This is a genomic window from Paracoccus sp. AK26, assembly GCF_011801365.1.
In the GTDB taxonomy this organism is placed as follows: Bacteria; Pseudomonadota; Alphaproteobacteria; order Rhodobacterales; family Rhodobacteraceae; genus Paracoccus; species Paracoccus aerius.
In genome coordinates this window covers 1,757,601-2,654,477 of record NZ_CP041041.1, presented here as the reverse complement: position 1 = coordinate 2,654,477, position 896,877 = coordinate 1,757,601, and the positions used below count along the sequence as shown (strand labels likewise).

Sequence of the window (896,877 nt, the reverse complement as noted above, 5' to 3'; positions counted from 1 at the left end):
CCCAGGGTCACGTGGCGGGGCACGACCAGGCGTTCGGGCAAAAGCTGCATGATCCGGTCGGGCGGCACGGCGCCATGCATGGTCCCCACCGTCGCCAGCACCAGGGCGCGCGCCGTATCAACCGCCAGCCGGGTTTCCGTGGCGATGTCGCGGCGCGCGCCTTCCAGGCTGGCCGCGGCAAGCGCCGCGAACAGCGCCGCCTGCACGGCCAGGATCACCAGAAGAATGCGCTGCGTCAGGGAAAGCCTGTTCATGGCGCGCAGATTGGCCGAGCGGCCCGGTCGCGTAAATGCCGCAATCGCCGCTTTTCGCGCCCGCGCGCCCGGCATAGAAGGAAGCCATGACCGACTACGACACCCTTTCCGCCCGAATCCGCGCCCTGACCGAAGGCGAGACCGACGAGGTCGCGCTGATGGCCACGCTGGCCTGCGAAATCCACCAGTCCGACGACCGCTTCGACTGGACCGGCTTCTATCGCGTGGTCGCGCCCGGGTTGCTGAAGATTGGTCCCTACCAGGGCGGCCACGGCTGCCTGGTGATCCCCTTCTCGCGCGGGGTCTGCGGGGCTGCGGCGCGCACGGGTCAGGTGCAGCTTGTGCCCGACGTGGACGCCTTTCCCGGTCATATCGCCTGCGCCAGTTCCACCCGATCCGAAATCGTGCTGCCCTTCTGGGGCAAGGACGAGCGGCTGATCGGCGTGCTGGACATCGACAGCGACCAGCCAGGCGCCTTCACCGACGAAGACGCCACCCGTCTGGCCGCCATCCTGGAGGAGGTCTTTGCCCATGTCTGACTTCACCGGGCGCTGCCTGTGCGGCGCCGTCACCTTTGCGGGCCGCTGGGGCGGCGATGACCTGCGCGCCTGCCATTGCAGCCAGTGCCGCCGCTGGTCGGGCCATGTCTGGGCCGCGGCCGAGACCGCCGACCTGACGATCCGGGGCGAGGTGAAGTGGTTCCGATCCTCGGAGGAGGCCGAGCGCGGCTTCTGCCCCGAATGCGGCAGCAGCCTGTTCTGGCGCAGGCGGGACCGCGAGGGGATCGAGGTCGCGCCGGGCGCCGTGGACAGCCCCACCGGCCTGCGGATGGCGGGGCATATCTTCGTGGCCGACAAGGGCGACTACTACGACATTGCCGACGGATTGCCGCAGGATCCGCAGGGATGATCTGGGACACCGTCGCGAACATCCCCTTGGCGCAACTGGCGACCTTTGTCGCGGGCGGGCTGATGCTGAACGTGGCGCCGGGGCAGGACGTGTTCTTCGCCAGTGCCTGCGGCATCCAGGGCGGGCCGCGGGCGGGCGCTCTTGCGGGCTTTGGCGTGGGCCTGGGCGTCCTGATGCATGTGACGCTGGCGACCGTGGGCCTGGGCGCGGTCGTCGCCGCCCATCCCGAGGCGCTGCTGGCAGTCAAGTATGCAGGCGCGGCCTATCTGCTGTGGCTGGGCTGGAAAAGCTGGCGGGCGGGTCCGGCGGATCCCTCGGCGCGGGGCAGCGTCCGGCCCTGGACCATCATCCGGCGCGGCTTCCTGTCCAATGCGCTGAACCCCAAGCCGGTGCTGTTCCTGCTGGCCTTCCTGCCGCAGTTCACCAATCCCGCCTGGGGCCCGGTCTGGCAGCAGATCCTGGGGCTGGGGCTGATCTTCACCTTTACCGGCACCCTGGTCACGATGGGCTATGGCATCGTCGCGGGCTATGCGGGCCACGTGATCGGCAAGCGCCTGGGGCTGATCAACAAGATCGCCGCGGTGATGTTCGCGGGCCTGGCGTTCCGGCTGGTCGCGAAGTGAGCGATTTTCCCTATGCCCCGCCGTCCGAGGCACCGAAGGTCCTGCACGCCGACCACGAGATCCTGGTGGTCGACAAGCCCGCCGGCCTTCTGTCCGTGCCGGGCCGGGGCGAGGGCAAGGACGACTGCCTGATCAACCGGTTGCGCGGCGCCTTCCCGACCGTGCTGCTGGTCCATCGGCTGGACCAGGACACCTCGGGCGTGATGGTCTTCGGGCTGACGCCCCATGCGCAGCGGACCCTGTCCCGGCAGTTCGAGGAACGCCGCGTCAAGAAGGCCTATCTCGCCCGGTTGGCCGGACGCCTGGAACCCAAGGCCGGCACCGTCGATCTGCCGCTGATCGTCGATTGGCCGAATCGGCCGCGCCAGAAGGTCGACCACGAGCAGGGCCGCCCGGCGCAGACCGACTGGCGGGTGATCCGCGCCACGGACGCCGAAACGCGCGTCCGGCTGTTCCCGCTGACCGGCCGCAGCCACCAGTTGCGCGTCCACATGGCCGAAACCGGCCATCCGATCCTGGGCGATCCGCTTTACGCGACCGGCGCCGCCGCCGATCATCCGCGCCTGATGCTGCACGCAGAAAGCCTGCGCCTGCGCCATCCCGACAGCGGCGTGCAGGTCACCTTCAGCCAGCCCGCGCCGTTCTAGGCGCCGATCACCTGTTCGGCGACCTGTTCGGACCGCAGCATGTCCTCGAGCGTCAGCGATTCGATCAGGATGAGGTAGGACCAGAAGATTTCGGCGAAGACCTTGCGGATGCGGCAGGACGCCTCGTCCCGGCAGTCCTCGCAGCGTTGATAGGCGCGGCGCGACAGGCAGGGCAGGGGGGCAATCGGGCCGTCGATCAGACGCAGCAGTTCCGATATGGAGATGTCGCTGGGCCGCTTGATCAGCAGATAGCCGCCCGACCGGCCGCGGATGGAACTGACCATTCCCGCGTTGCGGATCTCCAGAAGGATCTGTTCCAGAAAGCGTTTCGGCGTGTCCGACCGCCGGGCGATCTTTTCGATGGTCAAGGCCTCGGGGTTGGGCTGGGCAGCCTCGTCCCCCAGCACCAGCATCGCTTTCAGCGCGTATTTCATCTTCTGCGTGATCATGGCCCACCCTATGCCGGTAAAATACCCACATCAAGGTCGAGATTTAAAGGCAAGCCGGCCGTTCCAATAAATACGACTAAGACGGTGGACATTTGCTGTTTATCTGTCACTCTGAATGCGGGAACTGCTTTCGAGGACATGCATGACCACCCTGGACCTGATCGACCGAAAGATCGTCGCCGCCCTGATGCAGGATGCGACCCAGCCGATCGCGCAGATCGCGGACCGCGTGGGCCTGTCGCAGACCCCGTGCTGGAAACGCATCCAGAAGCTGGAAGCGGCGGGCGTTCTGACCGGGCGCGTGGCCCTGGCCGATCCCGCCAAGCTGGGATTCGGCCTGACCGTCTTCGTGGGGATCGAGGCTGCGGATCACGGCGCGACCTGGCGCGACGCCTTCATGGCCGCGATCCGCAGCTTTCCCGAGATCATGGAAGCCTATCGCATGGCCGGAGAGATGGATTACCTGCTGCACGTCGCGGTGCCCGACATGGCAGCCTATGACGACTTCTACCGCCGCCTGACCGACGCCGTGCCGATCAAGAACCTGACCTCGCATTTCGCGATGGAGCGGCTGCGCCACACCACGGCCTATCCCATCAATACCCGTGACCGCTGAGAGATGGATCTTCTCCTGCAACGGGGATCTTTGGGAACTAAATCACGACTAACCTAGTAGTGTTATCGGAACAGAAGGAAAAGGAATCGCGCCATGTCGAAGACCCTGATCGTTCCCGGCCTGGACGGATCCCCCGCGCCCCACTGGCAGGACTGGTGGGCGCGGACCGATCCCGAGGCCATGCTGGTCGACCTGCCCGATCCGCGCCGCCCTGTCCGCGAGGCATGGGAGGCCGCCCTGGCGGTGATGATCCTGCGCCATCCGAACAGCATCCTTGTGGGCCATTCGCTGGGCGCGGTTCTGATCGCGCAGATGCTGACCCATTGGACCGGCCTGCGGGTGCGCGGTGCCGTTCTGGTGGCCCCGGCCGATCCCCAAGCCTCGACCGGCGACTGCCACCGCATCCGGCGGTTCGGCCGCCTGCCGGACCGGCCCCTGGATGTGCCGGCAGTGCTTGTAGCCAGCCGGAATGACCCCTGGATGTCCTTTGACCGCAGCCAGATCCTGGCCGAGGATCTGGGTGCCGACCTGATCGACATGGGCCGTGCGGGCCATATCAACGTCGCCTCGGGCTTCGGGCCCTGGCCCGGCGGCAAGGTCATTCGCGACCGGCTGATGGACCAGACAGCGCGCCCGTCGATCCTGCGCAGGCTGTTGGGGCAGACCCCGGCCGCGCGGCGGCCAGGCGCGTGATGCCCGCCCCCGGCTTTGGGCGCGGATCCGGCCGCAGCGCCGATCAGCGTGCCGAACCCTGCCCGATCATCGATTTCGGAGTGCCCTGCATGTTCGATCTTCAGACTGAAATGCACTTGCGTCGCGCGGGCCGGGACGACGAGGCTTGCGGCGCCCGGCCCGGCCACGGCCGGATGCTGCTGGTCCTGGCCAATGTCACGGGCCTGGCCCTGCTTGCCGCCGCGCTGGCCTGACGATCAAGGCTGGCCTGACCGTCAAAGCTGGTCAAGAAAGCCGCGCAGCACCAGAAGCCGCGCGGTTGTCACGTCCACGATGCTGTCGGGCGCCATGGCGTCGTCATTGGCCCAGATGCGGAACGTGTCCGCCAAGGCGTGCGAGATCGCCTCGGCCAGCAGATCCGCGTCGGCGCGGGCGTCCTGGCCCAAGCGCAGCACGGCCAGGTCCGACAACTGATCCGACAGCCGCTTCAGCGAACCATAGAAGATCGGCACCAGTTCGGGCGCCTTGTTCAGCAGCCGGTCGATCAGTTGCGACATCCCCCGGTCCAGGTCGCTGCTGCACAACAGCCTGCGCAGCGCCTGCAGAAGGTCCGGGACAAGCGGTCCCGACGATTCGCGGAACCAGGCCACGGTTTCCTCGTCGAAGGATACCGTCTCGCCGATGATCGCGGCTTCCTTGTTCAGGAAATAGTTGAAGAAGGTCCGCTGGCTGATCCCGGCCTCGGCCGCGATCATCTCGGTCGTCAAGCCCTCGTAGCCTTGGCTCAGCGCCAGAGACAGGGCAGCCCGCTGGATCTCTCGCGAGGTTTGCAGTCGCCTGCGGTCACGAAGCGTTGATTTCAAAGCCATGTCAGCCCTCGCAATTCATTACAAGCAAATATTGCACAGAATGCATTATTGTGCAACAAGCCTGCCAAGCACCGTCGTCCCGGCGGCCATCTTTGTAGGAATCTCTGATGTATCGTATTCGCCCGGTGGTGTGCCTGTCTTTTCTGGCGCTCTGGTTCCTGTCCTTGCCTGCCCTGTCCCAGAACGCGCAGATGCCGCCGCCCAAGGTGGGCGTCGTCACGCTGCAGCCGCAGTCCGTCCCGCGCATCGTGACCTTGCCCGGACGCGCCATTGCGCAGTCCGAAGCCGCGATCAGGCCCCGCGTGACCGGCCTGGTGACCGAGATCCTCTATGAACCCGGTGCGGCGCTTGATGTCGGTGCGCCGATGTTCCGCATCGATCCCACCACCTACGAGGCGAACCTGAAAAGCGCCCAAGCCCAGGTCACTTCGGCCCAGGCGGCCCTGACCCAGGCGCGCACCTCGTTCGGCCGGACGGAACGGCTGCTGGGATCGGGGACCACCCAGGCGCAGGTCGACGAATCGCGCGCCGCCCTTGAACAGGCCGAGGCGGCCCTGCAATCGGCCGAGGCCGCGCTGACCCTGGCGCAATCCGAACTGGACTGGACCACCGTGACCAGCCCCATCAACGGCCTGGCCAGCGTGGCGGCCGTGTCGATAGGCGATCTGGTGACGGCGGGGCAGGCCGACCCGTTGGCGACCGTGACGCAACTGGATCCCATCGACGTGGACATGTACGAGCCTTCGGCCCGCCTGCTGTCCCTGCGCGACGACATCAGCGAGGGCCGGTTGCAGTTGAAGGAAACCCTGCAGGCCACGCTGACGCTGGAAACCGGCGAAACTTATGCCGCCACGGGCGAACTGGTGGCGCCCGGCTTCACCGTCTCGACCTCGACCGGGGCGGTGGACACGCGCTTCCGCTTTGACAACCCGCGCCGCCTGATCCTGCCCGGAATGTTCCTGCGCGGCCAGATCGACCTGGGCACGACCGAGGCTTTCCTGGTCACGCAGAACGCCGCGACCCGAAGCAAGACCGGCCAGTTGACGGCCTGGGTGATCCGCGACGGCAAGGCCACGCAGGTGGATCTGGTCGATGACGGCACCTATCAGAACCACTGGATCGTGACCGACGGGCTGGAACCGGGCGAGCTGCTGGCGGTGGACAACCTTGCGGCGCTGTCCGACGGCGCGACGGTGACAACCGTGCCCGTCACGCTGGACGAGAACGGCGTGGTGCGCGAACAGCCCGCCGAAACTGCCGCCGAAACTGCCGCCGGACCGGACGCCGAACCAGACGCCGCAACCGGGGCCGATCCGGCCCCCGCCGACGCCGCCCCGGCCGAGTAAGCGCATGGCCCGTTTCTTCATCCACCGCCCCGTCTTCGCCTGGGTTCTGGCCTTCGTGACCATGCTGGTCGGCGGCCTTGGCCTGCAGACCCTGGCGATCGAGCAATATCCCCAGATCGCCCCCACCACCGTCCGCATCAGCGCGACCTATACCGGCGCCTCGGCCGAGATCGTCGAGAACTCGGTCACCACCGTCATCGAGGACGCGATGACCGGGATCGACGGGCTGATCTACATGACCTCGAACTCGACGCCGGGTTCGGCCTCGATCTCGCTGACCTTCGATGACACGGTGGATGCCGACATCGCGCAGGTGCAGGTGCAGAACAAGCTGCAACTGGTGACCAGCCAATTGCCCAACATCGTGCAGCAGCAGGGCGTGAACGTCTCGCGGTCCACGTCGTCGATCCTGCTGGTGGGGGCGCTCACCAGCAGCGACGGCAGCCATTCGACCGTGGAACTGGGCGACCTGGTGTCCCAGATGATCGAGGATCCGGTCAAGCGGACGCCCGGCGTGGGATCCATCAACACCTTCGGGTCGGGCTATGCGATGCGCATCTGGCTGGATCCGATGAAGATGGCGCAATATCAGGTCACGCCCGCCGACGTGACCGCTGCCGTGTCCGAACAGAACACCAACGTCACGGTGGGCGATCTGGGTGCCGAACCCAGTGCCGAAGGCCAGCGGCTGACCCTGACCCTGTCGGCGCAGTCGCAGTTCTCCTCGGTCCCCGAGTTCGAGCGGATCCTGCTGCGCGTGGACCCGGACGGATCGACGGTCTTCCTGGGCGATGTCGCCCGCATCGAGATCGGGCAGGAATCCTATGGCGGGGCCGCTCGCTATAACGGCAATCCGGCGGCGGGCTTTGGCGTGAACCTGGCGACGGGGGCCAATGCCGTCGATACCGCCCATGCCGTGCGCGAGGTCATCGACGGCATCGCGCCCTCGCTGCCTGCGGGCGTCGAGGTTGTCTATCCCTATGACACGGCCCCCTTTGTCGAGGAATCGATCAACCAGGTTTACCACACCCTGGCCGAGGCCGTGGTGCTGGTCTTCCTGGTGATCCTGGCCTTCCTGCAAAGCTGGCGTGCGACCATCATCCCGGTCGTCGCCATCCCGGTCGTGCTGCTGGGCACCTTTGGCGTGCTGGCGGCGGCGGGCTTTTCCATCAACACGCTGACCATGTTCGCCCTGGTCTTGGCCATCGGCCTGCTGGTCGATGACGCCATCGTCGTGGTCGAAAACGTGGAACGCGTGATGGAGGAGGAGGGCCTTGGCCCTGTCGAGGCGACCGAGAAGAGCATGGGGGAAATCACCTCGGCTCTGGTGGGCATCGTCATGGTGCTGTCGGCGGTGTTCTTGCCCATGGCCTTCATGTCAGGCGCGACGGGGGTGATCTATCGACAGTTCTCGCTGACGATCATCACGGCGATGGTCCTGTCGCTGGGCGTGGCCGTGATCCTGACACCCGCCATGTGCGCAAGCCTTCTGCGGCCGCGCAAGCATGGCGACGGGATCGCGCCCGCCCGCTGGTTCAACCGCAACCTGGACCGCGCCACCAACGGCTATGGCAATGCGGTGGCCCGGCTGGTGCGCCGTCCGTTCCGCATGCTGATCGTGCTGGCGGTCATCGGCTTCGGCGCCGCCGCGCTTTACGAACGCCTGCCCGGATCCTTTCTGCCCGACGAGGATCAGGGCGTGATGCTGGTGATGATCGAAACCCCCGAGGGATCGACCACCGCCCAGACCCAGGCCCTGGTCGAGAAGGTCGAGGAATACCTGCGCGTCCAGGAAGCCGAGACGGTGGAATCGACCTTCTCGGTCCTGGGCTTCAGCTTCGGCGGCTCGGGCCAGAACCAGGCCATGTTGTTTGCCAAGCTGCGCGAATATGACGAACGGCCGGACCTGGACGTGGCGTCCCTGGTCACGCGCGCCAACGGCTATTTCTTCATGAACAATCGGGCGGGCCAGGCCTATTTCCTGCAACCGCCGGCCATTCCCGGCATGGGCGCGTCCTCGGGCTTCTCGATGTATCTCGTGGACCAGTCGGGCCGCGGGCAAGAGGCGCTGACGGCCGCAGCCGACCAGCTTGTCGCCACCGCGCAGGAAGACGGCCGCGTCACCAACCTGCGCGGCAACGATGCGCCCTTCGAGACCTCGTTGCGGCTGGACATCGACCAGCAGAAGGCAGCGGCCTTCGGCCTGTCGATATCCGAGGTGAACGCGATGCTGTCGGTGATCTTCTCTGGGCGCGACGTGAACGACTTTGCGCTTGGCACGGAACTGCGTCCTGTGATCGTCCAGGGCGAGGCCGATGCCCGCTCCCAGCCCGAGGATATCGACCGCTGGTTTGCCCGCAATGCCGAAGGCGACATGGTCAATTTCGGCGCCTTCACCACCCGCGTCTGGGACCAGGAGCCGCAGGCCCTGGCCCGCTATGGCGGCACCCGCGCGCTGGAACTGTCGGGCGCCGCGGCCCAGGGCCTGTCGTCGGGTGCCGGCATGGACGCGATGGAGGAGATGGTGGCCGAACTGCCGGGCGGCTATGGCAGCGCCTGGACGGGCCTGTCATATCAGGAACGGCTGTCGGGCAACCAGGCGCCCCTGCTGTTCGCGCTGTCGGCCCTGGTCGTGTTCCTGGCCCTTGCCGCGCTTTACGAAAGCTGGACCGTTCCCCTGGCGGTCATGATGACCGTGCCGGTGGGCATTCTGGGGGCCTTGGCTGCCGCGCTGTTCTTCGAGCAGACGAACGACGTCTATTTCAAGGTGGGCCTGCTGACGACCATCGGCCTGGCCGCGCGGAACGCCATCCTGATCGTGGAATTCGCGCAATCGCTGGTGGCGCAGGGCCGTCCGCTTCTGGAAGCCGCAATCGAGGCCTCCAAGATGCGCCTGCGCCCGATCCTGATGACCACCTTCGCCTTCATGCTGGGCGTGCTGCCCCTGGCCATTGCCAGCGGCGCGGGGGCGGGGGCGCAGAACTCGATCGGGATCGGGGTTCTGGGCGGCATGGCCTCGTCGGCGGTGATCGGGATCTTCCTGGTGCCGGTCTTCTATGTGGTCGTGCTGAAGGCGGTCGAGCTGGTCAAGAAAAGAAGGGGAAAACCCGCATGAGTTTCCGATTGCACCGCCGCGCGATGCTTGGTTCCGTTCTGGCGCTTGGGGCCTGCGCGGCGGTCGGACCTGATCCGAACGCCCTGCCGACCCCCGCCGTCCCTGCCGGTTTCGACGAGGGCGAGGGGGCGGCGACGCCTGCGCAAACCGCCTTCTGGTCGGGCTACAACGACGCCACCCTGAACCGCCTGATCGGCCAGGGCATGGGCCAGAGCTTCGACATCATGGCCGCCAACGAACGCATCCGCGCGGCCCAGGCCGATGTGCGGGCCGCCCAGCCCTGGGCGTCCCAGATCGGCGGCACGACCACGGCGGGGCGGGAACGGGCGGGCGGCGACGGCATCGCCGCCGGCACCGCCAACACCGCCGCCCTGTCGGCCAGTTTCGTCTTCGACCTGTTTGGCGGCGCGCGGCGCGCCCGGGAAGGCGCAGCGGCCGCCTTGCAATCGGCCCAGGCCCAAGCCCAGACCGTCCGCCTGGCCTGGCTGGCCGAGGTGATCGCCGCCTATGCCGACGCGCGCTTCTTCCAGCAGGCCCTGGCCCTGACCCGCGACACGATCCGCACGCGCGAAGGCACGCTGGACGTGACGCGCAACAGCCAGTCGGTGGGCATCGCCACCGAATACGACGTGGCCCAGACCGAGGCGCTGCTGCAAACGGCCCGCGCAGACCTTCCGAATTACGAGGCGCAGTTCAATGCCCAGGTTTATCGACTGTCCACGCTGCTGAACCTGCAGGCCGCGCCGCTGATGGGGCAGATGCGCGGTGGATCGGCCCAGTTGCGCACGCCCCCTGGTCCCGGCACCGGCGTTCCCGCCGACCTGCTGCGCTCGCGCCCCGACATCCGCGCGGCGCAGGCCGACTATGCGGCCGCGCTTGCTGCAGTGGGGGTGGCCACGGCCGACCTGCTGCCCGCGATCTCGCTGACCGGGCGGGTCACTGACCAGGGCGGGGCCACCGCCTGGGGTTTCGGCCCCGGCCTGTCGCTGCCGGTCCTGAACCAGGGCGCGCTGCAGGCCACCCGGTCCCGCCGCCTGTCCGAAGCGCGCGGGGCCGAGATCGCCTGGAAATCCGCCATCGCCGCGGCGGTCGAGGATGTGCAGACCGCCCAGTCGAACCTGCGCCGCTTCCGCCAGCGGGCCGCGACCCTGGAAGGGGCTGCGGCGTCGTATGACCGCGCCTATGCCTTAGCCCGCCAGAACTTCGAGGAAGGAGCCCTGGCATTGGTTGATTTGCTGGAGGCTGACCGGTCCCGTGCAAGCGCCCGGCTTGCCGCCGCCCAGGCCCGGAATGCTGCCGCCAAGGAATGGGCGACGCTGCAGATCGCCACGGGGGCAGGATCGCGGTAAGGCATGGTGCGTGTGAACACGCACCCTACGCCGCCACGACCGTAGGATGCGTGCTTGCACGCACCTTGCGCCCGCCCGTCAGACGATCCGCGTCACCAGCGGCGTCAGCCCCTCGATCTCGACCGTCACGGCCTGCCCGCGTGTGACCGCGCCAACCCCTGCCGGGGTGCCAGTGAAGATCAGGTCGCCCGGCTGAAGCCGCACCGATTGCGACAGATGGGCGATGACATCGGCCACAGGCCAGATCATCTGCGACAGATCCGCTTCCTGGCGCAACGCGCCGTCGACCGACAGCGCGATCCGGCCTGCGTTCAGCGGGCCGGTCTGGCCGACCGGATCCAGCAGCCCGCAGGCCGCCGACAGGTCGAAGCCCTTGGCCAGATCCCAGGGCCGCCCGGCCTTCTTCGCCGCGGCTTGCAAGTCGCGCCGGGTGAAGTCGTTGCCGGTGGCATAGCCCCAGATCAGTCCCTGCGCGTCGTCAGGCGCGATGTCCGTGCCGCCTGCGCCAAGCGCCACGACCAGTTCGGCCTCGAAATGCAGATCCCCCGTCTGCGGCGGATAGGGCAGGTCGGCGTCCCCCGCCAGCAGCGTGTCGGCTGGCTTTGAAAAGAAGAAGGGCGGTTCGCGGTCGGGGTCATGCCCCATCTCTCGCGCGTGGTCGGCATAGTTGCGGCCGACGCAATAGATCCGCCGCACCGGGAAGCGGCGGCTGTCGCCTGCCACGGGCAGGGACGGAAGGGCAGCGGGCGGGATGACGAAGTCGGACATGGGAGGGGGCTTTCGCTGGGGTGCGGCGGACTGTCCCGCGCCCGCAATGCCCCGTCAAGGCCAGCTTCGCCCCATCGAGGCCGGTTCCAGCACCACCACGGTCGGCCGGTCCGGCAGCCCCCGCAAGGACGCCAGGTATTCGCTGCCACCCGGCCGCTGGATGTCGAACTGGCCCGCCATGCCGGTCAGGAAGGCCTCCAGCCGGGCGGGGCCGAACCAGTGCATGGGGATCACCACCGAACTGTTCAGGCGGCTGACCACCCGCATCATCGCCGCCTGCTCCATCGTGTAGCTGCCGTCGACCGGGACCAGCAGCACGTCCACGCGGCCCAGGCGGGCGTAATCCTCGTCGGTGGGTTCGTGGTGCAGATGGCCCAGATGCGCGATGCAAAGGCCGCCCGCCTCGAAGACGAAGATGGAATTGCCGCCTTCCTCGACCGTGCCGAAGGACCGGATGTCGGTCGGCACGTTGCGGATCAGCGCGTCGCCCAGCGTCAGGTAGTGGTCGGCAGCAACCCCGAACTGTTCAGACCAGCCGCGCAGGACATGGGGGATCCCGTCCACCCGGTCGGTCCAGTGGCTGGAATGGGCGCGGTTCATGGTCACCACGTCCGGCACCGGCGCGTCGGGATGCAGGTTGCCGTTGAAGTCGGTGACGATGTCCAGGCCCCCCGGCGTCTGGATCAGGAACATGGCATGTCCCAGAAAGGACAGCCTGACCGACCGTTCCGGCACCGGGTCGGACCAAGCGGCCTGCTGGATGCGTTCGGGTCCGCCCGCGATGGCGATACAATGGCTGGGCCTGCGTTCCTGGCCCTGCGCGGCCAGCGGCAGAACGGCGATCACGGCGGTGGCAAGGGCAAGGCGCATGGTCGTCCCCCGGAAAGATCGGCGGAAGCGTAACCCGGAACGCCCGGAACCCCCGTCACAAGCGCGTGACAGGGGGCGGGCCGGGGCTTATCCATGGCGGCAGGATCGGCAGGATCGCCGGCAAAGAGGAGTTGCGCCATGTTCATCGCCATGAACCGTTTCACCGTTCCCGTCGAAAACGCCGCCGAGTTCGAGGCCCTGTGGCTGTCGCGCGACAGCAAGCTGGACAGCCTGCCGGGCTTTGTCGAGTTCCACATGCTGAAGGGCCCCGAGGAGGACGGGCGGCGGCTTTATGCCTCGCACACGGTCTGGGAGTCCGAGGATCACTTCATCGGCTGGACCCGCAGCCAGCAGTTCCGCGACGCCCATGCGCGGGCGGGCGAGACGAAGAAGCTGTATGAAGGCGGCCCCCGCTTCGAAGGCTTCACCGCGATCCAGCATATCGGCCGGGCCGGCTGATCGCAAAAAAGGGGAGGGGGACATGACGAACACGATCTACGACCAGGGCCTTGACGCCTGCGCGGCCAATTTCGCGCAATTGACGCCCTTGGACTTCCTGGCCCGCACGGCGGCGATCCATCCCGACCGGCTGGCCCTGGTCCATGGCCCGGTCCGCCGGACCTGGGCGGAAACCCAGGACCGCTGCCGCCGGCTGGCAAGCGCGCTGTCGGCGCGCGGGATCGGGCGGGGCGACACGGTGGCGGTGATCGCCCCCAACATCCCCGAGCTTTACGAGGCCCATTTCGGCATCCCCATGCTGGGGGCGGTGCTGAACGCGATCAACACGCGGCTGGACGCGGACACCGTGCGCTTCATCCTGCAGCATGGAGAGGCCAAGGCGCTGCTGGTGGACAGCGAATTCGCCCCCCTTGCGCGAGAGGCGCTGAAGGGATGCGACATCGGATTGGTCGTGGACATCCTGGACCCCACGATCACCCATGGCGATCCCATAGGCCACCTGGATTACGAGGCCCTGCTGGACGAAGGCGATCCCGCATTCGATTGGCAGTTGCCTGCCGACGAATGGGACGCGATCGCGCTGAACTATACCTCGGGGACGACCGGCAGTCCCAAGGGCGTGGTCTATCACCACCGGGGGGCGGCGCTGAACGCGATCTCTCAGCTGCAGGACTGGGGGATGCCCGCGCATTCGGTCTATCTGTGGACGCTGCCGATGTTTCACTGCAACGGCTGGTGCTTCCCCTGGGCGATGGCCGCGAATGCCGGCACCTCGGTCTGCCTGCGCGCAGTGCGGGCCGAGCCGATCTTCGACCTGATCGCGGGCGAAGGCGTCACGCATTTCTGCGGCGCGCCCATCGTGCTGAACATGCTGGCCCAGAACGCGCATCTGAAACGCTTCGACCACCCGGTGAAGGTGATGACCGCCGGCGCCTCGCCCCCTGCCGCCGTGATCCAGGCGATGGAGGACATGGGCGTCGAGGTCACCCATGTCTATGGCCTGACCGAGGTCTATGGCCCCTCGGTCGTCTGCGTCTGGAAGCCGGAATGGAACGAACTGCCGCCCGACCAACGCGCGCGGCTGAAGGCCCGGCAGGGGGTGCGCAACGCGGCCTTGGGCGGGCTGATGGTGGCCGATCCCCAGACGCTGGCCCCCGTCCCCCATGACGGGCAGACGCTGGGCGAGATCTTCATGCGCGGCAACAACGTGATGCGCGGCTACCTCAAGAACCCCGAGGCCACGGCCAAGGCCTTTCGCGGCGGCTGGTTCGCCACGGGCGATCTGGGCGTGATGCATCCCGACGGCTATGTCGAGATCAAGGACCGCAGCAAGGACATCATCATCTCGGGCGGCGAGAACATCTCGTCGGTGGAGATCGAGGACGTGCTGTACCGCCACCCGGCGGTGAACGAGGCGGCGGTGGTCGCGCGTCCCGATGCCAAGTGGGGCGAAACCCCCTGCGCCTTCGTGGACCTGCGGCCCGGCAAGGACGCGTCCGAGGCCGATATCATTGCCTTCTGCCGCGACCACATGGCCCATTACAAGGCGCCGAAGACGGTGGTCTTCGGGCCGCTGCCCAAGACCTCGACCGGGAAGATCCAGAAGTTCGTGCTGCGCGATCAGGCCCGCAGCCTGCCCGGCTGAGGGGCGGGCAGGACCGTCCCGGCAAAGCCGTCATCGGCGATGTCGCGGCACAGGCCGGACCATTCGCAACCCGTGCAGGCCGTCCGGATCACGCCGCCCGCGAAGGCGCGGCGCATCCGGGCCAGCGTGGCGGGGTCCAGCACCAGCCGCTGCCCCGGCGCCAGCGGGCGGCCCAGCAGCGCGGCCACGTCGCGCGCTGCCTGCGCGTCGCGACGCGCGACGCTGCCGCCCCGGCAATGGCAGCCGGGATCGGCCAGCATCGGCACGCAGACATCGTCGGGGCCTTCGACCAGCACCACCGCCTCGCCCGCCGCGATACGGCCCGCGATGGCGGTGAACCCCGCCGTGAAGGCGGGGCTGTAGCCCTTGCCTGCCCAGGTCAGCAGGCAAAGCAGGTGATGCGCGCGAAGGCGGATCGTCATGCCCGGCGCGGGCGGCCCAGCTGGCGCAGCGCCAGCGCGCCCACGGCGGATTTCAGAACCGCGCCGATCAGGAAGGGGGTGACGCCGTGGACGATCGCCGCATCCCAGCCGATGCCGCGCGACAGCCAGGCCGCGCCCATGGCCAGGCAGATCAGGTTGCCCGCCAGCATCGACAGGAAGGCCAGACCCGCACGGTTGCCGTTCCAGCCGCGTTCGGCCAGCCAGCCGATCTGCGCGGCCATGACCGCGAAAGCTACCAGGTAGCCGCCGGTCGGTCCCGCGAAATGCGCAAGGCCCCCTGCGCCGCCTGCCAGCACCGGCAGGCCCAAGGCCGCCTGTCCCAGCCAGGCCAGCACCGTCAGCGTCCCCAGCCGCCAGCCGTAAAGCGCGCCGATCATCGCCACGGTGAAGGTCTGCATGGTCACCGGCACCGGCACCATCGGCACCTCGATCCGCGAGGAAATGGCCAGCAGGACCGTGCCGAAAGCGACCGCCAGCAGGCGGACGGGCAGGGACAGGCTGTGCGGGTTCACGGGGCTGAAGGCTGGAGTCGGCATCATTGATCGTCCCTATCTTGAATTATAGATAATTATGGATTCGTCGTGCGAGGATAGTTCACGAATTATCTATCGGATCAAGAGGGGATTGTTTAGCGCCGCGTCCGGGGTCGTTGGCCGCTGAACTGGACATGCCGGGCCAGCACGGCGGAGGCGCGGTCCAGATTGCCCGACCGCAGCGCGTGCAGGATCGCGCGGTGGTCGCGGTCGGTCGGCGCCTCCCATTCCGCGCGCCAGCCCGAAAACAGGAAGCGGGCGCTTGCGGTGTGCAGATCGGCGATGGATTTCAGCAGGCGCGGCATCCCGCAGGGGTCTAGGAGCAGGCGGTGGAACTGGCGGTTTGCCTCCTCCCAGGTTTCCACATCGGCTGCGCGGTCGCCCGCCCGCGTCGCGTCCTCGGCCCGGTCCAGGATCGCAGGCGTCAGGTGGGACGCAGCATGGCGCAGGGCCAGCACCTCCAGCGCGGCGCGCATCTCGGCCACCTCGCGCACCTCGGCCAGCGAGAATCCCGCGACGCGGAAACCGCGCCGGGGCTCGCTGATGGCAAGGCCGCGGCTTTCCAGGTGGCGAAACGCCTCGCGCACGGGAACATGGCTTGCGCCGAATTCGGCGGCGATGTGATCCTGCCGCAGCCGCTCGCCCGGCGCGATCCGGCCGGAAACGATGCGCGCGGCAAGTTCGCGGCTGATGCGATGGGCAAGGGGTTCGGGCGGCATGGATTGTAGATAATCCGGCCGCCCCCCAAGGTCCAGCGTTCAGAAACCCTTGTGCGTCTTCAGGAACTCGGCCTCGTCCGGCGTATTGGGCCGGTCCAGGGCCGCGTTGCGGTGCGGAAATCGGCCGAACCGCTGGATGATGTCGCGATGCGCGATCGCGAAGCGCAGGCTGTTGTCGTTGCCCAGGGCCTCGTAAAGCTCGACCGAGCGGGTCTGGTCGGGCAGATCCTCGCTGTGCATGAAAGGCAGATAGAAGAACTGCCGCCGCTGCGGATCGACCTGGATGTCGAAACCGGCGTCCAACGAGGCCCGGGCGTGCTCCAAGGCCAGATCATTCGATTCGAAGGCCCGGCCGCTGCCGCGGAACAGGTTGCGCGGGAACTGGTCCAGCACGATCACCAGGGCAAGCGCGCCTTCGGCGGTTTCGGCCCAATTGTCCAACTCGCGACGGTGCGCGGCCTCGTAGGTGGCGGCAAACTGGTCACGGATTTGGGCATCCACGTCGTCGGATTTGGCGAACCACATCGGCTCCATCTGCGGCGAGAACCAGAAGTCCAGCACGTCCTGCGCGGTCTTGATCGTCATGGGTCAGTTCCTTTCGGGCAAGGGGATGTGTTCGGCCCGGTCCGTGGGCGGCAGGTCGAACAACCCCTGGCCCCAACGTTCCGCCTGCCATTGGCGTTTCGCCTCTTCGATGCGCTCGCGCGAGGAGGCGACGAAGTTCCACCAGATATGGCGCGGCCCGTTCAGGGTCTCGCCCCCCAGGGCCATCAGCCGCGCGCCCCGGTCGCCCGCCTGCACGGTGATCGCGTCGCCGGGGCGGAAGACCATCATCTGCCCGGCCTCGAAGTCCTGGCCCGCGATGCGGATGGAGCCTTCGGTGACATAGATGCCGCGATCCTCGTGATCGGCGGGCAGGGGAAAGCGGGCGCGGGGGTCCAGCGTCACGTCCAGGTAGAAGGTGTCCGAATACATCGTCGCGGGCGCGGTTTCGCCATAGGCGCGGCCCAGAATCAGCCGGGCCTCGATGCCTGTGTCGCGGATCACGGGCAGCGCATCCTTGCCGTGATGCTCAAAGGCCGGGGCCATGTCCTCGTGGCTGTCGGGCAGGGCGATCCAGGTCTGGATGCCCAGAAGGCTGCTAGGCCCCTGGCGCACCGCCTCGGGGCTGCGCTCGGAATGGGTGACGCCGCGTCCGGCGACCATCCAGTTCAGCGCGCCGGGCGTGATGATCTGGTCGGCGCCGGTGCTGTCACGATGCTGGAAGCTGCCGCGATACAGATAGGTGACCGTGCCCAGCCCGATATGGGGATGGGGACGCACGTCGATCCCCTGGTTCGTCAGGAACTCGGCCGGGCCCATCTGGTCGAAGAAGATGAAGGGTCCGACCATCTGGCGCTTGGGCGCGGGCAGGGCGCGGCGCACCTCGAACCCGCCAAGGTCGCGGGCGCGGGGGATGATCAGCGTCTCGATCGCGTCCGGGCCGATCTCGTCGGGGCAGCCGGGCGCAAGGGCGGGGTTCCAACTCATGGCGTTCCTCCTGTTGCTGGCTGAAAGGGTATGTCTGCCCGGGCCGAACACAAAGACAAAAGGCGTTCTGGAATTGCGAACGCCGGATTGACTGGCCGCCGGCTGGCGCAGGCGGTGCAGGAACCGCATCTTCCAGCCAGATGTTTCACGACCCAGAGGTGCGCGATGACCAGCGGAATCCATCATGTGACGGCGATCACCCGCGACGTGCAGGCCAATGTCGACTTCTGGATGGGCTTTTTGGGCCTGTCCCTGGTCAAGCAGACAGCGGGCTTCGAGGATGCCGAGCAACTGCACCTGTTCTATGGCGACCCGCAGGGCAGCCCCGGCAGCCTTGTCAGCTTCCTTGTGTGGCAGGACGGTGCGCCGGGACGGGTCGGCCATGGCCGTGTGGCTGAAATTGCCCTGGCCGTGCCGCGTGCCCGGATCGGCGACTGGCTGACCCGCGCCATGCAGCGCGGCTTGCGGGTCGAGGGGCCGGTGCGCGAATGGGCCGAGCCGGTGCTGCGGCTGAAGGATCCCGACGGCATCATCGTCAAGCTGGTGGGCGCGGACGCGCCCGATACCGGCTGGCCCGCCGCGCCCGCCCGCCTGCGCGCCGTGACGATCTGGTCCGCGGTGCCCGAACAGACCGCGGCCTTCCTTATCCCCTTCGGCTATCGGCACGGCGGGACCGAGGGGGGCCTGACGCGGCTCGTGTCGGACACGGACGCCGTCGATATCCGCGACGCATCGGGCTTCGTGCCGGGCATTTCGGGGACGGGGGTCATCGACCATGTGGCGCTGCGGCTGCCCGATCTTGCGGCACTGCAGGACCATCACCAGTCCCTGGCGCGGCGAAATGCGGGCGATGTGACGGTTCACGACCGCACGTATTTCGCCTCGCTTTACGTGCGCGAGCCGGGCGATACGCTGATCGAACTGGCGACGGATGGCCCCGGCATGGCCATTGACGAACCCGCCGATGCCCTGGGCCGGGTGCTGATGTTTCCCCCGCATGTCGCGGAGACCGGGGACCTGCCCCTGCTTCTGCCGCAATTCGCCCGGCCGGGCGAGGAAAGGACCGTGATGAGAGATCTGCCCTTCGTTCACCGCCTGCGCCAGCCCGACGAACCCGACGGCCAGACCATGCTGCTGCTGCACGGCACCGGCGGCAACGAAGCCGACCTGATGCCCCTGGCCCATCGCATCGCGCCCCATGCGACGCTTCTGGGCCTGCGCGGCCGGTCGACCGAGGAAGGCGTGGCGCGGTTCTTCCGCCGCACCTCGATGACCAGCTTCGACCAGGACGACATCCGGGCCGAGGCCGGGGCCTTTGCGGCCTTCTGGCAGGGCGCGGTTGCCGCCTATGGGCTGGACCCGGCGCGGATCACGGTGATGGGCTACAGCAACGGCGCGAACTTCGCCGCCGCCGTGATGGGCCTGCATCCCGGGCTGATCCGGCGCGCGATCCTGATGCGGCCGATGGCCGTGCTGGAGGATCTGCCCGCACCTGACATGACCGGCCTGTCGGTGCTGACGCTGACCGGCGCGCGCGATCCATACGGCCCTCATGCGCCGCGCCTGAACGACTGGCTGGCCCGCCAGGGGGCGGACTTGGATGCGCGGGTCGTGCAGGCGGGACATGACCTGACCGCCGACGACCTGGCGGCCGCGATCGACTGGATGAAGGAGAAGACCAATGGCTGAGATCACCATCACAAGGGAACAGGCCGACCCGCGCCACGGCCGCTATGTGGCGCGGATCGCGGGCATCGACGCCGAGGCCGAACTGACCTTCACCCGCCGGGGCAATGACCGGGTCAGCGCCGACCATACCGGCGCCCCCCATGCCCTGCGCGGCACCGGCGCGGCGGCCGCCCTGGTCGAGGCGATGGTGGCGGATGCGCGCAAGGAAGGCTTCCGGATCATCCCGGCCTGTTCCTATGTCGCGGACCGGCTGGCGAAGAACCCCGACTGGGCGGATGCCTTTGCGGTCGAACGCCCGTGGGGTGCGTGCTTGCACGCATCTTGGTAGGCGGCTTGGTGCGTGCAAGCACGCACCCTACAGGAACCGGAACGGTGTTCCCCACGGGTCGGTTATGGTCTGGCTTGCCCGGCCAAGGTCCCGGATCACCACCTCGGCCAAGCCCGTCATTCCTTTGTCGCGCATCCCCGCCCCGTGGCTGTTCCAGGTGTTCCCGGCCAGGTGGTGGTGATAGCCGTTCCAGCCGTACCAGGCCCCGCCAGGGGCGTCGAAGGTCCGGGTCAGGCCCAACTCGGCCACAAGGAAGGCATCGGCCTGATCCAGGTCGCCCACCTGCAGGTGGACATGGCCCAGGCTGCTGCCATCGGGCGCGCCCTGCCACGGGCCATCGGCCACCGACAGCAGGTCATCCAGGTTCAGGCGGCGGGTGAACATCTCGATCCGGTCGCCGTTGCGGGTCCACCGGTCTGGCGCACGGTCCCAATAGATCTCGATGCCGTTTCCTTCGGGATCGTCCAGATACAGGGCCTCGCTGACGCCGTGGTCGCTGGCGCCGGTCAAGCGCGTGCCCGTGTCGGCGGCGTGGCGCAGCCAGCGGGCCAGGTCGGCGCGGCGGGGCAACAGGAAGGCGGTGTGGAACAGCCCGGCCTGGCGCGGATCGCGCGGGCGGGCGGCACCGTCGCGGCGCAGTTCCAGAAGGGTGCGGTTCCCCGCGCCAAGGCGCGCGGTCTCGCCGTCGCCGCCCAGGTGGTCCAGCCCGATCGCGTCACGGTAAAAGCCGGTCATGCCGGGCAGGTCGCGCACCGTCAGCGCGACATGGTCGATGGTCTTGTCGGTCACGGGGCCGGTCCTTTCCTTCAGGGTCGGGCGTGCCGCCCCCCTTTGGGCTCAAGATGGACCCCCGCCCGCCTTGCGAAAAGCCCCGCCGGCGCAGGGGCTCTGTGCGCAGATGCACGATCGTCAAAGGCTGGCTGCAAATCCTGACATGAAATCGGCCACCGCCTGCCGGGTCTTGTTGTCGGTCAGGTTGCCGTCCCTGTCGAACAGCCCGCCCGCGCGCGACACCATCAGCCGCCCGTCCCACCAGGGGCGCATCTTCAGCGTCCGCAGGACGGGCCACCAATGGCTTTGCGCCTGGGTCGTCCCGAAGCCGCCGGGGGAAGCGCCCATGACCGCGACCGGCTTGCCGACAAACAGCCCCAGGCCTTCGCCCCGCGACATCCAGTCGATGGCATTCTTGAAGACGCCGGGGATGCCGTTGTTGTATTCGGGCGTCACCAGCAGCAGCCCGTCGGCCGCGGCCAGTTGCTGGTTCAGCTGCGCGACGGCGGGCGGCGTGCCGTGCGCGGCCTCGTCATCCCCATTATACAGCGGCACGTCCGCGATATCGCCGATCACGACCGTCACGCCTTGGGGCGCGGTGTCGCGGGCGGCGCGCAGCAGGCCGCCGTTGATCGAGGCGCGGCGCAGGCTGCCCGACAGGCCGAGGATGGTGGTCATGCGCATCTCCGTGGAAGAACCGGGGGCAGGGTGCCCCCGGCGTGTCGCCTAGTCCAGAGGTTTCAGCCCGGCCTCGATCGCGGCGCGGCGGGGTTCCAGGAAGGGCGGCAGCGACAGGCCTTGGCCCATCGTGTCGCGCGGTTCGTCCACGTCGAAGCCGGGACCGTCGGTCGCCAGTTCGAACAGGTTGCCGCCCGGTTCGCGGAAGTAAAGCGAGCGGAAGTAGAAGCGCTCCACCTCGCCCGAGTTCGGGACGCGGAAGCCCCGCACGCGGTTTGTCCATTCCGTCAGCGCGGCGGGGTCGGGCACGCGGAAGGCCACGTGATGGACCCCGCCCGCGCCCTGCTGGGCGGCGGGCAGGCCGGGCTGGACCGCGACATGCAGTTCGGCCGCCGCCCCGCCTTCGCCCATCTGGAAGACATGGACCTGGCCCTGCCCGTCTGGGCTGGCATAGTCGCGCACCTTCGCCATGTTCATGACCTGCGTCAGCACGGCCTGGGTCGGGGCCAGTTCGGGGACCGAGATCGTGATCGGGCCAAGGCCGTGGATCTGGTGCGGCGCGGGAACCGGGCTTTGATCCCAGGGCTGGCCCGCGGGTTCGGGTGCCGCGACCAGGCGCAGGCGCTGCCCTTCGGGATCCTCGAGATCGAGGCTGGCGCGGCCGTCCAGCGTTTCGATCCGCCCGGACGACACCCCCAGGTCGGAGAGGCGCGCGGCCCACCAGTCAAGGCTGTCCGCGGACACCCGCAGCCCGGTGCGGCTGATGGAATGGGTGCCGCGACGTTCACGCGGGGCGGGCCAGTCGAAGAAGGTGATGTCGGTGCCGGGCGTGCCCGCGCCATCGGCGAAGAACAGGTGATAGGCCGAGGTGTCGTCCTGGTTCACGGTCTTCTTCACGCGGCGAAGGCCCAGCGTGTCGGTGTAGAAGCGGTTGTTGCCTGCCGCGTCGGCGGTGATCGCGGTCAGGTGGTGAATGCCGGTCAGTTGCATGGGTGCCGATCCTTTCCTTGCTTGCCGACAATATGGCCCAAGGCGACCGTTCGTGGCACCCGCCGTGCGGGCAATGCGGCGTTCGGTTCTTGCGAACGGCCGGCCCTTGGCTATGGTCGCGGAATGGATTGGTCGATCAGCGACATTCGGACATTTCTGGCGGTGCTGGATGCGGGCAGCATCTCCGGTGCGGCGGCGCGGGCGGATTTGTCGAAATCCGTGGTCAGCAAGCGGATCAGCGATTTCGAGGCCGCCTTGGGCGTGGCCCTGTTCACCCGTCACGCGGGCCGCATCGCCCCCACGGACAACGCCCTGGCCCTGGCCGACCGCGTGCGGCCCGCCCTGGCCGAACTGGTGGCCGCGACCGAAAGCCTGGGCGGGCAGGCCGATCTGCGCGGGCGGCTGGCCATCGCCGCGCCGATGAGCTTTGGCATCCGCCACCTGGGCCCGGTGATCGCAGGCTTTGCCCGCGCCCATCCGGGACTGGAGGTGGTGCTGGACTACGACGACCAACTGACCGACCTGGGCCGGGCGGGTTTCGACGTGGGGTTGCGGATCGGGCAGATGCGCGACAGCAGCCTGATGGCCCGCCGGGTCTGCGCCGATCCGCGCGCCCTTGTGGCGAGCCCGGATTATCTGGCGGTGCATGGAGGCATTGACGACCCGGCCGACTTGGCGCGCCACAGCGCCATCGGCTATCTGAACGCGCGGCTTGGCGACATCTGGCCCTTTGCGGGGGTGGCGCAGCCGCCCCTGGGCCGCATCACCGCCAACAATGGCGAGGCGATGCGCGACATGGCGATCGGCGGGCTGGGGCTGGCGCTGCTGCCGATGTTCATCGTCCATGACGCGCTGCGCGACGGGCGGCTGGTGCGGCTGCTGCCCCACTTGCCGCAGGATCCGCTGCCGGTCAGCCTGGTCTGGCCGCCGATCCGCCCGATGCCGCGCAAGACCCGCGCCTTCATCGACCATGTCGCCGCCGCCTTCGCCGGAGAGCCGCCCTGGCTTGCGGGGTTGTAGGCAAGGCCGGGGCGCTGCCCCGGACCCCGGGACATTTGGACCAAAGCGAAAGACACGAGGCAGGACATGCTGGTTGACCCGAACGCCCCCTTCTTCCGCCACCTTTGGGTGCGGATCCTGTGCGTGATCGTTCCCTTGGCCTGGGCCGGGGTCGAGCTTTACACCGGCAGCCCCTTCTGGGCGGCGATCTCGGGGGCTGCCGGGCTTTACCTGGCCTTCGAGCTGTTCCTGCGCCGCAAGCCGGACTGATCAGGCCAGCAGGTCCACGGCGCGGTCCAGCCAGGCAAAGCCGTTGGGCGGCAGGTCCAGCACCTTGTCCGAAAGCGATGCCCGCGACGGCCCGGCAAGCGCCGCGTCGTCCGACAGGGTCAGCCGCGCGGGTTTGGGCGATAGGTTGAAGACGCAGGTCAGCGCCTCGCCCCCGATGCCGCGATGAAAGGCCAGGATCGGCTCAGGCAGGTCCAGGAACGAGGTCTCGCCCCGCCGCAGCGGCATCTGCGCCTTGCGAAAGGCCAGAGTGGCGCGATAGGCCGACAGCACGCTGTCATTGTCGCCCTGCTGGCCCGCGACATGGCGGGCGGCCTGGGGTTCCTTGACCGGCAGCCAGGGCTTCGCCGCGGAAAAGCCCGCGTTTGGGCTGTCGTCCCAGACCATCGGCGTGCGGCAGCCGTCGCGGCCCTTGATCTGGGGCCAGAAGCGCAGCGCCGGGGGGTCGGTCAGTTCGTCATAGACCAGTTCGGTTTCCGTCTGACCCAGTTCCTCGCCCTGGTAAAGGCAGATGGTGCCGGGAAAGGACAGAAGCATCGCCGCCGCCTGCCGGGCAAGGGCTTCGGGCGATTCGGCATGAGGCATCCACCGGGTCACGTGCCGGAACACGTCGTGGTTGGAAAAGGACCAGCAGGCATGGGCGTCGGGTGCGCCCTTGTGGACGCCCTCGATCGTGTGGCGGAAATGCCGGGCGGTGAAATCGTGGCTCAGCATCTCGAAGCTGTAGCACATGTGCAGCCGGTCGCTGCCCGCCGTGTATTCGGCCATGATCCGGATCGAGGTGTCGCCGCTTTCGCCCACCTCGCCCACCATCATGCGGGCGTCGTATTCGTCGGTCAGCCTGCGCATCCGTTTCAGGAAGGCGATGTTTTCGGGACGGTTCTTGGAATAGACATGACGTTGCATGTTGTAGGTGTCGGGGGCGGTGCTGTCGGGATTGGGCGGGTTGTCCCGCAGCCGGGCGTCGTGGAAATAGAAGTTGACGGTGTCCAGCCGGAAGCCGTCCACGCCGCGTTCCAGCCAGAAGCGCATGGTGCCCAGAAGCGCGTCCTGCACCTCGCGGTTCCACAGGTTCAGGTCGGGCTGCTCGATCAGGAAGTTGTGCAGGTAATATTGCCGCCGCTGCGGCTCCCATTCCCAAGCCGGGCCGCCAAAGACGGAGGGCCAGTTGTTGGGGGGCGTGCCGTCGGGATTCGGGTCGGCCCAGACATACCAGTCGGCCTTGTCGTTGTCGCGGCTGGCGCGGCTTTCGGCGAACCAGGGGTGGCGGTCGCTGGAATGGCTGATGACCTGGTCGATGATGACCTTCAGCCCCAACTCATGCGCGCGCGCCACCATCGCGTCGAAATCGTCCAGCGTGCCGAACAGCGGGTCGATGTCGCAATAGTCGCTGACGTCATAGCCCATGTCCTTCATGGGCGAGGTGAAGATGGGCGACAGCCAGATCGCGTCCACCCCCAGCGAGGCCACATGGTCCAGCCGCCGGGTGATGCCCGGCAGGTCGCCGATCCCGTCGCCGTTGCTGTCCTGAAAGCTGCGGGGATAGATCTGATAGATCACCGCGTCGCGCCACCATTCCGTCATGAGACTCTCCTGCTTGGTCGGGCTTCGGGGCGATAGAACACATCCGGGCGGGCAACATAAAGGCGGTTCGGGCGTTAAGTGATGGATTGCCCTGATCAAACGGCGGGCTAGAGTGGGATCATGGGACAGGTGCCTGATGTGTCATCACTGACGAATGACGAAATCCCGGCCCTGGTCGGGGGACGAGGCAGCGGGCCGGGCATTCCGCATTTCAATGACAGCTGGATGACCGTCCGCGTCGGCGGTGGCGCCGCGGGGGCCAGGAGGCGGTTGGCGCGGTGCATCAATCCGTTGCGCAAGTCGGCGGTGATCCTTGTCGCAGGCGATGGTGATATGGGGGAGGATGGTTGATGAGCGAACTGAGATTGACCCGGCGCGCGATGGCCTTTGTTCTGGCCGGAGGACGCGGAAGCCGATTGAGGGAACTGACCGACCGCCGGGTGAAGCCGGCGGTCTATTTCGGTGGCAAGACCCGCATCATCGACTTTGCCCTGTCGAATGCGATGAATTCGGGCATCCGCAAGATCGCGGTCGCCACGCAATACAAGGCCCACAGCCTGATCCGCCACGTCCAGCGGGGCTGGAACTTCTTTCGCGCCGAGCGCAACGAGTTCATGGACATCCTGCCCGCCAGCCAGCGGATGTCGGAAGACCACTGGTATCGCGGCACGGCAGATGCGGTGACCCAGAACATCGACATCGTGGACAGCTATGACGTGGATTACATCGTGATCCTGGCGGGCGACCACATCTACAAGATGGATTACGAGATCATGCTGCGCGAGCATTGCGAAAGCCGCGCCGACGTGACCATCGGCTGCCTGACCGTGCCCCGGATGGACGCAACCGCCTTTGGCGTGATGGCGGTCGATGAAACCGGGCGCATCACCTCGTTCCTGGAAAAGCCCGCCGATCCGCCGGGAATGCCCGATGATCCCGACAGCGCGCTGGCATCCATGGGGATCTATGTCTTCAGCTGGCCCTTCCTGCGCGATCTGCTGCTGCGGGATGCCCAGGATCCCAATTCCAGCCATGACTTCGGCCATGACCTGATCCCCGAGATCGTTCGCAACGGCAAGGCGATGGCGCACCGCTTCGACGTGTCCTGCGTGCGGGACGCGGGCGCCCCCGCCTATTGGAAGGACGTGGGAACGGTGGATGCCTTCTGGAAGGCCAATATCGACCTGACCGATTTCACCCCGGAATTGAACCTGTGGGACCAGGAATGGCCGATCTGGACCTATTCCGAAAGCGCCCCGCCCGCCAAGTTCATCCATGACGAGAAGGACCGGCGCGGGATCGCGATATCCTCGATGGTGTCGGGGGGATGCATCATCTCGGGGACGGAAATCCGCAATTCGCTGCTGTTCACGCAGGTCCATACGAACAGCTATGCATCGCTGGATCATGTCGTGGCGCTGCCTTATGTGACGGTGAACCGGAGGGCGCGGCTGACCCGCGCGGTCATCGACCGGGGCGTGGTCATTCCCGATGGCCTTGTCGTGGGCGAGGATCCGCAGGAAGACGCCAAGTGGTTCCGCGTCAGCGAAGGAGGCATCACCTTGATCACCCAGGACATGCTTGACAGGCGGGCGGCAAGCCTTTGACGCGGGTTCTGTCGATCGCATCCGAATGCGCGCCGCTGGTCAAGACCGGCGGGCTGGCCGATGTGGCGGGCGCGCTGCCCGCCGCGCTTGGGGCCCAGGGGGTGCAGATGCGGACCCTGCTGCCCGGCTATCCGGCGGTGATGGATGCGCTGCATGACCGGGCCGAAGTCGCGCATTTCCATGACCTGTTCGGCGGCCAGGCATGGATCCTGTCGGGGCGGGCCGCGGGCCTGGACCTGGTTGTGATCGACGCGCCGCATCTTTATGCGCGGGCAGGGTCGCCCTACATGGCGCCGGACGGGCGCGACTGGCCGGACAATCCCGAACGCTTCGCCGCGCTGTCCTGGATCGGCGCGCATCTGGGCATCCACGGCGTGGCGGGCTGGCATCCGCAGGTGCTGCATGGCCATGACTGGCAGGCGGGCTTCGTGCCGCAATACCTGCGCCAGATGGGCGGTGGCCCGGCCACGGTGCTGACCATCCACAACATCGCCTTTACCGGATCCACGGATCCAGGGCGGGTGCAGTCACTGCGCCTGGATCCCTGGCATTTCCACCCCGAAGGCTATGAATTCTATGGCGGCATCTCGGCCCTGAAGTCCGGGCTGATGGGGGCGGATGCGCTGACCACCGTGTCACCCACCTATGCCGCGGAACTGATGACGCCCGAATATGGCATGGGTCTGGACGGGGTCATCCGCCATCGGCGCGAGGCGCTGACGGGGATCCTGAACGGCATCGACGCGGATGCCTGGGATCCCGGCGCGGATCCGGCCATCCGGCCTTATCGCGATCTTGACGGGAAGGCCGCGAACAAGGCCGCACTGCGGGCGGAGATGGGCCTGCCCGACACCGATGGCCCGCTTTGCGTGATCGTGTCCCGGATGAGCCACCAGAAGGGGCTGGATCTGGTGCTGGAGGCCTTGCCCGCGCTTCTGGATCGCGGCGGGCAACTGGCGGTGCTGGGATCGGGCGATCCGGGGCTGGAACAGGCCTTCCGCCAGGCGGCCGACCAGAACCCCAATGTTGCCGTCCGCATCGGCTATGACGAGGGGCTGTCGCACCGGATGATCGCCGGGGGCGACGCCATCCTGGTGCCGTCGCGGTTCGAACCCTGCGGGCTGACGCAGATGTATGGGCTTCGCTATGGCACGGTGCCGGTGGTGGCGCTGACCGGGGGACTGGCCGACACGGTCATCAACGCCTCGCCCGCGGCGCTTGCGCGCGGGGCGGCGACGGGGGTGCAGTTCTCGCCCGTGACGGCCGAGGCCTTGCGCGGCGCGCTGACGCGCCTCTGCCAGCTTTACCGGGACGGGGACACATGGTCGCGCCTTGTGGCGAACGGGATGTCCCACCCGGTCGGCTGGGACCAGTCGGCTAGGGCCTATGCCGCGCTTTACGCAAGGCTTTCGACGGGCCGATGACCTATCCGCTGTCGGCCGGGCATCCTTTTCCCCTGGGCGCCAGTGTCGCCGGGGACGGCGTCAACTTCGCCCTCTTTTCCCGGCACGCCGAACAGGTGCTGCTGTGCCTGTTCGACGAGGCGGGCCGCGAGACGCGGATCCCCCTGCCCGAACGCGAAGGCTATGTCTGGCACGGCCACATCGCCGGACTTGGGCCGGGGCAGCGGTACGGCTACCGCGTGCAGGGTCCCTATCGCCCCCGCGACGGGCACCGCTTCAACACCAACAAGCTTCTGGTCGACCCCTATGCCCGCAGCCTGACCGGCAGCCCCCGCATCCATGACGCGCTGCTGGGATACCGGGCGGGCCATGCCGATGCGGACCTGTCCTTCGACCGCCGCGACAGCGCCCCCTTCATGCCGCGCTGCGTGGTGGCGGCGGACCCTGCCTTCGACTGGGGCGATGACCGCCCCCTGCGTCGCCCCCTGACGGATACCGTCATCTACGAGGCGCATGTGAAGGGCCTGACCATGCTGCATCCGGGGGTGGACCGGCCCGGCAGCTTTCTTGCGATGGCTTCGGACCCGATCCTGGACCACCTGAACCGGCTGGGCGTCACCGCCGTGGAACTGCTGCCCGTCCATGCCTTTGCCGACGACCGCTTCCTGGCGCGGCGGGGGTTGTCGAATTACTGGGGCTACATGTCCTATGGCTTTTTCGCGCCCGACCCGCGCTATCTGCAAGGGGGCGACATCGCCGAGTTCCAGCAGATGGTCGCCCGCTTCCACAAGGCCGGGATCGAGGTGATCCTGGACGTGGTCTACAACCACACCGCCGAGGGGGACGAATTGGGGCCGACACTGTCCCTGCGCGGCATCGACAACGCCTCCTATTACCGCCTGGCCGAGGATCGCCGCTTCTATGTGAACGACGCGGGCACGGGCAATGTGCTGGACCTGGACAGCCCCTTTGCCCTTCGGCTGGTGATGGACAGCCTGCGATACTGGGTCGAGGCGATGCATGTGGACGGCTTCCGCTTCGACCTGTGTTCCGTCCTGGGCCGAACGCGCGGGGTCTTCGACCGCAACGGGCCGTTCTTCCGCGCGGTCCAGCAGGATCCGGTGCTGAACCGCGTCAAGCTGATTGCCGAGCCCTGGGATCTGGGCCGGGGCGGCTATCAGCTGGGTGCCTATCCCGCGCCCTTCTGCGAATGGAACGACCGCTTCCGCGACGGGGTGCGCGGCTTCTGGCGGGGGGATGCGGGCCATGTCGGCCGCCTGGCCAAGCGCATCGCCGGATCGGCGGCGCGGTTCGACCACGACGGCCGGGCCGCAACGTCCAGCGTCAATTTCGTCGCGGCCCATGACGGCTTCACGCTGATGGACAGCGTCAGCTTCGACCACAAGCACAACGAGGCGAATGGCGAAGGCAACCGCGACGGTCATGACCACAACATTTCGGACAACATGGGCGTCGAGGGGCCGACGGATGATCCGGCCATCACCGCCCGCCGCGACCGCCGCCGCCGCAACCTGATCGCCACCCTGATGCTGAGCCAGGGCACGCCCATGCTGCTGGCGGGGGATGAACTTGGCAATTCGCAGGACGGCAACAACAATGCCTATTGCCAGGACAATCCCATCGGCTGGGTGCGATGGGACGGCGCGGATCCCGGTTTCCTGGATTTCTGCCGCCGGGTAATCGCCTTCCGCAAGGCCCATCCGATCCTGAGGCAGCGCCGGTTCCTGCACAGCCAGCCGCGGGACGAGGACGGGCTGCCCGACCTGTTCTGGCGCCGCGCCGACGGCCGGCCGATGGAGCCCGAGGATTGGTCCGATCCCCATCTGCGCCTTCTTGCGGCCGAAATGCGCATGGCCTCGGGGACGCCCCCCTACGCGGCGCTGCCGGGGGCGGTCTTTCTGGTCTTCAACAATGGCGCGGACAGCACCGTGGCCCTGCCGCAGCCGACACAGGGCGGGCACTGGCGCAGGCGACTTGACAGCGCGCAGGATCGGACGCCCGACCGTCCCGCCGCGGCGGTCGAACCGATCGCGGCCGAAAGCGTCGTGGCCTTCGTGCTTTGCTGTCACGCGAAAGGCTGATCCCGCGCCTGCCGGGTGGGCATCGCGGCATCATTGCCTGCCAGCACGGGGGGCCAGCCCTTTTCAACCCCCTTGAAAGCTGGCAACAGAAATCAACCGCGGGCGGTATTCCTGCAGCCCGAGGGTGATTCCCATTTCTCACAGCCCCAAGAGGCTCGACGTTGCAGAACATTCCCTCGGCCCAAGACTTGCATGACCAGATTCTTCACCACCTGACCCACAGCCAGGGACGCGGCCCGGAATTCGCCACGCCCTTCGACTGGCGGATGGCCATAAGCTATGCCGTGCGCGACCTGATGGCGGGCACCTGGGTGGATGCCTTCCGCGCGGCCCGCGACCAGGGGGCCAAGCGGGTCTGCTATCTGTCGATGGAGTTCCTGATCGGGCGGATGCTGGGCGACGCGATCATCAACCTGCGCCTGGAACAGCCGATGGACCAGGCGCTGCAGATGCTGGGCTTGGACAAGCAGCAGATCCTGGACAACGAACCCGATGCCGCCCTTGGCAATGGCGGGCTGGGGCGTCTGGCGGCCTGTTTCATGGAATCGCTGTCCTCGCTGAGCTGCCCAGCCTTCGGCTATGGCATCCGCTACGAGCACGGGCTGTTCCGCCAGCGGTTCGAAGGCGGCCAGCAGGTCGAAACCCCAGAGGACTGGCTGAACCAGCCCCATCCCTGGGAGTTCGTGAAGGTCGATTACAGCTATACGATCGGTTTCAAGGGCCATGTCGAGACCGTGGACGGCAAGGCCGTCTGGCGCCCCGGCGAAAGCGTGATCGCGCGGGCCTATGACACGCCGGTGATCGGCTGGGGCGGCAACTGGGCCAATACCCTGCGCTTGTGGGGCGCGCATCCGACGACGCTTCTGGACCTGCACCGCTTCAACGCAGGCGACCACACCGCCGCGGCCGAGCCCGAGGCCCTGGCCCGGACCCTGTCGCGCGTCCTTTATCCCGACGATACGACCGATGCCGGCAAGGAACTGCGGCTGAAGCAGGAATATTTCCTGACCTCGGCATCGCTTCAGGACATCCTGCGCCGGTTCCTCCAGGAACATGGCGACCTGCGGCTGCTGCCGGAAAAGGTGGCGATGCAGTTGAACGACACCCATCCCGCCATCGCCGGGCCGGAACTGATCCGCCTGCTGATGGACGACCACGGCCTGCCCTTCGAGGAGGCGCGCGACCTGGCACGGGGGACGCTGAACTATACCAACCACACCCTCATGCCCGAGGCCTTGGAACGCTGGTCCACCTGGCTGATGGGCGGCGTGCTGCCGCGCCACATGCAGATCATCCAGATGATCGACGAAGATCACCGCAGGGCCACGGGCCGCCCGCCCCATGTGGGGATCGTGCAGCACGACCAGGTCCAGATGGGGGAACTGGCCTTCATCATGGCCAGCAAGGTTAACGGCGTGTCGGCGTTGCACACCGACCTTGTCAAGGACACGGTCTTCGCCGACCTGCACCGGCTGCACCCGGACCGGATCGTGAACCAGACAAACGGGGTGACGCCGCGCCGCTGGCTGCGCATGTCGAACCCCGGCCTGGCGCAGCTTCTGGACGACAGCATCGGCGAGGGCTGGACCACGGATCTGGAACAGCTTCGCCGGCTGGAACCCCATGCCGGTGACGCGGCCTTCCGCGAGAAGCTGGGCGAGGTCAAGCGCGCGAACAAGGTCTGGCTGGCCGACGGGCTTCTGGCCGATCTGGGGGTGAAGGCCGATCCCGACGCGATCTTCGACATCCAGGTCAAGCGGATCCACGAATACAAGCGCCAGCTTCTGAACATCCTGGAAGCCATCGCACTGTGGCAGCGCATCCACGACGATCCGAACGGCGACTGGACCCCGCGCGTCAAGATCTTCGGCGGCAAGGCCGCGCCGGGATACTGGCTGGCGAAATCGGTGGTCCACCTGATCAACGACGTCGCGGCCACGATCAACAACGACCCGGTGACCCGGCGCTTTCTGCAGATTGCCTATCCGCCCAACTACAACGTCTCGATGGCCGAGGATCTGATCCCCGCCGCGGATCTGTCCGAGCAGATCAGCACGGCCGGCAAGGAAGCCTCGGGCACCGGCAACATGAAGTTCACCATGAACGGCGCCTTGACCATCGGCACGCTGGACGGGGCCAATGTCGAAATCCGCGACCTGGTCGGCCCCGAGAACTTCTTCCTGTTCGGCCTGACCGCCGGCCGCGCCGCGACCGAGGCCGCGACCCCCGGCCATGCCCGCCGCGCGATCGAGGCAAGCCAGGATCTGAAGAACGCGCTGCACCTGATCTCGGAAGGGCGCTTCGGGCGGGCCGAGTCCTATTACGCGCTGCTGGACCGGACCTGGAACGACGACCCCTTCCTGGTCGCCAGCGATTTCGACGATTACTTCGCCACGCAGCGGCGTATCGACGCGGCCTATCGCGACAGCGCGACCTGGGACCGGATGGCGGCGCTCAACATCGCGCGGTCGGGCTTCTTTTCGTCCGACCGGACGATCCGGGGCTATATGAACGACATCTGGCAGGTGCGGCCCGTGGCGATCTGAGGGTAGGGCCTAAACGCTAGACCAGGCCCATCCGCCCGCGGATGCGCCGTTCCAAGGCCTGGAAGCCCTGGTGGATCAGCACCGCAAGGATGCCGACCACCAGCCCGCCCTGCAGGACAAAGGCGGTGTTCGATGACAGCAGCCCCGCGATGATCACCTCGCCCAGGGTGCGGGCGGCCACGGTCGAGCCGATGGTGGCCGTCCCCAGCGAGATCACGGCCGTCAGCCGCATTCCCGCCAGCAGCAGCGGCAGGGACAGCGGCAGGTCGATCTGCCACAGCCGCTGCCGGGGCGTCAGGCCCATGCCGCGCGCGGCCTCGGTGACCTGCGCGGTCTGGCCGGTCAGGCCCGCAAGCGCGTTTTCGAAGACCGGCAGCAGGCCGTAAAGGAACAGCGCCACCAGTGTCGGGCCGGTGCCGAAGCCCATCACCGGCACGGCAAGCGCCAGCACGGCGACCGGCGGAAAGGTCTGGCCCACGGCAGTCACCGTGCGCGCCAGGGGCAGGAACTCGCGCCCCGCACCGCGCGTGACCAGGACCGCCAGCACCAGCCCCACCAGGGTCGAGGCCGCGACCGCCACCGCCACGATCGCCAGATGCGACAGGGTCAGCGACAGAAGGCTGGTCTGGGTATAGATCGCGGGCGCATTGTTGCGGGTGAAGGGCTGGAACAGCGGCGCAAAGGCAGAAGGCGCGGCCAGGAAGGCCAGCAGGACCAGCCCTGCCAGCCCCAGAAGGATGCGGCCGGTCATCGCGGCCGGGCCTTTGCCCGCAGCGCGTCCAGCGTGACGACGCCTCCGCCCTCGACCGGCAGGGCATCACGCCCGCTCCACAGGCATTCGGCCAACGCGTCGCGCAGGGATGCGCCGGGGGCGATGGCGGGGCCCTCGGCCTGGCCAGGGGCGGCGATGTCGCCGACGCGGGCCAGTGACAGCAGCCGCAGCGCCCGGTCCGTGGTGCCGATCAGGTCGCGCACGAAGGGCGTCGCAGGGTCGGTCAGGATGCGGGCGGGCGCGTCGTATTGCAGCAGCTTGCCCCCGTCCATGACCGCGATGCGGTCGCCCAGGTCCACGGCCTCGGTCATGTCATGGGTGACAAGGATCAGCGTGGTGCCAAGCTGCCGCTGGATCTGGCGCAGGTCGTCCTGCGCCTTGGCCCGGATCAGCGGGTCAAGCGCGCCAAAGGGTTCGTCCATCAGCAGCAGGTCGGGCTTGGCGGCAAGGGCGCGTGCCACGCCCACCCGCTGCGCCTGCCCGCCCGACAGCTGGTGGGGCATCCGGCCGCGAAAGGCGGCGGGATCAAGCTGGAACAGGGCCAGCAGCTCGTCCACGCGCGCGTCGATCTGGCGGCGCGGCCAGCCCAGCAGGCGTGGCACGGTGGCGATGTTCTGCGCCACGGTCCGGTGCGGGAACAGGCCATGGCCTTGGATCGCGTATCCGATCCGGCGGCGCAGCAGATGCGCGGGCAGGGTCGCCGTGTCCACGCCGTCGATCAGCACCTGCCCGGATGACGGCTGCACCAGCCGGTTGATCATCCGCAGCAGCGTCGTCTTGCCCGACCCCGAGGTGCCGACCAGCACGGCCAGTTGCCCGGTCTCGACCGTCAGGCTGACGTCATCGACCACGGCCAGGCCGTCGTAAAGGCGGGACAGGTTGCGGATCTCGATCACGGGGTTCCCCTGCGCGCCGCCTGGATCAGCAGGTCAAGCGCGATGCCCGCGACAAGCGCCAGGGCGATGGTGGGCAGCGCGCCCAGAAGCACCAGATCCATCGCAGTCTGATTCAGGCCCTGGAAGACGAAGGTGCCGAAGCCGCCGCCGCCGATCAGCCCGGCGATCACTGCCAGGCCGATGTTCTGGACCAGCACGATCCGCACCGCCGCCAGCAGCACCGGCAGGGCCAGCGGCACCAGGACCTGCGCAAGCACCTGCGGCCGGGTCATGCCCAGGCCCAGGGCCGCGTCGCGGGTGGCGGCGGGCACGCCCGACAGGCCCGCCAGCGTGTTCGACACCACCGGCAGCAGCGAATACAGAAACAGCGCCACAAGCGCCGGAAAGACGCCGATCCCCGCCACCCCCAGCCTTGCCGCGCCGGGCAGGCTGGCCGCGACCCAGCCAAAGACCGGGATCATGATCCCGAACAGCGCGAGCGACGGGATGGTCTGCAGGATGTTCAGCACGCCCAGCACCGGCCCCCGCCAGCGGGGCGCCTGGAAGATCGCGATGCCCGCCGGGATGCCCACCAGCAGCGCCGCGCCCAGCGACCCGAAGGCCAGCATCAGATGCGCCTGCGCCTCGCGCCCGAACAGGTCGCGGCGGCTGGCGTATTCGCGCATCACCGACACCCCGTCCAGCAGCCCAGACCCCAGGATCGCGGCCACCAGGCCCAGGGCCGCGGCCAGCATCAGCCACCGCAGCGCCAGCGACGGGCGCAGGCGGCCGACCGCATCGGCCAGCATAAGCCCGAAGGCCAGCAGCAGCAGCCAGAAGCCCGAGGCCGGGGACACGCGCGCAATGGTGTTCCCTTCCGGCGTCAGATGGGACGCGGCCAAGCCCAGCGACAGGATCACTGTGACAAACCCTGACACCGCAGCCGCCAGACGCAATGCGGCAGGCCACCGGCCAACGCAGGCGGCAAGCAGAAGGCCGCAAAGGGCCGCCGCCAAGGGAATGCCAAGGGGAAGAACGTGCAGCCCGATCCCCTCGCCCGCGACGATCCGGTTGGGCTTGAACTGCACCAGGGGCAGGGCCAGCCCCGCCGTGCCGATCAGCGCGAACAGAACCCCTGGGGGCGACAGCCGCACTGCTGGGTCAGTCCAGGAAGCCCGCCTGCGTCAGATAGTCCTGCGCCACGGCCGAGGCCGGCTCGCCGCCGATCTGGATGCGGCCGTTCAGCGTCTGGAGCGTCTGCAGCGTCAGCGAGGCGAAGATCGGCTCCAGCACCTCGGCGATCTGGGGATGGGCCTCCAGCACCTCGGCACGGACGATGGGGGCGGGCTGGTAGACGGGCTGGACGGCCTTGTCGTCCTCCATCACCAGAAGTCCCGCCTCGGCGATGGCGCCGTCGGTGCCATAGACCATGGCCGCGTTCACGCCCGATGTCTGCTGCGCCGCCGCCGCGATGGTCGCCGCCGTGTCGCCGCCCGCAAGCTGCACAAGCTGGTCAGGCGTCAGCGCGAAGCCGTAGGTTTCCTGGAAGGCCGGCAGCGCCGCCGGAGAGGTCACGAATTCGGTCGAGGCCGCCAGCTTCACCTGGCCGCCGCCCGCGATCCATTCGCCCATCTGGCTCATGGTGGCCAGGCCGTTTTCCTCGGCCACCTCCTGGCGCAGGGCGATGGCCCAGGTATTGTTGGCAGGCGAGGGCGTCAGCCAGACGATGTTGTTCTGTTCGCGGTCCAGTTCCGCCACGCGGGCATAGCCTTGGGCCGCGTCCTTCCAGACCGGGCTGTCGGCCTCGTTGAAGAAGAAGGCGCCGTTGGCGGTGTATTCGGGATAGATGTCGATCTGGCCTGCCACGATGGCGTCGCGCATGATCGGCGTGCCGCCCAGTTGCAGGCGGTCCTGCACCGGCAGACCCGCGTCCTGCAGCGCCAGCAGGATCATGTTGCCCAGCAGTCCGCCTTCGGTGTCGATCTTCGAGGATACGACGATGTCCTGCGCGGCAAGGGGTGTGGCCGCCATCAGAAGGGTGGCGGCAAGCGGGGCAAGGCGGGGCATGGCAAACTCCTGACGGGACAAGGCAAGACGCTGTGGCCCGGCCAAGGTTCACTCAAATCCGCGAGGGGTCAACCGCCAAAGCTGCGGCTGCCCGCGCTTGAACCAAAGCCCCCGCGCGACGCGGCGGTTGCCCGCGACATCGGCGGCTGGCCAGCGGTCGCCGCAGGCCGGGCGAACTGGCTGCTGTTCAGCGCCGCGCGGCCGGTATTGCTGGAGAATGTGCTGGTGCGCGCGGCGTTGGTGTAGCCCCCCTGGGCGTTGCGATACATCGGCTGGGACCGCGACAATCCGCCGCCCCCCAGCATCGACCCGATCAGGTATCCGGCCAGCAGCGGCATGAAGATGCTGCCCGACCCGCCGTTCGAGACCTGCTGGTCCTCGGACCCGCAATTGCCGACGCCATGCTGTTCCTCGCAGACCTGAAGGCTGTCGTATCGGGGCGCGGATTCGACATGAAGCTGTTCGGCCTCGGCGAAGGATTGCTGGCATTCGGCCTCGGTGAACAACCCGCCCTGGGCCGCGGCGGCCTGGCAACTGGCCAGATCGGGAAAGGCCTGCGCGTCCACCTGTTCCTCGCGGCAGCCGGCGATGGCGAAGCTGGCGGCGCCAAGGATGGTCAGGGCAACGGCTCTGGAACGTTTCCTCATGTCTTTCCCCCTTTAGTCCGCGATGAAATGCGGCTTGAAGCGCGACAGGTCCTGCGTGATGCGGGCCCGGTCCTCTCGCAGGCCCATGCCCACGCAGGCGTCCCCCACGATCCAGGCGCCGACGATCGGCTTGAAGCCGTCGAAGTCGGGCAAGGGCGCATAGGCCTGAACGATGCGCGGATGCTGGTCATAGTCGGTATTTGGGGACGCCTCGGTCACATCGCCAGCCTCGACGATGCTGACGCCCGCGCCCTCGCGCGAAAAGATCGGCTTGACCACATGGCCGCGCTTGAACTGGTCGGCAACCTTGTCAAAGGCCGCCGCAACACCGGGGACGGGACGACCGCCCGCCACAAGCGCATCGGCCACGTCATCGGCGAAGAAGGCGGGCAGCAGGTTCGGATGGCCTTCGAACATCTGCCACAGCACGGGCAGGATGCCCTTGTTCGACACAAGCGCCTTCCAGGCCGGTTCCAGGAACAGGCAGCCCGAGCCCTTGATGTGGCGCGCGTAATCGTCGCGCAGCAGGTCTTCCCACGGATACAGCTTGAACAGCGTGCCGATCACCCGGTCCTCGGCATCGACGAACTGGCCCTGCTTGGTCACGCCCAGCTTGTCGAGATCGGTGTAATGCGCGCCCATCCCGGCTTCGCGTGCGGCCCAGGCCATGGCCTCGACAGTGGCGTAATCCTCGGGGTTGTCGGCCATCGCGGTGAAGTGGATGTCGGTGTTGCGGTCGAAAAGCGCGCGGAAGCGTTCCACAAGCGCCTCGTGGATGCCGTTGAACTGGTCCGCCCCGCGCGGCAGGACGCCCGCCGCCAATTGGTCCTCCAGCCATTGCCACTGGAAGGCCGCGCTTTCGTAAAGCGAGGTCGGCGTGTCGGCATTGTATTCCAGCAGCTTTGCCGGGCCCTTGCCGTCATAGGCCAGGTCCAGCCGGCCATAAATCTCGGGCTCGTTGCGGCGCCAGCTGTCGGCCACCAGGTCGCGGTGGGGGTCGGGGATGCCCAGACGCTCCATCATTTCCTGGCTGGTCACGATCTCGGCCACGGCGTCGCGGCACATGGCGTGCAGGTCGGTCGAGGGTTCCTCGATATCGTCCTCGATCTGGCGCAGCGTGAACTGGTATGCCGAGCTTTCGTCCCAATAGGGCTCGCCATGCATGTCGGCGAAGGTGAAGCCCACCTCTTTCGCGGTGTCGCGCCAGTCGGGCCGTTCGGGAAGGGTGATCTTTTGCATGAGCGGATCTGTAGCGCGGGACAAGGGACGGGGCCAGACGAAACGCGCCTCAGGCGCCAAGGGGTCCCGGTCTGCGTTCCTCGGACAGCATCACATTCGCCTCGACTTGGCCCACGCCGGGCAGGGTCATGATCCGGCGGCGCAGGATGCGTTCGAAATCGCTGATGTCGCGGGCAGTGATGCGCAGGCGGTAGTCGAACTGGCCCAGGACGTGCTGGACAAGCTGCACCTCGGGGATGGCGGTGACGGCGCGCTCGAAGTCCTCCAGGCCGGCGCGGCCCTTGGCGGCCAGCTTGATGCCCAGAAAGACCGTCACGCCAAAGCCAAGCGCGGCCTGGTCCAGAACCACACGGCGCCCAGCAATCACGCCCTCATCGGTCAGCCGCTTGATGCGCCGCCAAGCGGCAGGCTGGCCGATGCCGACCGCGCGCCCCACATCGGCGGCGCTGCGGGTGGCGTCCGCGGCCAAGACGCGCAGGATTGCCAGGTCGGTCGCATCCACATCGGTCACAGCGCCAGTTCCCCGCTGTCCTTGATGGTGGCGACCAGCATCAGGGCGTCCAGTTCGGCGATATGGGGCAGGGTCAGGATGCGGTCGCGATAGACCTGCTGCCAATGGGCCATGTCCCGCGCGATGACGGACGCCCGCCAGTCCACGCTGCCCAGGAAGGACTGGATTTCGATCACCTCGGGCACCTGGCGCAGGGCGGCCAGGAATTCATCAAAGGCACGGGGGTTGGTCTTGTCCAAGGTGAAGCGCAAGGACACCTCGACCGCCCAACCCATTGCCCGCCAGTCGATGCGCGCCTGCACGCCTTTCACGACGCCAGCCTCGCGCATCCGTTCCAGCCGCCGCCACAGCGCGGCGGATGTCACGCCCGCGCGTTCGGCCAGGGTGGCATTCGCGGCCTCGGGCTCGGCCAGAAGCTGGCGCAGGATGCGGCGGTCGGTGCTGTCGGGCATGAAAATCATAAAAAATGCCATATCACGGCATGATCTTTTCGCAAGATCGGCCTGATCCTGCATCCGCTCCGCAGGCATCATCGCATTGGGGGCGCTAGAACGGCAGCAGCAGAATGAAAGGACCATCCCCATGCGCGTTTACTATGATCGCGATTGCGACGTTAACCTGATCAAGGACAAGAAGGTCGCGATCCTGGGCTATGGCAGCCAAGGCCATGCCCATGCGCTGAACCTGCGCGATTCGGGCGCCAAGAACCTCGTCGTCGCCCTGCGCGAGGGTTCCCCCTCGGCCAAGAAGGCCGAAGGCGAGGGGCTGAAGGTCATGGGCATCGCCGAGGCAGCCGCCTGGGCCGACCTGATCATGTTCACCATGCCGGACGAGTTGCAGGCCGAAACCTACAGGAAATATGTCCACGACAACCTGCGCGAAGGCGCGGCGATCGCCTTTGCCCACGGCCTGAACGTGCATTTCGGCCTGATCGAGCCGAAGCCGGGCGTCGATGTCATCATGATGGCCCCCAAGGGCCCCGGCCACACGGTGCGCGGCGAATATACCAAGGGCGGCGGCGTTCCCTGCCTGGTGGCGGTCCACAACGACGCGACAGGCAAGGCGCTTGACGTGGCGCTGTCCTATTGCTCGGCCATCGGCGGCGGCCGTTCGGGCATCATCGAGACCAACTTCCGCGAGGAATGCGAAACCGACCTGTTCGGCGAACAGGCGGTCTTGTGCGGCGGCCTGGTGGAGCTGATCCGCTGCGGCTTCGAAACCCTGGTCGAGGCGGGCTATGAACCCGAGATGGCCTATTTCGAATGCCTGCACGAGGTGAAGCTGATCGTGGACCTGATCTATGAAGGCGGCATCGCCAACATGGACTACTCGATCTCGAACACGGCGGAATACGGTCAGTATGTCACCGGCCCGCGCATCCTGCCCTACGAGGAAACAAAGGCCCGCATGAAGGCGGTTCTGCAGGACATCCAGCAGGGCAAGTTCGTGCGCGACTTCATGCTGGAGAACGCCGTGGGCCAGCCGACGCTGAAGGCCTCGCGCCGCGCCAATGACGAACACCAGATCGAACAGGTCGGCGCCAAGCTGCGCGAGATGATGCCCTGGATCTCCAAGGGCAAGATGGTGGACCGCGCGCGGAACTGACGATAGCGTTTCTGTCTAGAAAGCCCGCCTTATGGCGGGCTTTTATGAGATCTTAAACTTCAAGAGGATAGAGCCAGAGCGCACGCTCTGCTAAGTTCTCCCAGGTCTCTCCGCGCTGATGACCGCTGACGATATAATCTAGACGGGCGGCAAAGCGAAAATTCGGCTCCGAACCAATCTCGCCCTGCTGTGACCAATAATCATTTGTCTGTTTGAACTTTTCATTCCGCCCTTTGAGAGAGAAATGGTGTAGTTTGGAATACAGGCTTTCATCCATGGCCTTACTTTCCAGATAATTAACCATATTCAAGACATCTTTCCGTTGAAGGCTTTTCAGCTTCTCCTGCGTGCGGGTCTGGAAGTCGCTGGCATCGTGGCGTTCCCACAATTGCTGCGACGGATCACCCGAGGTCTTGTTGACCATGATCCCGCGCTGCACGGCGGGACGGGCCGCGATCTCGTCATGCCAGCGGCGGACGTTGGCATAGATGTCCGCATCCAGAAAGGTCGCCGCATCGCCATACAGCTTGCCTGCCACGACCTGCCCATACCAGGGCCAGATCGCCATGTCGGCGATGGAGTATTCGTCGCCTGCCATGAAGCGGTTGTCGGCCAGATGGCGGTTCAGCACGTCAAGCTGGCGCTTGGCCTCCATCGTATAGCGGTCGATGGCGTATTCGATCTTGACCGGCGCATAGGCGTAGAAATGCCCGAAGCCGCCGCCCAGGAAAGGGGCGGATCCCATCTGCCAGAACAGCCAGTTCATCGCCTCGGTCCGTGCGGTGGGATCGGCGGGCAGGAAGGCCCCGAACTTTTCCCCCAGGTAGACCAGGATCGAGCCGGATTCGAAGACCCGGCGCGGCGGCGTCACCGAATGGTCCATCATCGCCGGGATCTTGGAATTGGGGTTGGCGGCGACGAAGCCGCTGCCGAACTGATCGCCGTCGCCGATGCGGATCAGCCAGGCGTCGTATTCGGCGTCATGGCCCGCCTCCAGCAACTCCTCGAGCATGATCGTGACCTTCTGCCCGTTGGGCGTGGCCAGCGAATAAAGCTGCAGGAGATGACGGCCCACGGGCAGGTCGCGGTCGAACTGCGCCCCGGCGGTCGGTTTGTTGATGCTGGCGAACTGGCCTCCGTTCTGGCCCTTCTGGCTCCACACCTTTGGCGGGGTGTAATCGTCGGTCATGACGGCCTCCTGTCTGTGATGGGCGCAGGATGGCGGTGGTCGGATGGAACATCAACCATCAAAAATGCTGGCAGATGTTCGTGAAATGTTCTAAAACCGGGCCATGCTGCCGCCCCGCGATCCCGACAAGCGCCTGAAGGCCCGAGGCACCGATACCCGACCAGACGGGCGGTTCGAGCCGCACCAGCGGCTGCGCGAATCCGACGGCTGGGACATCCCCGAGGACAGCCACTTGCTGCGCACCCAGGTCACGGTGGAACGGCCGCGCAGCATCATCACGCGCAACACCTCGCCCGACATTTCCTTCGACCGCTCGGTCAATCCCTATCGCGGCTGCGAACATGGCTGCATCTATTGCTACGCCCGGCCGACCCATGCGTATCTTGGCCTGTCGCCGGGCCTGGATTTCGAGACGCGCATCACCGCCAAGCCGGATGCCGCCGAATTGCTGGCCCGCGAACTGGCGCGGCCCAGCTATCGGCCTGCGCCAATCGCGCTTGGCACGAATACCGACCCCTACCAGCCGGTCGAATCCCGGCTGGCGATCATGCCGGGGATCCTGCGGGTTCTGTCGGACTGGAACCATCCGGTGACGCTGGTCACGCGGGGTCAGACGGTTCTGCGCGACCTGGACCTGTGGGCGGAACTGGCGGCCAAGCGGATGGCGGCGGTCGGCGTCAGCATCACGACGCTGGATGGCGGCCTCGCCCGGACCATGGAGCCGCGCGCCCCCGCACCCGCCACGCGCCTTCGGATGATCCGCGAGTTGTCGTCCGCCGGTGTCCCGGTGCGCGTGATGGTGGCCCCCGTCATCCCTGTCCTGACCGAGCCCGAGATCGAGGCGATCCTGGCTGCCGCGCGCGAGGCAGGGGCCACCACCGCCAGCATGATCCCCCTGCGCCTGCCGCATGAGGTCGCGCCCCTGTTCCGCGACTGGCTGGACCGCCACCATTCCGGCATGGCCGCCCATGTGATGAACCGCGTGGCGGCCATGCGCGGCGGGCGGGACAACGATCCGCGCTTCGGCCATCGTTTCCGGGGCGAGGGCGTCGAGGCGGATCTGGCCCTGCAGCGGTTCCGGCTGGCGCGCCGGCGGCTGGGCTATCACAAGGACGCCGCGACGCTGGATTGCAGCCGCTTCGGGCCGCCCCAGCGGGCGGGGGACCAGTTGTCGCTGTTCTAGGCGCCCCCTTAGGCGCCCCGGTCCTGTTCGTTCTTGGCCCAGAGATAGCCGATGAAGGCGCCCTTGACGAAGCGCAGCAGGATCAGCGTCACGACCGTCGTGATGCCCCCGGTGATCAGCAGCAGCATCACGGGCGAGGGGCGGAACAGCACCCAGGTAAAGCCGATCAGCGGGATCAGCAGCAAAAGCATGATGGTCATCGCAAAGAAGGCCGGGCCGTCCGCCGCCGGATATCGGCCCAAGGGTGCATGGCACACCTCGCATTCCGGCGGCACGCCCAGATAGCCCCGCAGCAGCTTGCCCTTGCCGCAATTGGGGCATCTGTTCATCAATCCGCGAAGGACTGCTGTCTGGGCGTCGCGTTCCTCGGTCATGGTCGTGGTCCTTCTGGCTTTGCGGCCGGTCCCCTGCGTGTCAACGGCCCGGGCGAAAGGCCGGGTGCCGCAAGCGCCAGCAGCAGAACCGCCAGCGGCAGCGAGAAATAGAAACCGACCATTGCATACCCCATGGCCCCAACGATCCCGCCCAGTACATAGGTTCCGACGATCGACAGCAGGATGCGCAGTTTCCGCAGGTCCGCGCTGGCCCCGCGTCCCGGTTGAACCAGCCGGTATATCGCCCGACCTCCCTCGATCCCGATATCGGTGATCATCCCCGTGGCATGGGTGGTCCGGATGCGCGCGCCCGAGATCTTGGTGATCGTGGCGTTCTGCATCCCCATGATGAAGCACAGGCAGGCAAGCGCGAACAGCCGCCCCGGCGTGGTGGTGAAGATGCCGCCGAAGGCAAAGCAGCCCAGGCAGACGCCCTGGACCGCAAGCGGCAGGGCAAATTGCTGCCGGCCCATCCGGTGCCGCGCCCAGTGGACCAGAAAAGCGCAAAAGGCCGCCCCTGCGGTAAAGGCGCCGATCGCCAGCAGCGCCGTGCCCGTCACCAGCAGGTTGCCGACGGCCAGGCTGTCGGCGATCTGCGACAGATAGCCTGTCATATGTGACGTGTATTGCCCCAGGGCGAAGAAGCCGCCCGCATTCGACGCGCCCGCGATGCCTGCCAGGAACAGCGCCAGGACATAATCGCTGCCCCGGCTGCGGCGGTGGCTGACCAGCACCTTTGCCGAAGTCAGGGGGCGAAGAAAGCGGGTGCGGCGTGCCATAGGGCCAATCTAGCCAATGGCTTGCCGCCTGTCAGCAGAGCAGGCGGTTCTAGACCCCGCCGACCGAGGAAAAGCCGCCAAGCCGGGCGGCGATTTCCTCAAGCGAGGGGCGCGGGCCTGCGGGGCGGGTTTCCAGGGCCTCGCGCATGGCGCGCAGATGGGCAGACGTGGTGCCGCAGCAGCCGCCGATGATGCGCACGCCCAGGTCGCGGGCCAGGCAGGCGTAATCGGCCATGATCTCGGGCGTGCCGTCGTAATGCAGGTGCCCGGCCTCCAGATGCGGGATACCGGCATTGCCCTTGGCGATGATGGGGCGTTCATTGCCCGATGCCACGAAATCGCGCACCGTCCGCAGCAGATCCGCCGCGCCAACGCCGCAATTGGCGCCATAGGCGACGGGCGGGTTCGGCAGGCGTTCCACGAGGGCCGCAAGCTGGGCCGAGGTCACGCCCATGATCGTGCGGCCCGCGGTGTCAAAGCTCATCATGCCGCACCAGGGCAGGTCCGCCAGGCGCGCGGCCTCGGCCGCGGCGCGGAACTCTCGTTCGCAGCTGATGGTCTCGACCCACAGGATGTCGACCCCGCCTTCCTTCAGCGCCTCGGCCTGTTCATGGAACATCTCGACCGCGCGGGTCTGGGACAGGCTGCCGATGGGGGCCATGATCTCGCCCGTGGGTCCGATATTGCCTGCCACGATGACCTTGCGGCCGCTGGCATCCGCGATGTCGCGGGCCATTGCGGCGCCTGCGAGGTTCAACTCGCGAACCCGGTGGGCGGCGCCTTGCAGCCGCAGTCGGCTGGCATTGCCGCCAAAGGTGTTGGTCAGGAAAAGATCGGCGCCCGCATCGACCGAATCCTTGTAAAGGCGACGGACTTTTTCGGGGTGATCGGCATTCCAGAATTCCGGGGCGACATTTGAAGCCAGGCCCATGTTGAACAGGTTCGTGCCCGTTGCGCCGTCGGCCATCAGCCAGTCGCGGCTGGCAAGAAGCTGGCTGAGAGGGTCGGGCATCACCTGTCCTGCGGTAAAATGCGAAATATCCGTCCAGGGACGGCTACCAATCATCAAGTCCATGATACGTCTGGTTCCGGTGGGAAACAATTTGCACATGAACGAAAATGGGCTGCGACGGTTTCCCGGCGCAGCCCTGACGTTTGCGTGTGCGGCCGGATCAGTTCCGGTCGTCGTCCCCGTCGTCCGAGGCACCGCCGATATCGTCGAACAGTTCGGCGATCTCGAATTCGGCCTCGGCATCGGCCTCGGCGGCCAGATCCTGGATCGACTTGCCCTGCGCCTGAAGCTCGGCTTCCTCGGGCGAACGGGCGACGTTCAGCACGATGGTTGCGTCAACCTCGGGGTGCAGCACGATGCTGACCTGGTGCAGGCCCAGATCCTTGATCGGCTGGTTCAGCACGACCTGCTTGCGGTCCAGCGTGAAGCCGGCCTCGGTCGCGGCTTCGGCCGCATCGCGGGTGGTCACGGAACCATAAAGCGCGCCGGCATCCGAGGCGGAACGAATGACCACGAAGGTCTGGCCGTCCAGCTTGTCGGCGATCTTCTGCGCTTCGGCCTTCGATTCGGCGTTTTGCGCTTCCAGTTGCACCTTGCGGCCTTCGAACGCCTTGATGTTGGCGTCCGATGCGCGCAGCGCCTTGCCTTGCGGCAAGAGGAAGTTGCGGGCAAAGCCCTCTTTCACGTTGACGACTTCGCCCATCTGGCCAAGTTTCGCCACGCGTTCCAGCAGGATGACTTGCATGTCCTTGTCCCCTTACTTCACGACATAGGGCAGCAGGGCCAGGAAGCGGGCGCGCTTGATGGCGCGGGCCAGCTCGCGCTGCTTCTTGGCGGACACGGCGGTGATGCGCGAAGGCACGATCTTGCCGCGTTCGGAAATGTAACGCTGCAGCAGGCGCGTGTCCTTGTAGTCGATCGCCGGAGCGTTTTCACCCGAGAAGGGGCAAACCTTGCGGCGGCGGAAGAACGGTTTGTTCGCCATGTTCAGATCCTTTCAGTCCGCTCGCGGCGGTCGCCGCGATCACCACGGTCGCCACTACGATCACCGCGGTCGCCACGATCACGGTCGCCGCGGTCGCCGCGCGGGCGGTCGCCACGGTCGCCGCGGTCACCACGCTCGCCGCGCTCTTCGCGCTTCTGCATCTGGACCGAGGGGCCTTCCTCGTGCTTGTCGACGCGCACGGTCATGACGCGCATCACGTCGTCATGCAGGCGGGCCAGACGCTCCATTTCCTGCACGGCGGCCGAGGGCGCGTCCGAACGCAGGAAGGCATAGTGGCCCTTGCGGTTCTTGTTGATCTTGTAGGCGAGGGTGCGGACACCCCAGTATTCGTTTTCGACCACCTTGCCGCCGTTGTCGGCCAGCACGGTCGAGAAATGTTCGATCAGCCCTTCGGCCTGCGTGTTCGACAGGTCCTGGCGGGCGATCAGCACATGCTCGTACAGAGGCATGGCATCCCTTTCAGATTCGGACGCATTTCATCGACGGGCAATCCTTCCGCACCCGTCACGAGAGGCTGCGCCGGTTGCAAGGTCTCGGCGGAAGGATGGGGTCTTATAGCGGCGAATGCTGGGGATGCAAGGTGATTCGCGGCTGCCCGGCCTGGCAGGACCAGGCCGGGTGGGGCCTCATTGCACCATCGGCTGGGGCAGCGGCGTGTCCATGTTGCGCACCGGCAGGATGGGGTGGACCACCTGCGGCTGCTTGCCCGTCAGCGTGCCCAGAAAGGCCACGATCTCGTCGACCTGCGTTTCGGCCAGTTCGGTGCCAAGCTGGGACGAGGACATGATCTGCACCGCCTCGCGCAGGTCCCAGACGGCGCCGGAATGGAAATAGGGCGCGGTCAGCGCGACGTTGCGAAGGGGTGCGGCCCGGAAGACATAGTCGTCGCTAGCCGTCTGCGTCACGGTGAAGCGGCCCCGGTCGCCTTCGGGCAGGACCGATCCGCCCGGCCGCTCGACCACGCCGAAGGGATAATAGTCCTGGCCACCCACGTTGACGCCGGAATGGCAGGCGGTGCAGCCCGTGTCCATGAAGGCTGCAAGGCCGCGCTTTTCCTGTTCCGTCATCGCCGCGTCATCGCCTTTCAGATAGCGGTCGAAGGCGCTGTCGGGGGTGATGAGGGTCGCCTCGAAAGCCTCGATCGCGCGGGCGAAGTTGTCGAAGCTGACGGGCGTCGCCTCGTCGGGAAAGGCCGCCTCGAAGCCCTCGACATAGCCGGGCATCGAGTTCAGCGTGCCGATCAGGTATTCTGGGGTGTTGTTCATCTCGACCCCGGCCTGGACGGGGCCTTTCGCCTGTTCGGCAAGGTCCGGCGCGCGGCCGTCCCAGAACTGCGCGATGTTGAAGATCGCGTTCAGCATGGTGGGCGAATTGCGCGGCCCCTGCTGCCAGCCGTGCCCGATCGAGGTGGTCAGCCCGTCCACGCCGCCCAGGCCCACGTTGTGGCAGGTCTGGCAGGAAAACAGGCCCGACAGCGACATGCGCGGATCGAAGAACAGCATCGCGCCAAGATCCACCCGTTCCGGGGTCAGCACGTTGTTGGCCGGGGCCTGGGGCGTCTGGGGAATGGGCTCGAACCATTCCAGGGCGGCGGCTCGCAGGTCGGCATCCGGCGGAAGCGCGGTCTGGGCCAGCAGGGGCTGCGCAAGCGCGCCCAGTGCCGCGATGGCAAGAAGGGATGTCTTCATGGCTGTCTCTCGTTTCATGTCTCGCGCGCCCGGGATGGATGATGCCGCCCATTCGCGACCGCCGCCCTGATGCAGATCAAACCGGGACGCTTGCGATGCGCGCGGCGCTGCGCCACGATGCCGCATGGCAGCAGGGCGGGATGGCTTGGATGGCGCTTGAGGATGCAAAGAACCAGGTCGATCAGGCCTTTACCCGGGAAGATCCGCGCGGCCTGTCCTTCGAGAGCGCCTTCGGCGGGGCCACCAGCTTCCTGCGGCGACGATATACGAAGGATCTGGCGGGCGTCGATGTTGCGGTGACGGGCATCCCCTTCGACCAGGCGGTGACGCACCGCCCCGGCACGCGCTTCGGCCCGCGCGCCATCCGCGAGGCGTCCGCCCTGCAAGCCTTCGATGCGCCCTATGGCTGGGGCTATGACCCGCTGTCCCTGCTGACGGTGGTGGATTACGGCGACATGGCCTTCGATTACGCCAACACGCGAGAGGTGCCCGCGCGGATCGAGGCGCATGTCGGCGCGATCCTGGACGCGGGCGCGGCGCCGGTGACGCTGGGGGGCGATCATTCGATCACCCTGCCGATCCTGCGCGCTGTGGCCGCCCGGCGCGGTCCGGTGGCGCTGATCCAGTTCGATGCCCATTCCGATACCTGGGCGGATGACGACCCCGACCGGATCGACCACGGGACGTTCCTCTACAAGGCGATCCGCGAAGGGGTCGTGAATCCTGAGGCCAGCGTCAGCGTGGGGATCCGCACGGATAATCCCGATACGCTGGGCGTGACCATCCTGGACGCACCTTCCGTCCATCGCGACGGGGTGGACACCGCGCTGGACCGTATCCGCGCGCTGGTGGGGGGCGGTCCCGTCTATGTGACCTTCGACATCGATGCCCTGGACCCCGCCTTCGCGCCCGGCACCGGAACACCGGTCTGGGGCGGGCTGGCAAGCTGGCAGGCGGCGGCGCTGCTGCGCGGGCTTGCGGGGATCGACCTGATCGGCGGCGACGTGGTCGAGGTTTCTCCCCCTTACGACACGACCGGGGCCACGGCGATCGCAGGGGCGCATGTGGCGATGGAACTGATCGCGCTTTACGGCTGGACCCGGCGCTGACCTTGGTCCCGCGGCAGCGGGGGCTGTCTGCCCCCGGACCCCCGAGGGTATTTCGGCAACGAAGAAGTCCTTGTTTGCCTGATCGGGCGCGGGTAATCCCCCGCCATGTTGCCCGAAGATCGCCTGTCCCAGATCGTCCAGCGGTTCGAGTTTCTCGAAGCGCAGTTGAATGCCGGCGCGGCCCCCGACCAGATCGCCCGGATCAGCCGCGAATATGCCGAGTTGAAGCCCGTGGTCGAGCAGATCGCCCGCTGGCGCGATGCCCGCGCCGGCCTGGCCGATGCCGAGGCGATGCTGGCCGATCCCGAGATGCGCGACCTGGCTGCAGATGAACTGGCCCGGCTGCGCGAGGAAATGCCCGCACTGGAGCAGGCCTTGCGCATCGCCCTGCTGCCCAAGGACGCGGCGGACGCCCGCCCTGCCATGATCGAGATCCGCCCCGGCACCGGGGGCGACGAGGCTGCGTTGTTCGCGGGCGATCTGCTGTCCATGTATCGCCGCCATGCCGAACAGCAGGGCTGGAGCTTCCAGATGCTGGATCTGACGGAAACCGAACTGGGCGGCGTCAAGGAAGCCGTGGCAAGGATCGAGGGCGAGGGGGTCTTTGCCCGGCTGAAATACGAATCCGGCGTCCACCGCGTCCAGCGGGTCCCTGAAACCGAATCGGGCGGGCGCATCCACACCAGTGCCGCCACCGTGGCGGTCCTGCCCGAGGCCGAGGAGGTCGATATCGACATCCCCGCCGGCGACATCCGCATCGACACCATGCGGGCCAGCGGGGCGGGCGGACAGCATGTGAACACCACCGATTCGGCGGTGCGGATCACCCATCTTCCCACCGGCATCGTCGTCACCAGCAGCGAGAAATCCCAGCACCAGAACCGGGCCAATGCCATGGCCGTGCTGCGCGCGCGGCTTTACGACATGGAGCGCTCGCGCGCCGATGCGGAACGAGCGGCGGATCGCAAGTCCCAGGTCGGCTCGGGCGACCGCAGCGAACGGATCCGCACCTACAACTTCCCGCAGGGGCGGATGACGGACCATCGCATCAACCTGACGCTTTACGCCCTCGACCGGATCATGGCGGGCGATCTGACCGAGATCATCGACGCGCTGACCGCGCATGACCAGGCCGCCCGCCTGGCCGCCGAGGGATGAGGCTTTCCGAGGCCCGCGCTGATGCTGCCCGCCGGTTGGCTGCGGCCGGGATCGAGGGGGCGGGCCGCGATGCCGACCGCATCCTTGCGGCCGTGCTGGAAACCGAGCCCGCCCGGCTGCGCATCCTTGACGACCGTGACCTGACGGCCGACGAAGCGGTCAGGCTGCACAGCGGGATTGCCGCCCGCGCCGCCCGCCAGCCCGTCGCGCAGATCGTGGGGTTCCGTGATTTCTATGCCCATCGCTTTGCCGTCACCCCCGACACGCTGGACCCGCGCCCGGAAACCGAGGTGCTGGTGCAGGCCGCCCTTGATCTTCCGTGGACCAGCGTCCTGGACCTGGGGACGGGGACAGGGGCCATTCTGTTGTCGCTTCTGGCGGCGCGGCCGGGAACAAGCGGGCTGGGGACCGACATCTCGGCTGCCGCCCTTGACGTGGCGCGACGCAATGCCCAGATCATCGGCGTGACGGCAGGCTTTGCGCAGGCCGACTGGTTTGACGGGATAACGGGCCGCTTTGACCTGATCGTCTCGAACCCGCCCTATATCGCCCTGGACGAGATGGCATCCCTTGCGCCCGATGTCCGCGCGTGGGAGCCGCATGGCGCCCTGACCGACGGGGCCGACGGGCTGACGGCCTATCGCGCCATCGCGGCGGGGGCGGCGGGCCATCTGTCGCCGGGGGGTCATGTCCTGGTCGAGATCGGGCCGACACAGGCCGGGGCCGTGGCGGCCTTGTTTGCGCAAGCAGGGGCAAGGACGCAGGTGATCCGCGATCTGGATGGTCGCGATCGTGTCGTTCTGGCCTGTTTCGGGGCGTGAAACCCGGGAAACGCCGCCGAAATGCAAGTTTTCGCTTGTCACCCTGCGCCGGGCATGGTTAGTCGCCCTTGTGCAGGGGGCAGCGATGCCACCGCACGGGTCAGCCTGAAAAAGCCGATTCCCTTATGGACGCCTGCCGCGTTCGTTCGGGCGAAGGCCGGGTTGAACGGCAAAGTCATTCATCTGCGATGCCCGTGCCGCCCGCGATGCCGTCCAGATCACTGGATCCCGGATTTACTGGAATCACGACAGACAAACTGATGAGATCATCGAAATCCCGTTCGCGCAACAAGTCGAACCGCCAGCGTTCGCTGGGCAATGTCGTCAACCGCGTCTTCGACAGCTCTGGCCCCGAAGGCAAGGTGCGCGGCACGCCCCAGCAGATCATCGAGAAATACCTGACGCTGGCGCGTGACGCGCAGCTGTCGGGCGACCGGGTGGCCGAGCAATCCTTCCTGCAACATGCCGAGCATTACACGCGGATGCTGGGCGAGGCGCAAAAGGAAATGGCTGAACGCCAGCAATTTCACCAGCCCCGCCAAGACGACGATGGGCGCGAGGCCCAGCCGAACGGCAATGGCGGCCAGCAGCACCGCGACCAAGGCGGGCGCGAGCAGGGCAGTCGCGACGACGGCGGACGCGATCATGGCAACGGCCGCGACCAAGCCCGGCGCGAGCATGGCGGCCGCGACAATGGTGGCCGCGACAATATCGGACGCGACAATGGCCATCAGGGCCAGCAGCGCGACCACGTGTCCCGCGACCAGGGCGGCAACCGCGATCAAGGCCATCGCGAACAGCCGCGCCTCGAGCCGCTGGTCGAGGAACAGCCCGAGTTCCAGCCGGAAGCCCCTGCTGCCCGGCCCGTTCCTGCGCCGCAGGAACCGTCGCAGCCCGATCCTGTCATGGACCCCGATGCCAAGGGCTTGCCCGATCCTGTGACCACCTCGGACGATGAGGGTGCAGGCCTGGTCGAGACGCCCGAGGCGGCCGCAAGGCCCGCCCGCGCCCGCGCGCCCCGCGCCCCCCGTGGCGACAAGCCCGCGGCGCCCCGCCCCCGGGCCCGCCGCAAGCCGGCCGAGGATGGGGGCGAGAACAAGCCCCAGGCGAGCGAGGAATAAGAAAAGGGCCGCGGCGATCAGCCAGCGGCCCTTTCTTCATGCGCCTTGGCGGGCGGCCTGCAAGGCCCGCGCAAGGGCGCAGAACCGTTCAAGGTCGATCTCCTCGGCCCGTGCGGTGGGGGGGATTCCGGCATCCTGCAGCAGCGATTCGATCTGCGGATGCAGGCCGCGCAGGGACGCGCGCAGCATCTTGCGCCGCTGGTTGAAGGCCGCCGCCGTCACCTGCGACAGGACCGCCGGATCCGCCGGATAGCGCGGCTGGGGCAGGGCGGTCAGGTGGACCACTGCCGAATGGACCTTGGGGGCGGGCACGAAAGCCTCGGGCGGAAGCATCATCACGATCCGCGCATCGGCCCGCCATTGGGCCAGCAGGGCAAGGCGGCCATAAGCCTTGCTGCCGGGGGTGGCGACGATCCGCTCGGCCACTTCCTTCTGGAACATCAGCGTCAGCGACTGCCAGAAGGGCGGCCAGTCGGGCGGGGTCAGCCAGCGGATCAGCAATTCCGTTCCGACATTGTAGGGCAGGTTTGCAGCGATGCGGATCGGCGGGGTCAGGTGCGCCAGCGGATCGACCTGCAGCGCGTCGCCATGGATCACGGTCAGGCGGCCGGGATATCGGTCGGCGATTTCCTGCAGGGCTGGCAGGGCGCGCGCGTCCTTTTCGATGGCAAGGACGTGGCGCGCGCCTTCGGCCAGAAGGCCACGCGTCAGGCCGCCGGGGCCGGGGCCGATTTCCAGCACGTCGCATTGCGTCATGTCGCCCGCCTGGCGCGCGATCTTGGCCGTCAGGTTCAGGTCCAAAAGGAAGTTCTGGCCCAGTTGCTTTTTCGCGCGCAGGTCGTGGCGGGCGATCACCTCGCGCAGGGGCGGCAGGTTGTCGATGGCAGTCATCGTGGAAAAGCCGGGGGTTTCACACCCCCGGACCCCCGTGGGACATCTGTGTGAAGAAGAGGCATCACGCCCGCGCCGCCGCCATGTCGCGGGCCATGCGCAGGGCAGCGATGGTCGAGGCGGCGTCCGCAATGCCCTTGCCCGCGATGTCGAAGGCCGTGCCGTGGTCCGGCGAGGTGCGGATAAAGGGCAGGCCCAGCGTCACGTTCACGCCCCCCGCGAAGTCCAGCGTCTTGATCGGGATCAGCGCCTGGTCGTGATAGGCGCAGACGGCGGCGTCATACCGAGCGCGGGCCGGGGCATGGAACATCGTGTCGGCGGGCAGGGGGCCGGCCAGATCAAGCCCCTCGGCCCGCAGTCGGTCAAGCAGGGGGATCATCCAGCTGGCTTCCTGCCTGCCGATCGTGCCGCCTTCGCCTGCGTGGGGGTTGAGGCCCGCCACGGCCAGGCGCGGCGCCCTGATGCCGAAGTCGCGGATCAGCGCCGCATGGGTCATGCGGATCGCCTGTTCCAGCAGATCGCCCGTCAGAGCGGCGGGGACGTCCTGCAGCGGGATGTGGATGGTCGCGGGCACCACCCGGCACGGCGGCGTCACCGTGGTCGAGGCCAGCATCATCGCGACCGGCACGTCCTGTCCCAGGCGGGCGGCCGCCAGATGGGCCAGATATTCTGTATGGCCGGGAAAGGCGAAGCCAGCGCCTTCCTTCAGCGCTTGCTTGCTGATGGGAAGGGTGCAGATGGCCGCGGCCTCGTCCCGCATGACCAGGTCGGCGGCCCGGGCAATCACGGCGATCACGCTTGCCGCATTCGCAGGGTCGGGCTGGCCGGGCACCGCGGCTGCTGCGAAGTCATGGCTCAGGACCGGAAGCCTGCCCGGCGGCACCGGATCGCCCGGCGCAGCAATTTCGGTGAAGGCGGTGCCGGCCGGCAGATGGCGCGGGTCGCCCATCCAGGCGAAGTCGACGCCCGAGGCCAGGGCCAGCGGCGCAAGTTCGGGACCGATGCCTGCGGGTTCGCCGCAGGTCAGGATGATGCGGCCTGGGCTCACGGGCGGCGGATCAGGGCTTCGGCGCGCAGCTCGGCCAGATAGGCATCGGCGGCGGCATTGGCCTTGCGGTTGAAGATCTGGTCGCGGACGGCGTCGCGCGTGGGCAGGGCATCGCCGCTAGGCACCGCATCCTCGACCCCGTCATCGGGCAGGGCAGTGGTGGCCACGTCGTTTTCCATCTGCGCGACCAGGGCAGGCTGGCGCGAGCAGAGCATCACCAGATCGGCCGCATTGCCGTAATCGACCACGCCTGTCTCGTCTGCGTCCAGCGTCGCAAGGCGTTGCGCGACCAGGGTCGGGATCGCCCCCTGCGGCAGGGTCTGGCGCTGCACCTGGCCCGCCTGGGCGCCTGCCTGGACGTAAAGGTCGTCGCAGCTGCGCGTCCTGGCCCCTAGGGTCGCGGCATCCGCGGCCGTCGGCAGCCGCAGGGTCGCAAAGTCGACCACCTGTTCCGTGGCGCCGGGGCGCAGCATTCCCTGGCTGTCGCGCAGGTGGAACAAGACCACCGCGCCCTCGACTGTCAGGGGCTGGGTCGTCTGGCCGGGTTGCAGGGCGGTGATGACCGGGCGAAGGCTTGGCGGCAGGTTGTCGATGTTCACCCAGGCCAGCCGTCCGCCGGCCTGCGCCGAATCGGCGGCAGAGTATTGACGGGCCGCAGCCTCGAATTCGTCGGAGGACAGGCCCGCGCCTGCGATCTGTCGTGCCAGGTTCAGGGCCTGCTGTTCCTGGCCCGGAGGGGCGGGGATGATCAGTTCCGAGATCAGCACCCGCGACAGGATAGGGGTTTCGACCACGCGGCGCAGTTCCTGGTCGACCTCGGCGTCGGACACCTTGATCCGGGGCACCACGCGTTCGCGGATGACCGAGCGCCAGACAAGGCCCGCGCTGACGAAATCGCGATAGGCCTGCGGCTCGACTCCCGCATTTTCCAGGGCTGCGGTGAACTCCGCCGCCGACAGACCGGCACGGCTGGCAAATTCCTCAAGCCCGTTCTGAAGCCCTTCCTCGGTCGGCACGATGCCAAGCTGGCGGGCGGCATGGTTGCGAAGGCGGTCGTCGATCAGCGCCTGCTGGGCCTCCTCGGCCGTTGTGCCGGGGGCGCCCAGGATCTGCATGAACCGCTGGCGTTGGTCGACCTCGTAGCGGGTGATGGCGGCGTTGTTGATATAGATCACCGGCTCGAACAGGTTCTGCGCCAGGATCGGCGCGGGCGCCGCAGCCAGGGCCGCTGCCAAGGCAAGGCGTGAAAGGAATTGCCGCATCTGCTGGCCCCCGTGTCTTTTATGGCGTGTCTTTTGTTGGCGTATCATGTGCTGGCGAAGATTAGCGCATGCAGGACCGGCGCGCCACCGTGCCCGGCAAGTCTTCCGAGGCGCCGAAGCCGCCCAGCCGGACCGACAGCCCGATGCTGGTTTCCGGCCGCACGCTGTCCGAACTGGTAAAGCGCCGCGACACGCCCATGTCCACCGTCAGGCATTCGTTGCGATAGGTCAGGTCCAGGGACGCGCGCTGCGCCTGGTCGGCGTTGAAGTCATAGCGGGTTTCAGCCGTGCCCCACCAGCCCTCGCGGATCTGCCAGCCGACATTGGCGACCAGTTCGCTGATATCGGCACGCTCGGTTTCGGCCACGTCGCCGTCCAGCCACAAATGCCCCGCCGAGAGTTGCAGGTCATTGCGCAGCCAGCCCAACCGCAACTCGTTGCGCGAGATGTCGAAGCCGTCGTCGAACAGCGCCCGGTTGGCGATGGCAAGCCCGTTGCCGCTGTCGTATTGCGCCGCCACCAGCCAATCGGAACTTGTTCCCGACAAGGACGAGCCATCGGGGAAGGCGCGTTCCGGATCGGCCCTCAGCACGCGGCCACCGGTCAGGGCCAGCGACCAGCCGGTCGGGTCCAGCCTGGTCCAGGTCACCCCCAGATTGGCGCGCAGGCCACCTTCGCGGGCGTCCCAACCGGGAAAACGGCTTTCCGAGAACAGGTTGCCTTCGTCGAACTCGATCAGGCGGCTGTCCTCGTTCGGGATATCGTCGTCGTCGCCCGCAGGGGAATAAAGGATGTGGGCCACGGGCTCGACCAGGTGGGTCACGCCGCCCTTGCCGCCGATCAGCGGCCAGCGCAGCTCGACACCAACCATCGGGTCCGCGCGCGTCACCACGTCGTCGAAGCGGCTGTCCTGCGCGATGCGATAGATGTCGGCGTCGATCCCGGCAAGGGCCGCGCCCACCACGCCGCCCGGCAGGATCTCGCTGCGCCGCCAGTTGAGGCCAACCGAGGCGCGGGCCATGTCGCGGCCCAGTTCGTCCTGGTCGGACGGACGGCGATGGGCATGGATCGACCATTCCAGAAGCCCCTGCCCGCCGATGTAATCGGGGGTGAAGCGCCGCTGCCAGATCACGTCGGCCACCTGCGCGGGAGAGGTGCTGTTGTCCTCGTCGTCGCGCAGCGAGTGATAGTTGCCGACCCGCCCGAAGAACAGCTTGTCGCGTGTGATGCGTTCAAGCGTGAAGCCGCTCCACAGCCGGTCGGCCTCGGTGATGTCGTAGTCCAGCAGATAGCCCCGGTCGGAAGCCGCCTGAAGCTGCACGCCCAGCCGATAGCCGCGAGGCAGGTCCACAAGGGCATTGCCGAAGACATAGCCCCGCGTCTCGCCGGGGCGGATGTCGTCGCGGGTGATGGCGCCGTTCCATTCCGTCACGGCGTTTGACCAGGCCTGCCGATAGCGCAGTTCCAGCGTCCGCGTCCGGCTGGCCGAAACATAGGGCGTCACCGTCACGTCGGCATGATCGCCCAGCGTCACGAAATACGGCAGCTTCACCCCGAATCCTAGGCCCGAGGTGGTCCGGAACTCGGGCCGCAGAAAGCCGGTGCGCCGTTCCACAGTGGGATCGGGCGCTGTCAGGGCGAATGGTGCTGCGGCCAGCGGGATGCCCAGGGCGCGGAACTGCGGGTGGTCAAAGGTGATCAGCCGGGTTTCGGCGTCATGGGTGATGGCGCGGGCGCGGATTTCCCAAAGGGGCGTGGGGTCGCTGGCGCAAATCTGGCAGGAGGACGCGACCACGTTGCGCAGGTTCGTCATCCGGCCGTTGCCGGTCCGCGTCAGTTTGGTCGCGGCAAGCTGCAATTCGCGGGCCAAGACCAGCCGTGCACCGCGGATGATGCCGTCCTGCAATTCGCGGTCAAGCTGGCCCGAATCGGCCACCAACACGGCCTCCTCCTCGGGATTGGCGGCGCCGGGGCGGGACAGGTGGATCGGCCCCTCGATCGTCAGGTTGCCCGAGGCGCCGTCGACGACGATGCGCGACGCGACCAGCCGGGCGCCCTGGTACCAGACCACCACGCCGCCCGCCGCGATCAGCGTGCGGTCGCCCTGCAGGACCATGCTGTCGGCCAGCACCGTCGCCGCATCGTCCTGTGTCCCGCCGGGATCGCGGCCGGGCAGGGTCACGTCGGCATCGGGATCCACCGCCTTCAAGGCAGCGGCGCCGGGCGTCCGGTCGCCCAGGACCTCATTGCCCAGCGGAGTGGCGGTGGGGGCAAGGGCTGCCTCGTCGCTCCACAAGGGGCTGGTTCCGCCCATGCCGCCCGCGCCCAGGCCCGGATCCTGCGGCAGCATGGTCTGCGCAAGGGCCAGGCCGGGCAGAATGGCCAATCCCAGTCCCAGTCTACAGGCTTTCAGCACGCGCCGTGTCATCCGTCCTCCCGCGCAAGGATCAGCGCCATGGCCAGAAGCCCGCCGACCAGGGGGGGCGTCCATCCGGCCAGAAGCGGCGGCACCTGGCCGTTGTCGCCCAGAACCTGCGCGAGATTGCGCAGAAAGAACAGCCCGATCCCCGCGCCGAAGGCCAGCAGCACCGCGGTTCCGGTACTGCGGCCGCGGACATGCTGCATGGTGAAGGCCGCGGCGACCAGCACCATCGCCCCCATCAGGAAGGGCCGGGCCAGTTCCATCTGCAGCCAGACCTTGTGGCGCGCGGCCGAGAAGCCCGCGCGTTCCAGCCCCGCGATGAAGCCGGGAAGTTGCCAGACCGGCACCGCCTCGGGGCGGCCGAAGCCTTCGCGGATGCGCTGCGCGGTCAGGTCCGAGGCCAGTTCCATCTGCGGGGCCGAGATTGCGGCAGCCTGGGGATTGAGCTCGGTCAGGGGATAGTCGCGCAGGTCGCGCAGTTCCCATTTGCCGGGCAGCAGCCGGGCCTCGCGCGCCTCGATCCGGCGGACGGGGCCGCGGGCAGCGTCGAAGACCATGAAGGTCGCGTCGTAAAGCGTGGTGGCGTCGGGGCTGGCGCGGCGGGCGCGGATGACGATCTGGCCCGATTCCTCGGACCCCTCGATGACGGCCTGGCGCAGCCAGACCGCACTGTCGCCCACCGAAACTGTCTGGCGGCTGTCGCTTTCGATCCGGGCGACCGCCTCGTCAAAGCGCGCGCCTGTCACGGCCACCAAGGGGTTCAGCAGCGCGACGCTCAGGCCGCCGGCCAGAGCGGCGGTCACGGCAGGGGCGGTCACGACCTTCAGGGCAGACCGGCCGGATGCACGGATCGCAACCATTTCGGACGTGCGGGCCAGGTTCAGGAACAGCGCGATCCCGGCCAGCACGGTGAGAAGCGGAAGGATCGAATAAAAGCTGGAAGCGATGTTCAGCGCCGCCAGCCCCAGGGCACCCGCCAGGCCGATATTGTCGTCGGAAAAGCGGCGGATCATCTCGATCATGTCGATCAGCAGCAGGATCAGCAGGAACACCCCTGCCACCGTCAGGAAGGACCGCAGAAAGCGCCGTGCGACATAGCTGGCCAGGATCATGCCGCAGCCCCCGTTCGGTGCTTCAACCGCCGCGGCTTGCCCGCCCACCACAAAAGCCCGCAGCACAGCATCGCGCCGATCAGCGCGGGCAGGTAAACGAGCGGCCAGAGCGACGGGTCGCGCCCGGCCTGGTTGGCGGCGGCATTGGACAGGAACTGCACGACAAGCAGTCCCAGGATCGCCCAGAAGACCTGGCGCCAGACGCCGAAGCGCGAATAGCCGCCGATCAGCAGCGTCGCAAAGCCGATCATCGCCGCAACCGGGGACAAGAGCGGCTGGGCAATGCGCTCATGCGCCTCGCGCCGGGCGTCGGGGGCGGTGGCGCCGGTCGCGGACAGCAAGTCCGCGTCCGGGTCCAGCAGCCGCAGCGTGCCGTAATCGCGCAGGTCGCGCCCCCTTCGCCCCCCGCCCGTCAGCATGGCCCCGATGTCATAGCTGAATTCCTGGAAGCGCGTGACGGCAAGGGCCTGTCGGTCGCCGTTCTGCCGCAGGTTCTGCGACATGCCGCGCAGCAGGATCAGCACCGGGCCGTTTTCTGCGCGGATCACAAGCGCCTCCTCGGAGGTGTAGATGGTCTGGTTGGCGGGGTCGCGCGCATCTTCGATGAACAGATCCAGCAGGCGGCCGTCGGTGGCGATGTCGCGGATGAACAGGGTGATCCCGTCGGCGGGATACTGGAAGCTGCCGGGGCGCAGGAACTGCTCGGTCACGTCCTGGGCCAGTTCCGCCTGGCGGTCGGCAAGGCGCGCGCGTGCCAGGGGCACTAGCCCATGGACCAGCACGGCGACCATCAGCCCCACGAAGACCCCGAAGACCAAGACCGGCCGCGCCAGCCGCCAGGGCGACAGGCCCGCCGCCTGCATCGCCACCAGCTCGGATTCGCCGGCCATGCGGTTCGTGCCATAGGCCGTGGCCGCGAAGGCCGCGACAGGCAGCACGACCGAGATCACCAGGGGCAGGGTCAGCGCGGTGAATTCCAGCACTACCAGGGCCGTCTGCCCGTCGCTCAGAAGGTCGTCGAACAGGCTGACGGCGCGGTTGATCCAGTAGACCGACACCAGCACCAGTGCGAAGAACCCGAACAGGGTCAGCATCTGGCCAAGGATGTATCGGTCGATCCGGGGCATGGGGCGGGGGATGTCCTTGGGCGGGCGGCTTCGGTCACGTCTTGCTTAGCGGCAAGGGCGGCTCTGGAAAAGGGTGCGCGGCGGGTCTAGGCTGCCCTCCGCGAAAGATGAGGAGCGCGCGATGACCCAGCCTGTCGAGATCACTTTCACCGAAATCGCCACCGGCCGGCTGGCCAGCCACGAGGGGCGGGTGGCGATGATCGTGACACCGGGGGCCGACCTGCCGTCCGGCCTGCCCGATCCCGCGCAACAGGCCGTGCGTCGCGCGATGGAATCGAAGGCCGGCAAGGGGCTGAAGCCCGGCGCCGCCCTGGAACTGGCCTTCCCCGCGGGCATGGAGGCCGAAGCGCTGACCCTGGTGGCGCTGCCTGATGATGCCAGCGTGGCCCAGGCCCGCAAGGCAGGCGCGGCCATCGGTGCAAAGCTTGGCAAGACACATACGCTGGTCCTGGCGGGCGGGCATCCGCTCGCCAACGAGATCGCGCTTGGCATCGCGCTGCGCGGCTATGACTTCTCGGTCTACCAGACCAAGCCGGTCGAGGGCGACGGAGAGGCAGGCGCCGACCCGACCCCGCAAAGCGTTACGCATGAACCTGAAAACGCCGTGCTGGCCGATGCCCAGGCCGACAGCGCGCCCGAATCCCCCGACGCGCCGGTCAGCGAAAAGGCGCGCGTGACCTTCATGGCGGACAATCCCGAGGTCCTGGCCAAGACCGCGCAGGCCGCCGCCGCCGTGGCCGAGGGCGTCTTCTTCACCCGTGATCTGGTCAACGAACCGGCCAATGTCCTGACCACCAGCAATTTCGCAGACCGCCTGAAGGCGATGGAGGAGATCGGCCTGACCGTCGAGGTGCTGGAGGAAGACCAGCTTGCCGAACTGGGCATGCGCGCGCTGCTGGGCGTGGGGCAGGGGTCGGAAAGCCCGTCCAAGGTCGTGGTGATGCACTGGAACGGCGGCGGGGACCAGGCGCCCCTGGCCCTGGTCGGCAAGGGCGTGGTCTTCGACACCGGCGGCATCTCGATCAAGCCCGCGGCGGGCATGGAGGAGATGACGATGGACATGGGCGGCGCTGGCGTCGTCGCGGGCGTGATGCGCACCCTGGCCCTGCGCCGGGCCAAGGCGAATGTCGTGGGGCTGGTGGGCCTTGTGGAAAACATGCCCGACGGCAAGGCCCAGCGTCCCGGCGACATCGTGCGGTCGATGAAGGGCGACACGATCGAGGTCATCAATACCGACGCCGAAGGGCGCCTGGTCCTGGCCGATGTCATGTGGTACGCGCAGACCCGCTTCGACCCGTCCGCCGTGATCGACCTCGCGACGCTGACCGGCGCCGTCATCATCGCGCTTGGGCATGACAATGCGGGCGTCTTTTCGAACGACGACGCGCTTGCCGACAACATCCTGGCCGCCGCGCGGGCCGAGGGAGAGGGCGCGTGGCGCCTGCCCCTGGGCCAGCCCTATGACAACCTCATCAAGTCGCGCCTGGCGGACATGAAGAACACGGGCGGCCGCGCGGCGGGATCGATCACCGCAGCGCAGTTCCTGCAGCGCTTCATCCGCAAGGGCACGCCCTGGGCGCATATCGACATCGCGGGCGTGGCCCTGCCGCCGGGGGCGACGGACCTTGCCCCGAAGGGCGCGACGGGCTGGGGGGTCATGACGCTGGACCGCCTGATCCGCGACACCTACGAGGCGAAGTAGGCCCGATGGGCAACGCGCTGTTCTATCACCTGACCCGCTCGCCCGCCGAAAGCCTGTTGCCGGTGCTGATCGGCAAGTCCCTGGCGGCGGGCTGGCAGGTGGAACTGCGCGGCACCGATCCCGCCCGGATGGAGCGGCTGGATCTGCACCTGTGGCAGGGCGACGGTTTCCTGCCGCACGGGCTGGCGGGCGGGCCACATGACGCGCGCCAGCCTGTCCTGCTGACGGTGGCGGGGCAGGCGGCCGCGAACGGCCCCGCCTGCCTGATGGCGCTTGACGGGTCCGAGGTCGCGCCCGCCGAATGCCAGGCCCTGACCCGCACCTGCATCATCTTCGACGGAGGCGACGCGGCGGCCACGGCGCGCGCCCGCGACCAGTGGCGCAGCCTGACCGGCGCCGGGGTCGAGGCCGAATATTGGTCCGAGGAATCCGGCCGCTGGGAACGCAAGCGATAAGGCTTGCGGCAACTTGACCCTTGCGCGGCGGGCGCGGGATCTGGCATCGCCCGGTCATGCGGCGCAAGCGTTCACCCCGGATCCTCGGCCTGGCCTTTCTGGCCTTGCTGGCGCTTGCCATGGCCACAGGCATGACGGCACGCCCCGTCCCGACCGAGATGGACCTGCGGCTTCAGGCCTGGGTGATGGCCGGCGTCGGCCTGGAAGACATCCTGTGCGAGGATCACGGTGCGGGCCATGGTGACCATGGCGACGGGCATTGCCCGCTGTGCAACCTGACGGCACCGACCGGGCTGCACGAGGTGACGGCTTCCTTGACGGATGCCGACCAGCAAATCATGGCCCGCATCGTCCTGCCCCAGATCCGCCGGGCCGAGGGGCGCGCCCGTGATCCCGCCATCCCCAAGCGCGGACCTCCGGCGCTGACCTGAACAAAGCCGCCGCCCGTCGACGGGTGGCATCGTCTTGTCCACATCAGGTTCATCCATGACACATCTGACCGAAACCCCGCGGGCCGACGGCGCCCGCGCCGCGCTGCGTCCCTTTCTGCTGCGGATGCATTTCCACATCGGGCTGTTCGTTGGCCCCTTCATCTTCGTCGCGGCCCTGACCGGGCTGCTTTATGTCCTGACGCCGCAGATCGAGACCTGGCTTTACCGCGACGCGCTGTTCACCGACAGCACCGGAACGCCCCGCAGCCTGGCTGATCAGGCACAAGCCGCGCGCGATGCCCTGGGGGCGGATCTGGCAGTGTCCGCCGTCCGCCCGGCGACCGGGCCGGGCAGGACCACGCGGATCATGTTCTCCGACCCCTCGGTTGGCGATTCGGAAAACCGGACGCTGTTCATCGACCCCGTCACGCTGGCGGTACGGGGCGACCTGACCACCTATGGCACCACCGGCCTCCTGCCGTTCCGCACCCGGCTGGATTACCTGCACCGGAACCTGCTGCTGGGCAATGTGGGCCGATACTACAGCGAACTCGCCGCAAGTTGGCTGTGGGTGGCGGTTCTGGGCGGTCTTGCGCTTTGGGCCACGGGCCCGCGCCGCCGCCGCAAGATCGCGGAGATGCCGCCCCCGCAACGCCGCCGCTGGCTGCATTCCACCATCGGCGTCATCTTGTCGGCGGTCCTGCTGTTCGTGTCGGTGACCGGGCTGACCTGGTCGCAGCAGGCCGGCGCGCGGATCGACGCGCTGCGCAGCGAACTGGGCTGGGTGACGCCCTCGGCCAGTGCGGCCCTTCATGGCCCCGCAGCATCTGCGGGCGATCACGCGGGACATGACGACCATGCGAACCACCACGATCCCGCCGCGCGAGAGGATCGCCTGGACCAGCTGGACGCCGTGGCCGCCGCGGCCCGGGCAGGGGGCATCGATTCCCCCCTGGTCGAGATCCGCCTGCCCAGGCCCGATCAGGCCTGGGTCGTGCGCGAATACGACCGCCGCTGGCCCACCCGGGTGGATACCGTGGCAATCCATCCCGACACGTTGCAGATCACCAGCCGCGCCGACTTCGCCACCTTCACCCTGATCCCCAAGCTGATCCGCTGGGGCATCGACGCGCATATGGGCGTGCTGTTCGGCGTGGCGAACCAGATCCTGATGGCGGGTCTGGCAATCGGGCTGATGGTGATGATCGTTTACGGCTATCGCATGTGGTGGACGCGCCGTCCTGTGGCGGACGAGCCGCTGTGGAAAAGCTGGCGGCGCCTGTCTGCAGGTCAGCGGGTGCTGTGGGCGGTGCTGGCGGTGGCCGTCGGCTGGGCGCTGCCGGTTCTGGGGGTAAGCCTGGCGCTGTTTGTGGCACGTGATCTGCTGCAGGGGCGGGCAGCGGGCTGATCACGCCGCCGCGTGGCCGGCCAGCCGGGCGTGCAGGTCGGTGCGCCGCAGGCTGGCCTTGGCGCCTTGCATCACCGCGCGACCCCGTTCCAGCACCAGGAAGTCGTCGCCCAGATCCCAGGCGAAGTCGAAGAACTGTTCGACCAGCACGATTGCCATGTCGCCTCGGTCGCGCAAGGCGGCAATGACGCGGCCGATCTGTGCGATGATGTTGGGCTGGATGCCCTCGGTCGGCTCGTCCAGCAGCAGGACGCGCGGCCGGGTGATCAGCGCGCGGGCGATGGCAAGCTGCTGCTGCTGGCCGCCGGACAGGTCGCCGCCGCGCCTGTGCGCCATCTCGGCCAGGACGGGGAAGCTGTCGAAGATCTCGTCCGGGATGCGGCGGTCGGCGCGGGGCAGGCAGGCAAAGCCCGTCTCCATGTTCTCGCGCACGGTCAGCATGGGAAAGATCGCGCGGCCCTGCGGGACATAGCCCACGCCGAGGCGAGCCATTTGCTGGGCGGTGATGCGGCCCAGGGGCTTGCCGTCGAAGGCGATGTCGCCGCCGGACCGCGGATGCCGCCCGGCCAGCAGGTTCATCAGCGAGGTCTTGCCCACGCCGTTGTTGCCCATCACGCAGGTGACCGATCCGGGCCGCGCTGCGATGTCGATCCCGTGCAGGATTTGGCTGGTGCCGTAATGCAGGGTCAGGTTGGTGGCTTCCAGCATGTCCTATCGCCCCAGATAGACTTCGATGACGTCGGGATTGCGGGTCACGTGGTCCAGCGAGCCCTCGGCCAGGACGGAGCCCTGGTGCAGCACGGTGACCTTGCAGTTCAGGCGGCGCACGAAGTCCATGTCATGTTCCACGACCACCACGGCCCGCGTCTGCGCCAGACGCACCAGCAGCGCAGTGGTCTGCTCGCGTTCGGCCAGGGTCATGCCGGCGGCGGGTTCGTCGACCAGCAGCAGGCGCGGTTCCTGGGCCAGCAGCATCCCGATCTCCAGCCATTGCTTCTGGCCGTGCGACAACTCGCCCGCCTTGCGTGTGATCTGGGCCGCCAATCCGACTTCGGAGGCCAGTTCGGCCACCTTGCCCGCCGAGTCCACCGACGGCCGCCAGCCAAGCACCGCGAAGGGGTTGCGATTGGCCTTAAGCGCCATGGTCAGGTTGTCGGCCACGGTCTGGTCCTCGAACACGGTGGGCCGCTGGAACTTGCGGCCGATGCCGGCGCGGGCGATCTGCGCCTCGTTCATCTTCAGAAGCGATTTCGGCGGCGTGCCCCATTTCACGTCGCCCGCGTCGGGCCGGGTCTTGCCGGTCACGATGTCCATGAAGGTGGTCTTGCCGGCGCCGTTGGGGCCGATCACCGCGCGCAGCTCCGCCTCGCCGATGTTGAAGGACAGGTTGTTGATGGCCCGGAACCCGTCGAAGCTGACCGAGATGCTGTCCACTTCCAGAAGCGCGCTCATGCCTTGGCCTCCTGTGCCGGTTGGGGAACCTCGCCCGTGGCGCGACGCGGCGGGCGGATGCCCCCCAAGTGGTCCACGATCCCTGCGATGCCCTTGGGCGCGAACAGCGTGACCAGCACGAAGCCGATGCCAAGCGCCACCTGCCACCAATCCACCCAGTTGACGGTATAGCCCGGCAGGTGGATAGCGGGTGCGCGCCCGCCGGTGAACCAGCTTGACAACAGCGACACCAACGCCGCCCCGATGATCGCGCCGTAAAGCCTGCCCCGCCCGCCGATGGCGACCCAGACGGCCAGGTAGATGGAGGCGATGGGCATCAGTTCCGCCGGGTTGATGATCCCGGCCTGCGGATAATACAGCGCGCCCGCCACGGCCGTGATCATCGCGGCAAGGGTGAAGACCACCAGCTTGAAACCCTCGACCGGGTAGCCGAGGAACCGCACGCGGGTTTCGTCGTCGCGGATGGCCCGGACCACGCTGCCGAACTTGCCGCTGACCAGCCAGGCCGCCAGCACGTAAGCCAAGCCCAGGGCCAGGGCAGAGGCCCAAAGGAACCAGACCGACAGGGTGGCCTGATCGACCGCGTCCAGGCCGGGGATGTTCTGCAATCCCGACAGCCCGTTGTTGCCCCGGAACCCGCTGTCGTTCTGGAACAGCCACAGGGCCAAGGCCAGCGTCATCGCCTGGGTCAGGATCGACAGATAGACCCCGTTCACGCGGCTGCGGAAGGCCAGCCAGCCGAAGACCAGGGCCAGCAGGCCGGGCACTGCGACGACCAGCAGAAGCTGGATCGGCAGCGAATGTGCAAAAGCCCAGACCAGCGGCAGGTCGGACGATCCCACCACGCCGAAGATCTGGTTGGCGACGCCTTCCTGCAATTCGGCAGGCGTAGGCGGGATCGGGTTTCCGGCCAGCGAAGCTGCGACGATGCTTTCGGTCCGGGCATACATCAGCCACTGCCCGATCAGGTATCCGCCAAGCGCGAAGAAGGCCATCTGGCCCAGCGACAGGATGCCCAGGTATCCCCAGACCAGGTCCATCGCCACCGCCGCAAGCGCCAGGCACAGCGTCTTGCCCAGAACCTTCACGGTCGAGGTCGGGACGGTGCCGTTGCCATAGGCCTGGCTCAGCAGGGTGACGGCGACGGTAAAGACCGCCAGAACCGCCAGCACGACCAGGATGGACGGATTGCGCAGGATGAAGGGTTGCCGGGTCAGCTTTTCGGTCATGGGGTCACGCCTCCGCCGCGCGGCCGCGCTGCGGGATGATGCCGCGCGGCCTGAACTGGATGAAGATGATGATGAACAGGATCATGAAGGTCTGCGCGGCAAGCGTGTTCGCGGGGTTCATGAACTCGATCACCTTGGACAGCCCGCCGATCAGCGCGGCGCCCGCCAGCGTGCCCCAGATGTTGCCCACGCCGCCCACGACCACCGTCATGAAGCTTTGTACGATGTATTGCTGTCCCAGTTCCGACGTGACCTGCGCGAACAGCCCGATGGCCACGCCCGCGATGCCCGCGATGCCCGACCCCAGGCCGAAGGTCATCATGGCGATGCGGTCGGGGTTGATTCCCATGGACGCCGCCATGCCGGGGTTCTGGGTCACGGCGCGGACCTCCAGTCCCAGGCGGGTGCGCTTCATGATGAACAAGAACAGGCCCAGGAACAGCAGCGCCAGAACGAAGATCGCCACCCGGATCGAACTGATCGAGATCACGTCGTTGATCGTGATGGCGCCTTCCAGCCAGGCGGGGGCGGTCAGCGGGCGGGCCTGGGTGCCGAAGATGTTCTTGGCAAGCTGCTGAAGCGCGATGGACACGCCAAAGGTCGCCAGCAGCGTTTCCAGCGGACGGTTCGCCAGATGCCGGATCACCAGCCGGTAAAGGATCACCCCTGCGCCGAAGGTCACGGCAAAGGCCAGCGGCAGGGCCACAACCAGGGACAGGGTGCGGTTGGCGACCAGGGTCTGGACGACATAGCCCGTATAGGCGCCCATCATGATGAACTCGCCATGCGCCATGTTGATGACGCGCATCACCCCGAAGGTGACCGCCAGCCCGATGGCCGCCAGGAAGTAGATCGAGGCTAAGGACAGCGCGTCCAGCCCCAGGTCGATCCCGGTCATCGCCGCCAGACGCACCTGCGCGCCGGTCTGCGCCGCGCGGGCGGCGTCGGTCACGTCGCTGTTCGGTTCAGCGTAGATTTCGAAGAAACGGTGGGCGTCAATGGCTGCCTCGACCTCGGCCTCGGTCGCGGCGGGGGCAACGGCGCCTGCGGCCTCGAGCGCCTCGTAGGCGCGGTCGCGGGCGGCGGGATCCGAGAGGTCGGCTACAGGGATGCCGCCCACGCGGCCGTCCACGATGTTGGCGGCAAGCGCGTTGCGCTGATCGGCGGGGGTCAGGCGGGGTTGTAGGACGCCCTGGCTGGTCAGCAGGGCGATGGCGGCCTCTCTCGGGAAGTCGGCCTCGCCCACCGATAATGCGCGGACGATGTTGGCCTCCGGCTCGGCGGGGGCGGCGACGCGGGTCGTCGCCAGCAGCGGGTTCAGCGCGGCCCGGAAGTCCAGGCCGACATCGCCAGACATCGCCTCGATCGCCGCGACGCGGGCGGCGGGGTCGGGATCGAAGCGGATCGCGAGAAGGGCCGTCACCCGGTCCCGCTGCGCGGCCAGGGCAGGATCGGCCTCGGCCGGGGCGGCGCGCAGGGCCGCAAGGTGTTCGGCAGTGCCGTCTCGGGCAATGCTGGCTAGGGCGGCGGCGCGGCGGGCCGGATCGGGGCTAGAAATCTCGCCTGCGACAAGGGCGGATTCGATGACGCCGCGCACGCCGGAATTGGGGCGCAGCATCTTTGGATCGGCGCCGGGAACGGGCTGGCCGGTCACGGCATCGGTGGCGGCGTCGCCGTCCACGATCAGCAGCCGCCCGTCATCCGTCACCCCCAGCGAACGGTCGGCCCAGGCGGACAGCAGGGCCAGCCCCTCGGGTCCGGTGGCGGCGATCTGCGCCACCAGCGGCTCGACCGTGCGGCGCGACGGTTTCTCGATCTGGTCGAGGTTGCCGGCAATGACCGCCTCAAGCGCGGGGTTCGCGGCGGCGGGCAGCGCCAGCAGCAGCGCCAGGGCAAGAACGATCAGGGGGCGGATCATGGGCGCGTTCCTTGAGCGAGGGGGGCGGCAGCGCCGCCCCCGCAAGGGTCAATAGTTCGACTGGACCTGCACGCAGGTGTTCGTCTCGGTGTTGAACATGCCGCAGTCCTTGCCCGGCCAGTCGGCTTCCAGCTTGGCGGATTCGGGCAGGAAGTCGGTCCAGGCATCGCCCGGCACGGGTTCGGTCTGGCTGACGATGTCGAACTGGCCGTCCTCGCGGATCTCTCCGATCAGGACCGGCTTGGTCAGGTGGTGGTTCGGAAGGACCGTGGCAGTGCCGCCGGTCAGGTTCGGAACCTCGACGCCGACGATGGCATCCAGCACCGGATCGACATCGGTGGTGCCGGCCTTTTCGACGGCGGCGACCCAGGCGTTGAAGCCGATCACCGTGGCTTCCATCGGGTCGTTGGTCACGCGGTCGTCGTCGCCGATGAAGGCCTTCCATTCCTCGATGAAGGCGGTGTTGGCGTCGGATTCGGCGGTCTGGAAATAGTTCCAGGCGGCGAGGTGACCGACCAGGTTGGTCGTATCAAGTCCTGCAAGCTCCTCCTCGCCGACCGAGAAGGCCATGACCGGGATGTCGTCGGCCGACACGCCCGCCGCCGCCAGTTCCTTGTAGAAGCCCACATTGGCGTCGCCGTTGATGGTGGAAACCACGCCGACCTTCTTGCCGTCCGCGCCAAGCGCCACGACATCCGCCACGATCTTGGACCAGTCCGAATGGCCGAAGGGGGTGTAGTTGACGAAGATGTCGCCTTCCGCCACGCCCTTGCCCTTGAGATAGGCGTCCAGGATGTTGTTCGTGGTGCGCGGATAAACGTAATCCGTGCCAAGCAGCGCCCATTTCTCGACGCCCAGTTCCTCGGCCATGTAATCCACCGCCGGGATCGCCTGCTGGTTCGGCGCGGCGCCGGTATAGATCACGTTCTTCGAGGATTCCTCGCCTTCGTACTGGACGGGATAGAACAGCAGGCCGTTCAGTTCCTCGATCACCGGCAGGACCGACTTGCGCGACACGCTGGTCCAGCAGCCGAAGATCGCGTCCACCTCGCTGACGGTCAGCAGCTCGCGCGCCTTTTCGGCGAACAGCGGCCAGTCGGATGCCGGATCCACGACCACGGCTTCCAGCGGGCGGCCCAGAAGGCCGCCCTTGGCGTTCTGCTGTTCCACCATCATCAGGACGGTGTCCTTCAGCGTCGTTTCCGAAATCGCCATGGTGCCCGACAGCGAATGCAGCACGCCGATCTTGATCGGTTCGCCTTCCTGCGCCATCGCCCCCGTCGCCAGCACCATGGCGGTGGTCAGCGTCAGCATCGCGGACAGTTTACTCATCATCACCTTCCCCAGCCGTTCGGCCCATGTCCCTGTTGTTTTCCGTGAAAGCACAGTGGCCTTCGCAGGTGCAGCAAGCCGGGATTTGCGGGGGCTGAACAGGCTTTGGGCAGGTTTCGGGCCGGCGATGCGGCAACTGGGCGAACAACGGGCAGCCGCGCAGGCGGTTGCTCGCGCCGCAGGCAGGCTCAGGCTGCGCGAGGCTGCAATCCGCCCTGGTCGATCAGGAAATCGACGATCTGGTCCACGCCCCGGCCGTGGCGCAGTTGCGCCATGACCACCGGGCGGGCACCGCGCGCATTCCGCGCATCGGATTCAAGCAGTCCGGCGTCGACCCCGACATGGGGCGCAAGGTCGGTCTTGTTCACCACCAGCAGGTCGGACCGCGCCAGGCCCGGCCCGCGCTTGCGAGGGATGTCCTGGCCTGCCGCCGTATCGATGACATAGATGGTCAGATCCGCCAGTTCCGGCGAGAAGGTCGCGGCCAGATTGTCGCCGCCCGATTCGATCAGCACCAGATCCAGGTCCGGAAAGGCCGCGTTCAGGTCCGCGATGGCGGCCAGGTTGATGCTGGCATCCTCGCGGATCGCGGTATGGGGGCAGCCGCCGGTTTCCACGCCCCGGATGCGTTCGGCGGGCAGGACCTGGGCGCGCATCAGGGCCTCGGCGTCCTCGCGGGTATAGATGTCGTTGGTGACAACCGCCATCGACAGGCGCGGCGCAAGCGCGCGGGCCAGTTGCTCGGTCAGCGTGGTCTTGCCGGCGCCGACGGGGCCGCCGATGCCGACGCGCAAGGGTCCATGGCGGGGGCCGGTGTTGCTCATGATCTGAATATCCTGACGGGCATGGTTTCGTGGCGCATGGCGGCGATGTCGGCGCCCCAGCTTGCAGAGGCAAGGTCGTCCTCGGTCGCCGTGGCGGCACGCGCGGCGGCGGCAAGGATCGCGGGCTGAAGCGCCGCCAGCATCTTCTGGCCTTCGAGGGGGCCCAGCGGCATGAAGCGGACGGCGGCGCTGATCAAGGCAGCAGCCTGGGCCTGCAGGAAGGCCGCGATGATCTCCGGGTGCGGCAGCGGCATGGCGGCGCAAGCGCGGCCAAACCCCACCGCCAGGGCGGCGGCGGGCTGCTGCTGGCCTGTCAGCGCGGCTATGTTGGCGGCGAAGGCGGTGCCCTGTTCGACCGTCTCGGCCAGGCGCTGCGAGGAAAGGCAGGCGGCGCGGGCCAGATCGTCCAGGGCCGCGTGATCCGTGGCGCGCAGCGACAGCGCGACCAGCACCGCATCGGTCCAGCCCGCCCCATGGTCCAGCCAGTCGGCCAGCCATTGCGGCAAGGTGGCGCGGGTGACGACACCGCCGTCCATCGCCCATTCCAATCCCTGCGACCAGGCGAAGCCGCCCACCGGAAAGGCGGGCGACAGGACCTGGGCCAGATGCAGGCGCGCGGCCTCAGGCGTGGTGATGGGCGTGGCTGTGGTCATGCGCGTGATGGTGCGAAGATCCGTGGTCATGGCCGAAGGTCCGGCCATGTCCATAGGCGCCGCCTTCCGGACGGAAAGGCAGGTCCGCGTGCTGGATCTCTGCCCCAAGCTGGCGCAGCATGGCTTCCAGGACATGATCCTGGCGGATGATCAGGCGGTCGGCCTCGATCCGGCAGGGGGTGTGGCGGTTGCCGATATGCCAGGCAAGGCGCGCCAGGTGGCCGCGGATGACCAGCACCGGTTCGGGCCTGGCGCGCATCACGATGCGGCGGCCGTCCGACAGTTCGAAGGCATCGCCGTCCTCGACGCTCGTCACCTCGGGCAGGTCGACCAGGAAGTCGCCCGTGCCGCTGGCCAGCTTCTTGCGTCGCAGAAGGCGGCCTTCGTAGTCCAGCGCGATTTCGCCGTCAAAGGGGGCGGGGGCGTTGCGGATGATGCGGGTGGCGGTGATCATGAGGTCCCTCAGAACAGGAAATAGCGTTGGGCCATGGGCAATTCCGTAGCCGGTTCGCAGGTCAGCAACTGCCCGTCGGCGCGGACTTCATAGGTTTCCGGGTCCACCTCGATGGCGGGCATGGCGGCGTTCAGGACCATGTCGGCCTTGCCGATGCCTCGGGTGTTTTCCACCGCGATCAGGGTCTTGTGCAAGTTGTCCCCCGCGCCGCTTTCCAGGCCCGCCTTCGACACGAACAGCGCGGACGCCCGGCCCGTATGCCCCCACATCGGGCGGCTGAAGATCGGCTGCACGGGGATCGAGCCGTTCGGATCGCCCATCTGCGCCACGCTGATCTGCCCGCCGACCAGAACCATTTCCGGCTTCACGCCGAAGAAGGCGGGCGACCACAGCACCAGGTCGGCCCGCTTGCCCGGCGTGATGCTGCCGATATGGGCGGAAACGCCATGCGCGATGGCCGGGTTGATCGTGTATTTGGCGATATAGCGGCGGGCGCGCAGGTTGTCGTTCTGGCCCGTCTCCTCTGGCAACCGGCCCCGCTGGCGGCGCATCTTGTCGGCGGTCTGCCAGGTGCGGATGATGACTTCGCCGATCCGGCCCATGGCCTGGCTGTCGGACGAGATGACGCTGAACGCGCCCAGGTCGTGCAGGATGTCCTCGGCCGCGATGGTTTCGCGCCGGATGCGGGATTCGGCGAAGGCCACGTCCTCGGGCACGCGGCGGTCGAGGTGGTGGCAGACCATCAGCATGTCGAGATGTTCCTCGACCGTGTTGGCGGTATAGGGCCGCGTCGGGTTGGTGGACGAGGGCAGGACATTGCCCATGCCGACCATGCGGATGATGTCGGGGGCGTGGCCGCCGCCCGCGCCCTCGGTGTGATAGGCGTGGATGGTGCGGCCGGCGATGGCGGCCATCGTATCCTCGACGAAACCGGATTCGTTCAGCGTGTCGGTGTGGATCATCACCTGAACGTCCATGGCATCCGCCACCGTCAGGCAGTTGTCGATGGCGGCGGGGGTGGTGCCCCAGTCCTCGTGCAGCTTCAGCGCGCAGGCGCCGGCGCGGATCTGTTCCTCCAAGGGCGCGGGGACGCTGGCGTTGCCCTTGCCGGCGATGCCGATGTTGACCGGCAGGTCGGCGCAGGCCTCCATCATCCGGGCGATGTGCCAGGGGCCGGGGGTGCAGGTTGTGGCAAGCGTGCCATGCGCGGGCCCGGTGCCGCCGCCCAGCAGCGTCGTGACGCCGGAATGCAGCGCATGGTCCACCTGCTGCGGGCAGATGTAGTGGATGTGGCAGTCGAAGCCGCCGGGCGTCAGGATGCGCCCCTCGCCCGCGATGATTTCCGTGCCCGGCCCGATGACCAGCGTCACGCCGGGCTGGGTGTCGGGATTGCCCGCCTTGCCGATGCCCGCGATGCGGCCGTCGCGCAGGCCCACATCGGCCTTGGTGATGCCCCCATGGTCGAAGACCACGACGCCGGTGATGACCGTGTCCATCGCGCCGCCTTCGCGCGTGACCTGGGACTGGCCCATGCCGTCGCGGACGACCTTGCCGCCGCCGAACTTGACCTCCTCTCCGGGGATGGTCAGGTCGCGCTCGACCTCGATCAGCAACTCGGTATCGGCCAGGCGGATACGGTCGCCGGTGGTGGGGCCGTAAAGCGCCGCGTAATCGGCGCGGGACAGGCGGGTCATAGCGGCCCCATGACGTCTTTGCGGAAACCCTGCACGATGCGTTCGCCCGCGAAGGGGATCAGGCGCACCTCGCGCGACTGGCCGGGTTCGAACCGGACGGCGGTGCCAGCGGGGATCGACAGGCGCATCCCGCGCGCGGCGGCGCGGTCGAAGCGCAGGGCGGGGTTGGTTTCGGCGAAATGGTAATGGCTGCCGACCTGGATCGGGCGGTCGCCGGTATTGGCGACCATGACGGTGACCTGATCGCGCCCCTGGTTCAGGACGATCTCGCCGGGTGCGGGCAGGATTTCTCCCGGAACAATCCTGCGGGTCATTCAGCCCACCATCGCCAAGGCCAAGCCCGCCGCCGCCGTGCCGCCGCCCAGGGCGCGCAGGGCCGTGCCGCGTTCCAGTATCCGCGCCGCGCCGATGCCCACCCCATGCAGCGCAAGTGTTGCCACCGCAAAGCCCGCAGCATAGGCGGCCAGCCCCGCCGCGGGGCCTTCCGCCCCATGCGCCCAGCCATGCGCCATGCCGAACAGCGCCACGCCGGGGACCATCGCCGCCAGCGGCAGGCGCGCGGCCATCGCGACAAGCGCGCCCAGGATCACGACCGAGGCAAGGATCATCGGCTCGACCCCCGGAAAGGGCAGCCCGGCAAAGCCCGCGGATCCGCCCGCGATCATGGTGCCAACGAAGGCCAGGGGCAGCGCCCAAAGCGCCCGGCCGCCGGCCTGCGCGGCCAGCAGGCCAAGCGCCACCATCGCCAGCAGGTGATCGGCGCCCCCCAGCGGATGCGACAAGCCCGACAGGAACTGGCCTTCGTCATGATGGCCGACATGGGCCAGGGCGGCCTGCGGCAGCAGAAGGGCGGCGGCAATGGAAATCTTTTTCATTCAAGCCTCGTGGCGGATCGGGTGGTGGACGGTGACCAGCTTGGTCCCGTCGGGGAAGGTGGCCTCGACCTGGACGGATTCGATCATGGCGGGAACGCCCTCCATGCATTGATCAGCGGTGATGACATGCGCGCCTGCCTGCATCAGGTCGGCTACGCTGCGCCCGTCGCGCGCGCCCTCGACCACGAAATCGGTGATGAGCGCGATCGCCTCCGGGTGGTTCAGCTTGACGCCGCGGGCCAGCCGGCCGCGCGCTACCATTGCGGCAACCGAGACCAGCAGCTTTTCGCGTTCGCGCGGGGAAAGGTTCATCGTCAGACCTGCCAGATGCGGGGAAGGGGATCGGGCCGCAGCGCGGCCAGAAGGCGGATGACCTGCCGGCGCAGCGGCCAGTCGTCGCGGGCCAGGCAGCGGACCACCAGCCGTCCCGGCGGGGCGCTTGCCGCGCCGGCGACGCCGGGTTCGTCTAGGACGGCGCGGGCGCGCGCCAGAAGGTCGGGTGCATGGGGCGCGACCACCGCCAGCGTCGCAAGGGCGCGGGCATCGCCCAGCAGGGCGGGGCCGTTCCGCCGAAGCAGCGCGGCGTCGTCCAGGGCCAGGGCGTCGTGGTGGATCAGCCGCCCGTCCCGGCGCACGGTGCGGCAGTCGCGAAAGCGGATGCGGGCTGGCTCCTCGCCCATGGCCAGGCGGCCCAGCACGATCATTTCCAGCAGCAGGCAGCCGGCGTCGGGGGCCAGATCCACCTGCGTGTCGCGGCAAAGCGCGCTGCCATCGAACAGGATGGTTTCCTGCGGCAGCCAGTCAAGCCAGCCGCCCGCGCCCACGGCAAGCCGAACCTCGGCCCGCGCAGGGGCCGCCTTGGCGCGATAGGCGCGCTCGGCGGTCTGGGTGGTTGCCAGCACCCGGGCGCCGGGCTGCAGGGTCACGGCAAAGGACAGCCGGTCGCCCGAGGCCAGCCCGCCCGAGGTGTTTAGAAAGGCGATCTCGGGCAGGCCCGCGGTCATGCGCGGCAGCATGGCCTTGGCGGACCCCGACTGCGCCAGATCGACAAGCCCTCGCGGGCCCATGACCACATGCGCAGCGCCGGTACTGCGCTGAAGACGGGGGGCTGGGGCGGAGGCATCGAACATGCCCTGAAGGGGCGGCGGGGCCCGGCAAAGGTCAATCGCGCGTCATTCGGCCGATGCCCGGTTGCTGCGCAGGGCAAGGCAGATTGCCAGTAAAGCGTGCAATATGCCCGCCAAACGATCAGTCGGGGAATGCTTGGCTGGCAGAGGCCAGCAGCCTCTGCCGCCGGGCAGGAGGGATCGCCGCCGTTTCGACCGCAGTAAAGACGTGCATGGTCCCAAGGCTGGCATCCACCACCGCGTGGTCGCTGACCCAGCCGCCGAGCGCCAGATAGCTTCGCAGCAGCGGCGGCATCCCGGCCATGGCCCGCCGCGGATCGTGGGGACCGGCCAGCGGGGCGCGGGCAAGCCGGAAGACATGGGGCGCCTTGATCCGCGGCCACCAGCGGCGGGGCGCCAGGTGGCGGGCCTGCAGCAGGGCGAAGGCCTGGGCGTGATCCGCGGGATCGGTTCCCCGGAAGCTGGAGCAGCCGAACAGCATCCGCGCGCCTGTCGCCTCGACCACGCGCGTCAGCGCGGCCCAGGCCAGGCGGATCACGTCCGGATCCTGGACATGGGGGTGGACGCAGAAGCGGCCCACCTCGACCAGGGGGCTGTCGAATGCCTCGAAGGCGCCGAGGTCGTAGAACTGGGCAGAGTAGCTGGCCCCGATGTCCCGCCCGCCCGGCAGCGGCAGGAAGCGGAAGCAGCAGACCAGCCGGCCGCTTGCCGCGTCGCTGATCAGCATATGGCCGCAGCGGTCATCATGGGCGTCGGACTCGATCTCGTCGCCGCTGGCGGCATCGCCGTCCCGTGCGACGAAGCACAGCCAGCGAAGGCGCTGCGCCCTGCGCAGGTCGTCGGCCGAGGCGGCCAGCCGCGCCAGATAGCGGCCCTTGCGGAATGGTGTCATGCGGCGGCCCCTTCAGGCTTCGACAGGCTGTTCCGACCCATGCCGTGACAGAACTGCGCCGCGTCAGTCGCCCATGCGGTCGCCCAGCACATCCTCGACATAGATCCGCTTGACCAGGATGATCGTCACCAGAAGCAAGGGCGTCGCCAGGATGATCCCGCCGAAGCCGAACAAGCCGCCGAAGGCCAGGATCGCCAGCACGGTCAGCGCGGGCGGCAGGTCGGCGGCATAGCGCTGGATCAGGGGCATCAGCAGGTTTCCCTCGACCTGCTGGATGACCACGAACAGCAGCGCGACATAGATGGCCAGATCGACCCCCTGGGTCAAGGCAAACAGCACCGCGGGGATCCCCGACAGGAACGGGCCGACGACCGGGATGATGTTGGTCAGCCCTGCGATCAGCCCCAGGACAAGAGCCAGGGGCACGTCCAGCAGCCACAAACCCAGGCCGGTGGCGACCGCGACCAGCAGCATGTCGGCCGCCTGCCCGCCCATCCAGCGGGCCAGCGCGCGGCCAAGCTCGTCCGCGATCTGCGCGGCGCGGGGGCGATAGGACAGCGCCACCAGCCGCAGCGCCCCGCCCCGGTACAAGGGTGCGTCAAGCGCCAGGAAGATCGCCACCGTCACCAGCAGCACAAGGTTCGCCACGCTGCCGAAGACCGTGGTCAGCGTCCCCGTGACATAGCCGAACAGCGATGGCAGAGTGCCTTCGGGCGCGGGGCTGCCGCCGCCGCTCTGGGCGTTCTCCATCCGCTGTTCAAGGAACTGCCCGACCGAACTGCCGGACAGCCAGTCGCTGACCTGGTCCCAGGCGGCGGGCAGGCTGCCCAGCAGTTGCTGGAACTGTTCCGAAATCGACGGCCCCGCCCAGACCACCACCCCCGCGATCACCAGTGCCGCCGCCAGGGCCGACAGCAGCACGCCGGGCTTGAAGCCCAGCCCTGTCCGGCGGTTCAGCAGGCTGGCCCCCGCCCGCAGCGCGATGGCGATCAGGATCGCGCCAAAGCCCATCAGCAGCACGTTCGACCATTGCCACATGGCGCCCAGCAGCAGCGCCAGGGCAAAGGCCAGAACGATCCCGCCGGGGCGCAGGCGCGGTTGTGGGGCGTCGGGGCGGTCGGTCATGGCCTTGGCCTTTCGTCTGTTTCGCCCGCATCATGCCTGCCTTGCCCGCAGATACCATCCCTGATAACCGGGCGCGGATGTCTTGACCGGGTGGGACTGTCCCGCCTGCCACAGCAAAAGGGACGCCCCATGGCCATCGAACGCACGCTTTCCATCATCAAGCCCGACGCCACCCGCCGCAACCTGACCGGCAAGATCAACGCCAAGTTCGAGGATGCGGGCCTGCGCATCGTCGCGCAAAAGCGCATCAAGCTGTCGGCCGAGCAGGCGGGCAAGTTCTACGAGGTCCACAAGGACCGCCCCTTCTATGGCGAACTGGTCGAGTTCATGGCATCCGAACCCGTCGTCGTGCAGGTTCTGGAAGGCGAGAACGCGATTGCCAAGAACCGCGAAGTGATGGGCGCGACCAACCCCGCCCAGGCCGACGAGGGCACCATCCGCAAGGAATTCGCGCTGTCCGTCGGCGAAAACTCGGTCCACGGGTCCGACGCGCCGGAAACGGCCAAGGAGGAGATCGCGTTCTTCTTCTCGGGGCTTGAACTGGTCGGCTGATCGGTTCGACGAGTGGTGAGATGGAAAGGGGCCGCAAGGCCCCTTTTCTTGTAGAGGCGGCCGCACCCTGCGGAACTATCCCCCCGTTGCACCCCCACCCCCATCCGCGCTATCCCCTTTTGAACCCAGACCAGCAGGAGACCCCACATGCGCGCGTTCGTCTTTCCAGGCCAGGGGGCGCAGACCATCGGCATGGGGCGCGAGCTGGCCGAGGTCTATCCCGCCGCGCGCGAGGTCTTTGACCGGGTGGACGAGGCGCTTGGGGAAAAGCTGTCGGAGCTGATCTGGACCGGCGATATCGAGACCCTGACGCTGACGCAGAACGCGCAGCCGGCCTTGATGGCGACCTCGATGGCGGCGTTCCGGGCGATGGAGACCGAGGGGATCACCATCCGGGACGCCAATTTCGTGGCGGGGCATTCGCTGGGCGAATACTCGGCCCTTTGCGCGGCGGGGGCCCTGACGCTGGAGGATACGGCGCGGCTGCTGCGCCTGCGCGGCCAGGCCATGCAAGAGGCCGTGCCCGTGGGGCAGGGCGCGATGGCCGCGATCCTGGGGCTGGATTTCGCGACCGTCGATCGCATCGCGCGAGAGGCCGGGGGCGAGGGGGTGGTGCAGGCCGCCAACGACAACGATCCTGGGCAGGTCGTGATCTCGGGCAACAAGGACGCCGTGGAGCGCGCCGCCGCCGCGATGAAGGAGGCGGGGGCCAAGCGGGCGCTGATGCTGCCGGTTTCCGCGCCCTTCCATTCGGTGCTGATGCAGCCCGCCGCGGCGGTCATGGCCAACGCGCTTGCGGGCGTGGACATCCAGCCCCCGGCCGTGCCGCTGGTCGCCAATGTCCGCGCCGAGGCGGTGACGGAGCCCGGCGCGATCCGGCGGCTGCTGGTCGAGCAGGTGACCGGCACCGTCCGCTGGCGCGAATCCATCGCCAACATGGCCGCCGCCAGCGTGACCGAGTTCTGGGAGATCGGCGCGGGCAAGGCCTTGTCCGGCATGATCAAGCGCATCGCCAAGGATGCGGTCGTGCGCAACGTGGGCGCCCCCGCGGACATCGCGGCGCTGAAGGGCTGAGCCCCGGGGGCTTTCTGCCCCCGGACCCCCGAGGATATTTGGATGAAGAAGAAGGATCAGCCATGTTCGATCTGACAGGCAAGACGGCCCTGGTGACGGGCGCATCGGGCGGCATCGGCGGCGCCATTGCCCAGGCCCTCCACGGGGCGGGCGCAACGGTCGCCCTGTCCGGCACGCGCGAGGGGCCGCTGAACGAACTGGCTTCGACCCTGGGGGACCGGGCGCATGTGGTGCCTGCAAACCTGTCGGACCCCGAGGCTGCGGCCGGGCTGGTCAAGGAGGCGGCGGGGGCCATGGGATCGGTCGACATCCTGGTCAACAATGCCGGGATCACGCGCGACAACCTGTTCATGCGCATGTCCGACGAGGAATGGAGCCAGGTCATGGACGTGAACCTGACCGGCGTCTTCCGCCTGTCGCGGGCGGCGCTGCGCGGCATGATGAAGGCCCGCTGGGGGCGGATCGTCAACATCACCTCGGTCGTGGGGGCTACGGGCAATCCGGGGCAGGGCAACTATGCCGCGGCCAAGGCGGGCCTTGTGGGGATGTCGAAGTCGCTGGCCTACGAGGTCGCAAGCCGGGGCATCACGGTGAACTGCGTGGCGCCGGGCTTTATCGCGACGCCCATGACCGACAGCCTGACCGACGACCAGAAGGGCAAGATCCTGTCCCAGATCCCCGCCGGCCGCATGGGCACGCCCGAGGAGATCGCGGCGGCGGTCCTGTATCTTGCCAGTCCCGAGGCGGCCTATGTCACCGGCGCCACGCTGCATGTGAACGGCGGCATGGCCATGGTCTGAGGCAACCCTTTCAATCGAAAGCGGTTGCAAGAGGGTTCACGGGTGCTATATCCCCCGCTTTAGCAGCAGGGGAACCGCCCTGGGCTGAACCGGGCCTGTTGTGCCCGCGGAAAACTGGGCGGATGCCCGCGAGAATGAGGATGTGACATGAGCGATATCGCTGATCGCGTGAAGAAGATCGTGGTCGAGCATCTGGGCGTCGAGGAAGACAAGGTGGTCGAATCCGCCTCGTTCATCGACGACCTGGGGGCCGACAGCCTCGACACCGTCGAGCTGGTCATGGCGTTCGAGGAAGAATTCGGGATCGAGATCCCGGACGACGCCGCCGAAACCATCCAGACCGTCGGCGATGCGGTGACCTTCATCAAGGGCGCGGTCTGATCCGCATTCTTGCCACGAACGGCATTCCGAAACGGCGTCCTTGCACAGGCAGGGGCGCCGTTTTCCTTTGAAGTTGCTGCTTCGGAACCGGCTGCGCCGGGCCGCCGTTGGTCCGCGAACCAAAGGATGAAGGAGACGATCATGGCCGTCGCATTGAAGGGGCTTTCCGACAACGCCCGCAAGACCTCGATCTCGGAACTGAACGGGCGGCTGGCCGATTCCATCGCCTTGGCGCTTGCGGTCAAGCAGGCGCATTGGAACGTGAAGGGGCGCAACTTCATCGCCGTGCATGAACTGTTCGACACCGTTCACACCAACCTGCGCGAACAGATCGACGTCATGGCCGAACGGGTGCAGCAATTGGACGGCGTGGCCATCGGCACGGCCGAAAAGGTGTCGGGCGCGACCACGCTGCCGGAATACCCCACCGACCTGACCCGGGCCGAGGATCATATCCGCGCGCTTTGCGACCGCTTCCGCGACCATGGCGAAAGGCTGCGGATCGCCATCGATGCCACGGACGAGGCGGGCGATGCCGATACCGCCGACATCTTCACCGCCGCGTCCCGCAGCGTGGACAAGGACCTGTGGTTCATGGAAAGCCATCTGGAGGAGTGACGGCCCGGGCCGCGTCCTAGCGGCCCAGTTTGGCGTGAACCTCGTCCAGGTCGATCTCGCCCAGCGGCATCTTGTTGTCGGGGTTGTCGAAGTCGTACCGGAACAGCTGGAAGTCGTCCTTGTATATCTCCCAGGTCAGGTGGCGCGCCAGGTCGTCGAAGTAGTCGCTGACCTTGTGTGCCCGCTTGGGGCCGTGTCCCTCGGATTCGTTGAAGCGGGGCACGGCGGCCAGATCGACGGGCACGGGGGTGCTTGCGCCCGACAGGACGCCGGCCATCCCGTCGTTGAAGGTTTCGGTGAAGAAGATCCGGTCGTAGCGGCCGCCGTTGGCGATGAAGGTGCCGACATGGCCCGACATGGCGGACCAGTGGATGTCGGGTTCCATGGGGCGGCGGAAGCGGATGGTGTCGCGCGCGAACAGCAGGAAGCGGCGGAAGCTGGCGATCTGGTCGAAGTCGAAGCCGTTTTCCGGGCTGCCCACCTCGATCCCGTAACGCTGGGCCAGTTGCGGCACCAGGTTGCCCCGATAGCGCCGGCCGTTCCGCTGGATGCCGGCGATCTTGTCGAAGAAGGACGACAGGATGCGGGCATATGGGTTGCGCACGCAAGTGAAGGTCAGGGCATCGGCCCGGACGACAGCCTGTTCGATCAAGGGCTTGCTGCGGTCCTGTGACCATTTGTGCAGCCCGTCGGTCGAATCATGGATGTCGCCGTCGAAGAACCGGCCGTGATCGGAATAGAACATGATCTGCCCGATGGTCGAGCAGGCGCATTTCGGCACCACCCGATAGATCAGGCTTTCGCTTTCGGTCATCCAGACGCCGGGAAAACCCATCGCCATTCTCCTTATTGGGGTGCCCGGCTTGCTCCTTCGCGTCAAACGCGGCTAGACACAAAAACCAAATGCTGGCGGAAGATTCAACGCCTTCAATGGAATTGTGACCAGAACCGAAAGCACGCTGCCGATGGCCCGTATCGCCTTCATTCTGCTGACCCACAAGGATCCGCAAGGTGTGGTTGATCAGGCGCGCCGGCTGACGGCCGCGGGCGACTATGTCTCGATCCACTATGACCGCGGCGCGCCGGCCGATGGCTATCGCCTGATCCGCGAGGCGCTTGCGGGCCATCCGGGCGTCACCTTTGCGCCGGTTCGCATCCGCTGCGGCTGGGGCGAATGGTCGCTGGTCGCCGCCACACTGGCCGCCCTGCGCGCGGCCGAACGCGCTTTTCCGGAAGCCACGCATTTCTACATGCTGTCGGGCGACTGCATGCCGATCAAGTCGGCGGAATATGCGCGCGATTTCCTGGACCGCGACGATTGCGACTATGTCGAATCCTTCGATTTCTTCGACAGCGACTGGATCAAGACCGGCATCAAGGGCGAGCGGCTGGCCTATCGGCACTGGTTCAACGAGCGCAGGAACAAGCGCCTGTTCTATGCCAGCATGAGGGTGCAGAAATGGCTGCGGCTGGACCGTCCCCTGCCGCGCGGCATCCAGGTGATGATCGGGTCGCAATGGTGGTGCCTGCGCCGCCAGACGGTCGAAGCTGTGCTGGGCCTGATCGCCGACCGGCCGGATCTGGTCCGCTTCTTCCGCACCACCTGGATCCCGGACGAGACCTTCTTCCAGACGCTTGTCGCCCATCTGGTTCCAAAGGCCGAGATCCGCCGCCGGTCCCCCACCTGCCTGATGTTCACCGACTACGGGATGCCGGTGACATTCTACAACGACCATTACGACCTGCTGATCCGCCAGGACTATCTGTTCGCCCGCAAGATCAGCGCCGAGGCGCAGGATCTGCGCGCAAGGCTGGGCGCCCTGTGGCAGGCCAAGGATGTCAGCTTCGCTATCTCGAACGAGGCGCCGCGCCTGTTCCGCTTCCTGACCGGGCGGGGCCGGGTCGGCCGGCGCTTCGCTCCCCGCTTCTGGGAGGACGACGGGGCGGGGCGCGACCGGGTGATCTGCCTGGTGGTCGCAAAGAAATGGCACTGGGCCAAGCGGCTGACGGCGGCAATCCGCGCGCGGACCGAGGTTCCGGCGGTGGATTACATCTTCAACGAACGCGAGGCCGCCTTGCCCGACCTGGGCGGGATCGCCTCCACCGTCGCCAAGCGGGAACGGCATCGCCGCGCCCTGGTCCGGCTGCTGCTCGAGGATTTCGGCGCGAACCGGCTTGTGCTGTGCCTCGACCCCTCGGCCCTGACCTTGATCGCCGATTTCATGAATGACCGGGCCCAGACGCGGATCCTGTTCATCGATGGCCAGTTCGACGAGGATTACCTGCGGGGCCATATGCGCCGGATCGGCCTGTCCGGTCCCGCCACGCCGGATCCGGTGGTCCGGCAGCTGCTGCCGATCCTTGCCAGCGACCTGGCCCACGAGGCCGAGCGTCTGCGCGACATGGCCGGTGCGCGTCTGGCAGTGCTTTCACCCTCGGCCCCCTTGCCTGCCAATGCCGATGCCATCGCGCGGTTTCTGGACCTGCCCGCCGACGTCGCGCATGATCTGGCGCAGACGCCGCATCTGTTTGCCGATTGATTAAAGGAACGCCCATGGCCCTTGCTTATGACGACACCAACATCTTCGCCCGCATCCTGCGCGGCGAGATCCCCTGCGACAAGGTGGCCGAGAACGACCACGCCCTGGCCTTCCGCGACATCCGTCCGCAGGCGCCGGTGCATGTTCTGGTGATCCCGAAGGGCGCCTATGTCAGCTTCGACGATTTCGCGGCCAATGCCTCGGACGCCGAGATCCTGGGCTTTACCCGGCTGTGCGCACAGGTCTGCATGTCCGAGGGCGTGGACCTGGCCGGGGGGAACCAGGGCTTCCGCGCCGTCGCCAACACCGGCCACCACGGCGTGCAAGAGGTGCCGCATTACCACCTGCACATCATGGGCGGGCGGGTGATGGGGCCGATGCTGTCCCGCCAAGGCTAGGGGCGCGTCATTTCCACAAACACGTCCTCAAGGTCGGGCTGCTCGGTCGCGACATCCAGGATGGGGACACCTGCGCCGCGCAGCGCGTCCAGCAACTGATCGGCACGGATCCGTGACGGGGGATAGCTGATCGCCAGCCGCCCGTCGCCCCGCCATTCGGGATGCGCGCCGTCCGGCAGCGGGGGCAGGGCTGTGGGCCCGCCCGTGTCCAGCACCAGCGTCTTGCCGTCGGCCCGCGACAACAGGCTGCGCGTGTCCTGCCGCACCACGAGGGTGCCATGGTTGATGATGGCGATCTCGTCGCACATCTGCTCGGCTTCCTCCAGGTAATGGGTGGTCAGGATGATGGTCATGCCCTGGCGGTTCAACTCGCGGACGTTGTTCCACAGCATCTCGCGCAGGGTGATGTCCACGCCCGCCGTGGGTTCGTCCAGCACCAGGATCTGCGGGCGATGCACCAGGGCCTTGGCCAGCAGAAGCCGCCGCCGCATCCCGCCGGACAGGTTGCGGGCATAGGCATTGGCCTGGTCGGTCAGGCCCACCAGTTCCAGCAGCTCGTCCGTCCAGCGTTCGGATTTCGGCACGCCGTAAAGCCCCGCCTGCACCTCCAGGCTGGCGCGGGGGGTGAAGAACGGGTCCATGTTCAGTTCCTGCGGCATCACCCCGATGGCCGCGCGCGACTGGCGCGGGTTCACGTCCTGGTCGAAGCCCCAGATCGTCACCTTGCCCGCCGTCTTGTTGACCAGCCCCGCCAGGATGTTGATCATCGTGGACTTGCCCGCCCCGTTCGGCCCCAGCAGCCCGAAGATGCTGCCTGACGGGATGGTCAGGTCGATCCCCTTCAGCGCCTGCTTGGCGGGCGCGTTGCCTTGGGCGGCATAGGTCTTTTGCAACCCTGCGATCTCGATGGCGTTGGGCATTTCACTGATCCCCCTTGACGGGTTGCGACGGCTTGCGAAGGCAGGCTGCGCTGCGGTATGGGGCCTTAGACCAGATGCCGCCCGCCGCCACAAGAAGGCCAGCCATGACCCAACACATTCCGCCTGAAAACTCGCTGTCGACCGAACAGACGGATCTGTCCGAACTGCGCCTGCCCCCGCCCGCGATCCAGACCGTGACCACCTGGAAGGTCGCCTGCGACGGCGACGATGCCGGGGGCCTGGGCCATCCGCGCGTCTGGCTGGCGATTTCCCCGGAAACGGGCTTCGTCGATTGCGGCTATTGCGACAAGCGCTTCGTGATCGACCGCGGCCACGCCCACGACGACCACTAGGTCTTGACGGGCCCGGGCGCCTTGGTGCCCCGGCACCGATCCGAACAATAGCGAACCTGGTCCCAGTCCCGCGCCCATTTCTTGCGCCAGGTGAAGGGCCGCCCGCAGCAGGCGCAGATCTTGCTGGGCAGGTCGCCCTTGCGAACCATTCTGGGCATTGCCACCTTCTGCATTTCGCCGGAACCAAGGCGCGTCTGGAAACCACGGCGCGATCATGCCAGAACCGGGTCCGGAATCGGAAAGGAACATGGCGATGAGCGACGGCTTCGGCAAGGGCTGCCACCTGCACCTGATCGACGGATCGGCCTTCATCTTCCGGGCCTATCACGCCCTGCCGCCGCTGACGCGCAAGTCCGACGGCCTGCCGGTCGGCGCGGTCGCCGGTTTCTGCAACATGCTGTGGAAATACGTCACTGACGAACGCGGGTCGGACGCGCCGACCCATGCGGCGGTGATCTTCGACCATTCGTCCAAGACCTTCCGCAACGACATCTACAACGCCTACAAGGCCAACCGCCCCGAGCCGCCCGAGGATCTGCGCCCGCAGTTCCCGCTGACCCGCGACGCCACCCGCGCCTTCAACATCGCCTGCATCGAGACCCAGGGCTACGAGGCCGACGACATCATCGCCGCCCTGTCCTGCAAGGCACGCGATGCGGGCGGGGCGGTCACGATCATCAGCAGCGACAAGGATCTGATGCAGCTTGTGGGCGACGGCGTGCAGATGCTGGACCCGATCAAGGGCAAGCCCATCGACCGCGACGAGGTGTTCGAGAAGTTCGGCGTCTGGCCCGACCGGGTGGTGGACGTGCAGGCGCTTGCGGGGGACGCCGTGGACAACGTGCCGGGCGCGCCGGGCATCGGCATCAAGACGGCCGCGCAACTGATCACCGAATACGGCGACCTGGAAACCCTGCTGGCGCGGGCAGGCGAGATCAAGCAGCCCAAGCGCCGCCAGACCCTGATCGACCATGCTGAACAGATCCGCATCTCCAAGCGGTTGGTCGAACTGGACTGCAACACGCCGCTGGATTTCACGCTGGACAGCCTTGAGGTGAAGGCCCCCGATGCAGCCCAGTTGCTGGGTTTCCTGTCCGAGATGGAGTTTCGGACCCTGACCGTCCGCGTGGCGGAAAAGCTGGGGGCAAAGGCGCCGCCGGTCGTGTCCGCCCCGGTGCGCGATGCGCCCGCTGTCCCCGACCTGCCGCCGATCGACCGGGCGGCTTATGAAACGATCACCGACGGCGCAGGTCTGGACCGCTGGATCCAGATGATCCGCGACGCCGGCCAGGTGGCTATCGACACGGAAACCACGGGTCTTGATGAAATGCAGGCCGATCTGGCGGGCATCTGCCTGGCCGTGGCGCCGGGCCGGGCCTGCTATATCCCTGTGGGCCATGTGGCAGGCGGCGACGACCTGTTCGGGCAGTCTGCCCCCGTCGCGGGCCAGTTGCCGCTGGCCGATGTGCTGGCCGCGCTGAAGCCGCTGCTGGAGGATCCGGCGATCCTGAAGATCGGCCAGAACCTGAAATACGACTGGAAGATGCTGGCCCGCCACGGAGTCCGCATGGCCCCCCTGGCCGATACCATGCTGATGTCATACGCGCTGAACGCGGGCACCCATAACCACGGCATGGACGAACTGGCCGAACGCTACCTGGGCCACAAGTGCATCGCCATCAAGGAATTGATCGGCAGCGGCAAGTCGCAGATCAACTTTGCCCAGGTGCCCATCGACAAGGCCGCGCCCTATGCGGCGGAAGACGCTGATGTCACCCTGCGCCTGTTCCAGCATTTCGCGCCGCTTCTGCCGGTGGAACGCGTGACCACTGTCTATGAGACGACCGAACGTCCCATCGTCCCCGTCCTGGCGGAGATGGAGATGGCCGGCATCCGCATCGACGCCGAGGTGCTGCGCCGCATGTCGGGCGCCTTTGCGCAGAAGATGGCGGCGCTGGAGGACGAGATCTACGCTCTCGCGGGCCAGAAATTCACCATCGGCAGCCCCAAGCAGCTGGGCGAGATCCTGTTCGACAAGATGGGCATGACCGGCGGCAAGACCGGCAAGACCGGCGCCTTTTCCACAAGCGCCGACGTGCTGGAGGATCTGGCCGCCGAGGGTCATGACCTGCCCGCGCGCATCTTGGACTGGCGCCAGATCTCCAAGCTGAAATCCACCTATACCGACGCCTTGCCAACCTTCGTGAATCCGGACACGGGGCGCGTCCATACCAGCTATTCCATTGCGGGGGCGCAGACCGGGCGGCTGGCATCCACCGACCCGAACCTGCAGAACATCCCCGTCAGGACCGAGGAAGGCCGCCGCATCCGCGAGGCCTTCATCGCCGCCGAAGGGCATCGCCTCGTCAGCCTGGATTACAGCCAGATCGAGTTGCGGATCCTGGCCCATGTCGCCGACATTCCGGCGCTGAAGCAGGCCTTCCGCGAGGGCATCGACATCCACGCCATGACCGCCAGCCAGATGTTCGGCGTGCCGGTGGAAGGGATGGACCCGATGATCCGCCGCCGCGCCAAGGCGATCAACTTCGGCGTGATCTATGGCATCTCGTCCTTCGGGCTTTCGCGCAACCTGCGCATCCCGCGGGCCGAGGCGCAGGACTTCATCGACACCTATTTCCAGCGTTTCCCCGAAATCCGCGCCTACATGGACCGCACCATCGCCGACGCAAAATCCGACGGCAGCGTGCGCACCCTGTTCGGGCGGCGCATCAACACGCCGGGCATCAACCAGTCCGGACCTGCGGCGGGGGGCGCGCGGCGGGCGGCGATCAACGCCCCGATCCAGGGGGCGGCCGCCGACATCATCCGCCGCGCCATGATCCGGATGCCCGCCGCCATTGCCCATCTGCCCGCGCGAATGCTGCTGCAGGTCCATGACGAACTGGTCTTCGAGGTGCGAGAGGATGCCGTGGACGACCTGATCACGGTCGCCCGCGGGGTGATGGAAAACGCCGCCGAGCCTGCCGTGAAGCTGTCGGTGCCGCTGGTCGTCGATGCGGGCACCGGAATGAACTGGGCCGAGGCGCATTGATGGGCCACGGCCATTCGCACGCGCACGGCCATTCCCATGGCCATCACCACGGCCACGGCGATGCGGCGATCGGCTGGGCCGTTGTCGTCAACCTGGCGCTGACGGCGGCGCAGATCGTCGGCGGATATGCCGCCGATTCGACCGCCCTGATCGCGGACGGGATCCACAACCTTTCCGACGCCCTGGCGCTTGTGCTGGCCTTCGGTGCGCGCAGGCTGGCCCGCCGGGCTGCCACGCCCGACTGGTCCTATGGCTGGGGCCGGGCGGAAATCGTTGCGGCCTTCGTCAACTATCTGGCGCTGATCGCGATTTCCATCTGGCTGGCGGTCGAGGCGCTTGCCCGCCTGACCGATCCGCCGCAGGTGGCGGGCGGGCTGGTGATGGGGCTGGCGGCCTTCGCCCTGGTCGTCGATCTGGCGACGGCGGCGCTTGTCTGGCGCGCGGCCAAGGACAGCGCCAATATCCGCGCCGCCTTCCTGCACAACCTGGCGGATGCGGGCGTGTCGGTGGCCGTCATCGGGGGCGGGGCGCTGATCTGGGCCTTTGGCTGGAACCTTGCCGACCCGATCCTGACGCTGGCGATCTCGGCCGTGATCCTTTGGCATATCGGGATGGAAATCGGCCCGGTCTTCCGGATGCTGATGCTGGCCGCCCCGCCGGGCAGCGATCCCGGCGCGGTGCTGTCAGCCCTGCGCGGCCTGCCGGGCGTCACGGATGCCCATCACCTGCACCTGTGGCAGATCGACGAAAAACGCGCGGCGGCATCCGTCCATTTGGTCGTCGGGGCCGATGATCCCTTTGCCATCACGCGCGCGGCAAAGGAAATGTTGGCCCATGACCACGGCATAGCCCATGCCACCATCGAGATCGAGCCGCCGGAAGCCTGCGCCGACCACAAGGGCCATCGCCACGCCTGAGATGCGGTGCCTGTGAACCGCCCCCTATACCGCCGACGAATGACTGGTCGGCGCGGCCGTATAGGCGTCCAGCATATTGGCGACCATGCGCGCAAGCGGCCGGCCTTCTGGCGTGATCCTCAATCCCCAGGGGCCAAGCTGGACCATGTTGCCGAATTGCGCGACAAGGGGATCGAAGGCCTGCTGCAACTGGGCGGGCGTCAGGCCGTAGTCGCGGGCCATTTCCGCCGCATCCACCCGGAAATCGCACATCACCTGCTCGATCATCCGGCCGCGCCACAGATCCTCGGGCGTGAAGGCATGGCCCCTGGCATGGGGCAGGCGACCCTCGCGGATATGGGCGGTATAGGCGCCGGTCGCGGGGGCATTCTGCGCGTAACCCTGCGGGAAGCGGGAGATTGAGGATGCGCCAAGGCCCAGCAGAACCTGCGCCCCGTCGTCGGTATAGCCCTGGAAGTTGCGCCGCAACCGCCCCGCCTTTTGCGCAACCGCCAGCCCGTCGCCAGGGCGCGCGAAATGGTCGATGCCGATCTCGGCGTAACCATCGGCCACGAATAGGTCGCGGGCGGTGTTGAACAGGGTCAGCCGATCCTCGTTGCCGGGCAGGGCGTCCTCGGGGATCATCACCTGGCGCTTGGACATCCAGGGCACATGGGCATAGCCATACAGCGCCACCCTGTCGGGCGACAGGGCCAAGAGCTTCTGCACGGTTTCCGAAATGCGGTTCCGGTCCTGATGCGGCAGGCCATAGAGGATGTCGGCATTCAGGCTGGCGATGTCATGGCTGCGGATCAGGTCCACTGCCTGGCCCGTCAGATCGAACGATTGCTGGCGGCCGATGGCGTCCTGGATCCTGGGATCGAAGTCCTGCACCCCGATCGAGGCGCGGTTCATCCCCGAGGCCGCAAGCGCGGCCATGCGGGCGGCGTCGATTTCCGACGGGTCGATCTCGACCGAGAACTCGGCCCCTTCGGCCATCGGCACCACGTCGAAGATCGCATCCGCCAGGCGCCGCATCTGGTCGGGCGGCAGCAGCGTGGGCGTGCCCCCGCCCCAGTGCAGCCGCGACAGGCGTATCCCGCGCGGCAGGTGGCGGCGCAGCAGATCCAGTTCCGCCAGGACCGTGTCGACATAGGCCATGACCGGGTCCAGCGTCTTTGTGCCCTGCGTGCGGCAGGCGCAGAACCAGCACAGCCTGCGGCAAAACGGCACGTGAAGGTACAGCGAGATCGCCGTGCGCTGGGGCATGGACTCCAGCCAACCCGTGACCATATTGGCGTTCATGCCTGGTTTGAATTGTGTCGCGGGGGGATAGCTCGTGTAGCGCGGAACGCGCGAATCAAACAGGCCCAGCCGCTTCAGTTGCGAAACATTGCTCATGGGATTAGCATTAGGTGACAACGCGCGAGAATGCCTTGACCCAGATCAACCAGAAATCCCCCGGCCACGAGACCGGGGAACGCTGTGGCGAATGCCCGATCCGGTACCGCGCCGTTTGCGCCCATTGCGAGACCGACGAGCTGGCGCTGCTTGAGACCATGAAGTTCTATCGCAGCTTCGAGCCCGGCCAGCCGATCGTCTGGGGGGGCGAGCAGATGGATTTCGTGGGCTCGGTCATCTCGGGGGTGGCGGCCTTGACCCAGACGCTCGAGGACGGGCGGACGCAGATGGTGGGCCTTTTGCTGCCCAGCGACTTCCTGGGCCGCCCCAGCCGCGACGTCGCCGCGTATAACGCGACCGCCGCGACAAGGGTCGTGATGTGCTGTTTCCGCCGCAAGCCGTTCGAGCAGATGATGCGGCAGACCCCCCATGTCGCGCATCGGCTGCTGGAGATGACGCTGGACGAACTGGACGCGGCGCGTGAATGGATGCTGCTTCTGGGCCGCAAGACCGCGCGGGAGAAGATCGCATCCTTCATCGCCATCATCGCCCGGCGCGAGGCTGCGCTGCTGAAGCGCAATCCCGGCGGGCGGATGCGGATCGAGCTGCCGCTGACGCGCGAGGCGATGGCGGATTACCTGGGCCTGACCCTTGAAACCGTCAGCCGCCAGATCAGCGCCCTGAAACGCGACGGCGTGATCGAACTGGAAGGCAAGCGCACCATCGTCCTGCCCGATTTCGGCCGGCTGGTCGAGGAATCGGGCGACGACGCCGACGGCGGCTACTTCAGCTAGGACCAGTCGATCGGGATCGCGGGAATGGCTGCGACCAGCGATCGGCTGTGGTCGTTCCGGGGCGCGTCCAGGATCTGTTGGGTCGGCCCCTCCTCGACGATGCGGCCCGCCTTCATGACCAGGACGCGGTCAGTGATGCCGCGCACGACCGACAGGTCGTGGCTGATGAACAGGTAGGACAGCCTGTGATCCCTTTGCAGCCGGGCCAGCAGGTCCAGCACCTGGGCGCGGACACGCACGTCAAGCGCGCTGACGGCTTCGTCCAGGACGATCAGGGCAGGGCGAATGATCAGCGCGCGCGCGATGGCAAGGCGCTGGCGCTGGCCGCCGCTGAACTGGTGGATGAACTTGCGGGCGTCCGTGGGCTGCAGCCCGACCTCGGCCAGGGCTTCGGCAACGCGTTTGCGCCAGTCGGGCGGGCGGCCGGTCAGGTGGAAGGGCTCGGCCAGCAGGCGGTCCACCCGCCAGCGGGGATCGAAGCTGCCGAAGGGATCCTGGAACACCACCTGCATCCGCGCGCGCAGGCCGCGCGGCATGAGCCGTCCCGCATCCACGACCTGCCCGTCAAGCGTGATGCGCCCGGCTTGCAACGGTTCCAGCCCCAGGATCGCGCGGGCTAGGGTGGACTTGCCGCAGCCCGATTCCCCCACCAGCCCGACGCTTTCGCCGCGCCCGATGGTCATGCTGATTCCGTCCAGGGCGCGAAGGCCGCCATCCGCGGTGCGGTAGTCGCGGACCGCCCCCTCCACCTGCACAAGGGGTGTCGGGAAATCGCTCGCAGGCCGTGCCGGCGCAGGGCGCGAGGCGTCGAGAAGCTGGCGGGTATAAGGGTTGCGGGGGTCGCGGAACAGCGATCCGGTCGGGCCTTCCTCGGCGATCCGTCCGTTTTGCATCACGGCCACCCGGTCGGCCATTCCCGCCACGACTGCCAGGTCATGCGTGATCAGCAGCAGGGCCATCCCCTCGTCCCGCCCCAGGTCCTTCAGCAGATCCAGGATCCGCGCCTGGGTGGTCACATCAAGCGCGGTCGTGGGTTCGTCGGCGATCAGCAGGTCGGGGCGAAGCGCGATGGCAAGGGCGATTGCCACCCGCTGGCGTTGCCCGCCCGACAGTTCATGCGGGTATAGGCCCAGCGGAAACCGGGGTGCGGGCAGGCCCACGCGATCCAGCCGTTCCCGCGCCTGCCCCAGGGCGGCGCGGCGGTTAAGGCCTTGGTGCAGGCGCAGCACCTCGGCCACCTGGTCGCCGATGGTCATCAGCGGGTTCAGCGCGGTCATCGGTTCCTGGAAGATCATGCCGATGCGCGCGCCCCTGATCCGGCACAGTTCGCGTTCCGGCAGGGCCAGCAGGTTCCGCCCGTCAAGCGCGACCTGCCCCAAGGCCCGCGCCCGCTGCGGCAGAAGGCCCATCACCGCAAGCGCGGTCATCGACTTGCCGCTGCCCGATTCGCCCACCAGGCCGGTCACTTGGCCCGGCACCAGATCCAGCGACACGCGGTCCAGCACCCTCCGCCCGTCAAGGACCACGGACAGATCCGCGACCCGAATCACCGCAGCACCCGCAGCCGGGGGTCAAGCCTGTCGCGCAAGCCGTCGCCCAGCAGGTTCAGCCCCAGCACGGTCAGCACGATGCAAAGGCCGGGAATGATCGCCGCATGCGGGGCCAGCGACACCATGGTCTGCGCCTCGGCCAGCATCCGCCCCCAGCTTGGCGTGGGGGGCTGGGCGCCAAGGCCCACATAGGACAGCCCGGCCTCGGCCAGGATGGCAAGGCTGAACTGGATGGTGGCCTGCACGATCAGCAGGCTGGCGATGTTGGGCAGGACATGCTGGACGCTGATCAGGACCGCGCCCTTGCCCGCCACCCGCGCCGCGCGAATATAGTCCAGCACCCAGATCGGCAGCGCCGCGCCGCGCGTCACGCGGGCAAAGACCGGGATGTTGAAGATGCCGATGGCGATCATCGCATTTGTGGCAGACGGTCCCAGAACGGCCGTCATCAGGATCGCGATCACCAGCGACGGAAAGGCGAAGACCAGGTCGTTGCCCCGCATCACGATCTCGTCCACCCAGCCGCCGCGTCGGGCCGCCGCCAGCAGTCCCAGCGGCACGCCAGCGGCCATGCCGACCGCCACCGCGACAAGCGCCACCGCCAGCGAGGTCTGCGCCCCCAGCATCGCCATGGACAGGATGTCGCGGCCCAACTGGTCGGTGCCGAACCAATGCACGCCCGAGGGCGGCATCAGCTTCTGCGCGATGGCCAGCCGGGCGACGTCGTGCGGCGTCCAGAAGGACGAGACGACGGCCGCCAGCAACGCAAGCCCCGCAAGGGCGCAGCCCAGGACCAGGCCGATCCTCATGCGCGGCGCAGCCGGGGGTCCACGGCGGCATAGGCCAGGTCCACCAGAAAGGTCACGGCCATGACCGCCGCGACCAGGACCAGCACCGCCGACTGCACCACGATCAGGTCGCGCTGCGTGATGGCCTGGAAGATCATCCGCCCCAGGCCCGGCAAGTAGAAGACATTCTCTATGATGATCGCGCCCGCCAGCAGAAAGCTGAACTGCATTCCCAGGATCGTCAGGACCGGGATCAGCGCGTTGCGCAAGGCGTGGCGGCGCAGGGCCTGCGACGCGCTCAGACCCTTGGCGCGGGCGGTGCGGACATAGTCCTGGCCCATCGTCTCGATCAGCGCGGACCGCAGGACGCGGGCCAGGATCGCGGCCTGGGGCAGGGCCAGGGCCACGGCGGGCAGGATCAGCGACCGCAGCGCGGGGACGGGGTCGGACCAGCCCGGAAAGCCGCCGGCGGGCAGCCATTGCAGGTTCACGGCAAAGACCAGGACCAGCAGCATCGCCAGCCAGAAGTTGGGCAGCGCCACGCCCAGATGCGCCGCGCCCATCGCCAGCGCATCGCCGGTCCGGCGGTGGCGGCCCGCTGCAAACAGCCCGACCGGCAGCGCGACCGCCGCCGCCAGCAGCAGCGCCAGCACCGCCAGGGGCAGCGACACCTGCAAGCGGTCCAGGATCATGCCTGCGACCGGCGTCTTGTAGGTGAAGCTGGTGCCGAAATCCCCCTGAAGGATCGCCCCCGCCCATGCCGCGTATCGCAGCGGCAGGGGCTGGTCCAAGCCAAGCTGGGTGCGCAGGGCCGCAAGGGTTTCGGGCTGGGCGCCGGTGCCCAGCATGAAGCTGGCCGGATCGCCCGGCACCAGTTCAACAACCGAAAAGATCAGGACCGAGGCCGCCAGAAGGCTTGCCCCCATCACGAACATCTGGCGCAGAAGGTATCGCAGCATCCCGCCTTGCTACCTTGCCGCGCGGGGCCGGTAAAGCAGTCAGCCGGCTTCGCCCTGCGGATACCAGTTGGCGATCACGACCAGGCTGCCGGCGTCGGATGCCTCGACCAGGCGGGCGAATTCCTGCACGTCGCTGCCCCGGTGGTGATAGGGAAAGACCGAAACCGGCCGGAAATCCCCCACCGCATCCGCCGCCTGCTGCACGGTCATCGTGTAGGGCAGGTTCATCGGCAGGAAGGCGACCTCGATGTTTTCCAGGGCGCGCATCTCGGGCGTGTCCTCGGTGTCGCCCGCGATGTAGAATCGCTTGTCGCCGATGGTCAGGACATAGCCGTTGTCGCGGCCCTGGGGGTGATACTGCTGCTTGTCCGCGCTTGTGTTATAGGCGGGCACGGCCTCGATCAGCATCCCGATGGCCTGGGCCTGGTCGCCATTCGCCATCGCGGTTGCGCGCGACTGCATCTCGGCGGGCAGCATCGCGTGGACGGCCGGGTTGGCGATGATCGCCACGGCGGGCAGGGCCTGCAGGGTGGGCAGGTCGAAATGGTCGCCATGTTCATGCGTGATCAGGATCAGCGACGGCTGCGGCTTGCCTTGATACGCGTCCGCGCCGCCCACCGGATCGACATAGATCACGCCGCCCGGCGTCTCGACCACCATCGAGGCGTGATCGACCGGGTGAAAGACGACCTGGCCCCCCTCGACCGGAAAGGAAAACGAGGTCGGCGTCTGGGTCTGGGCCAGGGACAGGCGCGGCATGATGGTGGCGGCGCTTGCGGCAAGGCCCAGGATCAGGCTGGTGCGGCGGCTGAGGATCATGAGGATTCTCCGGAACACGAAAAGGGGAACGCGGGTTGAACACCACCGTCGCCGGGGCGGTTCCCTTGCCGCCCCTGTCGGGTGCAGGCAGGATGGCGGAGTAATCCGGAATCGGGGGAACTATGACACATCTGTGGGTGCGGGCCGAAAGCCGCGCGAACGAGGATCGGGTGGGCATCACCCCCGAAGGCGTGGCCGCGCTGATCGCCCGGGGCATGACCGTCACGGTCGAGGACAGCCCCCGCCGCGTGTTGCCCACCGATGCCTATGTCAGGGCCGGCGCCACCATCGTGCCCGAGGGAAGCTGGCCCACCGCCCCCGACGACGCGATCATCTTCGGCCTGAAGGAACTGCCCGAGGACGGCACCCCCCTGCGCCACCGCCACGTCATGTTCGGCCATGCCTATAAGGGACAGCCAGCGGGCCAGGCGCTGCTGCGCCGCTTTCTTGCCGGGGGCGGGCGCTTGTATGACCTGGAATACCTGACGGATGATACGGGCCGCCGCCTTGCGGCCTTTGGCTATTGGGCGGGCTATGCGGGGGCGGCGGTTTCGCTGAAGGCATGGGCGGCCCAGCAGCGGGGCGGCCTTTGCGGGCCGGTCCATGCCTATCCCGACAAGACCCTGCTGCAGGATGAGTTGCGCGCCCAACTGGACGCGACCGGCCAGCCGCGCCCCCATGCCCTGGTCATCGGCGCAATGGGCCGGGTCGGTACCGGCGCGGCCGACCTGCTTGTCGCGATGGGCGTGCCCGTCACCCGCTGGGACATGGCCGAAACCGCGCATGGCGGCCCCTTCCCCGAGGTTCTGGCGCATGACCTGTTCATCAACGCGATCCTGGCCCAGCCCGGCGCGCCGGTCTTTGTCCCGGCAAGTGCCGTGGCCCCAGGACGGCGGCTGACGGTGATCGGGGACGTGGCCTGCGATCCCAGCAGCGACTTTTCCCCCATCAAGGTTTATGACCGCACGACGACTTGGGACCAGCCCGCCCTGCGCGTGGCGGACAATCCGCCCCTGGACGTGGTGGCCATCGACAACCTTCCCTCGATGCTGCCGCGCGAAAGTTCCGAGGATTATGCCGGGCAACTGCTGCCGGTGCTGTCGGATCTGGATCGCATCGATGATGGCGCATGGGGCCGCGCGGGCGGGCTTTTCGACAAGCATGCCAAGGGTCTGACACAGACGTGATGCGGCTGTGATGGGACCGGGCGGAACGCGGGCGGGCGGGGCGATGTTCCGCCCGCGATCCATTCCATCAATCGAGAGGCACCGATGACCCCGACCCGTTCCGCCATCCGTCCCGCCACCCGACTGACCTGCCTGACCGCCGCCGCCAGCCTGCTGGCCGGCACGGCCCTGGCGCAGGATTTCAATGCCGCGCCGCCCAATGCACCCGATCAGCAGCCCGCCTTCGAAAACCAGACCCGCGCCCCGGTGCTGGCCGATGACGTAAGCCTGAACCAGACCGTTCTTGCCGATGGGCTGGACCATCCCTGGGGGCTGGCAGAACTGCCCGACGGCGCCTGGCTTGTGACCGAGCGCGGTGGCAATCTGCGGATGGTCGGTGCGGACGGGTCGCTGTCGGACCCGATCAGTGGCCTGCCCGAGATCGACACCCGCGACCAGGGCGGGCTTCTGGACGTGACGGTGGCGGATGATTTCGCCGACACCCGCCGCGTCTGGGTCAGCTTCGCCCAACCGCGCGAGGACGGCAAGACGGCCACCGCCGTCGCCACCGGCACCCTGTCGGCCGACGGCAGCAGCCTGGAAGGGACCGAGGTCATCTGGCAGCAGCAGCCCGCCTGGGATTCGACCAAGCATTACGGATCCGTCCTGATCCATGACGGGCAGGGCGGCTTGTTCGTGACAACCGGCGAACGCTCGGTCCCCGATGCGCGCGTCTATTCCCAGAACGTTACCACGACGCTGGGCAAGGTTGTCCGCATCGACCCCGAGACGGGCGCACCGATGGGCGATCCGGGCGTGGCCGAGGCCCTGCCCGAGATCTGGTCCTGGGGCCATCGCAACATCCAGGGCGCTGCGCTTGACGACCAGGGCAGGCTCTGGACCATCGAGCATGGTCCCAAGGGCGGGGATGAATTGAACCTGCCTCAGGCGGGCCGCAACTATGGCTGGCCGCGCGTGACCTATGGCGTCGAATACAGCGGCGACCCGGTCGGGCAGGGCGTGACCCAGATGGAGGGCACCGAGCAGCCCGTCTATTACTGGGATCCGGTGATCGCGCCCGGCCAGATGACCTTCTATGACGGCGAAATGTTCCCCGACTGGCAGGGCGACCTGCTGATCGGCGGATTGAAGTCGAACGACCTCGTGCGCCTGGAACTGGATGGCGACCGCGTGACGGGCGAGGCGCGCCATCTGCAAGGCATCGGCCGCGTGCGAGAGGTCGAGGTCGCCAGCGACGGCGCCCTGATGCTGCTGACGGACGAAGACAACGGCCGCCTGATCCGCGTGACCCCCGCGCAGAGCGATTCGTGAGCCGGTTCTAGACCGGGCGGATCACATCGTCCTCGGCATCCTCGGGAGAGATGCCGAGGGCTTCAAGCCCGGCTTCCAGCATGTCGGCCAAACGTGGCTCGCCCAGCAGGTAATCCTCGGTGGGCGTGGTCCGTTCGATCCGGGCGGTCTCGATGGCTTCCTCAAGTTCCTCGGGCTCGAAGCTGTCGCGGCCGATCCACATCACGGCGACCAAGGATGCCTGCTCGTCCTCGTTCAGGTTGGCGATGAAGTCGTGCAGTTCAGACCGGATGCCGTGCTGGACCCTGCCGCCCGAATGCGCCCAAGGGTCCAGGCCGCTTCCGTATTCGCGGACCCGGATGATGATATGGGCGATCTTGTCGGGGTTGATCTGCAGCATGGCGGGCTCCTGGGTTGACGCGACTGTCGCGCCGTTCAGGGTGCCGGTCAATCCTTGCGTCCGAACAGCCGCTCGATGTCGGACAGCCGCAGCTTCACCCAGGTCGGGCGGCCATGGTTGCACTGCCCGGACCTGGGGGTGCGTTCCATGTCGCGCAGCAGGGCGTTCATTTCGTCAGCGCTCATGCGCCGTCCCGACCGCACCGATCCATGGCAGGCCATGGACGACAGGACCGCATCCAGCCGGCCCCGCAGGCGGTCGGACACGCCTTGGTCGGACAGGTCGTCCAGGATGTCGCGGATCAGCGCGCGAAGGTCCAGCTTCACCAGCATGGCCGGGACTTCGCGCACGGCGACTGCGCCGCCGCCGAACGGCTCGATGACCAGGCCCAGGTCGGCCAGGTCATTCGCGACGGACAGGATCCGGGCGGCATCCGCTTCGGGCAGGTCCAGGATCTCGGGGATCAGCAGGGCCTGGCGCGCGATGCCGGTCGCCGCGGCCTGCGCCTTCAGCCGTTCATAGACCAGCCGTTCATGCGCTGCGTGCTGATCGACGATCACCAGCCCGTCCGCAGTCTGGGCGATGATGTAGTTTTCATGGATCTGCGCCCGCGCGGCACCCAAGGGGGCCTCGGCAGGGGCGTCCGCCGGTTCCTCGGCCCGGGCCGAAGGCGCTTCGGCAAAGCCCGGAACAGGGGCCTGCAGATCCAGGCTGGCGCGGATGGCAGCCCCCGAGGGGCGATAGTCCATCTGGTAGGCAGGCGAGGCAACGACGGGCGCGGCGGGTTCGGCGCGGAAGGCCGCCATCGTGGCATCGCCCAGGGTCGATGACGCGCGATGTCCCGCCCCTGCCAGACCGTGCCGCAGCGCGCTGACCACCAGCCCGCGCGCCCCCTGCGGATCGCGGAAGCGGACCTCGGCCTTGGCGGGATGGACGTTCACATCGACAAGCTGCGGGTCGCAGGACAGATACAGGACCGCCGCCGGATGGCGCCCGGATGCCAGCACGTCCATGTAGCCCGCCCGCAGCGCGCCGGTCAGCAGCTTGTCCCGGACCGGGCGGCCATTGACATAGACATGCTGCGCCACCGCAGTTCCGCGCGAATAGGTGGGAAGGGCGGCAAAGCCTGCCAGCCCCAGCCCGTCGCGTTCCGCATCGAGGGGAATGCAGTTGTCGATGAAGTCGCGGCCCATCACGCGGGACAGGCGGATCTGCAGGGCATCGAACAGTTCGCCCTGTTCGGCATCGGCCCGGAAGATTTCCTTGCCGTCGGCACTCAGGGTGAAGCCCACGAAGGGTTCGGCCATCGCCAGGCGGCGGACGCATTCCGCCACGGCCATCGTCTCGGCCCGGTCGCCGCGCAGGAATTTAAGACGCGCGGGGGTGGCGAAGAACAGGTCGCGCAGCTCCACCACCGTGCCGGGATTGGAAGCGGACGGCCGCACCGGCGCCAGCTTGCCGCCCGCCACCGCGATCACCGCGCCCTCGCCCCCCCGCATCCGCGAGGTGATCGTCAGCCGCCCGACCGCGCCCAACGACGGCAACGCCTCGCCCCGGAACCCGAAGGAGCGGATCGCCAGCAGGTCGGTCCCGTCGATCTTGCTGGTGGCATGGCGCGACAGGGCCAAGGGCAGATCCTCGGGCGCCATGCCGCAGCCGTCGTCGCAGACCCGGATCAGCCGCCTGCCGCCGTCCTGGATGGCGATGTCGATGCGCGTGGCCCCGGCATCAAGCGCGTTTTCCACCAGTTCCTTGACGGCGGATGCCGGGCGCTCGACCACCTCGCCCGCCGCGATGCGGTTTGCCGTGGCCTCGTCCAGTTGGCGGATCACGGGCCGGATATTGGGGGCATGGCTGTTCATGCACCCAAATCTAGCATCCGCAGTCCTGCCTCGCCAGCGATTCTAGTTGGTGGGGGCGGGCTCGGTCGCGGTGATTCCTTCCGGGCGGCCGACCAGCACGAAGCGCAGGTCGTCCGCATCCAGCAAGCGTTCTGCGACGCGCTTCACGTCCTCGGCGGTGACGGCCTCGACCTTGGCGTTGCGGGTGTTCACATAGTCGATGGGAAAGCCGATCAACTGCATCCCCGCCAGGATGCCCGCGATGCTGCCGTTGCCGTCGAAGCGCAGCGGGTATTCGCCCGTCAGATAGGTCTTAGCATCGTTCAATTCCTGGTCCGTGACGCCGCCTTGGGCCATGCGGTCCCATTCGGCCCGGATCAGGTCCACCGCCTGGCCGGTCGTGGCGTTCGATCCCGCCATGCCGCCTTGCCAGGTCTGGCCATAGACACCCGTCGCCAGCGAGGTGCCGACGCCATAGGTCAGCCCGCGCTTTTCGCGGATCTCCTCCATCAGGCGCGAACTGAAGCCGCCGCCGCCCAGGATGTGGTTGGCGACAAAGGCCGCGAAGTAATCGGGATCGTCAATCGCGATGCCCGGTCCGGCAAAGCTGACCACGGTCTGCGGGCTGTCCCAGTCGATCACGGTGACGCCGCCGGTCAGCTGCAGGTCCGCCGGTTCCGGCAGGGGCGCGGTGCCCTGTTCCGGCAGGCCCCCCAGCACGGCGTCCAGAAGCAGGCCCAGTTCCTCGGGCGTGATGTCGCCCGCGGCACCCACCACCACCCGGTCGCGGGCCAGAACGCGGTTCTTGGCCGCGACCAGATCCTGCCGCGTCAGACCGGCCACCGATTCCTGCGTTCCGTTAATCGAGGTCGCATAAGGATGGTCGCCCCAGGCCTGGCGCGACATTTCCTTGGCGGCGATGGCTTGCGGATCGGTTGCCTCGGCCCGGATGATAGACTGGACCTGCGCGCGGACGCGTTCGATGGCGGCGTCGTCGAAACGGGGCTTGGTCAGCGCCTCGGCCAGAAGGGCCGCGGCCTCGTCGCGGTTCTCGGTCAGCGCGCGCATCCCGACGGTCAGGGAATCGTCGCCCACATCAAAGGAATACTGCGCCCCCAGATTCTCGACCGCTTGGGCGAAGGCCACCGAATCGCGGCTGCCTGCGCCTTCCTCCAGCGTGGCCGTCATCAGGTTGATCGCGCCGCGCTTGCCTTCGGGATCCAGGCTGGCGCCGCCCTTGAAGGAAAACTGGACGGCGACAAAGGGGATCGTCTCGTCCTCGACCAGCCAGGCCTTGATCCCGCCGGGCGAGGTGACCTCCTGGATGTCGATGGCATGGGCGGGAACGGCCAGGGCGGCCAGGAAGAGGGCGATGGCGGCGCGGATCATCCTTGCACCTCGGGGTTGGGGGCTTCGGCAGGGGCGGGCGCGGCATCGTCCGCCGGAATGGGCGCCGGAATGGGCGCGGGAACGGGCGCGGGCGTCGGCTGCGCCTCGGCGGCGGCCGGGGTGGGCGCGGCCGCCTCGCCTTCGGTCGGGGGCGGGGGCAGCAGCCAGCCGGTGACCGAGGCCTCGTTGCCCAGCACCTTGCGCGCGGCGGCCATTACGTCCTCGGCCGTGACTGCCGCCAGGATGTCGGGCCATGCCGCCACATCCTCGACCGACAGCCCGGTCGCCAGGCCCTGCCCATAGTCATAGGCCCGCCCATGCGCGGAATCGAGTGCATAAACCCGCGCGGCCTCGATCTGGGTCTTCACGCGGTCCAGATCGGCGGCGTCGGGACCGGTTTCCAGGAAGCGGGCCAGGACCTTGTCCAGTTCGGCCTCGGCCTCCTCTGGATCCATGTCGGCCGCCGGGACAAGCGAGATCGCGAAGCTGGTCGGATCGACGGAAAAGCCGTCATAGCCCGCATTGACCCACAAGGCCTTGCCCTTCATCGCCAGTTCGCGCCCCAAGACCGAGGTCTGCATGGACCCGCCCAGCAGTTCCGCCAGCACCGTCAGGGCGGCGGCATCCTTCTGGTCGCCGGGGTTGCGTTCGGGCGCGATGTAGCTGCGCGTCATCACCGGCTGGGGCACGCGGGGATCGGTCATCTCCATCCGCCGGGCGGACCGCTGGACGGGTTCCTGGGGACGGATGCGCGGCTCGGCCTCTCCCTTCGCGGGGATCGGGCCATAATATTGCTCGGCCAGTTCGCGGGCCTGTTCGGGGGTCACGTCGCCCGCAAGGATCAGCACGGCCTCGTTCGGGGAATAATGGTTGTCATACCATTCCAGGGCATCGGCGCGGGTCAGCCCCTCCATCTCGGCGCGCCAGCCGATCACGGGGCGGCCATAGGGGTGGTTGTAGAACAGCGTGGCGTTGCGTTCCTCGGCGAACAAGGATCCCGGGTCGCTGTCCACCCGCTGGGCCCGTTCCTCCAGCACGACCTGGCGTTCGGCCTGCCAGTCATCCTCGCCGATGTGCAGGTTGGCCATGCGGTCGGCCTCCATCTCCATCACCAGGGGCAGGCGGTCGGATGCGATCCGCTGGAAATAGGCGGTGAAGTCATAGGAGGTGAAGGCGTTGTCCATGCCGCCATTGGCGGTGACGGTCTTGGACAGTTCGCCCGGCTCCAGCTTTTCGGTGCCCTTGAACATCAAGTGTTCAAGGTAATGGGCGATCCCCGACTTGCCCGGCGGCTCGTCCGCCGATCCGATGCGATACCAGACCATCTGCACCACGACCGGGGCGCGGTGGTCCTGGATCACCACGGTCTCCAGCCCGTTGGGCAGCGTGAAATGGGTGACGCCTTCGGGCAGGTCGGCCCAAACGGGAACCGCGCTGACCGTCAGGGCCAGAAATGCGGGCAGGGTCTGTCGCAGCATGGGGGCGAAACCTCCTTGGTCCTGGCGGAAATCTGGCCCGATCCCAAGGCTTGCGCAACCGGCCTGACGCTATTGTGTCGCAAGGGTGATGGGCAGCGTTTCCGGGCCATGCGCCTGAAGCCCGATGCGCCAGGCGACGGGGCCGTCCAGCCCGATCGAGGGCGCGCGCGCAATCAGGCGGGCAAACAGCACCTCCATGTTCAGCCGGGCCAGGTTGTTGCCCAGGCAGACATGCGGTCCCGCCCCGAAGGCCAGGTGGACGTTCGGCCTGCGCGCAATGTCGAAGCGGTCGGGATCGGCAAAGGCCGCGGGGTCGCGGTTGGCGCTGGCGTAAAGCAGTCCAAAGCGCGTGCCGCGCGGCCAGTCCTGGCCTGCAACGGACAGATCCTCGGACGCATAGCGGTGGAAGAAGACCAGCGGCGGGGCGAAGCGGAACATCTCCTGCACGGCCAAGGGCATCAATCCGGGTTCGGCGCGCAGCCGGGCCATCTGCCCCGGATGGGTCAGCAGCGCATAAAGCCCGCTGCCCATTACGTCGATGGTCGATCCGTGCCCGGCATGGAGGATCTGCATGATGGTCGCGATCAGTTCGTCATGGGCCAGAAGGCCCGCGCCTTCGGCCCCGATCATCGCCGACATCAGGTCGTCGCGCGGCCGGGCCTTTCGTTCCGCATAGAGATCCTGCAGAGCGTCGTGGAACAGGCGCACCGCTTCCTCGGCCCGGGCCTTGCGGTCGGCGGTGCGGCGGCTGACATCGAAATAGCCGACGGTATCCTCGGTCCAGCGTGTCATCTGCGGGGCAAGCGCGGGATCGGTCCCGATCAGGTGCCCGATCACCTGGCCGGGCAGGTCTGCGGCCAGATCGGCGATGAAGTCGAAGCGCCCCTGCGGGATCAGGCGGTCAAGCGCCTTGTCCACCCACTGCGTGACGAAGGGCCGCAGGCCTTCCAGCCGGGTCTTGGTGAAGAACGGAAAGACCGCCCGCCGCAGCCGGTCATGGTCCGGCCCGTCCAGTTCCAGCATCGAGGTCTGCACGAAGCGTTCATGGAACGGCATGTCGTGGAAATTCTCGGCACGCTGCATCCGGCGCTGTTCATCCGCCCCGAACAGCGCGGTGCCGCGCACCATCCGCCGGTCGAGGGCAATGGCCTGCACATCCTGGAAACGCGAGGCCAGCCGGAAGCCCTGCCAGTCGGGCAGGCCGGGCGTCGCGCGCAGCCTTGCGTATTGTGGCCAGGGATCGCTTCCGAAACCGGGCTGCGACGGGTCAAAGCCCGCCGTCATTCCTCGATCGGGGCCGGGGATGTCTGGGTGATCGCGCCCGCGCGTTGCCACCGCTGCTGTTCGGCCCGCGAATCAAGCGCCAGCGGGCGATAGGCGCGCTGATAGACGGTCGAGCCGAACAGCGCCTCGAGCGGGCGGCGCTTGTTGCGCGATCGCCAGTCAGCATCCGATTCGGCCAGCCGCTCGCGGATCGCGGGATCGGTGCCCCGCCGCGTGGCATGGGCCACAAGCGCCCCGTCGGCCGCGGCGATGCCCTGGTCCTGCAGCCGCGCCGGATTGCCGCCAAGGGCTGCGACCGCATCGGCATTCGGATTGGGATCGGTGATATTTGCCCCGCCCGGTGTGGGCGCGGGCAGCAGGGCCAGATCCGCCGGCATGGACAGGGGCCGGGTCGGCAGGATGGCGAATTCATCCGGGCTGTTCTGGCCCGTCTCGATATTCATCAGCTGGTTGCTGCCGCAGGCCGAAAGCCCCATGACGGCCGCTGCCGCGATGCCCTTGACGAAACCCTGCATGAACCTGCCCCTTGTCTTGTTGCGCCCGTTCTAGCCGGATTTGCCCGTCCCGTCACGGGTCTTGTCGGCCCCCTTGGCGCGCGGCTTGCGCCCGGGCTTTTCCGGTTCCTTCTTCTGCGGGACCAGGACCAGCCCGATTGCGCCCGCGAAGATGGCAATGTCGGCCACGTTGAAGCTGTAGGGGTTTTGCCAGCCCGGCAGCGACATGTTCAGGAAATCCGCGACCGCCCCGTAAAGTAGCCGGTCGATCACGTTGCCGATCGCCCCGCCGATCAACAGCCCGCCCGCAATGCGCGCCATCACGCCCGCGTTAGACCGCCAGATCCAGACCCAGACCCAGGCCACGATGCCAAGCGCCACCGCGATCAGGATCCATTTCGTGACGTCTGTGTCCGAGGCCATCAGCCCGAAGTTCACGCCCTGGTTCCAGGCCATGCGCAGGTTCAGCCAGGGCGGCAGCACGTCGATTTCCCGCACGCGGTCCAGTTGCAGCACATGAACCACCCAGTATTTCAGCACCTGGTCCAGCACGAAGATCGTCGTCGCGACCCAGATCAGCAGCCGCATGTCGCTGCGGGGCGGAGGCGCGGGCTTCTTCGGCGCACGCGGGGTGCGCGGCTTCGGCGCCGGTCTGGATGGCGCGGGCGGCGGCGGATCGAGGGGCAGTTCCTGCTGCATCAGTGCCGGAAGTGCCGCTGGCCGGTGAAGACCATCGCCAGGCCCAGGCGGTTGGCCGCCGCGATCACCTCGTCGTCGCGCATGGATCCTCCGGGCTGGATGACGGCGCGGGCGCCGGCCTCGGCCAGGGCCTCGATCCCGTCGGCAAAGGGGAAGAAGGCGTCGGATGCGACAGCCGCGCCAATGGTCAGGGGCTGGCCCAGGCCAAGCGCCTCGGCCATGTCCTCGGACTTGCGGCGACCGATGCGGGTGCTGTCCACGCGGCTCATCTGGCCGGCGCCGATGCCGACGGTGGCCATATCCTTCGCATAGACGATGGCGTTCGACTTGACGTGCTTGGCAACGGTCCAGGCGAACAGCATGTCGCGCAGTTCGGCGTCATCCGGCTGGCGGTCGCTGACGACCTTCAGGTCGGACAGGCCCACATGGCCGTTGTCGCGCCCCTGCACCAGGAAACCGCCCGCGACCTGGCGGAAGGACAGGCCGGGCGCCTGCGGATCGGGCAGCCCGCCGGTGGTCAGCAGGCGCAGGTTCTTCTTGGCGGCGAAGACGCGCTTGGCGTCCTCGTCCGCATCGGGTGCGATGACGACCTCGGTGAAGATCCTGGCAATCTCCTCGGCGGTGGGGCCGTCCAGCACCTGGTTCAGCGCGATGATCCCCCCGAAGGCCGAGGTCCGGTCGCAGTCGAAGGCCCGCTTGTAGGCTTCCAGCGCCGTTTCGCCCCGTGCCACGCCGCAGGGATTGGCGTGCTTGATGATCGCGCAGGCCGGGCCTTCGGCGGGGTCGAACTCGGCGACCAGTTCAAAGGCCGCGTCGGTGTCGTTGATGTTGTTGTAGGACAGTTCCTTGCCCTGCCACTGCTTCGCGGTGGCGACGCCGGGGCGGTTCTCGCCCGTCACATAGAAAGCCGCAGACTGGTGCGGGTTCTCGCCATAGCGCAGGGGCTGGGCCAGCGTGCCCGCGAATGCGCGGCGGCGGGGCGTCTCCTCGCCGATGGCATCGGCTAGCCAAGTGCTGACGGCTGCGTCATAGGCGGCGGTGCGGGCATAGGCGATCTGCGCCTGGCGCTGGCGGAAGGCCAGCGTGGTGCGGTCGTCGTTGGCGTCCAGTTCCGCCAGCAGCGCGTCGTAATCCTGGACATCCACGATCACCGTGACGAAGCCGTGGTTCTTGGCCGCCGCGCGGATCATCGCCGGGCCGCCGATGTCGATATTCTCGATGCAGTCGGCATGGTCCGCGCCCTTCGCGACGGTTTCCTCGAAGGGGTAAAGGTTCACCACCAGCAGGTCGATGGGCCCGATGCCATGGGCCTCCATCGCGGCCTGGTGTTCGGCGTTGTCGCGCAGGGCCAGCAGGCCACCATGGACCACCGGATGCAGCGTCTTGACCCGGCCGTCCATCATTTCCGGAAAGCCGGTCACGTCGGCCACGTCCACCACCGTCAGCCCCGCCTCGCGCAGCGACTTGGCGCTGCCGCCTGTGGACAGGATCTCGATCCCTCGCGCCTCCAGCTTGCGGGCAAAGTCGATCAGCCCGGTCTTGTCGGAAACGGAAATCAGCGCGCGTCGGATCGGCACGGGACGGGACATGGGGGCCTCGCATCTGGTTTGCGCCCAACTACCCGCCCCGCGGCCCAAGGTCCAGAACCACCTGCGCTTCGTCGTTGTGCGAACAATCCTGCCGTCATTCCGCCTTGCACAGGCGGGCCATGAAGAAGCCGTCCATTCCGCCCCGATCCGCCCAGAAGTCCGGCCGCGTGCGCAACCCGCCTTCCGCCGTGATCCAGCCTGGCGTAACCCCGGGCAGATCCGGGGTCTCGACCGCCAAGCCCGGATGCCGGGCCAGGGCGGCGGCGACCTGCGCCTCGCCCTCGTCCGGCAGCAGCGAACAGACGGCATAAACCAGCCGCCCGCCGGGCCGGATCAGCGACAGCGCGTGGTCGATCAGCCGCGCCTGGAGATCGACAAGACCAGGAATCCCCGACCCGTCGCGCAGGAAGGGCAGGTCCGGGTGGCGGCGGATCGTGCCGGTGGCGGAACAGGGCGCATCCAGCAGCACCGCATCCAGCGCCGTATCGGGCCGCCATTCAAGCGCATCCGCCGCGACAAGATCGGCCGACAGAGCGCAGCGGTTCAGGTTCTCGGCCACGCGCCTGAGGCGGGCGGGGCTGATATCCACCGCCGTCACCTGCGCGCCGGCCGCGGCCAGTTGCAGCGTCTTGCCGCCCGGCGCGGCACAGAGATCCGCGATTCGTTCCCCCGCCTGCGGGTCCAGCAGCCGCACCGGCAGGGCGGCGGCCGCATCCTGCACCCACCAGTCGCCCGCGGCAAAGCCCGGCAGGGCCGACACCTGCGCGGGCCCATGGACGCGCAGCGATCCGGTGGGCAGCGTCTCGGCCCCCTCGACCGCAGCGCCGGGCTTCAGGGTCAGATCCAGCGGTGCCCCGGCCTGATGCGCGGCCTCGATGGCGCGTGCGGCCTCTTCTCCATAGGCGGTGACGACAGGACCGCGCAGCCAGTCGGGCATCGACTGGGGCGGAAGGTCCGTCCAGCCCCGATGCGCGGCGACCTTGCGCAGCACCGCGTTGACCATGCCCGCGGCGGCCTGGCCCTTCTGACCCAGGCCACGGGTCAGCGTGACGGCGGCATCGACAACGCCATGGGCAGCCCCGTCAAGCTGCAGCAGTTCGACCGTGGCCAGGCGCAGGATGTCGGCGACCTGCGGGCTTGGCCTGCGGCTGACATAGGCCCCGATCACCGCATCGGCGCGCGACTGGTGTCGCAGCACCTCGGCCGCAAGGCGCGCGGCGCGGGCCTGGTCGGGCGGTGCCAGGGCCTTCAGCGCGCCGGCCTGATCCGACAGGGACAGCCCGTCCCGCACCCCCACCAGCAGGCGCAACGCGCCCCCACGTGCCATATCCATGCCCCGCTTTGCCAAATCGCTTTCCTTCACCTAAGTCTTGTTGGAAGACTGATCCCGACCCCTTACGCCCAGATGGGAGATCTTTCCATGAGCGAACAGCCCCCGATGGAACCGGCAGACCTGCCGCCCGAAGCCCAACGCGCCCTGGCCGAGGCCGCCGAGCGTCGCAAGGCCGCGGCAGAGGCCGAAGCCCTGCCCAAGGAATACGGCGGCCGCGACGGCCCGGAACCCGTGCGTTACGGCGATTACGAAAAGAACGGCCTCGCGGTGGATTTCTGAATGGATTGGCTGCGCGCGTCCGCCGCCCAGCAGGGCCGTGCGATCATGGCCGGGCTTCTGGACCCGCTGGACCAGACCGAGGCTTACCTGGCCGCGATCAGGAACCATCCCGACGCACGGCGCATCTATGCCCGCGTCAGCGAAACCCGCGCCCGGTCCGAGGCGGTGGCCGCCCATGATCGGGCCAAGCTGGAACTGCGGCGCGGTCTTCTGGACGGCGTGGCGATCAGCTGGAAGGACAATATCGACAGCGGCGGCACCGTGACCGAGGCCGGGTCGAAGCTGCTGGAAGGCCGGGTGCCGCGCAAGGACGCGATCGTGCTGGCCCGCGCGGCGCGGCAGGGCACGATCTGCCTGGGCAAGACCCATATGACGGAACTGGCCTTTTCCGGGCTGGGCCTGAACCCGCGCACCGCGACGCCGCCCAACGCGCTTGACCCCGACCTTGCGCCCGGCGGGTCTTCCTCGGGGGCTGCGGTGTCGGTGGCGCTGGGGCTGGCTGCGGCGGCGATCGGCACGGATACCGGCGGGTCGGTGCGGGTGCCTGCGGCCTGGAACGACCTCGTGGGCTTTATCCCCACCCGTGATTCGGTGCCGGAAAAGGGCGTCGTGCCCCTGTGCCGCCGCTTCGACGTCCCTGGTCCCATTGCCCGCACGGTCGAGGATTGCGCCGAGCTGTTCGCGTTGATGGCCTGCCAGAAGACCGCCGACCTGCGCGGCGCCAACCTGGCCGGGCGTCGCCTGATGGTGCTGGAAGGCCTGCCCTTCGCCGATGCCGAGGAAGGCCCCGTCACCGCCTTCGAGGATGCGGTGGACCGGCTGGCCCGCGCGGGGGCGCAGATCGTGCGGCAATCTTCGGACTGGATCGCAAAGGCCATGCCGCTGTCGGCCGCACTGTTCGCCCCCGAGGCCTATGGCATCTGGCGCGCGCAGATCGAGGATGCGCCGGAATTGATGTGGGGCCCGATCCTGGACCGCTTCCGCAGCGGCGCGGCGGTCAGCGCGCCTGACTATATCGCCGCGTGGGAAAGCCTTGTGCGGATTCGGCGCAAGTGGATCAAGGAGGTCGCGTCGGGCTTCGATGCCATCCTGCTGCCGACCGTGCCGATCATGCCCCCCAATGCCCAGACCCTGCTGGATGACGAGGCAGAGTTCGTGCGTGCCAACCTGCTGACACTGCGCAACACCCGCATCGGCAACCTGCTGGGCCTGCCGGTCTGCACCCTGCCCACGGGCCACGGTGCCTGCGGGATCTCGGTCATGGGCCATGCCGGGCGCGACTGCCATCTGCTGCATGTGGCGGCGGGGGTCGAGGCTGCCTTGGCGGTTGCCTGACCCACCTGCGCCCTTTTTCAAGGGCGCAGAAACCAAGGCCGGCCCGGGACACCCGCGCGGGTTGTGTTTGTCACGGCCGGACGGGCCGCCCTTTCGCTGGACGCAAGCGGCCGATCACGCTAATGTTTCCTGTAATAAACGGGGCCAAAGACCCTGAAAGCGAGGCAGAGATGGCAATCCCCGAGCGGTTCTCGAACCTGCCGGAATACGCATTCCCGCGTCTGCGGGCGTTGCTGTCCGGCATCCAGCCGGGCTTGGCCGCAGGTGAAGCGCCGGTGGTTCTGACGATCGGAGAGCCGCGCCACCCCATGCCGGATTTCTTGGCCGAGGTGATGGCCGCGAATATGGGCGGATTCGCGAAATATCCCGCGAACGAGGGCACGCCCGGGCTTTTGTCGGCCATCGGCGACTGGCTGGGCAGCCGCTATGGCCTGGATGTCGCGCCCGACCGGATCATGGCGCTGAACGGGACGCGCGAGGGGCTGTTCAACGCCGCCCTGGCGCTGTGCCCGGAACGGAAGAAGGGGCAGCGTCCGGCGATCCTGATTCCCAACCCCTTCTACCAGGTCTATGCCGTGGCCGCCGCCGCCGTGCAGGCCGAACCCATCTTCGTGCCGGCCACGCCGGAAACCGGCAACCTGCCCGACTACACGGCCCTGCCGCCCGACCTGCTGGACCGAACGGCCATCGCTTACCTTTGTTCGCCCGCGAACCCGCAGGGCGCCATTGCGGACCGCGACTATCTGGAACAGCTGATCGCGCTTGCCGACCGGCACGACTTCGTGATCTTCGCCGATGAATGCTATTCCGAAATATGGCGCGACGCCCCGCCGCCCGGCGCCCTGGCCGTGGCGACCGAGATGGGCCTGGCCAACCGGGTGGTAATCTTCAATTCGCTGTCGAAACGCTCGAACCTGCCGGGCCTGAGGTCGGGCTTTGTGGCGGGATCTGCCGCAAGCATGGCCCAGATCCGCCGCCTGCGCGCCTATGCCGGCGCCCCCCTTTCGCTGCCCGCCCAGGCCGTCAGCGAGGCTGCCTGGCGCGACGAATCGCATGTGGCGGCAAGCCGCGCGCTGTATCAGCAGAAATACCGGATCGCCGACCGGGTGCTGGGCAACGTGCCCGGATACCGGCCGATCCAGGGCGGCTTCTTCCTGTGGCTGCCCGTAGAGGATGGCGAGGAAGCGGCGCGGACGCTGTGGGCGCGGGCCGGGATCCAGGTCCTGCCCGGCGCCTATCTGTCGCGAGAGGTGGACGGCCACAATCCCGGCCGTGGCTTCATCCGGGTGGCCCTGGTCGCCGACGCCGATGCGACCGAACCCGCGCTGCAACGGCTGCGTGCGGTGCTTTATGACGAAACGACGGGCGGGGAAGGTTAGGACCGATGGCAAGCTGGCAGGCAAAACACCGCGATCCGCTGTTCGACCAGTCCACGCAGGCCGCGCTTGAACGGCGCGGCAAGGAACTGCTGGGGGCGCTGCTGGTCTTTGCCGGCATCATCATCGCCCTGATGCTGTCCAGCTGGTCCCCCGAGGATCCCAGCTTCCTGTCGGCCACCGATGAACCCGCGCAGAACATCCTGGGCAGCTTTGGCGCCTATGTCGCCTCTCCGCTGATGATGATCGCGGGCTATGGCGCCTGGATGCTGGTCGTGGCAGCCGCCGTCTGGGGCTTGCGCTTCATGCTGCACCGGGGCGAGGACCGCTTCATGCGCGCGCTGTTCACCCCCATCGCGGTGGCGCTTGCATCCGTTTATTGCAGCACGCTTGTTCCGGGCGAGGGCTGGGAGCAGACCTATGGCCTGGGCGGCCATTTCGGCGACATGGTGATGGGCGCGATGCTGAACCTGCTGCCGGTCAAGGCGCAGATCGGCATCCGGCTTGCCGGGCTGCTGGTCGCCGCTGCCGTTCTGGCGATGACCGCCTTTTCCCTGGGATTCGAGCGGTCGGAACTGCGCGACCTGTGGCGCCGCTTCGTCACCGGCCTTTTGACCGCCTTCGACCTGTCGATGCGCGCGGCAGGGCAGGGGGCGGCTGCGTCGGCGGGGCTGAAGTCGCGGCTGGCCTCCCGGCGCGAGGCAAGGGCGGAAGGTCCGGCCCCGCGCGCTCCGGTCGTGTCGCGCCGCAGGCAAGCGCAGCCCGATTTCCTCGAGCTTGAGGAAGACCTGCCCGAACCCGAACTGATCGAGCGGGATGCCGATTACGACGGCGACGCCCCTTCGGCCGAGGAGGTCAGCGGCCGGATCAACGACGCGATCCGCACCCGGTCGGGCAAATCCTCGGTCCTGGCGGTGGTCGCCGCGCGCCTGACCCGCGAAGGCCTGCGAGAGGGGCGTGCTGATCCCACCCCTGCCGTGACCGGACTTGATGCGGACGACGCCCTTCCCCTCGTGCCGGCGCCTTCCCGCAAGCCCGCGCCCGCGCGTGCCCCGGTCGCCGCGCCGGACCTGCAATTCGAAGACGTGCTGAACAGTTATGAACGCCCGCCGCTGAACCTTCTGACCGCGCCCTCGGCCAGCGACCAGCAGACCGTGTCCGAAGAGGTGTTGACCGAAAACGCCCGGATGCTGGAAGCGGTGCTGGACGACTACGGCGTCAAGGGCCAGATCACCGAGGTTCGTCCCGGCCCGGTTGTCACGCTTTACGAACTGGAACCCGCGCCGGGCCTGAAGGCATCCCGCGTGATCGGCCTGTCCGACGACATCGCCCGGTCGATGTCGGCCTTATCCGCCCGCGTCAGCACGGTCCCTGGCCGCACCGTGATCGGGATCGAACTGCCCAACGCGCGCCGCGAAAAGGTGCTGTTGCGCGAAATCCTGGCATCCCGCGCCTTTGGCGATGGCACCCAGCCCTTGCCGCTGGCGCTTGGCAAGGACATCGGCGGCGATCCGGTCGTGGCGAACCTGGCCAAGATGCCCCATCTGCTGATCGCGGGGACCACCGGGTCGGGCAAGTCGGTGGCGATCAACACCATGATCCTGTCGCTGCTCTACAAGCTGACGCCGGACGAATGCCGGCTGATCATGATCGACCCCAAGATGCTGGAGCTGTCGGTCTATGACGGCATCCCGCACCTGCTGTCCCCCGTCGTCACAGATCCCAAGAAGGCCGTCGTGGCCCTGAAATGGGTCGTGGGCGAGATGGAGGAGCGTTACCGCAAGATGTCCAAGATGGGCGTCAGGAACATCGAGGGCTATAACGGCCGCGTCCGCGAGGCCCTGTCCCGCAACGAGATGTTCAAGCGCACCGTCCAGACCGGCTTTGACGAGGACACCGGAGAGCCGATCTTCGAGACCGAGGAGTTCAAGCCCGAGACCTTCCCCTATATCGTCGTCATCGTCGATGAGATGGCCGACCTGATGATGGTCGCGGGCAAGGAAATCGAGGCCTGCATCCAGCGCCTGGCGCAGATGGCCCGCGCATCGGGCATCCACCTGATCATGGCGACGCAGCGCCCGTCCGTCGATGTCATCACCGGCACGATCAAGGCGAACTTCCCGACCCGGATCAGCTTCCAGGTCACCTCGAAGATCGACAGCCGCACCATCCTGGGCGAACAGGGCGCCGAACAGCTGCTGGGCCAGGGCGACATGCTGTATATGGGCAACGGCGCCCGCATCACCCGCATCCACGGCCCCTTCGTGTCCGACGAGGAAGTCGAGGAGGTCGTGACGCATCTGAAATCCTTCGGCCCGCCGTCCTACAAGTCGGGCGTGGTCGAAGGCCCCGAGGACGAGGTCGCATCCGATATCGACGCGGTTCTGGGTCTGGGCGGCGGCGAAGGCGGGGATGATGCGCTGTATGACCAGGCGGTGATGATCGTCGCCAAGGATCGCAAATGTTCCACCAGCTATATCCAGCGCAAGCTTGCCATCGGCTATAACAAGGCCGCCCGCCTGGTCGAGCAGATGGAGGAGCAGGGCGTGGTGTCGGCAGCCAACCACGTCGGCAAGCGCGAGGTGCTGGTGCCCGAGGTATAGGCGGCGGACGCAAAGGCCCCCTTGGTCACCCGCCGCGCCGGAACCGCCCCCGGCCCTTTGTCCTGACCGTCAGCCAAGCGCCTTGCGGAAGGTGATCTTGTGGTCGCCTTCGGCCCAGAAATCCCGGATCCTCGCTTCTTCCCTGTATCCGTTGCGGGCATAGAAGGCGCGGGCCATTTCATATGGCCCGGTGCTCGAGGTATCGACGATGACGATGCGTGCGCCCCTGGCGCGCAACTGTTCCTCGAGCGCCGCCACAAGTGCCGCGCCGATCCCCCGCCCCTGAAAGCCGGCATCCACGCCGAGGGCGAGCATGTTCCATGTCCCTTGCGTCAGCCTTTCGGCGCGGGCAAAGCAAAGCGCGGCGAGGGTTTCCTCCGACAGGCAGGTCAGCCAGAGATCGGCCGGATCGCCGCCAAGAAACGGGGACATCAGTTCGGGCAGCATCTCGGCCGGGAACAGGTCGATGCTGTCCAGAACCTTTCCCAGCCCCTCCAGGTCGCTGGCAGAGCAGAGCCGGATATCAAGCGCGGTCATGGAAAAACCTGTCAGGTTGCATGGGTGATCGGAAAGGCATGGCCGGGCATGGTCAACAGCAGACGCCCTTCGCCGCCAGGTTCTGGCCGTTGCTTCCGCCCGCTGGCAGGCGCCCTTGCGACCGGATATACCCGGACCATGACCACTTGTCACATCCATCTTCTGAATGCGCGCCACAACCTGACGCCGGTCCTGTCCGAGATCCGGCAGGCCAGCCGGGATGCGGTGGCGCGGGCTTCGATCCATGCCGATCTGCCGGATTTCGATCTGGTCCTTCGCGCGCAGTCGGATCGTTCGGCCGACGGGGCGGTTCAGGGCCATTGCCCCTCCCCCGGCGTGGTCGAGGTTGCGGTGAATCCCGCCCGGTTCGCCCCGGACGCCTTTGGTCGCGCCCTTGTGCGCCAGTTGGCCCATCTGCTTCGGTGGAGCGGCCCCGGCTATGGCCGTTCGCTGGGCGAGGCCTTGGTCAGCGAAGGGCTAGCGGGGCATTTCGTGCTGCAGGTGCTGGGCGGGCAGCCGGATGCCACGGATGCGGTCCGGCCCGCGCAGGGGGCCATGCGGCAGGCGATGAACGAATGGGCGCGGCAGGATTACGATCATGGCCGCTGGTTCGGGGGCAAGGGCGACCTGCGGCGGGGGACCGGCAACAGCCTGGGCCATCGACTGGTCGCCGAACATCTGGCCCATCATCCGAACGACAATGCGGCCCTTCTGGCGCTTGCGCCCGCCGACCCGTTCCGCCAGGCCCTGCGCCGGCTTGCGGCGTCGGAAGGACAGGCCGAGGGGCCGGCCCCGGACGCGCCGCCGTCAGAGGCCTGAAAATCGGCGGGGGCTGCGCGACATCGCCATCCAGCCGCCCATCAGCAGGCCCGCCAGCGCGCCGCCCAGATGCGCCTCCCATGCGATCGAGGGCATCAGAACGGTCAGCGCCACGTTCAGCACCACCATCACCGCAACGCCTCGCCAAAGCTGCCCCAGCGGGCGCCGGCGGCGCCAGCCGGTGACGGCGGCAAAGCCCACAAGCGCGCCGGCAAGGCCGAAGATCGCGCCCGACGCGCCGATCATCGGCCCTCCATCGGGCGTCATCACCGCGAACAGCAAGGCCGCCGCGACCTGCGACAGGGCATAGACAAGCGCCATGCGGGCCGGACCGATCAACCGGTTCAGTTCGCGCGCAAGGGCCACCAGCGACAGCATGTTCATGCCCAGGTGCAAAAGCCCCGCGTGCAGGAACCCATAGGTCACGAAGATCGTCAGCACATGGCCGGGAAAGATTCCGTGGCCCGCCCAGACCACCGGCGACCAGAAGCCGCCAAAGATCACCAGGGCCTGCTGCACGATGGGATAGCCCAGCAGGTCGGCGCCCATGGTCAGGACCTGGATCGCGCAGCACAGGGCGATCACGATCTTGACCCACATCGGCAGGCGCGGGCGCAGGCTGTCCTGCATGGCGACAAAGGGGTCGCTGTGGGCCACCATCAGTCCGCCTTGATCTGGCGGGCTTCGGACAGCAGCATGATCGGAATGCCCGCGCGGATCGGGAAGGCCAGGCCGGCCGCCTGCGAAACCAGTTCCTGCCGCGCCGCGTCATAGGACAGGGTGGCATGGGTGACGGGGCAGACAAGCGCCTCGAGCATGTGGCGGTCGAAGCCGGGATGGGGGCTTTGGGTCATTGCAAACGGTCCTCGGTATCGCCGCCATGCAGCGCGAATTCGATCAGGCCTTGCAGCAGTTCGCGACGATCGGCCAGGGTTGGGCTTTCCAGAAGCGCCTGCCGGTCGCCCGAGGAAAAGGGCAGGACCATCGACAGCGAATTGATCAGCGCTTCGTCCTGGGCCTCGGCGGCGGCGTCCCAGTCGGTCGACAGTTCATGCGAGTCCATGTAGCGGCGCAGCAGCGGAAACAGCGCGTCGCGGTCCATGCCCTTGTCTTCCTCGGGGCCCTTCAGATCGCGGGCAAAGCTGGACCAGTCGACCTCGGCCATCAGATAGGGGGTGAATCCCTCCTGCACCTCGGTCAGGCGGAAGCGCGACACCGCCAGAAGCGAAATCATCTGCCGGCCGTCGTCGGTTTCCGAAAAGGCCACGACCCGGCCCGCGCAGCCGATCGTGGCCAGGCCCTCGCCCTCGGGCTGGATCAGGCCGATCAGCCGGTGCTCGGTCTTCAGTGCGTCGTCCAGCATCTGCAGGTAGCGCGGCTCGAAGACATGCAGCGGGATCCGCGCCCGGGGCATCAGCACGGCCCCCTCCAGGGGGAACAGCGGGATTCGCGAGGGCAGATCGAAGCGGAACCGCATCGGATCAGGCGAAGATCATCGAGGACAGGCGCCGGCGGCCCTTCTGGACCAGCGGGTCGTTGGGCTTGAGGCTGTCGAAGATGGTCAGAAGCTGGGCCTTGGCAGCCCCTTCATTCCAGTCGCGGTCGCGGCGGAAGCTGTCCAGCAGGATGTCGATGGCCTCGTCGACCCGGCCGGCGGCGTGCAGGGCCTGAGCGTATTCCAGTCGTGCCTGCTGGTCGTCGGGATCGGCGTCCACCCTGGATTGCAGGGCATCCAGCGGCCCGGCCTTCGCGGCCTGGCGGGCCAGGTGCAACTGGGCACGCGCGGCCTCGACCGGGGCACTGGTCGCGGCGGGGGCGGGGATTGCGTCCAGTGCCGCTTGCGCGGCATCCGCGTCGCCCGCGGCCAGATGGGCGCGGACCAGGCCTGCCCAGGCATCGTTGCTGGCGGGATCTTCCGCCGCGATGGCAGCAAAGGTTTCGGCGGCATCGGCAAAGGCGCCTTCCTCGAGCATCTGCTCGGCCGCGGCAAGGGCGTCAGCCAGCCCGCCGTCATCGCCCGACAGCGCCGCCAGCTTGTCCACGAACTGCTTGATCTGGCTTTGCGGGATGGCGCCCTGGAAGGCATCGACCGGCTGGCCCTGGAAGAAGGCGTAAACCGTCGGGATCGACTGCACCCGCAGTTGCGCGGCGATCATCTGGTTTTCGTCCACATTGACCTTGGCCATGCGCACCCGGCCCTTGTGGCGCGCGACCTCGGCTTCCAGTTGCGGGCCAAGCGTCTTGCAGGGGCCGCACCAGGGCGCCCAGAAATCCACGATCACCGGCACCTGCATCGAGGCCTGCACGACTTCCGCCATGAAGTTCGCCTCGGTCACGTCCTTGATGAAGTCGCTGGGCTTGGGTGCGTCGGTGGCGCCGTCAAAGAGCATGGTCATGAAGATCCCCAGAAGGTTCGGGTCTGAACTGTTGGGCGCAATATGGGGGCTGGGGCCGTGAAGGGGAAGGGTTGTTTCGGGCGGCGAAGCTGGGGGACTTCACGTCCCCCAGACCCCCTGTGGGATATTTGCGCCAAGGTAAAGGGGCGTCAAAGATCGAAGGAGGCCAGCACGGGCACATGGTCGCTGGGCTGTTCCCAGCCCCGGCAGGGACGCAGGACGCGGCTGCCATGGGCGGCATTGGCGATGTCGCGGCTGGCCCAGATGTGGTCCAGGCGGCGGCCCTTGTCGGCGGTGTGCCAGTCCTTGGCGCGATAGCTCCACCAGGAATAGAGCAGCCCGGACGGGATATCCTGGCGCGTCACGTCCACCCAGTCGCCCGCATCCTGGGCCGACAGCAGGTGATCGACCTCGACGGGCGTGTGGCTGACGATCTTGAGCATCTGCTTGTGGGACCACACGTCATCCTCGCGCGGGGCGATGTTCAGGTCGCCCACCAGGATCGCCTTTTCGGGCTTGTCGGCATGGAAGACGTCGCGCATTTCGGCCACGAAATCCAGCTTCTGGCCGAACTTGAGGTTCTGTTCGCGGTCGGGGATGTCGCCGCCTGCGGGCACGTAGATGTTGTGGATCGTCACGCCGTTTTCCAGCCGCGCCGCGACATGGCGGGCATGGCCGAGGCTGGCATAGTCGCGGTCGCCCGCATCCGTGATGGGCAGGCGCGACAGGATCGCCACGCCGTTATAGCCCTTTTGCCCGCGCGCGACGATGTGGTGGTAGCCAAGCGCCCGGAACTGGTCGAGCGGGATCTTGTCCACCGGGGACTTGCATTCCTGCAGGCACAGCACGTCCGGCGCTTCCTCGGTCAGGAACCGCGCGACCAGCCCTTCGCGCAGTCGGACCGAGTTGATGTTCCAGGTGGCAATGGTGAACATGGCAGTCTCCTTTGGCGGGCGGACACTAGCCGCGCCGATCCGCCCTGTCGAGTTGACGCAACGGCAGGAAAATGCTGCACCGGCACAATCACGGCTTGGTGATGTCGGCGACTGCCGTTAAGCAATGCCATCGGGCAAAGGGGGGCGAGATGCAGTTGACGGTGGACGAGGCCTTGGCGCGCGGCGGGGCCGGGCGGTTCCAATGGCGGCTTCTGGGGATCTTTGGACTGGTCTGGGCGGCGGACGCGATGCAGGTCATCGCGGTGGGCTTTGCGGCACCGTCCGTCGCTGCGACCTTCGGGATCGACCGCGTGACGGCCTTCCAGATCGGCACGGTGTTCTTTGCGGGCATGTTCCTGGGCGCCTTCGCCTTTGGCCGGATCGCGGACCGGATCGGGCGCCGCAACATCCTGGTGCTGACCGTGGGCATGGACGCGATCTTCGGGCTGGCGTCCGTGTTTGCGCAGGATTTCACGCTGCTTCTGGTGCTGCGCTTCCTGACCGGCGTTGCCGTGGGCGGCACGCTGCCCGTGGACTATGCCATGATGGCCGAGTTCCTGCCGCCCCGGAACCGCGGCCGCTGGCTGGTCTGGCTGGAGGGTTTCTGGGCCGTGGGAACGATCGTCGTTGCCCTGACCGCCTGGGTCGCGGTGGCGCAGGGGGCGGTGGCGCCCTGGCGGTGGATCTTCGCGGTGGCGGCGATTCCGGCCCTGATCGGCATCTTCCTGCGGCTCTGGGTGCCCGAATCGCCCATGTTCCTGATCCGCAAGGGCGACAAGGCGGGGGCCAAGGCGGTGGTCGACCGGGTGCTGGTCACGAACGGGATGCAGGCGCTGCCGCGCGATGCGGAACTGGTTCCCGCACAGGTTCCCACGGGGGCCGAGACCTCGATCTTTTCCGACATGCTGCGGTCGCGGACCATCGGCGTGCTGGCGGTGTGGTTCCTGGTGTCGCTGTCCTATTACGGCGTCTTTGTCTGGGTGCCGGGACAACTGGCGACGGAAGGCTTCGGCTTCGTGCGCGGATACGAATTCCTGGTCGTGCTGGCCCTGGCGCAGGTGCCGGGCTATGCCCTGGCCGCCTGGGGGGTCGAGGCGGTGGGTCGCCGGGCGACGCTGCTGTGCTTCCTGCTGCTCAGCGCCGCGGGCTGCGCGCTGTTCACGGTGGCGACGGGAACTGCCATGATCGCTGCTGCCCTGATCCTGATGAGCTTTGCGCTGCTGGGCACCTGGGGCGCGCTTTACGCCTTCACGCCCGAACTTTACCCCACCCACCTGCGCGGCACCGGCATGGGCACCGCCAGTGCGGTGGCGCGGTTGGGCGGGATCCTGGCCCCCAGCCTGCTGGCCTTCGTCTTTGCCAAGGGCTTCGGTTTCGCCATCGGCGTCTTTGCCGCGCTGCTGCTGCTGGGCGCGTTGGCCCTGCTGCTGGTCAAGACCGAGACGCGCGATCAGGCCATTGCCTGAAACCGCATCCCCTTTTGCCCCGTTCCCCTGTCAATCAGCAGGAGGACGGGGAACATGGGCCAACTGGTCAACGGGGTCTGGAAGGACGAATGGTATGACACCGAGGCAAGCGGCGGCGAGTTTGTCCGCGACACGGCCAAGCACCGCAACTGGGTGACCGCCGATGGCAGTCCCGGCCCGACCGGAGGAGGGGGCTTCAAGGCGGAAAGCGGGCGCTATCACCTTTACGTCTCGTATGCCTGCCCCTGGGCGCATCGTGCGCTGATCTTCCGCGCGCTGAAGGGGCTTGGGGATCACATCGACGTCTCGGCCGTGCATCCCGACATGCTGTGGAACGGGTGGGAGTTCCGCACCGACTTCGACGGCGCCACCGGCGACCGGCTGTTCGGCGAGCCATATCTGTACAAGCTGTACCTGCGCGCGGATCCCAAGGCATCGGGCCGGGTCACGGTGCCGGTGCTGTGGGACCGCGACGGGGATCGGATCGTGTCGAACGAAAGCAGCGACATCATCCGCATGTTCAACAGCGCCTTTGACGGCATCACCGGAAACACCGACGACTATTGGCCCGAAGACCTGCGAGAACAGGTCGAGCATCTGAACGACCGCATCTATGACACGGTCAACAACGGCGTCTACAAGGCGGGCTTCGCCACGTCGCAGGAAGCCTATGACAAGGCGGTCCACCCCTTGTTCGACAGCCTCGACTGGATCGAGGGGATCCTGTCCGAGAACCGATATCTTGCCGGAGACCGCCTGACCGAGGCCGACTGGCGCCTGTTCACCACGGTTGTCCGCTTCGATGCGGTCTATCACACGCATTTCAAGTGCAACCGCCGCCGGATCGTCGATTACCCGAACCTGTGGGCCTGGGCACGCGAGTTGTACCAGATGCCCGGCGTGGCCCAGACCGTCCGGCCGGATCATTTCATGCGCCACTACTACTTCAGCCACGACACCGTGAACCCGCACCGCATCATCCCCATCGGTCCCGATGCGGATTGGACCGCGCCACATGGCCGCGGATGAACGAAGCCCCGGCGCGGGAAAACGCCGGGGCATCAGAGAGGGGAGGGAGAGTGTGGCCGCATCCTCCGGCCACTGGGCTTCGGACGGATAACGCGTTTCCAGGCCGCGGGTTCCAGAACCGGACCGCCTGAACGCATTCCGTCTTTCGCGTTCACTCCTTCGCCGCGGTTCTGGACATTTTTGTCAGAAGATCCGTTGTTTCAGCTCATCGGGACTGCTGACATGGGCGTGCCAAAACTCGCGGGCTTCTTGTGGAAGACGCGCCAGGACCCGCTCCAGATCGGCCGCGTTCACGTATCTGCGAAGGGTCCAGGCTGTTGCCTCGATAGCATTGGAAGGGGTCAGGTTGTGGTGCGGCCTGACCTGTTTCGCCTCCAGGGTCAGCGCCTCTCGATCGGCGAAGGGAAGTGGGGGGTTATCCACTTTCCACCCTGCCACGAAAATGGCTCGGGGAACGGACGGCAGCACGGATGCAAAATCTATTCCTTCCTGGGCCGTAAGGCGGCGTCGGAAGACTTGAAGAACAGCATCCAAGGCGGTGTAGGCGCTGTTGTCAGACACCAAATCCATCCTGTCCTTCAGGTCATCCAGAATTGCCCGCCACTCCTTGGACGAATGCCGATAAGTCCATGGCATAGGCATTTTCAGGGGCCGCCCAGTTGTTTCCCTCGACACCAGCAAGGTTAACCTGTCACGGCAGATTTGTCCGCATCTTTGCCAGAACCAAAAAGGTCCGGCATGGCCGGACCTTTTCTTGTGTCGCAGTTTCTTGTGTCGCAGTGGCGTGTCACGCCACCAGCCGGTATCCGCCCGATTCCGTCACCAGCAGGCGCGCATTGCTGGGATCGGGTTCGATCTTCTGGCGCAGGCGATAGATGTGGGTTTCCAGCGTATGCGTGGTGACGCCCGCATTGTATCCCCAGACCTCGTGCAGCAGCACGTCGCGGGCCACCACCCCGTCCTGTGCGCGATACAGGAACTTGAGGATATTGGTTTCCTTCTCGGTCAGGCGGATCTTGCGGTCCTTCCCGTCGATCAGCATCTTCATCGCCGGCTTGAAGGTATAGGGCCCAAGCTGGAAGATCGCGTCCTCGGACTGTTCATGCGTGCGCAGTTGCGCGCGCAGGCGGGCCAGCAGGACCGGGAACTTGAAGGGCTTGGTGATATAGTCGTTGGCGCCCGCGTCCAGGCCCAGGATCGTGTCGGCATCGGTGTCATGGCCGGTCAGCATCACGATGGGGCATTTCACGTTCAGCTTGCGCAGCTTCTTGCACAATTCGCGGCCGTCGGTGTCGGGCAGGCCCACGTCCAGGATCACCAGGTCGAAGATCGCGCCCTTGGCGGCGTCCACGGCGCCCGCGCCGGTGCCGGCCTCGGTCACGTCGAAATCGTCGGTGGCGATCAACTGTTCGGCCAGGGCCTCGCGCAGGTCTTCCTCGTCATCGACAAGCAGGATCTTTTTCAGTCCGGGCATGTTGCCTCCTCAATCTTGTTGGGCGAGTAGGTGGCGTGCGTCCGGCCATGCGTCCAGCATCATGTCGAAAATCTCACATGGAGTTGTCGGTCAGGGCGCTTATGTTTCACTTTGTTTCAATTCCGCAGGATCGCCGATGAGCCTGATCCCCACCCTGGCCGAAACCGTATCCCGCGCGCGCAGCGACCTGCGCACCGGATTGCCGGTGATGATCGGCCATCATCTGGTCGCGGCGGTGGAAACCCTGGCGCCCGCGCGGCTTGACGCGATTCGCGCCCTGGGCCGTCCGGTCCTTGCGCTGACCGGACGGCGGGCCGAGACGCTGAAGGCCCGGGCCTATGACCAGGGGCTGGCCCGCGTCATCGTGCCGGGCGATGCGGACCATGCCTGGCTGCGGGCCTTGGCCGATCCTTCGGGCGATCTGATGACCCCGATGAAGGGACCGCTGTTCACGGAACGCGAAGGGGATGCGACGGCGCATATGGCCGGGCTGGCGCTTGCGAAGTCCGCGCAGTTGCTGCCCGCCGTGCTGGTGGTGGCGGCCGAGCCGCTGCCCGGCCTGACCCAGGTCGCGCCCGGCCCCCTTCTGGCGCAGCTTGCGCACGAGGCGGCCCTGGCCCCGGTTGCCGCCGCAAACCTGCCGCTGCTGGCGGCGGAACGGTCGCGGCTGCATATCTTCCGTCCCGACGATGGCGGGGCCGAGCACTACGCCATCGAGATCGGCGATCCGCCCCGCGACGCGCCGGTGCTGGCGCGGCTGCATTCGGCCTGCTTCACCGGCGACGTGCTGGGCAGCCTGAAATGCGACTGCGGCCCGCAGCTGCACGCCGCGCTGACCGCGATGGGGCAGGCGGGACAGGGGGTGCTGCTGTATCTGAACCAGGAAGGGCGCGGCATCGGGCTTGCCAACAAGATGCGCGCCTATGCCCTGCAGAACCAGGGCTTCGACACCGTGCAGGCCAATCACCGCCTGGGATTCGAGGATGACGAGCGCGACTTCCGCATTGGCGCGGCCCTGCTGCGGCGGATGGGGTTCACGCAGGCCCGGCTGATGACCAACAACCCGCGCAAGGTGGCGATGATGGAAAGCCACGGCATCACCGTGACCGAACGCGTGCCGCTGGTCGTCGGCCGCAACCGCTTCAACGAGGCTTATCTGGACACCAAGGCCGAAAAGTCGGGGCATCTGCTGTGAGGCCCGACGATCTGGTCCTGACGCCGCAAGGGGTGCGCTTTCGCGGGCGGGTCTTTCCGTGCAGCATCGGCAAGCGCGGCGTCACCCGCGACAAGCGCGAGGGCGACAAGGCCACGCCTGCCGGGATGATGCGGATCACGGGGCTGTGGTATCGTCCCGACCGGCTGGCGCGGCCCGCCCCCTGGGCGCGGGTCATCGGGCCGGGCGATCTGTGGTGCGACGCGCCGGACCATCCGGGTTACAACCACCATGCCCGCGCACCTTTGAAAGCCAGCCATGAAAAGCTGCGCCGGGCCGATCCGCTTTACGATCTGATCCTGACGACCGACTGGAACTGGCCGGATGCCGTGCCGGGCCGGGGGTCGGCGATCTTCCTGCATCAATGGCGCCGGCCGGGATACGGGACCGAGGGCTGCATTGCCTTTGCGCGTCCGCACCTGATCTGGATCGCGCGCCATGCGCGGCCGGGCACGCGGGTGATCGTGCCCTAAAGGGCGTTCCTGGGCATCGGCAGATCGCCCCGGTTATAGGGGCCCCAGTCCGTCACCTCGGGATAGAACTGCCTGCGCCAGGCGCGGACGCGCGGGTTCATGCGCCGCCGCCACCAGGGCGGCACCATGGCCACAAAGGTCATCGCCGGATAGCCCATGGGCAGTTGCGGCGCTTCGTCCTGCCCATAGGTCTGCAGCAGGGGGAACCGCCGGTCGGGCTTGTAGTGGTGATCCGAATGGCGCTGCAGGTTGATCAGCAGCCAGTTCGACACCCTGTGGCTGGCGTTCCAGCTGTGGCGCGGCAGGATATGTTCATACCGCCCCTCGCCCAGATGCTTGCGCGTCAGGCCGTAATGTTCGACGTAATTCGTCAACTCCAACTGCCAGATCGCCACGAAGGCCTGGAAGACGAACAAACCCAGTCCCTGCAGGCCGCCCAGGGCCAGGGCCAGCAGGACCATCGCCCCTTGCAGCATCCCATAGCGCCAGAACGGACTGCGCCGGTCCCACGGCCTGCGTCCGGCCCGCGCCAGCAGCCGGGCTTCGGCCCGCCATGCGCTGCGCGGCCCTTGCCTCAAGACCCGCCAGAAAAACCTGTAGAAGCCTTCGTTGTAGCGCGCCGACACGGCATCGCGGGGGGTGGATACCCAGGCGTGATGGACCAGCAGATGCTCGGTCCGGAAATGGGAATACAGCGTCGAGGCCAGCAGCAGGTCGCCCATCCAGCGTTCCACGGCCGTCTTCTGGTGCAGAAGCTCGTGGGCATAGACCATGCCGATGGTGCCGGACAGAACGCCCAGGCCGAAGAACAGGCCCAGCTTTTCCGGCCCCGACAAGTGCCCCGCACGGCTAGCATACCAGATGCAGCCGAAGATCGCGGCGAATTGCAGCGGGAACCAGACAACCGTGACGGCGCGGTGCCAGAACAGGGCGCGCGTTTCGGTCTGGGGATCAGGGTTTGCCTCGTTCAGCCCCAGCACGCCGTCAAGGGCCGTCGTCAGATACCAGGCATAGGCGGGCAGCAGCATCCACCAGAAGCCCCCCCTGCCTGCCGCCAGCACGACCAGCGGCAGCATGACCACGGACATCCAGAACGGCGCGGCGGGCGGCAATCTGCCTGGGGTTGAATCGCTCATGCCCGTGATCTTATGCGGCGATCTCGGCCCGCGCCATATCCCAGACCTTGCGCATCAGGCCCGGCAGCGCCTCGCGGTCGACATGCCGCAGGGGCACCAGGTGGCCGCGCGCCGGGGCCGCGTCCAGATCGCCCAGCATCACCTGCAGGGACAGGGTGAAATGGGTGAAGACATGGCGGACATGGCCGATCTCTCTCCAGTTCGCCTTTCCCGGCGGTGGCATGTCGCGGCCGTCCCAATGGGCCGAGGGGAAGGCCAGCGTGCCGCCCAGAAGGCCCTTGGCCGGGCGTTCCTCGAACAGCACCGCGTCGCCCTGGCGGGCGACCCAGGCGATGCCGGTGCGGTCGGGCTTGGCGGCTTTCGGCGCCTTGCGCGGCAGGCTGGCGGCGATGCCCTGGGCGCGGGCGTCGCAGTCGTGGATCAGCGGGCAGATGCCGCAGGCGGGGCTGCGCGGCGTGCAGATGGTCGCGCCCAGGTCCATCATCGCCTGCGCATAGTCACCCGGCCGCTGCTGCGGGGTCAGTGTTTCGGCAAGTGCCAACAGTTCCGGTTTGGCGGCGGGCAGGGGCGTTTCCACCGCGAACAGCCGCGCCACGACGCGTTCGACGTTGCCATCAACCACAGTCTCTGGCGCGTCATAGGCGATCGCCGCGATCGCGGCCGAGGTATAGGCCCCGATCCCCGGCAGCGCCTGCAGCCCGTCGCGCGTCGTCGGAAACCCGCCCGCTGCCGCCACCGCGCGGGCGCAGGCCAGCAGGTTGCGGGCGCGGGCGTAATAGCCAAGCCCGGCCCATTCGGCCATGACCTGCGCGTCGGGCGCCGCCGCCAGATCCTGCACCGTCGGCCACAGCGTCGTGAAACGCTCGAAATAGGCCTTCACTGCCGCGACGGTGGTCTGTTGCAGCATCACCTCGGACAGCCAGATGCGGTAGGGGTCGGGCGCGTCCCCACCGGGCGGCACGCGCCAGGGCAGGACGCGCGCGTGGCGGTCGTACCAATCCAGAAGCTGCGGGGCGATCACCCGGATGTCACGCAATTATCAATCCCTTGTCCTGTCGCCGCGCTTTCATCCCGGCGCGGGCCTGATTAAGGATATGGGCGTGACATCGCATCAGGCAAAGATGGGCAACAGGCAATGAAGGCGCAGCCGCCCGACCGTACCCGCAACCCCATGGCACGCCGCAGGCGCGGCTTCCAGCAGGCTTCGATCCTGCTGGCCGACCGGGTGCAGAAGGCGGCCGAGGGGCGGGGCTTCGCCGTGGCCCGCCTGCTGACCCACTGGCCCGAGATCGCCGGCCCCCAGCTTTCCGCGATGACCCGCCCGGTCCGCATCAGCCATCAGCGGGGCGGCTTTGGCGCGACGCTGACGCTGCTGACCACCGGCCCCGCCGCGCCGCTGGTGGAAATGCAGCTTCCGCAGCTGCGCGAACGGGTGAACGCCTGCTATGGCTACAATGCCGTGCAACGCATCATGCTGACCCAGACCGCCGCCACGGGCTTTGCCGAAGGCCGTGCCGTCTTTGCCGCGGCCCCTGCCCAGCCCGCCACGCCCGATCCGCAGGTCCGCCAGCAGGCCGACCAGATCGCCAGCCAGTTCGACGATCCCGCCCTGGCCGAGGCCATTGCCCGGCTGGCCCTGAACATCGCAACCAAACGACACCGGAACCACCGAAAGGATTTTCCATGCTGATCCGTTCTGCCGCCGCCGCACTGGCGATCGCCATCGCCGCCCCGGCCGCGATGGCCCAGGATGCCGCCCCCGCGGCCCAGGCGGAAGCCCTGCCCGACATCGCGCTTGGCGCCGATGACGCGCCGCTGACCATCGTGGAATATGCCAGCTTCACCTGCGGGCATTGCGCCAACTTCCACGAAGAAAACTGGCCCCGGCTAAAGGCCGAATATGTCGATACCGGCAAGGTCAAGTTCATCCAGCGCGACGTGTATTTCGACCAGCCCGGCCTGTGGGCCGGAGTGCTTGCGCGCTGCGGCGGCGACGACAAGTATTATGCCGTGTCCGACATGCTCTTTGACGAACAGGAGCAATGGCTGGCCGGCGGCACGGGCGAGGAGATCGCCGCGAACCTGCGCAAGATCGGCCTGAAGGCCGGCATGACCGAGGAACAGATGACCGCCTGCTGGGAAGACACCGCCAAGGCCGAACAGCTGATCGCGACCTTCCAGCAGAATGCCAGCGCCGATGGGATCGAGGCCACGCCGACCTTCATCATCGGCGGCGAAAAGGTCATGAACCAGCCCTGGGACGACATGAAGCAGGTGATCGAGGGCAAGCTGGCCGAGGCTGCCCAGTAAGCCCTGGACGCATGGCTCGCCGGACGGGCGGGCCATGATCCCGGTTCATCTGGGAATTGCTTTTTGTCAAATCGGGCCGCATCCTTCGCCTGCGCCAAAGCGGCGCATGGCACAAGGGATGCTTGCCCATGATCAAAGAGTTCCGTGAATTCATCGCCCGAGGCAACGTGATCGACCTGGCGGTCGGGATCATCATCGGCGCGGCCTTTACATCCATCGTGAATTCCGTCGTCGAGGACCTGATCAACCCGATCCTGGGCCTGCTGACCGGCGGCATCGATTTCACGAACAAGTACATTGTCCTGTCCGGCACCGTCCCCGACGGCGCAAGCCTTGCGGCGGCGCGCAATTCCGGGGCGGCCATCTTTGCCTATGGATCCTTCCTGATGGCGGTGCTGAACTTCCTCATCATCGCCTGGGCGGTGTTTCTGCTGGTCAAGGTGGTGAACCGCCTGCAACGCGCGGCGCTTCGGCAGAAAGTGGAAGAACCCGCCCCAGCCGGTCCCACCCAGGAAGAACTGCTGGCCCAGATCCGCGACCTGCTGGCCGACCGTGCCACGATGGCGGATTATCCGCTGCCAAGGCCGTGACAGGTGCCGGCGCGAGGCATCGCGCCGGGCCGTTCCTTATCCCGCCAGAAGCTGGTCGGGCGTGATCGCCTCAAGCCCCAGGGCCTCGCCCACGGGGGGCGAGGTCAGGCGCCCGCCATGCGTCGACAGGCCCGCGCGCAGATGCGGGTCTTCCAGCACCGCCTGCCGCCAGCCCTTGTCCGCCAAGGCCAGCAGGAAGGGCAGGGTGGCATTGCCAAGCGCCTGGGTTGAGGTGCGCGCCACCGCCCCCGGCATGTTCGCCACGCAGTAATGGACCACGCCGTCGACCTCGTAGATCGGATCCTGGTGCGTCGTCGCGCGCGATGTCTCGAAGCAGCCGCCCTGGTCGATGGCCACGTCCACCAGGACCGATCCCGGCTGCATGGTCGACAACTGGTCCCGCGTCACCAGCTTGGGGGCCGCGGCGCCGGGGATCAGCACCGCGCCGATCACCATGTCTGCCGTGCGGATCAGATCGGCCGTTGCCGCCGCGCTGGAATATTGCGTGGTCAGGCGCCCCATGAAGATGTCGTCCAGATAGGAAAGCCGCGTGACCGACCGATCGGTGACGGTGACATTGGCGCCCATGCCGACCGCCACGCGGGCCGCCGCCGTGCCCACCACGCCGCCGCCGATGATGACGACATTGGCGGGCCTGACGCCCGGCACACCGCCCAGCAGCACGCCGCGCCCGCCATTGGCCTTCTGCAGCGCCCAGGATCCGACCTGCGGGGCCAGACGCCCCGCCACCTCTGACATGGGCGCCAGCAGGGGCAGACCGCCGCGCGCATCGGTCACCGTCTCATAGGCGATGGCGGTGACCCCCGATCCCAGCAAGTCGCGGGTCTGGTCGGGGTCGGGCGCAAGGTGCAGATAGGTGAACAACACCTGGCCCTCGCGCAGCATCGCGCGTTCGGCGGGCTGGGGTTCCTTGACCTTCACGATCATCTCGGCCCCGTCGAAGACCGACTTTGCATCCGGCGCGATGCTGGCCCCGGCAGCGGCATAGTCTTCGTCCGTGAAGCCCGCCCCAAGCCCCGCACCGCTTTCCACCAGCACGCCGTGGCCGCGTCCCACCGCCTCGGTGACGGCGGCAGGGGTCATGCCCACGCGGAACTCCTGCGGCTTGATTTCCTTCGGGCAACCGATCTTCATGCATTCCTCCCATGCTTTGGGAAAGTGTCGCACCGATCCGCTGCAAGATGCTGCGAAGCTGGAGCCGTTTCGGCATTGGTCGCGAAACAAACCACTGGCTATCGGCGCTTCTGGCGAAGAATATCCGGCCATGTCGGACCTTGATGCAATAGACCGCCGAATCCTTGCCCTTCTTCAGAAAGAGGGGCGAATCAGCAATGCCGAACTGGCGCTGCGCGTCCACCTGTCGCCCTCGGCCTGCCATCGCCGGGTTCAGCGGCTTGAGGAGACGGGCGTGATCCACGGCTATGTCGCGCTGCTGGACGCGCGCAAGCTGCGCCGCCAGACCACCGTCTTCGTGGAAATCACCCTGTCGGGCCAGGCGGACGAGGTGCTGGAGGCCTTCGAGAAGGGCGTGCGCGCGATTCCCGACGTGCTGGAATGCCACCTGATGGCGGGAACGGCCGATTACCTGCTGAAGATCGTGGTCGAGGATACCGACGACTTCGCCCGCATCCACCGCCAGCACCTGGCCCGCCTGCCCGGCGTGGCGCAGATGCATTCCTCCTTCGCGCTGCGCACGGTGTTCCGCACCACTGCGATCCCGGTGTGAGGATGCTGCGCCGTCATCTGCTGTCGCTGCTGGCCACGTCGCTGGCGACACCCGCACTGGCGCAACCCCGGCGCGAACCGCCGCCTGCAATCGACGATCCTCGCGCCAGCCACTTCGCCTTTGGCCCGCCAGGCGACCAGTGGCGTATCTTCGTGGGCCTGCCGAAGGTTCCGCCGCCGCGCGAGGGCTATTCGGTGGTCCTTTCGCTGGACGGCGGCACGACCTTTCCGCATCTGTGGCATCATCGCGAAACCCGGGCGCGCGATGCGCCGGTGATCCTGGTCGGCATCAGCTATGAAAACGCGAACCGCCGCTGGCGCGACCTGACCTCGCGCGCGATGGCGCCGGTGGCGCCGATCCTGTTCTATCGCGCCCCGCCCGCGGACCGGCCGACCGGCGGGCGCGAAGCCTTTCTGTCCATGATCGCAGAGGAACTGCTGCCGGAACTTTCCCGACGTCACCCGCTGGACCTGCGCGACATGACGATCTACGGCCATTCGCTGGGCGGGCTGTTCGTGCTGCACGCGCTGTTCACCCGCCCCCGCCTGTTCGCGCGCTACGTCGCGGCCGATCCCTCGGTCTGGTGGAACGCAGGCGAATCGCAGCGCGAGGCGGCGGCCTTCGCCGGCGGCGTCGCGGCAGCGGGCGGGACGGTCGATCCGGCGATCCAGGTGATGATCGCCCAGGCCGGGCGTCCGCGGCAGAACCATCCGCATGATCCCACATTGCTGGTGCGGATCCTGTCGGGCGTTCCGGGGGTGGAGGTTCTTTACCGCCCCTATCCGCAGGAAGACCACGGATCGCTGATGGGGCCGTCGACGGCGGATGCGTTGGATCTGCACCTGTGGCGGTAAACGCAAACCCCCGCGGCTTGCGCTGCGGGGGTTTGACGGAAACGCGGATCGCGTCGCCTTACAGTGCGCCTTCGCGCTGTGCCTTTTTACGGGCCAGCTTGCGGGCGCGGCGGACGGCCTCGGCCTGTTCCCGGGCCTTCTTGACCGACGGCTTCTCGAAATGCTGCCGAAGCTTCATTTCGCGGAACACACCCTCGCGCTGAAGTTTTTTCTTCAGGGCACGGAGCGCCTGTTCGACGTTGTTGTCGCGAACATTGACCTGCATGTGGTTGTCACCACCTTCCTAGGTTAGAGTTGCAAGATTGCAGGATGCGCCCCCCTATCAGGCCGGGGCGCACTTGTCCAGACAGGAGGCCGCCTATGACCCGAACCGACCGCGATGCCTTGCTTGACGCCGCCCTGACCCATGTCCCGTTCGAGGGGATGAACGATCGCGCCCTGATGGCAGGGGCGCGTGACCTGACCATGTCGCCCGACCTGGCGCGGGTTCATTTTCCCCAGGGCGGGGCAAGTCTGGCCGCGGCCTATCACCGCCGCGCCGATGCGATGCTGCGCGACAGCCTGGCCCAGACGCCCCCGGGGGGCCGCTTCCGCGACCGCGTGGCCGAGGCGATCTGGCGCCGCCTGATGCTGGTCGATGCCGAACTGGTGCGCGCGGGCGCGGCCACGCTGTCGCTGCCGCAGAACGCTGCCCTTGCGGCGCGGCTGGTCTGGGAAACGGCTGATGTGATCTGGACCGGCTTGGGCGACGGGTCGCGCGACGTGAACTGGTATTCCAAGCGCGCCACCCTGTCCGCCGTGGTCAGCGCCACGGTCCTGTTCTGGCTGGGCGACGATTCGCCCGACCACAGGGAAACCCGCGCCTTCATCGACCGGCGCATCGACGGCGTGATGCGGTTCGAGCAGGTGAAATCGACCTTGCGCAAGCTGCCGGGGGCGGAAAAGCTGGCGCAGATGGCGTTCGGCTGGATCCGGGCGCCCGGCTCGCGCGATCTGCCCGGTCGCACCCGCCCGTAAGGAGAAACGATGTTCCCCGACGCCATGAAGGCCATCGAGATCGCCGGCCCCGGCGGTCCCGACATGCTGAGGCCCGCCAGCCGCCCTGTTCCGGTGCCCCGCCACGACCAGATTCTGATCCGCGTGGCTTATGCCGGGGTGAACCGCCCCGATGTCCTGCAACGCCAGGGCAGCTATGCGCCGCCGCCCGACGCATCGGACCTGCCGGGGCTTGAAGCCTCGGGCGAGATTGTGGGCATGGGCGCGGGCGTGACCCGCTGGAGAAAGGGCGAACAGGTCTGCGCGCTGCTGCCGGGCGGCGGCTATGCGGAATATGCCGTCTGCCATGCCGACCATGCGCTGCGCATCCCCTATGGCCTGGGCTTGCGCGAAGGCGCCTGCCTGCCCGAAACGGCCTTCACGGTCTGGTCCAATGTCGTGACCCGCGGCGGGCTGACGGGGGGCGAGAAGTTCCTGGTCCACGGCGGCAGCTCGGGGATCGGGATGATGGCGATCCAGATCGCCCGCGCCCTGGGCGCCCGGGTTTTCGCGACCGCCGGCAGCGCCGAGAAATGCGCGGCGATCGCGGCGCTTGGGGCGACCCCGATCAACTACCGCGCCGAGGATTTCACCAAGGTCATGGCGGCCGAGGACGGCGCCGACCTGATTCTGGACATGGTGGGCGGCAGCTATATCGCCAGGAACATCAAGGCGCTGGCGCCGGACGGCAGGCTGGTCATGATCGCCTTCCTTGAAGGCCCCAAGGTCGAACTGAACTTCGCCCCCATCATGACCAAGCGGCTGACCGTGACCGGCTCGACCCTGCGCCCGCAATCGGACGCCGCCAAGGCCGAGATCGCCGAGGCCCTGCGCAAGCAACTGTGGCCGCTGATCTCGGCCGGGTCGGTCCGGGTCAGCATCGACAGCGAATTCGACCTGGACGACGCGGCCGAGGCCCATCGCCGCATGGAAAGCAGCCAGCATATCGGCAAGATCGTCCTGAAAGTGGCGGGTAATGGCCCCTGAGGCGTGGGCAGGTGCCTCGGGCGGGGATATTTGACGCATAGAAGATGAGACAGGCACACAGACCTTGCGGGCACCCGTCCCCAAGGTCTGTGGCATATGCGGTGGCGGTCATCGGCGTCCCCGCCTGTTCGGCGTGTTCAATGTCGCATTGGGATCCTAAGAAAAAGTTGAGACCGCATCTCCTGTGGGAAATATCCCGGGGGAGGCCCGCAGGCCCGGGGGCGGCGCCCCTTCTTCAGCGGATCTTTTCCATCAGCAGGCGGGGACGGGAACAATCCTGGCGCGCGTCGGGGGCGCAGTCGCGGGGCCGCAGGTCGCGGGTCAGGCAGATGCGCACCTCGGCCAGGGCTTCGGCCTTGCAGGTGACGGTGATGCCATCAGGTGACAGCCGGGGATTGACCTCGAGAAAGGCTTCCTCGACCACCTGGGGCGGCAGGGTGATGTCGCGGGGCAGGTCGTCGAAGGGGGCGGGGATGCGGACCATCTCGGCCGCTTCCCGCGTCGTGGCATAGTATTGGCCTGCCGAAAGGCCGGAACAACGGCCGTGCTTCTGCCACTGGTACAAAGCCAGCCCCGGCGACATCAGGTCGTCCATTGCCTGGGTCTGGCGCCGTGACGGATCTCGTTCATTCGTATCGCAGTGATCGGGCCAGCCCCGTTCGTATTGCGGCCAAAGACCATGAACCGTGAAATCCAGCCCGCTGCCTTGGTCGCATTCGCTGGCGTCGCGATCATCACCCGTCGCGCGGCACCAGCTTGGCTGCCAACTGAGCGCGAGAACATAATAGTCGAATTCGCCCGCGACATCCTGCGCAGGGGCAGGCAGGGGGCAAAGCGTCAGCGCAAGGGCGGCAAGCAGGGCATGTTTCATGCCGCCACCATGCCCCGGCAGGCAGGCGCCGTCCACGACCCTTGCGAATCCTCTTTTCCCCAGTCGTCAGAATCGCTATATGACCGGTCAATTCCCCCCGAAAACGAGGAATGGCACCCCGCCAAAAGCCGTTTTACCGGTCTGAGACCTGCTGTTCGGGGCAGACATGCGAAGGAGATTGACATGAGCAAGCCGCTGATGGCCAAGGCGACCGCCGTCTGGCTGGTGGACAATACCACGCTGAGCTTCAAGCAGATCGGAGACTTTTGCGGCCTGCACGAGTTGGAAGTGCAGGGCATCGCCGACGGCGACGTCGCGGCGGGCGTCAAGGGCTATGACCCTGTCGCGTCCCACCAGCTTGACCCCGAGGAGATCCGCAAGGGCGAGGCCAGCCCGACCTACAAGCTGCGCCTGAAGCACAACCCCGCCGCCGAGGGCGAGGAAAAGCGCCGCGGCCCGCGTTACACGCCCCTGTCCAAGCGCCAGGACCGGCCGAACGCCATCCTGTGGCTGGTGAAGTTCCATCCCGAGCTGCCGGACGCGGCCATTGCCAAGCTGGTGGGCACCACGAAGCCAACGATCGCGTCGATCCGCGAGCGGACCCACTGGAACATCCAGAACATGCAGCCGATCGACCCGGTCGCCCTGGGCCTGTGCCGCCAGACCGAATTGGACGCCGCCGTCCAGAAAGCCGCCAAGAAGGCCGCCGCCAATGGCGAGGTGATGACCGACGACGAACGCCGCAAGCTGGTCAGCACCGAAACCTCGCTGTCGATGAGCGACGAGCCGCGCCTGCCCTCGTCGATGGCTGGGCTCGAGAACTTCTCGCTGACGCGGGACGAGCCGAAGGAGGCCGAGCCCGACCTGGATGCCGACAGCTTCTTCAACCTGCCCGATCGGGACGAGGACGATGACGAAAACGGCGGCCGTTGAACGCCAGGTCCTTCCCATGACAAAGGCCGGTGCGTCGATGCGCACCGGCCTTTTCTTCTTTCGTCCGGACCGGGTTCAGGTCTTGCGGCGGATGAAGCGCCCGATCGCGATCAGGATGCAGGCACCGATCACGGCGATGACCAACTGGCCGATCGCGCCGCCGGCGGTGGTGCCGAAGATGGCGCGGGCCAACCAGTTGCCCAGAAGTGCGCCAACGATGCCCAGGATGATGTTCATCAGAAGACCATGGTCGCTCTTCATGATCTTTTCGGCGATCCAGCCTGCGATCGCGCCCAGGATGATCGACAGAATCCAGCCAAAACCTTCCATGACTTTCCCTTTCCATGATGACCCGGCACATCACGACGACCAGGGTCTTGCCCATTCAATGCCGGCAGGACGCATTGCGTTCCGCAAGCCTTGGAACTTGTGTGGAAAATGTCACACCGACAGGCAGATGTATTTCAGCTCGAGATAATCGTCCATGCCGTGCCGGCTGCCTTCGCGGCCCAGGCCCGACTGCTTGACCCCGCCAAACGGCGCCACTTCGGTCGAGATGATCCCGGTGTTCACGCCCACGATGCCGTATTCCAGGGCTTCCTGGACGCGGGTGATGCGGCCGATGTCGCGCGCATAGAAGTAGGAGGCCAGTCCGAAGATCGTGTCGTTGGCCTTGGCGATGACTTCCTCCTCGGTCTCGAACCGGAACAGGGGGGCCAGGGGGCCGAAGGTTTCCTCGGTCGCGACCTTCATGCGGTCTGTGACGCCGGTCACGACCGTGGGCTTGAAGAACAGCCCTTCCATCCGCTCGCCTCCGGTGATGACCTGTCCGCCGCCGTCCAAGACGTCGCGGATGTGTTCCTCGACCTTTTCGACCGCATCCTCGTTGATCAGCGGGCCGGTGGTCACGCCGTCCTCCAGCCCGTCGCCCACCCGCAACTTGTCCACCGCCGCCGCCAGCTTCTGCGCGAAGGTGTCATAGACGCCCGCCTGGACATAGATGCGGTTGGCGCAAACGCAGGTCTGGCCGTTGTTGCGGAACTTGGACGCCATCGCGCCTTCCACCGCCGCATCCAGGTCGGCATCGTCGAAGACGATGAAGGGCGCGTTTCCGCCCAATTCCATGCTGCATTTCATCACCTGGTCGGCGGCCTGGCGCAAAAGGATCCGCCCCACCTCGGTCGAGCCGGTGAAGGTCAGCTTGCGCACCAGCGGGTTCTCGCAGAACTCCTTGCCGATGTCGGAGGACCGTGACGAGGTGACCACCGACAGGATCCCCTTGGGCAGGCCCGCGCGTTCGCCAAGCACCGCCATGGCAAGCGCAGACAGCGGGGTTTCCGCCGCCGGGCGGGCGACGAAGCCGCAGCCTGCGGCCAGGGCAGGGGCGACCTTGCGGGCGATCATGGCGTTGGGAAAGTTCCAGGGCGTGATGCTGCCCACCACGCCGATCGGCTGGCGCAGCACGGTCAGGCGCTTGTCGGGCATGTGGCCGGGGATGGTTTCGCCATAGACGCGCTTGGCTTCCTCGCCGAACCATTCGATGAAGCTGGCGCCATAGGCGATCTCGCCCTTGGCCTCGGGGAAGGGCTTGCCCATCTCGGCGGTCAGGATGCGGGCCAGGTCGTCCTGGTTCTGCATCATCAGGTCGAACCACTTGCGCATCACGCCTGCGCGGTCCTTGGCCGTGCGCGCGGCCCAGTCCTTCATCGCCCCGGCCGCGGCCTCGATGGCGCGGGCTGCGTCCTGGCGGTCCATGTCGGCCACCTTGGCGATCACGTCGCCGCGGGCGGGGTTCGTCACGTCGAAGGTGGCGCCGTCCCGCGCCTCGACCCATTCGCCGGCGACAAAGGCGCGGGTTTCCAGCAGCGACGGATCGCGCAACAGGGTCTTCAGGTCGGTGGAATGCTTGGTCATGGGGCTGGCTCCGTATCGGTTGCCCAAGATCAGCACGTGGGCATGGGGATGTCAAAGCGGGGGCGGCGCACTGCAGAGCATCGGAAAAAAGTCGCGCCCAGGGCGAAACCCGTGAACCAAATGCGCGTGGCCGCGTTGGAATGGTATCGCTAAGCCTTCCCTCTTGGCGACCCTCTCTCTGACATGGGGCGGTGCGCCGGTCGCGCACCGCCCTTTTTCATGCCCGAAGGCTGCTCCAGCAGGGTTGCAGGTCGCCCGGTGCGGGTGTGGCGGCATGAACGCCCCGCGCTATGGCACGGGCCAGGCAGGACGCGGCGGCGTGCCCCAGCAGGAAGGGATCGGCCACCGGATCGGCCAGCGGCTTCGCCCCGGTCGAGACGGCAAAGACCAGATCCCCATCGAATGGCGTGTGGCTGGGCACAAGCGCACGGGCCATGCCGTCATGGGCGGCAATCGCCAGCCGCTGCAGGCCCGCCTTGTCCAGGGCCGCGTCGGTGGCGACGATGGCGATGGTGGTCGCCTCGCCCAGGCGTTTCACCGGCGCAGGTTCATCGGCGGCGGGAAATGCCGACGGCAGGCCGAGGCCGCCGAATTCGCCGTCCAGTTCCCAGGGCGCGGCCCAGAAGTTTCGGGTTTCCCCCACCGTCGCCTGCCCAAGCGCGTTGACCACCACAAGCGCGCCTACCGTCACCCCGTTCGACAGCCGCGCCGAGGCGGAGCCCAGCCCGCCCTCCAGGTTGCCCGTGCTGGCCCCGGTTCCCGCCCCCGCCGTGCCGATGGCAAAATCCGCCGCCGCCTGGTCATAAGCCTGCCTGCCAAGCGCAGGATAGGGGTTGCCGGCCCACGCCTTGTCCCCGCCGTTCAGCAGGTCGAAGATGATCGCGCCCGGCACGACCGGCACCCGCGCCGCGCCGACGGCAAAGCCACGCCCCGCAGCAGCCAGGCCCGCCATCACCCCGTCGCAGGCGGCCAGACCGAAACCCGACCCGCCCGATAGCACAAGCGCATCGACCCGGGACACCAGCTTGTCCGGGGCCAGAAGGTCGGTTTCACGCGTGCCGGGCGCGCCGCCCATGACATGAACCGCCGCCGCGAAGGGTTCATCTGCGGTCAGCACCGTGACGCCCGATTTCAGGCGCGGATCGGCGGCGTTGCCGACGCGCAGGCCAGGAATGTCGGTCACAAGGTTGCGGGGCGCGGGGATCATGGCGGTCCTTTCGGTTGCCGCCATTGGTAAGGCTGACGTCTGCCTTGGGGCAACGGCGATTTCCCGACCTTTACACGCCCCCTGCCGCCGCCTATCTATCCCCGTCATGGCCCAGGATCCCGACAAGAACTACAAGATCATCGCCGAGAACCGGCGGGCGCGCTTCGATTACTTCATCGAAAGCGATCTCGAGGTCGGCATCGTCCTGACCGGGTCCGAGGTGAAGTCGCTGCGCACCGGCCAGTCCAATATCGCCGAAAGCTATGCCTCGGTCGAGGACGGAGAGCTTTGGCTGATCAACGGCTATATCGCCGCCTACAAGCAGGCCGGAGTCTTCGGGCACGAGGAACGCCGCAAGCGCAAGCTGCTGGTCAGCCGCAAGGAACTGGCGCGGCTGTGGCAGGCCATCGGCCGCGAGGGGATGACGCTGGTCCCGCTGGTGATGTATTTCAACAACCGCGGCATCGTGAAGCTGAAGATCGGCGTGGCCAAGGGCAAGAAGAACCACGACAAGCGCGAAACCGACGCCAAGCGCGACTGGAACCGGCAAAAGCAGCGGCTGCTGAAGCAGGGCTGACAAGGCATTGCAAGGGGGACCGGCCCCTTGTAGATCAGGCCCGCACCAAGGCGGAGGGGGCCATGCAGGACGATCCGAAAACGCTGGTCTCGACCGAATGGCTGGCGGCGCATCTGAACGATCCCGACCTGCGCATCCTGGATGCAAGCTGGCACATGCCGGCCACGGGCCGCGACGCGCGGGCGGAATATGATGCCGCCCATATCCCTGGCGCGCGCTTTTTCGACATCGATGCGATCAGCGACAAGCGCAGCGCCCTGCCGCACATGGCCCCGCCGGTCGAGATGTTCATTTCCCGGATGCGGGCGATGGGCGTGGGCGACGGGCACCAGGTCGTGGTCTATGACAATTCCGACGTGCGCAGCGCCGCGCGGGTCTGGTGGACCTTCCGCCTGATGGGCAAGACAGACGTGGCGGTGCTGGACGGCGGCTTTGCCAAGTGGCAGGCCGAGGGCCGCCCGGTCGAGGACATGGCCCCGATCCTGCGCGACCGCCACATCACCGTGCAGCGCCAGGCGGGGTTGGTGCGCGACGTGACGCAGGTGGCCTTGGCCAGCAAGCTGGGCGATCACCAGATCGTCGATGCCCGTGCGCCCGAACGGTTCCGCGGCGAGGCGCCCGAGCCGCGCCCCGGCCTGCGGTCCGGCCATATCCCCGGCGCGCGCAACGTCCCCTTCGGGCGGCTGCTGAACGCGGACGGCACCATGATGTCGCCCGAGGCCCTGCGGGCCGAATTCGAAGCCGCCGGCGTCGATCTGAAGCAGCCCGTCATCACCAGTTGCGGCAGCGGCATCACTGCCGCCGTCCTGGCGCTTGCGCTGGAACGGATCGGGCACCGCAACCACTCGCTTTACGACGGAAGCTGGACCGAATGGGGCAGCTTCCCGGACCTGCCCCTCGCAACCGGAGACGCCTGAATGCTGTCGAACCTGAAACCCCAAGCCCCCGATTCGATCCTGAAGCTGATCGAGGAGTTCAAGGCCGACACCCGCCAGGGCAAGATCGACCTGGGCGTCGGCGTCTACAAGGATCCCCAGGGGGTGACGCCGGTCATGCGGGCGGTCAAGGCGGCGGAACAGCGGATCTGGGAAACACAGACCACCAAGGCCTATACGGGGCTTGCGGGCGAACCCGAATACCGCAACGCCATGGCGCGGATGGTGCTGAAGGACGTGCCGGGCGACCGGCTGGCGTCCCTTGCGACCGTCGGCGGCACCGGCGCGATCCGGCAGGCGCTGGAACTGGCGCGGCTCGCCAATCCGGGGGCGACGGTCTATGTGTCCAATCCGACTTGGCCCAATCACCTGTCGATCATGAAGTTCATGGGCCTGCCCTTCGTCGAATACCGCTATTTCGACGCGGAAACGCGGGGCGTGGATTTCGACGGGCTGAAAGCCGACATTGCCCGTGCAGGCAAGGGAGACATCGTTCTGCTGCACGGCTGCTGTCACAACCCGACCGGGGCGAACCTGTCCATGGAACAGTGGGACGAGGTCGCGGCGATTCTGGAAAAATCCGGCGCGATCCCGCTGATCGACCTGGCCTATCAGGGCTTCGGCGACGGGCTGGAGGAAGACGCGGCCGCCACCCGCATGATCGCGCAGCGCCTGCCCGAGGTCTTGATCGCGGCCTCCTGTTCCAAGAACTTCGGCATCTACCGCGAACGCACCGGCATCCTGTTCGCCCTGGCAGAGAACACCGCCGCCCGCGATCTGGCGCAGGGGTCGATGGCCTTCCTGAACCGGCAGAACTATTCCTTCCCGCCGGACCATGGCGCGCGCGTCGTCAGCACCATCCTGACCGACGACGCCCTGCGCGCCGACTGGGCGGCCGAACTTGAGGAGGTCCGCAACACCATGCTGGGTCTGCGGTCGCAACTGGCATCCGAACTGCGGGATCTCTCCGGCAGCGACCGCTTCGATTTCATCGGCCAGCACCGGGGCATGTTCTCGCGTCTGGGGGCCACGCCGGAACAGGTGGCCAGGCTGAAATCCGACGCGGCGATCTACATGGTGGGCGATTCGCGGCTGAACATCGCGGGGCTGAACCAGCACACGGTGCCGGTCCTAGCCCGCGCGATCATCGACGCCGGGATCTGAGGCCCGGCGTCACCCCGGACTGCGCAGCATGTCGTTCACGCCGCGCAGGACGGGGCCGTCGTCGCCCATTTCCACCGTCACGGCGCCTGTGGCACGCAGGCGTCCCAGATCCAGCATGATGCAGGGCCAGTCCGCAGGCGCGGGCAGCTTTTCCGACAGCACCACGATCCGCCGCGGCTGACATGCGGCGGGCGCGCGATCCGCAGCGCCCTTGCCGGTGAGATGCCAGATGTCCCAGCCCTGCGGCAGCGCAGCCATGCGGTCGCGCTTGTCGCCTTGCCAAGCCGGGCGGGCGGCGGAGGCTTCCTGCGTGGCCGTGTCGCCATCCTCTTGCAGCCAGGTGCTGACAATGAAGGCCCCGCCCGAGGGCTTGGAGACTGCCCTTCCCAGCGGGGTCATCAGCCCCACTGCCTCGCCCTCGGGCGCGATCAGCAGCAGGGGGCGGCTGGCCGTCAACCAGATCGCCGTTGACGCCGCCAGCATCGCCATGCCCGCCAGAAAGCCCCCGCCCATCAGGCTGGGCCGCCGAGCCGTCAGTCCCTGACGCCAGCAGAGCACGGCAAGGGTCGCGCCAAAGCACATCAACGGGATCACCGGCGCGGGCGGCAGCGGCAGCGCCACCACCGCACCCCCCAGGCCCGCCACCCATTCCGCGACCCGCAGCATCCAGCGGGTGCCCAGTCCCATGACCCAAAGCGCCGGTCCTGCCAGCCCCACGGGCGCCAGAAGCGCGCCGATCACGCCCGCGGGCATCACCAGGGCACCCATGACCGGCACAACCAGAAGATTCGCCAGAAGCCCGTATTGAGCCATCCTGTTGAAATGCGCCGCCGCCAGCGGCGAGGTCGCGACCGAGGCCACAAGCGAGGACACCAGAAGCATGGCCACCGGCCGCAGCCAGAAGGGCAGGTGGGGTGAAACCTTTGACCAGGGACCGGCGGACAGGATCAGGGCGACGGTTGCCGCGAAGCTCATCTGGAAGCCGGGATGGGTCACGGCCTCGGGCGAATAGACCAGGATGATGGTCGCCGCCAAGGCGATGGTGCGCAACGATATCGCGCGCCGGTCGGCCATGATCGCCAGCAGCATCACGGCCACCATGACAAAGGCGCGTTCGGTGGCGACCCCGCCGCCCGACAGCCACAGATAGGCGGCCGAGGCCAGCAGCGCGCCCAACGCCGCGATCTTGTGGACAGCCTGGGGCAGGGGCGCGCCCAGGCCCTGCGCCAGCACCAGGGCCATGCGCAGCGCGGTGTAGACGAAGCCCGCCAGCATCGACATGTGCAGGCCGGAAATCGAGATGATGTGATACAGGTTCGAGGCCCGCATCACCTCGTTCGTCGCCTCCTCGATCCCCGAACGGTCGCCGGTCATCAGGGCGGATGCGACCGCGCCTTCCTGTCCGCCGAGCCCGTCCTGGATCGCCCGGCTGATCGCCATGCGGGCCTGGTGCATGGCCCATAAACCGCCCGATGCCGGCTCCACGGCCATGATCGGGGTGCGGGTGTAACCGACAGCGCCCAGGCCTTCGAACCAGGCCAGCCAGCGGAAATCGAAGCTGCCGGGCGAGGCCGGGGCCGGGGGCGGGCCAAGATGGCCGGTCAGCATCACCCGCTGGCCCAGGGGCGGCAGCGGGTCTGTCTGGTCCATCAGCGACAGGCGGACCTTGGCGGGCGTGCGGCCGGGCGCGGTGTCGCGCAGGACCACCCGGTCCAGTGTCAGACGGATGCGGTCGCGGGCGGAACGGTCGATCTCGACCAAACGCCCCTCGACCGGGCCATAATAGCGCCATTCCATGACCGGCGCGGCGACCATGGCCGACCGCAGCCCGATCAGGCCAAGGCCCGAGATCACCAGCAGAGCCGCAGTTGATCCGATCCGCATCGCATCCGCCAAGGCCCAGCCGATGCGGCCCCGTTCCGCCCAGGGCAGGGCCAGCCGCCCGACTGCCAGCAGCGCGACCGCCGAAAGGGCCAGCATGATCCATGCCACGCGCCCTGGCGCCACCGGCAGGACGAACCACAGCACGATCCCGGCGGCCAGGCAGACCGGCACCCAGGCGAACAACCCCGCGCGCAGCGCAGCCGCCATCCGCGCGGGCCGCACGCTCGCGTGGCGCAAGGCCGGACGCGCGCTGGCAAAGCCCGGCAATGCCGTGATCTCGCCCCCGGCGGCCATTCTTGTCCTTTCGCAACGGCTTCTCTATTCCTGCGGGCCAAGGATGGCATGGACTGCTTACCAAAGCGTTAATGCCCGCATCGACCCAAGGAAGCCGCCGCCATGTCCGACCCTGCCGCCCCGACGAACATCGTCACCCGCTTTGCCCCGTCCCCCACCGGATACCTGCATATCGGCGGGGCGCGCACCGCGCTGTTCAACTGGCTTTATGCGCGCGGCCGGGGCGGCAAGTTCCTGCTGCGGATCGAGGATACCGACCGCGCCCGCTCTACCCCAGAGGCGACCGAGGCGATCCTGAAGGGCCTGACCTGGCTCGGCCTCGACTGGGACGGCGAGCCGATCAGCCAGTTCGAGCGCAAGGACCGCCATGCCGAGGTGGCGCGCCAGATGCTGGCCAGCGGCACGGCCTACAAGTGCTTCTCGACCCCCGAGGAGATCGCCCAATGGCGCGAGGCAAACCCGCGCGAGCCGTTCCAGAGCCCCTGGCGTGATGCCACCGACCTGCCCGATGCGCCCTTCGTCATCCGCATGCGCGCGCCGCGCGACGGCGAGACGGTGATCGAGGACGCGGTCCAGGGCACGGTCCGCGTGGGCAATGACCAGCTGGACGACATGATCATCCTGCGGTCGGACGGGACGCCCACCTATATGCTGGCGGTGGTGGTGGATGACCACGACATGGGCGTCACCCATGTTATCCGGGGCGACGACCACCTGACAAACAGCTTCCGCCAAGTGCAGATCTTCGACGCGATGGGCTGGCCGCGCCCGGTCTTCGCCCATATCCCCCTGATTCACGGCGAGGACGGCAAGAAGCTGTCAAAACGCCACGGCGCGGTGGGCCTGCACGAATTCGCGGCACTCGGCTATCCGGCGGTGGCGATGCGCAATTATCTGGCACGTCTGGGCTGGAGCCATGGCGATGACGAGCTGTTCGACGATGCCCAGGCCCGCGAATGGTTCGACCTGTCGGGCATCAACCGCGCCCCCGCCCGGCTGGACTTCAAGAAGCTGGAACATGTCAGCGGCCACCATATCGGCGCTATGTCCGATGACGACCTGATGGCCGCCCTGGACCTGTTCCTGGCCGAGACCGGGGCACCCGCCCTGACGCAGCGTCAAAGGGACCGGATCGTCCCTGCGCTGCCTGCCCTGAAGGAAAAGGCGAAAACGCTGCCGCAATTGCTGGACCAGGCCCGTTTCGCGCTGATCGAGCGCCCGGTCGAGATTGACGACAAGGCCGCCAAGGCGCTTGATACGGTATCCCGTGGTATGCTGACCACATTGACTGCCGCACTGCAGCATGGTAGCTGGTCGCGAGACGAGCTGGAGCAGGCGGCCAAGCGGGTTGCCGAGGAAAACGGCGTCGGGTTGGGCAAATTGGCGGCTCCCCTGAGAGCCGCGCTGGCCGGCCGGACGACGTCTCCCAGTGTGTTTGACATGATGACGGCGCTAGGCCGCGAGGAATCGCTGGCCCGGCTTCAGGACCAGACGGATTTGGCAGGCTGACGGCCTGCCCTCACTTGCCAGGGTCGCCCCGCGCGCAGTCGCACCGCGAACGCAGAGGTCGGCCCGGCCCAGCCGGAAAGGACGCTTTGGATGGCCGACGGAAAGAACGCCACTCTCAAGATCAACGACGCCGAATACGAGCTGCCGATCCTCAGCCCCACGCAGGGACCGGATGTCCTGGACATCCGCAAGCTCTACGGGCAGGCGGACGTCTTCACCTATGACCCCGGCTTCACCTCGACCGCAAGCTGCGATTCGACCATCACCTTTATCGATGGCGACAAGGGAGAGCTGTGGTATCGCGGCTATCCGATCGAGCAGCTGGCGGCCAAGTCGCATTACCTGGAAGTCTGCTACCTGCTGCTTTACGGCGAACTGCCAACTGCCGAGCAGATGGAGGATTTCGAGCATCGCGTGACCCGTCACACGATGGTGCACGAGCAGATGCACAACTTCTTCCGGGGCTTCCGCCGCGACGCGCATCCGATGGCCACCATGGTGGGCGTGATCGGCGCGATGTCGGCCTTCTACCACGATTCGACCGACATCAACGATCCCTGGCAGCGCGAGGTCGCCGCGATCCGGCTGATCGCCAAGGTGCCGACCATTGCGGCGATGGCCTATAAGTACTCGATCGGCCAGCCTTTCGTGTATCCGCAGAACGAACTGGATTACGCCAGCAACTTCCTGCACATGTGCTTCTCGGTCCCGGCCGAGAAATACAACGTCGATCCGGCCCTGGCCCGTGCGATGGACCGCATCTTCACGCTGCACGCGGATCACGAACAGAACGCCTCGACCTCGACCGTGCGCCTGGCCGGGTCGTCGGGCGCCAATCCCTTTGCCTGCATCGCGGCGGGCATCGCCTGCCTGTGGGGTCCGGCCCATGGCGGCGCCAACCAGGCCTGCCTGGAGATGCTGCGCGAGATCGGCACCGTCGACCGCATCCCCGAGTTCATCGCCCGCGCCAAGGACAAGTCAGATCCCTTCAAGCTGATGGGCTTCGGCCACCGGGTCTACAAGAACTTCGACCCGCGCGCGAAGGTCATGAAGGAATCCGCCGACGAGGTGCTGGAGCTGCTGGGCATCCACAACAACCCCACGCTGCAGGTCGCCAAGGAGCTTGAGAAGATCGCGCTCGAGGACGAGTACTTCATCGAGAAGAAGCTGTATCCGAACGTCGATTTCTATTCGGGCATCATCCTTGAAGCGATGGGCTTCCCGACGTCCATGTTCACGCCGATCTTCGCGCTGTCCCGCACGGTGGGCTGGATCGCGCAGTGGAAGGAAATGATCGGCGACCCGCAGAACAAGATCGGCCGCCCGCGCCAGCTTTACGTGGGTGCGGACAAGCGCGACTATGTCGAGGTCAAGGCGCGCTGATCTGCCGCGACAGTTCGCAGGGGCCCCTTCGGGGGCCCTTTTGCATGGCGGGCCTTGCAGATGCGCGGGGCCGGTGGCAAGGGATCAGCCATGACAGAGACACAGAAAATCGCATTGGTGACGGGCGCCTCGCGCGGTCTTGGCGCGGCCCTGGCCGAGGATCTGGCAGGCCGTGGTTATCATGTCCTGGCGGTGGCCCGGACGGTCGGCGCGCTGGAGGAACTGGACGACCGCATCCGCCAAGCGGGCGGCAGCGCGACGCTGGCGCCCATGGACGTGGCCGAAGCCCCGGCGATGCAGCAACTGGCCGGGGCTGTCTTGGGTCGCTGGGGCGGGCTGGATCTGTGGGCCCATGCGGCGATCCACGCTGCCCCGCTGGCCCCCGCGCCGCATGTGGACGGCAAGGACTGGGCCAAGTCGGTGCTTGTCAACATGGACGTGACGCGCGGGCTGATCGCCCTGCTGGAGCCGCTGCTGCGCACCCGGGCAGGCACCGCGCTGTTCTTTGACGATGCGCGCGCGGGGCAGAAGTTCTTTGGCGCCTATGGCGCGACCAAGGCAGGCCAGATCGCGCTTGCCCGCAGCTGGCAGGCCGAAGCCGCCTCGGTTGGACCGCGCGTGGTCATCGCTGAACCCGCGCCCATGCCCACCGCAGTCCGCGCCCGGTTCTTCCCGGGCGAGGATCGGGCGGCGCTGACCCCCTGCAGGGACGAGGCGGCGCGGATCCTGGGCGCGCTTTAGGTTCGCGTCCCGCGGCGGCCGGGGGCGCTTCGCCCCCCGACCCCCCGAGGATGTTTTCACACAGAAGATGAACCAAGCGGCTGCGTGGCCCCGTGCAGCCAATGGCGGGCGTCGTGGTCCAGATGCGGCGACAGCGCGTCGCGCACCCTTGCGTGATAGGTGTCGAGCCAGGCGATTTCGTCGCGCGACATTGCCCCCGGGTCGATCAGGCGGGTGTCGATGGGGCAAAGGGTCAGTGTTTCGAAGCCCATCATGGTGCGGCCGGGTTCGGCTTCGACCGGTGACACCACGATCAGGTTCTCGATGCGGATGCCGAACGCGCCTTCGCGGTAGTAGCCCGGTTCGTTGGACAGGATCATGCCGGCGTCCAGCGGCAAGGTGCTGACGCGGCTGATCCGGACCGGGCCTTCATGGACACAAAGCGCCGCCCCGACGCCGTGGCCGGTGCCGTGGTCGTAATCCATACCCTGCGACCAGAGGAACTGGCGCGCCAAGGCGTCGATATGGCCGCCAGCCACCCCTTGCGGAAAGCGCGCCCGGCTGATCGCGATCATGCCGCGCAAGACGGCGGTATAGGGGGCCACGACATCGGGCGACGGATCGCCCAGGGGCAAGGTGCGGGTGATGTCGGTGGTGCCGTCCGGGTATTGCCCACCGGAATCGATCAGCAGCACCTCGCCCGCCGCGAGGCGGCGGTTGGTGGCGCGGGTGACGCGATAATGGGGCAGCGCGGCGTTCGGCCCGGCGCCGCAGATCGTGTCGAAGCTGATGTCTGTTACACCCGCCTCGCGGCGAAGGGTCTCCAGCTTCTCGACCACGTCGATCTCGGTCAGGGTGGCTGGATCCTGGGAATCCAGCCAGGCCAGCAGCCGCACCATGGCCACGCCGTCGCGCAGATGGGCCGCGCGCATCCCATTCAGTTCGGCCGGGTTCTTGCGGGCCTTGGGGTTGATGGCCGGGTCGGGCGCGCGGGCGATCTGCGTGTTGGCGCTTTCCAGCAGGCGGAAGGCGGCCTCGGGGGCCGAGGCGGGATCGATGCGGACGGGGCCTTCCAGATCCAGAAGCGCGGGGGCCAGTCCCTCGGGGTGCAGGATCGCGACCTGGTTGCCCAGATGCGCGCGCAGATCGTCGTCGAACTTGGCGGGATCGGCGAACAGGGCCAGGTGGCCGTCGTCAGACAGGACCGCGAAGGACTGCACGATGGGGTTCTTGGGAACGTCGCTGCCCCGGATGTTGAGCAGCCACGAGATCGAATCGGGCAGCGTCAGCAGCGCCGCCGCCTGGCCTTCCTTGCGCAGTTCTGCGGCAAGGCGATCACGCTTTTCGGCGGAGGTCTCGCCCGCCACCGTGTCGTCATGTGGGCGTGCCCGGCCGACGGGTGGGGCGGGGCGGTCGGCCCAGACCACATCCACCGGGTTGCGGTCCACCGCGATCAGCCCGATGCCGCTGTCTGACAGCGCCTTTTCCAGAGTCTCTATTTCCTGGCGCGTGTGCAGCCAGGGGTCGAAGCCCAGGCGTCCGCCCGCGGGCAAGGCCTCGCGCAGCCAGTCCGAGGGCCGGGTCTCGGGCCAGGGCACCGGCGTGAAGTGGTGGGGGTCCACCTGCACCTTGACCTGCACGCGATAGCGCCCGTCGATGAACACGCCTGCCCGGTCGGGGGTCACGATGGCAAAGCCCGCGCTGCCGGTGAAGCCCGTCAGCCAGGCCAGCCGGGCATCCGCATCGGCCACGTATTCGCCCTGATGGACATCGGCGCGGGGCACGATGAAGCCGTCCAGCCCATCCGCCGCAAGCCGCGCGCGCAGTTGCGCCAGGCGCGCGGGATGATCGGCCGCAACTGCCGGGTCTTCAAAGGACTGAAAGCTCACAGCTCGATTGCCTTCATCACCTGGGGCTCGATCACCTGCACGCCGGGCAGGCCGTCGATCAGGGCCTGGGCCGACTGTTCCAGCAGGGGGAAGGTCTTGTAGTGGCAGGGGATGACCGTCTTGAAGTCGAAATACTTGCGGGCCGCCCAGGCCGCGCGCTTCATGTCCATGGTAAAATGCCCGCCCGCGCACAGGATGCCGATGTCGGGCTGGTGGTATTCGCCCATCCAGGCCATGTCGGCCATGATGTCGGTATCGCCCGAGACATAGATCACATGGCCCTCGCCCGCGATCATGTAGCCCGATTCATGGCCTGCATAGATCGGACCATCCGCCCCGTCGAGCGAACTGGAATGGGACGCATTCACCATCGTGACCTTGGCCCCGCCCAGGTCGACCGTGCCGCCCTTGTTGAAGCCGATGCCGTTGATGTCCTGGTGGGTCGACCAACTGTTGATCAGGTCATAGATGCCCGCGACGGGGATTTTCAGTTCCTTGGCGATGGCCAGCGTGTCGCCGGAATGATCGCCGTGGCCGTGCGTCAGAAGAATATGGGTCGCGCCCCCGATGGCGTCGCCGCGTCGATCCTCGGGGAAGACGGGATTGCCGGACAGCCAGGGGTCGATCAGGATGACGGCATCCTCGATTTCCAGGCGAAAGCCGGAATGTCCAAGCCAGGTCAGTTTCATCGCGTTCTCCTGCCAGTGTCGCGGGCAGGTTAGCGGCGGTGCCGGGCGGTGACCAGACAGGTCAGACGGGCGCCGCGTCTTCCAGGCGCAGGCGCAGCCTTTCGCGCCCGCCCCAGGTGGACAGATCCAGCTTGCCCGCCAGATGAAACCGCCGGCCCCGCGCGCCGATCAGCGCCGGCCCCAGCGGGCCGGTCATCGCGCCCCAGGCCACGGCTTCCAGGGCCGGGCCGCCCGCGCTGCGGAAGGACAGGCGCAGGTGGCTGTCGCCCATGGTGCTGGCGCTGTCGATCAACTGGTCGGCAAAGGCAAAGCGCGGCGCAGGGGCCGCCTGGCCGTAGGGGCCTGCGTCTTCCAACTGGCGATAGATCTGCGGGGTCGCGCCCACGCATTCCATCAGGCCCGAGATGCGCAGGTCGCGCGCCCCGGTCCGCTGCACAAGATCCTTCTGGATCAGGTCGGCAAGGCGGGCCATGGCGGCGGGGATCATCTCCTCGGCCACGGTCAGGCCCGCGGCCATCATATGCCCGCCGCCCTTGAGCAGCAGGCCTTCCTCGGCCAGCCGGTGGATCGCGCGGCCCAAGTCCACGCCCGGGACTGACCGGGCGCTGCCCTTGCCGATGCCGCCTTCCACCCCGATCACGACCGAGGGCAGGTCGGTGGCCTCCTTCACCCGGGCGGCAACGATGCCCACGACGCCAGGATGCCAGCCGGGACCAGCGGCCCAGGACAGGCGGGCATCGCCCCGCGCCTCGACTTGTGCCAGTGCCTCGTCACGGACGGCCGCCTCGATGGCGCGCCGGTCGCGGTTAAGCCCGTCCAGTTCGGCCGCCAGACGCCCCGCCTCTCGCGGGTCGCGGCAGGACAGGCACAGCGCGCCCAGATCGGCGCGACCAACACGACCGCCGGCATTGATCCGCGGACCCAGCAGGAAGCCCAGGTGGAACGCGCCCGGCGGACCGTCGAGGCGCGCCACATCGGACAGCGCCACAAGGCCGGGACGACGGCGGCGCGACATGATCGCCAGCCCCTGCCGCACAAAGGCGCGGTTGACGCCGACCAGGGGCGCGACATCTGCCACCGTTGCAAGCGCCACCAGATCCAGCATCGCCATCAGGTCAGGCTCGGGCAAGCCCTTGGCGCGCAGAACCCGGCCCGCCTGGACCAGGGTCAGGAAGACCACGCCAGCCGCGCAAAGATGGCCCAGCGTCCCGACCTCGTCCGCACGGTTGGGGTTCACCACCGCAAGCGCGGGGGGCAGGGTTTCCCCGCCGAGGTGATGGTCCAGAACGATGATGTCGGTGCCTGAGGCGGCGGCCAGGGCGTCATGGCTCAGCGTGCCGCAATCGACGCAGACGATCAGGTCGTGGTCGCGTGCAAGCGCAGCCATCGCCGGGGCGTTCGGGCCATAGCCTTCGTCGATGCGGTCGGGAATATACAGCGTGGCGTCCCGGCCCTGGGCCCGCAGCCAGTCCAGCAGCAGCGCGGCGGAAGCACCGCCATCCACGTCGTAATCGGCAAAGACCGCAATTCGTTCGCCGCCGGTTGCCGCCGCGACCAGCCGGTCGGCGGCCACCTCCATGTCCCGCAGCGACAAGGGATCGGGCAGCAGGTCGCGAAGCCGGGGCGTCAGGAAGCCCTCGGCGCCATCCGCCTCGACTCCCCGTTCGGCCAGGACGCGCGCGACGGCCAGGGGCAGCCCGGTGCGTTGGGCAAGGCCTTCGGCCGCGCGGTCTGCCGCGCCGTCCGGGCCGACCCACCGCCGATTCGTCAGCGATTGCTCGATTCCCAGGAACGTCACGGCAGCACCTTCTTCTTCATCCAAATATCCTGGGGGAGTTCCGCAGGAACGGGGGCGAAGCCCCTTACTTGATCGGGTTGCGATAGATCATCCGGCGAAGCGATCCGGTCTTCGACCGCATCAGGATCGTCTCGGTCTGAAGATAGTGCGGCTCGCGCTTCACGCCAGCCACGATCGATCCGTTGGTGACGCCTGTCGCCGCGAAGATCACGTCGCCGGTCACGAGTTCGTCGCGCGCATAGATGCGGTCAAGGTCGGTGATGCCCGCCTTGCGCGCGCGGCCGCGTTCATCGTCATTGCGGAACAGCAGCTTGCCCCACATCTGCCCGCCCATGCATTTCAACGCGGATGCCGCAAGCACCCCTTCAGGCGCCCCGCCTGATCCCATGTACATGTCGATGCCGGTCAGTTCGGCCTCGGCGCAGTGGATCACCCCAGCCACGTCGCCATCGGTGATCAGCCGGATCGCCGCGCCGGTCGACCGGACCTCGGCCACCAGATCCTCGTGGCGGGGGCGTTCCAGGATGCAGACGGTGATGTCGCTGTCCTCGACACCGCGCGCGCGCGCCAGGGCACGCACGCGTTCAGAGGGGGTCATGTCAAGGCTGACCACGTCGGTCGGATAGCCCGGCCCGATGGCCAGCTTCTCCATATAGACGTCGGGCGCGTGCAGCAGCGTGCCGCGCGGGGCCATGGCGATCACGGTAAGGGCGTTGGGCATGTCCTTGGCCGTCAGGGTCGTGCCTTCCAGCGGGTCCAGCGCGATATCCACCTCGGGGCCGTCGCCGGTGCCGACTTCCTCGCCGATATAGAGCATCGGGGCTTCGTCGCGTTCGCCTTCTCCGATGACGACCACGCCCTTGATGTCCAGCATGTTCAGCTGATCGCGCATCGCGTTGACGGCGGCCTGATCCGCGGCCTTCTCGTCGCCGCGCCCGATCAGCCGGGCCGAGGCATGGGCTGCCGCCTCGCTGACGCGGGCCAGGCCCAGCGAAAGCATCCTGTCATTGAAATCCTTGGGCGCGGTCATGTCCATCCCTTTTTGACGCAGGTCGCGCCGGTCTTACGCGCCCCCCAGGGCGGCGGCAAGCCTGACGGCGCTAACGCCTAGGCTTCGGCCAGATCAAGCGCCAGGGCGTGGATGCGCGGCACGATGTCGCCCAGCGTTTTGTGGACCAGCCGGTGGCGCTCGACCCTGCCCAGGCCGGTGAAGGCGGGGCTGGCCATGCGGATGCGGAAATGGCTCTGGCCGCCATCTCGATAGCCCCCATGGCCACGATGGCTTTCGCTTTCGTCGATGACCTCGATCCGGCTGGGATTGAGCGCGGCCAGCCTTTGGCGCATTTCGTCGGCAATCATTCGTCAAGACCTTTCATGTCGCGTCAGAACCTCTAAACTGCCGCCTCCGAGTCGCAAAGGTGCCCCAGGATGAGCAGTAACGACCCGTTCGGCTTCGACATTTCGGCCGCGAAGGACAAGAAGCGCAAGAACAAGGGCCGTCGCGGCATGTCCGGCGCCTTCGAGACCTCGACCCGCGTCTGCGAAAAGCAGGGCTGCAACGAGCCGGGCCAGTATCGCGCGCCCAAGAACCCGCGCAACCTCGATGACTATTTCTGGTTCTGCAAGGAACACGTTCGCGAATACAACGCGAACTGGAATTACTTCCAGGGCCAGTCCGAGGAAGAGTTCCAGCAGTTCATCGACAACGCGACCGTCTGGGAACGCCCGACCAAGCCCTTTGGCCGCGCCGCAGCCGAGGACAAATGGGCGCGCCACGGCGTCAGCGACCCGCTGGAGATCCTGGGCGCCAATGGCACCGCCCCCGAGGCCCGGGCCAAGGCCAGCCGCAAGCTCCCGCCCACCGAGCGCAAGGCCCTGGACATCCTCGAGGCCAAGGACAGCTGGACCCGGGCCGAGATCCGCAAGCAGTACAAGTCGCTGGTCAAGGATCTGCATCCCGACATGAATGGCGGCGACCGGTCGGACGAGGATCGCCTGGCCGAGGTGGTCTGGGCCTGGGACCAGGTCAAGGACAGCCGTTTCATCAAGGACTGAGCGGGCAGGGGGCTGCCGCCCCCGTCCCCTTGGCGGGGATTCCCCCGCGGATATTTGCGTGAAGAAGACGCGTTCAGGAACGCTTGCGGACAAGAAGGGCCGCGGCGAGCGCGAGCAGCGCGAGCAAGACGACGGGGGTGTCGCCCCATTTCATCCAGACGGTCTCGGGCAGGGCGGCGGGCAGGGCCGCGTCGATCTTGCCTTCGACCCCCAAGCCCAGCGACTGGCGGACATCACCGTGCGGGTCGATCACTGCGCTGACGCCGGTATTGGCGGCGCGGATCAGCGGCAGGCCGGATTCGATGGCGCGCAGCCGGGCCTGGGCGAGGTGCTGGTAGGGCCCCGAAAACTGGCCGAACCAGGCATCGTTGGTGGCCTGCAGCAGCCATGAAGGGCGGCCGTCCAGCCCGCGCAGGTGCTGGGGAAAGATCGCCTCATAGCAGATCAGCGGCTGGAAATCGGGAATGCCGGGCGCGGACATGATCGCCGGACCTGCGCCTGCGGAATAGCCGTTGCCCTGCTGCGCGGCGAAGGCCGTGATGCCAATCCGCGCCAGGGCGTCGCCCCATGGGATGTATTCACCAAAGGGCACCAGGTGGAACTTGTCATAGACCGCGCCGACGGTGGCGTCCGTGTTCAGCGTCGCAAGGCTGTTGAAGAACCGGCTGCCGTCGCGCCGCTGGATGCCCATGACCAGGGGTGCGCCCGCCGCCTGCGACATCGCGGGCAGGACCGGATCGGCATCGTTCAGCAGGAAGTTCACCGCCGTTTCCGGCCAGATCACCAGGTCGCGGCGTCCCGGCGCAGCCGAAAGATCCAGCAGGCGCTGATAGAACACCACGGCCCATTCCGGATCCCATTTCAGATCCTGCTGGGCATTGGGCTGGACGATGCGCAGGATGGTATCGGCATCCGGGGGCAGCGGCCGGGCCAGGCGCGCTGCGCCGCCTGCCCACAGGCCGCCCAACACAGCCAGCGCGGCAACGATGCCGGGCAGCGGGCGAAAAACTGCCAGCAGCGTCGCCAGCGTCATCGTCACCAGGCTGAGGCCGATGGCCCCGGTCCAGGCCGAGATCTGGGCAAGCGGCGTATCGATCCAGGCATGACCGATCAGCGCCCAGGGAAGGCCGGTGAAGATCCAGCCTCGCAGCCAGTCGGACAGCACCAAGGCTGCGCCGATGGCCAGGGCGCGGCGTCCGCCAGCAGGCGCAAGGCGCGCGGCGAGGCTGGCGGGCATGGCCCAGAACAAGGCCCCGCCCAGCGCCAGCAGCACAAGGGCAAAGGGAGCCATCCAGCCATAGATCTCGGGCTCGACCAGGAAAGGCTCGACGATCCAGGACATCGACAGGGCGAACCAGCCGAAGCCCGCGGCCAGCATTGGCCAGAAGACCGGCCTGCCGGATGCGACCTGCCGCAGCAGGACCGCAAGCGCCAGGGGCGTTGCAGGCCACAGCCCGAAAGGGGCCAGGCCAAGCGCAGCGATCAGGCCAAGCGCCAGCGGGATCCCAATCTGCCGCAGGGGCGGACGGCGGGACATGGGCCTGGATCAGGCCTCGGCGTCGGCGCTGTCGGCGGGGGCCGTCGGTGCTGCTGCCTCGTCGGTCTTCTTGCGGCGGGTGCGCTTGGGCTTTGGCGCGGCTTCGGCTTCGGCCGCCTGGGCTTCGGCCGGGGCGTCCGCAGCAGGCTCGGCCTTCTTGCGGCGGGTGCGCTTGGGCTTTTCAGCAGGCTGCGGCGCGGTTTCGGCCGCTTCGGCAGGCGCCTCGGCCTGGGCTTCGGTGGCTTCTGCCTTCTTGCGGCGGGTCCGCTTGGGCTTCGGCGCTTCCTCGGCCACAGGGGCGGGAGCATTGGCGGGAACAGGGGCGGGGGCTTCGGCGACAGGCTGTGCCACCGTCTCGGCCACCGGGGCAGCGGTTTCCCCAACGGCGGCGTCCTGCGTCATGGTTGCCTCGGCCGGCAGCGGCGCCGCGGCATCGGCGGACCCTTCAACCTCGAGCGCCTCGGGCAGGGCGGGCGCATCGGCCTTCTTGCGGCGATTGCGGCCGCGGCGGGGCTTTTCGGTCTGCGCCTCGGCAGATTCGCGCGCGGGTTCGGGCGCCTTGCGGGGCCGGTCGTCGCTTTCCTGCGAGGTCGAGGCAAGCGCGCGGCGCAGTTCGACCAGCATGAATTCCGGCACATGATCGCCCATGCCCATCACGGCCGGGCCGCGGTCGCCGTCGCGGCGGTTGCGACGGTCGCGCGACTGGTCGCGGCGGTCGTCGCGCCGATCATCCCTGCGATCCTCGCGCCGATCTTCACGCCGGTCCTCGCGGAGGGCACGTTCGGCCACACGCTCGTCGTGCCGTTCCTCGTGCACGGGTTCGCGGCGCGCTTCCTCGCGCGGGGCTTCGGCCCTGTCTTCGCGCGGGCTGCGCCGTTCGTCGTCACGGCCACGGCCCTTGTCGCGCCCACGGCCCTTGTCGCGGCCGTTGCGGCGGTCGTCACGGCCGCCGTTGCGGTCGCCTTCGGCCAGGGTGAAACCCTCGGGCAGGGGGGCGCGCGGCAGGGTCTGCTTCACGAGGTTCTCGATTGCGGCCAAGTATTTTTCATCCGATGGGGTAGAGATGCTGAAGGCGCTGCCCAGGCGGCCGGCGCGGCCGGTGCGACCGATGCGGTGGACGTAATCCTCGGCATGGCTGGGCAGGTCATAGTTGAAGACATGGCTGACGGCCGGGATATCCAGGCCACGCGCCGCCACGTCCGAGGCGATCAGGAACTTGAGCTTGCCTTCGCGGAAGCTTTCCAGCGTGCGGGTGCGGTGGCTCTGGTCCAGGTCGCCGTGAATCGGCGCCGCGTCATAGCCATGCTTGGCCAGCGACTTTGCGACGATGTCCACGTCGGTCTTGCGGTTGCAGAAGATGATGGCGTTCTTCAGCCCGCCGCCTTCGGTTTCGGGCCCTTCGGCGTCGATCAGGGCGCGCAGCAGGTCGCGCTTCTGCTTGGCCGCCATGTCGCGGCGCGAGGGGACCAGTTCCACCAGCTTCTGGGTGATGGTTTCGCTTGTGGTGGCCTGGCGCGCGACCTCGATCCGCTCGGGGGCGTGCAGGAAGGTGTTGGTGATCCGCTCGATCTCGGGGGCCATGGTGGCGCTGAAGAACAGCGTCTGGCGGGTGAAGGGGGTCAGCTGGAAGATCCGCTCGATATCCGGGATGAAGCCCATGTCGAGCATCCGGTCGGCCTCGTCCACGACCATGATCTGCACGCCGGTCAGCAGCAGCTTGCCGCGTTCGAAATGGTCCAGCAGGCGTCCGGGCGTCGCGATCAGCACGTCCACGCCCCGGTCGATCAGCTTGTCCTGTTCGCCAAAGCTGACGCCGCCGATCAGCAGCGCCTTGGTCAGCTTGGTATGCTTGGCATAGGTGTCGAAGTTCTCGGCAACCTGGGCGGCCAGTTCGCGGGTCGGGCACAGGACCAGGCTGCGCGGCATCCGGGCGCGGGCGCGGCCGCGGCCCAGCAGCGTGATCATGGGCAGCGTGAAGCTGGCGGTCTTGCCGGTGCCGGTCTGCGCGATCCCCAAAACGTCGCGGCCGTCCAGGGCCGGAGGAATGGCGCCCGCCTGAATCGGGGTGGGCGCGTCATAGCCGGCCTCGGCAATGGCTTTCAGCACATTGGGGTCAAGCTTGAGATCAGAGAACTTCGTCATTGGGGGCTTTCCAAGGCTTGCGCGCCGGATGGCGGCAGGTCGCGTTCCATCGCCGCGTCGCCCGAACGGCTGCTGCGGCCTGCAATGGGACGCAAGACTCGCACGCCCCTTCAGTTGGCCCGCCGGATGCGGACTGCCGCGAGATAAGCCAAGTGGACCGCCACGTCAATGTTTAGGCCCGGAAACCTTGCGAAAAATGCCGCTTTTCGGGCTTTGTGTTGACCAGGCCCCGCCCCAGGCGGTAACCGGCAGGCGACAGTCAGGAAAGCGATGATGAACCTATTCACCGATCTGCGCGGCGTCGTTCTTGCCGCGTTGGAGCAAATGACGCAGGCGGGCGAGCTGCCCCCAGGGCTGGATTTCGCCAATGTCGCGGTCGAGCCGCCGCGCGATCCGGCCCATGGCGACATGGCCACCAATGCCGCGATGGTGCTGGCCAAGCCCGCCGGGATGAAGCCGCGCGAGATCGCAGACAAGCTGGCCGCCCGCCTGACCGACCCGCGCATCGCGGCGGCCGAGGTCGCGGGACCGGGCTTTCTGAACCTGCGCCTGTCGCCTGCCGTCTGGCAGGGCGTGGTCGCCGCCGCATTGCGCGAAGGCGAGGATTTCGGCCGCTCCGACATCGGCGCGGGCCAGAAGGTCAACGTCGAATTCGTCAGCGCCAACCCGACCGGGCCGATGCATGTGGGCCATGTGCGCGGCGCGGTGTTCGGCGACGCGCTGGCGAACCTGCTGGCCTTTTCCGGCCATGACGTGACGCGCGAATACTACATCAACGACGGCGGCGCGCAGGTCGATGTGCTTGCCCGCTCTGCCTATGAGCGCTACCGCGAGGCCAACGGGCTCGAGCCGGAAATTCGCGAGGGGCTTTATCCCGGCGACTACCTGATTCCGGTGGGCGAGGCGCTGAAGCAAAAATACGGCGCCAGCCTGCTGGAAAAGCCCGAAGCCGACTGGCTGGCCGAGGTGCGCGATTTCGCCACTGACGCCATGATGGCCATGATCCGCGATGATCTGGCGGCCCTGGGCGTGCGCATGGATGTCTATTCCAGCGAAAAGGCGCTGTATGGCACAGGCCAGATCGAAGCCGCGATCGAACGCCTCCGGTCGCTGGACCTGATCTACCGCGGCGTGCTGGAGCCGCCAAAGGGCAAGCTGCCCGAGGATTGGGAGGAGCGCGAACAACTGCTGTTCCGGTCCACCGCGCATGGCGACGACGTCGACCGCCCGATCCAGAAGTCCGACGGTGCCTGGACCTATTTCGCGCCCGACATTGCCTATCACTGGTCCAAGATCGACCGGGGTTTCGACCAGTTGATCGACGTCTTCGGCGCGGATCACGGCGGCTATGTCAAGCGCATGAACGCGGCGGTCGCGGCCTTGTCGAACGGGCGGGTGCCCCTGGACATCAAGTTGATCCAGCTGGTCAAGCTGTTCAAGAACGGCGAGCCCTTCAAGATGTCCAAGCGCGCGGGCACCTTTGTCACCCTGCGCGACGTGGTCGAGGAAGCGGGCGCGGATGTCACCCGCTTCATCATGCTGACGCGCAAGAACGACGCCGCGCTTGATTTCGACTTTGCCAAGGTGCTGGAACAGTCCAAGGACAACCCGGTCTGGTATGTCCAGTATGCCAGCGCGCGGGTCCATTCGGTGCTGCGCCGTGCAACTGATTCGGGCATTGACGTCGGTGATTCGGCCTTGGCGGGTGCCGATCTTGCCCAGTTGTCCCACCCGGCCGAGCTGGATCTGGCGCGGAAAGTTGCCGAATGGCCGCGCCTTGTCGAACATGCCGCGCGCGCCCACGAACCGCACCGGATCGCATTTTTCCTTTATGACATTGCCTCGGATCTGCATTCGCTGTGGAATCGCGGCAACGACGATACCTCCCTGCGTTTCGTGCAGGATGGCAATCCGGACACGTCGCAAGCAAAAATCGCGTTGGTGCGTGCAGTTGGCGTTGTTATTTCATGTGGTCTCGCTATCCTTGGGGTCACGCCGGCAAAGGAAATGCGCTGAGTTACAAGGCGACCCTGCCGGGCGGAACGGGCAGCAAAGTTCAGGTCGGATCAACCGGCAGGCAGGCAGGCTATGGCAGTGATGGATTTTCGCGAAGGCGGCTACGTGTTCTCGCGTCACAAGGTGAAGCGAGAGTTTTCCTATGACCAGGGTGGCTGGGACGACCAGCCGCAGAGGGGTGCGGGCCGTCCCGCCGCGGACGCCCCTGGCAATGACGGCCTGACCGCCCGATTCGCGCGGGTGACGCATTACCTGGGCGCGGTCGCCTCGGTTGCGCTGATGGTGGGGCTGATGGTCTGGGGCTGGCAACTGGTGTCGCGCGACGTGTCGGGCGTGCCGGTGATCCGCGCCATTACCGGCGACGCGCGCACCGCTCCCGCCGAGCCCGGCGGGGAACTGACGAACTATACCGGCTACGCGGTCAATACCGTGGCCGAGGGTGTGGACCACCAGCCGACGCAGCAGGTGGCCATCGCGCCCGCGCCGGTCGGCCTGTCGGACGAGGACGTGGCGATGGGCCAACTGGGCGCTACCCCGCGCCAGCCCTCGGTCGTGTCGGAAACCCCGCTCAGCTTCGACGGGGAGGCGGTCCTGCCCTTGTCCGACAGCGAAGCCCGTGCCCTGGCGGAAGCCCAGGCCGAGGCGCAGCGTCTGGCCCTGGCCGACAGCGCGGTGCAGGAAGCCTCGATCATCGATGCGCCGGCCAGCGAAGGTCCCGTCAACGAGGCCCTGACCGACGAGAACGGTGCGCCGGCCCAGGCGGCCGCCATCACCGAAGCCCTGGTCCAGGCTCAGGCCGAAGCAAATCCCGGTGTTCTGACCGCCTCGACCCGGCCCGCGCCGCGTCCGCGCAGCACCCGCGTTGCCTCGGCCGGCACCACCGCGACCGACGCCCGGCCCGTCGCAGCCGAAGCGCGGCCGGCGGAAGCGCCCGCCGCGACCCGTGCGCCGGTGGCCTCGGCCAGCGGGCCGCAGGTGCAGCTTGGTGCCTTCGACAGCGATGCGATCGCGGCCAGCGAATGGAACCGGCTATCGGGCAAACATGTCGTCTTCGGCGGCAAGCAGCAGGTGATCCAGCAGCACCAGTCCAACGGCCGCACCTTCTGGCGGCTGCGCGTCGCAGGCTTTGATTCGCTGTCCGAGGCACGCCAGTTCTGCGCCGCGCTGAAATCGGCGGGCACCGACTGCCTTGCCCTGAACTGATGGCCGCCAATGCCACGATCCTCGGCGGCATCGCCGGGACCGACCTGACGGCGGCCGAGCGGGACTTCTTCCGCGCGGCCGATCCCTGGGGCTTCATCCTGTTCGGCCGCAATGTCGAAAGCCCCGACCAGATGCGCCGCCTGACGGACGCCCTGCGCGACGCCGTAGGCCGCGATGCGGTCATCACCGTCGATCAGGAAGGCGGCCGGGTGCAGCGCCTGCGTGGCCCGCACTGGACCGAATGGCCCGCGCCGCTGGACCAGGCGGCAGCCGGCCTGCGTGCCATGTGGCTGCGCTATCACCTGATCGGCCGGGAATTGCGCGCGGTGGGGATCGACAGCAACTGCGCGCCCACGCTGGACGTGGCGCAGGCCGATACGCATCCCTTCCTGCGCAACCGCTGCCTGGGGTCCGATCCGACAACGGTCGCGACACTTGGCCGGGCTGCCGCCGACGGAATGTTGGCCGCGGGCGTGCTGCCGGTGATGAAGCACATGCCGGGCCACGGCCGCGCCATCGCCGACAGCCACCACGGCCTGCCCACCGTGACAGCTGGCTTTGACGACCTCGACGCGATGGACTTCGCCCCCTTCCGGGCCCTGCGCGACCTGCCGATGGGCATGACCGCGCATATCCGCTTTACCGCCCTGGACGACGCGCCGGCCACTGCATCCGTGAAGATGATCGCCCTGATCCGCGACCGCATCGGCTTCGACGGGCTGCTGATGACCGACGACATCACCATGAACGCGCTGTCCGGAACCCAGGCCGACCGTGCAGCCGCCTCGATCGCCGCAGGCTGCGACCTGGTCCTGCATTGCAACGGCACGATTGCCGACATGGAACCCGTCGTGGCCGCCGCCGGCGCAATGTCGCCGGACGCGCAGCGCCGGGCTGACGCAGCCTTGCTCCAACGCCGCGCCCCTCAGGATACCGACCCGGCGGCCCTGATGGCGGAATGGCGCGGCCTGACGGCCGCCACCGCCTGAACCATCTTCTGTGAACAAACATCCTCCGGGGGACTCCCGCAGGGACGGGGGCGGAATGCCCCGGCGACGCAGGCCCTTCTTGACTTGGGCCGGGGCAGGGCCGACGTTGGCGATCCCTGACAGAAAGGACGACCGTGCCCCCCGCCGGTGATATCCGCCATCTCAGACCCCTGCCCGAGGCCGACACTGTCGCGCAGCGGCGCGCCGACGAATTGCTCGTCGTGGACGTGGACGGCTACGAAGGCCCGCTGGACCTGCTGCTGACGCTGGCCCGGACGCAGAAGGTGGACCTGATGACGATCTCGGTCCTGGATCTGGCCGAACAGTATCTTGCCTTCGTGGAACAGGCCCGCGCGCTGCGGATCGAACTGGCCGCCGATTACCTTGTCATGGCGGCCTGGCTGGCCTTTCTGAAATCCCGCCTGCTGCTGCCCCCCGACCCCCAGGCCGAGGGTCCCTCGGCCGAGGACATGGCCGCGCATCTGGCCTTCCAGCTTGAACGGCTGGCGGCGATGCGGCGGGCGGCGGCGCAATTGATGGCGCGCGACCGTCTGGGCATCACCCGCTTTGCCCGTGGCACGCCCGAGGTGGTGGCGCGGACCCGGCGCACCGAATGGCAGGCCGGACTGATCGACCTGATGCGCGCCTATGCCCGGCTGAAAACGCGCGAGGAGTTCCGCCCCTATGCCTTCGACCGGCGCGACGTCTTCACGATGGAACAGGCGCTTGACCGGATGCGCGGCCTGATCGGCTATGCGGGGGACTGGACCAATCTGTCGGATTTCCTGCCCGAGGGCTGGGACAACCACGGCCCGCGCCGCCGCTCGGCCACGGCCGCGACCTTTGCCGCCTCGCTGGAGCTTGCGCGCCAGGGCCGGATCGAGATACGGCAGGCCGACCCTTTCGCGCCGATCCGCTTTCGCCGCCGGCCCCCGACAACGGACATGCCGTGACCCAGCCCGATCCCCGACCCGATCCGTCGCTGCCCGCCATGGCGGAACAGGAACGCATGGTCGAGGCGATCCTGTTCGCCTCCGCCAGACCCTTGACCGTGCGCGATCTGGCCGACCGGCTGCCCCAGGGCTGCGACCCGGCCGAGGCCCTGGCCGGCCTGCGCCGGTCCTATGCCGGGCGGGGCGTGGTCCTTGAACGGATCGGCGACGGTTATGCCTTTCGCACCGCGCCGGACCTGTCCTTCCTGATGCAGACCGAAACGGTGGAACAGCGTCGCCTGTCGCGCGCCGCGATCGAGACGCTGGCCATCATCGCTTATCACCAGCCGGTCACCCGCGCCGAGATCGAGGAGATCCGTGGCGTGGCCGTGTCGCGCGGCACGCTGGATCAGTTGATCGAGATGGAATGGGTCCGCATCGGCCGCCGCCGGATGACCCCAGGCCGCCCCGCGACCTTTGTTGTCACGGAAACCTTCCTGGACCATTTCGGCCTGGAATCGGCGCGGGATCTGCCCGGTCTGGCCGAATTGCGGGCGGCCGGATTGCTGGAAGCGCGTCCGCCGGCCGAAGGCATGATCCTGCCCCTTGCGCCGCAAGAGGCCGATGCCAATATCGGCGCAACCCCGCCCCCTGGCGATTTCCTCAAGGACGACTAGACCCCATGAGCCTTAATTCCATCATCAACATGCTGACCCGCATGGTCACCCGGCGCGCCGTCAACTGGGGCATCAACAAGGGCATCGACAGGATGGCGAAATCCGGCGGCAAGCCGGCGGCCGTTTCGGCCAAGCAGGCCAAGACCATGCGTACCGCCGTCAAGCGCGCCCGTCAGGCCGCGCGGCTGACCCGCCGCATCGGGCGCTGACCCTCGCCTTTGTCGGGCAGCCGGGATAGGGCTGCCGGATGGATGACAGATTCGAAATCTTCCTGGTGGCGACGCCGGGACTGGAAGCGCCGCTGGCCGCCGAGGCAGCGGCCCTGGGATGGCAGCCGGTCGTGCAGCCGGGCGGCGTGACGATCACCGGCGGCTGGACGGATGTCTGGCGTGCGAACCTGTGGCTGCGGGGGGCCACGCGCGTGCTGGCGCGCGTGGGCCAGTTCCGCGCCCTGCACCTGGCGCAGCTGGACAAGCGGGCCCGCAAGTTCCCCTGGGCCGATGTCCTGCGCCGCGACGTGCCGGTGCGGGTGGAAACCACCTGCAAGGCCAGCCGCATCTATCACGCTGGCGCCGCCACCCAGCGGATCGAGCGCGCCATTGCCGAGGAACTGGGCACGCCCCTGGCACCCGACGCGGCCTTGGTGATCAAGGTGCGGATCGAGGACGACCTTGTCACCATCAGCCTGGATACGACCGGCGAATCGCTGCACAAGCGCGGCCACAAGGAGGCCGTCGCCAAGGCTCCCATGCGGGAAACCATGGCCGCCATGTTCCTGCGCGAGATGGGGTTCGACGGCAGCCAGCCCGTGCTGGATCCGATGTGCGGGTCGGGCACCTTCGTGATCGAGGCGGCCGAGATCGCGGCAGGCCTTGCCCCGGGTCGCAGCCGCGGCTTCGGCTTTCAGCAGCTTGCCAGTTTCGATCCCGCTGCCTGGGACGCGATGCGCGGGTCTGCCGCGCCCCGTTCCGCCCCCCCGCATTTTTTCGGCAGCGACCGCGACGCAGGCGCCATCCGGATGAGCCAGGCCAATGCCCAGCGGGCCGGGGTCGCGGCCCTGACCCGCTTTAATTGTCGCGCCATAGGCGACCTGGAACGTCCCGACTGCTCGCCCGGCATCGTGATCGTGAACCCGCCTTATGGCGCCCGGATCGGCAACAAGGGGCCGCTGTTCGGGCTGCACGCGGCGATGGGGCAGGTGTTCAAGGAACGGCTGGGGGGCTGGCGCGTGGGGATCGTGACCAGCGAGGGCGCGCTTGCCAAGGCCACGGGCCTGCCGCTGGAGTCAGGGCCGGTGGTCGCGCATGGCGGGCTGAAGGTCCGGCTGTGGCGGACGGGGGTGCTGTAGGCCGGGGGCCAGCCTCCGATCCCCCGGGATATTTGCGCCAAGGTGAAAGGGACTAGCGGAACTGCTTGGCGAGCTTCAGGCCCTGCCCCTGGTAGTTCGACTTGATCCCCGCGCCGTAAAGCCGATCCGGGCGCCCCGCCATCCGTTCATAGACCAGCCGGCCCACGACTTGCCCATGTTCAAGGACAAAGGGCGCTTCGTGGCATCGCACCTCTAGCACGCCGCGGGCGCCGGTGCCCGCGTCGCCGATGCCGAAGCCGGGGTCGAAGAAGCCCGCGTAATGGACGCGAAATTCACCCACCATCGCCAGATAGGGCGCCATCTCGGCCGCGTAATCCGCCGGGATGGCCACCGATTCGCGGCTGACGAGGATATAGAAGGCGCCGGGATCCAGGATCAGGCGACCCTCGGTCGTGTGCAGTTCGTCCCAGAAGTCGCGGCTGTCATAGGCGCCGATCCGGTCAAGGTCGATCACCCCGCTGTGGGGGCGGGCGCGGTAACCGACCAGATCGCCGCCGGCGGGCCTCAGGTCGACCGAAAAGCCCAGGCCGCTGTCGATCAGCGCCGGACCGGCCACCAGCGGTTCGCGGTCGTTCAGGTCGCGCAGTTCGGCATCCGACAGGACCGCCTGACCCCGCCGCAGCCGAAGCTGATTAAGGCGCATCCCCGGACGCACCAGGACCGAAAAGCTGCGCGGGCAGATTTCGGCATAAAGCGGGCCGTCATAGCCTTCGGGCAGCCGGTCGAATTCGGTGCCGCCATCGGCCACCAGCCGGGTCAGCAGATCCAGCCGTCCGGTCGACGACTTGGCATTCGCCACGGCCGTCAGGCCTGCGGGCAGGCGCAAACGCTCCATCAACGGGACAAGATAAACACAGCCGCGTTCCAGAACCGCCCCGTTCGTCAGGTCCATCTGGTGCATCTGCAGGTCGGGAAGCCGGGCCATCACGCGCTGTCCGCGCCCTGCCAAAAAACTGGCGCGCAGGCGATAGGCGACGCTGCCCAGCCGAAGGTCCAGCGAGGCGGGCTGGATCTGGTCCGGGGTGATGTCCGGCTCAGCCGTGATCCTGTCGGACTGGATCAGGCTGCGGATGTCGCTGTCGGGAAGAACGCCGTTCATGCAGGTTCCTTTCATGCGAAAACGCCCACCCCCGCAAAGGGATGGGCGTTTTCGAAATGGTCGGGCCGGCGAGATTCGAACTCGCGGCCTTCCGCCCCCCAGACGGACGCGCTAACCAGACTGCGCCACGGCCCGACGCGCACCGTATAGAGCGATCCGAAGCCCCTGCACAAGGGCCGGCGAGCGGAAATCTTCGCCTTTACAACCGTTGCTGTCAGCAAATCCGTGCAAGGGCGTCGCGGAGCCGCGACAGGCTGGCCCGGTGATGCGGTCCCGCCATCTGCGACGGATGCAGGTCGTGCAGCCGCGCCCGCAGCAAAGCCACCTCGGCCAGCCAGTTCTGCTGTGACCTGCCGGCGGTGGAACGGCGGCGGCGATGGCGGGCGCGGGGACCATGCGGCGGCTCGATTGCCTCGGGCTCGTCGTCCAAACCCTCGAAGATTTCGGGATCGGGCAGGGGCGCCATGTCATCTTCGGCCAAGCCCTCGAGCCGGGCAAGTCCGCGTTCGCGGACGGCGGCACCCCGGTCGCGGGCCAGAAGCTTCTTCGCCCCGCGGATGGTCAGGCCTTCGTCCCGCAGAACGGTGCAAAGGCCTGCTGCCAGCCGAACGTCATCGGGGCGGTAATAGCGCCTGCCGTCGGGCCGCTTCATCGGCCGCAGCAGGGGAAACTGGGTTTCCCAATAGCGCAGCACATGGGGTGCGACGCCCAGAAGCCTTGCAACTTCGCCGATCGACCGGAATGCGTCTGCGCCTTTTGTCATTCAGCCCGAAGGTCCCTATCCCTTGTTCCCGGCCGCCACGCGGTCCTTCATCAGGTGCGAGGGGCGGAACGACAGGACGCGCCGGGGCGTGATCGGCACTTCCTCGCCCGTCTTGGGGTTGCGGCCGATGCGTTCGTTCTTGTCGCGCAGGCTGAAGGTGCCGAAGGACGAGATCTTGACCTGTTCGCCCCTGACAAGCGCGTTCGAGATATGTTCGAGGACCGATTCGACAAGCTGGGCAGACTCGTGTCGTGACAGGCCGACGTCCCGAAAGACGGCCTCTGCGAGATCCATCCGAGTCAGCGTCTTGTCACTCATGACTTTTCCCCTTTGATTTCACAAGGATGGTTGGATTTCTTCCGCCTGTCAACGAGAAGCGCGGTCTTTCGTTCCGACAAAAACCGCCTGATCGGCCGCGGACCAGCGGCCAGGCGCCCCCGGCGGCGGTCCCTGCATTGCATCGGCGGGCCGCGATCCTATCTTTTCAAGGCAGCAAGGAGCGAGACGATGGCCGGAGGATGGGCCCGCGACGACGCGGTGAACGACCAGATCGAGATCAGCACGGCCGAGGCCGTGGCCCGTGCCAGAATGCGCGCGGCGCGCGGAACGGCCGCGGCGGACAGCGCCAGCCACTGCACGGATTGCGACGAGCCGATCCCCGAGGCGCGTCGCCGCGCCATCCCTGGGGTCCAGCTTTGCGTCGAATGCCAATCGGGGCGCGACCGCAGTTTCCGCCCCGCGGGCGGCATCAACCGGCGCGGCAGCAAGGATTCGCAGTTGAAATAGCGTCCTACCAGCGAAGGACGACGGAACCCCAGCTGAGGCCGCCGCCGATCGCCTCGGTCACGATCACGTCACCGGGGGCAAAGCGACCCTCGCCATCGGCAACAGACAGCGCGAGCGGGATCGACGCGGCCGAGGTGTTGCCGTGGTCGGCCACCGTCAGGACCACCTTGTCCATCGGCAGGCCCATCTTCTGCGCCGTCGCCGTGATGATCCGCGCATTGGCTTGGTGGGGGACCAGCCAATCCACATGGTCTGCGGTCAGCCCCGCCTTGTCCAGCGCGATATGGGCCGTCTTTGCCAGCTTCTCGACCGCGTGGCGGAAGACCAGGTTGCCCTGCATCCGCAACTGGCCTGCCGTGCCCGTGGTGGACACGCCGCCATCGACGTAAAGCAGTTCGCGATACTGGCCGTCGCTGTTCAGGTCGGCGGAAAGGATGCCGCGGTCGTTTGAACTGCCTGTCCCTTCCTGCGCCTCGAGGATCAAGGCCCCGGCGCCGTCGCCGAACAGGACGCAGGTGCCGCGGTCGGTCCAGTCCAGGATGCGCGAGAAGGTTTCCGACCCGATCACCAGCACGCGTTTCGCCAGGCCGCCGCGGATCATGGCGTCGGCATTGGCAAGCGCGAAGACAAAGCCCGCGCAGACTGCCTGGACGTCATAGGCAAAGCCGTGGGTCATCCCCAGCCCGTACTGGATCATCGTGGCCGAGGCCGGGAAGGTGTGGTCGGGGGTCGAGGTCGCAAGCACGATCCCGTCGATGTCGTCGGGCGTCAGGCCCGCCTTGTCCAGGGCCGCACGGGCCGCGCGCAGGCCCATGTCGCTGGTGGCCTGGCCTTCGGCCGCGAAATGGCGGCGTTCGATCCCGGTGCGGGTGCGGATCCATTCGTCGCTGGTGTCCAGCCGTTCCGCGAACCAGCTGTTCGGGACCACCCGGTCGGGCAGATAGTGGCCGGTGCCGCGGACGACGGATCGCAGGGTCATTGTGATGCAGCCTCGGTGCCGGGGGCAGCGGTGACGGCGGCCTGCGCGACACGCGCGGCCAGCCGGTCCTGGAAGCCCGATTGGGCCAGCGTGAAGGCCAGCTTGATCGCCGCCGACACGCCCATCGCATCGGCCGAGCCGTGCGATTTGACCACGGTGCCGTTCAGGCCCAGGAAGATCCCGCCGTTCACGCGACGCGGGTCGATGCGCTTTTGGAGGCGCTTGAGCGAGGTCATCGCCAGCACGGCGGCAAACTTGGACATGATGGAATTCGCGAAGGCGTCCTTCAGAAGCGTGCCGACCAACTTGGCCGTGCCTTCGCCGGTCTTCAAGGCGATGTTGCCGGTGAAGCCGTCGGTGACGATCACATCCACGCGCGCCGAGGGAAGGTCACCGCCTTCGACAAAGCCCACATAGCGGAACTTGCCCGTCTCGGCCGCGGCGACGATCATGTCCTGGGCCTGCTTCAGCTCGGCCCGGCCCTTGTGTTCCTCGGTGCCCACGTTCAGCAGGCCCACGCGCGGTTCCGAAAGGCCAAGCCCGTTGCGGGCATAGGAGGCGCCCATCAGCGCATATTGCAGCAGGTCATGCGCGTCGGCGCGAATATCGGCGCCCACGTCCAGCATGATGTTGAAGCCCTGCGGGTTCAGCGAGGGCCAGAGGCAGGCGATGGCGGGGCGGTTGACCCCCGGCAGCTTTCGCAGGCGCAGCATCGACAGCGCCATCAGCGCGCCGGTGTTTCCGCAACTGACGGCGGCCCCGGCCTCGCCGGTCTTGACCGATTCGATGGCCGACCACATCGACGTGCCGTCGCCCTTGCGCACGATCTGGCTGGGCTTGTCGTCCATCGTGACGACGCCCTCGGCGTGGCGGATGTCGCAGCGCCCGGCAAGCGATTTCCGACGTGCGACAAGGCGGCGAAGCTGGGCTTCGTCGCCATGCACGATGAACCGGATGTCCGGATTTTTATCCGCGCTTTCGGCCATGCCAGCGACAACTGCCGCAGGACCGCGATCGCCGCCCATCGCATCGACCGATATGACCACGCTGCCCCCGGGGCCGGGGGCGGGCGTGGCAGTCTGGGTCACGTCAAGGTCGGTCATCTGGCGCGGATGCCAAGCCCGATCAGGCCGCGTCGTCGTCCAGGTCGATCTCGTTGGCCTGGGCCACGACTTCGCGGTCAGCGTAATGGCCGCAGGACGGGCAGACGTGGTGCGGGCGCTTCAGCTCGCCGCAGTTCGAGCATTCGTTGGGGTTGCCGGCGACCAGGGCATCGTGGGCGCGGCGCATGTTCCGGCGGGACCGGGTAACGCGATTCTGAGGGACAGCCATGTCACAACCTCGGGTTTGTAGGGGGTGCAACGCGCAGGCGTCCTTGCGCACCCTTTGGGGATTGAATTCGTAAATGAACCGCGCAGATACGCCATGACGGCCCCGCCCGCAACCCCTTGCAACAGGGCAGGCAGGGGTTATTGCGCCGGAACCGCCCGCTTGCGCCAGGGCCATGCGGCAATCGCGCCCTGTTTCCGCCGCGATGTGGCCCCCGGGCAACGGCCTGCCGGGAATCACCCCTTGTCCGGGTCGCGGCTGCCCAGCAGCTTGTCCAGGCCCGCGAAGGGGCGGCGGGTGTCGGGGGCGTCGTCGGCCGGAGGGGCGGCAAGCTCGGCCCCGTCGGCGCGGGGATAGTCGGGCAGGGCCAGGGCCAGTTCCTCGATCATCACGGCGCCCAGGTCGATGAACTGGCCCAGGGGTTCCAGCGTGTCGTCGGGCATCTCGATCTCGTCGCCCTCGGGCGCGGTGACATGGGGGGAATAGTGACGCTCGACCTGCTCGTCCAGGTCGGTCTTCACGGGCTTCAGCGTCACGACGCAGGGCTGGGTCACGCGGGCGCGCAGTCGGCCGGTCAGGGCCCAGGCTTCGCCGCCCTCGGCCCGAATCTCTCCGGCAAAGGTCAGGCGCGACAGGGCGGGGATGCCCAGGTCGGCGGCGATGGCAGCGCAGCGGTCGGCGTCGGGCGTCAGGGAAAAGCTTGTCGGCGCGCGCGGGTTCAGATGCGCCACGCGCAGGCGTTCGGGCTGGTTCGCAGGGGCGGTCATGGCGGGCCTTTGTCTTTTTGGCGATCGGGGCGGCGTGCCAAGGGGGCGGCGCCAAATCCCCGACAGGATTGTCATTCTTGAGCGCGGTCCCCGAGTTTGCTAAGCCGGGCGGGCCGCGTCAACAGCGCCTTTGCAAAGGAAAGACGGAATGACAGCCATCCGGCATCTAGTGGTCCTGGCTTTCGTGGCCGTTCTTGGCCTTGCCGCCTGCGCGCCGGTGTATCGCAACCACGGCTTCATCCCCGCGCCCGAGGATCTGTCCCAGGTCGTCGTGGGCCAGACTACCGTGGACGAATTGCAGGGCCTGATCGGCCGTCCGTCGGCGCAGGGGCTGCTGACGGGGTCGGGCTGGTATTACGTGGGATCCCGCTGGCGCCATTTCGGCGCGCTCGAGCCGCGCGAGATCAACCGCGAGGTCGTGGCCGTGTCCTTTTCCCCCAATGGCGTCGTCACCAATGTCGAACGCTTCGGGCTGGAACGGGGCCGCGTCGTCACCCTGTCGCGCCGCGTGACCGAGGGCAGCGTGACCGAGATTTCCTTGATCGGGCAGCTTCTGGGCAACCTGGGCAATTTCCAGGCGGGCGATTTCATCGACTGACGGCTGCGGGTGCGGTGCGTGCCAGCACGCACACTACAGCGTCTGGACGATCCGGTCGGCCAGCACGTGCAGGTCGTTCCGGTATCCCGTGCGCGCCGACGGCTGGTCGGGATCCGAGGTCATGGCAATGGCCGCCGCGGGCCGCCCGCGCGAGGCCGGGAAGACATAGATCATCTGCCCGCCATAGCCCCAGCCATAGCGCACCGGGCGCCCGCTTGCCTGGCCGATGAACCAGCCATAGCCATAGCCCTGGCCGCTGAAGATCGACGAGGTGCGCGACTGCCAGCTTTCCTCGACCCAGGCTTCCGGCACGACCTGCTGTCCGCCCGCGCGCCCGCCTTGGGCATACATCGCACCAAAGGCCAGCAGGGACCGCGTGCTCATCGCCATCTGGTTGCCTCCCAGATAGATGCCCTGCGGATCGCGTTCCCAGTCGGTGATCCGAAAGCCCGGCACCGGGTCCAGCCAGTCCCGTGCCAGATCCAGCGTGGATCGCCCCGTCACCCGCGTCAGGATGGCGGACACCAGATGCGTCGAGGCGGTCGAATACTGCATCCGCCCGCCGGGGTTCTGCGTGAAGGGCGCGGCAAGGGCGGCGCGGACCCAGTTGCGGCTGCTGACCCAGGCGCCGTAATTTGCGCCCGACTGCCGCTCCAGCCCCGCCTGCATGGACAGAAGATTGCCCAGCGTCACGGTTGCCAGTCGCGGATCGGGATCGGCGGGCAGGTCGTCCCGCAGGATCGGCGCGATGGGCTGGCCAGGACCCTCCAACTCGCCCCGCTGGATCGCGATGCCGGCAAGGGCCGAGACGATCGACTTCGAGGCCGACTTGATGTTGGTCGGGCTGTCGGGCGTGAAGCGGCCATAGCCGCGGGCCGCGATCTCGGACCCGTTCGACCAGACGGCGATGGCGCGCAGGTTTTCCAGCCGCGCCGCATCGTCAAGGATCGGCGTCAGGCTGGCTTGCGCCAATGCAGGCGCGGCAAGCAGCGGGGACAGGCTGGCGGTCAGCAGAAGGGTGCGTCGGTTCATGGCATCCTATATGTGCCGGTTGACGGCTTTGGCGGAATCACGCTTGCGTCAGCTTGGGCTTGTCCGGGGGGCACCGGGCCATTACGGCAGGGTTGATGCCCCCATGCAGGAAGCCCAGCCATGACCGCGCTTGATGACCTGGCCCCGGTGCCCTTTCACGATGCCGCCGCCCCGCAGCGCGCGCGGATGCTGTCGCGGCTGGCCGACACGGAACTGGCCGTGGCCCTTGTGGCCGAACCGTCCGGCGATCAGGTGGAACTGCGCATCTTTCCGCTGGAAGGGGGCCCCGTCGCCCTTGCCTGCGATACCGAGGACCGGCTGGCAGGCTTTTTCGGGGGGCCGGTGGCCTATGCGGCGATGCCCGGCCGGGTGCTGGCGGGGCTGCTGAAGGCCGAGGGGGCGGGCCTCTTGGTCAATCCGGGCCTGCCGTCGGAAATGCTGCTGGACGCGGCCATGCTGGACTGGCTGACCGGCGCCCTGTCCGCCACGCCCGAGGCGACGGATGCCCGCCTGCGCCTGACAGCGCCGGCCTCGGACACGGTCGAGGCCCTGGCGCAGCCCCTGGCCGAACGGCTGGGCGACATGCGCGGGCTGATCGCGGGGGCCGCGCTTGCCGGCGCGGGCAAGGGCCACGTCGTCCTGGTCGCGGGTGCCGATCCCGCCCACCAGCCCGCCATCGCCAAGGCCCTGGCCGAGGCACTGGCCTTTCTGCCAGAACAGCCGGGCGGGGTGGATGTCAGCTTTACCGACGCCACGCTGCCCCCGCAGGTCCTGCGCTTCGACCTTTCCCCGCCCGAGGCACCCGCCGCGCCGCCGCGTCCCAAGGGCCCGCCGATCCTGCGCTGACGTCCAAGCACGGTTGCGTGATCGCCCTCAAGCTGCCAGAACCGGACCATGAAGACGCAACACAAAGCCCTGTCCGTCCACCTGCTGACCGCCACGGGCGCCGTTCTTTCGATGCTGGCCATGCTGGCCGCGGTCGAGGGGAAATGGTCCCTGATGTTCCTGTGGCTGGTCGTGGCCCTGGTCGTCGATGGCATCGACGGCCCCCTGGCGCGGCGATACGACGTGAAGATCCATTCGCCGAACTACGACGGCGTGCTGATGGATCTGATCATCGACTATCTGACCTATGTCTTCATCCCGGCCTATGCGCTGTTCAAGTCGGGGCTCTTGTCGGGCTGGACCGGCTGGTTCGCGATCATCGTGATCGTCTATGGCAGCGTGATCTATTTCGCGGACACGCGGATGAAGACCAAGGACAACTCGTTCTCGGGCTTTCCGGGCTGCTGGAACATGGTGGTGCTGGTGGTCTTCGCGACCGATCCGCATTGGTCGGTGATCCTGCTGATCGTGGTCGCCCTGACGGTCGCGATGTTCCTGCCCATCAAGTTCATCCACCCGGTCCGCACCGAACGCTGGCGCGGGATCTCGCTGCCGGTATCGGTGCTGTGGTGCGTCTTTGCCGCGCGCGCCGCCTGGGTCGACTTCCACCCCGACAGTTGGGCCAACTGGGGACTTGTCGTCACTTCGCTGTGGCTGCTGCTGGCAGGGCCGGCCCAGCAACTGATGCCCAAACGCGCCTGAACCCCCGGGGATGCCCATGATCCATGCCCTGAAACCCCTGGCCGCGCTGATCCTGCTGGCGCTGCCCGCCGCCGCGCAGGACGCCATCACCCTGGGCATGGTGCTGGAGCCCCCGAACCTTGACCCGACCGGCGGCGCTGCGGCGGCAACCGACGAGGTCGTCTACGCCAATGTCTTCGAGGGCCTGACCCGCTTTGGCCCCAACGGCAGCATCGAGCCGGGTCTGGCCGAACGCTGGGATGTCCAGGACGAGGGCCGCACCTATGTCTTCCACCTGCGGCAGGGCGTGACCTTCCACGACGGTGCGGCTTTCGACGCCGGCGACGTGGTCTTCACCCTGGACCGGGCGCGGGCGCCCGATTCGACCAATGCCCAGAAGGTGCTGTTCCAGGGCATTGCCTCGGTCGAGGCGGTGGACACGGCCACCGTCCGTGTGAGCCTGACGGCGCCCGACGGCAACTTTCCCTTCAAGATGGCCTGGGGCGATGCGGTGATGCTGGATCCGGCAAGTGCCGACAGCCTTGCCACGAACCCGGTCGGCACGGGCCCCTTCCGGCTGGAACAGTGGGTGCAGGGCGACCGGATCGTGCTGTCTGCCTTTGACGGATATTGGGGCGACAAGCCCGCGCTGCAAACCGCGACCTTCCGCTTCATCCCCGATCCTTCGGCCGCCTTCGCCGCGATGATGGCGGGCGACGTGGACGCCTTCCCGAACTTCCCCGCGCCCGAGACGCTGCCCCAGTTGCAGGCCGATCCCCGCTTCAAGGTGATGGTCGGCACGACCGAGGGCGAGACGATCCTGGCCATGAACAACGCCCGTGCCCCCCTGGACGACATTCGGGTCCGCCAGGCCATTGCCCATGCGATCAACCGCCAGGACATCATCGACGGCGCGATGTTCGGATATGGCACCCCCATCGGCAGCCATTTTGCGCCCCATCATCCGGATTACGTCGATCTGACCGGGCTTTCGGCCCATGACCCCGAAAAGGCCAGGGCCCTGCTGGCCGAGGCAAGCACCGGGCCGATGACCCTGCGGCTTGCCCTGCCGCCCACGCCCTATGCCCGCCGCGGCGGCGAGATCGTGCAGGCGCAACTGGCCGAGGTCGGAATACAGACGCAGATCGCCAACATGGAATGGGCGCAGTGGCTGGAAACCGTCTTCAAGGGCGGCGATTTCGACCTGACCATCATCAGCCATACCGAGCCGCTGGACATCGATATCTATGCCCGGCCCGATTACTACTTCCGCTACGCCAAGCTTGATTTCGTGGCCCTGATGGACCAGTTGCAGACGGCGGTCACGCCGCAGCAGCGCAGCGAACTCTATCGGCAGGCGCAGGAGATGATCGCGGGCGATTACGTCAACGCCTTCCTGTTCCAGCTTGCCAAGACCGGCGTGGCCAATGCCCGGATCGAGGGCCTTTGGGAAAACGCGCCCACCCAGGCCAATGACCTGACGCGGGTGCGGTGGACACCATAGCATGTCGCGGCTGCGGTGGATCCTGTCGCGGCTGCGACGGACATTGTGGATCCGCGTGTCTCTTTATGCGTTGCTTGGCGTTGCGGCGGCGGTCGCCGCGACGCTGGCCAACTGGCTGCCCTGGCCGCTGCCCATCGACATCAGCGCCGAGGCCATCGACAGCCTGCTGAACGTCATTGCCTCGTCCATGCTGGCGGTCACGACCTTTTCGGTGACGGCGCTGACCTCGGCCTATGGCTCGGCCACGTCGAACGCCACGCCGCGGGCCACCCGCCTGCTGACCGAGGATGACTTCATCCAGTCGGTCCTGGCGACCTTCATCGGATCCTTCCTGTTCAGCATCGTGGGCCTGGTGACGCTGCGGGTCAGCGTCTATGGCCCGCAGGGCCGGGCGCTGTTGTTCGTGACCACGGTCCTGGTCATCATCCTGATCGTGCTGGCCCTGCTGCGGTGGATCCACCAACTGACCAAGCTGGGCCGCGTGGGCGACACCATCGACCGGCTTGAGGACGCGACCCTCCGGTCGATGAAGGCGCGGCTGGACCTGCCCTTTCTGGGCGGCCGCCCCTTGCCGGACGACGCGCCGGGGGGGCCTGCCATCCTGTCGGACCAGGTGGGCTATGTCCAGTTCATCGACACCGCCACCCTGTCCAGCCTGTGCGAGGATCGCGGCATCCACCTGGACATCCGCGTCCTGCCCGGCACCTTCCTGTATCACGGCAGCCCCCTGGCCGTCGTGCAGGGCGAGCCGCTGGGCGAGGATCTGGCGCGCAAGGTCCGCGGCGCATTCACCGTCGCCAATGTGCGATCCTTCGACCAGGATCCCCGCTTCGGCGTCATCGCCTTGTCCGAGGTGGCGTTGCGCGCCCTGTCCCCCGCCGTCAACGACCCGGGCACCGCCATCGACGTGATCGGGCGGCAGGTTCGCCTGCTGACCCTTTGGTCCGAAGGCTGGCACAAGGCCGAACTGCACAAGGCGGAATATCCCCGCCTGCGCGTCCCGCCGCTGCGCTATGACGACATCTGCGACGACGCCTTCCACCTGATCGCGCGGGATGCGGCGGGTCAGATCGACGTGCTGATCCGGCTGGTCAAGGCCTTGGACGCCCTGCGCCGGATTGGCCCCGAGGCTGCCCGCCAGGCGGCCGACCGGCAGTTGCGCCTGGCCTGCGACCGGGGCCTGGCCGGCTTGCCCGCAGATCATGATCGGGACCGGCTGCATCAGGTGCTGGACGAACTGGACCGCCTCTGGCGGGCGGCGTGATTTCCGCTTTTCATTTGCCAAGTCGCGCGGCATAGTCCGCGCCATGACCCGGATGCTGGACATTCCTGCCGCCCCGACCGCGCCATCTGGTGCGCGCGTGGTCGTGAACCTCCGCGGTCTGCTGCTTCTTACGCTGCGCTGAGCGGGTCTCCGGGCCGCCGCTCAGCCAGGAAGTGCCCGGTCACCTTCCGCGACAGACCTGTAAGAAAGCATCTCCAATGACCAACAAGAACCGCGTCGTCATCTTCGACACCACCCTCCGCGATGGCGAACAATCGCCCGGCGCCACCATGTCCCACGAAGAAAAGCTGGAAATCGCGTCCATGCTGGACGAGATGGGCGTGGACATCATCGAGGCGGGCTTCCCCATCGCGTCCGAAGGCGACTTCGCCGCCGTCAGCGAGATTGCCCGGCAGTCCAGGAACGCCGTCATCTGCGGCCTGGCCCGCGCGCAGATCCCCGATATCGACCGCTGCTGGGATGCCGTGCGTCACGCCCGCCGCCCGCGCATTCACACCTTCATCGGCACCTCGCCGCTGCACCGGGCGATCCCGAACCTGGACATGGACCAGATGGCGGAACGGATCGAGCAGACCGTGACGCACGCCCGCAACCTGTGCGACAACGTGCAATGGTCGCCTATGGACGCGACGCGGACCGAACACGACTACCTGTGCCGCGTGGTGGAAATCGCCATCAAGGCGGGGGCAACGACCATCAACATCCCCGACACCGTGGGCTACACCGCGCCCCGCGAATCGGCCGACCTGATCCGGATGCTGCTGGAACGCGTGCCGGGGTCGGAAAACGTGGTCTTCGCCACCCATTGCCACAACGACCTGGGCATGGCGACCGCCAATGCCCTGGCCGCGGTGGAAGCCGGGGCGCGCCAGATCGAATGCACCATCAACGGCCTTGGCGAACGCGCCGGCAACACCGCGCTGGAAGAGGTCGTGATGGCGCTGAAGGTGCGCCACGACATCATGCCTTACGATACCGGCATCGACACCACCAAGATCATCGGCATCTCGCGCCGCGTGGCCCAGGTCTCGGGCTTTCCGGTGCAGTTCAACAAGGCGATCGTCGGCAAGAACGCCTTCCTGCACGAATCCGGCATTCACCAGGACGGCGTGCTGAAGAATGTCGAAACCTTCGAGATCATGCGCCCCGCCGACATCGGGTTGAACGAAACCAACATCGCCATGGGCAAGCATTCGGGCCGCGCGGCCCTGCGCGCCAAGCTTGCCGACCTGGGCTATGACGTGGGCGATAACCAGTTGAAGGACATCTTCGTGCGGTTCAAGGCCTTGGCCGACCGCAATAAAGAGGTCTATGACGAGGATATCGTGGCCCTGGTCCAGGACGCCTCGGCCAATACCGGCGACGATTTCCTGCAGGTCAAGCACCTGCGCGTGGTCTGCGGCAGCGACGGGCAGTCGGCCGACCTGACCATGATCGTGGACGGGCAGGAAAAGACCGTCCACGCCACCGGCGACGGCCCGGTCGACGCCTGCTTCAATGCGGTCAAGCAGATCTTCCCGCACAGTGCGACGCTGAAGCTGTATCAGGTCCATGCCGTGACCGAGGGCACCGACGCCCAGGCCACCGTCAGCGTCCGGATGGAGGAAGAGGGCCGCATCGTAAACGGCCAGGCCGCCGATACCGACACGATCCTTGCATCGGTCAAGGCCTATGTCGGCGCGCTGAACCACCTGATCGTGCGCCGCACCCGCGCCGGCAAGGACGCGCCCGAGATCAGCATGTATTCGCACTGACAGTCAGGGGGCCGCGCCTGTCGCGGCCCTATGCCGTCACCCCCGCCAGTTGCGACCAGTCCATCCCGGCCAGGAATGGAAAATCGGCGGCCAGGGCCTCGCGGAACTCCTCGGGCAGAAGGGGGTCATAACCCCAGGGGATGCCGGGAAAGCCGCGCCGCGCGGAATCGGCCACGTCCCAGCGGGTCACGAAATGGCCCGCGGTCCCAGGCTCGGTGATGGCCAGCATCTTGCGCGGCAGGTCGAAATGGTTGTGCGCGAAGATCGACTGGCCGGGATCGGCCAGCCGCACCGCCAGGGCCGCGCCGGTAAAGGGGCGCCAGGTCTTCCAGAAGCTGGGCGGGTTGTCCCCATAGCACATCACGCTGAGACCGCGCGGAAAGCTGATCGCGTGTTCGGGCAGGGCCGCGGTTGCCGTCCCGATCCGGCGCAGATCCGCGACAAAGCCGGGCCCGACCGCGTCGTCGTCGTCCAGGCGGAACTGCAGCGCGGCCCGCCCCGTCTGCCGGGCGGACCGCATCAGGATCGGGCGCAGCACCCCGGCAAGGTCGGGACTGTCTGACAGGATCAACTCGGCCTGCGGAAGGCCCGCGCAAAGCTGCGACAGGCGATCGCGCCAGACCTGCGGCAGGCGGGCCGATGTCACCACCAGGAAGCGGAAGTCTGGATCCGTCTGCGCCGCGAGCGAGGCCAGGCAGATCCGTTCCAGGGTGAACAGGCGCCGGGCCATCCGGTCGGGATCGAACAGCCATTCCGCCTGCTCCTTCAGCCGCGGCGCGTCATGGGCATCCGCCCCGCGCATCCCGATCCAATCCCCCCGGCCCAGGAAGGCGAACCGGCAGATGCCGATAATCTGGCTTGCTTCCAAGGGCTTCGTCCCGGTCCTGCTTTGTCGCGGCGGGGAACTGCTTTCCCCAAGCCTTTGCGAAGGATCGGGGCTTTCGTGATGGGGTCAACCCTTTTATATGAGGGGCCGCGGTCAGGCGGACGATTCCGGCGGGCGGCGATGCTCATGGGGCGACAGAAACGGGCTAAGGCCGGGACAAACCGGCGCGAAAGGAAAACGGGCATGGCATTCGGCGGGTTGTTTTCGACCGACATCGCAATCGACCTGGGGACGGCGAACACGCTGATCTATGTCAAGGGCAAGGGCATCATCCTGAACGAGCCCTCGGTCGTGGCTTATCACGTCAAGGACGGCAAGCGGCAGGTCCTGGCCGTGGGCGAGGACGCGAAACTGATGCTGGGCCGCACGCCCGGCAGCATCGAGGCGATCCGGCCCATGCGCGAAGGCGTCATCGCCGATTTCGACAGCGCCGAGCAGATGATCAAGCACTTCATCAAGAAGGTCTTCAAGCGCAGCGGCTTTTCCAAGCCCAAGGTCATCGTCTGCGTGCCTCATGGCGCGACGCCGGTTGAAAAGCGCGCGATCCGCCAGTCGGTCCTGTCCGCAGGTGCCCGCAAGGCCGGGCTGATCGCCGAACCCATCGCGGCGGCCATCGGCGCGGGGATGCCCATCACCGAACCCACTGGCAGCATGGTCGTCGACATCGGCGGCGGCACGACCGAGGTCGCGGTGCTGTCCCTGGGCGACGTGGTCTATGCGCGGTCCGTCCGCATCGGCGGGGATCGCATGGACGAGGCGATCATCAACTATCTGCGCCGCAACCAGAACATGCTGATCGGCGAAAGCACGGCCGAACGCGTCAAGACCAGCATCGGCACGGCCCGGATGCCCGACGACGGGCGCGGCGCCACGATCATGGTGCGCGGACGCGACCTTCTGAACGGCATCCCCAAGGAAATCGAGATCAGCCAGGCCATGGTGGCCGAGGCCCTGGCCGAACCCATGCAGGCCATCTGCGAGGCCGTGATGGTCGCCCTTGAGGCCACGCCCCCGGATCTGGCCGCCGACATCGTGGACCGCGGCGTGATCCTGACCGGCGGCGGCGCGATGCTGGGCGACCTGGATCTGGCGCTGCGCGAGCAGACCGGCCTGTCGATCACCCTGGCCGACCAGCCGATGAACTGCGTCGCATTGGGCACCGGCAAGGCGCTTGAATACGAAAAGCAGCTGCGCCACGTCATCGACTACGACAGCTGAGGGCGCGGCCCGGCATCCGTCCAGTCAGGGGCTGCCTGAATGGCACGCAAGGGACCAGATTTCACCACACCCGTCCGGCGCGTCCTGATCGCGCTGATGGCGCTTGTCCTGATCGCGCTGTTCCTGTTCTGGCGCATCGACAGCCCGCGCGCCGAGGCGATGCGCATCGCGATCATCGACCGGGTGGTGCCCGGCTTCGAATGGGCGCTGGCCCCGGTCACGCAGGTCAGCCAGATGATCGGCGGGTTCCAGTCCTATGCCCGGATCTATCAGCAGAACCAGGAACTGCGCCGCGAATTGCAGGCAATGCAGGCCTGGAAGGAAGCGGCGGTCCAGCTTGAACAGGAAAACTCCAAGCTGATGGCGCTGAACAATGTCCGCATCGACCCCGCGCTGACCAGCGTCACGGGCATGGTGATGGTGGACAGCGGATCGGCCTTCCGCCAGTCGGTGCTGCTGAATGTCGGCGCCGACGACGGCATTGTCGAGGGCTGGGCCACGATGGATGGGCTGGGCCTTGTGGGCCGCATTTCCGGCGTGGGCAAGCGGACCAGCCGCGTGGTGCTGCTGACCGATCCGTCGTCGCGCATCCCGGTCGCGGTCCAGCCTTCGGGCGAACGGGCGCTGCTGACCGGCGACAACACCCCGCTGCCGATCCTCGACTTCATCGAGACGCCGGACAATGTGCGGCCGGGCGACCGGGTCGTCACCTCGGGCGATGGCGGGGTTTTCCCACCCGGCCTTCTGGCGGGGCAGGTCGTGCAGGGCAGCGACGGGCGGATGCGGCTGCGCCCGGCCGCCGATTACGGCCGGCTGGAGTTCCTGCGCGTCCTTCGGTCCCACCCGGCGGAAACCGTGGTGGACAGCGGCGCGGTCATCACGCCGGGCGACCGCGGCTTCATCGGCCCGCAGGTGCCCAGTTCCCCGGTCGAGGCGGCGGCGGGCTCGGACCCGCTGGCGACGGGCACCGAATGAAACGGCCGGTGCTGATCGGCACGGTGCTGTTCTGCCTGGCCATGGCGGTGCTGCTGTTCCTGCGCCTTCTGCCCCTGTCGGCAGGGGCCGCGCGGCTGCCCGGCCCGGATGTCGCGCTGTGCCTGGCCCTGGCCTGGGTGCTGCGTCGTCCCGACCAACTGGCCGCGCCGGTGATCGCCCTGGCCTTCGCCTTCCAGGACATCATCCTGTTCCATCCCCTGGGGCTTTGGCCCGCCATCGTCCTGGTCGGGACCGAGGCCGCACGCTTGCGTGAGAACCGTTGGCGCGATCAGCCATTCATGGTTGAATGGCTGCGCACAGCCGCCCTGATCGGGATGATGATGCTGGGCTATCGGATCATACAGGTGCTGTTCATGTTGCCGATTCCGGCTTTGGGTCAGGCGATCCTGCATTTCATCGCCACGGTCGCGGCCTATCCGCTTGTCGTGCTGGCGGCGCGGCTGTTGTTCGGATTGCGCCGCATCACCCCCGTCGAGGCCGAGCAGATGAGGTTCGCCTGATGACCAAGCCCGTCAATCCCGCCGATGCCGCCGGCCGCAGCATCACCCGTCGCGGACTGATGCTGGCGGGCATCCAGTTGGGCGTGGTCACGACCCTGGCGCTGAAGCTGAGGTCGATGCAGGTCGAACATGCCGAGCAGTATCGGATGCTGGCCGACGGCAATTCCATCAAGATTCGCCTGTTGGTGCCAGCGCGGGGCCTGATCCACGACCGCAACGGCATCGTCATCGCCGGCAACGAACAGAATTACCGCGTCACCCTGACGCGAGAGGAGGCGGGCGGCGACGTGGAACCCGTCCTGCGGCGCCTGGCCCGGCTGATCCCCATCAGCGACGCCCGCATGGCCGAGCTTCTGGACGAATTCGCCAAGCGCAGCGCGATCACCCCCATCGTGCTGGCCGACCGGCTGACATGGGAACAGTTCAGTTCCATCGCCGTGAACGCGCCCTCGCTTGCGGGCGTGACGCCGGAATCGGGCCTGTCGCGCGTCTATCCTCGGGCGGGGGACATGGCGCATGTGCTGGGCTATGTGGGTCCGGTTTCCGATTACGACCTGTCCAAGATCGAGGATCCCGATCCCGTGCTGATGCTGCCCGAGTTCCAGTTGGGCAAGGTCGGCTTCGAGGCGCGGATGGAGGAGCATCTGCGCGGCAAGGCCGGTCAGCGCCGGGTCGAGGTGAACAGCGCCGGGCGCGAGATGCGGCAACTGTCCCGCCAGGAGGGCGAGCAGGGCGCGACCGTGCAGATGTCGCTGGATGCCAGGCTTCAGAACTATGCCGCGCAGCGCATGGGCACCGAAAGCGCCGCCGCCGTGGTGATCGACGTGCAGACGGGCGACATCCTGACCATCTGCTCGTCGCCCTCCTTCGATCCGAACAAGTTCGTGCGGGGGATTTCCTCGCCCGACTACAAGGCGCTGATGAACCACGACCACCGCCCGCTGGCCGACAAGACCGTGCAGGGCGTCTATCCACCGGGATCGACCTTCAAGATGGTCACCCTGCTGGCCGGCCTGGAGGCCGGGGTCATCAACGCGGGCTCTCGCTTCTACTGCCCCGGCCATACCGAGGTGGGCGGCCGCCGCTTCCATTGCTGGAGCAGGGGCGGGCATGGCAGCGTCGATGCCGTCACCAGCCTGTCGCACAGTTGCGACGTGTATTATTACGAACTGGCCCAGAAGGTCGGCATCGACCGGATCGCCGCGATGGCCCGCAGACTGGGCCTGGGGCAGCGCCACGACCTGCCCATGTCCGCCGTGGCCGAAGGCATCGCCCCGGATCGCGCCTGGAAGCAGGCCCGCTATGGCCAGTCCTGGCAGGTGGGCGACAGCCTGAACGCCTCGATCGGGCAGGGCTACGTGCTCGCCTCGCCCTTGCACCTGGCGGTGATGACCGCGCGGCTGGCCACGGGGCTGGAGGTGAAGCCCCGGCTGGTCCGCGCGATCGACGGCGTGCCCCAGCCGGCGGAGGATTTCCCTGATCTGGGCCTGAACCCGGCCTTCCTGCGCGTGGCCCGGCTGGGCATGGACGAGGTGATGAACTCGGCCACCGGCACGGCGCGGCGGTCGCGCATCGTGCGCGAGGATTGGCGCATGGCGGGCAAGACCGGCACCAGCCAGGTCCGCAACATCACCGCGGCCGAACGGGCGCGGGGGGTGGTGTCGAACGACCAATTGCCCTGGAACCGGCGCGACCATGCGCTGTTCGTCTGCTATGCGCCCTATCAGGCGCCGCGCTATGCGGTGTCGGTCGTGGTGGAACATGGCGGCGGCGGATCGGCGGTGGCCGCGCCCATCGCCCGCGACATCCTGCTGTTCGCCCTGGCGGACGGGCTGCCGCCCCTGGATGCCGTGCCCGGCGACCAGCAGGAGGCGATGGAGGAACGCCACAACGCCATGCGCCTGTTCACGCCCGAAGCGCCCCGGCTGACGCGAGCCTGAGCGATGTCTTACCTCGACTACAAGGTCGCCCAGACCCCGACCGGCATCCGCAAGATCCTGTATCTGAACTGGCCGCTGGTCTTCCTGATCGCGGCCGTGGCCTCGATCGGCTTCCTGATGCTGGTCTCGGTCGCCGGGGGCCGGGTGGATACCTGGGCCGAGCCGCAGATGTACCGCTTTGCCGCCGGCATGGTCATCATGATCGCCCTGGCCTTCGTGCCGATGTGGTTCTGGCGGGGGATCTCCGTTCCCGCCTATGTCTGCTGCTTCCTTTTGCTGATCGCGGTGGAACTGGTTGGCGAGATCGGGATGGGCGCGCAACGCTGGATCGACATCGGCCCGATCCGCCTGCAACCCTCCGAGCTGATGAAGATTTCGCTCGTGCTTCTGCTGGCGGCCTATTACGACTGGCTGCCCGCGCGGCGTGTGTCGCGGCCCTTGTGGGTGCTGATCCCGGTGGTGCTGATCCTGGCGCCCACGGGGCTGGTGCTGATCCAGCCGGACCTGGGCACCTCGATCATGCTGGTGGCCGGGGGCGGCATCGTGATGTTCGCGGCTGGCGTGTCCTTGTGGTATTTCGGCGTGGTGATCGCGGCGGCCGTGGGGCTGGTCGCGGCGGTGCTGGAAAGCCGCGGCACGGACTGGCAGTTGCTCAAGGATTACCAGTTCCGGCGCATCGACACCTTCCTGGACCCGACCGCCGATCCGCTGGGCGCGGGCTACAACATCATCCAGAGCCAGATCGCCCTGGGTTCGGGCGGCTGGTCGGGCCGCGGCTTCATGCAGGGCACCCAGTCGCGGCTGAACTTCCTGCCCGAAAAGCACACCGACTTCATCTTCACCGTCCTGGCCGAGGAGTTCGGCTTTATCGGCGCGATGTCCCTGCTGGCGCTTTACACGCTGATCATCGGCTTCTGCCTTTACTCGGCGCTGTCGAACCGCGACCGCTTCGCGTCCCTGATCACCGTGGGCATCAGCGGGACGTTCTTTCTGTATTTCGCGATCAACATGGCGACCGTGATGGGGATGCTGCCCGCCAAGGGGTCGCCCCTGCCGCTGGTCAGCTATGGGGGCACCTCGCTGATGATCCTGCTGCTGGGTTTCGGGCTGGTGCAATCCGCCCATGTCCACAGGCCGCGATGAGGATGCGCGTCCTGTTCGCCGCCCGCGACGGGCTGTGGCCGGAATGGTCGCCTGTCCTGGCCCGCCTTGCCCCCGAGATGGTGCTGGTCCGCGCCGAGGACGCCGCCGCCGATCCGGCCGGGATCGACGCGATCCTCTATGCCCCCGGCGGCCCGGTCGAGGATCTGTCGCCCTTCGTGAACGCGCGCCTGGTGCAAAGCCTCTGGGCCGGGGTCGAACGCATCGTGACGAACCCCACGCTGACCCAGCCCCTGGCGCGGATGGTCGATCCCGGCCTGGCGCGGGGCATGGCGGAATACTGCACCGGCTGGGCCTTGCGGGCACATCTGGGCATGGACGGCTATGCCCAAGACGGGGTGTGGCGACATGGCCTGACGCCGCCGCTGGCAGGGGACCGGCAGGTGACGATCCTGGGCATGGGCGAGTTGGGCCGTGCCGTCGCGGCCATGCTGGGCGGCATCGGCTTCCGGCTGGCCGGGTTCAGCGCGTCGGGGCGGCCGGTTCCGGGGGTGCAGGTCTTTGGTCCGGACGGCCTGGACCAGGCCCTTGCACGGGCCGAGATCCTGATCTCGCTGCTGCCCGACACCCCCGGAACCCGGAACCTTCTGGATGCGCGGCGGCTGTCGCGGCTGCCGAAGGGGGCATGGCTCATCAATCCGGGGCGCGGAACGGTGCTGGACGACCAGGCGCTTCTGGCGCTGCTGGACAGCAGCCATCTGGGCCATGCGGTGCTGGACGTCTTCCGAACCGAGCCGCTGCCCCCGGCCCACCCCTTCTGGTCCCATCCCCGTGTTACGGTCACGCCCCATATCGCAGCCGAGACGCGGCCCGAAACCGCGGCCCCCGTCGCGGTCGAGAACCTGCGCCGCGCGATGGGGAACCGGCCGGTTCTCTACCTCGTGGACCGGAAACGGGGCTATTAGGGCGGAATCGCAAGGTTCCTTGGCGCAATCCGACGTCATCAGCCCTTGCGGGCCTTCCGGCGGGGCCGCTATGTCTGGGCGAAATCGAGTCGTAATTTGGCGCGCATTCATGAAAGACGGCTCACTGCGTCGCGTTCTGATGTCGGAAACGCGAGATCTGCACGATCGCCTTGACCAGGCGATCGGCGTCTTTGCCGATGCCGGCGCCTATCGCGGCTTCCTGACCGGCAGCTATCGCTTTCGCGCCGCTCTTGAGCCCAGGCTGACGGACGGTGCCTGGCAGGTGCAGCGCCTTTCCCGGTTGCTGGAACAGGACATGGCCGACCTGGACCAGCCCCGTCCCGCGCTTCCCGCGGCCCCCGCGCTTGAGGGGCGCGCGGCGCAGGCGGCCGCCTGCTATGTCCTGGAAGGTTCCGCCCTGGGGGCGCGGCTGCTGGCGCGGCGCGCGGCGGACCAGGGCTTTACCGCCAGCTTCGGCGCGCGTCACCTGGCCGCGCAGACGGCCCAACCGGATCGCTGGCGGCGGTTCCTGGACTGGCTGGAACACGCAGATGTTCCCCAGTCCCAGGCCGTGGACGGCGCACGCGACGTGTTTGGACTTGCACTAAGTGCATATGGCGTGAAAGCTACGGCATGAACGAAAATGCTGCCTTTGACGCATCATTGGTCGGCAAGTCGATCGACCTGACGAATTGCGATCGTGAGCCGATCCACATCCCCGGCAGCATTCAGCCGCATGGCTGCCTGCTGGCCTGCGACAATTCGGCCCGAACCGTTCTTTATTGCTCGGACAATGCTGTCGAGATGCTGGGCTTGCCCGGCCATCCGCTGGGTCAGCGGCTGACCGAGGTCATCGAGGCCGAAACCGCGCATCGGCTGCTGAACGCCTTGGCGGTGTCCGGCAACAAGCCGCGCCCGGCCCTGGTCTTCGGGGTCGAGGTCAACGGCCGCGGGTTCGATGCCACCATCCACCGCTTCAAGGGCCACACGATCATCGAGTTCGAGCCCGCCTCGGACCGCGTCGGCACCATCATCAGCCTGTCGCGCACCGTCATCGAACGCCTGCGCGCGACGGATGACGTGGAAACGCTGATTGCCCAGGCCGCGATGCTGGCCCAGGCCCAGTTGGGCTATGACCGGGTGATGATCTATCAGCTGGGCGAGGATGGGGCAGGCAAGGTCGTGGCCGAGGCCAAGCTGGACGAACAGGAAAGCTTCCGCGGCCAGTATTTTCCCGCCGGCGACATTCCCCAGCAGGCCCGCGCCCTTTACCTGCGCAATCCGATCCGCGTGATCGGCGACGCCTCGTTCGTGCCGGTGCCGATCCTGGCGCAGGGCGACGGGGTCGATCCTCTGGACCTGTCCTATGCGCATCTGCGCAGCGTCTCGCCCATCCATTGCGAATACCTGCGCAACATGGGGGTCGCGGCCTCGATGTCGGTGTCGATCATCATCGACGGCGCACTGTGGGGGCTGATCGCCTGCCACCATTATGCGCCCAAGGTCCTGACGATGGCGGACCGCGCGGCGGCCGAGATGGTGGGCGAGTTCTTCTCGATGCACCTGGACGCGCTGACCCGCCGCCAGACCCGCGAGGCGGAAATGGCCGCCCGGCGTGCGCTTGACGACCTGATGGTCGATGCCCGCAAGGACGAGGATGCGGGTGCCGCCCTTCGGGAACGCCTGCCAGAACTGGCAGGGCTGATCGAGGCCGACGGCATCTCCATGTGGCTGGACGGTTGCTGGACCGGGCTGGGACATGCCCCGGGCGAGTTCGAGGCCGCGCCCATCATGGCCCTGGCCGAGGGCCTGTCCGACGGGCAGGTCTTCTGCACCGATGGCCTTGCGGATCTGCTGCCTCTGGCGGGCGGCCTGACGGACAAGGTCGCCGGGGTGATGATCGTCCCGCTGTCCCGGCGGCCGCGCGATTTCCTGTTCTATTTCCGCAAGGAGGCCGTTCAGACGCTGGACTGGGCGGGCGATCCGAACAAGACCTATGCCACGGGCAAGTTCGGCGACCGCCTGACACCCCGCAAAAGCTTCGCGATCTGGAAGGAAACCGTTCGCGGCAAAAGCCATCCCTGGTCCGAAGGCGACCGCCGCTTCGCCGAGGCGCTGCGCATCGCCGTGGTCGAGGTTCTGTTGTTCAACAACGAACTGCTGGCCGATGAACGCAGCCGCGCCGCCGTCCGCCAGCGGGTGCTGAACCAGGAACTGAACCACCGCATCAAGAACATCCTGGCCGTCATCCAGTCGCTGGTCAGCCGCAAGCCCAAGGACGGCGAAACGCTGGCCGATTACGCCGATGCCCTGCGCGGGCGCATCCAGGCCCTGGCCTATGCCCATGACCAGGTGATCCGCGACGACCAGGGCGGGCTCTTGGGCGACCTGCTGGGGGCCGAGCTTGGGCCCTATGCAGGCGACGGCAAGCCCATCCGCCTGGAAGGCCCTGCCGTGACGCTGGACGCCCGCGCATTCTCGGTCATGGCGCTGATCTTTCACGAGATGGCGACAAACGCGGCCAAGTATGGCGCCCTGTCGCGGCCGGGCGGTCGGCTGGCGGTCGAATGGCATCTGGACACCGACGGCCATTGCCAGATCCGCTGGACCGAGGACGGGCTGCACGGCCTGACACCGCCGCGGCGGTCGGGCTTCGGCTCGGCCCTGATCGAACAGTCGCTGCCCTTCGACCTGGGCGGGGAAAGCCGCGTGACCTATCGCCCCACGGGGATCGAGGCAGCCTTCATGCTGCCCGGCGATTTCATCCGCCTGTCCGAGGCGGCCCCGGCCATCAGCGCAAGGTCGCTTGCCCCGGCCCAAACCAATCCGCTGGCCGGTCGCCGGGTTCTGCTGGTCGAGGACCAGGCCCTGATTGCCATGGCCCTTGAGGCCGAGCTTGAGGATGAAGGCCTGCACGTCACCGGCCGGGCCGGCGCCGTCGTTACCGCCCTTGCGCTGATTGCCAGCGATCCGCCCGACCTTGCCGTGCTGGACGTCAACCTGGCCGAGGGCGATTCGCTGCCCGTGGCCGAGGCCCTGCGTGCCCGCGCCATCCCCTTCGTCTTCGCGACCGGCTATGGGGCGGGAATGACCCTGCCCGACGGTTTTGCCGACACCCCCATCGTCAGCAAGCCTTATCAGATCGCTGACATCATGCAGAAACTGGCCGAGGCCGAGGCCAAGGCACGATAAGCCGCGCCGGTAATCCCTGGGGTCAAAGCCGGTATGCGCGCGCAATTTCCGGTGCCTCCGGCATTCTCTTTGCGCAGTTTTTGCGATAGCGCGGGTCGCTGTCCCGCCTCATCCGCGAAGCGGGTTTCCCATTTTCTGACAAGCGGATCAAAAACCATGACTGATCAGACGATCTCGGCGCCCGCAGCGGCGCGTGGCACGCCCGTCAATTCCCCGGCGCGCGTGCTGCTGGCCAGCCTGATCGGCACGACGATCGAGTTCTTCGACTTCTACGTCTATGCAACGGCCGCAGTGCTGGTCTTCCCGACCCTGTTCTTCCCGGCCTCGGACGCGACCACGGCGCTGCTGGCCTCCTTTGCGACCTTCTCGATCGCCTTCTTCGCCCGGCCCTTCGGCGCCATCGTCTTCGGCCATTTCGGCGACCGGATCGGGCGCAAGGCCACGCTGGTCGCGGCCCTGCTGACGATGGGCATTTCCACCGTCATCATCGGCCTGCTGCCGACCTATGCGCAGATCGGCGTCGCGGCGCCCGCGCTGCTGGCGCTGTGCCGGTTCGGGCAGGGCTTCGGCCTGGGCGGCGAGTGGGGCGGGGCGGTCCTGCTGGCGACCGAGAACGCGCCCGAGGGCAAGCGAAGCTGGTACGGGATGTTCCCGCAGCTTGGCGCCCCGGTCGGGCTGTTCCTGTCGTCGGGCTTCTTCTGGGTGCTTCTGCATTTCATGAGCCAGGACGACCTGCTGGCCTGGGGCTGGCGGCTGCCCTTCCTGGCTTCTATCATCCTGATCGTGCTGGGCCTCTGGGTGCGGCTGTCGATCACCGAAACCCCCGAATTTGCCGAGGCCGTCAAGCACGACCAGCGTGTGTCCGTTCCGGTCGTGGAGCTGTTCCGCAACCACAAGCGCAGCCTGTTCCTGGGCACCTTTGTGGCGCTTGTGACCTTTGTGCTGTTCTACATCTGCTCGGCCTGGCTTCTGTCCTACAACGTCAAGGTGCGCCAGGTCGCCTTCATGGACGCGCTGCTGATGCAGATCTATGGCTCGGTCATCTTCGGAATCGCGATCCCCTTCGCGGGCAAGATCGCCGATGCGACGGGCCGCCGGCCGTTCCTGGTGGTGGTGACGATCATGATCGGCATCTTCTCGTTCTTCCTGGCGCCGCTGATGGGCGCGGGCGAGGGCAGCCTTTACCTGTTCGTGACCATCGGCATGTTCCTGATGGGCCTGACCTATGGCGTGATCGGCGCAGCCCTGGCCGCGCCCTTCCCGACGCGCGTGCGCTATACCGGGTCGTCGATCACCTTCAACTTCGCGGGGATCTTCGGGGCTTCGCTGGCGCCATACGCCGCGACCTGGCTGCAGCAAAGCTATGGCCTGGCGCATGTGGGCTATTACATGCTGGCGGCATCGGTGATCACGCTGGCCTGCATCCTTGCGTCCGGCCGCGACGAGGTCTGACGGACGATCATGGCGGCGGGGGCGGCGTTCAGGCAACAAGCGCAGACGGTGCTGATCGGCATCGTCGGGGTCGGGCTGTTCCTGGTGCTGCACCTGCCCTTGCCCTTCCTGTTCGGGCCGATGATGGCCTCGCTGGTCGCGGCGCTGATGGGTGTGCGGCTGGCGGGGCTGGGCCAGATCTCGGTCGCGGCGCGGTCGGTGCTGGGCGTGGCCATCGGCGCCTCGGTCACGCCGGCGCTTGTGGCGCAGCTTCCCTCGATGCTGGCCTCCGTCGCGATCATCCCCCTCTACATCGCGGCCATCGGCCTGGTCGGCGTGCCGTTCTTCCGCCGCTTCTGCGGGTTCGACCTGGTGACGGCCTTCTATGCCGCCATGCCGGGCGGGGCCGCCGACATGACCGTCTTTGCCGGGGAAGCCGGGGCCAATATCCGCCAGGTGTCGCTGGTCCATGTGACGCGGCTGCTGGTCATCATGATCGTGGGGCCGCTGGTTCTGGTCTGGCTTTACGGGGTCCCGCTGACCCATCCGGTGGGCCAGCCGGCAGCCCAGATCCCCTGGACCGAACTTGTGGTGATGGCCCTTGCCGCCATTGTCGGGTGGAAGGCCGCGGCCCGGATCGGGCTGTTCGGCGCGGCGATCCTGGGGCCGCTGATCGTGGCGGCGGGACTGTCGCTGGCAGGCGTCCTGCACATGCGCCCCCCGCGCGAGGCGCTGCTGGCCGCGCAGTTCCTGATCGGCATCGGCATCGGCACCAGCTACGTGGGCGTCACGCTGCGCGAGTTGCGCGAAACCGTCGCGGGCGGGGCCATCTTCGTGCTGATCCTGGCGGTGCTGGCAGGCGCCGTGACCGAGTTCGTCACCCTGACCGGCCTTGCCCCGCCGGTCGAGGGTTTCCTGGCCTTCATGCCGGGCGGACAGGCCGAGATGTCGATGCTGGCGCTAATCGCGGGGGCCGACCTGGGCTTTGTCGTGGCCCATCACATCGCCCGCGTGATCCTGGTCCTGACCGGCGCGCCGATCCTGTTTGCGTTGATCCGGCGGCGGCGCCCTTAGGCGGCGTCAGGCCAGCGTCTGGCGCATGGCCGCGATCAGGTCGTGGAAACGGTCGCCCTGAACGATCACGTGGTCATGCAGCGCCCGCGCCGCGGCCTCGGCGTCCCCGCCGCGGATTGCAGCGACGATGGCGTCATGTTCCGCGAAGGACCGGGTCATGCGGTTCCTGACCTGCAACTGCATCCGGCGGTAAGGTTGCAGCATCGCGTGCAGACGCGCGGCTTCCTGGGTCAGGAAGGCGTTGTGGGTGGCGCGATAGATGCAGTGGTGGAATTCCGAATTGCGCGCGTAGTAGGCCTCGACCTCGCCCGCCTCGGCCAGGCGGCGGCAGTCCTCGTGGACCTCGTGGAAGATGTCCAGCTCGGCATGGCTGATGCGGCGGGCGGCAAGGCGGCCGCAGCTTGCCTCGATCTCGGCCATGACCTCGAAGCGCTCGGCCAGTTCCTCGGGCGACCAGTGGGTGACGAAGGTGCCGCGCTTTGGCATGACGCGGACCAGCCCCGAGGCTTCAAGCTGCTGGAACGCCTCGCGGATGGGGGTGCGCGAGCAGTCGAACTCTTGCGCAAGGGCCTCGGGGTCCAGCCGCGTTCCGGGCAGGAAGCGGCCCCGGACGATCGAATCTTCCAGGGCGCGGCGGATGCGCAAGGTGTTCGGGATGCTGGTCACTTATTCTCCTCCACAGGCGCAGCCTAACGGAAACCTGCTCAAACATCCATCGTTAGCGATGATATATACATCATCCCTTTCCGGGCGTATAACATCTGTGGGAGGAGGATTCGTGTGGAGGCGGATCCCCGACGCCGTTCATGCAGGAAAAGGGGAGAGCCGCATGACACCACATCTGATTTCCATCTATGCCTTGGTGCTGATGTTCGTGATCGCGACCATCTGGCCTATCAACATGGGCGTCCTGGCCTTTGTCGGCGCCTTCCTGGTGGGCACGCTTCTGGCGGCGCAGACCACCAGCGAGATCATCGACGGCTTTCCGGGCGGGCTGTTCCTGACGCTGGTGGGCATCACCTGGCTGTTCGCCCTGGCGCAGAACAACGGTACCATCGACTGGCTGGTCCGCATGGCCGTTCGCGCGGTCAAGGGCCGCATCGCCGCGATCCCGTGGATCATGTTCGGCATTTCCGCCCTGCTGACGGCGGTGGGCGCGGTCAGCCCCGGCGCGGTCGCCATTGTCGCGCCCATCGCGCTTGGCTTCGCCTTCCGTTATCACATCAGCCCGCTGCTGATGGGCCTGATGGTGGTCCATGGCGCGCAGGCCGGGGGCTTCTCTCCCATCAGCATCTATGGCGGGATCACCAATGGCGTGGTCCAGCAGGCCGGGCTGCCGCTGTCGGCCATGACCACCTTCGCCGCCAGCTTCTTCGTGAACGCGGCGGTGGCGGGCATCCTGTTCATGGTGCTGGGTGGGCGCAGCCTGATGTCCGCCCGTCTGGACGGCATCGAGCCCGTCAACGTGCCCCATGTGGAAATCGCCCGCGCCGCCACCGGCCCGCAGATCTTCGGCGACAGCGAGGCGCAGGCCCTGACCAAGCGCGTCAGCCGCGAGGGCGGTGGCGATTCCAACCGCCTCGTGGCCGAGGTCGAGGAAGGGCGCGAACCCGACGGCACGCCTTACCAGATCTTCACGCTGGCGGGCCTTGTGCTGCTGGCGGTGCTGGTCCTGGCCTTCAACCTGGACATCGGCTTCGTGGCGCTGACCATCGGCCTGGCCTTGGCGCTGTGGAACCCGACCATGCAGAAGCGCGCGATGGCGCAGGTCGCCTGGCCGGAAATCATGCTGATCACCGGCGTGTCCACCTATGTCGCGGTGCTGCAGGCGATGGGCACCATCGACTTCGTGGGCGATTCGGTGGCGGGCATGGCCTCGCCTTTGCTGGCGGCCCTGATGCTGTTCTTCATCGGCGCGGTGGTGTCGGCCTTTGCATCATCCACGGCGGTGCTGGGGTCGCTGATCCCGCTGGCGGTGCCCTTCCTGCAGGGCGAAAGCGGCGTCGGCGCGATCGGCTTCATTGCCGGGATGGCCGTCGCCTCGACCATCGTGGATGTCAGCCCGTTTTCCACCAACGGCGCCCTGGTCCTGGCCAACGCGCATGGCATCGACCGCCAGGCCTTCTTCCGCAAGCTGCTGAACTATGGTGCCATCGTGACGATCGTGGCGCCCGTGGTGCTGTGGCTGATCTTCGTCGTGCTGCCGGGTTGATCCCGGCCGCACCCATCCCGCAAAGGAGAGTGCCGTGACAAGGATCGTGCAGACCCCCAGACAGACCCGCTTCGGCGACCTGTTCGACATGCTGACCGACCGGGGCCGCGCCCTGCTGCGATGGCGCGATCCTGCGGGGCGGGTGACCGCGCCCCCCGGCCTGCCCGACATGGGAGAGTTGCTGCTGTCCCGCCGGGGCGAGGCTTCGGGCGTGGCCCTGGCCCGCGCCCTGGTCGCCGCCTTCGAGGAGGCGGACGAGGCCCGGCGGCTGGCATTCCTTGAAACGCTCGCCGACCGCTTCGGCCCCGACCCCGAGGCCGTGTCCCGCGCCATGCAGGCCGTCGCCCGCGATCCCGCATCGGTCGAGGCGGTCGAGGCGCTGCATGTCGCGGCCGAACCGCGCCGGCAGGAACTGTTCCGACGCCTGAACCTAGCCCCCGGCGGCACAGCAGCCTTGGTCCGGATGCGCGAGGAACTGCTGCGCCACCTCAAGGACAGCCCGGCGCTGCGGCGGGTGGACAGCGATTTCGCGCATCTGTTTGCGTCCTGGTTCAACCGGGGCTTTCTGGTCCTGCGCCATATCGACTGGAACACGCCCGCCGCGATCCTGGAAAAGATCATCCGCTACGAGGCCGTCCACGCCATCCAGAACTGGGACGACCTGCGCAACCGCCTGCAGCCGACCGACCGGCGCTGCTATGGCTTCTTCCATCCGCAACTGGTGGACGAGCCCCTGATCTTCGTCGAGGTCGCCCTCACCCGCGAGATCCCCGACACCGTCGCCCCCCTGCTGGACCTGGACCGCAAGCCCATCGACGCGGCCGAGGCCACGACCGCGGTCTTCTATTCCATCTCGAACACGCAGAAGGGACTGGCCGGGGTGTCCTTCGGCAACTTCCTGATCAAGCAGGTGGTCGAGGAGCTGAAATCCGAACTGCCCCAGATCCAGACCTTCGTGACCCTGTCGCCCGTCCCCGGCTTCGCCGCCTGGCTGGCCCGCGAACGGGAAGGGGGCAAGATGCTGCCCGCCGAGCTGCTGGCAGCCCTGACCCCGCTGGACCAGCCCGGCTGGCATGTGGACAAGGACGCGGCGCAGGCGCTGCGCGAGCCTTTGTTGGCAGCCGCTGCGATCTATTTCCTGCGCGCCCGCGATGGCAAGGGCCGCGCGGTCGATCCCGTTGCCCGCTTCCACCTGGGCAACGGCGCCTGCCTTGAACGGCTGAACGTCCTGGGCGATGTCTCGGCTAATGGATTGAAGCAATCGCACGGGCTGATGGTGAACTATCTTTACGATCCCGACCGGATCGAGGCCAATCACGAGGCCTTTGCCGAACGCACCGAGATCGCGGCATCCGACGCGGTGCGCCGTCACCTGCCCGCGACCACCGCCATGAAGGAAATGCCATGACCGCCAACCTGTTCGACATCCTGCAATCCGGCATCGCCGATCCAGATGCCACCGCGATCGAGACGGCCGCGGGCGAACGCATCAGCTATGGCGACCTGGTCGCGCTGGCCGGCCGGATGGCCAATGCGCTTGTGTCGCTGGGCGTCGGACCGGGCGACCGGGTGGCGGCCCAGGTCGAAAAGTCGGTCGAAGCGATCATCCTTTATCTGGCGACCGTCAGGGCGGGGGCGGTCTTCCTGCCGCTGAACACCGGCTATACCCCTGCCGAAATGGACTATTTCATCGGCGATGCGACGCCCGCGGTCCTTGTCTGCGACCCGGCCAGGGCGGATGCGCTTGCCAAGGGGGCGGGCAGCGCGGGGGCGCGGATCTTGACGCTGGATGCGGGCGGGCAGGGCAGCCTGACCGATGCCGTTGCAAGCCAGCCCGTCGATTTCGCCACCGTCGCGCGCGATGCGGACGACCTGGCTGCGCTGCTTTACACCTCGGGGACGACGGGGCGGTCGAAGGGGGCGATGCTGACTCATGGCAACCTGGTGTCGAACACCCAGGCCCTTCGCGAGGCATGGCGTTACGACGCAAGCGATGTGCTGATCCACGCATTGCCGATCTTTCATACGCATGGCCTGTTCGTGGCGACCAATGTGACGCTGTTTTCCGGCGCATCCATGATCTTCCTGCCGAAATTCGACCCGGACCGGATCATGGGCCTGATGGACCGCGCCACCGTGCTGATGGGCGTGCCGACCTTCTATGTCCGGCTGCTGCAGGACGACCGGCTGGATCGCGCCACCACGGCGCATATGCGGCTGTTCATTTCCGGGTCCGCCCCGCTGCTGGCGGAAACGCATCGCGACTGGCAGGCCCGGACCGGCCACGCGATCCTGGAACGATACGGCATGACGGAAACGAACATGAATGCCTCGAACCCCTATGACGGCGACCGGATCGCGGGCACCGTGGGGATGCCGCTTCCGGGGACCGAGATCATCGTGACCGATCCCGAGACCGGCGCCGAACTGCCCCGGGGCGAGATCGGCATGATCGAGGTGCGGGGCCCCAATGTCTTCAAGGGCTATTGGCAGATGCCGGAAAAGACCGCGGCCGAGCTGCGCCCGAACGGCTTTTTCATCACCGGCGACCTGGGGAAATTCGATGACCGGGGCTATCTGCACATTGTCGGGCGCGGCAAGGATCTGATCATCACCGGCGGCTTCAACGTCTATCCAAAGGAAATCGAGACCGAGATCGACGCTCTTCCCGGCGTGGTCGAATCCGCCGTGATCGGCCTGCCGCACGGCGATTTCGGCGAAGGCGTGACGGCGGTTGTCGTGCCCTCGGGGCCGGACGCCATTTCCGAAAAGGATGTTTTGGCGGCGCTTGACGGGCGGCTTGCCCGGTTCAAGCAGCCCAAGCGCGTGCTGTTTATGGACGAACTGCCGCGCAACACGATGGGCAAGGTCCAGAAGAACCTGCTGCGCGACCGCTTCGCTGATCTTTATCGCTGAAGCTGTTCCGACAGGACGATAGGGCGGGCCTTGGCCCGCCTTTTTCGTTCTTGAACAGCCTGACACCTCCTGATAGTCGAACGTAATAACATATCAATTATGGAGATGTCGGATGGCAAGGTTTCAAGCAATGGCGGCGGTTTTGGCCGTGGCAATGGCAGCAGGATCGCCGGTTCTGGCGCAAAGTCATGACCACAGCCACGACCACGATCATGCCCAGGGTCATGGCCATGACCATGCCCATGACCACGCACCTTCCGACAAGTCGGTCCATGACGGCTATTTCGACGATGCGCAGGTCCAGGACCGACCCTTGTCGGACTGGCAGGGCGACTGGCAGTCGGTTTACCCGCTGCTGACGGACGGCACGCTGGATCCGGTCATGGCCAGGAAGGCCGAGAAGGGCGACAAGACCGCCGAGCAATACCGCGCCTATTACGAGACCGGCTACAAGACCGACGTGAACCGCATCACCATCGACGGCGACCAGGTCACCTTTCATCGCGGCGACCAATCGGTCCAGGGACGCTATGCCTCGGACGGGTTCGAGATCCTGACCTATGCCAAGGGCAATCGCGGCGTTCGCTTCATCTTCCAGAAAACCGAAGGTGACGAGGCCGCGCCGCAGTTCATCCAGTTTAGCGACCACCGCATCGCGCCCGAGGCCTCGGACCATTACCACCTTTATTGGGGCGACGACCGCGCGGCCCTGCTGGAGGAGGTGACGAACTGGCCGACCTTCTATCCGGCCTCGCTGGACAAGGATGGCGTGCTGGCCGAGATGCTGGCCCACTGACCCGTCAGGGGGTGCGCGCCAGCAGCGTGCGAAGCTGCGACGGGAACAGTTGAAGGATCAGCGTTTCCGTCATGGCCATGCCCTTGTGGTCCACATAGGCGCGCAGGTCGATGGGGGCTTGATCGTTCTCGGCAAAGCTCAGGTCGAACAGCGTGCGCCAGTAATCGGTGCCCACGACCGGATAGACGGCGGTGTTGGACACCTGCGCCTGCCCGGTCGTCACCTTGATCGTCAGCCCGTCCTCGCGCGACAGGCCGGCGAGGTTCGGCCCCGCAAAGTCGCAGACGACCTTGACCACGCCCTTGGGACGCGGCTGGCCCGGAACGCCGCCCGCGCCAAGGCGGGTGGCGGTGAAATGGGCAATGGGACTGGCGGCCGGATTGTCGCGCACCCAGTCCAGCCGATAGGCGAAGTCGTGGCTCTGGCCCTGGGCGGTCGGTTCGGCCGGCTGCCAGAAGGCCACGATATTGTCATGGATCTCGTCATCCGTGCGCAATTCGGTCAGCACCACCGCGCCATCGCCCCAGTCGCCCTGAGGTGTGATCCAAGCGCTGGCGCGGCGTTCGTAGAAGACGCCGTCGTCCTGGTATTGCGCGAAGTCGCGTTCCCGCTGCATCAGCCCGAAGCCCTTGACCCCCGGCGAGGCGAAGCTGTTCACCATCGTGCCGGGCGGGTTGTTCAGCGGCCGCCAGATCCGTTCGCCATTGGCGGCAAGGATCTCCAGCCCGTCTGAATCATGCACCTCGGGCCGCCAGTCGGGCGAGACATGGGGCGTGTTCTTGCCGAACCAGAACATCGAGGTCAGCGGCGCGATGCCCAGCCGGTCCACCGCCTCGCGCAGGAAGACGGTCGCGCTGATGTCCTGGCTGACGCCGTCGCCGCGCCGCGATTCGATGCGATAGGCGCCGGTCGCGCGCGGGCTGTCCAGCAACGCATAGGTGGTCAGGTCGCCGTTGTCCGCGGGCTCCAGCCAGAAATGGGTGAACAGCGGAAACTCCTCGGGACCGTCGGGGATGGCGGTGTCGATGGCAAGCCCGCGCGCCGAAAGCCCGAACTGCCCGCTGTAACCCGAGGTGCGCCAGTAGGACGCGCCCAGGAAGGCCATCCAGTCCACCTCGGTCCGCGCGTCCTGCACGCGAAAGCCCGCAAAGCCCGTGGTGCGGGTCAACTGCCGCGCGGGATTGCCTTCGGGAATGTCGAACAGGTCCAGCGAGAAGGGCAGCTCGGTCGCGATTCCGTCGCTGACGGTATGAAGGCGCACCGGGTTGCGGAAATACATGCCGGGGAAGAAGGCCTGCACCGGGGACCGCTCGCCCTCGCCGCGCCACAGGCTGCGGTCGGCGCGAAAACGGACCTGGTTATGGTTGTCGTAATCCACCTGGTCCAGGATGTCCGGGTCCGCGACCTGCGGCGGAACATGGGGCTTGGCAGCCATGTCGCGCGCCATGTCCCGCAGCCGGTCGAACGAGAAAGGCTGACCCTCGCCCGTTGCCGTGGCCTGAGCGCGGGCCAGATGCGGCAGCAGGAAGAAAGCCCCGCTGCCCAGGGCGGCTTGCAACAGGTGGCGGCGGCTGAAACGGTCGCTGAACATGGAAACCCGGATGGCTGACATTTCCGGGCATCACATGTTCGCTTCCGGCGCGAATGCAAGGCCGGGCCTTTGCTTCGGCGGTCCCTTGCCGCCGAATTGCCCGCCACTGTCGCAGCCTTGCACCCAAAGGTGCCGGGCCGCGACATGCAGCCCGGCACCTGGCCTGTTTTGCCGATCACCAGATGAAGTCGTCGCCGCCCAGCTGGTTCAGGCGCGTATCCTCGATCACAAGGCGATGGGCGCCCGCCTTGATGATGACGTCCGAGCCGCTCTGGCTGGCGGCAGCGCGGATGCTGGCAAAGCTGTTGAAGCCGGCAAAGGACGACAGGTCGATTTCGTCATCGCCGTTCTCGAAGTCGCGGATGCGGTCGGTGCCGCCGTTGAAGACGAAGCGGTCCGACCCCTCGCCGCCGATCAGCGTGTCGTTGCCAGTGCCGCCGTTCAGCACGTCATTGCCCTCGCCGCCGCTGAGGAAATCGTTGCCCGCCTCGGCCAGCAGCACGTCGTCGCCCTCGTGGCCCAGCAGGCGGTCGTTGCCGCCGCCGGAACGAACGCGGTCATTGCCTTCGCCCGCGCTGATCGTGTCGTTGCCCCCCAGCGAGACCGAGACATCGTTGCCTTCGCCCAGGGTGATGGTGTTGTGGCCCGCGCCCGCGTTGACGGTGTCGTTTCCCTCGCCTGCGTTGATGATGTCGTTGCCGCCATCGGCCCAGATCCGGTCGTTGCCCTCGCCGCCGATCAGGCGGTTGTGACCCGCGCCGCCGCGGATGTCGTCATTGCCTTCGCCGCCGTCGATGGTGTCGTTGCCGCCGCCGCCCGACAGGGTATCGTCGCCCGACCGGCCATAGATCAGGTCGGCCACGCTGGTGCCGTTGTAACGGTTGTCGCCGTCATTTCCGCGATAGGTCGCCATCTTCGTTTCTCCTGCAAGGGCGGTGTCGGAAGGACGCGCCGCCCCGCCCGTGGCAGCCGCGCCCGTCCCGGCTGGCGCCGGGTTTCTTGGCAGGGGCCGGGGACTGTCCCGCATCCGCCTGATGCAAGGGTTACGGGCGTGGCCCCGGACCTATTCCCGGCGCGACGACATTTTTTTGGGGCGGACAGAAAAAAGCCCCCTGCGACGGGGGCTTTGGCGGGACACGGCGACGGGCGCGGCCTAGTCGGCCAGGGCCGCGGCCTCGTCTTCCGGGGTCAGTGGGTCGCCCGCACCGGTTTCGGCCAGCCAGTCGTCAAGCGCCGCAATGTCGCCCGATGCGGGGACATAGCCATCGGTGGCAGTCATGTCGCTGGCAAACTGCCGCTGCCATGTATCGCCCTGCCGACAGGCCACGCTGACCGTCAGGCCGGCATCCTGCGCGGTCTCATATTCACGGCAAAAGGCCCCCTCTGCCGTGCGATAGGATGCGATCATGGTCAGGTCGCGCCCGTCCTCCAGTTCGGTCACCTGGCCTGATGGCAGGCTGTCCAGAGCCGCGACCTCTGCCTCCGGCAGGCCTGCGGGGGTGCCGCCCATCTGCCACCAGGCAAGCCCCACCACCGCCGCGGTCACGGCTGCGGCAAGCGCAGCCCAGGGCGCGCGGTTGGTATTGGCCGGCACAGGCGGCGTCGCGGACAAGGGGGGCGCGGTCGGGGCCACGGTGCCCGAGGCCTGCACCGCGCTGCTGGCCGCGCGGATGCGGGCGATCAGGTCCTTGTCGGAAGGCGCCGGGGCGGCCGAGGCCAGGATCTTCAGCCGCGCCCGTGTTTCGGTGAACAGCCGCAGCCGGGCCTGGGCCTCGGGGTCGCGGGCCACGGCTGCGGAAACGCGCGCGGCCTCGGCCTGATCCAGTTCGCCGTCCGCCAGGGCCATCAGGGTTTCGTCGTCAATCTGCAAGGCCGGCTCCTTTCGAACGGGTGTTCCTGGAATACGGGTTGGGCGTCATTTTATTCCCAGCCTTTCGGCCAAGGCCAGCCTGGCGCGGGACAGGCGGCTCATGACCGTGCCCTTGGGGATGTCCAGCACCTCGGCGGCCTCGGCATAGCTGAGTTCCTCGATGCAGATCAGATGCAGGATCTCGGCCTGTTCCGGGGGCAGGGTCTTCATCGCCTGTTGGGTGGCCTGCAGCATCAGCCGGGCCTCGACCGCGCGGTCGCCGTCATCGGGCAGGGCCTCGGGCATGTCGAAGACATCGACCTGCACGCCCTCGGTCCGCTGGCGGCGGGTCAGGTCGATAAAGGCATTGCGGGTGATGCGGAACAGCCAGGGCTCCAGCCGGGCTGCGGGATCATAGCTGCCTGCGGCCCGGATCGCGCGTTCCACCGTGGTCTGGACCAGGTCGTCGGCCAGATCGGCCCGCCGGGCCAGCGACAGCGCATAGCGGCGAAGATTGGGCAGAAGCCTGATTAAAGCCTCGCCGAATGCTGGGTCCATGCCGCCCTCTTGGATCTTTTTCCCGACCGGGGGAATATTTGCGGGTCTGTCGCGTCATTGTCCAGAAACGAACTGTCCAAAGGGGCCACGATGCCAAACCCGCTGCTGTTTCTGATGATCGCCCTGCTGGTCCTTTCGGGCCAGCCGCAGCGTCATGCCGACGGCTGGTCGCTGGTCGCGACCGCTCTGGCAGATGATGACGACGACGATGACGATGATGACGACGATGATGATGATGATGATGATGATGACGACCGGGTGGTCCGCCGTGCGCGTCCCGCCGCCCCTGCGCCCCTGCCTACCCGGGCCGAGAACGAGGTCCTGGCGCGCGGTCTGGCCGAAGCCGACCTTGCCACCCTTCAGGCCGAGGGGTTCCAGATCCTGCAGCAGCGCGAACTGTCCGAAGGCGGCAACCTGACCCGGCTTCTGAAGCCAGGGGCATTGACCATGGACCAGGCCCGCGACCGCGTCCGTGCCCTGGCCGCCGCGGCAGAAGCCGATTTCAACCACTTCTACCGCAGCGAGCAGGCAGGGCAGGGCACGCCATGCACGGGCGCCGATTGCCTTGCCCGCGACATGATCGGCTGGCCCGCGGGGCTGGCGGGCTGCGCCACGCTGCCGCGAATCGGCATGGTTGATACGGGGCTGAACGCCGATCACGCGGCGCTGTCGGATGCCCGCATCCGGGTCCACCGGATCGACACCGGGGCCGCGCCTTCGGATCTGGTGCATGGAACGGCGGTGGCCGCGCTTTTGGTGGGCGACCGCGACAGCCGCAGCCCCGGCCTTGTCCCGGGGGCCGAACTGATCGCCGTGGATGCCTTCCAGAAGGTCGCCCGCGATCAGCGCGCCGATGCCTTCGGCCTGATCGAGGCCCTGGATTACCTGGCCTCGCAACAGGTGCGCATCGTCAACTTGTCGCTGGCGGGACCGCCGAACGACGCCCTTGCCCGCCAGGTCGAGGAGATGGCGGCAGACGGCATCCTGCTGATCGCCGCCGCCGGCAATGGCGGGCCACGCGCGGCGCCGGCCTTTCCGGCGGCCTATGACCAGGTGCTGGCGGTGACGGCGGTGGACCGGCGCGGCCAGGTTTATCGCCGCGCGAACCGGGGCGACCATATCGATCTGGCCGCGCCGGGGGTGAATGTCTGGACGGCGGCCTCGATCAGCGGGGCGCGGACCAAGACCGGCACCTCCTATGCCGCGCCCTTCGTAACGGCTGCGGCGGCGCTGATCTGGCAGCGCGACCCCTCGCTTCCGGCGGCGCGGCTGCGCGACATGCTGCGCGACGGGGCCCGCGACCTGGGGCCCGACGGCCGCGACGCGATCTTCGGCTTTGGCCTTCTGGCGCCGCCGCCCCCCTGCTGAGGGCTTGGCAGCCGCAGGGCGCCATGCCACACCTGCGCCATGTGGCGTCCTGTCTGCACGATCTGCCTTTGCCTTTCCGGTCCTGCCGGGGCCGAGACCCTGCGCATCGCCACCTATGATCCCGGCCTGACGCGCGCGGGGCCGGGCCTTCTGCTGCGCGACATCCGCCGCGACGACCCCCAGGTGCTGGCCGCGGCACAGGTGATCGCGGCGGCCGCGCCGGATGCGATCCTGCTGACCGGGATCGACTGGGATCATGACGGGCTTGCGCTTGCAGCCTTTGCCGCGCTGCTGGACAAGGCGGGCCATCCGATGCCGCACCGGTTCGCGGCCCGTCCGAACAGCGGGATGCAGACGGGGTTGGATCTGGATGGCGACGGGCGGGCCGGAGGGGCCGAAGACGCCCAGGGCTTCGGGCAGTTCAGCGGGCAGAACGCCATGGCGATCCTGTCGCGCCTGCCGCTGGGTCCGGCGACCGATCATTCCGCGACCCTGTGGCACGACCTGCCCGGCGCGCTGATGCCGCCCGCCACGCCTGGGGGGCAGCGCCTGTCCTCGACCGCGCATTGGGACGTGCCGGTCATGACCGATGCAGGGCCGCTGCACCTGCTGGCCTGGTCCGCCACGCCCCCGGTCTTCGACGGCCCCGAGGATCGCAACGGCCGCCGAAACCACGATGAGGCCGCCTTTTGGCTGCACCACCTGCCCGATGCGCCCTTCGTGCTGCTGGGCAATCCCAACCTGGATCTTGCGGACGGCGACGGGCGCGCGCAAGCGATGGCCGCGCTGCTGGATCACGCGCAGGATCCGCAGCCTCGTGGGGCGTTCCAGCCCGACCAGGCCGGTGCCAATGCTGGGCACAAGGGCGACCCCGCCCTTGATACGGCGGTCTTTGATCCAAACGGGCCGGGCAATCTGCGGGTCGATTATGTCCTTCCCGACATGGATCTGGCTGTCGCCGCCAGCGGCGTCCTCTGGCCCGATCCAGGCGATCCGCTGGCACCCGCGGTCGAGGCCGCGTCGAACCACCGGCTTGTCTGGGTGGACATCGAGCTGGATTCGCTTTCGGCGAGCCAGGGGCGGTGAACAGCGCCGCTCTGGCAGGCCAAAGGCAATCGCCGCCCTGCCGCATCGATAGCGCCGGTTCGCCCAAGCCCGATGCAGCACCTTGAGAGGGTGAGGACGCCACACACGCCTGAACGATGACAGGGTCGACGGCCCTCCCCGTCCGGCGTTCCTGTCACCGGAGGAGGCTACCTCCCAAATCCCTGCGATAACTCAATAGCGCGGCGCCTTCTCCTCGGCGCGGCTTTGGGCTGACAGGTTCAGCAGCACCTCGGCCCGGCCGAATTCGCGGGCGGCGTCGCGCCGGGCGGCCTCGAAGCGGGGCTGCATCCGGGCAAGCTCGGTTTCGGCCTGGTGCAGTTCACGGGCGCTGCGGCCGGCCTGGGCATTGGCGATCCGCGCCTCGGCGACCGAAAGGGGGGCGGTGCTGCGATAGCTTTGGTCCAGGGCGGTGCGCATGGCGGCGGCATGGGTTTGGGCCTGCTTCATGTGAAGGTTGAAGGCCGCAAACCGCTTCAACTCGCGTTCCGCCTTGAGGCGCGCAATGCGTTCCAGTTGCGCCAGCTTGTCGCTTTGCCTGCTCATCGGGTGCTTACCATCCGGCCCGCGCCTTTTCTTTCATCTTCTCGGCGAAGCGGATCGCGGCGGCAACGGCGGCGAACTGTTCGCGGCGGATTTCCTGGCCGATCTCGACCGTGGCATGGATCGCGCGGGCGCAGGGCGGGTCGGACCAGATCGGCACGCGGTTGTCCTTGGCGCGTTCGCGGATCCGGGCCGCGACCTCGTCGGTGCCCTTGGCCAGGCAAACGGGCGCCCGGCCGCTGCCGCGCTTCCATTCCAGGGCCACGGCGTAGTGGGTCGGGTTCACGATCACCACGTCGGCCTTCGCGACATCGGCCAGCATCTGGCTGGTGGCGATCTCGATGGCCCGCTGGCGGCGGGCGGCTTTGAAATGCGGGTCGCCCTCGGAATCCTTGTATTCGTCCTCCATCTCCTTGCGGGACATGCGGTTCTTGCGGCGGTGGTCGAACCATTGCCAGCCCATGTCCAGCCCCGCGATCAGGACGGAAACCGCAAGCGCCAGCCCCAGCACCCGGCCCAGCATCACCCCCAGATCGGCGATCCAGCGGTCCCCGGCCAGCGGACTTGCCATCAGGTGGCCCAGCAGGCTGCGGAACAGCAGCCAGCCGCCCGCGCAAACCAGGGCCGCCTTGGCGAGCGAGATGCCAAAGGTGACCAGCCCGGACTTGCCGAACTTCTGCGCGGCGGTCTTGACCGGGTTGATCCGGTTCAGGTCGAAGGCCAGCTTCTGCGGCGCAAAGACCAGCCCGCGACCGGCGATCAGCGCCACCAGGATCACCAGGCTTGGCACCGCCGCCAGGGCCAAGGCCGCCCAGCCGGCATATTGGCCAAGCGCCGCGGCGATGGCCCCCGTCGAACCCGGCGCCCAGCCTTCCGAGCCAAGGGCGCGGGTGGCCATCGCCAGCCAGGCCTTGACAGCAAGGCCCGCGCCGACCGCGAAGGCCAGCCAGGCGCCCAGATACATCGCGGCGACGTTCAGTTCCGGGGATCGCGGGATGTCGCCCTTTTCGCGGGCGCGGCGCAGCTTCTGCTCGGACGCCTCGAAGGGCTTGTCGTCGTTCTCCTCGCTCATGGGGCCCCCGGCAGCATGTGGCCCAGCACGGCATCGGCCCAAAGCGCGACCAGCACCGGCGCCAGCAGCGCAAGCGCCCCAAGCGCCAGCATGATCGCGGCGGGCGATCCGATGAAGATCACCGGCAGGGCGGGCATGACCCGGTTGATGACGCCCGACAGCGCCTGGAACATGAAGCCGCCCAGCGTGAAGGGCGCGGCCAGGAGCATGGCGATCCAGAAGCTGCGGGCGACAAGCCGGATCGCTTCGGACGCGAGCCCTTGTGCATCGGGCCATCCGCCCGGCGGCCAGACGCCGAAGCTGTCGGCCATCAGGTGGACCAGCATCACCGGCAGGCCCATGGCCATCAGCACGGCGATCCCGGCCAGGTGGATCATGTTGCCGATGGGATGGGGCGCGGCCTCGTTCTGGCCGCCGATCAGCTGCGACAAGGACGCGGTCGCCGCAATGGCCGAGGTGGCGATGTCCAGCGACAGCGCCAGAAGCCGCAGGCCCATGCCGGCGGCAAGGCCGATCAGCGTCTCGCCCGCGGCCTGAGCCACCGTTGCCACGACATCCCCGGGTGCCGCGGCGGGCGGTGCAAGGCCCGCCAGCATCGGCGTGACCGCCAGGGCCGCCGCGGCGCGGACGCGGATCGGCAGGACCCGTTCGCCCAGTCCCGGCAGGACCAGCACCAGGGCCTGCACCCGCAGATAGACCAGCACCCATGTCCAGTTGAACCCCGGCAGCAACTGGCCCAGCTCGTCCCACATCATCCGACCTCGATCGTGCCGACCAGACGCAGTTCGGCCCCGGGATCGATCTCCTCGAGGCCCAGGACCGGGATGGCGATGCCGTTCGATCCCAGAACCGCGCGCAGCATCCGGCGGCGGTGGTCGGGGGCCACCAGCACGGTCTGCAACGCGGGCTCGACCGTGGCCATTGCCCGGCGCGCGGCCTCGAGCAGCTTGCGCGACAGGGCCGGGGTCAGGGCGCCGCCGCCCGCGCGGCCGGTTTCGCTGTCGGCGCGGACGAACTCGGCCTCCCATGCGGGATGCAGTTGCAGGGCGGAAATGCCGCCCGAGGGGTCGCTGTATTGCTGCGTGATCTGCCCGCGCAACCGCTTGCGGACCAGCTCGTAGACGGTTTCGATCGACTCGATGCCCCGGAACTCGGCCATGGCATCGACGATCAGCGGCAGGTTGCGGATCGAGACCTTCTCGTCCAGAAGCGCGCGCAAGACCGCCAGCAGGGTCTCGGGCGAAACCTTGTCGGGGATCATGCCGTCGAAATAGCGTCGGTTGCGGTCTGCGCGCCCCGTGTCGGAAAGGGACTTCAACTCCTCGATCTGGCGCTGCATCGCGCCAAGGGTCAGCAGGGACGACAGGTTGGCCTTCACGACCTCCATCAGGTGGGTGGAGAGAACCTCCATCGGGGTCACCACGGTCGCGCCCTGGGTCGCGGCATCGTCCTGATCCTCGCGGTCGATCCAGCGGGCGGGGCTGAGATAGACGGGTTCGCGCACCGCATCGCCAGGAAGGCCCTGCAGGACATGGTCCGGCCCAAGTGCCAGGACCCTGCCAGGACGCAGGCTGCCGCGGCCGCGCACCACGCCATGGATGCGGATCTGGTAGTCGCCGGGATAAAGCTCGTCCGTGTCGGTGATGCGGACATCGGGCAGGATCAGGCCATAAGCGCGCGCGATATGGATGCGCAGGTTGGTGATCCGGCTGCCCAGCCCCCGCGCCTGGTCAAGCGCGATCAGCACCAGGTCGGTGCCGATCTCGACGCTGATCTCGTCGGTATCCAGCACGTCGCCGATGCGGGCGGCGGGCCGGGAAGCGGCGGTCTCTGCCGGCAGGTCGGGCAGGGCGATCGCGGCCGCCTGTGCCTTGCGGTGCAGGTGCCAGCCGCCAAGGGCCAGGGCCGCGGCGATGGCCAGAAACAGCACGCGCGGCATCCCCGGGACGAAGGACATGAGCAGCATCGCCGCCGCGACAACCGCGGCGGGCTGCCAGCTGCGGATCAACTGGCTGGACAGAAGCCGGGTGGTCGTGTCGGTCACCCCGCCCCGCGACAGCAGCAGCGCCGCCGCCATGGACGTGATGACGGCAGGGATCTGGCCCACCAGGCCGTCGCCGATCGTCAGATGCGAATAGGTCGCCATCGCCTGGCCCACCGGCATCTTGTGGGCGACGATGCCGATGCCCAGGCCCACCAGCAGGTTGACCAGCGTGATGACGATGCCCGCGACCGCATCGCCCTTGACGAATTTCGACGCCCCGTCCAGCGAGCCGAAGAAATTGATCTCCTGCTGGTCGCGAAGACGGCGGTTCTTGGCTTCCTGGTGGTCAATCGCGCCCGAGTTCAGGTCGGCGTCGATTGCCATCTGCTTGCCGGGCAGCGAATCCAGGGCAAAACGGGCGGCCACCTCGGCCATGCGGCCCGAGCCCTTCGTGATGACCATGAAGTTCACGATGGAAATGACGGCAAAGACCGTCAGCCCGACCATCAGCGATCCTCCGGCCACGAAGCTGGCGAAGCCGTTGATGATATGTCCTGCGGCGTCCGTGCCGGTGTGGCCCTGCGTCAGGATCAGCCGGGTCGAGGACACGTTCAGCGACAGCCGGATCACCAGCGTCATCAGCAGCAGCATCGGAAAAGCCTGGAAGTCGGTGGGCCGGTCCACCAGCGATGCCATGACAAGGACCAGCACGGCCGCCGCGATGGACAGGGCGAAGCCGAGGTCCAGCACCGACGGGGGCAGCGGGATTACCATCGAGATGACGATCAGCACCAGCCCGCCCGTGACCAGGACCGAGGCGTCGATCTGCCGGCGGGGCCTTGCGCGGATGGCGGCGGTCATTCGGCCTCCTTCTCGGGGGCGGCGGGCGCGGGGTTCAGGATGTCGGCGAGGGGCCAGGCATCGGCGGTCAGCAGCCCCGCCCGGCGCAGGAAGACCAGGGCTTGCAGGCGCGCCTCGGGCGGCATGGCGAGCAGGCGGAGGCGATAGTCGGGGGGCAGCGGCTCTCCGTCCAGAAGCCAGCCCGTGGCATCCTCGGCCAGGGCGGCGGCGGGGGGCAGCATCGGCATCTCGGCCGAAGCCGCGCCGGAAACCCCAAGGGCGATGACCAGGGCGCCCAGCATCACGCGGCCTTCTTCAGGTCGCGCAGCGCGGCCTCCAGCGTGTCGAAGCTGGGGCGGACATGGTCGGGCACGGTCTGGCGCCCCACCTCGACGCAAAGATTGGTTGCGTGTTGGTGCAGGCCCGCGATCAGGACCGACTTGATGACATCGAAGAAGGCCAGGTCCTGCTTGATGACGCCGCCCAGCCGGGCAGCCAGGGGCGCCACGAAGCCATAGGCCAGGAACACGCCCAGGAAGGTGCCGACCAGGGCGCCGCCGATCATTCCGCCCAGCACGGCGGGCGGCTGGTCGATCGCGCTCATGGTCTTGATGACGCCCAGGACGGCCGCGACGATGCCAAGCGCGGGCAAGGCATCGGCCATGCTTTGCAGGGCATGGGGCACATGCATCGAATCCTCGCGCAGGCCAGCCAGGCGGCGGGCCAGCATCTCCTCGACCTGGTAGGGATCGTCATAGTTCAGGCTGGCCGAACGCAGCGTGTCCGCGATCAGCGAGACCACGTCGTGATCCGCCAGAAGCCGCGGATAGGCCGCGAAGACCGATGAGTCCTTTGGGTTCTCGATATGCTGCTCCAGGGCGACCGGGTTCTCGCGCGCGATCTTGAGCAGCTGGAACATCAGGCACAGCACGTCCTGATGATCGGCCTCGGTCCATTTCGACCCCTTGAAGGCCTGGATGATCCCTTTCGGCGTGTGCTTCAGCGTATGGCTGTCGTTGGACAGCAGATAGGAACCGATGGCCGCGCCGCCGATCATCATCATCTCGAAGGGCAGCGAATGGGTGATGACGCCCATCTTGCCCCCGGCGAGGATATAGCCCCCGAAGACCATCGCGAAGGTGACGGCGATTCCAACGATCCCGAACATGGGCTATCTCCTAGTCGTTGCGGACGCTGCGCGCGCCCATCTGGGCGGTCAGCAGGGCGGCCTGGCGCGGCTCGACCGAGGCGATGATGCGGGCGCCGTTTTCTGGCTGGACGCGCATCAGGATTTCGGCGGCGAAGTCGGGGGGCAGGTTGGTCAGGACTGCCGCCGCCTCGGCAGGCTTCATCTGGTCATAGACCGCGACAAGGCGGTCGATATCCTCGCGCACCGCCTGCGAGGCGCCGTCGCGGCGCGACTGGATGCCGGATTTCTGCTGGCGTAGCTCGGTCGCGCGGGCCTTCAGCGCCGCCTCGGCGGTGGCGATCTCGGCCTTGCGGGTATCAAGCGCCTCCATGTAGCGCTCGATCCGCAGGGCGCGGTCGCGCAGCTCGGTGGCAAGGGCCACGGCTTCGGGGACGTCGGTGCAGCCTTGCAGCAGGTCGCCCGAACTGGCCGAAGCCGCGAAAAAGCGCGACAGATCCTGCGCCTGCCACAGCGCGGCCCCGGCGGGGACGGCAAAGGCCAGCGTCAGCATCGTCAGGATCGACCTACGCATCGGCATTCACCACCCGCTTGCGCAACCGCCGCATCGGGATGACGGGGGCGGGCGCGGCGACGGGCGCCTGGGCCTGGGTGATCTTCTGGCGCAGATCCCACAGCGCGCGTTCCTTGCGCGCCGCCGTGATTTCCGCCGACAGGGCCTGGCCCGCCGCCGTGGCCTCGTCCTTGGCCTCGCGGATGGCGCGGTCCAGGCGGTCCACTTCCGAAGCCATGACGGCGATCGCGCCGCCCAGGCCCGTTTCCAGGTCGTTGAGCCGCCGCAGCCTGCGCGACAGGGTCAGGCAAAAGGCGCCAAGGCCCAGCGACGCCGCCAGCAGCGCGGCCTGAAAGACATGTTCGAGGGTCATCATTTGAAGCGAAACTCCGTGATCAGCAGGTCCTTGACGGCTGTTTCGCCCAGGACATAGCGGGTGCGCGCCAGAAGCTCGGCCCGGATGATTTCAAGAACGCCGCGCTTGTCATAGGCGGCGGGATCGATGCCCGACAGGAAGCCCGTGAAGCTGTCCAGGATGCGCGGCATCAGGTGCGTGACCTCGGCCTGGTGGGTGCCGTCGGTTTCCAGGCTGGCGGCGAGGACCAGGCTGCGGCCCGACCCGCCGGGGATGTTCAGCTCGATCACGGGCACCGTCACGAAGACGACCGAGGGAAGAACCGGCGTTTCCTCTTTCGGGGCCAGAAGGGCCGCGGGCGACCACAGCCCCAGATAGGTCGAGGCAAAGCCGCCCCCGGCCAGCAGCAGCGCCGCCAGGATCGGGATCAGCTTCTTCTTGGCCGATGCCTTGGGCGGATCGGCTGCCAGGTTCGCGGTCGCATCGGTCATGGTGATTCTCCGTCGTGACAAGACGGAATTAGCACCCCGCGACTAACCAATTCTTAATGACGCCCGTGTCATCAACGGCGGGACAAAGGAACCTGACGCTGATTCGAAAGGGCCGGTTTTGCAAAAACTGCAGGACTATTGGACAGAGCGAAGCTCTCAGCAGAAAGCCGTCCTGGTGGCGGCGTTTCTGACCACATTCCTTGCCATCGCGGGCTTTGCCTGGCTGGCGAACCGGCCTTCGATGAGCCTGCTTTACGGCGGCCTCGATGCGGCCCAGGCGGGCGAGGTGGTGGCGGGGATCGAACGTGCGGGTGTCCCCTATGAGGTGCGGGGCGATGCGATCTGGGTCGATGCTGCCAGCCGCGACAAGCTGCGCATGGATCTGGCATCACAGGGCCTGCCTGCCGCGGGTGGCGCGGGCTATGAACTGCTGGACGGGATGTCGGGCTTTGGCACCACCTCGCAGATGTTCGACGCCGCCTATTGGCGCGCGAAGGAGGGCGAGCTGGCCCGCACCATCCTGGCGCTGCCCAACGTCAAGACCGCGCGCGTCCACCTGGCGATCGCGACCGGGCGCGGATACCGCCGCGACGGGCAGGGCAGCGCGTCGGTCACCATCGGCACGAACGGCCAGTCCATCAGCCGCGACCAGGCGGCGGCGCTGAAATACCTGATCTCCTCGGGGGTGCCGGGCATGACACCTGAAGCTGTCACGGTGATCGATACCAAGAACGGCATCGTCGCCTCGGGCGAGGATGAGCCCGGCGCCGACCGCGCCGCCGAGATCAAGCGCAATGTCGAGCGGATCCTGGAACCCCATGTCGGCATCGGCAACGCCATCGTCGAGCTGAACCTGGACGTGGTCACGGAAACCGAGATGCTGACCGAGCAGCGCTTCGATCCCGACAGCCGCGCTCTGATTTCCCAGGTGACCGAGGAAACCACCGACCAGAGCAATTCAACGGGGACCGGGGCGGTCACAGCGGCCTCGAACCTGCCCGATGCAGACCAGGCCCAGGGCGACCGGTCCGAGGCGAATCGGCAGGAAACCCGGCAGCAGGCCAATTATGAAGTGACCCGCGTCACCCGCGAAGTGTCGCGCCAGCCCGGGTCGACCCGGCGGCTGACCGTCGCGGTGCTGGTCAACGGCGTGGCCGCCGAAAACGCCCAGGGCGAGATGCAGATGGTGCCGCGCAGCGAAGGCGAGTTGGACGTGCTGCGCGAACTGGTGGCATCTGCCGTGGGCTATGACGAGGCGCGCGGCGACCAGATCACCGTCAAGTCGCTGCCCTTCGCGGGCCTGGGCGAGGGCGGGACCGCCGCCGCGCCCGGCTGGATCGACCGGCTGGAACTGAACGGTCTGGCGCGGATCGGGCTGATCGGGATCTTCGCCTTGGCAGTCGTGTTCCTGGTCCTGCGCCCGGTTCTGAAGGCTCGCGCCCGGCCCGCGCTGGATGACAGCCTTCCCCCGCTGGAGGCGCCGGCCCTGACCGGGACGATCATGCCCGCGGCCGAGATCCTGCCCGAACCTGCGCTGGCCCAGCCCGCCCCGGCCCCGCGCGCCCCCGAACATCTGGCGCTTCCCCCGGGCGATCCGGTGGCCCGGCTGCGCAGCATGATGAAGGAACGCCATGACGAAAGCGTCAAGATCCTGACCGGCTGGATCGACAACAAGGAGAACGCGCATTGACCCTTGCGGCATTCAAACTCGAATCCTTCAGCGCCGCGGTGGCGGCCCAGGGCGCGGCCCTGACCTTCAGCCGCGAGGCGCTGGACCAGGCCTTTGCCGACGGGCTGGCCGAAGGCATGGCGCGCCAGCAGGACGAACAGGCGCGGACGCTGAATGCGGGGCTGGAACGCCTGGCCCGCGCGCTGACCGATGAGGACGCCCGCCGGGCCGAGTTGCGCTGCGAGGCCGTGACGGCCTTGGCGCCGATCCTGTCGCAGATCCTCGACTGCCTGGTGCCAGCCGCCGACTCGCGCCGCCTCGAAGCCGCGCTGACCGAGGAACTGCTGCGCCTGTCCCGCCAGGGCCAGCCGTTGCGCGCCAGCATCGCCTGCAGTCCTGCCCTGCGCGCGATGGTGGATCGATGCCTGGCCGATTGTGGCCTTGGGGGGATCGAGGTCACCGACAGCGACGGCGACCGCATCTCCTTGTCGCTGCAGGGCGGCAGGATCGACCTTGATCCCGCGCGCGTGGCCAATGACATCCGCGCGCTGCTGTCCGAGATCACCGGACCCAAACCCGACGGAGACGAGACATCATGGACGCATTGAACCACCTGATCGACACCGACGCCATCCAGGTCGAGGTGACGGTGCGCCTGGGTCGCACCCGCCAGACCGTCGCGCAACTGGCGGCGCTGCGGCCCGACGACATCCTGCTGCTGGACCAGTCCATCGACGAGGGGGTCGAGATCTGTGTGGGCGACAAGGTCATCGCACGGGGCGAGTTGACCGCCGACGGCTCGACCGAGGACCGGCTTTGCGTGCGCATCCTGCCCGCGCCCGGCGCGGCATGATCCGTCGCGCCGCCCTTGCCGCATTCCTAGCGGCGCTGCCGGCGGCTGCCTTGGCGCAGGATGCCTTTGGACCCCTGGCCCAGCAGGTGGGGCAGGGGCTGGGGCAGAACGCCGTGCTGCTGGTGGGGGCGCTGACGGCGCTGTCGCTGGCGCCCGGCATCGCGATCATGGTCACCTGCTTTCCCTTCATCGTCACGGTCCTGTCGATCCTGCGCCAGTCGATCGGGCTGCAATCCTCGCCGCCGAACATGCTGATCGTCGCCCTGGCCATGTTCCTGACCTGGTTCATCATGGACCCGGTGTTCCGCGAAGCCTGGTCCGTCGCCGGCGCCCCCCTGCAGGAAGGCGCGATCACCCTGGGCGAGGCCATCCGCCGCGGCATCGTTCCCTTTCAGGACTTCATGGCCGCCCGCACCGACCCCGACACCTTGGCGGGGCTGGCCGAGATCGCGCCCGGCAGCGGCGACCGCAGCACGCAGCTTTCGGTGCTGATCCCGTCCTTCATGCTGTCGGAAATCCAGCGGGCCTTCGAGATCGGCTTCCTGGTCGCGCTGCCCTTCCTGATCATCGACCTGGTGGTCTCGGCCGTGCTGATGTCGATGGGGATGATGATGGTGCCGCCGGTGGTGGTGTCGCTGCCCTTCAAGCTGGCCTTCTTCGTGGCCGTGGACGGCTGGACGATGATCGCCGGGGCACTGGTCCGAAGCTATCAATAGGTGCCGTGCCCGTTGCGTCGGACGCCCATCCGGGGCAGATGCGAGCCAAGCTTCAGGAGGCTTGGGAGATGGCATCACGATCAGCCGGGCGGCACGCCGGGACCGGCGCGCCATGAGCGTGGAACTGCGCGCGGTGGGCGTCAGCCTGTCGGGCCGGCGGATCCTGCACGGGATCTCGGCCCGGCTGTCCGAGCCGCGGGTGGGCATCGTCGGGCGCAACGGGTCCGGCAAGACCACGCTGGCGCGGGTCATGGCCGGACTGATCGAGCCGAACGACGGCGAGGCGCGGATCGGCGGGCTGGACATGGCGCGCGACCGCCGCGCGGCCCTGGCCGCTGTCGGAATCATTTTCCAGAACCCTGACCACCAGATCATTTTCCCCACCGTCCTGGAGGAAGTCGCCTTCGGCCTGACCCAGCAGGGCCATCCCCCGCGCGAGGCCGATGCCGGGGCGCAGGCGATCCTGCAGCGGTTCGGCAAGGCCCATTGGGCGGGGGCCGCAACGCACAGCCTGTCGCAGGGCCAGAAGCAGCTTCTTTGCCTGATGTCCGTTCTGGCGATGCGGCCGGGGGTGATCGTGATGGACGAGCCGTTTTCGGGCCTCGACATCCCGACGCGGATGCAACTGATGCGCTATCTGGATGGCATTGACGCGCAGGTGGTGATGGTCACCCATGATCCGGCGCAACTGCGCGGCTTCGACCGGTTCCTGTGGCTTGAACAGGGGCAGCTTGTGGCGGACGGCCCGCCTGCCGACGTGCTGCCCGATTTCGAGGCGCGGATGCTGGAATGGGGAGGGATGGATGATCTCGCTCACCTCTCCGGTTGAGACATGGGCGCATCGGATCCCGGCAGGCGCCAAGCTGCTGGCATTGTCGATCGCGACCCTGGCCCTGTTCCTGCTGGAGCCCTTCATGCTTGCAATGGCGACGCTTGCGGTTGCCGTGCTGTACCTGTCGGCCGGTCTGACCTTTGCCGCACAGGGGCTGCGCCATCTGCGGATGCTCTGGCCCTTCTTGCTGCTGATCGCCGTCTGGCATGGAGTGACCGGGCAGGCGCAGGCGGGCGCCGCCATTGCCCTGCGGCTGCTGGCCGCGCTGGCGCTGGCGAATTTCGTGACCATGACCACGCGGCTGACCGACATGATCGCGATCATGACATGGCTGCTTGCGCCGCTGCGCCGGCTTGGCCTGTCCACCTGCGCGGTGGAACTGGCCATTGCCATGGTCTTGCGCTTCACGCCGATGCTGGTCGAAAACGGCCAGCGGCTGGCGATGTCCTGGCGGGCGCGGTCGCGGCGGCGTCCGGGCTGGCGGATCGTGATGCCGATGGCCGCCTTGGCACTGGACGACGCGGACCATGTCGCAGAAGCTTTGCGCGCGCGGGGCGGGATTCTGCCCGACATCCATCGGAGGAACTGAAATGGAACGCAACATGACCCGGATCGCGCTGTTTGCCGCGCTGATCGCGGCCCTGGGGCTGATTCCCAGCCTGACGCTGGCCTTCGGCGTGCCCATCACCGCGCAAAGCATGGGCGTCATGCTTGCAGGTGCAATCCTGGGTGCGCGGCGCGGGGCGCTTGCAGTGCTGCTGTTCATGGCGCTTGTGGCTTTGGGCTTGCCGCTGTTGGCTGGCGGGCGCGGCGGGCTGGGGGCCTTTGTCGCGCCCACCTCGGGCTTTTTCCTGGGCTGGCCGGTGGCGGCCTTCGTGATCGGGCTGATCGTGGAACGCTGGCGGACAGGTCCGCTGGCGGTGACGGTGGCGATGGCCTCGATCATCGGCGGGATCGTGGTGATGTATGGCTTCGGCATCGTCGGCATGTCGATCGCGCTGAACAAGACCCTGGCGGAATGCGCGGCCCTGGTCACGGCCTTCCTCCCCGGCGACCTGATCAAGGCGGTGCTGACCGGGCTGATCACCCAGGCCCTGGCGCGGTCGCGTCCGGCCAGCCTGCTGTCGCGCCCGTAGGGGGGGGCGGATTTTTTCAAGCAACATCAGATCAGTCTTTGACCTGTCATGCCGCGCGGCTATGCTTTCGCCGATGGATCATGCCGCCTGCGGGCAAGGCCCGGAAGGCGGCGCAACCGGGGGACGAATTATGAACAGACTTGATCGCCGCAGGCTTCTGAAGGGCGCGGGTGCCGCCGCGGGGCTGGCACTGGCCGCGCCGTTGGTGGCACGTCCGGGCTTTGCCCAAGGGTCGGGCACGCTGAACATCTTTGCCTGGGCAGGCTATCTCAACGACGAGATCCTGGGCGCCTTCAAGGACGCCACCGGCATTACGCCGAACTTCACGCCCTATGGCACCAACGACGAACTGCTGAACCAGCTGCGCGCCAACAACGGCGGCGGCTTCGACCTGATCTGGCCGACCGTGGACCGGGTGCCGAACTATGTCGAGTTTGGCCTGATCCAGCCCCTAGACGAAGCCAAGATCGAGGTGGCGAAGGTGCTGCCCTCGGCCTGGGAAAACTCGACCAAGCTGGGTGCGGTGGTGGATGGCAAGCGTTACCAGGTGCCGACCGACTGGGGGACCGAGGCCGTGGCCTTCGACCGCGACCAGATGCCGCTGGAATATGGCAGCGCCTCCTATGGCGACATCTGGGGCGAGGCGGCGGCAGGCAAGGCCACCGTGCGCGCCCATTCCGCCCTGGTGGGGCTGGGCCTGTGGCTGGAAGCCGAGGGCAAGCTGCCCCGCCCGCTTCTGGATGCCTTCACCAGCCCCGAAGCCCAGACCGAGATCTTCGACGTGATCCTGGCCGAGGCCGTGGCCCGCAAGGGCAACATCATCCAGTTCTGGAACAACGAGAACGAGGCCCAGGGCGCCTTCCGCGTCAACGGCGCGGCCGTGGGCCAGACCTGGGATTCGACCGCTGCGGCCCTGGCCAAGGAAGGCCTGCCCGTGGGCTTCATCGCGCCCAAGGAAGGCGCGCTGGCCTGGATGGAAGGCCTGTCGATCCCGGCAGGGGCCGAGAACCTGGATAACGCCTATGCCTTCATCAACTGGTTCCTGACGCCGGAGGCGGGCGCGATGTATACCAACGCGACCTCGATCAACTCGACCGCGGTGGGGTCTGCGGACCTGCTGTCGGACGAGGCCAAGGCATTCTTCGCTGCGGCCTATCCGGGCGACGCGTTGGACAAGCTGTGGTGGTGGCCGATCCAGGAAAGCTGGTACATCACAAAGCGCAACGAATATCAGGACCGCTTCCTGTCGGCCTGACAATCGCGGGACAGGGGTCATCCCCCTGTCCCCAACAAGACGAGGGATGGATGTCGCATTCGGTAGAGCTTGACGGGATCGGGATGAGCTTCGGGACCACGCGCGCGGTCAGCGACGTGTCCTTCACGGTCCAGCCGGGCGAGTTCTTTTCGATCCTGGGGCCCTCGGGCTGCGGCAAGACCACCATCCTGCGGATGATCGCCGGCTTTCTGGAGCCGACCGAGGGGCGCGTCCTGATCGGCGGCAAGGACATGCGCGGGCTGGGTCCGAACCAGCGGCCGACCGCGATGATCTTCCAGTCGCTGGCGCTGTTCCCGCTGATGCCGGTCTGGGAAAACATCGCCTTCGGGTTGGAAGCGCGCGGCCTGGGCAAGGCCGAGCGGCGCAAGCGCGCCGATGACCTGCTGCGGCTGATCGCGCTTGAGGGATACGGCGACAGGATGCCGGGCGAACTGTCGGGCGGGCAGCGCCAGCGTGTCGCCATTGCCCGCGCGCTTGCGGTGGAACCGGGCGTCCTGCTGCTGGACGAGCCGCTGTCGGCCCTGGATCTGAAGCTGCGCCAGCACATGCGGGCGGAACTGCGCGCGCTGCAGAAACGCACCGGCGTCACCTTCATCTATATCACCCATGACCAGTCCGAGGCGCTTGCCATGTCGGACCGCGTGGCGGTCATGTCGGCGGGCCTGCTGCAACAGGTCGCCACCCCGCGCCAGCTTTACGACAACCCCGCGACCCCCTTCGTCGCCCGCTTCGTGGGCGAGACGAACGCGATCACGGGCCGGGTCAGCGCCATCGGCGACGGCATCGCCCGCGTCGACACCGCGCTTGGTCCGCTGCATGGCCGCGCCGACGGCCAACTGGCCATCGGGCAGGGCGCGACACTCTATGTCCGGCCCGAGGCGCTGATGCCCGGTGTCGGCGCCAATACCCTGCGCGCCCGTGTCAGCCGCATGGATTTCGAGGGCGCCTTCGCCCTGATCCACGGCCAGTTCGCGGATGGGGCCGCGCTGACGGCGGCTGTGCCTTCGACCCGGCTGGCGGATGCCCCCGCGCCGGGCAGCGATTCCAGCTTCTTCTTCGCCCCCGAACATGCGGTGGTTCTGGCCGATGCGTGATCTTTACGCGCGCTTCGGGGGCGGGCTTGCGACGATCTTCCTGTCGCTGGTGCTGATCTGGCTGGCGGCCATGGTGCTGGCGCCGAACCTGATGATGATCGACTATGCCCTGCGCCCGAACCTGCCCCCCGCCCAGATCGGGACCGAGGCCGATGCCTGGTCGCTGGACAATTTCCTTTATCTGGCAAACGAAGGGGTGCATCGCGCGATCTTCTTCAAGACCATCTGGGCAAGCGCCCTGGTCGCGGCGGTGACGCTGGTCGTCTGCTATCCCATCGCCTTCTGGATGGCGCAGCGCGCGACTCCGGGGCAGTTGTCCGTCGCGCTGATGCTGGTCATCATCCCCTTCTTCATCAACGAGGTGTTGCGCACGCTGGCCTGGTTCATCCTGCTGGCCTATCGCGGGCCGCTGAACGCGGCGCTGCAGGGGATCGGGCTGATCGACGCGCCGATCCGCTGGCAGGGCGATGGCGGCGTGCTGGCGGGGATGGTCTATGCCTATATCCTGTTCATGCTGCTGCCGATCTATAACGCCATCGAAAGCCTTGACCGGTCGCAGCTTGAAGCCGCGCGCGATCTGGGATCGCCCACCTGGCGGACCCATTGGCGGGTCGTCATTCCGCATGCCAAGGCGGGCATCGCCACGGGCTGCGTCTTCACCTTCATGCTGGCCGCCGGATCCTATGTCGCGCCCGCGCTGCTGGGCAGCCCCGGCAGCCGCTGGTTCACCGAGATCATCTACAACTGGTTCTTCGAAGGGGGCGACTGGAACCGCGGCGCGGCCTATGCGCTGACGCTGCTGGTCCTGTGCCTGGCCGTGGTCCTGGTCACGCTGCGCATCGCGCGGGTCAACCTGACGGATGTGGCGAAATGACGGCGGACCGGATCTTTCGGGGACTGTTCGTCCTCTATCTGCTGGCTTTCGTGGCCTATCTGTTCGCGCCGCTGCTGATCATGGGGATCGCGGCCTTCAACGAAAGCCGCTTTCCGACGGTGATCCCCTGGCAGGGCACGACGCTGGACTGGTTCTCCGCGATGTGGGCGGACGCGGCGATGTGGAAGGCGCTGTGGACCTCGGCCATCGTGGCGGTGCTGGTGGTGGTCGTGGCGCTGCCGGTGGGCACGGCTGCCGCCCTGGTGCTGACGACGCTGCATTCGCGGGCGCGCAGCGTGGCCTATGCGGTGATGGTTTCGCCCCTGCTGACGCCGGGGGTGGTGATCGGGATCTCGACCCTGATCCTGTGGCGGCAGGTGGGCGTCGGCGGCGGGATCGCGCTGATCGTGGTGGCGCAGACGACCTTCATCATCTGCTATGTGATGCTGATGGTCATGGCCCGGCTGCAACGCTTCGACCGCACGCAGGAAGAAGCGGCCCTTGGCCTTGGCGCGTCGCGGGTGATGGTCTTCCGCCGGGTGCTGCTGCCCTTCCTGCGGCCTGCGCTGCTGGCATCCGGGGGACTTGCGATCCTGCAATCGGTGGAAAACTACAACACCACGCTGTTCGTGCGCGGGTTCGAGACGCCCCTGACCGTCTTCATCGCCACCAAGGTCCGCACGGGCCTGACGCCGGCCGTCAACGCCCTGGCCCTGGTCATCATTGCCGCCACGATCATCGGCGCCATCGCATACGAGATCGCCCGGCGCCGGCAGGTCACAGCGCGGCCGCGTCCCTGATCGGGCTGCGCGACATCTGCGCCACCGCGTCGCGCAGGCGCTTGGCCAGGGGCGACAAGGGGCGTCGCTTCAGGTCCAGCAGGAAATAGGGCGACACGCGAATGGGCCGGGGCGTCGGGATGATGGTGAAGCCCGCCCCCACGGGCGGCTGGATCAGAAGCTCTGCCACCTCGTGCGAGACCGGCGTGATCGCGTTGGTCTGCGCAAGATAGGCAATGGTCAGCAACAGCGAGGGGCTGTTGACGATGTTGGCGGGCTCGGACAGGCCCACGCCCGCAAAGGCCGCCAGCGTCGCCTCGCGGATGGGGGCGCCCCGCTGCTGCATGATCCATTCCTGGCCTGCCAGTTCGGTCAGCGTGACCAGTTGCGCCCGGGCAAGCGGGTGATCCGCGCGGGCCATAAGGGCCACCTTTTCGTCCGACATGGGCAGGATGTTGAAGCTGTCGCTGTCGAAATCCGGCAGGATGCGACCCAGCACGAAGTCCATCTCGCCGGCCGCCAGCTGCATCAGCAACTCTCGCGAAGGCATCACGTCCACGGTGATGTCGGCGCCGGGGCTTTCTTCCTTGATGCTGCGGATCGCGCTGACAAGATAGCTGATCGCAGGACCCGTCACCGCGCCGACCCGCACCGACCCGGCATAGCCGCCGCGCAGGGCATTCACGTCGGCCTCGATGCTGGCCATCTCGCGCAGGATGACGCGGGCGCGCCGCAGGACGGCGGTGCCGATCTCGGTCGGCTCCATCCCCTTGGGCTGGCGGGTGAACAAGGCGGCGCCGACCTGGCGTTCGGCATCGGCCAGCATCCGGGATGCGGCAGGTTGGGTCATGGCCAACTGGTCGGCCGCCATCTGCAACTGGCCATGCAGGGCGATTTCATGGACCAAACGAAGCTGGGCGGGTTTGAGCGCGCGAAATGACATATCTATTTGGGTATGCAGGGTGTCTATTTTCTCATTTTACCGTCATGCCACCTTTGCGCTACATCTTTCTGACCTTTGGAGGATGCGCGGCCACCGATGTCGCGCGCAGGGAGGATAAAGATGACGTTCAGAACCGCTGCGGTCGCATTGGCGATCGGGGTATCGTGGCTTGCGACCGGTGCCATGGCCGAAACCATCGGCATCGCCATGCCGACGAAATCCTCGGCCCGCTGGATCGACGACGGCAACAACATGGTCAAGCAGTTGCAGGAAGCAGGCTACGAGACCGACCTGCAATATGCCGAGGACGACATCCCGAACCAGTTGGCCCAGGTCGAGAACATGATCACCAAGGGCGTGGACGTCCTGGTGATCGCCGCCATCGACGGCACGACCCTGTCGAACGCCCTGGAGAACGCCGCCGCCGCCGACATCAAGGTCATCGCCTATGACCGCCTGATCCGCGGGTCCGAGCATGTCGACTATTACGCGACCTTCGACAACTTCAAGGTCGGCGTCCAGCAGGCGACCACGCTGGTTGACGGGTTGAAAGAGCGTTTCCCGGACGTGAAGCCCTGGAACGTGGAACTGTTCGGCGGCAGCCCCGACGACAACAACGCCTTCTTCTTCTATGACGGCGCGATGTCCGTGATCCAGCCGCTGATCGACGACGGATCCATCGTGATCGGATCCGGCCAGACCGGGATGGAGACCGTGGGCACGCTGCGCTGGGATCCGGCCGTGGCGCAGGCGCGCATGGACAACCTTCTGTCGTCGAACTATGCCGACAAGCAGGTCCATGGCGTGCTGTCGCCCTATGACGGGCTGTCCATCGGCATCCTGTCTTCGCTGAAGGGCGTGGGCTATGGTTCGGGGGACATGCAGATGCCGATCGTGACCGGCCAGGACGCCGAGGTCCAATCGGTCAAGTCCATCCAGGCGGACGAGCAGTATTCGACCATCTTCAAGGACACCCGCGAACTGGCCCGCGTCACCGTGGGGATGGTCGACGCCGTCCTGAAGGGCAGCGAGCCCGAGATCAACGACACCGAGACCTATGACAACGGCGTCAAGGTCGTGCCGTCCTATCTGCTGGAGCCGGTGCCGGTGACGAAGGCCAACATCAAGGAGGCTCTGGTCGATTCCGGTTACTACACCGAAGACCAGCTGAAGTGACCCTTGCGGGGCGGGCCGAAGCGTCCGCCCCCCGATCGACCGGCACCTTGGGAGGGGATGCGAATGACGAAGCTGAGACATATGCTGACCGTTGCCGCGATGGCGATGGCGGTTCCGCTGGCTGCGGTGGCGGCCGACGAGAAGGTGGGCATCTCGATGCCCGAGAAGGTCACCGCGCGCTGGGTCGCGGACGGTGAGAACATGGTCAAGCAGTTCCAGGAAGCCGGCTATCAGCCCGATCTGCAATATGCCAATGACGACATCCCGACGCAGCTGAGCCAGATCGAGAACATGATCACGACCGGCTCGAAGGTGCTGGTGATCGCGGCCCTTGACGGCACGACGCTGTCGAACGCGCTGGAAAACGCCGCCGCGTCCGACATCAAGGTCATCGCCTATGACCGCCTGATCCGGGACACGCCGAACGTCGACTATTACGCCACCTTCGACAACTTCAAGGTCGGCGTGATGCAGGGCACTTCGCTGGTGGAAGGCTTGAAGGAACGCTTCCCGGACCAGAAGCCCTGGAACGTGGAACTGTTCGGCGGCAGCCCGGACGACAACAACGCCTATTTCTTCTATGACGGCGCCATGAGCGTGCTGCAGCCGCTGATCGATTCGGGCGATATCGTGATCCCCTCAGGGCAGATGGGGCTGGACACGGTCGGCACGCTGCGGTGGGACGCGGCCACGGCGCAGGCGCGCATGGACAACATCCTGTCCGCGAACTACGGCGACAAGGAGGTTCATGGCGTCCTGTCGGCGAATGACGGGCTTGCGCGCGGGATCATCTCGTCCGTGAAGGGCGTGGGCTATGGCTCGGCCGACCTGCAGATGCCGATCATCACCGGCCAGGACGCCGAAATCCCCGGCATCAAGGCGATCATCGACGGCGAACAGTATTCGACGGTCTTCAAGGACACGCGCGAACTGGCCAAGGTTACAGTCGGCATGGTCAACGCCATGCTGGAGGGCACCGAGCCCGAGGTGAACGACACCGAGACCTATGACAACGGCGTCAAGGTCGTGCCGTCCTATCTGCTGGAGCCTGTCGCGGTCACGGCGGCGAACTGGAAAGAGGTTCTGGTCGATTCGGGCTATTACACCGAAGACCAGCTGAAGTAAGTCCCGGCGGTCCCGGCCCGCGCCGGGACCACCTCACGATGGGAGAAACACGATGACGGCCATCCTCGAGATGCAGGGCATCACCAAGACCTTTCCGGGCGTCAAGGCGCTGAGCAACGTGAACCTGTCGGTCCGCGAAGGCGAAATCCACGCGATCTGCGGCGAAAACGGTGCAGGCAAGTCTACGCTGATGAAGGTGCTGTCGGGTGTCTATCCCCACGGAAGCTATGACGGCGAGATCCTGTATGACGCCAAGCCCGCGCGCTTCCGCGACATCCGCGACAGCGAACATGCAGGCATCGTCATCATCCACCAGGAACTGGCCCTGGTCCCGCTGCTGTCGGTGGCCGAGAACCTGTTTCTGGGCAACGAGGTCGCCACGGGCGGCGTGATCAACTGGCCGCTGGCCTACCAGAAGACCGAAACGCTGCTGCGCAAGGTCGGCCTGACCGAGGCGCCGACCACAAAGGTGGAGAAGCTGGGTGTCGGCAAGCAGCAGCTTGTCGAAATCGCCAAGGCGCTTGCCAAGAACGTGCGCCTTCTGATCCTGGACGAACCGACCGCCGCGCTTCAGGAAAACGACAGCCAGAAGCTTCTGGACCTGATGCTGGAACTCAAGGCGCAGGGCGTCACGCAGATCATCATCAGCCACAAGCTGAACGAAATCCGCCGCGTCGCCGACCGCGTGACCGTGATCCGCGACGGCTCGACCGTATCCACGCTCGACCGGTCCGAGATCAACGAGGACCGCATCATCCGCGACATGGTCGGCCGCGACATGGCCAACCGTTATCCCGACCGCACGCCCCAGATCGGCGAAATGCTGATGGAGGTGCGGAACTGGTCGGTCATGCATCCCGAACAGCCCCGCCAGGTGATCCGCGACGTGTCCCTGTCCGTCCGCAAGGGCGAGATCGTGGGCATCGCGGGACTGATGGGATCGGGCCGCACCGAATTCGCCATGAGCCTGTTCGGCCGAAGCTATGGCCGCGACATCAAGGGCGAGGTGACCTTGGCGGGCGGCAAGCCCGACTTGTCCACCGTGTCCCGCGCCATCGAGGCCGGGCTGGCCTATGTGACCGAGGATCGCAAGGTCCTGGGCCTGATCCTGGACGAGCCGATCCTGCGCAACATCTCGCTGGCGAACCTGGAAGGGATCTCCAAGGGCTCGGTCCTGTCGCGGGGCCGCGAACAGCAGGTGGCCGAGAAATACCGCAAGGTCATGAACATCCGCACGCCCAGCGTGTTCCAGCGGGTCGTGAACCTGTCGGGCGGCAACCAGCAGAAGGTGGTGCTGTCCAAGTGGCTGTTCACCGACCCCAAGGTGCTGATCCTTGACGAACCCACCCGCGGCATCGACGTGGGCGCCAAGTTCGAAATCTACAACATCATGAACGAGCTTGCGGCCCAGGGCCACGGCGTCGTCATGATCAGCTCGGAGATGCCCGAGCTTCTGGGCATGTGCGATCGCATCTATGTCATGAACGAGGGCCGGATCGCCGGCGAGCTGGCCCGCGAACAGGCCAGCCAGGAACGGATCATGGCCCTGATCCTGCAAGACGGAATGAAGGGGGAGGCTGCATGAGCACCGCCGAAACGAACAAGCCTGCAACGTCAGGCATCGGCGCCCATCTGGGCAGCCATCTGCGCGAGAACGGGATGATGCTGGCGCTTGTCGCCATCGTGCTGTTCTTCTTCGTGATCGTGCGCGCGACCCAGGGGGTGGACTTCCTGTCGGCGCAGAACATCACCAACCTGTTCCTGCAGAACTCCTATGTCATCATCATGGCCCTGGGGATGCTGCTGGTGATCGTGGCGGGCCATATCGACCTGTCGGTCGGGTCGGTCGCGGCCTTCACAGGGGCGGTGGCATCGGTGCTGATGGTGCGGATGGGCCTGCCGGTGCTGGTGGTGATCCCGATCGTGCTGGTCGTGGGCGGGCTGATCGGTGCCGCGCAAGGATACTGGATCGCCTATTGGCGCATCCCGTCCTTCATCGTGACGCTGGCCGGGATGCTGGTCTTCCGCGGCCTGACCCTGTGGCTGCTGGGCGGCCAGAACATCGGTCCGTTCGAGCGGTCCTTCCAGTCGCTGTCCACCGGCTTCATCCCCGACCTGTTCGGCCCGGACAAGCCCAACTTCACCGCCCTGATCCTGGTCGCGGTGGCCGCCGCCGCGATCGTCTGGACCGGTATCCGTGGCCGCGCCCGCGAGGCCGAGTTCGGCATCACCCCCGAACCCGCGGGCTTCTTCTGGGCACGCAATGCCGTCGTGGTGGTCGCGCTTCTGTTCGTGGGCTGGAAGCTGGCCAGCTTCCGGGGCCTTCCGAACGTGCTGCTGGTCATGTCGGTCCTGATCGTCCTTTACGCCTTCTTCACCGAGTCTACGACCACAGGGCGGCGTATCTATGCCCTTGGCGGGAACGAGAAGGCAGCGAAGCTGTCGGGCATCAAGACTGAACGCCTGGTCTTCTTCACCTTTGTCAACATGGGCGTGCTGGCGTCGCTGGCCGGGATGATCGTCACGGCCCGGTTGAACAGCGCCACTCCCAAGGCCGGCGTCGGGTTCGAGCTTGACGTGATCGCTGCGGTCTTCATCGGCGGCGCGTCGATGTCGGGCGGGGTGGGGCGCATCATCGGGGTCGTGGTCGGCGCGCTGATCATGGGCGTGATGAACAACGGCATGTCGATCATGGGCATCGGCATCGACTACCAGCAGGTCATCAAGGGCCTGGTTCTGCTCGCCGCCGTGATCTTCGACGTCTACAACAAGAACAAGCAAGGCTAGAACCATGTTTCTGTCGCAACTGAAAAGCCCCGGCGGCGACCGGGTTGTCGCCGCACGCGAAAATGACAGCGCCTGGATCGTGCCTGGCGCGCGTTCCACCCGCGATCTGGCCCTGGCCGCCATCGCCGCAGGGCATGGCCTTGGGGCCGAGGTAAGGGCGCGCGGTCAGGGCGAGGCCGTCGATCTGGCCGCCGCCCTGGCCGAAGGCCGGGTGCTGCTGCCCCTGGACCACGATGATCCGGCGCACCTGCACCTGACCGGCACCGGGCTGACGCATCTGGGCAGCGCCGCAACGCGCAACTCGATGCACGCCAAGACGGACGCCGAGGCGCTGACCGACAGCATGAAGATGTTCCGCATGGGGCTGGAAGGGGGCAAGCCGCAGAACGGGGCCGCCGGCGTTCAGCCCGAATGGTTCTACAAGGGCAATGGCGTGAACGCGATCGCCCCCGGCGCGCCCCTGGTCTCGCCGGGCTTCGCCCTGGACGCAGGCGAGGAGCCGGAAATCGCTGGCCTTTACCTGATCGGTCCGGACGGGACGCCCTTCCGCCTGGGCTTTGCGCTGGCGAACGAGTTTTCCGACCATGTGACCGAACGCGGCAATTACCTGTGGCTGGCCCATTCCAAGCTGCGCCCGGCCAGCTATGGCCCCGAGATGCTGGTAGGCGATCTGCCGCAGCATGTGGAAGGCACCAGCCGCATCCTGCGCGACGGCCAGGCGATCTGGGAAAAGCCCTTCCTGTCGGGCGAATCCAACATGTCGCATTCGCTGGCGAACCTGGAACACCACCACTTCAAATATGCGCTGTTCCGCCAGCCGGGCGACGTGCATGTGCATTTCTTCGGCACCGCGACGCTGTCCTTCGCGGATGGCGTCAAGGCGCAGTCGGGCGATGTCTTCCAGATCGAGGCGCCCGCCTTCGGCCTGCCCCTGTCAAACCCGCTGGACCAGCAGCAGAACGGCGAAATCCCTGTCGCCGTCGCCACTCTCTAGAGGCTCAAGATGACGTTCAAACCCGCCCCCTGGCCCCGCCAGCTTCGTTCCCAGCACTGGTATGGCGGCACCTCGCGCGACACGATCTATCACCGCGGCTGGATGAAGAACCAGGGCTGGCCCCATGACCTGTTCGACGGGCGCCCCGTCATCGGCATCATGAACACCTGGTCCGACATGACCCCCTGCAACGGCCATCTGCGCGAACTGGCCGAGAAGGTGAAGGCGGGCGTCTGGGAGGCCGGCGGCTTCCCGGTCGAGGTTCCGGTCTTTTCCGCATCTGAAAACACCTTCCGCCCGACCGCGATGATGTTCCGCAACCTGGCCGCCCTTGCGGTCGAGGAAACGATGCGCGGCCAGCCCATCGACGGCGCGGTCCTGCTGGTCGGCTGCGACAAGACCACGCCGTCCCTGCTGATGGGCGCGGCGTCCACCGACATCCCGTCGATCGTCGTCACCGGCGGGCCGATGCTGAACGGATATTTCCGGGGCGAACGCGTCGGATCGGGCACGCATCTGTGGAAGTTTTCCGAGGCCGTGAAGGCCGGCGAGATGACGCAGGAGGAGTTCCTGGAGGCCGAGGCCTCCATGTCGCGGTCCACCGGCACCTGCAACACGATGGGCACGGCGTCCACAATGGCATCCATGGCCGAGGCGCTTGGCATGGCGTTGTCGGGCAATGCCGCGATCCCCGCCGTGGACAGCCGCCGCCGCGTGATGGCGCAACTGTCGGGCCGTCGGATCGTGCAGATGGTCAAGGACGACCTGAAGCCTTCCGACATCATGACGCGGCAGGCCTTCGAGAACGCCATCCGCACCAACGGCGCCATCGGCGGGTCCACCAATGCGGTGATCCACCTGCTGGCCATCGCGGGCCGGGTGGGCGTGGACATCACGCTGGATGACTGGGACCGCTGCGGGCGGGACGTCGCGACCATCGTGAACCTGATGCCATCGGGCCAATACCTGATGGAGGAGTTCTTCTATGCCGGCGGCCTGCCCGTCGTGCTGAAACGGCTGGGCGAGGCCGGGCTGCTGCACAAGGACGCGCTGACCGTCAGCGGCTCCTCGATCTGGGACGAGGTCAAGGATGTCGTCAACTGGAACGAGGACGTGATCCTGCCCGCCGACCGCCCGCTGATGGCCCAGGGCGGCATCGCCGTGCTGCGCGGCAACCTGGCGCCCAAGGGCGCGGTGCTGAAACCGTCCGCCGCCAGCCCGCATCTGCTGGTCCATCGCGGCCGCGCGGTCGTGTTCGAGGATATCGACGACTACAAGGCCCGGATCGAGGACGAGTCGCTTGATATCGACGAGACCTGCGTGATGGTGATGAAGAACTGCGGCCCCAAGGGCTATCCCGGCATGGCCGAGGTCGGCAACATGGGCCTGCCGCCCAAGGTGCTGCGCAAGGGCATAACCGACATGGTGCGGATTTCCGACGCGCGCATGTCGGGCACGGCCTACGGCACGGTTGTCCTGCACACTAGCCCCGAAGCCGCGGCAGGCGGCCCCTTGGCCGTGGTCCGAAACGGCGACATGATCGAACTGGACGTGCCGAACCGCCGCCTGCACCTGGACATTTCGGACGAGGAACTGGCCCTGCGCCTGGCCGAGTGGCGGCCCAGCCACGACCTGCCGGCCAGCGGCTATGCCTGGCTGCACCAGGCGCATGTGGAAGGGGCCGATACCGGGGCGGATCTGGACTTCCTCAAGGGCTGCCGCGGCAACCCGGTCGGACGGGACAGCCACTGATGAAGATCGCGTTGGTCGGCATCGGGAAGATCGCGCTGGACCAGCATGTGCCGGCGCTGAATGCCAGCCCGGACTGGGATCTGGCCGCGACCGTCAGCCGGAACGGCACGGTCGATGGCGTCGAGGCCTTCACGGACATCGACGCCATGCTGGAGGCGCGGCCCGACATCCCGGTGGTCAGCCTGTGCCTGCCGCCCGTGCCGCGGTTCGAGGCGGCGCAGGCGGTGCTGCGTGCGGGCCGCCACCTGATGCTGGAAAAGCCCCCCGGCGCCACCTTGGCCGAGGTCCACGCGCTGTGCGACTTGGCTGAACGGCAGGGTGTCACGATCTATGCCACCTGGCATTCGCGCATGGCGATGGCCGTGGCTGCCGCGCGCGACTGGCTGGCGGGCAAGACCGTCCACGAAGGCCGGATCACCTGGCGGGAAGACGTGCGCAAGTGGCATCCCGGCCAGGACTGGATTTTCGAGGCGGGCGGCATGGGCGTCTTCGATCCGGGGATCAACGCCTTGTCGATCCTGACCGCCATCCTGCCCCAGCCGGTGCGCCTGCTGTCCGCCGACCTGGACTTCCCGGCCAACCGGCAGGCACCAATCGCCGCGCGGTTGCAGTTCAGCCAGGGGATCGGCGCCGACTTCGACTTCCGCCAGGAAGGCCCGCAGACCTGGGACATGGAGTTCCAAACGGATGCCGGGCAGATGGCGCTGCGCATGGGCGGCAACCGGCTGGAAATCGACGGCCGGCATGTGCAGGGCGCCGACGACATCATGGGCGAATACCCCGCGCTTTATGCACGGATGGCAAAGCTGGTAGGCGAAGGAAAATCGGACGCGGACCTTGCGCCCATGGTCCTTGTGGCCGATGCCTTCACCCTCGGGCGGCGGAATACCGTCGCGGACTTCCAATTCTGAGGATAATGCAATGACCTTCACCCCCCACGGCAAACATCTGATCGCAGGCGAATGGCTGACGGGAGAGGGAACCTTCCGATCCTCGCCCGCCCACGGCCCTGTTCATGAATTCAGCGCGGGAACCGTGGATCTGGTCGACCGCGCCGTTCAGGCGGCCGAGGAAGCCTTTCTCGCCTATTCGGCGACCAGCCGCGAGGATCGGGCGCGCTTTCTTGAAGCCATCGCCGACCAGATCGAGGCGCGGGCCGAGGCCATGACCGCCATCGGCACGGCGGAAACCGGCCTCCCCGAGGGGCGGCTTCAGGGCGAACGCGGCCGCACGACCGGCCAGTTGCGGCTGTTCGCGGACCATATCCGCAAGGGCGACTACCTCGACCGCCGCGTCGACCCGGCGCTGCCCGACCGCCAGCCCCTGCCGCGTCCCGACCTGCGCCTGATGCAGCGGCCCATCGGCCCGGTCGCGGTCTTCGGCGCGTCGAACTTCCCGCTGGCCTTCTCGACCGCGGGCGGCGACACGGCCTCGGCGCTGGCCGCGGGCTGTCCGGTCGTCGTCAAGGGGCATCCCGCCCATCCCGGCACCGGGGAAATCGTGGCCGACGCCATCCATGCCGCGATCCAGGCGACCGGAATGCCGGCAGGCGTGTTCAGCTTCATCCACGGCGACAGCCATGCGGTCGGCGCGGCACTTGTGCAGCACCCGCTGATCAAGGCCGTGGGCTTCACCGGCAGCCTGCGCGGCGGCCGCGCCCTGTTCGACCTCTGCGCCGCCCGGCACGAGCCGATCCCCTTCTTCGGCGAATTGGGCAGCATCAACCCCGGCTTCGTCCTGCCCCATGCGCTTGCCGCGCGCGGCGCCAAGCTGGCCGAGGGCTGGTCGGGCAGCCTGACCATGGGTGCCGGCCAGTTCTGCACCAATCCCGGCCTGCTTGTGATGCCCAAGGGCGTGCTGGCCGACGCCTTTGCCAAGGCGGCAGGCGACATCGTGGCCAAGTCGGCACCGCAGATCATGCTGACCGACGGCATCGCCGAGGCCTATCGTGCGGGCGCCAATCGCGCCGCCGGGATCGCCACGCCGATCTTCGAGGGGGTCAGCGAGGGCCGCAACGCCCTGCCGTCGATCTACAAGACCACGGCCGAGGAATTCCTGCGCGACAACACCCTGGCAGAGGAGGTGTTCGGCCCGCTGGGAATCATCGTCACCGTGTCCGACGACCAGCAGATGCTGGACGTGGCCCTGGCGATGGAAGGTCAGTTGACCGCCACGCTGCACATGGATGACGGCGACACCGACCTGGCGCGGCGGCTGATGCCGATCCTGGAACAGAAGGCGGGCCGGATCCTGGCCAATGGCTGGCCCACCGGGGTCGAGGTCGCGGACGCGATGGTCCACGGCGGCCCTTATCCGGCATCGACCAATTTCGGCGCGACCAGCGTGGGGACCATGGCAATCCGCCGTTTCCTGCGCCCGGTCAGCTACCAGAACATCCCCGAGGCGCTGTTGCCCGAGGATTTGCGGGGCCTCTAGGCCCCGTAACCATTGCCCGGCAGGAGACCGGGCGATTTCAAGAGGGAGGAAAACCATGACCATCAAGACCCTGCTGGGCACAGCAGCATTCCTGGCCGTCTCGGCCACCGGCGCCTTTGCCGAAGGCGAGACGGTCGGCTTCTCGCAGATCGGATCGGAATCCGGCTGGCGGGCGGCCGAAACCACGCTGACCCGGCAGCAGGCCGAGGAACGCGGCATCCAGCTGCAATTCTCGGATGCGCAGCAGAAGCAGGAAAACCAGATCGCCGCGATCCGGTCCTTCGTGGCCCAGGGCGTGGACGCCATCCTGCTGGCCCCGGTCGTGGCCACCGGCTGGGATTCGGTCCTGCAGGAAGCCAAGGAGGCCGAGATCCCGGTGGTCCTGCTGGACCGTCAGGTGGACAGCTCCGAGGACCTCTACCTGACCGCCGTGGGCTCGAACCTGGTCCATGAGGGCGAAGTCGCCGGCGAATGGCTGGTGAACGAGGTCGGCGACCGCGAATGCCGCATCGTCGAATTGCAGGGCACCACCGGCTCCAGCCCCGCCATCGACCGCAAGACCGGCTTCGAAAACGCTATCAAGGACCACGCCAACCTGTCCATCGTCCGCAGCCAGACCGGCGACTTTACCCGCGCCCTGGGCAAGGAAGTGATGGAAAGCTTCATCCAGGCCGAAAACGGCGGCCGCGACATCTGCGCGCTTTACGCCCATAACGACGACATGGCGGTGGGCGCGATCCAGGCCATCAAGGAAGCCGGACTGAAGCCCGGCGAGGACATCCTTGTCGTGTCCATCGACGCCGTTCCGGACATCTTCAAGGCCATGGCCGACGGAGAGGCCAATGCCACGGTCGAACTGACGCCCAACATGGCCGGTCCCGCCTTCGACGCGCTTGAAGCCTATTGGGCCGATGGCACGATGCCGCCGAAGTTCATCCAGACCGAATCGAAGCTGTTCACCCAGGCTGACGATCCGGCGGGCGAATACGAACGCCGCAAGGGCCTGGGCTACTGACGCCCTTTCGCCGGGCCGCCCCCGTGGCCCGGCATCCATCCCGAAGGGAGGCGTCATGCTGCTGACCATCCGGTCCCTGACCAAGACCTTTCCCGGCACGCTTGCGCTTGACGAGGTCGATTTCGACCTCCGCGCGGGCGAGGTTCATGCCCTTCTGGGCGAAAACGGCGCCGGCAAGTCCACGCTGATCAAGTGCCTGACCGGCGCCTATCGCCGCGATGGGGGCACCGTCCTGCTGGACGAGGCCGAGATCGATCCCCGGTCCACCGCCCATGCGCAGGAACTGGGCATCGGCACCGTCTATCAGGAAGTGAACCTGCTGGCGAACCTGACCGTTGCGCAGAACCTGATGTTCGGCCGCGAGCCGCGTCGCTTCGGCCTGATCGACGGCCGGGCGATGCGCAGGCAGGCCCGCGCGATGCTGGCGCAATACGGCCTGGATCTGGACGTGGACCGCGACCTGGGCACCTATTCGGTGGCGATCCAGCAGATCATCGCCATTGCCCGCGCCGTCGCCCTGTCGGGCAAGGTGCTGATCCTGGACGAACCCACCGCCAGCCTTGACGCGGCCGAGGTGCGGATGGTCTTCGACGTGGTGCGGTCCTTGCGCGAACGCGGCCTCGGGATCGTCTTCGTGTCGCATTTCTTGGATCAGGTCTTCGAGCTGACCGATCGGGTGACCGTGCTGCGCAACGGCCGCAAGATCGTGACCGCCGACACCGCCAGCCTGGACCGCGTGCGCCTGATCGAACACATGCTGGGCCGGGAACTGGAGGATGCCACCGCGCACGAGGCGATCGCGCGCGGTCCCCGCCCGCCGATGCTGGATTTCAGCGGCCTGGGGCGGCGCGGCACCATCGAACCCTTCGACCTGGCAGTCGGTCAGGGCGAGGTCGTGGGCCTGGCGGGCCTTCTGGGGTCGGGGCGCACCGAATCCGCCGAACTGCTGTTCGGGTTGCGCAACGCCCATTCCGGCACCGCAACCGACCAGCAGGGGCCGCTGGACCTGCGCAGCCCCCGCAGCGCCATCGCGGCAGGCTTCGGCTTCGTCCCCGAGGAACGAAAGACCGACGGCATCGTGGCCGACCTGTCCATCCGAGAGAACATCATCCTGGGCCTTCAAGCCAGGCGCGGTTGGGCGCGGCCCATCCCGCGCGCCGAACAGAACCGGCTGGCCGACGACTATATCAAGCGGCTGGACATCCGCACCTCGGGCCGGGAAAAGCGCATCGGCGAACTGTCGGGGGGCAACCAGCAAAAGGTCGTGCTGGCCCGCTGGCTGGCGATGAACCCGCGCTTCCTGATCCTGGACGAACCGACCCGCGGCATCGACGTGGGCGCCCATGCCGAGATCGTCCGCCTGATCCATCAGCTGGTCGATCAGGGCATGTCGCTTTTGGTCATCAGCAGCGAGATCGATGAACTGATCGCCGTGTCCGACCGCGTGATCGTGCTGCGCGACCGCCGCCATGTCGCCGAACTGACAGGCGACGAGATCGCCCCCGGCCGCATCATGCAGGCCATTGCCGCCACGGAGGCCGCATGACGGAGCTGCTGAAACGCCTTGCCCCGCAACTGATGGCCCTGGCCGCCCTGGTGGCGGTGGTGACGGCCTTCTATCCGGGCTTTCTCGACATCCAGATGAACGACGGGCGGCTGGTCGGGCCGGTCATCGACGTGCTGAAGCGCGCAGCCCCCGTGGCCCTGCTGGCGGTCGGCATGACGCTGGTGATCGCCACGCGCGGGATCGACCTGTCGGTCGGCACGATCATGGCGATCTGCGGCGCGGTCGCGGCATCCGCCGTGGCCTCGGGCTGGGGGCTGCCGGCCGCGCTGCTGCTGGCCCTGGGCGCCGGCGCGCTTGCCGGGCTTTGGAACGGCACGCTTGTGGCGGTGGTGGGCATCCAGCCCTTCGTCGCCACGCTGATCCTGATGACCATGGGGCGCGGCGTCGCCCAGTTGATCACCGAAGGGCGCATCCTGACCTTCACCGATCCGGGCTTCGGCTGGATCGGGTCGGGGGTGGTGCTGGGCCTGCCGGTGCCCACGGGGATCTGGATCGCCACCGCGATTGCCGCCGCAGCCCTGATGCGCCGCACCGCCCTTGGCCTGCTGGTCGAGGCGATCGGCGTCAACCGCCGCGCCAGCACCCTGGCCGGGGTGAATGCGACCGTCCTGCTGATCGCGGTCTATGTGGCATCCGGCCTTTGCGCGGCCTTGGCGGGGCTGATCGTGACAGCCGACATCCGCGGCGCGGATGCCAACAATGCCGGGCTGTGGCTGGAACTGGACGCGATCCTGGCCGTGGTGATCGGGGGCAATTCGCTGCTGGGCGGGCGCTTCTCCATCGCGGCCTCGATCATCGGGGCGCTGATCATCACCACCATCAGCATCGGCATCCGGCTGATCGGCTTTCCGTCGGAATACAACCTCATCATCAAGGCCGGGCTGGTGCTGGTGATCCTGGTCCTGCAATCGCCCCGCATCAGCGCCGAATGGCGCCTGTGGCGCGACAGCCACCGCGCAAGCCGCGACGCCACACTTCGGAGGCAGGCATGAACACCCGCGCGCTGCCGCTTTACGTCACCATCGGGATCTTCCTGCTGGCCTATCTGGTCTTCTGGCTGCAATTCCCGAACATCCTGTCCACGCGGGTCGTCGGAAACCTGCTGACCGACAACGCCTATCTGGGCATCGTCGCGGTCGGCATGACGCTGGTGATCCTGTCCGGCGGCATCGACCTGTCCGTCGGATCGGTCATCGCCTTTTCCGGGGTCTTCATCGCGGTCCTGCTGCGCGATACCGGGCTGCATCCGCTGGCCGTCTTTGCCCTGCTGCTGATGCTGACCACCGCCTTCGGCGCGGGCATGGGATTCCTGATCGACCGGCTGGCCATGCCCGCCTTCATCGTCACGCTTGCGGGCATGTTCCTGGCACGAGGCGCGGCCTATATCCTGTCCATCGATTCCGTGCCGATCCAGCATCCTTTCTATCAGGCGCTGCAGGGGGCGTACTGGCTGATGCCCGGCAAGGGGCGGCTGACGCTGATCGGCGTGCTGATGGTCCTGACCTTCGTTCTTGGCATGATCGTCGCCCACAAGACCCGCTTCGGCGCCTCCGTCTATGCCCTGGGCGGGGGCGAGGCCGCGGCGCGGCTGATGGGCGTCCGGCAAGGGCGCACGACCGTGCTGGTCTATGCCTTTTCGGGGGCGATGGCGGGACTGTCGGGCATCGTCTTCTCGGTCTATACCGGATCGGGCTATTCGCTGGCGACGGTGGGGACGGAACTGACGGCCATTGCCGCCGTGGTCATTGGCGGGACGCTGCTGACGGGGGGCGCGGGCTATATGTTCGGGACCTTCGTGGGCGTGCTGACGATGGGCCTGATCCAGACCTATATCGTCTTCGACGGCAGCCTGTCGTCCTGGTGGACCAAGATCGTCATCGGGATCCTTCTGCTGGCCTTCATCCTGCTGCAAAAGGGCCTGCTGAAACTGTCGCAGATGCGGCTGGCCCAGGAAGCCACAAGGGGAACATGATGATCCACGACAACCGCCAATGCCAGTTGGGCGAGGGGGCCTTCTGGCACCCCGAGCGCCAGCAGTTCTTCTGGTTCGACATCAAGGGCAAGCGGCTCTTGTCGCAGCAGGCGGACGGATCGCCGCTGGAATGGCGCTTTGACCGCATGGCCTCGGCCGCGGGCTGGATCGACCGGGACCGGCTGCTGATCGCCACGGAAACGGGTCTGGCGATCCTGTCGCTGGCCGACGGAGCCTTGACTGATGTCGCGGCGGTCGAGGCGGACAATCCCGCCACACGGTCGAACGACGGCCGCGCGGACCCGCAAGGCGGCTTCTGGTTCAGCACGATGGGCCGGAACGGCGAGCCGGGCCTTGGCGCGATCTATCGCTTCTACCGGGGCGAGGTGCGCAGGCTGGTGGACCCCATCACCATCCCGAACGCGATCTGCTTCTCGCCCGATGGGGCGACCGTGCATTATTCGGACACCGACCGCAGCATTGTCTGGCGGCAGGGGCTGGACGGGGATGGCTGGCCTGTGGGCGAGCCGCGGGTGTTCCTTGACCTGTCCGCGCAGGACTGGTCGCCCGATGGCGCGGTCACGGACGCGGATGGCGGTTTCTGCTGCGCGATCTGGGGGCAGGGGGCGGTGGTCCGCTTTGACGCCCAAGGGCAGCAAACCCATCGTTTCGACGTGGACGGGCGGCAATCATCCTGTCCTTCCTTCGGCGGCGCGGACCTGTCCGACCTGCTGGTGACGACCGCCTTTGACGGGATCGAGGATCCCGACCCGGCCCAGGGCAAGACCTATCTGGTGCAGACCGGCCTGACCGGCCGTCCGGAACCCCGGGTGATCCTGTGAGCGGCTGGACCCTGCCCGACGGGCGCAAGGTCGACCGCCTGACGCTGACCGGGGGCGGGCTGACGGCGCAGGTGCTGACGCTGGGCGCGACGGTGCAGGATCTGCGGATGGACGGCGTCGATCATTCTCTGGTCCTGGGTTGCCCGGATCCGGCGGATTACCTGGGCGACGGGATCTACATGGGCGCGATCGTCGGGCGCTTCGCCAACCGCATCGGTGGTGCGCGCTTTACCCTGGACGGGCAGGAATACCGGACCGACCCCAACTTCAAGGAACGCCACACGCTGCACGGCGGATCGCGCGGGACCAACTGGCATCTGTGGCAGGTCGAGGAGGCCCGCGACGACAATGCCATCCTGTCGCTGGCCCTGCCGGACGGGGACATGGGCTTTCCCGGCGCCATGACCATCCGCGTCCGGATCACCCTGCGCGACGGCGGACTGGTCTTCGACATCGAAGCCCAGGCCGACGCGCCGACGCCATGCAACCTGGCGCATCATGGCTACTTCAACCTCGACGGCGGGGGCGATGTGCGCAACCACCTCCTGCGCGTCGCGGCAGACCGCTATCTGCCCGTCGACGACGACCTGATCCCGCTGCCGGGCACGGCACCCGTCCAGGGCACGCGCTTCGATTTCCGCCAGGCCCGAGAGATCGTGCCGGGGGAATACGACCACAACTTCTGCCTGTCCGATGGCCCGGCCGCCCCGCGCGTGGTCGCGGACCTGACCGGGCAAAGCGGCATCCGGATGCAGATCGAGACGGACCAGCCGGGATTGCAGGTCTATGATGGCGTGCATTTCGGCGGGCTTTCGGGGCTGGACGGCCGCAGCTATGACCGGTTCGCAGGCGTGGCCCTGGAAACGCAGGGCTGGCCCGACGCGCCGAACCGCCCCGACTATCCGGGTGCGATCCTGCGGCCCGGCCAGGTTTATCGCCACCACGCGGCCTACCGGTTCAGCCGATGACGGCGCTGATCGGCATCGACTGGGGCACCACCTCGTTCCGCGCCTGGCGGATGGGCGCGGGTGGCGAGGTGCTGGACCGCGTGGACGACGGTCCGGGCATTCTTGCCGCGGCCGGTTTGCCAGGCGGATTCCGCCAAGCCATGCAGGACCGGATCGGCAGTTGGCTGGGAACGGCTCCGGTCATCGCCTCGGGGATGATCACCAGCCGCAACGGCTGGATCGAGACGCCCTATCTGCCGCTGCCCCTTGATGCTGCGGCCCTGGCCGCGAACCTGACCCTGCACGAGGGCATCCACTTCGTGACCGGCGCGGTCAGCGACCCCGACGGCCCCGCCCCCGACGTGATGCGCGGCGAGGAAACCGAGATCATCGGTCATCTGTCGGGCGGAGGCGGGGACGGGCTGTTCGTCCTGCCCGGCACCCACAGCAAATGGGCACGGGCCGAGGGTGGCGCGCTGACCGGCTTTCGCACGGTCATGACAGGTGAGGTCTTCGGGGCGCTGCGCGACCATACCATCCTGGGCCGGCTGATCCAGCCGGGGCCTGGCAGCGAGGATGCCTTCCGCCGGGGGGTCGAGGCGGGACGGCAGGACGGGGCGCTGCTGGGGCGCATCTTCTCGGCCCGGACGCTGGCCTTGATGGACCGGCTGGCCCCGGACCAGGTCGCGGATTACCTGTCCGGCCTGCTGATCGGGGACGAGGTCGCGCAAGGCACGCGGGACGCCGGTGGCCCGGTCACGATCATCGGGCGGGGCGATCTGGCGCTGCGCTATCAGACGGCCTTCGCGGTGCTGGGCATCGCGGCGCGGATCACGCCGCCGGGCATGGCGCAGCGGGGGCTTTGGGAAATCGCCCGAATGGGGAAACTTGCATGACCGACCTCGACACAGCCTTTGCCGCGAACCCGATGATCGCGATCCTGCGGGGTCTGCGCCCGGATGAGGCCGCGGAAACCGCAAGCGCCCTGACCGGGGCGGGCTTCACGATCCTTGAAGTGCCGCTGAACTCGCCCGATCCGCTGGACAGCATCGCCCGCATGGTTGCCGCCGCCCCCGATGCGGTCGTCGGCGCGGGCACGGTTCTGACGGCCGAACAGGTGCGCGCCGTGGCGGATGCCGGGGGGCGCATCATCATCGCCCCCAATTTCGACCCGCGCGTCGCCGCCGAGGCGCGGCGGCTGAACCTCGCCTATTGCCCCGGCGTCGGCACCGTCAGCGAAGCCTTTGGCGCCCTCGAAGCCGGTGCCGCCGCCCTGAAGCTGTTCCCGGCCGAGATGATCCCCCCTGCTGCCGTCAAGGCCATGCGGGCGGTGCTGCCGCGCGAGGCGCGGCTGCTGCCCGTGGGCGGGATCGCGCCCGACACGATGGCGGTCTATCTGCGCGCGGGGGCGAACGGCTTCGGGTTGGGATCGGCGCTTTACAAGCCGGGGCAGGCGGCGGCCGAGACAGGCGAAAAGGCCCGCGCCTTCATGGACGCCTGGTCGGCCTTGCAGGACTGACCGCGCAAGGGACATCTACGACTTAAGTGATGCCTTCCCGGTTTTCTGGAACATCGGGCGGATGGGGGCGTTCCGGGCCATGCGCCCCAGGCAGGCGCGTCATGTTCCGGGAGGATGAAATGAAGACCACTTTGACTTGGGTGGCGGGCAGCGCATTCCTTGCGATGACCGCCATGTCGGCCCAGGCTGACTGCGCGGCGGAACTTGCCCGACTGACCGGGGGAGAGACTGCCTCGGAAGGAATCTCAAAGGACGGATCGCTGGCGCCGCTGGAAGGATCATCGGATGGGGCGGCCGCTGCGGGTGCGTCGGCCACGGACAGCGCAACGGAAACCGCCGCCGATGCCGGAATGAACAGCGCGGCACCGGCTGCCTCGGGCGAGGCCTCGGCGGATGCCGAAGGCATTGCCAAGGATGGATCGCACGCCCCGCTTGAGGGGGATTCGGGCCAGCAGGCAGGCATTGCCATGTCGGGCGCGGATGCGCAGGCCCAGCAGGAGGGCCAGCCCACGGCGACCGAGCAGGCGACGGCAGCCGCCACCAACGGCGGAAGCACCGAGGCTTCCAGCGATGCCTCGACCCGCGAAGCGCATATCCAGGCGGCACGGGACGCGCTTGCCGCAGGGGATGAGGACACCTGCATGAAGGCCGTCCAGGCCGCCGGGTCAGCCTGACAAGCGGGCTGGCCGGCGGTCCTGCGCCCCGGCCAGCCTTCCCGCATCGCCGGTCGCGCGAATAAGGCTGGAATGCCGCGCCGCTTTCTGATGAGAGGGGCGCCATCACAGCCTTGGCCCGGACGGACGACGCGATGAGCATACATCTTTACCCCAACGACCTTCCCGATGACCTGACGCTTGGCCCAGTGGTGGCCATCGACACCGAGACAATGGGCCTTGATCCCCGGCGCGACCGGCTGTGCCTGGTGCAGCTGTCGTCGGGCGACGGGGACGCGCATCTGGTCCAGATCGAGCGCGGCCAGACCGAGGCGCCGAACCTGTGCCGGATGCTGACCGATCCCAAGGTCCTGAAGCTGTTCCATTTCGGCCGCTTCGACATCGCCGCCCTGGAAAACGCCTTTGGCGTCGTCACGGCGCCGGTCTGGTGCACCAAGATCGCGTCCAAGCTGGTGCGCACCTATACCGACCGGCACGGACTGAAATACTTGCTGAGCGAGTTGGTGGGCGTCGATGTCAGCAAGCAGCAGCAGACGAGCGACTGGGGCGCGCCGGATCTGACGGATGCGCAACTGGAATATGCGGCCTCCGACGTGCTGCACCTGCACAAGCTGAAGGAAGCCTTGGAAGAACGGCTGCGGCGCGAGAACCGGATCGGTCTTGCGCAGGCCTGCTTCGATTTCCTCCCCGCCCGCGCCCATCTGGACCTGCTGGGCTGGGGGGATGAAAACGACATCTTCCGGCATTAGATGGGCAAGGCCGGGGGTTTTCCGCCCCCGGACCCCCGAGGATATTTCCGTGAAGAAGAAGGCGGCGGATTGAGCGATTATCTGGAAACGGCGCGGCGCGTGATCCTGACCGAGGCTCAGGGGCTGGCCGTGCTGGCCGAGGGGCTGAACGGCGATTTCGCCCGCGCGGTCGATCTGATCCTGGGCGCGCGGGGGCGGGTGATCGTGTCGGGCATGGGCAAGTCGGGCCATGTCGGGCGCAAGATCGCGGCCACGCTGGCATCCACCGGCACGCCCGCGCAATTCGTCCATCCGGCCGAGGCGAGCCATGGCGATCTGGGCATGGTCACGCAGGACGATGTGGCCCTTGTCCTGTCCAACAGCGGCGAGACGCCAGAGCTTGCCGACCTGATTGCCCATACCCGGCGCTTCCGGATCCCGCTGATCGGGGTCGCTTCGCGTGCCCAGTCGACCTTGCTGCGGCAGGCGGATGTGGCGCTTGTGCTGCCCCTGGCGCCCGAGGCCTGCGGCAACGGCATCGTGCCCACCACGTCCACCACCATGACGCTGGCCCTGGGCGATGCCCTGGCGGTGGCACTGATGGAGCACCGCGAGTTCACCCCCGAGCATTTCCGCACCTTCCATCCCGGCGGAAAGCTGGGTGCGCGGCTGGCCAAGGTCGGCGACCTGATGCATCGCGACATGCCCTTGGTGCCACAGGATGCGCCGATGTCGGACGCGCTTCTGGTCATCAGCCAGAAGGGCTATGGCGTGACCGGCGTGACGGATGAGGCTGGGCGTCTGGTGGGCATCATCACCGACGGCGACCTGCGCCGCCACATGCAGGGCCTGCTGGATCACCGGGCATCCGAGGTGATGACGCCCGGTCCCCGGGTCATCGCGCCCGATGCCTTGGCCGAAGCCGCCCTTGCGCAGATGCAGGACCGCAAGATCACCTGCCTGTTCGCGGTGGCGGATGGGATGCCGCAGGGCATCCTGCATATCCATGACTGCCTTCGTGCGGGGATCGTCTAGCCGATGAACCGGACCCGCCCATGAACCGCACCCGTGTCGTTCGCTGGTTGCGCGTGCTGCTGCCTTTGGCGGCGCTTGCGATGCTGTCCACGCTGTTCCTGTTCTCGCGCGGGGGGGACAGCGAATCGCAGATCCCCTATGCCGATGTGGATGCCCAGGCGATGGCCCGCGATCCTCGGCTGGTGTCGCCCGAATATGCCGGCGTGACCGATGACGGCGCCCAGTTGACCCTGCGCGCGACCGAGGCAATGCCGGGGCAGGGAGGTGGGCAGGCGCAGGATCTGCGGCTGGATTGGCAGCGCCCCGACGGACTGCGTGCCGACCTGACGGCACCGCAGGCGGGCTTGGCCGATGGCGCGATCCGGCTTGATGGCGGGGTGCGCATGACGACATCCACCGGCTGGACGCTGGATGCGGCCAGCATCGATGCCGCAACCGACCGGTCCCGCATTGCCGCCGATGAAGGCGTCAAGGCCGAGGCGCCCTTCGGCACCCTTTCGGCCCGGCGGATGGAGCTTGCGCCCGCCCCGGGCGAGGATGCTTCGATCTTGAATTTCTCGGGCGATGTCCGTCTGATATACCAGCCCTGACCCATCAAAGGACACGCCGATGCTGCGCCCCCTGCTGACAGCCCTGATCCTTGCCGCCCCGCCTGCTGTCGCGCAGGAGGTGGCCTTTGGCGGGATGCGCGCCGACATCCAGGCCCCGGTCGAGGTCGCGGCCGACAACCTGTCGGTCAACCAGGCCGACGGCAGCGCGGTGTTCACCGGCAATGTCGTGATCGGCCAGGGCGAGATGCGGCTGTCGGCGGACAGCGTGACGGTGATTTATGCCGAGGGCGGGCAAAGCCGCATCCGGTCGCTGGACGCCAAGGGCAATGTGACGCTTGTATCCGGACCCGACGCGGCCGAAGCCGAGGCTGCCACCTATGACGTGGACTCGGGCAATGTCACGCTGACGGGCGATGTGGTGCTGACCCAAGGGCAGAACGTGCTGACGGGCGACAGGATGCTGGTGAACCTCGAATCCGGGACTGCGCAGGTCCAGGGGCGGGTGCGGTCGGTCCTGCAGCCGGGCGGCAACTGATGCGGGGTTCGGCCGCACGGACGGGGGAGGGGTTGCGGGTCCGGGGCTTGCGCAAGTCCTATCGCAACCGCCCGGTGATCCGCGACGTCTCGGTCGATCTTGCACGCGGAGAGGTCGTGGCCCTGTTGGGACCGAACGGATCGGGCAAGACCACCTGCTTTTACTGCATTGCGGGCCTTGTGCCGCCCGACGCGGGGCAGGTGCTGATCGACGGGCAGGATGCCACGCGCCTGCCGATGTTCCGCCGCGCGCGGATGGGCATCGGCTATCTGCCGCAGGAAATGTCGATCTTTCGCGGGCTTTCGGTCGAACAGAACATCATGGCCGTCCTTGAGGTTGTCCACGAGGATCCCCGCCACCGCCGCGACCGGCTGGAGGAGTTGCTGGGCGATTTTTCAATCGAGCACCTGCGTGCCGCGCCCGCGCTGGCCCTGTCCGGAGGCGAGCGCCGCCGGGCCGAGATCGCGCGCTGCCTGGCCTCGGATCCCAGCTTCCTGCTGCTGGACGAACCTTTCGCGGGCGTCGATCCCATCGCGGTGGGCGAGATTCGCGGCTTGGTCCATGATCTCAAGTCGCGGGGCATCGGCGTGCTGATCACCGACCACAACGTGCGCGAGACGCTGGGCATCGTCGACCGGGCCTATATCCTCCATGACGGGACGGTCCTCATGTCCGGATCGACCGAGGACATTGTCGCGGACGCGCGGGTCCGCGAGGTCTATCTGGGCGAGAGTTTCCGCATGGCCTGACAGGCGCCCGCGCGAAATTGTCCGGCCGGGGCCCGCGCCCCGTTGACAGAGGACGCGGCCTGTCACCAGATTGACTCATGCGGGTGCGGCAGGAACCGTATCCCGCCACCCCCGTTTCCGCCCTGTGCCGGCAGACGGGCCGGCGCATACGGTAACGGGCAACCGAGAGGAATGACGATGCGCTATACCATCAGCGGAAAACAGATCGACATCGGCGATGCGCTTTCGACGCATGTGAAGACGGAACTGGGCGGAACGATCGACAAGTATTCGCAGCGCCCCACGGATGCCACGGTGACCTTCTCGAAGGATGCCCACCAGTTCCTGTGCGACGCCGTGGTGCACCTGTCCACCGGGCTGAACGTGACGGCCCGTGGCAGCGCCACCGAGATCTATGCTGCCTTCGAGGCCTGCCGCGAGAAGATGGACAAGCAGCTTCGCCGCTACAAGCGCCGCCTGAAGGACCATCACAAGGACAGGTCCGAGCCGGTTGAATTCGGGCAGGCGGGCATGTATGTGCTGGCCGCCGACGAGGATGAATGGGAATCGCAGGACAGCGGCCTGCAACCGATCATCATCGCCGAGATGGAGACCCGCGTGCCGACCCTGTCGGTTGGAGATGCGGTGATGCAGATGGAGTTGTCGGGCACGCCGCTTCTGGTGTTCCGCAACGAGAAACACGGGGGCGTCAATGTCGTCCACCGCCGTGAAGACGGCAATGTGGGCTGGATTGACCCGCGCGGCAATGGTTGACGCCGCGCAGGACGCCTGACGAAAGAGTTGACGCGCCCCCGGCATCCTGCGCGGGGGCGCTTGAGCCTTGGGAAAGACGCAAGCGATGCAGTTGACCGAAATCCTGAAACCCGGCGCCGTCCGGTCCCTGGGACAATGCACCTCGAAGAAGCGCCTGTTCCAGGAGCTTGCGGAACTGGCCCATGCCGAATACGGGCTGAACGCGACCGAGGTTCTGGATGCGCTGCAGGAACGCGAAAGCCTGGGGCCCACGGGCGTGGGACAGGGCGTCGCGCTGCCCCATGCGCGGCTGCACGGGCTGGACCGGGTGGTTGGCCTGTTCGTCCGCCTGGACAAGCCGCTGGATTTCGACGCCGTGGACCGCCAGCCCGTCGACCTGATCTTCGGCCTGCTGGCGCCCGAGACCAGCGGCGTCGACCACCTCAAGGCGCTTGCGCTTGTGTCCCGAACCCTTCGCGACACCGACCTGCGCGCCAAGCTGCGGGCCAATGACGATCCGGTGGCGCTGCACGCCGTTCTGGCGGCCCAGGGCGTGAAGGCCGCCTGAATCGTTTTGAATTGGACCGATTCGGTCCTATACAGGGGCTTCCATCTTTCCAGGAGGCCGAAGATGACCAAGCCTGTCAGGGACATCCCTCACGAGAAGGACATGATCCGCTTGCGCGAGTTCACCCGGCACGAGCGGGAATCGGGTATCCATCCTGCCGTCGTGGCGCTGTGGTCGCGTCCCCAGACGCGGGGCGAGACAAACCGGAAGGCCGTGGAATATGCGCGCATCGAGCGTGGCCGGTTGAGCTAGCGGAAAAGGACGGTGCCGCCGGGCGCCCGGCAGCCTCCGCGTCCAGCCGGATAAGGCAAAAGGCTGCCCGACAAGGGCAGCCTTTTCGGTTGAAGCAGGGGAACGCGGTTCAGGCCCGCACCAGCCGTTCGTAATCCTCGGCGACCTTGCGGGTTGTCTGGCCCACCTGGAAGTGCCAGTCGCCGATCTGGCCCACCGGGGTGACCTCGGCTGCGGTGCCGGTCAGGAAGCATTCCTGGAAGCCTTCCAGTTCCTCGGGAAGGATGCGGCGTTCGTGGACGGTGGTGCCGTTGTCCTTGAGCATCTGGATGATCGTCTGGCGCGTGATCCCGTTCAGGAAGCGGTCGGCCAGGGGAGTGTGGACCTCTCCGTCCTTGATAAAGAAGATGTTGGCGCCGGTCGCCTCGGCTACATAGCCTTCCCAGTCCATGAACAGCGCGTCCGAACATCCCTTGGCCTCGGCCGCGTGCTTGGACATGGTGCAGATCATGTAAAGGCCCGCGGCCTTGGCGGCGGTCGGGATGGTTTCGGGGGACGGACGCTTCCACTTGGCCACGTCCAGCTTCGCCCCCTGCCATTTGGCGTCGCCGTAATAGCTGCCCCATTCCCAGACGGCGACTGCCATGCGAACCGGATTGCGCGCCGCCGACACGCCCATGTCGGGGCCCGAGCCGCGCCACATCACCGCGCGGACATAGGCGTTGGTCAGCCCGTTGGCCTTCAGCACGGCCTCCTTGGCCGCGTCGATGTCCTCGGCGGAATAGGGGGATTCCATGTCCAGCAGGCGGGCCGATTCGATCAGCCGCAGCGAGTGTTCGTGGCCCTTGAAGATCTTGCCGTCATAGCACCGCTCGCCCTCGAAGACCGAGCTTGCATAATGCAGGGCGTGGGTCAGGATATGTACATTCGCGTCGCGCCAATCGACCAGTTCGCCGTCCATCCAGATCTTGCCGTCGCGATCGTCATATGCGCCCGTCATCATTCTCTCCAAAACCAGTCCGGGATTTTGCGGATCTTGCGCGGGTCCGCCCGGTATCGGCCCTTTTGTTGCGCGAAGCCCTTGACGCCTAGCAATCGAATCTTGGAAAGTCAACAAGACTGCCCTATCAGGGCGGCATTGGGAAAGGACGGACCATGGTCGAGACGCTTCGCGTTCACAGCATGATGGGCGATGATCTGCTGTTCCTGACGGACGAGAAGCTGCGTCGCGGGATCGAGGCGATGTTCTTTGCCTATCGGGCCTTTACGGCCGATCCCGACCTGATCCTGGCCGACATGGACTATGGCCGCGCCCATCACCGGGCGCTGCATTTCATCCATCGCAATCCGGGGCTGACGGTGACGTCGCTGCTGGCCGTGCTGGGGGTGACAAAGCAATCGCTGAACCGCGTGCTGCGCACCCTGATCGAGGACGGGCTGGTCGAAAGCCGCGTCGGCCGCCGCGACCGGCGCGAACGTCATCTGTTCCTGACCGAGGACGGCACGGCGCTGGAACGCCGCCTGTCCGAGGCGCAGCGGGCGCGGATGCGCCAAGCCTATCGCGCCGCCGGGCCGCAGGCGGTGGCGGGCTTCCGGCAGGTGCTGGAAGCGATGATGGACCCCGAGACGCGGGCGCAGTATCAGTCGATGAAGGATCTGCCCGAATAAAGGCCCGCCATGAGCCAGACCGACGCCCATCTGCTGATCGTCGACGACGATGAACGCATCCGTGCGCTGCTGGGACGATTCCTGCGCAAGAACGGCTTCCTGGTGACGCTGGCCCGCGACGCGGCCCAAGCCCGGCGGCTGCTGGCGGGGCTGGACTTCGACATGATCGTGCTGGACGTGATGATGCCCGGCGAGGACGGCTTTGCCCTGACCCGGTCCCTGCGCGAGACGCTGACCACGCCCATCCTGCTGCTGACCGCGCGGGGCGAGACCGAGGACCGGATCACCGGGCTGGAGGTGGGCGCCGACGATTATCTGGCAAAGCCCTTCGAGCCGCGCGAGCTGCTACTGCGCATCAGCGCCATCCTGCGCCGCATCCCCGCGCCCGAGGTTCGCCAGCCCAAGTTCCTGACGCTGGGCGCGCTGCGATACGACATCGACAAGGGCGAATTGTGGCAGGGCGAGAACCACCTGCGCCTGACCGGCACCGAACAGGCGCTGCTGCGCCGCCTTGCCGCCAGCAAGGGCGAACCCGTCAGCCGGGCCGACCTGATCGACGACCTGGGCCGCGGCACCGGCGACGAGGCCGAGAACAGCGAACGCGCCATCGACGTGCAGATCACCCGCCTGCGCCGCAAGATCGAGCCCGACCCCCGAGAGCCGCGCTTTTTGCAGACCGTGCGGGGCACGGGCTATATGCTGGTCGTGGACTGACCCGTGGACCGGCTGACCTATCAGGGGATCGAACTGGACGCCGAGACGGCCTTGGCGCTGCTGGAATGGCAGGCCGAGATGGGCGTGGACGAGGCGATGGGCGACGTGCCCGCGGACCGCTTCCAGGTCCCTGCCGCCCCGCCCCCGCCGCCGCCCATCGCGATGACGCCCCCTGCCGCGCCCGCCTTGACCCTGACGGCGGATGACGACGACCTGCCCGGACGCGTGGCCCAGGCCGAGGCCCTGGCGGCGCAAGCCGATACGCTGAATGCGCTTGCCGCCGCGCAGGAACGCTTTGACGGGATCGAGTTGAAGAAGGGCGCGCGCAATTTCTGCTTTGCCGACGGCAACCCCGCCGCCCGCGTCCTGATCCTGGGCGAGGCTCCGGGCGACGAGGAGGACCGGCAGGGCCGCCCCTTCGTGGGCCGCGCAGGGCAATTGCTGGACCGCATGTTCGATGCCATCGGCCTGTCGCGCCAATCCGTCGATGCGGAACGGGCGCTGTATATCACCAATGTCCTGACCTGGCGCCCGCCCGGCAACCGCGACCCGCAGCCGGATGAGATCGCCGTCAGCCTGCCCTTCGTCCGCCGCCATATCGAACTTGCGGCCCCGGACGTGATCGTGCTGATGGGCAACATCGCCTGCGATGCGGCGATCGGCCGGCGCGGCATCCTGCGCCTGCGCGGCACCTGGACCCAGGCCTTCGGCCGTCCCGCCCTGCCCATGGCGCACCCGGCCTATCTGCTGCGAAACCCGCCCGCCAAGCGCGAAGCCTGGGCCGACCTTCTGTCGCTGGCTGCGCGTCTGGACGGGCAGGCCTAGCCCGCGCAGCCCCGCATCTCGACCGCGCCCTCCTCGGCCATCACCGTGAAGACCAGCCTGTCCTGCGGAAGGTCGAAGGGCTCTGCCTGGGGCGGGACGAAATCGGCCGTCAGGACCGTGCGCCCGGCCTCGGTCGCGATCTCGGTGGTCGAGATCCAGACTTCGGTATCGGCCAGTTCCATCGCCGCCAGTGCCGCCGTGCGGGGCAGGGTGGCGGTGACCCGGATCCCGTCGCTGATCGGCTCCAGCCTGCAGGCCGGGCGGTCGGGGGCGGGACGCGGCACCTGATCCATCGCAGCCAAGATCGCGGGGTCCGGCCCTTGCCCAACCGGCCCTGCCGTCAGCGCGACATGGGCCGGCACGCAGACGTCCTTGCATAGGCCGAAATCCACGCGGACCGCCAGATCGACCGGGCGAGCGGGATCGGCGGGTTGCGCGGTGAAGGGAAGAACCAGACGGCCGTGATAGCCAAGCGCCATGCCATCGCCAGACGGGATGGCCTCGGGTGCGGGCCAGTGCAGCGTGAGCCCCGCAAGATTGCCCGAGCCTGTCCAGTCGAAGTCTGGCGGCAGGCCGCTGTCGCCCGGATTGCGCCAATAGGTCTTCCAGCCCGGCTCAAGCTGGAACTCGATGGCGCCCATGCGGCTTCCGTCCGACTGGGTCCAGCCAGGCAGGATGCGCGCATCGGCCAGGCCCGGGGTCGGGGTCTCGGCGGCCAAGGGCGCCGCGGCCAGGCAAAGGCAGGCGAAGGGCAGGACGGATCGGATCATGATCCAGCGATAGCGGCTGGCGCGGGCCGGATGAAGTCACAATTCCGCGCAGGACTTGCATCCCTGGCGGCCAGGGCCGATCTTGAAGGGGAAGGAGAACAGATGAGCAGTTCCGACATCCATGGCAGCCAATCCGGCGGCATTCCGTTCGCCCATGCGGGGGAAACCAACCTGACCGGGAAGATCCTGATCGCGATGCCGGGCATGGCCGATCCTCGGTTCGAACGCTCGGTCGTGCTGATCTGCGCCCATACCGATGAAGGCGCGATGGGCCTGGTCCTGAACCGCCCCCTGCCCGAAATCGACTTCGGCGACCTGCTGGAACAGCTTGGCATCGACAGCGACGGTTCGGCCCGCCCTATCGAGGTGCGCTTCGGCGGCCCGGTCGAGCCGGGGCGGGGCTTTGTCCTGCACAATGTCCCCGAACATGGCAACGACCCGGAAGGCCGGCTGCGGATCGGGCGCACGCTGGCGATGACGACCACCCGCGACATTCTCGAGGAACTGGCAAACGGGCATGGACCCGCCTCGGCGGTTCTGGCGCTGGGCTATGCCGGATGGGGGCCGGGCCAATTGGAAGACGAGATGCTGCAGAACGGCTGGCTGACCGGCGACGGCGCCGAGGAACTGATCTTCAGCACCGCCCATTCCGACAAGTGGCAGACTGCGCTGCGCGCCCAGGGCATCGACCCGTCGCTGCTGTCGGCAGCGGCGGGCCACGCCTGATGCCCTGACCTACTGGACCGTGCGGGGCGCTTTCGGCAGCACCCAGTTCGGGCGCGGGAAGTGGCAGGTATAGCCGTTGGGAAAGCGTTCCAGGTAATCCTGATGCTCGGGCTCGGCTTCCCAGAACTCGCCCACCGGCTCGACTTCGGTGACGACCTTGCCCGGCCACAGGCCCGAGGCGTTGACATCCTCGATCGTCTCCTCGGCCACGCGCTTCTGCTCTTCGTCCACGTAATAGATGGCCGAACGATAGCTGGGGCCGATGTCGTTGCCCTGCCGGTTCGGCGTGGTGGGATCGTGGATCTGGAAGAACACCTCCAGCAGGCGGCGATAGGTGATGATGCCGGGATCGAACATGATCTCGATCCCTTCGGCATGGTTGCCGTGGTTGCGATAGGTGGCATTCGGGAAATCATCGCCCGTATAGCCCACCCGCGTCGTGACGACGCCGGGCAGGCGGCGGATCAGATCCTGCATCCCCCAGAAGCAGCCGCCTGCAAGAACCGCCCGTTCGCTCATCGTGCCGCCTCCTCGACCTGGGACAGGTAGGCGCCGTATCCCTCGGCTTCCATCCGGTCGCGGGGCACGAAGCGCAGCGCGGCCGAGTTGATGCAATAGCGCAGCCCGCCCGCCTCGCGCGGGCCGTCGGGGAAGACATGGCCCAGATGGCTGTCGCCATGCTTGGACCGGACCTCGACCCGGACCATGCCATGCGACAGGTCGCGGTGTTCGGTCACGTTGCCTTCGATGGGCTTTGTGAAGGCGGGCCAGCCGCAGCCGGAATTGTATTTCGTGGACGATGCGAACAGCGGCTCGCCCGAAACCACGTCCACATAGATGCCGGGTTCGAAATGATGGTCGTATTCGCCCGTAAAGGCGCGCTCGGTGCCGTTTTCCTGCGTGACGCGGTACTGCTCGGGCGTCAGCCGCGCCAGGGCGTCGGCAGTCTTCTCATAGGCCATGCTTGTCCTCCGCTGGTCCTTCGTAGCCCTCATATGGGAACGAAGGCCCGGTCCGCAAAGGTTCAGCCGCAGATCGCGGCCTTGGCCGCCGCGTATTCGCGGGCCAGACGGTCGATGCGGGTGGCGGCGGGCACGATGTCGCGCACCGCGCCGATGCCCTGGCCCGACCCCCAGATCTGGCTCCAAGCCTTGGCCTTGGCCGCATTGCTGCCAAAGTTCATCGCCGAGGGATCGGCCCCTTCCAGATTGTCGGGATCCATCCCCGCCGCGCGGATCGACGGGGCGAGGTAGTTCCCCGACACGCCCGTGAACAGCGACGAGGTGACGATGTCCATCGCCCCGCTTTCCACGATCATCCGCTTGTAGTCGGGCTGGGCGTTCGCCTCCGTCGTGGCGATGAAGGGGCTGCCGATATAGGCCAGATCGGCCCCCATGGCCTGCGCGGCCAGCACGGCCCGCCCGGTGGCGATGGCACCCGACAGCAGCAGCGGGCCGTCGAACCATTCGCGAATTTCCTGGATCAGCGCAAAGGGTGACAGCGGACCCGCATGGCCGCCCGCGCCGGCTGCGACCGCGATCAGCCCGTCGGCGCCCTTCTCGACGGCTTTGCGCGCGAAGACGTTGTTGATCACGTCATGCAGCGCGATGCCGCCGCAGTCATGGGCGGCCTGGTTCACCTCGACCCGCGCGCCCAGGCTGGTGATCCAGATCGGCACGCGGTGGCGGTGGCAGATCTCGATGTCGCGTTCCAGCCGGGCATTGCTGCGATGGACGATCTGGTTCACCGCGAATGGCGCGGCGGGATGGTCGGGATTGGCCTGGTTGTGGCGGTCCAGTTCCTCGGCGATCCGGGTCAGCCAGGCGTCCAGCAGCGGCGGCTCTCCGTCCTGCTCGCGCGCGTTCAGGGCGGGGAAGCTGCCGACGATGCCCGCCTTGCACTGGGCGATCACCAGTTCCGGTCCCGAGACGATGAACATGGGCGAGGCGACAACGGGAATGCGCAAGGCGGATAGGATGGGGGGCAGCATGGTTCCTCCGGAATTTCGGGCAGGATGTCCTGCGGGTCGGGATCGGGCAACACTGACGCGACGGAAAAACTCACGCGGTGGTGAACCGATCGCGATCCCAAGGGTTGGTATCGGACCCGTTGCAAAGGAGAATGCGCGCCGATGCAGCCGCTTGCCCGGAATGCCCCCGTCCTGACAGCCGGATCCGCCCTGTTCCTGGACTTCGACGGATGCCTGGTGGACATCGCCCCCAGGCCCGATGCCGTCGTGATCCCGCCCGGCCTGCCCGGCAGGCTTGCGCGCCTGCATGACAGGCTTGGCGGGGCGGTCGCGCTGATCTCGGGCCGCGACGTCGCCGACCTGCGGGCCTTCCTGCCTGATTTTCCGGGCGCAGTCGCGGGCAGCCACGGTGCCGAACTGTCCCTCGACAGCCAGCGGATCCAGAAGACGCATGGCATCGATCTGGATGTTGCAGAACTGCACGGATCTGCGGCCCGCGCGGTGGCTGCGCATCCCGCCATTCTGGTCGAGCGCAAGCCGCATGGTGTCGCGCTGCATTATCGGGCCGATCCCTCTCTCCGCCAGATGGTCGAGGATGTGATGCAGCAGCTTGCCGACACGCATCCGGGCATGGTGTTGCAGCCGGCCAAGATGGCGGTCGAACTGCGGCCCGCAGGCACGGGCAAGGACGGTGCGCTTGACCGGCTGATGGCCATGGCGCCCTTTTCGGGACGCGTTCCCGTCTATGCCGGCGACGACCTGACGGACGAGGCGGCAATGGCCCGCGCCCAGGCCTTGGGCGGGCAGGGCATCAAGATCGGTGAAGGCGACACTGTCGCACAGATGCGGCTGGCAGATCCCGCGGCCCTTGCCCGCTGGCTGGACGACGCCTTGGAAAGGTTGGGCTGATGTCGCGCCTTGTTGCCATATCGAACCGCATTCCCCTGGGCGACAGCCCATCCGGCGGACTGGTCGTCGCGCTTGAAGATGCCCTGCGCAGCTCGGGCGGGTTGTGGATCGGCTTTTCCGGCGACACCGTCGAGGATCCTTCGGACGACCTGACATACCACGAGGGCGCGGCTTTCGGGCGGGCGTCCTTCGACCTGACCCCGCAGGATCACGACGATTATTACCTGGGCTATTCCAATTCGGTCCTGTGGCCTGTCTGCCACGGTCGCGCCGACCTGATGCGGATCCTGCCGGAATATCTGGAAGGATACCGCCGGGTGAACGAACGCATCGCCCGGCTGGTCGTCCCGCATCTGCGCCCCGACGACCGGATCTGGGTCCAGGACTACCAACTCTTCCCCCTGGCGCAGGAATTGCGCAAGTTGGGGGTCAAGGGGCTGATCGGGCATTTCCTGCATATCCCCTTTCCTGGCCCCACCGACTGCGCCACCCTGCCCAACCCGGACGAGTTGTTCGAATGGCTGTCCCATTATGACCTGGTGGGATTCCAGGCGCAGCGCGACCTTGACCATTTCGCCACAAGCGCCCGCACGCTGACCGACATGGAACAGCTTTCCGATACCGAGTTCCGCATCGCGGGCCGCAGCATTCGGGCCGGTGTCTTTCCCATAGGGATCGATGCCCAGGCCTTCATTGCCCTGGCCCGGGGCGCGCGCCAGGAAGACCGGATGCGGACCTTGACCGGGTCGCAGTCGATGATCGGCGTGGACCGGCTTGATTATTCCAAGGGCATCCCGCAGCGGTTCCGGGCGTTCCAGTATCTTCTGGAAAACGACCCGTCGCTGACGGAAAAGGTGATGCTGCTGCAGATCGCCCCGCCCACACGCGAATCCGTCGATGCCTACCAGCAGATCCGCGAGGAAACCGAGCATCTGGCAGGCCGCGTCAACGGCCAGTTCGCGACCGTCAACTGGACGCCCATCCGCTTCATCCACCGCCCGATCCCCCGCGACGAACTGGCAGGGCTCTACCGGCAGTCGAGGGTCGGCCTCGTGACACCCCTGGCGGATGGGATGAACCTTGTGGCCAAGGAATATGTCGCGGCCCAGGATCCCGCCGATCCGGGCGTGCTGATCCTGTCCCGCTTCGCCGGCGCGGCCGAACAGATGCCCGAGGCGCTGATCATCAACCCCCACGACCCTGGGGAACTGGCCCAGGCCATGCAGCAGGCCATCGCCATGCCGCTGGAAGAACGGCAGGAACGCCATGCGGCCCTTCTGCGCGGCGTTGTCGAACAGGATGTCGGCTGGTGGTCCGCCGCCTATCTTGACGCCTTGGACCGGGCAGGACGCTGACCGTTCATCTTGGGGCAAATATCCCACAGGGGGCGCGGGGGACGTGAAGTCCCCCGCCTTCCGACCTCAGCGTGCCGCCAGAAGTTCCGGCACGGACAGCAGGATGAACTCGTTATCCGCAGCCTTGCCGATCTCCCGCCCGCCCGAGAAGGGCAGGTTGTTGTCATTGGCAACCAGGATATGGGTGTCATCGACGCGGGCCACGTTCTCGATGGTGAAGAAGGGGAAGGTGAACCGGCCATCGGTCGCCATCCCTTCGGGTGCCTTTCCATCGGGATCGGCGATGTCCAGCAGGTCGACATGGCCGATGCGGCGGATGAAGCCTTCGTCGTCGCGGTTTGCGGTGTCGACCAGCACCACGTTCTTGACGCGGGCGGGCTGCGGATAGCAGGCGCCTTGGTCGGCGGCCCCCTCGGCGCAGGCAAGCGCGGCATTGCCTTCGCCATTGTCCCGCTCGATCACCAGGGCGCGGGTTTCGTCGATGAAGTTGAAGTCGCCGATCGCCGTCGCCCCGTCCGACAGTCGGAACCGGAAGCTGTCGCCCGTCCAGTCGCCCGCGGCGGTATCAAAGGTCATCACCCGCAGGAAGCGGCCTTCCGGCTGGCCGTCAGCGCCCAGCAGCGGCTTTTCAAGCATCGCCCACAGAAGGCCCGTGCCGGGCTGCAGGGCCATTCCCTCGTATCCGCCTGACCGCTGCGCCTGGAAATCCACGCCCGGCTGCGCGGGAACCACGGTGCCCGGCGTGTCGGGCCCCGCCAGCGGCGTGCCGTCCAGCATGGTTTGATGCACCGACAGCACCCGCCCGTCCCGGGCCACGCGCAGGACAAAAGGACCGAACTCGTCGCCGATCCAGATCTCGTCACCCTGGGCCTGGATGCTTTCAGGGTCGAAATCCGCACCGGTCAGATAGCGGCTGTCGGTTGCCTCGTTGGCGATGCGGAATGGCACCTTGCGGTCGGGATCGCGCAGGAACACGGTTTCCAGCCGCGCCACGCGGCCGGTACCGAAGTCGGGCTGCATCCGGTGAAAGAACAGCATCGCATCAGGGCTGTTGGCCTTGCTGCCGAAGCCGTTGTCGGTCAGCGCGAACCATGACCCGTCCTGGTCCCGGTTCATCGCCAGGCCCGACATGCCCTGGACCGGCTGGCCGATGAAGGGCAGCGAGATGCCGGTCTTGTGGCCGCCATAGGCAGGACCGACATCGCCCTCGACCGACATCGGCACCTCGTTGCGGGCCTTGCCGGTAAACTTGCCCGACACCCACAGATCGCGCGGCGCATCGGCGGGGGGCACGACCATGCTGAAGGCGGGAAGGCTGGCATGGCCCGCAAGCGTCGCGGGAAAACGTTCCTGGGCCAGGGCAGGGGCGGCGGCGGTGCAGGCAAGCAGGGCAAGGGTCAGGCGCATGGTCCGGTGGTCCTTCGTCATTCTACGAAGCCGGACCACTAGGCAGGAAAGATGTCAGCCATGCAGCGGGGATATGGCAGAACGGTGAAGCTGCCTCAGGATTTGCCCTGCCCGCCGGCCGACTGAGCGCGAACCTTGGCGATGCGCGCGGCCATGGCCTGGGACTTGCGCCGGTGATAGCGGCGCACAAGCGGGATCGTCAGGTGATAGGTCGCCACCGCAGCGATCCCGCCCAGGACCGCGCCCCCGGCTGCATAGGGAAGGAAGATCTCGTGCCAGAACTCGGAAAGGCCGCTCCAACTGGTCGGGCCGGGGCCGACGGCCGACATGATGTTGTGCCAGGTTTCCGCCGTGGCATGGGCGAATTCGCGAAAGATCACCTGGGGCGACATGTCGCCCGGCATTCCCAGGATCGTCCGCCCCAGGCCCACCGCGCCAAGCGCGATGAAGGGCGTGGTCAGCGGATTGCCCGCGAAGGTGCCCACGAAGGCCGCCAGGACATTGCCCCGGATCGCCAGCGAAACAAGCGCCGCGACGATGAAGTGAAAGCCGTGGAGGGGCGTGAAGGACAGGAAGACGCCGGCCGCCATGCCGCGGGCAATGCGGTGGGGCTGGTCGGGCAGGCGGCGCAGGCGATACCACAGATAGGTCGTGGACCGGCGGAATCCGCCCGGCGGATAAAGAAACTCGCTTGCCAGTTGTCCGTATGTGCGCGGCTTGCTGCGCTTGAACACGGTCCTGATCCCCCTTGCCCAGGCGATGCCCGTTCAGGGCTTCTTTGCGATGTCGCGGATGCGAGCAACCTGCGCGACGTCGCTTTCCGCCTCGAGCGCCGTCAGCAGGTTGTGCAGGTGTTCCTGGTCCCGCAGCTCGATTTCGACCTCGATGCGGTAGAAGTCGGGCTTGCGGTCCATGAATTCAAGGTTCGAGATGTTGGCCCCCTGCGCCCCGATCAGGCTGCAGATGCGGCCCAGCACGCCCGCGTCGTGGCGGATCGTCAGCGAGAGCATCGTCGAATAGGCCGCCGGATGCCGGCCCGAACGCCACTGGACATCCACCCAGCGGTCGGGGCTGTCCTCGTATTCCGCAAGCACCGGGCAGTCGATGGCATGGATCACCACGCCCTTGCCGCGATAGGTGATGCCGACGATCCTTTCGCCGGGCAGCGGGCGGCAGCAGGGCGCGCGCTTGAAGTCGGCATCGGCCTCGACCCCCGCGAAGGGGCGGGTGCCGTCGATCTCGTCCTGGTGGGCGGCCAGGTCGGGGTAAAGGACCTGCAGCACCTCCTTGGCCGAGTTTTCCGCGCTTCCGATCCGGGCCAGCAACTCGTCTCCATCGGCCAGGCCCATCTGCTTGGCGGCGGTGCGCAGCGCCTTGTCGGTCACCTTGCGGCCGACATGTTCGAAGCTGACGCGGACCAGTTCGCGACCCAGGCGGATGAAGCGGTCGCGGTCTTCCTCGCGCAGGGACCGGCGGATCGCGGACTTGGCGCGGCCGGTGGCGACGATGTCCAGCCAGGTCGATTGCGGGCGCTGTCCCGACGCGGCGATGATGTCGACCGACTGGCCGTTCTTCAGCCGCGTCCACAAGGGCACGCGGATCCCGTCCACCTTGGCGCCCACGCAGGAATTGCCCAGGCGGGTGTGGATCGCGTAGGCGAAGTCGATGGGCGTCGCCCCCTTGGGCAACTGGATCACGTCGCCGCGCGGCGTGAAGCAGAACACCTGGTCCTGGTACATCTCCAGCTTGACGGCTTCCAGGAACTCGTTGTGGTCCTCGCCCTCGAGCCGGTCGGTCAGGCTGTCGATCCATTCGGCGGGATCGACGGCGAAGGGGTTCTTGGTGCGGACGCCGTCGCGATAGGCCCAATGGGCGGCGACGCCTGCCTCGGCCACCTCGTGCATCTGCCGGGTGCGGATCTGCACCTCGACCCGCTTGCCGTCGCGGCCCGAGACGGTCGTGTGGATCGACCGATAGCCGTTGGACTTGGGCTGGCTGATATAGTCCTTGAACCGGCCGGGAACGGCGCGCCAGCGTTGGTGGATCACCCCAAGCGCACGATAGCAGTCCATGTCCGTCCGCGTGATGATGCGAAAACCGTAGATATCGGACAGCCGCGAGAACGCCAACTGCTTTTCCTGCATCTTGCGCCAGACCGAAAAGGGCTTCTTGGCGCGGCCGAAGACATCGGCCTCGATCCCCTGGCGCTCCAGCTCCATCCGGATATCGGCCGTGATCTGGCCGATGATGTCGCCGCTGTCCTTCTGCAGGCTGACGAAGCGGCGGATGATGGAATTGCGCGCTTCGGGGTTGATGACCTTGAAGGCGAGGTCTTCCAGTTCCTCGCGCATCCACTGCATCCCCATGCGACCGGCCAGGGGCGCATAGATATCCATCGTCTCGCGGGCCTTCTTGACCTGCTTTTCGGGGCGCATGGACCGGATGGTGCGCATGTTGTGCAGCCGGTCGGCCAGCTTGACCAGGATCACGCGCAGGTCGCGCGACATGGCCATGAACAGCTTGCGGAAGTTCTCGGCCTGCTTGGACTGCGCCGAGGACAGTTCCAGGTTGGTCAGCTTGGTGACGCCATCGACCAGGTCGGCGATCTCGGCCCCGAATGCCGTGGTCAGGTCCTGCTTGGTGGACCGGGTATCCTCGACCGTGTCATGCAGAAGCGCGGTGACGATGGTCGCGTCGTCCAGCCGCATTTCCGTCAGGATGGCAGCGACGGCGATGGGATGGGTAAAGTAAGGCTCGCCCGAATGGCGGAACTGGCCTTCGTGCATCCGCATCCCGTATTCATAGGCGTCGCGGATCAGGCCGGCATTGCTGCGCGGGTTGTAGTTGCGGACAAGCGCGATAAGGTCTTCGACGTCGATCATTCTTGGCCGAAGACCCCTGTTCCCGTGGCCTTAACGCTGGTTCGCTTCCAGCATCATGCGCAGCATCCGCTCCTCGGATTCCTCGTCGACGGGCTTGGGACGATCCACCTCGGCGCCCAGCAGCAGGGCCATGGCGTCTTCTTCCGGCTCATCGACTTCGATCTGGGTTTGGGTCGATTCGATCATCCGTTCGCGCAGGTCGTCAACGGGCTGCGTTTCCTCGGCGATCTCGCGCAGGGCGACGACCGGGTTCTTGTCGTTGTCGCGATCGACCGTGGGCGGGCTGCCCGCGGTAATCTCACGGGCGCGATGCGAGGCCAGCATCACCAGATCAAAGCGGTTCGGGACTTTGTCGACGCAGTCTTCAACCGTTACGCGGGCCATGTCTCACCTGTGCAGTTGCGAATCAGAGTTCCGGGGCGAAACCGAGGTTGTGAACGCCAAGGCTGAAAATGTCAAGGATGGGACAGCCCGCCCCCAGAGGGCAGCGGTGTCATTCCCGACAGGCCGTCGGGGCCAAGCGCCGCCAGCATCTGCGACACCGTCCGGTCCGTCAAGGGGTGGCGCCAGCCCGGCGCGATTTCCGCCAAGGGGGCCAGCACGAAGCCGCGATCCTGCATCCGGGGATGGGGCAGGATCAGGTGATCGGGGGCGGTGGTCTGCTGGCTGGCCGGGTCCAGCCCGATCCAGCGGCGCAGGGCGGCCGCGTCGGGCAGGATCAGGTCGTCCAGGGCGATCAGGTCCAGATCCAGCACACGCGCGGACCAGCGGCCCGTGCTGCGGTCGCGGCCAAAGCGCGCCTCGATCCCGTGCAGGCGGTCCAGCAGATGGCGCGCGGCCAGGGCGGTGCGGATCACGGCCGCCGCATTGGCATAATCCGGGCCGGATCCCGCCGGTACGGCGGGCGTCCGCCAGATGCGGCTGATTGCCGCTATTGAAATATCGGGTTCACCATGCAGAATATCCAAGGCTTCGCGAAGGGAGTGGACGGCATCGCCTGCGGCGGACGGCAGATTCGCCCCCAAGGAAACGATACCGAAAGACAAGTTTTCCATGGCACCCGTTCGTTTTATGAAGTCTTGCGTCTCCGACGCGTGTGCAAGGCTGCGTGCCCCTGCCGGAACCCGCAGTCCCATTGAAGGCAAGTGATATGTTTTACAAGGATGATCGCCTGGCGATCTTCATCGACGGAGCCAATCTTTACGCCTCGGCCAAGGCCTTGGGCTTCGACATCGACTACAAGCTGCTGCGGCAGGAATTCGACCGTCGCGGCAAGCTGATGCGCGCTTATTACTATACCGCCCTTATGGAGGGCGAGGATTATTCCCCGATCCGTCCGCTGGTCGACTGGCTTCACTACAACGGCTATTGCGTGGTGACCAAGGCTGCCAAGGAATACACCGACACGATGGGCCGCCGTAAGGTCAAGGGCAACATGGACATCGAACTGACGATCGATGCCATGCAGCTTGCGCCCCGCCTGGACCATGCCGTGCTGTTTTCCGGCGACGGCGACTTCAAGCCGCTGATCGAGGCGTTGCAGCGCCAAGGGGTCCGCGTGTCCGTGGTGTCCACCATCCGCAGCCAGCCGCCGATGATCGCGGACGACCTGCGCCGCCAGGCCGACAACTTCATCGAGCTGGATGCACTGCGCGACATCGTGGGCAGGCCCCCGCGCGAACAGCAGACGGCGTCGGAAGGGTAAGCCAAGGCCCGGCCCCGCCTGGGGCCGGGCAACCGGATCAAACCAGCCGGCCTTCCTCCATCGCGGCGCGCACGAAGCCCGCGAACAGGGGGGCGGGTTCGAAGGGTTTCGACTTCAGTTCGGGGTGGGACTGGACGCCGATGAACCAGGGATGGTCGGGATATTCGATCACCTCGGGCAACTTTCCATCGGGCGACATGCCCGAAAAGCACAGGCCAGCCTGTTCAAGCGCTTCGCGATAGGTGGCGTCCACCTCGTAGCGGTGGCGATGGCGGTCCTCGATTTCCGTGGCGCCGCCATAGACTTCGCTGATCTTCGAATCGGGCGCCAGGATGGCGGTATAGGCGCCAAGACGCATGGTGCCGCCCTTGTCGTCGGTCACCTTGCGTTGCACGGTGTAATTGCCCTGCACCCATTCCTTGAGGTGATAGACCACCGGGGTAAAGCGCGTCTTGCCGGCCTCGTGATCGAACTCCTCGGAACCCGCATCGGGCATTCCGGCCAGGTTCCGTGCGGCCTCGATTACGGCCATCTGCATTCCCAGGCAGATGCCCAGATAGGGCACCTTCTTTTCCCGCGCGTATTTGGCGGCGGCCAGCATCCCTTCGGTCCCGCGTTCGCCGAAGCCGCCGGGCACGATGATGCCGTGGTATCCGTCCAGCAGATGCGCGCCTTCGCCTTCCAGCTTCTCGCTGTCCACCCAGTCGGCCTTGACGCGCACCCGGTTGGCCATGCCGCCATGGGTCAGCGCCTCGGCGATGGATTTGTAGGCGTCCTCAAGCTGGGTGTATTTCCCGACCACGGCGATGTTCACCTGGCCCTCGGCATTGTCCAGCCGGTCCATCACGTCTTCCCATTTCGAGAGATCCGGACGCGGGGCGGGGCTGATGGCGAAGGCGTCAAGCACGGCACGGTCCAGGCCCGCGCGGTGATAGGCCAAGGGCGCCTCGTAGATCGACTTCAGGTCATAGGCGGGGATCACGGCGTCGGGGCGGACGTTGCAGAACAGCGCGATCTTGGCGCGTTCCTTTTCCGGGATCGGGTGTTCGGACCGGCAGACCAGCACGTCGGGGGCCAGGCCGATGGATTGCAGTTCCTTGACGCTGTGCTGGGTGGGCTTGGTCTTCAATTCGCCGCTGGCCGCCAGGTAAGGCAGCAGCGTCAGGTGCATCAGGATGCACTGGCCGCGCGGGCGTTCGTGGATGAACTGGCGGATCGCCTCGAAGAAGGGCAGGCCCTCGATATCGCCGACCGTGCCGCCGATCTCGCACAGCATGAAATCGACCTCCGTGTCGCCGACGGCAAGGAAGTCCTTGATCTCGTTGGTGACATGGGGGATCACCTGGATGGTCTTGCCCAGGTATTCGCCCCGGCGTTCCTTTTCCAGCACGTTGGAATAGATCCGGCCCGACGACACGCTGTCGGTGCGGCGCGCCGACACGCCAGTGAAGCGTTCGTAATGGCCCAGGTCCAGGTCGGTTTCCGCGCCGTCGTCGGTCACGAAGACCTCGCCATGCTCGAAGGGCGACATGGTGCCGGGATCGACGTTCAGATAGGGGTCCAGCTTGCGCAGCCGCACGGTAAAGCCCCGTGCCTGCAAGAGCGCGCCCAGTGCCGCCGATGCCAGGCCCTTGCCGAGCGAGGACACGACGCCGCCGGTGATGAAGATGTAACGCGCCATGAAGGCCCCCGTGATTCCTGCGTGATTTCGCAAATTCTGAATGGTTGCGGATCACACTGTGACCAGCATCACGGGACTTGAGATATAGCCGATTCGCCCCGTGGCCGCAATGGACCGCAAGCTGATGTGGGGGCGGAAAATCCCGCCCCTAGTTGTGGTGTTCTCAGTTGGCCGGAGCTTCGGCCGGGGCAGCGGGCGCCGCTGGGGCAGGGGCTTCGGGCTGGGCCGGGGCGGTGGCCTGCGGTTCGGCAGGCTGCGTCGCTGCGGGCGCTGCGGGTGCCGGGGTTGCGGGCTCCGCTGCGGGCGGGGCCACGGGTTCGACGGCGGGTGCCGCAGCCTCGGGCGCGGCGGTGTCAGCCACGGGTGCATCGGGCGCGGGCGGGGTCAGGGGATCGCCGCCGGTGGTGGACGAAGGCGGCGGAACATAGGCCGGTGCTGCCGGCAGCGTCGATTCCTGGCGGCCGGCGGGAACGCCCAGCTGGTCCATGATCGAGCTATTCGACACCTGCCGCGCGGCGATGATCGTCAGCGCGATCGAGGTCACGAACAGCGCGATGCCGAAGATCCAGGTCAGCCGGGTCAGGGCATTCGCGGCCTGCCGGCCGGTCATCACGCCGCCACCGCCGCCGCCCATGCCAAGCCCGCCACCCTCGGATCGTTGCAGCAGCACCACGCCGGTGAGCAGCACGGCAAGGATCAGATGGATGGTCAGGACGACGTTTTCCACGGCTTTCGGCCTTTCGCTTTCGGACGCGCCTATCTAGTCATCCGGGGGGATGTTGGCAAGCAGAGTAAACCCATGCCCGCGCTGATGATCCAGGGCACCGGATCGAATGTCGGAAAGTCGCTGCTGGTGGCGGGCCTGTGCCGCGCCGCGCGCAACCGGGGCCTGTCGGTCGCGCCCTTCAAGCCGCAGAACATGTCGAACAATGCCGCCGTCACCGCCGATGGCGGGGAAATCGGCCGGGCGCAGGCGCTCCAGGCCCGCGCCTGCGGGCTGGACCCGCTGGCCGACATGAACCCGGTGCTGCTGAAGCCCGAAACCGATACCGGCGCGCAGGTGGTCCTTCAGGGCCGCGCCATCGCGCGCGCCGAGGCGTGCGATTACGCCGCCCTGCGCCCGCGCCTGATGGCCGGCGTCCTGGACAGCTTCGCCCGCCTCTCCGCCGCCCATGACCTGCTGATCGTCGAAGGCGCGGGCAGTCCGGCCGAGGTGAACCTGCGCCCCCGCGACATCGCCAACATGGGCTTTGCCCGTGCGGCGGGCGTGCCGGTAGTGCTGGCAGGCGATATCGACCGGGGCGGGGTGATCGCGCAGATCGTGGGCACGAAGGCGGTGATCGATCCGGCAGACGCCGCGATGATCCGCGGTTTCCTGGTCAACAAGTTCCGCGGCGATTTGCGGCTGTTCGACGACGGCTACCGGATGATCGAGGGGGCGACCGGCTGGTGCGGCTTTGGCGTTTTGCCCTGGTTCGCGGACGCGCACCGCCTGCCGTCCGAGGATGCGGTGGATCTGCGGGCCTCGGCCGGGCAGGGGCTGCATGTGGTCTGCCTGTGCCTATCGCGGATCGCCAATTTCGACGACTTGGATCCGCTGGCGGCGGAACCCGGTGTGCGCCTGACCATGCTGGGTCCGGGCCAGGCGATTCCCGGCGATGCCGACGTGGTGGTGATCCCCGGTACGAAATCGACGCTGGGGGATCTTACCTTCCTGCGCGCGCAGGGCTGGGACATCGACCTTGCCGCCCATGTGCGGCGGGGCGGACATGTGCTGGGCCTGTGCGGCGGCTTCCAGATGCTGGGGCGGGTGGTCCGCGATCCCCTGGGTAGCGACGGAATGGCCGGAGAGGGCGCTGGCCTTGGGTTTCTGGACGTGGAAACGGTGATGGCGCCCGAAAAACGGCTGGTGCGCGTGGCGGGCACGGCGCTTGGGCAGGCGGTCATGGGATACGAGATCCACATGGGCCGCACCACCGGCCCGGACTGCGCGCGACCCTTCGCCCATCTTCCCGGCCCCGATGGCGCAATCAGCCGCGACGGGCGGATCGCCGGCACCTATCTGCACGGGCTGTTTTCCGACGACGGCTTCCGCGCCGCCTGGCTGGCGCAGTTCGGCGCATCGTCGCGGCCTGGATACGAGGCGGGGGTGGATCAGGTCCTGGATGACCTGGCCGACCACATCGAGGCCCATCTGGACGTGGCGGGACTGCTGGCACTGGCCGGTTTGTGACGGGCTTGCCGCTGGACGAAGCGGCCCCGGCGCGCTACCTCGGGGGCATGGAACACGCAAAGCCCCCCCTGATGCTGTATCTTGCCGCCCCGCGCGGCTTTTGCGCGGGCGTGGACCGCGCTATCAAGATCGTGGAACTGGCGCTGCAGAAATGGGGCGCCCCGGTCTATGTCCGTCACGAGATCGTCCACAACAAGTTCGTGGTGGACGGGTTGCGCGACCAGGGCGCGGTCTTTGTCGAGGAACTGGACGACGTGCCCGACGACCGCCCGGTGGTCTTTTCCGCCCATGGCGTGCCCAAGGCCGTGCCTGCCGAGGCGCGGCGGCGCAACATGATCCATGTGGACGCGACCTGCCCGCTGGTCACCAAGGTCCACAACGAGGCCGCGCGCCACCACGCCGAAGGCCTGCAGATGGTGATGATCGGCCATGCCGGCCATCCCGAGGTGCTGGGCACGATGGGCCAACTGCCCGAGGGCGAGGTGATCCTGGTCGAGACGATCGAGGATGTGGCGACCATCGCCCCCCGCGATCCCGAACGGCTGGCCTTCATCACCCAGACCACCCTGTCGGTCGATGACACGGCGGAAATCGTGGCGGCCTTGCAGGCGCGGTTTCCGGCCATCGCAGGTCCGGCCAAGGAGGACATCTGCTATGCCACCACCAACCGGCAGGCGGCGGTCAAGGCGATTGCGCACAAGATCGACGCGCTTTTGGTGATCGGGGCGCCTAATTCCTCGAACTCCAAGCGCCTGGTCGAGGTCGGTCGGGCGGCGGGCTGCGCCTATTCGCAGCTTGTGATGCGCGCCGACCAGATCGACTGGCGCGCCATCGACGGGGCCACCGCCGTGGGCGTCACCGCAGGGGCAAGCGCCCCCGAGGTGCTGGTGAACGAGGTGATCGACGCCTTCCGCGCCCGCTATGACGTGACGGTCGAGATCGTCGAGACCGCGCAGGAGAATGTGGAATTCAAGGTGCCGAAGGTCCTGCGGGAAACCGCCTGAGGCACGCGGGGGGCGCTTTGCCCCCCGGACCCCCCGAGGATATTTGCGTGAAGAAGAAGGCATGATGCGGCTTTATTCGATGCCCTCGTCGGGCAACAGCTACAAGGTGCGGCTGCTGCTGGCGCTGCTAGGTCGGGCGATCGAGACCACCGACGTCGAATATCTGACCGAGGCCCTGGAGGGGGCCAAGGCCAGTGGCCGGTTGCCCTTTGGCAAGGCCCCGGTGCTGGAGCTGGACGACGGGCGGCTGCTGCCCGAGTCGAATGCGATCCTGTGCTGGCTGGGCGAGGGGACGGGCTTTGTGCCTGCCGATCCCTTCGCACGGGCCGAGATGCTGTCCTGGATGTTCTGGGAACAGAACCAGCATGAAGGGGTGATCGCTGTTCGGGCCGCGCTGCTGACCTATCCTCATCGGCGGGCGCAGGCGACGCCCGATCGGCTGGCGGCGTTGCTGGACAGCGGCCATGCCCTGTTGCAGGTCATGGAGGACCGGCTGACGGGACGCGAATGGCTGGTGGGCGACGGGGCGACTTTGGCCGATGTCTGCCTTTACGCCTATACCCATACCGCAGGCGAGCGGGGCGGGTTCGAGATGGCGCGCTTTCCCTCCGTCAAGGCTTGGCTGGCCCGCGTTGCGGCGCTTCCGGGATATGTGGGGCTGGATGGCTGAACTGTTCGCCTGGACCGACGGCGCCTGCAGCGGCAATCCCGGCCCCGGGGGTTGGGGTGTCCTGATGCGCGCCATGGATGGCGGTACGGTCGTCAAGGAACGCGAATTGGCGGGCGGCGAGGCGCTGACCACCAACAACCGGATGGAACTGATGGCGGCGATTTCCGCGCTCGAGGCGCTGTCGCGGCCGTCGGCGATCACCATCACCACCGACAGCGCCTATGTGAAGAACGGCGTGACCCAGTGGATCCACGGCTGGAAGCGCAACGGCTGGAAAACCGCCGACCGCAAGCCCGTCAAGAACGCCGAACTGTGGCAGCGCCTGGACGAGGCGCAGCGCCGCCACACCGTCACCTGGGCCTGGATCAAGGGCCATGCGGGCCATCCCGAAAACGAACGGGCCGACGAACTGGCGCGGGGCGGCATGGCGCCCTTCAAGCCCGCGAAGGTGGCGGGGTGACGCCTGGCCTTCTGGTTCCGCTGCTGGATTATGCGGCGGTGCTGGTCTTTGCGCTGACGGGCGCCTTGGTGGCCAGCCGGGCGCAGTTGGATCTGGTGGGCTTCATCTTCTTCGCCACCCTGACCGGGATTGGCGGGGGCACCGTGCGCGACCTGATCTTGAACCGCGACGCGATCTTCTGGGTGGGGCAGCCGGAACTGATCCTGCTGACCTCGGGCGCCGCCGTGCTGGTGTTCTTTACTGCGCATCTGTTCGAAAGCCGCTATCGCCTGATCGTCTGGCTGGACGCCTTTGCCCTGTCGGTGGCCGTGCCGGCAGGCGCGGGGATCGCGCTGCAGGCGGGGGTCAGTCCGGTGGTCGTTGTGGCGATGGGCGTGGTCACCGGCACCTTCGGCGGGCTGATCCGCGACGTGGTGGGCAATGAGTTGCCGATGGTGCTGAAGCAGGGCGAGTTGTATGTCACCGCGGCCTTCGGCGGGGCAGTCGCGGCCGTGGTGCTGATCGGGGTGGGGATGCCCCGGCCCGTGGCGCTGATCTTTTGCGGTCTTGTGGTCATGGCCTTGCGCGCAGGCAGCCTGCTGCTGGGGTGGAGCCTGCCGACCTATCGCGCGCGTCCGCCCAGGGCCGACAAGAACAACCGCTAGCGCAGGACGGGCGGTGCGTCGCGGCGGATGCGGGTATCCTCGACCCCCATGCGCAAACCGGCGCCGATCCGGTGGGCCAGGGCCGACCAGGCGCGGGCGGCGTCCAAGGGCAGGGTGCGGCGCAGGGTTTCGTCGAACAGCGCCAGCCAGACGGGGAAGTGGTTCGCCCGCACGTCGCCCGCCTGCATGTGGACGCGCATCGGATTGCCGTCATAGCTGCGTTCGTAAAGGATCGCGTTGCGCCAGAAGGCGGCAATTTTTGCCTCATGCGCGGGCCAGTCGGTGACGTGGCCTGCAAAGACCGGGCCCAGCACCTCGTGCCGGCGGACGGCGCCGTAGAAGACGGCAACGACGCGGTCGATCTGGTCGGGGGTGACGTCGAAGCGGGGCGGGATCATGGCGGCGGGTCCGTTGGTTGATCCGTCATGTGGCCTGCGGGCGGCTCCGGCGCAAGGCGCGGTTTGACGCATGGGGCCGGTGCTGCTATCGCCGCGCGCCAGCCCGGAAGGATTTCCCATGACCCATTACACCGACGCCCTGACCCAGCTTGGCGCCAAGACCGACCTGCCCGCCGATCCCGAACAGGCGGTGCTGGAACGCGTGCCGAACCCGCAGGCTGGCGAGGTCTATGCCGTCCGCTTCACCCAGCCCGAGTTCACCAGCCTTTGCCCGATCACCGGCCAGCCGGATTTCGCGCATCTGGTGATCGACTATGTCCCTGGCGACTGGCTGGTCGAATCAAAGTCGCTGAAGCTTTACCTGGGCAGCTTCCGCAACCACGGGGCCTTTCACGAGGATTGCACAGTCGGCATCGGCAAGCGGCTGGTGGACGCCATCGCGCCGCAATGGCTGCGGATCGGCGGGTATTGGTATCCACGCGGCGGGATGCCCATCGACGTCTTCTGGCAGACGGGGGCGGCGCCTGCGGGGTTGTGGCTGCCCGACCAAGGCGTGGCGGGCTATCGCGGACGCGGCTAGCGCAGGTTCCGCCAGATCATCAGCGCGGCGTCCGACAGATCGCCCGCCCGCGCCAGAAGGTGTTCGCGTTCAAGGCCCGGTCCCGGCTGGGCGCGGTCCAGCCGGTCCAGCAGGCGCAGGATCCGGCGGCGATGCGTGCCGGTCGCGACCTGCAGCGGATCGGCGACCAGCCCCGCGAAGGTCGTGACCAGCGATCCGATCACCGCCAGCGCCAGGCCCGTCAGGATCACTTCCCACGGCGAAAGCTCGACCGGGAAGGCCCAGTACCAGGCGCGGCCCAACTGGTCGCCCAGAAGGAAATCGCTGACAGCGGTCGAATGGGCGCGCATCTCGGCCAGCGGGCCTGCCAGCGAGATCACGCCGGGCGTGGGGCGGTTGAACAGAAGCCACCCCGAGGCCAGCACGATGACCGAGGTCGTGATCTCGGACACGGCGTTGCGGGTCTCGGCCAGGGTGGCGGCGGCCTGGCGGGTGATGGCGGGCGGGGCACCGGGGCCAATGCCCTGCGCGTCAAGGTCCGCCACCAGGGCCTCCAGGTCGGCCTGGATCACCCGGCCCATGTCCGAGGGCAGGAACACCCGCCGCGCCGAAAGCCAGGCGCCCGCGCGGCGTAGGCCCAGCCGGGGCAGCGCCCAGCCCACCAGCCGCGTTAGAATAAAGACCGGCGACAGCATCACATTGACCGGCGCGCGCAGCAGGTCCCACCCAAGCGCCGCGCGGTGCAGGCGCAGGGTGCCGCGAAGCCCGTACCGGTCGCGGACAAAGCGCGACACGGCGGCGCGGCGGCGGGCCATGGCATCGTCGGTCAGGGTTGCGGGCACGCGGGCGGCTTTCTATAGAGGTCGGCATGGAATTTCTGGCGTTCGGATCCCGAATTAGCAACCCGGTGGCGTGAGGTTTCGCGCCGCCGGGTCGCCGCTTGTCCGAACCTCATGCCCTCGAAGGATGCCCCGATGGCCGCCGATACCACCGTTACGACCGATGCCCCCGACTACCGCGACACCGTTTTCCTGCCGCAGACCGAGTTTCCGATGCGCGCGGGCCTGCCGCAGCGTGAACCCGAATGGCTGGCCCGCTGGGACCGCATCGGCATCTATGACCGCCTGCGCGAACGCAGCGAAGGCCGGGCGCCCTTCATCCTGCACGACGGCCCTCCCTATGCGAACGGACACCTGCATATCGGCCACGCGCTGAACAAGACCATCAAGGACATCATCGTGCGCAGCCACCAGATGATGGGCCGCGATGCGCGCTATGTCCCCGGCTGGGATTGCCACGGGTTGCCGATCGAATGGAAGATCGAGGAGAAATACCGCGCCGAGGGCCGCGACAAGGATGCCGTGGACGTGGTCGAGTTCCGCCAGGAATGCCGCCGCTTCGCCGACGAATGGATCGACATCCAGCGGGCCGAGTTCAAGCGCCTTGGCATCACCGGCAAGTGGGACAATCCCTATCTGACGATGGATTTCCACGCCGAGGCGGTGATCGCGGCCGAGTTCATGAAGCTGGTGATGAACGGCGCGCTGTATCAGGGGTCGAAGCCCGTGATGTGGTCGCCGGTGGAAAAGACCGCCTTGGCCGAGGCCGAGGTCGAATACAAGGACCACACCAGCCATACGATCTGGGTGCGGTTTGGCGTGGAATCGTCGCAGGGTATTTGGGCAACGAAGAAGCCTGCAAGCGTGGTCATCTGGACGACGACGCCCTGGACGATCCCGCAGAACCGGGCCGTCGCGTTCAATCCGGGGATCGCTTATGGCCTGTATCGGGTCGGGACGGTGGCCGAGACCGCGACCGCGCAAGCGGGTGAGCTGCTGGTGCTGGCCGATGCCTTGGCTGAAAGCGTGATGAAGGCTGCGAAGGTTGAGGAGTGGCAACGCGTGGCCGATGTCCCCGCGGCGGAGCTCGAGGGGGTGCTGCTGTCGCACCCCCTGCGCGGCGTCGAGGGCGGCAATGGCGAATGGGACTATGACGTGCCCCTGCTGCCGGGCGATCACGTCACCGACGACGCGGGCACGGGTTTTGTCCACACCGCGCCCAGCCACGGCGACGACGACTATCAGCTGGGCCTGCGCTTCAAGCTGCCGATGACCTATAACGTCGAGCCCGACGGATCGTATCGCAAGGACCTACCGCTGTTCGGCGGGCAGGCGATCATCGACGCGGACGGCAAGGACGGCCCGGCCAATGTCAGCGTCATCAAGCAGCTGGCCTATGCGGGCGCGCTGCTGGCCAAGGGCAAGATCAAGCACTCCTATCCGCACAGCTGGCGATCCAAGGCGCCGCTCATCTATCGCAACACGCCGCAATGGTTCGCGGCCATCGACAAGCCGCTGACCGACGGCATGAACGACCATGGCCAGACGATCCGCTCGCGCGCGCTGACCTCGATCGACAAGCTGGTGAAATGGTGGCCGCAGACCGGGCGGAACCGCATCCACTCGATGGTGGAGAACCGCCCCGACTGGGTGCTGTCGCGCCAGCGGGCCTGGGGCGTGCCGCTGACCTGCTTCGTGCGTCGCGGCGCCAAGCCCACCGACGACGACTTCCTGCTGCGCGACCAGCGGGTGAACGACCGCATCATAGCGGCGTTTGAATCCGAAGGCGCGGATGTCTGGTATCGCGACGGCTTCAAGGCGCGGATGCTGGACGGCGTGGTGGACCCCGACGATTACGACCAGGTCATGGACGTGCTGGACGTGTGGTTCGACTCGGGCTCGACCCATGCCTTCGTGCTGCGCGACCGGGCGGATGGGGCGCCCGACGGGATCGCGGACGTTTACCTTGAAGGCACCGACCAGCATCGCGGCTGGTTCCAGTCCTCGCTGTTGCAGGGCTGCGCGACCAAGGGCCGCGCGCCCTATCGCAATGTTGTCACCCACGGCTTCACGCTCGACGAGAAGGGCATGAAGATGTCCAAGTCGCTGGGCAACACCATCGTCCCCGCCAAGGTGATCGAGCAATACGGCGCCGACATCCTGCGCCTGTGGGTGGCGCAGGCGGATTATACCGCCGACCAGCGGATCGGGCCGGAAATCCTGAAGGGCACTGCCGACAGCTATCGTCGGCTGCGCAACACGCTGCGCTTCCTGCTGGGCGCCTTGGACGGGTTCACGGATGCCGAAAAGGTGGACCCCGCGCAGATGCCCGAGCTTGAACAGTGGGTGCTGCACCGGCTGGCGCAACTGGATCACGCGGTCCGCAAGGGCTATGACCAGTTCGACTTCCAAGGCGTGTTCCAGACGCTGTTCCAGTTCTGCACCGTGGACCTGTCGGCCTTCTATTTCGACATCCGCAAGGACGCGCTTTACTGCGACGCCGCGACGGATCCGCGTCGCCGGGCCGCGCGGACGGTGCTGGACATCCTGTTCCACCGGCTTGTCACCTGGCTGGCCCCGATCCTGCCCTTCACGACCGAGGATGTGTGGCTGTCGCGCTTCCCCTCCTATGACGACAGCGTGCATCTGCAGGACTTCCCGGCGACCCCCGCCGATTGGCTGAACGAGCCGCTGGCGCTGAAATGGGACCACGTCCGCCGCGCCCGCCGCGTCGTGACGGCGGCGCTCGAGGTGAAGCGGACGGACAAGACCATCGGCGCAAGCCTGGAGGCCGCGCCCGTGGTCCATGTCGATGACCGCGACATGCTGGCCGCGCTGAAATCCGTGGACTTTGCGGATGTCTGCATCACATCGGACCTGTCGCTGACCGCCGACCCGGCCCCGGCGGAAGCCTTCCGCATGGCCGAGACCCCCGGCATCGGCGTGGTCTTCGAGGCGGCCGATGGCGAGAAGTGCCAGCGGTGCTGGAAGATCCTGCCCGATGTCGGCACCCACAAGCATCCGGGCGTTTGCGCCCGTTGCAATGACGTGCTGGGATGACGGACCCGGACCTGCGCAGGGCCATCCTTGCGCGGGTTGCCGGGCTGCGCCCCGGCACCACCTGCTGCCCCAGCGAGATCGCCCGCGACCTTGCCGCCGATTGGCGCCCGCTGATGCTAGCGATCCGGGCCGAGGCCCTGCGCCTTCAGGCCGAGGGTAGGATCGGCATCACGCAGGGCGGCAAGGTGGTCGCCGGGCCGGATCTTCGTGGTCCTGTCCGCCTTGGGCCGCCTGCTTGACGCGGCACCGGCACGGCACCATCCTGCGCCGCGCGTGAACAACCAGCAGGTCCCCGATGTATATGCCGAACCCAGATCGTTACGACCGGATGCAATATCGCCGCTGCGGCAGGTCCGGCCTGATGCTGCCCGCGATCAGCCTGGGCCTTTGGCACAACTTCGGCCACGACACCCCGCACGAGACCAAGCGTGACATCTGCCGCACGGCCTTTGACCTGGGGATCACCCATTTCGACCTGGCCAACAACTATGGCCCGCCCCCCGGCAGCGCCGAGGAAGCCTTTGGCGAGATCCTGCGGACGGATTTCGCGGGTCTCCGGGACGAGTTGGTCATCAGCAGCAAGGCGGGCTGGCGTATGTGGCCGGGGCCTTATGGCGAATTTGGCAGCCGCAAATACCTGATCCAGTCCTGCGACCAGTCGCTGAAGCGGATGGGCCTGGATCATGTCGATATCTTCTATTCCCACCGTTTCGACCCCGACACGCCGCTGGAAGAAACGATGGGCGCCCTGGATTACATCGTCCGCTCGGGCCGCGCGCTTTATGTCGGCATCAGCAGCTACAACAGCGCCCGCACACGGGAAGCCGTGGCGATCCTGCGCGACCTGGGCACGCCATGCCTGATCCACCAGCCCAGCTACAACATGCTGAACCGCTGGATCGAACATGACAACCTGCTGGACACGCTTGAGGACGAGGGAACAGGCAGCATCGTCTTCACGCCGCTGGCCCAGGGGATGCTGACCGGCAAGTACCTGAAGGGCATTCCCGCCGACAGCCGCGCGGCGCAGGGCAAGTCGCTGGCAAAGGACTGGCTGACCGACACGCTGATCGGGCGCCTGAACGGGTTGAACGACATGGCCGCCGGACGGGGGCAGTCGCTGGCGCAGATGGCCGTGGCCTGGACCCTGCGCGACGGCCGCGTGACAAGCGCGCTGATCGGCGCCTCGCGCGCGTCGCAGGTGGCGGATTGCGTCGGTGCATTGGAACGGCTGGATTTCACCGCCGAGGAACTTGCCCGCATCGACGACCTGTCGGCGGGCGGCGACGTCAACATCTGGCGCGGATCGACCGAGGACGCCGGCGAGGACTGACGCGACAGCGGCCCCCCTTCGTGCTAGGCTGAGGCCGGGATCAAGCGAAGGGGGGCGTCTTGCCCGTCGCCAGCGTCAGCCTGACGAACCTGCCGGGAACCGAGGCGGCCATTGGCCGGGCGGGCAGTCATTGCATCATCGTTGACCGGCCCGAAGGCAAGGCCGGGGGCTTGGGCCTGGGCTTCAACGGGGCGCAACTGCTGGCCCTGGCGATCGGCGGCTGCTTCTGCAACGACCTGCGCTATATCGCGCATCGGCGCGGCTTAGGCATCGCGTCACTGGCGGTCAGGGTGGATCTGTCGATGGAGGGCGATCCGCTGATCGCGACGGGGGCGGACTTGGCGGTTCGCTGCACGCTGGAGGATGGCTCCGACCCTGGCCCCCTGATAGACGAGGCCCGGGAAAGCTCGATGGTCGGCTGTTCCCTGCCGCGCGGGATCCCGGTGTCCGTGGGGCAGGGGGTTTAGTCCCACCACCAGCCGTTCTTCCTCAGCGTCTGCCGGATCGGCTTTTCCTTGGGCGGCAGCCCGTCGGCGAACAGGGGGCGGACCTTCTGGCGGCCCTTGCCCTGGTAGATCAGCTTCTTTGCCGGCGCCCAGTCCTTCAGCCGCCTCTTGATGCGGTTCGGGGCGGCCGCAGCCTCCAGCACCTCCAGCACCCGGTCGGATTCGCGGGCGTAGAGCAGCGGCAGGTTGCGGTAATGGCAGGTGACGGCGCCATCAAGACCCGCAAGGCCGGGGCCGGGGCGCCCGCCGCCAAGGCTGTGGATCACCAGGGGCAGGATCACCTGGTCCAGCCAGGGGTCCAGGCTTTGGCAGGCCAGTTCGTCGGGCGGGTCACGGCGCACCGACAAGGCCCAGTCGAGAAAGCGTTGCCGGAAGACCGCCGGGTCGGGCCCGAAGAACCAGCCTGCGTTGAAATACAGGTAACGTTCCCAATGCTCGTCGGGCTGGGACAGGTCCAGTGAGGATGCGAAGTCCAGCCCGAAGCGGTCGTAAAGCGACTTCCAGATCGCCCCGTAGCCTGGGCCGTAGAGCGGCGGTTCGGGCCATGTCCCTTCGCGCCGCATCGAGGCCGCGGGCAGGGCGCTGTCAAAGGGCACCTGGTCCAGCGGACCCAGGATCAGCGTGTCCGTGTCAAAGAAGGCGAAGGGCTGGTCCTGGGGCAGGACCGACAGCGCCTCGATCTTGTTGCCATAGGGATAGGCCGCGCCGAAATGGCGGGCGATGAAGGGCGCGATCTCGGCCCCGAGCGAGTCCAGCAGGGCGCGGGTGTCGTCGGGGATCCGGGTGTCATGCCCGGCCCAAGCCCCGTCCGGCTGCGGCTCGGCCACGATCAGGCGTCCGGCGAAATCGGGCGCGGCATGGCGCAGGCTGGCGGCGAAGATGATCGCCTGGAACTCCAGCGGCCCAGCCTGGGCCACGATCAGCAGGTTCGGCGCAGCCATCAGCCGGCCAGCATGGCGAAGACGGTTTCCTTGGGCCGGCACAGGCGCGCGCCCCTTGGCCCGAAGACCACGGGGCGTTCGATCAGGGCGGGGTGGTCCGCCATGGCGGCGATCAAGGACTCGTCGGACAAGGCGGGATCACCCAGGCCCAGGTCGTCATGGGGCGTGTTCTTGCGGCGCAGCAGGCTGCGCGGGGCGATGCCCAGTCGATCAAGCGCGTCGCGCAGTTCCTGGGCCGAGGGGGATTGCTGCTGATAATCGCGCACCGCCGGATCCACGCCTGCATCCTGCAAGGCTTGCAGCACGAAGCGCGAGGTCGAGCATTTCGGATTGTGCCAGATCAGGTATTCGGACATGCAGCCCCCAAGGTCGATACAACCTTAGCGCGCAACGTCCGGAATAGGAAGCGCACTGGTTGCCTTGATCTCCTCCATCGACAGAAGCGCCGTGACGTTGTGGATCTTCACCTCGGCGATCAGCGACTGGTAGAAGCGGTCATAGGCGCGCGCGTTCCTGACCTGCACTTTCAGGATATAGTCGATGTCGCCCGCCAGCCGGTGCGCCTCGATCACCTCGGGGCGTTCGCGCAGCGCCTTCAGGAACCTGGCAGCCCAGGCCTTGTCATGTTCGCTGGTGCGGATCAGCACGAAGAAGCAGGCCTCCAGCCCCAGCGCCTCGGGGTCGAGGATCGCCACCTGGCGGCGGATCACGCCGGCTTCCCGCAGCTTGCGGATGCGGTTCCAGACGGGGGTCTTGGACGCCCCCACCCGGTCGGCGATCTGGTCGAGCGAAAGGCTTGCATCCTCTTGAAGCAGGGACAGGATTTTGCGATCCACCTCGTCCAGCCGGAAATTTGTTTTGGCGTGGCCAGTATTCTGTGGAAGCTGTTCCGTCATGATCGTCCAACGTGGCTGAATGTCCTTATTTTCCTGACCCTATCGCAAAGATCCAGAACAAAATTCTATATTGTAAGGACCAATCCGAAAGGGTCAGACCATGAGCAAAGCCTTCGTACCGACGGCCGCCAAGCCCGGCGTCATCACCGCAAACGACCTGCGCGAAGGCCATAACCTGTGGATGTGCGAGGACGGCTGGACCGCCGATCCCGCGCAGGCGACCCTGTTCGAGGACGAGGCCATCGCCGATCTGGCGCTGCTGAAGGCGGTGGGCCAGTCCAACATCGTCGTCGGCCCCTATCTGGTCGAGGCGCGGCGCGGCCCCAACGGCCCCGAGCCGACCCATTTCCGCGAGGCCTTCCGGCAGCGCGGGCCGTCCAACTATTTCCACGGCATCCAGACCCTGAAGCAAGCCAAGCAGTCCGAGGCCAGCAATGTTTGACGTCCGTCCCGTCGATACCGATTACGTGCGCCACCGCGCGGCCCAGTTCCGCGCCCAGGTGGAACGTCGCCTGGACGGCAGCCTGACAGAAGAAGAGTTTCGGCCCCTGCGCCTGATGAACGGCGTTTATCTGCAGCTGCACGCCTATATGCTGCGGATCGCCATCCCCTATGGCACGATCAGCCCCGACCAGATGCGGATGCTGGCCCATCTGGCCGAAACCTATGACAAGGGCTACGGCCACTGGACCACGCGGCAGAACATCCAGTTCAACTGGCCCAAGCTGGTCGAGATCCCCGACATGCTGGACAAGCTGGCATCCGTCGGGATGCACGCGATCCAGACATCCGGCAACACGATCCGCAACGTGACGACCGACGCATTCGCGGGCGCGGCGGCCGACGAATACATGGACCCGCGTCCCTATGCCGAGCTGCTGCGCAGTTGGTCCACCGACCATGCCGAATTCCAGTTCCTGCCGCGCAAGTTCAAGATCGCCATCAGCGGCGCACAGCGCGACCGCGCCTTGGTCGCCGCCCATGACATCGGGTTGCGCCTGATCCAGAAGGACGGCCAGACCGGGTTCGAGGTCTGGGTCGGCGGGGGCCTCGGCCGTACGCCCATGCTGGGCAAGGTGATCCGCGACTTCCTGCCCGAGGCGGACCTGCTGGCCTATATCGAGGCGATCATCTCGACCTACAACCTGTCGGGACGGCGCGACAACAAGTACAAGGCCCGCATCAAGATCACCGTGCACGAGCGCGGCCTGGACGTCTTCAAGGCCGAGGTCGAGGAGGAGTTCCAGAACCGCCGCCGCGACTTCCACGGCGCCGACCGCGAGGCCTTGGCGATCTTCCGCGACCGCTTCGCCGCGCCCGCCTTCCGCAACGGCCCGACCGACGGCTATGAGGCCGAGCGGGCCAGGAACGGCGCCTTCCGCAGCTGGACCGACACCAACCTGCACCCCCACAAGGTCGATGGCTATGCCAGCGTGATCGTGACCTTCAAGACGCATGGTGAGACGCCGGGCGATGCCACGGCCGACCAGATGCGCCTGCTGGCCGATCTGGCGGAACAATACGGCCATGACGACCTGCGCATCAGCCATGACCAGAACGTCGTGCTGCCCCATGTCCACAAGTCTGACCTGCCCGCCGTCTATGCGGCGCTGCAAAAGGCGGGGCTGGCGGTGGCCAATGCCGGGCTGACCAGCGACATCATCGCCTGCCCGGGCATGGACTATTGCACCCTGGCGACCGCCCGGTCGATCCCCATCGCCCAGGAAATCGCGACGCATTTCAAGGATGCGGGCCTAGAGGATGAAATCGGCAAGCTGAACATCCGCATCTCGGGCTGCATCAACGCCTGCGGGCATCACCACCTGGGCCATATCGGCATCCTGGGCCTGGACCGGGCGGGGGTGGAAAACTACCAGATCACCCTGGGCGGCGACGGCTACGACATCCCGGCCATCGGCGAGCGCGCCGGCGCGGGCTTCCCCTACGACCAGGTCGTGCCTGCTGTCGATCGCCTGCTGCGCGCCTATCTTGAAGTCCGCGCGGACGCCTCGGAACGCTTCATCGACGCCTATCGCCGGCTTGGTCCCGCCCCGTTCAAGGCCGCGCTCTATCCCGAGCCTGCCCATGCTTGATGACACGCTGGACAGTCGTGCCGCGCGGTTGAACGACCGCTATCGTCATCATGCAGCGACCGAGGTCCTGCGCCGCGCCGTCAGCGACCCGGATCTGGGGCGGGTGGCACTGGTGTCGTCCTTCGGGGCCGAATCCGTGGTGCTGCTGCATATGGTCAGCCGGGTTGCGCCCGGTCTGCCGGTGCTGTTCATCGACACGCAGATGCTGTTTCCCGAAACGCTGGAATACCAGCGGGACGTATCGGCCCGGCTGGGCCTGACCAATGTCCAAGTGATCCGTGCCGACCAGACCCAGGTCGCGCGCCAGGATCCCGACGGGACGCTGCACCAGTTCGACGCCAATGCCTGCTGCGACCTGCGCAAGACGGTGCCGCTGGAAGGCGCGCTGTCTGGCTATGACGCCTGGATCACGGGCCGCAAGCGGTTCCAGAACAACGACCGTGCCGCGCTGGAGTTCTTCGAGCCCGAGCCGCCGTCCCGCCTGCGCATCAACCCGCTGGCCCATTGGCGGGCCGAGGATGTGCAGGAATACATGGTCGAGAACAACCTGCCGCGCCATCCGCTGGTGGCAAAGGGCTATCCGTCCATCGGCTGCGCGCCTTGCACCTCGCCGGTGAAGCCGGGCGAGGATCCCCGCGCCGGACGCTGGCGCGGCAGCGACAAGACCGAATGCGGCATCCACTTCATTGGCGGCAAGATCGTCCGCGGAAAGGTTCCGGCATGACCGACCAGTTGAACAGCGAACGCGTCATCGCGCGCGACGACGGCTTCCATCCGCTGGTGGACGAGGCCGAGGTGACCCTGGCCCCCGACACGCCGCTGGCCGATCTGGCCACCTATCTGGACCGCGCACTGATCTCGATCGACTTTCCCGCCTTCACCGACGGGCGCGGCTTTTCGCTGGCCCGCCGGCTTCGCGAATTGGGCTTCAAGGGCCGCCTTCGCGCCTCGGGCCGGCTGATCGCGGACCAGTATGCGATGGCCCGCCGCGTGGGTTTCGACGAGGTCGAGGTCGCCCCCGACATCGCCGCGCGCCAGCCGGCCGAGCAGTGGATCGCACGAGCCGACTGGAAGGCCTTCGACCACCGCGCCCACCTGGCGGGCTAGGGCTTTCGCCCCGCCGCCCCATCGACTAGAACATGCAGGACTTCCCATGACCCTGGACATTCCCGTGGCCGAAGCTGCCAAGACCGCCTCCAAGACCCTTCCCGACGCGCAGACCGTGACGGCGGTCAAGCATTGGACCGACAGCCTGTTTTCCTTCCGGGTGACGCGTCCTGCGTCCTTGCGCTTTCGTTCGGGCGAATTCGTGATGATCGGTCTGCTGGGCGACAACGGCAAGCCGTTGCTGCGCGCCTATTCCATCGCCTCGCCCAACTGGGACGAGGAACTGGAATTCTATTCGATCAAGGTGCCGGACGGGCCGCTAACCTCGAAGCTGCAGCACATCCAGCCGGGAGACGAGATCATCCTGCGGCCCAAGCCCGTAGGCACGCTGGTCCTTGACGCGCTGCTGCCCGGCAAGCGGCTGTGGTTCCTGGCCACCGGCACCGGCATCGCGCCCTTCGCGTCGCTGATGCGCGATCCCGAAACATACGAGCGGTATGAACAGGTAATCATGATGCATACCTGCCGCACCGCCGAGGAACTGACCTATGGCCGCGAACTGGTCGAAAACCTGAAGCACGATCCCCTGCTGGGCGAGATCTACGGCGAGGATTTCGCCAACCGCCTGGTCTACTACCCCACCACCACGCGCGAGGAATCGCCGCTGATGGGCCGGATCACGGACAACCTGACCTCGGGCAAGGTCTTCACCGACCTGGGCCTGCCGCCGATCAGCCCGGAAACGGATCGCGCGATGGTCTGCGGCAGCCTGGCATTCAACGTGGATGTGAAGGCGGTGCTGGAAGGCTTTGGCTTGCACGAAGGCGCCAATTCGGAACCCCGCGAATTCGTGGTGGAAAAGGCCTTCGTGGGCGACGGCGTTTAAGCCCTTCAGAATTGACGGATGAAAAGGGCGCGGGATGACTGCGCCCTTTTTCGTCGGAACTTTCCGCCGATCACGCCCCGGTCACGCTGATGTTGGGAACCCGCGTCTTGGATTGCCGGTTGATTTCGCGACAGATCAACCCGTTCAAGGGAAGGGAAGACCCATGCGTCGCATGATCAACAACACCACGGCCATAGCGGCCTGCCTGTCGCTGCTGGTGCCGCCGATGGCCCAGGCCCAGGCACCGGCCGATGGTGAACAGCCGCCGGTTCCGCCTGCGCAGGCACAGCCGGCCGAAACGCAGGCCGAACAGGCCGCCCCCACCGAGGCCAGCGAGGAAGCCCCGGCCGAGGAAGCCGCCGCAGAGCAAGTCGCCGAGGAGCCGGTCGAAGAACCCGCAGCCGGGGAAGCGGCCCAGGAACAGGCATCCGAAGCCGCCGAGGAGGCCGCCCCGGCCGAAGCTGCGGCCGAGCCTGAAGCAGAAGCGCCAGCCGAGGAGGCCACCGAGGGCGCTTCTGAGGGCGCTTCTGAGGGCGCCTCTGAGGAAGCGCCTGCCGAGACCTCTGCCGAGACCCAGCCCGAAGCCGCGGAACGTCCTGCCGAGGCCGCGCGCGAGCAGCAGGCCGAGCGTCCCGCCGCCGCCGCGCGCGAACAGCAAGCCGAGCGTCCGGCCCGGGCCGGGAACCGCGAAACCGCGCCCGCCGAGACCGAGGCCGAGGAAACCACCGAAGCCGAGGCTGCTGCCGAGGAAGCCCCTGCCGCCGCCGAAGCTGATGCCGTGACCGACGAGCGCCCGGCCGAGGCCGCGCGCCAGCAGGACCAGGAACGCCCGGCTGCCGCAGCCCGCGAACAGCAGGCCGACCGACCCGAACCCGCACCCGAAGACACGGCCGAAAGCGAAGATTCGCTGCGCGACGCGCTTGAGGCCGAGCAGCAGGCCGCGGAAACACCGGCAGCGGAAGAAGCAGCCGAGGAACCTGCCCAAGCCGAAGCCGATGCGCCTGCCGGTGAACAGGGCGAGGATGCGCTGCGCGAGGCGCTTGAGCAGCAGGATGGAACGCCTGCCGCCGAGAACCAGTCCACCGCGAACGAGACCACCGAGAACCAGCCTGCCGAGGACCAGTCCGCCGAACAGGCCGCTGCCCCCGAAGGTGAAGGCAATGCCCCCGAGGCCGATGCCCCGGTGACCGAGGCGGCCGAGCAGGCGGCGCAGGAAACCGGCGCAGCCACCGCTGCCGCGCTTGACGATGAGCAGGAGGGCGAGGTCGTCGAGCAGGAAATCACCGAGGAGAACAGCCGTTCATCCAGCGAGGATTTCGCCACCAGCCTGCGCGAGGCGCTTGAGCCCGGACAGGAACAGGCGACCGAAGGGGAACAGGCCGCCCGCGAGGAAGACGACGATGACGACAACGACTTGGCCAAGGCATTGCTGCTGGGCTTGGGCGCGGTCGCCGTTGGCACCTACCTGAACAACAACCGGCAGGTGACGCTCAGCGCGCCGGACCGGGTCGTCGTGACCCGCGCCGATGGCAGCCAAGAGGTCATCAAGGACGAGGTCGCGCTGCTGCGCCAGCCGGGATCGACCGTTGCGACCGAGAACTTCGACGATGGTTCGTCCCGCACGGTCGTGACCCGCAGCGACGGCAGCCGCGTCGTGACCATCCGCGATGCCGATCTGCGCGTGCTGCGCCGCACGCTGGTATCGCCCGACGGCACCCAGACGCGCCTGATCGACGACACCGCAACGGTGGAACCCGTGGACGTGGCAACGCTGCCCGCACCCGCGCCGGTTGCCTCCACCGGCGTCTATCAGGACGAATCCGCCCTTCGCGAGGCCCTGCGCCGCGAGGTTGACCTGGATCGCCGCTTCACCTTGGGTCAGGTCCGCAGCATCCCCGAGGTGCGCGCCCTGGTGCCGCCGGTGACCATCGACGCGATCACCTTCGACACCGGCTCGGCCGCCATTTCGCCGGACCAGGCGCGCCAACTGTCCACGCTGGGCAATGTCATCGCGGAATCGATTGCCGAAAACCCGCGCGAGATGTTCCTGATCGAGGGTCATACCGACACGGTGGGTGCGGATGCCGCCAACCTGGCCTTGTCGGACCGGCGCGCGGAATCGGTCGCCCTGGCGCTGTCCGAATACTTCGACGTCCCGCCGGAAAACTTGGTGGTTCAGGGCTATGGCGAGCAATTCCTGCAGGTAAGGCAGGAAGGCGATGTCCGCGAAAACCGCCGCGCAGCGGTGCGGCGCATCACCGACCTTCTGCAGACGGCAGAGGCCAACTGACGAAGAAAAGCCCCGGCAGTGCCGGGGCTTTTTCGTTCAAAGGTGGCGGGGAAACTCGATCTTCGGACAGCGATCCTGGATGACGATGATGCCGCGCTGTTCCGCCTTGCGGGCTGCGGCATCGTTCCGGATTCCAAGCTGCATCCAGATCGACTTCAGGTGCGGAAGATGCGCCAGGGCTTCGTCCACGATCGGCCCGACCGCCTCGGACCGGCGAAAGATGTCAACCATCTCGACGCCTTCGGTGGCAGGAATATCGGCCAGCCGGGCATAGACCTTTTCGCCCAGGATCGTGTGTCCGGCCTGACCCGGATTGACGGGCACGATCCGGTAGCCGTTGGCCTGGAGATAGCGCGCGACGCCCCAGCTGGGCCGTGCCTCGTTCGGCGACAGGCCCACAACCGCAATCACCTTCACGCCACGCACAATCCGCGCAATATCTTCGTCATCCTGAAAATCGACTTCCATGACGGGCCTCCCCTCCTCGTCCAAAAGTTGTAGGATCATTACATAGAAAAGGCGCCCGGTCCAGAAAACTGGCCGGGCGCAAGTCGCGGAACGAGGGACAGTGATCTGAACATGACGGTTCCGAGGTCATGTTCCGAATGGTAAATGGGCAACACCGCCTTTAAGTTCCAGAATAATCGCAATCTTGTGATGGAAAAATGCGGGCAGATTTGTCAGCGTTGCCAGCTTTCCTGGGCCTTGGCGATGATATCGGCCGGCGCCGCCTGCAGCTTGCGGAATGCCCGGCTGGACCCTACCAGATATAGCTTGTTGCCGATCACGACGAAATGTTTGGGATCCCCGGCCACGCGCCGCCCCTCGGACAGCGCCACAGGGCACAAGCCGCCGAAGGCGGGGGCGAAACGACGGGGGTCGGATTCAAAGCGGCTGCGGTTCTCCTCGGACGCGAAATGCCAGACCTTGCCCTTCCACAGCGTCGAGATGTCGCCCCGACCCGGCAGGGGCCGCCCGCTTTCCAGGAATCCCACGGCATCATAGCCGTCCATGGCCCAATCCTGCGCCATGGCCGGCAGGACTGGGGCGGCGGTCAGCATCAACGAGATCAGCAGCGTTTTCATCGGCAGGCAGTTTGTGGCGGCAGCAGAAGCCTTAATTGGCAGCACTGGCCAAGATTCTCAACGTCGCCGCAAGGATTGTCGCAGCGATGTGATTTTCACGCCATGCTGGCTGCATAGAGCGCGACCGCCGCCGCATTGGACACGTTCAGGGATCCGAAATCCGCTGCAAAGGGAATGCGCGCGACATGGTCGCAGCTTTTGGTGGTCAGGTCGCGCATCCCCGGCCCCTCGGCCCCCAGGACCAGGCAGACGGCGCGGCCCGGCAGGGTTTCAAGCAGGTCGGGCAGGGGGCTGGTGCCGGTCCCGTCCAAGCCGATCAGCGTAAAGCCCATGCCCTTCAACTGACTCAGCGCCTCGGCCAGGTTGGGCACGCGCAGATAGGGCTGCCGTTCCAAGGCGCCCGAGGCAGATTTGGCAAGGGCGCCCGTCTCGGGTGCGGAATGGCGGGCCGGTGCGATCACCGCCCGTGCCCCGAAGACCTCGGCCGAGCGCAGGATGGCGCCGATGTTGTGGGGATCGGTCACCCGGTCCAGGGCCACCAGCAGCGGCCGCTTTTCGCCCGCGGCCTCGCGCAGCACCACGTCGCTGAGCCCGCCCCATTTCAGCGGCTTCACCTCGAGCGCGGCGCCCTGGTGGACGCTGTCGGGGGCCAGGGGCGCCGCCTTGCCGAAGACGCGGGGATCGGTGATCTCGGGCGTGACGCCATGCAGGTCGCCCAACCGGTCCACAGCGTTCTGCGTGACGACCAGCCGCAGCTTTTCGCGGCGCGGATTGGCAAGCGCGTCGCGGACCGCGTGCAGGCCGAACAGCCACACCGTCTCGGCTGCCGAAGCGCGGCGCGCGCGTTCCTTGTCGATCACCCAGGTGGGTTTCTTGGGCTTTCCGGGTCGTTCGGCCATGCGCAGGATCCTTGTGGCTGGCCCCCTTCATGGCGCGCATGGCACCCCGGACGCAAGGGGCCGAAATCCGCTTGACGCCCCCCGCCACGCCCGCTAATGACGCCCCCACGCCGAATGGCTCGGCGGGCGACGTGCTGCAAGGTGCGGCAGCGGACTGTAACTCCGCCGGGGAGACCCATGCCTGGTTCGATTCCAGGGTCGCCCACCATTTCCCCTTAGTGTTCCGGCAATGGTGCGGTCGTGGCCGAACAAGGCGCGGTCCGCTGCCTAGGACACCGCCGCCCGAGGGGCCGGCTTCACATCGATCTTGCCAAGAAGGCGCGCGCTGATCGTGTCCCCGATGGGAAATGCGGATGTCGCGGCGGGCGAGGGTGCGTTGCAGACATGCAGGGTCCGTGCCGTTTCGCGGATCAGGAAGTCGTCGATCATCCTGCCGTCCCGACCCACCGCCTGCGCCCGCAATCCCGAAGGATAGGGCTGCAGATCGGCCAGGGTCAGCATGGGGCAATAGCGGCGGCAGCGTTCAAGATAGACCTTGCGGGACAAGCTGCCGCGCATTTCCTGAAGGCCAACCTTCGCAAAGCGCCGCGCCAGACGCCAGAAGCCGGGAAAGGCAAGGCTGGCGGCGATATCGGCAGCACCCGGCCAACTGCGCCCATAGGTTTCACGGCCCAGCGAGAAGACGGCATTGGGGCCGACCGTGACATAGCCGCCGATCATCCGGGTCAGGTGAACCCCCAGGAACGGCAGCGAGGGTTCGGGAACCGGATAGATCAGGTGGCGGACAACCTGGTCCAGATGGGGGGCCAGGCGGTAGTATTCGCCCCTGAAGGGGATGATCCTGAAATCATCGGCCAGGCCTGACATGGCCGCGATGCGGTCCGCCTGTAGCCCCGCGCAGGCGACGGCCGAGCTGGCCGAGAAATCCCCGACCGAGGTTTCGACGACCACCTCGTCGGGACGCTCGTCCAGGTTCGTGACAAAGGCGCCGAAGCGGAAATCGACCCCTTGCGCGGCCAGAAGATCGCGAAGCGTCGCACAGATCCGGGCATAGCTGACGATGCCGCTGGCGGGGCTGAAAAGCGCGCGAAGCCCGACGATGTTGGGCTCCATCTCGGTCAGTACGTCGCCTCCGATCAGGGTCGTGGCCAGGCCGTTGGCCCGCGATCTTTCGCCAAGGTTTTCCAGTGCGGGCAGTTCGTGCGGTTCCGTGGCGACGACCAGCTTGCCGCAGGTGTCGAAGGGGATGCCGTGCTGTTCGCAGAACAGCTTTGTCCGCGCGGCCCCTTGCTTGCAAAGCGTGGCCTTCAGGCTTCCCGGCGCATAGTAGATCCCGGCATGGATCACCCCGGAATTGTGGCCCGACTGGTGAAGGCCCGGGCCCTTTTCCTTTTCCAGAAGGGTGATGCGGAGGTCGGGGTTCGCGTTCCGCAGGCTCCAGGCGGTCGTCAGGCCCAGGATGCCCCCGCCCACGATCACGACATCATTCTGCGGCATGATCCCCTCCGTCGGTTGCATCGCCTTGATGCAGAATTGCCGCGCATGGCCGGGCGGTAAAGGGATCATAAGGCGGTCGCCGCAAGGCCCGCCATAGGTGAGGAAGGTCATCCGGGGCCTGGCCATCCCTCGTTGCCCTGCCTGCCGGATCAAAATGGCCAGATGGTTCGCGGGCCGCCATGCATTCGGATGATGCGCAATGCCCATTCGGACAGTTTTCCGTCCCTGACTTCGCAGCAATCCTTCGGGAAGGCATGGGTCACCAGATTCTGCCGCAGCAGAGCGGAGAGTTTCCTTGGCGATAAAAGATTGCACAATCGGCAGCGGCGCGGTGATTCACCACCCCGATCTCGTGAACCTGTATGGCTGCAGCGTCGGCGAGGAAACACGGATCGGAACCTTTGTCGAGATACAGGCGGGCTGTTCGGTCGGCGCGCGCTGCAAGATATCCTCGCACAGCTTCCTGTGCGAAGGCGTGACGCTGGAGGACGGTGTCTTCGTCGGCCACGGGGTCATGTTCACCAACGACCGCTATCCCTCGGCGGTCAATCCCGATGGAAGCCTCAAGGGCGGCGGTGACTGGGTCTGCGAAGGCACCCGCGTCAGGCATGGCGCCAATATCGGATCGAATGCGACGATCCTGCCGGGGATCACCATCGGCATCGGCGCCACCGTCGGGGCGGGTTCCGTCGTCACCCGGGACGTGCCGGACCACGCCATGGTGGCCGGAGTGCCGGCGCGGATCATTTCCCGTGGCGCATCCGCCGCAAAGCGGACCGAATCCCTGGAGGCAAGGACATGATCCATGTTGGCGTCATCGGCTATGGATACTGGGGGCCGAACCTCGCGCGCGCCGTCGCGGAAAGCGGGGTGGCCCAGGTCGCGATGATCGCGGACCAGTCGCCCGATGCACTGGCCCGCGCGGCGTTGCGCCACCCTGCAGCCAGACTGACGACGGATCTGCAGGAACTGCTGCGCGATCCGGCGGTGGATGCGGTCATGATCGCGACGCCGGTCCAGACCCATTACGCCTTGGCCCTTGCGGCGCTGAGGGCGGGCAAGCACGTCCTGGTCGAAAAGCCGATGACCGATGATGTCGACCAAGCGCGGCATCTGGTCGACGAGGCGGCGCGGCGGGGGCTGACGCTGATGGTGGATCACACCTTCGTCTATACCCCGGCCGTGCAGGCGATTTCCCGTCTGGTGCGCGAGGATGTTCTGGGCGCCATCTACTACTATGATTCGACGCGGGTGAACCTGGGGCTGTTCCAGCGCGACGTGAACGTCATCTGGGATCTGGCCGTGCATGACCTGGCGATCCTGGATCACCTTCTGGACCAGCGGCCGGTCGCCATCTCGGCGAGTTCCGCGGGCTTCCTGGCCGGTCGCCCGGACAACATGGCGCAGTTGAACATCCACTATGGCAACGGGGCACTGGCGCATCTGAACGTCAACTGGCTGGCGCCGGTCAAGATCAGGCAGACCCTGATCGGGGGAAGCCGCAAGATGGTCCTGTATGACGACATGCAGACCAGCGAAAAGCTGCGGGTCTATGACCGGGGCGCCAGCTGCGGCAGCGGCCCTTACGAACATCTGGTGTCCTATCGCATCGGCGACATGTACGCCCCGGCGCTGTCCTCCAAGGAGGCGCTGCTGACCGAGGTGGAAATCTTTGCGGACTGCATCCAGCAGGGCAGCGCGCCGGCGACGGACGGGCTGGCCGGCCTGCGCATCGTCGAGATGCTGGCCGCGGCTACCCGTTCGACCGAGCTGCGCGGTCATCCGATCGATCTTGTGAACTTGAAGGTGGCATCATGATCCCGTTTCTGGACCTGCGGCGGCAATATGGCGACATCAAGGACGAGCTTGAGGGCGCCGTCCTGGCCACCCTGCGCAGCGGGCAATATGTCCTGGGCGAGCAGGTCGAACGGTTCGAACGGAACTTTGCCGACTATTGCGGCGCCCGGCATGTGATCGCCGTCAGCAGCGGAACGGCGGCGCTGCAACTGGCCCTGCTGGCGGCCGGCATCAAGCCGGGCGACGAGGTAATCACGGTGCCCACCACCTTTGTCGCGACGGTGGCTGCCATCGCCTATTGCGGGGCGACGCCGGTTCTTGTCGACGTGGATCCCCGCACCCTGACCATGGATCCCGAGAAGCTGGAAAAGGCGATCACGCCGCGCACCCGCGCCGTCGTCCCGGTCCATTTCCACGGTCGCCTTGCCGACATGGCGGCAATCGGCGCCATTGCAGAAAAGCACGGGCTGTGCGTGATCGAGGATGCCTGCCAGGCCCATGGGGCCGAACGCGTCGGGGTCCGCGCCGGCGCCTTTGGCGCGATGGGCTGCTTCAGCTTCTATCCTGGCAAGAACCTCGGCGCCGCGGGCGAGGGTGGGGCGATCACCACCAGCGACGATGCCCTGGCCGAGCGGCTGCGGATGCTGCGCGACTGGGGGCAGCGCGAGCGTTCGGTCCACGAGCTGCGCGGATACAACCTGCGGATGGATGCCGTTCAGGGCGCGGTCCTGGACGTCAAGCTGCGCTATCTGGCCGGCTGGAACGCAGCCCGCCGTCGGGTGGCGCAGGCCTATGACGAGGGGTTGTCGGGTGCGGTGGAACGGCCTTCGCCTGCGGGACCGGCGGACCATGTGCGCCATGTCTATGCCCTGTGCCATCCCCAGCGGGATGCCCTGCGCCAGGCCTTGGCGGATGCGGGCATCGCCACGAACATCCATTATCTTCGGCCCGTCCACCTGCAGCCCGCCTATGCCGACCTGGCGGCCGGACCCGGCAGCTTCCCCGTGGCCGAGCGATATGCCCGCACCACGCTGTCCCTGCCCATCTATCCCGAATTGACCGGACCCGAGATCGGCCGCGTCATCGACGCCGTGAATGCCTGCGCCGAGCGGCTGGAAACCACCAACCCGCCTATGGAGATGGCATCATGAGCAACCAGACGATCCTTGCCGGTGCCAATGTGCTTGTGACCGGCGGCAGCGGCTTTGTCGGCTCTCACCTGGTGGACCAATTGGTCGAAGCGGGGGCGGCGCAGGTCGTGGTGATCGACAACATGGTGCGCGGCCGGCCGGAAAACCTGGCCGCGGCCATGCAGACGGGACGGGTCCGCCTTGTGTCGGGCGACATCCGGGACCGCGCCTTGATGCAGTCGCTGGTGGCCGAATCCGAAGTCGTCTTCCACCAGGCCGCCTTGCGGATCACGCATTGCGCCGCCGAGCCTGACGAGGCGATGGAGGTGATGGTCCAGGCGACCTATGACCTGTTGCAGGATTGCGTGCGCTACAAGGTCGGAAAGGTTGTCATGGCCTCGTCAGCCTCGATCTATGGGCTTGCGCCGCATTTCCCGACGCCCGAAAGCGACCCGCCCTATGCGAACAGGACGCTGTATGGCGCGGCGAAGACCATGGGTGAAGGGCTGCTGCGGTCGTTCAACGACATGTATGGGCTGAACTATGTCGCCCTGCGCTATTTCAATGTCTACGGCCCCCGCATGGACCTGCATGGACGCTATACCGAGGTGCTGGTCCGGTGGATGGAACGCGTCGCCCAGGGACAGCCGCCGCTTGTGTTCGGCGACGGCTTGCAGACCCTGGACATGATCCATGTCCGCGACGTGGCGCGGGCCAATATCCTGGCTGCGGAAAGCACGGCGACGGACCGGGTCTACAATGTCGGCTCGCAGACCGAGACCTCGCTTCTTCAACTGGCGCGTCTTGTGGCGTCCCAGATGGGACGGCCCGATCTGGTGCCGGTCCACATGCCCGAACGCGCGGTGAACCCCGTGCCCCGGCGCCTTGCCGATTGCCAGGCGGCGGCCGACGACCTGGGCTTCCGCGCCCGGATCGGGCTGGCCGAGGGGCTGGCAGAACTGATCGACTGGTGGCGCGCGCAAGGCGCCCTTGACCTGGCGGTGGCGGAATGATCCCGATCGCGAAGCCCTTGTTGGGCGAGGCCGAGGCCAACGCCGCCTATGATACCGTCCTGTCCGGCTGGGTCAGCCAGGGGCCGAAGGTGGCCGAGTTCGAGGCCGCCTTTTCCCGCTTGACCGGCGCCCCCCATGCCTGTGCCGTGTCAAATTGCACCACCGCCTTGCATCTGGCGCTTCTGGCCGTCGATGTGGGGCCGGGCGACGAAGTCATAACGGTGTCGCATTCCTTCATCGCGGGCGCCAATGCGATCCGGCAATGCGGTGCGACGCCCGTCTTCGTCGATATCGAGGCCGGTGGCTACAACATGGATCCCACCCTCATCGCCGCTGCCGTGACGCCGCGCAGCCGGGCCATCCTCTGCGTCCACCAGATCGGAATGCCCTGCGACATGCCCGCCATCATGCGGATTGCACGCGCGCATGGCCTGGCCGTGGTCGAGGATGCCGCCTGCGCGGCAGGATCACAGATCAGGATGGACGATGCCTGGCGGCAGATCGGCTATCCGATCGGCGACGTGGCCTGCTTCTCGTTCCATCCGCGCAAGGTCCTGACCACGGGCGAGGGGGGGATGCTGACCACCGCCCGTGCCGGCCTGGACGCCAAGTTCCGCTTGTGGCGCCAGCATGGCATGTCGGTTTCCGACCGCCAGCGCCACGCCAGCGCCAGCGTGATCTTCGAGGATTACCCGGTCCGGGGCTACAATTACCGCATGACGGACATCCAGGCCGCCATCGGGATCGAACAGCTGGCCCGGCTGCCCCAGATCATCGCCCAACGCCGCAGGCTGGCTGATCGTTACCACCAGGCACTGGAGGCGATGTCCGGGGTCACGCGGCCTGCAGAGCCGGACTGGGCATCGTCGAACTGGCAAAGCTATGCAGTGGCCCTGGCGCCGGGGCTGGACCAGCGGCAGTTGATGCAGTCGATGCTTGACCGGGGCATAGCGACCCGACGCGGGATCATGAACATGCACCAGGAAGAGGCGCAGATGGACCTGCCTCGCCGGTTTGCCCTGCCGCGGTCGGAACAGGCCCGCGACCAGACGATCCTGCTGCCGCTTTACGCGCAGATGACCGACGACGAACAGGATGAGGTTCTGGCGGCCCTGGACGATGGCCTGGCTGCGCAGTTCCACGGCAGCCGCCCCCGGGCAGACGTCCTGTCCCGAGAGCCGGTCCAGTCCCATTCCTGACCGCAGCCGCGGTGCGGGTTGCAGGCGGTTGCCGCCTGGCCCGTGCCAGGGCCCCATCCGGGCATCTGCCCTATCCTAATGGACATTTGGTTTTTTTCCACCGGTGAGGCAGGATCAAGAAGCACTCTTTGGCAGATCTCCGGTTCGGACGGACAGCAGAGGAGGAACCCAGGATGAAGCCCGATGCCGCTGACGCGTTCAGGCCGCGGCGTCAACCCTCGGGACGTTCGCCCCTTCGGCATGACGACCGCGACCCGGCGGAACCTGCCGCAGCCAATGGATCGTTCGAACGCGGAACCGTCGCCCGATATGCGCGCGGGACCGAGATCATCGCCCAGGGGGATGCCGACAGCAGGATCGGCCTTATCGTATCGGGGCTGGTCAAGGTGTCGATGACCAGCGGCAATGGTGACAGCTATATCGTGCAGATCCTGCATGAAGGCCAGTTGGTCGGCGATCCCTGGCTGGGCCAGAGCGCCTTTTCCTGGGGGGCAGCGACCCATGCGGGGATCTGCTGGCTGACGCCCGATTCCGTCCTGCGGTCAGGTGGTTCCGACAACACCCAATTGCTGGGCCTGTCGGACACGCTTGCGGGACAGTTGCGCGAAGCCCAGTTCTCGGCGCTGTCGCTGCGGGGGCGCAACGCCTTGCAGCGCATTGCCTATTGGATTCTTGCCCAGATCTGTTGCGAGCCTGGCCCGGCGGAAGACAAGCATATCCAGATCCTGCTGACCCGCCGTGATCTTGCATCGCTTCTGGACATGACGGTCGAAACGCTCAGCCGCGTCATGCACCAGCTTGACGAACACGGCGCCATTGCCTTGCTGACACCGGACACGCTGCGCGTGAGGGATCTGGCAAGGCTGTTCGACGAGGCCAAGCTGTCCAGCGACAGCGGCGAGGGCGAGCTTGCCGACAATGGATGGAGGTGGGGGTCAAGGGTGACGCAGATCGGCGCAAAGACCGTCTGAGACAGGCTGGGGCGGCCGGCATTCCTGGCCATGCCGCAAAAGAAGAAGGGCGCGGGGCGCCCTTCCCGTGTGCAGGGGTTGATGCGTGCCTGTCAGGCCGCGTGGTCCAGCGTCGCTTGCCAGTTCTGCTGGAACTCGGCCCAGTCGAAGCCGTCGTGGTTGGCTGCGCTTGCGTCCCACTGATGGTGATCCACCTGTGCCTGCTTCGCAAGATCCGCATCGGCGACCTGGGCCAGGTCGGCCAGGTCATCGGCCTGGTTCGCGCCGGACGCATCCTGATTGTCTTTGGCGGCAAAGACGAACTCGTCCTGCTGCGCGGCGGCTTGGTCCGCATCCTTCAGCATCAGGTCAACCCAGTAGTTGCTGCCCTTGAAGCTTTGCTGCGGGAAGCCCCCGCGGTCGGAATAGGAATAGACGCCTGCGTTCGCCTCGACCGATACCGGGCCCAGATCCCGATCCGCGGTGAAATAGTTCGACGTGGCTGCATAGCGACCGTTGCTGGTGAAATACGAAGCCACATAGTCTTCGCCTTCCTCCAGCACGACGGGCTTGTCAAAGCTGACCTCTTGCCAGCCCTTGCCCTCGACGTCGCTGACCCTTGCCTTTGCGATCAGATCGCCATCCTCGGACCAGAGGCTGACGGATTTCACGTTGGCAGCCTCAGAGGCGATGTAGACCCGCAGGCCTTCGACCTCGACGGGGGCGTCGGCGGTGAACTTCATCCCCAGTTCGACCGCCCGGTTGTCGGCATCGGCCCGAACCTTGGCGGTGTCGGCGTCATCCCACAGTCCTTGCACGTCGTTGCCCTGGCCGGGCTTTGGCTCGACAGGCTGCGGCTGCGGCTGCGGTTGCGGTTGCGGCGCAGGAGCGGGCGACGGCTTCTGCTCGTCCTCAGGCTGCTGGGGCTGGGGCTGAGGTTGGGGCTGCGGCTGCGGCTGCGGCTCGGCCGAACCGCTGCCCGCCTCGAATGCGCCGATGTCAACCGTTCCCTTGACCCGAACCGCGCCGTCCAGATCGTGCTGGGCCAGGCCGAAGGCCGAGGTGCCCGCGTCGATGGCGGCCGAGCCCTTGGTCAACTGGAAGTCCCCGTTGGCGGCATCGACAAAGCCCGGCGCCACGCCAAGCTTGTTGCCATCCGCAGCCGACAGGCCCTTGTTGCCGCCGTCGGTGCGCACCGACGGCGCGCCGTTCGTCCCGGCATAGGTCAGGTTGTTGGCCCAGACCACGCCGTCATTCGTGTAGCCGCCGTAGGACGTGTTGTCGATCGCGGTGTTGTTCCTGTTCACCGACGGATCGGCGACCGCGATGTTGTTCACGAAGGTGTTGTCGCTGGACTGCGAGTTGCTGATCTCGCCGCGCCAGGTGCCGGTGTTCTGGTTGTCCTGGTTGTTGTGCCAGGCCGTGTTGCCGCGAACGGTGACATTGTCGCTCCAGGTGACCTGGATGCCCTTGCCGCCGTTGAGGTAGACCAGGTTGTTTTCCACAAGTGTCGGATAGGTATAGCTGGGATGGCCGCCGGTCTGGGTGCTTTGGAAATCGTCGATGATGATCCCGTTGCCGTCGGTATGCTGGCCGGATTTCGTGACGTTGCCATAGGAGGTGTTGTCGCGGATGATGGTCCGGAACCCGCCGGTCGTCGTGTCGCCGGTGATGTTGCGGTTCTGGTAGATCGAGATCCCCGAGAACCAGCCGTCCGAGGCATTGTCAAAGGTCGTGTTGCCTTCGACGCGGATGAACTCGGACTGGTTGAACTGGATGCCGGATTCGCCGCTGCCCTGGATGACGTTGTCCAGCACGTTGATGTGGTGGACGCCGTTCGCCTCGATCCCGTCGCCCCGGGCGTTGTTGATCTTGAAGCCCTGCACCGTGACATAGTCGTCGTTGATGCTGATGCCGTTCCAGCCGCTGGACGGCGGATTGATCGTCACGGTTCCCGGCGTCTCGGCGCGCAGTGTGACGTTACCGGCGGCCGACCCGCCCGTGTTGATGTGCAGGGCTTCGTTATAGGTTCCCGCGCGGACGACGATTTCGTCGCCCGGTGCAAGCCTCGCGTCAAGCGCGTGCTGGATCGTGCGGAAGGGCTGGGAAGCGCTGCCAGTTGCGCCATCGCTACCGTTCGTAGCGACAAAATAGGTTGCCATGGGTTCTTTGCCTTTACTTCTGGATGCGTCCCCGGAGGCTCCGGGTTGTCCTGAAGCTTTTAGGATGCCTGCCGCTGCTGGCGCATCCCCGTAAAGGCTTCGGTTTTTGCACTGCGGCAACAGGCTGCCGAGCGGATTTCGGCTGACGGTCCCCGACCATGAAGGCAGTTCGCGGCAAATCCTTGTTTTGGCATGGGCCGGATCATGCTGATCACCCCAAGCGGGAATCTGCCAGACGGTCATCATGCCGGCGGCGAGTGTTATCCACAGCTTCCACATGACCCAACCGGAATGTTTTCAAGGCATTGTATCTGAACGGAATAGTTTAGCAGGGCTGCGAAAGGCCAAACATTGCCTGTTCTGCAAGTTCGCCGCCATTTTGTCTGCTCGGCACCATGATGCTGATGACAAAGGGCTTTCCACCGGGGGCTGAAGGCTGATCCGCGCCACCTAATGCCTGGTGCCGGCTGTCGCGTCGACGGGAAACCTTCGCAATCCGCTGCGCTGCAGCGCAAGCAGGTACAGATATCCCGGCACCACCCGGCAATAGCGCCGCCAAAGGCGCCGGGGCTCGGACAGAAGGCGGTAGGCCCATTCCAGGCCCGACCGCTGCATCCATCCCGGTGCCTGCTTCTGCAGGCCGGCGTGAAAGTCGAATGCTGCGCCGACGCCGATCAGCATCGGCGCTTCAAGGCGGCCGCGCATCTGGGCCATCCACCGTTCCTGCTTTGGCGCGCCGATCCCGACCCAGACGATGTCGGGCCGTGCCTCGTTGATCCTTGCCGCCACGTCCTTCTCCTCATCCGGGGTCAGGGGGCGGAAGGGCGGGGCATGGTGGCCGACGATCTGCGCATCGGGAAAGCGTGCCTTCAGGCGCTTGGTCAGCCGCTGCAACGTGTCCTCGGTCGCGCCATAAAGATAGTGCCGCATCCCGCGCCCGAACAGTTCAAGCATCAGGTCCGGCCCATAGACGCGCCCGGCCCAGCCATAGCCGCGCCGCCGCAGTTCCCAGACAAGGGGCATTCCGTCCGGGGTGACGAGCGTCGCCTTGTTGTAGGCGTCTTTCAAAACAGCGTCGGACTGGGAATCGACAAGCCCGTGCGCGCCGCAGATGCACACGAAGCCGCGCTGCCTGTCGCGGACGGCGGCTTCGATCCGCTCGACCGCCATTGGCAGGTCCAAGGCGGAAACCCGCACCCCCAACAGGTTGATCGTCTGGGTCTCGTCCTGTCGGCCGGTCTTGTGATGGGCCTGCATTCTGCACCTCGGGCTTAAGGTCGGATCATCGTCTGTGGTCGTGCTAGCTTCGGATCAGCGCGTGGTTGTCGGTGAACCAGCGGTAGGTGTCGGCCAGCCCGTCCTGCAGCGATATGCGGGGCTTCCATCCCATCGCGGTGATGCGAGAGATGTCCAGCAGCTTGCGCATCGTGCCGTCGGGGCGGGACGGATCCATGCGGATCGCGCCCTTGTAGCCCGTGACATCCGCGATCATGTGCGCCAGGTCGTGGATCGTGATGTCGCGGCCGCTGCCGACGTTCACATGGGACACGGTCGCCTGGACATGGGTCCGATAGGCCGAGACGGGCAGGTCCAGGACGAACAGCGCCGCACGCGCCAGGTCGTCCACATGCAGGAATTCGCGCCGGGGCAGGCCGGTGCCCCAGACGGTCAGCTGCGGATCCTGGCGGATCCTTGCTTCGTGGCAGCGCAGCATCAGGGCGGGCATGACATGGGCATTGTCGGGATGGAAGTTGTCGCCCGGCCCGTAAAGGTTGCAGGGCATGAGCGACCGGTAGTCGCGACCGTATTCGCGATTGTAGCTTTCGCACAGCTTGATCGCCGCGATCTTGGCAATGGCATAGGCCTCGTTCGTTGGCTCAAGCGGGCCGGTCAGAAGCTGATGCTCGGCAATGGGCTGGTGCGTGTCCCTGGGATAGATGCAGGATGATCCCAGTTGCAGGATCCGCTGGACCCCGGCCTGATGCGCCGCGTGGATCACCGTTGTCGCGATGGCAAGGTTCTGCTGGAGGAACTGGGCCGGGTAGGTGGCATTGGCATGGATCCCGCCGACCTTTGCAGCCGCAAGAATGACCACGTCAGGCTGCGCCTCGCGCAGGAATGCCCCCACCTGGCGTTGGTCCGAAAGATCCAGTTGCGCCCTGTCGCGGGTCAGCAAGGTGATCGGCTGGCCGTCGGCGCGACGCTTTTCCAGGGCCCGCAGGATGGCGCTTCCGACCATCCCGCGATGCCCTGCAACAAAGATCCGTGTCATGTGCTTCTCCGTGTGGGGCTAAAGACCAGCGGCAACGGCAGCGGGCATGTCGTCCTGCCTCAGCCGGACCTGCTGGCGCGCATCCAGAAGGTCGGCTGCGACCATTTCGGCGCACATCTCTCGGGCGGTGGTCTCGGGACGCCATCCCAATCGCGTCCGCGCGCGGCTGGCATCGCCCAGCAGGGTCTCGACCTCGGCGGGACGGAAGAATCGGGGATCGATCCGCATGATGACCTGGCCCGGCCGAAGCGCCGGCGCGGCATTGCCCGACACAGCGACGACCCGCGCAGTCTCATCGACGCCAGAGCCTTCGAAGGCCAGGGTGATGCCCAGCTCGGTCGCGGTCCAGACCAGGAACTCGCGGACCGAGTTCTGCTGGCCCGTGGCGATGACGAAATCCTCGGGCGCGTCCTGCTGCAGCATCATCCATTGCGCGCGGACATAGTCGCGGGCGTGACCCCAGTCGCGCAGGGCATCCAGGTTCCCCAGGTAAAGGCATGGTTCCAGCCCCTGCGCGACGCGGGCCAAGCCGCGGGTGATCTTGCGCGTGACAAAGGTTTCCCCGCGCCGGGGGCTTTCGTGGTTGAACAGGATGCCGTTGCAGGCAAACAGGCCATGCGCCTCGCGATAGTTCACGGTGATCCAATAGCTGTAAAGCTTGGCGACCGCATAGGGGCTGCGCGGATAGAAGGGCGTCGTTTCGCGCTGCGGGGTTTCCTGGACCAGGCCGAACAGTTCTGAACTCGAGGCCTGGTAGAACCGCGTCCGATCCTGAAGCCCCAGCAGGCGGATCGCCTCGAGAAGGCGAAGGGTGCCAAGCGCGTCGATGTCGCCCGAATATTCTGGCGCCTCGAAGCTGACGCCGACATGGCTTTGCGCGCCCAGGTTATAGATTTCGTCGGGCTGCACCTCGCCCACGATCCGCGTCAGGTTTGAGGCGTCCGACAGGTCGCCATGATGCAGCCGAAGCCGGACCCGCGGCTCGTGCGGATCTTCGTAGATGTGGTCGATCCGCTGGGTGTTGAACTGTGATGCCCGGCGCTTGATCCCGTGGACCTCGTAGCCTTTCGACAGCAAGAACTCGGCCAGATAGGATCCATCCTGCCCGGTGATCCCGGTGATGAGGGCGCGTTTCACAATAAATCTCTCCCTTTTCTGTAGCGGATGGTGGATGGTGGGGCAGGTCTCAGCTGCGGGCCTGCGACGACAGGCTCAGCCGGTCCTGAAAGCCGTAAAGGCGGTGGCGGCGCTGATCGACATCGGTGATGAGGGTATGGACCTGGGTCGCACCGATGCGCGCCAGAAGGGCCGAGGCAAGTTCGGCGGCCTTGCGGCGGCTATGACCCCACCGCAGCACCAGCAGGACTTCCCCGCCCTCGCGGGCCGTGCGCAGCCCGCTGCCGGACAGGATCGGGGGCGCATCGATGATGGTCAGCACGTCCTCGCGCTGCGCCTGCTGGACCAGCCTGCGCGGAAGCGCAAGGCCGTCGCCTTCGTCGCGCCAGGCGGGATCGGACAGCAGGACGCGTTCAGGCTCGGAGGCGGATGCGGCGCCCAGCAACAGGGGGGCTGCTGGGGTCGTCCCCGGTGCCTCGCCGCCCCTGGCCTTGACCAGCCGGACCTTGCGACCCTGTGCGGCCAGCTCCAGGGCCAGCCATTCGGCGACGGGATCCGCCATGTCTCCGGGATCCGGCGCGGTGACGGTCAGGATCTTGGGAAAGCGTCCTCCATTCGCACATTCCAGCATCAGGATCGCATCCCGCAGCCTGTCCGTGCCCCGGTTCGACTGGCGCTTTGCAATTGCCGCAGGCAGACCCTGGCGTTCCGGCTGGGCAAAGCGCGGCCACAGGCCGACCGGCACGTGCCGCGTCGCCAGGGCCAGCTGTTCGTGGCCCCTTACCGTCGTGTCGCGCATCTCGACCACTGCCGCGGCGAACAGGGCAAGGAACAGGCCACCGACTGCGGTGGCGGCCAGCAAAAGCTTGCGCGACGGGCCGACCGTGCCCTTCAGCAGCGTCGAGGGATGCAGGACATCCAGCACCACCGGCACGACGTTGCCCTGCGCCATCAGCGCGTCGTAGCGATCCTCCATCCGCGACAGGGCCTGCTGCTGGCGCTGCAGCGTCTCTGTCAGGGTTTGCGCGACCGGGGCCGCCGTCCGCGCCGCCGCCAGGTCCATCCGCACCCCGTCAGCGTCCTGGGCCAACTGGCGGGCCTGGCCATCCTGGACCTCGGCCCGCTGCCGCAGAACCTGAAGGCGGGCCTGCAATTCATCGCCGATCATAGTCTCGATCGCGGTGACGCGCTGGACCTTCTCGGTGACCTGCGTCGACCGATCCCCATAGATCTGGCTCAGCCTGTTCATCTCGCGGCGTTCCTGGGCCAGTTCCCACCGCAGGCGCTGCAGGGGTTCGGGTTCGTCGGTGGCGCTCAGCCCCCGATCCGCTATGGCTGCCGCGACCGACTGCATCTCGGCGCGGGTCAAGAACCGCTCTTGTTCCAGATCGCTTTGGCGCGTCTCGATCAGCGCCAGCCGGCGCTGTATCTCGGCCTCTTCCTCGGCCAGGCCGGAGTTTTCCATGAAGTCGTCCAGCGCGGCGCGATCTTCCGCCATGCGGGCGCGGCCCGCCTCGATCCCGGCACTCATCCAAAGACCGGCCTGGCGGACGTCCTCTTGATGCCGCAAGCGGGACTGGCTGCGATAGGCATCCAGCAGGGCCGTGGGAACATCCTGGGCAAGCCGGGGATCGCGCGACGTGAAGCCGATGGTGACAACGGTTCCGGAACCCTGGCGCGCCACCGTCAGCCTGTCGCGGAAGCGCTGGCGCAGCGCAACCTCCTCGGCGGGGCCTCCGCCTTGCACCGTCTCGGCTGCGGGGCGGGCGGGCCTGATGCCCCAGGCGACGGCCATTGCGTCCAGACGCTGCAGCAGGGCGGGAGCGCCCGGCTCGGGATCGAACTCGGGCAAGGTGGCGATCTTCAGGTCCGCGATGACCTGGTCGATCACCTCGTTGGACAGCATCCGCTCGATCTCGGTATCCAGCGTGGGCGGCGGGACGGCGCGGCCGTCCTCGGCGGCCAGGGCAAGGGCGGGAGAGGCCGTGACCATCACCCTGGATTCGGCATGGTACAGCTTGGGCAAGGCCAGGATCGCCGGAAGCGCCAGCAGGCAGATCAGGGTCACGAGTGATGCGATCAGCCACAGGCGGCGGCGGATCATCCGCCATGCCGCAAGCCAGACATCCGTGCCGTCGGCCTCGGGCATCTGCGATGGCGCGCCCATCTCGACGGGCTGGGGGAAGGGCAGCTTGACGATCCCGGTCATGGCAGCTTCCCGAACAAGGGGGGTTGAGGAATGGCCTTGGCATCCAGTGCTTCGAGCCGGTGCAGGTATCTGGTCATGCTGAAGTCGGTTTCATAAAGCCGGCGGGCTGCCTGCCCCAGGCGGCTGCGCAGGCCTTCGTCGTCGATCAGGCGCCGCAGCGCCGCGGCCAGGGCCGTCACGTCGCCGGGTGGAACAAGCAGGCAGTTCACCTCGTCCTCCAGCACCTCGTCATGGGCGCCGACGCGGGTGGTGACGACCGCCATGCCCTGCGCCAGACCTTCAAGGACGGACATCGCGAAGCCTTCGGCATGGGAAGGCAGCACAAGGATATCGGACTCGTCGCGCAGCTTCTGTGCCGCCGCGGCGTCCACCCAGCCGGGAAGGCGCACCTTGTCCGACAGGCCCAGCCGGGCGAGGGCCCGGCGCGTTTCGTCCACTTCGCCGTCGCCGGCCAGCACCGCAGTCCAGGGCTTGTCCCGCAGCTCGGGCCGGGCCAGGGCCTCGACCAGTTCCGGCACGCCCTTGCGCGCGCTGAGGCGGCCGAGGAACAGGATGCGTGTTCCGGCGGAGCCCGGGCGTTGCCGCCGGCCGGGATCGGGAACGCAGTTGCGCAGGACCACCACCCGCGAGGGATCGACCCCCAGCCTGCCGGTCACGGTTGCCGCGTCGCGCTGGCCCAGCACGATGACCTGGGCCGCCCTTGTGAAAAGCCGCCCGATCGCCCTTTGCTGCCACGCCGGACGGCGATCCAGGTCGGCGGCGTAATCGTAGTCATGCAGGTGCAGGACATAGGGTCGGCCCAGCATGTTGGCCCAGCATCCCAGGATCAGCTTGCGCAGCGTGCTGCCCCGGCCCGCGATATGCAGATGCTGGACGGTGTCGGACGCGGACAAGGCCATCGCCATCATCGCCGCGACAAGCCTGAAGCTGGAACCCAAGGGGCGCCATTTGCTGCCGCGCGTGTCGCAGACGCTGTGGCGAAGGCGCCCCCCATCCGTCGCAAGGACATAGCTGACCAGCCGGCCGATGCCGCCGCCATGTTCCGTGCCGCCCGCGACGTGGTGGCGGATAACGGGAATCTTCTGGCGGTGGTGTGGTTGATGGAACGACATTGCTTGAAACTTCGGGCTGGAACCATGCCCCTCCATCACGACGCTGATGCCGATTTGGGGCAACTGCGATGCGAGGTCACGCGATGCCTCCTTTCGGCCAGGGTTGAGCCGAAGGGATGACCGAATCGTTGTAGATGGTCATTGCATGTGCGCCGATGGTGCAGGGAGAGTTCGGCCCCACGCTCCAGTCATGGGCGCGCGCGCCCATGGCAAGGCGCAGGTCGGGATCGCGCGCCAGGCGCAGCAGGGCATCGGCCAGTGCGGCGGGATCCTTGGGCGGGACGACCATGCCCATTCCGACCGGAGTGACGGTGGCAGCCAGTTCCCCGACATCGGTGACGACGACGGGTTTGGCGAAGGATCCCGCAAGATGGAGCACGCCGCTTTGCGAGGCTTCGTCATAGGGCAGGACGACCAGGTCCGCATCGGTGAACAGTTGTGCGACCGCGTGGTCCTCGACAAAGCCGCGACGGATGTCGTAGCGGCTGGTGTCGCCCATCTCGGACGCCAGGGACCAGGGGTCGTCGCCGCGCCCGGCAATGACGATGCGCAGGCCCGGCAGCTTGTCCCGCAGCAGCCGTTCGGCCCGCAGCAAGGTTTGCAGGCCCTTGTAGGCATAGATCCGGCCGAAAAGCAGCACCGTGAACTGCCCGGTCGGGGCGTTTCTGGACAGGCCCAGCCGGGCCGCCAGCCGGGCATAGCGGTCGATCGCAGGATGGGGCAGGACATGGACCCGATGCGGATCCTTGCGAAACTGCGTCGCTGCCGCCTGGCGCAGCTGTTCGCCATGAACGACCAGATGGTCCGACTGCCTTGCCATCATCCCCGACGCCCAGGACGGCAGGCGCGCCGTGTCCCGATCACCCGGATGCACCGTCACGTCATGCACCGTCGTCACCAGGGGCCAGGGCCAGAAGGGCGCGGCGGCGTTCAGCCACAGCGTCGTGTTGCTGAGAAGGTGAACGACGTCTGGGCATGTGCGGCCGATCCTGCGCGTCAGCCCTGCAAGGAAAAGGGGATTGAGCGGGCTGCGGGTGCGGGGCCAGTCCACAAGGTGAAGCTGGACCCGGTGATCGAACCACTGGCGCAACCGATCATAGCGCGAGACCGGAAGGATGGCCTGCACCGAGGCATGGGGCGCAAGGCCATTGGCGAAGGCGATGGTGTAATCCACCGGCTCGGACGAAATCAGGGTGACCCTCATGATGTGCCCACCTCGGCCTGTCCCGTTGCGCCACGGGCGGCAGCCATGATGCGCAGCGCCGTGCGCAAACGCCTCAGCGGATGCGGCTCTCCTGCGTCGCGCAGGGCGTGCATGAACAGGGCAAGCCGGCCGGGTGCCTTTGGATGATCCAGCCGCGCCAGCGCCATGGCACGTTCGAAATGATCCGCGACATCCAGTCGCTCGGGGCGGCCCTGGGCAGCCAGGAAGATGTTGGTGACCCGGACGGTTTCTTCCCAATGGGAAATGCGCCGGGCCAGCATCGCATCGTCCGGGCTGCTGCGGTACCAGGCATTGTCATGGATGCGGTAAGCGCCCAAGGCGTCGGGAAGCGCCACCACGGGTGCCAGGAAGGGCAGCACGCCCGTGATCCAGGCATCCGCCGAGATGCGGAAGCCGGCCGGAATGTTGCCCGCCCGGTCCCATACCGACCGCCTGACGCTGAGGGACGAGGTCATCGGAAAGGGCCAGCATCCGCCGCTTGCCACAAGCATCCGCGACAGGTCGCCCCGGCACAGCGACCGCGGGATCGCGGCGAAGGCCTTGCTTCCGTCCAGGTGGGTGGGCTGCAGGCGGTGATAGACAAGGCCGGCATCCGGCGCGCGACCAAAGGCGGCGACAACGGCGGCAAGCTTGCCGGGCTGCCACCAGTCATCCGCGTCCAGAAAGGCCAGCAGCGGGGCGGTGGCCGTCGCGACGCCGGCGTTCAGGGCGGCAGCCTGCCCGCCATTCTTCTGGAACACCGCACGGATCCGGTCGCCATAGGCGCTGATGACATGCCGGGAATCGTCGGTAGAGCCGTCGTCGACAACAACGACTTCGGCCTGCACATCGCGTTGGGCAAGGGCTGAATCGATGGCGTCGGGCAGGTAGCGGCCATAGTTGTAGTTGTTGATGACAACGCTGATCTGCGGATGAACCGTCATTGGCCGGGCTCGATGGTCATGGGATCGGAAAGGACCAGGCTGACTTCCAGGACATCGCCCGGCTCCAGCGGGGCATCCAGCGAAGGCTCGATCATCCGGGTCTCGCCGCCCGAGGATCTGTGAACCTGGATCCGGGCCTGGGGGCTGGCCGCGCGGGATCCTTGCAGGTTCATGCGCAGGGGCAGGATCTGCAGGTCCAGTTCCTTCAATTCCGCCAGAAGATAGGCGCGCGAGGCCTTGGCGGCCGCCAGGTCGGTCCGCGCCGCCTCGCGCTCGGCTGCGATGGCATCGGCAAGCGCATAGCGGGCGGTCTCGGCACCCTGCTGGGCGCGGGCGTGATAGGCCCGGTTTTCAAGCTGGTCGCGGTTCAGTTCGGACATCTGGCGAAGCAGTTCCTGAAGCCGGGTCCTGGGCGCCAGGCCGCGCTGTACCAAGGACCGGGCATCCTCGATGTCGGATTGCTGCAGGGCGGCTTCTGCCTCGTGAAGCACCGACTGGCGATCCAGCGTGTCGATTTCGAACTTGATCAGGGTCAGCAGCTGGTTGGTATGCAGTTCGCGCTGTTCCCGGCGATCCAGCCGGTCCTGCAGAAAGGCGGCCTCCGCCCCGATGTCCCGTGCATTGCCGGTGCCGTCGCCAATCTCGGCCTCTAGCCGGGCAATGCGTTCGGTAAGCTGCGACAGTTCGAAGACCACGGCTTCCCGACGCGCGACCGAGGACAGGGCCTTCTCGGCATCGGTATCGCCCGGCGTGCCCATCCCGCCGGCCGCGATGATCGCCTGCCGCGCCGTCAGGCCGGGGGCAAAGGCGATCATCCCGGGTTCGCGGACGCTGCCGCCGACATAGACGGGGCGATGCACCGCAATCTCGACGATCAGCCGGGGCGTGGTCAGCAACCCTTGGGATTTCAGCGCCCCCTCGATTGCCCGGCCCGCAGCCTCGAGGTCCATGCCCGCCACCGCGATCCGCCCCACCAGGGGCAGGGCGATGGCCCCATCCTGCCCCACCATGCCTTCGCGCGAAAACTCGGGGGCGTCGAAGACCTCGACGCGCAGGGTGTCGCCCGGCTGAACCTGGGCCATAGCCGCCATCGGGCAACATCCCAGGCACAGCGCGAACAGCGCGGCGCGGTAGGTCCGCCTTGCCCCTGCCGATCCAGAAAAGCTCCGCACCACATCGCTCCTGCGTTGGACCCATGGGGTAAGGATCGGGCGAGAAGCGGGGCGGCGGAACGGATCCTTTCGCACAAGCGGGCCGCCTTGCATGGTCCATCCGGCGAGACCGATCCCGTCTTCTTCCCCGGAAGGGTATCGGGTTCGTCAAAAGGCTGCATTTCCGTCGGGCGGGCAACCGTGTGGAATGGCGTGGTGGCTGCACGAGGGCCTGACGGTGCCCCAAACCAAATCCTATGCCCGGCTTCTGCGTCGCATCGAACTGCTTGGCATCTTCGTGGCCATGCTGCTTTTGTCCGGCGCGGTGTTTCCCCTTTTGCTGTCGCAAGCCGACGGCAGCCTGACCGAGGCTGCCCGCGCCAAGCTGCGCATGATCGCGGCGCCCAGCTATGTCATCGGCCTGGGGCTGGTGGCCCTGCGCCCCGCTGCGGTCCTGCGGGGCGTGCAGCACAATGTCCTGCTGATGACCCTGATCCTGCTGCCGCTGGCCTCGATCCTTTGGTCCATCGGCCCATCGATCACCCTTCGCCGGGCCGTGGCGCTGACCCTGTCGATGGCGGTGGCCTTTGTCTTTGCCACGCGCTTCACCCCCCGGCAGCAGCTTGTCGTCCTGGCCTGGGTCCTGGGCGGGGCGACCCTTCTCAGCCTGGTTGCGATGGCCGTTCTGCCGGGCCGGGCGCTGATGCCCGAGGACGGGGCGCTGCGCGGCGTTTTCCTGCACAAGAACGTGCTGGGCTGGGTGGCCTGCCTGACGGTGGTCCTTGGGCTTGCGGCGCGGCTTGATGTCTCGGCCCGGATGCGCAGGACGGGGCTTTTGCTGCTGGTCGCGGGCCTGGCCGCCCTGCTGTTGTCGACCTCGGTCACCAGCCTGTTTGCCGCCTTCGCCGCGGTGGTCGTGTCCCGCGTGGTGCTTCTGGTGGCGCGGTTGCAGGGCAGGACGCGGCTGGCCGTGGTGCTGGGGCTGATCCTGCTGATCCCGCTTCTTGCCCTTTTGCTGGCGGTCGGATTCGGTCCCCTGCTCGAGGCGCTTGGAAAGGATCCGACCCTGACGGGCAGGGTGCCGCTGTGGAGCATGATCGACGCCGAGATCTCGCGCCACCCGCTTCTGGGGCATGGCTATGGCGTCTTCTGGACCGAGGGCAATCCGGCAGTCTGGAGCATCTGGGAATCGCAGGGCTGGCAGGCGCCCAATGCCCATAACGGCTATCGGGAAACCATGCTGGGCCTTGGCTCGGTCGGACTGCTGCTGTTGATCGCGCTGACCTTCCGTGCCGTTGCCCAGGGCGTCACCCTGTGCAGCATGGCCCCGGGCGAAGGCTGGATCCTGCCGGTGCTGATCGTCTGCATTTCGCTGATCCTCAACCTGTCGGAAAGCATCTTCCTGAAGCAGAACGACCTGTTGTGGCTGCTTTATTCGGCCTCGGTCATCAGCATCTCGTGCCGCCATGCGGCCTTGCGGCATCCGGTGCCGGAACCGGCCCGGATTGTCGCAACGGCGATCTGACCCTGACCTAACGGTGGTTGGAATCAGCCTGGACGCGCGCTTCTCGTACTCCTTTTGCGATTTGGACGACCATAAAGCCAGCTTTGCAGAGAACGGACCTCCCGCCACGGTGGGCATAGGCAGATGCCGGTCCGACCCGCGCCCTGTCTTTCACAAGTTTCCTGTTGCCGTATCCGTTTCCAGTCAGGCACCCCATCCGATGACAGCCCTGCCAGATGTCAAGACCATGTCGGACGCCGTGTTCCACGACATGCGCGTTCACCGAACCCGCCGCGACCGCAGTGCGGTTGCGCGCTCACTTTGCATCGTCGCGCTGACCGGCGGCGCAGCCGCTTCCGCATTTGCAGCGGGGGCAGGCACCGAGGGCCGGATGATCCTGTTGGCTGGCGGCGCGTTCCTGGCCTGCCTTTGGGCCTTCGGGTCGCTGCCCGGCTTCGGCCTTCACCCCGAGGCGCGGCTGCGCAAGGCGGTCCAGGCCTGGTTTGCCAGCCTTTGCATCGCCCTGATCAGCGCCCTGGTCCTTGCCGACCCTCACACGGACGAGATCACGCGCTTCGTTCTGGCCTTTCTTGCCCTTGCCATCGCCCAGGCCGTCTGCGGTCGCATCCTTCGGACGATCCTCCGGCGGTCGGGCCACTGGGGCGAGGCGGTTCACCTTGCCGGCGATCCGGCAAGGGTCGCGGGCTTGCGAAGCTGGCTTCACGCCAATCCCGACACGGGCCTTGACCCTGATCCCGACAGCCGGGCCGTCAAGGTCCTGTGGGCCGATGCGGCGGCACCAAGCCCGGAACAGCTTGAACGGCTTGCGCGGACCTATTCCCAGGTCGTCCTGGTCCATGATCTGCCGCGCACGACAATGACAGGCATCCATCCTGCCTGGCAGGACGGCGCGATCGGCACCCAGATCACGCTGGCCCGTCGGGACGGAATATCGCGATGGATCAAGCGCGGGATCGACCTGGCCGTCGTCATTCCCGTCGGCATCGTGGCGCTGCCCATCGTGGCCCTGGCCGCCCTGGCGGTCCGGATGGTCGATCCCGGACCAGCCTTCCATGTCCAGCACCGCGACGGGCGCGACGGACGGCCCTTCGCGATGCTGAAGCTGCGGACCATGTATCTTGACGCCGACCGGATGCTGGCCCGCCTGATCGAGACGGATCCCGCGATCCGCGAGGAATGGGAAACTCACTTCAAGCTGCGCCACGATCCCCGGGTTCTGCCGGTCATCGGGCCTTTCCTTCGCACCAGCAGCCTCGACGAATTGCCGCAACTGCTGAACATCCTTCGCGGCGAGATGAGCCTGGTCGGACCGCGGCCATTTCCCGATTACCATCTGTCCGCCATGCCTGCCGATTTCCGCGCCAGAAGGGCCACGGTCACCCCCGGCCTGACCGGGCTGTGGCAGATATCGGAACGCGGGGACGCGGACCTGGGCGTGCAGCAGCAACTGGACGACTTCTACATCTCGGGCCGCAGCCTTTGGGGCGACCTGTCGATCTTCCTGCGAACCTTCAGCGCCGTGCTGGGGCGGGGCGGGGCCTTCTAGGCCTTGCCCGGCCGCCGATCATCACCGACCACAACAAGAGCCGAGGATAAAGATGCCTGCATCCAAACGCATATTGGTCACCGGAGGCTCGGGGTTCCTGGGATCGTTCCTGTGCGAAAGCTTGCTGAACGACGGGCACGACGTTCTATGCGTCGACAACTTCCAGACCGGATCGCGCCGGAACATCCTGCATCTCCAGGACAATCCGCGCTTCGAGGTCATGCGCCACGACGTGACGGTCCCGCTTTATGTCGAGGTGGACGAGATCTGGAACCTGGCCTCGCCAGCCTCGCCGATCCACTATCAGACCGATCCGGTCAAGACGGTGAAGACCAATGTCCTGGGTGCCATCCACATGCTGGGGCTGGCGCGGCGGACCAAGTCGCGCATCTTCCAGGCCTCGACCAGCGAAATCTATGGCGACCCGCTGGTCCATCCCCAGCCCGAATCCTATTGGGGCAATGTCAACACCATCGGTCCCCGTTCCTGCTATGACGAAGGCAAGCGTTGCGCCGAAACACTGTTCTTCGACTACAAGCGGCATCTTGGCCTGGACATCCGGATGGCCCGCATCTTCAACACCTATGGCCCCAGGATGAGCAGCCATGACGGGCGGGTGGTGTCCAATTTCATCGTGCAGGCCCTGAGGGGCGAGCCGATCACGATCTATGGCGCCGGAACCCAGACCCGTTCCTTCTGCTATGTCGATGACCTGATCGCAGGCTTCCGGCTGCTGATGAACGCGCCAAGCGATGCGCCCATGCCGATGAACCTGGGCAACCCGGCCGAATTCACCATTCGCGAACTGGCCGATCTGGTGATCGAACTGACCGGATCGCCGTCGCGGATCGACCATCGGCCCTTGCCGACGGATGATCCTGTCCAGCGCAAGCCCGACATCTCCAGGGCCACCCAGTATCTGGGCTGGACGCCCCGGATCCAGCTGCGGGAGGGCCTCTCGCATACAATCGCCTATTTCGAGAACCTGCTGTCCCGCGGCAGGGATCGGCAGGTCGCGGAGCCACGGCCAAAGGAGGCGATCATCGTTCCGGCCGCTGCGGCAACGCCTGTTCCCGCAGGCGATCACGTCAACGGCCTTGGACAGTTCGGCCTGCCATGAACAGCCTTTCGCCCAGGCCCCGCCTGCTGTTCTTCCAGTGGGACCATGCCCCGAACAAGGCGGCCTCGGGCTTTCTGACCTTGCAGATGAACCTGCATGTCAAGTGCCTGGCGCAGTTCTTCGACGTGACCGTGATTTCGCACGACTGCGACTTTGACCAGGTTTGCGACCGCCATCAGCCGGATCTGGTTCTGTTCGAGGCAGGCTATCGCAGCCACGGCTCGCGGCGCATCCGCATCGACAATACCAGGGCCCATCCCGGGATTCCCCGGCTGGGCCTGCATAATGGCGATCCGTGGTGCGACCGCCGCGCGGGGTTCTGGGCGGACATGGACGACTGGGGGGTCGAGACGGCCTTCGCAATCGGCACCGCCACCCCGGCCTATATGCCCGATCAGGCCGACCGGATCTTCGTCTGGCCCAATTTCATCGACCCCGACATGTTCCGGTTTCGCGGGCAGGCAAAGGTCATCCCCGTCATGCTGACGGGGCAAAGCGGACCGCTCTATCCCTGGCGCAGCGCCGTCTACCAGACGCTGGCGCAGCATTATCCCAGCCTGATCACCCCGGCCTTCCGCTACGAGGACGCCGGGGCGCGGCGCCTGCTGGCGGGGCAGGCCTATGCCGATGCCCTGAGTGCAAGCTGGGTATCGCCCAGTTGCGGCACGATGGGCCACGAGCTTGTCCGCAAGCACCTTGAGATCCCGGGGGCGGGCTGCCTTCTGGTGACCGAGCGCACCCCCGTGCTGGAAGCGGCGGGCTTCCGCGACGGCGAGAACTGCGTCTTCGCGACGCCTTCGGAGGTGGTCGAAAAGATCGACGCGCTGATGGCCGATCCCGACCGGATGCTGCGGATCACCCGCGCCGGTCATACGCTGGTCGCCGGTCGCCATACCCTGCATCACCGCCGCCAGATCCGCGACTGGTTCGACCTGCACCAGACGCTTGGATCCGGGCAGCGGATCGTCCAGCCGGGGCCCTTTGCGCCGTTAAAGGCGGTTGCGGTCGCATCGGCGCGCCACCATGGGCATCTGCCCGCAACGGGCCTTGACCGGCTGGCCCTGCAGAAGGCGCATGGTCACCTGGCGAAGAACGAACTTGCCCGTGCCCGCCAGCAGTTCGAGGCCGCCCTGGCCTATGTGCCCTATCTTCCCGAGGCGAAGCTTGGCCTGGCGCTTTGCGATCTTGCCGAGAACCGGCCCGACGAGGCCTTTCGCAGGCTTTCGGCCCTGATCCGCGTGACGATCACCGAATATGGTGCGTCGCGGCCGGACCCGGCGGAATGGGCGCTGTGCCTTCTTGCGCTGATGGCATCCGGGCGAGAGGCCGAGGCCATTGCCCTGCGGGATCGCTATCCTTCCGCAGGCCATGCCGGTCTGGCCCGCGTCAAGGGCGTCCTGGACCAGATGGCAGGCGAGGACGACCGGGCCGTCGTCGGTGCAAGCACCGGATCGGGCAGCATCCATCCGACCACCCCCGCGATGACCCAGGCCATCGACCGGGAGCTCGCCGCATTCATGGCCCGGCGCGGCGAAGGTTCCGGGCGGCATCCGGTCAGGGTCGGGCAGCGGTCCCTGGCGGCCTTGGACCGGCTGTTGCGGATTATGCCGGTGGGCACTCTGCGCCCGCGCCTGCCGCCCGCGCCGGGCTTTGGCTATCTGATCGCGCTTCGCGATGCATTGGGGCGCAAGCTGCTGCCCCCCTCCGGGCGCCGGCTGGCACGGCGCATGGCCCTACGGATTCATGGCAGTCGAACGCGCCACGAATCGCGACCTTGATTCCGCCAATGTGGGTGTTGTGATTGCGCCGTTCCCTGGTCTTCGCGTTCTTTGAAAAAGGTTATGCCGCGCTGCTTGCGGTGCTGCTGATGGTGCTTGTCTCGCGCCTGCTGACGCCGGCCGAGGTAGGCCTTTTCCTTGTGGCAAGCGCGGGCGTGATCCTTGTCGAAACCTTCCGCGATTTCGGGGTCACAAGCTGCATTGTCCGGGAACACCGGCTGACGCCCGATTTCCTGCGCGGCGCCTTTACGCTTGTTACGATGCTGTCCGCCTTGCTTGGCACGGGATTGTGGGTGCTGGCCGAGCCTGCGGCAAGGCTTTACGGCACCCCGGATCTGGCGCCGCTGATACGGATCGCGTCGCTGGGCTTTGTCTTTGCCCCGGTCAGCGCGATCCGCATCGCCCTGCTGCGCCGGGACATGGCCTTCGGGCAGCTTGCAGCCATCGGGATCGCGTCCGGCACCGCCGGGGCCGTTGTCACGGTTGCCCTGGCGGCGGGGGGGCTGGGGCCGCAGTCGCTCAGCTGGGGATCCGTCGCTGCGGCCTGTGTCAGTGCGGGCGGGGCCATGCTGGTACGGCCGCAATGGGACAGCTTCCGTCCATCGCTGGCACATTGGCGTCAGATCCTGGCCTTCGGGGGCTGGACCAGCATGGTCACCCTTGTCGGCCTGATGTCGGAACAGGTGCCGCGGCTGTTGCTGGGACGGCTGATGGGGCTTGATGCGCTTGGACATTTCTATCGGGCGCTTGCCCTGACGCAATTGCCCGACCGGATGATCATCGGCGCGGTGCAGCCGGTCATCTTCGCCGAGTTTTCCCGCCAGGCGCGGCAGTCCACGCCGCTGGCCAAGGGATATCTCACCGCGCTCGAGATGATCTCGTCCGTGCAATGGCCGTTGCTGGCCTGCCTGGCGCTGCTGGCCGATCCGCTGGTGCATCTGCTGCTTGGGCCGCAGTGGCTGGACGTGATCCCGCTTCTGAGGATCGTGGCCATTGCGGGGATGGCGCTGTTCCCGGTGCCCATGACCTTTCCCGCCCTTGTGGCGACCGGGGCCGTCCGCGACAATGCGGTGCTTCAGCTTGTCCTTTTTCCGTTGACCGTCGGGATCATCGGCGTGGCTGCGCTGAACGGCATGACGGCAGTGGCGCTTAGCCTGCTTCTGCTGAACCCGATGCAGGCCGTCATGACGCTCTGGGTCGTCCGCCGCCGGCTGGAGTTCGACTGGGCCGCGCTTCTGCAGGGCATGGGCCGCAGTGCCGTCCTGTCCATCGCGGCCATGGCGCCAAGCCTGCTGATGCTTGCAACGACAGGTCCCACTCTGCTTGGCCTTGTCGCGGTGGGGCTGGCGACCTTGCCTTGCTGGGCCGCTGCCGTGGTCGCGATGCAAAGCCCCCTGTCGACCGAGGTGATGCGGTTGGTCGCGCGTCTGCGCCGGCAGCCACGAGGTCTTCGTGCGTGACCGCCGGGGCCAGTCAATGATCGGGATGCAGCTCCAGTTCTCCGACGCCGTTCGCCAGGTCGTTCAGCCGGGCGGCCGCCTGGGTCCGGTTGGTCGCGTTCAGCTTGCGCATGATGCTGCGGATGTGAACCTTGACGGTGCTTTCGCACAGGCCAAGTTCATGGGCGATGATCTTGTTTGCCGAACCCTTCCGCAGGGCCTTGGCCACGCAAAGCTGGCGCTCGGTGAAATAGGTTTCAAGCCCGGGCCGCTGTTGCAGCGCCTCGCTCAGCGCCGCGCAGAGGGCCTCGACGCTCTTGCGGGGCAGGACCACGCTTTTCGAGGACGATCCACGCAGCGCGGCGATCAGTTCGTCCACGCCCACGCTTGGCGGGATATAGCCCGATGCACCGCATTCCACCGCATCGCAGGTCGCCATCAGGTCGCTGTCGCGGGACATCACCACAACGCGCCTGTCCCCCGCCTGCGCGATGAAGGCACGCAGCGCGTCCTTGACCGCCTTGTCGGCCAGACGGCCATCGCCGATGTGGTAGATCACGGTCTCGTTGCCGTAAGGATCATGGACTGCCCTTCGCCATTCCTCGGGCGATTGATAGCTGCGGATTTCCGCATCGGCGAAAACGCTGCCAAGCAGCGACGACAGCATCTCGAGTTCGATGGCATGTTGCGAGATCATGCTGATCGTCCAGCCAGGGGCAGGCGCGATCTTCAGGGCGGCGGTCGCAGGACCGCCCTTGGCGGTATTGTCAAAAGCCCTCGTCAGCGTGTTGGCCACGATAGTCTCCCATGAAAAACTCTCACCACTCACACGTCCGATGTTTAACCGCCCTGCAGGCGATCAGGATTCCCAAATCCCGGAAGGATTGGGAAACTTTGGCGATCGGCCACGGCATAATGGACAATCGGACAAATACAGGATCGCGGAAAAGTTAACGGCTTGCGTTGACGGCGGATAAGATCTGGTCCGAAATTATATAGACATACGGAGTTTAACCATGCGCCCGTCAATCATCCCAATAGGCCTGAGCGGCAATCTGGTAGAGATCTTTGAAGCCCTGACTGCCGTTGCGGTAGTGCCCGCCATTCTGGATGAAGGCCCCCAGTTGAAAGGCACACTTTTCAGGGGAATCCGAATTGTGGATTTTACCGGAGCGAGAAAATATCCGGGTGCCAGCTTTCTCTGCCTGGTGGGGTCGGTGCGCAGCATCAGGGCGCGCAAAGACATCATCAAGAGGACGGGCCTGCCGCAAAAGCGATTCGCCCGCTTCATCCACCAGTCCGCCAAGGTTTCGGCAATGGCAGAGCTGGGGCAGGGGGTCGTCCTCTATGATGGGGCGCTGCTGACGTCGAATGCCTTGCTGGGGCAGCATGTCCTGGTGATGCCCCGCGCGATCATCCACCACGACGTCCGCATCGGCGACTACTCGATTGTCGGCGCGGGCGTCATCATGGCAGGCGGCGTGACCGTTGGGCCGGACTGCTATATCGGCAGCGGCGCCTGCATCCGCGATGGCGTCAGCATCGGCGAGGGTGCGGTGGTGGGCATGGGCTCAGTCGTCGTGCGCGATGTGGCCCCCGGCGCGGTGGTCGCGGGAAATCCCGCCCGTGTTTTACGGAATGCAGCCCAGCCTGCAGAATAGTTTGCTTCTTTGTTATATTGCAGAATAACTTTCAGCAGAGAATTGACAGCTTCTCCATCACATTTAGATATCGAACGACGGTTCTATGACAATATCGACCCAATAGTTTGAAGCATTATAGGTTGCATTTGGAAACAGGCCTGTCGATCCTGCGCGGAAAACACCGTTTCCGCCGGCAGACGGCGCGGTCAGCATTCCACTGGAATCCGTCCGATCCTCGGCAAAGTAATTCGACGTGAATGCGTAATTCTGGGTGGTCCCATAGGATGCCACATAAAGCGCGCCGGGTGTCAATTCGACCGCGGAATCAAGAATGCCGGATTGCCATCCCGTTGCACCCGGGTTCGATTGCACGGTCACGCTTGTCAAAAGCACTCCGTTCTGGTCCCACAGGTTCAGCGTGCGGATGTCGGTGTCGAAAGCGTCGGCATTGCCGCGCCAGTAGCGAAGCTCGGTCAGGTCGCCGCCCATGCTGGAAATGAACCTGACGCCCAGTTCATATGCGGTCGGATCGTTGGTGACGATCTGGTCAGGGCTCTGCGAAGCGTTGAACAGCGAAAAGGCGACGGTTTCCGGATCCTGGTCGGTGACGGTGACCGTGATGTCCCGAAGGATCGCCGGGCTGGTCCCGTCCGACACCGAGATCTGCAGTTCATAAATCCCGTCGCCATCCGCGTCCAAGGGGTTCTCGAAATCCGGCAGATCGGCAAAGGTCAGGGCGCCGGTTGTGGCGTTCATGCGCAGCAGTCCTGCGTCCTCGCCGCCGCTGATGGCAAAGACCAGGGTATCGCCGTCCGGATCGAAGGCAGAGAAGGTCGCCACGTCCAGGCGGTTCTCGGTGATCGAGAACGACGTATCTACCGTCACGAAAGTGGGCGCCTCGTTGGACTGGGGCATGGGCACGAAGACGGCATCCACCCAATAGTTCGTCCCCTGCCAACTGACCGTCGGGAAGATGCCGGTCCGGCCATGCCCGAACACCCCGCCATTCACCGGAGAGGAGAGCACCCCGTCCGGGCCCGTCTGGGCCGATGAGAAATAGTTCGGCGTCGCGGCATAGTTCTGCGTGGTGCCATAAGAGACGACATAGCGATCCCTGGGATCCAGCGTCACCGGTGCATCGAGGATCGCCGTTTGCCAGCCGTCGTCGCCCGCCGCCGAGACCACTGTGGCCGAGGCCAGAAGCACGCCCCCCGCAGTCCACAGGTTCAGCGTGCGGGCATCGGTATCACCCGCATCCGCCGTTCCGCGCCAGTATCGCAAGGCAGCGACCTGACCCCACTGCCTTGCCTGCAGGATCGTGCCCAGTTCATAGCTGGTGCTGTCACCCGTCTCGACATAGGTCGGCGCCTCGCCCGCACCGAACAGGGTCGAGTGCGGGATCTCGGTCGTTTCGTCGGTGACCGCGATTGTGATGGCCTGGGTCACAGGTCCGCTGTTGCCGTCATGGGCCCGGATGATGACCTCGTAGACATTGTCGCCATCGGAATCGGCCGGGTTGTCGTAATCGGGCGCAAAGTCGAAGATCAGCGCGCCGGTCGCGCCATTGATCGAGAACCTGTTCGCGTCCTTGCCGCCCCCGATCGAATAGGTGACCGTATCTGCGTCGGGGTCGGTCGCCGCGATCATCGCCGCAAGAAGCGTGTTTTCCGCGATGCTGAACGAGGCAGGCCCGCTGAACACCGGCGCGCCTCCGGTCGGGGTGGTCGGGCTGAAGCCCACATCCACCCAGTAGTTCGACGAAAGGTAGCTGCGCGTGGGCATGATATTGCCCGCGCCATAACCGAAGACCCCGTTCGCACCCCCGGCAGCCATCAGATAGCCGAAGGGGCCGTCATGCGGGTTGGTGAAAAAGCCCTGGGTGGCGACATAGTTGTTCTGGGTTTCGTACGAGACGATGTATTCCAGCCCTGCGATGAGGTTGACCGGGATACTAAGTTCCGCAACCTGCCATCCGCTTTCGCCGGGGGCCGACGTAAACTGGACCACCCCCAGAAGCGTGCCGTCAGCGTTCCACAGCCGGCCCGTCCGGATGTCGGTATCGCCTGAGTCCAGCGGATCGCGCCAATAGCGCAATTCGGTGATCTGCCCCGCCTGGGTAGCCGAGAAGCGCGTGCCCAGGTGGATCGTCCCGCTTTCCTGGTAGAACTGGCTGTTGGGCGTCGTCCAGGGAATGAACAGGCTGATGCTGTCGGGGGTTTCCGGCTCGACGACCTCGACGATCTGGCGATCCAGGGTCGAGGCAGTGGGCAGGTTCAGGCTGTCATCGATGGCGCGGACGCGGATGTCATAGGTCTGCTGGCCCGTCGCCAGCCAACTGTAGGTCCAGTTCGTCGTTCCCGTGGCGACGTTCCAGGTCTTGCCGCCGTCGAAGGACAATTCGACCAGGGCCACCACGCCGTCGTCCGTGGCCGCGTTTCCGTCATTGTCGGTTGCCGTCCCCGAAATGGTGACGATGCCGAATTCCGGAACCGTGTCGGGCAGGTCGTTGATCGTTGCCGTGGCCGCAACCTCATCTTCCGAGGCCGCCGCACGGACCAGTCCCTGCGACGCCAGCACCAGGTCCGCGACACCCGGCTGGATCCCCATATCGGCGAACAGGTTGATGACGAATTGCTGAAGATCCGCGTTTTCGATCGACGCGTCATAGGGCGAGCCGTCGTGCTTGTCGCTCAGCGCCCAGGTCCAGAAGACCGTCCCCGCACCGAACACCAAGGCACCGCTTTCGGCACGATACAGCGACAGGTTATGCGTGGCGGTGCCCGGCGCGGTGGCGTTTCCCTGGTCCACGAGGATCCCGTTCCAGTCGATCGTGCTTTCCGAAAGATGGATCAGCCCCGCAGGCCGCCGCGGATCGTCGGGCGAGGTATTCCATTCATAGCCGATAAGGCCCGGCGCGATGCCGAGGGCGCCCCCGTCGGCGATGCTTGTGTCGCGCCACACGCGCAAGGGCGCGAATTGCGCAGGAACATCCAGGGCGCCGCCGAACTCGCCGGTTCCGTCGGGACCGAAAAGCTGCCCGGACAGCGCGTTCTCGGCGCAGTTGCAGGTATGGGGCTGGCCCGAGATTCCGTCATTCGGCGCTGGATAACCCGCAAGCGGATTGGCCTGGAACCGGATGTCGCGCCAGGTGCCCGTCCAGACGTCGGCCGGGTCCAGGTTGACGTAGTCGGCGGGACCAGCATTGGGATTGGTATTGGCCCAGGTTTCCTTGTAGCAGACCAGGGTCCGATACTCGACCCCGTCCACCTCGGAGGTTTCCCAGCGGGTCTTCCAGTAGATGTCGTTGCCGCCCCAGAACAGCAGGTTCACCCCGGCTTCCCGGGCCGCCTCGACATTCTCGCGCTGTCCGCCCGACCAGTATTCGTCATGCCCGACCGAGATGAAGGCCTGGTACTTGGTCAGGTAATCCGCCCCCATCCGGTCGGTATCCACGCCCGAGATGTAGGAAATGTCGTAGCCGTTCTTTTCCAGCCAGTGGATCGCGGCATAGTCGGCCCCGAACAGATAGTCCTGGGCGCCGGACAAGGGTCCGCCCTGTTCGCCCTCGATGCCGCGGGTGATGAAGGGGCGGTTGTAGCTGACGGCATAGGCCCGGTCCTCGAACCCGCCTGTCCGTTCCCCGGGAATGTCCGGGTGATCGATCGTACCGCTGGCATCGCCGTAAAGATTCGCCCCGATCTTGCCGTTGTTGCCGAACCAGCCGTTATAGGCGTGCCATGTCGTGTCCGATGTCTGCAGGACGATATCGGCTTCCCGGTCATCGTCGCGGATGATGAAGGGGATCTGGTTCACCGCGCCTTCGATCGGGTTGCCGTCTGCGTCCAGGCGCTGCAACCGGGCCAGATAGACGCCCGATACGGCGTCCTCGGGAACGTCCCAGCTGTCCGTGACGCTCCAGTTGCCGGCGTCGACCAGACCAAGCGTCGGGTCATAGTCGGCCTCAGGCTGGACGGTCGCGCTGTCATTGGTCCATCCGGATACCTTCCGGGCGCCTTCGCCGCCGTAATAGCCAAGCCGGAAGATCTCGACATTGTAGTCGCTTCCGGCATTGCCGTTGACGTTGATCTTGAAATCGACCGTATCCCCGACATTGACGCTGATCTGGGTCGCGAAGCCCTCGATCTGCTTTGAATGCGGAACGTCCCAATAGGACTGGGACATGACCCCGTCGGTCCGCTGGTTCTCGAGGACAATCACATTGTCGGCCACGAAGGCATCCTCCACATCTGGTGCCGCGTCCCCATGACGTTCACGGGGCCGCAAACAGCCCTGCGGCCGGGTGGGCCGAGGGGTTTATCATCCGCCGCCGAAGGACCGGGCCGCCCTTGGCCTGACATTCATCCAGGGCGCGGGTGATCGCCTCGCGGTTCATGGCTTGCGTGCCGATGAAGACAAGCTCTTGCCGGCGGTCGCCGAAGGGCGCCTGCCAATGCCTGGCGATCCGCGCAACGGCAGCGGGGTCGGTCGGCCAGTGCCTGCGGGGCGTGGCGGCCCACCAGCGTCCCCCATGCCCGATCTCGCTCAGGCGGCCGGCCAGGCTGAAGGTCCGCACCGCCTCGGGCGCGTCGGCGGTCCAGAAATGCCCCTTGGCGCGCATGACGCCCCCCAAAACGCCGGACGGTCCGCAAAGGGCCTGGCTGATGCGGTCCCAGTCGAAGGGAACGCGGGCGCGATAGCAGAACGAGGTGATCCCGTATTCTTCCGTTTCCGGGACATGGTCCTGGAAACCGTTCAGCTCCTTGAACCACATCGGGTGGCTGCGCGCGCGCGCCGGACTGAACAGGCCGGTGTCCAGAACACGGGCTGGATCGACATCGGCGAAGCTGGTCTCGATCAGCCGGGCCTCGGGGTTCAGCGCCCGGATGATGCGTCGCGCGGCCGCCGTCTGGCGCGGTCCCGCAAGGTCGATCTTGTTCAGGATGATCAGATCTGCGAACTCGATCTGGTCGACAAGCAGTTCGACCAGGGTGCGCGCGTCGTTTTCGTCGCGGAATTCGCCGCGGTCGCGCAGGAAGTCGCGGCTGTCGAAATCAGCCAGAAGGCTTGCCGCATCGACAACGGTTATCATCGCGTCCAAGCGAGCGACTTCGGCAAGGCTGCCCTGGTCGTTGCAGAACTCGAACGTCGCCGCCACCGGAAGGGGCTCGGAAATGCCGGTCGCCTCGATCAGCAGATAGTCGAAGCGGCCCGCTTCTGCCAGGCGCCGGACCTCGACCAGCAGGTCGGCGCGAAGCGTGCAGCAGATGCAGCCGTTCGACAGTTCCACCAGCGTTTCCTGCGTCTGGTTCAGCTTCGCGCGCCCCGCCCGGATCAGGTCGGCGTCGATGTTGACCTCGGCCAGGTCGTTCACCAGAACGGCCACGCGCAGGTTCTGGCGGTTGCGGAGGATGCGGTTGACAAGCGTCGTCTTGCCCGCCCCAAGGAACCCGGACAGAACCGTCGTCGGCAGCCTTTTGTCTGGGTTCGTCATAGCCCCCTCCACGAAACGCGCAGGGACAGACAAGGGATTTGCGTCCTGTCTGCAGCCCCGGGGCCATCGGCCATCAGGGCCGGACCCTTGAAATCGGCGTCTCGAAGAAAAGGTGTCAGAGGTCACGCCGCCCCGGCAATCATCCGCGAGGGGCAGCCATCAGACGAATGGGCAGGGCCATGCCCTGCCGCCCGTCCCTTTCGGCCAAGTCCCCTTCATTGGCTTGTCCATAGGGAGGCATATCAGCTGGCGCGACCCTCCGGCAGCGACTGGGCCAGCAAGGAATCATACGACTTTCGTCTGATGGACTTTGCCGGTTTCCGAAGGATCGAAACCTCGCTTGTGCGGCTGCCGGTGGCAGCCGCGAGCGTCAGTGATCGCCGCAACTGGCCCCAAAGGTCACATTGCAGCCTCGAACAGGGCGCGGGTGTTCTGGGGCGTCATGGCGACCGGGTTGCCGCCGCATGACGGGTCTTCCAGGGCCATGACGGTCAGTTCATCCAACCGGTCGGCCTGAACCCCCATTGCGGCAAGGCCGTTTGGGATGCCCAGTTCCGAAGACAGCGCCACGATCCGTTGGCGGAAGCCGTCGAAGCCGCCGGCAATGCCCAGATAGGCGGCTGCGGCCTTGATCCGCTCCTCGATGACCGGGCGGTTGAAATCCAGCACGGCGGGCATCACCGCGGCATTGGTGGTGCCGTGATGGGTGCCATAGACGGCGCCGACCGGGTGGGACAGCGAATGGATCGCACCCAGCCCCTTCTGGAAGGCCACCGCGCCCATCAATGCCGCGCTCATCATATGGGCGCGGGCCGTCAGGTTGCCGGGGTCGCGATAGACCACCGGCAGGTTTTCGAAGACCAGCCGCATTCCTTCCAGCGCGATGCCCTGGCTCATCGGGTGGTAATGGGGCGACGAATAGGCCTCAAGGCAATGGGCCAGGGCGTCCATGCCGGTGCCGGCGGTGACGAAGGCGGGCATTCCGACCGTCAGTTCGGGATCGCATATCGTCACCGTGGGCATCAGCCGGGGGTGGAAAATGATCTTCTTGCGGTGGGTTTCGGAATTGGTCAGCACGCCCGCGCGGCCCACCTCGCTGCCCGTGCCCGCCGTGGTCGGCACGGCCACGATGGGGGCAATGGCATCCGCGTCGGCGCGGGTGAACCAGTCGTCCACGTCCTCCAGATCCCAGACGGACAGGCCGGGGCGCTGCCCGGCCATCAGCGCGATCATCTTGCCCAGATCCAGGGCCGAGCCACCGCCGAAGCAGATCACCCCGTCATGCCCGCCCGCCTTGTATGCGGCAATGCCTGCCAGCATGTTCGCCTCGGTCGGGTTTGGGTCAACGTCGGAAAAGACCGCGCGGCCAAGCCCCGCGCGATCCAGGACATCCAGGGCGCCTGCGGTGATGGGCAGCGAGGCCAAGGCCTTGTCGGTGACCAGCAGCGGGCGGGTGATGCCCGCCGCCCTGGCATGGTCGGCCAATTCGGTGATCCGGCCCGCGCCGAACTTGATGGCGGTCGGATAGGACCAGTTGCGGTTGGGGACATCAAGGCTCATGTCACGCCCTTTTCAAGTGATAGGATTTCGGCCGGGTCACGGCGAGGTAACCCAGATAGGACAGGCTGCCGCCGCGCCCGGTGTCCTTGCATCCGGTCCAGCAGAGCGCCGGGTCAAGGTAGTCGGCGCGGTTCATGAAGACGGTGCCCGTCTGGATCCGCGCGCCGATGCCGGCTGCGGCATCGGCGTCGCGCGTCCAGATGCTGGCTGTCAGGCCGTAGGGGCTGTCGTTCATCAGCCGCACCGCCTGGTCGTCGCCGGACACGCGCATGATGCCCACGACCGGGCCGAAGCTTTCCTCGACCATCACGCGCATGGAATGATCGACATCCACCAGCACCTGCGGAGCCAGATAGGCGCCACCGTCGTCCCGTGGGAAGGCCGAGGGGTCGATCAGCGCGCGGGCGCCCTGCGCAACGGCCTCGGCCACCTGGTCGCGGACGGTCTGCGCGAAGCGGACATGGGCCATGGGGCCAAGCGTCGTGGCCGGGTCCAGCGGATCGCCCAGCGTCAAGGCCTTCGTCCACGCCACCGCTTTTTCGACAAAGGCATCATACAGGCTGTCATGGACATAGATCCGCTCGATCCCGCAGCAGCACTGGCCGGAATTGAACATCGCGCCGTCCATCAGGCCTTCCACCGCCGCGTCCAGGTCGGCATCGGCGCGGACATATCCCGGATCCTTGCCGCCCAGCTCCAGCCCCAGCGAGGTGAAGGTGCCCGCCGCCGCCCGCTCGATGGCGCGGCCCCCGGCGACCGAACCGGTGAAGTTCACGAAGTCGAAGACCCGCGCGGCGATCAGGCTTTCGGTGGTGGCATGATCCAGCACGAGATTCTGGAACACGTCGGCTGGCACGCCACCCGCGTGGAATGCTTGGGCCAGACGCTCGCCCGCCAGCAGGGTCTGGCTTGCGTGCTTCAGCACCACGGCGTTGCCCGCGATCAGGGCCGGGACGATGGTGTTGATCGCCGTCAGGTAGGGATAGTTCCAGGGCGCGATCACGAAGACCACGCCCAGCGGTTCGCGCGCCAGGACGCGGCGGAAGCTGTCGCTGTCCTCGATCACCTTCGGGGCCAGCGTCTCGGCGGCGATCTGGGCCATGTAGTCGGTGCGGGCGTTCACGCCGCCCATCTCGCCCGCGCCGAAGCGGACGGGGCGGCCCATCTGCCGGGCGAGTTCGGTGGCGATGTCGTCTTTCATCGCGGTCAGGGCGGCCACGCCCGCCTTGACCAAGGCGATGCGGTCGTCCAGCGGGCGGGCGGCCCATTCGGCCTGGGCGGCACGCGCGCGGGCAACAGTGGCCTGGGCGGCGTCACGGTCCAGCGGTGTGCGCCGGACCAGCACCAATCCGTCGATGGGGGAAATCAGGTTGATGTCTTTCATGGTCGGTCCTGTCAGGCGCGTTCCAGCAATCGGCGCAGGTCGTGGTCGGTGACGACGCGGTCGGTCTCGGCGATCTCCCATTCCGCGGCGTGGTGATAGTGATCGACCACATCATCCCCAAAGGCGCGCCTGTAAAGATCCGATGTCTTCAGCCGTTCGGCGGCCTCGCGCAGGGTTTTGGGAACCTCGCGCACATCCTGCGCCTGATAAAGGTCCCCACGCATCTCGGGGCCAAGCTCCAGCTTGCGCTCGATCCCGTCAAGGCCTGCGGCCAGCAGCGCGGCACAGGCCAGATAGGGGTTGGCGTCGGCGCCGGGGATGCGGCATTCGACGCGGACGCCCCCCGTACCCTCGCCGCAGACGCGGAAGGCGGCAGTGCGGTTGTCGCAGGACCAGACGGCCTTGGTGGGCGCGAACAGCCCCGCGCAGAACCGCTTGTAGCTGTTCACATAGGGTGCCAGGAAGACCATCATCTGGTCGGCCCCGGCCAATTGACCCGCCAGGAAATGCTTCATCGCGGCCGACATGCCGTGATCGCCTTCCGGGTCGTGGAAGGCGGACTGGCCGCCCCGGAACAGCGACTGATGCACATGGGCGGCCGACCCGGCCTTGGCCGTGTCGTACTTCGCCATGAAAGTCACGGACTTGCCGCGCGACCAGGCGATCTCCTTGACGCCCTGCTTGATGATCGTGTGGTTGTCGGCCGTGTCGAGCGCGTCTGAATAGCGATAGTTCACCTCGATCTGGCCCGCGTCGGCCTCGCCCTTGGTGCTCTCGATGGGGATGCCCGCGCCGTAAAGATGGTTGCGCACGGCGCGCATCACGTCTTCCTCTCGGGTGGTCTGGAAGATGTGGTAATCCTCGTTGTAGCCCGAGGACGGGACCAGTCCGGCGATGCCGCCGCGCAGGCTTTCATAGCTGTTGTCGAACAGGTAGAACTCAAGCTCGGTCGCCATCATCGGCTCGAAGCCCATGTCGCGGGCGCGGGTGATCTGGCGCTTCAGGATGGCGCGGGGGGAAACCGCGACCTCGTCATGCGTGTGATGGTCCAGCAGGTCGCAGATGACCATGGCGGTGCCGGGCAGCCAGGGCAGGCGGCGCAGCGTCGAAAGATCCGGGCGCATGACGTAATCGCCATAGCCCTGTTCCCATCCCGCGCTGCGATAGCCGGGCACCGTGTTCATCTCCATGTCCAGGGCCAGCAGATAGTTGCAGCAATGGGTTTCCTTGTGGCCGCCGTCCAGGAAGAAGCCGGCGTGGAAACGCTTGCCCATCAGGCGGCCCTGCATGTCGGGAAAGACCACCAGGACGGTGTCGATCTCTCCGGCGTCGAAGGCCGTCTTCAGACTGTCGAGTGTCAGGTTTGCAGGCATGATCGTCCAATCCCAGGGATCATGCCGCCGGGCATGGGCGCCCGGCGGCAGGCGGCGTCAGCTATAGCGATAGGGCCGGCCCGCCTTGGCCATCACGTCGTTGTATCTTTTGAAGACCTCGACCACGCGGGCCTTGGTCTCGGATTCGGCGGCGATCTCGTCCCAGAAGGCGCGGGCGCGTTCCTCGACCGTGGCCCATTCCTCGTCGGGAATCGAGGTCAGTTGCAGCTTGGGTCCGTTCACGCGCAGATCGGCCTCGCCGCCCCAATACCACCACTGGCGATAGTAATGGGACTGCTCGAAGCAGACCTCCATCAGCATCTTCAGCCGGTCGGGCACCTCGGCCCAGCGGTCGGCATTGGCGAAGAAATGCCCGATCCAGGCGCCCGAGATGTTGTTGGTCAGGAAGTAGTTGGTCACGTCCGCCCAGCCGACGGTGTAATCTTCGGTGATGCCTGACCAGGCGATGCCGTCCAACTCGCCTGTCTGAAGGGCCACCTGGATATCCTCCCACGGAAGCTGCATGGGCACGACGCCGAATTGCGCCAGGAACCGGCCCGCAGTCGGGAAGGTGAAGACCCGCTTGCCTTCCAGGTCGGCCAGGCTGTTGATCGGTTCCTTGGTGGCGAAATGGCACGGATCCCAAGCCCCGGCCGAGATGTGCTTGACCCCCACCGCCGCGTATTCCTGGTCCCAGATTTCCTTCAGGCCATACTGGTTGAACAGCACCGGCACATCCAGGCTGTAGCGGCTGGCAAAGGGGAAATAGCCGCCGAAGACCGTCACCTCGGTGGGAGACTGCATGGAATCGTCGTCCGATTGCACCGCGTCGATGGTGCCGTTCTGCATGGCGCGGAACAGTTCCGACGTGGGAACAAGCTGGTCGGCATAGAACAGCTCGATCTGCATCTGGCCGTCGGCGATGGCGTTGAACTTGTCGATGGCGGGCTTGACCACATGTTCGCCCAGGGCAGCCCCTGCATAGGTCTGCATCCGCCAGCGGATCGGCGCGCCTTGTGCATGGACGGCGGGCGCGGCAAGGGCGGCGGCCCCCGCGGCCAGCGGGGCGGTCGTCAGAAACTTGCGTCTTGTCGTCATCTGAACCTCCGGTGTGTTGGGAAACGGGGCGGTTCACCGCCCTCTGTCATTGTCCGTAGACCTGCCCCGGCAGCCACAGCGCGATCTGCGGGAAGGCCATGATGATCGCCAGCGTCAGGATCATGATGGCGACGATGGGCACGATGGATCGGTAGATGTCGCCCAGCGTCACATGGTCCGGGGCAAGCGCCCGCATCAGGAACAGGTTATAGCCGAAGGGCGGCGTGATATAGGCGATCTGGCAGGTGATCGTGTAGAGGATGCCGTACCAGATCAGGTCGAACTCAAGCGCGCGCACCAGCGGGATATACAAGGGCGCGACGATCACCAGCATGGCGGTGTCGTCCAGGAACATCCCCAGCAGCAGGAAGGACACCTGCATCAGGATGATGACCTGCCACCGGGTCAGGCCCAGATCTTCCAGGAAGAAGGCCTCGATCGCGCGGACCGCGCCAAGCCCGTCGAAGACCGCGCCAAAGGCAAGCGCCGCCAGCAGGATCCACATGAACATGCAGGTCACGTTCAGCGTGCCGCGCAGGCAGGTTTCCCAGATGGTCCGCGTCCACCGGCCCTTGGCCACAGCCACCAGCGAGGCAATGACCGCCCCGATGACCGAGGATTCGACAAGGCTGACATAGCCGGTGACAAACGGCCCCATCATCGCGCCGAAGATGACCAGCGGCGTGATGCCCGCGCGCAGCAGGCGCAGCCGTTCGCCCCAGGTGATCTGGGCCAATTCGTCGGACGAGAGGCGCGGGGCAAGGCGCGGGTTCAGCCCGCAGCGGATCAGGACATAGACGATGAACAGCCCCGCCATCAGCAGGCCGGGAAAGACGCCGGCCAGCCACAGATGCCCGACCGGCTGGCGCGCGATCATCGCGTAAAGCACCAGCACGATCGACGGGGGCACCAGGATGCCCAGGGACGATCCGCCCTGGATGATGCCCGTGACCATCACCTTGTCATAACCGCGCCGCAGCATTTCCGGCAGGGCGATGGTTGCGCCGATGGCCAGGCCCGCGACCGACAGCCCGTTCATGGCAGACACCAGCACCATCAGCAGGATGGTTCCCACGGCAAGGCCGCCCGGCACAGGGCCGAACCAGACATGGAACATCCGGTAAAGGTCGTCCGCCATGCGCGTTTCCGACATGACGAAGCCCATCCAGACGAACATCGGCAGCGTCAGCATCGGAAACCAGTTCATCAGCTTGATGGCACTGGTGAAGGCCAGGTCGTGCCCGCCCCGGTCCCCCCACAGCGCGATGGCTGCAATGACGGCTATGAAGCCGATGCCGGCAAAGACCCTTTGGCCGGTCATCAACAGGGCCATCATGCCCAGGAACATCGAGATCGCGATCAGCTCGTATGACATCAGCCCTGCGCCTCGGGGATTGGGGTGCCGCGCAGGGTGGCGATGTCGCGGATCAGGAAGGCCAGCGATTGCAGCAGCATCAGGAAGGTGCCCAGGCAGATCACGATCTTGATCGGCGCCATATAGGGCCGCCAGACGGTGCGCGACCGTTCGCCGATCTCAAGGGCATAGATCGTGCTTTCGATCCCGCCCCACAGGATCACAGCCAGGAACACGATCAGGGCAAAGACCGTCACGCAATCCACGGCCGCGCGCGTCCGGGCGGACCAGCGGGAATAGAGCAGGTCCATCCGCACATGGGCGCCCCCCATCAGCGAATAGGCCCCGCCAAGGACGACATAGGCGATCATCGTGAACTGCGCCATTTCCTGCGTCCACAAGGCGGGCCGGAAGAAGGCCTTGGCAATGACCGACCAGGCCAGAACGCCCGCCAGCACGAACAGCAGATAAAGCGCCATGCGCCCGACGCGGCGGTTGACCCCCTCGACCACGCGCACGAAGCCAAGCGCCAGGGGCGGCATCAGCAGCCCCCTTGCGGCAACAGGTCATCGGGCGCGGAAACGCGCTGAAATGGCAGCAAGGCCACGATTCTTCTCCCTGTTTTTGGTTCAGCGTCCTCCCGGTCCTTGCATTCTGTCAAGAATTTTTCTTTTCGTTTGCTTCTGATAGGATCATTCCAGAACGAGGAGGGGCGTCGTGACCATCGAACAGCGGATGCGCGCCAGCCTTGCGTCGTTAACCCGCGCCGAACGGCAGGCAGCGACCCATATCCTGTCGCATTTCCCGATGTCGGCCTTGGGGTCGATCACCATGCTGGCAAGCGCGGCCGAGGTCTCGGCGCCGACCATCGTCCGTCTGGTGCAGAAACTGGGCTTCAAGGGCTATGCCGAATACCAGGCCGCCCTGCGGACCGAGGTCGGGCGCCTGCTGGCCGCGCCCCTTGTGCTGCCCGACCACGAACCGCGCCTCCACCCCATGCAGTCCTTTGCCGCACAGGCGATCGCGAACATCCACGCCACGCTGGACCAGATCGCGACAGGCGAATTCGACGCGGCGGCGGCGCTGCTGGCCGATCCGGCGCGTCATGTCGCGGTCATGGGCGGGCGGCTGACCCATGCCCATGCGGATTACATGGCGACCCTGCTGCGCGTGATCCGTCCGGGCGTCACCTATGTCTCGGACCATCTGACCGACTGGCAGCAGGCGCTGCTGGACATGCGCCCGGGCGACGTGGTGGTGATCTTCGACATTCGCCGCTATGAAGCCAATGCCGTGCACATGGCCGAACTGGCGGCGCAGCAGGGCGCGCAGGTGGTGCTGGTGACCGATCATTGGCTGTCGCCCGCGGCCGGGCACGCGCACCACACGCTGCCCTGCCGGATCGACATGCCCGCCGCCTGGGATTCCACCGTCACGATCCTGCTGCTGGTCGAGGCTCTTCTGGGCCGGGTCCAAGGCCATTGCGCCGATCAGGTCCAGGATCGCCTGAACCGGCTTGAGGACGTCTTCGCCAAGACCCGCATCTTCCGCGCCCCGAAACTGGGGCGCTAAGCGTCTGCCGCAGCCGCATTCCTGCCGTCAGACCAGCAGGAACCGCAGATGGATATGTGGCGCATTGGTGACCCCGACAGGACTTGAACCTGTAACCTGCCCCTTAGGAGGGGGCTGCTCTATCCAGTTGAGCCACGGGGCCGCCACAGTCCTTTTGACTGCTGCCGGACGATTTGGCAAGGTTGCCGCGGGGCCGGGCGGGCGCTAACATCGGGCAAAGACCTGAATGCCGGTGCATGATGAACGTCCCAAGACCCCGCCGCCCGCTGACCCTGCGGGATGTTTCCGAAGCATCCGGCGTATCCGAGATGACGGTCAGCCGGGTCCTGCGAAACCGGGGGGACGTATCGGCCGCGACGCGCGAGAAGGTGCTGACGGCGGCGAAGATGCTGGGCTATGTGCCCAACAAGATCGCCGGCGGGCTGGCAAGCCAGCGGGTGAACCTGGTCGCGGTCGTGATCCCGTCGCTGTCGAACCTGGTCTTTCCCGACGTGCTGGGCGGGGTCTCGGCGGAACTGGACGACACCGGCCTGCAACCCGTGATCGGCGTCACCAATTATTCCCCCGCGCGCGAGGAGATGGTGCTTTACGACATGCTGTCCTGGCGCCCGTCGGGGGTGATCCTGGCCGGGCTTGAGCACAGCAAGGCGTCCCGCGCGATGCTGGAAAACTCGGGCATTCCGGTGGTCGAGATCATGGACGTGGACGGACCCGGGATCGACACGATCGTCGGCATCTCGCACCGCCGCGCTGGGCGCGAGATGGCCGCGCGGATCCTTGCTGCCGGCTATCGCCGCATCGGCTTCGTCGGCACACACATGCCCGAGGATCACCGCGCCCGGAAGCGCCTGGCAGGCTTCGAGGAAGGCCTGTCCGAGGCTGGCGTGCCGCTGGAGGCGCGCGAATACTATCAGGGCGGGTCGTCCCTGCTGAAGGGTCGCGAATTGACCGAGCGGATCCTGACCCGCGCGCCGGACCTGGATTTCCTCTATTTCTCGAACGACATGATCGGGGCAGGGGGGCTGCTTCATTGCCTGGACAAGGGCTATGACATCCCGGGCCGCATCGGGCTTGCCGGCTTCAACGGCGTCGACCTGCTGGACGGGCTGCCGGTGCGGCTGGCCACGACAGATGCGCGCCGCGTCGACATCGGGCGGCGCGCGGCGCGGCTGGTGGCGGGCAAGGACATCATCCCCGAAGACCGGATCGTCGCGCTGACGCCCACCTTTCTGCCGGGTGACACGATCCGTCATGCATGACGCTTGTGGCAAGGTGGGCGCATGACTAAGTCTGCGGTCATGCGTATTCCTTATGTTGACCGTCTGATGAACAAGGGCCCCCGCGTGTCGGTGGTGCGCCTGCATGGCGCCATTGGCATGGCCGGGCGCGGCGGCGCGCTGTCCGATGCCGCCCTTGCCCCCGTCATCGAACGCGCCTTTCGCAAGGGCAAGCCGGTGGCCGTGGCGCTGTCCATCAACTCGCCCGGGGGATCGCCCGTCCAGTCGTCGCTGATCGCCGCCCGCATCCGTCGCCTGGCGGACGAGACGAAGATCCCCGTCCATGCCTTTGTCGAGGACGTCGCGGCGTCAGGCGGCTATTGGCTGGCCTGTGCGGGCGATCAGATCTGGGCGGATGACAGTTCGATCCTTGGGTCGATCGGCGTGATCTCGGCCGGGTTCGGGTTCCAGGATCTGATCGCCCGCTGGGGGATCGAACGGCGGGTGCATACGGCGGGCCGGTCGAAATCCACGCTTGATCCTTTCCGCCCCGAACGCCCCGAGGATGTCGAGCGCCTGCACAATGTGCTGGAGCCGATCCATCAGGCCTTCAAGGACCATGTCACCGCCCGTCGCGGATCCCGGCTGGTCCCGGATCGCGACCTGTTCACCGGCGAGTTCTGGGCGGGCCGCCAGTCCGTCGAATTGGGCCTTGCCGACGGCATCGGCCATCTGGTGCCCCGCATGAAGGCGCTGTTCGGCGACAAGACACGCTTTGTCGTCCATGCCCCGCGTCAGTCGCTGTTCCGCAGGCTGGGGCTTTCCGCCGGCACCGTCTTTGACGCGGCCCAGGAACGCGCCGCCTTCGCCCGCTTTGGTGCGGGGGGATGAGCGTCCGGATCGTCATCCTGTTCCTGCTGGTGATGGTGGCGATGGCGCTGCTGCGCGGGCCGGCCTTTCGCAGGGCAGTCCGGCGCGTGCTGGGGATCCCGCCGTCTCGGCGCAAGCCGCGCGGCTAGGATGCCCGTTTGTCCCCGCGCAGGACAGATTCGCCAAGCAACCGACTGAAACTGCGCAGCTTTCGCAAGTCGGGCAGCGGGATAAATATTTTTACAATGAAATCAAGAAGCTGTAAAGCTGCACAATTTATAGGCAAAGTCACGGTTTTGTAACGATTGCTGGATTGGAGGGGCCTGCCTCACAGGACTCTCACAGAGTTATCCACAAAGGCGGTGGACAGCTTTGCACTTGCCATCGCGCCTAGCAACTTGCAGCCCGGCACGGGAATCACTTTCTAGAAGATCATGACCCAGGAAACCGCCCCCCAGCCAGCCACCAAGACCGGCCATGCGCTGATCCAGGACTATCTGCGCCAGCTTGACCGCAGTCCCGGCGTCTATCGGATGCTGGATGCGCAGGGGGCGGTTCTGTATGTCGGCAAGGCGCGCGACCTGAAGGCGCGGGTGTCGAATTATGCCCGGCCGTCGGGACATTCGGCCCGGATCGCGCGGATGATCCGCGAAACCGCCAGCATGATGTTCCTGACCACGCGCACCGAAACCGAGGCGCTGCTGCTGGAACAGAACCTCATCAAGCAGTTGAAGCCGCGCTACAACGTGCTGCTGCGCGACGACAAGTCCTTCCCGAACATCCTGGTCGCCAAGTCCCACGCCTATCCGCAGATCAAGAAGCATCGCGGGGCCAAGTCGGAAAAGGGCGACTATTACGGTCCCTTCGCCAGTGCGGGGGCGGTGAACCGCACGCTGACGCAGTTGCAGCGGGTGTTCCTGCTGCGCAACTGCACGGACGCCACCTTCGAATCGCGCACGCGTCCTTGCCTGCTTTTCCAGATCAAGCGGTGCAGTGCGCCCTGCGTGGGCCGGATTTCCGAACAGGATTACGGCGCGCTTGTGGCCGATGCCGAACGCTTCCTGCAGGGCAAGACCACCGTCATCCAGGCGAACCTTGCCCGCGACATGGCCGAGGCGGCCGAGAACATGGAATACGAACGCGCGGCCGCCCTGCGCGACCGGATCAAGGCGCTGACCGCCGTGCAATCCGTCCAGGCCATCAACCCCAAGCGCGTGGCCGAGGCCGACATCGTCGCGCTGCACATGGAAGGCGGACAGGCCTGCGTGCAGGTCTTCTTCATCCGCGGCAACCAGAGCTGGGGCAACCGCGACTTCTATCCTCGACTTGGCGGGGTGGAGTCGCCTGCCGAGGTGATGCAGGCCTTCCTTCTGCAATTCTATGACGACAAGCCGCCGCCCCGGATGATCCTGCTGTCGCATGCACCGGACGAGCCTGATCTGACGCAAGCCGTGCTGTCGGAACGCGCCGCCCGCCGGGTCGTCATCGGCGTCCCGCAGCGGGGCGAGAAGTTCGAGCTGGTGGAAAACGCGCTGCGCAACGCCCGTGAAAGCCTGGCCCGCCGCATGTCCGAAAGCGCCACGCAACTGCGCCTGCTGGAAGGGGTGGGCGAGGCCTTCGACCTGCCCGCCGCCCCCCGGCGGATCGAGGTCTACGACAACAGCCACATCATGGGCACCAATGCCGTGGGCGGCATGATCGTGGCCGGGCCCGAAGGCTATATCAAAAGCCAATACCGCAAGTTCAACATCAAGGGGACCGAGATTACGCCGGGCGACGACTTCGGCATGATGAAAGAGGTGCTGTCGCGTCGCTTCGTGCGGCTGCTGAAGGAAGATCCCGACCGCCAGACCGAATCCTGGCCCGATCTGCTTCTGATCGACGGCGGTGCGGGGCAGGTGTCGGTGGTGGACGGCATTCTGGCCGACCTGGGGGTCGAGGACATTCCCATTGTCGGCGTCGCCAAGGGCATCGACCGTGACCAGGGCAAGGAAGAATTCTACCGCCCCGGCCGCGCACCCTTTGCGCTGCGGATGAACGACCCGGTCCTGTATTTCATCCAGCGTCTGCGGGACGAGGCGCATCGCTGGGCGATCGGCACCCATCGCGCCAAACGGGCCAAGTCGGTGATGGCGAATCCCCTGGACGAGATCGCGGGCATCGGCGCCTCGCGCAAGCGTGCGCTGCTGGCCCATTTCGGCAGCGCCAAGGCCGTCAGCCGCGCCGGGCTGGCGGATTTGCAGGCGGTCGAGGGGATTTCGGGAGCCATGGCGCAAAAGGTCTATGACCATTTCAACGCCAGGGGCTGACCGGGGCGGCGGCTACGGAAGCCCTTCCTAAACTGCGCCACCCTGGTGGAAGATCCATCCCCAGCCGGATGACCCAGAAGCTGAAATTCCTGCCGGTTCAGCAGCTTGCCGCCCTTGCAGCCAAACCCCGGGTTTAACAACTGCGAGATGTGGTAAAACCGCACCGCAAGATCGTGGTGTGATCGCGCTATGGTTGCCTCTCTCAACCTGAGGAAAGAGGCTCTCATGACCCGTTTGCCCGAACCCGGCATCGTTGTCCCGCGGTTCATGCCTGCCGGCCTGCCCAAAGCTGCTCGGGGGGATGAATTCAAGCCGCATCTGATGGAACTGACCGGGACCGTGACCGACAACTACAGCAACGGCAGCGATCCGGTGCTGTGCGTCAGCGACGCGGAAGGCCGCAACTGGACGGTGGAACTGGCCGGCCGCGCCCGCAATGCCGCCCTTGGCCTGACCAAGGCCGTCGCCATGCCCGGCGATCCGATCCGCGTCATCGGCCATCGCACCCGCCGCTTTGGCGAACAGCGCATCAAGGCCGTCCACCTGACCATCGCGGGCCGCGCCTATCCCCTGTTCGAGGGCGCGATCGGCTGAGCGGCGTCGCAATCCGGGGCGCGGCGCATTTCGGTGCGCCGCCCCTTTTAAAGTCCCGCGCCACGGACTAGCTTGCCCTTATGCGTTGGACCATCCCCAATATCCTGACCCTGCTTCGGCTGATCGCGGCGCCCGCCGTGCCGTTGATGTTCCTTTATTTCAGCCGGCCCTTCGCGGACTGGGCGGCGCTGTCGCTGTTTCTTCTGGCGGCCGTGACCGACTGGTTCGACGGCTATCTGGCGCGAAGCTGGCAGCAGGAAAGCCGCTTCGGCACGGCCATGGACCCCATCGCCGACAAGGCCATGGTGGTGATCGCGATCGTCGTCATCACCGGCTATTCCGGCATGAACCCCTGGCTGATCCTGCCCGCCACGCTGATCCTGTTCCGCGAAGTCTTCGTGTCCGGCCTGCGAGAATTCCTGGGCGCCAATGCCCGTCTTCTGAAGGTCACGAAGCTGGCGAAATGGAAGACCACCACGCAGATGGTGGCCATCTCGGTCCTGTTCCTGGGCACGGGGCTGGCCTATGTCGAACATGGCCGCCCGCCGCTGGTGGGGGAATCGCGGCTGCCCTTCTCGTCCTCCTGGGCGGATCTGGCGACGCAGATGGGCTTGCTGCTGATCTGGATCGCGGCGATCCTGACCGCCTGGACCGGCTGGGATTACTTCGTGAAGTCGCGCCCCTACCTGCGGGAACCGGGCCATGACGCTTGACGTGCTGTATTTCGCCTGGCTGCGCGAACGCATCGGCCAGCCGCGCGAGCGGGTCGAGACCGCGGCAACGACCGTCCGCGACCTGATCGCCGATCTGGCCGCGCGGGACGACTGGCACGCGGCGGCCTTCGCCGACCTTGCCGCCGTGCGCTGCGCCGTGGACCAGCAGCTTGCCGATCTGGACAGCCCCATCGCGGATGCCCGAGAGGTCGCCTTCTTCCCGCCCATGACCGGCGGCTGATCCCGTGTCGGCCCGCGTCCATTCCGCCCCCTTCAACCTTGCCGCCGAACTGGCGGGCTTTGGCGCGGGCGCGGGGGCCATCGTTACCTTCACGGGCATCGTGCGCGACGACACGGGCGCCATGGCCGCGTTGGAGATCGAGCATTACCCCGGCATGACGGAACGGGCCCTGTCCGATTACGGCAGGCAGGCCGCCGAACGCTTCGCCTTGACCGACTGGCGCATCGTCCACCGCCACGGGCGGCTGCCGGTGGGTGAACCGATCATGATGGTCGCCACGGCCGCCCGCCACCGCCATGCAGCCTTCCAGGCTGCCGATTACCTGATGGACTGGCTGAAATCCCGCGCCCCCTTCTGGAAGCGCGAGATAGGCCGTGACGGCGCGGCCCGCTGGGTCGATGCCAAGGCCAGCGACGAAGATGCGTTGTCGCGATGGTAGCTTCTTCGCTGACCAAATGCCCATGCGCGGCCCCCCACCCATGATCCGGCCCGACCTGCGCGCCTGGGCCGCCCGACGGTCCGAGGCCATCGTCGCAACCCTGATCCTGCTGGGAGGCCTCTGGCTGGCCCTGCGCGGCGGCTGGTTCTTCGCCGCAGTCGGGGCGCTTGTGCTTCTGGTCGGCCTGTCGCTGCTGATCGGCGCGATCCGCAGGCTGCCCTTCCGCCGCGGCATCGCCGCCCCCGGCGTGGTCGAGGTCGATGAGGGCGCCGTCCGCTATTACGGCGCCGCCGTCCTGGGCGGAGAGATCGCATTGCGCGACCTGGTCGAGATCCGGCTGTTGCGCCTGAAGGGCCAGGGTCACTGGCGCTTGCGCAGCGCAACGGGCGAGGCTTTGCTGGTGCCAGTCGATGCGGCCGGGTCCGACGCCCTGGCCCATGCCTTCACGGCTCTGCCGGGTCTCGACATGGGCGCGGTCTCGGCCGCCTTGGCCCATGTCGCTGACCAGCATGACGCGGTGCGCACCGTTTGGCGGAGACCGGGTTGAGGCGGGTTGACTTGGGCATCGCCGCTTGCCACCTGTGACCGGCAAACACGCTCGAAAGGCCTCTCCTCATGTCGATACCACAACAGGGCGGAGGCCCGATCGAAAGCCGTGACCAGTTGGCCGCCTATATCGCCAGCGGGGAAAAGCCGCGCGACGCCTGGCGCATCGGGACCGAGCACGAGAAGTTCGGCTATGACAAGAACAGCCTGATGCCCTTGCCATACGAGGGCGCCTGTTCCGTCCACGCCATGCTGTCGGGCCTGCAGGAACGCTTCGGCTGGAACCCGGTGATGGAGCAGGACAAGCTGATCGGCCTGGAACGCGACGGCGCCAATATCAGCCTTGAACCGGGCGGGCAGCTTGAACTGTCGGGCGCGCCCCTGGAAACCATCCACCAGACCTGCGACGAGGTGAACCAGCACCTGGCCGAGGTGAAGGAAATCGCCGACGGCATCGGCGCGGGCTTCATCGGCCTGGGGGCGGCCCCGATCTGGGGACAGGACGACATGCCGATGATGCCCAAGGGGCGCTATCGGCTGATGACCGACTACATGGACCGGGTAGGCACCCTGGGCAAGCAGATGATGTATCGCACTTGCACCGTGCAGGTGAACCTGGACTTCGGCAGCGAAGCCGACATGGTCCAGAAGATGCGGGTCGCGCTGTCATTGCAGCCGGTCGCGAACGCGCTGTTCGCCAATTCGCCCTTCCTCGATGGCAAGCTCAATGGCTGGAAAAGCTGGCGTGCCCATATCTGGCAGAACCTGGACAATGCCCGCACCGGGATGCTGCCCTTCGTGTTCAAGGACGGCTTCGGCTATGATGCCTGGGTGGATTACGTCCTGAACGTGCCGATGTATTTCGTGTATCGCGACGGCAAGTATATCGACGCCTTGGGCCAGTCGTTCCGCGACTTCCTGGACGGCCGCCTGCCGGCCCTTCCGGGCGAGGTGCCTACCCTGTCGGACTGGGCCGACCACATGACCACCGTCTTCCCGGAAGCACGGGTCAAGAAATACATCGAGATGCGCGGCGCCGATGGCGGACCCTGGCGCAGGCTTTGCGCACTGCCCGCGCTGTGGGTGGGGCTGATCTATGACCAAGGCGCGCTTGATGCCGCCTGGGATCTGGTCAAGGACTGGGACGATGAGACCCGAGAAGGCCTGCGCCGCGACGCCGGGCTCCGCGGCCTGCAGGCCAGCGTGAACGGCGTCCACATGCAGGATCTGGCGCGCGAGGTTCTGGCAATCGCCGAACAGGGTCTGAACAACCGCGCCCGCCCCGGCGCGGGCGGCCTTGTCCCGGACGAGACGCACTTCCTCAACGCGCTGAAGGAAAGCGTGGACAGCGGGACCGTCCTGGCAGACGAACTGCTTGAAAAATACCACGGCGAATGGGGCGGCGACCTGACGCCGATCTATCGCGAATATTCCTACTAGGCGCGATCAGAACCGCCAGGTCAGGCCCAGAAGCGGGCCTGCCATCGTGGCATCCACCCGCGTCCCGCCGCTGCGGTAGTCCACGTCCAGCCGCCGGTAGCCCAAGGAAAGATAGGCCCGTTCCGTCATCTGGTAATTGACGGTCGCCAGGACCTGCGTGGTCTTGTCGGAGCCGATCCCGGTGACGCCATGGTCGATATAGGCGATGGCGGACCATCTGGGGGCAAGCGCGTAATTGGCCCGCAGCGCCACGACCGGGTCGACGAAATCCTTGTCCCCCGACCGGCTGATCGCGCCCCCCGCGACCGATATCTCGGCCTTGATGGTCCAGGCGCGCAGGCCGCCCAGGACGTCGAGGGCCAGGCCGCCGCTGTCGATGGCCCGCCAGCCCGCCGCGACGGTCAGGGAACGCTGGCGCAATTCAGCCTCGGCGGGCAGGCCGGCCGGGACCAGCCCCGACTTCGAACTGGCCGCATAGCTGAGATCCCCCAGAAGGACGAAGCGGTCCCTGCGGGCATAGGCCGACAGGAAGAAGGCCGCGTCCAGATCCTCCAGCACGTCGGAAAAGCTTTTCTCGAAGGACAATGTGGGCGCGCCGGTGAAAGGCGTGATGTCGCCGCCCAGCCCCGTGGCCCAGACATAGGGCGTCACCTGGGCGCGCCATTCCTGGGCCGGGGCAGGGGGTGGGGCGGTGCAGGCCAGGACAGCGGCTAGGACGGCAAGGGCCTTGGTCATATCGCATCCTCCGACAGTTCGTTCTTGAAGATCCTGCCGCCCTTCATGATCAGCCGCAGGCTTGCCCTGTCGTCCAGCCACTCAAGCCGCTGTTCGGGATCGCCGTCGATCACCAGAAGATCCGCCAGCGCACCTTCGGCGATCACCCCAAGCCGCCCGTCATAGGGCGCCCGCGCACCCGACAGCGCCAGCAGCCTGCCTGCCGCGCCGGTGGCGCGGTGCAGCGCCGAAAGTGGCGACATGAAGCGCGCCAGCTTGGCAAGTTGCCGCCCCTGGCTTTCGCCCCCGCCGTAAAGGATGTCGCTGCCGAAGGCCCAGTTGACCCGGTGCTCGTCGGCCCATTCAAAGGCGCGGGCCGTGCCTTCGGCCACCTGCCGCTGGGCGGCGACGGCCTTGGGGTCGGCATACTGGTTCGCGTCCTCGTCCGCCAGGAACGGCTGGATCGACCACCATGTGTCGGTGTCGGCCATCATGCGAACAGTGTCCTCGTCGGCAAGCTGCCCATGCTCGATGGACTTGACCCCGGCCGCGATGCAACGCCGGATGCCCGGCGGCGTGTAGACATGGGCGCAGACATAGGTGCCCCAGTCGGTGGCGGCATCGACCGCCGCGCGCATCTCGGCTTCGGTGAACTGCAGCGACTCCAGCGGGTCGTATTGCGACGCGACCCCGCCGCCCGCGGTGATCTTGATCTGGCTGGCGCCCTTCATCAACTGCTCGCGGGTGCGGCGCAGAACCTCCGGCACGCCATCGGCAAGCGCCGACATGCCTTGCCGGCTTGCATGATCGGCCGGATCGCCGGGCATCATGGGCAGGCTGTTCTGGAAGCGGAAATCGCCATGCCCCGAAGTCTGGGAAATGATCGCCCCGGCCGGGAAGATGCGCGGCCCCGTCACGACCGACCGGTCGATGGCGGCCTTCAGCCCGAAGGCCGGGCCGCCCACGTCGCGCACTGTGGTGAAACCGCGCATCAGGGTCGCGCCGGCTTCCTGCCCCGCGATCAGGTGCAAAAGGCCGGGATCCTGCGTCATGGCGACAATCTGGCTGACGGATGCCAACGTCGTGTGCCAATGGGTGTCGATCAGGCCCGGGATCAGGGTGCGCCCGCCGCAATCGATGCGCTGCGCCTCGGCCGGCCCCTGGCCCGGCGCGGGCAGCCCTGCGATGCGATCCCCGTCCACCAGGACTTCTACGCCCTGGCGCAGGGACAGCGTCTCGCCGTCGAAAAGGCGCAGGTTGGTCAGCAGCACGGGCCGGGCAGGGCTCTGCGCCCGTGTCGGGTGGGGCGCAAGGCCGAAGCCTGAGAACATGCCCATCACGGCGGCCATGCCGCCCATCATCTGGCGGCGGGAAATGTCCGCCTCGATCCGCCGCATGATCGCAAGGGTCTGGGAGCTGCCGCAGTGGCAGAAATGAATCCTGCCGGTCTGGGGATCGGGTTCATAGCAGGCCAGGCACATGGCGAATCACCGGGGCTGGAAACCATCTGCGCCCCAGTGTGCACCATGTCGCAAGGAATAAACAAAAGATAATCGATCACCGGTGCCTTGGCCAAGGCAGGCAAGGGGCGCCGCCGTGGCAGCGCCCCATTCAGGTCAGGCGGCTTTCCGGCGGCGACGCAGCAGGGCCAGGCCACCGATGCCCGCCAGCAGCAGCGGCGCGGCAGCGGGCAGCGGCACGGGCGCGGGCGCATTGGCATCGACCACGGTGCGGCCCAGGTCGGTATAGTCGGTGAAGAAGCCGTCCAGGCCCCAATCCAGCATCGGCTGGATCATCGCAAAAGCCTCGTCTTCCTTCAGCGGGCGGAAGGTATAGGCGTGCACCTTGAGGCCCAGGTTATGGGCGGCCTTGATGAAGTCCTCGGTGATGCCGGTATAGCTGACGCCCACGCCCGTCGCCACGCTTGCAATCTGGTCCAGCGACCAGAAGCCGTCGCTGCCGTTCACGCCATAGACACCGTTCTTCAGGCGGACCGAACCCAGCTGCGCAACCTCGGCCTCCATGTCGTTCATGTCCAGAAGATCGGTCAGGTTCGCGACCGACTGATAGGCGAAGGATTGCAGGATCACCTTGTCCGCCGCCGTGGTGAAGCCGTTGTCCTTCAACGAGGTGATGATCTTCTGTTCCTTAACGGAATCGAAGGGAGCCTTGGCCTCGGGATAGATGCCGACCGATGTTCCGTTTGCAGTGTTGTAGTTCTTCAGGAAGCCCAGCACCTCGTCCAGCGTGGGGACCTTGTAGGGATCGGGCATGGTGGGGGTAAAGCCCGGATAGGTCGAATCGGGCTGCGACAGCGCGCCGGTCGGCTTGACGGTCAGTTGCTTGATTTCCGCCAGGGTGAAGTCGCCGACATTGTAACGGCCGTTGCGGGGCGCGAACAGGGTTGCCACATTGGTGGTGCGGTTCAGCGTGGTGTCGTGCATGGCCACCAGATGGCCGTCCTTGGTCATCTGGACATCGGGTTCGATGTAATCCGCGCCCATCTTGATGGCGAGTTCATAGCTGCCCAGCGTTTCCTCGGGCAGATAGCCGCTGGCGCCGCGATGGGCGACTACGATCGGCGCCTCGCCGGTCAGGGTGTTCCAGGTGGTGGCGGCATGGGCCGCGGGGGACAGGGCGAATGCCGAAAGGGCCGCAAGGGCGGCAAGTTGCATCTTCATGAACGTGTTCCTGATCGTTACACCGAGATCGCCGCGACGCCGACCGGCGCGCTGCCCGCAGACAGTCCCCAGAAAGGTTAACGCTTCTGCGACGGATTTGTTTTATTTTAATAAAAATCGATTGCGCCAAGGGGATCCGCGCGGCGCACGACAAAATGAAGCCGGTCGGGCTTGATCCACGCGGCAGCCGGTGGCAGGGCAGGGAAAACAAGAAGGGGCAGGCCATGAAGGCAGATGTGATGGTGTGGGTGCAGCGGATCGTCGGCGCGGTCTTTGTGATCGGCGTCCTGGCCCTGGTGGGGGCGATCGTCACCCAGGTCGGCCAGGCCGAGGGTATCCCCCCGCTGCCGGTTTTCCTGGGGCTGCTGGGAATCGTGCTGCTGATCCTGCTGTCGGGTTGCTGCCTGGCGCTTGTCTCGGTCGCCATCTCGGCCCGGCGCGGGGCCGAGGCGCTGCGCCGCATCGCGGGCCAAGGCGGAGGCTCGCCCCTGGCCGCGCCGGCGCGGGTGTTCACCCCTTCGCCCCTGCGCGAGGTCGCGGCCGAGCCGCAACCACAGCCGGAACCCGCACCCGCCCGTCCGTCCCGCCCCGCTGGCCGGACGCTGGTTGCCGAACGCTAGGTCTTTCGGCCGATCCGCGGCTCGGACCCGTCCATCAGGCGGGTGATATTGGCGCTGTGGCGGATGAAGATAAGGACTGCCATGAACAGGCTGACGGCGATCAGGTCGCCCCGGCCCAGGCCCCAGGCAAAGACCGGCGACAGCGCCGCCGCAAGAAGAGCGGACAGGCTGCTGATCCGGCTGACGACGGCCGTCAGCAGCCAGATCGCGCAGGCTATCAGGCCCAGCGGCCAATGCAGCGCGATCAACGTGCCCAGGAAGGTCGCGACGCCCTTGCCGCCCTTGAAGCCCAGCCAGACCGGGAAGCAATGGCCCAGGAAGGCCGCTCCCCCCGCCAGCACCGCCGCAGCGTCCCCGCCGAAATGCCGCGCGACCAGCACGGCGATGGCGCCCTTGCCGGAATCCAGCAGCAGCGTCGCAAGGGCGGCGGGCTTGTTGCCGGTGCGCAGGACGTTGGTCGCGCCGATATTGCCCGACCCGATCTTGCGCAGGTCGCCCAGGCCCAGGGCGCGGGCGATCACCAGGCCAAAGGGGATCGACCCCAGAAGATAACCGAAGATGGTCCACAGGATCAGGGTCATGCCTTGCCTCCGAAAACGCGGCGTCCGGCGACCCAGGTGCCAAGGACGCGTCCCTCCATCCGGGCGCCGTCGAAGGGGGTGTTCTTCGATTTCGACAGCAGGGTGAACCGGTCCAGCACGAAAGGCGCGTCGGGATCGAACAGAACCAGATCGGCAGGCGCGCCCGGCGACAGCCGCCCGCCCGGCAGGCCCAGCCGACGCGCCGGGTTCAGCGACATCGCCCGCCACAACTGCGGCAGGGTCAGCCCGCCCTGGTGATACAGTCGCATCGCAGCCGGCAGCAGCGTCTGCAGGCCCACCGCGCCGGGGGCCGCGGCCTCGAAAGGCAGGCGCTTGGATTCCTCGTCCTGCGGCGTATGGAAGCTGGCGATCACGTCGATCACGCCTTCGGCCACGGCCTCGACCATGGCCAGACGGTCGTCCTCGGACCGCAGGGGCGGGGTGAAGCGGAAGAAGGTGCGGTAATCGCCCACATCGTATTCGTTCAGCGTCAGGTGGTGGATCGAGATCCCGGCCGTCACATCCAGCCCCGCATCCCGCGCGCGTTGCAGCGAGGGCAGGGCGCGCGCCGTGGTGATCTGGTCTGCGTGCCATCGGCAGCCAGTCATGGCAACCAGGGCAAGGTCTCGGTCCAGCCCGATCACCTCGGCCATGGGCGACACGGCGGGGATGCCATAGATCGAGGCGAACTTGCCGCCCGTGGCCGCAGCCCCGCGCGACAGGCCCGCGTCCTGCGGATGGCCCACGATCAGCGCCCCCAGGCCGCGGGCATAGGTCATGCAGCGCGACAGCAGCCGCGTGTCCGCGACCTGCCGCACGCCGTCGCTGAAGGCCACCGCGCCGGCATCGGTCAGAAAGCCGATCTCGACCATCTCGCGCCCGTCGCGGGCCTTGGTCAGGCTGGCCATGTGGCGGATGTTGACAGGCGCGTCCGCAGCACGGCGGGTGACGAATTCCAAGGATTCCGGCGTGTCGATGGGCGGCATCGTGTCGGGACGCGCGACAATGGTGGTGACGCCCCCCGCCGCCGCCGCAAGGCCCGCGCTGCGGAAGGATTCCTTGTGACGCTCGCCCGGCTCGCCGATCTTGACGCCCCAGTCGATGATGCCGGGGGCAAGCGCGCGGCCGTTGCAGTCGATGACGGCGGCGCCTTCGGGGGCGTCCGCGTCGATGCCCTCAATCACGCCGTCGCGGACCAGCAGGCTGCCGGTGGCATCGCTCTCGCGCTCGGGGTCGATCAGGCGGGCGTTGGTGAACAGGATCGCGGTCATACCATCACCCCCGCCGCAGCGCGACCGCGTTCGGCGCGAAGGTTCCGCGCCAGCAGGTCAAGCGCGGCCATGCGCACCGCCACGCCCATTTCCACCTGGTCCTGGATCACGGATCGGTTGATGTCGTCGGCGATGGTGCCGTCGATCTCGACCCCCCGGTTCATCGGGCCGGGATGCATGACGATGGCGTCTGGCGCGGCGCAGGCGAGTTTGTCGGCATCCAGGCCGAAGCGGTGGAAGTATTCGCGTTCCGACGGGATGAAGCCGCCATCCATGCGTTCCTTCTGAAGCCGCAGCATCATCACCACATCGGCGCCGCGCAGCCCCTCGCGCATGTTCTCGAACAGTTCCACGCCCATCTCTCCGGCCCCGGCGGGCATCAGGGTCGCAGGGCCGATCAGGCGCAGGCGGTTTTCCATCTTGCCCAGCAGAAGCAGGTTCGACCGGGCCACGCGGCTGTTGGCGATGTCGCCGCAGATCGCGATGGTCAGGCGGTGCAGGCGCCCCTTGGCGCGGCGGATGGTCAGCGCGTCCAGCAGCGCCTGGGTGGGGTGTTCGTGCCGCCCGTCGCCCGCGTTGATGACGGCGCAGTTCACCTTTTCGGCCAGCAGGTTGACCGCGCCGCTGTTGGGATGGCGGACCACCAGCAGGTCGGGCTGCATCGCGTTCAGGGTTAGCGCCGTGTCGATCAGCGTCTCGCCCTTTTTCACGGACGACTGGGCCACCGACATGTTCATCACATCCGCCCCCAACCGCTTGCCCGCCAGTTCGAAGCTGGCCTGGGTGCGGGTCGAGTTCTCGAAGAACATGTTGATCTGGGTCATCCCCGCCAGGGCATCGGAATGCTTGACCGTGCGGCGGTTCAGGGCGACGTAATCCTCGGCCAGGTCCAGAAGCGTGACGATCTCGGGCGGGGACAGGTGGTCGATGCCAAGCAGGTGGCGGGCGCGAAAACTCATGTGCGGCCTTTTGATCGGGGTCGCGTTTCTATCGCAGATGGCCGTTCGGGCGGCAAGCGGGCAGGGGCCGCCTGGCCCCCTGCGCGTTGCGGGCGTCCTCTGGGGATAGTGGGACACAGAAGATGTCAGGGCTGCCGGGGCTTGCGTGCGGGCAGGTCGGCCATGATCCGCCGCCGGGCCTCGGTCGACAGGCTGGACCAGGCGGCGATCTCGTCCAGGGTCCGCCAGCAGCCGGTGCAGAGCCGGCTGGCGGGGTCGATCACGCAGACCTTGATGCAGGGGCTTTCGATCATCCCCGCAGATACCGCAGCCGGTCAAGCGCGCCTTGCAGGATATAGCCCGCCGCGACCTGGTCGATCACCTCGGCCCTCCGCTTGCGGGAAGTGTCGGCTTCCAGCAGCGCGCGTTCGGCGGCCACCGTGGACAGGCGTTCGTCCCAGAAGGTGATGGGCAAGGGGGTCAGCCGTTCCAGGTTGCGGGCGAAGGCGCGGGTGGACTGGGCCCGCGGGCCTTCGCTGCCGTCCATGTTGCGCGGCAGGCCCATCACCAGGCCGACCAGGGCACGGTCCCTGACGATCGCCAGCAGGTCGGCCGCGTCCAGGGTGAACTTCTGCCGCCGGATCACCGTCAGCGGAGAGGCCACCTGCCGCATCCCGTCGCTGACTGCGACGCCGATGGTCTTGGTGCCCAGGTCCAGTCCGGCAATGGCCCCATAGGGCGGCAGGTCCGCAGCGAAATCCGCGATCTCTGGATGGATCATTCTGCCAATCCCGATTCGGCCGCGGCGCGGCGCACGGTTTCCAGGGCCTCGGGCTGGGCGGCGAAGCGGGTCTGCGCCTCGGCCCAGATGTCGCGGGCGTGGTCCGCGTTGCCGATCACCACAAGGGACGAGATGAGCCTTGCCCATTCCTCGGGCGTGCCGCCCTGCTGGGCCAGCCTGCCTTCCAGTTGCGCCACCATTGCGGCAATCATTTCTTGCCGCTGCTGGGGCGTCAGGTCTTCGGCGGCGGCAAGGGCATCGGCGTCGGGACCGGGCATGGGGGCCGGGGGAACGTAGTCGGGTTGACCCGCCAGCCAAGCCAGGTCGCTGATGGCGTTGCGGATCGGCGGGATCCAGGGCGCGTCCTCGGGCCCTTCCTCAAGCAGGCGGCGCCAAATCGGGAAGGCGCGGTCGGGGCGATCGTTCTGCAATTGCAGCAAGCCCAGCATGTAGCGGGCCTGGGGGTTGGAGGGATCCTTGCCAAGCGCGCGGGCCAGGACCTCCTCGGCCTCGCGGGTGATGAGGCCGCCTGCAGCCTCGACCATCAGGGCCGAAAGGCGCACCAGATCCTCGGGCGGGGCGTCCTCGCCGCGCAGGTCCACCAGGCGCTGCTGGGCCTCGCGGGCGGCGGCGGGGTTGCCGACGCGCAGTTCGTTCTGGGCCAGAAGCGCCAGCCCTTGCGGATCGTCGGGATTGCGGGCCACGGCCTCGCGCAATTGCTGGATCAGGGCCGCGAAATCATCCGGGATCTCGGCCGGGGCGGGGGCCGGGGCCCTTGCCTCGGCCTCGGCCTGGCTGGGGCGGCTGGCATAGGCCTGTTCGGACTGGGCGATGCGCTGCGCGATGGGCAGGTCGCCCCGGCCGGGCTGGCCTTCGCGCAGGTAAAGCGTCACCGCCGCCATGAACAGCAGGGCCAGCACGCCAAGAGCCAGAAGGCCGCGCCCGTCCTTTCCCTCGGGCGCAGCCTGGGACAGGCGGCGATCCGCCTCGAGCACCTTGCGGCCGATCTCGGTCCGCAGCCGGGCCGCGTCCTCGGCCGAGATCACGCCGCGTTCAAGATCGCGATCGACCTCGCGCAACTGGTCGCGGTAAACGCGCAGGTCGAAGGCCGCGGCAGGCTGGGCGGCAGTTGCGCGGGCGCGCATCAGCGGGGCCATGATGGCCAGGCCCACGGCAGCCGTCAGTGCGGCGCAGATGATCCAGAACATTCGACCCCCTTTGTTCGCTCCACCTTCTAGGGGGATTTGGTGCGCGCGGAAAGCGTCAGCCTGTCGCAAGCGCCCCTGCCCGTGGACAGGGCGGGTGTGTCGCATGGACGACGCGCCGCCGACATCGCGGGATGGGCGGGAACCGGAAGGCATCCGCCTTCATTGTCCGGGTATGGAATGTTGAACCGAAAGGGACGAGAATGGCCGAGCCCAACAGCAATCGCATGTATATCATTATCGGTGCCATCGTCGTTGTGGTGGCGCTGCTGTTCTTCTTCATGTCGGGGGACGACACGGCGACCGACGCCACCACGGATACCTCGGCGACAACCACCGCACCCGCGGGCACGACTGCGCCTGCCGATCCCGCCGTCGACGATGCGGTCGAGGTCGAGCCGGCCGAGCCTGCCGATCCGGGCACGCCCCCGGCTCCGGCCACTCCGGCCCCGGCGAACTGATCGGGACCCGCTTGCACGCATGACGTGCCGCAGAACCGGCAAGGTCCGGGGGCATCCGCCCCCGGCCTTTGTCATTCCGCCCCTGCCTTGGCAGCAGGAACCTGCCCGCCCCCTTGCGTTGGTCGGGCGAATCCCGGACTGTGCGTCCGACCGATGTTCAATCCCTTCTGAAAGGACAGAAAAATGGCCTTCACGCTTCCCGATCTTCCCTACGCGCATGACGCACTGGCCGAAGGCGGCATGTCCAAGGAGACGCTGGAATACCACCACGACAAGCACCACAAGGCCTATGTCGACAAGCTGAACGAGCTGGTCGCGGGCACCGAATGGGACGGCAAGTCGCTGGAGGATATCGTCAAGGGAACCTACCAGAAGGGCGCGGTCGCGCAGAACGGCATCTTCAACAATGCCAGCCAGCATTGGAACCATGCCCAGTTCTGGGAGATGATGGCGCCGAATCCGGGCGCCATGCCTTCGGAACTGGAACGGGCGATCACTGACGCCTTCGGCTCGGTCGACGACTTCAAGAAGAAGTTCACCGAAGGCGGCGTGGGCCAGTTCGGCTCGGGCTGGGTTTGGCTGGTCAAGAATGCCGAAGGCGGGCTGGAAGTCACCAAGACCGAAAACGGCGTGAACCCGCTGTGCCACGGCCAGACCGCGCTGCTGGGCTGCGACGTGTGGGAACACAGCTACTACATCGACTTCCGCAACGCGCGTCCGAAATACCTGGAGAACTTCCTCAACAACCTCGTGAACTGGGAAAACGTCGCCTCGCGCATGTGATCCCGTCGCCAGCAGGCACAGGGCCCGGCCATCGCGCCGGGCCTTTCTTGTTGCGGCCAAGCGCGGCATTGGCTTTCCGGTCCGCCACGGTATAAGACAGGGCGCAAGAGACTGCGGAAGGCGGGGCGGAAGGCAGGCATGGCCAACCAGAACGACAATTTCATCGACGAGGTTTTCGACGATCTGCGCCGCGAGCGGCTGTTCCGGCTGTTCCGCCGCTGGGGCTGGGTCGCGGGGCTGGTCATCCTGGGCATTGTCGCGGGCGTCATCTGGCGCGAATACAGCCAGGCGCGCGACCAGGCGCAGGCCCGTGCCTGGGGCGATGCGATCCTGGCGGCGGAAGCCACGGGCGATCCCCAGGCGATCATGGACGTCGATCCGCAGGGCGCCGAATCCCGGCGCATCCTGGGCGCGCTGCTGGCAGCCTCGGAGTGGTCCGAGGCGGATGGTGACGAGGCCGCGGCCCAAGCGCTGCGTGACGTTGCAGGCGACCAGGCCGCGGGCACGGTGCTGCACGACCTGGCCGAACTGAAGCTGGTGATGCTGCAGGGCGAAACGATGGATCCCGCGCAGCGCGACGAGATCCTGTCGCGCCTGTCCCGCGCAGGCGCGCCGTTCGAACTGCTGGCCCTGGAACAGAAGGCCATCGCCCTGATCGGGGCCGGTCGGACCGATGACGCGGTGAACCTGATCCGCCAGATTCAGGAAAAGGACGGCCTGTCCCAGGCCTTGCGCCTGCGCCTGTCCGAGATGATGATCGCGCTTGGCGTCGAGCCGGAACCGTCCGAAAACATGCCCGCCGGCTGACCGCCGGCCAATGACAGACACACGAGGGAGAGGCGAGGAATGACCGCCACGCTGCGACTGACCCTGGCCCTGGCGGCCACGCTTGGCCTGCAAGCCTGCGGCGAGCGGGACACGATCCTGCCGGGGCAGCGGCTGGACCCGCTGGCCGTGACCTCGCCCGACGGTCCGGCGATCGAAGGCCCCGCTCCCGTCACCTCGACCGCGCTGCGGCTTGCCGCGCCGGTGACGAATGCCGAATGGACCCACCGCGCGGGCAATGCAGCCCACCAGCCGGGCCATCTGGCCCTGGGGCAGGGCACGACCCGCATCTGGACGGCGAATATCGGCGATGGCAGCGGCAAGCGCCACCGCATCAGCGCCGATCCGGTGGTGGGCGGCGGTCTGGTCTTCACGCTGGACAGCCGCACGCGTGTGACGGCCACCACCACCGGCGGCGCCACCGCCTGGACCAGCGACATCGCGCCCGCGCTTGAAACGCGCGACAGCGTGTCGGGCGGCGGCCTCGCTTATGAAGCCGGGCGGGTTTATGCGACCAGCGGCTTTGGCGAGTTGGTCGCGCTTGATGCGGCATCCGGCCGGGTGCTGTGGCGGCAGCGGGTCGACGCGCCGATTGGCGGCGGACCTGCCGTGCAGAACGGCGTGGTCTATGTGCTGGGCCGCAACGACATCGGCTGGGCGGTGCGGGCCGCAGACGGCAAGGTGCTGTGGCAGACCTCGGGCACGCCCTCGACCGCGGGGGTGATGGGCGTCTCGGTGCCCGCGATCCAGGGCAATACGGTGATCTTCCCCTTCGCATCCGGGCAGCTTCTGGCGGCGGACCGGGAAACCGGCGCGACCTTGTGGACGGCGCAGATCGGCGGGATGCGGATCGGCCGCGCCATCGCCAATATCCGCGACGTGACCGGCGATCCGGTGATTGCGGGCAATACCGTCTATGGCGGCACATCGTCGGGGCGCATCAACGCGGTCGAATTGGACAGCGGGATCGAGGCCTGGTCTGCGCGCGACGGGGCCAACAGCCCTGTCGTCGTCGCGGGCGGGTCGGTCTTCGCCGTCAATGACCAGGCCGAGCTGATCCGGCTGGACGCCGCGACCGGGGGCGCGATCTGGCGTGTCCAGCTTCCCTATTACACAACCCAGCGTGTCCGCAGGCAGGACCGCATCCACGCGCATTTCGGCCCGGTGCTGGCGGGCGGACGCCTGTTCGTCGTCTCCTCGGACGGGGTGATGCGGGTGTTCGACCCCAATTCCGGCGCCCTTGTGGGCCAGGCCGAAATCCCCGGTGGTGCCGCCACCGCCCCCGCCGTTGCCGGCCAGACGATCTACGTCGTCTCGCGCAACGGCCAGTTGCACGCATTCAGATGACATTCACACTCGCCATCGTCGGTCGGCCCAATGTCGGCAAATCGACCCTGTTCAACCGCCTCGTCGGCAAGAAGCTGGCCCTGGTCGACGACCAGCCGGGCGTCACCCGCGACCTGCGCGAAGGTGCGGCCCGTCTGGGCGACCTGCGCTTCGTCGTGATCGACAGCGCCGGCCTGGAAATGGCCGAGGATGACAGTCTGCAGGGCCGGATGCGCCGCCTGACCGAACGGGCCGTGGACGAGGCCGACATCTGCCTGTTCGTGATCGACGCCCGCGTGGGCGTCACGGCCGCCGACGAATACTTTGCCGACATCCTGCGCAAGCGCGCGAAACACGTGATTGTCGCCGCCAACAAGGCCGAGGGCCGCGCGGGCGAGTCCGGCGCGATGGAAGCCTATGGCCTGGGCCTGGGCGAACCCTTGCGCATCAGCGCCGAACATGGCGAAGGGATGGACGACCTGTATCGCGCCCTGGTCCCGCTGTCCGACCGGATCGAGGCCGAGCGCCCGTCGCCCGTGGCGGCGGAAACCGACATCGACATCTCGGACGAGGATGCCGAAAGCGGGGCAGGGGCCGAGGATTGGCGTCCGTCTGCCGCGCGTCCCTTGCAACTGGCCGTGATCGGGCGGCCCAATGCGGGCAAGTCCACGTTGATCAACAAGATCATCGGCGAGGACCGGTTGCTGACCGGACCCGAGGCCGGCATCACCCGCGATTCGATCAGCGTGGCGACCACCTTCATGGGCACGCCCATGCGCATCTTCGACACGGCGGGAATGCGCAAGCGCGCCAAGGTGACGGACAAGGTGGAAAAACTTTCCGTGGCCGACGGCCTGCGCGCCGTCCGCTTTGCCGAGGTGGTGGTGGTCCTGCTGGACGTGGCCATCCCGTTCGAGCAGCAGGATCTGCGCATTGCCGATTTCGCGGAAACCGAAGGCCGCGCCGTCGTGGTGGCTGCGAACAAGTGGGATCTGGAAGACGACAAGCCGCACAAGCTGAACGAGCTGCGTGCGAACTTTGAAAAGCTGCTGCCGCAGTTGAAGGGTGCGCCGCTGGTTACCGTGTCCGCGCGTACCGGCAAGGGGCTGGACCGGCTGCATGCCGCCATCCTGAAGGCGCACGAGGTCTGGAACCGCCGCATTTCCACCGCGCGGCTGAACCAGTGGCTGGGCGCGATGACCGAAAGCCACCCGCCCCCCGCGCCGGGCGGGCGACGGATCCGGCTGCGCTACATGACGCAGGTCAAGACCCGGCCGCCGGCCTTCGTGGTCAAGGCGACCCATACCGACAAGCTGCCCGACAGCTATCAGCGCTATCTGGTGAACGGGCTTCGTCAGGACTTCGACATGCCCGGCACGCCGATCCGGCTGTTCTTCCGCGACCAGGGGGCCGACAACCCCTTCAAGGAAAAGGCCAACAAGATCAGCCAGTCGGGCGCGCTGTCCAAGCACAAGAACCGGCAAAAGCCCAAGGGCAGCTAGGTCGCGGCCCGCACCAGCACGACCCCCATGCCCGAGATGCCGATGATCGCGGCCAGGGCGACGCCCGGGCTGCTGGCCATGGTGGTGATTGCGACAGCGCAGAAGGCCCAGATGATCGCGATGGAGAATGCCAGGGACCGTTGCAGCCGTTCCTGGGCGATCATCCCGATCACCGACCCGGGCAGGATGGCCAGGATCGCGGTCTGCGGGGTCGTCAGCAACAGAGGGGCGCCGATCAGGGTCGCCACCGTTCCCGTGCCAAGCGCCACCCCCCAGCCGGCAAGAAAGGCCGGCGCGGGCCTGCGCTGACCCCGCGCGCGGATCGCGCCCGACAGCGCCGCCGTCAGCATCAGCAGCGCCCCCAGCGTGGCCAGGGGCTTGTGCACGCCTACCAGCCAGGGCCATATCGCGCCGCCCAGCAGGGCCAGGCTAAGCGGGCGCCAGGCTGGATATGGCCCTTCATCCGAAGGCTCGAGGTACTGGCCGATCCCGTCCAGAAGCAGCAGCGCCCAAAGCGTCAGAAGCAGCGCCCACATCAGCGGGTTCTGCGGCTGGATGTAAAGCTGCGGCAATGTGGCGACGGGAACCGTTCCGCCGATCCCGAAGGCGTCCCGGCTGGGCCCCTGCGAGAAATCTGCGGCGACGATCTGGACGGCAGGCCGCCCCAGCGTCGCCAGCGTCAGGCTGCTGGCGATGAAGATCGTCACCGACCCAAGATAAAGGATGTCCGCCGCGCGCGCCATGACTGCCAACGCCTCTGTCGGCGCCGCAGTTTCGGCAAAGATGCCGCAATGCGGACAGGTTTTCGCCTCAGCCCAGCCGGCCGTCCGCCCCCAGCACCGTCGCGCCGCCCAGATAGGGGCGTAATGCCTGCGGAAGCAGCACCGAACCGTCGGCCTGTTGCCCGTTTTCCAGCACCGCGATCAGCGTCCGTCCCACGGCCAGGCCCGATCCGTTCAGCGTGTGGACGAATTCCGGCTTGCCGGTCTTGTCCGACCGATAGCGCGCGTTCATCCGCCGCGCCTGGAAATCGCCGCAATAGCTGACGCTGCTGATCTCTCGATACTTGTCCTGGCCGGGCAGCCAGACTTCCAGGTCATGGGTGATCCGCGCCCCGAAGCCCATGTCGCCGGTGCAAAGCACGATGGTGCGGTAGGGCAGATCAAGGGCTTCCAGCACGGCCTCGGCGCAGCGGGTCATGCGGTCGTGTTCGGCCACGCCCGTGTCGGCGTCGGTGATGGACACCATCTCGACCTTCTCGAACTGGTGCTGGCGCAGCATCCCGGTGGTGTCGCGGCCCGCGCTGCCGGCTTCGGACCGGAAGCACTGCGAATGCGCGACCATGCGGCGGGGCAGGCTTGCATGATCGACCAGATCGCCGTTGACGGTATTGGTCAGCGTCACTTCCGAGGTGGGGATCAGCCAGTAACCCTCGCGCGTCAGATAGCTGTCCTCGCCGAACTTGGGCAACTGGCCAGTGCCGACCATCATCTCCTCCAGCACCAGGACCGGCGCCCAGGTTTCCTGGAGGTCGTGTTTCGTGACATGCAGGTCCAGCATGAACTGCGCCAGGGCCCGGTGGATGCGCGCCACCCCGCCCTTCAGCACGACGAAGCGGCTGCCCGACAGCTTGGCGGCGGTTTCGAAGTCCATGCCCGGCTTGACGCCCGCGATCTCGTAATGCTCGACCGGGGCGAAGTCGAAGGCACGCGGGCTTCCCCAGCGGCGCAATTCGACGTTGTCGCTTTCGTCGCGGCCTTCCGGAACGCTGTCCAGCGGCAGGTTCGGGATCTCCATCAGCAATTCGCGCAGCCGGCCGTCAAGCAAGGATGCCTCGGCCTGCATCTTGGTCACGTCGGCCTTCTTCTCGGCGATCATGGTGCGCAGCCGCTCGAACTCGGCATCGTCGCCGCGCGCCTTGGCGGCGCCCACGTCCTTGCTGGCGCGGTTCTGGTCTGCCTGGGCGGTTTCCGCCGCGACGATGCGGGCGCGGCGGTCGGCGTCCAGCGACAGGATGCGATCCGACATGGGCGACAACCCGCGCCGCGACAGGGCGGCGTCGAAGGCTGCGGGGTTTTCCCGGATGGCACGGATGTCATGCATGGTCGTCACCTGGACTGGAACAGTTGCCCGGTGACTAGCCGATGCGGTGGGCTTGGGAAAGCCCGGTCAGCGGGCCTGGTCCAGCAGGGCGTTCAGGGCAGGCCAGAACTGCGCGGCGGTCATGTGACCTTCCAGCCGCCCCACCTCGGACCCGCCGTCCAGCAGGATGAAGGTCGGTGTGACAAAGGGGCGCCGCGCCAGGGCCAGCCCGTCGGGATAGGGGCCGTGAATGTCCACCCGCATCAGCGGCGCCGCGCGGCCCGCGTCGGACGCCGCATAGCCCGGCCCGATATTGCGGTCCCAGGCCTCGCAATAGACGCAGCCGACCTTCTCGACCATCAGCAGGCGCAGGGGGTCGGCCGCAGCGGGCAGCGTCATCAGGGCAAGGACGGCAAGGAAACGGATCATGGCGGCATTATCGGGTGGCGGCGGTGGCTTGGCAATCGCATCGCCGCCCCCTATCCCTTGACCATGGACGAGCTTCTGGAACCCCTGGTCGCCAAGGACCGGCGCGCCCTGTCGCGGGCGATCACGCTGATCGAATCGACGCGTCCCGATCACCGCGCCCGTGCGGTGGCGCTTTTGGCGGACCTGCCCGACGGCCAGGCGCTGCGGATCGGGCTGTCCGGCACGCCCGGCGTCGGCAAGTCCACCTTCATCGAGGCCTTCGGGACGATGCTGACAGACCAGGGGTTGCGCGTTGCAGTGCTGGCGGTCGATCCGTCCTCGACCCGGTCGGGCGGGTCGATCCTGGGCGACAAGACGCGGATGGAGACGCTGTCCAGAAATCCCATGGCCTTCATCCGCCCCACGCCCTCGAACGCCCAGCTTGGCGGCGTGGCGCGCCGCACGCGCGAGGCGATCCGGCTTTGCGAGGCGGCGGGATATGACGTGGTGCTGATCGAGACGGTCGGCGTCGGCCAGTCCGAAACCCTTGTCGCCGAGATGTGCGACCTGTTCGTCCTGCTGCTGGCCCCGGCAGGCGGCGACGAATTGCAGGGCGTCAAGCGCGGCATCATGGAGATGGCCGACCTGATCCTGGTCAACAAGGCCGATGGCGAGTTGCTGGGCACCGCCCGGCGCACGGTGGCCGATTACGCGGGCGCGCTGCGGCTGCTGCGCAAGCGCCCGCAGGATCCGCAGGAATTTCCCAAGGCACTGCCGGTATCCGCCGCGACCGGCGACGGCCTGAAAAATGCGTGGGACGAGATGCAGGCTCTGACAGCTTGGCGGCGCGAACAGGGTCATTTCGCGGCCAACCGGGCCGAACAGGCGCGGCACTGGTTCCTCGCCGACGTGCGCGCGGGCCTGCTGGCGCGGCTGGAAACGTCCGCCGCCCGCGACCGGCTGGCCGGGCTTGGCGATGCCGTGGCCCGGGGCGTCCTGGCCCCGGCCGAGGCCGCGCGCGACATGCTGGACTGGCTGGCGCGGCAGGATTAGACGCCCGATTTTGCGGCCCGCAGGGCGCGCGAATCGGCTAGGGTTGGTGGCATGGACAAGGTGAGTGACATGCTTGATCTGCCCGACGACGACACGCTTTATGCAGCCCTGCTGGCGCGCGATCCCGCCTGGGAAGGCCGCGCCCTGGTGGGCGTGACGACCACCGGCATCTTCTGCCGGCTGACCTGCCCGGCCAGAAAACCCCTGCCGGGAAATTGCCGCTGGTTCGCCTCGGCCGATGCCGCCCAGGCTGCGGGCTTTCGCCCCTGCCGCCGCTGCCATCCCTTGGGCGCGACGGCCGAGGGCGATCCGCTGGTCCGCGACCTGTTGGCGCGGCTGGAGGAACGCCCCGATCACCGCTGGTCCGAGGCTGATCTTCTGGCGCTCGGGCACGATCCATCGACCGTGCGGCGGGCCTTCAAGCGGCATTTCGGGCAAAGCTTCCTGGACATGGCCCGCGCGGCGCGGATGCGCGGGGCCTTGGCCAGCCTGGCGAAAGGATCGCAGATGATCGAGGCGCAACTGGACGCGGGATTCGATTCGGCCTCGGGCTTCCGGGCGGCCTTTGCGCGGCTGTTCGGCCATGCGCCGCACGTCCTGCGGCAGGGCACGGACCTGCTGGCCGACTGGATCGACACGCCGCTGGGCGGCATGATCGCCATTGCGGATGACCGCGCGCTGCACCTGCTGGAATTCATCGACCGCAAGGCCCTTCCCCAGGGGCTGCGGCGGTTGTCGGCCCATGTCGGCGGCCGGGTGGGGCTGGGTCGCACGGCGGTTCATGATCTGACGGAAGCGCAACTGGCCGCCTATTTCGCCGGTCAGGGGCCACGGTTGGACGTGCCGGTGGTCTTGCATGGCACGCCCTTCCAACAGATCGTCTGGCGCGCCTTGCAGGACATCCCTGCCGGGCAGACCCGGAGCTATGCCCAGTTGGCAGCCGCCATCGGGCGACCCACCGCGATGCGGGCGGTGGCACGGGCCAATGCCACGAACCGCATCGCCCTGGTGGTGCCCTGCCACCGGGTGATCGGTGCAGACGGCACCCTGACCGGCTATGCAGGAGGACTGTGGCGCAAGGAGAAGCTGATCGCGGCCGAGCGGCGCTACATGTGATCTGCGTCCCGCGACGGCCGGGGGACTTCACGTCCCCCGGACCCCCTGTGGGATATTTCAGGCCAAGATGAAGAAGGGTGCTGGTGATTCCCGGTTGACGAGCCGTTCCGCTTCCATTAGGGACGCGCAAACGGAATTCCGGGCGCTGCCTCGCGGCGCCCTTTCACTTTGGGTCGGAACCCCCGCCGGGACCGCCCGCATAGCAAAGACGAAGGATCAACACCATGTCGCGCGTCTGCGAACTGACCGGCAAAGGCCCGATGACCGGCAACAATGTCAGCCACGCCAACAACAAGACCCGTCGCCGGTTCCTGCCGAACCTGAACGAGGTCACGCTGCTGTCGGAAAAGCTGAACCGCGGCTATTCGCTGCGCATCTCGGCCGCGGCACTGCGTTCGGTCGACCACCGCGGCGGCTTGGACGCCTTCCTGGCGAAAGCCAAGGATGCCGAACTGTCGGACCGCGCCCTGAAGATCAAGCGCGAGCTGGCCAAGGCCGAAGCCCAGGCCTGATCGGTTCTGCCTTCTGCGGCAATTTGCCCCGTCGTTCCTTACGGCGGGGCTTTTGCATGCAGGTTGCCTTCATGACCCGCTTCGGTGATGGTCGCGTCATGCGACGCCCGGGCCATCTTGCGCTAATCCTGTGCCTTGTCCTGACCGGAATTGGTCTGGGCGCTGCACGCGGCACGATAGCGCGTGCAGACCAGGTGGTGCTGTGCACGGGGCATGGCGTGGTGGTTGTCGATCATCCGGATGGCCCGCCACGGACGCAAGTCTGTCCCGACATGGCGCTGTCCTTGCTGGCTGCCTTGCCAGTCCCCTTGGTTGACCCGTCGCTGTCGCGCGATCCTGTTGCGTTGGACTGGCCTGTCTTGGCCCGTCATGCGCCGGGTCGGCAGGCGCCCCTTCCTGCGGCGCGCGATCCTCCGTTCCGACAGATTTCCGAAGCGAAACCTGTTTGACACGAAGGACAATACCGATGATCCGCATGACCCTGGCCGCCGTCGCGGCCCTTTTTCCCGCAGCAGCCCTTGCCCAGGACGGGGTGGCGGTCCGCGATGCCTATGCCCGCAGCGCCAATCCCAAGGCGGGGGCCGTTTTCATGGTGATCGAGAACCGGGGCACCACCGAATGCATCCTGACCGCCGCCTCGACCGAGGCGGCCGAGCGGGCGGAACTGCATACCCATGCCGAGGAAGCCGGCGTGATGAAGATGTCCAGGATCGAAGGCGGCATCGCTGTGCCGGCGGGGGGCGAACATGGCCTCGTGCGTGGTGGCGACCATGTGATGCTGATGGGGTTGCAGTCGCCGCTGGCGGATGGCGACACCGTCGCGCTGACGCTGGACTTCGGCGATTGCGGCACCCTGCCGGTCGAGGCCACGGTCGACAACGACCGCGCCCCCGACGAACCGCACAGCCACATGGGCCACTGACGCGAAGGCCGCGGGCATCGGCTGACGCCCGCGGCGTTCCGCTTACCTGACTGTCCGCAGCCGCAAGGCATTGCCCACAACGCAGACCGAGGACAGCGCCATCGCCCCGGCCCCCAGCATGGGCGATAGCTGCGGGCCGCCGAAGGGCACCAGCACGCCCATCGCGACGGGGATCAGCGCAGTGTTATAGGCAAAGGCCCAGAACAGGTTCTGGCGGATGTTGCGCATCACCGCGCGCGACAGCCGAATGGCGCGCGCCACCCCCGACAGGTCGCCCGACATGAGCACCAGGTCAGCCGCTTCGATGGCGATGCTGGTGCCCGTGCCGATCGCGATGCCGGTTTCCGCCGCAGCTAGCGCTGGCGCATCATTGATCCCGTCGCCCACAAAGACCGATCCCGGTCCCATCGCGCCGATGGCTGTCAGCTTGTCACCGGGCATCAGGCCCGCGCGCACATCGTCGATACCCAGTCGCTGGCCCACGGCCCATGCAGTCGCGGGAACATCGCCCGACAGCATCACCGTCACCAGGCCCATCCGGTGCAGGGCGTCGACGGTGGGGGCTGCCTCGTCACGGATCCGATCCTCGAGCGCGAAGATGGCGGCATGGCGGCCGTCCAGGGCCAGGTGGACGGGCGTGGCGCCCCCGTCCGCCATGGCAGCGGCGGCTTGTTCAAGCGTGGGTGCAGGCTGGATCCCGGCCTCGGTCAATGCAGCACGGTTGCCGATCAGAAGGCGATGCCCTTCGACAAGGGCTGTCAGGCCGCGCCCGGCGGTGGCCTGAACCTCGGCAGCCGGGGGCAGGTTCAGGCCGCGCGCCGCGGCCCCGGCGACGATGGCTGCGCCCAAGGGATGTTCGGACCGCGCCTCGGCGGCAGCGGCAAGGCGCAGGGCCTCGTCCTTTGGCATCCCGTCGGTCTGGATCGCGGTCAGTTCGGGGCGACCGCGCGTCAGGGTGCCGGTCTTGTCAAAGCCCACCAGCCGTGCCTTGGACAGGCGCTGCAAGGCCTCGCCCCGGCGGAACAGGACGCCAAGCTGCGCGCCCCTGCCCGTGCCCACCATGATCGACACCGGGACCGCAAGGCCCATCGCGCAGGGGCAGGCGATGATCAGCACCGCAACCCCGGCCACGACGGCATGGGCCAGGTCGGGACCGAAGGCCAGCCAGATCAGGAAGGCCAGCAGGGCAAGCCCGATCACCACCGGCACGAAGACGCGGGTGATGTGGTCCACCAGGGCCTGCACAGGCAGGCGGGCGTTCTGAGCGCCTTCCACCATCCGCACGATCCGCGACAGGGTCGTGTCGGATCCGGTGGCGGTGACGCGATAAGTCAGGGCTGCGGTGCCGTTGACGGTGCCGCCGGTCACCGGATCGCCGGGCGCCTTGGGGGCGGGAACCGGCTCGCCCGTCAGCATGGATTCGTCGACATGCCCCTGGCCCTCGGTCACGGTGCCGTCGACCGCCACGCGTTCACCCGGCACCAGCAGGACCAGGTCGCCGGGATGCAGATCCGCGACCGGTGTTCTGACTTGTCTGCCGTCGCGCAGGACAGTCGCTTGGTCCGGCGCCAATTCGATCAGCGCGCGGATCGCCGCGCCTGCCTGGCCCTTGGCCCGCGCTTCCAGCCAGCGACCCATCAGGATCAGCGTAACGATAACCGCGGCGGCCTCGAAATAGACATGGCGCGAGGCGGGCGGGATCAGGTCGGGCAGCAGCACCACGACGGCCGAGTAAAGGAACGCCGCCCCTGATCCAAGCGCGACAAGGCTGTTCATCTCGGGTCCGCCGCGCAGAAGGGCCGGGATGCCGGTGGCAAAGAAGCGCCGCCCGGGCAACGCCAGGACAAGCGCTGTCAGGATCATCTGCGCCCAGTTCAATGGCCCCGGGCCCAGGGCGCCGTGCAGCCAGTGGTGGAAAGAGGGGATCAGGTGCGCCCCCATTTCCGCCACGAAGACGGGCAGGGTCAGGGCAAGGGCCAGAAGGAAGTCGCGCCTGAGGCCAAGGGTTTCGTCCTGATGGGCGTGCGGGGCGGCATCCTGGGGGACGGTTGCGGGGTATCCCAGCTTGGTCACCGCCGCAGCCAGATCGGCGGGCGACAGGGACGAGTCGTGGCGGATGCTTGCGGAACCCGCCAGCAGGTTCACCTGTGCGTCCGCGACGCCGGGCCGGGCCGACAGCATCCGGCCAACGCGGCCCGAACAGGCGGCGCAGCTCATGCCTTCGATGGACAGGCGGGTGGTGATCAGATCGGGCGCATGGCCCGACCGGGGCAGGTCAGTGGATGAGGCGGTCATGACGGTTTCCTGAAATCGTGCAAGGGGTGCAGGACGGGTTCAGGAAACGGGGCGGCGCCTGAGGCCGCAGGGGGGCCTGCCGGGGCAGTTGCGCCGCGATCAGGGCGCGGGGGTCGATCCGCAGGGCGCGGATCGGACGGGCCGCCGCCGGACGGGCGTCCTGGTGGCAGCGGCAGGCGCGGTCGCCCCGGCCGCGGCACAGATGCGCCGGACGCCGCAGCGCGCGGCGGGCATCCTGGCAGCAGGGGGACAGGGCGCGATCCATGTCCTGCAGATGTGGCCTGCGCATCCCTTGGTCAAGGCCAAATTGAACGCGATACGTCCTCGTGAGTTGCAACAGAGGGCCGTCCCTTGTTATGGGCGGGATCAAAGCAGAAGAACACGAGATTGACAGGATCACCATGAACCGCCGTGAGCTGATGTCGCTGGCCGTGCCCTTGATGGCCGCCGCCTATTTCGCCCCCTCGCTGGCCTTCTCGCAGGAAGCAGCGCGCGACCCCTATGCCCCGACCGAAGTCGCGATTCGCGACGATTTCGAGGTCGGCAGCATCGTCGTCGTCAGCAAGGACTTCTTCCTTTACCACGTGATCGCCCCGGGCCGCGCCATCCGCTATGGCGTGGCCGTGGGCACGGCGGAGTTGGTCTGGAAGGGCCGCGCCACCGTAGGTCGGAAGGTCGAATGGCCGTCCTGGACGCCCACGCAGGACATGATCAAGCGCAAGCCGCAGCAATATGCCAAATGGGCGAACGGGATGCCTGGCGGCCCGCAGAACCCGCTGGGGGCGCGGGCGCTGTATCTGTACAACGACAAGGGCCAAGACACCGCGATCCGCATCCACGGCACGACCGAGCCGGGGTCCATCGGGCGGGCCGTGTCGAACGGCTGCCTGCGGATGCGCAACGAGGCGGTGATGGCGCTGTATGACCAGGTGCCCGTCGGGACGCCGGTCTACGTCTATTGACTTGGCGCTGACGCTGACGGGCCTGTCGGATCCCGCGCTTGCGGGGTTCGATGACATCATAGACGTGCGATCCCCGGCCGAATATGCCGAGGATCACCTGCCCGGCGCGATCAACCTGCCCGTGCTGGACGATGCCGAACGGGCGCGGGTGGGCACGGTCTACAAGCAGGTTTCCCCCTTTGATGCCCGCAAGATCGGCGGCGCCCTGGTTGCGGCCAATGCCGCCCGCCACATTGCCGGGCCGCTGGCCGACCGGGACGGAAGCTGGCGCGGGCTGGTCTATTGCTGGCGCGGCGGGCAGCGCTCGGGCAGCTTTGCCACAATCCTGACGCAGATCGGCTGGCGCGTGGACCGCGTCGACGGCGGCTACAAGGCCTGGCGGGGGCTTGTGGTGGACCGGGTGCAGAACCGGCCCGTTCCCGCCCCGGTCATCGTTCTGGACGGCAATACCGGCAGCGCCAAGACGGCGATTCTGGCGCGGCTGGCCCGGCGTGGCTGGCAGGTGATCGACCTGGAGGGCTTGGCCAATCATCGCGGCAGCCTGTTCGGGGGCCGGCCCGAAGGCCAGCCCAGCCAGAAGCTGTTCGAAAGCCGGCTGGCCCTGGGCCTGGAAGCGCTGGATCCCGCCCGACCCGTGCTGGTCGAGGCCGAAAGCAGCCGCATCGGCGCTCTGACCGTTCCGAAGACGATGTGGCAGGCGATCTGCGCCGCGCCCCGGCTGCGGCTGGAGGTGCCGGTGGGCGCGCGTGCGGCCTATACCGCCGCCAGCTATGCCGACATGGTCGATGATCCCGCACGGGTGGGGGCAATCGTTGACGCGCTGTCGCCGTTGCATCCCGGCAACCGGATCGGCGGGTGGCGGGCAGCCGTGGCGGCGGGCGACTGGCGCGGACTGGCCGAGGGGCTGCTACGCGACCATTATGATCCCCGCTATCTGAAGCATCGGCTGCGATATGCCGAGCGTGAACGCGCGGTGGTGGCCCTGGACGATCTTCGCGATCTGGATGCGGCGGCGGCCAGGGTCGAGGCGGCCCTGTCGCGCCCGTCCTGAACCTGCGGCGCGGGTGCCGGGGGCAGGAGCCTCCGGCGGGGATATTTGGATAAAGAAGAAGCTCAGCCGTCGCGCAGGAAGCGGCGCAGGATGCGTTCCAGTTTGGCCGCGCCAAGAGGAGCCATCGCCCTGGTGTGGTCATGGCTGATCGATTCGTCGGAAAGCCCCGCGCCCATGTTCGTGATGACCGAGATGGCGGCGCAGCGCAGCCCCAGGAAGCGGGCCAGGATGATTTCGGGGACGGTGGACATGCCCACGGCATCGGCACCGAGGATCCTGGCGGCGCGGATTTCGGCAGGGGTTTCGAAGCTGGGGCCGGAAAACCAGCAATAGACGCCGGAGGCCAGGTCAATCCCCTCGGCCCGCGCACATTCGGCGAGGGCGGCGCGCATGTCGGTGTCATGGGCATCGGTCAGGGGCACGAAGCGGGCGTCGGTCGGTTCACCGATCAGGGGATTGGTTCCGGCAAATGCGATGTGGTCGTCCAGCAGCATCAGTTCGCCGGGCGGGATGTCGTGGCGCAGCGACCCGGCCGCGTTGGTCAGGATCAGCCGGGTCGTCCCAAGCGCGGCCAAGGTTTCCAGCGGCAGCCGCATCGCGTCGGCGCGGCCCGATTCGTAGTAATGCGACCGGCCGCCGAAGACGGCCACGCGACGGCCTTCTAGCTGGCCGATCACCAGTTGCGGCACATGGCCCGAAACGCCCGCATGGGGAAAGCCCGGCAAGTCGTCATAGGGGATCGCCACACCATCGACCGTCCCCGCCAGATGCCCCAGGCCCGAACCCAGGATCAACCCGTATTCCGGCGGCTGGTCCCCGGCGCGGTCGCGGATCAGGCGGGCAAGCTCAACGCTCTTTGACATAGGGCTCTCCTCCGGCGCGGGGCGGGATGGCGCGGCCGACGAAGCCCGCCAGGATGATGACGGTCAGGATATAGGGCAGCGCGTTCATGAACATCGACGGCACGGTGACGATGCCCAGGTCCAGGTTCGGATAGCGGTTGGCGATTGCCTCCAGAAGGCCGAACAGGAAGGTCGCGCCAAGCGCCCCCCAAGGACGCCACTTGGCGAAGATCAGCGCGGCCAGGGCGATGAAGCCCCGCCCGGCGGTCATCTCCTTGACGAAGCCCGCCGAAAGGCCGGTCGCCAGATAGGCGCCTGCCAGGCCGCAAAGCAGGCCCGCGATGGCGACGGCGGCAAAGCGCAGCCGCGTGACCGACACGCCTGCCGTATCGACCGAGGCCGGGTTTTCGCCCACGGCCCGCAGCCGCAGGCCGAAGCGAGTGCGATACAGGATCCACCAGGTCAGCGGCACCATCAGGAAAGCCACATAAACCAGGATCGTGTGGCCCGAGACGACCTCGGCATAAAGCGGACCCAGGACGGGGACGGGGCGCAGGCTTTCCGCAAAGGGCAGGGTGATGCCGGACAGGCGCGGGGTGGCGGTCAGCCAGGTGGCCAAGTCGGCCCCTGCCACGTCGGTCAGCCAGGTGCGGAAGGGGGTGACCTGCGCCTCAAGCTCGGCCCCCGGGGTCAGGTTGGGCGTGCGTCCGCCCAGGCCGAAGATCTTCTGGCCCAGAAGCACTGTCAGCCCCGAGGCCAGGAAGTTGATCGCCACGCCCGAGATCAGCTGGTTGCCCCGGAAGGTGATCGAGGCGATGCCGTGGATCGCCGACAGCATCAGCGCCCCCAACAGCCCCGCGCAAAGGCCCAGCCAGACATTGCCGGTCAGCGCGGCCACCGTGGCGGCGGAAAAGGCCGCCATCAGCATCTTGCCTTCCAGTCCGATGTCGAAGACCCCGGCGCGTTCGGAATAAAGCCCGGCGAGGCAGGCCAGCAGCAAGGGCGTCATCAGCCGCACGGCGCTGTCCAGGATTTGGAGGACGGTGTTCAGATCCATCACGCGCCCCTTTTGCGAATGGCCAGGAACATCCGTTCCAGCGGCATCCGCACCATGTTGTCCAGCGCCCCGGTAAACAGGATCACAAGCGCCTGGATCACGATGATCAGCTCGCGCGGGATCGAGGTCCAGAGCGCCAGTTCACCGCCCCCTTGATACAGGAAGCCGAACAGCAGCGCGGCCAGGAACACGCCCAGCGGATGGTTTCGGCCCATCAGGGCCACGGCGATGCCGATGAAGCCCGCGCCTTCGACCGCGTTCAGGACCAGCCGCTCGGCCTCGCCCATGACGTTGTTGATGGCCATCATGCCGGCCAGCCCGCCGGAAATCAGCATGGCGATCACGGTGATGCGCACGGGGTTGATGCCCGCGTAAAGGGCGGCGGGTTCGGACTTGCCGAAGGCCCGGATCTCGAAGCCCAGGCGGCTGCGCCAGATCAGCAGCCAGACCAGCAGGCAGGCCGCGATGGCCACGAAGAAGCTGATGTTGACGGGCGTGTTCTTGCCCCATTCGATGCCGAATGCCAGCGCCATGTCCGACAGCTTGGGCAGGTGCGTGGCTTCGGGAAAACGGGCCGAGGCCGGGTCCATGCTGCCCACCGGGCGCATCAGGTTGACCAGGATATAGTTCAGCGCGGCGGCGGCGATGAAGTTGAACATGATCGTGGTGATCACGATATGGCTGCCGCGCTTGGCCTGAAGCCAGGCGGGGATCAGCGCCCAGGCCGCGCCGAACAGGGCCGCCCCGACCATCCCGGCAGGCAGCGCAAGCGCCCAATGCGGCAGCGGCACCGAGAGCAGCACCAAGGCCACGCCCAATCCCCCCATCGCCGCCTGGCCTTCACCGCCGATATTGAACAGGCTCGCGTGATAGGCGACCATCACGGCAAGGCCGGTGAAGATGAAGTTCGTCGCGTAATACAGCGTGAAGCCCCAGCCGTAGCTGGAGCCCAGGGCGCCGTCTATCATCGTCGTCAGCGCCTCGACCGGGCTTTCGCCGATGGCCAGGATCACAAGCGCCGAAATCGCCATCGCCAACACCAGCGAGATCAGCGGTGTCAGCAGCACATCGGCCCATTTCGGCATCTTTTCCATCCGCTCAGCCTTTCATGCCGGAACACAGCGCCAGGAAGGCGCGCGGATCGGCGATCTGGTCCCAGGTGATCGCATCGCCATTGCCCGCCATGCGGCCAAGGCTGCGGGCGCGGGGGACATTGCCGCCCGCGCCGGGATAGCCGCGCACGGCCAGCAGGTTCTCCTCGGACCGGGTCTGGCCCTGGCGGGCCTCGCCGGTGCAGCGGCTGCCGTCTGACAGGGCCGCGAAGGCGATGGCCACGCGGCCGGTGACCTGAGGCGCGGTGCCCTCGGCGGCGGGTGCCTCGACCGGGGCGTGGTCGGCGCAGGCGGTGCCTTGGGCGGCCGTGACGCAGTTGCCCGGGAACTCGGTCTCATAGTCGGACCCGGCGATCGGGTCGTCCACGGCCCAGCTTCCGTCCGGATTGCGGGCGCGGGTCTGGGCGCGGGCCTCGGCGGCCATGACCAAGCGGTCGGGCGCGTCGCCGTCGGGCCAGACGTCCATCTTGGGCATCCGGGGCATGGGCACGCTGCTGCAGGCGGCGGACAGCAGCAGGGCGGGAAGAAGGCAGGCCAGTCGTGTCGGGATCATTCAAGCTTCTCGGGGCAGGTCTTCGACGTGTTTGTGGGCGGGTGGCATGGTGTCGGGCGGCGCAGTCGCTGGATCCACCCCTGCCATCAGCAGGCCCAGGTCGCCGGTGGTCGCCTCATTGGGCAGGCGCTCGCCCATGATGCGGCCGTCGAACATCACCGCGATGCGGTCCGACAGCGACATGATCTCGTCCAGTTCCACGGACACCAGCAGGATCGCCTTGCCCGCGTCGCGCAGTTCCACGATGCGCTTGTGGATGAACTCGATCGCGCCGATGTCAACGCCGCGCGTGGGCTGGCCGATCAGAAGCAGGTCGGGATTCCGCTCGATCTCTCGGGCCACGACGATCTTCTGCTGGTTGCCGCCGGAAAAGTTGCGCGCGGCCAGGTCGCAGCTGGGCGGGCGGACGTCGAAGCGGGCGATCTTGCCCTCGGCATCGCGGCGGATCGCGTCGCGGTCCATCAGCGGGCCGCGCCCGTATTCCGGTGCGTCGTGGTATCCGAAGGCCACGTTCTCCCAGGCGGCGAAATCCATGATCAGACCTTCGGCCTGCCGATCCTCGGGGATATGGCCCAGCCCCTGGCGACGGCGTTCGGCGGCATTGCAGGCAGCGCCAGCCAAGGGCAGGGGTCCGCCGTTCACGCGAACCTCGCCCGATACGGTGCTGCCTTTCGGAGGATAGCCGCCCAGGATTTCCAGAAGCTGCGTCTGGCCATTGCCCGAAACCCCCGCGATCCCCAGGATCTCGCCCGCGCGGATGTCCAGGTCTATGCCGCGCAGGCGTTCCACGCCCGTATCGTCCACCATGCGCAGGTTGCGGATTTCCAGAACCGGCTGGGCAGGCCGGGCCGGGGCCTTTTGCACGTTCAGCAGCACCTTGCGGCCGACCATCAACTCGGCCAGTTCCTCGGGGCTGGTTTCGGCGGTCTTGACCGATGCCACCATCTCACCGCGCCGCATGACCGATACCGTGTCGGTGATCTCCATGATCTCGCGCAGCTTGTGGGTGATCAGGATGATCGTCTTGCCCTCGGCCCGCAGGCCCTCCAGGATCCGGAACAGGTGGTCGGCCTCGGCCGGGGTCAGCACGCCGGTCGGCTCGTCCAGGATCAGGATGTCGGCCTGGCGATACAGCGCCTTGAGGATCTCGACCCGCTGCTGGTGGCCGACCGAAAGGTCTTCGATCCGGGTGTCGGGGTCGACGTTCAGTTCATATTCCTGGGCCAGCCGCTTCAGCACGCCGCGCGCCTTGGACAGGGACGGGCGCAGCAGGCGGCCTTCCTCGGCCCCAAGGATGATGTTTTCCAGAACGGTGAAGTTCTGGACCAGCTTGAAATGCTGGAAGACCATGCCGATGCCCGCGCGGATCGCGGTCTGGCTGTCGGTGATGGTCAGGGGCCGGCCGTTGACCAGAACCTCGCCGCTGTCGGGCTTGTAGAAGCCATAGAGGATCGACATCAGCGTGGACTTGCCGGCGCCGTTTTCACCGATGATGCCGTGGATCGTGCCCCTTTCCACGCGCAGGTGGATGTCGCGGTTGGCCTGCACCGGCCCGAAGGACTTCGAGATGCCGCGCAGTTCAATCGCCGCAGGGGCGGCCGTTGCCAGCCGCCCCCCTGTCTGCATGTCGGATGCCATTACTGGACCGGGCAGGTGTTGTCGGTCATGTAGTCGTGGACCGCGATTTCTCCGCTGGCGATCTTGGCGCGGGCGTCATCGACGGCGGCCTGCATTTCCGGCGTGACCAGCTGCTGGTTGTTTTCGTCGATGGCGACATCCACGCCCTCGGCCTGCAGATCCAGAACCTTGACGCCCGGCTCCACGCCGTTCTTGAAGGCGTCATAGACCGCGTTGTCGACGCGCTTGACCATCGAGGTCAGGACCTTGCCCGGATGCAGGTGGTTCTGGTTGCTGTCCACGCCGATGGACAGGATGCCTTCGTCCGCCGCCGTTTGCAGCACGCCGATGCCCGTGCCGCCGGCCGCGGCATAGATCACGTCGGCCCCCTGGCTGATCTGGGCGCGGGCCAGTTCGCCGCCCTTGACCGGGTCGTTCCAGGCGGCAGGCGTGGTGCCGGTATAGTTGATCAGCACCGTGCCGTCGGGCTTGGCGGCCTTGAAGCCCTGCGCGAAGCCGCATTCGAATTTGTGGATCAGTGGAATGTCCATGCCGCCGATGAAGCCCACGGTGCCGGACTGAGAGGCCTGCGCGGCCATGATCCCGGCCAGATAGCTGCCCTGTTCCTCGGTGAAGACGATGGATTGCACGTTGGGCTGTTCCACCACCATGTCGATGATGGCGAACTGGGTGTCGGGGTAATCAGGGGCCACCTGGTTCAGCACGTCGCCAAAGGCGAAGCCGGTCATGACGATGGGATTGGCGCCGGTTTCGGCAAGCCGCCGCAGCGCCTGTTCGCGCTGCGCCTCGGACTGCATTTCCAGTTCCTTGTAGGTGCCGCCGGTTTCCTCGGCCCAGCGTTGCGCGCCCATGAAGGCGGCCTCGTTGAAGGATTTGTCGAACTTGCCGCCAAGGTCGAAAATCAGCGCCGGTTCCGCCAGGGCCGCACCGCCCGCAAGTGCCGTCAGCGCCACGCCCGCAAGCAGCGATTTCGTCAGGGACATAAGGAAACCTCATCCTGTTGTTGCGGGCGATTCAAGCCGCCCGCGTGATGGCCCGATTAGGGCGCATCGCCCCTTGCCGGTCAACCGCCTTCTTGGCCGGGTTCCAGGGCCAAGGTCATGACGATGGCGTCAAGATCGGGACCATAATAACGCCGCCTGCGCCCCGAATCTTGCCAGCCTTCGCCGCAATACAATGCCCGCGCGGCGGCATTGTCGGCCGCCACTTCAAGGAAAGCGCGCCCCGCGCCGCCTTGACATGACGTTGCGGCGAAATCGCGCAGCAGGGCGCGGCCGGTGCCCTGGCGGCGGGCAGCCGGGTCCACGGCAAGGGTCAGCAACTCGGCCTCGTCGGCTACAAGGCGGCCCATCAGGAAGCCCGAGGGGCGGGTCAGCAGGAAGACGCGGGGGCTGTCCAGCAGGGCCGCAAACTCGGCCGCGCACCAGGGGCGGGGGCGGTCGAAGCAGCGGGCGTGCAGCGCGGCAAGGCCGTCGGGCGTCACGGCAGGATCAGCGGCGCGGCGTCGCGCGCCGGTGCCGCATCGGCAGGGCGCAGGTAGAAGGGCGCGGGGCGCGGCCCCGGATCGGCGCGCCGGGCCAGCGCGATCCGGGCGATGGCCACGGCGGGGGGCACCCGTGGCAGGGCCGATGCGGGACCGGGCGGCAATGCATCGGCCGCAGATTGCTGCGGGTGGTCCCCTGCGCCCTGGCCAAAGTCCTGCCATGCGACCTGATCCGCCCGAAGCGGCAGAACGATACGGCACGGACGGGGCAGATCCAGGGACGCGGCCTCGGTCGCGGTGACGCCGACCGCCGGGATGCCCAGCGACAGCGCCAGCCCGCGGGCCGCGGCGACCGCGATGCGGATGCCGGTGAAGTTGCCCGGCCCGATGCCCACGCCGATCACGCCGAGGTCGCGCCAGGTCAGGCCCGCACCAGCCAGCAAGCCTTCCAGCAGCGGAAACAGGCGTTCGGCCTGGCCCTTGGTCATCTCCTCGGAGATATGGCCAAGGATGCGGTCGCCCCGCAGCAAAGCGGCCGCGCAATGCGCGGCCGATGTGTCGAAGCCAAGGGCCAGGGGATCAGGCAACGGGCCGGACCTCGACCACCTCGGGGATATAGTGGCGCAGCAGGTTCTCGATCCCCATCTTCAGCGTCAGTGTCGAGGACGGGCAGCCCGCGCAGGCCCCCTGCATGTGCAGGTAGACCACGCCCCGGTCAAAGCCGTGGAAGGTGATGTCGCCGCCGTCCTGGGCCACCGCCGGGCGGACGCGCGTGTCCAGCAGTTCCTTGATCTGGGTGACGATTTCCCCATCGGGGCCGTCATGACTGGCATGGCCCGCATTCTCCGCCGTGCCCTCGATGGCCGGCGCGCCCGACTGGTAATGCTCCATGATGGCACCCAGGATCGACGGCTTGAGATGGTCCCAGGGCTGGTCGTCGGCCTTGGTCACGGTCACGAAGTCGCGGCCCAGGAAGACGCCCGTCACGCCGCCCACGGCAAAAATGCGGCGGGCCAGCGGCGACTTGGCCGCCGTGTCGGTCGAGGGAAAGTCGGCCGTGCCGTTGTCCAGCACGATCTCGCCGGGAAGGAACTTCAACGTCGCAGGGTTCGGTGTGGTTTCGGTCTGGATGAACATTTGCCAAGGCTCCTTTGGAATGGATATGGCGATGGGGGGCAGCCGGGTCAAGCCGGGCGGCGGTCAGGTGATCGCCTCAAGCCGCTCCTTCGAGATGTCGGCGGGAACGACGGTGATCGGGCAGGGCAGGCTGGCCGCATCGCGCAGCAGGCGAGACAGCAGCGGATTCTGCGCCGACTTGTCTGCGCTGATGCCCATGGCGACGATGCCGATCTCGGGGTCCTCGTTCAGATAGGCCATCAGCTGCTCGGCCGGGTCTCCTTCTCGGATGACCAGTTCCGGCTCGACTTTTGGACGCATTCTCATCCACTTGGCGAAAACCTCGAAATGCGCCTCGATGCGCTCATAGGCCTCGGCCCGCATCACCTCGGCCACGCCGAAGCCGTGCTGGATTTCATCCGGGGGGATCACCGCAAGAACGGTCACCGCGCCCCCGGAATTGGAGGCACGCATGGCCGCGAAACGCATCGCGTTCAGACATTCCCGGCTGTCGTCCAGCATGACTAGAAACTTGCGCATCATCCGCCTTTGGGTGGCCTCGGTTCCGGCAGACAGTGGCCCCTTTGCAATGGTCGCGCAAGTCATTCGGCCGGAATCGCGCCTGGCCGGTTTCCCTGCATCCGCCCTTGTGCTACCCGGCTTGATGAACGAATTGTTGCAGGGCAGGCATCGTGACGATCCACCATGACTGGGACAGGACCGGATCGGCACGCGTCGCCATGCCAAAGATGGCATGGTTTGCAGGCGATGCGCAGGGTTCGGCAGCGAACCCGGCGCCCCGACGCAAGCGATTGTTCGACCTGACACTTGCCCTTGTCCTTCTGATTCCGCTGTCGGTCGTCATGGGCATCGTCGCGGTCCTTCTTCTGATCCAGCAGGGCCGGCCGATCCTCTATTTTGCGGAACGAATGCGGGCGCCGGGTCAGCCCTTCACCCAGTTGAAGTTCCGCACCATGATCGGCGAGGACAAGGATTCGGGGGCAACCGGAGCGCACAAGCATTGGCGCATTACGCCCCTCGGCCGGTTCCTGCGCCGCAGCCGCCTGGACGAGCTGCCGCAGCTTTTCAACATCCTGCGCGGCGACATGAGCTTTGTCGGCCCTCGCCCGCCCCTGCGCGAATATGTGGAACGGTTCCCCGCCGTCTATTCGCAGGTCCTGAAAAGCCGTCCGGGCGTGACCGGGCTGGCGACCCTGATCTATCACCGCCACGAGGATCGCATCCTGGCCCGTTGCACAAGCGCCGAGGCGACCGAGCAGGCCTATTACCGCCGCTGCCTGCCCGCGAAGCTGAAGATCGACCTGATCTATCAGCGCCACCGCGATATCCGATTGGATCTTTGGATCATGTGGAACACGCTGAAGATCGTCTTCGGATACCGTGACGAACGCCCCCGGCGGCGGGGCCGGACTTAGTCCCAGAACGGATCCTGCGGATAGCCAACCCCGCACAGGTAAAGCCCGTGCGGCGGGCAGACCGGCCCGCAAGCCGCGCGGTCGCGGGCCTGCAGCACCTTAGCCACCCGATCCGGTGGCCATGATCCCGCGCCGACGCGTTCCAGCGTGCCGACGATGGAGCGGACCTGGTTGTGCAGGAAGGACCGGGCGCGCAGGTGGAAGCGGTATTCGCGACCATGCGGGATCTCGACCTCGTCGATGCGGATCTCGTCCAGCGTCTTCACCGGGCTTGCCGCCTGGCAGATCGAGGACCGGAAGGTCGTGAAATCGTGCAGTCCCAGCAGATGGGCCGCGCCTTCCCGCATCGCCGCCGCATCCAGCGGGTGCAGCACCTGCCAGACCAGCCCGCGATCGTGGGTCGCCGGCGCGCGGCGGGCTTGCAGGCGGAACAGGTAGCGCCGCTCGGTGGCTGAAAAGCGGGCGTGAAAGTCGTCCGGCACCCGCGCGGCGGCCAGCACGGCCACGGGCGCGGGCTTGAGGTGGAAGTTCAGCGCCTCGGCCAGGCGGAAGGGATCCCAATCCCGGTGCAGATCGGCATGGGCGACCTGGGCCGTGGCATGAACGCCCGCGTCGGTCCGGCCCGCCGCCGCGATCCGGGCGCCCGTCGCAAAGCCTGCGTCCAGCTTGCCAAGCGCGGCTTCCACCGCGCCCTGGACCGAGGGCTGGTCGGCCTGGGCCTGCCATCCGGCAAAGGGACGGCCGTCATATTCGATCTTCAACGCAAAGCGCGGCATGGATCAGCGACGCGCCTTGTCCCGCTCGGGCGTCAGCAGTTCATCGATGAAGCGCGCGGTTTCGGTCCGGGGCGGCTCCAGCGGCAGGGGTTCGGATGCGCGGACCCCCTCGCGCGCGAGGCGTTCGCGCAGGACCGAGATCTCGATGTCCAGATCGGTCCTGTCGCCTTCCAGAAGACGCCGGGACTTGGCGCTGAAATCTTTTTCCAGGTCATCGAGGAAGGTTTCATAAGACGTCCGCACCGACGGGTCGCGGGTCTGGCGGTAAAGATCCGCGAACTTGATCGTCGCATCGCGCGCGCCGGTCAGGTAGACGCCCAGGTAGCGCCGCGCCGCGGACAGGTCGCCCGGATTGCTGCGCACCCGGTCGAACAGCGCCTCGACCGTGGCGGCAAAGCGGTCCACGCGCGCTTCCAGCCAGCGGTCGCCCAGGGACCGGATCGCGTCCTGCATCTGGGCAAGGCTGGTCTGGGCCTCGTCGATCATCTTCTGGGCGCGGTCCTGCTGGAAGTCGCTGCCGGCCTGGATGCCCTTGTCGCGCATCGGATCGGCCCCGAAAGCCAGCCAGTGCAGCACCATGCCAGTCGCCCCGATCACGCCCGCGCCGGCCAGGTTTTCTGGCCCTGCGGCACCCAGGCCCAGGCCCAGGCCCGTCATCACGCTGCCGAACAGCTTGCGCGGGATGGCGGGGCGGCGGGCGACGCGGCGGACCTGATAGGCGGCCTCGGCGGCCAGCCCCTCGCCGGTCATCCACATGGCACTGGCGATGACGCCGAAGGCGGCCAGGCTGCCCGCCATTCCGGTCGGCTCCTGAAAGAAGGCGCCGAACAGGAAGGGGAGCGCGGCGAAGGTCACGTATTTCGGGCGACCCGCCAGCCGGTGGCGGATCTGCGGCGCCGGCGCCGGGTTGCGGTTGTCGTCCTGCGGACCCAGACCGGGCGAATAGCGCCCGCCAAAGCGTTTCGACATGCCCTTACCCCGCCCCGAACGAGGCATAAAGCGTCACCAGAATCAGCAGATAGAAGCTGAGCCTTTGGATGGCCTTTTGCGACATGCCCGTGCTTTCCCCTTTGGGCCGGAACGGCCCTGCCAGCCCTATATCGGGATTGCGCGCCCGATTGCAAAGATCAGGCCCGCGGAAACAGGCGGTCCAACGCCGCATCCAGCGGCGCCGGGTCCGCGATCGACAACCGCACCGGCAGGGTCATGACCTTGGACCGGAAGGATCGCGGCAGGCGGGCCGCGTCCTTTTCGGTGGTGACAAGCTGCGCCCCCGTCAGCCGCGATTCCGTTTCCAGCCGGGTCAGCAGCGCGGGCGTGAAGGGCTGGTGATCCTCCAAGGCCTCGCCCCGCACCAGATCGGCGCCAAGCGCGGCCAGGGTCGCAAAGAACTTTTCCGGATGGCCGATGCCCGCGAAGGCCAGGACGCGGTGGTCCTGCCAGTCCATGCCCATCTGGAGGGGGCGGAGTTCTCCGCGCAGATGTGGCGGGGCGTCGGGCGGGGTGGTGAAACGAGCCTGCGCATCCGCCGGACCAATGGACAGCAGAAGGTCCGCCCGGGCAAGGCCGATGGCCACAGGCTCTCGCAGCGGCCCGGCAGGGATGCAGAACCCGTTGCCGAAGCCCTTGGCCGCATCGACCACGACCAGCGACAGGTCATGTTCCAGCGACGGATCCTGGAAGCCGTCGTCCAGGATGATCGCCTGCGCGCCATCCGCCACGGCTGCCCGCGCGCCCGCCAGCCGGTCCTTGGCGACCCAGACGGGACCGAAAGCCGCCATCAGCAGCGGCTCGTCCCCGGTCAGGGCGGCATCGTGGCGTGATTCCTCGACCCGCAGAGGCCCGGTCGCGCTGCCGCCATAGCCGCGCGATACGACATGCGCCGCGATACCCCGCGCCAGAAGCGTCTGCTGCAGGTGGATCACCGTGGGGGTCTTGCCGGTGCCGCCCGCGTTCAGGTTGCCCACGCAGATCACCGGCAGGCCGATCCGCGCCCGCGTCCCCTGCGCCAGCCGCCGGGCGGTCGCCCGGGCATAGGCCGCGCCCAGGAGCGACAGCAGGTGCGCGCGGAGGGTGGGCGGGCGCTGATACCAGAAAGCGGGGGCGCGTTTCATGTCGTGGCCTTTGCAATGGCGTCCAGAACGGGGGCGCAGATGCGCATGGTCACGTCGGCCCCGCCGGTGCTGACGGTCCAGGCGTTGCTGGCAAGTGTCGCGATCAGGTCCGGCTGGGACAGTTCGGCGATGGCATTGGCCAGTTCCTCGGCGCCGGATACCTGCCGCGCCGCGCCCGCGCCGCCAAGCTGCTGCCACTCGGTCGCAAAACGGGCGGTATGGGGGCCGTGGACGATGGCCGATCCCAGGGCCGCGGGTTCGAAGGGATGTCGCGCGGCGGCATCATCGCCCCCCAGGGTGCCGCCCAGATAGGTGACGGGGGCCAGACGATACCACAGTCCCATCTCGGTCGGGCCGTCCGTCAGCATGACCTGCACGTCCTCGGTCGGATCCTCGTCCAGGGAACGGCGGGCGACGATCAGGCCGCTGGCCTCGATGACATGGGCCAGGGGGTCGATGCGGTCGGGATCGCGAGGGGCCAGGAACAGCAGGGCACGGTGGGACTGGGCAAGGGCCGCCAGATGGGCCGTCAGCACGGCCTCTTCCTCGTCAGGCGGCACCGAGGCCGCAAGCCATGCATGGCGACCGCGCAGAAGCTGGGCCATCACGCTGCGCTCGGCTTCGGAACAGGGCAGGGGGTCGCGGATTTCGGCGACGGGACCGGTCATGGTGACGCGCCTGCGGTCCGCGCCCATGCGCAGGGCGATGGCCTGGCTGGCCGGATCGGTGACCAGGATCGCGCGGATCTGGCGCACCAGTTCGCGCCTGGCGCTTGCACGCAGGGTCCAGCCGGTATCCTCAGGGGCAAAGCGGGCCTCGGCCAGGATGATCGGCAGGCTGCGGCGGGCGGCGGCCAGGATCAGCGCCGGGGGCAGGTCCGATCCCAGAAGCAGCAGTGCGGCGGGATCCGCCCCCATCAGCGCCTCGGCCACGGCGGGGCCGGGATCGCCCGCATCGAGGATCCGCAGGTCGGGCCTCTTGCGCATCAGGCGGCGCTGCACCTGGGCAAAGGCCGCGCGGGCATCGGGGGAAACCTGGACCAGCAGCAGCGGGCCGCCGCCCGGCGGAATATCGGGCGGGGCCGCGCCATCCGGCACACCCGCCCGGCGCGCCTGCCACCACAGGCCCAGCCGTCCGATCCCGGTTCCCGCCCAGGCCATGTTCCGCCTGCCCCGGCCCGGCCGTCAGCCCTTGACCTGCAGTTCCTCGGTCGGGCCGGCGGCGGCTTCCTCGTCCCGCAGGCGGTGCAGGTGGGCGATGAAATAGCGGGTATGGGCGCTGTCCACGGTCCGCTGGGCCTCGGCCTTCCAGGCGTCATAGGCGGCCTGGTAGTTCGGGAAGATGCCGACGATGTGGATGTTGTCGGTGTCGCGGAACTGGGTGCCCTGCGGGTCGGTCAGTTCGCCGCCGAAGACAAGATGCAGGCGTTGGCTCATGGTGTTTCCCCTGATTGACTTGCGCGCGGACCCTAGCGCGGCAGCGCGGCAAGCGAAAGCCGCGAAGCCTGCACGGCCCCGCGGCGGCGCGCAAAGCTGCGGGGTCGGTTGATTGTCTGGGCAATGAGGAAGCCGCCCCCTAGACCCCGGAAAGGCGCATGATCGCGTCCCATTCCGCGTCGGTCACCGGTTGCACGGACAGGCGCGAGTTGTTGACCAGCACCATGTCCTTCAGTGCCGGTTCCTGCTTGGCCTGGTCCAGCGAGATGGCCTTGGGCAGGGGCTTTACCGCCTTGATGTCGACGCATTCCCATTTCGGATCGTCGGCCTTGCTGTCGGGATGGGCCTCGGCGATGACCTCGACGATGCCCACTGCCTCTTTGCCGATGTTGGAATGATAGAACAGGCCCCGGTCGCCCAGCTTCATCGCGCGCATGAAGTTGCGGGCCTGATAGTTGCGGACTCCGTCCCATTCCTCGCCCCGTTCGCCGCGCGCGACGAGGTCGTCCCAGCTGAAGACGTCCGGTTCGGACTTGAACAGCCAGTATGCCATCAGCCGACGACCTTCTTCCATTCGGTGATCTCGACCGATTCGAACAAGCCCGCCAAGGCGTAAGGGTCGCTGGCGGCCCATGCCCGGGCGGCATCCAGGCTGTCGGCTTCCAGCACCAGAAGCGAGCCGCGCATCTCGCCCTCGGTCAGCATCGGGCCGCCGAACAGGACCACGCCTGTGTCGCGCACATAGGCAAGGTGAGCCTCACGGTTGGCCATGCGGGTTTCAAGGGCGCCGGGCTTGTCGCGGCAGATCAGGGCGAACAGGGGCATCATTCCTCCTTCAGGGGTCGGGTCATCAGGTGCTGGGCCGCGTCGTCCACGGTCATGCGGCCCTCGGCCAGGCGGGCGACCATGGCGGCGATGGGCATGTCGCAGCCGATCTTGCCGGCCAGAGCCGCGACGGCGCGGGCGGTGGCGGCGCCTTCCACGGTCGTGGCGGCGTCGAAGGGCTGGCGGGCGCCGAGCGCCTGGCCATAGCGGAAGTTGCGCGACTGCTGGGACGTGCAGGTCAGGGTCAGGTCGCCCAGACCCGAAAGTCCGGTCAGGGTTTCCGGGCGTGCGCCCAGGCGGGCGGAAAGGCGGGTCATCTCGGCAAAGCCACGGGTGATGATGGCGGCGCGGGCGCTGTCGCCCAGGCCCGCGCCGATGACGACGCCTGCCGCGATGGCGATGACGTTCTTCAGCGCGCCGCCCAGTTCCGCGCCCATCACGTCGGTGGTCCGGTATAGCCGCAGGACGGGGGTGGAAAGCTCGTGCTGCAGCGCGCGGCCTGCCTCTGCGTCGGCGCAGGCCAGGGTCAGGGCGGTGGGCAGGCCGCGGGCGATATCGGCGGCGAAGGAGGGGCCGGTGAGGACGGCGACGGTGGCGCGGGGGCAAGCCAGTGTCAGCAGCGTGGACGGCCCGGTCAGCCGGGACAGGTCGATGCCCTTGGCGGTGCTGACCAGGTGCTTGCGGGCCAACCGGGGGGCGTGTTCAGCCAGAAAGCCGCCCATGGCCTGCGCGGGCAGGGCCAGCAACAGCGTGTCGGCAGCCGTCGCAGCGGGCAGGTCGTCGGTGACGTGCACCCCTTGGGGCAGCGTCACGCCGGGCAGTCGGGGGTTGTCGCGGCCCCAGCTTGTGTCCCGCGCCCAAAGCGTCACTGGGCCATTCGCGGACAGCGCCACCGCCAGCGCGGTGCCGAAGGCGCCCGCACCCAGGATCGCGATGCTCATGCCTTGGCCCCCTTCTTGCCGCCGCCCAGCATCGGCGCGGCGCTGCGGTCCAGCGGCCAGCGGGGCCGGGCGGCCAGGTCCATGCCATCGCACTGGCCCAGGGCAAAGCGTTCCGCCCCCGCCCAGGCGATCATCGCGCCGTTGTCGGTGCACAGCGCCAGAGGCGGGGCCAGGAAGCGGGCGCCCGCGTCCTGGGCCACCCGTTCCAGCGCCGCGCGGATCGTGCGGTTGGCGGCGACCCCGCCCGCCACGGCCAGGACGGGGGCAGGGCTTGCGGCCAGGGCGCGGCGGGATTTCTCGGCCAGGACTTCGGCCACGGACACTAGGAAGGCGGCGCAAAGATCGGCACGGTCGCCTTGCCGCAGCCCGCCCTGGTCCGCGATCAACTGGTCGCGCAGGCGCAGGGCAGCGGTCTTCAGGCCCGAGAAGGACATGTCGCAGCCCGGCCGGTCCAGAAGCGGGCGGGGCAGGGCAAAGCGGTCGGGATCGCCATTGGCGGCCTCGGCCTCGACCGAGGGGCCGCCGGGCTGGGGCAGGGCCAGAAGCTTGGCCAGCTTGTCGAAAGCCTCGCCCGGGGCGTCGTCGATGGTGCCGCCGAGGCGGGTGAAATCCTGCGGCCCGTCAACGCGCAGGAACTGGCAATGCCCGCCGGACACCAGCAGCATCAGATAGGGAAAGCCGATTCCGTCGGTCAGGCGCGGCGTCAGCGCGTGGCCCGCCAGGTGGTTCACCCCGATCAGCGGCAGGCCCGCCCCGGCGGCGATGCCCTTGGCGCACATCACGCCTGCCATGACCCCGCCGATCAGGCCCGGCCCCGCCGTGACCGCGACTGCCGTGACATCGCGCAGCGCGACCCCCGCCTGCGACAGCGCCTGTTCGACGACCAGATCCAGCCGTTCCGCATGGGCGCGGGCGGCAATTTCCGGCACCACGCCGCCGAAATCGGCATGGAGCGCTGTCTGGCTGCTGACCACCGAGGCCAGGATCCGCCGGCCGCCCGTCACAAGCGCGGCGGCGGTGTCGTCGCAACTGCTCTCGATGCCAAGGAAAATCTGGGTGTCGTCCATGCTCTTGCCGGGCGGGGGAATGGCGCTTACGCCTGAAGGCCCTAGCACCCGAGCCGAGATTTGCCAATGTCCCCCGACCCGCGGCCCGTCCTGCTGCTGACCCGTCCCCCGGCGGATTCGCAGCGCTTTGCCGCGCTGCTGCCCGAATGGCAGGCCGTGATATCGCCCATCCTGCGGATCGTGGCGGTGGAACACGACGCGGCCCTGCTGCGGGAGGCGCCGGGGCTGGTCTTCACCTCGGCCCATGCGGTTGCCTCTGCCGGGCCGGGGCGGGGACGGCTCGCGATCTGCGTGGGCGGGCATACGGGATCGGTGGCGCGGCAGGCGGGGTTTGCGGTTCGGGAAGGCAATGGATTTGCCGAAAGCCTGCTGCCGCTGATCAAGGCCACGCCCGTGCCGCTGGTCCATCCGCATGGCCGGCATCTGGCGAAGATCCTGCCGGTGCCGGGCGTGGTCGTCTATGACCAGCAAGCCCAGCCCCTGACGGCCGAGGCGCAGGGCCTTCTGGCGGGCGCAAACCCCGTGGTCGTGCCGCTGTTCTCGCCTCGCAGCGCCCGGCTGGTCGCGGCAGCGGCAAGGGCCGCGCGGTCGCCCATGACGATCGTGGCGATCAGCGAGGCGGCGCGAGCGGCCTGGGACGGCCCCTTCGCAGATCAGGCGGTCGCCGCAACGCCCGACATCGAGGCAATGGCTGCGGCCATCCGCCGCCTGCCGCTGGCGGAACAATGATGCGCAGGGCGGGTTGAGAAGCGGCCCTTGCCTGATTAGGCTGCAGGCCAAGGCGCGGCCAGCCTGCCGCCGCGAGACGGGGACCAAACGTGAAAAAGCCAGACAAGACCAAGAACACCAGCACATCCGCAACCCCGCAGGACGACACGCCCCTGATGCCGAAAAAGGACGCCGCCGCGCCCGGCGTGATCACCGCGACCGATATCGGGTCGGGTGACGGCAAGAAGGCTGCGGCCCTTGGGGGCGAGATCAAGTCCATCGATTCGACATTGCTGGGCGACAAGACCGGGCAAAGTCCTGCCGCCGAGCGGAAGCCGGCGCAGGATCAGGCTCCGGCGGATGCCAAGGTCGAAAAGGCAAAGATCGCCGGGGCAAAGGCTGATGCCAAGCCAGGCCCGGCAAGCGAGAAGTCGACTTCGGTTCCGTCATCGGGTTCGGCTTCGTCGGGATCGGCTTCTTCGATGGCGTCCACGTCGTCGGGATCTGCGCCAGGGTCTGCCCCGTCCTCTGCCCCGTCCTCGGCGCCCGCCCAGAAGGTGACGGTGCAGAAGACCGGCTTCTGGCCCGTTGTCCTCGGCGGCGTGGTGGCGGCGGGCCTGGGTTCGGCCGCGACGATCTGGGCGCTGCCGAACCTTCCCGCGGGCTGGCTGCCGGAACAGCCCGCGCCCGCAGCGGCGCCCGCAGCAGCCCCCGAGGTGGATGTTGCCGCGATTCGCAGCGATGCCGTCGCCGCTGCCCAAAGCGCGACCGCCGAGCAGATCGACGCCCTGCGCGCCGAGTTGGCCGCGCAGGCCGAGCAGGGGGCCCAGCAGCCCGCCCCCTCCGGTCCGTCCCAGGAAGATCTGGCCGCCCTGCGCCAGCAGGTCGAACAGCAAGCCGCGCGGGTCGAGGAATTGGCCGCCCGCCCGCAGATCGATCCCGACATGGCTGCGCGCATCCAGACGCTGGCCGACCAGGCCGGGGCATTGGAACAGCAGATCCAGACCGCCGCCCAGGCCGCCCAGGCCCAGATCAACGCAGCGCAGGCCGAGGCCCAGCAGTTGCAGGAAGCCGCCGCCGAAAGCACCCGCCGGGCCGAGGCCGTGGCGGCCGTCGCGGCGCTGCAATCGGCGCTGGACCAGGGCGTGAACCCCGACGAGGCCCGCCAGACGCTGGAAGGCGCCGGGCTTCAGGCGCCCGAGGCACTGACGCGCGAGGTTCCCAGCCTTGACAGCCTCCAGGCCGATTTCCCCGAAGCCGCGCGGGCAGCCCTGCGCACGTCGCTGCGCCAGGACAGCGCGGCAGGCAATGGCAACCTTTTGACGAACTTCCTGCGCGCCCAGACCGGCGCGCGTTCGGTCGAGGCGCGCGAAGGGTCCGATCCCGATGCGATCCTGTCGCGGGCGGACGGCGCGGTCGAGGAAGGCCGGATCGCCGACGCCCTGACGGAAATCGAGGCCCTGCCGGAAGAAGCCAAAGCCGCCCCCGCCATGGCCGACTGGCTGGCCGGGGCCACGGCCTATCGCGATGCTCAGGCGGCCTTGTCCGACCTGTCCGCCCCTTCAAACTGAGGTCCGGGCAATGCTGCTGTCCTTGTTGAAAATCCTGTTCTTTTTCGCGGTCGTCCTGGTCATTGCCCTTGGCGCGGTGCAGCTTTCGGAAACCGGCCAGATGCTGCGCATCGAATATGCCGGAACCGAATACGCGCTGACGCCCGTCAAGGCCGTGGTCGCCCTGCTGATCCTGATGGTCCTGGCCTGGCTGGTCTTCAAGGCCCTGGGCCTGTTCCTGGCCTTCATCCGCTTCATCGCCGGTGACGAGACCGCCATCGACCGCTATTTCGCCCGGTCCCGCGAACGCAAGGGCTATGCCGCCCTGGGCGAGGGGATGCTGGCCGTCGCGTCGGGCGAAGGCAAGCTGGCGCAGGACAAGGCCGCCAAGGCCGAGAAATACCTGAACATGCCCCATATCACCAACCTCCTGTCCGCGCAGGCCGCCGAGGTGGCGGGCGACAGGGCGCGGGCGGGTGCGGTGTATCGCACCCTGCTGGAGGACGACCGCACCCGCTTTGTCGGCATCCGCGGGCTGATGCGCCAGAAGATCGACGAGGGCGATACAGCGACCGCGCTTCTGCTGGCGCAAAAGGCCTATGCGCTAAAGCCCAAGCATCGCGAGTTGCAGGACACGCTGCTGGATCTGGAAATGCGCGAGCATGACTGGAAGGGCGCGCGGCAGTTGCTGAAGGACAAGCGCCGGCAAGGCGACCTGCCCAAGGACGTGCATCTGCGCCGCGACGCCGTCCTGGCCCTGCAGGAAGCCAGCGAGGTTCTGGCCCACGGCAATTCCATCAGCGCCCGCGAGGCGGCGATCTCGGCCAACAAGGCCTCGCCCGACCTGATCCCGGCGGCGGTGCTGGCGGCGCGCAGCTATATCGCGCAAAAGGATTATCGCAACGCTTCGCGCGTCTTGGAAAAGACCTGGTCGGTGCGGCCCCATCCCGATGTGGCGGCCACTTATGCCGAGATCGTGCCGGACGAATCGTCCTCGGCCCGCCTGACGCGGTTCGAAAGGCTGATCGGCAAGAACCCCGACCACGAGGAATCGCGCCTGCTGCGGGCCGAACTGCTGCTGACGGCCGAGGATTTTCCCGGCGCCCGCCGCGCCCTTGGCGATCTGGCGGAAAAGCATCCGACCGTGCGGACCCTGTCGATCATGGCCGCGATCGAGCGGGGCGAGGGGGCCGACGACAGCGTCGTGCGCGGATATCTGACGCGGGCACTGACGGCGTCGCGCGGGCCGCAATGGGTTTGCGACAAGTGCCACAACGTGATGGCTGCCTGGTCGCCCACCTGCGACAGTTGCGGCGGCTTCGACACGCTGACCTGGCGGGAACCGGAAACCCGGTCTGCCGCCGCATCCGCCACCCCTGGCGCGGAAATGCTGCCGCTTCTGGTCGGCGCGCCCAAGCAGCAAGCCCCCGCGGCCCAGCCCGAGATGGCCGATCCCGCACCGGCTTCCGACGTGACGCCGCCCCCTGCCGCGCAGCCCAAGCCAGCCACGCCAAAGACGCGCCTGCGCGAGGTCGCGCATGTGGCGCCGGGCATGGTGCCGCGCGAAAGCGACTATGTGACGATCGAGCCGGTCAGCACCATCACCACGCCCGAGGCCAGCCCCGCGCCGGTCAAGGTCGAGGTAAAGCCCATGGCGATCGAGGAACCGGAACCGGTCAAGCCTGCGTCGGAACGTCCCGCCCCGGCCAAACCCGCCGCGGAACGGCCCTTTGACAAGGCCGAGACGCCCGAGCCCGTGCTGGTTCGCCCCGACGTGCTGCCGCCCGAGGATGCCGACTGGACCGAGGGCAAGACCAGGCCCTGAAGCCCCTGATGCGGGCGCGCGCAGAAAAAATGCCGCGCCCCCTTTTCCCCCCGCACGGAAGCTGCTATCCGGCGCGGCACAACCAGATGCCGGTGTAGCTCAGCTGGTAGAGCACGTCATTCGTAATGATGGGGTCGGGGGTTCGAGTCCCTTCACCGGCACCAGGTTGGATCAGAAACGGCCAGTCCCTCGGGGCTGGCCGTTCGCATTTCCCGGTCTGGAAAGATGGTGCGGGCGGCGGGACTTGAACCCGCACAGGCTTGCGCCCCAGGGAGTTTAAGTCCCATGCGTCTACCATTCCGCCACGCCCGCGCCGTGATTGGCTAACGGGCGGGGCGGCGGTTGGCAAGGGTTCCGGCGACCGCGCCCTAGAAGCTGCGGGTCGGGCGGTCGAAGACCTTGCGGCCCATCAGGCTGCCCACCAGGTCCACCATCAGCTTGGCGGTGCGGCCGCGATCGTCCAGGAACGGGTTCAGCTCGACCAGGTCGAGCGAGGTGACCAGCCCCGATTCGTGCAGCAGTTCCATGACCAGATGCGCCTCTCGGAAGGTGGTGCCGCCGGGGACGGTTGTGCCGACGGCGGGCGCGATGGACGGGTCCAGGAAATCAACGTCCAGCGATACGTGCAGCAGTCCGCCCGCCGCAGCCACCCGATCCAGGAAGGCGCGAAGAGGGGCCACGATGCCCTGTTCGTCCAGCACGCGCATGTCGTTCACGGTGATGTCGATGGCCAGCATCGCGGCATGTTCCGCCGGATCGACGCTGCGGATGCCGAACATGCAGATGTTCTGGCCCGGCACAGGATGGGGGAAGGGCGGAAAAGGATCGAAGCCCGGCAGGCCCAGGGCATAAGCGATGGGCGTGCCATGCAGGTTCCCCGAGGTGGTGGTCTGCACCGTATGGATGTCGCTATGGGCATCCAGCCACAGCACGAACAGCGGCCTGCCTTCTCGCATGGCATGGATCGCGGCGCCTGCCACGCTGCCAAGCGCCAGTGCATGATCGCCGCCCATCACGACCGGCAGGCCGCGGGGCAGGGCTTCGGCCATGGCCTCGCGCAGCGCATGGGTCCAGGCGATCATCTCGGGCAGGTGGTGAACGGCGGGGTTTGCGCAGGTGGCGTCAGGCGCGGGGCCGGGCAGGACGTCGCCGATATCCTCGACGGTGTGGCCCAGGGCCATCAGGGTGCCGGGCAGCCCGGCCACGCGATAGGCGGCCGGTCCCATCAGGCAGCCGGGGCGGCGTTGGCCTTGGTCGACGGGCGCGCCGATCAGGATGCAATGGGTCATGAAATCCTCGAACTCAGTGTCAGGCCCGAGGTAAACGCAGCCGGCGGGGAAAAGTCCACCGCCGGCTGCCTGGCCGTCAGAAAGCCGAGGTCAGGCCCAGCCACAGGCGGCGGCCTTCGCCCTCGGTGTTGTTGGCGGCCATGGTGATGTCGCGGTCCAGGATGTTGTAGATCGCGCCGTTCAGGGTGACGCGGTCGTTGACCTGGTAGTCCATGCCCAGATCGACGGTCAGGTAGGATCCGTATTCATAGGCAATAGCGGTGCCTGCGTCATCAAAGGCGATGGGCCGGCCATTCGTGCCGATGCGCGCGCCGGCGGCGATTTCCTTGCCGTGATAGCTCACCGTGCCCCAGGCGCCCAACCCTTCGACCGGGGTCGCCCAGTCTGCGGTCAGGCTGGCCTGGTGGCGGGGCGTCCGGGTCAGGGGCAGGCCCGCAAAATCGCCAGTCCGCTGTTCGCTGTCGATGAAGCTGTAGCTGGCGCGCAGCGTCAGGCTGGCGATGGGATCCCATTCGCCGGTCAGTTCGACGCCCTGCAACCGCGCCTCGCCGACATTGTACCATTCCCACCGGTTATAGATCGCGCCCCCTACCGACACCTGCCGGTCGGTCTTGGCGTTTTCGATCTTGTCGCGGAAATCGGTGCGGAACAGCGTCGCGCCCAGTTTCCATTTGGGCGCCGTGTAAAGCGCGGCCAGTTCATAATTTGTGCTTTCCTCGGGCTCCAGCCCAGGATTGGAGACGATGACACCGGCGCCGCGTTCGGTGGTATAGAAATAGCCCGGCACGACCGCCCGCAGGTCGGGTGCGCGGAAGCCCGTGGACAGGCCGCCCTTGATCGTCAGGGCAGGCGTCGCGTTCCAGACGGCATAGATGCGCGGCGTGGCATTGCTGCCGTATTCGTCATGGTCGTTAAGGCGCGTCCCCAGTGTCAGCGCAAAGTCGTCGCGGATGCGCCATTCATCCTCGAGGAAAACGGCCCGCTGCGCCGTCGAGAAGGAATAGCTGCGCCCGTCGCCAAGGCCGGGGTTCTGGTCGCGCAAGCCGGTGCGGTTCAACTGGCCGCCGAAGACCAGGGTATGGCTGCCCTGCCATTCCAGGGGCGCGGTGAACTTGGCGTCATAAACGGTGTTCGTGACCTCGGGCGCACGGTCGCCTGCCACAAGCGCGCCATTGCCGGTCGACGTGGTGCGCTGCCCGACCTCGCGCAGGACGGACAGGTCGACCGCGATATTGCCCCATTGCCCGGCATAGGACAGGGCCGTCCGGTCGCGGGTGTTTTCCTGCAGGCTGTCGTTCTGGGGCGTGCCGCGGAAATCGACAGGCGCGATGCTGCGTCCGACGCGGCCCAGGTCCTCGATGCGGGTCCGCCCGCCTTCCAGGTGCAGGACATGATCCGGGTGCGGCGTCCAGCTGAGCCGCGCGGACAGGTCGGCCAGATCGCGATCGCGCAGGCCGTCCACCACGCGCGCCTCGGATCGGTCGAAGCGACGACCCCAGATCTGGAGGCCAAGCCGGTCGGCAATGACAGGGCCGCTGGCATAGAAGGACAACTGCCGCGACCCTGCATCGTTGCCGTCCTGCGGCACCGTCGCCTCGGTCGTGACCGAGCCGGTCCAGCGGTCCGCCACGGGTTTGGTGATGACGTTGATGACGCCGCCCATCGCGTCGGACCCGTAAAGCGACGACATCGGCCCGCGCACGATCTCGATCCGGTCGATGGCGGCGACGGGCGGGATCCAGCTTTGCTCGATCCCGGCGCTGCCATTGGTCCGCGATTCACGCGTGCCTTGGCGTTTGCCGTCCACCAGGATCAGCGTGTACTGGCCGCCCAACCCGCGGATGGTAATATCCTGTTCGTTGGCGATGCCGGTGGTGGCCACGCCCTGCACCCCACGCAGGGCGTCCGACAAGCTGGTGACATTGCGCCGCGCCAGTTCCGCGCCCGAGATGACCGAGATGCTTGCAGGGGCCTCGGCGATGTTCTGCTCGAACCCCGACGCGGTAACGACGATTTCGTCCAGGGCGAAGGGGGTGCTGTCCTGGGCGGCGGCGGGGGCGGCAAGGGCAGCGGCGGAGAAAAGCAGCGCCGAATGGCGCAGGCGGAAAGCGGTCATGTGGGAACCCCAGGCTTTGGATAGATGTCGCCTGGGCTTGCCGTCTTGCATTCCTGGGTAATTCAGTCGGGTTAATCCTGCAGAAGGGCATGCTCAACCCAGCGGACGCCCGGGGCGGCGGCCTGTGACCCTGGGGCCACAGGCCCGCAGATCAGGTCCGCACGCCCTTGAAGCGATCGGCCCATTCGGCCCGCTGGTCGTCGGTGATCTTGGCGAACAGCACCTCTGGCACGGTGAAGGCATGGCCCGCAGGCAGGGCGGACAGCGCGGCTGCCACGTCCTCGGGCCAGGTATCGTCGCCGGTTCCCATCGCCTCCAGCATCGCGCGGGACACGAAGGGAATGAAGGGCGCGGACAGGACGGCATAAAGCCGGATCAGGTTCAGGCCAAGGCGCACCTGCATCGCGGCCTTTTCCGGGTCGGTCTTGTGCGTCGTCCAGGGCGCGGCCGATTGCAGGTATTCGTTGCCCAGAACCCAGATTGCGCGCAACTCGGACGCGGATTTTCGCACCTCCATTGCGGCCATGAAGCCTTCATAAGCGCGGACGCGGGTCGTCACTGCGTCGATAAGCGCGTTTTCCTCGGCACCGTATTCGCCGCCCTCGGGGATCGTCTCGCCGAACTTTGACCGGCAGAACTTGGTGATGCGGCTGACGAAATTGCCCAGAACGTCGGCCAGATCCTTGTTCACGGATTGCTGGAAGTTTTCCCAGGTGAACTCGCTGTCGCCGGATTCCGGCGCATGGGACAGAAGCCACCACCGCCAGTAGTCGGCGGGCAGGATTTCCAGCGCATGGTCCATGAAGACGCCGCGCCCCTGCGAGGTGCTGAACTGCCCGCCGTCATAGGTCAGGTAGTTGAAGGACTTGATGTAATCGACCATCCGCCAAGGCTCGCCCGATCCGATCAGGGTGGCCGGGAAGGACAGGGTATGGAAGGGGACGTTATCCTTGCCCATGAACTGGGTATAGGTCACGTCATCCGCCCCTTCGTCGCGGCGCCACCAGCGGCGCCAGTCGGCATCCGTCATGCCATGCGCGTCGGCCCATTCGGCGGTGGCGGCGATGTATTCGATGGGGGCGTCGAACCAGACATAGAAAACCTTGCCCTCCATCCCCGGCCAGGGCTGGTCGCCGCGCCGCACGGGCACGCCCCAGTGCAGGTCGCGGGTGATGCCGCGGTCCTGCAACCCCTCGCCATCGTCCAGCCATTTGCGCGCGATCGAGGTCGTCAGGATCGGCCAGTCGGTCTTGCTGTCGATCCAGTCGCTGATCTGCCCCTTCAACGCCGACTGGCGCAGATACAGGTGCTTGGTTTCCCGCACCTCAAGGTTGGTGCTGCCGCTGATCGCGCTGCGCGGGTCGATCAGGTCGGTCGGATCAAGCTGCTTGGTGCAATTCTCGCACTGGTCGCCGCGGGCCTTGTCGTAACCGCAATTGGGGCAGGTGCCCTCGATATAGCGGTCGGGCAGGAAGCGGCCGTCATCGACGGAATAGACCTGCTTTTCGCTGACCTCGGCGATATAGCCGTTCTCGGCCAGCTTGCCCGCGAAATGCTGGGTCAGCGCGTGGTTCTGCGGGCTGGAGGACCGGCCGTAATGGTCGAAGGACAGACCGAAGCCCCGCGCCAGTTCCGCCTGCACCCCATGCATCCGCGCGCAGTATTCGGCCACGGGTTCACCCGTCTTGGCGGCGGCCAGTTCGGCGGGCGTGCCATGTTCGTCGGTGGCGCAGATGAACATCACCTCGTGCCCCCGCGCGCGCAGGAAGCGGGCGTAAAGATCGGCGGGCAGTTGCGACCCGACAAGATTGCCCAGGTGCTTGATGCCGTTGATATAGGGCAGGGCGGAGGTGATGAGGTGGCGGGCCATTCCGGTTCCTGTGAATCTGATCGGCCCCGTATCTATCTAGGCACGCGCGGGAAGGCCAGCATTTCGCCGTGCCCAGACATCTTGGGCCGCAGGGTCTTGCCCCTTCGCGTTGGGCGGTGCAGCGTCGCGGCCATGATCGACGAATCCGAAATCACCTTTGGCGGCAGCTATCTGGACAGGGCCGATCGCCTGCGCGGCGATGCCGATGCGATGGCCCGCTTCCTGGCCGATCCTACCAGCCGCATCCTGCCGTTCTGGCAAGGCAAGCCGCTGTTCGACAGGACGGCTGCCGGCCCCAGGCTGGTCTGGCTAAAGGCGGATGATCCGATGGTCGCCAGCCATGCGGACAGCGCGCTGTTCCTGGGGCTGGACGATGCGGGTGCCGCGCATTTCGCGGTCGATGTTTCAGCCGTCGCGCCCCCCGACGGCGATCCGTCGGCGGTCCTGAACCTTCCCGCAACGCAGGGCTTTGCCGACCTGCGCGCGGTGCTGGGCGAACTGGATCACCGTGACGCGGCCATTGCCGCCCCGGCCAAGGGCATCTTCGAATGGCGCCGCAGCCACGGCTTCTGTTCCAACTGCGGCGCGCGCAACATCATTGGCCATGCAGGCTGGCGGTTCGACTGCCCCGCCTGCAAGCGGCCCCATTTTCCGCGCACCGATCCCGTGGTCATCATGCTGGTCCTTGACGGCGACCGCGTACTGCTGGGGCGCCAACCCGGCTGGGACGAAGGGATGTATTCGCTGCTGGCAGGCTTTGTCGAGCCGGGGGAAACGATCGAGGAAGCAGTCCGCCGCGAAGTGGCCGAGGAAACCTCGGTGCAGGTGGGGGCAGTGCGCTACCTGACCTCTCAGCCCTGGCCGTTCCCGGCCTCGCTGATGATCGGCTGCGTGGCGCGGGCCGAATCAACTGCAATCACGCTCGACCCGCGGGAACTGGAAGACGCGCTCTGGGCCAGCAAGGCTGAAATCGGGCAGGCCCTGGCCGGGCAGCACCCGCGCCTCCGCCCCGCGCGCAAGGGCGCCGTTGCCCAAGCGATCCTGCGGGCGTGGGTGGAAGGCCGGACCGGAAGCGTCTAGTCGGTCTGGATGCAGGATTGCGAGGCCGCGGGATCCATGGCGTTCGTCAGGGTGGCGCTGCGGCCCTTGGACCACCATTCGTATTCGCCCGAGACGTAGCGCGCGCCCGATGCCGCAAGGACATTGACGAAGATGCGCTGCTCGCCCTCGATGGGCAGCAGGGCCAGCCTGTTGTCCCCTGCGTTCAGGTAGTCGACTTCGATCAGGGCGCCCCGGTCGCAGAGATAGGTCACCTCGGCCAGCGTGGCGCCGCCAAGGGGCAGGGTCAGTGTCGTCTGCGCCTGCCCCGGACCAGCCAAGGCAGCGCAGGCAAGGATCAGGCAGGCCAGGCGCATCATCCGCTACCCTGTCTCGTGCCGCTTAACGCCGCCGGTCGCGGCGCGAGCTCATCGGCTGGAAGGCCACGCTGACATGGGCCTCGCAGTAAGGCTTGCCGGGCTGGCTGGGCAGGCCGCAGAACCAGAACTTGTCCGTCGCCGGATCGCCGATCGGCCATTTGCAGGTGCGCTCGGTCAGCTCCATCAGGGTCAGCTTGCGGGCACGCTTTTCGACCTCGCGGACCGAGGCCAGGGTTTCCGGGCTGATCTCGTTGGCCGAGGGCTGCGGCGGCAGGGGCTGGCCCGCCGGCACGATCGGGCGGCGCGGGACGGGGGTGAAGACGGGTTGGGACACGGGTTCTTCCTCGGCAGTCTCCTCGCGCGCGGGGGCGGCCGGTTCGGGCTGCGGCTCGGGGCGCGGGGCTTGGGCGGTGGGGGCGGGTTTGCGATCCGCCTTCTTCTCGGCCACGGGTTCCGGTGCGGGCGCCGGTGCGGGCTCGGGTTCGTCGTTGCGATTGGACAGGCCAAGGCGGTGGACCTTGCCGATGACCGCATTGCGCGTCACGCCGCCCAGTTCCTTGGCGATGGCACTGGCGGACTGGCCTTCGGCCCACATGCGCTTCAGCGTCTCGACGCGTTCATCCGTCCAGGACATGGCTGCCTTTCCGGGCGCGCGATCCGCGCCGCCCCATCTTGAAACCTGCGATTGGCCCCGTCAGAAACGGGATGCCGAGATTTAGCCGCCGATGCGCAGAAATTCAAGGACCGCCGGATGAGCCAGCCGATCTTCACCCACCGCCCTGCCGGTGAACAGCCCGCCATGGGGGTCCGCCGCTTCGGCCGCGTCAACTGGCTGGGCCTGCGCACCCTTGCCACGCGCGAAGTGATGCGCTTCATGGCCGTCTGGCAGCAGACGATCTTTGCGCCGCTGATGACGGCGGCGCTGTTCGTGCTGATCTTCGCCCTGGCGATGGGGCAGGGGCGGGGGCAGGTGATGGGCCTGCCCTACCTGGTCTTCCTGGGGCCGGGGATCCTGATGATGACGGTGATCCAGAACGCCTTCGCCAATACGTCCAGCTCGATCACCTCGGCCAAGGTGCAGGGCAACATCGTGGACACGCTGATGCCGCCCTTGTCGGCGGGGGAACTGCTGACCGGTTACCTGGCCGGTTCCGTCGCGCGCGCCGGATTGGTGGGCCTGGTGATCGGCACCGGCATGGTGCTGGTCACGGGGCAGGGGGTGGCGCATCCGCTTTGGGCGCTGGCCTTCATCCTGCTGGCCGCGTTGATGCTGGGCGGCCTGGGCATCCTGGCGGGGATCCTTGCGCAGAAGTTCGACCAGATGGCTGCGATCAGCAATTTCGTCATCACGCCCCTGTCCTTCCTGTCGGGCACCTTCTATTCCGTCCAGCCCCTTCCCGAACCCTTCCGCACGCTGTCCCACTGGAACCCGGTCTTCTACCTGATCGACGGCGCGCGTTATGGCGTGACCGGCGTCAGCGACGCCCCGGTCTGGCGGGGGCTGGTGATCTGCACCGTCGTCGTCGGCCTGATCCTGTGGCTGGCCTGGCGCTGGCTGAAATCCGGCTATCGGATGAAAGCGTGATTGCGCGCGGGCCTGATCGGCGCTATGGCCGAAGCCATGATCACGCGGACCGCCATCTTCGCCCGTCCCCGACGTTGACGCCAAGTCACCGTCCGATCCCGCCTGCCTTCACAATCCGTCCTGCCAATCGGGGAGTCCCCAATGATTTCGCACGTCCTGCCGACCTATAACCGCGCGCCCATCGCCTTTGAAAAGGGCGAAGGGGCCTGGGCCATCGCCACGGACGGCAGCCGATATCTTGACCTTGGGTCAGGGATCGCGGTGAACGTGCTGGGCCACGCGAACCCGGATCTGGTGGCCGCGCTGACCGAACAGGCGGGCAGGATCTGGCATGTCTCGAACCTGTACCAGATCCCCCAGCAGGAACGGCTGGCCGACCTGCTGGTCGAACATACCTTCGCCGACACCGCCTTCATCACCAATTCCGGCACCGAGGCCGCCGAACTGGCGATCAAGATGGTCCGCAAGTACTGGCACGACCACGGCCAGGACCGGATCGAGATCCTGACCTTCGAGGGCGCCTTCCACGGCCGGTCCACCGGCGCCATCGCTGCCTCGGGGGCCGAGAAGATGGTCAAGGGCTTCGGCCCGCTGATGCCCGGCTTCCGCACGCTGCCCTGGGGCGATCTGGACGCGCTTCGGTCCGCCATCAGCGACAGGACCGCCGCCGTCATGCTGGAACCCGTGCAGGGCGAAGGCGGCATCCGCCCGCTGCCCGACGCCGACCTGCGGGACATCCGCGTGCTGTGCGACCAATACGGCGCGCTGCTGGTCCTGGACGAGGTTCAGTGCGGCATGGGTCGCACCGGCCGCCTGTTTGCCCACGAATATGCAGGCATCTCGCCCGACATCATGATGGTCGCCAAGGGCATCGGCGGCGGCTTCCCGCTGGGTGCCGTCCTGGCCACCGAAAAGGCCGCCGCCGGCATGGTCGCGGGCACGCATGGCTCCACCTATGGCGGCAACCCCTTGGCCTGCGCGGTGGGTGCCCGCGTGATGGAGATCGTGGCCAACGACGCCTTCCTGGCCGAGGTGAACCGCAAGGCCGCCCTGTTCCGCCAAAGGCTGGAAGGCCTTGTCGCCGCCCATCCCGATGTCTTCGAAGCCGTGCGCGGCCAGGGCCTGATGCTGGGCCTGAAATGCAAGGACGCGCCCACGGATGTGGTCAAGGCGGGCTATGCCCAGCACCTGCTGACCGTGCCCGCCGCCGACAACACCCTGCGCCTGCTGCCGCCCCTGAACATCACCGATGACGAGATCGCCGAGGCTGTGTCCCGGCTCGACCGCGCGGCAGCGAGCCTTGCGTAACCACACCCCCAGAGACGGCACCGGCGGCGGGGACCATCCCTGCCGCCTGCTGACGCGTCGACGATAACCGCTTCTTCGTTGCTCAAATATCCCGGGGGAACGCGCGGCACGCGCGTGGGGGCAGCGCCCCCTCTTGACCCGGTCACGCCAAGCGGGCTTCCTTGCCCAAATCGCGAAAGCCACAAAGATGAAGCATTTTCTGGACATCCACACCACCGACAAGGCGGATCTGCGGTCGATCATCGACCAGGCTCTCGCCATGAAGACCGCCCGCAACAACCGCCCCAAGGGCACGCCCGACGACGAACAGCCGCTGGCGGGCCGCATGGTCGCGCTGATCTTCGAAAAACCCTCGACCCGCACGCGCGTTAGCTTCGACGTGGGCGTGCGCCAGATGGGCGGGCAGACGATGGTCCTGTCGGGCAGCGAAATGCAACTGGGTCATGGCGAGACCATCGCCGACACCGCCCGCGTGCTGTCGCGCTATGTGGATCTCATCATGATCCGCACCTTCGAGGAAGCGACCCTTCTGGAAATGGCCGAACATGCCACCGTCCCGGTCATCAACGGCCTGACCAACCGCACGCATCCCTGCCAGATCATGGCCGACGTGATGACCTTCGAGGAACATCGCGGCCCCATCGCCGGCCGCAAGGTGGTCTGGGTCGGCGACGGCAACAATGTCTGCGCCAGCGTGATCCATGGCGCGGGCCAGTTCGGCTATGACTTCACCTTCAGCGGTCCCCCGCCGCTCGACCCCGAACGCGATGCCCTGGATTTCGCCCGCGCCCAGGGCGTCCGGGCGGACATCGTGCGCGACCCCGCCCAGGCGGTCGAGGGCGCGGACCTGGTCATGGCCGATACATGGGTGTCGATGCACGATCCCCAATCGGCCAAGGAACGCCGCCACAACCAGTTGCGCGGCTATCAGGTGAACGAGGCGCTAATGGCGCGTGCCAAGCCCGACAGCCTGTTCATGCATTGCCTGCCCGCCCACCGCGAGGACGAGGTGACAAGCGCGGTGATGGACGGCCCTCATTCCGTCATCTGGGACGAGGCCGAGAACCGGCTCCATGCCCAGAAGGCCGTGATGCGGTGGTGCCTGGGTGTCTAGGCCAATGGTCCCAACGCCCGCCCCCCGGCGGGCGTTTCGCCGTTCCAGCCGGTTTTGAAAAACCTTCACACGGCTGACGCATCACTGTCGCACCGCACCCCTAATCGCTGCCCGACAGGCCATCAACGGCCCCAACGACCAGCCAGGAGAGCGCGATGCGTGACCAGCAGACCCGCAACATCTTTCGCACCAGCAAGCTGGAAGAGGCCGACGGCCCCGGCCTCAATCCCACTGCCAACCGCACCATGGGCGAGATCATCGCGGCCCGCTTCTCGCGCCGGGATTTCCTGAAGGGCTCGATGGCGGTGACGGCGATCTCGGCCACGGTCAGCCCGATCGCGCTGCTGTCGGCGACCGATGCGCAGGCGCAGACCTCTGCCTCGGCCTTCGACTTCCCGGAAGTCACCGCAGGGGTGGACGCCGACCACCACGTCGCCCAGGGCTATGACGCGGACGTGCTGCTGCGGTGGGGCGACAAGGTCTTTGCCGACGCGCCGGACTTCGATCCCCTGAACCAGTCCGAGGCCGCGCAGGAACGCCAGTTCGGCTATAACAACGACTTCGTGGGCTTCATCCCGCTGGACGGCGCCGATGATCGCGGCCTGCTGGTCGTGAACCACGAATACACCAACGAACACCTGATGTTCCCCGGCATCGTCACCATCAAGGACGGCGAGATCGAGGTGTCCGAGGCCGACGAGGCCCGCGTCAACATCGAGATGGCGGCCCATGGCGGCACGATCATCGAGATCCGCAAGGTTGACGGCAAGTGGCAGCCGGTGCTGGACGGCGCGCTGAACCGCCGTATCACCGCCAAGACCCCGATGGAACTGACCGGCCCGGCGGCGGGCCATGCGCGCCTGCAGACCGTGGCCGACCCGACGGGGCGCCAGGTCCTGGGCACGATCAACAACTGCGCGGGCGGCGTGACTCCCTGGGGCACCTACATCATGGCCGAGGAGAACATCCACGGCTATTTCACCGGCACGCTTCCCGAAGGCCATGCCGAGGCCGCGAATTACGACCGCCTGGGCATCCCGGAATCGACCTATGCCTGGGGCAATTTCCACGACCGCTTCGATGTCTCGAAAGACCCCAACGAGGCAAACCGCTTTGGCTGGATCGTCGAGGTGGACGTGATGGACCCGGCCTCGACGCCCAAGAAACGCACGGCGCTCGGCCGCTTCAAGCACGAAGGCGCGGAAAGCGTCGTGGCCAAGGACGGCCGCGTCGTCTTCTACCTGGGCGACGATGAACGCTTCGATTACGTCTACAAGTTCGTGACCGCGAGCACCTACAACCCCGACGACCGCGCCGCCAACATGGATCTGCTGGACGAGGGCACGCTGTATGTCGCGCGCTTCCACGACGATGGCCGGGTCGAATGGCTGCCGCTGGTGCATGGCGAAGGCCCGCTGACGGCCGAGAACGGTTTTGCCAGCCAGGCCGACGTGCTGATCGAGACCCGCCGCGCCGCCGACCTGCTGGAAGCGACGCCGATGGACCGCCCCGAGGACATCCAGCCGAACCCCGTCACGGGCCGTGCCTATGTCATGCTGACCAACAACACCCGGCGCGAGGAAGCCAACGCCGCCAACCCGCGCGTGGACAACGCCTTCGGCCACATCATCGAGATCATCGAACAGGACGGCGACTTCACCGCGACGGAAGGCACCTGGGAAATCCTGGTGAAATGCGGCGATCCCAGCATTGCCGAAGTGGGCGCCACCTTCTCGACCGAGACCACCGCGAATGGCTGGTTCGGGATGCCGGACAACGCGGCCATCGACACGGACGGGCGGCTGTGGGTGTCGACCGACGGCAACTCGATGTCCGACACGGGCCGGACGGACGGGCTGTGGGCGGTGGACACCGAGGGCACGGCCCGCGGCACCTCGCGCCTGTTCTATCGCGTCCCGGTCGGTGGAGAGCTTTGCGGTCCCTGCATCACCGCCGACATGACCACCTTCTTCGTGGCCGTCCAGCATCCTGCCGATGGCGGCGACGATTGGGAAGGTCATGGCCGCCCGTCCTATTATGAGGACCTGTCGACCCGCTGGCCTGATTTCGACGATGCTATGCCCGTGCGCCCGTCGGTCGTGGCCATCACCAAGCAGGGTGGCGGCCGGATCGGCTGATCCGGTAGGGTGCGTGCTTGCACGCACCACGGTCCTTGCGCAGTCGGTGCGTGCAAGCACGCACCCTACGCCCCAGAAAGAAAAAGGCCGCGCTATCTGCGCGGCCTTTGGATTTCGGATGAGCAATCTCAGCCGATGGCTGCCGCCCGAACCTCGTCGTCGATGGCACCCAGGTACTGCGCGAAGTTGTCGCTGAACATCTGCACCAGCTTGGCCGCCTGCTTGTCATAGGCAGCCGGGTCGGCCCAAGTCTGGCGCGGATCCAGCAGCTTGTCCTCGACGCCCGGCACCGACACGGGAACCTCGAAGCCGAAGTTCGGATCCTTGCGGAACTGCACGTCGTTCAGGCTGCCGTCCAGCGCGGCCGCCAACAGGGCGCGGGTCGCCGCGATGGGCATCCGCTTGCCTGTGCCGAAAGCCCCGCCGGTCCAGCCGGTGTTGACCAGCCAGCAGCTTGCGCCGTGCTGGGCGATCTTGTCCTGCAAGAGCTTGCCATAAACCTCGGGACGGCGGGGCATGAAGGGCGCGCCAAAGCAGGTCGAGAAGGTCGGCACCGGCTCGACCACGCCGACCTCGGTTCCCGGCGTCTTGGACGTGAAGCCCGACAGGAAGTGATACATGGCCTGCGCAGGCGTCAGCCGCGCGATGGGCGGCAGCACGCCATAAGCGTCGCAGGTCAGCATGATCACGTTTTTCGGATGTCCGCCCAGGCTGGTGGGGGACGCATTGCCGATGGCCTCCAGCGGATAGGCGCAGCGCATGTTGTCGGTGATCGAGTTGTCTTCGAAATCCAGCTCCAGCGTGTCGGCGTCGAAGACCATGTTCTCGATCACCGTGCCGAAGCGAGAGCAGGTGGCATAGATCTCGGGCTCGGCCTTGGGCGACAGGTTGATGGTCTTGGCGTAGCAGCCGCCTTCGAAGTTGAAGATGCCCTTGTCCGACCAGCCATGTTCGTCATCGCCGATCAGCACGCGCGAGGGGTCGGCCGAGAGCGTGGTCTTGCCGGTGCCCGACAGGCCGAAGAAGACGGCGCTGTCGTCGGGATTGCCGATGGCGTGGTTGGCGGAACAATGCATCGGCATGATGCCCTTTTCCGGCAGCAGATAGTTCAGCAGCGTGAACACCGATTTCTTGTTCTCGCCCGCGTAAGCCGTGTTGCCGATCAGGATCAGCTTCTTGGCGAAGTTCAGCGCGATCACCGTTTCGCTGCGGCAGCCGTGGCGTTCGGGATCGGCCTTGAAGCTGGGGCAGTTGATGATGGTGAATTCGGGCGCGAAGCTTGCCAGTTCGCTGGCATCGGGCCGGCGCAGCAGGTGGCGGATGAACAGCCCGTGCCAGGCCAGTTCCGTCACGACGCGCACGTCCAGGCGGTTGTCGGCATCCGCGCCGCCGAACAGATCCTGCACGAAATAGTCGCGGCCCTTCATATGGGCCAGCATGTCGGCGTGCAGGCGATCGAAGGCCTCCGGCGACATGGGCTTGTTGTTTTCCCACCAGATCGTGTCTTCGACCTCGGGCGTGCGGACCACGAACTTGTCCTTGGGCGACCGCCCCGTATGTGCGCCGGTGGAAACCAGGAACGTCCCGCCCAGGCCCAGCTTGCCTTCGCCGCGGGCCACCGCCTCGGTCATCAGCGCCGGCTCGAGGAGGTTGTAGTAAACCCGGCCGAGGCCCTCGATTCCCTGATCCTCAAGTTTGCAATTGGGGTTTACGCGGGTGGCCATGGTATCGACGCTCCTTGGTCATTGGCTTGCGACACGATCGTGACGCAGTATGAAGGGGCTATAACACGCTAAAAGAGGCGAAAAAGAAGTTGGCGCGAACAGTTAGCGTAAACAGGTAATGTTATCGCCAACATGATGACCGGGCCATGACGGGCAACCGGATGTTAGCGAAATCCGCGGATGATCGGATCAAGGAGGTGATTCGAAATGCAGCTTCACGCCACCACGATCGCGTTCGGAAAAGCCGGGTTGATGATCCTGGGTCCGTCGGGGGCGGGGAAGTCCAGCCTCGCGCTGCAGTTGATGGCAGTAGGGGCGGATCTTGTCGCGGATGACCGCACAGAGTTGCGGCGCGACGGCGACCGCATCATCGCCAGTTGCCCGCCCCCGCTTCTGGCCCGGATCGAGGCGCGCGGCATCGGCATCCTTGGCGCCGAGCCCGCCGGTCCCGCCCGGGTCGTTCAGGTGGTCGACCTAGGGGCGGGGGCTGATGAACGCCTGCCACAGTCGCGAAGCTATGATGTTCTGGGCGTGGCCTTGCCCCTTGTCACAGGACCTTATCGCCCGCATCTTTATGCTGCGCTGCGGCAGCTTCTTATCGGTGGCCGCGTCGCATGACGGATGATCCGCATCCCATTCAGGCAGGAAAGATGGTCGCCTTGGCCGACGATCCCACCCCAACTAACCTTGACGCCGCCCCTTCCGAAGGGGCGCAGCGGCTGGTCCTGGTCACGGGGCCATCCGGCGCGGGGCGGTCCACCGCGATCAACGTGCTGGAGGATCTGGGGTTCGAGGCGATCGACAACCTGCCCCTGTCGCTGATCCCGCGCCTGCTGGACGGCCCGGCCAGGCCGCAGCCCTTGGCGCTTGGCCTTGATGTGCGCAATCGCGACTTTTCCGCCAGCAACGTGATCGAGCTGATCGACAAGCTGACCCGGGATCCGCGCTACGCCCCCGAGGTTCTGTTCCTCGACTGCGCCCCCGAGGTGCTGGAGCGCCGGTTCAACGAAACCCGGCGCCGGCACCCCTTGTCGCCGGATGCTGCCCCCGCAGCAGGCGTGAGGGCCGAGATCGACCTGCTGCAGCCCATCCGGGTGCGGGCCGACGTGCTGGTGGACACATCGGAACTGTCGCCCCACGACCTGAAGGCGGAACTGACGCGGTGGTTCGACATCCGACCTGACGGCAGGCTCAGCGTGTCGCTGCATTCCTTCAGCTACAAGCGCGGCGTGCCGCGGGGCATCGACATGATGTTCGACTGCCGCTTCCTGGCGAACCCGCACTGGGAAGCCTCGCTGCGCCCTTTGACGGGCCGGGACCAGGCGGTGCAGGACTATGTCGCGGACGATCCGCGCTTTGCAGAGTTCCTGGATCGCGTCTCCGAGATGATCCTGTTTCTGCTTCCCGCCCATCTCGAGGAAGGAAAATCCCATCTCGCGGTCGGTTTTGGATGCACTGGCGGACAACATCGTTCCGTCACTTTGGCTGAAAAGGTGGCCGCCACGCTTGCGAAGGCGGGCTGGCCGGTGTCAATAAGGCACAGGGAACTTGAACGTCGCATTCCGGCGCCGTCTTCCCTGGGGGATGCCGAAAGCATCTTCCAGGAGACGGGCCGGCTGCGCGCTGTTGAACGTGGTGGAACGCGTTGATTGGAATCGTGATCGTGGCGCATGGCGGCTTGGCCAGGGAATACCTGCTGGCCGTTGAACATGTGGTGGGTCCGCAAAGCGGCATTGCAGCCGTCGCGATCGAGGACGATCACGACCGGGCTGCCAAGACGGCTGAAATCCAGGCTGCCGCCAATTCGGTGGACAACGGCGATGGCGTCGTGGTCGTGACGGACCTGTTCGGTGGCTCGCCCTCGAACCTGTCTTTGCCGGCCTGCGCCATGCGCGACCGGACCATCCTTTACGGCGCCAACCTGCCGATGCTGGTCAAGCTGGCGAAATCGCGGCACCTTCCCGTGCCGGACGCCGTGGCCTTCGCCAAGGAGGCCGGGCGCAAGTACATCAACTCGTACAACGTCCCGGTCGAGGCGGCCTTTGATACGGGTTCTCGCTTCGGATGACGGGGCAGGTCACGCGCCACCTGGCGATCATCAACGAAAAGGGCCTTCATGCCCGGGCCAGCGCCAAGTTCGTCGATCTGGTCGAGCGCTTCGACGCACAGGCGCAGGTGGAAAAGGACGGCATGTCCGTGTCGGGGGACTCGATCATGGGGTTGCTGATGCTGACCGCGCCGCGGGGCAGCCGCATCACCGTGACCACATCCGGCCCGGAAGCCGCCGCCCTGGCCGATGCGCTTGAAGCCCTTGTGTCGGATTACTTCGGCGAAGGCATGTAGGTGCCCGACCGCAAGACTTATCACCACGGTAATCTGCGCCAGGCCTTGGTCGAGGCGACTGCCGTGCTGATCCAGGAATCCGGCCCCCTGGCCTTCACCCTGTCCGAAGCCGCGCGCCGGGCAGGCGTATCCCCCGCCGCCCCCTATCGCCACTTCAAGGGGCGCGACGACCTGCTGGAAGAAGTGGCGCGGCAAGGTTTCGTCGATTTCGGTGAACGGCTGGAGCGCGCCTTCGACAACGGCACGCCCCGGCCGCTGACCGCCTTCATGCGCATGGGCCAGGCCTATCTGGATTTCGCGGTCGAGCGGCCGGGCTATTACATGGCGATGTTCGAATCCGGTCTGTCGATCGCGGGCAACGCCGATCTGCTGGCCGCATCGGAAGGGGCGCAGCGGGTGCTGATCGACGCGGCCGAGATCATGGCCAAGCGCCTGCCCCCCGAACGGCGTCCGCCCGCGCGGATGGTCGCAAACCATATCTGGGCGCTCAGCCATGGCGTGGTGGAACTGTTCCTGCGCGGCAAGCCCGGCGGGCGCAGCCCTGTCGGCCCGTCCGAAATGCTGGAAAGCGGTGCGATCATCTATCTGCGCGGGCTTGGCCTGATCGGCGAATAATTTCCCTTGGACCGCTTGACGCGGACTTAGCGCCGCCCATCTATGTAAATGTGATTAACATTAACATGGGAGGTTCCCTCAGAATGCAGACCGCGTCCTACCGAATGCCCGCCTATCCGATGCCCTCTCGCGTGGCGGGACCGCTGACCCGCGCCCGCGACTGGCTGGATGCACGCGGCCGCCCTGCCTGGATCATCGCGATGGTTCTGGGCTTTGTCTTCTTCTGGCCGCTGGGCCTGGCCCTTCTTGGCTATATGATCTGGAGCAAACGCATGTTCAGCTGCAAGAACCGCGCCTCGCACGTCCGCTATTACGCGCCCAGCACCGGCAACAGCGCCTTCGACGCCTATCGCGAGGAAACGCTGAAGCGGCTGGAGGATGAGCACCGCGAATTCGTGGACTTCCTGCAAAAGCTGCGCGAGGCCAAGGACAAGGCCGAGTTCGACCAGTTCATGCAGAACCGCGGCGACAAGCCCGAGGCTTCCCAGAGCGCATGACGAAGAAGGGCCGGGATGACCGGCCCTTTCCTTATTCCCCGCGCGGGAACCGCTGGCTTTCCTCCAGCACGTTCAGGTCCATGTGGTTGCGCATGTAGCGTTCCGAGGCAAGCTGCAGCGGCTGGTGGTCCCAGGGGTAATAGGCCCCGTTGCGCAGCGCCTCATAGACGATCCAGCGGCGGGCCTGCGATTGCCGAACCTCGGCATCATAGGCGTCCAGATCCCATCGCTGCATCGCCAAAGCGCGAAGATGGGCCAAAGGCCCTGCATGACCGGGATCACCCGCGACGTTGATCCGTTCCTGCGGGTCGGTTTCCAGGTCGAACAGCAGCTCGGGGTCGGTGTTGCAGGCGATGTATTTCCACCGTCCGTCGCGGATCGCGACCATGGGCGACAGGCTGCCCTCGGCCGCGTACTCCATTGGCACCGGACCACGCGCTGCGCCCTGCACCAGCGACCGCCCGTCGGTCCATGGCGCGATCTCGTCCATCGGCAGCCCTGCCAGGTCGCAGAGCGTCGGCAGCACGTCGATGGTGCTGACCGGCTGGTCGACCCGCCCCGGCGCCATGCCGGGGGCCGCGATCATCAGCGGCACGCGGCTTGAGCCTTCGAAGAAGTTCATCTTGAACCACATGCCCCGTTCGCCCAGCATTTCGCCGTGGTCGGACAAAAACAGGACGATCGCGTCCTGGCGGGTGCGGTCCAGCACGTCCAGGATCTCGCCGATCTTCTCGTCTATATAGGTGATGTTGGCGAAGTATCCCTGCCTGGCACGCCGGATGTGGTCGGGCGTGATCTCCATCGCGCGCCAGTCGCAGGCGTCCATCAGACGCTGTGAATGCGGGTCCATGTCGTCATAGGGGATGGCTGAGGGCGGCTCCAGTTCCGGGACGCCATCGTAAAGGTCCCAGTATTTTCGCCGCGCCACGAAGGGGTCGTGCGGATGGGTAAAGCTGACCGTCAGGCACCAGGGCCGGTCGTCCTTGCCCCGCGACAGGTCGTAAAGCTTGCGGCAGGCGTGATAGGCGACCTCGTCGTCATATTCGTACTGGTTGGTGATCTCGGCCACGCCTGCGCCGGTGACGGAACCCAGGTTGTGATACCACCAGTCGATCCGCTCGCCCGGTTTGCGGTAATCCGGGGTCCAGCCGAAATCGGCGGGATAGATGTCAGTGGTCAGCCGTTCCTCGAACCCGTGCAACTGGTCGGGGCCGACGAAATGCATCTTGCCTGACAGGCTGGTCTGGTATCCCCCCCGGCGCAGGTGGTGGGCATAGGTGGGGATATCGGACGCGAATTCCGCCGCATTGTCATAAACCCGAGTCCGGCGCGGCAATTGTCCCGACATGAAGCTGGCCCGTGCCGGCGCGCACAGCGGGCTGCCGGTATAGGTGTTGGCAAAGCGCGTCGACCGTTCGGCCAAACGACGCAGGTTCGGCGTGTGCAGGAAAGGGGCCGGGCCGTCGGGGAAAAGAACCCCCGACAGCTGGTCCACCATCAGGATCAGGATATTCGGCTTCAAGATCTTACCCGGCGATAGCTGCCTTGACGGCATCCGCACCCGGCTGGCCATCCAGCGTGGTCACGCCGTCCAGCCACTTGTCCGCCGCCGTGGGATTTTCGGCCAGCCATTCCCGGGCGGCTTCCTTGGCGTCCATGCCGTCATCCAGGATCTTGCCCATCAGGACGTTTTCCATCGGCACGTCGAAGACCAGCTGGCTGAACAGCTTGGCCGCATTCGGGCAGGCTTCGACCCATTCCGTGCGCGCCAGCGTATGAACCGTCGCGCCGCCGTAATTGGGGCCGAACTGCGCATCGCCTCCGGACAGATAGGTGATCTCGATCGCCTCGTTCATGGGATGGGGCGCCCATGCCAGGAATACGACCGGCGTGTCGCCGCTGCGGGTAACCTGGGCCAGCATCGCCTGTTCTCCGGATTCGACCAGTTCCCAATCGCCCAAGCCGAAGTCGTCGTTTTCGATCATCGCCTGGATCGACTGGTTCGCGGGCGCCCCCGGCTCGATCCCATAGATCTTGCCGCCGAAAGCGTCCTTCTGCGCGTCCAGATCGGCGAAATCGGCCACGCCCGCATCCGCGCCCGCCTTGTTCACGGCCAGCGTGAATTTCGCGCCTTCCAAGTTCTGCACCAGTTCCTGGATCGTGCCGGCCGCATCCAGGTCGTCGCGGAACTTCTGCTGCGCCGGCATCCAGTTGCCCAGGAACACGTCGGTCTGGCCGTTCTTGAGCGCTTCGTATCCGACGGGCACCGACAGGGTGGCGATATCGGGCGTATAGCCAAGCGCCTCGAGCAGGAGGGCAGCGACGCCGTTCGTCGCGGTGATGTCGGTCCAACCCGGATCGGAATAGCGCACCGTGCCGCAGGTGCCTGCATCATCCGCAAAGGCGGGCAGCGTGGTGGCCAGCATCAGCGCGGCCGTCATGGTCAGGGCCTTCATGGTTTACCTCCTGTGGTTCTTGGTCGTGGTTCTTGGTTATCCGTTCAATCAAGAACGGATTCCGGCCGCCGTCGCGCCTGAATGCGACATGGGTCGCGCGTCAGCGTGTCGGAACCGGCGTCTCTCCGCGATAGTCATAAAAGCCGCGCCCGGTCTTGCGGCCCAGCCAGCCCGCCTCGACATACTTGGTCAGCAGGGGGCAGGGACGGTACTTGGTGTCGGCCAATCCGTCGTGGAGGACGTTCATGATCGCCAGGCAGGTGTCCAGCCCGATGAAGTCGGCAAGCTCCAGCGGTCCCATCGGGTGGTTCGCGCCCAGCTTCATGGATTCGTCGATCGACTTCACGTTGCCCACGCCTTCGTACAGCGTGTAGACCGCCTCGTTGATCATCGGCATCAGGATGCGGTTGACGATGAAGGCCGGGAAATCCTCGGCGCTGGCCGCGGTCTTGCCCAGCTTTTCCACCACCTCGTGCAGGGTGTCATAGGTCGGCTGGTCGGTGGCGATGCCCCGGATCAGCTCGACCAGTTGCATGACCGGGACCGGGTTCATGAAGTGGAAGCCCATGAACTTTTCGGGCCGGTCCGTGCGCGAGGCCAGCCGGGTGATCGAGATCGAGGAGGTGTTCGATGTCAGGATCGTCGAAGGCTTCAGATGCGGGACCAGATCCTCGAAGATTGCCTGCTTGACGGTCTCGCGCTCGGTCGCGGCCTCGATCACCAGGTCGCACTGGCCCAGATCAGCCAGCCGCAGGGTGGTGCCGATCCGGCCGATGGCGGCCTTCTTGGCCTCGGCGCTGATCTTGTCGCGGCTGACCTGGCGTTCAAGGTTGCGGTCGATCAGCGCAAGAGCCTTGTCCAAGGCTTCCTGGCCGATATCGGTCATCAGGACATCGAATCCGGCAAGCGCAAAGACATGGGCGATCCCGTTGCCCATTTGACCCGCCCCGATGATCCCAACCGATTGAACCGTCATTGCCGCCTCGCATTTTGTGTTGGCGGGACGATAGGGCGGGGGCGGCGGTGCTGCAACGCAAAACCGCCCCGGGCGGGGGCGGTTGGACGCCGGGGGATCTGGCGTCCCCGGACCCCCTGCGGGGGCTTTCGTCAACGAAGAAGCCTTACAGCTTCTCGGTCAGTTCCGGCACGGTCGTGAACAGATCCCCCACCAGGCCATAGTCGGCGATCTGGAAGATGGGGGCTTCCTCGTCCTTGTTGATGGCGACGATGACCTTGCTGTCCTTCATGCCCGCCAGATGCTGGATGGCGCCCGAGATGCCGACGGCCACGTAGAGTTCCGGGGCGACGACCTTGCCGGTCTGGCCGACCTGCCAATCGTTCGGCGCATAGCCAGAGTCGACGGCCGCGCGCGATGCACCCACCGCGGCGCCCAGCTTGTCGGCCAGGGCTTCGATAATGGCGAAGCTGTCCTTGGAACCCACGCCACGCCCGCCCGAGACGACACGGCCCGCCGAAGTCAGTTCGGGACGGTCCGATGCCGCAACCTCGTCGCCGATCCACGAGGACAGCGCCGGGTCATCGGCCAGGGTCGCGTCGCTGACGGGGGCATTGCCGCCCGAACCCGCCGCGTCGAAGCTGGCGGTGCGGATGGTCATGACCTTCTTTGTGTCGCGCGACCGGACGGTCTGGATGGCGTTGCCGGCATAAACCGGGCGCTCGAACGTGTCTGCATCCACGACCTTGGACACTTCGGGGATCACCATCACGTCCAGAAGCGCGGCCACGCGTGGCATGACGTTCTTGGCATCGGTTGTGGCAGGTGCCGCGATGTGGTCATAGTCGGAGGCCAAGTTCGCCAGCAGCGCCGCGGTCGGTTCGGCAAGGCGGTGGCCATAGCGGGCATCCTCGGCCACCAGCACGCGGGCCACGCCGGCGATGGTCGCGGCCTCGGCAGCGGCGTCGCGCGCGCTTGCGCCGGCACAAAGCACCGTCACGTCGCCCAGCGAGGCGACCGCGTTCACGGCCTTGGCGGTGGCATCGCGGTTCAGCACGCCACTTGTCACTTCGCCCAGAAGAAGAACAGCCATCAGATCACCCCCGCTTCTTTCAGCTTGCCCACCAGTTCATCGACGGAACCGACCTTGATGCCGGCGCTGCGGCCTTCGGGTTCGCGCGTCGAGACCACCTCGAGGCGCGGCGTCACGTCAACGCCGTAATCGGCCGCGGATTTTTCCTCGAGCGGCTTTTTCTTGGCCTTCATGATGTTGGGAAGGCTGGCATAGCGCGGCTCGTTCAGGCGCAGGTCGGCAGTCACGATCGCGGGCAGCGCCACGCTGATCGTCTGCAGGCCGCCGTCCACCTCGCGCGTGACCCTGGCCGCATCGCCCTCGATCTCGACCTTGCTGGCGAAGGTGGCCTGGCCCCAGCCCAGAAGCGCCGCCAGCATCTGCCCGGTCGCGTTCATGTCGTTGTCGATCGCCTGCTTGCCCGCGATCACCAGGCGGGGCTGTTCGGCATCGACCACGGCCTTCAGGATCTTGGCCACTGCCAGGGGTTCGATGTCCTGGTGCACGTCATCGGCGGCCACGACCAGGATCGCCCGGTCCGCGCCCATCGCAAGCGCCGTGCGCAGCGTCTCGCCCGCCTGCTTGACGCCGATCGAGACAACCACGACCTCCTCGGCCGCGCCCTTTTCCTTCAGCCGGATGGCTTCCTCGACCGCGATCTCGTCGAAGGGGTTCATCGACATCTTCACATTGGCCAGGTCGACGCCCGACCCGTCGGCCTTCACCCGGGCCTTCACGTTGTAGTCAATCACCCGCTTCACGGGCACAAGGATCTTCATGGGTTGCGCTCCCCCTTGGGCATGATTGTCGGGGGCAGTGTTACCGGCGGATCGCCGCGATGCACAACACAAAAGCGTCCCCCGACGCAGCGTTTGCGCCAGCATCCGGCGCGGCGGGTCAAGCCTAGCGGCTGGCCCCCGGCACCCACAGGATGTCGTCCGCCCCGCCATTGTTGGCAATGCGGGCGGCGACGAACAGCCAGTCCGACAGGCGGTTCAGATAGCGCACGGCCGCAGCATTTACGTCGCCGCCGGTGGCAAGATCGGTCGCGCGGCGTTCGGCCCGGCGGGCCACCGTGCGCGACAGGTGCAGATGCGCGGACAGGACCGATCCCCCCGGCAGGATGAAGCTGCGCAGCGGGTTCAGGTGGGCGTTCATCGCGTCGATCTCGGCCTCAAGGCGGGTCACCTGGGCGTCGATGATCCGCAGGACCGGATACCCGGCCTGGTCGTCCGCAGCCATGTTCGGCCGCGCCAGATCCGCGCCCAGGTCGAACAGGTCGTTCTGGATCACGCCGATGCGTCCGGCCAAGTCTCCGGTCGCGTGAAGGCGGCAAAGGCCCAGCGTCGCGTTCAGTTCGTCCACCGTGCCATAGGCCTCGACCCGCGGGTCGTGCTTGGCGACGCGCGTGCCGTCCGACAGGGCGGTGTCGCCCTTGTCGCCGGTGCGGGTATAGATGCGGTTCAGGACGACCATCAGCGGCCGCCCAGCCAGACGAACAGCATGATCAGCGCCACCGCCACCGCCTGGGCGATCAGACGCCACCGCATCATCCGGTTGCCGTTCTTGCGGTTGAATTCGCCGCCCTTGGCGAAGCCGCCGATGCCCGTGGCCAGGATCGCCAGCACCGCCAGCATCGCCGCCACGATCACGTAGAAGAGGGGGTCGTCAGTCATGTCCACCGCCTTTCATTGGCCCGGACCCTAGCCGTGGCGCGCGAACCAGTCCAGAGCGCGTGTCGGCAGAACCCGCCGGGCCGTGCCCGAAATCCAGGTCGGCGTCGTGACGTAATAGCGGGGCCGGGGGCGGGACGATGTCAGGGCATGGACGATCCGGTCGCTGACGGCGGATGGATGGAGTTCGAAGCGGTCCTTCTTCGCGGCAGGTTCGTAAAGCCGCTTCAGCAGGCTGGCGCGGTATTCATCGGCGCGGGCGCTGTTCCGCCAGTCCACCCAGCGTTCGAAATGCGGGATGGCATTCGCACGGATGCGGCTGGCAATGGGGCCGGGCTCGACCAGGATGACCTTAACGGGCGTGCCCACCATTTCCAGGCGCAGGACATCGGTCAGGCCCTCCATCGCGAACTTGGTCGCGACATAGGGGCCGCGCCAGCGGATGCCGATCAGCCCCAGGACCGAGCTGATGTTGACGATCCGCCCGCCGTTCTGGCGGAAATGCGGGATCAGCCGGACGGTCAGGTCATGGGTGCCGAACAGGTTCGTCTCGAAGATCGCGCGGAGCGCGCCGCGGGGCATGTCCTCGACCGCGCCGGGCAGGGCAAAGGCCGCATTGTTAACAAGCGCGTCCAGCGGACCGCCCGCCAGCACCTGGTCGACCAGTCGCGCGACGCTGTTCTCGTCGGCCAGTTCAAGGTGGTGGCACTCGATCCCTTCGGCGCGGCGGGCGGCGATGTCTTCCGGCTTGCGGCAGGTGGCGACGACCTGCCAGCCCAGCGACTGCATCCGCCGCGCGGCATCCAGCCCGATGCCGGACGAGCAGCCGGTGATCAGGACGCGTCGGCTCATGGGGCCGTCTGGGACAGGAACCGGCCGGCGACATAGCCGACACGGCCATCGGCGTCGCGGATATTGACCCATTCCGCATCGGTCGGTCCCAGTGGCTGCACCGCCGTTCCCCGCACCAGAGAGGATACGACCCGGTCGCCTGTCGAAGGCCCGGCCCGCATGTTGACCCGGTCGCCAGTCACGTAAAGCACCGGCCCGTCCGGAAGCGCCGTCGCCACGGGGGTTTCCCCCGCATATTCGGGCGAGGGGCGCAGGGCGGGGCCCGGGAAGCGCTGCACCTGCTGGGGGGTCTGGCTTTCGGCCTCGACCACGACGGGGGTGATCTCGGCGGGCGCGGCGGGTTCGGGGACCGGGCCCAGCGGGGCCATGCGTTCGTCAGGCGCGGGCTGGCGGTCGGCGCGCAGGTTTCCGTCACCCAGGGCGGACAGGATCACGAACAGCGCGGCCAAGGTCGCCAGAATCAGCGCGCCCAGTCTGATCATCGGTGCCCCCCTGCGACCCTTCGGATCTTGTTAACCTATGATGCAGCGCAACGCCAACCGCGCAAAGGCGTTCCGCGATTCCCGCTGGACCGCGCGGCTGCCGCGTCCTATCTGATGCGGCATGTCCAGCCTGCCCCCCGAACCCCCCGTCGACCCCGAAGACAATACCCAGTCCGAACCCCTCAGCCGTGCCATCGGCGAGCGGTATCTGACCTATGCCTTGTCCACCATCATGCACCGGGCGCTGCCCGATGCGCGCGACGGGCTGAAGCCGGTGCACCGCCGCATCCTTTACGCGATGCGCGAATTGCGGCTGGCGTCCAGCGGGGCGTTCCGCAAGTCGGCCAAGATCACCGGCGACGTGATGGGGAACTATCACCCGCATGGCGATGCCGCGATCTATGATGCGATGGCGCGGCTGGCCCAGGATTTCGCCATGCGCTATCCGCTGGTGAACGGGCAGGGCAACTTCGGCAATATCGACGGCGACAACCCCGCCGCCGCCCGCTATACCGAGGCGCGGCTGGCTGCGACGTCGGAAAGCCTGATGGACGGGCTGGCCGAGAATGCGGTCGATTTCCGTCCGAACTACGACGGCACCCTGACCGAACCGGTGGTGCTGCCCGCGGCCTTCCCGAACCTGCTGGCCAATGGCGCATCGGGTATCGCCGTCGGCATGGCCACGAACATCCCGCCCCACAACCTGCACGAGGTGGTGGACGCCTGCCTGCATCTGATCAAGACGCCGGACGCCCGCGACGACACGCTGGCGGGCATCCTGCAGGGGCCGGATTTCCCGACGGGCGGCGTCATCGTGGAAAACCGCGACACGATTTCGGAAATCTATCGCACCGGCCGCGGCGCCTTCCGGGTCCGCGCCCGCTGGGCAGTCGAGGATCTGGGCCGCGGCCAATGGCAGGTCGTCGTGACCGAGATCCCCTACCAGGTCCAGAAGTCCAAGCTGATCGAGCGGCTTGCCGAACTGATCCAGACCCGCAAGATCCCGATCCTGGCCGACGTGCGCGACGAATCCGCCGAGGACATCCGCATCGTGCTGGAGCCCAAGGCCCGCACGGTCGATCCCGAACAGCTGATGGGCGCGCTGTTCCGCGTGAGCGACCTGGAAATCCGCTTCAACATGAACATGAACGTGCTGATCGACGGCCGCGTGCCCAAGGTCTGCTCGCTCAAGGAGGTGCTGCGTGCGTTCCTGGACCATCGCCGCGACGTTCTGGTGCGGCGCGCGACCTTCCGGCTGGACAAGATCGCCTCACGGCTCGAGGTGCTGGAAGGCTATCTGGTCGCCTATCTGAACCTGGACCGCGTGATCGAGATCATCCGCAACGAGGACGATCCCAAGGCCGTGATGATTGCTGAATTCGCCCTGACCGAGGTGCAGGTCGAGGCAATCCTGAACATGCGCCTGCGTGCCTTGCGCAAGCTGGAAGAAATCGAGCTGCGCGCCGAACGCGATGCCCTGCAAGAGGAACGGCAGGGCCTTCAGGCCATGTTGGCCGACGAGGGCGTGCAATGGGCGCGGATCGCGGCCGAGTTGAAGGAGGTGCGCAACCTGTTCGGCAAGTCCAAGCCCCAGGGTCAGCGCCGCACCCAGATCGCCGAGGCTCACGAGATCGCGCCCCTGGACATGGAGTCCATGATCGAGCGCGAGCCGCTGACGGTGATCCTGTCCAGGATGGGCTGGATCCGCGCCATGAAGGGCCACCAGCCGCTGGACGCCGAGGTCAAGTTCAAGGACGGCGACGGCCCCGGTTTCGCCATCCATGCCGAGACGACCGACAAGCTGATGATCTTCGCCTCGAACGGTCGCTTCTATACGCTGCCCGCCAACAGCCTGCCCGGCGGCCGCGGGATGGGAGAGCCGCTGCGCCTGATGATCGACCTGCCCAACGAGGCCGAGGTGATCGCCATGTTCCCCTGGCGCGAGGACCAGCGATACTTGGTCGCATCGAGGTCGGGGGACGGGTTCGTCGTCGGGGCGGGCGACATCCTGGCGCAGACCAAGACCGGCAAGCAGGTCCTGAACGGCGACGCCTTGTTGTGCCGCCCGGTCAGCGGCGATCATGTCGCCGTGGTCGGCACGAACCGCAAGATGCTGGTCTTCCCGCTGTCCGACCTGCCCGAAATGTCGCGCGGCAAGGGCGTCAAGCTGCAGAAATACCGCAGCGGCGGCGGGCTGGTGGCCGATGACACGCTGTCGGACGCGGCCTTCATCACCTTGGCGGACGGGCTTCGCTGGCAGGAAAGCGGCGGTCGCACCCGCACCGAGCCTGACCTGACCGCCTGGCTGGGCAAGCGCGCAAGCGCCGGAAGCATGGCCCCGCGTGGTTTCCCGCGGGACAACAAGTTCAACTGACGAAGGGCTGCCGCCCTTCGACGCCATTTTCCCGGGGGCTTCGCCCCGTCCTTCGCATGCGAAGGACTCCCCAGGATATTTGGAACCAGAATGATAGGGCGGCCCCCTGCTGCGCCGGCATGATGCGGCCCGGCAGGGGCTTTCACTCTGGACGGTCATCGGCGTCCCCGCCTGTACCGTGATCCGGTTATGCCCCGGAAATTCTTTCGTTCTGGTTAAAATATCCCTGCCGGAGGCAAGAATTTTTTCTTAAAGGCCGCTGCCGCCGACCGACCCGAAGTATTCGCCGGTGATGTAGCTTGCCTCGTCCGAGGCCAGCAGGACATAGATCGGCGCTATCTCGACGGGCTGGCCGGGGCGGCCGAGGGGCTGGTTCTTGCCGTGCTCTGCCGCCTTCTGAGTGGGTTGCCCACCCGAGACCTGCAGGGCGGTCCAATAAGGGCCGGGGCAGACGGCGTTCACGCGGATGCCGCGCGGTGCAAGCTGCTTGGCCAGGGACTGCGCGAAGGCGACATTGGCGGCCTTGCTCTGGGCATAGTCGAACAGAATATCCGACGGAGAGAAGGCCTGCACCGACGAGGTGATGATGATCGAGGCCCCCGGCTCCAGGTGCGGCAGGGCCGCGCGGGTGACCCAGAAGGGCGCATAGACATTCGTCTTCATCGTCGCGTCGAAAGCTTCGGTGGTCAGATCCTCCAGCTTTTCGCAGAACTGCTGGTGGCCGGCGTTGTTGACCAGGATGTCCAGCCCGCCAAGACCCTCGACCGCCTGACCGACCAGGGACTTGCAGAAATCCTCGTCCCTCAGATCACCGGGAATGGAGATGGCCTTGCGCCCCTCGGCCTTTATGAGGGCCAGGACCTTGTCGGCGTCTTCCTGTTCCTCGGGCAGGTGGTTGATCGCGACATCCGCCCCTTCGCGGGCGAAGGCAATGGCCGCGGCCGCGCCGATGCCGCTGTCGCCGCCGGTGATCAGGGCGCGCTTGCCCGACAAGCGGCCGCTGCCGCGATAGCTGGTCTCGCCATGGTCGGGCAGGGGATCCATCCGGCTGGCAAGGCCGGGAAAGGCCTGTTCCTGCTTGGGGAAGTCGGGCTTGGCAAGGCTGGGATCGGCGATCGCGCCGCTGCGGAAGGGCTGGTCGGTGGACATGGGGTTCCTTTCGGTTGCCCTGTCCAACCAGCCCCGGCGGCAAGGGTTCCCCTTAGCGGCGGCGCACCAGCTTCCAGCCCGTGATCATCGGCCGGACCAGATCCTCGCGCTTCCACAGGCGATAGAACAGGATCACGGCCCAGTGCAGCAGGACCAGGATCAGGATCAGGTCGGCGCCCCGGTGATGCCAGCGCAGCGCCATGCGCGAGGTGTCGGAACTGACTTGCGAAGCCAGGGGGCCGACATTGATGTAATCGTCGGGATCGGCAAAAAGCCCGGTCGTCACCTGCAGGATCAGCACCGCCAGCATCGCCACCACCGCCAAAGCGCCGACGGGGCTGTGGCCCGGCCAACGGCTGGGGCGGCGGCGCATCATCTCGGGGACATAGGCGGCCACGGCGCGCGGTCCGCGCAGGAAGCGGCTGAACCGGGCCGAGGGGGGGCCGACAAAGCCCCAGACCAGCCGGAAGGCCAGCAGCGCGATCACCGCGTAGCCCAGCCAGAAATGCAGCGTCATGTCGGCGGGGCCGAGCTTGCCCAAAAGCCAGTTGGCGATCACAAGGATCGCCAGCGACCAGTGGAAGATGCGCAGCGCCGGGTCCCAGACCCTTTCGCGCTGCGCCGCGCCGTCCTGCATCAGTCTGCCTGGCGATAGTCGTCGTGGCAGGCCTTGCAGGCGCCGCCCAGCTTTTGCAGCACGGGGCCGATGCTTTCCTGCCCGCCGGCCACGGCCTCGGGGCTGCCTGCCGCCGCTTCGGTCAGGGCGGCGAACTTGGCGCCGAAGTCGTCGGGGTTTTCCCAGATCGCGGGCAGCGCGTCGGAATCGTCCATGTCCGCCGAGGACGTTCCCTCGACGAACAGCGCCGGCCCGTCATATTGGGTCAGCGCCACGATGTTGGCGGCGGCGCGGCTGGCCCCGGCCTCGTCATAGGCGATCTCGCCCTTGGCCATGCCGGCCAACTGGCCCATGTTGATCCCCAGCATGGTCATGTAGCCGTGCCGGGCCTCGACGGCGTCCTCGGCTGCCTCCTCGGCGGATTGCGCAAGGGCAAGGGCTGGAAGGGACAGGGCGGCGGCAAGGGCAAGGGCTTTGATTGCAGGCATCGGCTGGCTCCTGAAAAGGCACTGGCTGGGGTGAAAAGGCTTCAGGAAAAGACTGGCAGAATCAATCCGCTGGATCAATCGGGCCATTGGGCGATCACGCATTTGCGAAAACGGCCCCCGCGGGGGCCGTTTTGGCGGATCAGTTGTAAAGCTTGGTCGCACCGACCTCGGCATGGATCTCGTTGACCGTGGGACGGTCGAGGTTCATCGCGCGGGCCAGCCGGTCCAGATAGCGGGCCTCGTCCTCGTGGTCCAGGTCGATGGCCAGAAGCGACATCAGGTAGACCTGGGACTCAAGCCCCTTGGGCACTTCGCGGGCCAGGGCCTCGGGGTCCACGGGGGCGGCCATCTGTTCGCGGATGAACGCGCGCTCTTCCTCGTCCAGTTCGTCGCCCAGCTTGCCCAGAAGGCGCTGCTTTTCCTCCTCGTCGATGGTTCCGTCGGATTTGGCGGCCTGGATCATCGCGCGCAGCATCAGGCCCGCGACCGCGTTCTGTTCGGGGGTCGGGGCGACCTCGGGCTCGCCTTTGTTGATGACGGCGTCGTTGAACAATTCGCCGAAGCTGGCGTCGTTGGTGGGCTGGGAATCCTTGCGCGCCAGGCTGCCTGCGACACCGCCCGCGGCCGCGCCGCCCAGAAGCCCGCCCAGCAGGTCGCCCAGGCCCCCGCCGGCGCCGGCGCTGCGGGTCTTGCTTCCGCCGCCAAGCTGGTTCAGCAGGTCGCCCAGGCCGCCCGAACCGCCGGCACTGCCGCCGGTGCGGGCCTTGTTGGTCAGGTTGTCCAGAATGCCGCCCAGCCCGCCCTGCGCGCCGCGCGACTGAGGCCCGCCATAGCGCGACCCGCTGCCCGGCCGGCCGCCGCCCAGCACCTGGCCCAGCATGTCACCCAGGTTGCCCCCCTGGCCGGGCCCGGTGTTGTTGCCGAAAAGATCGCCCAGAAGCCCGCCCTGGCCGCTGCGGCGTTGCGGGATCTGTCCGCCGGGGCGGCCCTGCTGGCGCTGCTGCATGGCGGCGCCAAGGCCCTTGGCAAGAATGACTCCGGCCGCGACACGGCCCAGGGTTTTCATCAGGCTCATCGAATACATCCTCCACTGCGGGGTGGGTGAAGACACAAGGGCCACCCCGGTCGCCCCCGAACAGAACTGTGCCCGGAATGGTTCCTTCACACAACGGACAGGGCGGTCCCGGCAGCCCAGGCCCAGCACGCGCGGGCGCCCTTGATTTTTCCCAAGCCGGCTTATACATCGCGGCGCACGTCAATTCGGGGCCGTCTTCGCCATGCCCCGCGATCAGGAGGCCATCATGGCAAAGGCAAAGTTTGAACGGACGAAACCGCACGTCAACATTGGCACGATTGGTCACGTCGACCACGGCAAGACGACGCTGACGGCTGCGATCACGAAATATTTCGGCGAATTCCGCGCCTATGACCAGATCGACGGCGCGCCGGAAGAGCGGGCCCGCGGGATCACGATCTCGACGGCGCATGTGGAATACGAATCGGACGCGCGCCACTATGCGCATGTCGACTGCCCGGGCCACGCCGACTACGTGAAGAACATGATCACCGGTGCGGCGCAGATGGACGGCGCGATCCTGGTGGTGAACGCCGCCGACGGCCCGATGCCGCAAACGCGCGAGCACATCCTGCTGGGCCGCCAGGTGGGCATCCCCTACATGGTCGTCTACCTCAACAAGGTCGACCAGGTCGATGACGAGGAACTGCTGGAACTGGTCGAGATGGAAGTGCGCGAGCTTCTGTCGTCCTACGACTATCCGGGCGACGACATCCCGATCATCAAGGGCTCGGCCCTGGCCGCGATGGAAGGCCGCGATCCCGAGATCGGCGAGAACTCGATCCGCGCGCTGATCGCTGCGGTGGACGAATACATCCCGACGCCCGAGCGCGCGATCGACCAGCCCTTCCTGATGCCGATCGAGGACGTGTTCTCGATCTCGGGCCGCGGCACGGTTGTCACCGGCCGGGTCGAGCGCGGCGCGGTCAACGTGGGCGACGAACTGGAGATCGTGGGCATCCGCGACACCCGCAAGACCACCTGCACGGGCGTCGAGATGTTCCGCAAGCTGCTGGACCGCGGGGAAGCCGGCGACAACATCGGCGCGCTGCTGCGCGGCGTGGACCGTGACGGCGTCGAGCGCGGCCAGGTGCTGTGCAAGCCGGGTTCGGTCAAGCCGCACACCCATTTCGAAGCCGAGGCCTATATCCTGACCAAGGAGGAAGGCGGCCGCCACACGCCGTTCTTCGCCAACTACCGCCCGCAGTTCTACTTCCGCACCACGGACGTGACCGGGACCGTCAAGCTGCCGGAAGGCACCGAGATGGTGATGCCGGGCGACAACCTGAAGTTCGAGGTCGAGCTGATCGCCCCGATCGCGATGGAAGAAAAGCTGCGCTTCGCCATCCGCGAAGGCGGCCGCACCGTCGGCGCCGGCGTTGTCTCGAAGATCCTGAAGTAAGCCGCAGGCGGGGAACACCCCGCCGCAACACGAACACAAGGGGCCGCCTCCAAAAGAGGCGGCCTTTTGCAATGAGGGGGGGTGTCGACATATTCAGGGCCGGATTGACCTATTTCGCGGTGGTCTTTGCCTTTGGCATGGCCTTCGGCGTGATGCGGAACACGCTGCTGGTCCCGCGCCTTGGCGTCACCGCCAGCGTGATCCTGGAACTGCCCGCCATGCTGCTACTGTCCTGGCTGGCCTGCGGGGCGATCCTGCGGAGTGCCACTCATTCCGGGCGCATCCGGGACCGTGTGATCATGGGTGCAGTGGCCCTGGCTTTCCTTTGGCTGTCCGAGGCGCTGCTGGCCATTGCCCTTGGCGCCGGCGCGGCAGGCTTCTTCGCCAGTTTTGCGACCCCTGCAGGCGCGCTTGGCGCGCTTGCGCAAATCGCTTTTGCAGCATTTCCGCTGCTGCGGCGGTGGACCGGCTGATGCCGAAGGCCTTGCAGCGGCCAGGGGCCAAGCCCCAGCCCGTCATGTGGCAAGACCAGCCTGGCCTGTGAGGCGGCGGCTGTGGTGGTGCGGCGAGCTAACCAAAGGTTGCATTGACCCGCTGCTCGTCCTGCCGCAGGATCGGCCCATCGAACTGTTCGGATCAAGCCCATGTGCCAGATCTTCGCGGGGCAGGACCCCGACCGCTATGAAACCGTGACCCGCAGGCTGCGGCTGAACGGGCAGTCGACCTCGATCCGGCTGGAACGGGCTTTCTGGCGCATCATCGACGACATCGCCGCGCGTCAGGGCGTCACCACGCCCGCCTTCATCTCGAAGCTGCACGCCGAGGTGCTGGAACTGCACGGCGAAGCGCGCAACTTCACCTCGCTTCTGCGCTGCGCCTGCACGATCCACCTGGGCGAGGATCAGCACATCGCCCCCACTGCCATCGCCGCCGAATAAAAGCGGCGCTGTAGTAATCCGTTACTACCCGGGCGGATCCGGCCCGCCCTAGACTGGTTCCCAGCAAGACAAGAAGGGAACACCATGGCGAAATATGTCCATTCCATGATCCGCGTGCTGGACGAGGCGCGCTCGGTCGATTTCTATGACCGCTGCTTCGGCCTGACCGTCGCCGAACGCCTTGATTTTCCTGAATTCACGCTGGTCTACCTGGCCAATGGCGAAAGCGAGACGGAACTGGAACTGACCGTCAACAAGGGCAGGACCGAACCCTATGCCCTGGGCGACGGCTATGGGCACATCGCCTTTACCGTGGATGACGTGGATGCCTTGCACGCCCGGCTGGACTCGGAAGGTTTCGCACCGCGCAAGCTGGTCGATTTCGCGCCGGGGGGAGAGGTGATTGCCCGGTTCTTCTTCATCGCCGATCCCGACGGCTATCAGATCGAGGTGATCCAGCGGGGCGGCCGCTACAAATAGCGCGCCCGTGGGGGAGGGGAGACCCCAGGACGCGCAGAACAAGGGGAGGAGGAAACATGACCCGATTGAACAAGCAGGGGCTGACACGACGCGCGCTTCTGTCGCGCGCGGTGGCGGCCGGGGCGCTGGCCGTGGCAGGACCGGGCTTCATCGCGGCACCCGACGCCGCCTGGGCCGTCGAGGTGACGGCGATCAGCGAACATCAGATGGCGACGCTGTTGCAGATGGCGCGCGACATCTATCCCCATGATCGTGTGGGGGACCGCTTCTATGCGGTGGCGATCAAGTCCTATGACGTGACCGAGCAGAAGGACATGGTGGCCGAAGGCATCGCCGCCCTGGACGAGGCCGCAAAGAAGGCCGGTTTCGACAACTACCTTGCCGCCGGATGGGAGGATGATCGGGTCGCGATCCTGCGGTCCATCCAGGACACGCCCTTCTTCCAGACGGTTCGGGGCGGGCTGGTGACGGGCCTATACAACCAGAAGGATATCTGGCCGATCTTCGGCTATGAGGGCGAGTCCTTCTCGCAGGGCGGTTACATCGACCGCGGCTTTGACGACATCGACTGGTTGTAGGGGGACAGCCACCATGGCAACGGCAGCGAAATTCGAACTGACCGACGACAGCGTGGTCGTCATCGTGGGCACCGGCGCGGGGGGCGGGGTTCTGGCCAACGAACTGGCGCAGAAGGGCGTCAAGGTCGTCGCACTTGAGGCGGGCGGGCGCTACCTGCCCGAGGATTACGTCAACGACGAATGGGAAAGCTTCGGCCAGCTTGCCTGGACCGACCCGCGCACGACCAGCGGCGACTGGCGCGTGGCCAAGGATTTCAGCGGGTTGCCTGCCTGGATCGTGAAGGCGGTGGGCGGCACCAGCATCCATTGGGCGGGCGCATCCCTGCGGTTCCAGGACCACGAATGGAAGGCGCTTTCCACCTATGGCCCGGTGGAAGGGGCAAGCCTGCTGGACTGGCCGCTGGACGCGGCCGAGATGGCCCCCTGGTACGACAAGGCCGAGGCCAAGCTGGGCGTGACCGGGGTCGGTGGGCGCGCACGCCTGCCCGGGAGCAACAACTACAAGGTCTTCGAGAAGGGCGCCTTGGCGCTTGGCTACAAGGACGTCCATACCGGCAACATGGCGATCAACAGCGCCGATTACGACGACCGGATGGCCTGCCAGCAGACCGGCTTCTGCTTCCAGGGCTGCAAATGGGGCGCCAAGTGGTCCACCGCCTATACTGACATCCCGCGCGGCGAGGCGACCGGCAACCTCGAGGTCCGCGACCACGCCCATGTCGCCCGCATCCTGCATGACGACAGCGGCAAAGTGACGGGGGTCGAGTATTTCGACAAGGAGGGCAATCTGCAGATGCAGAAGGCGCGTCTGGTCGCCGTCGCGGGCAACAGCTTCGAAAGCCCGCGCCTGCTTCTCAATTCGCACAGCAGCATGTTCCCGGACGGGCTGGCCAACAGCTCGGGGCAGGTCGGGCGCAACTACATGCGCCACACCACGGGATCGGTCTATGCGACCTTCGAGCAGCCGGTGAAGATGTGGCGCGGCACGACGATGGCCGGCATCATCCGCGACGAGGCCCGGCACGACCCATCGCGCGGCTTTGTCGGCGGCTATGAGCTTGAAACCCTGTCGCTGGGCCTGCCCTTCATGGCGGCCTTCCTGGACCCAGGCGGTTGGGGGCGCGAATTCACCACCGCGCTGGACAGCTATGCCAACATGGCCGGCATGTGGATCGTGGGCGAGGACATGCCCCAGGCCGACAACCGCGTCACCCTGTCGGACACGACGGACAAGTTCGGCCTGAAGGTCGCCAACGTCAACTTCAGCGACCATCCGAACGACGTCGCGATGCGCAACCACGCCTACAAGCAGGGCCAGGCGATCTACAAGGCGGTGGGGGCGACGCGGACATTGCCGACGCCGCCATATCCCTCGACCCATAACCTGGGCACCAACCGCATGTCGGAACGCCCCGAGGATGGGGTGGTGGACCGCAACGGGCGGGCGCATGACGTGCCGAACCTGTTCGTGTCGGATGGCAGCCAGTTCACGACGGGGGCGGCGGAAAACCCGACGCTGACCATTGTGGCCCTGGCGATCCGGCAGGCGGACCACATCGCCCGGGAAATGGCGGCGGGCAACGTCTGACGGAAATGCCCGCTGGCAGGCATTGCCAGCGGGGCATCCGGCTGCATGATATCCCTGCGCGACCGACAGGGGATGTGTCATGAAGACCTATCAAGGAAGCTGCTTCTGCGGCGCCGTCGCCTTTGAGGCGGATGGCGACTTGGCCGATGGCACCATGCGGTGCAACTGCCGGTTCTGCCGCAAGATGCGCTATTGGGAAATGCTTCTGCCGGACCCAGAGGGGCTGCGCCTGCTGAAGGGGGCAGAGGTTCTGGCCGAAACGCCGCGGATGCAGGATGACGGGCTGGACATGCACCACGTCTTCTGCGGGCGTTGCGGGACGCGGCTGTGGACGACGGGAAACCTAGCCGAACTGGGCGGACGTTTCACGATGGTCTTCGTCCCGGCCCTGGACGACGTGCCCGAAGAGGACCTTGTTGCGGCCCCGGTGTTTCATGCGGACGGGGCGCATGACGACTGGGCAAAGGAGGCGAAGGAAACACGCCACCTGTAATGTCGGCGCCGCAGCCGGGGCTGCGGCGCATCGGGGGTTACTGGCCGTCCATCGCCGCCTGGTTGACGCCGCCCTCGGCAATGCGGGTCATGTGCTCGTCCCCCTCGCGCGTGCTGTCCAGGCATTCCTGAAGGGCGGCACCGTCATCGTCATGGCCAAGCCGGTTGGCGAAGGTGCGCACGCAGCCATAGCCCGCGATGGCGTAATGGGTCAGCCGCTGGTACTGGGTGATGATCGCCGCGTCCTGCGTATCCTCGTCGCCGAAGTCGGTCTCGATCGCGTGCTTGCGGGCTTCGGACACCAGCCCCTCCATTCCGCGGCAATGCTCTCCGGTCGGATCGGTGTCGTGGCGCCCGCAGATGCTGGCAAGGGTTTCCATTCCGCGCGCGATGCCCTGGTTTCCGGCGATCAGGGCCTCGGACAGTTCGCGGGACTTCGCTGCGCGGCCCATCTCGGTGACGATCGCCATGGATTGCTTGCAGGCAGAATAGAGATCCTTCAACTGGTGGAGGTAGAGATCGTTCAGGGTCTTGATCGCCATGATGGTGTCCTTTCGGGGAAGCGGCCGTTTATTCCCTGCAACGTGCGGCCTGTCGCATCGTTCCAGACCAACCGCTTGACACCGGCGTTCCAAGGGTCCAGCAAACGCACCCTTGCCTGATCCCGTTCACGACATTCCGGTGACACCATGTTTTCGTGGTTCGAACGACGCATCGATCCCTATCCGACCGAAACGCCGGACATGCCGCCCCGGTCGCTGGTCCGCTTCGTGCTGTATTACAGCCGGGGGGCGATTCCCTGGCTGGTGCTGCTGGCCCTGACCTCGTCCCTGATCGCGATTGTCGAGGTTGCGCTGTTCGGCTGGCTGGGAGAGCTGATCAACCAGCTGTCGCAAACTCCGCGCGACCAGTTCTGGAACATGCATGGCGCGCGTCTGGCCTTCATGGCCCTGGTGCTGCTGCTGGTGCTGCCCGCGCTGAACCTTCTGGGATCGCTGGTCCTGTATCAGGGGCTGATGGGCAACTTTCCACAGCGCATCCGCTGGCGGGCGCACCGATATCTGCTGCGCCAGTCGGTCGGCTATTTTCAGGACGAATTCGCGGGCCGGATCGCCCAGCGTCTGATGCAGACCGCCCTTGCCGTGCGCGAGGTGGCGATGAAGGCAATGGATGTCGGCAGCTATGTCGTGATCTATTTCCTGGGCGCGCTGTTCCTGGCGGCTAGCCAGGACTGGCGGCTGGCGCTGCCCTTCCTGGCCTGGGTCGCGGCCTACGGCGTCCTGCTGTGGCAGATCGTGCCCCGCCTGGGCCGGGTGGCCGAGGCGCAGGCCGATGCGCGGTCGGGCATGACGGGGCGGGTCGTGGACAGCTATACCAACATCGCGACGGTCAAGCTGTTTTCCCATTCCTCGCGCGAGGAATCCTGGATGCGGGACGGCATGGACGCCTTTTTGCGCACCGTCTACGCCCAGATGCGCCTGTCCAGCGTGCAGGACATCGCGCTGAACACGATCAACGTTCTGCTGGTTGCCTCGGTCACGGGGGTGGGGCTCTGGCTGTGGACCGGCGGCCTGATCGAGGTCGGCGCGGTCGCGGTGGCCGTGCCGCTGGCGATGCGGCTGAACAACATGGCTCATTGGATCATGTGGGAATTCGCCGCCCTGTTCGAGAATATCGGGACGGTGCGCGACGGCATCTCCAGCCTTGCCCTGCCGCGAGAGGTCAAGGACGCCCCCGACGCCAAGCCGCTGGTCCGGGGGCCGGGCGCGGTCAGCTTCGACAATGTCACCTTCCGCTATCGCGGACCCGAGGGCGCGCAACCGATGGCCGTCCTGAACGACCTGACTCTGCATGTCGCGCCGGGTGAACGGGTGGGCCTGGTCGGCCGGTCGGGCGCGGGGAAATCGACGCTGATCAACCTGTTGCTGCGCTTTCACGACATTGAACAGGGGCGGATCACCATCGACGGGCAGGACGTGTCCCGCGTCACGCAGGACAGTCTGCGCGCGGCCATTGGCGTGGTGACGCAGGACAGTTCGCTTCTGCACCGCTCGGTCCGCGACAACATCGCCTATGGCCGCCCCGATGCGTCCGAGGCCGAGATCGCCGAAGCCCTGCGCATGGCCGAGGCGCAGGACTTCGTGCCCCTGCTTTCGGACAGCCACGGCCGCCGGGGGCTGGACGCCCATGTCGGCGAACGCGGCGTCAAGCTGTCGGGCGGCCAGCGTCAGCGCATTGCCATCGCCCGCGTCGCGCTGAAGGACGCGCCGATCCTGATCCTGGACGAGGCGACAAGCGCATTGGACAGCGAGGCCGAGGCAGCCATCCAGTCGCGCCTGGACGTTCTGATGGCCGGCAAGACCGTGATCGCCATCGCCCACCGCCTGTCCACCATTGCGGCGATGGACCGGCTGATCGTGATGGACGGGGGCCGCATCGTCGAACAGGGCAGCCATGCCGACCTGCTGGCCAGTGGCGGGCTTTATGCGCGGCTCTGGGCGCGGCAGTCGGGCGGGTTCCTGGCGGCGGACGTGGACGGATAAGGGCGTTTCCCCGCTTGACGCGCCCCGCGCCAGATCCTATCAGTCGCGCACCGCAGGGGTTTAGCTCAGTTGGTAGAGCATCGGTCTCCAAAACCGAGGGTCGTGGGTTCGAGTCCCCCAACCCCTGCCAGGTTCTTCAAGGCCATCAGTCGTCACGACGCAGGCTTTCACGCGCCAGGGCCGCGACCAGATCCGTCCGCGTGACGATGCCGACGATCCGCTCGCTCTCCAGCACCGGCACCGCATCGGTGCTGTTCGAGGCCAGCGAGGGCAGCAGCGCGGCAATTGGCGTGCCGGGACGGGCCGTGGGCAGGCGGCCGTCCATGACATCGACGGCGCGCAGGTCGTGGTCCAGCCGCGACAGCCTGCCATCGGGGCGAAAGCGCGCATGGACCCGCGCGATCAGGTGCAACTGGAAGATCACCCCCAGATAGCGCCCATTCGCACCCACGACCGGCAGCGAGGTGAAGCCGTGGCGCGAAAACAGCGCGGCGATCTCCAGCAGCGGGGTGTCGGGCGCGACGGTCACCAGGTCGCGCGACATGATGTCGCCCGCAACCTGGGCGCGGGTGCGGTGGGACGCTGCCTGCATCTCGGCCGCGGCGATCAGGCGGGCCAGATCCTCGACCCCCAGGTTCAGCGACTGGTTGTAGCGGACAAGGATGCCCGCCAGTTCGTCTTCGGTCAGGCCCAGGCGTTCGGGTGGCGAGGGGTCGGTGGTGCCGCTGGCATTCACCTCTCCGAACTGGCGGAAGGGATAGCGCCGCCCGGTGCCAAGCGCGTATAGCGCCCCGACCGCGACCAGCAGCGCGGTGCCCCCCGCGACCGGCATCAGCGCAAAGCCCAGGCCCAGCGGCGCGATCCTGTCCGCGCCGATCGCCACCGTCATCGCCACCGCGCCCCCCGGCGGATGCGTGGCCCGACACAGCGCCATCACAATGATGGCTGCCCCGACCGAGGCAGGCACCGCAATCATCGGATTGGCGACCACCCGGCAGACCAGCAGCGCCACGAGCGCCGACAGGGTGTTGCCGACAATGGCGGGCCAGGGCTGTGCGAGGGGACTGTTCGGGGCGGCAAAGATCAGGACCGAACTCGCCCCGAAGGGCGCGATCAGATAGATGCCCAGCCACAGGTCGGGCGACGCCAGAACCGCCAGCCCCGTTGCTACCGCCAGACCCAGGACGGCGCCGATGCCCGCCCGCAGCGCCTCGGCCGGGGGAACGGCGGCCACCGAGGGACCAAGCGCGCGGAACCGGGAATGTCCCGATGAATCGACAAGGATCGGCAAGGATTTCCCCTTCTTCTGGCAGGCCGATCCCTAGGAAGAACCTGCCCCCGCCGCAAGACGCCCGCCGACCGGGTGCGACTTTCGGCCCGCCCGATCCGCTCGCCGCTTCGACGCCTTCCGTAAGCTCCCGGGCCAGGACCACGCGACCGGGCAGTTTGGGCTGGACCTGCAACGGCGGGCTTGAATCGCGGGGGCCGGGCGGATAGATGAACGCTCGACTTGTCCAAGGAGCCTGCCCGTGGCCACCAATCCTGTCCAGTTCATCAACCAGGTCCGCGCCGAGGCCGCCAAGATCAGCTGGCCCACGCGGCGCGAGGTGATCACGACGACCATCATGGTGCTGATCCTGGCCGCGCTGTTCAGCGTGTTCTTTTCGCTGGTGGACCTGGCCATCCGCTTTGGCATCACCGAAGGACTGCGGCTGATCAGCAACTGATCGGGCTTGCAATTGCGGGCGCATGGGGGTATTTGCCCCCGACTGTCCGGCAAGCGGCGTGCATCGAAATCCGGTTGCGCGCCCCTTTCGATTTTGACGGACGCACATGAATTCAAGGGTTTGCCCGGCGCTTCGGGTGATTCCCTTCCGACGAACAGGGGTTGATCGAAACATGGCAAAGCGTTGGTATTCGGTCAGCGTCCTGTCGAACTTCGAAAAGAAGGTCGCCGAGGCGATTCGTCAGGCCGTCGCCGAGAAGGGCCTGGAAGAGCAGATCGACGAGGTTCTGGTTCCGACCGAGGAAGTGATCGAGATCCGTCGCGGCAAGAAGGTCACCTCGGAACGTCGCTTCATGCCGGGCTATGTGCTGGTCCACATGGACATGTCGGACCGCACCTACCACCTGGTGAACTCGATCAACCGCGTCACCGGCTTTCTGGGCGCGCAGGGCAAGCCGATGCCGATGCGCGACGACGAGGTGAACGCGATGCTGAACCGCCGCGAGGATGGCGAAAAGGCCGCCCCGCGCAACCTGATCCGCTTCGACGTGGGCGAAAAGGTCAACGTGACCGACGGACCCTTCGAAGGCTTCTCGGGCATGGTCGAGGAAGTGGACGAGGTGTCGAGCCGCATCAAGGTGACGGTCTCGATCTTTGGCCGGCCGACGCCGGTCGAACTGGAATTCACGCAGGTCGCCAAGACCGCGTGATCGTGTGCGGGAGGCGAAAGCCGCACCGCTAGGTCGGCCCCGGTCCGGGGCGTGATGACAAGGAGAAGGCCCTATGGCCAAGAAAGTAGTCGGCAGCCTCAAGCTGCAAATCAAGGCGGGTCAGGCGAACCCGTCGCCCCCCGTTGGCCCGGCCCTGGGTCAGCGCGGCATCAACATCATGGCGTTCTGCAAAGAATTCAACGCCAAGACGCAAGAGATGGAGCAGGGTTCCCCCGTTCCGGTCGTCATCACCTATTACGCCGACAAGTCCTTCAGCTTCGAGACGAAGACGCCCCCCGCGTCCTTCCTGCTGAAGAAGGCCGCCGGCCTGAAGCCCGTGGGCAAGCGCAACCGCGCCAAGGGTTCGGAAAAGCCGGGCCGTGCGGTCGCCGGCACCGTGACCGTCAAGCAGGTCCGCGAGATCGCCGAAGCCAAGATGAAGGACCTGTCGGCCAACGACGTCGAACAGGCCATGAAGATCATCGTCGGCTCGGCCCGGTCGATCGGTATCGAGGTGAAAGGCTAAGCCATGGCGAAGATTTCCAAGAAAAAAGCCGCCGCCCGCGCCCAGTTCGAAGGCAAGGCCAACCTGACGGTTGAAGATGCGATCAACCTGGTGAAGGGCGCCGCCTCGGCCAAGTTCGACGAGACCGTCGAGATCGCGCTGAACCTGGGTGTCGACCCGCGCCACGCCGACCAGATGGTCCGCGGCGTCGTGACGCTGCCCGCCGGCACCGGCAAGGACGTTCGCGTCGCCGTTTTCGCCCGTGGCCCCAAGGCTGACGAAGCCAAGGCCGCCGGTGCGGACATCGTCGGCGCCGAAGACCTGATGGAAACCATTCAGTCCGGCAAGATCGAGTTCGACCGCTGCATCGCGACGCCGGACATGATGCCGCTGGTCGGCCGCCTGGGCAAGATCCTGGGCCCGCGCAACCTGATGCCGAACCCCAAGGTCGGCACGGTGACGATGGACGTGAAATCGGCCGTCGAAGCTGCCAAGGGCGGCGAGGTCCAGTTCAAGGCCGAGAAGGCGGGCGTTGTCCATGCCGGCATCGGCAAGGTGTCCTTCGACGCCGAGAAGCTGGCCATCAACCTGCGCGCCTTCGTGGACGCGGTCAGCCGTGCCAAGCCCTCGGGCGCGAAAGGGACCTACATGAAGAAGGTCTCGATCAGTTCGACCATGGGGCCGGGCGTGTCGGTGGACGTGGCCTCGGCCACGGCCAACTAAGAATTTTCTGGTGCCCGATTGGCTTCGGGACCGGGAATGACGGGGCGCCAGCCGCCCCGTCCTGTCCGAGACGGAGGGTGCGGGGAAACCTGCTTAATGTCCTTCCTGAGATGGGGAAGCATTTTTCCGAAGGATTTCTTCGGGTGATCTTGCCCTAGCGGACCCGACCTGCCTTCGGGCGGGAAAAGTGAGAGCCGGGGGGAAACCCCCAACTTGGAGTGAAACCGTGGATAGAGCACAAAAAGAACAGGTGGTCGAAGAACTCGGCCAGATCTTTGAAAGCTCTGGCGTCGTGGTGGTTGCCCACTACGAGGGGATGACGGTTGCACATATGCAGGACCTCCGCGCGCGCATGCGCGAAGCGGGTGGTTCGGTTCGCGTCGCCAAGAACAAGCTCGCCAAGATCGCCCTGGAAGGTAAGCCTTGCGCAAGCATCGCCGACTACCTGACGGGCATGACCGTGATCACCTATTCGGAGGATCCGACCGCTGCCGCGCGGATCGCCGACAAGTATGCCAAGGACAACGATCGTTTCGTGATCCTGGGCGGTGCTATGGGTGACTCGGCCCTGGATCCGGCCGGTGTGAAAGCCGTCGCCTCGATGCCGTCGCGTGAAGAGCTTATCGCTCAGATCGTGTCCTGCCTCGGTGCGCCTGCCTCGAACATTGCCGGTGCCATTGGCGCGCCTGCTTCGAACATCGCGAGCATCCTCACGACCCTCGAGGAACGTGAGGCTGCGTAAGCAACCCAATCCCTGCGTGTGGTTGAAAACCCGACGTTGGAACATTAACTGAGAGAACGGAAAAATGGCTGATCTGAAACAACTCGCCGAACAAATCGTGGGCCTGACCCTGCTGGAAGCCCAGGAACTGAAAACCATCCTGAAAGACGAATACGGCATCGAGCCGGCTGCCGGTGGCGCCGTCATGATGGCTGGCCCGGCCGCTGGCCCGGCTGAAGCCGCCGAAGAGAAAACCGAATTCGACGTCGTCCTGGTCGAAGCCGGCGCCAACAAGATCAACGTGATCAAGGAAGTGCGCGGCATCACCGGTCTGGGCCTGAAAGAAGCCAAGGACCTGGTCGAAGCCGGCGGCAAAGTCAAAGAAGGCGCTTCGAAAGCCGACGCCGAAGAGATGAAGAAGAAGCTCGAAGCGGCTGGCGCCAAGGTCGAGCTGAAGTAATCGGCCGTCAGGCTGACCACGATGGGGCAGGGTCCGGGTTTTCCCGGTCCCTGCCGAACCTGTCTTGAAGGGCGGTCTGGAACAGACAATCCTTCAGGGCATGTTCAAGGTTCGGGAGCCGGGCGGTGGGACGCACGGCACGAATTGGACCTTATCCCCCTGCATTCGTAGGCCCGTGTCCTGGGTGCCCCGACCCGGACCGCGCGCGAAGTCGAAAGGTGACTAGACCCCATGGCGCAATCCTATGTCGGCCAGAAGCGTATCCGGCGCTATTACGGCAACATCCGCGAAGTGCTGGAGATGCCGAACCTGATCGAGGTTCAGAAATCCTCCTACGACCTGTTCCTGAACTCGGGTGAGGGCACGGGCCATCACGACGGCGAAGGCATCCAGGGCGTTTTCCAGTCGGTCTTCCCGATCAAGGATTTCAACGAGACCGCGACCCTGGAATTCGTGAAATACGAGCTGGAACGGCCGAAATACGATGTGGACGAGTGCCAGCAGCGCGACATGACCTATGCCGCACCGCTGAAGGTGACGCTGCGCCTGATCGTGTTCGATGTCGACGAAAACACCGGCGCGAAATCGGTCAAGGACATCAAGGAACAGGACGTCTTCATGGGCGACATGCCCTTGATGACCCAGAACGGGACGTTCATCGTGAACGGGACCGAGCGTGTCGTCGTGTCCCAGATGCACCGCAGCCCCGGCGTGTTCTTCGACCATGACCGCGGCAAGACCCATTCCTCGGGCAAGCTGCTGTTCGCCTGCCGCATCATTCCCTATCGCGGTTCGTGGCTGGACTTCGAATTCGACGCCAAGGACCTGGTCTTCGCGCGTATCGACCGCCGCCGGAAGCTGCCGGTGACGACGCTGCTTTATGCCCTGGGCATGGATCAGGAAGGCATCATGGATGCCTTCTATGAAACCGTGGACTACACCCTGCGTCGCGAGGGCCGGTCGCAGGGCTGGGTCACGCGCTTCTTCCCCGAACGCGTCCGCGGCACCCGCCCGTCCTATGACCTGGTCAACGCCGACACCGGCGAGGTCATCACCAAGGCGGGCGACAAGGTCACCCCGCGCCTGGTCAAGAAGCTGCAGGAATCCGGCGAGGCGCTGAACCTGCTGGTTCCGTTCGAGCGCATCATCGGCCGCTTCGTCGCCAAGGACATCGTCAACGACACCACCGGCTTCATCTATGCCGAGGCCGGCGACGAGATCACCGCGGAATACGACCGCGACGGCGAGCTGAACGGCGGCCTGCTCAAGGTCCTGCTGGACAACGGCGTGACCGAGATCCCGGTGCTGGACATCGACCACGTCAATGTCGGCCCCTACATCCGCAATACCATGGCCGCCGACAAGAACATGGGCCGCGAAGGCGCGCTCATGGACATCTATCGCGTCATGCGCCCGGGCGAGCCGCCTACCGTCGAGGCCGCGTCGAACCTGTTCAACTCGCTGTTCTTCGACAGCGAGCGCTATGACCTGTCCGCCGTGGGCCGGGTCAAGATGAACATGCGCCTGGATCTGGACGCGCCCGACACCCAGCGGACCCTGCGCCCCGAGGATATCGTGGCCTGTGTCCGTGGCCTGGTGGAACTGCGCGACGGCAAGGGCGAGATCGACGACATCGACCACCTGGGCAACCGCCGGGTGCGCTCGGTCGGCGAACTGATGGAAAACCAGTATCGCGTTGGCCTGCTGCGCATGGAGCGCGCCATCCGCGAGCGTATGTCCGGCGTCGAGATCGACACTGTCATGCCGCAGGACCTGATCAACGCCAAGCCGGCGGCGGCCGCGGTGCGTGAATTCTTCGGCAGTTCGCAGCTGTCGCAGTTCATGGACCAGACCAACCCGCTGTCCGAAGTGACGCACAAGCGTCGCCTGTCGGCCCTCGGGCCGGGCGGTCTGACGCGCGAGCGTGCTGGCTTCGAGGTTCGCGACGTCCACCCGACCCATTACGGCCGGATGTGCCCGATCGAAACGCCGGAAGGCCAGAACATCGGCCTGATCAACAGTCTTGCGACCTTTGCGCGCGTGAACAAATACGGCTTCATCGAGACCCCCTACCGCAAGGTGATCGAGGGTCGCGTGACCGACGACGTGGTCTACATGTCCGCGACCGAGGAGATGCGGCATACCGTGGCCCAGGCCAACGCGACGCTGGACGCCGAGGGCCGGTTCGTGGACGAACTGATCTCGACCCGTCAGGCGGGCGACTTCACGCTGAACCCGGTCGATGCCATCGACCTGATCGACGTGTCGCCCAAGCAGCTGGTCTCGGTCGCGGCCGCGCTGATCCCGTTCCTGGAAAACGACGACGCCAACCGCGCGCTGATGGGTTCGAACATGCAGCGTCAGGCGGTTCCGCTGCTGCGGGCCGAGGCGCCGTTCGTCGGCACCGGCATGGAAGCCACCGTTGCGCGTGACAGCGGCGCGGCCATCATGGCGCGCCGGGGCGGCATCATCGACCAGGTCGATGCGCAGCGTATCGTTGTGCGCGCGACCGAAGGTCTGGGTGCGGGCGATGCGGGCGTGGACATCTATCGTCTGCGCAAGTTCAAGCGGTCCAACCAGTCCTCGACAATCAACCAGCGTCCGCTGGTCAAGGTGGGCGAAAAGGTCGTTGCCAACCAGGTCATCGCGGACGGTCCCTCGACTGACCAGGGCGAGCTGGCGATCGGCCGGAACGTGGTCGTGGCCTTCATGCCCTGGAACGGCTACAACTACGAGGACTCGATCCTGATTTCCGAGCGGATCCACCGCGACGACGTGTTCACCTCGATCCATATTGATGAATACGAAGTGGCGGCCCGTGACACGAAGCTGGGGCCGGAAGAGATCACGCGCGACATCCCGAACGTCGGCGAGGAAGCCCTGCGCAACCTCGACGAGGCCGGCATCGTCTATATCGGCGCCGAGGTCGGGCCGGGCGACATCCTGGTGGGCAAGATCACCCCCAAGGGCGAAAGCCCGATGACGCCGGAAGAAAAGCTTCTGCGCGCCATCTTCGGCGAAAAGGCGTCGGACGTGCGCGACACCTCGCTGCGCCTGCCGCCGGGGGCCTACGGGACCATCGTGGAAGTCCGCGTCTTCAACCGCCATGGTGTGGACAAGGACGAACGCGCCCTGCAGATCGAGCGTGAGGAAGTCGAGCGTCTGGCCCGCGACCGGGACGACGAACAGGCGATCCTGGACCGCAACATCTATGCGCGCCTGAAATCGTTGATCCTGGGCAAGACCGCCGTGAAGGGGCCGAAAGGCGTCAAGGCTAACTCCGAGATCAACGAGGATCTGCTGGGCACGCTGTCGCGCGGCCAGTGGTGGCAGCTTGCCGTCAGCGAGGAAGACACCGCCAAGGAAGTCGAGGCGCTGAACCATCAGTATGACGCCCAGAAGAAGGCCCTCGAGGCCCGCTTTGAGGACAAGGTCGAGAAGGTCCGTCAGGGCGACGACCTGCCGCCGGGCGTGATGAAGATGGTCAAGGTGTTCGTCGCCGTGAAGCGCAAGCTGCAGGCTGGAGACAAGATGGCCGGCCGTCATGGCAACAAGGGCGTCGTGTCCAAGGTCGTCCCGATCGAGGACATGCCCTTCCTGGCGGATGGCACCCCGGTCGACCTGGTGCTGAACCCACTGGGCGTGCCGTCGCGCATGAACGTCGGCCAGATCCTGGAAACCCACATGGGTTGGGCATCGCGCGGTCTTGGCATCAAGATCGACGAGGCTCTCGAGGACTATCGCCGCAACGGCGATCTGACCCCGGTCCGGGAAGCCATGAAGATCGGCTATGGCGACGACATGTATGCCGAGACCTTCGAGGGCATGGATGACGACCTGCTGGTCGAACACGCCAACACGGTCCGCACCGGCGTTCCGATCGCCACGCCCGTCTTCGACGGCGCGAAAGAGGCGGACGTGAACGACGCGCTGACGCGTGCGGGCTTCGACACCTCTGGTCAGTCCGTGGTCTTCGACGGCCGCACGGGCGAGCAGTTCTCGCGCAAGGTGACGGTGGGCATGAAATATGTCCTGAAGCTGCACCACCTTGTCGATGACAAGATGCACGCGCGTTCGACCGGGCCGTACAGCCTCGTCACGCAGCAGCCGCTGGGTGGTAAGGCGCAGTTCGGCGGCCAGCGTCTGGGTGAGATGGAGGTCTGGGCGCTTGAAGCCTATGGCGCCGCCTATACCTTGCAAGAGATGCTGACGGTCAAGTCGGACGACGTCGCGGGCCGGACCAAGGTCTATGAGTCCATCGTCAAGGGCGACGACAACTTCGAGGCCGGCGTGCCGGAATCGTTCAACGTGCTGGTCAAGGAGGTCCGGGGTCTGGGCCTCAACATGGAACTCCTGGATGCGGAGGAGGACGAGTAACGGTGCGTGCAAGCACGCACCCTACCATGCCGTAGGGTGCGTGATCTTCACGCACCGTCTCTCCCCCGCGCCCTTTCATTAGGAAAAAAGAATGAACCAGGAACTCGCCACCAATCCCCTGAACCCGCTGGCCCCGCCGCGGCAGTTCGACGAAATCAAGATCTCGCTGGCCTCGCCCGAGGAAATCCTCGCCTGGTCCTATGGCGAGGTGAAGAAGCCCGAAACCATCAACTACCGCACGTTCAAGCCCGAGCGTGACGGCCTGTTCTGCGCGCGCATCTTCGGTCCGATCAAGGACTACGAATGCCTGTGCGGCAAGTACAAGCGCATGAAGTATCGCGGCCTCGTCTGCGAGAAATGCGGCGTGGAAGTGACCCTGCAGAAGGTCCGCCGCGAGCGGATGGGCCATATCGAACTGGCCGCGCCCGTCGCGCATATCTGGTTCCTGAAGTCGCTGCCGTCCCGCATCGGCCTGATGCTGGACATGACGCTGCGAGATCTGGAACGGATCCTGTATTTCGAGAACTACGTCGTCATCGAACCGGGCCTGACCGACCTGACCTATGGTCAGCTGCTGACCGAGGAAGAATTCCTCGATGCGCAGGACCAATATGGTTCGGACGCGTTCAGCGCCGATATCGGCGCCGAGGCGATCCGCGCGATGCTGGCCAATATCGACCTGGCCTCGACCGCTGAACAGCTTCGCGAGGATCTGAAGGAAGCCACCGGCGAACTGAAGCCCAAGAAGATCATCAAGCGCCTGAAGATCGTCGAAAGCTTCCTGGAATCCGGCAACCGTCCGGAATGGATGGTGCTGACCGTGATCCCGGTCATCCCGCCGGAACTGCGCCCGCTGGTTCCGCTGGACGGCGGCCGCTTCGCCACGTCCGACCTGAACGACCTGTATCGCCGGGTCATCAACCGCAACAACCGCCTGAAGCGCCTGATCGAGCTTCGTGCGCCCGACATCATCGTGCGCAACGAAAAGCGGATGCTGCAGGAATCGGTCGATGCGCTGTTCGACAACGGCCGTCGCGGCCGCGTCATCACGGGCAACAACCGTCGCCCGCTGAAGTCGCTGTCGGACATGCTGAAGGGCAAGCAGGGCCGCTTCCGCCAGAACCTTCTGGGCAAGCGCGTGGACTTCTCGGGCCGTTCGGTCATCGTGACCGGGCCGGAACTGAAGCTGCACCAGTGCGGTCTGCCGAAGAAGATGGCCTTGGAACTGTTCAAGCCGTTCATCTATTCGCGGCTTGAGGCGAAGGGCCTGTCGTCCACCGTCAAGCAGGCCAAGAAGCTGGTCGAAAAGGAACGCCCCGAGGTCTGGGACATCCTGGACGAGGTGATCCGCGAGCATCCGGTTCTGCTGAACCGTGCGCCGACGCTGCACCGCCTGGGCATCCAGGCTTTCGAGCCGATCCTGATCGAGGGCAAGGCGATCCAGCTTCACCCGCTGGTCTGCTCGGCCTTCAACGCCGACTTCGACGGCGACCAGATGGCCGTCCACGTTCCGCTGTCGCTGGAAGCGCAGTTGGAAGCGCGCGTCCTGATGATGTCGACGAACAACGTGCTGTCGCCCGCCAACGGCGCGCCGATCATCGTGCCGTCCCAGGATATGGTTCTGGGCCTGTATTATGTCTCGATGCAGCGCGACGGAATGAAGGGCGAGGGCATGGCCTTCGCCAACGTGAACGAGGTGGAACATGCCCTTGCCGCAGGCGAGGTGCATCTGCACGCCAAGATCACCGCGCGCATCAAGCAGATCGACGAGAACGGCAACGAGGTCATCAAGCGGTTCGAAACCACGCCGGGCCGCGTCCGGCTGGGTGCGCTGCTGCCGATGAACGCCAAGGCGCCCTTCGAGCTGGTCAACCGGCTGCTGCGCAAGAAGGACGTGCAGCACGTCATCGACACCGTCTACCGCTACTGCGGGCAGAAGGAATCGGTGATCTTCTGCGACCAGATCATGGGCCTCGGCTTCCGCGAGGCGTTCCGTGCCGGCATCAGCTTCGGCAAGGACGACATGGTGGTGCCCGACAACAAGTGGTCCATCGTCGAGGAAGTCCAGGAACAGGTGAAGGAGTTCGAGCAGCAGTATCTCGACGGCCTGATCACCCAGGGCGAGAAGTACAACAAGGTCGTGGACGCCTGGTCGAAGTGCAACGACCGCGTCACCGAGGCCATGATGTCCACCATCTCGGCCACCAAGAAGGACGAGAACGGTGCCGAGATGGAGCCGAACTCGGTCTACATGATGGCGCATTCCGGTGCGCGGGGTTCGACCAACCAGATGAAGCAGCTGGGCGGGATGCGCGGGTTGATGGCCAAGCCCTCGGGCGAGATCATCGAGACGCCGATCATCTCGAACTTCAAGGAGGGTCTGACCGTTCTTGAATACTTCAACTCGACCCACGGCGCCCGGAAGGGTCTGTCGGACACGGCGTTGAAGACGGCGAACTCGGGCTACCTGACCCGCCGCCTGGTGGACGTGGCGCAGGACTGCATCATCCGCGAACACGACTGCGGCACCGAGCAGGCCATCACGGCATCCGCTGCCGTGAACGACGGCGAGGTCATCAGCCCGCTGTCCGAACGCGTGCTGGGCCGGACCGCGGCCGAGGACGTGCTGGTGCCGGGCGAGGACGAGATCATCGTCCGCGCCAACGAGGTGATCGACGAGCGCAAGGCCGATGCCATCGAGCAGGCGGGCGTGCAGACCGTGCGCATCCGTTCGGCCCTGACCTGCGAGTCCGAGGACGGCGTCTGCGCGCTGTGCTATGGCCGCGACCTGGCACGCGGCACGCTGGTCAACATCGGCGAGGCGGTGGGCATCATCGCAGCCCAGTCGATCGGCGAACCGGGCACCCAGCTGACGATGCGGACCTTCCACATCGGCGGCATCGCGCAAGGTGGGCAGCAGTCGTTCCAGGCCGCCTCTCACGAGGGTACGGTCCAGTTCCGCAACGAAAACATCCTGGCCAACGCCAATGGCGAACAGGTCGTGATGTCGCGCAACATGCAGTTGCTGATCCTGGATGACCAGGGCCAGGAACGCGCCAGCCACAAGCTGTTCTACGGCTCGAAGCTGTTCGTGAAGGAAGGCGAGCGTGTCATCCGTGGCGCCAAGCTGTTCGAATGGGATCCCTATACCCTGCCGATCATCGCCGAAAAGGCGGGCATCACGAAGTTCGTCGACCTTCTCTCGGGGATCTCCGTCCGCGACGAGACGGACGACGCGACCGGCATGACGCAGAAGATCGTGACCGATTGGCGTTCCGCGCCGAAAGGCAACGACCTGAAGCCCGAGATCATCATCATGGATGAGAACGGCGAGCCGGTGCGCAACGAACAGGGCAACCCGATCAGCTATCCGATGTCGGTGGACGCGATCCTGTCGGTCGAGGACCAGCAGGAAATCCGTGCGGGCGACGTGGTGGCGCGTATTCCGCGGGAAGGTGCACGGACCAAGGACATCACCGGGGGTCTTCCCCGCGTGGCCGAACTGTTCGAGGCCCGTCGTCCCAAGGACCACGCGATCATCGCCGAGATCGACGGCTATGTCCGCTTCGGCAAGGACTACAAGAACAAGCGCCGCATCACCATCGAGCCGTCGGAAGACGGCGCGACCGCGGTTGAATACATGGTGCCGAAAGGCAAGCACATCCCGGTGCAGGAAGGCGACTTCGTGCAGAAGGGTGACTACATCATGGACGGCAACCCGGCCCCGCACGACATCCTGCGGATCATGGGGATCGAGGCGCTTGCGGACTACCTGATCGACGAGGTTCAGGACGTCTATCGACTGCAGGGCGTGAAGATCAACGACAAGCACATCGAGGTGATCGTCCGCCAGATGCTGCAGAAGATCGAGATCACCGACAGCGGCGACACCACGCTGCTGAAGGGCGAGCATGTCGAGCGCGACGAGTTCGAGGAAGAGAACGCCAAGATCGAGGCCCGCGGTGGCCGTCCGGCGCAGGGGGAACCCGTGCTTCTGGGCATCACCAAGGCGTCGCTGCAGACCCGCAGCTTCATCTCGGCCGCATCGTTCCAGGAAACGACCCGCGTGCTGACCGAGGCGGCCGTTCAGGGCAAGCGCGACAAGCTGCTTGGCCTGAAGGAGAACGTCATCGTCGGCCGCCTGATCCCGGCCGGCACGGGCGGCGCCACCGCACGGGTGCGCCGCATCGCGACCGAGCGGGACAACCAGGTGATCGAAGCCCGTCGGGCCGAGGCCGAAGCTGCCGCCGCCCTGATCGCGCCTGCGATGGACGAGGTTGCATCTGACCGGGTCGCCGATCGGGCCGAAACGGGCGGCGACGAGTAATCGCCTTCCGACAGAACCGCGAAAGGCCCGGCATTGCCGGGCCTTTTGCTTGAAGGGTCCTGCTTGTGCGGGTGCTTTGCGTATCCTGCAAAAACTGCTTGCCGGGACGGGTGGCAATGCCTAACCCGGAAAGACCGTTCCCCTTGGCGATTCAGTCATGCGCACCCCCATCATGTCCCCGATCCGTCGCGTCCGGCCTGCCTCGGTCAGGCCGCTGACGCATCAGCCGGGCGACAACCTGCGCGGCGCGACGATCATGACGCTGTGCATGGTGGCCTTTGGGTTGAATGACACGGTGATGAAATTCGTGGCGCAGAACCTGCCGCTTTATCAGGCCGTTACGCTGCGGGGCCTGTTCGTGATGATCGCCATTGCTGCCGTGTCCCCGCGCCTTGGTGGGCTGCACCTGCGCATACCGCGCGACGCGCGCCGTCCGATGATCTGGCGCTCGATCGGAGAAATCGCCTCGACCCTGCTGTTTCTGAATGCGCTGCAGCATATGGCGATGGGCAACCTATCCGCGATCATGCAGGCGCTGCCGCTTGTGGTGATGGTGGCGGCCGCGCTGTTCTTCGGTGAAACCCTTGGCTGGCGCCGCGTCGGCGCGGTCGTCGCGGGCTTCCTGGGCGTGCTTCTGATCCTCCGGCCCGGGGGCGATGTCTTCGACGTCTGGGCCATCGTCGCCGTGGCTGCAATGGGCATGGTCGCATTGCGTGACCTTGCCACCCGGAGCTTCGGCGGCAACATCACCTCGGCCACGATCGCCTTTTACGCCGCGGCGGCGGTGACACTCGTCGGCCTTGTCATCAGCCTGGTCCAGGGCTGGGTCATGCCCAGCCTGTCCCAGGTCCTGCTGCTTCTGATGGGCAGCGCCTTCCTGACCGTCGGCTATGTCAGCGCCGTCGCCTCGATGCGGGTGGGCGAGATGTCCTATGTGGCGCCCTTCCGCTATACCTCGCTGCTGGTTGCCATCGCGATGGGCCTGATCGTCTTCGGCGAATGGCCCGACCTTTGGACATTGGCCGGGTCGGCGCTGGTCGTGGCGGCCGGCATCTATACCATCTGGCGCGAGGCGCAGCTGGGCAAGACGCGCTGATGCGGGTGCAGATGCTGGGCCTGTGCCGGTTTTCCTATCTGGGCCTGCGCGGCTATCAGCGCCACCACGCGACCATCGAGGAACGCCGGGCCTTTCTTTACGATCCTGCCCGCCTTGCGCGCCGCTGGCTGTGGCTGCGGACGGTGGCGCTGCCCGGCTGGCTGGCGCAGACGGATCCGGACTTTACCCTGGTTCTGATGACCGGCCCCGACCTGCCGCAGCCCTGGCTGTCGAACCTGCGCGACCTTGCCGCCCGCCATCCGCAGCTTCGGCTTGAACTGGTCCCGCCGATGGAGCGGCATCTGGAGGCCTGCGAGGCCGCCATCGCGCCCCATATCGACCCGGCGGCCGAAGTGATCGGACATTTCCGTCACGACGACGACGACGCGGTGGCCCTGGACTACATCGCCCGCGCCAAGGCGGATTTCGCGCAGGTCCGGGGCCTGTGGCAAGCAGAGGGGCGGCTGTCGCTGGATCATTCGCGCGGGCTGATGATGCAGGTGGGGGCGGGAAGCGTCCGCTTCGTGCCGCGCATCGCCCACAACATGGGCGTGGCGCTGACCATCTTCCTGCGCCCGGACGAAGGAAAGACCGCGCTGCATTTCAACCACACCAAGCTGCCCCTGTGGATGCCCGGCGTGGCCGTCACGCGGCCGCTGATGTTCCTGCGCGGCATCCACGGCGACAGCGACTCGGGCGACATCGGACCGGGCATCCCGTGGGAGATCGCGCCGGACGCGCTTGACCGGCAACTGTCGGCCCGGTTCGGCCTTGCCCGAAAGGACCTGGAGGGGCTGGCGCAGCGTCTTGCGGGTGCGTGACGACGGCGTGACGGGGGCGGGGTCGTGTTGACAGCTTGGGCGATTCCGCCTATACGCCGCACACCCGACGGGAAACCGCGCGGGGGCCAGAACCTTTCGTGGTCACGATCCGGGCCTTTAACTGCCTCGATCCTCTGGAATATTTCCCCTCCACCCCGGATTCCGGGGAAGGATGGGTTTGGCATTTCGCGATTCGCGCGAAATGCCGTCGAGAAGCGGCGCAGCAGACCTGCTGCGAGTATTGACAGAGCAAGACGGGGAACCGAATGCCGACGATCCAACAGCTGATCCGCAAACCGCGGCAGCCGAAAGTGCAGCGCTCGAAGTCGCAGCACCTTCAGGGCTGCCCGCAGAAGCGCGGCGTCTGCACGCGCGTCTATACCACGACGCCGAAGAAACCGAACTCCGCTATGCGTAAGGTGGCCAAGGTCCGCCTGACGAATGGCTTCGAGGTCATCTCCTACATCCCGGGCGAAAAGCACAACCTGCAGGAACACAGCGTCGTGCTGATCCGCGGCGGCCGCGTGAAAGACCTTCCGGGTGTCCGTTACCACATCCTGCGTGGTGTGCTGGATACCCAGGGCGTCAAGGATCGTCGCCAGCGTCGTTCGAAATACGGCGCGAAGCGTCCGAAGTAAGGAGAGGCATCAATGTCCCGTCGTCACGCCGCTGAAAAGCGCGAAGTCCTGCCCGACGCCAAATTTGGCGATCGCGTGCTGACCAAATTCATGAACAACCTGATGGTTGACGGCAAGAAATCCGTCGCCGAGCGCATCGTCTATTCGGCCCTGGACCGCGTCCAGGCCCGCCTGAAGCGCGAGCCGATCGAGGTCTTCCACGAAGCCCTGGACAACGTGAAGCCCTCGGTCGAGGTGCGTTCGCGCCGCGTCGGCGGCGCCACCTACCAGGTCCCGGTCGAGGTTCGCCCGACCCGCCGCGAAGCCCTGGCGATCCGCTGGCTGATCGATGCGTCCAAGAAGCGCAACGAGAACACCATGGAAGAGCGTCTTGCTGGCGAACTGGCCGATGCCGTGAACGGCCGCGGCACCGCCGTCAAGAAGCGCGAAGACACGCACAAGATGGCCGACGCGAACAAGGCGTTCAGCCACTACCGCTGGTAAGGCGAAAGGATCCGACCCATGGCACGCGAATATCCGCTGCAGCGTTACCGCAACTTCGGCATCATGGCCCACATCGATGCCGGCAAGACGACAACGACCGAGCGTATCCTTTACTACACCGGCAAGTCGCACAAGATCGGCGAAGTGCATGACGGCGCCGCGACCATGGACTGGATGGAGCAGGAACAGGAACGCGGCATCACGATCACGTCTGCCGCGACCACCACGTTCTGGCAGCGTCAGGAAGACCCGACCACCGAAGGGACTTCGGACACCAAGTACCGCTTCAACATCATCGACACGCCGGGCCACGTGGACTTCACCATCGAGGTGGAACGCTCGCTGGCCGTTCTGGACGGTGCGATCTGCCTTCTGGACGCCAACGCCGGCGTCGAGCCGCAGACCGAGACCGTGTGGCGTCAGGCCGACCGCTACAAGGTTCCGCGGATCGTCTTCGTCAACAAGATGGACAAGATCGGTGCCGACTTCTTCAACTGCGTGCGCATGATCAAGGACCGCACCGGCGGTACCCCGTGCCCGATCGCCCTGCCGATCGGCGCCGAGGACCAGCTGGAAGGCATCATCGACCTGGTGAAGATGGAAGAATGGGTCTGGAAGGGCGAGGATCTGGGCGCGTCCTGGGTTCGCCAGCCGATCCGCGACGACCTGAAGGACCTGGCCGACGAATGGCGCACCAACCTGCTGGAACTCGTGGTCGAGCAGGACGACGCCGCGATGGAAGCCTATCTTGAAGGCAACGAGCCCGACGAGGCGACCCTGCGCAGCCTGATCCGCAAGGGCACGCTGTCGCTGTCCTTCTTCCCGGTGACTGCCGGTTCCGCGTTCAAGAACAAGGGCGTGCAGCCCCTGCTGAACTCGGTCATCGACTTCCTGCCTTCGCCGCTGGACGTGCCCGCCTATATGGGCTTCACGCCGGGCGACGAGACCGAGACCCGCAACATCGAGCGTCGTGCCGATGACGCGCAGCCCTTCTCGGGTCTGGCGTTCAAGATCATGAACGACCCCTTCGTCGGCTCGCTGACCTTTACGCGCATCTATTCCGGCGTCCTGAAGAAGGGCGATCAGATGCTGAACGCCACCAAGGGCAAGCGCGAGCGCGTCGGCCGCATGATGATGATGCACTCGATCAACCGCGAGGAAATCGAGGAAGCCTTTGCAGGCGACATCATCGCGCTGGCCGGCCTGAAGGACACGACCACGGGCGACACGCTGTGCGATCCCGCCAGCCCCGTCGTTCTGGAAACGATGACCTTCCCCGAACCGGTGATCGAGATCGCGGTCGAGCCGAAGTCGAAAGCCGACCAGGAGAAGATGGGCCTTGCCCTTCAGCGCCTGTCGGCTGAGGACCCGTCCTTCCGCGTCGAGACAGACCTGGAATCGGGCCAGACGATCATGAAGGGGATGGGCGAACTTCACCTCGACATCCTGGTCGACCGCATGAAGCGCGAGTTCAAGGTCGAGGCGAACATCGGCGCACCGCAGGTGGCTTACCGCGAGACCATCTCGCAGCAGGCCGAGATCGACTACACGCACAAGAAACAGACTGGCGGTACCGGCCAATTCGCGCGCGTGAAGCTGACGATCACCCCGACCGAGCCGGGCGAGGGCTACTCGTTCGAATCCAAGATCGTGGGTGGCGCGGTTCCGAAGGAATACATCCCCGGCGTTGAAAAAGGCATCAAGTCCGTCATGGACTCGGGCCCGCTGGCTGGCTTCCCGGTGATCGATTTCAAGGTCGCCCTGACGGACGGTGCGTTCCACGACGTTGACTCCTCGGTCCTGGCATTCGAGATCGCCGCCCGCGCCGCGATGCGTGAAGGTCTGCGCAAGGCCGGCGCGAAGCTGCTGGAACCGATCATGAAGGTCGAGGTCGTGACTCCGGAAGAATATACCGGCTCGATCATCGGCGACCTGACCAGCCGTCGCGGGATGGTTCGCGGGCAGGACAGCCGCGGCAACGCGAACGTCATCGACGCCTTCGTGCCGCTGGCCAACATGTTCGGCTACATCAACAACCTGCGCTCCATGTCCTCGGGCCGCGCGGTGTTCACGATGCTGTTCGACCATTACGAGGCCGTGCCGCAGAACATATCGGACGAGATCCAGAAGAAATACGCCTGATCGGCGGGGCGGGGCGAAAGTCCCGCCCGTTCCACGACAACGATGAATCAAGGAGCCCTGCGCTATGGCAAAGGCAAAGTTTGAACGGACGAAACCGCACGTCAACATTGGCACGATTGGTCACGTCGACCACGGCAAGACGACGCTGACGGCTGCGATCACGAAATATTTCGGCGAATTCCGCGCCTATGACCAGATCGACGGCGCGCCGGAAGAGCGGGCCCGCGGGATCACGATCTCGACGGCGCATGTGGAATACGAATCGGACGCGCGCCACTATGCGCATGTCGACTGCCCGGGCCACGCCGACTACGTGAAGAACATGATCACCGGTGCGGCGCAGATGGACGGCGCGATCCTGGTGGTGAACGCCGCCGACGGCCCGATGCCGCAAACGCGCGAGCACATCCTGCTGGGCCGCCAGGTGGGCATCCCCTACATGGTCGTCTACCTCAACAAGGTCGACCAGGTCGATGACGAGGAACTGCTGGAACTGGTCGAGATGGAAGTGCGCGAGCTTCTGTCGTCCTACGACTATCCGGGCGACGACATCCCGATCATCAAGGGCTCGGCCCTGGCCGCGATGGAAGGCCGCGATCCCGAGATCGGCGAGAACTCGATCCGCGCGCTGATCGCTGCGGTGGACGAATACATCCCGACGCCCGAGCGCGCGATCGACCAGCCCTTCCTGATGCCGATCGAGGACGTGTTCTCGATCTCGGGCCGCGGCACGGTTGTCACCGGCCGGGTCGAGCGCGGCGCGGTCAACGTGGGCGACGAACTGGAGATCGTGGGCATCCGCGACACCCGCAAGACCACCTGCACGGGCGTCGAGATGTTCCGCAAGCTGCTGGACCGCGGGGAAGCCGGCGACAACATCGGCGCGCTGCTGCGCGGCGTGGACCGTGACGGCGTCGAGCGCGGCCAGGTGCTGTGCAAGCCGGGTTCGGTCAAGCCGCACACCCATTTCGAAGCCGAGGCCTATATCCTGACCAAGGAGGAAGGCGGCCGCCACACGCCGTTCTTCGCCAACTACCGCCCGCAGTTCTACTTCCGCACCACGGACGTGACCGGGACCGTCAAGCTGCCGGAAGGCACCGAGATGGTGATGCCGGGCGACAACCTGAAGTTCGAGGTCGAGCTGATCGCCCCGATCGCGATGGAAGAAAAGCTGCGCTTCGCCATCCGCGAAGGCGGCCGCACCGTCGGCGCCGGCGTTGTCTCGAAGATCCTGAAGTAAGCCGCAGGCGGGGAACACCCCGCCGCAACACGAACACAAGGGGCCGCCTCCAAAAGAGGCGGCCTTTTGCAATGAGGGGGGGCCTGCAATCGGTCTTGACGCCCAGGCCCGGCACGCGTTATAGGCGCCCATCGCAGTCGAATCCGCCCAAGGAAGATTCGCCTGCCATGCGCCTGGCCGCCTGAAATCGGGCGGCCTTGCAGTTTTTATACGGTTCGATGCTGGCGTCGCACGGTGCGGGGTCAGCCTCTCAACTGGAACTCCCCGCCAGAGGGAAGACTTATGCAAAGTCAGAATATCCGCATCCGGCTCAAGGCGTTCGATTACCGCGTGCTGGAAGCCAGCACCCAGGAAATCGTCAACACGGCCAAGCGCACGGGCGCGACGGTCCGCGGTCCGATCCCGCTGCCCAACAACATCGAGAAATTCACGGTTCTCCGCGGTCCGCACATCGACAAGAAGTCGCGCGACCAGTGGGAAATCCGCACCCACAAGCGCCTGCTGGACATCGTCGACCCGACCCCGCAGACCGTTGACGCCCTGATGAAGCTCGACCTCGCCGCTGGCGTGGATGTCGAGATCAAGGTGTAAGGAGGGGATGATGCTGCGTACTGGTATTATCGCCAAGAAACTGGGCATGACCCGGCTGTTCCTGGAAGACGGCCGTCAGGTTCCGGTGACTGTGCTGCAACTGGACAACCTGCAGGTTGTCGATCAGCGCACGGCCGCCCGCGACGGCTACACGGCCGTGCAGCTTGGCGCCGGTGTCGCCAAGGCCAAGCGCACGACCGCCGCGATGCGCGGTCACTTCGCCAAGGCCTCGGTCGCGCCCAAGCGCAAGATCGCGGAATTCCGCGTCGCCGAAGAAAACCTGATCAATGTCGGTGAAGAAATCACGGCTGACCACTATTTCGCGGGTCAGTTCGTGGACATTGCCGGCACCTCGATCGGTAAGGGCTTTGCGGGCGCCATGAAGCGCCACAACTTCGGCGGTCTGCGCGCCTCGCACGGCGTGTCGATCAGCCACCGTTCGCATGGTTCGACCGGCCAGTGCCAGGACCCCGGCAAGGTGTTCAAGGGCAAGAAGATGGCGGGTCACCTGGGTGCCGTTCGCGTCACCACGCAGAACCTGCAAGTGGTGCGCACGGATGCCGACCGTGGCCTGATCATGGTCAAGGGTTCGGTGCCGGGTTCGAAAGGTGGCTGGGTCACCATCAAGGACGCCGTGAAGAAAGCGACGCCCGAGAACGTGATCTACCCGGCTGCTCTGAAGTCCGCCGCCGAGGAAGCCCGCCGGATTGCTGAAGCCGCTGCGGCCGAAGCCGCCGCCGCCGAGGAAGCCGCCCGTCAGGCTGCCGCTGCCGAAGCCGCTGCCGCCGAGGAAGCCGCACTGGCCGAGGCCCAGGCTTCGACCTCCGAGGCGTCGGATGGCGATGCTGCGCCCGAAGGAGACAAGTGATGAAACTCGATGTGATCAAGCTGGACACTGGCAAGGCCGGTGAAATCGAGCTGGCCGACGAGATCTTCGGGCTGGAGCCGCGCGGCGACATCCTGCAGCGCGTCGTCCGCTGGCAGCGCGCCAAGGCGCAAGCGGGCACCCATTCGGTGCTGGGCAAGTCGGACGTCAGCTATTCGACCAAGAAGATCTATCGCCAGAAAGGCACCGGCGGCGCCCGCCACGGTTCCCGCAAGGCGCCGATCTTCCGTCACGGCGGCGTCTACAAGGGCCCGACCCCGCGGTCGCACGCCTTCGACCTGCCGAAGAAGGTGCGTGCCCTGGGCCTGCGCCATGCGCTGTCCGCCAAGGCCACCGCGGGTGAACTGGTGATCGTCGAGGACCTGAACCTTGCTGATGCCAAGACCGCGGCCGTCGCCAAGGCCGTCAAGGAAAACGGCTGGAAGCGTGTGCTGGTCATCGACGGCGCCGAAGTGAACGAAGGCTTCGCCCGCGCCGCCCGCAACATCGAAGGCGTGGACATCCTGCCGTCGATGGGCGCCAACGTGTATGACATCCTGAAGCGCGACACCCTGGTGATCACGCGTTCGGGCGTCGAAGCTCTGGAGGCTCGTTTGAAATGAGCGCGAAAGCTGAACATTACGACGTGATCGTGAAGCCGATCATCACCGAAAAAGCCACCATGACGTCGGAGAACAACGGCGTGGTCTTTCAGGTGGCCAAGGACGCCAACAAGCCGCAGATCAAGGAAGCGGTCGAGGCCCTGTTCGGCGTCAAGGTGAAGGCGATCAACACGACTATCACCAAGGGCAAGCAGAAGCGGTTCCGGGGCATCCTGGGTCGCCGCAGCGATGTCAAGAAAGCCTATGTCACCCTCGAAGAGGGCAGCACTATCGACGTGTCCACCGGACTCTGATAGCAGGCACGAATCTGCGGCCCTGGGTAACCGGGGCCGCGATCTTTTGGACGTAACGGACCACCCTGGTCCAAAGCAACGGAAGACAGAAAGATGGCATTGAAGTCGTATAAACCGACGACGCCTGGCCAGCGTGGGCTGGTTCTGATCGACCGTTCGGAGCTTTGGAAAGGTCGCCCGGTCAAGGCCCTCACTGAAGGCCTGACCAAGAACGGCGGTCGGAACAACACCGGACGGATCACCATGCGCCGCAAGGGCGGCGGGGCGAAGCGCCTGTATCGCATCGTCGATTTCAAGCGCACCAAGTTCGACATGGCCGCCGTGGTCGAGCGGATCGAATACGATCCCAACCGCACCGCCTTCATCGCCCTGATCGGCTATGAGGATGGCGAGCGCGCCTATATCATCGCGCCGCAGCGCCTGGCCGTGGGCGACAAGGTCGTCGCCGGCGCCAAGGTCGACGTGAAGCCCGGCAACGCCATGCCCTTCAGCGGCATGCCGATCGGCACGATCGTCCACAATGTCGAGCTGAAGCCCGGCAAGGGCGGCCAGATCGCGCGCTCGGCCGGCACCTATGCCCAGTTCGTCGGCCGCGACGGCGGCTATGCCCAGATCCGCCTGTCCTCGGGCGAGCTGCGCCTGGTCCGTCAGGAATGCATGGCGACCATCGGCGCCGTGTCGAACGCGGACCATTCGAACCAGAACCTCGGCAAGGCCGGCCGGAACCGCCACAAGGGCATCCGTCCCAGCGTCCGCGGCGTCGCCATGAACCCGATCGACCACCCGCATGGTGGTGGTGAGGGCCGGACCTCGGGCGGCCGTACGCCGGTCACGCCCTGGGGCAAGGACACCAAGGGCAAGAAGACCCGCTCGAACAAGGCGACCGACAAGTACATCTTGCGTTCGCGTCACGCGAAGAAGAAGGGGCGCTGACCTATGGCACGTTCTATCTGGAAAGGCCCCTTTGTTGACGCCTATGTGCTCAAGAAGGCGGAAAAGGCCCGTGAGTCGGGGAAATCCGACGTCATCAAGATCTGGTCGCGTCGTTCGACCATCCTGCCGCAATTCGTCGGCCTGACCTTTGGCGTCTACAACGGGCAGAAGCACATCCCCGTTGCCGTGACCGAGGAAATGATCGGCCAGAAATTCGGTGAATATTCGCCCACGCGGACCTATTACGGCCACGCGGCGGACAAGAAAGCCAAGAGGAAGTAATCGTCATGGGTAAGGAAACGAATCCGCGCCGCGTGGCGGAGAACGAGGCGTTCGCCAAGACCAAGATGCTTCGCACCTCGCCGCAGAAGCTGAACCTGGTCGCGCAACTGATCCGCGGCAAGAAGGTGGACAAGGCCCTGGCCGACCTGACCTTCTCGCACAAGCGGGTTGCCGGCGACGTGAAGAAATGCCTTCAGTCGGCCATCGCGAATGCCGAAAACAACCACGGCCTGGACGTCGACAACCTGATCGTCGCCGAAGCCTGGGTTGGCAAGAACCTGGTGATGAAGCGCGGCCGTCCGCGGGCGCGTGGCCGGTATGGCAAGATCATGAAGCCGTTTTCGGAAATCACCATCAAGGTGCGCCAAGTCGAGGAGCAAGCATAATGGGCCAGAAGGTCAATCCGATCGGTATGCGCCTCCAGGTCAACCGCACCTGGGACAGCCGCTGGTACGCCGACGACAAGGACTATGGCAATCTGCTGCTTGAAGACCTGAAGATCCGGGACTTCATCAAGTCGGAAGCCAAGCAGGCCGGCATCAGCCGCGTGATCATCGAGCGTCCGCACCGCAAGTGCCGCGTGACGATCCATGCCGCGCGTCCGGGCGTGATCATCGGCAAGAAAGGCGCCGATATCGAGGTGCTGCGCAACAAGCTGGCGAACTTCACCAAGTCGGAAGTTCACCTGAACATCGTCGAAGTGCGCAAGCCGGAAGTCGATGCCGCCCTGGTCGCGGAATCGATCGCCCAGCAGCTCGAGCGTCGGGTGTCGTTCCGCCGCGCGATGAAGCGGGCCGTGCAGAACGCGATGCGCATGGGTGCCCTGGGCATCCGCGTGAACGTGTCGGGCCGCCTCGGCGGCGCCGAGATCGCGCGGACCGAGTGGTATCGCGAGGGCCGCGTGCCCCTGCACACCCTGCGTGCCGACATCGACTATGCCCTGGCCGAAGCCACGACTCCCTACGGGATCATCGGGGTGAAGACCTGGATCTTCAAAGGCGAGATCATGGAGCACGACCCCCAGGCCCGCGACCGCAAGGCCGCCGAGGCTCAGGAAGGTCCGGCTCCGCGTGGTCCGCGCCGTGACCGCGACGCGCGCTAAGGAGACTTGAGATGCTGCAACCGAAACGGACCAAGTTCCGCAAACAGCACAAGGGCCGGATTCACGGCGAAGCCAAGGGCGGTTTTGCCCTGAACTTCGGGTCCTACGCGTTGAAGGCCACCGAGCCCGAGCGCGTCACCGCCCGCCAGATCGAAGCGGCCCGCCGCGCGATCACCCGCCACATGAAGCGTCAGGGCCGGGTCTGGATCCGGATTTTCCCGGACGTTCCGGTTTCGTCGAAACCGACCGAAGTGCGGATGGGTAAGGGCAAGGGCTCGATCGACTTCTGGGCGGCCCGCGTGCATCCCGGCCGCATCATGTTCGAGATCGACGGCGTGTCCGACGAAATCGCGCGTGAAGCCCTGCGTCTTGGCGCCAACAAGCTGCCGGTGCTGACCCGCATCGTGGCCCGCGAAGACTGGTAAGACCGGGGGGCGTGCAATCACGCAGCCTTGGAACAGACCCCGCCGGGTGACTGGCGGGGTTTTCCTTTTCTGACCCAAAAAGGGTTGCGCGAGGCCGGCATTGCCTGTATGGGCAGGCCTTCATCATGAAACTCCACCGGGAATCAGGGTGGCCCTGCGATGCAGGGGCTCTCCGGTGATGTTGAAAGGAAGAAGCGCATGAAAGCGCAGGACTTGACGTCGAAGACGCCCGACCAGCTGAAGGACCAGCTTGTCGCGCTGAAGAAGGAGGCATTCAACCTCCGTTTCCAGCAGGCCACCGGCCAACTGGAAAGCACCGCCCGGATGCGTGCCGTTCGCCGCGACGTGGCCCGTGTGAAGACCATTCTGAACCAGAAAGCGGCGGAAGCCGCGGCCTCGAACTAAGGAGCCTGGCCCATGCCCAAACGCATCCTGCAAGGCCGCGTCACCAGCGACAAGAATGAACAGACGATCACCGTCCTGGTAGAGCGTCGCTTCAAGCACCCGCTGCTGCACAAGACCGTTCGTTCGTCCAAGAAATACCGGGCGCATGACGCGAACAACCAGTTCAAGGTCGGTGACCTCGTTCGCATCGTCGAATGCGCGCCGATCTCGAAGACGAAACGCTGGACTGTCCTGACGGACGAAGCGGTTTCCGCGTAAGTCCATCATCACAGATCAGAAATGATCGAAACCCTGGGGCCGCGTGTCGCGGTCCCCAAAGGTCGGGAGAAACCAAATGATCCAGATGCAGACCAATCTGGATGTTGCTGACAACTCCGGCGCACGCCGGGTTCAGTGCATCAAGGTCCTGGGTGGTTCGCACCGTCGCTATGCGTCGGTGGGCGACATCATTGTCGTGTCCGTCAAGGAAGCCATCCCGCGGGGCCGGGTCAAGAAGGGCGACGTCCGCAAGGCCGTGGTCGTTCGGACCGCCAAGGAAGTGAAGCGCGAAGACGGAACCTCGATCCGCTTCGACCGCAATGCCGCCGTCATCCTGAACAACCAGGGCGAACCGGTCGGCACCCGTATCTTCGGGCCGGTCGTCCGCGAGCTGCGCGCGAAGAACTTCATGAAGATCATCTCGCTTGCTCCGGAGGTGCTGTAATGGCTGCCAAGCTCAAAAAGGGCGACAAGGTCGTCGTGCTGGCCGGCAAGGACAAGGGCAAGCAGGGCGAGATCACCGCTGTCATGCCCAAGGACAACAAGGCCATCGTTGACGGCGTCAACATCGCGATCCGTCACCAGCGTCAGACCCAGACGACCCAGGGCGGCCGCACGCCGAAGGCGATGCCGATCGACCTGTCGAACCTGGCGCTGCTGGACAAGAACGGCAAGGCGACCCGCGTCGGTTTCCGCATGGAAGGCGACCAGAAGGTCCGTTTCGCCAAGACCACGGGAGATGTGATCTGATGCTGGACGCAACCCAATACACGCCCCGCCTGAAGGCGGTCTATCGCGATCAGGTTCGCGCCGCGCTCAAGGAAGAGTTCGGCTACAAGAACGACATGCAGATCCCGCGGCTGGACAAGATCGTCCTGAACATGGGCATCGGTGAGGCCGTGAAAGACACCAAGAAGGTGAAGCAGGGCGCCGAGGAACTGTCGCTGATCGCCGGCCAGAAGGCCGTCATCACCAAGGCGAAGAACTCGATCGCCGGCTTCCGCGTCCGCGAGGAAATGCCGCTGGGCGCCAAGGTGACCCTGCGCGGCGACCGGATGTATGAATTCCTGGACCGCCTGATCAACATCGCGCTGCCGCGCGTCCGCGACTTCCGCGGCGTGAAGGGCACCTCTTTCGACGGCCGCGGCAACTATGCCATGGGCCTGAAGGAGCACATCGTGTTCCCGGAAATCAACTTCGACAAGGTCGACGAAGTTCTGGGGATGGACATCATCATCTGCACCACCGCGCCGACCGACGCGGAAGCGAAAGCGCTGTTGAAGCATTTCAACATGCCCTTCAACAGCTGATCGCGGAGGTAAGAGATATGGCAAAGAAATCCATGGTCGAGCGCGAGAAGAAGCGCGAGCGTCTGGTTGCGAAATTCGCCGCCAAGCGCGCCTCCCTCAAGGAGGTCATCAACGACCAGTCCCGTCCGATGGAAGAGCGGTTCAAGGCTACGCTGAAGCTGGCCGAACTGCCGCGCAACTCGTCGGAAACGCGTCTGCACAACCGGTGCCAACTGACCGGCCGGCCGCACGCGTATTACCGCAAACTGAAACTGTCGCGGATCATGCTGCGCGAGCTGGGCTCGCAAGGTCAGATCCCCGGTCTCGTCAAGTCCAGCTGGTAAGGGGGCAACATGTCGATGAACGATCCTCTCGGCGATATGCTGACCCGCATCCGCAACGCACAGATGCGCGGCAAATCGACCGTCCGCACCCCGGCCTCCAAGCTTCGCGCTTGGGTTCTGGACGTGCTGAAAGCCGAAGGTTACATCCGCGGCTATGAAGAAGTGACCACCGAAGCCGGCCATGCCGAGCTTGAGATCGGTCTGAAATACCACGACGGCACCCCGGTCATCCGGGAACTGTCGCGTGTCTCGAAGCCTGGCCGCCGCGTTTATGCCGGCGCCAAGGAAATCCCGCAGGTCCGTCAGGGTTTGGGCGTGTCCATCGTCTCGACCCCGAAGGGCGTCATGTCGGATGCAGCGGCTCGCAATGCCAATGTCGGCGGCGAAGTCCTCTGCACCGTGTTCTAAGGAGGGCAGCAGATGTCTCGGATTGGTAAAAAGCCGGTCGCTCTGCCCAAGGGCGTGACGGCCGAGATCAAGGGCCAGACCATCGAGGTGAAGGGTCCGAAAGGCACCCGCAGCTTCACGGCGACGGATGACGTCGATCTGGTTCTGGACGAAGGTTCGGTATCGGTGAAGCCGCGCGGCAGCTCGAAGCGGGCCCGCCAGCAGTGGGGTCTGACCCGCTCGATGGTGGAGAACCTGACCGTCGGCGTGTCGGAAGGCTTCAAGAAAGAGCTGGAAATCCAAGGCGTGGGTTATCGCGCCTCGATGCAGGGCAAGACCCTGAAGCTGGCTCTCGGCTATTCGCATGACGTGAACTTCGAAACGCCGGAAGGCGTGACGATCACGGCGCCGAAGCAGACCGAAATCGTTGTGGAAGGCATCGACCAGCAGCTTGTTGGTCAGGTGGCTGCGAACATCCGCGAGTGGCGCAAGCCCGAGCCCTACAAGGGCAAAGGTATCCGCTACAAGGGCGAGTTCGTCTTCCGCAAGGAAGGCAAGAAGAAGTAAGGGGCGCATGAAATGGCACTGAAAAAGCAAGAGCTGTTCCAGAAGCGCCGCCTGCGCGTGCGGAACAAGTTGCGGGCGATGTCGAACGGCCGTCCGCGTCTGTCGGTCCACCGTTCTTCCAAGAACATCTCGGTCCAGGTGATCGACGATCTGCAGGGCGTGACCCTGGCTTCGGCCAGCACGCTTGAGAAGGACTTTGGCCTGGTCGGCAAGAACAACGTCGAGGCCGCCGCCAAGATCGGCGCCGCGATCGCCGAGCGTGCGAAAGCCGCCGGAATCGAGGAAGTCGTCTTTGACCGCGGCGGCTTCATCTTCCACGGCAAGGTGAAGGCTCTGGCCGACGCTGCCCGTGAAGGTGGCCTGAAGTTCTGATAATGCGGGCGGCGGTTGCGCCGCCCCGATGATCCGGGGGGCGGTCTTTCGGGGCCGCCCCACCTGGATTGAAGCAACCGGCGCAAATGAAGCGCCACCTTACAAGGAATGCCTCATGGCAGAACGTGAAAACCGCCGGGGCGGCCGCCGCGAAGAACGCGAGGAAAACCCGGAATTCCAGGATCGCCTTGTCGCGATCAACCGTGTGTCGAAGACCGTCAAGGGTGGCAAGCGCTTCGGCTTTGCAGCCCTGGTCGTTGTCGGCGATCAGCGCGGCCGCGTGGGCTTTGGCAAGGGCAAGGCCAAGGAAGTGCCGGAAGCGATCCGCAAGGCAACCGAGCAGGCCAAGCGTTCGCTGGTTCGCGTGCCCCTGCGCGACGGCCGCACCCTGCACCACGATATCGAAGGTCGTCATGGCGCCGGCAAGGTGATCATGCGCACCGCCGTTCCGGGCACGGGCATCATCGCCGGTGGTCCGATGCGCGCTGTCTTCGAGATGCTGGGCGTCCAGGACGTCGTGGCCAAATCGCAGGGTTCGCAGAACCCCTACAACATGATCCGCGCGACGCTGGACGGCCTGAAAAAGGAAGCCAGCCCCCGTTCGGTCGCGCAGCGTCGCGGCAAGAAGGTGGCCGACATCCTGCCGCAGGACAACAAGCCTGCTGCCGAAGCCCCCGCCGAAACCGTCGAAGCGTAAGGAGACAGGCGAATGGCAACTATCGTCGTCAAGCAGATCGGCTCGCCGATCCGCCGCCCCGCCATCCAGCGTGAGACGCTGAAAGGCTTGGGTCTGAACAAGATGAACCGCACCCGCGAACTTGAGGATACGCCCTCGATCCGCGGCATGGTCGCCAAGATCCCGCATCTGGTGACGATCATCGAAGAAAAAGCCTGATCCGACCGGATCGGCAATACCAGGCGCTCCGGAGAAATCCGGGGCGTTTTTCATTGCGGCTTGATGCGTTAACCCTTTCCTAACCTCTGGCTCCTATTCCTGTCCGTGATGCAACCGGATGGGGAAGACGGTGACGCGGTTTCTTTGCGCCTGCCTTGTCTGGCTTGTTGCGGTTCCTTTTGCCCAGGCTGGCCCCTGGCCGCGTGATCCGGGGCAGGTTTTCTTGGCCGTATCGGGGGAATACGACAAGGCGCAGAACTTTCACCTTGGTTTGTATGCCGAATATGGTCTGTCCCGCCGCCGCGTTCTGGGCTTTGAACTGGGCCATACGGATGTGGGCGAGACGACGGCGATGATCTGGTATCAGAAGTCGCTCGACGGCGGGCAGGGTCCGTATCGGCTGTCCTATTCGATGGGCTTTGGCGCGATCCGCCGTGACGGAGAGATCCTGCCGCTAAGCCAAGCGGCGGTGATGCTGGGCCGCGGCTTTTCGGACCCATGGGACGGCGGCTGGATGACGGCCGAGGCGCGCGTGAAGGTTGCCGGCAAGACCGAGGAGATCACCGTGCGCGATGGGCTGACGCAGGTCGAATATGCATATCTGACGCCCGAGATCGTCGGCAAGCTGGACCTGACCCTTGGCATCCGCCCAACACCTGCCTGGGCCATCGTCAACCAGCTTCGGCTTGAAACGCGCAAGGACAGCGACTTTCAGGCCAAGCTGGCCAGTTCGGTCGTTTATGACATCCCCGGCCCGGCGCGGCTTGAGATGGGGCTCGTTGCCCCCTTGGCCGGGCCAAGCGAGCCTGCGATCAAGATCGGCACCTGGCTGGAGTTCTGATCCTATTCCTGGCAGGCATAGACCGCGCCGCCAACCGCCACGACCGAAACCGCCGCCCCGGCGACGATTGCGGGCGAGGAGGCCATGGCCGCCGCAGCCCCGCCAATCGAGGACAGCGCCCCGGTGATATAGCCTTGCGAACCGCTGATGATCACCGCCCCGGACCCGTCGGGCAGCGCCTTGGCGCCGTTGATCGCGCCCCGCGCCGCAGCGCCGGTGATGGCGACGGCGGCATTCTTGGTTTGGTTGACCCGCTGGCAGACCGTCCTGGCGGGCGCCTCGCAACGGCCATAGGCATCGCGTTGGCCAAGGTCATAGCCGATGATCGAATCGCTCGACTTGTCGTGGCGCAGGCAGAAGGGGCCACGTTCGTCGTCGGTCAGGTCAGGCGTAAGGCTGCGCAGCACGACATAGCTGGGGCAGGTGTCGCGGCCCCAGGAGGTGAAGAAGATCTCGCGCCGGCTGAAGTGATCGCGCAGGCCCGGTTCGTCGGTATCATAGGCCAGCGGCACGTCGCGGCCGTTGATGCGGGCTGTGCAGAAGGTCGGTTCGGCCTGGGCGGCAAGGGGTGCAAGAAGCAGGGCGGCAAGGAAAAGGGCAATGCGGGTCATGAAATCGGTCCGGACGCTGATCCTGTCCTGATAGCCCGGCCAGCCGCCACGGCAACTCACATCCGCTTGTCCAGTCGGAAAGCCAAGCCTTGCCCCAAGGGGCTGTTGCCGCTATACGCCCGCGGGTGCCATTGCGCACTGATTCACGAAACTGACATGCCGTGTCCGCCCCATCATCGCTTCGGGGGTGCGTCCGGCCTAGGAGAAGCGACATGAAACTGCATGAAATCCGCGACAACGAAGGCGCGAACCGCAAGAAAAAGCGCGTTGCGCGCGGTCCCGGTTCGGGCAAGGGCAAGACCGCCGGCCGTGGTATCAAGGGCCAGACCTCGCGTTCGGGCGTTGCGCTGAACGGATACGAGGGCGGCCAGATGCCGCTGTACCGCCGCCTGCCGAAGCGCGGCTTCACCAAGCCGAACGCAAAATCCTTCGCCGTTGTGAACCTGGGCCAGATCCAGTCCTTCATCGACGCGGGCAAGATCGACGCCACCGCGGAACTGACCGAGGACGCCTTGGTCGCTTCGGGCCTGGTGCGCCGCAAGCTGGACGGAATCCGTCTGCTGGGCAAGGGCGAACTGACCGCAGGCCTGACCATCGTGGTCACCGGCGCGTCGAAATCGGCCGTCGAGGCGGTCGAGAAGGCGGGCGGCAAGGTGTCGCTGCCGGTTCAGGCCGACGCGGCGGCGGAATAAGCTGTTGATCGGGGCGTTCGCGCCCCATAGATAGCGAACAGGTTTTCCTGGCGCCGCCGGTCCCCGGAAACGGGTCGGCGGCGCTGTCATGACACGGGACGTAAAACACATGGCGTCAGCCGCAGAACAGATGGCCGCGAACCTTTCATGGAGCGCATTCGGCAAGGCCACGGAACTTCGCCAGCGTATCTGGTTCACGATCGGCCTGCTGATCATCTATCGCCTTGGCACCTATATCCCGGTGCCGGGCATCGACGGCGCGGCGCTGCGCAACTTCATGGACCAGGCCCAGTCGGGCATCGGCGGGATCCTGTCGATGTTCACCGGCGGCGCGCTTGGCCGGATGGGCGTCTTTGCCCTGGGGATCATGCCCTATATCTCGGCCTCGATCATCGTGCAGCTTCTGACCTCGATGGTTCCGTCGCTGGAACAGCTGAAGAAGGAAGGCGAGCAGGGCCGCAAGAAGATCAACCAGTACACGCGCTATGGCACCGTGGCCCTGGCGCTGTTCCAGGCTTACGGCCTTGCGAAGTCGCTTGAGGCTGGCGGCCTGGCCCATGATCCCGGCCTGTTCTTCCAGGCCTCGGTGGTCATCACCCTGGTCGGCGGCACCATGTTCCTGATGTGGCTGGGCGAGCAGATCACCGCGCGCGGCATCGGCAACGGCATCTCTCTGATCATCTTCGTGGGCATCGTCGCCGAGATTCCCGCCGCACTTGCGAACTTCTTCGCGCAGGGCCGGTCGGGCGCCATTTCGACCCCGGTGATCCTTGGCGTGATCGTCATGGTGGTGGCCGTGATCGCCTTCGTGGTCTTCATGGAACGCGCGCTTCGCAAGATCCGCATCCAGTATCCGCGGCGCCAGGTCGGCATGAAGATCTATGACGGCCAGTCCTCGCACCTGCCGATCAAGGTCAACCCGGCTGGCGTCATCCCGGCGATCTTCGCATCCTCCCTGCTGCTGCTGCCGATCACGATTTCGACCTTCTCGGGCAACCAGACGGGTCCGATCATGTCCACGATCCTGGCCTATTTCGGCCCGGGCCAGCCGCTGTACCTGATCTTCTTCGCGGCGATGATCGTGTTCTTCGCCTATTTCTATACCCACAACGTCAGCTTCAAATCCGACGACGTGGCCGAGAACCTGAAGAACCAGGGCGGCTTCATTCCGGGCATCCGTCCCGGCAAGCGGACCGAGGAATACCTGGACTATGTCGTGAACCGCGTGCTGGTGATCGGCGCGGCCTATCTGGCGGCCGTCTGTCTTTTGCCCGAAATCCTACGCCACCAGTGGTCGGTTCCCTTCTACTTTGGCGGCACGTCGGTCCTGATCGTGGTTTCGGTGACGATGGACACGATCAACCAGGTGCAAAGCCATCTTCTGGCCCATCAGTACGAAGGCCTGATTGAGAAATCCCAGTTGCGTGGTAAACGCAAAGAGGGAAGCGCAAAGCCGCGTCGCGCACCGTCGCGCCGCTAACGGCCCGAAGGGCTGACGAGGGGGACAGACCTTACATGACGATCAATATCATTCTGCTGGGGCCGCCCGGTGCCGGCAAGGGAACCCAGGCCCGCCGGCTTGTCGAGGAACGCGGCCTGGCGCAGTTGTCCACCGGCGACATGCTGCGCGCCGCCCGCTCCTCGGGGACCGAGATGGGCAAGCGCGTGGCCGAGGTGATGGACCGGGGCGAGCTGGTCACCGACGAGATCGTCATCGGCCTGATCCGCGAAAAGCTGTCCGAAGGCGGCAACGGCTTCATCTTCGACGGCTTCCCCCGCACGCTGGCGCAGGCCGACGCGCTTGGGCAGTTGCTGGACGAAACGGGCATGGTGCTGGACGCCGTGGTCGAGATGCAGGTCGACGATCAGGCGCTTGTGCGCCGCATCACCGGGCGCTTCACCTGCGGCCATTGCGGCGAGGTTTATCACGACGAGACGAAGCCCACGGCCAAGCCGGGGGTTTGCGATGTCTGCGGATCGACCGACCTGCGCCGGCGGGCCGATGACAACGAGGACAGCCTGAAGACGCGGCTTCTGGAATACTACAAGAAGACCTCGCCCCTGATCGGCTACTACTATGCCAAGGGCAAGCTGACGCCGGTGGACGGGCTGGCCGAAATGGACCAGGTCGCGCGGCAGATCTCGGCGGTGCTGCCGTTGTCAAGCCTCGACCCTACCGGGACTTGACGAAGGGGATCACGACCTTTAAGTCACGGCATCTCGCAAGAGAATCACCCCAACGGGGTGGACCATCAGCGGCCCGAAGGCATCGCTTTCGGGCCTTACGTTGTGAAAAAAGGTTCCGGCGCTACGGAACCGCAACCGATAAAGGATAACGCGTGGCTCGTATTGCTGGCGTCAACATTCCGACCGGGAAACGCGTCCCGATCGCTCTGACCTATATCCACGGCATCGGCGACATGTATGCCGAACAGATCTGCGAAGCTGTCGGCATCGACCGCGCGCGCCGTGTCAACGACCTGTCGGACGCCGAAGTCCTGCAGATCCGCGAATACATCGACGCGAACCTGACGGTCGAGGGCGACCTGCGCCGCGAAACCCAGATGAACATCAAGCGCATGATGGACCTGGGTTCGTATCGCGGCCTGCGTCACCGTCGCGGTCTGCCGGTCCGCGGTCAGCGCACCCACACCAATGCCCGTACCCGCAAGGGCCCGGCGAAGCCCATCGCCGGCAAGAAGAAATAAGGGGGGAACGGTTTTATGGCACGTGACAAGACCCGCATGAAGCGCAAGGAACGCAAGAACATCGCCACCGGCGTTGCGCATGTGAATTCCAGCTTCAACAACACCAAGATCCTGATCTCGGACGTCCAGGGCAACGCGATCTCGTGGTCGTCCGCCGGCACGATGGGCTTCAAGGGTTCGCGCAAGTCGACCCCCTACGCCGCCCAGATGGCTGCCGAGGACGCTGGCAAGAAAGCCCAGGAACACGGCGTGCGCACGCTTGAAGTGGAAGTCCAGGGCCCCGGCTCGGGCCGCGAATCGGCGCTGCGCGCCCTGGCGGCCGTCGGCTTCAACATCACGGCGATCCGCGACGTGACGCCGATTGCCCATAACGGCTGCCGCCCCCCGAAGCGCCGCCGCGTCTGATTTCAGATGATGCATACCCGGACCGCGCGGCTTCGCGCGGTTCGGTCTTTACGTTTTCAACCTCGGGCGTTTCCGGCCAAGGACATGGGACGGGAACAAGAATGGAGGCAAACGCATGATCCACAAGAATTGGGCCGAGCTGATCAAGCCGACGCAGCTGGTCGTCAAGCCGGGCGCGGATGCCACCCGCACCGCCACGCTTGTCGCCGAGCCGCTGGAGCGGGGCTTCGGCCTGACGCTGGGCAACGCGCTTCGCCGCGTGCTTCTGTCGTCGCTGCAGGGCGGCGCCATCACCTCGGTGCAGATCGACAATGTCCTGCATGAATTCAGCAGCGTCGCCGGCGTCCGCGAGGACGTGACCGACATCGTCCTGAACCTCAAGGGCGTCACGCTGAAGATGGATGTGGAAGGGCCCAAGCGCCTGACCCTGTCCGCAAAGGGCCCGGGCGAGGTCAAGGCAGGCGACATCCAGGAAACGGCCGGGATCACGATCCTGAACCGCGACCATGTCATCTGCCACCTGGACGACGGCGCCGACCTGAACATGGAACTGACCGTGCAGACGGGCAAGGGCTATGTCGCGGCCGACAAGAACCGTCCCGAGGATGCGCCCATCGGACTGATCCCGATCGACGCCATCTTCTCGCCGGTCAAGCGCGTCAGCTATGAAGTCACGCCCACCCGCGAGGGGCAGGTGCTGGACTATGACAAGCTGACGATGAAGATCGAGACGGACGGATCGCTGACCCCGGAAGACGCCGTGGCCTATGCCGCGCGCATCGTCCAGGACCAGCTTTCGGTCTTCGTCAACTTCGACGAGCCTGAATCGGCCAACCGCCAGGATGCCGAGGATGGTCTGGAATTCGATCCGCGCCTGCTGAAGAAGGTGGACGAGCTGGAACTGTCGGTCCGTTCCGCCAACTGCCTGAAGAACGACAACATCGTCTATATCGGCGATCTGATCCAGAAAACCGAAGCCGAGATGCTGCGCACCCCGAACTTCGGCCGCAAGTCCTTGAACGAGATCAAGGAAGTGCTGTCGGGCATGGGCCTGCACCTGGGCATGGACGTTGTCGACTGGCCGCCAGAGAACATCGAGGATCTGGCCAAGCGCTTCGACGACCAGTTCTAAGTTCGGCGGGGGTTTCGGCCCCCGTCACGATGGGCATTCCGCCCCAAGGAGAGCGGCCCGCACGCATGGGCTGCCGGACAAAGCAAAAGACGTTAACGGAGAATCATCATGCGTCATGCCCGTGGCTATCGCCGCCTCAACCGCACCCATGAACACCGCAAGGCGCTGTTCGCCAACATGGCCGGCTCGCTGATCGAGCACGAGCAGATCAAGACGACCCTGCCCAAGGCCAAGGAACTGCGCCCGATCATCGAAAAGCTGATCACGCTGGCCAAGCGCGGCGACTTGCACGCCCGTCGTCAGGCTGCCTCGCAGCTGAAGCAGGACCAGTATGTCGCCAAGCTGTTCGACGTTCTCGGCGCGCGCTACAAGGACCGCCAGGGCGGTTATGTCCGCGTCCTGAAGGCCGGCTTCCGCTATGGCGACATGGCGCCGATGGCGATCATCGAATTCGTCGACCGCGACACCTCGGCCAAGGGTGCTGCTGACCGCGCCCGTGTCGAGGCCGAATCCGCGGCCGCCGAATAAGACGCTGCTGTTCCAGATCGAATCAGACGCCTCGCAGCCCGGTCGGTTGCGAGGCGTTTTTTGCAATAGCGGGATGAAATGCCACGGTGTCCGACAGGCAGATGGCCCGCACAAGTGCCTGGGCGGCTTCGTGCCGTTCCTCGGCCGTCAAGGGCATCGCCAGCAGTTGCTGGTGAAGGCTGACGGGCAGAACGGAAATGCCGCTGGATTGCCGCATAGGCGGGATCTCCTATCCTATTAAGGATATGGCAACTATTATCGGTCAAACATACTTTGTCCGTTGACGTCTTCAAACGCAATTTGTCTAAAAAGTCATGTCATCACGCGCCGATATCAATGCTGGCTTGCACAAACTGGGGAAAATGGCCCCTGCGGGTTATTTCGTGGGCCTGCACATCCGTTTTGCCGCCCCCTTGATGCAGTTCCAGACCTATTCCGAGGAATGGGCGGACTTTTATTCCCAGAACGGATATGCGCTGCGTGACCCCACGATTGCCTGGGGATTCTCGACAACCGGCGCCTGCCGCTGGTCCAGCCTGCCGATCCCGGATCCGTTCAATATTCTGAAGGACGCAGCAAACCACGGCCTGACCTTTGGCCTGACGGTGTCCTGCGGTCCCATCACCTCGCGCACGATCGCAAGCTTCGCGCGCGATGACCGCGAGTTCACGGATAACGAGATCGAAGAGATCTCGACCACGGTACGTCGGCTTCATGATGCAACGGAGCCGCCGGCGAGCCTGACAAAGGCTCAGAAAGAGGCCCTTCGTTGTGTCGCGGAGGGTGATCGTCATGCGGCAGCGGCAGCCAAACTTGGCATTACCGAAAGCGCGTTCAAGGCCAGGCTGATTTCGGTCCGCGAAAGACTGAAGGCACGCACCACGGCCGAGGCGCTGCAACGGGCCAAGGAATACCGTCTGCTCTAGGCGCTCGCCCAGGGGATCCGTGATGTGGGGAAGGGTCAACCTCACACCCCAGGAGTAAGACAATGCAGACGACCACGCTTTCCTTTTCGAACCTTCACAACCACGGCGAACTGTTCGCCAACCTGTTCCGCGCCCGAAAACAAAGCTTCATCATCCAGAAGAACTGGGACCTGCCCGAGGCCGAGGACATGGAGTTCGACCAGTATGACACCCCGCAAAGCCGCTGGATCGCCGTCCATGACAAGGGCGAGGTGCTTGCAGGCTTCCGCCTGACGCCGACCACGGCGCGCTGCGGCATCTACAGCTACATGATCCGGGACGCGCAGAAGGGTATCCTGGGCGGGTCCATCCCGCAGGATCTGCTGGACGCCGAGGCGCCGGTGGACGACCAGGTCTGGGAATGCTCGCGCGTGTTCGTCAGCCACGACATCCCGCAGATGTATCGTCGCAAGGTCCACTTCAAGATGGTCGAGGCGATGACCGGATCGGCCCGCGAACTGGGTGCCACCCGGCTGATCGCGCTGACCGGCGCAAGCTGGCCCCGGTGGTATGGCCGCTGCGGGTTGGAGGCCGAGGCGATCGGCCGCGTCATGTGGATCGACGACGCGAACTTCCAGTGCGTCGCCATCAACCTGGCGCCCAAGATGCACTAAGGGCAGGGGCTGTTCGCAGCCTTCAGCCCGTCCTACAATGATGGCATCATGCCCGACCTGTTCGACGCCAGCACCCGTTCCGATCCACCGTCCTCCCCGGCGGTGCGACCCCTGGCCGACCGCATCCGCCCCGTGCGCATGGGCGATGTGATCGGCCAGGGAAAGGTGCTCGGCCCCGACGGGCCGCTGGGATCCATGCTGGCATCCCGCAGCCTGTCCTCGCTGATCCTGTGGGGGCCGCCCGGCGTCGGCAAGACCACCATCGCGCGGCTTCTGGCTGCCGAGACGGACCTGGCCTTCGTGCAGATCAGCGCCATCTTTTCCGGCGTGCCGGAACTGCGCAAGGTCTTCGAAACCGCAAAACTGCGCCGCCAGCAGGGGCGGGGCACGCTGCTGTTCGTGGACGAGATCCACCGCTTCAACAAGGCGCAGCAGGACAGCTTCCTGCCGTACATGGAGGACGGGACGATCCTTCTGGTCGGTGCGACGACCGAGAACCCGTCCTTCGAACTGAACGCCGCGCTGATGTCGCGGGCGCAGGTGATCGTTCTGGAACGCCTGTCCCTGCGCGACCTGGAACTGCTGGCGCAGCGTGCCGAACGAGAACTGGGCAACAAGCTGCCCCTGACCGCCGAGGCACGCGAGGCGCTGCTGGAGATGGCCGACGGCGATGGCCGCGCCGCGCTGAACCTGATCGAGCAGGTCGCGGCCTGGAAGACCGACAAGCCCATCGACCAGCCGGCGATGGCCCAGCGGCTGATGCGCCGGGCCGCCAAATACGACAAGTCCGGCGACGAGCATTACAACCTGATCTCGGCCCTGCACAAATCGGTGCGCGGCAGCGACCCGGACGCGGCGCTGTACTGGCTGTCGCGGATGCTGGAGGGGGGCGAGGATCCCCGGTATCTGGCCCGCCGCATCACCCGCATGGCGGTCGAGGATATCGGCCTGGCCGACCCGGCCGCGCAGCGCCACTGCCTGGATGCCTGGGCGCTTTATGAACGGCTGGGTTCGCCCGAGGGCGAGCTGGCCCTGGCGCAGGCGGTGATTTATCTTGCGCTCGCACCGAAATCGAACGCGGGCTATGTCGCCTACAAGGCCGCGCGGGCCGAAGCGCGGCGCACCGGCAGCCTGATGCCGCCCGCCCATATCCTGAACGCTCCCACGCAGATGATGAAGGACCAGGGCTATGGCGCGGGCTATGCCTATGACCACGATGCCGAGGACGGCTTTTCCGGCCAGAACTATTTCCCCGACGGGATGAAGCGCCCCGTTCTTTATGTCCCGGTCGAGCGGGGGTTCGAACGGGAACTGAAGAAGCGGCTGGACTGGTTCGTATCCCAGCGGCTGAAGCGCGGCAGTTGACTTTGCCCGCGCGGGACCACAGAGACGCGCCATGAACCCCTTTCTGCAAGTCGCCATTGGCGGGGCCATCGGGGCCACCTGCCGCTTTGCGCTTTACCGGCTGATGCCGCTGGCTTGGCAGGCCACGCTGCTGGTCAACGTGCTGGGCAGTTTCGCGATGGGGCTTCTGGCCGCGGCCTTTGCGCATCGCTTTGGCAATGGCTGGGCGCCGCTTTTGCTGACGGGCGTTCTGGGTGGTTTCACGACCTTCTCGGCGTTCTCGCTGGATGTTGTGACGCTGTGGGAACGGGGGCAGGGCGCGGGGGCGTTCGCTTATGTCGGGGCTTCGGTCCTGTTGTCGCTGGCCGCCGTCCTGGCGGGGCTGGCCTTGGGACGAGGAATTTGGGCATGAGTGCCGTTCAAACCATCCGCGTCGGCGGGGACGAGGGCGAGCAGCGCCTGGACCGCTGGCTGAAGAAGAAGTTTCCCCATTTGGGCCAGATCACCATCGAGAAGCTGTGCCGCACCGGCCAGATCCGCGTGGACGGCGGGCGCGTCAAGCCTGCCACGCGCGTCGAGACGGGGCAGGAGGTTCGCATTCCCCCGCTGCCCGATGCGCAGCCCGCCCAACTGCGCGCGAAGGAGCGTCCGCTGGGGCCGCGCGTGACGGACGCGGACGCGCAGATGATCCAGGCTGCGGTCCTGTGGAAGGACGAACATATCATCGCCCTGAACAAGCCGCCGGGCCTGCCCTCCCAGGGTGGCAGCGGGCAGGGGGACCGGCATGTGGACGGGCTGACGACCGCGTTGATGTTCGGCTTCAAGGACCGGCCGAAGCTGGTGCATCGGCTGGACAAGGATACGTCGGGCGTGCTGCTGCTGGCGCGCACGGATCGGGTCGCACGCGCCCTGTCCGAGGCGTTCCGGTCGCGGACCACGCGCAAGATCTACTGGGCTGCCGTGGCTGGTGTCCCGCATCCGCGCATGGGCACGATCCGGTTTGGCCTGGTCAAGGGCGGCGGCGGGCGTGGCGACAACGAAAAGATGATCGCCGTCCATCCCCGCGACATCGACTCGACCGAGGGCGCCAAGCGCGCCACCACCGATTATGCCGTGCTGGACGCGCTTGGCACCCGGACCAGTTGGTGCGCGCTTGTGCCGGTCACCGGGCGCACCCACCAGCTGCGCGCGCATATGGCGGAACTGGGCCATCCGATCGTCGGCGACGGCAAGTATGGCGGGTCGGGCCAGGAAAACCTGGGCGACGGCTGGGGCGCCCAACTGGGTGGAGAGATCAGCAAGAAGCTGCATCTCCACGCCCGCAGCATCAGCTTCGACCACCCGATCACCAAGAAGCGCATCACCCTGACCGCGCCCTTGCCCGACCACATGGCCCGGACCTGGAAGACGCTGGGCTGGCACGAGAACGACGTGCCCGACGATCCCTTCGCGGACGACGAATGAAGCTGGTCGTCTTCGATGTCGACGGCACCCTGATCGACAGCCAGGACCATATCCACCACGCCATGGCCCAGGCGTTCCGTGTCGCAGGCCTGGCGCCCTTGCCGCGGGCCGAGGTGCTGGAGATCGTCGGCCTGTCGCTGCCGGTCGCGGTTGCGCATCTGGCGCCGGGGCAGGACGGCGCAACCCAGGCGCGGATCGTTGCGGCCTATCGCCAGGCCTACATGCAGGCGCGGCTGGTCCGGGCGGCGCCGCTGTACGACGGCGCGATGGCCTGCCTTGACCTGCTGGGCGGGCGCGACGACATGCTGCTGGCCGTGGCGACCGGCAAGTCGCGGCGCGGCCTTGGGGCGATGATCGCCGCGCATGGGCTGGAAGGGCGCTTTGTCAGCCTGCAGACTGCGGATGACCACCCGTCGAAGCCGCATCCTTCGATGCTGCTGGCGGCGATGGAGGAGGCGGGCGTTGCACCGTCGGATGCGGTGATGATCGGCGACACCAGCTTTGACATGGACATGGCGGGGGCGGCGGGCATTGCAGCCTTTGGCGTCGCCTGGGGTTATCACCCGGTGGAACGCCTGCAGGCGTCGGGCGCGGCCCATGTGGCGGGCGATTTCACGGAACTGGCACAGGCAATAGAACGGTGGGCGGCATGAGCGAATGGAAGGCGCGGCGTTTCTGGAAGACGGCGCAGGTCAGGCCGGTCGAGACCGGCTTCGAGATCTTTCTGGACGATCGGCCCTTGCGAACCCCCGGCAAGCAGCCGCTTGTCCTGCCGGTCGAGGGGCTGGCCCGGGCCGTTGCGCAGGAATGGGATGCGCAGCAGGATGTCATCGATCCCAACTCGATGCCCCTGACCCGCGCGGCCAATTCCGCGATCGAGAAGGTCACGCCGCAATTTGCCGCCGTAGCGGACATGCTTGCCGAATACGGAGGCACCGATCTTCTGTCCTATCGCGCCGACCAGCCGGCCGAACTGGTCCGCCGCCAGGCCGAGGCATGGGATCCGCTGGTGGACTGGGCGGCCAGGGATCTGCGCGCGCCCCTGCGCATCACGCATGGCGTGATCCCCATCGCGCAGGATCCCCAGGTGCTGGCCTGCCTGCGCGGGCATCTGGACGATCTCGATCCCCTTGGCCTGACGGCTTTGCACGATCTTGTGACGCTGCCCGGATCCCTGATTCTTGGGCTTGCCGTCGTCCGGGGCCGCATCGACGCGACCGAGGCTTTCCGCCTGTCGCGGATCGACGAGGATTTCCAGATCGAACGCTGGGGCCAGGACGAGGAAGCACAAGCTGCCGCGGAAAGCCGCAGGACCGCGATGCTGAACGCCGAACGGCTCTGGAGGCTGTCGCGCCTCAGTTGAATGTGCCCGCTTCGTGGGCGTCACGCTTGACGCGTCGGGAAGGATCGGCACTATGTTGCCTATGGGACGCCCCCCTGCCGGGGGCTTTCGCAGAAAAGCCCGGCCGCAAAGGTCCGGGCGTCGCCCTGGTCCGGCTGGGGCGGCATCCAACAAAGGGGTAGAAATGAAGACTTCCGTATTCCTGGGCTCTGTCGCCGCCGCCACGCTGATGGCCGGGGCGGGCATGGCCGACACGCTGGCCGATGTGAAGGCGCGCGGTGAATTGAACTGTGGCGTGAACACCGGCCTTGTCGGTTTTGCCGCACCGGATGCGAACGGCAACTGGACCGGCTTCGACGTGGACATCTGCAAGGCCGTCGCCGCTGCCGTGCTGGGCGATCCGTCCAAGGTGAAATACGTGCCCACGACCGGCCAGACGCGCTTCACCGCCCTGTCCTCGGGCGAGGTGGACATCCTGGCGCGGAACTCGACCTGGACCTTTTCGCGCGACACCGACCTGAAGCTGGATTTCGTGGGGGTCAACTATTACGACGGCCAGGGCTTCATGGTGCGCAAGGACCTGGGCGTGACCTCGGCCAAGGAACTGGACGGCGCGACCATCTGCATCCAGACCGGGACCACGACCGAACTGAACCTCGCCGACTACTTCAAGGCCAACAACATGGCCTACCAGCCCGTCAACATCGACAGCAATGCCGAGGGCGAGCAGCAGTACATGGCGGGCGCCTGCGACGCCTATACGACCGACGCCTCGGGCCTGGCGGCGACCCGCGCGGCCTTTGCCGACCCGGAAAACCACATCATCCTGCCCGAGATCATCTCGAAGGAACCGCTTGGGCCGGCCGTGCGCCACGGCGACAGCAACTGGGGTGACGTCGCCCGCTGGACGCTTTACGCCCTGATCGCGGCCGAGGAATACGGCATCACCTCGAAGAACATCGAGGAGTTGTCGAAGTCCTCGCAGAACCCCGAGGTTCAGCGCCTTCTGGGCGTGACGGACGACCTGGGTGCGATGATCGGCCTGGACAAGGACTGGGCCAAGCGCGCCATCCTGGCCAGCGGCAACTATGGCGAGATCTTCGCGGCCAATATCGGCGAGCAGACCCCGATCGGTCTGGCTCGCGGCCTGAACGCACAATGGACCCAAGGCGGGTTGATGTATGCGATGCCCTTCCGCTAAGGGCTGAGGACGACCGAAGGGGGCGCAATCGCGCCCCTTTCGCACCATCACAAAAGACCGGTCGCGGCAAACGCAGCCACAAAAGGCAGGACCGGCTACAGGGGTAAGATTGAATGACGGACATGTCCGCGCCGGCGAACCCGCCGTTCCGGCCCAGTATGCTGATCTATGATCGGCGTTATCGGTCGATGACCTTCCAGGTGATCGTCTTCATCCTGGTCATGGGATTGGCCTGGTGGCTGGTCAACAACACGATCCGCAACCTTGCGGCGCTGGGCAAGGACTTCAACTTTGGCTTCCTGTGGCAGCGCGCGGGCTATGACATCCCGCAGACGCCGATCCCCTATACCTCGGACGACACGCATTTCCGCGCCGCCGTGGTGGGTCTGCTGAACACGCTGATCGTGTCGATCCTGGGCTGCATCGCGGCGACCTTCGTGGGCATCATCGCGGGCGTGGCGCGGCTGTCGAACAACTGGCTGATCGCCCGGCTGATGACCGTCTATGTCGAGGCTTTCCGCAACGTGCCCCTGCTGTTGTGGATCCTGATCGTCTTTGCCGTCTTCACCGAGATCATGCCCCCGCCCAATGCCTTCCGGGGCGACGATCCGGCGGCCAGCATGATCCTGTTCGACCATGTGGCCCTGACCAACCGCTATACCGCGATCCCGACGCTGGCCATGACCAACGATCCGGGCAGCCTGGATCTGGGCGCCCGGATCACCTTCAACTGGGCCACCATCGCCTTTGTCCTGGTCCTGATCGGCGGATGGTTCGTGCGCCGCATGATCGGCGCCTGGGCGCAGCGGGTGCAGGACCAGACCGGCAGCCGCCCCACGACCTGGTGGATGAGCCTGGCCGTGATGACCGTTCCGTCCCTGCTGCTGATCTGGTTCTTCGGCCTGCATTTCGAAGCACCCGAATTGCGCGGCTTCAACTTCGCGGGCGGGCTGAACGTGCAGAACGGGCTTGTCGCGCTGTGGCTGGCGCTGACGCTGTATACCGGCGCCTTCATTGCGGAGATCGTGCGTGCGGGCATCCTGGCCGTCAGCCGCGGGCAAAGCGAGGCAGCCTTTGCCCTTGGCCTGCGCCCGGGCCGCACGATGAACCTGGTTATCCTGCCGCAGGCGCTGCGGGTCATCATCCCGCCGCTGATCTCGCAATACCTGAACCTGATGAAGAACAGTTCCTTGGCGATCGCCGTGGGCTACATGGACATCAAGGGCACGCTGGGCGGCACGACGCTGAACCAGACGGGGCGGGAACTGGAATCCATCGTGCTGATGATGGGGGTCTATCTGGTCCTCAGCCTGATCATCTCGGCCGGGATGAACGTCTTCAATTCCCGCGTGAAGCTGAAGGAGCGGTGAGATGAGCGACACACATGCCCAGACCGTCCCCTTCGTCCGCGACACCATGCTTCCCGCAGCCGAGCCTCCGATCCGCGAGGCGGGTGCGGTCCGCTGGCTGCGCGAAAACCTGTTCTCGGGCCCGGTCAACACGGTCCTGACCATCCTGGGCGTCCTGGTCGTCTGGTTCCTGGTCAGCCATTTCTGGGATTGGTTCGCCCATTCGGTCTGGAACGCGGGCAGCCTGTCCGAATGCCGCCAGATCATCGCCGAGCGTTGGGGCGAGGGCGCGCGCGGCGCCTGCTGGGCCGTCATCCGCGAACGCTGGAACCAGTATACCTACGGGTTCTACCCGTCAGAGCTGTATTGGCGCCCGACCATGGCCTTTGGCCTGCTGTTCCTGGCCCTGGCGCCGGTCCTGTTCTCGGAAGCGCCGGGCATCCGCCGGATCGTGCTGGGCACGACGACGGTGCTGACGCTGGGGCTGATGATCGCGCTTGGCGCACCGGCAGCCTGGCTGGTCTTTGCCGCCGTGGTGCTGATCGGCGGGCTGGTGATCTCGGAACGGCAGGTGTCCCTGCTGCTGGTCTTCTCGATCCTTTATCCGCTGATGGGGGTCTGGTTCCTGTGGGGTGGCTCGGCCTGGGGGCCGATCATGGTGCTGGTGGGGCCAGTCCTGGGCTGGATTGCCTGGCGGGTGCTGCATCCTGTCTCGAGCCTTGTGGCCATCATCGCGGCCCTGGTCATTCCCCTGCTGTGGTGGATCGGTTACGCGGGCGAGGCCGCGCGCGATGCCGAGGGCATCCTGTCGCTGTCCATCCCCGCTGTCGCCTCGGATCGCTTCGGTGGCTTCCTGCTGTCGATCACCATCGGCATCGCCGGGATCGCGCTGTCGCTGCCGCTGGGGATCGTCCTGGCCTTGGCGCGGCGGTCGGACATGTTCCTGGTGAAGTCGCTGGCGGTGATCTTCATCGAGTTCATCCGGGGCGTGCCGCTGATCGCGCTGCTGTTCGTGGCATCGCTGCTGCTGAACTATTTCCTGCCGCCGGGCACCAACTTCGACATCATCCTGCGCGTCATCATCATGGTCACCTTGTTCTCGGCCGCCTATATGGCCGAGGTGATCCGGGGTGGTCTGGCCGCACTTCCCAAGGGGCAGTACGAGGCCGCCGATGCGCTTGGCCTGGATTACTGGAAGGCGCAGCGGCTGATCGTGCTGCCGCAGGCGCTGAAGATTTCGATCCCCGGCATCGTGTCCACCTTCATCGGCATGTTCAAGGACACGACGCTTGTGACCTTCGTCGGCCTTTACGATCCGTTGAAATCCATGTCGGACGCCGTGCGGGCCAGCACGTCCTGGAAGGGCATCTACTGGGAGCCCTATATCTTCGTCGGCTTCATCTTCTTTCTGATCTGCTTCGGCATGTCGCGCTATTCGATGTATCTCGAGCGCCGGCTGGCCCGCGACCACAGGTAAGGACCCTGCCATGAGCGACACCATCACCCGCCCCATCGACCGCAGCCACATGCAGGTCAGCGACGAGGTCGCGATCGACATCCGCAACATGAACAAGTGGTATGGCAGCTTTCACGTGCTGCGCGACATCGACCTGACCGTCCACCGGGGCGAGCGGATCGTGATCGCGGGGCCATCGGGGTCTGGCAAGTCCACCCTGATCCGCTGCATCAACCGGCTGGAGGAACACCAGTCCGGGCATATCGTCGTGGACGGGATCGAGCTGACCAACGACATCAAGAACATCGACAAGGTGCGGTCCGAAGTGGGCATGGTGTTTCAGCACTTCAACCTGTTCCCGCATCTGACGGTACTTGAGAACTGCACCCTTGCGCCGATCTGGGTGCGCAAGGTGCCGCGCCGCCAGGCCGAGGAAACGGCCATGCGCTTCCTGGAAAAGGTGAAGATCCCCGAACAGGCCAGCAAGTATCCCGGCCAATTGTCGGGCGGTCAGCAGCAGCGCGTCGCCATCGCCCGGTCACTGTGCATGCAGCCCAAGATCATGCTGTTCGACGAACCGACCAGTGCCCTTGACCCCGAGATGATCAAGGAGGTCCTGGATACCATGATCGAGCTGGCCGAGGAGGGGATGACCATGATCTGCGTCACGCACGAAATGGGTTTTGCCCAAGCTGTCGCGAACCGGGTGATCTTCATGGACCAGGGCCAGATCGTCGAGCAGAACGAGCCGCGCGAGTTCTTCAATAATCCCAAGTCAGAACGCACCAAGCTGTTCCTGAGCCAGATCCTGGGGCATTGAGAGGCAAGGCCGGGGGACTTCACGTCCCCCGGACCCCCTGTGGGATATTTAAGCCAAGATGAAGTGTCAGTGCCGTCCATCGAGGCGCACGAAATCCATGACGCTGCCCTGGCCGGGTTCGACCTGTGACCAACTGTCGATCTGGAAATCCACGACAAGCGTCGCGCCGGTCGGATAGCGGCGGAAATCGGGATCCAGTGGCAGTCGCGCGGGCAGAAGGGCCGCAAATTCCGAAATGCCTGGGTTGTGGCCCAGCATCATGACCGTGGGATGGCTGGCGGTCTTCAGGATCGACAGCATCTTTTCGGGGCCGGCCTGATAAAGGCCCGGCTCGATCCGGACCACGGGGCGGACCTCCAAGGGCGCGCTGGCGATGGTCGTCCAGGTTTCCTGCGTGCGCGCGGCCGAGGAACACAGGACCTCCTCGGGTTCATAGCCGCGAGAGGCCATCCAGTCGCCAAGCGCCAGGGCCGACCGGCGACCGCGATCATTCAGCGGCCGGTCGTGATCGGCCAGTGCGGGATCGTCCCAGGCGGACTTCGCGTGGCGGGTCAGGATCAGCCGTCGGTGTCCAAGCGGTGTCATATGCGATCTGTCCCCGTGTCATGCCTGTTCGGATCGCAGCCTGCCACAGGCCCGGCGCGTTCGGCAAGGCAGGCCGTCGATTTACAGCGAGGCCTCGCCCTGGCGCAGGCCGCGCGGCCGGGTCGAGGGCGGGGTGGACCGGATCAGGCTGCCCGCGCCATGTTCCGTGAACAGTTCCAGCAGCGTGGCATTGGGCACGCGCCCGTCCAGGATCACCACCGCGCGCACGCCATCCTGCAGGGCCTTCAGCGCGGTTTCTGTCTTGGGGATCATGCCGCCCGCGATGGTGCCGTCGGCGATCATGTCGCGCACCTGGTCGGGATGCAGCTGGGTCAGGACCTGGCCGGTCTTGTCCTTGACGCCCGCGACGTCGGTCAGCAGCAGCAGCCGGTCGGCGCGCAGCGCGCCCGCGATGGCGCCCGCGGCGGTGTCGCCGTTGACGTTGAAGGTCTCGTTGTCGGCCATGCCGGTGGCGACGGGTGCGATCACCGGGATCAGGCCCGCCTTGTAAAGGTCGCGAATGATCTGGACGTTCATCTCGACCGGGCGTCCGACGAAGCCCAGTTCGGGGTCGTCGGCCTCGCAAACCATCAGGTCGTCGTCCTTGCCGCTGATGCCCACGGCGCGGCCGCCCGCGTCGTTGATGGCCTGGACGATGCGCTTGTTGACCAGGCCCGACAGGACCATCTCGACCACGTCCACTGTGTCCTTGGTGGTCACGCGCTTGCCGCGCACGAAGGTGCTTTCGATGCCCAGCTTGCCCAGCAGTTCGTTGATCATCGGGCCGCCGCCGTGGCAGACGACCGGGTTCATGCCGACCTGCTTCATCAGCACGATGTCGCGGGCGAATTCGGCCATGGCCTGGTCGTCGCCCATGGCATTGCCGCCGAACTTCACGACGACAACCGCGCCAGAGTAGCGTTGAAGATAGGGCAGGGCCTCGGACAGGGTTCTGGCGGTGGCGGTCCAGTCGCGGTTCATGTTCTGCGTTCTCATCCTTGAAGGCCCCTTTTCGACGGGCGGACCCTAGGACGCATCGCCGGATCAGTCCAGACGGGTTCAGTCCAGATGCGTTCAGTCCAGCCCGGCGATGATCGCGCGCAGGGTCGCGATGCCCTGGCCCTTTTCGGACGAGGTGACGACGATCTGCGGGAAGGCGGCCGGGTGCTTCTGCAATTCGGTCTCAACCTGTTCCAGGACAGGCTTGATCGCGTTCGGGCCCAGCTTGTCGGCCTTGGTCAGCACGACCTGGAAGGGGACGGCGGACTTGTCCAGCAGGGTCATGATCTCGTGATCGACGGGCTTCACGCCGTGGCGCGAATCGATCAGGCAGAAGGCGCGGCGCAGCGTCGGACGCCCGGCGAGATAGTTCTTGAGCAGCGCCTGCCACTTGGCGACCACGGCGACGGGCGCCTTGGCAAAGCCATAGCCCGGAAGGTCCACCAGATAGCTGTGTTCGCCCAAGGTGAAATAGTTGATTTCCTGCGTCCGTCCCGGCGTGTTCGAGGCGCGGGCCAAGCCCTTGCGACCGGTCAGGGCGTTGATCAGGCTGGACTTGCCCGCATTGCTGCGGCCCGCGAAGCAGACCTCGGGGCGGTCGGCGGGGGGCAACCCGTCCATCGCGACCACGCCCTTGAGGAAGTCGACAGGGCCGGCGAACAGCAGGCGCGCGGCCTCGGCCACATCCGCTTCGGGTTCCGGGGCGACGGGGAAGGCGACCTTCATGCCGTCACCTCATCGCCCAGACTGATGTCGCCGCCGGTCACGACCTCGGCGAAGATGCCGAAGTCGGTATGGCCGTAAAGGCGTTCAAGGCTGTCCAGCATGTCGATGTCGTTTTCCCCGGTGTCGGTATTGGCGCTTGTCGCCGCGCAGCGGCCGACATGCTGGGTGACGCGCAGTTCCACGCTGCCGATGCTGATGACCTGGCCGATCAGCGCGCGTTCGGCCCAAGGCTGCCAGCCGTCGATCCACAGGTTGCCGCGCCAGCGGTGCAGGCCCAGGGCCTGGCCGGTGCGGGCTTCAAGATCGGCAAGGCTTGCCAGCGACAGGATCGAGATCCAGGGCCATTTCTGGTCGGTCCAGATCGCCGCGCCCCGCACAAGGCGGGTGGGCGCCGAAGCATTGGCGGGCCAAAGCGGGCGCAGCCATTCGACAAGGCGGTCGCCCTCGGTGTCCGGGTCGATGACCAGATCGACCTGGGTCGGTTGGCGCAGCACCAGACGGCCGTCCGACCAGCCGCCGCTGATGGCCTGGACCTGCGGCGACTGGACGCCGCGCACGAAGCAGGACTTGGGCAGCCACCGGTCGGGCTGCCCCGCCGTCTGGCTGGCCTGGGCGTTGCGCTCGCCCGCCTCGGTCAGGACCGCCCATTCGCGGTCACCGGGCAGGCGGCGGGCGGCGGTCAGGGTTATGCGGTCCAGCCCCTCTCCGCCGATCGACTTGATCGGATGGCGGCGGATATGGGCCAGACGCGCCGTCACTTGCTGTCCTTCTTGGGACGCGCGGGGATCGAGGACTTGATGTTGCCGAACAGGTCGGGCCGGTGGCCGTGCATCGACATGATCGTGTACTGCTGCGCGATGGTGATCAGGTTGTTGGTGATCCAGTAGAGCACCAGGCCCGAGGCGAAACCGCCCAGCATGAACATGAAGATCCAGGGCATCCAGGCGAAGATCATCTTCTGCGCCGGATCGGCCGGGGTCGGGTTCAGGCGCTGTTGCAGCCACATGCTGATGCCCAGGACGATGGCCAGCGCCGGAAGCGACAGCGAATGCAGCAGCGTCCCTTGCGCGGGCGGCGCGAAGGGCAGCAGCCCGAACAGGTTCAGCAGCGACGAGGGATCTGGCGCGGCAAGGTCGTGGATCCAGCCGATCCAGGGTGCGTGGCGCAGTTCGATGGTGACGAAGATCACCTTGTAGAGCGCGAAGAAGATCGGGATCTGCAGCAGCACCGGAAGGCAGCCCGCAGCGGGGTTCACCTTCTCGCGCTTGTAAAGTTCCATCATCTCCTTCTGGAACTTCATGCGGTCATCGCCCGTGCGCTCCTTCAGCGCCTCCATCTGGGGCTGCAGTTCCTTCATCTTCGCCATCGAGATGTAGGACTTGCGCGCCAGCGGGAAGACCAACGTCTTCAGGATGAAGGTCAGGGCGATGATCGACCAACCCATGTTGCCGATCAGGCCGTGCAGCCAGTGCAGCAGGCGGAAGATCGGCTTGGTCAGGAAGTAGAACCAGCCCCAGTCGATGGAGTCGACAAAGCCTTGGATGCCGGGATTTTCCTGATAGGCGTTTATGGTCTCCCAGACCTTCGCCCCCGCAAACAGATAGCTGTCGGCGCTGACCTGGGTGCCCGGCTCGACGGTCTGCATCGGATAGCGGGCTTCGGTCTGGTAGATGTCCGCGCCCTCTGCATATTTCACGACCGAGGTGAAGGCCTGGCCCGGCGCCGGGGCCAGCGTGGTCATCCAGTATTTGTCGGTGAAGCCGATCCAGCCGTTGTTCGTGACCTGCGTCACTTCGGCGCGACCCTCGCGTTCGACCGGGTCCAGTTCGGCGATGTTGTCGTATTTCAGTTCCGTCAGCGTGCCGTCGGACATTCCCACCGCGCCTTCGTGCAGCACGAAGAAGTTCTGCGTGTCGGGGCGGCCGTGGCGGGCGATGATGCCATAGGGCGCGGCGGTGAAGGCGGCGTCGCCATTGTTCTGCAGCGCGTGGCTGACGGTGAACAGGTAGTTTTCATCCACCGAGAAGGTGCGGCGGAAGATCTGGCCCGCGCCGTTGTCCCAGGCCAGCGTGACCGGCTGGCCGGGGGCCAGTGTGTCACCCGACTCGACCTTCCAGACGGTCGAGGGTCCGGGAACAAGTGCCGGATCGACGCCCGGGCCGGGGGTCCAGCCATAGACCGCGTAATAGGGCTTGGACGCGCCGGTCTGGATGGCATCCGTGGCCGTCGCGGAGGACGGCGACAGCAGGCGGACGTTGGGCGAGTCTTCGTCCAGCGTCTCACGGTATTTCGTCAGCAGAAGGTCGTCGATGCGGCCACCGGCCAAAGAGATCGAGCCCGACAGCGACGGCGTCTGGATCTCGACCCGTCCGGCCTGCGGGGCGGCAGGTGCCGCAGCGCCCAGGTCGGCGGGCAGGGTGCTGCTTTCCGGATTGGCCAGCGGCACGTCCTGGGTCTGGGTTTCCACCGCGACCGGCTGTTCCGTGGGCACGGGCGGTTCGGGCGCAAAGACCGTGTACCAAACCAGGATCACCAGGAACGACAGGACCGTCGCCAGGATCAGATTGCGGTTGTTGTCTTCCATCGCTTACCAGCCTTCTCGCGTCCGTCGCGCCGCTTCAACAGAAGGGGCGCTTAAAGGTCAAGCGGATTTGGCCCAGGGGACCAGCCACCGCAGCGTTCGTCACGCCTCTCGCAGGCGCGGGATGTCGTCGGGCGATGCCGCCGCGCCGCTTGGAAACAGCGCGGCAAAGTCGAACAGCTTCGGGTCAAGAAGATGCGACGGGCGCACGTTCATCAGCGCCCGGAACATCACCTGGCGGCGGCCCGGCGTGCGGGTTTCCCATTCGTCCAGCAGGCGTTTCACCTGCACGCGCTGCAGCCCTTCCTGGCTGCCGCAGAGGTCGCAGGGAATGATCGGATAGTTCATCGCGCGCGAAAACCGTTCGCAATCGGCCTCGGCCACATAGGCCAGGGGGCGCAGCACGGTCAGGTCGCCGTCCTCGTTCAACAGCTTGGGCGGCATAGTGGCCAGCCTGCCGCCGTGGAACAGGTTCATGAAGAAGGTTTCCAGGATGTCGTCGCGGTGATGGCCCAGCACGACGGCGGAACAGCCCTCCTCTCGCGCGATGCGATACAGGTTGCCCCGGCGCAGGCGCGAGCACAGCGAACACATCGTGCCGCCAGGCGCGATCTTGTCGGTGACGATCGAATAGGTGTCCTGGTATTCGATCCGATGCGCCACGCCTCGTTCGGTCAGGAACCGGGGCAGAACGGTCGCCGGGAAGTTCGGCTGGCCCTGGTCCAGGTTGCAGGCCAGCAGGTCCACCGGCAGCAGTCCGCGCCATTTCAACTCGTGCAGCACGGCCAGCAGGGTATAGCTGTCCTTTCCGCCCGAGAGACATATCAGCCAGCGGTCGCCGGGCCGGATCATGCCGTAATCCTCGATCGCGGCGCGGGTTTCGCGCACCAGCCGCTTGCGCAGCTTGCGGAACTCGGTCGAGGAGGGGGCGCCCGCGAACAGCGGATGAATCTCGGTCAGGTCGTCAGTGTCGTCCAGCATCGGATCGCCTTTCGTGATCGGGATCGGCCCCCGGCACCGGATCATAGCCCGCGCCGCCCCAGGGATGGCAGCGTCCGATCCGCCGCGCCGCCAGCCAGCCGCCGCGCAGGCCGCCGTGCCGCGACAGCGCATCAAGCGCATAGGCCGAACAGGTCGGCTGGAAGCGGCAGGCATTGCCAACCCAGGGCGAGGCCACCAGCCGATAGGCCCGGACGGGCAGGGCCAGCAGATGGGCCAGCGGGCTCATCCGTGGATCTTGCGCAGGGCAGCGCCCAGGTCACGGCACAGGTCGGCGAAGCCGCGGCTTGTTGTCGCATCGGGACGGCCCACCAGCACATAGTCCCAGCCGGGCCGCGCGCCCTGGGGCAGATGCAGCCGCGCCACCTCGCGCAGCCGGCGTTTGGCGCGGTTGCGCATCACCGCGTTGCCGATCTTCTTGGAACAGGTGAAGCCCACGCGGAACGGCAGGCCGTCGCCCCGGTCACGCGCCTGCAGCAGAAAGCCGGGCGTTCCCTGCCGCAGCGCGCGGGACGCCGCAAGGAAATCCGCCCGCTTGGCAATGACCGGGGGCATGGACATGCGAAATGCCGCCATGCCGTCATCCACGGGTCGCGCTTCGGCAACGGGATGGGGCAGGGGCGGCATGTGCTGGAACCCTTGGTCTGGCGGGGCAAGCCCGCCGCAAAGGATCAGGCCGACAGGCGCTTGCGGCCCTTGGCGCGGCGCGCGTTCAGGACGCGACGGCCGCCGCTGGTGGCCATGCGCGCGCGAAAGCCGTGACGGCGCGCACGAACGAGGTTCGAGGGTTGATAAGTGCGCTTCATGGTCGTTCTCCGGGATCTTGTCTTGCGGATGGCGGGCGGCAGGGGCAAGGAAGCAATGCTTCACCCCACACGCGAACGCGCCGGTTGTTCGAAGCCCGCTGGATAGAGGAAGGCCGCTGGTCCGTCAACCACAAAGGCGGACAATCGCGCATCCTGTTTTGTTCCAGTGGCGGAACCGCTAGGATATCACATTCGTTTGATGTGCAAAGCGGGGCCGGTCGGGCTGAAACACGCGCATCTGCTGCGCTGATGATCAAGATTACATGAAACTGAACACGATCTCTGGCCGATTCGCCGCATTGACGATCATCTTCGTCATGCTGGCCGAACTGCTGATCCTGCTTCCTGCCTTGGCCAGCTTCCGGCTTGATTACCTCGAGTCGCGGCTGGAGCGCGCGCAGATCGCCAGCCTTGCGCTGCTGGCGACGGACGAATCGCTGGCCGACGATCTGGAAAGCGAGCTTCTGCAGAACGCCGGCGTGTTCAACGTCGTCCTGCGCCGCGACGATATCCGTCAGCTTGTGCTGCAATCCCCGCTGCCCGGCCCGGTCGTGATGACCTATGACCTGCGCGAGGAAGGTGTGCTCCAGACCATCGACGATGCCTTGGGCGCGCTGATCAACCGCGAGAACGAGGTGATCCGGGTCATCGGCGCCCCGGTGAACCAGGCGGGCCAGCTGATCGAGATCACGATGGAGACGGCGCCCCTGCGCGCGGGAATGCTGGAATACGGCTTCCGGCTGCTGCTGCTTTCGGCGGCCTTCTCGATCCTGACGGCGATCCTTCTGAACCTGGCGGTGCAAAGGTTGATGCTGGTTCCGATCCGCCGGGTGATCAGCCACATGGTATCCTATGCCGAGGCGCCCGAGGATCCGCGCCACATCATCACCCCCGACGCCCGCCTTGCCGAGTTGCGCGATGCCGAAACCGCGCTGGAGGCGATGCAGAAGACCGTTACCTCGTCCCTGAAGCAGAAGGAACGGATGGCGCAACTGGGACAGGCGGTCGCCAAGATCAGCCACGACCTGCGCAACATCCTGACCACGGCGCAGATCTTCGCGGACCGGCTGGAAGACAGCGGCGACCCCAAGGTCAAGCGCGCCGCGCCCAAGCTGGTGAACTCGATCAGCCGCGCCGTGAACCTGTGCGAGACGACGCTGGCCTTCGGCAAGGCCGAGGAACCCGCCCCCACGCTGTCCCGCTTCAATCTTGCGCAACTGACGGCCGAGGTCGTCGAGGCGGAGACCCTGGCAAGCCACGGCGGGCTCAGGGTCGAGTTCCTGTGCGACATTCCCCCCAGCCTGACGATTCGCGCCGACCGCGACCAGCTTTACCGCGTGCTGGCCAACCTTGCCCGAAATGCCCGCCAGGCGATCGAAGGCACCGGCCAGCCCGGCACGGTCGAGATCGGCGCCGGCGAAACCGACGGCGACTGGTGGATCCGCGTGGGCGATACCGGCCCCGGCCTGCCGGAGAAGGCGCGCGAATACCTTTTCAAGCCCTTCGCCGGCAGCGCGCGCAAGGGCGGCACGGGCCTTGGCCTGACCATCGCCGCCGACCTGGTGCGCGGGCATGGCGGCCGGCTGGAACTGGTTCGCAGCGATGCCGAGGGCAGCGAGTTCATGATCCATATCCCGCGCGACATGGCGATCCTGCCCACCCGCCAGATGGCAGCCGGTTGATAAAATTCGGGCCCGGGCGTTTTTTCCCTTTCGCCCCCTTGCATCCCCCCGAACACCCGTCTACATGACCGCCCTACGACGGACCCGTAGCTCAGCTGGATAGAGCACCAGACTACGAATCTGGGGGTCGGGCGTTCGAATCGCTCCGGGTCCGCCACTTTCCCATCCAGGGATTTTCCACACCGTCCGGCAGGCTTGCCGAGGCGGTGTTTTGCTATCTCGGGCACCAGATTTTCCTGGCGGCCGCGGGATCAGGGCCGCGTCCTCTTGGGCTGCTCCGCCGGCCCGGCGCGCCTTCTTCCCCTTTTGTTATCCCCAGCATTTTTGGTCTGACCCGGCCACCGGCGTTGACGGCGGCGTTCCGAAGGAACTAGAACAAAACAGAAACATTATTGTTGATGTCATGTATGTCCGTTCATGTCCTGCGGCCTCTGGCGCCTATACGGCAGGTGCCGGACCTGCGCGCCGCCACCCTGGCCGAGATCAGTTGCGCCTCGTCCCTGGACGGGGCGGGCACGGGGTTTCTGATGGCGGCCCTGCCCGAAGGGCCGGTGCTTTGGGCCCAGGACAGGCTGACGCGGCGCGAGGCGGGGGTGCCCTTCCTGCCAGGGCTTGGGCGCTGGCTGCTGCGCGCCGACCTGTCGCGCCCCGCCGACGTGCTGACGGCGATGGAGGATGCGCTGGCCTGTCCTGCCATCTCGGCCGTGGTGGGCGAAATCTGGGGCGACCCGGCGGCCCTGGATTTCACCGCGACGCGCCGCCTTGCCATGCGGGCCGAGGCCGCGGGCAGGCCGTGCTGGCTGCTGCGCAGGGCAGGTTCGGCCAATGCCTCGGCGGCGCGGATGCGGTGGCGGGTGACTGCCTTTCCGTCGGATGCAGGCCAGGACGATCCCGCGGCGCCGGGCGATCCGCTTTGGCGGGTCGAGTTGTTCCGGTCGCGCCTGTCGCCCCCTGGCGAATGGCTGGTGCGCCATGAATGCGGGGAAGACGGGACGGCGCATCGCCTTTGTTTTTCTGCCCTCGCTGCCGATCGAGCGGTGGCGGAACCGGCGGCGGCGGATGGAGGGGGCGGTTCCGGATGACGTTCCGGTGGTGCTGTCCGCCGAAGGCCATCATGGCCCGGTGGTGCATGACCTGAACGAGGCTGCCCGGTCCGCGGGCGTGCGCCGTGGCGCGCGGGTGGTGGACATGCGCGCCCTGTGCCCCGCGCTTCAGGCGGTCCCGGCCAGTCCGCGGGGCGATGCGGCGGCCCTGACGCGGCTGATGTTCTGGGCGCGCCGCTGGGGGCCCCATTCTGCCACGGACGGTGCGGACGGGCTGGTCGTCGACACCACGGGCACCGCGCATCTGTTCGGCGGAGAAGCCGCGCTGCTGTCCGACATCGAGGCGCGTTTCGCCGGGGCAGGGGTAACGGCGCGGCTGGCGCTTGCCCCCACATGGGGTGCGGCCTGGGGCTTGGCCCGCTTTGGTCCGGCGCGTGCCGTCAGCCATGATCCGGCCGATCTTTACCCGCTGCCCATCGCGGCCCTTCGGCTGTCGGAGGAAACGCTGCTGCTGCTGCGCCGCCTGGGGCTGCGGCGGGTCGGGGATCTGGCAGCGATCCCGCGACTGCCGCTGATGCGCCGCTTTGGCCGGGCGCCCGCATGGGACAATCCGCTGACCCGGCTGGACCAGGCGATGGGCCGCCTGGCCGAACCAATCGGCGCCCCCGAGCCGCCTCTGGATTTCGTGGCGCAGGCACGGTTGGCCGAGCCGGTGATGGATCCCACCGCTTGGCTGCCGGGTCTTGTGCAGGATCTGGCCGCGCAGATGGCCCGCCAGGACCGGGGCTGCCGGCGGCTTTGCTTGTCGGTCTTTCGCGTCGATGGCCGCAGGCGCGACGTCCGCGTCGCCACCGCCGCCCCCAGCCGCGAGGCCGGCCATCTGCTGCGGTTGTTCCAGGGGCGGCTGGACGGGCTGGATCCAGGCTTTGGCTTCGACCTGATCCGCCTGGCGGCCGAGGCGACCGAGCCTCTGGCCACCGCCCAGGTCGGGCTGGATGGCAATGCCGACACTGCGCTGCACCTGTCGCGGCTGATCGACCGGCTGGTGTCGCGCTTTGGCGCCGATGCGGTTTCCCGCCCGCTGCCCTTCGAAAGCCACCTTCCCGAACGGTCGCAGACGCGGGCCGATGCCTTGCGCGACGATCCGCCCCCCGCGCCGCGTCCCGACCGGCCCCTCCGCCTGTTCGACCCGCCCGAGGAGGTGCGCGTTCTTTACGCCGTTCCGGAAGGCCCGCCCGCATTGTTCGTCTGGCGGCGCCAGCGGATTGCGGTGACCCGCCATGCCGGTCCCGAGCGCATTGCCCCCGAATGGTGGCGGGACAGTCCCGGCACACGGCTGCGCGACTATTTCCGGATCGAGGACGCCACCGGCCGCCGCCTGTGGCTGTATCGGGAAGGCTTGGCGGGCGACGGCCGGGGCGGGATGCCCCGCTGGTTCGTGCACGGGGTCTTTGCCTGATGCCGCAGAACGACCACCAGGCGCCCCGCCGCAGGCTGAAGGGCGACTTTGCCCCCAACCCGCGCGCGCCTTTCGTGGAACTGGGGGTGACTTCGGCCTTTTCCTTCCTGCGGGGCGCGTCGGACGCGACCGAACTTGTGCAGACGGCGCATGGTCTGGGTTATGACGCCATCGGCATCGCCGACCTGAACAGCCTGGCGGGCGTCGTGCGCCTTCATGCCGAGGCGCGACGCGCGGCCCTGCGCCCGATCATCGGCGCGCGGATCGTGCTGACCTGCGGGACGGGCTTTCTGGCCTATCCACGCGACCGCGCGGCCTATGGCCGGCTGTCCACGCTGATCTCCAAGGGGCGGATGCAGGATCTGGACGGGGCCTGGCAGGCCAAGGGCATCTGCGACCTGACGCTGGACGATCTGGCCGATCACGCACAGGGGCTGGCCCTGATCTGGTTGCCCGGCAGGGATCTGTCGGTGCTGCCCGGTCTGACCGCGCGACTGCCGGGACTGGGCCATGTGGCGGCAGCCTATCTTTATCGCGGGAACGACGTGGCGCGGATCAACCGGCTGGACCGGGCGGCGAAGGATTGCGGGCTGTCGATCCTGGCCACGAACGACGTGCACTACCACGCCCCCGACCGCCGCCCGTTGCAGGACGTGATGACCTGCATCCGCCACGGCACCACCATCGACCGGGCGGGCTTCCTGCTGCATGCCAATGCCGAGCGTCACCTGAAATCCCCGGCCGAGATGGTCCGCCTGTTCGCCCGCTGGCCCCATGCCATCCGCGCCGCGCGCGACCTGGCGGACCGGCTGACCTTTTCCCTGCGGGAACTGGCCTATGAATATCCGCGGGAAACCGCGCCCGCCGGTCGCGATCCGCAGGACTATCTGGCGGAACTGACCTGGGCGGGTGCCGCCGCGCGCTATCCGGATGGTGTGCCGGACAAGGTCCAGGCGGCGCTGCGACGCGAACTGGCGCTGATCGCCAAGAAGAACATCGCCCCCTATTTCCTGACCATCCACGAGGTCGTCGACTTCGCCCGATCGCAAGGCATCCTCTGCCAGGGGCGGGGCTCGGCCGCGAATTCGGCGGTCTGCTTTGTCCTGGGCATCACGCCCGTCGATCCCGCGCATTTCGACCTGCTGTTCGAACGCTTCATCAGCGAGGATCGCGACGAGCCTCCTGATATCGACGTCGATTTCGAACATGAACGCCGCGAGGAGGTGATCCAGCACATCTACGAAAAATACGGCCGCGACCGGGCCGCGCTGTGCGCCACCGTGATCCATTACCGCCCGCGATCCGCCATCCGGGAAGTCGGCCGCGCCATGGGCCTGTCCGAAGATATCACCGGCGCCCTGGCCGCGACCGTCTGGGGCGCCTGGGGCACCAGCATGGGCGAGGCCGAGGCGGGCGAGGCGGGCGTGGACATGACGGACCTGCGCCTGCGCCGCACCTTGACGCTGGCCCAGCAGATGATCGGAATGCCCCGCCACCTGTCCCAGCATGTCGGCGGCTTCATCCTGACCGAAGGCCTGCTGACCGAGACCGTGCCCATCGGCAACGGCGCCATGCCGGACCGCAGCTTCATCGAATGGGACAAGGACGACATCGACGAACTGGGCATCCTCAAGATGGATGTGCTGGCGCTGGGGATGCTGACCTGCATCCGCAAATGCTTCGACCTGGTCGCCGCCCATCACGGGCGGCGGCTGACGCTGGCGGATCTGAACCCCGATGCGCCGGATGCCGCCCCCGTCTTCGACATGCTGTGCCGGGGCGACAGCATCGGCGTCTTCCAGGTCGAAAGCCGGGCGCAGATGAACATGCTTCCGCGCCTCAAGCCGCGCCGCTTCTATGACCTGGTGATCGAGGTGGCGATCGTCCGTCCCGGTCCCATCCAGGGCGACATGGTCCACCCTTATCTGCGCCGCCGCAACGGGCAGGAGCCGACCGAATATCCGCGCCCAGGCCCCGCCCATCCCCAGACCGAGCTTGAGGAGATCCTGGGCCGCACCCTGGGCGTGCCGATCTTCCAGGAACAGGCCATGAAGATCGCCATGGTCGCGGCCGAGTTCGATTCGAAGAAGGCCAACGAATTGCGCAAGGCGATGGCCACCTTCCGGTCGCGCGGCACCATCGAGGCGCTGCAATCCGACATGGTCGAGGGCATGACCCGGCGCGGCTATGATCCCGCCTTCGCCCGCCGCTGCTTCGACCAGATCAAGGGCTTCGGCGAATACGGCTTTCCTGAAAGCCATGCGGCGGCCTTCGCGCATCTGGTCTATGTCTCGGCCTGGCTGAAGCACTATTACCCGGCGGCCTTTGCGGCGGCGCTGCTGAACAGCCAGCCGATGGGCTTCTATGCCCCCGCGCAGATCGTCCGCGACGCCCGCGAACACGGGGTCGAGCTGCGGGCGGTGGATGTGAACTTCTCGGACTGGGACAATACGCTGGAGCCTGCGGGCAACGGTCCCGCCCTGCGGCTGGGCCTGCGCCAGGTCGAGGGGATGGGGCAGGCGGCCGCGGCACGGCTGATCGCCGTCCGCGACGCGCCCTTCACCGGGCTGGCGGACCTGCAGGGCCGGGCCCGGCTGGATGCCGGGGCGATCCGGCGGCTGGCTGCTGCGGATGCGTTCCGCTCGGCCGGGTTGGACCGACGCGGTGCGCTGTGGGACGCCAAGGCCCTGCGCGATGCGCCCGACCTGCCCTTGTTCCGCCAGGCCGAGGACGAGGGGCAGGAACCCGCCATAGCCTTGCCCCCGATGCCTGTCTGCGAACAGGTCGCCGCCGATTACCAGACGCTGCGCCTGTCGCTGAAGGCGCATCCGCTGCGCTTCATGCGCCGGTCAATGACCGCGCAGGGCTATGTCCCGGCGGCGGCGCTTGCCCGCACAAGGCAGGGACAACAGGTCCGGCTGGCAGGGCTTGTGCTGATCCGGCAGCGTCCCGGCAGCGCCAGGGGCGTCTGCTTCATCACGCTGGAAGACGAGACGGGAACCGCGAACCTGGTGATATGGCCAAAGGTGTTCGACGCCTTCCGCAAGGTGATCATGACGGCGCGGGTCATCGACGTGCACGGGCACATCCAGCGGGGCGAAGGCGTCATCCATGTCGTTGCCGCCACCCTGACCGACCGCAGCGATGTCCTGTGGCGCCTGATAGGCGAAAGGGTGATCCCGCCCATGTCCCGCGCGGACGAGGTGAATCGCCCGATCCCCGCCAGCCGCCAGTCCCACCCCCGCGACGCCGAGGTGATCCCGAAGTCGCGCGATTTCCACTGACCGGCCGCTGCGTGTCCGACGTTGCTTCAGCCGCGCCCTTTCCTGCGGCGGCGGCCAAGGCCCGCCATCACCACCGCCCCGCTGCCCAGCAGCAAGGCTGCAGGGGGGACGGGCACCGGCGCGGGCGAATTGACCTGGGCCGTCGAAATGCCATAGCCGTCATATCCCGCCCCGACCTTGGTCGAGAACAGGAACACGGCCTCGTTCACCGCCTTACCGAAATCGACCGACAGCCAATACAGATTGCCGTTGTTCTTGCGCGTGGCAATGTCCCAGATCGGGGTCCAGCCTCCGTTGTCCATATAGGACATCGTGAAGAAACTGTTTGGCTGGTCATGGGCATCCGTCAGGGCAAAGCTGAGCGATGTGAAAGCCTGCGGCGCCCTTACTGTCCATTTCAGTTCATTGATGTCCTGGCTGTCGATCCAATAATGTCCCAAGGGATCAAAGCGGCCAAAGGCATGGGCGGCCTTGGGATTTGCCTTGGCGACGACCGCGCAACCGTCCCCCACGACGGACCCGCCCCCGCCGCAATTTCCGATGCGTTCGAAATCAGCTACCGCAAGATCGATCGCCGTTCCCGAGGGCTGATTGGAGTCAAGAACCGTCACCGTTGCCGCGGTCGCAGGAAAAGCGACAAAGGAACCCACGGCAAGAATTGCAGGCGCAAAAACAGAGGCCATGGAATACATGGGGCAAAACCTTCCACCAGGAAAACACATTCAGCAATCTGCTGAATAAAATTTAATCTTCCCGTGGGTTTGCGTCGACTTGTCTAATTTGACAGGTTTATGACCAATTTAGCCATTTATTTAAAAACAAAATGTATTCTACTACAGGTTGACAGACGCGATGTTATTCAATCGACTATTTATCCTGCTAACTAAATGGTAAGATTTGCAAAAATCGGCTCATCAAAATGTTCCCGCCATTGCAGGTGAAAATAGCAGAAGGGCCAATCCTGCTGCCCCTTTGCCATTTCAACCGGATTCAGAATACTCCGATCACATACAGAATCACGATGACGACGACGGGAACACCCAACCACCAGGCGACCAATCCTTTCATCCGAACCTCCTGAAATTGTGTTGTTGAAAAACCAACGTCATCTTTTTCGGATGGTTCCTCGCACCCCTCCTGCCCGACCACAGCATCTTGACGAGGGACGTACGGTCTTGGCATGGCTTGGACCTTCATGATCTATCGCGCCGCTGCCGCCATTCTTGAACAAGGGCTTCGTCTCCGCGCCAGCGTCGGGCGGCCCGAAACGCTGCGCGAACGGCTGGCGCTGATGGACGTGCCGCGCGCCGATATCTGGATCCACGGGGCCTCGGTGGGCGAGCTGACATCGGCGCGCCCGGTGATCGAGGCTCTGGCGCAGTCGCATCGCGTGCTGGTGACGGCAAACAGTCTGACCGGGCGGGACATGGCGGCAGGCTGGGGAACGGCGGCGCGCCTGGCCCCCATGGACATGCCTGGGGTGCTGAGGCGGTTTCTGGCGCAAGCGCAACCCAAATTGCAGGTCACCGTCGAATCCGAGTTCTGGCCGCTGCGGTCGCAGGCTCTGGCCAATCGCGGCACTCCCCAGGCCATGATCGGCGCGCGTTTGTCCCAGCGGTCGGCTGCCCGCTGGGCACGGCTGCCGGGGATCATCGCGCCGATGCTCGGCCGGCTTGCGGGCCTTTCGGCGCAAGACCCGGACAGCGAGGCGCGGCTGCTGGCGCTTGGCCTGCCGCCTGCTGCCATCCTGCCCCGGCTTGACCTGAAGCTGCTGACCCCCGCCCGAATCCGGCCGCCCCGGCCCGACCCCCATCGCGACCGCACGCTGCTTGCGGCCTCGACCCACGAGGGAGAGGAGGCGCTGATCCTCGACGCCTGGACGGCGGCGCGTCGGCACCATCCCGACCTGCGGCTGATCCTGGCAATCCGCCATCCGCAGCGTGGGGACCAGGTGTCCGCCCTTCTGGCACAGCGCGGGATCGCACATCAACGGCGCTCGGCCGGCGACAGCGGTGGCGACGTGCTGCTGGCCGATACCCTGGGCGAGATGGACCGCTGGTATGCCTCGGCCGGCCTCTGCTTTGTCGGCGGCTCTTTGACGGACAGGGGCGGCCATACGCCCTGGGAACCTGCGGCCCATGCCTGCGCGATCCTGCACGGTCCGCATCTGTCGAACTTCCGCGACGCCTACGGGGCACTGGACGGCGCGGGGGCTGCCCAGCCCGTCGATGCAGGCAGCCTTGTCCAGCAGGTTATCGCGCTTGCGGGCCATCCCGACCGGGCGCGGCAGATGGGCTGGGCGGCGCGCGCCGTGCTGGACGATCGCGCGGGCGATCCGGCGGCCCTGATCACGCATCTGCGGGAACTTGCAGGCAAGCCCCGCTGACCCGATATAGGCAGGGAAGGAAACAGGATTGAACTGATGATCCGCTATGCTTTGCGCTGCGAGAAAGGCCATGACTTCGACGGCTGGTTTCGTTCCTCGGACGCGTTCGAGACGACGCGGGCGGCCGGTCACGTCGCCTGCACGCAATGCGGATCCTCGCAGGTCGAGAAATCCCTGATGGCCCCGGCCGTTCCTGCCGCGAAAAAGGCGGAACCCGCCATGAACCCTGTCGAGGCCGCCCTGCACGCCCTGCGCCAGCAGGTCGAGGCGAACAGCGACTATGTCGGCCTGAAATTCGCGGACGAGGCCCGCGCCATGCACGAGGGCCGCGTCCCTGGTCGCGCGATTCATGGCGAGGCCAAGCCCGAGGAGGCCCGCAAGCTGATCGAGGATGGCGTCCCGGTGGCGCCCTTGCCCTTTATCCCGCGCCAGAAGACGAACTGACGCCGGCTGCGGGGCGCACTTTTTCACATCAGCAAGCGCGGCCATCCCCTTTCCGCCCTTGCGGTTTCGCCCCCCCGCCCATAAAAGCCGCGGCCAGCAGAAACCCCTGGCTGGAGGCCCGCGATGCCGCTTCTGGTGATGAAATTCGGCGGCACTTCCGTTGCGGACCTGGACCGCATCAAGAACGCCGCCGCGAAGGTGCAGCGCGAGGTCGAGCGCGGCTATGACGTGATCGTCATCGTCAGCGCCATGTCCGGCAAGACAAACGAACTGGTGGGCTGGGTCGAACAGACCTCGCCCTTGTTCGACGCGCGCGAATATGATGCGGTCGTCAGCTCGGGCGAGAACGTGACGGCCGGCCTGATGGCGCTGACCCTGCAGGAAATGGGCGTGCCCGCGCGGTCTTGGCAGGGCTGGCAGGTGCCGATCAACACCACCGCCGCCCATTCGGCTGCGCGCTTCGTGGACATTCCGCGCGCCAATATCGACCAGAAATTCGCCGAAGGCTTCAAGGTCGCCGTGGTCGCAGGCTTCCAGGGGCTTGGCCCCGACGGGCGCATCACCACGCTGGGCCGGGGCGGGTCGGACACGACCGCCGTGGCATTTGCGGCAGCCTTCGCGGCCGAACGCTGCGACATCTATACCGATGTGGACGGCGTCTACACGACCGACCCGCGCATCACGTCCAAGGCCCGCAAGCTGGACAAGATCGCCTTCGAGGAGATGCTGGAACTGGCATCCCTGGGCGCCAAGGTCCTGCAGACCCGGTCCGTCGAATTGGCCATGCGCTACAAGGTGCGGCTGCGCGTGCTATCCTCGTTCGAGGACACGGACGAGAATTCGGGCACCCTGATCTGCGATGAGGAAGAAATCATGGAATCGAAAGTCGTCAACGGCGTCGCCTCCTCGCGGGACGAGGCCAAGATCACCCTGGTCACGGTCGAGGACCGGCCCGGCATTTCCGCCGCCATCTTCGCGCCCCTGGCCGAAGCCGGCGTGAACGTGGACATGATCGTCCAGAACATTTCGGAAAAGGACTACGAGGATCATCCCGGTTCGGTGACGGACATGACCTTCTCGGTCCCCATCAACCAGGTCGAGCGGGCCAAGCGCGCGATGGAGGAGGCCAAGGCCTCGGGCCATATCGCCTATGACGAACTGGTCGTGGACACCGAGGTCGCCAAGGTCTCGGTCGTGGGTATCGGGATGCGCAGCCATACGGGCGTCGCCGCCAAGATGTTCAAGGCGCTTGCCGATGAAAACGTCAACATCAAGGTGATCTCAACCAGCGAGATCAAGATTTCGGTGCTGATCGACCGCAAATATATGGAACTGGCCGTGCAGGCGCTGCATGATGCCTTTGGCCTTGAAGCGGCCTGATACCCGGTTGACAGCGTGCCTGACGGCATCTGCGGGCAAGAAGCAAGGCAGGGCAAAAAGGCAATGCAAGACCGCAAGGACAGCGATTCACGCAAGCTGTTGCAACGGTTGAAGGACATCCTGGCTGCCCCCGGCGGCGGCCAGGACCGGCTTGACCAGATCACCCATCACATCGCCGATTCGATGGGAACGCAGGTCTGCTCGATCTACCTGTTCCGCGATCCCAACACGCTGGAATTGTGCGCGACCGAAGGGCTGCGGCCAGAATCCGTCCACCGCACCCGGTTGCGGCTGGGCGAAGGCCTGGTTGGCCGTGTGGCCCGCACGGGCCGGCATGTGAACACGGCCGACGCACCGTCGGAGCCCGGCTTCCGCTTCATGCCGGAAACGGGCGAGGAAGTGTTCCCCAGTTTCCTGGGCGTTCCGATCCAGCGGGTGGGCGAACGCCTGGGCGTGCTGGTCGTCCAGTGCCGCGAAGCGCGGCTGTTTTCCGAAGACGAGATCTATGGCCTGGAAGTCGTGGCCATGGTCCTGGCCGAGATGACGGAACTGGGCGCCTTCCAGGGCAGCCAGTCGGATTCGATGCCGCCCAAGCATCGCTTCCCGCTGATGATCCGCGGATCCACCGGCCAGGAAGGCGCCGCCGAAGGCCGGGTCTGGCTGCACGAGGCGCGCGTCGTGGTGACGAACCCCGTGGGCGACGATCCCGACCGCGAAAGCGCGCGGCTGCACGAAGGCGTGGCGATGCTGCGCAGCACCGTGGACAAGATGGTCGCCGCCGCCGACATGGGCGGCGAGGGCGAACACGCCGCCGTTCTGGAAACCTATCGCATGTTCGCCCATTCGCGCAGCTGGCTGAAGCGAATGGAGGAGGATATCCAGCTTGGCCTGTCCGCCGAGGCCGCGGTGGAAAAGGAACAGTCCGCTGCCCGCGCCCGGCTGGAAATGGCTGCAGATCCCTATCTTCGCGAACGGCTGCACGATCTGGACGACCTGTCGAACCGGCTTTTGCGCATCCTGACGGGGCAGGGGGCCGATACCGGGGCCGAGATGCCCGACAACCCGATCCTGGTCGCCCGCAACATCGGCCCGGCGGAACTGCTGGAATACGGCCGCCGCCTGAAGGGCGTCGTGCTGGAGGACGGATCCGTGGGCAGCCATGCGGCCATCGTGGCGCGCGCCCTGGCGATCCCGCTGGTGATCCACGCGCCCCGCATCACGACCGAGGCGCTGAACGGCGACACGATCCTGGTCGACGGCGACCAGGGCATCGTTCACCTGCGCCCAGAGGAAAGCGTCCACAAGGCCTTCCTGGACAAGATCGCCATGCAGGCCGAGGCGCAGAACCGCTATGCCAGCCTGCGTGGGTTGCCCGCGACCGGCACCTGCGGGACGACGGTCCAGCTTTACATGAACGCCGGCCTGATGGCCGACCTGCCGTCGCTGGCGGGATCAGGGGCCGAGGGCGTGGGCCTGTTCCGCACCGAGTTGCAGTTCCTGATCCGCAACCACGTCCCCCGCAGGGGCGAACTGGCCGAGCTTTACCGCCGCGTCATGGACAATGCCCAGGGCAAGCCGGTGATGTTCCGCACGCTGGACATCGGATCCGACAAGGTTCTGCCCTACATGAAGCCGCAGGACGAACCGAACCCGGCGATGGGCTGGCGTGCGATCCGAGTGGGCCTGGACAAGCGCGGCGTCTTGCGGATGCAGTTGCAGGCGCTGATCCGCGCATCCGTGGGCCGGCCGCTGCACGTCATGTTCCCCTTCATCGCCGACATCGGCGAATACGAGGCCGCCTACAAGATCCTGATGCAGGAACTGTCGCGCGAACAGCGTCTGGGCCATCCGATGCCCACCGACATTCGCGTGGGCGCGATGCTGGAAACGCCGTCATTGGCCTTCGCGCCCCGCAAGTTCTTCGAGATGTGCGACTTCATCTCGATCGGGGGCAACGACCTCAAGCAGTTCTTCTTTGCCGCCGACCGGGAAAATGAACGGGTGCGGCGGCGCTATGACACGCTCAGTTCGTCCTTCCTGCTGATGCTGCGCCAGATCATCGCGCGCTGCGAGGAAGCGCGCGTGCCCTTGTCCTTCTGCGGAGAGGATGCGGGACGCCCGGTCGAGGCGCTGACCTTTGCGGCCCTTGGCATCGGACGCCTGTCGATGCGCCCGGCCTCGATCGGGCCGGTCAAGCACCTGATCCGGCGGGTCTCGATCACCGAATTGCGCAAGATCATCGACGAAGGGCTGGATTCGGGAAGACCGAACCTGCGCCGCCCCATCACCGAATGGCTGGCGCAACAATAGGCGGAAAGCCGCGAGACGGGGCAGCGGCGGGCCCGGCTTACCAGTCCCGGCTGGCCGCCCCCCTTTCGGCTTGCGCCTTGCTGCGGCAATGCAGCACCCTTATAATGACACGGTTTTTGGCAACCATCACCTGATATGAAACGCCGTCATTTTCTCAACGCAGCGACCGCCTTGGCCGCAGGAGGGTCGTTCATGGCCATGCCTGCGCAGGCGCAGACAGCAACGGACGAGGCGGCATCAGCCGGCGAAGGGGAAAACACCCCGCCGCCCGCGCCGCCCACCACCTTCGGTTTCGAGGAAGTGGCATCCCTGGCGTCGGAACGCGCCACGCGGGTTTATGAACAGCCGGTTGCCGAGCAGGTGGGCAGCTTTGCCAACCTGACCTATGACCAGTATCGCGCCATCCGCTTTCGCCGCGACCGCGATCCCTTCGCGGGCAACCCGCGTTTTGGCATGGACCTTCTGCCGCCCGGCGCGATCTTCTATGAGCCGGTGAATATCAGCATCGTGCGCGACGGCGTTCCGCACCGGCTGGAATTCGACCCGTCGCTTCTGGAATTCGACCCGTCGCAATTCCCCGATGGGGCGGACCTGCAGAACAAGGGGCAGATGGGATGGTCGGGCTTTCGCCTGCGCACGATCCTGAACCGGCCCGGCGTGATGGACGAGTTCCTGGTCTTCCAGGGCGCGACCTATTTCCGCGCCGTGGCGCGCGGCACGATCTATGGCCTGTCGGCGCGCGGGCTTGCGATCAAGACCGGCAGCCCGGACGGTGAGGAATTCCCGCTGTTCACCGACTTCTGGATCCAGGAGCCGTCCGAGACATCCGAATGGGTGCGCATCTATGCGCTTCTGGACAGCAAGTCGGTGGCCGGGGCCTATCAGTTCGACGTCAATCCCGGTGCTTCGACGATCGTGCGCACGCGCGTGGCGCTGTTCCCGCGGGTCGAGTTGCAGAATACCGGGCTTGCGCCCCTGACCTCGATGTTCTGGTTCGGCCCGGCCAGCCGGCGCGAGGTGGACGATTACCGCCCCGCCGTCCATGACAGCGACGGGCTGGAAATGCATACGGGTGCGGGCCAGGCCCTGTGGCGCACGCTGGGCGCGCACAAGACCCTGCAGATCGCGTCCTTCGTGGACAACAACCCGCGCGGCTTCGGCCTTGTGCAGCGCAGCCGTGATTTCGACCATTACCAGGATCCCGAGGCGCTGTATCACCTGCGCCCCTCGGCCTGGATCGAGCCCGAGCAGAACTGGGGCGAGGGCGAGGTCCGCCTGGTCGAGATACCGGTCGAGAACGAGTTCAACGACAACATCGTCAGCTGCTGGGTTCCGAAGGAACCCTTGGCCCGCGACAAGCGCCACGAGTTCCGGTATCGGCTGATCTTCGCGGCGCTGCCGGCCAATGACCTTCCCCTGGCCAAGGTGCGCCAGGTTCGCAGCGGCCGCTCGATCAATTCGCAGGCTGCGCGCAGCGTGATCGTGGATTTCGACCTGTCGCTGTTCACCGACACGCTGCCGGAATCGCAGGTCACCACCTCGGCCGGGACGATTGTCCATGCCTATCTGAAGCCGCTGCCCGACCAGGGCGTGCTGCGCCTGGCCTTCGAGTTCGAGCCGGGCAATGCTGCGCTGGCCGACCTCCAGGCGGTGCTGACCACGCCCGACGGCGTGGCGCAGAGCGAAACATGGCTGGCTCGCTGGACCGCATGAGCGTCGAGCGCGTTTTCCCGGTCCCGGACCGGATGCCCGCAACCCCGCCCGAATCGCCACTGGCCATGCCGGTGCAGGATTTCGGCGCGCGCCCGCGCCTGGCCTTCCCGCGCGTCCACAACGGCTGGCGCGTCTGGATGGCGCGCCTTGTCAGCTTTGGCGGCACCGCGGCCATCGCCGTGATCGGCTTCATGCAGATGCTGCGGACCTTCGGCGACAATCCGACGCCGATGCAATGGGCGCTGCTGGCGCTGTTCGCCCCCACCTTCGCCTGGGTTGGGTTTTCCTTCTGCAACGTTCTGGCGGGGCTTTTCGCGTCCCGCCTGACGACGCCGCAGGGGCCGAACGACGCACGCGTCGCCGTCGTCATGCCCATCTATCACGAGGATGCGCAGAAAAGCATCGGCCTGCTGACCGCCCTTGCCCGGGAACTGGAACGCGAGGGCATGGCCGACCGGGCCGAGATATTCGTGCTCTCCGACAGCCGCGACCCGGTCATCGCCGTGAACGAGACGATGGTGATCGATGCGGCGCGCAGGATGTCGCCCCTGCCGATCTGGTATCGCCGCCGCATCACCAACGAGGATCGCAAGACGGGCAACATCGGCGACTTCGTTCGCCGGTGGGGCGGGCGCTATGACCAGATGGTGGTGCTGGATGCCGACAGCATCATGACCGGCGCCACGATCCGCGAGTTGTCCGCGCGGATGAACGCCGATCCCCGTCTGGCGCTGATCCAGACCATGCCGATCCTGGTGGGCGGCGAGACGATCTTTGCCCGCCTGACCCAGTTCGCGGGCCGCGTCTATGGGCCGATGATCGCGCGCGGCGTCTCGGCCTGGTCGGGCGACACGGGCAATTTCTGGGGCCACAATGCCATCATCCGCATGACGGCCTTTGCATCGGCCTGCGGGCTGCCGCGCCTGCCCGGCAGGCCGCCCTTTGGCGGCACCATCCTGTCTCATGACTTCGTCGAGGCAGCGGCTTTGTGCCGCGCGGGCTGGAAGGTGCGCCTGGACCACGACCTGCGCGGCAGCTTCGAAGGCTGCCCGCCGACGCTTCTGGACATGGCCGTGCGCGAACGCCGCTGGGCGCAGGGCAACCTGCAGCATTCCCGCCTGTTCGGGATGCGCGGCGCGCGGGCCGTGACGCTTGCGCATTTCACCATCGGCATCCTGGGCTTCCTGATGAGCCCACTGTGGCTCGCCCTGATCCTGGTGGGTCTGGTCCTGTCGGCCACGGTGCTGCTGTCCACGCCCGAATATTTCCCGAACGCCTATCAGTTGTTCCCCGACTGGCCGGTCTTCGATGCCCGCCGGATGCTATGGCTGTTCGTGGTGTCGATGGCCCTTCTGCTGCTGCCCAAGCTGATCGCCACCTTCCGCGCCTGGCTGCGGCCCCTGGCGCGCAATTCGGGCGGCCCGGTGCGGATCTTCGCCAGTTCCCTGTTCGAGATCCTGCTGTCGGCCCTGATCGCCCCGGTCCAGATGCTGATCCAGACTCGCCAGATCTATGAAATCCTGCGCGGCCGCGACAGCGGCTGGAACGCTCAGGTCCGTGCCGGGTCGATGCCCGACTGGAACGTGGTGATCGCGCGGCACTGGGTTCATGTGGGGCTTGGGATCGGCACCTTGATCGTGCTGGCGAAGTTCTCGCCCGCGCAGTTGATCTGGCTGTCGCCGATCCTGGCCGGGCTGATCCTGTCGCCCTTGACCTCGCGCTATTCGGCAAGCCCCGTTTTTGGCCGTTGGGCGCGGATGCGCGGGCTGCTGGTCACGCCCGAGGAACGCGACCCGCCGGCGGTGCTGTCAGATGCCAGTGCGGTCGTCCGCGCGATGCCCCGCCCCCTGAAGGGCGCGGCGGGCCTGCTGGCCTTTGGCGGGAACCAGGCGCAGATCGACCGCCATGTCGCGCTTTTGCCCGAAAACCCGGTCCTGCCGGAAGACAAGCGCCTGGCCCGCATCACCGCCGGCGCCAAGATCGCCCATGCCGGGACCAAGACGCAGGCCCTGGACTACCTGACCCGCGACGAAACCGACGCCTTGGTGTCGGATCCCGCCCTGTTGCGCCAGTGGAGCGTCCTTCCCCTATGAAGCGGCTGATCGCCCTGGATATGCTGCGCGGCTACGCGCTTGTCTGCATCATGCTGGACCATATGCCGATCTCGGCCTTGCGGTGGTTCACGCTGGCCAACTTCTCGATCTTCGATGCGGCGGAACTGTTCGTGCTGCTGTCGGGCTTCCTGGTCGGCATGGTCTGGCTTTCGGTCGAGACCAAACAGGGCCGGCGTGCCGCGCAATGGCGCTTTGGCCGCCGCGCCTTCGAGGTCTGGCGCGCCCTCGTCTTCGGCGGGATGCTGATGGCGCTTGTCTCGGCCGGGCTGCTGGCCCTGGACATGGACCACACGGCGATCTGGCACCAATATGCGATATGGGTGCTGGAAAACCCGATCGGCTTCTTCGGGGTGCTGGCCAGCATGTGGCTGCAGCCGAACCTGCTGGACGTGCTGGCGGTCTATGTGATCCTGCTGGCATCGGTCCCGTTCCTGGTGCCGCTGATGCTGCGCTATCCGGTCGGCTTTGCCGCCGGGTCGTTCGTGCTGTGGTGCTTTGCGCCGGTGCTGAACGCCTTTGTCCCGAACCACCGCCTTGGCGGGCTGCTGTTCAACCCCTTCGGCTGGCAGATGCTGTTCTTTTCCGGCATCGCCATGGGCCTGTTCCGCAAGCAGGTCATGCCGGTCCTGATGCAATACCGCAGGCTGCTGACGGTCCTGTCCACGGGCATGTTCCTGTTCGGCACCGCCATCATCATCGGCGCCAAGATCGGCGAGCCCGCGCTTGCCTTCCGCGACGCGCTGCGCCTGATCTATGGCGGCGAGATCGGCAAATGGGACCTGGACGGCACCCGTTACATGGCGATCATGGGCGCAAGCTGGCTGGTTGCCGTTCCCTTGGCGGGGATCATGGAGCGCATGGCTGCAAGCCGCCTGGGCGTGGCGCTGCAGCAGATCGGACGGGGCGGGCTGTTTTCCTTCCTCGCCTGCGTGCTTCTGTCGGTGCTGGGCGACGCCTTCCAGATGAACCCGCTGGACCAGGGCATCCTGCGCCGCATGGCCGTCGATGTCTGGGCAATGGTTGCGCTGTGGTGGGTCTCGGCTTTGTGGCTGACCTATGGCGCGCCATGGCAGATGTCCGTCAGGTTCCGGCGCGAAACCAAGGCCTGACGGGCCGGTATCCTTTGAATGGGGGAAACCCCTGGAGGCGGGTACCGGAATCGAACCGGTCTTCACGGATTTGCAATCCGCTGCGTAACCTCTCCGCCAACCCGCCGCCGAAAGGTAGGCATGGAATAGAGGAAGGCCGCGCGGCTTGCAAGACGGGAACGTGCAGCGTTGCGGGACCCCCGGAATCGTGGCAATAAGCCCTAAAGCAGCTCGCAGAGGTTCCCGGAGATGAGCGATTTCGCCATGCGTCGCACCATGATGGTGGACACGCAGGTTCGCCCCAATGATGTCACAAAGTTCCCCGTGATCGAGGCCATGCTGGCGGTCCCGATGGAGGATTTCGTTCCCGCATCCCGCCGCGCGGTGGCCTATACGGGCGAGAACCTGGATCTCGGCGGGGGTCGGGTGCTGCTGGAACCGCGGACCCTGGGCAAGATGATCGACATGCTGGATCTGCAGCCGGACGATCTGGTTCTGGATCTGGGCTGCGGCTATGGATATTCGGCCGCCGTCCTGGCCCGCCTGGTCCAGACCGTCGTCGCGATCGAGGAAAACGCCGAAATGGCCGCCGAATCCGAACGGCGCCTGTCCGAGGCGGGCGTCTTCAACGTCGCGGTGCTGAACGCGCCGCTGGCGCAGGGCGCGCCGCGGCAGGCCCCCTATGACGCGATCCTGATCAATGGCGGCGTCGAGGAGGTTCCGCCCGCGATCCTGGCGCAGCTGAAGGAAGGCGGCCGCATCGCCGCGCTGTTCCTGGAAGGCGCGCTTGGCGTCGTGCGCATCGGTCACTGCTTCGGCGGGCGGGTCGTCTGGCGCTATGGCTTCAACGCGGGCGCGCCCCTGCTGCCCGGCTTCCAACGCGCGCGGAGTTTCTCGCTGTGAGGGGGCTGCGCATCCTTGGCGGATTTGCCCTTGGCGCGGTCATGGCCTTGGGCGGGCAATCGGCGATGGCCGAGTCGCTGGCCGATACGATGGTCGCGGCTTATCGCCACTCGGCGCTGATCGAACAGAACCGCGCCGTCCTGCGCGCCGCGGACGAGGATGTGGCCATCGCGATCTCGGCGCTGCGCCCGGTGGTCCAGTGGACCGCAAGCCATACCGTGCAGCGGGCCGAGGGTCTGACGGGCTATACCACCTCGCGTTCGACCAGCCTGCAGATCGGCGCCGAGATGACCCTTTACGACTGGGGCCGGTCGCAACTGGCCATTGACGCGGTGAAAGAGCAGGTGCTTGCCGCCCGGCAGGGCCTTGTCGCGGTCGAACAGGACATCCTGCTGGCGGCCACGGTTGCCTTTTTCGACATCAGGCAGGCGAGCGAGCGGGTTGCCCTGCAACAGAACTCGGTCGAGGTTCTGACCCGCGAACGCCAGGCCGCGCAGGACCGCTTTGACGTGGGTGAAATCACCGTCACCGACGTGGCTTTGGCCGATGCGCAGCTTGCGCAGACCCAGGCAGGGCTGGCTTCGGCGCAGGGTGATCTGGAAATCGCGCGCGAAAGCTATCTGGCCGCGACGGGTCGGCTGCCTGGCCGTCTGGACGCGCCCCCGCCACTGCCGCGACTTCCCGCATCGGTCGACGAGGCGCGGGCGATCGGGCAGCGCAACCACCCCCTGATCGCGCAGGCGCAGCGCCGGGCAGCGGCCGCCGAACTGGGCGTCGCCGCCGCCGCGGCAGAGCGCAATCCCCGGCTGACGGGCAATATCGGGGCGGGCATCACGCGCAGTCCCCAGGCCACGCTGGGTGGTGCCGACGATACCCGCGACAGCGCCTCGGTCGGCCTCACCATGAGCCAGACGATCTATTCCGGCGGGCGGTTGCCTGCCCAGCACCGCCAGGCAATGGCCCAGCGGGATCAGGCGCGATCGGTGCTGCTGAACGTGTCCCGACAGATCAGCCAGCAGGTCGGCGAATCATGGGCCAACATTGCCGTGGCGCGCGCGCAGATCAGCGCCATCGATGAACAGATCGCCGCAGCCCAGCAGGCCTATAACGGCGTGCGTGAGGAAGCGGCGCTTGGCGCGCGTACCACGCTGGACGTGCTGGACGCGGAACAATCGCTTCTGGAAGCCCGCGCCGACAAGATCACGGCGGAAGCGCAGCTCCAGTTAGCACATTATCAACTTCTCGCTGCTATGGGTCGTCTTACGGTAGAACACCTGAACCTGGGGATTCCGACCTATGACCCTTCGCAGTACTACAACGCCGTGCGCGACGCGCCCTACACCAGCAAGCAGGGCGAAAGCCTTGACCGCGTCTTGCGCGCGATCGGGCGCGACTGATGCCCTGAACGGCGGGGGTCACCATGGCTGATCCCCGCTTCTCGCAGAACGCCGCCCGCCTTTCCGAGGACATCGGCGATGTCCTGACCGCGATCCGCCGCATGATCGCGGACGACGATGCGCTCAGTTCCGCCCGTGACAGCATTCGCGCCGACCGCACCGGCCTGGTCCAGGACGACGCGGGCGAGTTTCTGGCCCGCCGTTACGGCGGCAACGCGGCGCTTGCCCGGCAGATGGTGGAAACGGCCGTGCGTCCCGCGCCGGCCCCGGCGGTTGAGGAGGTGGTCGAGACGCCACCGGTCCCGCAGTTCATCCTCCGCGCCAGGCCCGAGGTCGTTCCCCCTGCGGACGCGGCCCCGCTGCGCCTTGGCGCCGAACGCCGGGTCGAGCAACCCGAGACCCCCAAGCCGTCTGGCTGGCGTTCCTGGCTGCGCCCCGAGCTTCGCGAAGCGGCCCCGCAGGTCGAAGCCGCACCCGCCCCGGCGGCCGACAGCTTCTCGGCCCTTGTCGACGACAGCGCCGAGGACGAGGACGATTTCGCCGAAGCCTTCGACTGGAAGGCCCGGATGCGGCCCGAGATCGAGGAACCGAAGCCGGTGGCTCTGGCCGCGGGCAAGCTCTCCGAACAGCGGGCGTCAGGCTGGGTGATGTTGCCCGATCACGGTGCCGTCGACACGGTCGCCCATCTGGCCGCCGAGGCTGCGGCCTTCGACGCCGAGCAGCGCGCGGTGGCCGACGCCGACGACGAGGACCGCGCGATCCGCGAGCTTCTGCGAGAGATGGTGCAGGAAGAACTGAACGGCGAGCTGGGCCAGCGCTTCTCGGCCAACCTGCGGGCCGTGATCCGGCGAGAGATCGCCGCGGCCATCGACGCCCATCTGGACCGCTTCTGAACGCAACCGGGCAGCGCCTTGCGGTGCTGCCCGATCCGGATATCAGGCTTTCGCGGCCTGCAGCGTTTTCGCCCACCACGTCAGTTCTTCCAGCATCGCGTTCAACGAGCCTTCCAGGTTTCCTTCGATCTCGCTCATCGGCGCGCTCGCACCCAAGGGCGAGACCTTGAAGAAGTCTCCGGCGCCGATATGGACGGCATTGCGCAAGGGCACCATCTGAAGCTCGATCCCGATCAGGCGCAGATGCTCCAGGGCGCGGGCGCCGCCCATGCTGCCATAGGCCAGGGCCCCGAACGGCTTGCGGTTCCATTCCTTGTAAGCCTGGTCCAGCGCGTTCTTCAGCGCCCCGGTGATCGACCGGTTGTATTCCGCCACCACGAAGACGAAGCCGTCGAAGCCTGCCAGCTTTTCCTGCCAGGCTATGGCGCGCGGATCGCTGGACGGCATCCACAGGTTCGAGGCCGCCTCGTTGAAGAAGGGCAGGTCCTGGTCGCGCAGGTCGATCAGCGCGAAGTCCAGGTCCGGATGGTCCTTGACCTTGTCCAACAGCCACTGCGCGGGCTTGTCTGCAAAGCGCGTGTCTCGGGTTGAACTGATGATGATGCCGATCCGCGGCTTGGTCATGTGCGTCGTCCTTTCCTTATGATGGCGGCGCCAGAATAACCTTGTTTCGCGGACCTGGTTCATCCTTTCGGCATGCGGCGATGCACAGCACGGCCTGCATTCGCGCACATGTGCCCTTGCCTGACGGGCGCAGCGGTGTTCTATCAATCCTTATGAAAAAGTCCGACAACCCCGCCGACCCGTTCAAGAAGGCCTTGTCCGAGGCCACCCGCGCCCTGGCCGACGACCGGGAACTGAACGTCACATTCAGCGCCGATCCCTCGGGCGTGGCGGGCGACACGATGCGCCTGCCGCAGGTCAGCCGCCGCATGGGCCGCGACGAGGTGCTTCAGGCGCGCGGGACCGCAGATGCCCTGGCGATGCGGATGCGCCATCACGATGCCTCGACCCATGCCCGCTTTGCCCCCGCCGGCCCCATGGCCCGAGAGCTTTACGAGGCGATGGAAACCGCGCGCTGCGAGGCGCTTGGCGCGCGTGACATGCCGGGCGCATTGTCCAATATCGATGCCCGCATCGGCGCCGATGCCGAAAAGAAGGGCTATGCCCAGATCAAGGCGCCTGCCGACGCGCCGCTGGCGGTGGCTGCCGGCTATATCCTGCGCCAGGCCGCGACGGGCCGGCAGCTTCCCGGCGGCGCCCAGCATGTGGCGGATCTGTGGCGCCCCTTCGTGGAACAGCAGGCGGGCGGTTCCCTGGCGCATGTGAACGAGGTGCTTGCCGACCAGGCGGCTTTCGCGCGCCTGTCGCGGCAGGTCATCAGCGACTTGGGCTATGCCGACCAGCTGGGCGACGATCCCGACCAGCCGGACGAGGACGAAGCCGACGAGAATGCCGAGCAGGACGAGGAAGCGGGCGACAACCAGTCCCGCGACCAGGACGACAGCGAGGATGCCGAGGCGTCTCCCGAGCGGTCGCAGGAACAGCAGCAGGACGAGCGTCAGGCCCAGGTCAGCATGGACGACCAGTCCGACGAGCAGCTGACCGACGAGGCCGAGATGCCCGAGTCGGAAACCCCGCCCGACCTGCCGCCCCCGGTCAGCGAGGCGAGCGCCGACTACAAGGTCTTCGCCCAGACCTGGGACGAGGAGATCCGCGCCGAGGACCTGGCGGACCCGGCCGAACTGGAACGGCTGCGGGCCTATCTGGACAAGCAGCTGGAACCCCTGCGCGGCGCGGTGTCGCGGCTGGCCAACAAGCTGCAGCGCCGTTTGCAGGCCCAGCAGAACCGCAGCTGGGAATTCGACAAGGAGGAAGGCGTTCTGGACTCCGGTCGGCTTGCGCGCGTGGTGGCGAATCCCACCACTCCGCTGTCCTTCAAGGTCGAAAAGGATACCGAGTTCCGCGACACCGTGGTGACCCTGCTGATCGACAATTCGGGTTCGATGCGGGGCCGGCCCATCAGCATCGCGGCGATTTGCGCCGACGTGCTGGCCCGCACGCTAGAACGCTGCAGCGTCAAGGTCGAGATCCTGGGCTTTACCACCCGCGCCTGGAAGGGCGGCCAGTCCCGCGAGGCCTGGCTGCAGGCGGGCCGTCCTGCGCAGCCGGGTCGGCTGAACGACCTGCGTCACATCATCTACAAGTCGGCCGACGCGCCCTGGCGGCGGGTGCGGCCGAACCTGGGCCTGATGATGAAGGAAGGCCTGCTGAAGGAAAACATCGACGGCGAGGCCCTGGAATGGGCCCACAAGCGGCTGGTCCGCCGGACCGAGGCGCGCAAGATCCTGATGGTGATTTCCGACGGGGCGCCGGTCGACGATTCGACCTTGTCCGTCAATCCGGCGAACTATCTGGAGAAGCACCTGCGCGACGTGATCGCCATGGTGGAAAAGAAGCGCATGGTCGAGTTGCTGGCAATCGGCATCGGCCATGACGTCACGCGCTATTACGAACGCGCGGTCACGATCACCGACGCGGATCAGCTTGCAGGCGCAATAACCGAGCAATTGGCGGCCCTGTTCGACAGCGATCCGCGCAAGCGTGCGCGGGTTCTGGGCATGGCCTCGATCCGCCGGGCCTGATCCTTGCGGCATTGGCGGACAGGGGGTCATCGGACCCCCTGCGGACGCCTGGGGCGTCCTAGCCCCGAGGATGTTTCAGCACAGAAGATGGGGCAGGGTGGCGCGCAGCCTTGCCATGCCGCCGGGCTTCCAGCCGAGCGCCAGCAGCCGGTCGCATGACTGGATGCGCAGGGGCGCGGAATCGGCGCGCCCCGGCAGGGGATGGGTGCAGCCTGTCAAGGCCTGGACCTCGGCCAGAAGGTCATGGCGGTCGAGGATGATGTCGCTGCAATTCACCTGGCCGGGCGGCGCGGGCTGATCCAGAAGCAGCATGATCGCCGCTGCCAGGTCGTCGCCGTGAACCTCGGTGGCTATGCGGGGCGGGACCGGGCGACCCGACAGATAGTCGCTGAACAGGTCGCGCCACTTGCCGGGCAGGCCATAGACGCCCGTTGCGCGAATCGATGTGCCCCTGACAGGCAGTTGGGCAAGATAGGCCTCGGTATCCGCCTTGAGTTCGCCATAAAGATTGGCGGGGCGGGGCGGCAGGTCATCGGCCAGCTTGGCTCCTGCCGGATAACCGTCATGAACCGCGCGCGAGGACAGGAAGACGATGCGGCCTGTCCCGTCTCGGACGGCTGCGTCGAACAGGCGGCGGGTCCCGTCGCGGTTCAGGCGGAGGAAGCCGCCAGGGTCGTCGCCTTCGCCGCCGCGGTAACGGCCGGGGGCATGGGCGAAGGCACAATGGATCAGCGCGTCATGCCCCGACAGGTCGGGCGCGTGGCCCAGGTGAAAGCCGCTGCTGCGGTCGAGGCAGGTGACCTGGTTCCCCCCTGCCTGTGCCGCCCGCAGCACGAAGCCGCCGACGATCCCGGAGGCGCCGGTCAGGGCGATGCGCATCAGGCGGCGGGTCGGACCTGGGCTGCCAGGTCGGGCACCGGATGGCCTTCGGCAATGGCGCGCCACAGGTCGATCAGCGGGCGCAGCAGATGCGACTTGTCATGGTCCTGCCAAGGCTTTTCATACTGGAAATGCAGGATGCGGATGTCTTCCCAGCTCCACAGCTCGGGCATGTTCATCCACACGTATTGCAGCATGTTGTGATGGATCGAGAGGCCCTGCCAGTCGGGAAAGTAATCCTGCAGGAAAGTCTGGTCGGTGCGCCGCCAGAAGACCCCCGGCCGGTCAAGATGCGCCATCATTGCGTTGAACGTGCGGAGGTTGGGCCGCGCCGTGAACACCCCCGAGTTCATGCGGTGAAAGCCGTCCAGCCCGTCATAGACATTGGGGGCGGCGCAGAACTCGGGCAGGTCGAACAGTTTCTCCACGCTGCGCAGCACCACGGCATCGGCGTCGATGAAGACGCAGCGCTCGTAATCGAGTTGCCACAGCCGCAGCTTGACGAAATTGTCCAGCGGCGTGTGGAAGTCGGGCTTGCCGCCTTGGGTGAAGGCCGCGCGGGCGTGCAATGCATCGCGGGCATGGGCGCGGTCGAACGCGTCAGAGGTGGGCAGAAGATCCGCCCCGATCAGCCGGGCGCCATGCGCGCGCAGCCGCATCAGATGCGCCGGGCCAAGGCCGCGATGCATCACCACCAGATCGGCCTGCGTGCCCGTCAGCTTCAGCGACCGCAGCAGCGCCTCGGCCCCCGGCAGGTAATCGGGGTTCGTCACAAGGGTGACATAGGCGCGGTCGGACCGGGCCGCCGTTTCCGCGCGCAGACCCTGGGGCAGGGCGGTTTCGCTGTCGCCCGGTGCGGTGCGGTACAGCGGGGAAATCCGGTTTGTGTCCATCTGCGGTCCTGGAAAGTCCAATTTGGTCTGGCAACGGCTTTTGGCGCGACGTTATGGCACTTTTGTAAACTGTTGATGACAGAACGCGGTGGGGTTTGCCAAGTTTCATCTTCCCGCTAACCTGTTGGCAACAACCAAGGGAATGACCATGAGCCTGCCTGCCGAGAACGCCCAACGCCTGCGGGCCGTCCTGGGTCCGCGCTTGTCGGAAATTGCAGCCGACCGCGACCACCATGCCCAATCCGAGGCATTCCACCGCTCGCCTCCGCCCGATGCCGTGGCCTGGCCCGAGACTGCCGAAGAGGTATCAAGGATCCTGGGCATCTGCAACGAGGCCGGGGTTCCGGTGATCGCCTGGGGAACCGGCACCTCTCTCGAAGGGCACGCGCTGCCGCTTTCGGGCGGGCTGAGCCTGGATCTGTCGCGGATGGACCGGGTTGTCGAGGTTCGCGCCGAAGACATGCAGGCCAGCGTCCAGCCCGGCGTCACGCGCGAGGCGTTGAACACCGAACTGCGCGCGACGGGGCTGTTCTTCCCGGTCGATCCGGGCGCAAATGCCAGCCTTGGCGGCATGGCGGCCACCCGGGCCAGCGGCACCACGGCCGTGCGATACGGCACCATGCGCGAGAATGTCATCGCGCTGCAGGTCGTGCTGGCGGACGGGCGCATCATCCGCACCGGCACGCGTGCGGCGAAGTCCAGCGCCGGTTACGACCTGACCGGGCTGTTCGTCGGATCCGAAGGCACGCTGGGCGTCATCACCGAACTGACCCTGCGGCTGCAGGGCCAACCCGAGGAGGTGGCCGCGGCCGTCTGCGCCTTCGACAGCCTGGATCATGCGGTGGAATGCGTCAGCGCGACGATCCAGTCCGGCATCCCCATGGCGCGGATCGAGTTCGTCGATGCGGCAAGCGCCCGGGCCTTCAACCTGCATTCGGGCAGCAGCCTGCCGGAAAAGCCGCATCTGATGATCGAGTTCCACGGCAGCCCCGCCGCCGTGCGCGAGGATGCGGCACGCTTTGGCGAGATTGCCGCCGAATTCGGCGCCGAAGGGTTCGACTGGGCTACCACGGCCGAGGATCGTGCGCGTTTGTGGCGGATGCGGCACGGTGCCTATCATGCCTGCCTTGCCCTGCGGCCCGGTGCATCGGGGCTGATCACCGATGTTTGCGTGCCGATGTCGCATCTGCCCGCGGCCGTCCATGCCGCAGCCGAGGATATCGCGGCCGAAGGGCTGATCGGACCGATCCTGGGCCATGTGGGCGACGGCAACTTCCATTCGCTGCTTCTGGTGGATCCTGCCAATCCCGACGAGGTGGGTGCGGCAAAGCGGATCGCCACGCGCATGGCCGAACGCGCGCTTGCCGTGGGCGGCACGATCAGCGGCGAACACGGCATCGGCACGGGCAAGCGCGGATTGATGGCCGCCCAGCATGGCGAGGGCTGGGCCTTGATGGGGCAGATCAAGGCGGCGCTTGACCCCCGCAACATCCTGAACCCCGGAAAGCTGGTGCCCGACAGGAACTAGGCCTGCCTCCGGCAGTTGGCTTGCCAAGCTATCGGAGAAGATCACATGTCCCACAACGACAACAACCCGCAGCGTTCGGCCCGCCGCCACGTGCCGGCCCTGACGGCGATCGCCATCGTGCTGATCGCCGCCTTTGTGGCATTCATCGTGTTCAGGCCCGGCACGGACGAACAGAATGCCGGCATCTCGACCACGCCGCCACCCGAAGGCACCCCCCTGACCAATGCCGAGGGCACCGACGGAACGGCCCCGCCCCTGGTGTCGCCCGAAGGAACGCCGCAACTGGAAGAAGGCGAAGCGCGCGGAACGGAAGCAGCCCCGGTCGCCGTGGGCGAACCTGCGGACCAATAGGCCGCTTCTGACGCACTCGTGACCGTCACGGCCCGGTGACTTTCCCTCACGACCTTGCGATAAGCCTGACCGAACAAGATCCGATCAGGACGTCACGGGGGCAGGATGAGGGTTCTATCGAAGCTGTTGATTGGGTTGATGCTGGTGCTGGCGGTCGCGTGCTCGCGAACGCCGGAACGGGGCGGATACCGGCCCGCGCCGGGGCCGGGCGCCAATCCTCAACTGGGCGATTCGGCGCCGCATGACTGGGGTGGCCGCCATCCCTACGGCCATGCCGTCCATGGCATCGACGTGTCGCGCTGGCAGGGCGATATCGACTGGAACCGGGTCCGCAACGCGGGCATCAGCTTTGCCTTCATCAAGGCCACCGAGGGGGGAGATCATTACGATCCGAACTTCCACCGCTACTGGAGAGAGGCTGCCGATGCCCGCATCCCGCGCGGCGCCTATCACTATTACTACTTCTGCCGCAGCGGGGCGGAGCAGGCGGCATGGTTCATCCGCCAGGTCCCGCGCGAGATCGGCTCGCTTCCGCCGGTCATCGACCTTGAATGGACCAATTCGCGGACCTGTCCCTATCGGCCCTCGCCGCAGGAAATCAAGCAGCAGGCCTCGATCTTCATGGAGATCGTGGGCCGCCACTACGGTCAGCGTCCGATCATCTATACCACGGTCGATTTCTACCGCGACAATCGGCTGGGCGACATGCGGGCCGAGTTCTGGCTGCGATCCGTCGCCAATCATCCCAGCGTTCCCTATCCCGGCCAGCGTTGGGCTTTCTGGCAATATACCGGAACCGGCATCGTGCCGGGCATCCGGGGCAATACCGACCTCAACGCCTTTGCGGGCAGCCGCGCGGATTGGGTGCGATGGTTGCAGACGCGCCTGACGCGGTAAGGCCGCGCGCGCGGCTGTGGGTCGAGTTCGCGGCACTCTATGTCGGGGCGCCGCTGGCCATCGCGCTGTTCATGCCGCCCCATCTGCTGTTCCGCGCGCTTGCGGTGTTCAGCCTGGCCGGGATGGGCCTTTTGTGGCTGACCGGAGGCTTCAGCTGGCGGTCGCTGGTGCGCGGCTGGCGCCGACTGCCCTGGGCCGAGATCGCGGGCATCGCGCTGATCACGCTGGCCGCGGGCGCGCTGATCCTGTGGCAGACCCGGCCCGGCGCGCTGTTCGCGATGGCCCGCGCCCGGCCCGAGTTCCTGGGGGTGATCTGGCTGTTCTATCCGTTCCTGTCGGCCTTGCCGCAGGAACTGATCTTCCGCCCGCTGTTCTTCCATCGCTACGCCGCCATCCTGCCCCGGGGGCGGGCGGCCATCGCGCTGAACGCCGCGGTCTTTTCATTCGCGCACCTGATGTACTGGTCCTGGATCGTGGCGATCCTGACCTTCCTGGGCGGCTGGTTCTTCGCCCGTGCCTATCTGCGCCACGGCTTCCCCTCGGCCTGGGTGCTGCACGCGGTGGCGGGCAACGTGCTGTTCGCGGTCGGCATGGGCGTCTATTTCTACAGCGGCAACGTGGTGCGGCCGTTCTGACAGGTTGACTTCCCGCCCCTGCCGCGCTTGATGCACGGCGGATTATTCGGGGAACGACCATGCACGCCTATCGCAGCCATACCTGCGGCGATCTGACCGCCGCCCATGCAGGGGAAACCGTCCGCCTGTCGGGCTGGGTCCATCGGGTCCGCGACCACGGGGGCGTGCTGTTCGTCGATCTGCGCGACCATTACGGCATGACGCAGGTGCTGGCCGACAGCGACAGCCCCGCCTTCGCCGCCATGGACAAGCTGCGCGCGGAAACCGTGATCCGCATCGACGGCCGCGTGAAGCTGCGCGACGCGTCCCTGGTCAACCCCAAGCTGCCCACCGGCGAGATCGAGGTCTACGCCACCGACCTGGAAGTCCTGGGCCCGTCGGACGAACTGCCGCTGCCGGTCTTCGGCGATCAGGAATACCCCGAGGAAACGCGCCTCGCCTATCGCTTCCTGGATCTGCGCCGGGAAAGCCTGCACAACAACATCATGCTGCGGTCCAAGGTGATCCGGTCCATCCGCAACCGCATGTGGGACCAGGGCTTCACGGAATTCCAGACGCCCATCATCACCGCGTCGTCGCCCGAAGGCGCGCGCGACTTCCTGGTGCCCTCGCGTCTGCATCCGGGCAAGTTCTATGCCCTGCCGCAGGCCCCCCAGCAGTTCAAGCAGCTGATCATGGTCGCGGGCTTCGACAAGTATTTCCAGATCGCCCCCTGCTTCCGCGACGAGGATCCGCGCGCCGATCGCAGCCCGACCGACTTCTACCAGCTTGACCTGGAAATGTCCTTCGTGAACCAGGAGGATGTCTTCGCCGCGATCCAGCCGGTGATCCAAGGGTTGTTCGAGGAGTTCGGGGGCGGCCGCCCCGTCGATGCTGACTGGCCGCGCATCCCTTATGCCGAGGCCTTGCTGAAATACGGCAGCGACAAGCCCGACCTGCGCAACCCGATCGAGATGCAGGTGGTGTCCGACCACTTCCGCGGTTCCGGCTTCGGCATCTTCGCCAAGCTGCTGGAACAGGAAGGCACCGAGATCCGCGCCATCCCCGCGCCCACCGGCGGGTCGCGCAAGTTCGCCGACCGCATGAACGCCTTCGCGCAGCGCGAGGGTCTGCCGGGCATGGGCTATATCTTCTGGCGCAAGGCCGAGGATGGCTCGACCGAGGCCGCCGGTCCCATCGCCAAGGCGCTTGGCGCCGAGCCGACCGAGGCGATCCGCCAGCAGCTTGGCCTGGGCGAGGGCGATGCTGTCTTCTTCCTAGGTGGCAAGCCTGAGCAGTTCGAGGCCGTCGCAGGCCGCGCCCGCAACGAGATCGGGCGAGAGCTTGGCCTGACCCAGGAAAACCAGTTCAAGTTCGCCTGGATCGTCGATTTCCCGATGTACGAGAAGACCGACGACGGCAAGATCGACTTCAGCCACAACCCGTTCTCGATGCCGCAGGGCGGGCTGGACGCGCTTAACGGTGATCCCTTGCAGGTCAAGGGCTATCAGTACGACCTCGCCTGCAACGGCTATGAACTGATTTCCGGCGCTATCCGCAACCACAAGCCCGAGATCATGTTCAAGGCCTTCGAACTGGCCGGCTATCCGGCATCCGAGGTCGAAAAGCGCTTCGGCGGCATGGTCAAGGCCTTCCGCTATGGCGCGCCGCCGCACGGGGGCTGTGCTGCCGGCATCGACCGGATCGTGATGCTGCTGGCGGACGAGCAGAACATCCGGCAGGTCATCATGTTCCCGATGAACCAGCGGGCCGAGGATCTGATGATGGGCGCCCCTTCGGAACCTACGAACGAACAGTTGCGCGACTTGCGCCTGCGCGTCCTGCCGAAAGAGTGATCTGACATTCGCCTTCTGCGTGCATAACCTTGCGCCGGGGGAAGACCCCCGCGTTGCAAGGGGGCGCGAATGCTGTCCTATCCCCAACTGGCCGCGATCCGGCTTGGCTATGGCCTGTCGCCCCTGGCCGACCCGCCCGCCGATCCGCAGGCCTTGGTCCGATCTGTCGGTTCGGCCGGACCGGACGCGCGCAGCTTCTCGATGGCGCGGGATTATCGGCCCCACCGGATCCGCAACCATGATCTGAACCAGCGGAAGGGAGGACCGGATCGGCCTGCGCTGAAGCGGCTGCGCGAAACCGTCCGGGACCTGGGAATGCGCGCGCCGCAGGTCAGGATCGCCCGCGCTGTAGATGACCGGGGCGGCTTCGGCGAACGCCTGGTGCAGTTCTGGGCCGACCACTTCACCGTCGTCACGGGCAACCTGTTCGACGCCGTGGCCTCGGCCGCCTTCGTGGACGAGGCGATCCGCCCGCACCTGGCCGGCCGTTTCGCCGACCTGATGCTGGCCGCCGAGACGCATCCCCGGATGATCACCTATCTGGACCAGGTGCAGTCGGTCGGGCCGAACTCTTCCGCAGGCAAGCGCGGGCGCGGCGTGAACGAGAACCTGGCCCGCGAGATGATTGAATTGCACAGCCTGGGCGCGGATTCAGGTTATGCGCAGGCCGATGTGCGCCAACTGGCGCTGCTGCTGACGGGGCTGACCTTCCGCCCGGTCCGCGACACTGGCAGCTTCTTCAACAAGGCTTGGGCCGAGCCGGGCAGCTTCCGGGTCCTAGGCAAGGCCTATGAGCGCGGCGATGATGACGGCGCGATCCGGCAGGCGATCGAGGATCTGGCCGCGCATGATGCGACCGCGCGGCACATCGCCCGCAAGCTGGCGGTGCATTTCGTCGCGGATGATCCGGCTGCAGAATTGGTGAACAGGCTGGCTGGCGCCTTCCGCGACAGCGGGGGCGACCTGCCGACCCTTTATCTGGTCCTGGCCGAGGCCCCGGAACTGCGCGGCTGCTTCCGCCAGAAGGTGCGCCAGCCGCTGGACTATATCGTGGCAGCTCTGCGGGCCTGTGGACTGACGGGCGCGGATGTGCTGGCGCTGGATCAGCGCCAGTTCACGAACCTTGTCCTGGGCGGGATGGCGCTGATGGGGCAGCGGTGGGGGCGGCCGCGCGGACCGGACGGCTGGCCCGAGGATGCCTCGGCCTGGGCCACGGCCCAGGGATTGGCGGGACGGATCGACTGGACGATGCGCCTGCTGCCGAAGCTGCTGCCTGAGCCGCCGGACCCGCGCGCGGTGCTGGAGACGGCGCTTGGCGACAGCGCCTCGGAGGTGCTGCGCCGGGCGGTGCCGCGGGCGGAAAGCCCGGCCGAGGGGCTGGCGCTGATCTTGGCCTCGCCCGATTTCAACCGGAGATGACGCGATGCTGTCACGCCGCCTGTTCCTGAAATCCTCGGCCCTGATTGGCTGTTCGGCCGCGGCCCATCCGCTGCTGTCGCCCATGGCCTTTGCCGCCCTTCCAGGCGAGAACCGGCTGGTCGTCATCATCCTGCGGGGCGCGATGGACGGGCTGGACGTGTTCCAGCCCTATGGCGATTCGAACCTGCGCGCGTTGCGCCGGACCCTGTCCCTGGGCCCCGATGGCGGGGCGGCGGATCTGGACGGGTTCTTCGCGCTGCACCCGGCGCTTGCCCCGCTTATGCCGCTGTGGCGGTCGGGCGAACTGGCCTTCGCGCCTGCGGTGTCCACCCCTTATCGCGACCAGCGGAGCCATTTCGACGGGCAGGATCTGCTGGAGGCCGGGACCGGCACCGATGTCGAGGCGATGCGCCTGCGCGACGGTTGGCTAAACCGGCTGCTGCAGGCCATGCCGGGGGTGCAGTCGGAAACGGCCTATTCGGTGGGGCTGGACGACATGCGCATCCTGGACGGGGCGGCACCGGCGAAAAGCTGGGCGCCGCAGACGCGGTTCCGCCTGTCGGCGCAAGGCCAGCGGCTGCTGGCCGATGTCTGGCACGACGACCCGCTGTTCCGCCCGGCCGGGGACCAGGCCATCGACATCATCAACGGCAACCTGGCCCGGATCGAGACCGAGGCAGGCCCCACCCGCGACGCCGAGGCCCTGGCCCGCTTCACCGCCGACCGCCTGAACGCCGAGACGCGGATCGCCAGCTTCTCGATCTCGGGCTGGGACAGCCATGCGCGGCAGGGTCCGGTGATCGAGCGCGCGTTGCAACGGCTTGGGGCGGCAATCCTGACGCTGCGCGCCGACCTGGGGACGAACTGGCGCCGCACCACGGTCCTGGCGATGACCGAGTTCGGGCGGACGGCGCGGGAAAACGGCACAGGCGGGACGGACCACGGGACGGGCGGGGCAATGCTGGTGGCGGGCGGCAACATCCGCGGCGGGCGCGCGATCGGGGGCTGGCCGGGACTGGCCGAAGGCGACCTTTACGCCGGGCGCGACCTGATGCCGCTGCGCGACATCCGCGCCCATGCCGCCTGGGTCATGCGCGACCTGTTCGACATCCCACGCGACGTGCTGGAGCGCAGCGTTTTTCCCGACCTCGACATGGGCGATAGCCCGCGCATCCTGGGTTGATCGCTACATGCTGGCGACGCGGGCCAGGCGTTCCTGCACCAGGCCGCTGATCCGCGCCAGGTCGCTGGCCAGCGAGTGCCCGGCGTCATGGTCGCGGGCAAGGGCAGTGGCGGCGGCTTCCAGGACGGGGTCATGGGCCGACCGCGCGATACCCGCCAGGAAATGCGCGATGTAATCAACCGCTGCGGTGTCCTGGGCGGTGGCCAGGATCTCGGCCACATGGGCCAGGTCGTCGCGCAGGCCCGAAGGGTCGGGCTGGATCACCTCATCCGGCAGGATGCGCAGTCCGTGGCCCCGCGCCTCGGCCGGAAGGGCCGCCAGAATGGTCTGCTGGAAGACGGCCAGGCTCTCGATCGGCTTGGGCAGGAAGCCGTCGGCCCCCGCGGCCATGGCGCTGTCGGCAAGGTCCGGATCGCCCGAGATGCCCAGCAGGACGGGGACCCGAGGCTCGGTCGCGGCAATCTGGCGGATCAGGTCGGCTCCGTCGCCATCGGGCAGGCCCAGATCGACGATCACCACGGCCGGGCGATAGGTCCGCAGATGCCGCTCGGCCGAACGCAGGCAATCCGCCCGGCGGATCCGCGCGCCCGAGCGAAGGCACAACAGCCGCACCGCTTCGCTGGCAAAGCGCGAATCCTCGACCACCAGCACGGTCAGGCCGGTCAGCGGCCGGTTCGGCGTCGAAACCCGCCACATGGGCAAAGTGTCGATCATGTCGGACACGATGTCTTTCTGCATGTCTTCATCCCCTACCGATGTCGCGTTTCCAGTTAGCCGCCGATTCGCTAAGAAGCCGTTAATGCCGCCGGGTTTTCCTTTCGCCGGTCCCGCAAAACCCCTAGAACCCCGCAAAACCGGAGGAAAAGATGATCGGACGCCTCAACCACGTTGCCATCGCTGTTCCCGACCTTGGCGCGGCCGCGGCCCAGTATGCCGGCACGCTTGGCGCCAAGGTCGGCGCCCCGCAGGACGAACCCGACCACGGCGTCACGGTGGTCTTCATCGAACTGCCCAACACAAAGGTCGAACTGCTTCATCCCTTGGGGGAAGACAGCCCGATCAAGGGCTTCCTGGACAAGAACCCGTCGGGCGGCATCCATCACATGTGCTTCGAGGTGGAGGACATCCTGGCCGCCCGCGACCGCCTGAAGGCCGAAGGCGCCCGCGTCCTGGGCAGCGGGGAACCCAAGATCGGCGCCCATGGCAAGCCGGTGCTGTTCCTGCATCCCAAGGATTTCAACGGCTGCCTGATCGAACTGGAGCAAGTCTGATGAACCTGACCGGAGGAATCGTCCTTTACGCCGTCCTGTGGTTCCTGACGCTGTTCATCGTGGTCCTGATCGGCCAACGCAGCCAGCAGGACGCGGGGGAAATCGTGCCCGGCACCCATGCAGGCGCGCCCGCCGACCTGCGCTTGAAGCCCAAGCTGATCTGGACCTCGGTCATTGCCGCGATCATCTGGGCGGCGATCGCCTATGTGATCTTCGGCGGGCTGATCACCCGCGCCGATATCGCGAATCTTGACCGGATGTTCCGCTGATCAGGTGGAACAGGTGCGTAAAGGCCGCCGCGGCCAGCAGCGGCACCGCGATGTTGACCAGCGGGATCACCAGGGCCACCGCCACCAGCACGCCTGCCACCGTCACGCGGGCTGAATTGGCTTGGCGCAGCGCGGTGGCCTGCGGTTCGTCCATGTGACGGCGCGCGGCCATCTGGAAGAACTCGCGCCCCAGCAGCCAGCCATTCGCGCCGAACAATAGCACCGGCGCCAGCGGCCCCAGAAAGGGCGTGGCCAGCAGCGACACGATCGCAACAGCCAGGACGGCCAGCACCACCGCCACCGATTCCAGCAGCCCGTCCCAGAAGTCGATCGACCCGCCGCGACGTGCCGGATAATGCATCTCCTCGACCACTTCGGCGACGCGTTCGGCGAACAGGCCCGCAAAGCCCGCCGCGACCGGGGCCATCAGGAAGAAGCCCATCACCGGGAACAGCGCCAGCGATCCCCAGGACAGGGCGGCGCCGACATCCAGCGTGCCGATCCAGGGCAAGGCGAAATCGCCCGGCACGAAGCGGCGGATCGCCCAGAACAGGCCCGACTGCAGCGCGACGAACAGCAGGATGGTCAGGCCGATGCCCATCAGCGCCAGACGGAAGATCCGCGGGCGCAGCAGGTCCAGCCAGCCCAGGGCAAGGGCGCGGAAGACCATCATTCCAGCCAGCTTGTCTTTGCGGCGACATCGGGACGCGGCCGTTCGGGCGGAGCTTCACCCCGGCTGCCCAGGTGGACCAGGCCCACCAGCCGCTCGTTGTCGGACAGGCCCAGATGGGTGCGGCCAAAGGTCTCGTCCAGCACCGCCGGGCCGGTCAGCCAGGCCGCCCCCCAGCCAGAGGCAAGCGCCGCGTTCACGAGACCCAGGCAAACCGCGCCCGCCGACAGGAACTGTTCCCACCCGGGCACCTTGTCGCTGGCCACAGGGCACGAGACGACCGCGACAACCGCGGGCGAGGCGAAGGCCGAGGCCGCCTTGTCCGCCACTGCCCCATCCTGCCCCGACCCCAGCACATGGTCGCGCAGCACCGGCCCCAGCCGGTCAAGCGCCGGGCGTTCCAGGACGACGAATCGCCACGGCTCCAGCTTGCCATGGTCGGGGACACGCGCAGCCAGCGTCAGCAGGCGCAGGATCTCGGCCCGGTCGGGGGCCGGTTCGCGCAGCATCTTGGGCGGATGGGACCGGCGTGTCGCCAGGAACTCCAGGGCGGCATCGTTGCGATAGGTCATGGCTGTCTCCTTTCCGGCGTTGTTCCTGAAAACGGTAAGGGCCACAACCTAGTCGCGGTCGATCCGGTAGTTGCCCTCGGGCAGGTTCAGGGCCAGCCGCAGCTCGGTCAGCTGGTGCATGGACAGGGTGACGCGCACCACCTCGTCGTCGGGGCCGACCTGTTCCAGCACTACGCGGTCGTCAAAAGACAGGATCACCACATCCTCGTTCAAGGGGCCAGTGTCGGGATCGGCCTCGTCGATCAGGGTGATGACGGTGGCGTCGAAATCATGCTCGATGGTAAACATCGCGGCCCTCCTTGCTTCCGGCCGACATTCGCGTGATGTGGGCCTGCAAACAAGTGGCAGGGTTTGCGCGGGATTCTGCAAGCCGCTAAGATCATGCCGAGCAAAGCGTAACGATCGCGCCGCCAAAAGGTGCGGCAACGGCATGAGGCGGGCGATGAAGCAGGTCACGGCGATCTTGGGTGCAGGTCTTCTGGGGGTGGCGGCCTGCGCCCCGCTGCCGCAGGACCAGATCCCCCCGTCCACCGGACCCTATGGATCGACGATTCCCGCGCCGGCGCCGGTCCTGACCAATGACGGCAGCCCGCAATCGGCGGCCCGCATGTTCGTGTCGGTGATGCGCCGGATGGAGCCTGCGGTCGAACGAGAATGCCTGCAACGGCGCACCCAGCCCATCAATTGCGATTTCCAGTTCGTGGTGGACGACCGGCCGGGCCAGGAAGCCAACGCCTTCCAGACCATCGACGCGACGGGCCGCCCCATCATCGGCTTCACCCTGTCGCTGATCGCCGAAACCCGCAACGGCGACGAGATCGCCTTTGTGGTGGGCCACGAGGCCAGCCATCACGTGCTGAACCACCTTGACCGCAAGGCAGGGGCGGCCGCGGCGGGGGCGGTGATCCTGGGCAGCATCGCCTCGGTCTATGGCAACAACCAGGAAGCGATCGAGACAGCGCAGCGAATCGGCGCGTCGGTCGGTTCGCGTTATTATTCCCGCGACTGGGAACTTCAGGCCGACTATCTGGGCGCCATCATGACGCTGAACGCGGGTTTCGATCCCATCAACGGATCGCGCTTTTTCGAACGTATTCCCGATCCCGGCGATCACATCCTGGGCACGCACCCGCCTCGCGCGGCACGACTGGCGCAGGTTCGTCAGGCCGTTGCCGATGTTCAAAGCGGGCGAATACGATAAGTTTGGCTACAACCGCAGGGACTATTGCAGATTTGCCACAGTTGAACTCGACGGTATTAATAAATTGCAGTCTGCGCAAAATATGAAAGCAAAAAACGGCTGAAGGCCGAGGCAATTTCAACCACTTATGGCGAAAATGCTGCATGGCTAAAACCTTTGGCAGACAGTTGCCAAAATCTCTTAAAAAATACTAGCAAATCGGCGGAATTCTGCTTTCGTGATCATTACCATGCACATAAAGTGCAATTGTGTTTGATCAGGTTGACGTGATGCCACCGGCATCCGTTTGGAGTGTCGGAATGATCGGCGTTGTTGTGTGGAGTAATGCAGAGCGCGAGAAGGCGGTGATCTGGTGCGAGGATCATGCGTCCCTTGCTTATCTGCAAGGGCGGGAAAACCTTGCCCATGCTGCCTGCTGGCCCCAGCCTGGTGATCTGGTCGAACTGGAAAGCGAAGTCAGCGGCGCCCTTCGCAACGCCCGCCGCGTGACGATGCTGTCCGAGCAGGAGTTCTCGCATCTTCCCGCCATGCTGCGGGCAAGCTCGGCCCCCCCGGAACCGCATCTGAAGGTCGTTTCCCCCGACCCGAGAGAGCAGCAGCCGGCCGGACCCGCGCTCCGGGTCGCGGCCGCCCGCTGATCCCGGCTCAGGCCCCGCGCGACAGGGCGGCGATGCCGGTGCGCGCTAGATCCGAAAGACCAAGGGGCCGCATCAGGTCGGCGAATGCATCCAGCTTGCTCGGCGTCCCGACGAGTTCGAAGACAAAGCTTTCCAGCGTAGAATCGACCACATTGGCGCGGAAGATCTCCGCGATGCGCAACGCCTCGACCCGCTTGTCGCCCTGGCCGCGCACCTTGAACAGCCCCAGTTCACGTTCCACCGCCGGGCCTTCGACCGTCAGGTCATGAACCTCGTGCACCGGCACGATCCGCCCAAGCTGCGCCTTGACCTGCGCGATCACCGCCGGCGTGCCGCGCGTGACAATCGTGATCCGCGAGCGGTGGCCGGTATGGTCCACCTCGGCCACGGTCAGGCTGTCGATGTTGTAGCCGCGCCCGGAAAACAGCCCGATGACGCGGGCAAGCACGCCCGGCTCGTTCTCGACCAGAACGGCCAAGGTATGGCTTTCCTCGACCTGGGAATTGGGGTCACGCAGGTCATAGGCCGAATGGCTGGACGCGCCCTTCTGGATGTTCAAAGCATTCATGGCTCTGCCTTCATCTTCTGTGCAGAAATATCTGGGGAGTGTGGGGGCACCGCCCCCACGCAGGGATCAGACCAGAACCGCGCCGTCGGCTTCGACCACGCCAAAGGTCGCGGCCTCGCCCAGCAGCATCTCGTTGTGCGGCTTGCCGGACGGGATCATCGGGAAGCAGTTCTCATGCTTTTCGACAAGCACATCCAGAATGAATGGCCCGTCATAATCCAGCATCTGCTGGATCGCATCGTCCAGATCCTTCGGATCCTTCACAAGCGCGCCCTTGCAGCCGAAGGCCTCGGCCAGCTTGACGAAATCGGGCAGGCTGTCCGACCAGCTTTGGCTGTAGCGTTCGCCATGCAGCAACTGCTGCCACTGGCGGACCATGCCAAGGCGTTCGTTGTTCAGGATGAACTGCTTCACCGGCAAGCGGAACTGAACGGCGGTGCCCATTTCCTGCATGTTCATCAGCCAGCTTGCATCGCCCGCGACGTTGATGACCAGGGCATCCGGATGGGCCATCTGCACGCCGATGCTGGCAGGCAGGCCATAGCCCATCGTCCCCAACCCGCCCGAGGTCATCCAGCGGTTCGGACCGTCGAAATGCAGGTATTGCGCGGCCCACATCTGGTGCTGTCCGACCTCGGTCGTGATGTATCGATCCCGTCCCTTGGTCAGCGCCTCCAGCCGTTCAAGCGCGTATTGCGGCTTGATCAACGTGTCGCTGTTTCGATAGCCAAGACAGTTCTTGGCCTTCCAGCCCTCGATCTGCTGCCACCAGTCGCGCAGGCCCGCGCTGTTGACCTTGCGGCCGCGCGATTTCCAGACCTTCAGCAGATCTTCAAGGACATGGCCCACGTCGCCGACGATGGGAATATCCACCCGGACCACCTTGTTGATGCTGGAAGGGTCGATGTCGATATGCGCCTTGACGGAATGCGGGCTGAAATCGGCAATGCGCCCGGTGATCCGGTCGTCGAATCGCGCACCGATGTTTATCATCAGGTCGCAGCCATGCATCGCCAGGTTGGCCTCGTACAGCCCGTGCATCCCCAGCATCCCCAGCCAGTTCTTGCCCGACGCCGGATAGGCGCCAAGCCCCATCAGCGTCGAGGTGACCGGGAAGCCCGTGGCATCGGCCAGTTCGCGCAGCAACTGGCTGGCGCCGGGACCGGAATTGATGACGCCGCCGCCGGTGTAAAGGATCGGGCGCTCGGCCCCCTCCATCAGTTCGACCAGACGGGTGATGGCCTGGATGTCGCCCTTGCGGACCGGCTGATAGCGTCCGGGCTCGACCTGCTTTGGCCCGACATAGGTGCCGCTGGCGAATTGGACATCCTTCGGGATGTCCACCAGCACCGGCCCCGGACGACCCGAGGTCGCGACCTGGAAGGCCTTGTGGATGGTCTCGGCCAGCTTGTCGGTGTCCTTCACCAGCCAGTTGTGCTTGGTGCAGGGCCGCGTGATGCCGACGGTATCGGCTTCCTGGAAGCCGTCGGTGCCGATCATGAAGGTCGGAACCTGGCCCGACAGCACGACCAGCGGGATCGAATCCAGCAGCGCGTCGGTCAGGCCGGTGACCGCGTTCGTGGCGCCGGGCCCAGAGGTGACCAGAACCACCCCCGGCTTTCCCGTCGACCGGGCATAGCCTTCGGCCATGTGGACCGCGCCCTGTTCGTGGCGCACCAGGACATGGGTGATGTCGTTCTGCTGGAACAGCTCGTCATAAATGGGTAGCACCGCCCCGCCCGGATAGCCGAATACCGTGTCGACACCCTGATCGCGCAAGGCTTCGACAACCATTCTCGCACCCGTCATCATTCGGGACATCATTCTTCTCCATCAGAACAAGGCAGGCGGCACAGGGAATCCCGTTGCGCGCGTCGGGGCAAACTATGGACGCGGTCCCCCGTGGTCAATGGGGTGGCGCGGATAAAATGACGCAGGCCGAGCGGAATTTGTAATTTTCTTTCGCCGGTCAGCGATCGAACTGGGGCAGGGCAATCCGCGCCACCTGTTCCACGATCGGGTCGACCGACAGGGGATGGGCCTCGTTCGAATGATCTTCCGGGTCGCCGATGTTCTGCCAGACCCCGCCTTTGTAGATCTCAAGCGCCGAGAAGCGCGCCTTGTAGTCCATCTTGCGGCTGCCCGGCACCCAATAGCCCAGATAGATGTAGGGCAGCTTCGCGGCCCGCGCGATCTCGATATGGTCCAGGATCAGATATGTCCCCAGGCTCGCCGGTTGCAGGATGGGGTGATAGAAGCTGTAGACAAGGCTCAACCCGTCATCCAGCACGTCGGTCAGGCAGACGGCCGCCAGGAAGTCATCGCCGGGTGCCAGCCGTTCCGGATGGTCGCCGTTGCAGCGGTATTCGATCACGCGGGTCTTGACCGGCGTTTCCTCGATCATCGCGGCAAATTCGAAGATGTCCATGTCGGCCATGCCGCCATCGGCGTGGCGGCTGTCCAGATAGCGGCGGAACAGGTCGAACTGCTCCTCGGTCGCCCAGGCACTTGTCGCCAGGCGGCGCAGGCCCGAATTGCGCCGGATCAGCCGCCGCTGCGTGCGCGAGGGCTTGAAGTCCGCCACCCGGATCCGCGCCGACATGCAGGCCACGCAGCTTTCGCAACTGGGCCGGTAGAGGACGTTCTGCGACCGGCGGAAGCCTTGGCGGGACAAAGCGTTGTTCAGTTCGGCCGCGTTGTCGCCATGCAGCGCCGTGAACAGCTTGCGTTCGGCCCGGCCATGCAGATAGGGGCAGGGCTGCGGTGCCGTCACATAGAATTGCGGCGCATGGGGCAGGGTATGGCGCATCAGCGCAGGCCCTTATGGCGAATTGTCGTTGCGGAACTGATCATGCGCCAAAAAGGATCCGTGTGCCCACCTGTCGATTTTGCGAAAGCCTAACAACGATTGCTTCACCCGCCAAGTCGCGAAAGGGTTAAACCTTGAACCGATCTGGGTGCCGGGCGTTGACGGCACAAGGGCTTAGGCTAGTCTGCCGCGCATGGATTTCGCCGCCCGCATCACCCGCCAGCCCATCGCCGTTGACCACGACCGCGCCCAGCACGTGCTGGCGCAGTTGCCGCCGCTTGATCCCCGCCTGTCCGCGCTGATCGCCGGGGTGGCGGGGTGCAGCCCCTATCTGGCGGGGCTGCTGCAGAAGGAAGCGGCCTGGCTGCCGGGGGCGCTTGATCACGACGACGTGGTCACGCGCGAAACCGCAGGATTTGAGGACCTTTCCACCGACGATCTGGCGGTGGCGCTGCGCCGCGCCAAGCGGCGGGTTGCGCTGCAGACCGCCCTTGCAGATCTGGGCGGGGTCTGGACGCTGGAACAGGTGACGGGCGCGCTGTCCGACCTAGCCGATCGCGCCGTCGATCTGGCCCTGCGTGCGCAGGTGGCACAGGAACGCCGTCGCGGCAAGCTGCCGCCCAGCAACGCGGACGCGGGCGGGATCTTCGCCCTGGCAATGGGCAAGGGCGGCGCCCGAGAGCTGAACTACAGCTCCGACATCGACCTGATCGTGCTGTTCGACGAGACCGCCTACGCCGATGCCCACCAGCAGGACGCCCGCGCCGCCCTGATCCGGGCCACGCGCAAGATGGCGACGATGCTGTCCGAGGTGACCGAGCACGGCTATGTCTTCCGCACCGACCTGCGCTTGCGCCCCGATGCTGCGGTGACGCCCGTCTGCCTTTCGGCCGCCGCCGCGCTTGCCTATTACGAGGCCGAGGGCCGCACCTGGGAACGCGCAGCCTTCATCAAGGCCCGTGCTGCGGCAGGCGACATCGCGGCGGGTGAACGGTTCCTGCGCGAGTTGCGGCCCTTCGTCTGGCGCAAGCACCTGGATTTCGCCGCGATCCAGGACGCCCACGACATGCGCCTGCGGATCCGCGACCACAAGGGCCTGGGCGGACGGTTGGAGATCCCGGGGCACAACATGAAGCTGGGCCGCGGCGGCATCCGAGAGATCGAGTTCTTCACCCAGACCCGCCAGTTGATCGCGGGCGGGCGCGACCCGGACCTGCGATGCCGCGACACGGTGGGCGGGTTGGCGGCCCTGGCGGACAAGGGCTGGATCCCGGCGGATGTGGCGCGCGACCTGACCGATCATTACCGCCAGCACCGCGACATCGAGCATCGCATCCAGATGGTGAATGACGCCCAGACCCATTCCGTGCCCAAGGACGGGACCGGATTGGCCTTGATTGCTGCCTTGATGGGAGAGGCGGATGCCGATGCCTGGTCGACCCGGCTGCGCGCGCGGCTGGATCATGTGCACGACCTGACCGAAACCTTCTTTGCGCCGGGCGAGGCTGTGCAGCGTCCGTCGATCTCGGCCGAAGCGCAGGCGATCATCGACCGATGGCAGACCTATCCCGCGCTGCGGTCCGCCCGCGCGCAGCAGATCTTCCGGCGAGTCGAACCGGAGCTCTTGTGCCGCATGGCCAGGACCGGCCATCCCGACGAGGCGCTGTCCCGATTCGATGCCTTCTTGTCGGCGCTGCCCGCCGGGGTGCAGATCTTTTCCCTGTTCGAGGCCAATCCGCAGTTGATCGACCTGCTGGTCGATATCTGCGGCAGCGCGCCGGGGCTGGCGGCCTATCTGACGCGCCATTCGGCGGTGCTGGATGCGGTTCTGGGGGGCAGTTTCTTTTCACCCTGGCCCGGTGCCCAAGGATTGCGTGCCGATCTGGACCGCGTGCTGCAGGCGGCACTGAACGGTTCCGGCGGCGGATACGAGGCCGCCTTGGACAGTGCCCGCCGCTGGGCGCATGAATGGCATTTTCGCGTGGGCGTCCATCACCTGCGCGGCCTGATCGACGCGGACGAGGCGGCGGGCCAGTATGCCGATATTGCCGATGCCTGCATCGCCGCGCTGTTTCCCGTCACCACGGCCGATTTCGCCCGCAAGCATGGCGCGCCGCCGGGCCGGGGGGCCGTGGTGCTGGGCATGGGGTCGCTGGGCGCGCGCACGCTGAATGCCGGGTCGGACCTGGACCTGATCGTGATCTATGACGCGGACGGCGCCGAGGCCTCGGATGGGCCGCGCCCCTTGGCGGCGCGTCCCTTTTATGCGCGGCTGACGCAGGCCATGATCACCGCCGCCTCGGCCCCCACGGCCGAAGGGCGGCTTTACGAGGTTGACATGCGGCTGCGCCCCTCGGGGCGGCAGGGGCCGGTCGCGACCGCCATCCAGAGCTTCGAAAGCTACCAGATGACCGAGGCCTGGACCTGGGAACATCTGGCCCTGACCCGCGCCCGCGTGGTGGCGCTTGCCGGAGAAGGGGCGGAGGCTTTGGCCCGCGATGTCGAGGCGCTGCGGCTGTCCGTCCTGCGCGGGCGGGGCACCGATGCGCGGGTGATGCCCGACCTGGCCGACATGCGCGAACGGATCTTTGCGGCGCGCCCGCTGGACGGCGTATGGGAAGCCAAGGTCGGCCCTGGCCGGTTGCAGGACATCGACCTGCTGGCGCAATCCCTGGCGCTGCGGACGGGGGATCCGGCACGGGGGACGCTGGCACAGTTGCGGGCGGGCCGGCGGGCGGGACTGATCACGGCCGTGGATGCCGACAAGCTGGGGTCGATCTGGCGGTTCCTGTGGCGTCTGCACGCCTCGGGTCGATTGCTGACGGGCAAGCCGCTGGACATGGACGACATAGGTTTGGGCGGGCAGGAATTCCTTTTGCGGGAAAGCGGTGCGGCATCGGTCACGGAACTGGCCGACCGCCTGCGCCATTCCTGCACCGAAGCGGCCGCCCTGATCGACGCGGCCCTTCCGGTGGCTTCGGGCGCGCCGGCGGCCTAGGCGCTCTTGCGGATCGGCGGGGCGGCGATCGCGTCCAGGGTGGCTGCGATCGCCGGTTCCTTCGGCAGGGCGGCATCCCGGCGTTCGCCGATCTGGCCCAGCAACGGCACCGGCACCGTGCCATCCGCCACCACGACCGCGGCGTCGGCGTCATAGATGCCATGTGCGGTCTTGTCCCAATAGAAGGGAGTAATGAGCGAAAGTTGGTGATGCCCTGAGGGGGCGGCATATCATGGCGGTGTTCAGAACGCCGTCAATTCTCAACCGAGAAAGGGATATGCCACATGCCAGAGACTACCATCACCCAGCTGTCCGATCCATCCGGATTCAGCACCGATCCCTTCACCGATATTATCCGTGACGGCGCGCGCAAGTTGATCGAACAGGCAATCCACGCGGAGTTGGCAGCGCTGATGGCCGCCTTTTCCGCCGAGAAGCTGGAGAATGGCACATCACGGCTGGTGCGCCATGGTTACCTGCCGGAACGGGAGGTGATGACCGGGATTGGCCCCGTGCCGGTGAAAGTGCCGCGGGTGCGCGATCGCAAGCCCGGTGAGGACAAGATCACCTTCACACCCAGCATCCTGCCGCGATACCTGCGCAAGGCGAAATCGGTCGAGGAACTGCTGCCCTGGCTTTACCTCAAGGGCGTCAGCACAGGGGACTTCAGCGAAGCGCTGGCAGCGCTTCTCGGCCAGAACGCCCCTGGGCTTTCGGCCAAGACGATCACGCGGCTGAAGGCAGACTGGTGGACCGACTATGAGGCCTGGCAAAAGCGCGACCTAAGCCATCGGCGCTTTCTCTACATCTGGGCCGATGGCGTGTATTTCAAACCGCGCATGGCTGAGGAGAAGCAATGCGTTCTGGTGATCGTCGGGGCCGATGAATATGGCCGCAAGGAGCTTCTGGCGATGATCGACGGCTTTCGCGAAAGCGCTGAGAGCTGGCGTGAGCTCTTGCTAGATCTCCGGCGCCGGGGCCTGAAGCAGGATCCCAACCTGGCCATCGGCGATGGCGCGCTCGGGTTCTGGACCGCGCTGCGCGAGGTCTTCGCCACCACCCGTGAACAACGCTGTTGGGTCCATAAGACAATGAATGTGCTGAATGCGCTGCCAAAGTCGCTGCAGGACAAGGCCAAGAGCCATCTGCATGACATCTGGCAGGCGGAAACCAAGGCCGAGGCCGGCGCCGCCTTCGACTTCTTCGTCGAAACCTACGGGGTCAAATACGACAAGGCCGTTGCCAAGCTGGTCAAGGATCGCGAGGCGCTGCTGACCTTTTACGACTACCCGGCCGAGCACTGGAAACACATCCGGACATCCAATCCAATTGAAAGCACCTTCGCGACCGTCCGGCACCGAACGAAACGCACCAAAGGATGCCTCAGCCGCAGGACCGGGCTGGCCATGGCCTTCAAGCTGATGATGTCGGCGCAGGGGAAATGGCGCAAACTCGACGGCCAGAACCGCCTCCCGGAAATCATTCAGGGGATTGAGTTCCGCGACGGCCTCCGCCAACTTCAAGCCGCCGCCTGATCACGCGTCACCAACTTTTGCCCATATCTCATAGAAGGGCTTCACGACCACTTCGTAGATCGCCTTCCATCCTGCCAGGCAGCCCAGCGGGAAATACAGGTGCAGGCTGGGCACCCAGGCCGTCAGGTGACGGTGCTTGTCGCCGCGCACGGCCCATATGCCCACGCCGATGGACAGCAGTTCCGAGACGATGAAGGTGCCGAACAGCGCGGGGATCGCATAGCCGCCCCAGACGCCCGCCAGGGGTTCGCGCAAGGGATGGGGCAGGCCCAGGCTCAGCAGCCAGAAGCTCCACAGGATGGGGGCCAGCAGGTATTGCGACAGGCTGCCCAGGAACTGGATCTGGAAGCCCAGGAACCGCCAGGGGCCAAGCTCGCGCCACAGCGCGCGCGGGTCGCGCATGTGGACGCCCCAGGTCATCGCATAGCCCTTGAGCCAGCGGGACCGCTGCTTGATCCAGGGCAGGGCGCGGCAGTTCGCTTCCTCGTCCGTGGTGGTGTCGATGATCTCGGTCCGCCAGCCGCGCCGCGCCAGGCGCACGCCCAGGTCCGCGTCCTCGGTCACGTTCCAGGCGTCCCAGGCGCCGACCTGTTCCAGCACGTCCCGGCGGAAGAACAGCGTCGTGCCGCCCAGGGGAACGACCAGTCCAAGCCGCGCGACGCCGGGCAGGATCACCCGGAACCAGGACGCGTATTCAACGGTGAAGCAGCGGGCCAGCCAGTTGGTGCGCGGGTTGTAGTAATCAAGCGCGCCCTGCAGGCAGGCTACGTCGGCGGGTGCAAAGTGGAAACCGCGCGCTACCTTGTGCAACTGGTCGGGATCGGGCCGGTCCTCGGCATCCCAGACGCCGATGATCGCACCCCGGCAGAAGTTCAGCGCATAGTTCAGCGCGCGCGGCTTGGTCTGGACAGGGCCATTCGGCACCTCGACCACGCGGATCCAGCCGGGCAGGCGCGCGCCCTGGATGGCGTTGCGGGTCACCTGGTCGCTGGCCTCGATCACCAGAAGGATGTCGGTCAACTCGCGCGGATAATCCAGCCGCGACAGGCGGCCCACCAGCTTGCCCGCGACATCGCTTTCGCGAAACAGCGGCACCATGACCGAGATCACGGGCAGCGGGCCAGTCATCTCGGCTCGTGCAGCCTTGCCGGAGGTAAGCCCTTCGGCCTGAACGCGTTCCTCGGCCCTGATGCGCCGGGTCGCCAGCAGCGCCATCAGCTTCAGCCCGCTTTGCGCGACCAGCGACACCGTGGCCCAGGCGGTCAGCAGCGACAGCACCGCGACCGGGATCAGCCACAGCCCCAGGACCAGCAGCGCGATCGCCCCAAGCGCGATGCGGCCGGTCCGAGCCTCGTTCCTTGAACGGCAGGATTCGGCGGCGGGAACGCGCATCTCGGCCTTGCGGATCATGGCGATGCGGCGCGAGGCGAGGATTGCGCCCTGGATCTGGTCTTCCGAGCACAGCAGCATCCGTACCTGGCCGAAGCTTTCCGGCAGCCCTGGAATCATCGCCTCGAACGCTTCGGGCCGAGCGGTGGCGATCCAGGTCACGCCGCCGATGCGCCGCCAGGGAAGGACGGCGTTTGCAAGGCAGAACTCGGCGCCAAGAATGTCGATCAGGCGGGGATCGCCAGGCGTGCGGATCGGATCCAGGGCGGTGGTGCGCCATTGGCGGCACAGTGCGCGCAACAGCGCCTCGGGCGTGACCCAGCCTTGTGACAGGAGGATCTGGCCCAGGCGGCTGTCCTGCCGCCCGCGCATGACGCTGGCCTTCAGCAGGTTGCCGGGATCGACCGCCCCGTCTTCCAGAAGGATCTGGCCCAGGGGTTGCTGGTGGCGCGGCGCCAGGGTCGGCTGCACGGCCGCAGCGGGAAAGGGGCGTGCAACAGTTTGCGGACTGGCCATGGGCGATTCCCTTGTGGATCGCCCATGACTGGCACGAAACCGGTTAAGAAGCGGTTAAGCCCCCCGGCGGTCGCGCATCGCCTCGGCGAAGCGCTTGAACAGATACAGGCTGTCCTGCGGCCCTGGCGCGGCCTCGGGGTGGTACTGCACCGAAAAGACCGGCCTGTCGGCCACGCGGATGCCGCAATTGCTGCCGTCGAACAGGCTGACATGGGTTTCCATGACACCTGCGGGCAGGGTCTGGCTGTCCACTGCGAAGCCGTGGTTCATCGAGGTTATCTCGACCTTGCCGGTCTGCACGTCTCGGACCGGGTGGTTCGCGCCGTGATGGCCATGGCTCATCTTCACCGTCTTCGCCCCAAGGGCAAGCGCCAGCATCTGGTGGCCCAGGCAGATGCCGAAGATCGGCATGTCGCGGTCCAGCAGGTTCTGGATCATGGGCACGGCATATTCGCCGGTCGCCGCCGGGTCGCCGGGGCCGTTCGACAGGAACACGCCTTCGGGTTCATGGGCCAGGACTTCCTCGGCCGTGGCGGTGGCGGGCAGGACCGTCACATCCGCGCCGAAGGCCACCAGCGACCGCAGGATGTTGCGCTTGGCACCGTAATCCAGGGCGACGACCTTGAAGGGCTTGTCTTGCGCAGCCTCGCCGAAGCCCTTGCTCCATTCCCATGCGCCCTGGGTCCAGCGATAGCTTTGCCGGCAGCAGACATCCTTTGCCAGATCAAGGCCCACGAGGCCTGTCCAGTTGCGGGCCTTGGCGACCATCGCAGCGATGTCGAACGTGCCGTCGGGATCATGGGCAAGCACCACATGAGGGGCGCCCTGCTGGCGGATCGCGCGGGTCAGGCGGCGGGTATCCACGCCGCCGATGCCGATGCGCCCGCGCCGGGCCATCCAGCCGGGCAGGTCGCCTGCGGCGCGCCAGTTGGACGGGTCGGTCGGATCCCAGCGGACGACGATGCCGCTTGCGACGGGATCGGGTGCCTCGTCATCCTCGGGGGTGATGCCGGTATTGCCGATATGGGGAAAGGTGAAGGTGACGATCTGACTGGCGTAGGAGGGATCGGTCATGATCTCCTGATAGCCGGTCATGGCGGTGTTGAAGACCAGCTCGGCCACCACTTCCCCCGGGGCGCCGAAGCCCTGGCCATAGAAGACGGTTCCGTCGGCAAGCGCAAGGCAGGCGGTCGGTTTGTTGGCCATAGCAAGCACCCTTTGTCTGAAATCTGCCGGTCAATATGGGGATGGCGGCCCAAGGTCAAGGACATCGGCCACCCTTGATCTGGCCGGGCCGCTGGCCTACATCGCAGGCTTTCGCGACCCGGAGACGCTGACAATGGACCTGCGAGCCACGCTGCAAGCTGCCACCAAGGACGCCATGAAGGCCAAGGACAGCGCACGCCTGTCCACGCTGCGCCTGATCGGCGCCGCCATCAAGGACCGCGAGATCGCGGCCCGCACGGGCGACGGCGACGGCACGCTGGGCGACCAGGACCTGATCGCCATCCTGTCGAAGATGGTCAAGCAGCGCCAGGAATCGGCCAAGGCCTACGAGGAAGGCGGCCGGTTGGAGCTGGCCCAGAAGGAAGAGGCCGAGATCGGCGTCATCCAGGAGTTCCTGCCCCGTCAGCTTGACGAGGCCGAAACCGCCGCTGCAATTGACGCGGCCATCGCCTCGCTGGGCGCGGCCAGCATCCGCGACATGGGGCGCGTTATGGCGGAACTGCGCGATCGTCATGCCGGGCAGATGGATTTCGGCGCGGTGGGACCGATGGTCAAGGCGCGGCTGCTGAACTGACCTGCCGTCCGGCGCGTTTGGGCGGGCAGGAGGTAACAGCCATGCCCGCCAAATCCAAAGCCCAGCAGAAAGCCGCAGGCGCGGCTCTGTCCGCCAAGCGCGGCGACACCAAGGTCAAGGACCTTCAAGGGGCGTCCAGGGACATGCATGACAGCATGTCCGAAAGCCAGCTGAAGGATCTTGCCGAAACCAAGCGCAAGGGCAAGCCCGAGCATAAAGGCGATTGACACCCGCGCCTAGCGCAGGTTCGCCAGTCGCCTCAGCAGGTCGTCATGCAGGTGGCGGCGTTCCTGCGGGGTCAGGAAGGCGCCCAGTTCGATTTCCCGCTTGCCGTCGGTCAGGGTCAGGTAGGATTCGACCGGGCCACGCCGCAGGATCGGGCGCAGCCAATAGCTGTTGGTGGTCCATTCCCGCAAGCCGCCGCCGGGATCGCGGCGGATCACCTGCGCGGTGCGGCGATCCAGCAGCAGTTCCTCGGCCGTCTGGCCCCGGCGAAAGCTGTGCTGGATCGCATACCAGACGCCGCCGATCACCAGCAGGACGAAGGGCAGAAGTCCCCAGAGCACGGCGGTGCCCAGCATCGCCACGACCGGCAGCGCCATGAACCCCGCCGTCAGGCCGATGAACCAGACGAATCCCTTCGGCGGCAGCGACTGGTAGGGCCAGAGCCGCAGTTGATATGAAACGGCCCCGGTATCATCCGGGGCCGTGTCTTTCCATTCATAGGGCATCAGTGCGCGTGGCTGCGGTCCCAGTCCTCGCGCTTGGGAAGCTGCTCGAACGTGTGTTCGGGCGGGGGCGAGGGCAGGGTCCATTCCAGCGTGTCCGCGAACTCGTTCCAGTAGTTGTTCTCGGTCACGCGCTTGCCGGCGAACAGCGTGTAGAAGACCACGCCGATGAAGAACAGGAAGGACGCAAAGGACAGATAGGCGCCCAACGAACTGATGTAGTTCCAGTAGGCGTATTCCACCGGATAGTCGATGTAGCGGCGCGGCATCCCCTGGCGGCCCAGGAAGTGCTGCGGGAAGAAGGTCAGGTTGGCGCCGATGAACATCGTCCAGAAATGCAGCTTGCCCGCCCATTCCGGATATTGCCGGCCCGACATCTTGCCTATCCAGAAATAGATCCCCGCGAACAGCGCGAAGACGGCGCCCAGCGACATCACATAGTGGAAGTGCGCCACGACGTAGTAGGTATCGTGGTAAACGCGGTCCAGGGGGGCCTGCGACAGCACGACGCCGGTCACGCCGCCCACGGTGAACAGGAACAGGAAGCCGAAGGCCCAGAGCATCGGCGTCTTGAACTCGATCGAGCCGCCCCACATCGTCGCGATCCACGAGAAGACCTTGATGCCCGTGGGCACGGCGATCGTCATGGTGGCCAGCATGAAATAGGACTGCTGGGTCAGCGACATGCCGACCGTGTACATGTGGTGCGCCCAGACGACGAAACCCAGCACCCCGATCGCGGCCATGGCCAGGACCATCGGAAGATAGCCGAAGATCGGCTTCTTGGCGAAGGTGGCGATGACGTGGCTGATGATGCCGAAGCCCGGCAGGATGATGATGTAGACTTCCGGATGGCCGAAGAACCACAGGATGTGCTGGTACAGCACCGGGTCGCCGCCGCCGGCCGGGTTGAAGAAGTTGGTGCCGAAGTTGCGGTCCATCAGCAGCATGGTGATGGCGCCGGCCAGGACGGGCAGGGCCAGCAGGATCAGCCAGGCGGTGATGAAGACCGACCAGGCGAACAGCGGCACCTTGAACAGGGTCATGCCGGGGGCGCGCATGTTCAGGAAGGTGGTGATGATGTTGATCGACCCCAGGATCGACGAGGCGCCCGACACGTGGACCGCGAAGATCGCCAGGTCCATGGAATAGCCGGCCTCGGTCGTGGACAGGGGCGGATACATGACCCAGCCCACGCCCGAGCCAAGCTGGTCGGACCCGCCCGGTGCCAGCAGCGAGGCGATGCCCAGGCAGACGCCGGCCACATACATCCAGTAGGACAGGTTGTTCAGGCGCGGGAAGCTCATGTCCGGCGCGCCGATCTGCAGCGGCATGAAATAGTTGCCAAAGCCGCCGAACAGCGCCGGGATCACCACGAAGAACATCATCAGGACGCCGTGATAGGTGATCATCACGTTCCACAGATGGCCGTTCGGGGTGCATTCGGCGGTCGAATCGGCAATGAAGCGCGCGCCTTCCAGGCACATGAACTGCACGCCGGGGTTTTGCAGCTCCATCCGCATGTAGACCGTGAAGCTGACCGCGATCAGCCCCACGATCCCTGCGGTAAACAGGTAAAGAATACCGATGTCCTTGTGATTGGTGGACATGAACCAGCGGGTGAAGAACCCGCGTTGGTCGTGATGGTCGTCGTGGCCATGAACGGCTGCGTCTGCCATACCCGAACTCCCTCAGATATAGTGATCCGGTCCGGCAGACCGGCATTTCCTTTGGGTTGTTCTAGACCAGCCATGCCGACCCGGCAATGCCCTAAGGTCGCCGGAAGGGCAGCTTTTGGTTGCAGAGCCTGCCTCCGGACCTAGCGAAAGACAAGAACCGGGATCTTGGAATGCGTCAGGATCCGGGTGGCCTGGCTGCCCATCACCACCGCAGCCATCCCCCTGCGCCCGTGCGAGGCCATGGCGATCAGGTCGCAGCCTTCGCCCAGCGCGGTGTCGATGATTGCCTGATAAGGATTGTCGTGCCACTTGTGATGCGTCTCGGCCCGGACGCCCGCCGCCGCTGCCTTTGCTTGCGCGGCTTCCAGAACCTTGCGGGCAAAGGCCGCCGCATCGGCATCATAGCTGGCCCGGCTGCTTTCCACCTGCATCGCGTCGGTGCTGAGGATATGGAAGGGTTCTGTCACGGTGACGATGGTCACAACGGCGCCCAGGCTGGTGGCCAGGGCCAGCCCCTTGTCAACGGCCTGGCTGGCCAGGTCGGACCCGTCGGTCGGGATCAGGATATGCTTGAACATCGATGCTCCTCGTGCGGCGGCCTGGCACCGTGGTGGCGCGGGCCTGGTTGCGCGACGGAGGCTGGCACAAGGAAAGAAGGGAGGGATTGATCTGAATCAAGCGGGCCGACCCCAGGGGATCGGCCCGGCCAGGAACAGGCGCGGCTGCGTTACTGTGTCGCAGGCGATGCGCTGGCCAGATAGGCCGCGATATCGGCCTGGTTCTTGTTCAACTTGAAGGTCATCTTCGTGCGGGCCGAGGTATCGCCGGTCTTTTCCTGCACGAACTTGTTCGGATCGGTGATGTAGGCGGCCAGATCCTCCTGGGTCCAGACCTCGCCCGCGTCCTTCAGCGCGATCAGCGCCTCGGAATACTTGTAGCCTTCCTGGGCCGCTGCGGGACGCCCCACGATGCCATAAAGGTTTGGCCCGGTTGCGCCGCCCTTCACGATGTCCTCACCCTCGGGCGACTGGATCATGTGGCAGGCCTTGCACTTGCGGAATTCCTTTTCGCCGACCGTGGCGTCGCCGGCATCCTGTGCCAGGGCTGGGATGGCTAGGGTTGCACCCATCAGGGCGCCGATGATCGCAAATCTCATTCTATCCTCGCTATTCCAAAGATCTTGGAAGTCCCAACCAACCTTCTTAAGCGGGAAAGGTTCGTTTGCCAGCCGTCAGAAGGTCGCATTCGACGAAAAATACCTATCCGAAGATCGGATCGAAGTTCCGCCGCAGCGCCAGATCCAGATCCGCCATGCCGACGGGCAGGCCCAGATCGACCAGGCTGGTGATGCCGTGGCCGCTGATGCCGCAGGGCACGATCCCGCCGTAATGGGACAGGTCGGGCTCGACATTGATGGCGATGCCGTGAAAGCTGACCCAGCGCCGCAGCTTGACGCCGATGGCCGCGATCTTGTCGTCGCGCGTGCTGCCGTCGGGCAGGGGGGGCTTGTCGGGGCGCGGCACCCAGACGCCCACGCGCCCGTCGCGGATGACGCCGGTGACGCCGAAATCGCCAAGCGCGGCGATCACCCATGCCTCCAGCCGGCCCACGAAGGCGCGCACGTCCCGGCCGCGCCGGTTCAGGTCCAGCATCACGTAGACGATGCGCTGCCCCGGCCCATGATAGGTGTACTGGCCGCCCCGGCCCGTCGCATGGACCGGGAACCGCGCGTCCAGCAGGTCGCCGTCCCGCGCGCTGGTGCCTGCCGTATACAGGGGGGGATGCTCGACCAGCCAGACCAGTTCCTCCGCGCGGCCGTCGTGGATGGCCGCGACCCGCGCCTCCATGAAGGCCACCGCGTCGTCATAGCCGGTCAGTCCGCTTGCTGTGATCCAGTCCACCATGGTCCCGGGTCTGGCCTGCCGCGCCTGTGCCGTCAAGCGGGTGCGAGAATCCCTCTTTTCAATCCCCCGCGGCTCGGTTATCACCCGCCGCACTGCCCGGATGCGGTCGTGGCGGAATTGGTAGACGCGCAGCGTTGAGGTCGCTGTTCCTTAACCGGAGTGGAAGTTCGAGTCTTCTCGACCGCACCATCTTTCCTTTACATCCCATCCTAGTAACCCGGGCTGCGGCCCGATGCGGATGAGGATGATGATGAAGATTGCCGTTGTTGGTCTGGGCTATGTCGGGTTGTCCAACGCCGTGTTGCTGGCGCAGAACTCGACCGTCGTGGCCCTTGATGTCAACGAGGCCCGCGTGGCCGCCGTTAACGCCCGCCAAAGCCCCATCGAGGACGCCGACATTTCCCGCTTCCTGGCCGAGCGTGACCTGGACCTGACGGCCACCACCGACGCCGCGCAGGCGCTTGCGGGCGCCGATTTCGTCATCGTCGCGACCCCCACCAACTACGACCCCAAGACCAACGGCTTCGACACCAGCACGGTCGAGGCGGTCATCGCCCTTGCCCGCCGCCATGCGCCCACCACGCCGATCGTGGTGAAATCCACCATCCCGGTCGGCTTCACCAGCCGGATGAGGGCCGAAACCGGCTTTGACGGCATCATCTTCTCGCCCGAGTTCCTGCGCGAAGGGCTGGCGCTGCACGACAACCTCCATCCCAGCCGGATCGTGGTGGGCGACACGAACGACACCGCGCAGCGCTTTGCCGCGCTGCTGGCGCAGGGCGCGCTTGATCAGAACGTGCCCGTCCTGTTCACCAATTCGACCGAGGCCGAGGCGATCAAGCTGTTCGCCAACACCTTCCTGGCCATGCGTGTCGCCTATTTCAACGAACTGGACAGCTATGCCCTGATCCACGGCCTTGATTCCCACGCCATCATCCAGGGCGTCGGGCTGGATCCGCGGGTCGGCGACTACTACAACAATCCGTCCTTCGGTTACGGCGGCTATTGCCTGCCCAAGGACACCAAGCAGCTTCTGGCGAACTATTCCGCCGTGCCGCAGAACCTGATCGCGGCCATCGTCGATTCGAACCGCACCCGCAAGGATTTCATCGCCGAGCAGATCGTGGCCCGCAATCCGCGGACCGTCGGCATCTATCGGCTGGTGATGAAGGAAGGCTCGGACAATTTCCGGGACAGCGCGATCCAGGGGATCATGAAGCGGATCAAGGCCAAGGGCATCGGCTGCATCGTCTACGAGCCCGTGCTGCAGGACGACCATTTCTTCCATTCCCCCGTCGAACGCGACCTCGGGGCCTTCAAGGCCAAGTCCGACCTCATCATCGCCAACCGCCGCCATGACGACCTGGCCGATGTTGCGGACAAGCTGTTCACCCGGGATCTGCTGCAACGCGACATATGACCCCGGCCGCCAGGATATCCGCCGCCATCGAGGTTCTGGACCAGGTCCTGGCAGGCCAGCCGGCCGAGCAGGCCTTGCTTCGCTGGTCGCGTTCCAGCCGCTTCGCCGGTTCGGGCGACCGTGCGGCGGTCCGCGACCTTGTGTTCGAGGCGCTGCGCTGCCGCGACAGCCACGCGGCCCTGGGCGGCGGGCTGACGGGGCGCGGGCTGATGATCGGCGGCCTGCGCGCGGCGGGGCAGGATCCGTCGCAGGTCTTTACCGGCGAAGGCCATGCCCCGGCGGCGTTGCGCCCCGAGGAACAGCCCGGCAGCGCGGATGACATTCTCGACATTCCGGGCTGGATCCGCCCGCTGTGGGATGCGTCGCTAGGACCTGCCGCGGAAGCCTTAGCCCGGCAGATGCGCCATCGCGCGCCGGTCTGGCTCCGGGTCAACCCGGTCAAGGGCGATGCCGCGGCTGCCATTCAGGCACTTGCGGGCGACGGGATTGAAGCGGAACCCGACGTGCGCCTGCCCACCGCCCTGCGCGTCACCGCAAACGAACGGCGGCTGTCGCAAAGCCGGGCCTATGCCGAGGGGCTCGTCGAGCTTCAGGATCTGTCGCCTCAACTGGCCTGCGCGGCCTTGCCCGTCTCGCCGGGCGACAGGGTGCTGGATTTCTGCGCGGGCGGCGGGGGCAAGATCCTGGCCGTCGCGGGTCGCGCGCCCGGGCTGGCACTGTTTGCCCATGATGCCGACATGTCCCGGATGCGCGATCTGCCGCAGCGGGCCCAGCGGGCAGGTGCGCGCGTGGATTTGGTCGGCAAGCCCAAGGGCCGCTTCGACCTGGTCATTGCCGATGTTCCCTGTTCGGGCTCGGGCACCTGGCGCCGCACGCCTGATTCGAAATGGCGCCTCCGCCCCGAAGCCTTGGAGGACATTGTCGCCCTGCAGGCCCGGATCCTGCGCGAGGTCGCGCCCTTGGTGAAGCCCGGCGGCCACCTGGCCTATATGACCTGCTCGATCCTCGACCCCGAAAACGGCGGGCAGGTGGACCGCTTCCTGGCCGAAAACCCTGCATTCCACCAGGTGTCGCACCATCGGTGGACGCCGCTGGACGCCAGCGACGGGTTCTTCCTGTCGCTGATGGCCCGCGGATGAAGCGCATGAGCGCGCTTAACGCTCTGTTAAGCGGTGTGACGCTATCAAACATCCTGAAGGCTTGGAAAAGGGCTAAAGGGATGACCTTGGGGGAAACGCAGTCGGCGGTTTCGCGCAACGCGGCAGTGGCCCTGCCGCTTCTGATGCTGCCGGTGGTGATCGCCGCCGTTGCGGCCCTGGCCCTTCCGCAAAGCGGATACGGCATCCTGGCATTGGTCATCGGCACCATCGCGGTCGCCTGGTACATCCTGGGGGGCGTGATCTCGCTGGGCTACGTGCTGGACCGGCTGGCTGCGCGGCGTGCCCTGGCCTCGATCCGGCACGAGGTCGCCGCGGCACCGGAACCGATCTGGATCTGCGATTCGGACGGGCTGGTCGTGATGCAGAACGAGGTGTCGCGCAGCGGCTTTGGCGATATCGCCGGCCAGAACATCCTGCGGCTGTTGTCCCAACTGCGCGCCGATGCGCAGGACGACCTGGGCGGGCTGGTCCGGCGCGCGGGCTATGTCGGCTGCGCGGATCTGGCCCTTGCCTCAGGAGATACGCTGACCCTCAGCCGGGCCGAGGATGCGCCCCTGCAGATCTGGTCCTATCACCGCCGCGGCACCCAGCCCGCTTCCGCCCCGCTGGCTGCCGAGGAAATTGAGACCGCCGACGACTTCGAGGCGATTCCCGTGGCCCTTCTTCGGATCGCGCCCAACGGCCATATCCGCCGCGCCAATGCCGCCGCGCGACGGCTTCTGGGGCCCAGCCTGCCGCAGGGACCGGACACGGTCCATATTGGCAGCCTGCTGGACGGCCCCGGCCGGCCTGCGGGCGAATGGATCGCCGAAGCCCATGCCGCCCGCCGCAACGACGGCCGATCCGAGGTGCTGCGCCTCCGCTCGCCTGACGATGCCGCCAAGGAGCAGCATTTCCAGGTCACGCTGGCAATGGATCCGGTCGAACAGCCGGGCCTGATCGCGGTCCTGAACGACGCAAGCGCGCTGAAGACGCTGGAAGCGCAGTTCGTCCAAAGCCAGAAGATGCAGGCCATCGGCCAGCTTGCGGGCGGCGTGGCGCATGACTTCAACAACCTGCTGACCGCGATCCGCGGCCATTGCGACCTGTTGATGCTGCGCCATGACAAGGGCGACCCGGATTATGCCGACCTCGACCAGATCGGCCAGAACGCCAACCGTGCTGCCGCACTGGTGGGCCAGTTGCTGGCCTTTTCGCGCCGCCAGCAGTTGAAGCTGGAAACGCTGGACCCCCGCGACGTGCTGGCGGACCTGACCCATCTGCTGAACCGCCTTGTCGGGGAAAAGATCGCCCTGGCCATCAGCCACGATTCTGCCCTGCGTGCGATCCGGGCCGACAAGCGGCAGTTGGAGCAGGTCATCATGAACCTTGTCGTGAACGCCCGCGACGCCATGCCCCTGGGCGGCAACATCGAGATCCGCACCGACATGGTTGCCATCGACGGCGATCTTGCGCGCGACAGGGTGTCCCTGCCCAAGGGCGACTATCTGCGCATCCGTGTCACCGACGAAGGCTGCGGTATCGACCCGGCGCTGCGCGACAAGATCTTCGAGCCCTTCTTCACCACCAAGCGCGTGGGCGAGGGGACGGGCCTCGGCCTGTCCACGGCCTATGGCATCGTCAAGCAGACCGGCGGCTATATCTTCTGCGACAGCGAGGTCGGCAAGGGCACCTGCTTCTCGCTCTATTTCCCGGCGCAAAGTGGAATCCAGCCGGTGATGCGGCCCGCGCCGGTGGCGGCAGCCGTCCCGCAACCGGTGCAGCGCGCCAGCGTGCTGCTGGTCGAGGACGAGGCCCCGGTCCGCGCCTTTGCCGCCCGCGCGCTGCGCCTGAAGGGCTACGAGGTCCATGAGGCCGCCAGTGCGGAAGAGGCGCTGAGGCTGCTGGACGGCAATCTGGCCGTGGACATCTTCGTAACCGATGTGGTCATGCCGGGCATGGACGGACCCAGTTGGGTCCGCGCCGCCCTCGAAGACCGCCCCGGCACGCGCGTCGTCTTCATGTCCGGCTATACCGAGGACATCTTCGCCGAAGGCCACGACCCTGTCCCGAACGCCGCCTTTCTGGCAAAACCCTTTACGCTCAACGAGTTGGTGCAGATCGTCGGGCGGCAGATGCAGGATCCTCCGCGGCGGCTCGACTCCTAGCAACAGGCCCCGGCCCGGAGGTGCGATTCTTGGTTAAAAAAGGTCGAACGAGAAGCGAATCTGCTTGAAAATGAGCCGTTCGATACGCATCTAGGGTCAGGAACAAGAAGTGAACATGAACCCCCCTCAAGGCCGGCAGATTGCCGTGCCGGCCGGGCTGTGAAATAACGGTAAGGACCATATGGCACAGGCGAGCATCTTCGACATGAACGACAAGCGCAGCGCGGACAAGCAGAAGGCGCTCGACAGCGCCCTGGCCCAGATCGAACGCCAGTTCGGCAAGGGTTCGATCATGAAGCTGGGCAAGGACAACCCCGTGGCCGAGATCGAGGCGACCTCGACCGGTTCGCTGGGGCTGGACATCGCGCTTGGCATCGGCGGACTGCCCAAGGGCCGCATCATCGAGATCTTCGGGCCGGAAAGCTCGGGCAAGACCACGCTGACGCTGCATGTCGTGGCCGAGGAACAGAAAAAGGGCGGCGTCTGCGCATTCGTCGATGCCGAGCACGCGCTTGACCCGCAATATGCGCGCAAGCTGGGCGTGAACCTGGACGAACTGCTGATCTCGCAGCCGGACACGGGCGAGCAGGCGCTGGAAATCGTGGACACGCTGGTGCGGTCGGGTGCCGTCAGCCTGGTCGTGGTCGACTCGGTCGCGGCGCTGACGCCCAAGTCCGAGATCGAGGGCGACATGGGCGACATGCAGATGGGCAGCCAAGCCCGCCTGATGAGCCAGGCGATGCGCAAGCTGACTGCCAGCATCGGCCGGTCGAACTGCATGGTGATCTTCATCAACCAGATCCGCATGAAGATCGGCGTGATGTTCGGCAACCCCGAAACCACCACCGGCGGCAACGCGCTGAAGTTCTATGCCTCGGTCCGCTTGGACATCCGCCGCACCGGCGCCGTCAAGGACCGCGACGAGGTGATCGGCAACACCACCCGCGTGAAGGTCGTCAAGAACAAGGTCGCGCCGCCCTTCCGCCAGGTCGAGTTCGACATCATGTATGGCGAGGGCATCAGCAAGGTCGGTGAGTTGATCGACCTGGGCGTCAAGGCCGGCGTGGTGGAGAAATCGGGCGCCTGGTATTCCTATGGCGACGAACGCATCGGCCAGGGCCGCGAGAACGCCAAGCAGTTCCTGCGCGACAACCCCGAACGGGCCACCGCGATCGAGGACAAGATCCGCGCAAGCCACGGCCTGGAATTCGCGGCCGAAGGTGGCGAGGACGACAGCCTGACCGAGGAGTGATCGGTCAGGCCGGAAATTGCAAAGGCGCGGCATGGCCGCGCCTTTTGCCATTACGGGGGTGCGGCCTAGAAGATCAGGGCCAGGATCCCGATCACGACCAGCAGGCCGATGATGAAGATGACGCCGATCGTTCCGCCGATGAACTTGAGCATGTGAACCTCTTGCTTGTCCAGGGTAACGGGTGCGTGGCACCAGTTGTTCCGGCCAGCCGTCGCTGGACAGGAACCCGCGCGCCGGCTAGACCATGCCAGCCCGGTGACGGCCGGTGTGCGACCCAGCGATGAAGGCCTGCCATGCCCAGTCTGAACGACATCCGATCCACTTTCCTGAACTTCTTCGAGCGTAATGGCCACAAGGTCGTCGACAGCTCGCCCCTGGTGCCGCGCAACGACCCGACGCTGATGTTCACCAACTCGGGCATGGTGCAGTTCAAGAACCTGTTCACCGGGGCCGAGACGCGCGACTACAAGCGCGCGACCACGGCGCAGAAATGCGTCCGCGCGGGCGGCAAGCACAACGACCTGGACAACGTGGGCTATACCGCGCGCCACCACACCTTCTTCGAGATGCTGGGCAATTTCAGCTTCGGCGACTATTTCAAGGAACAGGCCATTCCCTTTGCCTGGGAACTGCTGACGAAGGACTTCGGCATTCCCAAGGACAAGCTGCTGGTCACCGTCTATCACACCGACGACGAGGCCGCGAACATCTGGAAGAAGGTCGCGGGCCTGACGGATGAGCGGATCATCCGCATCCCCACCGACGACAACTTCTGGCGCATGGGCCCGACCGGCCCCTGCGGCCCCTGCACCGAGATCTTCTTCGACCACGGCGACCACATCTGGGGCGGCCCTCCGGGTTCGGCCGATGAGGACGGCGACCGTTTCATCGAGATCTGGAACCTCGTCTTCATGCAGAACGAGCAGTTCGAGGACGGCTCGATGCGTGCACTGGACATGCAGTCGATCGATACCGGCATGGGGCTGGAACGGATCGGCGCGCTTTTGCAGGGCAAGCACGACAACTATGACACCGACCTGATGCGTTCGCTGATCGAGGCTTCGGCCCATGCCACCAGCAACGACCCCGACGGGCCGGGCAAGGTCCATCACCGGGTGATCGCGGATCATCTGCGGTCCACCAGCTTCCTGATCGCGGACGGGGTGATGCCCAGCAATGAAGGGCGCGGCTATGTGTTGCGCCGGATCATGCGCCGCGCGATGCGGCACGTGCATATGCTGGGCGCGCAGGATCCGGTCATGCACAAGCTGGTGCCGGCCCTGGTCCGGCAGATGGGCGCGGCCTATCCGGAACTGACCCGCGCCCAGGCGATGATCGAGGAAACGCTGCGGTCCGAGGAAACCCGCTTCCGCCAGACGCTGGACCGCGGGCTGCGGCTGCTGGACGACGAACTGGCCAAGCTGCCTGAAGGCGCGAACCTGCCCGGAGAGGCGGCCTTCAAGCTGTATGACACCTATGGCTTCCCCCTGGACCTGACGCAGGACGCGCTGCGCGAACAGGGCCGGTCGGTCGATACGGCGGGCTTCGACACGGCAATGGCCGAGCAGAAGGCCAAGGCTCGTGCCGCCTGGTCGGGTTCGGGCGACGCCAAGGATGCGGCCATCTGGCTTGAACTGGCGGAAAAGCACGGCTCGACTGAATTCCTGGGCTATGACACCGAGGAAGCCGAGGGGCAGATATTGGCCGTCGTGGCCGATGGCGCGGACCTGGGCGAGGCAACCGAGGGGCAGACCGTGTCCATCGTCGTGAACCAGTCGCCCTTCTATGCCGAAAGCGGCGGCCAGGTCGGTGATACCGGCCTGATCAAGACCGAAACCGGCGCGGCCCGCGTGACCGACACGAAGAAGGTCGCGGGGGTCTTCCTGCACATGGCTGAAGTGACCTTGGGCACCATCAGCCGGGGCCAGGGCGCCACCCTCTCGGTCGATCACGACCGTCGCAGCGCGATCCGCGCCAACCATTCGGCCACCCACCTGCTGCACGAGGCGCTGCGCCGCGCGCTTGGCGATCATGTCGCGCAGCGAGGCAGCCTCAACGCGCCCGACCGCCTGCGCTTCGACTTCAGCCACAACAGTGCCGTTTCCCCCGAGGAACTGGCCCGGATCGAGGCCGAGGTGAACGACTTCATCCGCCAGAACAGCCCGGTGGAAACGCGGATCATGACGCCCGACGACGCGCGGGGCCTGGGTGCGCAGGCGCTGTTCGGCGAGAAATACGGGGACGAGGTCCGCGTGGTGTCGATGGGCCAGCTTGCCGACAGCGGCAAGGGCGCGGACGGTCAGACCTATTCGCTGGAGCTGTGCGGCGGCACGCATGTTGTTCGGACAGGCGATATCGGCGCCTTCGCCCTGCTGGGCGACAGCGCCAGCAGCGCGGGCGTCCGCCGGATCGAGGCGCTGACCGGGCAGGCTGCCTTGTCGCATCTGCGCGATGCCGACCGGCAACTGTCCGAGATCGCGGGCATCCTCAAGGCGCAGGCCGGCGACGTGGTCAACCGCGTCAAGTCGCTGGCCGACGAACGCAAGGCCTTGGCGAACGAGGTCGCGCAACTCAAGCGCCAGCTTGCCATGGGCGGCGGCGGCGCGGGTCAGGCGGCCAAGGATATCGGCGGCGTCAAGTTCATCGGCCGCCGGGTCGAGGGCGTGGGCGGCAAGGAACTTGGCGCCTTGGTCGATGAGATGAAGTCGCAGCTTGGCAGCGGCGCGGTGCTGGTCCTGGCGGAAGCCGAGGGCAAGGCCACGGTCGCCGCGGGCGTGACGCCAGATCTGGTGGACCGGATCAGCGCCGTGACGCTGGTGCAGACGGCGACGGCCGCGCTTGGCGGGAAGGGCGGCGGCGGGCGGCCCGACCGCGCCCAGGGCGGCGCGCCCAGCCTGGCGGCTGCCGACGACGCCATCGCCCAGGTTGAAAAACTGCTGGAGGAAACGGCATGACTGCCCTTTGGATTGCCCATGTCACCGTCTCGGACCCTGAGGCTTACGCGAAATACGCGCAGGCGGCGGGTCCGGCCATCGCCGCGCATGGCGGTGTTTTCCTGGCCCGCGGTGGGCGTTTCCAGCAGATGGAAGGAAACGAGCGTCCGCGCAACGTGGTCGCCCGCTTTCCCAGCTTCGATGCGGCCATTGCCTGCTACAACAGCAGCGAATACCAGGCGGCGCTGGCCCACGCGAAGGGCGCATCGGAACGCGATCTTGTGATCGTCGAGGAAACGCCGCCGCCCGCGAAATAGGCTAGGCATATCATCCTTTCGTGGTATTTCTGTGACAAGAACAGAAACGCGAAGGGGCAGGGTCATGTGCCGTTGGGCCGCCTATGTGGGCCAACCGATTTTCCTCGAGGATATCGTCAGCCGCCCCGATCACTCGCTGATCCGGCAAAGCCAAGGGGCGCGGCGCTGCCTGACGCCGGTCAATGCCGACGGCTTCGGTCTGGCCTGGTATGGCGAACGTCCCGAGCCTGGGCTTTACCGCGACGTGATGCCCGCTTGGTCGGATCCGAACCTGCACAGCCTTGTGGCGCAGGTCAGGTCCGGGCTGTTCATGGCCCATGTCCGCGCATCGACCGGAACCGCGACCAGCCGCAACAACTGCCATCCCTTCGTGTCGGGCCGGTGGAGCTTCATGCACAACGGCCAGTTTGGCGGCTATGACGCCTTCCGCCGCGATGCCGACGTGATGATCCCCGACGACCTTTATCCCCATCGCAAGGGTGCCACCGACAGCGAGGCGCTGTTCCTGATCGCCCTGGGCGAAGGCCTGGACCATGATCCCAAGGGGGCGATGGAACGCGCCGTGGCGCGGCTGACCGATCTGTCGATGCGGCGGGGCTGCGCGCCCTTTGTCCGCGCGGCCTGCGCATTCTCGGACGGGCAGCGGCTTTATGCGGTGCGCTATGCCAGCGACGATCAGGCGCCCAGCCTTTATCACCGCTGGTCACAGACCCGGAACGGACGTGCCGTGGTGTCCGAGCCGCTGGAAACCGAGGAAAGCGACTGGATCGAGGTTCCGCCGGGCAGCTTCTGTGTCTTCGACCAGGGAAGCGTCTCGGTCCAGCCCTTTGTCCCGCAGTTGCAGGCGCAGGCTGCCTGATCAGCCTTGCGACGGGGCGTTGCGGGGGGCAGGGGGCGTGGCGTCGTTGCGATCTGGCGCGGCAACAGCGGCATGATCCACCAGTCCGGGTGAAGCGGCCTGGGGCAGGTCCGGCACCGGCTCGGGCGCGCGCATGGGCGATGCGGCGGCCGGATATTCCGGCTGCGGCTGGCGTGCCATCGCCCCGGCTGCAACGGGTGCCATCGCCCGACGGAAGACCAGGAGGTTGTGGTAAACGGTGCTGCGCCCGGTCAGGCCGCTGCGTTCCTCGGATGGCAGCACGTCGGCGCGGACATATTCCCAGCCATCCTTCGCCATCCGGTTCAGTTCCGCCGTCAGGGCCACGGCATAGCGGTCGCCGGGGGTCTTGGCATCCTTGGCCTTTTCGCCACGGGACGGCGCAGGAATGACGCTGTATTCGAACTGGCTCAAGGGATGCTCCTTCCCGGGCAGGACTTCTGCGTGACTGATGGTAACTTGGCGCCCCGGCGGTTGTTCCGCCAGGACCGAGGGGTCACATCCCCAGCTTCTGCGCCACCAGGTCGTTGACCGCCGCGGGATTGGCCTTGCCGCCGGTTGCCTTCAGCACCTGGCCCACGAACCAGCCCGCCAGCTTGGGATTGGCCCGCGCCTTTTCCACCTGGGCAGGGTTCGCGGCGATGATCTCGTCCACGGCCTTTTCGATGGCGCCCAGGTCGGTGACCTGGCGCATCCCGCGGGCCTCGACGATCTGGGCCGGGTCGCCGCCTTCGGTCCACAGGATCTCGAACAGATCCTTGGCGATCTTGCCCGAGATGTCGCCCCTGGCGATCAGGTCGATCACGCCGCCAAGCTGGTCAGCCGACACGGGCGAGGTGTCGATGGTCAGCCCTTCCTTGTTCAGGCGGCCGAACAATTCGTTGATGACCCAGTTCGCGGCCTGCTTGCCGTCGCGGCCCTTGGCGACCGCCTCGAAAAAGTCGGCATTCTCGACCTCGGCGGTCAGCACGCCCGCGTCATATTCCGACAAGCCCAGTTCCGTGACGAACCGCGCCTTCTTCTCGTCCGGCAGTTCGGGCATGGCAGCGGCGATGTCGTCCACCCAGGCCTGCTCGATGTCCAGGGGCAGCAGGTCGGGATCGGGGAAATAGCGATAGTCGTGCGCTTCCTCCTTGGACCGCATCGACCGGGTTTCGCCCTTGTCGGGGTCGTAAAGGCGGGTTTCCTGAACGACTGTTCCGCCATCCTCGATGATGGCGATCTGGCGGCGGGCCTCGTATTCGATCGCCTGCTGGATGAAGCGCAGCGAGTTCATGTTCTTGATCTCGCAGCGCGTGCCCAGGTGGCTGAAGTCCTGCGTTTCCTGATAGCGTTCATAAGCGCCGGGCGGGCAGACGCTGACGTTCACGTCGGCCCGCAGGTTGCCGTTCTGCATGTTGCCGTCGCAGGTGCCCAGATAGCGCATGATCTGGCGCAGCTTCGCAACATAGGCGGCCGCTTCCTCGGGGCCGCGGATGTCGGGGCGGCTGACGATCTCCATCAGGGCGACGCCCGTGCGGTTCAGGTCCACGAAGGACATGTTGGGGTCCATGTCATGGATCGACTTTCCCGCGTCCTGTTCCAGGTGGATGCGCTCGATGCGCACGCGGCGGGCGACGCCGGGGGCCATGTCCACGATCACCTCGCCCTCGCCCACGATGGGGTGATAAAGCTGGCTGATCTGATAGCCCTGCGGCAGGTCCGGGTAGAAATAGTTCTTGCGATCGAATGCGCTGCGCAGGTTGATCGCGGCCTTCAGCCCCAGCCCGGTCCGCACCGCCTGGGCCACGCAGAATTCGTTGATGACCGGCAGCATCCCCGGCATTGCGGCGTCGACGAAGGCCACGTGGCTGTTGGGTTCGGCGCCAAAGCCGGTCGAGGCGCCCGAGAACAGCTTGGCGTTGGACGCGACCTGCGCATGAACCTCGAGCCCGATGACCAGTTCCCAATCCCCCTTCGCCCCGGCGATGGTCTTTGGCTGCGGCGCAGTGAAGGAAAGGTGGTCAAGCATCGGGAACCTCGGATGGGTCAAACGAGTTTTTCTGGTGCAGGCCTTTTAGGTCAGCGCGGTGGTGATGTCACGGGGCCGCAGGGGCAAATCGTTTGGCGTTACACACGCGGCGAATCAGATGGCTGCCAGAAAAGCGCGCGCAGATCGTTAATCCGGCGGCGCCCAAGGCTTCCGTCGGCGGAATTCCGAGCATGGCGATTCCGGCCTTTGGCGTGATGCCGCCGACGTTTTTCGCGCCGTCTTGCGGGAATCGCCGGCCGGGATATGGGAGTTGTTGTCGAAACAATCCCACGAGGACCGGATGCGCTCTGCGCTTGTGCCCCTTGCAGCCCTGGCTTTCCTGGCGGCGTGCCAATCCACGATGACCCCCCAATCCGAAAGCAAGGCTGCGGCGGATGCGCAGCAGATGCAGCTGGCAAGCCAGCCCCCGATGCGGTGGGGCCAGGCCGCGGGGTCCGAACAGTGGACCAGGGCAACGCTTTCTGCTTTGGACCGGGAAGGGGTCACGATCCTGTCGCGCGTGCCGGGTGACATCGACGCCTTCTGCCCCAATTACGAACAACTGAACTCGACCGGCCGCAAGGCCTTCTGGGCGGGCCTGCTGTCGGCGGTAGCCAAGCACGAAAGCACCTACAACCCGCAGGCCAGCGGCGGCGGCGGCAAGTGGCTGGGCCTGATGCAGATAGCGCCGGCGACCTGGCGCAACTATGGCTGCAACGGCAACATCAAGAACGGCGGCGACAATATGTCCTGCGCGGTCAAGATCATGTCCCGACAGGTGGCGCGCGACAATGCGGTCGCCCATGACGGCAACGGCTGGCGCGGCATCGCCCGGGACTGGGCGCCCCTGCGCAACGCGTCGAAGCGCGCCGATATCGCCGCCTGGACCAGCAGCCAGAGCTATTGCCAACCCAAGGCCTGAAACAACGGACAGTGATAAAGTGAAGGGCGGGATCTTCCCGCCCTTTGTCTTTTTCAGCGCAGGGCTGCCAGGATCCGCGCCCAGGACCGCGCGCCCTTGGCGAAGCTGCGGATGTCGTATTTCTCGTTCGGGGAATGGATGCGGTCGTCGTCGCGGGCAAACCCGACCAGCATCGAATCCATGCCCAGGATCGTCTTGAAGTCACCTGCAATGGGGATCGAGCCGCCGCTGCCGATAAAGGCGGCTTCTTGCCCCCATTCCTCGCCCAGGGCCCTCCGCGCGGCCGCGAAGGCTGGGTCCGAGATGTCCATCACGCTGGCCGGGCTGCCGCCGTGCTCGTGGAACTCGACGCTGCAATCGGCGGGCAAGAATCCGCGGACATAGTCGCGGAAGGCCGCGCGGATCTTGGCCGGATCCTGCCGGCCGGTCAGGCGGAAGCTTACCTTGGCGCGGGCCTCGGCCGGAAGGACGGTCTTGAACCCCTCGCCGGTATAGCCGCCGGTGATGCCGTTGATTTCCGCCGTGGGCCGGTTCCAGGCCATCTCGACCGGCATCCGGCCCTTTTCGCCGATGGGATCGGACAGGCCCACCCGGCCCAGCATCGCGCCCGCGTCGAAGCCAAGGGATTCCCAGTCCCGGCGCAACTCGGGCGTCAGGTCGTCCACGCCGTCATAGAAGCCGGGCAGCGTGACGCGCCCATCCGCGTCCTTCAGCGCCGCAAGCGCCTGGGACAGCACCATGATCGGGTTCGCGGCAAGCCCGCCGAACAGGCCTGAATGCAGGTCGCGGTCGGCGCCGCGGATCACGACCTCTTCGCCCACCAGGCCGCGAAGCTGGGTGACGATGGCGGGGCGGGTGCCGCCGAACAGTTCCGTGTCGCAGATCATCGCCAGCGAGGCGCGCAGTTCGTCCGCGTTCTCGTGCAGGAAGGGCCGCAAGGACGGCGATCCGGACTCCTCCTCTCCCTCCAGCAGCAGGATCAGGTCGCTGGGCAGTTCGCCATGGACCTCGCGCCAGGCGCGGAAGGCCTCGATGAAGGTCATCAGCTGGCCCTTGTCATCGGATGCGCCGCGGGCGCGGATCACCTTGCCGTCGGCAGTATCCTCGATCCGCGGCTCGAAGGGCGGGCTGTCCCACAAGGACAAGGGATCCACCGGCTGGACGTCGTAATGGCCATAGAACAGCAGCGGCCGGGCGCCGCCCGGCTGCGAGCGCGCGACAACCATCGGATGGCCCGCCGTGTCGCGGACCGCGGCCTGGAAGCCCAGGCCCGCCAGTTCGTCGCGCAACCATTCCGCCGCCGCCCGGACATCGCCCGCATGGGCCGGATCGGTCGAGATCGAAGGGATGCGCAACAAGGCCATCAGCCGGTGCAGGGCCCCATCCAGGCCTTCGTCCAGCTTTTGCAGAACGGCGTCCAATGTGCTATTATTCGACATATTGCCCTTTGTTTTCCCGAGTCGTTTTCTAAGTATTGAGGATGGTCCTTTGGTCGACATGCGACAATTTTAACCTGTCATCCCTGTCATTTGACATGTATCAACGTCGGACCGCGCGCGATCTGACAATGATTGCCCCCAGCCAGCTATGCAAGGGAACGCCCGCAATGAATTATGATGCCGCCCTGGACCAGGCTATCGGCCGGCTGCATGAGGAAGGCCGTTACCGGACCTTCATCGACATCGAGCGGGTGAAGGGCCAGTTTCCGCAAGCTGTCTGGACGCGCCCCGATGGCGAAAAGCAGGACATCACTGTCTGGTGCGGCAACGACTACCTGGGCATGGGGCAGCATCCGGCAGTCCTTGACGCGATGCACGAGGCCCTGGACGCGGTGGGGGCAGGGTCCGGCGGAACGCGCAACATTTCCGGCACCACCGTCTATCACAAGCGGCTCGAGGCCGAGCTGGCCGACCTGCACGCGAAGGAGGCGGCCCTGGTCTTTTCCAGTGCCTACATTGCCAACGACGCGACGCTGTCCACGCTGCGCAAGCTGTTTCCCGGTCTGATCATCTATTCGGACGAACTGAACCACGCCTCGATGATCGAGGGGATCAAGCGGTTCGACGGCGCCAAGCGCATCTTCCGCCACAATGACGTGGCCCATCTGCGCCAGTTGCTGGCCGCCGACGATCCCATGGCCCCCAAGCTGATCGCCTTTGAATCGATCTATTCGATGGATGGCGACTTCGGCCCGATCGCCGCGATCTGCGACCTTGCGGACGAATTCAACGCCCTGACCTATCTGGACGAGGTTCATGCCGTCGGCATGTATGGCCCCCGTGGCGCGGGCGTGGCCGAACGCGACGGGCTGATGGACCGCATCGACATCTTCAACGGCACGCTGGGCAAGGCCTTCGGGGTCTTCGGCGGCTATATCGCGGCCTCGGCCAAGATGTGCGACGCGATCCGGTCCTATGCGCCGGGCTTCATCTTCACGACCTCGCTTTCGCCCACGATCGCGGCGGGGGCCGCGGCCTCGATCGCCTTCCTGAAGGGCGCTGAGGGCCAGCATCTGCGCGACGCCCAGCAGCTTCATGCGCGGATCCTGAAGATGCGGCTGAAGTCGCTGGGGATGCCGATCATCGACCATGGCAGCCATATCGTGCCGGTCCATGTGGGCCACCCGGTCCATTGCAAGATGCTGTCCGACATGCTGCTGCGCGACTATGGCATCTATGTCCAGCCGATCAACTTCCCGACCGTCCCCCGCGGCACGGAACGGCTGCGCTTCACCCCGTCGCCGGTCCACGCGCCCCGCCAGATCGACCATCTGGTCAAGGCAATGGACAGGTTGTGGTCACATTGTGCGCTCAACCGTCAGGAAATGAGCGCCTGACACATTCCACGGGTGAACTGCTCTCGCCTGCGTGATAAGCTCGCGTTAAAGAACAAAAGATATCGTTCGATTCGGACGGTATCTGGCATCGGGCGATGAGGCAGACAGAAAATGAGCAGGCTGCGGGCTGAGAACCCGGCAGAGGAGATTTCGCAGGTGGAGGAAGTGCATCATTTCCTCGACGATGACACGCGCCTCGGCGATCTCATGCGGGGCGAGCGGGCGACCTTGGGCAAGTCGCTGCTGGACGTGCAGCGCGAATTGCGCATCCGTGCGTCCTATGTTGCAGCGATCGAGAATTGCGACATCACCGCCTTTGACACGCCCAGCTTCGTGTCGGGCTATGTGCGGTCCTATGCCCGTTACCTGGGCATGGATCCCGACTGGACGTTTCGCCGCTTCTGCCTGGAATCCGGTTTCCAGCCGACGCATGGCATGGCCCAGGCGGCTGCCGGGCCAAAGCCCGCGCGACGGCCGTCCGACCCGGTCGAGGCCCTGGCAAATCCCAAGGCCCTGTTCATTCCGCAGCAGGAAAGCTTCTGGTCCGATATCGAACCCCGCGCGATCGGCGCCCTGCTGGTCCTGATCGCGCTGATCTGCGGCCTGGGCTATGGTGGCTGGGCGGTCCTGCAAGAGGTTCAGCGCGTGACGCTGACGCCGGGCGAGAATGCGCCTGGCGTGGTCACCGCGCTTGATCCGGTCGCAGGCGCGAATGTGTCCGAGCCGCCCCTGGACATGACGGAGACGACGGACCTTGCCCGAGCCCTGCCGCAGCCCGAGGGGCTTGACCGCCTTTACCGCCCGCAGGTTCTGGAAGCCCCCGTCCTGACGGCGCGCGACGGACCGATCGCCGCCATCGATCCCGGTCTGACCCCCGCCGCCGGACCCGAGGATACGGCCCTGGCCCAGGCTGTCCCCGAAGCCGCGACCGCGATCCAGCGTGCCCTGGCCGAGGCCGGAGCGGTCCCGTTCGGCCCGCCCATGCCCGAGCAGGTCACGGCCGCCGCCATCACCGTTGCTCCCGACGCGCCCGCCCTGGAACTGCTGGCGGCGCGTCCGGCCTGGGTGCGCGTCACCTCGGCCGATGGGACGGTGCTGCTGGAAAAAATCATGGATGCGGGCGAACGATTCACGCTGCCTTCGCTCGAGGAACCGCCGCTGCTGCGCACCGGCAATTCGGGCGCGGTTTACTTCGCGGTCAGCGGCCAGACCTATGGTCCCGCCGCGCCCGGCCCGCAGGTGGTGAAGAACATCAAGCTGTCGCCCGAGGACGTGACCGGCAGCTTTGCCCTGGCCGACCTCAACGCCGATCCCGAACTGGCGCAGATGATCGCGGTGGCCCAGGCAACACCTGCCACTGACGTGCAGACGTCGACCGAATAGGGTAATTGCCTGCCGCAAGGGCCGGCGGCTAGCCCGTCGCCGACCGGTTCCTGGGCCGGCGACTTGGGGGATGTTCCGACCGAAGCGAAAGGGGCGATCAGTCGCCCCAGGTCCGCTCCAGCAGGTTGATCCAGTTCTCGCTGGCGATCTTGCGGATCAGTGCCTCTCCATAGCCATGCGCCTGCATCGCGCCGATCAGCGCGGGAAGGGCGGCCGCGTCAGGCAGATCGCGCGGCATCAGTGCCCCGTCGAAGTCCGAGCCGAGCGCCACGCCATCCTCGCCCAGGATCGCCAGCAGGTGATCGAGGTGGCGCAGCATCGTGCCAAGACCCTCCAGCGGCAGGCGGCGGCCGTCTTCGCGCAGGAAGCTGGACGCGAAGTTCAGGCCGACCAGGCCGCGGCTTTCGGCGATCACGCGCAACTGCCGGTCGGTGAGGTTGCGGCTGCTTTCGCTGACCCGGTGGACGCAACTGTGGCTTGCAACCAGGGGCGCATCGGACAGGCGCGCCACATCGTCGAACCCTGCCTCGTTCAGGTGGGACAGATCCAGCATGATCCGCAGGCTGTTGCATTCCCGGACCAGCGTCTTGCCTGCATCCGTCAGCCCCGCGCCGGTATCGGGCGAGGACGGAAAGGCGAAGGGAACGCCGTGGCCATAGGCCGTGGGCCGTGACCAGACCGGACCCAGCGACCGCAGCCCCGCCGCGTGCCAAAGGTGCAGGGCATCCATGTCGGCGATCGCCTCGGCCCCCTCCATGTGCATGATTGCGGCAATGCGGCCTGCGGCAATGGTTTCGCGGATGCCGCGGGCCGAGGTGACGATGTCCAGCGTGCCGGTGCGTTCCAAGGCCTTCAGCGCCGCGGCCTGGGCAAAGGCATGGGGCAGGGCCTCGGCAAAGGGGATCTGGTCCGGCAGGGGCATGGCAAAGGGCGGGTTTTCCATCAGCGCCACGGCGGCCGCGTCGTTCGGCCCGTGGGGCGCTGGGATCCAGATCGCGAAGAACCCGCCGACCAGTCCGCCTGCCCGGGCGCGCGGCAGGTCCAGATGGCCGGTGCCGTCACCGTCCAGCCAGACCTTGGGGCCGGACGCCACCACGCGTTGCAGGAAGTCGTTGTGGCCGTCGAATACAGGGATCATCCGTCGCTCCTTGGTTTGTGCCGACCATGCACATCCCGGCGCGCGCGGCAATGGCCGCGCTTGGCGGTGCCCGCGATTCGGCCTTAGGCTGGACCCGCAAGCCAGAGGAGAGCCAGCCATGCCCGACATCCGCCGCGATTTCGACGGCCAGACCGTCATCACCACCTTCGAGGTGACGCCGGGCAGCGCCCATGACGTGCTGGAACTGCTGACCGATGCCTGGGACCAGGTGATCCGCCGCCAGCCCGGCTTCGTGTCGGGCGCGATCCACCTCAACGACGCGCAAACCCGGATCGCCACCTATTCCCAATGGCGCGACCGCAAGGATTATCAGGCCATGCTTCGCCAGGACGAGATGCGCCGTCGCAACCGCGCGATCCATGCCATGTGCAAAAGCTTCGAGCCGGTGATGTACGAGGTCCAGGCCGTTTTCGACGACTGATGCTGCAGGTGCAGAAAGGCCGTGCAATGGCGGCGCCCGGTCGCTAACCTTCCGGTGCGTCAAGCGGGGCAGGAGTATGCGATGGCAGGCAGGATCATCACGGTGGCGCAGCAGAAGGGCGGGTCGGGCAAGACCACGCTTGCCGTCAACCTGGCCGTCAGCCTGCATCAGCGGGGGCATTCCGTCGCCCTGATCGACACCGATCCTCAGGGCAGCCTGGGCCGCTGGTTCATCGAACGGATCCAGGCGCAGGGAGAGGACGAGGCGATGGATTTCTCAACCTCGTCCGCCTGGGGGGCCAGCTATGAATCGGAAAAGCTGAAGAAGCGGTTCGACTTCGTCATCATCGACACGCCGCCCAAGATCGACAGCGACCTGCGCCCGGCGCTGCGGGTGGCCGATCTGGTGCTGGTGCCGGTCGCCACCAGTCATGTCGATCTGTGGGCCACCGAAGGCGTCCTGGAACTGGCGCGGCGGGAAAAGGCGCCGGTGCTGGTGGTGATGAACCGGGTCCGGCCCAACACCCGCTTGTCGGCCGACGTGGCGCAGAAGGCGGCGGAACTGGGCGCCGATGTCGCGGCCACGCAGGTCGCGAACCGGGTGCTTTACGCGGAAACGCTGGGCCAGGGCGTCGGCGCGATCGAACGCGCGCGCAGCGGCCCCGCGCGAAATGAAATTGCCGCGCTCACTGACGAGGTTCTGGCCACCCTCGGCTAGACCGGCAGGATCGCGGGACCGTCCGGCGTCTCGACACGGCGCACGCCGATGCCAAAGGCGCGACGCAGCAAAGTGTCTTGCAGGACTTCCGCGGCAGGCCCATCGGCCAGCACATGCCCGCCCGACAGCAGCACAAGCCGCGAACAGAACCGCGCCGCGAGCCCCAGGTCGTGGATTGAGGCCAGCACCGTCCGCCCCTCGACCGCAAGATCGCGGAACAGGCGCAGGCAGGCAAGCTGCTGGGCCGGATCCAGCCCGGCGATCGGTTCGTCCGCAATCAGCAGGGGCGTGTCCTGCGCCAAGGCCCGCGCGATCAGGGCGCGGTTCTGTTCGCCCCCCGACAGGCGCAGGGCGGTGCGTTTGCGGAACGGATTAAGCCCCATCCGGGCGATGGCGGCGTCGATGGCGGCCCGGTCGGCGCCGCTGCGCCTGCCGCCGGGCCAGGGGATGCGGCCAAGGGCCACCAGATCCTCGACGCTGACGGGCCAGGCGATCTCTCGGGCCTGGGGCAGATAGGCTGCGTGGCGCGCACGATCCGCAGGCGTCATCTGCGCCAGCGAGGACCGGCCCGTGAAGGGGATCAGGCCAAGCATGGCCTCCATCAGCGACGACTTTCCTGCGCCGTTGGGACCGATCAGGCCCACGAACTCGCCCTTGCCGATGGACAGGGTGACGCCGTGCAGGACGGGTCGCTTGCGGCGGGTGACGGACAGGCCGGCAAGATCAAGGACCATCAGACCCGCCCCCCGCTGCGGGTTTTCCAGATCAGGTGCAGGAACAGCGGCGCGCCCACGATTGCGGTCAACACGCCCAGCTTCAGGTCACGATCCGGCACGATCAGCCGCACGCCGATGTCGGCCGCCAGCAGCAGCGCCGCCCCCCCAAGCGCCGAGGCCGGCAGCAGGACCGAAGGCCGCGCGCCGATCCAGGGGCGCAGGACATGCGGCACGACAAGCCCGACAAAGCCGATCGCGCCCGCCACCGCCGTGGCCGGCCCGACGATCAGCGCGGTGCCCGCGACCAGACGCCACCGCAGCGACGGCCCGGCAAGGCCCAGGGCCTGGGCCGCGGCCTCGCCCAGGGTCAGGGCGTCAAGCGCCCGCTGCGTGGACAGGATCAGCACGGCCCCAAGGATCATCGGAGGCAGGGCCAGCCAGACATGCAGCATCGACCGGTCCGCCAGCGAACCCATCAGCCAGAAGATGATCTCGTTCGCGGCATAGGGATTGGGCGACAGGTTCAGCACCAGGGCCGTCCCCGCGCCCGCCAGGGCCGATATGGCGACACCCGCCAGGATCAGAGTCACCGATCCGCCGCGCGGCCCCGCCAGCACGACCAGCAGGCCCACGCCCGCCGCCGCGCCCAGCAGGGCCGCCAGTGGCAGCGCCAGGACCGCGACCAGGGACAGGCCGGTCTGGATCGCCAGCACCGCCCCAAGGGCCGCCATCCCGGAAATGCCCAGCAGACCGGGCTCGGCCAGCGGGTTCCTCAGATAGCCTTGCAGCGCCGCGCCGGTCAGGCCCAGGCCCGCGCCGACGGCCAGGCCCAGGATCGCGCGCGGCAGGCGGATTTCGCGCATCACGATGGGTACCGGGCCGTCGCCGCCGAAGACCAGGTCCAGCAGCGACTGCACAACCGGCAGTCCCGCCGGGCCCGTCAGAAGCGACGTCGCGAACAGCACTGCGACCAGCAGCGACAGGGCGATGAACAGCGCCTTCATTCCAGCGACCTGATGGCCCGGGTCACCAAGGGTGTGCCGCAGGTCCAGAAAAGATCCCTGACCCGCGTCTTCACGGGCGCTGCGGCGGCAAGGGCGGGATGGCTCAGGATCGCCTCGCTGCGCGACTGGCCAGGCCAGTTGGTCCCGGTGACAAGGCGGTCGGGCCGGGCCATGACCAGCAATTCCAGCGGCAGGCCGGCCGTCACCGCGATGCCGTAATCGGCAGCGATGTTGTCATATCCCGCTGCCTCAAGGATCGCGCCGGCAAGGGTCTTGGTGCCCGAGGTATAGCCGTTCGCCGAATAAAGCGCGGCCCGTCCCCGATCCGCGGGGCGGGTGGCTGCGGCAAGATCGGCGTCAAAGCGGGCCAGCAGGTCGCGCGCAGCCTCCTCGCGGCCCAGAAGCCTGCCCATGCGGGTGATCTCGGTCCGGATGGCGTCGAAATCCTCGGCCGGGGGCGGGGTCTCGACCCGGATGCCCAGACGGCGCAGCATCGAGAGTGTGGCAGGCGGGGTATAGGTTCCCGCGATCACCAGGTCGGGGCGCATGAGATAGATTTCCTCGGCCCGCCCGCTGTTGGGGACATAGGCTGCGGCCTCATCCGCCATGGGCGACAGCCGCGGATCCTGCGCAAGGCTGCTGACCGAAAGCAGCTGCCCCGGCGCGGCCAGCATCATCGCCAGCTGGTCGCTGCACAGGTTCATCGACACCACGCGCTGCGGCGCGGCACCGACAGGCAGGGCGGCGGCAATCGCCACCGCCGCCGCCAGGATGGTGCTAGAACGACGCACGCAGCCCCGCATAGACCGCCCGCCCCGAGGTGCCATAGCCCCGGACCCACTGGTAATCCTCGTCGAAGACGTTCTCGACCCGCAGATATGCGGTTGCGTTGTCGCGGACGGGGTGGCTCACGCTGAGATCGACGGTGGTGAAGTCGTCGAGGTCGTCGGCGCGCCCCGCGACGTGCTGCAGGTCGATCGCCGCGGTGGTGCCGGTGGCAAACGTGGTCTCGGCGCCCAGGTTCAGGACGCGTTCGGGGACCTGGGCCCAGTCTGGAACATTGGTCTGGTTGTCGATGAAGGTATAGGTTGCCGTCAGCGCGTGGCGTGCGCCGAAGGCATAACGACCGTCGATCTCAATGCCCCGGCGGCGGGCGATGCCGTCCACTTGATTATAGAAGTCGTCGCTGAAATCCAATGGAGTGTCGTTGTTGTCATACCCGATCAGGTTGCCTGTCTTCAGCCAAAAGGCCGTGGCGCGCAGATGGCTGCCGCCCCATTGCTTTTCGACACCAATTTCATGGGTGCGGCTTTCTTCGCGTTCTAAGGTGGCAGTGCCAATGAAGGGATCAAACAGCTGATACAGCGACGGCGCACGGAAGCCGTTGCCGATGGCGGCGCGGAACAGCAGGTCGCCATCCGCACGATAGACCGCCGCAACGCGGCCCGAGGTAAAGCCGCCAAAGCGCGAATGATCGTCGCGGCGCAGCGAGGTCGTAATGTCGATCCGGTTGCCCAAGGCTGCGGTGGTTTCCACAAAGACGCCGCTGATGCGGGCATCGCCGTTGCCCTCGGCTTCCTCTTTCTCGGTATCCGCGCCAAAGACGGCCCGGACCCCTTGACCGATATCGGTAGCCCCCTGCCAGGATACCTTGGTGCGGACCCCCTCAAAGGACGTTGGAAAGCCATTATAGTAGCTGTCGCGGGCGATGCGGTAGCGGGTCAGGGCGATGTCGTGATCTACCGCGCCGGTCGCAAACTGCGCAAAGCCACGCAGTCCATAAGATTCGTTTTCCGAATAGTCGTCGCCGGGCGTGCCGGTTGCATCGCTGGAATAGTCGATATCGGCGGTGCTGTCCTCCCAGAAGCCATTGAAGCCGATGGTGGCACCGTTATCCAGTCGATGCGCAGAATAGAAGGACAGGCGGGTCGCTTCATATCCGTCCTCCTCGAAGTTGCCGTCGGCCTCGTCAAGCGCCGAGAAGCCGTCGGTGCGGATATGGCTGATCTGGAAGGCCAGATCGGTATCGTTCCGGCGCAGGGTCGCGCCATAGCTGGCGGTCAGGGTGTTGTAGCTGCCGGCCTCTATCCCGAAGTGATGGTGCAAGCCGTCCTCGGTCGGGCGCAGGGATTCGAGGGTGAGGACACCCGCGATGGCGCGCGAACCATATAGCGCCGATTGCGCGCCTCGCAGAAGTTCAACACGGCCAACGCCTGCCGTTATTTGGCCTCCGATATCGTAGGAAGGGGTCGGGGCGGTCGAATCGGACACTTCGATTCCGTCGATTACCACCGGAACGTAACGGGCAGGCGCGCCACGAACTTCCAGAGATCCCGTGGTCCCCAACGGCCCCCGCTGGATCAGCGTCACCCCCGGCAGCTTGGTCAGGCTGCGCGACAGGGGCTGGCTGGCCCGGTCTTGCAGGTCCTCCTCGGTTAGCACAGACACCGAACTGCCCGAGCGGCTGAGTTCGGTCGGTTCGCGGTTTGCGGTCAGGGTCAGGTCGTCGAGGACGAAGGGCCTTGATGCCGCGTCCTGGGCCGCGGCGGGCAGGGCGGTTGTCAGGGCAAGGGCCGCAGTCAGCGACAAAAGAACGGGTCTTGGCGTCACGAATGACATCCTTCCAGAAACCCGGGGTGCGAATGGCCCGGGCGCGATGCGGTTCGTCCGATGGAAATGCACCCCCGGACAGCGACACCACCACGACGGAAGTTTCCGTTTCCGGCGCGCCCCTCGCACGCCGTCAGGGTGATCGCGTTCGGCAGGTCTCCTGACTTGCGGGTCACAGCTTGGCCGGGCCTTCCCATCCCGCGCGCGGGACAGTGGCGTTCATCCGGCCTCGCTCTCCGCTGACAGTTGCGGGGGCAGTCGCGGAATCGCACCGCGTTCCCTTTTAACCGGGACGGACCCGGAACCGAGGCAGCGCCGCCTTAGCTCACAAGGCCGTCATCAGGCAAGGGCAATCAACCCAGCGAGGCCACCCATTCCGGGACCGTGCGACCGGCGGGCCCGGTGATGCGGCGGTGGAAGTCGCGGGCGTTGGCGCTGCCTTCAAGGTTCAGCTCCAGGCACTCCACCCCCTGGCGCCGGGCGTGCTGGGCAAAGCCCGCCGCAGGATAGACATTGCCCGAGGTGCCGATCGCCGCGAACAGGTCGGCGCTTTCCAGGGCGTCCCAGATGCGCTCCATGTGATAGGGCATTTCCCCGAACCAGACGATGTCGGGCCGGGTGGCGGGGCGGGCGCAGGCGGGGCAGGGGTCGTCGGGCGACATCACGGGCGGCGCGGGCCAGCGATGGCCGCAAGCCGCGCAGAGGGCGCCCGACAGCGAGCCATGCATGTGGATCACCTCGGGGCTGCCCGCGCGTTCGTGCAAATCGTCGACATTCTGCGTGACAAGCGTCAGGTCGTGGCGCCGGGCCAGATCGGCCAGCGCCAGATGCGCCGCGTTGGGCTGCGCCCCGGCTGCGTCCTTGCGGCGCATGTTGTAGAAGCGGTGCACAAGCGCGGGATCGGCGGCGAAGCCTTCGGGCGTCGCCACGTCCTCGATCCGGTGGCTTTCCCATAGACCATCGACGGCGCGAAAGGTCGCAAGGCCGCTTTCGGCGGAAATGCCCGCGCCGGTCAGGACGGTGATGCGCAAGGGCTTACCGGCAATAGGCCTCGGCCTGGGATGCGAACCGCTTGTAGCGCGCCCAGAAGGCATTGTCGCGGTCGCTCTTCGACATGCGGACCTCTTGCGCCTCGTGCGGGTCGCGGAAGAAGGACGCCGCGCGCCGCTGGTCGGACCTGGACAGCGTCTGGTTCGCGACCTGCTGGATGCAGGTGCACAAGGGCGCGTTGCCGCGTGCGCGGTCGGACCGGACGCAGGCGCTATCGATGGGACCGGCGACGGCCAGGGGCGCGGTCATCATGATGGCGGCGGCCGCAATGACGATGCGGTTTAGCATGAACTGTCTCCTCGGGTTGCCTTTGCTGGCGGCGGGTGCCGGTTGTCCCGGTCTGCGATCCCGTCCGGCATCGATGCTAGCAGGAAGTGCCCGCCCGCTCAATCGCGAGTGGTGCGGGCCAGGTTCGCCCGCCTGCTCAAGGCCTTGGGCGGTCAGGCTGGGGAAACTTCGTATCCGGCCGCGCGAATCGCGTTGGCGGCTCGGGTCTGCTCCAGTCCTTCGACCGTGACGGTCTTGGCGGCCAGATCGACCGTGGCATGGCCGCCGGCCTCGGCGATGGCGGCCTCGACGGCGGCCTTGCAATGGCCGCAGGTCATGTCGGGAACGGTGAAGGTCATGGCTTTACCTTGGGATTTGACAAGTCACTGCCAGCATGGTCCTGCATGGGCGCGGCGGCAAGACAAGAGGATGCGATGATCGACGCGATCGGACTGGATGCCGACGACACCCTTTGGGAAAACGAGACCTTCTTCCGCGTGACCGAGGGCGAATTCGCGGCCCTGTTGGGCGATTACGCGGACGGCGCCGACATCGCCAGCCGGTTGCTGGATGTCGAGCGCGCGAACCTTGCCCGCTATGGCTTCGGCATCAAGGGCTTCATGCTGTCGATGGTCCAGACCGCGATCGAGTTGACCGACGGGCGGATCGACGGCCGCGCCATCGGCCGCATCCTGGAACTGGGGCAGGAGATGCTGGCCCATCCGGTCGATCTGCTTCCCGGCGTGGTGCAGGCGCTTGATGCCCTGGCCGACCGGCGTCTGATCCTGATCACCAAGGGCGACCTGATCGACCAGGAACGCAAGATCGCCGCATCCGGGCTGGCCGAACGCTTCGACGCGGTCGAGATCCTGGCCGACAAGTCGCCGGAAACCTATGCTCGCGTCCTGTTCCGCGCCGACGTCGCGCCCGAACGCTTCGCGATGGTCGGCAATTCGATGAAAAGCGACGTGCTGCCGGTGGTGGAACTGGGCGGGCATGGCGTCTTCATCCCGCATGCGATGACCTGGGCCATCGAACATGCCGATGCGCCGGATCATCCCCGCGCGCACCGGCTGGACAGCATCGCTGACCTGCCCGGCCTGATCGCCCGGCTGGAGGCGGATCATGCATAACCTCCGCGCGGCGCTGCTGATGGTTCTGGCCATGGCCGCCTTTGCCTGCGAGGACGCGCTGCTGAAGGGCCTGTCGGGCCGCATCCCCACGGGCCAGCTTCTGGCTGTCATCGGATTTGCCGGCATGGCGGTCTTCGGCCTGTGGATCGCCTTCAGCCCCGAAGGCCTGCGCCTGCGCAACCTGCTGCGGCCACAGGTGGCGCTGCGCAACCTGTGCGAGGGCGTCTGCGCCATCACCTTTGTCACCGCGCTTGCCACGGGGGATCTGTCCATCGCCTCGGCCATCCTGCAGGCGCAGCCCCTGCTGATGACGCTTGGCGCGGCGCTGTTCCTGGGCGAGCAGGTGGGCTGGCGCCGCTGGATGTCCATTGCGGTGGGCTTTGCGGGCGTCCTGCTGATCGTCAAGCCCGGCACCGCCGCCTTCGAGTTCAGTTCGGTCCTGGCGATCATCGCCGTGGTCACGCTTGCGGTCCGCGACCTGGTGACACGCCGCCTGCCGCCCGAGGTGGGTTCGGGCCTGCTGTCGGCCGGGGCCTTTGGGTCGATGGGTGTCGCGGGCCTGGTCCTGCTGGCCGTCGGCGCCCAACAGCCCATCGCGCCCTCGGCGGGGCAGGGGGCGCTGATGGCGGCGACCCTGTGCTTTGGCCTTCTGGGCTATATCACCATGGTGATCGCCACCCGCATCGCCGAGATCGCGGTGATCGCGCCCTTCCGCTATTCCCGGCTGCTGTTCGCCATGCTGCTGGCGGTCGCGGTCTTCGGCGAAAGGCCCGATGCGGCGACGCTTCTGGGGGCGGCGCTGATCGCGGGCGCGGGGATCTATTCCATGTGGCGAGAGGCGCGGCTGCGGCGGGCGCAACTGGCCGCGCTGTAAGCTGCAAAATCCCCTTCCCGCAGGGCCAAAGCCCTTGTATAGCCCGGCCATGACCGAGCTTTCCCTGATCCGCAATTTCTCCATCGTGGCCCATATCGACCACGGCAAATCCACCCTGGCCGACCGGCTGATCCAGCTGACGGGCACTGTCGCCGAACGCGACATGAAGGCCCAGCTTCTGGACAGCATGGATATCGAGCGGGAACGCGGCATCACCATCAAGGCCAACACCGTCCGGATCAGCTATCCGGCCAAGGACGGCCGCACCTATGTGCTGAACCTGATCGACACGCCGGGCCATGTGGACTTCGCCTACGAGGTCAGCCGGTCCATGCGCGCGGTCGAAGGCTCGCTGCTGATTGTGGACGCATCCCAGGGGGTCGAGGCGCAGACGCTGGCCAATGTCTATCAGGCCATCGACGCGGGGCACGAGATCGTGCCGGTCCTGAACAAGATCGACCTGCCCGCCGCCGAACCCGACCGCGTCAAGGACAACATCGAGGAGGTGATCGGCATCGACGCGCAGGACGCGATCCCGATCAGCGCCAAGACCGGCCTCGGCATCCCCGACGTGCTGGAAGCCATCGTGACGCGCCTGCCCGCCCCCAAGGGCGACCGCGACGCGCCGCTGAAGGCCATGCTGGTGGATTCCTGGTATGACGCCTATCTGGGCGTCGTGGTGATGATCCGCGTCATGGACGGCGTGATCCGCAAGGGCGACCGCGTGAAGATGATGCAGACCGGCGCAGTCTATGGCATCGACAAGCTGGCCGTGCTGACCCCGCAGATGGTGGACATCGCCGAACTGGGCCCGGGCGAGATCGGCGTCTTCACCGCCTCCATCAAGCAGGTCCGCGACACCCGCGTGGGCGACACCATCACCCATGAGAAGAAGGGCGCGTCCGAGGCCCTGCCGGGCTTCAAGCCCGCCCAGCCGGTGGTCTTCTGCGGGCTGTTCCCCGTGGACGCCAACGATTTCGAGGCCCTGCGCGACGCGATCGAGAAGCTGGCCCTGAACGACGCCTCCTTCAGCTACGAGATGGAGACCTCGGCCGCCCTCGGCTTCGGCTTCCGCTGCGGCTTCCTGGGGCTTTTGCACCTCGAGGTAATCCGCGACCGGCTGGAACGCGAATACGACCTGGACCTGATCACCACCGCCCCCAGCGTCGTCTTCAAGCTGCACATGCGCGACGGAGAGGTGCGCGACCTGCACAACCCCGCCGACATGCCCGACCTGACCCATGTGGACCATATCGAGGAACCGCGCATCAAGGCCACCATCATGGTCCCCGACGAATACCTGGGCGACGTGCTGAAGCTGTGCCAGGACCGCCGCGGCATCCAGCTGGACCTGACCTATGCCGGCAACCGCGCCATGGTCGTCTATGACCTGCCCCTGGCCGAGGTCGTCTTCGACTTCTACGACCGCCTGAAATCCGTGACCAAGGGCTATGCCAGCTTCGACTATCAGATCAGCGAATACCGCGAGGATTTCCTGGTCAAGATGTCGATCCTGGTCAATGACGAGCCTGTGGACGCCCTGTCCATCATGGTCCACCGCGACCGCGCCGAGGCCCGTGGCCGCGTGATGGTGGAAAAGCTCAAGGAACTGATCCCCCGGCACATGTTCAAGATCCCGATCCAGGCGGCCATCGGCGCCCGCGTGATCGCGCGCGAGACACTGTCGGCCATGCGCAAGGACGTGACCGCCAAATGCTATGGCGGCGACGCGACGCGGAAAAAGAAGCTGCTGGAGAAGCAGAAGGCCGGCAAGAAGAAGATGCGCCAGTTCGGGAAAGTGGAGATCCCGCAGACGGCGTTTATTCAGGCGTTGAAGATGGATGGGTGACAGGGATCGTATGGAAGAAAACGATCAGCCCTATAATATTTTTCGCGATCAAAAATTCTGGGATGCTCTTGGCGGTACAGAAGAGGATGATGCTCTAGCTGATTTTCGCGAGACAGACGCGGGTGCGCCTTATATGTGGATGCTGGGCAGAATCATTCTAGATTTCAATTATGCAGAGCATCAGCTAAAGGCCCTTTTTTGGGGCTATTTTTCGGATTCATTTGAAGCAGGGCATGCTCTTACAACAGCCCTTGGCTCCACAACTGTAACTGCAATCCTTCGTGATGCCGTAAAGAGAAGCGGTGAGCCACAAGAAGTGTTAAAGAGGATTGATTTTGCAGGACAGGCTTTTGACATATGTCGTGCAAACCGTAATGCCCTTGCACACTCAATGACAGTGGAACGGTATGATGATGATTCTTCTGTCTGGATACGAGCATCAAGGAAGCTTGATTATCATCAAACTCAAATGAAAATCACTTTGAAGGACATGTTCCGAGTGTCACGGGAGGTCGCTGAAACTGCAAGATTTATTTTGGCGTTGCAAATGCGTAGGAATATGCTCATCCGTGGTTCAAATGTCCTGCCTGATCTTCCAGACTACTACGAAAAACCAACGCGTTTAATATCTAAAGATATCAATCTTGCTAATGAAGCGAAAAAGCTAGGATTACATCCGTCAGGTGAGTAGCAAGCGTAGGGTGCGTGCTTGCACGCACCGCTTCCTCGCCGCCGTCGCCCACGGTGCGTGTGAACACGCACCCTACGGGTTGCACGATCATCCCGGCGGTCTGCTCGCCCACACTATGACCCGTCCCTTCCACTTCACCGGCACACGGTGCGTGCAAGCACGCACCCCACGCCACCTTTCCGGCGGCCTTGTCGCGGTGGAATGACGAATACGGCCAATCCTCGGGCCGTTCCACATATCCGTGTTTCACCGGATTGAACCAACAATACCGCAGATGCGCCGCATGATCCTCGTCATCGCGGATATGATGTTCCCAGAACCGGCGTTGCCAGATGCCGCGTTCCTGCCGCGCCACATGGCTGTTGCGTAACGGTCCTGCTGGCAAACCCCGAGAGAAGCGCGCCTTGATCAACCGCCACCGGGTCGAATAATTGCAATCCCACTCGGGCAGGCGCCAGAAGCAATGCAGGTGATCCGGCAGCACGACCCATGCCTCTATCCCGAACGGCCGTTCCGCCTGCGTCGCCCTGACCGCCTCGCGCAGGCGACCAACCTCATCGACCAGCAGCCGACTGCCCCGCTGCGCCAGGGCGACGGTGAAGAAGATCGGGACGCCGGGCAGGCGGGGGCGGAGATAGCGCGACATGCGCCATCATTGCGCGCCTCGGTTTCCGGTCGGTTAACAGCGACCGATAAAAACCAAGGCATTTCGGGCATCGCTCGCAGCCCCTGCCGTGCTAGCCTGCAATCCTGTCGCTTAACGAGGATGCCATGCCCAGCCTTTCGCCCGCCCTGTCCGCCGTCGCCGAAAACACCGCCGATCACGCGGCCATTCAGCTGTCGCTGGAAACGGTGCGCGAAACGCTGGGGATGGAGGTTGCCTACCTGTCCGAATTCATGGACAGCCGCGCCGTCTTCCGCGCCGTCAGCGCCCCCGGTCTGGAAGCGATGATCCAACCCAGCCAGAGCATGGATCTGCGGGAAATCTATTGCAAGCACATCATCGACGGCAATCTGCCCCGCCTCATGCCCGACACCAGCCGCCACAAGATCGCGACCGACCTGCCGATCACGCAGATGATCCCCATCGGCAGCCACCTGTCCGTGCCGGTCCATCGACCCGACGGCAGCGTCTTCGGCATGTTCTGCTTTCTCAGCCGCGAACCGCGCCCCGACCTGACCGAGGATGCGCTTCACCTTGTCGAAACGCATTCGAACCTCGTGGCCAGCCGCCTGGGAACGCTTGCCGGCTGAACGTCAGTCGAAATAGGGCACGATCACCCGACAATAGCTGCCTACTGCCATCGCGGCCGGGATCGACCCGTCCCTTTGCCCGCTGCCGAATTGCGACAGGCCCGCGCCCTTGGCCGCCTTGGCGGGATCCAGCGTGAAGATGATTCCTTCCCCCGCCCCCCGCGGTTTGGGCGAGGCGCGCCAGATGCGGGTCTTGCCGGGCAGCCCAAGGGCCCGCTGCGCGAAATCGCCAGCCGCGCACCAGTAGTCCGTATCGGCACGCCGCACATCGTGGATGACCGAGATCTCGGATGGGCCGGTCTGCACTGCCGTCATGCCGTTCTGCGCGGTAAAGGCCTGTGCCGGCAAGGGCAGCAGCAGCGCCGCGAGAAACATCAGTCGCATCGCAATCTCCTGTCCACGCAAGGATGCCGGAAGGTTCAAGGGCGGCCCCGGAAGGCCGCCCCCGGATCACATAGCCTCGGCCGTTTCCTGCTGGATCACCTGGCCCGCGGTCGAAACATCGCGGCCGATCCCCTGTGCCGTCTGGCAGCCTGCCAGCGTCATCATGGCAAGAATGGCGCCAAGGCCGATCAAGGTCTTCTGCATCCTTCTACTCCTTTGCACGATCTGCGACCGAACGCGGTTTGGCGCAGCGGGTTCCGCAAGGTCAGAAGGCGACGCCGGACCACAGGCAGACATTGGCATAGGGGGTGAACTCTCCGGTGCGCACGACGGCGCGGGCCTGGCCGGTCAGGGCCTTGAACGCCTGGTGCGCGACCTGGCGGGTCTCGCCCAGGTCACGGCCACGCAGCGCAGCGTCCAGATCGCCCGAAGCCTCGTCGGCCCAGGCCGCGCGTTCCACGACCATCTCGGCCAGAACGGCATCCAGCACGTCGAAGAACCGCGGCACGCCCCGCGTCACGGCCAGGTCGATGCAGCGCACGCCCGGCGGGACGGGCAGGCCCGCATCGCCGATGACCAGCAGGTCGCCGTGACCCATCGCGGCGATAAGTCCGGACAGTTCCGAATGCAGCAGCTTCGTGCGTTTCATCGATCAGGCCTCTGGCAGGGTTTCGTTCAGATAACGAATCATGTTGGCGCCCATGACCTTGGCGATCTGATCCTCGGACAGTCCCTCGTCCATCAAGGCCTGGGTCAGCGCCACAAGATTGGCCGCGTCGAACGGCACGCCGACCGAACCGTCGTAATCCGATCCCAGCGAGACGTGATCCTCGCCCACCAGGTCGATGGCGGCAACAATGGCTTCGGCGACATGGGCAGGCGTCGCGCCACAGACTACGTCGGCCCAGAAGCCGATCCCGATCACGCCGCCCTTTGCCGCGATCTGGCGCACCAGGTCATCGTCCAGGTTCCGGGCGCTGCCGCAATGGCCATGGATGCCGGTATGGGACAGGATCGGCCGAGCCTCGGGGATCGCCAGCACGTCCTGCACCATCAAGGGCGAGGCATGGGCGAGGTCGATCACCATGCCGCGGTCGATCATGGCCTGAACAACCTGCCGACCGAAATCCGACAAGCCCGACCCAGAGCCGCCTTCGCCGTGCAGGCTTCCGCCCAGTTCATTGTCGAAGAAATGGGTCAGTCCGATCAGCCGGAAGCCGGCCTCATGCAGAACGTCAAGATTGGCGATGTCCCCTTCCAGCGGGTGTCCGCCTTCCGACCCCAGAAGGGCGCCCAGCACGGGCTGCCCGCCGGCCCGCGCATCCAGCACGGCTTGCAGATCGCCACGCGTGCGGATCAGCCGCAGCCGGTCCGGCGCTTCCTCGGCGGCCCGGGCAAGGGCCTCGGCCTGCACCAAGGCCCGCTCGCGCAGCGAGAACCAGGACCGCACCGGGCGCAACTGGCCCATGAAGAGCGGCGTGATATTGTCCGCCGCCTCGGTGCTGTTCTGGTCATAGTTCTGGCCGCGCGGACTTTTCGTGACGGTGGTGAAGACCTGCACCGCCACATTGCCTTCAATCAGGCGCGGCACGTCGGTATGGCCGCGATTGGCACGGCGCAGGATGTCGCGGTCCCACAAAAGCGCGTCGGAATGCCAGTCGCCGATCACCAGCCGGTCATGCAGCGCCTGCGCCTCGTTCGACACCGGCCAGCCTTCGGCGGGCATCCGCAGCGGGTTCAGTGCCCGTTCGACATAGCCCGGCGCAAGAACAAAGAAGGCCGCCGCAGCCACGACCACCAGCACCGCCACAGCCACAAGGATCCGTTTCAGCATCGCCACCATCTTCTGTGCAAAAATATCCGCGGGGAAATCCGCGCAGCGGATGGGGGCGGCACCCCCCTATGCCTCCAATGCCTCAAGCTCGTCGATAAAGCCCTCGATCATGGACAGCCCCTTGTCCCAGAACCGGGGGTCCGAGGCGTCCAGCCCGAAGGGGGCCAGCAGCTCCTTGTGGTGCTTCGATCCGCCGGCGGACAGCAGGTCGAAATACTTCCCCTGGAAATCGGGCAGCCCAGCCTCGTAGGTGGCGTAAAGCGCGTTCACCAGCCCGTCGCCGAAGGCATAGGCATAGACGTAGAAGGGCGAATGCACGAAATGGGGCACATAGGTCCAGAAGGTTTCGTATCCAGGCATGAACTCGAAGACCGGGCCAAGGCTTTCGTGCTGGACCGACATCCACAGCGCATTGATATCGTCGGGGGTCAGCTCGCCTTCGGCCCTCGCCGCGTGCAGCTTGCATTCGAAGTCATAGAAGGCGATCTGACGGACGACCGTGTTGATCATATCCTCGACCTTGCCGGCCAGCAGGGCCTTTTTCTCGGCCGGGTCGGTGGTCTTGGCCAAAAGGGCGCGGAAGGTCAGCATCTCGCCAAAGACCGACGCGGTTTCCGCCAGCGTCAGGGGGGTGGATGACAACAGTTCGCCCTGACCTGCCGCCAGACGCTGGTGGACGCCGTGGCCCAGTTCATGGGCCAGCGTCATCACGTCGCGCGGCTTGCCCAGATAGTTCAGCAGGACGTAGGGATGGACCGTCGTCACGGTCGGATGGGCGAAGGCGCCCGGCGCCTTGCCGGGGGTGACGGCGGCGTCGATCCAGCCCTTGTCGAAGAAGGGCTCGGCCAGTTCCGCCAGCCGGGGCGAAAAGCCCGCATAGGCATCCAGCACGGTCTGGCGCGCCTCGTCCCAGCCGATGGTGCGGGCAGGGGCGGTCGGCAGCGGCGCGTTGCGGTCCCAGACCTGCAGCTTGTCCAGGCCCAGCCATTTTGCCTTAAGGGCATAGTAACGATGCGACAGGCGCGGATAGGCGGCAGTGACGGCATTGCGCAGCGCCTCGACCACCTCGGGTTCCACATGGTTCGACAGGTGACGGCCATGCTGGGGCGTGGGCATCTTGCGCCACTTGTCCTCGATGGCCTTCTCCTTGGCCAGGGTGTTGTGGACCCGCGCGAACAAGGTGACGTTCTTGCCAAAGACCTCGGCCAGGGCATGGGCGGCGGCCTCGCGGCGCGACCTGTCATGGTCGGTCAGCAGGTTCAGCGTGGCTTCCAGGCCCATCACCTCGCCATCGACCTTGAACTCGAGCGCGGCGGTGGTTTCGTCGAACAGCCGGTTCCAGGCAGCGGCGCCGACCACGGACGCGTCGTGCAGGAACTGCTCTAGCTCGTCGGAAAGCTGGTGGGGCCGCATTGCCCGCATCCGGTCGAACATCGGCTTGTAGCGGGCGGGACCGTCGGCTGCCGCAAAGACCGCTTCATAGGTCGTGTTGGGGATGCGGTTGAATTCCAGGCTGAAGAAGACCAGCGGCGTGGTGATGTCGGTGATGCGGCCCTGCAGGTCGCCCATCATCTTGGCCCGCGCCGGATCGGTCGTGTTCTGGTAATAGCGCAGCCCGGCATATGACATGATCCGCCCAGCGGTGATGTCGATGCGCTGATAGGTTTCGATGCAGGCCAGCATCTCGGCCGGGGTCAGGTCGGCCAGCTTGCCCTGATAGCGGGCGGCGAAAGCCGTGACTTCGGATTCCAGCAGGGCGATGTCGGCAGTCAGTTCGGCGGAATCGGGCGCGGGATAAAGGTCGGTCAGATCCCACGCTGGAAGGTTTCCAAACTCGCTGCCCGAGACCGGCTCGCGCGCATCGTAAATCGGTTGTCCTGCCATGCGGGTTCCTTTCATGCTTGTCACAGATGTAACCCAGCCTGACCGTTCCGCAAGGCTGACCGCGCCTAAAGGGCGGCGAAAGCCGGGGCGTGGCGGATGGCGGTGCCGCGGGGCAGATCCCCGATCATCTGCAACCCTGGCCCGGCATAGGGGGAAACCAGATCGGCAGGCAGAAAACCCAGCGGTCCGTAATAGGCCGGATCGCCCAGCACCACGACCGAGGCTTCATCGGCCCAGGACACGGCCTCGCGGACCAGGGCCGTGCCGATGCCAAGCCGCTGTGCCTTTGGCGCGACCGCGACGGGGGCAAGCGCATGGGCGGGGCGATCCGCCGACAGGGGCGACAGGGCGGCATGGCCAAGGATGGTGCCACCGGCATCGGCCACCAGCGACAGCGACAGGTCGCCATCTGCGCGCAACCGGCGCACCAGTTGCGCCTCGGCCTCGCCGTCAAAGGCTTCGCGCAGCAGGACGTCGATGGCGTCCAGATCCTGCCGGGTTTCGCGCCGGATGACCGGGATCACCTCGAGGCGGTGAAGATCGCGGGTGATGCCCGTACTGTCGCGGCCCCAGTCGCTGGCCCTTGTCCTTGCGCCATGCGCGGCAAAGGCATCGGCGTCTAGGAACAGTTCGGACAGGTTCCAGACCAGCGGATCCTCGTCCTGCCACATCTCGAAGCGCAGGCAGCCCGGTTCCTCGCGGCTTTGCCGGATGTGATCGGGCAGCAGCGACAGGGCCGTCATCATCTGCCCTGCATCAGCACAGATCAGCCGCCCCGTCACCCCCAGCATCGGCGCCATCATCGGCACGGGCGTGCCCTTGGCCTCGTGATGGTGGCGGGGGTGGTGGTGATGGCCGCAGGCGCAGGTCATGATGGTCCTTTCGATGCCTCAGATGGTCATTCCCATTCGATCGTGCCCGGCGGCTTCGAGGTGATGTCATAGGTGCAGCGGTTGATGCCCTTGACCTCGTTGATGATGCGGGTCGCGGTCTCGCCCAGGAACTCGTGCGTGAAGGGATAGTAATCCGCCGTCATCCCGTCCACGGATGTGACAGCCCGCAGCGCGCAGGCAAAGTCATAGGTGCGCCCGTCGCCCATCACGCCCACGGTGCGGACGGGAAGGATGGCGACAAAGGCCTGCCAGATCTCGTCATACAGGCCGTGCCTGCGGATCTGGTCGATGAAGACGGCATCCGCCCTGCGCAGGATGTCCAGCTTTTCGCGGGTGATCTCTCCGGGGCAGCGGATGGCGAGGCCGGGGCCAGGGAAGGGGTGGCGGCCGATGAACTTGTCGGGCAGGCCAAGCTCTCGGCCCAGGGCGCGGACCTCGTCCTTGAAAAGCTCGCGCAGGGGCTCGACCAGCTTCAGTCCCATCTTCTCGGGCAGGCCGCCGACATTGTGGTGCGACTTGATCGTGACGGACGGGCCGCCGCTGAAGCTGACGCTTTCGATCACGTCTGGATAAAGCGTCCCTTGGGCCAGGAACTCGGCCCCCTCGATGGCGGATGCGTAGCGCTGGAACACGTCGATGAACAGCCGCCCGATGGTCTTGCGCTTGACCTCGGGGTCGCTGACGCCTTCCAGGGCGCCCAGGAACAGTTCGGATTCGTCGGCGTGGATCAGCGGGATGTTGTAGTTGTCGCGGAACATCGTCACGACTTCCTCGGCCTCGTTCAGCCGCAGAAGACCGTGGTCAACGAAGACGCAGGTCAACTGGTCGCCGATCGCCTCGTGGATCAGCACTGCGGCGACCGAGGAATCGACTCCGCCGGACAGGCCGCAGATGACCTTCTTGTCGCCGACCTGTTCGCGGATCTTGCGGATCGCCTCGTCGCGATAACCGGCCATGGTCCAGTCGCCGGTAAAGCCGGCCAGCCGGACGAAGTTTTCCAGCATGATGCGGCCGCGCGGGGTGTGGTGGACCTCGGGGTGGAACTGCACGCCATAGAAGCGGCGCGATTCGTCAGCGATCATCGCGAAGGGCGCATTGGGCGAGACGCCGATCACCTCGAAGCCCGGCGCAAGCGCGGTCACGCGGTCGCCATGGCTCATCCAGACCTCCTCGCGACCCGCATCGAACAGGCCCGCGAAGATGCCGTCGCCCTTGTGGCCCGGGGCCGGGGCAATGAAGGCGCGCCCGTATTCGGCGTGGTGCCCGCCTTCGACCGCGCCGCCCAGCTGCTCCATCATCACCTGCTGGCCATAGCAGATGCCGAAGATCGGCACGCCCAGGTCGAAGACCGCCTGCGGGGCGCGGGGGCTGCCCATCCGCGTCACGCTGTCGGGTCCGCCGGACAGGATCACGGCCTGCGGATTCAAGCCGCGCAGGATGTCGTCCGTCAGCAGGTTGTATGGGTGGATTTCGCAGAAGACGTTCAGCTCGCGCAGGCGGCGCGCGATCAGCTGCGTCACCTGGCTGCCGAAGTCGATGATAAGAAGGCGCTGATGCTGGGTCATGGATGCGCTTTAAGCGCGCCCATGCCGCCGCGCAAGGGACTTGGCGGCAGGAACTGCCCGGCGCGCGCCGGCGTTGGCCCGGGCAATAGCCGGGGTTTTCATGTCCACCTTCCGCATCCTTTCCACCGCAGCCGCATTGGCGGCACTTGCCGCCTGTCAGCAGGGGGCGGAACTGGAAATGCCCTGGGGCCGGACCGCCGCCCCCGCAGAACAATCCCTGGCCGCGCAATGCGCCTCTGATCCCACGATCAGCGCCCAGCTTGACAGCGCCGTCAACGCGGCGCGGCAGGCCGAGGGCAAGACCCTGCTGGACAGTGCCCCCCTGCTGGCGCAGGCCGCGCAAAGCCATGCCTGCGACATGGCGCAAAGGGGGCGGCTGGATGTCGAGGGATCGAACGGGTCCAGCGTCGTGGACCGGGCGCGGGCGGTCGGCTATCCGGCCTGCGGCGTGGTTCAACTGGTCAGCCGCGGCGGCGGCCCGGCCCAGGCAGTCAGCGGCTGGCTGGGGACCGAGGCGCAGCGGACGGAACTTCTGGGCCAGACCAGCCGCCAGGTTGGCAGCGGGTCTGCCCAGGGCTCGGACGGGATGACCTATTACAGCGTCGTTCTGGGCGACAACTGCGCATGAAAAAGGGGCCTTGCGGCCCCTTTCCTTATTTTTCGGGAACCAGGCCCCGTGGCGCGAAGCGCAGCACCAGAAGCAGCACCAGCCCCATCGCGATAAAGCGCATATGCGGCGCGCTGCCCAGAAGATGCGCCTTGATGTCGCCGTCGGGCAGGGGGCCGACAAGGACGCCGATCAGGTTCGGGCCCCAGACTTCGGCCTTGATCCACAGGAACCAGATCAGCACCGCGCCCAGCACCGAGCCCCAGTTGTTGCCGGACCCGCCCACGATCACCATCACCCAGATCAGGAAGGTATAGCGCAGCGGGTTGAAGCTGGTCGGTGCCAGCAGCCCGTCCAGCGTGATCATCATCGCGCCCGCGACGCCGATCACCGCCGAACCCAGAACGAAGACCTGCAGGTGGCGGGCGGTGACGTCCTTGCCCATCGCCTCGGCCGCGGTTTCGTTGTCGCGGATGGCGCGCATCATCCGCCCCCAGGGCGATTTCAGCGCCAGTTCCGCCAGAAGGATGATGACCAGCAGCACCACCAGGAACAGCGACATGTAGCACAGCTTGACCCAGATGCCCGAGGCCTCGGCCACGCCGAAACCCCAGCCGGCGGCGAAGTCGGCAAAGGCCGGGTTCTGCTGCAGTTCGGTCTCGTAGGGGACGGGCCGGGGGATGGCCGCGATGTTCTTGACGCCGCGGGCCAGCCAGTCCTCGTTGCGCATGACCGCCACGATGATCTCGCCGATGCCGAGGGTGGCGATCGCCAGATAGTCCGAGCGAAGCCCAAGCGCGACCTTGCCCACCGCCCACGCGGCGGCTGCAGCGAATGCGCCGCCGACCAGCCAGGACAGCAGGATCGGCAGGCCCAAGCCGCCGATATTGCCGGTGCGGGCCGGGTCGTTCGCCTCGATCGCGGTGACGGCGGGGTCGAACAGCCAGCGATAGGCGACAAAGCCCACCAGCAGGACGAGGGCAACGGTCCAGACCTTGCGGGTGCGGCCATAGACGATGCGCGCAAGCGCCAGCGTCCCCAGGCCCACGAGCAGCGAAAGGATCAGGCGCGGCCCGCCCGCGGCCCATGCGCCCTCGACCGGGGGCAGGGACACCAGGACCGGGGCCAGGCCGCCGATGGCCAGAAAGCCCACGACGCCCGTGTTGAACAGGCCCGCATAACCCCATTGCATGTTCACGCCCAGGGCGGTGATGGCCGAGATCAGGCCCATGTTCAGGATCGCCAGCGAGGTGTTCCACGAGCCCGAGAACATGCCGTTCCTGACCGTGCCTTCCAGCACGAACAGCGCGGCGAGGATCGCGAACAGGACGGGTGCGCGCCAGGGGCTGGATGCGGCGGCTTGACGGTTGGATGACATGACGGACCTCCCTTACACCGACTTGCCGCGGAACAGCCCGGTCGGGCGGAACAGCAGGACCACGATCAGGATGACGAAGCTGACGGCGAACTTGTATTCCGTCCCCAAGAGTTGCAGCAGCCCCCCCGGCTGCCAGTCGGGGAACAGGTATCCCGCGACCTTGACCCAAGGATAGGTCACCGCGACCTCGGAAAAGGCGACAAGAAAGCCGCCCGCGATGGCGCCGACCGGGTTGCCCAGGCCCCCCACGATGGCCGCCGCGAAGATCGGCAGCAGGATCTGGAAATAGTTGAAGGGCCGGAAGGACTTGTCCAGGCCATAGAGGACGCCGGCGATGGTCATCAGCCCGGCGGCGATGATCCAGGTCAGGCGCACCACGCGTTCGGGGTCGATGCCAGAAAGCAGCGCCAGATCCTCGTTGTCGGAATAGGCGCGCATGGCCTTGCCAGACTTGGTGCGGTTCAGGAACCAGAACAGCGCGGCGCAGACGATCACGGTGACGACCACCGTCAGCGCCTGGGTGGACCGCAGGGCCAGCCCCTCGGCCAGGCCGCTCCATTCCCGGAAGTCGCGCACGGCGATGATGAAGCGCGCGCCGTCGTCGAAGCGCTGCTCATCGACGCCGATCAGCAGGCGCGTCAGCCCGTTCATCACGAACATCACGCCGACCGAGGCCATGACGAAGATGATCGGCGCAGCCTTCTGCGCGCGGTAGAACCGATAGACCGCCCGGTCGGTGCCCAGGACCAGCAGCGCCGTCGCGGCAATGCCAAAGGGCAGCGCCAGCAGCGCGGTCGGCAGCGGCCCCAGCGAAATGCCAAGCGATTGCAGGCCCCAGGTCACCAGGATGGTGATCGCGGTGCCGAAGGCCATCGTGTCGCCATGGGCGAAGTTCGAAAACCGCAGGATCGCATAGATCAGCGTCACCCCAAGCGCGCCAAGCGCAAGCTGCGCGCCATAGGCGGCGGCGGGGATGAAGACGAAGTTCAGAAAGGCCACGAGGGCATTGAGGATATCCAAGGCTCAGCCCCCCAGGAAGGTGCGACGCACCTCGTCGTTCTGCATCAGTTCGTGACCGGTGCCGGTATGGGCATTCGCGCCCTGCACCAGCACATAGGCCTTGTCGGCGATCATCATCGCCTGCTTCGCGTTTTGTTCGACCATCAGCACCGGCAGCCCGCCGCGTGCGATGGCGATGATGCGGTCGAACAATTCGTCCATGACGATGGGGCTGACGCCCGCGGTGGGTTCGTCCAGCATCAGGACGGAGGGCTGGGTCATCAGGGCCCGGCCCACCGCCACCTGCTGGCGCTGCCCGCCCGAGAGCTCGCCCGCGGCCTGGCGGCGCTTGGCGGCGACGGCGGGGAACAGGTCATAGACCTGCTCCATCGTGCGGCGGATGTCGTCCTTGCGGATGAAGGCCCCCATCTCCAGGTTCTCCTCGACCGTCATGGACGGGAAGATGTTGTTGACCTGCGGCACGAAGCCCATGCCCGCCTTGACGCGGTCCTGGGGGTTCAGCGCGGTGATGTCGCGCCCGTCCAGGCGGACGCTGCCCTTGCGCAGGTTCAGCATCCCGAAGATCGCCTTCATGGCGGTGGACTTGCCCGCGCCATTGGGACCGACGATCACGGCGATCTGGCCGCGTTCGACCGCGATGGTGCAATCGTGCAGGATGTCGGCGCCCTTGCCGTATCCGCCGGTCATGTTCTCGCCGATCAGGAAGGGATCGCCCGCATGGCCCTGTCGGACGGGGCCGGATCGGCGGGTGCCGTCGATGGTGCCGCGCCCGTTGGGGTTCACGACGGACAGGTCGCGATTGCCGCGCTTGCCGAAGACTGCGTCCTGATCGCTCATGCGCCCACCATGTCCTTGTTCTTGAGGCCGGTGCCCAGATAGGCCTCGATCACGGCCTCGTTCTGCATGATGTCGGAGGCGCTTCCCTTGGCCAGGACCTTTCCCTCGGCCATGACGATGACCGGGTCGCACAGCTTGCCGATGAAATCCATGTCGTGTTCGATCACGCAGAAGGTATAGCCGCGTTCCTTGTTCAGCCGGATGATCGCATCCGCGATGGTCATCAGCAGGGTGCGGTTCACGCCCGCGCCGACCTCGTCCAGGAACACGACCTTGGCATCGACCATCATGGTCCGGCCAAGCTCCAGAAGCTTCTTCTGGCCGCCGGACAGGTTGCCGGCCTTTTCATGGGTCAGGTGGCGGATGGTCAGGAAGTCCAGGACCTCGTCGGCCTTCCTGCGCAGGGCGGTTTCCTCGCGCTCGATCCGGCCGCGCTGGAACCACGTCTTCCAGATCGTCTCGCCCGACTGGGCGCCCGGCACCATCATCAGGTTCTCGCGCACGGTCATGGACGAAAACTCGTGCGCCAGCTGGAAGGTGCGCAGCAGCCCCTTGTGGAAAAGCGCGTGCGGCGGCAGGCCGGTGATGTCCTCGCCATCCATGAAGACGCGGCCCGATGTCGGGGGCAGCACGCCCGCGATCACGTTGAACAGCGTGGACTTGCCCGCGCCGTTCGGCCCGATCAGCCCGGTGATCGACCCTGTCTCGATCGTCAGGCTGGCACCATCGACGGCGCGGAAGCCCCCGAAATGCCGGTGAAGGTCCTCGACCCTGATCATTCGTTTACCCCGTCTTCACGCCATTGGTGAAGTGTGACCGCATTCAGCGGCTTTTGTCATGAAAAATGGCCCGGCAACCGCGTGGCTGCCGGGCCGGAGCATTCCTTACACGTCAGCGATAGCCGACGACAGTCATTTCTCCGTTGTCAAAGCTGACCTCGCGGTAGACGCCGGCGCTTTCGCCCGCGCCCACCATCTCGATCGAGGAGGCGCCGACATAGTCGATGTCGCCACCGCCGTTCAGGATCTCCAGCCCCTTGGCGAGTTCGCCCGGCAGGATCTTCTCGCCCGGCTCGTTGGCGACATCCATGACGTTGTTCTTCCAGACATTGGGATCGCTGGACTTGGCGGCGGCCATGGACAGCATCATCAGCGCGGCGGCATCATAGGCCTCGGCCGAATAGGCGCTCGTTCCGTCGAAGCCTGCTTCCTCGGCCATGGCCAGGAACTTCTCGCGGCCCTCGCCCTCGGCTGCGGGGTTCTGGCCGAAGCTGCCGTCGATTTCCGAACCGAAGTTGTCCACCAGGGCTTGGCCGACCATGCCGTCGGGGAAGACGAAGGTGTCAAAGGCGCCGGTGTCCAGTGCCGCGCGGACCACGCCCGAGCCGCCCTGGTCCACATAACCCACGACCACCAGGGCGTCGCCGCCCGCCGCCGCAAGGGCCGCAACCTCGGCCGAATAGTCTGCCTTGCCGTCGTCATGGGCGGCGTTCACCGTCACGGTGCCACCCTTTTCCTGGAAGGACGAGGCGAAGGCATCCGCCAGGCCCTTGCCATAGTCGTTGTTGGTATAGGTGATCGCGGCGTTCTGGATCCCCTTTTCCATCATGATCTCGGCCATCACTTCGCCCTGGCGGGCATCGGAAGGCGAGGTGCGGAAGAACAGCCCGTTATCCTCGATCGTGGACAGCGCGGGCGAGGTCGCGGAAGGCGAGATCATCACCACGCCGTTCGGCACGGCCACGTTCTGCAGCGAGGCGATCGCCTCGCCCGAGCACATGCCGCCGACGATGCCCTTGACCCCTTCGGCAGTGATCAGGCGTTCGACCGTCGCCGTCGCAGCGGCGGCGTCGATACAGGTCGAATCGCCCTGAACCGCAGTCACGGTCGAGCCGTCCAGCAGCAGGCCGGAATCGGTGACCTCTTTCATGGCCAGTTCAGCGCCCGAGGCCATGCCCGGCGCCATGGATTCCAGCGGTCCGGTAAAGCCCAGCGAGATCCCCAGCTTGACGTCCTCGGCAGAGGCGGCACCGGCCAGCAGGGCACCTGCAGCAGTGGCCAGAAGAAGTTTTTTCATTGATTGTCTCCCAGTTGGAACAATGTCCTGCGCCGCACGTTAGAAGCGCCCTGTTCAAAAGAAAAGCAGGATAATATCAACAATCCTTGCCTTTTCAGGCTGGTGACGCATGGTCAACGCCAGCCGAGGCGGTCCTGCGGGCGCCTGAACAGCAGGCCGGGCAGGGCAGTCAGCAGCCATCCCAGCACCAGCCCGATTCCCGCCGCCCAAAGGCCCGCAACCGTCACGGGGACCGCGGGCCGGAAGTCGCCCCAGGTCGCGGCCAAGGTTTCCGCGTCGCGCAGTCGGTGAGGCAGCAGCATCCGTTCCAGCGGCCCGGCGATCCGCAGCATCTGCAGGTCCGCGCTCGCCCGGTCCAGGCGGACGAAGACCTCGCGCATGTTGGACTGGTGCGCGTCGCGAAAGGCGCTGCCCGACAGATCCGCCAGGGCTTGGTCGCGGGTCAGCCCAGCGGCCCGGGCGCTGGCGTCGAACTGGGCGGCAACGCGTGACAGCGCATCGACCTGACCGCCAAGCCGCTGGACATACTGGTCCGAGAAGGCCGGGAACTGCGACAAGGCGATGGCAAGGCAGACCGCCACCGCCAGCCGCAGAAGTCCGATCACCTGTCCTGAACCTTCAGGCCCAGAACCGGCGCATAGAGCTGTTCCAGCCGGGCGATGGCCTCCTTGGGCGACATCTCCTCGGTCGCGCCCGTGCGGCGGTTGGTCAGTTCGACCTTGTTTGCGGCCAGCCCGCGCGGGCCGACGGTGATCCGCCAGGGCAGGCCGATCAAATCCATGGTGGCGAACTTGGCCCCCGCCCGGTCGTCGCGGTCGTCGTAAAGCGGATCGAGGCCACGCGCCTGCAGTTCCGCATAGATCGCGTCGCAGGCGCTGTCGGTGGAATTGTCGCCCTGCTTCAGGTTGACGATGCCGACGTGGAAGGGGGTCACGCCTTCGGGCCAGACGATGCCGCGATCGTCGTGGTTGGCCTCGATGATCGCGCCCAGCAGGCGGGACACGCCGATGCCGTGGCTGCCCATGTGGACGGGAACGCGCTGCCCGTCCGGGCCGACGACCGTGGCCCCCATCGGTTCGGAATATTTGGTGCCGAAGTAGAAGATCTGGCCCACCTCGATCCCGCGCGCGGTGCGGCGGCGTTCCTCGGGGACTTCGGCGAAGACGGCTTCGTCATGGGTCTCGTCGGTGCGGGCGTAGCGGCTGGTGAACTCCTCCAGCACGGCCTGGCACTGTTCAATGCTGTCATAGTCGATCTGCCGGTCGCCGAAGGTCAGGTCGGTGATCTGGCTGTCATAGAAGACCTCGGATTCGCCCGTCTCGGCCAGCACCAGGAATTCATGGGTGTAATCACCGCCGATCGGGCCGCCGTCCGCGCGCATCGGGATGGCCTGCAGGCCCATGCGTTCATAGGTCCGCAGATAGCTGACCAGGTGGCGGTTATAGGCGTGCAGCGCGTCTTCCTTGGTCAGGTCGAAGTTGTAGCCGTCCTTCATCAGGAACTCGCGGCCCCGCATCACGCCGAAGCGGGGGCGGATCTCGTCGCGGAACTTCCACTGGACGTGATACAGCGTCAGCGGCAGATCCTTGTAGCTGTTCACATGACTGCGGAAGATGTCGGTGATCATCTCCTCGTTCGTGGGACCATACAGCAGGTCGCGCTTGTGGCGGTCCTGGATGCGCAGCATCTCCTCGCCATAGTCGTCGTAGCGGCCGCTTTCGCGCCACAGGTCGGCCGATTGCAGCGTGGGCATCAGCAGGGGGATGTGGCCCGCGCGCTGTTGTTCCTCGTGGACGATCTGCTCGACGCGGCGAAGCACCTTGAAGCCCAGCGGCAGCCAGGAATAGATCCCCGCGGTTTGCTGCTTGATCATTCCGGCGCGCAGCATCAGCCGGTGGCTGACGATCTGCGCCTCTTTCGGGTCTTCCTTCAGCACCGGCAGGAAATAGCGCGACAAACGCATGGGCGGGATCCTTTGAGCGTATACGGCGCAAACCGTTAGCGGATCGGTCCTGCCTTGCCAAGAACCGCCCGCTTGCAACTGGCGCCTGTCGCGTTCACATTCCGGGCCAACACTCGCATCAGGAACCGGCCATGCGCATACCGATACACAAGCAGCTGATGTGGTGGGGGGTGGCTGCGGTGACGCTGCTGCTGGCGATGTGGCTGCTGGGTCAGGCGATCCTGCCCTTCATCCTGGGCGCGGGCGTGGCCTATCTGCTGGACCCGGTGGCCGATCGGCTGGAACGGTCGGGCCTGTCGCGGGTCATGTCGGTCGTGGTCATTACCGTGATCGCCGTGCTGGCCTTTGCCGGGGTGGTCCTGCTGGTGGTGCCGATCATGCTGCGCCAGGCGACCTCGCTGATCGAGACCGCGCCCGAGATGATCGAGCAAGGCCGGCTGTTTCTGTCCGCGCGCTTCCCCGAGCTTTTGCCCGCGAATGGCGATATCGGCACCGCCCTGACCGACCTGGGCGCGGCCATGGGCGAACAGATGGGAACCGTCGCGTCAAGCCTGCTGTCTTCGGTGGGCGGCATCATCAGCGCCATCGCGATCCTGGTGATCGTGCCGGTCGTGGCCTTCTACCTGCTGCTGGACTGGGATCACCTGGTTGACCGCATCGACACGCTGCTGCCGCGCGAACACGCCCCCACCCTGCGCCGCCTGTCGCGGGAAATCGATGAGGCGCTGTCGGGCTTTGTGCGCGGGCAGGGACTGGTGATCCTGATCCTGGGCACCTGGTATTCCATCGGCCTGATGATCGTGGGCCTGCCATTCGGCTTCTTCATCGGCATCATGGCCGCGATGCTGTCCTTCATCCCCTATGTCGGCGTGCTGATCGGCGGGGCAACGGCCATCGGCGTCGCCCTGTTCAGCTTCTGGGGCGACCCGCTGTGGATCGGGCTTGTGATCGCGATCTTCGCCATCGGCCAGATCGTCGAGGGCAACTATCTGCAACCCAAGATCGTGGGGCACCATGTCGGGCTGCATCCGGTCTGGCTGCTGCTGGCCTTGTCGGTCTTCGGCGCGCTGTTCGGCTTTGTCGGCATGGTCATGGCCGTGCCGCTGGCCGCAGCCCTTGGGGTGATCGGGCGGTTCCTGACGCAGCGGTATCAGGAAAGTGCGCTGTTCACGGGCCAGGCGCTGCCCCCTGATCCCGGCCAGCCGATGCTAGTCGAGATCGTGCCGGAAGGCACCGTCGCCAGTTCCATCCGCGAGGCGCGCATCCGCGCCGACCAGAACCGCGCCCAGGGCCAGATCGAGATCATGCGCGAGGAAATGTCGCGCCGGCATCCCGAACCAGAAGCGTGACCGCCGCCCGATGACCGTCACGTCCCGCCAGCTGACCCTGGATCTGACCACGCCGCCCGCCCATTCGCGCGCCGACTTCCTGCCCGCATCCGCCAACCGCGCCGCGCTTGCGGCCCTGGATGCCCCGCAGGACTGGCCGCAGGGGCGGATGCTGTTGATCGGGCCGGAAGGCGCGGGCAAGTCGCATCTGGCGGCCTTCTGGGCCGCCGAGAACGGCGCGCGGCGCATGAAGGCCTCGGCGCTGCGGCCGGACGCGGCCGATGGGCTTGCGACGGAAGGCGGGGCCCTTGTGATCGAGGATGCCGACCGGGCGGGCCGCGCGGCAGGGGCGGAACAGGCGCTGTTCCACCTGTGGAACCTGTGTGCGCCGCGCGACTGCCTGCTGCTGCTGACCGCCCGCACGCCGCCGCGCGACTGGGGGCTGGTGCTGCCGGACCTGCGGTCGCGCATGGACGCGATGCCCCAGGTCCGGCTGATGCCGCCCGATGAATCGCTGCTGGCCGCCGTGCTGGTCAAGCTGTTCGCCGACCGCCAGCAGGCGGTGCCTGCCGACCTGATCGACTGGCTTGTCCTGCACATGCCGCGCGACCTGGGGCTGGCCCGCCAGCTTGTGGCCGCCGTCGATCAGGCCGCCATGGCCGACAAGCGCCCGATCACCCGCCGCCTTGCCGCCGAACTGCTGGCCCGGCTTTCCGAACCCGACTCCCATCTGTTCCCTGAAAGTCAGGACCATGACGCAAGCTGATTTCCTTCGGACACCCTTTCCCGAACCCCAGGATCTGCCCGAGGGGGTTCCCCAGGACGGCTCGCGCTTCTTCAACCGGGAAATCAGCTGGCTGTCCTTCAACTGGCGCGTCCTGGACGAGGCGCGCAATCCCCGCGTGCCCCTGCTGGAACGGCTGCGCTTCGTGTCGATCAGCGCCACCAACCTGGACGAGTTTTACACCGTCCGCGTCGCGGGCCTGCGCGAACTGGTGCGCGAGGGGAACGCCACGCCTTCGGACGACGGGCTGACGCCTGCGGAACAATTGGCGATGATCAACGCCGACGCCCGCCGCCTGATGGGCGCGCAGCAGGGCGTCTGGAACCGCATCCGTCGCGAGATGGAGGAAGCGGGCATCGTCATCCTGTCCCGGTCCCGCCTGACCCGCGCCGAGGAGGAGTTCCTGCACGACCATTTCGAGCGCAAGGTTTTCCCGGTCCTCTCGCCCCTGGCCATCGACCCGGCGCATCCCTTTCCCTTCATTCCCAATGCCGGCTTTTCGCTGGCGCTGGAACTGGCGCGCGAAACCGACGGGCGGCAGATGCAGGCGCTTTTGCCCATCCCCGCGCAGTTGACGCGTTTCGTGCCCCTGCCGGGCGGCGAACGATTCCTGCGGCTGGAAGATCTGTTGCTGATGCACCTGTCCTCGCTGTTCCCCGGCTATCGCGACACGGGCCATTGCGCCTTCCGCGTGTTGCGCGACAGCGACCTTGAGGTCGAGGAAGAAGCCGAGGATCTGGTCCGCGAATTCGAAACCGCACTGAAGCGGCGCCGCCGCGGCAGCGTCATCCGGCTGAAGATCACGCGCGGCGCGCCCGACCGCCTGCGCCGCCTGATCATGGAGGAGCTTGAGGTCGGCCCCGACGAGGTGATCGAGGTCGAGGGGCTGCTGGGCGTGGCCGACCTGTCCGAACTGGTGCTGGACAGCCGCCGCGACCTTCTGTGGCCCGCCTTCACGCCGCGCGTTCCCGAACGGGTGCAGGACCATGACGGGGACATGTTCTCGGCCATCAAGCAGAAGGACATGCTGCTGCACCATCCCTATGAAACCTTCGACATGGTGGTGCGCTTCCTTGCCCAGGCCGCGCGCGATCCGAACGTGCTGGCGATCAAGCAGACGCTGTATCGCACCAGCCGCGACAGCCCCATCGTCGACGCCCTCTGCGAGGCTGCGGAATCCGGCAAGTCGGTGACGGCGCTTGTCGAGCTCAAGGCCCGCTTCGACGAGGCCGCGAACATCCGCCAGTCGCGCCGGCTTGAACGGGCAGGCGCCCATGTCGTCTATGGCTTCGTGAACTACAAGACCCATGCCAAGATCAGCACGGTCGTTCGGCGCGAAGGGGACAACCTGGTCACCTATACCCATTACGGAACCGGCAACTATCACCCGATCACCGCGCGCATCTATACCGACCTGTCGCTGTTCACCTGTGACCCGGCGCTTGGCCGGGACGCGACCAAGGTCTTCAACTACCTGTCCGGTTACGTGCAGCCAGCCGGGCTGGAAAACATTTCCATCTCGCCCATCGATCTCAAGGACCGGCTGATCTCCCTGATCGCGCGCGAGGCCGAACTGTCGCGGCAGGGGCGGCCTGCGGCAATCTGGGCCAAGATGAACTCGCTGATCGAAAAGGACGTGATCGACGCGCTTTACGCGGCCAGTGCCGCGGGGGTGAAGATCAGCCTTGTGGTGCGCGGCATCTGCGGCATCCGGCCGGGCATCCGGGGCCTGTCGGAAAACATCCGCGTCAAGTCCATCGTCGGGCGATACCTGGAACATTCGCGCATCGTCTGCTTCGGCAACGGCTTCGGCCTGCCCTCGAAGCGGGCGCGGGTCTTCATCAGCTCGGCCGACTGGATGGACCGCAACCTGAACCGGCGGGTGGAAACCTTGGTCGAATGCGTGAACGACACCGTCAAGGCGCAGATCGTCAGCCAGATCATGGCCGCCAACATGGCGGACGAGGCGCAAAGCTGGCTGTTGCAACCCGATGGCCGCTTCGTGCGCTATCTTCCCGAGGGGCGCGACGACCTGTTCAACTGTCACCGCTTCTTCATGGATCATCCGTCACTGTCCGGCCGGGGCACGGCGGGCGCCGGGGACGTTCCGGCACTGACCCATTCGAATGATTGACCCGGCCGCCCGGTCGGGTCATTAACGGCCGCAATGCGAGCCCAGCAGGAGAGGCGGGGATGAACGGCGTGCGCACGACGACCGGCAAGAAGGTCGAGCCTTTCGGCAAGATGTTCGCAACCCTTCCCAAGCGCGCCCTGTCGCGTGTGGGCGTGGTGGACGTGGGATCGAACTCGATCCGCATGGTCGTCTTCGATGGCGCGGCGCGGTCGCCCGCCTATTTCTACAACGAAAAGGTCATGGCGGGCCTTGGCGCCAAGATGGCGCAGACCGGCCGCCTGAACCCCGAGGGGGTCGAGCGCGGCTTTGCCGCCCTGCAGCGGTTTGCAGCACTTGCCAAGGGCATGGACATCGACCCGCTGACCTGCGTGGCCACCGCCGCCGTGCGCGAGGCCGCCGACGGACCCGAGTTCCAGGCCCGCGTCGAACGCGAGACCGGCATCAGGATGTTCGTGATCGACGGCGAGGAAGAGGCGCGGCTGTCCGCCCAGGGGGTGCTGCTGGGCTGGCCGGATGCGAAAGGGCTGGTCTGCGACATCGGCGGCAACTCGATGGAACTGGCCGAGGTCGCGGACGGCAAGGTCGGCAACCGCGTCTCGTCACAGCTTGGTCCCTTCCGGTTGCAACAGGTTCCCGGCGGCAAGGACGGCCTGCGCAAGCATATCATGAAGGTGATGGCAGGGCTGGCCGAGGTGATGGGCACCCATCACGAGCGCATCTATCTGGTCGGCGGATCCTGGCGCGCGATCGCCCGGCTGGACATGGAGCGCGTGTCCTATCCCATGACCGTGCTGCACGAATACCGGCTGACCCCTTCCGCCGTCGCCGACACCGTTGCCTGGATCGGCGCCCATGACCTAGCCGACCTGCGCGCGCGGACCGGCATCTCGAACTCGCGCATGGAACTGGTGCCGCTGGCGGCCCAGGTGCTGTCGCAACTTGCCGAAACGTTCCAGCCGAAGGAACTGGCCGTCAGCAGCTATGGCATCCGCGAAGGGCTGCTTTACGAGCAGATGCCCGACAGCCTGCGCAAGCGCGACCCGCTGATCGAGGCCGCCCGCTTCACCGAACGCCAGATGGCGCGGATGCCGGGATCGGGCAAGAAGCTGTATCACTTCCTGCTGCCGCTGTTCGAGGACCTGCCGCCGGAACGCGACCGCCTTGTCCGCGCTGCCTGCCTTTTGCATGACACAAGCTGGCGCGCCCATCCCGACTATCGCGCCGAGGCCTGCTTCGACAACGTGACCCGCGCCAACATGGCGGCGCTGTCCCATCCGGAACGGGTTTTCCTGGGCCTCGCGCTGCTGCACCGCTACAAGAACAGCCGGGCCAATTCGCCCATGGCGCCCTTGTTCAAGCTGCTGGACGACGCCCAGATCAAGGAGGCCGAGGTGCTGGGCAAGGCCATGCGCTTTGGCGCGATGCTGGCGCTTGATGATCCTGCGGATGCGGGCAAGCTGGTCATGAAGGACCGGCAGTTGCGCCTGCAACTGACCGCGACCGGGCGAAAGCTGATGGGAGAGGTGGCCGAATCCCGCTTCCGGTCGCTGTGCAGCGCCTTGGAGGTCGAGCCGGTCTTCGTCTGAGAAGCGCGCCCGGCCCGTGGCCGGACGCGTTGGTTACTCGGCCTAAAGGGCCTCTGACGTGCGCACCATCCATTCGCGATGGCGCTGTTCGTCCGCCAGGGCCTTCTGGAAGAAGGCGCGCGACTTCTCGATGGCGTCGGGATGGGCCGAGGCGCGCTCATAGGCGGTCACGGTGTCGTTTTCGTTAGTGGCCATCGCCTTCAGGATGGCCCCATCGCCGAACAGATCCGCCAGGGCGATCTTGCCGGTGGTCAGCATCTGCTTCATGTCGCCTTCCTGCGGTGCCTCGGCCCCGGTCTCGGCGGCCATTTCCTGAAGAACCTCGAGATGCTGCAGGTGATCCCTCCGGAACGCCTCGACCTGCTGGGACAGGGTGGCGTCCGACAGGCGCTCGATGGTGGATTCATAGGCCGCGATCGCATCATGTTCCAGCAGGATCAGGTTGCGGACCAGGTCGCGGATATTGTCTTCAGTGCCGACGGTGGTAGCCATGCTTGCCTCGCTTCGGTTGCTGTCTGCGTTGGGTGTCTGCGTTGGTTGTCTGCGGGCTGAACCTTTGGCCGCCGCCGTTGGTTCCGACAGGACGGGCCGCTCGGGCTGCTTGAACGACAGGATCACGCCTATGGAAACCTTTTCGCTATCCGATCATCTTGGCCCGCTGACGCCGGCTTTCGAATGGATGGTGGTCGTCATCGAGTTGTTCGCGATCCTCATCCTGATCGCGGGGCTGGTTCAAGCCGTCCGCGCCTTCGCCTCGGGCGAGGCCAGGGCATGCGAGGGCCATGAACGCGGCCACCGCTTGAACCTCGGCCGACTGACGCTGGGCCGCCACATCCTGTCGGGGCTAGAGGTTCTGATCGTGGCCGACCTGATCCGCACCATGCTGCACCTGAACGCCGAAAACATCCTGCTGCTTGGCGGGCTTGTGGCGATCCGGTCGCTGATCTCGTTCTTCCTGGAAAGGGAATTGACCCATCTGGAAAAGGACGAGTCTTCCTGAAAGACGGGGTCCACAGTCAGAATGGCCGGGCCGGGCATTTCTGCTGGATCCAGCCTTTCCGTTGAGCTGCCCTTCTGGCCAAAGGCCCTTGGTGCCGTTGTGCCGCTGCCGCCCGTGCCGGCTCATGGCGCCTGCGGCTACAACTGGCCCTCGACTTCAAGGGGCGGCTCTTCCACGACAACCGCCCCCTCGACATAAACGCCCTCCGCAAACGATCCCGGTTCCATGCCGCTGCCGTCGCCATAGCCGGCATCGGCACCGATGTCTGCGCCGCCGGGGCGGCGCGGCTCGACGGTCTGCGCGACCCAGCCATCTGCGCAAAAGGTGCTGCTGCCGCTGGTGCTGCAGGCGCGCGCAGGGCCGGCAAGACCCAAGGCCGTCAGGATCAGCAGTGCGAGAAAACGGTTCATGGAACATCCCTGCAGGGTTCATGACCATCCGATACAGCGGATTCCTGAACAGGGGGTTAGCGGGCAAAAGAAAAGGGCGCCTTCTGGCGCCCTTTTCCGTGTTTTTCCTGATGCAGGCGTTTGCTTACATCATGCCGCCCATGCCGCCCATGTCGGGCATGCCGCCGGCGGGGGCCTTGGGCTCGGGCTTTTCGGCGATCATCGCCTCGGTGGTGATCAGAAGGCCCGCGACGGATGCCGCGTCTTCCAGCGCCGTGCGCACCACCTTGGCCGGGTCGATCACGCCGAACTTGAACATGTCGCCATATTCCTCGGTCTGGGCGTTGAAGCCGAAGGCCTTGTCCGAGGACTCGCGCACCTTGCCCGCGACCACCGCGCCGTCGACGCCGGCGTTCTCGGCGATCTGGCGCATCGGCGCTTCCAGGGCGCGGCGCACGATGGCGATGCCGGCTTCCTGGTCGCTGTTGGCCGCCGTCAGGCCTTCCAGCACCTTGCCGCCCTGGACGAGCGCCACGCCGCCGCCCACGACCACGCCTTCCTGAACGGCCGCGCGGGTCGCGTTCAGCGCGTCGTCCACGCGGTCCTTGCGCTCCTTCACCTCGACCTCGGTCATGCCGCCGACGCGGATCACGGCCACGCCGCCGGCCAGCTTGGCCACCCGCTCCTGCAGCTTCTCGCGGTCGTAGTCCGAGGTGGTTTCCTCGATCTGCTGGCGGATCTGGCTGACGCGGGCCTCGATCTCGGCCTTTTCACCGGCACCGTCGACGATGGTGGTGTTGTCCTTGTTGATCGTGACCTTCTTGGCGCGGCCCAGCATGTCGATGCCGACATTCTCCAGCTTCATGCCGAGGTCCTCGCTGATGACCTGGCCGCCGGTCAGGATCGCGATGTCCTGCAGCATGGCCTTGCGGCGATCGCCGAAGCCCGGAGCCTTCACGGCCGCGATCTTCAACCCGCCGCGCAGCTTGTTCACGACCAGCGTGGCCAGGGCCTCGCCCTCGACATCCTCGGCCACGATCACCAGCGGCTTGCCCGACTGGATCACGGCTTCCAGCAGCGGAACCATCGGCTGCAGCGACGAAAGCTTCTTCTCGTGCAGCAGGATATAGGCGTCTTCCAGATCCGCGATCATCTTGTCGGGGTTGGTCACGAAATAGGGCGACAGGTAGCCGCGGTCGAACTGCATCCCTTCGACCACTTCGACTTCCGTCTCCATGCCCTTGTTCTCTTCGACGGTGATCACACCCTCGTTGCCGACCTTCTGCATCGCATCGGCGATGAAGCGGCCGATATTGGCCTCGCCATTGGCCGAGATGGTGCCGACCTGGGCCACTTCGTCGCTGTCGGTCACGGGACGCGAGGCGGCCTTGATGGCCTCCACGACCTTGGAGGTCGCAAGATCGATGCCGCGCTTGAGATCCATCGGGTTCATGCCGGCGGCGACCGCCTTCATGCCTTCCTTGACGATGGCCTGGGCCAGAACGGTCGCGGTGGTGGTGCCGTCGCCGGCCTCGTCATTGGTGCGCGAGGCCACTTCGCGCACCATCTGCGCGCCCATGTTCTCGAACTTGTCCGACAGCTCGATCTCTTTGGCGACCGACACGCCGTCCTTCGTGATGCGCGGCGCGCCGAACGACTTGTCGATCACCACGTTGCGGCCCTTCGGACCCAGCGTCACCTTCACGGCATCCGCCAGAATGTTCACGCCCCGAAGCATCCGGTCGCGTGCGTCCGTGTTGAACTTCACTTCTTTCGCAGCCATTTGACTCTCCTGAATTTAGTGGGGAAGGACGCGGATCAGGCGATCACGCCCAGGATGTCGCTTTCCTTCATGATCAGCAGCTCTTCGCCGTCGATCGTGACCTCGGTGCCCGACCACTTGCCGAACAGGACGCGGTCGCCCGCCTTGACCGAAGGTGCGATCAGCTCGCCCGAATCCTTGCGCGCGCCTTCGCCGGTCGAGATGACCTCGCCCTCGGCGGGCTTTTCCTTGGCGCTGTCGGGGATGATCAGCCCGCCCTTGGTCTTTTCGTCCGACTGGACGCGGCGGACCAGAACGCGGTCATGCAGCGGTTTGAATGCCATTGGTGAACACTCCGTGTTTCAGGTTGCAGTGTTTCTGTTGGCACTCAAGGCAGGTGAGTGCCAATGGCGGTGAGATAGGGCAACCGGCCGCGGCTGTCAACGGCGGGGCAGTACGTACAATGCTAAACAAACTGACTGAAATGACATCTTTGAAGGTGTCTCAGACGAAGATAACAAAGGTCCGTCAGCGTAAAGTATTGGACGTGTGTTGTGGTCAATGGTCCGAAAGTTCTTATCCTTGCGGAAGCCGCCAACCCTGAATGGGTATCGGTGCCATTGATCGGCTGGTCGCTTGCGACCGCGCTGCGGGAGGTGGCTGATGTCCACATTGTCACGCAGATCCGTAATCGGGACGCGTTTGTCCGGGCAGGGCTGATCGAGGGTCAGGACTTCACCGCTATCGACAGTGAGGCGGTAGCAAAGCCGCTGTTCACGCTTGCGGACAAGTTGCGCCTGGGCAAGGGCGTCGGCTGGACCACGACACAATTGATTTCTTCGCTGGGCTATCGTTATTTCGAACGGCTGGTATGGCGTCGGTTCGGTGCCGACATCCGGGCCGGAAGATATGATCTGGTTCATCGCATCACGCCGGTCTCGCCGGTCGTAAACAGCCCGATTGCTTCGAAATGTGCTGCTGCTGGCGTGCCCTTCCTGTTTGGCCCGATCGATGGCGGTGTGCCTTGGCCAAAGGGTTTCGTGTCCGAACAACGACGCGAACGGGAATGGCTGTCGCAGGTCCGGTCCATATATCGCCTTCATCCCGCCCGCAGCCGCATGCTCCGGTCTGCGGCCGCGATCATATGCGGTTCGCGTTTCGCATTGTCAGAGTTGCCGGCCAAATTCGCAGGAAAGGCGGTCTACCTGCCCGAGAACGCGGTGGATGTCTCTCGCTTCAACATGGCGGCCCTGCAGGAGAGTGGTTCGCCGTTGAAGGCGTGCTTCGTAGGGCGTCTTGTCCCTTTGAAGGGTGTCGACATGGCTTTGAAGGCCGCTGCGGCCCTGATCCGCGAAGGTCGGATGACATTCGACATCATCGGAGATGGCCCGCACATGGCCCAGTTGCTCCGGATCGTCGAGGACGAGCGCATCGGGGAGGGGGTCCGGTTCCACGGCTGGAAGAAGCATCAGGATGTCCAATTAATCCTGGCGTCGTGCAACGTCCTTCTGTTCCCATCGATCCGAGAGTTCGGCGGCGGAGTTGTGCTCGAGGCGATGGCTTTGGGGGTGCCGCCGATCGTCGTAGATTATGGCGGGCCGGCAGAGCTTGTAGACGACAGCACGGGGTGGAGAGTTCCGCTGAGTGACCGTGAGGACATAACGCGCGGCCTCCGCCAGACGCTGGAGGCGGTTCTTTCAGATCCTTCAATCCTTCTTGTGAAGTCCTTGGCGTGCCGCAAACGGGTGGCCAAGGACTTTACATGGCAGGCCAAGGCACGTCAGGTCGCAATGATCTGGGCTGCCATCCTGCAGGGCAAGGATGCCTTGCCGCAGCCTGTACCCGTCCCTGCCGATGTCAGGCCGGGCTAGGATGCTCCTGGGGCTGGCAGTCAGCCGCCGGGCATGGCAGCCTGAGCGGCCGACGTCCTAACAGGAGCCCTTATGCGACGATTGACAGCAACGGCGGCAGGTCTGTTTCTTGTCCTTGCCGGCCCCGCCCTGGCCGAATGCGTGGGCAGCAACCTGTTCGACACCATGCCCTCCGAACAGCGGGCCGAGATCGAGGCTGCGGTGGAAGGCGTTCCCTATCACCGGGGTATCCTGTGGCGCGCGACCAAGGCGGGGCAGGAGATGACGCTGGTCGGCACCTATCACTTTGGCGATCCGCGCCATGACCCGATCCTGGACCGCCTTGCGCCGCTGATCCGGCAGGCCGACGCCGTCTTTGTCGAGGCCGGCCCCGAGGAAGAGCGGAGGCTGACCGATGCGCTGTCCTCGGATCCGACGCTGATGGTCGATCCGGCAGGGCCGACGCTGCCCGAACGGCTGGGTGATCGGGACTGGCAGGCACTGGCGGCGGCCATGGCGGAACGGGGAATGCCGGCCGTGATGACCGCGAAGCTGCGGCCCTGGTATGTGGCGATGATGCTGGGGATCAGCCCATGCATGATGAAGCAGATGGCCGAAGGCGACGCGCAGGGCCTGGACCACCGGATCATCGAGCAGGCCGGGTCGATGGAGGTTCCGGTCCGCGCGCTTGAACCCTGGGATACGGTCTTCACGCTGTTCAGCCACCTGTCCCCTGGGCAGGAGATCGAGATGATCCGCGCCAGCCTGCCTGCCGCCGCCCATGCCGACGATTACGCCGTCACCCTGACCGAGGCCTATTTCGCCGGCGATGTTTGGGCGATCTGGGAGTTTGGCCGCTCCGATGCTTATCGCAATTCGGGGCTGACCAGGGAACAGGTCGATCAGCAGATGGATCTGGCGCAGGAACATCTGATGGAGCGGCGCAACAAGGCCTGGATCGCGCCCCTGACCGCCGGGGCCAGGGACGCGGCCGACAGGGGCAAGGGCATCCTGGCAGCCTTTGGCGCGCTGCACCTGCCGGGCGAGGGCGGCGTTCTTCGCCTGCTGGAGCAGGACGGCTGGACGATCGAGAGGCTGGACGGCTAGCGACCGCCCAGCACCGACAGGGCCTGCTGCTGCCCGCCCTTCACGAAGGTGATCCGGCTGTCGCCGATATCGGTAATCGTGCCGCCGTTGATCCGGTCGCCTAGACGCAGCGTCAGCACCCGGCCGTTCGACAAGCGCACCAGGGCGCGGCTGGCCTTGCCCGCGCCGATCGTGCCGATGATCTGCGTGCGGTTGATCTGGATGCCATCCTTGACGGTTGCCGCATTGCCCGCGGTCGTGGGGGTCCGGCCGTCAGGGATGTTGGCCGCGACCTCGGGCTCGTCCTCGGCCTCGGGCGGGGCATAGCGTTGCTGGCGGGCGGCGGCGGCGCGCGCCTCGGCCTCGGCCTGGGCGCGGGCGCGGGCCTCGGCCTGGGCACGGGCCTGCGCCTCGGCCTGGGCGTCTTGGGCGGCGCGGGCGCGGGCGCGGGCCTCGGCCTGGGCCTGCAGCTCGGCGTCCAGGCGGCGCTGTTCGGCCAGGGCCGCTTCCTCGGATTGGGCTTGTGCCGCGGAACGCAGGTCGCTGGGCGTCGGCGTCAGCGATGTGGCGGCCAGGGTGGCGGTGCCTGCCGCGCCGGCAACGGCTGCTGCGGCGCCTGCGGCGCGCCGTGGCGGAAGGGCAGATGAACGAAGCGCCGTCAAAGCGACGGCGCCTGCGGGGGGAGAGTTTTCCGAAACGGCTTCGGCGACGGCCCGGTCGATGGCTGCGCCCGACAGGCTTGCGCTGCCGGGGCCCGGATCGCTACGGGCGACGGTCCTTGCCCCGCCGGGCCGAGCCATCGGTCGAGCGGACTGGCCAAGGCCCGCAGCGGACCGGGTGCGCGGTGTCTCGGCCACGGCGGCCGCGACCGCGTCCTGCACGGCGCGTTGCGACGGACCGCCCACGGCCACCGGCTTGCGGGACGGGCGGGCGTCGGCCAACTGGATCAGGGCTCCGCGTTCCGCCGCGCTGAGACCGCCTGCTCCAGCCTGGGCGGTTCTCAGGTCGCGCAGCAGCTTGGTCAGGGACGCGCGTTCCGCCCGGGTCAGGCGGGTCGGCTGGTCTTCCTCGGCCCGGCTGCCTTCCTCGAGGCTGCTTTGCCGTTCCGGGCGCGCGGGCGGACGGCCCGATGTCCCCACGGACGGCGCGGCGCGGGAGGGCGCCACTGCTGGTGCCGTGGCGGCAGGCGATGCCGCCGGGCTGCTGGCTGGGGTGACCGAAGCGGGACGTTCCGGCGGGCGCGAGGCCGACAGTCGCGACGTCTGCGGACGCGCCGCCGCCGGGCGCGCGGCATCAGCCTGGGCGCGTGCCGCAAATGGCTGCGGGTTTGCGGGGACGGTCGGCCGGGCGTCGGTCCGCGCAGGCGGCGTGGCCCGCACGGGGGCCACGCGCGGCGGGCGGGCCGAACTGGCAAGCCGCTGTTGCGCGGGCGCTGCTGCAGGGGCCGGTGCAGCCGGGGCCACGGCCGCAGGGGGCTGCGCAGGGGTCTGCGTCTGCGCCGGTGCTTGTGTCGGTGTCTGCGCCTGGGCCTCGACCACCGGAGCCGCCATCGTTGCCGCGCTGATGGGGGTCTGCGAAACAGCGCCGGTCGGTGCGGCCATGGCTTCGGTCAGGGCCTGTGCCAGGGCATCGTCACCCTGGGCGACGGGCGTTGCGGGCTGCTGCTGAGGCGCGGGCTGCGGCCGGGCGGCCGCGACGGCGGGCGCTGTCGCTGCGGGGGCAGCAGCCACCGGCGCGGGTTCAAGATCCACCGGCGCAGGTTGGGGCGCAACCTGGGGCGCTGCCGTCGCAATGTCGGTGCCCGTGACGGCAGGGCGGGGGTCTGCTTCGGCGGTTTCCTGCGGCCGGGGCTCTGCCGCCGGGGACGGGCTCTCGATGGCCGGGACAGGGGCCTGGGCTTGCTCGACCGGCGCGGCGGGGACAGCCGAAGGCTCGGGCGCGGCGATCGCTTCGGGCACAGGATCGGTCGCGGCCACCTGCTGGGGCGCGGCGCCCTGATCCGGGGACGAGCCGAAGAAGACCAGAACCGCGACAAGCGCCAGGACCAGCACGCCCATCATCACCGGCAAGCGGCCCGGATCCAGGCGGCGCAGCCAGGCGAGGGCGAATTCACCTTCGTCGTCGCGCGGCGCCTCGGCGGCACGCAGGGCGCGCGCATCGCGGGCGCGGTCATGCACCGCCTGGGCGCGGGGCGACAGGGCGCGTGGGGCCGCAGGGGGCTTGACCTCGCCGTGGCGGATCACCCCGGGCACCGAGGCCGGGGCCGCGATGCTGCCGGCGTCAGCCCGGGCAGGTTCGGCTTTTTCCGCATCGGATCGTGCACTGGCAGGGGCTGCTACGACATGGGGCACGATGCGGCTGACGATGACCGGCGCGGGCCCTGTCATCGCGGGCACCACGGCTTCCGGGTCAGTCACGACCGGATCCGTGACGCGGGCTTGGGCCAGATCGGGCTGGCTGAAGGGCGGGCGGGTGAAGCCTTCCGCGGCAAGACGGCTGGGTCCGAAATCGGGCTGGCCGTCGAAGCGGTCGTCATCCGGACGCGCCACGAAGCCCGATGGGCGAAAGCCTTGGGCGCGGGCGAAATCCTCGGCCTCTTCCAGGGTGCGGCGGGCGACGGCGGCCACGCGCAGCGTCTCGATGTCGCCATTGGCCGAGGGGCACCAGTCATAGGCCAGGTCCGAGGCCGGATAGGGCGTCATCGCCTCAAGCGCGCGGGCCACGGCGGCGGGTGTGTCCGATCCCATCGGAACGGTCAGCGTGGTATACAGGATCTGGTCGTCGGGGATGACCAGAACGGTGTCCAGATCGCCCGGCTCGACCCCCGCCTGCTCGCGCAGCGCGGCAAGCCGGGCGGTCATTTCCCGGCCCGCGAAGGGGGCTTTGCCAAGCGGCTGCCAGCCGAACCCGTCGCGGCGTTCAAGCAGGACCGCCTCGGGCGTGAAGCTCATGGCGAAATCGGGCGGGGCGATGGGTCTGTTCATGATGGATCACTGCTCGATGACGATCGCGTGTTTTAAGGGTCCGCGATTTGTTTGATTGTCCCAGATCTAGCGGATTTTGCATCCTGTGGAAAGGCAAACTGGCGGATCCGTGAATGCAATTGGTTTGAACTTCATCCTGCCGGATGCTGTTAATGGGCGACGACGATTTCCGCAGAAAGGACAGAGACATGACCAAGGTTCCGCGACGGCTGGCCCGGGCCGCGCTTGTGGCCTCGACCGCCCTGGCGCTTGGCGCCCCCGCCATGGCCGCACCCGGCATGGGCGGTCATTCCATGTGCCATCCGGGCATGTCGCGCCTGACCGTGACCGGCGAGGGCGAGGCGCGGGTGGCCCCCGACCTGGCGATGGTCCAGCTTGGCGTCACCACCCAGGCCGAAAGCGCGGCCGAGGCGATGCGCCAGAACTCGGTCCAGCAGACCGCGGTGATCGAGGCGCTGACCGGCGCCGGGATCGAGCCGGCGGACATCCAGACCTCGGGGCTGAACCTGAACCCGATGATGGATTACGGCGAAGGGCGCGCGCCAGCCGTGACGGGCTATCAGGCCAGCAACATGGTCGCGGTCCGGGTCAAGGACGTGGCACGCCTGGGCGAGGTTCTGGACGCCATTGTCGGCGCCGGCGCGAACGAGATCAACGGGATCAGCTTCACCCGCGACGACAGTTCGGCCACCGAGGATGAGGCGCGCCGCGCCGCCGTCGAGGATGCCCGCCACAAGGCCGAGATCCTGGCCGAGGCCGCAGGGCTGACCCTCGGCCCGGTTCTGGTGCTGCGCGACACGCCTTCCCCCGAAGGCCCGCGCCCGATGATGATGGAGGCGCGCGCAGCGTCAGACGCCGCCAAGGTCCCCGTCGCCGCAGGCGAGGTGGCGCTGTCCGCGATGGTCGAGATGCAGTTCGCACTGACGGGTCAGGATTGCGGGCCGATGGGTGGTCATCACGGCCATGGCGGCATGGGCCACGGACCCGCAGGCGGACACGGCGGATCGGGCCACGGCGGTCCGGACCAGGGCGGCGGTGCGCTGCCCGAGGGGCATCCGCCGGTTCCCGGCCTTGATCCGGCCCCGGCCCCTGACGCCGATGCAGGCCCTGCGCCCGATGCCGATCCCGCCACGCCCCCGGCAGGCGATCTGCCGCCGCCGCTGGGCACGGACACCGGCGCGCCGGAACCCGGCGAACCGGTCGTGCCGATGGGCGAGGCCCCTGCCGAAAGCCCGGCGCCCGCGAACTGAACTGGAACGGGGGCCGCATGGCCCCCTTTCCTATGCCACCGCCGCCGCCAGGGCCTGGTCCAGATCCGCGATCAAGTCGGCCGGATCCTCGATCCCGACCGACAGGCGCAGCAGGTCGGGGGCCGCGCCCGCCGCGCGCTGCTGATCCTCGGTCAACTGGCGGTGGGTGGTCGATGCCGAATGGATCACCAAAGACCGCGCATCCCCCAAGTTCGCCACATGGCTGAACAGCTTCAGCGCGCCGACCACCTTGACCGCCGTCTCATAGCCGCCCTTGACCGAGAAGGTGAACAGCGCCCCGGCCCCCTTGGGATAAAGGCGCTTCGCCGTCGCATTCCAAGGCGAGGACGCCAGCCCGGCATAGGTCACGGCCGTCACGCGCGGGTCGTTTTCCAGCCATTCCGCGACCTTCTGCGCGTTTTCGACATGACGCGCCATGCGCAGGCCCAGCGTCTCGATCCCCATCAGCGTGTAATGCGCGCCCTGCGGGTTCATGGTCATGCCCAGGTCGCGCAGACCGATGGCGATGGAATGGAAGGTGAAGGCCAGGTTGCCGAAGGTCTCGTGGAACTTCAGGCCGTGATAGGCAGGTTCGGGGGCCGACAGGCTGGGGAACTTGTCGGATGCCGACCAGTCGAAACGGCCGCTGTCCACGATCGCGCCGCCCGTGACCGTGCCGTTGCCGGTCATGTACTTTGTCAGGCTGTGGACGACCAGCGTCGCGCCCATCTCGATCGGGCGGCACAGGTATGGCGTGGCCAGCGTGTTGTCCACGATCAGCGGGACGCCTGCGGCCTTGGCGATCTCGGCCACCGCCGGGATGTCGGTGACATAGCCGCCGGGATTGCTGATCGATTCGCAGAACACCGCGCGGGTGTCGTCGTCGATGGCAACGCGCAGGGCGTTCAGATCGTCGAAATCCACGAATTTGGCCGACCAGCCGAACCGCTTGATGGTCTGGCTGAACTGCGTGACCGTGCCCCCGTAAAGCCGGGTCGAGGCGACGATGTTGCGCCCCGGCGCCATCAGCGGGAACAGCGCCATGATCTGCGCCGCGTGCCCTGACGAACAGCAGACCGCCCCCGCGCCGCCTTCCAGTGCGGCGACCCGGTTCTGCAACGCGCCGACGGTGGGGTTGGTCAGGCGGGAATAGATGTATCCCACCTCTTGCAGCCCGAACAGGCGGGCGGCATGGTCGGCGTCCTTGAAGACATAGGACGTGGTCTGATAGATCGGCACCTGCCGCGCCCCGGTCGCGGGATCGGGTTCGGTCCCGGCATGGATCGCGGTCGTGTCAAAGCCCTGGGTCATGTCTTTCTCCTCTGCATGTCGGTTGCGGGCAGAAGGTCATGACAGCGGCCCGGTTTCAATTGGGATTATGGGGTTGTCCCTGCGGGCCTTGGCCCCGATCATGCCGCGACCGCTTTCAGGAACAGCCCATGCGCATGATCGACTTCAGCAACTGGAACAGCATCCTGTCCACCGTGATCGGGATCGCCCTGTTCGCGCTGATCGGCATCGGCATCCGCGTGCTGGTGATGTTCACCGTCCAGCAGCGCCGCGAGCGGATGAACCGCCAGATCAACGAACGCCTGCGGGTGCTGATCGCCGCCTACAAGGTGCTGGGCGGATCCTTCACGGGCAATCTGGCCGTGGATCCCGCCCATTTGCGCGACCTGCGCCAGCGGGCGATGGACGAGGGGGTTGAGCCTTCTGAAGGCTCGGACCGTCGTCGCCGCATCCGGGACGCGGTCGAAGGCGCGCTGTCCGACATCCTGTTGCTGGGCACGGAAACCCATGTCCGACTGGCCGAACGCGCCGCCCGCGACCTGGTGGAAGGGCGGCCGGTTCAGACCGATGAACTGGTGCGGTCCCTGCGCGATTTCATCCGCACGGCCCTGGATCTGGACCCCGTTCCCGCGGGCCTTGCCATCCCGCCCCAGGGTCCGACCAGGCCCGCGCCCGGTGGCGGCAAGGGCCGGGGCGGGGACGAGGGACGGTCGCGCGGCGGCGGCGCAGGCGGCGGCGGAGGGGCTGGCGGCGGCGGTGGCGGCGGCATGGGCATGGGCATGGCTGCTGGCCGCCATGCCGACGATCCCGCGACCGGCGGCTGATGCCTACCGCTGCCGCCGGGCCATGAAGGCCAGCTTTTCGAACAGCGCCACATCCTGTTCGTTCTTCAGCAGCGCGCCGTGCAGCTTCGGCAGCATCGTGTGGGGATCGCGCCGCAGATCCTCGGGCGCCAGATCCTCGGCCAGGATCAGCTTCAGCCAGTCCAGCAACTCGCTGGTCGAGGGCTTCTTCTTCAGTCCCGGCGTCTCGCGCAGGTCGAAGAACTGGGTCAGCGCCTGATCCAGCAACCCGCGCTTCAGGCCCGGGTAATGCACGTCCACGATAGCGCGCAGCGTGTCTGCATCGGGAAAGCGGATGTAGTGGAAGAAACAGCGCCGCAGGAAGGCGTCCGGAAGCTCTTTCTCGTTGTTCGACGTGATGATGACGACCGGCCTGTGCGCGGCGCGGACCGTCTCGCCGGTCTCGTAAACGTGAAACTCCATCCGGTCGAGTTCCTGCAGAAGATCGTTGGGAAACTCGATATCCGCCTTGTCGATCTCGTCGATCAGCAGGACCACCTTGCCGGGCGCCGTGAAGGCCTGCCACAGCTTGCCCCGGCGGATGTAGTTCGACACGTCATGGACCCGCGCATCGCCCAACTGGCTGTCGCGCAGGCGCGAGACGGCGTCGTATTCGTACAAGCCCTGCTGGGCCTTCGTCGTTGATTTGACGTGCCATTCGATGATCGGCAGCCCCAGGCTGCCCGCAACCTGGCGGGCCAGTTCTGTCTTGCCCGTGCCCGGTTCGCCCTTGACCAGAAGCGGCCGTTCCAGCGTCACGGCCGCGTTCACGGCAACCGCCAGGTCGGGCGGGGCGACGTAACGGTCCGTGCCGGTGAACTGCATGAAACTCTCCTTTCAAGTGAAATACTTGTAGCGTGGCAGCGCCAGAGGCGATCTGTCGTCGCGCCACAATCGTTTCGCCTAGTGACAAGCAAGACGTCATACTTTATGGGGGCGCGCAAGGTGCCGGTTTCGCGTTCCACCCGGCGCCGCCGGAGATGATTTATGAAAGCCCAGACCTTCCTGCCCCAGGACTATCGTCCCGCCGAGGATGAGCCGTTCATGAACGACCGGCAGCTTGAATATTTCCGGCGCAAGCTGGAAGCATGGAAGCAGGAACTGCTGGACCAGTCAGCCGAAACATTGGAAGGGCTGCAGGACAGCGCCCGCAATGTCCCCGACATCGCAGACCGCGCGTCCGAAGAAACCGACCGCGCGCTCGAGCTGCGCACCCGGGACCGTCAGCGCAAGCTGGTCAGCAAGATCGACGCGGCCCTGCGCCGGATCGAGACCGGCGAATACGGCTATTGCGAGATGACGGGCGAACCGATCAGCCTCAAGCGCCTTGACGCGCGTCCCATCGCCACCATGACGCTGGAAGCGCAGGAACGCCACGAACGGCGCGAGCGGGTCCACCGCGACGACTGACCCGATGGCCGGCGCGCTTCGATCACGGCCCGTCACGGTCGTCGGAGGCGGCGTCGCGGGCCTGACCGCCGCGATCGCCCTGCGCCAGCGAGGCGCGGATGTGACCATCCTGGAACGTGCCCCGGCCATTATGGAAGTCGGCGCCGGGTTGCAGCTTTCACCAAACGCGACACGGGTGCTGGATGCGCTTGGCCTGATGCCGGCCCTTGACGCGGTATCACTGCCCAGCCAGGCGGTGCGCCTGCGCGATGCTTCCGGCGCCGATGTGGTGCGGCTGGATCTGGCGCGCCACCGCCCGCGGGCCCGGTTTCGCCTGGTCCACCGCGCCCGCCTGATAGAGATCCTGGAACATGCCGCCCGGCAGGCAGGTGTCCGGATTGCACTCGGCCAAGCCGTCGACACCCCCCCTGACGGCACCCTGGCGATCGGGGCCGACGGCTTGCACAGTCGCATCCGCACCGCCTTGAACGGTCGAGAGGTGCCCTTCTTCACCGGCCAGACCGCCTGGCGGGCCGTGATTCCAGACGAGAACGCCGCCAATGCCCCCGAGGCCCAAGTCTTCATGGGGCCGGGTCGGCACCTGGTTAGCTATCCTCTGGCGGGCGGGTTGCGCAACATCGTGGCCGTCCTGGAAACCCGCGACTGGCAGGATGAAGGCTGGTCCCATCCCGACGACCCCGCCAATCTGCGGGCGGCCTTCGCCCGTTTCGGCGGCCCGGTGCCCGGCTGGCTGGCGCAGGTGGACCAGACCCATGTCTGGGGCCTGTTCCGGCACGAGGTCGCGCCCCGCTGGCAGGACGGCCGCATCGTGATCCTGGGCGACGCCGCCCACCCGACGCTGCCTTTCATGGCACAGGGCGCCTGCATGGCGATCGAGGATGCGTGGACCCTTGCCGCCTGCCTGGACCATACGCCCGACCAGCAGGCCGCCTTGTTGCGTTATGAAAGCCTGCGCAAGCCGCGCACGACGCGGATCGTTGCCGCAGCGAATGACAATGCGCGCAACTATCACCTGACGGGACCGAAACGGCTGGCCGCCCATGCCGCCCTGCGGATCGGCGGCAAGGTCGCGCCTGGGGCGATCCTGTCGCGCTTCGACTGGATTTACGACTTCGACCCGGTGACGGAAGCGCCCTGAACCTTTCACTTTGGGCCAAATATCCCGCGGGGGTCCGGGGGCGCGAAGCCCCCGGCGGTCACGGCCTCAGGCTGCCTTTTCCACCGCCGCGACGATCCCGTCCACGACCTCGCGCAGGACGGTTTCGTTCTCGGCTTCGGCCATGACGCGGATCAGGGGCTCGGTGCCCGACTTGCGGATCAGGACGCGGCCGGTTCCCGCCAGCCGTGCCTCGGCATCCGCGATCACCGCGCGCACCTCGGCAGCCGACAGGGGGTCGGCGCCTGCGGCGTAGCGGACGTTCTTCAGCATCTGCGGCACCGGGTCGAACTGCGCGGCCAGGCTGCTGGCGCTTTGCCCGGTCTCGGCCATGGCGGCCAGGAACTGCATCGCGGCGATCAAACCGTCTCCGGTCGTGGCATAGTCGGTCATCACGATATGGCCCGACTGCTCGCCGCCCAGGTTGAAGCCTCCCTCGCGCATCCGCTCGACCACATAGCGGTCGCCGACCTTGGTGCGTTCCAGCCGCAGCCCGCGGCCTTGCAGGAAATGTTCCAGCCCCAGGTTGGACATGACGGTGGCGACCAGGGCGCTGCCCTTCAGCCGGCCCTGGTCGGCCCAGCGGGCAGCCATCAGCGCCATGATCTGGTCGCCATCGGCCACCTGGCCCTTTTCGTCGATGATGATGACCCGGTCCGCGTCGCCGTCCAGGCTGATGCCCAGATGCGCGCCATGCGTCAGCACCGCCGCGGCGCAGGTGTTGGGATGGGTCGAACCGACGCCCGCGTTGATGTTGCGCCCGTCGGGTTCGACGCCGATGGGGATCACGTCGGCGCCCAGTTCCCACAGCACGTCCGGGGCGGCGCGATAGGCCGCGCCATTGGCGCAGTCGATCACCACCCGCAGGCCGTCCAGGCGGCGACCCGCCGGGAAGGTGGTCTTGGCATATTCGACATAGCGGCCGCGCCCGTCGTCGATCCGCTTGGCGCGGCCGATATTGCCGGGCTGGGCGGGGGCGATCTCGCCCGCGACGATGCGCTCGATCTCGGCCTCGGCCTCGTCCGACAGCTTGAAGCCGTCGGGGCCGAAGAACTTGATGCCGTTGTCCTCGGCCGGGTTGTGGCTGGCCGAGATCATGATGCCCACATCCGCCCGCATCGAGCGGGTCAGGAAACCTACGGCGGGCGTCGGCACCGGCCCCAGCAGCAGCACGTTCATGCCGGTGCTGGTCAGGCCCGCCGTTAGCGCGTTTTCCAGCATATAGCCCGACAGCCGCGTGTCCTTGCCGATCACCACACGATGCACGCTGTCCTTGCTGTCGCGGCGGAAATACCGCCCCGCCGCCGCGCCCAACCGCAATGCCATCTCGGCGGTCATGGGATGGGTGTTGGCGCGCCCGCGCACGCCGTCTGTCCCGAACAAGCCTCTGCTCATTGTTCTGCCTTTTCGTTGTTGACGGCCTGCCACAGCCGCAGTCCCTGAACCACCGCGCCCACGTCATGGACACGGTGAACCTGCACCCCCTGCGCCACGGCCGCCAGCGTCACCGCCAGCGTGCCCGGCGCCCGGTCTGCCGGATCCTCGGCGCCGCCCAGCGTCCCGATGAACCGCTTGCGCGAGACACCCAGAAGGACCGGGCAACCCAGCCCATGATACAGCGATATGCGCCGCAGGATCGCAAGATTATGAGCCTGCGTCTTGCCGAAGCCGATGCCCGGATCGACGATGATCCTGTCGCGCGAAATCCCTGCTGCCTCGGCCCGCCGCACCCGCGCCTCAAGCGCGTCATAGACATCCAGCAGCACGTTGTCATAGCGCGGATCGTCCTGCATCGTCTCGGGCAGGCCCTGCGCGTGCATCAGGCAGACCGGGACGCCAGCCTCCGCAACCAACGGAGCCATGGCCGCATCGAAGTCAAAGCCCGACACGTCGTTGATCATCGCGGCCCCGGCGCCAAGCGCGGCCCGGGCGACCGCCGCCTTGCGCGTGTCGGCCGAGACGGGCGCCAGGTCCGCCAGGGCGCGGATTGCGGGGACGATGCGGGCGATTTCCTCGTCCACTGCCACCTCGGCCGCACCTGGGCGGGTCGATTCGCCGCCGATGTCCAGAATGTCCGCGCCCTCGTCCAGCAGCCGGTGGCCTTGGGCCACAGCCTCATAGCGGCCGCCGTCCGAGAAACTGTCGGGCGTGGCATTCACGATGCCCATCACCCGCGGCCGGTCGAGCGGGAGGCCCAGCATCCCTGCGCGGGGCATGGCCAGCCGCTCCAGGACTTCGGCTGGGATGTCGTCGGTGACGCGCGGCGACTGGCCGCGCTGCAGCACCTCGACCTGCGAAAAACGGGTCCAGCCGCCTGCGAGCCGATGGCGGCCATGAGCGACAGGAACGGGGCGGTAATAGAGGGTCATTCGTCGCCGCCCCGGATGCGTTCCACCGGAACTGCCAAATCCGGCGGCAGGGCGGGCAGGGGGCCTGCGATGTCGATGCGGTCGGCTGCCAGCCGGGGCGCCAGCCAAAGCGCAAGCGCCGCACCTTCCGGCGCAACATCGGGCGCCTCGACAGCAAGGCGCGCGGGGGCCCAGACGACCGCGCGTCCCGCACGGATCGCGGCGTCAAGCTCCGTCCGGGTCTCGGCCACCTCGATCCCCAGCGTGGCGGCCAGGATCCAGGCAGACTGATCCAGACCCAGCAGCGCCAGGCGGCGCGCGTCGCCGCCCTGCGGCAGTGGCTGGACGGGGGCGTCGGGCAGGACCACGGCCGCGCCGGGCGGCAGGTGGGCGGGTCGCCCGACGATGATCCGCACCGGCAGATGGGCGGGCGTCACGGCCACCCTGCCCGCGGCGCGGCTGATGGTGATGCCAAGGGCGCCGGGGCCACGGTCCAGCTTTTCGACGGTGACCTCGATCCGGGCGGCGCGGGGGTCGGCCAGAACCTCGGCGGCAATCCGCTCGGCCAGGGTTTCGACCAGGTTGTAGCGCTGATCGGCCAGGGCCGCGTCGATCGCCTGGACCAGCACGTCATAGGACAGGATCCGGTCCACGTGATCGTCCGCCCCGTCAACAGGGTCGCGCAGATCAACGGTCAGGTCAAAGCGCAGGCGCTGCGTCTGGCCCCGTTCGGATTGAAAGGCACCGATTTCGGCGGTCACGACATGGTCGCGCAGGTGGATGCGGTCGGGTTGGGTCATGCCCGCCATTCACCGCAAATCCGCGCGGCAGGCAAGCCCGCCTTAGTTCGAGGCGACCCGCTGCCCGCCCGGACGATAGAAGATGTGCTGGCCGATCCGCACGGTGCGCTGGAAACGATGCGACCATGAAGGGCGCACGGCAGGCGTGTGGAAATAGGTGGCGCCGCCGGTCAGCACGCGCGGTGCGCCGGACAGGGCGTTGCGGGCGATGTCGCGGGCGCGCAGATAGGCGGCCTTGTTGCCGATCTTCTTCTTCCCGCCGATCGTGTAGCTGAACTGGCTGGGCTGGTTCACGACACCGCAGACCGAGGGCGGGAATTGCCGGCTTTCGACCCGGTTCAGGATCACCTCGGCCACGGCGGCCTGGCCCTGCGTGCTTTCGCCGCGCGCCTCGTGATAGATGGCTTCGGCCAGGCAATTCAGGTCGCGTTCGTTGAAGCGGCCCCGGCTGCTGGCAAGAAAGGTCTTGGCCGAAGGAATTTCGTCCGCGACGGGGTTTTCCACCTTCACAGGCTCGGCATCCGTATATAGAAGCGGCGTCGGGCGAGGGCTCTCCGCCCGGTTCGCGACAGCCGCAAAAAGTCCCGCATCGGACGAGAACAGCGATCCGTTGCCCGCCGAGGCGCCTGTGGCCGTAAGGGTCAGGGCAGAGGCGCACAGACAAAGCGGCGCCGTCCGCCGAAGCAGCGTTTTCATAAGCAATCCTATAACCGTGCCAGATGGACAGGGCGTTAACATCGCCGCGGAAACCCGAGCAGATGGCCCCCTTGGCGTCTGCGGAATGATTACGGTTTTACGGATCGCCCGGGCCATGCCACTTGTCCGTGAGACGGGCGTGAGCGCCCGAAACCAAGATTTCCGGCAGCTTCCTGCCGACGACAAAATGGTTAACTGGCAAGAATCAGCGTGACAGCACCCAACAAGGTCCGGGGCGGACCCGATACGGGCGGCTCAAACAAGGTTTCAGTGATTCGTTGGGCCGGTCGAAAGTCTATCGATCTTCGTGCCGCAAGCGCGGCCGCAGCGAAGATTGCGCCGCCGCAAGCCGGGCCACAGGCACGCGGAAAGGCGAGCAGGAGACATAGTCGAAGCCCGCGTCATGGCAGAAGGCAATCGATTCGGGATTGCCGCCATGTTCGCCGCAGACCGAGATGGTGATGCCCGGATGCTGACGGCGTGCCCGCTGCGCGCCCGTTAGCAGCAGTTCGCCCACCCCGTCCTGGTCAAGGCAGTGGAACGGGTCTTCGGCATAGACCCCTTGCCCCACATAGGTGGCCATGAAGCGTCCCGCGTCATCGCGCGACAGGCCATAGGTCATCTGCGTCAGGTCGTTCGTGCCGAAGGACAGAAAGGCCGAATGCGCCGCGATGTCGCCCGCCCGCAGGCAGGCGCGGGGCGTTTCAACCATCACGCCCAGGCGATAGGCGAAATCGGCGCGCCGGTCGTTCCTGACGGCGGCTGCGACCGCGTCGATGCGGTTCTTGACCAACTCGACCTCGCGCATGGCGCTGACAAGGGGGATCATGATCTCGGGGACGACGGGGTCGCCCTTGCGGCTGGCCTCGACCGTGGCCTCGAAGATGGCGCGGGCCTGCATGTCATAGATTTCGGGAACGGTGATCCCCAGGCGGACCCCGCGCATCCCGAGCATGGGGTTGAACTCGGACAGGGCCTCGACCCGGCGGGTCACGTCAGACAGGGGCAGGTCCAGCGAATCGGCTAGGTCGCGCAAGCCTTCGCGGTCGTGGGGCAGGAATTCGTGCAGGGGCGGGTCGAACAGGCGGATGGTGACGGGCAGCCCTGCCATGATCTCGAACAAGGCGGTGAAATCCTGGCGCTGCATGGGCAGGATGCGGTCCAGGGCCAGGCGCCGATCCTCGGGCTTGTCGGCAAAGATCATCTCGCGCATGGCGGGCAGGCGCTCGGCGTCGAAGAACATGTGCTCGGTCCGACACAACCCGATGCCCTGGGCCTTGAAGCGGCGCGCAGTGCGGGCATCCTCGGGCGTATCGGCATTGGCGCGCACCCCGATGCCGCCCGCCGCGTCCGCCCAGTCCAGAAGCTGGGTGAAGTTGTCGTCAAGCGCTGGTTCCAGCAGGGGCACGCAGCCGGCCAGAACCTCTCCGGATGATCCGTCGATGGTGATCTCGTCCCCCTCGCGCAGGACGGTGCCGCCTGCGCGCAGCGTGCGCTGCCGGGCGTCGATGCTGATGCCCGTGGCACCGACGATGCAGGGCAGGCCCATGCCGCGTGCGATCACCGCCGCATGGCTGGTGGTGCCTCCGCGTTCGGTCAGCACCCCCACGGATGCGTGCATCCCGCGCACATCCTCGGGGACGGTTTCGCGGCGCACCAGGATGCAGGCCTCGTCGCGCGCGGCGGCGGCCTGGGCCGCAGCCGAGGTGAAGACGATCCGCCCCGTGGCCGCGCCGGGGCTTGCGTTGATGCCGCGGGCAATCACCTCGCGCGGGGCGCGGGGATCGACCTGCTGGTGCAGAAGGTCGGCCAGGGCGCGCGGTTCGACGCGCATCACGGCCTCGGATTCCGGGATGATGCCGTCACGGGCCAGGGCCACCGCGATCCGCACGCCCGCGCGCGACGTGCGCTGCACGCGGGTCGCATCGATGATGGCGATCTGGCCGTCCATTACCACGAACTCGATCTGCATTTCCTCGCGCAGGCGCTCGCGCGCGGCGACGCCGAAGCGGATCAGGTCGGCAAAGACCTCGGGCGCGGATTCTTCCAGGGAAGGGCCACGGGTGTCGCGGGTCAGGAACTGGGTTTCCGCCCCGGCCCCGTCCGCGCCGCCATGATGCTGGCGGCGGAAGCGGCCGGTGACGCGTGGCGCACCGGTGACGGAATCGGCGAACTGGATGCTGCCCGACCCGCAAAGGCCCGGTCCCTGGCCTAGCACCATCTGCTGCACGACCAGTCCCAGCGGAGCATTCGACGGCGCGCCCTTGGCCTGGCGCAGCAGCCGCGCCGTGGGCCCTTCCCAGGCGCGGGCCATCGACCGCAGCACCTCGGCCAGTTGGGTTGCGGGATCCTGGGGAAAATCCTCGTCCGTTTCCTCGCGATAGCTGCGCAGGGCCTCGGCCAGGGCGTTTTCACCTTCCTGCGCGAACATGTCGGGATCAAGGCGGGCGATGTTGATCGCGTATCCCTGGACGAAACGGCGATACAGCGTGTCGGCATTGGCGCGACCGATGCGGCGGGCCAACCGGTCATGGGTTTGGGCGTTTATGCCCACGTTCAGGACCGTCCCGGGCCCGCCCCATTCCGGCATCAGGGCCGAGGGTCGGACGCTGACCAATCCGTCGCCTTCCGAGAACAGATCCGACAAGGCCCCAAGATCGACGGGTTTCCCCGTGGCGATCGACTGCACGGTTTCCGAGGGAATGGCAAAGCTGCGCGGGACCGGCAGGCGCATCCTGACCAACCGCTGCAGGCATTTCGCACGCCAGCCGTGACAGGCACGCTCAACCCCGGCCGAGGGGGTGATTTCGGTCACGTCGGGAAGGTCGCGCGGTTCCATCTTGCGCGACCATAGGCGGGCCAAAGCCCATGCTGCAAGCGCGAAAAAAGGGGGCCGTGGCCCCCTTAATTCCGTCTTATTCGACGATCGTGACTTTCGCCATATAGTCAGGCTCCTCGACGGCGCCATTGGCGTTGGCATCGCCCTTCTTGATCTGGTTCAGCACGTCCCAGCCTTCGACCAGTTGGCCCACGACGGTATATTGCCCGTCAAGGAAGGTCGCCGGAGCCAGGTCGATGAAGAACTGGCTGTTGGCGCTGTTCGGATCCTGCGCACGAGCCATGCCCACGGTGCCCGCCTGGAACGAGACGTCGTTGAACTCGGCTTCCAGGTCGGGCAGGTCGGATCCGCCCATGCCGGCCATGTTGGTGCTGGCGCCGTCATGCTTGCCATGTTCCACGTCGCCGGTCTGGGCCATGAAGCCGTCGATCACGCGATGGAAGACCACGCCGTCATAGGCGCCGGCCTTGGCCAGTTCGACAAGGCGCGCGACATGGTTCGGCGCCTTGTCGGCCAGAAGATCCAGCGTGATGGTGCCCTTGGACGTGCCGTCGGCGGCAGCCACTTCGATCACCATGTTCGGGCCGGGGCCGTCTTCATGCGCGGGGGCCTGGGCATGGGCCGCCGTTGCGGCCAGGACGAATGCGGGGATCAGCAGCTTACGCATCGGCAGCCACCTTGACGCTGATCATGCGGTCGGGGTTCGCAGGCGGCTCGCCGCGCGCGATCTTGTCCACGTGCTCCATCCCCGAAACGACCCGGCCATAGACGGTATACTGGCCGTTCAGGAAATGGTTGTCCTTGAAGTTGATGAAGAACTGGCTGTTGGCGCTGTTGGGGTTCTGCGACCGCGCCGCGCCCAGGGTGCCACGGTCATGCGGCAGCTTGGAAAACTCGGCCGGCAGGTCCGGCAGGTCCGACCCGCCCGTGCCCGAACGGCCGGGGTTGTAGTTGTTTTCCATGTTGGCGTGCTGCACGTCGCCGGTCTGGGCCATGAAGCCCTCGATCACCCGGTGGAAGGCCACGTTGTCGTATTTCCCGGCGCGCGCCAGTTCCTTCATGCGCTCGGCATGTTTGGGGGCAACATCGGTCAACAGCTCGATGACGACGGGGCCGTCCTTCAGCTCGATGATGATGGTGTTTTCGGGATCCTTGATCTCGGCCATGCGGCCCTCCTTTGCCACGTTCGGTCCTTGGTCTAGGGCTTTGGCGCCCCAAGGGCAACGCGCAAACCCGTTCACGGCGGGATCACCCTTACGCGAGAGTTGACGCCGCCCGCCCCATGCGGGACAAGCCTCGGACGCCCCAAAAGCCCGAAAGGACGACGCGATGGCCGATTTCAAGACGATCGATGACCTGGACATGGACGGCAAGGTCGTCCTGACCCGCGTGGACGTGAACGTGCCGGTGGAAGACGGTCGCGTGACCGACGCGACACGGATCGAGAAGATCGTGCCCACGGTCAAGGACATCCAGGCCAAGGGCGGCATCCCCGTTCTGCTGGCGCATTTCGACCGCCCCAAGGGCAAGCGCGTCGACAGCATGAGCCTGAAGCAGATCGTCCCCGCCCTGGAAGCGGCGCTTGGGCAACAGGTCGTCTTTGCAGACGACTGCATCGGCGGCCCGGCCAAGCGCGTGGTGGCCGACCTGAAGCCCGGAGACGTGGCTTTGCTGGAAAACACCCGTTTCCACGAGGGCGAGGAAAAGAACGACCCGACCTTCGCCGCATCCATCGCAGCACTTGGCAAGGTCTTCATCAACGACGCCTTCTCGGCCGCGCACCGGGCGCATGGTTCGACCGAGGGGCTGGCCCGCCTGCTGCCGGCGGGGGCTGGGCGGCTGATGGAGGCGGAGCTCAAGGCGCTTGACGCAGCGCTTGGCAATCCGCAGCGCCCGGTGATGGCCGTGGTGGGCGGAGCCAAGGTTTCGACCAAGCTGGACCTGCTGATGAACCTGGTGGACAAGGTCGATCACCTGGTGATCGGCGGCGGCATGGCCAATACCTTTCTGGTCGCCAAGGGTGTCGAAGTGGGCAAGTCCCTGGCTGAACGCGACATGGCCGACACCGCCCGGCAGATCCTGGAAAAGGCCGACCAGGGCGGCTGCGTGATTCATCTGCCGCTGGACATCGTGGTGGCGCGCGAATTCAAGGCCGGCGCGGAATCGCAGGTGCTGCCGGTCGATCAATGCCCGGCCGATGCGATGATCCTGGATGCCGGTCCCGCCACCGTGGACGCGCTGCGCGAGGCGATGGGCCATTGCAAGACGCTGATCTGGAACGGCCCCTTGGGCGCCTTCGAGATCGAGCCTTTCGACAACGCCACCAATGCCGCCGCCCGGGCGGCGGCCGAGATGACCCGCAACGGCACGCTGACTTCGGTCGCGGGCGGTGGCGATACTGTCGCTGCACTGAACAAGGCGGGCGTGGCGGGAGATTTCACCTTCATCTCGACCGCCGGGGGGGCCTTCCTGGAATGGATGGAAGGCAAGGAACTGCCCGGTGTCGCGGTCCTGAAGGACGCGCGGAACGGCTGACGAAGAAAGGGGGCGTTCGCGCCCCCTCTTGCGCCCCGGGCACAATTGACCCCCGAGAATATTCTAGCACAGAAGATGGGCTAGCCGCGCAGGCCGGTCTGCTTCAACAGGCCCTTTCGCTTGGCCTCATAGTAATAGCCGCGCGAATACCACATCACCGTCCTGTCCGGGTTGCCGTCTGCCACCATCCAGGCGCCGCGCAGGTATTTGACGCCGTAACGCAGGTTGGTATCCGCATCCAGCAGCGCCTCGGGCGATCCGCGATGGCCCATGGTGCGGGCCGTCTGCGGGTTCAACTGCATCAGCCCATAATAGGGGCCGTTGCGGGCACCGGGCCGGTGCTGGGATTCGCGCAGGATGATCCGCTGCACCATCGCAGGTGGCACCTCGTAATGGCGCGACCAATAATTGATGCGCGCGCGCAACTGCGGCGTCTCGTTCGGGTAAAGCCCGTTGCGGCCCAGCCCGGCCGGCATCTGCTCACGCCGGCCACCCCCGCAGGCGGCAAGCGCTAAAACCGCCAGGATCAGGCCACGTCGCCCCATCTTCTGTGGCGAAGCACCCCGAGGGGTGAGACGCGCCAGCACCGAGGGGGGCAGCGCCCCCCGTTCCAGGTCAGACATGGATGGCGCCATCCCCGCAGGCAAGCGCCGCTTCCCGCACCGCTTCCGAGGTGGTCGGATGTGCATGGCAGGTCAGGGCCAGATCCTCGGCCGAGGCGCCGAACTCCATCGCCACGCAAACCTCGTGGATCATCTCGCCGGCGTTGGGACCGATGATGTGGCAACCCAGGATCCGGTCGGTTTCCGCATCGGCGATCAGCTTGACGAAGCCGTCGGCCTGCATGACCGCCTTGGCGCGGGCATTGCCCATGAAGGGGAACTTTCCGACCTTGATCTTGCGGCCGCCTTCCTTTGCGGCTTCCTCGGTCAGGCCGACTGTGGCGACCTCGGGCATTGTATAGATCACGCCGGGAATCAGGTCATAGTTCACGTGGCCATGCTTGCCGGCAATCACCTCGGCCACGGCCATGCCCTCGTCCTCGGCCTTGTGGGCCAGCATCGGGCCGGGCACCGCGTCGCCGATGGCATAGATGCCGGGGACGGACGTCGCCCAGTGTCCGTCGACCTTGATATAGCCGCGGTCGGTCATCTGAACGCCCAGGGCATCAAGACCAAGGCCATCGGCATAGGGGCGGCGGCCGGTGGCGACCAGGACCGTCTCGGCCTCCAGCATGTGTTCGCTGTTGTCCTTGCGCAGGGTATAGCTGACCTTGGCCCCGCCATCGGCGGCCTCGACCCCCGATACGGCGGCGCCGAGGACGAATTTCAAGCCCTGCTTGGTCAGGATCTTCTGGAACTGCTTCTGCACCTCGGCGTCCATGCCGGGGGTGATGGCGTCGAGATATTCGACAACGGTTACCTGGGTGCCAAGCCGGGCATAGACGGAGCCCAGTTCCAACCCGATCACCCCCGCGCCGATCACCACCATCGACTGCGGGATCTTGGGCAGCGCAAGCGCGCCGGTCGAATCCACCACGATGCCCGCGTCATTGTCGACCGTGACACCCTTCAGCGACGACGGAACCGAGCCTGAAGCGATCACGATGTTCTTCGCGTCGTAGGTCGTGTCGCCGACCTTGACCTTGCCCGCCGCCTCGATGACGGCCCAGCCCTTCAACCAGTCGATCTTGTTCTTCTTGAACAGGAACTCGATGCCCTTGGTGTTGCCGCCGACGGTTTCGGCCTTGTAGCTCTGCATCTTCTGCCAGTCGACATCGACATGGCCCGCCATCAGGCCCATCTTGGCAAAGTTCTCGTGCGTTTCGTGCAGCATGTGGCTGGCGTGCAGCAGGGCCTTGGACGGGATGCAGCCCACGTTCAGGCAGGTGCCGCCCAGGGTCTCGCGGCCCTCGACGCAGGCGACCCTGAGACCCAGCTGGGCTGCCCGGATCGCGCAGACATAGCCGCCCGGTCCCGCCCCGATCACGATCAGGTCATAGGTGGACATCGACTTCTCCTTCATTGTCCCTCATGGCCGGCGTCCAGGGCGATGCCTAGAACAGCGCAGCCAGTATCATCACCATCGTCGCCGCAAATCCCACGGCCCATATGACCGAGCGCCACGGCACCCAGCCAAAGACATAGGCCGGCACATAGAGGATTCGCGCCGCAAGATAAATCCATGCGCAGGCGGCGGTCGTGCCGCTGCCTTGACCGCCCAGCGTCACCACCACGACCGCAAGCGTGAACAGGATCAGCCCTTCGAAATGATTGTTCAGCGCCCTCTGCAGCCGTCCTGCGGTGCCCTTCAACGATGGTGCGCTGTCCCGCGGGCCCATCGCCACGCGCGGCCCGACCTGAAGGTTCGCCGCAACCGAAAAGGCTGCAAACTGGACGGCCTGCAACAGCCCCGCAAGCGCCAGGACAGTCAGTTCGGGCGTCATGCTCAGGCCGTTTCCACGAAATGAAAGTCCACGCCCGTCACACCGGCCTGCGCGTTGAACGGTGCCGCGCCGCCGGACAGATAGGCCCGCGCCGCCTTTGCATCCGTCACCTGGAACAGCGCCCAGTGATTGCGGTCATCCTCGCGCCACAATTGCAGCAGCGACAATCCGTTGCGCCCGCGATCCTCGGCATCGGCATCGAATGCCGTGCGGAAGGGGACGGGGTCGGCGACGGTATAGTGGGCGATCATTTGCATAGACTGTCCCTTTGTCGAAAAAGGCGCCGCCACGGATGCAGCGGCGCCGTCGGACCTTACAGGTCCATCAGCAACCGGCGCGGATCCTCCAGCGCCTCTTTGACCCGCACCAGGAAGGTCACGGCGCCCTTGCCGTCCACGATCCGGTGGTCATAGGACAGCGCCAGATACATCATCGGCCGGATGACGATCTGCCCGCCGACCACGACCGGGCGTTCCTGGATCTTGTGCATCCCCAGGATGCCTGACTGCGGGGGGTTCAGGATGGGCGAGGACATCAGCGAGCCATAAACCCCGCCGTTCGAGATGGTGAAGGTGCCCCCCTGCATTTCCTGCATGGTCAGCTTGCCGTCGCGGCCCTTGGTGCCAAGTTCGCCGATTTCCTTCTCGATCGCGGCAAAGCCCTTCTGGTCCGCGTCGCGCACGACCGGAACGACCAGACCCGAAGGCGTGCCCACCGCCACGCCCATGTTGACATAGTTCTTGTAGACCACGTCGGTGCCGTCGATCTCGGCGTTGACCTCGGGCACTTCCTTCAAGGCGTGGCAGCAGGCCTTCACGAAGAAGGACATGAAGCCCAGCTTGACCTTGTGCTTCTTCTCGAAGGCGTCCTTGTATTCGTTGCGAAGCTGCATGATGCCGGACATGTCGGCCTCATTGTAGGTCGTCAGCATCGCCGCGGTGTTCTGCGCGTCCTTCAGGCGACGCGCGATAGTCTGGCGCAACCGCGTCATCTTGACGCGTTCCTCGCGCGCGGCGTCCTCGGCCGTGCGGGGGGCAGCCGGAACGGCGGCCTTGGGCGCGGGCTGTGCCTTGGCCACGTCTTCCTTCATCACGCGGCCGTCACGGCCGGAACCCGTCACCTGGTCGCGGCTGACGCCCTTTTCGGCCATCGCCTTCTTGGCCGAGGGCGCATCCTCGACATCGGTGCGGGGCTGGGTCTGCTCGGGGCCGGCACCGGGGGATCCGACCTCGCCGGCCGTCACACCGTCCTCGCCGCCCGAGGCGGAGCCGACGGGGGCCGCGGCATTTCCGTAGGCGCCCTTGTTGGACGACGCGGGCTGGGGGGCCGATGCGCCGGCATTCCCGGCAGCGCCTTCGGTGATGATGGCCAGGCGCGCCTTGGCATCGACGGTAGCGCCTTCCTCGGCGAGGATGTCGGCCAGGACGCCAGCGGCAGGGCTGGGAACCTCGACCGACACCTTGTCGGTTTCCAGTTCGCACAGCATCTCGTCCACGGCGACTGTGTCGCCCGGCTTCTTGAACCAGGTGGCCACGGTCGCCTCGGTCACGCTTTCGCCAAGCGCGGGCACCATCACGTCCACGGATTTGCCGCTCATCTGTTTTTGTCCTTCCGGGGTCTTCTGGGCCGTCTCGGCCTGCGGGTGGTCTTTGGGGGTATCATTCTGGCCGCCTTGAGAGATCTGGGCCAGCAGGGCGTCGGGGCCGACAGTCTCGCCTTCCGCCGCAAGGATTTCGGCCAGGGTGCCCGCCGCAGGGCTTGGCACCTCGACTGTCACCTTGTCTGTTTCCAGCTCGCACAGCATCTCGTCCACCGCGACGGCGTCACCCGGTTTCTTGAACCAGGTGGCGACCGTCGCCTCGGTGACCGATTCGCCCAGTGCGGGCACGCGGACTTCGATGGGCATCGGATCATCCTTCAAGCGACAGCGCCTCGGACACCAGGGCCTCCTGCTCGGCCTTGTGGCGAGAGGCGAGGCCGGTGGCGACCGACGCGGCTGCGTTGCGGCCGACATAGCGGGCGCGGTTGTGGCGCGCGCCCAGCCGATCCAGCGACCATTCCAAGTAGGGCTCGACAAAGCTCCAGCCGCCCTGGTTCTTGGGCTCTTCCTGGCACCAGACGATCTCGGCGTCCTTGAAGCGGGACAGTTCCTTGACCATCGACTGCGCGGGGAACGGATAGAACTGTTCCAGGCGCAGCAGGTAGATGTCGTCGATCCCGGCCTCGTCCCGCGCCTTCAAGAGGTCGTAATAGACCTTGCCCGAACAGATCACGACGCGGCGGATGCGGTGATCCGGAACCAGCGTGATGTCCGAGGCACCATGCTGCGCGTCGTCCCACAGCACGCGGTGGAAGGTCGATCCGGTCTGGAAGTCGGCCGCCTTGCTGGTGGCCTTGGGATGGCGCAGCAGCGATTTCGGCGTCATCAGCACCAGTGGCTTGCGGAACCGGCGGTGCATCTGGCGGCGCAGGATGTGGAAATAGTTGGCCGGAGTCGTGCAGTTGGCGACGATCCAGTTGTCCTCGGCGCACATCTGCAGGAAGCGTTCCAGGCGGGCCGAGCTATGCTCGGGCCCCTGGCCCTCGAAGCCGTGGGGCAGCAGCATCACCAGGCCCGACATGCGCAGCCATTTCTTCTCGCCCGACGAGATGAACTGGTCGAACATGATCTGCGCGCCGTTGGCGAAGTCGCCGAACTGGGCTTCCCACAACACGAGCGCATTGGGTTCGGCCAGCGAATAGCCGTATTCGAAGCCCAGAACCGCGTATTCAGACAGCATCGAGTCGATGACCTCGTAGCGGGCCTGACCCTCGGCGATGTTGTTCAGCGGGTAATAGCGATCCTCGGACTTCTGGTCGATGAAGGCCGAATGACGCTGGCTGAAGGTGCCGCGCGTGCTGTCCTGGCCCGCCAGGCGAACCGGCTTGCCTTCCAGCAGCAGCGACCCGAAGGCCAGGGCCTCGCCCGTGGCCCAGTCAAAGCCTTCGCCCGTCTCGAACATCTGCTTCTTGGCTTCCAGAAGCCGGCCCACGGTCTTGTGCAGGTTGTGGCCCTCGGGAACCCCCGTCAGCGCGCGGCCGATCTGGGCCATCGTCGAAGGCTCGATCCCGGTTTCGCCCGACACGTATTCCGCGCCCTCGCGGTCGAGGCCCGACCACTTGCCGTCCAGCCAGTCGGCCTTGTTGGGCTTGAAGGCCTTGCCCACCTCGAACTCCTCGTTGAGGTGGTTCTGGAAGGCGGTCTTCATGTCCTCGATCTCGCCCTCGGGGACAAGGCCGTCGGCGACCAGGCGTTCGGTATAAAGCTGCAGCGTCGTCTTCTGCGCCTTGATCTTGGTATACATCGCCGGGTTCGTGAACATCGGCTCGTCGCCTTCGTTGTGACCGAAGCGACGATAGCAGAAGATGTCGATCACGACGTCCTTCTGGAACTTCTGGCGGAACTCGGTCGCGACCTTGGCGGCATGGACCACGGCCTCGGGGTCGTCGCCGTTCACGTGGAAGATCGGCGCCTCGACCATCAGCGCGATATCGGTCGGATAGGGCGAGGTGCGGCTGAAATGCGGCGCGGTGGTGAAGCCGATCTGGTTGTTCACCACGATGTGGATGCAGCCGCCGGTGCGGTGGCCCTTGATGCCCGACAGTTGCAGGCATTCTGCCACGACGCCCTGGCCTGCGAAGGCCGCGTCGCCATGCAGCAGGATCGGCAGGACCGCGCTGCGGTCATGCATGTCGCCCAGTTGGTCGCCCTTGGCGCGCGCCTTGCCCAGCACGACCGGGTTCACGGCCTCGAGGTGCGAAGGGTTGGCGGTCAGCGACAGGTGGACGGTATTGCCGTCGAACTCTCGGTCGCTCGATGCGCCGAGGTGGTATTTCACGTCGCCCGAACCGTCCACGTCCTCGGGCTTGAACGAGCCGCCCTGGAACTCGTGGAAGATCGCGCGATAGGGTTTCGACATCACGTTGGCCAGCACCGACAGGCGGCCGCGGTGGGGCATCCCCACGACGATCTCCTTCACGCCCAAGGCGCCACCGCGCTTGATGATCTGTTCCATCGCCGGGATCAGCGCCTCGCCCCCGTCGAGGCCGAAGCGCTTGGTGCCCATGTATTTCACATGGAGGAACTTCTCGAAGCCCTCGGCCTCGACCAGCTTGTTCAGGATGGCGCGGCGGCCTTCCTGTGTGAACTGGATTTCCTTGCCATATCCCTCGATCCGCTCCTTCAGCCAGGCGGCTTCCTCGGGGTTCGAGATGTGCATGAACTGGATCGCGAAGGTGCCGCAGTAGGTCCGCTTCATCAACTCGGTGATCTGGCGGATCGAGGCGACCTCCAGCCCCAGCACGTTGTCGATGAAGATCGGGCGGTCCATGTCGCCGGGGCCGAAGCCGTAGGTGGCCGGGTTCAACTCGCCGTGGTCGGGCACGTCGCGCAGGCCCAGCGGGTCAAGGTTGGCGTGCAGGTGGCCGCGGATGCGGAAGGCACGGATCAGCATCAGCGCGCGGATCGAATCCAGCACGGCCTGGCGCATCTGGTCCTCGGTCAGGCTGACGCCCTTTTCCTCGGCCTTGGCGGCGATCTTCTTCATCGCGGCGCGGGCTTCGTCCTTGGAGGCCATCGGCCATTCGCCGGTCAGCGCCGCGGTGGTTTCATCGGACGGCATCGGCGGCCAGTCGGCGCGCTTCCAGCTTGCGCCTTCGGCTTCGCGCGCGGCATCTTCTCCGGCATCACCCAGGCCGCGGAAGAAGGCGTCCCATGCGGCGTCGAAGTTCTGCGGGTTCTGCGCCCACTGGCCGTAAAGCTGTTCGATATAGGCCGCGTTATGTCCTTGCAGGAAGGACGAGTCGTGGAAGTCGGCGTTCTTGGGTTGGTCGGTCATAGGCCTTGGCCCTCTGTGGTCGAGCTGAGGTTATCTTGTGGGCGGGTTTGCGGTTGCCTCGGGTTTCCCGAAGCAAGATTTCCAGTTGTTTATCCATGTACCAGGGCACCAGCTTATCGGCGGGCTGGCGTAGAATCTCGCGGCAAACCGGTATTGCCCTAAAGACGGCGCGGAACTGGCCCATCTGCCATCGCCGCGAGCCGCCGTCCTTGATGAGTTCCGCCAAGACCCGGCGCCGTACGATGCTCCAGAACCTGCGCTCGGCAGCAGGTCTATCCGCCGCATTCTTCGCGACAAGAAAGGCGACATTGGTGATGGACAGAAGCAGCGCCGTCTGACGCTTTATCCGCGATGCTGCCACCTCGTGGTGGTAAAGCTTCGCTTCGTGCGCGCTGAGCAAGTAACCGTGCCGCGACAGCCGATAGCTGAAATCCAGATCCTCGTTCGGGCAATAGCTCTGCAGCGCGTCTTCGAACATGACTGCCACACCCGCCGAACGACGGACGGTCATCTTGTATCCGGCCATCAATGCAAGAGGGTTGACCCGAAGATCAAGGCCCGCCAGACCGGGTGGTAGAGCGTTTCGAAACGTGCCGTCATAGGGCACGAAAATCCGCTCTGCCGACATCATCGCGATCTCTCGCCACAAAAACCGAAATAGCCGAAACTTGAACAAGTGCTTGACGCGTTCGTTTCGCGCTAATCCGTCCTTGCGTGCCCCGGATGATCCCTGAGTGCCCTGCGGCAAGCCGTCCGAGGCCGCGACGGCTACGACTTCCTGCAGAGCAGGATGTTCATAAACCCTCATAATCTCGGCTGCGCAATCCGGATGCATGAAACTGTCATCATCGATGACAAAGCAGATGTCACTGGTCGCAGCATGCATAGCCGCATTCCGCTGCGCCGCGGTCGAACGACGCGGCGCTTGCAGATATGTCAGCCTGACCGGCTTGTCCGCCAACAGCGCCTTGCACCGATCACGATGGGTCAGCCAATCGTCGCTGGCATCAACAACAACGATTTCAGCAGGAGGACGCGTTTGCGAAAGTGCGCAGTCAATGCAGGTCGTCAGCACGTCGAACCGATCGAGCGTGGCTACGCACAACGCCCAAGTCAGCGGATGGTCTTGATCACCACCCTCAGCATGTTCGAAGCGGGCTTTCTCGCTGACGCTCATATTTGGGTCTACGGGGTTCACGGCGTCAGGCGGCGCTGCAGGTGACGATCATCATCTGGACGCCGGGCATCGCGCTGCCGGCGCCCGGCTTGTTGGTGCGGCTCTCGGCAACGTCGCGTCCGGCCGCGCGGCAAAGCTGCGCGGGCGCGGCCTCGATCTTGCCGGCGTCGGTCTGGGCAGGGCGGAACAGCACGGTATAGCGGCTGTCGGCATCCCCGGTGACCGAAATCAGCGAAGCCTGGTGCAACCCGGTGCGTCCGTCGACCGGTCCGGTCGGCAGGGCCGGGGCCGCCGGCGCCGCGACTGGCGGCGCAACGGGCACTGTCGGCACCACGACACGCGGCGCAGCCGGCGCGGCGGGGGCTGAGGGCGCGGGAACCGGGGCCGGGGCAGCCGCAGGCTGCATGCAGGCTGCCAGCCCGCAGACCGCAAGAAGCGCCAGGACGCGGGGCATGGTGAGAAGACTGGCTGCTGGAATTCTGGATGTCATGACCGCCTCAGGCACAATAAACGTCGATGATGGCCGCGCCGGGATCGACATAGGGATCCACCCGCGGGATGCGTTCGATCCGCGCCACAGCGCGACGTTCCAGGCCGCACAGCGCACGGGCTGCGCCCTGGTCGGCACCGGCGGGCGCGCGGGCTGGGTGATAGATCAGCCGCCAGCCGAAATCGCGCCGCGCGACGGTGCGGACCGCATCGGGGGGGAGGGTGCTGGCCTGGTGAAGGTTCGTCATGGCGGGAATGCCGCCGGGCAGGATGTCGTCGGTGGGCGCGCGACCGCAGGCCGTCAGCGCCAGAAGCGCGGCCAGTGACACGGGCGCAAGACATCCGCCAGCCCAGGCTTGCGCCCGGCTTGTCGCGATTGCTGCCCCGCAGTGCGGCTGGTCGTCCACATCATCCCCCTGGTCCTGCCAGTGCCCCCATACTTAAGTCGGGAGCACGGCTTTTCAAATCCGTCACGAACAGGTGACGGTCATCCGCTGAACGCCGGTCCCGAACTGAGGCGCGGTCGTGTCCACAGCCTGGGCGCTGAAAACGGTCGAGGCGGTGTTGGCGCAGATCGTCCGTGGCGCGGCCGCCAACTGTTCGGCGGTGACGCCGTCGTCGCGGTAGAAGACGACATACTGGTTGTCTGTCCGGGTCACGCCCAGGACCGCGTCGGCCGGAAGGCCGGTCGCCGCGGCAAGCGCCTCGGTCGAGGCCTGGTCGACCGTGACGGCGGTTTCGACGCGGGTGACAGGCTCGGGCGCGCAGGCCCCCAGCACAACAGTCGAGGCGATGATGGTGGCCGAAAGCATCTTCATCTTCAGTCTCCTGTGTTTGATCGCGAAAGGTGATCGTGCCGGGGCAACGCCCGCCCCGCAGGGCGGGTTCAGTCTCAGCCCTTGATGGCCTTCAGCACGGCCTCGCCCAGGCCAGCCGGGCTGTCGGCCACGACGATCCCGGCGCGCTTCATCGCCTCGATCTTCGATTCCGCATCGCCCTTGCCGCCGGACACGATCGCGCCCGCGTGGCCCATGCGACGGCCCGGAGGGGCGGTGCGGCCCGCGATGAAGCCTGCCGTCGGCTTCCACTTGCCCTTCTTCTTCTGCTCGGCCAGGAACTCGGCCGCTTCCTCCTCGGCCGAGCCGCCGATCTCGCCGATCATGATGATCGATTCTGTCTCGGGGTCGTCGAGGAACATCTGCAGCACGTCGATATGCTCCATCCCCTTGATGGGGTCGCCGCCGATACCGACCGCCGAGGACTGGCCCAGGCCCACGTCCGAGGTCTGCTTCACGGCCTCATAGGTCAGGGTGCCGGAACGCGACACGACGCCCACGCTGCCGCGGCGGAAGATGCTGCCCGGCATGATGCCGATCTTGCATTCGTCGGGCGTCATGATCCCGGGGCAGTTCGGCCCGATCAGGCGCGACTGCGACCCTTGCAGGGCGCGTTTCACGCGCATCATGTCCAGCACCGGGATGCCTTCGGTGATGCAGACGATCAGCGGAACCTGCGCGTCGATGGCCTCCAGGATCGAATCCGCCGCGAAGGGGGGCGGGACATAGATCGCGGATGCGGTGGCGCCCGTCTTTGCCACGGCCTCGTGGACCGAGTTGAAGACCGGCAGGCCCAGGTGTTCGCTGCCGCCCTTGCCGGGGGTCACGCCGCCGACCATCTGCGTGCCATAGGCGATCGCCTGTTCGGTATGGAAGGTGCCCTGGGATCCGGTGATCCCCTGGCAGATGACTTTGGTGTCTTTGTTAACGAGAACGGCCATCGTTTCTTATCCCTTCACCGCTTTCACGATTTTCTCTGCCGCATCCGACAGGTCGTCGGCAGCGATCACGTTCAGGCCGGACTTCGCGATGATTTCCTTGCCCAATTCGACATTGGTGCCTTCCAGACGCACGACCAGCGGAACCTGAAGCCCGACTTCCTTCACGGCGGCGATGATGCCTTCCGCGATGATGTCGCAGCGCATGATGCCGCCGAAGATGTTGACCAGGATGCCTTTGACGTTCGGGTCCGAGGTGATGATCTTGAAGGCTTCCGTCACCTTCTCCTTGGTCGCACCGCCGCCGACGTCCAGGAAGTTTGCGGGTTCCGCGCCATACAGCTTGATGATGTCCATCGTGGCCATGGCCAGGCCCGCGCCGTTCACCATGCAGCCGATCTCGCCGTCAAGGGCGATGTAGTTCAGGTCGAACTTGGAGGCGGCCAGTTCCTTGGGGTCTTCCTCGGTCTCGTCGCGCAGCGCCATGATGTCGGGCTGGCGGTAAAGCGCGTTGTTGTCGAAGCCCATCTTCGCGTCCAGGCACTTGATGTTGCCTTCGGGGGTGACGATCAGCGGGTTGATCTCCAGCATCTCCATGTCCTTCTCGATGAACATGCGATACAGGTTCTTGACCAGGGCGACGCATTGCTTGACCTGCGCGCCTTCCAGGCCCAGGGCGAAGGCCACGCGGCGGCCGTGGAAGTCCGACAGGCCCGAGGCCGGGTCAACGCTGAAGCTGACGATCTTTTCCGGCGTCTGGGCGGCGACTTCCTCGATGTCCATGCCGCCTTCGGTCGAGGCGACGAAGCTGACGCGAGAGGTCTGGCGATCCACCAGCAGCGCCAGATAAAGCTCGCGCGCGATGTCGCTGCCATCCTCGATATAGATGCGGTTGACCTGCTTGCCGGCAGGTCCGGTCTGATGCGTGACCAGCGTCCGACCCAGCATCTGGCGGGTCAGTTCCTCGGCTTCCTCGACCGACTTGGCCAGGCGGACGCCGCCCTTTTCACCGGCTTCGGCTTCCTTGAAGCTGCCCTTGCCGCGACCGCCCGCGTGGATCTGGGCCTTGACCACCCACAGGGGGCCGTCCATCTCGCTTGCGCAGGTCTTGGCTTCGTCGGCCTTCATCACGATCCGGCCGTCGCTGACCGGCGCGCCGTATTGACGCAGCAGCGCCTTGGCCTGGTATTCGTGGATATTCATCCTGACCCCCTTTTTCGGTTCGACAGATTTGCGGGGGGTCTTGCCACATCGGGGGCGGGCCGGGAAACGGTTTTCCCCTAAAATGCAGGAAAGCCGCAAGAAGTCGCCTATTGTGATCACGGCTGGAAATCCCGTGATCACAAAGGTCAGTATCCTAGGATTCGCCTGCCGATCTAGCCTGCAACCCGGGCGCAGTCGAAGCTGTCGCCCGTGGTCTGCGAGGTGAAGGTCATCTGGTTGTCGCTCTGCCACTGCACCTGGATGACAGCCCCGTCGGCCAGCGTCATGGTCGTGACCCGGTTCTGGGTCGAGAACCTTGCGATGCGGATGGGCGAGGCCTCGTTCGCGGGCAAATAGGATTCGGGCGTGAAGGTCATGGTTGTGGCGCCGCAGTTCCATGAGCCCATGAAGGGCAATTGGTCGGTCGGGCGGGGGCTAGAGGGCGGCGCGGAACAGGCGCCGATCAGCAGGGCAGAGAAAAGCGCAGCAGGCAGGACGGTTCGGGTCATGGTCGCCTCCGGTTCACTGGATGCGGAAATGCTACGACGGAACCGGAAAGATGAACATCATCAAATGCAAAGGCGCGCCCCGGGGGACGCGCCTTGCCGATCTGCGGGACCCGTCAGGCCAGCGAGCCGTCGATGCCCTTGCAAGCCTCGACCAGGCCCTTCACCGCGTCGACCGACTTGGTGAACATCGCCTGCTCGTCGCCGTCCAGCGTGATGTCGATGACCTTTTCCACGCCGCCCGCGCCGATCACGGTGGGCACGCCCACATACATGCCGTCCAGGCCGTATGCGCCGTCGACATAGGCCGCGCAGGGCAGGACGCGCTTCTGGTCCTTCAGATAGGCTTCCGCCATCTCGATGGCCGAGGTCGCGGGCGCATAGAAGGCGCTGCCGGTCTTCAGCAGGCCGACGATCTCGGCCCCGCCGTCACGGGTGCGCTGCACGATGGCGTCCAGCTTTTCCTGGGTGGTCCAGCCCATCTTGACCAGGTCGGGCAGGGGGATGCCGGCGACGGTCGAATAGCGGGTCAGCGGGACCATCGTGTCGCCGTGGCCGCCCAGGACGAAGGCGGTGACGTCCTTCATCGACACGCCGAATTCAAGCGACAGGAAGTGGCGGAAGCGGGCCGAATCCAGCACGCCGGCCATGCCGCAGACCTTTTCGCGCGGCAGGCCCGAAAATTCGCGCAGCGCCCAGACCATCGCGTCCAGCGGGTTGGTGATGCAGATCACAAAGGCGTCAGGCGCGTGCTTCGCGATGCCTTCGCCCACGGATTTCATGACCTTGAGGTTGATGCCCAGAAGATCGTCGCGGCTCATCCCCGGCTTGCGCGGGACGCCGGCGGTGACGATGCAGACATCCGCGCCCGCGATGTCGGCATAATCGTTGGTGCCCTTCAGGACCGCGTCGAAGCCTTCGGACGGACCGGATTCGGCGATGTCCAGTGCCTTGCCCTGGGGCGTGCCTTCGGCGATGTCGAACAGGACGACGTCGCCCAGTTCCTTCATCGCGGCCAGATGCGCCAGCGTGCCGCCGATCTGCCCCGCACCGATCAGTGCGATTTTGGGTCGGGCCATGGATAACCTCCGGGTGTCATGGATGATTGTTGCGGGGTTGGTTACGGGGTCGTGAAACGAATCGCAAGCCCGCGCCACTGCCGCGCGCCACTGTTGGCGCTGACACTTGTCATTCACCATCCGGGCGCGCATTCCTGGCCGGCGCGGACGGAGGGTGGCGATGCTGGAACTGACGGTCGGGGGATGGGTGCTTGCGGTGCTGGCCTCGATCTCCGTGGGGCTGGCCAAGGGCGGGCTTGCGATGGTGGCGATGCTGGCGGTGCCGCTGCTGTCGCTGGTCATGTCGCCGGTGCAGGCGGCGGGGCTGATGCTGCCGGTCTATGTCGCCTCGGACGTGGGCGGGCTGATCGCGTTCCGCCGCAACTTCGACCTGCGGGTTCTGGCCACCGCCTTGCCGGGCGCGGTGGCAGGCATCGGCCTGGGCTGGGCGGGTGCGCATCTGGTGCCGGTCTGGGGCGTGACGCTGATCGTCGGGCTGATCGGGGTCGTCTTTGCCCTGAACGCGCTGATCCGGCCGCAACTGGCGGGTGCCGCGCGGGAACCGTCCGCCGCCAAGGGCAGCGTCTGGGGCGGCATCGCGGGCTATACCAGCTTTGTCAGCCATTCGGGCGCGCCCCCCTGGCAGGTCTATGTCCAGCCGCTGCGCCTGTCGCCGGTGATCTATGCGGGCACGACGACCTGGTTCTTTGCCATCTGCAACTGGGTCAAGCTGATCCCTTATGCCGCGCTTGGGCAGTTGTCGGTTGCGAACCTCAAGGCGGCGGCGGTGCTGACGCCGGTCGCTTTGATCTCGGTCTGGGTCGGGCTGCGGCTGGTCCGCATCATCCCCGAGGCGCTGTTCTACAAGCTGATCACCTGGGGGCTGCTGGTGGTGTCATTGCGGCTGGTCTGGCAAGCCTTGGCCTGATGCCGCAGCGCAGCAAAATTGCACTTGCCAAATCTGGCGCAGCAGGGCAGCGTCACGCAAGATTGTTGCGAGGAGGATCTGATGGCGCGGCCCTATCGTTCGGTTCTGTATATTCCGGCAGCCAATGCACGGGCGATGGAGAAGGCCCGGGGTCTGCCCACCGATGCGATCATCTTTGATCTCGAGGATGCGGTCGCGCCCGCCGAAAAGCCAGCCGGGCGCGACGCTCTGGCTGCGGCACTGGCCGAAGACTATGGCCCGCGTGCGCGGATCGTGCGGATCAACGGGCTGGCCACGGAATGGGGCGGGGACGACGCCCGTTTCTGCGCCGATCTGGACGGCGCGGATGCCGTGCTTATCCCCAAGGTGGACAGCGCCGCCGACCTGGACCGCGTGGCCGCGATCATCCCCGACCTGCCGCTGTGGGCGATGATGGAAACGCCCTCGGGGATGCTGAACGCCCCGCAGATCGCCGCGCATTCCCGGCTTCAGGGGATGGTGATGGGCACCAACGACCTGGCCAAGGAACTGAACAGCCGCTTCCGCCCCGACCGGCTGCCGATGCTGGCAGGCTTGGGCCTGTGCCTGCTGGCGGCCAAGGCCCATGGCAAGGTGATCGTGGACGGCGTCTTCAACGCCTTCAAGGATGACGATGGCCTGCGCGCCGAATGCGAACAGGGCCGCGACATGGGGTTTGACGGAAAGACGCTGATCCACCCCGCCCAGCTTGCCGTCGCCAACGAGGCCTTCGCCCCCACGGAAGCGGAGGTTGACCTGGCCCGGCGCCAGATCGACGCCTTCCAGTCCGCCGCGGCCGAGGGCAAGGGGGTCGCCGTGGTCGACGGCAAGATCGTCGAGAACCTGCATGTCGAGACAGCCCGCAAGACGCTGGACCGCGCCAAGGCAATTGCGGCAATGGAAGGATAAGGGCAGGGTGCGCCCCAGGACATCCAGCGAAAGGAAAGCCAGATGGTTCTGCTGATTTCGGGCGTGGCCCTGTGGTGGGCGGCGCATCTGTTCAAGCGGGTGGCACCGGACCGCCGCGCCGCCCTGGGCGACAAGGGCAAGGGGCTGGTTGCGATCCTGCTGATCCTGTCGGTCTTCATCATGGCGCGAGGCTATGGGCAGGTCGATGGGCCGGTCTGGTGGGGCAGGTCGCCTGCGACGACCGGCATCAACAACCTGCTGATGCTGCTGGCCTTCTATCTTTACGCGGCCGACGGAATGGGCACGCGCGTCACCGCCTGGATCCGGCATCCGCAGCTGACCGGCTTCTCGCTCTGGGCTGTGGCGCATCTGCTGGTGAATGGCGATCTAGCGTCGCTGATCCTGTTCGGCGGGCTGTTGGCCTGGGCGCTTGTCGAAATCGTCCTGCTGAACCGGGCGGGCGCCTGGAAGCGGCGCACGGGGCCGTTCCCGGTCCGCAAGGAAATCATGGCGGCCGTTGGCGCGGTTGTCGTCATGCTGGTCGTGGGGCTGATCCACGGCTGGATCGGACCCTGGCCGTTCGGAGGCTGAACCATGACCACCCTATACCGCTGCATCACCGAGGACGACACCTCGCAATTCTGCCACCGCGTCAGCGAGGCGCTGTCGAAGGGCTGGTCCCTGCATGGCAGCCCGACCATGGCCTTCGATCCCGTCAAGGGCGTGATGCGGATGGGCCAGGCCGTCACCAAGCAGGTTCAGGCCGAATACCATCCCGACATGAAGCTGGGGCAGCAATGACCAAGACCAATCCGGGCCGCTTCTTCGAGGATTACCAGCTTGGCCAGGTGATCCGCCATGCCGTTCCCCGCACGGTGGCCGAAGGGGAACGGGCGCTGTATCACGCCCTGTATCCGGCCCGGCACGCGCTGTATTCCAGCGACGAATTCGCGGCGAACTGCGGGTTGGAAAGCAGCCCCCTGGACGACCTGCTGGCCTTTCACATCGTCTTCGGCAAGACCGTTCCCGATGTCAGCCTGAACGCGGTGGCGAACCTGGGCTATGCCCAGGGCCGATGGCTGGCGCCGGTCTGGCCGGGTGATACGCTGCGGTCGGAATCGCAGGTGATCGGGCTGAAGCAGAACTCGAATGGCAAGTCGGGCGTGGTCTGGGTCCGGACGCAGGGGCTGAACCAGATGGACCAGCCGGTGCTGGACTATGTCCGCTGGGTGATGGTGCGCAAGCGCGACACCGATGCGCCCGCGCCCGAGACGGTCGTGCCTGACCTGCCGCCCGTGGTCGCGCCCGAGGATCTGGTGATCCCCGAAGGACTCGACTTCACCGAATACGACTTCGACCTGGCCGGGGAACCGCATCGCTGGGGCGATTACCAGATCGGCGAGAAGATCGACCATGTCGATGGCGTCACTATCGAGGAGGCCGAGCACATGCTGGCCACGCGCCTGTGGCAGAACACCGCCAAGGTGCATTTCGACGCCACCAACCGCGACGACGGGCGGCGGCTGATCTATGGCGGCCATGTCATCAGCATGGCCCGCGCCCTGTCCTTCAACGGGCTGGCCAATGCGCAGATGATCGTCGCGCTGAACGCCGGCGCCCATGCCAACCCATGCTTTGCGGGCGATACCGTCCGCGCCTGGTCCGAGGTGCTGGACAAGGCCGAAACCGATGCGCCGGGCGTTGCTGCAATCCGGCTGCGGCTTGTCGCAACCAAGGGGAACAGCAGGGATTTAGCGCTGAAGGATCCTGATGGGCACTACCAGCCGGACGTGTTTCTGGACCTGGATTACTGGGCCTTGATGCCGGTCTGAAAGTCCGAGTCGGCACAGGCCGGCACAAGGCGAAGCCATGTGATCACGACCCGCAGGGGTGTGATCACAAAGGACTGAAAGCAGCGAAAATTCGGTCCATGCTATGGCATCTGGCGGTGACAGATGCCACAAGACAGGACAAATACGCGCCAATCGCCAGCCTGCGGGGCCAGCTTCGTGCCTGCTGCGGGTCAAGCCAGAACCGTTTAAAGGAGCGCCGCATCATGGCCGACGTAAACCGGGGCAACCGGCCGCTTTCCCCCCATATGCAGGTTTACCGCCTTCCCTTGGCGGCGATCACCTCGATCATGACGCGGATCACGGGGCACGCGCTTGTCGCGGGCATCCTGCTGCTGGTCTGGTGGCTGGTCGCTGCCGTCACCGGCCCCCAAGCCTTTGCCGCCGCCGACTGGGTAGTGCGGTCCTGGATCGGCTTCATCGTGCTGACCGGATCGGCCTGGGCGCTGTGGTTCCACACGCTGGCCGGCATCCGGCACCTGTTCTACGATTCCGGCAAGCTGCTGCGGATCGAGGAAGCCGAACGTGCAAGCTGGGCCATCATCATCGGGTCGGTGGTGCTGACGCTTCTGTCGCTGATCCTGTTCTTCTTTGCATAAGGGCAAGGCAACCATGCGCTATATCACTCCTCGCAAGGCGGCCATGGGCCTGGGTTCCGCCCACAGCGGCACGGCCGACCACTGGTTCCTGACCGTCAGTTCCTGCGCCCTGGTCCTGTTGGTGCCGGCCTTCATGCTGGTGATCGGCAATGCCATCGGCCTGCCTCATCCCGAACTGGTGGCTTACTTCGGCCGACCCTATCCGGCGCTGATCACGGCGCTGTTCATCGTCGTGGGCATGGTGCACTTCATCAAGGGCACCCGGATCATGATCGACGATTATTTCCAACACACGGCGCGCAAGGTGGCGATCATCGTCTCGGTGGTCTTTTCCTGGGCGGTCATCGCGGCGGCAGTCTTTGCGCTGGCCAAGATGACCCTCGTCACCGTCGCGATCTGAGGGCATCATGGCAGCATACGATATCCATACGCATGATTACGACGTGGTCGTGGTGGGCGCCGGGGGCGCCGGCCTGCGGGCGACGCTGGGCATGGCCGAACAGGGCCTGCGCACGGCCTGCGTGACCAAGGTCTTCCCGACGCGGTCCCACACGGTTGCCGCGCAGGGCGGCATCGCCGCGTCCTTGTCGAACATGGGCCCGGACAACTGGCAGTGGCACATGTACGACACCGTGAAGGGGTCGGACTGGCTGGGCGACACGGACGCGATGGAATACCTGGCGCGCGAGGCGCCCAAGGCCGTCTACGAGCTTGAACATTACGGCGTTCCCTTCAGCCGGACCGAGGAGGGCAAGATCTACCAGCGTCCCTTCGGCGGCCACACGACCGAATTCGGCGAAGGCCCCCCCGTGCAGCGCACCTGCGCCGCGGCCGACCGGACCGGCCACGCCATCCTTCACACCCTTTACGGCCAGTCGCTGAAGAACAATGCGGAATTCTTCATCGAATACTTTGCGATCGACCTGATCGTCACGGACGGCGCCTGCACCGGCGTGGTCTGCTGGAAGCTGGACGACGGCACCATCCACGTCTTCAACGCCAAGATGGTGGTGCTGGCGACCGGCGGCTATGGCCGGGCCTATTTCAGCGCGACATCGGCCCATACCTGCACCGGCGACGGCGGCGGGATGGTCGCGCGCGCGGGCCTGCCCCTGCAGGACATGGAGTTCGTGCAGTTCCACCCGACCGGCATCTATGGCTCGGGCTGCCTGATCACCGAAGGCGCGCGGGGCGAGGGCGGATACCTCACCAATTCGGAAGGCGAGCGTTTCATGGAACGCTATGCGCCGACCTATAAGGATCTGGCGTCCCGCGATGTGGTCAGCCGCTGCATCACCATCGAGATCCGCGAAGGCCGCGGCGTCGGTCCCGATAAGGACCACATGTATCTGAACCTGATGCACCTGCCGCCCGAGGCCTTGGCCGAACGTTTGCCCGGCATCAGTGAATCGGCCAAGATCTTCGCAGGCGTCGATGTGACCAAGCAGCCGATCCCCATCCTGCCAACGGTCCATTACAACATGGGCGGCATTCCCACGAACTATTGGGGCGAGGTGCTTGCACCCACCGCCGACAATCCGGATGCGATCTTCCCCGGCCTAATGGCCGTGGGCGAGGCGGGCTGCGCATCGGTCCACGGCGCGAACCGCCTCGGCTCGAACTCTCTGATCGACCTTGTGGTCTTCGGTCGCGCCGCCGCGATCCGGGCGGGGCAGGTGATCGACCGCGAAAGCCAGGTCCCCTCGACCAACCAGGCATCGGTCGACCAGGCGCTTGGGCGTTTCGACGCGCTGCGCCATGCCCAGGGCACCGTTCCGACCGCCGAGTTGCGGCTGGAAATGCAGCGCACCATGCAGGCTGACGCGGCGGTGTTCCGCACCGACAAGACCCTGGCCGAGGGCGCCGAGAAGATGACGGCGATCGCCGCCAAGATGGACGACATCAAGGTGACCGACCGCAGCTTGATCTGGAACAGCGACCTGATGGAAACGCTGGAACTGACCAACCTTATGCCCAACGCGCTTGCCACCATCGTCGCGGCCGAGGCGCGCAAGGAAAGCCGGGGCGCCCATGCGCATGAAGACTGGCCCGAGCGGGACGACGCCAACTGGCGCAAGCACTCGCTTGCATGGGTCGATGGAAACGCGGTTAAACTGGATTACCGCCCCGTCCATCTGGACCCCTTGACCAAGGAAGAGGATGGCGGGATCGACCTGAAGAAGATTGCTCCCAAGAAAAGGGTTTACTGATGCGCTTCCAGACTTTCGCCGCCCTGGGCCTTGCGGCCGCCACCCTGGCGGCCTGCGCCGCACCGATGCCGCCGGCGACCACCGTCACCGTGCCCCCTGCGGTCGTCACCACGCCGACCGTGCTGGACGCGGCCTCGCGCCAGGTTGCCCGGACCGTCATCAACGCCGAGATGGAAAAGCGCCTGCCCGGCGCCAATGTCGCGCCCTATACCGACTGCGTCGTCAACAACGCCACCACGGCGGAACTGATCGACATCGCCCAGGCCTCGCGCGCGGGCGTGTCCGGCACGGCGGACAGCGTGGCGGCCATCGTCTCGCGCCCGGCGACCACGCAGTGCATCGCTGCGGCGGCACGCACGGCCTGATGTGATGCGCGCGCGGGCGGGACATATGGCCTTGGCGCTGATCGGGACGCTGGCTGCCTGCGGCCCCGTCCCGGTCGAGCAGGCCGAGCTGACTTGCCTGCGCGACGCCGAACTGGCCGTCCGCCCGCAGACCAATGTGGCGGTCGGCATCGGCACCGGATCGTCCGGCACGCGCGGCTTCGGCAGCGTGTCGGTCGATCTGTCGGGCGACTACCTGATGGGGCGCGACCCGTCGCAGGTCTATGACCGCTGCGTGCAACGCCGGTCTGGCCAGCCTCCGCGCCGGCCGCTGGTCGACCAGCCGGGCTGGACGGGCTAGGTCATGGCGGAACAGGCACGGACAGGGCAGGGGGCGCGGCGCCTGATCGTTCATCTGGGCGTCCAGAAGACCGGCAGCACCTCGATCCAGCGGCATCTGCGCCGCAACGCCGACACGCTGGCGCATCACATTTTGGTCCGCACGCCCGAGGAAGGATCGCCCATGCGCCCGCTGGGCCGCGCGGCCATCGCCTTCAGCCTGGCGCCTTCGGACGACCGGGCCCAGGCCTTGCGGCTGGCCTTCCGAGACGTGCTGGACAGTCTGCCCGCAAACGCGGTGCCGGTCCTGATCAGCCACGAGAACCTGGCGGGCGCCATGCCCGGTAATGGCGGCGAGACGCGGCTTTACCCCGCGCTTCCGCAGATCGCCGCGCTGCTGATGGCCGAGGCACGCGAGTTCACGACCGATTTCGTGATCTATACGCGCAGCCGGAAAAGCTGGCGTCCCTCGGTCTGGGCGCAGGCGGTCCGGACCGACGGTTATACCCGCAGCCTGCTTGAATTCGAGGTTGAGACTGCCGATCTTCCAGGCTGGGGCGACCTTGTCCGCCGCATGACCGCCGAGACCGGCGATCGCGTGACCCGCTTCCGGCTGGAGGATGAGACGGATCCCCTGCGCCCCGGCCGCCAGCTTCTGCGCCATGCCGGTCTGGACGACGCCCTGATCGACGCGCTTCAGCCGCTGGACGGGCCGACCAACAACCGCCTGAACGACGGCGCGACCGAATTCCTGCGCAGGCTGAACGGCCTGTCTCTGAACCCCCACGCGCATGGCCGGATCGTCGATCTGGTCGCGCGCGCGGAACATCTTTTCGCGGCGGATGCGTCGCCCGAAGGCACTTCCTGAGAGGAGCACCCAATGGTCCAGTTCACCCTGCCCAAGAACAGCCAGATCCGGGTCGGCAAGACCTGGCCCGCGCCGGCAGGCGCCACCAATGTCCGCAAGTTCAAGATCTATCGCTGGGATCCCGACACGGGCGAGAACCCGCGGCTGGACACCTATTTCGTCGATCTGGACAAGTGCGGGCCGATGATCCTGGACGCGCTGATCAAGATCAAGAACGAGATCGACCCGACCCTGTCCTTCCGCCGGTCCTGCCGCGAAGGGATCTGCGGATCCTGCGCGATGAACATCGACGGCGGCAACCACCTGGCCTGCATCTATGGCATCGACGAGGTGAAGGGCGACGTGTCCATCTATCCGCTGCCGCATATGCCGGTGGTCAAGGACCTGGTGCCCGACCTGACGCATTTCTATGCCCAGCTTGCATCCGTGAACCCCTACCTGATCACCAAGTCGCCCACGCCCGGCAAGGAATGGAAGCAGTCCATCGAGGACCGCAAGAAGCTGGACGGCTTGTATGAATGCATCCTCTGCGCGTCCTGTTCGACCTCCTGCCCGTCCTACTGGTGGAACGGCGACCGTTATCTTGGCCCGGCAGCGCTGCTGAACGCCTATCGCTGGATCATCGACAGCCGCGACGAGGCCACGGGCGAGCGGCTGGACGAGCTGGAGGATCCCTTCAAGCTGTATCGCTGCCACACGATCATGAACTGCACCAATACCTGCCCCAAAGGGCTGAACCCCGCCAAGGCGATCGCCTCGATCAAGCACATGATGGTCGACCGCATGGTGTGATCAGCGTCCCGCGGTGGCCGGGGGCCAGCCCCCGGACCCCCGGGGTATTTGGGCAACGAAGAAGGGCCGGAGGTTTCCCCGGCCCTTTTTGCTGCGCGTCTTGCGTTTGCTTGACGGATCCTTCCCCAGCAGCCTTACCCTTCAACCTTGGTGAAGTCGGCGATCTGCTGGCCTGCGGCGCGGATGCGGTGCAGCAGGTTCAGGCGGTTGCGGCGGACGATCTGGTTGTCGGTGTTGACCTGCACCGCCTCGAAGAAGGCGTCGATGGGGGCGCGGAGGCCTGCGATGGCGGTCATGGCGGCGGGGAAATCCTCGGCCTTGATTGCGGCCCTGATCGCGGGTTCGGCGGTGTCGAGGGCAGCGAAAAGGGCGCGTTCCTCGTCGGTTTCGGCGAATTTCACGTCGGCGCCGAAGCTGTATTCGACGCCGTCCTTTTCCTCGGCCTGGGCCAGGATATTGCCCGCGCGCTTGAGACCCTGGGTCAGGTTCCGCCCGTCATCCGTCTGCAGCATGGCGTTCAGTGCCGTGGCAAAACTCACAAGCCGCACCAAATCATTCGTTCCATAGGTGTTAAACGCCGTGTCGACTACGTCGTGCCGAATGTCTTGTTCACGGAGATAAACTTTAAGTCGCTCGTGCACATAGGCGAGAAGATCTGAACAGAGGTCACCTAGACGCAAGTATTCATTATCGTCGTCAGCGATGAAATCCGCTCTGCTAGCGAGATATGATTGTTTGCTTGTTCGCCTCATTAACCCCTTGTCATCCCACGCTTCGAGAACGTCAGCAGGTGTCGCGGACTTACGAAGGGCCAAGTAGGTAGTTTCAACGAACTGCTTACCAGCATTTGGCACCTCGTGCTCCGAAAAGCCCACAACAAATGCAACATAATTGTGTCGCGCAAGTTGAGCGACAACTTGGCTAAATGCAGCTTTCGTTATCTCACTGAGCATTGAAAATCGCGTACCAAGCATTAAACGAATAACGCCAAGCGCGGCACGCCTCAGCGCAAAGGGATCCTTCGATCCCGTCGGTTTTTCGTCAATCGCCCAGAACCCAGTCAGTGTGTCGATCTTATCTGCCAAGGCCACCGCCACCGAAACCGGAGCGGTCGGCACCGCATCGGACGGCCCCAGCGGCGAGTAGTGGTCTTGGGCGGCGTCAGCGACGGCCTCGGGCTGGCCCGCCGCTAGGGCATAATACCGGCCCATGGTGCCTTGCAGTTCGGGGAATTCACCGACCATGGCGCTGCGGAGGTCCAGCTTTGCCAGCTTTGCGGCCCGTTCGGCCTGGTCGGCATTGGCGCCAACCAGGGGCGCAATCTCTCGGGCGAGCGCCGCGATGCGTTCGATGCGATCCGCCTGCGAGCCCAGCTTGTTGTGGAAGGTGACCGACTTCAGGCCCTCGGCCCAAGCCTGCATCCCGGCCTTCGCCTCGCGCAGGTCGTTCTGCCAGAAGAACGCTGCGTCCGACAGCCGCGCCGCCAGCACCCGCTGGTTGCCAGCCAGGATCGTCGCACCGTCGTCGGGGGTCTCGATATTGGCGACGGTGACGAAGCCCTCGATCCGGCCGGTCCTGGGGTTGCGGGCCGAGAAGAACTTCTGGTGTTCCTTCATCGAGGTCTGCAGCACCTCGGGCGGCAGGTCCAGGAAGCGTTCCTCGATCACGCCCATCAGGGGGACGGGCCATTCGACAAGGCCCGCGACCTCGGCCAGCAGGGCGTCATCCGGGACGATCTGCCAGCCACGCGCGAAGGCAAGGTTCTCGGCCCCCTGGCGGATCGTCTCCTCTCGTTCGTGGCTGTCGAGGATGACATGGGCGCGGCGCAGTTTCGCGGCATAGTCATCGAAGCCCGTGACCGTGAAGGCGTCGGGGGACAGGAAGCGGTGGCCGCGGGTGCTGTTGCCGGCGGCAATGCCCTCGACGGTTAGGGGGACCACGGTGGCGCCCGCTTCGTCGGACAGCAGGCAGATGATCGAATGCAGCGGGCGGACCCAGCGGAGGCTGCCCGCGCCCCAGCGCATCGACTTGGGCCAGGGGAAGTTGCGGATGGCGGCGTCCAGAACCTCGGCCACGATCTCGGACGCGGGGCGGCCGGGCTTTTCGGTTGTGGCGAACCAGACCTGGCCCTTCTTGTCGTCGCGCGCTGTCAACTGATCGCGCGTCAGGCCGGTAGAGCGCAGGAAACCTTCCAGCGCGGCATCGGGCGCGTCGGTGCGGGGGCCCTTGCGTTCTTCGCGCGTGGTGGGGCTGTGGGCGGTCAGCCCCTCGACCGTCAGGGCCAGGCGGCGGGGCGTGGAAAAGGCCCCGGCGCTGGCATAGGTCAGCCCGGCTTCGACCAGTCCGTCCGTGACCAGCTTGCGCAGATCCTCGCGGGCGCGGGCCTGCATCCGGGCGGGGATTTCCTCGGAGAACAGTTCGATCAACAGGTCGGGCATCAGTCCATCACTCCGCGTTCCGGGGTCTTGTCGTTGTATTGGTGCCAGCCATAGACGCGGCCGTCGGGATAGATCGCCAGAACGCGGTCCACGTCGGGGCGGATCTCGGCCTGGCCCAGCACAGCGATGGCCGCGCCCGAGGCGAGGTCGGCGGTCAGTTGCCCGTGGTCGAAGCAGTCGAACCAGCCGGGTGCGCCAAGCGGTGTCGCACCGTCGAACGGCACGGGATCCGCGGGCTGCTGGTCCAGCACCGCGCAGGCCCGCCAGCGAAGCGGAGAGCTGTCGGCGTCGATGCCCTGGAAGTCGCGGATCGGCAAGGTGGCGGGGCCGCCGGCGGTCTGGACGGTGATCGTGTCGGCGGCGGGGATGCGGTCGTAGAAATGGTATTCCTGCAGATACCACATGCCCCCGCCCGCAATGGCCCCGACGGCCAGAAGGCCGATGCCGACGATCTTTCCGTTCATGCTTGCGCGGCCTCGGTCGTGACGAACAGGTCGGCGCAGGCCTTCGCCAGGGTGCGGACCCGGCCGATATAGGCCTGGCGTTCCGTGACCGAGATCACGCCGCGCGCGTCCAGCAGGTTGAAGATGTGGCTGGCCTTGATCGCCTGGTCGTATGCCGGATGCGCCATGGGGATGGTGCGGCCAGCGGCGTCCTCCGGGTCGGCGGCGAGGATCCGGGCGCATTCGGCCTCGGCGTCCTTGAAGTGCTGGAACAGGGTGTCGGTGTCCGCCTGGTCGAAGTTCCAGCGGGAATATTCACGCTCGGTCTGGCGGAAGATGTCGCCATAGGTCAGCGGGATCGGCGCGTCGGGATCGTTGAAGGGCATGTCCATGACATGTTCCACCCCCAGCACATACATCGCCAGCCGTTCCAGGCCATAGGTCAGCTCGCCCGACACGGGGCGGCAGTCATGGCCGCCGACCTGCTGGAAATAGGTGAACTGGCTGACCTCCATCCCGTCGCACCAGACCTCCCATCCCAGGCCCCATGCGCCCAGGGTCGGGGATTCCCAGTCGTCTTCCACGAAGCGCACGTCGTGGACCATGGGATCCAGGCCGATGGCGCGCAGGCTGCCCAGATACAGGTCCTGCAGGTTCGCGGGGCTTGGCTTGATGATGACCTGATACTGGTAATAATGCTGCAGCCGGTTGGGGTTCTCGCCATAGCGCCCGTCGGTCGGGCGGCGCGAGGGTTGGACATAGGCCGCGGCCCAGGACCGGCCGCCCAAGGCGCGCAGCGTGGTGGCGGGGTGGAAGGTGCCCGCGCCCACCTCCATGTCATAGGGCTGCAGGACGGCGCAGCCCTGGGCAGCCCAGTAAGTCTGCAACCGCAGGATGACGTCCTGGAAGCTGCGGGGTCGGTTTGGGCTGGTCATCGGGGCCGTCCTTTGCATAGATCAGCACATGCTTGCGCGCCTTCTAGGCGGGGCGGGGAACGGGGTCAATAAAGGCCGCAAGAACGGCCTGGACAGGGGGACGGGGATGCGGCGCTTGGCTTTCTTGGTGATGGCGGCAGGTCTGCCGGTTGGCGCTTTGGCGCAGGAGGCCGTCATCCGCATCGAGGCCAAGCGTGATGCCGAGGCATCCGAGGCCGCCGCCCGCTGGGCCAGCCAGTTCGACGAGGTGGTGACCTTTCCCCTGCCGGGCGGCTGGACGGCCATCGGGATCGGTCCCCTGTCGGCCGAGGAGGCTGCCGCGCAGATCGGGGCGCTGAAGGAAGCGCGCCGCATCCCGGCCGACAGTTTCGTCGCCGTGCCGGGCGATGATGTGGTGCTGACCCCTGTGGCCGGGGATGCGGCGACTGTCGCCGATGCACCCGCTGCCGCCGCGCCCCAAGCCGAGGCTGCCCAGCCTGCCAAGCCGCAGGCGGACCTGCCCGCGCCCGGGGCCTATCTGCGGCTGCAATCGGTTCAGGCGCGGGCCGAGGCCGATGCCGCGCTGTCCGAATGGCGCAAGATTTTCCCCGAGGCTGGGCTGGCGGAACTGCCCAACGGCTGGTTCGGAGTCGTGCTGGGTCCGGTGGACCGCGCCGCCGCCGATGCCTGGCTGCGGGTCTTCAAGGACCGTGACTTAGTGCCCGGCGATGCCTTCGTGTCCGACGCCGGCGAACTGGGCGCTGTGGTCGAGGCCGGGAAGGCGCCGGATCTGCCCGCGCCACCCTCCGCGCCTGCCGAGATGCCGCCGCTGGACCAGGTGCAGCGGGCGCTGCGGTGGGCCGGCCATTACGACGGGGCGATCGACGGAAAGACGGGTCCCCGCACCCGCGACGCCATCCAGGCCGAGATCCTGGGCAGCCGCCGGTCCACCGATCCCGGCACTGCGATGCGCGACCTGATCGCCCGCCGCGATGCATGGCGGTCCGAGATGGGGTTGACCACGCTGGACGACCGGGCAACGGGCCTGTCGGTCATCGCGCCAATGGACCGGCTGGCCTTCGACCGGACCGAACGGGCGCTGTCGATCTATGGCCCCAGGGACGGGTCTGGCGCGGCGCTGATCCTGTTCAGCCAGCCCGGGGGGCAGCAGGAACTGCTGGATCTGTCGGGCCTTGTCACGGCTCTCGGCTGGGTGCCGCAGCCGGTGCGCGACATCAAGCGCGGTCATGTCCTGCTGGAAGGCGCGAACGAGGCCCATATCGGCCGTGCCGAAGGCTGGGTCCGCGACGGCCGGGCCGAAGGCTTCGTGCTGATCTGGCCTGCCGCGGATGCGGAAGGTCAGGCGCGAATCGCGGCGGAAATGTCGGACAGTTTCGCGCGTCAGGGGCCGGCTGTGAATGATGCTTTTGCACAGCCGGCCCCACTTGACCCGGTCAATCCCTAACCCCGCCAGAAGCGCGGCAGCAGCAGGACCAGCACCGATACCAGTTCCAGCCGGCCCAGATACATCCCCAGCGTCATCAGCCACTTGGCCGCGTCGGGGAATTCGGCGATGGATCCGTTCGCCGTGATCTCGGGACCCCAGACGGGGCCGATATTGGCAATGGCGGTCCAGGCGCCGGTCAGCGCGGTGCGGGGATGCAGCCCGGTCAGCGACAGGCCCACGATCAGCAGCCCGAAGGTCAGCATGAACAGCGTGAAGAAGGCCATGACGGAATCGATCACGTCCTGATCCAGCGGGCGGCCTTCATAGCGCAGGGCATAGACCCGGTGGGGCGAATGCATCCGCCGCAACTGCGCGCGCACTGCCTGGAACAGCACCAGGTATCGGAACACCTTGACCGAACAGGCGGTCGATCCCGTGCAGCCGCCGATCAGGCCGCAGATGATCAGGATCGCCAGCGGCAGGTGGCCCCAGGTCATCACGTCGGTGGAAAAGAACCCGGTGCCCGAAAAGGTGGACACGGTGTTGAAGACCGTTTCGCGCATGATGTCGGAAAAACTGCCCTGGTGCTGCAGGAAGACCAGGCGATAGGTGACGATGATCGCGCAGGCATAGAAGATCCAGCGAAGATAGGCCCGGACCTGCAGATCCCTCCAGATGGGCGTGAACTGCCCGTGCATCCCCTGAACCAGCCGGATGAAGGGGATCGAGGCCAGGATCATGAAGAACGACGCCGCCCATTCCAACGGCCCCAGGAAGGCCCCGAAGCTGGCGTCGTAGTTCGAGAAACCGCCGGTCGAGACCGTGCCGAAGGCCTGCACGATGGCGTCGAAGCCGTTCATCCCCAGCAGCAGATAGGTGATCGTGCAGAACCCCGTCAGCATGATGTAGATGCGGGTCATCTCGGCCGCGATCTCTCCGGCGCGGGGCATGATCTTGCCCAGCGTGTCAAAGCCCTCGGACCGGAAGAACTGCATCCCGCCCACCTTCATGATCGGCAGGAAGACCATGGCGACCACGACGATCCCCAGGCCGCCGATCCAGTGCAGGATCGCGCGCCACAAATGCGTGCCGCGCGGCAGGTCGTCCAGTTCGGGGAATGCGGTGGTTCCGGTTGTCGTGACCCCCGACATGGCCTCGAAATAGGCGTCCACAAAGGGGGCATCGGGTTGGCCCAGCATGAAGGGCAAGGCGCCGAAGACCGGCAGCACCGCCCACAGCCCCGAGGTCAGCAGGAAGGCCTGCTGGATCGACAGGCTGCGGTAATCGCCCCAGGTCGCCACCGACACCAAGGTGCCTGCGACCACCGTCAGCGCGGCGCATTGCAGAAAGACCACCCAATGCGGATCGCCATGCCACCAGTCCACCAGCATGGGCGCCAGCATCGAGGCCCCCAGGGTCACGATGATCTTGCCGATCGGATGGGCCACGGGGCGCAGGTCTGTCATGCCGATTGCTTGCCCGGCGCTGTCGCGGGCGTCAAGCGCCCTGCAAGGCCGGACCCAGGGTTGCGGCTAGCTGTTCGGATCCTGATACACGCCGGTCTCCTTCAGCGTGTCCATGACCTCGCGCGGCATGTAGGTCTCGTCGTGCTTGGCCAGCAGGTCGCGCGCCTCGAACCGGCCGTCGCGGAAATAGCCCTTGGCGATGGTGCCCTGGCCTTCGGTAAACAGGTCCGGGCGCGGGTCGCGGCCAACATAGCTGACAGGGATTTCCGCCGCGCCGTCGGTGATGACGAAGTCGAATTCGACCCCGTCGCGGTTCACGATGGACCCGTCCTTCACCAGGCCGCCCAACTGGAAATATTCGTCGGGATCGGGCGCGGCCTGGGTCACCTGCGTAGGCGAGCGATACAGGTTGATGCCGTCCCGGAAGCCGTAGCCGATCAGCACGGCCGCGATCAGCAGCGCGACGGTCGCGGCAACGATGACCTGGATGCGGCGGCGTTTCTTCAGGGATTTCATGCCAGCCATGGACTTGACCTCATGCTGCCTCGAAATGGATGGGACGGCGCAGGAACTGCGTGGCCTTGCCGGACACCCGGACCGGATCGCCCGTGGTCAGGTTCTTGGATTCGGTGCCCGAGCCCAAGAATTCCGGCCTGCGCTGCAGATAGTCGGCCAGGCTTTCCGCGACCAGTCCCGCCTGGCTGAAAACCTTGACATCGGGGCCAAGGGCCTTCTGGAACGCGGCTTCCACCAGCGGATAATGCGTGCAGCCCAAGACTGCGGCTTCGGGATAAGGCATCCGGCGCAGCAGCGCCTCGACATGGGAGGCCACAAGCGCCTCGGCCAGGATCTCGTCGCCCATCTCGATGGCATCGACCACGCCGCCGCAGGGCTGGGCCTCGACATCGACGCCTACGGCGCGGAAGGCCAGTTCCCGCTGGAAGGCGCGGCTGGCGACGGTTGCCGGAGTGGCGAACAGCGCCACATGCTTGACCGCGACCTCGCGCGGCGGCGAATTGTCGCCCCAGCGGCGTTCGGTCAGCGCCTCGATCATCGGCACGAAGACGCCCAGGACGCGCTTGTCGGCGGGCAGCCAGGTTTCCTGCATCCGCTTCAGCGCGGCGGCGCTGGCGGTGTTGCAGGCCAGGATCACGAGGTCGCAGCCTTCCTGCCACAACCGCTCGACGCCCGCGCAGGTCAGGTTGAAGATATCCTCGGCCGTGCGGGTGCCATAGGGGGTGTGGGCGTTGTCGCCCAGATAGACCAGCGGCAGGTCGGGCAGGCGGGCGGCGATGGCCTGATGGACCGTCAGCCCGCCCAGCCCCGAATCGAAAACGCCTACTGCCATGGTCCGTCACTCCTGCCTGTCGCGAGGCGCCTTTCTAGGGCGCATCGCGGTTCTTGGGAATGACCTAGATCAGGCGGCCATCAAAAGGTCGTCATTCGGCCGCCTGCTGCAGGGGTGCCTCGCCACTGCGGAATTGCGCCAGCAGTTCGCTGCGCCGCGCCGCCGCCGCGACCTCGGCCTGAGCCTTGACCGGGCCGAAGCCTCGCACCGTCAGGGGCAGTTCCGCCAGTTCGAGGGCGACAGGCATGGTGGCGTCGGTGACATTGGCCACAACCTCGCGCATGTCGGCCTCGTATTCGCGGATGGCGGCGCGTTCGCGACGGCGTTCAGCGGCATAGCCGAAGGGATCGAAGGGCGTGCCGCGAAGGAACTTCAGCCGCGCCAGCAGCTTGAAGCTGCGCAGCATCCATTCGCCGTATTCCCGTTTCTTCGGTCGGCCGTCGGCCCCCGCTTTGGACAGCATCGGCGGGGCCATGTGCAGGGTCAGCTTCGTATCGCCGTCCCATTGCAGGGCAACCTGTTCTGCGGTGGACAGATGCAGCCGTGCGACCTCGTATTCGTCCTTGTAGGCCAGCAGCTTGTAGTAACCGCGCGCAACGCTTTCGCGCAGGGGTGCGGGGGCCGCGTCCACCAGCTTGCGGAAACGCTTCGCCAGCCGCTTGTTCTGATAGCCCACCAGCCGCGCTTCGCGATAGGCGACGGGATCGGGGGGCAGTTGCGTGACCGGGGCGGGCTTGCGGGTCTGGTCGGGGAAGGCCATGGCCCAGCGTCCGATCTGGAAGGCCCGCTGGTTTTCCGCGACCTTGGCGCCGTTCAGCTCGATCGCCTGCATGATCGCGTCCAGCGTCAGGGGGATCAGCCCCTGCTGCCATGCCGCGCCCAGGACCAGCATGTTCGAATAGATCGAATCGCCCAGCAACCGCAGCGCCAGGTCATTGGCGTCGAAGAAGGCCACGCGGTCGCGCAGCCGCGCCTGAAGCGATACCTTGAGCTGGTCCGAGGGCACGCGGAAATCACGCAGGCGGGTGAAGTCGCCGGTGATGATCTCGTGATCATTGACCACCGCGCCGGTGCGGTTTGTGGTCATCAGCCCGATGGTCTTGGCGCCTGCGGTCACGACCAGATCGCCGCCGATGATGCAGTCTGCCTCGCCCACCGCGACGCGGATGGCGCTGATTTCCTCGGGGCGGTTGGCCAGGCGCAGGTGGATATGGACCGCGCCGCCCTTCTGGGCCAGTCCTGCCATCTCCATCATGCCGGCGCCCTTGCCGTCGATATGGGCAGCCTGGGCCAGCACCGCGCCGATGGTCACGACCCCGGTGCCGCCGACGCCGGTGATGACGACGTTATGGGTGCCGGTAATCGCGGGCAGGGCCGGGCTTGGCAGGTCGGGGATCTCGAAGGCCTCGGCCTTGGGCTTCCTCAGCTTGCCGCCTTCCACCGTGACGAAGCTGGGGCAGAAACCCTTGAGGCAGGAGAAATCCTTGTTGCAGGACGACTGGTCGATCTGGCGCTTGCGGCCCAGTTCGGTGTCCAAGGGCACGATCGACACGCAGTTCGACTGGATGCCGCAATCGCCGCAGCCTTCGCAGACATCGGGGTTGATCCAGACGCGGCGGTCGGGATCGGGAAACTGACCCTTCTTGCGGCGGCGGCGCTTTTCGGCCGCGCAGGTCTGGATATAGAGGATCGCGCTGACGCCCTCGGTCTGCGCAAGATCGCGCTGCACCGCCATCAGTTCGGCCCGTTCCTCGAAGCGAAGGCCAGCCGGGAATTGCTTGCGGTCAATGTCTTCCTTTTCGTCATAGACGACGACCAGGGACTTTACGCCCATCGCCACCAGTTCCTCGGCGATCTGGGGGGCGGTCAGGCCGCCTTCGTTGGGCTGCCCCCCGGTCATGGCGACCGCGTCGTTGAACAGGATCTTGTAGGTGATCGTGGTGCCCGCCGCGATGGCCGCGCGGATCGCCAGCGAGCCCGAATGGTTGTAGGTGCCGTCGCCCAGGTTCTGGAAGACGTGCTTGGTCTTGCTGAAAGGCGCCTCGCCCACCCAGTTCACGCCCTCGCCGCCCATATGGGTGAAGCCGGTGGTTTCGCGGTCCATCCACTGCACCATGTAATGGCAGCCGATCCCGGCATAGGCGCGGCTTCCCTCGGGCAGGCGGGTCGAGCTGTTGTGCGGGCATCCCGAGCAGAACCAGGGGGTCCGGGTCGCGATTTCCGGCGCGTTGTCGGCGCGGCGAACCTCGGCCAGGCGCGACAGGCCCGCCTTGATGTGGTCAGTGCCGCGGCCTTCCTCCATCAGGATCTCGCCGATCTTCTGGGCGATCATCACGGGGTCAAGGGCATAGCGGGTGGGGAACAGTTCCGCGCCGGTGCGGTCGTGCTTCCAGCCATGGACGCGGCGGCCGTGGCGGTTGTCGAAGATCGCCTCCTTCAGCTGCACCTCGATCAGCTTGCGCTTTTCCTCGACGCAGACGATCAGTTCAAGGTTTTCGGACCATTCCTGGAATGACTTCATGTCCAGGGGCCAGGTCTGCCCGACCTTGTAGGTGGACAGGCCCAGCCGTTCGGCCTCGGCCTCGTCGATGCCCAGCAAGGACAGCGCATGGACCAGATCCAGCCAGTTCTTGCCCGCCGCGACAAAGCCGATCTTGGCGCCGGGCTTGCCCCAGACCTTGTGGTCGATCTTGTTGGCGCGCGAAAACGCCTCGGCCGCCCAGCGTTTATAGTCGATCATCCGCGCTTCGGACGCGACGGGCGTGTCGTGCAGGCGGATGTTCAGCCCGCCTTCGGGCATCTGGAAGTCGGGCGCGACGAAGGACAGCCGGAACGGATCGCCGTTCACGACCGAGGTCGCCTCGACCGTGTCCTTCATGGTCTTGAGGCCGGTCCAGACGCCCGCGAAACGCGACAAGGCAAAGGCGTAAAGGCCGTAATCCAGGATCTCCTGCACGCCCGCGGGCGACAGCACGGGGATATAGCGGTCGATCATCGCCCAGTCCGACTGGTGCAGCACGGAACTGCTTTCGCCGGTATGGTCGTCGCCCATGGCCATGACCACGCCGCCGTGCTTCGACGTGCCCGCCATGTTGGCATGGCGCATCACGTCGCCGGAACGGTCGACGCCCGGCCCCTTGCCATACCACAGCGCGAAGACGCCGTCGTATTTGCCTTCGCCGCGCAACTCGGCCTGCTGGCTGCCCCAAATTGCGGTGGCGGCCAGATCCTCGTTCAGGCCCGGCTGGAACAGGATGTTGGATGCCGACAGCCGCTTGCCTTCGCGCATCATCTGCAGGTCGACGCCCCCCAAGGGCGAGCCGCGATAGCCGGTCACAAGCCCCGCCGTATCCAGCCCCGCCGCCTTGTCGCGCGCCGCCTGCATCAGCATCAGCCGGACCAGGGCCTGGGTGCCGTTCAGAAGCACCTGCGGCTTGGTCAGATCGAAACGGTCGGCTAGCGAAAATTCCTGCTTGCTCATCTGGCGTCTCCTCCACCCTTGCCTTGCAGTATAGGTCAGGTTTGCTGACCGATGAAGGAAAATATTCGTGCGTGGCTTTTACTTGCCGGGGCAGGGCATTCGGGTTAGGTCTGCAAAAATTGCATGGCAGTCACGGCAGGATTGTAACAGCATGGACTGGGACAAGCTTCGAATCTTTCACGCCGTTGCCGATGCGGGCAGCCTGACCCATGCCGGCGATACGCTGCACCTGTCGCAATCCGCCGTCAGCCGGCAGATCCGCGCGCTCGAGGAGTCGCTGGGCACCACGCTGTTCCACCGCCACGCCCGCGGCCTGATTCTGACCGAACAGGGCGAATTGCTGTTCGAGGCCACATCCTCCATGGCCCGTAAGCTGGACACGGCATCCGCCCGCATCCGCGACAGCGAGGAGCATGTCTTCGGCGAGCTGAAGGTCACGGCCACCGTGGGCTTCGGCACCCTGTGGCTGGCCCCGAAGCTGGTGAAGCTTTATGAGAAATACCCCGATCTGAAGATCGACCTGATGCTGGAGGAACGCGTACTGGACCTGCCCATGCGCGAGGCCGACGTGGCGATCCGCATGAAGGAACCTAGCCAGTCCGACCTGATCCGGCGCCGCCTTCTCAGCGTCAGGATGCGGCTTTATGCGACGCAGGAATATCTGGACAAGGCGGGCGTGCCGGAAACCATGGCCGACCTGTCGCCCTATCGCCTGATCTGCCAGCGTCCCGACCAGCCGCAGGTCGCGGCAGGCGCGCGGCTGGTGCAGGAAATCATGGCCCAGAACATCGGATCCACCCTGACGGTGAACAACTATTTCGGCGTTCTTCAGGCGGTGCTGGCGAACCTGGGGATCGGCGTGTTGCCCGATTACCTGACCGCCGATCACAAGCGCCTGGTTCGCGTCCTGCCCAATATCGAATCCGGCGAGGTGCCGGTGTTCTTGGCCTATCCCGAGGAATTGCGCCAAACCCGCCGCGTTGCGGTGTTCCGCGATTTCGTGCTGGAGGAAATCCAGGCATTTCGCCGCAGGCAAAGCGAGGCCCTGCTGCAAGAGGCAGTCGGCAGCGACTAAAGTCGCAGTCAAACCGGCAAATCTGCAACTTTCGCGTGTAGCCATTCCGCAACTGCATGGCGGGTATGCTGCAACTGCGGCAGCACGGGTCTTGAACCGTTAACAACCTGCCCATAAATCAAGCGTCGAAGGCGATGGTCAGCGTAATCGCGCATCACCTTCTACCTCCCTGTTGGACTTAGGCCGGGCCTTGTGCCCGGCTTTTTTTGTCCCTGTCCGGGCGGGTGGCGGTGCGGGCCTTCCCATATGCGGCATCTGGCCATAAAAGGCGCCCTGATCCACCCCGGCAGGAAGGCACCACGATGCAGGAACCGACGATCACCCCCGACCTGATCGCCGCGCACGGGCTGAAGCCCGACGAATACGACCGCATCCTGGACATCATCGGCCGAGAGCCGACCTTTACCGAACTGGGCATCTTCAGCGCCATGTGGAACGAACATTGTTCCTACAAGTCATCCAAGAAATGGCTGCGCACGCTGCCCACGACCGGCCCCCAGGTGATCTGCGGCCCCGGCGAGAATGCGGGCGTGGTGGACATCGGCGACGGCCAGGCCGTGGTCTTCAAGATGGAAAGCCACAACCACCCCAGCTATATCGAGCCGCACCAGGGCGCCGCGACCGGCGTGGGCGGCATCCTGCGCGACGTCTTCACCATGGGCGCGCGTCCGATCGCCGCAATGGACGCGCTGTCCTTCGGGCGTCCCGAACATCCCAAGACCCCGCATCTGGTCAAGGGCGTGGTGGAAGGCATCGGCGCCTATGGCAATGCCTTCGGCGTGCCGAATGTCGGCGGCGAAGTGCGCTTCCACCGCAGCTATGACGGCAACTGCCTGGTCAACGCCTTTGCGGCGGGCCTGGCCGATGCGGACAAGATCTTCTATTCCGCCGCTTCGGGCATCGGGATGCCGGTGGTCTATCTGGGCGCCAAGACCGGCCGCGACGGCGTGGGCGGTGCGACCATGGCCAGCGCCGAATTCGACGACAGCATCGAGGAAAAGCGCCCCACGGTCCAGGTGGGCGACCCCTTCACCGAGAAATGCCTGCTGGAAGCCTGCCTCGAGCTGATGCAGACGGATTCGGTCATTTCCATCCAGGACATGGGCGCGGCCGGGCTGACCTGTTCCGCCGTGGAAATGGGCGACAAGGGCGGGCTTGGCATCAAGCTGATCCTGGACAACGTGCCGCAGCGCGAAACCGGTATGACCGCATACGAGATGATGCTGTCGGAAAGCCAGGAACGGATGCTGATGGTCCTCAAGCCCGAGAAGGAGGCCGAGGCCCGCGCCATCTTCGAGAAATGGGATCTGGACTTCGCCATCGTGGGCGAGACAATCGCCGAGGACCGCTTCCTGATCCTGCACGGCAATGAGGTCAAGGCCGACCTGCCGCTGTCGAAGCTGTCCTCATCCGCGCCGGAATACGACCGCCCCTGGGTGGAAACGCCTGCCGCCGGGGCCATGCCCCACCTGCCTGCGATCACGCCCATAAAGGCGCTGCGGGCGCTGATCGGCAGCCCGTCCTATGCGCACAAGGGCTGGGTCTGGGAACAGTATGACACCCAAGTGGGCGCCGACACGATCCGCCGCCCCGGCATGGGCGCGGGCGTGGTCCGCGTTCACGGCACCAACAAGGCGCTTGCTTTCACCAGCGACGTGACGCCGCGCTATGTCAAGGCCAACCCCTTCGAGGGCGGTAAGCAGGCCGTGGCCGAGGCTTATCGCAACCTGTCTGCCGTTGGCGCGCTGCCCTTGGCCACCACCGACAACCTGAACTTCGGCAATCCCGAAAAGCCCGAGATCATGGGCCAGTTCGTAGGCAGCATCAAAGGCATCGGAGAAGCCTGCAAGGCGCTGGACTTCCCCATCGTGTCGGGGAACGTGTCGCTATATAACGAAACCGACGGCAAGGGCATCCTGCCCACGCCCACCATCGGCGGCGTGGGCCTGATCGACGACCTGTCGAACCTGATCGCGGGCCTGCCAAGCGAAGGCGACGTGGCTGTCGTCATCGGCCGCACGCAGGGCCACCTAGGCCAGTCCGCCCTTGCTGCCGAGGCCTTCGGGATCGAGGAGGGCGACGCCCCCCATGTCGATCTGGCGGCCGAGCGCAAGCATGGCGAGTTCCTGCGCGCCAACCGTGCCCACGTGAAGTCCGCCACCGACCTGTCAGACGGCGGCCTTGCCCTTGCCGCCTTCGAGATGGCCGAGGCCGCGGGCATCGGCGTCCGTTTGAACAGCGGCGACATCGCGGAGCTGTTCGGAGAGGACCAGGCCCGCTATCTGGTCGCCTGCGATGCCGCTGGGACCGAGGCGCTGCTGAAGGCGGCCGATGCTGCGGGCGTGCCTGCCGCACAGGTGGGTGTCTTTGGCGGGCTGGCGGTGCAGATGGGCGACGACGCGGGCGATCTGGCGGAACTGTCGCAGCTTTACCGCACCGCCTTTGCCCGCGCGATCCGGGGCGACATGCCCGACCACGCATGACGGTCAAGGCGCCCTCGGGCTATGCCGCCATCATCACCGCCGCCGGCCGCGGCACCCGCGCGGGCGGCGAGCCGAAGCAGTGGCGCGACCTTCGTGGGCGCAGTGTCCTTGCGCGGTCGCTTGACGCCTTCGCGGGCTTTGACCGCGTGGTGCTGGTGGTCCATCCCGACGATATGGCCCGCGCAATCCGCGACTTCGCGGGCGGCGTGACCATCGTCACCGGGGGCGCGACACGCGCGGCCAGCGTCATGGCGGGGCTTCAGGCCTTGGACGGGCAGGCGAGCCACGTCCTGATCCACGATGGCGCGCGGCCCCTGGTCAGCGATGCGGTGATCCAGGGCGTGATCGACGCGCTGCAAGGCGGCGCACAGGCCGCCGCCCCGGCATTGCCGATCAGCGACGCCTTGTGGAACGGCGCAGAAGGCGCGGTCACCGGCACGACCTCTCGTGCAGGTTTGTTCCGCGCGCAAACCCCGCAGGGTTTCACCCTGGACCAAATATCCAATGCGCACCGCCTGCACCCGGACGACGCTGCCGACGACGTGGAACTGGCCCTCAAGGCCGGGATCCCCGTTGCGATCACCCCGGGGTCCGAGGACAATCTGAAGATCACCTTTCCCGCCGATTTCGCGCGGGCCGAACGGATAGTGGGGACCGCGATGGATATTCGCCTTGGCAACGGCTACGACGTTCACGCCTTCGGGCCGGGCGACCATGTCTGGCTGTGCGGCGTGCAGATCGCGCATGAAGCCGGGCTTGTCGGCCATTCCGACGCGGATGTGGGAATGCACGCGCTGACAGACGCGATCTATGGCGCGCTGGCCGAAGGCGATATCGGCCGCCATTTCCCGCCCTCGGACCTGCAATGGAAGGGCGCCGACAGCGCGATCTTCCTGGCGCATGCGGCGGACCTGGCCCGCGAACGGGGCTTCACCTTCGGCAATGCCGATGTCACCCTGATCTGCGAGGCGCCGAAGATCGGCCCCCACGCGGTCGCCATGCAGGCCCGCCTGGCCCAGATCATGGATGTTGACCCAAGCCGTATCAGCGTCAAGGCCACGACCTCGGAACGGCTGGGCTTCACCGGCCGGCGCGAGGGCATCGCGGCCATCGCCACCGCAGCTTTGATCAGGGCGTGAACATGGACCGTCTTCTGGCGACCTGGTTCTATTCGGGCCTCTTGCGTCCCGCGCCCGGCACATGGGGATCGGCCGTCGCCGTCGCGATGGGGCTGGTCCTGCACAGGATCGGGCATTTCCCGCTGCTGGCCCTGGCGACCGGGCTGGTGATCGTCCTGGGGTTCTGGGTCGTGCCGCGCTATACCGCCGGCATGGCCGATCCCGACCGCAGCGAGATCGTCATAGACGAGGTCGCGGGACAATGGCTGGCGCTGATGGCGCCGTCCTTCGGCTTCTGGCACGCGGGCCTGCCGGCCGACAGCTTTCCTTATCCGGGCTGGGTCGCGGCCTTCCTGTTCTTCCGGCTGTTCGACATCTGGAAGCCTTGGCTGGTGGGCCGCGCCGACCGACGCCATGATCCGGCAGGGGTGATGCTGGACGACCTTTGGGCCGGGATTTTCGCAGCCTTGGCGACGATGGTCGCGGCAGGCCTAGCGCATGGAGTGCTGATGTGACCCTTGCCGCCGAGATCCTCGACGCCGCCCGCGCCCGCGGCGTAATGATCGCCACCGCCGAAAGCTGCACCGGTGGGCTGATCGCGGGCGCCCTGACCGAGGTGCCGGGATCCTCGGACGCCGTGGACCGGGGCTTCGTCACCTATTCCAACGCCGCCAAGCAGCAGATGCTGGGCGTGCGCGCCCAGACGCTGGAAGCCCACGGCGCCGTCAGCGAACAGGTCGCGGCGGAAATGGCCGCGGGCGCGTTGCGCCTGTCCCAGGCGGGCATCGCCGTGTCCGTCACCGGCATCGCTGGCCCCGGCGGGTCCGAACACAAGCCCGAGGGCCGCGTCTGCTTCGGCGTCGCCCAGCCCTTCGGCACCCATACCGAAACAGTCGAGTTCGGCGCCATCGGTCGCCGCCAGGTGCGCGAGGCAACCGTGGACCACGCCCTTCGGATGCTGCTGGACGCGCTGCGCGTCTAGCAACGCACGCAGGGTTAACAGCCCCTTAACGCAGGCCCGCCACCCTTCTGCCTTATTTGCAGGACGGGGTAGCCATGCCAAGCGTTGAAGAAGTCGCAGCCCAGATCGTCGCGCGCGAGGGCGGATATGTGAACGATCCCGACGACCCGGGCGGTGCCACCAACTATGGCGTCACGATCGGGACCATGAAGTCCCTGGGGCTGGATTTGAACAAGGACGGGCGCGTCGACGCGACGGATGTTCGGATGCTGACCCGCGCCCAGGCGCAGCAGATCTTTGTCGAACATTATTTCCGGCGTCCGCGCCTGTCGGACCTGCCGCCTGCGGTGCAAGCCAGCGTGTTCGACATGTATGTGAACGCCGGCACCAATGCGGTGAAGATCCTGCAGCGGCTGGTCGCGCGCATGGGCTTTTCCGCGACGGCCGATGGCGTGATCGGGCCGCAGACCGTGGCCGCCGCCCATGACGCCGCCGCCGCCGCGCCCGATCACTTCGCCGATGCCTACGGGATCGCGCGGCGCAATTACTACTACTCGCTGGCAGATCAGCGCCCCGCCAGCCGCAAATACGCGCGCAGCAAGTCGGGCGGCAAGGGCGGCTGGATCACCCGGGCCGAGGAGTTCATCAGTCCCCGCTATCACCTGACCGAAGCCGAGCATCGCGAAAGGACCGCCAAATGGGCATGATCGACCGCTTCATCGGCCTGGGCCAGGGTGTCACCGCCCTTGGCAGCGCCGCCACCGGCATGGCCGAGGTCTTCACCCAGAATGCCACCCGCAAGATGGAGCTTGAGGAGGAAGCCTATGCCCGCGCGATCAACCAGCTTGGTCAGGAGTTCCAGACCGTCCGGCCCGGCTTCTTCGACAGCTTCGTCAATGGCTTGAACCGTCTTCCCCGACCGCTTCTGGCCTTGGGAACGATGGCGCTGTTCATCTATGCCATGATTGAACCCGAGGGTTTTGGCCTGCGCATGGTGGGCCTGCAACAGGTGCCCGAACCCTTGTGGTGGCTGTTGGGCGCCATCGTCGGCTTCTATTTCGGCGCACGAGAGGCGCATCATTTCCGTCATCGCGTCTGGCCCGCCCAGCAGGTCAAGACCAGCGTCACCACGACTCAGCAGGTCGCGGTCCGCAAGCCGGGCGACGATTTCGCCGACAATGCCGCCTTGCGCGACTGGGCGGCGGGCCTGCGCGAATAGGCCGCAGCCCCGCCCACGCGAAACTGATCCGGGCGGTCAAGGGGGGACTTTTCCCCCCTTTTGCATGGCCCTATGCTGGGCAGGCACCAAGGGATCCCGCCATGACAGCAGAATTCGGCCATTTCGCCCTGATCCTCGCCTTTGCGGTGTCGCTGTTCCAGGTGGTGGTGCCGATGGTCGGCGCCTCCAAGGGCTGGGAAGCCTGGATGGACAGCGCCCGCCCGGCCGCCGTGGCGCAGTTCCTGCTGGTCGGCCTGTCCTTCGCGGCACTGACGGTGGCCTTCGTCACCTCGGACTTCTCGCTGAAGCTGGTCTACGAGAACTCCCACACCGCCAAGCCGATGCTCTACAAGATCAGCGGCGTCTGGGGGAACCACGAAGGGTCGATGCTGCTGTGGGTGCTGATCCTGGCGCTGTTCGGGGCGGCAGCTGCGGCTTTTGGCGACAACTTGCCGCCTGCCCTGCGGGCGCGGGTGCTGGCGGTGCAGGCGGCGATCGGCGCTGCCTTCTATGCCTTCATCATCTTCACCTCGAACCCGTTCCTGAGGCTGGCAAGCCCGCCTTTCGACGGGCGCGACCTGAACCCGCTGCTGCAGGATCCGGGCCTGGCCTTCCATCCGCCCTTCCTTTACCTGGGCTATGTTGGGCTCTCGATGGCCTTCAGCTTCGCCGTCGCGGCCCTGATCGAAGGCCGCGTGGACGCCGCTTGGGCGCGATGGGTCCGCCCCTGGACGCTGGCTGCCTGGATGTTCCTGACCATCGGCATCGCGCTTGGCAGCTGGTGGGCCTATTACGAGCTTGGCTGGGGCGGCTTCTGGTTCTGGGATCCGGTGGAAAACGCCAGCTTCATGCCCTGGCTGCTGGCCGCGGCCCTGCTGCATTCGGCCATCGTGGTCGAAAAGCGCGAGGCGCTGAAAAGCTGGACCATCCTGCTGGCGATCATGGCCTTCGGCTTTTCCATGATCGGGACCTTCATCGTCCGGTCCGGCGTCATCACGTCCGTCCACAGCTTTGCCAGCGACCCGGCGCGCGGCGTGTTCATCCTGGGGATCCTGGTGGTCTTTACCGGGGGGGCGCTGACGCTTTACGCCGCGCGCGCCGGGCAGATGACCGCCAAGGGTGTCTTCGCCCCGGTGTCGCGGGAAGGGGCGTTGGTCCTGAACAACGTCCTGCTGGCGGTGTCGGCCTTCGTGGTCTTCATCGGCACGATGTGGCCCCTGATCGCCGAGATGCTGTGGGACCGCAAGCTGTCGGTCGGCCCGCCCTTCTTCAACCAGGCCTTCACCCCCTTCATGATCGTGCTGGCGATCGTGCTGCCGCTGGGCTCCATCATGCCCTGGAAGCGCGCCGCCCTGTCGCGCATCATGCGGCCGCTTTGGGGGGCTTTCATGCTGGCCGGGGCGGTGATGGCGCTTGTCTTTGCCGTCTCGACCGGGCGCTCGGCCGTCGCGGTGATCGGCGCGGGCCTGGGCGCCTGGATCATCTTCGGCGCGGTGGCGGAACTGGTCCACCGGACCGGCCAGTCGGGCCTGTCGCGCCTGCTGCGCCTGCCGCGCGCGGATTGGGGCAAGGCCACAGCCCATGCCGGCATGGGCGTGACCTTCATCGGCGTCGCCCTGCTGACGGCCTGGCAGGTCGAGGATATCCGCGTGGCGCAAGTGGGCCAGCCCTTCACCGTCGGGGGCTATGACATCACCCTGGCCTCGGTCGACGAGGTCGAGGGACCGAACTTCATCTCGACCACGGCAACGATGCAGGTGGCGCGGGACGGCCGCCCGGTGGCGGTGCTGCATCCCGAAAAGCGCGTCTATCCGGTCCAGGCCATGCCCACGACCGAGGCCGCGATCGACAACGGCATCTTCCGCGACATCTACCTGGTGATCGGGGATGCGCAGGCCGATGGAGGCTGGGCCGTGCGGACCTATATCAAGCCCTTCGCCAACTGGATCTGGGCTGGTTCGCTGCTGATGGCGCTTGGCGGGATCATCAGCCTGTCCGACCGCCGCTATCGCGTGGCTGCTGGTGCCCGCCGCGCACCCGCCAAGACGGTGGCCGCGGAATGAGGCGGCTCCTGATCCTTCTGGCGCTGCTGCTGCCAGTCGCGGCCTTTGCCGTCCAGCCGGACGAGGTCCTGCCCGATGCCGGGCAAGAGGCGCGGGCGCGCGAAATCTCGCAAAAGCTGCGCTGTCCGGTCTGCCAGGGCGAGAATATCGACGAATCCAATGCACCCATCAGCCGCGACCTCCGCCTGTATGTCCGCGAAAGGATCGTGGCTGGCGACAGCAACGACGAGGTGATCGACGCGGTGGTGGACCGCTTTGGCGAGTTCGTCCTGTTCGAACCGCGTGCCCGGGGCGGAAACCTGGTCCTGTGGCTAGCCGGGCCGGTCATGGCGCTGCTGGCCTTGCTGGGCGCCTGGCGCTTCCTGCGGTCCCGCGCCACCGCCCGCCCCGAGGAGGCGCAGGCGCTGAGCCAGGCCGAGCGCGAGCGGCTGGACCAGATCATGCGCGACTGACGCGGGGTCGGGCTTTTCCCGCGCGTTGTTTGCGTCATGATGCCCCGCAAAAGGGGGACCGACATGAGCTTTGAAACCATCGAATTCGCAATCCAGGACGGCGTGGCGACACTGACGCTGAACCGCCCGCAGGTGATGAACGCGCTGAGCAGCCGGATGCGGGTCGAGATCACCGAGGCGGTGACGACTCTGCCCGCCGAGGCCCGCTGCCTGGTCATCACGGGGGCCGGGCGCGGCTTCTGTTCGGGACAGGATCTGACCGACCGGGCTGCGGCGGCCGATCTGGAAGGCACGCTGCGGGATGAATACGAGCCGATGCTGCGGGCGATCCGCGCCTGCCGCGCGCCGGTCATCGCCGCGGTGAACGGCGTGGCGGCGGGTGCAGGGGCGAACCTTGCGCTTGCGGCCGACATAGCGATCGCTGCCGAAAGTGCCAGCTTCATCCAGGCCTTCACGCGGATCGGGCTGGTTCCCGATGCGGGCGGAACCTTTGTCATTCCACGCGCCGTGGGCATGGCCCGCGCCATGGGCATGATGCTGTTCGCCGAACCCATCAGCGCGCGCCAGGCCGCCGACTGGGGCCTGATCTGGGAAGCCTTGCCTGACGACGCCTTTGCCGAAGGGGTGGCCCTGCGTGCCCGGCAACTGGCCCAGGGTCCGACTGCCGCCTATCTGTCGATCCGCGAGGCCGTGCAGGCCTCGACCCAGAACGACATGGACGCGCAGCTTGTGCTGGAAGCGCGGCTGCAAGGCGCGGCTGGCCGGACAGCCGATTTCATCGAAGGCGTGACGGCGTTCCTGGAAAAGCGTCCGGCCCGGTTCACCGGCCGCTAGGCGATCTGCGCGAAACGCGGGGCCGGGGTGCGGTTGTCGAAGAAGGGCACCGTGTCCGGCACCGGCAAGGGCGCGCCGGGGGCCAGGCCTGCGATCAGGTCCGACAATTCGGCCAGCACGACCTCGGTGATGAAGGGCAGGTCAAGCGCGCGGGCCTGGGACAACGGCACCCAGTGCAGGTGCGAAAGCTCGTCGCAGGCGCGGCTGAAATCGTCGGGATCGGTCGCAAGCGCCGCCGCATCGGCCAGAAAGAAATGCGCGTCGAACCGGCGCGGGCGGCCGGGCGGCGTGATCGCCCGGAACAGATAGGTCAGGGCCGAGGCGTCGGGGACAAGCCCTGCCTCGGCAAAGCCGGTCATGTCGCTGGCGCCGGGGCGGCCGATCAACTGGCCGGTTTCTTCGGCCAGTTCGCGCAGGGCCGCGGCGGCGATGGCGTGGGCATCGGGTGCCGATCCGGGACGCGGCTGTTGCAAAAGACGGCTGCGATGCGGCTCGGCCAAGGGCGCCGCCAAGGGCACCGCTGCATCGGCGGCGTCCACCGCGCCGCCGGGGAAGACATATTTCGACGGCATGAACACCGCACCAGCGCCGCGCATTCCCATCAGGACCGAGGCACCCGACGCGTCGCGCCGCAACAGGATGATGGTCGCGGCGTCGCGGATGGGCGGGTTCGCATCGCTCACGATGGCAGGGGCTCCGCGCCGAAACCGTGCATCCGGCGCGCCCATTGCAGGCCTACGAAGGCGCCCTTGATGCGGGGCAGCAGCAGCATCGACAGGATGATCGAGCCGAGGCCGAAGGTCCAGATCATCGTCATGGCCGACGGGCGCCAGGCGATATAGCAGGCCAGCAGCAAGGGCGCGCCCAGATGCGAGACCAGCAGGATCGTCAAATAGGCCGGCCCGTCGTCGGCCCGCTGATGATGCAGCGCTTCGTTGCAATGGGGGCAGTGGTCGGCGACCTTCAGGAAGGACCGGAACAGCTTGCCTTCCCCGCAGGCCGGGCAACGCCCAAGGGCGCCGCGCAGCATTGCCTGCCCCGTGGGCCGTTCGTTCGAGTCAAGGGTTGCGGCGGGCGAGGGCATGACGGTCTCCGGCAGGGGTGGACCGTGCCAATGTAGGCATGGATGCGGACCGTTGCCAGTCCTCCGTTCCGGACGATTGGTCGCATCAGCAGACCGGCTGCGTGGGCGCCATCAGCACGCGGTTCCGGCCCAGCGACTTGGCCGCGATCATCGCGCGGTCCGCGCGTTCCAAGGCGATCTCGGCCAGAACGTCGGGCCTGCTGATGCAGAAGGGCGCTTGTTCGAAGGCCACTCCGATCGACAGCGTGGCCTGGACCTGCCCGCCGCCCGAGATCGGCGGCAGCAGCGTCGGATGGGTCTCGACCTCTTGTCGGATCTCCTCGGCCAGGCGGAAGGCGTCAGCCTCGGTCGCGTGGGGCAGGACCACCAGGAACTCCTCGCCTCCAAGGCGCGCGGTCAGTCCCTGGCTGGCCACGATCCCCTCGACCCGCCGGGCGATGTCGCACAGAACCGCGTCGCCTGCGGCATGGCCGAAATTGTCGTTGATCGCCTTGAACCGGTCGAGGTCAAGCGCCATGACCGCAAAGCCGTCCTGGCGCCGCATCGCGCTGCGGGCGATCTCGGCCAGCCGGGGCATCGCGTAGCGGCGGTTGTGAAGGCCGGTCAGCGGATCGGACATGGCCCAGGCCATGTTGCGCTTCATCTCCTGGCGCCGGCTATCCGCCCGGCGCTTGCGGTCCAACTGGTTGCGCAGCGCCAGGGCGGCGATCTCTGCGTTATTGTCCCCGGCCGGGTCCAGGGGCAGGACCTCGCCCGCGCCCAGATCCAGGGCGATCGCGCACAATTCCTCACGCTCGGGCGCGACAAGGACGGCGAAGCCCGCTTCCTTTGATCCATTGCGAGATCGCAATTCGGACAGCAGCCGCAGCCCGTCGCCCTTCTGCTCGATATCGGCAGCGATGATATACAGGTCCGCCCCGTCGCCATGCGCCGCCGCGCTGAGCGTCTCGTCCGGACTGGCGATGGCAAAGCGGCAGTTCAGGCGCGGCTGCAGGATATGGCGCCAGCGCTGCGCCCGACCCGGCTGGTCGGCCACAAGCACAACATTGCCGGACGGGGCGTGGACAAAGCCGCCCGCATCCTCGGCCAGGGCGAAGTCGGGGGCATCGTCAGCCTCGGCATCGCGCAGCAACCCGCGGACACGGGCCAGCAGCATCTGTTCGGCCACGCGCGGATCCAGCACGGCGGCGGCCCCTGCCTGAAGCGCCTCGACCCGGCGTTCCCCGTCGGCAAGCACCAGAACGGGCGTGCGGGGCCGCTCGACCGAGATCATGTGAAAGGCGTCCGCCAGGCGAAGCCCCGTGAAACCCGGTCCCAGCAGGATCAGGTCGGGGCGCCCCTGGCGCAATTGCGACAGCAGGTCGTCGCCCGTTGCGGCCGTCAGCACCTCGTAGCAGGCGCCCGACAGCTTGACCTTCAGGCTGATCCTGCTTGTCGCACTGCCTTCCGCGATAAGGATACGCGCAGTCACCGATAACGCCCCCTTTTCGACGACATGTGCAGAATGGCATTGATTCCTTAACAAAGCGTTTCCAAACAGGGGCGGCAGCCGCCCGATCCAAGGACCCACGATGACATATTCGAGAGAAGCCGCCCAAAATCTGGCCACCTCGGTCCTGATCTACATGGCGGAACGGCCCGACCTGATGGCCGGGTTTCTGGAGGCATCGGGCCTGAGCCCGCAAGACTTGCGAAAGATCGCGGCAGCTCCGGAAATTGCGCTGCATGTGCTGGACTTCCTGCTGGAAGACGACCGGCGCGTCCTGGACGCCGCCGCCGATCTGACCATTCCCCCGGGCGATCTGATGCAGGCGCGGACGGCCCTTGCCGGACCGGGCAGCTATGGCTGGGACGTCTGACATTTGCGATTTGTTCACCCCTGTTGCCTATGAAGGGCGACGGAGGTGATCCATGAACGATCTTGTCAGCCGCGCAATCGAACGGTTCCTTGCCGAGGAATCGGTGCCCCTTCAGGCCGGGGCGGAAAACCTCGACCCCGCCGGAATGCTGCATGACGCCGCGCGCCGCCTGGACAAGCCGGTGGATGAACTGGTCGAGGATCTGGGCGCCTGGCTGGTGCGGCAGGACGAGATCTGGCGCCTGCTGCGGTTCTGCGGGCAGGATTTCCTGGATTTTCTTCTGCGGCTCGAGGAACTGCCGGACCGGATCCGGCTGGTTACCGATGATCTCGACATCCCCGAGATTGGCTTGTCACGCAGCGATGACAGCCTGCTGTGGATCAGTTTCTCGCACGGGCAGGCGGTCTGGACAGCGCTTCTCAGCGGGCTCTTGCGGGCGATGGCCGATGACTATGGCGCGCTCTGCGTAATCACCCCCCGGGATGGCGGATTGTGCGTGGACATATCTGACTCCGCCTTCGCGACGGGGCGGACATTCCATCTTTCGCCCAGGATCCAGGCGTCATGAGCCATGGCTTGACCCTGGGGCAGGATGTGCTGGACCGGCTGATGCCCATGCATCTCTGCGTGGCCGAATGCGGCCTGATCCATTCCGCCGGGCCGACCATGCGAAAGCTGATGCCCCCGGATGCGCAGGATGTCGAGGATGTCTTTGTCGAGGGGCGGGGCGCGGCCTCGGGCCATGTGATCGGGGCGATCCGCGCCGCGAAGGGCGGCAACCGGCTTGCCTTGCGGCTGCGCCACCATCGGCGCCTTTCGCTGCGGGGCCATGTCGTGGCGCCGGGATTTGGCGGGCTTCTTCTGAACTTCTGCTTCGGGGTTTCGCTGTCGGAAGCGGTGGCGGTCTTCGGCCTGACCGAATCGGATTTCGCGCCGTCGGAACTGGCGCTTGAGCTGATGTTCCTGCAGGAAGCCAACCGAGCCGTCCAGCAAGAGCTTGCGCGCTTCAACCGCCACCTGATGCTGGCCCGCAAGGATGCCGAGCGCGAGGCCCATACGGATGCCCTGACCGGCCTGCTGAATCGGCGGGGGCTGCAGGTGGCGATGCAGAACGCCTTTGAACCGCAGCACGGGACGCCCGGTTTCGCCCTGGCGCATCTGGATCTGGACAATTTCAAGCAGGTCAACGACCGCATGGGCCATGCCGCGGGCGACCGCCTGCTGGTCGAGGTCGCGCGGGTGCTGACCCGCACGGTGAGGGCGCGCGATGGGGTTGCGCGGATCGGCGGCGATGAATTCGTGCTGATCTTGGACGGCGCCTGGACCTGCCAGGCCCTGACCGATATCGGAACGCGCATCATCCAGGGGATCGAGGACGTCTCGCCACCAGATTGCAATGTTTCGACCAGCATCGGGATCGTGCTGTCGGCGGGTTACAGTGCCGATGCGATCGACCGGATGCTGGAAGACGCGGATGTCGCCCTTTATCGGTCAAAGCGAGAGGGCAAGGGCCGCGTCTCGATTGCGCCCCTGCCGGTCGCGGCCAGTCCTAGCTCCTTGCAAGGGCTGCGATGATGGGTCCGAAGTCCGCGGCTTTCAGGCTTGCCCCGCCCACCAAGGCTCCGTCCACATGCGGGATCGCAAAGATTTCCGCAGCATTGCCCGGCTTCACGCTGCCGCCATAAAGCAGCCGCACCTCCGCCGCATCTGCGACCTTGCCCTCCAGCCGGTCACGCATCAGGGCATGAACCTCGGTAATCTGGTCGGTGGTGGGGGTGCGGCCGGTGCCGATCGCCCAGACCGGCTCATAGGCGACGACCGTGTTTGCTGCCGTGGCCCCGGCGGGGATCGATCCATGAAGTTGCGCGGCAATCACGTCCAGCGTCTCGCCCGCGTCGCGCTGCGCCTCGGTCTCGCCCAGGCAGATGATCGCGACCAGCCCGGCGGCATGGGCCGCAGTCGCCTTGGCAGCCACCGCTGCATCCGTTTCGCCATGATCGGCGCGACGTTCGGAATGGCCCAGGATCACATAGGTGGCGCCTGCATCGCGCAGTTGCGCCGCAGCGATGTCTCCCGTATGCGCGCCAGAGGCCTGGTCATGGCAGTCCTGCCCGCCGATGGCGATGACATCGCCCGCACGCGTCTTCGCCGGATGGATCAGCAGCGCAGGCGGGCAGATCAGGATCTCGCAGCCGGGTGCCGGGTACGCCGCCACAAGAACGTCGATTTCGGCCAGGGCGGCCAGATTGCCGTTCATCTTCCAATTGCCAGCGGCCAATTTGCGCGGTGCCATGCCATTCCTCCAAAACCTTTGGCGGGCTTAGGGGCAGGGGGCGTCCTGCGCAATCATGGTAGCGCCGAAACCGGCCACACAATCCGCGTCAGACGGCGCGGCTGCCTTCCAGCGGCTCGAACCGGACCGATTCGCCGCAGCCGCAGGCGTCGGTCACATTCGGATTGCGGAAGCGGAAGCCCGATTCCAGCAAACCGTTTTCGTAATCGATCTCGGTCCCGAACAGGAACATCTGGGCGCGTGGCGCGATCAGCACCCGGGCGGCACCCTGTTCCACGACCTCCTCGTTCGGCTCGGCGGCCTCGACCAGGTCCATCGTGTATTCCATGCCCGCGCAGCCGCCCTTCTTCAGCCCGATGCGCAGGCCAAAGGCGTTCCTGCCCGTCATCAGCCGGGCGATCTGGCGTTCGGCGGCAGGCGTGATCTTGACCGGAGACGATCCGGGAATGGCAAACATGGCGCGTTCCTTCTGTTCACCCAGAAAGATAATCCCGCCCCCCGCCTCCATCAAGGCACATGGCGTTTCGCCTTGGTGCAAATATCCTCGGGGGAGGTGCCGGAACGGCACCCGGGGGCAGACAGCCCCCGCCACCGCCGCTGCAGGCGGCCTACATGAAGCCCAGTTCCAACCGGGCCTCGTCGGACATCATGTCCATGCCCCATTGCGGCTGGAAGGTCATTTCCACATCGACCTGCTTCACGCCCGGAATGGCCTCGACGGCGTCGGCGACCCAGCCCGGCATCTCTCCGGCGACGGGGCAGCCGGGGGCGGTCAGGGTCATGACCACCCGCACCTCGTTCTGGTCGTTGATGGCGATGGTGTAGATCAGCCCAAGGTCGAAGATGTTGACGGGTATTTCCGGGTCGTAGACCGTCTTGCAGGCCTCGACGACGCTGTCATACAGCGGATGGTCGGTGGACGAGGGCGCGATCAGCGGGGCGCCTTCCTGCAGCTCGGTCATGGCGAAATCCTGTCAAATGCGACCCTGATATAGGTGGTCGCCTCGCCTGCGTCCAGAGCAGGGCGGATTGCGAAGCCCCCTCGCATTCGCTAGACACGGCCGGTTCAAGAAACAGGCACCACCATGAGCGAGCGTTTCCACTTCAGCCTCCAGGCGACCGACGGGCAGGCCCGCGCCGGCACGATCCACACCCCGAGGGGAGAGATCCGCACGCCCGCCTTCATGCCCGTGGGCACCGCAGCCACGGTCAAGGCGATGCTGCCGGAATCGGTGCGCGCGACGGGTGCGGACATCCTGCTGGGCAATACCTATCACCTGATGCTGCGCCCCGGCGCGGAACGCATCGCGCGTTTGGGCGGCCTGCACCGCTTCATGAACTGGGACCGGCCGATCCTGACCGATTCGGGCGGCTTCCAGGTCATGTCGCTGGCCGCGCTGCGCAAGCTGACCGAGGACGGGGTCACCTTCTCGTCCCATATCGACGGGTCCAAGCACATGCTGTCGCCGGAAACCAGCATGGAGATTCAGCGTCTGCTGGGCAGCGACATCGTGATGTGCTTCGACGAATGCCCCGCGCTTCCCGCGACCGAGGAAGCGGTCGCCCGGTCCATGCGCCTGTCGATGCGGTGGGCGCAGCGGTCGCGCGACGCCTTTGGCGACCGTCCCGGCCATGCGCTGTTCGGCATCATGCAAGGCGGGGTGACGCCCGAACTGCGCGAAGAATCGGCCGAGGCGCTCAGGGCCATCGGCTTCGACGGCTACGCCATCGGCGGCCTTGCCGTGGGCGAGGGGCAGGAGGCGATGTTCGGCGTCCTCGACTATGCGCCCGGCTTCCTGCCCGCCGACAAGCCGCGCTACCTGATGGGCGTGGGCAAGCCCGACGACATCGTGGGCGCGGTCCAGCGGGGCGTGGACATGATGGACTGCGTTCTGCCCTCGCGGTCGGGGCGGACCGGGCAGGCTTGGACACGGCGCGGGCAGGTCAACGTCAAGAACGCGCGCCACGCCGATGACCCGCGTCCGCTGGACGAACAATGCACCTGTCCCGCCTGCACGGGCTATTCCCGCGCCTATCTGCACCATGTCTTCCGCGCGGGCGAGATGATCAGCGGGATGCTGCTGACCTGGCACAATCTCCATTATTTCCAGGAGCTGATGGCGGGCTTGCGCAGCGCCATCGCCCAAGGCCGGCTGGACGAATTCGTGGCCGACTTCCATGCCCAGCGAGCCGAGGGCGACATTCCACCCCTGTGATCCGTCAGTCCCGCTGACCAAAAACACTTTCCTTTGAGAAGGCCCGGGCTTATCGGTGTCCGGTTGGCGGACGAACCGCCCTGGGCGAAAGACCACATGAGCGACGACATCATCACGATCACCCGCACCGAAGACCTGGCGCTGTTCTGCGAGAACGCCAAGGCAGCCCCTTATGTCACGGTCGATACCGAGTTCCTGCGCGAGCGGACCTATTGGTCAAAGCTGTGCCTGATCCAGCTGGCGCTGCCGCCCGCATCGACGCCCAAGGCCGCAGGAGGCGAGGCCGTGCTGGTCGATCCCCTGGCCGAGGGCCTGTCGCTCGAGCCGCTCTACGACCTGTTCCGCCATCAGGGCACGGTCAAGGTCTTCCACGCCGCCCGCCAGGATCTCGAGATTTTCTTCCACGACGCCGCGCTGTTCCCGCAGCCGCTGTTCGACACCCAGGTCGCCGCGATGGTCTGCGGATTTGGTGAACAGGTCGGCTATGAAACGCTGGTGCGCAAGATCGCGCGGGCGAACTTGGACAAGTCGTCGCGCTTTACGGATTGGTCCCGCCGCCCGCTGTCGGACGCGCAAAAGGCCTATGCGCTGGCCGACGTGACCCATCTGCGCGTGATCTACGAGTTCCTGTCGGCCGAACTGCGCAAGAACGACCGCGAAAGCTGGCTGGCCGAGGAAATCGCGGTTCTGGAAGACCCGGAAACCTATATCACCCGCCCCGAGGAAGCCTGGCTCAAGGTCCGCACCCGCACCAACTCGCCCCGGTTCCTGGCGATCCTGCGCGAATTGGCGCGCTTTCGCGAAGCCTATGCCCAGGAACGCGACATCCCCCGGTCGCGCGTGTTCAAGGACGATGCCATGATCGAGGTCGCCTCGACCAAGCCCGCGACCGAGGCCGATCTGGGCCGCTCGCGCCTGCTGCTGCGCGAGGCGCGCAAGGGCGACATCGCCAATGGTATCCTGGCGGCGGTGAGGGCCGGGGTAGACTCCAAGGACCTGCCGCAGGCCAAGGCCGAGGAACCGGGCAAGCCCGGCAATGCCGCGCTGTCGGATCTGCTGCGCGTGCTTCTGAAGGCCAAGGCCGATGCGGCAGGGGTTGCGCCCAAGCTGATTGCCTCGGCCGCGGAACTGGATGCACTTGCCCAGGGGGAACGCGACCTGCCCGCCCTCAGGGGTTGGCGGGCCGAGGTCTTCGGTCAGGACGCCCTGCGCCTTGCCGCCGGAGAGATTGCCTTGTCGGCCAAGGGCGGCTCTGTCCGGGTCGTGCCAGTCCCCTGACGCGCCTTTCCGCCCGTCAGGCGACCAGGCACATCAGCCAAGCGGCGGATTGCGCCTGGCGGCCTGGTCCAGGGGCTGGGGGGTGATCAGGCGAAACCGTGACCGCCGTGATTCGGGGCTGTCGGTCCGCTTGCCCGGCAATTCCGCAGGCAGAGGCGCCTGAAGCTTTGCCGGCCGTGCCGACCGCCAGTCCTGTCCCAGGTCGGAAGGCGAGGGCGTCAGCGTCTTGCCCCCGTCGATGATCGGCAGAACCTGGTCCGCCACCAGATCAAAGCGGCGCGGCGCAATGCCGATCTGGCCTTCCGCGATGATGCAGCCCAAGGCCCGCGTCACGTCCCCCAGATCCGAGGCCAGCGGCAGCAGCAAAAGCCGGGCCGACAGTTCGGGACGGGCATAGTCGGCCTTGGCATGAAGCGTCATCTCGGCGATCTGGGGTGCGCGGAAGACCGATTCCAGGACGTCGGACCACCGCCCGCGAGAGCTGGGATTGGCCAGCGAACAGAAGGCCATGCCCCGCACCTCCATGCCCATCAGGTCTATCAGGTGCTGGCCCGCAAGGCGAAAGCGGGCAGCGCCGGGCGCGATCCGTTCAAGGATGAAGGCATGGTCAAGCGCGCGGTGGATGCCATGCGGATGAACGTCCGCGCGCGCGGGAACGGCACGGCCCTTGCGAAGGCTGTCCCAATAGGCGCGAAGATCGGCCATGATGCGGGCAGGTTGGTCGGGATTGAAGTCGGCAAGTTGCAATACCTGACCCATGCCATCCGCCCCGGGCGGATGCGACGCGTTGTCGTCCTGCCATTTCGACACTGTCTGACCCTCGTTACTGGCGCGCGCCCAGGAACACGGACACGCTATACACTCCAACAGCATGATAAACATAACTTCAGCCCATGCCGAGTCGTTTTCCTAACGAATGGTTAAGACATTTGGTTCAACACCTGGCCCTGCCCGGGACTTGACCACTCGGCGCCGCTGGTCCATCCCGCCGCAAGGCAAAGAAAGGGCACGATCCATGGACAGAACCGGCTTGTTGATCATCCTGTCGTCCCCTTCGGGCGCGGGGAAATCGACGCTGGCCCGGCGGCTGATGGACTGGGATCCTTCCTTGCGTTTCTCCGTATCCGCGACCACCCGTCCGCCCCGACCGGGAGAGGTGGACGGGCAGCATTATTATTTCACCAGCCCCGGCGCCTTTCACCAGATGGTCGAACAGGGCCAGATGCTGGAACATGCCGAGGTGTTCGGAAACCTGTACGGCAGCCCCCGCGCCCCGGTCGAGGCCGCGATGCGCGACGGGCGCGACACGCTGTTCGACGTGGACTGGCAGGGCGGCCAGCAGATCCGTGCCTCGGCCCTGGGCGGGCATGTCGTGTCGATCTTCGTGCTGCCGCCGTCGCTGCCGGAACTGGAACGGCGCCTGCGGTCGCGCGGGCAGGACAGCGACGCCGTGATCGCCGGCCGGATGGAGAAAAGCCGGGCCGAGATCAGCCACTGGGCCGAATACGATTACGTCCTTGTCAACGACGACCTGGACGAAACCGAGGCCCGGCTGCGCGCCATCCTGACGGCGGAACGCCTGCGCCGCGAACGCCAGGGCGGGCTGGGCCGCTTCGTGAAGGGCTTGATGGAGGAACACGCATGATCTGGGAACTGGACGGCCAAACCCCCGAGATCGCGCCCGACGCCTGGGTCGCGCCGGATGCGCAACTGATGGGCAGGGTGGTGCTGGAGGCCGAGGCCTCGGTCTGGTGGGGCGCGATCCTGCGCGGCGACACCGAGGAGATCCGCGTGGGGCGCGGCAGCAACGTCCAGGATCTGAGCGTGCTGCACACCGATCCGGGCTGCCCGCTGGTCATCGGTGCGGATTGCACCATCGGCCATCGCGCGATCCTGCATGGCTGCACCATCGGCGACGGTGCCCTGGTGGGGATGGGCGCGACGATCCTGAACGGCGCCAAGATCGGGGCGGGGGCGCTGATCGGTGCCGGCGCCCTAATCACCGAGGGAAAGGACATCCCGCCCGGCGCCCTGGTCATGGGCGCGCCCGGCAAAGTCGTACGGATGCTGGAGGAGGCCGCGCTTGAAGGCCTGCGCCAGTCGGCGGCACGGTACCGCGCCAATGCCGCCCGTTTCCGCACGGGCCTGCGGCAGGTCGGCTGATGCAGCAGGGTCATCGCCGGGCCTCGGACCTGCTGGAAGGGGTGCCCGTGGCGATGCTGGCCGTGGATGGACGCGCCCGCACCATCGGCGCCAACCGCGCGGCCGTTGCCCTGTTCGGCGAGGGCGATCTGCTGAACCGACCCTTTGTCACCGTCCTGCGCCATCCCGCCGTGGTCGCCGCCGTGGACTGGGTGCTGGACCCCGACCGCCATCCCGCGCCGGTGCCCGACCCCTCGCTGCCGCCGCCGGTCGAGGGCGTGGCGCGGCTGAACGCGGTCTTTTCCGCCGACGGACGCGATATCGCGGCCGAGATCACGGTGGCGCGGCTGCCCTCGCCCCTGGGGAAGGGGGCAACGATCGCCGTCATGGACCGATCCGCCGCCGAAGAGGCCGAGCAGATGCGACGCGATTTCGTCGCCAATGTCAGCCATGAACTGAAGACGCCGCTGACCGCGATGATCGGCTTCATCGAGACGTTGCGCGGCCCGGCCCGCGACGACGCCCGCGCGCGGGACCGCTTCCTGGATATCATGGAACGCGAGGCCGGGCGCATGAACCGGCTGGTCAGCGACCTGCTGTCGCTCAGCCGCGTCCAGGCCGAGGAGCGGCGCCGTCCGCTGGGCCGGGTCGACCTGCCGCTGCTGTTGCGGGGCGTGCTGGCGACGCTGGGCCCCGCCGTCCAGGCTGCGGGGGTCGCGGTCGAGACGCAGGGCATCGACGGCAGCCGCGAGGTGCCGGGCGACCCCGACCAACTGGTGCAGGTCTTCCAGAACCTGATCGAGAACGCGCTGAAATACGGCGGCTCGGGCGGCTATCTGGGTGTCGCCATGCGCCGGATCGACCACGAGCCCCTGCTGCGCGGTCCTGCCTGGGCCATCGAGATCCGCGACCGTGGCGAAGGGATCGAGGGGATGCACCTGCCGCGCCTCACCGAACGCTTTTATCGTGTGGACACGCACCGGTCGCGCGCCCAGGGCGGCACCGGGCTGGGCCTTGCCATCGTCAAGCATATCGTCAACCGCCACCGGGGCCGGCTGCGCATCGACAGCGCGCGGGGCGAGGGCAGCACCTTCACGGTCATCCTGCCCGAAAGCGCCAACCGGGGCTGAGGTTTGCCGGTGGCGGGCGGCCCGCCCCTGGCCTATAACCGTCCAAGCTGATCCGGAGGAGCCCGAAGATGACCCAGACCCCCCAGACCGATCCCGCCAAGCTGGCGGCCGCGCGCGCCGCGGTGGCGCTTGTCCGTGACGGCATGAAGCTGGGCCTGGGCACCGGATCGACCGCCGCCATCATGGTGCGGGAACTGGCCGCCCGCGCCCGGTCCGAGGGTCTGTCGCTGCGCTGCGCCGCGACCTCGAAGGGCACTTGCGACCTGGCCGAAAGCCTGGGCCTGTCCATCGAGAGCCTGGACGAGATCGGCTGGCTGGACATGACCATCGACGGTGCCGACGAGGTCGACCCCGACCTGCACCTGATCAAGGGCGGCGGCGGGGCGCACCTGCGCGAAAAGATCGTCGCCGCCGCCAGCCACCGCATGGTGGTGATCGCCGATCCCGGCAAGGTCGTGGAACAGCTGGGCGCCTTCCCCCTGCCGGTCGAGGTGCTGCAATTCGGCTTCGAGACGACGCGGACCCTGATCCGGCGCGCCCTTGCGGATCTCGATCTGGGCGATCGCAACGTGCTGCACCGACTGAAGGGCAGCGAGCCCTGGGTCACGGATGAGGGGAACTGGATCCTCGACCTGCATCTGGATTGCATCCCCGATCCGGTGGCCCTGGCCCGCGCGCTTGCGGCCATTCCGGGCGTCGTGGAACACGGGCTGTTCCTGGGCATGTGCCATGTCGCCATCATCGGCAAGCCGGATGGCACGGTTGTCCAGCTTGACCGCAATGCCGATATTGATGCCGACATGCTTGCGGGCGAGGGGGACTGACGTGACTTTCGACTTTGACCTGTTCGTGATCGGCGGCGGATCGGGGGGCGTCCGGGCCGCCCGGATCGCAGCGGGCGAACACGGCGCCCGCGTCGCCCTGGCCGAGGAAAGCCGCATGGGCGGCACCTGCGTCATCCGGGGCTGCGTTCCCAAGAAGCTGATGATCTTCGCATCCCAAGCCGGCCTGATGGCCGAGGAGATGCGCGGCTATGGCTGGGAAGGCGCCCAGGCCGGGCGGTTCGACTGGCCGGTCTTCAAGCACAAGCTGGATTCCGAACTGAACCGGCTTGAGCTGATCTATACCGCGAACCTTCAAAAATCCGGGGTCCAGATCTTCCACCAGCGGGCCACCATCGTCGATGCCCATACGGTCGCCTTGGCAGACGGCACGCGGAAGACCGCCAAGCATATCCTGATCGCCGTGGGCGGGCGTCCCGCGCTGCCGGGCATCCCGGGCGAGGAACTGGGTCTGATCTCGGACGACCTGTTCCTGCTGGACCGCCTGCCGCGCCGGGTTCTGGTGGTGGGCGGCGGCTATATCGCCTGCGAATTCGCGACCATCCTGACGGGCTTGGGCTGCGAGACGGTGCAGGTTTATCGCGGCGACGCGGTGCTGCGCGGCTTTGACCGGCAGATGCGCGACATGGCGACCCTGCAACTGAGCGGCATCGGCATCGACCTGCGGCTGAACGTCAACCTGACGCGGCTGGAACGGACGGGCGACCAGACCCGCGTGACCTTCAGCGACGACAGCCACGAGGATTTCGACGCGGTCATCTGGGCCACCGGCCGCAACCCCTATACCGGCGGGCTGGGGCTGGAGAATACGGGCGTCCATCTGCGCGCGAACGGTGCGATCCAGGTAGACGAATGGTCCCAAACCTCGGTCCCTTCGATCTTCGCGGTGGGCGACGTGACCGACCGCGTGAACCTGACCCCTGTGGCGATCCGCGAAGGCCATGCCTTTGCTGACACGGTCTTTGGCGGCAGGGCGCGCAGGGTCGCCCATTCCAATATCGCAAGCGCCGTCTATCTGCGCCCGCATGAAGCCGCCTCGGTGGGCCTGACCGAGGAGCAGGCCTGCGCGCGCGGCGATGTCGACGTCTATGCGACCACCTTCCGCCCGATGCGGTCGATGTTCGCGGGCAGCGACGCCAAGGTCATGATGAAGCTGCTGGTCGAACCCGAAACCGATGTCGTGCTGGGCTGCCACATCTTCGGTCCCGACGCGGGCGAGATGATCCAGCTTGCCGCCATTCCCATCACCATGGGCGCGACCAAGGCCGATTTCGACGCGACGATGGCCGTGCATCCCACCGCGGCCGAGGAACTTGTGACGATGCGCCAGCCGTCCCGGCGTCACCGGCTGGAGATTCCTGCACAGGCTGCAACTGCCTGACAATTGCGACAGATGCGCGCGCTGAGGGGGCCTTCGGGTTGACATTTCGCCCTGCCGGCCCAGTTTCAAGTGACGGATTTTCGAAGAAGAAAGAAGGACCACGGATGGCAAGTCAGGGCCCTTGGGGCGGCGGAAGCGGCGGAGGAGATGACGGGGATCGCGACAAGCGTCCGACCAACCGCCCCTGGGGACAGCAGCAACCACCAAAGGGACCGCAGCGCCCCGGTGGCCCGCAGCAGATGCCCGAGATCGAAGAGCTGATGAAGAAGGGCCAGGAACGCCTGCGCGTGCTGATGGGTGGGCGCGGCGGTGGCGGGCCGACCGGTGGCGGCGGCGGACGCCGGGGCCCCAGTGGCCCGGCGTTCCAGATGAACCGCTCGACCCTGACCATCGCGGGGCTGATCCTGCTGGCCTTGTGGGCATTTGCCAGTTTCTACCGTGTCCAGACCAACGAACGCAGCGTCGAGTTCCTGTTCGGCCGCGCGGTGGCGGTGGGGACCGAGGGTCTGAACTTTGCCCCCTGGCCCGTCGTCACCGCCGAGGTGATCCCCGTGACCAACGAACGCGTGACCGAGATCGGCACCGGCGCCCAGGGCGAGATGGACAACGGCCTGATGCTGACCCGCGACCAGAATATCGTGGACATGGAATACCAGGTCGTCTGGAACATCTCGGACCCCGAGAAATTCCTGTTCAACCTGGCCGACCCGGCCGACACCATGCGCGCCGTGGCCGAATCCTCGATGCGCGACATCATCGCGCGCAGCGAACTGGCGCCGATCCTGAACCGCGACCGGGGCACGATCGCCAACGACCTGCAGCAATCCGTGCAGCAGACGCTGGACGCCTATGAATCCGGGATCAACGTGGTCCGGGTCAACCTTGACCGCGCAGACCCGCCTGCCGAGGTGATCGACGCCTTCCGCGAAGTCCAGGCCGCCCAGCAGGAACGCGACCGGCTTGAGAAGGAAGCCGATGCCTATGCCAACCGGGTGCTGGCCCAGGCCCGCGGTGACGCCGCAGCGACCCTGGAACAGGCCGAGGCTTATCGCGCCCAAGCCGTCAACACTGCCCAGGGCGAGGCGGCCCGCTTCAATTCGATCTACGAGGAATATGTGAAGGCGCCCGACGTGACCCGCCGCCGGATGTATCTGGAAACGATGGAAACCGTGCTGGGCCGCGTGGACAAGGTGATCCTTGGCGACTCGGTCAATGGTCAGGGATCGGGCGTGGTGCCCTATCTGCCGCTGGACCAGTTGCGCCGCCAGGGCACCGGCACGCAGAACACGGGCCAGCAGAACCGGGCCTTGCCGAACAGCGGTCAGCAGACCCTGGGCCAGCCCGCCACCGGACTTCAGAACCAGGGCCAGACCGGCACGAATATCGGGGGTAACAACTGATGGCCACTGCTCGCAGAATCACGGCCGCGACGCTGGCCATCCCGTTCCTGATCGTGGTGGCGGTGCTTGTCGCCTCGTCGCTGTTCATCGTGGACGAGCGCGAAAAGGCGCTTGTGCTGCGACTGGGTCGCGTCGTGGACGTCAAGGAGGAACCGGGCCTGGGCTTCAAGGTGCCCTTCCTCGACAATGTCGAGAAATACGACGGCCGCATCCTGGGCCTGCCGACCGTTCCGCTGGAAGTCACCCCGCTGGACGACCGCCGCCTGATCGTTGACGCCTTCGCCCGCTGGCGGATCACCGATGTCGTGCGCTTCCGCCAGGCGGTCGGCGCGGGCGGCATCCAGGGCGCCCAGGGCCGTCTGGAACCCATCGTGCGCAACGCCATCCGCGAGGTTCTGGGCACCGTGCCGTCCACCAGCGTGCTGTCGGACGACCGGACCGCGCTGATGAACCAGATCCGGGACGAGGCGCGCAACAATTCCGAAGGGCTGGGGGTCGAGATCATCGACGTGCGCCTGACCCGCACCGACCTGCCCGAGCAGAACCTGAACGCGACCTATGCCCGGATGCGGGCCGAACGTCAGCGCGAGGCCGCCGATGAAATCGCCCGGGGCGGCGAGGCCGCGCAGCGCGTTCGCGCCGCAGCCGACCGGACCGTCACCGAGCTGACCTCGGAAGCGCAAAAGCGGGCCGAGATCGTCCGAGGCGAGGCCGATGCGCAGCGCAACGCGATCTATGCCGATGCCTTCGGCCGCGATCCCGAGTTCTTTGCCTTTACCCGGTCGATGACCTCGTATGAACGCGCGCTTCAGGGCGACAACAGCACGATGGTCCTGCAGCCCGAGGGCGAGTTCTTCAGCTATCTGCGCGACGATGGCGCCAGCCGGGCCAACCCCTCGCCCACGCCTGTCCCGGCAGGCAATTCCGCGGCCGAGGTCCTGACACCCGCGGGCGAGGAGGAGGAAGGCCTGGTCACGCCCACCGTCACCGACCGCGAAGGCAATCCCTTGGGCGAAAGCGCGGGCGTCAAGCTGACCCCGGTGCCCGAGATGCTGACGACCCCGCCCCAGCAAAGTGACGGCGTCGTGGCGCCGGTCAGCGGCGCGGCTGATCCCGCAGCCGATCCCGCCTCGCCCGAAGCTGCCCCGGCAGAAGCCGCACCGCCGCCAGCCGATGGGGCGGCGGAGCCCGCCCCCCAGCCCGTGGAGACTGAACCCGCGGCGGAGCCGGCGCCGGAAGCCGCAGCAGGGGCAGGCGAACCCGCCCCCGAGGCCGAGCTGACGCAGTAACATCAGGCGAAAGGGCGGGTGGCGACATCCGCCCTTTTGCAATGAAAGTCACGATCAGTTCACTGGCCGAGAGCGTGGTTTATTTGCAACGCTTCCCTATTTCTTCTTCATAACAACCGCGGTCCCCGGCCCCCTGTCAGGATCGACGAACTGCGAAAGATGAGGACATCCGCATGAAGACGTTTTCTCCTCGGCACCTTCTGACCGCCTCGGCACTGGCCGTGACCGTCGGCCTTGGTTACGCGGCCGCGCAGGACGCGCAGCCCGACATCACGCCCGAGGCCAGCCAGCAGGCGCAAGAGGCGGCCAACAACAACGAACCCTTGAAGGCAGAACCCCAGGCCGGCGCGTCCCAGGTCATGCCGGACAGCTTTGCCGATCTGGTCCAGCAGGTCGCCCCTGCGGTCGTCAACATCACCACAAGCGCCGTGGTGGCCCAGCCCACCGGCGGCGAGGGCGGCCCGATGTTCCCCGAGGGCAGCCCGTTTTCGGACCTGTTCCGCGACTTCGGCTTTCCGGGCGTTCCGGGCCAGCCGGGTCAGGGCGGCCCGCGGATGCCGCAGCGGTCCAACGCGCTCGGCTCGGGCTTTGTCATCTCGGCGGATGGCTTCATCGTCACGAACAACCACGTGATCGAGGGCGCCGACGAGATCGAGATCGAGTTCTATTCGGGCGAAACCCTGCCTGCGACGGTCGTGGGTACCGATCCCAACACGGACGTGGCCCTGCTGAAGGTCGAAAGCGACGAGGCGCTGCCCTTCGTGCAGTTCGGCAATTCCGACGAGGCCCGCGTGGGCGACTGGGTGCTGGCGCTTGGCAACCCGCTGGGGCAGGGTTTCTCGGCCAGTTCGGGGATCGTGTCCGCACGGAACCGCGAACTGTCCGGCACCTATGACGACTACCTGCAGACCGACGCCGCCATCAACCGGGGCAACTCGGGCGGGCCGCTGTTCAACCTGCAGGGCGAGGTCGTGGGCGTGAACACCGCGATCCTGTCGCCCAATGGCGGATCGATCGGCATCGGCTTCTCGATGGCCTCGAATGTCGTGTCCACGGTCGTGGACCAGTTGCGCGAATTCGGCGAAACCCGCCGCGGCTGGCTGGGCGTCAAGATTCAGGACGTGACCCCCGACATGGCCGAGGCGCTTGGCCTGGCCGCCGAAGCGGGCGCGATGGTCACCGACGTGCCCGAAGGCCCCGCGCGCGAGGCCGGGATGCGGGCGGGCGATGTGATCACCAGCTTCGCCGGTTCCCCGGTCGAGGATACGCGCAGCCTTGTCCGCCGCGTGGCCGAGGCCCCGGCGGGCGAACCTGTCGATGTCGTGGTGCAGCGGCAGGACGGCCCCGTCACCCTGTCCGTGACGCTGGGCCGCCGCGAGACTGCCGAGGGCGCCAGCCCCACGCCGTCCGGTTCGGACCGCGAACCGGCGCAGCAGGACATCCTGGGCCTGTCGCTGTCGGTCCTGACGCCCGAGATGGCGCAGGACATGGGCCTTCCCGATGACGCCAAGGGCCTGCTGATCCAGGAGGTCGATCCTGAAAGCGAGGCTGCCGAAAAGGGCCTCGCCCCCGGCGACGTCATCACCGAGGCGGGCCAGCAACCCGTCGCGACCATCGCGGACCTGAACGCCCGCATCGACGAGGCGCGCGAGGCGGGACGCAAGTCGCTGCTGGTGCTGGTGCGCCGCGACGGGGAACCGCGCTTCGTCGCCCTGCCGGTCAGCGAAAGCTGATCGCCAGGGGCGCAGGCCCGGCAAGCATGACTGAAAGGGCGGCCCGGACTTTCGGGCCGCCCTTTGCATGACCGGCCGATGGGAAGGCCAGGGACCGAAAGGAGATCCAGGTATGGCCGACGACCCGCTGATCCTGACCGCCCAGTTTGACGATGCCAGCTTTGCCCATTTCCAGGCCATGCGGCAGCGGCATTTCCCGCCTGCGCGCAATCACATCCCCGCGCATCTGACGCTGTTTCATCATCTGCCGGGCCACCGGATAAGCTGGGTGGTTCAGGAGCTGCAAGGGATTTGCCTCACCGCCGCGCCCCTTCCGGGCCGCGTGGCAGGCCTGCGCTTTCTGGGCAAGGGCGTTGCCTATGACCTTGACTGCGCGGGATTGGAGCAGTTGCGCAGCAGGCTGGCCGCCATCTTCGCCACCGTCCTGACCCCGCAGGACCGCCAGCGGATCAGGCCCCATGTCACCATCCAGAACAAGGTCGCACCTTCCGAGGCGCGCCGGCTGTTCGACGATCTCTCTACCGGCTTCCAGCCCTTTCCCTTCACTGTGACCGGGCTGCTGTTGTGGCGCTATCGCGGCGGGCCGTGGGATCCGGCCGGGCGGTTTCCCTTTCCTGGCGCGGCCGATGCGCCCGGGCCGGGGTAAGGGCGCTGCCCCTTTTCTTTGCGGGGGCGATGGCCTATCTGCCCCCTGCACAGCAAAGGATACGCAAGCCATGGCCCGCATCACCTATATCGAGCATAACGGAACCCGCCACGAGGTCGACGTGAAGCCCGGAATGACGGTGATGGAAGGCGCGCGCGACAATGGCGTGCCCGGCATCGACGCCGACTGCGGCGGCGCCTGCGCCTGTTCGACCTGCCATGTCTATGTCGATCCCGCCTGGCTGGACCAGCTTCCCCCCAAGGATCCGATGGAGGAGGACATGCTGGACTTCGCCTATCAGCCCGATCCGGAACGGTCGCGCCTGACCTGCCAGATCAAGGTGACGGATGCGCTTGACGGGCTGGTCGTCCAGCTTCCCGAACGCCAGATCTGATCACTTCAGCAGCGACAGCGCCTGGCCCAGGTCGATTGCGCCGTCATAAAGCGCCCGGCCCGAGATTGCGCCGGCAATGACCTGCGTGCCGGCAAGCGCCCGCAGGTCGTCCAGCGATGACACCCCGCCCGAGGCGATCACCGGGATTCTGACCGCGCGGGCAAGCGCCTCGGTCGCGGCGATGTTGGGGCCTTGCATCGCGCCGTCGCGGTCGATGTCGGTATAGATGATCGCGGCGACGCCCGCGTCCTCGAACTGGCGGGCAAGATCGGTCGCCATCACCTCGGTCTCGGTCGCCCAGCCACGGGTCGCGACACGGCCCCCGCGCGCGTCGATGCCGACCGCGATCCGGCCCGGAAAGGCGGCGGCCGCCTGCCGCACCAGGTCGGGGTTTTCCACCGCGACAGTGCCCAGGATCACCCGCGACAGGCCCTTGTCCAGCCAGCCTTCGATCGTCGCCATGTCGCGGATGCCGCCGCCAAGCTGGGCGGGTATGTCTATGGCGGCCAGGATCGCCTCGACCGCCGCGCCATTGACGGGACGGCCTGCGAAGGCGCCGTTCAGGTCCACCAGATGCAGCCATTCCGCGCCCGCATCCTGGAAGGCGCGCGCCTGCGCCGCCGGGTCGGTACCGAAGACGGTCGCGGCCTCCATCTCTCCGCGCAGCAGGCGCACGCAGTTGCCGTCCTTAAGGTCGATGGCGGGATAAAGGATCATGGCACGGCCTCCTGGTTCGCGGATCGCGCTTCCTTTGCCATGCGGACGGGCGGAACGGAAGGGCGGGCCGCGACCTGACGTCACACTTGCCAGAATCCGGGCGCCCCGCGCAGCATCCGCCCATCCCAGGGAGGAGGGAACCACCATGCGCCACATCATCATCGCCGCAGTTCTTTCGCTTGCCGCCACCGCCGCCACCGCCGACCCGATCGAGGGGATCTGGCAAACCCAGCCGGACGAGGGCGCCTTTGCCCATGTCACCATCACGCCCTGCGGCCAGGCCTATTGCGGCACCATCACCCGCGCCTTCAAGGACCGGGCGGAATACCAGTCGCCCAATGTCGGCCGCCAGATCGTCATCGACATGGCGCCCCAGGGCGGCGGCAACTATTCGGGCAAGGTCTGGCGGCCCGCCAATGACAAGATCTACAACGGCAAGGCCAGCGTCCAGGGCGACCGGATGAGCCTGTCGGGCTGCGTCGCCGGCGGGCTGATCTGCAAAAGCCAGACCTGGGCGCGGGTGCAATGACCAGCCGCCCTTGTCGGTGATCGCCAAGGCGGCATCTTGGTGATCCGGCGCCTGCCGGACTTTGGGGATATGACTTTATCCCTGGGTCCGGCAGTTTTCATTGCGAGATGGCCAGACCCTGTGTTCATGTCACTGAAGTGTCATGTTCATGTTTGGATTTTCTCGTCATGTTATACGACCGTTCGGAACCGCTGGTTCCAGCATCCGGAAACTCAGTCTGGCGCATTGCCCTGATGGACCGCCCGACTTTTGTCGTTGCAATGGCGCTTGCCAGTGGCATTGCAGGTTTCCTCGTGGTCAACCTGGTGCTGGACGGATTGCGGCAATCGCCTGACGACTGGGAAACTCTTGCCGCGCGACTTTACGGGACATTCCATATCGGCGCGGACGGGTCGGTTGCTGAAAGTTTCAACCATGGCATGGCTTTCGCAGCAGCCGTGATGTTTCTGGCTGCCGGAACTGTCGCCCGGTCCAGGACATGCATCGTCATGGCAGTCATCATGATGATCGCTTGGTTCGACGATTCTGCCCAGTATCATGAACGGGTCGGAAGGCTTCTTCCGCAGCACTTCCCTGGACTTCGAAACTTTGGGCCGGGTGCATCGACCTTGGCGGAAATGCTTGCCTTTCTGTCGATCGGCATCGTCTGCCTGGGGCTTGCCGTCTGGGCAAGACAGCGCTTCGGCCCGCGGGACCGCTTTGCGTTCCAATTGGCAAGATGGCCGATCCTGCTGCTGGTTGCCTGCGCCAGCTTGGTGGATTTCGTGCATTCTGCGCTGCTCGAAACCCGTTTCGAGCAGCTTTTCCTGTATCTCGAAGATGGGGGCGAGATGCTGGCGATGGCTTTGATTGCCACCGCCAGCCTTTACCTTGCCCGGAATATCGAGCGAATCGACGACAGACCCTAAGCCGTCCGCCATTGCGACACGCAAGGGATCTTGTCCCGGTCGCAGCGGTCGGCGTATTTGCGGGCGATTTCCTGCACCTCGGCCAGCAGGCCGTCGGCCAGCTTGATCGGCTCGAGCCCCATGCCAAGGAAGCGGTCGTTGGCGACGTGCAGGTCGTTCTCGTCCGCCTCGTTGCGGGGGTTCTTCAGGAAGGCGACCTCGACCCCGGTCTGGTCGGCGATCATCTGCGCCAGGTCGCGGACGCGGTGCGTTTCGGTCATCTGGTTCAGGATGTTGACGCGGTCGCCCTTGGCAGGCGGGTTGGTCAGCGCCAGTTCGATGCAGCGGCAGGTGTCCTGGATATGGATAAAGGCGCGGGTCTGGCCGCCCGTTCCATGCACCGTCAGCGGATAGCCGATCGCCGCCTGCATCAGGAAGCGGTTCAGCACCGTGCCGTAGTCGCCGTCATAGTCGAAGCGGTTGATCAGCCGGTCGTCGAGGCGCGTTTCCTCGGTCTGGGTGCCCCAGACGATGCCCTGATGCAGGTCGGTGATCCGGACCTTGTCGTTCTTGTTGTAGTAGAAGAAGAACAGCTGATCCTGGGTCTTGGTCATGTGATAGATCGACCCGGGATTGGCAGGATACAGGATTTCCTGCCGGTGGGGGCCGTTCTCGGTCTCGACCAGGACGTCCAGGTATCCTTCGGGGATCTTCATGCCCGCCGTGCCATAGCCATAGACGCCCATCGTGCCCAGGTGGACCAAGTGGATGTCCTGCCCGCTTTCGACGATCGCGGCCAGCACGTCGTTCGTGGCGTTCAGGTTGTTGTTGACCGTGTACCGCTTGTGCCAGCTGGATTTCATCGAATAGGGCGCGGCGCGCTGTTCGGCGAAATGGATCACCGCGTCGGGCTTTTCGTCGCGCAGCAGGGTCAGCAGGCGGTGGTAATGCTTGCCCACCGTGAAGTTCTCGACCCGGATGGTGTGGTTGGTCAGTTCGTGCCAGGCCTTCACGCGTTCGCCCAGGGGGCGGATCGGGGTCAGGCTGTTCACCTCAAGTTCGACGTCGATCTTGCGGCGCGACAGGTTGTCCACGATGATGACGTCATGGCCCCGCGCCGAAAGATGCAGTGCCGTCGGCCATCCGCAGAAGCCGTCTCCACCCAGAACGATGATCTTCATGAACCTGCCTATCAAGGACCGCGTTTCGGCGTCTTGTAGAATGCCGAAATGGCGGATGCCATAGCTGCCATGCAGGTGACATCCGGCTGTCGCAATCGCCCGCCGACAGGCGTCAGCCCCGCGGGTCGATCAGCCGGGCCAGGACCGCGTCGCGGGTGATGCAGCCGCCGCCCTGGACGGGCAGGGCGGTCCTGCCAGACAGAAGGCCCATCACCTCGCGCACGGGCATGTCGCGGGGCACAGGATCGCCCGGCGCATCGCCCGGCTGGACGACATCGGCGGCGGTCAGCACACCAAGCGGGTTCATGTGGGCCACGAAATCGGCCACATACTCGTTCACCGGGTTGGCGATGATCTCTCGCGCGGTGCCGATCTGGACGATGCGGCCGCCTTCCATCAGGGCGATGCGGTTGCCCAGCTTGAAGGCCTCGTCCAGGTCATGGCTGACGAAGATGATGGTGCGGCGCGTCTTGGCCTGAAGTTCCAGCAATTCGTCCTGAAGCCTGGCGCGGATCAGCGGGTCAAGCGCGCTGAAGGGTTCGTCCATCAGCAGGATCGGCGCCTCGGTCGCGAAGGCGCGGGCCAGGCCCACGCGCTGCTGCATCCCGCCCGACAGGTCTCCCACCTTGCGTTCGGCCCAATCGTCCAGCCCCACCGTCGCAAGCTGCTGGTCCACGCGCGCCTTGCGTTCGGCGGCGGGCATCCCCGCCAGTTCCAGGCCCAAACCCACGTTCTCGCGGACGGTGCGCCAGGGCAGGAGGCCGAATTGCTGAAAGACCATCGCCACGTGGCGCAGGCGGATGTCGCGCAGCGCCCGCTTGCCCGCCCCGCTGACCGAGATCATCTTGCCGCCGTCCCAGACCCGCACCTCGCCCCGGCAGACATGGTTCAGGGCGTTGACCGCGCGCAGCAGCGTCGACTTGCCGGACCCGGACAGGCCCATCAGCACCAGGATCTCGCCCTGCTGGACGTTCAGGCTGCAATCATGGACGCCCAGGACCTGGCCGGTGGCCGACCGGATCTCTCCGCGTTCCTTGCCCTGGTCCATCATCGGCAGGGCCTGTTCGGGATGGTCGCCGAAGACGATGCTGACGCGGTCGAATTCGACGGCATTGGGTATGCTGTTCATTTGCGGCCCTCCATCCGCAGCATCCGGTCCAGAAGGATCGCCACCACGACAATCACGAAGCCCGATTCGAACCCCAGCGAGGTGTTCACGCTGTTCAGCGCCCGGACCACCGGCACCCCAAGGCCGGACGCGCCCACAAGCGCGGCGATCACGACCATCGACAGCGACAGCATGATGGTCTGGTTCAGGCCCGCCATGATCTGGGGCAAGGCGCTTGGCAGTTCGACCTTCCACAGAAGCTGGCGGGGCGTCGCGCCAAAGGCGGTGGCGGCCTCGACCAGGGCGGGCGGGGTGGATGCGATGCCAAGCTGGGTCAGCCGGATCGGCGCGGGCAGCACGAAGATCACCGTCGCCAGCAGTCCCGGCACCATGCCGATGCCGAAAAAGACGATGGCGGGAATCAGATAGACGAAGGTCGGCAGCGTCTGCATCAGGTCCAGCACAGGCCGCATCCAAGCATAAAGCCGGGGCCGATGCGCGGCGGCGATGCCCACCGGCACACCGATCGCCATGCAGACCAGGCAGGCTGCCAGGACCAGGGTCAGGGATTGCTGCATCTCCTCCCAATAGCCCTGGTTCAGCACGAACAGCAGGCCGGCCGCCACCAGCAGGCAGGTCTTCCAGTTGCGCTGCAAAAGCCAGGTCAGCGCCACGGACAGCAGGATGAACAGAAAGGGATGAGGCGCCTCCAACGCGGCGAGGATCCGGCCGATCAGCCAATCGAGCGCGTTCGAGATCGTATTGAACAGCCCGGCAGCATTGGCGTTCAGCCAGTCGAAAACCGTCTTGGCGGTTCGTCCCACCGGGATCTTGTTATCCGTCACCAACGCCGTCAGCTGCTCCATGCGGACATCCTTGCTCCGTTGTTATGGCTTGTTCGGTCGTGGCGCGCGGCCCGGCGGTCAGCCGGACAGCGCCTCGGTCAGCGCGGCCTGGGCGTCATTGCCGTCAAAGGTCGTCACGCCGTCCAGCCAGGGGGTCGCGGCATCGGGATTGGCCGAAAGCCATTCCTTGGCGGCGTCCATCGGATCCTGCCCGTCGTTCAGGATCATGCCCATGATCTCGTTCTCCATGGGCAGGGTGAATTCCAGGTTCTGCAGGAACTTGCCGACATTCGGGCATTCCTGGACATAGCCCTGGCGGGTGTTGGTACGCACCTCGGCGCCGCCCAGGTCGGGGCCGAAGATTTCGTCGCCGCCGGTCAGGTAGGTCATCTCGAACTGGGCGTTCATCGGATGGGGTTCCCAGCCCAGGAAGACGATCGGCTGGCCCGCCGCATCGGCGCGGGCGACCTGCGCCAGCATCCCCTGTTCGCTGGATTCGACCACCTCGAAGGTGCCAAGGCCGAACTGGTCCTCGGCCACCATCTCCAGCAGCAGGCGGTTGCCGTCGTTGCCCGGCTCGATGCCATAGATCTGGCCGGACAGGGCGTCCTTGTGTTCCGCAATCTTGCCGAAATCGGTGATGCCCAGGTCGGCGCCCGCCTTGTTCGTGGCCAGCGTGTATTTCGCACCCGTCAGGTTGGTGCGGACCGTGTCCACCGTGCCCGCGTCGCGATAGGGGGCGATGTCGGCCTCCATCGTGGGCATCCAGTTGCCCAGGAAGACGTCCACGTCATCGGTGGAAAGGGCCGTATAGGTCACAGGCACCGACAGCAGCTTCGTCTCGGTCTCGTATCCCAGGGCCTGCAGCACGGTCGAGGCAAGCGCCGTCGTCGCCGTGATGTCGGACCAGCCCACATCGGACAGGACCACCTGGCGGCATTGGTCCGGTTCGGCGGCCAGGACGGGTCCGGCAAGTGCGGCGCCCATCACCACGGAAAGGGTCAGGCTTTTGCGGATCATGCGAGGCTCCCTGTTCTTGATTGGTCAGTCAATTAAAGTTACATAGGACCTGAATAGCAACCTTATTTTTCGAAGCAGGTGCCACATTGCCCAAGATCGGGGCCGAGCCTATCCGAAAAGCGGCACTAATCAACGCCACGATCTTCGAGATCGGGCGGGCCGGTTCTCTGGATGTCACAGTGGCGCAGATCGCCCGCCGCGCAGGCATGTCGCCGGCGCTTGCGCATCACTACTTCGGGTCCAAGGAACAGATTTTCCTGGCCGCGATGCGCTATATCCTGCGGGTCTATGGCCGGTCGGTGGCGGAACGGCTGCCGGGCCACGGACGGCGCGGGCGGCTGGACGCGATCATCGGCGCCAGCTTCGCGCCCCAGAACTTCCAGCGGGAAACGGTCAGCGCCTGGCTGAACTTCTATGCCCTGGCGCTGATCAACCCCGAAGCCGGGCGCCTGCTGCGGGTCTATCACTGTCGCCTGCGGTCGAACCTGATGCTGGCGCTGCGGCCGCTGACCAGCGAGCCGGCCCAGGTTGCCGAGACGCTGGGCGCGCTGATCGACGGCCTTTACCTGCGCGCCGTCCTGACTCCGGGCGGCATCGACGCCCAAACCGCGGAAAAGCTGATCTTCGATTATCTGGATGAAACCCTGACATGACCCACGACGCCCAACCCAAGGCCAGCCTGTTCATCGACGGACGCTTCGTCGAAGGCGAGGGCGCGGTCCTGCCCGTCCTTTATCCCTATACCGGCGAGGAAATCGCATCCCTGCGCGAGGCATCGGCGAATCAGGTGGCCCAAGCCTGCCAGGCAGCCGCACGGGCCCAGCCCGGATGGGCCGCGATGGCGCCCGCCGACAGGGGCCGCGTGCTGTCCCGTGCCGCACAGATCATCCGCGACCGCAACGAGGAATTGTCCCGGCTGGAGACGCTGGATACCGGCAAGCCCATTCAGGAAACGCTGGTGGCCGACTGGGCATCCGGGGCTGCGGCGCTGGAGTTCTTTGGCGGGCTGGCCGCCACGGTGACGGGCCAGATGATTCCCTTGGGCCGCGACTGGGCCTATACCCGGCGCGAGGCGCTGGGCGTCTGCGCGGGCATCGGCGCCTGGAACTATCCCAGCCAGATCGCCTGCTGGAAGGCCGCCCCCGCGCTTGCCATGGGCAATGCGATGGTCTTCAAGCCGTCCGAGGAAACGCCGCTTGGCGCGTTGAAGCTGGCCGAGATCCTGCTGGAGGCCGGCGCGCCGCCGGGCATCTTCAACGTGGTGCAGGGGCGCGGCCAGGTCGGCGCCGCGCTTGTGACCGACCCATGCGTCGCCAAGGTCTCGCTGACCGGATCGGTCCCCACCGGCCGCCGCGTCTATGCCGCCGCGGCCGAAGGGATGCGCCACGTCACGATGGAACTTGGCGGCAAGTCGCCGCTGATCGTGTTCGACGATGCCAGCCTGGACGATGCCGTTAGCGCGGCGATCCTGGCCAACTTCTATTCCTCGGGGCAGATCTGTTCCAACGGCACGCGGGTGTTTTTGCAGCAGGGGATCGCGCAGCGGTTCCTGGACCGGCTGGAGGAACGGCTGGCGACGATCCGCACGGGCGACCCGCTGGACCCGAACACGCAATTCGGCCCGATCATCAACGGCACCCAGGCTGCCAAGATCCGCGCGGCGATCACTGCCGGGCAGGACGCAGGTGCGCGGCTGGTCTGCGGCGGCGCGGGCGAAGGGGCGTTCATCCCGCCCACCGTCTTTGCCGATGCCACCGACGACATGACCATCACCCGCGACGAAATCTTCGGCCCGGTGATGACCGCCCTGACCTTTGCCGACGAATCCGAGGTCGTGGCCCGCGCCAACGCCACCGGCTTCGGGCTGGCCGCCGGTGTCTTCACACAGGATCTCACCCGCGCGCATCGGGTGGTCGCCGCGCTGGAAGCAGGCACCTGCTGGATCAACGCCTATAACCTGACCCCGGTCGAGATGCCCTTCGGCGGCGTCAAGATGTCGGGCCTGGGGCGCGAGAACGGCACCGCCGCGATCGAGCATTATTCGCAACTCAAGACCGTTTATGTCGGCATGGGCGCCGTCGAGGCGCCGTATTAGGGGGATCGCCATGACCGCTGATTACGTCATCGTCGGGGCAGGGTCCGCCGGATGTGCCCTGGCCTATCGCCTGACCGAGGCAGGCCACGGCGTCACGCTGATCGAATATGGCGGCAGCGACATCGGAATCTTCATCCAGATGCCAGGCGCGCTGTCCTATCCGATGAACATGCCGCGATACGACTGGGGCTTCGCGACCCAGCCCGAACCGCATCTGGGCGGGCGCAGGCTGGCCACGCCGCGCGGCAAGGTGCTGGGCGGGTCGTCCTCCATCAACGGCATGGTCTTCGTGCGCGGGCATCGCAAGGATTACGATCACTGGCGCGACAGCGGCGCGGCGGGCTGGGGCTATGATGACGTGCTGCCCTATTTCAAGCGCATGGAAACCTGGCACGGCGGCGCGTCCGAATGGCGCGGCACCGACGGCCCCTTGCACGTAACGCGCGGCAAGCGCCGCAATCCGCTGTTCAACGCCTTCATCGAGGCCGGGCAGCAGGCCGGTTGGCCCTATACGCCCGACTATAATGGCGAACAGCAGGAAGGCTTTGGCCCGATGGAGGCCACCATCTGGAAGGGCCGCCGCTGGTCCGCCGCCAATGCCTATCTGCGCCCGGCGCTGAAGACCGGCCGCCTGACCATCGTCCGGGGCTTCGCCCGCCGCATCCTGTTCGAAGGCAAGTGCGCCACAGGCGTCGAGATCGAGACCAAGCGCGGCATCGAACAGATCCGTGCGAACCGCGAGGTCATCGTCTCGGCCAGTTCGATCAACACGCCGAAGCTCTTGATGCTGTCGGGGATCGGCCCGGCCGACCATCTGCGCCAGCACGGCATCACGCCGCTGGCCGACCGGCCGGGCGTGGGGTCGAACCTGCAGGATCACCTTGAAATATACATGCAGTACAAGGCGCTGAAACCGATCACGCTCTACACCTATTACAACCTTCTGGGCAAAGGCCGGGTGGGTGTAGAGTGGCTGTTGCAGAAGACCGGGCTTGGCGCGTCGAACCAGTTCGAAAGCTGCGGCTTCATCCGGTCTTCGGACGGAGTGGATTATCCCGACATCCAGTATCACTTCCTGCCGCTGGCGGTCCGCTATGACGGCAAGGCAGCGGCGCAGGGGCATGGCTTCCAGGCCCATGTCGGCCCGATGCGGTCGAAATCGCGCGGCACTGTCCGACTGGCGTCAGGCGATCCTGCCGCCGCGCCCGAGATCCGCTTCAACTACATGTCCCATCCCGACGACTGGGCCGAGTTCCGCGCCTGCGTGCGCCTGACCCGCAGGATCTTCAACCAGCTGGCCTTCGCCGAATACCGCGGCGACGAGATCCAGCCGGGCGCCGCCGTGCAGACCGACGACCAGATCGATGCCTTCATCCGCGAGCACGCCGAATCGGCCTATCACCCCTGCGGCACCGCGCGCATGGGGTCGGCCACAGATCCGATGGCAGTGGTCGATCCGGATCTCAGGGTGATCGGCGTGGAAGGCCTGCGCGTGGCCGACAGTTCGATCTTCCCGCGTATCACCAACGGCAACCTGAACGGCCCGTCGATCATGGTCGGCGAAAAGGCCGCCGATCACATTCTGGGCCGCGCCCTGCACCGCGACGAAGGCCGGCTTGCCGCCGAATAGGCATCTTCTGTGCTGCAAACACCCCCGCCGGAGGCACCTGCGATCACAGCAGGCGCCACCCCGGCGGCCGGGTCAGCCGTTCCCACCGCGCGCGGCAGCGACCACGGGTTCCAGGCCGTCCGCAGGCATCCCGCGCAGCAGGGTGTCGCCGATGATGAAGGTGGGCGTGCCCATGATCGCCATCCGCTCGGCCAGCTGGCGGTTCTCGCGCAGGACGGCCGACACGGATTCGGTGTTCATGATGTTCAGCGCCTCGGCCCCGTCAACGCCGATGTCGCCCGCGATCTTCCCCAAGGCCTCGGGCGAGGGAGAGCCGCGCAGGTCCATCAACGCGTCATGCGCCTTCACATAGGCCTCGTCCCCGGCAAGCTGCTTGACCGCCACCGCAAAGCGGGCCGAGGTTTCGCTGTCCTGGCCCAGGATCGGAAATTCCTTCAGGATCAGCCGGATGTTGCCGTCGCTTTCGACGATGTCATGGACCTGCTGGTTGAACTTGCGGCAATAACCGCAGCGATAGTCGATGAACTCCACCATCGTCACGTCGCCGTCCGGGTTGCCGCCGACCCAGCTGTGGCCGTCGTCGAAGATCGCGTCGCGGTTCGCGGCCACCAGGGCCACGTCGTTCTGCGCCTCGGACGCGACGCGGCGTTCCTCCAGCACGTTGATCGACTCCACCAGCACTTCGGGATTAGCCATCAGGTATTCGCGCACGGCGTCCCCGAAGGCGGCTTTCTCGGCCTCGGTCATGGCGGAAATGTCAAAGGCCATGACAGGGGTCGCGGTCAAAAGCAGCGCGGCGATCAGGCGTTTCATCGGGATCCTCGTGTTCCGGTCGCATTGACCTTGGCGCGCGCGCGCGGGCTTGGCAAGAAAGCCGCTCACAAAGCTGCGTGACCGAAGGGTGTCATGGGCCTTTTCGCCTGGGCCCTGGGGGCGTAAGACAAGGGAAAAAGACAAAAGGCATCCGAGCATGAAGAAATCCCTTCGCGGTCAGGTCGATCCCTTCATCGTCATGGACGTGATGGAGGCCGCCAGCCGGGCCGAGGCCGCAGGCCGCCACATCATCCACATGGAGGTGGGCCAGCCCGGCACCCCCGCACCCGAAGGCGCGCGCCGCGCGCTGGCTGCCGCGCTGGAACAGCCGCTGGGCTATACCGTGGCGCTTGGCCTTCCCGCGCTGCGCCAGGGAATCGCGGATCTTTACCGCCGTTGGTATGGCGTGGATCTGGATCCGGCGCGCGTGGTGGTAACGCCCGGCAGCAGCGGGGCCTTTATCCTGGCCTTTTCGGCCCTGTTCGATGCGGGTGACAAGGTGGCGATGGGCTATCCAGGATATCCAAGCTATCGCCAGATCCTGCGGGCCATGTCGCTGGAACCTGTGGGCATCCCGACGCGGGCCGAGGACCGCTATCAGCCGCGCGCCCAGGATCTGCCGGATGCCTGCGCGGGGCTGATCCTTGCCTCGCCGGGCAACCCTTCGGGCACGGTGTTGCGGACCGACGAACTGCGCGCGCTGTCGGATGCGGCGCAAGCCAGGGGCATGGCACTGATCTCGGACGAAATCTATCATGGCCTGTCGTACGGCGACCGCTGCCATTCCGCGCTTGAGGTGACGGACAATGTCTTCGTCATCAACTCCTTCAGCAAGTATTTCTCAATGACCGGTTGGCGGGTCGGCTGGATGGTCGTGCCGCCGGACCACATTCGCACGGTCGAACGGCTGGCGCAGAACATGTTCATCTGCCCGCCCCATGCCAGCCAGGTCGCAGCCCTTGCCGCATTGGATTGCACGGGCGAAGCCGATGCCAACCTGGCCGTCTATGCGGAGAACCGCCGGCTGATGCTGGAAGGGCTGCCCAAGGCGGGCTTCCACCGCATCGCGCCGCCCGAAGGGGCCTTCTACATCTATGCCGAGGTGTCGGATCTGACCGACGACTCGCTGGCCTTCGCGGCCGAGATCCTCGACAAGGCAGGCGTTGCCGTGACGCCGGGGCTGGACTTCGATCCCGACCGGGGTGCGCGGACGCTGCGCTTTTCCTATGCCCGCGCCACGGCGGACATCGCCGAAGGCCTGCGCCGCCTGACGGAGTTCATGGCTGCGCGATGACATGGCTTGCGCTGATCCTGTCGCTGCTGATGTCGCTGCCCGCCTGGGCAGAGGATCCGGCGCGGCTGGATCTGGGCGGCTCGGCGCTGGTCACGACGGGGCGCGGCTGGGGCGGGCCACAGCCGCTGGAGCTTCGGCTTTCGCTGACGAAGCCCGTGCCCTATCGCACTTTCCTGGTGGACGGCCCGCCCCGGCTGATCGTCGATCTGAAGGGTGCCGATCTGGGGTTGGCGCACCCGCAGGACATGTTCGGCGCGGACAATGCACCTGCGATCCGCTGGGGGGCATACCGCCAGGGCTGGTCGCGCGTGGTCGTGGAATTGCCCGGCCCCTATCGCATCGACCGGGCGGGTCAGGCCGCGCGCGCGGCCTTGTCGCAGATCACCGTGGCCCTTGCCCCCGTCGCCGCCGAGGACTTCGCGCCACGTCCCTCGGCCACGGCTGCGCTGCGCGACCTGCCCGAACCGGCCGAAACGCCCGATGCCCCGGCGGACGAGGCCTTCACCGTCGTCCTTGACCCAGGCCATGGCGGCTTCGACCCCGGCGCCTTGGCCGAGGGCGAAAGCGAGGCGAACCTGGTCCTGGTCTTCTCGCTGGAACTGCGTGCCGCCTTGCAGGCGCGGGGCATCAATGTCGTGATGACGCGCGAGGATGACAGCTTCGTGGCCCTGGAACGCCGCATGACGATGGCGCGGCAGGCGGGGGGCGATCTGTTCATCTCGCTTCATGCCGATGCGCTGCCGGAAGGGCAGGCGGCGGGGGCGTCCGTCTATGTCTGGAACCCTTCGGCGGACGGGCGGGCGACGGAACAACTGACCCTGCGCCACGAACGGGACGACCTGATGGCGGGCATGGACTTTTCCGGCCATGACGATGCGCTTGCGGGCGTGCTGATGGACTTCGCCCGCACCGACACCCAGCCCCGGTCGGAAAGCTTCGCCCGCTGGATGACCTCGCGGATGTCGCTGCTGGGGATCGTGATGCATGAACGGCCGGTCCAGCGCGCGACCTATTCGGTTCTGAAATCGCCCGACATGCCGTCGGCGCTGCTGGAACTGGGCTTCATCTCGGACCACGACGACCGGGCGAACCTTTTGAACCCGCAATGGCGCGAACGGATGGTGCGGGCGGTGGCCGAGGCGATCGTGGGCTGGGCGCGCGACGAATCCGCACGGGCCACGATGCTGCGCCGCTAGGGCCCATCACCGGCGCGTGATCGCTTAGTGTTGTTTTGACCGGGGCAGGCCGTGCCGCTATAGACGGGACCAAGTCCACGGAAAGGCCCTTCCTTGCTGCGCAGCATCCTGTCCTTCTTCGGCGCCATCTTCTCGTGGTTCGTCACTGCGAGCTTCTTCATCGCGCTGACCGTGGGCGCGATCTTCTGGATCTATTCCCGTGACCTGCCCAGCCACGAGACGCTGGCCCAGTACACGCCAAAGACCATCAGCCGGATCTATTCGGGCGAGGGGATGCTGATCGACGAATTCGCCGAGGAACGCCGCCTGTATGTCCCGGTCGAGGAGATCCCCGACCTGGTCAAGCACGCCTTCATCAGCGCCGAGGACAAGAACTTCTACAACCATCCCGGCTATGACGTGCGCGGCATCATCAGTGCGGCCTATCAGGCGGTGGCCTCGCGCGGGTCGTCGGTGCGGGGTGCGTCCACGATCACGCAGCAGGTGATGAAGAACTTCCTTCTGTCCTCGGATCGCAGCGTGGAACGCAAGGTCAAGGAACTGATCCTGGCATCGCGGCTGGAACGCACGCTGTCCAAGGACCAGATCCTGGAACTGTACCTGAACGAAATCTTCCTGGGCCAGAACAGCTTTGGCGTGGCCGCCGCCGCCCAGACCTATTTCAACAAGTCCCTGTCGGAACTGGCCCCGCACGAGGCCGCGATGCTGGCCGCCATGCCGCAGGCGCCCGGCCGCTATCACCCGGTCACGGCCAAGGACCGCGTGACCGAACGACGCAACTATGTCCTGCGCGAGATGTGGCAGAACGGCTATATCGAAGAGGCGACCTATCAGGCCGAAGCCAGGCTGCCGCTGAAATCAGTGCAGAACGGCGACTACCCGGCGTTCCGCCAGCAATTGCCGCCCCGCGATTATTTCACCGATGAAATCCGCCGCCAGTTGTCCGCGCAGTTCGGCAACGAGGAATTCTTCGGCGGCGGCCTGACCATCCGCGCCACCGTCGCCCCCGACCTGCAGGCCGCCGCCGCCGATGCCCTGCGCCAGGCGCTGGAGGATTACGACCGCGGCACCGGCGTCTGGCGCGGCACGGGCGAAACGATTCCGGCCGAACAGTTGACGGACGAGGCCACCTGGCGCGGCGCCTTGTGGCAGGTTCAGGTGCCGCGCGACGTCCCCGGCTGGCATCCCGCCGTGGTGCTTGAGGTGGGGGCAAGCGATGCCCGCATCGGGATCGAGGGGATCGAGGAAGATCCCGACGGGCACTGGATCCCCGCCGAGGATGTGCAATGGGCGCGCAAGCGCGGCCCCGACAACAGGCTGGGCCCGCGCGCGCAGGTGGCGGGCGATCTGGTCGCGGTGGGCGATGTGGTTCTGGTCCGCGCCATGACGCGCGACAGCGACGGCAGCTTCATCCGCTGGACCCTGCGCCAGGTGCCCGAGATCCAGGGCGGCTTCATGGCCATGGACGTGAACACCGGCCGCGTGATGGCGATGCAGGGCGGGTTTTCCTACCAGTCCTCGGTCTTCAACCGGGCGACGCAGGCGCAGCGCCAGCCGGGGTCCAGCTTCAAGCCCTTCGTCTATGCCGCCGCGCTGGACAACAACTATACCCCCGCCACCATCGTGGTGGACGAACCAATCACGCTGAACACCCCCTTCGGCCTGTGGGAGCCCAAGAACTCGACCGGGCAGACCTATGGTCCGACGCCCCTGCGCACCGGCATCGAGATGTCGCGGAACCTGATGACGATCCGCATCGCCCAGGACATCGGGATGGAGCGGGTGGCCGAATATGCCGAAAGCTTCGGCGTCTATGACGAGTTGAAGCCGTTCCTGGCCAACGCCCTGGGCGCGCAGGAAACGACGCTGTTCAAGATGGTGGCCGCCTATGCGATGTTCGCCAACGGCGGCGAACGGGTCGAACCCACGCTGGTGGACCGCGTGCAGGACCGGCGCGGGCGCACGATCTATCGCCATGACCAGCGGGTCTGCGAGACCTGCGGCCAGCAGGCGCTGCCGGTGGGGCAAGGGCCGGTGATCGACACCAACCGCGAACGGGTCATGGATGCGGTGACGGCCTATCAACTGACCTCGATGCTGGAAGGGGCGGTGGAACGCGGGTCGGGAAGCGGGGTCGATCTGCCGGTGCCGATCGCTGGCAAGACGGGCACCACGAACGATGCCAAGGACGTGTGGTTCATCGGTTATTCCAGCAACATCGTCGCGGGCTGCTATCTGGGCTATGACCAGCCGCGCACGCTGGGCAGCAACGCCTATGGCGGGACGCTGTGCGTGCCGGTCTTCAACGCCTTCATGCGCAAGGCGGTGGCCGAGTTCGGCGGCACAGACTTCGCGGTTCCACCCGGCGGCTACTGGGTCAAGATCGACCGCACCACCGGGCAGCGGCTGCCCGACAGCGCCACCGGCCCCAATGTCGTGGCCGAGTATTTCCGCAACGGCACCGACCCCGATTGGGGATCGCCGCTGATCGTGTCGGGCTTTGGCGACGACAATGTGGTCCTGCCCTGGCAGGCGGGGGCGGGATCCGCAACGGGCACCGCCATCACCACCTCGACCGGGGAACGCAAGGTGATCCCCAGCCGGACCGATTTCGGCACCATGTCGTCGGGCGGGCTGTACTGACCGGCGGTCAATCCTTTGGGTCAGCGCCAGGCTTTTCTTGATGATGCGCGGGGGTGCGGACGATCCGCACCATCCACAGGATCAGCACCGCCAATGCCGTCCCCATCACGGCCAGCAGCCCATCCCCCGTGCCCGAGGCCAAGCCAACGGCGCCCGCCAGCCACATCGACGCGCCGGTCGTCACGTTGCGCACGGTTCCGCCGCTGAAGATGATCGACCCTGCCGCCAGGAAGGCCACGCCGGCAGTCACGGCCTCGATCAGGCGCAGGGGGTCGATGCGCAGGGCCTCGCCCTCGTCCGCGGGGAAATGGGTCAGTTCCATCGCGACCACCGTGAACATCGCTGCCGCAAGCGAGATCAGCATATGCGTGCGCAGCCCGGCCGCGCGGGCGCTGACCTCTCGTTCCCAGCCGATCAGTCCGCCCAGCACCACCGCCAGGGCAAGACGCATCGCCACCACGGGCAAGGGCATGGATTGCAGCGGCTGGAACAGATCATTGATCAGGGGCATGGCGGTCCGTGACGGTTTTGTGACGATGCGGGTCAACGTGAGACGGGGCCACAGGGTTGCAGGCCCGGCCCTTGCCCGGCAGCCCCGCGCGCGTTATCACCCCTGACCTGACGCCCGTCCGCCCGAACCCCAAGGATCCCGCCATGCGCGCCGAAACGCAGTCCACAATCGAGGCCATCCGCAAGTCGCTGACCCTGCTGGGGCAACGGATGGATTGGCAGACCGCGCCGCACCGGCTGGAGGAGATGAACGCCATGATCGAGGCGGGCGACCTGTGGTCCGATCCCGCCCGCGCGCAGAAGCTGATGCGCGAACGCCAGGCCCTGCTGGACGCGCTTGAAACCTATCGCCGCATCGACGGGGATCTGGCGGCCAATGCCGAGATGGTCGAACTGGCCGAGGAGGAAGGCGACGCAGACCTGGTGGCCGAGGCCGAGGCGAACCTGAAGTCGCTGGCCGAACTGGCCGCGCAAAAGGAACTGGAAGCCCTGCTGAACGGCGAGGCGGACGGCAACGACACCTTCCTGGAAATCAACGCCGGCGCGGGCGGCACGGAAAGCTGCGACTGGGCCTCCATGCTGGCGCGCATGTATGTCCGCTGGGCCGAGAAGAAGGGCTACGAGGTCGAGCTTCTGTCCGAAACCTCGGGCGACGAGGCCGGCATCCGCAGCGCCGCCTACAAGGTCAGCGGCCACAATGCCTATGGTTGGCTGAAGTCGGAATCGGGCGTGCATCGCCTTGTCCGCATCAGCCCCTATGACAGCGCGGCGCGGCGGCACACGTCCTTCAGTTCCGTCTGGGTTTATCCTGTCGTGGACGACAACATCGAGATCGACATCCCCGACCGCGACATCCGCATCGACACCTACCGGTCGTCGGGCGCGGGCGGTCAGCACGTCAACACCACCGACTCGGCCGTGCGGATCACCCACCTGCCGACCGGGATCGTGGTCACCAGCTCGGAAAAGTCGCAGCACCAGAACCGGGCCAATGCCATGGCCGCCCTGAAGGCGCGTCTGTACCAGATGGAACTGGACAAGCGGAACGCCGAGATCAACGCCCAGCACGCCGCCAAGGGCGATGCCGGCTGGGGCAACCAGATCCGCAGCTATGTCCTGCACCCCTACCAGATGGTCAAGGATCTGCGCACGGGCGAGGAGACCAGCGACACGCAGGGCGTGCTGGACGGCGACCTGGACGCCTTCATGGCCGCCACCCTGGCCCTGGATGTCGCCGGGAAAAGCCGGGCCGAGGCCAACGCCGAGGACTGAGGCCGGGGATAGACCGGACCGCCAATCGCGTTATGCTGCACCTGCGAAGAAAGGGGCAGCGATGGACGAAAAGCGGATCAACCTGGCCTTGCAGGGCGGCGGCGCGCATGGCGCCTTTTCCTGGGGCGTCCTCGACCGGCTTCTGGACGAGGATTGGCTGACGATTTCCGCCATCAGCGGCACCTCGGCCGGTGCCCTGAACGCTGCGGCCCTGAAAGGCGGGCTGGCGCGGCATCCGGGCCGGGCGGGGCGCCGGGCGGCGAGGGAAAACCTCGATTTCCTGTGGGCGCAGGTCGGGCAGCGCAGCGACAACCGTCTGGTGCGGTGGATGCATTCGGTCTTTCCGGCCCCGCAAGGCATGGACCGGCTGACTGAACTGTTCTCTCCGGCGGCCTGGCTGGACAGCCTGACGCGGGTCTTCAGCCCCTATGACTATGGTCCCTTCTACGTGAACCCGCTGGGGGCGGTGCTGCGCGAGTTGCCCCATCCCGATTTCAGCAACGACCGGGGACCGCGCCTGTTCGTCGCGGCGACCAATGTGCGCACGGGCCGGATCCGGGTGTTCACCCGTGCCGCCGCTACGGTTGACGCCGTCATGGCCTCGGCCTGCCTGCCGACCCTGTTCCGCGCGGTCGAGATCTGCGACCCTGATACCGGCGCGCTCGAAGCCTTTTGGGATGGCGGCTTCACCGGCAACCCGGCGATGTTCCCGCTGTATGACCAGAGCTTGCCGCGCGACATCGTCATCGTGAACATCAACCCCCTGCTGCGCGACGGAATCCCCCGCACGCCTGCCCAGATCGCCGACCGCGTGAACGAGGTCAGCTTCAATGCCTCGCTGATGGCCGACCTGAGGGCCATCAACTTCGTCAAGCGCCTGTTCGCCGAAGACCGCCTGCAGAACCGCACCATGAAGAACCCGCTGGTCCACATGATCCTGGACGACGTGCTGATGAACGACTTGACCGCCCGGTCCAAGCTGATGCCCGCCCCCGGCCTGCTGGCCCGGATGAAGGAGGCAGGGCAGGTCGCGGCGGACAGCTTCCTTGCGAAACACGCCGACGCGCTGAACCGCCGTGACACGGTGGACCTACCGGCCTTGTTCGCAGGATCGGGCGTGATCGGCGCGTGATGGGGCACGCAGCTTGCCAACCCCTGCGTGCCCGGCTAGAAGGCAAGCCGGCGGGCGGTTAGCTCAGTTGGTAGAGCGCTTCGTTTACACCGAAGATGTCGGGGGTTCGAGTCCCTCACCGCCCACCATCCCCCCGATATTGCGGATGTGGCCCAAGCGGGCTTGCGCTTGTTCGCGAACGCCTGCGGCGAAACATGGAACATCGCCCCAGGACATCGTCCCGGGCATCCGCATTCTGATGAAATGTCTTGAAGTTCTTTGGTGGAGCCAAGGGGAGTCGAACCCCTGACCTCTTGAATGCCATTCAAGCGCTCTACCAACTGAGCTATGGCCCCACCGGAGGTCTGCAGCGTCTTTCGACGTTGCGTGGGGGGTCTATAGGGGTGCCCAAAGCGGGGCGCAAGCGGAAAATTCATTCCGAAGGGAAGATTGCGTGCGGAATAGAGGATCAGCGAATTATGCTTCTGTTCCTGCTGGATATTCGGTGCGCGACAAGGGACCGAGCTTCGGGACAAGAGCGGGAAGGCGGAGGACCGAGCCACCGATCCCGATGCTTGCTCGAAACACTCGCAATGGACCTTTGAGGTCTGCGAGGCGATATTCTGCTTCGTTGCTGGACGGTATCCAGGCAATGCCGACGATCTTCTGCAAACCGACAGAGTATCTCGGGGCAAGTAGCTTATTCGCTTGGAATATTGGCTCCGGCGGTAGGGAGCGGAGCAATTCAAGAAAAAGCATTTAAAAACAAAGGCCAGCCCTCTGCGAAATGGCCCTCGGACCCAGATTGGGCTCATCGCAGCAATCAGTCAAGGGCGCAAGGCGCCCCATTAAAGAGATCTAACAGATCGAAGATCACTTAGGGGGTGGGGGCTGGTGCTCGCGGCTCCCAACCGAGAGAGTCGCGAGCACCAGCCCCACCCCTACGACCTTCTCGTCAGCTTTCGCCACGGAAAATGATGTTCTTCAGCAGGTATCTGTAACCCCGTGTCCAGCTTTCATCCGTGTTTCCGCGGATATCGACCGCACCATGACGCAAGTTCGTCTTCGTCCCGACATCGCGCAAGTAGAAGCTCATCGAGAGGATAAGCTCAGAGGTCTTCTGCAACTCCCCGGTTGCCGAATAGTCGGCTCCCAGTTCTTGAGCCAGCTTCATGTCGCAGCCGTTGCAAGATGCAATGTTCTTGATGCTCTTCAGCTGCTCGGACACTGGCGAGATTTCGACCAGGGTGAAGCCTGGCTTTGAAAGATCCTCGGCGACCTGCTCCTCAACCATGGCGATACGGGCCCGTTCATCGGATTCGTCCGCGTCGCCGACATTGTTCATGAGGTGGATACCGAAAAAGGCAACTTTGCCGCGAGGAACCGGATCATCGGCAAAAGCCGGTGAGACTGTCATCGACATAGCAATAGCGAGAACTGTGCGCTGCAGCATGGCAAATGCGCACACGAAACCCGCAACCGAGAACACAACGGGCATCGCAACCTGAACTGCTGGAAGGTGTATTTCCATCTGAGCGGCAGCGATGGGACCGACCGCCTCATCGGCGAACTCGTCGCCGAACATGGGATTGGACGCGCGGCAGACATTTTGCATAAGCAACTGAAGGACCAAACGACGAGCGACGGGGCGCACTTCACGAAGGTTGCCGTTCGCGATGCGGTCCGCGCGCTCGCGGCCGGAGCCTCATAGCAAACAAGGTCGGATCGCATGGCGTGAAGCCTTGGAGATTGCCAGAACAGCGGGATTTCGTCCGGTGCTCTCGACATCCCACAACACACGGTTGAAGATGCCGCACAATATGGCGGCACCAAGCTGCCCAAGTCGGGACGAGAGCGGTGGAACTTTACAATTCTTTTATCTCCCGGACCTTTCTGCGGTCCGTGCTGGATCACGAATATCAAGCATTCAAGGACTCGCCCGAGGAGACTACCTTGGTCGAGCGCCTGAACCGGTGGGCTGCGCGCGCCGATCTTGGCGAGACAAGTGCCGAAGCTGCGTTCTTCGAAGAGTTCTTCCGGCAGACCTGGGGCTACATCCAAGCCGGACAAGCGGGCGGTGAGTCGGCGTTCTCGCTTTTGCCGCGCTTCTCCCTTGCCGGGGGTGCGGCGCGGGGTGGAGTGGGGATTGCCGATGCAGCCCTCGGCTACTTCCCAGCGATCCGGAAAGTGCACATTCCGCAGGTGCTTTGCGAGTTCAAAGGCATCCGAGACAAGGGCCTCGACACACCGCAGAAGCGTAAGGGCGACAACCGGTCGCCCGTCCAGCAGGGCCTTGGCTATCTTGCCGCTGCGCGTCGGGGGATGGTCGGAACCGAGCCTATCGTTCCTGCTTGGGCGATCATCACCGACATGAACGAATTTCGGCTCTACTGGGCCGACCGAGGCGAGCGCCAGTCTATCCGCTTCGTGATCCGACCGCGCGATCTTTTTCAGAGCGGGGGTCTTCTTGGTGGGGGCGAGGAGAAGCGTTTCGAGCGCTTCCTGTTCCGCGCGCTGTTCCATCGGGACATGCTCACGGTCCAAGCCGATACTGGCCGGCCGCGCCTCCTCTCGCTGATCCAGCGGCAGCGCTTCCAGCAGCGTGAACTCGAAAACACCTACTACGCCGAATACCGCGCCTTCCGCGAACGGCTATATCGCACGCTTCTGCAACTCAATGGAGAGGACACGGACCGTTTCCCTGGCACGCGCGGGCGGCTTGTTCGTCTGGCCCAGAAAATTCTCGACCGCTGCCTTTTCATCTTCTTCTGCGACGACATGGGTGCGGTCCTGGGCTTTCCGCCGCAGCTCTTGCGGGATTTCCTGACTCAAAAAAGCAGCGACCCATACTTCGACCGGAACGGAGATGAGGTCTGGACGCAGCTTCGCCGCCTTTTCGCGGCGATGAATGATGGGACGGCATTCGGGGGCCATAATATCAACCGCTTCAACGGCGGGCTCTTCGCCCCTGATCCGGCACTCGACCGGCTCCACCTGCCGAACTTCATCTTCTGCGAGCAGGGTCAGGACCAGAACGACGCCAGTTTGCACCAGCACAAGGAAACGCTCCTCTATCTCTGCGCGGCCTACAACTATGCAGCTGGGCGGCCGAGCGCGGCTCCAGAAGGCGCAGGCGGTGCGCGTGAGGCACGAGGTCTCGGGCTCTACACGCTTGGCCGCATCTTCGAGCAGTCCATCACTGAACTTGAAATACTTGAAGCCGACGCGGATGAGCGCCCCTCGCTCAACCGAGAATCCCGACGCAAGCGGGATGGGGTCTATTATACCCCTGAATGGGTTGTCGAACGGATCGTCGCGGAAACGATTGGGGAACGGCTGGCCGAGCTGAAGATCGAATGCGGTTGGCCTGCCCCCGGAACAGCCGACCTGCCGGGCGAGGCCGCCGTCGAAGCCTACGAAGCCGCATTGCGTGCGCTCAAGATCGTAGATCCCGCTTGCGGCTCGGGGGCGTTTCTCATTACCTCGCTTCGCTATCTTCTGGACGAATGGAAGGCACTGGGCGACCTGCGCCGGACGCTCTTCAACGACCCGATGGTGCGCGAAGAGAATGCAATGATCGCTGATATCCTGCGGCGGAACATCTACGGCGTCGATATCAACGCGGCCTCAGTCGAAATTGCGAAGCTTGCCCTTTGGTTGCATACCGCCAGCGCCAACCAGCCTCTCTCATCTCTCGACGAGCATGTTGTTGAAGGTAATAGCTTAATCGGGCCAGCGTTCTATGAAGGGCTTGCCCCCTACAATAACGATGAACTGGAACGCATCAACGCGTTCGACTGGCAGGCGGCATTCCCGGAAGTGTTTGAGCGTGGCGGCTTCGATGCCGTAGTCGGGAACCCGCCCTATGTGAAGTTGCAGAACTTCCGCCGAGTTCATGCCGATATGGCCGATTTTCTGGCCCGGCGGGTCGGTGCCGGCGGGCAATACCACAGCACGCAGACTGGCAACTTCGACCTCTACCTTCCCTTCATCGAGAAGGGGATCAACCTACTGAACGATCGGGGTCGGTTAGGCTACATCGCCCCAAGCGTCTGGATTATGAACGAGTATGGCGAGGCGTTGCGCGAGCACATTGCGGCGGGGCAGAACCTCTACGGCTGGATCGACTTTGGGTCGTTCCAGATCTTCGACGAGGCAACGACCTACACGGCGCTCCAGTTCTTCTCGAAGAGCCCGAGCAACGCGGTGCGCGTCGCCACGGCCCCGGACGGCTACATCCCCGAAGAGCCTTGGGCCGGGCCGAGCGCGGCGCTGCCCTATGCGCGGCTTCCTTATGCCGACCGCTGGCTCCTGCTTACCGGACCAGAGCGCGACCTGATCGACCGTCTGGCAAGGACCTGTATCCCGCTCGGTGACCGCCGAATGACTCGCGCCGTTTTCGTTGGAATACAGACGAGCGCCGATCCTATCTATCACCTTACTCGGCGCGGACCTGGGCGCTATGAGTGCGCGCCGCGCGGCAACAATGCGCAATCTTTTGAGGTGCGGATTGAGGACGCCATCATGAAGCCGCTCGTCTCTGGCGAAGAGGCGAAGCGGTATCTTGATCCCCTGACCGATACCTACCTGCTGTTCCCCTACGACTTGAGTCGGAATGGCTCGGCGCTGATCCCGGCCGATGTCATGGCCCGAGACTTCCCTCAAGCCTGGGCCTACCTGCGTCGCTGGGAAACCGAGCTCCGCGCTCGCGAAAACAACAAGATGGATAATGACGCGAACTGGTGGGCCTACAATTACCCGAAGAACCTGAACAAGCAGGAGACACCGAAGCTGATGGTCGCCCAGCTCGTGCCGTCGTTGCGCGTGAGCGCGGACCCGGATGGTGCTTTCTACATCAACAATGTCCGCGTGAATGGAATTGCCGCTGCCCAAGGCGTCAGCCTCTGGTATCTGCTCGGTGTGCTGAACGGGCCTGTGGCCGATTTCGTTTTCCGCCGGATCGCCAAACCTAAGGACAACCGCTTCTTCGAAGCCAATCGGCAGTTCATCGCACCGCTGCCTATCCCAGACGCCGCACCGGAGGCGCAAGCCGACATCGCGACAGGGGCTGAGGAACTTCAACGCCTACATTCTGCACGCAGGGACACGCTCGTTGATCTCGGGCGGCGCTTCCAGAGCGTGAATGCGCGCGCGCGGCCAGACGACTGGCTTTTTTCCGATCTGCCGAGCCTCGCCGATCTGCGGGCTCGTGCGCCCGCGCATCTGGACGGGGCGGCGAAGCGTGCTTGGGCAAGAGCGCAGCGCCAGGCCGAGCTGACAGCGCGCCATGACCAGCTTGACCGGGAGCTACGGCCAGGCGTCATCATGGACGCCACCTTCTCGCGGGGCGAGCTGCGTTTTCTAATCGACGGCATGCCCGTCATCGAGCAGGTTTTTGCAGGGGATGAGGAAGGTGCCTTCGTCCTAACGCAATGGAAGGTTATCGCCTCTACCTTCTCGGTGCCAAACACTTCGCCCGGTAAGCGTCTCGCCGACCGCTTGCGCCGCGTGGCTCCTAATGCGCCGGAGCCCTTGCGAGGACAGGTGATGGGGCTTCAGGTCGAGCTCGCCGATGTAGAGGCGCGGATCAGGGATGCCGAGGCTGAAATGAACCGGCGCCTCTACTCGCTATACGATCTCTCCCCCGCTGAAATCACCATGGTCGAACAGGGGTAGGGCTTGACCTACAGGCGAACGGTCCGGCAGCCGGAAGCCGAACCTCAGAGTTCTCGGTCGTATCGTTCGTCGCTGTGGAGGTGGTTGTCTCGCCCTGCGATCTTCGGCGCAGTTGGCAAGGCGGGGCGACGACCGCCGAGACTCGCAAGCCGCGCCCGGAGAGTGTCGCGCAATATCACCAACTCCATGAAAATGCGCCGGACAGGACGACGCCGATGAGGAATCCTGCTATCGCCCAATCCCACCTCCTTGGTGGGCATTGCGGGGCGTGGTGTAGGATGTCCTCTACGAGCCGTTTCTCCAGGCTCTGTGTCGCTTCTAAGGAGCCAAGGCGTCTGACGATCTCGTCCAAGCGCTTCGTCATCCCGTCGAGCTGGCGCAGGAAGGCGGGTTGCGTCGCAAGCATCTGGGCGACGCCGCCCACCGTCCGCTCCGAATGGCGGGCAGCTGCGGTCGCTTTGGCACGGGTGTCTTCCATCAGGGCTTCCCAGTCGGGGGTTTGTGTCATCGTCGATCTTCTCCTTTAGATGGTTGATTTCGCGAATGATGGCGTTGGCGCGGGCGCGAGTCTGGCCGCCGTCGATAGGACGCCACGACTGCTCGCTCGTCGACGCCTTTCCCCGTGCCGCCATCTGGCGAGAGGCCGGCCCCTCGTGGATTTGAGGGATGCGGTCGATAGCTTGATCCGCAAAGGAAAGATGCGAGATGAGGCTTTCTTGGCCAAAACCCCACTCCGTCATCAGCCGATTGTGGCAGTCGGCCCATAATTTTGCGCGTTCCTGAACGGCGTTCTTCCGCGCCATTCCCAGAACGCTTCGCGGACGGCCCCGACTACCAGATTTCTCGTGCTTATCGAACGCGACAAGATGAAAATGCGGGTTCTTCTTATCATTTCCTTTCTTGTCGTGGATCGCCAGAACATAGCCAGCCTTTCCTTCTGTCAGGGCTTCTGCAAAAGCATAGGCAAGAGCAAATCTCTGCTCCTCATCTGCTTCGACGGGCAGGGCCACGATGAAGCGTTCGCATACCCGGCCCTGCCGCACCTGCGCGGCGTCTTCAGCGGCTTTCGCTTGGGCCATATCGGAGAGATGTTCCAGCCTTATCCGAATTACATCGCGGGCGGCGGAAGGTCTGCTGATATATCGCAGATGCGCGGCGGTCTGCCCAATCTTTGCGACCCGGTTGGCCGATGCGCACTTCGGCGAGAACGTGCGGACAGAATGTCGGAATGAGAATAGAGCCACGATTGCCGTTTCTGGATGGAGGACAAAATCACTATTTTGTCCGTTGTGCGCCTTAAAAACAGATAGGTTTGAAAATTGAAATTAGAAAATAAACAGTCACTTTTTCGCGCGGTTCATTTTGCTTCCCAGTATTCGCGAAAATACCTACTTTCCGGATACTCTCTCGAAGCTCTGTCTGATGAGCAAATCTGCGGCATTGGTCTTGAGTTGGTGCGCGTGTTCGAAAAATGCTATGAAGAGGCGGTCAAGACGCCCCCGAATAAACCGGGAGCGTCGACATAAATTGCCATCGCGGCGAATGTTTGGGATTAGCCAAGCGGTAGCTGAGCATCATTGTTTGTGGCGGCGTCCAAAGGCACGGCTCGGAAGGTATTAGAGCCCGAATGCTCGACTTCTTTTTCGCTTACTAAGCTGTCTAACGCACGCCGGACGGCTTTGCGCAGGCTGTCAGCATTGTTTCGGACAGATTCAAATGCCTCGCCTACACGAGCACCTACATCTCGTGCTTCGTGATACTTGCCCCCATCGGCGGCATGGAGAGCACGAAGCACACGTAACACTTCAGCCTCCCTGCTCTGACTTTCGCCTTTCAATTTTCGGCTTTCCGTCGCTCTGGCAAGCTGGGACGATGATAACATCGCTGGCCGTGCGATAGGGACGGTGACCGTATCCCCGTCTTCATCCTGCCCGATCTCATAAGAGCCAATCTCGAAGGCCAAAGGCTTACCTTTTGCCATGGATCGCTGCTTTTCTTGCGTCAATAGGACGAGTTGACCTCCCTCCTGTCCATCCGCCTTTCGCAGCACGAGAATGGTATCGGCATTGCCCTGCATTGCGGTTGATCCCCGCGGCCGACCTGCATCTGACGCTCCGGTATGGTGGATGATCATTACATGTGCCCCGGTCTCGTGCGCGAGCCTTTGAGCATGCCCAACTACACGCGACATGTCGCGTGACGAGTTTTCATCGCCGTCGCCGATACAGAGGTTGAGTGTATCGATGACAATCAGCCGTCTCGGGGCGTCGGTTCCGGAAAACAGTCTTACGGCTTCGGCTCGACACGCGGCCATCTCGGCATCGTCTGTGAGATTAATGCCCTCGCCATGAATAAAGAATTCCGAGATATTGGCAACGGGACTCCGAAGATAACCGTAAGCACGCTCGGCGATACCTTGTGGATCCTCTGCCGCTATATAGAGAATGGCTGTGCGTCTAACAGGGATACCGCTGATAGCATGGCCCATCGACATATGCGCCGCAAGGCAGGCGATTACCGAGGACTTTCCCGTATTGGGAGGGCCAACCAAAAGGCTGACTTGCCCCGCTAAAAGAAGGCCTTTTACAAGATAGGGTCTGTCCAGATTAGGGACGTAGGACGAGGCCTGCACCAGCACCCTCCCCATGAAGCTTTGACATCTTGTAGCCGCAATATTTGGGTAAGTCATTGTATTTCCTGTGTTCTTTGGCACCGCCCATCTGGTGCAAACAGGAAATGGACTCATCTCAAAAAACTAAAAGCGAAAATGGCTGTTTTTTTCCGGACGCGCGCATTTTTTTCCGGATGCCGGCTGGTGGAGGATGAGGGCCGTGTTGTTCAGCAATGGGAAGTTCATAGAGATCAGAGGCTAAGAATATCGGCGCGGACGGACGGACACGCCCCATAGGGGCTTAGTCCGTCCGTCCGCGCCAAGATTTAACTATTGCCGGCCATCGAAGCGGATGAATCAGGCGATATCGCGGGATGCCTTGCTCCCTAACTTACGATCCGAAGAGCTGGCATTTCTCTCTTGCGGATTTCGCCGAAGGCAGGAAGGATGCCCGAATAATCGATATCGATCCTGTTAACATATTCTTCCAGATCGTGCATTGTTTCGCCAGCTCGGTAATAGTTGGCGTGCGTGACGTCAGTCTGCTCATGGCCCATAAGGCCCTTCCGGACGTGGTCTGGCACTTTCGCCCGTGTAAGGCGAACTTGGAACTCCGTGCGAAGTGCGTGGAAGTCGAGACCTTCTTCTTTTATACCCCGGCTGCGAATGTAGTAGCCAAATCGTTTGCTCATAATGGCGCTCATCGTGCCCTTGGATTTTGAGCGAGGCATTTCCGGAAAAAGCCGGCTCATTCCCTGTTGACGTCGATAGTCAACCAGCCGAGGCAAGCCAACCTGTATCAGGGCACGGTGAAGTGGTATTCGACGGAAGCTGTTGTGCGTCTTGACAAGCTGCGAACCAATTTCATTCTGGACCGCGACGAAGAGAATATCTCCATCTTTTCCAAAATCTCGCACCCGTAGCTGGCATGTTTCTTCCAGTCGAAGACCAGCAAACATTGCAATGAGCGGTGCCCAATAGAGAGGGTCACCCACATCTTTCAGAGGATTTACAAAGATTTCGGATCCCAAGAGGCCGTAGATGTGATCTCCCCACCCAGTGCGCTCAATGCGCGCCTCCGTTCTCTTCCAGCGTTTTACATCGGCCTCTGACAAGATACGGCCTTTCATCGGATTATTTGTGATCAGTCGGGACTTAACGGCGTGTTCGAGGATGCTCTGAAGTGCTATCTGGTGCCGTTTGATGGTCGTTGCTGATATCCGCTTGATCTTCGCCGCCATCAACGCGTCCTCGATCTCAGCCTCTGGTCGGCCTTTTGCTCGCAGCTGGGCGGTTAGTTCCGCAATTGCTTGCGGTTCTGACTCGTCGGCGTCCTCGATGACTTGTCGTGAGGATCGAGTGTCGCGAGCCGATTTGCCAAAGTTGGCCGGGAGGCGGGCAATCATCGAGTTGAACTCATTGATCTCCGTTTTGCTGATGTTGGCCAAGGGCAGGTCTCCGACGATTCCAGTGAAAACGCGGACGGAGGACTGCCAATTGCGCAGCGACGTTCTCTGAAAGGCAAGCCCTGTAGCGGCATGCGGCGCCTCATCTTCGCGCTTCAACGTGTAGCCTTGGCATCGCAAGTCGAGATACTTTTGGGCAAAGTCCGAGAATAGCTCTTTGCTCTGAGCTGGTGTGCCGGGGTTAGAAATACTTCCTGATGAGTTTGGCACAGGTAGGCCTAACCGAAGGGCCGCTTGATAGAGGTCTTCTGCAATCTGGCCTGCCGACGGCATGGCGGTTCGCGGATCAAGGCCGGATTGCTCACATGACTCGAAATAGTCTTTCAGCAAATACCCTATTCCCTGCGTCAAACCCTCCAGCTGCTCTACGGCGGTGTCGTCGTCGGCATCAACGACACGGTGGAGCGACGGTTCGAGAGCCTGAGATGTCACAAAATCTGCCTCGATCTGCTCTCGGTCTCGCTCAAACTCAGCTGCGTGCTGCACCGTGAGTTCTTCTTGCCAAGTCAGTGGACCCTCAAGATCAGTATCTTTGAGCGCAATATAGCTTATCTTTGACGGGCCATCGATGCTGGTCAGCAGGTCTGGATATGGCAGGGCAGGAAGGCCGAGAGCCTCGCGAAGGTCCGCGTCAATCGTTGCAAAGGCACGTTCGCGCAGGGTAGGCGCCATCGCGGCGACACCCATTTCGCGGTAGTGGGCGATATAGTCACGAAAGCCCTTTGTCAGCATCAAAGCCATAGCTTCGAGGGGGTCATCATTTCCCATCATTGTGCGTGCTCTCGTCTCCGTTATCGCCCAGGCGCGTTCGAAATGGTCCGACAGCCGTGCAGCCAGCAACCTCGCTTCGCGCGAGCATGAGGTTTTCAAGCTGACAGCAAGGTGACCCTTCGCCTGCAACCTCCTACCTCGAGCCCCACAACCCTCTGAAGTGGTGTGACTTTGAGGAGGAAAGATTGAGATAGCAGGATGTCGGCGGCGAAACCACCAAACATTGCCACGTTTCGAGAGGTAAGCGATGCGTCCCACGCTTGGCTCCGACTCTTTGTGCGCAGAAAAAACTTGCGCATAGGGCACAGAGGGCGAGATCGCGGGAGTGACTTATGGACAGAACCACAAGTCACTGATTTCAGGTAGCTTTCTTGAAATTGGCTCCGGCGGTAGGGATCGAACCTACGACCAATTGATTAACAGTCAACTGCTCTACCGCTGAGCTACGCCGGAACACGGGGGCCGTATAGCAATGGTCTTTGGGGGCGTCCAGAGGGAGCGCGCCGATTTTTTCACAAAGATGCAAAACTTGTTTCGGGACCCAGCGGACCGAGGGGCGCGACGGCCCCGATGTCGGCCAGGGCCAGCAGATGCGCCAGCACGTTGCGGGTTGCCGCCGGCATCAGGTGCGGGACTACGTCGTAGATCCGCACGGCAAGGGTTGCTGCATCGGATGGGCCGTCGCGCAGGGCCGCAAGGATCTGGGCGCTGCGTTGGCGGCGGTGTGCGGCAAGTTCCGACAACCGGGCCAGCGGATCCTCGATCGGTGCACCATGTGCGGGCAGCAGGCGGCGGGCACCCGTCTGCGCCAGCCGATCCAGCGAGCGCAGGTAGTCGGCAAGGTCGCCGTCCGGGGGCGATATGATGGTCGAGGACCAGCCCATCACCAGATCTCCGCAGAAGACCTGATCGCCCCATTGCAGGCTCAGATGGCCGCCGGAATGGCCCGGCGTGTGCAGGGCGGTCAGGCTCCAGTCGGCGCCGCGGATCACATCGGTATCGCGCAGCCTGATATCGGGGGTGAAGGTCAGGTCCAGTCCCTCGCCGCCGCCCACTCCGTGATCTGAAAGCCGCTTCATCAGGGGGGACCGCCCGGACAGCGCGTCCCCGAAGGCCAGGACCGGCGCGCCTGTCATGTCGGACAGGCGCCGGGCGCCGGCGCTGTGGTCCAGATGGGCATGGGTCACGATGATGTGGCTGATCCGCCCCCGCGCCGCTTGGCGGATCGCCGCAAGGTGGCCCGCATCGTCGGGGCCAGGGTCGATGACGGCGACCTCCTCTTGCCCCAGAAGGAAGGTCGTGGTCCCCGGCCCGGTCAGCGGCGACGGGTTCGGGGCGAGGATTCGCAGCAGGTCTTTCGTCTGTCCGTCCATGCCGCTAGCCTTAGCATGGAAGTGAAGGGATGCCATGTCGAACCACACCGACGGCGGTTGGCTGAAGGGCTTTTTCCCGCGCGGGCTTTACGGCCGCGCGGCGCTGATCCTGTTCCTGCCGGTCGTGGTGGTGACGCTGGTGGTCAGCGTCATGTTCCTGCAACGCCATTTCGAGGGCGTGACGCGGCAGATGACCACCAGCATGGCGCGCGAACTGGCCTTTGTCGCGGCACGCATCGACCGGGCAGGGGGCCAACGCGACGCGGGGCGCGAGATTGCGGTGCCGCTGGACGTCACCATCGGCGAACCCACCGGCAACCAGGCTGGCGACAGCCGGCTGTTCTACGACTTTTCGGGCCGCGTGGTGATCGAGGTCCTGCGCGAGACCCTGGGCAACATCCGCGCCATCGACCTAGCCAGCGACGACAAGCGGGTGGTCCTGACGATCGACGGCGCGGCTGGCCCCTATACCCTGGCCTTCGACCGGCGGCGGGTCAGCGCCTCGAACCCGCATCAGTTGCTGGTCCTGATGGTCTTCACCTCGTTCCTGATGACGGGGATCGCCACGGTCTTCCTGCGCAACCAACTGCGCCCGATCCGCCGCCTGGCCGAGGCCGCCGAGGATTACGGCAAGGGCCGGATTGTGCCTTATCGTCCGTCCGGCGCGTCGGAGGTGCGCAGCGCGGGCACCGCCTTCCTCGACATGCGCAACCGGCTGGAACGCCAGAACGAGCAGCGCAAGATGATGCTTTCGGGCATCAGCCACGACCTGCGCACGCCGCTGACCCGGCTGAGGCTGGGCCTGTCGATGATGTCGCCAGACATGCCCCCCGACGACGAGGATCTGCGCGCGATGGAGGCTGACATCGCCGAGATGAACCGGATGGTGGACGCCTTTCTGGATTATGCGCGTGACGATGCGCAGGAAAGCTCGCCCCAGCCGGTGCGGGTGGCAGATTTCGTCGATGGGGTGGTGGCCGACGCGCAGCGGGCGGGCCAGCAGGTGTCGCTGCGCAGCCTGGACGGCGATGTGGCAGGCCGCGCGACCTTCCGGGCCGACATGCTGCGCCGGGCCCTGGACAATCTTCTGGGCAATGCCGCCCGCTACGGCACCCGGGCGGAACTGGACGCCACCCTTGGCCCGCGAAGCCTGCGCATCGGGATCGAGGACGACGGCCCGGGCATTCCCGACGACAGCCTGGACGCGGCGATGCGGCCCTTTACCAGGCTGGACCCCGCGCGTGGCCGCAACAGCGGCGGCGGCGCCGGGCTGGGCCTTGCCATCGCCGCCGATGTCGCGCGCGCGCATGGCGGGCAGTTGCGGCTGGGACGGGGGCAGCGCCTTGGCGGACTGCGGGCCGAGATCGTCATTCCGCGATAAGCCAGCGGCGCAAAGTAGCGGGCATTTTGCGCGTCATATTGAACGCGGGGTGCCACAGCCCTAGATTGACGGAACGCAGGGGCCGTGTGTCGCCAAGACGGGGCCACGGCTTCGGGCAGAAAGGAACGCATATGAACGAATTCGCATCTTCGACCTATCCGGTGCTGCCGCTTCGCGACATCGTGGTCTTTCCGCACATGATCGTTCCGCTGTTCGTGGGCCGTGAGAAATCGGTCCGCGCCTTGGAAGCGGTGATGGAATCGGACAGCCCGATCCTGCTGGCCGCGCAGAAGGATGCCTCGGTCGACGAACCCACGGAAGACGGCATCTTCCGCGCCGGCGTGCTGGCGAATGTCCTGCAACTTTTGAAACTGCCCGACGGCACCGTCAAGGTGCTGGTGGAAGGGCGCGAGCGCGTCCAGATCACCGAGTTCGTCCCGAACGAGGATCACTTCGAAGCCACCGCCATCCTTCTGGCCGAGACGCCGGGCGACGGCGCGACCGTGACGGCCCTTGTCCGCACTGTGGCCGAGGAGTTCGAGCGTTACGTCAAGGTCCGCAAGAACATCCCCGAGGAAGTCGTGACCGCCGTGGCCGAGGCGAAGGAGCCCGGCAAGCTGGCCGACCTGGTCGCGGGCCACATGGGAATCGCGCTGGACAAGAAGCAGGATCTGCTGGACACGCTGGACGTGGCCGAGCGGCTGGAGAAGGTCTATTCCCTGATGCAGGGCGAGATGTCTGTCCTGCAGGTCGAGAAAAAGATCAAGTCGCGCGTCAAGACCCAGATGGAGAAGACGCAGCGCGAGTATTACCTGAATGAGCAGATGAAGGCCATTCAGAAGGAGCTGGGCGACGGTGAGGACGGCCAGAACGAGATCGCCGAGCTTGAGGAAAAGATCGCCAAGACCAAGTTCAGCAAGGAGGCCCGCGACAAGGCGGAATCCGAGCTGAAGAAGCTGAAGTCGATGTCGCCGATGTCGGCCGAGGCCACGGTCAGCCGCAACTACCTCGACTGGCTGCTGTCGCTGCCCTGGGGCGTGAAGTCGCGCACCCGCAAGGATCTGGTCGCTGCCGAAAAGGTGCTGGATGCCGATCACTATGGCTTGGAAAAGGTCAAGGAGCGGATCGTCGAATACCTGGCGGTGCAGACCCGCAGCCAGAAGCTGAAAGGCCCGATCCTGTGCCTCGTCGGCCCTCCGGGCGTCGGCAAGACCTCGCTGGGCCGTTCGGTCGCCAAGGCCACAGGGCGCGAATTCATCCGCATCAGCCTTGGCGGCGTGCGTGACGAATCGGAGATCCGCGGCCACCGCCGGACCTATATCGGGTCGATGCCGGGCAAGATCATCCAGGCCCTGAAGAAGGCCAAGACGACCAACCCGCTTATCCTCCTGGATGAGATCGACAAGATGGGCCAGGACTTCCGCGGCGATCCTGCAAGCGCGATGCTGGAGGTGCTGGATCCCGAACAGAACGCGACCTTCGTGGACCACTATCTGGAAGTGGAATACGACCTGTCGAACGTGATGTTCGTGACCACGGCCAACAGCTACAACATGCCGGGGCCGCTTCTGGACCGGATGGAGATCATCAGCCTGTCCGGCTATACCGAGGACGAGAAGCGCGAGATCGCGCGCCAGCACCTGCTGCCCAAGCAGATCGCGGCGAACGGCCTTCGCAAGGACGAGTTCGAGGTGACGGACGACGCGCTGACCCATGTGATCCGCTACTACACGCGGGAAGCCGGGGTGCGTTCGCTGGAACGCGAGATCGCCAAGCTGGCCCGCAAGGCCGTGACCGAGATCCTGAAAGGGCAGGTCAAGTCCGTGACCGTGGATGCGGCAAAGGCCGAGGAATACCTGGGTGTGCGCCGCCACCGTTACGGCCTGGCCGAGAAAGAGGATCAGATCGGTGTGGTGACGGGCTTGGCCTGGACTTCGGTCGGCGGGGATCTGCTGCAGATCGAGGCGCTGAAGTTGCCGGGCAAGGGCCGGATGAAGACGACCGGGAAACTGGGCGACGTGATGAAGGAATCGATCGACGCGGCCTCCAGCTATGTCCGGTCGATCGCGCCGCAGATCGGGGTCAAGCCGCCGAAGTTCGACGCGCTCGACATCCACGTCCACGTTCCGGACGGCGCCACGCCCAAGGACGGCCCCTCGGCCGGCCTGGCAATGGTGACCTCGATCGTGTCGGTCCTGACGCAGATCCCGGTCCGCAAGGACATCGCCATGACGGGCGAGGTGTCCCTGCGCGGCAATGCGATGGCCATCGGCGGGCTGAAGGAAAAGCTGCTGGCGGCACTGCGGGGCGGCATCAAGACCGTGCTGATCCCGGCCGACAACGAAAAGGACCTGGCCGACATCCCGGCCAACGTCAAGGAAGGCTTGACCATCATCCCGGTCAACCACGTCCGCGAGGTCCTGAAGCACGCCCTGGTTCGCCAGCCCGAGCCGGTCGAATGGGACGAAGCGGCCGAGGAAGCGGCCGAGGCCGCCCGCGTCGCCGCCGCGCGTGACGAACGGGCAGGTGGCAGCGCCGTCGCCCATTGATCGCGGCGATTTGATCCGATGACGCAGGGCCGGTTCACGCCGGCCCTGTTTTCATTGCGGCAATGGAATGCCTGTGGTTAATTGGGCGTCTTTCCCGCGCATGGAAGCCGCGCTAGGATCACGGCATGAAGCTTGCATCCCTCCTGTTCCCCTTGGCACTGATTGCCGCCCAGCCTGCCTTCGCGGCGGATCCGCTGGCGGGCATCTGGCAAACCAGCCCAGGTCGCGACGGCGGCTTCGGCCATGTGCAGATCAAGCCCTGCGGTGCCGGCTTGTGCGGCACGGTCGTGCGCACCTTTGATGCCTCGGGCAAGGCCGTGCAGGCCAGCGACCTGGGGGCGGCGATCCTGGACCAGGTGCAGCCAACGGGTGGCGGCGGCTATGGCGAAGGCCGCATCATCAACCCGGAAAGCGGGCGAAGCTATACGGCGCGCCTGACCCTGCGCGGTGACCAACTGGACGTCGGCGGCTGCATCCTGATGATCTGCCGCAATGCCGGGACCTGGCAGCGGGTCGAATAGCCCCGCCGGGAACCGTTGCAGGCGTCGGGCATTGGCTTCCCGCCATGCCGCCGCTGACGCCTGACCAACGCTATATCGTCGTTCGCGGCCGGCTTTGGCGCGCGGCCAATCCGCATCTGCCGCAGGCGGAACGGGATCGGCTGGTCAAGGCGCTGATGGATGCGCGGCGGGCAGTCAAGGTTGCGAAGGCTGCCGGGGACAAGATGGCCGAGGATGAGGCGCACCGGGCGGTGGACCAGGCCAAGATCGCCCTGGGCGAACGCGGCCCGGTCTGGTGGAGCGACGGCGCCCCCGACATGAACCGCCGGATGGTCCGGAACACGCTTTATGCCGACTGGTTCGCCGGGCTGGAGGAGGACTAGGCCAGATCCTCGATGATGTAGTCGTCCCAGTCGTCCTCGGTCACCTCAAGCTCGCTGACGGTCCAGCCCCGCACGCTGGCGCCCGCGCGATGGACCGATTCCGGATCGCCCGAGATCAGGTGGTGCCACTTGTAGAGCGGCCGCCCCTCGTGGCGCAGGCGGTATGCGCAGGTCGAGGGCAGCCACCAGGCGATCTCGGCCAGCTTCCTCGGGGTCAGGACCACGCAGTCGGGCACGAAGTTGTGCCGGTTGGCATAGCTGCTGCACTGGCATTTCTCGCCGTCCAGAAGCTTGCAGGCCACGCGGGTGAAGGCCAGTTCGTTCGTATCCTCGTACTCGATCTTGTTCAGGCAGCACTTGCCGCAACCGTCGCACAGCGCCTCCCATTCGTCGGGTTGCAGCGCCGGCAGGGGCAGTTCCCAGAACCGGTCGCGCATCAGGCGCCCGCCAGCACGGCGCGGGCCTGTTCGGCATCGGCGGCGATCTGGTCGATCAGGACCTGCACGCTGTCGAACCTGGCCTCGTCGCGCAGGAACTCGACCAGGCCCACAGACAGGTGCTGGCCGTAAAGATCGCCGTCGAAGTCGAACAGATGCACTTCCAGGTTGGGTTCGTTGCGGCCGAACATGGGGCGCACGCCCAGGCTGGCGACGCCTTGGCAGGACAGCTTGTCCGGCCCGGTCAGCACGTCCACCACCACGGCATAGACCCCCAGGCGGGGCAGGTGCAGGTCGTGGATATGCATGTTCGCGGTGGGCCAGCCGAATTCGCGGCCGCGCTTGTTGCCGTGGACGACCTCTCCCTCGATCCGGTGCAGGTGGCCCAGCATCCGTTCCGCGTCGCGGGGGCGGCCGTCCGACAGAGCCTGCCGGATCGCGGTCGAGCTGTAGTCCTGTCCGCCGGTGCCGACTAGCGGCACGACCGTGACGCCAAAGCCCAGCATTTGGCCCAACTCGCGCAGCGTGGCGACGTTGCCGGCCCGGTCCTTGCCAAAGACGAAGTCAGCGCCCACCGTGACATGGCTGACGCCAAGACCCGTCACCAGCACGTCGCGGGCGAAAGCCTCGGGCGACAGGCCCGCCAGCACCGCGCCGAAGGGCAATTCGTAAAGCTGTTCCACCCCCAACCGGGCCAGGCGGTTGGCGCGGGATTCCGAATTCATCAGCCGGAAGGGCGGGGCGTCGGGTGCGAAGAACTGGCGGGGATGGGGCTCGAAGGTCACGATGCCCAGCGGTGTCCCGGCTTGGCGCGCGGCTTCGATCACGGCCCGGTGGCCCAGATGGACGCCGTCGAAATTGCCCATGGCGACGGATGCGCCGCGGGCGCCTGCCGGAAGTCCTGTCCAGTCGCGGTGGATTTGCAAAGGGTGCCCCCACTGGGGCGCGCGCGCCCCGTCAGTCGAACTTGCGGCTTGGCGCCAGAACGACCGCCTCGCCTTTCAGGACGACCGTATCACCCACGAGGCAGCGGGTTGCAAGCGTGACCCGCCGTTTCGCGTGGTCGATCGCATCCACCGTCACCTCGGCCCGGACCATGTCGCCGGGGCGGACGGGGGCCATGAACTTCAGCGTCTGGCCCAGATAGACCGTGCCATGCCCCGGCAACTGTTCCCCGATCACGGCCGAGATCAGCCCGGCGGTCAGCATCCCATGCGCGATGCGTCCTTCGAAGATGGTATCGCGGGCATAATCATCATCCAGATGCACCGGATTGCGATCCGTCGAGACCTCGGCGAACAGGTCGATGTCGCGGTCGGTCACCTGCTTCTGCAGGTAACGGGTCATGCCCACCTCGAGATCCTCGATGACGATGGTGCCGCGGGGAAGGTTGTCCAGCATGATGCGTTCCATGGGGCAAAGAACCGTTGTCGCCAAGATGCTGCATAGCAGCGAAACCCCCCAAAAGCAATAAACTTATACAGTGGCAGACTTAAGTATAATATTGTTACCTGATAGGGGTAAGGTGATCATGGCGCAGATCGCGAACCAGCCGCAGGCCGATTTCTGGACCTCGCCTGCCGGGCGGGCCTGGTTGGATCATGAACAGGCCCTGGATGCGACGATGGAACGGCTGCTTCGGCCCCTGCTGGACGCCGCGGATCTGGGCGGGTCCGAGGACATCTTGGATGTCGGTTGCGGCACGGGGGCCAGCACACTGGCCGCCGCGCGGCGGGTGCCGAGGGGCACGGTGCTGGGGCTGGACATCGCCGCGCCGATGCTGGACCGGGCGCGCCAGCGCGCGCAGGCCGAAGGGGTGGCGAACGTCGTCTTCCACCTGTGCGACGCCCAGGTCGAACGCCTTGCCCCCGACAGCCGCGATGTCATGATCTCGCGCTTCGGGATGAGCTTTTTCGACGACAGCGTGGCGGCCTTTCGCAATCTGTCCCAGGCGCTTCGCGACGGCGGGCGCATGGTCTTCCTGTCCTGGGCGCGACTGGCGGACAATCCCTGGTTCACCATCCCGGAGAAGGCCGCGCGGGATTGGCTGAACACCCCGCCCGAGCCGCCGACGAACGGTCCCGGCCCGCTGGCCTTCGCGGATGCGGATCATGCGCTGGATTTGATGGCGCGGGCGGGGCTTGTCGAAGGGCGGGTCGAGACGCTGCAAATCGACCTGACGCCGCCCGGCGGATCATCCGGGGCGGCACGCCTTGCCACCCATGTCGGACCAGCCGCACGCCTGCTGCGGATCTGCAATGCCACGCCCCAGGATCGGGAACAGATCGCCGCCCGGATCCAAGGCGAATTCAGCGCCTTCGGCCAAGGCGATGATTTGCGGATCCCATCGGCGGTGCATCTGTTTTCCTGCCACGCAAGGCGGCAGGCATAGGCTGTCAGCGCAGCCGGCCGATGCTGTATTGCGGGGCCATGGCATGGTCCTCCAACCAGCCCAGCAGCAGGGCATTGTCGGGATTTTCCACGTCCGGCCCAAGGGCATCCGCCGCCAGCCCGCCGGTCACGAACAGCGCGTCGATGCCCTGGTCCAGGGCGCCTTTCACATCGGTGAAGATGCCGTCGCCGATGGCGAGGATGCGTGCGTCCGGTCCCAGATCCAGCAGCCGCCGCGCCCGGTCATAGATCGGCGGATGCGGCTTGCCGAAGTAAAGCGACGTGCCCCCCAGCCCCTCATAGTATTCGGCCAGGGCGCCGGCGCAATAGATGCGCGTCTCGCCCATGTCCACGACCACATCCGGGTTCGCGCACAGCAGGGGCAACCCACGGTCGCGCGCCTGCATCAGGCGGTCGTGGTAATCCTGCGGCGTCTCGGTCAGCTCCTCGAAGGGGCCGGTGGCGACGATCCCCTCGGCCTCGTCCAGGGGCACGCGGGTGATGGCGGGGCTGCCGGCGAACTCGGCGGGAATGTCGTCGAAGAAGCCGTCGTCCTTGGCGGTGCCGATATGCCAGACCTTCTGCCCGACCGTGCCCGCAAACATCGCCTCCTGCGCGGCATCGCCCGAACTGACCACGATGTCCCAGGCGTCGCGGGGCACGCCCATGCGGTCCAGTTGCGCGATCACGAACTGGTTGGGGCGGGGCGCATTGGTCATCAGCACGACCTTGCCGCCCCCCTGGCGGAAGGCTTGAAGCGCCGCGACGGCGGCGGGATAGGGCTGCTTGCCGTTATGCAGGCAACCCCAGAGGTCGCAGAACAGGACGTCGTAATCGCCGCCGATCTGCGACAGGGACTGGATGATGCGGGTCATCAGACGGCAAGCACCGGGATGATCTGCTTCTTTCGGCTCATGATGCCGGGCAGGACCACGCTGTCGCCGGTCACGGTCACCCCGAAACTGCGTTCCGCGACCTGGCGGACGAAGTCGTTGGGAACCAGCAGGGTCGCTTCCTCGCGCAGGATGTCGACGATGAACAGCAGCACCTGGTCTGCACCATCGGCGGCAGCGACTGCAGGCATGGCGGCCAGCAGTGCGTCCTTGCGGGCCAGCAGGACCTGCGGCGCGGTGGTTTCCAGGACCGAGATGCGCAGCTGCTTGCCGCCCAGCTCGTATTCTTTGCTGTCCAGGCGCAGCAGCGCGTCTTCGGCGAAGGCGCTGACATCGGACTTGGCCGCGAACATCTCGGCCGCATAGTCGGCGATGTTGACGCCCAGGTCGGCGGCCAGCTTTTCGGCCACGGCGCGGTCATGGGCGGTGGTGGTCGGGCTGCGGAACTCCAGCGTGTCCGACAGGATGCAGGTCAGCATGGCGCCCTTCACGGCCTGGGGCGCGCGGGCCATGTCGTCACCGATGAGGTCGTGCATGATCGTGGCTGTGCTGGCCAGCGGGCGCACGGTGATGTTGATCGGCTGGCGAGTCTTGATGCCGCCCGCCAGCAGGTGGTGGTCGATGATCTCGATCACCTCGGCCTTGTCCAGACTGGCAGGAAGTTCGGCTGGATTGTTGGTGTCGACCACGACGCACTGGTCGCCCTCGGCCACGTCGGCGATGATCTGGGGCTTGTCCAGGCTCCAGCGGTTCAGCATCCACAGGGCTTCGGTATTCGGTTCCCCTTGCAGGACGGCCTGGGCGGGCGTCTTTCGGACCTCGTTCAGGTACCAGGCCCAGATGATGGGGGAACCCGTCGAATCCGTGTCGGGGGCGGTATGGCCGAAGACCTTGATCATGATGCACCTTCGCAGCGTCTGGATGTCGGCGGCGTTATAGGGCCGCCCGGGGGCGATGTCCAACGGCGAGGGTGGGAATGGTGCCGGTTGAGGGGATTGAACCCCCGACCTTCGGTTTACAAAACCGCTGCTCTACCGCTGAGCTAAACCGGCGTTGCGCGTAAGATGCGCGTTCTGGCGATACCCCGTGATCGCGATTACTGCAAGCGTTGCTGCAACTGGCAAAGCGATTTGACTGCACCGGCAGGGTGGATACTGTGCAGCGGCACACGCCGGGGTTGCGGCGACGAAAGGACGGTTCCGGAATGCAGATGGTCTTTCACCTGGGAGTTCACGCCACGGATGGCGACAGGCTGCTGAAGACCCTGTTGAACAACCGCGACTGGCTGATGCAGCACGGCACCGACATCATCACCCCGAACCGCCATCGCGGTTTGTTCGAAGAGGCGCTGATGTCGCTGAACGGCGGGCGGGCGAGCGCCGAGATGCAGCAGATCATGCTGGACGCCGTGCTGAACGCCGACAGCCCTGAACGTGCGGTCTTCTCGACCCCCACATTCATGGGCGCGCCGGGCCGCGTGGTGGGGCAGGCGGGGCTTTACCCGCAGATGGGCGCGCGGGCGGCGGCACTGGCCAACCTGTTTCCCGACCACGAGGTCGAATTCTTCCTGGCCATGCGCAATCCCGCCTCGCTGATCGCCGAGGTGCTGCCGGTCTTCACGGGCGGGGGCTATCACGTGCTGATGCAGGGCCGCCAGCCGCTGGAACTGCGGTGGCGCGACGCGATCCAGGGCCTGCTGCGCGCCGTGCCCGGGCGGCGCGTGGTGATCTGGTGCCACGAGGACGTGCCCCTGATCTGGCCCGAGATCGCCCGGCTGGCGGGCAACATCCCCCCCGAGGCGCCGCTGAAAGGGGCGATGATGTATCTTGAGGACATCCTGACCGGGGCGGGCCTGGCGGAACTGAAGGAATCGCTGGCCGCGCAGGACCAGATGACGATCGCCAGGCGGCGCGACCTGTCATCGCAGATGATCCGGGACCACGGGCTGCCCGCGGTTCTGGACCAGGTCATCGACCTGCCGGGCTGGACGCAGGATCTGGTGGACCGCGTCACCGCGCAGTACCGCGCCGACGTGGCCGAGATCGCGGTCCTGCCCGGCGTCGAGTTCGTGCTGCCCTAGCGCGCGATCAGCCGGTCGTATTGGGCGGCGGTCAGGTAGCCGGTGGCTTCCTGGTCGTTGGCACGCTGCCATGCGGCAATGGCGTTGCGGGTGCCCTGGCCGAAGATCCCGTCCACGCCGCGCGTGTCGAAGCCCCGGCGCGTCAGCCCCGCCTGCACCGCCCGGCGCTGTTCGCGGCCAAGCCCCAGGTCGGCCTCGGCCCCTGCCGCGCCAACCGAGGGGACGGGGGTCGATGGCGTGGCGGCGGTGCCGCCCGTGCCGCGCAGGATCTCGTTCGCCTGGGCGGTGGTCAGCGATCCGGTCTGGGCATAGTTGCGGTCGCGCTGCCACAGGCCGATGGCCCGGCGGGTGCCCGGGCCGAAGTTGCCGTCGGCGCCATTGGTGCTGTAGCCCAGCCCGTTCAACTGCCGCTGGATCTGCAGGCGCTGCTCGCGGGTCAGACCGGCGGTGTCCGTGTTGGTCGGGTTGGCAGGCGCCGTCGCCGGGTTGCCGCCGCCCAGACGCTGGATCCGGTCGCGCGCCTGCGCGGCATAGGCGCCATTGGGAAACTGGCGCAAATAGGTCTGATAGGCCGCGCGCGTATCGGCGCTTTGCGCCTGGGCATAGGCGGCGCGGTCCTGTTCCTGCTGCAGATACTGGCGGGCGATCCCGCCCACGACATCGCCCAGATCCTGTGCCTGCACCGGCGTGAGGGTGACAGCGGCTGCGAATGCCGCGGTAAGCATCGTTCTGACCATCGGAGGGCCCTTTCGCGTTCAAGCCCCAAGCCGGGGCGTCAAAGCTATATCGCAAAGACGCGCTTCGGGTTCCACTGCCGGATCAAGATGATATGCAACGGAAAAAAGGGCGCCCGAAGGCGCCCCCAAGTCCTGGCCGGACCGCGAAGGCCCGCCCCATTCCGGCAGGATCTTACTTGATCTTGCCTTCCTTGTATTCGACGTGCTGACGGACGACCGGGTCGAATTTGCGAACGGTCATCTTTTCGGTCATGGTGCGGGCGTTCTTCTTGGTCACATAGAAGTGGCCCGTGCCGGCGGTCGAGTTCAGCCGGATCTTGATGGTGGTCGGCTTCGCCATGTCATTGCTCCTGCTTCGGGGCAATCGCGCGGCGCAGACCCCGTGGAATTCGTTTGAAGCCCGCCTTTTACCCACGGGCAGGCCGAAGTCAACCCGAATCGCCGGGGAAATCACGGCAGAAGGGCCAGATTGCGCGGAGGGCCTGTAAGCCGGATTCTGTCCACCGCCATTGGCGGCTGGATGACCATTCCTCTGGCCCGGCGGTTGCCCGCCGGATCAAGCTGCCTACCCGGACCTGCTGGGGCAAGGCGGCCCTGCGGGGTTGCCCCCGCGCGCGGTCCCTATTCGGCATTGCTCCCGGTGGGGCTTGCCATGCGGGGCCTGTTGCCAGGCCCCCGGTGGGCTCTTACCCCACCGTTTCACCCTTGCCCATGCGGACATGGGCGGTCTGTTCTCTGTGGCGCTTTCCCTGGGGTTGCCCCCGCCGGGCGTTACCCGGCACCGTCGCCTCATGGAGTCCGGACTTTCCTCGACGGCGCACCGCCGCGGTCATCCAGCCCTCCGCGCCAGGCGGATATGGCGGGGAAGGGGACGCGCGTCAACGGAAAACCCCCGCCGCAAGGCGGCAGGGGCGGGGGTAGGGTGCGTGCTTGCACGCACCGTTGCGGCGATGCGGATCAGCCCTTGGCAAGGTTGCGCAGCACGTAATGCAGCACGCCGCCGTTCTTGAGGTATTCGATCTCGACCTCGGTATCGACGCGGGCCTTGAGCTGGATTTCCTTCACCGTGCCGTCGGCATAGGTGATGGTGCAGGGCACCAGCGACAGCGGCTTGAAGTCCCCCGCAAGGCCGTGGATCGACACGGTCTCGTCGCCCTTCAGGCCCAGGGTCTTGCGGTTCTCGCCCGGCAGGAACTCGAACGGCACGACGCCCATGCCGACCAGGTTCGAGCGGTGGATACGCTCGAAGGATTCCGCGATGACCGCCTTGACGCCCAGCAGGTTCGTGCCCTTGGCTGCCCAGTCACGGCTGGAGCCGGCGCCGTATTCGATGCCGCCGAAGATCACCAGGGGCGTGCCGGCATCCTGATAGGCCATCGAGGCGTCGAAGATCGTCGTCTGCTGCCCGTCCGGACCCTTGGTGAAGCCGCCCTCGACCCCGTCCAGCATCTCGTTCTTGATGCGGATATTGGCGAAGGTGCCGCGCATCATGATCTCGTGGTTGCCGCGGCGCGAGCCGTAGCTGTTGAAATCACGCGGCGCGACCTGCCGTTCGATCAGGTATTGGCCAGCAGGCGTGGTCGGCTTGAACGAGCCGGCGGGGCTGATGTGGTCGGTGGTGATCATGTCGCCCAGGATCGCCAGGACGCGCGCGCCGTCGATGTTGCTGATCACGCCCGCTTCCTTGGGCATTCCCTGGAAGTAGGGCGGGTTCTGGATATAGGTCGAAGTCGGCGGCCAGTCATAGGTTTCGCTGTCCGTGACATCGACCGCCTGCCAGCGTTCGTCGCCCTTGAACACATCGGCGTATTTCGACTGGAACGCCTCGCGCGTCACCGTTGCATGGACCAGGTCGGCGATCTCCTGGTTGGTGGGCCAGATGTCCTTCAGATAGACGTCGCGGCCTTCCGGGGTCTGCCCGATCGGATCCTTGGTCAGATCCACGTTCAGGTCGCCCGCGATGGCATAGGCCACCACCAGCGGGGGCGAGGCCAGGAAGTTCGCGCGCACGTCGGGGCTGATGCGCCCTTCGAAGTTGCGGTTGCCGGACAGAACGGCGGTCGCCACCAGGTCGTTGTCGTGGATCGCCTTGCTGATCGCGGGATCGCCCAGCGGCCCCGAGTTACCGATGCAGGTGGTGCAGCCATAGCCCACCAGGTTGAAGCCCAGGGCGTCCAGATCCTCCTGCAGGCCAGCGGCCTCAAGATATTCGCCCACGACCTGCGAACCGGGCGCCAGCGAGGTCTTGACCCAGGGCTTGCGGTTCAGGCCCAGCTGGCGCGCCTTGCGGGCGACCAGCCCGGCCCCGATCATCACATAGGGGTTCGAGGTGTTGGTGCAGCTTGTGATCGCCGCGATCACGACGGACCCGTCGGTGATCGTGTAGTCCTGGCCTTCCACCGCGACGACGCGGCGGGCGTCGGCGCGGGTCAGGACGTCGCCTTCCTCGGCGGGGACGCCGCCGCTGCGATAGTCCGACACCAGCTTGGCAAAGGTCTGCGCGGATTCCGTCAGCGGCAGGTAATCCTGCGGGCGCTTCGGACCGGAAATCGCCGGCACGATGGTGCCCATGTCCAGTTCCAGCGTCGAGGAATAGACCGGAGCGTAATCCGCGCCGCGCCAGAAGCCGTTTTCCTTGGCATAGGTCTCGACCAGGGCGATACGGTCCTCCTCGCGGCCGGTATTGCGCAGGTAGCGCAGCGTTTCGTCGTCGATGGGGAAGAAGCCGCAGGTGGCGCCGTATTCTGGGGCCATGTTGGCGATGGTCGCGCGGTCGGCCAGCGGCAGGTTGTCCAGGCCTTCGCCGTAGAATTCGACGAACTTGCCCACGACCCCGTGCTTGCGCAGCATCGCCACGACCTTCAGCACCAGGTCGGTGGCGGTGGTGCCTTCGACCATCTTGCCGGTCAGCTTGAAGCCCACGACCTCGGGGATCAGCATGGACACGGGCTGGCCCAGCATCGCGGCCTCGGCCTCGATCCCGCCGACGCCCCAGCCCAGGACCGCCAGGCCGTTGACCATGGTGGTGTGGCTGTCGGTGCCCACCAGCGTGTCGGGATAGGCGACCAGATCACCGTTCTGGTCGGTGTCGGTCCAGACGGTCTGGGCCAGGTATTCCAGGTTCACCTGGTGGCAGATGCCGGTTCCGGGCGGCACCACGCGGAAGTTCTGGAACGCGTTCTGGCCCCATTTCAGGAACTGGTAGCGTTCGATGTTGCGTTCGTATTCCAGATCCACGTTCATCTGGAAGGCGCGCGGATTGCCGAATTCGTCGATCATCACCGAATGGTCGATGACCAGGTCCACCGGGTTCAGCGGGTTGATCTTCTGGGCATTGCCACCCAGCCCGATGATGCCGTCGCGCATCGCGGCCAGATCCACCACGGCGGGAACGCCGGTGAAGTCCTGCATCAGCACGCGGGCGGGGCGATAGTTGATCTCGCGCGGGTTCTTGCCGCCAAGGCTGGCCCATTCGCCGAAGGCCTTGATGTCATCGACAGACACGGAAAAGCCGGCATCTTCGAAGCGCAGCAGGTTTTCCAGCACGACCTTCAGCGAGGCAGGCAGCTTCGAGAAATCGCCAAGCCCGGCCTCGGTGGCGGCGGCGATCGAGTAATAGGCATATTCCTTGCCGCCCGCCGAAAGCTTGCGGCGCGTCTTGGCGGTATCGGTTCCGATCTGGATGGGCATGGGGGCCTCCCTGTCTGCGAAATGGATGGGTCGGGCTTGCGTGGCCCTGCTTTGCCCGATGCTGCCGGGCTGCGCAAGATGCCGCAGGCCAAATTGTATGCAATCGCATACCATACTTGTCGCTGTTGCTCAAGAGGCACGGGCACCGGTTCGGCTGTCCCTTAACGAAGCCTTGATTTGTTCACCGCGCGGGCAGGGGGCTATGCAAGGGGCAGTTCAATCACGCATCGGAAGCCGGAATGTCCACTGGAGCGGCAGCCAGACAATCCAGAACCTTGCTTGGCGCGGCCCTGTGCGGCCTGACGATGACGCTGGGCGGCTTTGCCTGGGCGCAGCCGGAAGGGCCGGCCGCGGAAGGATTGCCCGCCTTGGCCGGGCCCGGGCCGGCAACTTCCGAAGCCGGCGGAACGCCGATCATCGCCGCACCCCGCGAACCCGCCCGGATGGCGCCTTCGGCCTCGTCCTCGCATCTGTCGTCGGACATGGGGGGCTTCAACAGCTTTGCCGCGGGCGATCCCGCCGCCGCCCCGCCGCCGCTGGAGCGTCTTGGCCTTCATGCGACGCCCGTGGTGGTCGAACTGTTCACCTCGCAGGGCTGTTCGTCCTGTCCGCCCGCCGATGCCATGCTGGCGGGGCTGGCCGATGCGCCCGATATCCTGCCGCTGTCCTTTCACGTGGACTATTGGGATTACCTGGGCTGGGCCGACAGCTTTGCGCGGCCCGAATTCACGGCGCGGCAGGAACGCTATGCCCATGCCGCGGGCGAACGGTCCGTCTACACGCCGCAGATCATCGTGGACGGGCAGGACACCGCCGTCTCGCTGGGACCGGCGCAACTGACGGCCCTGATCGACGCCAGCCGCCTGTCGCCCGCGATGGTCAGCGTTCAGCGCGACACCACCCCCCGGGGCGAGGTGATCGAGCTGATGCCCCTGTCCGATCTGGGCGGAACGGTCGAGATCCTGATGGTCCGTTACGCCCCCCGGCGAGAGGTCCGCATGACCGCCGGTGAAAACCGCGGCAAGGTGATCACCTATACCAATGTCGTCCTGTCGCTGGACCGGCTGGCGGAATGGGACGGCCATGCCGCCCTGCGCGTCACTGTCAGTCCAGCGAAGACCGCCGATGACAGCTTCCCTGCCGATACCCGCCATGCCTTGCTGGTTCAGAAGGAAGATGACGAAGACATGCCGGGCACGATCCTGGCGGCGGTCCGGCTTGATTGACGAAAGGCCGGGGCTTGCCCGCCCGCCCGCGATGCGGGACAAGATCGCCATCACGCGACCGGAAAGGGATGATGCGATGAAGGAACCCAAGGCCTGGGTGCTGCAAGTGCTGGAATGGGGGCCGCTGCTGCTGTTCTTCGGCGTCTTCATGCTGAATCGCGGCGGCGATGTCGCGCTGTGGGGCCAGTCCTACACGCCGCTGGTCTTTGCCACGCTTGTCTTCATTCCCGCGCTTGCCCTGGCCACGCTGGTCCGCTGGCGGCTGACGGGCAAGCTGGCGCCGATGCAGATCGCGACGCTTGTGCTGGTGGTGGTCTTCGGCGGCCTGTCCGTCTGGCTGAACGATCCACGCTTCTTCAAGATCAAGCCCACGATCATCTATCTGCTGTTCGCGGGCCTGCTGGGCTTCAGCTACCTGGCCCGCCGCAACTGGCTGCAGGCCGTCCTGTCCGAAGCCCTGCCGATGGATGCCGAAGGCTGGCGCAAGCTGACGATGCGCATGGCGCTGCTGTTCCTGGGGCTGGCCGTCGCCAACGAGGTGGTCTGGCGCGGCATGTCGGAAACCGCTTGGGTGTATTTCAAGACCTTCGGGATGCCCCTGGTGATCTTCGTGTTCCTGATGGCGAATGCCGGCCTTTACCGGGCCCATGCCTTGCCTGATCCCCACGACAAGGCCGGCGGATAGGATGTCCGGCGAATCGCTGGTGTTGCCGGTCAGCCAGGTGCGGCTGGCCGTTTTCCTGATCAACATGGACGGCGCGTCCGAACGCCTTGCGGCGATGGAGCACAAGCTTGCCCGCGCGAACCTTCCGTTTCGCCGCATCACGGGCGTCGACGGGCGCGCCCTGACCTACCCGATCCCCGAATTCTGCGAACGGAGCTATCGGCTGCTGCACGGCCGGCGCACATCGCCCGCCGAGATCGGCTGCTATCTCAGCCACGTGGCCGCTGCGCGCGCCTTTCTGCAAGGTGACGCGGATCTGGCCCTGATCCTTGAAGACGACGTGTCCTTCGAGCCGGATTTCCTCGACACACTGGACCGGGCTGCGATGCAGCGCGACCTGTGGAACCTGCTGCGGCTGACGACGGTCAACCGGGGACGGCGGTTCCCGGTGCGCGACCTGGGCAATGGCCGGTCGCTGGCCCTGACCCTGACGCGCGAAAAGGGGGCGGGGGCCTATGTGATCGATCGCCGTGCGGCGGAATGGATCGCCAACGACCTGATCCCGATGCGGCTGGCCTTCGATATTGCCTTCGACCTGGAATACTTGGCCGGGTTGCGGGCCTGCTTCGTTCACCCCTTGCCCGCAAGCCAGGCATCGGATCACCCCACGCAGATCCAGGACAAGCGCCTGGCCTACAAGCTGCCGCGCTGGCGCTATGCGACGGTGCTGCCCTATCGGGCCTGGCTGGAATTGTCGCGGGTGGCATGTCGGGGGGTGCGACTGGTTGCGGCGCGGCGGCGGTCAAGCCTTGACCCCGCCCAGTTGCGAGGGCGCGGCCAGCAGACGTGACCATCGCGGCTGCGCGCGGCCTGGCAACCTGGCGCGCAACAGCGACAAGGGAAGCGCCCAAGGCTGGGCCATGGCCGTCCGATAGAAGTCGAACAGCCCGTGGCGGAGATAGGGCGACCAGTGCGACAGCCGCTGGGCCGGACGCTCGGCCGGGAAGCCCAGCCGGTCAAGCGCGGCCAGCGTGTCGCGGTCGTCGATCTGCACGTCCAGCCAGTTCGAGGCCGGTTGGTCCAGACCCAAGCCAAGCGCCTGCCTGCGGCCCCCGTCCAGCCAAAGCTCCATCGCGAAGTCGAACAGGTCATTCTCGCGCGAGGTGATGTTCAGCACCTCGGCCCTGCGCCCGGCGGGGGTTTCCAGGGCGGCTGCGGCCGTGTCGCGGAATTCGGCCCCCGCCAGCAGGACGACGCGGCCGATGCTGCCCTGATCTGCGTGACGCAGCGCCTGCAGGGCCACCCGCGCGCCCAGCGAATGCCCGATCAGCGCGACGGGCCGGCCGGCGTGGTCGGCAAGGTCCGACACAAGCGCCCCGGCCGCCTGGCCCGCCTGGCCGGCGCGGGCATAGGCCTGCCCCAGCATCCCGCGCGCTTCCCAGCCAAGCGCGACGGCCAGCCCCTCGTCCGGGTCGCCGCCGCCAAAGCCGAGCGCGCGGGGCCAGGACAGCACCCGGCGTTGCGACGGATCAGGGTCCAGGGACAGGATGTGCCGGTGCGGATCGCAATGGGGAACGGACGGCGAATAGCGATATCCGTGGATCATCACGATCAGCGGCGCATGTCCGGGCAAGGCGCGGGCAAGCTGCGCCAGTTCCCCTGGCTCAGCGCGATCCGCATCGATCTTGACCACCGGCATGACGGCCCCCTTTCCCGTGCCCGCAGGCATGGACCCAGGGTGCGACAGGGGCGTGAAAGAAGCGTTAAGCCTGCGTGACGCACGGTGCGCAGGTGGTGCAAAGGCAGGCTGAAAGCCGCGTAATCCCCCGCAGGCCGTTTTCACCATTGAATTTTCCTGCCCTCCGCCTCTATGTTGCCTTTATGCGTCATGCGACCTTCAATCGCGGGTTGTGGGCGCTTCCAGTTTCGCAGCGCGGCACCTCTGGCACCGGATTTACGGAAGGCGGCATGTGTCACGCGGAAAGCCCGCCCGTGGCGCATCACCGTGCGACCGGGCGAAACCAGACAGCGGCGCGCCCGGCCCGACAGCCACGCGCCAACCGTAAGGAACAGACGCGATGACGCGCGCAAGGGACGGTCAGGATCGGAACGGGGGGGCGTGCTGCCTTTTCCGTTCCGTCCCCGTTGCCCCAGCCGCGCCCGCGTCCCCATCACATCGCAGCCGTCGCTTGGGGGTGCCGTTGGCGCCGCCCGGCCCGTGGCTGCGCGAAAGATTTGAACATGGCAAAGAAAATGCTGATCGACGCCACCCATGCCGAGGAAACTCGGGTGGTCGTGGTGGACGGAACCAAGGTCGAAGAATTTGATTTCGAGACTGTAAACAAGCGCCAGATCTCGGGCAACATCTACCTGGCCAAGATCACGCGGGTCGAACCCTCGCTTCAGGCGGCCTTCGTGGATTACGGCGGAAACCGGCACGGCTTCCTGGCCTTTGCGGAAATCCACCCGGATTACTACCAGATCCCGGCCGCCGACCGCGAGGCGCTGATCGCCGAGGAACGCGCCTATGCCGAGGCCCAGGAGGCCGAGGACGCCGCCCGCGCCAAGCGCCGCCATGCCCGCGCCCAGAAGGCCGAGACGGGCGACGAGACCGTCAGCGCCGAGGTCGAGGACGGCGAAGCCCCCGAGGCGGTCGAGGACGAGAGCGCCAGCGCCGCCCCGGACGATGGCGCGGACGCGGACCAGGACAATGCGACCCGGAACGAGGATGAGGGCGAGGAAGCCGGCTCTGAATCCTCGGCCTCGGACAAGGACGAAGAGATCGAATCGGTCGCCGACGAGGACGTGGCCGAGGAAGTCCGTGCGCCCCGCAAGCCCCGCGCCCGCCGCTACAAGATCCAGGAGGTGATCAAGGTCCGGCAGATCATGCTGGTTCAGGTCGTCAAGGAGGAGCGCGGCAACAAGGGCGCCGCGCTGACCACCTATCTGTCGCTGCCGGGCCGCTATTGCGTCCTGATGCCCAACACGGCGCGCGGCGGCGGCATCAGCCGCAAGATCACCAATGTCGCGGACCGCAAGAAGCTGAAGGACATTGCGTCCGAACTGGACGTGCCCAAGGGCGCGGGCCTGATCATCCGCACGGCGGGCAGCCAGCGGACCCGGACGGAAATCCGCCGCGACTACGAATACCTGCTGCGCCTGTGGGAACAGATCCGCGACCTGACCTTCAAGTCGGTAGCCCCCGCCCCGATCTATGAGGAAGGCGATCTGATCAAGCGGACCATCCGCGACCTGTACAATTCGGAAATCGACGAGGTCCTGGTCGAGGGCGAGCGCGGCTATCGCGTCGCCAAGGACTTCATGAAGATGATCATGCCGACCCATGCCCGGGCCGTCCAGCAATATACCGACCAGATGCCGCTGTTCGCGCGCTACCAGGTGGAAAGCTACCTGGCGGGGATGTTCAACCCGGTCGTGCAGCTGAAATCGGGCGGCTATATCGTCATCGGCGTGACCGAGGCCCTTGTGGCCATCGACGTGAACTCGGGCCGGGCCACCAAGGAAGGTTCGATCGAGGAAACGGCGCTCAAGACCAACCTGGAGGCCGCCGACGAGGTGGCGCGCCAGTTGCGCCTGCGCGACCTTGCGGGCCTGATCGTCATCGACTTCATCGACATGGAGGAACGGCGCAACAACGCCGCTGTCGAGAAGCGGATGAAGGACAAGCTGAAATCCGACCGCGCGCGGATCCAGATGGGCCGCATCTCGGGCTTCGGCCTTATGGAGATGTCGCGCCAGCGCCTGCGCCCGGGGATGCTGGAATCGACCACGCAGCCCTGCGCCCATTGCCACGGCACCGGCCTGATCCGGTCCGACGACAGCCTGGCGCTGACCATCCTGCGCGCCATCGAGGAAGAAGGCACCCGCAAGCGGTCGCGCGAGGTGCTGGTCAAGGCGCCCGTGGCGGTGATCAACTATCTCATCAACCAGAAGCGCGAGCATATTGCGGGCATCGAGGCGCGCTATGGCCTGTCGGTTCGGCTTGAAGCTGATCCGTCGCTGATCTCGCCCGATTTCGCGATCGAGAAGTTCAAGACCGCGACCCGCGCCGTCCCCGAGGTCTCGGCCTCGGTCCTGTCGGTCGACGCCGACCTGATGGCGCAGATCGACGACGAGGACGTGGATCTGGCCGAGGAAGTCGAGGCGGAAGCCGAAGCCGAGGTCGAAGCTGCAGAACCGACCGAAGGCGCATCGGCCGAGGATGACGCCGAGGGACGCGGCCGCCGCCGTCGTCGCCGCCGTCGGCGGAAGTCGGGCGACCGCCCCGAAGGTGAGGTCGCCGAGGCGGGCGACGAGGCCGAGGAAGCCGCAGGCGATGCCCAGGCCGGTTCGGCCGACGCCGCGCAAGGTTCCGACACCGACGCCGATACCGACGAAGAGGCCAATGGCGCCGAAGGCGAGACCGACCGGAACGGCCGCCGCCGCCGTTCCCGTTCGCGCAACCGCCGTCGGGGCGGCGATCTGCCCCAGACCGAGGGCCTGCCCGAGGTCGTGGACCTGCACGATCAATCGGCCGAGCCCGCCGAATCGCTGCCGGGCCTGAACGCCCGCCGCGACCCGGCCGAGGAGGGCGAGATCGTCCCGCTGTCCGAGATCGCTTTGGAACCGCAGGCCGAACCGCAAGCTGCCGAGCCGCAAGCCGCCGAACCCGAGCCGCAGCCGGACGCCTTCCTGCCCGGTGATGTCGTGGCGGCCGAGGAAGCGGCAACCGCAGAGGTCGAGGCCGCGGATCTGGCGGCACCTGAAGCGGTGGCACAGCCCGAGCCCGTGGTCGAACCCGCCCAGCCCGACCTGTCCCAACCGGCCCCCGCAGTCGAACAGCAGCCCGGGCAGCCTGGGCAATCGATGCAGCCTGCCGAACCCGAGCCCGAAATGGCCGAGGCGGAAAGCGGGCGTCCCAAGCGCCGCGGCTGGTGGTCCAGCAAGGGCTGACCCGACAGTATGCTGATCCGGCAGGAAGGGCGCGGGAAACCGCGCCCTTCGCACAAAGGCGTGACGCCATGACCCATGGCCCCGGCCGCGCCAGGCGCTAGACTGCGGGCCATGTTGGGAATCGACCTTGTCACCGCCGCCTTCCTGCCTGCCGCCCTTGTGGCGTTGCTGGCCGGCATCCTGTCCTTCCTGTCGCCCTGCGTGCTGCCGATCGTGCCGCCCTATCTGGCCTACATGACCGGCGTTGGGGTGAACGGCCTGAAAGCGCAGGAACGCAGCGCCGTGCTGCCCGCGCTGTTCTTCGTCATGGGCCTGTCCACGGTCTTTCTGGTCATGGGCTTCGCGGCCTCCGCCTTTGGGCGGGCATTCCTGCAATACCAGGATTACCTGGCCAAGGCGGCAGGCGTCATGGTGGTGGTGATGGGCCTGCACTTCCTGCATGTGATCCGCATCCCGATCCTGGATCACGAGGCGCGGATGAATGCCGGCAAGCAGGACGGAGGGGCTTTCGGCGCCTATATCCTCGGCCTCGCCTTCGCCTTCGGCTGGACCCCCTGCATCGGTCCGCAACTGGGCATGATCCTGTCCCTGGCCGCGACCGGGGGCGAGTTGTCGCGCGGCACCGCGCTGCTGGCGGTCTATGCGCTTGGGCTTGGCATCCCCTTCCTGCTGGCCGCGATCTTCGTCAACCGCGCCATCGGAGTGATGAACCGCATCAAGCCCTGGCTGCGCGTGATCGAACGGGCCATGGGGGTGCTGCTGCTGGTCGTGGGCGTGATGCTGCTGACGGGGGCATTCTCGGCCTTTTCCTATTGGCTGCTTGAAACCTTTCCTGCCCTTGCCACGCTAGGTTGAACGACCCTTGCAATCGCCAGTAGCGCCGAGTCTGAAATCAGGCTATGCTGTCTGCCAGACCCGGATAAACCGGGCGTTTCTCTGAGGCAGTGACGGCGGTTTTCCCATGACCGAGATGGTCTTTGGCACGACGCCCGTACGGGCGGGCGACCCGATTCTTCCGCGCTGGTGGCGCACGCTGGACAAGTGGTCCCTGGCCTGCGTCCTGGGCCTGTTCGCGATCGGCATCCTTCTGGGACTGGCGGCCTCGGTGCCGCTGGCGGAAAAGAACAACCTGCCGCGCTTCTACTATGTCCAGCGCCAGGCGGTGTTTGGCGGCATGGCCCTTGTCATCATGCTGGTGATCTCGATGATGTCGCCGCGCCAGATCCGGCGGATCGGCGTGATGGGCTTTGCGGCGGCATTCGTGCTGATCCTGCTTCTGCCCTTCATCGGCGAGGACCACGGAAAGGGCGCGACCCGCTGGCTGTCCATCGCCGGGATCTCGATGCAGCCGTCCGAGTTTCTCAAGCCCGGCTTTGTCGCCATCTGCGCCTGGTTCCTAGCCGCCGCGCAATCCATCGGCGGACCGTCCGGCAGGCTGTATTCCTTCATCACCGCGATGGTGGTGGTGATCCTGCTGGCGCTTCAGCCGGACTTCGGGCAGGCCTCGCTTGTGCTGTTTTCCTGGCTGGTGATGTATTTCATCGCCGGTGCGCCCATGGTTCTGCTGGTCGGCGTGGCGGGGCTGGCGATCGGCGGGGGCATCTTCGCCTATAATGCGTCGGAACACTTTGCCCGCCGCATCAACGGCTTCCTGTCGCCCGAGATCGACCCCCGCACGCAGATCGGCTATGCCACCAAGGCCATCCAGGACGGCGGCTTCTTCGGCGTGGGCGTGGGCGAGGGGTCGGTGAAGTGGTCGCTGCCCGACGCGCATACCGACTTCATCATCGCCGTCGCGGCCGAGGAATACGGCACCGTCATGGTGCTGCTGGTGATCGCGCTTTACTGCACCATCGTCGTGCGATCGCTTTTGCGGCTGCTGCGCGAACGCGATCCCTTTGCGCGCATCGCCGGGGCGGGCCTTGCCTGCGCCTTTGGCGTGCAGGCGCTGATCAACATGGGCGTGGCCGTGCGCCTGCTGCCCGCCAAGGGCATGACGCTGCCCTTTGTCAGCTATGGCGGGTCATCCGTCATCGCATCCGGCATCGCCGCCGGGATGCTGCTGGCGCTGACCCGGACAAGGCCGCAAGGCGAATTGGCCGAGATCCTGCGTCGGGGCCGCTGATGCCGCGCGACCTCAAGACCGCCCCCTTGGCCCTGATCGCCGCCGGCGGGACCGGTGGCCACATGTTTCCCGCCCAGGCCCTGGCCGAACTGCTGCTGTCCGAAGGCTGGCGCGTCAAGCTGTCCACCGACGACCGGGGCGCACGCTATGCAAGCGGATTTCCCGATGCGGTCGAACGCAGCATCGTGCAATCCGCCACAACGGCGCGCGGCGGGATGCTGGGCAAGCTGACCGCGCCGCTGAAGATCGCCGCAGGCGTCGCGGCCGCGCGGACCAGACTGCGCCGCGACCGGCCCGCCGTGGTGATCGGCTTTGGCGGCTATCCCACGATCCCGGCGCTGTCGGCGGCCCTGACGCTGGGCCTGCCGCGCATGATCCACGAACAGAACGGCATCATGGGCCGCGTCAACAGCATCTTCGCGTCCCGCGTCCACCGCATTGCCTGCGGCACCTGGCCAACCGCCCTGCCGGCAGGCGTCAGCGCCAGCCATACCGGCAACCCAGTCCGCCAAGCGGTGCTGGACCATGCCGCCGCCCCCTATGCGCCGCCGGGGCAGGGGGCGCTGCACGTCCTCGTGATCGGCGGCAGCCAGGGCGCGCGGGTGCTGTCGGACGTGGTGCCCGCCGCCATCGCGGCCTTGCCCGATGACATGCGCGCCCGTCTGCGCGTCAGCCACCAGGCCCGGGCCGAGGACGCCGCCCGCGTCACCGCCGCCTATGCCGATGCAGGCGTCGCGGCCGAGGTCCAGCCCTTCTTTTCCGACGTTCCCGAACGCCTTGCCCAGGCGCAACTGGTCATCAGCCGGTCCGGCGCATCATCGCTGGCCGACATCACGGTGATCGGGCGCCCCGCGATCCTGATCCCCTTTGCGGCGGCGGCAGGCGATCACCAGACCGCCAATGCCCAGGCCCTGGCCGAGGCGGGTGGCGCCCTGATCCACCCGGAATCGGTGCTTGACGTCCCCGGCCTGACGCGCGACATCCGCGCGATCCTGAATGACCCCGCGCGTGCCAGCCAGATGGCCAGCGCCGCGCTGTCCCTTGCCCGGCCCGATGCGGCGCGGCGCCTTTACGACCTTGTCACGGAGATTGCCCGATGAACGCCGCAACCAAACTGCCGCACGAGTTGGGGCCGATCCACTTCATCGGCATCGGCGGCATCGGCATGTCGGGCATTGCCGAGGTGCTGCTGACGCTGGGCTATGACGTCCAAGGCAGCGACGCCAAGAAATCCAAGATCACCGACCGGCTCGAAACCCTTGGCGCCCGCGTCTTCGAAGGCCAGCGGGCCGAGAATATCGGCCAGGCGGGTGTTATCGTCATCTCGACCGCGATCAAAAAGGGCAACCCCGAGCTTGAGGAGGCGCGCCGCCGCGGCCTGCCCGTCGTCCGCCGGGCCGAGATGCTGGCTGAACTGATGCGGATGAAGTCGAACATCGCCATCGCCGGAACCCACGGCAAGACCACGACGACCACGATGGTCGCGACCCTGCTGGACGCTGGCGGGCTGGACCCGACGGTCATCAACGGGGGCGTGATCCATGCCTATGGGTCCAACGCGCGGGCGGGCGCGGGCGAATGGATGGTGGTCGAGGCCGACGAAAGCGACGGCAGCTTCAACCGCCTGCCAGCCGACATCGCCATCGTTACCAACATCGACCCCGAGCATATGGAGCACTGGGGCAGCTTCGACGCGCTGCGCCAGGGTTTCCTGAACTTCGCCTCGGGCATCCCGTTCTATGGCCTTGCCGTCTGCTGCACCGACCATGCCGAGGTCCAAGCCCTGGTCGGCAAGCTGACCGACCGCCGCGTCGTGACCTTCGGCTTCAACGCCCAGGCGGATGTGCGGGCGATGAACCTGCGCTATGAAAACGGCATCGCGCATTTCGACATCGCGCTCCAGGGCGAAGGCCCGACCGAGACGGGCGATGTCGAGATGATCGAGGGCTGCACCCTGCCCATGCCGGGCGACCACAACGTGTCGAACTGCCTGGCCGCCGTGGCTGTCGCTCGGCACCTGGGCATCAAGAAGGCCGAGATCCGCGAGGCGCTTGCCAAGTTCGGCGGCGTCGGCCGCCGCTTCACCCGCGTAGGCGAAATCAACGGCGTCACCATCATCGACGACTACGGCCACCACCCGGTCGAGATCGCCGCCGTGCTGAAGGCCGCGCGCCAGGCCACCAAGGGCCGCGTGATCGCCGTCCACCAGCCGCACCGCTATTCGCGCCTGTCGAACCTGTTCGACGACTTCTGCACCTGCTTCAACGAGGCCGACGTGGTCGCCATCGCCGAGGTCTATGCCGCGGGCGAGGATCCGATCCCCGGCGCCACCCGCGACGACCTGGTGGCGGGCCTGATCGCCCACGGCCACCGCCACGCCCGCGCCATCCTGGACGAGAACGACCTGGAACGGCTGGTCCGCGAACAGGCCCGGCCCGGGGACATGGTGGTCTGCCTGGGGGCGGGGACGATCTCGACCTGGGCAAACGGGCTGCCGGAACGGCTGCAAGGACGGGCCGCGTGACGCAGGCGGGGCTTGTCACGGTGGCGGTGGTGCTGGGCTGGTTGGTCCTGGCGACCATGCAGCGGCGCTTGCAGCCGCGCCACCGTATCCGTGCCTTCTGGGCGCTGATCCTGATCGGCATCCCCGTCCTGGGCTGGCTGACCCTGAACGGCGGGCCCATGGCGGGCGTCGCGGGCCTGGCTGCCGGCATCGCCGTGCTTCTGCGGGCGCCGCGCCGCCCTGCCCGCAAGCGGGCCGCCCCGCCGGCCGAGTGACCGCGGGAACTGCACGCAAACCCCGACGGTTGGTCTTGTCCGGCAGACCAACGGGACGCAATGGATCAGCCAATCTTCTTCGACACCTGGGCCAGCCTTGGCAGGGTCATCCTTGTCGGCACCCTGGCCTATGCCGGGCTGGTGGTGATGCTGCGCGTGTCGGGCAAGCGCACGCTCAGCAAGATGAACGCCTTCGACCTGATCGTGACGATCGCCCTTGGCTCGACCCTTGCGACCGTCCTGCTGAACCGTTCGGTCCCGCTGGTCGAGGGGTTGGCCGCCTTCGCCCTGCTGGTCGGGCTGCAATACGTCATCACCTGGCTGTCCGTCCGGTCGGACCAGTTCCAGGATCTGATCAAGGCGGAACCGACGGTGCTGATCAGCAAGGGCAAGCCGGTCCCCGGCGCATTGATGCGCCAACGGGTCACGATGGAGGAAATCCGCGCCGCGATGCGCCAATCAGGACATGCGGAACTGAACAGCGACATCACTGTGGTTCTGGAAACCGACGGATCCCTCAGCATACTGGCCCACGGTGGCGATGGTTGACCGGGGCCGCCCCGCTGGCTACCACATCCGCCATGATGACCGATCTTCCCCCCACCCGTGGCACGCTGACCCCCAACCGTCCCTTGGACAGCCTGACCTGGCTGCGCGTCGGCGGCCCGGCCGATTGGCTGTTCCAGCCCGCGGACGAGGATGACCTGGCCGATTTCCTGCGCGATCTTGACCCTTCGATCCCGGTCTTTCCGATTGGCGTCGGCAGCAACCTGATCGTGCGCGACGGCGGCATCCGGGGCGTGGTGATCCGCCTGGGGCGCGGCTTCAATGCCATTACCGTGGAAGGTGACCGCGTCACCGCAGGCGCGGCGGCGCTTGACGCCCATGTCGCGCGACGCGCGGCGGATGGGGGTTGCGACCTGACCTTCCTGCGCACGATCCCCGGCAGCATCGGCGGGGCGGTCCGCATGAATGCGGGTTGCTATGGCAGCTATGTCGCCGACCACCTGGTCGAGGCTCGCGCAGTCGCTCGTAATGGCGAGCGGGTCGTGCTGACGCCGGATGACCTGCGCTTTGCCTATCGCCATGCCGAGCTGCCCGAGGGCTGCGTGCTTACCGGGGCGACGTTCCGCGCCACGGAAGGCCAGCCCGATGCGCTGCACGCCAGGATGGCGGATCAATTGGCAAGGCGCGACGAGACCCAACCCACCAAGGAGCGCAGCGCCGGATCGACCTTCCGCAACCCGGCAGGCTTCAGTTCGACCGGACGGGCGGATGACGTCCACGACCTCAAGGCCTGGTCGCTGATCGACCGCGCGGGCCTGCGCGGGCACAGCTGGGGCGGGGCGCAGATGTCGGAAAAGCACCCGAACTTCCTGCTGAACACCGGCGGCGCCACCGCGGCCGAGCTTGAGGCCCTGGGCGAACTGGTCCGCCGCCGGGTCATGGAGGACAGCGGCCATGATCTGCAGTGGGAGGTGATCCGGGTGGGCGAGTTTCTGCCGGGTGCAACTGCAAGTTGATTAACGATTTTCGCAACAATCTTTGGCAGATAGCTAAAAATCTCCTTTTGTGATTTCCGTGCATCAGGTATCCTGATTCCATAAGCGCAGATCGGGGTGAACCCGGCGGCGCGGGGACAGGAAAATCCCGGGATCAACCGGGTCGAAAGGCGAAACGTGGCGGGCAGGTCGAGCAGGACAGCCCATACCGTAGCCGTTCTGATGGGCGGACCCTCGGCTGAACGCGAGGTGTCTTTGTCATCGGGGCGCGAATGCGCGGATGCGCTGCGGGTGGCGGGCTATGAGGTGATCGAGGTCGAGCTTGGCCCTGAACGGGGCGGCGATCTGGTGGCTGTCCTGGCCGGTCTTCGCTGCGACGTGGTCTTCAATGCCCTGCACGGCCGCTGGGGCGAGGATGGCTGCGTCCAGGGGATCCTGGAATGGCTGGACCTGCCCTATACCCATTCGGGCGTGCTGGCCTCGGCCCTGGCGATGGACAAGACGCGGGCCAAGGATGCGCTGCGGGCGGCTGGTTTGCCGGTGGTCGAAAGCGTGATCGCCTGCGCGGCCGAGGTTCGCGCCCGTCACGTCCTGACGCCGCCCTATGTGGTCAAGCCCAATGACGAGGGTTCGTCGGTCGGCGTCTATATCGTCCATGACGGCGCGAATCAGCCGCCGCAACTGGCCGATACCATGCCCCGGCATGTCATGGTCGAAGCCTATGCCCCCGGCCGCGAATTGACGACCGCCGTGATGGGCGACCGCGCCCTTGGCGTCACCGAGATCGTGACCGAGGGCTGGTATGATTACGCCGCCAAGTATTCCGTCGGCGGGTCGCGCCACATCATCCCCGCCGATATTCCGGCCCAGATCGCCCAAGCCTGCCTGGACTACGCGGTTCGCGCGCACCGGGCGCTTGGCTGCCGCGGCTTGTCGCGCACCGACTTCCGTTGGGACGACACGCGCGGGCTGGACGGCCTGATCCTGCTCGAGGTGAACACGCAGCCGGGCATGACGCCGACCTCGCTTGCGCCCGAACAGGCGGCCCATGCCGGGATCGGGTTCCCCGACCTGATGCGCTGGATGGTCGAGGACGCGCTATGCCCGAGGTGATCGACCATCGCCCGAACCGCCCCCAGCCACAGCCGCAGGGGGACCGCGTCAAGCGCGACCCGGCGCCGACGCGGCTGCAATACCGGCTGGAGCGCATGTGGCTGCGCCCGATCTGGCGGCGGACCTTGCGCATCGGCGTGCCGGCATTCTTGGTCGCCATGACCGCCGGCCTGTGGCTTGCGGACGAGGATCGGCGCGCCCTGCTGTCGGACGGCGTGCAGCAGGTCATGCACAAGGTGCAAAGCCGCGAGGAGTTCCAGGTCCGCACCATGATGGTTGAAGGTGCCTCGCCCGTGGTGGACAAGGCTTTGCGGGCCATGCTGCCGGTGGAACTGCCGGCTTCCAGCTTCGACATCGACCTGACGGCGTTGCGCCTGCAGGTGATGCAGCTGGACGTGATCGAATCCGTAGACCTGCGCATCAAGCCGGGGGGCATCCTGTCGGCCGTGGTCAAGGAACGCGAACCGGCGATCCTGTGGCGCCATGCCCGCGGGATCGAGATCCTGGACAAGACGGGTCACCGCGTCGCCTCGGTCACCGCGCGCGACGTGCGCCCCGACCTGCCGCTGATCGCGGGCGAAAGCGCCGACATGGCAGTCCCCGAGGCCTTGGCCCTGATCGACGCGGCAGGGCCGATCCTGCCCCGCGTCCGCGGCCTGGTCCGCCGGGGAGAGCGCCGCTGGGATCTGGTGCTGGATCAGGGCCAGCGGATCATGCTGCCCGCCCAGGGCGCGCTGACCGCGCTTGAGGCAGCGATTGCCCTGGATCGCGCGCAGGATCTGCTGGGCCGCGACATTGCGGCGATCGACCTCCGCAACCCGTCGCAACCAGTGATGCGGCTGGGCATCGATGCGCGCAACAGTCTGCGGCAAGCGCGTGGAGAGCCGCTGCTGGGGCCTGACGGCAAGATCATTCAAGAAGAAGAAAAGAAGGGAGGCTGAGGCGATGGCGGAACTTTATCAAACGCAGCGGGCGATGCGGAACATTCGCCGGGCGGCCCTGCAACGCGGCGTGATCGGCATCCTGGATATCGGCACGTCCAAGATCGCCTGCTTGGTGCTGCGCTTCGACGGCACCGGCACCTTCCGCGAGACCGACGGCGTGGGACCGATGGCGGGGCAGGTGAACTTTCGCGTGATCGGCGCGGCCTCGACCCGATCGCGCGGGATGCGCCGGGGCGAGATCGACGTGATGGCCGAAACCGAACGCGCGATCCGCACCGTCGTCGCCGCCGCCCAGAAGGTCGCGGGCGTACGGGTCGATCACGTCATCGCCTGCCTTTCAGGGGGGCGTCCCTCGTCCTATGGCCTAGCGGGCGAGATCAACCTGGATGCTGGGCGGGTCCATGATCATGACGTGGCGTCGGTGATGGCGGCCTGCGATGCGCCCGATTTCGGGCGCGGGCGCGAGGTGCTGCACGCCCAGCCCGTCAATTTCGCCGTCGACAACCGCACCGGCCTGGGTGATCCGCGCGATCACGTCGGCAATCGGCTGTCCTGCGACATGCATGTGCTGACGGTCGATGGCGACGTTATCGGCAACCTGATCCAATGCATCCGGCGCTGCGACCTTGAATTGGCGGGGGTGGCCTCAGCCTCTTATGCGTCGGCGCGGGCTTCGCTGGTCGAGGACGAGCAGGAACTGGGGGCAGCCTGCATCGATTTTGGCGGCGGCGGCACCGGGGTGTCGATTTTCATTAAGAAACACATGATCTTCGCCGACAATGTTAACATCGGCGGCCAGCTTGTCACGCAGGACATCGCCCAGGGGTTGCGGGTTCCGCTGCCCGTGGCCGAGCGGCTGAAGACCCTGAACGGCGGCCTCGAGGCCACCGGTCGAGACGACCGCGACCTGTTGGAGATCGGCACGGGCAGCGGCGAATGGGACACGGACCGCCGGTCGGTCAGCCGCGCCGACCTGATCGGGATCATGCGTCCGCGCGTCGAGGAGATTCTGGAAGGCGTGCGCGAAGTGCTTGATGCCGCAGGCTTTGACGCCATGCCCAGCCAGCAGATCGTGCTGACGGGCGGAGGCAGCCAGATCCCCGGTCTGGACGGACTGGCGGCCCGCATCCTGGGTCCGAACGTCCGCTGCGGGCGGCCCCTACGGATCGATGGGCTGGCGCACCAATTCACCGATCCCGGCTTTTCCAGCGCCGTCGGCCTGGCGCTGTTCGCGGCACATCCGCAGGACGAATGGTGGGATTTCGAGATGCCTGCCAGCAGCTATCCGACCCGCAGCCTGCGCCGCGCTTATCGCTGGTTCAGGAACAACTGGTAAGGGCATGGGGCCGTTATGGGTCGATTGAAGGCGGGGCACCGCATTCAACCGAATTGGCAAGATACCGCCGAAAACCCCAGCAAATACCACCAGATTTTGGGGTGGGCGGCCTCTTTTTAAGTGACGCAGCGGCGGCCGGCCGTTAGGATTGGAACTGATACGAGGGATTCGACGGGCGGCAGGACAGGACCCGTCGACATAGCAAAAACAGGCGGAACCATGAACCTCAATCTGATGATGAACGACGAAGACGAGCTGAAGCCCCGTATCACCGTCTTCGGTGTTGGCGGCGCGGGCGGCAACGCGGTCAACAACATGATCGAGAAGAACCTCGACGGGGTCGAGTTCGTGGTGGCCAATACCGACGCGCAGGCGCTTGCCAGCTCGCGCGCGACCAACCGCATCCAGATGGGTCCGAAGGTGACCGAAGGCCTGGGTGCCGGCGCCAAGCCCGTGATCGGTGCCAAGGCCGCCGAGGAAACGATCGAGGATATCGTTGATCACCTGATGGGCGCGCATATGTGCTTCATCACGGCGGGCATGGGCGGCGGCACCGGCACCGGCGCTGCCCCGATCATCGCCCAGGCCGCGCGCGAGATGGGGATCCTGACCGTCGGCGTCGTGACCAAGCCCTTCCAGTTCGAGGGCACCAAGCGGATGCGCCAGGCCGACGAGGGGATCGAGGCCCTGCACAAGGTCGTGGACACGCTGCTGATCATCCCCAACCAGAACCTGTTCCGCATCGCCAACGAAAAGACCACCTTCACCGAAGCCTTCGCCATGGCCGACGACGTGCTGTATCAGGGCGTCAAGGGCGTGACCGACCTGATGGTCAAGCCGGGCCTGATCAACCTTGATTTCGCGGACGTGCGTTCTGTCATGGACGAGATGGGCAAGGCGATGATGGGCACCGGCGAAGCCTCGGGCGAGAACCGCGCCCAGGAAGCCGCCGAACGCGCCATCGCCAACCCGCTGCTGGACGAGGTCAGCCTGAACGGCGCCAAGGGCGTGCTGATCAACATCACCGGCGGCTATGACATGACCCTGTTCGAACTGGACGAGGCCGCCAACGTCATCCGCGACAAGGTCGACAGCGACGCCAACATCATCGTCGGATCGACGCTGGACCCGGACATGGACGGCTCGATCCGCGTGTCGGTCGTGGCAACCGGCATCGACGCGGCCGCAAGCGTGGCCGAGGTTCCCGCACCCCGCCGCAGCATGGCCGAACCGCTGACCCAGAACCCCGCCGTGTCCCAGAAGGTCGAGCCCGCCGCCCAGCAGGACGACCTGCCGCCGCGCCGCGTGGCCCCGCCGCTGACCCAGCCCGCCGCACCCGCCGCCCGGGTCGAGGATGACATGCCCGCCCCCGCCTATCAGCGCAAGGAACCGGCCCAGCCGGCGATGCTGAACGTCAAGGAGGACGCGGGCTTCATCGCGCCGCGCGCCCCCCAGGGCGCTTCGCGCGGCCAGGCCTCGCCCGAGACGCTGGAGCGCCTGCGTCGCGCGGTCGAGCACAAGGGCGAGCGTCAGCAGGCCCCCGCACCGCAGCCGCAGGAACCCGCGCGCCCGCAAAGCCGCATGGCCGGTCTTGGCCGGATGCTGGAGCGGATGGCAGGCCATGCCGACCACAGCGCGAAACCCCCGGCGGCCTCGATTTCCGAACGCGTGAACGAACGTGTGGCGGTTCGTGCCCGCCAGCAGGAAACCGATTTCGACGATCTGGCCAGCCCCGACTCGGCCCAGGACAATGTGGAAATCCCTGCCTTCCTGCGCCGCCAGGCGAACTGAATCCGCTATCGTGACGATCCGGGAAAGGGCCGCCTTGGGCGGCCCTTTTTCTTGCCGATCACATCTTTCGACGGGCCTGTCGTGGCCTGCCGCAAGGGTGCATCCGAATGTTTCATGCCGTTACAATTCGTTAATTGAACGCTTGGCACCTTGGGCCTAGGTGATCCGTTGAGCGACAAGGTTATCTGTCGCATTTGGTTGAAGGCTGTTGTCATGCAGGCGACGTTGAAGAAGATGGTTGCGTTTCAAGGTGTGGGCCTGCATTCCGGGGCCCCCGCCCGGCTTGAGATCCATCCCGCGCCTGCGGGTCACGGCATCGTCTTCCGCCGCACCGACCTGTCACCTGCCGTGGACATTCCCGCTCGCTGGGACCACGTGAGGCCGTCGAAGCTTTGCACCCTGATGGACGACGGAAAGGGCACGACCCTTTCCACGGTCGAGCATGTGATGGCTGCCCTGGCAGGCACCGGCATCCACAATGCCTTGGTCAAGGTCGACGGTCCCGAGGTCCCGATCCTGGACGGATCGGCAGCGCCCTTCGTCCGCGGCATCCTGCGCGCCGGGATCGCGCTGCAACAGGCCGACCTGCGGGCGATCCGCGTGCTGCGCCCGGTCGAGGTCCGCGAGGGAGACGCCTTTGCCCGGCTGACCCCGGCCGATCATCTTGAGATCGATTTCCAGATCGACTTCACCGATGCCGCCATCGGCCATCAGGAAAAGCGGCTGGACATGGCCAACGGCGCCTTTCTGCGCGAACTTGCCGACAGCCGCACCTTCTGCCGCCAAGCCGATGTGGATGCGATGCGCCGGAACGGGCTGGCCCTGGGCGGCACCTACCTGAACGCCGTGGTCGTCGATGGCCCCCGCGTCCTGTCGCCGGGCGGCCTGCGCCATGCGGACGAGGCCGTGCGCCACAAGATGCTGGACGCGGTGGGCGATCTGGCGCTTGCCGGGGCGCCGCTGCTGGCGCGCTATACCGGGCATCGGGCGGGTCATGCCATGACCAACAAGCTGCTGCGGGCGCTGTTCGCGGATCCGGCCGCCTGGACTTGGGAAACCTGTTCGCCCGCGCTTGAGGATCGGTTGCCGGGCGCGGGAATCGCCGCCTATGACCTGGCCGCGACGGCTTGGGCGGCCGCCTGAAGGGGCGGCCTTCCGCTACGTCAGGCAGGGCGCCGAAAGCCGCACGATATTCAACGGATTGCCATTTTGCGCCCCCTGATGTTCTGTGCTAGAGGGTCCGGGCAACCCTGCCGCACAGGGTCGGTTGCAAGGAAGAAGTCTTAGGCAGGGTGAAGATGGCGCGCTCGAAAATCTTGGCTTCCACGATGGCGGCGGCTCTTTGCTTGGTGCTTGCGGGTTGTTCTGGGTCCGGATCCTCGGATGCGGACAGGCGGAACCTGGACCGCTTCACCGCCGAGGAAATCTACAAGCGCGGCGAGTTCGAGCTGGAGAACAGCCGCAAGCCCGAGGACGCGGTCTTCTATTTCAGCGAGGTCGAGCGGCTTTATCCATATTCCGAGTGGGCCAAGCGCGCGCTGATCATGCAGGCCTATTCCAACCACCGCGCCCAGAACTACGAGGAGGCGCGGGGTGCCGCGCAGCGTTTCATAGACACCTATCCAGGTGACGAGGACGCGGCCTATGCGCAATACCTGCTGGCCTTGTCCTATTACGACCAGATCGATGAGGTGGGCCGCGACCAGGGCCTGACTTTCCAGGCATTGCAGTCCCTCCGCAGCGTCATCGAGCAATATCCCGACAGCGAATATGCCCGCAGCGCCATCCTGAAGTTCGATCTTGCCTTCGACCATCTGGCGGCCAAGGAAATGGAGATCGGGCGCTATTACCTCAAGCGCGGGCACTATGCCGCATCCATCAACCGCTTCCGCGTCGTGGTCGAGGAGTTCCAGACCACGACCCAGACGCCCGAGGCGCTGCTGCGGCTGGTCGAGGCTTATCTGGCGCTTGGTCTGACGGACGAGGCGCAGACGGCTGGCGCGATCCTGGGCTATAACTTCCAGTCCTCGCCCTTCTACCAGGACGCCTATCGGCAGCTTCGCGGTCGCGGCCTGGAACCCGAGGCGCGCGGCGACAATTGGCTGACGAATGTCTATCGCCAGATGATCCAGGGGCGGTGGCTGTAAAGGCGGGAATCCGCCCCCTGAAGGACAAGCCATGCTGCGATCGCTCGACATCCGGAACATGCTGCTGATCGACCGGCTGGGGCTTGCCTTCGGCCCCGGCCTCAACGTGCTGACCGGCGAAACCGGGGCGGGGAAGTCGATCCTGCTGGATTGCCTGGGCTTCGTGCTGGGCTGGCGCGGCCGGGCCGATCTGGTGCGGCAGGGTGCGACCCAGGGCGAGGTGACGGCGGTCTTCGACCTGCCTGCAGGCCATCCCGCCCGCACCGTCCTGTCGGATGCCGGGATCGAGCTTGAGGATGACGAGCTGATCCTGCGCCGCGTGAACGCGGGCGACGGGCGCAAGACCGGCTATGTCAACGACCGCCGCGTGTCGGGCGAGGTCTTGCGGCAGTTGTCGGAAACGCTGGTGGAACTGCACGGACAGCATGACGACCGCGGGCTGCTGAACCCGCGCGGCCATCGGGCGTTGCTGGATGCCTTTGGCGCGATCGACCTTGCCCCGGTGCGCGAGGCTTGGGCTGCCCGCCGCACCGCGCGCCGCGATCTGGATGGGGCCGAAGCCCGCCTGACCGCTGCCCGCGCCGAGGAGGATTTCCTGCGCCATGCCGTTGCCGAACTGGACGACCTGTCTCCCGAGGCGGGCGAGGAGGCGACGCTGGACACCCGCCGCCGCGCGATGCAGGGCGCCATCCGCATCCGCGAGGACGTGGCGCGCGCGCTGAAGATGCTGGGCGGCGAGGGGGCCGAGGGCGCGATGCTGGACGCGACCCGCTGGCTGGAGGGCGCGTCGGACCGCGCCGAGGGGCGGCTGGACGAACCCTTGGCCGCGCTGTCCCGCGCCCTGGTCGAATTGGGCGAGGCCCATCGCGGAGTCGAGGATGCCTTGTCCGCGCTTGACGTGGACCCAAGCCAGCTTGAGGCGACCGAGGAACGGCTGTTTGCCCTGCGCGCCCTTGCCCGCAAGCACAATGTCTTGGCCGACGACCTGGCCGGTCTGGCGGATGAGTTGCGCGGCCGCCTGGGCCAGATCGACGCCGGAGAGGCCCAAATCGCCGCCCTGCGCCGGCAGGTCGAGGATGCCGAAGCCCGATATGACGCCGAGGCGGACGAGGTGACTCGTGCCCGGACCGAGGCCGCCATCGCCCTGGATCGTGCCGTCACTGCGGAACTGGCGCCCCTGAAGATGGAACGCGCGGTCTTCCAGACCCTTGTCACGCCGGGCGAACCCGGCCCCGACGGGCGCGACGACGTGGCCTTTACCGTGGCAACCAACCCCGGCGCACCTGCGGGGGCCTTGGACAAGATCGCCTCGGGCGGGGAATTGTCGCGCTTCCTGCTGGCGCTGAAGGTCTGCCTGGCGCGCGGCAACGACGCGCTTGTGCTGATCTTCGACGAGATCGACCGGGGCGTGGGCGGGGCCACCGCCGACGCGGTGGGGCGGCGCCTGAAGCGTCTGTCCGAAGATGCGCAGGTTCTGGTCGTCACCCATTCGCCCCAGGTCGCGGCGCTTGGCGCGAACCATTTCCGGGTGTCGAAGTCGGTGCATGACGACATGACGACATCCACCGTGGCCGCGCTGTCGCCGCCCGAACGGGTCGAGGAGATCGCCCGGATGCTGTCGGGCGACCGGATCACCGATGCCGCCACAGGGGCGGCACGGGCGCTGTTGCAGGGCTGACGCCGATCAGGCGGTGATGAAGTCGCGCACGAATTCCGTGGCGGGCTTGCTGCGGATGTCCTGCGGGCGGCCGATCTGTTCGATCCGGCCCATAGACATCACCACCACCAGGTCGGCCAGTTCCATAGCCTCGTCCTGGTCATGGGTCACGAAGACCGTGGTCAAACCGGTTTCGTCATGGATGTCGCGCAAGCCCTGGCGCAACTCCTTGCGGACCTTGGCGTCAAGCGCGCCGAAGGGCTCGTCCAGAAGCAGCATCCGGGGTTCGATGGCAAGCGCGCGTGCCAGAGCCACGCGCTGGCGCTGCCCGCCCGACAGTTGCGTCGGATAGCGGCCCGCGATGTCGGGCAACTGGATCAGGTCCAGCAGCTTGGTGACGCGGCGGGTGATCTCGGCCTTGGGGGGACGCTGGCCGCGCGGGCGGGCGCGCAGGCCATAGGCGATGTTGTCGAAGACCGTCATGTGCCGGAACAGCGCATAGCTTTGGAAGACAAAGCCCGCGCGGCGTTCCTGGACCGTCATGCCGGTCGCGTCCTGGCCGTTGAACATCACGCGCCCCGAGGTCGGGAATTCCAGCCCGCCCAGGATCCGCAACAGCGTGGTCTTGCCCGATCCCGACGGCCCCAGCAGCGCGACCAGGGCGCCCGAGGGGATGCTCAGCGAGACGGGATGCAGGGCGGTGGTGGCGCCGAAGGTCTTTGCGATTTCGTCGATGTCGATATGCATGGACGGTTCCCCTTAATGGCGGCGGGTGGCGGCAAGCTGGTCGGCGTGACGCAGCTCGAGGATGGTTTTCAGAAGCAGGGTGACAAGCGCAAGCGCGGTCAGCAGCGCAGCCATGCTGAAGGCCGCGACGGACAGGTATTCGTTATACAGCATCTCGATGGTGATCGGCATGGTCGCGGTCTGGCCGCGGATCTTGCCCGACACCACCGCCACCGCGCCGAATTCGCCCATGGCGCGTGCCGTGCACAGCAGCGTGCCGTAAAGCAGCGCCCAGCGGATGTTGGGCAACGTGACCGTGCGGAAGGTCCGCCAGCCGGACGCACCCAGGGTCAGCGCCGCTTCCTCCTCGGCCCGGCCTTGTTCGATCATCACCGGGATCAGCTCGCGGGCGACAAAGGGGAAGGTCACGAAGATCGTCGCCAGCACGATGCCGGGAATGGCGAAGACGATGGGCCAGCCGTTCGCCACCAGCCAGCCGCCAATGGCGGAATTGGCGCCGAACAGCAGGACGATGCACAGGCCCGCCACGACAGGGCTGACGCTGAACGGCAGGTCGATCAGCGTGATCAGGAAGGCCTTGCCGCGAAAGTCGAACTTGGTGATGAACCAGGCGCTTGCAATCCCGAAGGCGGCGTTTGCGGGCACGGCAATGGCGGTGATCAGCAGCGTCAACTGGATCGCGGATCGCGCGTCGCGGTTGCCCAGGGACTGGATCGCGGCGGACCATCCCTGCTTCAGCGCCTCGGCGAAGACCACGGCCAGGGGGGCGAAGACAAGGACGGCCAGGCCCGCGACCGCGATGCCGATCAGGGCGATGCGCAGCAGCGGCGCCTCGTCGGTGGCCGCGCGAAAGGCGGGGCGGGGCAGGGCGGTATCAGACATGGCCCATCTTCCTTCGGCTGACGATCTGGATCAGGTTGATCGCCAGCAGCATCGCGAAGGAGATCACCAGCATGGCGATGCCGATGGCGGCTGCGGCGTCATAGTTGAATTCTTCAAGCTGGATCACGATCAGCAAGGGCGCGATTTCCGTGCGCAGCGGGATGTTGCCCGCGATGAAGATGACCGATCCGTATTCGCCGACAGCGCGGGCCAGCGACAGGGCAAAGCCCGTCAAGGCGGCGGGGGTCAGCATCGGCAGGATCACATGGCGCAGCGTATGCAGGCGCGAGGCGCCAAGGGTGGCCGAGGCCTCCTCGACCTCCTGCTCGATCTCCTCGATCACCGGCTGGACGGTGCGGGTCACGAAGGGCAGGCCCACGAAGACCAAGGCGATGAAGATGCCAACTTGGGTATAGGCGATCTTCAGGCCGACCTGTTGCGCAAGGCTGCCGAACGCCCCGTTCGGCGCGTAAAGCGCGGTCAGCGCAATACCCGCCACGGCGGTCGGCAGGGCGAAGGGCAGGTCCACCGCAGCGTCCAGGATCCGCTTGCCCGGAAAGCGGTAACGCACCAGCACCCAGGCCAGCAGTACGCCGAAGACCAGGTTGAACAGGGCCGCCAGCAGGGACAGCTTGAAGGACAGGTAAAGCGAGGCCATCACCCGCTCTCGTCCCACGACTTCGAGCACGTTCGTCAGGCCGAAACTGGCGCCCTTCAGAAGGAGGGCGCCGATCGGCAACAGGACGACGATGGACAGCATTGTCAGGGTGATGCCGGCCGACAGGCCGAGGCCGGGCATCGCCGTCTTGTGGACCAGGGGTCGCGCGGTCATGGTCATTTCGCCGTATAGATCTGGTCGAAGATCCCGCGGTCACCGAAATGTTCGGGCTGCACCTTCTTCCAGCCGCCGAAATCTTCGATGCTGACCAGGTCCAGCTTGGGAAAGCGGGCGACGTCCTCGGGGGCGGCGGCGCTGTCGTCCCAGGCGCGGTAGAAGTGCTTGAAGGCAAGCGCCTGGCCTTCGGGGGAATACAGGAAGTCCAGATAGGCCGTCGCCAGTTCCCGCTGCGCGTCATTGGCGATGTTGCCTTCGACGATGGCGACCGGGGGTTCGGCCAGGACGCTGACGGAGGGCACGACGATGTCAAACTGATCCTCGCCGATTTCCTTCAGCGCCAGATAGGCCTCGTTTTCCCAGGCCAGCAGCACGTCGCCGATCCCGCGTTGTGCGAAGGTGGTGGTCGATCCGCGCGCGCCGGTGTCCAGCACCGGGACATGGGTGTAAAGATCGGCCACGAAGGCCTGCGGGTCCTGGCCATTCTTCTCGGCCCAGGCCCAAGCGGCAAGGTAATTCCACCGTGCCCCACCCGAGGTCTTGGGGTTCGGCGTGATCACCTCGACCCCGTCCTTGACCAGGTCGCCCCAGTCTTGGATGCCCTTGGGATTGCCCTCGCGCACCAGGAAGACGATGGTCGAGGTATAGGGGCTGGAATTATGCGGCAGCTTCGACTGCCAGTCGGCGGGCAGCTTGCCGGCCTCGGCGATGCGGTCGATGTCGGATGCCAGCGCCAGCGTCACCACCTGCGCGTTCAGCCCATCAATGACCGACCGCGCCTGCGCGCCGGATCCGCCGTGGCTGGTCTCGATGGTAGGGGCCTCGTTGCCGGCGGCAGTCCAGGCCTCGGCAAAGGCTTCGTTGACCTCGCGGTAAAGTTCCCGGGTCGGGTCGTAGCTGACGTTCAGCAGCGTTTCGGCCTGGACCGGGGCTGAAACCGCCAGGGCTAGGACCAAGGCTGACAATGGGGCGCCAAAGCGGCTGGAAGGTGTGATGAACATGAACCGTCTCCTGAAGGTCTGTTTATTGCCGCGTCCGGGTCGCGAGGGGCTGGATCCGGGCTTCCCACAGATCGGGGTCGCGCCCCTCGAGCAGCGAGGCCGCGGCTGCCTGTGGTTCCCGAGACAGCGCCAGAAGCGGCGCACCATTGACGCGGTGCACCTGTCCTGTCCGCCGGTCGATCAGGCTGACCGAATAAAGCGGGTTGGCGTCGAAGCCTGGGCCTTGGATCGTCATCTTGCTCGCTTCTCTAACTCACCGGCTGCTTATTTCGCAAATAACGACAGGAAAAGTCGTCTTTAGCAAGAGTAAAGATTTGTCGATTTGATGGGCGGCAAGAGAAGAAGATTCTTCTCCAAAATGTAAAAGGCCCGCCAGTGCGGCGGGCCTTGTCGTTCAGGATTGGCCGGTCAGGCCGGTATCACCTTGTCCACAACGGCCTGAAGTCGGGCCAGAGTGCCGTCCACGTTCTTCAGCTTGTCCAGCCCGAAAAGGCCCAGCCGGAAGGTCGAGAACTGGTCGCCTTCATTCACTGCTAGCGGCACCCCTGCCGCGATCTGCATTCCTTCGGCAGCGAACTTCTTGCCATTCTTGACCTCGGGGTCCTGGGTATAGCTGACCACAACGCCCGGCGCGGCAAAGCCCGGTGCCGCGACCGACCTGACACCGCGTTCGGCCAGCATCTCGCGAACCGCGTTGCCCAGCCGCCACTGCGCATCGCGCGCCGCGTCAAAGCCCATCGCCCGCGTTTCCTCCATCGCGTCACGCAGGCCCAGCAAGGCGTCGGTGGGCATGGTGGCGTGATAGGCGTGGCCGCCATCTTCATAGGCCGCCATGATCGCGCGCCATTTCTTCAGATCCAGCGCAAAGCTGGTGCTGCCGGTTTCCGACAGCCGTTCCGCCCCGCGTTCCGACAGCATCACCAGACCGGCGGCGGGCGATGCCGACCAGCCCTTCTGCGGGGCCGAGATCAGCACGTCCACGCCCGTGGCCTTCATGTCCACCCAGACGGCACCGGATGCGATGCAGTCCAGCACCATCAGCGCGCCCACATCATGCGCGGCCTGCGCGAGGGCACGGATGTAGTCGTCCGGCAGGATCAACCCGGCCGAGGTTTCGACATGGGGCGCAAAGACCGCATCGGGTCGCGTCTCGTGGATCTTGGCCACGACTTCGTCGATGGGGGGCGGGGCGTAGGCGGGCTGGGGCTCGTTCCCGGCGGGTCGCGCCATGACGACGGTCGTTTCGCGGGTGAACCGGCCCATGTCGAAGATCTGGCTCCAGCGATAGCTGAACCAGCCGTTGCGGACGATCAGCGCGTGGCCGGTGCCGAACTGGCGGGCGACGGCCTCCATCGCATAGGTCCCGCCGCCGGGCACGATGGCGACCTGGTGGGCGGAATAGACCTCGCGCAGGGTGGCGGACAGGTCGCGCATCACCTGCTGGAACCGCTGCGACATGTGGTTCAGCGAGCGGTCGGTGAAGACGACCGAGAATTCGTCCAAGCCCTGCGGGTCGATGTGGGGGTGAAGATGGGGCATCGCATTCTCCTGTCCGATCGGTGGCAGACTAGCCCGTGGCGTGGTCCGCTGCCAGACAGCCAAAGGCCGCAGGGGGATCAATGGGCGATCAGGGCGTTCAGCCCGATCAGGATCATCGTCCCCGCCCCGATCTGGCGCAGGCTGCGTGCCGCCCCGAAGACCCGCCCGGGCAGCGTCGAGGATGACAGCACCGCCAGCAGGAAATACCAGGCCGTGCTTTGCAGGATAATCAGCGCGAATATCGTGGCGTAAAATCGGTCCGTGGCCGTCGGGGGCATCGCGGTCAGGAATGTTCCCAGCCAGAAGGCAAGCGCGACCGGGTTCGACAGCGCCGTCAAAAGCCCCAGCAGGAAGGGTTGCCCGCAGGCCCGCGGGCTGTTCCAGGCGGGCGGCGTCACCAGCATCCGAAGACCGATCCCGGTCAGGTAAACGCCTGACGAGATGCGAAGAATCACAAGAAGATGCTCGTGACGTGCGACCGCTGCGCCCGCGCCCAGCAGCGCCATGCCCGCCCACAGCCCGGTTGCCGTCACGACCCCGGCCGCGACCGAAAGGCCCGCCCTGCGCGAGACCATGCTGGCGCTGCAGCATATTGCGACGGTATTGGGGCCCGGGCTGACGGCTATTGCAAGATGCAGGCCGCAAATAAAAAGAATATCGCCAAAGTAAATCATGATAATATATCCAGAAAAGATATATTATATTAAAACAATCCATATTAATTTCACATTATATAATATGGTGAGATATTCACGACTTGGCGAAAGCATGTTGCCCCCTTGCAGGCCCCCCGTCCGCGCGACTACCTTCCTGCCTGCAGCAACATCGCAGGTTTTTCATGCGCATCGGCATTCTTCAATGCGGCCAGGCGCCCGCCGAATTGAAGCAGGACATGGGCGATTACCCGGACCTGTTCGTCCGGCTTCTGGACGGGCGCGGCTTCCAGTTCCGCACCTGGCATGTCGAGGAGATGGAGTTCCCCGCATCCGTCCACGACGCCGACGGCTGGCTGCTGACGGGGTCGCGCCACGGCGCATACGAGGATCACGACTTCATCCGCCCGCTGGAACGCTTTATCCGCGACGCCTATGACGCAGCGGTGCCCATGGTCGGCATCTGCTTCGGCCACCAGATCATCGCGCAGGCACTTGGCGGAACGGTGACCAAGCATCCGGGCGGTTGGGCCGTCGGCACGCATGACTATGACTTCGGCGGCGAGACGCTGCGCCTGAACGCCTGGCACCAGGATCAGGTGGTGGTGCTGCCCAGGGACGCGCAGGTCGCGGGTCGCAACGAGTTTTGCGAGAACGCCGCCCTGATCTATGGCGACCGCGCCTTCACCGTGCAGGCCCATCCCGAGTTTTCGGACGACTTCATCCTTGCCTTGATGGACAAGCGCGGCAAGGGCCGGGTGCCGCAGGAACTGATGGACCGCGCCATCGACCGCATGGGCGAGGCCAAGGGATCGGCCGCCATCGCCGAGCGGATCGAGGCCTTCTTCAAGCAGCCCCGCGCCATCAGCAGGGGTGCCGCATGAGCGACTGGATCGACAGGCTGCCCCAGGCCGCCCGCGACTTCGTGGCCGGCCGCCGGCTGGACGAGGTCGAATGCATCCTGGCCGACATCGCGGGCGTCGCGCGCGGCAAGGCCATGCCCGCGTCGAAATTCGCGCGGCAGGAAAAGTTCTATCTTCCGAACTCGATCTTCCTGCAGACGATCACCGGAGAATGGGCCGACAACCCGGCGGGGGCGTTCACCGAACCCGACATGATCCTGACGCCGGATTTCACCACCGCGACCGCCGCGCCCTGGACGGCGGACTGGACGCTGCAGGTGATCCACGACGCCTATGACCAGCAGGGCAACCCTGTGCCCATCGCGCCGCGCAACGTGCTGAAGCGGGTGGTGGACCTGTATCGCCAGCGGGGATGGAAGCCGGTAGTCGCGCCCGAGATGGAGTTCTTCCTGGTCGCGCGCAACATCGACCCCAACCAGCCGATCATCCCTCCGATGGGCCGCACCGGCCGGCGGGCAGCCGCCAAGCAGGCCTATTCCATGTCCGCCGTGGACGAATACGGCAAGGTCATCGATGACATCTATGACTTTGCCGAAGCCCAGGGGTTCGAGATCGACGGCATCCTGCAGGAAGGCGGCGCGGGCCAGGTCGAGATCAACCTGAACCACGGCGATCCCGTAGCCCTTGCCGACGAGATCTTCTACTTCAAGCGCCTGATCCGCGAAGCCGCGCTGCGCCACGACTGCTTTGCGACCTTCATGGCCAAGCCCATCGAGGGCGAGCCGGGCAGCGCCATGCACCTGCATCATTCGATCATCGACGTGGCCACGGGCCGGAACATCTTTTCCGACGAAAAGGGGGCCGAGACGCCCCAGTTCCTGCATTTCATCGCGGGAATGCAGAAGCACCTGCCCGCAGCCATCGCGTTGCTGGCGCCCTATGTGAACAGCTATCGCCGCTATGTCCCGGACTTCGCCGCGCCGATCAACCTGGAGTGGGGCCGCGACAACCGCACCACCGGCCTGCGGGTGCCGATTTCCAGCCCCGAGGCGCGGCGGGTCGAAAACCGCCTGGCGGGCATGGACTGCAATCCCTACCTAGGCATCGCTGCCAGCCTCGCCTGCGGTTACCTGGGACTGGTCGAGGGCGAAAATCCGCGCGGCGAGTGCTTGGGCGACGCCTATATGTCGTCGCAGGACGAACTGCCCTACAACCTGGGCGACGCGCTTGACATGATGGCGGAAAACACGCCGATGCGGGGCGTTTTGGGCGAGGATTTCACCGCCGTCTACGAATCTGTCAAGCGCAACGAATACAAGGAGTTCCTGCAGGTCATCAGCCCTTGGGAACGCGAACATCTGCTGCTGAACGTATGAAGCTGCTCTACGCCAACGACCGGCGCGGGGAGTATCCGCCCAGCATCTATGCCGAGACCTGCGCGGCCCTGGACCGGTTTACCCCGCTGAAGGGAGAGGTGCGTGCCGATGTGGCGGTCGTCGGCGGCGGCTATACCGGCCTGTCGGCGGCGTTGCATCTGGCACGGGCCGGGCGCGACGTGGTGCTGGTCGATGCGCATCGGGTTGGCTTTGGCGCATCCGGGCGCAATGGCGGGCAGATCGGATCGGGCCAGCGGCAAGAGGTGGACTGGCTGGAACGCCAGTTCGGCGCGGACGCGGCCCGCCGCCTGTGGGATCTGGCCGAGGACGCAAAGGCCCTGGTCCGGGCGCTGGCTGCTGAATCCAGCGTGCCGATCCGCGACGGCGTGGCCCATGCCTGCCGCAGCGGGTCCGAAGTCCGGCACAGCGCGCAGATGGCCGCGCATCTGGCGGAACGCTATGGCTATGACAAGGTGCAGCCCTTGGATCGCGATGCCCTTGCGGCGCATCTGGGCAGCACGGCCTATGTCGGCGGTGACGTGGACTGGGGTGCGGGCCATGTTCATCCGCTGAACCTCGCGCTCGGCATGGCGCGGCTGGCGGCGGCTGCGGGCGTGCGGATCCATGAAGGCACCCATGTCCACCGGATCGAGCATGGCACGGCCACTCAGAAAAGCCGGGTGCTGTGCGACACCGGCAGGATCGTCTGCGACCATGTGATCCTGGCCGGGAACGGCTATCAGGGGCGGCTGGACGCCAAGGTGGCCGCGCGGGTCATGCCAATCAACAACTATGTCGTCGCGACCGAGCCGCTGGGCACCGACTTCCCCGAAATCCTGCCGCGGAACATCGCCGTCGCCGATACCAAGTTCGTGGTCAACTATTGGCGGCTGGACGACGACCGCCGCCTGATCTTCGGCGGGGGCGAGACGGCGACCTATCGTTTCCCCAAGGACATCGCCGCTTTGGTCCGGCCCCATCTTCTGTCGGTCTATCCTCAGTTGCGCCACATCAGGATCACCCATGCCTGGGGCGGGACGCTGGCGATCACCATGAACCGGATGCCGCATTTCGCCCGGCCCGCGCCGAATTGCCTGTCGGCGGGCGGTTATTCCGGGCACGGGGTCGCGATTGCGACGCTTGCAGGCAGGCTGATGGCCGACGCGGTGGCGGGACAGTCCGACGGGTTCGACGCTATGGCGGCCATTCCGGCGCGGCCCTTTCCGGGCGGGTCGATGCTGCGCAGCCCGCTGCTGGTGGCTGGCATGGCATGGTATGGATTGCGCGACAGGCTGGGCTTCTAGCGTCCGGCGACGCGGCGGCGCTGCAGCGCGGAATCCCGGTCCGTCACGCCCAGAAGGGCGGAAACAAGCCGGATCGCCGTTTCCTCGTTGGCGCTGCGGTGGTTGTCGGCAAGCGAGATTTCCCACATTGCCCCGATGATGGCCGCGCGATCCTCCAGCGAGACCCGATCCTTGATAAGGCGGGTGAAGCGTACGGTGTCGGGGGCCTCGGCCTCGATCATCTCGGCCACAAGGCGGCGTTCGGCGGCATCGGCAAGGCCCAGGCCGTGCAATTCGGCCAGAACCTCGTCTATCCGGCGCTTTTCGGTCTGATGATAGTGATCGTCCGCCCTCGCCACCCGAACCAGAAGGGCGGCAACCGCCACTTCGGCATCGTCCGTGGCAAGCGGCCTCGGGCTGGGGTCGTCCGTGAACAGGCGATCAAGCAGGTTGCGGAACATGTCCCCAGCTTACGCCCTTGAACCACACATTCAAGGATTAAGGGCAGAGACACGCTTTTATTATACCGCACGTTGATCGGCCGATCAATAACCCGGACCGTCCCTAGTATTTCTGCGGCACATAAAGATCGCGGGACAGGACATCGCGTTCATAGTCCGGGTTGAAGACCCGGTTGGGCAGCGTGACCTCTTGATGGGGCACCTCGCCATAGGGGATCATGCTCAGAAGGTGGCTCATGCAGTTCAGGCGCGCGCGCTTCTTGTCGTTTGCGGGCACGATATACCAGGGGGCTTCGGGGATGTTGGTATGTTCCAGCATGTCTTCCTTGGCCTTGGTATAGGCTTCCCAGCGGACGCGGGATTCCAGATCCATCGGCGACAGCTTCCACTGCTTCAGAGGATCATGGATGCGCATCAGGAAGCGCATCTGCTGTTCCTCGTCGGTGATCGAGAACCAGTACTTCACCAGCCGGATCCCCGACCGGACCAGCATCCGTTCGAATTCGGGAACGTCCTGGAAGAACTGGTCCACCTGGTCCTCGGATGCGAAGCCCATCACGCGCTCGACGCCGGCGCGGTTGTACCAGCTTCGGTCGAACAGCACGATCTCGCCCCCGGCGGGCAGGTGGGGGACGTAACGCTGGAAATACCATTGGGTCTTTTCGCGGTCCGAGGGCGCAGGCAGGGCCACCGTGCGGACCACGCGCGGGTTCAGCCGCTGGGTGATGCGCTTGATCGCGCCGCCCTTGCCGGCGCTGTCGCGGCCTTCGAAGATGACGACGACCTTCTGCTTGTTATGGGCCACCCAGTCCTGCAGCTTGATCAGTTCGGTCTGAAGGCGCAGCAGTTCCCGAAAATACAGCTTGCGGTCCATCTGCTCGGGCCGCTTTTCGCGATAGATGCGGCGGATCTCCTCGGACAGGACGGCGTCTTCCAGCTCGATCTCGTAATCCTCGTCCAGGGTTTCCTGCAGCTCGGCTTCCAGCCAGTCCCTTGGTTCGTCGGTCATGGTGTTCCCTTGGCAATAGAACCGCCCGTCTAAGGCGCGATGGTAACGATTTTACGGCAGGGGATTGTTCCGCCGCGGCCCTAGCGGCCAAAGCGTGCGGCGCAGGACGGGGTTACGGCCAGCACGAAGTCGGTCCGCCCGCCATCGACGGTTCCGCACCATTGGCCGGCCACGGTGAACAGGCTGCGCGTGCCGCGGGCAGGGCGATAGGCGACGCGGTGGCCGTTCACGTCGAACAGGTTCAGGACGCCCCCCGCGTTGGTCGCGTAATAGCCCAGCACGCCGCCGTCTGCGGTGATGATCAGCCGCTGTTCGTTATCGGGGTTCGAGGGCCGGTTCTGCCAGGCCGTGCCTGCATTCGCGGTGTTCCCGGACGAGTTCCAGGCGGCATGGGGCGAATTGGCGGGGCTGGCGGGATTGTTCGCCGGATGGCCCGGCCCCAGGTCAAAGGGCAGGCGCGTCTGGTCCAGCACGATCAGCGGCGCATCCGCCCAGGCCGGCAGGGCCAGGCACAGGGTGCAGATGCGGGCAAGAAACGCAGCCCCGCGCATCCTAGTCCCCCGCGGGCGTGTCGGCCGCGGGATCGCGCCTGCGGCGCATGTCTTCGGGCAAGGCATCCGATCCCTCGGTCCGGTCGCGCATCAGGGCCGCCCGGCCCAGCATCATCAGCGTGACGGGCGTGGTCAGGACGATGCAGAAGCCGATCACGAATTCATGAAGGATGACCCGCCCGTCGATGAAGCTGAACATCAGGGCCGAGGCGATGATCGTTGCCCCGGTTCCCCAGCTGGTCGCCAGCGTCGGCGCGTGCAGCCGGTCATAGAACGAGGTCAGCCGCGCAAAGCCAAGCGCGCCGATCAGGGTCAGCGTCGCGCCCAGCACCACGAAAAAGGCCACCGGGATCGCGACGATCAGGGGGACGGTCGCAAGCGGGCTCATTCGATCACCTCGCCGCGGAACAGGAACTTGGCCAGGGCCACTGACGACACGAAGCCGATGATCGAGATGATCATCGCAGCCTCGAAGAAGAAGGCGGTCCCAAGCTGCATCCCCGTCACCAGGAACAGCAGCATGATCGAGACATAAAGCGAATCAAGCGCCAGGACCCGGTCCTGGGCGCGCGGTCCGCGCAGGATCCGCGTGCCGACAAGACAGCCCGCAAGCGCAAGCGCGATCTGCGCATAGCCAAGCGCAATCGTCAGGATCGTCTCGCTCATTCGAAGATCTCCATCAGCATCGGTTCATAGGTGTTGCGGATCACGTCGTGGTAATGATCGGTCTCGGCCGCATCGAAGATGTGCAGGGTCAGGACGCCCGTCTCGGTCTCGTACTCAACCCAGGCGGTGCCCGGAGTGGCGGTCAGGATGATCGCCAGGACCGCCAGGGAATTGCCGCTGGTGATCTGCAGCGGGACGCGGATAAAGGCCGATTGCCGCCCGCTGCGTCCTTCGGTCAGCAGAAGGCGCGTCACCGCGACGTTCGACCGGATGATGTCCAGGAACAGGGTGCCGATCAGCCGGGGTATGGCGGACCATCGGCGGATGCGCGGCTTGGCCGAATGCAGGGCGGAATAGGCCCAGCCCGCGACCAGCGACAGCACCGTGCCTAGGATCAGGTATCCCAGCGAGAACCGGGTCAGCATCAGCCAAAGGAAGACAAGGGCGACAGACAGGACCGGATGGGGGAAAAGACGGCTCATTCCTGGGCTTCCCCTTCGTCATCCGGGCGGTCGGCGGCGCGCGGCGTGGCAAAGACCCCGTATGCATAGGCCGCGGTGTCATGCAGGGCATGGGCCGTTCCGGTGGTGTAGCGCAGCATCGCCTCGGCCTTGAAGCTGATCAGCGACAGGACCACCAGCAGCGCGATGATCGGCGCGATCTCGAAGGCCAGGACGCGGGGCAGGGGCACGTCATTGGCCCAGAAGGTCTGGATGCCAATGCGCGCCATGCCGATCAGCGTGGCAAAGCCCGACAGGATCAGCAGCGCGACAAAGGACCAGGCGAAGCCCGCGGGCAGCGCCGACTGTTCGATCAGGGGCTGGATCATCGCGATCTTGCCGATAAAGCCCGGCAACGGCGGCAGCCCCGCCAGCATCAGCACGCAAAGCGCGAAGCAGATGCCCAGCACGGTCATGGTTCCGGGGATGGCCAGGCCCACGTCCGGCACCTCGTCGATCTCGCTGTCGTCGATGCCATAGGCGTCGGCCGTCAGGGCCAGCATGGCGGCGATGCCGCCGTCCTCGCGGTTCATCGGCTCGATCAGCAGGAACAGCGCCCCCGTCGCCAGCACCGATCCCACCATGTAGTAGAGCGCGCCCGCCAGCATGGCCTGGCCGCCGCCTGCAAGTGCAAAGCCGGTGATCCCCAGCACCGTCCCCGAGGAGACCAGCACCGAATGCGCGGCCATCCGCCCCAGGCTTTGCGAGGCAAGGATGCCCAGCAGCCCGAACAGGATCGTGGCCATTCCCAGGAGGATCAGCACCCCCGCGCCGAAGCCCGCGGAGGCGCCGCCGGTTTCCCCGAACAGCAGCATCGCCAGCCGCAGGATCGCGTAGACGCCGACCTTGGTCATGATCGCGAACATCGCGCCGACCGGGGCGGCGGCGGCCATGTAGGCGGTCGGCAGCCAGAAGTTCAGCGGCCAGCTGCCCGCCTTGACCAGGAAGGCGATGGCCAGGATCGCCACGCCCGCGTGCAGCAGTGGTCGGTCCTCGCCCGGCATGGCCGAGATCAGGTTCGCCAGATGCGCCATGTTCAGCGTGCCCGTGACGCCATAGATCAGCGCGACGCCGATCAGGAACAGCAGGGAGGCTGCCAGGTTGATGGCGATGTAGTGCAACCCTGCCCGAACCCGAAGCTGTCCCGATCCGTGCAGCAGAAGGCCATAGGACGCGGCCAGCAGGATCTCGAAGAACACGAACAGGTTGAAGATGTCGCCCGTCAGGAAGGCGCCGTTCAGCCCCACCAGCAGGAACTGGAACAGCGAATAGTAATGCGGCCCCTGCCGCGCCCAGCCCGCACCGGAATAGACCAGGGACGGGATCGCCAGCAGCGCGGTCAGCACCAGCATCATGGCGGCAAGCCGGTCCAGCACCAGCACGATGCCGAAGGGCGCCGCCCAATCGCCCAGCAGATAGAAGCTGATCCCTTCGGCGTCGCTGATGTCGCCGCCGGTCTTGGCACGCACCACCAATTCGACCGCGATCAGAAGCTGCGCCGCGACCGAGACAAGGCTGAGCCAGAACTTGGCCTGCCGCTGCCGGTCGTCGTAAAGCAGCATCAAGGCACCCACGACGAAGGGGATCAGGATCGGCGCGATGATGAGATGTTCGCTGATCACTGGCTGCGCTCCTTCCCGTCGACATGGTCGGTGCCGGTCATCCCGCGCGAGGCGATCATCACCACCAGGAACAGCGCCGTGGTGGCGAAGCTGATGACGATGGCCGTCAGGACAAGCGCCTGCGGCAGCGGGTCGGCATAGCGGGTCGGATCGACGAAGCCGCCCTTGGGCATGATCGGCGGCGCGCCCGGCGTCAGGCGGCCCATCGAGAAGATGAACAGGTTGACCGCATAGGACAGAAGGCACAGCCCGATGATGACCTGGAAGCTGCGCGGACGCAGCAGCAGCCAGATCCCCGAGGCGGACAGGATGCCGATGGCGGCGGACAGGATGATTTCCATCAGGCGGCCTCTTTCCGTGCTGCGATCTCGTCCTGCTCGCGCCTGCGGCTGGCGCGCAGCGACTGGTGGGCGATGGCGACCAGCATCAGCACGACCGCGCCCACGACGGTTGCGAAGACGCCGATGTCGAACAGCAGCGCCGTGGCGGCGGGCACCTGGCCCACGAAGGGCACATCGACATAGCGCGCGTGCGCCGTCAGGAAGGGATAGCCGAACAGCCAGGCGCCCATGCCGGTGGCCACCGCGCCCAGCAGGCCAAAGCCCATCCAGCGGATCGGCAGCACGGTTATGCGGGCCTCGACCCAGCGGACATTGGTCGCGATGTACTGGATCAGGAAGGCGATCGCCAGCGTCACCCCGGCGGCGAAGCCCCCGCCCGGCAGGTCATGGCCGCGGAAGAAGAAGTATCCTGCCACCATCACCAGGATCGGGAACATCCAGATCATGATGACCGAGGGCACGTAAAGGTAGTCGTCCAGCGAGGGGCTGTCGCCGGTCTGCTGGTCGGGCGCCTCGATGCTCTCGGGGGCGGGGCGGAAGCGGCGCAGCAGGCCGTAGACGGTCAGGCCCACGATCGCCAGGACCGAGATCTCGCCAAAGGTGTCGAAGGCGCGGAAGTCCACAAGGATCACGTTGACCACATTGGTGCCGCCGCCTTCGTAATAGGCATTGCCAAGGAACCAGTCGCCGACATTGCTGATGACGGGCCGCGTCATGACCGCAAAGGCAATGGCCGCGATTCCCACCCCTCCGACAACGGCGATGACCAGATCACGGCCGCGGCGGATTTTGGCTGGCAGCAGCTTGTCCTCGGGGATCTCGGAACGGCGCTTGGGCAGCCAGCGCAGGCCCAGAAGCAGCAGGACCGTCGTCACCACCTCGACCAGAAGCTGCGTCAGCGCCAGGTCGGGGGACGAGAACCAGGCGAAGGTCAGGCAGGTCACCACCCCCGCACCGCCCAGCAGGACCAGGGCCGCGAAGCGGTGATACTTGGCCTGCCAGGCCGCGCCGATGGCGCAGGCCGCGCCCACCGTCCACAACAACGCGAAGGCCGGGTTGAACGCGTGCAGCCGCAGATCCTGCGCCCAGGTCAGGCCCGACCACAGCGATGCCACCGCAACGGCAATCCCGCCCAGCACAAGCAGTCGCAACTGTGGTTGCAGGGCTTCGGTAGACATCAGGGCAAGGGCCATGCGCGGCAGGCGCCAGGACAGGCGGAACAGCAGCCAGTCATAGATGCGTTGCCCGCGGATCCGGTGCAGCAGGAACGGACCCTCGGGCCCGGTCGGGATCGACCTGGCGCTGAAGGCATAGATCAGCGTTCCCACCGCCAGGGCGATCATGCTCAGCATCAGGGGGGCATTGACGCCGTGCCAGATGGCGATCTTGTAATAGGGCAGGTCCGGCCCCGCCACGGATCGGGCAGCCGTGTTGACGATCTGGCCAAGGGTCAGCGCGGGCAGGATGCCCACGACCAGGCAGATCAACACCAGCAGCTCGACCGGGCGGCGCATCCAGGCGGGCGGCTCGTGCGGGGTCTTGGGCAGGTTGGTCGCCTGCGGGCCAAAGAACACGGTCGCGATGAAGCGCAGCGAATAGGCCACCGACAGGGTGCTGCCGACGATGGCGAAATAGGGCAGGGCGTTGTCCAGCCAGGTGCCATTGTGCCAGTCCACCGCCTCGGCCAGAAACATTTCCTTGGACAGGAACCCGTTCAGCAGCGGCACGCCCGCCATAGCGCCTGCGGCAACGATAGCCAGGGTCGCGGTGAAGGGCATCGGCCGGAACAGGCCGGACAGGCGGCGCATGTCGCGCGTGCCGGTCTCGTGGTCGATGATGCCGGCGGCCATGAACAGGGACGCCTTGAAGACCGCGTGGTTGCAGATGTGGAAGATCGCGGCCAGGATCGCCATCGGCCCGCCGATCCCTGCAAGCGCCGTGATCAGGCCCAGGTGGCTGATCGTCGAATAGGCCAGAAGCCCCTTGAGGTCATGGCGATACAGCGCGACCGCCGCGCCCAGGATCAGCGTGGCCATGCCGATGCTGGTGACGACATAGAACCAGGCCTCGGTCCCGCCCAGCACGGGCGAGAAGCGCACCAGCAGGAACACCCCGGCCTTCACCATGGTCGCGGAATGCAGGAAGGCCGACACCGGCGTCGGCGCGGCCATGGCGCCGGGCAGCCAGAAATGGAACGGGAACTGCGCCGACTTGGTGAAGGCGCCCAGCAGGAACAGCCCCAGGATCGCGCCGTACCAGGGATGCGCCCGGACCGCGTCGCCCGACCGCAGGATGATCCCCAGGTCATAGCTACCCGCGACATAGCCCAGGATCAGCATTGCCGTCAGCAGGCAAAGCCCGCCCAGGGCGGTGATGATCAGCGCTGTCCGCGCCCCGTCCCGCGCCGCCGCCCCCTGGTGCCAGAAGCCGATCAGCAGGAAGGACATGAACGATGTCAGTTCCCAGAAGACGACCATCCCCAGCACGTTGCCGGAAATCAGGATGCCCTGCATTGCCCCGGTAAAGGCCATAAGCAGCGCATAGAAGCGGGGCAGGTTGTCGCCCGCCGACATGTAGTAGCGCGCATAGATCACCACGAGGATGCCGATCGACAGCACCAGCGTCGTGAACAGCCAGGAAAATCCGTCCATGCGCAGCGCCAGGTTCATCCCCAGCGAAGGCACCCATTCCATGCTGGCGCGCAGCACCGTGCCGTCTCGGATGTCGGACAGGAAGCCCGCCTGAACCACCAGCCCGGCCGCCAGCGAGGCGCCCGACAGCCAGGCCGAGGCGCTGCGCGAGGTTGGCGAAAGGGTCAGAAGGATCAGCGCGGTCGCGAAGGGAAGGCTTGCCAACAACAGGAACAGATTGTGTTCGGCCATCTTCGCCTTGCCCTTACCTCAATAAATCAAGTCGCTTTTCCCGAGACATGACGGTGCTGCCTTGTTCTTCGATGGAAAGAAGACAAGCTTTGCCAGGCATTCGGGGGTCAGGTCCGAATGCCTTTCATCCCGCTCAAGATCAAGGCCAGATTGACGGCAGAATCAGGATTTTTCCAACTTTTCCGTTATCGGCACCAGTCCTGAAAAATATGCCCTGGCAGACCCTCCGACCGTCGAACCTGATGCGCTGCCGCGGCGTTGGGGATCGGTCCGGAAGCAGCCCTCAGACCGCCACCTCGACCTTGCCCAACGGATGCGAACAGCAGGCGAGGATGAAGCCCTCGTCGATATCCTCGTCGCTGATGCCGCCGTTGTGGACCATGTGGACCTCTCCGGACAGCTTGCGGATCTTGCAGGTGCCGCACAGGCCGAAGGTGCAGCCCGACGGGATGTTCAGCCCCGAGCGCTTTGCCACCGCCAGGACTGTGTCGGTTTCCGCGCAGGGCGCGGTGACGCCGCTGTCGGCAAAGGTGATCTGCGCCTTGGCGCCTTCCTCGGGGGCCGTGTCCTCGATTACGGGGGCGTCGGCCTCGGTCTTGATGGGCGCGCCGAAGCTTTCCTGGTGGTAATGGTCCATGTCGAAGCCCAGCGACACCAGCATGTCGCGCACGGCCTGCATGAAGGGCTCGGGCCCGCAGCAGAAGACCTCGCGCTCAAGGTAATCCGGGGCCATCAGGCCCAGCATGATCTGGCTGAGCCTGCCGCGATAGCCGTACCACGCGCCGAAGGTGTCCGGTTCCTCGACCGTGAAATGCAGTTGCAGGTTCGTGGTGCGGTTCACGAACTGCTCTAGCCGGTGGCGGAAGATGATGTCGGATGGACGCCGCGCGGCATGGACGAAGACGATGTCGGATGCCTCACCCGAATCCCAAGCCCAGGTGGTCATCGACATCATCGGCGTGATGCCCGACCCCGCCGAGATGAACAGGTATTTCCGCGCCGGATGCTTGTGGAAGCTGAAAATCCCCGACGGCCCGAAGGCCTTGATCCGTACGCCGGGCTTGAGGTTCTGCAGCATCCACCGCGTGCCCACCGACAAAGGCTGCGCCTTCACCGTCACGGAAATCGACAAGGGCCGCGAGGGCGAGGACGAGATCGTATAGGTCCGCTGGACATTGCCCGCCGCGCCCCTTGCGGGATCGACCGGCAGATCCAGCGTGATGAACTGCCCCGGCTGGTAATCGAACCACGCCCCCGACGGCGCCCGGAAGGTGAAAGTGGCGGTGTCCGGCGTTTCGGGAACCACCATCGTGCATTCCAGCAGCTCGTCGTCGGACCACGGCTCGGCGGCCCAGTTCAGGCGTGGCTTCTTCATGCGTGTCTTACTCCGCCGCGACCGCGTTGGGCGACAGGCGGCGGCTCATCAGCCCGCAATACCAGTCGATCAGGTGGATGACGCCCGCTTCCTGCGTCGGCGAATAGGGGCCGGGCTGATAGGCGGGGGACAGGATGCCCTTCTGGTTTTCCTCGACCACCTGCCGGTCCTCGTCATTGGTGGCAAGCCAGACCTCGGTCAGCTTCTGCAGGTCGTAGTCCACGCCCTCGACCGCGTCCTTGTGGACCAGCCACTTGGTCGTGACCTCGGTTTCCGTGGGACTGATGGGCAGGATGCGGAAGACGATGGCGTGGTCGGGCAGGAAGTGGTTCCAGGACGACGGGAAGTGATAGAACATCAGGCTGCCCGCGTCGTTCCAGGGGATCGTCCCCATGCGCCGCGACACGGCGGCCTTGCCCGACATGGTGAAGCTTTCCTGGTTGTCCATCAGCGGCACGCGGGCCATGCGCCACTGCATGTCGGGCGCGTTGGTGAAGCGCGACGGCAGGTTGGCCGCGTCGCAGCGCGCCCAGTGGTCCAGGATCTCGGGGGATGCGGAATTCGGGCCTTCCATCACCGTCATCAGCGGATCGTCGGAATAGGTCCGGCACAGTGAGGGGTGAGAACCGCCGCAGTGATAGCATTCGCGGTTGTTTTCCATCACCAGCTTCCAGTTGCCCTTCTCGATGATGGTCGAGGAGAAGGCGACCTTGCTGTCGGCGATGCCCGAGGGCTGGACGAAGCGCGTCAAGTTCGCAGCCAGTTCGTTGATCGCGGGCGGGATCTGGGCCAGGCAGATGAAGACCATCCCGCCCAAGTCGATGCAGTGGACCGGCTTCAGCCCGTATTTGCTGGCGTCGAAATCCTCGCCCATGTCGCGGGCATACAGAAGCTTGCCGTCAAGGTCATAGGTCCACTGGTGATAGGGGCAGACCAGCTTGGGATTGGACCCGTTGGTCTTGGCGCACAGCCGCTGCCCACGATGGCGGCAGACATTGTGGAAGGCGCGGACACGCCCGTCGCCGCTGCGCACCACGATCACGGGATAGGCGCCGACGTTCAGGGTGACGAAGTTGCCGGTCTTCGGGATCTCGCAGGACGGCAGCGCGAACAGCCATTCGCGGTACCAGATTTGCTCCAGATCATCCTGGAAGGCCTGCTGGCCGCAATACAGATCGCGGGGCAGGGAAAAGCCAGGGATGCGTTCTGCGATCAGGCTGGCGGTCGAGGTCGTATTCATGTCTGGACCCATGGAGGTGCTGGCTGCTATGGGGGCAAACTAGCCGGTTTGCGACGCCATGCTGGACAAATTGCGACCTTGTGTCGCGCGATTCAGACATGGCCGGCGATCGCACTGGAATCTGCTGTGGCACCTGGTGCCGAAAAAGCAACAACCATGATTTTCGCCAAAGTCAGAAACCGAATCGCATGTCAACATGTTGACGTGATGCTGGCAGATATGGCTAGATGATGTGGTGATGCCCCCTTGCGGTTGTCGATATGCAACAGCTAGAAGGGCCACCGGATCACGCAAGAAGAAGGCCGTTGGCAGCCGGAAAACGGCGCGGCAGTCTGTGCAGAACGACCTTGGCCGCCATCGGCCCTGACATGAAAAACGACACCGGGCAGCGAAACCCGGCGGTATGGTCGCGGGAACAGGCCTGCGGCTGCTGCCTTCGCGTGCCCAATGCAAAAGGAGCAGTGCGCATGACTATCATCGTTTATTCCAAACCTGCCTGTGTGCAATGCACCGCGACGACCCGTGCCCTGGATGCGCGCGGCCTGTCCTATGACGTCATCGACCTGACCGAGGATGCGGCGGCAATGGAACGCGTGACCGCGCTTGGCTATCGCCAGGCCCCGGTGGTGATCGCCGGCGACGCGCATTGGGCGGGCTTCCGGCCCGACATGATCGGCCGCCTGGGCTGATCCGCGATGGGCTGGGATGGGCCTGGCGACGCGCCGCCTTGCGGGCTGGTCTATTATTCCTCGGCCTCGGGGAACACGGCGCGCTTCGTGGCGCGCCTGGGCCTTCCGGCGCTGCGGATTCCCATCCGGCCCGCAGATCAGATGCCTGTTGTGGACGCGCCCTTCGTGCTGATCTGCCCGACCTATGCGGACGGGCAGGGGCGCGGCGCGGTGCCCAAGGCGGTGATCCACTTCCTGAACGATCCCCGCCGCCGCAGCCACCTGCGCGGCGTGATCGGCGCGGGAAACCGCAATTTCGGCGCGACCTTCGCCCTTGCGGGCCGCGTCATCGCAGAGAAATGCAAGGTCCCCGTGCTGTGGCGGTTCGAGCTGGCGGGGACGGACACCGACATTCAAAAGGTCCGCGCGGGCCTTCATCAATTCCGGGGGTTGGAATGCTTGACGGCCTGAAGCCTGAACTCGATTACCACGCGCTGAACGCGATGCTGAACCTGTATGACGCCGACGGGCGCATCCGGTTCGATGCCGACCGCATGGCCGCGCGGCAGTATTTCCTGCAGCACGTGAACCAGAACACCGTCTTCTTCCATTCGCTGGACGAGAAGCTGGATTACCTTGTCGAGGAAGGCTATTACGAGCCCGAGGTCCTGGACCAGTATTCCAAGAATTTCCAGCGGGCGATCTGGGACGCCGCCTTCAAGCGCAAGTTCCGCTTTCCGACCTTCCTGGGCGCGTTCAAGTACTACACCAGCTATACGCTGAAGACCCGTGACGGTCAGCGTTACCTGGAACGCTACGAGGACCGCGTGGTCATGGTCGCCCTGACGCTGGCGAGGGGCGACGAGGCGCTGGCGATGCGCTTCATGGAGGAGATGCTGTCGGGCCGCTTCCAGCCCGCGACGCCGACCTTCCTGAACGCCGGCAAGAAGTCGCGGGGCGAACTGATTTCCTGCTTCCTGCTGCGGCTGGAAGACAACATGGAGTCCATCGGCCGGTCGATCAACTCGGCCCTGCAACTGTCCAAGCGCGGCGGCGGCGTGGCCTTGATGCTGACCAACCTGCGGGAAGCGGGGGCCCCCATCAAGGGGATCGAGAACCAGTCGTCCGGTGTCATCCCGGTGATGAAGCTGCTGGAAGACAGCTTCAGCTATGCCAACCAGCTTGGCGCGCGGCAGGGGGCGGGGGCGGTTTACCTGAACGCCCACCATCCCGACATCATGCGCTTCCTGGACACCAAGCGCGAGAACGCGGATGAGAAGATCCGCATCAAGACCCTGTCGCTTGGCGTGGTGATCCCCGACATCACCTTTGAACTGGCGAAAAAGAACGCCGACATGTACCTGTTCTCGCCCCATGACGTGCAGAAGGTCTATGGGGTGCCCTTCTCGGACATCTCGGTGACCGAGAAATATGCCGAGATGGTGGACGACAAGCGCATCAAGAAGAAGAAGATCAACGCGCGAGAGTTCTTCCAGACCATCGCGGAAATCCAGTTCGAATCCGGCTATCCCTACATCATGTTCGAGGACACGGTGAACCGGATGAACCCCGTGCACGGCCGCATCGCCATGTCGAACCTGTGCAGCGAGATCCTGCAGGTGAACGAGGCCTCCGAGTTCAACGAGGATCTGAGCTATTCGCACCTGGGCACTGACATTTCCTGCAATCTCGGGTCGCTGAACATCGCGGCGACCATGGACGGCCCCGACTTCGGTGCCACCATCGAGGCCGCGATCCGCGCCCTGACCGCCGTGTCGGAAATGTCGGCCATCGACGCGGTGCCATCCATCCGGCGCGGCAATGACGAGGCCCGTGCCGTGGGCCTTGGCCAGATGAACCTGCACGGCTTCCTGGCGCGCGAGCGGATCCATTACGGGTCGCCGGAAGGGGTCGAGTTCACATCCGTCTATTTCGCCGCCGTGGCCTTCCACGCGATCCGCGCGTCGAACCTGCTGGCGCAGGAACATGGCAGGACCTTCAAGGACTTCGAGAAGTCGAAATATGCCGACGGCACCTTCTTCGACAAATACACCGACCGCGACTGGCTGCCGGTGCTGCCGGACGTGGCGCGCGTCTTCGAGAACGTGACCCTGCCCACGCGCGACGATTGGGCCGCGCTGAAGGCCGATGTGATGAGGCACGGGCTGTACAACCGCAACCTGCAGGCGGTGCCGCCCACCGGGTCGATCAGCTATATCAACAACTCGACCAGTTCGATCCACCCGATCGTGTCCAAGATCGAGATCCGCAAGGAAGGCAAGATCGGCCGCGTCTATTACCCCGCAGCCTTCATGTCGAACGAGAACCTGGAATACTATCGCGACGCCTACGAGATCGGTCCCGAGGCGATCATCGACACCTACGCCGCCGCGACCGAGCATGTGGACCAGGGCCTGAGCCTGACGCTGTTCTTCCCGGCCGAGGCGACCACGCGGGACATCAACCGCGCCCAGATCTATGCCTGGAAAAAGGGCATCAAGACCATCTACTACATCCGCCTGCGCCAGACCGCGCTGGAGGGGACCGAGGTCCAGGGCTGCGTGTCCTGCACCTTGTGACGCCGAAGCCGGGGGCTGTCTGCCCCCGGACCCCCGAGGATATTTTTGCCAAGATGAAAGGGGTTCTTCGCGATGAAGGATCATGTGATGCAGACGGCCGCCCGCGCGATCAACTGGAACCGGCTGGACGACGAGAAGGACCTTGAGGTCTGGAACCGGCTGACGGTGAACTTCTGGCTGCCGGAAAAGGTGCCGCTGTCGAACGACGTGCAAAGCTGGGCGACGCTGCGCCCGGCCGAGCGCGAGTTGACGATCCGCGTCTTCACCGGGCTGACGCTGCTGGACACGGTGCAGAACACCGTGGGTGCGCCCTCGATGATGCCCGACGCGATCACCCCGCACGAGGAAGCGGTTTTGTCCAACATCGCCTTCATGGAGGCGGTGCACGCGCGGTCCTATTCCTCGATCTTCTCGACCCTGTGCCTGACCAAGGAAGTGGACGAGGCCTTCCGCTGGGCCGAGGAGAACCCGCATCTGCAAGCCAAGGCGCGGCTGATCCTTGAGGAATACAAGGCGGGCAGCGACCCGCTGAAGCGCAAGATCGCATCGGTCTTCCTGGAAAGCTTCCTGTTCTATTCGGGTTTCTACCTGCCGATGTACTGGTCCAGCCGCGCCAAGCTGACCAATACCGCCGACCTGATCCGCCTGATCATCCGCGACGAGGCGGTGCATGGCTATTACATCGGCTACAAGTTTCAGCGGGCGCTTGAGCGCGAGAGCGAGGAACGCCGGGCCGAGTTGAAGGATTTCGCCTTCTCGCTGATGTTCGAGTTGTACGACATCGAGCAGCGCTATACCGCGGAACTTTACGACGGCATAGGCCTGACCGAGGACGTCAAGGCCTTCCTGCATTACAACGCCAACAAGGCCTTGCAGAACCTCGGATACGAGGCGCTGTTCCCGCCCCAGGTCTGCGAGGTGAACCCGGCGATCCTGGCGGCGCTGTCGCCCGACAGCGAGAACCACGACTTCTTCAGCGGATCGGGGTCGTCATATGTCATCGGCAAGGCGGTCGCCACCGAGGACGAGGACTGGGATTTCTAGGCTAGGTCGCGCAAGACCTGCGGGATCATGTCCGGCAGGTCGTCCGCGATCAGGCCGGGGCCAAACAGGCGAGCGGCCTTGGCATGGATCAGCGTGCCCAGGCTGGCGGCGTCCAGCGGCTGAAAGCCCCGCGCCAGCAGGCCGGTGATGATCCCGGCCAGCACATCGCCTGCGCCTGCGGTGGCAAGCCAGGGGATATCGAAGGCGGAATGGATGCGGGCGCGGCCGTCGGGGGCGGCGATCACCGTGTCGGGGCCTTTCAGCAGGACCACCGCGCCGCAGCGGGCGGCGGCCTCGCGCGCGGCGTCGAGCTTGGAATAGGCGGGCCATTGCGAGGCCTCAACCTTTTCGACAAGGTCGGGAAACAGTCGCGCAAATTCCCCGCCATGCGGCGTCAGGATGCATCTGCCGTGCAAGGCCGCCATCAGGCCAGGGTCCTGCGACAGGGCAGTCAGGGCGTCCGCGTCCAGAACCGTTCTGCGCCCGGTGGGCAGCAGGACCGCGAGCAATGCTGCGGCACGGTCAATGCCGCAGCCAGGCCCGATGCAGGCAGCATTGATGCGGGTGTCGTCCAATGCCCCGCGCAGGGCATCGCCATCATCGAGGGCGCGGCGCATCAGGGCATCGGGCGGGCTGGAGTATTCGGGCAAGGCGTCCTGGGGCGGGGCGAGGGTCACAAGGCCTGCCCCGATCCGCAATGCTGCGCGGGCGGACAGGCGCGCGGCGCCACCCTTGGCAGGGCCTCCGGCCAGAACAAGGGCGTGGCCGTGGCTGTATTTGTGCTGGCTGGCAAATGGGTGTTTCCCAAGTCGATCCGTCAGCGAAAATTCGATCCGCCTTGCGTCCGGAATGTCGAACCTTGGCCAGATCGCTTCCAGTCTGACGCGCCGCCGGCCCCGGCTGGCAAGATTGCGCTCTCTCCACTGTTTCAATCCGATGTCGGCCACGATCAACTCGCCGCACAGCATCGGGCCAAGCCCGATCAGATGGCCGGGCTTGGGGCTGTCAAAGGCCACCGTCAGCCGGGCAGGACTATCAAACGTGCCGAGCCCCGGTGGAAGGGCAGGGGCCTTGCCGCTGTCCATGCAGAGCCCGCTTGGGCAATCCACGGCAACCACGCGACTACAATGATAGGCTCCATCTCCGCCCCGTCCGAAGATCCGGGCGAGAATGCTGGCAGTCTCTCCCTCGGGCTGACGGGTCAGGCCGGTGCCGAAGATGGCATCGACATAAACATCGCTTTCAGGACCGCCCTGTAACCCGCGTTCGGTCAGCGGGCCGATCCCCCCGATCGCGGCCCACCGCCGCTTCATCTCGGCCGCGTCCGGCCCAGGCATGTTGTCCGTGCCCAGCACGCGCACGCGCCAGCCCGCCCGGTGCAGCAGGCGGGCCACAACATAGCCGTCGCCGCCGTTGTTGCCCGGACCGCACAGCACAGTGACGCACCCCGCTTTGGGCCAGCGCAGGCGGATATGGCCTGCCACGGCGCCGCCCGCACGCTCCATCAGTTCCAGCCCCGTCACCTGTCCGCTGGCCATGGCGGCGGATTCGATGGCGCGCATTTGGGCGGTGGTCAGGACTTCGCTGCCGGTCAGCATGGCCTCTGCCTTTTTATTGATCTTGTCGCACAAAAAACAGGCACAATCCCGCAGGGCATCTGATTGCTGTCGCAAATGGCGCCGTCGCCCGTTTACCCGTGCCATGAAACCCGCCAATCAGGCTTCAGGCAAGCCGCGAGGAAGGATCATTGCGATGAAGAAGGTCGAAGCGATCATCAAGCCGTTCAAGCTGGACGATGTGAAGGAGGCGCTTCAGGAAGTGGGCGTGCAAGGTCTTTCCGTCACCGAGGTCAAGGGCTTTGGCCGCCAGAAGGGCCATACCGAGCTTTATCGCGGCGCGGAATACGTGGTCGATTTCCTGCCCAAGGTGAAGATCGAGATGGTGCTGCCCGACGACCAGGTCGAGGCCGCCATCGACGCCATCGTCAGCGCCGCCCGGACCGAGAAGATCGGCGACGGCAAGATTTTCGTTTCGCCTGTCGAGCAGGCAATCCGTATCCGCACCGGTGAAACCGGCGACGACGCGGTCTGAGCACAAGAAGAACAACATCCCAACAGGATTATCGCGCCCGGCGAACCAGCCGGGCCGCATCTACGCAGAAAGGGAAGAGATGACGGTCAATGACGTTTTGAAGCTTCTGAAGGACGAGGAGGTCGCCTATGTGGACGTCCGCTTCACCGATCCCAAGGGCAAGCTTCAGCATGTGACGCTGGATGTCGATCTGATCGACGAGGACTTCTTCGAGGAGGGCTTCATGTTCGACGGCAGCTCGATCGCGGGCTGGAAGTCGATCGACCAATCTGACATGAAACTGATGCCGGACCCCTCGTCGGCCTATCTGGATCCGTTCTATGCGGAAAAGACGCTGTGCGTGCATTGCAACGTGGTCGAGCCGGACACGGGCGAGGCTTACGCACGCGACCCGCGCGGCACCGCCGTGAAGGCCGAGGCATATCTGAAGTCCACCGGCATCGGTGACGCCTTCTACTGCGGCCCCGAGGCCGAGTTCTTCATCTTCGACGACGTGCGCTATCAGGTCACGCCCCAGAAGGTGTCCTACCAGATCGATTCCGTCGATGCGGCCTGGAACACCGACACCGAATACGAGATGGGCAACCAGGGTCATCGCGCGGCCCACAAGGGCGGCTACTTCCCGGTCAACCCGATCGACGCGGGCCAGGACATCCGCGGCGAGATGCTGTCCACCATGAAGCGGATGGGCATGAAGGTGGACAAGCACCACCACGAGGTCGCGTCGGGCCAGCACGAACTGGGACTGATTTTCGGCGGGCTGACCGAGCAGGCCGACAACATCCAGAAATACAAATACGTCATCCACAACGTCGCCCATGCCTATGGCAAGACGGTGACCTTCATGCCCAAGCCCATGAAGGGCGACAACGGGTCGGGGATGCACGTCAACATGTCGATCTGGAAGGACGGCAAGCCGCTGTTTGCCGGCGACAAGTATGCCGACCTGAGCCAGGAGGCGCTGTATTTCATCGGCGGCATCCTGAAGCACGCCAAGGCGCTGAACGCCCTGACCAACCCGTCCACCAACAGCTACAAGCGGCTGATCCCGGGCTTCGAGGCGCCGGTTCTGCGCGCCTATTCCGCGCGCAACCGGTCGGGCTGCGTCCGCATTCCGTGGACCGAATCGCCGAAGGCCAAGCGTGTCGAGGCCCGCTTCCCCGATCCGGCGGCCAACCCCTATCTGGCCTTCGCGGCCCTGCTGATGGCGGGCCTGGACGGGATCAAGAACCGGATCGATCCCGGCCCCGCGTCGGACAAGGACCTGTACGACCTGCCCCCCGAGGAACTGGCCGAAATCCCGACCGTCTGCGGCAGCTTGCGCGAGGCGCTCGAGGAGCTGGAGAAGGACATGGACTTCCTGCTGCAGGGCGATGTCTTCACCCGCGACCAGCTGGAAGCCTATATCAAGCTGAAATGGGAAGAGGTTTATGCCTACGAGCATACGCCCCACCCGATCGAATACGCGATGTATTACAGCTGCTGAGGCTGCGGGACACGGACCAGAAAGGCGCCCCTCGGGGCGCCTTTTTCAATCCAGCCGCAGCTTGGTGGCAAAATCCAGAAAGCTGCGCATCGCCCCTGTCATCAGCTTGCCGGACGGATAAACCAGGTTCACCGGCAGGTCGGGCAGGGCATATTCGCACATCACGACCTCCAACTGGCCGGCGGCGATCCCGTCGCGCACGACGAATTCGGGCAGAAGCGCCAGCCCCTTGCCGTTCAGCGCCATGGAATGCAGCATCTCGGTGTTGTTGCTGAAGAAGATCGGCCGCACCGGCTGGCGGATGGTGCGGCTGCCCCGGCGCAGCGGCCAGGTCAGGTTGCCGGGCAGGTTGGTGTAGTGCAGGCAGTCGTGGCGCAACAGGTCGGCGGGCTTTTCCGGCCGCCCGTTCCGCGACAGGTAGTCGGGCGCGGCCACCAGCATGATCCTGACCGCGTGCAGTCGCCGCGCATGCAGCGTCGAATCCTTGAGGTTGCCGATGCGGATCACCGCGTCGAAGCCGTCGCCGACGATGTCGCTGGCACCGTCATCCAGCACGATCTGCAACTGCACGTCTCGATAGCGCTCCATGAATTCCAGAAGATGCGGCTGCAGAACCTTCAGCGTATAGAAGATCGGGCTGCCGATCTTGAGCGAGCCGGACAGGCTTGCCGAGGTCGCCTTGACTGCCTCGGTCGCCTCGTCCAGCCGGGTCAGCACGTCGCGCAGGGCCTGGCAATAGGACAGGCCCGTGGCGGTGGGGGTGACCTTTCTGGTCGTGCGGGTCAGCAGTCTGACGCCCAGGTCAGCCTCCAGATCGGCGACATGCTTGCTGCACAGGCTGCGGGAAATCCCCATGCGCAGTGCTGCGCCCGAAAAGCTGCCCTCGTCGATGACGCTGACAAAGGTGCGAAGAACGCTGATATCCATGCGCGCCACAATGCCTTGGCCTTGGACAAAGGAAAACCGCCCCGATCAGGGGCGGCCAAGATTTCCTGCCGTCAAACGGCGCGCCTTAGCGGACGTAGGTCGAACGCGGGCCGGGGGCCGAGAAGTCGCTGACGGTCAGGTCGGCGTCGGCCGCGACATGGGCGCGCTCCCGTTCCTTGGCGGTCATCACGTCCGAAGCCTTCACGGTGACGGTGTTGGCGGCAACGACCGGAGCGGTCGGCATATCGGCGTCGGGATTACCCGTATTATAGCTGGCGGCCTGGGCTGCGCCGGTGGCGAGGATCAGGGCGGTCATGACGGTTGCGATGCGTTTCATGATGTGTCTCATTCATCTGTCGTTTCTATGACAGAGGATATAAGCCCCTGATTTCGCCGCCATTAGACCAGGATCGATGTCTTCAGTGTTCGATGATCCTGCACAATCGCCATGGGTTTCGTCATCTCAGCCCCAGCATTCGCACCGCCGCCTGCATTTGATCCTGCACCGGAAGGGCCAGTTCCACGACCGCGCCATCCTCGTCCGGCCCCAGAGGTTCCAGCGTGGCCAGTTGCGAATCCAGCAGCTTCGGCGGGAAGAAGTGTCCCGCCCTGTGGTTCAGCCGTTCCGCCAGCAGATCGCGGGTGCCGTGGATATGCAGAAAGCGGACCCGCGACCCGCCGCTGCGCAGGATGTCGCGATAGGACCGCTTCAGGGCCGAACAACCCATCACAAGGCATTCGCCCCGCGCCTCGGCCGCCGCGATCTGGTCGGCCAAGGCCTGCAGCCAAGGCGCGCGGTCGTTGTCGTCCAGGGGGATCCCTTTCGCCATCTTGCGCAGGTTCGCGGCCGGGTGGAAGCTGTCGCCTTCGATGAAGGGCCAGCCCATCAGATCGGCCAGGGCGGTGCCGGTGGTGGTCTTGCCGCTGCCCGACACGCCCATGACGACGATATGCTGCGGGGCGGTCATAGCAGCCACCATCCGATCAGGGCAAAGCCGAAGCCGATGCTGCCCAGCAGCGTCTCCATCACGGTCCAGGTCTTCAGCGTGGTCTTTTCGTCCATGTTCAGGAACCGACCCACCAGCCAGAAGCCCGAGTCGTTGAAGTGGCTGAGAACGGTCGCCCCGCCCGCGATGGCGATGACCAGGAAGCAGCGGTCCAGTTCCGAAAGCCCCGTCGTGGCAGCCACCGTTGGCGCGATCAGGCCCGCCGTGGTGGTCAGCGCAACCGTGGCCGACCCTTGGGCCACCCGCAGCGCGGTCGAGATGACGAACGCGGCGACGATCAGCGGCAGGCCCACGGCCTCCAGGCTGCCCGCAAGGGCCTGGCCCATGCCGCTGGCGCGCAAGACGCCGCCGAACATGCCCCCCGCGCCGGTGACCAGGATGATCGCGCAGATCGGACCCAAGGCGCGGTCCACGATCTTCTCGATCTCGCTGCGCGTCCGGCCGCGGCCCAGGATCGACATCGCGACCAGCAGGGTGATCAGCAGCGCGACGGGCGTCTGGCCCAGCAGGCGCATCGCGGTCACCCAGCCGGCTTCTCCGTCGATGATGCCGATGGTGGCCAGGGTGTTCAGCCCGGTGTTCAGGAAGATCAGCGCCAAGGGCATCAGCAGGACCAGCATGACCTGGCCGAAGCTGGGCACGGGCCCAACCGTCTTGCCCGAGGTGTCGGCCCCCAGCAGTTCGGGAACCGGGATCACGAAGCGCTTGCCCGCCCAAAGCCCGAACAGATAGCTGCCCAGATACCAGGTCGGGACCGTGACGATCAGGCCGACGATCAGCAAAAGCCCGATATCCGCCCCCAGCAGGTCGCCCGCCGCGACCGGCCCGGGATGGGGAGGCACAAAGGCGTGCATCACCGCGAATGCCCCCGCCGAAGGCAGGGCGTAAAGCAGGACCGATCCGCCAAAGCGCAGCGCGACGCTGAAGATGATCGGCAGCATCACCACAAGGCCCGCGTCAAAGAAGATCGGAAAGCCGAACAGCAACGAGGTGACGCCAAGCGCCAAGGGCGCGCGTTTCTCTCCGAACCCGGCGATCAGCCGGTCGGCCAGCACCTGCGCCCCGCCCGTCACCTCGAGCAGGCGGCCGATCATCGCGCCGAAACCGACCAGCAGCGCGACCGAGGCCAGCGTGCTGCCGAACCCTTGCAGCAGCACGTTCATCACCTCGTTCAGCGGGATCCCCGACACGAGGGCGGTGGCAAGGCTGACCAGCACCAGGGCGATAAAGGCGTGCATCTTCAGCCGCATGATCAGGAACAGCAGCAGAAGGATCGCCAGGGCGGCGATGACCAGCAGGGTGACTGTCCCGTAGACGGGCTCGATGGGCGTCATGAAAACCTCCTGAAGGCGTTAGCGCAATCAAGGCGCGCCCTTACAAGGATAATGGTGACTGCGTAAGCCACTATTGCCAGAAAGCAGCGAAGTTGTGCAGCCATAAGCATGGCATGGCCTTGCGCGGGGAGTCATCCCGCCTGTGCCTGATGCGGTAGGGAATGCTAATCTTCGGCCAGGATATCGACGCTGTGGCTGGTCGACTGCCCCCCGGCCAGTCGCATGGAGCCGGTAACGGGCGCCACATCGCCATAATCGCGGCCATAGCCGATTGTGACATGATCGGCCCCCACGAAGCAGGCATTGGTTGGGTCGTATTCGCACCAGCCCGCCTCGGCCCCGGTCCAGGCGCGGACCCAGGCATGCATGGCGTCGGCCCCTTCCAGCCGGGGCTTGCCAGGCGGGGGAACCGTGCGCAGGAAGCCCGAGACATAGGCCGCCGGGATACCAAAGCTGCGCAGCCCCGAGACCATGATCTGCGAAAAATCCTGGCATACCCCGTGCCGCCCGGCAAAGGCTGCGGCGACGGGCGTGTCCACTTCGGTCGCGCGGGCGTCAAAGCGCATGTGGTCGTGGAGGGCAAGCCCCAGGCATTCCACAGCCTCGCGCATGGTGGCGGCGGCGGTGCAGGCCTTGCGGGCAAAATCGGCGATCGGACCCACCTGCGGGATGCGGGGCGAGGGGCGCAGGAAATGATGGGGCGAATGGGGGCCAAGATCAATGACTTCGTTCAGGTCGGCCCGCAGCCCGTCCAGCGTGGCGGACAGATCCAGTTCCGTTTCATCCTCGAGACGCAGCACCCGGCCCGCCATGTCGAAGCGCACCTGCGTCAGCCCGGCGGGCAGGACAAGCTGCGTGACCTCGTTCCCGAAGAAATCGGTGAAGGTGCTTCGTTCCGTGGGCTTCGGGGTGATGGTGATGCTGGCCTGCTGGACCTCTTGCAGGCCGGGAAGGTCGGCAGGACTGATGCGCAGAAGCTGCCGCCCCGCGCCAGTAGGGCGGGCGAAGTCGTATCCGATAGACAGGCGCAGGCGATACAGCATCAGTGGAAATAGGTGGTTGTCAGAACGTCGGACAGGTTGGCGATGCGGCCCCGCAGCGCCCACAAGGCCTCGGTCGTCAGCGTCTCGGGCTCGGCGGTGGCAAGGTCGGTGTGCAGCCGCAGCGCGTCGCGGGCCAGCGGCGACAGCGCGCCATGGTCGTTGGCCGCGGGCAGCATGTCCACCTGTTCGCGCAAGCCGTCGATCTGGTGGCGCAGCGCGCGCGGGTTCAGCGGGTCCAGGACCAGCAGGTCGATCACCGAGGCCCGGGACGCGTTCAGCGCAAATCGACGGCGATGGGTCAGCACGCTGTCGCCCACCTCGATCGCCAGATCCAGGGCGCCTTCGGGGGCGTCCGGGTCGCACAGGACCGCAAGCAGCGCGGCCATGCCCATCGCGCGTTCGTGCAGCCGCCCGATGGTCAGGAACCGCCAACCGACGAAGCGGTACATGTTTTCATGCACAAGACCCGAAATCCCCGCCAGCTTGCGCAGCAGCGCCGACAACGCGCGGGCCGCATCGTCGCCGGGTGACACGGTGCGGGCCATGCGCCGCGCGCTGCGGTCGATGTCGTGCAGCGCCGACCAGGCATCGGGGGAAAAACGGTCGCGCACGCTGCTGGCGCTGCCGATGGCGGCGGCCAGGTTGTCCAGCAGCTTCTGCGGGATGGGATCGGGCGTGTCGATGCCCATCTGACGCAGCAGCGGATCGAAGCCCGCCAGCAGCGGCGCCCCCGCCGCACCCGCTTCGGCCATCCGCGTGTGATAGGCGCGCATCAGGCGCACGATCCCTTCGGCCCGCTCGGCATAGCGGCCCAGCCAGAACAGGTTGTCGGCGGCCCGCGCGGGCAGGCCGCTCGCGGCCTGACGCTTGTCGGCGCTGCCGGCCTGCCGGGCCAGGGTGATGACGGGCACCGGATCGCGCCCCACCACCCAGACATCCGCCGCCGCGCCGCCCTTCTGCATCGCGACGGCCGAGGCCTCGGATGCCGAGCCGATCCGCGCGAAGCCGCCGGGCATCACGGCCCAGCCATCGGCGGTGCGGGCCAGATAGACGCGCAGGGTCATGGGGCGGGGGACCAGCTTGCCCTCGACAAGGGCAGGGGTCGTGGACAGGGTGACGGCCTCTTGCGCGACCAGGTCACCGCCCTGCCGTGACAGTCGGCGGTCCAGTTCCTGGGGCGACAGGGTGACGGCGCGGGTCAGGTCATCGGCGGGGTCAAAGGGCGGGTGGGTGGTCAGCGCGTCCGCCAGAACCATCCGGCGCGGGCTGGACCGCACCGCCGCCCGCGCCGTCTCGGTGCCGCACCACCAGGTGGCGATGTTGGGCATGGCCAGCGGCGCGCCGACCAGATCCGGGGCAAGCTGCGGCAGGAAGGCCATCAGGGCCCGCGTTTCCAGCACCCCCGAGCCCAGCGAGTTGACCATCGCCACCGCCCCCGACCGCAGCGCCGCCACCATGCCGGGCGTTCCGATGCGCGAGGCGGGGTTCAGTTCCAGCGGGTCGGCATATTGCCCGTCAAGCCTGCGCCACAGCACATCGACCTGCCGCATACCCTGCACGGTGCGCACCATCAGCCGGTCGTTCGACACGCCCAGATCGTCGCCCTCCAGCAGCGTGAAGCCAAGGTAGCGGGCGATATAGGCGTGTTCGTAATAGGTTTCATTCATCGGTCCGGGCGTCAGGATCGCCACCCGCCCATCCCGTTCGCGCGACTGGGCCTGCAGAGCGTCGCGGAAGTCGCGGAAGAAGCCCGCAAGACGATGGACGTTCCCGTCCGGATAAAGTTCGGAATAGGCGCGGGAGATGGCCACACGGTTTTCCAAGGCATAACCCGCGCCCGAGGGCGCCTGCGTCCGGTCGGCCAGCACCCACCACTGCCCATCTGGGCCGCGTCCCAGTTCGAACGCCAGAAAGTGCAGGAAATGCCCGCCGCGTGGCTTGATGCCCACCATCGGACGCAGCCATTCTGGATTGCCCGCAACAAGCGCGGCCGGAAGCCGCCGGGACGCCACCAGTTCGTTCGGACCGTAAAGATCGGCCATCACCGCTTCCAGCAGGTCGGCCCGCTGGGTCAGGGCGCGGCCGATCCGCGCCCAGTCGTCCTCGGCCAGAAGCACCGGGATATGGCTCAAGGGCCAGGGCCGTTCCGTCGATTGGCCTTCGCCGTATTGGCGATAGAAGACGCCGCTATCCAGCAGATATCGATCGGCGCGCGCCAGGTCGCGGGTCAGATCCTCGTCCGACAGCGCGTCAAGATGCGCGACCAGGTTGCGCCACAGCGGACGGACCTGGCCGTTCTTGTCCAGCATCTCGTCCGGGACGCCGGGCAGGGGGCGATAGCCTGCAACCCGTCTCCGGCCCGTGGCGATGGCGCCTTCGCCGCCCATGCCGGGTCAGACTCCCGTGGTGCGGCGCAAATCCAGCGTCAGCGGGAATTCGCGATGAATGCGCTCGGGACGGGGAACAAGCCCCTGGCCCGGGGTATGGCCATGAGGGCTGAAGCGGGCCAGCCTGCGCGCCTCGGCCTCGTTGCCGTTGACGGGGAAGGTGTCGTAATTGCGCCCGCCGGGATGCGCGACATGATAGATGCAGCCGCCAAGCGCGCGGTTCGACCAGGTGTCGAGAATGTCGAAGGTCAGCGGCGCATCGACCGGAAGGACAGGATGCATCGCGGATGCCGGTTGCCAGGCCTTGTAGCGCAGGCCTGCCACGGCTTCCCCGGCACCCACATCCGTCAGCGGCACCGCGCGCCCGTTGCACAGCACCTGGTAGCGACTGGGATCGGGCGAGGCCAGCTTGACCTGCAGCCGTTCGGTGGAGCTGTCGGTATAGCGGACCGTGCCACCGATCGCGCCCGTTTCCCCCAGCACATGCCAGGGTTCAAGCGCCTGGCGCAGTTCCAGATGGACCCCCTCGATCTCGACCTCGCCGCAGAAGGGGAAGCGGAATTCGGCCTGGGCCTTGAACCATTCCTCCTGCATGGGGAAGCCGTGGTCGGTCAGGTCGCGCAGCACGTCCTGGAAATCGGCCCAGACGAAATGGGGCAGCATGAAGCGGTCATGCAGCGCCGTGCCCCAGCGGGTCAGATCGCCTGTGGCAGGCGTCTTCCAGAACCGCGCGATCAGGGCGCGCAGCAGCAATTGCTGCGCAAGGCTCATCCGCGGGTCGGGCGGCATCTCGAAGCCGCGGAACTCGACAAGGCCCAGGCGGCCGGTGGGACCGTCGGGGGAATACAGCTTGTCGATGCAGATTTCCGCCCGGTGGGTATTGCCGGTGACATCGGTCAGGATGTTGCGCAGCAGCCGGTCGGTCAGCCAGGGCAGGGGCGGCGTGCCCCGGTCGGGCGAGGGGATCTGCGCAAGCGCGATTTCCAGTTCGTAGAGCGCGTCGTGCCGGGCCTCGTCGATCCTTGGCGCCTGCGAGGTGGGCCCGATGAACAGGCCCGAGAACAGGTAGGACAGCGACGGGTGCCGGTTCCAGTGCCGGATCAGGCTGGCCAGCAGGTCCGGGCGGCGCAGGAACGGGCTGTCATTGGTGGTGGCCCCGCCGACGACCACATGGTTGCCCCCGCCGGTGCCGGTGTGCTTGCCGTCGATCATGAACTTTTCCGCACCTAAGCGGGACTGGCGCGCATCCTCGTAGACGCCCTGGGTGATCGCCACGCAGTCGTCCCAGTCAGAGGCCGGGTGGATGTTCACCTCGATCACGCCGGGGTCGGGGGCCACCCGGATCACGTTCAGGCGCGGGTCGTGCGGCGGCGCATAGCCTTCCACATGCACCTTGAGGTTCAGGCGCAGGGCCGCAGCCTCGACCGCGTGCAGCAGGTCCAGGTATTCCTCGAGCGTCGCCACCGGCGGCATGAAGACGCAAAGCCGCCCGTTCTTGGGTTCGACCGACAGGGCGGTGCGGACCATGCCCTGCAATTCCGCCTCTCCCATGCCGGGCACCTGTTCGACCAGCTCCTGCGTCGGCGCATTGGCGACGAAGCTGGCCATGGGCTGCGACTTGCGATCGGGTGCGATCTCGCCCGGATTGGCCAGGGGCGCGCGCTCCACCGTCGGGTCGGTGGGGTTGATGTAGGGATAGACCGATTCTGGCAGATGCGGCAGCGAGGCCAGAGGCAGCCGATACCCGACCGGGCTGTCGCCAGGCACAAGGAAGACATGGCCGCGCCGCAGACGCCAGCGTTCCGAATACCATTTCAGCTTCGCTTTCGACTGCCAGGCTTGGACCGGCAGCACGAAGCCCGTGGGCGTGGTCAGGCCCCGGTCGAAGACGGCGGCAATACGGTGGCGCGCCTCGGGGTCAGCCAGTTCGCTGTTTTCGGGCGTGACATTGGCTGGCAGGTTCGCCTCGCGCACCAGCCATTCTGCGGGGTCTTCATAGGCGGGCAGGACATTGTCGTCGGGAACGCCCAGTTCGGCGGCCATCTCGCGCAGCAGTTCCTGCGCGTGCAGGGGCGTCACCGCCTCGGCCGCGCTTTCCTGCGCGATCAGGTCGGGGTTCTGCCAGACCGGCTGGCCGTCCTTGCGCCAGTAAAGCGAAAATGTCCATCGGGGCAACGTCTCGCCCGGATACCACTTGCCCTGGCCGTAGTGCAGGAAGCCGCTGGGGGCGAAACGCTGGCGCAGCTTGCGGATCAGGATGTCGGCCCGGTCGCGTTTCGTCGGCCCCACGGCGGCGGTGTTCCATTCGGCGGATTCGAAATCGTCGATGGACACGAAGGTCGGTTCGCCCCCCATGGTCAGGCGCACGTCGCCTTCGCGCAGGGCGGCGTCGACCTGCTGGCCGAGGCGGTTCAGGTCGGTCCAGGCCTCGTCGCTGAAGGGCTTGGTGATGCGCGGATGTTCGGCCACCCGCCGCACCTGCATGTCGAAGTTGAAATCGACCTCGGCAAAGCTGGCGGCGCCGGAAATGGGCGCGCAACTGCGATAATGGGGCGCTGCGGCCAGCGGGATATGGCTTTCCCCGGTCAGCAGGCCCGATGTCGGGTCAAGCCCGATCCAGCCTGCGCCGGGAATATAGACCTCGGCCCAGGCATGCAGGTCGGTGAAGTCATGGGCGGTGCCCGACGGACCGTCAAGCGCCTGCAGATCGGGCTTCAACTGGATCAGATAGCCCGACACGAAGCGCGCGGCAAAGCCCAGATGCCGCAGCGCATGGACCAGCAGCCAGGTTGAATCGCGGCAGGATGCGCTGCGCAGGGTCAAGGTTTCCTCGGGCGTCTGGACCCCCGGCTCCATCCGGATCGTATAGGCCGTCTCGCCCGCGATGCGCGCGTTCAGCGCCACCACGAAATCGACGGTGCGGGTTTTCGTGCGCGGGATGCTGTCCAGAAACGCCCGCAGCATCGGCCCGGCGGGTTCCGTGGCGCGATAGGGGATCAATTCTTCGGCCAGTTCGGGGGCATAGTCGAAGGGCCAGGTTTCCGCGGCATCCTCGACGAAGAAGTCGAAGGGGTTATACACGGTCATGTCGGCGACCAGATCGACCTCGATCTTCAACTCCCGCACGGGTTCGGGGAAGACGAAGCGGGACAGCCAGTTGCCGAAGGGATCCTGCTGGTGGTTCACGAAATGGCCTTCGGGCGCGACCTTCAGCGAATGCGACAAGACCCTTGTGCGGGAATGAGGCGCGGGCCGCAGGCGGATCACCTGCGGGCCAAGGACCACCGGACGGTCGTATTTGTAATGCGTCAGGTGATAGATGCTGGCCTTGATCGACATGATGTCAGTTCCCGCTGCTCTTTTGCCCCAGCTTACACAATGTGATCAGGGGGGCGAGGGATCCCGGCGCCCCTGCCTATATTTCGCGCATCGCCGCTGAAACGCGATCCCATTCCCGGCGCAACGGAATGTCCATCCGCAGCAGCCTGTCGCTGCCCGCCGCCCGGCGCGTCCAGAGATGGACGCGCGCCAGCCGGTCCTGCGCCGCCCGCGCATCGCCCGTGTCGTAAAGCCGGAACAGATGCGTCCCGCCCGCTATCCGCCATCCTGCGGCCGCAGCAATGCGGTCAAGGCGCAGCGATGCCTCGGTCATGTACAGCACCATGTCATCGGCCCAGCTGCGGTCGGCCAGGGCTGCCGCCGCCTGTCCCAGGATGCAGCCCTGGACCGGGCAAGGGTCCGCAATGTCGGCCAACAGCACGGGATCCCCCAGCACAAGGCCCAGTCCCGGAAGGCCCCAGAACGGCTGAAGCTCGCGCAGGACCAGGGCATTGGCGGGCAGGATCGGGGCCAGGGACAGGTCAGGGCGCGGGTCGGCCAGGCTCTCGTCGACAACCAGGCGCGGCACGTTCCGGGCCAGTTCCGCAAGCGCGCCCGGCTGCCATTCCCGCCCGTCCAAACCGGCGGGATTGGCGACCACGACCAGATCCGCGCCTGCCGGATCCAAGGGGGCTAAGGCCGGGCGCAGCGCCCAACCCGCTGCGCGCAGGCGTTCTTCCGCATGGCTAGATCCCAGGACCGCTGCCTGGCCGGGCGGCAGGCGCAGGACGGCGCACCAAGGATCGGCGACGGGCAGAACCTGCGCCGGATCGCAATCCAGCCATTGTGCCGCAGCCCGGCGCAGGGCCGCCGTGGCCGATGCCGCGGGTTGCGGCGGCAGCGACTTCACCGGCCAGCGGTGCCGGTTCAGGCCCGTGGACAGGTCGATCCAGTCCCCCGGACCAAAATCCGCGATGGCCCGGTCAAGCCCCTGTTCGTCGTCCCGCTGCATGATCCGTCCATGACGCCCCGCATCCGCCATGGCGGGGCAGGGACTGCAGCCCCGCCCACCGTTTCAGCAGATTTCGCTTTACAGCAGAGCAAATCGGAACGACGATATCTAGTAAGAACATTCGGGCTACCAACCCGCCTGTTGTGGCACGACCAAGGGCAAGCGGCGTCAGAATCGCTCCCGACTGAGGATGCAGGAATGGCACAGACGGAAGCGATAATTCCGACCGATGAGATTCATCCCATCGACATCGTCGAGGCGGTCGCCGCGCATCACGACTGGCAGTTCGACCGCCTGGCCGACGACCAGATCGCAATGTCGGTGGATGGCCAGTGGCGGCGCTATTCGCTGACGCTTGCCTGGTCCGCCCGCGAGGAGGTTCTGCGCCTGATCTGCACCTTCGACCTGGACCCGCCCGCGGACCGGCTGTCCGCGATCTATGAGACGCTAAACCTGGCCAATGACCAGGTTTGGGACGGCGGCTTCACCTTCTGGTCCAAGCAGCGGCTGATGGTCTGGCGCTATGGCCTGGTGCTGGGCGGCGACGCAGTGGCCTCGGCCGAACAGGTTGACCAGATGATCGGCAACGCGCTGATGGGTTGCGAACGGTTCTATCCGTCCTTCCAACTGGTTGCCTGGGGAAACAGCAGCCCTGCCGCCGCACTGGACATCGCCTTGGGCGAGGCCTACGGACGGGCATAAGGGGCAGACGGCCCCGGTAACGGATGGGGGGCCGGATGGGCGATTTCAACGATATCAACAGGCGCGGCCTGGTTCTGGTCGGTTGCGGCCGCATGGGCGGCGCGATGCTGCGCGGCTGGCTGGCGCACGGGCTGGAACCCGGCGCCGTCACGGTGATCGACCCGCGGCTTTCGCCGGAATGGCAGGACAAGGGCCTGCGCGTGAACGCCGACCTGCCTGCCGATCCCGCCGTGCTGGTTCTGGCCGTCAAGCCGCAGATGATGGCCGAGGCCTTGGGCGGCGTGCCCAGGCTGTCCGACACGCTGGTCCTGTCGGTCGCGGCAGGCACCACCATCGCCACATTCGAGGCCGCCTTTCCCGGTGCCCCGATCATCCGCGTGATGCCCAACACGCCCGCCGCGATCGGGCAGGGGATCAGCGCCATGATCGGGAATGGCCTTGCCACGGATGCGCATCTGGATCTGGCGCAGGCGCTGATGGCCGCCGTGGGCCGGGTCGTCCGGTTGGAGCGGGAAGACCAGATGGACGCCGTCACCGGCCTGTCGGGCAGCGGCCCGGCCTATGTCTTCCACCTGATCGAGGCGATGGCCAAGGCCGGCGAGGCGCAAGGCCTGCCCGCCGACCTGTCCCTGGAACTGGCGCGGATGACGGTCGCAGGGGCGGGTGCCCTGGCCATCGACGCAGACGAGGATCCGGCGGTCTTGCGCGAAAACGTCACCTCGCCCGGCGGGACGACCGCTGCCGGCCTGCAGGTTTTGATGGATCCCGACAATGGCCTGCCGCCCCTGATGGCGCGCACGGTCGCTGCTGCCACCGAACGCGGGCGCGAACTGGGGCGCGGGCAATGACCATCAGCTTCGACGATTTCATGAAGGTCGACATCCGGGTCGCCACCATCACCCGCGCCGAACCCTTCCCCGAGGCGCGCAAACCCGCGATCAAGCTGTGGCTGGACGTGGGGGATCTGGGCGAACGCAAGTCCTCGGCCCAGATCACGCGGCATTACGACCCCGAAGCCCTTGTGGGCAAGCAGGTGCTTTGCGTGGTGAACTTTCCGCCCCGCCAGATCGGCCCCGTCCGGTCCGAGGTTCTGGTCCTGGGCGTCCCCGACCCGGACGGAGAAGTCGTGCTGATCCGTCCCGATCTGGATGTCCCGAACGGAGGAAGGCTGTACTGATGCGCCTGCTTGTCACCCGTCCCATGACGGACCGCGCGACGCGCGCCATTGCCGACCGGTTCGACGCGACCTTCCGCGACAACATCCCCCTTTCCGAGGCCGAAGCCTCTGCTGCCCTGCGCGACTATGATGCGATCATCCCGACGCTGGGCGATGCCTTCACCGCCGCAGCCTTTGCCGATGCGCCGCGTTGCCGAATCCTGGCGAACTTCGGGGCGGGCTTCAACCATATCGACGTGAAGGCGGCAAAGGCGGCCGGGGTCGTGGTCACGAACACGCCCGATGTGGTGACCGACGCCACTGCCGACATTGCCGTCATGCTGATGCTGATGACCATGCGCCGCGCGTCCGAGGGCGAGCGGATCCTGCGCGCGGGCGACTGGACCGGCTGGAACCCCACGCAGCTTCTGGGCGGGCATCTGTCTGGCCGGACGGTGGGCATTGTCGGCATGGGCCGGATCGGGCAGGCCATCGCGCGCCGCTGCCATTTCGGCTTCGGGATGCAGGTGGTGTTCTTCAACCGCTCGACCGTGACGGGGCTGGATTTTCCCGCCCGCCAGATCCCACAGTTAGAGGCGATGCTGGCCGAGGCCGATATTGCCGTTCTGGCCGTGCCGGGCGGGCCCGGCACGCGGCACCTGATCGGCACGCCCCAACTGGCGGCGCTTGGGCCGCAGGGTTACCTGGTCAATATCGCGCGCGGCGATGTCGTGGACGAGGCCGCGTTGATCGAGGCACTGCAAAGCCATGCCATCGCCGGGGCGGGGCTGGACGTCTATGAGCAAGAGCCGGTCGTGCCGCAGGGGCTTCTGGACGCGCCCAACACGACGCTGCTGCCGCATCTGGGGACCGCGACCGACGACACCCGCACCGCCATGGGGCTGCGCGCGCTTGATAACCTGGTGGCCTTTGCCGAGGGGCGCGCACCTCATGACCAGGTGAACTGACCGCGTCCTTGGAACCGCGGTGAATTGAGAAATGTTAATTCCTCAGATCACAGCTTCGAAGGAGAGAAGAATGAACTGGGATATCATCCAAGGCAAATGGAAGCAGGCCAAGGGCACCCTGAAAGAAAAGTGGGGCGACCTGACCGACGACGACCTCGACCGCCTGGACGGCAACAAAGACCAACTGGCCGGCAAGCTGCAAGAGAAATACGGCTGGTCCAAGGACGAGGCGAACCGCCAGATCGACGATCACTTCCGTGACCGCACGTTCTGATCGCGGCCGCGTCTGATGCCGAAGGGTGCCTTGCGGGGCACCCTTTTTCTTTGCCCGGCGGCAGGCTACGAAGGCCGGAAATCCGCAGCGGGGGTGCCGCCATGATGTATGCCTATGTCATCCGCGATGGTCGCATCGCCCGCCAAGATCAGGCCGCCTCGCTGGCCGACGCGATCTGGATCGACCTGATCGCCCCCGACAAGGCCGAGACCGCACTGCTGCGCGACCTGGGCGTCGACGTTCCCACCCTGGCCGACATGGAAGAGATCGAGATCTCGAACCGGCTTTATCGCGAAACGGGTGTGGACTACATGACCGCCGTGCTGCCGGGTGAAAGGGGCGACGGCAACCGGGTCACGATGCCTGTCAGCTTCATCCTGTCCCCGCAGCGCCTGGTGACGGTGCGCCACCATTCGCCGCGCCCCTTCCTGACATTCCCCGAACGCGGCGAACGCTCGACCCTGGGCTGCGGGACGCCACACCGCCTGTTCATCGGCCTGATCGAGGAGATCATCGCCCGCCTCGCCGACATCCTTGAAGGATCGGGGCGGCTTCTGGACAACACCACGATCACCGTCTTCGAGACGCCTTCGATCCGGGGGCAGGGCGATCGCCTGCAATCCGCCCTGCGCGAGGTGGGCCGCGAGGCCGAGGCGATGGCCCGGGTGCGCCTGTCGCTGCTCACGATCGAGCGGATGCTGGCCTTCTATATCGCGGCAGTCGACGAGCAGCGCGAATCCGGCCGGCTGCGCCCGGTGGTCAAGGGACAGTTGCGGGATGTTCAGGCGCTTGAAGTCCATGCGGATTTCCTGGGTTCACGCGTCAGCCTGGCCGTGGACACGACCCTTGGCCTGATCAACCTGGAACAGAACAACACCGTCCGGGTTCTGTCGGTCGTGGCGGCCTTGTTCCTGCCGCCCACCCTGATTGCCAGCATCTACGGGATGAACTTCGAATCCATGCCGGAACTGGACGAACCCTGGGGTTATCCCATGGCCATCGCGCTGATGGCGGCCACTGCGGGGGCCACGTGGCTGGTCCTGCGATGGAAGCGTTGGCTGTGATGGCCAATTGGCCCCGGCCTGTGCCAAGATGTCGCAATTCGGCTTGCCGCTGTGGCGCCATGCCCCTATTGGGGCACGACCTTACCGGGAGGATTTCATGCGCTCGTCCTTGTCCTATCTGCGGTGGCCGCTGATCACCACCGTCGCTGGCGTCGCCCTGGCGGGCTGGCTGGGTTACCGCTTTACCGGATCGACCACCGGCCTCTTGTCCTTCCTGATGATCGCCATCGTGCTGGCGGTCCTGGAAATCTCGTTGTCCTTCGACAATGCGATCGTCAACGCGAACAAGCTGAAGGAGATGACGCCGGTCTGGCAGCGCCGCTTCCTGACCTGGGGGATCCTGATCGCCGTCTTCGGGATGCGGATCGTCTTTCCGCTTCTGATCGTCGTCATTGCCGCAAAGATCGGGCCCCTGGCCGCGATCCAGCTGGCCGCGACCGACCCCGAGGAATATTCCCGCCTGATCCACGAGGCGCATCTGCCCATCGCCGCGTTCGGCGGATCCTTCCTGATGCTTGTGGCGCTGACCTTCTTCTTCGACCAGTCCAAGGAAGTGGACTGGATCGCCAAGATCGAGCGTGCGCTGCGGGCCGCGGGTTCGGTCCGGGGAATGGAAGTGGGCTTCGTCCTGGCCATCATCCTGCTGTTCGTCTGGCTGCTGCCGGAAAACCGGGACGAGCAGGTGTTCATGTACAGTGCCATGTGGGGCATCGTGACCTTCCTGGCCGTCGACGCGCTTGGCCACATCCTCGACCGCTGGGGCAAGGCGCAGGAAGCATCGCACACGGCGGCGCAGGCTGGCCTGGGTGGGTTCCTGTATCTCGAGGTGCTGGATGCCTCGTTCAGCTTTGACGGCGTGATCGGAGCCTTCGCCCTGACGCAGAACCTGTTCCTGATCGCCATCGGCCTGGGCATCGGCGCGATGTATGTGCGGTCCATGACCGTCATGCTGGTCGAACGCGGCACCTTGGCCGAGTTCCGTTATCTGGAACATGGCGCCTTCTGGTCCATCCTGATCCTGTCGATCATCATGTTCGGCCAGACCATGTGGCACCTGCCCGAAGTGGTGACGGGGCTTCTGGGCGCGGTCTTCATCGCCACGGCCTTTGTCAACTCGGTCATGTGGAACCGGCGCCACAAGGATGTCGCGCAGGATTGATCCGCTCAGGCGGGGGCGCTTCCCCCCAGGGTAATCGCGCAACGAAGATAAGGGCAGTCCTGCGGGCTGCCTTTTCTACATCTGGTCGATCAGATCCAGCATGTCGGGCGGGATCTGCTGTTCCTGCAGGGTGAAGCTGCAGCTGTCGCGATCCTCGGTCACGGTGATGCGATAGGTCATGCGGTCGGCGCAGTCTCCGCAGGGCTGGCTGGCAAGGCGGGCCAGTTCCTCGGGCTCGAAAGCCTCGGCCAGATCCTGGCGCATCTGCTCGGGCTGGTGGGCCAGGTCGATGGTCTTGTGCAGCCGCCCGGCGGTGATGCCGCCAAAGCCGCCCTGCGCCGCGATTTCGATGATCATGGCATGATCCCCCTTGTCGGGGGGAATCTAGGCCTAGATCGCGATTCCGACAAGTTTCCAGGCGCGGCGCAGCATCACCGTCTCTATGCTGCCGCGGCCCGCCAGTTCGAATGCCGAATCCATCGTCTGGTCGGCCCAGTCGGAAAAGCTGGCCATGGGGTTGTTCAGCGTCTGCAGCGCACGGTACCAGATGCGGCCCGGCAGTTCCCAGGCCCGTCCGCCCAGATAGGCGCAGAACAGGTAGAAGGCGTGGTTGGGGATCCCCGAGTTGATATGAACGCCGCCATTGTCGTCGGTGGTGGTGACGAAATGATCCATGTGCCAGGGCTGGGGATCCTGGCCCAGCATGTTGTCGGAATAGGCCGTGCCCGGTGCCTTCATGCTGCGCAGGGCCGCGCCGTTGATCCCGGGGCCCAGGATGCCGCGGCCGACCAGCCAGTCGGCCTGATGGACCTCTTGCCCAAGGGCGCGTTGCAGCGACAGCGACCCGAAGACATCGGCGATGCTTTCGTTCAGCGCGCCCGACTGGTTTTCATAGATCAGCCCGCCGGAATGCTGGATCACGCCGTGGGCCATCTCGTGCCCGATGACCGACAGTTCAAGGAAGGTCCGGAAGACCTTGCCGTCGCCGGTGCCATAGGCCATCTGGGTGCCGTTCCAGAAGGCGTTGTTGTAATCGCGCCGGTGATGGACCGTGGCGACCAGCGGCATTCCTTCCCCGTCCAGCGAATTGCGGCCATATTCCTCGGCGAACAGTGAAAAGACCTGACCCGCCGCGTCATAGGCCGTGTCGGCATCGGCAATGCCGGTGGGACCGTCGCCTTCCGATCGGACCAGCTTGCCGGGCAGGGCGGCGCGGAACTGGCCGTCATGGATGCGGCGGTCGGGGCAGCACAGGCCCTCGGCCGGAGAGACGGCGGTTGAGGCGAAAGCACCGGACAGCGGCTTGTCCGGCGGCAGACCCGCGCGCGTCAATTCGGCGCGGTCGTCGCGCAGTTTCTCGGTCTGCTTCAGCAGGCTCCGCGCCATCTCGGCGGTTCTTGGATCGCCGCGCAGGGCCAGCACCCGCAGCATGTAGGGCGGAACGATGCAATGGATCGAATGGCGATGCGAACCGTTCAGCGAAAAGCACATGAGGCGAATCCCTTTCTGGAAACTCGCCTCATGATACCATGGCGTCACCTAGAACAAAAATAGAACATCAGTCGATGCGCCGACCCTCGCCGGCAGTGAAAAGGTGCAGCGACCCCGGGCGGTAGTCCAGGCGCAGGCTGTCCGACAGTTCCGCGTTCGAGGACAGCGTGACCGTCAGCCGCTCACCCCCCGTCTGGCCGTGGACCAGCCGTTGCGCGCCCAGTTCCTCGACCGCAAGGACATTCATCAGGATCGGACCGGTGGCGGAGACGGTCAGATCCTCGGGGCGGATGCCGATGGTGCCTGCATGGGCGACGCCCGGCAGATGGGGCAAGGCGGTGCTGCTGATGAGATTCATCGCCGGGCTGCCGATGAAGCTGGCCACGAAGGTCGAGGCAGGCCTGCGATAAACCTCCAGCGGGGTGCCGATCTGTTCGATCCGTCCCGCGTTCAGCACAACCAGCCGGTCTGCTAGCGTCATGGCTTCCAACTGGTCATGCGTCACATAGATCGAGGTGGTGCGCAGCCGGCGCTGCAATTCCTTGATCTCAAGCCGCATGGTGACGCGCAGCTTGGCGTCCAGGTTCGACAGCGGCTCATCGAACAGGAAGGCCGCCGGTTCGCGCACGATGGCGCGGCCCATGGCGACGCGCTGACGCTGGCCGCCGGACAGGGCGCGGGGCTTGCGGTCCAGGAAGGGGCCGATCTGCAGGATCTCGGCGGCCTCGGCCACGCGGCGCTCGATCTCGGGTTTGGGGGTGCCGCGGTTCTTCAGCCCATAGGCCAGGTTCTGGCGCACGGACATATGCGGGTAAAGCGCATAGTTCTGGAACACCATGGCGATGTCGCGGTCGGCGGGTTCGATGTCGTTGACCACGCGGTCACCGATGCAGACCGTGCCTTCGCTGATCGATTCCAGCCCGGCGACCATGCGCAGCAGCGTGGACTTGCCGCAGCCGGACGGGCCGACCAGCACGATGAATTCCCCGTCCGCGATGTCGATGTTCACGTCGCCCACGGCGCGGGTGCCGCCGGCATAGATCTTGCCGACCTTGTCGAGGGTTATTGATGCCATTTTTCTTACTTCTCCGTCTCGACAAGACCTTTGACGAACAGGCGCTGCATCCCGATCACAACGGCAACGGGGGGCAGCATCGCCAGCATGGCGGTCGCCATCACCAGATGCCATTGCGGCAGCCCGTCCACGGCGTCGGCCATGCGCTTGATGCCCGCGACGATGGTGTAATAATCGCTGCTGGTCGTGATGAGCAGCGGCCACAGATACTGGTTCCAGCCATAGATGAACAGGATCACGAACAGCGCCGCGATATTGGTCCGCGACAAGGGCAGCAGGATGTCGCGGAAGAACTTCATGGGGCCCGCACCGTCGATCCGCGCGGCCTCGGTCAATTCGTCCGGGATGGTCAGGAAGACCTGCCGGAACAGGAAGGTCGCGGTGGCGGACGCGATCAGCGGGATCGACAGGCCCGCATAGCTGTTCAGCATCCCCAGGTCGGCCACCACCTGGAAGGTCGGCACGATCCGCACCTCGACCGGCAGCATCATGGTGATGAAGATGCACCAGAAGGCCATGTTGCGCAGCGGAAAGCGGAAATAGACGATGGCGAAGGCCGAGGTGATCGAGATCGCGATCTTTCCGCAGGCGATCAGCAGCGCCATGATCAGGCTGTTCAGCATCATCGTGCCCACGGGGGGCGTGCCGCTGGTGGAAACGCCCGCGCCCAGCATCTGGCTGTAATTCTCGATCAGGTGCGGGCCGGGCCACAGCGGGATCGTGCCAGACATGAAGTCGGTCGCGGTATGGGTCGAGGCGACAAAGGCCACCCAGACGGGCAGGGCGACGATAGCCACCCCCAGCATCAGGGTCAGGTGCGCCAGAAGGTTCAGGCCGGGACGGTTCTCGATCATCAGTAGGCCACCTTCTTTTCGACATAGCGGAACTGGACCACCGTCAGCGCGATCACGGTCAGCATCAGGATCACCGACTGGGCGGCGGACGATCCCATGTTCTGCCCCACGAAGCCGTCGAAATAGACCTTGTAGACCAAAATGTTGGTGGCCTGCGCCGGGCCCCCCTCGGTCGTGGCGTCGATGACGCCGAAGGTGTCGAACATGGCGTAGACGATGTTGACGACCAGCAGGAAGAAGGTCGTGGGCGACAGAAGCGGCACGGTGATGTCGAAGAAGCGCCTGACCGGGCCGGCGCCGTCGATGGCGGCAGCCTCTCGCAGGCTGGCGGGCACGGATTGCAGCCCAGCCACGAAGAACAGGAAGTTGTAGCTGATCTGCTTCCAGGCGGATGCGATCACCACCAGCGTCATCGCGTCGGTCTTGGAGCTGATGTGGTTCCAGTCATAGCCGATGGCGTCCAGGAAATAGGGCATCACGCCGATGGTCGGGTTGAAGATGAACCACCACAGGATTCCCGCAACCGCCGGGGCCACGGCATAGGGCCAGACCAGCAGCGTGGTATAGACGCTGGTCGACCGGATCATCCGGTCCACGGCCACCGCCAGCAGCAGGGCGAAGCCCATCGACAGCACCGTGACCAACACCGCGAAGACCGCCGTGACCTGAAGCGAGTTGAGGTATTCCGGGCTGTTCCACAGCGCCTGGAAGTTCGACAGGCCCACGAAGGTGGTGTTGATGCCGAAGGCGTCCTGGCGCAGGAAGCTTTGCCTTACCGCCTGGGCCGCAGGCCACAAGAAGAAGATGAAGGTGATCGCCAACTGGGGTGCCAGCAGCAACCAGGGCAGCAACTGGTTTCGAAATAAGGTGCGCTTCATCCAGCCCTGCCTTCAGAAATGGAAATGGGGCCGCGCGGGTGGCGCGGCCCCAAAATGATGCTTACTGGTTCTGCGCCTCGAATTCGGCGATCAGCGCGTTGCCGCGTTCGACCACGGAATCCAGCGCGCCTTGGGCGTCCTTGGAGCCGGACAGCAACTGCTCGAACTCCTCGTCGATGATGCCGCGGATCTGGACATAGTTGCCAAAGCGCAGGCCCTTCGAGTTCTCGGTCGGCTCGTTCAGCGTGATCTGCTTGATACCAGTGTCCGCGCCGGGGTTTTCCGAATAGAAGGTGGCCATCTGGTCCATCGCCGCCTGGGTGATCGGCAGATAGCCCGAGAAGGAGGCCCAGTCCGCCTGAACCTCGGGCGAGGACAGGTATTCGAAGAACTTCGCGACGCCTGCATATTCCTCGTCCGGCTTGCCCGACAGCACCCAGAGCGAGGCGCCCCCGATGATCGAGTTCTGCGGCGCGCCCTCGACGTCGTCGTAATAGGGCAGCATCCCATATCCGACTTCAAAGTCCTTGGCGTTCGCGATCACGCCTGCGCGGCTGGCCGAGCTTGCCATGAACATGGCGCAGTCCTGGGAATAGAACATCGGCGCCGCGTTGTCGCCGCCCACCGGGCCGCCATACTTGAAGATGCCTTCGTCGGACAGGCGCTTCAGGTTTTCCCAATGCTTGACCTGGACCGGCCCGTTCAGCGTCAGGCGCGCGCTTGTGCCGCCAAAGCCGTTCTGTTCGGTGCCGATCGGCTGGTTGTGCCAGGCCGACAGGTTCTCGGTCTGGATCCAGCTGATCCACTGGGTCGTGAAACCGCAATTGGCCGCGCCGGATTCCTTGATCTTGGTGCTGAACTCTTCCAGTTCGGCCCAGGTCTTCGGCGGGGAGTTCGGGTCCAGGCCGGCCTTTTCGAACACGGTCTTGTTGTAATAGACGATCGGGGTCGAGCTGTTGAAGGGCAGCGACAGCATGTTGCCGTTGGTGTCCGTGTAATAGCCCACAACGGACGGCAGATAGGCTTGCGGATTGAAATCGGCGCCCTGTTCCTCCATCAGCTGGTGGACCGGGACGATGGCGCCCTCGGCGGCCATCATGGTGCCGGTTCCGACCTCGAAGACCTGCACGATGGCGGGCTGCTGCTGCGCACGGAAGGCGGCAATCGCGGCGGTCATGGTTTCGGGATAGGTGCCCTTGTAGGACGGCACGACCGTGTATTCGTCCTGGCTGTCGTTGAAGCCCTTGGTGATTTCTTCCAGCTTCGCGCCCAGCTCGCCGCCCATGGCGTGCCACCACTGGATTTCGGTCTGCGCATTGGCCGCGGACAGCGACGCGATCAGCGCCACGGTGGACGCTGCGAAAAGTTTGTTCATGATTTCCTCCCCTTATGGAGTTGCTGTTCGCGCCGGGCCTAACGGACCAAGGTGACGCGAACGCAACATCCGCATGACAGGAAGGTGACACCCTTTGACCACATGGTCAATCTTTCCAAGCCACCACCGGGAAAGAGAGATTTCATGCCGTTGCGTCAGGGTGCCGCTTCAAGCCCCGCGCAGGCGGGCCATCAGCGGGGCCACCGTCGCCTGCAAAAGCGGGTTGATGATGTAATGGGCGATCGGGATCAGGATCATGCCCAGGACCAGCCCGAAGATGCCGTCGAAGAACGCCGTCACCAGCCAGGCGATCAGCCCCGGAGCCTGCGGAACGGCATGGGCCGCAGCCTCGGCCTGGTGGTGGATCCAGTCATAGGGACCGGCCCAGCCCATTTCGGCAAAGCCATGCAGCACGATCTGGCCGCCGACCCAGATCATCGCCGCCGTGCCCACGACCGTGAGGGTCTTCATGAAGCCCGGCATCACCTTGACGATGCCGCGCCCCAAGGCCGAGGAGAAACCGTTCTTCCGCGTCGCCAGATGCACGCCCAGGTCGTCGGCCTTCACGATCAGCGCGACAAAGCCGTAAACCGCGACGGTGATCCCAACCGCCACGACGGCCAGGATCAGCGCCCGCATCCACAGCGTGTCCGTCGCAGGGATCGTGGACAGCGCGATGGTCATGATCTCGGCCGACAGGATGAAGTCGGTCTTGATGGCGCCTGCCACGCGCGCTTCCTCCAACGCGGCGCCATCGCCTTCGGCGTGGGTATGCTTTTCGCTGTCATGGGTATCGCCATAGCCCAAGGCATGGGCGACCTTTTCGGCGCCTTCATAACACAGGTAAGCCCCGCCCAGCATCAGCAGCGGCGCGATCGCCCAGGGCGCGAACTGCGACAACAGCAGCGCCACGGGCAGCAGGATCACCAGCTTGTTGAACAGCGATCCCCGCGCGATCTTCCAGACGATGGGGATTTCGCGGCTGGCATCGAAGCCGTGGACGTATTTTGGGGTCACCGCCGCGTCGTCGATGACCGCGCCCGCGGCCTTGGCCCCGGCCTTGACGGCCTGTCCGGTCACATCGTCGATGGACGCTGCCGCGACCTTGGAAATGGATGCCACATCGTCCAGAAGTGCCAGAAGTCCGCTCATCCATCCCTCGTCGGCTGTATCGTGCGCGGCCCGTCAGGCAGGCCGCGCCCAGTCAAACACCTGTCAGGCCAGTTGGTTCAATCCATGCTGACGTTGGCGTCGCGGACCACGGGCTCCCACTTGGCCATTTCGGCTGTCACATGTTCGCCCAGTTCGGCGGGGGTCGATGCGACGACGGTGGCCGAAAACTCTCCCATCCGCTCGACGACGGCCGGATCGGCCATGGTGGCCTGGGCGGCGGCGGCAAGCGCCTCGATCACTTCGGGCGGCGTTCCGGCCGGGGCGAATAGGGCGTTCCAACTGTAGGTTTCATACCCCGGCAGGGTTTCCGCGATCGCGGGCACGTCGGGGAAGCTGGGCGCGCGTTCCGCCGTGGTCACGCCCAGGGCGCGCAGCTTGCCGCTGGAGATATGGCCCGAGGCCGAGGGCAGGTTGTCGAAGATGATCGGCACCTGGTTGCCCAGCACGTCGGTCAGCGCGGGACCGGATCCCTTGTAGGGAATGTGGTCGATCTCGACGTCCGCCATCGCCTTGAACAATTCGCCCGACAGGTGCAGCGGCGTGCCGTTGCCGGACGAGGCATAGGCCAGCGGTTCGGCCTTGGCCAGGTCGATCAGTTCCTGCACGGTTTGGGCGGGCACGTCGGGATGGACCGCCAGCACGTTCGGCACCAGCACCAAGAGCGACACCGGCGCGAAATCCGCCACCGGGTCATAAGGCTTCTGCTTCAGGATCAGCGGGTTCAGCGCATGGGTCGCCACCGTGCCCATCAGGATCGTGTAGCCGTCGGGCTCGGCATTGGCGACCTGTTGCGCACCAAGGCTGCCGCCCGCGCCGCCGACGTTCTGCACGACGATCTGCTGGCCCAGTTCCTGGCTCATCCGGTCGGCGACGATGCGGCCCACGACATCGGTTGAACCGCCTGCGGCGAAGGGGATGACCAGGGTGATCTGGCGTTCGGGAAACTCGGCGGCCGCAGCCCCGGCAAGGCCAAGGGCCAGGGCCGATCCCAGCAGGATCCTGCGGGTGATGGATGTCATGGTGATCTCCGTTCGTTGGGGTTTCAGGCGTCGCTTTCGGTGAAGACCTCGTCGCGGCGCTTGCGGATCTGGGGCAGGAAGACCAGCACCAGGATGGCCAGCGACAGCAGCAGCAGCGTGGCGCTGATCGGACGGGTGACAAAGGTGGTGGGATCGCCGCGCGACAGGATCATGGCCCGGCGCAGGTTCTCCTCGAGCAGGGGGCCAAGGACGAAGCCCAGCAGCAAGGGTGCGGGTTCGCAGCGCAGCTTGGACAGGACATAGCCGAGCAGGCCGAAGAAGGCGACCGCGAAAAGGTCGTAGGGGTTCGAGTTGACCGAATAGACCCCGATCGAACACATCGCCATGATGATCGGGAACAGCACGTAGTAGGGCACGGTCAGCAGCTTCACCCAAAGCCCGATCAAGGGCAGGTTCAGCACCACCAGCATCAGGTTGCCGATCCACATGGACGCGATGATGCCCCAGAACAACTGCGGCTGCTCGCTGACCACGTTCGGCCCCGGCACGATCCCCTGGATGATCATCGCCCCGATCATCAGCGCCATCACCGGGTTCGCGGGAATGCCCAGCGTCAGCAGCGGGATGAAGCTGGTCTGCGCGCCCGCGTTGTTGGCGCTTTCCGGCCCGGCGACACCCGCAAGCGCCCCCTTGCCGAATTCTTCGGGGTTCTTCGAAACCTTCTTCTCGATCGTGTAGGACGCGAAGGATGCCAGGATCGCGCCACCGCCGGGCAGGATCCCCAGCACCGACCCGATGCCGGTGCCGCGCAGGACGGGCCCGATCATCTGGCGGAACTCGTCCCGGTTCGGGAACAGGCGGGTGATGTTCCTGGTCATCACCTGCCGGTCGTGTTCGTCTTCCAGGTTGCGCAGGATTTCCGCGATGCCGAAGACGCCCACGGCCACGGCCACGAAATTCAGCCCGTCGGCAAACTGGTTCATGCCCATCGTGAAGCGCGGCGCGCCCGTATAGACGTCGGTGCCGACCATGCCCAGCAACAGGCCCAGCACCACCATGGCAAGCGCCTTCAGAACCGACCCGTGGGCAAGCGCCACCGACATCACCAGGCCCATGACCATCAGGCTGAAGTATTCGGCCGCGCCGAACTTCAGCGCGATGGTGGTCAGGGGCGGCGCGAAGATCGCCACCAGGAAGGTCGCCACGCTGCCCGCGAAGAAGGACCCCAGGGCGGCGGTGGCAAGCGCCGTGCCCGCGCGGCCCTTGCGCGCCATCTGATAGCCGTCGATGGCGGTCACGGCGGAACTGCTTTCGCCCGGCATGTTGATCAGGATCGCCGTGGTGGACCCGCCGTACTGGGCGCCGTAATAGATCCCCGCCAGCATGATCAGCGACGACACGGGTTCAAGCTGGAAGGTGATGGGCAGCAGCATGGCGATGGTCGCCGTGGCGCCGATGCCGGGCAGCACGCCGATCAGCGTGCCCAGCAGCACCCCGATCAGGCAGAACATCAGGTTGGCCAGCGACGACGCGACGCCGAAGCCCATCGCAAGGTTGGAAATCAGATCCATCTGCGCGCCCTCAGATCGGCAGCCAGGGGCCGAAGCGCCGGAACGGCAGGCCCAGGCCATAGCTGAAGATCAGCGTGGACAGGATGGTGACGACGATCGCCAGGATCAGCGCGGGCAGCGGGCGCATCCGCATCGAGGCCTGCGACGCGATCAGCGTGGTGATGAACAGCGCGGGAACGAAGCCCAGGCCGCGCACGGTCAGGCCGAAGAAGATCGGCGCGGGCAGGATGAACAGGATGCCCCGCCAGGCGAAGCGGCCGATGGGTTCGTCGTCTGGCCGCCCGAAGGCCTTGAACAGGATCACCGCGCCCAGGATGAACAGAAGGCCGGACAGGACCATCGGGAAATATCCCGGTCCCATCCGCAACGACGTGCCCATGTCCAGGCCCAGCCCCTGCCAGGCGAAAAAGGCCGCGATGGCCATGAACAGCAGGCCCGCGGCGATATCCGTGCCGTCATTCGGTTTCGTGGACATGGCTCCCCCGCATGTCAGGTGGACCCGCCGCCAGGGCATGGCGGCGGGTGCTTGGTCAATCGGCGTAGACGCCCGCGGCCTCGATCACCGGCTTCCAGCGGGCAATCTCGGATTCCAGCTTGGCCTTCAGCGCCTCGGGCGTGGCGTCCTCGGCCGGCGAGGGCGAGGTGCCGAGGTCTGCCATGGCCTTTGCCACGCCTTCGTCGGCAAGCGCCTTCTGCAGGGATTCCGACAAGCGCTGGTTCACCTCGGCCGGGGTGCCCTTGGGCGTGTAGATGCCGTGCCAGATGCCGAACTGCATCGTCTCGAGGCCGCTTTCGGTGGCGGTCGGCAGGTCGGGGAACAGCTCCAGCCTTTCCGGCGTGGTCACGGCATAGGCCTTGATGGTGCCGCCCTTGATCTGCTGGGTGGTGTTGGTGGTCTGGTCGCACATGATGTCGACCTGCCCGCCCAGAAGGTCGGTCATCGCGGGGCCGGTGCCCTTGTAGGGGACGGTGACAAGCGGCGCTTCCAGGGCCTGCATCAGCAACATCCCGCACAGGTGGCTTGCCGCGCCGATGCCCGCATTGGCCAGCGTCAGGCTGTCGGCGTTGGCCTTGACGTATTCGATGAAGGCCGGAAAGTCGGCGGGTTCGAAATCCTGCCGGGCGGTGACCACCATCGGAACCTCGGTCACGAGGCCCACATATTCGAAGGCGTCCAGCGTTTCGTAGGGCAGGTTGCGATACAGCGTGTCGGATGTCGCCATGCCGATGTGATGCAGCAGCACCGTATAGCCATCGGCTTCAGCCTTGGCGACGTTGCCCGCGCCCAGCGTGCCGCCGGCGCCGCCGACGTTCTCGATCACGATCTGCTGGCCCAGGTCGGCCGACATCCGTTCGGCCACCAGGCGGGCCACGGTATCGGTGGGACCGCCGGCCGAAAACGGCACCACCATCGTGATCTGGCGTTCGGGATAGCCCTGCGCGAAAGCAGGCGCAGACAGGATGGTGGCGGCCGCAAGGCCCGCCATCAGCTTCGTCAGTTTCATGTGTCCTCCCAGACTGCTGTGCGGCGCTTCGGGGCGCCGTCGTGCTGGAACAGACTTTGCGCAGCTTGTCCGGGGGACACAACGGTTTTTTCAGCCGGTTTTCACGTCGCGTGCATTTCGACGCCGCGGCGTCACCCCCTGGACAGCGCAGCCACCGGGTCCATGCGCGAGGCATTGCGTGCCGGCAGGAAGCCGAAGGTGATTCCGATCAGGGTCGAACTGACCAGGGCCACGATCATCGCCCAGGGCGACTGGATCATCGTGAAGCTGGTCGACAGGCGGTCGAACAGCAGGTTGAAGCCAAGCGCCGCGGCAATCCCCAGCAGGCCGCCGATCATGCAGACCAGCACGGCCTCGATCAGGAATTGCTGCAGGATGTCGCTGCGACGCGCGCCCACGGCCATGCGCAACCCGATCTCGGAGACCCGTTCCGTGACCGACACCAGCATGATGTTCATGACCCCGATCCCGCCCACCACCAGCGAGATCACCGCGATGGCCGAGATCAGCAGCGTCAGCGCCCCGGTCGTGCTGGTGATGGTCTGGCGGATCTGGTCGGTGTTGACGATGAAGAAGTCCTTGGTCCCGTGCCGCTGGGTCAGGAACTGGGTCACGGCATCCTCGGCCGCGGCCATGTCGGCGTCATCCGCGATCCGCAGCGTCAGGCTGGACAGCGTCGTGGTCCCCAGATAGCGCGCCTGAACGGTAGTATAGGGTGCGTAAAGCCGCAGCGTCTGGCTGGCGCCGGGCCCGCGCGAGGCGATTTCGGCCACGCCGATCACCCGCAGCATGGCATTGCCCGCATAGATCACCTGGCCCACGCCGCTGTCCGCGCGGCCCCCGAACAGGCTGTCGCGGGTGTTGGTGTCGATCACCACCTCTTGCGCCATGCGGCTGACCGCGGATGCATCGAAGCTGCGCCCGGCAATGATCGTCGATCCGGTGACCGCGAAGTAATCGCCGCCGACGCCGCTGATCTGGGCATTGGCCTCGGCCGAGCCGAAGCGCACGGTGGCCGTGGTCGCGGTGCCCGGCGTCGCGGCCGCGACAAAGGGCAGGCGGCCAAGCGCCTCGGCGTCGGATGCGACCAGCGTCTTGATGCGGCCCGACCGCATGTCTCCGAAGTCGCGGCCCGGAAAGACCTCCAGCGTATTGGTGCCCAAGGACGAGATATTGTCCAGCACCTGCTGGCGCGAGCCTTCGCCAAGCGCCACCACCGACACGACGGATGCGATGCCGATGATGATGCCCAGCATGGTCAGGAAGCTGCGCAGCTTGTGCGCGCGCATCGAGACGACGGCCATCCGCAGCGCTTCCCAGAAGGCGCTGCCGGGCAGGGCGGGGGCGGGTTTCGCGGCGGGCGCGCAGGACGCCGGGGCAGGGGCCGGCTGGTTCCGGCGGTCGCCGACGATGCGGCCGTCGCTGATCTCGATGATGCGGCGGGCGCGGGCGGCGACCTTGGGGTCGTGGGTCACGACGATGATGGTGCGGCCGTCGGCGTTCAGCTCGTCCAGGATGGACAGCACCTCCTCGCCGCTGCGGCTGTCGAGCGCGCCGGTAGGCTCGTCCGCCAGGATCACGCTGGCGTCGTTCATCAGCGCGCGGGCGATGGAGACACGCTGCTGCTGGCCCCCCGACAGGGCCGAGGGCCGGTGCCCCAGCCGCGCGCCCATGCCCAGCCGGTCCAGCAGCCGCGCCGCCCGCGCCCGGCGATCCGATGCCGCCTCGCCGCGATAGACGGCCGGGATCTCGACATTGCCAAGGGCGGTCAGTTCCGGCAGCAGGTGGTATCGCTGGAAGATGAAGCCGAAGCGTTCGCGCCGCAGCGCGGCCAGTCGGGTGTTGTCGAAGCTGCCGATATCCTGGCCCGCAAAGCGGTAGGTGCCGGTGCTGGGGCGGTCCAGGCAGCCCAGGATGTTCATCAGCGTGGTCTTGCCCGAACCCGATGCGCCGATGATCGCCACATATTCGCCCGGCATGATCGCCAGGTCCACGTCGCGCAACACGGTCAGGCTGCCTTCGCCCTGGACATAGCTGCGCCCGATGCCCGCCAGTTGGATGATCGGCTGCCCGTCCACGGATCAGCCCCGCATTCCGCGCATCCCGCCCAAGGGGTTGCGGCCTGACGGCCCGCCCTGGCTTGTGCCGCTGCCTGTGACAATCTGCTCGCCTTCCTGCAGGCCGTCGGTGATCTCGGCCATGACCTTGTCGTTCAGCCCCACGCTGACCGCGCGTTCCTGAAGCGAACCGTCGCTGCCCTGCACCTGAAGCCGGTATTGCCCGTCCGCACCCGGCGCGCCAAGCGCGATGGACGGCACCGTCAGCACGTCCCGCGCCTGGCCCAGGACGATATGCACCTCGGCCGTCATGTAGGTGCGCAACCGGCCGTCGGGATTGGGAACGGAAAAGCGGCCGTTGTAATAGATCGCCTCGGACGCCGTGCTGCCCGATCCGGTGCCGCCGCCCAGGCTAGGGTCGTTCACGATGGATTCGGGGGCAGGGGCCACGGCTTCCAGCACCGCGTCATATCGGCGGTCGGGGGCGCCCAAGGTGGTGAACCAGACCTTCTGGCCGGGTTCGACCCGTCCGATATCGGCCTCGGAAATCTGGGCAAAGACCTCCATCTGGGTCAGGTCGCCCAGCACGACGATCGTGGGGGCGGATTGCGCGGCGTTGACGGTCTGGCCCTGCTGGGCGGTGATCGCCAGCACGGTGCCGTCGGCGGGCGCGGTGATGCGGGTATAGGCCAGGTTCGCCTCGGCCGTCTGGATCGCGACTTCGGCCTGGGCGATCTGGGCATCAAGCGCGTCGATCTGCGCCCGGGCCACCGCCACATTCGAGACGGCGGTGTCATATTCGTTCTGCAAGGTCAGGTTCGAGCTTTGCAGTTTTTCCAGCCGGTCCAGCGTCCGCAGCGCCAGATCCAGCGTCGCCTCGCGCTCGAGCCGCTGGGCGCGGGCGACGGCCAGATCCGATTCCGCGGATTTCAGCGCGTTCCGCTGGTTGACGGAATCAATCTCGGCAATCAGATCGCCCTGGCGGACGGTCTGGCCCAGTTCCACCGCAATGGTGGTGATCCGCCCCGATGCCTGCGCGCCGACCGCGACCAGGTTGCGGGGCTTGATCGTCCCTTGGGCCAGCACCGTCACCTCGATATCGCCGCGCGCGACGGGGGTGGTCAGCACCTGCAATCCGTCGCCGCCCTGGGATTGCCCGACGCCAAGTGCCGCGGCCCCCGCCGCAAGCGCGCCGCAGACCGCCAATGCCGCCACGCCGTGACGAAACCCGAAGCGCATCCAGTTGATCCCCGATCCAGCCGATCTTCCCCATCAGTAGATAGCGCCGGCAGGCCCGGATCCAATGGGGCCGGCCCGGCGTGGCGGACCAGATTTGTAAATCAACATTTCCAGCGGCGGCACGGAAACGTTCGGTTGCAAAAATGCGGGCAGGGGGGCGGCACGCCCCCTATATAGCGGGTGGCAGAAAGGCGATCAGGACCGACATGACCGGCAACCCGCATATCCTTGTCGTCGACGACGACGCCGAAATCCGCAGCCTTCTGGCCCGCTATCTGGGCGGGCAGGGGTTTCGCGTCACCACTGCGCAGGACCGGCGCGAATGCCTGGCACGGGTGGCCGACGCGCCGCCCGACCTTATCGTGCTGGACGTGATGCTGCCCGATGGCACCGGGTTGGAGATCTGCCGCGGCCTTCAAGACCAGCGGCCGCGCATCCCGGTGATCCTGCTGACGGCCTTGAAGGAAGATGTCGACCGTATCGTGGGGCTGGAGATCGGCGCCGACGATTACCTGGGCAAGCCCTTCAACCCGCGCGAATTGACCGCCCGCATCCGCGCCGTCCTGCGCCGCAGCGGCGGCGATGAACCCCCTCAGCCTGCCGGCAGCTATCTGTTCGCGGGCTTCCGGGTGCTTCCCGACCAACGCCGGGTTGTCGCGGGCGGGGCCGACATCGACCTGACCGGGGCCGAGTTCGACCTTCTGATGGCCTTCCTGGTGCGCCCCGGCCGGGTCCTGTCGCGCGATCTGCTGCTGGATCTGACGCAAGGCCGGGACCGCGACCCGCTCGATCGGTCCATCGACGTGCTGATGAGCAGGCTGCGCCGCAAGCTTGCCACCGATGCCGTGCCCGCCGTCTTCAAGACCGTGCGGAACGGCGGCTATCAGCTTGCCGTCCCCGTCGCGGTCGAGGCGCCGGGCCCATGACCTCGCTGCGCAACCGGATCGCGGGCTTCATGATCCTGGCCATCGTCGTGGTGATCGCCCTGGCGACGCTTGTCGCGGTGCAACTGGTCCAGCGACCGCTGCCCGAGGCCGCGGTGATCCCCGTGGCCCGACAGATCGCGTGGAACGTCCGCTTTGCCCAGACCGATCGCGCGGCGGCCGAGGCTGCGGGAATGCTGTTCGCCGACCGCCCTGCCGCCGGCGAGGTGCGCGACCGATCGACCCAGCGTTGGACCCGAACGCTTGCAAAGCAGGGCTTGCAGAACCGGTTCGTGGTGACCGAGGATCCGCAGGGGACGACGCGGCGCATCTCGGTCGACCTTGGGGACGGCTGGGTGATCCTGCCCTTGCCGGACCTGCGGCCGCCGCGCGGGGGGTGGCGCATCTTCGCGGCCTGGATGGCGCTGATCGTGACCGGGGCCACGGCCGTGTCGCTGGTGGCCGCCACGCGGATCACCGGGCCCTTGCGGATCCTGGAAGGCGCCGTGGACCGAATCGGCCGCGACGGCGTGCTGGTGCCGATCCCGGAAACCGGGCTGCCCGAAACCCAGGCCACGGCGCGGGCGCTGAACCACCTGTCGGCGCGGCTGAAATCGGCGATGGAAAGCCGGATGCGCCTTGTCGCGGCGGCGGGCCACGACCTGCGCACGCCCATGACCCGGATGCGCCTGCGCGCCGAATTCGTCGAGGACGACGCCGAGCGCGAGAAATGGCTGGCCGACCTGGCCGAATTGGACGCCATCGCCGACAGCGCGATCCGGCTGGTCCGCGACCAGGTGACCCAAGGAGAGGCGCAGGATCTGCGGCTTGACCGGCTTGTGGGCGAAATCGTCGCCGAGTTGCGCGCCCTGAATTACCTGGTCACGCTTGGACCGCTTGCGCCGCTGGTGGCCAGCGCCGATCCGTTGTCGCTGAAGCGCGCCATCCGCAACCTGGTCATCAATGCGGCGACCCACGGCAAGGCCGCGCGCGTCCGTCTGCGCCACGACGGGGAAGGGGCCGAACTGGTGATCGAGGATGACGGCCCCGGCATCCCCGAGGCGCTGATGGAACGCGCCTTCGAGCCGTTCTTCCGGGTGGACAAGGGCCGCCGCAAGGCGCTGCCGGGCGCAGGGCTGGGCATGGCGATTGCCCGGCAGATCCTGGACCAGCTTGGCGGCCGGATCGCGCTTGCGAACATCCAGCCGCGCGGGCTGCGCCAGACCGTGACGCTGCCCGCGCGGATCGTCTGACGCGCCTACTGCGCGCCGCGAATCGCCGGATAAGCCGCGCGGAAGGCGTGATAGGCGGCCTCGAAATCGTCGCGCAGGGTGGCATCGGGGGCGATTTCCTCGACCATGTCGGGGGCGGTCATGATCTGGGCCATGCTGCCCGCGCCTGCCGCGACCATGCCCAGCCGAGCCGCGCCCAGGGCTGCGCCGAATTCGCCATCGGCGGGCAGGGTCAGGGTCACGTCCAGCGTCGTGGCGATCACCCGCAGCCAGTAACGCGACCGCGCCCCGCCGCCGATCGCCATCATCCGGTCCAGCCGGGCGCCCGTTTCCTTCAGCGCCTGGTGGCTGTCGCGCAAGCCGAAGGCCACGCCCTCCAGCACGGCGCGGGTCATGTCGTCGCGCGTGGTGCCCGACCCCAGGCCGGTGAAGGCGCCCCGGATCACCGCGTCGTTGTGCGGCGTCCGTTCGCCCGACAGATAGGGCAGGAAGCGCACCGGCCCCGGCGCGCGCAGCGTCTCGCCCAGGGGGGCGGTCAGGTCGGCAGGGCGCGCGCCGGTGATCCCGGACAGCCAGTTCAGGCTGTCGGTCGCCGACAGCATCACGCCCATCTGGTACCAGGTGCCCGGCACCGCGTGGCAGAAGGTGTGCAGCGCCGTTTCCGGCGCGGGGTGATAGCCGTCGCGCGCCGCCAGAAGCACGCCCGATGTTCCCAGCGACACAAAGCCCTGGCCTTCGCGCATGGCGCCGATCCCGCAGGCGGCGGCGGCATTGTCGCCCGCGCCCCCGGCCACCACGACCGGCTGCGACAGCCCCCAGGCCTGCGCCAGGTCCGCGCGCAGTCTGCCTGCGGGGGCCGAGCCTTCGACCAGCCGGGGCATCTGGTCGCGCCGCATGTGGCCCGCAGCCAGCAGCGCGTCCGACCAGTCCCGCGCGCCCGTATCCAGCCAGGACGTGCCTGCCGCATCAGACATGTCGGTCACATGATCGCCCGTGAGATACAGGTTCAGATAGGCAGCGGGCAGCAGCACCCGTGCGATCCGGGCATGGTTCTGCGGTTCATGCGCTCGGACCCATTCCAGCTTGGGCGCGGTGAAGCCCGGAAAGACGATATTGCCCGACAGATCCCGCACCCCAGGCGTCGCGTCCAGCCTTGCGGCCTCGGCGTGGCTGCGGGTGTCGTTCCACAGGATGCAGGGCCGGATCACCCGATCGTCCGCGTCCAACAAGGTCGCGCCATGCATGTGGCCTGCAACGCCAATGCCGCGAAGGCCGGCAAATTCCGGGTGGCGGTCGCGCAGTTCCGCGATGGCCCCTTCAAGTGCGCCGATCCAATCGGCGGGATCCTGTTCCGACCAGCCGGAATGGGGATGGCTGACCGGATAATGCCGTTCCGTCGATCCGACGGGCCTGCCGCCTTCATCCACCAGCAGCGCCCGCAGCCCCGACGTGCCCAGATCGATTCCCAGATAGCTCATCTTCCCTCTCTCCCCTGCGGCCTTGCCGCCCTTGTCTTGCGAATGATCGTCGCCGTCAGACCCGTCCCGGCCTGTCCAGCAGTGCGGCCGCCATCCCGTCCAGGTCCGGCAGCACGATCGCCGCGCCAGCCTCGCTCAGGCGGCGGGCATGGTCGTCCTGCATCCCGACAAGATGGCTGCCGCCGGTGAAGCCCACCGCGCGCATCCCTGCGGCGCGGGCGCCAGTAATCCCGTGCGGGGAATCCTCCATCACCGCGCAGGCTTCGGGGGCGATGCCCAGGCTTTGGGCGGCCAGCAGGAACAGGTCGGGGGCGGGCTTGCCGCGCCGCACCTGATCGGCGCTGAAGATGCGGTCGCCGAACTGGCCCGCCAGACCCGCCACATCCAGCGTGATGCCCAGCCTGCGGACCGAACTGCCGGTGGCGATGGCCACCGTCACGCCGCGCGCGGCCAGATCGTCCAGCAGTGCCGGAATGCCGGGGATCACCCGCAATTCGGAAGGATAGCGCGCCAGCAGCCGTTCCTCGAAGATGCGGGCGAAGTCGGGCAGGTCGGGCCGGTCAAGCGCCTCGCTGAGGTGCCGGACAATGGCCTGGATCGACATGCCCAGGAATTTGCGGCGCAGTTCGTCCGGGGTGGCATGCAGCCCCTCGACCGCCATCATCTCGGCCAGCGTTTCCAGCGACATCGGCTCGCTGTCCACAAGGCAGCCGTCCATGTCGAAGATCACGGCGCGGATATCGGTCATGCGGCCCCCTGGTTGCGATAACGGCCTGATGCCTACACGGATCGGGCGCGGATGACAAACGGCGCCTGCTGCGCTAGGCGGGTGGGCATGACGCATTTCCTTCCTGTCCGAGAGCTTTTCGTATCCCCCGACGCCGCGACCGCCTTGGGGGCCGAGGCCGAGAAGCTGCCCGCATGGGCGCTGGATGCCCGCCAGGTGGCCGAGCTTGACCTGCTTCTAAGCGGCGGCTTTACCCCGCTGCGCGGCTACATGACCGAGGCCGATTATCGCGCGGCCTGCGAAGGCGGGGACACGGGATGGCCAGTGCCCTTTGCCCTTCGGGTCGCGGCGGATTTCGCCCGGGGGGTCGAACCCGGCCACGACATTGCGCTGCGCGACGCGGATGGCGTCGTGGCGGTGCTGTCGGTGACCGACCGCTGGGGCGACCCGGCCCGCTTGGGGGGCAAGGTCAAGGGCCTGCGCCGCCCCGGCAGCGGCCCGACCCCCAACGCGCTGCGCGCCCTGTTCCGGGGCCGAGGAACCGGTCAGGTGCTGGCAGTCCTGCCCGCGTCCCAGGCGGATGTGGACATGGCCGCGACGCTGGTCGCCCGCATGGGCGCGGCGCTGCTGGTCCAGCCCGCGCCGGGTGTCGTGGTCGATGCGCCCGGCGATGCCGTGCTGGCGCCCCTGGCCGCAGGACCGCCCGAAGGTCCGCGTGGCCTGCTGTGGCAGGCGCTTGTCGCGCGCAATCATGGGGCAACGCATCTGGTCCTGCCCGACGCCGCCGCACGGGAAATTTACCGCCCGCATCAGGACCGGATCGGGCTGCCGATGGTTCTGCCCGACGGGAACCGCTAGGCCGGGCCTGATGTCACGATCTGCAGGAAAGGCGGCCCATGTCCCCGATGCGTGCAGGCGATCCCGCCTTCAACCCATGGCTTGCAGCAGTCCTGCTGCTGCTGGGCAACTTCATGAACCTGATCGACGTCAGCATCGTGAACGTCGCGCTGCCCTCGATCCAGGAAAACCTGGGGGCCACTGCAGCCGAGATCGAGTGGGTGTCGGCCGCCTATGTGCTGGCCTTCGCGGCGGGGCTGCTGCCCTTCGGCCGCTTCGGCGACAAGTTCGGGCGCAAACGGCTGTTCCTGCTGGGCATCGGGCTGTTCACGCTGGCCTCGGCGCTGTGCGGCTTGGCGCTGTCGATGCCGATGCTGATCTGGTCGCGCGCGCTGCAGGGGGTGGGCGGGGCGATGATGGTGCCGCAGGTCATGGCGATCATGCATGTGATGTTTCCGCCCGAACAGAAGGCGCGCGCATTTGCCCTGGCGGGCGTGGTGGCAAGCCTTGGCGCGGTCACCGGGCCGCTGATGGGCGGCGCGCTGATCACGGGCGACATCGCCGGTCTTGACTGGCGGCCGATCTTCCTGGTGAACCTGCCGGTCGGAATGGTCGTCATCGCAGCGGGACTTCGCTGGATCCCGGCGCTGTCATCGGATCGGAAGATGCGCATCGACTGGATCGGGGTCGGGCTGTTCTCGCTGGCTGTGGTGCTGGTTGTCCTGCCGGTGATCGAGGGGGCGCTGCTGGGCTGGCCCTGGTGGTGCATCGCAATGCTGGTCGCGGCGCTGCCGGTGGGCGGGCTGTTCGTCTGGCGGCAGGTCCGCCTGGCGCGCCAGGGGAGAGAGCAGCTGCTGCCGGTCGCCCTGATGCGCAACGCGGGCTTTGTCACGGGCGTGCTGATGGTCATGCTGCACTTTTCGGCCATACCGGGAATGTTCCTGGTGCTGGCGATCTATCTGCAGACGGGCTTCGGTTTGGACCCGATGCAGTCGGGCATCGCCACCGCGCCCTTTCCACTGGGCATCATGCTGGGCAGCTACATCACCGGGCGCTTCGGCACGAAATGGATGCCGGGACGGATGGCGGTGGGCGTGGCGACGCTTTTGGCGGGGATGGTTTTCCTGCGCCATGTCACCGGCCATCCGCCGCAAAGCTTCACGCCTGCAACCCTGATCGGACCATTGGCTGTCTGCGGCTTTGGCATGGGGCTGACGATCTCGCCGTTGTTCCAGACGGTGCTGCAATCGGTGCCGGGACGGGATGCGGGGGCGGGATCAGGGGCGATGCAGGCCTTCCAGCAGGTCGGCGCGGCCATCGGCATCGCGGTGGTGTCCAGCCTGTTCTTCGTGCGCCTGCACGGGCAGGGCGGCAACGATTATCCTGCCGCCATGTCGCACGCCCTGACCTATCAGGTCTGCGCCTTTGCCGCGATCCTGACGGTGCTGGCGCTGCGGACGGGCCTGCGGGGCAAGGCGGAAAATCCGCCCCGCCCCGAAAAGGTCAGTGGACGCTGACCGGGGTCAGTTCGTTCTGGCGGGCCAGCACAAAGGCCAGTTGCCGGTCCTTGACCAGGGCCAGGCGTTCGCCGTCGATGTCGTGGACGGCATACATGCTGTCGATCCCGTCAAGCTGCTGGCGCAGTTCCTGGGGCAGGCTGCTGGTTTCCACCTGACGGATATAGACCGTCCTTTCGGCGTCAATGCCGCCGAAGTCGAATTTGGTATCCATGATGATCCCCTTTACTTGCGGCTGATCGGAATGGTCTGGACGACCTGCTGGGGCTGGATGCGCCTCAGGTCCACATGAAGCAGGCCATTCTCCATCTGGGCGCCCTCGACCTCGACCCCGTCGGCCAGGACGAAACTGCGCTGGAAGGCACGGGCGGCGATGCCCCGGTGCAGGAAGACGCGCTCGCTTTCGGGTTCGGCCATGCGGCCGCGGATGACAAGCTGCCGGTCCTCGGTCGTGACGGACAGATCCTGTTCCGCGAAACCCGCGACCGCCAGCGTGATCCGGAACCCGTCGGGCGCGACATGTTCGATGTTATAGGGGGGATAGCCCTCGGCGCCCTTTGCGGCCCGTTCGGCCAGACGCTCTAGCTGGTCGAACCCCAGCAGATACGGATGCGCCCCCAGCGAAATCTTGGTCATGCTCAGCCCTTTTTGCGACAAGCGACTGTTCTGCGGACCCCTTGGCGGCGATCCGCTTGGCATCAATATGTGGACGAAGCCGGCGCCTTGCAAGTCCGATCACGGCCGTATCCCGCAGGCCTGGGCCGCCGTTTCGATCGCCGCACGAGAGCCGGTCAGGGGAAACGTGCTGCTGCGGCCCCCCGCCGCGACCTCGACCCCGTTGCCGGACATCAGCGCGCCGACCAGCGGCGATCCGGCGTCGGCGGTGGTATAGAGGATGCCGTTGCGCGCCACGAAGGGCTGCGCGAAGGGACGGCCGTCCACGCTGATGCGCGTGTCATCTGCCGCCCCGCCCAGACCCGAGATGCCGATCAGTGCCGGCCCGCCCGGCTGGCACATGTAGTTCAGCGACCTGCCCCCCGCGTCAATCACTGCCGCATGGGCGCCCGAAACGCTTTCGTTCCTCCAGCGGGGCGCAGTCGCATCGCGCCGGGGGCTAGCTTCGGGCGTGTCGCTGCACATCCGTTCGATGCAGGCCTGATAGGCCGGGCTGGTCGCCGGGCCGTGGTTGAACAGGCACTGGTTGACGCAAAGCTGCGCCCTGTCCTCTTGGGCCTGGGCAGACGCACCCATGGCCAATGCCGCAACGGCGAATGCCGCCAGACCCCAGACATCCTTCATCACCCGTCCCCTTTCTGCAACACCAAGCCTTCCGGCAGAGGGACAAGAAGCAAGTCGGTCCTGTCCCTCGCTAAGCATCTTGTTAACATGTGCCGTGCTAGGATCTATACTTGGCGCAAAGACCTCATGCGTCGAGCCAGGCCAAGCCAGATGAACATGCACCACGAGATGTCCCATGACGAAATCATCCGCGCCAAGCTGGCGGCGCTGCGTTGCGAACACCGCGACCTGGATGAGGCGATCGCGGCCCTGTCGGCGCAGCAGCTGACATCCTCGCTGGCGTTGCAGCGCCTGAAGAAGCAGAAGCTGATGCTCAAGGACCAGATCGCCCGGCTTGAGGACGAGATCACCCCCGACATCATCGCCTGATTGCGGCCCTGCGCCCCGCGCGCTATGGCGGGCGCAGGAAACCGGGTTCGGGATCGGGACGAATGATGGAAAAACCTGTGGGAATCATCATGGGCAGCCAGTCCGACTGGCCCACGATGAAGGAAGCCGCCACGATCCTGGATGAACTGGGCGTCCCTTATGATGCCCGCATCGTCAGCGCCCACCGCACCCCCGACCGGCTGTGGGATTACGGCAAGACCGCCGTGTCGCGCGGCTTGAAGGTCATCATCGCAGGTGCAGGGGGCGCGGCGCACCTGCCGGGGATGATGGCATCAAAGACCCGCGTGCCGGTCATCGGCGTGCCGGTCCAGACCAAAGCACTGTCCGGGGTCGATTCGCTTTATTCGATCCTGCAGATGCCCAAGGGATATCCCGTCGCCACAATGGCCATTGGGACTGCGGGCGCAGCCAATGCCGGGCTGATGGCAGCGGGCATCCTTGCGCTGTCCGATCCCGCGCTTGCTCAACGCCTGGATGCCTGGCGCCAGGCGCTGTCCGATTCCATCCCCGAGGAGCCGCGCGATGAATGATGTCCGGACGATCGGCATCCTGGGCGGCGGCCAGTTGGGCCGGATGCTGTCGGTGGCGGCCAGCCGCCTGGGCCTGCGCTGCCATATCTATGAACCGGGTGCCGCGCCTGCGGGCGACGTGGCCTGGCGCGTGACCACCGCGCCCTACGAGGACGAGGCCGCTCTGCGTGCCTTTGCCGAAAGCGTCGATGTCATCACCTATGAATTCGAGAACGTCCCGACCTCGGCGCTGGACCTGCTTGAATCGATCCGCCCGATCCGCCCCGACCGCCGCGCGCTGGCGGTGTCGCAGGACCGGCTGACGGAAAAGACCTTCCTGAACGACATCGGTTTGGCAACCGCGCCCTTCGCCGACGTCCCGGCCGAGACTGACCTTGACGCAGCCGTTGCGCGGATCGGCCGCCCCTCGATCCTCAAGACCCGGCGACTGGGCTATGACGGCAAGGGCCAGGTCCGGATCGGCGACGGTCCCGCCGAATGGACCGGCGCGCCGTCCGTGCTGGAAGGCTTCGTCGATTTCTCGGCCGAGATCAGCGTCATCATCGCGCGCGGCACCGATGGCCAGGTCGCGGCCTTCGACCCTGGCCTGAACGTCCACCGCGAAGGCATCTTGCGCACGACCACCGTGCCCTGCGGCCTGCCCGGCAAGGTCACCACCGATGCCGTTCTGATCGCAGCGCGCATCGCAAACGCGCTGGACTACGTCGGCGTCATGGGTGTCGAACTCTTCGTGACCCCCCAGGGCCTGATCGTCAACGAGATCGCCCCCCGCGTTCACAACACCGGCCATTGGACCCAGGCGGGCTGCGCGGTGGACCAGTTCGAACAGCATATCCGCGCCGTGGCCGGCCTGCCGCTGGGCGACGGCAAGCGTTACGCAGATGTGGTGATGGAAAACCTGATCGGCGACGATGTAGCCCGCGTCCCTGATCTTCTGAAAACGCCGAACACGCAGGTCCATCTTTACGGCAAGGGCGATCCGCGACCGGGGCGCAAGATGGGCCATGTGAACCGGATCACCGGATGAAGCCGCCCCGACTGGCGGTCCGCGCGGCGATCCTGCGGGACGACCGCCTGTTGCTGGTCAACGCCTATCCAGGCCAGCAGTCCGACCTCTGGTGCCTGCCCGGCGGCGGGGTCGAACCCGGCCAGTCCCTGCCCGAAAACCTGATCCGCGAAGTGGCCGAGGAAACCGGCCTGGCCATCACCGTCAGCGCCCCGATCCTGGTCAACGAATTCCACGACCCCGAACGCGGCTTCCACCAGGTCGACATCATCTTCCGTGCCGCGCTGAACGGCGATGCCGGCATCATCCTGGAAGACCCCGAACAGGTGGTGAACCGCTTCATATGGGCCACGCGCGCGGAACTGACCAAGCTGCGCCACAAGCCCGGAATGCTGGCCCGCGCCGTCTGGGGCCAATACGCCGCCTGGTACGACCCGCTGGAACAGATCGTCAGCTAACTCTTCTTCACGAAAATATCCCACAGGGGGTCCCGGGGACGTGAAGTCCCCCGCTACTCCGCCGCCTCGTTCATCGCCGTTTCCGATCCCGACTTCATGCGGAACCCACGTTCAAGCTGATCAAAGGGCGCCACCGGATAGTCGCCCGAGAAGCAGGCGTCGCAGTATTGCGGGCAGGCCTTGTTGCGGCCCCCGGCCTCGCCCACGGCGCGGTAAAGCCCGTCCAGCGACACGAAGGCCAGCGAGTTGACGCCGATCCAGTCGCGCATCTCGTCGGGCGACATGTTGGCCGCCAGCAGCTTGTCGCGGTCGGGCGTGTCCACGCCATAGAAGCATGGCCAGGCCGTGGGGGGCGATGCGATGCGGAAATGCACCTCGGCGGCGCCCGCGTCCAGGATCATGTCCTTGATCTTGCGCGAGGTGGTGCCGCGCACCACGCTGTCATCGACCAGCACCACGCGCTTGCCCGCGATCAGGGACCGGTTCACGTTCAGCTTCAGCCGGACGCCCATGTTGCGGATCTGCTCGGTCGGCTCGATGAAGGTGCGGCCCATATACTGGTTGCGGATGATCCCCATGCCGTAGGGGATGCCTGATTCCTGGGCGTATCCAATGGCCGCGGGCGTGCCGCTGTCGGGGACGGGACAAACCAGGTCCGCCTCGATAGGCGCCTCGCGGGCCAGTTCCACGCCGATCTGGCGGCGGGTTTCATAGACCGAGCGCCCGCCGATGATCGAATCGGGACGCGAGAAATAGACATGCTCGAAGATGCAGAAGCGGCCCGTCGAGGGGCCGAAGGGGCGCGAGGATTCAACCTCGCCCTTGGAAATCACCACCATCTCGCCCGGCTCGATCTCGCGGATGAACTCGGCGCCGATGATGTCCAGGGCGCAGGTTTCCGACGCCAGCACGAAGCCATCCTCGCCCACCTTGCCCAGCACCAGCGGGCGCACGCCCAAGGGGTCGCGCACGCCGATCAGCTTGGTCCGGGTCATGGCGATGACGGAAAACGCGCCCTCGACCCGGCGCAGCGCGTCCTTCATCCGTTCGGGGATGTTGCGCTGGATCGACCGCGCCATCAGGTGGATGATGCATTCGCTGTCGCTGGAGGACTGGAAGATCGAGCCGCGCTCGATCAACTCGCGCCGAAGCGCCGCCGCATTGGTGATGTTGCCGTTATGGGCGATGGCGCAGCCGCCCATGTGAAACTCGCCAAAGAAGGGCTGCACGTCGCGGATGGCGGTCGCGGCCTTGGTCCCGGCAGTGGAATAGCGCACATGGCCGATGGCCAGCGGGCCGGGCAGGGTCGCCATCACCTCGGCCTTGGTGAAGTTGTCGCGGACATAGCCGAAGCGGTGGGCGCTGTTGAACCCGTGTTCCGCGTCATGGGCAACGATGCCGCCCGCTTCCTGGCCGCGATGCTGCAGCGCGTGCAGGCCAAGGGCCACGAAGTTCGAGGCATCGGTGACGCCGATGGCGCCGAAGATGCCGCATTCTTCGTGCAGGCGGTCCGAATCGAACGGATGGGCCAGGAATGGTTGCATCACGGCGTCCTGAATGGCTTTGGGCTGTCCCGCACCATGTAGTGCGGGTGCGTCCCAAAGTCACGCCCCCGCACGATGGCGGGGGCGGTTTTTCGTCACGGAAGCATCACAACAGGGCAGCCATGCAGTCGGCGCATCAGTTGGCGGGCGGGGTTTCCTGCGCCGAGGGGGTGGCCGTGGCCGTGCAGCCCGCCACCATCTGTTCGTAGCGGCTGACGATCCAGCCCGGCGCGTCGTCGGGGATTTGCTGGTCCATCTGGCCGCGCATCCGCTCGAACACCTGGGCGCTGCGGCTGTTTTCCACCACTGCGACCTGCTGGCTTGTCATCACGCGGTCATAGACGATGAAGGCGATCGCCACCAACAGGATGCCCCTGGCAACGCCGAACAGGAAGCCCATCCCCTGGTCCACGCCCCCGAGGGCCGAGCGTTGCACGACCGACGAGAACAGCGGAGTGATGATTGAAAAGACCACAAGGGCCAGTGCGAAGACCACGGCAAAGCCCGCAATGGTCGCCAGTTCGCAACTGTCGCCCAGGAAGCGGTCGAGGACCGGAAGCTGCGCGATCAGCGGGCGCATGGCTGCCGCGAAGATGAAGGCCAGGATCGCTGCCCCGATCCAGCCCAAGATCGCCAGCGATTCGCGCACAAAGCCGCGCGACCAGGCCAAAATGGCCGAAAGGATGATGACCGCAGCCACCACCGCGTCAATAACTGTGAATCCGTCCATCGCCTGTCCCCATGCGCCGGTTGTCTTTTCGTTTCAGGCACTTCAGCCGGCGCCGAAGACCTCTCCTGCAAATCCTGTCAGGTCGGCGATGCGCCTGACGCTCATCCCCCCTGCACCCTCGACCTTCTGGCTGTCGGGCAAAATCGCCTGTGAAAAACCAAGTTTCTGCGCCTCTTTCAACCTGTTTTCCGCCTGCGCGACGGGACGCAGCGCGCCCGACAGGCTGATTTCGCCGAACAGCACCGCTTCGGGCGGCAGGGCGCTGTCCTCGCGCGCGGACAAAAGCGCGCCCGCGATGGCCAGGTCGGCGGCGGGTTCATTGACGCGCATCCCGCCTGCGACGTTCAGGAACACGTCGAGCCCAGCGAAGGGGATGCCGCAGCGGGCTTCCAGCACGGCCAGGATCGTGCTGACGCGACCGCTGTCCAGGCCCACCACCGTGCGGCGCGGGGACGCCAGCGTCGATGGCGCCACAAGCGCCTGCACCTCGGTCAGGACGGGGCGCGTGCCCTCGATCCCGGCAAAGACGGCGCTGCCGGGGACGGGCTGGCCGCGTTCGGACAGGAACAGGGCGGACGGATTGGCGACCTCGGCCAGGCCGGCCCCAGTCATCTCGAAGACGCCGATCTCGTCCGCCGGGCCGAAGCGGTTCTTGACCGACCGCAGGATGCGGAACTGGTGGCCGCGCTCGCCCTCGAAATAGATGACGGTGTCGACCATGTGCTCGACCACGCGGGGACCGGCAATCTGGCCTTCCTTGGTGACATGGCCCACCAAAAAGATCGCCACGCCCTTGCGCTTGGCGAAGGTGACAAGCTCATGCGCCGCCGCACGGACCTGGGCCACGCTGCCCGGCGCGGCCTCGACCTGGTCGGACCACAGCGTTTGGACGGAATCGATGATCGCCAGGTCGGGACGCTCATTGTCGAGCGTGGTCAGGATGTCGCGCAGGTTGGTTTCCGCCCCCAGCCGCACCGGCGCATCCGCCAGCCCCAGGCGCTGCGCCCGCATCCTGACCTGCGCGCTTGCTTCCTCGCCGCTGATATAGACGGCGTTCAGGCCGCGCCGGGCAAATGCCGCCGCACCCTGCAACAGCAGCGTCGATTTGCCGATGCCGGGATCCCCGCCGATCAGGACCGCGCTGCCGGGAACCAGGCCGCCGCCCAGAACGCGGTCCAGTTCGTCCATGCCGGACAGGTGGCGCGGGGGCGGAGCTTCGGTCGTCATCAAGGTGGACAGCGGAACCGCGCGGCCCTTGGCGGCGCCGAGGCCCCGGCCCGGGCCCTGGGACAGGGGCGCCTCCTCGACGATGGTGTTCCAGGCGCCGCAGGCGTCGCAGCGCCCAGCCCATTTCTTGTGGGACGCGCCGCAGGCGGTGCAGGTGAAAGCATTGGTGGATTTTGCCATGTCCGTCATGTGGCATTTGCGGCCCGCCGCCGCAAGTTCCCCCTTCGTTCAAACTCACGCCTTTGTCGGCTTGATCTTTGGGGCCTGTGCGGTCAGGTTCCCCGCGCAAAATCAAGGCGTCCCGATGGCCACACCTCGTCCGTTCTCTCGCTATGAATTCACCATCGCCTGGCGATACCTGCGCGCCCGCCGGGCCGAGGGCGGGGTCAGCGTGATGACCTGGATCAGCCTGATCGGCATCGCGCTTGGCGTGATGGCGCTGATCGCGACCCTGGCCGTGCGCGCGGGTTTCCGGGCCGAGTTCGTGGACACGATCCTGGGCGCCAATGCCCACACGACCGTCTATATGGCGCCCCAGCAGATCGAGAACGAGTTTACCGAGGACGTTTATGTCGTCCCCGGCCGCATCGCCGATTACGACGCAATGGCCGCGAAATTGGCGCAAGTGCCGGGCGTCACGCGGACGGCGCCTGTGGTGCGCGGTCAGGTCATGGCCACCGCCAACGACAGCTCGAACGTGGCCGAGGTGTTCGGCGTAAGTCTCGATGATCTCAGGGCAATGCCGCGGATTGTGGATCCTTCCACCTCGGTCGGCAACCTGGACGACTTCGGCCGCGGCATTGCCATCGGCTCGGGCATCGCGCGCGAACTGGCGGTGGGCCTGGGCGACCGCATCCGCCTGATCGCCCCCGAGGGCGCGCGCACGGCCATCGGCACCACGCCGCGCGTCAAGGCCTACGAGGTGACCTATATCTTCAGCGCCGGGCGATACGACATCGACCGCACCCGCATCTACATGCCGATGGCCGAGGCTCAGTCATATTTCAACCGCGAGGGTGTCGCCGACGAGATCGAGGTCTTCGTCACCGACCCCGAGCAGGTGGACGACTGGACGGTGCCCCTGATGCAGGCTGCGGGCGAGGGGGCGCAGGTGTGGAACTGGCGAGACTCCTCGGGGTCGTTCCTGGCGGCACTGGACATGGAGGACGACGTGATGTTCGTGATCCTGTCGGTGCTGGTCTTGATCGCGTCCATGAACATCACCAGCGGGTTGATCATGCTGGTCAAGAACAAGGGCCGCGACATCGGCATCCTGCGCACCATGGGCCTGACCGAGGGCGCGGTGCTGCGGGTCTTCTTTCTGTGCGGGGCCTTCACGGGCGTGATCGGCACCATCGCGGGGGTGGTGCTGGGGGTGCTTCTGGCGCTGAACGTGGACAATATCATGGCCGGGCTGAACGCCCTGACCGGCGGGGGCGCCTGGCAGCCCGAGGTGCGGGGCATCTATCGCCTGCCCGCCGAATTGCGCGCCTGGGACATCTTCCGCGCGGTGGCGCTGTCGCTGTTCCTGTCCTTCGTCGTCACCATCTTTCCCGCGCGCCGCGCCGCGCGCATGAACCCGGTCGAGGCCCTACGCTATGAATGACGTGTTGCGCCTGGAAGGGGTCGGCAAGACCTATGGCAAGGACGGCCCCGCCCCGGTGCCGGTCCTGCGCGGCCTGGATCTGTCCGTCGCGCGCGGAGAGGTGGTGGCCCTGGTCGCGCCGTCGGGTGCGGGCAAATCGACGCTGCTGCATATCGCGGGGCTGCTGGACACGCCCGACACGGGGCGCGTGATCCTCAACGGGCGCGACATGACCGGGCTGCCCGACAAGCCCCGGACCGAGGCACGGCGGGCCGAACTGGGCTTCGTTTACCAATTCCACCACCTGCTGCCGGAATTCAGCGCGGCGGAAAACATCATCCTGCCGCAGCTTGCCAACGGCGTTCCCCAACGCGACGCCGCCGCCCGCGCCGCCGACCTGCTGGGCCGTGTGGGCCTGTCGGCGCGTGCGGATCACCGCCCGGCGGCGCTGTCGGGGGGCGAACAGCAGCGGGTGGCCTTCTGCCGCGCCCTTGCCAATGCGCCTTCGCTGCTGCTGGCAGATGAACCCACCGGGAACCTGGATCCCGAGACTTCGGACCGGGTTTTCGACATGCTGATGGCGCTTGTCCGCGACACCGGCCTCTCGGCGCTGATCGCCACGCACAACCACGACCTGGCCCGGCGCATGGACCGGGTGATCCGTCTCAACCAGACGGTTGCGTGACCCGTCCGGCCGGGGCAAAGTCGGGAAAACATCGGTAAGGGGCAGGGGATGAATGCAACATATGGGGCAGCTCTCACGGGGCTGGCGATGGCGGGCCTGATTGCCGCCTGCGCGCCGCAGATGTCGGACCGGGTGCAGGCGCGCAACGACTTCAACGCGCTGTGCGTCGACTGCCACGGAGCGGATGGCCGGGGCAATGGTCCAGCGGCCGGGGGAATGACCCCTGCGCCGGTCGATCTGACCCGTGTCGCTGCCAGCAACGGCGGCACGTTCCCGCGCCTGCAGGTGATGGGCCACATCTATGGCTTCACGCCGGGCCGCAGCGAATCGCCGATGCCAGAGTTTGGGGATCTGCTGGACGGGCCGACCATCCCCTATGACGCAGGCGACGGCAATCCGACGCCCACGCCCGTGCGACTGGTTGCCCTGATGGAATATGTCGAGGCGATGCAGCAATAATGCTGCGCCGTCCCCTGCTGGCCGCCGCCGCTGTGGCAGCCCTGGCGCAACCCGCCGCCGCCGATCCCTTTGCGGATTTCGGCACCGCCATGAAATATGGCCTGCCGCTGGCCGCAGCAGTCTGCGCCGCCCGCGACGACCGGCTGGAGGATTTCGCGGTGCGCGGTGCCTTGCAGACGGTGGTGGTGCTGGGACTGAAGACCTGGCTGGACGGCACCCCTGTATCGGTCCGGCCCAATGGCGAGGGAAAGGGTTTTCCGTCCGGCCACTCCGCCGCCGCGGCCTTCGGCGCGGCGGATCTGGCGGGCAAGTGCTTTCCCGACGACCGCGCGGCGGGCATCGGCCTTTACGGCGCGGCGGGTCTGACGGCTGCAAGTCGCGTCCATGCGGGCGAACACACTGCGCAACAGGCGCTGGCTGGCGCACTGATCGGCTTTTCCTTCGGCGCCGCCGATTTCGGCATCGGGACCGAGGGCGCAAGCTTCAGCGTCGGGATGCGCTTCTAACGCCCGCAGCGATCCAGCCAGGCGTTGATCGCATCCAGCGATTCCGGCTCGTCCAGCCAGGGCACATGGGCGCGGCCCGGAACCTCGGCAAAGATCGTGTCGGGGCGGCGGCGCAGCATCTCGGCGGCAACCGTAGCAGACAGCAGGTCGGAACTGGCCCCCCGGATCAGTGCGACGGGCAGTCCCGTAGTCGCATCCCACAGCGGCCACAGATCCGGCGCAGCGCCCTCGAAGGCTGCCAGGAACGCCTCGCGCAGGGCAGGGTCATATTTGATCCGCAGCCCCTCCGGCGTTTCGTCGTAATGCTTCTGCGCATCCGCCAGCCAACGGCCATCGGGGACATTTGTGAAGCCGGGCATGGCCGCAGGCAGCCGTTCCGCCAGCGCCTCATGCGTCCGCGCCGCCGGGTTGCGCCCGACATAGTCGAAGATCCTCTCCAGCCCCGCGCGCTCGATCACCGGGCCGACATCGTTCAGGCACAGCCCCAGCAGCCGGTCATGCGCCACGGCGGCCAGCAGCATCCCGATCAGCCCGCCGCGAGACGTGCCCAGGATCGCGGCCCTGTCCACCCCCAGGTGATCCAGCAGCGCCAGCGCATCCTTGCCTTCCTGCGGGACGGTATAGGTGGCGGCGCCGGTGCGGTCGGACTGCCCGCGTCCGCGATAGTCCATCCGGATCAGCCGCACGCCCGACAGATGCGGAGCGACGTAATCGAAATCGCCCATGTTCCGCGTCAGCCCGGCCAGGCACAGGACCGGCAGCCCCTTACCCTGGTCAGAATAGGCCAGCCGCGCCCCGTCATCTGCCGTGAAGAACATCGCTTTGCCCATCTTCCGTGCGGAAATATCCTCGGGGGGGGCGGGGGGCGAAGCACCCCCGCGGCGGCATCACAGGTTCTCGCTCTGCGGCATTCCCAGGACGTGATAGCCGCCATCGACCAGCACGATCTCGCCCGTGGTGCAGGCGCCCCAATCCGACAGCATCCAGACCGCAGTGCCGCCGATCGCGTCGAGCGTGGCGTTCTTGCGCAGGGGGGCATTGGCCTCGGTGTGGCGGAAGGTCTTGCGCGCCCCGCCAATGGCAGCGCCCGCCAGGGTCTTCATCGGGCCGGGGCTGATCGCGTTCACGCGGATGCCGTCCGGGCCAAGGTCGTTGGCCAGATAGCGCACCGTCGATTCCAGCGCGGCCTTGGCAACCCCCATCACGTTGTAGAAGGGCGTCACCCGGTTCGACCCGCCATAGGTCAGGGTGATCAGCGACCCGCCCGCCGACATCAGGGGATGGGCGCGCCGCGCGACCTCGATCAGGGAATAGCAGGAAATCTCAAGGCTGTGCTTGAAGTTTGCGCGGCTGGTGTTCATGAACCGGCCGGTCAACTCGTTCTTGTTGGAAAAAGCGATGGCATGGACCACGAAGTCCAGGCTGCCCCAGCGTTCCGTGATCGCCCCGAAGGCTGCGTCCAGCGAGGCATCGTCGGTCACGTCCACGTCCAGCAGGAAATCCGACCCGACCGAAGCCGCCAGCGGCTGCACGCGCTTGCCGAAAGCCTCTCCCTGATAGGAAAAGGCAAGTTCCGCCCCCTGGTCCGCCACCGCCTTTGCGATGCCCCAAGCGATGGAATGGTCGTTGGCGACCCCCATCACAAGCCCGCGCTTGCCTTGAAGAAGATCGCCCATACTGTCCCCGCTTACTCCAGGTATTTCGACATCAGCAGGGTGGCGTTCGTTCCCCCGAACCCGAAGCTGTTCGACAGCACGGAATCAAGACCGGCATTGTCCACCCGGCTTGTCGCAATCTCGCCCGGCTGGATTTCCGGGTCTAGGGTGGTCACGTTTGCAGATGCTGCAATGAAGTCATTTTGCAACATCAACAGGCTGTAGATCGCCTCGTGCACACCGGTTGCGCCCAGCGAATGGCCGGTCAGCGACTTCGTGGAACTGATCGGCGGGGTGTTTCCCTCGCCCCAGATGCGGCGCACGGCCTTGACCTCGCCCACGTCGCCCACGGGGGTCGAGGTGCCATGGGCGTTGATATAGCTGACCTTGCGGCCTTCGGGCAGGGTGTCCAGGGCAAGCCGCATCGACCGCTCGCCGCCCTCGCCGGACGGCGCGACCATGTCATAGCCGTCGCTGGTCGCGCCATAGCCGGTCACCTCGGCATAGATCTTGGCGCCGCGCGCCTTGGCGTGCTCCAGTTCCTCCAGCACGACCACGCCGCCGCCGCCCGCGATGACGAAACCGTCGCGGGTCGCGTCATAGGGCCGGGACGCGGTTTCAGGCGTGTCGTTGTATTTCGACGACATGGCGCCCATAGCGTCGAACAGGCAGGACAGCGTCCAGTCCAGTTCCTCGCCGCCGCCCGCAAAGACGATGTCCTGCTTGCCCAGTTGGATCTGTTCGACCCCGTTGCCGATGCAGTGGGCCGAGGTCGAACAGGCCGAGGTGATGGAATAGTTCACGCCCTTGATCTTGAAGGGCGTGGCAAGCGTCGCCGAGTTGGTGGACGACATGCAGCGCGTCACCATGAACGGCCCCATGCGCTTGGGGCTGCCCTTTTCGATGACGGTCTGATGCGCCAGGAAGAAGTTGCTGGTGGACGGCCCGCCCGATCCCATGATCAGCCCGGTGCGAGGGTTGGACACGTCGCCTTCCTCAAGCCCGGAATCCTTGATCGCCTGTTCCATGGCCAGGAAGTTGTAGGCCGCGCCCGGACCCATGAAGCGCAGGTTGCGCTTGTCGATGTGATCCTCCAGCACGATCTGGGGCATCCCATGGACCTGGCTGCGGAACCCGTGTTCGGCATATTCGGGCGCGAAGACGATGCCCGACCGGCCCGCCTTCAGGCTTTCCGTCACCTCGTCGGCATTGTTGCCGATGGGCGAGACGATACCAAGGCCGGTGATGACGACGCGTCGCATGGGCCTTCCTCCTTGCTTATGTTCAGTGGGCCGCCGTCAGTTGGACGACAGCGCGACCTTCATGTCCTTGACCTGGTAGATGGTCTCGCCATCCGCCTCGACGCGGCCGTCGGCCACGCCCATCGTCAGGCGCCGCGTCTGCACGGCCTTCGTGAAATCGACGTGATAGCGCAGCAGCTTGCGGTCGGGACGGACCATGCCGGTCAGCTTGACCTCGCCCACGCCCAGGGCATAGCCGCGCCCCTGCCAGCCGCGCCAGCCCAGGTTGAAGCCGGTCAACTGCCAAAGCCCGTCCAGGCCAAGGCAGCCGGGCATGATCGGGTTGCCCGGGAAATGGCAGGCGAAGAACCACAGGTCGGGGGTGATGTCGAATTCGGCCACCACATGGCCCTTGCCATGTTCCCCGCCGTCTTCGGAAATGTCGGTGATGCGGTCCATCATCAGCATGGGCGGTTCGGGCAGTTGCGCGTTGCCGGGGCCGAACAACTCGCCCCGGGCGCAGGCCAGCAGGTCGTCGCGGTCGAAGCTGGTCTTGTCCATCGCCATGCAGTCTTGCCTTTCTTGCAGGCCATCGGCCAGCTTTCACAAAATCGACGCCCGTCTATCACTTGGGGTAACGCGCGTGCAAGTCAATGCAGCGGCGGCTTGCATCCCGCAAATGGCCGGGCGACAAGCGTCCCTGTGCCGCCCCCAAGGAGGATGTGATGAGCCTGTATGTCGCCCTGCAGATGGACCCGATCGAACATGTCTCGATCACAGGGGACAGCACCTTCCGCATCGGGCTGGAGGCCGAGGCCCGCGGCCATCGGCTGTTCCAATACACCGTGGACCAGTTGCGCTATGACGAGGGCCGGGTGATTGCGCGCGGCCGCCCGATCACCCTTCGGCGCGAGCAGGGCAACCACGTCACCTTCGGCGACTGGGCCGAGGTGGACCTGTCGGACTTTGACGTCGTCTGGCTGCGCCAGGATCCGCCCTTCGACATGGCCTATGTCACCTCGACGCACCTTCTGGACCGCGTGCATCCGAAGACGCTTGTGGTGAACGATCCCTTCTGGGTCAGGAACTGCCCGGAAAAGCTGATGGTGCTGGATTTCCCCGAACTGACGCCGCCCACCATGATCGCCCGCGACCCGGCCGCGATCCGCCGCTTCCGCGACCGGCACGGCGACATCATCGTGAAGCCTCTCTACGGCAATGGCGGGGCAGGGGTGTTCCACCTGGACCCCGAGGACCGCAACCTGTCGGCGCTGCTGGAACTGTTCGCGGGCATCAACCGCGAGCCGATGATCGCGCAGAAATACATCCATGCCGTGAGCCAGGGCGACAAGCGCATCATCCTGGTGGACGGCGAACCCGTCGGCGCGATCAACCGCGTCCCCCAGACGGGCGAGGCCCGGTCGAACATGCATGTCGGCGGGCGCGCGGAAAAGATCGGCCTGACCGAGCGGGAATACGAGATCTGCGCCCGGATCGGTCCGGTGCTGCGCGAAAAGGGCCTGATCTTCACCGGCATCGACGTGATCGACGGCTGGCTGACGGAAATCAACGTGACCTCGCCTACGGGGATCCAGGAGCTTGAGCGGTTCGACGGGATCAACGCGGCGGAGAAGATTTGGGAGGCGATTGAGCGGCGGGTGGTTGCGTAGGGTGGGGTTTCATCCCACCGTTTCGCAGGGTAGCACATGGAGAAGGGTGGATTAGAAACCCACCCTACGCTTGCTTTGTCTTTACGTCCGCCGAACATGCGTTACCACGGCCATGTCTTCCCTTTGAACTCGAAAATGCCGACATATAAGTCTCTGTCCTTGCAGTAGACCTCTTCGAAGTCCACCAGATCGCCGGTTGTTTTGCGGAAACTGACTGCACCTTTCCGATAAGCGGTATAAAATTCTGACATTTCCCACAAAGATGCGATATAGACCTTGTATCGTATGGTTGGGGATACAAGCGTCAAAGGCGGAAGCCAGATCTGGGACAAAGCTGGTTTGCATATGGTCGAATCAAAGTGCGGCCTGATGTCGGAGTTGCATGCTAGTCCTGCATCGACACTGTAGATCGCAGGAGCGCATTCGGTCGATGTCCTGCCTTGATCTTCATAATATTGCCTTATGGCGTTCCTGATTATGTCCTGGTCACTGACAATCTCGTTGCTGACTGCAAGGCTTCTTATAAGCACAAATAAATATAGAAATATCGCGATGAGGATGAGGGCAATAATTGCCAAGAAAAAATAAAAAAATTTCATTGCGGCGTCTTATTGGAAATTTCGCGCACCAGGAATTTCGTTGTTGTTTCGAGTACGCGTCGGGATGCGTGCCCGCCCCCCGGCCTTTACCCCGCCTCCCTTACCCTCTCCTCCACCACCTCGAACGGCACCCCCGGCTGATCCTTCGCCGCCCGGATGACCAGCGAGGTCTTGACGCTAGCCACGTTCGGCGCCGCTGTCAGCGACTGCGTCAGGAACCGCTGGAAGCTGGACAGATCAGGCGAGACGCACTTCAGGATGAAGTCGATCTCTCCGTTCAGCATGTGACATTCCCGGACCAGGGGCCAGCCCTGCACCAGGGCCTCGAAGGCCGACAGGTCGCGTTCGGACTGGTTGGCAAGGCGCACCATGGCAAAGACCTGCACCTCGAATCCCAGTTCGCGGGCGTCGATGTCGGCATGATATCCGCGGATGAAGCCGGTTTCCTCAAGCGCGCGGACGCGGCGCAGGCAGGGGGGCGCGGAGATGCCCACCCGGCGGGCCAGTTCGACATTGGTCATCCGGCCGTCAGCCTGAAGTTCGGCCAGGATCTTGCGGTCGATGTCATCCAGTTTCGCGCCGGCCATGCTGCTCTTTCTTGATCGGGTCTTTGGCGTTGCCGGAAACTACAATGCAGGCACATTACGCGCAATATTCTTTCTGCGCGCGTCCCGCGTTGCGATTTCCGGGCGGAAGCACTACCTCATGCACAAACACCGGATGGGACGCAAGATGACCGAACGCACGCATGTGAAACTTCTGATCGTGGGGTCCGGCCCTGCGGGCTATACCGCCGCCGTCTATGCCGCGCGAGCCATGCTGAACCCGATGCTGATCCAGGGGATGCAGCCCGGCGGACAACTGACCATCACGACCGAGGTCGAGAACTGGCCCGGAGAGACCGAGATCCAGGGCCCCGAGCTGATGGTCAAGATGGAGGAGCATGCCCGCGCCATGGGCACCGACATCGTGATCGACATGGTGACCTCGCTTGACCTGCAGCGCCGCCCCTTCACCGCCACCTGCGACAGCGGCCGCGTCGTCACGGCCGACGCGGTGATCCTGGCGACCGGCGCCCAGGCCCGCTGGCTGGGCCTGCCCTCCGAGGAGAAGTTCAAGGGCTTCGGCGTTTCCGCCTGCGCCACCTGCGACGGCTTCTTCTATCGCAACCGCGAGGTTCTGGTGATCGGCGGCGGCAACACTGCGGTGGAAGAAGCGCTGTTCCTGACCAAGTTCGCGAGCAAGGTGACGCTGGTCCACCGCCGCGACAGCCTGCGGGCCGAGAAGATCCTGCAACAGCGCCTGTTCAAGAACCCCAAGGTCGAGGTGATCTGGAACCACGCGCTGACCGAGGTCCAAGGCACCGATACCCCGGCAGGCGTGACCGGCGCGGTCCTGACCTCGACGGTGGACGGCAGCACGCGGACGGTTCCGGCGGACGGCGTTTTCGTGGCGATCGGCCATGCGCCCGCCAGCGAACTGGTCAAGGACCAGCTTGAGTTGCACAACGGCGGCTATGTGAAGGTCGAACCGGGCAGTACCCGCACCTCTATCCCCGGCGTCTTCGCGGCAGGCGACCTGACCGACCATGTCTATCGCCAGGCGGTGACAAGCGCGGGGATGGGCTGCATGGCGGCACTGGATGCCGAGAACTGGCTGGCCGAACATGACGACGCGGGCGAGCCCGATCCCGACCATGCCTGGCGCGAAGACGAAATGGCCGAATGAACGAAAAAGGGGCGCGGTGATCCGCGCCCCTTTCCGCTTCTTAGGCGTCCTTACTGTTCCAGGACAAAGGGGCCGGTGTAGTTGTCCACGTTGTCGGCGGTGATCAGCAGGCAGTCAAACAGCTGCTTTTCCGTATCCACGCCAGTCGTGCCGTTCTTGATGAAGTTGTCGGCCTGGCGGACGGCTTCCTCGGCGAAGACGGCGACCGGCTGCAGGACGGTGTATTGCAACTCGCCAGCCTTCACGGCCTCGACCGCGTCGGGGGATCCGTCGAAGCCGCCGACCTTGACCTGTTCCAGCTTGCCGGCTTCCTTCAACGCGGCGATGGCGCCCAGTGCCATTTCATCGTTGCCCGAGATCACGCCGATGATGTCGGGATTGGCCTGCAGCAGCGACTGCATCTTCTGATAGCCCTGGGTGCGGTCCCAGTTGGCGACTTCCTGGCCGACCTTCACCAGGTCGGGATACTGGGTCAGCACGGTCTCGAAGCCGTTGGACCGGGTCTGGGCATTGTTGTCTGACGGCGCGCCGAACAGCTCGACATAGTTGCCTGCATCGCCCACGGCCTCGACCCAGGCCTGCGCGCCAAGGGCCGCGCCCTGCGCGTTGTTCGACACCAACTGCGCCTTGGCCAGACCTTCCTGGTTGATCTCGGCATTGACCAGGAAGACGGGGATGCCGGCGTCCACGGCCTTCTGCACCGCGCCCACCGAACCGTCGGCATTGGCCGGGTCAAGGATCAGCGCGACCGACTGGTTGGTGATCGCGGTATCGACCAGGGTGCTTTCGGTGTTGGTGTCGCCCCGGTGCGCGGCCACGTTGGCGGTATAGCCCAGTTCCTCGGCGGTCTTCTTGGCGACCTCGCCTTCCGTGAACCAATAGGGGTTCGCGGGGTCGTTGACGATGATGGTGATCAGCCCCTCGGCCGAGGCGGCGCCTGCCATCATCGGCATGGCGACGGCGGCGGCAAGCAGCGCGCGGCGGGTCATGGTGAACATTACTCTCTCTCCCCTTTGGGTTGTTTCACTGCCGGAAGGCAGGCTTTCCGCCCGGCGTCCCGCGCCGGACGGCGAAGGTCGTGGGCCGTCAGGACTTGCGCCCGCCGCGCCCATATTGGATCGAGTTCATCAGCACGGCCAGCACGATCACGGCGCCGGTGAAGACCGTCTGCCAGTATGAACTGACGCCGATGATGACCAGGCCCGCCGACAGGAAGCCGATCACGAAGGCGCCCAGCATCGTGCCGCGCACGCCGCCGCGCCCGCCGGTCAGCGCCGCGCCGCCGATCACCACAGCCGCAATGGCGGTAAGTTCATAGGTGGTCCCCGCCGTGGGACCCGCCGATGTCAGTTGCGAGGCCAGCACCAGCCCCGCCACCGCCGACAGCGCGCCCGAGATGGTGTAGACGGTGATCTTGACCAGCCGCACCGGCACGCCCGACAGTTCGGCGGCGCGTTCGTTGCCACCCGAGGCATAAAGCCAGCGTCCGAAGGCCGAACGCGACAACATCAGCCCCGCCAGCACCGCCACCACGGCCAGCACGATCACGCTGATGGGGATGCCCCACAGCCGGTTGAAGCCCAGCCAGTTGAAGCCGGTGTTGCCCAGGGCTTCCTGCCCGCGCAGGTTGTTGTAGGTCAGCCCGTTCGTCATCAGCAACGCGACCCCGCGCGCCACATACATCACGCCCAGAGTGGCCACGAAGGGCGGCACCTTGAAGAAGGCCACCAGAACGCCGTTCAGCGCACCCACGGCCGCGCCGATGGCGATGGTCAGCACCACCACCGCCCAGACCGGCGGGTAAAGGATCACCCCCGCCCATTCCAGCGTGACGCCCTGCATCATCGCGCCCGCGCAGACCCCGCAAAGCGCGAGGATGGATCCGACCGACAGGTCGATCCCGCCGTTCAGGATCACCAGCAGCATGCCCACCGACAGGATGCCATAGATCGCAACCTGCGACGACATGATCAGGAAGTTCGACACCGTGAAATAGTTCGGCGACAGGAAGGAAAAGACCACGATGATCGCGATCAGGGCGAAAAAGGCGCGGCCTTCCAGCAGCAGGCGGCCGATGCTGAAGCCGTCTTGTTTGGGCGCGGTGGTGGTGGCAGACATAGGTTTTCCTCGCTCAACGGCCCATCAGGCAGCCACGGACTCGCCCGAGGCGGCCATGATCTTTTCCTTGGAAACGGTGGAATCGAATTCGGCCGAGATCCGGCCCTTGTGCATGACGATGATCCGATGCGCGATGGACAGGCATTCGCTGACCTCGGATGTGGAATAGATGACGGCAAGGCCCCGGCGCGCGCCCTCGGCCAGCAGGCGGAAGACCTCGGCCTTGGCGCCGATGTCGATCCCGCGCGAAGGTTCGTCCAGCATGATGACGCGGGGGTTGGTGGCCAGCATCTTGCCGATCACGACCTTCTGCTGGTTGCCCCCCGACAGCGATCCGATGGGCGCGCCCCCGCCCGAGGTCTTGACGGTGACGCTGCGGATGCTGTCGTCGATCAGCTTGCGTTCCGTGCGGCTGCTGGTGAACAGCCCGCGCGTGAAGTTGCGGATGGATGCCAGCGACAGGTTCTGGCCCACGCTCATGGTCTGGACCAGGCCGTCGCGCTGCCGGTCCTCGGGGACCAGGGCAAGGCCGCGGGCGATGCGTTCACCGATGGGCAGGTGGGAAATCTCCTGCCCTTCCAGCACGATCTCTCCACCCGACGCGCGCAACCGGCCCGCGCAGGTTTCCAGCAGTTCGGTGCGCCCCGCGCCCATCAGGCCATAGATGCAGACAATTTCCCCGGCGCGCAGGTCCAGCGACAGGTTGCGGACCAGATCCTGCCCGGTCTGGTCGGGCACCGACAGGTTGCGGATTGACAGGGCGACCTGCCCCATGGCGCTGTCGGGCGGGCTGCCCAGGTCGTAGTTCTCGCCCACCATGTTGCGCACGATCCATTCCAGGTCGATGTCGGCGCGCGGCGCATAGGCCGTCATGGTCCCGTCGCGCAGCACCACCGCGTGGTCGGTGATCGTCAGCGCTTCTTCCAGGTGGTGAGAGATATAGACGATGCTGACACCCTTGGCGGTCAGGTCGCGGATGACCTTGAACAGCACCTCGACCTCGCTGGCCGAAAGCGCACTGGTCGGTTCGTCCATGATCAGGATGCGGCTGTCCACGGACAGGGCGCGGGCGATCTCCACGATCTGCTGCTGGCCCAGGCGCAGTTCCTCGACCGGGGTGAGGGGATCGATCTCCTCCTCCAGTTCCTCCATCAACCGGCGGACCTGGCGTTCTTCTTCGGCGAAATCGACGCCCATGGGGCCGCGCAGTTCGCGGCCCATGAAGATGTTGTCGCGCACGGACAGGTTCGGGGCCAGCGACAGTTCCTGGTGGATGATGGAAACGCCGCGGTCCCGCGCCTCGTTCGCATTGGCAAAGCTGACAGGCCTGCCGTCCAGGATGATCTGGCCGGTCGTGGGCTGGATGACGCCTGACAGGATCTTCATCAGCGTGGACTTGCCCGCGCCGTTCTCGCCGAACAGGGTGGTGACCTGGCCGCGATGGATGTCGAAGTTCACGCCCTTCAGCGCGTGAACATTGCCATACGACTTGGCGACGTTGCGCGCGGCCAGGACCACCTCGCGGGCGTCGGGATTGCCTTCCGTCTGCCGGGTCATCGGCCCGCTCATTGGACGGCGACCTCGACCGGGGTGATCATCCAGTTCTTGGGGTTGATCAGGCGGAAGGCGCCGGTGACGGTGACGGACTTGCCCGTCAGGCTGGCGGTGTCGATGCCGTCCAGCACGGCGGCCTTCATCGCGCGGTTGATGCCCGATCCGGCGTCCTGGTATTCGATCTGGTTCTTGAAGTCGCCAAAGGCGATATCGCCCGGCGCGTCGCGCAGGTCGGTGCCGTTGATCGCAGGGCCGGTCTGGACGCGGACGGTGATGTCTTCGGGCACGCCGTCCACCGTCAGAGGATAGACGCCCGACCGCGCCTCGCCCGCGACGCCGGTCAGGGTCACGAACATGATCGCCCCGGTGGACGATGCGACACCATATTGTTCCGCCGCCGCGTCCTTGTCGGCCAGGACGGCGGTGGCCAGAGTCGCCGCATCGACGGCCTTTTCCTTCACGAAGGCCTGGATGCGCGGAAACTGTTCCTGGCCATAGCTGTCGGGCGAAAAGGCTTGCACCCGGACATCGGCCTCGGAACCGATGGGAACGACGGTGGTGTCAAGCGCGATCGCGCCCGCCAGGACGACGATGGCCGCTGCGCCCATCAGCATCCCGCGCCGCGAGGGGGCGGGGGCCTTGGGGGCGGATGTGGAGGGGGCGGTGCTGTGGCTCATGGATAAAGGCCCTGCCTGTCTTCTGGGGTCAGCGGGTGGCGGCTGATGCGGGGAAAGCGCCGCCAGGCGAAATCGTCCACCGAAGGCGTGCAGTCAATGCCTGCTTGTCGGGCATGTTGTTTCCCCCCTTTTGCATCCTCGGCCGCTGGTCCGCGTGACTGGCCGCAAGGCCCGGTGCGCAGGTCGCCTCCTCTGACGGATCCTGCCCATTGCCTCAGACCTTAGCTGAAATTATTTACTATGTCTGCAAAAAAAAACATTCACGAGGCCTGTCCTTTCGTGTAAGGATCCGGATCGGGGCGCGGTCCTGCGATGGACCTGCGCAGGAGGGATTGGAATGACTGCCGCGACACTCGGCCAGCCCTACAAGGTAACGCTTCATGGCCGGCCGTGACATCCTTATCGGCATAGATGCTGGCACCTCGGTCATCAAGGCGGTGGCCTTTGATCTGGGCGGGCGGCAGATCGCGGCTTCGTCGGTCCCCAACCGTTATCATTCGGGAACGGACGGGTCCGCCACGCAATCGCTGCACCAGACATGGGACGACTGCGCCGCCGCCTTGCGTGGGCTGGGGGCCAAGATCGACGGTCTGGCGGGGCGCACGGCGGCGCTGTCGGTAACGGCGCAGGGCGACGGGACGTGGCTGGTCGGGCGCGACGGGCCGGTGGGCGATGCCTGGCTGTGGCTGGACGCCCGCGCCGCGCCGACCGTAGCGCGGCTGGCCGCCGGTCCCGCCAACCGCGCGCGGTTCGAAGCCACGGGCACCGGGCTGAACACCTGCCAGCAGGGCAGCCAGATGGCGCATATGAACGCCCACGCGCCCGACCTTCTGGACGGGGCCGAGGTCGCGCTGCATTGCAAGGACTGGCTTTACCTGAACCTGACGGGCTTGCGCGTGACCGATCCGTCCGAGGCCAGCTTCACCTTCGGCAATTTCCGCACCCGCCATTATGACGACGCGGTGATCGACGCGCTTGGCCTGACGCATCGCCGCAGCCTGCTGCCGCCGATCATCGACGGCACGCAGGTCACGCATCCGCTGACGCAGGACGCCGCGCGCCAGACCGGACTGCTGGCCGGAACGCCTGTATCCTTGGGCTATGTGGACATGGTGATGACCGCGCTTGGCGCGGGCGTCTATGGCGGGGCTGCGGGCGACGTGGCCTGTTCCACCGTGGGATCGACGGGCGTCCACCTGCGCGCCGTCCGGTCTCAGGACGTGCATCTGAACGACGAGGGCACGGGTTATGTGATTTGCCTGCCGGTCCCCGGCATCGTCACGCAGGTGCAGACCAACATGGCCGCAACGCTGAACCTGGACTGGGTGCTGGGGATCGCGGCAGGCATCATGTCCGACATGGGCCAGTCCGTGACCCATCGCGACCTGGTCGCCCATATCGAGGGCTGGCTGCTGCAGTCCACCCCCGGCCAGATCGTCTATCACCCCTATATCTCGGAAGCCGGGGAACGCGGGCCCTTTGTCGACGCTCATGCGCGGGCGGGCTTTGTCGGGCTATCGGCGGGCCACCGCTATCCCGACCTGATCCGCGCCGTGGCCGAAGGCCTGGGCATGGCCATGCGCGACTGCTATGCCGCAATGGGGCCGCTGCCGGGCGAATTGCGCCTGACCGGCGGGGCCGCGCGGTCGCGGGGCCTGCGGGGCATCCTGGCCGCCAGCCTGAACGCCCCCGTCCGCGTGTCCGACAGGGACGAGGCAGGGGCCGCGGGCGCCGCCATGATGGCCGCCGTCGCCATCGGCGCCTATCCGGACATGGAGGCCTGCATCGCCCAGTGGGTGACTCCGTTGCTGGGCCAGGCGGAACCGCCCGATCCCGTGCTGGTTGCAGCCTATGACGCGCTGTTCCCCGCCTTCACCGCTTCGCGCCGGGCCTTGCCGCCCGCCTGGGACGCGCTTGCCGCTGCCCGATCCCTGAAAGGACCCTGGCTATGACCCCTGATTCCGAGATGATCGACCTTTTCGTCATTGGCGGCGGCATCAACGGCGCGGGCATGGCCCGCGATGCGGCCGGACGAGGGCTGAAGGTCGTGCTGTGCGAAAAGGACGATCTGGCCCAAGGCACCTCGTCCCGGTCGGGCAAGCTGGTCCATGGGGGCCTGCGCTATCTGGAATACTACGAGTTCCGCCTGGTCCGCGAGGCCCTGATCGAGCGGGAGGTGCTGCTGAACGCGGCCCCGCATATCATCTGGCCGATGCGCTTCGTGCTGCCCCATTCACCCGAGGATCGCCCCGCCTGGCTGGTCCGCCTGGGCCTGTTCCTTTACGACCACCTGGGCGGGCGCAAGAAGCTGCCCGGCACCCGCACGCTGGATCTGCGCCGCGATCCCGAAGGCGCGCCCTTGCTGGACCAGTATCACAAGGGGTTCGAATACAGCGACTGCTGGGTGGACGATGCGCGCCTGGTGATCCTGAACGCCGTCGGCGCGGCCGAAAAGGGGGCCGAGGTCCTGACCCGCAGCCCCTGCATTTCCGCCCGGCGCGAAAACGGCGCCTGGACTGTCCAGACCCGCAACGAACTCACCGGGGAAGTCCGCACCTTCCGCGCCCGCTGCATCGTCAACTGCGCCGGACCCTGGGTGTCGCAGGTCATCAACAACGTCGCGGGGTCCAACTCCAGCCGCAACGTCCGGCTGGTCAAGGGCAGCCACATCATCGTGCCGAAATGGTGGTCGGGCCAGCAGGCCTATCTGGTCCAGAACAAGGACCGGCGGGTGATCTTCATCAACCCCTACGAAGGCGACAAGGCGCTGATCGGCACCACGGACATCCCGTGGGAGAACCGGGCCGAGGACGTGACCATCTCGGACGACGAGGTCGATTACCTGCTGGCCGCCGTGAACCGCTATTTCAAGGAGAAACTGCGCCCTTCGGACGTGCTGCACGCCTTTTCGGGGGTGCGGCCGCTGTTCGACGATGGCGCGGGCAACCCGTCGGCCGTGACCCGCGACTATGTCTTCGACCTGGACACGACCGGGGGTGCGCCGCTGCTGAACGTGTTCGGCGGCAAGATCACGACCTTCCGCGAACTGGCCGAACGCGGGATGCACAAGCTGCGGGACATCTTTCCGGCGATGGGGCCTGACTGGACCGAGACCACGCCCCTGCCGGGCGGAGAGATCGCCAATGCCGATTTCGAATCCTTCCTGAACCTGCTGCGCGAACTGCACCCCTGGATGCCGCGCAAGCTGGTCGTCCATTACGCCCGCCTCTATGGCGCGCGAACAAAGGACGTGGTCGCCGGCGCGATGAACATGGACGGGCTTGGCCGACACTTCGGCGGCAACCTCTACGAAGCCGAGGCGCGCTATCTGGTCGCCAGGGAATGGGCGCAGCAGCCCGAGGACATCCTGTGGCGGCGCACCAAGCACTACTTGCACCTGACGCCCGAAGAACAGCAGGCCTTCGTGGATTGGTTCAACGGCTCTGACCTGGCGCAGGCTGCGTGACCGCCATGGCCCTGACGCTTTCGCTGAACACCAACCCGCTGGTCAACCGCTTCGCCGATCCCGACGACCTGATCGAAACGGTCGCGCGGGATCTGCGCATCCGTGACCTGCAACTGACGCATGAGTTCATCAACCCGTCCTGGCCCGCCCCCGTGATCCGCCGCCTGACGCGGCAGATGGCTGCTGCGCTTGACCGCACCGGGGTGCGCGTCACCAGCGGCATGACGGGGCCTTACGGGCGGCTGAACCATTTCGGCCATCCCGACCGCGACGTGCGGCGATACTATGTCGACTGGTTCAAGACCTTTGCCGACATCATAGGCGACCTCGGCGGCACTTCGGTCGGCACGCAGTTCGCGATCTTCACCTATTGCGACTATGACGTCCCGCAGCGGCGCGAGGATTTGATCCGCATCGCCATCGACTGCTGGGCCGAGGTCGCCGACCATGCCAAGGCCGCCGGCCTGTCCTATGTCTTCTGGGAACCCATGAGCGTGGGTCGCGAGTTCGGCGAAACCATCGACGCCTGCATGGCCCTGCAGGACCGGCTGACGGCGGCGGACATGGCCGTGCCAATGTGGATGATGGCCGACATCGACCACGGCGACGTGACCAGCCCCAACCCCGACGACACCGACCCCTATGCCTGGGCGCGCGCGGTGCCCAGGGTCAGCCCGATCATCCACATCAAGCAGTCGATGATGGACAAGTCGGGCCATCGTCCCTTTACCGCCGAATACAACGCCAAGGGCCGCGTCCAGCCGGAACCGCTGCTGGAGGCCCTGGTCCAGGGCGGCGCCGTGGACAACGAGATCTGCCTGGAACTGTCCTTCAAGGAACGCGAACCGAACGACCGGCAGGTAATCCCACAGATCGCCGAAAGCGTGGCCTTCTGGGCACCGCATATCGACAGCGGCGCTGGGGATCTGAAGGTCTGATGGTCGCGCCCTTCGCCTTTGCCTCTGCTGCTGAAATCCTGTTCGGCAGGGGGCAGGCCGCCAATGCGGCCGCGCGTGTGGTGGGGCTTGGGCAACGGGTGCTGCTGGTCCATGGCCGCAATCCCGACCGTGCCGCCTGGCTGGCCGATGGCTTGCGGGCGCAGGGCTGCGAGGTTGTGGGCTTCGCCGTACCGCGCGAACCCGACACCGACCTGGTGGCCCTGGGCATCCGCGCCGCCCAAGGCGTGCAGGTCGTGGTGGCCTTGGGCGGGGGCGCGGTGATCGATGCGGGCAAGGCCATCGCCGCACTTGTCCCTGCCACGCGCCCGATGCTGGACCATCTTGAGGTCGTGGGGCAGGGCCTGCCGCTGGACCATCCGCCCTTGCCCTTTGTCGCCATCCCAACCACCGCGGGCACGGGGGCCGAGGTCACGCGCAACGCCGTGATCGGCGTGCCGGTACACCGCCGCAAGGTCAGCCTGCGCGACGCGCGGATGCTGCCGCGACTGGCGGTCGTGGACCCGGCGCTGACCGATGGATGCCCGCGCCCGGTGACGCTGGCCTCGGGCCTGGATGCCATCACTCAGGTGATCGAGCCTTTCGTCTGCACCCGCACAAACCCGCTGACCGACGCGTTGTGCCGCGACGCGATCCCGCGCGGGCTGGCCGCGATCCGGCGCCTGATGGAGGACGAGGAACCCGAGGCGCGGGACGAGATGGCTTGGGTCAGTCTGTGCGGTGGGCTTACGCTTGCCAATGCCGGGCTTGGCGCGGTCCACGGGCTTGCCGGGCCGCTGGGCGGGCTGACTGGCGCGCCGCATGGTGCGATCTGCGGGGCGCTGCTGCCCCATGTGCTGATGGCAAACCGCACGGCTGCCCACGACCCGGCTGCGATCGAGCGGCTGGACCAGGTCGCCCGCTGGATCGGCGCGGCCTTTGATACGCCCTTCGCCTCGATGCCCGAGGCGACGCGGGCGCTGGCCGACTGGTCGCATCGCGCGGGCCTTCCGGCGCTGACCGCGCTTGGCATCGGGCCCGAGGCGCAGGCCGCAGCTGCCCAGGCGGCGGCCGCGTCATCCTCGATGAAGGCCAACCCGGTGGCGCTGACCGAAAACCAGTTGCGCCGCATCATGGAGGAGGCCGGCTGATGGCGCGACAGGGGGGGATCGACCCGGAACGAAGCCTCGCCACCCGCGCGGCCTGGCTGCATTACGCTGGCGGGCTGACCCAGGCAGCAGTCGCAAAACGGCTGGGCGTCACCGGCGTCAAGGCGCATCGCCTTATTGCCCGCGCCGTAGCCGAGGGCGTGGTCAAGGTCAGCATCGACGGCGAGATCGTGGAATGCGCCATGCTGGAAGACCGGCTTTGCGCGCTTTACGGCCTGGCCTTCTGCGAGGTCGCCCCCGACCTGGGCGAGGAAGGGATGCCCCTGCGCGCCCTGGGCCTGGCCGGCGCCAGCTTCCTGCGCCGCGAGATCGAGCGCGGCGAACATGGGACCATCGGCCTGGGCCATGGGCGAACGCTTGCGGCGGCGGTCCAGGAACTGCCGCGGTTTGATGCCAACGGCACATGCTTCGTGTCGCTGCTGGGCGGGCTGACGCGGCATTATTCCGCAAACCGCCATGACGTGATGCATCGTCTGGCCGAACGCACCGGCGCGCAGGCCTATGTCCTGCCGGTGCCCTTCTTCGCCAATTCCGAATCCGACCGCGCGGTGCTGCTGAACCAGCCGGGCGTGCGCGACATCTTCGACCTGGCCAATGGCGCGGATCTGAAATTCGTGGGCATGGGCACGGTCGATCCCGGCGCGCAGCTTGTGGCCTCGGGCATGATCGAGCCGCGAGAGATCGACGAAATCCGCGCAGCGGGCGGCGTGGGCGAGATGATGGGCCATTTCTTCGACGCCGGGGGCCGGGTGCTGGAAACCACGCTGTCCGCGCGCACGCTGTCGGCATCGCTGGACGAGCCGGGGGAAAGCCGGGTCGTGGTGATCGCGGGCGGGGCGGACAAGGTCCAGGCGATCCGCGCCGCGCTGCGCAGCGGACGCCTGCGCGGGCTGATCACGGACGAGGCGACGGCGCGGGCCTTGGCGGATCAATAGAAAAAGGTGCGTGCAAAGCACGCACCCTACGGTTTGCGGGCAGCGTGCGTGCTTGCACGCACCGTTGCGCTTACTTCCCCGTCAACGCCTTGGCGCGGGCGACGATGGCATCAGCCGTGATCCCGAACTCCTGATACAGCCGGTCGATGGGGGCGGATGCGCCAAAGCCGGTCATGCCGATCACGTCGTCCTCGGACGCGACATAGCGCGTCCAGCCGAACTTGCCTGCCGCTTCCACGGCGATGCGCGGCGCGTCGCCCAGGGTCGCCTTGCGGTATTCCTCGGGCTGGGCGTCGAACAGCTCCCACGACGGCATCGACACGACGGCGACGTTCAGCCCGCCCTCGTGCAGCGCCTCGGCGGCCTGGACGGCAAGCTGCACCTCGGTCCCCGTAGCGATCAGCGTCACGTCGCGGCCTTCCCCGAACTGGCGGAGGACATAGGCGCCCCTGGCGGTCAGGTTCTCGTCGCCCGCTTCCAGCCGCAGTTGCGGCACGTCCTGGCGCGACAGGGCCAGCAGCGACGGCACGTTGCGGTTGCGGATCGCGATGTCCCAGGCTTCCAGGGTTTCCACCGTATCGGCGGGGCGCAGGACCGTCAGGTTCGGGATGGCGCGCAGGGATGCCAGATGCTCGATCGGCTGGTGGGTCGGGCCATCCTCGCCCAACCCGATGCTGTCATGGGTCATCACATAGATCGTGCCGACCCCCATCAGCGCTGACAGGCGGATCGCGTTGCGGGCATAATCCGAAAACACCAGGAATGTCCCGCCATAGGCGATGAAGCCGCCATGCAGGTTGATCCCGTTCATCGCGGCGGCCATGCCGAATTCGCGCACGCCATAGCCGATATAGCGGCCGGGCGCCTGGCGGGTGTATTGGCTGTCCACGGCCTTGACGCGGGTCAGGTTCGACCCGGTCAGGTCGGCCGATCCGCCGATCATCTCGGGCAACGCAGCGGTCAGGGGTTCCAGCGCCATCTGGCTGGCCTTGCGGGTCGCGGCCTTCTTGGGTTCCGCGAACAGCGCGTCGCGGGCGGCCTTGACGGCGGCGTCATAGCCCTTGGGCAATTCGCCCGACAGGCGGCGGTTGAATTCGTCGCGGACCTCGGCGGACTTGCCGGCAAGACGCGCTTCCCAGGCCTCGCGGTCGGTGGCGCCGCGGGTGCCGATCCTGCGCCATTCGGACAGCAGGTCCTCGGGGATCACGAAGGGATCATGCGACCAGCCGATCGCCTCGCGGGTCAGCGCGGCCTCGTCGCGGCCCAAGGGCGAGCCATGGACCGAATAGGTGCCCGCCTTGTTGGGCGAGCCGAAGCCGATCACCGTCTTCATCGCGATCAGGGACGGCTTGCCCGTTTCCGCCTTGGCTGCCGTGATCGCCGCATCAAGCGCCTTGCCGTCATGGCCGTCGCATTTCTGGACATGCCAGCCGCAGGCCTGGAACCGCGCCGCGACATCCTCGGAAAAGCTGATCGAGGTCGGGCCGTCGATGGTGATGTCGTTGTCGTCGTAAAGCACGATCATCTTGCCCAGGCCCAGGTGGCCCGCAAGGCTGATGGCTTCCTGTCCGATGCCTTCCTGCAGGCAGCCGTCGCCCACGAAGACATAGGTGTGATGATCGACCAGGTCGTCGCCGAATTCGGCCGCCAAGGCCCGTTCCGCAAGCGCCATGCCCACGGCGGTGGCGATGCCCTGGCCCAGCGGGCCGGTCGTCGTCTCGATGCCCTTGGCGTGTCCGTATTCCGGGTGGCCGGCGGTGATCGAGCCCCACTGGCGGAAGTTCTTCACCTGCTCCAGCGTCATGTCCTCATAACCCGTCAGGTGCAGCAGGCTGTAGAGCAGCATGGACGCATGGCCGTTCGACAGCACGAAGCGGTCGCGGTCCGGCCAGTCGGGGTTCTTCGCATCGAATTTCAGGTGGTTGCGGAACAGGACCGTGGCCGCGTCCGCCATGCCCATGGGCGCGCCCGGATGGCCCGAATTCGCGGCGTTCACCGCGTCGATGGACAGCGCGCGGATGCAGTTGGCAAGCGCGAAGTTCTGTGGGTCCAGATCGGCCTTGGCGGCGATCTTGGGGTCTTTGGGCGAATCTAGGGGCATGTGGTCCTCCGGCGGTTTGGGGGTGAATACCCCGGACAGGCCGCCGCCACAACAATAATCACAAAACTGCATCACAAAGTCACATAAACGATGTTGCGAATTCCGCAGGCAATGTTACAAATGTCCCCAACCGAGGAGGATCAGGTGAAGCGCGACGAACGCCGGCAGGCGATCATGGATCTTCTGGTGGGCGCGCGCGCCGTGGATCTGGACGATCTGGCCGACCGCTTTGCCGTGTCGCGCATGACCATCCACCGGGATCTCGACGACCTTGAACAGGCGGGGCTGCTGCGCAAGGTGCGCGGCGGCGCCACCATCGAGGCGGGGACGCAGTTCGAAAGCGACTTCCGCATCCGCGCCTTGCAGGACAGCGACGCCAAGGCCCGCATGGCCCGCGCCGCGCTGGATCTGGTGGAACCGGGCATGACCGTGATGGTCAACGACGGGTCCATGGCAGCACTTCTGGGCGCCAACCTGACCGACAAGGCACCCCTGACCGTCATCACCAACAACGCCGCCGTGATCGACCGGTTGAAGGATGCCCCGCGCATCACGCTGATCGCGCTTGGCGGCACCTACAGCGCCAAGTTCAACGGCTTCTTCGGCACCGTGACCGAGGATGCGCTGTCGCGGCTGCGCGCCGACATTGCGTTCATCTCGACCCCCGCCGTGGCCGGGCTGCGGGCCTTTCACATGGACGACGCGGCGGTCCGGGCCAAGCGGGCGATGATCGCCGCCGCCGACCGGGCCGTGCTGCTGGTCAACCACGCCCGCTTCGGCCGGTCGGCCCTGCACATGCTGGCCGACCTGTCCGATTTCGACGCCATCATCACCGATGCCGCCCCCGCGCCCCCCGATCGCGCCGCGATCGACCGGGCCGGGCTGCGGCTGACCATCGCAAGGGACTGAGCGCATGACGGATTTCTGGATCGGCACAAGCTGGAAGATGAACAAGACGCTGGACCAGGCGCGCGTCTTCACCGAAGGACTGGCCGCAGCCGACAAGGACCGCGACCCGCGCATCCAGCGTTTCGTGATCCCGCCCTTCACCGCCGTGCGCCAGGTCAAGGAATGGCTGTCAGGCACATCCGTGAAGGTCGGCGCGCAGAACATGCACTGGGCCGACGAGGGCGCCTGGACGGGCGAGATCAGCCCGGTGATGCTGCGCGACTGCAACCTCGACATCGTAGAACTGGGCCATTCGGAACGGCGCGAGCATTTCGGCGAAACCGACGAGACCGTGGGCCTGAAGGCCGAGGCCGCCGTCCGCCACGGGCTGATCCCGCTGATCTGCATCGGCGAGACGCTGGCCGAACGCGAATCCGGCCGCGCGCAGGACGTGCTGGAAACCCAGGTGCGCGGCGCGCTGTCCCGCCTGTCGGGCGACCAAAAGGATGCCACGATCCTGCTGGCCTATGAACCGGTCTGGGCCATCGGCGTTAACGGAATCCCCGCCACGTCCGACTATGCCGATGCCCGCCAGGCCGAGATCGTCGCGGTCGCGCAGAACATCCTGGGGCGACGCGTGCCCTGCCTTTACGGCGGATCGGTCAATCCGGGCAACTGTCAGGAACTGATTTCCTGCCCGCATATCGACGGGCTGTTCATCGGCCGGTCCGCCTGGAACGTGGACGGCTATCTCGACATCCTGGCGCGCTGCGCCGCAACCATCGGAGAGACGAAATGAAACTGGCAATCGCAGGCGACAGCGCGGGCGAGGGTCTGGCCAAGGTCCTGGCCGACCACCTGAAGGACAAGCACCAGGTGTCCGAAATCAGCCGCACCGACGAAGGCCCCGACGCCTTCTATGCCAACCTGTCCGACCGGGTGGCAAGCCAGGTCAAGGACGGCACTTTCGACCGCGCCATCCTGGTCTGCGGCACCGGCATCGGCGTCTGCATCGCAGCCAACAAGGTGCCGGGCATCCGCGCCGCGCTGACCCACGACACCTATTCCGCCGAACGCGCCGCGCTGTCGAACGACGCCCATATCATCACCATGGGCGCCCGCGTGATCGGCCCGGAACTGGCCAAGGCCATTGCCGACAAATGGCTGGCCGAGACCGAGAACTTCGACAAGGCCGGCAAGTCCGCAGGCAACGTGAACGCCATCGACGCGGTCGATGCGAAATACAACAAGGCCTGACGGATGCTGAAACTGCCGAATGACGGCCCGGCCACGGGCCGCCTTCTGTCGCATGTGCTGACGGGTGACGGCCCCGCTGCCATCGTCCGCGCCATCGCCGAGGCGCAACCGCCGCTGATGCAGCGTCTTGGCGCGGGCCGCCTGCACGGCGACCCGACCGAGATCGTCGGCGTCAACGACACCGGCGACAAGCAGAAGGCCTTGGACGTGGGCGCCCATCACCACATGATCGCGGTGCTGCGCAAGGCGGGCGTCCGCAAGGTGCTGTCCGAGGAAGCCGAGGCGGTCATCGATCTGAACCCCGACGGTGCATGGGACGTGGCGATGGATCCCATCGACGGATCCGGCAGCATCGGCATCGGCGCGCCCCTGGGGATGCTGTTCAGCGTCCTGCCCGCCGCACCCGAAGGCTTTCTGCGGACGGGTGAATCCGTCGTGGCGGCAGGTTACGCCAGCTTCGGCCATTCGATGGACTTCGGCTGGTCGCTGGGCGACGGCACCCATATCGCCGGCTGGGACGACGAGGCGGGCGAATTCCGCATGGTGCGCGATAACGTCGTGCTGAAGCCCAAGGCATCCACCATCGCCTATAACGCCTCGAACGAACGCTACTGGGCGCCAGGGCTGCAAGCCTGGGTGGCCGATCTGCGCGCGGGCCGGGACGGTCCGCTGGGCAAGAACTACAACATGCGCTGGCTGGCCGCCGCCGTAGGCGAGTTGCACCGCATCCTGCTGAACGGCGGGGCATTCCTTTATCCTGCCGACCGGCGTCCGGGATATGGCAATGGCAAGCTGCGGCTGGTCTATGAGGCGATGCCCATCGCCTTTCTGGTCGAACAGGCGGGCGGGCTGGCATCCGACGGGACGCAGCCCATCAGTTATCGCAAACCGTTAGCGGTACACGACATGACGCCCCTGATATTCGGCGCTAAGGACGAGGTCGAGACGATCCTCGGCTATCTGGCCGAATCCACGGAAGGATAACGACATGGCTATGATTACCCTGCGCCAGCTTCTCGACCACGCGGCCGAGAATGGCTACGCGGTCCCTGCCTTCAACATCAACAACATGGAACAAGGTCTGGCGATCATGACTGCGGCGCAGGCGACGAAATCGCCGGTGATCCTGCAGGCTAGCCGGGGCGCACGCGCCTATGCCAATGACCTGGTGCTGGCCGGGCTGATCCAGGGCTTTGCCAAGGCCTTCCCGGACATCCCGCTGTGCATGCATCTTGACCACGGCAACGGCTTGGCGACCTGCGCCACCGCGATCCAGAATGGCTTCACCAGCGTGATGATGGACGGTTCGCTGAAGGCGGACGGCAAGACGCCGGCCGATTACAACTATAACCGCGACGTGACCGCCAGCGTGGTGCAGATGGCCCATGCCTGCGGCGTCTCGGTGGAAGGTGAACTGGGCGTTCTGGGCAGCCTGGAAACCGGCATGGGCGACCAGGAAGACGGCCACGGCGCGACCGAGAAGCTGGGCCACGACCAGCTTCTGACCGACCCGGACGAAGCCGTGCGCTTCGTCAACGACACGAACGTGGACGCGCTGGCCATCGCCATGGGCACCTCGCACGGCGCCTACAAGTTCTCGCGCAAGCCGGACGGCGACATCCTGGCGATGCATGTGATCGAGGAAATCCACACCCGCCTGCCGAACACCCACCTGGTGATGCACGGGTCGTCGTCCGTCCCCGAGGATCTGCAGCAGATCATCAACAGCTATGGCGGCGACATCAAGCCGACATGGGGCGTCCCGGTCGAGGAGATCCAGCGCGGCATCAAGCACGGCGTGCGCAAGGTCAACATCGACACCGACAACCGCCTGGCCATGACCGCCGCGATCCGCAAGGTCTTCTCGGAAGAACCGTCCGAGTTCGACCCGCGCAAATATCTGAAGCCCGCGATGCAGATGATGTCGCAGGTCTGCAAGGACCGCTTCGAGGCGTTCGGCACCGCAGGCAATGCCGACAAGATCGTCCCGCTGCCGCTGTCGGTGATGGCTTCGCGCTATTGATCCGCTGACAGGGCGGGAAAGGGGCCTCGCCTTATGGCGGGGCCTTTCGCCAACAAGGGCCTGCTATTGCAGATACTGCCGGGCCTGGGGGGCATAGGCGAAGTCTGGGTCAAGACTCAGCGCCTCTTGCAGCAGTGACCGCCCTTCTTCCAGCCTGCCTTCTTCAAGACGAACGACGCCCAGACGGTATGCGGACAAGGCTGCCGTCGGCTGCTCGGTCCTCATCGCCTCGAATGTTCGGGCGGCCAGGTCCAGATCGCCTGCCTTCTGCTGCGCCAGGCCCAGCGTGTCGCGCAGTGTCGGAACGTCCGGCGCCAAGGCAACGGCGCGTTCAGCCAGGGACACGGCCTCGGCGGGGGCGGTCTCTGTCATCAGATGGGCCAGGTTGTTCAGCGCGACCCAGTTGTCGGGGTCGCTTGCCAGGACCTTCCGATAAAGGGCGGCGGCTTCCGAACCCTCGCCGGTCTTTTCAACCAGGGCGGCCAGCCGCACCAGATCGTCGGGCGTTGCGGCGGGCAGGTCCGCCAGTTCCCTGGCATAGCCGATCGCCTTGTCGACCTGACCAAGCCGTGCCGCAGCCAGGGTGGCCGCGCGCAGAAGGCCGGGATCACGAGGTGCAGCGGCAAGCCCCTCATGGAATGCCGAAAGAGCCTGATCATAGTCTCCGGAGGCGCCCAGCAGCCTTCCATGTTCCAGCAGAAGCGCGGGATTGCCCGGAAACCTTGTCCTGCCCTTGGCAAGGATTGCCTGCGCTTCGGCCAGATCCTGGTCGGCCACAGCCAGCCGCGCCCGCGCCAGCACCGGACGAACGCTTTCCGAACGCGCGATCAGCCTGTCGAACAGCGCCTTTCCTTCCTCGCCCTTATCAAGTCCCACCTTTGCGCGCGCCAGGTAATCCAGGGCAAGCGAGGGGGCATCGTCCAAGCGGGCCATGTCCTCCAGCAATTCCTCGGTGCGCGCGGGATTGCCGGTCAGAAGATGCAGGCGCGCCGCCTGCAGCCTGGGATAAACATGCCCGGCCGAGGCATCGGCAACGGCCTGTTCATAATGTCGGATCGCGCCTGTCCGGTCGCCACGACTTTCCAGAAAGGCAGCCATCCGTTCCTGGGCGCGCCAATTCCCCGGATCGACCCGGATTGCTTCCTGCCAGGCTGCGCCAGCATCGTCCCGCCGCCCCAGCGACAGCAGCAGGTCGCCCTTGACGACCAGCGGCGCGGCATTCTCGGCATAGCGTTCCGCAGCCTGATCCAGGGCATGGATGGCGTCTTCCCTGCGGTCCAGATTGGCAAGCGACATCCCCAGCAGATACCAGCCTTCCGGCGCCTCGGCAGCCGTTTGCGTCAGTCCGCGGGAAAGCCGCTCGGCCGTCTGGAAGTCGTTGGTCAGAAACGCGCGCATGGCCCTGCGGAAATCCTCCAACCCGCCGTCCTTCAAGGCGGGGCTTGCATGGGGCAACTCCAGCCTGTCCGCCCTGTGATCGAGCTGCGGAGCCGCCAGCCCAAGCAGATCCAAGGTCCGGGCAGAAGCGGGCGCGCCGAAGGCCAGGGGAAACAACGATACAACAATGATCCAGAAGCGACGGCGCATTATAAGCCACTCCTTTTGGTTGTGTTTATGATAATTGGCTGGCCGATGTCCTGTCAAGAAACCAATAAGGCATATCCGCTTGGTTTCTCTCGGAAGTTGAAAATTGAATAACTTTCAGTTCTTAAAAAGACGGTTAATAAAACTCGACAGGATTCAAGGGTGTGTTAATCTATTTCCAATCGCGATTCCCTGTGTATCCAGTGCGCATTTTGTGTTGCTTGGAAGGCGATAATATGAGCGACGAATATGGATGCGCTTATTTGCGGTACGAACCTCTTGGAATGCGAGAGACGTGCAGGCGTAGCCTGCAACCAAAGCATAAACTGCGTTTCAGGAGAATAGAAATGTCGTTAAAACTAGCTAGCTTGAGCGTCGCCGCGCTTGGGTTTCTGGCCGGAGGTGCGTTGGCCGACAGCATCTCGCCGGACAGCTTCACGGCCGACTTGGCCGTGGGGGAAAGCGTCACCATCACCAAGACCGTGACGGTGTCGGCGGGCGGTCCTTCGGATGCATTGATTGACGCCTATTTCCTTATTGATACATCTGGTTCTATGGGCGGCGTGATCAACGCCGCCAAGGCAGCCGCCGGGGATATCTTCTCGACCATCGCGACCGAGTTCGGGGCGGGCGTCGCGGGTGGCGTCGGCGTCTTTTCCGAATCTGCCGCCTTGCCCAGCGGCATTGCGCCCCCGGGCAGTGTCATCAACCAGAATGTGACCACGACCACGGCAGACGTGATCAGCGGCATCAACAACGTCACGCTGTGCAATCCCGACTGCGGCGGCGACTTCCCCGAATCCGCCAATACCGCGATTGAACTGGTGGCCGAGAACGCCTCGTGGCGGCCCGGATCCAACCGCTTCATCTTTGCCTTCTCGGATGCGTCTTCCAAGGGCTCGGCTGACGCTGACGTGATCGCGGCGCTTGCTGCCGAGGGGATTCGGCTGGTGTCGCTGGATTTCGGCTCGGGCGCGTTCACGACGGACATGGCGGAACTTGGGGCGATCACCTTCTCAAGCTCTGCCACGCCGGGTTCGATCGTTGACGATGTGACTGCGGGCATCGTCGAGGGCTTCAGCGAATACGAAACCGTTTCGGTGGGCGATCTGGGCGGCGGCGGTCCCCTGATCAGCGTGTCGGCCGTCTGCACGGGCGCAGACATCGGCGCCTGCGTCGGCGACTCGGCTGTGGGGGAATATGATCGGTCGGTCGATCGAACCTTTACCTTCGACGTGACCTTTACGCGGACGGGTGCCGGGACATCGGTGTTCGACACCTTCGCCCTGGTTGACGGAGGCATTGTCGCCACCGAGGCAGACCGCTTCCCGGGGCCGGATGTCGCCCCGGTTCCGTTGCCCGCAGCGGCCTGGATGCTGATCGCAGGCCTGGGCGGCATGGGCCTGCTGCGCCGTCGCCAGAAATAGCGGCGGCCAGGCAGCTTGGGTGCCTCGGCCGGCGGCCAAGCCTGATCTTCGCGACCGTCCGGGCGTGGGTGCCCGGGCGGTTGCCCTTTGCTCTCATCGGCAACAACCAGCAGTGGCAAGGAAGACCTTGCCACTGCTTGCGGTCTATATGATGGTTTGGTCTTTCAGCCGTGCTTCCCTTCGTGCAGCACGAAACCGGAGGACGGCAACTGACGGTTTTCTTAAACCAGCGCGACGGCCGAGAGCAGCGTGGCGCAATGTCCTGCAACCGTCGCGGTCCCTGGGCCAAGGTGGGTGGAACAGATTTGGTTCTTGATGGTTGATCCGCGCTGTTGCTTCCTTCCTTGCCCTCTCACGATAATCCCTCCAAGTTTTCATCGTATTTTCGCCAATAAGCCTGCATGACCTGGCGGAGTATCGTTGCAAAGTAGGTGATCAAGGTTTCTAATTGATGAACAGGTTCGGGAGGAGCACGCTCATGCCCCAAAATCATGCCTACAAGCAATTGCTGACACTGATCTCGGCGCGGAGCCAGCAATGGATCAGGAACCAGGCAGAACTTCTGCCGGTCGATGCAGTTACTGATGAACACATCCAGAGTTTATCGGAAATTGCAGTTACTGCATTTATCTGCACGTCATTGCGAGGGAATGACGTGCCGGTCAAGACATTCATCGAAAGCCGAATAACCCCGCAGTTTGTCGGGCAGTTTATCGGTCGTTTTGGAGGAATGGGCATCGGTGCCCTTTCCGGAGGTTATTCATTCCTTCGCTGCATCTCGCCGGACGACCGGCAGAAACTGGCCGTTCGAAACCTGCCGCTGAATGCCATGCTGGCGCTTTCCGACATGCCTGACCAGGAACTGCTGGAACGGGTCGAAGCCGAATTGCGGCGTCCTGTCCCCTACGAGCAGACGAATGAGCAGTTAATCGGCTCCTATGCCGAACTGCTGGCCTTGTGCTATTCCTTTGGCAACCAGCGGCCCCGGTTTTCAAACCCCGGCGTTTATGGCGATGCCTATGCGAATTGCCTTCGCTTCGCCGATTGGGCGCAAGAAAAGGGCAGGCTGCTGCCGCTGGTCCAGATGATCTATTGCCTTTGCCTGATCGATCCGGATTTCGACGCCATGCCGTTGCTGTCCGATGTCATCGCAAGCCAGCGGCCCGACGGGTCGTTCCCGGAACGGATCGGCTTCGGCAGCGCGGACCAGGATAGCAGGGCGCTGCAGCCGACACTGGGGACGCTGGTGGCCCTGCATATGGTGATCTATGGGCAGCGGCGCAGCCCTGGGCCGCTGGTGACGATGGCGGCCTAGAAAAGCCCCTCGATCTGGCCAAGGTCGTTCAGCCCGATCGTCTCGGCCGCCGGATGGCGGGGCAGGCCGGGCATCGTCATGATCTGCCCGCAGATCGCCACCACGAAGCCCGCGCCCGCGTTCAGCCGCACCTCTCGGACAGGGATCACATGGCCTTCGGGGCACCGCGCAGGTCGGGGTCGGTCGAGAAGGAATATTGGGTCTTGGCGATGCAGACGGGCAGGTGGCCATAGCCTTCGGATTCCCAGGCCTCCAGCTGCGCGCGGATGCCGGGCAGGGCCTCGACATGGGCCGCGCGGTGGACGCGGGTGCAGATCGTCTCGATCTTCTGCCACAGGGGCATGGAATCGGGGTAAAGGGTGTGGAAATCGGCCTTGTCCGCATTGACCAGGGCGACGACATGGCGGGCCAGATCCTCGGCCCCGGCGCCGCCCTGTGCCCAATGGTGGCAGGGGATGGCGATGACGCCGTGGCGGGCACAGTAATCCTGAAGGGCCGCGATCTCGGCGGCGGTGTCGCCGTTGAAATGGTTCAGCGCCACGACCAGCGGCAGGCCGAAGCCGCGCAGGTTCTCGATATGCCGGCCCAGGTTGGCGCAGCCGCGGGTGACGGCGCCGATATCCTCGGACCCCAACTGGTCCTTGGCGACCCCTCCGTTCATCTTCAGCGCGCGGATGGTCGCCACCAGCACCACGGCGGCGGGCGCGAGGCCCGCAAGGCGGCACTTGATGTCCAGGAACTTCTCGGCCCCCAGGTCGGCGCCAAAGCCCGCCTCGGTCACGACATAGTCGGACAGGCGCAGCGCCGTATCGGTGGCGATGACGCTGTTGCAGCCGTGGGCGATGTTGGCGAAGGGGCCGCCATGGACCAGGGCCGGGTTGTTTTCCAGCGTCTGGACCAGGTTCGGCTGCAAGGCATCGCGCAACAGGACGGTCATCGCCCCGTCGGCCTTCAGGTCGCGCGCGGTTACCGGACGACGGTCGCGGGTATAAGCGGCCACGATGCGCCCAAGCCGCGCGTTCAGGTCGTCCAGGTCGCGGGCCAGGCACAGGATCGCCATGACCTCGGACGCGACGGTGATGTCGAAGCCGGTCTGACGGGAAAACCCGTTCGAGACGCCGCCCAGGCCCACCACGATGTCGCGCAGCGCCCTGTCGTTCATGTCCATAACGCGGCGCCAGGTGATGCGCCGCGTGTCGATGTCCAGGTCGTTGCCCCAATAGATGTGGTTGTCGATCATCGCCGCCAGCAGGTTATGCGCCGCCGTGATCGCGTGGAAATCGCCGGTAAAGTGGAGGTTCATCTCCTCCATCGGGACGATCTGGGCATGACCGCCGCCGGCCGCGCCGCCCTTCATGCCGAAGTTCGGCCCCAGGCTGGCTTCGCGGATGCAGATGGTGGCGCGCTTGCCGATGCGGTTCAGCGCGTCGCCCAGGCCGACCGTAGTGGTGGTCTTTCCCTCGCCCGCGGGGGTGGGATTGATTGCCGTGACCAGCACCAGCTTGCCGCGCGGCCGGTCCGCCAGCCGGGCCAGCGTGTCGTGCGAGATCTTGGCCTTGTCATGGCCATAGCGGAGGATGTCCCCCTCGGCCAGATCCAGCCTTGCGGCGATCTGGTCGATGGGAAGCTTGCGGGCGGCGCGGGCGATCTGGATGTCGGTCATGGCGAAGGGCATGGCGCGGCACGTCCTGTCTGTCAACGGGTCCGGGCGCGGTCCCTGACCAAAGCAGGGTCAGTCGTTGCGCGCCAGTTCCGCCCGCACGGCGGCGCGCAGGTCCGGCAGCAGGTCGGTCTCGAACCAGGGATTGCGGCGAAGCCAGCCGGTGTTGCGCCAGGACGGGTGGGGCAGCGGAAAGACCGACGGGGCATGGTCGCGCCACCCCGCCACGGCGCCGGTCACGTCCCGCAGACCAAGGTGCCAGCGGATCGCATGGCCGCCGACCAGAAGCGTCAGGCGCGGGCGCAGCGTCTCCATCACCTGCGCGCGCCAGGTCTTGGCGCAGATGGGCGGCGGCGGCAGGTCCGATCCTCGCAGATCATAGCCCGGAAAGCAGAAGGCCATCGGCACGATCGCGATCCGGTCGCGGTCATAGAAGATCGGCTCGGGGGTTCCCATCCAGTCGCGCAGCCGGTCGCCCGACCTGTCGGTAAAGGGCCGCCCGCTCAGGTGCACCCGCATTCCCGGCGCCTGCCCCACGACCAGGATGCGGGCGTTGGACTGGAACCAGGTCACCGGGCGCGGTTCATGGGCCGTGGCGGTCGCACCAAAGCGCGAAGCGCAAAGGCGGCAATTCCGGATCGATTGTTCAAGAGGCTGCATCCAGAACAGATAGTGAAAATCCACCGGGATTGAAGGGTGACAACGCACCCAATGAATGCAACAAAAAGGTGAAATCTGGACAGCACACTCGCCTGCGCCTAAGGGTGGTGTGGCCGGCCGGCGACAGGAAGGGCAGATGCTGGAATTCGACAACGTCTCGAAGTCCTTCTGGACGGGAACGCGGCGCAAGGTGATCCTTGATCGCGCCTCGTTCCGGGTGGAGCTTGGCAATTCCCTTGGCATCCTGGCCCCCAACGGCACCGGCAAGACGACGCTGATCAACATGATGTGCGGCCTGGAAAAGCCCGATGAAGGCACGATCCGGCGCGGCTGCCGGATTTCCTTTCCGCTTGGCTTCATGGGCGGCGTCGTGGGCAAGCATTCCGCAAACGAAAATGCCCGCTATATCGCCCGCATCTATGGCCTGGATCCCGATTACGTGTCGGCCTTCACCCGCTGGCTGACCGACATCGAGGAATATTATGACATGCCGGTCGGAACCTATTCGGCGGGCATGAAGCAGCGGTTCACCTTCTCGCTGCTGCTGGCGCTTGAATTCGACATGTACCTGATCGACGAGGGGATGCCCCAGACCACCGATGTCGAGTTCAACCGCAAGGCGGGCGCTGTCCTTTATGACCGGCTGAAGACGGCGACCGTGGTGATTGTGTCCCACCAGCCCGCCACGATCGAAAAGTTCTGCCGTTCGGCCGCCATCCTGCGGGACGGGCGGCTTTACCATTTCGAATCCCTTGCCGAGGCGAAGCAATACTATGACTACACCGCCTAAGGTCCGCCGCTATCACGCCTCGGCCGAGGAGTCGGTGCGACCGACCGCGCAGGCCGTTCCCGCCGCAGGCCACGGCGACATCCGCGTCGCTGTCCGCAAGCGGCCGGCAGCGGCGAACGCGACCCTGGACGAGGACGAACGCGAACGGTTCATGCGGACCGATCCGGTCGATGACGGGCTCGCCCATGTCGGCCCGGCCCCGTCGCCGGACGCTGGTGAGGATCTCGAGGCGCAACTGGACCAGATCCGCCGGGAAAATCTGTCCGAGCGGCAGTTGCGCATCGCCCGTCGCATTGCCGCCCTGCACCAGATCGAAGTCGCCTCGGACGAGGAAGCCGTGCTGCGGCTTCGCCAAAGGGGGATCGACCCGTCCCACCGTGCGGCCTTGGGCCAGATCCTTTCAAGCGAAGGCAGCCGCGCCCAGGCGGCGCCCAAGGCCGGAACGGTGGCGGTCATGCCCGGCAAGCAGGTGGCCGTCCCCGCCGGCCGTCCCGGAACCGAGGTCGGGCCGCCGCGCCCCAGCCTTCCGGCCCGCGAAGTCCTGACCGAGGAAAAGCGCGCGGCCGAGATTATCCGCATCCAGCAGGACATCGCCCGGCGCAGGCGGCGGCGGATGGTCATGCTGGCCTTGCGGTTGCTGGCCTTCGTGATCCTGCCGACCGCCGCGGCGGCCTGGTATTACTTCGCCGTGGCCACGCCCCTCTATGCCACCAACTCGCAATTCCGCATCCAGTCCGCGGAAGGCCAGGGGACAGGCGGCGCTGGGGGACTGGGCGGGCTTCTGGGCGGATCGCAGCTGGCGACCAATACCGATTCCGTTGCCGTGCAAAGCTATCTGACCTCGCGCGATGCGATGCTGCGATTGGACGGGGACAAGGGCTTCCGGCAGGCCTATCAGGATCCGGCGATCGATCCGGTCAAGCGCCTGCCGCCCGACGCGACCAACGAGGCGACGTTCGAATTGTACCAGAAATCGGTCAAGATCGGCTATGACCCGACCGAGGGCATGATCGACATGGAGGTCATCGCCCCCAATCCCCAGCAAAGCCAGGAGTTTTCACTGGCCCTGATCGCCTATGCCGAAGAGCAGGTGGACCAGATGACCTCGCGCCTGCGCGACGACCAGATGGAGGGTGCCATCTCCATCTATCAGGACGCCGAGGCCAAGGTTCTGGCCGCGCAGCGCCGCGTGCAGGAATTGCAGCAGACGCTGGGCGTCCTGGACCCCGTGGCCGAGGGGACGGTGGTGATGAACCAAGTCTCGGCCCTTGAAACCCAGCTTGCGACCAAGCGGCTGGAACTGGGCCAGCTTCTGTCCAATGCCCAGCCCTTGGAAAGTCGCGTGGCCACGTTGCGCGGCGACATCACCCGGCTGGAGGAGATGATCGCCCAGACCCGCGAACAGCTGACCCAGGGCGGGCAGGACCGCAATTCGCTGGCGCTGATCTCGGGCGAATTGCGGATCGCCGAAAGCGAACTGCTGACCCGCCAGGAACTGCTGGCGGCGGCTGCCGCGCAGATGGAGGCTGCGCGGATCGAGGCGAACAAGCAGGTCCGCTATCTGTCGCTGTCCGTGGCCCCCGTGGCCCCGGACGAGGCGACCTATCCCAAGGCCTTCCAGAATACCCTGGTGGCCTTCCTGATCTTTTCGGGTATCTATCTGATGCTGTCGCTGACGGCATCCATCCTTCGCGAACAGGTATCCACATGACCCAGGCCAAGCACATCCGCATCCGCGACATTATCTGCGGCAACGATCTGCCGCTGGTCGTCATCGCCGGACCCTGCCAGCTGGAAACGCTGGACCACGCCCTGATGATCGGCGAACGCATGGCGGAAGCCTGCGCCAAGGCGGGCGCGGGCTTTGTCTTCAAGGCCAGCTACGACAAGGCCAACCGCACCTCGTTGTCGGGCCGTCGAGGCGTCGGCATCGACGAAGGGCTGCAGATCCTGGCGACGGTTCGCGACCGCCTGGGTTGCCCGGTCCTGACCGACGTGCATGACGCGGAACAGGCGGTGCGTGCCGCGCAGATGGTGGACGTGATCCAGATCCCCGCTTTCCTGTCGCGCCAGACCGACCTGCTACTGGCCGCCGGCAAGACGGGCGCGGTCATCAACGTCAAGAAGGGCCAGTTCCTGGCGCCTTGGGATATGGCGAACGTGGCCGACAAGGTCGCCTCGACCGGGAACGGCAACATCCTGCTGACCGAACGCGGCGTCAGCTTCGGCTACAACACCCTGGTGGCGGACATGCGGTCGCTGCCGATCATGGCGCGCACCGGCTATCCCGTCATCATGGACGCCACCCATTCGGTGCAACAGCCGGGCGGGCAGGGCGGATCGTCGGGCGGGCAGCGGGAATTTGCGCCGGTCATGGCCCGCGCCGCCGTGGCGCTTGGCGTGGCGGGCGTGTTCATCGAGACGCATGAGGATCCCGATTGCGCGCCCTCGGACGGGCCGAACATGATCCCGCTGGACCGGATGCCCGCGCTGATCGAATCGCTGATGGCCTTCGACCGGCTGGCCAAGAGCGATCCGGTGATGGGCTAGTCCGCGCGGCCTGCCGCATCCGCCGATGCCCAGGCCCACTGGAAGTTGTAGCCGCCCAGCCAGCCCGTCACATCGACGCATTCGCCGATGAAGAACAACCCCGGCACCTTGCGCGCTTGCAGGGTGCGGGCGTCCAGATCGCGCGTGTCGATGCCGCCCAGCGTCACCTCGGCCGTGCGATAGCCCTCGGTCCCCACGGGCCGGACCTGCCATCGGTTCACCCGCGCGCCCAACGCTTCCAACCGCGTGTTCGGCTGATCCGCCAGACGTGCCTGGGACAATCCCATCTCGTCGCAGATAGCGGTCGCCAGCCGGGCGGGCAGCACCCGCCCCAAGGCGGATGATACCGCAACGCGCCCGGCCTCGGACCTGGCGGCTTTCAGTTGGGCCGCGACGTCGTGGTCTGGCGCAAGGTCGATCTGCATCGTCTCGCCCGGCTGCCAAAAGCTGGAGATTTGCAGGATCACCGGCCCGCTGAGGCCCCGATGCGTGAACAGCAGCGCATCGCGGAACTGCCCGCCGTTGTGGCGGATCCGCGCCTCGACCGAGACGCCCGCCAAGGGACGGCACAAGGCAAGCTCCTGCTCGGCAAAGGTCATGGGGACCAGCCCGGCGCGCGTGTCGATCATCCGCAGTCCGAACTGCGCGGCGATGTCATAGGCAAGGCCGGTCGCGCCGATCTTCGGGATGGACTTGCCTCCGGTCGCGACGACCAGCCGTTCCGTGTGGATCGCCCCACCCTGGGTTCCCACCACGAAACCCATCCCGTCATGGCGGACCGACAAGGGCGCAGTTTCCATCCGCAACTCGGCGCCCTTCATCCGGTCCAGCAGCATCCGGGTGATCTGCGTGGCCTTGCCGTCGCAGAGCAACTGGCCCTGGGCCTTCTCGTGCCAGGCAATCCCGGCCCGGTCGACCAGCCGGACGAAGTCGGGCGCCGTGAAGCGGGCAAGCGCGCTTGCCGCAAAGCGCGGGTTGCGGGACAGAAAGCGATCCGGCGCGGTCGCAAGATTTGTAAAGTTGCACCGCCCTCCGCCCGAGATGCGAATCTTCTCGCCCGGACGGGCGGCATGATCCAGCACCATCACTCGCCGTCCCGCCCGCAATGCCGAGCCCGCGCAGAACAATCCCGCCGCGCCCGCACCCAATATCAGAAGATCCACCTGTTCCATGCGGGCGGCATAAAGCGGCGCGCGAAAGGGCACAAGTTTTGCGATTTTTCGACTTGCACCCCCCCGCCAGCTTGGCTATTCACCCTCCCACAGTTGGGGCGTGGCCAAGTGGTAAGGCATCGGTTTTTGGTACCGTGTACCGTAGGTTCGAATCCTACCGCCCCAGCCAAAATCCTTTAAATCATTGCCGATCAAGATCATCCGGGGATGATCTCGAACCTGGTGACGTCGATCATGCCGCGGTCGGTAATCTTCAGCGCCGGGATCACGGGCAAGGCCAGGAAGGCCATCTGCAGGAACGGCTCCTCCAGGATCACGCCCAGCGACGCTGCGGAGTCGCGCAGGGGGACCAGCAGGTCGCGCACGGCCTCGAAAGGCTCCAGGCTCATCAGGCCGGCAACGGGCAGGGCCAGCTCGGCCAGGATGACGCCACCCTCGGCCACGACGAATCCTCCCTCTATCTCGGACAGGCGGTTGGCCGCTAAGGCCATGTCGTCGTAATTAGCGCCGACGGCCACGATGTTGTGGTGGTCGTGGCAGACGGTCGAGGCGATCGCGCCGCGCTTCATCCCGAATCCCTGCACGAAGCCGGTGGCGATGTTACCGTTCCTGCCGTGCCGCTCGATCACCGCGATCCGCATCAGGTCGCGGGCCGGGTCGGGGCGCTTGTCGCCGTCCTGCGGGGCGATGTCGTGGGACAGGTGGCCCGTGATGATCTTGCCCTCGATGATGCCGATCACAGCGGTTTCGCTGCGGTTTCCGGCGCAGCGGAAGTCCTGCGCCGTGACGCGAGGCGCCTTGACCGATGCGCGTCCAACCGGCGCCAGGGGCGGGCGGGCGGCAAATGCTGCCTCGTCGACGATGCGCCCGCCTGCCAGCACCAGTTGCGCACGGCAGCTTTCCAGGCTGTCGAGGGCCACCATATCGGCCCGAAGCCCCGGCGCGATCAGTCCGCGGTCCTTCAGGCCAAAGGCCTCGGCCGCGGACAGGGATGCCGCGCGATAGACCGCCAGGGCAGGGCTGCCGCGCCGGATCAACTCGCGGATCATGTGGTCCAGATGCCCGTGTTCCGCAATGTCCAGCGGGTTGCGGTCGTCGGTGCAGAGGCACATGTAGGGCGCCGTCACATCGGTCAGAACAGGCTGCAAGGCCACCAGATCCTTGCTGACCGATCCTTCGCGGATCAGGACGCGCATCCCCTTGCGCAGCTTTTCCAGGGCCTCCTCGGCCGTCGTTGCCTCGTGTTCGGTCCTGATGCCTGCGGCCACATAGGCCGACAGGTCGTGCCCGGTCAGTTGCGGGCAATGGCCATCGACATGGCCGCCCGCGAACAGGCGCAGCTTGGCCATCGCGGCCGGATCACGCTGGATGACGCCCGGATAGTTCATGAACTCGGCCAGACCGATGTTGGACGGGTGGCCCATGACCTGCGCCAGATCCCCGGCCTCGATCCGCGCGCCCGAGGTCTCCATCTCGGTCGAGGGCACGCAGGAGGACAGTTGCACGCGCAGGTCCATCAGCAGGCATTCGCTGGCCTTCTGGAACCAGCGGATACCGTCGAGACCGATGACATTCGCGATTTCGTGCGGGTCGCAGATGGCAGTGGTGACGCCGCGCGGGGTTACGCAACGGTCAAACTCGTGTGGTGTGACAAGGCTGCTTTCGACATGCAGATGCGTGTCGATGAAGCCGGGAACCAGGGTCAGGCCCGCCACGTCGATCACCTGCCGCCCGTCATAGGCGCCCACCCCGGCGATCCGGTCGCCGCAGATCGCGACGTCGCCCGTCATCATCGTGCCGGTGATCAGGTCGAAGACGCGCCCGCCCCGCAGCACCAGATCCGCGGGTTCGTCGCCACGTGCCTGCGCAATGCGCCGTTCCAGATCGTCCATGATGCCTCCATTCGTTCGGGTCAAATGACCCGACAGCACAGGCAACGTCCAGAGGAGGAATGGAAGATATGGTGCACCCGAAGGGATTCGAACCCCTGGCCTCTGCCTTCGGAGGGCAGCGCTCTATCCAGCTGAGCTACGGGTGCCTGCGGCGTGAATAGCCGCAGTCATGGCAGGGTGCAACGGCGAAAACGACGGCGGCGCTGTCAGCCCGCGCAAATCTGCTGCAGCGCCAGCCATTGTTCGTCGGTCAGCAGCGGCCGGGCCGGGGGCGTGGTGCGGAAGGCATCCCCCTCGATCAGCGGCAGGACGGTCTGGCCGGTAGGGTCGATGGTGCGGGCATAGGGCTCGGCCGGGATGCCGCGTTCCGCCAGCGCGGCCAGAAGGTCGGCATCGGATGGCCGGGGGGCGGGGTTCATCAGCATCGCGGCCCCGAAGCCCTGCATCGCGGCCTGCGGCAGGTGGCCCAGCGTCATCAACCGGATCGAGGCCAGAAGCCCCGCGTGCTGCACCGCCGCCTGCCGCAGGGCGTCGTCGGTGCTGGCAAGCCGGGCCGCGACAAGATGTGCCGCGGCGGCCTCGGGACCGGGCGCGGTTTGCAGCAGGTCGCTGCCGATCACGTAGATCTCTCCGGGCAGGCGGCGCGCGCCTCCCAGGGGACCGGGCACCACCCGGATCGCCGCGTCCGGTCCCAGCAGTCGCGGCGCCAGCCAGTTCAGCACGGCCTGGCCGGATTCGCGGCGGCAGACCGCCCCCGATCCATGTTCCAGGTCGGTCAGGATAGCCTGGCCAATGTCGCGGGCCTGGGCGGGCGGCGCGATCCGGGCGGCATGGCCGATCAGCGCGCCGGGCAGCCAGAAGACCAGCCAGCCGAGAGCCGCAAGGATCGCCAGCACCAGAAGTCCGTTGCGCAGCCGCCCCGTATGGGCGCGGTGACTGGCGACGGCGCCCTGGACGCGAGCGATCGCCTCGATCATCAAGGGATCGTCTATGGTGACGGTTTCGTCCTCGCCCGTCGTGGTCGGGGCATAGATGGCCGGTGTGACACCGGGATTCAGCTGGACCACCGCCGGCAGCGACCAGTGCGACAACGGCCGGTCGGTCCTGGGGTCCGAGAGGACCAGCGTCGCGTCCCCAACCGACACGATGACCTCGCGCAAGGGCGCATCGGGCGCGGCGCGCCACGAGCCCTGAGCCTCGAGCCGTTGAAAGTCCGTGAGCGCGGTCATGTTTTCTGATCTGCCAGCCTGCCTTCGGACCATAGCGTCAAGCCCCGGCAGGTCAATCGCGACCGCCGGAAGAAGGCATGGCGTGCGTCGCCCTATAGTGCGGTTTCGGGCACCCTCATGCCCTTGTCGCGCGCCAGCACGCGCATCCGGTCCTGCAGCTTTTCAAAGGCCCGGACCTCGATCTGGCGGATGCGTTCGCGCGACACCTCGTAGCGGGCGGACAGGTCTTCAAGCGTCAGTGGGTCGTCGCGCAGCCGGCGTTCGATCAGGATATCCTTTTCCCGCTCGTTCAACACGTCCATCGCCTGCATCAGCATCTGCCGGCGGGTGTCCAATTCCTCGGATTCAGCAAAGGCTTCGGCCTGGTTGGCGTCCTCGTCCTCCAGCCAGTCCTGCCACTGCGACGCAGAATCGCCCTCGCCACTGCCGACCGTCGCGTTCAGCGATGCGTCGCCGCCTGACAGGCGGCGGTTCATGTCGATGACTTCCTGTTCCGTCACGTTCAGGTCGTTGGCGATCTGGGCGACGTTTTCGGGCCGCAGGTCGCCTTCCTCAAGCGCGCCGATGCGGGACTTGGCCTTGCGCAGGTTGAAGAACAGCTTCTTCTGCGCGCTTGTGGTGCCCATCTTCACCAGCGACCATGACCGCAGGATATACTCCTGGATCGAGGCGCGGATCCACCACATGGCATAGGTCGCAAGGCGGAAGCCGCGTTCGGGATCGAACCGCTTGACCGCCTGCATCAAGCCGACATTGGCTTCGGAAATGACCTCGGCCTGTGGAAGGCCATAGCCGCGATAGCCCATGGCGATCTTGGCCGCCAGGCGCAGGTGCGACGTGACCAGCCTGTGCGCGGCCTCGCTGTCCTGGTGGTCCGCCCAGGCCTTGGCCAGCATGTATTCCTCTTCCGGCTGCAGAAGCGGAAACTTGCGGATTTCCTGCAGGTAGCGATTGAGGCCCTGTTCAGGGCTGGGGGCGGGAAGATTTCCGTAATTCGCCATGATGTCGGGCCTTTCGCAGAGTCCGGGGAACGCCGCCTGCAACTGCAGGGTTCCGGCCTGGTGGCACGGCTCCGGACGGCATGGTTTAGCAACAGTGTGTAATAAAAAACTTAACGGGCCAGCCGATCGGGGTTCACGTTTCCGTCAGACGACCTCTCGAAGCTGGTCGAGCAGTGCCTGGATGTCCGCGGGCAGGGGGCTGTCGAAGGCCAGGGGCAACCCCGTCACCGGATGGTCGAACCCCAGATGCGCCGCGTGCAGTGCCTGCCGGGGAAAGGTTGCCACAGCCTCGGCCACGGGCCCAAGCACCTTGACGGATGCCTTGCGCGCCCCGCCATAGACCGGATCGCCGATCAGCCCCAGTCCGGCATGGGCCATGTGGACGCGGATCTGGTGGGTGCGTCCCGTTTCCAGCCGGCATTCGACCAGCATGGCGACGGGCGGCGTGCCAAAGCGTTCCAGCATGCGCGCGCGGGTGACGGCATGGCGGCCCTTGTCGAAATAGACCGCCTGCCGCTGCCGGTCGGTGGCGTGACGGGCCAGGCGGGATGTGATCTTCAGCATCCCGCCCTCTTCGAAGGTGACGCCGGGCGTGCCGCGCAGCCGCGCATCGGCCCCGTCGATCACGCCGTGCGCCAGGGCGAGATAACGCCGCTGGGCGCTGTGCGCCTCGAACTGGGCGGCAAGGCCGTGATGGGCGCGGTCCGACTTCGCCACCACCAGCAGGCCCGACGTGTCCTTGTCGATGCGATGCACGATGCCCGGCCGCTTTTCCCCGCCGATGCCCGAAAGGGTATGGCCGCAATGGGCCAGAAGCGCATTGACCAGCGTCCCGCGCGGAGAGCCGGGGGCAGGGTGGACGACCATCCCGGCAGGCTTGTCGATGACGATCAGATCCTCATCCTCGAAGGCGATGGACAGGGGGATCGCCTCGGGGCGGGTGTCGACCGGCTCGGGGTCGGGGATCGCGATGCTGTAGTCCTGCCCCTCGGCCACGCGGGCCTTGCCGTCGCGCACAATGCCGTCGGGGCCGCTGACGGCGCCGTCGGCGATCAGCCGCGACAGGCGCGACCGCGACAGGGCCGCTTCCTCTGGCACCGCCAGGGCAAGCGCCTTATCAAGCCGGTCAGGCGGGTTGGCCGGGATGGTGACAACAAGGTTCGACATGGGCACGGATGATAGCGACTGGAAAACGGCGGCGAAAGCGGTGCCGGAACTGCGGCTGCTGCGGTGGCTGGTGACGGGCCTGGCCCTGGTGATGGGCCTGGGGATGATTGCCGTGGTGGCACTGCTGTGGATGCGGCTAGGCCAGCCGATGCTGCCCGACCTGCCCCAGGCGATCGTTCTGCCGGATGGCGCCGCACCCGAGGCCGTGACCTTCGCCCGCGACTGGATCGTCGTCGTCACCGACGCGGGCGAGGTGCTGCTTTACGACCGGGCAGGCGCGCTGCGCGACACGCTTCAGCCCTGACGGCCCGCCTGCATCGCGTCCAGCCGGGACTTCAGCTCGGCATTCTCGGTGCGGGCCTTGATCGCCATCTCGCGCACGGCCTCGAACTCCTCGCGGGTCACGAAGTCGCGATCAGCCAGCCAGCGGTCGATCCAGCCCTTCATGGCGTTCTCTGCCTCGGACCGGGCGCCGTGCGCCACGCCCATGGCATTGGTCATCAGCTTCGAGATGTCGTCAAAGAACTTGTTCTGCGTGGTCATTTGGCCTTTGCCCCCGATACGTGGTTGCCCGCCTATATGGGCCGCGCGGCGGCCGGGTTCAATGCGCGCCATGCCGCAAGCGCAGGATTGGCGGCCGGACTGTCGTGTTGACACCGCCCGCGCGCCGACTAGCGTGCGCCGCGCATAACCTGAGGCCCCATGATCCCCTTTCCCGATATCGCGCCCGAAATCTTCACCATCAACCTGGGCGGTGTTTCGCTGTCGCTGCGGTGGTATGCGCTTGCCTATCTCGCAGGGCTGCTGCTGGGCTGGCAGATCATCGCCGCCATGATGCGACGCGACAGGCTGTGGGGCGACCGGGCGCCCATGCCCGCCGACAGGGTGGACGACCTGCTGACCTGGGTGATCCTGGGCGTGATCCTGGGCGGTCGCCTGGGCTTCGTGCTGTTCTACGAACCGGGATATTACCTGTCGAACCCGGCCGAGATCATCAAGGTCTGGCAGGGCGGGATGAGCTTTCACGGCGGTTTTGTGGGCGTGATTGTCGCGACCTGGGCCTTTTGCCGCGCCAACGGCATTCCGCCGCTGCGGCTGGCGGACGCGATGGCGGTGGTGGCGCCCATCGGCATCTTCTTCGGACGCATCGCCAATTTCATCAACGCGGAATTGTGGGGCCGCCCCACCGACCTGCCCTGGGGCGTGATCTTCCCCGGCCAGGCCGCGCAGACCTGCCCCGGCGTGGTCGGCCCCTGCGCCCGCCACCCCAGCCAGCTTTACGAGGCGGGGCTGGAAGGCCTGCTTCTGGGGCTGATCCTGCTGGCCCTGGTCCGGGCAGGCGGGCTGCGACGGCCGGGCCTGGCTTTCGGCACCTTCCTGGCCGGCTATGGCCTGGCGCGGATGTTCGTTGAACTGTTCCGCGTGGCCGATGCCCAGTTCATCACGCCCGACAACCCTCTGGGCCATGTCATCGGCGGGCCGGTGGTCGGGCTGACGATGGGCCAGCTTCTGTCGCTGCCGATGGTGCTGATCGGGCTGTTCTTCATCCTGCGCGCCCGGCGCCGACCGGCCGTGACCGCTGCCACATGACGCCCCTGGCCCAGATCATCGTGCAGCGGATCCGTGCCACGGGTCCGATCACGCTGGCGGACTACATGGAGATTTGCCTGCTGGATCCGCGCCACGGCTATTATACCACGCGCGACCCCTTTGGCGCGGCGGGCGATTTCACGACCGCGCCGGAAATCCACCAGATGTTCGGGGAACTCTGCGGTTTGGCCCTCGCCCAGGCCTGGATGGACCAAGGGCGTCCCGCGCCCTTTACCTTGGCCGAGGCCGGGCCGGGCCGCGGCACCCTGATGGCCGACATCCTGCGCGCGATCCGCAAGGCTCCGGGCATGGCCGAGGCGGCCGAGGTCACGCTGATCGAGGCCTCGGCCCATCTGCGGCAGGTCCAGCGGGACCGGCTGGGCGCAGTCGCACATCTCGACAGCGTCGAGGAACTGCCCTCCAAGCCGTTGTTCCTGATCGCGAACGAGTTCTTCGATGCCCTGCCGATCCGCCAGTATCAGCGCACCAATGACGGCTGGTGCGAACGGATGGTGGGGCTGTCCGACACCGGCCTTCGCCTCGGCCTCGGCCCCGTCGTTCAGTTGCCGCGCAACGGCCGGCCGGGCGACGTGGTCGAGGAATGTCCCGCCGCACCCGCGATCGTGGAAGCCATCGCGCGCCGCATCGCCGCCTATGGCGGGGCGGCGATCTTCGTCGATTACGGCGGCTGGAACGGCTATGGCGACACGTTCCAGGCGCTGCGCAACCACGCCCCCGAGGATCCGCTGGCGCGTCCGGGCGAAGCCGACCTGACCGCTCATGTCGATTTCGCGCCGCTGGCGGCAGCGGCGATCCGGGCAGGCGCGATTGCCTCGCGCCCGATGCGGCAGGGCGACTGGCTCTTGTCACTGGGCGCGGCGCAGCGGGCAGAACGGCTGACAGCAGCCGGGGACGCAGGCGCGATGGCGGCGCTTCGGCGCTTGACCCACCCGGATGAAATGGGTCACCTGTTCAAGGCCATGGCCATCTGGCCGAAAGGGGCGCCCCCGGTGCCCGGATTTGACGCGCTGAGGCTTCATGCAGACCACGCTTGAGATCCTGACACACCCCCTTCTTCGCGATGTCCGCCACGGGTTCTTCACCCGCAAGGGTGGCGCATCCTCGGGCCTGTTCTCGGGGCTGAACTGCGGCCGCAGGTCGACCGACCAGACCGAAATGGTGGCCCTGAACCGTGGCCGGGTCGCCACCGCGATGGGCGTTCCCGCCGATGCGCTGGCAACGGTGAAGCAGGTTCATTCGGCCGATGTGATCACGCTGCGCGACGGCGACGATATCCCCACCGTCGCCAATACCGAGGCCGACGGGATCGTTACGGCACGGCGCGACGTGGCGCTTGCGGTGCTGACGGCCGACTGCCAGCCGATCCTGCTGGCCGACGCGCAGGCGGGCGTGATCGGCGCCTGCCATGCCGGATGGCGCGGCGCCTTGGGCGGCATCATCGAAGCAACGGTGGACGCCATGCGTGCCCTTGGCGCGACGCAGATCAGGGCGGTGATCGGACCCACGATCAGCCAGCGCGCCTACGAGGTTGGCCCCGACTTCATGGACAGCTTCCTGGCCGAGGATCCTGCCCATGGCCGCTTCTTCAGCGGTGGGCCAAATGGGCGGCCGATGTTCGACCTGCCGTCCTTTGGCCTGATGCGCCTGCGGGATGCGGGCGTGGATGCCGAATGGTCCGGCCATTGCACCTATTCCGACCCCGACAAGTTCTTCAGCTATCGCCGCGCCACGCACGAGGGGCAGGTCGATTACGGCAGGCTGATCTCGGCCATCACGCTTTGATCCGGGCGGGGCTTCCCATTGCGCTGCCCGGGATGACCATCGGCCTTCTGGGGGGATCCTTCGATCCCGCACATGAAGGCCATGTCGCCATCACCCGCGCCGCCCTGCGCAGCTTCGGGCTGGATCGTGTCTGGTGGCTGGTTTCGCCCGGCAACCCGCTGAAGGCGCGCAGTCCCGCACCGCTTGCTCGCCGGCTGGCCAATGCCCGGCAGATCCTGTCCGACCCGCGCATCGTCGTCACGGATGTCGAGGCAAGGCTGGGCACGCGCAAGACCGCCGACGGGATTCGCGCCCTGCGTCGCCATTATCCCGGCGTGCGATTTGTCTGGCTGATGGGGTCGGACAACCTGGTCCAGTTCCATCAATGGGACCGCTGGCGCCAGATCGCGGAAGCTGTGCCCATCGGCGTGCTGGCCCGCCCCGGATCGCGCTTGGCATCCCGGCGCTCGGTGGCGGCACAGGCGCTTGCGGATTACCGGCTGCCGGCATCGCAGGCGGGACTGCTTGCGCAGCGGAAACCGCCTGCCTGGGTGCAGGTGAACCTGCCGATGTCCCCGCAATCATCGACCGCGCTGCGCCGGGCACTGGGGGCGGGGACATGATGCTGTCGCGCCGCAACCTGCTGGCGGGGCTTGCGGCCCTGCCTCTGGCCCCTGGCGCGGGCTGGGGCCAGGGTCCGGACCGGCGCCCGCCCGCCCGGCCGGCACTGTCGGCGGGACGCATCGTCGCATCGGCAGGGCTGCCGGGCACTGTCGCCTTTGCGCTGCTGGACGATCCGACACGGCCGCTGGCGGATGCGGCGCAAGCGGCGGCGCCGATGATGCCTGCCAGCACCCTTAAGGCAGTGACGGCTCTTTACGCCCTGTCGCGGCTGGGCCCCGCCCATCGCTTCACCACAAGGATCATTCGCGCAGGCGACATGCTGGTCCTGGCGGGCGGAGGCGATCCGGTCTTGTCCACCGACGATTTGGCGACGCTTGCCGGCGAACTGGTGGCAACCGGACAGCCTGCTCCCGCCCGCTTTGCCGTCTGGGGCGGCGCGCTGCCGCAGCTTGAGGAAATCGCGCCCGGGCAGGCCGATCACCTGGCCTACAACCCCGCGCTGTCGGGCATAATCCTCAACTTCAACCGCGTCCACCTGGGCTGGCGGCAGGGCGGCGCGCAGATGTCGATAGAAGCGCGGGGATCGGCCCATTCGCCGCGCGCCTATACGATCACCGCCGCGCCGGGCGACCAGTCCGACCTGTTCACCTATCGCGAGGGCGAGGACCGCGAAACCTGGACGGTATCCCGCAGTGCCATGAGCCGCCCCGGAAGCCGCTGGCTGCCTGTCCGCAAGCCCGAGCTTTATGCGGGCGACGTGTTCCAGACGCTGTGCCGCGCCAAGGGGCTGGTGCTGCCCGCCCCCAAGGTGATCGGCACCCTGCCGCAGGGTCAGATCGTTGCCAGCCATTCCAGCCCACCGCTGGACCGGATTCTGCGCGACATGCTGTATTTCTCGACCAACCTTACGGCCGAGGTGGTGGGCCTGCACGCCAGCGGCGCGCGGGATCCGGCAGCCTCGGCCCAGGGGATGCGGGCCTGGCTTGTGGCGCAGGGGCAGGGGCTGGATTTCACGCTGGCCGATCATTCCGGACTGTCACCCGCCAGCCGGGTCACGGCGCAGGGGATGGCGCGGCTGCTGGCGGGGCCGGGCCTGGCGGCGGGCCTGCCCGCGCTGCTGAAGGCCGATCCGCTGGACGATGACCTGGGCCAAGGCGCGACTGCGGCGGGCAGCGTCCGCGCCAAGACCGGGACGCTGAACTTCGTATCGAACCTGGCAGGCTATGTCATGGGACCGGGCGGACAACCGCGCGCCTTCGCGATCCTCTGCGCGGAGCCAGCGCGTCAGGCGGCAACCTCGGGACAGGAATTGCCGTCGGGCGTCTTGTCCTGGACGCGCGATGCCAAGCGGCTGCAGCGCGATATCCTGAACGGCTGGGGCTGACCTACAGCACCCGGTGGCGGACCTGCGCCGACAGCTCGATGGCGGCGGCATGCAGGCGCGGGATGTTGAGTTGGTGCCGGATCTCGGCCAGCATCGCGACCTCGCCCTCATACAGGCGGCCGTCGGCGGCGCCCACGTCGCAGGCCAGGGCATAGGCGGTCTCGTACAGCTTTTCCGGCAGGGCGTCGCGGATCAGGCCGAACAGGGCGTCGATGCCGTCCTCATGCTCGAACAGGGTCATCACCGTCTGGCTGACCGCGCGGATGCGGTCGTCGTCGTAATTGGCGAAGACCGGGGTGTGGTCCACGCTGCGCTGAATCGCCACCAGTTCCGACGTGCGATAGGTCTGGTCGGACGCCGACACGGCAACCATGACCGCCACCAAGGCATCGCAGGGCGAGAACGAGGGCAGGTCGATGGTCATGTCTGTTCCTTGGATAGACGCCTGGGGCGCAAATTATTGACCATTCACCCCGCTTTCAATAAGGCGTCAAGGCTTGGAACAGGAGAAGTATGCGATGACCACCCTGCGCGACGCCGCAATGCAATCGAAGGCCTGGCCGTTCGAGGAGGCGCGCCGGGTGCTTAAACGTTACGAGAAGAAGGACCCCGAAAAGGGCTATGTCCTGTTCGAGACGGGCTATGGCCCCTCGGGTCTGCCCCATATCGGCACCTTCGGAGAGGTCGCGCGGACGACCATGATCCGCCGCGCGTTCCAGATCATCAGCGACATCCCGACCCGGCTGTTCTGCTTTTCCGACGACATGGACGGGATGCGCAAGGTCCCCGAGAATGTCCCGAACCAGGACATGCTGCGCCAGCATCTGCAGGAACCGCTGACCACGGTGCCCGACCCCTTCGGCGAATATGACAGCTTCGGCAGCCACAACAACGCCATGCTGCGCCGCTTCCTGGACACCTTCGGGTTCGAATACGAATTCATCAGCGCGACCGAGTTCTACAAGTCGGGCCGGTTCGACGACACGCTGCTGCTGGCGGCCGAGCGTTACGACGCGATCATGGAGGTGATGCTGGCATCCCTGCGCGAGGAACGCCAGCAGACCTATAGCTGCTTCCTGCCGATCAGCCCCAAGACGGGCAAGGTCCTGTATGTCCCGATCAAGCATGTGGACGCGAAGAACGGCACCATCACCTTCGACGACGAGGATGGGCAGGAACTGACCCTGCCGGTCACGGGCGGGCAGGTGAAGCTGCAATGGAAGCCCGATTTTGGCGCCCGCTGGGCCGCGCTTGACGTCGACTTCGAGATGTATGGCAAGGACCACAGCACCAATACGCCAATCTATGACGGCATCTGCCGCATTCTCGGCGGGCGGGCGCCGGAACATTTCACCTATGAATTGTTCCTGGACCAGCACGGCCAGAAGATCAGCAAGTCCAAGGGCAACGGGCTGTCCATCGACGAATGGCTGACCTATGCGGCGACCGAAAGCCTGTCCTATTTCATGTATCAGAAGCCCAAGACGGCCAAGCGGATGTATTTCGACGTGATACCCAAGGCCGTCGATGAATATCACCAGCAGTTGCGCGCCTATCCCGACCAGACGCCGGACCAGCAGCTTGCGAACCCGGTCTGGCACATCCACGGCGGCGAGGTGCCGGCATCCGATATGGTGGTGCCGTTCCAGATGCTGCTGAACCTGGCATCCGTCGCGGGGGCCAAGGACAAGGACGGCCTCTGGGGCTTCATCCGCCGCTATGCGCCCGAGGCTTCGCCCGAAACGCATCCGGGGCTGGACCAGGCGGCGGGCTTTGCCGTGCGCTATTTCACCGACTTCGTGGCGCCAACCCGCCAGTTCCGCGAACCGACCGAGATCGAGCGCCGCGCGATGGAGGCTCTGGCCGGCCGCCTGGCCGCCTGGGACCAGCCCGCCGATGCCGAGGCCTTGCAGTCGATGGTCTTCGCCATCGGCAAGGATCACGGCTTCGAACCCCTGCGCGACTGGTTTGCCGCGCTGTATCAGGTGCTGCTGGGGGCGGACCAGGGGCCGCGCTTCGGCGGGTTCATCGCGCTGTATGGAATCGATGAGACGCGCGCGCTAATCGAAAAGGCGCTGGCCGGAGAGCTGGTGGCGGCCTAGAGCCGCCGCCGCGCCCGCAACGCTGCGCTGATCGTGCCGTCGTCGAGGTAATCCAGTTCCCCGCCGATCGGCACGCCCTGCGCAAGACCCGTGACGGTCGCGCCGGTCTCGGCCAGGGCGTCGGCGATGTAATGCGCCGTCGTCTGGCCGTCCACGGTGGCGTTCAGCGCCAGGATCACCTCGCGGATCTTCTCGCGCTCGACCCGGTCGATCAGGGACGGGATGCCCAGGTCGTCCGGCCCGATCTCGTCCAGGGCAGAAAGCGTGCCGCCCAGCACATGATAGCGGCCGCCAAAGGCGCGGCCCCGCTCCATGGCCCAAAGGTCCGCCACATCCTGGACCACGCATAGTTCGCCGGTCGCGCGGGCGGGATCGGTGCAGATCGCGCATTCGTCGCGGTCGGTGATGTTGCCGCATGTCACGCATTCGCGCGAGTTCACTGCCACGCGGTCCAGAAGCCCCGCAAGCTGCGACATCTGCCCGCTGCGCTTGCGGATCAGGTGCAGCACGATACGACGGGCCGACCGGGGGCCAAGCCCCGGCAGCCGCGCCATCAGCCCGACAAGCGCCTGGATGTCGTCGCTGCCGTCGGCCATGCTCAGAAGGGCAGCTTCATGTCGGCGGGCAGGCCCAGTTCCTGGGTCACGCGGGCCATTTCGGACTGCATCTTTTCCTGCGCCTTGCGCTGCGCGTCCTTGATCGCGGCCAGGATCAGATCCTCGACCACTTCCTTTTCCGTGGGCACGAAGATCGACGGGTCGATGTCAAGGGCGGTCAATTCGCCCTTGGCGGTGGCTGTGGCCTTGACCAGGCCCGCGCCGGATTCGCCGGTCACGGTGATCGTGTCCAGGCTGGCCTGCACCTGAGCCATCCGGTCCTGCATGTCCTTTGCGGCCTTCATCATCTTGGCCATGTCGCCAAAGCCGCCCAAACCCTTGATCATGTCTCTATTCCTCGTCCTCGAAGGGATCCCATTCCTCGACCTCGGCCACGGGGCCTTGGGTCAGCTCGTGCGGGTTGGCCGCGCCTTCCGCCTCGACGGCCTCGACCTCGGGGGCAACGCGCCGCACGTCGCGCAGTTTCGCGCCTGGAAATGTCGCCAGCACCTGCTGCACGATGGGCAGTTGCATGGCCCGTTCCTCGCGTTCGCGCTGTTCGGCGGCCTGCTGTTCGGCAATGGTCGGCGCGCCGCCGTCGTTCGTGACGGTGACGGCCCAGCGTTGCCCGCCCGTCCAGCCGCGCAGGCGTTCGGCCAGCTTCTGCGCCAGATCGCGGGGCGCGTTGCCCTTCGGCTCGAACTCGATCCGGCCGGGGCTGTAGCGGACAAGGCCCACATGCCGTTCCACCTGCACCAGCAGAAGCATGTCCCCCATCCGCCGGATCAGTTCCAGGACCGAGGCGAAGTCGGGCCAGGCCGCGAAGGCGTCGGGGCTGACGGCAAGCGCCGTCGCCGCGCCCGACCGCTGCGCGATCACCGGCGCAGGACGTGCGGCACGAGGGGCCTGCGAGGGCGCCGCGGGTGCGGCAGAGCGGGTGAAATCACCCGCCGCCTGCGCCTGCTGAACGCGGCGGATCAGTGCCTCGGGGTCGGGCAGGTCGGCCACATGGGTCAGGCGGATGATCGCCATTTCCGCCGCCATCATAGCGTTGGGCGCCGCTGAAACTTCCTCAAGCGCCTTGAGCAGCATCTGCCAAAGCCGGGTCAGCACCCGCATCGCCAGCTTCTCGGCCAGTTCCTTGCCACGCACCCGTTCGTCGGGCGCGATGGTCGGATCCTCGCCCGCATCCGGCGTGATCTTCACCACGGAAATCCAGTGCGTGATCTCGGCCAGGTCGCGCAGCACGGCCACCGGGTCGGCGCCGTCGGCATATTGCGACTGCAACTCGGTCAGTGCGGATGCAGCGTCACCGCGCAGGATCATCTCGAACAGGTCGATGACCCGGCCCCGGTCTGCAAGGCCCAGCATGGCACGGACCTGTTCAGCGGTGGTTTCCCCCGCGCCGTGACTGATCGCCTGGTCCAGAAGGCTGGTCGCGTCGCGGGCCGATCCTTCCGCCGCGCGGGTGATCAGCGCAAGCGCGTCATCGGTAATCTGCGCGCCCTCGGCCCCGGCGATGCGGCGCAGAAGGGCGATCATCACCTCGGGCTCGATCCGGCGCAGGTCGAAGCGTTGGCAACGCGACAGGACCGTGACCGGAACCTTGCGGATTTCGGTCGTGGCGAAGATGAACTTCACATGCGGGGGCGGCTCCTCCAGCGTCTTCAACAGCGCGTTGAACGCACTGGTCGACAGCATGTGGACTTCGTCGATGATGTAGATCTTGTAGCGCGCGGATGCCGCCCGGTAATGCACGCTTTCGATGATCTCGCGGATGTCGTTCACGCCGGTGCGCGACGCGGCGTCCATTTCCAGCACGTCGACATGACGGCCTTCGCTGATCGCCACGCAATGTTCGCAGGTGCCGCAGGGTTCTGTCGTGGGGCCGCCCTGTCCGTCGGGGCCGATGCAGTTCATGCCCTTGGCGATGATCCGCGCCGTGGTGGTCTTTCCCGTGCCGCGGATGCCCGTCATGATGAAGGCCTGCGCGATCCGGTCGGCGGCAAAGGCGTTCTTCAGCGTGCGCACCATCGCGTCCTGGCCGACCAGGTCGGCAAAGGTCTCGGGCCGGTATTTTCGGGCCAGGACCTGATAGGCAGGTGCAGCGTCTTGGGGCATCACGGGGTCCGTCGCAGGGTCAGGGCGAACCTAGTCGCTGCGCCCCTGCGCGGCAAGGGCGGCTATTCGGCAGGCTGGGGAACCGAGCCCCGGCGCATCTGCCTGAACTTCTCCCACGCCTCGTTGAGGCGGCGGGTGCGCGCCTCGGCCAGGCGCACGGCTTCGGGGGGCAGGCCGCGGGCGATCGCGCGGTCGGGATGGGATTCCAGGATCAGGGCGCGGAACCGCTTGCGTGCCTCGGGCATGGGGGTGTCCAGGGGGATGCCCAGCACGTCGCAAGGCGGGCAGTCGGTCTGGCGGTCGTGGCGCAGGCGGATCGCGACCACCTGTTCAGAGGGCAGGCCAAAGATGCGGCCAACCTCGTCGATGAACAGGATCTCGTTCTCGTGCATCCCGCCATCGGCGACGGCGATGATGCAAAGCCCTTCGATCACGTCGGCCAGGACCGGGTCACCTGCGGGAAACATCGCGGCGATGCGGCGTGCCCATGCGTCGAAGCCGGCCACGTCCTGTCGGGCCAGGTCGAAGACGCGGGCTGCGTTCTTTTCCTCGGCGCGCGGGATGATGAAGACGCGCCGGAAGGCGGCAACCTCGGCCCGTCCGACGGTGCCGTCGGATTTCGCCAGCTTCGCGCCAAGCGCGATCACGGCGATGGTAAAGGCGACCGAGCGTTCGGGCGGGATCGCGGGCCGCGTGCTGCCCAGGAAGGCTGCCAGGCGGTCGGCAATGCGCTGCCAGAAGCTGCGGGGCTTCGGCAGGCTGGGGCAGGGGATGTCAGTCGCGCGCATGTCCATGCCCTTAGGTTATCCGCTAACGGAACGCATGGGTAGTGTCAGGGTGTCGCAAGACCAAGGTCGGAGCCAAGATCCTTGCCCATCAGCACCAGGTCATGGAACTGCCCGAACTTCCAGCCGGCGCATGGAATGCGGCCCCATTCGACATAGCCCTGCCGCGCATGGAAGCGCAGCGAGCCTTCGTTCGAGGCGGTGATCCCGCCGATCATCAGCCGATGCCCGCAGGCGCGGGCATGATCTTCAAGGGCGTCCAGCAACAGCCTGCCCGTTCCGCTGTTCCGGGCTTCGGGCGCCAGATAGATCGTGTGTTCCATGCTGCGGGCATAGCCGCCGCCGTTGCGGAACTGGCTGTAGGTCGCGAAGCCCATGATGCCGGTGCCCGCCTCGGCCACCGTGAAGGGGCGGCCTTCGGCCTGGCGGTCGCGGATCAGGGCCGCGATCTCGGTCTCGGTCCGCTCGGTCGGCCAGAAGGTCACGACGGTGTCGCGGATGATCGGGTTCCAGATCGCCGCGATGGCTGGAACGTCGTCCGGCCGTGCGTCGCGCAGCAGGACCATCAGCCGCGATGCGCCCCGGCGGCCAGGTCGCGCACGAAGTCCAGCACCTCGGGCACGGGGCGGCCCTCGCTGATCTTCTTGACGATGGCGCTGCCCACCACGCAGCCGTCGGCGACGCTTGCGATCTTCTCGGCCGCCTCGGGCGTCGAGATGCCGAAGCCCACGACGACCGGCAGGTTGGCCGCCTTGCGGATGCGCGCGACCTCGGGGGCGACCTCGGCGGCGTTGGCGGCGGGGCCGCCGGTGATGCCGGTCACGCTGACGTAGTACACGAAGCCCGAGGTGTTCTTGACCACAGCCGGAAGCCGGCGGTCGTCGGTCGTGGGCGTGGCCAGACGGATGAAGTTGAGGCCCGCGCGTTGGGCGGGAATGCACAGTTCCTCGTCTTCCTCGGGCGGAAGGTCGACGACGATCAGGCCGTCGACGCCCGCCTCCTTGGCATCGACCAGAAAGCCCTCGACCCCGCCTGTGCGGGCATAGATCGGGTTGTAGTAGCCCATCAGCACGACCGGGGTCGTGTTGTCGGTCTTGCGGAATTCGCGCAGGATCGCCAAGGTCCGCGACACGCTGCCCCCTGCCGCAAGCGCGCGCTGACCGGCGGACTGGATCGTCGGGCCGTCGGCCATCGGGTCGGTGAAAGGCATTCCAAGCTCGATGATGTCGACGCCTGCTTCCGGCAGGCCGCGCATGATTTCGAGCGTGGTGGCGTCATCGGGATCCGATGCCATGATATAGGTCACGAAGGCCTTGCGGCCCTGGTCTTGCAACCGCTGAAAGGTTTCATCGATCCTGGTCATCGTCCACTCCGCTTTGCCGGTGCCTAACTGCAGCGCCGGGCGCGGGCTGTCAATCAGCCGGGCGGATCAAGCCGCCATGGCGGCCACTTCGCAGACGGCTCGTCGAAGATAGCCGGCAAACTCGGCCGCTTCCCGCCGCGCCGGGCCGTCGGCCACATAGACGTTCAGCCAGGTCGGCGGCAGGGGCGGCAAGGCGCCGCCGTGATCGACCGGCTCAAGTCCCGCCTGGGCGATGCCGCGGGGAAGGATGGTGATCCCCAGGTCGGCCGCCGCGGTCACCCGCCAGGTATCGCTGCCGCCGTCCGCCACCCCCTGCACCCATTCGATCCCCGCCCGGTCAAGCGCCGTCAGCCCCACCGGGTAATAGGCGCAATGGGGCGAGTTCGCGAGCGGCACCGGCCGCTGCGACCAGGCAGTGCCGCCGATGGCGCCGAACCACGCGAGGTCGACCTTGGCTAGGTGGATTGCACCCGGCGGCGTCTCGAACTCGGTCGTCAGGATCACGTCATGCTCGCCCCGCTTCATCTGGCTGCGCAGATCCTTGCTGCGGCCGTCGTTGATGATCAGTTCGATCCGCGGGTTGGCCTGGCGGAAGGCGCGCACCGCCTGGGCAACCTTGGTGAAAAGCCAGTCGCTGGTCAGCCCGACGCGCAGCCGCGCCTCGGGGCGGTGGCCGGTAAAGCGCGACAGGATCGCATCGTTGAGCGCGACCAGCTTGCGGGCCTCGACCAGCAGTTCGGTGGCGAAGTCGGTCAGGATCACGCCCCGGCCATGCTTCTGCAACATCGCCTCTCCGAACAGGTCGTCCAGGCGCTTGATCTGCATCGACAGGGCGCTTTGCGTCATGTTCAGCGCCTCGGCCGCGCGGGTGACCGCGCCATATTCTGCCACGGCCTGAAGCGAGCGGAGGGTGGCGATGTCCAGGTTACGCATCGTTCGGTTTCCATGATGCAAGCGATCAAAAACATTCGTTTCAAACATACGACAGGCCGCGTTATCTATCAATAACGGAAATTGGAAACCGTAAACGCATCACATCGGATGATGCGTTTCATCATCGGAGACGAACGATGTCTGTCAAGACAGCCGCTTCGCTTTCCCTTGCTGCCGGGCTCGGCAAGTCGCGCCCGTCACTGGGCAAGCGTATCTTGAACCTGATCAGCCTCCGCCGCTCTCGCCTTGACCTTGCCAGTCTGACGGACGAGCAGTTGCGCGACATCGGCCTGACCCGCGACCAGGTCGCGGATGAAATCGCGCGCCCCATCTGGGACGTGCCGTCCAACTGGCGTCGCTGATTCTACCCCATCACGAATGCCATACTGCCGCGCCGCCTTCGGGCAGGCGCGGCTTTTTTATGACCGTGTTGCGTCGTCGGCGGGTTCGGTCGGGGGGCCGAAGCGTTCGATCATCCGCGTCCGGATCTGGTCGCGCGTCTGGCGATAGGCGGCAAGCTGGGCATCGCGGCCTTCCGCCAGCCCGGTCGGATCCATGATCGGCCAATATTCCACGTCCAGGTGAAAGACCCGCGTCAGTTCCAGGGCCTGCCGCTGGCTGGCTGGGGACAGGGCCACGATCAGGTCGAAGCCGCCCAGGTCGTCCCCCCAGTCCTTCATCTCGTCGAAACTGCGGCTGCGGTGGTTTTCGATCCTGACGCCGATCTCGTCGCAGACGGCGATGGCGAAGCCGTCCACCTCCATGTCGTTCTTGACCCCCGCCGACTGCACATAAGCCGCGCGGCCGTAGAACTTTTTCATCATCCCCTCGGCAATGGGGGACCGGATGGAATTGTGATCGCAGCAGAACAGGACCGAGGCAGGGATCGCGTTCTGGACCATCGTCAGCCCTGCGGCACCAGGGCGCAGATCAGGGTGAACAGGCGCCGGGCGGTGTCGATGTCCAGTTCCGCCTTGCCCTCCAGCCGTTCCTGCAAGGTCCGCGCGCCTTCGTTGTGAATGCCGCGCCGGGCCATGTCGATCGCCTCGATCTGGGCAGGGGGCAGGCGCTTCACAGCGTCGAAATAGCTTTGGCAGATCTGGAAGTAATCCTTGGTCACCTGCCGGAAGGGCCCCAGCGACAGGTGGAACTCGGCCACCTTGTCGCCCTGTTCGGCGGTCACGTCAAAGACAAGACGACGTTCGCGGATGCACAGGTCCAGCCGGAAAGGACCGTCCGGCGCAGGTTGGCCGTCGCGGCCCGGCACCCTGAAGCTGTTGTCCTCGATCAGGTCGAAGATCGCCACGCGGCGTTCCTGCTCCATCTCGGCGGTGGCGGGCGGGGCTTCGGAATCGTCGATCTGGATCTGGATGATGCGGGTCATTCCGCAGGCCTTTCGTTCAGGATCCGGATCCGCGCCTCGACCGAGGCGCCATGGGCCTGCAACCCTTCGGACGCCGCCAAACGCATCGCGGCAGGCCCGATCGCGGCCAGTGCGCCGGGCGTCAGCTTCGCGATGGTGGTCCGCTTGAGGAAATCCAGCACCGACAGCCCGGACGAGAACCGGGCCGAGCGCGCGGTGGGCAGGACATGGTTCGGTCCGCTGACGTAATCGCCCACTGCCTCGGGCGTGTGGGGGCCCAGGAAGATCGCGCCTGCATGGACGCATTTCGCGGCCAGGGCGTCGGGGTCGTCCACGCACAGTTCCAGATGTTCCGGTGCAATTCTGTTCGAAAGGCCGGCCGCCTCGTCCAGGTCGCGCGCGATGATGATCGTGCCATAGTCGCGCCAGCTTGCCCCCGCGATGGCGGCGCGGGGCAGGCTGGGCAGGATGCGGTCCACCGCGCCCGCCACGGCATGGCCCAGGGCAGGATCGGTGGTGATCAGGATGGACTGGGCGTCGGCGTCATGTTCCGCCTGCGCCAGCAGGTCGAGCGCCAGCCAGTCGGGATGCTGGTCGCCCTCGGCGATCACCAGAACCTCGGACGGGCCGGCGATCATGTCGATGCCGACCTTGCCGAAGACCTGCCGCTTGGCCGCCGCGACATAGGCGTTGCCCGGCCCGGTGATCTTGTCCACCGGCGCGATCGTGTCAGTCCCATAGGCCAGGGCCGCGATCGCCTGAGCGCCGCCGATGCGATAGATCTCGGTCACGCCCGACAGTTGCGCGGCCAGCAGCACCAGCGGGTTGACCACGCCGTCCGGCGTCGGCACGCAGATCACCAACCGCTCGACCCCGGCGACGCGGGCGGGGATGGCGTTCATCAGCACGGATGACGGATAGGCCGCCTGGCCCCCCGGCACGTAGAGGCCAGCGGCAGACACCGCCGTCCACCGCCAGCCCAGCGTCGCGCCCTGGACATCGGTCCAACTGGCATCCTCGGGCAGTTGCCGTTCGTGATAGGCGCGGATGCGGTCGGCGGCCAGCGTCAGCGCCGCGCGGTCCTCAACTGATACCTTGGAGACCTGCGCCGCGATCTCGTCTGCCGAAAAGCGCAAGGTGGCGGGGGTCAGATCCAGGCGGTCGAAACGGCTGGTCAGGTCGCACAGCGCCGCGTCGCCGCGGTGGCGCACGTCGCGGATGATACCGGCCACCACGTCGTTCACATCGACCGAATCCTCGCGCTTGGCCGAAAGCATCTCTCCAAAGCGCGCCTCGAAATCGGCATCCGATGTGTTCAACGTGACCGGCATGATCTGTCCCCTGCAATCACGTCTTGTTAGCGTCAAGCCGGGCGCGCCTCAAGCGGCGCGGCGGGGTGATCAGTCGGGATGAACCGGGGCCTTGCCAGACACGGCGCGATAGGGGCGGGTAACGTCGCGCAGGTCGACATTGATGCATTCGACCTCGGCCAACAGGGTGCCGTCGCCCGCGAATTCCAGCAGCAGCCGACCCGTTCCGTCCGGGCCGGGCTGCCAGACCATCGCCAGCAGTTCCAGCACGGTGTCGGCATCGCGGCTGATGCCGTCCGACATGACCCGCAGCACGTCGCGGATCAGCAGGACCGACCGGACGCGTTCATAGTCGCGACCCTCGGCCGCGGCCTGGTCGGCGTCCTCCCAGCGGAAGCGGTTCAGAAGCAGCGCAAGGGACCGCCCGCGCGGATCATAGGACATTTCCGAGGCGGGCAGGATCGCGTCCTGCAGCAGCGCGGACAGGATGCGCAGATCCTGTTCGTCCTCGGCCATCAGCGCCAGGGGGGCGGGATCGGCATCGGCGAAACGGGCGTCCTGTGGCATGGCTTATTCCTCTTTCACGCGTTCGATATGGGCGCCCACGCCGCGCAGCTTGCGCACGACATGTTCATAGCCCCGGTCAAGGTGATAGACCCGGCTGACGGTCGTCTGGCCTTCGGCGGCAAGTCCCGCAAGGATCAGGCTGACCGAGGCGCGCAGATCCGTGGCCATCACTGGCGCACCCCGCAACCCGTCAACCCCGGTCACGGTTGCATGGCCGCCGTGGACCTCGATCCGTGCGCCCATGCGCGTCAGTTCGGGCGCGTGCATGAAACGGTTCTCGAAGATCGTCTCCTCCAGCACGCTGGTGCCTTCGGCCACGCACATCAGCGCCATGAACTGCGCCTGAAGATCCGTCGGGAAGCCGGGGAAGGGTTCGGTCGTGACGTTGACGGCGCGGATGCCGTTCCTGCGGCTGACCTTGATCCCGCGCGCGGTTTCGGTGACGTCGATCCCGGCCTCGTCCAGCTTTTCGCAGAAGGCCGACAGCAGTTCGATCCGGCCGCCCAGGCATTCGACCTCGCCGCCGCAGATGGCGGGCGCCAGCATATAGGTGCCAAGCTCGATCCGGTCGGTGACAACGGGATGGGTCGCGCCGTGCAGCGCATCGACGCCCTGGATGGTGATGGTGGATGTGCCCTCGCCCTCGATCTGGGCGCCCATGGCGCGCAGGCAGCGGGCCAGGTCCACGATCTCGGGCTCTCGTGCGGCGTTCTTCAGGACGGTCGTGCCCTTTGCCAGGGTCGCGGCCATCAGCGCGTTCTCGGTCGCGCCGACGGAAACCAGCGGGAAATCGAAGACCGCCCCGCGCAGCCCGCCCATCGGGGCCTTGGCATGGACATAGCCTTCCCGCAGATCCAGTTCCGCGCCCATCGCCTCCAGGGCCTTCAGGTGCAGGTCCACGGGCCGCGCGCCGATGGCGCAGCCGCCGGGCAGCGACACCTCGGCCCGGCCGTCGCGGGCCAGCATCGGCCCCAGCACAAGGATCGAGGCGCGCATCTTGCGCACGATGTCGTAATCCGCGCGGTGGCTGGTCAGCGCATGGCTGGACATCGCCAGGACCTGGCCGTCCTGCAGGCTTGCAGCCTCGGCCCCCAGGCTTTGCAGCAGGGCGGTCATGGTGCGGATGTCGGACAGGCGCGGCGCGTTGGTCAGCGTCAGCGGCTGGTCGGTCAGCAACGTCGCGGGCATCAGCGTCAGGCAGGCGTTCTTGGCCCCCGCAATCGGGATTTCGCCCTGAAGCGGGCCGTTCCCGCGAACGATGATCTGGTCCATTTAAGCGTCGTCCTTGCCTGTGTCGCTGTCCTGCCGTCCGGTCTTGTCGTCAGCCGCGCGGGCGCGCGCCTGCGCCTTGCGGCGTTGCAGATTGGCGCGCAGCGCGGCCCGCAGCCGTTCTTCGCGCGTTTCCTGCTTTTTCTTGTCGTCCGGGCGGTCGTTCATCCGAAACCTGTTAGCGTCCGGTTCGGCAACAGTCCAGCAAAGCCCGCACCGGGTCAGGGTCGGGACGCGGCGGATTTTTTATGGTGCACCCCCTTGCGCGGGCCAAAGGCTTTGTCTAAACGCCCCCTCACGATGCTGTGGTAGCTCAGTGGTAGAGCACACCCTTGGTAAGGGTGAGGTCGAGAGTTCAATCCTCTCTCACAGCACCATCTTCCAGAATGCCTCCGACCATGCCGCAAAGCCCTTGGCGATTGCGCATTTCCGTTTCGCAGGCTACAGGCCGCCCCATGACAAACCGCCCCGAACTTCCGCCCGAAATCGCCCGCCGCCGCACCTTTGCGATCATTGCGCATCCGGATGCCGGCAAGACCACGCTGACCGAAAAGTTCCTGCTGTTCGGCGGGGCGATCCAGATGGCCGGGCAGGTGCGCGCCAAGGGCGAGGCGCGGCGGACGCGGTCGGACTTCATGAAGATGGAGCAGGACCGGGGGATCTCGGTCAGCGCGTCGGCGATGTCCTTCGACTTCGACCGCTATCGCTTCAACCTGGTAGACACGCCGGGGCACAGCGACTTTTCGGAGGACACCTACCGCACCCTGACTGCCGTGGATGCGGCGATCATGGTGATCGACGGGGCCAAGGGCGTCGAATCGCAAACCCGCAAGCTGTTCGAGGTCTGCCGGATGCGCGACCTGCCGATCCTGACCTTTTGCAACAAGATGGACCGCGAAAGCCGCGACACCTTCGAGATCATCGACGAGATCCAGGAAAACCTGGCCATCGACGTGGCCCCGGCAAGCTGGCCGATCGGGTCGGGGCGCGATTTCGTGGGCTGCTACGACCTGCTGCACGACAGGCTGGAACTGATGGACCGCGCCGACCGCAACCGGGTTGCCGAATCGATCAAGATCAGCGGCTTGGACGATCCCAAGCTTTCCCAGCATATTCCTGCCGACCAGCTTGAAAAGCTGCGCGAGGAAATCGAGATGGCGCGCGAGCTGCTGCCCGCCTTCGATCGCAAGGCCTTCCTGGAAGGGCACATGACGCCGATCTGGTTCGGCAGCGCCATCAACAGCTTCGGCGTTAAGGAGTTGATGGTCGGCATCGGCGAATTCGGCCCGCAGCCGCAGCCCCAGAACAGCGCCGACCGCGAAATCGCGCCCGAGGAAAAACCGGTCACGGGCTTTGTCTTCAAGGTCCAGGCGAACATGGACCCCAAGCACCGCGACCGCGTGGCCTTTGTGCGTCTTGCCAGCGGGCATTTCGAGCGCGGCATGAAGCTGACCCATGTGCGGTCGAAAAAGCCGATGGCCGTGTCCAACCCGGTCCTGTTCCTGGCCGCCGACCGCGAACTGGCCGAGGAAGCCTGGGCCGGCGACATCATCGGCATCCCGAACCACGGCCAGCTTCGCATCGGCGACGCCCTGACCGAAGGCGAGGCGCTGCGCTTTACCGGCATCCCGTCCTTTGCGCCGGAACTGCTGCAATCGGTGCGCGCCACCGATCCGATGAAGGCAAAGCACCTGGAAAAGGCGCTGATGCAGTTCGCCGAGGAAGGCGCGGCCAAGGTCTTCAAGCCGATGATCGGGTCGGGCTTCATCGTCGGCGTCGTCGGCGCCCTGCAGTTCGAAGTCCTGGCCAGCCGGATCGAGATCGAATACGGCATCCCCGTCCGCTTCGAGGCATCGCAGTTCACCAGTGCCCGCTGGGTGGCGGGACCAAAGGACAAGGTCGACGCCTTCGTCCAGGCGAACAAGGGCCATATCGCGCAGGACCATGACGGAGACATGGTCTATCTGACGCGGCTGCAATGGGACATCGACCGCGTGGGCCGCGACCATCCGGAACTGCGGCTGACCGCGACAAAAGAAATGATGGTCTAGAACAGGGGCGCGTCAGGCGCCCCTTTTGCTATTTGCGCCAGCGGTCCAGCTGAACGACCTCTCCGCCGCCATTCGGGCCGCCGTCGGGGCTGTCGTCGCCCCCCTCGTCGTCTTCGTCATCTTCGTTGTCGTCATCGTCCGCTTCCTGCGTCTCGAAGCGCAGGCCGAACTCGACCGAGGGATCCACGAAGGTGCGCAGCGCGTCGAAGGGGATGCGCATCGGTTCGGGCGAATTGCCGAAGTTCAGGGTCACGGTGAAGCCCAGGTCGTCCACGGTCAGGTTGTCGAACCAGTGCTGGATGACGATGGTCATTTCCTCGGGATAGCGTTCGCGAAGCCAGTCGGCCATCTCGACGCCTTCGTCGCGCGTGTCGAAGGTGATGAAGAAGTGGTGGTCGCCCGGCAGGCCATGCTTGGACACCCGGTCCAGCACGTCGGCAATCAGCCCCTGCATCGCGCGATGCATCATTCCGCCGTAGTCAATTCCCGATCGCGCCATGCCCGTCCCCTTCGAATCCCGGCCAGCATAGGGATATGACCGCTGTTGAAAAGGGGGGCGGGTGGCACTGGCGACATAAACCCGTCCCCCTTGCGGCGCAGACAAAAACGCGCAGGGCAGGCATATCAGACAATGGATTGAAAGTGCAGGATTCTGTTGCCAGGCTCCTGCGGGCCCCGCCTTACGCTGCTAGGCGAAAGGACTTAGTTTTCGGTTACCCGAGCTGCTTACGCAGCCAGAGCGACCGGAGCACGGTTGTCGTTGGCAACTGTACATTTTGCACCGATAACGGTGGTAGCTCACCGAGACAAAGCAAACATCTTTAGACGTTCGTCGATCCTGTTTCGACCCCAAGGCCCCCCAACGAGGGTGATCTGGTGGAGTCGCCGGGTACCGCCCCCGGGTCCGATCCGCTTATTACATGCGCGTTTATGTCCATAGTCCCGATTGCTCGGGACAGGTGGAATATAGGCGGGCGTTTCGCCTGCCGCAAGGGCGGAACCGCGGGGGGCCGCAGCCGTTGGGTCGCGCACCGCACAGGAGTTGACCCCATGACGATCCGCATGATTGCACTGGCGACGCTGGTTGCCGCCCCGACGGCGCTGATGGCGCAGGACACGCCACCCCAAGGCTCGATGCCCTTGTCGCAGGTGGTCACCAAGCTGGAAACCGACCTGGGCGCCGAGTTGGGCCATATCACCGACATTTCCTGGGATGACGACGGCTATTGGGAAGTCGAATACCATAACGCCGAGAACCGCGAGGTCGAGATCCGCGTCGATCCCGCCACCGGCGAAGTGCGGCAGTAACCGCGTATCAGTCAGAAGGGGCAGCCTCGCGCTGCCCCTTTTTTCGTCAGGCCGAACGCCCCCACGGACCGTGCGCGTCGTCGATCCCGTCCAGACGCTGGAAGCCATGTGCGCCGAAGAAGTCGCGCTGCGCCTGGATCATGTTCGCTGTGCCGCGCCCGGTGCGCATCAGGTCGAACCACATCAGCCCGGACGCCAGGGCGGGCAGGGCGTGCCCCGCCGCGGCGCCTTGCGAGACCACCTGGCGCAAGGCGGGCATGGTCGTCTCGATCAGGTCGGCAAAGAACGGCGCCATGATGAGGTTGCGCGACGGATCCTCGGCCAGGGCTGCCGCCATGTCGTTCAGCATGGCCGACCGGATGATGCAGCCCGCCCGCCAGACGCGCGCGATCTCGGGCAGATCCAGCGTCCAGCCAAAGCGTTCGGACGCCCCCGCGATCATCGCGAAGCCTTGGGCATAGCACAGGATCTTGCCTGCGATCAGCGCCTGCTCCAGCACCTGCGGCTGGATGGTGCAGGGCTGCGGTGCGGCGCCGAAACGGGCTTCGCCCGCCATCCGTTCGTCCAGCCGGGCCGAGACGTTGCGCGCCATCACCGCGGCCTCGATCACGGGGATGGGGGCGGACAGGTGCTGGGCCTCGATGGCGGTCCAGCGTCCGGTGCCTTTCTGCCCCGCGCGGTCCAGGATCACGTCTACCATCGGCTTGCCGCTGTGGGGATCGGCCGCGGCGGTGACCTTGGCCGAGATCTCGATCAGGTAGGACTTCAATGTGCCTTCGTTCCAGGCGGCAAAGGCGGCGCTGATCGTGGCGGCGTCCATGGTCATGCCGTCGCGCATCAGGCCATAGACCTCGGCGATCATCTGCATGTCCGCGTATTCGATGCCGTTGTGGACCATCTTCACGAAATGGCCGGCACCGGCGTCGCCCATCCGCGCGGCGCAGGGGGTTCCGTCCTCGGCCCGGGCGGCGATCGCGGACATAACGTCGGCCACCCGGTCCCAATCGGCGGCATCGCCCCCGCCCATGATGGCCGGGCCATGGCGCGCGCCTTCCTCGCCCCCGGAAACGCCCATGCCAAGGAAGCGGAAGGGCAGCCCGGCAGCGTTGCGGCGGTTGGTGTCGTGGAAATCGGCATTGCCCGCATCGATCACCAGGTCATCGGCGTCCAGCAGCGGCGCAAGCGCGGCCAGTTGGTCATCGACCGGCTGACCCGCCGGCACCATCAGGATGATCGCGCGGGGCTTCGCGATCGCCGCCACCAGGCCGGCAAGATCTTCCGTCGGGATCACCCGTGGGGCCAGCACGCCCGCGCCCGCCGCGAAGGCCCGCGTCACCTCGGTCGTGCGGTTCCAGACCGCGATCGGGAACCCCTTCTCGGCGATGTTGAGCGCCAGTGCCGCGCCCATCGTCCCCAGTCCGATCAACCCGATCCGAGCCTGTGTCATCTTGCCGTCCTTCCGCAAATGCAAGTTCGCGGGCTGTTTACGCTAACGTCCTGCGGTTGTCACGGTGCCGTCAGGCGGGCCGGTCCTTCACGCAGATCAGCGTCTGCAGCCCGGTCGCCACATGGACCCGCCGATCTGGCCCGATGCCCCAGACATCCAGCTGGCAGACGGTCAGGGTGCGGCCCGGCTTGACGACGCGCCCCACCGCCTGAAGCCAGTCGCCCTGGCCGGGATTCAGAAGGTTCAGCTTGAACTCGACCGTCAGGACCGAGCTTTGCTCGGGGAACAGCGTGAACCCGGCATAACCTCCGGCGGTATCCGCGATGGACGAGGTGCCGCCCGCATGGAAATAGCCGTGCTGCTGGGTCAGTTCGGGGCGAAAGGGCAGGCGGATCGTGACAAGGCCCGCCTTCACCCCGGCCAGTTCGGCGCCCAGGTGGCGCATCAGGCCCTGCCGGGCGAAGCTTTTGGTGATGCGATCCACGATCGGGTCGGGCAGGTCGCTGCCGATCTCCATGGTTCCTCCGGTTCTACAGGGTCAGCAGGGCGGCGCGGAAGGCTGGTTCGGACAGCACGACCTCTTGCGCGCCAATGCGCTCGGCATGGGCGAGTGCGGCCGAGGTCAACTGCTGGGCGGTGTCAACGGCCTGCTGCAGGCTGCGGCCCCTGCCCAGCGAGGCTATGACCAGGCCCGCGAACAGGTCGCCCGTGCCGGGAAGGGCCACGGGCAGGCGGCAGATCGGGTGACGTGTCGCGCCGCCGGGTCCAAGGATCACGCTTTCCAGATGATCGGGCGCCGTGTCGTCCAGCACGCAGCCGGTTGCGATCAACGTCGCGCCCGGGGCCATCCGCAACGCGGCGGCGGCGGCGTGAAGGTCGCTCATCCCTAATATCGCAGAGCCGGTCAGGTGGCCCAGTTCGAACGAGTTCGGCGTCGCCAGGTCGGCCAGCGGCAGCAGCCGGTCGCGCATGACCTCCGCCAGTTCAGCCGGAACGTAAAGGCCCGGCCCGTGGTCCCCCATCACGGGGTCGCACAGGTATCGCAGCGCAGGGCTCGCGGCCTTTGCGCGGGCTACGAAATCCGCCGCCAGCAGCGCCACCTCGACCGAGCCGATATAGCCCGTCATCAGCCATTCGGCGCGCTGCGGCAGGCCGCGTTCCCAAGCCCCCAGCAGAAGGTCGGCGAACAGGTCCGGCGGCAGGGGCGCGCCGCGCAGGGTCGGATAATCGGGCGTGTTCGAGAAGATCACGGTGGGGATCGCCGCGACCTCCAGTCCCGCCGCCTGCATCGGGAAGACAGCGGCCGAATTGCCGACATGGCCGTGGACGACCTGGCTTTGGATGGAAATCACCAACGGCGGCTTCATGTCCGGCCCTCCAGCCGGGGGCGCCAATCCTCGACCCGGCCGCTGTCCAGGCGGCGCTGCGCATATTTGCGCCATCCCTCGGCCAGCACGTCCAGGGCGGCGATGCCCCGCAATTCGTCGCGGTTCAGGCGGTCCACATACATCGCCTGCCACAGGCGTCGCAGTGTCCAGTCGGGTGCCAGCCGGTCGATCAGGTCCAGACCGTCGCCGGGGGCCACTGTGCCCGGCTGCAGGACGCGGTAATACCAGCCGGTGCGGCCCGTCTGCTGAACCCGCCGCGCCATGTCGGGAACACCGAAGCGGTGGTTCAGCTTCCAGCAGGGCTGCCGGCCTTGCGACACCTGCACAAGGGCGCCACCAAGCCGGAAGATGTCGCCCACGGCCACCGCGTCCTCGGTCAGGCCCGCGACCGAGATGTTCTCGCCGAAGGCGCCCGGATGGTCCAACAGCGGCAAGTCGCCGAGATCGGCCCGCCATGCGTCGTAATGGTCCCGGGGATAGTGATGGACAGCCTTTTCCGGCCCGCCGTGGACCCTGCGGTCAGCCTGCTCGTCGCCCTCGAATCCGGTGGCGGTCAGCGGCAGCGGCCGGTCAGCGGCCGTCTTTGCGATGGCGCTTTTTGCATGGCTGCCCGCAAGGGGCGCGGCGGGTCCGGTCAGCACGGTCAGTGTCATGGTCATCCGAAGGCAAACTTGCAGCCGTTATCAACCGACTGCGCCCCCTTCGGCAATCACCCTTTCGCCGCCCCTTGAACGTGCCAGGGGGGCGCGTTACGTTTTGTTCAACTTGACATCGGAGGGCGTGTTCTCATGACGCCCAAGCGTCCTGCGGGTGCGGACGCGTTCCCGAAAATTGCGGTAGAGCCGTCCGTCGCCCGCCAACCCGAGGAGGGGGCGCTTTATGCTGCCCTCGACCTTGGCACAAACTCGTGCCGGATGCTGATTGCCCGACCGAAGGGCAGTCAGTTCCAGGTCATCGACAGCTTCTCCAAGCCGGTTCAGCTTGGCCAGGGGCTGGAAGCGTCTGGGCGCCTGTCGCGCAGCTCGATGGCGCGCACGGTCCATGCGTTGCAGGTCTGCCGGCGCAAGCTGGAACAGCACCGCGTCCGCAACATGCGCCTTGTCGCGACCGAGGCTTGCCGGCGCGCGAGGAACAGCCGCGACCTGATGCGCACCATCCGGCGCGAGACCGGCCTGCCGATCGAGATCATCGGCGCCGAGGAGGAAGCGCGGCTTGCGGTGATTTCCTGCGCGCCGCTGGTCAGCCACAAGACCGAGACGCTGATGGTCGTCGATATCGGCGGCGGATCGACCGAACTTGTCTGGATCGACCTGGAAGACGTGGAACCCAAGGAACGTCCCCGCGCGATCATGCGGTTGTCGGACGGCTTCGGCAACCCGCAGCCCGGCGGGGCGCGCGTGGTGGACTGGATCAGCGTGCCCCTGGGCGTGGCGACGCTGCGCGACCAGTTTGCCGATGTCGAGGACGACGGGGGCCGCTTTGCCCTGATGTCCTGGTATTTCGAGGAAATGCTGTCGGGCTTCACCCCCTATGCGCAGGGGTCGCCCGACGAGGGGTTCCAAATCATCGGCACCTCCGGGACGGTGACGACGGTCGCGGCCAGCTTCCTGGGCCTGCGCCGCTATGACCGGACCAAGGTGGACGGGCTGGAGATGACCAGCGACCAGATCGACCGGGTGATCCATTCCTATCTGCAGCTTGGCCCGGAAGGCCGCCGCGCCGACCCCCGTATCGGGCGCGAACGCCATGCGCTGATTATGTCGGGGGCGGCGATCCTGCAGACGCTGATGCGGATCTGGCCCACCAGCAAGCTGTCGGTCGCCGACCGTGGCCTGCGCGAGGGGTTGCTTTATGCCCAGATGGTGCGCGATGGGGTGCTGGCCTCGGATGGACTGAACGGAGTGGCATGAGATGACGAAAGCACCAGGCAGCCGCGAAGGGAAATCCAGCGGTCGCGGCGCCCGCGACCTGCGCGTGCGGGTCAAGACCGCCAAGGGCCGCAAGCTGTCCAGCAAGCTGTGGCTGGAACGGCAGTTGAACGACCCCTATGTCGCCCGCGCCAGGCGCGAGGGGTTCCGGGGCCGCGCGGCCTACAAGATCCTGGAACTGGACGACAAGTACCGCTTCCTCGTCCCCGGCGCCCGTGTCGTCGACCTTGGCTGCGCGCCCGGCGGCTGGTGCCAGGTGGCCGTGCAGCGGGTGAACGCGCTTGGGGAAAAGGGTGGCAAGGCCGTGGGCAAGGTTCTGGGCGTCGACCTGCAAGAGGTCGATCCGATCGCCGGGGCCGAAATCCACCAGCTTGATTTCCTGTCCGAAGGGGCAGAAGACAAGGTCAAGGACTGGCTGGGCGGTCCCGCCGATGTTGTGATGTCCGACATGGCCGCCGCCTCGTCTGGTCACAAGGGCACCGACCACCTGCGGATCGTGGCCCTGGTCGAGGCTGCGGCGGCGTTTGCCTTTGATGTTCTCGAACCGGGCGGGACGTTTGTCGCCAAGGTCCTGGCGGGCGGCGCGGAAACCGAGATGCAGGCGATGCTGAAGCGCAACTTCGACAAGGTCGCGAACGTCAAGCCGCCCGCCAGCCGCAGCGATTCATCAGAAAAGTTCGTGGTTGCCACGGGCTTCCGCGGACGCCAGCCTAGGGATGCCGAACAGGACGACCTTTAGCAGGCTTGCGCCCGGAACGCGTCGGGCGTCCGTCCGGTCGCGGCGACGAAGCTGCGGATGAAGTGGGCGTGGCTGGAATAGCCAAGCTCGGCCGCGATGCGCATGGTGGGCCGGTCGCTGTGGCGCAGCAGATCCGCCGCGCGTTCCAGTTGCAGGTCGTGGATCAGTTCGACCGCGCGCTTGCCCCGTGCCGCCAGGCAGGCTTGGTCAAGCGTGCCGGTGGTGCTGCCCAGGTCCGACGCAAGCTCGGCCACCGACCGGGCCGATCCCAACTGTTGTTCCGCAAGCGCCAGAAACCGTTCGATCAACGGAAGGTCGGGGGCCACCTCGTCAGTCGTCTCGGGCGGGCGGTCGGGCATCAGCTGCCCTAGGCGCAGCGACAGCAGGTTCATCAGGCATGACAGGGCGCCAGGATCGGGATTGGCGGTTTCGACCGCCAGTTCGTGCAGCGTGGCCTCCAACTGGGCGGCATGGGTGCCGACATGGGCACCGAGCCCGCGTTCCGGCAGCGGAGGCTGCGCCCCGGCTGCAAGGGCCACGGAGATCAGGGTTACGTGCCCCCGCGCCCCGGCGGATGGGATTGCGGCAAAGGCGGTGCCCGCGGGAATGTGGCGCAGATCCCCCGCCCGCAGCACGAAGTGGTCGCGCGGAAAGTCCAGTTGCACCCGCCCCTCGGTCACCCAGATCAGCGTATGGTCAGTGCGCGTGCGCGGCTGGGGCGGCATGGCCCGGCTGCCCCAGATGAAGGCCTGCAGCGGCAGAAGCCGCATCCCCGCCTGCCGTGCGACCGGCCGTCCCTCGCGCAGCGCAGGGCGCATTCCGAAAGCCGCCGAGACCGGCCTGGCGGGGGCGCTTGCAGCAAGGCCGGGGCCGGCTGGCACAGCTTCGGGAATGGAAGGGGCGGTTACTTCGCTGTCGCTCAGGCGTCGGCCCGCCCTGATCCGGCTGGCCGAGAAGGGGAAGCCATCCCATTGTGTCTGTTCGAATGACGACATGAGCACCGCCTGACACCGCACCAACTAAGCGGATTGTTGCCTATTGGCAGATATAACTCAATCAGGCGGCAAAAAGATCAATCATTACGTGTATTTTCTGCATCAGCCCAAACCGGAGACCAGTCCTTCATCCGCCCCCTGAACCAGATGCGCTGCGACTTGGCGTATTGGCGGGTCGCTATGATCGCGCGTTCAGTGGCGGTGGGCAGATCCATCTGTCCGCGCAGATGGGCCACCAGTTCGGGTGCCCCGATCGCCCGCGCCCATTGCTGGCCCGGATCCCAATGGGGCAGCATGGCGCGGACTTCCTCCAGGGCGCCGTGCTGCATCATCTGGCCGAAGCGCAGGGCGATGCGACGGGCCAGCCAGTCGCGATCGGCCGTGACCACAAGGCGCTGCGCCTGGTCTGGCGCGACCAGGGGCGGGGGCGTGTCAGCCTGCCAGTCGGCAAGGCCGCGTCCGGTCGCGGCCAGGACCTCCCACGCGCGCTGGACGCGGGCGGGGTTCTGGATGTCGATCCGGTCGCGGGTGGCGGGGTCCAGGTCGGCCACCATGCGTGCCAGCCCCCCTTCCGCCGCCAGCCGGGCATCGCCTTCCGCCCGGATTTCGGACGGGGTGGGGGGCACATAGGCCAGCCCCTGCGTCAGCGCGGTCAGGTAAAGCCCGGTGCCGCCTACCACGATCAGCCGTCGCTCCAGCAGCCCGGCCAGGTCGCGCAGCCAGTCGCCGACGGAATAAGTCACCCCCGGCGCGACATGGCCGTAAAGCGCATGGGGTGCCGCTGCCTCGTCCTCGGGGGAAGGTCGCGCCGTCAGGACCCGCCAGCAGGACCAGATCTGCAGGGCGTCGGCATTCACGATCAGCCCGCCCTGCGCACGGGCAACACGCAGCGCAAGCGCCGATTTGCCGCTGGCGGTCGGTCCTGCGATCAGCAGGTGGCGCTTGGGGTCGATCTGGTCCAGACGGATCACGGGCAGGCAGCTTTCGGGCGGTTGAACACGGCCGCCTTTTGCGACATTTTGCGCGGCGATAAAAGCGACCGGCGCGGACACGAAGGAACCAACATGACCGATCATCAGGGCACGGCACCCGCGCAATACGGCAGGGTGATGCTGAAAATCTCGGGCGAGGCGCTGATGGGCGATCAGGGCTATGGCCTGCACCCGCCAACCGTGTCGCGCATCGCCGACGAGGTGGAATCGGTCCAGAAGATGGGGGTCGAGGTCTGCATGGTGATCGGCGGCGGCAACATCTTCCGCGGCCTGCAAGGCAGCGCCCAGGGGATGGAGCGGACGACGGCCGACTACATGGGGATGCTGGCCACGGTGATGAACGCGCTTGCGATGCAATCCGCGCTTGAAGCCAAGGGCCTGCATTGCCGCGTCATCAGCGCCATCCGCATGGACGAGGTCTGCGAGCCCTATATCCGCCGCCGCGCCATCCGCCATCTGGAAAAGAAGCGGATCGTGATCTTCGCGGCCGGCACCGGCAACCCGTATTTCACCACCGACACCGCAGCCACCCTGCGCGCGAACGAGATGAACTGCGAGGCGATCTTCAAGGGCACCAAGGTCGATGGCGTCTATGACAAGGATCCCAAAAAGCACACTGATGCCAAGCGCTACGGCGAGGTCAGCTATGACGAGGTGCTGCAAAAGCACCTGGGCGTGATGGACGCATCCGCCATCGCGCTGGCCCGCGACAACCGCCTGCCGATCATCGTCTTCTCGCTGGACGAACCTGGCGGGTTCCGGGGCATCCTGGAAGGCCGCGGCACCTATACCCGCGTGCATAACTGACGCCCGCCACCGCGCGCGTGATGGCCGGCAAGGGCTTGCCCGCAAGGGGGGCAAAGTCTTTGCCAAGCCATGCTTCTCTCGCTACAAGCAATCAAAATTCAATTCAAAGGCAGTTCCCCATGGCAGAGGACATCGAAATCGACATCGACGATCTGGAACGGCGGATGAAGGGCGCGATGGACAGCCTGCGCCACGAATTCTCCAGCCTGCGGACGGGGCGGGCCTCGGCCTCGATGATCGACCCGGTCCAGGTCGACGCCTATGGCCAGATGACCCCGATCAACCAGTTGGGCACCGTCAACGTCCCCGAGCCGCGCATGGTCACCATCAACGTCTGGGACAAGGGCATGGTCGGCAAGGTCGAAAAGGCGCTGCGCGAATCCGGGCTGGGGATCAATCCGCAGTTGAACGGCACCATCATCATGCTGCCGATCCCCGAACTGAACGAGGAACGCCGCCGCGAGTTGACCAAGGTCGCGGCCCAGTATGCCGAAAGCGCCCGCGTCGCCATCCGCAACGTCCGCCGCGACGGCATGGACCAGATCAAGAAGGGCAAGGCCAACGGCATGCCCGAGGATGACCAGAAGTTCTGGGAAACCGCCGTGCAAGAACTGACCGACAAGATGATCGGGCAGGTCGATCAGGCGCTTGAAGGCAAGCAAGCCGAAATCATGCAGGTCTGAGGGACGAACATGGCCGCTGAAACCGCACCGCTGCTGCTATCGGGCGGGGTCGATCAGCGGCCCCGGCATGTCGCCATCATCATGGACGGGAATGGTCGCTGGGCCACCAACAAGGGCTGGCCGCGCCTTGTCGGCCACCGGCGGGGGGCGGAACGCGTTAAGCAGATCGTTCGCGCCTGTCCCGACCTGGGCGTGAACTGGCTGACCGTCTATGCCTTTTCCACCGAGAACTGGAAGCGCACGACCGAGGAAGTCCTGGGTCTGATGAAGATCTTCCGCCGCTATATCCAGTACGAAGCCGAGGGCATGGCCGCCGAGGGCGTGCGGCTTCGCTTCATCGGGGGGCGGGAACGGCTAGATGCCAAGCTGCAGGCGCTGATGTCGTCGATCGAAACCCGGACGGCCGGCAACAGCCGCCTGAACCTGACGGTGGCGATCAACTATGGCGGGCGGGACGAATTGACCCGCGCGACCGCGCGCCTTGCCGAGAAGATCGCGCGCGGCGAGGTCGAGCGGCCGGCCGAGGCCGACCTGGCGGCTTGCCTCGACACGGCGGGTCATCCCGACCCCGACCTGGTGATCCGCACCTCGGGCGAGACGCGGACCTCGAACTTCCTGCCCTGGCAGGCGGCCTATGCCGAATACGAATTTTCGCCGGTGCTGTGGCCCGACTTCACGCCCGACCATCTTGCGCAGATCCTCGACCGGTTCGGGATGCGCGACAGGCGTTTCGGGGGCGCATGAGCGCGGGACGCGCAAAGGCGCTGAGGCCTCCGCCAGGGAAATGGGGCGACCTGTCGCGGCGCGTGGCCTCGACGCTGGTCCTGCTGGGGATCGGCGTGATGCTGGCGGTGGCGACGGGCGTCTGGCTGCGGCTGTCGATGGCGCTGATCTCGGCCGTGACCTTCTGGGAACTGGCCGCCATGACCGGCTGGCGCAACCCGCGCCTTCATCCGGGCATCTTCGGGGCCTGGCGTCCCTTTGCCCTGGCCGTCATCGCCTTCATGTCCCAATTCGTCTCGCAGATGTTCGACCATCCGGTCGCCTTCCTGGCCCTGCTGTTTCCGCTGGTCGCGGGGCTGCCCGGCGCTGCGACGCGTGACCGCTGGACCTATGCCATCTTCGGGCTGGCGATCATGCTGGTCGCCTATGGACTGGTCGGATTTCGGGAAACCTATGGCCTCAACTTCGTGCTGTGGCTGATGGGAATCGTCATCATCTCGGACACGGCCGGCTATTTCTTCGGGCGGATGATCGGCGGGCCGAAGTTCTGGCCCTCGCTCAGTCCCAAGAAGACCTGGTCGGGGACGATCGCGGGCTGGATCGGCGCGCTGCTGCTGGGCGTTCTGCTGTGGCGGCTGGGGCGGGGCGACGCAATGCTGATCTGGTGTTCGCCCATCGTCTGCTTCGCGGGTCAGATGGGGGACATCGCCGAAAGCTGGCTGAAGCGGCGGGCGGGGGTCAAGGACAGTTCGAACCTGATCCCGGGGCACGGCGGCTTCATGGACCGCTTTGACGCAGTGACGGGCGCGGTGCTGGCGACTATGCTGATCGGCCTTTTGACCGCCCTTCCGGCGGTGAACTGACCCATGCGGCGGATCTCGATCTTCGGGGCCACGGGGTCCGTGGGCGCGAACGGCGTCGACCTGATCCGCCGCGCGGGCGGGCCTGACGCCTATCACACCGTTGCCCTGACGGGCGGGCGCAACATCGCAAGGCTTGCCCGCATGGCGCGCGACCTGCGGGCCGAGGTGGCGGTGACCGCGCATCCCGAACTGCTGGACGACCTGCGCGACGCCTTGGCCGGCAGCGGGGTTCAGGCGGCCGCCGGACCGGAGGCCCTGGTCGAGGCCGCGCAACGGCCAGCCGACTGGGTGCTGTCGGCCATCGTCGGCGCGGCGGGGCTTGTGCCGGGCCTGACGGCGCTTGCCCAAGGGGGCATTCTGGCACTTGCCAACAAGGAATCGCTGGTCTGCGCGGGGACATTGCTGCGCCGGGCCGCCGCCGCCAGTGGCGCCAGGATCCTGCCGGTCGATTCCGAACATTCCGCAATTTTCCAGGCGCTTGGTCTGGAAAAGCTGGAATCCGTCAAGGACGTTACCATTACTGCCTCGGGCGGGGCGTTCCGCGATTGGCCGCTGGAACGGCTGGCCGCCGCGACGGTGGCCGAGGCATCGACCCATCCCAACTGGGCGATGGGGCAGCGCATCACGATCGACAGCGCCTCGATGTTCAACAAGGCGATGGAAGTGATAGAGGCGAAGGAGTTCTTCGGCCTCCCGCCCGACCGGATCAAGGTGCTGGTCCACCCCGAGTCGATCATTCATGCGATGGTCAGCCATGTGGACGGCGGCACCATCGCCCATCTCGGCGCGCCCGACATGCGCCACGCCATCGGATACGCCCTGCATTGGCCCGACCGCGCCCCCCTTCCGGTCGCGCCCCTGGATCTGGCCGCGCTTGGCAGCCTGACCTTCCGCGCGCCGGACGAGGTCCGCTGGCCGGCCCTGCGCCTTGCCCGAGAGGTGATGGCCGCGGGCGGCATGGCGGGCGCGGTGTTCAACGCCGCCAAGGAACAGGCGCTTGACGACTTCATTGCCGGGCGGATCCGCTTCACCGCCATGGCGCCTCGCGTGGAAATGACCTTGCAGGCCCTGTCGGGGCGGGACGGTTTCGGCCATGATCCGGCCGATCTGGACACCGTCCTGCACTGGGACCACGAAGCACGCAAGGAAGCCGCCGCATGACCGACCTGATCCCGCAATTCGGAGGCACGCTGTGGACGCTGGCCGCGTTCTTCGTGGCCCTGGCGGTGATCGTCACGGTCCACGAATTCGGCCATTACTATATCGGCAGGCTGTCGGGCATCCGGGCCGAGGTCTTCTCGGTCGGGTTCGGTCCGCGCCTGATCTCGCGCCGCGACCGGCGGGGAACGCTGTGGCAATTGGCGGCGATCCCGCTGGGCGGATATGTGCGCTTCCTGGGCGACGCCAATGCCGCAAGCGCAGGACCGGGACAAGCCGTCGATCCCGCCTTGCGGCGGCAGACGCTGACCGGCGCGCCGCTGTGGGCGCGGTTTGCCACGCTGCTGGCCGGTCCGGTCTTCAACTTCATCCTCTCGATCCTGGTCTTTGGCGGCTTTGCGCTGTTCCAGGGCATTCCGGCGGACGAGCCGCAGGTTGGCACCATTGCCGAGGCTCCGCCGGGCGTGGTCAACGAATTGCAGCCGGGGGACCGGATCCTGGCCCTGGGTGGCCAGCCCGTCGAGACCTGGCGCGACATTGGCCGCATCGCTGAAACGCTGCCGCTGGCCGATCACCAGGACTGGACGGTGCTGCGCGACGGCGCAGAAACCACCGTCCGTGGCCCCGACCCTGTTCCCGCCCGGATCAGCGGCGTGGCCCCGCGCAGTGCGGCAGCCGATGCCGGGCTGCGAGCGGGTGATGTGGTCATGGCCATCGAAGGCCGGCCTGTCAGCCGCTTTTCGCAATTGCGCGCGGCGGTCGAGGCCGCCGAAGGCCAACCGGTGGCCCTTCAGGTCTGGCGGCCAGGTGCGGGGGTGGCGGATTACACGCTGGTCCCGAAGATGCAGGATCTTCCGGCCGAGGGCGGCGGATACGAGCGCCGCTGGCTGATCGGCGTGACAGGCGGCGAAAGCTTCTTTGCGCCCGCCACCCGCAGCGCCGGGCCGCTGGAGTCGCTGTGGCTGGGTGTCGTGCAAACTTGGGGGATCATCACCTCGTCCCTGTCGGGGATGTGGGCGATGATCTCGGGGCAGATCGACAGCTGCAACCTGGGCGGGGCGATCAGCATCGCGGAAAGCACCGGGCAGGCGGCAAGCGCGGGGGGCGGCAACTTCCTGTGGTGGATCGCGGTCCTGTCGGCGGCCATCGGGTTCCTGAACCTGCTGCCGATCCCCGTACTGGATGGCGGGCACCTTATGTTCTACACCTGGGAGGCCCTGACAGGCCGCCCGCCGTCGGACAAGGCGCTGAATCTGCTGACGGCCATCGGGATGGCTGCGGTGCTGTCCCTGATGATTTTCGGTCTCAGCAACGATCTTTTCTGCCCCTAGGGCGCGATGCGCTTTTGACAGGGCAGGCGGTTTGATGCACAAGCTTGACGCAAAAGAAGGCGCCGCAAGCAGCGCCGTTGCAGGCTGACGACAAGAGGGGCAGCAATGACACGGAAACTGGGCAGGGGCGCGGTCGCCCTGGTGACGGCCTTGACGATCGCAGCCCCTGCGGCTCTGATCCCTGCCGCGGCTTCGGCCTATGTCTTCAACGACGTGCGGATCGAAGGATCGTCACGGGTCGAACCGGCCACGGTCCTGTCCTATGCCAACATCGCGCGCGGCCAGGACGTGTCGGCGGGCGAATTGAACGACGCGCTGCAACGCCTGCAGAATTCGGGCCTGTTCGAGACGGTCGACATCGTGCCACAGGGCAATGTCCTGGTGATCCGCGTCAGCGAATACCCGACGATCAACCAGATCAGCTTCGAGGGCAACCGCCGCATCAACGACGAGCAACTGTCCCAGGTCGTCCAAAGCCAGTCGCGCCGCGTTTATCAGCCCAGCCAGGCCATCCAGGACGCCAACAACATCGCCCAGGCCTATGCGGCGCAGGGCCGCCTGGCCGCACGCGTCGACCCGCGCATCATCCGCCGCAGCGACAACCGCGTTGACCTGGTCTTCGAGATTCGCGAAGGCAACGTCACGGAAATCGAGCGCATCGGCTTTACCGGCAACCGCGCCTTCAGTGACCGCCGGCTGCGCAACGTGCTGGATACCAAGCAGGCAGGCATCCTGCGCACCTTCATCCGCCGCGACACCTTTGCGCCGGAACGGCTGCAGCTTGACGAACAGTTGCTGACCGACTTCTATCGTTCGCGCGGTTATGCCGACTTCCGCGTTCAGGCCGTGGCGCCTGAAATCGCGCGGGAACGCGACGCCTTCTATATCACCTTCAACATCCAGGAAGGCCCGCGCTATCGCTTTGCGCAGGTCAACACGGTGTCCGAAATTCCGGGCGTGGATGCGGCGCCCTTCGCGGCGCAGAACCGCGTGGGCCGGGGCGACGTCTACAACCCTGCCGCAATCGACAACACCATCCGCCGGATGGAGACGATCGCGCTGCAGCAGGGGCTGAACTTCGTCAATATCGAGCCCCGTGTGACGCGCAACCCGCAGAACCAGACGCTGGACCTGACCTTCGCCTTGACGCGCGGCCCGCGCGTCTTTGTCGAACGCATCGACATCGAGGGTAACACGACCACGCTGGACCAGGTGATCCGTCGCCAGTTCAACACGGTCGAGGGCGATCCCTTCAACCCGCGTGAAATCCGCAACGCAGCCGAACGCATCCGCGCGCTTGGCTATTTCAGCGACGCGCAGGTCAACAGCCGCCCCGGCAGCAGCGACGAACAGGTGATCGTCGATGTGAACGTGGAAGAACAGCCGACCGGATCGCTGTCCTTTGGCGCGTCCTATGGCGTCGCCTCGGGCGTGGGCCTGAATGCGTCCCTGCAGGAAAACAACTTCCTGGGCCGCGGCCAGACGGTCGGGCTGTCCATCTCGACCGCTGACGGCGACCAGTCATCGTCGCTGACCTTCATCGAGCCGTATTTCCTGGGCCGCGACCTGCGCTTCGGTTTCAACACCTATTACAACGTCACCGAAAGCCTGAACTCGGACTACAACACCCGGTCCGTCGGCGTGCGTCCGTCGATCGAGTTTCCGATCTCGCAGAACGGCCGTCTGGAACTGCGCTATCGCCTGTCCAAGGAAACCCTGGGCGGGGTCGAGGACGACAGCTCGCAATTGCTGCAGAACGAGGAAGGACAGCGCGTCACCTCGGCGCTTGGCTACAGCTACCTGTGGGACACGCGCATCACCGGGCTGGACCCGCTGACCAGCTACAAATTGCGCTTCTCGCAGGATTTCGCGGGCTTGGGCGGCGACACGAAAAGCGTGACCACAAGCGCCTTGGCCGGGGTGGAAAGCAACGCCTGGCGCGAGGAGGTGACCCTGCGCGCCGAGTTCGAGGCGGGCGGGATCTTTTCCTATGACGACTATTCCACATGGATCCTCGACCGCTATCGGGGCGGCACGCGCATCCGCGGCTTTGAACCCAACGGCATCGGTCCGCGCGACCTGAATGCCGAAAACCAGGACGGCTTGGGCGGAAACTATTTTTGGGTCGTCCGGACCGAGGCCCAGTTCCCCATCGGCCTGCCCGAGGAATACGGCATCTCGGGCGGTCTGTTTGCCGATGTCGGTTCGATCTGGGGTCTGGACACCACAGTCGGAACCCCTGGCCCGAATGGCGAGATTGACGATTCAATGTATGTCCGCGCCTCGGTCGGCGCGTCGATTTTCTGGACCACGCCCATCGGGCCGCTGCGCTTCAACTTCTCGAAGGCGGTCAAGAAGGAAGACTATGACGAGGAACAGAACTTCGACCTGACCATCTCGACGCGGTTCTGATGTGGCTGGCGCGGGGACTGGCGGTCGTCGCGCTGCTGGCCTTGCCGGGCCTTGCCCTGGGGCAGGCGGTGCCGGGGGACCAGCCCCCCGCCGCGGCGCCCCCGGCAACGCCCGAGGCGCCGCCGTTGCCTTCGCGCACGATCCAAAGCCCGCGCGACGCCAAGCCCGTTGCGGCGCCGATCCTGACGGTCGATCAGGACGTGCTGTTCGCGGCCTCTGAATGGGGCAAGCGGACGCAGCGGATTTTGGAGGAAGAAGGCGGCAAGATCGAGACCGAGAATGAACGCCTGGCCGCGCAACTGTCGGACGAGGAGTCGGCGTTGACCCAGCAGCGCGGCACCCTTGACCCCGCCGAGTTCCGCCGACTGGCCGAGGCCTTCGACACCCGCGCGACCGAGGTCCGCCGCCAGCGCGCGCAGGTGGTCCAGGATCTGAACGCCTGGGCCGAGGCGGACCGCGCCGTCTTCTATCGCGCTGCGCTGCCGCTGATGGGCGAGATGATGCAGGAACGCGGGGCCGTTGCGGTCCTGGACCGGCGCACGGTCTTCGTGTCGATGGACGCCATCGACATGACGCAGGATCTGGTCAGCCGCTTGAACGCCGAACTGGGCGACGGGGCAGGGACCGTGCCGCTGAACACGCCCGTCCCGAAGTAGTCACGGCAGGCGGGCAAGCCGGTCGGCCAGCAGCCTGAACAGCCCGTCGCGGTTCACGTGGCGGATGAAGTTGGCATTCGCCGGGCGGTCCGTGACCCGCCACCAGTCGGCGACGGTCATGCCGGTGGTGAACTTGCCGGTGGTCTCGATTTCCACGTTGATATGGCGGCCGGTGAACAGGTCGGGCCGGAGCAGCCAGGCGATGGTGCAGGGGTCGTGCAAGGGCGCGCCTTCGCTGCCGTATTTTTCTTTGTCGAAGCGTTCGAAGAAGTCGGTCCAGCTGGCGATCGCGGGACCGCAGCGGCCGGGCAGGGCGCGCATTCCCTCCACCCAGTCTCGCGAGGTCACCGCCTCGTGGGTGGCATCCAGCGGCATCACGACCAGCGGGACGCCTGCGGCAAAAACCTCGGCCGCGGCCTCGGGATCGACGAAGATGTTGAACTCGGCCGCGGGGGTGATGTTGCCCACCTCGAAATAGGCGCCGCCCATCAGGACGATTTCCTGCACCCGCTCGACGATGTCGGGGGCCTGGCGGAAGGCCTGGGCGATGTTGGTCAGGGGGCCGATGGGCACCAAGGTCACGGTGCCGCTGTCTTCGCGGCGCAGCCTGTCGACGATGAAGTCAACCGCGTGCTGCGTCTGCAGGGGGACCGTGGGCGCGGGCAGCTCGATCCCGTCCAGGCCGGACTTGCCGTGGACATGTTCCGCCGTGACCAGCGGGCGCACCAGCGGGCGGTCGCAGCCGGCAAAGACCGGGATGTCGGGGCGGCCTGCCAGTTCGACGATCTTGCGTGCATTCAGCTCGGTCAGCGCCAGGGGCACGTTGCCCGCCACGGCGGTCAGGCCCAGCACCTCAAGCTCGGGGCTGGCAAGGGCCAGAAGGATCGCCACGGCATCGTCTTGGCCGGGATCCGTGTCGATGATGATCTTGCGCGTCATGCCAACCTCGTGAACCGTCGGGTTCTTGTGAAAGGGAAAATCATGCGGCGCAAGTCCCTTTGCAGATCATGCAGAACAGGCCCGCCATTGACCGCCTGCCCGCCCCGCGATAGGGGCGCAGGCATGGCACGCGCACCCCTTCTTCAACTGTCCGAGATTTCGCTGACCTTTGGCGGCGACCCCGTCTTCGACGGGCTTTCCCTGACGATCCAGCCCGGCGACCGGGTGGCCCTGGTGGGCCGGAACGGATCGGGCAAATCGACCCTGATGAAGGTCATGGCCGGCCTGGTCGAGGCCGACCGGGGCGAGGTCGTCCTGAGCGCGGGCGTATCGACCGGCTACATGGAGCAGGACCCCGACCTGTCAGGATTTGCGACTTTGGGCGAGTTCGCAGCCTCTGGCCTGCCCGAATCTGAAGCCTACCGCGTCGAGATGGCGGCCGAGGGGCTGAAGTTCGATCCCGCGCGTCCCGTCGCCACCGCCTCGGGCGGGGAACGCCGCCGCGCCGCGCTTGCACGCCTTCTGGCGCAGGCGCCGGAACTGATGCTTCTGGACGAGCCGACCAACCACCTGGACATCCAGGCGATCGGTTGGCTCGAGGATCACCTGTCGCAGACCCGGGCTGCCTATGTGCTGATCAGCCACGACCGGGCCTTCCTGCGCCGCCTGACCCGCGCCACCCTGTGGATCGACCGAGGAGAGGTGCGCCGCCAGGAAAAGGGCTTCGAGGGGTTCGAGGACTGGCGCGAATCCGTCTGGTCCGCCGAGGATGAGGCCCGCCACAAGCTGGACCGCAAGATCAAGGCCGAGGCCCGCTGGGCCGTCGAGGGCATCAGCGCCCGGCGCAAGCGCAACCAGGGCCGCGTCCGCGCCCTTGCCGCGCTGCGGGCCGAACGCAGCGCCCAGATCCGGCGGCAGGGCACGGCGGCCATGGCGCTCGATTCCGGGCCACAGTCGGGCAAGAAGGTGATCGAGGCCAAGGGCATCGCCAAGGCCTTTGGCGGCCGCACGATCCTGCGCCCCTTCGACCTGCTGGTGAACCGTGGCGACCGGGTGGCCTTTGTCGGGCCCAACGGCGCGGGCAAGACCACGCTGATTAAGATGCTGACCGGCGAGGTCGCGCCCGACGACGGGACTGTCACGCTGGGCACCAACCTGGAAGTCGCCGTCTTCGACCAGACCCGGTCGCAGTTGAACCCCGACCAGACCTTGTGGGAATCGCTGACCGGCGATCCCGACATGCGGGTTTCGGGCCGGGCCGACCAGGTCATGGTGCGGGGCCAGCCTAAGCATGTGGTGGCCTATCTCAAGGATTTCCTGTTCGACGACGCGCAGGCTCGCGCGCCCGTGCGCAGCCTGTCAGGTGGCGAAAAGGCGCGGCTGCTGCTGGCGCGGCTGATGGCGCGTCCGTCGAACCTGTTGGTGCTGGACGAACCCACCAACGACCTGGACGTGGAAACGCTGGACCTGCTGCAGGATCTGCTGGGCGAATATGACGGCACCGTGCTGCTGGTCAGCCACGACCGCGATTTCATCGATCGGGTGGCCGACACCACCGTCGCGATGGAAGGCGACGGCCGGGCGACGGTCTATGCCGGAGGCTGGTCCGATTACCGCGCGCAGCGGGGCGAGGATACGCCCGACGCCGTGTCCGAAACAGCCCGCAAGGCAGCGGCGCCCGCCGACCGCCCCAAGGCCGCCAAGTCGGGCCTGTCCTTCACCGAGCGCCACCGCCTCGACGCGCTGCCCGCCGTGATCGAGCGGCTGGAGGCCGAGATCGGCAAGCTGATCCAGTTCCTGGCCCAACCCGACCTGTTCACGACGGCGCCCGCCAAGTTCCAGAAGGCGACCGAGGCCTTGGCCGAACGCCAGCAGGCCCTGGCAGCCGCCGAGGAAGAGTGGCTGGCTCTCGAGGAAAAGGCCGAGGGCTAGGCTCCTCGCGCGCCGTGCTGGCTGATCCAGCCATGCGCGAACTTGATCTTTTCGCGGATCTTCGGGGTCAGGATGAAGGGATACAGGTCGGAATTGTCCAGGGCGCGATTGATGTCGTTGATGGCGATGGCGACCTCGGCCGCAATCGTCAGCAGATGGTCCGCGTCCGTTTCCGCATAGGGCTGATAGTTGGCAGGAATGCCCTTCATCATCAGGCCCGCGCTGACGAAGCTGTCGGTGAAATCCACCATGTGCAGCAGATGCGCGACGGTTTCGGCCCAGTCCTCGTGCGGGTGCGAGGTGGCATATGCCGTGATGAAGTCCTCTCCGGGATCCTTGGGGTTGTTGTAATGCTCTTGCAGGGCTGCCGCATAATCGGCGGATTCGTCCCCGAACAGGGCGCGGAACTCGTCCTGGAAACCTGGCGCGGCGGTCAGCCGGTCGAACAGGAAATGGGCCAGCTCGTGGCGGAAGTGTCCGACCATCGAACGATACTGCTCGCCCAGTTCCTGCTGGCGCTTGACGCGGATCAGCTCGTCCGCCTCGGTGACATTGATGACGATCTCGCCATTGTCATGGCCCATCATGATCTGCTCGGCCCGGCCGGCGCCAGTGTTTTCCGACAGCATCTGGAAGCGCGGGCGCATTCCTCCGTCGGCATCGGTGAACCACTGCCAGTTGGACAGGTTGGCCAGAACCCACCGCTTCGCCCGTTCCGCCCGTTCCAGAAGCTGCTGGTTGTCGCCGATATGCAGGGCGGGAACGACATCGGACATGCAGCAGGACCGGCACAGGGTTTCGCCGGGAATGGCGACCCAGTTGCACTGGATCGCGTCGCGGTTGGCGCAGGGGTCAGCCTCGTTCAGCATGGCGCGCGCCTCGGGGTCATAGAACAGCGCGGCGCCGCAGGCGCAGAACAGGTTCTCGAAATAAACGCGGGAGTCGCAGGCGGGGCAGGTGAAACTCTGCATGATCGGTTCCAGTATGTTCCGGGCAAGGGCTGCGAAGGAAGGCGCGCCGGGCGCCAAGGTTCCCTGATCCCGCTGAAAATTGCCATTGCGGGAATGCTTGACTTGGGACGGGGGATCCGCCATATCCGCGTCAACCGGCCGGGCCACTGCCCTTGGCCGGCATGTTATTTTCAATGACATCCCGCGGCGCGGGATGCGCAGTCCGAAGGCGGGAAACCCCAACGCCAGAGCGATCTGGGGCCGAAGGACGCGGAAACGAAGGAAGTCGAAGCGATGTTCGCGGTTCTGAAATCAGGCGGCAAGCAATACAAGGTGCAGGCGGGTGATGTCCTGCGCGTTGAAAAGCTGAATGCCGCGGCTGGCGACAAGGTCCAGTTCAACGAAATCCTCATGGTCGGCACGACCCTGGGCGCGCCGCTGGTGGATGGCGCCTGCGTGCAGGCCGAGGTCATCGACCAGATCAAGGCCGACAAGGTCATCACCTATGTCAAGCGCCGCCGCAAGCACAGCTCGCAGCGCACGCGCGGGCATCGCCAGCAGCTTACCCTGCTGCGTGTGACCGATGTTCTGGCCGAAGGCGCAGGATCGACCGGCGTGAAGACCGCCGTCGGCGCGCGCACCAAAGAAAACGCGTAAGGAGACTGAGCCATGGCACATAAGAAAGCAGGCGGTTCGTCCCGCAACGGCCGCGATTCGGCTGGTCGCCGTCTTGGCGTCAAGCTGTTCGGCGGTCAGGAAGCCATCGCCGGCAACATCATCGTGCGTCAGCGCGGCACCAAATGGTGGGCCGGCGCCAATGTGGGCATGGGCAAGGATCACACCCTGTTCGCCCTGACCGACGGCCACGTGACCTTCAAGAAGGGTCTGAAGGGCCGCACCTTTATTTCGGTCATTCCCGCGACTCTCGAAGCAGCCGAGTAACCCGAGCTTAACATTTCACTGTTACAGGGGGATCGGCGGAAGCCGGTCCCCCGCCTGTTTTCCGGGGAGGGAAAATTGGTCATGTCAGCACCGATGAGGGAAGGTACGCGTTTGGACGACCTCAGCGTCACGGACGCCACGTTGAACCAGCCCGTCATCGCCACAGAACGCTTCGTCCTGCGTCCCCTGCGTCCGTCGGATGCGGGGATGATCGCCCATTACACCGCCGACAAGCGCGTGGCCGAAGGCACCCGGGCTATCCCGCATCCGCTGCCGCCCGGCGCCTCGGAAGGCTTTGTCGCGCGTGCCCTGTCCGCCGACCGGGCCGAGGATGTCTGGGCCATCGACGGTTCGGCCAACAAGCTGGCGGAACTGTTGGGCGTGGTCTCTCTGACCCGGATGGAGGACGACCAGTCGGAACTGGGCTTCTGGATCGGCGCCGGGTTCTGGAACACCGGCTTCGCGACCGAGGCCGTGGACGCCCTGGTCCGGGCCAACCCGCACAACGCCCGGACCCTGTTCGCCGAGGCTTTCCAGGACAATCCGGGTTCGGCGCGAGTGCTGACGAATTGCGGATTCGTCTATCTGGGTGATGCGGAAAGCTGGTCGGTCGCCCGCAACGCGCGCGTTCCGACCTGGACCTATCTGCGCAAGATGTAAGGCAGGGGGCGCTCGCGCCCCCTCCGGCACCCTCGGGCGCCACTCATGCCCCGAGGATGTTTGAGCACAGAAGATAGGGCGTTGCAGTTTCTGCATCTTGCGGCATTGCATTCCTGACCGGCCGCCATACCTCGTCTGCCATGAGCATTCCCTTTTCCCTTCTCGATCTGTCGCCGGTGCCCGAGGGTTCCGAGCCCGCCGATGCGATCCGCAACACCCTTGATCTTGCGCGCCATGCCGAGGGCTGGGGCTATCGCCGGTTCTGGCTGGCCGAACATCACAACATGCCGGGCATCGCCAGTGCCGCCACGGCGGTGCTGATCGGGCTGGTGGCGCAGGCGACATCCAGCATCCGCGTGGGTGCCGGGGGCATCATGCTGCCGAACCACGCGCCGCTGACGGTGGCGGAATCATTTGGCACCCTGGCCACTGCCTTCCCTGATCGGATCGACCTGGGCCTGGGCCGCGCGCCCGGCGGGGACGGGGCCGTGATCCGCGCATTGCGCCGCGATCCGATGGCCGACAGCTTTCCGCAAGACGTGGTCGAGTTGCTGGATTACCTGGGGCCAGAGCGGCCGGGCGCCCCGGTCCGCGCGCTGCCGGGAGAGGGGACGAATATTCCGGTCTGGATCCTGGGCAGCAGCCTGTTCGGCGCGCAACTGGCCGCGCATCTGGGCCTGCCCTATGCCTTTGCCAGCCATTTCGCGCCCTCGGATCTGGATCGGGCCATCGCCATCTATCGCGAACGGTTCCGGCCGGGGCCGTGGAACGACCGGCCGCAGGTGATGCTGGCGATCAACGTCTTTGCCGCCGACGATGGCGATGATGCGCGCTATCTGCGGACCTCGATGCAATTGGCCTTCGCGCGGCTGCGGACGGGGATGCCCGGCAAGTTGCCGCGTCCGGTGCAGGATCTCGATGCCGAGATCGGCCCGCAGATGCGCCGGATGGTCGATGAGGCCTTGAAGATCAGCGCGGTGGGCAATGCCGACGAAGTCGGCGTCCAGTTGCGCGACCTGATCTCTACCTATCGCCCGGATGAAGTGATCCTGACCGGCCAGATCCACGATCACCAGGCGCGGCTGCGCAGTTTCCAGATCGCGGCAGATGTCATGAAGGCGCTGTAGTCAGGGCCGAAGTCGCTGAGACATATCGAAAGGCCGCCCGGTGATCGCGGGGCGGCCTTTTTCGTGTCAGGTCAGGGCCGGGTGCGCAGCAGGCCCATGATCTCTTTCGTGCGTTCCAGGATCGGTGTTGCGATCTCGTCCGCGCGGATCGCGCCTTGGCCCAGGATGCGGTCGATCTCGGCCGGGTCGGCCATGAAGTCGTTCATCCGCTTTGTGATCGGTTCCAGCGAGGCGACCGCCAGATCGGCAAGCGCGGGCTTGAAGGCGCCGAAGCCCTGACCCTCGAACTGCGACAGGACTTGGTCGGGGGTTTGGTCGGCCAGGGCGGCATAGATGTTGACCAGGTTTCGCGCCTCGGGCCGGTCCTTCAGGCCGTCGGTCGTGCCGGGCAGGGGGTCGGCATCCGTGCGTGCCTTGCGGATCTTCTGGGCGATCGCATCGGCACTGTCGGTCAGGTTGATCCGGCTGGCGTCCGAGGGGTCGGATTTCGACATTTTCTTTGACCCGTCCCGCAGCGACATGACCCGCGTGGCGACGCCCTCGATCAGCGGTTCGGTGATCGGGAATTGCTCGACGCCGTAGTCGTGGTTGAACTTGGCGGCGATGTCGCGCGTCAGCTCAAGGTGCTGCTTCTGATCCTCGCCCACCGGCACGGCGGTTGCCTGATAGGTCAGGATGTCGGCGGCCATCAGCGCGGGATAGGCCAGAAGGCCCAGGCTTACATTCTCGGTGTTCTTGCCTGCCTTGTCCTTGAACTGGGTCATCCGGTACATCCAGCCGACCCGCGCGACAGTATTGAAAAGCCAGCCCATTTCAGCGTGGGCGGACACCTGGCTTTGGTTGAACAGGACCGATTGCGCGGGATCGACGCCCGCTGCCATGAAGGCGGCGGCGGCTTCGCGGATGTTGAGGCGCAGGGTCTCGGGTTCCTGCCAGACAGTGATCGCGTGCAGGTCGACCAGGCAGTAGATCGTCTCGGCCTCGCCCCCTTGGAGGGCGGCGAAGCGTTTCAGGGCGCCCAGGTAGTTGCCCAGCGTCAACCCCCCTGACGGCTGGATGCCCGAGAAGATGCGCGGGGTGAAACGGGTTTTCGTCGTCTCGGTCATGTCGGGCCTGCTTGGATTTTCGCTGCCAGTGGCTTAGCCCTTGCCCAAAGCGACCGCAACCGCGAAGGAATCCCGATGCGCCAGGCCAATCCTGTTTCGCCCCTCAACCCGCTGCCCGTCGTGCTTTGGGTCCTGGCCCTGCCTGCCATCGCCGGAGAGATCGTGTTCCTGCTGGGCCAGACGGGCCTGATCGGCGGGGCGCAGGGCGTGGGGCTGCGGCTGTCCGCGATGCAGATGACCGCTTTTGCGCCCGAGATGGTGCAGCGCATGTGGCAGCTTGGCGCGGTGGACTGGGACCAGGCCTATCGCATCCTGTCCTACAGCTTCGTCAACACGTCCTTCACCCACGCGCTGTTCGTGGTCGTCTTTACCCTGGCGCTTGGCAACATGATCGCGCGCGAGTTCCGCCCCTGGGCGGTCGTCGCGCTGTTCCTGGGTTCGGCCATCGGGGGTGCCCTGGTCTATACGGCGGCGATATCCGTCCTGCCGGGCCGGGTGGGACCGCTGATCGGGGGCTATCCAGCCGTCTATGGGCTGGTGGGCGCCTTCACCTTCCTGCTGTGGTCCCGGCTGGGGGCGGTGCACGCCAACCGGATGCGGGCCTTCACGCTGATCGGGATGCTGCTGGCCTTTCAACTGGTCTTCGGCATCGTCTTCGGCGGCGCGGGCTATGGCTGGATCGCCGAGATTGCAGGGTTCGGAGCGGGCTTTCTTCTCAGCTTCGTGCTGGTGGACGGGGGCGTGCAACGGGTGCTGCGCCAGATCCGGGCGCGCTAGCCGCGCCGGACTGCCGCCTTCAGGTCCGACAGCCGATAGGCCCGCGTCGCGAAGCTGAGCGCGAAGTAAATCGCGGCGCCCCCGAAGACAAGGATCAGCAGGCCCGGCACGCGGCCGATGCCCGCGCCGTCCAGCCAGCCCATCATCAGCCACAGCGCGCCCGCCATCAGTGCCGATGACAGGATGATCAGCGGCGCCTTGCGGCGCAGTCGGTCATCGGCGCGTGCAGCGTCGCCCATGGCCCGCGTGCCCCACCACAGTTGCGCCACCATGATCCAGGCGGCGACGGTGGTGCCAAGCGCTGCCGCCAGGAAGCCTAGCCAGGGCATCAGGCCAAAGGCCACGATCGCGTTCACCACCATCGACCAAAGGGCATAGCGGAAGGGTGTCTTCGTGTCCTCGCGCGCGAAATACAGCGGTTGTAGGATCTTCTGCAGCACGAAGGCGGGCAGGCCGAAGGCATAGACGATCAGGGCGCGGGCGGTCTGGGCTGTGTCATATGCCGTGAACTCGCCACGTTCGAACAGGGTGCGGACCATGGGCTCCGCGATCACGGCGATGGCGAAGGCGGCGGGCAGGGTCAGGAACAGCCCGAACTCGGTTGCGCGGGAATAGGCCGACTGGCCCCCCGCATGGTCGCCTGCCCGCAGGCGGCGCGCCAATTCTGGCAGCAGGACGACGGCCACGGCTGCGCCAACGACGCCCAGGGGCAACTGATACAGGCGGTCGGAATAGGACAGCCAGGAAATCGCGCCCTCGAAATGGCTGGCGACCTGGCGGCCGACCAGCAGGTTGATCTGCACCACGCCCCCTGCGAAGGCGGCGGGCAGGGCCACGGCCAGCAACCGGCGCATGTCCGGCGTTAGGCGCGGGCGCTGCGGGCGGAAGGACCAGCCGGTGCGATGCGCGTCCCACCAGACAAGCGCAAGCTGCGCGATGCCGGTCAGCGGCGTGGCCCAGGCCAGCGTCAGGCCCACGTCCCATCCCCGCCACCAGGCCACCGCCATGGCCGCGATGAACAGCAGGTTCAGCAAGACGGGTGCCGCCGCGGCAGCCATGAACCGGCCGTTGGCGTTCAGGACGCCCGAGATCATCGAGGCCAGCGAGATCAGCAGGATATAGGGGAACATGATCCGGCCGAACTGGACGGCCAGCGGGAACCGTTCGTCGCCGGCAAAGCCCGCGGCCATCAGCCAGACCAGCCCTGGCATGAAGACCATCGCGACCGCAGACAGCACCAGGACCGACATCAGCAGGCCCGAGAAGGCTTCCGAGGCAAAGCGCTGCGCATCCTCGCGGTCTTCCAGCTTCCTGGCGAACATCGGCACGAAGGCGGTGTTGAACGCCCCTTCCGCGAAGAACCGGCGGAACATGTTGGGCAGCGAGAGGCCCACGAAGAAGGCGTCGGCCACCGCGCCGCTGCCCAGCCAGGCGGCCATCAGGATGTCGCGGACAAAGCCCGACAAACGCGACACGAAGGTCCAGATCCCTACCGAGAGGAACCCGCGCACCAATCCCGATCTCATGATTTCAAGCCTCTGCCCGTTTCGCCCCGTCGGCAATCGCCGCGCGCAATTTCTTTTCCAAAGCGTCGCGCCTGGCTTCGCTGTGCAATTTGAGGCCGAACATATCCTTGACGTAGAAACTGTCCACCACCTGCGCGCCGAAAGTGGCGATCACGGCGCTGACGATCTGGATGTGGTTTGCGGCCATGGTCCGCGTCAGGTCGTAAAGCAGGCCCGGACGGTCGCGGGTATCTACCTCGATGATAGTATAGATGTCGCTGCCTTCATTGTCGAAGGTGACATGGGTCGGGAACCTGAACTCGCGCGTGCGCTTCTTGGGCTTGTCGCGGGTTGCAAAGGCCTCGCGCGCCACGATCTCGCCCTTCAGCGTGCGCAGGATCGTCTGGCGCAGCTTGGGGAGGCGGTCCTCGTCAAAGGGGCTGCCGTCGGGATCCTGCACCCAGAAGACCGCCGTCGCGAAGCCGTCGCGGGTTGTATAGGTCCGCGCATCGACGACGTTCGCCCCCATCAGCGTCAGCGCCCCGCAGAGGCGCGAGAAGATGCCCGGATGGTCGGCCAGCACGAAGGCTGCGCGGGTCGCGTCGCGGTCCGGATCGGCCCGCAGGTCGATGCGGATCTCGTCCGGGCCGATGCCGTTCAAGAGTTCGGCAAAGCTGGCCTGGGTCTCGGTCGGCAAGC

At 66.5% G+C, this 896,877-nt stretch carries 894 protein-coding genes, 16 tRNA genes, 2 other RNA genes, 5 pseudogenes and 1 riboswitch (2 of these 918 running past the window's edge); of the genes and pseudogenes, 482 read left to right on the top strand and 435 right to left on the bottom strand.

The window, feature by feature from the left end; genetic code table 11:
* Positions 1-254, bottom strand: partial view of an ATP-binding protein gene (locus tag FIU66_RS13230; protein ID WP_167623200.1) — the 5' end (the start) only. 1,069 nt of this gene lie to the left of the window's left edge; 254 of the gene's 1,323 nt are visible here — the first part of the coding sequence; it begins with the start codon at positions 252-254; its stop codon lies off the left edge, out of view.
* A gap of 86 nt (positions 255-340) precedes the next feature.
* Between FIU66_RS13230 and FIU66_RS13225 the strand changes: the two genes are divergently transcribed.
* From FIU66_RS13225 to FIU66_RS13210, 4 genes are read left to right on the top strand one after another with little or no spacing between them, the layout of a single operon-like run.
* A complete protein-coding gene (locus FIU66_RS13225; RefSeq protein ID WP_167623199.1) occupies positions 341-793 on the top strand; it encodes a GAF domain-containing protein in 453 nt (150 codons plus the stop codon).
* On the top strand, positions 786-1,163 hold the full coding sequence (locus FIU66_RS13220; protein ID WP_167623198.1) for a GFA family protein: 378 nt from the start codon (positions 786-788) through the stop codon (positions 1,161-1,163). Before FIU66_RS13225 ends, FIU66_RS13220 begins: the two co-directional genes overlap by 8 nt.
* The gene (locus tag FIU66_RS13215) at positions 1,160-1,786 is read left to right on the top strand and encodes a LysE family translocator (RefSeq protein WP_167623197.1); all 627 of its coding nucleotides are present in this window, start codon (positions 1,160-1,162) and stop codon (positions 1,784-1,786) included. Before FIU66_RS13220 ends, FIU66_RS13215 begins: the two co-directional genes overlap by 4 nt.
* Positions 1,783-2,433 carry a pseudouridine synthase gene (locus FIU66_RS13210; protein ID WP_167623196.1) on the top strand — a complete coding sequence of 217 codons (651 nt, stop codon included), beginning with the start codon at positions 1,783-1,785 and terminating at the stop codon, positions 2,431-2,433. Before FIU66_RS13215 ends, FIU66_RS13210 begins: the two co-directional genes overlap by 4 nt.
* On the opposite strand, the gene FIU66_RS13205 is transcribed toward FIU66_RS13210, so the two are convergent.
* Positions 2,430-2,882, bottom strand: a complete 453-nt coding sequence (locus tag FIU66_RS13205) for an Rrf2 family transcriptional regulator (protein WP_167623195.1) — start codon at positions 2,880-2,882, stop codon at positions 2,430-2,432. The two genes, FIU66_RS13210 and FIU66_RS13205, sit on opposite strands and share 4 nt — an antisense overlap.
* A 142-nt stretch (positions 2,883-3,024) precedes the next feature.
* On the opposite strand from FIU66_RS13205, the gene FIU66_RS13200 reads away from it, so the two are divergent.
* From FIU66_RS13200 to FIU66_RS18060, 3 genes are all read left to right on the top strand, one after another.
* Positions 3,025-3,498 (top strand): Lrp/AsnC family transcriptional regulator, encoded by a 474-nt coding sequence (locus FIU66_RS13200; protein WP_167623194.1) that lies wholly within the window; start codon positions 3,025-3,027, stop codon positions 3,496-3,498.
* 93 nt (positions 3,499-3,591) lie between these two features.
* Positions 3,592-4,191: an alpha/beta hydrolase gene (locus FIU66_RS13195; protein WP_167623193.1), complete on the top strand. Its 600-nt coding sequence runs from the start codon at positions 3,592-3,594 to the stop codon at positions 4,189-4,191.
* Between the two features lie 89 nt (positions 4,192-4,280).
* Complete coding sequence (locus FIU66_RS18060) at positions 4,281-4,424, top strand: hypothetical protein (protein ID WP_210254091.1); 144 nt, start codon at positions 4,281-4,283, stop codon at positions 4,422-4,424.
* A gap of 21 nt (positions 4,425-4,445) precedes the next feature.
* Here FIU66_RS18060 and FIU66_RS18030 read toward each other — a convergent pair whose 3' ends face one another.
* Positions 4,446-5,039: a TetR/AcrR family transcriptional regulator gene (locus tag FIU66_RS18030; RefSeq protein ID WP_191307848.1), complete on the bottom strand. Its 594-nt coding sequence runs from the start codon at positions 5,037-5,039 to the stop codon at positions 4,446-4,448.
* Positions 5,040-5,146: 107 nt separating this feature from the next.
* Between FIU66_RS18030 and FIU66_RS13180 the strand changes: the two genes are divergently transcribed.
* From FIU66_RS13180 to FIU66_RS13170, 3 genes are read left to right on the top strand one after another with little or no spacing between them, the layout of a single operon-like run.
* Positions 5,147-6,385 carry an efflux RND transporter periplasmic adaptor subunit gene (locus FIU66_RS13180; protein ID WP_167623191.1) on the top strand — a complete coding sequence of 413 codons (1,239 nt, stop codon included), beginning with the start codon at positions 5,147-5,149 and terminating at the stop codon, positions 6,383-6,385.
* A 4-nt stretch (positions 6,386-6,389) separates the two neighbouring features.
* Positions 6,390-9,500, top strand: coding sequence for an efflux RND transporter permease subunit (locus tag FIU66_RS13175; protein ID WP_167623190.1), 3,111 nt, complete (start codon positions 6,390-6,392; stop codon positions 9,498-9,500).
* Positions 9,497-10,849, top strand: coding sequence for an efflux transporter outer membrane subunit (locus FIU66_RS13170; RefSeq protein WP_167623189.1), 1,353 nt, complete (start codon positions 9,497-9,499; stop codon positions 10,847-10,849). The genes FIU66_RS13175 and FIU66_RS13170 overlap by 4 nt, the downstream gene beginning before the upstream one ends.
* Before the next feature lie 78 nt (positions 10,850-10,927).
* Here the strand turns inward: FIU66_RS13170 and FIU66_RS13165 are convergent, their stop codons facing one another.
* Positions 10,928-11,617: a fumarylacetoacetate hydrolase family protein gene (locus tag FIU66_RS13165; protein WP_167623188.1), complete on the bottom strand. Its 690-nt coding sequence runs from the start codon at positions 11,615-11,617 to the stop codon at positions 10,928-10,930.
* Positions 11,618-11,671: 54 nt separating this feature from the next.
* Positions 11,672-12,487: an MBL fold metallo-hydrolase gene (locus FIU66_RS13160; RefSeq protein WP_167623187.1), complete on the bottom strand. Its 816-nt coding sequence runs from the start codon at positions 12,485-12,487 to the stop codon at positions 11,672-11,674.
* Between the two features lie 138 nt (positions 12,488-12,625).
* Between FIU66_RS13160 and FIU66_RS13155 the strand changes: the two genes are divergently transcribed.
* The gene (locus FIU66_RS13155) at positions 12,626-12,946 is read left to right on the top strand and encodes an antibiotic biosynthesis monooxygenase (protein ID WP_167623186.1); all 321 of its coding nucleotides are present in this window, start codon (positions 12,626-12,628) and stop codon (positions 12,944-12,946) included.
* Between the two features lie 22 nt (positions 12,947-12,968).
* Complete coding sequence (locus tag FIU66_RS13150) at positions 12,969-14,591, top strand: acyl-CoA synthetase (RefSeq protein WP_167623185.1); 1,623 nt, start codon at positions 12,969-12,971, stop codon at positions 14,589-14,591.
* On the opposite strand, the gene FIU66_RS13145 is transcribed toward FIU66_RS13150, so the two are convergent.
* The 5 genes from FIU66_RS13145 to FIU66_RS13125 form a co-directional block, all read right to left on the bottom strand.
* Positions 14,567-15,013, bottom strand: a complete 447-nt coding sequence (locus tag FIU66_RS13145) for a DUF1284 domain-containing protein (protein ID WP_167623184.1) — start codon at positions 15,011-15,013, stop codon at positions 14,567-14,569. The genes FIU66_RS13150 and FIU66_RS13145 overlap by 25 nt on opposite strands.
* Positions 15,010-15,573, bottom strand: coding sequence for a biotin transporter BioY (locus tag FIU66_RS13140; protein ID WP_167623183.1), 564 nt, complete (start codon positions 15,571-15,573; stop codon positions 15,010-15,012). The genes FIU66_RS13145 and FIU66_RS13140 overlap by 4 nt, the downstream gene beginning before the upstream one ends.
* An 89-nt stretch (positions 15,574-15,662) precedes the next feature.
* On the bottom strand, positions 15,663-16,286 hold the full coding sequence (locus tag FIU66_RS13135) for a GntR family transcriptional regulator (protein ID WP_167623182.1): 624 nt from the start codon (positions 16,284-16,286) through the stop codon (positions 15,663-15,665).
* A 39-nt stretch (positions 16,287-16,325) separates the two neighbouring features.
* On the bottom strand, positions 16,326-16,871 hold the full coding sequence (locus tag FIU66_RS13130; protein WP_167623181.1) for a DUF924 family protein: 546 nt from the start codon (positions 16,869-16,871) through the stop codon (positions 16,326-16,328).
* A 3-nt stretch (positions 16,872-16,874) separates the two neighbouring features.
* The gene (locus tag FIU66_RS13125) at positions 16,875-17,816 is read right to left on the bottom strand and encodes a pirin family protein (protein ID WP_167623180.1); all 942 of its coding nucleotides are present in this window, start codon (positions 17,814-17,816) and stop codon (positions 16,875-16,877) included.
* A 165-nt stretch (positions 17,817-17,981) separates the two neighbouring features.
* Between FIU66_RS13125 and FIU66_RS13120 the strand changes: the two genes are divergently transcribed.
* Together FIU66_RS13120 and FIU66_RS13115 are read left to right on the top strand one after the other, a co-directional pair.
* Positions 17,982-19,505 carry a VOC family protein gene (locus FIU66_RS13120; RefSeq protein ID WP_167623179.1) on the top strand — a complete coding sequence of 508 codons (1,524 nt, stop codon included), beginning with the start codon at positions 17,982-17,984 and terminating at the stop codon, positions 19,503-19,505.
* Positions 19,498-19,833 (top strand): GNAT family N-acetyltransferase, encoded by a 336-nt coding sequence (locus tag FIU66_RS13115; protein WP_167623178.1) that lies wholly within the window; start codon positions 19,498-19,500, stop codon positions 19,831-19,833. Before FIU66_RS13120 ends, FIU66_RS13115 begins: the two co-directional genes overlap by 8 nt.
* A gap of 27 nt (positions 19,834-19,860) precedes the next feature.
* On the opposite strand, the gene FIU66_RS13110 is transcribed toward FIU66_RS13115, so the two are convergent.
* The 3 genes from FIU66_RS13110 to FIU66_RS13100 all read right to left on the bottom strand — a co-directional run bounded on the left by FIU66_RS13110 (position 19,861) and on the right by FIU66_RS13100 (position 22,272).
* The gene (locus FIU66_RS13110; protein WP_240544696.1) at positions 19,861-20,622 is read right to left on the bottom strand and encodes a VOC family protein; all 762 of its coding nucleotides are present in this window, start codon (positions 20,620-20,622) and stop codon (positions 19,861-19,863) included.
* 120 nt (positions 20,623-20,742) lie between these two features.
* Positions 20,743-21,282, bottom strand: coding sequence for an NADPH-dependent FMN reductase (locus FIU66_RS13105; protein ID WP_167623177.1), 540 nt, complete (start codon positions 21,280-21,282; stop codon positions 20,743-20,745).
* Between the two features lie 48 nt (positions 21,283-21,330).
* Positions 21,331-22,272 (bottom strand): ring-cleaving dioxygenase, encoded by a 942-nt coding sequence (locus FIU66_RS13100; RefSeq protein ID WP_167623176.1) that lies wholly within the window; start codon positions 22,270-22,272, stop codon positions 21,331-21,333.
* Positions 22,273-22,395: 123 nt separating this feature from the next.
* On the opposite strand from FIU66_RS13100, the gene FIU66_RS13095 reads away from it, so the two are divergent.
* Together FIU66_RS13095 and FIU66_RS13090 are read left to right on the top strand one after the other, a co-directional pair.
* Positions 22,396-23,292 (top strand): LysR family transcriptional regulator, encoded by an 897-nt coding sequence (locus tag FIU66_RS13095; RefSeq protein ID WP_167623175.1) that lies wholly within the window; start codon positions 22,396-22,398, stop codon positions 23,290-23,292.
* 66 nt (positions 23,293-23,358) lie between these two features.
* On the top strand, positions 23,359-23,541 hold the full coding sequence (locus FIU66_RS13090; protein ID WP_167623174.1) for a hypothetical protein: 183 nt from the start codon (positions 23,359-23,361) through the stop codon (positions 23,539-23,541).
* Here the strand turns inward: FIU66_RS13090 and FIU66_RS13085 are convergent, their stop codons facing one another.
* Positions 23,542-25,143 carry an alpha-glucosidase gene (locus FIU66_RS13085; protein WP_167623173.1) on the bottom strand — a complete coding sequence of 534 codons (1,602 nt, stop codon included), beginning with the start codon at positions 25,141-25,143 and terminating at the stop codon, positions 23,542-23,544. It lies immediately after the preceding gene.
* Positions 25,144-25,263: 120 nt separating this feature from the next.
* Between FIU66_RS13085 and FIU66_RS13080 the strand changes: the two genes are divergently transcribed.
* The 5 genes from FIU66_RS13080 (at position 25,264) to FIU66_RS13060 (ending at position 32,801) form a co-directional block, all read left to right on the top strand.
* The gene (locus tag FIU66_RS13080) at positions 25,264-25,494 is read left to right on the top strand and encodes a hypothetical protein (protein ID WP_167623172.1); all 231 of its coding nucleotides are present in this window, start codon (positions 25,264-25,266) and stop codon (positions 25,492-25,494) included.
* Positions 25,494-26,750 carry a glucose-1-phosphate adenylyltransferase gene (gene glgC / locus FIU66_RS13075; RefSeq protein WP_370528920.1) on the top strand — a complete coding sequence of 419 codons (1,257 nt, stop codon included), beginning with the start codon at positions 25,494-25,496 and terminating at the stop codon, positions 26,748-26,750. Before FIU66_RS13080 ends, glgC begins: the two co-directional genes overlap by 1 nt.
* A complete protein-coding gene (gene glgA / locus FIU66_RS13070; protein WP_167623170.1) occupies positions 26,747-28,174 on the top strand; it encodes a glycogen synthase GlgA in 1,428 nt (475 codons plus the stop codon). The genes glgC and glgA overlap by 4 nt, the downstream gene beginning before the upstream one ends.
* A complete protein-coding gene (glgX, locus tag FIU66_RS13065; protein WP_167623169.1) occupies positions 28,171-30,255 on the top strand; it encodes a glycogen debranching protein GlgX in 2,085 nt (694 codons plus the stop codon). Before glgA ends, glgX begins: the two co-directional genes overlap by 4 nt.
* 188 nt (positions 30,256-30,443) lie before the next feature.
* Positions 30,444-32,801: a glycogen/starch/alpha-glucan phosphorylase gene (locus FIU66_RS13060; RefSeq protein WP_240544695.1), complete on the top strand. Its 2,358-nt coding sequence runs from the start codon at positions 30,444-30,446 to the stop codon at positions 32,799-32,801.
* A 16-nt stretch (positions 32,802-32,817) separates the two neighbouring features.
* Here FIU66_RS13060 and FIU66_RS13055 read toward each other — a convergent pair whose 3' ends face one another.
* The 8 genes from FIU66_RS13055 to FIU66_RS13020 form a co-directional block, all read right to left on the bottom strand.
* The gene (locus FIU66_RS13055) at positions 32,818-33,552 is read right to left on the bottom strand and encodes an ABC transporter permease (RefSeq protein ID WP_167623167.1); all 735 of its coding nucleotides are present in this window, start codon (positions 33,550-33,552) and stop codon (positions 32,818-32,820) included.
* On the bottom strand, positions 33,549-34,469 hold the full coding sequence (locus FIU66_RS13050) for an ABC transporter ATP-binding protein (RefSeq protein WP_167623166.1): 921 nt from the start codon (positions 34,467-34,469) through the stop codon (positions 33,549-33,551). Before FIU66_RS13050 ends, FIU66_RS13055 begins: the two co-directional genes overlap by 4 nt.
* Positions 34,466-35,602 carry an ABC transporter permease gene (locus FIU66_RS13045; protein WP_167623165.1) on the bottom strand — a complete coding sequence of 379 codons (1,137 nt, stop codon included), beginning with the start codon at positions 35,600-35,602 and terminating at the stop codon, positions 34,466-34,468. The genes FIU66_RS13050 and FIU66_RS13045 overlap by 4 nt, the downstream gene beginning before the upstream one ends.
* 7 nt (positions 35,603-35,609) lie before the next feature.
* The gene (locus tag FIU66_RS13040; RefSeq protein WP_167623164.1) at positions 35,610-36,515 is read right to left on the bottom strand and encodes an ABC transporter substrate-binding protein; all 906 of its coding nucleotides are present in this window, start codon (positions 36,513-36,515) and stop codon (positions 35,610-35,612) included.
* Positions 36,516-36,583: 68 nt separating this feature from the next.
* On the bottom strand, positions 36,584-37,162 hold the full coding sequence (locus tag FIU66_RS13035; RefSeq protein ID WP_167623163.1) for a DUF1190 domain-containing protein: 579 nt from the start codon (positions 37,160-37,162) through the stop codon (positions 36,584-36,586).
* A gap of 12 nt (positions 37,163-37,174) precedes the next feature.
* Complete coding sequence (locus FIU66_RS13030; RefSeq protein WP_167623162.1) at positions 37,175-38,401, bottom strand: glutathionylspermidine synthase family protein; 1,227 nt, start codon at positions 38,399-38,401, stop codon at positions 37,175-37,177.
* Between the two features lie 49 nt (positions 38,402-38,450).
* The gene (locus tag FIU66_RS13025) at positions 38,451-38,912 is read right to left on the bottom strand and encodes an Lrp/AsnC family transcriptional regulator (protein ID WP_167623161.1); all 462 of its coding nucleotides are present in this window, start codon (positions 38,910-38,912) and stop codon (positions 38,451-38,453) included.
* On the bottom strand, positions 38,909-39,364 hold the full coding sequence (locus tag FIU66_RS13020; protein ID WP_167623160.1) for an Lrp/AsnC family transcriptional regulator: 456 nt from the start codon (positions 39,362-39,364) through the stop codon (positions 38,909-38,911). The genes FIU66_RS13025 and FIU66_RS13020 overlap by 4 nt, the downstream gene beginning before the upstream one ends.
* A gap of 130 nt (positions 39,365-39,494) precedes the next feature.
* On the opposite strand from FIU66_RS13020, the gene ilvC reads away from it, so the two are divergent.
* A complete protein-coding gene (ilvC, locus tag FIU66_RS13015) occupies positions 39,495-40,517 on the top strand; it encodes a ketol-acid reductoisomerase (protein WP_167623159.1) in 1,023 nt (340 codons plus the stop codon).
* Positions 40,518-40,848: 331 nt separating this feature from the next.
* On the opposite strand, the pseudogene yghU reads toward ilvC, so the two are convergent.
* Positions 40,849-41,706: pseudogene (gene yghU, locus FIU66_RS13010) on the bottom strand (glutathione-dependent disulfide-bond oxidoreductase); the annotation flags it as partial.
* A 103-nt stretch (positions 41,707-41,809) separates the two neighbouring features.
* On the opposite strand from yghU, the gene FIU66_RS13005 reads away from it, so the two are divergent.
* Complete coding sequence (locus tag FIU66_RS13005) at positions 41,810-42,889, top strand: PA0069 family radical SAM protein (protein ID WP_167623158.1); 1,080 nt, start codon at positions 41,810-41,812, stop codon at positions 42,887-42,889.
* A gap of 8 nt (positions 42,890-42,897) precedes the next feature.
* Here the strand turns inward: FIU66_RS13005 and FIU66_RS13000 are convergent, their stop codons facing one another.
* The 7 genes from FIU66_RS13000 to FIU66_RS12970 all read right to left on the bottom strand — a co-directional run bounded on the left by FIU66_RS13000 (position 42,898) and on the right by FIU66_RS12970 (position 47,748).
* On the bottom strand, positions 42,898-43,263 hold the full coding sequence (locus FIU66_RS13000; RefSeq protein ID WP_167623157.1) for a DUF983 domain-containing protein: 366 nt from the start codon (positions 43,261-43,263) through the stop codon (positions 42,898-42,900).
* Positions 43,260-44,042, bottom strand: coding sequence for a YoaK family protein (locus FIU66_RS12995; RefSeq protein WP_167623156.1), 783 nt, complete (start codon positions 44,040-44,042; stop codon positions 43,260-43,262). Before FIU66_RS12995 ends, FIU66_RS13000 begins: the two co-directional genes overlap by 4 nt.
* Positions 44,043-44,091: 49 nt before the next feature.
* Positions 44,092-45,054 (bottom strand): betaine--homocysteine S-methyltransferase, encoded by a 963-nt coding sequence (gene bmt / locus FIU66_RS12990; RefSeq protein ID WP_167623155.1) that lies wholly within the window; start codon positions 45,052-45,054, stop codon positions 44,092-44,094.
* Positions 45,055-45,214: 160 nt separating this feature from the next.
* Positions 45,215-45,799 carry a 50S ribosomal protein L9 gene (gene rplI, locus FIU66_RS12985; RefSeq protein ID WP_167623154.1) on the bottom strand — a complete coding sequence of 195 codons (585 nt, stop codon included), beginning with the start codon at positions 45,797-45,799 and terminating at the stop codon, positions 45,215-45,217.
* 12 nt (positions 45,800-45,811) lie between these two features.
* Positions 45,812-46,039 (bottom strand): 30S ribosomal protein S18, encoded by a 228-nt coding sequence (gene rpsR / locus FIU66_RS12980; RefSeq protein ID WP_103173059.1) that lies wholly within the window; start codon positions 46,037-46,039, stop codon positions 45,812-45,814.
* Positions 46,040-46,041: 2 nt separating this feature from the next.
* Positions 46,042-46,509, bottom strand: coding sequence for a 30S ribosomal protein S6 (gene rpsF, locus FIU66_RS12975; RefSeq protein WP_167623153.1), 468 nt, complete (start codon positions 46,507-46,509; stop codon positions 46,042-46,044).
* 177 nt (positions 46,510-46,686) lie between these two features.
* Complete coding sequence (locus tag FIU66_RS12970) at positions 46,687-47,748, bottom strand: cytochrome-c peroxidase (RefSeq protein ID WP_240544694.1); 1,062 nt, start codon at positions 47,746-47,748, stop codon at positions 46,687-46,689.
* Between the two features lie 149 nt (positions 47,749-47,897).
* On the opposite strand from FIU66_RS12970, the gene speB reads away from it, so the two are divergent.
* From speB to FIU66_RS12950, 4 genes are all read left to right on the top strand, one after another.
* Positions 47,898-48,857: an agmatinase gene (gene speB / locus FIU66_RS12965; RefSeq protein WP_167623518.1), complete on the top strand. Its 960-nt coding sequence runs from the start codon at positions 47,898-47,900 to the stop codon at positions 48,855-48,857.
* 105 nt (positions 48,858-48,962) lie between these two features.
* Entirely contained in the window at positions 48,963-50,015 is a 1,053-nt protein-coding gene (gene prfA, locus FIU66_RS12960) for a peptide chain release factor 1 (protein WP_167623151.1), read from the top strand.
* The gene (gene prmC / locus FIU66_RS12955) at positions 50,012-50,836 is read left to right on the top strand and encodes a peptide chain release factor N(5)-glutamine methyltransferase (protein WP_167623150.1); all 825 of its coding nucleotides are present in this window, start codon (positions 50,012-50,014) and stop codon (positions 50,834-50,836) included. Before prfA ends, prmC begins: the two co-directional genes overlap by 4 nt.
* A 260-nt stretch (positions 50,837-51,096) precedes the next feature.
* Positions 51,097-51,957 carry a DUF4167 domain-containing protein gene (locus FIU66_RS12950; RefSeq protein WP_167623149.1) on the top strand — a complete coding sequence of 287 codons (861 nt, stop codon included), beginning with the start codon at positions 51,097-51,099 and terminating at the stop codon, positions 51,955-51,957.
* A 36-nt stretch (positions 51,958-51,993) separates the two neighbouring features.
* Here the strand turns inward: FIU66_RS12950 and rsmA are convergent, their stop codons facing one another.
* The 6 genes from rsmA to lptF form a co-directional block, all read right to left on the bottom strand.
* Positions 51,994-52,848, bottom strand: a complete 855-nt coding sequence (gene rsmA / locus FIU66_RS12945) for a 16S rRNA (adenine(1518)-N(6)/adenine(1519)-N(6))-dimethyltransferase RsmA (RefSeq protein ID WP_167623148.1) — start codon at positions 52,846-52,848, stop codon at positions 51,994-51,996.
* Between the two features lie 64 nt (positions 52,849-52,912).
* The gene (pdxA, locus tag FIU66_RS12940) at positions 52,913-53,896 is read right to left on the bottom strand and encodes a 4-hydroxythreonine-4-phosphate dehydrogenase PdxA (protein WP_167623147.1); all 984 of its coding nucleotides are present in this window, start codon (positions 53,894-53,896) and stop codon (positions 52,913-52,915) included.
* Positions 53,893-55,158: a peptidylprolyl isomerase gene (locus tag FIU66_RS12935; protein ID WP_167623146.1), complete on the bottom strand. Its 1,266-nt coding sequence runs from the start codon at positions 55,156-55,158 to the stop codon at positions 53,893-53,895. Before FIU66_RS12935 ends, pdxA begins: the two co-directional genes overlap by 4 nt.
* Positions 55,159-55,219: 61 nt before the next feature.
* Positions 55,220-57,586, bottom strand: coding sequence for an LPS-assembly protein LptD (locus FIU66_RS12930; RefSeq protein ID WP_167623145.1), 2,367 nt, complete (start codon positions 57,584-57,586; stop codon positions 55,220-55,222).
* Positions 57,583-58,692, bottom strand: a complete 1,110-nt coding sequence (lptG, locus tag FIU66_RS12925; RefSeq protein ID WP_167623144.1) for an LPS export ABC transporter permease LptG — start codon at positions 58,690-58,692, stop codon at positions 57,583-57,585. The genes FIU66_RS12930 and lptG overlap by 4 nt, the downstream gene beginning before the upstream one ends.
* Positions 58,689-59,819, bottom strand: a complete 1,131-nt coding sequence (gene lptF / locus FIU66_RS12920) for an LPS export ABC transporter permease LptF (RefSeq protein WP_167623143.1) — start codon at positions 59,817-59,819, stop codon at positions 58,689-58,691. The genes lptG and lptF overlap by 4 nt, the downstream gene beginning before the upstream one ends.
* A 121-nt stretch (positions 59,820-59,940) precedes the next feature.
* Here lptF and FIU66_RS12915 point away from each other — a divergent pair, with 121 nt between their 5' ends.
* Genes FIU66_RS12915 through FIU66_RS12900 form a run of 4 tightly spaced genes read left to right on the top strand, consistent with a single transcriptional unit; the run spans position 59,941 to position 63,815 of the window.
* On the top strand, positions 59,941-61,521 hold the full coding sequence (locus FIU66_RS12915; RefSeq protein WP_167623142.1) for a leucyl aminopeptidase: 1,581 nt from the start codon (positions 59,941-59,943) through the stop codon (positions 61,519-61,521).
* Positions 61,522-61,526: 5 nt separating this feature from the next.
* Complete coding sequence (locus tag FIU66_RS12910; protein WP_167623141.1) at positions 61,527-61,976, top strand: DNA polymerase III subunit chi; 450 nt, start codon at positions 61,527-61,529, stop codon at positions 61,974-61,976.
* A gap of 56 nt (positions 61,977-62,032) precedes the next feature.
* A complete protein-coding gene (locus tag FIU66_RS12905; protein WP_167623140.1) occupies positions 62,033-62,407 on the top strand; it encodes a hypothetical protein in 375 nt (124 codons plus the stop codon).
* 55 nt (positions 62,408-62,462) lie between these two features.
* A complete protein-coding gene (locus FIU66_RS12900; RefSeq protein ID WP_167623139.1) occupies positions 62,463-63,815 on the top strand; it encodes a PepSY domain-containing protein in 1,353 nt (450 codons plus the stop codon).
* On the opposite strand, the gene urtE is transcribed toward FIU66_RS12900, so the two are convergent.
* From urtE to FIU66_RS12825, 15 genes are all read right to left on the bottom strand, one after another.
* Positions 63,816-64,523 carry an urea ABC transporter ATP-binding subunit UrtE gene (gene urtE, locus FIU66_RS12895; protein WP_167623138.1) on the bottom strand — a complete coding sequence of 236 codons (708 nt, stop codon included), beginning with the start codon at positions 64,521-64,523 and terminating at the stop codon, positions 63,816-63,818. It lies immediately after the preceding gene.
* Positions 64,524-64,526: 3 nt separating this feature from the next.
* Complete coding sequence (gene urtD / locus FIU66_RS12890) at positions 64,527-65,267, bottom strand: urea ABC transporter ATP-binding protein UrtD (RefSeq protein WP_167623137.1); 741 nt, start codon at positions 65,265-65,267, stop codon at positions 64,527-64,529.
* Positions 65,264-66,496 (bottom strand): urea ABC transporter permease subunit UrtC, encoded by a 1,233-nt coding sequence (gene urtC, locus FIU66_RS12885; RefSeq protein ID WP_167623136.1) that lies wholly within the window; start codon positions 66,494-66,496, stop codon positions 65,264-65,266. Before urtC ends, urtD begins: the two co-directional genes overlap by 4 nt.
* Before the next feature lie 4 nt (positions 66,497-66,500).
* Positions 66,501-68,411, bottom strand: coding sequence for an urea ABC transporter permease subunit UrtB (gene urtB / locus FIU66_RS12880; protein ID WP_167623517.1), 1,911 nt, complete (start codon positions 68,409-68,411; stop codon positions 66,501-66,503).
* Between the two features lie 51 nt (positions 68,412-68,462).
* On the bottom strand, positions 68,463-69,749 hold the full coding sequence (gene urtA, locus FIU66_RS12875) for an urea ABC transporter substrate-binding protein (protein WP_370528919.1): 1,287 nt from the start codon (positions 69,747-69,749) through the stop codon (positions 68,463-68,465).
* A gap of 185 nt (positions 69,750-69,934) precedes the next feature.
* Complete coding sequence (ureG, locus tag FIU66_RS12870; protein ID WP_167623135.1) at positions 69,935-70,570, bottom strand: urease accessory protein UreG; 636 nt, start codon at positions 70,568-70,570, stop codon at positions 69,935-69,937.
* Entirely contained in the window at positions 70,567-71,223 is a 657-nt protein-coding gene (locus FIU66_RS12865) for an urease accessory protein UreF (protein ID WP_370528960.1), read from the bottom strand. Before FIU66_RS12865 ends, ureG begins: the two co-directional genes overlap by 4 nt.
* On the bottom strand, positions 71,192-71,677 hold the full coding sequence (locus FIU66_RS12860) for an urease accessory protein UreE (protein WP_167623133.1): 486 nt from the start codon (positions 71,675-71,677) through the stop codon (positions 71,192-71,194). Before FIU66_RS12860 ends, FIU66_RS12865 begins: the two co-directional genes overlap by 32 nt.
* 8 nt (positions 71,678-71,685) lie before the next feature.
* Positions 71,686-73,371 carry an urease subunit alpha gene (ureC, locus tag FIU66_RS12855; protein WP_167623132.1) on the bottom strand — a complete coding sequence of 562 codons (1,686 nt, stop codon included), beginning with the start codon at positions 73,369-73,371 and terminating at the stop codon, positions 71,686-71,688.
* Positions 73,368-73,673: an urease subunit beta gene (locus FIU66_RS12850; protein WP_167623515.1), complete on the bottom strand. Its 306-nt coding sequence runs from the start codon at positions 73,671-73,673 to the stop codon at positions 73,368-73,370. The genes ureC and FIU66_RS12850 overlap by 4 nt, the downstream gene beginning before the upstream one ends.
* A gap of 12 nt (positions 73,674-73,685) precedes the next feature.
* On the bottom strand, positions 73,686-74,246 hold the full coding sequence (locus FIU66_RS12845; protein WP_167623131.1) for a HupE/UreJ family protein: 561 nt from the start codon (positions 74,244-74,246) through the stop codon (positions 73,686-73,688).
* Positions 74,247-74,558 (bottom strand): urease subunit gamma, encoded by a 312-nt coding sequence (locus FIU66_RS12840; protein WP_167623130.1) that lies wholly within the window; start codon positions 74,556-74,558, stop codon positions 74,247-74,249.
* A 2-nt stretch (positions 74,559-74,560) separates the two neighbouring features.
* Positions 74,561-75,376: an urease accessory protein UreD gene (locus tag FIU66_RS12835; RefSeq protein ID WP_167623129.1), complete on the bottom strand. Its 816-nt coding sequence runs from the start codon at positions 75,374-75,376 to the stop codon at positions 74,561-74,563.
* 118 nt (positions 75,377-75,494) lie between these two features.
* Entirely contained in the window at positions 75,495-76,265 is a 771-nt protein-coding gene (locus tag FIU66_RS12830) for a GNAT family N-acetyltransferase (RefSeq protein ID WP_167623128.1), read from the bottom strand.
* 63 nt (positions 76,266-76,328) lie between these two features.
* Positions 76,329-77,390 (bottom strand): AI-2E family transporter, encoded by a 1,062-nt coding sequence (locus tag FIU66_RS12825; protein WP_167623127.1) that lies wholly within the window; start codon positions 77,388-77,390, stop codon positions 76,329-76,331.
* A 129-nt stretch (positions 77,391-77,519) separates the two neighbouring features.
* Here FIU66_RS12825 and ndk point away from each other — a divergent pair, with 129 nt between their 5' ends.
* From ndk to dps, 5 genes are all read left to right on the top strand, one after another.
* On the top strand, positions 77,520-77,942 hold the full coding sequence (gene ndk, locus FIU66_RS12820) for a nucleoside-diphosphate kinase (protein WP_126156352.1): 423 nt from the start codon (positions 77,520-77,522) through the stop codon (positions 77,940-77,942).
* A 147-nt stretch (positions 77,943-78,089) separates the two neighbouring features.
* Complete coding sequence (gene fabD / locus FIU66_RS12815; protein ID WP_167623126.1) at positions 78,090-79,016, top strand: ACP S-malonyltransferase; 927 nt, start codon at positions 78,090-78,092, stop codon at positions 79,014-79,016.
* Between the two features lie 62 nt (positions 79,017-79,078).
* Positions 79,079-79,816, top strand: a complete 738-nt coding sequence (fabG, locus tag FIU66_RS12810; RefSeq protein WP_167623125.1) for a 3-oxoacyl-ACP reductase FabG — start codon at positions 79,079-79,081, stop codon at positions 79,814-79,816.
* A gap of 147 nt (positions 79,817-79,963) precedes the next feature.
* Positions 79,964-80,197, top strand: a complete 234-nt coding sequence (locus FIU66_RS12805; protein WP_089387089.1) for an acyl carrier protein — start codon at positions 79,964-79,966, stop codon at positions 80,195-80,197.
* Between the two features lie 126 nt (positions 80,198-80,323).
* A complete protein-coding gene (dps, locus tag FIU66_RS12800; protein WP_167623124.1) occupies positions 80,324-80,815 on the top strand; it encodes a DNA starvation/stationary phase protection protein Dps in 492 nt (163 codons plus the stop codon).
* Positions 80,816-80,831: 16 nt separating this feature from the next.
* Here dps and FIU66_RS12795 read toward each other — a convergent pair whose 3' ends face one another.
* A complete protein-coding gene (locus tag FIU66_RS12795; RefSeq protein ID WP_167623123.1) occupies positions 80,832-81,650 on the bottom strand; it encodes a sulfotransferase family protein in 819 nt (272 codons plus the stop codon).
* Positions 81,651-81,780: 130 nt separating this feature from the next.
* Between FIU66_RS12795 and FIU66_RS12790 the strand changes: the two genes are divergently transcribed.
* Positions 81,781-83,355 (top strand): DUF5928 domain-containing protein, encoded by a 1,575-nt coding sequence (locus tag FIU66_RS12790; protein WP_167623514.1) that lies wholly within the window; start codon positions 81,781-81,783, stop codon positions 83,353-83,355.
* A 14-nt stretch (positions 83,356-83,369) separates the two neighbouring features.
* Positions 83,370-83,753: a histidine triad nucleotide-binding protein gene (locus tag FIU66_RS12785; protein ID WP_167623122.1), complete on the top strand. Its 384-nt coding sequence runs from the start codon at positions 83,370-83,372 to the stop codon at positions 83,751-83,753.
* On the opposite strand, the gene FIU66_RS12780 is transcribed toward FIU66_RS12785, so the two are convergent.
* The gene (locus tag FIU66_RS12780; RefSeq protein ID WP_167623121.1) at positions 83,750-84,673 is read right to left on the bottom strand and encodes an ABC transporter ATP-binding protein; all 924 of its coding nucleotides are present in this window, start codon (positions 84,671-84,673) and stop codon (positions 83,750-83,752) included. The two genes, FIU66_RS12785 and FIU66_RS12780, sit on opposite strands and share 4 nt — an antisense overlap.
* 164 nt (positions 84,674-84,837) lie before the next feature.
* Between FIU66_RS12780 and FIU66_RS12775 the strand changes: the two genes are divergently transcribed.
* Positions 84,838-85,026 (top strand): zinc-finger domain-containing protein, encoded by a 189-nt coding sequence (locus tag FIU66_RS12775; protein ID WP_167623513.1) that lies wholly within the window; start codon positions 84,838-84,840, stop codon positions 85,024-85,026.
* On the opposite strand, the gene FIU66_RS12770 is transcribed toward FIU66_RS12775, so the two are convergent.
* Positions 85,023-85,184: a DUF2256 domain-containing protein gene (locus FIU66_RS12770; protein ID WP_167623512.1), complete on the bottom strand. Its 162-nt coding sequence runs from the start codon at positions 85,182-85,184 to the stop codon at positions 85,023-85,025. The genes FIU66_RS12775 and FIU66_RS12770 overlap by 4 nt on opposite strands.
* Positions 85,185-85,279: 95 nt before the next feature.
* On the opposite strand from FIU66_RS12770, the gene polA reads away from it, so the two are divergent.
* Together polA and FIU66_RS12760 are read left to right on the top strand one after the other, a co-directional pair.
* Positions 85,280-88,078 carry a DNA polymerase I gene (gene polA, locus FIU66_RS12765; protein ID WP_167623120.1) on the top strand — a complete coding sequence of 933 codons (2,799 nt, stop codon included), beginning with the start codon at positions 85,280-85,282 and terminating at the stop codon, positions 88,076-88,078.
* Positions 88,078-88,995, top strand: coding sequence for a cation diffusion facilitator family transporter (locus FIU66_RS12760; RefSeq protein WP_167623119.1), 918 nt, complete (start codon positions 88,078-88,080; stop codon positions 88,993-88,995). Before polA ends, FIU66_RS12760 begins: the two co-directional genes overlap by 1 nt.
* Positions 88,996-89,019: 24 nt before the next feature.
* Here the strand turns inward: FIU66_RS12760 and hemN are convergent, their stop codons facing one another.
* Entirely contained in the window at positions 89,020-90,375 is a 1,356-nt protein-coding gene (gene hemN, locus FIU66_RS12755; protein WP_167623118.1) for an oxygen-independent coproporphyrinogen III oxidase, read from the bottom strand.
* 44 nt (positions 90,376-90,419) lie between these two features.
* Here hemN and fnrL point away from each other — a divergent pair, with 44 nt between their 5' ends.
* The gene (fnrL, locus tag FIU66_RS12750; protein ID WP_240544785.1) at positions 90,420-91,169 is read left to right on the top strand and encodes a transcriptional regulator FnrL; all 750 of its coding nucleotides are present in this window, start codon (positions 90,420-90,422) and stop codon (positions 91,167-91,169) included.
* Here the strand turns inward: fnrL and FIU66_RS12745 are convergent.
* Genes FIU66_RS12745 through FIU66_RS12730 form a run of 4 tightly spaced genes read right to left on the bottom strand, consistent with a single transcriptional unit; the run spans position 91,166 to position 95,285 of the window.
* On the bottom strand, positions 91,166-92,719 hold the full coding sequence (locus FIU66_RS12745) for an ABC transporter ATP-binding protein (protein ID WP_167623117.1): 1,554 nt from the start codon (positions 92,717-92,719) through the stop codon (positions 91,166-91,168). The genes fnrL and FIU66_RS12745 overlap by 4 nt on opposite strands.
* Positions 92,716-93,528 carry an ABC transporter permease gene (locus FIU66_RS12740; RefSeq protein ID WP_167623116.1) on the bottom strand — a complete coding sequence of 271 codons (813 nt, stop codon included), beginning with the start codon at positions 93,526-93,528 and terminating at the stop codon, positions 92,716-92,718. Before FIU66_RS12740 ends, FIU66_RS12745 begins: the two co-directional genes overlap by 4 nt.
* Positions 93,525-94,466: an ABC transporter permease gene (locus FIU66_RS12735; RefSeq protein WP_167623115.1), complete on the bottom strand. Its 942-nt coding sequence runs from the start codon at positions 94,464-94,466 to the stop codon at positions 93,525-93,527. Before FIU66_RS12735 ends, FIU66_RS12740 begins: the two co-directional genes overlap by 4 nt.
* A 39-nt stretch (positions 94,467-94,505) precedes the next feature.
* The gene (locus FIU66_RS12730; protein WP_167623114.1) at positions 94,506-95,285 is read right to left on the bottom strand and encodes an MBL fold metallo-hydrolase; all 780 of its coding nucleotides are present in this window, start codon (positions 95,283-95,285) and stop codon (positions 94,506-94,508) included.
* 122 nt (positions 95,286-95,407) lie between these two features.
* On the opposite strand from FIU66_RS12730, the gene FIU66_RS12725 reads away from it, so the two are divergent.
* Positions 95,408-96,472 (top strand): saccharopine dehydrogenase, encoded by a 1,065-nt coding sequence (locus tag FIU66_RS12725; protein WP_167623113.1) that lies wholly within the window; start codon positions 95,408-95,410, stop codon positions 96,470-96,472.
* Positions 96,473-96,556: 84 nt separating this feature from the next.
* Positions 96,557-97,783, top strand: a complete 1,227-nt coding sequence (locus FIU66_RS12720; protein ID WP_167623112.1) for a PQQ-dependent sugar dehydrogenase — start codon at positions 96,557-96,559, stop codon at positions 97,781-97,783.
* Between the two features lie 7 nt (positions 97,784-97,790).
* Here FIU66_RS12720 and FIU66_RS12715 read toward each other — a convergent pair whose 3' ends face one another.
* The 9 genes from FIU66_RS12715 to FIU66_RS12675 all read right to left on the bottom strand — a co-directional run bounded on the left by FIU66_RS12715 (position 97,791) and on the right by FIU66_RS12675 (position 108,269).
* Positions 97,791-98,162 (bottom strand): DUF3775 domain-containing protein, encoded by a 372-nt coding sequence (locus FIU66_RS12715; protein ID WP_167623111.1) that lies wholly within the window; start codon positions 98,160-98,162, stop codon positions 97,791-97,793.
* 47 nt (positions 98,163-98,209) lie between these two features.
* Positions 98,210-100,024: a DNA mismatch repair endonuclease MutL gene (gene mutL, locus FIU66_RS12710; RefSeq protein WP_167623110.1), complete on the bottom strand. Its 1,815-nt coding sequence runs from the start codon at positions 100,022-100,024 to the stop codon at positions 98,210-98,212.
* Between the two features lie 42 nt (positions 100,025-100,066).
* Complete coding sequence (locus FIU66_RS12705) at positions 100,067-101,392, bottom strand: pitrilysin family protein (RefSeq protein WP_167623109.1); 1,326 nt, start codon at positions 101,390-101,392, stop codon at positions 100,067-100,069.
* Positions 101,389-102,870: a pitrilysin family protein gene (locus FIU66_RS12700; protein WP_167623108.1), complete on the bottom strand. Its 1,482-nt coding sequence runs from the start codon at positions 102,868-102,870 to the stop codon at positions 101,389-101,391. Before FIU66_RS12700 ends, FIU66_RS12705 begins: the two co-directional genes overlap by 4 nt.
* 69 nt (positions 102,871-102,939) lie before the next feature.
* Complete coding sequence (locus FIU66_RS12695) at positions 102,940-104,154, bottom strand: cytochrome P450 (RefSeq protein WP_167623107.1); 1,215 nt, start codon at positions 104,152-104,154, stop codon at positions 102,940-102,942.
* Positions 104,151-104,669 (bottom strand): DUF3035 domain-containing protein, encoded by a 519-nt coding sequence (locus FIU66_RS12690; protein ID WP_167623106.1) that lies wholly within the window; start codon positions 104,667-104,669, stop codon positions 104,151-104,153. The genes FIU66_RS12695 and FIU66_RS12690 overlap by 4 nt, the downstream gene beginning before the upstream one ends.
* Positions 104,670-104,699: 30 nt before the next feature.
* Positions 104,700-105,347 (bottom strand): signal peptidase II, encoded by a 648-nt coding sequence (gene lspA, locus FIU66_RS12685; RefSeq protein ID WP_370528918.1) that lies wholly within the window; start codon positions 105,345-105,347, stop codon positions 104,700-104,702.
* Positions 105,347-106,936 (bottom strand): bifunctional phosphoribosylaminoimidazolecarboxamide formyltransferase/IMP cyclohydrolase, encoded by a 1,590-nt coding sequence (gene purH / locus FIU66_RS12680; protein ID WP_167623105.1) that lies wholly within the window; start codon positions 106,934-106,936, stop codon positions 105,347-105,349. The genes lspA and purH overlap by 1 nt, the downstream gene beginning before the upstream one ends.
* A 94-nt stretch (positions 106,937-107,030) precedes the next feature.
* Complete coding sequence (locus FIU66_RS12675) at positions 107,031-108,269, bottom strand: RsmB/NOP family class I SAM-dependent RNA methyltransferase (protein ID WP_167623104.1); 1,239 nt, start codon at positions 108,267-108,269, stop codon at positions 107,031-107,033.
* Positions 108,270-108,356: 87 nt separating this feature from the next.
* On the opposite strand from FIU66_RS12675, the gene FIU66_RS12670 reads away from it, so the two are divergent.
* The 4 genes from FIU66_RS12670 to FIU66_RS12655 all read left to right on the top strand — a co-directional run bounded on the left by FIU66_RS12670 (position 108,357) and on the right by FIU66_RS12655 (position 113,862).
* Positions 108,357-108,548, top strand: coding sequence for a DUF1674 domain-containing protein (locus FIU66_RS12670; RefSeq protein ID WP_167623103.1), 192 nt, complete (start codon positions 108,357-108,359; stop codon positions 108,546-108,548).
* Positions 108,549-109,883: an amidase gene (locus tag FIU66_RS12665; RefSeq protein WP_167623102.1), complete on the top strand. Its 1,335-nt coding sequence runs from the start codon at positions 108,549-108,551 to the stop codon at positions 109,881-109,883.
* 170 nt (positions 109,884-110,053) lie between these two features.
* Entirely contained in the window at positions 110,054-111,262 is a 1,209-nt protein-coding gene (locus FIU66_RS12660; protein ID WP_167623101.1) for an aminotransferase class I/II-fold pyridoxal phosphate-dependent enzyme, read from the top strand.
* 5 nt (positions 111,263-111,267) lie between these two features.
* Entirely contained in the window at positions 111,268-113,862 is a 2,595-nt protein-coding gene (locus FIU66_RS12655) for a DNA translocase FtsK (RefSeq protein ID WP_167623100.1), read from the top strand.
* A 69-nt stretch (positions 113,863-113,931) separates the two neighbouring features.
* Here the strand turns inward: FIU66_RS12655 and FIU66_RS12650 are convergent, their stop codons facing one another.
* Positions 113,932-114,399, bottom strand: coding sequence for an N-acetyltransferase (locus tag FIU66_RS12650; protein WP_167623099.1), 468 nt, complete (start codon positions 114,397-114,399; stop codon positions 113,932-113,934).
* A gap of 138 nt (positions 114,400-114,537) precedes the next feature.
* Here FIU66_RS12650 and FIU66_RS12645 point away from each other — a divergent pair, with 138 nt between their 5' ends.
* Positions 114,538-115,218, top strand: a complete 681-nt coding sequence (locus tag FIU66_RS12645; RefSeq protein ID WP_167623098.1) for a DUF2268 domain-containing putative Zn-dependent protease — start codon at positions 114,538-114,540, stop codon at positions 115,216-115,218.
* Here FIU66_RS12645 and FIU66_RS12640 read toward each other — a convergent pair.
* The 5 genes from FIU66_RS12640 to FIU66_RS12620 form a co-directional block, all read right to left on the bottom strand.
* Positions 115,207-115,878, bottom strand: coding sequence for a rhomboid family intramembrane serine protease (locus FIU66_RS12640; RefSeq protein ID WP_167623097.1), 672 nt, complete (start codon positions 115,876-115,878; stop codon positions 115,207-115,209). The genes FIU66_RS12645 and FIU66_RS12640 overlap by 12 nt on opposite strands.
* On the bottom strand, positions 115,878-116,072 hold the full coding sequence (locus tag FIU66_RS12635; protein WP_167623096.1) for a Trm112 family protein: 195 nt from the start codon (positions 116,070-116,072) through the stop codon (positions 115,878-115,880). Before FIU66_RS12635 ends, FIU66_RS12640 begins: the two co-directional genes overlap by 1 nt.
* Complete coding sequence (locus FIU66_RS12630) at positions 116,069-116,695, bottom strand: LON peptidase substrate-binding domain-containing protein (RefSeq protein WP_167623095.1); 627 nt, start codon at positions 116,693-116,695, stop codon at positions 116,069-116,071. Before FIU66_RS12630 ends, FIU66_RS12635 begins: the two co-directional genes overlap by 4 nt.
* Positions 116,696-116,699: 4 nt before the next feature.
* Positions 116,700-117,608: a thioredoxin gene (gene trxA / locus FIU66_RS12625; protein ID WP_167623509.1), complete on the bottom strand. Its 909-nt coding sequence runs from the start codon at positions 117,606-117,608 to the stop codon at positions 116,700-116,702.
* A 155-nt stretch (positions 117,609-117,763) separates the two neighbouring features.
* A complete protein-coding gene (locus FIU66_RS12620; RefSeq protein WP_167623094.1) occupies positions 117,764-118,549 on the bottom strand; it encodes an exodeoxyribonuclease III in 786 nt (261 codons plus the stop codon).
* Positions 118,550-118,698: 149 nt separating this feature from the next.
* On the opposite strand from FIU66_RS12620, the gene FIU66_RS12615 reads away from it, so the two are divergent.
* Together FIU66_RS12615 and FIU66_RS12610 are read left to right on the top strand one after the other, a co-directional pair.
* Positions 118,699-120,015: an MFS transporter gene (locus tag FIU66_RS12615; RefSeq protein ID WP_167623093.1), complete on the top strand. Its 1,317-nt coding sequence runs from the start codon at positions 118,699-118,701 to the stop codon at positions 120,013-120,015.
* A gap of 54 nt (positions 120,016-120,069) precedes the next feature.
* Positions 120,070-121,044: a glutathione S-transferase family protein gene (locus tag FIU66_RS12610; RefSeq protein WP_167623092.1), complete on the top strand. Its 975-nt coding sequence runs from the start codon at positions 120,070-120,072 to the stop codon at positions 121,042-121,044.
* 183 nt (positions 121,045-121,227) lie between these two features.
* Here FIU66_RS12610 and FIU66_RS12605 read toward each other — a convergent pair whose 3' ends face one another.
* Together FIU66_RS12605 and FIU66_RS12600 are read right to left on the bottom strand one after the other, a co-directional pair.
* Complete coding sequence (locus FIU66_RS12605) at positions 121,228-121,680, bottom strand: DUF2267 domain-containing protein (protein ID WP_370528917.1); 453 nt, start codon at positions 121,678-121,680, stop codon at positions 121,228-121,230.
* A gap of 151 nt (positions 121,681-121,831) precedes the next feature.
* Entirely contained in the window at positions 121,832-122,518 is a 687-nt protein-coding gene (locus FIU66_RS12600; RefSeq protein WP_167623091.1) for a response regulator transcription factor, read from the bottom strand.
* 136 nt (positions 122,519-122,654) lie between these two features.
* On the opposite strand from FIU66_RS12600, the gene ribA reads away from it, so the two are divergent.
* On the top strand, positions 122,655-123,713 hold the full coding sequence (gene ribA, locus FIU66_RS12595; protein WP_167623090.1) for a GTP cyclohydrolase II: 1,059 nt from the start codon (positions 122,655-122,657) through the stop codon (positions 123,711-123,713).
* Complete coding sequence (locus FIU66_RS12590) at positions 123,710-124,204, top strand: L,D-transpeptidase (RefSeq protein WP_201281063.1); 495 nt, start codon at positions 123,710-123,712, stop codon at positions 124,202-124,204. The genes ribA and FIU66_RS12590 overlap by 4 nt, the downstream gene beginning before the upstream one ends.
* Here FIU66_RS12590 and FIU66_RS12585 read toward each other — a convergent pair.
* A complete protein-coding gene (locus FIU66_RS12585) occupies positions 124,201-125,292 on the bottom strand; it encodes an alkane 1-monooxygenase (RefSeq protein WP_240544691.1) in 1,092 nt (363 codons plus the stop codon). The two genes, FIU66_RS12590 and FIU66_RS12585, sit on opposite strands and share 4 nt — an antisense overlap.
* Positions 125,293-125,350: 58 nt before the next feature.
* Positions 125,351-126,376, bottom strand: a complete 1,026-nt coding sequence (locus FIU66_RS12580) for an A/G-specific adenine glycosylase (protein WP_167623088.1) — start codon at positions 126,374-126,376, stop codon at positions 125,351-125,353.
* 135 nt (positions 126,377-126,511) lie between these two features.
* On the opposite strand from FIU66_RS12580, the gene FIU66_RS12575 reads away from it, so the two are divergent.
* From FIU66_RS12575 to mscL, 3 genes are all read left to right on the top strand, one after another.
* A complete protein-coding gene (locus FIU66_RS12575) occupies positions 126,512-127,030 on the top strand; it encodes a DUF721 domain-containing protein (RefSeq protein ID WP_167623087.1) in 519 nt (172 codons plus the stop codon).
* Positions 127,024-127,650 carry a DsbA family protein gene (locus FIU66_RS12570; protein ID WP_167623086.1) on the top strand — a complete coding sequence of 209 codons (627 nt, stop codon included), beginning with the start codon at positions 127,024-127,026 and terminating at the stop codon, positions 127,648-127,650. The genes FIU66_RS12575 and FIU66_RS12570 overlap by 7 nt, the downstream gene beginning before the upstream one ends.
* A 128-nt stretch (positions 127,651-127,778) precedes the next feature.
* The gene (gene mscL, locus FIU66_RS12565; RefSeq protein ID WP_167623085.1) at positions 127,779-128,240 is read left to right on the top strand and encodes a large conductance mechanosensitive channel protein MscL; all 462 of its coding nucleotides are present in this window, start codon (positions 127,779-127,781) and stop codon (positions 128,238-128,240) included.
* A gap of 36 nt (positions 128,241-128,276) precedes the next feature.
* Here mscL and ald read toward each other — a convergent pair whose 3' ends face one another.
* Positions 128,277-129,395 carry an alanine dehydrogenase gene (gene ald, locus FIU66_RS12560; RefSeq protein WP_167623084.1) on the bottom strand — a complete coding sequence of 373 codons (1,119 nt, stop codon included), beginning with the start codon at positions 129,393-129,395 and terminating at the stop codon, positions 128,277-128,279.
* A 130-nt stretch (positions 129,396-129,525) separates the two neighbouring features.
* On the opposite strand from ald, the gene FIU66_RS12555 reads away from it, so the two are divergent.
* Together FIU66_RS12555 and FIU66_RS12550 are read left to right on the top strand one after the other, a co-directional pair.
* Complete coding sequence (locus FIU66_RS12555) at positions 129,526-129,987, top strand: Lrp/AsnC family transcriptional regulator (RefSeq protein WP_103173147.1); 462 nt, start codon at positions 129,526-129,528, stop codon at positions 129,985-129,987.
* Between the two features lie 2 nt (positions 129,988-129,989).
* Positions 129,990-130,841 (top strand): alpha/beta hydrolase, encoded by an 852-nt coding sequence (locus FIU66_RS12550; protein ID WP_167623083.1) that lies wholly within the window; start codon positions 129,990-129,992, stop codon positions 130,839-130,841.
* A gap of 58 nt (positions 130,842-130,899) precedes the next feature.
* Here FIU66_RS12550 and rpsU read toward each other — a convergent pair whose 3' ends face one another.
* The gene (gene rpsU, locus FIU66_RS12545) at positions 130,900-131,106 is read right to left on the bottom strand and encodes a 30S ribosomal protein S21 (protein ID WP_103173489.1); all 207 of its coding nucleotides are present in this window, start codon (positions 131,104-131,106) and stop codon (positions 130,900-130,902) included.
* Between the two features lie 95 nt (positions 131,107-131,201).
* On the opposite strand from rpsU, the gene FIU66_RS12540 reads away from it, so the two are divergent.
* Together FIU66_RS12540 and FIU66_RS12535 are read left to right on the top strand one after the other, a co-directional pair.
* Positions 131,202-131,858, top strand: coding sequence for a COQ9 family protein (locus FIU66_RS12540; RefSeq protein ID WP_167623082.1), 657 nt, complete (start codon positions 131,202-131,204; stop codon positions 131,856-131,858).
* Between the two features lie 9 nt (positions 131,859-131,867).
* On the top strand, positions 131,868-132,863 hold the full coding sequence (locus FIU66_RS12535; RefSeq protein WP_167623081.1) for an NAD(P)H-quinone oxidoreductase: 996 nt from the start codon (positions 131,868-131,870) through the stop codon (positions 132,861-132,863).
* Between the two features lie 235 nt (positions 132,864-133,098).
* Here FIU66_RS12535 and FIU66_RS12530 read toward each other — a convergent pair whose 3' ends face one another.
* Entirely contained in the window at positions 133,099-133,734 is a 636-nt protein-coding gene (locus FIU66_RS12530) for a ribonuclease T2 (protein WP_167623080.1), read from the bottom strand.
* 183 nt (positions 133,735-133,917) lie between these two features.
* Here FIU66_RS12530 and FIU66_RS12525 point away from each other — a divergent pair, with 183 nt between their 5' ends.
* Positions 133,918-134,667, top strand: coding sequence for a DUF1013 domain-containing protein (locus FIU66_RS12525; protein WP_167623079.1), 750 nt, complete (start codon positions 133,918-133,920; stop codon positions 134,665-134,667).
* A gap of 75 nt (positions 134,668-134,742) precedes the next feature.
* Here the strand turns inward: FIU66_RS12525 and FIU66_RS12520 are convergent, their stop codons facing one another.
* From FIU66_RS12520 to FIU66_RS12510, 3 genes are all read right to left on the bottom strand, one after another.
* On the bottom strand, positions 134,743-134,997 hold the full coding sequence (locus FIU66_RS12520) for a GlsB/YeaQ/YmgE family stress response membrane protein (protein ID WP_167623078.1): 255 nt from the start codon (positions 134,995-134,997) through the stop codon (positions 134,743-134,745).
* Positions 134,998-135,108: 111 nt separating this feature from the next.
* Positions 135,109-136,581, bottom strand: coding sequence for an NAD-dependent succinate-semialdehyde dehydrogenase (locus FIU66_RS12515; RefSeq protein WP_167623077.1), 1,473 nt, complete (start codon positions 136,579-136,581; stop codon positions 135,109-135,111).
* Between the two features lie 217 nt (positions 136,582-136,798).
* Entirely contained in the window at positions 136,799-137,788 is a 990-nt protein-coding gene (locus FIU66_RS12510; protein WP_167623076.1) for a P1 family peptidase, read from the bottom strand.
* A gap of 106 nt (positions 137,789-137,894) precedes the next feature.
* On the opposite strand from FIU66_RS12510, the gene smpB reads away from it, so the two are divergent.
* From smpB to FIU66_RS12495, 3 genes are all read left to right on the top strand, one after another.
* On the top strand, positions 137,895-138,365 hold the full coding sequence (smpB, locus tag FIU66_RS12505) for an SsrA-binding protein SmpB (RefSeq protein ID WP_167623075.1): 471 nt from the start codon (positions 137,895-137,897) through the stop codon (positions 138,363-138,365).
* Between the two features lie 62 nt (positions 138,366-138,427).
* The gene (gene sseA / locus FIU66_RS12500) at positions 138,428-139,282 is read left to right on the top strand and encodes a 3-mercaptopyruvate sulfurtransferase (protein ID WP_167623074.1); all 855 of its coding nucleotides are present in this window, start codon (positions 138,428-138,430) and stop codon (positions 139,280-139,282) included.
* Complete coding sequence (locus FIU66_RS12495; RefSeq protein ID WP_167623073.1) at positions 139,283-140,464, top strand: amino acid aminotransferase; 1,182 nt, start codon at positions 139,283-139,285, stop codon at positions 140,462-140,464.
* A gap of 9 nt (positions 140,465-140,473) precedes the next feature.
* On the opposite strand, the gene FIU66_RS12490 is transcribed toward FIU66_RS12495, so the two are convergent.
* The gene (locus FIU66_RS12490; protein ID WP_167623072.1) at positions 140,474-142,642 is read right to left on the bottom strand and encodes a ComEC/Rec2 family competence protein; all 2,169 of its coding nucleotides are present in this window, start codon (positions 142,640-142,642) and stop codon (positions 140,474-140,476) included.
* Positions 142,643-142,744: 102 nt separating this feature from the next.
* Here FIU66_RS12490 and gltX point away from each other — a divergent pair, with 102 nt between their 5' ends.
* From gltX to FIU66_RS12475, 3 genes are all read left to right on the top strand, one after another.
* The gene (gltX, locus tag FIU66_RS12485; protein WP_167623071.1) at positions 142,745-144,151 is read left to right on the top strand and encodes a glutamate--tRNA ligase; all 1,407 of its coding nucleotides are present in this window, start codon (positions 142,745-142,747) and stop codon (positions 144,149-144,151) included.
* A 90-nt stretch (positions 144,152-144,241) separates the two neighbouring features.
* Positions 144,242-145,534, top strand: a complete 1,293-nt coding sequence (locus tag FIU66_RS12480; RefSeq protein ID WP_167623070.1) for a citrate synthase — start codon at positions 144,242-144,244, stop codon at positions 145,532-145,534.
* Between the two features lie 90 nt (positions 145,535-145,624).
* Positions 145,625-146,275, top strand: a complete 651-nt coding sequence (locus FIU66_RS12475) for an SDR family oxidoreductase (protein ID WP_167623069.1) — start codon at positions 145,625-145,627, stop codon at positions 146,273-146,275.
* 56 nt (positions 146,276-146,331) lie between these two features.
* Here FIU66_RS12475 and FIU66_RS12470 read toward each other — a convergent pair whose 3' ends face one another.
* The 5 genes from FIU66_RS12470 to FIU66_RS12450 all read right to left on the bottom strand — a co-directional run bounded on the left by FIU66_RS12470 (position 146,332) and on the right by FIU66_RS12450 (position 151,989).
* Positions 146,332-148,143, bottom strand: a complete 1,812-nt coding sequence (locus FIU66_RS12470; RefSeq protein WP_167623068.1) for an aminopeptidase P family protein — start codon at positions 148,141-148,143, stop codon at positions 146,332-146,334.
* Positions 148,140-148,832, bottom strand: a complete 693-nt coding sequence (locus FIU66_RS12465; protein WP_167623067.1) for a metal-dependent hydrolase — start codon at positions 148,830-148,832, stop codon at positions 148,140-148,142. The genes FIU66_RS12470 and FIU66_RS12465 overlap by 4 nt, the downstream gene beginning before the upstream one ends.
* Before the next feature lie 61 nt (positions 148,833-148,893).
* The gene (gene recJ / locus FIU66_RS12460) at positions 148,894-150,630 is read right to left on the bottom strand and encodes a single-stranded-DNA-specific exonuclease RecJ (RefSeq protein WP_167623066.1); all 1,737 of its coding nucleotides are present in this window, start codon (positions 150,628-150,630) and stop codon (positions 148,894-148,896) included.
* A gap of 64 nt (positions 150,631-150,694) precedes the next feature.
* The gene (gene glpX / locus FIU66_RS12455) at positions 150,695-151,660 is read right to left on the bottom strand and encodes a class II fructose-bisphosphatase (RefSeq protein WP_167623065.1); all 966 of its coding nucleotides are present in this window, start codon (positions 151,658-151,660) and stop codon (positions 150,695-150,697) included.
* Positions 151,661-151,737: 77 nt separating this feature from the next.
* Complete coding sequence (locus FIU66_RS12450; protein WP_167623064.1) at positions 151,738-151,989, bottom strand: BolA family transcriptional regulator; 252 nt, start codon at positions 151,987-151,989, stop codon at positions 151,738-151,740.
* A gap of 69 nt (positions 151,990-152,058) precedes the next feature.
* On the opposite strand from FIU66_RS12450, the gene FIU66_RS12445 reads away from it, so the two are divergent.
* Positions 152,059-152,685: a J domain-containing protein gene (locus tag FIU66_RS12445; RefSeq protein ID WP_167623063.1), complete on the top strand. Its 627-nt coding sequence runs from the start codon at positions 152,059-152,061 to the stop codon at positions 152,683-152,685.
* A gap of 73 nt (positions 152,686-152,758) precedes the next feature.
* On the opposite strand, the gene lnt is transcribed toward FIU66_RS12445, so the two are convergent.
* A complete protein-coding gene (gene lnt / locus FIU66_RS12440) occupies positions 152,759-154,222 on the bottom strand; it encodes an apolipoprotein N-acyltransferase (RefSeq protein WP_167623062.1) in 1,464 nt (487 codons plus the stop codon).
* A 525-nt stretch (positions 154,223-154,747) separates the two neighbouring features.
* Positions 154,748-156,364: pseudogene (locus tag FIU66_RS12435) on the bottom strand (DEAD/DEAH box helicase); the annotation flags it as partial.
* A 273-nt stretch (positions 156,365-156,637) separates the two neighbouring features.
* On the opposite strand from FIU66_RS12435, the gene argS reads away from it, so the two are divergent.
* The 7 genes from argS to FIU66_RS12400 all read left to right on the top strand — a co-directional run bounded on the left by argS (position 156,638) and on the right by FIU66_RS12400 (position 163,529).
* Positions 156,638-158,380, top strand: coding sequence for an arginine--tRNA ligase (gene argS, locus FIU66_RS12430; RefSeq protein WP_167623506.1), 1,743 nt, complete (start codon positions 156,638-156,640; stop codon positions 158,378-158,380).
* An 81-nt stretch (positions 158,381-158,461) separates the two neighbouring features.
* The gene (locus FIU66_RS12425) at positions 158,462-159,583 is read left to right on the top strand and encodes an SPOR domain-containing protein (protein ID WP_229849284.1); all 1,122 of its coding nucleotides are present in this window, start codon (positions 158,462-158,464) and stop codon (positions 159,581-159,583) included.
* The gene (gene nagZ / locus FIU66_RS12420) at positions 159,583-160,572 is read left to right on the top strand and encodes a beta-N-acetylhexosaminidase (RefSeq protein ID WP_167623059.1); all 990 of its coding nucleotides are present in this window, start codon (positions 159,583-159,585) and stop codon (positions 160,570-160,572) included. Before FIU66_RS12425 ends, nagZ begins: the two co-directional genes overlap by 1 nt.
* Positions 160,573-160,706: 134 nt before the next feature.
* Entirely contained in the window at positions 160,707-161,525 is an 819-nt protein-coding gene (locus tag FIU66_RS12415; protein ID WP_229849283.1) for a ScpA family protein, read from the top strand.
* A 38-nt stretch (positions 161,526-161,563) separates the two neighbouring features.
* Positions 161,564-162,181: an SMC-Scp complex subunit ScpB gene (scpB, locus tag FIU66_RS12410; RefSeq protein ID WP_167623504.1), complete on the top strand. Its 618-nt coding sequence runs from the start codon at positions 161,564-161,566 to the stop codon at positions 162,179-162,181.
* Between the two features lie 5 nt (positions 162,182-162,186).
* The gene (locus FIU66_RS12405) at positions 162,187-162,390 is read left to right on the top strand and encodes a hypothetical protein (RefSeq protein ID WP_167623058.1); all 204 of its coding nucleotides are present in this window, start codon (positions 162,187-162,189) and stop codon (positions 162,388-162,390) included.
* Positions 162,391-162,428: 38 nt separating this feature from the next.
* A complete protein-coding gene (locus FIU66_RS12400) occupies positions 162,429-163,529 on the top strand; it encodes a class I SAM-dependent RNA methyltransferase (RefSeq protein WP_167623057.1) in 1,101 nt (366 codons plus the stop codon).
* A gap of 52 nt (positions 163,530-163,581) precedes the next feature.
* Here the strand turns inward: FIU66_RS12400 and FIU66_RS12395 are convergent, their stop codons facing one another.
* The 4 genes from FIU66_RS12395 to ihfA form a co-directional block, all read right to left on the bottom strand.
* Entirely contained in the window at positions 163,582-164,649 is a 1,068-nt protein-coding gene (locus FIU66_RS12395) for a 2'-deoxycytidine 5'-triphosphate deaminase (RefSeq protein ID WP_167623056.1), read from the bottom strand.
* Positions 164,650-164,706: 57 nt separating this feature from the next.
* Positions 164,707-164,784, bottom strand: a tRNA-Pro gene (locus FIU66_RS12390).
* 79 nt (positions 164,785-164,863) lie between these two features.
* Positions 164,864-165,412, bottom strand: coding sequence for a MerR family transcriptional regulator (locus FIU66_RS12385; RefSeq protein WP_167623055.1), 549 nt, complete (start codon positions 165,410-165,412; stop codon positions 164,864-164,866).
* A gap of 15 nt (positions 165,413-165,427) precedes the next feature.
* On the bottom strand, positions 165,428-165,730 hold the full coding sequence (gene ihfA, locus FIU66_RS12380; RefSeq protein WP_103173462.1) for an integration host factor subunit alpha: 303 nt from the start codon (positions 165,728-165,730) through the stop codon (positions 165,428-165,430).
* Between the two features lie 189 nt (positions 165,731-165,919).
* On the opposite strand from ihfA, the gene FIU66_RS12375 reads away from it, so the two are divergent.
* Positions 165,920-166,198 carry a DksA/TraR family C4-type zinc finger protein gene (locus FIU66_RS12375; protein WP_167623054.1) on the top strand — a complete coding sequence of 93 codons (279 nt, stop codon included), beginning with the start codon at positions 165,920-165,922 and terminating at the stop codon, positions 166,196-166,198.
* Between the two features lie 4 nt (positions 166,199-166,202).
* Here the strand turns inward: FIU66_RS12375 and FIU66_RS12370 are convergent, their stop codons facing one another.
* The 4 genes from FIU66_RS12370 to FIU66_RS12355 all read right to left on the bottom strand — a co-directional run bounded on the left by FIU66_RS12370 (position 166,203) and on the right by FIU66_RS12355 (position 169,273).
* Complete coding sequence (locus FIU66_RS12370) at positions 166,203-167,177, bottom strand: beta-ketoacyl-ACP synthase III (RefSeq protein WP_167623053.1); 975 nt, start codon at positions 167,175-167,177, stop codon at positions 166,203-166,205.
* Complete coding sequence (gene plsX, locus FIU66_RS12365; protein WP_167623052.1) at positions 167,174-168,280, bottom strand: phosphate acyltransferase PlsX; 1,107 nt, start codon at positions 168,278-168,280, stop codon at positions 167,174-167,176. The genes FIU66_RS12370 and plsX overlap by 4 nt, the downstream gene beginning before the upstream one ends.
* A 22-nt stretch (positions 168,281-168,302) precedes the next feature.
* Entirely contained in the window at positions 168,303-168,509 is a 207-nt protein-coding gene (gene rpmF / locus FIU66_RS12360) for a 50S ribosomal protein L32 (protein ID WP_167623051.1), read from the bottom strand.
* A gap of 233 nt (positions 168,510-168,742) precedes the next feature.
* Positions 168,743-169,273, bottom strand: coding sequence for a DUF177 domain-containing protein (locus FIU66_RS12355; protein WP_167623050.1), 531 nt, complete (start codon positions 169,271-169,273; stop codon positions 168,743-168,745).
* Between the two features lie 148 nt (positions 169,274-169,421).
* Between FIU66_RS12355 and FIU66_RS12350 the strand changes: the two genes are divergently transcribed.
* Positions 169,422-169,871 (top strand): outer membrane protein assembly factor BamE, encoded by a 450-nt coding sequence (locus tag FIU66_RS12350; protein WP_167623049.1) that lies wholly within the window; start codon positions 169,422-169,424, stop codon positions 169,869-169,871.
* A gap of 33 nt (positions 169,872-169,904) precedes the next feature.
* Here FIU66_RS12350 and FIU66_RS12345 read toward each other — a convergent pair whose 3' ends face one another.
* Positions 169,905-170,903, bottom strand: a complete 999-nt coding sequence (locus FIU66_RS12345; RefSeq protein WP_167623048.1) for a serine hydrolase — start codon at positions 170,901-170,903, stop codon at positions 169,905-169,907.
* Between the two features lie 120 nt (positions 170,904-171,023).
* Here FIU66_RS12345 and FIU66_RS12340 point away from each other — a divergent pair, with 120 nt between their 5' ends.
* The 5 genes from FIU66_RS12340 to FIU66_RS12320 all read left to right on the top strand — a co-directional run bounded on the left by FIU66_RS12340 (position 171,024) and on the right by FIU66_RS12320 (position 177,012).
* A complete protein-coding gene (locus FIU66_RS12340) occupies positions 171,024-171,749 on the top strand; it encodes an SseB family protein (RefSeq protein WP_167623047.1) in 726 nt (241 codons plus the stop codon).
* A gap of 48 nt (positions 171,750-171,797) precedes the next feature.
* The gene (locus tag FIU66_RS12335; protein WP_167623046.1) at positions 171,798-172,490 is read left to right on the top strand and encodes a phosphatidylcholine/phosphatidylserine synthase; all 693 of its coding nucleotides are present in this window, start codon (positions 171,798-171,800) and stop codon (positions 172,488-172,490) included.
* Between the two features lie 16 nt (positions 172,491-172,506).
* Positions 172,507-173,973 carry an ABC transporter substrate-binding protein gene (locus tag FIU66_RS12330; protein WP_167623045.1) on the top strand — a complete coding sequence of 489 codons (1,467 nt, stop codon included), beginning with the start codon at positions 172,507-172,509 and terminating at the stop codon, positions 173,971-173,973.
* Between the two features lies 1 nt (position 173,974).
* Positions 173,975-175,237, top strand: a complete 1,263-nt coding sequence (locus FIU66_RS12325) for a DUF2254 domain-containing protein (RefSeq protein WP_167623044.1) — start codon at positions 173,975-173,977, stop codon at positions 175,235-175,237.
* A 218-nt stretch (positions 175,238-175,455) separates the two neighbouring features.
* Positions 175,456-177,012 carry a 2-isopropylmalate synthase gene (locus tag FIU66_RS12320; RefSeq protein ID WP_167623043.1) on the top strand — a complete coding sequence of 519 codons (1,557 nt, stop codon included), beginning with the start codon at positions 175,456-175,458 and terminating at the stop codon, positions 177,010-177,012.
* 28 nt (positions 177,013-177,040) lie between these two features.
* Here FIU66_RS12320 and FIU66_RS12315 read toward each other — a convergent pair whose 3' ends face one another.
* Positions 177,041-177,880, bottom strand: a complete 840-nt coding sequence (locus FIU66_RS12315) for a glycosyltransferase (protein WP_167623042.1) — start codon at positions 177,878-177,880, stop codon at positions 177,041-177,043.
* A gap of 201 nt (positions 177,881-178,081) precedes the next feature.
* On the opposite strand from FIU66_RS12315, the gene FIU66_RS12310 reads away from it, so the two are divergent.
* The 10 genes from FIU66_RS12310 (at position 178,082) to FIU66_RS12265 (ending at position 190,315) form a co-directional block, all read left to right on the top strand.
* A complete protein-coding gene (locus FIU66_RS12310) occupies positions 178,082-179,116 on the top strand; it encodes a rod shape-determining protein (RefSeq protein WP_126153706.1) in 1,035 nt (344 codons plus the stop codon).
* A 39-nt stretch (positions 179,117-179,155) separates the two neighbouring features.
* Positions 179,156-180,091 carry a rod shape-determining protein MreC gene (mreC, locus tag FIU66_RS12305; RefSeq protein ID WP_167623041.1) on the top strand — a complete coding sequence of 312 codons (936 nt, stop codon included), beginning with the start codon at positions 179,156-179,158 and terminating at the stop codon, positions 180,089-180,091.
* Entirely contained in the window at positions 180,088-180,612 is a 525-nt protein-coding gene (locus FIU66_RS12300) for a rod shape-determining protein MreD (protein ID WP_167623040.1), read from the top strand. Before mreC ends, FIU66_RS12300 begins: the two co-directional genes overlap by 4 nt.
* On the top strand, positions 180,612-182,552 hold the full coding sequence (mrdA, locus tag FIU66_RS12295; protein ID WP_167623039.1) for a penicillin-binding protein 2: 1,941 nt from the start codon (positions 180,612-180,614) through the stop codon (positions 182,550-182,552). Before FIU66_RS12300 ends, mrdA begins: the two co-directional genes overlap by 1 nt.
* A gap of 3 nt (positions 182,553-182,555) precedes the next feature.
* Positions 182,556-183,695, top strand: a complete 1,140-nt coding sequence (gene rodA, locus FIU66_RS12290) for a rod shape-determining protein RodA (protein ID WP_167623038.1) — start codon at positions 182,556-182,558, stop codon at positions 183,693-183,695.
* Positions 183,692-184,618 (top strand): 2-hydroxyacid dehydrogenase, encoded by a 927-nt coding sequence (locus FIU66_RS12285; RefSeq protein ID WP_370528916.1) that lies wholly within the window; start codon positions 183,692-183,694, stop codon positions 184,616-184,618. Before rodA ends, FIU66_RS12285 begins: the two co-directional genes overlap by 4 nt.
* A gap of 139 nt (positions 184,619-184,757) precedes the next feature.
* Positions 184,758-185,255 carry a biliverdin-producing heme oxygenase gene (locus FIU66_RS12280; protein ID WP_167623037.1) on the top strand — a complete coding sequence of 166 codons (498 nt, stop codon included), beginning with the start codon at positions 184,758-184,760 and terminating at the stop codon, positions 185,253-185,255.
* Complete coding sequence (locus tag FIU66_RS12275) at positions 185,252-187,810, top strand: HWE histidine kinase domain-containing protein (protein WP_167623036.1); 2,559 nt, start codon at positions 185,252-185,254, stop codon at positions 187,808-187,810. The genes FIU66_RS12280 and FIU66_RS12275 overlap by 4 nt, the downstream gene beginning before the upstream one ends.
* A gap of 156 nt (positions 187,811-187,966) precedes the next feature.
* Positions 187,967-189,262, top strand: a complete 1,296-nt coding sequence (locus FIU66_RS12270) for an MFS transporter (RefSeq protein WP_167623035.1) — start codon at positions 187,967-187,969, stop codon at positions 189,260-189,262.
* Positions 189,263-189,310: 48 nt separating this feature from the next.
* Positions 189,311-190,315, top strand: a complete 1,005-nt coding sequence (locus FIU66_RS12265; RefSeq protein ID WP_240544690.1) for an AbrB family transcriptional regulator — start codon at positions 189,311-189,313, stop codon at positions 190,313-190,315.
* A 6-nt stretch (positions 190,316-190,321) separates the two neighbouring features.
* Here the strand turns inward: FIU66_RS12265 and FIU66_RS12260 are convergent, their stop codons facing one another.
* Positions 190,322-190,981, bottom strand: a complete 660-nt coding sequence (locus FIU66_RS12260; protein WP_167623033.1) for a GntR family transcriptional regulator — start codon at positions 190,979-190,981, stop codon at positions 190,322-190,324.
* A 163-nt stretch (positions 190,982-191,144) separates the two neighbouring features.
* Between FIU66_RS12260 and FIU66_RS12255 the strand changes: the two genes are divergently transcribed.
* The 4 genes from FIU66_RS12255 (at position 191,145) to FIU66_RS12240 (ending at position 196,239) form a co-directional block, all read left to right on the top strand.
* Positions 191,145-192,527: an SLC13 family permease gene (locus tag FIU66_RS12255; RefSeq protein WP_167623032.1), complete on the top strand. Its 1,383-nt coding sequence runs from the start codon at positions 191,145-191,147 to the stop codon at positions 192,525-192,527.
* Positions 192,528-192,615: 88 nt separating this feature from the next.
* Complete coding sequence (locus tag FIU66_RS12250) at positions 192,616-193,935, top strand: malonyl-CoA decarboxylase (protein WP_201281126.1); 1,320 nt, start codon at positions 192,616-192,618, stop codon at positions 193,933-193,935.
* Positions 193,932-195,443 (top strand): malonyl-CoA synthase, encoded by a 1,512-nt coding sequence (locus FIU66_RS12245; RefSeq protein ID WP_167623030.1) that lies wholly within the window; start codon positions 193,932-193,934, stop codon positions 195,441-195,443. The genes FIU66_RS12250 and FIU66_RS12245 overlap by 4 nt, the downstream gene beginning before the upstream one ends.
* Before the next feature lie 130 nt (positions 195,444-195,573).
* Entirely contained in the window at positions 195,574-196,239 is a 666-nt protein-coding gene (locus FIU66_RS12240; protein ID WP_240544689.1) for a metal-binding protein ZinT, read from the top strand.
* 4 nt (positions 196,240-196,243) lie between these two features.
* On the opposite strand, the gene FIU66_RS12235 is transcribed toward FIU66_RS12240, so the two are convergent.
* From FIU66_RS12235 to FIU66_RS12220, 4 genes are all read right to left on the bottom strand, one after another.
* Positions 196,244-197,830: a glucan biosynthesis protein gene (locus tag FIU66_RS12235; protein ID WP_167623028.1), complete on the bottom strand. Its 1,587-nt coding sequence runs from the start codon at positions 197,828-197,830 to the stop codon at positions 196,244-196,246.
* Positions 197,831-198,005: 175 nt separating this feature from the next.
* On the bottom strand, positions 198,006-198,743 hold the full coding sequence (locus FIU66_RS12230) for a calcium-binding protein (protein ID WP_167623027.1): 738 nt from the start codon (positions 198,741-198,743) through the stop codon (positions 198,006-198,008).
* 240 nt (positions 198,744-198,983) lie between these two features.
* Positions 198,984-199,700, bottom strand: coding sequence for a hypothetical protein (locus tag FIU66_RS12225; protein WP_167623026.1), 717 nt, complete (start codon positions 199,698-199,700; stop codon positions 198,984-198,986).
* Between the two features lie 45 nt (positions 199,701-199,745).
* Positions 199,746-200,237, bottom strand: coding sequence for an RNA polymerase sigma factor (locus FIU66_RS12220; RefSeq protein WP_167623025.1), 492 nt, complete (start codon positions 200,235-200,237; stop codon positions 199,746-199,748).
* Between the two features lie 90 nt (positions 200,238-200,327).
* Between FIU66_RS12220 and FIU66_RS12215 the strand changes: the two genes are divergently transcribed.
* A complete protein-coding gene (locus FIU66_RS12215; protein WP_167623024.1) occupies positions 200,328-201,605 on the top strand; it encodes a S8 family serine peptidase in 1,278 nt (425 codons plus the stop codon).
* Positions 201,606-201,644: 39 nt separating this feature from the next.
* Positions 201,645-202,691, top strand: a complete 1,047-nt coding sequence (locus tag FIU66_RS12210; protein WP_167623023.1) for an endonuclease/exonuclease/phosphatase family protein — start codon at positions 201,645-201,647, stop codon at positions 202,689-202,691.
* Between the two features lie 192 nt (positions 202,692-202,883).
* Here the strand turns inward: FIU66_RS12210 and FIU66_RS12205 are convergent, their stop codons facing one another.
* The 9 genes from FIU66_RS12205 to fliL are packed head-to-tail and all read right to left on the bottom strand — an operon-like array spanning position 202,884 to position 209,694.
* Positions 202,884-203,255 carry a hypothetical protein gene (locus FIU66_RS12205; RefSeq protein ID WP_167623022.1) on the bottom strand — a complete coding sequence of 124 codons (372 nt, stop codon included), beginning with the start codon at positions 203,253-203,255 and terminating at the stop codon, positions 202,884-202,886.
* 7 nt (positions 203,256-203,262) lie between these two features.
* Positions 203,263-204,324 carry a flagellar type III secretion system protein FlhB gene (flhB, locus tag FIU66_RS12200; protein WP_167623021.1) on the bottom strand — a complete coding sequence of 354 codons (1,062 nt, stop codon included), beginning with the start codon at positions 204,322-204,324 and terminating at the stop codon, positions 203,263-203,265.
* Entirely contained in the window at positions 204,321-205,079 is a 759-nt protein-coding gene (locus tag FIU66_RS12195; protein ID WP_167623020.1) for a flagellar biosynthetic protein FliR, read from the bottom strand. The genes flhB and FIU66_RS12195 overlap by 4 nt, the downstream gene beginning before the upstream one ends.
* The gene (locus FIU66_RS12190; protein WP_167623019.1) at positions 205,076-207,169 is read right to left on the bottom strand and encodes a flagellar biosynthesis protein FlhA; all 2,094 of its coding nucleotides are present in this window, start codon (positions 207,167-207,169) and stop codon (positions 205,076-205,078) included. Before FIU66_RS12190 ends, FIU66_RS12195 begins: the two co-directional genes overlap by 4 nt.
* Positions 207,166-207,450: a hypothetical protein gene (locus FIU66_RS12185; protein ID WP_167623018.1), complete on the bottom strand. Its 285-nt coding sequence runs from the start codon at positions 207,448-207,450 to the stop codon at positions 207,166-207,168. Before FIU66_RS12185 ends, FIU66_RS12190 begins: the two co-directional genes overlap by 4 nt.
* Entirely contained in the window at positions 207,450-208,316 is an 867-nt protein-coding gene (motA, locus tag FIU66_RS12180) for a flagellar motor stator protein MotA (RefSeq protein WP_167623017.1), read from the bottom strand. Before motA ends, FIU66_RS12185 begins: the two co-directional genes overlap by 1 nt.
* A gap of 10 nt (positions 208,317-208,326) precedes the next feature.
* The gene (locus FIU66_RS12175; protein ID WP_240544688.1) at positions 208,327-208,875 is read right to left on the bottom strand and encodes a MotE family protein; all 549 of its coding nucleotides are present in this window, start codon (positions 208,873-208,875) and stop codon (positions 208,327-208,329) included.
* Positions 208,862-209,224, bottom strand: coding sequence for a hypothetical protein (locus tag FIU66_RS12170; protein ID WP_240544687.1), 363 nt, complete (start codon positions 209,222-209,224; stop codon positions 208,862-208,864). Before FIU66_RS12170 ends, FIU66_RS12175 begins: the two co-directional genes overlap by 14 nt.
* A complete protein-coding gene (gene fliL / locus FIU66_RS12165; protein ID WP_167623016.1) occupies positions 209,221-209,694 on the bottom strand; it encodes a flagellar basal body-associated protein FliL in 474 nt (157 codons plus the stop codon). Before fliL ends, FIU66_RS12170 begins: the two co-directional genes overlap by 4 nt.
* Positions 209,695-209,812: 118 nt before the next feature.
* On the opposite strand from fliL, the gene fliF reads away from it, so the two are divergent.
* From fliF to FIU66_RS12110, 11 genes are all read left to right on the top strand, one after another.
* Positions 209,813-211,384: a flagellar basal-body MS-ring/collar protein FliF gene (fliF, locus tag FIU66_RS12160; protein WP_167623015.1), complete on the top strand. Its 1,572-nt coding sequence runs from the start codon at positions 209,813-209,815 to the stop codon at positions 211,382-211,384.
* Positions 211,381-211,971, top strand: a complete 591-nt coding sequence (locus FIU66_RS12155; RefSeq protein WP_167623014.1) for a hypothetical protein — start codon at positions 211,381-211,383, stop codon at positions 211,969-211,971. Before fliF ends, FIU66_RS12155 begins: the two co-directional genes overlap by 4 nt.
* The gene (locus tag FIU66_RS12150) at positions 211,959-212,216 is read left to right on the top strand and encodes a FliM/FliN family flagellar motor C-terminal domain-containing protein (protein WP_167623013.1); all 258 of its coding nucleotides are present in this window, start codon (positions 211,959-211,961) and stop codon (positions 212,214-212,216) included. The genes FIU66_RS12155 and FIU66_RS12150 overlap by 13 nt, the downstream gene beginning before the upstream one ends.
* Positions 212,213-212,932 (top strand): flagellar type III secretion system pore protein FliP, encoded by a 720-nt coding sequence (gene fliP, locus FIU66_RS12145; protein WP_167623012.1) that lies wholly within the window; start codon positions 212,213-212,215, stop codon positions 212,930-212,932. The genes FIU66_RS12150 and fliP overlap by 4 nt, the downstream gene beginning before the upstream one ends.
* A gap of 61 nt (positions 212,933-212,993) precedes the next feature.
* Positions 212,994-213,761: an energy-coupling factor ABC transporter ATP-binding protein gene (locus FIU66_RS12140; protein WP_240544685.1), complete on the top strand. Its 768-nt coding sequence runs from the start codon at positions 212,994-212,996 to the stop codon at positions 213,759-213,761.
* Positions 213,736-214,353, top strand: a complete 618-nt coding sequence (locus FIU66_RS12135) for a CbiQ family ECF transporter T component (protein ID WP_167623011.1) — start codon at positions 213,736-213,738, stop codon at positions 214,351-214,353. Before FIU66_RS12140 ends, FIU66_RS12135 begins: the two co-directional genes overlap by 26 nt.
* Before the next feature lies 1 nt (position 214,354).
* Entirely contained in the window at positions 214,355-214,900 is a 546-nt protein-coding gene (locus FIU66_RS12130; protein ID WP_167623010.1) for a biotin transporter BioY, read from the top strand.
* A 130-nt stretch (positions 214,901-215,030) separates the two neighbouring features.
* Positions 215,031-216,155 (top strand): extracellular solute-binding protein, encoded by a 1,125-nt coding sequence (locus FIU66_RS12125; RefSeq protein ID WP_167623009.1) that lies wholly within the window; start codon positions 215,031-215,033, stop codon positions 216,153-216,155.
* Positions 216,156-216,205: 50 nt separating this feature from the next.
* Positions 216,206-217,270: an ABC transporter ATP-binding protein gene (locus FIU66_RS12120; RefSeq protein ID WP_167623008.1), complete on the top strand. Its 1,065-nt coding sequence runs from the start codon at positions 216,206-216,208 to the stop codon at positions 217,268-217,270.
* Entirely contained in the window at positions 217,263-218,144 is an 882-nt protein-coding gene (locus tag FIU66_RS12115; RefSeq protein ID WP_167623007.1) for an ABC transporter permease, read from the top strand. Before FIU66_RS12120 ends, FIU66_RS12115 begins: the two co-directional genes overlap by 8 nt.
* Positions 218,141-218,944, top strand: coding sequence for an ABC transporter permease (locus FIU66_RS12110; protein ID WP_167623006.1), 804 nt, complete (start codon positions 218,141-218,143; stop codon positions 218,942-218,944). Before FIU66_RS12115 ends, FIU66_RS12110 begins: the two co-directional genes overlap by 4 nt.
* On the opposite strand, the gene FIU66_RS12105 is transcribed toward FIU66_RS12110, so the two are convergent.
* Positions 218,922-219,866 carry a LysR family transcriptional regulator gene (locus tag FIU66_RS12105; RefSeq protein WP_167623005.1) on the bottom strand — a complete coding sequence of 315 codons (945 nt, stop codon included), beginning with the start codon at positions 219,864-219,866 and terminating at the stop codon, positions 218,922-218,924. The genes FIU66_RS12110 and FIU66_RS12105 overlap by 23 nt on opposite strands.
* Before the next feature lie 120 nt (positions 219,867-219,986).
* On the opposite strand from FIU66_RS12105, the gene chvE (FIU66_RS12100) reads away from it, so the two are divergent.
* The 25 genes from chvE (FIU66_RS12100) (at position 219,987) to FIU66_RS11980 (ending at position 243,822) form a co-directional block, all read left to right on the top strand.
* Positions 219,987-221,042, top strand: coding sequence for a multiple monosaccharide ABC transporter substrate-binding protein (gene chvE / locus FIU66_RS12100; protein WP_167623004.1), 1,056 nt, complete (start codon positions 219,987-219,989; stop codon positions 221,040-221,042).
* Positions 221,043-221,105: 63 nt separating this feature from the next.
* Positions 221,106-222,167, top strand: coding sequence for a multiple monosaccharide ABC transporter substrate-binding protein (chvE, locus tag FIU66_RS12095; protein ID WP_304611212.1), 1,062 nt, complete (start codon positions 221,106-221,108; stop codon positions 222,165-222,167).
* A 52-nt stretch (positions 222,168-222,219) separates the two neighbouring features.
* Positions 222,220-223,752 carry a multiple monosaccharide ABC transporter ATP-binding protein gene (gene mmsA, locus FIU66_RS12090; protein WP_167623002.1) on the top strand — a complete coding sequence of 511 codons (1,533 nt, stop codon included), beginning with the start codon at positions 222,220-222,222 and terminating at the stop codon, positions 223,750-223,752.
* Entirely contained in the window at positions 223,749-224,954 is a 1,206-nt protein-coding gene (gene mmsB, locus FIU66_RS12085) for a multiple monosaccharide ABC transporter permease (RefSeq protein ID WP_167623001.1), read from the top strand. Before mmsA ends, mmsB begins: the two co-directional genes overlap by 4 nt.
* Positions 224,955-224,958: 4 nt before the next feature.
* Positions 224,959-225,948, top strand: coding sequence for an AraD1 family protein (gene araD1 / locus FIU66_RS12080; protein ID WP_167623000.1), 990 nt, complete (start codon positions 224,959-224,961; stop codon positions 225,946-225,948).
* A gap of 9 nt (positions 225,949-225,957) precedes the next feature.
* Positions 225,958-227,700, top strand: a complete 1,743-nt coding sequence (gene araD, locus FIU66_RS12075; RefSeq protein WP_167622999.1) for an L-arabinonate dehydratase — start codon at positions 225,958-225,960, stop codon at positions 227,698-227,700.
* On the top strand, positions 227,700-228,611 hold the full coding sequence (locus FIU66_RS12070; protein ID WP_167622998.1) for a Gfo/Idh/MocA family protein: 912 nt from the start codon (positions 227,700-227,702) through the stop codon (positions 228,609-228,611). Before araD ends, FIU66_RS12070 begins: the two co-directional genes overlap by 1 nt.
* Positions 228,612-228,621: 10 nt before the next feature.
* Entirely contained in the window at positions 228,622-230,136 is a 1,515-nt protein-coding gene (locus FIU66_RS12065) for an aldehyde dehydrogenase (NADP(+)) (RefSeq protein ID WP_167622997.1), read from the top strand.
* Positions 230,137-230,191: 55 nt separating this feature from the next.
* Positions 230,192-231,151, top strand: coding sequence for a galactofuranose ABC transporter, galactofuranose-binding protein YtfQ (gene ytfQ / locus FIU66_RS12060; protein ID WP_167622996.1), 960 nt, complete (start codon positions 230,192-230,194; stop codon positions 231,149-231,151).
* 55 nt (positions 231,152-231,206) lie between these two features.
* Positions 231,207-232,697: a sugar ABC transporter ATP-binding protein gene (locus FIU66_RS12055; protein ID WP_167622995.1), complete on the top strand. Its 1,491-nt coding sequence runs from the start codon at positions 231,207-231,209 to the stop codon at positions 232,695-232,697.
* Entirely contained in the window at positions 232,694-233,710 is a 1,017-nt protein-coding gene (locus FIU66_RS12050) for an ABC transporter permease (RefSeq protein WP_167622994.1), read from the top strand. Before FIU66_RS12055 ends, FIU66_RS12050 begins: the two co-directional genes overlap by 4 nt.
* Positions 233,707-234,690, top strand: coding sequence for a galactofuranose ABC transporter, permease protein YjfF (gene yjfF, locus FIU66_RS12045; protein WP_167622993.1), 984 nt, complete (start codon positions 233,707-233,709; stop codon positions 234,688-234,690). The genes FIU66_RS12050 and yjfF overlap by 4 nt, the downstream gene beginning before the upstream one ends.
* Entirely contained in the window at positions 234,687-235,532 is an 846-nt protein-coding gene (locus tag FIU66_RS12040; RefSeq protein WP_167622992.1) for an SMP-30/gluconolactonase/LRE family protein, read from the top strand. Before yjfF ends, FIU66_RS12040 begins: the two co-directional genes overlap by 4 nt.
* Positions 235,529-236,500, top strand: coding sequence for an aldose epimerase family protein (locus FIU66_RS12035; protein ID WP_167622991.1), 972 nt, complete (start codon positions 235,529-235,531; stop codon positions 236,498-236,500). The genes FIU66_RS12040 and FIU66_RS12035 overlap by 4 nt, the downstream gene beginning before the upstream one ends.
* A complete protein-coding gene (locus FIU66_RS12030) occupies positions 236,497-237,375 on the top strand; it encodes a 2-dehydro-3-deoxygalactonokinase (protein WP_167622990.1) in 879 nt (292 codons plus the stop codon). Before FIU66_RS12035 ends, FIU66_RS12030 begins: the two co-directional genes overlap by 4 nt.
* Positions 237,372-237,998, top strand: a complete 627-nt coding sequence (locus tag FIU66_RS12025; RefSeq protein ID WP_167622989.1) for a 2-dehydro-3-deoxy-6-phosphogalactonate aldolase — start codon at positions 237,372-237,374, stop codon at positions 237,996-237,998. Before FIU66_RS12030 ends, FIU66_RS12025 begins: the two co-directional genes overlap by 4 nt.
* 119 nt (positions 237,999-238,117) lie before the next feature.
* Complete coding sequence (locus tag FIU66_RS18170; RefSeq protein WP_167622988.1) at positions 238,118-238,672, top strand: hypothetical protein; 555 nt, start codon at positions 238,118-238,120, stop codon at positions 238,670-238,672.
* 134 nt (positions 238,673-238,806) lie between these two features.
* Complete coding sequence (locus tag FIU66_RS12015) at positions 238,807-239,421, top strand: ribonuclease D (protein WP_167622987.1); 615 nt, start codon at positions 238,807-238,809, stop codon at positions 239,419-239,421.
* 69 nt (positions 239,422-239,490) lie between these two features.
* Positions 239,491-240,435: an SIS domain-containing protein gene (locus FIU66_RS12010; protein WP_240544684.1), complete on the top strand. Its 945-nt coding sequence runs from the start codon at positions 239,491-239,493 to the stop codon at positions 240,433-240,435.
* Between the two features lie 20 nt (positions 240,436-240,455).
* Positions 240,456-241,025: a hypothetical protein gene (locus FIU66_RS12005; protein ID WP_167622985.1), complete on the top strand. Its 570-nt coding sequence runs from the start codon at positions 240,456-240,458 to the stop codon at positions 241,023-241,025.
* Positions 241,026-241,044: 19 nt separating this feature from the next.
* Positions 241,045-241,521, top strand: coding sequence for a lipopolysaccharide transport periplasmic protein LptA (gene lptA, locus FIU66_RS12000; RefSeq protein ID WP_167622984.1), 477 nt, complete (start codon positions 241,045-241,047; stop codon positions 241,519-241,521).
* Complete coding sequence (gene lptB / locus FIU66_RS11995; protein ID WP_167622983.1) at positions 241,521-242,270, top strand: LPS export ABC transporter ATP-binding protein; 750 nt, start codon at positions 241,521-241,523, stop codon at positions 242,268-242,270. The genes lptA and lptB overlap by 1 nt, the downstream gene beginning before the upstream one ends.
* A 177-nt stretch (positions 242,271-242,447) precedes the next feature.
* A complete protein-coding gene (hpf, locus tag FIU66_RS11990) occupies positions 242,448-243,023 on the top strand; it encodes a ribosome hibernation-promoting factor, HPF/YfiA family (RefSeq protein WP_167622982.1) in 576 nt (191 codons plus the stop codon).
* An 85-nt stretch (positions 243,024-243,108) separates the two neighbouring features.
* Complete coding sequence (locus tag FIU66_RS11985; RefSeq protein ID WP_167622981.1) at positions 243,109-243,570, top strand: PTS sugar transporter subunit IIA; 462 nt, start codon at positions 243,109-243,111, stop codon at positions 243,568-243,570.
* 63 nt (positions 243,571-243,633) lie between these two features.
* Complete coding sequence (locus tag FIU66_RS11980; RefSeq protein ID WP_167622980.1) at positions 243,634-243,822, top strand: hypothetical protein; 189 nt, start codon at positions 243,634-243,636, stop codon at positions 243,820-243,822.
* Positions 243,823-243,931: 109 nt separating this feature from the next.
* Here the strand turns inward: FIU66_RS11980 and FIU66_RS11975 are convergent, their stop codons facing one another.
* A complete protein-coding gene (locus FIU66_RS11975; RefSeq protein ID WP_167623499.1) occupies positions 243,932-244,801 on the bottom strand; it encodes a branched-chain amino acid aminotransferase in 870 nt (289 codons plus the stop codon).
* 155 nt (positions 244,802-244,956) lie between these two features.
* Between FIU66_RS11975 and FIU66_RS11970 the strand changes: the two genes are divergently transcribed.
* From FIU66_RS11970 to FIU66_RS11960, 3 genes are all read left to right on the top strand, one after another.
* Entirely contained in the window at positions 244,957-245,469 is a 513-nt protein-coding gene (locus FIU66_RS11970; protein WP_229849274.1) for a MarR family winged helix-turn-helix transcriptional regulator, read from the top strand.
* Positions 245,470-245,478: 9 nt separating this feature from the next.
* A complete protein-coding gene (locus FIU66_RS11965; RefSeq protein ID WP_167622979.1) occupies positions 245,479-246,183 on the top strand; it encodes a response regulator in 705 nt (234 codons plus the stop codon).
* Between the two features lie 78 nt (positions 246,184-246,261).
* On the top strand, positions 246,262-247,008 hold the full coding sequence (locus FIU66_RS11960; protein ID WP_167623497.1) for a uracil-DNA glycosylase family protein: 747 nt from the start codon (positions 246,262-246,264) through the stop codon (positions 247,006-247,008).
* Here the strand turns inward: FIU66_RS11960 and FIU66_RS11955 are convergent.
* Positions 247,005-247,778, bottom strand: a complete 774-nt coding sequence (locus tag FIU66_RS11955) for a protein-disulfide reductase DsbD domain-containing protein (protein ID WP_167622978.1) — start codon at positions 247,776-247,778, stop codon at positions 247,005-247,007. The genes FIU66_RS11960 and FIU66_RS11955 overlap by 4 nt on opposite strands.
* A 195-nt stretch (positions 247,779-247,973) precedes the next feature.
* Between FIU66_RS11955 and FIU66_RS11950 the strand changes: the two genes are divergently transcribed.
* Positions 247,974-248,504, top strand: a complete 531-nt coding sequence (locus FIU66_RS11950; protein WP_229849289.1) for a YqgE/AlgH family protein — start codon at positions 247,974-247,976, stop codon at positions 248,502-248,504.
* Positions 248,505-248,513: 9 nt separating this feature from the next.
* Here FIU66_RS11950 and msrA read toward each other — a convergent pair whose 3' ends face one another.
* The 3 genes from msrA to FIU66_RS11935 all read right to left on the bottom strand — a co-directional run bounded on the left by msrA (position 248,514) and on the right by FIU66_RS11935 (position 250,494).
* A complete protein-coding gene (msrA, locus tag FIU66_RS11945) occupies positions 248,514-249,023 on the bottom strand; it encodes a peptide-methionine (S)-S-oxide reductase MsrA (protein WP_167622976.1) in 510 nt (169 codons plus the stop codon).
* Entirely contained in the window at positions 249,020-249,466 is a 447-nt protein-coding gene (gene msrB / locus FIU66_RS11940; protein WP_167622975.1) for a peptide-methionine (R)-S-oxide reductase MsrB, read from the bottom strand. The genes msrA and msrB overlap by 4 nt, the downstream gene beginning before the upstream one ends.
* A 62-nt stretch (positions 249,467-249,528) precedes the next feature.
* A complete protein-coding gene (locus FIU66_RS11935) occupies positions 249,529-250,494 on the bottom strand; it encodes a nitronate monooxygenase family protein (RefSeq protein WP_167622974.1) in 966 nt (321 codons plus the stop codon).
* 141 nt (positions 250,495-250,635) lie between these two features.
* On the opposite strand from FIU66_RS11935, the gene otsB reads away from it, so the two are divergent.
* A complete protein-coding gene (otsB, locus tag FIU66_RS11930; RefSeq protein WP_167622973.1) occupies positions 250,636-251,382 on the top strand; it encodes a trehalose-phosphatase in 747 nt (248 codons plus the stop codon).
* Positions 251,382-252,737, top strand: coding sequence for a trehalose-6-phosphate synthase (locus tag FIU66_RS11925; RefSeq protein WP_167622972.1), 1,356 nt, complete (start codon positions 251,382-251,384; stop codon positions 252,735-252,737). The genes otsB and FIU66_RS11925 overlap by 1 nt, the downstream gene beginning before the upstream one ends.
* Positions 252,738-252,803: 66 nt before the next feature.
* On the opposite strand, the gene FIU66_RS11920 is transcribed toward FIU66_RS11925, so the two are convergent.
* The 5 genes from FIU66_RS11920 to folK form a co-directional block, all read right to left on the bottom strand.
* Entirely contained in the window at positions 252,804-254,144 is a 1,341-nt protein-coding gene (locus FIU66_RS11920) for an esterase-like activity of phytase family protein (RefSeq protein WP_167622971.1), read from the bottom strand.
* 95 nt (positions 254,145-254,239) lie between these two features.
* Positions 254,240-254,878 carry a DUF2062 domain-containing protein gene (locus FIU66_RS11915; protein WP_167622970.1) on the bottom strand — a complete coding sequence of 213 codons (639 nt, stop codon included), beginning with the start codon at positions 254,876-254,878 and terminating at the stop codon, positions 254,240-254,242.
* Between the two features lie 33 nt (positions 254,879-254,911).
* Positions 254,912-257,026, bottom strand: a complete 2,115-nt coding sequence (locus FIU66_RS11910) for a bifunctional (p)ppGpp synthetase/guanosine-3',5'-bis(diphosphate) 3'-pyrophosphohydrolase (protein WP_167622969.1) — start codon at positions 257,024-257,026, stop codon at positions 254,912-254,914.
* A 30-nt stretch (positions 257,027-257,056) separates the two neighbouring features.
* Complete coding sequence (rpoZ, locus tag FIU66_RS11905; protein WP_167622968.1) at positions 257,057-257,410, bottom strand: DNA-directed RNA polymerase subunit omega; 354 nt, start codon at positions 257,408-257,410, stop codon at positions 257,057-257,059.
* A 71-nt stretch (positions 257,411-257,481) separates the two neighbouring features.
* Positions 257,482-258,081, bottom strand: coding sequence for a 2-amino-4-hydroxy-6-hydroxymethyldihydropteridine diphosphokinase (gene folK, locus FIU66_RS11900; RefSeq protein WP_167622967.1), 600 nt, complete (start codon positions 258,079-258,081; stop codon positions 257,482-257,484).
* A 95-nt stretch (positions 258,082-258,176) separates the two neighbouring features.
* On the opposite strand from folK, the gene FIU66_RS11895 reads away from it, so the two are divergent.
* Entirely contained in the window at positions 258,177-258,731 is a 555-nt protein-coding gene (locus FIU66_RS11895; protein ID WP_167622966.1) for an NYN domain-containing protein, read from the top strand.
* Positions 258,732-258,768: 37 nt separating this feature from the next.
* Here the strand turns inward: FIU66_RS11895 and FIU66_RS11890 are convergent, their stop codons facing one another.
* Positions 258,769-260,412, bottom strand: coding sequence for a CTP synthase (locus FIU66_RS11890; RefSeq protein WP_167622965.1), 1,644 nt, complete (start codon positions 260,410-260,412; stop codon positions 258,769-258,771).
* Between the two features lie 163 nt (positions 260,413-260,575).
* A complete protein-coding gene (gene secG / locus FIU66_RS11885; RefSeq protein WP_167622964.1) occupies positions 260,576-261,139 on the bottom strand; it encodes a preprotein translocase subunit SecG in 564 nt (187 codons plus the stop codon).
* A gap of 72 nt (positions 261,140-261,211) precedes the next feature.
* On the opposite strand from secG, the gene FIU66_RS11880 reads away from it, so the two are divergent.
* The 5 genes from FIU66_RS11880 (at position 261,212) to FIU66_RS11860 (ending at position 265,423) form a co-directional block, all read left to right on the top strand.
* Entirely contained in the window at positions 261,212-262,645 is a 1,434-nt protein-coding gene (locus tag FIU66_RS11880) for a cobyric acid synthase (RefSeq protein WP_167622963.1), read from the top strand.
* Between the two features lie 47 nt (positions 262,646-262,692).
* Positions 262,693-263,649 (top strand): 4-hydroxy-3-methylbut-2-enyl diphosphate reductase, encoded by a 957-nt coding sequence (gene ispH / locus FIU66_RS11875; RefSeq protein ID WP_167622962.1) that lies wholly within the window; start codon positions 262,693-262,695, stop codon positions 263,647-263,649.
* A 61-nt stretch (positions 263,650-263,710) separates the two neighbouring features.
* The gene (locus FIU66_RS11870; protein WP_240544683.1) at positions 263,711-264,319 is read left to right on the top strand and encodes a glutathione S-transferase family protein; all 609 of its coding nucleotides are present in this window, start codon (positions 263,711-263,713) and stop codon (positions 264,317-264,319) included.
* Entirely contained in the window at positions 264,312-264,779 is a 468-nt protein-coding gene (gene rnhA / locus FIU66_RS11865) for a ribonuclease HI (protein ID WP_167622961.1), read from the top strand. Before FIU66_RS11870 ends, rnhA begins: the two co-directional genes overlap by 8 nt.
* Positions 264,776-265,423 carry a trimeric intracellular cation channel family protein gene (locus tag FIU66_RS11860; protein WP_167622960.1) on the top strand — a complete coding sequence of 216 codons (648 nt, stop codon included), beginning with the start codon at positions 264,776-264,778 and terminating at the stop codon, positions 265,421-265,423. The genes rnhA and FIU66_RS11860 overlap by 4 nt, the downstream gene beginning before the upstream one ends.
* On the opposite strand, the gene FIU66_RS11855 is transcribed toward FIU66_RS11860, so the two are convergent.
* Positions 265,420-265,821, bottom strand: a complete 402-nt coding sequence (locus FIU66_RS11855) for a group III truncated hemoglobin (RefSeq protein ID WP_167622959.1) — start codon at positions 265,819-265,821, stop codon at positions 265,420-265,422. The two genes, FIU66_RS11860 and FIU66_RS11855, sit on opposite strands and share 4 nt — an antisense overlap.
* A gap of 118 nt (positions 265,822-265,939) precedes the next feature.
* Here FIU66_RS11855 and queF point away from each other — a divergent pair, with 118 nt between their 5' ends.
* Complete coding sequence (gene queF / locus FIU66_RS11850) at positions 265,940-266,401, top strand: preQ(1) synthase (RefSeq protein ID WP_167622958.1); 462 nt, start codon at positions 265,940-265,942, stop codon at positions 266,399-266,401.
* On the opposite strand, the gene FIU66_RS11845 is transcribed toward queF, so the two are convergent.
* A complete protein-coding gene (locus FIU66_RS11845) occupies positions 266,398-267,222 on the bottom strand; it encodes a DUF6635 family protein (protein WP_240544682.1) in 825 nt (274 codons plus the stop codon). The two genes, queF and FIU66_RS11845, sit on opposite strands and share 4 nt — an antisense overlap.
* Positions 267,223-267,354: 132 nt before the next feature.
* Here FIU66_RS11845 and ileS point away from each other — a divergent pair, with 132 nt between their 5' ends.
* Genes ileS through FIU66_RS11825 form a run of 4 tightly spaced genes read left to right on the top strand, consistent with a single transcriptional unit; the run spans position 267,355 to position 272,079 of the window.
* Complete coding sequence (ileS, locus tag FIU66_RS11840) at positions 267,355-270,279, top strand: isoleucine--tRNA ligase (protein WP_167622957.1); 2,925 nt, start codon at positions 267,355-267,357, stop codon at positions 270,277-270,279.
* Positions 270,276-270,518, top strand: coding sequence for a DUF3253 domain-containing protein (locus FIU66_RS11835; RefSeq protein ID WP_167622956.1), 243 nt, complete (start codon positions 270,276-270,278; stop codon positions 270,516-270,518). Before ileS ends, FIU66_RS11835 begins: the two co-directional genes overlap by 4 nt.
* 56 nt (positions 270,519-270,574) lie before the next feature.
* Complete coding sequence (mgrA, locus tag FIU66_RS11830; RefSeq protein WP_167622955.1) at positions 270,575-271,612, top strand: L-glyceraldehyde 3-phosphate reductase; 1,038 nt, start codon at positions 270,575-270,577, stop codon at positions 271,610-271,612.
* Between the two features lie 59 nt (positions 271,613-271,671).
* A complete protein-coding gene (locus FIU66_RS11825) occupies positions 271,672-272,079 on the top strand; it encodes an OsmC family protein (RefSeq protein ID WP_167622954.1) in 408 nt (135 codons plus the stop codon).
* Here the strand turns inward: FIU66_RS11825 and FIU66_RS11820 are convergent.
* From FIU66_RS11820 to FIU66_RS11810, 3 genes are read right to left on the bottom strand one after another with little or no spacing between them, the layout of a single operon-like run.
* A complete protein-coding gene (locus tag FIU66_RS11820) occupies positions 272,076-273,059 on the bottom strand; it encodes a hypothetical protein (protein WP_201281062.1) in 984 nt (327 codons plus the stop codon). The two genes, FIU66_RS11825 and FIU66_RS11820, sit on opposite strands and share 4 nt — an antisense overlap.
* A complete protein-coding gene (gene arsC / locus FIU66_RS11815) occupies positions 273,059-273,415 on the bottom strand; it encodes an arsenate reductase (glutaredoxin) (protein ID WP_167622953.1) in 357 nt (118 codons plus the stop codon). The genes FIU66_RS11820 and arsC overlap by 1 nt, the downstream gene beginning before the upstream one ends.
* A gap of 24 nt (positions 273,416-273,439) precedes the next feature.
* Positions 273,440-273,955 carry an Lrp/AsnC family transcriptional regulator gene (locus FIU66_RS11810; protein WP_167622952.1) on the bottom strand — a complete coding sequence of 172 codons (516 nt, stop codon included), beginning with the start codon at positions 273,953-273,955 and terminating at the stop codon, positions 273,440-273,442.
* Positions 273,956-274,055: 100 nt separating this feature from the next.
* Between FIU66_RS11810 and FIU66_RS11805 the strand changes: the two genes are divergently transcribed.
* The 6 genes from FIU66_RS11805 (at position 274,056) to FIU66_RS11780 (ending at position 280,331) form a co-directional block, all read left to right on the top strand.
* Positions 274,056-274,397, top strand: coding sequence for a DUF2849 domain-containing protein (locus tag FIU66_RS11805; protein ID WP_167622951.1), 342 nt, complete (start codon positions 274,056-274,058; stop codon positions 274,395-274,397).
* Positions 274,390-276,048, top strand: coding sequence for a nitrite/sulfite reductase (locus tag FIU66_RS11800; RefSeq protein ID WP_167622950.1), 1,659 nt, complete (start codon positions 274,390-274,392; stop codon positions 276,046-276,048). The genes FIU66_RS11805 and FIU66_RS11800 overlap by 8 nt, the downstream gene beginning before the upstream one ends.
* The gene (locus tag FIU66_RS11795) at positions 276,041-276,772 is read left to right on the top strand and encodes a phosphoadenylyl-sulfate reductase (protein WP_167622949.1); all 732 of its coding nucleotides are present in this window, start codon (positions 276,041-276,043) and stop codon (positions 276,770-276,772) included. The genes FIU66_RS11800 and FIU66_RS11795 overlap by 8 nt, the downstream gene beginning before the upstream one ends.
* Positions 276,769-277,155, top strand: coding sequence for a DUF934 domain-containing protein (locus tag FIU66_RS11790; protein WP_167622948.1), 387 nt, complete (start codon positions 276,769-276,771; stop codon positions 277,153-277,155). The genes FIU66_RS11795 and FIU66_RS11790 overlap by 4 nt, the downstream gene beginning before the upstream one ends.
* 46 nt (positions 277,156-277,201) lie before the next feature.
* On the top strand, positions 277,202-278,041 hold the full coding sequence (locus FIU66_RS11785; RefSeq protein ID WP_167622947.1) for a ferredoxin--NADP reductase: 840 nt from the start codon (positions 277,202-277,204) through the stop codon (positions 278,039-278,041).
* A gap of 163 nt (positions 278,042-278,204) precedes the next feature.
* Positions 278,205-280,331: an OmpA family protein gene (locus FIU66_RS11780; RefSeq protein WP_167622946.1), complete on the top strand. Its 2,127-nt coding sequence runs from the start codon at positions 278,205-278,207 to the stop codon at positions 280,329-280,331.
* Between the two features lie 36 nt (positions 280,332-280,367).
* Here FIU66_RS11780 and FIU66_RS11775 read toward each other — a convergent pair whose 3' ends face one another.
* From FIU66_RS11775 to rlmB, 3 genes are all read right to left on the bottom strand, one after another.
* Positions 280,368-280,799, bottom strand: coding sequence for a CoA-binding protein (locus FIU66_RS11775; protein WP_240544681.1), 432 nt, complete (start codon positions 280,797-280,799; stop codon positions 280,368-280,370).
* 212 nt (positions 280,800-281,011) lie between these two features.
* Complete coding sequence (locus FIU66_RS11770; protein ID WP_167622944.1) at positions 281,012-281,416, bottom strand: YHS domain-containing (seleno)protein; 405 nt, start codon at positions 281,414-281,416, stop codon at positions 281,012-281,014.
* A 95-nt stretch (positions 281,417-281,511) separates the two neighbouring features.
* A complete protein-coding gene (gene rlmB / locus FIU66_RS11765; protein ID WP_167622943.1) occupies positions 281,512-282,315 on the bottom strand; it encodes a 23S rRNA (guanosine(2251)-2'-O)-methyltransferase RlmB in 804 nt (267 codons plus the stop codon).
* 124 nt (positions 282,316-282,439) lie between these two features.
* On the opposite strand from rlmB, the gene FIU66_RS11760 reads away from it, so the two are divergent.
* A tRNA-Tyr gene (locus tag FIU66_RS11760) sits at positions 282,440-282,523 on the top strand.
* Between the two features lie 59 nt (positions 282,524-282,582).
* Here FIU66_RS11760 and lhgO read toward each other — a convergent pair.
* Entirely contained in the window at positions 282,583-283,812 is a 1,230-nt protein-coding gene (lhgO, locus tag FIU66_RS11755; RefSeq protein ID WP_167622942.1) for an L-2-hydroxyglutarate oxidase, read from the bottom strand.
* 295 nt (positions 283,813-284,107) lie between these two features.
* On the opposite strand from lhgO, the gene FIU66_RS11750 reads away from it, so the two are divergent.
* The 6 genes from FIU66_RS11750 to FIU66_RS11725 all read left to right on the top strand — a co-directional run bounded on the left by FIU66_RS11750 (position 284,108) and on the right by FIU66_RS11725 (position 289,922).
* Positions 284,108-284,614, top strand: coding sequence for an acyltransferase (locus FIU66_RS11750; protein ID WP_167622941.1), 507 nt, complete (start codon positions 284,108-284,110; stop codon positions 284,612-284,614).
* Entirely contained in the window at positions 284,611-285,630 is a 1,020-nt protein-coding gene (locus FIU66_RS11745; protein ID WP_167622940.1) for a Gfo/Idh/MocA family protein, read from the top strand. Before FIU66_RS11750 ends, FIU66_RS11745 begins: the two co-directional genes overlap by 4 nt.
* Positions 285,627-286,760 carry a DegT/DnrJ/EryC1/StrS aminotransferase family protein gene (locus tag FIU66_RS11740; RefSeq protein ID WP_167622939.1) on the top strand — a complete coding sequence of 378 codons (1,134 nt, stop codon included), beginning with the start codon at positions 285,627-285,629 and terminating at the stop codon, positions 286,758-286,760. The genes FIU66_RS11745 and FIU66_RS11740 overlap by 4 nt, the downstream gene beginning before the upstream one ends.
* A complete protein-coding gene (locus tag FIU66_RS11735; RefSeq protein WP_167622938.1) occupies positions 286,757-287,752 on the top strand; it encodes an SDR family NAD(P)-dependent oxidoreductase in 996 nt (331 codons plus the stop codon). Before FIU66_RS11740 ends, FIU66_RS11735 begins: the two co-directional genes overlap by 4 nt.
* Entirely contained in the window at positions 287,749-288,951 is a 1,203-nt protein-coding gene (locus FIU66_RS11730) for a DegT/DnrJ/EryC1/StrS aminotransferase family protein (protein WP_167622937.1), read from the top strand. The genes FIU66_RS11735 and FIU66_RS11730 overlap by 4 nt, the downstream gene beginning before the upstream one ends.
* A 173-nt stretch (positions 288,952-289,124) precedes the next feature.
* Positions 289,125-289,922 carry a Crp/Fnr family transcriptional regulator gene (locus FIU66_RS11725; RefSeq protein WP_167622936.1) on the top strand — a complete coding sequence of 266 codons (798 nt, stop codon included), beginning with the start codon at positions 289,125-289,127 and terminating at the stop codon, positions 289,920-289,922.
* A gap of 92 nt (positions 289,923-290,014) precedes the next feature.
* Here the strand turns inward: FIU66_RS11725 and FIU66_RS11720 are convergent, their stop codons facing one another.
* The 9 genes from FIU66_RS11720 to FIU66_RS11680 form a co-directional block, all read right to left on the bottom strand.
* The gene (locus FIU66_RS11720) at positions 290,015-292,063 is read right to left on the bottom strand and encodes a DUF4082 domain-containing protein (RefSeq protein WP_167622935.1); all 2,049 of its coding nucleotides are present in this window, start codon (positions 292,061-292,063) and stop codon (positions 290,015-290,017) included.
* Positions 292,064-292,513: 450 nt separating this feature from the next.
* Complete coding sequence (locus FIU66_RS11715; RefSeq protein WP_167622934.1) at positions 292,514-293,320, bottom strand: WecB/TagA/CpsF family glycosyltransferase; 807 nt, start codon at positions 293,318-293,320, stop codon at positions 292,514-292,516.
* Between the two features lie 43 nt (positions 293,321-293,363).
* Positions 293,364-294,335, bottom strand: coding sequence for a GDP-L-fucose synthase (locus FIU66_RS11710; RefSeq protein ID WP_167622933.1), 972 nt, complete (start codon positions 294,333-294,335; stop codon positions 293,364-293,366).
* 18 nt (positions 294,336-294,353) lie between these two features.
* Positions 294,354-295,472, bottom strand: coding sequence for a GDP-mannose 4,6-dehydratase (gmd, locus tag FIU66_RS11705; RefSeq protein WP_167622932.1), 1,119 nt, complete (start codon positions 295,470-295,472; stop codon positions 294,354-294,356).
* Positions 295,473-295,521: 49 nt separating this feature from the next.
* A complete protein-coding gene (locus tag FIU66_RS11700) occupies positions 295,522-297,660 on the bottom strand; it encodes a hypothetical protein (RefSeq protein WP_167622931.1) in 2,139 nt (712 codons plus the stop codon).
* Positions 297,657-298,772, bottom strand: coding sequence for a glycosyltransferase family 4 protein (locus FIU66_RS11695; protein WP_167622930.1), 1,116 nt, complete (start codon positions 298,770-298,772; stop codon positions 297,657-297,659). The genes FIU66_RS11700 and FIU66_RS11695 overlap by 4 nt, the downstream gene beginning before the upstream one ends.
* Before the next feature lie 76 nt (positions 298,773-298,848).
* Entirely contained in the window at positions 298,849-299,976 is a 1,128-nt protein-coding gene (locus FIU66_RS11690; RefSeq protein ID WP_167622929.1) for a glycosyltransferase family 4 protein, read from the bottom strand.
* Positions 299,973-300,920 (bottom strand): glycosyltransferase, encoded by a 948-nt coding sequence (locus tag FIU66_RS11685; protein ID WP_167622928.1) that lies wholly within the window; start codon positions 300,918-300,920, stop codon positions 299,973-299,975. The genes FIU66_RS11690 and FIU66_RS11685 overlap by 4 nt, the downstream gene beginning before the upstream one ends.
* Positions 300,917-302,002, bottom strand: coding sequence for a polysaccharide biosynthesis/export family protein (locus tag FIU66_RS11680; protein ID WP_167622927.1), 1,086 nt, complete (start codon positions 302,000-302,002; stop codon positions 300,917-300,919). Before FIU66_RS11680 ends, FIU66_RS11685 begins: the two co-directional genes overlap by 4 nt.
* 277 nt (positions 302,003-302,279) lie before the next feature.
* Between FIU66_RS11680 and FIU66_RS11675 the strand changes: the two genes are divergently transcribed.
* The 5 genes from FIU66_RS11675 to FIU66_RS11655 all read left to right on the top strand — a co-directional run bounded on the left by FIU66_RS11675 (position 302,280) and on the right by FIU66_RS11655 (position 309,500).
* The gene (locus tag FIU66_RS11675; RefSeq protein ID WP_210254090.1) at positions 302,280-303,596 is read left to right on the top strand and encodes an O-antigen ligase family protein; all 1,317 of its coding nucleotides are present in this window, start codon (positions 302,280-302,282) and stop codon (positions 303,594-303,596) included.
* 226 nt (positions 303,597-303,822) lie between these two features.
* Entirely contained in the window at positions 303,823-305,142 is a 1,320-nt protein-coding gene (locus FIU66_RS11670) for a sugar transferase (RefSeq protein ID WP_167622925.1), read from the top strand.
* A 52-nt stretch (positions 305,143-305,194) separates the two neighbouring features.
* Entirely contained in the window at positions 305,195-306,262 is a 1,068-nt protein-coding gene (locus tag FIU66_RS11665) for a UDP-glucuronic acid decarboxylase family protein (RefSeq protein WP_167622924.1), read from the top strand.
* Positions 306,259-308,040 (top strand): glycosyltransferase, encoded by a 1,782-nt coding sequence (locus FIU66_RS11660; RefSeq protein WP_167622923.1) that lies wholly within the window; start codon positions 306,259-306,261, stop codon positions 308,038-308,040. The genes FIU66_RS11665 and FIU66_RS11660 overlap by 4 nt, the downstream gene beginning before the upstream one ends.
* Positions 308,041-308,063: 23 nt before the next feature.
* Complete coding sequence (locus tag FIU66_RS11655) at positions 308,064-309,500, top strand: oligosaccharide flippase family protein (protein ID WP_167622922.1); 1,437 nt, start codon at positions 308,064-308,066, stop codon at positions 309,498-309,500.
* A 13-nt stretch (positions 309,501-309,513) separates the two neighbouring features.
* Here the strand turns inward: FIU66_RS11655 and FIU66_RS11650 are convergent, their stop codons facing one another.
* Together FIU66_RS11650 and FIU66_RS18165 are read right to left on the bottom strand one after the other, a co-directional pair.
* On the bottom strand, positions 309,514-310,275 hold the full coding sequence (locus FIU66_RS11650) for a response regulator transcription factor (RefSeq protein WP_229849271.1): 762 nt from the start codon (positions 310,273-310,275) through the stop codon (positions 309,514-309,516).
* A gap of 229 nt (positions 310,276-310,504) precedes the next feature.
* Positions 310,505-310,774 (bottom strand): hypothetical protein, encoded by a 270-nt coding sequence (locus FIU66_RS18165; protein WP_240544680.1) that lies wholly within the window; start codon positions 310,772-310,774, stop codon positions 310,505-310,507.
* Positions 310,775-310,795: 21 nt separating this feature from the next.
* On the opposite strand from FIU66_RS18165, the gene FIU66_RS18160 reads away from it, so the two are divergent.
* Complete coding sequence (locus FIU66_RS18160) at positions 310,796-311,140, top strand: DapH/DapD/GlmU-related protein (RefSeq protein ID WP_240544679.1); 345 nt, start codon at positions 310,796-310,798, stop codon at positions 311,138-311,140.
* Positions 311,141-311,203: 63 nt separating this feature from the next.
* On the opposite strand, the gene FIU66_RS11640 is transcribed toward FIU66_RS18160, so the two are convergent.
* From FIU66_RS11640 to FIU66_RS11605, 8 genes are all read right to left on the bottom strand, one after another.
* Entirely contained in the window at positions 311,204-315,352 is a 4,149-nt protein-coding gene (locus FIU66_RS11640) for a DUF4082 domain-containing protein (protein WP_167622920.1), read from the bottom strand.
* Positions 315,353-315,392: 40 nt separating this feature from the next.
* Positions 315,393-316,613: a GTP-binding protein gene (locus FIU66_RS11635; protein WP_167622919.1), complete on the bottom strand. Its 1,221-nt coding sequence runs from the start codon at positions 316,611-316,613 to the stop codon at positions 315,393-315,395.
* Positions 316,614-317,012: 399 nt separating this feature from the next.
* Positions 317,013-318,173, bottom strand: coding sequence for an iron-containing alcohol dehydrogenase (locus FIU66_RS11630; RefSeq protein ID WP_167622918.1), 1,161 nt, complete (start codon positions 318,171-318,173; stop codon positions 317,013-317,015).
* 1 nt (position 318,174) lies between these two features.
* Positions 318,175-319,557, bottom strand: a complete 1,383-nt coding sequence (locus FIU66_RS11625) for an aldehyde dehydrogenase family protein (protein ID WP_167622917.1) — start codon at positions 319,555-319,557, stop codon at positions 318,175-318,177.
* Positions 319,558-319,568: 11 nt separating this feature from the next.
* A complete protein-coding gene (locus FIU66_RS11620) occupies positions 319,569-320,930 on the bottom strand; it encodes a glutamine synthetase family protein (protein ID WP_167622916.1) in 1,362 nt (453 codons plus the stop codon).
* A 57-nt stretch (positions 320,931-320,987) separates the two neighbouring features.
* The gene (locus FIU66_RS11615) at positions 320,988-322,028 is read right to left on the bottom strand and encodes a TRAP transporter substrate-binding protein (protein ID WP_167622915.1); all 1,041 of its coding nucleotides are present in this window, start codon (positions 322,026-322,028) and stop codon (positions 320,988-320,990) included.
* A gap of 46 nt (positions 322,029-322,074) precedes the next feature.
* Positions 322,075-323,403: a TRAP transporter large permease subunit gene (locus FIU66_RS11610; protein WP_167622914.1), complete on the bottom strand. Its 1,329-nt coding sequence runs from the start codon at positions 323,401-323,403 to the stop codon at positions 322,075-322,077.
* The gene (locus tag FIU66_RS11605; protein WP_167622913.1) at positions 323,403-323,924 is read right to left on the bottom strand and encodes a TRAP transporter small permease subunit; all 522 of its coding nucleotides are present in this window, start codon (positions 323,922-323,924) and stop codon (positions 323,403-323,405) included. Before FIU66_RS11605 ends, FIU66_RS11610 begins: the two co-directional genes overlap by 1 nt.
* Before the next feature lie 175 nt (positions 323,925-324,099).
* On the opposite strand from FIU66_RS11605, the gene FIU66_RS11600 reads away from it, so the two are divergent.
* Complete coding sequence (locus FIU66_RS11600; protein WP_240544678.1) at positions 324,100-324,954, top strand: MurR/RpiR family transcriptional regulator; 855 nt, start codon at positions 324,100-324,102, stop codon at positions 324,952-324,954.
* Positions 324,955-325,019: 65 nt separating this feature from the next.
* Here FIU66_RS11600 and FIU66_RS11595 read toward each other — a convergent pair.
* A tRNA-Arg gene (locus FIU66_RS11595) sits at positions 325,020-325,096 on the bottom strand.
* A 97-nt stretch (positions 325,097-325,193) separates the two neighbouring features.
* Between FIU66_RS11595 and FIU66_RS11590 the strand changes: the two genes are divergently transcribed.
* From FIU66_RS11590 to FIU66_RS11550, 10 genes are all read left to right on the top strand, one after another.
* A complete protein-coding gene (locus tag FIU66_RS11590) occupies positions 325,194-326,213 on the top strand; it encodes a LacI family DNA-binding transcriptional regulator (RefSeq protein ID WP_167623491.1) in 1,020 nt (339 codons plus the stop codon).
* 66 nt (positions 326,214-326,279) lie between these two features.
* Entirely contained in the window at positions 326,280-327,062 is a 783-nt protein-coding gene (locus FIU66_RS11585) for a S49 family peptidase (protein WP_240544677.1), read from the top strand.
* A complete protein-coding gene (locus tag FIU66_RS18260; RefSeq protein ID WP_255432226.1) occupies positions 327,059-327,190 on the top strand; it encodes a hypothetical protein in 132 nt (43 codons plus the stop codon). The genes FIU66_RS11585 and FIU66_RS18260 overlap by 4 nt, the downstream gene beginning before the upstream one ends.
* A gap of 285 nt (positions 327,191-327,475) precedes the next feature.
* Entirely contained in the window at positions 327,476-329,350 is a 1,875-nt protein-coding gene (gene uvrC, locus FIU66_RS11580; protein ID WP_167622911.1) for an excinuclease ABC subunit UvrC, read from the top strand.
* Between the two features lie 225 nt (positions 329,351-329,575).
* Positions 329,576-329,944, top strand: coding sequence for a hypothetical protein (locus FIU66_RS11575; RefSeq protein ID WP_167622910.1), 369 nt, complete (start codon positions 329,576-329,578; stop codon positions 329,942-329,944).
* Positions 329,945-330,024: 80 nt separating this feature from the next.
* Positions 330,025-330,657 carry a CDP-diacylglycerol--glycerol-3-phosphate 3-phosphatidyltransferase gene (pgsA, locus tag FIU66_RS11570; protein WP_167622909.1) on the top strand — a complete coding sequence of 211 codons (633 nt, stop codon included), beginning with the start codon at positions 330,025-330,027 and terminating at the stop codon, positions 330,655-330,657.
* Positions 330,647-330,898 (top strand): molybdopterin converting factor subunit 1, encoded by a 252-nt coding sequence (gene moaD, locus FIU66_RS11565; protein WP_167622908.1) that lies wholly within the window; start codon positions 330,647-330,649, stop codon positions 330,896-330,898. Before pgsA ends, moaD begins: the two co-directional genes overlap by 11 nt.
* 4 nt (positions 330,899-330,902) lie before the next feature.
* Positions 330,903-331,337, top strand: coding sequence for a molybdenum cofactor biosynthesis protein MoaE (locus tag FIU66_RS11560; RefSeq protein WP_167622907.1), 435 nt, complete (start codon positions 330,903-330,905; stop codon positions 331,335-331,337).
* A gap of 40 nt (positions 331,338-331,377) precedes the next feature.
* Positions 331,378-331,884, top strand: coding sequence for a hypothetical protein (locus FIU66_RS11555; protein ID WP_167622906.1), 507 nt, complete (start codon positions 331,378-331,380; stop codon positions 331,882-331,884).
* A 68-nt stretch (positions 331,885-331,952) separates the two neighbouring features.
* Positions 331,953-333,323, top strand: a complete 1,371-nt coding sequence (locus FIU66_RS11550; protein WP_167622905.1) for a glutamate--cysteine ligase — start codon at positions 331,953-331,955, stop codon at positions 333,321-333,323.
* 6 nt (positions 333,324-333,329) lie between these two features.
* Here the strand turns inward: FIU66_RS11550 and FIU66_RS11545 are convergent, their stop codons facing one another.
* The 3 genes from FIU66_RS11545 to FIU66_RS18155 form a co-directional block, all read right to left on the bottom strand.
* Entirely contained in the window at positions 333,330-334,058 is a 729-nt protein-coding gene (locus FIU66_RS11545) for a hypothetical protein (protein ID WP_167622904.1), read from the bottom strand.
* Positions 334,055-335,434 carry an amidohydrolase family protein gene (locus FIU66_RS11540; protein WP_240544676.1) on the bottom strand — a complete coding sequence of 460 codons (1,380 nt, stop codon included), beginning with the start codon at positions 335,432-335,434 and terminating at the stop codon, positions 334,055-334,057. Before FIU66_RS11540 ends, FIU66_RS11545 begins: the two co-directional genes overlap by 4 nt.
* Positions 335,435-335,653: 219 nt before the next feature.
* On the bottom strand, positions 335,654-336,718 hold the full coding sequence (locus FIU66_RS18155) for a glycerophosphodiester phosphodiesterase family protein (RefSeq protein ID WP_240544675.1): 1,065 nt from the start codon (positions 336,716-336,718) through the stop codon (positions 335,654-335,656).
* Positions 336,719-336,942: 224 nt separating this feature from the next.
* Between FIU66_RS18155 and FIU66_RS11530 the strand changes: the two genes are divergently transcribed.
* Entirely contained in the window at positions 336,943-337,338 is a 396-nt protein-coding gene (locus FIU66_RS11530) for a hypothetical protein (RefSeq protein ID WP_167622902.1), read from the top strand.
* On the opposite strand, the gene plsY is transcribed toward FIU66_RS11530, so the two are convergent.
* From plsY to ccmI, 6 genes are all read right to left on the bottom strand, one after another.
* Positions 337,335-337,919: a glycerol-3-phosphate 1-O-acyltransferase PlsY gene (gene plsY, locus FIU66_RS11525; RefSeq protein WP_167622901.1), complete on the bottom strand. Its 585-nt coding sequence runs from the start codon at positions 337,917-337,919 to the stop codon at positions 337,335-337,337. The two genes, FIU66_RS11530 and plsY, sit on opposite strands and share 4 nt — an antisense overlap.
* On the bottom strand, positions 337,916-339,190 hold the full coding sequence (pyrC, locus tag FIU66_RS11520; protein WP_167622900.1) for a dihydroorotase: 1,275 nt from the start codon (positions 339,188-339,190) through the stop codon (positions 337,916-337,918). The genes plsY and pyrC overlap by 4 nt, the downstream gene beginning before the upstream one ends.
* Entirely contained in the window at positions 339,187-340,149 is a 963-nt protein-coding gene (locus FIU66_RS11515) for an aspartate carbamoyltransferase catalytic subunit (RefSeq protein ID WP_167622899.1), read from the bottom strand. The genes pyrC and FIU66_RS11515 overlap by 4 nt, the downstream gene beginning before the upstream one ends.
* Positions 340,150-340,274: 125 nt before the next feature.
* On the bottom strand, positions 340,275-340,442 hold the full coding sequence (locus tag FIU66_RS11510) for a DUF1289 domain-containing protein (RefSeq protein WP_167622898.1): 168 nt from the start codon (positions 340,440-340,442) through the stop codon (positions 340,275-340,277).
* Positions 340,439-340,909, bottom strand: coding sequence for a Holliday junction resolvase RuvX (gene ruvX / locus FIU66_RS11505; protein WP_167622897.1), 471 nt, complete (start codon positions 340,907-340,909; stop codon positions 340,439-340,441). The genes FIU66_RS11510 and ruvX overlap by 4 nt, the downstream gene beginning before the upstream one ends.
* Positions 340,906-342,117 carry a c-type cytochrome biogenesis protein CcmI gene (gene ccmI / locus FIU66_RS11500; protein ID WP_167622896.1) on the bottom strand — a complete coding sequence of 404 codons (1,212 nt, stop codon included), beginning with the start codon at positions 342,115-342,117 and terminating at the stop codon, positions 340,906-340,908. Before ccmI ends, ruvX begins: the two co-directional genes overlap by 4 nt.
* Positions 342,118-342,317: 200 nt before the next feature.
* Here ccmI and FIU66_RS11495 point away from each other — a divergent pair, with 200 nt between their 5' ends.
* From FIU66_RS11495 to der, 5 genes are all read left to right on the top strand, one after another.
* Complete coding sequence (locus FIU66_RS11495) at positions 342,318-342,575, top strand: hypothetical protein (protein WP_167622895.1); 258 nt, start codon at positions 342,318-342,320, stop codon at positions 342,573-342,575.
* A 183-nt stretch (positions 342,576-342,758) separates the two neighbouring features.
* Positions 342,759-343,358, top strand: a complete 600-nt coding sequence (locus FIU66_RS11490; protein ID WP_167622894.1) for a superoxide dismutase — start codon at positions 342,759-342,761, stop codon at positions 343,356-343,358.
* A 138-nt stretch (positions 343,359-343,496) separates the two neighbouring features.
* Complete coding sequence (locus tag FIU66_RS11485; protein WP_167622893.1) at positions 343,497-344,165, top strand: hypothetical protein; 669 nt, start codon at positions 343,497-343,499, stop codon at positions 344,163-344,165.
* A gap of 39 nt (positions 344,166-344,204) precedes the next feature.
* Positions 344,205-345,530, top strand: coding sequence for a PQQ-like beta-propeller repeat protein (locus FIU66_RS11480; RefSeq protein WP_167622891.1), 1,326 nt, complete (start codon positions 344,205-344,207; stop codon positions 345,528-345,530).
* On the top strand, positions 345,527-347,011 hold the full coding sequence (gene der, locus FIU66_RS11475) for a ribosome biogenesis GTPase Der (RefSeq protein ID WP_167622889.1): 1,485 nt from the start codon (positions 345,527-345,529) through the stop codon (positions 347,009-347,011). The genes FIU66_RS11480 and der overlap by 4 nt, the downstream gene beginning before the upstream one ends.
* Here the strand turns inward: der and FIU66_RS11470 are convergent.
* The 3 genes from FIU66_RS11470 to FIU66_RS11460 all read right to left on the bottom strand — a co-directional run bounded on the left by FIU66_RS11470 (position 347,008) and on the right by FIU66_RS11460 (position 349,522).
* The gene (locus FIU66_RS11470) at positions 347,008-347,754 is read right to left on the bottom strand and encodes a hypothetical protein (protein ID WP_167622888.1); all 747 of its coding nucleotides are present in this window, start codon (positions 347,752-347,754) and stop codon (positions 347,008-347,010) included. The genes der and FIU66_RS11470 overlap by 4 nt on opposite strands.
* A gap of 67 nt (positions 347,755-347,821) precedes the next feature.
* Positions 347,822-349,114: a serine--tRNA ligase gene (serS, locus tag FIU66_RS11465; protein WP_167622886.1), complete on the bottom strand. Its 1,293-nt coding sequence runs from the start codon at positions 349,112-349,114 to the stop codon at positions 347,822-347,824.
* Between the two features lie 66 nt (positions 349,115-349,180).
* A complete protein-coding gene (locus FIU66_RS11460) occupies positions 349,181-349,522 on the bottom strand; it encodes a SoxS protein (RefSeq protein ID WP_167622885.1) in 342 nt (113 codons plus the stop codon).
* Between the two features lie 63 nt (positions 349,523-349,585).
* On the opposite strand from FIU66_RS11460, the gene meaB reads away from it, so the two are divergent.
* The 5 genes from meaB to FIU66_RS11435 all read left to right on the top strand — a co-directional run bounded on the left by meaB (position 349,586) and on the right by FIU66_RS11435 (position 353,104).
* Positions 349,586-350,554, top strand: coding sequence for a methylmalonyl Co-A mutase-associated GTPase MeaB (meaB, locus tag FIU66_RS11455; protein ID WP_167622883.1), 969 nt, complete (start codon positions 349,586-349,588; stop codon positions 350,552-350,554).
* Positions 350,555-350,623: 69 nt separating this feature from the next.
* On the top strand, positions 350,624-351,670 hold the full coding sequence (locus FIU66_RS11450; RefSeq protein WP_167622882.1) for a bifunctional transcriptional activator/DNA repair enzyme AdaA: 1,047 nt from the start codon (positions 350,624-350,626) through the stop codon (positions 351,668-351,670).
* Positions 351,671-351,894: 224 nt separating this feature from the next.
* Complete coding sequence (rpmB, locus tag FIU66_RS11445; RefSeq protein WP_167622880.1) at positions 351,895-352,182, top strand: 50S ribosomal protein L28; 288 nt, start codon at positions 351,895-351,897, stop codon at positions 352,180-352,182.
* A 71-nt stretch (positions 352,183-352,253) separates the two neighbouring features.
* The gene (locus FIU66_RS11440; protein ID WP_167622878.1) at positions 352,254-352,631 is read left to right on the top strand and encodes a hypothetical protein; all 378 of its coding nucleotides are present in this window, start codon (positions 352,254-352,256) and stop codon (positions 352,629-352,631) included.
* A 17-nt stretch (positions 352,632-352,648) separates the two neighbouring features.
* Complete coding sequence (locus FIU66_RS11435) at positions 352,649-353,104, top strand: copper chaperone PCu(A)C (protein ID WP_167622876.1); 456 nt, start codon at positions 352,649-352,651, stop codon at positions 353,102-353,104.
* Positions 353,105-353,146: 42 nt separating this feature from the next.
* On the opposite strand, the gene FIU66_RS11430 is transcribed toward FIU66_RS11435, so the two are convergent.
* Both FIU66_RS11430 and FIU66_RS11425 read right to left on the bottom strand, forming a co-directional pair.
* Complete coding sequence (locus FIU66_RS11430; RefSeq protein ID WP_240544674.1) at positions 353,147-355,399, bottom strand: cation-translocating P-type ATPase; 2,253 nt, start codon at positions 355,397-355,399, stop codon at positions 353,147-353,149.
* Positions 355,380-355,664, bottom strand: coding sequence for a hypothetical protein (locus tag FIU66_RS11425; protein ID WP_167622875.1), 285 nt, complete (start codon positions 355,662-355,664; stop codon positions 355,380-355,382). Before FIU66_RS11425 ends, FIU66_RS11430 begins: the two co-directional genes overlap by 20 nt.
* A gap of 136 nt (positions 355,665-355,800) precedes the next feature.
* Between FIU66_RS11425 and FIU66_RS11420 the strand changes: the two genes are divergently transcribed.
* Both FIU66_RS11420 and mnmH read left to right on the top strand, forming a co-directional pair.
* A complete protein-coding gene (locus FIU66_RS11420) occupies positions 355,801-356,361 on the top strand; it encodes a L,D-transpeptidase (RefSeq protein WP_167622873.1) in 561 nt (186 codons plus the stop codon).
* Position 356,362: 1 nt separating this feature from the next.
* Positions 356,363-357,412: a tRNA 2-selenouridine(34) synthase MnmH gene (gene mnmH, locus FIU66_RS11415; RefSeq protein ID WP_240544673.1), complete on the top strand. Its 1,050-nt coding sequence runs from the start codon at positions 356,363-356,365 to the stop codon at positions 357,410-357,412.
* Positions 357,413-357,474: 62 nt separating this feature from the next.
* Here the strand turns inward: mnmH and FIU66_RS11410 are convergent, their stop codons facing one another.
* From FIU66_RS11410 to FIU66_RS11370, 10 genes are all read right to left on the bottom strand, one after another.
* Positions 357,475-358,275 carry a purine-nucleoside phosphorylase gene (locus tag FIU66_RS11410; protein ID WP_167622858.1) on the bottom strand — a complete coding sequence of 267 codons (801 nt, stop codon included), beginning with the start codon at positions 358,273-358,275 and terminating at the stop codon, positions 357,475-357,477.
* Positions 358,259-359,311, bottom strand: coding sequence for an ABC transporter permease (locus tag FIU66_RS11405; RefSeq protein ID WP_167622856.1), 1,053 nt, complete (start codon positions 359,309-359,311; stop codon positions 358,259-358,261). The genes FIU66_RS11410 and FIU66_RS11405 overlap by 17 nt, the downstream gene beginning before the upstream one ends.
* A complete protein-coding gene (locus FIU66_RS11400; RefSeq protein WP_167622854.1) occupies positions 359,311-360,405 on the bottom strand; it encodes an ABC transporter permease in 1,095 nt (364 codons plus the stop codon). Before FIU66_RS11400 ends, FIU66_RS11405 begins: the two co-directional genes overlap by 1 nt.
* A gap of 4 nt (positions 360,406-360,409) precedes the next feature.
* The gene (locus FIU66_RS11395; protein ID WP_167622852.1) at positions 360,410-360,976 is read right to left on the bottom strand and encodes a hypothetical protein; all 567 of its coding nucleotides are present in this window, start codon (positions 360,974-360,976) and stop codon (positions 360,410-360,412) included.
* The gene (locus FIU66_RS11390) at positions 360,977-362,614 is read right to left on the bottom strand and encodes an ABC transporter ATP-binding protein (RefSeq protein ID WP_167622850.1); all 1,638 of its coding nucleotides are present in this window, start codon (positions 362,612-362,614) and stop codon (positions 360,977-360,979) included.
* Complete coding sequence (locus tag FIU66_RS11385) at positions 362,614-363,597, bottom strand: BMP family protein (protein WP_167622849.1); 984 nt, start codon at positions 363,595-363,597, stop codon at positions 362,614-362,616. The genes FIU66_RS11390 and FIU66_RS11385 overlap by 1 nt, the downstream gene beginning before the upstream one ends.
* Positions 363,598-363,677: 80 nt before the next feature.
* Complete coding sequence (locus FIU66_RS11380) at positions 363,678-364,097, bottom strand: GNAT family N-acetyltransferase (RefSeq protein ID WP_240544672.1); 420 nt, start codon at positions 364,095-364,097, stop codon at positions 363,678-363,680.
* Positions 364,094-364,684 (bottom strand): tRNA (adenosine(37)-N6)-threonylcarbamoyltransferase complex dimerization subunit type 1 TsaB, encoded by a 591-nt coding sequence (gene tsaB / locus FIU66_RS18150; protein ID WP_240544671.1) that lies wholly within the window; start codon positions 364,682-364,684, stop codon positions 364,094-364,096. The genes FIU66_RS11380 and tsaB overlap by 4 nt, the downstream gene beginning before the upstream one ends.
* Positions 364,677-365,234 (bottom strand): NifU family protein, encoded by a 558-nt coding sequence (locus tag FIU66_RS11375; RefSeq protein ID WP_167622845.1) that lies wholly within the window; start codon positions 365,232-365,234, stop codon positions 364,677-364,679. The genes tsaB and FIU66_RS11375 overlap by 8 nt, the downstream gene beginning before the upstream one ends.
* A 63-nt stretch (positions 365,235-365,297) precedes the next feature.
* The gene (locus FIU66_RS11370; RefSeq protein WP_167623488.1) at positions 365,298-365,753 is read right to left on the bottom strand and encodes a universal stress protein; all 456 of its coding nucleotides are present in this window, start codon (positions 365,751-365,753) and stop codon (positions 365,298-365,300) included.
* Between the two features lie 209 nt (positions 365,754-365,962).
* Here FIU66_RS11370 and FIU66_RS11365 point away from each other — a divergent pair, with 209 nt between their 5' ends.
* The gene (locus FIU66_RS11365) at positions 365,963-366,649 is read left to right on the top strand and encodes a sugar transferase (RefSeq protein ID WP_167622844.1); all 687 of its coding nucleotides are present in this window, start codon (positions 365,963-365,965) and stop codon (positions 366,647-366,649) included.
* Here the strand turns inward: FIU66_RS11365 and truA are convergent.
* From truA to tsaD, 9 genes are all read right to left on the bottom strand, one after another.
* Positions 366,646-367,425 (bottom strand): tRNA pseudouridine(38-40) synthase TruA, encoded by a 780-nt coding sequence (gene truA / locus FIU66_RS11360; RefSeq protein WP_167622842.1) that lies wholly within the window; start codon positions 367,423-367,425, stop codon positions 366,646-366,648. The two genes, FIU66_RS11365 and truA, sit on opposite strands and share 4 nt — an antisense overlap.
* A 3-nt stretch (positions 367,426-367,428) precedes the next feature.
* Positions 367,429-368,394 carry a 5-bromo-4-chloroindolyl phosphate hydrolysis family protein gene (locus FIU66_RS11355; RefSeq protein ID WP_167622840.1) on the bottom strand — a complete coding sequence of 322 codons (966 nt, stop codon included), beginning with the start codon at positions 368,392-368,394 and terminating at the stop codon, positions 367,429-367,431.
* 158 nt (positions 368,395-368,552) lie between these two features.
* On the bottom strand, positions 368,553-369,539 hold the full coding sequence (lpxK, locus tag FIU66_RS11350) for a tetraacyldisaccharide 4'-kinase (RefSeq protein WP_167622838.1): 987 nt from the start codon (positions 369,537-369,539) through the stop codon (positions 368,553-368,555).
* Positions 369,536-370,699, bottom strand: coding sequence for a 3-deoxy-D-manno-octulosonic acid transferase (locus FIU66_RS11345; protein ID WP_167622836.1), 1,164 nt, complete (start codon positions 370,697-370,699; stop codon positions 369,536-369,538). The genes lpxK and FIU66_RS11345 overlap by 4 nt, the downstream gene beginning before the upstream one ends.
* Positions 370,700-370,723: 24 nt before the next feature.
* Positions 370,724-370,975 carry a DUF4170 domain-containing protein gene (locus tag FIU66_RS11340; protein WP_167622835.1) on the bottom strand — a complete coding sequence of 84 codons (252 nt, stop codon included), beginning with the start codon at positions 370,973-370,975 and terminating at the stop codon, positions 370,724-370,726.
* A 139-nt stretch (positions 370,976-371,114) separates the two neighbouring features.
* The gene (locus FIU66_RS11335) at positions 371,115-371,528 is read right to left on the bottom strand and encodes an EVE domain-containing protein (protein WP_167623487.1); all 414 of its coding nucleotides are present in this window, start codon (positions 371,526-371,528) and stop codon (positions 371,115-371,117) included.
* Positions 371,528-371,803 (bottom strand): YciI family protein, encoded by a 276-nt coding sequence (locus FIU66_RS11330; RefSeq protein WP_167622833.1) that lies wholly within the window; start codon positions 371,801-371,803, stop codon positions 371,528-371,530. Before FIU66_RS11330 ends, FIU66_RS11335 begins: the two co-directional genes overlap by 1 nt.
* Positions 371,800-372,741 (bottom strand): NAD(P)H-dependent glycerol-3-phosphate dehydrogenase, encoded by a 942-nt coding sequence (locus tag FIU66_RS11325; RefSeq protein WP_167622831.1) that lies wholly within the window; start codon positions 372,739-372,741, stop codon positions 371,800-371,802. Before FIU66_RS11325 ends, FIU66_RS11330 begins: the two co-directional genes overlap by 4 nt.
* Positions 372,738-373,808 carry a tRNA (adenosine(37)-N6)-threonylcarbamoyltransferase complex transferase subunit TsaD gene (tsaD, locus tag FIU66_RS11320; RefSeq protein ID WP_167622830.1) on the bottom strand — a complete coding sequence of 357 codons (1,071 nt, stop codon included), beginning with the start codon at positions 373,806-373,808 and terminating at the stop codon, positions 372,738-372,740. Before tsaD ends, FIU66_RS11325 begins: the two co-directional genes overlap by 4 nt.
* Before the next feature lie 66 nt (positions 373,809-373,874).
* Between tsaD and FIU66_RS11315 the strand changes: the two genes are divergently transcribed.
* The 4 genes from FIU66_RS11315 to FIU66_RS11300 all read left to right on the top strand — a co-directional run bounded on the left by FIU66_RS11315 (position 373,875) and on the right by FIU66_RS11300 (position 378,055).
* Positions 373,875-374,537 carry a uroporphyrinogen-III synthase gene (locus FIU66_RS11315; protein WP_167622828.1) on the top strand — a complete coding sequence of 221 codons (663 nt, stop codon included), beginning with the start codon at positions 373,875-373,877 and terminating at the stop codon, positions 374,535-374,537.
* 89 nt (positions 374,538-374,626) lie between these two features.
* The gene (locus FIU66_RS11310; protein ID WP_167622826.1) at positions 374,627-376,087 is read left to right on the top strand and encodes a COG4223 family protein; all 1,461 of its coding nucleotides are present in this window, start codon (positions 374,627-374,629) and stop codon (positions 376,085-376,087) included.
* 10 nt (positions 376,088-376,097) lie between these two features.
* A complete protein-coding gene (locus FIU66_RS11305) occupies positions 376,098-377,891 on the top strand; it encodes a heme biosynthesis HemY N-terminal domain-containing protein (RefSeq protein WP_167622824.1) in 1,794 nt (597 codons plus the stop codon).
* A gap of 88 nt (positions 377,892-377,979) precedes the next feature.
* Positions 377,980-378,055, top strand: a tRNA-Thr gene (locus tag FIU66_RS11300).
* A gap of 62 nt (positions 378,056-378,117) precedes the next feature.
* Here the strand turns inward: FIU66_RS11300 and FIU66_RS11295 are convergent.
* The 4 genes from FIU66_RS11295 to metG all read right to left on the bottom strand — a co-directional run bounded on the left by FIU66_RS11295 (position 378,118) and on the right by metG (position 383,166).
* Positions 378,118-378,203: transfer RNA gene (locus FIU66_RS11295), tRNA-Leu, on the bottom strand.
* Between the two features lie 56 nt (positions 378,204-378,259).
* Positions 378,260-379,180: an arginase gene (rocF, locus tag FIU66_RS11290; protein WP_167622822.1), complete on the bottom strand. Its 921-nt coding sequence runs from the start codon at positions 379,178-379,180 to the stop codon at positions 378,260-378,262.
* Positions 379,181-379,256: 76 nt separating this feature from the next.
* Positions 379,257-381,296, bottom strand: a complete 2,040-nt coding sequence (locus FIU66_RS11285; protein ID WP_167622820.1) for a TonB-dependent receptor domain-containing protein — start codon at positions 381,294-381,296, stop codon at positions 379,257-379,259.
* Between the two features lie 151 nt (positions 381,297-381,447).
* Complete coding sequence (metG, locus tag FIU66_RS11280; RefSeq protein ID WP_167622818.1) at positions 381,448-383,166, bottom strand: methionine--tRNA ligase; 1,719 nt, start codon at positions 383,164-383,166, stop codon at positions 381,448-381,450.
* A 132-nt stretch (positions 383,167-383,298) separates the two neighbouring features.
* Between metG and nudC the strand changes: the two genes are divergently transcribed.
* Positions 383,299-384,246 carry an NAD(+) diphosphatase gene (nudC, locus tag FIU66_RS11275; protein ID WP_167622816.1) on the top strand — a complete coding sequence of 316 codons (948 nt, stop codon included), beginning with the start codon at positions 383,299-383,301 and terminating at the stop codon, positions 384,244-384,246.
* Here the strand turns inward: nudC and FIU66_RS11270 are convergent.
* Both FIU66_RS11270 and FIU66_RS11265 read right to left on the bottom strand, forming a co-directional pair.
* Positions 384,243-384,584 carry an MliC family protein gene (locus FIU66_RS11270; RefSeq protein ID WP_167622814.1) on the bottom strand — a complete coding sequence of 114 codons (342 nt, stop codon included), beginning with the start codon at positions 384,582-384,584 and terminating at the stop codon, positions 384,243-384,245. The two genes, nudC and FIU66_RS11270, sit on opposite strands and share 4 nt — an antisense overlap.
* A 22-nt stretch (positions 384,585-384,606) precedes the next feature.
* Positions 384,607-385,218, bottom strand: coding sequence for a GcrA family cell cycle regulator (locus FIU66_RS11265; RefSeq protein ID WP_167622813.1), 612 nt, complete (start codon positions 385,216-385,218; stop codon positions 384,607-384,609).
* Positions 385,219-385,335: 117 nt separating this feature from the next.
* Between FIU66_RS11265 and FIU66_RS11260 the strand changes: the two genes are divergently transcribed.
* From FIU66_RS11260 to FIU66_RS11245, 4 genes are all read left to right on the top strand, one after another.
* Entirely contained in the window at positions 385,336-386,169 is an 834-nt protein-coding gene (locus FIU66_RS11260) for an ABC transporter permease (protein WP_240544670.1), read from the top strand.
* 141 nt (positions 386,170-386,310) lie between these two features.
* Positions 386,311-387,477, top strand: coding sequence for an aspartate aminotransferase family protein (locus tag FIU66_RS11255; RefSeq protein WP_167622811.1), 1,167 nt, complete (start codon positions 386,311-386,313; stop codon positions 387,475-387,477).
* A 187-nt stretch (positions 387,478-387,664) separates the two neighbouring features.
* Positions 387,665-388,591 carry an ornithine carbamoyltransferase gene (argF, locus tag FIU66_RS11250; protein ID WP_167622809.1) on the top strand — a complete coding sequence of 309 codons (927 nt, stop codon included), beginning with the start codon at positions 387,665-387,667 and terminating at the stop codon, positions 388,589-388,591.
* 155 nt (positions 388,592-388,746) lie between these two features.
* Positions 388,747-390,729 (top strand): PhoX family phosphatase, encoded by a 1,983-nt coding sequence (locus FIU66_RS11245; RefSeq protein ID WP_167622807.1) that lies wholly within the window; start codon positions 388,747-388,749, stop codon positions 390,727-390,729.
* Positions 390,730-390,857: 128 nt separating this feature from the next.
* Here FIU66_RS11245 and FIU66_RS11240 read toward each other — a convergent pair whose 3' ends face one another.
* Complete coding sequence (locus FIU66_RS11240) at positions 390,858-392,453, bottom strand: phosphoenolpyruvate carboxykinase (RefSeq protein ID WP_167622805.1); 1,596 nt, start codon at positions 392,451-392,453, stop codon at positions 390,858-390,860.
* Between the two features lie 207 nt (positions 392,454-392,660).
* Between FIU66_RS11240 and FIU66_RS11235 the strand changes: the two genes are divergently transcribed.
* The 6 genes from FIU66_RS11235 to FIU66_RS11210 all read left to right on the top strand — a co-directional run bounded on the left by FIU66_RS11235 (position 392,661) and on the right by FIU66_RS11210 (position 395,908).
* Positions 392,661-393,071: an HPr kinase/phosphorylase gene (locus FIU66_RS11235; RefSeq protein WP_167622804.1), complete on the top strand. Its 411-nt coding sequence runs from the start codon at positions 392,661-392,663 to the stop codon at positions 393,069-393,071.
* Between the two features lie 32 nt (positions 393,072-393,103).
* Positions 393,104-394,102, top strand: coding sequence for an RNase adapter RapZ (gene rapZ, locus FIU66_RS11230; RefSeq protein WP_167623485.1), 999 nt, complete (start codon positions 393,104-393,106; stop codon positions 394,100-394,102).
* Entirely contained in the window at positions 394,099-394,521 is a 423-nt protein-coding gene (locus FIU66_RS11225) for a PTS sugar transporter subunit IIA (RefSeq protein WP_167622802.1), read from the top strand. Before rapZ ends, FIU66_RS11225 begins: the two co-directional genes overlap by 4 nt.
* Positions 394,518-394,796, top strand: coding sequence for an HPr family phosphocarrier protein (locus FIU66_RS11220; RefSeq protein WP_167622800.1), 279 nt, complete (start codon positions 394,518-394,520; stop codon positions 394,794-394,796). The genes FIU66_RS11225 and FIU66_RS11220 overlap by 4 nt, the downstream gene beginning before the upstream one ends.
* Positions 394,797-395,411: a TetR/AcrR family transcriptional regulator gene (locus tag FIU66_RS11215; RefSeq protein WP_167622798.1), complete on the top strand. Its 615-nt coding sequence runs from the start codon at positions 394,797-394,799 to the stop codon at positions 395,409-395,411.
* A gap of 104 nt (positions 395,412-395,515) precedes the next feature.
* Entirely contained in the window at positions 395,516-395,908 is a 393-nt protein-coding gene (locus tag FIU66_RS11210) for a DUF2852 domain-containing protein (RefSeq protein WP_167622796.1), read from the top strand.
* A 31-nt stretch (positions 395,909-395,939) separates the two neighbouring features.
* On the opposite strand, the gene betC is transcribed toward FIU66_RS11210, so the two are convergent.
* The 9 genes from betC to FIU66_RS11165 all read right to left on the bottom strand — a co-directional run bounded on the left by betC (position 395,940) and on the right by FIU66_RS11165 (position 403,398).
* Complete coding sequence (gene betC, locus FIU66_RS11205) at positions 395,940-397,433, bottom strand: choline-sulfatase (RefSeq protein ID WP_167623484.1); 1,494 nt, start codon at positions 397,431-397,433, stop codon at positions 395,940-395,942.
* A 1-nt stretch (position 397,434) separates the two neighbouring features.
* Positions 397,435-398,364: a choline ABC transporter substrate-binding protein gene (gene choX / locus FIU66_RS11200; protein ID WP_167622795.1), complete on the bottom strand. Its 930-nt coding sequence runs from the start codon at positions 398,362-398,364 to the stop codon at positions 397,435-397,437.
* A gap of 100 nt (positions 398,365-398,464) precedes the next feature.
* On the bottom strand, positions 398,465-399,340 hold the full coding sequence (locus tag FIU66_RS11195) for a 3-hydroxybutyryl-CoA dehydrogenase (RefSeq protein ID WP_167622793.1): 876 nt from the start codon (positions 399,338-399,340) through the stop codon (positions 398,465-398,467).
* Between the two features lie 145 nt (positions 399,341-399,485).
* Complete coding sequence (locus FIU66_RS11190; protein WP_167622792.1) at positions 399,486-400,412, bottom strand: electron transfer flavoprotein subunit alpha/FixB family protein; 927 nt, start codon at positions 400,410-400,412, stop codon at positions 399,486-399,488.
* Positions 400,412-401,170 (bottom strand): electron transfer flavoprotein subunit beta/FixA family protein, encoded by a 759-nt coding sequence (locus FIU66_RS11185; protein ID WP_167622790.1) that lies wholly within the window; start codon positions 401,168-401,170, stop codon positions 400,412-400,414. Before FIU66_RS11185 ends, FIU66_RS11190 begins: the two co-directional genes overlap by 1 nt.
* Before the next feature lie 124 nt (positions 401,171-401,294).
* Entirely contained in the window at positions 401,295-401,867 is a 573-nt protein-coding gene (locus FIU66_RS11180; protein WP_167622789.1) for a cob(I)yrinic acid a,c-diamide adenosyltransferase, read from the bottom strand.
* Positions 401,867-402,067, bottom strand: a complete 201-nt coding sequence (locus FIU66_RS11175; RefSeq protein ID WP_167622787.1) for a twin transmembrane helix small protein — start codon at positions 402,065-402,067, stop codon at positions 401,867-401,869. The genes FIU66_RS11180 and FIU66_RS11175 overlap by 1 nt, the downstream gene beginning before the upstream one ends.
* 27 nt (positions 402,068-402,094) lie before the next feature.
* The gene (locus tag FIU66_RS11170; protein WP_167622785.1) at positions 402,095-402,916 is read right to left on the bottom strand and encodes an SDR family NAD(P)-dependent oxidoreductase; all 822 of its coding nucleotides are present in this window, start codon (positions 402,914-402,916) and stop codon (positions 402,095-402,097) included.
* Entirely contained in the window at positions 402,913-403,398 is a 486-nt protein-coding gene (locus tag FIU66_RS11165) for an SH3 domain-containing protein (RefSeq protein WP_167622783.1), read from the bottom strand. Before FIU66_RS11165 ends, FIU66_RS11170 begins: the two co-directional genes overlap by 4 nt.
* A 121-nt stretch (positions 403,399-403,519) precedes the next feature.
* Between FIU66_RS11165 and parC the strand changes: the two genes are divergently transcribed.
* Positions 403,520-405,772 carry a DNA topoisomerase IV subunit A gene (gene parC, locus FIU66_RS11160; protein ID WP_167622781.1) on the top strand — a complete coding sequence of 751 codons (2,253 nt, stop codon included), beginning with the start codon at positions 403,520-403,522 and terminating at the stop codon, positions 405,770-405,772.
* 249 nt (positions 405,773-406,021) lie between these two features.
* Here parC and FIU66_RS11155 read toward each other — a convergent pair whose 3' ends face one another.
* From FIU66_RS11155 to FIU66_RS11140, 4 genes are all read right to left on the bottom strand, one after another.
* Positions 406,022-406,921, bottom strand: coding sequence for an SDR family oxidoreductase (locus FIU66_RS11155; RefSeq protein WP_167622779.1), 900 nt, complete (start codon positions 406,919-406,921; stop codon positions 406,022-406,024).
* A 52-nt stretch (positions 406,922-406,973) separates the two neighbouring features.
* Positions 406,974-407,558: a cytochrome b/b6 domain-containing protein gene (locus FIU66_RS11150; RefSeq protein WP_167622777.1), complete on the bottom strand. Its 585-nt coding sequence runs from the start codon at positions 407,556-407,558 to the stop codon at positions 406,974-406,976.
* A complete protein-coding gene (locus FIU66_RS11145) occupies positions 407,558-408,025 on the bottom strand; it encodes a cytochrome c (RefSeq protein ID WP_167622776.1) in 468 nt (155 codons plus the stop codon). Before FIU66_RS11145 ends, FIU66_RS11150 begins: the two co-directional genes overlap by 1 nt.
* A 139-nt stretch (positions 408,026-408,164) precedes the next feature.
* Entirely contained in the window at positions 408,165-409,100 is a 936-nt protein-coding gene (locus FIU66_RS11140) for a DUF533 domain-containing protein (protein ID WP_167622774.1), read from the bottom strand.
* A 226-nt stretch (positions 409,101-409,326) separates the two neighbouring features.
* Between FIU66_RS11140 and tuf (FIU66_RS11135) the strand changes: the two genes are divergently transcribed.
* From tuf (FIU66_RS11135) to FIU66_RS11105, 7 genes are all read left to right on the top strand, one after another.
* A complete protein-coding gene (gene tuf / locus FIU66_RS11135; protein ID WP_167622739.1) occupies positions 409,327-410,502 on the top strand; it encodes an elongation factor Tu in 1,176 nt (391 codons plus the stop codon).
* A gap of 104 nt (positions 410,503-410,606) precedes the next feature.
* Positions 410,607-410,975, top strand: a complete 369-nt coding sequence (locus FIU66_RS11130; protein ID WP_167622773.1) for a hypothetical protein — start codon at positions 410,607-410,609, stop codon at positions 410,973-410,975.
* 171 nt (positions 410,976-411,146) lie between these two features.
* Complete coding sequence (locus FIU66_RS11125) at positions 411,147-411,440, top strand: ribbon-helix-helix domain-containing protein (RefSeq protein ID WP_167622771.1); 294 nt, start codon at positions 411,147-411,149, stop codon at positions 411,438-411,440.
* A gap of 84 nt (positions 411,441-411,524) precedes the next feature.
* Positions 411,525-411,920 carry a VOC family protein gene (locus tag FIU66_RS11120; protein WP_167622769.1) on the top strand — a complete coding sequence of 132 codons (396 nt, stop codon included), beginning with the start codon at positions 411,525-411,527 and terminating at the stop codon, positions 411,918-411,920.
* A 56-nt stretch (positions 411,921-411,976) separates the two neighbouring features.
* Positions 411,977-412,498 carry a gluconate 2-dehydrogenase subunit 3 family protein gene (locus tag FIU66_RS11115; RefSeq protein ID WP_167622768.1) on the top strand — a complete coding sequence of 174 codons (522 nt, stop codon included), beginning with the start codon at positions 411,977-411,979 and terminating at the stop codon, positions 412,496-412,498.
* 13 nt (positions 412,499-412,511) lie between these two features.
* Entirely contained in the window at positions 412,512-414,086 is a 1,575-nt protein-coding gene (locus FIU66_RS11110; protein ID WP_167622766.1) for a GMC family oxidoreductase, read from the top strand.
* Positions 414,087-414,165: 79 nt separating this feature from the next.
* Positions 414,166-414,579 carry a GFA family protein gene (locus FIU66_RS11105; protein ID WP_167622764.1) on the top strand — a complete coding sequence of 138 codons (414 nt, stop codon included), beginning with the start codon at positions 414,166-414,168 and terminating at the stop codon, positions 414,577-414,579.
* A gap of 37 nt (positions 414,580-414,616) precedes the next feature.
* Here FIU66_RS11105 and FIU66_RS11100 read toward each other — a convergent pair whose 3' ends face one another.
* Positions 414,617-415,120 carry a ferritin-like domain-containing protein gene (locus FIU66_RS11100; protein ID WP_167622762.1) on the bottom strand — a complete coding sequence of 168 codons (504 nt, stop codon included), beginning with the start codon at positions 415,118-415,120 and terminating at the stop codon, positions 414,617-414,619.
* 147 nt (positions 415,121-415,267) lie between these two features.
* Between FIU66_RS11100 and FIU66_RS11095 the strand changes: the two genes are divergently transcribed.
* Together FIU66_RS11095 and FIU66_RS11090 are read left to right on the top strand one after the other, a co-directional pair.
* Positions 415,268-417,121, top strand: a complete 1,854-nt coding sequence (locus FIU66_RS11095; protein ID WP_167622760.1) for an ABC transporter ATP-binding protein — start codon at positions 415,268-415,270, stop codon at positions 417,119-417,121.
* A 54-nt stretch (positions 417,122-417,175) separates the two neighbouring features.
* Positions 417,176-417,251 (top strand) — tRNA-Trp (locus FIU66_RS11090).
* 15 nt (positions 417,252-417,266) lie between these two features.
* On the opposite strand, the gene FIU66_RS11085 is transcribed toward FIU66_RS11090, so the two are convergent.
* Complete coding sequence (locus FIU66_RS11085; RefSeq protein ID WP_167622758.1) at positions 417,267-418,412, bottom strand: HPP family protein; 1,146 nt, start codon at positions 418,410-418,412, stop codon at positions 417,267-417,269.
* A 238-nt stretch (positions 418,413-418,650) separates the two neighbouring features.
* Between FIU66_RS11085 and secE the strand changes: the two genes are divergently transcribed.
* The 35 genes from secE (at position 418,651) to FIU66_RS10910 (ending at position 447,562) form a co-directional block, all read left to right on the top strand.
* The gene (gene secE, locus FIU66_RS11080) at positions 418,651-418,848 is read left to right on the top strand and encodes a preprotein translocase subunit SecE (protein ID WP_167622756.1); all 198 of its coding nucleotides are present in this window, start codon (positions 418,651-418,653) and stop codon (positions 418,846-418,848) included.
* Positions 418,849-419,020: 172 nt separating this feature from the next.
* The gene (gene nusG / locus FIU66_RS11075; protein ID WP_167622754.1) at positions 419,021-419,557 is read left to right on the top strand and encodes a transcription termination/antitermination protein NusG; all 537 of its coding nucleotides are present in this window, start codon (positions 419,021-419,023) and stop codon (positions 419,555-419,557) included.
* Positions 419,558-419,630: 73 nt separating this feature from the next.
* Positions 419,631-420,083 (top strand): 50S ribosomal protein L11, encoded by a 453-nt coding sequence (gene rplK, locus FIU66_RS11070; RefSeq protein WP_167622752.1) that lies wholly within the window; start codon positions 419,631-419,633, stop codon positions 420,081-420,083.
* A gap of 3 nt (positions 420,084-420,086) precedes the next feature.
* A complete protein-coding gene (gene rplA, locus FIU66_RS11065) occupies positions 420,087-420,785 on the top strand; it encodes a 50S ribosomal protein L1 (protein ID WP_167622750.1) in 699 nt (232 codons plus the stop codon).
* A 226-nt stretch (positions 420,786-421,011) separates the two neighbouring features.
* Complete coding sequence (rplJ, locus tag FIU66_RS11060) at positions 421,012-421,527, top strand: 50S ribosomal protein L10 (protein WP_103174459.1); 516 nt, start codon at positions 421,012-421,014, stop codon at positions 421,525-421,527.
* Between the two features lie 64 nt (positions 421,528-421,591).
* Positions 421,592-421,966: a 50S ribosomal protein L7/L12 gene (gene rplL / locus FIU66_RS11055; protein WP_167622748.1), complete on the top strand. Its 375-nt coding sequence runs from the start codon at positions 421,592-421,594 to the stop codon at positions 421,964-421,966.
* A 231-nt stretch (positions 421,967-422,197) separates the two neighbouring features.
* Positions 422,198-426,343 (top strand): DNA-directed RNA polymerase subunit beta, encoded by a 4,146-nt coding sequence (rpoB, locus tag FIU66_RS11050; protein WP_167622747.1) that lies wholly within the window; start codon positions 422,198-422,200, stop codon positions 426,341-426,343.
* 91 nt (positions 426,344-426,434) lie between these two features.
* Positions 426,435-430,670 (top strand): DNA-directed RNA polymerase subunit beta', encoded by a 4,236-nt coding sequence (rpoC, locus tag FIU66_RS11045; protein ID WP_167622745.1) that lies wholly within the window; start codon positions 426,435-426,437, stop codon positions 430,668-430,670.
* 172 nt (positions 430,671-430,842) lie between these two features.
* Positions 430,843-431,766: a DMT family transporter gene (locus tag FIU66_RS11040; protein ID WP_240544669.1), complete on the top strand. Its 924-nt coding sequence runs from the start codon at positions 430,843-430,845 to the stop codon at positions 431,764-431,766.
* Positions 431,766-432,587 carry a glycosyltransferase gene (locus FIU66_RS11035; protein ID WP_167622742.1) on the top strand — a complete coding sequence of 274 codons (822 nt, stop codon included), beginning with the start codon at positions 431,766-431,768 and terminating at the stop codon, positions 432,585-432,587. The genes FIU66_RS11040 and FIU66_RS11035 overlap by 1 nt, the downstream gene beginning before the upstream one ends.
* A gap of 266 nt (positions 432,588-432,853) precedes the next feature.
* Complete coding sequence (gene rpsL, locus FIU66_RS11030) at positions 432,854-433,225, top strand: 30S ribosomal protein S12 (protein WP_022705687.1); 372 nt, start codon at positions 432,854-432,856, stop codon at positions 433,223-433,225.
* A gap of 12 nt (positions 433,226-433,237) precedes the next feature.
* Positions 433,238-433,708, top strand: coding sequence for a 30S ribosomal protein S7 (gene rpsG, locus FIU66_RS11025; protein ID WP_167622741.1), 471 nt, complete (start codon positions 433,238-433,240; stop codon positions 433,706-433,708).
* Between the two features lie 18 nt (positions 433,709-433,726).
* Positions 433,727-435,850, top strand: a complete 2,124-nt coding sequence (gene fusA / locus FIU66_RS11020; protein WP_167622740.1) for an elongation factor G — start codon at positions 433,727-433,729, stop codon at positions 435,848-435,850.
* A 64-nt stretch (positions 435,851-435,914) separates the two neighbouring features.
* Entirely contained in the window at positions 435,915-437,090 is a 1,176-nt protein-coding gene (gene tuf, locus FIU66_RS11015) for an elongation factor Tu (protein ID WP_167622739.1), read from the top strand.
* 282 nt (positions 437,091-437,372) lie between these two features.
* A complete protein-coding gene (gene rpsJ / locus FIU66_RS11010; protein WP_167622738.1) occupies positions 437,373-437,681 on the top strand; it encodes a 30S ribosomal protein S10 in 309 nt (102 codons plus the stop codon).
* 10 nt (positions 437,682-437,691) lie between these two features.
* Positions 437,692-438,549, top strand: coding sequence for a 50S ribosomal protein L3 (rplC, locus tag FIU66_RS11005; protein WP_167623483.1), 858 nt, complete (start codon positions 437,692-437,694; stop codon positions 438,547-438,549).
* Complete coding sequence (gene rplD / locus FIU66_RS11000; protein ID WP_126155995.1) at positions 438,549-439,169, top strand: 50S ribosomal protein L4; 621 nt, start codon at positions 438,549-438,551, stop codon at positions 439,167-439,169. The genes rplC and rplD overlap by 1 nt, the downstream gene beginning before the upstream one ends.
* Positions 439,166-439,462, top strand: coding sequence for a 50S ribosomal protein L23 (locus FIU66_RS10995; protein ID WP_167622737.1), 297 nt, complete (start codon positions 439,166-439,168; stop codon positions 439,460-439,462). Before rplD ends, FIU66_RS10995 begins: the two co-directional genes overlap by 4 nt.
* A gap of 93 nt (positions 439,463-439,555) precedes the next feature.
* Positions 439,556-440,395, top strand: coding sequence for a 50S ribosomal protein L2 (gene rplB, locus FIU66_RS10990; RefSeq protein WP_167622736.1), 840 nt, complete (start codon positions 439,556-439,558; stop codon positions 440,393-440,395).
* A gap of 3 nt (positions 440,396-440,398) precedes the next feature.
* The gene (rpsS, locus tag FIU66_RS10985) at positions 440,399-440,677 is read left to right on the top strand and encodes a 30S ribosomal protein S19 (protein ID WP_167622735.1); all 279 of its coding nucleotides are present in this window, start codon (positions 440,399-440,401) and stop codon (positions 440,675-440,677) included.
* A gap of 5 nt (positions 440,678-440,682) precedes the next feature.
* Complete coding sequence (rplV, locus tag FIU66_RS10980; protein ID WP_167622734.1) at positions 440,683-441,063, top strand: 50S ribosomal protein L22; 381 nt, start codon at positions 440,683-440,685, stop codon at positions 441,061-441,063.
* The gene (gene rpsC / locus FIU66_RS10975) at positions 441,063-441,779 is read left to right on the top strand and encodes a 30S ribosomal protein S3 (RefSeq protein ID WP_167622733.1); all 717 of its coding nucleotides are present in this window, start codon (positions 441,063-441,065) and stop codon (positions 441,777-441,779) included. The genes rplV and rpsC overlap by 1 nt, the downstream gene beginning before the upstream one ends.
* Before the next feature lie 11 nt (positions 441,780-441,790).
* Positions 441,791-442,204 carry a 50S ribosomal protein L16 gene (rplP, locus tag FIU66_RS10970; RefSeq protein WP_167622732.1) on the top strand — a complete coding sequence of 138 codons (414 nt, stop codon included), beginning with the start codon at positions 441,791-441,793 and terminating at the stop codon, positions 442,202-442,204.
* A 198-nt stretch (positions 442,205-442,402) separates the two neighbouring features.
* On the top strand, positions 442,403-442,609 hold the full coding sequence (rpmC, locus tag FIU66_RS10965) for a 50S ribosomal protein L29 (protein WP_167623482.1): 207 nt from the start codon (positions 442,403-442,405) through the stop codon (positions 442,607-442,609).
* A 12-nt stretch (positions 442,610-442,621) separates the two neighbouring features.
* Positions 442,622-442,867: a 30S ribosomal protein S17 gene (gene rpsQ / locus FIU66_RS10960; RefSeq protein ID WP_103173025.1), complete on the top strand. Its 246-nt coding sequence runs from the start codon at positions 442,622-442,624 to the stop codon at positions 442,865-442,867.
* Between the two features lie 76 nt (positions 442,868-442,943).
* On the top strand, positions 442,944-443,312 hold the full coding sequence (rplN, locus tag FIU66_RS10955) for a 50S ribosomal protein L14 (RefSeq protein ID WP_010400243.1): 369 nt from the start codon (positions 442,944-442,946) through the stop codon (positions 443,310-443,312).
* Positions 443,312-443,617, top strand: a complete 306-nt coding sequence (gene rplX, locus FIU66_RS10950) for a 50S ribosomal protein L24 (protein WP_167622731.1) — start codon at positions 443,312-443,314, stop codon at positions 443,615-443,617. Before rplN ends, rplX begins: the two co-directional genes overlap by 1 nt.
* Positions 443,617-444,177, top strand: a complete 561-nt coding sequence (gene rplE, locus FIU66_RS10945) for a 50S ribosomal protein L5 (RefSeq protein ID WP_167622730.1) — start codon at positions 443,617-443,619, stop codon at positions 444,175-444,177. The genes rplX and rplE overlap by 1 nt, the downstream gene beginning before the upstream one ends.
* Positions 444,178-444,194: 17 nt before the next feature.
* Positions 444,195-444,500: a 30S ribosomal protein S14 gene (gene rpsN, locus FIU66_RS10940; RefSeq protein WP_167622729.1), complete on the top strand. Its 306-nt coding sequence runs from the start codon at positions 444,195-444,197 to the stop codon at positions 444,498-444,500.
* 9 nt (positions 444,501-444,509) lie between these two features.
* Positions 444,510-444,908: a 30S ribosomal protein S8 gene (rpsH, locus tag FIU66_RS10935; RefSeq protein WP_103173021.1), complete on the top strand. Its 399-nt coding sequence runs from the start codon at positions 444,510-444,512 to the stop codon at positions 444,906-444,908.
* A 12-nt stretch (positions 444,909-444,920) separates the two neighbouring features.
* Complete coding sequence (rplF, locus tag FIU66_RS10930; RefSeq protein ID WP_167622727.1) at positions 444,921-445,454, top strand: 50S ribosomal protein L6; 534 nt, start codon at positions 444,921-444,923, stop codon at positions 445,452-445,454.
* 12 nt (positions 445,455-445,466) lie between these two features.
* The gene (rplR, locus tag FIU66_RS10925; protein ID WP_167622726.1) at positions 445,467-445,826 is read left to right on the top strand and encodes a 50S ribosomal protein L18; all 360 of its coding nucleotides are present in this window, start codon (positions 445,467-445,469) and stop codon (positions 445,824-445,826) included.
* 115 nt (positions 445,827-445,941) lie between these two features.
* Positions 445,942-446,523 (top strand): 30S ribosomal protein S5, encoded by a 582-nt coding sequence (gene rpsE, locus FIU66_RS10920; RefSeq protein WP_167622725.1) that lies wholly within the window; start codon positions 445,942-445,944, stop codon positions 446,521-446,523.
* A 12-nt stretch (positions 446,524-446,535) separates the two neighbouring features.
* A complete protein-coding gene (gene rpmD, locus FIU66_RS10915; RefSeq protein ID WP_103173018.1) occupies positions 446,536-446,721 on the top strand; it encodes a 50S ribosomal protein L30 in 186 nt (61 codons plus the stop codon).
* A gap of 223 nt (positions 446,722-446,944) precedes the next feature.
* Positions 446,945-447,562, top strand: a complete 618-nt coding sequence (locus FIU66_RS10910; RefSeq protein WP_240544668.1) for a hypothetical protein — start codon at positions 446,945-446,947, stop codon at positions 447,560-447,562.
* 2 nt (positions 447,563-447,564) lie between these two features.
* Here the strand turns inward: FIU66_RS10910 and FIU66_RS10905 are convergent, their stop codons facing one another.
* Entirely contained in the window at positions 447,565-448,173 is a 609-nt protein-coding gene (locus FIU66_RS10905) for a hypothetical protein (RefSeq protein WP_167622723.1), read from the bottom strand.
* A 212-nt stretch (positions 448,174-448,385) separates the two neighbouring features.
* Here FIU66_RS10905 and rplO point away from each other — a divergent pair, with 212 nt between their 5' ends.
* The 7 genes from rplO (at position 448,386) to rplQ (ending at position 453,638) form a co-directional block, all read left to right on the top strand.
* On the top strand, positions 448,386-448,865 hold the full coding sequence (rplO, locus tag FIU66_RS10900) for a 50S ribosomal protein L15 (protein ID WP_167622722.1): 480 nt from the start codon (positions 448,386-448,388) through the stop codon (positions 448,863-448,865).
* A 109-nt stretch (positions 448,866-448,974) separates the two neighbouring features.
* Positions 448,975-450,345 carry a preprotein translocase subunit SecY gene (gene secY / locus FIU66_RS10895; protein ID WP_167622721.1) on the top strand — a complete coding sequence of 457 codons (1,371 nt, stop codon included), beginning with the start codon at positions 448,975-448,977 and terminating at the stop codon, positions 450,343-450,345.
* Between the two features lie 35 nt (positions 450,346-450,380).
* Positions 450,381-451,052, top strand: a complete 672-nt coding sequence (locus tag FIU66_RS10890) for an adenylate kinase (RefSeq protein ID WP_167622720.1) — start codon at positions 450,381-450,383, stop codon at positions 451,050-451,052.
* 152 nt (positions 451,053-451,204) lie between these two features.
* The gene (gene rpsM / locus FIU66_RS10885) at positions 451,205-451,573 is read left to right on the top strand and encodes a 30S ribosomal protein S13 (protein ID WP_167622719.1); all 369 of its coding nucleotides are present in this window, start codon (positions 451,205-451,207) and stop codon (positions 451,571-451,573) included.
* Positions 451,574-451,588: 15 nt separating this feature from the next.
* Positions 451,589-451,978 carry a 30S ribosomal protein S11 gene (gene rpsK, locus FIU66_RS10880; RefSeq protein ID WP_167622718.1) on the top strand — a complete coding sequence of 130 codons (390 nt, stop codon included), beginning with the start codon at positions 451,589-451,591 and terminating at the stop codon, positions 451,976-451,978.
* Positions 451,979-452,093: 115 nt separating this feature from the next.
* A complete protein-coding gene (locus FIU66_RS10875; RefSeq protein ID WP_167622717.1) occupies positions 452,094-453,110 on the top strand; it encodes a DNA-directed RNA polymerase subunit alpha in 1,017 nt (338 codons plus the stop codon).
* A gap of 108 nt (positions 453,111-453,218) precedes the next feature.
* On the top strand, positions 453,219-453,638 hold the full coding sequence (rplQ, locus tag FIU66_RS10870; protein WP_167622716.1) for a 50S ribosomal protein L17: 420 nt from the start codon (positions 453,219-453,221) through the stop codon (positions 453,636-453,638).
* Positions 453,639-453,660: 22 nt separating this feature from the next.
* On the opposite strand, the gene FIU66_RS10865 is transcribed toward rplQ, so the two are convergent.
* On the bottom strand, positions 453,661-453,855 hold the full coding sequence (locus tag FIU66_RS10865) for a hypothetical protein (RefSeq protein ID WP_167622715.1): 195 nt from the start codon (positions 453,853-453,855) through the stop codon (positions 453,661-453,663).
* 97 nt (positions 453,856-453,952) lie between these two features.
* On the opposite strand from FIU66_RS10865, the gene FIU66_RS10860 reads away from it, so the two are divergent.
* The 11 genes from FIU66_RS10860 (at position 453,953) to FIU66_RS10810 (ending at position 464,193) form a co-directional block, all read left to right on the top strand.
* On the top strand, positions 453,953-454,564 hold the full coding sequence (locus FIU66_RS10860; RefSeq protein WP_167622714.1) for an autoinducer binding domain-containing protein: 612 nt from the start codon (positions 453,953-453,955) through the stop codon (positions 454,562-454,564).
* A gap of 62 nt (positions 454,565-454,626) precedes the next feature.
* Positions 454,627-455,217, top strand: a complete 591-nt coding sequence (locus FIU66_RS10855; RefSeq protein WP_167622713.1) for an acyl-homoserine-lactone synthase — start codon at positions 454,627-454,629, stop codon at positions 455,215-455,217.
* Positions 455,218-455,265: 48 nt separating this feature from the next.
* Complete coding sequence (locus tag FIU66_RS10850; RefSeq protein WP_167622712.1) at positions 455,266-456,582, top strand: replication-associated recombination protein A; 1,317 nt, start codon at positions 455,266-455,268, stop codon at positions 456,580-456,582.
* A gap of 31 nt (positions 456,583-456,613) precedes the next feature.
* Positions 456,614-456,973 carry a CrcB family protein gene (locus FIU66_RS10845; RefSeq protein ID WP_167622711.1) on the top strand — a complete coding sequence of 120 codons (360 nt, stop codon included), beginning with the start codon at positions 456,614-456,616 and terminating at the stop codon, positions 456,971-456,973.
* Positions 456,970-458,025, top strand: coding sequence for an RluA family pseudouridine synthase (locus FIU66_RS10840; RefSeq protein WP_167622710.1), 1,056 nt, complete (start codon positions 456,970-456,972; stop codon positions 458,023-458,025). The genes FIU66_RS10845 and FIU66_RS10840 overlap by 4 nt, the downstream gene beginning before the upstream one ends.
* The gene (locus tag FIU66_RS10835; RefSeq protein ID WP_167622709.1) at positions 458,022-458,678 is read left to right on the top strand and encodes an HAD-IA family hydrolase; all 657 of its coding nucleotides are present in this window, start codon (positions 458,022-458,024) and stop codon (positions 458,676-458,678) included. Before FIU66_RS10840 ends, FIU66_RS10835 begins: the two co-directional genes overlap by 4 nt.
* A complete protein-coding gene (locus FIU66_RS10830; RefSeq protein WP_167622708.1) occupies positions 458,675-459,388 on the top strand; it encodes an ATP12 family chaperone protein in 714 nt (237 codons plus the stop codon). Before FIU66_RS10835 ends, FIU66_RS10830 begins: the two co-directional genes overlap by 4 nt.
* Before the next feature lie 163 nt (positions 459,389-459,551).
* Positions 459,552-460,568: an amino acid ABC transporter substrate-binding protein gene (locus FIU66_RS10825; RefSeq protein ID WP_167622707.1), complete on the top strand. Its 1,017-nt coding sequence runs from the start codon at positions 459,552-459,554 to the stop codon at positions 460,566-460,568.
* Positions 460,569-460,681: 113 nt separating this feature from the next.
* The gene (locus tag FIU66_RS10820; RefSeq protein ID WP_167622706.1) at positions 460,682-461,938 is read left to right on the top strand and encodes an amino acid ABC transporter permease; all 1,257 of its coding nucleotides are present in this window, start codon (positions 460,682-460,684) and stop codon (positions 461,936-461,938) included.
* A 1-nt stretch (position 461,939) separates the two neighbouring features.
* A complete protein-coding gene (locus FIU66_RS10815; RefSeq protein WP_167622705.1) occupies positions 461,940-463,394 on the top strand; it encodes an amino acid ABC transporter permease in 1,455 nt (484 codons plus the stop codon).
* Positions 463,395-463,404: 10 nt separating this feature from the next.
* Positions 463,405-464,193 (top strand): amino acid ABC transporter ATP-binding protein, encoded by a 789-nt coding sequence (locus FIU66_RS10810; protein ID WP_167622704.1) that lies wholly within the window; start codon positions 463,405-463,407, stop codon positions 464,191-464,193.
* Between the two features lie 66 nt (positions 464,194-464,259).
* Here FIU66_RS10810 and FIU66_RS10805 read toward each other — a convergent pair whose 3' ends face one another.
* From FIU66_RS10805 to rpmH, 9 genes are all read right to left on the bottom strand, one after another.
* Entirely contained in the window at positions 464,260-464,778 is a 519-nt protein-coding gene (locus FIU66_RS10805; protein WP_167622703.1) for a histidine phosphatase family protein, read from the bottom strand.
* Between the two features lie 81 nt (positions 464,779-464,859).
* A complete protein-coding gene (gene argB / locus FIU66_RS10800; protein ID WP_167623481.1) occupies positions 464,860-465,759 on the bottom strand; it encodes an acetylglutamate kinase in 900 nt (299 codons plus the stop codon).
* A gap of 93 nt (positions 465,760-465,852) precedes the next feature.
* Complete coding sequence (gene yihA / locus FIU66_RS10795; RefSeq protein WP_103172996.1) at positions 465,853-466,503, bottom strand: ribosome biogenesis GTP-binding protein YihA/YsxC; 651 nt, start codon at positions 466,501-466,503, stop codon at positions 465,853-465,855.
* A complete protein-coding gene (locus FIU66_RS10790; protein WP_167622702.1) occupies positions 466,500-467,261 on the bottom strand; it encodes an MOSC domain-containing protein in 762 nt (253 codons plus the stop codon). Before FIU66_RS10790 ends, yihA begins: the two co-directional genes overlap by 4 nt.
* On the bottom strand, positions 467,258-469,087 hold the full coding sequence (yidC, locus tag FIU66_RS10785) for a membrane protein insertase YidC (protein WP_167622701.1): 1,830 nt from the start codon (positions 469,085-469,087) through the stop codon (positions 467,258-467,260). The genes FIU66_RS10790 and yidC overlap by 4 nt, the downstream gene beginning before the upstream one ends.
* A 99-nt stretch (positions 469,088-469,186) precedes the next feature.
* Complete coding sequence (gene ttcA / locus FIU66_RS10780; protein ID WP_167622700.1) at positions 469,187-470,065, bottom strand: tRNA 2-thiocytidine(32) synthetase TtcA; 879 nt, start codon at positions 470,063-470,065, stop codon at positions 469,187-469,189.
* Complete coding sequence (gene yidD / locus FIU66_RS10775) at positions 470,049-470,312, bottom strand: membrane protein insertion efficiency factor YidD (protein WP_167622699.1); 264 nt, start codon at positions 470,310-470,312, stop codon at positions 470,049-470,051. Before yidD ends, ttcA begins: the two co-directional genes overlap by 17 nt.
* Entirely contained in the window at positions 470,309-470,710 is a 402-nt protein-coding gene (gene rnpA / locus FIU66_RS10770; protein WP_370528915.1) for a ribonuclease P protein component, read from the bottom strand. The genes yidD and rnpA overlap by 4 nt, the downstream gene beginning before the upstream one ends.
* 44 nt (positions 470,711-470,754) lie before the next feature.
* Positions 470,755-470,889 (bottom strand): 50S ribosomal protein L34, encoded by a 135-nt coding sequence (gene rpmH / locus FIU66_RS10765; RefSeq protein WP_103172990.1) that lies wholly within the window; start codon positions 470,887-470,889, stop codon positions 470,755-470,757.
* Positions 470,890-471,152: 263 nt separating this feature from the next.
* On the opposite strand from rpmH, the gene FIU66_RS10760 reads away from it, so the two are divergent.
* From FIU66_RS10760 to FIU66_RS10740, 5 genes are all read left to right on the top strand, one after another.
* Positions 471,153-472,571 carry a HAMP domain-containing sensor histidine kinase gene (locus FIU66_RS10760; RefSeq protein ID WP_167622698.1) on the top strand — a complete coding sequence of 473 codons (1,419 nt, stop codon included), beginning with the start codon at positions 471,153-471,155 and terminating at the stop codon, positions 472,569-472,571.
* A gap of 80 nt (positions 472,572-472,651) precedes the next feature.
* A tRNA-Arg gene (locus tag FIU66_RS10755) sits at positions 472,652-472,728 on the top strand.
* A 250-nt stretch (positions 472,729-472,978) separates the two neighbouring features.
* Positions 472,979-473,653 (top strand): ImuA family protein, encoded by a 675-nt coding sequence (locus tag FIU66_RS10750; protein WP_240544667.1) that lies wholly within the window; start codon positions 472,979-472,981, stop codon positions 473,651-473,653.
* Positions 473,544-475,073, top strand: a complete 1,530-nt coding sequence (locus FIU66_RS10745) for a DNA polymerase Y family protein (protein ID WP_240544666.1) — start codon at positions 473,544-473,546, stop codon at positions 475,071-475,073. The genes FIU66_RS10750 and FIU66_RS10745 overlap by 110 nt, the downstream gene beginning before the upstream one ends.
* Positions 475,073-478,357 carry an error-prone DNA polymerase gene (locus FIU66_RS10740; RefSeq protein ID WP_167622696.1) on the top strand — a complete coding sequence of 1,095 codons (3,285 nt, stop codon included), beginning with the start codon at positions 475,073-475,075 and terminating at the stop codon, positions 478,355-478,357. Before FIU66_RS10745 ends, FIU66_RS10740 begins: the two co-directional genes overlap by 1 nt.
* Before the next feature lie 26 nt (positions 478,358-478,383).
* Here the strand turns inward: FIU66_RS10740 and FIU66_RS10735 are convergent, their stop codons facing one another.
* Positions 478,384-478,968 (bottom strand): hypothetical protein, encoded by a 585-nt coding sequence (locus FIU66_RS10735; protein WP_167622695.1) that lies wholly within the window; start codon positions 478,966-478,968, stop codon positions 478,384-478,386.
* 379 nt (positions 478,969-479,347) lie between these two features.
* On the bottom strand, positions 479,348-479,554 hold the full coding sequence (locus FIU66_RS10730) for a hypothetical protein (RefSeq protein WP_167622694.1): 207 nt from the start codon (positions 479,552-479,554) through the stop codon (positions 479,348-479,350).
* Between FIU66_RS10730 and FIU66_RS10725 the strand changes: the two genes are divergently transcribed.
* The 7 genes from FIU66_RS10725 (at position 479,538) to opgC (ending at position 489,813) form a co-directional block, all read left to right on the top strand.
* Complete coding sequence (locus FIU66_RS10725; RefSeq protein WP_240544665.1) at positions 479,538-480,743, top strand: 3-deoxy-D-manno-octulosonic acid transferase; 1,206 nt, start codon at positions 479,538-479,540, stop codon at positions 480,741-480,743. The two genes, FIU66_RS10730 and FIU66_RS10725, sit on opposite strands and share 17 nt — an antisense overlap.
* A 36-nt stretch (positions 480,744-480,779) precedes the next feature.
* On the top strand, positions 480,780-481,187 hold the full coding sequence (locus FIU66_RS10720; protein ID WP_167622693.1) for a DUF1178 family protein: 408 nt from the start codon (positions 480,780-480,782) through the stop codon (positions 481,185-481,187).
* 123 nt (positions 481,188-481,310) lie between these two features.
* Positions 481,311-482,567 carry an aspartate kinase gene (locus tag FIU66_RS10715; RefSeq protein WP_167622692.1) on the top strand — a complete coding sequence of 419 codons (1,257 nt, stop codon included), beginning with the start codon at positions 481,311-481,313 and terminating at the stop codon, positions 482,565-482,567.
* 63 nt (positions 482,568-482,630) lie between these two features.
* The gene (gene ptsP / locus FIU66_RS10710) at positions 482,631-484,877 is read left to right on the top strand and encodes a phosphoenolpyruvate--protein phosphotransferase (RefSeq protein ID WP_167622691.1); all 2,247 of its coding nucleotides are present in this window, start codon (positions 482,631-482,633) and stop codon (positions 484,875-484,877) included.
* Between the two features lie 192 nt (positions 484,878-485,069).
* Positions 485,070-486,590, top strand: a complete 1,521-nt coding sequence (locus FIU66_RS10705) for a glucan biosynthesis protein (RefSeq protein ID WP_167622690.1) — start codon at positions 485,070-485,072, stop codon at positions 486,588-486,590.
* On the top strand, positions 486,566-488,683 hold the full coding sequence (mdoH, locus tag FIU66_RS10700) for a glucans biosynthesis glucosyltransferase MdoH (protein ID WP_167622689.1): 2,118 nt from the start codon (positions 486,566-486,568) through the stop codon (positions 488,681-488,683). The genes FIU66_RS10705 and mdoH overlap by 25 nt, the downstream gene beginning before the upstream one ends.
* Positions 488,680-489,813 (top strand): OpgC domain-containing protein, encoded by a 1,134-nt coding sequence (opgC, locus tag FIU66_RS10695; RefSeq protein ID WP_167622688.1) that lies wholly within the window; start codon positions 488,680-488,682, stop codon positions 489,811-489,813. Before mdoH ends, opgC begins: the two co-directional genes overlap by 4 nt.
* Before the next feature lie 32 nt (positions 489,814-489,845).
* Here opgC and FIU66_RS10690 read toward each other — a convergent pair.
* Positions 489,846-489,919, bottom strand: a tRNA-Cys gene (locus FIU66_RS10690).
* 122 nt (positions 489,920-490,041) lie between these two features.
* Between FIU66_RS10690 and FIU66_RS10685 the strand changes: the two genes are divergently transcribed.
* From FIU66_RS10685 to FIU66_RS10675, 3 genes are read left to right on the top strand one after another with little or no spacing between them, the layout of a single operon-like run.
* Positions 490,042-490,695, top strand: a complete 654-nt coding sequence (locus tag FIU66_RS10685) for a protein-L-isoaspartate O-methyltransferase (protein ID WP_167622687.1) — start codon at positions 490,042-490,044, stop codon at positions 490,693-490,695.
* Positions 490,692-492,092, top strand: coding sequence for a TolC family outer membrane protein (locus tag FIU66_RS10680; RefSeq protein WP_229849382.1), 1,401 nt, complete (start codon positions 490,692-490,694; stop codon positions 492,090-492,092). The genes FIU66_RS10685 and FIU66_RS10680 overlap by 4 nt, the downstream gene beginning before the upstream one ends.
* A gap of 23 nt (positions 492,093-492,115) precedes the next feature.
* Entirely contained in the window at positions 492,116-492,985 is an 870-nt protein-coding gene (locus FIU66_RS10675) for a hypothetical protein (RefSeq protein WP_167622686.1), read from the top strand.
* A 42-nt stretch (positions 492,986-493,027) separates the two neighbouring features.
* On the opposite strand, the gene FIU66_RS10670 is transcribed toward FIU66_RS10675, so the two are convergent.
* The gene (locus FIU66_RS10670) at positions 493,028-493,609 is read right to left on the bottom strand and encodes an NADPH-dependent FMN reductase (RefSeq protein WP_167622685.1); all 582 of its coding nucleotides are present in this window, start codon (positions 493,607-493,609) and stop codon (positions 493,028-493,030) included.
* A 152-nt stretch (positions 493,610-493,761) separates the two neighbouring features.
* Between FIU66_RS10670 and cobT the strand changes: the two genes are divergently transcribed.
* A complete protein-coding gene (gene cobT / locus FIU66_RS10665; RefSeq protein ID WP_167622684.1) occupies positions 493,762-495,630 on the top strand; it encodes a cobaltochelatase subunit CobT in 1,869 nt (622 codons plus the stop codon).
* A gap of 75 nt (positions 495,631-495,705) precedes the next feature.
* On the opposite strand, the gene FIU66_RS10660 is transcribed toward cobT, so the two are convergent.
* Both FIU66_RS10660 and FIU66_RS10655 read right to left on the bottom strand, forming a co-directional pair.
* The gene (locus FIU66_RS10660) at positions 495,706-496,509 is read right to left on the bottom strand and encodes an NAD(P)-dependent oxidoreductase (protein ID WP_167622683.1); all 804 of its coding nucleotides are present in this window, start codon (positions 496,507-496,509) and stop codon (positions 495,706-495,708) included.
* Positions 496,509-497,402, bottom strand: a complete 894-nt coding sequence (locus tag FIU66_RS10655; protein ID WP_240544664.1) for a glycosyltransferase — start codon at positions 497,400-497,402, stop codon at positions 496,509-496,511. Before FIU66_RS10655 ends, FIU66_RS10660 begins: the two co-directional genes overlap by 1 nt.
* A 148-nt stretch (positions 497,403-497,550) precedes the next feature.
* Between FIU66_RS10655 and FIU66_RS10650 the strand changes: the two genes are divergently transcribed.
* From FIU66_RS10650 to FIU66_RS10620, 7 genes are all read left to right on the top strand, one after another.
* The gene (locus FIU66_RS10650) at positions 497,551-498,930 is read left to right on the top strand and encodes an FAD-binding oxidoreductase (protein ID WP_167622682.1); all 1,380 of its coding nucleotides are present in this window, start codon (positions 497,551-497,553) and stop codon (positions 498,928-498,930) included.
* Between the two features lie 45 nt (positions 498,931-498,975).
* The gene (locus FIU66_RS10645) at positions 498,976-499,281 is read left to right on the top strand and encodes a hypothetical protein (RefSeq protein ID WP_167622681.1); all 306 of its coding nucleotides are present in this window, start codon (positions 498,976-498,978) and stop codon (positions 499,279-499,281) included.
* Positions 499,282-499,386: 105 nt separating this feature from the next.
* Positions 499,387-500,178, top strand: a complete 792-nt coding sequence (locus FIU66_RS10640) for a GH25 family lysozyme (protein ID WP_167622680.1) — start codon at positions 499,387-499,389, stop codon at positions 500,176-500,178.
* Positions 500,151-500,813 (top strand): type II CAAX prenyl endopeptidase Rce1 family protein, encoded by a 663-nt coding sequence (locus FIU66_RS10635; RefSeq protein WP_167622679.1) that lies wholly within the window; start codon positions 500,151-500,153, stop codon positions 500,811-500,813. The genes FIU66_RS10640 and FIU66_RS10635 overlap by 28 nt, the downstream gene beginning before the upstream one ends.
* A gap of 59 nt (positions 500,814-500,872) precedes the next feature.
* The gene (aspS, locus tag FIU66_RS10630) at positions 500,873-502,648 is read left to right on the top strand and encodes an aspartate--tRNA ligase (protein WP_167622678.1); all 1,776 of its coding nucleotides are present in this window, start codon (positions 500,873-500,875) and stop codon (positions 502,646-502,648) included.
* A 69-nt stretch (positions 502,649-502,717) separates the two neighbouring features.
* A complete protein-coding gene (locus FIU66_RS10625; RefSeq protein WP_167622677.1) occupies positions 502,718-504,067 on the top strand; it encodes a DUF1800 family protein in 1,350 nt (449 codons plus the stop codon).
* Positions 504,068-504,071: 4 nt separating this feature from the next.
* Positions 504,072-505,250, top strand: a complete 1,179-nt coding sequence (locus tag FIU66_RS10620; RefSeq protein ID WP_167622676.1) for a DUF1501 domain-containing protein — start codon at positions 504,072-504,074, stop codon at positions 505,248-505,250.
* 3 nt (positions 505,251-505,253) lie between these two features.
* Here FIU66_RS10620 and FIU66_RS10615 read toward each other — a convergent pair whose 3' ends face one another.
* A complete protein-coding gene (locus FIU66_RS10615; protein WP_370528914.1) occupies positions 505,254-505,988 on the bottom strand; it encodes a response regulator in 735 nt (244 codons plus the stop codon).
* Between the two features lie 128 nt (positions 505,989-506,116).
* Here FIU66_RS10615 and mce point away from each other — a divergent pair, with 128 nt between their 5' ends.
* Positions 506,117-506,521 (top strand): methylmalonyl-CoA epimerase, encoded by a 405-nt coding sequence (gene mce, locus FIU66_RS10610; RefSeq protein WP_167622675.1) that lies wholly within the window; start codon positions 506,117-506,119, stop codon positions 506,519-506,521.
* Positions 506,521-506,790, top strand: coding sequence for a DUF1467 family protein (locus FIU66_RS10605; protein WP_167622674.1), 270 nt, complete (start codon positions 506,521-506,523; stop codon positions 506,788-506,790). Before mce ends, FIU66_RS10605 begins: the two co-directional genes overlap by 1 nt.
* Here FIU66_RS10605 and FIU66_RS10600 read toward each other — a convergent pair.
* The 3 genes from FIU66_RS10600 to FIU66_RS10590 are packed head-to-tail and all read right to left on the bottom strand — an operon-like array spanning position 506,747 to position 508,320.
* Positions 506,747-507,463, bottom strand: a complete 717-nt coding sequence (locus tag FIU66_RS10600) for an EI24 domain-containing protein (RefSeq protein ID WP_240544663.1) — start codon at positions 507,461-507,463, stop codon at positions 506,747-506,749. The two genes, FIU66_RS10605 and FIU66_RS10600, sit on opposite strands and share 44 nt — an antisense overlap.
* Complete coding sequence (locus tag FIU66_RS10595) at positions 507,460-508,032, bottom strand: nitroreductase (protein ID WP_167622673.1); 573 nt, start codon at positions 508,030-508,032, stop codon at positions 507,460-507,462. Before FIU66_RS10595 ends, FIU66_RS10600 begins: the two co-directional genes overlap by 4 nt.
* 48 nt (positions 508,033-508,080) lie before the next feature.
* Entirely contained in the window at positions 508,081-508,320 is a 240-nt protein-coding gene (locus FIU66_RS10590) for a hypothetical protein (protein ID WP_167622672.1), read from the bottom strand.
* A gap of 154 nt (positions 508,321-508,474) precedes the next feature.
* Here FIU66_RS10590 and FIU66_RS10585 point away from each other — a divergent pair, with 154 nt between their 5' ends.
* Both FIU66_RS10585 and FIU66_RS10580 read left to right on the top strand, forming a co-directional pair.
* Entirely contained in the window at positions 508,475-509,233 is a 759-nt protein-coding gene (locus FIU66_RS10585) for a M48 family metallopeptidase (RefSeq protein ID WP_229849379.1), read from the top strand.
* 299 nt (positions 509,234-509,532) lie between these two features.
* A complete protein-coding gene (locus FIU66_RS10580; protein ID WP_167622670.1) occupies positions 509,533-509,871 on the top strand; it encodes a hypothetical protein in 339 nt (112 codons plus the stop codon).
* Positions 509,872-509,878: 7 nt separating this feature from the next.
* Here FIU66_RS10580 and ilvN read toward each other — a convergent pair whose 3' ends face one another.
* The 3 genes from ilvN to FIU66_RS10565 form a co-directional block, all read right to left on the bottom strand.
* Positions 509,879-510,439, bottom strand: a complete 561-nt coding sequence (gene ilvN / locus FIU66_RS10575; protein WP_167622669.1) for an acetolactate synthase small subunit — start codon at positions 510,437-510,439, stop codon at positions 509,879-509,881.
* 66 nt (positions 510,440-510,505) lie between these two features.
* Positions 510,506-512,260 (bottom strand): acetolactate synthase 3 large subunit, encoded by a 1,755-nt coding sequence (locus FIU66_RS10570; RefSeq protein ID WP_167623473.1) that lies wholly within the window; start codon positions 512,258-512,260, stop codon positions 510,506-510,508.
* Positions 512,261-512,408: 148 nt separating this feature from the next.
* Complete coding sequence (locus FIU66_RS10565; RefSeq protein ID WP_167622668.1) at positions 512,409-513,248, bottom strand: arginyltransferase; 840 nt, start codon at positions 513,246-513,248, stop codon at positions 512,409-512,411.
* A 193-nt stretch (positions 513,249-513,441) separates the two neighbouring features.
* Here FIU66_RS10565 and FIU66_RS10560 point away from each other — a divergent pair, with 193 nt between their 5' ends.
* A complete protein-coding gene (locus tag FIU66_RS10560; RefSeq protein WP_167622667.1) occupies positions 513,442-516,246 on the top strand; it encodes a glutamine-synthetase adenylyltransferase in 2,805 nt (934 codons plus the stop codon).
* Here FIU66_RS10560 and FIU66_RS18255 read toward each other — a convergent pair.
* On the bottom strand, positions 516,243-516,377 hold the full coding sequence (locus tag FIU66_RS18255) for a hypothetical protein (RefSeq protein ID WP_255432213.1): 135 nt from the start codon (positions 516,375-516,377) through the stop codon (positions 516,243-516,245). The genes FIU66_RS10560 and FIU66_RS18255 overlap by 4 nt on opposite strands.
* Before the next feature lie 153 nt (positions 516,378-516,530).
* On the opposite strand from FIU66_RS18255, the gene FIU66_RS10555 reads away from it, so the two are divergent.
* Positions 516,531-517,781, top strand: coding sequence for an IS256 family transposase (locus FIU66_RS10555; RefSeq protein ID WP_167622666.1), 1,251 nt, complete (start codon positions 516,531-516,533; stop codon positions 517,779-517,781).
* On the opposite strand, the gene FIU66_RS10550 is transcribed toward FIU66_RS10555, so the two are convergent.
* Both FIU66_RS10550 and carA read right to left on the bottom strand, forming a co-directional pair.
* A complete protein-coding gene (locus FIU66_RS10550; RefSeq protein WP_167622665.1) occupies positions 517,782-519,686 on the bottom strand; it encodes a glycosyltransferase in 1,905 nt (634 codons plus the stop codon).
* Positions 519,687-519,740: 54 nt separating this feature from the next.
* Positions 519,741-520,892: a glutamine-hydrolyzing carbamoyl-phosphate synthase small subunit gene (gene carA / locus FIU66_RS10545; RefSeq protein ID WP_167622664.1), complete on the bottom strand. Its 1,152-nt coding sequence runs from the start codon at positions 520,890-520,892 to the stop codon at positions 519,741-519,743.
* A gap of 133 nt (positions 520,893-521,025) precedes the next feature.
* Here carA and FIU66_RS10540 point away from each other — a divergent pair, with 133 nt between their 5' ends.
* Positions 521,026-521,487, top strand: a complete 462-nt coding sequence (locus FIU66_RS10540) for a GatB/YqeY domain-containing protein (protein WP_167622663.1) — start codon at positions 521,026-521,028, stop codon at positions 521,485-521,487.
* 41 nt (positions 521,488-521,528) lie between these two features.
* Positions 521,529-521,714 carry a DUF3008 family protein gene (locus FIU66_RS10535; protein ID WP_167622662.1) on the top strand — a complete coding sequence of 62 codons (186 nt, stop codon included), beginning with the start codon at positions 521,529-521,531 and terminating at the stop codon, positions 521,712-521,714.
* Between the two features lie 9 nt (positions 521,715-521,723).
* Here FIU66_RS10535 and FIU66_RS10530 read toward each other — a convergent pair whose 3' ends face one another.
* The 5 genes from FIU66_RS10530 to lipB form a co-directional block, all read right to left on the bottom strand.
* Positions 521,724-522,218: a DUF2244 domain-containing protein gene (locus FIU66_RS10530; RefSeq protein ID WP_167622661.1), complete on the bottom strand. Its 495-nt coding sequence runs from the start codon at positions 522,216-522,218 to the stop codon at positions 521,724-521,726.
* On the bottom strand, positions 522,218-523,894 hold the full coding sequence (gene ctaD / locus FIU66_RS10525; protein WP_167622660.1) for a cytochrome c oxidase subunit I: 1,677 nt from the start codon (positions 523,892-523,894) through the stop codon (positions 522,218-522,220). The genes FIU66_RS10530 and ctaD overlap by 1 nt, the downstream gene beginning before the upstream one ends.
* A 140-nt stretch (positions 523,895-524,034) precedes the next feature.
* Positions 524,035-524,472, bottom strand: coding sequence for a universal stress protein (locus FIU66_RS10520; RefSeq protein WP_167622659.1), 438 nt, complete (start codon positions 524,470-524,472; stop codon positions 524,035-524,037).
* 149 nt (positions 524,473-524,621) lie between these two features.
* Positions 524,622-525,050, bottom strand: a complete 429-nt coding sequence (locus FIU66_RS10515) for a cytochrome c family protein (protein ID WP_167622658.1) — start codon at positions 525,048-525,050, stop codon at positions 524,622-524,624.
* A gap of 103 nt (positions 525,051-525,153) precedes the next feature.
* Complete coding sequence (lipB, locus tag FIU66_RS10510; protein WP_255432212.1) at positions 525,154-525,834, bottom strand: lipoyl(octanoyl) transferase LipB; 681 nt, start codon at positions 525,832-525,834, stop codon at positions 525,154-525,156.
* A gap of 66 nt (positions 525,835-525,900) precedes the next feature.
* Between lipB and FIU66_RS10505 the strand changes: the two genes are divergently transcribed.
* The 8 genes from FIU66_RS10505 to FIU66_RS10470 all read left to right on the top strand — a co-directional run bounded on the left by FIU66_RS10505 (position 525,901) and on the right by FIU66_RS10470 (position 535,886).
* Positions 525,901-525,987, top strand: a tRNA-Leu gene (locus FIU66_RS10505).
* Positions 525,988-526,048: 61 nt separating this feature from the next.
* Positions 526,049-527,218 carry a nucleotide sugar dehydrogenase gene (locus FIU66_RS10500; protein ID WP_167623472.1) on the top strand — a complete coding sequence of 390 codons (1,170 nt, stop codon included), beginning with the start codon at positions 526,049-526,051 and terminating at the stop codon, positions 527,216-527,218.
* Positions 527,215-528,357 (top strand): RsmB/NOP family class I SAM-dependent RNA methyltransferase, encoded by a 1,143-nt coding sequence (locus FIU66_RS10495; protein WP_167622656.1) that lies wholly within the window; start codon positions 527,215-527,217, stop codon positions 528,355-528,357. Before FIU66_RS10500 ends, FIU66_RS10495 begins: the two co-directional genes overlap by 4 nt.
* A gap of 80 nt (positions 528,358-528,437) precedes the next feature.
* On the top strand, positions 528,438-530,525 hold the full coding sequence (locus tag FIU66_RS10490) for an ATP-binding protein (RefSeq protein ID WP_167622655.1): 2,088 nt from the start codon (positions 528,438-528,440) through the stop codon (positions 530,523-530,525).
* A gap of 181 nt (positions 530,526-530,706) precedes the next feature.
* Positions 530,707-531,777: a recombinase RecA gene (recA, locus tag FIU66_RS10485; RefSeq protein WP_167622654.1), complete on the top strand. Its 1,071-nt coding sequence runs from the start codon at positions 530,707-530,709 to the stop codon at positions 531,775-531,777.
* A 293-nt stretch (positions 531,778-532,070) separates the two neighbouring features.
* The gene (alaS, locus tag FIU66_RS10480) at positions 532,071-534,731 is read left to right on the top strand and encodes an alanine--tRNA ligase (protein ID WP_167622653.1); all 2,661 of its coding nucleotides are present in this window, start codon (positions 532,071-532,073) and stop codon (positions 534,729-534,731) included.
* The gene (locus tag FIU66_RS10475; RefSeq protein WP_167622652.1) at positions 534,728-535,027 is read left to right on the top strand and encodes a DUF1330 domain-containing protein; all 300 of its coding nucleotides are present in this window, start codon (positions 534,728-534,730) and stop codon (positions 535,025-535,027) included. Before alaS ends, FIU66_RS10475 begins: the two co-directional genes overlap by 4 nt.
* Positions 535,028-535,091: 64 nt before the next feature.
* A complete protein-coding gene (locus tag FIU66_RS10470; protein ID WP_167622651.1) occupies positions 535,092-535,886 on the top strand; it encodes a class II glutamine amidotransferase in 795 nt (264 codons plus the stop codon).
* On the opposite strand, the gene FIU66_RS18020 is transcribed toward FIU66_RS10470, so the two are convergent.
* The 3 genes from FIU66_RS18020 to FIU66_RS18055 form a co-directional block, all read right to left on the bottom strand.
* Positions 535,887-536,318 carry a DUF4177 domain-containing protein gene (locus FIU66_RS18020; protein ID WP_191311040.1) on the bottom strand — a complete coding sequence of 144 codons (432 nt, stop codon included), beginning with the start codon at positions 536,316-536,318 and terminating at the stop codon, positions 535,887-535,889.
* An 82-nt stretch (positions 536,319-536,400) separates the two neighbouring features.
* On the bottom strand, positions 536,401-537,915 hold the full coding sequence (gatB, locus tag FIU66_RS10460; protein ID WP_167622650.1) for an Asp-tRNA(Asn)/Glu-tRNA(Gln) amidotransferase subunit GatB: 1,515 nt from the start codon (positions 537,913-537,915) through the stop codon (positions 536,401-536,403).
* A 67-nt stretch (positions 537,916-537,982) separates the two neighbouring features.
* Positions 537,983-538,270: a hypothetical protein gene (locus FIU66_RS18055; protein WP_210254098.1), complete on the bottom strand. Its 288-nt coding sequence runs from the start codon at positions 538,268-538,270 to the stop codon at positions 537,983-537,985.
* 6 nt (positions 538,271-538,276) lie between these two features.
* On the opposite strand from FIU66_RS18055, the gene FIU66_RS10455 reads away from it, so the two are divergent.
* Positions 538,277-538,837, top strand: coding sequence for a transglycosylase SLT domain-containing protein (locus FIU66_RS10455; protein WP_240544662.1), 561 nt, complete (start codon positions 538,277-538,279; stop codon positions 538,835-538,837).
* 53 nt (positions 538,838-538,890) lie between these two features.
* Here the strand turns inward: FIU66_RS10455 and FIU66_RS10450 are convergent, their stop codons facing one another.
* Positions 538,891-540,276, bottom strand: a complete 1,386-nt coding sequence (locus FIU66_RS10450) for a M20/M25/M40 family metallo-hydrolase (protein WP_167622648.1) — start codon at positions 540,274-540,276, stop codon at positions 538,891-538,893.
* A 167-nt stretch (positions 540,277-540,443) separates the two neighbouring features.
* On the opposite strand from FIU66_RS10450, the gene hemA reads away from it, so the two are divergent.
* Positions 540,444-541,673, top strand: coding sequence for a 5-aminolevulinate synthase (gene hemA, locus FIU66_RS10445; protein ID WP_167622647.1), 1,230 nt, complete (start codon positions 540,444-540,446; stop codon positions 541,671-541,673).
* A gap of 111 nt (positions 541,674-541,784) precedes the next feature.
* A complete protein-coding gene (locus tag FIU66_RS10440; protein WP_167622646.1) occupies positions 541,785-543,056 on the top strand; it encodes a helix-turn-helix domain-containing protein in 1,272 nt (423 codons plus the stop codon).
* Between the two features lie 97 nt (positions 543,057-543,153).
* On the opposite strand, the gene FIU66_RS10435 is transcribed toward FIU66_RS10440, so the two are convergent.
* The gene (locus FIU66_RS10435; RefSeq protein ID WP_167622645.1) at positions 543,154-544,194 is read right to left on the bottom strand and encodes a dipeptidase; all 1,041 of its coding nucleotides are present in this window, start codon (positions 544,192-544,194) and stop codon (positions 543,154-543,156) included.
* Between the two features lie 118 nt (positions 544,195-544,312).
* On the opposite strand from FIU66_RS10435, the gene FIU66_RS10430 reads away from it, so the two are divergent.
* Together FIU66_RS10430 and parA are read left to right on the top strand one after the other, a co-directional pair.
* Positions 544,313-544,636, top strand: a complete 324-nt coding sequence (locus tag FIU66_RS10430; RefSeq protein WP_167622644.1) for an antibiotic biosynthesis monooxygenase — start codon at positions 544,313-544,315, stop codon at positions 544,634-544,636.
* 81 nt (positions 544,637-544,717) lie between these two features.
* The gene (gene parA / locus FIU66_RS10425) at positions 544,718-545,353 is read left to right on the top strand and encodes a ParA family partition ATPase (protein ID WP_167622643.1); all 636 of its coding nucleotides are present in this window, start codon (positions 544,718-544,720) and stop codon (positions 545,351-545,353) included.
* On the opposite strand, the gene FIU66_RS10420 is transcribed toward parA, so the two are convergent.
* From FIU66_RS10420 to FIU66_RS10390, 7 genes are all read right to left on the bottom strand, one after another.
* On the bottom strand, positions 545,350-546,090 hold the full coding sequence (locus tag FIU66_RS10420; RefSeq protein ID WP_240544781.1) for an ABC transporter ATP-binding protein: 741 nt from the start codon (positions 546,088-546,090) through the stop codon (positions 545,350-545,352). The two genes, parA and FIU66_RS10420, sit on opposite strands and share 4 nt — an antisense overlap.
* Entirely contained in the window at positions 546,087-547,073 is a 987-nt protein-coding gene (locus tag FIU66_RS10415) for an iron ABC transporter permease (RefSeq protein ID WP_167622641.1), read from the bottom strand. The genes FIU66_RS10420 and FIU66_RS10415 overlap by 4 nt, the downstream gene beginning before the upstream one ends.
* The gene (locus FIU66_RS10410) at positions 547,070-547,864 is read right to left on the bottom strand and encodes an ABC transporter substrate-binding protein (protein WP_240544661.1); all 795 of its coding nucleotides are present in this window, start codon (positions 547,862-547,864) and stop codon (positions 547,070-547,072) included. The genes FIU66_RS10415 and FIU66_RS10410 overlap by 4 nt, the downstream gene beginning before the upstream one ends.
* Positions 547,851-549,683: a TonB-dependent siderophore receptor gene (locus tag FIU66_RS10405; RefSeq protein WP_167622639.1), complete on the bottom strand. Its 1,833-nt coding sequence runs from the start codon at positions 549,681-549,683 to the stop codon at positions 547,851-547,853. The genes FIU66_RS10410 and FIU66_RS10405 overlap by 14 nt, the downstream gene beginning before the upstream one ends.
* 132 nt (positions 549,684-549,815) lie before the next feature.
* Positions 549,816-550,007, bottom strand: a riboswitch (cobalamin riboswitch).
* Positions 550,008-550,036: 29 nt separating this feature from the next.
* The gene (locus tag FIU66_RS10400; protein ID WP_240544660.1) at positions 550,037-550,714 is read right to left on the bottom strand and encodes an NAD-dependent deacylase; all 678 of its coding nucleotides are present in this window, start codon (positions 550,712-550,714) and stop codon (positions 550,037-550,039) included.
* A gap of 4 nt (positions 550,715-550,718) precedes the next feature.
* The gene (locus FIU66_RS10395; RefSeq protein WP_167622637.1) at positions 550,719-551,021 is read right to left on the bottom strand and encodes a hypothetical protein; all 303 of its coding nucleotides are present in this window, start codon (positions 551,019-551,021) and stop codon (positions 550,719-550,721) included.
* Between the two features lie 152 nt (positions 551,022-551,173).
* Positions 551,174-551,359, bottom strand: coding sequence for a heavy-metal-associated domain-containing protein (locus FIU66_RS10390; RefSeq protein ID WP_167622636.1), 186 nt, complete (start codon positions 551,357-551,359; stop codon positions 551,174-551,176).
* A gap of 75 nt (positions 551,360-551,434) precedes the next feature.
* On the opposite strand from FIU66_RS10390, the gene FIU66_RS10385 reads away from it, so the two are divergent.
* Genes FIU66_RS10385 through FIU66_RS10370 form a run of 4 tightly spaced genes read left to right on the top strand, consistent with a single transcriptional unit; the run spans position 551,435 to position 555,547 of the window.
* Positions 551,435-552,133, top strand: coding sequence for an HAD family hydrolase (locus FIU66_RS10385; protein ID WP_167622635.1), 699 nt, complete (start codon positions 551,435-551,437; stop codon positions 552,131-552,133).
* A complete protein-coding gene (locus tag FIU66_RS10380; protein ID WP_167622634.1) occupies positions 552,126-553,007 on the top strand; it encodes a DMT family transporter in 882 nt (293 codons plus the stop codon). The genes FIU66_RS10385 and FIU66_RS10380 overlap by 8 nt, the downstream gene beginning before the upstream one ends.
* A 49-nt stretch (positions 553,008-553,056) precedes the next feature.
* Positions 553,057-554,856 carry a translation elongation factor 4 gene (gene lepA, locus FIU66_RS10375; protein ID WP_167622633.1) on the top strand — a complete coding sequence of 600 codons (1,800 nt, stop codon included), beginning with the start codon at positions 553,057-553,059 and terminating at the stop codon, positions 554,854-554,856.
* Complete coding sequence (locus tag FIU66_RS10370) at positions 554,849-555,547, top strand: hypothetical protein (RefSeq protein ID WP_167622632.1); 699 nt, start codon at positions 554,849-554,851, stop codon at positions 555,545-555,547. Before lepA ends, FIU66_RS10370 begins: the two co-directional genes overlap by 8 nt.
* Here FIU66_RS10370 and FIU66_RS10365 read toward each other — a convergent pair.
* Positions 555,504-556,193: a transposase gene (locus tag FIU66_RS10365; protein ID WP_370528913.1), complete on the bottom strand. Its 690-nt coding sequence runs from the start codon at positions 556,191-556,193 to the stop codon at positions 555,504-555,506. The two genes, FIU66_RS10370 and FIU66_RS10365, sit on opposite strands and share 44 nt — an antisense overlap.
* Positions 556,194-556,318: 125 nt before the next feature.
* On the opposite strand from FIU66_RS10365, the gene FIU66_RS10360 reads away from it, so the two are divergent.
* Positions 556,319-556,801: a GAF domain-containing protein gene (locus FIU66_RS10360; RefSeq protein ID WP_167622631.1), complete on the top strand. Its 483-nt coding sequence runs from the start codon at positions 556,319-556,321 to the stop codon at positions 556,799-556,801.
* 3 nt (positions 556,802-556,804) lie between these two features.
* On the opposite strand, the gene FIU66_RS10355 is transcribed toward FIU66_RS10360, so the two are convergent.
* The 7 genes from FIU66_RS10355 to guaA form a co-directional block, all read right to left on the bottom strand.
* Positions 556,805-557,185: a hypothetical protein gene (locus tag FIU66_RS10355; RefSeq protein ID WP_167622630.1), complete on the bottom strand. Its 381-nt coding sequence runs from the start codon at positions 557,183-557,185 to the stop codon at positions 556,805-556,807.
* 66 nt (positions 557,186-557,251) lie between these two features.
* Entirely contained in the window at positions 557,252-557,389 is a 138-nt protein-coding gene (locus FIU66_RS10350) for an entericidin EcnAB (RefSeq protein ID WP_167622629.1), read from the bottom strand.
* 61 nt (positions 557,390-557,450) lie between these two features.
* On the bottom strand, positions 557,451-557,834 hold the full coding sequence (gene rbsD / locus FIU66_RS10345; protein WP_167622628.1) for a D-ribose pyranase: 384 nt from the start codon (positions 557,832-557,834) through the stop codon (positions 557,451-557,453).
* A gap of 3 nt (positions 557,835-557,837) precedes the next feature.
* Positions 557,838-559,028: a dipeptidase gene (locus tag FIU66_RS10340; RefSeq protein ID WP_167622627.1), complete on the bottom strand. Its 1,191-nt coding sequence runs from the start codon at positions 559,026-559,028 to the stop codon at positions 557,838-557,840.
* 57 nt (positions 559,029-559,085) lie between these two features.
* On the bottom strand, positions 559,086-560,903 hold the full coding sequence (locus tag FIU66_RS10335; RefSeq protein WP_167622626.1) for a M3 family oligoendopeptidase: 1,818 nt from the start codon (positions 560,901-560,903) through the stop codon (positions 559,086-559,088).
* A 65-nt stretch (positions 560,904-560,968) separates the two neighbouring features.
* Entirely contained in the window at positions 560,969-561,775 is an 807-nt protein-coding gene (locus FIU66_RS10330) for a GNAT family N-acetyltransferase (protein WP_167622625.1), read from the bottom strand.
* A 26-nt stretch (positions 561,776-561,801) separates the two neighbouring features.
* Positions 561,802-563,361 (bottom strand): glutamine-hydrolyzing GMP synthase, encoded by a 1,560-nt coding sequence (guaA, locus tag FIU66_RS10325; RefSeq protein WP_167622624.1) that lies wholly within the window; start codon positions 563,359-563,361, stop codon positions 561,802-561,804.
* Positions 563,362-563,461: 100 nt separating this feature from the next.
* Between guaA and FIU66_RS10320 the strand changes: the two genes are divergently transcribed.
* Complete coding sequence (locus FIU66_RS10320) at positions 563,462-563,989, top strand: CAP domain-containing protein (protein ID WP_167622623.1); 528 nt, start codon at positions 563,462-563,464, stop codon at positions 563,987-563,989.
* Positions 563,990-564,014: 25 nt separating this feature from the next.
* Here FIU66_RS10320 and FIU66_RS10315 read toward each other — a convergent pair whose 3' ends face one another.
* The 7 genes from FIU66_RS10315 to proS all read right to left on the bottom strand — a co-directional run bounded on the left by FIU66_RS10315 (position 564,015) and on the right by proS (position 571,242).
* Entirely contained in the window at positions 564,015-565,346 is a 1,332-nt protein-coding gene (locus FIU66_RS10315) for a branched-chain amino acid ABC transporter permease (RefSeq protein ID WP_167622622.1), read from the bottom strand.
* 12 nt (positions 565,347-565,358) lie between these two features.
* Positions 565,359-566,366, bottom strand: coding sequence for a branched-chain amino acid ABC transporter permease (locus tag FIU66_RS10310; RefSeq protein WP_167622621.1), 1,008 nt, complete (start codon positions 566,364-566,366; stop codon positions 565,359-565,361).
* A gap of 3 nt (positions 566,367-566,369) precedes the next feature.
* On the bottom strand, positions 566,370-567,203 hold the full coding sequence (locus tag FIU66_RS10305; protein WP_167622620.1) for an ABC transporter ATP-binding protein: 834 nt from the start codon (positions 567,201-567,203) through the stop codon (positions 566,370-566,372).
* Positions 567,200-567,982: an ABC transporter ATP-binding protein gene (locus tag FIU66_RS10300; RefSeq protein ID WP_167622619.1), complete on the bottom strand. Its 783-nt coding sequence runs from the start codon at positions 567,980-567,982 to the stop codon at positions 567,200-567,202. The genes FIU66_RS10305 and FIU66_RS10300 overlap by 4 nt, the downstream gene beginning before the upstream one ends.
* Positions 567,983-568,094: 112 nt before the next feature.
* Positions 568,095-569,279, bottom strand: a complete 1,185-nt coding sequence (locus tag FIU66_RS10295; protein ID WP_167622618.1) for an ABC transporter substrate-binding protein — start codon at positions 569,277-569,279, stop codon at positions 568,095-568,097.
* Between the two features lie 113 nt (positions 569,280-569,392).
* Positions 569,393-569,884, bottom strand: coding sequence for a DUF2937 family protein (locus FIU66_RS10290; protein WP_167622617.1), 492 nt, complete (start codon positions 569,882-569,884; stop codon positions 569,393-569,395).
* Positions 569,881-571,242, bottom strand: a complete 1,362-nt coding sequence (gene proS / locus FIU66_RS10285; protein WP_167622616.1) for a proline--tRNA ligase — start codon at positions 571,240-571,242, stop codon at positions 569,881-569,883. The genes FIU66_RS10290 and proS overlap by 4 nt, the downstream gene beginning before the upstream one ends.
* A 131-nt stretch (positions 571,243-571,373) precedes the next feature.
* Between proS and FIU66_RS10280 the strand changes: the two genes are divergently transcribed.
* From FIU66_RS10280 to FIU66_RS10265, 4 genes are read left to right on the top strand one after another with little or no spacing between them, the layout of a single operon-like run.
* Positions 571,374-572,591: an AI-2E family transporter gene (locus FIU66_RS10280; protein ID WP_167622615.1), complete on the top strand. Its 1,218-nt coding sequence runs from the start codon at positions 571,374-571,376 to the stop codon at positions 572,589-572,591.
* A 10-nt stretch (positions 572,592-572,601) separates the two neighbouring features.
* Positions 572,602-573,336 (top strand): chromosomal replication initiator DnaA, encoded by a 735-nt coding sequence (locus FIU66_RS10275; RefSeq protein ID WP_167622614.1) that lies wholly within the window; start codon positions 572,602-572,604, stop codon positions 573,334-573,336.
* A complete protein-coding gene (locus FIU66_RS10270; protein ID WP_167622613.1) occupies positions 573,323-575,488 on the top strand; it encodes an RNA degradosome polyphosphate kinase in 2,166 nt (721 codons plus the stop codon). The genes FIU66_RS10275 and FIU66_RS10270 overlap by 14 nt, the downstream gene beginning before the upstream one ends.
* Positions 575,489-575,547: 59 nt before the next feature.
* Positions 575,548-577,074, top strand: coding sequence for a Ppx/GppA family phosphatase (locus tag FIU66_RS10265; RefSeq protein WP_167622612.1), 1,527 nt, complete (start codon positions 575,548-575,550; stop codon positions 577,072-577,074).
* A gap of 42 nt (positions 577,075-577,116) precedes the next feature.
* Here the strand turns inward: FIU66_RS10265 and FIU66_RS10260 are convergent, their stop codons facing one another.
* Positions 577,117-577,566 (bottom strand): DUF892 family protein, encoded by a 450-nt coding sequence (locus tag FIU66_RS10260; RefSeq protein WP_167622611.1) that lies wholly within the window; start codon positions 577,564-577,566, stop codon positions 577,117-577,119.
* Positions 577,567-577,696: 130 nt separating this feature from the next.
* Here FIU66_RS10260 and FIU66_RS10255 point away from each other — a divergent pair, with 130 nt between their 5' ends.
* Positions 577,697-578,074: a DUF1622 domain-containing protein gene (locus tag FIU66_RS10255; RefSeq protein ID WP_167622610.1), complete on the top strand. Its 378-nt coding sequence runs from the start codon at positions 577,697-577,699 to the stop codon at positions 578,072-578,074.
* Between the two features lie 137 nt (positions 578,075-578,211).
* On the opposite strand, the gene FIU66_RS10250 is transcribed toward FIU66_RS10255, so the two are convergent.
* The 3 genes from FIU66_RS10250 to FIU66_RS10240 all read right to left on the bottom strand — a co-directional run bounded on the left by FIU66_RS10250 (position 578,212) and on the right by FIU66_RS10240 (position 580,569).
* Positions 578,212-578,484, bottom strand: coding sequence for a hypothetical protein (locus FIU66_RS10250; protein ID WP_167622609.1), 273 nt, complete (start codon positions 578,482-578,484; stop codon positions 578,212-578,214).
* A gap of 124 nt (positions 578,485-578,608) precedes the next feature.
* Positions 578,609-580,246 carry a chaperonin GroEL gene (gene groL / locus FIU66_RS10245; RefSeq protein ID WP_167622608.1) on the bottom strand — a complete coding sequence of 546 codons (1,638 nt, stop codon included), beginning with the start codon at positions 580,244-580,246 and terminating at the stop codon, positions 578,609-578,611.
* A 35-nt stretch (positions 580,247-580,281) separates the two neighbouring features.
* The gene (locus tag FIU66_RS10240) at positions 580,282-580,569 is read right to left on the bottom strand and encodes a co-chaperone GroES (protein WP_167622607.1); all 288 of its coding nucleotides are present in this window, start codon (positions 580,567-580,569) and stop codon (positions 580,282-580,284) included.
* A 270-nt stretch (positions 580,570-580,839) separates the two neighbouring features.
* Between FIU66_RS10240 and FIU66_RS10235 the strand changes: the two genes are divergently transcribed.
* Positions 580,840-582,096 carry a glycosyltransferase family 4 protein gene (locus FIU66_RS10235; protein WP_240544658.1) on the top strand — a complete coding sequence of 419 codons (1,257 nt, stop codon included), beginning with the start codon at positions 580,840-580,842 and terminating at the stop codon, positions 582,094-582,096.
* 72 nt (positions 582,097-582,168) lie between these two features.
* A complete protein-coding gene (locus tag FIU66_RS10230) occupies positions 582,169-583,182 on the top strand; it encodes a TraB/GumN family protein (protein ID WP_167622605.1) in 1,014 nt (337 codons plus the stop codon).
* Here FIU66_RS10230 and FIU66_RS10225 read toward each other — a convergent pair.
* Positions 583,179-586,145, bottom strand: a complete 2,967-nt coding sequence (locus FIU66_RS10225) for a hypothetical protein (RefSeq protein ID WP_167622604.1) — start codon at positions 586,143-586,145, stop codon at positions 583,179-583,181. The two genes, FIU66_RS10230 and FIU66_RS10225, sit on opposite strands and share 4 nt — an antisense overlap.
* A gap of 188 nt (positions 586,146-586,333) precedes the next feature.
* Here FIU66_RS10225 and FIU66_RS10220 point away from each other — a divergent pair, with 188 nt between their 5' ends.
* Positions 586,334-587,395, top strand: coding sequence for an SIMPL domain-containing protein (locus FIU66_RS10220; protein ID WP_167622603.1), 1,062 nt, complete (start codon positions 586,334-586,336; stop codon positions 587,393-587,395).
* 30 nt (positions 587,396-587,425) lie between these two features.
* On the opposite strand, the gene FIU66_RS10215 is transcribed toward FIU66_RS10220, so the two are convergent.
* Complete coding sequence (locus FIU66_RS10215) at positions 587,426-588,706, bottom strand: O-acetylhomoserine aminocarboxypropyltransferase/cysteine synthase family protein (protein WP_167622602.1); 1,281 nt, start codon at positions 588,704-588,706, stop codon at positions 587,426-587,428.
* Between the two features lie 128 nt (positions 588,707-588,834).
* Between FIU66_RS10215 and FIU66_RS18015 the strand changes: the two genes are divergently transcribed.
* Positions 588,835-589,509, top strand: coding sequence for a hypothetical protein (locus FIU66_RS18015; protein WP_201281059.1), 675 nt, complete (start codon positions 588,835-588,837; stop codon positions 589,507-589,509).
* 3 nt (positions 589,510-589,512) lie between these two features.
* Here FIU66_RS18015 and FIU66_RS10205 read toward each other — a convergent pair whose 3' ends face one another.
* Positions 589,513-590,352 carry a MoxR family ATPase gene (locus FIU66_RS10205; RefSeq protein ID WP_167622601.1) on the bottom strand — a complete coding sequence of 280 codons (840 nt, stop codon included), beginning with the start codon at positions 590,350-590,352 and terminating at the stop codon, positions 589,513-589,515.
* Positions 590,353-590,514: 162 nt separating this feature from the next.
* On the opposite strand from FIU66_RS10205, the gene dksA reads away from it, so the two are divergent.
* Both dksA and FIU66_RS10195 read left to right on the top strand, forming a co-directional pair.
* Positions 590,515-590,937: an RNA polymerase-binding protein DksA gene (dksA, locus tag FIU66_RS10200; RefSeq protein WP_167622600.1), complete on the top strand. Its 423-nt coding sequence runs from the start codon at positions 590,515-590,517 to the stop codon at positions 590,935-590,937.
* A 4-nt stretch (positions 590,938-590,941) separates the two neighbouring features.
* Positions 590,942-592,075 carry an FAD-dependent oxidoreductase gene (locus FIU66_RS10195; RefSeq protein ID WP_167622599.1) on the top strand — a complete coding sequence of 378 codons (1,134 nt, stop codon included), beginning with the start codon at positions 590,942-590,944 and terminating at the stop codon, positions 592,073-592,075.
* A gap of 66 nt (positions 592,076-592,141) precedes the next feature.
* Here FIU66_RS10195 and glmM read toward each other — a convergent pair whose 3' ends face one another.
* The 7 genes from glmM to FIU66_RS10160 form a co-directional block, all read right to left on the bottom strand.
* Positions 592,142-593,488 (bottom strand): phosphoglucosamine mutase, encoded by a 1,347-nt coding sequence (gene glmM, locus FIU66_RS10190; protein WP_167622598.1) that lies wholly within the window; start codon positions 593,486-593,488, stop codon positions 592,142-592,144.
* On the bottom strand, positions 593,485-594,462 hold the full coding sequence (gene folP, locus FIU66_RS10185; RefSeq protein WP_167622597.1) for a dihydropteroate synthase: 978 nt from the start codon (positions 594,460-594,462) through the stop codon (positions 593,485-593,487). The genes glmM and folP overlap by 4 nt, the downstream gene beginning before the upstream one ends.
* Entirely contained in the window at positions 594,459-595,241 is a 783-nt protein-coding gene (locus FIU66_RS10180; protein WP_167622596.1) for a dihydroneopterin aldolase, read from the bottom strand. The genes folP and FIU66_RS10180 overlap by 4 nt, the downstream gene beginning before the upstream one ends.
* 42 nt (positions 595,242-595,283) lie before the next feature.
* Entirely contained in the window at positions 595,284-595,937 is a 654-nt protein-coding gene (locus tag FIU66_RS10175) for a cell wall hydrolase (RefSeq protein ID WP_167622595.1), read from the bottom strand.
* Between the two features lie 295 nt (positions 595,938-596,232).
* Positions 596,233-598,776, bottom strand: a complete 2,544-nt coding sequence (locus FIU66_RS10170) for a putative PEP-binding protein (RefSeq protein WP_167622594.1) — start codon at positions 598,774-598,776, stop codon at positions 596,233-596,235.
* 76 nt (positions 598,777-598,852) lie between these two features.
* Entirely contained in the window at positions 598,853-599,443 is a 591-nt protein-coding gene (locus FIU66_RS10165) for a peptidylprolyl isomerase (protein WP_167622593.1), read from the bottom strand.
* Entirely contained in the window at positions 599,436-599,942 is a 507-nt protein-coding gene (locus tag FIU66_RS10160) for a peptidylprolyl isomerase (RefSeq protein ID WP_167622592.1), read from the bottom strand. Before FIU66_RS10160 ends, FIU66_RS10165 begins: the two co-directional genes overlap by 8 nt.
* A gap of 163 nt (positions 599,943-600,105) precedes the next feature.
* Here FIU66_RS10160 and pgk point away from each other — a divergent pair, with 163 nt between their 5' ends.
* A complete protein-coding gene (gene pgk, locus FIU66_RS10155) occupies positions 600,106-601,311 on the top strand; it encodes a phosphoglycerate kinase (protein ID WP_167622591.1) in 1,206 nt (401 codons plus the stop codon).
* A gap of 80 nt (positions 601,312-601,391) precedes the next feature.
* On the opposite strand, the gene FIU66_RS10150 is transcribed toward pgk, so the two are convergent.
* The 14 genes from FIU66_RS10150 to mdh form a co-directional block, all read right to left on the bottom strand.
* Positions 601,392-601,934 carry a lytic transglycosylase domain-containing protein gene (locus FIU66_RS10150; RefSeq protein WP_240544657.1) on the bottom strand — a complete coding sequence of 181 codons (543 nt, stop codon included), beginning with the start codon at positions 601,932-601,934 and terminating at the stop codon, positions 601,392-601,394.
* Positions 601,927-603,321 (bottom strand): dihydrolipoyl dehydrogenase, encoded by a 1,395-nt coding sequence (lpdA, locus tag FIU66_RS10145; protein ID WP_167622590.1) that lies wholly within the window; start codon positions 603,319-603,321, stop codon positions 601,927-601,929. The genes FIU66_RS10150 and lpdA overlap by 8 nt, the downstream gene beginning before the upstream one ends.
* Positions 603,322-603,367: 46 nt before the next feature.
* Positions 603,368-603,757, bottom strand: coding sequence for an MAPEG family protein (locus FIU66_RS10140; RefSeq protein WP_167622589.1), 390 nt, complete (start codon positions 603,755-603,757; stop codon positions 603,368-603,370).
* A 2-nt stretch (positions 603,758-603,759) separates the two neighbouring features.
* Entirely contained in the window at positions 603,760-604,014 is a 255-nt protein-coding gene (locus tag FIU66_RS10135; protein WP_167622588.1) for a hypothetical protein, read from the bottom strand.
* Positions 604,015-604,070: 56 nt separating this feature from the next.
* Positions 604,071-605,663 carry a 2-oxoglutarate dehydrogenase complex dihydrolipoyllysine-residue succinyltransferase gene (gene odhB, locus FIU66_RS10130; RefSeq protein ID WP_167622587.1) on the bottom strand — a complete coding sequence of 531 codons (1,593 nt, stop codon included), beginning with the start codon at positions 605,661-605,663 and terminating at the stop codon, positions 604,071-604,073.
* 4 nt (positions 605,664-605,667) lie between these two features.
* The gene (locus FIU66_RS10125) at positions 605,668-608,634 is read right to left on the bottom strand and encodes a 2-oxoglutarate dehydrogenase E1 component (protein ID WP_167622586.1); all 2,967 of its coding nucleotides are present in this window, start codon (positions 608,632-608,634) and stop codon (positions 605,668-605,670) included.
* Positions 608,576-609,811 carry a glycosyltransferase family A protein gene (locus tag FIU66_RS10120; RefSeq protein WP_167622585.1) on the bottom strand — a complete coding sequence of 412 codons (1,236 nt, stop codon included), beginning with the start codon at positions 609,809-609,811 and terminating at the stop codon, positions 608,576-608,578. Before FIU66_RS10120 ends, FIU66_RS10125 begins: the two co-directional genes overlap by 59 nt.
* Positions 609,812-609,836: 25 nt before the next feature.
* Entirely contained in the window at positions 609,837-610,265 is a 429-nt protein-coding gene (locus FIU66_RS10115) for a hypothetical protein (RefSeq protein ID WP_167622584.1), read from the bottom strand.
* A 43-nt stretch (positions 610,266-610,308) separates the two neighbouring features.
* Positions 610,309-610,707 (bottom strand): hypothetical protein, encoded by a 399-nt coding sequence (locus FIU66_RS10110; RefSeq protein ID WP_167622583.1) that lies wholly within the window; start codon positions 610,705-610,707, stop codon positions 610,309-610,311.
* A gap of 63 nt (positions 610,708-610,770) precedes the next feature.
* Entirely contained in the window at positions 610,771-611,118 is a 348-nt protein-coding gene (locus FIU66_RS10105; RefSeq protein ID WP_167622582.1) for a hypothetical protein, read from the bottom strand.
* A 74-nt stretch (positions 611,119-611,192) separates the two neighbouring features.
* On the bottom strand, positions 611,193-612,077 hold the full coding sequence (gene sucD / locus FIU66_RS10100) for a succinate--CoA ligase subunit alpha (RefSeq protein ID WP_167622581.1): 885 nt from the start codon (positions 612,075-612,077) through the stop codon (positions 611,193-611,195).
* A gap of 6 nt (positions 612,078-612,083) precedes the next feature.
* Positions 612,084-613,277 (bottom strand): ADP-forming succinate--CoA ligase subunit beta, encoded by a 1,194-nt coding sequence (gene sucC, locus FIU66_RS10095; protein ID WP_167622580.1) that lies wholly within the window; start codon positions 613,275-613,277, stop codon positions 612,084-612,086.
* Positions 613,278-613,450: 173 nt separating this feature from the next.
* Positions 613,451-613,786, bottom strand: a complete 336-nt coding sequence (locus FIU66_RS10090) for a hypothetical protein (RefSeq protein ID WP_167622579.1) — start codon at positions 613,784-613,786, stop codon at positions 613,451-613,453.
* 113 nt (positions 613,787-613,899) lie between these two features.
* Positions 613,900-614,862 carry a malate dehydrogenase gene (gene mdh / locus FIU66_RS10085; RefSeq protein ID WP_167622578.1) on the bottom strand — a complete coding sequence of 321 codons (963 nt, stop codon included), beginning with the start codon at positions 614,860-614,862 and terminating at the stop codon, positions 613,900-613,902.
* A 160-nt stretch (positions 614,863-615,022) separates the two neighbouring features.
* Here mdh and FIU66_RS10080 point away from each other — a divergent pair, with 160 nt between their 5' ends.
* From FIU66_RS10080 to FIU66_RS10025, 12 genes are all read left to right on the top strand, one after another.
* Positions 615,023-615,769 carry a sulfite exporter TauE/SafE family protein gene (locus FIU66_RS10080; protein WP_167622577.1) on the top strand — a complete coding sequence of 249 codons (747 nt, stop codon included), beginning with the start codon at positions 615,023-615,025 and terminating at the stop codon, positions 615,767-615,769.
* Between the two features lie 81 nt (positions 615,770-615,850).
* Positions 615,851-616,696 carry a CoA ester lyase gene (locus tag FIU66_RS10075; protein ID WP_167622576.1) on the top strand — a complete coding sequence of 282 codons (846 nt, stop codon included), beginning with the start codon at positions 615,851-615,853 and terminating at the stop codon, positions 616,694-616,696.
* Between the two features lie 42 nt (positions 616,697-616,738).
* On the top strand, positions 616,739-617,287 hold the full coding sequence (locus FIU66_RS10070; RefSeq protein WP_167622575.1) for an NnrU family protein: 549 nt from the start codon (positions 616,739-616,741) through the stop codon (positions 617,285-617,287).
* A 3-nt stretch (positions 617,288-617,290) separates the two neighbouring features.
* On the top strand, positions 617,291-617,497 hold the full coding sequence (locus tag FIU66_RS10065) for a DUF1737 domain-containing protein (RefSeq protein ID WP_167622574.1): 207 nt from the start codon (positions 617,291-617,293) through the stop codon (positions 617,495-617,497).
* On the top strand, positions 617,494-618,528 hold the full coding sequence (locus FIU66_RS10060; RefSeq protein WP_167622573.1) for a MaoC family dehydratase: 1,035 nt from the start codon (positions 617,494-617,496) through the stop codon (positions 618,526-618,528). The genes FIU66_RS10065 and FIU66_RS10060 overlap by 4 nt, the downstream gene beginning before the upstream one ends.
* Positions 618,529-618,752: 224 nt before the next feature.
* Positions 618,753-619,145, top strand: a complete 393-nt coding sequence (sdhC, locus tag FIU66_RS10055) for a succinate dehydrogenase, cytochrome b556 subunit (protein ID WP_167622572.1) — start codon at positions 618,753-618,755, stop codon at positions 619,143-619,145.
* A gap of 13 nt (positions 619,146-619,158) precedes the next feature.
* Positions 619,159-619,545 carry a succinate dehydrogenase, hydrophobic membrane anchor protein gene (locus FIU66_RS10050; protein WP_167622571.1) on the top strand — a complete coding sequence of 129 codons (387 nt, stop codon included), beginning with the start codon at positions 619,159-619,161 and terminating at the stop codon, positions 619,543-619,545.
* Between the two features lie 7 nt (positions 619,546-619,552).
* A complete protein-coding gene (sdhA, locus tag FIU66_RS10045; RefSeq protein ID WP_167622570.1) occupies positions 619,553-621,355 on the top strand; it encodes a succinate dehydrogenase flavoprotein subunit in 1,803 nt (600 codons plus the stop codon).
* The gene (locus FIU66_RS10040; protein ID WP_191309257.1) at positions 621,355-621,720 is read left to right on the top strand and encodes a hypothetical protein; all 366 of its coding nucleotides are present in this window, start codon (positions 621,355-621,357) and stop codon (positions 621,718-621,720) included. Before sdhA ends, FIU66_RS10040 begins: the two co-directional genes overlap by 1 nt.
* A gap of 4 nt (positions 621,721-621,724) precedes the next feature.
* The gene (locus tag FIU66_RS10035; RefSeq protein WP_167622569.1) at positions 621,725-622,039 is read left to right on the top strand and encodes a hypothetical protein; all 315 of its coding nucleotides are present in this window, start codon (positions 621,725-621,727) and stop codon (positions 622,037-622,039) included.
* Between the two features lie 3 nt (positions 622,040-622,042).
* Positions 622,043-622,885, top strand: coding sequence for a hypothetical protein (locus FIU66_RS10030; RefSeq protein ID WP_167622568.1), 843 nt, complete (start codon positions 622,043-622,045; stop codon positions 622,883-622,885).
* A 12-nt stretch (positions 622,886-622,897) separates the two neighbouring features.
* A complete protein-coding gene (locus tag FIU66_RS10025) occupies positions 622,898-623,677 on the top strand; it encodes a succinate dehydrogenase iron-sulfur subunit (protein WP_103171372.1) in 780 nt (259 codons plus the stop codon).
* A 134-nt stretch (positions 623,678-623,811) separates the two neighbouring features.
* On the opposite strand, the gene glyS is transcribed toward FIU66_RS10025, so the two are convergent.
* From glyS to FIU66_RS10010, 3 genes are read right to left on the bottom strand one after another with little or no spacing between them, the layout of a single operon-like run.
* Complete coding sequence (gene glyS, locus FIU66_RS10020) at positions 623,812-626,115, bottom strand: glycine--tRNA ligase subunit beta (RefSeq protein ID WP_167622567.1); 2,304 nt, start codon at positions 626,113-626,115, stop codon at positions 623,812-623,814.
* Entirely contained in the window at positions 626,115-626,579 is a 465-nt protein-coding gene (locus FIU66_RS10015) for a DUF6446 family protein (RefSeq protein WP_167622566.1), read from the bottom strand. Before FIU66_RS10015 ends, glyS begins: the two co-directional genes overlap by 1 nt.
* Positions 626,576-627,493 carry a glycine--tRNA ligase subunit alpha gene (locus FIU66_RS10010; protein WP_167622565.1) on the bottom strand — a complete coding sequence of 306 codons (918 nt, stop codon included), beginning with the start codon at positions 627,491-627,493 and terminating at the stop codon, positions 626,576-626,578. The genes FIU66_RS10015 and FIU66_RS10010 overlap by 4 nt, the downstream gene beginning before the upstream one ends.
* A gap of 130 nt (positions 627,494-627,623) precedes the next feature.
* Between FIU66_RS10010 and FIU66_RS10005 the strand changes: the two genes are divergently transcribed.
* Positions 627,624-628,937: a peptidoglycan-binding protein gene (locus FIU66_RS10005; protein WP_167622564.1), complete on the top strand. Its 1,314-nt coding sequence runs from the start codon at positions 627,624-627,626 to the stop codon at positions 628,935-628,937.
* On the opposite strand, the gene FIU66_RS10000 is transcribed toward FIU66_RS10005, so the two are convergent.
* From FIU66_RS10000 to FIU66_RS09985, 4 genes are all read right to left on the bottom strand, one after another.
* Positions 628,934-630,385 (bottom strand): TrkH family potassium uptake protein, encoded by a 1,452-nt coding sequence (locus FIU66_RS10000; RefSeq protein WP_167622563.1) that lies wholly within the window; start codon positions 630,383-630,385, stop codon positions 628,934-628,936. The two genes, FIU66_RS10005 and FIU66_RS10000, sit on opposite strands and share 4 nt — an antisense overlap.
* Before the next feature lie 66 nt (positions 630,386-630,451).
* Positions 630,452-630,901: a cytochrome c maturation protein CcmE gene (ccmE, locus tag FIU66_RS09995; RefSeq protein WP_167623470.1), complete on the bottom strand. Its 450-nt coding sequence runs from the start codon at positions 630,899-630,901 to the stop codon at positions 630,452-630,454.
* 19 nt (positions 630,902-630,920) lie between these two features.
* Positions 630,921-631,733 carry a glutamate racemase gene (locus FIU66_RS09990; RefSeq protein ID WP_167622562.1) on the bottom strand — a complete coding sequence of 271 codons (813 nt, stop codon included), beginning with the start codon at positions 631,731-631,733 and terminating at the stop codon, positions 630,921-630,923.
* Positions 631,734-631,824: 91 nt separating this feature from the next.
* Complete coding sequence (locus FIU66_RS09985; protein WP_167622561.1) at positions 631,825-635,214, bottom strand: indolepyruvate ferredoxin oxidoreductase family protein; 3,390 nt, start codon at positions 635,212-635,214, stop codon at positions 631,825-631,827.
* A 151-nt stretch (positions 635,215-635,365) separates the two neighbouring features.
* On the opposite strand from FIU66_RS09985, the gene FIU66_RS09980 reads away from it, so the two are divergent.
* The 10 genes from FIU66_RS09980 (at position 635,366) to FIU66_RS09935 (ending at position 645,419) form a co-directional block, all read left to right on the top strand.
* The gene (locus tag FIU66_RS09980) at positions 635,366-636,289 is read left to right on the top strand and encodes a LysR family transcriptional regulator (RefSeq protein WP_167622560.1); all 924 of its coding nucleotides are present in this window, start codon (positions 635,366-635,368) and stop codon (positions 636,287-636,289) included.
* 302 nt (positions 636,290-636,591) lie between these two features.
* Positions 636,592-638,772 carry a phosphoribosylformylglycinamidine synthase subunit PurL gene (gene purL, locus FIU66_RS09975; RefSeq protein WP_167622559.1) on the top strand — a complete coding sequence of 727 codons (2,181 nt, stop codon included), beginning with the start codon at positions 636,592-636,594 and terminating at the stop codon, positions 638,770-638,772.
* Complete coding sequence (locus FIU66_RS09970) at positions 638,769-639,911, top strand: bifunctional 2-C-methyl-D-erythritol 4-phosphate cytidylyltransferase/2-C-methyl-D-erythritol 2,4-cyclodiphosphate synthase (protein WP_167622558.1); 1,143 nt, start codon at positions 638,769-638,771, stop codon at positions 639,909-639,911. Before purL ends, FIU66_RS09970 begins: the two co-directional genes overlap by 4 nt.
* Positions 639,908-640,405, top strand: a complete 498-nt coding sequence (locus tag FIU66_RS09965; RefSeq protein WP_370528912.1) for a phosphatidylglycerophosphatase A — start codon at positions 639,908-639,910, stop codon at positions 640,403-640,405. The genes FIU66_RS09970 and FIU66_RS09965 overlap by 4 nt, the downstream gene beginning before the upstream one ends.
* Complete coding sequence (locus FIU66_RS09960; protein WP_167622556.1) at positions 640,402-640,872, top strand: CinA family protein; 471 nt, start codon at positions 640,402-640,404, stop codon at positions 640,870-640,872. Before FIU66_RS09965 ends, FIU66_RS09960 begins: the two co-directional genes overlap by 4 nt.
* 74 nt (positions 640,873-640,946) lie before the next feature.
* Positions 640,947-641,558, top strand: coding sequence for a holin-associated N-acetylmuramidase (locus tag FIU66_RS09955; protein WP_167622555.1), 612 nt, complete (start codon positions 640,947-640,949; stop codon positions 641,556-641,558).
* Positions 641,549-642,070, top strand: coding sequence for a holin family protein (locus FIU66_RS09950; protein ID WP_167622554.1), 522 nt, complete (start codon positions 641,549-641,551; stop codon positions 642,068-642,070). The genes FIU66_RS09955 and FIU66_RS09950 overlap by 10 nt, the downstream gene beginning before the upstream one ends.
* Positions 642,071-642,171: 101 nt before the next feature.
* Positions 642,172-644,133: a heme lyase CcmF/NrfE family subunit gene (locus FIU66_RS09945; RefSeq protein WP_167622553.1), complete on the top strand. Its 1,962-nt coding sequence runs from the start codon at positions 642,172-642,174 to the stop codon at positions 644,131-644,133.
* Positions 644,130-644,585: a cytochrome c-type biogenesis protein gene (locus FIU66_RS09940; RefSeq protein ID WP_167622552.1), complete on the top strand. Its 456-nt coding sequence runs from the start codon at positions 644,130-644,132 to the stop codon at positions 644,583-644,585. Before FIU66_RS09945 ends, FIU66_RS09940 begins: the two co-directional genes overlap by 4 nt.
* Before the next feature lie 63 nt (positions 644,586-644,648).
* A complete protein-coding gene (locus tag FIU66_RS09935; protein WP_167622551.1) occupies positions 644,649-645,419 on the top strand; it encodes an enoyl-CoA hydratase-related protein in 771 nt (256 codons plus the stop codon).
* Here FIU66_RS09935 and FIU66_RS09930 read toward each other — a convergent pair.
* From FIU66_RS09930 to FIU66_RS09920, 3 genes are all read right to left on the bottom strand, one after another.
* The gene (locus FIU66_RS09930; RefSeq protein WP_167622550.1) at positions 645,416-646,147 is read right to left on the bottom strand and encodes an NUDIX domain-containing protein; all 732 of its coding nucleotides are present in this window, start codon (positions 646,145-646,147) and stop codon (positions 645,416-645,418) included. The genes FIU66_RS09935 and FIU66_RS09930 overlap by 4 nt on opposite strands.
* Positions 646,099-646,503: a DUF983 domain-containing protein gene (locus FIU66_RS09925; RefSeq protein WP_167622549.1), complete on the bottom strand. Its 405-nt coding sequence runs from the start codon at positions 646,501-646,503 to the stop codon at positions 646,099-646,101. Before FIU66_RS09925 ends, FIU66_RS09930 begins: the two co-directional genes overlap by 49 nt.
* 85 nt (positions 646,504-646,588) lie before the next feature.
* Positions 646,589-647,974: a diguanylate cyclase gene (locus FIU66_RS09920; protein ID WP_167622548.1), complete on the bottom strand. Its 1,386-nt coding sequence runs from the start codon at positions 647,972-647,974 to the stop codon at positions 646,589-646,591.
* A 100-nt stretch (positions 647,975-648,074) separates the two neighbouring features.
* On the opposite strand from FIU66_RS09920, the gene FIU66_RS09915 reads away from it, so the two are divergent.
* The 3 genes from FIU66_RS09915 to FIU66_RS09905 are packed head-to-tail and all read left to right on the top strand — an operon-like array spanning position 648,075 to position 649,937.
* Positions 648,075-648,362: a DUF3572 domain-containing protein gene (locus FIU66_RS09915; RefSeq protein ID WP_167622547.1), complete on the top strand. Its 288-nt coding sequence runs from the start codon at positions 648,075-648,077 to the stop codon at positions 648,360-648,362.
* 52 nt (positions 648,363-648,414) lie between these two features.
* Positions 648,415-648,930 carry a heme NO-binding domain-containing protein gene (locus tag FIU66_RS09910; RefSeq protein WP_167622546.1) on the top strand — a complete coding sequence of 172 codons (516 nt, stop codon included), beginning with the start codon at positions 648,415-648,417 and terminating at the stop codon, positions 648,928-648,930.
* Positions 648,927-649,937: a GGDEF domain-containing protein gene (locus FIU66_RS09905; protein ID WP_167622545.1), complete on the top strand. Its 1,011-nt coding sequence runs from the start codon at positions 648,927-648,929 to the stop codon at positions 649,935-649,937. The genes FIU66_RS09910 and FIU66_RS09905 overlap by 4 nt, the downstream gene beginning before the upstream one ends.
* On the opposite strand, the gene tpiA is transcribed toward FIU66_RS09905, so the two are convergent.
* From tpiA to FIU66_RS09890, 3 genes are all read right to left on the bottom strand, one after another.
* Entirely contained in the window at positions 649,912-650,655 is a 744-nt protein-coding gene (tpiA, locus tag FIU66_RS09900; RefSeq protein ID WP_167622544.1) for a triose-phosphate isomerase, read from the bottom strand. The two genes, FIU66_RS09905 and tpiA, sit on opposite strands and share 26 nt — an antisense overlap.
* 88 nt (positions 650,656-650,743) lie before the next feature.
* On the bottom strand, positions 650,744-651,112 hold the full coding sequence (locus FIU66_RS09895; RefSeq protein ID WP_167622543.1) for an iron-sulfur cluster assembly accessory protein: 369 nt from the start codon (positions 651,110-651,112) through the stop codon (positions 650,744-650,746).
* A gap of 151 nt (positions 651,113-651,263) precedes the next feature.
* Positions 651,264-651,617 carry an SUF system Fe-S cluster assembly protein gene (locus FIU66_RS09890; RefSeq protein WP_167622542.1) on the bottom strand — a complete coding sequence of 118 codons (354 nt, stop codon included), beginning with the start codon at positions 651,615-651,617 and terminating at the stop codon, positions 651,264-651,266.
* Positions 651,618-651,740: 123 nt separating this feature from the next.
* Here FIU66_RS09890 and tgt point away from each other — a divergent pair, with 123 nt between their 5' ends.
* Complete coding sequence (gene tgt / locus FIU66_RS09885) at positions 651,741-652,871, top strand: tRNA guanosine(34) transglycosylase Tgt (RefSeq protein WP_167622541.1); 1,131 nt, start codon at positions 651,741-651,743, stop codon at positions 652,869-652,871.
* 108 nt (positions 652,872-652,979) lie between these two features.
* A complete protein-coding gene (rnd, locus tag FIU66_RS09880) occupies positions 652,980-654,149 on the top strand; it encodes a ribonuclease D (protein WP_167623469.1) in 1,170 nt (389 codons plus the stop codon).
* A 33-nt stretch (positions 654,150-654,182) separates the two neighbouring features.
* Here rnd and FIU66_RS09875 read toward each other — a convergent pair whose 3' ends face one another.
* Complete coding sequence (locus tag FIU66_RS09875; protein ID WP_240544656.1) at positions 654,183-654,908, bottom strand: PAS domain-containing protein; 726 nt, start codon at positions 654,906-654,908, stop codon at positions 654,183-654,185.
* 256 nt (positions 654,909-655,164) lie between these two features.
* On the opposite strand from FIU66_RS09875, the gene gmk reads away from it, so the two are divergent.
* From gmk to FIU66_RS09825, 10 genes and pseudogenes are all read left to right on the top strand, one after another.
* Positions 655,165-655,794, top strand: coding sequence for a guanylate kinase (gene gmk, locus FIU66_RS09870; protein ID WP_167622540.1), 630 nt, complete (start codon positions 655,165-655,167; stop codon positions 655,792-655,794).
* Entirely contained in the window at positions 655,791-656,312 is a 522-nt protein-coding gene (locus FIU66_RS09865) for a gamma carbonic anhydrase family protein (RefSeq protein ID WP_167622539.1), read from the top strand. Before gmk ends, FIU66_RS09865 begins: the two co-directional genes overlap by 4 nt.
* On the top strand, positions 656,312-657,421 hold the full coding sequence (locus FIU66_RS09860) for a cell wall metabolism sensor histidine kinase WalK (protein WP_167622538.1): 1,110 nt from the start codon (positions 656,312-656,314) through the stop codon (positions 657,419-657,421). The genes FIU66_RS09865 and FIU66_RS09860 overlap by 1 nt, the downstream gene beginning before the upstream one ends.
* A gap of 68 nt (positions 657,422-657,489) precedes the next feature.
* Positions 657,490-658,245, top strand: coding sequence for a ribose-5-phosphate isomerase RpiA (gene rpiA, locus FIU66_RS09855; protein WP_167622537.1), 756 nt, complete (start codon positions 657,490-657,492; stop codon positions 658,243-658,245).
* A 1-nt stretch (position 658,246) separates the two neighbouring features.
* Positions 658,247-659,644: a glutathione-disulfide reductase gene (gorA, locus tag FIU66_RS09850; RefSeq protein ID WP_167622536.1), complete on the top strand. Its 1,398-nt coding sequence runs from the start codon at positions 658,247-658,249 to the stop codon at positions 659,642-659,644.
* Positions 659,645-659,748: 104 nt separating this feature from the next.
* Entirely contained in the window at positions 659,749-661,044 is a 1,296-nt protein-coding gene (gene hflK, locus FIU66_RS09845) for an FtsH protease activity modulator HflK (RefSeq protein ID WP_167622535.1), read from the top strand.
* Between the two features lie 17 nt (positions 661,045-661,061).
* Positions 661,062-662,003, top strand: a pseudogene (gene hflC / locus FIU66_RS09840) (protease modulator HflC); the annotation flags it as partial.
* A 503-nt stretch (positions 662,004-662,506) separates the two neighbouring features.
* On the top strand, positions 662,507-664,066 hold the full coding sequence (locus tag FIU66_RS09835; RefSeq protein WP_167622534.1) for a Do family serine endopeptidase: 1,560 nt from the start codon (positions 662,507-662,509) through the stop codon (positions 664,064-664,066).
* A gap of 112 nt (positions 664,067-664,178) precedes the next feature.
* A complete protein-coding gene (locus FIU66_RS09830; protein ID WP_167622533.1) occupies positions 664,179-664,712 on the top strand; it encodes a 2'-5' RNA ligase family protein in 534 nt (177 codons plus the stop codon).
* A gap of 70 nt (positions 664,713-664,782) precedes the next feature.
* Positions 664,783-665,106, top strand: coding sequence for a 2Fe-2S iron-sulfur cluster-binding protein (locus FIU66_RS09825; protein WP_167622532.1), 324 nt, complete (start codon positions 664,783-664,785; stop codon positions 665,104-665,106).
* Here FIU66_RS09825 and hisA read toward each other — a convergent pair whose 3' ends face one another.
* Positions 665,107-665,823, bottom strand: a complete 717-nt coding sequence (hisA, locus tag FIU66_RS09820; protein ID WP_167622531.1) for a 1-(5-phosphoribosyl)-5-[(5-phosphoribosylamino)methylideneamino]imidazole-4-carboxamide isomerase — start codon at positions 665,821-665,823, stop codon at positions 665,107-665,109.
* 145 nt (positions 665,824-665,968) lie between these two features.
* On the opposite strand from hisA, the gene FIU66_RS09815 reads away from it, so the two are divergent.
* Together FIU66_RS09815 and FIU66_RS09810 are read left to right on the top strand one after the other, a co-directional pair.
* Positions 665,969-666,352, top strand: coding sequence for a DUF2147 domain-containing protein (locus FIU66_RS09815; protein ID WP_167622530.1), 384 nt, complete (start codon positions 665,969-665,971; stop codon positions 666,350-666,352).
* A 233-nt stretch (positions 666,353-666,585) separates the two neighbouring features.
* Positions 666,586-667,260: a hypothetical protein gene (locus FIU66_RS09810; protein WP_167622529.1), complete on the top strand. Its 675-nt coding sequence runs from the start codon at positions 666,586-666,588 to the stop codon at positions 667,258-667,260.
* Here the strand turns inward: FIU66_RS09810 and FIU66_RS09805 are convergent.
* The 4 genes from FIU66_RS09805 to FIU66_RS09790 form a co-directional block, all read right to left on the bottom strand.
* On the bottom strand, positions 667,257-668,420 hold the full coding sequence (locus FIU66_RS09805) for an NAD-dependent epimerase/dehydratase family protein (protein ID WP_167622528.1): 1,164 nt from the start codon (positions 668,418-668,420) through the stop codon (positions 667,257-667,259). The genes FIU66_RS09810 and FIU66_RS09805 overlap by 4 nt on opposite strands.
* 112 nt (positions 668,421-668,532) lie before the next feature.
* Positions 668,533-669,549, bottom strand: coding sequence for a choline ABC transporter ATP-binding protein (choV, locus tag FIU66_RS09800; protein WP_167622527.1), 1,017 nt, complete (start codon positions 669,547-669,549; stop codon positions 668,533-668,535).
* Positions 669,546-670,394: a choline ABC transporter permease subunit gene (gene choW, locus FIU66_RS09795; RefSeq protein ID WP_167622526.1), complete on the bottom strand. Its 849-nt coding sequence runs from the start codon at positions 670,392-670,394 to the stop codon at positions 669,546-669,548. Before choW ends, choV begins: the two co-directional genes overlap by 4 nt.
* 57 nt (positions 670,395-670,451) lie before the next feature.
* The gene (locus tag FIU66_RS09790; protein ID WP_167622525.1) at positions 670,452-671,393 is read right to left on the bottom strand and encodes a choline ABC transporter substrate-binding protein; all 942 of its coding nucleotides are present in this window, start codon (positions 671,391-671,393) and stop codon (positions 670,452-670,454) included.
* A gap of 86 nt (positions 671,394-671,479) precedes the next feature.
* On the opposite strand from FIU66_RS09790, the gene betI reads away from it, so the two are divergent.
* From betI to betA, 3 genes are read left to right on the top strand one after another with little or no spacing between them, the layout of a single operon-like run.
* Complete coding sequence (betI, locus tag FIU66_RS09785; protein WP_167622524.1) at positions 671,480-672,046, top strand: transcriptional regulator BetI; 567 nt, start codon at positions 671,480-671,482, stop codon at positions 672,044-672,046.
* Complete coding sequence (betB, locus tag FIU66_RS09780) at positions 672,043-673,488, top strand: betaine-aldehyde dehydrogenase (protein WP_167622523.1); 1,446 nt, start codon at positions 672,043-672,045, stop codon at positions 673,486-673,488. The genes betI and betB overlap by 4 nt, the downstream gene beginning before the upstream one ends.
* Positions 673,489-673,498: 10 nt before the next feature.
* The gene (gene betA, locus FIU66_RS09775; RefSeq protein ID WP_167622522.1) at positions 673,499-675,118 is read left to right on the top strand and encodes a choline dehydrogenase; all 1,620 of its coding nucleotides are present in this window, start codon (positions 673,499-673,501) and stop codon (positions 675,116-675,118) included.
* Positions 675,119-675,190: 72 nt separating this feature from the next.
* Here betA and FIU66_RS09770 read toward each other — a convergent pair whose 3' ends face one another.
* A complete protein-coding gene (locus FIU66_RS09770; RefSeq protein ID WP_167622521.1) occupies positions 675,191-675,931 on the bottom strand; it encodes a DsbA family protein in 741 nt (246 codons plus the stop codon).
* Positions 675,932-676,088: 157 nt separating this feature from the next.
* Here FIU66_RS09770 and FIU66_RS09765 point away from each other — a divergent pair, with 157 nt between their 5' ends.
* From FIU66_RS09765 to FIU66_RS09755, 3 genes are all read left to right on the top strand, one after another.
* Entirely contained in the window at positions 676,089-677,225 is a 1,137-nt protein-coding gene (locus FIU66_RS09765; protein ID WP_167622520.1) for a pyridoxal phosphate-dependent aminotransferase, read from the top strand.
* The gene (locus FIU66_RS09760) at positions 677,222-678,421 is read left to right on the top strand and encodes an N-acetylmuramoyl-L-alanine amidase (protein WP_167622519.1); all 1,200 of its coding nucleotides are present in this window, start codon (positions 677,222-677,224) and stop codon (positions 678,419-678,421) included. The genes FIU66_RS09765 and FIU66_RS09760 overlap by 4 nt, the downstream gene beginning before the upstream one ends.
* 93 nt (positions 678,422-678,514) lie before the next feature.
* Entirely contained in the window at positions 678,515-681,064 is a 2,550-nt protein-coding gene (locus FIU66_RS09755) for a penicillin-binding protein 1A (protein WP_167622518.1), read from the top strand.
* Between the two features lie 7 nt (positions 681,065-681,071).
* Here FIU66_RS09755 and FIU66_RS09750 read toward each other — a convergent pair whose 3' ends face one another.
* On the bottom strand, positions 681,072-681,575 hold the full coding sequence (locus FIU66_RS09750) for an MgtC/SapB family protein (protein WP_167622517.1): 504 nt from the start codon (positions 681,573-681,575) through the stop codon (positions 681,072-681,074).
* 143 nt (positions 681,576-681,718) lie between these two features.
* Here FIU66_RS09750 and prfB point away from each other — a divergent pair, with 143 nt between their 5' ends.
* The 3 genes from prfB to FIU66_RS09735 all read left to right on the top strand — a co-directional run bounded on the left by prfB (position 681,719) and on the right by FIU66_RS09735 (position 684,106).
* Positions 681,719-682,846 (top strand): peptide chain release factor 2, encoded by a 1,128-nt coding sequence (gene prfB / locus FIU66_RS09745; RefSeq protein ID WP_167622516.1) that lies wholly within the window; start codon positions 681,719-681,721, stop codon positions 682,844-682,846.
* A 61-nt stretch (positions 682,847-682,907) separates the two neighbouring features.
* Positions 682,908-683,978: a patatin-like phospholipase family protein gene (locus FIU66_RS09740; RefSeq protein ID WP_167622515.1), complete on the top strand. Its 1,071-nt coding sequence runs from the start codon at positions 682,908-682,910 to the stop codon at positions 683,976-683,978.
* A gap of 52 nt (positions 683,979-684,030) precedes the next feature.
* A tRNA-Val gene (locus FIU66_RS09735) sits at positions 684,031-684,106 on the top strand.
* 131 nt (positions 684,107-684,237) lie between these two features.
* Here the strand turns inward: FIU66_RS09735 and FIU66_RS09730 are convergent.
* Positions 684,238-684,313: transfer RNA gene (locus tag FIU66_RS09730), tRNA-Ala, on the bottom strand.
* A gap of 599 nt (positions 684,314-684,912) precedes the next feature.
* Positions 684,913-685,542 carry a DUF3280 domain-containing protein gene (locus FIU66_RS09725; RefSeq protein WP_167622514.1) on the bottom strand — a complete coding sequence of 210 codons (630 nt, stop codon included), beginning with the start codon at positions 685,540-685,542 and terminating at the stop codon, positions 684,913-684,915.
* Positions 685,543-685,814: 272 nt separating this feature from the next.
* On the opposite strand from FIU66_RS09725, the gene FIU66_RS09720 reads away from it, so the two are divergent.
* A complete protein-coding gene (locus FIU66_RS09720; protein WP_167622513.1) occupies positions 685,815-689,633 on the top strand; it encodes a DNA methyltransferase in 3,819 nt (1,272 codons plus the stop codon).
* Between the two features lie 175 nt (positions 689,634-689,808).
* Here the strand turns inward: FIU66_RS09720 and FIU66_RS18145 are convergent, their stop codons facing one another.
* From FIU66_RS18145 to FIU66_RS09695, 6 genes and pseudogenes are all read right to left on the bottom strand, one after another.
* Positions 689,809-690,141: a hypothetical protein gene (locus FIU66_RS18145; RefSeq protein WP_240544655.1), complete on the bottom strand. Its 333-nt coding sequence runs from the start codon at positions 690,139-690,141 to the stop codon at positions 689,809-689,811.
* 172 nt (positions 690,142-690,313) lie between these two features.
* Positions 690,314-690,712, bottom strand: a pseudogene (locus FIU66_RS18325) (MobA/MobL family protein); the annotation flags it as partial.
* Between the two features lie 473 nt (positions 690,713-691,185).
* Entirely contained in the window at positions 691,186-692,322 is a 1,137-nt protein-coding gene (locus FIU66_RS09710) for an AAA family ATPase (RefSeq protein WP_167622511.1), read from the bottom strand.
* Positions 692,323-692,630: 308 nt separating this feature from the next.
* The gene (locus FIU66_RS09705) at positions 692,631-694,451 is read right to left on the bottom strand and encodes a site-specific integrase (RefSeq protein ID WP_210254089.1); all 1,821 of its coding nucleotides are present in this window, start codon (positions 694,449-694,451) and stop codon (positions 692,631-692,633) included.
* Positions 694,452-694,859: 408 nt separating this feature from the next.
* Positions 694,860-694,934: transfer RNA gene (locus FIU66_RS09700), tRNA-Asn, on the bottom strand.
* A gap of 59 nt (positions 694,935-694,993) precedes the next feature.
* Positions 694,994-695,854: an MBL fold metallo-hydrolase gene (locus FIU66_RS09695; protein ID WP_167622509.1), complete on the bottom strand. Its 861-nt coding sequence runs from the start codon at positions 695,852-695,854 to the stop codon at positions 694,994-694,996.
* A gap of 34 nt (positions 695,855-695,888) precedes the next feature.
* Here FIU66_RS09695 and FIU66_RS09690 point away from each other — a divergent pair, with 34 nt between their 5' ends.
* The 4 genes from FIU66_RS09690 (at position 695,889) to FIU66_RS09675 (ending at position 700,667) form a co-directional block, all read left to right on the top strand.
* Positions 695,889-697,235, top strand: a complete 1,347-nt coding sequence (locus tag FIU66_RS09690; protein ID WP_167622508.1) for an ATP-binding protein — start codon at positions 695,889-695,891, stop codon at positions 697,233-697,235.
* 131 nt (positions 697,236-697,366) lie between these two features.
* Complete coding sequence (lon, locus tag FIU66_RS09685; RefSeq protein WP_167622507.1) at positions 697,367-699,784, top strand: endopeptidase La; 2,418 nt, start codon at positions 697,367-697,369, stop codon at positions 699,782-699,784.
* Between the two features lie 125 nt (positions 699,785-699,909).
* A complete protein-coding gene (locus tag FIU66_RS09680; protein ID WP_167622506.1) occupies positions 699,910-700,305 on the top strand; it encodes a DUF2147 domain-containing protein in 396 nt (131 codons plus the stop codon).
* 44 nt (positions 700,306-700,349) lie between these two features.
* Complete coding sequence (locus FIU66_RS09675; protein ID WP_191309341.1) at positions 700,350-700,667, top strand: hypothetical protein; 318 nt, start codon at positions 700,350-700,352, stop codon at positions 700,665-700,667.
* Here FIU66_RS09675 and FIU66_RS09670 read toward each other — a convergent pair.
* Genes FIU66_RS09670 through FIU66_RS09660 form a run of 3 tightly spaced genes read right to left on the bottom strand, consistent with a single transcriptional unit; the run spans position 700,664 to position 702,505 of the window.
* Positions 700,664-701,104 carry a YcgN family cysteine cluster protein gene (locus tag FIU66_RS09670; RefSeq protein ID WP_167622505.1) on the bottom strand — a complete coding sequence of 147 codons (441 nt, stop codon included), beginning with the start codon at positions 701,102-701,104 and terminating at the stop codon, positions 700,664-700,666. The genes FIU66_RS09675 and FIU66_RS09670 overlap by 4 nt on opposite strands.
* Positions 701,104-702,030, bottom strand: a complete 927-nt coding sequence (locus tag FIU66_RS09665; RefSeq protein ID WP_167622504.1) for a bifunctional riboflavin kinase/FAD synthetase — start codon at positions 702,028-702,030, stop codon at positions 701,104-701,106. The genes FIU66_RS09670 and FIU66_RS09665 overlap by 1 nt, the downstream gene beginning before the upstream one ends.
* 31 nt (positions 702,031-702,061) lie before the next feature.
* Positions 702,062-702,505: a MaoC family dehydratase gene (locus FIU66_RS09660; RefSeq protein ID WP_167623465.1), complete on the bottom strand. Its 444-nt coding sequence runs from the start codon at positions 702,503-702,505 to the stop codon at positions 702,062-702,064.
* 130 nt (positions 702,506-702,635) lie between these two features.
* On the opposite strand from FIU66_RS09660, the gene FIU66_RS09655 reads away from it, so the two are divergent.
* A complete protein-coding gene (locus FIU66_RS09655) occupies positions 702,636-703,496 on the top strand; it encodes a class I SAM-dependent methyltransferase (protein ID WP_167622503.1) in 861 nt (286 codons plus the stop codon).
* 4 nt (positions 703,497-703,500) lie between these two features.
* Here the strand turns inward: FIU66_RS09655 and FIU66_RS09650 are convergent, their stop codons facing one another.
* From FIU66_RS09650 to FIU66_RS09640, 3 genes are all read right to left on the bottom strand, one after another.
* Positions 703,501-704,370, bottom strand: a complete 870-nt coding sequence (locus FIU66_RS09650) for a TIGR01459 family HAD-type hydrolase (protein ID WP_167622502.1) — start codon at positions 704,368-704,370, stop codon at positions 703,501-703,503.
* The gene (locus FIU66_RS09645) at positions 704,370-705,287 is read right to left on the bottom strand and encodes a manganese-dependent inorganic pyrophosphatase (protein WP_167623464.1); all 918 of its coding nucleotides are present in this window, start codon (positions 705,285-705,287) and stop codon (positions 704,370-704,372) included. The genes FIU66_RS09650 and FIU66_RS09645 overlap by 1 nt, the downstream gene beginning before the upstream one ends.
* Before the next feature lie 78 nt (positions 705,288-705,365).
* Positions 705,366-705,440, bottom strand: a tRNA-Thr gene (locus FIU66_RS09640).
* 152 nt (positions 705,441-705,592) lie between these two features.
* On the opposite strand from FIU66_RS09640, the gene FIU66_RS09635 reads away from it, so the two are divergent.
* Complete coding sequence (locus FIU66_RS09635; protein ID WP_167622501.1) at positions 705,593-706,468, top strand: hypothetical protein; 876 nt, start codon at positions 705,593-705,595, stop codon at positions 706,466-706,468.
* On the opposite strand, the gene FIU66_RS09630 is transcribed toward FIU66_RS09635, so the two are convergent.
* The 4 genes from FIU66_RS09630 to acnA form a co-directional block, all read right to left on the bottom strand.
* Positions 706,465-707,205 carry a peptidoglycan-binding protein gene (locus FIU66_RS09630; protein WP_167622500.1) on the bottom strand — a complete coding sequence of 247 codons (741 nt, stop codon included), beginning with the start codon at positions 707,203-707,205 and terminating at the stop codon, positions 706,465-706,467. The genes FIU66_RS09635 and FIU66_RS09630 overlap by 4 nt on opposite strands.
* Before the next feature lie 172 nt (positions 707,206-707,377).
* Positions 707,378-707,545: a 50S ribosomal protein L33 gene (rpmG, locus tag FIU66_RS09625; protein ID WP_089389030.1), complete on the bottom strand. Its 168-nt coding sequence runs from the start codon at positions 707,543-707,545 to the stop codon at positions 707,378-707,380.
* A gap of 129 nt (positions 707,546-707,674) precedes the next feature.
* Positions 707,675-708,050: RNase P RNA component class A (gene rnpB / locus FIU66_RS09620), an RNA gene on the bottom strand.
* 112 nt (positions 708,051-708,162) lie between these two features.
* Positions 708,163-710,895 carry an aconitate hydratase AcnA gene (acnA, locus tag FIU66_RS09615; protein ID WP_167622499.1) on the bottom strand — a complete coding sequence of 911 codons (2,733 nt, stop codon included), beginning with the start codon at positions 710,893-710,895 and terminating at the stop codon, positions 708,163-708,165.
* Positions 710,896-711,170: 275 nt separating this feature from the next.
* Between acnA and FIU66_RS09610 the strand changes: the two genes are divergently transcribed.
* Genes FIU66_RS09610 through FIU66_RS09600 form a run of 3 tightly spaced genes read left to right on the top strand, consistent with a single transcriptional unit; the run spans position 711,171 to position 713,635 of the window.
* The gene (locus FIU66_RS09610) at positions 711,171-712,121 is read left to right on the top strand and encodes a thioredoxin family protein (protein WP_167622498.1); all 951 of its coding nucleotides are present in this window, start codon (positions 711,171-711,173) and stop codon (positions 712,119-712,121) included.
* Positions 712,122-712,152: 31 nt separating this feature from the next.
* Positions 712,153-712,806, top strand: a complete 654-nt coding sequence (locus tag FIU66_RS09605) for an inner membrane-spanning protein YciB (RefSeq protein WP_370528911.1) — start codon at positions 712,153-712,155, stop codon at positions 712,804-712,806.
* A gap of 1 nt (position 712,807) precedes the next feature.
* On the top strand, positions 712,808-713,635 hold the full coding sequence (locus FIU66_RS09600; RefSeq protein WP_167622497.1) for a glycosyltransferase family 25 protein: 828 nt from the start codon (positions 712,808-712,810) through the stop codon (positions 713,633-713,635).
* On the opposite strand, the gene FIU66_RS09595 is transcribed toward FIU66_RS09600, so the two are convergent.
* Positions 713,588-714,484: a hypothetical protein gene (locus FIU66_RS09595; RefSeq protein WP_167622496.1), complete on the bottom strand. Its 897-nt coding sequence runs from the start codon at positions 714,482-714,484 to the stop codon at positions 713,588-713,590. The genes FIU66_RS09600 and FIU66_RS09595 overlap by 48 nt on opposite strands.
* Before the next feature lie 542 nt (positions 714,485-715,026).
* Between FIU66_RS09595 and FIU66_RS09590 the strand changes: the two genes are divergently transcribed.
* The 15 genes from FIU66_RS09590 (at position 715,027) to recN (ending at position 733,152) form a co-directional block, all read left to right on the top strand.
* Positions 715,027-717,738, top strand: a complete 2,712-nt coding sequence (locus FIU66_RS09590) for a ribonuclease E/G (protein WP_167622495.1) — start codon at positions 715,027-715,029, stop codon at positions 717,736-717,738.
* Positions 717,739-717,849: 111 nt separating this feature from the next.
* Positions 717,850-718,593 (top strand): cytochrome c biogenesis CcdA family protein, encoded by a 744-nt coding sequence (locus FIU66_RS09585; protein ID WP_167622494.1) that lies wholly within the window; start codon positions 717,850-717,852, stop codon positions 718,591-718,593.
* 106 nt (positions 718,594-718,699) lie between these two features.
* Positions 718,700-719,863, top strand: coding sequence for a putative lipid II flippase FtsW (gene ftsW / locus FIU66_RS09580; RefSeq protein ID WP_167622493.1), 1,164 nt, complete (start codon positions 718,700-718,702; stop codon positions 719,861-719,863).
* The gene (locus FIU66_RS09575) at positions 719,863-720,963 is read left to right on the top strand and encodes a UDP-N-acetylglucosamine--N-acetylmuramyl-(pentapeptide) pyrophosphoryl-undecaprenol N-acetylglucosamine transferase (protein WP_167622492.1); all 1,101 of its coding nucleotides are present in this window, start codon (positions 719,863-719,865) and stop codon (positions 720,961-720,963) included. Before ftsW ends, FIU66_RS09575 begins: the two co-directional genes overlap by 1 nt.
* Positions 720,960-722,387 carry a UDP-N-acetylmuramate--L-alanine ligase gene (gene murC, locus FIU66_RS09570; protein ID WP_167622491.1) on the top strand — a complete coding sequence of 476 codons (1,428 nt, stop codon included), beginning with the start codon at positions 720,960-720,962 and terminating at the stop codon, positions 722,385-722,387. The genes FIU66_RS09575 and murC overlap by 4 nt, the downstream gene beginning before the upstream one ends.
* Positions 722,384-722,641, top strand: a complete 258-nt coding sequence (locus FIU66_RS09565) for a DUF2484 family protein (RefSeq protein ID WP_167622490.1) — start codon at positions 722,384-722,386, stop codon at positions 722,639-722,641. The genes murC and FIU66_RS09565 overlap by 4 nt, the downstream gene beginning before the upstream one ends.
* A gap of 60 nt (positions 722,642-722,701) precedes the next feature.
* Positions 722,702-723,190: a DUF421 domain-containing protein gene (locus FIU66_RS09560; protein ID WP_167622489.1), complete on the top strand. Its 489-nt coding sequence runs from the start codon at positions 722,702-722,704 to the stop codon at positions 723,188-723,190.
* Positions 723,191-723,222: 32 nt separating this feature from the next.
* The gene (gene murB / locus FIU66_RS09555) at positions 723,223-724,164 is read left to right on the top strand and encodes a UDP-N-acetylmuramate dehydrogenase (RefSeq protein WP_167622488.1); all 942 of its coding nucleotides are present in this window, start codon (positions 723,223-723,225) and stop codon (positions 724,162-724,164) included.
* 156 nt (positions 724,165-724,320) lie between these two features.
* On the top strand, positions 724,321-725,256 hold the full coding sequence (locus FIU66_RS09550) for a D-alanine--D-alanine ligase (protein ID WP_167622487.1): 936 nt from the start codon (positions 724,321-724,323) through the stop codon (positions 725,254-725,256).
* Positions 725,244-726,197, top strand: coding sequence for a cell division protein FtsQ/DivIB (locus FIU66_RS09545; protein WP_167622486.1), 954 nt, complete (start codon positions 725,244-725,246; stop codon positions 726,195-726,197). The genes FIU66_RS09550 and FIU66_RS09545 overlap by 13 nt, the downstream gene beginning before the upstream one ends.
* A gap of 4 nt (positions 726,198-726,201) precedes the next feature.
* Positions 726,202-727,536 carry a cell division protein FtsA gene (gene ftsA, locus FIU66_RS09540; RefSeq protein ID WP_167622485.1) on the top strand — a complete coding sequence of 445 codons (1,335 nt, stop codon included), beginning with the start codon at positions 726,202-726,204 and terminating at the stop codon, positions 727,534-727,536.
* A 219-nt stretch (positions 727,537-727,755) separates the two neighbouring features.
* Positions 727,756-729,327, top strand: coding sequence for a cell division protein FtsZ (gene ftsZ, locus FIU66_RS09535; protein WP_167622484.1), 1,572 nt, complete (start codon positions 727,756-727,758; stop codon positions 729,325-729,327).
* 213 nt (positions 729,328-729,540) lie between these two features.
* Positions 729,541-730,470 carry a UDP-3-O-acyl-N-acetylglucosamine deacetylase gene (lpxC, locus tag FIU66_RS09530; RefSeq protein WP_167622483.1) on the top strand — a complete coding sequence of 310 codons (930 nt, stop codon included), beginning with the start codon at positions 729,541-729,543 and terminating at the stop codon, positions 730,468-730,470.
* 155 nt (positions 730,471-730,625) lie between these two features.
* Complete coding sequence (locus FIU66_RS09525; protein WP_167622482.1) at positions 730,626-731,474, top strand: outer membrane protein assembly factor BamD; 849 nt, start codon at positions 730,626-730,628, stop codon at positions 731,472-731,474.
* A gap of 31 nt (positions 731,475-731,505) precedes the next feature.
* Positions 731,506-733,152, top strand: a complete 1,647-nt coding sequence (recN, locus tag FIU66_RS09520; protein ID WP_167622481.1) for a DNA repair protein RecN — start codon at positions 731,506-731,508, stop codon at positions 733,150-733,152.
* 6 nt (positions 733,153-733,158) lie between these two features.
* On the opposite strand, the gene FIU66_RS09515 is transcribed toward recN, so the two are convergent.
* The 7 genes from FIU66_RS09515 to FIU66_RS09485 form a co-directional block, all read right to left on the bottom strand.
* On the bottom strand, positions 733,159-733,878 hold the full coding sequence (locus FIU66_RS09515) for a sulfate/molybdate ABC transporter ATP-binding protein (protein WP_167622480.1): 720 nt from the start codon (positions 733,876-733,878) through the stop codon (positions 733,159-733,161).
* Between the two features lie 12 nt (positions 733,879-733,890).
* A complete protein-coding gene (cysW, locus tag FIU66_RS09510) occupies positions 733,891-734,760 on the bottom strand; it encodes a sulfate ABC transporter permease subunit CysW (protein ID WP_167622479.1) in 870 nt (289 codons plus the stop codon).
* Positions 734,753-735,592, bottom strand: a complete 840-nt coding sequence (gene cysT / locus FIU66_RS09505) for a sulfate ABC transporter permease subunit CysT (protein WP_370528910.1) — start codon at positions 735,590-735,592, stop codon at positions 734,753-734,755. Before cysT ends, cysW begins: the two co-directional genes overlap by 8 nt.
* 2 nt (positions 735,593-735,594) lie before the next feature.
* Positions 735,595-736,596 carry a sulfate ABC transporter substrate-binding protein gene (locus tag FIU66_RS09500; protein WP_167622477.1) on the bottom strand — a complete coding sequence of 334 codons (1,002 nt, stop codon included), beginning with the start codon at positions 736,594-736,596 and terminating at the stop codon, positions 735,595-735,597.
* Between the two features lie 22 nt (positions 736,597-736,618).
* Positions 736,619-736,831, bottom strand: coding sequence for a hypothetical protein (locus tag FIU66_RS09495; protein WP_167622476.1), 213 nt, complete (start codon positions 736,829-736,831; stop codon positions 736,619-736,621).
* Between the two features lie 173 nt (positions 736,832-737,004).
* The gene (locus tag FIU66_RS09490; RefSeq protein WP_167622475.1) at positions 737,005-738,135 is read right to left on the bottom strand and encodes an aminotransferase class V-fold PLP-dependent enzyme; all 1,131 of its coding nucleotides are present in this window, start codon (positions 738,133-738,135) and stop codon (positions 737,005-737,007) included.
* A 77-nt stretch (positions 738,136-738,212) separates the two neighbouring features.
* Complete coding sequence (locus FIU66_RS09485; RefSeq protein ID WP_167622474.1) at positions 738,213-738,809, bottom strand: LysE family translocator; 597 nt, start codon at positions 738,807-738,809, stop codon at positions 738,213-738,215.
* 164 nt (positions 738,810-738,973) lie between these two features.
* Between FIU66_RS09485 and FIU66_RS09480 the strand changes: the two genes are divergently transcribed.
* From FIU66_RS09480 to FIU66_RS09470, 3 genes are read left to right on the top strand one after another with little or no spacing between them, the layout of a single operon-like run.
* On the top strand, positions 738,974-739,672 hold the full coding sequence (locus FIU66_RS09480; RefSeq protein ID WP_167622473.1) for a type 1 glutamine amidotransferase: 699 nt from the start codon (positions 738,974-738,976) through the stop codon (positions 739,670-739,672).
* Entirely contained in the window at positions 739,669-741,027 is a 1,359-nt protein-coding gene (locus FIU66_RS09475; RefSeq protein WP_167622472.1) for a glutamine synthetase family protein, read from the top strand. The genes FIU66_RS09480 and FIU66_RS09475 overlap by 4 nt, the downstream gene beginning before the upstream one ends.
* On the top strand, positions 741,024-742,331 hold the full coding sequence (locus FIU66_RS09470) for an FAD-binding oxidoreductase (RefSeq protein ID WP_167622471.1): 1,308 nt from the start codon (positions 741,024-741,026) through the stop codon (positions 742,329-742,331). Before FIU66_RS09475 ends, FIU66_RS09470 begins: the two co-directional genes overlap by 4 nt.
* Here FIU66_RS09470 and FIU66_RS09465 read toward each other — a convergent pair.
* The 11 genes from FIU66_RS09465 to FIU66_RS09415 all read right to left on the bottom strand — a co-directional run bounded on the left by FIU66_RS09465 (position 742,328) and on the right by FIU66_RS09415 (position 752,957).
* A complete protein-coding gene (locus FIU66_RS09465) occupies positions 742,328-742,771 on the bottom strand; it encodes a TerB family tellurite resistance protein (protein WP_167622470.1) in 444 nt (147 codons plus the stop codon). The genes FIU66_RS09470 and FIU66_RS09465 overlap by 4 nt on opposite strands.
* Before the next feature lie 103 nt (positions 742,772-742,874).
* Complete coding sequence (gene ppk2, locus FIU66_RS09460) at positions 742,875-743,780, bottom strand: polyphosphate kinase 2 (RefSeq protein ID WP_167622469.1); 906 nt, start codon at positions 743,778-743,780, stop codon at positions 742,875-742,877.
* Between the two features lie 80 nt (positions 743,781-743,860).
* The gene (locus tag FIU66_RS09455; protein WP_167622468.1) at positions 743,861-744,331 is read right to left on the bottom strand and encodes a hypothetical protein; all 471 of its coding nucleotides are present in this window, start codon (positions 744,329-744,331) and stop codon (positions 743,861-743,863) included.
* Position 744,332: 1 nt separating this feature from the next.
* A complete protein-coding gene (mnhG, locus tag FIU66_RS09450; RefSeq protein WP_167622467.1) occupies positions 744,333-744,719 on the bottom strand; it encodes a monovalent cation/H(+) antiporter subunit G in 387 nt (128 codons plus the stop codon).
* Positions 744,716-744,997, bottom strand: coding sequence for a K+/H+ antiporter subunit F (locus FIU66_RS09445; RefSeq protein WP_167622466.1), 282 nt, complete (start codon positions 744,995-744,997; stop codon positions 744,716-744,718). Before FIU66_RS09445 ends, mnhG begins: the two co-directional genes overlap by 4 nt.
* On the bottom strand, positions 744,994-745,479 hold the full coding sequence (locus FIU66_RS09440) for a Na+/H+ antiporter subunit E (protein WP_167622465.1): 486 nt from the start codon (positions 745,477-745,479) through the stop codon (positions 744,994-744,996). Before FIU66_RS09440 ends, FIU66_RS09445 begins: the two co-directional genes overlap by 4 nt.
* Positions 745,476-747,119 (bottom strand): monovalent cation/H+ antiporter subunit D, encoded by a 1,644-nt coding sequence (locus tag FIU66_RS09435; protein ID WP_167622464.1) that lies wholly within the window; start codon positions 747,117-747,119, stop codon positions 745,476-745,478. The genes FIU66_RS09440 and FIU66_RS09435 overlap by 4 nt, the downstream gene beginning before the upstream one ends.
* Positions 747,116-747,460, bottom strand: coding sequence for a Na+/H+ antiporter subunit C (locus tag FIU66_RS09430; RefSeq protein WP_167622463.1), 345 nt, complete (start codon positions 747,458-747,460; stop codon positions 747,116-747,118). Before FIU66_RS09430 ends, FIU66_RS09435 begins: the two co-directional genes overlap by 4 nt.
* Positions 747,460-750,342, bottom strand: a complete 2,883-nt coding sequence (locus FIU66_RS09425) for a monovalent cation/H+ antiporter subunit A (RefSeq protein ID WP_167622462.1) — start codon at positions 750,340-750,342, stop codon at positions 747,460-747,462. The genes FIU66_RS09430 and FIU66_RS09425 overlap by 1 nt, the downstream gene beginning before the upstream one ends.
* Before the next feature lie 283 nt (positions 750,343-750,625).
* A complete protein-coding gene (locus FIU66_RS09420) occupies positions 750,626-751,717 on the bottom strand; it encodes a 2Fe-2S iron-sulfur cluster-binding protein (RefSeq protein ID WP_167622461.1) in 1,092 nt (363 codons plus the stop codon).
* 7 nt (positions 751,718-751,724) lie between these two features.
* On the bottom strand, positions 751,725-752,957 hold the full coding sequence (locus tag FIU66_RS09415) for an SRPBCC family protein (RefSeq protein ID WP_167623462.1): 1,233 nt from the start codon (positions 752,955-752,957) through the stop codon (positions 751,725-751,727).
* A 467-nt stretch (positions 752,958-753,424) separates the two neighbouring features.
* On the opposite strand from FIU66_RS09415, the gene nrdH reads away from it, so the two are divergent.
* The 4 genes from nrdH to nrdF all read left to right on the top strand — a co-directional run bounded on the left by nrdH (position 753,425) and on the right by nrdF (position 757,248).
* Positions 753,425-753,646, top strand: a complete 222-nt coding sequence (nrdH, locus tag FIU66_RS09410) for a glutaredoxin-like protein NrdH (protein WP_167622460.1) — start codon at positions 753,425-753,427, stop codon at positions 753,644-753,646.
* A gap of 6 nt (positions 753,647-753,652) precedes the next feature.
* Positions 753,653-754,096, top strand: coding sequence for a class Ib ribonucleoside-diphosphate reductase assembly flavoprotein NrdI (nrdI, locus tag FIU66_RS09405; protein WP_167622459.1), 444 nt, complete (start codon positions 753,653-753,655; stop codon positions 754,094-754,096).
* Complete coding sequence (gene nrdE / locus FIU66_RS09400; RefSeq protein WP_167622458.1) at positions 754,081-756,204, top strand: class 1b ribonucleoside-diphosphate reductase subunit alpha; 2,124 nt, start codon at positions 754,081-754,083, stop codon at positions 756,202-756,204. The genes nrdI and nrdE overlap by 16 nt, the downstream gene beginning before the upstream one ends.
* A gap of 87 nt (positions 756,205-756,291) precedes the next feature.
* Positions 756,292-757,248: a class 1b ribonucleoside-diphosphate reductase subunit beta gene (gene nrdF / locus FIU66_RS09395; protein ID WP_370528909.1), complete on the top strand. Its 957-nt coding sequence runs from the start codon at positions 756,292-756,294 to the stop codon at positions 757,246-757,248.
* Here the strand turns inward: nrdF and FIU66_RS09390 are convergent.
* On the bottom strand, positions 757,245-758,846 hold the full coding sequence (locus FIU66_RS09390) for an NAD(P)H-hydrate dehydratase (protein ID WP_167622456.1): 1,602 nt from the start codon (positions 758,844-758,846) through the stop codon (positions 757,245-757,247). The genes nrdF and FIU66_RS09390 overlap by 4 nt on opposite strands.
* 154 nt (positions 758,847-759,000) lie before the next feature.
* On the opposite strand from FIU66_RS09390, the gene FIU66_RS09385 reads away from it, so the two are divergent.
* Both FIU66_RS09385 and glnA read left to right on the top strand, forming a co-directional pair.
* Entirely contained in the window at positions 759,001-759,339 is a 339-nt protein-coding gene (locus FIU66_RS09385; RefSeq protein WP_103171477.1) for a P-II family nitrogen regulator, read from the top strand.
* 79 nt (positions 759,340-759,418) lie between these two features.
* On the top strand, positions 759,419-760,825 hold the full coding sequence (gene glnA, locus FIU66_RS09380) for a type I glutamate--ammonia ligase (protein ID WP_167622455.1): 1,407 nt from the start codon (positions 759,419-759,421) through the stop codon (positions 760,823-760,825).
* 45 nt (positions 760,826-760,870) lie between these two features.
* On the opposite strand, the gene FIU66_RS09375 is transcribed toward glnA, so the two are convergent.
* The 8 genes from FIU66_RS09375 to FIU66_RS09340 form a co-directional block, all read right to left on the bottom strand.
* Entirely contained in the window at positions 760,871-761,752 is an 882-nt protein-coding gene (locus tag FIU66_RS09375; protein WP_167622454.1) for a LysR family transcriptional regulator, read from the bottom strand.
* 85 nt (positions 761,753-761,837) lie between these two features.
* The gene (locus FIU66_RS09370; protein ID WP_167622453.1) at positions 761,838-762,089 is read right to left on the bottom strand and encodes a hypothetical protein; all 252 of its coding nucleotides are present in this window, start codon (positions 762,087-762,089) and stop codon (positions 761,838-761,840) included.
* A 121-nt stretch (positions 762,090-762,210) separates the two neighbouring features.
* Entirely contained in the window at positions 762,211-762,720 is a 510-nt protein-coding gene (locus FIU66_RS09365; protein WP_167622452.1) for a gluconokinase, read from the bottom strand.
* Complete coding sequence (locus FIU66_RS09360; RefSeq protein WP_167622451.1) at positions 762,717-764,093, bottom strand: GntP family permease; 1,377 nt, start codon at positions 764,091-764,093, stop codon at positions 762,717-762,719. Before FIU66_RS09360 ends, FIU66_RS09365 begins: the two co-directional genes overlap by 4 nt.
* Positions 764,094-764,257: 164 nt before the next feature.
* The gene (locus tag FIU66_RS09355) at positions 764,258-765,136 is read right to left on the bottom strand and encodes a transglutaminase family protein (RefSeq protein WP_167622450.1); all 879 of its coding nucleotides are present in this window, start codon (positions 765,134-765,136) and stop codon (positions 764,258-764,260) included.
* Positions 765,136-767,523 carry a circularly permuted type 2 ATP-grasp protein gene (locus FIU66_RS09350; protein ID WP_167622449.1) on the bottom strand — a complete coding sequence of 796 codons (2,388 nt, stop codon included), beginning with the start codon at positions 767,521-767,523 and terminating at the stop codon, positions 765,136-765,138. Before FIU66_RS09350 ends, FIU66_RS09355 begins: the two co-directional genes overlap by 1 nt.
* A 6-nt stretch (positions 767,524-767,529) precedes the next feature.
* The gene (locus FIU66_RS09345; RefSeq protein WP_167622448.1) at positions 767,530-770,862 is read right to left on the bottom strand and encodes a DUF2126 domain-containing protein; all 3,333 of its coding nucleotides are present in this window, start codon (positions 770,860-770,862) and stop codon (positions 767,530-767,532) included.
* Positions 770,863-770,938: 76 nt separating this feature from the next.
* A complete protein-coding gene (locus tag FIU66_RS09340; protein ID WP_167622447.1) occupies positions 770,939-771,853 on the bottom strand; it encodes a threonine-phosphate decarboxylase in 915 nt (304 codons plus the stop codon).
* A 198-nt stretch (positions 771,854-772,051) separates the two neighbouring features.
* Here FIU66_RS09340 and FIU66_RS09335 point away from each other — a divergent pair, with 198 nt between their 5' ends.
* The 7 genes from FIU66_RS09335 (at position 772,052) to FIU66_RS09305 (ending at position 777,176) form a co-directional block, all read left to right on the top strand.
* Complete coding sequence (locus tag FIU66_RS09335; RefSeq protein ID WP_167622446.1) at positions 772,052-772,555, top strand: YbjN domain-containing protein; 504 nt, start codon at positions 772,052-772,054, stop codon at positions 772,553-772,555.
* Between the two features lie 35 nt (positions 772,556-772,590).
* Entirely contained in the window at positions 772,591-773,403 is an 813-nt protein-coding gene (gene proC / locus FIU66_RS09330) for a pyrroline-5-carboxylate reductase (RefSeq protein WP_167622445.1), read from the top strand.
* Positions 773,400-773,732 (top strand): tRNA-binding protein, encoded by a 333-nt coding sequence (locus FIU66_RS09325; protein ID WP_167622444.1) that lies wholly within the window; start codon positions 773,400-773,402, stop codon positions 773,730-773,732. The genes proC and FIU66_RS09325 overlap by 4 nt, the downstream gene beginning before the upstream one ends.
* Positions 773,732-774,679 (top strand): D-glycerate dehydrogenase, encoded by a 948-nt coding sequence (locus FIU66_RS09320; RefSeq protein ID WP_167622443.1) that lies wholly within the window; start codon positions 773,732-773,734, stop codon positions 774,677-774,679. Before FIU66_RS09325 ends, FIU66_RS09320 begins: the two co-directional genes overlap by 1 nt.
* Before the next feature lie 70 nt (positions 774,680-774,749).
* Positions 774,750-774,953 carry a CsbD family protein gene (locus tag FIU66_RS09315; RefSeq protein WP_167622442.1) on the top strand — a complete coding sequence of 68 codons (204 nt, stop codon included), beginning with the start codon at positions 774,750-774,752 and terminating at the stop codon, positions 774,951-774,953.
* Positions 774,954-775,054: 101 nt separating this feature from the next.
* A complete protein-coding gene (locus FIU66_RS09310) occupies positions 775,055-776,017 on the top strand; it encodes a magnesium transporter CorA family protein (RefSeq protein ID WP_167622441.1) in 963 nt (320 codons plus the stop codon).
* A 97-nt stretch (positions 776,018-776,114) separates the two neighbouring features.
* Entirely contained in the window at positions 776,115-777,176 is a 1,062-nt protein-coding gene (locus FIU66_RS09305) for a DUF475 domain-containing protein (protein WP_167622440.1), read from the top strand.
* Positions 777,177-777,251: 75 nt separating this feature from the next.
* Here the strand turns inward: FIU66_RS09305 and FIU66_RS09300 are convergent, their stop codons facing one another.
* The 13 genes from FIU66_RS09300 to FIU66_RS09240 all read right to left on the bottom strand — a co-directional run bounded on the left by FIU66_RS09300 (position 777,252) and on the right by FIU66_RS09240 (position 791,374).
* Positions 777,252-777,533 (bottom strand): protealysin inhibitor emfourin, encoded by a 282-nt coding sequence (locus FIU66_RS09300; RefSeq protein ID WP_167622439.1) that lies wholly within the window; start codon positions 777,531-777,533, stop codon positions 777,252-777,254.
* 33 nt (positions 777,534-777,566) lie between these two features.
* Positions 777,567-778,667 carry a M4 family metallopeptidase gene (locus tag FIU66_RS09295; protein WP_201281058.1) on the bottom strand — a complete coding sequence of 367 codons (1,101 nt, stop codon included), beginning with the start codon at positions 778,665-778,667 and terminating at the stop codon, positions 777,567-777,569.
* A 67-nt stretch (positions 778,668-778,734) separates the two neighbouring features.
* Positions 778,735-779,742, bottom strand: coding sequence for a sn-glycerol-3-phosphate import ATP-binding protein UgpC (locus FIU66_RS09290; protein ID WP_167622438.1), 1,008 nt, complete (start codon positions 779,740-779,742; stop codon positions 778,735-778,737).
* A 5-nt stretch (positions 779,743-779,747) separates the two neighbouring features.
* Positions 779,748-780,596 carry a sn-glycerol-3-phosphate ABC transporter permease UgpE gene (ugpE, locus tag FIU66_RS09285; RefSeq protein WP_167622437.1) on the bottom strand — a complete coding sequence of 283 codons (849 nt, stop codon included), beginning with the start codon at positions 780,594-780,596 and terminating at the stop codon, positions 779,748-779,750.
* On the bottom strand, positions 780,596-781,474 hold the full coding sequence (gene ugpA, locus FIU66_RS09280) for a sn-glycerol-3-phosphate ABC transporter permease UgpA (RefSeq protein ID WP_167622436.1): 879 nt from the start codon (positions 781,472-781,474) through the stop codon (positions 780,596-780,598). The genes ugpE and ugpA overlap by 1 nt, the downstream gene beginning before the upstream one ends.
* Positions 781,475-781,535: 61 nt before the next feature.
* On the bottom strand, positions 781,536-782,849 hold the full coding sequence (gene ugpB / locus FIU66_RS09275; RefSeq protein WP_167622435.1) for a sn-glycerol-3-phosphate ABC transporter substrate-binding protein UgpB: 1,314 nt from the start codon (positions 782,847-782,849) through the stop codon (positions 781,536-781,538).
* Positions 782,850-783,017: 168 nt separating this feature from the next.
* Positions 783,018-784,001: a DUF808 domain-containing protein gene (locus tag FIU66_RS09270; protein ID WP_167622434.1), complete on the bottom strand. Its 984-nt coding sequence runs from the start codon at positions 783,999-784,001 to the stop codon at positions 783,018-783,020.
* 77 nt (positions 784,002-784,078) lie between these two features.
* Positions 784,079-785,041, bottom strand: coding sequence for a tripartite tricarboxylate transporter substrate binding protein (locus FIU66_RS09265; protein ID WP_191309440.1), 963 nt, complete (start codon positions 785,039-785,041; stop codon positions 784,079-784,081).
* Positions 785,042-785,064: 23 nt separating this feature from the next.
* Positions 785,065-786,573 (bottom strand): tripartite tricarboxylate transporter permease, encoded by a 1,509-nt coding sequence (locus tag FIU66_RS09260; protein WP_167622433.1) that lies wholly within the window; start codon positions 786,571-786,573, stop codon positions 785,065-785,067.
* A gap of 10 nt (positions 786,574-786,583) precedes the next feature.
* On the bottom strand, positions 786,584-787,048 hold the full coding sequence (locus FIU66_RS09255; protein ID WP_167622432.1) for a tripartite tricarboxylate transporter TctB family protein: 465 nt from the start codon (positions 787,046-787,048) through the stop codon (positions 786,584-786,586).
* Positions 787,049-787,103: 55 nt separating this feature from the next.
* Positions 787,104-788,078: a tripartite tricarboxylate transporter substrate-binding protein gene (locus FIU66_RS09250; protein ID WP_167622431.1), complete on the bottom strand. Its 975-nt coding sequence runs from the start codon at positions 788,076-788,078 to the stop codon at positions 787,104-787,106.
* Positions 788,079-788,209: 131 nt separating this feature from the next.
* Positions 788,210-790,156 carry a MacB family efflux pump subunit gene (locus tag FIU66_RS09245; protein ID WP_240544653.1) on the bottom strand — a complete coding sequence of 649 codons (1,947 nt, stop codon included), beginning with the start codon at positions 790,154-790,156 and terminating at the stop codon, positions 788,210-788,212.
* Between the two features lie 3 nt (positions 790,157-790,159).
* Positions 790,160-791,374, bottom strand: a complete 1,215-nt coding sequence (locus FIU66_RS09240) for an efflux RND transporter periplasmic adaptor subunit (protein WP_167622430.1) — start codon at positions 791,372-791,374, stop codon at positions 790,160-790,162.
* Positions 791,375-791,580: 206 nt separating this feature from the next.
* Here FIU66_RS09240 and FIU66_RS09235 point away from each other — a divergent pair, with 206 nt between their 5' ends.
* Together FIU66_RS09235 and FIU66_RS09230 are read left to right on the top strand one after the other, a co-directional pair.
* A complete protein-coding gene (locus tag FIU66_RS09235; protein ID WP_167622429.1) occupies positions 791,581-792,300 on the top strand; it encodes a response regulator transcription factor in 720 nt (239 codons plus the stop codon).
* Positions 792,297-793,550 carry an ATP-binding protein gene (locus tag FIU66_RS09230; RefSeq protein ID WP_167622428.1) on the top strand — a complete coding sequence of 418 codons (1,254 nt, stop codon included), beginning with the start codon at positions 792,297-792,299 and terminating at the stop codon, positions 793,548-793,550. Before FIU66_RS09235 ends, FIU66_RS09230 begins: the two co-directional genes overlap by 4 nt.
* A 5-nt stretch (positions 793,551-793,555) precedes the next feature.
* On the opposite strand, the gene xylB is transcribed toward FIU66_RS09230, so the two are convergent.
* Together xylB and FIU66_RS09220 are read right to left on the bottom strand one after the other, a co-directional pair.
* Positions 793,556-795,007 carry a xylulokinase gene (xylB, locus tag FIU66_RS09225; protein WP_167622427.1) on the bottom strand — a complete coding sequence of 484 codons (1,452 nt, stop codon included), beginning with the start codon at positions 795,005-795,007 and terminating at the stop codon, positions 793,556-793,558.
* 55 nt (positions 795,008-795,062) lie between these two features.
* Entirely contained in the window at positions 795,063-795,755 is a 693-nt protein-coding gene (locus tag FIU66_RS09220; RefSeq protein WP_167622426.1) for an HAD family phosphatase, read from the bottom strand.
* 87 nt (positions 795,756-795,842) lie between these two features.
* Between FIU66_RS09220 and FIU66_RS09215 the strand changes: the two genes are divergently transcribed.
* Both FIU66_RS09215 and FIU66_RS09210 read left to right on the top strand, forming a co-directional pair.
* Positions 795,843-796,592: a transcription antiterminator BlgG gene (locus FIU66_RS09215; protein WP_167622425.1), complete on the top strand. Its 750-nt coding sequence runs from the start codon at positions 795,843-795,845 to the stop codon at positions 796,590-796,592.
* A gap of 38 nt (positions 796,593-796,630) precedes the next feature.
* Positions 796,631-798,088, top strand: coding sequence for an MFS transporter (locus FIU66_RS09210; protein ID WP_167622424.1), 1,458 nt, complete (start codon positions 796,631-796,633; stop codon positions 798,086-798,088).
* Here FIU66_RS09210 and FIU66_RS09205 read toward each other — a convergent pair.
* The 3 genes from FIU66_RS09205 to FIU66_RS09195 all read right to left on the bottom strand — a co-directional run bounded on the left by FIU66_RS09205 (position 798,075) and on the right by FIU66_RS09195 (position 799,387).
* Entirely contained in the window at positions 798,075-798,302 is a 228-nt protein-coding gene (locus FIU66_RS09205; RefSeq protein WP_167622423.1) for a DUF1150 family protein, read from the bottom strand. The genes FIU66_RS09210 and FIU66_RS09205 overlap by 14 nt on opposite strands.
* Positions 798,303-798,313: 11 nt before the next feature.
* Positions 798,314-798,724, bottom strand: coding sequence for an Hsp20 family protein (locus tag FIU66_RS09200; protein WP_167622422.1), 411 nt, complete (start codon positions 798,722-798,724; stop codon positions 798,314-798,316).
* Positions 798,725-798,823: 99 nt separating this feature from the next.
* On the bottom strand, positions 798,824-799,387 hold the full coding sequence (locus FIU66_RS09195; RefSeq protein ID WP_167622421.1) for a hypothetical protein: 564 nt from the start codon (positions 799,385-799,387) through the stop codon (positions 798,824-798,826).
* A 150-nt stretch (positions 799,388-799,537) separates the two neighbouring features.
* Here FIU66_RS09195 and FIU66_RS09190 point away from each other — a divergent pair, with 150 nt between their 5' ends.
* The 4 genes from FIU66_RS09190 (at position 799,538) to FIU66_RS09175 (ending at position 801,771) form a co-directional block, all read left to right on the top strand.
* Positions 799,538-799,756, top strand: coding sequence for a YdcH family protein (locus FIU66_RS09190; protein WP_167622420.1), 219 nt, complete (start codon positions 799,538-799,540; stop codon positions 799,754-799,756).
* Positions 799,757-799,821: 65 nt separating this feature from the next.
* On the top strand, positions 799,822-800,307 hold the full coding sequence (gene purE, locus FIU66_RS09185) for a 5-(carboxyamino)imidazole ribonucleotide mutase (RefSeq protein WP_167623458.1): 486 nt from the start codon (positions 799,822-799,824) through the stop codon (positions 800,305-800,307).
* Complete coding sequence (locus FIU66_RS09180) at positions 800,300-801,334, top strand: 5-(carboxyamino)imidazole ribonucleotide synthase (protein WP_167622419.1); 1,035 nt, start codon at positions 800,300-800,302, stop codon at positions 801,332-801,334. The genes purE and FIU66_RS09180 overlap by 8 nt, the downstream gene beginning before the upstream one ends.
* Complete coding sequence (locus tag FIU66_RS09175) at positions 801,331-801,771, top strand: NUDIX domain-containing protein (protein WP_167622418.1); 441 nt, start codon at positions 801,331-801,333, stop codon at positions 801,769-801,771. The genes FIU66_RS09180 and FIU66_RS09175 overlap by 4 nt, the downstream gene beginning before the upstream one ends.
* Positions 801,772-801,824: 53 nt before the next feature.
* Here FIU66_RS09175 and purF read toward each other — a convergent pair whose 3' ends face one another.
* From purF to radA, 3 genes are all read right to left on the bottom strand, one after another.
* Positions 801,825-803,315: an amidophosphoribosyltransferase gene (gene purF / locus FIU66_RS09170; protein WP_191309465.1), complete on the bottom strand. Its 1,491-nt coding sequence runs from the start codon at positions 803,313-803,315 to the stop codon at positions 801,825-801,827.
* A gap of 136 nt (positions 803,316-803,451) precedes the next feature.
* Positions 803,452-804,045 carry a CvpA family protein gene (locus FIU66_RS09165; RefSeq protein ID WP_167622416.1) on the bottom strand — a complete coding sequence of 198 codons (594 nt, stop codon included), beginning with the start codon at positions 804,043-804,045 and terminating at the stop codon, positions 803,452-803,454.
* A 42-nt stretch (positions 804,046-804,087) separates the two neighbouring features.
* Positions 804,088-805,452: a DNA repair protein RadA gene (radA, locus tag FIU66_RS09160; RefSeq protein WP_167622415.1), complete on the bottom strand. Its 1,365-nt coding sequence runs from the start codon at positions 805,450-805,452 to the stop codon at positions 804,088-804,090.
* Positions 805,453-805,576: 124 nt separating this feature from the next.
* Between radA and FIU66_RS09155 the strand changes: the two genes are divergently transcribed.
* From FIU66_RS09155 to FIU66_RS09140, 4 genes are read left to right on the top strand one after another with little or no spacing between them, the layout of a single operon-like run.
* Complete coding sequence (locus FIU66_RS09155; RefSeq protein WP_167622414.1) at positions 805,577-806,878, top strand: lipoprotein-releasing ABC transporter permease subunit; 1,302 nt, start codon at positions 805,577-805,579, stop codon at positions 806,876-806,878.
* On the top strand, positions 806,871-807,542 hold the full coding sequence (locus tag FIU66_RS09150) for an ABC transporter ATP-binding protein (protein WP_167622413.1): 672 nt from the start codon (positions 806,871-806,873) through the stop codon (positions 807,540-807,542). Before FIU66_RS09155 ends, FIU66_RS09150 begins: the two co-directional genes overlap by 8 nt.
* Positions 807,543-807,590: 48 nt before the next feature.
* Complete coding sequence (locus tag FIU66_RS09145; protein WP_167622412.1) at positions 807,591-808,001, top strand: cytochrome c; 411 nt, start codon at positions 807,591-807,593, stop codon at positions 807,999-808,001.
* Positions 808,001-808,507 (top strand): phosphatase PAP2 family protein, encoded by a 507-nt coding sequence (locus FIU66_RS09140; protein ID WP_229849298.1) that lies wholly within the window; start codon positions 808,001-808,003, stop codon positions 808,505-808,507. The genes FIU66_RS09145 and FIU66_RS09140 overlap by 1 nt, the downstream gene beginning before the upstream one ends.
* Here FIU66_RS09140 and FIU66_RS09135 read toward each other — a convergent pair.
* The 4 genes from FIU66_RS09135 to fabA are packed head-to-tail and all read right to left on the bottom strand — an operon-like array spanning position 808,504 to position 811,970.
* Positions 808,504-809,337 carry an alpha/beta fold hydrolase gene (locus tag FIU66_RS09135; protein ID WP_240544652.1) on the bottom strand — a complete coding sequence of 278 codons (834 nt, stop codon included), beginning with the start codon at positions 809,335-809,337 and terminating at the stop codon, positions 808,504-808,506. The genes FIU66_RS09140 and FIU66_RS09135 overlap by 4 nt on opposite strands.
* A 57-nt stretch (positions 809,338-809,394) precedes the next feature.
* Positions 809,395-810,183, bottom strand: a complete 789-nt coding sequence (locus FIU66_RS09130) for an enoyl-ACP reductase (RefSeq protein ID WP_167622411.1) — start codon at positions 810,181-810,183, stop codon at positions 809,395-809,397.
* An 11-nt stretch (positions 810,184-810,194) separates the two neighbouring features.
* The gene (gene fabB / locus FIU66_RS09125; RefSeq protein WP_167622410.1) at positions 810,195-811,424 is read right to left on the bottom strand and encodes a beta-ketoacyl-ACP synthase I; all 1,230 of its coding nucleotides are present in this window, start codon (positions 811,422-811,424) and stop codon (positions 810,195-810,197) included.
* 36 nt (positions 811,425-811,460) lie between these two features.
* Positions 811,461-811,970 carry a bifunctional 3-hydroxydecanoyl-ACP dehydratase/trans-2-decenoyl-ACP isomerase gene (gene fabA / locus FIU66_RS09120; protein WP_167622409.1) on the bottom strand — a complete coding sequence of 170 codons (510 nt, stop codon included), beginning with the start codon at positions 811,968-811,970 and terminating at the stop codon, positions 811,461-811,463.
* A 158-nt stretch (positions 811,971-812,128) separates the two neighbouring features.
* On the opposite strand from fabA, the gene gshB reads away from it, so the two are divergent.
* Positions 812,129-813,073: a glutathione synthase gene (gene gshB / locus FIU66_RS09115; RefSeq protein WP_167622408.1), complete on the top strand. Its 945-nt coding sequence runs from the start codon at positions 812,129-812,131 to the stop codon at positions 813,071-813,073.
* Positions 813,074-813,758: 685 nt separating this feature from the next.
* Here gshB and FIU66_RS09110 read toward each other — a convergent pair.
* The gene (locus FIU66_RS09110; RefSeq protein ID WP_167622407.1) at positions 813,759-814,259 is read right to left on the bottom strand and encodes an Lrp/AsnC family transcriptional regulator; all 501 of its coding nucleotides are present in this window, start codon (positions 814,257-814,259) and stop codon (positions 813,759-813,761) included.
* Positions 814,260-814,404: 145 nt separating this feature from the next.
* Between FIU66_RS09110 and trxB the strand changes: the two genes are divergently transcribed.
* On the top strand, positions 814,405-815,400 hold the full coding sequence (gene trxB, locus FIU66_RS09105) for a thioredoxin-disulfide reductase (protein ID WP_167622406.1): 996 nt from the start codon (positions 814,405-814,407) through the stop codon (positions 815,398-815,400).
* A gap of 50 nt (positions 815,401-815,450) precedes the next feature.
* Here the strand turns inward: trxB and FIU66_RS09100 are convergent, their stop codons facing one another.
* The 4 genes from FIU66_RS09100 to FIU66_RS09085 all read right to left on the bottom strand — a co-directional run bounded on the left by FIU66_RS09100 (position 815,451) and on the right by FIU66_RS09085 (position 819,749).
* Positions 815,451-816,389, bottom strand: coding sequence for a D-ribose ABC transporter substrate-binding protein (locus FIU66_RS09100; RefSeq protein WP_240544651.1), 939 nt, complete (start codon positions 816,387-816,389; stop codon positions 815,451-815,453).
* Positions 816,390-816,486: 97 nt separating this feature from the next.
* The gene (locus FIU66_RS09095) at positions 816,487-817,518 is read right to left on the bottom strand and encodes an ABC transporter permease (RefSeq protein WP_167622404.1); all 1,032 of its coding nucleotides are present in this window, start codon (positions 817,516-817,518) and stop codon (positions 816,487-816,489) included.
* Positions 817,519-817,542: 24 nt separating this feature from the next.
* Positions 817,543-819,075 carry a sugar ABC transporter ATP-binding protein gene (locus FIU66_RS09090; protein WP_167622403.1) on the bottom strand — a complete coding sequence of 511 codons (1,533 nt, stop codon included), beginning with the start codon at positions 819,073-819,075 and terminating at the stop codon, positions 817,543-817,545.
* Between the two features lie 8 nt (positions 819,076-819,083).
* The gene (locus FIU66_RS09085; protein WP_167622402.1) at positions 819,084-819,749 is read right to left on the bottom strand and encodes a DUF2291 family protein; all 666 of its coding nucleotides are present in this window, start codon (positions 819,747-819,749) and stop codon (positions 819,084-819,086) included.
* 380 nt (positions 819,750-820,129) lie between these two features.
* On the opposite strand from FIU66_RS09085, the gene FIU66_RS09080 reads away from it, so the two are divergent.
* From FIU66_RS09080 to FIU66_RS09060, 5 genes are read left to right on the top strand one after another with little or no spacing between them, the layout of a single operon-like run.
* On the top strand, positions 820,130-821,701 hold the full coding sequence (locus tag FIU66_RS09080) for an FGGY-family carbohydrate kinase (protein WP_167622401.1): 1,572 nt from the start codon (positions 820,130-820,132) through the stop codon (positions 821,699-821,701).
* Positions 821,698-823,215, top strand: coding sequence for a glycerol-3-phosphate dehydrogenase (locus FIU66_RS09075; RefSeq protein ID WP_167622400.1), 1,518 nt, complete (start codon positions 821,698-821,700; stop codon positions 823,213-823,215). The genes FIU66_RS09080 and FIU66_RS09075 overlap by 4 nt, the downstream gene beginning before the upstream one ends.
* A 5-nt stretch (positions 823,216-823,220) precedes the next feature.
* Positions 823,221-824,153: a sugar phosphate isomerase/epimerase gene (locus FIU66_RS09070; protein WP_167622399.1), complete on the top strand. Its 933-nt coding sequence runs from the start codon at positions 823,221-823,223 to the stop codon at positions 824,151-824,153.
* Positions 824,153-825,301: an iron-containing alcohol dehydrogenase gene (locus FIU66_RS09065; RefSeq protein ID WP_167622398.1), complete on the top strand. Its 1,149-nt coding sequence runs from the start codon at positions 824,153-824,155 to the stop codon at positions 825,299-825,301. Before FIU66_RS09070 ends, FIU66_RS09065 begins: the two co-directional genes overlap by 1 nt.
* The gene (locus tag FIU66_RS09060; RefSeq protein ID WP_167622397.1) at positions 825,301-826,254 is read left to right on the top strand and encodes a sugar-binding transcriptional regulator; all 954 of its coding nucleotides are present in this window, start codon (positions 825,301-825,303) and stop codon (positions 826,252-826,254) included. Before FIU66_RS09065 ends, FIU66_RS09060 begins: the two co-directional genes overlap by 1 nt.
* A 70-nt stretch (positions 826,255-826,324) precedes the next feature.
* On the opposite strand, the gene tkt is transcribed toward FIU66_RS09060, so the two are convergent.
* A complete protein-coding gene (gene tkt, locus FIU66_RS09055) occupies positions 826,325-828,355 on the bottom strand; it encodes a transketolase (protein ID WP_167622396.1) in 2,031 nt (676 codons plus the stop codon).
* A gap of 120 nt (positions 828,356-828,475) precedes the next feature.
* Between tkt and FIU66_RS09050 the strand changes: the two genes are divergently transcribed.
* From FIU66_RS09050 to fba, 5 genes are read left to right on the top strand one after another with little or no spacing between them, the layout of a single operon-like run.
* Complete coding sequence (locus FIU66_RS09050; RefSeq protein ID WP_240544650.1) at positions 828,476-829,264, top strand: DeoR/GlpR family DNA-binding transcription regulator; 789 nt, start codon at positions 828,476-828,478, stop codon at positions 829,262-829,264.
* A gap of 4 nt (positions 829,265-829,268) precedes the next feature.
* A complete protein-coding gene (locus FIU66_RS09045; RefSeq protein ID WP_167622395.1) occupies positions 829,269-830,042 on the top strand; it encodes a triose-phosphate isomerase in 774 nt (257 codons plus the stop codon).
* Positions 830,039-830,500, top strand: a complete 462-nt coding sequence (locus tag FIU66_RS09040) for an RpiB/LacA/LacB family sugar-phosphate isomerase (RefSeq protein ID WP_167622394.1) — start codon at positions 830,039-830,041, stop codon at positions 830,498-830,500. The genes FIU66_RS09045 and FIU66_RS09040 overlap by 4 nt, the downstream gene beginning before the upstream one ends.
* 3 nt (positions 830,501-830,503) lie before the next feature.
* Complete coding sequence (locus tag FIU66_RS09035; protein WP_167622393.1) at positions 830,504-831,484, top strand: class 1 fructose-1,6-bisphosphatase; 981 nt, start codon at positions 830,504-830,506, stop codon at positions 831,482-831,484.
* A gap of 4 nt (positions 831,485-831,488) precedes the next feature.
* Positions 831,489-832,523 (top strand): class II fructose-bisphosphate aldolase, encoded by a 1,035-nt coding sequence (gene fba, locus FIU66_RS09030; protein WP_167622392.1) that lies wholly within the window; start codon positions 831,489-831,491, stop codon positions 832,521-832,523.
* Between the two features lie 63 nt (positions 832,524-832,586).
* On the opposite strand, the gene FIU66_RS09025 is transcribed toward fba, so the two are convergent.
* Positions 832,587-834,110 (bottom strand): tetratricopeptide repeat protein, encoded by a 1,524-nt coding sequence (locus FIU66_RS09025; protein ID WP_167622391.1) that lies wholly within the window; start codon positions 834,108-834,110, stop codon positions 832,587-832,589.
* 404 nt (positions 834,111-834,514) lie between these two features.
* Between FIU66_RS09025 and FIU66_RS18135 the strand changes: the two genes are divergently transcribed.
* Positions 834,515-835,534 (top strand): VPLPA-CTERM sorting domain-containing protein, encoded by a 1,020-nt coding sequence (locus FIU66_RS18135; RefSeq protein WP_240544649.1) that lies wholly within the window; start codon positions 834,515-834,517, stop codon positions 835,532-835,534.
* Positions 835,535-836,012: 478 nt separating this feature from the next.
* On the top strand, positions 836,013-836,849 hold the full coding sequence (locus tag FIU66_RS09015) for a hypothetical protein (RefSeq protein ID WP_167622390.1): 837 nt from the start codon (positions 836,013-836,015) through the stop codon (positions 836,847-836,849).
* Here FIU66_RS09015 and FIU66_RS09010 read toward each other — a convergent pair.
* A pseudogene (locus FIU66_RS09010) lies at positions 836,846-838,512 on the bottom strand (formate--tetrahydrofolate ligase). The gene FIU66_RS09015 and the pseudogene FIU66_RS09010 sit on opposite strands and share 4 nt — an antisense overlap.
* Positions 838,513-838,581: 69 nt before the next feature.
* The gene (locus FIU66_RS09005) at positions 838,582-839,169 is read right to left on the bottom strand and encodes a uracil-DNA glycosylase family protein (RefSeq protein WP_167623453.1); all 588 of its coding nucleotides are present in this window, start codon (positions 839,167-839,169) and stop codon (positions 838,582-838,584) included.
* Positions 839,170-839,305: 136 nt separating this feature from the next.
* Between FIU66_RS09005 and FIU66_RS09000 the strand changes: the two genes are divergently transcribed.
* From FIU66_RS09000 to kdsA, 3 genes are read left to right on the top strand one after another with little or no spacing between them, the layout of a single operon-like run.
* A complete protein-coding gene (locus FIU66_RS09000) occupies positions 839,306-839,959 on the top strand; it encodes an ABC transporter ATP-binding protein (protein ID WP_167622389.1) in 654 nt (217 codons plus the stop codon).
* On the top strand, positions 839,943-841,670 hold the full coding sequence (locus FIU66_RS08995; protein ID WP_167622388.1) for a capsule biosynthesis protein: 1,728 nt from the start codon (positions 839,943-839,945) through the stop codon (positions 841,668-841,670). Before FIU66_RS09000 ends, FIU66_RS08995 begins: the two co-directional genes overlap by 17 nt.
* Complete coding sequence (gene kdsA / locus FIU66_RS08990) at positions 841,667-842,509, top strand: 3-deoxy-8-phosphooctulonate synthase (RefSeq protein ID WP_167622387.1); 843 nt, start codon at positions 841,667-841,669, stop codon at positions 842,507-842,509. Before FIU66_RS08995 ends, kdsA begins: the two co-directional genes overlap by 4 nt.
* On the opposite strand, the gene FIU66_RS08985 is transcribed toward kdsA, so the two are convergent.
* A complete protein-coding gene (locus FIU66_RS08985; protein WP_167622386.1) occupies positions 842,506-843,681 on the bottom strand; it encodes an NAD(P)/FAD-dependent oxidoreductase in 1,176 nt (391 codons plus the stop codon). The genes kdsA and FIU66_RS08985 overlap by 4 nt on opposite strands.
* A gap of 94 nt (positions 843,682-843,775) precedes the next feature.
* On the opposite strand from FIU66_RS08985, the gene FIU66_RS08980 reads away from it, so the two are divergent.
* Positions 843,776-843,850 (top strand) — tRNA-Gln (locus tag FIU66_RS08980).
* 28 nt (positions 843,851-843,878) lie between these two features.
* Here the strand turns inward: FIU66_RS08980 and ade are convergent.
* The 5 genes from ade to FIU66_RS08955 all read right to left on the bottom strand — a co-directional run bounded on the left by ade (position 843,879) and on the right by FIU66_RS08955 (position 848,970).
* On the bottom strand, positions 843,879-845,573 hold the full coding sequence (gene ade, locus FIU66_RS08975) for an adenine deaminase (protein ID WP_167622385.1): 1,695 nt from the start codon (positions 845,571-845,573) through the stop codon (positions 843,879-843,881).
* Between the two features lie 69 nt (positions 845,574-845,642).
* Positions 845,643-845,719, bottom strand: a tRNA-Arg gene (locus FIU66_RS08970).
* Between the two features lie 60 nt (positions 845,720-845,779).
* Complete coding sequence (locus FIU66_RS08965) at positions 845,780-846,802, bottom strand: hypothetical protein (RefSeq protein ID WP_167622384.1); 1,023 nt, start codon at positions 846,800-846,802, stop codon at positions 845,780-845,782.
* A gap of 92 nt (positions 846,803-846,894) precedes the next feature.
* On the bottom strand, positions 846,895-847,803 hold the full coding sequence (gene rpoH / locus FIU66_RS08960) for an RNA polymerase sigma factor RpoH (protein ID WP_167622383.1): 909 nt from the start codon (positions 847,801-847,803) through the stop codon (positions 846,895-846,897).
* Positions 847,804-847,947: 144 nt separating this feature from the next.
* Complete coding sequence (locus FIU66_RS08955; RefSeq protein WP_167622382.1) at positions 847,948-848,970, bottom strand: RluA family pseudouridine synthase; 1,023 nt, start codon at positions 848,968-848,970, stop codon at positions 847,948-847,950.
* On the opposite strand from FIU66_RS08955, the gene FIU66_RS08950 reads away from it, so the two are divergent.
* The gene (locus FIU66_RS08950; RefSeq protein ID WP_167622381.1) at positions 848,969-849,274 is read left to right on the top strand and encodes a DUF6476 family protein; all 306 of its coding nucleotides are present in this window, start codon (positions 848,969-848,971) and stop codon (positions 849,272-849,274) included. The genes FIU66_RS08955 and FIU66_RS08950 overlap by 2 nt on opposite strands.
* On the opposite strand, the gene FIU66_RS08945 is transcribed toward FIU66_RS08950, so the two are convergent.
* Positions 849,265-849,513 carry an accessory factor UbiK family protein gene (locus FIU66_RS08945; protein ID WP_167622380.1) on the bottom strand — a complete coding sequence of 83 codons (249 nt, stop codon included), beginning with the start codon at positions 849,511-849,513 and terminating at the stop codon, positions 849,265-849,267. The genes FIU66_RS08950 and FIU66_RS08945 overlap by 10 nt on opposite strands.
* Positions 849,514-849,672: 159 nt before the next feature.
* Here FIU66_RS08945 and lgt point away from each other — a divergent pair, with 159 nt between their 5' ends.
* From lgt to dacB, 5 genes are read left to right on the top strand one after another with little or no spacing between them, the layout of a single operon-like run.
* Positions 849,673-850,560, top strand: coding sequence for a prolipoprotein diacylglyceryl transferase (gene lgt / locus FIU66_RS08940; protein WP_167622379.1), 888 nt, complete (start codon positions 849,673-849,675; stop codon positions 850,558-850,560).
* On the top strand, positions 850,557-851,615 hold the full coding sequence (locus tag FIU66_RS08935) for a class I SAM-dependent methyltransferase (RefSeq protein ID WP_167622378.1): 1,059 nt from the start codon (positions 850,557-850,559) through the stop codon (positions 851,613-851,615). The genes lgt and FIU66_RS08935 overlap by 4 nt, the downstream gene beginning before the upstream one ends.
* On the top strand, positions 851,599-852,363 hold the full coding sequence (gene pgeF / locus FIU66_RS08930) for a peptidoglycan editing factor PgeF (protein ID WP_167622377.1): 765 nt from the start codon (positions 851,599-851,601) through the stop codon (positions 852,361-852,363). Before FIU66_RS08935 ends, pgeF begins: the two co-directional genes overlap by 17 nt.
* On the top strand, positions 852,363-852,965 hold the full coding sequence (locus tag FIU66_RS08925; RefSeq protein WP_167623452.1) for a nicotinate-nucleotide adenylyltransferase: 603 nt from the start codon (positions 852,363-852,365) through the stop codon (positions 852,963-852,965). The genes pgeF and FIU66_RS08925 overlap by 1 nt, the downstream gene beginning before the upstream one ends.
* The gene (gene dacB / locus FIU66_RS08920) at positions 852,962-854,350 is read left to right on the top strand and encodes a D-alanyl-D-alanine carboxypeptidase/D-alanyl-D-alanine-endopeptidase (RefSeq protein WP_240544648.1); all 1,389 of its coding nucleotides are present in this window, start codon (positions 852,962-852,964) and stop codon (positions 854,348-854,350) included. The genes FIU66_RS08925 and dacB overlap by 4 nt, the downstream gene beginning before the upstream one ends.
* A gap of 1 nt (position 854,351) precedes the next feature.
* On the opposite strand, the gene FIU66_RS08915 is transcribed toward dacB, so the two are convergent.
* Positions 854,352-854,774: a tellurite resistance TerB family protein gene (locus tag FIU66_RS08915; protein WP_167622376.1), complete on the bottom strand. Its 423-nt coding sequence runs from the start codon at positions 854,772-854,774 to the stop codon at positions 854,352-854,354.
* 94 nt (positions 854,775-854,868) lie between these two features.
* Between FIU66_RS08915 and FIU66_RS08910 the strand changes: the two genes are divergently transcribed.
* On the top strand, positions 854,869-856,452 hold the full coding sequence (locus tag FIU66_RS08910) for a lysine--tRNA ligase (RefSeq protein WP_167623450.1): 1,584 nt from the start codon (positions 854,869-854,871) through the stop codon (positions 856,450-856,452).
* Here FIU66_RS08910 and recR read toward each other — a convergent pair.
* From recR to FIU66_RS08875, 7 genes are all read right to left on the bottom strand, one after another.
* Positions 856,449-857,048 (bottom strand): recombination mediator RecR, encoded by a 600-nt coding sequence (gene recR / locus FIU66_RS08905; protein WP_167622375.1) that lies wholly within the window; start codon positions 857,046-857,048, stop codon positions 856,449-856,451. The genes FIU66_RS08910 and recR overlap by 4 nt on opposite strands.
* Before the next feature lie 2 nt (positions 857,049-857,050).
* Entirely contained in the window at positions 857,051-857,395 is a 345-nt protein-coding gene (locus FIU66_RS08900; RefSeq protein ID WP_167622374.1) for a YbaB/EbfC family nucleoid-associated protein, read from the bottom strand.
* Positions 857,396-857,399: 4 nt separating this feature from the next.
* Positions 857,400-859,169, bottom strand: a complete 1,770-nt coding sequence (locus FIU66_RS08895) for a DNA polymerase III subunit gamma/tau (RefSeq protein ID WP_167622373.1) — start codon at positions 859,167-859,169, stop codon at positions 857,400-857,402.
* A gap of 62 nt (positions 859,170-859,231) precedes the next feature.
* Positions 859,232-859,957, bottom strand: a complete 726-nt coding sequence (locus FIU66_RS08890) for a molecular chaperone DjiA (RefSeq protein WP_240544647.1) — start codon at positions 859,955-859,957, stop codon at positions 859,232-859,234.
* A gap of 44 nt (positions 859,958-860,001) precedes the next feature.
* Complete coding sequence (locus FIU66_RS08885; RefSeq protein WP_240544646.1) at positions 860,002-860,520, bottom strand: GNAT family N-acetyltransferase; 519 nt, start codon at positions 860,518-860,520, stop codon at positions 860,002-860,004.
* Positions 860,520-861,317, bottom strand: coding sequence for a tryptophan synthase subunit alpha (trpA, locus tag FIU66_RS08880; RefSeq protein ID WP_167622371.1), 798 nt, complete (start codon positions 861,315-861,317; stop codon positions 860,520-860,522). The genes FIU66_RS08885 and trpA overlap by 1 nt, the downstream gene beginning before the upstream one ends.
* 66 nt (positions 861,318-861,383) lie before the next feature.
* Positions 861,384-862,250: a LysR family transcriptional regulator gene (locus FIU66_RS08875; RefSeq protein WP_167622370.1), complete on the bottom strand. Its 867-nt coding sequence runs from the start codon at positions 862,248-862,250 to the stop codon at positions 861,384-861,386.
* A gap of 137 nt (positions 862,251-862,387) precedes the next feature.
* Between FIU66_RS08875 and FIU66_RS08870 the strand changes: the two genes are divergently transcribed.
* Complete coding sequence (locus tag FIU66_RS08870) at positions 862,388-862,612, top strand: DUF1127 domain-containing protein (RefSeq protein ID WP_167622369.1); 225 nt, start codon at positions 862,388-862,390, stop codon at positions 862,610-862,612.
* A gap of 57 nt (positions 862,613-862,669) precedes the next feature.
* On the opposite strand, the gene FIU66_RS08865 is transcribed toward FIU66_RS08870, so the two are convergent.
* The 6 genes from FIU66_RS08865 to FIU66_RS08840 all read right to left on the bottom strand — a co-directional run bounded on the left by FIU66_RS08865 (position 862,670) and on the right by FIU66_RS08840 (position 866,927).
* Positions 862,670-863,152 (bottom strand): low molecular weight phosphatase family protein, encoded by a 483-nt coding sequence (locus tag FIU66_RS08865; protein ID WP_167622368.1) that lies wholly within the window; start codon positions 863,150-863,152, stop codon positions 862,670-862,672.
* Positions 863,153-863,154: 2 nt separating this feature from the next.
* Entirely contained in the window at positions 863,155-863,634 is a 480-nt protein-coding gene (locus FIU66_RS08860) for a UPF0262 family protein (protein WP_167622367.1), read from the bottom strand.
* A complete protein-coding gene (gene hisD, locus FIU66_RS08855; protein WP_167622366.1) occupies positions 863,631-864,944 on the bottom strand; it encodes a histidinol dehydrogenase in 1,314 nt (437 codons plus the stop codon). Before hisD ends, FIU66_RS08860 begins: the two co-directional genes overlap by 4 nt.
* Before the next feature lie 69 nt (positions 864,945-865,013).
* The gene (locus FIU66_RS08850) at positions 865,014-865,490 is read right to left on the bottom strand and encodes a DUF2948 family protein (protein ID WP_167622365.1); all 477 of its coding nucleotides are present in this window, start codon (positions 865,488-865,490) and stop codon (positions 865,014-865,016) included.
* 3 nt (positions 865,491-865,493) lie between these two features.
* Positions 865,494-866,762: a UDP-N-acetylglucosamine 1-carboxyvinyltransferase gene (gene murA, locus FIU66_RS08845; protein ID WP_167622364.1), complete on the bottom strand. Its 1,269-nt coding sequence runs from the start codon at positions 866,760-866,762 to the stop codon at positions 865,494-865,496.
* Positions 866,763-866,927, bottom strand: a complete 165-nt coding sequence (locus FIU66_RS08840; RefSeq protein ID WP_167622363.1) for a hypothetical protein — start codon at positions 866,925-866,927, stop codon at positions 866,763-866,765.
* A gap of 134 nt (positions 866,928-867,061) precedes the next feature.
* Here FIU66_RS08840 and FIU66_RS08835 point away from each other — a divergent pair.
* Together FIU66_RS08835 and FIU66_RS08830 are read left to right on the top strand one after the other, a co-directional pair.
* A tRNA-Thr gene (locus FIU66_RS08835) sits at positions 867,062-867,136 on the top strand.
* A gap of 78 nt (positions 867,137-867,214) precedes the next feature.
* Positions 867,215-868,810, top strand: coding sequence for a peptide chain release factor 3 (locus tag FIU66_RS08830; protein ID WP_167622362.1), 1,596 nt, complete (start codon positions 867,215-867,217; stop codon positions 868,808-868,810).
* Positions 868,811-868,838: 28 nt separating this feature from the next.
* Here FIU66_RS08830 and FIU66_RS08825 read toward each other — a convergent pair whose 3' ends face one another.
* Together FIU66_RS08825 and ssrA are read right to left on the bottom strand one after the other, a co-directional pair.
* Entirely contained in the window at positions 868,839-869,309 is a 471-nt protein-coding gene (locus FIU66_RS08825) for an SspB family protein (protein ID WP_167622361.1), read from the bottom strand.
* A gap of 142 nt (positions 869,310-869,451) precedes the next feature.
* Positions 869,452-869,806, bottom strand: a transfer-messenger RNA (tmRNA) gene (gene ssrA, locus FIU66_RS08820).
* A 54-nt stretch (positions 869,807-869,860) separates the two neighbouring features.
* On the opposite strand from ssrA, the gene FIU66_RS08815 reads away from it, so the two are divergent.
* Positions 869,861-870,118, top strand: coding sequence for a PepSY domain-containing protein (locus tag FIU66_RS08815; RefSeq protein ID WP_167622360.1), 258 nt, complete (start codon positions 869,861-869,863; stop codon positions 870,116-870,118).
* Positions 870,119-870,164: 46 nt separating this feature from the next.
* Here the strand turns inward: FIU66_RS08815 and gndA are convergent, their stop codons facing one another.
* The 4 genes from gndA to FIU66_RS08795 all read right to left on the bottom strand — a co-directional run bounded on the left by gndA (position 870,165) and on the right by FIU66_RS08795 (position 873,606).
* A complete protein-coding gene (gndA, locus tag FIU66_RS08810) occupies positions 870,165-871,565 on the bottom strand; it encodes an NADP-dependent phosphogluconate dehydrogenase (RefSeq protein WP_167622359.1) in 1,401 nt (466 codons plus the stop codon).
* Positions 871,566-871,635: 70 nt separating this feature from the next.
* Positions 871,636-872,082, bottom strand: coding sequence for a PaaI family thioesterase (locus FIU66_RS08805; RefSeq protein ID WP_167622358.1), 447 nt, complete (start codon positions 872,080-872,082; stop codon positions 871,636-871,638).
* A 13-nt stretch (positions 872,083-872,095) separates the two neighbouring features.
* Positions 872,096-872,932 (bottom strand): pyridoxal kinase, encoded by an 837-nt coding sequence (gene pdxY, locus FIU66_RS08800; RefSeq protein ID WP_167622357.1) that lies wholly within the window; start codon positions 872,930-872,932, stop codon positions 872,096-872,098.
* Positions 872,929-873,606 (bottom strand): MOSC domain-containing protein, encoded by a 678-nt coding sequence (locus tag FIU66_RS08795; protein WP_167622356.1) that lies wholly within the window; start codon positions 873,604-873,606, stop codon positions 872,929-872,931. The genes pdxY and FIU66_RS08795 overlap by 4 nt, the downstream gene beginning before the upstream one ends.
* A 135-nt stretch (positions 873,607-873,741) precedes the next feature.
* On the opposite strand from FIU66_RS08795, the gene FIU66_RS08790 reads away from it, so the two are divergent.
* Both FIU66_RS08790 and FIU66_RS08785 read left to right on the top strand, forming a co-directional pair.
* The gene (locus tag FIU66_RS08790; protein WP_167622355.1) at positions 873,742-874,863 is read left to right on the top strand and encodes a Ppx/GppA phosphatase family protein; all 1,122 of its coding nucleotides are present in this window, start codon (positions 873,742-873,744) and stop codon (positions 874,861-874,863) included.
* Position 874,864: 1 nt separating this feature from the next.
* The gene (locus FIU66_RS08785) at positions 874,865-875,620 is read left to right on the top strand and encodes an RlmE family RNA methyltransferase (protein WP_167622354.1); all 756 of its coding nucleotides are present in this window, start codon (positions 874,865-874,867) and stop codon (positions 875,618-875,620) included.
* Here the strand turns inward: FIU66_RS08785 and FIU66_RS08780 are convergent.
* Positions 875,617-876,615, bottom strand: coding sequence for an AraC family transcriptional regulator (locus tag FIU66_RS08780; RefSeq protein WP_167622353.1), 999 nt, complete (start codon positions 876,613-876,615; stop codon positions 875,617-875,619). The genes FIU66_RS08785 and FIU66_RS08780 overlap by 4 nt on opposite strands.
* A 77-nt stretch (positions 876,616-876,692) precedes the next feature.
* Positions 876,693-877,691 (bottom strand): tRNA (adenosine(37)-N6)-dimethylallyltransferase MiaA, encoded by a 999-nt coding sequence (gene miaA, locus FIU66_RS08775; RefSeq protein ID WP_167622352.1) that lies wholly within the window; start codon positions 877,689-877,691, stop codon positions 876,693-876,695.
* Between miaA and pyrH the strand changes: the two genes are divergently transcribed.
* The 8 genes from pyrH to FIU66_RS08735 all read left to right on the top strand — a co-directional run bounded on the left by pyrH (position 877,680) and on the right by FIU66_RS08735 (position 886,240).
* Positions 877,680-878,414, top strand: a complete 735-nt coding sequence (gene pyrH / locus FIU66_RS08770) for a UMP kinase (RefSeq protein ID WP_167622351.1) — start codon at positions 877,680-877,682, stop codon at positions 878,412-878,414. The two genes, miaA and pyrH, sit on opposite strands and share 12 nt — an antisense overlap.
* 119 nt (positions 878,415-878,533) lie before the next feature.
* Positions 878,534-879,097 (top strand): ribosome recycling factor, encoded by a 564-nt coding sequence (frr, locus tag FIU66_RS08765; RefSeq protein WP_167622350.1) that lies wholly within the window; start codon positions 878,534-878,536, stop codon positions 879,095-879,097.
* 9 nt (positions 879,098-879,106) lie between these two features.
* Complete coding sequence (gene uppS, locus FIU66_RS08760) at positions 879,107-879,841, top strand: polyprenyl diphosphate synthase (RefSeq protein WP_167622349.1); 735 nt, start codon at positions 879,107-879,109, stop codon at positions 879,839-879,841.
* On the top strand, positions 879,838-880,683 hold the full coding sequence (locus FIU66_RS08755) for a phosphatidate cytidylyltransferase (RefSeq protein ID WP_167622348.1): 846 nt from the start codon (positions 879,838-879,840) through the stop codon (positions 880,681-880,683). Before uppS ends, FIU66_RS08755 begins: the two co-directional genes overlap by 4 nt.
* A gap of 3 nt (positions 880,684-880,686) precedes the next feature.
* Positions 880,687-881,844 carry a 1-deoxy-D-xylulose-5-phosphate reductoisomerase gene (gene dxr / locus FIU66_RS08750; protein ID WP_167622347.1) on the top strand — a complete coding sequence of 386 codons (1,158 nt, stop codon included), beginning with the start codon at positions 880,687-880,689 and terminating at the stop codon, positions 881,842-881,844.
* Positions 881,841-883,172: an RIP metalloprotease RseP gene (gene rseP / locus FIU66_RS08745; protein WP_167622346.1), complete on the top strand. Its 1,332-nt coding sequence runs from the start codon at positions 881,841-881,843 to the stop codon at positions 883,170-883,172. Before dxr ends, rseP begins: the two co-directional genes overlap by 4 nt.
* A 105-nt stretch (positions 883,173-883,277) precedes the next feature.
* Positions 883,278-885,584 (top strand): outer membrane protein assembly factor BamA, encoded by a 2,307-nt coding sequence (gene bamA, locus FIU66_RS08740; RefSeq protein WP_167622345.1) that lies wholly within the window; start codon positions 883,278-883,280, stop codon positions 885,582-885,584.
* Positions 885,584-886,240 carry an OmpH family outer membrane protein gene (locus tag FIU66_RS08735; protein WP_167622344.1) on the top strand — a complete coding sequence of 219 codons (657 nt, stop codon included), beginning with the start codon at positions 885,584-885,586 and terminating at the stop codon, positions 886,238-886,240. Before bamA ends, FIU66_RS08735 begins: the two co-directional genes overlap by 1 nt.
* Here the strand turns inward: FIU66_RS08735 and FIU66_RS08730 are convergent, their stop codons facing one another.
* Positions 886,241-887,179, bottom strand: coding sequence for a nucleoside hydrolase (locus FIU66_RS08730; RefSeq protein WP_167622343.1), 939 nt, complete (start codon positions 887,177-887,179; stop codon positions 886,241-886,243). It abuts the gene before it with no gap.
* A 123-nt stretch (positions 887,180-887,302) separates the two neighbouring features.
* Here FIU66_RS08730 and FIU66_RS08725 point away from each other — a divergent pair, with 123 nt between their 5' ends.
* Positions 887,303-889,111, top strand: a complete 1,809-nt coding sequence (locus tag FIU66_RS08725; RefSeq protein ID WP_167622342.1) for an ABC-F family ATP-binding cassette domain-containing protein — start codon at positions 887,303-887,305, stop codon at positions 889,109-889,111.
* Here FIU66_RS08725 and FIU66_RS08720 read toward each other — a convergent pair.
* The gene (locus FIU66_RS08720; RefSeq protein WP_167622341.1) at positions 889,108-890,082 is read right to left on the bottom strand and encodes a putative zinc-binding metallopeptidase; all 975 of its coding nucleotides are present in this window, start codon (positions 890,080-890,082) and stop codon (positions 889,108-889,110) included. The two genes, FIU66_RS08725 and FIU66_RS08720, sit on opposite strands and share 4 nt — an antisense overlap.
* Positions 890,083-890,355: 273 nt before the next feature.
* Here FIU66_RS08720 and rplU point away from each other — a divergent pair, with 273 nt between their 5' ends.
* The 4 genes from rplU to FIU66_RS08700 all read left to right on the top strand — a co-directional run bounded on the left by rplU (position 890,356) and on the right by FIU66_RS08700 (position 892,790).
* Positions 890,356-890,718 (top strand): 50S ribosomal protein L21, encoded by a 363-nt coding sequence (gene rplU / locus FIU66_RS08715; protein ID WP_167622340.1) that lies wholly within the window; start codon positions 890,356-890,358, stop codon positions 890,716-890,718.
* 12 nt (positions 890,719-890,730) lie between these two features.
* Complete coding sequence (gene rpmA, locus FIU66_RS08710; protein ID WP_167622339.1) at positions 890,731-891,003, top strand: 50S ribosomal protein L27; 273 nt, start codon at positions 890,731-890,733, stop codon at positions 891,001-891,003.
* A 93-nt stretch (positions 891,004-891,096) separates the two neighbouring features.
* On the top strand, positions 891,097-891,663 hold the full coding sequence (locus tag FIU66_RS08705) for a GNAT family N-acetyltransferase (protein ID WP_167622338.1): 567 nt from the start codon (positions 891,097-891,099) through the stop codon (positions 891,661-891,663).
* Between the two features lie 146 nt (positions 891,664-891,809).
* On the top strand, positions 891,810-892,790 hold the full coding sequence (locus FIU66_RS08700) for an LLM class flavin-dependent oxidoreductase (protein ID WP_167623448.1): 981 nt from the start codon (positions 891,810-891,812) through the stop codon (positions 892,788-892,790).
* A 71-nt stretch (positions 892,791-892,861) separates the two neighbouring features.
* On the opposite strand, the gene trpS is transcribed toward FIU66_RS08700, so the two are convergent.
* Complete coding sequence (gene trpS / locus FIU66_RS08695) at positions 892,862-893,896, bottom strand: tryptophan--tRNA ligase (protein ID WP_167622337.1); 1,035 nt, start codon at positions 893,894-893,896, stop codon at positions 892,862-892,864.
* A 75-nt stretch (positions 893,897-893,971) separates the two neighbouring features.
* Between trpS and FIU66_RS08690 the strand changes: the two genes are divergently transcribed.
* Positions 893,972-894,673 carry a rhomboid family intramembrane serine protease gene (locus tag FIU66_RS08690; protein WP_167622336.1) on the top strand — a complete coding sequence of 234 codons (702 nt, stop codon included), beginning with the start codon at positions 893,972-893,974 and terminating at the stop codon, positions 894,671-894,673.
* Here FIU66_RS08690 and murJ read toward each other — a convergent pair.
* Together murJ and FIU66_RS08680 are read right to left on the bottom strand one after the other, a co-directional pair.
* A complete protein-coding gene (gene murJ / locus FIU66_RS08685; RefSeq protein WP_167622335.1) occupies positions 894,670-896,199 on the bottom strand; it encodes a murein biosynthesis integral membrane protein MurJ in 1,530 nt (509 codons plus the stop codon). The two genes, FIU66_RS08690 and murJ, sit on opposite strands and share 4 nt — an antisense overlap.
* Before the next feature lie 4 nt (positions 896,200-896,203).
* Positions 896,204-896,877, bottom strand: the 3' end of a protein-coding gene (locus FIU66_RS08680; RefSeq protein WP_370528959.1) for a [protein-PII] uridylyltransferase. Its footprint extends 2,086 nt past the window's final position; the window shows 674 of its 2,760 coding nt (coding positions 2,087-2,760); its start codon lies beyond the right edge, outside the window; its stop codon occupies positions 896,204-896,206.

Coding starts and splice junctions, on each gene's coding strand:
- FIU66_RS18060 (WP_210254091.1), top strand. CDS start 4,281: ATGTTCGATCTTCAGACTGAAATGCACTTGCGTCGCGCGGGCCGGGAC.
- dps (WP_167623124.1), top strand. CDS start 80,324: ATGAAGGAGACGATCATGGCCGTCGCATTGAAGGGGCTTTCCGACAAC.
- nudC (WP_167622816.1), top strand. CDS start 383,299: ATGATCGACGAATCCGAAATCACCTTTGGCGGCAGCTATCTGGACAGG.
- FIU66_RS11695 (WP_167622930.1), bottom strand. CDS start 298,772: ATGTCGTTCCATCAACCACACCACCGCCAGAAGATTCCCGTTATCCGC.
- FIU66_RS13225 (WP_167623199.1), top strand. CDS start 341: ATGACCGACTACGACACCCTTTCCGCCCGAATCCGCGCCCTGACCGAA.
- FIU66_RS09575 (WP_167622492.1), top strand. CDS start 719,863: ATGCCGCGCGACCTCAAGACCGCCCCCTTGGCCCTGATCGCCGCCGGC.
- FIU66_RS11115 (WP_167622768.1), top strand. CDS start 411,977: ATGACCCGATTGAACAAGCAGGGGCTGACACGACGCGCGCTTCTGTCG.
- FIU66_RS10065 (WP_167622574.1), top strand. CDS start 617,291: ATGACCACCCTATACCGCTGCATCACCGAGGACGACACCTCGCAATTC.
- hflK (WP_167622535.1), top strand. CDS start 659,749: ATGGCAAGTCAGGGCCCTTGGGGCGGCGGAAGCGGCGGAGGAGATGAC.
- nrdE (WP_167622458.1), top strand. CDS start 754,081: ATGCTTGACGGCCTGAAGCCTGAACTCGATTACCACGCGCTGAACGCG.
- FIU66_RS09810 (WP_167622529.1), top strand. CDS start 666,586: ATGGACCGCCCGACTTTTGTCGTTGCAATGGCGCTTGCCAGTGGCATT.
- lepA (WP_167622633.1), top strand. CDS start 553,057: ATGACCGAGCTTTCCCTGATCCGCAATTTCTCCATCGTGGCCCATATC.
- FIU66_RS11490 (WP_167622894.1), top strand. CDS start 342,759: ATGGCCTTCACGCTTCCCGATCTTCCCTACGCGCATGACGCACTGGCC.
- FIU66_RS12270 (WP_167623035.1), top strand. CDS start 187,967: ATGACTGATCAGACGATCTCGGCGCCCGCAGCGGCGCGTGGCACGCCC.
- FIU66_RS12450 (WP_167623064.1), bottom strand. CDS start 151,989: ATGATTGCCGACGAAATGCGCCAAAGGCTGGCCGCGCTCAATCCCAGC.
- FIU66_RS09375 (WP_167622454.1), bottom strand. CDS start 761,752: ATGGATATCAGCGTTCTTCGCACCTTTGTCAGCGTCATCGACGAGGGC.
- rpmG (WP_089389030.1), bottom strand. CDS start 707,545: ATGGCGAAGCCGACCACCATCAAGATCCGGCTGAACTCGACCGCCGGC.
- FIU66_RS09675 (WP_191309341.1), top strand. CDS start 700,350: ATGCCGCCGCTGACGCCTGACCAACGCTATATCGTCGTTCGCGGCCGG.
- FIU66_RS11910 (WP_167622969.1), bottom strand. CDS start 257,026: ATGATCGACGTCGAAGACCTTATCGCGCTTGTCCGCAACTACAACCCG.
- FIU66_RS12040 (WP_167622992.1), top strand. CDS start 234,687: ATGATGATCCACGACAACCGCCAATGCCAGTTGGGCGAGGGGGCCTTC.
- FIU66_RS09495 (WP_167622476.1), bottom strand. CDS start 736,831: ATGACGATCCAAGGCCCAGGCTTCGACGCCAACCCGCTTTATTCGGTC.
- tgt (WP_167622541.1), top strand. CDS start 651,741: ATGAGCGAGCGTTTCCACTTCAGCCTCCAGGCGACCGACGGGCAGGCC.
- FIU66_RS12335 (WP_167623046.1), top strand. CDS start 171,798: ATGAAGACGCAACACAAAGCCCTGTCCGTCCACCTGCTGACCGCCACG.
- pdxY (WP_167622357.1), bottom strand. CDS start 872,932: ATGAAGCCGCCGTTGGTGATTTCCATCCAAAGCCAGGTCGTCCACGGC.
- hisD (WP_167622366.1), bottom strand. CDS start 864,944: ATGCCGGTCACGTTGAACACATCGGATGCCGATTTCGAGGCGCGCTTT.
- secY (WP_167622721.1), top strand. CDS start 448,975: ATGGCGTCAGCCGCAGAACAGATGGCCGCGAACCTTTCATGGAGCGCA.
- ileS (WP_167622957.1), top strand. CDS start 267,355: ATGGCCGCCGATACCACCGTTACGACCGATGCCCCCGACTACCGCGAC.
- FIU66_RS10220 (WP_167622603.1), top strand. CDS start 586,334: ATGACCAAGGTTCCGCGACGGCTGGCCCGGGCCGCGCTTGTGGCCTCG.
- FIU66_RS10850 (WP_167622712.1), top strand. CDS start 455,266: ATGCCCGACCTGTTCGACGCCAGCACCCGTTCCGATCCACCGTCCTCC.
- FIU66_RS12320 (WP_167623043.1), top strand. CDS start 175,456: ATGACCAACAAGAACCGCGTCGTCATCTTCGACACCACCCTCCGCGAT.
- FIU66_RS13215 (WP_167623197.1), top strand. CDS start 1,160: ATGATCTGGGACACCGTCGCGAACATCCCCTTGGCGCAACTGGCGACC.
- FIU66_RS11950 (WP_229849289.1), top strand. CDS start 247,974: ATGCCGGGCATGGCCGATCCTCGGTTCGAACGCTCGGTCGTGCTGATC.
- FIU66_RS12910 (WP_167623141.1), top strand. CDS start 61,527: ATGGGCAACGCGCTGTTCTATCACCTGACCCGCTCGCCCGCCGAAAGC.
- FIU66_RS09295 (WP_201281058.1), bottom strand. CDS start 778,667: ATGTGCTTTTCGCTGAACGGTTCGCATCGCCATTCGATCCATTGCATC.
- smpB (WP_167623075.1), top strand. CDS start 137,895: ATGGCCCAGGATCCCGACAAGAACTACAAGATCATCGCCGAGAACCGG.
- gndA (WP_167622359.1), bottom strand. CDS start 871,565: ATGACACAGGCTCGGATCGGGTTGATCGGACTGGGGACGATGGGCGCG.
- FIU66_RS11325 (WP_167622831.1), bottom strand. CDS start 372,741: ATGAGCATCGCGATCCTGGGTGCGGGCGCCTTCGGCACCGCGCTGGCG.
- FIU66_RS11960 (WP_167623497.1), top strand. CDS start 246,262: ATGGGCGTGGACGAGGCGATGGGCGACGTGCCCGCGGACCGCTTCCAG.
- FIU66_RS09430 (WP_167622463.1), bottom strand. CDS start 747,460: ATGGAAATCATCCTGTCCGCCGCCATCGGCATCCTGTCCGCCTCGGGG.
- FIU66_RS11890 (WP_167622965.1), bottom strand. CDS start 260,412: ATGGCGCGTTACATCTTCATCACCGGCGGCGTCGTGTCCTCGCTCGGC.
- trpA (WP_167622371.1), bottom strand. CDS start 861,317: ATGACCAGGATCGATGAAACCTTTCAGCGGTTGCAAGACCAGGGCCGC.
- FIU66_RS10890 (WP_167622720.1), top strand. CDS start 450,381: ATGACGATCAATATCATTCTGCTGGGGCCGCCCGGTGCCGGCAAGGGA.
- FIU66_RS08805 (WP_167622358.1), bottom strand. CDS start 872,082: ATGGAGATCGGCAGCGACCTGCCCGACCCGATCGTGGATCGCATCACC.
- FIU66_RS11195 (WP_167622793.1), bottom strand. CDS start 399,340: ATGACGGTTCAATCGGTTGGGATCATCGGGGCGGGTCAAATGGGCAAC.
- FIU66_RS11440 (WP_167622878.1), top strand. CDS start 352,254: ATGACCCGCTTCGGTGATGGTCGCGTCATGCGACGCCCGGGCCATCTT.
- FIU66_RS12585 (WP_240544691.1), bottom strand. CDS start 125,292: ATGTCCGTGGTCATGCTGCCGCTGGTCGTGCTGGCGGCAGGCAGGGGG.
- glmM (WP_167622598.1), bottom strand. CDS start 593,488: ATGAGCAGAGGCTTGTTCGGGACAGACGGCGTGCGCGGGCGCGCCAAC.
- choX (WP_167622795.1), bottom strand. CDS start 398,364: ATGAAGGCCCTGACCATGACGGCCGCGCTGATGCTGGCCACCACGCTG.
- fliP (WP_167623012.1), top strand. CDS start 212,213: ATGATCCGTCGCGCCGCCCTTGCCGCATTCCTAGCGGCGCTGCCGGCG.
- FIU66_RS10105 (WP_167622582.1), bottom strand. CDS start 611,118: ATGAAGATGCTTTCGGCCACCATCATCGCCTCGACTGTTGTGCTGGGG.
- FIU66_RS13085 (WP_167623173.1), bottom strand. CDS start 25,143: ATGACGGAATGGTGGCGCGACGCGGTGATCTATCAGATCTATCCCCGC.
- FIU66_RS10165 (WP_167622593.1), bottom strand. CDS start 599,443: ATGCGTAAGCTGCTGATCCCCGCATTCGTCCTGGCCGCAACGGCGGCC.
- rpsG (WP_167622741.1), top strand. CDS start 433,238: ATGTCCCGTCGTCACGCCGCTGAAAAGCGCGAAGTCCTGCCCGACGCC.
- argS (WP_167623506.1), top strand. CDS start 156,638: ATGAACCTATTCACCGATCTGCGCGGCGTCGTTCTTGCCGCGTTGGAG.
- FIU66_RS12665 (WP_167623102.1), top strand. CDS start 108,549: ATGGATTGGCTGCGCGCGTCCGCCGCCCAGCAGGGCCGTGCGATCATG.
- FIU66_RS09590 (WP_167622495.1), top strand. CDS start 715,027: ATGGCAAAGAAAATGCTGATCGACGCCACCCATGCCGAGGAAACTCGG.
- FIU66_RS10475 (WP_167622652.1), top strand. CDS start 534,728: ATGACTGCCCTTTGGATTGCCCATGTCACCGTCTCGGACCCTGAGGCT.
- FIU66_RS12025 (WP_167622989.1), top strand. CDS start 237,372: ATGACCGACCTCGACACAGCCTTTGCCGCGAACCCGATGATCGCGATC.
- FIU66_RS11175 (WP_167622787.1), bottom strand. CDS start 402,067: ATGACTGACGACCCCCTCTTCTACGTGATCGTGGCGGCGATGCTGGCG.
- FIU66_RS18160 (WP_240544679.1), top strand. CDS start 310,796: ATGGCAGAGCTGGGGCAGGGGGTCGTCCTCTATGATGGGGCGCTGCTG.
- FIU66_RS11725 (WP_167622936.1), top strand. CDS start 289,125: ATGAAGCCCGATGCCGCTGACGCGTTCAGGCCGCGGCGTCAACCCTCG.
- hemN (WP_167623118.1), bottom strand. CDS start 90,375: ATGAGCAATGTTTCGCAACTGAAGCGGCTGGGCCTGTTTGATTCGCGC.
- ilvC (WP_167623159.1), top strand. CDS start 39,495: ATGCGCGTTTACTATGATCGCGATTGCGACGTTAACCTGATCAAGGAC.
- FIU66_RS10455 (WP_240544662.1), top strand. CDS start 538,277: ATGACCCCCCAATCCGAAAGCAAGGCTGCGGCGGATGCGCAGCAGATG.
- pgsA (WP_167622909.1), top strand. CDS start 330,025: ATGCGTTGGACCATCCCCAATATCCTGACCCTGCTTCGGCTGATCGCG.
- FIU66_RS12240 (WP_240544689.1), top strand. CDS start 195,574: ATGGCGGCGGTTTTGGCCGTGGCAATGGCAGCAGGATCGCCGGTTCTG.
- ugpA (WP_167622436.1), bottom strand. CDS start 781,474: ATGAAGCGCACCTTATTTCGAAACCAGTTGCTGCCCTGGTTGCTGCTG.
- FIU66_RS10265 (WP_167622612.1), top strand. CDS start 575,548: ATGAACGGCGTGCGCACGACGACCGGCAAGAAGGTCGAGCCTTTCGGC.
- FIU66_RS13220 (WP_167623198.1), top strand. CDS start 786: ATGTCTGACTTCACCGGGCGCTGCCTGTGCGGCGCCGTCACCTTTGCG.
- FIU66_RS09910 (WP_167622546.1), top strand. CDS start 648,415: ATGAACGATCTTGTCAGCCGCGCAATCGAACGGTTCCTTGCCGAGGAA.
- FIU66_RS08705 (WP_167622338.1), top strand. CDS start 891,097: ATGAGGGAAGGTACGCGTTTGGACGACCTCAGCGTCACGGACGCCACG.
- ugpB (WP_167622435.1), bottom strand. CDS start 782,849: ATGAACAAACTTTTCGCAGCGTCCACCGTGGCGCTGATCGCGTCGCTG.
- proS (WP_167622616.1), bottom strand. CDS start 571,242: ATGCGTTTGTCGCGCTATTTCCTGCCGGTGCTGAAGGAAGACCCGAAA.
- yidD (WP_167622699.1), bottom strand. CDS start 470,312: ATGAGCCCGCTGGCCCATCTGCTGGCCCTGCCCGTCCGGGCCTATCGG.
- prmC (WP_167623150.1), top strand. CDS start 50,012: ATGAGGCTTTCCGAGGCCCGCGCTGATGCTGCCCGCCGGTTGGCTGCG.
- rplN (WP_010400243.1), top strand. CDS start 442,944: ATGATCCAGATGCAGACCAATCTGGATGTTGCTGACAACTCCGGCGCA.
- uppS (WP_167622349.1), top strand. CDS start 879,107: ATGGCCGCTGAAACCGCACCGCTGCTGCTATCGGGCGGGGTCGATCAG.
- FIU66_RS11220 (WP_167622800.1), top strand. CDS start 394,518: ATGACGGGGCAGGTCACGCGCCACCTGGCGATCATCAACGAAAAGGGC.
- recR (WP_167622375.1), bottom strand. CDS start 857,048: ATGGCCGACGGCAGCGACGACATCCAGGCGCTTGTCGGGCTGATGGCG.
- ilvN (WP_167622669.1), bottom strand. CDS start 510,439: ATGAATGCTTTGAACATCCAGAAGGGCGCGTCCAGCCATTCGGCCTAT.
- FIU66_RS11495 (WP_167622895.1), top strand. CDS start 342,318: ATGGCCGAGCCCAACAGCAATCGCATGTATATCATTATCGGTGCCATC.
- FIU66_RS12350 (WP_167623049.1), top strand. CDS start 169,422: ATGACAGCCATCCGGCATCTAGTGGTCCTGGCTTTCGTGGCCGTTCTT.
- FIU66_RS11480 (WP_167622891.1), top strand. CDS start 344,205: ATGACCGCCACGCTGCGACTGACCCTGGCCCTGGCGGCCACGCTTGGC.
- FIU66_RS10330 (WP_167622625.1), bottom strand. CDS start 561,775: ATGACCTGCGCCTGCGGCCATCACCACCACCCCCGCCACCATCACGAG.
- FIU66_RS08790 (WP_167622355.1), top strand. CDS start 873,742: ATGACGCCCAAGCGTCCTGCGGGTGCGGACGCGTTCCCGAAAATTGCG.
- FIU66_RS11410 (WP_167622858.1), bottom strand. CDS start 358,275: ATGTCAAAGAGCGTTGAGCTTGCCCGCCTGATCCGCGACCGCGCCGGG.
- FIU66_RS12540 (WP_167623082.1), top strand. CDS start 131,202: ATGACCCGAACCGACCGCGATGCCTTGCTTGACGCCGCCCTGACCCAT.
- FIU66_RS09100 (WP_240544651.1), bottom strand. CDS start 816,389: ATGACCCGCCGCGCGCTGCTTGCCGCCGCCGTCGCCATGCCGATGATG.
- msrA (WP_167622976.1), bottom strand. CDS start 249,023: ATGAGCGAACGGGCGGTTCTTGCAGGCGGCTGCTTCTGGGGGATGCAG.
- ftsZ (WP_167622484.1), top strand. CDS start 727,756: ATGAACCTCAATCTGATGATGAACGACGAAGACGAGCTGAAGCCCCGT.
- FIU66_RS10135 (WP_167622588.1), bottom strand. CDS start 604,014: ATGCAAATGATCGCCCACTATACCGTCGCCGACCCCGTCCCCTTCCGC.
- rpmD (WP_103173018.1), top strand. CDS start 446,536: ATGGCAACTATCGTCGTCAAGCAGATCGGCTCGCCGATCCGCCGCCCC.
- FIU66_RS10535 (WP_167622662.1), top strand. CDS start 521,529: ATGCCCGCCAAATCCAAAGCCCAGCAGAAAGCCGCAGGCGCGGCTCTG.
- cysT (WP_370528910.1), bottom strand. CDS start 735,592: ATGACCGCGCGACCCCTGGTCCACAAGACGGCGATGCCCGGCCTCGGC.
- FIU66_RS09035 (WP_167622393.1), top strand. CDS start 830,504: ATGCTGAAACTGCCGAATGACGGCCCGGCCACGGGCCGCCTTCTGTCG.
- alaS (WP_167622653.1), top strand. CDS start 532,071: ATGCCCAGTCTGAACGACATCCGATCCACTTTCCTGAACTTCTTCGAG.
- FIU66_RS12405 (WP_167623058.1), top strand. CDS start 162,187: ATGAGCCTTAATTCCATCATCAACATGCTGACCCGCATGGTCACCCGG.
- FIU66_RS12385 (WP_167623055.1), bottom strand. CDS start 165,412: ATGACAAAAGGCGCAGACGCATTCCGGTCGATCGGCGAAGTTGCAAGG.
- FIU66_RS09180 (WP_167622419.1), top strand. CDS start 800,300: ATGAATGATGTCCGGACGATCGGCATCCTGGGCGGCGGCCAGTTGGGC.
- FIU66_RS11540 (WP_240544676.1), bottom strand. CDS start 335,434: ATGCGGCGGATCGAGGCGGACATTTCCCGCCGCCAGATGATGGGCGGC.
- FIU66_RS11970 (WP_229849274.1), top strand. CDS start 244,957: ATGGTCGAGACGCTTCGCGTTCACAGCATGATGGGCGATGATCTGCTG.
- FIU66_RS11590 (WP_167623491.1), top strand. CDS start 325,194: ATGAACGTCCCAAGACCCCGCCGCCCGCTGACCCTGCGGGATGTTTCC.
- folP (WP_167622597.1), bottom strand. CDS start 594,462: ATGACCCTCTATTACCGCCCCGTTCCTGTCGCTCATGGCCGCCATCGG.
- dxr (WP_167622347.1), top strand. CDS start 880,687: ATGCGGCGGATCTCGATCTTCGGGGCCACGGGGTCCGTGGGCGCGAAC.
- rpsH (WP_103173021.1), top strand. CDS start 444,510: ATGTCGATGAACGATCCTCTCGGCGATATGCTGACCCGCATCCGCAAC.
- FIU66_RS12675 (WP_167623104.1), bottom strand. CDS start 108,269: ATGGATATGGCACGTGGGGGCGCGTTGCGCCTGCTGGTGGGGGTGCGG.
- FIU66_RS11255 (WP_167622811.1), top strand. CDS start 386,311: ATGATTTCGCACGTCCTGCCGACCTATAACCGCGCGCCCATCGCCTTT.
- FIU66_RS18145 (WP_240544655.1), bottom strand. CDS start 690,141: ATGACACAAACCCCCGACTGGGAAGCCCTGATGGAAGACACCCGTGCC.
- rplP (WP_167622732.1), top strand. CDS start 441,791: ATGCTGCAACCGAAACGGACCAAGTTCCGCAAACAGCACAAGGGCCGG.
- FIU66_RS10050 (WP_167622571.1), top strand. CDS start 619,159: ATGCGCTATATCACTCCTCGCAAGGCGGCCATGGGCCTGGGTTCCGCC.
- sucC (WP_167622580.1), bottom strand. CDS start 613,277: ATGAATATCCACGAATACCAGGCCAAGGCGCTGCTGCGTCAATACGGC.
- FIU66_RS11965 (WP_167622979.1), top strand. CDS start 245,479: ATGAGCCAGACCGACGCCCATCTGCTGATCGTCGACGACGATGAACGC.
- FIU66_RS10635 (WP_167622679.1), top strand. CDS start 500,151: ATGGTTGCAGACGCGCCTGACGCGGTAAGGCCGCGCGCGCGGCTGTGG.
- gmk (WP_167622540.1), top strand. CDS start 655,165: ATGGACAGAACCGGCTTGTTGATCATCCTGTCGTCCCCTTCGGGCGCG.
- FIU66_RS12310 (WP_126153706.1), top strand. CDS start 178,082: ATGGCATTCGGCGGGTTGTTTTCGACCGACATCGCAATCGACCTGGGG.
- folK (WP_167622967.1), bottom strand. CDS start 258,081: ATGGAAAACTTGTCTTTCGGTATCGTTTCCTTGGGGGCGAATCTGCCG.
- FIU66_RS09060 (WP_167622397.1), top strand. CDS start 825,301: ATGGCGCGACAGGGGGGGATCGACCCGGAACGAAGCCTCGCCACCCGC.
- FIU66_RS11955 (WP_167622978.1), bottom strand. CDS start 247,778: ATGATCCGATCCGTCCTGCCCTTCGCCTGCCTTTGCCTGGCCGCGGCG.
- FIU66_RS13195 (WP_167623193.1), top strand. CDS start 3,592: ATGTCGAAGACCCTGATCGTTCCCGGCCTGGACGGATCCCCCGCGCCC.
- FIU66_RS11375 (WP_167622845.1), bottom strand. CDS start 365,234: ATGTTCATCCAGACCGAAACCACACCGAACCCTGCGACGTTGAAGTTC.
- frr (WP_167622350.1), top strand. CDS start 878,534: ATGGCAGAGGACATCGAAATCGACATCGACGATCTGGAACGGCGGATG.
- FIU66_RS08895 (WP_167622373.1), bottom strand. CDS start 859,169: ATGCCCCAAGACGCTGCACCTGCCTATCAGGTCCTGGCCCGAAAATAC.
- FIU66_RS11340 (WP_167622835.1), bottom strand. CDS start 370,975: ATGAGCCAACGCCTGCATCTTGTCTTCGGCGGCGAACTGACCGACCCG.
- betB (WP_167622523.1), top strand. CDS start 672,043: ATGACCCACGACGCCCAACCCAAGGCCAGCCTGTTCATCGACGGACGC.
- rpsJ (WP_167622738.1), top strand. CDS start 437,373: ATGCAAAGTCAGAATATCCGCATCCGGCTCAAGGCGTTCGATTACCGC.
- FIU66_RS13150 (WP_167623185.1), top strand. CDS start 12,969: ATGACGAACACGATCTACGACCAGGGCCTTGACGCCTGCGCGGCCAAT.
- FIU66_RS10490 (WP_167622655.1), top strand. CDS start 528,438: ATGACCTTGGGGGAAACGCAGTCGGCGGTTTCGCGCAACGCGGCAGTG.
- FIU66_RS11095 (WP_167622760.1), top strand. CDS start 415,268: ATGTTTTCGTGGTTCGAACGACGCATCGATCCCTATCCGACCGAAACG.
- lon (WP_167622507.1), top strand. CDS start 697,367: ATGAACGAATTCGCATCTTCGACCTATCCGGTGCTGCCGCTTCGCGAC.
- FIU66_RS11165 (WP_167622783.1), bottom strand. CDS start 403,398: ATGATCAGACTGGGCGCGCTGATTCTGGCGACCTTGGCCGCGCTGTTC.
- FIU66_RS09200 (WP_167622422.1), bottom strand. CDS start 798,724: ATGACCAAGATTTCGCTGGGGGCGCATCCGTATCTGCTGGGGTTCGAC.
- FIU66_RS09595 (WP_167622496.1), bottom strand. CDS start 714,484: ATGCCGGTGGTCAAGATCGATGCGGATCGCGCTGAGCCAGGGGAACTG.
- araD (WP_167622999.1), top strand. CDS start 225,958: ATGACGTTCAAACCCGCCCCCTGGCCCCGCCAGCTTCGTTCCCAGCAC.
- queF (WP_167622958.1), top strand. CDS start 265,940: ATGACCCATTACACCGACGCCCTGACCCAGCTTGGCGCCAAGACCGAC.
- msrB (WP_167622975.1), bottom strand. CDS start 249,466: ATGGCCTATGAGAAGACTGCCGACGCCCTGGCGCGGCTGACGCCCGAG.
- FIU66_RS11710 (WP_167622933.1), bottom strand. CDS start 294,335: ATGACACGGATCTTTGTTGCAGGGCATCGCGGGATGGTCGGAAGCGCC.
- FIU66_RS10565 (WP_167622668.1), bottom strand. CDS start 513,248: ATGCGCCATACCCTGCCCCATGCGCCGCAATTCTATGTGACGGCACCG.
- FIU66_RS12395 (WP_167623056.1), bottom strand. CDS start 164,649: ATGAACGGCGTTCTTCCCGACAGCGACATCCGCAGCCTGATCCAGTCC.
- FIU66_RS10170 (WP_167622594.1), bottom strand. CDS start 598,776: ATGGAACCGCGCGACCTTCCCGACGTGACCGAAATCACCCCCTCGGCC.
- lptF (WP_167623143.1), bottom strand. CDS start 59,819: ATGCCCCGGATCGACCGATACATCCTTGGCCAGATGCTGACCCTGTTC.
- FIU66_RS12110 (WP_167623006.1), top strand. CDS start 218,141: ATGACGGCGGACCGGATCTTTCGGGGACTGTTCGTCCTCTATCTGCTG.
- FIU66_RS10300 (WP_167622619.1), bottom strand. CDS start 567,982: ATGATCAGGGTCGAGGACCTTCACCGGCATTTCGGGGGCTTCCGCGCC.
- FIU66_RS09475 (WP_167622472.1), top strand. CDS start 739,669: ATGAGCGACTGGATCGACAGGCTGCCCCAGGCCGCCCGCGACTTCGTG.
- FIU66_RS10025 (WP_103171372.1), top strand. CDS start 622,898: ATGGTCCAGTTCACCCTGCCCAAGAACAGCCAGATCCGGGTCGGCAAG.
- FIU66_RS09705 (WP_210254089.1), bottom strand. CDS start 694,451: ATGGCTTTGATGCTGACAAAGGGCTTTCGTGACTATATCGCCCACTAC.
- flhB (WP_167623021.1), bottom strand. CDS start 204,324: ATGAGCGAGGAGAACGACGACAAGCCCTTCGAGGCGTCCGAGCAGAAG.
- FIU66_RS12190 (WP_167623019.1), bottom strand. CDS start 207,169: ATGACCGCCGCCATCCGCGCAAGGCCCCGCCGGCAGATCGACGCCTCG.
- lptA (WP_167622984.1), top strand. CDS start 241,045: ATGCTGCGCCCCCTGCTGACAGCCCTGATCCTTGCCGCCCCGCCTGCT.
- FIU66_RS10000 (WP_167622563.1), bottom strand. CDS start 630,385: ATGACAGACCTGCGCCCCGTGGCCCATCCGATCGGCAAGATCATCGTG.
- glpX (WP_167623065.1), bottom strand. CDS start 151,660: ATGACCGCGCCCAAGGATTTCAATGACAGGATGCTTTCGCTGGGCCTG.
- prfB (WP_167622516.1), top strand. CDS start 681,719: ATGCGCGCCGAAACGCAGTCCACAATCGAGGCCATCCGCAAGTCGCTG.
- rpmC (WP_167623482.1), top strand. CDS start 442,403: ATGAAAGCGCAGGACTTGACGTCGAAGACGCCCGACCAGCTGAAGGAC.
- rplF (WP_167622727.1), top strand. CDS start 444,921: ATGTCTCGGATTGGTAAAAAGCCGGTCGCTCTGCCCAAGGGCGTGACG.
- FIU66_RS10585 (WP_229849379.1), top strand. CDS start 508,475: ATGAAGCAGGTCACGGCGATCTTGGGTGCAGGTCTTCTGGGGGTGGCG.
- ytfQ (WP_167622996.1), top strand. CDS start 230,192: ATGACCATCAAGACCCTGCTGGGCACAGCAGCATTCCTGGCCGTCTCG.
- FIU66_RS13100 (WP_167623176.1), bottom strand. CDS start 22,272: ATGCAACTGACCGGCATTCACCACCTGACCGCGATCACCGCCGACGCG.
- recN (WP_167622481.1), top strand. CDS start 731,506: ATGCTGCGATCGCTCGACATCCGGAACATGCTGCTGATCGACCGGCTG.
- guaA (WP_167622624.1), bottom strand. CDS start 563,361: ATGACCCAGCATCAGCGCCTTCTTATCATCGACTTCGGCAGCCAGGTG.
- FIU66_RS10380 (WP_167622634.1), top strand. CDS start 552,126: ATGCATAACCTCCGCGCGGCGCTGCTGATGGTTCTGGCCATGGCCGCC.
- rpsN (WP_167622729.1), top strand. CDS start 444,195: ATGGCAAAGAAATCCATGGTCGAGCGCGAGAAGAAGCGCGAGCGTCTG.
- FIU66_RS09695 (WP_167622509.1), bottom strand. CDS start 695,854: ATGGACGGACAGACGAAAGACCTGCTGCGAATCCTCGCCCCGAACCCG.
- rplD (WP_126155995.1), top strand. CDS start 438,549: ATGAAACTCGATGTGATCAAGCTGGACACTGGCAAGGCCGGTGAAATC.
- FIU66_RS11125 (WP_167622771.1), top strand. CDS start 411,147: ATGTGCCAGATCTTCGCGGGGCAGGACCCCGACCGCTATGAAACCGTG.
- yidC (WP_167622701.1), bottom strand. CDS start 469,087: ATGGAAGACAACAACCGCAATCTGATCCTGGCGACGGTCCTGTCGTTC.
- FIU66_RS10115 (WP_167622584.1), bottom strand. CDS start 610,265: ATGCCCCGCGTCCTGGCGCTTCTTGCGGTCTGCGGGCTGGCAGCCTGC.
- FIU66_RS11555 (WP_167622906.1), top strand. CDS start 331,378: ATGATCCGGCCCGACCTGCGCGCCTGGGCCGCCCGACGGTCCGAGGCC.
- FIU66_RS11545 (WP_167622904.1), bottom strand. CDS start 334,058: ATGACCAAGGCCCTTGCCGTCCTAGCCGCTGTCCTGGCCTGCACCGCC.
- FIU66_RS10855 (WP_167622713.1), top strand. CDS start 454,627: ATGCAGACGACCACGCTTTCCTTTTCGAACCTTCACAACCACGGCGAA.
- rpsR (WP_103173059.1), bottom strand. CDS start 46,039: ATGGCGAACAAACCGTTCTTCCGCCGCCGCAAGGTTTGCCCCTTCTCG.
- mutL (WP_167623110.1), bottom strand. CDS start 100,024: ATGAACAGCCATGCCCCCAATATCCGGCCCGTGATCCGCCAACTGGAC.
- FIU66_RS11895 (WP_167622966.1), top strand. CDS start 258,177: ATGTTTTACAAGGATGATCGCCTGGCGATCTTCATCGACGGAGCCAAT.
- FIU66_RS09455 (WP_167622468.1), bottom strand. CDS start 744,331: ATGCGCGGGGCTGCGTTTCTTGCCCGCATCTGCACCCTGTGCCTGGCC.
- FIU66_RS10500 (WP_167623472.1), top strand. CDS start 526,049: ATGAAGATTGCCGTTGTTGGTCTGGGCTATGTCGGGTTGTCCAACGCC.
- FIU66_RS10240 (WP_167622607.1), bottom strand. CDS start 580,569: ATGGCATTCAAACCGCTGCATGACCGCGTTCTGGTCCGCCGCGTCCAG.
- FIU66_RS10015 (WP_167622566.1), bottom strand. CDS start 626,579: ATGAACGGAAAGATCGTCGGCATCGGCCTTCTGGCCGTCGGGGCCATT.
- FIU66_RS10280 (WP_167622615.1), top strand. CDS start 571,374: ATGCGCATACCGATACACAAGCAGCTGATGTGGTGGGGGGTGGCTGCG.
- FIU66_RS09065 (WP_167622398.1), top strand. CDS start 824,153: ATGGTCGCGCCCTTCGCCTTTGCCTCTGCTGCTGAAATCCTGTTCGGC.
- urtA (WP_370528919.1), bottom strand. CDS start 69,749: ATGATGAGTAAACTGTCCGCGATGCTGACGCTGACCACCGCCATGGTG.
- FIU66_RS09340 (WP_167622447.1), bottom strand. CDS start 771,853: ATGCAGCGGGACGACGAACAGGGGCTTGACCGGGCCATCGCGGATTTT.
- odhB (WP_167622587.1), bottom strand. CDS start 605,663: ATGCCCATCGAAGTCCGCGTGCCCGCACTGGGCGAATCGGTCACCGAG.
- yihA (WP_103172996.1), bottom strand. CDS start 466,503: ATGAAGGTCGCCTTCCCCGTCGCCCCGGAACCCGAAGCGGATGTGGCC.
- FIU66_RS11400 (WP_167622854.1), bottom strand. CDS start 360,405: ATGGAAAAGATGCCGAAATGGGCCGATGTGCTGCTGACACCGCTGATC.
- FIU66_RS11700 (WP_167622931.1), bottom strand. CDS start 297,660: ATGACCGGGATCGTCAAGCTGCCCTTCCCCCAGCCCGTCGAGATGGGC.
- lspA (WP_370528918.1), bottom strand. CDS start 105,347: ATGCAGCAGGAACTGCCCCTCGATCCGCCGCCGCCCGCGCCATCCAGA.
- murJ (WP_167622335.1), bottom strand. CDS start 896,199: ATGAGATCGGGATTGGTGCGCGGGTTCCTCTCGGTAGGGATCTGGACC.
- rplX (WP_167622731.1), top strand. CDS start 443,312: ATGGCTGCCAAGCTCAAAAAGGGCGACAAGGTCGTCGTGCTGGCCGGC.
- FIU66_RS09690 (WP_167622508.1), top strand. CDS start 695,889: ATGTCGAACCACACCGACGGCGGTTGGCTGAAGGGCTTTTTCCCGCGC.
- ppk2 (WP_167622469.1), bottom strand. CDS start 743,780: ATGACCGACGAACCAAGGGACTGGCTGGAAGCCGAGCTGCAGGAAACC.
- FIU66_RS12425 (WP_229849284.1), top strand. CDS start 158,462: ATGGATTTTCGCGAAGGCGGCTACGTGTTCTCGCGTCACAAGGTGAAG.
- FIU66_RS10385 (WP_167622635.1), top strand. CDS start 551,435: ATGATCGACGCGATCGGACTGGATGCCGACGACACCCTTTGGGAAAAC.
- FIU66_RS13130 (WP_167623181.1), bottom strand. CDS start 16,871: ATGACGATCAAGACCGCGCAGGACGTGCTGGACTTCTGGTTCTCGCCG.
- purH (WP_167623105.1), bottom strand. CDS start 106,936: ATGTCCCGTCCCGTGCCGATCCGACGCGCGCTGATTTCCGTTTCCGAC.
- FIU66_RS18030 (WP_191307848.1), bottom strand. CDS start 5,039: ATGGCTTTGAAATCAACGCTTCGTGACCGCAGGCGACTGCAAACCTCG.
- FIU66_RS10560 (WP_167622667.1), top strand. CDS start 513,442: ATGGATTTCGCCGCCCGCATCACCCGCCAGCCCATCGCCGTTGACCAC.
- FIU66_RS18155 (WP_240544675.1), bottom strand. CDS start 336,718: ATGAAGATGCAACTTGCCGCCCTTGCGGCCCTTTCGGCATTCGCCCTG.
- FIU66_RS11245 (WP_167622807.1), top strand. CDS start 388,747: ATGCGTGACCAGCAGACCCGCAACATCTTTCGCACCAGCAAGCTGGAA.
- FIU66_RS11180 (WP_167622789.1), bottom strand. CDS start 401,867: ATGGTCGTCCTGAACCGCATCTATACCCGCACCGGCGACAAGGGCGAC.
- FIU66_RS09260 (WP_167622433.1), bottom strand. CDS start 786,573: ATGGATCTGATTTCCAACCTTGCGATGGGCTTCGGCGTCGCGTCGTCG.
- cobT (WP_167622684.1), top strand. CDS start 493,762: ATGAAAAAGTCCGACAACCCCGCCGACCCGTTCAAGAAGGCCTTGTCC.
- rpoC (WP_167622745.1), top strand. CDS start 426,435: ATGAACCAGGAACTCGCCACCAATCCCCTGAACCCGCTGGCCCCGCCG.
- glnA (WP_167622455.1), top strand. CDS start 759,419: ATGACGGTCAATGACGTTTTGAAGCTTCTGAAGGACGAGGAGGTCGCC.
- FIU66_RS09255 (WP_167622432.1), bottom strand. CDS start 787,048: ATGTCCACGAAACCGAATGACGGCACGGATATCGCCGCGGGCCTGCTG.
- FIU66_RS09790 (WP_167622525.1), bottom strand. CDS start 671,393: ATGATCCGCAAAAGCCTGACCCTTTCCGTGGTGATGGGCGCCGCACTT.
- rpmB (WP_167622880.1), top strand. CDS start 351,895: ATGTCGCGCGTCTGCGAACTGACCGGCAAAGGCCCGATGACCGGCAAC.
- FIU66_RS11835 (WP_167622956.1), top strand. CDS start 270,276: ATGACGGACCCGGACCTGCGCAGGGCCATCCTTGCGCGGGTTGCCGGG.
- FIU66_RS11140 (WP_167622774.1), bottom strand. CDS start 409,100: ATGAGCCTGATGAAAACCCTGGGCCGTGTCGCGGCCGGAGTCATTCTT.
- FIU66_RS10335 (WP_167622626.1), bottom strand. CDS start 560,903: ATGGCAGGACAACCGATTTACGATGCGCGCGAGCCGGTCTCGGGCAGC.
- ureC (WP_167623132.1), bottom strand. CDS start 73,371: ATGACCCGCCTGTCCCGCGCCGATTACGCGGCGCTTTACGGCCCCACC.
- dacB (WP_240544648.1), top strand. CDS start 852,962: ATGATGCTGTCGCGCCGCAACCTGCTGGCGGGGCTTGCGGCCCTGCCT.
- FIU66_RS09360 (WP_167622451.1), bottom strand. CDS start 764,093: ATGACGCCCATCGAGCCCGTCTACGGGACAGTCACCCTGCTGGTCATC.
- FIU66_RS11630 (WP_167622918.1), bottom strand. CDS start 318,173: ATGAGCCTTGATGTCCCCAACCGCAACTGGTCCTATCCGACCGCCATC.
- FIU66_RS12620 (WP_167623094.1), bottom strand. CDS start 118,549: ATGTTCACCATTGCCACCTGGAACATCAACTCGGTCCGACTGCGCGAA.
- FIU66_RS09315 (WP_167622442.1), top strand. CDS start 774,750: ATGAACTGGGATATCATCCAAGGCAAATGGAAGCAGGCCAAGGGCACC.
- FIU66_RS08985 (WP_167622386.1), bottom strand. CDS start 843,681: ATGGAACAGGTGGATCTTCTGATATTGGGTGCGGGCGCGGCGGGATTG.
- FIU66_RS09835 (WP_167622534.1), top strand. CDS start 662,507: ATGAAGACGTTTTCTCCTCGGCACCTTCTGACCGCCTCGGCACTGGCC.
- FIU66_RS09985 (WP_167622561.1), bottom strand. CDS start 635,214: ATGAGCAAGCAGGAATTTTCGCTAGCCGACCGTTTCGATCTGACCAAG.
- FIU66_RS12185 (WP_167623018.1), bottom strand. CDS start 207,450: ATGCTGGGCGCCCTGGTCATCGCCCTTGGGGTTTCCGGCGCGGCTTCG.
- FIU66_RS10615 (WP_370528914.1), bottom strand. CDS start 505,988: ATGCAGAAAGACATCGTGTCCGACATGATCGACACTTTGCCCATGTGG.
- aspS (WP_167622678.1), top strand. CDS start 500,873: ATGCACGCCTATCGCAGCCATACCTGCGGCGATCTGACCGCCGCCCAT.
- fabB (WP_167622410.1), bottom strand. CDS start 811,424: ATGCGACGCGTCGTCATCACCGGCCTTGGTATCGTCTCGCCCATCGGC.
- chvE (WP_304611212.1), top strand. CDS start 221,106: ATGACGAAGCTGAGACATATGCTGACCGTTGCCGCGATGGCGATGGCG.
- moaD (WP_167622908.1), top strand. CDS start 330,647: ATGACGCTTGACGTGCTGTATTTCGCCTGGCTGCGCGAACGCATCGGC.
- lpxC (WP_167622483.1), top strand. CDS start 729,541: ATGCAGGCGACGTTGAAGAAGATGGTTGCGTTTCAAGGTGTGGGCCTG.
- ctaD (WP_167622660.1), bottom strand. CDS start 523,894: ATGGCAGACGCAGCCGTTCATGGCCACGACGACCATCACGACCAACGC.
- FIU66_RS13120 (WP_167623179.1), top strand. CDS start 17,982: ATGACCAGCGGAATCCATCATGTGACGGCGATCACCCGCGACGTGCAG.
- FIU66_RS12105 (WP_167623005.1), bottom strand. CDS start 219,866: ATGTCATTTCGCGCGCTCAAACCCGCCCAGCTTCGTTTGGTCCATGAA.
- FIU66_RS09500 (WP_167622477.1), bottom strand. CDS start 736,596: ATGTTCATCACACCTTCCAGCCGCTTTGGCGCCCCATTGTCAGCCTTG.
- FIU66_RS09300 (WP_167622439.1), bottom strand. CDS start 777,533: ATGATCATCGAAATCGCGGCGCAGGGCGGCTTTGGCGGCATCACCGCC.
- nusG (WP_167622754.1), top strand. CDS start 419,021: ATGGCAAAGCGTTGGTATTCGGTCAGCGTCCTGTCGAACTTCGAAAAG.
- rpsF (WP_167623153.1), bottom strand. CDS start 46,509: ATGCCTCTGTACGAGCATGTGCTGATCGCCCGCCAGGACCTGTCGAAC.
- mreC (WP_167623041.1), top strand. CDS start 179,156: ATGGCACGCAAGGGACCAGATTTCACCACACCCGTCCGGCGCGTCCTG.
- FIU66_RS11550 (WP_167622905.1), top strand. CDS start 331,953: ATGTCGATACCACAACAGGGCGGAGGCCCGATCGAAAGCCGTGACCAG.
- FIU66_RS09725 (WP_167622514.1), bottom strand. CDS start 685,542: ATGTTCGGCGACGAGTTCGCCGATGAGGCGGTCGGTCCCATCGCTGCC.
- trxA (WP_167623509.1), bottom strand. CDS start 117,608: ATGCTCTTTGACGGCGCCACCGACGCACCCAAGCCCAGCGACTTCATC.
- FIU66_RS09220 (WP_167622426.1), bottom strand. CDS start 795,755: ATGACCGATATCCGCGCCGTGATCTTCGACATGGACGGCTGCCTTGTG.
- FIU66_RS12760 (WP_167623119.1), top strand. CDS start 88,078: ATGGGCCACGGCCATTCGCACGCGCACGGCCATTCCCATGGCCATCAC.
- rpsE (WP_167622725.1), top strand. CDS start 445,942: ATGGCAGAACGTGAAAACCGCCGGGGCGGCCGCCGCGAAGAACGCGAG.
- FIU66_RS12220 (WP_167623025.1), bottom strand. CDS start 200,237: ATGGACCCAGCATTCGGCGAGGCTTTAATCAGGCTTCTGCCCAATCTT.
- FIU66_RS12550 (WP_167623083.1), top strand. CDS start 129,990: ATGCTGCGCCGTCATCTGCTGTCGCTGCTGGCCACGTCGCTGGCGACA.
- meaB (WP_167622883.1), top strand. CDS start 349,586: ATGGACGAGCTTCTGGAACCCCTGGTCGCCAAGGACCGGCGCGCCCTG.
- FIU66_RS10750 (WP_240544667.1), top strand. CDS start 472,979: ATGTCCGTTCATGTCCTGCGGCCTCTGGCGCCTATACGGCAGGTGCCG.
- FIU66_RS09040 (WP_167622394.1), top strand. CDS start 830,039: ATGAAACTGGCAATCGCAGGCGACAGCGCGGGCGAGGGTCTGGCCAAG.
- FIU66_RS09895 (WP_167622543.1), bottom strand. CDS start 651,112: ATGTTTGCCATTCCCGGATCGTCTCCGGTCAAGATCACGCCTGCCGCC.
- FIU66_RS09930 (WP_167622550.1), bottom strand. CDS start 646,147: ATGGGCGCGCCGGATGCACGGTTTCGGCGCGGAGCCCCTGCCATCGTG.
- FIU66_RS09080 (WP_167622401.1), top strand. CDS start 820,130: ATGGCCGGCCGTGACATCCTTATCGGCATAGATGCTGGCACCTCGGTC.
- FIU66_RS08720 (WP_167622341.1), bottom strand. CDS start 890,082: ATGCAGAGTTTCACCTGCCCCGCCTGCGACTCCCGCGTTTATTTCGAG.
- FIU66_RS11435 (WP_167622876.1), top strand. CDS start 352,649: ATGATCCGCATGACCCTGGCCGCCGTCGCGGCCCTTTTTCCCGCAGCA.
- FIU66_RS11425 (WP_167622875.1), bottom strand. CDS start 355,664: ATGGATCGCGCCCTGTCCCCCTGCTGCCAGGATGCCCGCCGCGCGCTG.
- FIU66_RS11040 (WP_240544669.1), top strand. CDS start 430,843: ATGTCCCCGATCCGTCGCGTCCGGCCTGCCTCGGTCAGGCCGCTGACG.
- FIU66_RS10805 (WP_167622703.1), bottom strand. CDS start 464,778: ATGACACCGCTTGGACACCGACGGCTGATCCTGACCCGCCACGCGAAG.
- FIU66_RS12905 (WP_167623140.1), top strand. CDS start 62,033: ATGCGGCGCAAGCGTTCACCCCGGATCCTCGGCCTGGCCTTTCTGGCC.
- FIU66_RS08875 (WP_167622370.1), bottom strand. CDS start 862,250: ATGCGTAACCTGGACATCGCCACCCTCCGCTCGCTTCAGGCCGTGGCA.
- FIU66_RS10470 (WP_167622651.1), top strand. CDS start 535,092: ATGTGCCGTTGGGCCGCCTATGTGGGCCAACCGATTTTCCTCGAGGAT.
- rpmA (WP_167622339.1), top strand. CDS start 890,731: ATGGCACATAAGAAAGCAGGCGGTTCGTCCCGCAACGGCCGCGATTCG.
- FIU66_RS11745 (WP_167622940.1), top strand. CDS start 284,611: ATGATCCATGTTGGCGTCATCGGCTATGGATACTGGGGGCCGAACCTC.
- choW (WP_167622526.1), bottom strand. CDS start 670,394: ATGGAGCAGCTGACGGCGTTGGTGACGGATAACAAGATCCCGGTGGGA.
- FIU66_RS12375 (WP_167623054.1), top strand. CDS start 165,920: ATGGCCGGAGGATGGGCCCGCGACGACGCGGTGAACGACCAGATCGAG.
- FIU66_RS10740 (WP_167622696.1), top strand. CDS start 475,073: ATGCCGCAGAACGACCACCAGGCGCCCCGCCGCAGGCTGAAGGGCGAC.
- FIU66_RS09000 (WP_167622389.1), top strand. CDS start 839,306: ATGCTGGAATTCGACAACGTCTCGAAGTCCTTCTGGACGGGAACGCGG.
- FIU66_RS12770 (WP_167623512.1), bottom strand. CDS start 85,184: ATGCCCAGAATGGTTCGCAAGGGCGACCTGCCCAGCAAGATCTGCGCC.
- FIU66_RS11170 (WP_167622785.1), bottom strand. CDS start 402,916: ATGAGCCGACGCGTCCTGATCACCGGCTGCTCGTCCGGCATCGGGCTG.
- FIU66_RS12175 (WP_240544688.1), bottom strand. CDS start 208,875: ATGCCGATGCGTAGGTCGATCCTGACGATGCTGACGCTGGCCTTTGCC.
- rsmA (WP_167623148.1), bottom strand. CDS start 52,848: ATGACTGCCATCGACAACCTGCCGCCCCTGCGCGAGGTGATCGCCCGC.
- FIU66_RS11620 (WP_167622916.1), bottom strand. CDS start 320,930: ATGCCTGCAAACCTGACACTCGACAGTCTGAAGACGGCCTTCGACGCC.
- lptG (WP_167623144.1), bottom strand. CDS start 58,692: ATGATCCTGGCCAGCTATGTCGCACGGCGCTTTCTGCGGTCCTTCCTG.
- ndk (WP_126156352.1), top strand. CDS start 77,520: ATGGCCATCGAACGCACGCTTTCCATCATCAAGCCCGACGCCACCCGC.
- FIU66_RS11305 (WP_167622824.1), top strand. CDS start 376,098: ATGCTGCTGTCCTTGTTGAAAATCCTGTTCTTTTTCGCGGTCGTCCTG.
- sseA (WP_167623074.1), top strand. CDS start 138,428: ATGCAGGACGATCCGAAAACGCTGGTCTCGACCGAATGGCTGGCGGCG.
- rplL (WP_167622748.1), top strand. CDS start 421,592: ATGGCTGATCTGAAACAACTCGCCGAACAAATCGTGGGCCTGACCCTG.
- FIU66_RS13145 (WP_167623184.1), bottom strand. CDS start 15,013: ATGACGATCCGCCTTCGCGCGCATCACCTGCTTTGCCTGCTGACCTGG.
- FIU66_RS10815 (WP_167622705.1), top strand. CDS start 461,940: ATGAGCGACACACATGCCCAGACCGTCCCCTTCGTCCGCGACACCATG.
- FIU66_RS08955 (WP_167622382.1), bottom strand. CDS start 848,970: ATGTCGAACCTTGTTGTCACCATCCCGGCCAACCCGCCTGACCGGCTT.
- FIU66_RS13055 (WP_167623167.1), bottom strand. CDS start 33,552: ATGACCGGCCGCATCCTTCTGGGGCTGGCAGGGCTGGTCCTGCTGGCC.
- nrdF (WP_370528909.1), top strand. CDS start 756,292: ATGCAGACGGCCGCCCGCGCGATCAACTGGAACCGGCTGGACGACGAG.
- FIU66_RS11785 (WP_167622947.1), top strand. CDS start 277,202: ATGACCCTGGACATTCCCGTGGCCGAAGCTGCCAAGACCGCCTCCAAG.
- radA (WP_167622415.1), bottom strand. CDS start 805,452: ATGGCAAAATCCACCAATGCTTTCACCTGCACCGCCTGCGGCGCGTCC.
- FIU66_RS09585 (WP_167622494.1), top strand. CDS start 717,850: ATGTTGGGAATCGACCTTGTCACCGCCGCCTTCCTGCCTGCCGCCCTT.
- FIU66_RS10640 (WP_167622680.1), top strand. CDS start 499,387: ATGAGGGTTCTATCGAAGCTGTTGATTGGGTTGATGCTGGTGCTGGCG.
- rplA (WP_167622750.1), top strand. CDS start 420,087: ATGGCGAAGATTTCCAAGAAAAAAGCCGCCGCCCGCGCCCAGTTCGAA.
- FIU66_RS10180 (WP_167622596.1), bottom strand. CDS start 595,241: ATGACCCAACCCGACCGCATCCACCTGCGCGACCATGTCGTGACCGCC.
- fabG (WP_167623125.1), top strand. CDS start 79,079: ATGTTCGATCTGACAGGCAAGACGGCCCTGGTGACGGGCGCATCGGGC.
- rpsC (WP_167622733.1), top strand. CDS start 441,063: ATGGGCCAGAAGGTCAATCCGATCGGTATGCGCCTCCAGGTCAACCGC.
- rseP (WP_167622346.1), top strand. CDS start 881,841: ATGACCGACCTGATCCCGCAATTCGGAGGCACGCTGTGGACGCTGGCC.
- arsC (WP_167622953.1), bottom strand. CDS start 273,415: ATGTCCGAATACCTGATCTGGCACAATCCGAAATGCTCGACCTCGCGC.
- FIU66_RS11980 (WP_167622980.1), top strand. CDS start 243,634: ATGACCAAGCCTGTCAGGGACATCCCTCACGAGAAGGACATGATCCGC.
- FIU66_RS11185 (WP_167622790.1), bottom strand. CDS start 401,170: ATGAAGATCCTTGTGCCCGTGAAGCGGGTGATTGACTACAACGTGAAG.
- FIU66_RS09155 (WP_167622414.1), top strand. CDS start 805,577: ATGGCCACACCTCGTCCGTTCTCTCGCTATGAATTCACCATCGCCTGG.
- FIU66_RS12285 (WP_370528916.1), top strand. CDS start 183,692: ATGAGGATGCGCGTCCTGTTCGCCGCCCGCGACGGGCTGTGGCCGGAA.
- FIU66_RS12340 (WP_167623047.1), top strand. CDS start 171,024: ATGACCGCGCTTGATGACCTGGCCCCGGTGCCCTTTCACGATGCCGCC.
- FIU66_RS10875 (WP_167622717.1), top strand. CDS start 452,094: ATGATCCACAAGAATTGGGCCGAGCTGATCAAGCCGACGCAGCTGGTC.
- FIU66_RS12070 (WP_167622998.1), top strand. CDS start 227,700: ATGAAGATCGCGTTGGTCGGCATCGGGAAGATCGCGCTGGACCAGCAT.
- FIU66_RS11260 (WP_240544670.1), top strand. CDS start 385,336: ATGAGCCAGCCGATCTTCACCCACCGCCCTGCCGGTGAACAGCCCGCC.
- FIU66_RS09390 (WP_167622456.1), bottom strand. CDS start 758,846: ATGCTGACCGGCAGCGAAGTCCTGACCACCGCCCAAATGCGCGCCATC.
- FIU66_RS12355 (WP_167623050.1), bottom strand. CDS start 169,273: ATGACCGCCCCTGCGAACCAGCCCGAACGCCTGCGCGTGGCGCATCTG.
- glgC (WP_370528920.1), top strand. CDS start 25,494: ATGAGCGAACTGAGATTGACCCGGCGCGCGATGGCCTTTGTTCTGGCC.
- FIU66_RS10360 (WP_167622631.1), top strand. CDS start 556,319: ATGCCCAGCCTTTCGCCCGCCCTGTCCGCCGTCGCCGAAAACACCGCC.
- FIU66_RS09945 (WP_167622553.1), top strand. CDS start 642,172: ATGACAGCAGAATTCGGCCATTTCGCCCTGATCCTCGCCTTTGCGGTG.
- FIU66_RS10140 (WP_167622589.1), bottom strand. CDS start 603,757: ATGACGCCCGAACTGACTGTCCTGGCGCTTGCGGGGCTGTTGCAGGCC.
- FIU66_RS09660 (WP_167623465.1), bottom strand. CDS start 702,505: ATGCTGGACAACCTTCCCCGCGGCACCATCGTCATCGAGGATCTCGAG.
- fabD (WP_167623126.1), top strand. CDS start 78,090: ATGCGCGCGTTCGTCTTTCCAGGCCAGGGGGCGCAGACCATCGGCATG.
- FIU66_RS09445 (WP_167622466.1), bottom strand. CDS start 744,997: ATGAGCGAGACGATCCTGACGATTGCGCTTGGCTATGCGCAGATCGCG.
- acnA (WP_167622499.1), bottom strand. CDS start 710,895: ATGCCCATCCAGATCGGAACCGATACCGCCAAGACGCGCCGCAAGCTT.
- FIU66_RS12465 (WP_167623067.1), bottom strand. CDS start 148,832: ATGAAACTGACCTGGCTTGGACATTCCGGCTTTCGCCTGGAAATCGAG.
- FIU66_RS10450 (WP_167622648.1), bottom strand. CDS start 540,276: ATGTCGAATAATAGCACATTGGACGCCGTTCTGCAAAAGCTGGACGAA.
- FIU66_RS12605 (WP_370528917.1), bottom strand. CDS start 121,680: ATGCCATGGACTTATCGGCATTCGTCCAAGGAGTGGCGGGCAATTCTG.
- FIU66_RS10435 (WP_167622645.1), bottom strand. CDS start 544,194: ATGATCCCTGTATTCGACGGCCACAACGACTTCCTGCAACGCGTGGTG.
- ptsP (WP_167622691.1), top strand. CDS start 482,631: ATGCAAGACCGCAAGGACAGCGATTCACGCAAGCTGTTGCAACGGTTG.
- FIU66_RS11510 (WP_167622898.1), bottom strand. CDS start 340,442: ATGATCGAAAGCCCCTGCATCAAGGTCTGCGTGATCGACCCCGCCAGC.
- FIU66_RS09310 (WP_167622441.1), top strand. CDS start 775,055: ATGATGTATGCCTATGTCATCCGCGATGGTCGCATCGCCCGCCAAGAT.
- FIU66_RS11315 (WP_167622828.1), top strand. CDS start 373,875: ATGTCCCCCGACCCGCGGCCCGTCCTGCTGCTGACCCGTCCCCCGGCG.
- FIU66_RS12730 (WP_167623114.1), bottom strand. CDS start 95,285: ATGATCCTCAGCCGCCGCACCAGCCTGATCCTGGGCCTTGCCGCAAGC.
- gshB (WP_167622408.1), top strand. CDS start 812,129: ATGAGCCTGTATGTCGCCCTGCAGATGGACCCGATCGAACATGTCTCG.
- FIU66_RS09250 (WP_167622431.1), bottom strand. CDS start 788,078: ATGAAACTGACGAAGCTGATGGCGGGCCTTGCGGCCGCCACCATCCTG.
- FIU66_RS10840 (WP_167622710.1), top strand. CDS start 456,970: ATGAGTGCCGTTCAAACCATCCGCGTCGGCGGGGACGAGGGCGAGCAG.
- FIU66_RS12235 (WP_167623028.1), bottom strand. CDS start 197,830: ATGTTCAGCGACCGTTTCAGCCGCCGCCACCTGTTGCAAGCCGCCCTG.
- FIU66_RS09095 (WP_167622404.1), bottom strand. CDS start 817,518: ATGTCTGCCACCACCACCGCGCCCAAACAAGACGGCTTCAGCATCGGC.
- FIU66_RS10070 (WP_167622575.1), top strand. CDS start 616,739: ATGGTTCTGCTGATTTCGGGCGTGGCCCTGTGGTGGGCGGCGCATCTG.
- sucD (WP_167622581.1), bottom strand. CDS start 612,077: ATGGCCGTTCTCGTTAACAAAGACACCAAAGTCATCTGCCAGGGGATC.
- FIU66_RS09350 (WP_167622449.1), bottom strand. CDS start 767,523: ATGGGCGGCGAAGGCGCCATCGCCACGGGCCGGAGACGGGTTGCAGGC.
- FIU66_RS10225 (WP_167622604.1), bottom strand. CDS start 586,145: ATGAACAGACCCATCGCCCCGCCCGATTTCGCCATGAGCTTCACGCCC.
- rpoH (WP_167622383.1), bottom strand. CDS start 847,803: ATGGCGAATTACGGAAATCTTCCCGCCCCCAGCCCTGAACAGGGCCTC.
- FIU66_RS09110 (WP_167622407.1), bottom strand. CDS start 814,259: ATGGCCGGCGCGAAACTGGATGACATCGACCGCAAGATCCTGGCCGAA.
- FIU66_RS12195 (WP_167623020.1), bottom strand. CDS start 205,079: ATGATGTGGGACGAGCTGGGCCAGTTGCTGCCGGGGTTCAACTGGACA.
- FIU66_RS08890 (WP_240544647.1), bottom strand. CDS start 859,957: ATGCGCGCGACTGACATCCCCTGCCCCAGCCTGCCGAAGCCCCGCAGC.
- FIU66_RS12005 (WP_167622985.1), top strand. CDS start 240,456: ATGAACCGCACCCGTGTCGTTCGCTGGTTGCGCGTGCTGCTGCCTTTG.
- polA (WP_167623120.1), top strand. CDS start 85,280: ATGAGCGACGGCTTCGGCAAGGGCTGCCACCTGCACCTGATCGACGGA.
- FIU66_RS10995 (WP_167622737.1), top strand. CDS start 439,166: ATGAGCGCGAAAGCTGAACATTACGACGTGATCGTGAAGCCGATCATC.
- FIU66_RS08690 (WP_167622336.1), top strand. CDS start 893,972: ATGCGCCAGGCCAATCCTGTTTCGCCCCTCAACCCGCTGCCCGTCGTG.
- FIU66_RS13000 (WP_167623157.1), bottom strand. CDS start 43,263: ATGACCGAGGAACGCGACGCCCAGACAGCAGTCCTTCGCGGATTGATG.
- FIU66_RS09740 (WP_167622515.1), top strand. CDS start 682,908: ATGGACGAAAAGCGGATCAACCTGGCCTTGCAGGGCGGCGGCGCGCAT.
- FIU66_RS11780 (WP_167622946.1), top strand. CDS start 278,205: ATGCGTCGCATGATCAACAACACCACGGCCATAGCGGCCTGCCTGTCG.
- FIU66_RS11740 (WP_167622939.1), top strand. CDS start 285,627: ATGATCCCGTTTCTGGACCTGCGGCGGCAATATGGCGACATCAAGGAC.
- plsY (WP_167622901.1), bottom strand. CDS start 337,919: ATGACCCTGATCCTGTGGACCATCTTCGGTTATCTTCTGGGGTCGATC.
- FIU66_RS09525 (WP_167622482.1), top strand. CDS start 730,626: ATGGCGCGCTCGAAAATCTTGGCTTCCACGATGGCGGCGGCTCTTTGC.
- FIU66_RS10515 (WP_167622658.1), bottom strand. CDS start 525,050: ATGAGATTTGCGATCATCGGCGCCCTGATGGGTGCAACCCTAGCCATC.
- FIU66_RS10090 (WP_167622579.1), bottom strand. CDS start 613,786: ATGACCCGAACCGTCCTGCCTGCTGCGCTTTTCTCTGCCCTGCTGATC.
- FIU66_RS11925 (WP_167622972.1), top strand. CDS start 251,382: ATGTCGCGCCTTGTTGCCATATCGAACCGCATTCCCCTGGGCGACAGC.
- FIU66_RS10315 (WP_167622622.1), bottom strand. CDS start 565,346: ATGTCATCCAACCGTCAAGCCGCCGCATCCAGCCCCTGGCGCGCACCC.
- FIU66_RS12125 (WP_167623009.1), top strand. CDS start 215,031: ATGAACAGACTTGATCGCCGCAGGCTTCTGAAGGGCGCGGGTGCCGCC.
- FIU66_RS09635 (WP_167622501.1), top strand. CDS start 705,593: ATGCAGATGGTCTTTCACCTGGGAGTTCACGCCACGGATGGCGACAGG.
- pgeF (WP_167622377.1), top strand. CDS start 851,599: ATGCAGACCACGCTTGAGATCCTGACACACCCCCTTCTTCGCGATGTC.
- FIU66_RS09515 (WP_167622480.1), bottom strand. CDS start 733,878: ATGCATATCGACATCGACGAAATCGCAAAGACCTTCGGCGCCACCACC.
- FIU66_RS11285 (WP_167622820.1), bottom strand. CDS start 381,296: ATGACCGCTTTCCGCCTGCGCCATTCGGCGCTGCTTTTCTCCGCCGCT.
- FIU66_RS11330 (WP_167622833.1), bottom strand. CDS start 371,803: ATGATGCCCCTGTTCGCCCTGATCTGCCGCGACAAGCCCGGCGCCCTT.
- miaA (WP_167622352.1), bottom strand. CDS start 877,691: ATGATCGGTCATGTTGGTTCCTTCGTGTCCGCGCCGGTCGCTTTTATC.
- FIU66_RS09485 (WP_167622474.1), bottom strand. CDS start 738,809: ATGATTTACTTTGGCGATATTCTTTTTATTTGCGGCCTGCATCTTGCA.
- ccmE (WP_167623470.1), bottom strand. CDS start 630,901: ATGAAATCCCTGAAGAAACGCCGCCGCATCCAGGTCATCGTTGCCGCG.
- FIU66_RS12210 (WP_167623023.1), top strand. CDS start 201,645: ATGTGGCGTCCTGTCTGCACGATCTGCCTTTGCCTTTCCGGTCCTGCC.
- FIU66_RS08885 (WP_240544646.1), bottom strand. CDS start 860,520: ATGGTCCTGCTGCGCGACGCACGGCCGGACGACGTTCCAGCCATCGCG.
- FIU66_RS11240 (WP_167622805.1), bottom strand. CDS start 392,453: ATGGCCACCCGCGTAAACCCCAATTGCAAACTTGAGGATCAGGGAATC.
- rplK (WP_167622752.1), top strand. CDS start 419,631: ATGGCCAAGAAAGTAGTCGGCAGCCTCAAGCTGCAAATCAAGGCGGGT.
- FIU66_RS12115 (WP_167623007.1), top strand. CDS start 217,263: ATGCGTGATCTTTACGCGCGCTTCGGGGGCGGGCTTGCGACGATCTTC.
- FIU66_RS12740 (WP_167623116.1), bottom strand. CDS start 93,528: ATGAGGATCGGCCTGGTCCTGGGCTGCGCCCTTGCGGGGCTTGCGTTG.
- argF (WP_167622809.1), top strand. CDS start 387,665: ATGAAGCATTTTCTGGACATCCACACCACCGACAAGGCGGATCTGCGG.
- FIU66_RS10175 (WP_167622595.1), bottom strand. CDS start 595,937: ATGAAAACGCTGCTTCGGCGGACGGCGCCGCTTTGTCTGTGCGCCTCT.
- FIU66_RS10625 (WP_167622677.1), top strand. CDS start 502,718: ATGCTGTCCTATCCCCAACTGGCCGCGATCCGGCTTGGCTATGGCCTG.
- FIU66_RS12345 (WP_167623048.1), bottom strand. CDS start 170,903: ATGAACCGACGCACCCTTCTGCTGACCGCCAGCCTGTCCCCGCTGCTT.
- FIU66_RS08795 (WP_167622356.1), bottom strand. CDS start 873,606: ATGACACTGACCGTGCTGACCGGACCCGCCGCGCCCCTTGCGGGCAGC.
- FIU66_RS09765 (WP_167622520.1), top strand. CDS start 676,089: ATGAAGAAATCCCTTCGCGGTCAGGTCGATCCCTTCATCGTCATGGAC.
- FIU66_RS10845 (WP_167622711.1), top strand. CDS start 456,614: ATGAACCCCTTTCTGCAAGTCGCCATTGGCGGGGCCATCGGGGCCACC.
- FIU66_RS11575 (WP_167622910.1), top strand. CDS start 329,576: ATGACCCGTTTGCCCGAACCCGGCATCGTTGTCCCGCGGTTCATGCCT.
- FIU66_RS12640 (WP_167623097.1), bottom strand. CDS start 115,878: ATGGTGGCCCACAGCGACCCCTTTGTCGCCATGCAGGACAGCCTGCGC.
- FIU66_RS12805 (WP_089387089.1), top strand. CDS start 79,964: ATGAGCGATATCGCTGATCGCGTGAAGAAGATCGTGGTCGAGCATCTG.
- FIU66_RS09175 (WP_167622418.1), top strand. CDS start 801,331: ATGAAGCCGCCCCGACTGGCGGTCCGCGCGGCGATCCTGCGGGACGAC.
- FIU66_RS13040 (WP_167623164.1), bottom strand. CDS start 36,515: ATGCCCCGCCTTGCCCCGCTTGCCGCCACCCTTCTGATGGCGGCCACA.
- FIU66_RS13160 (WP_167623187.1), bottom strand. CDS start 12,487: ATGCGCCTTGCCCTTGCCACCGCCGTGATCGCCGTTCTGCCGCTGGCC.
- mgrA (WP_167622955.1), top strand. CDS start 270,575: ATGTATATGCCGAACCCAGATCGTTACGACCGGATGCAATATCGCCGC.
- kdsA (WP_167622387.1), top strand. CDS start 841,667: ATGACCCAGGCCAAGCACATCCGCATCCGCGACATTATCTGCGGCAAC.
- trpS (WP_167622337.1), bottom strand. CDS start 893,896: ATGACCGAGACGACGAAAACCCGTTTCACCCCGCGCATCTTCTCGGGC.
- FIU66_RS12950 (WP_167623149.1), top strand. CDS start 51,097: ATGAGATCATCGAAATCCCGTTCGCGCAACAAGTCGAACCGCCAGCGT.
- rpsK (WP_167622718.1), top strand. CDS start 451,589: ATGGCACGTGACAAGACCCGCATGAAGCGCAAGGAACGCAAGAACATC.
- FIU66_RS10620 (WP_167622676.1), top strand. CDS start 504,072: ATGCTGTCACGCCGCCTGTTCCTGAAATCCTCGGCCCTGATTGGCTGT.
- FIU66_RS11795 (WP_167622949.1), top strand. CDS start 276,041: ATGCTTGATGACACGCTGGACAGTCGTGCCGCGCGGTTGAACGACCGC.
- FIU66_RS10205 (WP_167622601.1), bottom strand. CDS start 590,352: ATGCAGTTCACCGGCACGGACCGTTACGTCGCCCCGCCCGACCTGGCG.
- FIU66_RS10825 (WP_167622707.1), top strand. CDS start 459,552: ATGAAGACTTCCGTATTCCTGGGCTCTGTCGCCGCCGCCACGCTGATG.
- FIU66_RS10260 (WP_167622611.1), bottom strand. CDS start 577,566: ATGGCTACCACCGTCGGCACTGAAGACAATATCCGCGACCTGGTCCGC.
- FIU66_RS12475 (WP_167623069.1), top strand. CDS start 145,625: ATGACAGAGACACAGAAAATCGCATTGGTGACGGGCGCCTCGCGCGGT.
- FIU66_RS10810 (WP_167622704.1), top strand. CDS start 463,405: ATGAGCGACACCATCACCCGCCCCATCGACCGCAGCCACATGCAGGTC.
- mrdA (WP_167623039.1), top strand. CDS start 180,612: ATGACCAAGCCCGTCAATCCCGCCGATGCCGCCGGCCGCAGCATCACC.
- FIU66_RS12275 (WP_167623036.1), top strand. CDS start 185,252: ATGAACGAAAATGCTGCCTTTGACGCATCATTGGTCGGCAAGTCGATC.
- FIU66_RS09265 (WP_191309440.1), bottom strand. CDS start 785,041: ATGACATCCATCACCCGCAGGATCCTGCTGGGATCGGCCCTGGCCCTT.
- FIU66_RS10830 (WP_167622708.1), top strand. CDS start 458,675: ATGAGCGAATGGAAGGCGCGGCGTTTCTGGAAGACGGCGCAGGTCAGG.
- lpxK (WP_167622838.1), bottom strand. CDS start 369,539: ATGAAACGCGCCCCCGCTTTCTGGTATCAGCGCCCGCCCACCCTCCGC.
- FIU66_RS12600 (WP_167623091.1), bottom strand. CDS start 122,518: ATGCCCGGACTGAAAAAGATCCTGCTTGTCGATGACGAGGAAGACCTG.
- FIU66_RS08735 (WP_167622344.1), top strand. CDS start 885,584: ATGTGGCTGGCGCGGGGACTGGCGGTCGTCGCGCTGCTGGCCTTGCCG.
- FIU66_RS09630 (WP_167622500.1), bottom strand. CDS start 707,205: ATGGTCAGAACGATGCTTACCGCGGCATTCGCAGCCGCTGTCACCCTC.
- FIU66_RS11660 (WP_167622923.1), top strand. CDS start 306,259: ATGAACAGCCTTTCGCCCAGGCCCCGCCTGCTGTTCTTCCAGTGGGAC.
- FIU66_RS08910 (WP_167623450.1), top strand. CDS start 854,869: ATGACCACCCTGCGCGACGCCGCAATGCAATCGAAGGCCTGGCCGTTC.
- FIU66_RS08995 (WP_167622388.1), top strand. CDS start 839,943: ATGACTACACCGCCTAAGGTCCGCCGCTATCACGCCTCGGCCGAGGAG.
- ispH (WP_167622962.1), top strand. CDS start 262,693: ATGGAACACGCAAAGCCCCCCCTGATGCTGTATCTTGCCGCCCCGCGC.
- FIU66_RS10720 (WP_167622693.1), top strand. CDS start 480,780: ATGATCCGCTATGCTTTGCGCTGCGAGAAAGGCCATGACTTCGACGGC.
- FIU66_RS11420 (WP_167622873.1), top strand. CDS start 355,801: ATGAACCGCCGTGAGCTGATGTCGCTGGCCGTGCCCTTGATGGCCGCC.
- FIU66_RS11155 (WP_167622779.1), bottom strand. CDS start 406,921: ATGTCCACCGACCAGCCCTTCCGCAGCGGCGCGATCGCCGATCCCAGC.
- rpsS (WP_167622735.1), top strand. CDS start 440,399: ATGGCACGTTCTATCTGGAAAGGCCCCTTTGTTGACGCCTATGTGCTC.
- FIU66_RS12780 (WP_167623121.1), bottom strand. CDS start 84,673: ATGCCCAACGCCATCGAGATCGCAGGGTTGCAAAAGACCTATGCCGCC.
- FIU66_RS13090 (WP_167623174.1), top strand. CDS start 23,359: ATGCTGGTTGACCCGAACGCCCCCTTCTTCCGCCACCTTTGGGTGCGG.
- FIU66_RS10595 (WP_167622673.1), bottom strand. CDS start 508,032: ATGACCTATCGCAACGATGCCGCCCTGGAGTTCCTGGCGACACGCCGG.
- FIU66_RS10270 (WP_167622613.1), top strand. CDS start 573,323: ATGACGCAAGCTGATTTCCTTCGGACACCCTTTCCCGAACCCCAGGAT.
- FIU66_RS09415 (WP_167623462.1), bottom strand. CDS start 752,957: ATGAATACGACCTCGACCGCCAGCCTGATCGCAGAACGCATCCCTGGC.
- FIU66_RS09480 (WP_167622473.1), top strand. CDS start 738,974: ATGCGCATCGGCATTCTTCAATGCGGCCAGGCGCCCGCCGAATTGAAG.
- FIU66_RS11120 (WP_167622769.1), top strand. CDS start 411,525: ATGGCGAAATATGTCCATTCCATGATCCGCGTGCTGGACGAGGCGCGC.
- FIU66_RS12445 (WP_167623063.1), top strand. CDS start 152,059: ATGAGCAGTAACGACCCGTTCGGCTTCGACATTTCGGCCGCGAAGGAC.
- FIU66_RS11920 (WP_167622971.1), bottom strand. CDS start 254,144: ATGCGCCTGACCCTTGCCCTGCTTGCCTGCACCGCCGCCGCCCCTGCC.
- FIU66_RS12215 (WP_167623024.1), top strand. CDS start 200,328: ATGCCAAACCCGCTGCTGTTTCTGATGATCGCCCTGCTGGTCCTTTCG.
- FIU66_RS11770 (WP_167622944.1), bottom strand. CDS start 281,416: ATGAAAACGCTGCTGATCTCGTTGATGCTGACCGCCGCCCCAGTCCTG.
- yjfF (WP_167622993.1), top strand. CDS start 233,707: ATGAACACCCGCGCGCTGCCGCTTTACGTCACCATCGGGATCTTCCTG.
- parA (WP_167622643.1), top strand. CDS start 544,718: ATGGCAGGCAGGATCATCACGGTGGCGCAGCAGAAGGGCGGGTCGGGC.
- FIU66_RS11880 (WP_167622963.1), top strand. CDS start 261,212: ATGCCCGCGCTGATGATCCAGGGCACCGGATCGAATGTCGGAAAGTCG.
- FIU66_RS09370 (WP_167622453.1), bottom strand. CDS start 762,089: ATGAAACGCATCGCAACCGTCATGACCGCCCTGATCCTCGCCACCGGC.
- FIU66_RS12690 (WP_167623106.1), bottom strand. CDS start 104,669: ATGCAGGGTTTCGTCAAGGGCATCGCGGCAGCGGCCGTCATGGGGCTT.
- ruvX (WP_167622897.1), bottom strand. CDS start 340,909: ATGATCCATCCAGAGATCGCGGATTTCGCTGCGGACCTGCCGCCCTAT.
- rplE (WP_167622730.1), top strand. CDS start 443,617: ATGCTGGACGCAACCCAATACACGCCCCGCCTGAAGGCGGTCTATCGC.
- FIU66_RS08860 (WP_167622367.1), bottom strand. CDS start 863,634: ATGACCCGCATCATCCAGATCCAGATCGACGATTCCGAAGCCCCGCCC.
- FIU66_RS08850 (WP_167622365.1), bottom strand. CDS start 865,490: ATGCCACAGGACGCCCGTTTCGCCGATGCCGATCCCGCCCCCCTGGCG.
- FIU66_RS10215 (WP_167622602.1), bottom strand. CDS start 588,706: ATGACCCAGGGCTTTGACACGACCGCGATCCATGCCGGGACCGAACCC.
- FIU66_RS10600 (WP_240544663.1), bottom strand. CDS start 507,463: ATGATGGTCTTCCGCGCCCTTGCCCTGGGCTGGCTGGACCTGCTGCGC.
- FIU66_RS12695 (WP_167623107.1), bottom strand. CDS start 104,154: ATGACGGCGGGCTTTGACCCGTCGCAGCCCGGTTTCGGAAGCGATCCC.
- fusA (WP_167622740.1), top strand. CDS start 433,727: ATGGCACGCGAATATCCGCTGCAGCGTTACCGCAACTTCGGCATCATG.
- ald (WP_167623084.1), bottom strand. CDS start 129,395: ATGAAGATCGGTTGCCCGAAGGAAATCAAGCCGCAGGAGTTCCGCGTG.
- FIU66_RS09770 (WP_167622521.1), bottom strand. CDS start 675,931: ATGAAACGCCTGATCGCCGCGCTGCTTTTGACCGCGACCCCTGTCATG.
- FIU66_RS11870 (WP_240544683.1), top strand. CDS start 263,711: ATGATGCGGCTTTATTCGATGCCCTCGTCGGGCAACAGCTACAAGGTG.
- FIU66_RS09135 (WP_240544652.1), bottom strand. CDS start 809,337: ATGGGCAAAGCGATGTTCTTCACGGCAGATGACGGGGCGCGGCTGGCC.
- murB (WP_167622488.1), top strand. CDS start 723,223: ATGATGACCGATCTTCCCCCCACCCGTGGCACGCTGACCCCCAACCGT.
- FIU66_RS11635 (WP_167622919.1), bottom strand. CDS start 316,613: ATGACGAACCCAGACAAAAGGCTGCCGACGACGGTTCTGTCCGGGTTC.
- FIU66_RS12610 (WP_167623092.1), top strand. CDS start 120,070: ATGGGCCAACTGGTCAACGGGGTCTGGAAGGACGAATGGTATGACACC.
- FIU66_RS12050 (WP_167622994.1), top strand. CDS start 232,694: ATGACGGAGCTGCTGAAACGCCTTGCCCCGCAACTGATGGCCCTGGCC.
- FIU66_RS12325 (WP_167623044.1), top strand. CDS start 173,975: ATGTCGCGGCTGCGGTGGATCCTGTCGCGGCTGCGACGGACATTGTGG.
- rpiA (WP_167622537.1), top strand. CDS start 657,490: ATGACCCAGACCCCCCAGACCGATCCCGCCAAGCTGGCGGCCGCGCGC.
- FIU66_RS09015 (WP_167622390.1), top strand. CDS start 836,013: ATGCCCCAAAATCATGCCTACAAGCAATTGCTGACACTGATCTCGGCG.
- FIU66_RS12525 (WP_167623079.1), top strand. CDS start 133,918: ATGAGCAAGCCGCTGATGGCCAAGGCGACCGCCGTCTGGCTGGTGGAC.
- FIU66_RS12840 (WP_167623130.1), bottom strand. CDS start 74,558: ATGAACCTTTCCCCGCGCGAACGCGAAAAGCTGCTGGTCTCGGTTGCC.
- FIU66_RS12300 (WP_167623040.1), top strand. CDS start 180,088: ATGAAACGGCCGGTGCTGATCGGCACGGTGCTGTTCTGCCTGGCCATG.
- FIU66_RS09600 (WP_167622497.1), top strand. CDS start 712,808: ATGTCCGGCGAATCGCTGGTGTTGCCGGTCAGCCAGGTGCGGCTGGCC.
- FIU66_RS12400 (WP_167623057.1), top strand. CDS start 162,429: ATGGATGACAGATTCGAAATCTTCCTGGTGGCGACGCCGGGACTGGAA.
- rpoB (WP_167622747.1), top strand. CDS start 422,198: ATGGCGCAATCCTATGTCGGCCAGAAGCGTATCCGGCGCTATTACGGC.
- araD1 (WP_167623000.1), top strand. CDS start 224,959: ATGTTTCTGTCGCAACTGAAAAGCCCCGGCGGCGACCGGGTTGTCGCC.
- FIU66_RS10860 (WP_167622714.1), top strand. CDS start 453,953: ATGTCATCACGCGCCGATATCAATGCTGGCTTGCACAAACTGGGGAAA.
- FIU66_RS09345 (WP_167622448.1), bottom strand. CDS start 770,862: ATGTCGATCAAGGCCAGCATCTATCACCTGACGCATTACAAATACGAC.
- FIU66_RS12530 (WP_167623080.1), bottom strand. CDS start 133,734: ATGAAACATGCCCTGCTTGCCGCCCTTGCGCTGACGCTTTGCCCCCTG.
- rplQ (WP_167622716.1), top strand. CDS start 453,219: ATGCGTCATGCCCGTGGCTATCGCCGCCTCAACCGCACCCATGAACAC.
- choV (WP_167622527.1), bottom strand. CDS start 669,549: ATGAACAGCATACCCAATGCCGTCGAATTCGACCGCGTCAGCATCGTC.
- FIU66_RS11035 (WP_167622742.1), top strand. CDS start 431,766: ATGCGGGTGCAGATGCTGGGCCTGTGCCGGTTTTCCTATCTGGGCCTG.
- FIU66_RS08830 (WP_167622362.1), top strand. CDS start 867,215: ATGACAAACCGCCCCGAACTTCCGCCCGAAATCGCCCGCCGCCGCACC.
- FIU66_RS09290 (WP_167622438.1), bottom strand. CDS start 779,742: ATGGCATCAATAACCCTCGACAAGGTCGGCAAGATCTATGCCGGCGGC.
- rpoZ (WP_167622968.1), bottom strand. CDS start 257,410: ATGGCCCGCGTAACGGTTGAAGACTGCGTCGACAAAGTCCCGAACCGC.
- FIU66_RS11235 (WP_167622804.1), top strand. CDS start 392,661: ATGCAGCTTCACGCCACCACGATCGCGTTCGGAAAAGCCGGGTTGATG.
- FIU66_RS11605 (WP_167622913.1), bottom strand. CDS start 323,924: ATGCCGCCCCTGGCGCTTGGCTTCGTGCGCGTGGTCGAGGGGGTCAAC.
- carA (WP_167622664.1), bottom strand. CDS start 520,892: ATGGCCAACAAACCGACCGCCTGCCTTGCGCTTGCCGACGGAACCGTC.
- FIU66_RS12790 (WP_167623514.1), top strand. CDS start 81,781: ATGGCCCGTATCGCCTTCATTCTGCTGACCCACAAGGATCCGCAAGGT.
- FIU66_RS12570 (WP_167623086.1), top strand. CDS start 127,024: ATGCTGATCCGTTCTGCCGCCGCCGCACTGGCGATCGCCATCGCCGCC.
- FIU66_RS11585 (WP_240544677.1), top strand. CDS start 326,280: ATGAACAAGGGCCCCCGCGTGTCGGTGGTGCGCCTGCATGGCGCCATT.
- rplI (WP_167623154.1), bottom strand. CDS start 45,799: ATGCAAGTCATCCTGCTGGAACGCGTGGCGAAACTTGGCCAGATGGGC.
- rocF (WP_167622822.1), bottom strand. CDS start 379,180: ATGACCCATTGCATCCTGATCGGCGCGCCCGTCGACCAAGGCCAACGC.
- FIU66_RS09650 (WP_167622502.1), bottom strand. CDS start 704,370: ATGACCCGCATCATCCAGTCCCTGTCGCAGATCGGCGGCGATTACGAC.
- FIU66_RS08900 (WP_167622374.1), bottom strand. CDS start 857,395: ATGATCAAGGGTTTGGGCGGCTTTGGCGACATGGCCAAGATGATGAAG.
- FIU66_RS12720 (WP_167623112.1), top strand. CDS start 96,557: ATGACCCCGACCCGTTCCGCCATCCGTCCCGCCACCCGACTGACCTGC.
- FIU66_RS10320 (WP_167622623.1), top strand. CDS start 563,462: ATGTCCACCTTCCGCATCCTTTCCACCGCAGCCGCATTGGCGGCACTT.
- opgC (WP_167622688.1), top strand. CDS start 488,680: ATGAAGCGGCTGATCGCCCTGGATATGCTGCGCGGCTACGCGCTTGTC.
- prfA (WP_167623151.1), top strand. CDS start 48,963: ATGTTGCCCGAAGATCGCCTGTCCCAGATCGTCCAGCGGTTCGAGTTT.
- tkt (WP_167622396.1), bottom strand. CDS start 828,355: ATGCCCCTAGATTCGCCCAAAGACCCCAAGATCGCCGCCAAGGCCGAT.
- FIU66_RS12135 (WP_167623011.1), top strand. CDS start 213,736: ATGATCTCGCTCACCTCTCCGGTTGAGACATGGGCGCATCGGATCCCG.
- sdhA (WP_167622570.1), top strand. CDS start 619,553: ATGGCAGCATACGATATCCATACGCATGATTACGACGTGGTCGTGGTG.
- rpmH (WP_103172990.1), bottom strand. CDS start 470,889: ATGAAGCGCACTTATCAACCCTCGAACCTCGTTCGTGCGCGCCGTCAC.
- FIU66_RS09905 (WP_167622545.1), top strand. CDS start 648,927: ATGAGCCATGGCTTGACCCTGGGGCAGGATGTGCTGGACCGGCTGATG.
- FIU66_RS08730 (WP_167622343.1), bottom strand. CDS start 887,179: ATGACGCGCAAGATCATCATCGACACGGATCCCGGCCAAGACGATGCC.
- FIU66_RS11855 (WP_167622959.1), bottom strand. CDS start 265,821: ATGATCCCGCCCCGCTTCGACGTCACCCCCGACCAGATCGACCGCGTC.
- FIU66_RS12795 (WP_167623123.1), bottom strand. CDS start 81,650: ATGGGTTTTCCCGGCGTCTGGATGACCGAAAGCGAAAGCCTGATCTAT.
- tsaD (WP_167622830.1), bottom strand. CDS start 373,808: ATGGACGACACCCAGATTTTCCTTGGCATCGAGAGCAGTTGCGACGAC.
- FIU66_RS10005 (WP_167622564.1), top strand. CDS start 627,624: ATGGCGGCAGGTCTGCCGGTTGGCGCTTTGGCGCAGGAGGCCGTCATC.
- ccmI (WP_167622896.1), bottom strand. CDS start 342,117: ATGTTCTGGATCATCTGCGCCGCACTGACGGCTGCCGTGGGCCTGGCC.
- FIU66_RS12250 (WP_201281126.1), top strand. CDS start 192,616: ATGCTGACCGACCGGGGCCGCGCCCTGCTGCGATGGCGCGATCCTGCG.
- FIU66_RS11800 (WP_167622950.1), top strand. CDS start 274,390: ATGTTTGACGTCCGTCCCGTCGATACCGATTACGTGCGCCACCGCGCG.
- FIU66_RS09710 (WP_167622511.1), bottom strand. CDS start 692,322: ATGACTTACCCAAATATTGCGGCTACAAGATGTCAAAGCTTCATGGGG.
- FIU66_RS11485 (WP_167622893.1), top strand. CDS start 343,497: ATGGCCAACCAGAACGACAATTTCATCGACGAGGTTTTCGACGATCTG.
- FIU66_RS08865 (WP_167622368.1), bottom strand. CDS start 863,152: ATGGTCCAGAACGCGATCCCTGCCTCGGTCCTGTTCTGCTGCGATCAC.
- FIU66_RS09150 (WP_167622413.1), top strand. CDS start 806,871: ATGAATGACGTGTTGCGCCTGGAAGGGGTCGGCAAGACCTATGGCAAG.
- FIU66_RS09990 (WP_167622562.1), bottom strand. CDS start 631,733: ATGGCAGTAGGCGTTTTCGATTCGGGGCTGGGCGGGCTGACGGTCCAT.
- FIU66_RS12650 (WP_167623099.1), bottom strand. CDS start 114,399: ATGACCGCGCTTGATATCCGGCTCTGCTCTGCCAGCGACCTGGAGGGG.
- FIU66_RS09320 (WP_167622443.1), top strand. CDS start 773,732: ATGCGCCTGCTTGTCACCCGTCCCATGACGGACCGCGCGACGCGCGCC.
- uvrC (WP_167622911.1), top strand. CDS start 327,476: ATGACCCAGGAAACCGCCCCCCAGCCAGCCACCAAGACCGGCCATGCG.
- gltX (WP_167623071.1), top strand. CDS start 142,745: ATGTCCGACCCTGCCGCCCCGACGAACATCGTCACCCGCTTTGCCCCG.
- FIU66_RS08815 (WP_167622360.1), top strand. CDS start 869,861: ATGACGATCCGCATGATTGCACTGGCGACGCTGGTTGCCGCCCCGACG.
- FIU66_RS11790 (WP_167622948.1), top strand. CDS start 276,769: ATGACCGACCAGTTGAACAGCGAACGCGTCATCGCGCGCGACGACGGC.
- FIU66_RS10730 (WP_167622694.1), bottom strand. CDS start 479,554: ATGAAGGTCCAAGCCATGCCAAGACCGTACGTCCCTCGTCAAGATGCT.
- FIU66_RS13030 (WP_167623162.1), bottom strand. CDS start 38,401: ATGCAAAAGATCACCCTTCCCGAACGGCCCGACTGGCGCGACACCGCG.
- FIU66_RS11145 (WP_167622776.1), bottom strand. CDS start 408,025: ATGCCTGCAATCAAAGCCCTTGCCCTTGCCGCCGCCCTGTCCCTTCCA.
- FIU66_RS09270 (WP_167622434.1), bottom strand. CDS start 784,001: ATGAGCGGACTTCTGGCACTTCTGGACGATGTGGCATCCATTTCCAAG.
- FIU66_RS08755 (WP_167622348.1), top strand. CDS start 879,838: ATGAGCGCGGGACGCGCAAAGGCGCTGAGGCCTCCGCCAGGGAAATGG.
- FIU66_RS12170 (WP_240544687.1), bottom strand. CDS start 209,224: ATGATGACCCTCGAACATGTCTTTCAGGCCGCGCTGCTGGCGGCGTCG.
- FIU66_RS09955 (WP_167622555.1), top strand. CDS start 640,947: ATGCCAAGCGTTGAAGAAGTCGCAGCCCAGATCGTCGCGCGCGAGGGC.
- FIU66_RS11680 (WP_167622927.1), bottom strand. CDS start 302,002: ATGGCCCAGGTTCAGCCGGGCGACACCCTGCGCGTCGAGGTCTTCGAC.
- FIU66_RS10725 (WP_240544665.1), top strand. CDS start 479,538: ATGGCTTGGACCTTCATGATCTATCGCGCCGCTGCCGCCATTCTTGAA.
- otsB (WP_167622973.1), top strand. CDS start 250,636: ATGCAGCCGCTTGCCCGGAATGCCCCCGTCCTGACAGCCGGATCCGCC.
- glyS (WP_167622567.1), bottom strand. CDS start 626,115: ATGCCCGACCTGTTGATCGAACTGTTCTCCGAGGAAATCCCCGCCCGG.
- FIU66_RS10430 (WP_167622644.1), top strand. CDS start 544,313: ATGCCCGACATCCGCCGCGATTTCGACGGCCAGACCGTCATCACCACC.
- FIU66_RS12280 (WP_167623037.1), top strand. CDS start 184,758: ATGTCGGAAACGCGAGATCTGCACGATCGCCTTGACCAGGCGATCGGC.
- FIU66_RS08825 (WP_167622361.1), bottom strand. CDS start 869,309: ATGGCGCGATCGGGAATTGACTACGGCGGAATGATGCATCGCGCGATG.
- FIU66_RS11450 (WP_167622882.1), top strand. CDS start 350,624: ATGCTTGATCTGCCCGACGACGACACGCTTTATGCAGCCCTGCTGGCG.
- FIU66_RS10715 (WP_167622692.1), top strand. CDS start 481,311: ATGCCGCTTCTGGTGATGAAATTCGGCGGCACTTCCGTTGCGGACCTG.
- FIU66_RS09205 (WP_167622423.1), bottom strand. CDS start 798,302: ATGGATACCAAATTCGACTTCGGCGGCATTGACGCCGAAAGGACGGTC.
- mnhG (WP_167622467.1), bottom strand. CDS start 744,719: ATGAGCCCGCTTGCGACCGTCCCCCTGATCGTCGCGATCCCGGTGGCC.
- FIU66_RS09355 (WP_167622450.1), bottom strand. CDS start 765,136: ATGCTGTATCGCCTGCGCCTGTCTATCGGATACGACTTCGCCCGCCCT.
- murA (WP_167622364.1), bottom strand. CDS start 866,762: ATGGACCAGATCATCGTTCGCGGGAACGGCCCGCTTCAGGGCGAAATC.
- FIU66_RS12715 (WP_167623111.1), bottom strand. CDS start 98,162: ATGCTGCAGATCAACCCCGACAAGATCGCCCATATCATCATCCGGGTC.
- pgk (WP_167622591.1), top strand. CDS start 600,106: ATGGCCGATTTCAAGACGATCGATGACCTGGACATGGACGGCAAGGTC.
- nagZ (WP_167623059.1), top strand. CDS start 159,583: ATGGCCGCCAATGCCACGATCCTCGGCGGCATCGCCGGGACCGACCTG.
- FIU66_RS12930 (WP_167623145.1), bottom strand. CDS start 57,586: ATGACACGGCGCGTGCTGAAAGCCTGTAGACTGGGACTGGGATTGGCC.
- plsX (WP_167623052.1), bottom strand. CDS start 168,280: ATGACCGACCTTGACGTGACCCAGACTGCCACGCCCGCCCCCGGCCCC.
- pyrC (WP_167622900.1), bottom strand. CDS start 339,190: ATGACCGCGATCCTGTTCACCAACGCCCGCCTGATCGACCCCGAGCGC.
- FIU66_RS09050 (WP_240544650.1), top strand. CDS start 828,476: ATGTCCCCAACCGAGGAGGATCAGGTGAAGCGCGACGAACGCCGGCAG.
- FIU66_RS11515 (WP_167622899.1), bottom strand. CDS start 340,149: ATGAGTTTTCGCGCCCGCCACCTGCTTGGCATCGACCACCTGTCCCCG.
- FIU66_RS09195 (WP_167622421.1), bottom strand. CDS start 799,387: ATGAAGGATGTCTGGGGTCTGGCGGCATTCGCCGTTGCGGCATTGGCC.
- FIU66_RS12995 (WP_167623156.1), bottom strand. CDS start 44,042: ATGGCACGCCGCACCCGCTTTCTTCGCCCCCTGACTTCGGCAAAGGTG.
- FIU66_RS13165 (WP_167623188.1), bottom strand. CDS start 11,617: ATGTCCGACTTCGTCATCCCGCCCGCTGCCCTTCCGTCCCTGCCCGTG.
- FIU66_RS12150 (WP_167623013.1), top strand. CDS start 211,959: ATGGACGCATTGAACCACCTGATCGACACCGACGCCATCCAGGTCGAG.
- mmsB (WP_167623001.1), top strand. CDS start 223,749: ATGAGCACCGCCGAAACGAACAAGCCTGCAACGTCAGGCATCGGCGCC.
- FIU66_RS18170 (WP_167622988.1), top strand. CDS start 238,118: ATGAAGACCACTTTGACTTGGGTGGCGGGCAGCGCATTCCTTGCGATG.
- FIU66_RS10550 (WP_167622665.1), bottom strand. CDS start 519,686: ATGGCCAGTCCGCAAACTGTTGCACGCCCCTTTCCCGCTGCGGCCGTG.
- FIU66_RS09750 (WP_167622517.1), bottom strand. CDS start 681,575: ATGCCCCTGATCAATGATCTGTTCCAGCCGCTGCAATCCATGCCCTTG.
- FIU66_RS09215 (WP_167622425.1), top strand. CDS start 795,843: ATGACGCATTTCCTTCCTGTCCGAGAGCTTTTCGTATCCCCCGACGCC.
- FIU66_RS09045 (WP_167622395.1), top strand. CDS start 829,269: ATGACGGATTTCTGGATCGGCACAAGCTGGAAGATGAACAAGACGCTG.
- FIU66_RS12535 (WP_167623081.1), top strand. CDS start 131,868: ATGTTCCCCGACGCCATGAAGGCCATCGAGATCGCCGGCCCCGGCGGT.
- FIU66_RS09805 (WP_167622528.1), bottom strand. CDS start 668,420: ATGAAGATCATCGTTCTGGGTGGAGACGGCTTCTGCGGATGGCCGACG.
- FIU66_RS09305 (WP_167622440.1), top strand. CDS start 776,115: ATGCGCTCGTCCTTGTCCTATCTGCGGTGGCCGCTGATCACCACCGTC.
- FIU66_RS10685 (WP_167622687.1), top strand. CDS start 490,042: ATGAGCGATTTCGCCATGCGTCGCACCATGATGGTGGACACGCAGGTT.
- FIU66_RS10530 (WP_167622661.1), bottom strand. CDS start 522,218: ATGCCCTATGAATGGAAAGACACGGCCCCGGATGATACCGGGGCCGTT.
- FIU66_RS11270 (WP_167622814.1), bottom strand. CDS start 384,584: ATGATGCGCCTGGCCTGCCTGATCCTTGCCTGCGCTGCCTTGGCTGGT.
- FIU66_RS11715 (WP_167622934.1), bottom strand. CDS start 293,320: ATGCAGGCCCATCACAAGACCGGCCGACAGGACGAGACCCAGACGATC.
- FIU66_RS12615 (WP_167623093.1), top strand. CDS start 118,699: ATGCAGTTGACGGTGGACGAGGCCTTGGCGCGCGGCGGGGCCGGGCGG.
- FIU66_RS09145 (WP_167622412.1), top strand. CDS start 807,591: ATGAATGCAACATATGGGGCAGCTCTCACGGGGCTGGCGATGGCGGGC.
- lgt (WP_167622379.1), top strand. CDS start 849,673: ATGATCCCCTTTCCCGATATCGCGCCCGAAATCTTCACCATCAACCTG.
- FIU66_RS12245 (WP_167623030.1), top strand. CDS start 193,932: ATGACCGCCAACCTGTTCGACATCCTGCAATCCGGCATCGCCGATCCA.
- FIU66_RS12845 (WP_167623131.1), bottom strand. CDS start 74,246: ATGAAAAAGATTTCCATTGCCGCCGCCCTTCTGCTGCCGCAGGCCGCC.
- FIU66_RS13140 (WP_167623183.1), bottom strand. CDS start 15,573: ATGATGCCGACTCCAGCCTTCAGCCCCGTGAACCCGCACAGCCTGTCC.
- FIU66_RS13095 (WP_167623175.1), top strand. CDS start 22,396: ATGGATTGGTCGATCAGCGACATTCGGACATTTCTGGCGGTGCTGGAT.
- FIU66_RS09335 (WP_167622446.1), top strand. CDS start 772,052: ATGGCACAGACGGAAGCGATAATTCCGACCGATGAGATTCATCCCATC.
- FIU66_RS09490 (WP_167622475.1), bottom strand. CDS start 738,135: ATGCCCCATCTTCACCCCCACATCGACCCGCAGGGCTTGGACGAATTC.
- FIU66_RS12705 (WP_167623109.1), bottom strand. CDS start 101,392: ATGATCCGCGCCGCCATCGCCCTCTTCCTGGCCGCCCTGGCCGTTCCC.
- FIU66_RS08935 (WP_167622378.1), top strand. CDS start 850,557: ATGACGCCCCTGGCCCAGATCATCGTGCAGCGGATCCGTGCCACGGGT.
- rpsU (WP_103173489.1), bottom strand. CDS start 131,106: ATGCAGGTCAATGTTCGCGACAACAACGTCGAACAGGCGCTCCGTGCC.
- FIU66_RS12670 (WP_167623103.1), top strand. CDS start 108,357: ATGAGCGAACAGCCCCCGATGGAACCGGCAGACCTGCCGCCCGAAGCC.
- FIU66_RS08785 (WP_167622354.1), top strand. CDS start 874,865: ATGACGAAAGCACCAGGCAGCCGCGAAGGGAAATCCAGCGGTCGCGGC.
- FIU66_RS09915 (WP_167622547.1), top strand. CDS start 648,075: ATGACATATTCGAGAGAAGCCGCCCAAAATCTGGCCACCTCGGTCCTG.
- FIU66_RS11730 (WP_167622937.1), top strand. CDS start 287,749: ATGATCCCGATCGCGAAGCCCTTGTTGGGCGAGGCCGAGGCCAACGCC.
- FIU66_RS11150 (WP_167622777.1), bottom strand. CDS start 407,558: ATGCAGGACGGCGCGGCGCAGCGCGAAAGGGTCTGGGACCCGGCGCTG.
- FIU66_RS11365 (WP_167622844.1), top strand. CDS start 365,963: ATGGCATGGTTTGCAGGCGATGCGCAGGGTTCGGCAGCGAACCCGGCG.
- FIU66_RS10150 (WP_240544657.1), bottom strand. CDS start 601,934: ATGTCTGACCTGGAACGGGGGGCGCTGCCCCCCTCGGTGCTGGCGCGT.
- FIU66_RS08840 (WP_167622363.1), bottom strand. CDS start 866,927: ATGAACGACCGCCCGGACGACAAGAAAAAGCAGGAAACGCGCGAAGAA.
- FIU66_RS10370 (WP_167622632.1), top strand. CDS start 554,849: ATGGGTGACAGGGATCGTATGGAAGAAAACGATCAGCCCTATAATATT.
- FIU66_RS09240 (WP_167622430.1), bottom strand. CDS start 791,374: ATGCGCTTCGGGTTTCGTCACGGCGTGGCGGCATTGGCGGTCTGCGGC.
- FIU66_RS13035 (WP_167623163.1), bottom strand. CDS start 37,162: ATGAGGAAACGTTCCAGAGCCGTTGCCCTGACCATCCTTGGCGCCGCC.
- FIU66_RS10570 (WP_167623473.1), bottom strand. CDS start 512,260: ATGTCCCGAATGATGACGGGTGCGAGAATGGTTGTCGAAGCCTTGCGC.
- FIU66_RS09440 (WP_167622465.1), bottom strand. CDS start 745,479: ATGAGCCGTCTTTTCCCCCATCCGGTCCTGTCTGTCGCCCTTGTCTTC.
- FIU66_RS10160 (WP_167622592.1), bottom strand. CDS start 599,942: ATGGCCGAGATCAAGGATCCCGAAAACACCATCATCATCGAGCTGAAG.
- FIU66_RS10390 (WP_167622636.1), bottom strand. CDS start 551,359: ATGACCTTCACCGTTCCCGACATGACCTGCGGCCATTGCAAGGCCGCC.
- FIU66_RS10340 (WP_167622627.1), bottom strand. CDS start 559,028: ATGGTGGCGATGCTGAAACGGATCCTTGTGGCTGTGGCGGTGCTGGTG.
- chvE (WP_167623004.1), top strand. CDS start 219,987: ATGACGTTCAGAACCGCTGCGGTCGCATTGGCGATCGGGGTATCGTGG.
- FIU66_RS12660 (WP_167623101.1), top strand. CDS start 110,054: ATGGCAATCCCCGAGCGGTTCTCGAACCTGCCGGAATACGCATTCCCG.
- FIU66_RS09140 (WP_229849298.1), top strand. CDS start 808,001: ATGCTGCGCCGTCCCCTGCTGGCCGCCGCCGCTGTGGCAGCCCTGGCG.
- FIU66_RS11675 (WP_210254090.1), top strand. CDS start 302,280: ATGGCGTGGTGGCTGCACGAGGGCCTGACGGTGCCCCAAACCAAATCC.
- FIU66_RS08945 (WP_167622380.1), bottom strand. CDS start 849,513: ATGACCACGCAGAACAAGTTCTTTGACGACATCTCGAAGCTGATGACC.
- mscL (WP_167623085.1), top strand. CDS start 127,779: ATGATCAAAGAGTTCCGTGAATTCATCGCCCGAGGCAACGTGATCGAC.
- lhgO (WP_167622942.1), bottom strand. CDS start 283,812: ATGCCGCAGAATGATGTCGTGATCGTGGGCGGGGGCATCCTGGGCCTG.
- serS (WP_167622886.1), bottom strand. CDS start 349,114: ATGCATGACATCCGTGCCATCCGGGAAAACCCCGCAGCCTTCGACGCC.
- FIU66_RS13115 (WP_167623178.1), top strand. CDS start 19,498: ATGGCTGAGATCACCATCACAAGGGAACAGGCCGACCCGCGCCACGGC.
- FIU66_RS09465 (WP_167622470.1), bottom strand. CDS start 742,771: ATGTTCCGCAACCTGCTTGATCGCCTGTTCACGGACGACCCCAGCCCG.
- FIU66_RS12835 (WP_167623129.1), bottom strand. CDS start 75,376: ATGTTCGATGCCTCCGCCCCAGCCCCCCGTCTTCAGCGCAGTACCGGC.
- FIU66_RS11670 (WP_167622925.1), top strand. CDS start 303,823: ATGTCGGACGCCGTGTTCCACGACATGCGCGTTCACCGAACCCGCCGC.
- FIU66_RS09070 (WP_167622399.1), top strand. CDS start 823,221: ATGGCCCTGACGCTTTCGCTGAACACCAACCCGCTGGTCAACCGCTTC.
- FIU66_RS10590 (WP_167622672.1), bottom strand. CDS start 508,320: ATGTTTACCATCGAGCATGATTTCGACGCCACCGTCATCACCCTGATC.
- FIU66_RS12055 (WP_167622995.1), top strand. CDS start 231,207: ATGCTGCTGACCATCCGGTCCCTGACCAAGACCTTTCCCGGCACGCTT.
- FIU66_RS12825 (WP_167623127.1), bottom strand. CDS start 77,390: ATGACCGACCGCCCCGACGCCCCACAACCGCGCCTGCGCCCCGGCGGG.
- rplV (WP_167622734.1), top strand. CDS start 440,683: ATGGGTAAGGAAACGAATCCGCGCCGCGTGGCGGAGAACGAGGCGTTC.
- FIU66_RS10355 (WP_167622630.1), bottom strand. CDS start 557,185: ATGCGACTGATGTTTCTCGCGGCGCTGCTGCTGCCCTTGCCGGCACAG.
- rpsQ (WP_103173025.1), top strand. CDS start 442,622: ATGCCCAAACGCATCCTGCAAGGCCGCGTCACCAGCGACAAGAATGAA.
- rplR (WP_167622726.1), top strand. CDS start 445,467: ATGGCACTGAAAAAGCAAGAGCTGTTCCAGAAGCGCCGCCTGCGCGTG.
- FIU66_RS11385 (WP_167622849.1), bottom strand. CDS start 363,597: ATGTCCCTGACGAAATCGCTGCTTGCGGGCGTGGCGCTGACGGCACTT.
- FIU66_RS09655 (WP_167622503.1), top strand. CDS start 702,636: ATGGCGCAGATCGCGAACCAGCCGCAGGCCGATTTCTGGACCTCGCCT.
- tuf (WP_167622739.1), top strand. CDS start 435,915: ATGGCAAAGGCAAAGTTTGAACGGACGAAACCGCACGTCAACATTGGC.
- FIU66_RS11460 (WP_167622885.1), bottom strand. CDS start 349,522: ATGATCCGTTTCCTTGCCGTCCTTGCCCTGATGACGCTGCCCGCTGCG.
- FIU66_RS13135 (WP_167623182.1), bottom strand. CDS start 16,286: ATGCCGCCCGAACCCCTTGCCCATCGCATCAGCCGCGAACTTGCCGCG.
- FIU66_RS09890 (WP_167622542.1), bottom strand. CDS start 651,617: ATGACCGAGCTGCAGGAAGGCGCCCCGCTGATCGCGCCCTCGTCCACC.
- FIU66_RS10660 (WP_167622683.1), bottom strand. CDS start 496,509: ATGCGCATCGCCCTGACCGGCGCCTCCGGGATCGTCGGCGGCTTCGTG.
- FIU66_RS09235 (WP_167622429.1), top strand. CDS start 791,581: ATGACCGGCAACCCGCATATCCTTGTCGTCGACGACGACGCCGAAATC.
- FIU66_RS11985 (WP_167622981.1), top strand. CDS start 243,109: ATGCAGTTGACCGAAATCCTGAAACCCGGCGCCGTCCGGTCCCTGGGA.
- FIU66_RS10080 (WP_167622577.1), top strand. CDS start 615,023: ATGCTGGAACTGACGGTCGGGGGATGGGTGCTTGCGGTGCTGGCCTCG.
- FIU66_RS12900 (WP_167623139.1), top strand. CDS start 62,463: ATGACACATCTGACCGAAACCCCGCGGGCCGACGGCGCCCGCGCCGCG.
- proC (WP_167622445.1), top strand. CDS start 772,591: ATGGGCGATTTCAACGATATCAACAGGCGCGGCCTGGTTCTGGTCGGT.
- FIU66_RS11430 (WP_240544674.1), bottom strand. CDS start 355,399: ATGACCGCCTCATCCACTGACCTGCCCCGGTCGGGCCATGCGCCCGAT.
- FIU66_RS11390 (WP_167622850.1), bottom strand. CDS start 362,614: ATGGCATCCGACATGCAGACAGGGGGGCGGCTGGCAACGGCCGCCCCT.
- FIU66_RS09940 (WP_167622552.1), top strand. CDS start 644,130: ATGAGGCGGCTCCTGATCCTTCTGGCGCTGCTGCTGCCAGTCGCGGCC.
- FIU66_RS13080 (WP_167623172.1), top strand. CDS start 25,264: ATGGGACAGGTGCCTGATGTGTCATCACTGACGAATGACGAAATCCCG.
- FIU66_RS09950 (WP_167622554.1), top strand. CDS start 641,549: ATGGGCATGATCGACCGCTTCATCGGCCTGGGCCAGGGTGTCACCGCC.
- FIU66_RS11735 (WP_167622938.1), top strand. CDS start 286,757: ATGAGCAACCAGACGATCCTTGCCGGTGCCAATGTGCTTGTGACCGGC.
- mdh (WP_167622578.1), bottom strand. CDS start 614,862: ATGGCCCGACCCAAAATCGCACTGATCGGTGCGGGGCAGATCGGCGGC.
- FIU66_RS13020 (WP_167623160.1), bottom strand. CDS start 39,364: ATGCCCGACAGCACCGACCGCCGCATCCTGCGCCAGCTTCTGGCCGAG.
- FIU66_RS09090 (WP_167622403.1), bottom strand. CDS start 819,075: ATGACCCGGCAGACGGAAGGCAATCCCGACGCCCGCGAGGTGGTCCTG.
- FIU66_RS12700 (WP_167623108.1), bottom strand. CDS start 102,870: ATGCTGCGACAGACCCTGCCCGCATTTCTGGCCCTGACGGTCAGCGCG.
- FIU66_RS12495 (WP_167623073.1), top strand. CDS start 139,283: ATGCTGTCGAACCTGAAACCCCAAGCCCCCGATTCGATCCTGAAGCTG.
- FIU66_RS09860 (WP_167622538.1), top strand. CDS start 656,312: ATGCAGCAGGGTCATCGCCGGGCCTCGGACCTGCTGGAAGGGGTGCCC.
- FIU66_RS12860 (WP_167623133.1), bottom strand. CDS start 71,677: ATGATCACCGCCACCCGCATCATCCGCAACGCCCCCGCCCCCTTTGAC.
- FIU66_RS12330 (WP_167623045.1), top strand. CDS start 172,507: ATGATCCATGCCCTGAAACCCCTGGCCGCGCTGATCCTGCTGGCGCTG.
- mdoH (WP_167622689.1), top strand. CDS start 486,566: ATGGCTGGCTCGCTGGACCGCATGAGCGTCGAGCGCGTTTTCCCGGTC.
- FIU66_RS10040 (WP_191309257.1), top strand. CDS start 621,355: ATGCGCTTCCAGACTTTCGCCGCCCTGGGCCTTGCGGCCGCCACCCTG.
- argB (WP_167623481.1), bottom strand. CDS start 465,759: ATGAACCGCGACTGGACCGCCACCGCCAGAACCCTGTCCGAGGCCCTG.
- FIU66_RS13200 (WP_167623194.1), top strand. CDS start 3,025: ATGACCACCCTGGACCTGATCGACCGAAAGATCGTCGCCGCCCTGATG.
- urtE (WP_167623138.1), bottom strand. CDS start 64,523: ATGCTGGAAGCCACCAACCTGACCCTGCATTACGGCACCAGCCAAATC.
- cysW (WP_167622479.1), bottom strand. CDS start 734,760: ATGTCTGATACCGCCCTGCCCCGCCCCGCCTTTCGCGCGGCCACCGAC.
- FIU66_RS10350 (WP_167622629.1), bottom strand. CDS start 557,389: ATGCAGAAGACCTTGATCGGCCTTGGCGCCATTCTTGCCATGATGACG.
- FIU66_RS09365 (WP_167622452.1), bottom strand. CDS start 762,720: ATGACCGCCCCGCAGCATATCGTCGTCATGGGCGTGTCGGGCAGCGGC.
- FIU66_RS09875 (WP_240544656.1), bottom strand. CDS start 654,908: ATGGGTCAGGTATTGCAACTTGCCGACTTCAATCCCGACCAACCTGCC.
- FIU66_RS12655 (WP_167623100.1), top strand. CDS start 111,268: ATGGCAAGCTGGCAGGCAAAACACCGCGATCCGCTGTTCGACCAGTCC.
- FIU66_RS11975 (WP_167623499.1), bottom strand. CDS start 244,801: ATGACGGGCGCATATGACGATCGCGACGGCAAGATCTGGATGGACGGC.
- motA (WP_167623017.1), bottom strand. CDS start 208,316: ATGTTCGGGATCGTTGGAATCGCCGTCACCTTCGCGATGGTCTTCGGG.
- FIU66_RS12935 (WP_167623146.1), bottom strand. CDS start 55,158: ATGCGGCAATTCCTTTCACGCCTTGCCTTGGCAGCGGCCCTGGCTGCG.
- FIU66_RS10555 (WP_167622666.1), top strand. CDS start 516,531: ATGCCAGAGACTACCATCACCCAGCTGTCCGATCCATCCGGATTCAGC.
- FIU66_RS09385 (WP_103171477.1), top strand. CDS start 759,001: ATGAAGAAGGTCGAAGCGATCATCAAGCCGTTCAAGCTGGACGATGTG.
- hisA (WP_167622531.1), bottom strand. CDS start 665,823: ATGATCCTTTATCCCGCCATCGACCTTAAGGACGGCAACTGCGTGCGC.
- bmt (WP_167623155.1), bottom strand. CDS start 45,054: ATGCCCGACCCTCTCAGCCAGCTTCTTGCCAGCCGCGACTGGCTGATG.
- FIU66_RS10865 (WP_167622715.1), bottom strand. CDS start 453,855: ATGCGGCAATCCAGCGGCATTTCCGTTCTGCCCGTCAGCCTTCACCAG.
- FIU66_RS10655 (WP_240544664.1), bottom strand. CDS start 497,402: ATGGACACAAACCGGATTTCCCCGCTGTACCGCACCGCACCGGGCGAC.
- hemA (WP_167622647.1), top strand. CDS start 540,444: ATGAATTATGATGCCGCCCTGGACCAGGCTATCGGCCGGCTGCATGAG.
- scpB (WP_167623504.1), top strand. CDS start 161,564: ATGGCGGAACAGGAACGCATGGTCGAGGCGATCCTGTTCGCCTCCGCC.
- FIU66_RS18260 (WP_255432226.1), top strand. CDS start 327,059: ATGAGCGTCCGGATCGTCATCCTGTTCCTGCTGGTGATGGTGGCGATG.
- ugpE (WP_167622437.1), bottom strand. CDS start 780,596: ATGATCGAGAACCGTCCCGGCCTGAACCTTCTGGCGCACCTGACCCTG.
- nrdH (WP_167622460.1), top strand. CDS start 753,425: ATGACTATCATCGTTTATTCCAAACCTGCCTGTGTGCAATGCACCGCG.
- FIU66_RS11610 (WP_167622914.1), bottom strand. CDS start 323,403: ATGTCATACGAGCTGATCGCGATCTCGATGTTCCTGGGCATGATGGCC.
- sdhC (WP_167622572.1), top strand. CDS start 618,753: ATGGCCGACGTAAACCGGGGCAACCGGCCGCTTTCCCCCCATATGCAG.
- FIU66_RS08915 (WP_167622376.1), bottom strand. CDS start 854,774: ATGACCATCGACCTGCCCTCGTTCTCGCCCTGCGATGCCTTGGTGGCG.
- FIU66_RS12030 (WP_167622990.1), top strand. CDS start 236,497: ATGACGGCGCTGATCGGCATCGACTGGGGCACCACCTCGTTCCGCGCC.
- FIU66_RS11105 (WP_167622764.1), top strand. CDS start 414,166: ATGAAGACCTATCAAGGAAGCTGCTTCTGCGGCGCCGTCGCCTTTGAG.
- FIU66_RS12480 (WP_167623070.1), top strand. CDS start 144,242: ATGGCCGACGGAAAGAACGCCACTCTCAAGATCAACGACGCCGAATAC.
- FIU66_RS11210 (WP_167622796.1), top strand. CDS start 395,516: ATGCCCGCCTATCCGATGCCCTCTCGCGTGGCGGGACCGCTGACCCGC.
- FIU66_RS09420 (WP_167622461.1), bottom strand. CDS start 751,717: ATGAAGAAGCCACGCCTGAACTGGGCCGCCGAGCCGTGGTCCGACGAC.
- FIU66_RS11355 (WP_167622840.1), bottom strand. CDS start 368,394: ATGTCGAAACGCTTTGGCGGGCGCTATTCGCCCGGTCTGGGTCCGCAG.
- ftsA (WP_167622485.1), top strand. CDS start 726,202: ATGGCGGAACTTTATCAAACGCAGCGGGCGATGCGGAACATTCGCCGG.
- FIU66_RS09680 (WP_167622506.1), top strand. CDS start 699,910: ATGAAGCTTGCATCCCTCCTGTTCCCCTTGGCACTGATTGCCGCCCAG.
- FIU66_RS11720 (WP_167622935.1), bottom strand. CDS start 292,063: ATGGCAACCTATTTTGTCGCTACGAACGGTAGCGATGGCGCAACTGGC.
- rplU (WP_167622340.1), top strand. CDS start 890,356: ATGTTCGCGGTTCTGAAATCAGGCGGCAAGCAATACAAGGTGCAGGCG.
- FIU66_RS09980 (WP_167622560.1), top strand. CDS start 635,366: ATGGACTGGGACAAGCTTCGAATCTTTCACGCCGTTGCCGATGCGGGC.
- FIU66_RS12255 (WP_167623032.1), top strand. CDS start 191,145: ATGACACCACATCTGATTTCCATCTATGCCTTGGTGCTGATGTTCGTG.
- ade (WP_167622385.1), bottom strand. CDS start 845,573: ATGGACGATCTGGAACGGCGCATTGCGCAGGCACGTGGCGACGAACCC.
- FIU66_RS10255 (WP_167622610.1), top strand. CDS start 577,697: ATGGAAACCTTTTCGCTATCCGATCATCTTGGCCCGCTGACGCCGGCT.
- betA (WP_167622522.1), top strand. CDS start 673,499: ATGACCGCTGATTACGTCATCGTCGGGGCAGGGTCCGCCGGATGTGCC.
- FIU66_RS10030 (WP_167622568.1), top strand. CDS start 622,043: ATGGCGGAACAGGCACGGACAGGGCAGGGGGCGCGGCGCCTGATCGTT.
- FIU66_RS11370 (WP_167623488.1), bottom strand. CDS start 365,753: ATGCGCAAGTTTCTAGTCATGCTGGACGACAGCCGGGAATGTCTGAAC.
- rapZ (WP_167623485.1), top strand. CDS start 393,104: ATGGTCGCCTTGGCCGACGATCCCACCCCAACTAACCTTGACGCCGCC.
- FIU66_RS08780 (WP_167622353.1), bottom strand. CDS start 876,615: ATGTCGTCATTCGAACAGACACAATGGGATGGCTTCCCCTTCTCGGCC.
- FIU66_RS11665 (WP_167622924.1), top strand. CDS start 305,195: ATGCCTGCATCCAAACGCATATTGGTCACCGGAGGCTCGGGGTTCCTG.
- FIU66_RS10495 (WP_167622656.1), top strand. CDS start 527,215: ATGACCCCGGCCGCCAGGATATCCGCCGCCATCGAGGTTCTGGACCAG.
- FIU66_RS10305 (WP_167622620.1), bottom strand. CDS start 567,203: ATGAGCGATCAGGACGCAGTCTTCGGCAAGCGCGGCAATCGCGACCTG.
- FIU66_RS11470 (WP_167622888.1), bottom strand. CDS start 347,754: ATGGCGCGCGCGGCGGACATCCTTTATCTTGGGTCGGTGACGATCTTC.
- xylB (WP_167622427.1), bottom strand. CDS start 795,007: ATGAGCTATCTGGGAATCGATCTGGGCACGTCGGGGCTGCGGGCGCTG.
- FIU66_RS12630 (WP_167623095.1), bottom strand. CDS start 116,695: ATGCGGTTCCGCTTCGATCTGCCCTCGCGAATCCCGCTGTTCCCCCTG.
- lnt (WP_167623062.1), bottom strand. CDS start 154,222: ATGTCCCGCCGTCCGCCCCTGCGGCAGATTGGGATCCCGCTGGCGCTT.
- FIU66_RS09425 (WP_167622462.1), bottom strand. CDS start 750,342: ATGGCCGAACACAATCTGTTCCTGTTGTTGGCAAGCCTTCCCTTCGCG.
- fba (WP_167622392.1), top strand. CDS start 831,489: ATGGCTATGATTACCCTGCGCCAGCTTCTCGACCACGCGGCCGAGAAT.
- rnhA (WP_167622961.1), top strand. CDS start 264,312: ATGGCTGAACTGTTCGCCTGGACCGACGGCGCCTGCAGCGGCAATCCC.
- FIU66_RS12635 (WP_167623096.1), bottom strand. CDS start 116,072: ATGACCCAAAGCCCCCATCCCGGCTTCGACCGCCACATGCTCGAGGCG.
- FIU66_RS09830 (WP_167622533.1), top strand. CDS start 664,179: ATGGCCGACGACCCGCTGATCCTGACCGCCCAGTTTGACGATGCCAGC.
- FIU66_RS18015 (WP_201281059.1), top strand. CDS start 588,835: ATGCGCATGATCGACTTCAGCAACTGGAACAGCATCCTGTCCACCGTG.
- FIU66_RS10440 (WP_167622646.1), top strand. CDS start 541,785: ATGAGCAGGCTGCGGGCTGAGAACCCGGCAGAGGAGATTTCGCAGGTG.
- fabA (WP_167622409.1), bottom strand. CDS start 811,970: ATGGCGATGGACAAGACCAGCTTCGACCGCGACGACCTGCTGGCCTGC.
- FIU66_RS11685 (WP_167622928.1), bottom strand. CDS start 300,920: ATGACGGTTCATCCGCAGATCAGCGTTGTCATCAACAACTACAACTAT.
- FIU66_RS11395 (WP_167622852.1), bottom strand. CDS start 360,976: ATGATCCCGACACGACTGGCCTGCCTTCTTCCCGCCCTGCTGCTGTCC.
- FIU66_RS11405 (WP_167622856.1), bottom strand. CDS start 359,311: ATGGATCTGAACACCGTCCTCCAAATCCTGGACAGCGCCGTGCGGCTG.
- FIU66_RS12015 (WP_167622987.1), top strand. CDS start 238,807: ATGAGCATACATCTTTACCCCAACGACCTTCCCGATGACCTGACGCTT.
- FIU66_RS12575 (WP_167623087.1), top strand. CDS start 126,512: ATGGCACGCCGCAGGCGCGGCTTCCAGCAGGCTTCGATCCTGCTGGCC.
- FIU66_RS12230 (WP_167623027.1), bottom strand. CDS start 198,743: ATGGCGACCTATCGCGGAAATGACGGCGACAACCGTTACAACGGCACC.
- rpsL (WP_022705687.1), top strand. CDS start 432,854: ATGCCGACGATCCAACAGCTGATCCGCAAACCGCGGCAGCCGAAAGTG.
- FIU66_RS12555 (WP_103173147.1), top strand. CDS start 129,526: ATGTCGGACCTTGATGCAATAGACCGCCGAATCCTTGCCCTTCTTCAG.
- FIU66_RS10295 (WP_167622618.1), bottom strand. CDS start 569,279: ATGAAAAAACTTCTTCTGGCCACTGCTGCAGGTGCCCTGCTGGCCGGT.
- FIU66_RS10820 (WP_167622706.1), top strand. CDS start 460,682: ATGACGGACATGTCCGCGCCGGCGAACCCGCCGTTCCGGCCCAGTATG.
- FIU66_RS12915 (WP_167623142.1), top strand. CDS start 59,941: ATGACCCAGCCTGTCGAGATCACTTTCACCGAAATCGCCACCGGCCGG.
- gatB (WP_167622650.1), bottom strand. CDS start 537,915: ATGCTTGACCACCTTTCCTTCACTGCGCCGCAGCCAAAGACCATCGCC.
- parC (WP_167622781.1), top strand. CDS start 403,520: ATGTCCAGCCTGCCCCCCGAACCCCCCGTCGACCCCGAAGACAATACC.
- ribA (WP_167623090.1), top strand. CDS start 122,655: ATGAGCCTGATCCCCACCCTGGCCGAAACCGTATCCCGCGCGCGCAGC.
- FIU66_RS12510 (WP_167623076.1), bottom strand. CDS start 137,788: ATGATCCCCGCGCCCCGCAACCTTGTGACCGACATTCCTGGCCTGCGC.
- FIU66_RS10705 (WP_167622690.1), top strand. CDS start 485,070: ATGGCCATGCCTGCGCAGGCGCAGACAGCAACGGACGAGGCGGCATCA.
- rodA (WP_167623038.1), top strand. CDS start 182,556: ATGTCTTACCTCGACTACAAGGTCGCCCAGACCCCGACCGGCATCCGC.
- lptB (WP_167622983.1), top strand. CDS start 241,521: ATGCGGGGTTCGGCCGCACGGACGGGGGAGGGGTTGCGGGTCCGGGGC.
- FIU66_RS12645 (WP_167623098.1), top strand. CDS start 114,538: ATGACCACTTGTCACATCCATCTTCTGAATGCGCGCCACAACCTGACG.
- FIU66_RS09925 (WP_167622549.1), bottom strand. CDS start 646,503: ATGCCCTCGCCCGCCGCAACCCTTGACTCGAACGAACGGCCCACGGGG.
- FIU66_RS09470 (WP_167622471.1), top strand. CDS start 741,024: ATGAAGCTGCTCTACGCCAACGACCGGCGCGGGGAGTATCCGCCCAGC.
- FIU66_RS09865 (WP_167622539.1), top strand. CDS start 655,791: ATGATCTGGGAACTGGACGGCCAAACCCCCGAGATCGCGCCCGACGCC.
- FIU66_RS12830 (WP_167623128.1), bottom strand. CDS start 76,265: ATGACACCATTCCGCAAGGGCCGCTATCTGGCGCGGCTGGCCGCCTCG.
- rlmB (WP_167622943.1), bottom strand. CDS start 282,315: ATGGCCGAACGACCCGGAAAGCCCAAGAAACCCACCTGGGTGATCGAC.
- FIU66_RS11810 (WP_167622952.1), bottom strand. CDS start 273,955: ATGACGGAACAGCTTCCACAGAATACTGGCCACGCCAAAACAAATTTC.
- trxB (WP_167622406.1), top strand. CDS start 814,405: ATGACCGAACGCACGCATGTGAAACTTCTGATCGTGGGGTCCGGCCCT.
- FIU66_RS10120 (WP_167622585.1), bottom strand. CDS start 609,811: ATGAGCGTCAGCGAGAAAGCCCGCTTCGAACATGCTGAGGGTGGTGAT.
- FIU66_RS12865 (WP_370528960.1), bottom strand. CDS start 71,223: ATGACCACAGCCACGCCCATCACCACGCCTGAGGCCGCGCGCCTGCAT.
- FIU66_RS10645 (WP_167622681.1), top strand. CDS start 498,976: ATGTCCCACAACGACAACAACCCGCAGCGTTCGGCCCGCCGCCACGTG.
- FIU66_RS10605 (WP_167622674.1), top strand. CDS start 506,521: ATGAACCTGACCGGAGGAATCGTCCTTTACGCCGTCCTGTGGTTCCTG.
- FIU66_RS09935 (WP_167622551.1), top strand. CDS start 644,649: ATGAGCTTTGAAACCATCGAATTCGCAATCCAGGACGGCGTGGCGACA.
- FIU66_RS11615 (WP_167622915.1), bottom strand. CDS start 322,028: ATGACGACAAGACGCAAGTTTCTGACGACCGCCCCGCTGGCCGCGGGG.
- rplC (WP_167623483.1), top strand. CDS start 437,692: ATGCTGCGTACTGGTATTATCGCCAAGAAACTGGGCATGACCCGGCTG.
- FIU66_RS08870 (WP_167622369.1), top strand. CDS start 862,388: ATGTCTGTCAAGACAGCCGCTTCGCTTTCCCTTGCTGCCGGGCTCGGC.
- FIU66_RS08950 (WP_167622381.1), top strand. CDS start 848,969: ATGGGCACGGATGATAGCGACTGGAAAACGGCGGCGAAAGCGGTGCCG.
- FIU66_RS11265 (WP_167622813.1), bottom strand. CDS start 385,218: ATGTCCTGGACGGATGAACGCGTCGAGACGCTGAAGCGCATGTGGGCC.
- FIU66_RS12725 (WP_167623113.1), top strand. CDS start 95,408: ATGACACATCTGTGGGTGCGGGCCGAAAGCCGCGCGAACGAGGATCGG.
- glgX (WP_167623169.1), top strand. CDS start 28,171: ATGACCTATCCGCTGTCGGCCGGGCATCCTTTTCCCCTGGGCGCCAGT.
- FIU66_RS09210 (WP_167622424.1), top strand. CDS start 796,631: ATGTCCCCGATGCGTGCAGGCGATCCCGCCTTCAACCCATGGCTTGCA.
- hpf (WP_167622982.1), top strand. CDS start 242,448: ATGCGCTATACCATCAGCGGAAAACAGATCGACATCGGCGATGCGCTT.
- FIU66_RS10275 (WP_167622614.1), top strand. CDS start 572,602: ATGACCGTCACGTCCCGCCAGCTGACCCTGGATCTGACCACGCCGCCC.
- purF (WP_191309465.1), bottom strand. CDS start 803,315: ATGCAACCATTCCTGGCCCATCCGTTCGATTCGGACCGCCTGCACGAA.
- fliL (WP_167623016.1), bottom strand. CDS start 209,694: ATGACCGATGCGACCGCGAACCTGGCAGCCGATCCGCCCAAGGCATCG.
- FIU66_RS12520 (WP_167623078.1), bottom strand. CDS start 134,997: ATGGAAGGTTTTGGCTGGATTCTGTCGATCATCCTGGGCGCGATCGCA.
- speB (WP_167623518.1), top strand. CDS start 47,898: ATGGCGCTTGAGGATGCAAAGAACCAGGTCGATCAGGCCTTTACCCGG.
- FIU66_RS12130 (WP_167623010.1), top strand. CDS start 214,355: ATGGAACGCAACATGACCCGGATCGCGCTGTTTGCCGCGCTGATCGCG.
- rnpA (WP_370528915.1), bottom strand. CDS start 470,710: ATGCCGCCCCTGCCCCATCCCGTTGCCGAAGCGCGACCCGTGGATGAC.
- FIU66_RS10075 (WP_167622576.1), top strand. CDS start 615,851: ATGGCGCGGCCCTATCGTTCGGTTCTGTATATTCCGGCAGCCAATGCA.
- FIU66_RS08725 (WP_167622342.1), top strand. CDS start 887,303: ATGGCACGCGCACCCCTTCTTCAACTGTCCGAGATTTCGCTGACCTTT.
- FIU66_RS09025 (WP_167622391.1), bottom strand. CDS start 834,110: ATGCGCCGTCGCTTCTGGATCATTGTTGTATCGTTGTTTCCCCTGGCC.
- FIU66_RS13155 (WP_167623186.1), top strand. CDS start 12,626: ATGTTCATCGCCATGAACCGTTTCACCGTTCCCGTCGAAAACGCCGCC.
- FIU66_RS13180 (WP_167623191.1), top strand. CDS start 5,147: ATGTATCGTATTCGCCCGGTGGTGTGCCTGTCTTTTCTGGCGCTCTGG.
- FIU66_RS10195 (WP_167622599.1), top strand. CDS start 590,942: ATGGCCGGCGCGCTTCGATCACGGCCCGTCACGGTCGTCGGAGGCGGC.
- FIU66_RS09165 (WP_167622416.1), bottom strand. CDS start 804,045: ATGGACGGATTCACAGTTATTGACGCGGTGGTGGCTGCGGTCATCATC.
- FIU66_RS09970 (WP_167622558.1), top strand. CDS start 638,769: ATGACGGTCAAGGCGCCCTCGGGCTATGCCGCCATCATCACCGCCGCC.
- FIU66_RS09545 (WP_167622486.1), top strand. CDS start 725,244: ATGCCCGAGGTGATCGACCATCGCCCGAACCGCCCCCAGCCACAGCCG.
- FIU66_RS11775 (WP_240544681.1), bottom strand. CDS start 280,799: ATGGAAGTCGATTTTCAGGATGACGAAGATATTGCGCGGATTGTGCGT.
- ttcA (WP_167622700.1), bottom strand. CDS start 470,065: ATGCTGGACGACACTGACGACCTGACCGAGATTCATCCGCTGTTCGCG.
- FIU66_RS10035 (WP_167622569.1), top strand. CDS start 621,725: ATGCGCGCGCGGGCGGGACATATGGCCTTGGCGCTGATCGGGACGCTG.
- nrdI (WP_167622459.1), top strand. CDS start 753,653: ATGGGCTGGGATGGGCCTGGCGACGCGCCGCCTTGCGGGCTGGTCTAT.
- FIU66_RS12205 (WP_167623022.1), bottom strand. CDS start 203,255: ATGAGCAGGCAAAGCGACAAGCTGGCGCAACTGGAACGCATTGCGCGC.
- FIU66_RS10415 (WP_167622641.1), bottom strand. CDS start 547,073: ATGAAGGCGCTGTTCATCGCCCTGTCGCTGCTGGTCGCAGTGCTGTTC.
- FIU66_RS12490 (WP_167623072.1), bottom strand. CDS start 142,642: ATGGCCGCCGGGGGCGAGATCACGGCATTGCCGGGCTTTGCCAGCGCG.
- FIU66_RS11820 (WP_201281062.1), bottom strand. CDS start 273,059: ATGGCTGCGCCGAACCTGCTGATCGTGGCCCAGGCTGGGCCGCTGGAG.
- FIU66_RS12370 (WP_167623053.1), bottom strand. CDS start 167,177: ATGACCCTGCGATCCGTCGTCCGCGGCACCGGCCACTATCTGCCCGAC.
- FIU66_RS09605 (WP_370528911.1), top strand. CDS start 712,153: ATGCGGGACAAGATCGCCATCACGCGACCGGAAAGGGATGATGCGATG.
- FIU66_RS11345 (WP_167622836.1), bottom strand. CDS start 370,699: ATGGCCTGGGCGGGAACCGGGATCGGACGGCTGGGCCTGTGGTGGCAG.
- urtC (WP_167623136.1), bottom strand. CDS start 66,496: ATGACCGAAAAGCTGACCCGGCAACCCTTCATCCTGCGCAATCCGTCC.
- FIU66_RS13005 (WP_167623158.1), top strand. CDS start 41,810: ATGCTGCCGCCCCGCGATCCCGACAAGCGCCTGAAGGCCCGAGGCACC.
- FIU66_RS10760 (WP_167622698.1), top strand. CDS start 471,153: ATGAAACTGAACACGATCTCTGGCCGATTCGCCGCATTGACGATCATC.
- FIU66_RS13125 (WP_167623180.1), bottom strand. CDS start 17,816: ATGAGTTGGAACCCCGCCCTTGCGCCCGGCTGCCCCGACGAGATCGGC.
- der (WP_167622889.1), top strand. CDS start 345,527: ATGACATTCACACTCGCCATCGTCGGTCGGCCCAATGTCGGCAAATCG.
- dksA (WP_167622600.1), top strand. CDS start 590,515: ATGAAAGCCCAGACCTTCCTGCCCCAGGACTATCGTCCCGCCGAGGAT.
- FIU66_RS12515 (WP_167623077.1), bottom strand. CDS start 136,581: ATGACCAAGCATTCCACCGACCTGAAGACCCTGTTGCGCGATCCGTCG.
- tuf (WP_167622739.1), top strand. CDS start 409,327: ATGGCAAAGGCAAAGTTTGAACGGACGAAACCGCACGTCAACATTGGC.
- FIU66_RS09130 (WP_167622411.1), bottom strand. CDS start 810,183: ATGGGCGATCTTCTTCAAGGCAAGCGCGGGCTTGTGATGGGGGTCGCC.
- mmsA (WP_167623002.1), top strand. CDS start 222,220: ATGACGGCCATCCTCGAGATGCAGGGCATCACCAAGACCTTTCCGGGC.
- FIU66_RS10365 (WP_370528913.1), bottom strand. CDS start 556,193: ATGTCGCGCTATCTCCGCCCCCGCCTGCCCGGCGTCCCGATCTTCTTC.
- FIU66_RS11530 (WP_167622902.1), top strand. CDS start 336,943: ATGAAGGCAGATGTGATGGTGTGGGTGCAGCGGATCGTCGGCGCGGTC.
- mce (WP_167622675.1), top strand. CDS start 506,117: ATGATCGGACGCCTCAACCACGTTGCCATCGCTGTTCCCGACCTTGGC.
- FIU66_RS10675 (WP_167622686.1), top strand. CDS start 492,116: ATGGCTGATCCCCGCTTCTCGCAGAACGCCGCCCGCCTTTCCGAGGAC.
- murC (WP_167622491.1), top strand. CDS start 720,960: ATGAACGCCGCAACCAAACTGCCGCACGAGTTGGGGCCGATCCACTTC.
- FIU66_RS10125 (WP_167622586.1), bottom strand. CDS start 608,634: ATGACCGACCAACCCAAGAACGCCGACTTCCACGACTCGTCCTTCCTG.
- ureG (WP_167623135.1), bottom strand. CDS start 70,570: ATGAGCAACACCGGCCCCCGCCATGGACCCTTGCGCGTCGGCATCGGC.
- FIU66_RS10580 (WP_167622670.1), top strand. CDS start 509,533: ATGATCGGCGTTGTTGTGTGGAGTAATGCAGAGCGCGAGAAGGCGGTG.
- FIU66_RS10395 (WP_167622637.1), bottom strand. CDS start 551,021: ATGCTAAACCGCATCGTCATTGCGGCCGCCGCCATCATGATGACCGCG.
- FIU66_RS12970 (WP_240544694.1), bottom strand. CDS start 47,748: ATGAAGACATCCCTTCTTGCCATCGCGGCACTGGGCGCGCTTGCGCAG.
- FIU66_RS10010 (WP_167622565.1), bottom strand. CDS start 627,493: ATGACCAGCCCAAACCGACCCCGCAGCTTCCAGGACGTCATCCTGCGG.
- tpiA (WP_167622544.1), bottom strand. CDS start 650,655: ATGGCACCGCGCAAATTGGCCGCTGGCAATTGGAAGATGAACGGCAAT.
- FIU66_RS09560 (WP_167622489.1), top strand. CDS start 722,702: ATGGATCAGCCAATCTTCTTCGACACCTGGGCCAGCCTTGGCAGGGTC.
- FIU66_RS13175 (WP_167623190.1), top strand. CDS start 6,390: ATGGCCCGTTTCTTCATCCACCGCCCCGTCTTCGCCTGGGTTCTGGCC.
- FIU66_RS09005 (WP_167623453.1), bottom strand. CDS start 839,169: ATGCAGCCTCTTGAACAATCGATCCGGAATTGCCGCCTTTGCGCTTCG.
- rpmF (WP_167623051.1), bottom strand. CDS start 168,509: ATGGCTGTCCCTCAGAATCGCGTTACCCGGTCCCGCCGGAACATGCGC.
- FIU66_RS13205 (WP_167623195.1), bottom strand. CDS start 2,882: ATGATCACGCAGAAGATGAAATACGCGCTGAAAGCGATGCTGGTGCTG.
- FIU66_RS10250 (WP_167622609.1), bottom strand. CDS start 578,484: ATGAACCGTTTTCTCGCACTGCTGATCCTGACGGCCTTGGGTCTTGCC.
- FIU66_RS11690 (WP_167622929.1), bottom strand. CDS start 299,976: ATGAGGGTCACCCTGATTTCGTCCGAGCCGGTGGATTACACCATCGCC.
- purE (WP_167623458.1), top strand. CDS start 799,822: ATGGAAAAACCTGTGGGAATCATCATGGGCAGCCAGTCCGACTGGCCC.
- ftsW (WP_167622493.1), top strand. CDS start 718,700: ATGACCGAGATGGTCTTTGGCACGACGCCCGTACGGGCGGGCGACCCG.
- FIU66_RS09645 (WP_167623464.1), bottom strand. CDS start 705,287: ATGATCAAGGTCTTCGGCCATACCGCCCCCGACACGGATTCGACGGGT.
- bamA (WP_167622345.1), top strand. CDS start 883,278: ATGACACGGAAACTGGGCAGGGGCGCGGTCGCCCTGGTGACGGCCTTG.
- FIU66_RS09085 (WP_167622402.1), bottom strand. CDS start 819,749: ATGAGCCACAGCACCGCCCCCTCCACATCCGCCCCCAAGGCCCCCGCC.
- FIU66_RS09325 (WP_167622444.1), top strand. CDS start 773,400: ATGACCATCAGCTTCGACGATTTCATGAAGGTCGACATCCGGGTCGCC.
- recA (WP_167622654.1), top strand. CDS start 530,707: ATGGCACAGGCGAGCATCTTCGACATGAACGACAAGCGCAGCGCGGAC.
- FIU66_RS12065 (WP_167622997.1), top strand. CDS start 228,622: ATGACCTTCACCCCCCACGGCAAACATCTGATCGCAGGCGAATGGCTG.
- urtD (WP_167623137.1), bottom strand. CDS start 65,267: ATGAGCGCGCTTCTGGAAGTGGACAGCATCTCGGTCAGCTTCGACGGG.
- pyrH (WP_167622351.1), top strand. CDS start 877,680: ATGACCGATCATCAGGGCACGGCACCCGCGCAATACGGCAGGGTGATG.
- FIU66_RS10060 (WP_167622573.1), top strand. CDS start 617,494: ATGACCAAGACCAATCCGGGCCGCTTCTTCGAGGATTACCAGCTTGGC.
- truA (WP_167622842.1), bottom strand. CDS start 367,425: ATGCCGCGCTTTGCGTTGAAGATCGAATATGACGGCCGTCCCTTTGCC.
- FIU66_RS09190 (WP_167622420.1), top strand. CDS start 799,538: ATGAACATGCACCACGAGATGTCCCATGACGAAATCATCCGCGCCAAG.
- FIU66_RS11190 (WP_167622792.1), bottom strand. CDS start 400,412: ATGGCTGTTCTTCTTCTGGGCGAAGTGACAAGTGGCGTGCTGAACCGC.
- FIU66_RS09670 (WP_167622505.1), bottom strand. CDS start 701,104: ATGCGCGACCGGTTCTGGGAACTGCCCCTGCCGGCGCTGCAACCCGAC.
- FIU66_RS10905 (WP_167622723.1), bottom strand. CDS start 448,173: ATGACCCGCATTGCCCTTTTCCTTGCCGCCCTGCTTCTTGCACCCCTT.
- FIU66_RS11335 (WP_167623487.1), bottom strand. CDS start 371,528: ATGGCATACTGGCTGTTCAAGTCCGAACCGGACGTCTTCAGCTGGGAC.
- rplB (WP_167622736.1), top strand. CDS start 439,556: ATGGCATTGAAGTCGTATAAACCGACGACGCCTGGCCAGCGTGGGCTG.
- FIU66_RS13105 (WP_167623177.1), bottom strand. CDS start 21,282: ATGACCACCATCCTCGGCCTGTCGGGCAGCCTGCGCCGCGCCTCGATC.
- rplO (WP_167622722.1), top strand. CDS start 448,386: ATGAAACTGCATGAAATCCGCGACAACGAAGGCGCGAACCGCAAGAAA.
- groL (WP_167622608.1), bottom strand. CDS start 580,246: ATGGCTGCGAAAGAAGTGAAGTTCAACACGGACGCACGCGACCGGATG.
- FIU66_RS13170 (WP_167623189.1), top strand. CDS start 9,497: ATGAGTTTCCGATTGCACCGCCGCGCGATGCTTGGTTCCGTTCTGGCG.
- FIU66_RS09075 (WP_167622400.1), top strand. CDS start 821,698: ATGACCCCTGATTCCGAGATGATCGACCTTTTCGTCATTGGCGGCGGC.
- FIU66_RS12735 (WP_167623115.1), bottom strand. CDS start 94,466: ATGCTGCGATACCTTCTGCGCCAGATGTTCGTGATGGGGGCAAGCCTT.
- FIU66_RS11935 (WP_167622974.1), bottom strand. CDS start 250,494: ATGCTGCCCCCCATCCTATCCGCCTTGCGCATTCCCGTTGTCGCCTCG.
- lpdA (WP_167622590.1), bottom strand. CDS start 603,321: ATGTCCACCTATGACCTGATCGTGATCGGGGCGGGACCGGGCGGCTAT.
- FIU66_RS10650 (WP_167622682.1), top strand. CDS start 497,551: ATGAGCCTGCCTGCCGAGAACGCCCAACGCCTGCGGGCCGTCCTGGGT.
- FIU66_RS12785 (WP_167623122.1), top strand. CDS start 83,370: ATGGCCCTTGCTTATGACGACACCAACATCTTCGCCCGCATCCTGCGC.
- FIU66_RS11110 (WP_167622766.1), top strand. CDS start 412,512: ATGGCAACGGCAGCGAAATTCGAACTGACCGACGACAGCGTGGTCGTC.
- rbsD (WP_167622628.1), bottom strand. CDS start 557,834: ATGAAACGCACGAAGCTGCTGCATTCGGAACTGTCCGGACTTATCGCC.
- FIU66_RS10835 (WP_167622709.1), top strand. CDS start 458,022: ATGAAGCTGGTCGTCTTCGATGTCGACGGCACCCTGATCGACAGCCAG.
- FIU66_RS10520 (WP_167622659.1), bottom strand. CDS start 524,472: ATGTTCAAGCATATCCTGATCCCGACCGACGGGTCCGACCTGGCCAGC.
- ihfA (WP_103173462.1), bottom strand. CDS start 165,730: ATGAGTGACAAGACGCTGACTCGGATGGATCTCGCAGAGGCCGTCTTT.
- FIU66_RS10745 (WP_240544666.1), top strand. CDS start 473,544: ATGAATGCGGGGAAGACGGGACGGCGCATCGCCTTTGTTTTTCTGCCC.
- FIU66_RS12120 (WP_167623008.1), top strand. CDS start 216,206: ATGTCGCATTCGGTAGAGCTTGACGGGATCGGGATGAGCTTCGGGACC.
- FIU66_RS09815 (WP_167622530.1), top strand. CDS start 665,969: ATGCGCCACATCATCATCGCCGCAGTTCTTTCGCTTGCCGCCACCGCC.
- FIU66_RS10670 (WP_167622685.1), bottom strand. CDS start 493,609: ATGACCAAGCCGCGGATCGGCATCATCATCAGTTCAACCCGAGACACG.
- FIU66_RS09760 (WP_167622519.1), top strand. CDS start 677,222: ATGACATGGCTTGCGCTGATCCTGTCGCTGCTGATGTCGCTGCCCGCC.
- FIU66_RS09230 (WP_167622428.1), top strand. CDS start 792,297: ATGACCTCGCTGCGCAACCGGATCGCGGGCTTCATGATCCTGGCCATC.
- FIU66_RS09825 (WP_167622532.1), top strand. CDS start 664,783: ATGGCCCGCATCACCTATATCGAGCATAACGGAACCCGCCACGAGGTC.
- FIU66_RS10230 (WP_167622605.1), top strand. CDS start 582,169: ATGCGACGATTGACAGCAACGGCGGCAGGTCTGTTTCTTGTCCTTGCC.
- FIU66_RS11805 (WP_167622951.1), top strand. CDS start 274,056: ATGAGCAAAGCCTTCGTACCGACGGCCGCCAAGCCCGGCGTCATCACC.
- FIU66_RS10540 (WP_167622663.1), top strand. CDS start 521,026: ATGGACCTGCGAGCCACGCTGCAAGCTGCCACCAAGGACGCCATGAAG.
- FIU66_RS11625 (WP_167622917.1), bottom strand. CDS start 319,557: ATGAAAGACATCAACCTGATTTCCCCCATCGACGGATTGGTGCTGGTC.
- purL (WP_167622559.1), top strand. CDS start 636,592: ATGCAGGAACCGACGATCACCCCCGACCTGATCGCCGCGCACGGGCTG.
- metG (WP_167622818.1), bottom strand. CDS start 383,166: ATGGCCCGCCACCTCATCACCTCCGCCCTGCCCTATATCAACGGCATC.
- FIU66_RS11100 (WP_167622762.1), bottom strand. CDS start 415,120: ATGGCGATCAAGACCCTGAACGATCTCTACCTCCACCAGTTGAAGGAT.
- FIU66_RS08965 (WP_167622384.1), bottom strand. CDS start 846,802: ATGACCGCGCTCACGGACTTTCAACGGCTCGAGGCTCAGGGCTCGTGG.